This is a genomic window from Nocardioides sp. BP30 (genome assembly GCF_029873215.1).
Lineage (GTDB): Bacteria > Actinomycetota > Actinomycetes > Propionibacteriales > Nocardioidaceae > Nocardioides.
Genome location: NZ_CP123620.1, coordinates 683321 through 1588019, shown reverse-complemented (window position 1 = coordinate 1588019; position 904699 = coordinate 683321). Strand labels below are relative to the sequence as shown.

The following is a 904699-nucleotide window of genomic DNA, read 5'->3' as shown; positions in this document are numbered from 1 at the left end:
AGACCGTGTCGACCTTGACCTCGCGCAGCGGCGTACCGGCCTCGAGGCCCATGTAGGCCAGCGCCTTCTCGGCGGCGACGCGGTCCTGCTCCTCGGCGAAGTCGGCCGGGTCGGGCACGGTGGCGCCCAGCGGAGCGCCCTGACCCGGGTTGGTGCCCCAGGTGACGAAGGGGGTGATCTCGGCGGCGTCGAGGACGATCTCCTCGTCGAAGACGGCGTCCTCGTCGGTGACCAGGGTCCGCCAGTGCGCGACGGCGGCGTCCCAGTCGGCGCCCTTCGGCGCCTCCGGCTTGCCCTCGATGTAGGCGAACGTCGTCTCGTCGGGCGCGATGAGCCCGGCCTTCGCACCCCACTCGATCGACATGTTGCAGATCGTCATCCGGCCCTCCATGGAGAGCTCGCGGATCGCCTCGCCGCGGTACTCGACGATGTAGCCCTGACCGCCGCCCGTGCCGGTCTTGGAGATCAGGGTCAGGATGAGGTCCTTGGCGGTGACGCCGGCCGGCAGCGAGCCGTTGACGGTCACGGCCATGGTCTTCGGCTTGGCCTGCGGCAGCGTCTGGGTGGCGAGCACGTGCTCGACCTCGGAGGTGCCGATGCCGAACGCGATCGCGCCGAACGCGCCGTGGGTGGAGGTGTGCGAGTCACCGCAGACGATCGTCATGCCCGGCTGGGTCAGACCCAGCTGCGGGCCGACGACGTGCACGATGCCCTGGTCGACGTCGCCGAGCGGGTGCAGCCGTACGCCGAACTCCTCGGCGTTCTTGCGCAGCGTCTCGACCTGCGTCCGGGAGACCGGATCGGCGATCGGCTTGTCCCAGTCCAGGGTCGGGACGTTGTGGTCCTCGGTGGCGAGGGTGAGGTCGGGGCGACGTACCGGGCGCCCGGTCAGCCGAAGACCGTCGAACGCCTGGGGGCTGGTCACCTCGTGAATGAGGTGGAGGTCGATGTAGAGGAGATCGGGCTCCCCCTCGGTCGACCGGACGACGTGCTCGTCCCACACCTTCTCCGACAGGGTCTTGCCCATGGTTCATCGCTCCTTGATCCGAACCGGCCGCTGTCCGCCTTGACAGCCTCCGTGCTCACCACGGTAGGACGATCCCCGCTTGCGATTCCACTTCGTGAGACCTTAGTCTTGCTATATGGACACATCGAGCGGAGTCGGCGTCCTCGACAAGGCCGCCCTCGTGCTGACCGCACTGGAATCCGGGCCGGCGACCCTGGCCGGCCTGGTCACGGCGACCGGCCTGGCACGCCCCACGGCCCATCGTCTCGCGGTCGCACTGGAGCACCACCGGCTGGTCGCTCGGGACATGCAGGGCCGGTTCGTGCTCGGCCCGCGGCTCGCCGAGCTCTCCGCCGCCGCCGGCGAGGACCGGCTGCTGGCCACCGCCGGCCCGGTGCTCGCCCGCCTGCGCGACATCACCGGCGAGTCCGCACAGCTGTGGCGCCGCCAGGGCGAGTTCCGGGTGTGCGTCGCCGCGGCCGAGCGCCCCTCCGGCCTGCGCGACACCATCCCGGTCGGCTCCCAGCTCACCATGCGCGCTGGCTCGGCGGCACAGGTGCTGCTCGCCTGGGAGGACCCGGACCGGCTGCACCGCGGTTTGCAGAACGCCGCCTTCTCCGCCGCCGCCCTCTCCGGCATCCGCCGCCGCGGCTGGGCCCAGTCCATCGGCGAGCGCGAGGCCGGCGTGGCCTCGGTCTCGGCGCCGGTCCGCTCCCCCGGCGGCAAGATCATCGCGGCGGTCTCGGTCTCCGGCCCGCTCGAGCGACTCACCCGCCAGCCGGGCAAGATGCACGCGCCCGCCGTGCTCGCCGCCGCGGAACGGCTCTCGGAGTCGTTGCGCCGGGCCGCCGAATAGCGCCGACCCGTCACTTTTTGCGGGTCGAGAGGCCACTTCCCGCGCGCCCGTCGGACACTCGATGCGCGAAAGGTGACCTCTCGACCTGGCCTAGGCTGAGCCGGTGACCTGGGAGACCCTGAGCAGCCGTCGCGTCTACGAGAACCCCTGGATCACCGTCCGCGAGGACGACGTACGGCGCCCCGACGGCACCCCGGGCATCTACGGCGTCGTCGAGGTGCGGCACCCGGCGGTCTTCGTCGTACCCGTGACCGATGCCGGGGAGGTCGTCCTGGTGCGGCAGCACCGCTACACCATCGGCCGGGAGTCGCTCGAGATCCCCGCCGGTGGGACCGACGGCGAGGACGTGCTCGCCGCCGCACGCCGCGAGCTCGTCGAGGAGACCGGGTACGACGCGGGTGACCTGCGCCTGCTCGCCGAGGTCTACTCGCTCAACGGCGTCAGCCGCGCTCCCGGCCACGTCGTCCTGGCCACCGGGCTGACCCGCGTCGGCGCGGGTGGCGGTCTCGGCGATGAGGGCATCACCGCCGTGGAGCACCTGGCCTGGCCCACGCTGTTCGAGCTGCTCGGCGCCGGCGAGATCCACGACGGCGAGACAGCCGCGGCGCTGATGTACGCCGCCGTCGCGCTCGGCCGGGTCCGGTGACCACTCGACCTCCGAGAACTGACCCCTCGACCCGCGAAAGGTGACGTCTCGGCTCAGAAGAGCGCCTCGGTCTCGAGGTCGAGCAGCAGCTGCTTGCGTTCCACGCCCCCGGCGTAGCCCGTGAGCGAGCCGTTCGCACCGATGACCCGGTGGCACGGGATCACCACGGGGATCGGGTTGCGGCCGTTGGCCAGCCCGACGGCCCGCGCCCCGTGACCGGTCAGGCCGAGCCGCCCCGCGATCTCGCCGTACGTAGCGGTGCGCCCGTAACCGATCGACACCAGCTCCTGCCAGACGCGCTGCTGGAAGGGCGTCCCGGACGGCGCGAGAGGAAGGTCGAACGCGGTGCGCTCACCGGCGAAGTACTCCGCCAGCTGGCGCGCGCACGCGCGGAGCACCGGCTGTGCGTCGTCGCGCTCACCGCGTGGGCGACCGTCGGCGTAGGCGAACGGGTGGAAGTCGATGGCGCTAATCGCGCCGTCCTGCTCCACCAGCCGCAGCTCCCCGATCGGGGAGTCGATCACTGTCCACATCAGGCTGCCTCCACGGCTTGGTCGAGTGAGTTCCACAGGTAGAGCGAGGCGTAGGAGCGCCAGGGGCGCCAGCTCGCCTCGGCGAGGCCGGACGAGGCCGGATCGACGCCGAGACGGGTCAGGGCACGCCGCAGGCCGACGTCGGAGGGCAGGAAGACGTCGGGGTGCGCGAGCGCCCGCAGCGCGATGTAGCCGGCGGTCCACGGCCCGATCCCGGGAAGCGCCAGCAGCGCGTCGCGGACGGTGTCGCGGTCGGCGCCGCGGTCCAGCGCCACCTCCCCGCCGACGATCGCGGCGGCCAGCGTGTTCAGCGCCCGACCGCGCGAGCGCGGCATCGGCAGCGCCTCGGGCTCGATGCCGGCGATCGTCTCGGCGCCCGGGAAGAGATGGGTCAGGCCGGCGACACCGGTTTCGAACGGCACGCCGTGGCCGGCGACGAGCCTGCCCAGCACGGTGCGAGCACCCGTGACGCTGACCTGCTGGCCCACGATCGTGCGCACCGCCAGCTCGGCGCCGTCGGGTGCGCCGGGCACTCGCAGGCCGGGCGTCCTGGCCACCAGTGCGCCCAGCAGCGGGTCGGCGCCGAGGTGGAGCCCGACGGCGACCGGATCGCAGTCCGCGTCCAGGATCCGCCGCACCCGCTCGACGGCAGCGCCGGTGTCGCGCAGGTCGGCGAGCCGGAAGGCGGCCGGAACGAACGCGGTGCCCGGCCCGGTCAGGTCGTCGAGCTCGAGCTCGACGACGCCGGGTCCGTGCGGCAGGTCGAGCGTGCGCGCATACGTGTTGCCGCGGGCGACCTCGACGCCTGCCACGGCGTGGTCGGCCAGGAAGCGCAGCAGGGCGGCGCCGGCGTACGGCGTCCGCACGGCGAGCCGCAGGTGCATCACCCCGCTGCCCACCGCGCGAGCGCGACGCCCGCGCAGCTGCGACGGCGTGGCGGCGTACACCTCCCGGACGGTGTCGTTGAACTGCCGCACGCTCGCGAAGCCGGCGGCGAACGCGACGTCGGCGAGCCCGAGATCGCTGGTCTCGATGAGCACCCGGGCGGTCTGGGCGCGCCGCGCCCGGGCGAGCGCCAGCGGCCCGGCCCCGACCTCGGCGAGCAGGAGCCGATTGAGGTGGCGCGGTGTGTAGCCCATCCGGCGGGCGAGTCCGTCGACGCCCTCCCGGTCGACGACACCGTCGGCGATCAGCCGCATCGCCCGGCCGGCGGCCGTCGCGGCCACGTCCCACTCCGGGCTGCCGGGCGTGGCGTCGGGCAGGCACCGCTTGCACGCGCGGTAGCCGGCCGCCTGGGCCGCCGCCGCGCTGCGGTGGAAGGTGACGTTGCCGGGTGCCGGGGTCCGTGCCGGGCACGACGGCCGACAGTAGATGCCGGTGGTGCGCACCGCTGTGTAGAAGACGCCGTCGAAGCGCCGATCGCGCGAGGAGACGGCGCGATAGCAGGCTTCGGTGTCGAGCTCCATGCCCCCATCCTCCCTCACGCAACGACTCCGATCTGGCGGGAATCGGACACGGCCGCGCGGCGCACTGAGCCGACACGTACCGGCAGGTAGAGCGACATTCATGTCTGTCTCAGCCAAACCTGGCAGGATCCGGACATGTCACAGACCGGCCCGATGGCGCCGCATCACCGTCGAACGGTCTTCACCGTCATCGCCTGCACCCTGCTCGTGCTGGCGCTCGCGACCGGCACCTTCGTCGCGGTGTTCTACCAGCACCTCGACGCCAACCTGCACGCCGGCCAGGCGATCAAGCACGAGGTGCACAAGAAGCAGAAGGGTCCCAAGGCTCCGCTGAACATCCTGGTGATGGGTCTGGACAACCGCGACTGCGCCGGCTGCGACGTCGACAGCGAGTCGGGAGCCGACGGCTCGGACACCACGATCCTCGTGCACATCTCGGCCGACCGTAAGACGGCGTACGGCATCTCGATCCCGCGCGACGCCCTGGTCAAGCCGGTCGCGTGCACGGCCGGCCACCACTACACCTCGCGGGGGGTCACGACCGACCTCGTCCAGTGGAACGCCGCCTTCACCGCCGGTGGCGCCGACTGCACCGCCGAGCAGCTGGAGAAGAACTTCGGCATCTACGTGGACGGCTACATCACCGTCAACTTCGGCGGCTTCAAGGGCATGGTGACAGCGCTCGGCGGGGTCAACGTGTGCATCCCGTTCGAGCTCAGCGACCCCAACGTCGCCCACATCACCTTCGAGCCCGGCAAGTCCGTGCATCTCAACGGCCCGCGTGCGCTGCAGTACGTCCGGCTGCGCCATGTGCTCGACGGCAGCGACATCGGCCGGATGAAGCGCCAGCAGTACTTCATCTCCCAGATGATCGACAAGGCGGACAGCGCCGGCACGCTGACCCGACCGGACAAGCTGGTGAAGTTCGCCAACGCGCTGACCGGCTCGATCACGACCAGCCCGAACCTGGCCTCGGTCAAGCAGCTCGTCAAGCTCGCCAAGCAGGTCAAGGGCATCGACCTGACCAACATCCGGTTCATCACCGTGCCCAACGCTGTCTACGACGTGCCCACCACCGACCCGTACTACGGACGGGTCAAGATCCTTCCCGCCGCCAAGAAGCTGTGGAAGCGGGTCAGCAACGACAAGCCGCTCACCAAGTCGCTGGCAGCCGGGGCCATCTCGGCGGGCGGGTCAGGTTCCGCGACGCCCTCGAACTCGACCTCCTCCTCCCCGTCGGGTACGCCGAGCTCGACGTCATCCCCCTCGGCCACCACGTCGGCCGGCAGCGGTTCGAGCAGCGGTTCGAGCAGCGCGCCCACGCGGGAGATCGCCGATGCCGCCCAGTACGGCCTGTGCAGCTGACCTGAGCCCTGACGTGAGCTGCTGACCTGAGCCCGCCGCCCGCGGGTACCGGGTCGCGACGATCGTGACGACCACGGAGGCGAGGCATGGCGGACTTCAAGAAGGGCGACAAGGTGACGTGGCGCAGCCACGGCGGCGAGGCCGAGGGTGAGGTGCTCCGCACGATCACCTCCGACACCGAGCTGGCCGGCCGACAGGTGCGGGCGAGCAAGGACAAGCCGCAGTACCTGGTCCGCAGCGAGAAGAGCGGTGGCGAGGCGGTCCACAAGCCGTCCGCGCTGAAGAAGAAGGGCTGACGCGGGTAGCGGGGCCCGGCGACGCCGTCGCCGCGTCCTCGCCACGACCCGCAGAAGTGAGCAGCTCGCGCCCGCAGCGGCGCGAGATGTGAAGCGGCCCCGGCGCAGAGCACCGGGGCCGCTTCCTGCGTGGTACCCCCGACCGGATTTGAACCGGCGTTACCGCCGTGAGAGGGCGACGTCCTAGGCCGCTAGACGACGGGGGCTTGCAGGCGTCGGCCCGCCGTTCCCGGCTGGCCAACGAGCAGAGACTCTAGCCGATCCCCGCCGCCACCACCGCATCGGGGGCGGTGTCGGGAGCGTCACGGGCACGGGCGCGCCGGTGCTTCCGCTGTGCGCCCGCCGCTGTCCGGTCGTCGGTGGCCGCCGGCCGGAACTGTCACCGAAACACGTCCGTGCGCACATGCGAAGCGGCCCCGGCGCAGAGCACCGGGGCCGCTTCCTGCGTGGTACCCCCGACCGGATTTGAACCGGCGTTACCGCCGTGAGAGGGCGACGTCCTAGGCCGCTAGACGACGGGGGCTTGCAGTGGCTCCCCTCGCAGGAGGGGAATCCGCTGGGATACTAGGACTCGAACCTAGAATGGCTGAACCAGAATCAGCTGTGTTGCCAATTACACCATATCCCATTGACCTGGAAGTCAATCGCACCCGCCGCCGGAGCGGCTGGCGCGAGACGAAAGATTACATGGCCCGCCCGGCCGGTGCGAAATCGGGCACCCCGGTGCGGGTCTGGAGCCCCCGGCGCCGGCCGGCCCACAGCACCAGCGCGAGGAAGACCAGCGACTGGGTGAGCGTGACGGGGATGTTCCACCAGCTGCCCGAGGTCGCGTTGAGCGTCTGGCTCATGTTCCCGTAGAGCAGCGCGAGCCCGAAGGCCAGGAAGTTGTTCAGCACGTGCATCGCGATGCCTGCCTCCAGCCCGCCGGTGGCGATCACCAGCACCCCCGCCACCAATCCGAACGCGAACCGGTCGAAGAACACCGGCACGTCCTGGCCACCGTGCGCCAGCGCGAACAGGAACGCGGGGATCACCACCGCCGCCCAGCGCTGCCTGAAGAGCCCGCCGAACGCCTGGGTCAGGTAGCCGCGGAACGCGTACTCCTCCCCCGCCGCCTGCAGCGGTGTCAGGAACAGGATGACCAGCAGATAGTCGCGCATCGTCGCGGACCAGTGGTTCAGCGCCCCCCCGACCTTGGTGTCCGACGGGCCCTGGGAGGGCAGCACCGCCGAGACGGCGAGCGTCGCCACCAGCGCCACCACCGCCAGCGCCAGGCACAGGCCGAACCATCGCCACCGGATCCGGGGACGCACCGACGCCAGCCACGCGGGGCGCAGACCGTGCACCACCCACGTCACCAGCATCGCGACCGGGATCGCGGCGGCCAGCGACAGGTTGAGGAACGCCAGCGCGGGCGGCGTCAGGTGCTTGGTGTCGCTGAGCCGGTCCAGTGCGGCGGAGACGTCACGACCCGCCACGGCATAGCCCACCGCGAAGGCACCCTCCAGGAGCAGCTGGGCCACGATCAGCGTCAGCACCAGCAGCGCGAAGACGCCCACCAGCGTCCGGAGCGCGCCGTTGCGCCCACCCCGGTGCAGCTGGTGGTACGCGAGGCCGCGCCCGGGCTCGGGGAGGGCTGGCACGTCCGACCTCAGGCCAGCGCGCTCTGCAGCCGCGCCAGGCTGCGCTCGCGGCCGAGCAGCTCGAGCGACTCGTACAGCGGCGGGCTCACCCGCTTGCCGGTGGTGGCGACGCGCACCGGGCCGAAGGCCACGCGCGGCTTGAGGCCCATCTCCTCGACCAGCGCCTGCTGCAGCACGTCGCTGATCCGGGCCGCCGACCAGGGCTCGACGCGGGCCAGGGCGTCGTACGCCGCCTGAAGCACTGCCTGGCCCTCGTCGGTGTCGACCAGCTTGGCCCTGTCCTCGGCGTCGAGAACGAAGTCGGCCTCGTCGATGAACAGGAACCGGAGCAGCTCGCCGACCTCGGTGAGCTTGTTGACCCGCTCGGCCACGAACGGCATCGCCAGCTCCAGCAGCTGCTGGTCGGCCGGGCTGACGGGGTCGGTGAGCACCCCGTCGCGCTTGAGGAACGGCAGCGCGCGGTCGGTGATCTCCTCGACCGAGAGCTGGTGCACGTGCGCGGCGTTGATGGCCTCGCACTTCTTGAGGTCGAACCGCGCGGGGTTGGCGTTGACGTCCCTGATGTCGAACGCCTCGACCATCTCCTCGAGGGAGAAGATGTCGCGGTCCGCCGCGATGGCCCAGCCGAGCAGCGCCAGGTAGTTGAGCAGGCCCTCGGGGACGAAGCCCTGCTCGCGGTAGGCGAGCGCGTGCGCCTCGGGGTCGCGCTTGGAGAGCTTCTTGTTGCCCTCGCCCATCACGTACGGGAGGTGGCCGAACGCCGGCGTCGCCTTGGCGATGCCGACCTCCTCGAGCGCCTCGTACAGCGCGATCTGGCGCGGCGTGGAGGACAGCAGGTCCTCCCCGCGCAGGACGTGGGTGATCTCCATCAGCGCGTCGTCGACCGGGTTGACCAGCGTGTAGAGCGGGTCGCCGTTGGCGCGGGCGAGCGCGAAGTCCGGCACGTGCTTGGTCTCGAAGGTGACCTCGCCGCGGACCAGGTCGTTCCACGTGATCGAGCCCTCAGGCATCCGCAGGCGCGGGACGAAGGCTCGTCCCTCCGCCTCGAAGGCGGCGATCTGCTCCTCGGACAGGTCGCGGCAGAAGCCGTCGTAGCCCATCACCGGCGCCTCGGGCTTGGTGCCCTGGCCACCGGCGGCGGCGAAGGCGGCCTTGGCGGCGGCGTACTCCTCCTTCTTCACCAGCGCCCGACCCTCGATCTCCGCGGTGGTGCAGTAGCAGCGGTAGACACGGCCGGAGCTCTGCAGCTTCGCGAGGGCGTCCGCGTAGATGTCGCCGCGCTGGCTCTGGAAGTACGGCGCGTGCGGGCCACCGACCTCGGGGCCCTCGTCCCAGTCCAGGCCGAGCCAGCGCATCAGGTCGATGATCGAGGCCAGCGACTCCGCGGTGCTGCGCTCCTTGTCGGTGTCCTCGATCCGGAAGACGAAGGTGCCGCCGTGGTGGCGGGCGAAGGCCCAGTTGAACAGCGCCGTGCGGACCAGCCCGACGTGCGGGCTGCCCGTCGGGCTCGGAGCCATCCGGACGCGGACGCCGCTGCCCGTGACGGGCGCAGTCTTGTCGTTCACTTCTTCACCACCGTGTTCGTGAGCGCACCGAGGCGCTCGATCGAGACTTCCACTTCCTGGCCGGGCTGCATCGGCCCGACGCCCGCCGGCGTACCGGTGAGGATGACGTCGCCGGGCAGCAGCGTCATCGCGGCGGTCACGTGCGCGATGATGGCCGGCACGTCGAAGAGCAGGTCGCGGGTGTTGCCGTCCTGCTGCAGGTCGCCCTCGAGGAACGTCTGCAGGCGCAGGCCACGCTTGACCTCCTCGAGCGTCAGCTCCGTCTCGATCCAGGGACCGAGCGGGCAGAAGGTGTCGAACCCCTTGGCCCGGCTCCACTGCTTGTCGGCCACCTGGAGGTCGCGTGCCGACACGTCGTTGGCGATGGTCCAGCCGTAGATGACCTCGGCGGCACGCTCGGCCGGGACGTCCTTGCAGATCCGGCCGATCACGACCGCCAGCTCGCCCTCGAAGTGGACGTTCTCGCTCTGCGGCGGATAGACGATCGCGTCGCGTGGCCCGATCACCGAGGTGTTCGGCTTGAGGAAGAACATCGGCTCGATCGGGGCGTCCCCGCCGGTGACACCCTTCATCTCCGCGACGTGGTCGGCGTAGTTCTTGCCGATCGCCACCACCTTGCTGCGCGGGATGACCGGCGCCAGCAGCCGGACGTCCTCGAGGCGGTGGGTCTGGTCGATCGGGTTGATCCCGGCGTAGATCGGGTCCCCGGCCAGCGCCACCACCTGGGCGTCCGGGTCGGGCTGGCCGTACTCGTCGAGGTCGCCGGTCACGATGCCGAAGAGCGGCTCGTCTCCTGTGGTGAATCGGGCGATGCGCACCGCCCGAGCCTATCGGTCCCGCGTTCGCTCAGCGCCGTCGGAGCGTCGCCCGGTCGCGCTCAGCCGCGACCGAGCGCGACCGTCACCGTGCCGTTGGGTCCCCTGAGCCGCAGCGTTCCGTGGCCCTTGCCGGACACGTGCAGCGTGCAGGCCTGGCCGGCACGGAGCGTGCAGCGCCGGTGGTTCGCGTGCCAGCCGTGGCTGACCCTGACCCGGACCTTCATCGCCCGACCCGACGCCCACACGTCGAGGTCGCCGGCGTGCTTGAGGCGACGCTTGGACACCCCTACCGGGATCAGCCGGCGCTCCGCGTGCCAGGTCAGCACGTCGGCGCGGTCGTGGGTGTCGCCCCCGAGGAAGAGCTGGGTGGCGCCGCCGCGAGCGTCCGATCCGGCGCCCATCAGCGTCGGGGCGCGGTAGTGGCCCAGGATGTTGTTCCGGTGCCCGTAGCAGCCCGCGTCGGTGGCGGTCGTGCAGTCGAGGTTGCCCGAGCCGGGGCCGTCGTCGTACATCCAGAGGAACTCGGCCCACACCGGGCTCGCCGTACTGGCCCAGTTGCCGCCGCCCTGCATCGTCCAGGCCGGGAACGACGGGTCCCGGCTCTGCTGGGCACCCCGCTGGGCGTAGGGCTGCAGCGTGCTGGCGAGGCCGGCCACGGGCGCCAGCCCGCGGTCGACCCGGTCCAGATCGGCGAGCACCATCAGCTGGGCGGGCGCCGTCAGCGTGATGAAGTTGCTCGGCAGCGTGACCGGGCCGACCCCCTCCCGCCGACGGGCACGGTCGTAGTCCTTGACCGCGTGCTTGAGGCAGGAGCGCGTCACCGCTCCGCTGGTCGCGCACCGGTGCAGGCCCTTCGGTGCGGTGTTGGGCGGCCCGGCCGCGTCGGAGGGCTGGACGAGCCCGAGCCCGAGCACGAGGAGCAGGACGGCGACGAGCGTCGCCAGGATGCGTCGCTGCATGGGATCCGGTGTCCTCCTCCGGCCCGATGATGCGTCAGCCATGCCGCCGGCCCGGATCAGGAGGCCGGAAGGAGCGCCTCGATCGCCGGCGCGAGCTTCTCCGGCTTGGTCGCCGAGCCGAAACGCCTGACCACCGCGCCGTCGGGACCGACGAGGAACTTGGTGAAGTTCCAGCGGACCTTGGTCCCCAGCACACCGCGCGCCTGCGAGCGCAGCCAGCGATAGAGCGGGTGGGCTTCGGCGCCGTTGACGTCGATCTTGGCGAACATCGGGAAGCTGACCCCGTAGTTGCGCTGGCAGAACGCGCCGATCTCCTCGGCGGAGCCCGGCTCCTGGTTGCCGAACTGGTTGCACGGGAAGCCGAGCACGACCAGGCCGCGATCGGCGTACGTCTCCCAGAGGCGCTCCAGGCCTTCGAGCTGCGGGGTGAAGCCGCACCGCGAGGCCGTGTTGACGACCAGCACCACCTTGCCGGCGTAGTCGGACAGCGACTCCTGCGTTCCGTCGAGCCGGGTGGCCTCGAAGTCGGACAGTGTGGTCATGACGCTCCTCTGCTCGAGCACCGCTGGTGCGCTGTGGTGCTGCCGTCCGATGATCCTGCCGAGTATTCGGAGTCGTGACCAGCCCGGACGGGTCGTTACCCTCGTGCGGTGACATCGGTGGTGGAGCACGACGAGCGAGAGGCGCCTGCGCTCGCCCACCGCGAGCGGCTGCTGCCCTTCGTCGGCCCCCACCTCGCCCGCCGCGAGGCGGGCATCAAGCACCCGGTGCACGACTTCCTCTTCACCTACTACTCCTTCCGGCCCGCTCAGCTGCTGCGCTGGACGCCCGGTGCCGCCGCACTTCCCGAGAGCCGACGTCTGCTCGTCACCACACTGCTGCGACTGCTGCGCGCCACCGCAGCGCGCCCGGCGCACCTGAGCTGCTTCGGACTGCACGAGTGGGCGATGGTCTATCGCGCCGACGAGACCCGGCATCCGCAACCGCTGCGCCTGGGCGGTGAGGCGACCGACGCCGTCGTGACGTCGCACCGCATCCAGTGCTCGCACTTCGACGCCTACCGGTTCTTCACCCCGGCCGCTGTCGGGCTCAACGTGCTCCGCCCCGGCCGCGACGACCGCGCGGACTTCGAGCAGCCCGGCTGCCTGCACGGCACGATGGACCTCTACAAGCACGCCTTCCGGCTCTCCGGGCTGATCGGCTCGGACCTCGTCGCGGACTGCTTCGAGCTGGCCTGGGAGGTGCGGATCATGGACATGCGGGCAGCGCCGTACGACCTCTCCGGCATCACCCTGGACCCCACCGGCGAGCCCTGGACACCGGTGCGGATCGAGACGGCCGCCGGCAAGCAGGAGTACGCCGCCGCGCAACGTCGCTTCGCCGAGCGCGGCACGGTCCTGCGGCAGCGGCTGATCGGGGAATGCGAACGACTCCTGGCTGCCGAGGCATCCGCCGGCTGAGCGCTGTTTCGTCCGCCCCATGGCACGTGATCGCAGCCGGCAGTGGACGACGGCACGGCGAACGAAATCGCTCCCGGACGAGCCGCGCCCGCCCTACGATGCGGCGGGTGCCTCACTTCCACGTCAGCTCCAGCCTCAACCGATCCTCGATCGAGGCATTCGGTCTCGACTGGACCCGGATGTCTGTCGCACGCGGGATCGCCGGATCCGTCGCCCCCGAGGTCGAGGGCTGCTTCCTGGCCACCGACGAGTGGGAGGCCGAGTACTTCCTCGAGATGAACAACACCGGCGGCCCTGTCGACCTGTGGGGTGTCGATGGTGTCGACCCAGCGGCTCTGGTCAGCGCCGACACGGGCTACCTCTTCCTGCCCGCCACGATTCCGCGGGCGCAGCTGAGGCTGCTTCGTACGGACGTGCCACCGCTGCACCGCTGACGGCCCTGACACAGCCGCCGCCCCCTCAGGACGCGGCCGCGGCCCTGACCACCTGGATGCCCGCGATCACGATGCCCAGCCCCGTGCCGAAGTCGTCGTCGTCGCGCGGGTCGTCGTCGATCGCACCGGCCGCGGCCGCCTGCAGGTGGGTCTGCTCGTCGACGGCGTGCCCGTAGACGTAGTGCAGCAGGGTGCGCACCGCTGTGGGGGTCAGCCCACCGATGTCACCCTCGGCCAGCGCCGCCTCCAGGAGCACTGCCGGCTCGCGTGCGCCGAGGCCGAAGGAGTGCACGGTCGCGACCAGCTCGGCACCGTCGCGATAGGCCAGGAGCTGGTCGCGGAGCACGGTGCAGATCGCACCGACCCGCTCCACCCAGGGCCCCGCCACCGGCCACGCGGCCCGACGGAGCAGCTCGTCGGCCATCGCCGCCAGCAGCGTCTGCTTGTTGGCGAAGTGGTGGTAGAGGGCCGATGGCTGGACGCCGAGCTCGGTCCCGAGCCGGCGCATGGTGAGGTCGGCCAGCCCGTAGACGTCCAGCGTGTCGAGCGCGCGCGCCACGATCTCCTCGCGCCGATACCGCATCACACCTCCGAACCGATCACGTGATGGACGCCGGTTGCCCGAGCGGCCCGCGCCACCCTAACCTGAACGCCGTTAACCTGAACATCGTTCAGTCCAGCCCAGGAGACCCCATGAACGCCGCCACCGCAGAGACCGGCACCGACGTGACCGACCGCCGCCCGCGCCGCCTCAGCACCACCGATCTGGCTCTCGTGGCCAGCTTCACCGCGCTGATCGCCGTCTGCTCCTATGCCGCCGCGATCCCCGTCGGAGGCGCCGGCGTGCCGATCACGCTGCAGACCTTCGCCGTCCTGTTGACGGGGCTCGTGCTCGGCCCCTGGCGCGGGTTCCTGGCGGTGGGCCTCTACTTCCTGATCGGGCTGGCCGGTCTGCCCGTCTTCGCCGAGCACAGCTCCGGCGCCTCGGCGTTCACCGGTGCCTCCGCCGGCTACCTCTACACCTTCGCCCTGGCCGCCGTCGCCGCCGGCGCCCTGGTGCAGTACGTCCTGCCGAGCCAGCGCACCCGGGCGGTCTTCCTCTTCCTCGCCGCCCTGGTCGCCACCGTCGTCAACCACCTCGGCGGGATCGTGGGTCTGCGGATCGTGCTGGACCTCAGCTGGCACAAGGCGGCGAGCATCGACGCGGCGTACTGGGTGGGCGACATCGTCAAGGCAGCCATCGCCGCGATCGTCGCGGCGGAGGTCCACCGCGCCTTCCCGGCGCTGCTCGCCCGCCGTGGCTGAGCGACGCGCTGAGGTCGTCATCGACGCGGCGGAGGTCCGCGCCCCCGACGGTCGGGTCATCCTGCACCCGGTCACCCTGCGCCTGAGCGAGCGACGGGTCGGCATCATCGGTCCCAACGGATCGGGCAAGTCGACGCTCGCCCGGCTGCTCAACGGGCTGGTCAGTCCCAGCTCCGGCCGGATCCTGGTCGACGGTGTCGACGTCGCTCGCAACGGAGCCGCCGTCCGCCGCCGGGTCGGCTTCTGCTTCACCGATCCCTCGGCTCAGGTGGTCATGCCGACCTGCATCGAGGACGTCGAGCTCTCGCTGCGCAAACGCATCAAGGACCGCGTACGCCGTCGCGAGGCGGCGATGCGGATCCTGACCCGGTACGGGCTCGCCGATCGGGCCGATGTCAGCGTGCACGCCCTCTCCGGCGGTCAGCGCCAGCTGCTGGCGCTGGCCGGCGTCCTCGCGGTCGAGCCCGACCTGCTGATCGCCGACGAGCCGACCACCCTGCTCGACCTGCGTAACACCCGGTTGGTGGCCGACACGCTGTTCGGGCTGGAGCAGCAGCTGATCCTGCTCACCCACGACCTGGACCTCGTCCGTCGCTGTGACCGGGTCCTGCTGGTGGAGGAGGGCCGGATCGCCTTCGACGGCCCGGCACAGGCGGCTGTCGCTCACTACGAGGCGACCGTATGACGCCCGACTCGTGGGCGACGCGGCTACCGGTGGGCGCCAAGGTGATGACCCTGCTGGCGCTCAGCATCGTGACCGTGGCGCTGCACGGCGTCAGGTCCGCGGCGGCGCTGCTCGCGGTGGTCCTCGTGCTCGCGGTGACGACGCGGTTGCCGGCCCGGACGCTGCTGCGCACGCTGCGCGGCGTCGTGCTCTTCGCGGCGGTGGTGGCGGCGCTGCAGTGGTGGTGGATCGGTCCCGCACGGGCGGTGGAGTCCCTGCTCGACCTGACCACGCTGGCCGTGCTCGGCGTGCTGCTGACGGCGACCACCCCGGTCGGGGACATGCTGGAGGCGTTCGTGCGCTGGGCCGGGCCGCTACACCGCGTCGGCGTGGATCCGGAGCGGGTCGGCCTGGTGATCAGCATGGCGGTCGAGGCGATCCCCGGGACGATCGCGTTGGCACACGAGACCCGCGACGCGGCCCGTACGCGCGGACTCGAGCGCAGTCCGCGGGCGCTGCTGACGCCCTTCGTGATCCGTGTCGTCGCTCACGCTCACGAGAAAGGTGCAGCACTCCAGGCGCGAGGTATCGGAGACTAGGCTCGACGGCCCGCACCGAGGGAGGACCCGTGGACATCGACACGCTGCGGATCACGTTCAGCGTGATCGCCGGTGTCCTGGTCGTCCTCTTCTACGTCGGCGCCTACCTCCCCACCCGGGCTCCGTTCTCGGGCTGGTGGACGCTGGCGCTGCTGCTGTTCCTGCTCAGCTCGGCCGCCTACCTGGCCAACGGCACCGCGGCCCAGGCGGCGCTCAACCCCCTCGGCAACGGGCTCGCCGTCGCCGGGGCCGAGGCGGCCTGGTACGGCGCCCGCTCGCTGCGCACCCAGCCGTGGCGTTGGGAATGGCTGGTGCCCGGGCCCCTGCTCGCGCTGCTCGCCGGCGTGCTGGACGACCCCGGCCACGACGTCTGGGCGGGCGGCCTGACCTTCCTCGTCCTCATCACCGCGGCGTTCGGCGCCATCACCCGCGAGCTCGTCCTCGCCGCCTTCCACCCCGATCGGCCGGCCCGGACGCTGTCGGTCTCCGACGTCCTGATCCGAGCCCTCGCGCTCGCCTCGGTGATCCTCACGCTGTTCTACGCCGGGCGCGCACTGGCCTTCGTGGCCGAGGGACCCGACAGCGAGCTGTTCAGGCAGACCTTCGGGTCGGTGCCCACCACGGTGCTGCTGGTGGTGCAGCTGGTGACCGTCTCCTTCAGCATGTCAGCACTGAGCACCCAGCAGCAGATCGACGACCTGCATCGGCGGGCCGTCTTCGACCAGCTCACCGGCTTGATGCGCGCCCAGGAGTTCCGCGACCGCGCCGCGGTGGCACTGCCCCGCCTCACCCGGGGTGGCGAGGTGACCATCCTGGCGATGGCCGATCTCGATCACTTCAAGCTGGTCAACGACGAGCTCGGCCACGCGGCGGGCGACGACGTCCTGCGCGCCTTCGGCTGGTCGGCGCGCACCGTCCTGGGCCAGCAGGCGCTCTGCGGTCGCCTCGGCGGCGAGGAGTTCGCGCTGCTCTTCACCTCGACGAGCCGCGACTACGCCGAGGGCCTGCTGCACACCCTGGTCGCGGAGTTCCAGCACACCGTCCAGCTCGCTGACGGCCGGGTGCCGACCGTCAGCATCGGCATGGTCGAGGCCGGCGAGGCCGAACCGTTGACCAGCGTCCTGGAGCGCGCCGACAAGGCGCTGTACCGGGCCAAGTCCGAGGGCCGGTCGCGGGTCGTGCGGGCCTGAGTGCTGCCGGTTGTTGGGGTAGTCCGGGGCGGAAATCAGGGGTTACCGACCGGTAGGGCTGATTTGCGCCCCGGACTACCCCGACAATGGCCACGACCGCAGCCTCACCAGATCGCCGGGTGCCGATCCGCCCACGGCGCAGCCGCCTCGACCTGGGCAGCCAGCGAGAGCAGCAGCTCCTCCTCGCCGGGTCGGGCCGCGAGCATTACCCCGACCGGCAGACCCGAAGAGGTCCAGTGCAGCGGCAGCGAGACGGCCGGCATGCCGGTGACGTTCCAGGCGCTGGTCCACGGGGTGAACCGCTTCTGGGCCTCGAAGTCACGGCTGGGGTCCTCGTCGTCGCGCAGCTCGCCGACCAGCGGGGGCGGCGTCGCCAGGGTCGGGGTGAGGACCGCGTCGTACGGCGCCAGCGCCTCCAACGCCCCGGCCGCGAACCGGCGCATCTCGCCGATCGCGAGACCGAACGCCGGACCCGACACCGCCTCACCCCGCTCGGCCAGCCAGCGGGTCAACGGCCGGATCAGCAACCGCTGATCGGGCGACAACGGGGTGACCGAGAGCGCCGTGAGCACCGCCCAGCAGGTCTCGAAGGCGGGGACCGCCTCCCGTGGCAACGGCACCGGGACGTCCTCGACCACGTGGCCCAGGTCCTCCAGCAGCCGCGAGGCGCCGTCGTAGGCCTCCAGACACTCCGGATGGACGGCCGCCTCGGTGATCACCGGTTCGACGAAGCGCGCGATCCGCAGCCGTCCGGGCAGCCGGTCGCACGCCTCCAGGAACGATTCGGCCGGTGGGGGCGCCCAGAACGGGTCGCCCGTCCGCCGCCCGGCCAGCACGTCGAGGAACGCCGCCGCATAGCGCACCGTCCGCGCCAGCGAACCGGAGGTCGACAGGCCCACGGGGTCGCCGTACACCGGAGCGGCGGAGATCCGGCCGCGGGTGGGCTTGAGACCCACCAGCCCGCAGCAGGAGGCGGGGATCCGGATGGAGCCGCCGCCGTCGGAGCCGTGCGCCACCGGAACCAACCCGGCGGCGACGGCGGCCGCCGCTCCCCCGCTGGATCCGCCGGCGATGTGCCGACGGTCCCACGGCGTGACAGCGGGCGGGGCGACGTCGGGCTCGGTGTAGCAGGGGCTGCCGAACTCCGGCGTGTTCGTCTTGCCGAGGCTGATCATGCCGGCGGCCTCGATCGAGATCGCGACGTTGTCCGAGACCTCCGGGACGTGATCGGCGAAGGCCGCCGACCCGAACATCGTGCGCACGCCCCGGGTCTGGTTCAGGTCCTTGATCGCTGTCGGGACGCCCCACAGCGGGCTCGCGCCGACCGGCCGGATCGCCAGCTCTCGCGCACAGGTCGAGATGTGCTCCTGGGCGAGCGTGACGAAGGCGCCGAGCGGTTCAGCGGATCCGGTGTCGAGCCGGTCGATCCGGTCCAGATAGTGCTCGGCGAGCTCAGCCGGCGACACCTCGCAGCGCCGGATCAGCTCGCCCTGCTCCAGGGCGGTCAGGTCGTGCAGCTCGGTCACCTCTGCAGCCTAGGGTGATCGGGTGCTGCGCACCACGCTTGCTGCCCTGGTCCTGGCCGGGCTCGCGCTCGGCGCGGGCGGCTGCGGTTCGGGCGGCCCGCTCGTGGCCCCCACCCGTACGGCGACGAGCGCCGCACCGCCGGTCACACCAGCGGTCACCCCGCCGGTCACCCCGCCTGTCGCGACGGTGACCCCCACGGCGACGGCCCACCGGGAGACCGACCCGGACCCGCGCTGGCGCTTCTACACCGCCGACCACCGGTGGTACACCTCGCCGTGGTTCGTCGGCTCGCACCGGATCATGATCGGCTTCGGCTGCAACGGCTCACCCTGGTACGACCACGACCCGCGGTGCCCGGGCACCGAGGGCTTCCACCACGGCATCGACGTGGCGATGCCGTGCGGCACGCCGATCCGGGCCGGCCGTGCGGGCACGGTGCTTCCGACGTCGGCCCCCGGCGCTCCGGGTCCGGCGTACGGCGTGCATCCGCTGCGGCTGCGGATCATCGACTCCGCGGGAGCGTACGACGTGGTGATCGGCCATGCCCGGCGCCTCTTCGTGCGGCCCGGCGAGAGGGTGGCTGCCGGCCGGCGGATCGCGCTGGCCTCCGACTCGGGCGCGCCCGACGGCTGCCACCTGCACTTCGAGGTACGGCCGCCGGGCGGCTCGTACACCAGCGCCATCGACCCCGTCCGCTGGCTGGACCTCACCGGCTGACGGCCCGCCCGGCGGCGTCCGGCATTGTCAGAAAGCCGCCGTTTTGTCGAAGTATTGACAGAACTTCGGCCGATATCCGAAAGTGATGGCCGTCACGCCGTGGCGGCGGCCTCGGCCGATCCCGCGCCGCACCGATCCTGCACGACCGGGTGCCAGAGCCGCGATCGCGTGACGCCCACCGAGCCCCCGCTCGGATCGATCCCTCTGATAGGAGCATGAGTGCGCACAGGACCACGATGGGGCCGGAGGGTGGTGGCAGCGCTGGGCGCAGCCACCATCGTCGCCTCGGTCATCGACGTCAGCAGCATGCCGGCGCAGGCCGCCCCGGCCGCACCCGACAGCTACACCTCGGGCAACGCCCGCTTCGAGGTGCTCTCCCCCACCCTGATCCGCATGGAGTACGCCGGTGACGCGGCGTTCGACGACGACGCGACGTTCAACGCGATCGGGCGCGACTCCTTCACCCCGGTGCCCTTCACCCATCGGATCGCCGACGGCTGGCTGACCATCGACACCGGCGAGGCGACGCTGCGCTACAAGGTCGGCTCGGGCATGTTCAACGCGGACAACCTCAGCCTCAAGCTCAAGGTGGGCGACCAGACCGTCACCGCCCACCCCGTCGTTCCGACGTCGACCGCCGACTGCGTGGTCGGCGCCCTGTGCGAGGCAGAGAGCACCACCCTGACCGGTCTCGCCGTCGCCACCGACCACGCCGGCTTCACCGGCACCGGTTTCGTCGCCGGCTACGAGTCGGTGGGCAACGCCCTCACCTTCACCACGTCGGTTCCCTCGGACGGCAGCTACGACCTCGCCATGCGGTACGCGAACTCCCAGGGCGGGGACGGCAAGACGAAGACCCGCACGCTGAGCGTCGTCGTCGACGGCCAGGCACCCACGACGATCAGCCTCGACCCGGGTCAGAACTGGGGCGATTGGCGGATGGCGACGACAGCGCTCAACCTCACGGCCGGCACCCACACCATCAAGGTCGAGCGGTCCGCCGCCGACGACGGACAGGTGAACGTCGACAGTCTCGCCGTCGTACCGACCGGGGACGCCTACCCGGCCCCCGTCGACGCCTCCGCCGCCCAGGACTGCGCCTTCGGCACCGTCTGCGAGGGCGAGGACACCGGCAAGACCGGCACGGCCGCCGTCGCCAGCGACCACAACGGCTACTCCGGCACCGGCTTCGCGGCCGGGCTGTGGAGCAAGGGCGCCGCCCTCACCGCACACATCACCGACGTACCCGCCGACGGCGACTACGCGCTGCAGGTGCGGTACGCGAACGGCTTGGCGACCTCCCCGACGCTGACCCTCGGCGTCGGCGAACGCCAGAGCACCGGGACGCTGCCGCCGACCAGCGGCTGGGACTACTGGAACACCGTCTCGGTGCCGGTGCACCTGAGCGCCGGTGCGAACGACGTCAGCATCGGCTGCCCGACCGAGGCGAGCAACTGCAACGTCAACATCGACACCATCGCGGCCGTTCCGGCGGGCACCCCCTCGCTCGCCGTGCACGCTCCGCTGGGTGGCTATCGCCGCGACCTCGACACCGCCAACGGTGGCGTCCGTACCTACCCGGGCCTGCTGTACGCGGACGGCTGGTCGCTGCTCGACGACACCGCCTCGGCGCACTACGACACCGCGTCCCAGGCGGTCACCCCGCGCGGCGATCACGACGGCTCGGGCTACTTCGACGGCTACGTCTTCGCCTACGGCCACGACTACACCGGTGCGCTGCACGACCTCGCCACGTTGACCGGAGCCACGAAGCTCCTGCCGCGGTGGGCGTACGGCGTCTGGTACTCGGAGTACTACGACCGGACGCAGGACCAGTTCGCCTCGATCGCGCAGGAGTTCAAGGACAACGGCGTCCCGGTCGACGTGATGGCGATCGACACCGACTACAAGGACGCCGCGGTCAGCAACTGGAACGGCTGGGAGGTCGACACCAGCCGGTTCCCGAACCTCTCCTCGCTGCTCGCCGCCTGGCACGCCGAGGGCATCCACAACACCCTCAACGTCCACCCGACAATCTCGTCCACCGACCCGAAGTTCGCGGACGCGCAGGCGACCGCACAGGGCAACCTGACGCAGAGCGGAAGCTCGAACAACTACCTGTTCGACTGGTCCGACCCCCACCAGCTCAAGGCGTACTTCGACCTGCACGACTCCATCCAGCAGGACGGTGTCGACAGCTGGTGGCTCGACTGGTGCTGCAGCGAGAACTCCAAGTACTCCGCGAACGGCGTCACGCCCGACGCCTTCATCAACCAGCAGTACGCGGACTACACCGACGCCGCCATGGACGGCCGTGGCTTCGCGTTCTCCCGGGCGTACGGCTCCTTGACGGCGGGTGGCTACGGCAACCCGCAGCCCGTGGCGACCGGCCCGTGGGCCGACAAGCGCACGACGCTGCACTTCACCGGCGACACCACGTCGAGCTGGGACATGCTCAAGGAGGAGGTCGGCTACACGCCGGGCGAGTCGGCGAGCACCGGCAACGCCTCCATCAGTCACGACATCGGTGGCCACAACGGCGCTCAGTACGGCATCGCCGGGGCGGAGACCGGCTCGACCCAGCTGCCGCCCGACCTCTACGCCCGCTGGGTGCAGTTCGGTGCGTTCCAGCCGGTCGACCGGCTGCACAGCAACCACAGCGACCGGCTGCCGTGGCAGTACCCGGCCGCCGCCGACGCGTCGGCCACCAAGTTCCTCAACCTGCGCGAGGACCTCGTCCCGCTGACGTACACGCTCGCCGCCCAGGCGACGGCGACGGGCACGCCGATCGTCCGGCCGCTCTACCTGCAGTACCCGGACGCTGAGCAGGCCTACTCGCTGGCCGGCAACGAGTACCTGTACGGCCCGGACGTGCTGGTGGCGCCGGTGACCACGGAGGGCACGGGCTCGGTCGACACCCAGGTCTGGTTCCCGCCGGGTGACTCCTGGACGGACTGGTTCACCGGCAAGACCTACGCCGGCGGGACCACCGCCACCGTCACCACCGACCTGAACTCGATGCCGGTCTTCACCAGGTCCGGCGGCATCGTCACCACCCGCTCGCACCACGTGGCCAACGACGACAAGGGCCCGCTGGACGCGGTGACCGTCACCGTGGCCGGGGGCGCGAACGGGACCGGCAGCCTCTACGAGGACGACGACACCGCCGACACCACGAAGTCGGCGACCACCGCGCTGGACTACACCGAGGCGGGCGGCCAGTCGTCGCTGACGATCGGAGCCGCCCAGGGCAGCTTCGCCGGCCAGGTCACGAACCGTGCCTGGACCGTGGCGTTCACCAACGCCGAGAAGCCGACCTCGGTCTTCGTCGACGGAGTCAAGCAGCCGGCCGGCAGCTGGACGTACGACGCTGCCACCCGCACCGTGACGGCGCACGTCGCGTCGCGACCCGTCAGCCGGGCCACCACGGTGGCCTACCGCACGGCGGCAGCCGACCACGCCCCCACCGCCGGCAGCCTCAGCGCGCGGACGACCGTGGGCGATCCGGTCGCCATCACGCTGAAGGGCCACGACGCCGACGGAGACCAGCTCGGCTACAGCCACGCCCAGCCCGCGCACGGCACCGTGACCGGCACCGGCGACCGGCTGCGGTACACCGCCGCACCGACCTTCGTCGGCACCGACCGGTTCACCTACACCGTCAGCGACCCCTTCGGTCGGGCCGTCACCAGCACCGTGACCGTCACCGTCGGACGACAGCAGCCGACGCTGAAGGTCACCAGGCGTGCCCACGGCCGCACCACGCGGCTCAAGGTGAAGGCGCTGCTCCACGGTGGCGTGAGCGCCGACCGGGTGCCGGTCGTGGTCAAGGTCGGTGGCCACGTGGTCGCACGCGGGAAGCTCGACGGGGACCACGTCGTGCTCACGCTGCCCAAGCTGCCTGCCGGCAGGCACAAGGCCACCGTCACCCTCAAGCAGGGTCCGGTGTCGACAGCAGCACACGCGAAGGTGCGGATCTGATCGCCTGAGACGCACCGCAGCACCCGGGGCGGCCCGGTTCCCACGCGGGAGCCGGGCCGCCTTGCCGCGGAGCGGCATCCCTCAGGACGAGGGCGCGAGCGCTGCCGAACGGTCCTCGAAGCGCTGCGACTCGGTCAGCACCAGGGCCAGTGCTCCGACCATGGAGGCGCGATCGCCGAGGGAGGAGCGCACCACCGAGGTGGCGGGGCCGAACGGGATCTCCGCCAGCCGGTGCCGGATCGGCTCCAGCAGAAGGTCGCCGAGCTCGGCCAGCTCGCCGCCGATCACGATGGCCGAGGGGTTCAACAACAGCGCCACGCTCGAGAGGCCGGCCGCCAGCACCCGCGCCGCGTCGGCGACCGCAGCCAGGACCGCCGCCTCGCCACCGCGGGCACGCCGGACGAGATCCGCGATGTCGCCGACGGCAAGGCCATCGCCCTCGAGCCGGTGCAGCAGGCCCTCACCCCCGGCGTAGAGCTCCAGGCAGCCCCGCAGGCCGCACCAGCACTGGTCACCATCCAGGTTGACCGTCACGTGCCCGAGCTCGCCGGCGAAGCCCGCGCTGCCGCGGTGGAGGGAGCCGCCGATGACACTGCCCAGTCCCACCCGGCTGGCGAGCTTGACGTACACGAGGCTCGGCGCCCCTGCCAGCGACCCGAACGTCGACTCGCCCAGGGCGCCCGCGTTGGCGTCGTTCTCCACGGCGACAGGGATCCCCCACCGGTCGCCGACCGCCGAGGCCAGCGCCGCACTGTTCCAGCCGGGCAGCACACCGGGGACCATCAGCCGGCGATCGGTGTCCGTCACCGGTGCCGCGATGCTGATCGCGGCCCCCATGATCTGGTCGCGGTGAGCACCGGCCTCGTCCGTGGTCTGGTCGATGCACTCCAGGACGGTGGCCAGCCCCACCTCGGCATCGAGGCCGTGCGGGAGCGAGACCCACCGCTCGGCCAGCACCTGCCGGGCCAGGTCGCCCACCGCCACCGCGACGTGCCGCACCCCGATGTCGACGGCGATCGCCAGGCCGGCGGTCCGGTCGAGCGCGACCAGCGCCGAGGGCCGCCCGGTGCCGCCCGGCGTGGAGGTTCGACGCTCGCTGATCAACCCGACCGCGCTCAGCTGGGTGAGGAGGCTGGAGACGGTGGCGCGGGAGAGGCCGGTGGCCTCGGCCAACTCGGCTCGCGTCATCGCGCCACGCTGGCGGAGCGTCTCGATCACACTCGACCGGTTGGACTCGCGTATCGCCCCACTCGTCGTTCTCCTCACGAGCAGATCCTCGCCGACTCCGGCGCATGCCGCACGCATCCCCTGCACGCCGCAGACGCTGTGGCGGTAACGTGCCGCGAGGACACCACCTCGAGGAGTCGCCATGTCACGCACCCGGGTCCACAACTTCTCCGTCTCGCTCGACGGCTTCGGCACCGGCGAGGACCTCTCCCTCAAGGAGCCGTTCGGGCACGCCGGTCACCGGCTGCACGAGTGGCTGATGGCTACGCGGTCCTTCCACCGCATGCAGGGCGCCGAGGGCGGGTCCCTCGGCGTGGACCACGCCTTCGCCGACCAGCACGGCCCGGACATCGGTGCCGAGATCATGGGCGCGGGGAAGTTCGGACCGCCGGGATGGCAGGACGATCCGGACTGGACCGGCTGGTGGGGTCCGAACCCGCCGTTCCACACGCCGACGTTCGTGCTGACCCACCGGCCGCGCCCGTCGGTCGAGCTGGAGGGCGGCACCACCTTCCACTTCCTCGACGCGACACCCGCCGACGCGCTGGCGAGAGCACGCGAGGCCGCCCAGGGGCAGGACGTCCGGATCGGAGGCGGCCCGACAGTGGTGCGCGCGTTCCTCGCCGCCGGCCTGATCGACCAGCTGCACCTCGTGATCGTGCCGATCCTGCTCGGCCGCGGCGTCCGGCTGTGGGACGGTCTGGAGGGTCTCGAGCAGCGCTACAGCGTCGAGTCGGTGACCACGCCCAGCGGTGTCACCCACATGACCTTCACCCGCTGAGACCAGCCGGCGACGGCACCGGACGTAGCGCGCTCGCCCGGTCGGTCGCCAGGATGTGCACGTGCTTGGTCTCGAGATGGTCGTCCTGCTCGGCGTCGCCCTGGTCGCGTGCGGCGCACTGGCGCGCCGCTACCCGATCGCGCCGGCCCTGCTGCTGGTGCTCGTCGGGATCCTGGCGGGGTTCGTGCCGCACCTGCGACAGGCCCAGCTGCCGCCCGAGGCCGTGCTCCTCATCTTCTTGCCGGCGCTCCTGTACTGGGAGAGCCTGACCACCTCGCTGCGAGAGATCCGCAACAACCTGCGGGTCGTCGTCCTGACCAGCACCGCGCTCGTCGCGCTCACCGCCGCAGCCGTGGCAGCGACCGCGCACGGGCTCGGTCTGGAGTGGGGGCCGGCCTGGGTGCTGGGCGCGGCCCTGGCACCCACGGACGCGACGGCCGTCGGCGTGCTCGCCCACGACCTGCCGCGGCGTACGGTCACCGTGCTCCGTGCGGAGAGCCTGGTCAACGACGGCACAGCCCTCGTCCTCTACGGGCTCGCCGTCGGCGTCACCGTCGGCGAGGAGCACCTCACCGGCTTCCACGTCACCTGGCTGCTGCTGTGGTCGTACGGCGGCGGCGCGCTGACCGGCGCCCTGATCGGGCTCATCAGCTGGCAGGTGCGTCGCCGGATGGAGGACCCGATGCTGGAGAGCATCGCCATGCTGGTGACCCCGTTCGCTGCGTTCCTGCTGGCGGACGCGGTGCACGCCTCCGGCGTCCTGGGGGTGGTGCTCTGCGGCCTTTTCATGAGCCAGGTGACGCCGCGGATCACCGGTGCCCTCACCCGGCAGATCACCACTCCGTTCTGGGCGCTGTCCACCACGGTGCTCAGCAGCGCGCTGTTCGTGCTCGTCGGCATCTCGGCCCAGTCCGCCGTGCGCAACCTGAGCAGCACCAGCATGGCCCGGGCGCTCGTCGACGTCCTGCTCGTCACGGTCGTGGTGATCGCCGTCCGCTGGGCGTGGCTCTACACCACGCCGTACCTCATCCGGCTTCTCGATCGCCGCCCCATCCAGCGGACGCGGCGGGTCTCGGCACGACAGCGCACGGTGAGCGCGGTCGCCGGGTTCCGCGGCGCCGTGTCGCTGGCCGCCGTCATCGCCGTACCGCAGACCGTCGACTCCGGCGCCCCGTTCCCCGACCGCGACCTCATCGTGCTGATCGCCTGCGGCGTGATCGTGCTGACCCTGCTGCAGGCCCTGGCGCTGCCGGCCATCGTCCGGTTCGCCCGGCTGCCGGTCGACACGTCGGTCGCCGAGGAGCTCCAGTACGCCGACGAGTACACCCTCGATGCGGCGCTGGAGGCGCTCGACGACACGGCCAGGGAGCTCGGCAGCGGCGAGCGAGTGGTCGAGCGGGTCCGTCACGAGCTGGACAAGCAGCGCAAGCTGCTCGCGGCCGACGGCGGCGAAGGCGACCCGCTCGTCCAGCACGACGACCAGTACCGGAGCCTCTCGCTCGCCCTCCTCAGCCGGCGGCGCGATGCGCTGCTCGAGCTGCGCGACCAGCAGCGCATCGACGACATCGTGCTCCGGCGGGTGCAGGCCCGGCTGGATCAGGAGGAGGTGCGGTTCTTGCGGACCAACCTCCCGGAGGGCTGACCAGCCGGAGGCGGATGTCGCGTTTCGCGGACGCGCGGTCCGCTGCCGTGCGATCCTTCAGCAGCCCTCTCACCGGCCCGGCGGACGCATCCGCGCCCGCGCGGCCACTCCTCGGAAAGTGTTTCTCAACCATGCTGCCGTATCGGTCCTCAGCCCTGCTCGCGTCCGCCGCTCTCGTGCTCGGCGCCGCGTTCGTCCCCGCCAGCGCGTTCGCCGACGACACCACGCCGGATCCGACCCCGACCCCGACGCCGGCCCCCGCCTTCACCAACGCCGACCTCGTCGCGGCGCTGACCGCCGACGAGGCACCGACCGCTGCCGCGGCCAAGGCGGGCTGGGTCTCCCAGGGCAGCGTCAAGGACGACGGCTTCTCGACCGAGGGCTTCAAGGCCATCTACGCCGTCAACGCCGCTTCGGAGGACTACACCTCCGCGGGCAGCGCGGTGGAGGTCGAGCATTCGGGCACCTACTTCACCCTGAGCGTCCTGGGCCCGCGTCACAAGACCAAGCAGGCGCTCAAGGCGATCAGGAAGCCGCACGCGACCTGGGTCTTCATGCCGGAGAAGTCGCTGGACCTGCGTGACCTGCAGGGCGACAGCTCGATCGCCCACCTCGCCCCGGACGCGATGCTCAAGGGCATCGTCGACCCCACGCAGACGACGCTGACCGGCACCCCCACGACGACCACGGCTGCCGACGGCTCGACGACGTACGGCTTCTCCCAGACCGACCTGAGCGGTTCCGGGGACAGCGGCACGGAGACCGTGACGGTGAACCGCGGCGGCGTCGTGACCGCGTTCACCTACACCGACCCGTCCGACGCCGGCAGTGTCCACTACAGCTACGGCGCCCAGCACGTCACCCTGCCGGCAGCGAAGCGCACCGTCACGTTCAAGCAGTACCTCGAGGGGACGATCCTCGCCGACCTGCCGCGCGAGGTGAAGCAGAGCGCCACCTTCCTGGCGAAGCAGCTGACCCACGCGTACCGCAAGCACGGGGTCAAGGTGGCGACCGTCCGCTCGGTGGCCAAGAGGTTCGCGAAGTTCACGAACAGCATCGCGGGCGCGAAGATCTTCAGCACGGCACCGGTCAGCGGCGGCGTGCGGCTCACCGGTACCAACCACTTCACCCACAAGCACGTGTCCTACACGGTGAAGGTCTCGGGCAAGAGGGCCGTCGCCCACAAGGCCTGAGCGCCCACGACGGCGCCCCGTCACCTCGCCGAGGCGCGCCACTCCCGGTCGAGGATGGCGAAGTCGACCTCCGTGGACCACTCCCCCTTGAACCACTCGTTCTCCACCAGCACCGCCTCCTGCCGCATGCCGAGCCTGCTCAGCACCGCGGCGGAGGCGGGGTTGCGCTGGTCGATCCGGGCGGTGACGCGGTGGACCGCCAGCCCGTGCCGCGGGTCGAAGGCCAGGTCGAGCATGGCCCGACCCGCCTCGGTCGCGTAGCCACGGCCCTGGTGGTCGGGGTGGACGACGTAGCCGAGCTCGGCGTTGGTGCGGTCGTGCCACATCAGCAGGACGTCACCGATCATGTCGCCGGTGTCCTTGCGGACGATGGCCAGGTCCAGCGCCTGCCCGGGCTCGTCGATCGCCCACCGGACGCGCTCGAAGTCGGCCAGCCGCTCGGCGATCTCGTCGCGGGTCTGCGGCTCGAAGGGCACGTAGAGGCACACCTGCGGCAGCGACCGGTAGGCGTGCATCGCGTCGACGTCGCCGATCGGGTCGAGCGGGCGGAGCAGCAGTCGCTCGGTCTCGATCGGGTACGTCGGGGCGAGCACCCGGCCAGACTAGTGACCGGCGCCGCCGGCCTCCACTAGCGGCCCGCTGCCCGCCACAGGCCGAAGGTGAGACCGTCGACGAGCGCCTCCCACGAGGCCTCGATGACGTTCTCGCCGACGCCGACCGTGACCCACGAGGTCGCAGCGTCACTGGTCTCGATCAGGACCCGCGTCTTGGCGTCCGTGCCGTGGCCGTCGTCGAAGAGCCGCACCTTGTAGTCGATCAGCTCGAACTTCTCCACCACCGGGTAGGCCAGCACGATCGCGGCTCGCAGGGCCTGGTCCAGGGCGTTGACAGGGCCGTTGCCCTCCCGGGTCACGACGTAGCGCTCGCCGCCGGCGTGGAGCTTGACGGTCGCCTCGGTCGAGCCGTCGTCCTGGGAGAGCACGCGCCACGACTCGAGGTCGAAGTACGTCGGACGCTTGCCCTGCACCTCCTCCAGCAGCAGCAGCTCGAAGGAGGCGTCGGCGGCCTCGAAGGTGTAGCCGGCGGCCTCGCGCTCCTTGACCCGGTCGGTGATGCGCGTGACGAGCTCCCGGTCGCTGAGCTCGTAGCCCAGCTCCTTGCCCTTCAACTCGATGCTCGCGCGGCCGGCCATGTCCGAGACCAGCAGCCGCATGTCGTTGCCGACGCCGACCGGATCCATGTGCTGGTAGAGGTCGGGGTCGACCTTGATCGCGCTGGCGTGCAGACCGGCCTTGTGGGTGAAGGCGCTCGCACCGACGTACGGCTGGCGGGTCGCCGGCGGGAAGTTGGTCACCTCGGCGATCGCGTGCGCGGTGCGCGTCGCCTCCTGCAGCAGGCCTTCGGGCAGCACCTGGCGACCCAGCTTGAGCTGGAGGTTGGCGACCACCGCGATGAGGTCCGCGTTGCCCGTGCGCTCCCCGTAGCCGTTGATCGTGCCCTGGACGTGGGTCGCCCCCGCGTCCACCGCCGCGAGCGTGTTGGCCACGGCGCAGCCGGTGTCGTTGTGGCAGTGGATGCCGACGCGTACGCCGGTGGTCTCCACGACGTCGTGCACCACGTCCGCCAGCCAGCTCGGCAGCATCCCGCCGTTGGTGTCGCACAGCGCGATCACCTCGGCGCCGGCCTCGTAAGCGGTCCGGAGCACCTCGAACGCGTAGTCACGGTTGGCGCGGTAGCCGTCGAAGAAGTGCTCGGCGTCGAGGAAGACCCGCTGCCCCTCGGCGGTCAGGTGCGAGACCGTGTCGCGCACCATCGCGAGGTTCTCCTCCAGCGTGGTGCGCAGGGCGAGCTCGACGTGGCGGTCGTGGCTCTTGGCGACCAGGGTGACCACGCTCGCGCCGCTGTCACGCAGGGCAGCGATCATCGGGTCGTCGGCGGCCCGGACGCCGGCCCGGCGGGTGCTGCCGAAAGCCGCGAGGCGCGCGTGCTCGAGGGCCAGCTCGGTCTGCGCGCGCCGGAAGAACTCGGTGTCCTTCGGGTTGGCCCCGGGCCAACCGCCCTCGATGAAGCCGACCCCCAAGCCGTCCAGCTGGCGGGCGATGGCCAGCTTGTCCCCCACGGAGAGGTTGAGCCCCTCCTGCTGCGCGCCGTCGCGCAGGGTGGTGTCGTAGACATGGAACGAGCCCTGGAGATCCATCTGAGTCACTTCTGTCTGATCGGTTGTGCGGGCAACAAAAAAACCTCTCGGGAACGAGAGGTTGGCGCACCGTGTCCCCGCCGTCGGGGTCGCAGTGCGCTAGCGAATGATGATCGAGCTGATCGCCACGTCCGTCATCCTGCCATGTCGTCCGCGATGGTGTCAGGCGTCTCTCACGATGCGGGCCTCCGTCCCGGTCGAGTCGGGCCTCCGTCCCGGTCGAGTCGGGCCTCCGTCCCGGTCGAGTCGGGCCTCCGTCCCGGTCGAGTCGGGCCCACCGAGATCCTTCCCACCCCGACGCACGCCGGTCGCGGGCCGGACGTGCCTCAGAAGGCGCTGCCGAGCGGTGAGTCGTGCCAGGGCGTCCAGTCGGTCCCACCCGCGTGGAACCGGACTATCAGGTAGACGGCGACAGCGGCGAGGACCAGCATCGCCGCCGCCCAGCGCCGGGTGCTGCGCGACAGCGGGCCGAGCACCCGCCGTACCGGCCCCCGCACCCGGCTCCCGCCGGGGCCGCACGCGAGCATGGTCGCCAGCACCACGCCGCACACGTACAGGGTCACACCCCCGGGAGCGGCGACGGCGTAGCAGAGCAGTCCGGCGGCGAGCGCGAGGCCGGCGGCCCACAGCACGAGCACGACGGTGCTCGGCACCGAGCGGACGAGATGCCACGGCGTACCGATCACCAGGCGGGGACCGTCGTGCCACCGCGCGCCGCGCAGCTCGCGCCGCTCCCCGTGCACCGATCCGGCCAGCGACAGGCCTCGCAGCACCACCACCAGCGCGAGCATGATCACCGCCGTCGGGACCGGCGCGGTGGCCAGGCCGGCGCCGGAGAGCAGGGCGAGCGCCGCCCACAGACACGTACGCCGAAGCCGCGCGACCCCGCTCTCCTGAGCGGCCTCGACCAGGGTCGGCTCGGCGGCCGGCAGCGACCGGTCGTCCCACTCCTGCCGGGTCGGCGCGGCCCCCACGGCCAGGGGCGCCGTCTCCGCGACCGGCCGCGGCGCGGTGGCCGCCGACGCCGGCCTGGTCGTCGGTCCCGCGAAGCCCACGCCACCACCCGCAGCAGCAGGATCGACCGTGCCCAGTGTGTCGAAGATCGAGATCGTGGGATCGCGGAACCACGCCTGGAGCTGGGCGACCGTGGGCCGCCCCGCCGCATCGGGTGCGAGCGCGGCGTCCAGGACCGCCCGGACGCGTGGCTCGATGCCGGCCAGGTCGTGGTCCCCACGACGGGCCCTGTCCATGATGGCTGCGGACGGCCCCCGGCCGAAGGGCGGCCGACCGGTGGCGGCGAAGGCGACCGTGGCGGCCCACGAGTGCACGTCGGTGGCGGGCCGGGCGTCCTCCCCGCGCAGGATCTCCGGCGGCAGGTAGCCGGGGGTGCCCAGCAGCCAGCCGGTGTGGGTGATCCGCGGGTCGTCGGCGACGCGGGCGAGCCCGAAGTCGATCAGGACCGGCGTGCGGCCCTCCATGATGACGTTGGAGGGTTTGATGTCGCGGTGCAGCACCCCGCCGGCATGCACGGCTGCCACGGCATCGATCAGGCACCGTGCGAACCAGTCCAGGTCGCGCCCGCGGATCGGCCCCTCCTCGACGACCTCGTCATGCAGCGACCGGCCGGGGACATAGCGCATCACGACGTACGGGACCGGGCCCCAGGGGTCGGCGTCGAGGATCTCCGCCACCCAGCGCGAGCGGACCCGCTGCAGCGAGCCGACCTCGCGCGCCAACCGGCGGCGGCCCTCCTCGTCGCCCACGATCTGGGGGCGCAGCACCTTCAGCGCGACCCGCTGTCCCGACGGCTCGTGGCGGGCGAGATGGACGATGCCCATCCCGCCCTCTCCGAGCACGTGGAGCAGGGTGTAGTCACCGACGGAGCGCACGGCGCGAGATTACCGCCGCACGTCCCGGTCTCAGAGGATCCGGTGCATCCAGCCGAAGGAGTCCTCGGCCCGACCGAACTGCAGGTCGACCAGCGTGGTGCGCAGGTCGGCGGTCACGGGCCCGGCCGGGGTGGCGACCGAACCGCCGTCCCACACCAGCTCGCCGACCGGCGTGACGACGGCCGCGGTGCCGCAGGCGAAGATCTCGGTGATCTCGCCCGAGCCCACGCCGTTCTTCCACTCCTCGATGGCGACCTTGCGCTCCTCGACCTTGAGGCCGCGTGCAGCGGCCAGCTCCAGGATCGAGGCGCGGGTGATGCCCTCCAGGATCGTGCCCGTCTCCGGGGTCACCAGGCGGCCGTCGGCGTACACGAAGAAGATGTTCATCCCGCCGAGCTCCTCGATGTACCTCCCCTCGGAGGCATCGAGGAACACGACCTGGTCGCAGCCCTTCTCGTACGCCTCGGCCTGCGGGGCCAGCGACGAGGCGTAGTTGCCACCCGTCTTGGCCGCGCCCATGCCGCCGCGGCCGGCGCGGGTGAAGCTCTCCGAGAGCCACAGCCGCACGGGCTTGACGCCGCCCTTGAAGTACGCGCCGGCGGGCGAGGCGATCACCATGAAGGTCACGTGCTGGGCGGCGCGCACCCCCAGGAACGTCTCCGAGGCGAACATGAACGGCCGGATGTAGAGCGACTTCTCGTCGCCCTCGGTCGCTGTCGGCACCCACCGCTGGTCGATCTCCACCAGCGCGTCCACGGCGGCGACGAAGTCCTCGAGTGGGAGCTCGGGGAAGGCGAGGCGCCGGGAGGACCGCGCCATCCGGGCGGCGTTCTGCTCCGGGCGGAAGGACCAGACCGAGCCGTCGGCGTGGCGGTAGGCCTTCATCCCCTCGAAGGTCTCCTGCGCGTAGTGCAGGACGGCCGTCGCCGGGTCGAGGGCGATCGGGCCGTACGGCTCGATCCTCGCACCGTGCCAGCCCTGCTCGGGCGTCCACTCGACCACGAACATGTGGTCGGTGAAGTAGGTGCCGAAGCCGGGGTCGGCCAGGATCTCCGCCAGCCGCTCGTCGGAAACCGGAGTCGGGTTGCGGGTGGTGCTGATCTCCATGCGCGCGAGTCTCTCAGATCAGGGCAGCGATGGCGTCGCCGACCTCCGCGGTCGTGCGCGGCGCGGCGCCACGGGTCGACAGGTCCTCCAGGACGGCCCTGTCGATGGTGGCGGCCGCATCGGCGTGGCCGAGGTGGTCGAGGAGGAGCGACGCCGACAGGATCGCTGCGGTGGGGTCGGCCTTCTGCTGGCCGGCGATGTCGGGTGCCGAGCCGTGCACGGGCTCGAACATGGAGGGCGCGGTGCGGTCGGGGTTCACGTTGCCCGAGGCGGCCAGGCCGATGCCGCCCGTGATCGCGGCGGCGAGGTCGGTGATGATGTCGCCGAAGATGTTGTCGGTGACGATCACGTCGAAGCGGGCCGGGTCGGTCGCCATGAAGATCATCACGGCATCGATGTGGAGGTAGTCCACGGTGACGTCGGGGTATTCGGCGGCCACCTCCTGGGTCACGCGCCACCACAGCGAGCCGGCGTTGACCAGCACGTTGGTCTTGTGGACCAGGGTGAGCTTCTTGCGGCGGCGCTGGGCACGGTTGAAGGCGTCGCGGACGACCCGCTCCACGCCGTACGCCGTGTTGACACTGACCTCGGTGGCGACCTCGGCCGCCGTGCCGACGCGCATGGCGCCGCCCTGACCCGTGTAGAGCCCCTCGGTGCCCTCACGGACCACGACGAAGTCGATCTCGCCCTTGCCCAGCACTGCCTCGCTCAGCGGCGAGACGGCGCCCGGGAACAGCCTCGAGGGCCGCAGGTTGACGTAGTGGTCGAGCTCGAAGCGGAGCTTGAGCAGCAGACCGCGCTCCAGGATGCCCGGCGGGAGGTTCGGGTCGTTCGGCTTGCCGCCGACGGCGCCGAGCAGGATGGCGTCCTGCTCGCGGATCTCGTCCAGCACCGAGGTCGGCAGCACCTCGCCGGTGCGCAGGTAGCGCTCCGCGCCGAGGTCGTAGCGGGTCTGCTCGAACTTCACCGGCGAGGCGGCCTCGAGCACCTTCAGCGCCTCGGCCGTCACCTCCGGTCCGATGCCGTCGCCGGGGATCACTGCAAGCTTCAGGCTGGTCATGGGCAGAACACTAGTTGTCGTCGGGACGCGGGCCGTCGCTGTCCCGCCGATCGATCGCGGCCTGGATCGCATCGTGGCACTGCGGGTTGTCGGGGTCGTGCCGAGCGGGTCCCCACTCGATCAGCTGCTGGTTCATCGGCTCTTCTCCGGTCTCTCTGGAACGTGCTGTGGCGGAGAGGCCGGGGAATCTGTTCGGGCCACCGCGACGGGGTGGCCTCTCGATCAGCGAATGCTGGAAGCCCCGACGCGGCACATGGCTACGAGAGCCACGGCTACGACGGCCGTCATCGAGGCGAGGGCGGTGAACACGGGGTCGATGCTACGGGGCGAGGACGCGTCCGGGGAAGGGTTCGGCGCGACACGGCCGCGTCTTTTTCGTCAGCCGTCCGCCATCCAAGATGCTGGCCCGGGATGAGAGACTCTTGACCTTGTGAGCGCCCCACCAGAACTGCCGGAGATCGTCACGCGCGCGTTCGACGTCTCCCGCCGCGCCGGCTACGTCTCGTTCTGCCGCAACGAGACCGGCCGGCTGCTGGCGACGCTCGCCGCCACCCGGGACGGCACCATGGCCGAGTTCGGCACCGGCTGCGGCGTCGGCACGGCCTGGCTCCGCTCGGGCGTACGGCGCGACAGCGCTCGGATCGTGACCGCCGAGCTGGACCCCCGGCTGGCCAAGTTCGCCGGCGAGATCTTCGACGAGGATCCGCAGGTCGAGGTGCTCGCCGTCGACTGGGCCTCGCTGCGCGACAGGGGTCCGTTCTCGCTGCTCTTCCTCGACGCCGACATGCCCGGTGACATCACCGTCGACAACATCGTGGAGCTGATCGAGGAGGGCGGCATCGTCGTCCTCGACGACCTGCTCCCCTGCGAGCAGTGGCCCCCGCTCTCCTACGGCCGCGTGGACACGCTGCGCGAGCACTGGCTCACCGACGAGCGGTTCACCGCCGTCGAGGTCATGGTCGCCCCCGAGACGACGGTCCTCATCGCCACCCGCCGCTGACCCCCGGTGGCGAGCCCGGTGCCGACCGGGATGCCCTTCACTTGCACCCCGGCCGGCGGTCGGTGACCGCCTAGGCGAAGAGTGCGTCGCCTAGGAACTGGCCCTGGCTCGGCGCCGGCGGAACGGCGAAGACGCCCGAGCCGATGTGGGCGATGTATTCGTTCAGCTTGTCCGAGCCACCCAGCTTCGTCTGCAGCTTGATGAAGCTGGCCGGGTCGTTCATGTAGGCGATGAACAGCAGGCCTGCGTCGAGGAAGCCGAGCTCGTTGATGCCGTCGGTGTAGTTGTAGCCGCGTCGCAGGATCCGGATCCCGCCGTTGTTCTCCGGTGCGGCGAGCGCGACGTGCGAGGTCGGCGGGATCACCGGCTTGCCGCCCACGACCTTGTCGAAATCGGGGGTGTCGAACTCCTTCTTCCCCGACAGCGGCGCACCCACGCCCTTGGTGCGTCCGAAGACCTGCTCCTGGCTGCCGATGTCGGAGGAGTCCCAGATCTCGATGTTCATCTGGATCTTGCGGGCCACCAGGTAGGTGCCGTCGCGCATCCACGCCTGCTCGCCGTCACTGCCGTCCAGCCAGACGTGCTCGGCGATCTCGGCCGGCTCCTTGACGTTGCGGGTGCCGTCCTTGAAGCCCATCAGGTTGCGGGGCGTGCTCTGGCCCTTGCCCGCCGAGGCGCGGCCGAAGCCCATCACCGTCCAGCGGGTGTTCACCGTGCCGCGGCCCAGTCGGGCCAGGTCGCGGATGGCGTGGTAGGCGACCTGGGGGTCGTCGGCACAGGCCTGCAGGGAGAGGTCGCCACCGGTCAGCTCCGGACGGAGCCGGTCGCTGGGCAGCGTCGGCAGGTCGGCGAGCAGCTTGGGCTTCTTCTCGGCCAGGCCGAACCGGTCGTCGAAGACGCCGGGGCCCAGACCGAGGGTCACCGTCAGCCCGGCCGGCGCCAGGTCGTAGGCCTCCCCGGTGTCGGCCGGTACGCCGGAGGCGTTGGTCGGCTGGACCGACCCGACGGGCAACCCGGCCTGGAGCTGGGCGATCCCCGCCGACCAGCGGGCGAGCAGCACCTGCAGGTCCTGCTTGCTGGTGGTGGTCAGATCGAAGGTCATGAAGACCGTGTGCCGCTGCTGCGGCGTCTCGATCCCGGCCTGGTGCGCACCGGTGTAGAAGGCGTGCTGCAGGTTGAGGTCGACCAGGTCCCCGTCGTCGGTGGCCGGTACGTCGGTGCCATCGGCGCTCGCGCGTCCACCCAAGAACCCGGCGCCGACAGCGGCGACCGCACCGGCTCCGACGCCGGCGCCCTGGATCAGCCGCCGGCGGGACGTGCTGAGCCCACTCATCAGGCGGTGGCCACCTTCTCCGCCAGGTGCGCCAGCGAGTCCTGCAGCGCCTGGACGGTCTGGCTGAGCTTGTTCGCGTCGGACTTCTTCAGGGCGGCGGTGTAGCGCTTGTAGCCGCCGATCTGCGCCGGGTCGCGGTAGGTGTCGAGCATGGTGTTGACGGTGTCGAAGCGCTGACCGATCGTGCTGGTCAGGGTCGCGTCGAGGGCCGTCAGGCCCGGCTTGAGGTAGGCGAAGGCCTGCTGAGCGCCCTCGACGTTGGCGGCGAAGTCGACCAGGTCGATGTGGCTGTACTTCTCCTCCTCGCCGCTGATCTTGTTGGCCTGGACCTCCTCGAGCAGGCCGGCGGCGCCGTTCGCGAGGTCCTCGGGCTTGTAGGTCAGGGTGGTGGAGAGGGTGGCGAGCTTCTGCAGGTTGGCGGTCAGCTCAGCGGCCAGCTGCTTGGTCTTCGCGGTGATCTTGCGGTTCCCGAAGAGGTCGCGCTCGACGGCGTGGAAGCCGTGCCAGCCCACGGCCGGGTCGAGGTTGGAGGCGCGCATGTCGACCAGGTAGTCGAGGTTGCCCTTGTTGTCGGTCGGCTTGAACCCCGGCAGCACGAAGCCGTCGACGTCGGACTCGATCTTCTCGTAGAACGGTCGCGCCTCGCCGTACTGCTTCTGCGCGGCGGTGAGGTCGCCGGCGTCGACGTCCTGCTGCAGCTTCCGCACCGAGGCGACCATCGCGTCGACCTGGGTGGTGACGTACTTGCCGTAGTCGCCGGCGCCCTGCGCGAGCAGGGTGGCGGCGCTGCCGCTCGGGGTGGCGCTGGCCTGACCGGTGACCTTGAAGTCGATCGTCTCGGTCGCGGCACCGGGGCAGTAGATCTGGTAGGTGCCGCCGCCGAGGGTCAGCGTGAACGACGAGGCCGGCAGGCCGGGCGCCAGCGACTCCTTCTCGCCGATGATCTTCTGGTCCTGGAGCAGCTCGAGCTCGGTGAGGCCGGTGGCGCTCTCGTTCTTGACCGAGAAGGTCACCGGACCGGCCGGGACCGACGTCGTCGAGGGGGTGCAGACGTCGCCGTTCGAGCCCGAGGCCATCGTGATGGCCACCTCGCTGACGCCGTTCTTCACCGCGGCGGTGGTGGCGCCGCCACCCTTCCCGGCGTCCGCGGCGTCGTCGTTGCCGCTGCCACAGGCGGCGAGCGAGGCGAGCGAGATCGCGGCGACGAGGCTGACGGCGGCCCTACGTGAGGCTGTCGACATGGGTGGTTCCTTCCGTGACGGATGCCCGCTGCGCCCGACGGGACGCGCGGCGTTTGGTGCGGACGACCTGCCCGAGCAGGAGAAGAGCGGTGGCCAGCAGGGCGACCGGGACCCAACGGGTCCAGAGGAGTCGGTCGTGCGCCGTGGCGTGCGCGGCCGCGACGGCAGCACCCGCCTTCTCGGCGTACGCCGGGTCGACCTGCCAGCTGGCCGGGTCGAGGGTCATCACCCGCGGCGAGGTGAGGCCGCCGCCGCTGAGGGTGAGCACCAGCGAGCCGGCCGTGCGGGCGTCGACGAGGCGATCGCCGTACGTGGTGGCCGTGACGCTGGTGTGGTCCGCCCACGCCGCCTGGTAGGGCCCGGGGGCGGAGTGGACGTCGAGACCGACCGGGACGCGGTTGCCGGTGTAGGTCAGCAGGGTGGTGATGTCGAGCGTGCTCGGCCGTGCACCGCTGTGTGCGGCGGACCAGCTGGTGCCGTCGCCGTGCAGCTCGATGCTCTTGCCGTCGGCGGCGAGCACGGCGGTGTCGCCGTGGATCGCGATGCTGGCCTCACCGCCGCCCTGCAGCGGAGCCGTCGCCGGCAGGGTGGCCTTCGGCGTCGGTACGGCGAGGACCAGCACGACCGCTGCAACGACAGCCACGGCGGCGCCGGCGACCCGCAGGCGCTGGGCCAGTCCGTGCCCCGGCCGCAGCCGCGCGGGCAGGAAGGTGATCAGCAGCATCGGCACCAGGTAGGCGACCCAGGCGAGCACCTCGATGACGCGCGGGTCCCGCGGGATGCCCAGGACGCCGCTGAAGAGCGCGGAGCGGATCGAGCCGGCGGGCGCGAGCCAGGTGAGGTCGACGGTGCGGCCCTGACCGACGCTCACCCAGCCGGCCTCGTGGCCGGTGCGGAACGCGTTGAGCACCAGCCCCGCCGCCACCAGGATCAGGAAGAAGCCGGTGATGGAGAAGAATCGCTGCAGGTTGAGCCGGACGCCGCCGCGGTACATCCCCCAGCCGAGGACGACCGCGGCCAGGATGCCGGCGACGGCGCCGAAGACGGCGGACGGCGCGCTGCCGGCGCTCTGGAAGGTGGCCAGCAGGAACACCGCGGTCTCGAAGCCCTCCCGCAGCACCGCCAGGAAGGCCATCAGCGCCAGCGCGGCGGTCGTCCCCGAGGTGAGCGCACCGGCGGCCGCCGCCTCCAGGTCGCGCTTCATGAAGCGGGCGTGGGTGCGCATCCAGAAGACCATGCCGGTCACGAAGAACACCGCGACCAGGCCGATGATCGTCTCCATCGCCTCCTGCTTGGCCTGCGGGAGGCTCCGCTCGACCGCATCGAGGATCACGCCGACGGCGAGGCTGAGCGCCACGCCCGCACCCACGCCCAGCCACAGCCCGCGCAGGCTCGCGCCGTTGCGGCGCAGGAAGGTCGCGAGGATCGAGACGATCAGCGCGGCTTCGAGCCCCTCGCGGAGGCCGATGACGAAGGTGGGGAGCACAGGTCTTCGTTTCGCTCGGGAGCGGCCTCGCCACTCAGGTGTGCCTTACTTAGGTGAGGCTACCTTAGGAGAGACTTACCTGCACAGGGGGCTGTGACAGTCATCGCACCCGGCGAGTCGGCGACCAGGATCCGGTCAGCCTGTGGCCAGGCAGGCTGGGGCCCACCGCACGCTCAGATCGCGCATCCGTCCGGGCCGCAGACGTCCGCTCCCCCGCCGAAGGTCTCCACCAGTGGGTGGCTGTCGGCCCACGCCTTGTCCAGCACCTGACCGAAGAGCTCGGCCGGCTGGGCGCCGGACACGCCGTACTTCTCGTCGATGACGTAGAACGGCACGCCTGTCGCGCCGTAGCGTGCGGCCTGGGCGACATCGGCCGCCACGGCGTCGTCGTACTCCTGCGAGCCGAGCACCTCGCCCACCCGCTGGGCGTCCAGGCCCACCGAGGTGGCCAGACGCAGGAGCAGGGCGGGATCCGCGACGTTGCCGGCCTGGACGAAGTAGGTGTCCAGGAGCGCCTCCTTGAGTGCCCCCTGCTGCGCCGGGCCACCCTCCTCCAGCGCGAGGTGGAGCAGTCGGTGGGCGGCACGGGTGCGCACGTGCACGGAGTGCTCGTGGTCCCAGGTCATGCCCTCCTCGGCCGCCAGGGCGCTGACCCGCTGCTGCATCTCGGCGGCCTGCTCGCGGCCGACTCCGAACTTGCGCGCGAGCATCTCCTGAGCGGTCTCGACCGGCTGCTCGGGCGCGTCCGGCATCAGCTCGAAGGAGTGCCAGACCACCTCGACCTCGTCGCGGTGCGGGAAGGCGGCGAGCGCGGACTCGAGCCGCCGCTTGCCGACGTAGCACCAGGGGCAGGCGATGTCGGACCAGATGTCGATGCGCATGGAAGACGAAGCGCCCGGCGCCCCTCCCGTATTCCGGGAGAGGCGCAGGGCGCGTGTGCGGGTGCTGGGGCTCAGCGCGCGGCGGAGCCCTCGGTGTAGTCCGCGTCCGACTGCTTCCAGGAGAAGTGCGAGCGCAGCAGCTTGCCGGTGACCTCGATCGGGTGCTGGGCCTCCTTCTCGCGCAGCTCGAGGAACTCCTTGCCGCCGTTGTCCTGGTCGGCGATGAAGCGCTTGGCGAAGGTGCCGTCCTGGATGTCGGACAGGATCGCCTGCATCGACTCCTTGACCGCCGGGGTGACGACGCGCGGGCCGGAGACGTAGTCGCCGTACTCGGCGGTGTCGGAGACCGACCAGCGCTGCTTGGCGATGCCGCCCTCCCACATGAGGTCGACGATGAGCTTGAGTTCGTGGAGGACCTCGAAGTAGGCGATCTCCGGCTGGTAGCCGGCCTCGGTCAGGGTCTCGAAGCCCGCCTGGACGAGGTGCGAGACGCCACCGCAGAGGACCGCCTGCTCACCGAACAGGTCGGTCTCGGTCTCCTCGGTGAAGGTGGTCTTGATGACGCCGGCACGGGTGCCGCCGATGCCCTTGGCGTAGGACTTGGCGACGTCCCAGGCCTGCCCGGAGGCGTCCTGCTCGACGGCGATGATGTCCGGGATGCCGCGGCCGGCGACGTACTCGCGACGCACGGTGTGGCCGGGGGCCTTCGGGGCCACCATGATCACGTCGACGCCCTCGGGCGGGGTGATGTAGCCGAAGCGGATGTTGAAGCCGTGCCCGAAGACCAGCGTCTTGCCCGGGGTCACGTGGGCGGCGAGCTCGTTGCTGAACAGACCGCGCTGGTGCTGGTCGGGGGCGAGGATGACGATGACGTCGGCCTCGGCGGCGGCGTCGGCCGGGGTGAGGACGCGGAAGCCCTCGTCCTCCGCCTTGGCCGTGCTCTTCGAGCCGGGCTGCAGGCCGATGCGGACGTCGACGCCCGAGTCGCGCAGGTTCAGCGCGTGGGCGTGGCCCTGGCTGCCGTATCCGATGACCGCGACCTTCTTGCCCTGGATCAGGCTCAGGTCGGCGTCGTCGTCGTAGTAGATCTCAGCCACGGGGGCTACTCCTTCTTGGGTGTTCTTCTCAGGGATCGATGGGGTTCGAGGGGTACGTCGCTCAGCCCGCGGCCGGCGGCGCGGGGGTCACGACCGGGCGCAGGGAGCGCTCGGAGATGGAGCGCGGACCACGGCCGATGGCGACCATGCCGGACTGCACCAGCTCGCGGATGCCGAACGGCTCGACGACCCGCAGGAAGTCGGCGAGCTTGCCGGCGTTGCCGATCACCTGGATGGTGACCGCGTCGGTCGCCACGTCGACGACCTTGGCCTTGAACAGCTGCACGGCGTCGAGCACCTGGCTGCGGCTCTCGGCGGAGGCGCCCACCTTGACCAGCAGCAGCTCGCGCTGCACGGAGGCGTCGGGCTCGAGCTCGACGATCTTGATCACCTCGACCAGCTTGTTCAGCTGCTTGGTGACCTGCTCCAGCGGGGTGTCCTCCACATTGACCACGATGGTCATCCGCGAGATCTCGGCGTGCTCGGTGGGACCCACCGCCAGGCTGTCGATGTTGAACATCCGGCGGCTGAACAGCGCCGCGATCCGGGCGAGGACGCCGGGCTTGTTCTCGACCAGGACGCTGAGGGTGTGCTTGCCGTCGGCGCCCATCAGCGGTGCCCCCGGTCGAAGCGGAGCGCGGTGCGGGATGCAAGGGGGTGGTTCACAAGTCGTCCTTGTCGAACTTCGGCGCGAGGTCGCGCGCGTACTGGATGGCGTCGTTGCTGGAGCCGGCGGCGACCATCGGCCACACCATGGCGTTCTTGTGCACCCGGAAGTCGACGACGACCGGCACGTCGTCGATCGCCATCGCCTTCTCGATGGTCGCGTCCACGTCGTCGGCGCTCTCGCAGGAGAGACCCACGCAGCCGTAGGCGTCGGCGAGCTTGACGAAGTCGGGGATGCGCCGGACCGTGCCCGCGCCGCCGCCGTGCTTCTGCAGGTTCGTGTTGGAGTAGCGCTCGTTGTAGAACAGCGTCTGCCACTGCCGCACCATGCCGAGGTTGTCGTTGTTGATCACCGCGACCTTGATCGGGATGCCCTCGATCGCGCAGGTGGCCAGCTCCTGATTGGTCATCTGGAAGCAGCCGTCGCCGTCGATGGACCACACCGTGGTGTCGGGGCAGCCGACCTTGGCCCCCATCGCGGCAGGGACCGAGTAGCCCATCGTCCCCAGGCCGCCGGAGTTGATCCAGGTGTTGGGCCGCTCGTAGCCGATGAACTGGGCCGCCCACATCTGGTGCTGGCCCACACCACTGGTGTAGATCGCGTCGGGACCGACGATCTGGCCGAGCCGCTGGATCACGTACTGCGGCGCGAGGCCGCCCAGGGCGTCGTCGTAGCCCAGCGGGTAGGCCTTCTTCACGCCTGCACAGAAGGCGATCCACGACTCGTAGTCGCCCTCCTTGCCCGCCGCCCGCTCCTGCTCCAGGACCGTCAGGAGGTCCAGCAGCACCTCGCGGATGTCCCCCACGATCGGCACGTCGGCGCGCCGGTTCTTGCCGATCTCGGCAGGATCGATGTCGGCGTGGATGACCAGCGCATGGGGCGCGAAGCTGGCCAGCTGACCGGTCACGCGGTCGTCGAAGCGCGCGCCGAGGCTGATGATCAGATCGCTCTTCTGCAGGCCGGCCACCGCCGCGACGGTGCCGTGCATGCCGGGCATGCCCAGGTGCTGCGGGTGGCTGTCCGGGAAGGCGCCGCGGGCCATCAACGTGGTGACCACCGGGATGCCGGTCAGGTCGGCGAGCCTGCGCAGCTCGGCCGAGGCGCCGCTGCGGATGGTGCCACCGCCGACGTAGAGCACCGGCTTCTTCGAGGCCAGGATCAGGCGCACGGCCTCGCGGATCTGCTTGGCGTGCGGCTTGGTCACCGGCCGGTATCCCGGCAGCTGCAGCTCGGAGGGCCAGCGGAAGGAGGTCTGCGACTGCAGCGCCGACTTGGTGACGTCGACCAGGACCGGGCCGGGGCGCCCGGTGGAGGCGATGTGGAACGCCTCGGCGATCTTCTGCGGGATGTCGGCCGCGTCGGTGACCAGGAAGTTGTGCTTGGTGATCGGCATCGTGATGCCGCGGATGTCGGCCTCCTGGAAGGCGTCGGTGCCGATCAGGTCGGTGCCGACCTGACCGGTGACGGCGACCATGGGGACCGAGTCCATGTGAGCGTCGGCGATCGGCGTGACCAGGTTGGTGGCGCCCGGCCCGCTGGTGGCCATGCAGACGCCGACCCGCCCGGTCGCGGCGGCATAGCCCTGGGCGGCGTGGCCCGCGCCCTGCTCGTGGCGTACGAGGATGTGGCGGATCGTCGAATCCATCAGCGGGTCGTACGCCGGCAGGATCGCACCGCCCGGGATGCCGAAGATGTTCTCGACCCCCGCGGCCTCCAGCGACTTCACCAGGCTCTGCGCCCCGGTGATCGTCTGCTCGCTCATCTCTCGTTCCTCATCTGTCTTCCACTCGGGCTGTTGCTCAGCGTGCCCCGTACAAACAAAAACCCTCCGGCCCGAAGGCAGCGGAGGGAGACGCGTCGACCGGTGGATCGGTCAGGCGCGTCGCGTGCGTACAAGAATGCTGTGCAGCATGCCTCCACGGTAGCCGGTCGCCGAGCTCCCGTCATCCGAGTCTCTCGCGCGTCCCACCATCTGGGATGAGCATCCCAGATGGTGGAGAACGCGTCGTCAGGGGGTCGTCCAGTCACGGCCCTCGACGGTGCAGATGCAGACCCGGTTGCCCTGGGGATCGGCGAGCACCCAGAACCGTGGCGCCCGCTCGTCGCTGACCAGCGTGCCACCGGCGGCGATCGCCGCGTCGATCCGGGCTCGTGCCTCGTCCACCGGCACCCAGACGTCGGGATGGAAGCGCTGCCGCGGCGTCTCGTGCTCCTCGGTGTCCTGGAACCAGAGCGTCGGACCGCCTCGACCTGCCGGGTCGCTGATCTCCCCCTCGCGGTGTGCGTCGCCGTAACCCAGGACCGCTCGCCAGAACGGCAGCACCTCGGCATCGGCCCAGGTGTCCAGACCCCACTCCACCAGCAGCAGCGCCCGGGGCTCGGGATGAGCGCCCGCCGCGCCGGCGGCAGCACTCACCGACCGGGCGAGCCGCAGGTCGCGCCGGGTGACACCGCCGACGTCGTGGCTGGAGAGCCGGACCTCGACGTAGCCCCAACCGAGGAGGAGGTCGGGATGGTGGTCGGCCTCCTCGGCCAGCTGCCCGATCGCGGCGGCGAGCTGCTGGGCAGCGGCGAAGTCGGCGACGCGGTAGCGCGCCAGCACCTGGCCGGGCAGGTGCCGGAAGTCATCGGGCAGGCCGGCGGCGATCTCCTCGCCGCTGAGCCGCTGCTTGTCCTGCGCGGGAACACTCATGGCAACACCACCTCTCCGATCGGTCCGGGGTTGTAGGCGATCTCCCATCGGTAGCCATCGGGGTCGGCGAAGTAACCGGTGTAGCCACCCCAGTCCCGCTCCTGACCGCCGCTGAGCGGACCCGCGCCGATTTCCTCGGCCCGCAGCAGGATGCCGTCGACCTCCTCGCGGGTCGCCACGTTGTGCGCCAGCGTGATCGGCGGCACGCCGTCGCCGCTCGCGATCGGGCCGACCTCCGCCTCGAAGGCGGCGCGGTCCCACAGACTGAGCATGAGCCGGGGACCGACCTGGATCATCAGCACCTCACCCTCGACGTACGTCGACGGGACCCAGCCCAGGCCACCGACGTAGAACGCATGGGTGCGGGCGACGTCGCCCACGGCCAGGGTCACGAAGCTGATCCGTTGGTCCATGTCCCCACTGTGACACCGACCCCTGACAAGGGAGCGAGCCCAGGGTCAGCGGGTCAGGTCGCTCAGGGCGACCAGCTGCCGACCGTCCGCGTCGAAGCTCGCCGGGTCGAGCCACCTCTCGTGCGCCGAGCGCACCGCCGGCCAGTCCTCGTCGATCACCGCGAACCAGTCGGTGTCGCGATTGCGGCCCTTGACCACCATGTGGTTGCGGAAGCGGCCCTCGTAGGCGAACCCCAGCCGCACGGCCGCTGTGCGCGAGGGCTCGTTGAGGCTGTCGCACTTCCACTCGAAGCGGCGGTAGCCCAGGTCGTCCAGCGCGTACCTCATGAGCAGGTGGATCGCCTCGGTGGCCGCCCTGGTGCGCTGCAGTGCGCGACCGAGCAGCACGCCGCCCACCTCCACCTGGCCGTACGCCGGCACGAGCCGCTGCAGGGACGCGATCCCGGCGGCACGGCCGGCGTACTCGCCCTCGCGCGGCAGGAAGGCGTAGGTCATCGAGGCGGGCTGATCGATCACTGCCGCCAGATGCATCCACAGCTCGGGCAGCGTCCGTGGCATCGACACCGGCCGATAGGTCCACAGGCCGCCGTCGTCGGGCCCGCAGACAGCTCCCAGGAGATCGGCGTAGTAGGCGGAGTGCAGAGGGACGACGGTGACGTAGCGCCCCTCCAGCGTCACCGGCTCCGGCTCGGGCCGCGGCGTCCAGTCGGGCAGCGCGCGGCCGACCGGCCGGCCGTGGTCGTCGAGGTCGGGCAGGTCAGGCACGCAGGCGAGCGTAGCCCTCGGCATCCTCCGGCGAGCACCGCTGGTGCACGAGCAGGTCGAGGACGCCGACCAGGCGCTCCGACCCGACCAGGTGCTCGAGGTCGGCCAGGATGACGGCGGCCGGGTCGGCCTGGCCGTCGGCGGTGTAGACGCCGGCGACGTGTCCGAGGTCAGGGTGGACGTGCTCCACCGCGGCGCGGCCCTCGGGCGTGTCCACGAGGGCGGCGAGCTGGTGGACTCGGGTGTGCAGGGCCTGGTCGCCCGCTGCCGGACGCAGGTGCTCGGTCAGCTGCTCGCTGGTGGTCATCTCGGTCTCCCTCCTGGCGGGGTCGCCGCCGCTGTGCCTGTGAGGTCGGCACCGCCGGCGGCTACCTGAGAGATAGATCACGTTTCAACCGATCGCATCGGGGCGCGGCCGCAGGAACCAGCCGACCGCCACCCCGACCGCCACCCCGATCACCGTCTCCGCAGCGCGGTCGGCGAGCAGCGTCCCGGTCGGAACCGGTCTGACCACGTTGCCCATCAACAGCGCCAGCGGCGTGATGAAGGTCAGGGCGAGCGCGTAGTTGCGGCCCACCACCAGCTCGGCGAGGGCCTGCAGCACGCCGACGGCGACGATCGCCGCCGCGCCGTGCAGATCGAACGAGAGCAGCGCCCAGGCCACCAGCAGCCCGAGCGCCGTGCCGACCAGGCGGTGCACGCCCCGGATGACCTGGGCGGGCAGCGCACGCGCCGCGAGCGGCACCACAGCACTCACCATCGCCCAGTAGGGCCGGCCGATGTCGAGGGCCTGGGCCAGGCTGCCCGCCACCAGGACGCCGAGGCCGGCGAGCAGGGCGTACCGACCGGCACCGGCGGTGGAGCCGCCGATCGGCACGGCGGCCTCCACGACCGCGCTGCGGCGTACTCTCCGGACCAGTGCGCCGAGGTTCCCGACAACTACCGCGAACGACGCCGAGGCGACGGCGACGAGGAGCGCTGGTACGACGTCGGCGAGCGTTCCGGGCACCGAGGCGACGGCCGCGATGCCGAACACCTGGAAGAGCGAGCCCGGCGGGTGCCACCCCTCGACAGCCGAGCGATAGGCGGCGGCGCTGGCCACCGCCGCCGCGACCGGCACCGCCAGCCAGCCGCGCTGGTCCGAGGCGGCGATCAGCGCGCCCACGGTGACGCATCCGACCATCCAGCCGCCGGCCACCAGTTGCAGCCGGACCCGCTGGGTGTCCACCCGCTCGCGCCCGTAGAGCGAGGTGAACGATCCGAACGCGGCGTACATCGTCCAGGACAGGTGGCCGGTGGCATCCAGCACCAGCAGCGGCACGAGGACCGAGATCGCCGCCCGCAGCGCGATCCGGTGGGCGCCGTTGCTGGGCCCGACGGCGACCAGGCTGCGCAGCACGTCCGCAGGCACGTGCTGCGCCTTCACCGGCCCGGGACGGTCCGACCGACCCGGCTCACTCCGGAACGCGGCGGTAGGCGCCGTCGGAGGCGGACGTCGCCATGGAGGCGTAGGCCCGCAGCGCCGCCGAGACCTTGCGTTCCCGATCGAGCGGCGTGTAGGGACGCTCGCGCTTCTCCTGGGCCGCGCGTCGCTGGTCGAGCACCAGGTCGTCGACCTCGAGCTCGATGCGGCGGTTCGGGATGTCGATCGAGATGGTGTCGCCGTCCTCGATCAGCGCGATCAGGCCACCCCCGGCCGCCTCCGGCGAGATGTGGCCGATCGAGAGGCCCGAGGTGCCACCGGAGAAGCGGCCGTCGGTGATCAGCGCGCACTTCTGGCCGAGGCCACGACCCTTGAGGAACGAGGTGGGGTAGAGCATCTCCTGCATGCCGGGGCCGCCCTTCGGGCCCTCGTAGCGGATGACCACCACGTGACCGGCCTCGACCTTCTTGGAGAGGATCCCCTGGACGGCGTCGTCCTGGGACTCGAAGACGATCGCGGTGCCGGTGAAGGTCCAGATCTCCTCGGGAACCCCGGCCGTCTTGACGACGCAGCCGTCCTCGGCGAGGTTGCCGTGCAGGATCGCCAGCCCGCCGTCGGCGGAGTAGGCGTGCTCGAGGTCGCGGATGCAGCCCTCGGCCGCATCCGTGTCGAGCGTGGCCCACCGGTTGTCGGTGGAGAACGCCTCGGTGGTGCGCACCCCGCCGGGAGCGGCGTGGAAGAGGTCGAGAGCCTGCTGGCTCGGGCTCTCGCCGCGGATGTCCCAGGCGCCCAGCCACTCCTCCACGGAGGCCGAGTGGACGGTGTGCACGTCCTCGTTGAGGACCCCGCCGCGACGCAGCTCACCCAGGAGTGCCGGGATGCCGCCGGCGCGGTGGACGTCCTCCATGTGGTACTTCGGGCTGTTGGGCGCGACCTTGCTCAGGCACGGCACCCGGCGCGAGATCGCGTCGATGTCGGCGACCTGGAAGTCGAGCTCGGCCTCGCGGGCCGCCGCCAGCAGGTGCAGCACGGTGTTCGTCGAGCCGCCCATCGCGACGTCGAGGGCGACAGCGTTCTCGAAGGCGGCGCGGGTGGCGATGTTGCGGGGCAGCACCGACTCGTCGTCGTCGTCGTAGTAGCGCTTCGCCAGCTCGACGACCAGTCGGCCGGCCTCCTCGAACAGAGCCCTGCGGGCGCTGTGGGTGGCCAGAGTGGAGCCGTTGCCCGGCAGCGAGAGGCCGATCGCCTCGGTGAGACAGTTCATCGAGTTGGCGGTGAACATGCCCGAGCAGGAGCCGCAGGTCGGACAGGCCGAGCGCTCGATGGTGTCCAGCAGCTCGTCGCTGACGGCGTCGTTGGCCGAGAGCGACATCGCGTCGACCAGGTCGAGCTTCTCGTGCACGATGCCCTCGATCGCGACGGTCTTGCCGGCCTCCATCGGGCCGCCCGAGACGAACACGACCGGGATGTTGAGCCGCAGCGCCGCCAGCAGCATGCCGGGGGTGATCTTGTCGCAGTTCGAGATGCACACCAGCGCGTCGGCGCAGTGCGCCTGCACCATGTACTCGACCGCGTCGGCGATCAGCTCACGACTCGGGAGCGAGTAGAGCATGCCGCCATGACCCATCGCGATGCCGTCGTCGACGGCGATCGTGTTGAATTCCTTGGCCACCCCACCGGCGGCCGCCACCTGCTCGGCGACGATCTTGCCGAGGTCGCGCAGGTGCACATGGCCGGGCACGAACTCGGTGAACGAGTTGGCGATGGCGATGATCGGCTTGCCGAAGTCGGAGTCGGTCATGCCGGTGGCGCGCCAGAGCGCGCGGGCACCGGCCATGTTGCGGCCCGAGGTCGAGGTGGCGGAGCGAAGGGTGGGCATGCCCTCCAGGTTACGCGCCCGATCCGACCCGCACGCGGGCGTCCTTCCCCTCGGACGCAGGGTGCGGCATGCGTCGGGCAGGTGACGAGGTCGTGACGAACCGTCGCCGCCCCTGGACGGGCAGCCGGGAGCAGGCCAGCCTTGGCTGCGTGGAGCCCCTGACCTGGGCGCGCTACGGCGCCGTCCTCTTCGACCTCGACGGCGTGGTGACGCCGACCGCCATCGTGCACATGCGAGCGTGGTCGGAGATGTTCAACGCCTACCTCCGCGAACACGCGCCCGACCAGCCGCCGTACGGCGAGAGCGACTACTTCGCCCACGTCGACGGCAAGCCTCGCTACGACGGCGTGCGCGACTTCCTCGCCTCGCGGGGCCTCTCGCTCCCCGAGGGCAGCAGCGACGACCCGCCCACCGCCGACACCGTGCGGGGGCTGGGCAACCGCAAGAACGACGCCTTCAACGCCGTGCTGGAGCGCGACGGCGTCCAGGCCTACCCCGGCTCGGTGGCGTTCCTGGACCACCTGCGCGAGCTGGCTGTACCGCTGGCTGTCGTCTCCTCCTCGGTCAACGCCCCGGCGGTGCTGGAGTCGGCGGGGCTGCTGGACCGCTTCGAGGTGGTGGTGAGCGGTGCGGTCGCCGAGGAGCACCACCTGGCCGGCAAGCCGGCTCCCGACACGTTCCTCTACGCCGCCCGCGAGCTGGGTTGCGATCCCGCCGACGCGGTGGTCCTCGAGGACGCGGTCTCCGGCGTACGGGCCGGCGCCGCGGGAGGCTTCGGGCTCGTCGTGGGCGTCGACCGCGGCGCCGGGCACGACCACCTCCGTGCCGCGGGCGCCGGGCTCGTCGTCGACGACCTCGCCGACCTCGTGCCCGAACCCGGCGAGACCGACCGTGAGGCACAGCGGTGAGGACCAACGTCGGCCCCGACCCCCTCGACCGCGGGCGCTTCCCCGCCGACCCGTGGCGGCTCGTCGAGACCGGGTACAACCCGGACGACCTCGGCGTGACCGAGACGCTGTTCGCGGTGGCCAACGGCTACCTCGGCATGCGCGGCAACGCCGAGGAGGGGCGGCCGTCGCACTCGCACGGCACCTACGTGAACGGGTTCCACGAGACCTGGCCGATCCGGCACGCCGAGTCCGCCTTCGGCTTCGCCCGCACCGGCCAGACGATCGTGAACGTCCCCGACGCCAAGGTGATGAAGATCTACGTCGACGACGAGCCGCTCACCTTCGGCACCGCCGACCTGGAGGAGTACGAGCGCTACCTCGACTTCCGCGACGGCATCCTGCGCCGCAACCTGGTGTGGCGGACGCCGTCGGGCAAGCGGGTGCGCATCGAGTCCACCCGGATGGTCTCGATGACCCAGCGCCACCTCGCCGTGATGACCCTCGACATCACCATGCTCACCGGCAGCGCCCCGGTGGTCATCTCCTCCCAGCTGATCAACCGGCAGGACGGTCGCGACGAGTACCAGCTCGCCACCCAGCTGCACGGCGACCAGGTCGACCCTCGCAAGGCTGCCGCCTTCGCCGAGCGGGTGCTGGTGCCGCAGCTGCACGAGGCGAGCGAGCGTCGGCTGATGCTCGGCTACCGCTGCGCCCGCTCGGGCATGACGATCGCCGTCGCGGCCGACCACCAGCTCCAGACCGTCGACAGCCACGAACAGATCACCCGTGCGGAGGAGGACCTCGCCAAGGTCGTCTACCGCGTCGACGCCACCGAGGGCACGCCGATGCGCGTCGAGAAGACCGTCACCTACCACACCTCCCGCGGGGTCTCGGTGCGCGAGCTGTCCGACCGCTGCGACCGGACGCTCGACCGCGCCCGGCGGCAGGGCGTCCCACGGCAGATGGAGGAGCAGCGCGGCTGGTTCGACACGTTCTGGGAGTCGGCCGACGTCCAGATCGGCGAGCCCGAGCCGACGTACGACGGAGCGGCGCGGGCGGCCGAGGAGCAGCGAGCGCTGCAGCAGGCGGTCCGCTTCAACCTCTTCAGCCTCGCCCAGGCCACCGCCCGGGCGGACGGCCTGGGGATCCCGGCCAAGGGGGTCACCGGCTCCGGCTACGAGGGCCACTACTTCTGGGACACCGAGATCTACGTCGTCCCCTTCCTGGCCTACACCCAGCCGGCGATCGCCCGCAACGTGCTCCACTTCCGCTCCGTGATGCTGCCCAAGGCCCGGGAGCGGGCACGGGAGATGGCGCAGAAGGGGGCGCTCTTCCCCTGGCGCACCATCAGCGGCGAGGAGGCGTCGGCGTACTACGCGGCGGGCACGGCGCAGGTGCACATCGACGCCGACGTCAGCTACGCCCTGATGAAGTACGTGCACGCCACCGGTGACGTGGGCTTCCTGGTCCGCGAGGGCATCGACATCCTGGTAGAGACCTCGCGGATGTGGGCCGACCTCGGCTTCTGGCGCCACAACGGCGATCCGACGTTCCACATCCACGGCGTGACCGGGCCGGACGAGTACACCACCGTGGTCAACAACAACCTGTTCACCAACGTGATGGCGCGTCACAACCTGGAGCAGGCCGTCGCATCGCTCGCCCTGATCCGCGAGCGCTTCCCCGCCGACTACCGCCGCGTGGTGGCCCGGCTGGGACTCACCGACGCCGAGGTCGAGGAGTGGGCCCGGTGCGCCGCCGGCATGCACATCCCCTACGACGAGGCGATCGGCATCCACCCGCAGGACGACTTCTTCCTCGACCGGGAGGTCTGGGACCTGCCCAACACGCCGATGTCGGTGCGGCCGCTGATGCTGCACTACCACCCGCTGGTCATCTACCGCTTCCAGGTGCTCAAGCAGGCCGACGTCGTCCTGGCCCTGTTCCTGCAGGGCGACCGCTTCACGCTGCAGGAGAAGCGCAAGGACTTCGAGTACTACGACCCGATCACCACCGGAGACTCCACGCTGTCGGCGGTGGTCCAGTCGATCGTCGCCTCCGAGGTCGGCTACCACGAGGCGGCGCTGCGCTACTTCCACGACGCCCTGTACGTCGACCTCGGCGACCTGCACGGCAACACCCCCGACGGCATGCACATCGCCTCGACCGGAGGCGTGTGGACGGCCCTGACGTTCGGCTTCGGGGGCATGCGTGACCACGGCGCCAGGCTCAGCTTCGATCCGCGATTGCCCGCGACCTGGTCCTCGCTGACCTTCCGGCTGCGATGGCGCGGCTCGCGGCTGGTCGTCGGCCTCACCCAGGACCAGCTCACCGTCACCGTCGTGGGCGAGGGTGAGGAGCCGGAGGTGCCGCTCACCGTCAGGGGCCAGGAGTACGTCGTCGCCCACGGCTCCCCGCTGTCGGTCTCGCTGGCCCACCACGGGCCGCGCGCGGACGGCTCCACCGACGACGAGGCGATCACCGGCGGCCAGCGGTCGGACGGCAGCACCATCACCTCGCAGGTGCCGGAGCCGATCCCGTTCCGGGAGATGTCGGAGACAGCGGAGGTACCGGTGGTCTACGACCCGGAGCAGCCGACGGTCTAGGGGCTGCGCGGCGTCGGCACGATCACGAGCGTGCGGCCCGCACCACCAGCACGTCCGGCAGGTCGGTGACCAGCTGCCGCCAGCTCTCCCCCTCGTCGGCCGAGCCCCAGATGGCGCCGTTGCGGGCGCCGAAGTAGAGCCCGACCGCTTCGGCGCCCTCGGGACCGTCGGTGCACATCGCGTCGCGCATGACAGCGACGAAGAAGTGGTCGGGAAGGCCGCTGGCCAACTGCTCCCAGGTCTCGCCGGCGTCCGTGGAGCGCCACACCCGTGCCTTGGCCTCCGGCGGGTAGCGGTGCTCGCCGGCCTGGATCGGGAAGACGTAGAGGGTGTCGCCGCGGCGCGGGTGCGCGACGACCGTGAAGCCGAAGTCGGCGGGCAGCCCCGCCGCGATCGAGGTCCAGGTGCCGCCCTCGTCGTCGGAGCGGTAGACCCCGCCGTGGTTCTGCAGGTAGAGCCGCTGCGGGCGCACCGCGTCCCGGGCGATCTTGTGGACGCACTGGCCGAACTCGGGGTACTGCTGTCCCTCGGGCAGGAACTCGGCGCGGATGCCGTTGTTGCGTGGCTCCCACGTCGCGCCGCCGTCGTGGGTCTGGTAGACGCCGCCGGTCGAGATGGCCACGGTGACCGAGTCCGGGTCGGTCGGGTGCGGCAGGATGGTGTGGAACGCCTGGCCGCCGAACCCGGCGGCCCACTGCGCACGGTGCGGGTGGTCCCACAGACCACGGACCAGCGCGAAGCTCTCCCCGCCGTCGGTGGAGCGGAACACCGCCCCCGGCTCGGTGCCCGCCCACACGGTGCGCTCGTCGGTCCCCGCTGCGAGCTGCCAGACCCGCGAGACGCTGGCATCCACGTCGTCGGGGAACTTCACCGACGCCTCCTGCCAGGTGGCACCGCCGTCGTCGCTGCGCCGTACCAGCGGACCGAGCCACAGGCTCGAACACGCGGCGAAGAGCCTCGTGCGGCCTGCACGGCGATCGACCAGCGCCGCGTAGACCTCCTCGACGTCGAAGTGCGGACCGTCGAACGCCCACGTCGTACGAGCGTCGTCGGACGTGCCCAGCCACAGACCCTTGCGGGTCCCGACCATCAGTGTCGTCTCCACACTTCCTAGGGTGATCCAGTGACCCAGCCCCTGTCAGCAGGCCGGACGGACAAGTCTGCGCCGTCCCCGGTGCTGCTGGTGGTGATCGGCATCGTGTCGGTGCAGTTCGGTGCCGGCATCGCCAAGTCGCTCTTCGACACCGTCGACCCGACCACCATCACCTGGCTGCGCCTGGCCACGTCCTCAGTGGCACTGCTCGCCTGGACGCGACCGCGGCTCGGTGGGCGCAGCCGCCGCGACTGGCTGGTCGTGCTCGGCTTCGGCGTCGCCCTGGGCACCATGAACTGGGCGATCTACCAGTCGTTCGCCCGGATCCCGCTGGGCATCGCCGTCACGCTGGAGTTCACCGGCCCGCTCGTCCTGGCGGTAGCGGGCTCGCGTCGGCTGCGCGATCTCGCCTGGGTGCTGCTGGCCGGGGTCGGGGTGCTGCTGCTGGGCCTCGAGCCGGGCGACCTGACGTGGAGCGGCGTCGGGTTCGCGCTGCTGGCCGGGGCCGCCTGGGCGTCGTACATCCTGCTGAGCCGGTCCACCGGTGCGCGCTGGCCCGGGATGGACGGCCTGGCGGTCGCCTCCACGGTCGCTGCCCTGCTGCTGACCCCGCTGGCGCTCGGTGGCCATGCCGCCGACCTGCAGCACACCCACGTGGTCCTGCTCGGTGCGCTCGTCGGGCTGCTGAGCTCGGTCATCCCCTACAGCTGCGAGCTCGTCGCGCTGCGCAGCCTGCGGCCGGCGATCTTCGGGATCCTGATGAGCCTGGAGCCGGCGGCGGCTGCGCTGGCGGGGCTGATCGTCCTGCAGGAGACGCTCTCGCTCGTGCAGTGGCTGGCGCTGGTGTGTGTGATCGTCGCGTCCGTCGGGGCGACCCGTGACTGGGGTGCCGAGCCGTCGGCCTGAGCGCTGCCTGACCGGCACCTGAGGCTTCGCCGCGGCGTCACCCACCGTTGAAATTTCAGTAGCCCGTGCGGTCTCCCGCAGCGGCCCGATCGCCCGTACGGTGGATCGCAACCCACCACCTGCACCACCCCTCGGGAGTTCGGATGTCACCGTTCCTCGTCCTGCCCCGTGCCCTGACCAAGCCACTGCGATGGCCGGCCGACTCGGTGCGCAGAGCCCGCCACAACGCCTACGCGGCCAACGCGGTCCTCGCCGTCCGTCGCGCCGAGCGCGAGGAGGTCGCGCGCTTCCTCGACGAGCACCGGCCCGACGTCCACGACCTCGGCCTCCACCGCCCGGCGAGCCGGGAGGTCGAGGAGCCGGTCGCGGTGCCCGAGCGGCGCGGCGCCGGCGACGGCGCCCTCAGGAGATGACCTCGCGCGCTGCCGAAGGTGACGTCTCGACGGTGCCGACGACCGTCGAGCGCCGCGACGCGCGGCGCAGGGTGGTGAGCACCGCCGGCCCGAGGACCACCACCGCGACAGCCGTGGTGATCGCCCGACCGGTGTCGAAGCTGCCGGTCGAGGTCAGCAGGGTGTAGCGCCCGAACGTGCCCAGGTTCGCCGGGAGCGAGGCCGTCGGGTCGAAGGAGAGGTTGCCGGTGTGTCCCGGCACCGCGACGCCGGTCAGCAGCGGCCAGCCCTGCAGGTTGAGCAGCAGGCCGTAGAGGTAGGAGGCGACCACGCCGTACGCCGCGAGCATCGCGATCTCAGGGCGTCCGCGCACCCGCCGCGGCAGCAGGCCGGCCCCCATGCCTACCCAGGCGGAGGCGAGCATCTGGTAGGGCAGCCACGGCCCGACACCAGCCGTCATCAGCGCGCTGGCGAACAGCGAGGTGCAGCCGAGAACGAATCCGAAGCCGGGGCCGAAGACCCGGCCGGCGAGCACCAGCAGGAAGAAGACCAGCTCGACGCCGGCGGTGCCGGCCGAGATCCCGCGCAGCACCGCGTTGACCGCGCTCAGCACCCCCAGGACCGCCAACACGCGTGGGTCCAGGCCACCCTCACCCAGCTCCGCGAGCACCACCGCGACGACGACCGGCAGCAGCAGCAGGAACACGAAGGGCGGCTGCACCGCTCCGCCGGCCCCGTCGCGACCGTGCACCAGCAGCGGCCAGCACAGCATCATCAGGCCGGCCGCGGAAGCGAGGCCGAGCACCACTGCCGAACGTAGCGAGACCCGGATCGCACTCACCGCGGCTCCCCCCGCCCGGCTCGCCCCTGTGCGATCGCGGCACGGACCTCGTCGACATGCAGCCAGGGGTGGCCGAGGACCTTGGTCACCTGCGGGGCGAAGGCCGGGGACTCGGCCACGACCCGTCGGGTCGGGCCGTGGGAGACGACCTCCCCGTCGGCCAGCACGACCACCTCGTCGGCGCTCTCCGCGACGAACTCCACGTCGTGGGTGGCCACCAGCACCGCACGGCCCTCCCCGGCGAGCCGCCGCAGGATGCTCGCCAGCTGCCTCTTGGCGGCGTAGTCCAAACCGCGCGTCGGCTCGTCCAGCAGGACGGCGACGGGTCGCGCGGCCAGGACCAGCGCGAGGGCCAGGGCCAGCCGCTGCCCCTCGGACAGGTCGCGCGGATGCCGATCCCCCGGAATCCCGGGGACCAGCCGGTCGAGGATCGTGCGGGTGTCGGGACCGCCGGCGGCGCACTCCTCGGCGACGGTCTCCAGGTAGAGCAGGTCGGCCGCCGTCTGCGGCAGCAGCCCGACGCGTGAGCGTCGCTCCGCCGGCGTCAGCCTGGCCGGATCCTCACCGCCGATCGAGACCGAGCCGAGGCGGCGCGGCTGGCTCCCCTGCAACGTCCACAGGAGGGTGGACTTGCCGGCACCGTTGCGGCCCATCAGCGCCGTGACGGTTCCGGCGTACAGGTCGAGGGAGACACCGCGCAGCGCAGCGGTGCTGCCGCGGGTCACGCTCACGCCGTCGGCTTCCAGGACGCGCGTCCCATGATCGGTCGCGGGGGCCGGTGGCCCCGCGATGTCCAGGCTCCGCGCCCGCCGGCGAGCCTCCCGGACCGTGAGCGGCAGCGGGGTCCAGGCCAGCGCCCGGCCGAGCTCCACGATCGGCGGGACGACCGGCGAGCCGGCCAGCACCTCGGCGGGCTCGCCGACGCGCAGGGTGCCGCCACCGTCGAGCAGCGCGATCCGGTCGGCGAACGGCACCACCCGCTCGAGCCGGTGCTCGGCCAGCAGCACGCTGACGCCGAGGTCGTGCACGAGCCGGGTCAGCGTGGCCAACACGTCCTCGGCGGCGGTCGGGTCCAGCGCGCTCGTCGGCTCGTCGAGCACCAGCAGCCGGGGGTGCATCGTCAGCACGGAGCCGATCGCGACGCGCTGCTGCTGACCGCCGCTGAGCGTTCGCAGGTCGCGGGCGCGGAGCTCGGCGATGCCGAGCAGGTCGAGCGTCTCCTCGACCCGGCGGCGCATCGTCGTGGGCGCGAGCCCGAGCTGCTGCATCCCGTAGGCCAGCTCCTCCTCGACCGTGTCGGTGACGAAGCCGGCCGCAGGGTCCTGTCCGACGTACCCGATGCTGGCCGCGCGCTCGCGCGGGGGCGCATGCACGATCGAGCGACCGTCGAGGAGTACGTCGCCGGCGAGCGACCCCCCGCTGAATCGCGGAACCAGGCCGCTCACCACGCCCAGCAGCGTGGACTTGCCCGCGCCGGTCGGTCCGGAGACCAGGACCAGCTCGCCCTCCTCGACGGCCAGATCGACCTCTGTCAGCACCGGCACCGTCGCGTCGGGGTGCGTCACGCTCACGCGGACGAGGCGCAGCAGCTCGGTGGCGCTCATGCGGTGGCCGCCGCGGGCTCGGGGGTGGCGACCGCCGGGAGCAGCCCCACCAGGGCGCCGAGCAGCGCGATCAGGCTGACCTGCGGTCCGACGGAGAGATCCGGATGGGCGACGGCGAGCTGGTGCCGGCTGACCCACCAGCCGGCGAGGCCGACGGCCAGGCCGGTCAGCGCGACGAGCGTCTCGGCCCGGCGCCACGGGTCCGGGCGGTAGACGCTGCGCTCGACACGGCGACCCGCGACGACGAGCGCGAGGACCGCCAGCGCCAGCCCCGCGACGACCATCGGGGTGGCGAGCCAGCGCGGCGCCGTCTCGTCCAGCACCGCGAAGGTGCCCGCACACAGTCCGAGGAGCGCGAGCAGCATCAGCGTCCCGGTGACCCTGCGCTGGGCGAGGCTGGCACCACCCGACCGGCCGTAGCCACGCGTGTCCATGCCGGCGGCCAGGGCCAGCGACCGCTCCAGGGCGTCCTCGAGGACCGGCACCAGGAAGCGGCGCAGCCGACCGACCCGCCGCGTGTCGCCGGCGCGGAGCTGCTGGGCCCGCCGCACGCGCTGCACGCTGTCGGCGAGCTGGGGAAGGATGGTGACGGCGACCACCAGCGCCGTCCCGATCTCGTAGAGGGCCGGCGGAACCGAGCGCAGCAGCCGCTTGGGATTGGCCAGGGAGTTGGCCGCGCCCACGGCGATCACGATCGCTGCCAGTCGCAGGCCGTCGTAGAGGCCCGCGAGGAGCGCCTCACGGGTCAGCGGACCCAGCAGCCGGATGCCGAGCACCCACCCGGGCAGGGGGATCTCGGGCAGGTGGATCAGCACATGGCCGGCGGTGCCCCCGAGCAGGATCCGGAACAGCACCCGGACGAGGACGATCGCGGCACCCATGCCGAGGTAGAGCCGGAAGGACCTGCCCCAGGGCTGGTGGCCGCGTCGTGCGGCCACGACCAGGCCGGCGACGGCGATGACCAGCAGGAGCAGCCAGGGGTTGGTCAGGAAGGAGGCGTACGCCGCCAGCCCGATCGCCCAGGCCCACCACGCCAGCGGGTGCAGGTCGCGTCGCATCGTCTCGGGTGCCGTGCGGCTATCCGCGAGCGTGTCGGCGCGCCACCGCGATGCCGCCCCCGGCGGCGAGGACGGCGGCGACCACAGCGGGGGCGATCCAACCGGGCAGGCCGCCGTCCGGGTCGGAGGCGACAGGCGCCGAGGTGGTCGAGTGCGCCGCCGCGGCGGTCGGTGAGGCGGTCACGTCGATGGTGCTCGCGGGTCCGGTGCTCGCGGGTCCGGTGCTCGCGGTGGCGGGAGCGGCGGAGGGGGTCGCGGCGCGCGCCGACGCGCGCGCGGAGGCACGCCGGCCCTCCGGCGAGGACGATGCGGTGGCCGGCGCGGACGGGGTGGTCGCCGGACTGGCGGCCCCGGTGCTGCCCGAGGCCTTCGAGCCGCTCGAGGCCTTCGAGCCGCGCGTGGTGTGCGCCTTCGCCGACGCCTTCACGGACGGGCTGGGCGAGGTGGCCGTGCGCGTCACCGCCGGCGCGATGCCCGGTGACCGGGTGCCCGCGCTGCTCTGCCAGGCGAACGCGAGCGATCCGCCCGCGCGCACGCTGAGCCCGTCGACGCCGGAGCTGGCGTAGGACCAGTGGGAGGAGGAGCCGTCGGTCCAGAAGAGACCCCAGTAACTGTTCGCCGGCGGCATCTGCGCACAGGGTCCGGCCGGCTTCCGGTCCACGCTGCACACGGCGCCCGGCTGGGTCTGCACCCGGGTCAGCGCATGGCCGGCGGCGACGAAGAGGGCCGCGGCCGTGCCGCCTCCGCTCACACAGCGCTGCGAGACCCCACCGCCGAGCGCGCCGAAGTCGACGACGACGGCGACCGACTGCGCGCCGCAACCACCGGCGGCCGAGGCGGACGACGGCGCGAGGGTCAACGGCGCGGCCGCCCCCAGCACGAGGGCGGCCGCAGCGAGAAGGGATCGCAGGGACTGCACGTCAGGCGCAGCTGCCGGAGTCGAGGTACCTCAGCGCGGGCGCCGCCTGCGTCGTGGCGCGGCGCCACTGGTCCTGGGTGTCGCTGGTGATGCCGGCCGTGGTGGCGGCGGACAGCGCCGCCTTGTCGTAGGCGATCGCGCCCGACGCCGAGCTGAGCGCACCCTTCGCCCGCTTCTTGCTCACCTGCAGCTTGGCGACCCACGTGGCGGCCTTGCGCGCCTGGCGGCAATCACCCGCGGCGGCGAGCGCGGAGGCCGCCAGCCCGGTGCTGTTGGCGTTCGGCGTCGCGGTGGTCGTACCGCCGATGAACGAGCCGTTCCCGGCCTGCTGCTTGCGCAGCCAGCGCGCGGCCTTCCTCTCCGCCTTCTTGACCTTCGCCGTCTGGTGGGGCAGCGCCTCGAGGCTCAGCAGGGCCGCGGAGGTGGCGTCCGGGTCGGGCACGCTGGTGGTCTTGGGGTCGCCCGCGTCACAGGTCTGCGGGGCGGACGGGTCGGCGAAGTAGAGCCGGAAGTAGCCCGAGGAGCACTGCTGCTTGAGCAGGTAGGTGACCACCGGCTTGGCCTTGGTCGGCGCGTCGGTCGACAGAGCCTGCGCGGCCAGGGCCTGACCCAGCGTGTTGGCGTAGTCGCCGTACGCCGAGGTGTCCCGGATCCGGCCCTTGGTGGCGCCCGAGGTCGAGACAGTGCTCTTCAGCAGCTTGACCAGGTTGTCGCCGCCGAACTTCTTGGGGTTCGCCCCGAGCGCATCGGCGGTGACCGCTGCCTTCGCGACGGACCCGGCGTACAGGTCGCTCGTCGTGCCGCCGCGGACCCAGTCGTTCACGTGGGCAGCGAGGGCCTTGCGGGTGGTCTTGAGCTTCGCCTTGCTCGCGCCGAGCTGCTTGAGGGCGAGCGCTGTGTCGGCGGTCAGGCCGTAGTCGTCGACGTCGTACGCCGTGTTGTGGACGACCCCGCCGGTGAACTGGTGCTTGAGCCAGGTGCCCGCGGCCGTCGTGGGTGCGGGGGCGGCGTTCGCCGCGCCGGTGCTGACGATGAGCAGACCTGCCGACGCGACGGCTGCGGACTGGAGGAGCTTGCGCATGGTGGTGTCCTTCCCGCTGCTGGCAACGGGTGGACCGGAAGGAACCGACCCGCTGCGTACCTCGACAGCGATGTGGTCAAGACGCTTCGCGGCGGGTGCTCCGACTTCCCTGGGCGGCCTGTCGAGTCTCAGGGTCACGGTTGCGGGTCAGCGCCGGAGTCTCACCGGCTTCCCCCGACACGAGCGTGTTGGTTGTTAGCAGTCGAAGCCTAACCCGGGACAGGACCAAGCATGTAACGCGGTGTACGTCGCTCCTCGGCGGTGCTGCAGCACCGCAAGAGACGACCGGACACCGCGTTACATGCGATCAGCCGGCGGTCAGGCCAGCTTCTCGATGATCAGCTGCTGCACGCGGGCGGCGTCGGCCTGGCCGCGGGTGGCCTTCATCACCGCGCCGACGATGGCACCGGCGGCCTTGTGGTTGCCTCCCCGGATCTTGTCCGCGATGTCCGGCTGGGCGGCGAGAGCCTCCTCGATGGCGGTCAGCAGCGGGCCGTCGTCGGAGACGAGCGCGAGGCCGCGCTTCTCGATGATCTGGGCGGGCGTCCCCTCCCCAGCGAAGAGACCGTCGAACACCTGCCGGGCGAGCTTGTCGTTGAGGGTGCCCCCCTCGATCAGCTGCTGCACCTCGGCGACCTGCGCCGGCGTCACTCCGGCGGAGCCGAGGTCGACGCCTGCCTCGTTGGCCCGCCGGGAGATCTCCGAGAGCCACCACTTGCGGGCCGCCTGCGGGGCGGCACCCGCGGCGACGGTCTCCTCGATGAGCTCGATCGCGTCGGCGTTGATGACGTCGCGCATCTCCAGGTCCGTGTAGCCCCAGGCCGCCTGCAGGCGCGCGCGGCGCTCGGAGGGTGGCTCGGGCAGCGTGGTCCGGAGCTCCTCGACCCACTCGCGCGCCGGCGCCACCGGGACCAGGTCCGGCTCGGGGAAGTAGCGGTAGTCCTCCGCGTCCGACTTCTCCCGGCCCGGCGACGTGCTGCCGTCGTCCTCGTGGAAGTGCCGGGTCTCCTGCAACACCGACCCGCCACCGAGCAGCACAGCGGCGTGCCGCGACATCTCGTAGCGCACCGCGCGCTCCACCGAGCGCAGGGAGTTGACGTTCTTGGTCTCCGAGCGGGTGCCGAGCGTCCCCGAGCCCTTCGGCGCCAGCGACAGGTTGACGTCGCAGCGCATCGACCCCTGGTCCATCCGTACGTCGGAGACGCCCAGCGCCTTGATCAGGTCGCGCAGGGCGCTCACGTAGGCCCGGGCGACCAGCGGCGCCTTCTCGCCGGTGCCCAGGATCGGCCGGGTGACGATCTCGATGAGCGGGATGCCGGCGCGGTTGTAGTCGATCAGCGAGTGGTCCGCGCCGTGGATGCGCCCGGTCGCGCCGCCCACGTGGGTCGCCTTGCCGGTGTCCTCCTCCATGTGCGCACGCTCGATGTCGATGCGGTAGGTCTGGCCCTCCACCTCCACGTCGAGGTAGCCGTCGAAGGCGATCGGCTCGTCGTACTGCGAGGTCTGGAAGTTCTTCGGCATGTCGGGGTAGAAGTAGTTCTTGCGCGCGAAGCGGCACCACTGCGCGATCTCGCAGTTGAGCGCGAGACCGATCCGCATCGCCGACTCGACCGCCTTGGCGTTGACCACCGGCATCGCGCCGGGCAGGCCCAGGCAGGTCGGGCACACCTGGGTGTTGGGGGCCGCGCCGAAGGTGGTCGGGCAGCCGCAGAACATCTTGGTGTTCGTGTTCAGCTCGACGTGGACCTCGAGGCCCATCGCGGGGTCGAACTTCTCCAGCACCTCGTCGAAGTCGACCAGGTCGGGCAGCGTCTGGGTCATCGCTCAGTCCTCCTTGTACGCCGGCGGCACGATCGGGCCGCCCCACTGCTCGAACAGAGCCGCCTCGAGCGCCGCACCGACCCGGTAGAGGCGGGCGTCCTCGAGCACCGGTGCCAGGAACTGGACGCCGGTCGGCAGCCCGTCCTCGGGCGCGAGGCCCGAGGGCAGCGAGATGCCCGGAACTCCGGCCAGGTTGGCCGGAATGGTGGCGAGGTCCTGCAGGTACATCGAGAGCGGGTCGTCGACCTTCTCCCCGATCGGGAAGGCGGTGGACGGCGCCGTCGGGGAGACCAGCACGTCGACCTGCTCGAAGGCCCTGGTGAAGTCCTCGATGATCAGCGTGCGGATCTTCTGGGCCTGGCCGTAGTAGGCGTCGTAGTAGCCGCTGGAGAGCGCATAGGTGCCGATCATGATGCGGCGCTTGACCTCGTCGCCGAAGCCCGCGTCGCGGGAGACCTTCATGACCTCCTCGGCCGAGGGCGAGCCCTCGGGCGTGACCCGGACGCCGTAGCGCATCGCGTCGAACTTGGCGAGGTTGGAGGAGCACTCGGCCGGCAGGATCAGGTAGTAGGCGGCCATGGCGTGCACGAAGCTGGGCAGCGAGACCTCGACGACCTCGGCGCCCATCTCCTTCAGCAGCGCGACCGACTCCTCGAAGCGCTGCATCACGCCCGCCTGCCAGGCGTCGCCGGCCAGCTCCTTGACCACGCCGACGGTGACGCCGGCGAGGTCCCTGCCCGCGCCGCGCCGGGCGGCCTCCACCAGTCCGGTGACCGGCGTGGGCACCGAGGTGGAGTCACGGGGGTCGTGGCCCCCGATCAGCTCCTGCAGCAGCGCCGAGTCGAGCACGGTCCGGGTGACAGGGCCGACCTGGTCCAGGCTGTTGGCCAGCGCTACCAGCCCGTAGCGGCTCACGCTCCCGTACGTCGGCTTCACGCCGACCGTGCCGGTCATCGCACCCGGCTGACGGATCGACCCTCCGGTGTCGGTCCCGAGCGCGAGCGGCGCCTCGAACGCCGCCACGGCCGCCGCCGAGCCGCCGCCGGAGCCGCCCGGGATGCGGGTGTGGTCCCACGGGTTGCGGGTCGGTCCGTAGGCGCTGTTCTCGGTGGAGGAGCCCATCGCGAACTCGTCCATGTTCGTCTTGCCCAGGATCGGCAGGCCGGCGGTCCTGAGCTTGGTGACGACCGTCGCGTCGTAGGGCGGGACCCAGCCCTGGAGCATCCGCGAGCCGCAGGTGGTCGGCTGGCCGACGGTGGCCAGCACGTCCTTGACAGCGATCGGGACGCCGTCGAGCTCGTGCAGCGGCGCACCCGCGGCACGCCGCTCGTCGGACTCCCTCGCCTGCTCCAGCGCACCCTCGGCGTCGACGTGCAGGAAGGCGTGCACACCCTCGCCACCGTCGACGGCGGCGATCTGGTCGAGGTGGGCCTGGGTCAGCTCGACGCTGGTGACCTCGCCGGCGGCCAGCGCGGCCGCCTGCTCGGCAGCGGTGCGGTGGATCCAGCTCATCGACGTCCTCGCTTCGCTCCGCGCGCCGACGAGGCACGCATGGTGCTGTGCTGAAGGGATCGCTCGCTGCGCCCGCTCACTGCTCGTCCCCCAGGATCCGCGGGACGGAGAACTTGTCGTCCTCCCGCTCCGGCGCACCGGAGAGGGCCTGGGCGGGCGTCAGGCCGGGCACCACGACGTCGTCGCGGAAGACGTTGGTCATCGGGATCGGGTGCGAGGTCGGGACGACATCGTCCCCGGCCACGCCCTGGATCGAGGCGACGGACTCGAGGATCACGTTCAGCTGGGGCGCGAGGTGATCGAGCTCGGCATCGCTCAGGTCGATCCGGGCGAGGTCGGCCAGGTGGCGCACCTCGTCACGGGAGAGTTCAGGCATGGCGCCCATCCTAGTGGTGGGAGCCGACGGCCCGGTCCGGCCCCTGCGCGCCGCGGGGAGCACGATTTCCGCGCTCCGGCGACGACACGGCGAACGCCTCGATCGGTGTCGAGGCGTCGACCCGCGAGGGGGCGTGATCAGCCCTCGCCGTCACCCACCGCCGCGGGGCCACCCGCGAGCAGCGCGGCGAACCCGTCCTCGTCGAGGATGCGCAGGCCGAGCTCCTCGGCCTTGTCCGCCTTGGTGCCGGCGTTCTCGCCCACGACGACGTAGTCGGTCTTCTTCGACACCGACCCGGCTGCCTTGCCACCGCGGCTGATGACCGCCTCCTTGGCCGAGTCGCGGGAGAAGCCCTGCAGCGAGCCGGTCACCACGACCGTCAGCCCCTCCAAGGTGCGGGGCACGGTGTCGTCGCGGACGTCCTCCATCGTGACGCCGGCGGCCAGCCAGGCGTCCACGATCTCGACGTGCCACGGCTCTCGGAACCAGGCGATCAGGGCATCGGCGATCACCCCGCCGACACCGTCGACCTCGGCGAGCCGGGCACGCGCACGGATCGCCTCCGCCGAGGCGTCGGCAACGGCGTCACCCGCGTCCGACGACGACTCGTCGGCGTCGGGATCGACGTCGCCCGAGACCGCCGCGTCCGCCTCGCGCACGACCTCGCGCAGCGCGGCCATCGACCCGAACTCGGCGGCGATGGCGCGCGCGGCCGACGGGCCGACGTGACGGATGGACAGCGCCACCAGGACCCGCCACAGCGGCACGGTCCTGCGCTCCTCGAGGTTGGCCAGCAGCTTGTGGGCGTTGGCCGTCAGCTGCGGACCGTCCTCGCCCTTCTTCGGAGCGCGGGTGAACAGCGGCGTACGGCGCAGCTTCTCCTCGTCGAGGTCGAAGATGTCCCCCTCGTTGCGCAGCGCTCCCGACTCGAGCAGCGCGACACAGGCCTCGTAGCCCATCCCCTCGATGTCGAAGGCGCCCCGACCGGCGACGTGGTTGACCCGCTCGGTGACCTGCGCGGGGCACGCCCTGTGGTTGGGACAGCGCCGGTCCTTGTCGCCGGCCTTCTGCTCGACCAGCTCCGTGCCGCACGAGGGGCAGACCGTCGGCGGGACCCAGGCCGGAAGTCCTTCCGGCCGCAGGGCGAGCACGGGCCCGAGGATCTCGGGGATCACGTCGCCCGCCTTGCGCAGCACCACCGTGTCGCCGGGACGCACGTCCTTGCGCGCCACCTCGTGGAAGTTGTGCAGGGTCGCCATCTCGACGGTGGACCCGGCCACCTTGACAGGCTCCATCACACCGAACGGCGTCACCCGCCCGGTGCGGCCGGTGTTGACCTCGACGGCGAGAAGCAACGTGTTGACCTCCTCCGGCGGATACTTGTAGGCGATCGCCCAGCGAGGCGCCCGCGAGGTCGACCCGAGGCGACGCTGCAGCGCGACGTCGTCGACCTTGATGACCACGCCGTCGATCTCGTGGGCGAGGACGGCCGGGTCGTGCCGGTGCTCGGCGAAGTACCCGATGAACTCCTCGACCGCGGCGAGGTCGGCCACGACCTTCACCTTGTCCGAGATCGGCAGGCCCCAGCTGGCGAGCGCCTCGTAGGCCTGCGACTGCGAGACCGCCTCGAAGCCCTCCCGGGCACCGACGCCGTGGCAGACCATCGCGAGACGACGTGCGGCGGTGATGGCCGGGTCCTTCTGCCGCAGGGATCCCGCAGCGGTGTTGCGTGCGTTGGCGTAGAGCGGCTTGCCCGCGGCCGCCTGCTCGGCGTTGATCTCCTCGAACCGCTCGGTCGGCAGGTAGACCTCGCCGCGCACCTCGATCAGCCGCGGCACCGGATGCTCGCTCGACCCGGTCAGCCGGTGCGGGACGTCGGCGATGGTGAGCACGTTGGGCGTGACGTCCTCCCCGGTGCGTCCGTCGCCGCGGGTGAGCGCGCGGACGAGCCGGCCGTCCTCGTAGAGCAGGTTGATCGCCAGCCCGTCGAACTTGACCTCGCACAGCAGCGCGGGCCGGGACCCGGTGTCGCGCACCACTCGCTCGTACCACCCCGCCAGCTCCTCGGTGGAGAACGCGTTGTCGAGGCTCTCCATCCGCTGGAGGTGGTCGACGGCGGCGAAGTCGGTGAAGGCCTTGCCCATCACCCGCTGGGTGGGACTGTCGGGCTTGACCAGCTCCGGGTACTGATCCTCCAGATCGCCGAGCCGACGCAACAGCGCGTCGTAGTCGGCGTCGGTGAGCGGCGAGGAGCCGTCGCGGTAGTAGGCGTCGGAGGCCGCCTCGATCTGGGCGGACAGCTCGGCGTGGAGGCTCGCAGGGCTCTCGTCGGTCATGGGCACATCTTGCCGCTACCCACCGACAGGATCGCCCGGCAGGACTGGTCTAGACCGATCGGAAGAAAATGCGGTTGGCCGGGAATGAAACGACGCCGTACTATCTTGACCAGATGAAACGAAACCGTTTCGTTTCATCTTCGTGACCAGAAGGAGTCCTCCCGGTGAACCTGGCTCGTGCTCTCCATCGTCCTCGGATCGAGGGCGACCGCGAACAGGAGATCCTGGAGACGGCTCTCGCGATCTTGGCCGAAGTCGGCTACGACCGCCTGACGATGGATGCCGTCGCCGCTCGGGCGAAGGCGTCGAAGGCCACCCTCTACCGGCGCTGGTCCTCCAAGGCGAAGCTCGTCATCGACGCGCTGCACGCCAGCAAGGGCCAGGACGAGTATCCGGACACCGGCACCCTCAAGGGCGACCTCGAGGCCGCGTTCTGCGGGCTGGGCGGCCTGACCGATCCGGTGATGGTCTCCACGATGAGCAGCGTCATCACGGCGATCGGCCGTGACGAGGAGTTCGCCAGCGAGTTCCGCGAGCACTTCATCGGCACGAAGCTGGAGGCCAGCAACGCCATCTGGGAGCGCGCCCGCCAGCGCGGAGAGCTCCGGCCCGGCCTCGACATCGAGCTCCTCAGCCACGCCCTCGCGGGCGTGGTCCTGCACCGCGTCTTCATGTTCGGCGAGCCGGCCACCGAAGACCTGATCGACCGGGTGATCGACCAGATCATCCTGCCTGCGGCAACCAACCCCCTGCCCGCGACCGACCCGACCCACAAGGACTGACATGACCACGACCGACGTCACGAGCGTCGACAAGACCACGGGGCCGCACAAGCACCTCGGGTGGGCTCTCGTGCTCATCTGCTTGGCGCAGCTCATGGTGGTGCTCGACGCCTCCATCGCCAACATCGCGCTCCCCTACATCCAGCGCGACCTCGACTTCTCCGCCAGCGGCCTGACCTGGGTCGTCACCGGCTACTCGTTGACCTTCGGCGGTCTGCTGCTGCTGGGCGGCCGTCTCGGCGACCTCTACGGTCGCCGCCGCGTCTTCATGATCGGCCTGCTCGTCTTCGCCGCCGCCTCGCTCGTCGGTGGTCTCGCGCAGGACCCGGGCATGCTGCTCGCCTCGCGCGCCGTCCAGGGCGTCGGCGCCGCGCTGGCCTCCCCGTCCGCGCTGGCGCTGGTCACCACCACCTTCCCGGCCGGCCCGGCGCGCAACCGGGCCTTCGCCGTCTACGCCGCGATGTCGGGCGTCGGCGCGGCCGTCGGCCTGATCCTCGGCGGCTGGCTCACCGGCATCCACCCGGGCATCGACGGCTGGCGCCTGACCTTCCTGATCAACGTCCCGATCGGCCTCGTCGCAGCGGTGCTGGCTCCGCGGCTGCTCGCCGAGTCCGAGAAGCACACCGGCGAGCTCGACGTGCCCGGCGGCGTGACGGTCACCGCCGGCCTGCTCGCGATCGTCTACGGCCTGACCCGCGCTTCGAGCGACGGCTGGGGTGACGTGTGGACCCTGGTCGCCCTCATCGGCGGCATCGCCCTGCTCGGGCTGTTCGCCTTCGTCGAGACCCGCGTCTCGCACCCACTGCTGCCGTTCCGCATCTTCGCGAGTGCTACCCGCAGCGCCTCCTACATCGTGATGATGCTGATCCCCGCCGCGATGTTCGCGATGTTCTACTACCTCTCGCAGTACATCCAGGAGGTCAACGACTACTCCCCGCTGCACACCGGCGTGGCGTTCCTGCCGTTCTCCATCGGCCTGATCTTCGCCGCGACCATCACCTCGAACCTCATCAACCGGATCGACCCGCGCTACCTCGCCGGTATCGGGACCCTGCTGGCCACCGCGGGCCTGTTCATCTTCTCCCGCATCCCCAGTGACACCAGCTACCCGGTGACGGACGTGCACGCCAGCTACCTGACGCACATCCTGCCCGGCGTGCTGGTGATGTCGATCGGCATGGGCATGACCTTCGTGACGATCACCCTGACGGCTGTCCACCACCTCCGTCCCGAGGACTCCGGCATCGGCTCGGGCGTGCTCAACACGATGCAGCAGGTCGGCGGCGCCCTCGGCCTGTCGGTGCTCTCCACCGTCGCCGTCCACGTGATGCACAGCGACAGCGCCTCGATCGTGAAGGACGCTGCCGCGAGCGGTCACCAGCCCTCGCAGAGCGACCTCGCGACGATCGCCCACCAGGTGTTCGCGCACGGTTCCACCACCGCGTTCCTGGTCGGCTCCGCGATGGCGCTGGTCGGCTCGCTGATCGTGTGGATCTTCCTCAACGTCAAGCACGCCGAGCTGGCCACCGACGGCCCGGAGGGCGGCGTGCACGTCGGCTGATCGCCGCCACGCACGCCACGACGTACGCATCGACGCCGACGGCCGCCCGGGGATCCGGGCGGCCGTCGGCGTCTGTGCGGAGGACGGCGATCGGTCAGGAGGGCGAGCCGGCCAGCGCGTTCTCGATCGCCCCGACGAAGGCCGGCAGGTCGTCGGGCTTCCGGCTGGTGATGAGGTTGCCGTCCACCACCACCTCCTCGTCCACCCAGCTGGCGCCTGCGTTGCGCAGGTCGTCGGCCAGGCTCGGCCAGCTGGTCAGGTGCCGGTCCTTGGCACGACCGGCCGAGACGAGCAGCCAAGGCCCGTGGCAGATGAACGCGAGCGGCTTCCCGGCCTCGTCGAACGCCCTCACCAGCTCCTGCGCCTTCGCCTCGAGCCGGATCCGGTCGGCGTTGACCGTCCCGCCGGGGACCACGAGGATGTCGGTCCCCTCGACGTCGACGTCGTCGAACGTGCCGTCGACCTCTACCTTCCGGGTCGGCTCGGTGTCGCCCTCGGTCGCCTGGATCGGCTCGCGCCGGCTCGAGTAGACCTTCACCTCGGCCCCTGCCTCGCGCAACCGGTCCCGGGGCACGACGAGCTCCGCCTCCTCGAAGAAGTCGGTCGCGATGATCGCGACCTGGGCGCCGTTCAGGGTCGTGGACTCGGGCATGGTTCCTCCTGCATCGTCGGACAGGGAAGGTCCTCCCGGTACCCGAGCCGGCGACGGCGATCCCCCTCGAGCCGCCCGTGACGGGATACCCCTGACACCACGGGCGCCTCCCCATCGCCCCGGACGGCCACGTCGTCCAGGACTACCCCAGGACCACCCCAGGACTACCCCAGCGATGCCGCGCTGGTCCGGGCCAGCATCATCGCGCGCCGGCTCCATGCCGGCGTCGCACCCGCCAGCCCGCACGCCGGCGTGATCGCCAAGGACGCCTCCTGCGCGTCCAGGCCGAGCATGTCGAGCCAGCGCAGCACCCGCTCGGTGACCTGCTTGTCCGAGATCTCCCGGTCGGGATCCGTCGACGGGACGGCACCGAGTGCCACCGTCACCCCGGCCTCCAGCGCCTCCGCGAGGCGATCGTGATCGGCAGCGGTCAGCACGTCGAGGTCGACGGCCAGCCCCTGCGCGCCGGCTCCCCGCAGCAGGTCCAGCGGCGTGCCGGGGGCGCAGCTGTGCACCCACGGCTCCGAGCCCTCCTCGGCGATCGCCGCCAGCACCCACTCCAGCGCCTGCGACGCCTCGGGCAGGTCCACCGAGCGGTGCCTGCCGAAGCCGCTGGCGGTCGGGACGCGTCCGGCGAGCACTGCCGGCAGCGCGGGCTCGTCGAGCTGCACGACCACACGCGCGGCGCCCGGAAGCCTGCGGCGTACGTCCCGGACGTGGTCACGGACGCCCTCCGCCAGCGCCTGGGCGAGCTCGCGCCGGGCGCCGTGGTCGGCGATCAGCTTGTCGCCACGCGGGCGCTCGACGGCGGCAGCCAGCGTCCAGGGCCCGGTGACCTGGATCTTGAAGGCGCCGTCGTAGCCGTCGGCGACCTCCTCCAGGGTGTCGAGGTCCTGACCGAGCAGCGAACGTGCCCGGCGCTGGTCGACGCCGGGCGACCCGCCGGAGCCGGTCAGGCGCCAGCCGGCGGGCTGCAGGTCGGCGTCCAGGTCGGCGAGTACGGCGAGGGCGCGGCCGACCATCCCGGCGATCGCACCCCGCCCGGGCAGCTCCGGCAGGTGCGGCAGGTCGGGCAGCTCACCGAGCACCGTCCGGACGGCCTCGGGGAAGTCCTCGCCCGGAAGCGACCCGATCCCGGTGGCGATCACGCTCACGCGGGCAGCCCCGGTCGGGAGGTCGAGGCGATGGTCGCCGAGCCGACGACCCGGGTGCCGTCGTAGATCACGGCCGCCTGCCCGGGGGCGATGCCGTAAGCCGGCTCGAGCAGCTCGATCCACACCCGCCCGCCCTCGACGGCCACCACGGCCCGGTGCTCGGCACCGTGCGCACGCAGTTGCACAGCTACCTCGGTGCCGTCGAGCATCCGCGGCTCCGCGCCGCACCACCGCGGCTCGATCCCCTCGATCCGCGTCACCGCCAGACGCTCGCGCGGACCGACGGTGACCGTGCCGGAGACCGGCTCGATGTCGAGGACGAAGCGAGGCTTGCCGTCGGCGGCGGGCACGCCGAGACGCAGGCCGCGGCGCTGACCGATGGTGAACGCCACCGTCCCGGAGTGCCGGCCCAGCTCGCTGCCGGCCTCGTCGACGATGGCGCCCTCGGTGTTCGGCAGCCGCTCCCCCAGCTTCTCCCTCAGCCAGCCGGCGTTGTCGCCGTCGGCGACGAAGCAGATGTCGTGGCTGTCCGGCTTGTCGGCCACCAGCAGCCCCCGCCGGGCCGCCTCCTCGCGCACCAGCGGCTTCGGCGTGTCCCCGAGCGGGAACAGCGAGTGCCGCAGCTGGTCCTGGGTGAGGACGCCGAGCACGTAGCTCTGGTCCTTGGCGGCGTCGGCGGCCCGGTGCAGCTCGACCCCGTCGGCACCCTCCCGGACGACGGCGTAGTGGCCCGTCACCACCGCGTCGAAGCCCAGCCCCAGCGCCCGGTCGAGCACCGCGGCGAACTTGATCCGCTCGTTGCAGCGCAGGCACGGGTTCGGGGTGCGGCCCTCGGCGTACTCGCTCATGAAGTCCTCGACGACGTCCTCGTGGAAGCGCGCCGACATGTCCCACACGTAGAACGGGATGCCGATCATGTCCGCCGCCCGGCGGGCGTCGTTGGCGTCCTCGATCGTGCAGCAGCCGCGCGCACCCGAGCGGTACGACGCGGGGTTGCGCGAGAGTGCCAGATGGATCCCGGTGACGTCGTGCCCCGCCTCGACGGCACGTGCGGCCGCGACGGCGGAGTCGACGCCACCGGACATGGCGGCGATGACCCTCATCGACCGATCACCGCAGCCCCGCCGACCTCGCCCGCTGCACGCACGGACCGATCGCCGCGACGAGCGCATCCACGTCGGCAGCCGTCGACGTGTGGCCGAGCGAGAAGCGCAGCGAGCTGCGAGCCTCGTCCTCGGATCGACCCATCGCCAGCAGGACATGGGAGGGCTGCGGCACGCCCGCGGAGCAGGCCGAGCCCGTCGAGCACTCGATCCCCTGCGCATCGAGCAGCATGAGCAGGGAGTCGCCCTCGCAGCCCGGGAAGGAGAAGTGGGCGTTGCCGGGCAGTCGCTCCGACGGGTCGGCCGGGCCGTTGAGCACCGCGTCGGGCACGGCAGCGCGCACGCCGGCGACGAGACGCTCGCGCAGGGCGCCGACGCGGGCGGCGTACGCGGCCTGCTCCTTGACAGCGAGCTCGACAGCGGCGGCGAAACCGGCGATGGCCGGCACGTCGATGGTGCCGCTGCGCACGTCCCGCTCCTGGCCGCCACCGTGCAGCAGCGCTGTCAGCTCGAGCTCGCGGCGGGCGAGCAGCGCGCCCACGCCGTACGGGCCCCCGAGCTTGTGTCCGGTCAGGGTGAGGGCGTCGACGCCTGACGCGGCGAAGTCGACCGGGACGGTGCCGACCGCCTGCACGGCATCGGTGTGCACGGGCACGCCGTACGCCCCTGCCAGCTCGACCACGTCGTCCAGCGGCTGCAGGGTGCCGACCTCGTTGTTGGCCCACATCACCGAGATCAGCGCGACGTCCTCCGGCGAGCGGGCGAGCGCCTCCCGCAGCGCCGCGACGTCGAGCCGCCCGTCGGCGTCGACGGGCAGCAGCTCGACCCGTGCCCCGCCCCGTCCGTCGCGGGGATCGGTGAGCCAGTGCAGCGGGTCGAGGACGGCGTGGTGCTCGATGCCGGTGCTGAGGATGCGGACGCGGCGCGGGTCGGCCTCGCGGCGCGACCAGAAGACGCCCTTGAGCGCAAGGTTGTCGGCCTCGGTGCCTCCGGAGGTGAAGACCACCTCGCCGGGACGGCAGCCGAGCGCCTGGGCGATCGTCTCCCGCGACTCCTCGACCACCCGGCGGGCGCGCCGGCCCGAGGCGTGCAGTGAGGAGGCGTTGCCGACCTCGAGCAGGTGTGCGCTCATCGCCTCGACGGCCGCCGGCACCATCGGGGTGGTGGCGGCGTGGTCGAGGTAGACGGTCCCCGGTGCGCGAGTCATGACGAGGCAAGAGTACGGCGCGGCAGGTCACGACTCGTAACCCGCCGTTCAACCTCCACGCCTAGGTTGCCTGCATGATCGAGGACCTGCGCGCCTACATCGACCGCCTCCAGGCCGACGGCCACTCCATCGGCGAGGACCACGACGACGACCCGATCCTGATCGACCCGGCCGGGCGCGCCGTGGACACCTGGCGGGAGAACTACCCGTACGACGAACGCCTCGACCGGGCCGCCTACGACCTCGAGAAGTACGAGCTGCAGGTCGAGCTGATCAAGTTCCAGAACTGGCAGCAGCGCACGGGGCACCGCCACGTCGTGCTCTTCGAGGGTCGCGACGCGGCCGGCAAGGGCGGCACGATCAAGCGGTTCATGGAGCACCTCAATCCCCGCTACGCCCGCACGGTGGCGCTGGTGAAGCCGTCCGAGCGCGAGCAGTCGCAGTGGTACTTCCAGCGCTACATCGCCCACCTGCCGGCCGCCGGGGAGCTGGTCCTGTTCGACCGATCCTGGTACAACCGCGCCGGCGTCGAGCGGGTGATGGGGTTCTGCTCCGACGAGGACTACGAGATCTTCATGGACCAGGCGCCGCGCTTCGAGAAGATGCTGGTCGAATCGGGCATCTCGGTGACCAAGTTCTGGTTCTCCGTCACCCAGTCAGAGCAGCGCACCCGCTTCATCATCCGTCAGATCGACCCGGTCCGGCAGTGGAAGCTCTCCCCCATGGACCTGGAGTCGCTGGACCGCTGGGACTCCTACACGGCCGCCAAGGAGGAGATGTTCCGGCGCACCGACACCAAGACGGCGCCCTGGATCACGATCAAGTCCAATGACAAGAAGCGCGCCCGGCTCAACGCGATGCGCTACTTCCTCTCGCAGTTCGAGTACGACGGCAAGAACCCCGATGTGGTCGGCGTACCGGACCCGAAGATCATCCAGCGCGGCAAGCAGGCCGTCGGCGACTAGGCGCACCCGGCCGCCGAGCAGACACCCGCGAGCCGACGGCTGCGGAGCTGACCGCGCGCGTCCCTCTAGCCCAGGTCGGCTTCGAGGGGCCAGCCTCCGCTGGCCAACAGGCCGGAGACCCGGGTGAGGTCCTCGGAGGTGCAGCGCTGGAACGCGTGCGAGCGGACCATCGAGCGGATGTCCTCCGCCGTGACCGGTACGTCGCCGGCCGAGACCGACTGCAGCGCCAGCTCGTCGGCGATGGCCTCGATCTCCTCGTCGGTGAGCTTGCGGCGCAGCACGCCGAGCACCGGCGGGTAGTCGGCCGGCGGGATGCCCTGGGGGTAGCCGGCCTTCAGCCACTCCAGGACGCGGGAGACGGGAGAGGTGCTCATGACTTGTGCGCCACGATCGTCGGGATCACGTGGCTGAAGGAGATGTCCTTGCCCTGGCCGCTGGCGATGATGAAGATCAGGCCTGCCACGATCCCGTAGGCCACCACCAGGAAGAGGATCCCCGCCAGCACCTTGCCCAGCGGGTGCCCCGGGGCGGGGGCCGTCGCGGTGCCGCCACCGGCCTCCGCGTCGCCGCCGGTTCCCCAGGCCAACGAGCGGATCCCGAGCGCGAAGACCGCCGGCAGACCGGCGCCGAGCACCAGGCTGGCCAGCAGCACCTTCCAGATCGCCTCGCCCGCCAGGCGGACGTCGTCGCCGAATGCGCCGCTCATCGCGATCCCCGTCCGAGGGGGAACGAAGTGAGCATCCGGAGGGGGTCGTTCATACTGTTGCTCCCGTCGGAGTGGTCGGGGAGGCCGTCGGGCTCTCCCACTCGTCGTTCACGTTGTGCGCGCCCACCGGCTGCCGGCGGGATCGGGCGAAGAGGTATCCGGCGACCACCGCCAGCACGACGAACTCGACCACCGAGCCGCCGGCAAGACCGAAGAGGTCGCCCAGACCCCACATCAATCCTCCCACGATCGCCGCTGCCGGGAGGGTGAGCAGCCAGCCCACGACCATCCGGCCCGCGATGCCCCAGCGCACCTCCGCGCCGGGCTTGCCCAGGCCGGTGCCGAGGATCGAGCCGGTCGCGACGTGGGTGGTGGACAGCGCGAAGCCGAGGTGGCTCGAGGCCAGGATGACAGCCGCCGAGGAGGACTCGGCGGCGACGCCCTGCGGGGACTCGATCTCGACCAGGCCCTTGCCCAGGGTGCGGATGATCCGCCAGCCGCCGATGTAGGTGCCGGCCGCGATCGCCAGCGCGCAGACCAGCTTGACCCAGAACGGGATGGAGTCCAGGTGGTTCCAGTGGCCGGTCGCGATCAGCGCGAGCGTGATCACGCCCATCGTCTTCTGCGCGTCGTTGGTGCCGTGCGCCAGGCTCACCAGCGAGGCGGTGCCGATCTGGCCCCAACGGAAGCCGCTCTCGGTGAACCGCGCGGCGACGCCGACGGTGATGCGGTAGATCAGCCACGTCCCGACCCCCGCCACCAGGCCGGCCACGATCGGCGACGCGACGGCGGGCAGCAGGATCTTGCCCACCACCCCGTCGAGCTTGGTGCCGTCGCCGACCCAGTTGACGCCGTTCCAGCCCAGCGAGGCGATGGTCGCCCCGATGAGGCCGCCGAACAGTGCGTGGGAGGAGCTCGACGGCAGGCCGAGCAGCCAGGTCAGCAGGTTCCACACGATGCCGCCGATCAGACCGGCGAGGACGATCGCCAGCAGCTTGTCGCCGGGCACCGTCAGCGCGTCGCTGGCGGAGCTGGCGTTGCTGTCGAAGGTCTTGACCACCGCGTTGGTGACGGTCAGCGCCACGGCGACGGAGAGGAAGGCACCGACCAGGTTCATCACCGCCGAGATGGCGACGGCGACACGCGGCTTGAGCGCGCCCGTCGCGATCGAGGTCGCCATCGCGTTGCCGGTGTCGTGGAACCCGTTGGTGAAGTCGAAGCCGAGTGCCGTCACCACGACGAGCACCAGCGCCAGAGTCTCTGCACTCACGTCAACGAGCCTGCCCGCTGCGTCCGCGCCAGGGCAGGGGCCGACAGCTGTGTTCGTCCACTGTTCAGGTCCGGTTCACTAGCTGATCGTGACCTGTCGGGTGATCGCTCATCGGTCACCGCCGCGCACCAGGTCGGTGGGAACGTTCGGCGCGGCCTGGTCGATCTCCCACGCCTCGGTGACGTTGTGCGCATCGACGCGCTGCCGACGCGAGCGCTGGTAGAGGTAACCGGCCACGGCGAGCAGCACGACGACCTCGACCACCGAGCCCGCGGCCAGACCGAACAGGTGGCCGACGATCCACATCGTTCCCCCCACGATCGCGGCGGCGGGGACGGTCAGGAGCCAGGCACCGACCATGCGCCGCGCCGTACTCCAGCGGACGCTGGCGCCCGGCTTGCCGAGCCCCGCGCCGACGATCGAGCCGCTGGCGACGTGGGTGGTGGACAGCGCGAAGCCCAGGTGGCTCGAGGCCAGGATGACGGCGGCGGTGGAGGCGTCGGCGGCGACGCCCTGGCGCGGCTCGATGTCGACCAGTCCCTTGCCGAGCGTGCGGATGATCCGCCACCCGCCGAGGTAGGTGCCGAGTGCGATCGCCACCGCACAGACCGCCTTCACCCAGAACGGGATGGACGTGAGGCTGCTCCAGTGACCGGTGGCGATCAACGCGAGCGTGATCACGCCCATCGTCTTCTGCGCGTCGTTCGTGCCGTGCGCCAGGCTCACCAGCGACGCGGTGCCGACCTGGCCCCAGCGGAACCCCCGGTTCACCTGCCGCAGCGCCATCCCGGCGACGATCCGGAACACGGCGAACGTACCCAGGCAGGCGACCATCGCCGCCACCACCGGACTCGCCACCGCCGGCAGCAGGATCTTGCCCACCACGCCGTCGAGCTTGGTGCCGTCGCCGACCCAGTTCACGCCCTCCCAGCCGCGGCTGACGATGGTGGCGCCGATCAGGCCGCCGAGCAGCGCGTGCGAGGAGCTCGAGGGCAGCCCGAGCAGCCAGGTCAGCAGGTTCCACACGATGCCGCCGATCAGACCTGCCAGCACGATCGCCAGCAGCTTGTCGCCGGACATCGTCAGCGCCTCGTGCGCCGTGGTCGCCTTCGGGTCGAAGGTCTTGACCACGGCGTTGGTCACCGTGAGCGCGACGGCGACCGAGAGGAAGGCGCCGAGGAGGTTCATCACCGCGGAGACGGCGACCGCCACGCGGGGCTTGAGCGCACCCGTCGCGATCGAGGCGGCCATCGCGTTCCCGGTGTCGTGGAACCCGTTGGTGAAGTCGAAGCCCAGGGCGGTCGCGACGACCAGCACCAGCGTCAGAGTCTCTGCGCTCACGGGAGACAAGGGTGTCTTCGTTCACCCCCGCGACACGAATTCAGACGAGCCAGTTAACCAAGTGTTCATCTTGGCCGGTGCTTCGCCGACCCCGTGCCGCCGCCCCGAGCGAGCGCGTCGCCTAGAGCACCACGAGGTCGTCACGGTGGACCACCTCGCGCGCGTACGCCGAACCCAGCTGCGCCTCGAGCCACCGTGTCGAGCGGCCGACGAGCCGGGGCAGCTCCTCGGCGTCGAAGTTCACCAGACCGCGGGCGATCGCGACACCGTCGGGGCCGACCAGGTCGACCGGGTCGCCGGCATGGAAGTCACCGCTCGCCGCCGTGATCCCCGCCGCGAGCAGCGACGCGCCGCGCTCCCGAACGGCCTGCACGGCCCCCTCGTCGAGGGCGATGGAGCCCATCGGCTCGGTGGCGTGCTCGAGCCACAGCAGCCGTGTCGAGCGACGCTTGCCGGTGGCGTGGAACAGCGTGCCGACCGGCTCGCCAGCGAGTGCAGGCTCGGCGTTGGCGGCAGCGGTGAGCACCACCGGGATGCCGGCCTCCACGGCGATGCGTGCGGCCTCGAGCTTGGTCACCATGCCGCCGGTGCCGACGCCCGCCGCGCCCGCCTTGCCGACCGTGACGCCCGCGAGGTCGGCCAGCGACGCCACCTCACCGACCAGCCGCGCACCGGGCTGGGACGGCGGGGCGTCGTAGAGGCCCTCGACGTCGCTGAGGAGGACGAGCAGGTCGGCGTGGACCAGGTGGGCGACCAGGGCTGCGAGCCGGTCGTTGTCGCCGAACCTGATCTCCGAGGTGGCCACGGTGTCGTTCTCGTTGACGATCGGCAGCACGCCGAGCTCGAGGAGCGTGGTGAACGTCTGGGAGGCGTTGCGATAGTGGCTGCGCCGGGTGACGTCGTCGACGGTGAGGAGCACCTGGCCGGCGATGAGCTCGTGCCGGGCGAGCTCCTCGGTGTAGCGGTGCACCAGCAGCCCCTGGCCGACCGAGGCGGCGGCCTGCTGCGCGGCCAGAGCCTTGGGGCGCCTGGCCAGACCCAGCGGCGCCAGACCGGCGGCGATCGCCCCGGAGGACACCAGCACCACCTCGGCCCCGCGGGCACGCACCCCGGCCAGGACGTCGACGAGCGCTGAGAGTCGCGCCGGGTCGATCCCGCCGTCGACGGTCGTCAACGAGGACGAGCCGACCTTGACCACGACTCGCTTGGCGCCGGTGACAGCGGGCCGCAGGCTCACTCCTCCTCCTCACCCGCCCGGTCCGCGGCTGCTGCGGCGTCGGGGTCGCTCTCCGAGAGGTCGAAGAGGTCGGCGTCGGGGTCCTCCTGCGAGCCGATCTCGTAGCCGTAGGTGCCGTCGACGTAGTTGTTCCGGTCCAGGCGCCGGGCGACGTCCGCGCGGGTCTCGTTCTCGCCGCGCTCCTCCATGCCCTCCTGGATGTCGCGACGGCGCTGGGCCGCGGGGCGGTCCTCGCGCAGGCGCTGGTCCTCGCCGCGGCGACCCAGCATCTCGGCTCCTGCCTCGATGGAGGGGCGGAAGTCGAAGACGACGGCGTTGGTGCCGGGGTCGCCGATCATCACGGTGTCGCCCTCCAGGGCGCCGAGCTTGGCGAGCTGGGCCTCGACACCGAGCCGGTTGAGTCGGTCCGCGAGGTAGCCGACGGCCTCCTCGTTGTTGAAGTCGGTCTGGCGCACCCAGCGCTCGGGCTTCTCGCCACGAACGACGAACGCACGCTGCCCAGCACCGGAGGGATCGGGAGTCTCCGCGATGGTGAAGTCGGGACCGCCCTTGCCCTGGTGCGGGCGCAGCACGATGCGCTGCGGCTCAACGGCCGGCCTCTCGGTGCGCGAGGCGGCGACCAGCTCGGCCATCGCGAAGACGAGCGCCCGGGTCCCCTCCCCCGACGCGGCGGAGATGTCGAAGACGCGGAAGCCCTTGGCCTCGATGTCCTCGCGGGTGATGTCGGCGAGGTCGCGCCCGTCCGGCACGTCGACCTTGTTGAGGGCGACCAGGCGAGGCCTGTCCTCCAGGCCGCCGTACCGGGCCAGCTCGCCCTCGATCACGTCGAGGTCGTCCACCGGGTTGCGACCGGGCTCGATCGAGGCGGTGTCGATGACGTGCACCAGCGCGGCGCAACGCTCGATGTGGCGCAGGAACTCGTGGCCGAGTCCGCGGCCCTCGGCCGCGCCCTCGATCAGACCGGGGACGTCGGCGACGGTGAAGGTGACGTCGCCGGCGCGGACGACGCCGAGGTTGGGCACCAGCGTCGTGAAGGGGTAGTCGGCGATCTTGGGCCGGGCCCGCGAGATCGAGGCGATCAGGCTGGACTTGCCGGCGCTGGGGAAGCCGACCAGGCCGATGTCGGCCACCACCTTCAGCTCGAGGCCGATCTCGAGCTCCTCGCCGGGCTCGCCGAGCAGCGCGAACCCGGGTGCCTTGCGCTTGGAGGAGGCCAGTGCAGCGTTGCCGAGCCCGCCCCGGCCACCCTCCGCCACCAGCAGCTCGGTGCCGGCGCCGACCATGTCGGCCAGCACGTTGCCCTGCATGTCGGTCACCACGGTGCCGTCCGGGACCGGCAGGACGATGTCCTCGCCGTGGGCGCCGTTGCGGAAGTTGCCGCCCGCCTGGCCGCCGTTGCCGGCGCGCCGCTTGGGGCTGTGGTGGTAGTCGATCAGCGTGGTGACGTCGGGGTCCACGCGCAGGATCACCGAGCCACCCGGTCCGCCGTTGCCGCCGTCGGGGCCGCCGAGCGGCTTGAACTTCTCACGGTGGACCGAGGCCACGCCGTGACCGCCGCGGCCAGCGCTGACGTGCAGCGTGACGCGATCGACGAAGGTGGGCACAGCCATGGCAGGACTCCGTTGGATCGGGGGTGGGTCGGGGTTGAGTCGGGGGTGGGTCCGTGGAAATGAGATCGGGAGCTCCGGCCCATCGGCCGAAACTCCCGACTCAATCGTGCAGAGGTCCCGACTCGATGTCAGGCCTGCGGGACGATGTTGACGACGCGACGACCGCGGCGGGTGCCGAACTCGACCGCACCGGCCTGGAGCGCGAACAGCGTGTCGTCGCCGCCGCGGCCCACGCCCGCACCCGGGTGGAAGTGGGTGCCGCGCTGGCGGACGATGATCTCGCCGGCGTTGACCAGCTGGCCGCCGTAGCGCTTCACGCCGAGGCGCTGGGAGTTCGAGTCGCGGCCGTTCTTGGTGGACGCCGCACCCTTCTTGTGTGCCATCTCTTCAGTCCTTCAGGGAGAGTGTGGAGATCGACGCCTCAGGCGTTGATCGCGGTGACCTTGACCTGGGTGTACTTCTGGCGGTGACCCTGGCGCTTCTTGTAACCGGTCTTGTTCTTGTACTTCTGGATGACGATCTTGGGGCCCTTGGCTCCGCCGACGACCTCGGCGGTGACCGAGGCCTTGTCCAGACCGGTCGAGGTGACCTTCTCGCCGTCGACCACGAGCACGACCGGCAGGGTCACGGACTCGCCGACACCGGTCCCGACCTTGTCGATCTCGATGACGTCGCCGACGGCAACCTTCTGCTGGGTGGCGCCAGCCTTCACGATCGCGTACACCGCGGTCTCCTTCATCTGCTTGCCGAACTCAAGAATCCATGGGTCTGCGGCACACGTCGACCCCGAATCCGGAGGTGAGATGCTCGCAGCAGACGTGCAGCGCACGCCGAGGATCAATAGTACGGATGGCCGCCGATCACCGCAAAACGCGGCGTACGGCGGCCCTCCGACTCGATCGTGTCGGGATCAGCGCTTGCGCGCGCCCCGCTTCTTCACCGGGACGTGCTCCACCTGCTGCTCGTCCTCCGCTGGGTCCGAACTGTCGGAGACGGACGGGGCGGCCTCGGCGGCGGCCGTCGGCTCGGGCGTGGTCACCGACCGGCTCGCGCCGCGACGGGTCCGCGTGATCACCTTCGGCGGCTCGGGCGTGGTGACCTCGGCGGTCGCCACCACCGCCGGCTCCGGCGTGATCACGACCGGCGCGACGGCCGTCGTCTCGGCCGATCCGCCGCCGGCCGGGCGGCTGGCCCCGCGGCGACCCCGTGTGCGCGTCACCACCTTCACCGTCGGCGTCCCCGTCTCGGGCGCCTCGGCGGCCTCCCGCTGGTCGGTCGAGGTGTCCTCGAAGTCCTCGACCACCACCGCCTCGGCGGGCTCGGTCGACGCCACGATGTCGCGCGCCTCGACGGACTCGGTCTCCTCGGGCTCACGCTCGGCCGATCGCTCGGCATCGGCGATGGACTCCAGCGCCTCCTCCTCGTGATGGCGCGCCATCGCGGCGAACTCAGCGGGAGTAGGTGCACGGTGCGGGTCCGCGCCGTCGAGCGGGATCTGCTGCTCGGCGCTCGGGTTGTCGTTGTTCTTGCCACGGCCCCCACGGCGCCGCGACCGGCGCGGCTCGTCCGGGGCGACCCCGGAGCTCTTGCCCTCCTCGACCGGGTGGTCGTGCACGATCAGGCCGCGCCCGTGGCAGTGCGCGCACGTCTCGGAGAAGGCCTCGAGCAGGCCGGTACCGATCCGCTTGCGGGTCATCTGGACCAGGCCCAGCGAGGTGACCTCGGCGACCTGGTGGCGGGTGCGGTCCCGGCCCAGGCACTCGACCAGGCGGCGCAGCACCAGGTCCCGGTTGGACTCCAGCACCATGTCGATGAAGTCGACCACGATGATGCCGCCGATGTCGCGCAGCCGCAGCTGGCGCACGATCTCCTCCGCGGCCTCGAGGTTGTTCTTGGTGACCGTCTCCTCGAGGTTGCCCCCGGAGCCGGTGAACTTGCCGGTGTTGACGTCGACGACCGTCATCGCCTCGGTCCGGTCGATGATCAGCGAGCCACCGGAGGGCAGCCACACCTTGCGGTCCAGCCCCTTGGCGATCTGCTCGTCGATCCGGTACGTCGAGAACGCGTCCTTGCCGTCCTCGCCCGGGACGAAGCGCTGCAGCCGGTCCCCCAGGTCGGGGGCGACGTGCTCGACGTACCCCTTGACCGTCTCCCAGGCGTCGTTGCCCTGGATGACGAGCTTGGCGAAGTCCTCGGTGAAGAGGTCGCGGACCACCTTCAGGGTCAGGTCGGGCTCGCCGTAGAGCAGCTGCGGAGCGTTGCCGCGCGCCTTGGCCTCGATGTCCTCCCAGCGGGCCTTGAGCCGCTCGACGTCGCGGGTCAGCTCCTCCTCGGAGGCGCCTTCGGCGGCGGTGCGCACGATCACGCCGGCGGAGTCGGGGACGATCTCCTTGAGCAGCGACTTGAGCCGGTTCCGCTCGGTGTCGGGCAGCTTGCGGGAGATGCCGGACGTGGTGCCGTCGGGGACGTAGACCAGGAACCGGCCCGCCAACGAGATCTGCGAGGTCAGACGAGCGCCCTTGTGCCCGATCGGGTCCTTGGTGACCTGCACCAGCACCGTCTGCCCGCTGCTGAGCACCGACTCGATCTTGCGGGGCTGGCCGTCCTTGTGTCCGAGCGCCGCCCAGTTGACCTCACCGGCGTAGAGGACGGCGTTGCGGCCCTTGCCGATGTCGACGAACGCTGCCTCCATGCTGGGCAGCACGTTCTGGACCCGGCCCAGATAGATGTTGCCGATCAGCGAGGTCTGCGACTCGCGGGCGACGTAGTGCTCGACGAGGACCTTGTCCTCGAGGACGCCGATCTGGGTGAGGTCCTCGCGCTGGCGGATCACCATCACGCGCTCGACCGACTCGCGCCGGGCGAGGAACTCCGCCTCGCTCACGATCGGGGCGCGGCGACGGCCGGCCTCGCGACCCTCCCGGCGGCGCTGCTTCTTCGCCTCCAGGCGGGTCGAGCCGGAGACAGCGGTGATCTGCTGCTCGAGCGGCCGCGAGTCACGCACCCGGGTGACGGTGTTCTCGGGGTCGTCGTCGGTGGTGTTGCCGCCCGAGTCGCCCGCACGCCGACGGCGGCGTCGGCGGCGCGAGGAGCCGCCCTCGGCCTGCTCCTCGGTGTCCTCGGCCTCGGCCTGGTCCTCGGTGTCCTCGGCCGACGCGGAGGAGGACTCCTCCTCGTTCTCGTCGCCCTCGTTGTTCGCCCCGCCCTCACCGGACTTGCGACGGCGCCGGCCGCCGCGGCGGCGACGGCGGCGGGCCGGGGCCCCGGACTCGTCGTCGGCCTCGGTCTCGTCGGTGGTCTCGTCAGCGGTCTCGTCGGTCTCCTCGTCGAGGCCCGCAGTCGCCTCCGCCGCGGCCGCGTCGCCGACGGCGTCCGCCTCGACGGCGGCGAGCGCGATCTGGTCCTCGTCGTCCTCGGACGTCGCGGCTGAGACCTCCTCGGGGATCTCCTCGACCGGCTTCTTCGCCGCTGCCCGCTTGCGCGCAGGCCGCTTGCGCGGCGTCTTCTCCGGCGCCTGGAACAGCACCCCCAGAGCCCCGTCGGTGCCACTCTCGCCAGCGGAGCTCGCGGGGGAGGCCGTCTCGGCAGCCGCCTCCGGCAGCACGTCGGGGCCGGGCTCGGTCGGCGCCTCGACAGGCGCGGCGGCCTTCTTGGTCGCCCGCTTCGCTGGCGCCTTCGTTGCGGTCGTCTTGGCCGTCTTGGCGGCGGCACGCTTGGTGGTCCGCGGGGCCTGCTCCGGCTCGGCTCCCGCCTCGGCTGCCGGCGTCTGCGCCGGCTCGGGCACCGGTTCGGCGACCGTCTTCTTGGCGGTCGCCTTGCGAGCCGTGGTCGTCTTCTTCGCCGCCGTCGACTTGCGCGCCGCTGTCTTCTTGGCCGGCGCTTCCGCACCGTCGGCGACGGGGTCCGCGGCCGGGGCATCCGTGGCCGGCACGTCGAGCAGCGGCTGGTCGGCCGACCCGGCCGGCGCGGCAGCACGCTTCCTGGGAGCGCGCTTCGCCGCTGTCTTCGCGGGAGCGGCCTCCTCGGCGGCGGCGCCCTCGGGGGCAGTCCCCGCTGCGGCGGCCTTCTTCGCCGGCGCCTTCTTGGCCGGCGCCTTCTTGGCCGGCGCCTTCTTGGCGGCGGCCTTCTTCGCCGTCGCGGTCTTCTTCGCGGTCGAGGTGCGCGCCGCTGTCTTCTTGGCGGGCGTGGAGGCCGCCTCGGGGGCGCCCCCGGCCTGCTCGGCGCCGTTGTTCTGGGTCTCGACGGTGGAATCGTCGGCCATGCCGTACTCCTCGGCCCGGCCGCATCGAGGCGGACCAGGCGTGTCAGGACGCCGCCACGCCGGCCGGAGTCGGACGCGCGACGCAAAGCTTGTCAGTGGCGGCGACACCCTCCGCGGTATGCGTCATCGAGGCTGAGACCGATTCACCTACCGCGGTCGCTAGGCCCGGAGGCCGCGTCGCGGGCTGGCGAGGATCACCGTCCCGGTGTGCCGGTGCACCATCTGCGATGAGCATCGGCGAGAACGTCGTCGGATCGCTGCCGGCGAGCGTCTGTCACACGCCCAGGCCCGTCATCGACCGAGGCGAGTATCGCACACCGATCCTCAAAACCGGTCGACGTGCGCGCGCAGCGGGTCGCCGACGGCACCGCTCGCCTCGTCCAGGGGGCCCTGCTCGAGGCGGGTCAGGAGCGGTGCGGCGGTGCCGAGATCGAGTCCGGCGACGGTGCGCAGACCGGTCATCACGTCGTCGGGGCGGACCATCGGCTCGACGTGGCGCAGGGTGAGCGCCAGGCGCGCACCGGACTCCCCCGCGTCAGCCGTCAGGGCCAGGACGGCTGCGCGGCAGTCGAACTCGCGCAGCCCACGTTTGGTCATCCGCTCCACCAGCACCGTCGGCGTCGCCAGGAACGTGTCGACCGCTGCGGTCGCGACCGCCGGCTCCACCGGGACGTCGATCACCCAGCGGCTCGCCGTCAAGACATCGGCCAGGGCGCCACCCGGCGACTCGACCACGTCGACGACGTCGAGCCCGGCGGGCATCACCTCGTCCAGCTGGCGCTGGACAGCGGCCGGGTCGACCACCTCGGCGAGCGCCAGCTCCAGGTACTCGGCCTCGCTCGCCGCGCCGGTCGGCGAGGCTCCGGCGTAGGAGATCCGGGGGTGGGGGTTGAAACCCGAGGAGTACGCGACCGGCACCCGCGCCCGGAACACGGCCCGCTCGAACGCCCTGCTGAAGTCGCGGTGACTGGTGAACCGCATCCGGCCGCGCTTGGCGTAGCGCACGCGCAGTCGCTGGACCGGCGGCGCCTGCTGTTCGGGCTGTTCTCGCACCCGCCGATGTTACCCGGAGACGGCCGGCCGGACCGAAGTGCAAGGATGCGGGCAGTGAACCGCCGACCCTCGCCCCTCATCCTCGCCGGCATCGTGCTGCTCGCGCTCAACCTGCGCCCTGCCGCCGCCAGCGTGGGACCGATGCTGCCCGAGATCGTCCGCGGGATGCATCTGACCCACAGCCAGGCGTCGCTGCTGGTCGCGCTGCCCGCGCTGGCGTTCGCCTGCCTCTCGGCGGTCGGGCCGGCGCTGGCCCGGCGGTTCGGGCTGCATCGGGCAACGCTGCTGTCGGTGTTCGCGATAGCGATCGGGCTCTTCGCCCGCCCCCTTGCGGACCACACCTGGGTGTTCCTCGCCCTCTCCGTCCTCGCTCTCGGCGGGATGGCCGCAGCCAGCGTGCTGCTGCCGACACTGGTCATGCTGCACTTCCCCGAGCGGCTGGGCACGCTGGCAGCGCCGTACTCGCGACTCCTGGCCGTGGGCTTCGGTGCGGCGGCCGTCTTCACCGTCCCGATCGCGCACAGCGACGGCGGCTGGCGGACGGGGCTGGCGTTCTGGGGCGCGCTCGCGGTGGTCGCGGCGATCCCGTGGCTGGGGCTGATCCGGCACGACTCGGTGCTCGCGCCGATCCCCCGCACGATCACGCTGCCGCAGATGATCCGGACGCGGTCGTGCCGCCGCCTCGCGGCTCTCTACGCGCTGCAGCTGCTGCAGATCTGGACGGCGATGGGCTGGTTCCCGTCGCTGTGGCGCGAGCACGGCTTCCACGCCAGCAGCGCCGGTGTCCTGCTCGGCGTGCTGGCGGTGTGCGGCCTGCCGTTCACGCTGTGGTGGCCGGCCGTGGTCAGCGTGCACCGCGATCCGCGCAGGCTGCAGCTGCTCGTCGGCGTCTGCTACCCGCTCGGGATCGCGCTGCTCCTGATCGCCCCCCGCGCCGCCGCCGTGCCGGCGGCGGTCCTGCTGGGGATCGCGGCGATCAGCTTCCCGATGTCGCTGACCCTGGTCGCCCGTCACGCGCACTCCCGGGACGCCGCCCTCTCGCTGGCCGGGGTCGCGCAGACGGTCGGCTACCTCGTGGCAGGGGTCGGCACCTTCGGGTTCGGGCTGCTGCACCTCCAGCTCGGCTCCTGGGGCTGGCCGCTGGCGCTGCTGCTGGTGCTGGCCCTGCCGATCCCGGTGCTCGCCGCGCGTGCCTCGATCCCCGCTTCGGTCGAGGAGCAGCTGAGCTCCCCGGTCGCCGCGTAGCCCGGCTAGGCCGGAACCGACGCCCCCATCACCGCCGCGACCGCATCGCCGACGCGGGCGGTCTCCTCGCGGTACGGGGTGTCCGAGAGGACGAAGTGGGTGATCCCGAGAGCCTGGTAGGCCCGCAGCGCGGCGACGACCTCGTCCCCGGACCCGACCAGCCAGGTCGTGCCCGCGCCACCGCCGCCCACCCGACCGGGAGCCGTGTAGAGGCAGGTGTCGAGTACGTCGCCGCGCCGCTGCAGGTCGATCAGCCGCTGCTGCCCGACCGCCGGTGTGCCCCTGTTCTGGTCGTGGTGACGGTCGGTCGCGTGGGATGCCCGCGCCAACGCCGCGACCTTCGCCTCGGCGTCGCGCCATGCCTGCCCGGACGTCTCACGCACGACGGTGGTGATGCGCAAACCGAACTCGAGGGGCCGGACCCGGTCGTACCGCTGCTCCAGACCGCGGAGCCGCTCGACCCGCTCCGCGATCCCGTCCAGCGGCTCGCCCCAGAACAGCTGGACATCGGCCTCCGCGGCCGCCGTCTCCTCCGCCGCCGGGGAGGCGCCGCCGAAGTAGAGCGTCGGGTGCAGCCGCTCCCCCGCCACCACCGGACGCGGCGCGATCGTGGCGTCGGTGACCCGGTAGTGCTCCCCACGGAAGGTGACGCTCTCCTCGGTCCACAGCCGCCGGGTGAGCCGCATGAACTCACGGGTGCGCGCGTAGCGCGTGGGCTGGTCGACCTGGTCGTCGCCGTACGCCGCGGGGGCGTCCTGGCCGCTGACGATGTTGACCAGGACCCGACCGTTGCTGAGGTCGTCGAGGGTGGCGGCGGCGCTGGCGAACTGGGCCGGCGACCAGTAGCCCGGACGGACCGCTATCAGCGGCTTGAACGTGCTGGTGCGGGCGGCGAGTGCGGCCGCCACGGTGAAGGTGTCGGGCCTGCCCCACCCTGTGCCGAGGAGGGCGCCGCTCCAGTGGTGGAGCTCGCACTGCCGAGCGAGGTCCACGGAGTAGTCCAACGAGCCCCAGCCGTCGGCGTTCGTGTCCCCGCGATGACCCGGCTCGACCGTGTTCGGGATGTACCAGAGGAGTTCGGGCGCCATACCACCACCGTATCCCACTAACTCGCTAGACTTAATGCTTTGTTGCGTCAGTGTTACGGCCACCTCTCGCTCTTGTTAACGAGCCTGCTTGGATCGACGCATGCCGCCGACCCCGAGCCCGGACCTCGCCGACGCATCCGCCGAGCCGCGCTGGCGTCGCGCGCTCGTGCTCGTCGGCGTCGTCGCGCTGGCGTTCAACCTGCGACCGGCGGCGGTGAGCGTGGGGCCGCTGCTCGACGAGATCTCGGACGGCCTCCAGATGAACGACGTCGAGACGGCGCTGCTGACAGCACTGCCGGTGGTCTGCTTCGCCAGCGTCGGCGCGCTGGCACCGCGGCTGGCCACGCTGCTCGGCCTGCACCGCACGGCCTTCGTCTCCCTGCTCGGAGTCGTGGCGGGCCTGGCGACCCGCGCGCACGTGCACGACGCCGGCTGGTTCCTGGTGCTCTCCTTCGTCTCGCTGTCCGGCATGGCGGTGGCCAACGTGCTGCTGCCCTCGCTGGTCAAGCTGCACTTCCCCGACCGCGTCGGCACGGTGACGGCGCTCTACTCGACAGCGCTGGCGGTCGGCCTGACTGCCGCCTCCACCCTGACGGTGCCGATCGCCCAGCACGGTGGCGGTGCGACCGACTGGCGCGCCGGACTGTTCGCCTGGGCGCTGCTGGCAGCGGTCGCCGCCGTGCCGTGGATCGGTCTGCTGGGGCGCGAGCGCCGTACGCATGGGGCGAGCTCGTCGATCCGCTTCGCCGACGTCGCCCGCACTCGACTGGGCTGGGCGATGGCGATCTTCTTCGGGCTGCAGTCGCTGCAGGCGTACTCCATCTTCGGCTGGTTCGCGAAGCTCTACCGCGACAACGGATTCAGCGCCCACACCGCCGGGCTCCTGCTCGGCGCCGTCACCGGGATCACGATCCCGCTCTCCTGGTTCATCCCGCGAGCAACCGCGCGATTGCGCCACCCGGGTGTGCTGCTCAACGCGTTGATGGTCTGCTACCTGATCGGCTACGTCGGGCTGATCGTCGCGCCGCACGGCGGCGCCTGGGCATGGGCGCTGCTCGTCGGCGCCGGGACGTGCACCTTCCCGCTCGTGCTGACCCTGATCGGGCTGCGCACCCGCACGCCTGCCGGCACGGCGTCGCTGTCCGGCTTCGCGCAGTCGGTCGGGTACCTGATCGCCGTGGTCGGCCCGTTCGGGGTGGGCCTGATCCACGACGCGACCGGCAGCTGGCGGGTCCCGCTGGTCGTGCTCCTGGCCCTGTGCCTGCCCCAGTACGTCGCCGGCAGGGCCGCATGCCGGCCGCGCTTCCTCGAGGACGAGCTGCCCGCGCAGCCCGACGGACCCATGTAACGCGGTGTCCGCCCCTGTTCCGCGGTGCCGCAACACCGCAGGAGCGGACCGGACACCGCGTTACATGGATCTGCAGCCGGGCAACGGTCCGATCAGACGACCGAGAGCGGCAGCAGCTTCTGGCCCGTCGGGCCGATCTGGATCTCGGTGTTCATCTCCGGGCACACGCCGCAGTCGTAGCACGGCGTCCAGCGGCAGTCCTCGATCTCGATGTCCTCGCCGCGGGCGGCCGCGAGGGCGTCCTCCCAGTCACCCCACAGCCAGTCCTTGTCCAGGCCGCTGTCGAGGTGGTCCCAGGGCAGGATCTCGTCGTACTCCCGCTCGCGGGTGGTGTACCAGTCGACGTCGACGCCGGTGTCGGCCAGCGCGGTGGCCGCCGAGGTCATCCAGCGCTCGTAGGAGAAGTGCTCGCTCCACCCGTCGAAGCGGCCACCGTCGCGCCAGACCGCCTCGATGACCCGCCCGACCCGGCGGTCGCCGCGGGACAGGAGGCCCTCGACGATGCCGGGCTTGCCGTCGTGGTAGCGGAAGCCGATCGCCCGGCCGAACCGCTTGTCGGTGCGCACCACGTCGCGCAGCTTGCGCAGCCGCTCGTCGGTGGTCTCGTGGTCGAGCTGGGCGGCCCACTGGAACGGCGTGTGCGGCTTCGGCACGAACCCGCCGATGGAGACGGTGCAGCGGATGTCGTTGCGGCCGGAGACCTCGCGCCCCTTGGCGATCACCTTCTTGGCGAGGTCGGCGATGGCGAGCACGTCCTCGTCGGTCTCGGTCGGCAGCCCGCACATGAAGTAGAGCTTCACCTGTCGCCAGCCGTGCGAGTACGCCGTCGCCACGGTGCGGATCAGGTCCTCCTCGGTGACCATCTTGTTGATCACCGCGCGCATCCGCTCCGAGCCACCCTCGGGGGCGAAGGTCAGACCCGAGCGACGGCCGTTGCGGGAGAACTCGTTGGCCAGGGTGATGTTGAACGCGTCGACGCGGGTCGAGGGCAGCGAGAGCGAGACGTTCTGCCCCTCGTAGCGGTCGGCCAGCCCGGTGGCGATGTCGCCGATCTCGGTGTGGTCGGCGCTGGAGAGCGAGAGCAGGCCGACCTCCTCGAAGCCGGACGTGCGAATGCCGTTCTCGACCATCTCGCCGATGGTGTTGATCGAGCGCTCGCGCACCGGGCGGGTGATCATGCCGGCCTGGCAGAAGCGGCAGCCGCGGGTGCAGCCGCGGAAGATCTCCACCGAGAACCGCTCGTGGACCGTCTCCGCCAGCGGCACCAGCGGCTTGGCCGGGTAGGGCCAGGCGTCCAGATCCATCAGGGTGTGCTTGCGGACCCGCCACGGAATGCCCGGACGGTTCGGGACCACCGCCTCGATCGCGCCGTCGGCGGCGTAGGTGACGTCGTAGAACCGCGGGACGTAGACCCCGCCCGAGACGGCCAGTCGCCGCAGCACCTCGTCGCGACCGCCGGGACGGCCCTCCCGCTTCCACTCCCGGACCACCTCGGAGATCGCCAGCACGACCTCCTCGCCGTCGCCGAGCACGGCGGCATCGATGAAGTCCGCGATGGGCTCGGGGTTGAAGGCCGCGTGGCCGCCGGCGACGACGATCGGATCCTCCAGGCCGCGCTCGGCCGCGTGGATCGCGATGCCGGCCAGGTCGAGCGCGTTGAGCATGTTGGTGTAGCCGAGCTCGGTGGAGAAGCTGAGCCCGAACAGGTCGAAGTCGCGCACCGAGCGGTGGGCGTCGACGGTGAACTGCGGGATCGGGCCCTGCTCGTCGCCGATCCGCATGACCTGCTCCATGTCGGGCCAGACCGCGTAGGTGCGCTCGGCCACGATCCACTCACGCTCGTTGAGCACCTCGTAGAGGATCGCCACGCCCTGGTTGGGCAGCCCGACCTCGTAGGCGTCGGGATACATCAGCGCCCAGCGCACGGTCTCCGCATCGGCGCCCCACTCCTTGACGGTGGAGTTGAGCTCGCCCCCGACGTACTGGATCGGCTTGGAGACCGAGGTCAGGCGCGGCTCGATGCGGGAGAAGACGGAGTCGCCAGGCATGGGGTCCATCGTAAGTCGGGAGTACGCCGCGGGCCGAACCTGCGGCCCCGCGGGCTCGCATCCGCCCGCTTCGTCCCTGTGCGTTGAGTCACAGCGAGCCCACAGGTGGTTTAGACCACTGTCACAGATTAAGCCGATTTGCGTCGCCGACCCGCTTTTCCTCCCTACCGTCCAGCAGTCGGCCGTCTGGCCGACCCCACCTGCGAAGGACCCCCATGAAGATGATCAGATGGGCCGCTCCGGCGGCCCTGACGGTGGCATTGGTCGGCGCGCCGCTGACCTTGCTACCCACCGCCGCACAGGCCACCGGCGGCACCGACTCCCTGTCCGTGACCGTTGACGATTTCACTACCGGTGCCCCCCTGGGCGGCGTGAACGTCGAGCTCTACAGCACCGCGACCGGGGCGACGGTCGGCAACGCTCTCACCACTGACAGCTCCGGCAACGTCACGTTCGGCAACCTCGCCGACGGCAGCTACACCGCCAAGGCAGTCGCGACCTCGACCCACCATGACCAGTTCTCGGTGGTGGAGAACCTTGACGCTAACAACGCGAGCGCCGACGTCACCATCTCCCCCGTGAGCGTCGGCGCGTCGAGGGGCTCCCTCACCGGCACGGTGACGCAGGCGACGACCACCTACCTCTACGACTACGTCGCCGTCTATCCGGCGACTACGACCCAGACCCAGATCGCCAACAAGTCGGTCAACCCGGTCAGCACCTCCTGGGAGGCGACCGGATCGGACACGCCGACGACCTTGTCGACCACCTGGCGGTCGAGTATTCCCGTCGGCCAGTACAAGGTGGTCGCCTACGACGTGACCTCCGGAGGCGGCAGCTGCTGCCCCTCGAGCTACGCGACCGCGGTCTGGGCGGGCGCGCCGACGAGTGCCAACGATGCGGACCACGCGGCGATCTTCACCGTGAAGAGTGCCGCCGCGACGAACATCGGCAGCACCGCGCTCCCCGCGGCGGCCAACGTCATCACCACGCCGGAGATCGGCGGGACCGTCACCGGTGTCGGCGGCATCAAACTGGCCAGCGCCTCCTATCAGGACGATGTCGAGGTGATGCTCTACCGCCAGGACACCTCGAACAGCACCTGGAGCCAGGTCGCAGCCACCTGGACCGACGACAAGGGCACGTACTCGTTCTCGGGTCAGCCCGCCGGTACCTACACGCTGCGGGTCTGGGATCCCTCGGGTGAGTACGGCGACGAGTGGTTGGGGGGCACCGCCGTCGACAGCAGCGCCGTCCCGCCCGCAGGCGTCCCCACCTTCACCATCGACGGCACCACGCCGGTGACGAAGAACATCACCGCCAAGCAGACCACTCTCGACACCAGCTCGGGCCTGCACGGGACGATCACGGACGACGCCGGTAAGGCTCACCCGGGGCGCATCGATGTCTACGACGTCTACGGCTTCGAGGTCTGGGAGAGCCAGACCCGGCGAGACGGCACCTGGACCCTGCCGACGACGTCCCTCGCGCCCGGCCAGTACAAGGTCGAGGCCGCGGACTCCGACGATGTCAGCAGCTACTACGGCGGGAAGACCTTCAAGACCGCCTCCACGTTCACCGTCCCGGTGAAGGGCTCCGTCAGCGCCGGCGGCAGCAAGCTCCTGCGTTATGCCACGATCAGCGGCAAGATCACCCTTCCGGCCGTGAGCGGTACCGACGAGGGCCAGGTGTACTTGCAGCTCCTCGACGGCGACGGCTACGAGGTCGACAACACCGGCGCCAATGACGACGGTAGCTACAGCTTCGTTGAGCAGCCGGGCACCTACTACCTCGTTGCCTACGGCAGGCGCGACGCGTCGTGGGACGACACCGACGCGAACCTCTCCGAGGTCGACTTCGTCCCGCAGTTCTGGAAGGGCCGCTACACGCTCGCCTCGGCCACGCCGATCAAGCTCGGCTCCGGAGCCAAGGCAACGGTCAGCTACACCCTCGGTCGCACCCTGCTCGCCACCGCCGCCCCGACCATCAGCGGCAGTGCCACCCAGGGCGGCACGCTGACCGCGACGACCGGCACCTGGAACGTGACCCAGGACCTGGCCTACAGCTACACCTGGAAGCGCGGCGCCACCGTGCTCAGCCACGCGGCGTCGTACAAGCCCGTCGCCGCCGACCAGGGCCAGACGCTCACCGTGAGCGTCCAGGCGCGCGACACCAACGGCGACTACCTCTCCGGCAGCACCACGAAGAGCGTCAAGGTGGCAGCGGCACCGGTCAAGAAGCACCACCACAAGAAGCACAAGAAGCACAAGAAGTGACAGTTCGCTGATCCCTCAGCGCAACAACTCAGCGGCCCCCGGCGATCGCCGGGGGCCGCTGTCGTCGCTGGGACGCCGACGCTACTCCGCTGCGGCCGCGCGCTCGGCTGCGGCGGCCGAGGAGGCGGAGGTCGTGCGGAGCACGACCTCCGGCATCAGCAGCAGCACCAGGAACGCGACGATGCCGATGCCGCCGGTGATCCAGAAGACCTTGGTCATCGACTCGGTGAAGCCCACCTTGAACGGGTGCGCGATCTGAGGGCTCATCTTGTTGATGATCGAGGAGTCCTTGTTGAACTCCTCGGTGACCTTCGGGTCCCCGGCCAGGACCTCCTTGTCGAGCGTGTTCGGGACCAGCTGGCCGGACTGGACGGCGGCCTGGATCTTCGGGGAGTCGTCGTGGAAGGCGGTCGCGATGTCGCCGCCGACGCTGCCGAACAGGATCGAGAGGAAGACCGCGACGCCGATGGTGCCGCCCATCTGCCGGAAGAAGGTGGCGGAGGCGGTGGCGACACCGATCTCCTGCGGCGGTACGGCGCTCTGCACCGTGAGGATGAGCGGCTGCATGCAGTTGCCGACGCCGTACCCGACGATGAGCATGAAGACCATCACCAGCACCAGCGGCGTGCCTGCGCTGACCTGGGTGAGCAGGAAGAACCCGACCGCCATGATCAGCGAGCCGGCGATCGGGAACATCCGCGGCCGGCCGGTCTTGGAGGTGATCTTGCCGGAGATCATCGCCGCCGACATCAGGCCGAGCACCATCGGCAGCATCAGCAGTCCCGACTCGGTCGGCGAGGCACCGTGCACGATCTGCAGGTAGAGCGGCAGCATCATCATGCCGCCGAAGAGCGCCATGCCGACCAGCACGCTGGCCACTACCGTCACCCAGGCCGCCCGGATCCGGAACAGTCGCAGCGGGATGAGCGCGTTGTCCTTCATGTAGGCCTCGGCCGCCACGAACATCACCAGGCCGGCCGCGCCGACGACGAAGCAGAGGATCGCCTTGGTCGAGCTCCAGCCCCAGCCCTGGCCCTGCTCGGCGACGGTCAGCAGGGGCACCAGGCAGATCACGAGCGCGATGGCGCCCAGGAAGTCGATCCGGGCCTGCCGCTTGACATGGTGGACGTGCAACGTGCGGAAGACGACGATGAGCGCGACGATGCCGATCGGCACGTTGACCAGGAAGACCCAGCGCCAGCCGGCGATGCCCAGGATCGAGGAGGCGCCGGCGAAGAAGCCGCCGATGACCGGACCGAGCACGCTCGAGGTGCCGAAGGTGGCCATGAAGTAGCCGGTGTACTTGGCGCGCTCACGCGGGCTGACGATGTCACCGATGATCGCCAGCACGAGGGTGAACAGACCACCGGCGCCCAGCCCCTGGAAGGCCCGGAACGCGGCCAGCTCGTACATCGAGGTGGAGAACGTGCACAGCACGGAGCCGATGACGAAGATGCTGATCGCGAACATGAACAGCTTCTTGCGGCCCCACAGGTCGCCGAGCTTGCCGTAGATCGGCGTGGTGATCGTGGAGGTGATCAGGTAGGCGGTGGTCACCCACGCCTGGGCGTCGAGACCGTGCAGGTCGTCGGCGATGGTGCGGATCGAGGTGCTGACGATGGTCTGGTCCAGCGAGCCCAGGAACATCCCGAGCAGGAGGCCCGTGAGGATCGTCAGGATCTGCTTGTGGCTGTACTCCCCTGGCGCGGCGTGGCCGGCGGGTGCGGTAGAAGCGTTGGTTGTCATTGACAACTAAGTTACCGCCAGTCGCCGGGCGGAACCAAACGCTCAGCGTACGGCGAGCAGCCCCGGCGTGCTCGCCCGGCGCACCGCCGCCGGCGCCACCGTCCGGGCGTGGATGTTCTGCAGCAGCCCGATCGCCAGCATCCCCGCGAACATCGAGGAGCCGCCGTAGGAGACGAACGGCAGGGGCACCCCGGTGACCGGCATGATGCCCAGACACATGCCGATGTTCTGGAAGGCCTGGAAGCCGATCCAGCAGGCGACACCGGCGGCGGCGACCCGGCCGAAGAGGTCGTCGGTGCGAGCCGCGATCCGCAGCGCCCGCCACAGCACGATCCCCAGCAGCCCGATCAGCAGCAGTGAGCCCACCAGGCCGAGCTCCTCGCCCGCGACGGTGAAGATGAAGTCGGTGTGCTGCTCGGGCACGTACTGCCCCTGGGTGACTCGGCCCTGGAACAGGCCCTGTCCGAAGAGGCCACCGTTGCCGATGGCGATGCGCGCCTGCTGGACGTTGTAGCCGGCGCCCTTCGGGTCGAGCGAGGGATCGGTGAACGCCATGAAGCGGTGGATCTGGTACGGCTTGAGCAGGCCCGCGGCGACGACCGCGGCGGCTGCGGCCACGCCGCCGGCGAACAGCAGCGCGAGCCAGCGCCGCGGCGTGCCGGCCGCGGCCAGGACACCGAAGACGGTGGCGGAGAGCACCAGCAGCGTGCCGAGATCGGGCTGCAGGATGATCAGCGCCGCGGGCACCGCGGCGACCAGCAGCATCAGCCCGACGTCGCGACCACCCACCCGAGCCCGCCAGCGGCCCTCCGTCCGTTCGGCCAGCACCAGCGCCATCCCGATCACCACCGCGAGCTTGGCGAACTCCGAGGGCTGGATCGACATCCCGCCGACGTCGATCCACGATCGCGAGCCGTTGATCGTGCTGCCCATCACCAGGACCAGCACGAGCCCAGCGAGCGAGCCGACGTAGACGAGCGGCGCCACGATCCGCACCCAGCGGTGGTCGGTGGCGCACACCGCTGCCATCAGGCCCAGCCCGATGACGACGTTGACCAGGTGCTTGCGCGCGAAGGCGGTGCTGTCGCCGCCGGTGAGGCTCGTGCGGTGCTCGGTCGCCGACCACACCAGCAGCGTGGAGAGCACCAGCAGGGCCAGGACGGCGACCATCAGCACCCAGTCCATCCTGCCGATCGGGCGCAGCTGCACACGGTTCACTTCCTCGTCCCCTTCCTCTGCTTCGCCGGCGGCAGGATCGAGCCGTCCTGGGCGAAGGTGGGCAGTGCCTTGGGCGGCGTCACGCCCGGGATCGCGGCCTTGGCGGTGTCGACGGTCTGGGTGCCGGTCTCGTCGCCCTGGACGCCGTACAGGCTCTCCCACACCTTGCGCACCGCCGGGCCGGAGGTCCCCGAGCCGGTACCGGCCTGGGTCACGACCATGATGACGACGTAGTTCTTGTCGTAGGTGGCCACCCACGAGGTCGACTGCTTGCCCTCCACCTCGGCCGAGCCGGTCTTGCCGCGCAGGTGGATCTCGCCGAGCGGGAAGCCGCCGAACTTCCAGGCCAGCGTTCCGTTGAAGCCGCTGTGCGGGACCATCGTGCCGAGCAGCGCGGTGTTCACGTAGTCGATCGCCTTCTTGCTCACCGCGACGTGTCGCACGACCTTGGGCTGGATCTTCTTCAGCACGGTGCCGTCGGGGGCGACGATGGCCTTGCCGATGGTCGGCTGGTAGAGCGTGCCGCCGTTGGCCAGCGCGCTGTAGGCGCGGGCCAGCTGTAGCGGGGTGACCATGGTGTCGCCCTGGCCGATGGTGAAGTTGGCCGCGTCGCCCTGCCGGAAGTAGTTGCCCTGCAGGCAGAACTCGTGCGCGAACAGCTTGAGGAAGGGCGTCGTGGCGGTGCCCTTCTCATCCATCGTGCAGTAGTAGCCCTTCATCGCCTTGAAGTACGACGCCTTCCACTGCCGGTCACCGACCCGGCCGCTGGCCTCGCCCGGGATGTCGATGCCGGTCGGCTTCCCGAAGCCGAAGCTCTTGGCGGCCGTGGCCAGCGGGTCCTTGGCGTTCGCGTTCGCCGGGTCGGAGCCGTACTTGTTCCAGAAATGCAGGCCCACCTGGTAGAAGAACGTGTCGCAGGAGACGTTGAGCGCCTCGGCGAAGGTGATCGAGCCGTAGGACTCCGACTCGTAGTTCTTGAAGTATCGGTTGCCGATCTGCAGGCCCGGGCCGCAGGTGAAGTGCTGGTCGGTCGGCAGGCCGGCGGTGATCGCGCCCGTGGTCATGAACGGCTTCCAGGTCGAGCCCGGCGCGAACTGGCCCTGGGTCGCCCGGCTCAGCAGCGGGTTGTCGGCCTGCTTGGAGTAGAGCGCGTCCAGCTGCTTCTGGCTGATGCCGCCGACCCACTCCTCGGGGTCGTAGGTCGGCTCGCTCGCCATCGCCACCACCCGCCCGGTCTTGGCCTCCATCACCACCATCGCACCGGAGTCAGCGACATAGTTCTTGTGCGTGACAGGGTCGTAGGTGGCGCGGGCGGTGGTGATCGCCTGGTGGAGATCCTGCTCGGCGGCCGCCTGGACCTTGGCGTCGATGCTGGTCACCAGGGTGTCGCCGGGCTGGGCCGCGACAGCGCTGGAGTCACCCAGCTCGCGGCCGAGGGAGTCGACGGTGACCGAGGTGGAGCCGGGCATGCCGCGCAGCCATCTGTCGTACTCCTTCTCCACGCCGGCGCGACCGACCTCGGAGGTGGCGTTGAGCGAGTGGTCCTTGTCCTTCTTGGCCTGGTCGTACTCCTGGGAGGTGATCGGGCTCAGGTAGCCCAGGATCCCGGCGGCGTTGACGCCGTACGGCTGCGGGTAGCTGCGCACCGTCTGCTGGTCGGCGACCACGCCCGGGTAGTCCTCGGGCTGCTCGAGGATCTGCAGGGCGACCTGCTGCTTGACATCCTCGGCGATCGGGACCGGCTGGTAGGCCGACCCGTTCCAGGTGCTCAGCGTCTTCTTGACCGCCGACACCTTCTGGCCGGTGACCTTGGCGACCCGGGCGAGCAGCGTGCCCTGGTCGGCATCGGAGAGGTTGCCCAGCGTGGTCTTGTCGATGCTGACCACCCAGGAGGTGCGGTTGGAGACCAGCGGCCGGCCCATGTCGTCGACGATGAGACCCCGGGTGGGTTGCTGGACCACCTCGCGCACCGACTGCGAGGCAGCCTGGGCGCGATAGGACGATCCGTGCGCCACCTGGACGTACCAGAGCCGGACGCCGAGCGTGGCGAACAACGAGAAGACCAGCGCCTGCAGCACGATCAGGCGCAGGCGGCTGGTGCGGTTGGCCGGGTTCATCGCAACCGCCTCATCGCGCCCTCAGGGCCTCGGCTCGGCCGTAGAGCGCCAGCAGGGCCGGGAGCACGAGCGGGGTCAGCAGCACGTCCCAGACCAGGCCGATGCCGATCACTCGGAGGACCTCGCCGAAGCCGAGCGCCGGGTCGCGCAGCACCATCCCGCTCAGGCCGAAGACGGTGGTGGCGACCAGCGAGCAGGCCGCCATCGTCGCCATCACCGCGACCACGCTTGCTCGGCCCGCGTCCTGCCGGACACGACCGGCGACGTACCCGGCGATCATCAGGGCGAGCGCCCAGCGGCCGGCGAGGTGGTCGGCCGGTGGCGCGAGGTCCATCAGCAGGCCGGCGGCGAAGCCGAGCACCATCCCGGTCTGGCAGCCGCGCGAGAGCGCCGCCGCGACAACGACCATGAGGACGAGGTCGGGCACGACGCCCTGCCACGCGAAGGCGTCGAACAGGCTGACCTGGAGCAGCAGCGCCACCGCGACGAGCAGGCCGCTCATCGCCATCCATCGCCCGGTCATCGCTTGAGGCTCCCGTCGGCGTCGATGATCGCGCGGTCGCTCTTGGTGCCGCTGGGCACCACGACGCCGACCAGGTCGAGGGCGCCGAAGTCGACATAGGGCCGCACGGCGGCGGTCTTGGAGGAGTCCCGCACGCTGGAGTAGACCGAGGTGACCTGGCCGATGGGGACGCCCGAGACGTACGGCGCGTCCTTCGTCGACCCCCACGTCACCACGGTGTCGCCGGCGGCGGGGGTGGCGCTCTGGTCGATGAGCTGCAGCTCGAGCGAGCCGCCGTCGAGCTGGCCGTCGCCGCGCACGAAGCCGACCTTCATCGAGGAGCTCGCCCGGCCGCCGACGGTGGAGTCGCCGTCGACGATGAGCAGAACGGTGGCGGTCGTGCTGGTCACACGCAGGACCCGACCGACCAGCCCCTGGGCGGCGACGACCGTCATGTCGGGCTTGATCCCGGAGGCCGAACCCGCGTCGATGGTGGCGGTGCGGTGGAAGGACTGGGCCGGCCCGAGCGCCACGACGTGGGTCGGCACGACCGCGTAGCCGATGTTCTCGGCGGCCTTGGTGAGCCCGTCGTACTCGGCCAGCCGGTTGCGGTCGTAGGCGCTGGTGCGCACCTGCTGCTCGAGCTTGGCGTTCTCGGCCTTGAGCTCGGCCAGGTCGCTCTTCATGCCGCTGCGCGTCCGGAACCAGCCCGGGACCGAGGTCACCGGCCGGGCGACGGTGGAGACCGCCGACTCGGCCGGTCCGAAGACCTCGCCGATCAGCCGGCGGGCGGGATCCAGGGCACCCCCCGTCTTGTCCAGGGTGAGCAGGGTGGCACAGGCCAGGACGAGCGCGACAGCGGTCGAACGACGCGGCGAGCGCGGGTCGCGCGGCTCGAGGCTGCCGCGGCGGTTGATCCCTTCCCGGCGGACCACCGGGCGGAGCTGCTGCTGCGTCATCACCACCGCCGCGTCTCGGTGACGAGCACCTTCTGCAGCGCCTCGAACTCCTCCACGCAGCGACCCGCGCCGAGTGCGACCGAGGTCAGCGGGCCGTCGGCGAGGTGCACCGGCATGCCGGTCTCGTGCCGGATCCGCTCGTCGAGTCCCTTGAGCAGCGCTCCGCCGCCGGTGAGCACGATGCCGCGGTCCATGATGTCCCCGGCCAGCTCGGGCGGGGTCTGGTCCAGCGTCGCACGGACCGCGTCGACGATGCCGCTGATCGGCTCCTCCAGCGCGGCCCGGATGTCGGCGCTGGAGACCGTCACGGTGCGCGGCAGGCCGCTGACCATGTCGCGGCCCCGGATCTCGGCCTCCGGCTCCTCCGCTGCGGGCCACGCCGAGCCGAGGCTCATCTTGACCTCCTCGGCGGTCCGCTCGCCGAGCAGCAGGGCGTGCTCCTTCTTCATCCACTGCACGATCGCGTTGTCGAGGTCGTCACCGGCGGTGCGCACCGACAGGGAGGTGACGATGCCACCGAGGCTGATGACGGCGACCTCCGTCGTGCCGCCGCCGACGTCGACGACCATGTTGCCGGTGGGCAGGTGGACCGGCAGGCCCGCTCCGATCGCCGCGGCCATCGGCTCCTCGACGATGTAGACCCGGCGTGCACCGGCCTGGTAGCCGGCCTCCTTCACGGCCCGGGTCTCGACGGCCGTGATGCCGCTGGGCACGCAGATCACCATCCGCGGCTTGGCGAAGTAGCGGCGGCGGTGGACCTGCTGGATGAAGTAGCGCAGCATCTGCTCGGTCGCCTCGAAGTCGGCGATGACGCCGTCCTTGAGGGGGCGCAGCGCGGTGATGTTGTCCGGCGTACGGCCCAGCATCCGCTTCGCCTCGTGCCCGACGGCGAGCACCTCGCCGGTGGTCTGGTTGAGCGCGACGACGCTCGGCTCGTCGACCAGCACGCCACGGCCGCGCACGTAGACGAGCGTGTTGGCGGTGCCGAGGTCGACGGCCATGTCACGACCGATCAAGCTGTTCGCCACGGGTCTGCCTCGCTTGGGGAAGGAGCGGGCAGAGCCCCGGTACGGCGCTACCCGCTGACGAGGTTATGCGGCGTGACGGGTGATTCTGGTGAGGCACGCCGGGCCGGTGAGTCGGGTGTGACTACTCCACCTCAGCGCCCGCGACCCGTCGTCGTACGCCCACGTCACAGAGCGGGGAACCAGATCCCGATCTCGCGCTCGGCCGACTCCGGAGCATCCGAGCCGTGCACGAGGTTCTGCTGCACCGCCAGACCCCAGTCGCGGCCCAGGTCACCGCGGATCGTGCCGGGGGCGGCCGTCGTGGGGTCGGTCGTGCCGGCCAGGGACCGGAAGCCCTCGATCACGCGCTCACCCTCGATCACGAGCGCGGCAACGGGGCCGGAGAGCATGAACTCGACCAGCGGCTCGTAGAAGGGCTTGCCCTCGTGCTCGGCATAGTGCTGGGCGAGCAGCTCCGGCGTCGCGGTGCGCAGCTCCAGCGCGACCAGGGTGTAGCCCTTCGCCTCGATGCGACGGATCACCTCGCCGGTGAGGCCGCGGCGGACACCGTCGGGCTTGACGAGGACGAGGGTGCGCTGAGTCATGGCGCCGAGGTTAACCGGGCGGCCTGCCTCACGCGAAGTCGGCCTCACCCCGGCGCATCGCCTCCGCGACCGGATGCTCGCCCAGCCCCTCGATGACACCGCGCCGGTCAGCCTCGGAGCGGTTCTGGGACAGCTTCGCCTTCGCCTCGATCCGCTCCACCCGCAGCTCCACGCCGACGATCGCCCGGAGCATGCCGTCGACATAGCCGGCGGGCGCGTCCGAGACCCGCCACCGGTCGACGAGCCCGGCCTCGTGCCGGTCGGTCAGCGCCGTCACCGCCTCTCGCAGCCATCCGGCGTCCTCGATCACGCGGGCCGTGCCCCTCAGGTGGACCGAGGAGTAGTTCCAGGTCGGAACCACCTTGCCGTGCTCCCCCTTCGCGGGGTACCAGCCCGGATGGACGTAGGCCTGCGGTCCGGTGCAGACGAGCAGCGCAGGCGCACCATCGCCGAGGGCGCGCCAGTGGGGGTTGGCTCGCGCCAGGTGGGCCACCACCAGGTCGCCCCGCCAGAGCACCGGCAGCAGGGTGGCGAGCGGGTAGCCGTCGGGCCCGGTGCTCACGAGCTCACCGGCACCGACCTCCGCGACCAGGGCCCGTGCCCAGGACTCGTCGGCGGCGTTGAAGCGCGGGACGTACACCTCAGCCCAACGCCTCGGCACGCGCCCTGACGTCGGCAGGCACCGCGCTGTGCGAGTCTGGCGAGGTCACCACGCCGGCACTGATCCGGCGCAGCGGGATCACACCGGCCCAGATCCCGGCGGCCACATCCTCGGGTTCGTCCTCGGGACCGCCGGCGCGCTGCTTCATGCTCGCCTCGGCCATCGGGAGCGCGAGCACGACCGTCGCCGCCAGCTCCTTGCGGGTGGGCTCGCGCAGGGTGGCGGCTCGACCGGGGACCATCTGATCGACGATCAGATCCAGCGCCCGACGCCGCTCGGCCGGGTCGTCGACGCGCCGCGGCGTACCGATGATCACGGCGCTGCGGTAGTTCATCGAATGGTTGAAGCCGCTTCGCGCGGCGACCAGGCCGTCCAGCTCGGTGAGGGTGACGCAGACGTCCCCGGCCAGCGCCGCTGCGAGCCAACCGGCCGCCACCGAGCCGTGCAGGTAGAGCGTGCCGCCGTCGTCCGGCCCGTCGAGATCCACGCCGTACGCCGTCGGCAGCACCACCGGGTGGGTGCCCATGGCGACGCCGAGGTGCGCGACCAGCCCGTCGGCGAGGAGCCGGTGCAGGCTCGCGCGATCGGCGACCGCGCGCTCCTTCTCCCGGCCGACGGTGGTGCGTGGGGTGGGTGAGAGCGTGGACATGGTCCTATCCTCGACCGGAAGTGGCCTGGACACACGGGCCAATCCGTCGCTATTCGAACAGGACACCAGGGTGAGCACGCTGCCGCTGCGGCTGGATCGCACCGCCGCCGTGCCGATGCCGGCGCAGCTCGCCACGCAGGTCCGCTCGCTGATCGTCGGCGGCACCCTCCTGCGCGGCGACCGGCTGCCGTCGAGCCGGGCGCTCGCCGCCGACCTCGTGGTCTCGCGGGCCGTGGTCGAGCAGGGATACGAACAGCTGGTGGCGGAGGGCTGGCTGGAGACCCGCCGCGGCGCCGGCACCTTCGTCGCCTCCGGCGGCCTGGCGCCGCCACCGGCGGCGACCCGGCCGTCCCGCCGTCCGGTCGAGCGACCCCTGGTCCTCCTCGACACCGGCACGCCGTGGATCGACCCGCGCCAGCGCGCCGGGTGGCGGCGCGCCTGGCGCGAGGTCTCGGCCGTCGCTCCGCCGCCCGGGTACGACGACCCGCGCGGCCTGCCCGAGCTGCGCGTCGCCCTGGCCGACCGGCTCGGCCGCACCCGCGGCCTCGTGGTCGAGCCTGACGAGATCGTGGTGACGGCCGGCACCGGCGATGGCCTGCGCCAGCTGCTGCGGGTGCTGCCGCCCGGACCGATCGGCGTCGAGGACCCGGGCTACCGCGCCGCTGCGGCGACCGTCGCCGACGCCGGCCGGGCGACGGTCGACGTCCCCGCGGCCGCACCGATCACGTCGGTGCGCGGGCTCGCCGGGATCTACGTCACCCCGGCGCACCAGCACCCGCTGGGCCGGGTCATGCCGGCGGCCGAGCGCCTCGACCTGCTCGCCGCGGCCCGGGCGGCGGACGCCATCGTGATCGAGGACGACTACGACTCGGAGTTCCGCTACGACGTCGCCCCCGTCCCGGCGCTCGCCAGCCTGGACCGCGAGCGGGTCGCCTATCTCGGAACAGCGGCCAAGGCAGTGGCGCCGGCGCTGCGGCTGGGCTGGCTGGTCGTACCGCCCGCGCTCGCCGGCCCGCTGCAGGAGCACCGCCTGGTCACGCACGACGGTGCCTCCTGGCCGGCCCAGCGGGCACTGCTCACGCTGCTGCGCGACGGCTGGGTCGACAAGGTGGTCAGGGCCGCGCGGCGCACCTACGCCGAGCGGGCACCACGGGTCGCCGCGGCGCTCTCGCCGTACGCCGAGCTGGCCGGCCCGCTGGCCGGGATGTACTCGACCTGGCTGATGCCCGAGGATCGGGCCGTGGCGGCCCGCGACGCCGCCCTGGCAGCGGGGTTTCAGGTCGGGCTCCTCAGCAGCTATGCGCGCAGCAGCGGCCACACCGGACTGGTGATCGGGTTCGGCGGGGTCAGCGACGCCGAGCTGGACGCGGCGCTGGCAGTGCTCACTCGCGCGCTGGCGGTCGGTGGGCCTGCACGGCCCGATCCTGCGCCGCCTGCTCCTCGGGACTGAGCCGGTCGTAGGCCGCGTAGGCGGCCGCCTTCTCCCGCTCGATCTTGCTGGAGAGCGCCATCGCGCCCCACCACAGCACCAGGAAGATGATGCCGAGCACGAACATCATGTGGACCACGAGGCCGAGCGCCAGCGAGACGACCTGGACCAGCCAGCCGGCGGCGTAGGCCCATCGCCGGCGCAGCATGCCGGAGAGCAGGATGCAGACCAGGCACAGCCCGACACCGATCGGCACCGCCGCACGCCACGACACGTTGCCGATCGAGATCATCACCGGCGTGGTCAGCGCGAGCACGATGCCCTGCAGCACCAGGATCGCCGCCGCCATGCTCCGGCGCGGCGAGGTGTCGCGGTCGTCGGCGTAGACGACGGCGTCCTCAGCGGCGTCCTCGGCGGCGTCCTCGGCGGCGTACTCGGCTGCGTCCCCGACGGCGTCCCCGGCGGCGTCCTGCGGGTCGGGCTGCTCGCTCATCGGCTCCCCTTGCGGCGCAGCAACGCGCGGGCCTCGCCGACCGTGACGACCGAGCCGGTGACGAGCACGGCGCCAGCGCTGATCGAGCTGTCGGACTCCTCGGCGATCGCGGCCGCGGCATCGATGGCGTCGTCGAGGCGCGGTACGACGGAGACGCGCTCCTCGCCGTACATCTCGATCGCGATTTGGCCCAGCCGCCGGGCCGACATCGCCCGCTCGGTGCTGTTCTGCGTGACGACGAGGTGGGACAGGTGCGGCTCGAAGACAGCCAGCACCCCTTCGACGTCCTTGTCACCCATCACGCCGATCACGCCGATCACGTGATCGAAGCTGAAGCTGTCCTCCAGTGCGGCGGCGGTCGCCTCCGCGCCGTGCGGATTGTGCGCCGCGTCGAGCAGGATGGTCGGGCTGCTGCGCACGATCTCCAGCCGGCCCGGCGAGCTGACCCGACCGAACGCGTCGCTCACGACCTCGGCGGAGAGCGGCTGCCCCTGCTGGTCGGGCGGGGCGAGCAGCGACTCGACCGCTGCCAGGGCGAGCGCCGCGTTCTGCGCCTGGTGGGCGCCGTACAGGGGCACGAAGACCTCGTCGTAGGTGCCGTGCAGCCCGCGCAGGCTCAGCACCTGTCCGCCGACGGCGGGCGAGCGGGCCAGGACGCCGAAGTCGACATCCTCCTCCACGACGGTGGCACCGACCTCGGCAGCGCGGGCGAGCAACACCTCGCGCACCTCGGGCAGCTGCTTGGCTGTCACGACGGTCGCGCCGGGCTTGATGATGCCGGCCTTCTCCTGGGCGATCGCGACGGGCGTGTCGCCCAGGTACTGCGCGTGATCCAGGGCGATCGGGGTGATCACCGCGACCTGGCCGTCCGCGACGTTGGTGGCGTCCCACGAGCCGCCCATGCCGACCTCGACCACAGCCACGTCGACGGGCGCCTCGGCGAACTTCGCGAACGCCATCCCCACCACTGTCTCGAAGAAGGAGAGCGGATGGGGCTGGTCCTCGTCGACCAGGTGGGTGTAGGGCGCGACCTCGTTGTAGGCGGCGACGAACTCCTCATCGCTCAACGGCTCGCCGTCGACGCTGATCCGCTCGTTGATCCGCTCGACGTGGGGGCTGGTGAAGCGGCCGGTGCGCAGGTCGAGGGCACCGAGGAGGGTCTCGACCATCCTCGCGGTCGAGGTCTTGCCGTTCGTGCCGGTCAGGTGGATCACCTGGTAGGCGTGCTGCGGGTCGCCGAGCAGCTCGGTGAAGGCGCGGATCCGGTCGAGACTGGGCTCCAGTCGGGTCTCGGGCCAGCGGGACAGCAACGCGTCCTGGGCCTCATCGATCGTCTGGGCCGGTCGGGCCTGGGGTGTCTCGCTCATCGCCCCACGATCCTAGTCGAGGGCTTCGATCTCGCTCGGATCGAGCCGGTGAGCTGCCACGTCCATGGTCGATCGTTCCCCGCTTGCGTCCGCGCGATCAACCCGTTTCGCCCCTATCCGGCGCGCGACCCTAGGATTTCCTCATGACCGAGCCACAGAGCAGCCACAGCCCCGCTACGACGACGCAGCCGGCCGCGCCCGTCGTCGTACCGGAGAAGCCGGCGCTCGAGGGGCTGGAGGCCAAGTGGTCGCAGCAGTGGAAGGCCGACGACACCTACGCCTTCGACCGCACCCAGCCGCGGGAGAACGTCTACTCCATCGACACTCCCCCGCCGACGGTCTCCGGCTCGCTGCACGTCGGCCACGTCTTCAGCTACACCCACGCCGACCTGATCGCCCGCTTCCAGCGGATGCGCGGCAAGTCTGTCTTCTACCCGATCGGCTGGGACGACAACGGCCTGCCGACCGAGCGGCGGGTGCAGAACTACTTCGGCGTCCGCTGCGACCCGTCGCTGCCCTACGACCCGGACTTCACCCCGCCGGAGAAGCCTGACCCGAAGAGGCAGATCTCGATCAGCCGGCCCAACTTCATCGAGCTGTGCGCGCAGCTGGTCGTCGAGGACGAGAAGGTCTTCGAGTCGCTGTGGCGCACCCTCGGCATGTCCTACGACTGGTCGCTGCAGTACACCACCATCGGCAAGGACGCCACCGCTGTCAGCCAGCGGGCGTTCCTGCGCAACCTCGCTCGGGGCGAGGCCTACCTCCAGGAGGCGCCCACGCTGTGGGACGTCACCTTCCAGACCGCTGTCGCCCAGGCCGAGCTGGAGGCGCGCGAGTACCCCGGCGCCTACCACCGGGTTCGCTTCCACGGCGCGGGTGGGCGCGGCGACGCCGCATCGGCCTCGCAGGACGTCTTCATCGAGACGACCCGTCCGGAGCTGATCCCCTCGGTGGTAGCGCTGATCGCCCACCCCGACGACGAGCGCTACCAGCCCCTCTTCGGTACGACGGTCTCCTCGCCGATCTTCGGCGTCGAGATCCCGGTGCTGGCCCATCCCGCCGCGGAGCCCGACAAGGGCGCCGGCATCGCCATGTGCTGCACCTTCGGCGACCTCACCGACGTCCAGTGGTGGCGCGAGCTCGCCCTGCCGGTCCGCACCGTGATCGGTCGCGACGGCCGCTTCACCACCGAGACCCCCGCCTGGCTGACCGATGCCACGTTCTACGGCGAGCTGGCCGGCAAGACCGCCCACTCGGCCCGCGAGGCGATCGTGGCCAAGCTCCGCGAGACCGGCGACCTCGACGGTGAGCCGAAGCCGACCCAGCGGATGGCGAACTTCTACGAGAAGGGCGACAAGCCGCTGGAGATCGTCGCCACCCGGCAGTGGTACATCACCAACGGCGGCCGGAACGCGGACCTGCGGGCATCGCTGCTGGCCGACGGGGAGGCCATCAGCTGGCTGCCCGAGCACATGAAGCATCGCTTCGACAACTGGGTGGGTGGGCTCAACGGCGACTGGCTGATCAGCCGGCAGCGCTACTTCGGCATCCCGTTCCCGGTCTGGTACGCCCTCGACGAGGAGGGCAACCCGGACTACGCGCATCCGATCGTGGCGGCCGAGGACCAGCTCCCGGTCGACCCCTCGACCGTCGCCCCGGCCGGTTACGCCGACGACCAGCGCGGCGTCCCGGGCGGCTTCATCGGCGACCCCGACGTGATGGACACGTGGGCGACGTCCTCGCTCACCCCCCACATCGCCGGCCGATGGGGCAGAGACGACGACCTGTTCGAGCGGGTCTTCCCGATGGACCTGTGCACCCAGGGCCACGACATCATCCGGACCTGGCTGTTCAGCCGGGTGGTCCGCTCCCACTTCGAGAACGGCCAGGTGCCGTGGTCCCACGCCATGCTGTCGGGCTGGATCCTGGACCCCGACCGCAAGAAGATGTCGAAGTCCAAGGGCAACGTCGTCGTCCCCACCGAGATCCTCGACAAGTTCGGCGCGGACGCGGTCCGCTGGCGGGCGGCGCTGTCGCGGCCGGGGCTGGACTCTCCGTTCGACGAGACCCAGATGAAGGTCGGCCGCCGGCTCGCGATGAAGGTGCTCAACGCCTCCAAGTTCGTGCTGGGCAACGTCGGGGCCACGGCGCTGGACACCTTCGCCGTCTCCGAGCCGATCGACTGCGCGCTCCTAGGTCGGCTCGCGGGCGTGGTCACCAGGGCCACCGAGGCCTTCGACTCCTACGACTACACCAGCGCCCTGGAGACGGCGGAGAAGTTCTTCTGGGAGTTCTGCGACGACTACGTGGAGCTGGTCAAGGAGCGGGCGTACGGCGACGCGGACGACCCGGCGACCGTCTCGGCGCAGGCCACCCTGGCGATCGCCCTGCACACCCAGCTGCGGCTGCTCGCGCCGTTCCTGCCCTATGTGACCGAGGAGGTCTGGTCGTGGTGGCAGCAGGGCTCCATCCACCGCGCGGCCTGGCCGACCGAGCTCGACCTGGGCGCGGCGGCCGCTGCCGATGACGCCGCACTGGACGCCGTGGCGGCTGCGCTGTCGGGCATCCGCGGCGTGAAGTCGACCGCGAAGGTCAAGATGCGCGCCCCCCTGGCCCGTACCGAGATCAGCGGCCCGGAGAAGCTGGTCCGCGGCGCCGAGCTCGCCCAGGACGATCTGCGTCGTACCGGGAACATCGTGGGCGACCTCGTCTTCACCGTGGACCCGCAGGCCTCCGAGCTGAGCGTGAGCGCGGAGCTGGCGCCGGCCGAGGAGGAGTGAGCCCGCCGGCCATCGGGCCGGCCAGGACGCGATGACGGCGGTCCGCCCCTCGGGGTGGGCCGCCGTCGACGTAGGTGGGGTGGATCAGTGCCGGCCGTGGTGCCGGCCGGAGTCGCCGCCGCGGGTGGCGCCCGCGTGATCGCCCCGGCTGCTTCCCCAGCCGTTGCCGTGCGAGCCGTTGCCGTGCGAGCTCGAGGGCGAGGTGCTCTTCGGGCCGTGGCCGTGCTGCTTCCCAGCTCCCCGGGTCGGGCCCGTGGCGGAGGTCTTCGGGGGGATCGTCAGGGTGGTCTTCGAGGCCACTGTCTGGGAGGAACGGACCGTCGGGTGACTCTCGGAGGACGCCGTGTGGGTGTGCCCGCGAGAACCGTGCGAGCCGCGGTGGCCGGTCCAGCCGTGCTGCCCGTCGTGGCTGCGGCCACCGCCACTCGAAGGCCAGCCGGAGGTGGGCGCCACCGGCGCTACCGGCGTCGTCGGGGTCGTGGGGCTCGTGGGGGTCGTCGTCGAGGTCACCGGATCGGTGGTCACCGTCGTCACCGTCGCGGTCGTGGCGTGGTCGCTGGTCTTGTCCTCGGCCCTGCCGTGGTGACCATGGCGCTGGGCACCGGCCCCGGTGGAGGCCGGCTCGGCCGGGTGGCCCGCCCGCTCGACGACCGACCGCGAGGTGGCTGCGGTGCTCGTCGGGGCACTCGGCCTCGTCGGCTCGGGGGTCGGCTCGTGGTGGACCTGGATCAGCTCGAGACCACCGACGACCGGAGCCGCGAAGGTGTGCCACGCGTCGCGTGCGTAGCTGCGCATGCTGTTCGTTGCCACCACGACGACACAGGCGATGGCCACGACCAGGAAGGCCGCCAGAGGCGCCTTGTGATTCGAGCTCACGCTCGCCCCTTCCCTGCCCGGACCAGGTCGTTGCTTCGGGGCACCAGTCTTCCTGATCGGAGCGGCCGGATGGGCACCGTCCGGCCAAAATGGCCCGAAGTGACTACGCCGTCCGGGCCGGGTCAGGCCGACTTCTTCTTCTTGACCTCGGCATTGGTGATCAGGGTCGGCGCGGCCTCACCGAGGACGACGTCGGCGGTCACGATGACCTTGGCGACGTCCCCGCGCGAGGGCACGTCGTACATCGCGTGCAGCAGGATCTCCTCGATGATCGCGCGCAGACCGCGGGCGCCGGTCTGACGCTCGAGCGCCTTGTCGGCGATCGCCTGGATGGCGTCGTCCTGGAACTCCAGCTCGACCCCGTCGAGCTCGAAGAGCTTCTGGTACTGCTTGATCAGGGCGTTGCGCGGCTCGGTGAGGATCTGCACCAGGGCCTCCTGGTCGAGCTTGGTCACGCTGGCGATCAACGGCAGCCGGCCGATGAACTCGGGGATCAGGCCGAACTTGGTCAGGTCCTCGGGACGGACCAGCTTGAGCAGATCCTCGGCGTCCTTCTCGGCCTTGCTGTGCACCTCGGCGGTGAAGCCCAGCGTCTTCTTGCCCACCCGCTGCTCGATGATGTGCTCGAGCCCGGCGAACGCGCCGCCCACCACGAACAGGATGTTCGTCGTGTCGATCTGGATGAACTCCTGGTGCGGGTGCTTGCGACCGCCCTGCGGCGGGACCGAGGCGGTGGTGCCCTCGATGATCTTCAGCAGCGCCTGCTGGACGCCCTCACCGGAGACGTCGCGGGTGATCGAGGGGTTCTCGGCCTTGCGGGCGACCTTGTCGATCTCGTCGATGTAGATGATCCCGGTCTCGGCCTTCTTGACGTCGTAGTCGGCGGCCTGGATCAGCTTGAGCAGGATGTTCTCGACGTCCTCGCCGACATAGCCGGCCTCGGTCAGCGCCGTCGCGTCCGCGATCGCGAACGGGACGTTCAGCATGCGGGCGAGGGTCTGGGCCAGGTAGGTCTTGCCGCAACCGGTCGGGCCGATCACCAAGATGTTGGACTTGGCCACCTCGACCACGTCCTCCTTGTGCTTGCCCGGACCGTTGGCGCCGCCTGGCTGCAGGCCCGCCTGGACGCGCTTGTAGTGGTTGTAGACCGCTACGGCGAGCGCCTTCTTGGCCTGCTCCTGACCGATCACGTAGGAGTTGAGGAACTCGAAGATCTCGCGAGGCTTGGGCAGCTCCTCGATGCTGACGTCGCTGCCCTCGGAGAGCTCCTCCTCGATGATCTCGTTGCACAGGTCGATGCACTCGTCGCAGATGTAGACGCCCGGCCCGGCGATGAGCTTCTTCACCTGCTTCTGGCTCTTGCCACAGAACGAGCACTTGAGCAGGTCGCCACCGTCACCGATGCGTGCCATGGACGATCATCCTCCGGATTGCCTTGATCGTTGAACGGATGCTGCTGGTTGCCGAGACGGGAGGGCACTCAACCCTCAGACGGTACCCCGCGCCGAACCTCCTGTGCTGGATCCGGCGGTACGGCGCGGGGCGCGTCGTGCTGTGCGTGCGCTGCTGCTGGGACGCTCAGGCCAGGGCGGGGACGGGCGCCTTCAGCGAGCCCAGGACCTGGTCCACGATGCCGTACTCGACGGCCTGCTGTGCGGTGAGGATCTTGTCGCGCTCGATGTCGCGGCTGACCTCCTCGATCGACTTGCCGCTGTGATCGGCGATCATCTTCTCCAGCAGCTCGCGCATCCGCAGGATCTCGTTGGCCTGGATCTCGATGTCCGAGGTCTGGCCGAACGTGCCCTCGGTGTAGGGCTGGTGGATCAGGATGCGGCTGTTGGGCAGCGCCATCCGCTTGCCCCGGGTGCCGGCCGCGAGCAGGATCGCCGCCGCGGAGGCGGCCTGACCCATGCAGACGGTCTGGACGTCGGGCTTGATGAACTGGATGGTGTCGTAGATCGCGGTGAGCGCGGTGAACGAGCCGCCCGGCGAGTTGATGTAGATGCTGATGTCCTGGTCGGGGTTCATCGACTGCAGGCACAGCAGCTGGGCGATCACGGCGTTGGCGACGTCATCGCTGATCGGCGTGCCGAGGTAGATGATGCGCTCCTCGAACAGCTTGGCGTAGGGGTCGATGCGGCGGAAGCCGTACGACGTCCGCTCCTCCCACTGGGGGATGTAGTAGTTCATGCTCAGTCCTTCTTGTGGGCGGGTCGGCCCTCGTCCGAGGCTTCCTTGGCGCTGGCGATCACCTTGTCGACGAGGCCGTACTCCAGGGCCTCCTGCGCGGTGAACCAGCGGTCGCGGTCGGCGTCGGTGATGACCTGCTCGAGCGGCTGACCGGTGTGCTGGGAGATCAGGTCGAGCAGCACCTTCTTGATGTGCAGCGACTGCTGCGCCTGGATCTTGATGTCGGAGGCCGAGCCACCCATGCCAGAGGAGGGCTGGTGCATCATGATCCGGGCGTGGGGCAGTGCGTAGCGCTTGCCCGGCGCGCCGGCGCAGAGCAGGAACTGGCCCATCGAGGCGGCCAGGCCCATGCCCACGGTCGCGACGTCGTTGGGGATGTAGTTCATGGTGTCGTAGATCGCCATGCCCGCGTCCACCGAGCCGCCCGGGCTGTTGATGTGCAGGAAGATGTCGGCCTCAGGATCCTCGGCCGACAGCAGCAGCAGCTGGGCGCAGATCGCGTTGGCGTTCTGGTCGCGGACCTCGGAGCCGAGGAACACGATCCGCTCCTTGAGCAGACGGCTGTAGATGTTGTCGTCGAGGAAGTTGAGCCCGGCGCCGCCGTTCATGGTCGGCGCGTCGTACCCCTGGGGTGCGCTGGAGTTCAGGTTCACGTGGCCGACCATAGCCCCCGGAGGAGACAGAACCACGGGAACCCCGGCCCTGTTCGCCGACAGCAGATTTCACAGCCGCTCACGCCAGCCAGCGCAGCAGGACCTCGTGCACGTCGGCCCGGTTGCTCAGCGGTGCACCGGCAGGAAGCTCGAACGACTCGGCCGTGGGGAACAGGTCGACGACGAGCCGCGGACGCCCCGGACGGCGGTGGCGCCACCACAGCACCCGGCCGACGGCCTCGCCGACCGGACGGGCGCCGATCACCCGTTCGCCCAGGAGCAGGTGATCGGCGGCGACAGCCGGTCGCAGGCCGAGGAAGGCGCTGTCAGCGGCCACGATGCCGGCGAGCTGCTCGTCGAGTCGTCGACCGAGGTCGGAGGCCAGCCGGCTCGGCTCGACCGCGTAGCGCGGCACCCCGAGTCCGACGACCTCGCTGACCAGGGCCGTCCACGGTGGGTCAGCGCTCAGGCGCACCGCGCAGGCGGCCCTGACGACCAGGCCTCCTCCGCCGGCGGTCAGCACAGCGATCCGTGTCGGCGGCACGGGCCAGGCGTCCACCAGGCGCTGGACCAGCGCTGCCAGCTCCAGCCCGGCCTCGGTCGCCGAGCCGCTGTCGCGACCCGCGTCGACCCGGGTGAGGACCGGCGTCCAGCCGAGCAGCGCCCCGAGCCGCTCGGCGTAGGTCGCGCCCGTCTGCTCACGACCGGGCAGCCAGTGCCGCTCGTCGCCACCGAGATCGGGGACCAGGACGAGCAGCCGGTCCGTCGCGGCGCCGCCGGCGGCGGCCAGCGCGGCGAGCTCCTCGGGCGCCACGTCCCGACCGGCCCGCCGCAGGGCGACCGGCGGGCGCTGCACCGGCCGGCTCGCGCGCGCCAGCGGCGCGGTGGCGATCGCGAGCGGCACCCGCACGGGGGCGGTCAGCGCGGCGATCGGTCGGCGGGCCTGCCGAGCAGCCCGCCGGGTGCGCCGCAGCAGGCCGCCGAGAGGGGTACGGCGCAGCGCCGCTGTCGGACCCACCCGGACACCCTAGAGGTCCACCGACAGCGATGGCCGCCGCGTCCACACCACCCGGGTGCGGACGCGACGGCCATGCGAGCGCATGCGGCCTCAGGCCTCGGTGGGCTCCTCGGTGGGCTCATCGGTGGCCTCGGCCTCCGCGGAGGCCTCGGACTCCTCGCCCTCCGCGGCGAAGGTGCCGTCCGGCAGCAGACCCTTGAGCACTACCTCGTGACCCGAGGCGTCGGTGACCTTGGCGGACTCGACGATCTCGGCCAGCGCCTTGCCCCGGACGATCTCCGCGGCGTACTCGCTGATGTGGTGCGGGTGCTCCTGCAGGTGGGCGAAGGCCTCCTGCGGGTCCTGGCCCGACTGCTGGGCCCGGCGGATGACGTGCTGGGTCAGCTCGTTCTGGTCGACGCCGTACTCGTTCTTGGCGGCGATCTCGTCGAGGAGCATCTGCGCGGCGATCGAGTCGCGGACGCGGCGCTCGAGGTCGGCCTCGAACTCCTCCTGCGTCTGGCCCTCGTCCTCGAGGTACTTCTCCAGGGTCAGACCGGCGAAGACGAGCTGCTGCTCGAACTGCTCGCGGCGGTTGTTGAGCTCGTCGGTGACCAGACCCTCGGGCAGCGGGATCTCGACCTGCTCGAGCAGCGCCTCGAGGACGGCGTCGCGGGCGGCGGCGGCCTGCTCGAGGCGCTTGCCGCGAGCGAGCCGCTCGCGGACGTCGGCCTTGAGCTCCTCGACGGTGTCGAACTCGCTGGCGAGCTGGGCGAACTCGTCGTCGACCTCGGGCAGCTCCTGCTCCTGCACCTGGGTGACCTTGACGACGACGTCGACCTCCTGGCCGATCAGGTCGCCGCCCACGAGCTGGCTGGTGAAGGCCTTCTCCTCGCCGGCGGACAGGCCGGTGACGGCCTCGTCGAGACCGTCGAGCATGCCCCCGCGGCCCACCTGGTAGCTCATCCCGCTGACCTCGGCGCCCTCGACGGCGTTGCCGTCCTGGGTGGCCTTGAGGTCGATCACGACGAAGTCGTTCTCCCCCGCGGCGCGCTCGACGTCCTTGAGGGTGCCGAAGCGCTCACGCAGCGCCTCGACCTGCTCCTCGACGTCCTCGTCGCTGACCTCGACGTCGTCGACCTGGGCCTGGATGCCGTCGTAGTCCGGCAGCACGATCTCCGGCTTGACGTCCACCTCGGCGGTGAACTCCAGCGGACCGTTGTCCTCGAACTTGGTGACCTCGATCTCCGGCTGGGCCAGCGGGGTCAGCTCGTTCTCCTGCAGCGCCTCGGAGTACTTCTGCGGGAGAACGTCGTTGAGCGCCTGGTCGAGCACGGCACCGCGGCCGACCTGGCGGTCGATCACCTGCGGCGGGACCTTGCCGCGGCGGAAGCCGGGCACGTTGACCTGCTGGGCGATCTGCTTGTATGCCTTGTCGAGGCTCGGCTTGAGCTCCTCGAAGGGCACCTCGACGGTGAGCTTGGCCCGGGTCGGGCTCAAGGTCTCGACGGCGCTCTTCACAGGCTTTCTCCTCTTGTTGATCCGGTGATGAAGCAGTCGGGGCGACAGGACTCGAACCTGCGGTCTCCTGCTCCCAAAGCAGGCGCGCTAGCCACTACGCTACGCCCCGCGAAATGGCCCTCGTCCCGCAGAGGAGAGCGCCGTTCCGAGCGGATGACGGGAATCGAACCCGCGTAGCCAGTTTGGAAGACTGGGGCTCTACCATTGAGCTACATCCGCGTGCCACCGCGCCGACGGCCTTCCGCCTGCGAGCAACCCGCACATGGTGCCACACCGGCACCGGCGCCACCCAACCGGTCCCTGCCACCGTCGCCGCTCAGTCGCGACCGCGGGTGACCACGACCATCGCTCGATCGTCGTCCTTGGACCCGAGGGCGGCGACCAGCTTCTGGGCCGCTCCGTGGAAGTCACCGCGCAGCAGCTGCTCGGCCTCCCCCAGCAGGCGGTCGATGCCGAGGTCGATGTCGCGTCGGGGCTCCTCCACCATGCCGTCGGTGTAGAGCATGATCGCGTCGCCCGGCCGCAGCGTCCCGGTGGCCACCACGAACTCGGCGTGCTCGATCAGTCCCAGCACCGGGCCCTCGCTGGCGAGCACCTTCCACCTGCCGTCCCCCGCCGTACGCCGAACGGCCGGCGGGTGGCCCGCCGTACGGATCTCGAACGCACCGGTGTCCAGCCGCAGCGAGAGGTGGACGGCGGTGGCGAAGCCCTCCTCCCAGTCCTGGCGCAGCAGGTAGTCGTTGGCAGCAGGCAGGAAGCCCGCGGGCGGCAGGGCGCTGAGCAGGCCGCCGAAGGAGCCGGAGAGGAGCAGCGCCCGGGTGCCTGCCTGCTCGCCCTTCCCCGACACGTCCACCACCACCACCTCGAGCCGCTCGGGGCTCGGTCGGTTGGCCACCACGAAGTCGCCAGCGAACAGGGTGCCGCCGGCCGAGGCGAGCGAGGTCTCCGCGTGCCAGCCCTCGGGGAGCTGCGGCATGCCGCCCTGGTTGAGGATCCGGTCGCGCAGGTCGACGAACATCGACTCACCGAGGAAGCCGGCCACGCCGAGCCGCGAGCGGCGGAACGACATCAGCAGCACCAGCAGGCCGAGCAGGAACTCCACACCGATCGAGACCTCGGTCAGCGTCGTGATCGGTCCGTGCCGCAGCAGCACCGCGACGACGAGGACCGTCATCACCAGGACGACGAACCACGGCAGCACCCGCGGCCCCAGGACCAGGCTGCCGACCAGCAGCGGGACCAGGAGCGAGTTGAGCGGTACGACGGTGGGCAGCAGCACGATCAGGCAGGTCAGCGCGAGCGCGAGCGCCGTCAGCAGCACCAGGGCACGCGCCTCGGGACCCGAGCGCCGTTGCTGGGCGCGCAGGGCGCTCAGCCGGCGCCGCCACGCCACTGGCGCGGTCGTGGCTCGGACACTCATCCTGGCTCGCCTCGGAGTCGGGGTCGGGGCTTCACTGTACGGCCGCTGTGCGTGGCCTGTACGGACGTTGGCATCCGGGGCACCAGAAGAGGTTGCGTCCCTGCAGCTCGGCGGTACGCACCGCCCTGCCGCAGACGTGACAGGGCTGGCCGGTACGCCGGTAGACGTAGACCTCGCCGCCGTGGTCGTCGACACGGGGCGCTCGTCCCATCGCCTCGGGCGTGTGCTCGGGCCGGACCGTGTCGATCCGGTTGTCGGCGACACCCTGGTGCATGAGCTCCACCAGGTCGGTCCACATCGCCCTCCACTGCCGGCGCTGCAGCGTGTTGCCCGGCCGCATCGGGTCGATCCGGTGCCGGAAGAGCAGCTCGGCGCGGTAGACGTTGCCGACGCCGGCGAGCACCTCCTGGTTCATCAGCAGCCCACCGATCGGCATCTTGCTGCGGCTGATGCGTGCCCAGGCGCGCTCGGACTGCGCCGGATCGCTGAGGGCGTCCTCGCGCAGCGGGTCGGGTCCGAGCCGCTCCAGGACCGCGTCGCGCTGGCCGGCCGTGATGAGGTCGCAGGTGGTGGCACCGCGCAGGTCGGCGTACGACTCGGGCCCCGCGATCCGCAGGCGCACCTGACCGACGGGCGCCGGGGCCTCGCCGCGCGCGATCAGGAACTTGCCGTAGAGGCCCAGGTGGACGTGGATGAACCGCTCGCCCGGGAAGGCGATGAACAGGTGCTTGCCCCACGCCTCGGCCCGCTCGAGGACCTGACCGTCGACCTGGGCGGCCGACTCCGCGAAGCGACCCTGCGGACTGCCGACGCGGACGGTCCGTCCACCGAAAGCGTGCGTGAGGTCGGCAGCGAGCCGATGGAGGGTGTGCCCCTCGGGCATGTCCCCGGTCCTCGCCTCAGTCCTGGTCCTCGGCCGGCCCGAGTCCTGCGGCCGAGTCCGGGAGCGCGGGGCGCTCCCCCGCCGCCTCGTAGCGCTCCAGCTGACCGATGCGCCGCACGTGCCGCTCGTCGTGGCTGAACGGCTCGGCGAGGAAGATCTCGACGAAGCGGGTCATGTCCTCGAGGCTGTGCATCCTGCCGCCGACAGCGACGACCTGGGCGTCGTTGTGGTCACGGGCGAGCTTGGCGGTCTCCTCCGACCAGGCCAGCGCGGCCCGGATGCCCCTGACCTTGTTGGCGGCCATCTGCTCGCCGTTGCCCGACCCGCCGATGACCACCCCCAGGCTGTCCAGTCCGGCCGCGCGCTCCCGCGCCACCGCCTCCGCCGCGCGGATGCAGAACACCGGGTAGTCGTCCAGCGCGTCGTAGACGAACGGTCCGTGGTCGACGACGTCGTACCCGAGCTCGGTCAGGCGCGAGGTCAGGTGGGCCTTGAGGTCGAGTCCGGCATGGTCGCAGCCGAGGTGAACGCGCATGGCGCCATCCTCTCAGACGCCGGTCCGGGGCGCGGACCGGTCAGGAGTAGGCCGCGAGGAACCCGGAGACCTGCCGCATCAGCCGGTCCGAGGCGGGGAGGGCGCCCCGCCAGAACCCGTGGACCTGGCCGAGGTAGCGCGTCGCCGTCACGTCGACACCGCGTGCGTCCAGTCGCCGGGCGAGCTCCTCGCCCTCGTCGCGCAGCGGGTCGTGCTCGGCGGTGACGACCAGGGTCGGTGGCAGCGTGCCGAGCCGATCGCTGAGCAGGGGCGCCAGGTCCGGATCGGTCAGGTCGGTGGGGTCGGCGGCGTACTGCTGCCAGTACCAGGCCGCCTCCTCGCGGTCGAACCCATCGGCCGCCGTGTCGTAGGAGTCGAAGCCCTGCGACGGGTCGAGGAAGGGATAGATCAGCGCGGCGGCCGTGAACCGCCCGGGGTGCCGCAGGGCGGCCACCAGGGCGAGGTTGCCACCGGCACTGTCCCCGTGGACGAACAGCGGGCCGGGCTGGTCCCGCCCCTCGAGCCAGGCCACGACGGCATCGACGTCCTGCACGGCGGAGGGGAACCGGTCCTCGGGCGGACGGCGGTAGTCCACGCTGAGCACGCTCAGCCCAGCGCGGTTGGCGAAGCGCCGCACCGCTGCGTCGTGCACGTCGATGTCGTGGAAGACGAACCCTCCGCCGTGGACGTGGACGACCAGGCCCGGGCGCGCATCGGCGGGTCGGTAGAGACGGCAGCGCACCCCGTTCGCGTCCACGTCCTCGACCGTCGCCACCACCTCGCGCGGCTCGGCCGCGGCCGCCTCCTGTGCGGCTGCCCGCTCGTCGGCGATGGAGATCTCGGAGAGCTTGGGCTGCTGGGCGTAGCCTGCGACGGCCTCGGCAGCGGCACGGTAGAGCGTCATGGCCGGATTGTGCCCCAGCACAGCGCGCGCCGCCCGAGGGTTCTCAGCCTGCGAGGACGGCGGCGATCTTTGGCCCGATCTCGCGCAGGGCGCGGCCGCGATGGGAGATCGCGTCCTTCTCCGCCACGCTCAGCTCGGCGCTCGTGCGTCCGTCGGGAGTCTCCTCGGCGACGAACAGGCCGTCGTAGCCGAAGCCGCCGGTCCCGCGGAGGTCGCGGATGACGCGGCCGTCCATCCGGCCCTCGACGACGAGCTCGCCGCCGTCGTACGCGAAGGCGATCACGCAGGAGAAGTGGGCCTGCCTGCGCTCGTCCGGCACGTCGCCCAGCTGATCGAGGAGCAGCTGGTTGTTCCGCTCGTCGCTCTTGGGCCTGCCACCCCAGCGCGCCGAGAGGACACCGGGCATGCCGTTGAGCGCGTCGACGCACAGTCCCGAGTCGTCGGCGACGCTGGGCAACCCGGTGGCGGCGAAGCCGGCTCGGGCCTTGATCAGGGCGTTGCCCTCGAAGGTGGGCGCGTCCTCGACCGGCTCCTCGAAGAAGTCCACGTCGTCGAGACCCAGCACCTGCACGCCGGGGACGAGCGCGGCCAGGATGCGCTCCATCTCCGCAATCTTCTTGGCGTTGCGGGAGGCGACGAAGAGCTGAGCGCTCATCGCGCCAGGGCCTCCTGCTGGAGCCGGGTCAGGTCGGCGCAACCCTTCTCCCCCAGGGCGAGCAGCGCGTCGAGCTCGGCGCGATCGAAGGCGGCGCCCTCGGCGGTGCCCTGCACCTCGACGAACTTCCCGGCCCCGGTCATGACGATGTTCATGTCGGTCTCGGCCCGGACGTCCTCCTCGTAGGGCAGGTCGAGCCGCGGGGTGCCGTCGATGATGCCCACGCTGATCGCCGCCACCGAACCCGTGAGCGCCTGCGGGACGCCGAGCTTGGCACAGGCGTCCGCGAGCGCGATGTAGGCGCCGGTGATCGACGCCGTGCGGGTGCCGCCGTCGGCCTGGAGGACGTCGCAGTCGATCTGGATGGTGTTCTCGCCCAGCTTCTCGTAGTCGATGACGGCGCGCAGCGAGCGCCCGATCAACCGGGAGATCTCGTGCGTGCGGCCGCCGATCCGGCCCTTGACCGACTCGCGGTCCGAGCGGGTGTTCGTGGACGCCGGGAGCATCGCGTACTCGGCGGTGACCCAGCCCAGCCCCGAGCCCTTGCGCCACCGCGGCACACCCTCGGAGGCCGAGGCAGCGCACAGCACCCTGGTCCGGCCGAACTCGATCAGCACCGCCCCGGCGGCGTGGTCGAGCCAGTTGCGGGTGATGGTGATGGGGCGCAGCTCGTCGTTGGCGCGGCCGTCGGCGCGGGTGAGGCTCGTCATGGTCCCGACCCTAACGGTCCGCGCCGACAGGGCCGCCCCCGGCGGTCGCGGTCGGCCGGGCCCCGACGACGACGGGCCGGCCAGTGCCGGGCCCCGTCGCGTGTCGTGTTCGGCGGTGTCAGGGGGCTACTTGACCTCGGCGCGCAGGATCCGACGCAGTCCCAGGGTGAGCGGGATGCCGAACCAGAGAGCGCAGGAGACGAGCAGCTTGCCCCACTCTGAGCCGCTCATGTTCCAGAAGCCGTCGTAGAGCGGGCTTTGGGCATCGCTGTAGTTGATCCACTCCTGGAAGGACTTGAACCAGCCCATCAAGGCGCTGCCGATGGCGAGGATGGTCGGTAGCGCGAACAGGTAGGCGAAGTAGATGACGATGGCCGCCGGGGTGTTGAGCAGGAGCGCGGCCAGCGCGAAGCCGAGCAGCATCGCAAGCGTCTGGGTGATCACGAAGCCGGTGATCCCCGCTCCTCCCGACCAGTCGAGATGGCCTGCGATCGCGCCGTAGAGCAGGTTGAAGACAGCACCAACCATGAGCGCGAAGGCGACGGTCAAGGCGGTCCAGAGTAGGCCGACCGTCATCTTGGCCTCGACGACGCGGCCGCGTCGCGGCTCGAGTGAGAACGTCACCATCGCCGTGCGCTGACTCCACTCGGAGGTGACCAGCATGATCCCGAGGACCGGCAGAAGCAGTTGGCTGATGAAGCCGGCCACCGTGGCGAAGGTGCCGAAGTCGACATCGCTCTCGTTGTTCACCGCCAGCACGATCGCGGCGATCAGCTCTGCGACGAAGACGATGGCACCGATCGAGAACAGCAGCCAGAAGCCGGAGCGGGTGTCCCAGGACTTGCGGAACTCGACCTGCAGCAGCCGGCTGAACGGAATGCCGCCGCCTGCGCTCTGCCGCGCCGGGGCTGCCTGGGTCTGGGGGACGGTGGTCATGCCAGTGCTCCTTCGCGCTGGGTGTCGGCGGTGAGCTGCAGGAACAGCTCCTCCAGACCGCCGTCGCCGGAGCGCAGGTCGGTCAGGACGATGTGGTGCTCGACGGCGGTGCGGCCGACCTCGACCGGCTCGGCGGCCACGCGCAGCCCGTCGCCGGCGGGTACGACGCCGATTCCCTTGGCGGCCAGCGCCCGGGAGAGCGCCTCGTTGTCCAGCGAGGTGACCAGCGCCTCGACCTTGCCGTTGTGTGCCAGCAGCGACTGCCGGTCACCCTGAGCGACGATCTTGCCCTTGCCGATGAGGATCATCTCGTCGGCGATGAGCTCCACCTCGTGCAGCAGGTGGCTGGAGAGCAGCACGGTGCCGCCCCGGTCGGCGTACGACTTGAGCAGACCGCGCATCCACCGTATGCCTGCGGGGTCCAAGCCGTTGGCCGGCTCGTCCAGGATGAGCACCTCGGGATCGCCCAGCAACGCATGCGCGATGCCCAGCCGCTGCCGCATGCCGAGCGAGTAGTTGCGGATGCGGCGCTTGGCCTCACTCGGGCTGAGCGAGACCAGGTGCAGCATCTCGTCGACGCGGCTGGCGGGCAGACCCATCGCCATCGCGCCCAGGCTCAGCACCTCGCGGCCGGTGCGGCCATCGTGCTGGGCGGACGCATCCAGCAGCACCCCGACCGTGCGCCCGGGGTTCGGCAGGTCGTGGTAGTGCACCCCCTTGACGGTGGCGCTGCCCCTGGTCGGCGGGGTCAGGCCGACGATGATGCGCATGGTGGTGGACTTGCCGGCACCGTTGGGCCCGAGGAAGCCGGTGACCCGGCCCGGCTGACACTCGAAGCTGACGTCGTCGACGGCGGTGTAGCTCCCATAGGTCCGGGTCAGACCCTCTACCTTGATCATGGGGTCCACCCTGCCCTGTCCGAGCGCCGGATGCATCCGGGAAACCCCTGATCGGGCCAGGACAGATGTCACGGCCGACCCCACCTCGGCGTGGAGGGTGCCTCAGGCTCCCGCACCCAGGACGTACGTCGCGCCCGCCCGAGCGAGCTCCGCGGGGCCGTCGAAGACGGGTACGGCCTCGGCCAGGATCTTCTCCGCGTCATGCCACGGCGGGACGTGCGTGATGACGAGTCGCTTGGCTCCCGCCCGCTGCGCGGCCTCGCCGGCCTCCCGCCCGGTGAGGTGCAGGCTGGGCGGGTTGTCGTCCTCCTCCCGGAAGGACGCCTCGCACAGGAACAGGTCGGCGCCCTCGGCAAGCTCGACCAGTACGTCGGTAGGCCCGGTGTCGCCGCTGTAGGCCAACGTCGCGCCATCCGCGGTGATCCGCATGCCGTACGCGGGCATGCCGAGGTGGTCGACGGCCCGCGGCTCGATCGTGAAGGGGCCGATGTTGAAGGCGTCCCGGTAGCGGTGGAACGCGAACTCCTCGCGCATCCCGGGCTTGCGGGGCAAGTCGAAGGCGTGCGCCAGGCGGCGCGCGGAGCCCTTCGGACCGTGGATGGGGATCACCGGCTGCGAGCCGGTGGGGTGGTACTTGCGCAGCACGTAATAGCTGGTGATGTCGATGCAGTGGTCGGCGTGCAGGTGACTGAGCAGGATCGCGTCCAGCTGCAGGGGGTCGATGTAGCGGTGCAGCGCGCCCAGAGCGCCGTTGCCGAGGTCCAGGAGGAGGTTCCAGGTGCGGCCCTCGGCGTCGTCGGCCTGGACCAGGTAGCAGCTGGCGGGCGAGTCCGGGCCCGGGTAGGAGCCGCTGCACCCGACGATCGACAGCTTCACGAGACTCCTCCGCACATGAGAGGCAAGGCTAGGCCTTCACCGGACGCTTGGCAGCACGCCTTGACCGAGGTCACACGTGACGACCGCCTCCCCCGACCCTAGAGCAGGGGTCGAGCTCGCGGGTCGCGTCGGCGGCGGGGCCTTTAGGCGAGCCCACCCACGAACTGGCGCGCATTCGCCAGCTCCGGTCCGAGGAAGCGCCGCCCGATCGTCTCGAACTGCTCGGGCGCACCGGTGGTGAGGAACGTGTACGCCGGCTCGCCGCCAGCCCGCATGAGGTCGCGTCGGGCCAGCATCCGGTAGACGTCCTTGGCCGACTCCTCCGCGCTGCTCACCAGCGTGACGTTGTCCCCCATCACATACGAGATGACCCCCGTCAGCAGCGGGTAGTGCGTGCACCCCAGGATCAAGGTGTCGATGCCGGCGCTGGTGAGCGGGTCGAGGTACTCGTGGGCGGCCCGCAGCAGGTCCTCGCCCGAGGTGATGCCCTGCTCGACCAGCGGCACGAACCGCGGGCACGCCTGGGTGGTCAGGGTGACGTGCGGCGCTGCCGCGAAGGCGTCGTCGTACGCCATCGACTCGGCGGTGGCCTCGGTGCAGATCACGCCGATCCGACCGGTCCGGCTGGCGGCGACGGCGCGGCGGGTCGCGGGCAGGATCACCTCGACGACCGGCACGTCGTAGCGCTCCCGGGCGTCACGCAGCATCGCCGCACTCGCCGAGTTGCAGGCGATGACCAGGGCCTTGACACCCTGTTCGACGAGGTGGTCGAGGCACTCCAGGGCATACTCGCGGACCTCTGCGATCGGCTTCTCGCCGTACGGCGCCCGCGCGGTGTCGCCGACGTACAGGATGGACTCGTGCGGCAACTGGTCGATCACCGACCGCGCCACGGTGAGGCCACCGAAGCCCGAGTCGAAGATGCCGATCGGGGCATCGGGGTCGAGGGAGGGGATCAGGCCGCGCACAAGGCACCAGGCTAACGCTGGCACGATGGGGCGCGACCGCACGCCCGGTGTGGGCCGAGGAGGATCTGTGCCGTACCTGAGGCTGCGCGGCGTGGAGAGCTACCACGAGGTGGCCGGCGACGGGCCGCCCGTCGTGCTGCTGCACGGTGGCGGTTGCTCCCTGGAGGAGCTGCGCCCGCTGGCGGAGTCGCTGGGCGGTGCCTACCGCGTGCACGCCGCCGAGCGGCCGGGGCACGGTCGCACGCCCGACCGCGAGGGGCCCTACTCCTATGCCGAGGCCGTCGCCGACACGCTGGCCTACCTGGACGCGCTCGGCCTCGCCGACGCCCACCTGGTCGGGTTCAGCGACGGCGCGATCATCGGGCTGCTGCTGGCCCGCGACCACCCCGGCCGGGTCCGGTCGCTGGTCCCGATCGCGGCGAACCTCGATCCCGGCGGCTTGCGGACCGACGGCTCCGAGCGGGCGATGCCGACGGGCCTCGCGCACGAGATCGAGGTGCGCAACGCCGCGCTCTCGCCCGGGGGCGCGGAGCTCGTCGCCCGCGTGGAGGGGAAGCTGCACGCGCTGTGGGAGGTCGAGCCCCGCATCCCGGCGACCTCCCTGGCGACGATCACCGCGCCCACCCTGGTGATGGCCGGCCAGCACGATCTCGTCGCCCTGGAGCACACCGCGCTGATCGCCCGCTCGGTCCCGGGCGCCGAGCTCTGCATCGTGCCCGGGACCGGCCACCTGCTGGTGGTCGAGCGGCCCGCGTTCGTGTCCTACGTCGTGCGCGGGTTCCTCGACACCGTCTGCGCAGGCTCGCCGATCAGCTGAGGAGCAGCGTCTCGAGGGCGCTGATCCGGCCGGCGGCGATGGTGGCGATGTCCAGGCCGCGGACCACGGGCGCGCCGCCCGGCGGCCCGAACCGCCAGGCGAGCGCGGCCCTGGAGCCGTCACCGTAGATCGGGCCGTCCTCGGCGAAGGTGAACTCCGGCGGCACCCTGTCGAGCAGCGCCCGAGCGCGCTCGACGACGGCCTCGCGGCCCGTGATGGGGCCGTCCTCGTCGGCGAAGGTGACGTCCTCGGCGTAGGTGCTCTCGGCGGCCGAGGTCCGTCGCACGGCGTCACGCTCTCCGAAGACCAGGTGCAGGTTGGCGCGCATCAGCGCGGCGACACTCTCGTCCATCGGCGCTCCTTCTGTCTCGATCTCTGTCTCGATGTCTGCCCGGAGACGGTCCGCGGACCGTCCGGAGTCTGTCAGACCTGGCTGGCGCCGCCGTCGACGTACAACTCGGTGCCGGTGAGGTAGGAGCTGGCGTCGGAGGCGAGGAACAGCACCGGGTCGGCGACCTCGTCGGTGGTGCCCAGCCGTCCCATCGGCACCCCGCTGGCCAGGCCCTCGAACAGCTGCTCGGCAGCGCCGGCATCCGGTGCCAGGCCGCTGAGACCGGGCGTCCCGATCGGACCGGGAGCGATGCTGTTGACCCGGATCCCCCGGCCGGTGAGCTCGGCGGCCCAGCTCCTGGTGAAGGAGCGCAGCGCTGCCTTGGAGGCGGCGTACACGCTGAACGCCGGCACGCCCTTGACGTCGATGTTGGAGCTGGTGATCACGATCGCCGCCCCGGCGTTGAGCAGCGGAAGCGCCTTCTGCACGGTGAAGATCGTGCCGCCCACGTTGGCGTTGAAGGTGTCGGCGTAGTGCTGCCAGGTGATGTCCTCGATCGCGGCGAACTCCCCGCCGCCGGCGTTGGCGAAGACCACGTCCAGTCCGCGCCCCGCCTTCTCGATGGCGGCGACCACGCGATCCAGATCGGCCAGGTCGGCGACGTCGCCGCGCACGCCGGTGGCGGCCGGACCGATCTCGGCCACCGCCTGGTCGAGGGCCTCCTGGCGTCGACCGGTCACGAAGACCCGTGCGCCCTCCGCGGCGAACCGCCGCGCCGCCGCCAGACCGATGCCCGACGTGCCACCGGTGACCAGGACCGTCTTGTTCTCGAAGCGTGCCATGACCTTCTCCTCCTGTGATGGGCGCCCGCTCGGTAGCGGGCCGCCTTTTTGTATCGTGCGGTACATAAGTCAGCACGAGCCGTCTTCATTCCCAGGAGCGAGATAAATTTGTACCGTTCGATCCAGAACGGTGAAGGAGCGTGACGAACGGCATGTCCACGACCCGCGGGAGGCCCCGGGCCTTCGACGTCGACGAGGCGCTCGATCGGGCGGTCGAGGTGTTCTGGCGGCTCGGGTACGAGGGCGCCTCCCTCACAGCACTGACCGAGGCCATGGGCATCAACCGTCCGAGTCTCTACGCCGCGTTCGGCGACAAGGAGGCGCTCTTCCAGCGCGCGGTGAGCAGGTACGCCGAGGTCGACATGGCCTACGCGCGCGAGGCGCTCGACCAGCCGACGGCGTACGAGGTGGTCGCGTCCTTCCTGCACGCGAACGTCGACGCGCTCACGCAGCCGGACCGCCCCTCGGGCTGCCTGTCGGTGCAGGGAGCGCTGGCCACCGGCTCCGATGGCGGACGCGTCGCAGCATTCCTGGCCTCCAGCCGCCTCGCCGGCGAGCGCGGGCTGGCCGAGCGGCTGGCGCGGGCGGTGGCCGACGGCGACCTCCCGGCCGAGACCGACCCGGAGGCGATGGCCCGGTTCGTGATGGCGCTCAGCGAGGGTCATGCGGTCCACGCCGCGGCCGGCGTCGACCGCGCCAGCCTGCACGCGTCGGTCGACGTGGCGCTGCGCGCGATCCCGCAGCACGCCTGACACCCGCCGAGGCCGCCAGACACCCGCCGAGGAGTCACCTGTTGCGGGTCGAGAGGTCAGTTTCGGCGGACCGACCTCGTCCCGAGAGACAGAAACCGACGCCTCGACCCACCACAGGTGACGTCTCGGCGAGCGGTCAGGCCCAGAGCTGGCCCTCGAGGCCTTCCTCGGCCTCGTCGATGGTGCCCTCGTAGGCGCCGGTCGAGAGGTACTTCCAGCCGCCGTCGGCGACGACGAAGGCGATGTCGGCACGCTCGCCGGCCTTCACGCACTTCGCGGCCTGGCCCAGGGCGGCGTGCAGGATGGCGCCGGTGGAGATGCCGGCGAAGATGCCCTCGAACTCGAGCAGCTCGCGCACCCGCCGGACCGCGTCGCGCGGGCCGACCGAGAAGCGGGAGTCGATCAGCGAGGCGTCGTACAGCTCGGGCACGAAGCCCTCGTCGAGGTTGCGCAGGCCGTAGACGAGCTCGCCGTAGCGCGGCTCGGCGGCGATGATGCGCACGTCCGGCTTGGCGCCGCGGAAGAAGCGGGACACGCCCATCAGCGTCCCGGTGGTGCCCAGGCCCGCGACGAAGTGCGTGATCGAGGGCAGGTCGGCCAACAGCTCGGGGCCGGTGCCCTCCTGGTGGGCGAGCGCGTTGGCGGCGTTGCCGTACTGGTAGAGCATCACCCAGTCGGGGTGCTCGGCGGCGAGCCGCTTGGCCACCCGGACCGCTTCGTTGGAGCCGCCGGCCGCCGGCGAGGAGACGATCTCGGCGCCCCACATCCGGAGCAGCTGACGCCGCTCCTCGGAGGTGTTCTCCGGCATCACGCACACGATCCGGTAGCCCTTGAGCTTGGCCGCCATGGCGAGTGAGATCCCGGTGTTCCCGGAGGTCGGCTCGAGGATGGTGCAGCCGGGACGCAGGGTGCCGTCCTTCTCCGCCTCCTCGATCATCTTCAGGGCCGGGCGGTCCTTGATCGAGCCGGTGGGGTTGCGGTCCTCCAGCTTGGCCCACAGCCGCACCTCGGCGCCGCCCGGGCCACCGCCGACCATCTCCGACAGCCTGGGCAGCCCGATCAGCGGCGTACCGCCGACCGAGCTGATCAGGTTGTCGTAGCGAACCATGACCTCAGCGCGCCCCGCCCGCGACGGCCGGCAGGATGACGACCGCGTCGCCGTCCTTCAGCTCCGCCTCGAGGCCACCGATGAAGCGCACGTCCTCGTCGTTGACGTAGACGTTCACGAACCGGCGCAGGTCACCGCCGTCGATGAGGCGGTCCTTGATGCCGGTGTGGTTGGACTCGAGGTCGTCGATGAGCGCGCTCAGCGTGGTGCCCTGGGCCGAGACGGCCTTCTCGCCACCGGTGTAGGTGCGCAGGATGGTCGGGATCTTGACCTCGATGGCCATGTCTTCTCCTTGTTTCTTGGCCGGCTTCACAGCCGAAGGCTCGATGCGTGCTGCTGGTAGGACGTGCGTCAGGCGGGTGCGGTCAGGACAGCGCCGGCACGACGGTGACCTCTTCCTCGGTCACCTCGCCCTCGACGATCCGATAGGAACGAAACTCGACGGGGCCCGGGTTATTCCCGTGCTCGCGGGTGCTGACCAGCACATAGTGGGCGTTCGGCTCGCTGGCCAGGCCGATGTCGGTGCGGCTGGGATAGGCCTCGGTCGCGGTGTGGGAGTGGTAGACCACCACCGGCTCCTCGTCGCGCGCGTCCATCTCCTTGTAGAGCTGGAGCAGGTCGGTGGAGTCGAACTCGTAGAACGTCGGGCTGCCGGCCGCGTTGACCATCTCGACCAACCGCTCCGCACGGTCGCTGCCCTCCGGGCCGGCGACGATGCCACAGGCCTCGTCGGGGTGGTCCCGCTTGGCGTGGGCGACGATGGCGTCGTACGTCGCCTGGTCGATGGTCAGCACGGTCGCCAGCCTAGTTCCGCGCTGCGGGCGGGCGTGCATCGCCCACGTCGTGGACGATGGCGGCCGCGGCCCTCGGCGCACGTTATGCGGCCTTGACCAGGGACTCGACGAGCGTCTCCTGGAGGTAGCCCAGCCACTGGTAGATGCCGTAGACCTGGCCGCGCGGATCGTCGTCGGAGAGCTGGTCCCAGTAGTCCTCGTCACCCTCCGCGACGTCGAGTCGGGTGGCGAGCGCGAGGCGCAGGTCGGTGAAGGTGCGCACCCACACCTCCGCCTCGGCGGCGTCGAGCTCGACGTCGATCATCAAGCCGTCCTCGAGCAGCTCCGGCGGCAGGCCGGCCTCCTCCAGCGCGTCCACGATCGCGCTCGCGCCGGCCGCCTTGCTCTCCCGCAGGCTGCCCTCGGTGAAGCGACGGAACTCCCCGGCTGCCTCGACGTCGTCGGGGTAGGCGGTCGGGAACAGCCGGGCCAGGACCGGATCCTCGGGCTCGGTGGTCGGGCCGGAGAAGTCGAGCAGCGCCTCCAGCGGGTCGCCGCCCTCCTGGGGAAGCGAGGCCTCGTCGTGCAGCAGCTCGATCAGCTGGGAGGACAGCGACCGCAGCAGGTCGGCCTCGAACCCGGAGAACGTGGCGGCGATCAGCCTGCCGCGGCGGTGGTAGGCGAAGCCGCTCATCGGCGCGCACCCCGGAGCGTCATCCCTGCTTCTCCAGGGTCGCCCACAGGCCGTAGCCGTGCATCGCCTGCACGTCGCGCTCCATCTCCTCGCGACTTCCGGTGCTCACCGCGGACCTGCCGTCCTCGTGCACCTCCATCATCAGCTTCTCAGCCTTCTTCTTCTCGTAGCCGAAGTACTTCTGGAAGACGTAGGTGACGTAGGACATCAGATTGACCGGGTCGTTCCAGACGATGGTCACCCACGGTGTCGCCGGGGTGGTCAGGTCGTCGGTGATCGGTTCGTCGAGTTCCACAGGGCTCGGCGCGGACATGGATCCCATCGTGCCACGATGGCGCGGTGACCTCGACACGGCTCTCCGCCAGCGCCACGCACCCCGCTCCCTCCACCGCCCTGCTCACCGACCACTACGAGCTGACGATGCTGCAGGCGGCCCTGGCGAGCGGCACCGCCGGCCGCCGCAGCGTCTTCGAGCTGTTCCCCCGGCGGCTGCCCGAAGGACGCCGCTACGGCGTGGTCGCCGGCGTCGGCCGCGCGCTCGACGCGCTCGAGTCGTTCCGCTTCGACCCCGACGTGCTCGCTGCGCTCGGCGGGATCGTCGACGACACCACCCTGGCGTGGCTGGGCGAGTACCGCTTCGGCGGGTCGGTGTGGGGCTACGCCGAGGGCGAGGCCTACTTCCCGCACTCGCCCCTGCTCACGGTGGAGGCCACGTTCGCCGAGGCCGTGTTGCTGGAGACGGTGCTGCTCTCGATCTACAACCACGACGGCGCGATCGCCTCGGCGGCCTCCCGGATGACGCTGGCCGCCGGCGGACGACCGTGCATCGAGATGGGCTCGCGGCGCACCCACGAGGAGGCGGCCGTCGCCGCGGCCCGGGCCGCCTACGTGGCCGGCTTCGAGGCCACCTCCAACCTCGCGGCCCGGGCCCGCTACGGCGTGCCCTCGACGGGTACCTCCGCGCACGCCTTCACCCTCCTGCACGACACCGAGCGGGACGCGTTCGCCGCGCAGGTGGCCTCGCTGGGCACCGGCACCACCCTGCTGGTCGACACCTACGACATCGCCGAGGCGGTGCGGGTCGGCATCGAGGTCGCGGGCACCGGCCTGGGCGCTGTCCGTATCGACTCCGGCGACCTCGGCGTGCTCGCCCACGACGTACGCGCCCAGCTCGACTCGCTGGGCGCGAACGAGACCAAGATCATCGTCACCAGTGACCTGGACGAGTTCGCCATCGCCTCGCTCGCAGCCGCCCCCGTCGACGGGTACGGCGTGGGCACGCAGCTGGTCACCGGCTCGGGGGCTCCGACCTGCGGGTTCGTCTACAAGCTGGTCGCGCGCGAGGACGACGGCGGCGCAATGGTCCCGGTGGCCAAGAAGAGCGTGGACAAGGCCTCGATCGGCGGCCGCAAGTACGCGCTGCGGCGCCGTACGTCCGACGGGGTGGCCGAGGCCGAGGTCGTCGGAATCGGCGCTCCGCCGCGCCATGCAGCGTCGACCGCCTCGGGAGGAGGCTGCGACGACCGCGCGCTGGTGGTGCCCCTGGTGCTCGACGGCGAGATCGTCGGCCGCGAGCCGCTGACCGCTGCCCGCGACCGGCACCGCGCCGCGATCGAGGAGCTGCCGATCGCCGTGCAGTCGATGATGAAGGGCGAGCCGGCGATCCCGACGCTCTTCGAATGAGGCCGACCGCGGGTGCTGCGTGGCCGGATGCAGGCCGACTCAGACGACCCTCACGCCAGCCGCACGCAGTTCGTCGAGCGCACGCTCGGTCGTCTCGCGCGCGACCCCGGCGCTGAGTGCGCTCAGGACGCGGGGGAGGAAGCCCGCCCGTTGCGCGTCGAGGGCTGTCGCGCGGACGCAGTGGTCGGTGGCCAGCCCGCAGACGTCGACCTCGGTGATCCCCTCGGCCTGCAGCCAGTCGGCCAGGCCGGTGCCGTCCTCGCTCGCGCCCTCGAACCCGGAGTAGGCGGCCCGGTGCTCGCCCTTGCGGAAGATCTGGTCGAACGGCTCCGGATCCAGGTTCGGGTGGAACGCCTCGCCCTCCGTGCCGACGACGCAGTGCCGGGGCCAGGTATCGACGAAGTCCGGCGGGTCGCCGAAGTGGCCGCCCGGATCGACGTGGTGGTCCTTGGTCGCCACCACCCGGTCGTAGCGCACCGCGCCGGGCAGGCCCTGGCTGCGCGCCTGCAGCAGCGCGGCGATGCCGTGGGCGACCTCGGATCCACCGGCGACGGGGAGCGACCCGCCCTCGCAGAAGTCGTTCTGGACGTCGACCACGATCAGCGCGCGGGGCATGGCCCGAGCCTATCCCTGCCGAAGCGCGGGGCGGCAAGAATCCCTTGCATGGTGCATAGCAAGGATATATAGTTTTCCAATGTGACTGACCTGAGCGGCGAGATCGTCCTCCTGGCGGGCAAGTTGATCCGGCAACTGCGCCGCGACGTCAACATGCCCGCCGCCTACCGCGTCCTCGCCACCCTCGACGACCTCGGCTCGGCCGGCATCAGCCAGCTCGCCGCGGCCGACGGCATCTCGCAGCCGACGATGAGCACCCAGGTCGCCGCCCTCGTCCAGGACGGGTACGTCGCCAAGGCGCCCCACCCGACCGACGCGCGCGCGCAGGTGCTGAGCCTCACCGACGCCGGCCGCACCTACCTGCGGGAGAACCGCGAGCGTCTGGCCGAGAGCGTCCGCAGCCGCCTCAGCACCCATCCCGAGAGCGACATCGCCACGGCGATCGCCGTACTCAAGAGCCTCACCGAGAAAGGAAACGCGTGAACTCCCCTGCCACCGCGCAGCCCGCGACATCCACGGGCTCGCTCCTGCGTCAGCCACGCGCCGTGTGGGCCGTCGCCTTCGCGTGCGTCATCTCCTTCATGGGCCTCGGCCTGGTCGACCCGATCCTGACGTCGATCGCCAAGGACCTGCACGCCACCTCCGGTGACGTCTCCCTGCTCTTCACCTCCTACCTCGTCGTCACCGCTGTCGCGATGCTGATCACCGGCTGGGTGAGCTCACGCATCGGGGTGAAGTGGACCCTCATCTCGGGCCTGGCGATCATCGTGGTGTTCTCGGCGCTGGGCGGCCTGGCCGACCTCGCCTTCAACGCCGGCCTGGGTGACTACTGGGGCGGCGTGGGCTGGATCGTGGCCGCCCGAGCCTTCTGGGGTCTGGGCAACGCGCTCTTCATCGCGACCTCCCTGGCCACCATCGTGAGCCTCGCCACCGGCTCCCTCAAGCAGGCCATCCTGCTCTACGAGTCGGCGCTCGGCATCGGGATCGGTCTCGGCCCGATCGTCGGCGGCCAGCTCGGTCAGAACATCGGCTGGCGCGGCCCGTTCTTCGGCGTCGCGGTGCTGATGGCCATCGGCCTGGTGGCCACGCTGTTCTTCCTGCCGGCCACGCCGAAGCCGGAGACGAAGACGAAGATCTCCGACCCGATCAAGGCCCTGCGCTACCCCGGGCTGCTCGTCGTCGCCGTCGTCGCCCTCTTCTACAACTACGGCATGTTCACCCTGATGGCGGTGGCCCCGTACCCGATGGCCCTCGGCTCGACCCACTTCGGGGCGTCCGCCACCGGCTGGGTCTTCTTCGGCTGGGGCATGTGCCTGGCCTTCACCTCGATCTGGGGCGCCTCCTGGCTGGAGAGGAGGGTCGGCACCATCGTCTCGATCGTGATCGCGCTGGTCGGACTGGCCGCCTGCATCGCCCTGATGGGCGTCTTCTCCACCGGCAGCACGACCGCCGGCATGAACGGCGGTCAGCCGTGGGGCGTGGTCGTGTGCACGATCCTGACCGGCCTCTTCCTGGGCATCACCAACACCGTGATCACCACGCTGGTCATGGGTGCGGCTCCGGTCCCGCGGCCGGTGGCATCGGCGGCGTACTCCTTCGTCCGGTTCTTCGGCGGCGCGATCGGCGCCTACGTCTCCGGCAAGGTCGCCGAGCACACCTTCCAGGGTGCGTTCTGGCTGGGCGCGGGCATCGTCGCCATCGCCCTCGTCGTCCTGCTGGCGTTCCGCCGCTTCGTCGCGACCACGCCGGCACCGGCGCACGGTTCGGTCGAAGAGGCCGAGGTCCTCGAGACCGCCGACGTCGACTGAGCTATCGAGGCAGGCCGCCGAGAGGTCACCAACGGCGGGTCGAGTGTCCAGCAGGCTGGACACTCGACCCGCCGTTGGTGACCTCTCAACCGCTGCGGCGTTCGGCCGCCCACTCCCGGATCCGCTCGATCCGCGAGCGCAGCTGGTCGGCTGTCGCCACCGCGGCGGCCGGGCCACCGCACTCCCGGCGCAGGGCGGCGTGGGTGATGCCGTGGGCCTGCCCGGTGCGGTGGTGCCAGGCCGCGACCAGGCCGTTGAGCTCCCGACGCAGCACCGCCAACTGCTCGTGGGTCGAGGTCTCGGCCAGCCCGTCGGCCGCCGCCTGCCGGCGGGCCTGCTCCAGCCCGTCGCCGCGCGCCCGCTGCTGCTTGGCGCGGTCGCTCTGGCGCTGCTGCAGCAGCTGACGCATCTGGTCGGGCTCGAGCAGCCCGGGGATGCCGAGGAAGTCCATCTCCTCCTCCGAGCCGACGTGCACCTCGCCGGCGTGGCCGAACTCGCCGCCGTCGAACAGCACCCGGTCGAAGCGCGCCTCGGACCCGAGCGCCTCCCACGGACCCATCGCCTCGTCGGCGGAGGCCGACTCGGAGGCGTTCGCCTGCGCCATCAGCGCGTCCTCGGCGGCGAAGATGTCGCCCTCGTCGGTGATCTTCTTGCCGAGCACGTGGTCGCGGGCGACCTCCATCTCGGAGGCGAAGCCGAGCAGGTTGGGCACCGAGGGCAGGAAGACCGAGGCTGTCTCGCCGCGCGTCCGGGCCCGGACGAAGCGACCGATGGCCTGGGCGAAGAACAGCGGGGTGGAGGTGGTGGTCGCGTACACGCCGACCGCGAGCCGCGGTACGTCGACGCCCTCGGAGACCATCCGGACCGCCACCATCCAGCGGTCCTCGCTCGCGGAGAACGCGGCGATCTTCTTCGAGGCGTCCTTCTCGTCCGAGAGCACCACCGTGGGTGAGGCGCCCGTGATGGACTTGATCGTCTTGGCGTACGCGCGCGCCGAGTCCTGGTCGGTCGCGATCACCAGCGCACCGGCGTCGGGGACGTGCCGGCGTACCTCGGAGAGCCGCTTGTCGGCCGCCTCCAGGACCGCCGGCATCCACGAGCCCTTGGGGTCCAGCGCGGTGCGCAGCGCCTGCTGGGTCAGGTCCTTGGTCAGCGGCTCGCCCAGATGGGCGGCGATCTCGTCACCCGCTCGGGTGCGCCACGTCATCTGTCCCGAGTAGGCCATGAAGAGCACGGGACGCACGACATGGTCGGCCAGGGCCTCGGCGTACCCGTAGGTGTAGTCGGCGACCGAGCGCGGGATGCCGTCCTCGCCCGGGGCGTAGGTGACGAACGGGATCGGGTTGATGTCGGACCGGAACGGGGTGCCCGTCAGGCACAGCCGGCGGGTGGCCTCCTCGAAGGCCTCGCGCACGCCCTCCCCCCACGACAGCGCGTCGCCGGCGTGGTGCACCTCGTCGAGGATCACCAGCGTCTTGAACCGCTCGGTGCGGATCCTCATCGCGAGCGGGTTGACAGCGACCCCCGCGTAGGTGACGGCCACGCCCAGGTACTCCCCCGACGTCCGACCCTGGCCGGCGGAGTAGGTCGGGTCGATCGGGATGCCGGCGCGACCGGCGGCCTCGGCCCACTGCGTCTTGAGGTGCTCGGTGGGGGCCACGATGATCACGCGGTCGACGATCCGCCGGCCGAGGAGCTCGGAGGCCACTGTCAGAGCGAAGGTCGTCTTCCCGGCACCGGGGGTCGCCACCGCGAGGAAGTCGCGCGGCTGGCGATCGACGTACTGCTGCAGGGCGTCGGCCTGCCAGGCACGCAGGGACGTGGCTGTCCCCCACGCGGCCTTGTTGGGCCACGCCGGACTGAGATTGTTCACGCGTCTCCCTCGGGAGGCAGCGACTCCCAGATCTCCTTGCAGTCGGGGCACACGGGGAACTTCGTACCGTCGCGGCTGGGCACCCACACCTTGCCGCACAGGGCGACGACGGGCGTGCCCATCACCATCGCCTCGGTGAGCTTGTCCTTCTCCACGAAGTGCGAGAAGCGGTCGTGGTCGCCGTCCTCGGTCGGGACCGTCTCCTCGCGTTCTCCCACCTTCTCCTTGACGGCGGTGTCAGTGCCGCCCGAGTTGCCGAAGCCGAGGAATCCCATGGCGTCGAGTTTACGCGACACCATCGGCGAGGGATCAGTTCTGATCGGGGTCGGCCGGCCGGGTGGACTGCCAGGCCAGCTCGCCGGGCTGTCGCCTGAGCACGTCGCTCCACAGCGTCTCGACCGAGGGGCGGAAGACGTCCTGACGCAGAGCGGGTACGACGAACCAGCTGCCCTCGGCGATCTCGTCGGCGAGCTGCTCGGCACCCCAGCCGGCATAGCCGGCGAAGATCCGCAGGTCGCTCAGGCTGCCCTCGACCAGCTCCCGGGGCGTGTCCAGGTCCAGGAGGCCCAACCGCCCGTGGATGGTGTGGAAGCCGACCGGGATGTCGGCGACGTCACGCAGCAGCCCGACCGCGAGCGCGGCCTCGGTGCGCACCGGTCCCCCCTCGAAGAGCACCGGAGGAGCTGCCACGCCGTCCTGCCAGGACTCGAGGACCTCGGCGACCCCGAGCTCGCCCGGGCGGTTGAGGACGACCCCGATCGCCCCCTCGTCGTCGATGTCGACCATCAGCACGACGGTGCGCGCAAAGTTGGGGTCGAGCAGCGCCGGCGTGGCGACCAGGAGGTGACCCGGAGCGATCTCCATGCCGGTCATCATCGCACCGGCCTCCAGCCCGGAAGCCGAAGGCGAGGCGCGGCGAGGGTCAGGCGGCGAGCGCCGCCCGGATCCGGCCGAGCAGCGTGAGCCGCTCGGGCGCGCGCCGCGGCGCCGGGACGTACGACGCGCGAGCCGCTGCCTCGATGCGCGCGCCGGCCGGTGCTGTCAGCTCGTCCTGGGGAGCACCGCGGCCGGCCATCGCGGCCATGAACATCCGCTCCTTGGCGACCGCCTTGCCGACGGCCTGGGCCATCCGCTCGTCCAGCGGGTTCTCGGCGTAGTGGTCGAGCACGGCACGGACGCCGGGCATGGCGTCGCACACGCCGTGCCAGGCCGCGACGACCGCTTCCTCGAGGTCCATCGGCTGGGCGTCGAGCTCGCGCTCGATCCTCCCGGAGAAGGCGGTGTGCCACTTCAGCTGCAGCGCGCCGAGGAGGTCCAGCTCGTCGGTGAACCTCTCCCGGACACCCGCGACGTCCATCGGAAGGCGGCCGTCGCGGCGCTCGTCGGCGGCCGCGACGACGGCACGGAGGACCTCTCCGCGGTTGTGGTAGCTCGTCCAGGTCATGGCTCAGCCCCTCGGTGATCGCTCGCATACTGTGAGTACGTAACGAAGGTACGGCACATACCGACGGTATGGGAGTCGCGGCCCAGGTGATCCTGGCCACTCCTCGGCGCCCCAGGTGACTAAAGTGACCCGGTGGCCAAGTCCGTCAGCAAGTTCGTCCCGAAGGTGCCGCCGCTGCCCGGCGTGCCCGGGGTGTCGCGCCGCCAGCAGTACTCCGCCTCCACCAAGAAGGCGCTCCTGGAGGTGGCCACCCGCCTCTTCGCCGAGAACGGGTACGCCGGAGCCTCCCTCGACGCGATCGTCGCCGGAGCCGAGGTGACCAAGGGCGCGCTCTACCACCACTTCAGCGGCAAGCAGGCGCTCTTCGACGCCGTCTTCGTGGAGGTCGAGACCACGACGACCAAGTGGATCCGCCAGCAGATCAAGGGCGTCAAGGACCCCTGGGAGCAGGCACTCATCGGGTTGCGGGCATTCCTCACCGCCGTGCAGCAGCCCGAGTACCGCCGCATCGTGATCCAGGACGGCCCCGCGGTGCTCGGCTACGAGCGCTACCGCGAGCAGGAGGAGCGCTCGGCCTTCACCGTCGTCGAGGAGATCGTCCAGACCGTCCTGCGCGCCGCCGGTCAGGTGGTCGACGAGGAGATGAACGCGACCTTCGCCCGGATCTTCTTCGGCGCGCTCTCCTCGGTGGGCGACACGGTCGCCGACGCCACCGACCGGGCCGCCGCGGCGCGGCGCGTCGAGGAGGCGATCAGCTACATCCTGGCCGGCATCCAGGCGCTCTCGGCGCAGGGCGTGCATCTCGGCAGCTCGGCGCCGGACGAGGCGCCGGCCGGCTGAGGCAGGCCCGCCGGGCCCGTCGAGACGCTCGACGGGCCCGGCGGATGCGTCACTTGCTCCAGCTGACCGATCCGGCCGAGACCGCCTCGCCGCCCTTGGGGACGAGCGCGATCCAGACGTGGCCGGCCGGGACCTTCACCGGCGTGCCGTCCTTCGCGGTGAAGGTCGGCAGGCCCTCGACGCCGTCCTTGCGCCACTTGACCTTCTCCAGCTTGCCGCCGTGGAAGATCACTGCCTTGCCGGAGCCCTCGAAGTGGGTCACCGGGACCGGGTTGCCGGCCGGGTCCCGGTACGGCGCGAGGCTGGTCTTGACCGTGATCGCGATGACGGTGTCGGGGTTGTACACGCTGGCCCGGTCCATGTAGCTGTTCTGCAGCACGTACTTGCCGGCGGTGTACTTCCACACGTCGTTGCTGCCCGGCGCGTTGCCGATCTTGGTGTTGACGGTCGTCGCCTTGCCGGTGCCCTGGAAGTCGGCGTCGGTGCCCCACTGGAAGAAGTCCTGCGGGCGCGCGGCGGTGCTCTGGGTGCTGCTCGCGGCGAGCTTGCTCAGGTTCGCCTGGACGCTGTGCAGCGTGTCGTGGGTGCCGTCCAGCACGCGGCGCACGTTCGGGTTGTTCATGTCGATGAACTTCACCCCCGCCTTGGCGAGCCCGCTGAGCGTGACCTGGGCGGCGCCCGAGGTGACCAGCTTGGCGTTCAGCGGCTTGGCGACACCGATGTCGGTCAGGCGCATCGAACGGATCGGGCCGACCTTCTGCGGCAGCTTGGAGTAGAAGAACACCGCCAGCCGGGTGATGCCGCCCTCGACCAGCTCCTGGGTGACCATATCGGCCTGCCCGATGCCGTACTGCGGCTTGCTGTCGTAGGTGTTGTCGATCTTGGCGATGTAGACCGAGTGCTTGGTCTCCGAGGCGCCGTCGGGAGCTGCGAGACCGGTCAGCGGCCAGGTCGAGGGGGTCGGAGCCGCCGCGGGCGACGACGCACCCGAGGCGGCGGTCGAGGCGGACCCGCCGTCACTGCTGTCCTTGCTGCCGCCGCCGCAGCCGGTCAGCACGACGCTGCCCAGGGCAAGCGGGACGATGGCACGCACGAGAGCGCGGGAAGTGCGCATGGGAAGACTCCAAACGGTTTCGACTCGGGGAATGCGGCACCAGTGTCGCCGATGGACCGACCGGATGACGAAGGCGCGCCAGCGCCTCCGCCATCTGATCAGGTGCGAGTACGGCCCGAGCGGAGCCCGCCGGTGCGGGCTCAGCCGAGGGTGACGCCGCCGTCGACGTACAGGGTCTGGCCGGTGATGTACGACGCCTCGTCGCTGGCGAGGAAGGCGGCGGCCGCGGCGATGTCCTCGGGGTAGCCGACCCGCCGGACCGGGTTGTGCTCGGCGGCGGCCTTGCGGAAGTCCTCGACGGACATGCCCACCCGCGCGGCGGTCGCATCGGTCATCTCGGTGGCGATGAAGCCCGGCGCGATGGCGTTGACGTTGATGCCGAAGGGACCCAGCTCGATGCCGAGGGTGCGGGTGAAGCCCTGCAGGCCCATCTTGGCGGCCGAGTAGTTGGCCTGGCCGCGGTTGCCCAGCGCCGAGGTCGAGGAGACGTTGACGATCTTGCCGTACTTCTGCGCCACGAAGTGCTTCTGGGCAGCCTTGCTCATCAGGAACGAGCCCTTGAGGTGCACGTTCATGACCAGGTCCCAGTCGTCCTCGGTCATCTTGAACAGCAGGTTGTCGCGGGTGATGCCGGCGTTGTTCATCAGGATGTGGATGCCACCCAGCTCGGCCACGACCCGGTCGATGGCGGCCTCGACGGACGCCCCGTTCCCGACGTCGGCACCGATCCCGGTGTGCTTGGCACTGGACCCGGCGGCAACGGGGAGCGCGGCGGCCGACTCGGCGGCGGCCGACTCGTCGAGGTCGACGACGGCGACCGATGCGCCCTCCTCGGCGAAGCGCGTGGCGACGCCGAGTCCGATGCCGCGCGCGGCGCCGGTGATCACGGCTACCCGTCCGTCGAAACGACCCATGGTGAGACTCCTTCTGCGGTGGTGTCCTGCTGTCGTGGTGGTGCCGGTCCAGCTGTTGCCAGCGTCACTGTAACGATGCCCGCAGCCGGGCCGCGTAGGTCGCCGCCTCCTGGTCGTCGGCATACGACGTGCGCGGCCAGAAGAAGCCCCGCAGGCCGTCTCCCTTGGTGCGCGGCACGACGTGCAGGTGCAGGTGGGCCACCGACTGGCTCACCGTGTTGTTGTTGGCCACGAAGCTGCCCTGGGCCGCCAGCCCCTCGACCATCGCGGTCGCCAGCCGCTGCGCGTGGGCCAGGAAGCCGTCGCGCAGCCGGGCCGGCAGGTCGGGCAGGGTGACGACGTGCTCGCGCGGCACCAGCAGCACGTGGCCCTTGAAGACCGGGCGCCGGTCCAGGAACGCCACGAAGTCCTCCTCGTCGAGCACCATCTGGGCCTCGAGGCGACCGTCGGCGATGTCGCAGAAGAGGCAGCCGGCCGGGTCTGATGAGGGCATGGCGTCACCGTAACCTGGGTCACATGACCGCACACCCGACGCCGGCCTACCTCGCCGATGCCGCCCTCGCCGATCGCGAGGACGTGCTCCGCGACCTGTCCCAGTACCTCGCCACCGCCTGGGAGTCCTTCGAGCGACCCCGTCCCGACGAGCCGCACATGGACCCCGACCTGATCGACCGGTTGAGCACAGCGCTCCCCGCCGAGCCCTCCGAGCTGCACGCCGCCCTGAGCGACGCGGTCCGGGTGCTCGACGCCAGCCACTCCCCCTCACGGCCGCTCTTCGTCGCCTACGTCGGCTCCAGCGGCCTGCACACCGGCGTGCTCGCCTCGGCGCTCTCGGCGGCGTACGACGCGAATCTCGCCATCTCGGCCGGCGCGGCCGACCTGCTGGACCGGCAGGCGCTGCACTGGCTCGCCGAGTTCGTCGGCTACCCGGTCGCCGAGGGCCACTTCACCTCCGGTGGCCAGACCTCCAACCTCACCGCGCTGCTCGCCGCCCGCGAGGCGGCGCTGCCCGGCACCCGCGAGAACGGCGTGGCCGGCGCTCGCGCGACCGTGTACTGCTCCGACGAGGCGCACCACTCCATCGTGCGCGCGATCGAGGCCGCCGGCCTGGGCAGCCGGGCGCTGCGCCGGATCCCGCTCGACGCGCAGCGGCGGATGTCGGTCCCCCACCTCGCCGCGGCGATCCAGCAGGACCGGGGCGCCGGCTTCGCACCCGTCGCGGTGGTCGCCACGGCCGGTACGACGCTGACCGGGGCCGTCGACCCGATGGACACCATCGCGGCCGTGTGCGCCGAGGAGGACGTCTGGCTGCACGTCGACGGCGCGTACGGGCTGCCGGCGGCCGCTACGGCGAGCGCCGGGCACTGGTTCGCCGGGCTGGCGCAGGCCGACTCGGTGACGGTCGACGCGCACAAGTGGCTCGGTCTGCCGAAGAGCTGCAGCGCGGTCCTGCTGCGCCGGCCCGGTGCGCTGCGGGCGGCGTTCGGGCACGAGGAGCGCTACATGCTGCACGAGGGCGACGTGGCGAACCCTGTCGACTCCACCTTCGAGTACTCCCGGCCCTTCCGCTCGCTGCGGCTGTGGCTCTCGCTGCGCGTCCACGGAGCCGACCAGTTCCGTGCCTGGCTCGAGGGATCGCTGCACCTGGCCGGGCTGCTGAGTGCCGCCGTCCGGGAGGATGAGGAGTTCGAGCTGCTGCACGAGCCGATGCTCTCCACGGTCTGCTTCCGGCACCTCGCGCCGGGCCTGTCCGAGGACGAGCTCAACGCTCACAACGACAGCCTGGCCAGGGCCATGCAGGCCGACGGTCGGGTCTTCATCGCCCCTGCCGACGTGGACGGCCGGACCTGTCTGCGGGCGTGCTTCGTCAACTTCCGGACGACCCCCGAGGACGTCCGATTCCTGCTGGAGGTGGCGCGTGAGCTGGGCCAACGATCCTGAGGACGATACGGTGCATCCCGAACAGCAACCGGTTCAGGAGAGATCGATGACTGACGCCAGCAGCAACGACCAGCACTTCGGCGGCTTCGAGCACAACGCCTACCAGTCGAACATGCACACGCTCGCGATGATCTCGCTGTGGCTGATCATCGTCGCCGGCGTGGCCTGCGGCATCTTCGGCTTCTTCTGGGGCCTCTCGCACTGAGTCTGCTGCGGCCCCGGGCCGCGGTGCCGCGGTGCCTCAGCGGGGCTCGAGGGGCAGCACGCTGCGGATCAGCTTCTTGTTGATGAACTCCTCGATCCCGAGGGCGCCCATCTCACGGCCGAAGCCGGACCGCTTGATGCCGCCGAAGGGCAGCTCGGCCCCGTCGAGCAGGACGCCGTTGACGAAGACCATCCCGGCCTCGATCCGGTCGGCCACCCGGATCGCCTGGGCCGGGTCGGTGGTGAAGACGTAGGAGCCGAGCCCGTAGGGCGTGTCGTTGGCCAGCTCCACCGCCTCCTCCTCCGAGCCGACCCTGAACACCATCGCGACCGGGCCGAACAGCTCCTGGTGGAAGACGGCGTTGTCGCGGGTGACGCCGGTCAGCACCCCGGCCGGCACGTAGGCGCCGTGCCGCTCCCCGGCACAGGCGTACGTCGCCCCGTCGGCCACGGCCTGCTCGATCTGCGCCTGCAGCCGGTCCGCGGCAGCGACCGACGACAGCGGCGCCAGGCCCTCGGCGTGCGCCAGCACGGCCGCGGTGAAGCGCTCCACGAAGGCGTCGTAGAGGTCGTCGGCCACGATGAACCGCTTGGCGGCGTTGCAGGACTGCCCGGTGTTGTCCATCCGGGCCGCCAGACCGCGCTCCACGGCATGGTCGAGGTCGTCGGTGGAGAGCAGGATGAACGGGTCCGACCCGCCCAGCTCGAGCACCACCTTCTTCAGGTTGCGGCCGGCGATCTCGGCCACCGCCGCGCCGGCGCGCTCCGAGCCGGTCAGCGACACGCCGGCGACGCGGGAGTCGGCGATCAACGTCGCGACCTGGTCGTTGGTCGCGTAGATGGTGACGTAGGCCCCCGACTCCAGGCCGGCGTCGTCGAAGATCCGCTGGATCGCCTCGGCCGACTCCGGGCACTGCGGTGCGTGCTTGAGCAGCACGGTGTTGCCCACGCAGAGGTTGGGTCCGGCGAACCGGGCGACCTGGTAGTACGGGAAGTTCCAGGGCATGATCCCCAGCAGCACGCCGTACGGACTCTTGCGGACGAACGCGGTGCCCTCCCCCGCCAGCAGCTCGATCGGCTCGTCCGCCAGCAGCTTCTCGGCGTTGTCGGCGTAGAACCGGAAGATCGCCGCGGCGAAGTCCACCTCGGCCAGGGCATCGGCCAGGGGCTTGCCCATCTCCCGCACGATGATCGCGGCGAGCTCCTCGCGGCGCTCCTCGTGCAGGTCGGCCACCCGCCCCACCACGGCCGCCCGCTCGGCCACGCTCGTACGACGCGCCCAGCCTCGGCTCGCCGCGCTGGCCGAGGCGAGCGCCGCCTCGAGCTCGCCGTCGGTGGCGGTGGGGTACTTCCGCACGATCTCGCCGGTCGCCGGGTCGACCACGGCGTACTCGGTCACTGCATCGCTCACGTCGCTCATCCTCGTGCTCGTCGTGTTCCTCGTGTTCCTCGTGCCCGGATCAGGCCGAGGCGGCCTCGGCGATGGCCTCGTCGAGGATGCCGATCGCCTCCTCGACGAGCTCCGCAGCCGTGTTGAGCGGCGGGACGAGGTGGATCCGGTTGTAGTTGACGAACGGGAGCAGCCCGCGCCGCTTGCAGCCCGCGACGATGCTGTTCATCGCCGCACTGGACCCGCCGTACGGCGCCAGCGGCTCACGGGTCTCGGGGTCTGCGACGAGCTCGATCGCCCAGAACGCCCCGGTGCCGCGTACCTCGCCGACCCAGTCGTGCCTGCCGGCCAGCTCGGCCAGCCGGGGAGCGAAGACCTCCTCGCCGAGGGTGGCGGCGTGCTCGACGACACGCTCGTCCTCCATCGCGCGGATCGTCGCCACCGCTGCAGCGGCCGCGAGCGGGTGGCCGGAGTAGGTCAGCCCCCCGGGGTAGACCCGGTTGTCGAAGGTCGCAGCGATCTCGGCGTTGATCGCCACCCCGCCCATCGGGACGTAGCCGGAGTTCACACCCTTGGCGAAGGTCAGCAGGTCCGGTACGACGCCGTCGGCGTGCTCGATCGCGAACCACCTGCCGGCTCGGCCGAAGCCGGACATCACCTCGTCGGCGACGAGGACGATGCCGTGCCTGTCGCACAGCGCACGCACGCCGGCCAGGTAGCCGGGCGGCGGGATCATGATGCCGGCGGTGCCGGGGATCGACTCCAGCACGATCGCGGCGATGGTGCCCGGCCCCTCCAGCGCCACGACCTGTTCGAGGTGGGCGAGCGCGCGCTCGCACTCCTCGGCCTCGGTGGTGGCGTGGAACGCGCTGCGGTAGAGGAACGGACCGAAGAAGTGCACCGTCCCGGTCGAGCCGTTGTCGCTGGCCCAACGCCGGGGGTCGCCGGTGACGTTGACGGCCAGATGGGTGCCACCGTGGTAGGAGCGGTACGTCGAGAGCACCTTCGTCCGCCCGGTGTGCAGCCGGGCCATCCGGATGGCGTGCTCGTTGGCGTCGGCGCCTCCGTTGGTGAAGAACACCTTGTCCAGCCCCGCGGGCGTGTGGCTGGTGATCAGCCGGGCCGCCTCCGAGCGAGCCGGGTTCACATAGCCGGGAGCGACGGTGCACAGCTCGGCCGCCTGCTCCTGGATGGCCCGCACGATCCGCGGGTGCTGGTGACCCATGTTGGTGAAGACCAGCTGGGAGGTGAAGTCGAGGAGCCGGTTGCCCCCGCCGTCCCAGACGTAGGAGCCCTCGGCGCGACTCACGACCATGGGCGTGATCTGCGCCTGCGCGGACCAGGAGTGGAAGACGTGACGACGGTCGAGCTCGTAGGCGCGCTCGGCCGAGGAGTCGACCAGCTCGCTCAGCGACGGGACGGCGAGAGTCGTGTCAGTCATTGCGCGGGAACCCCAGCTCGAGGCCGCCCTCGGGGCGGTTGGCCGGATCGATCCAGCGGCTGGTGACCACCTTGCGACGGGTGAAGAAGTGCACGCCCTCGGTGCCGTAGGCGTGGCTGTCGCCGAACAGCGAGCGCTTCCAGCCGCCGAAGGAGTAGTAGGCGACCGGCACCGGGATCGGCACGTTGACCCCGATCATGCCGACCTCGACGTCGGCCTCGAAGCGCCGGGCGGCGCCCCCGTCGTTGGTGAACACGGCCGTGCCGTTGCCGTAGGGATTCGCATTGATCAGCGCGACCGCCTCGGCGTACGTCTCCACCCGGACCACCGAGAGCACCGGTCCGAAGATCTCCTCGCGGTAGATCTCCATGTCGGGCGTGACGTGATCGAACAGCGTCGGGCCGAGCCAGAAGCCGTCCTGGCCGCCGCGCGCCTGGACGTCACGGCCGTCGATGACGACCTTCGCGCCGGCCTTCTCACCGGAGTCGATGAACGCGGCGACCTTGTCCCGGTGAGCCCCTGTCACCAGCGGCCCCATGTCGGCCTCGCGGCCGTCCCGGTCCTCGGCCGTGGCCGCCACCGAGCCGTCACCGATGAGCAGCGTGCGGGTGCGGTCCGCGATCCGGGCGACGAGCTCGTCGGCCACCGAGCCGACCGCTACCAGCACGCTGATCGCCATGCAGCGCTCACCGGCGCTGCCGTAGCCGGCGTTGACAGCGGCATCGGCGGCCAGGTCGAGGTCGGCGTCGGGCAGGACGACCATGTGGTTCTTCGCGCCGCCCAGGGCCTGCACCCGCTTGCCGGCCTTGGAGGCGCGCTCGTAGACGTACTCCGCGATGGGGGTCGAGCCGACGAAGCTGATCGCCTTCACCTGCGGGCTGTCCAGCAGCGCGTCGACGGCGACCTTGTCACCCTGCAACACGTTGAAGACGCCGTCGGGCAGACCCGCCTCGCGCCACAGCTCGGCGAGCCACAGCGACGAGGACGGGTCCTTCTCGCTCGGCTTGACGACGACCGTGTTGCCGGCCGCGATCGCGACGGGGAAGAACCACATCGGGACCATCGCCGGGAAGTTGAACGGGCTGATGATGCCCACCACGCCCAGCGGCTCGAGCTTGGAGTGCACGTCGACCCCGGTCGAGGCCTGCTCGGAGTGGCCGCCCTTGAGCAGGTGGCCGATGCCGCAGGCGAACTCCACGACCTCCAGGCCGCGCGCGATCTCGCCGAGGGCGTCGGAGTGCACCTTGCCGTGCTCGGCGGTGATGATCGCCGCCAGCTCCTCGCGACGGGCGTTGAGCAGCTCACGGAAGGCGAACAGGACCTGGGTCCGGCGGGCCAGCGAGGTCCTGCCCCAGGCCTCGGCCGCCGCGGCGGCGGCATCGATGACATGCTGCGCGTCCTTGACCGAGGCGAGGGCCACCTCGCCGGTGACGGCGCCTGTCGCGGGATTGGTGACAGGAGCGGTGCGTCCACTCCCGCCCTCGTAGGTGCTGCCTGCGGCCCAATGGGCGATGGTGCGCGACATGGTGTCCTCTCAAGACGGGTCGACTCCGATCATCGTCCGATCAGCGGCGTGGACAGCCCGACGTTCTGTAGGATTCGGCTCCCATCACCGACGTTCTGACGGGAGCTTCGATGGCGATCACCGTCGCAGACGTGTTGCAGATGCCTGCCGTCCGCGGTGCCGACCCCGAGGTCCTGGGGGGCGCCGCCGGCCTGACCCGGCCGGTGCGCTGGGTGCACACCACGGAGCTGCCCGACATCGCCGAGCTGCTCCGCGACGGCGACCTCGTGCTGACCACGGGCATCGCGCTGCCGGAGGCCGTCGCGGAGCTGGCGTCCTTCGCGACCAGTCTGGCCGAGTACGGCGCGGCCGGGCTCTTCATCGAGCTGGGCCGCCGCTGGCAGCGGATCCCGGCACCGCTGGTCGAGGCCTGCGAGCACGCCGGCCTGCCGCTGGTCGCCCTCCGTCGAGAGGTGCGCTTCGCCAGCGTCGCCCAGAGCGTCGGCGAGCGGATCGTGGACCAGCAGCTCACCGAGCTGCGCGAGGCCCATCAGGTGCACGACACCTTCACCACGCTCAGCGTGGCCGAGGCCGGCCCGGGCGAGATCCTGGCGGCGGTGTCCTCGCTGGCAGCGGCCACCGCCGTCCTGGAGAGCGAGGACAGGCGCGTGCTCGACTTCGTGGCCGGCCCCCGGGACGCGGCCGCCTTCCTGGAGGACTGGCAGCGCCGCTCGCTCGCCGTACGACCGCGCAGCCGCACGGAGTGGGACGCCAGCAGTGGCTGGCTCGTGGCCCGGATCGGGAAGCCGGAGCGCGGCTGGGGCCGGCTCGTGATCGACTGTCCGACTCCCCCGACCCAGCGCCTGGTCGCCGTCGCCGAGCGGGGTGCGGCTGCCCTGGCGATGCACATGCTGCACGACCGGCAGCGGGTCGACCGGGACCGGCAGCTGCACCACGAGCTGCTGGTCACCCTGCTCGCCGACCCGTCGGCGCCGGATGTGGAGCGACGCTGCGGACTGGCCGGCCTGCCCACCGCCGGGCGCAGCTTCGTGGCGCTCGCCCTGCGGGCCACCGGCCGGCCCACTGGCACCGAGGAGCTGGTCGCGGCCCTGGTCCACGCGACAGCGACGCGGCGTACGCCTGCCCTGATCGCCGCCGTCGGCGGCACCGTGCAGGTACTGCTCTCGCTGCCGCGGCGCGCCGCCGGCCGGACCGTGGACGACCTCGTGGCGACGATCCCGCCCCGGGTGGGGTTCGTGGCGGCCGCGGGCACCGCCGTCACCGAGTTCGCCGCGGTGGACCGCACCATGCGCGAGGCCCATCAGGTGATGGCGGCCCTGACCGAGGGCGCGGCCGAGCGCCGCGTGCACCACCTCGAGGACGTGCACGTGCGCGGCCTGCTGACCCTGCTCGCCGACGACGAGCGGCTCTCGACCTTCAGCGACCGGGAGCTGCACGCGTTGCGGGCGAGCGATCACGAGGGGCGGCTGGAGGCCGCCCTGCGCGCGATGCTGCGCCACCCCACCAGCAAGTCCGCCGCCGCGGCGAGCCTGGCGGTGTCACGGCCAGTGCTCTACGAGCGGCTCGCGCGGGCGGGCGCCGTCCTGGGCCTCGACCTCGACGACGGCGAGGTGCGGACGTCGTTGCACGTCGCCCTGCTCGCCGCCGACCTGCGCGCCGCCCAGGCGAGCGCCCCGGTCGGCTCCCTCACCGGCGGATCGTGACCTGCTCGCGCACGGCGGAGTCGGGTGCAGGGTCGGGGGCCGACTCCGGGCTCGGCTCCGGGCTCGGCTCCGGGCTCGGCTCCCGTACGACGAGGGCGCGACGCAACCGCCGCTGGCTCAAGGCCACAAGTACGGCAGCAAGCGCCATCGCCGTGACGGTGACGGCGAACGCGGCGGTGTGGCCATGCTCGTCCGCGAGCCGCCCGGCAACGCTCGAGCCGGCGGCGTAGCCGAGACCCGTCGCGCTGGCGAGCAGCGTCATCGCCGTCGCCACCCGCGTCGGCACCACCACCCGTTCGGCGGTGCTGAACACGGCGATCATGAACGGTGCGACAGCGCAGCCGAGGACCGCCACCGCCGGGACCAGCGTCCCCAGGCCACCGACCAGCAGCAGCGGCAGCGAGAGCACGAACAGCGCGCTCGCGGCGGCGAGCATCCGCCGCTCGGGGCCGATCCGCTCGGGGAGGAACGCCGTGCCGATGCCTGCCAGCGCGCTGCCCACCCCGAGGGTCGCGTGCACCAGCCCGGCCACGCCGGGCGTGCCGGCCTCGGTGGCGAGCACGGTGGTGCCGGTCTGGGTAGCGCCGAACAGCATGCCGATGAGCAGTTGGGCGAGGATCAGGACCAGCAGCACCGGCGTGAGCAGGTGGCCGGCCGGGCCTCCGGCACCGGCGCCGCGCGGGTCGTGGCGGTGGGTGCGCGCGGTGCGATGCAGCGCGAAGGCAGTGCCGAAGACGGCCAGCATCGCAGCCGCCATGAGCAGCGCCCCGCCGGGCGAGATCGCGACGGCGCCGAGCCCTACCAGGGCCGGTCCGACGGCGAACGAGGCCTCGTCGACGGCGCCCTCGTAGGCGAAGGCGACGTCGACGAGCCGTCGCTGCTCGGCATGCCCGGCGGTCAGCGGCCGCCAGCGGACCCGGGCCAGGGGCCCGACCTGCGGCATCGAGAGGCCCGCAAGCGCGGCGACGGCGACGGTGGCCGGGTCCGGGGCACCGGCGTTCACGAGCACTACCAGCAGGACCAGCGAGAGGGCTCCGGCCCAGGACTGCACGAGCACGACCTGGCGCTGCCCGAGCCGGTCGGCGAGGGCTCCGGCGTACGGCGCCCCGACGGCGTTGCCCACCGCCAGCGCGCCGGCCGCCAGGCCGCCGAGGCCGTAGCTGCCGGTCGTCTCCGAGACCAGGAGGAGAGCGCCGAGCTGGCTCATCGCGAGCGGGAGACGGGCCAGGAAGGCCACCACGACGTACGGGGTTCCGGCGAGCCGGAAGAGCCTGCGATACCAGGCGAAGGGAGACACGAGAGGGCCTTTCGAGCGCGTCGGACGACGCGCCGAACCCACCTCCAAGACGCGTGAAACCCTCTACATGTTCAGGGTTCGATTGTGCCCGTGAGCAGGTGCCGAGGGCAACTGCTCACGCGCCGAGGGCCGCGTCCAGCAGGGCCTCGGCGGTGCGTCGAGCGGTCGCGGCCACCGGCGCCTGGTGGTCCATCCGTGCGGCCATCTGGGCGCCGTCGTAGACCAGGTGCAGCTGGTCGGCGAGGCCGTCGGGATCGGCCGCCCCCGCCTCCTCGGCCAGGGCCCGGAAGACGCCGCGGACGTAGGTGCGGTAGACCCGGCTCTTCTCCTCGGTCGGCGAGCCGACCGGCCCCTCGGCGGTCGCGGCGGCGAACGCGCACCCGCGGAAGTCGGGCTGGGCGAACAGCCTCGCCTGGGAGTCGAAGACGGCCAGGATCTGCTCGCGAGGCGTGCCGGCCGACTCCACGGCGGCGGTGATCCGCGCGACCTGCCGCTCGTGGCGGCGGTCGAGGTAGGCCAGGATCAGCGCGTCCTTGCTGCCGAAGGTCTTGTACAGCGACGCCTTCGCCACCCCCGACTCCTCCAGGATCCGGTCGATGCCGACGGTGTGGACGCCTTCGGCGTAGAAGAGCCGGCTGGCGGTGTCGAGCAGCCGCTCGCGCGCGCCCTGCTTCTCCGTGCTGGTGGGCATCGCCCCTCCTGTAGACAGATCTGTCCTCTACAACCGCCGGTGAAAGAAAATTGTTCCGAATTGTGCGATGCCGGAATAGTAGACAGGTCTGTTCACCTTGAGAGGTGTACAGACCTGTCTACTCCTATCGGAGGAACCCGATGAGCACCACCGTCGTCGCCGCCAGTGCAGCGGCCCCCGATACATCCGCCGAGAGGCCCGGCTCGATCGCCCGCCTCGCCCTGCTCGCCTCCATCGCGATCTCCTTCCTGGCCGCCTCCGCCGCCCCGTCACCGCTCTACCAGCACTACGACCTGGTCTGGCACGGCACAGCGCTGACGACCACCGAGGCCTTCGGCGTCTACGCGTTCGCCGTGCTCGCCGGGTTGCTGCTGCTGGGCGAGGCCTCGGCGCACATCGGGCGCCGTCCGGTGCTGCTCGCCTCGCTGGCACTGCAGGCCGCCTCGGTGCTGCTGTTCGCCACGGCCGGCTCCTTCGAACCCCTCTTCGTGGGGCGGGTGCTCCAGGGCATCGCGGCCGGCGCCGCCCTCGGCACGCTCGGCGCGGCGATGATCGAGGCCCATCGCAGCCACGGGACCGTCGCCAGCGCCGCCGCTCCGGCCGCCGGCACCGGCATCGGCGCCCTGGTCGCCGGGCTGACGGTCTCCTTCCTGCCGTGGCCGACCCACCTGGTCTACGTGGGACTGGCCGGGGTGTTCGCGTTGCAGGCGATCGGCGTCGTCCTTCTCGTCGAGGCGAACCAGACCCGCCCCGGACTGCTGAGCAGCCTGCGCCCGACGCTGGCGGTGCCCGCCTCGGCCCGGGGCGCGTTCATGGCCGCGGCACCCGCCGTGTTCGCGGTGTGGGCACTGGCCGGGCTCTACGGCTCCCTCGGCCCGGCGCTGGTCCGTGAGCTGTCGGGCAGCGGCTCCGCGGCGCTGGGTGGGCTGGCGATCTTCGTCCTCGCCGGTGCCGGCTCAGGGACCACCGTGCTGCGGCGTACCCACGAGGCCCGCGCCCAGCTCACCGGCGGCATCGCCGCCCTGGTCCTCGGTGTCGCCGTCACGGTGGTGGCGGTGGCAGCGGGCAGCCTGTGGGTGTTCCTGGTCGGCACGTTCCTGTCCGGGATCGGCTTCGGCAGCGGACTGCAGGGCGCCATCCGCGGGACGGTCGGACTGGTCGCGGCCGAGGAGCGTCCCGGCCTGCTCTCGGCGATCTACCTGGTCTGCTACGCCGGCATGGGTGCGCCGGCGGTGATCGCCGGCTTCCTGATCAGCCGCGGGCTGGACCTGACCGAGGTCACCATCGGGTACGGCGTGGGCCTCATCCTGCTCGCCCTCCTCGCCCTGGCCCAGCTGACGCTGTCGCGCCGGACCCGCTGACGGGCGGCGTCGCAGAAGTCAGCGGTGTCACCGCTCGCCGGATCGGGAGTCACCCTGGGTAGGTAGCTCCCGATCCGGAAGGTCTCCCATGCTCGGCACCGTGGCCGTGACCCTCGCCTTCGTGGTGATCCTCGCCGTGACCCTCGCGCTGGCGGCAGCGCTCTTCGCGGTGACGGTCCTGGCGATCGACCGGTCGCGATGACCCCGCCGTGGCGCTGACTTCGGCGATCCGCTGGCGCGCTCGGGTCCGTGCCCTCACCATGACACCGTGATCAATCTTGGAGCCGCCCGCGGCCGACGCGCCCGGGCGCGTCATGGCCGCCGCTACCGGTCGACCCTCGCCCTCGCCGCCACCACCGCGCTGGTCGGCTCGCTGAGCGGGACGCCCGCCCTCGCGGGCAGCGCCGCCGCGAGCGTCCCGGCCGGCTACGGCGCCGCGGTCAGCACGCCGCGGATCGACTCCTACTACCCGGCGCACGGCAACGACGTCGTCGACGCACTGCACTACGGCCTGAACCTGACCTGGCACCCGCGCCGGCGCTCGTTGGCCGGGACCGAGACGCTCGTCTTCCGCGCCGCCAAGGACGCCGCCGCGATCCCGCTGGACCTGTCCAACGCGCTCACCGTGACGGCGGCAGCGGTCGACGGCCACGCCGTAGCGGCGACGCGGAGCACCGACCACGTGAGCCTGCCGGTCCGGGTGGCCGCCGGCCAGGTCCACACCGTGACGCTGAGCTACGCCGGGCGCCCCCAGCCGGTGGCGGCACCGGGCACGCGCAGCGACGAGTCGGTCAACGGGTTCATCAGCAAGCGCGACGGTCGCGCCTACGCCATGCAGGAGCCGTACGGCGCCTTCACGTGGTACGCCGTCAACGATCAGCCGGCCGACAAGGCGCTCTACGACTTCACCCTGCACGTGCCGGCGCCGTTCGTCAGCATCGCGAACGGCCGGCTCACGCACCGCCGTACCCGCCACGGCGTGACGACCACGCGCTGGCACCTCGCCTCCCCCGCCGCGTCGTACCTGGCCACGGTCGCCTTCGGCGACTATCGCGAGACGAAGCTGGGCAAGGTGCACGGCACCCCGCTCTCGTACTGGACGCCCACCGACCGGCCGGCCCTGGTCAGGCAGCTGCGGTTCATGAAGAAGGACTTCCGCTGGCTCGAGCGGCTGCTGGGCCGCTACCCGTTCGCCACGCTCTCGCTGGTGGTGGTGCCGAGCAAGAGCGCGATGGAGACCCAGACGATGATCAGCGAGGGCAGCGACCGCTACGCCCTGGCCGAGGACAACGTCGTCCACGAGATGTCGCACCAGTGGTGGGGCGACCAGGTCACGCCGAACGACTGGCGCGACGTCTGGATGAGCGAGGGCATGGCGATGTACATCCAGTACCGCTGGCTCGACCACGTCGACCACTACCCGACCGGCACCTGGGTGTCCTACGAGACCTCGCGGGAGGACGACATGCTGCTGAGCAAGTATGGGCCGCCAGGCGCCTACAACCGGGCCGACTTCGGTTCCTCGAACATCTACCTGCCGCCGGCGCGGATGTGGTGGAAGCTGTCGGAGTCGCTCGGCAGGAGCCGCTTCGACACGCTGCTGCGTGGCTGGACCGCCAGCCATCCGCACTCCTCGCAGAGCCGCGAGACGCTCGAGGACTGGTGGAGCACGGCGTCCGGACGGGATCTGCACTCGTTCTTCCAGGGCTGGCTGCTGGCCACCGAGGACCCGTCGTAGGGCTGCTGGTCGCGCTCACCCTCTCCGGGTGAGCCGCTGCACCGGCTGCGGGGCCAGTGTCGACCCGCGGGCGCCGGCGGCGCCTGCGCACCGGCGCTGGAGGAGACCACATGGGCGAGGCCATCGGCGGGCTGTTGCCTGTGGCGGTAGGCGTGGCGATCAGCCCCTTCCCGATCATCGGCATGGTGCTGATGCTGCTCACCCCGAAGGCGAAGCCCAACGGCTTCTCCTTCCTGCTCGGGTGGGTCGGTGGGATCGCCGTCGCCGGCACCCTCGTGATCCTCGTGGTCAACGCCATCGGCGCCTCCGGCGACGACCACGCTCCGGCCACGTGGACCTACTGGCTCAAGCTGGTGCTCGGTGTGGCGCTGCTCCTGCTCGGCGTACGGCGGTGGCAGGGCCGTCCGCACGCGGGCGAGGAGGTGGCCCTGCCGAAGTGGATGGCCGCGCTCGCCGACTTTACGCCCGTCAGGTCGGTCGGTCTCGCGGTGCTGCTCAGCGCCGTCAACCCGAAGAACCTGATCCTCGTGATCGGCGGAGCCACCACCCTCGTCCAGGCCGAGCTGAGCACCGGTCAGGATGTCGTCGCCTGGGCGGTCTTCACGGTGATCGCCACCATCGGCGTCGCGGCGCCGTTGGGGATCTACCTCTTCCTCGGCGACCGGGCGGTCACCGTCCTGGACGGCCTCAACGCGTGGATGTCCACCAACAACGCGGCCATCATGGCCGTGCTGATCCTCGTGTTCGGCACCAAGCTCGTCGGCGAGGCGATCGCCGGGATCTTCTGAAGGGGCATCTGCTGGACGGTCGAACGAGGCCGGCCCGGATGCGTATCACCCGCGCTGCGCCACGATCCGTTCCTAGGAGCACACCTCTTCGGCGAGCGCGTCGCGCAAGGCAGCCTTCGCGGCCGCATAACGGCTACGCGCAGTCGACGGATTCACATCCAGAAGCTGTGCCGCCTCCAGGATGGTGAATCCGTCCCAGTGCACGAGCATCACCAACTCGCGGTGGGCGGCCTGCAGCCTGAGAACCGCGTCCCGGATCGCGTGGGCATCGGAGTGGTCGGGCGTTGATCCCGACCTGGTCAGGTGGTCGCGGAGTCTGTCACTGAGAGCCAGCCTTCGGACCTTGGACCGGTGGAAGTTCGCGAGCACTTTCGCGGCGATCGTGAAGAGCCACATCCGTTGACGCTCAGGCTCAACCGGCATCGAATCGATGCGCTTCCACGCTTGGAGGAGCGTCTCGCCGAGCAGATCCGCAGCGTCCTCGCGAGCATGCACGCGCCGTTGCAGGTAGGACAGGAGATCGTTGGCGTGCTCTCGCAGCGTTGCGCGAGCAGCATCATCCGCGATCGTGCCGGCACGCTCACTCACTGTCGTTGCTTCCGCACTTCGAGAACGTTGCAACCGAGATGGCGTCCGCCGGTAGTCCCTGTGCCGTCAGGGCTGCTTGCATCCGGCCCGCAAGCTCAGCGCCGACCGCAGTGATGCTGACTGTCGCCGCGCTCTGGCCCTCAAGCTGCTCAGTCGGAACCGAGGCGCGATACGCAGTGACAGCCGCAGGCACCGAGAGCTCCTCTGCGTCGACACTCTTCATGAACGTGTGCGCCGCCGACAACGTCTGGTCCCACTTGTCGAGCGAGGTCGCAGAGGCCTCGCGAGGAACCGGAGCGAAGGTGACCTGACAGGTCTTCGTCGGTGATAGGACGATCGGAAGGTGAACCACGCCGTCCTCTGTGAACCACGATGACGTCGATGGCGACGGGCTCAGGATCCCCGACGCGGCAGCGCCTCCGATGCCGACGCCGGCGATAGCCACAACGCTCGCTGCCACGAGGCCGATGCGGCGGCGTCGCTCGCGGCTGCCGGGTTTGAATGCGGCCGACGAGGCGGGCGTCGCGGAAGCCACCAGCTCATCCAGGAGCGCATCCAGCTCAGGAGTGCGGTGGGCGCTCAGCGGCGACGAGGTCCCGATCAGCTCGTCCAGTCTTGTGTCGAGGTCAGCGTCCATGCAGCTCTCCTCGGAGTAGTTGTTTGCTCACAACCTGTACATGTACGACAACGCCGCTCGTGTCCAAGGAGCTCACGGATCTTCCTCGTCGCTGCGACCCGCCCATGACCGATAGCCGGCCACGTCGATGCCGTGCTGGTTGTCGTGCTGACGCGAGATCACTGCCAACGGCTCACCAGATCTGACACACGACTTGTCGGCCGCCGGCTACGGCAACGATGGGCCCCTCCGGAGCGTAGCCGTACCCCATCGTCGAAACGGTCCGCTGGCACATACGACTCCTGTGCGCGACGGGTTGCCCCAACGGCCGCCGCGGCCGGGTCGGCGCCCACCGGGAGCGACCGCGCGCTCCAGTCGGTCCCTGACCCGGTCCCGCGCCGCTGACAGGTTCACACTCCGTCGGAAGACACGCGCGCACCACCCTCTAGCCCCACTGGACAACGGGCGGGGCTGAAGGGTGCATCTGCCGTCCAGCGGGCAGGGAAGGAAAGCACCCCGCGGCATACCAATCGACTTCGCTGGTGGCACGAACGGCGGAGTAGGCATGCAAAGGCCCGGGCACCAGATCTGGTGCCTGGGCCTTCGTCTCAAGAGGCTTTCGGGAACAGTGGCGGTTCCCTTTTGGGAACATGCCCTGGTGGAGCTGGCGGGAATCGAACCCGCGTCCTCGAGCGTCGAACCAGGTCTTCTCCGGGTGCAGTCTGCGCTGTCGCTTTTCTCAGCCCCGGTGCTCGCACAGACACGTCACCGACAGGCTCAGTCAGCTAGATGTCCCTAGCGGCCCGCTGACGCAGCACGCAAGGTGAGTCTTCTAGTCGACGCCTGGATCCGGGCCGAAGACGGATACCCGGTCAGACGCTTCGATCACCGCGTCAGGCGGCGAGAGCGAAGGAACTGCGCTTGGAGTTGGCAGTTATATGTTTCCAGCGATCGTTTACGAGATGACGCTGGCTTCTCGACCCGCTTCCCCTGGAACTAACGTCCCAAGTCGAAACCGATCAGCCCCTCTTGAGTTGTGTCGACCAGTCTACCGACCGGCCGGTGCCGCCGCCGAGCGGGTTTCCCCGAACAGCCTCGCACCGTTGTCCCAACACACGGCGCGCAGCCATTGTTCCCCGAGGTCCAGTCGCTCCAGGGCGTCGAGCTGGTGCAGGTAGGGGTACGGGATCGAGGGGAAGTCGCTGCCGAGCAGCACCCGGTCGCCGAGGTCACGCAGCCGCGGCAGCAGCTCCGCGGGGTACGCCGCGGTGGCCTCGTCGAAGAAGTCGGTGAACACCATCGTGGTGTCGAGCCGAACCTCGCCGTAGCGCTCGGCCAGCGCCAGGAACTCCGCGTACTCCGGCGCACCCAGGTGTGCGACGACCACCCGCAGCCGTGGATGTCGCGCCAGCACGCGCCGCAGCGGCTCAGGCCCGGTGAAGGCGTTGCCGACGGGACCCGAGCCGACGTGGATCACCACCGGCGTACCGGCGTCCTCGAGCAGGCCCCAGACCGGGTCGAGCAGCGGGTCGTGCAGGTGGAAGTCGCCGACCTGGACGTGCACCTTGAAGATCTCGACGCCGGCGGCGAGGAGGTCGCCGACGTAGCCGGGCGCCGACTCCTCGGGATACAGCGTGGCCGACCACAGCGACTCCGGCACCCGCGTGGCGAAGTCGTGTGCCCACCCGTTGAGGAACTCCGCGACGCCCGGCTTGTGCGCGTAGGACAGCGCCGAGAACCGGCGTACGCCCATCGCGCGCAGCAGGTCCACCCGCTCCTCGTCGCCGAGCCGGTAGCGGATCGGCCAGGAGCGCCCGATCTTCGGGCCGGCACTGTCGAACGCCGCCCACACCGCGCGCTGGACCGGCGGCGCCATGAAGTGCACGTGTACGTCGAACAGCCCGGGCAGACCGTGGCGGCGCCACCAGGCGGTGACCCCGTCGGCATCACGGGCGAGCTCAACTTCGGACACCCCGACATCATGCCCCGCTCCCCCGCCCGCGGCGGAGGAGACCCTCATCGGACGCGATCGGACCTCAGATGGCCGACCAGCCGCTCCACCGGGCTACCTCGACGACGACGAACGGGCCGGCGGGCGCGTTGCCGGCGTACTGGTCATAGCGCGTCACGAGGGCCTCGAGGAGGTGCTCCGGCGCGACGGCGACCACCGTGGCGAGGCCGTCGGCCCTGGCCCACCACAGCTGGGACCAGTCCTCGGCGTACTCGTCGACGAGGAGCGAGACGGCGGGCGAGGCCTCGATGTTGGCGAGCCGGCGCAGCCGGGTCGTGGACTTCGGCTTGTGGTCGACGGCGGTGAGGATCGTGGAGCCGACGGCGGCGAAGACGATCGGCACCAGGTGCGGCTCGCCCGTGGAGGAGACGGTGGCCAGGCGCGCGACCTTGGCTGCCGCGAACCGGGACAGCACCCAGTCCTGCGAACGCCTCGGCACGGGGTCAGTCCCGGATGCCCTTGAGGTGGCGGCCGAGCGCCTGCTCCTTCTCCCGGTTGGCGGTCCGCTCGGCGATGGACTGCCGCTTGTCCCAGGACTTCTTGCCCTTCGCGAGCGCGATCTCGATCTTGGCGCGGCCGTCGGTGAAGTACAGCGAGAGCGGCACGATCGTCAGGCCTCGCTCGGAGACCCGGCGCTCGATCTTCTCGATCTCGGTGCGGTGCAGGAGCAGCTTGCGCTTGCGGCGCGCCGCATGGTTCGTCCAGGAGCCGTTGAGGTACTCGGGGATGTAGACGGCGTGCAGCCACGCCTCGCCGCCGTCGATGTCGACGAAGCCGTCGACCAGCGACGCGCGTCCCTCGCGCAGCGACTTCACCTCGGTGCCCTGAAGCACGAGTCCCGCCTCGAAGGTGTCCTCGAGGTGGTAGTCGTGTCGCGCCTTCTTGTTCTGCGCGATCAGCTTGCGGCCCTGCTCCTTCGGCATCCCACCATCATCCCAAAGCCGGGCAAGAGGTTATGAACCGCCGTGCCGCCCGGCGCCGCCGACGAACCTTGCCGCTCCCCCGACCCCGTCGGCCGACAGCGACTCGAGACCGACCGCGAACTCGAAGGACATCGCCTCCGCGGTGGTGCGCCCCTCGGCGTGCAGCACCGAGCGACGGTCGTTGCGCAGGCAGGTCTGGGGCAGCGCGGCCAGCTCGGTCGCCAGCGCCTCGGCCGTCTCGCGGGCGGTGCCCGGCGCGACGACCCGGTTCACCAGTCCCATCGCCTGGGCCTCGTCGGCGCCGACAGCGCGGCCCGTCAGGATCAGGTCCATCGCCCTCGAGGTGCCGATCAATGCCGGGAGCCGAACGGTGCCGCCGTCGATCAGCGGTACGCCGAAGCGCCGGCAGAACACCCCGAGCACAGCATCCTCGGCGGCGACGCGCAGATCGCACCAGATCGCCAGCTCCAGGCCGCCCGCGACGGCGTGCCCCTCGATGGCGGCGATCACCGGCTTGCTCAGCTCCAGGCGGGAGAGGCCCATCGGAGCGTCGCCGCCGGGGTCGACGCGGTTCTGCCGCGGCGTACCGACCGCCTTGAGGTCGGCCCCGGCGCAGAACGTGCCGCCGGCGCCGACCAGGACGGCGACAGCGGCCGACTCGTCGGCGTCGAAGGCACGGAAGGCCTGCGCGAGCGCCTCAGCGGTCGGCCGGTCGACGGCGTTGCGCGCCGCCGGCCTGTCCAGGACGACCGTCGTGACCGGACCGGACCGCTCGACGCGAACGCTCACCGCGGCGTCGCCCGGCTCAGCCCAGGACCGACATCGGGTCGATCGCGGTGCCGTTGCGCATGATCGTGAAGTGCAGGTGGCACGCCGTGGACCAACCGGTGGTGCCCGCCAGGGCGATCGTCTGGCCCTGCCCGACGACCTGGCCGACCTTCGCCTTGTACTCGCCATCCTCGATGTGGTTGTAGATGGCGGTGTACTGGTCGCCATTGATGGTGCCCAGGTCGAGGTAGAGCCGGTTGCCCCAGACGCTGGAGTAGTACTCCGAGACGACCCTGCCGGTGCCGACCGCCACCTCGTGTGTGCCGCAGGGGGCGTGGAAGTCGTCGCCGTCGTGCAGGCCCCAGTAGTGGTAGATCGGGTGGATCCGCCAGCCGTACGGCGAGGTGATGTAGGTGTTGGCGACCGGCTTCTGGAACATCCCGCTGGTCGAGGAGACGTGCCGCTTCGCGCCGTGCTTGGACGCGGCGAGGATCTGCTGGGTGATCTTCTGCTCCTGGGCCTTGGCCTGCTGGAGCTGCTTCTCGTCGTCCTTCTTCGTCTGCCGAGCGGCAGCCTTGGCGGCAGCGGCCCGGGCGACCAGGCTGGCGACGGAGGACGCGGCGGCGCTGGCCTGCTGCTGCAGGTCCTGCACCTCGGTGAGGTGCTGCGCGGCGACCTGCTCCTGGTCGGCGACCTTCTCCTTGGCAGCAGCGAGGTTCTGCTGCTTGACCTTGAGCACGACCTCGGCCGATTGCAGGGCCTTGTAGGAGTTGGTCTCGGCCGTGGAGACGACCTGGCCGTAGGACAGCTGCCGGACGATGTCGGAGGGCGAGGTCGCATCGAGCAGCTGCCCCACCTCGAGCAGGCCCGGGTCACCGGCGGTGTACGTCGAGAGCACGGTGCGCTTGACCTCGTCACGCTGCGCGTCCACTGCCTGCTGGCCGGCATCGAGGGCGTCGGTCGCCTGGGCGAGCGCGGTCTGGGCCTGGGTGAGCGCCGCCTGGGCCTGCGCCTCGACCTGCTGGGCGGCGCCGAGCTGGGTGTTGACGTCGGCGAGGTGCGCCTGCGCCTTGACCAGTTGAGCCTTGGCGTCGGCCAGCTGCGTGGCGGCCTTCTGCAGCGCGGCACTGGAGTCGTCCAGGTCGTTCTGGACCGTGGCGACGTGCTGCTGGGCCTGCTTCTGCTGCTGCTTCAGCTGCTGGTGGTGATCGCTGGCGTAGGCGACGGGGACGGTCAGCCCACCGACGGCGGTCGCAGCGATGGTGGCTGCAAGCACGCGTCGGCGGACGGTACGGGGGAAGGTGCGCACCGGTTCTGCCTTACGAGTCGTTCGGGGAAGTGAACGCCTCGACCGTACGGGACCCGGATCAGACTTTGAGGTATTTGCGGGTCAGTAGGAGTGTCGGCAGCAGCGTGAGCGCGACGCCGAGCACCGCTATCACGGCGGCGGCGACCCAGTAGTCGTGCCAGCCGATCCACGCGTCGAACTTCACCTTCGCCAGCCGGTCGTTGACGCCGAACTGCATCACCGCTGCCAACGCCCCTCCTGCGAGCACCACGCCGACCACCGCCGTCACCAGTGCCTCGAGCAGGAACGGCAGCGCGATGTAGAGCGTCGAGGCGCCGACGAGCCGCATGATCGCGATCTCGCGCCGGCGGGCGAACGCCGCCAGTCGGATCGTGTTGGCGACCATCAGCAGCGCGGCGACCACGAGCAGCACGGCCGCCACGATCGCACCGTTGCGCAGCCCGTCGATGGTGCCGAGGATCTTGCCCATCAGATTGTGCAGGTCCTGCACGCTCTCGACCCCGTCGAGACCCTGGACCGACTCCTTGATCGAGGCCGCCTGGTGCGGGTCCTTCATGGTGATCCAGTAGGACTCCGGCATGTCCGAGACCTTGATCGCCGGGTCGGGGCCCTTGAAGCTGCTCGCCGGCACGTTCAGGTGCTGGATGCGGTCGTAGGCCTCCTGCTGGCTCTCCAGCCGGAAGGAGTCGATGTCCTTGTTCTCGTGGAGCACCTTCTCGATCGCCTGCTTCTGCGCGTCGGTCACCGCCCCGACGCAGGAGGGCGAGGTGTCGGTGGTGCCGTTGCAGAGGAAGACCGTGATCTGGAGCTGGCTGCCCCACTGCTTGGCGGTCTTGTCGGCCTCCTGGTGGAGGAGGACGCCGACGCCGACGAGGGTCAGCGAGACGAGGAGGGTGAGCACCACGGCGAGGTGCATCGACAGGTTGCGACGCAGGCCCTGGCGGAGCTCGGTGAAGACATAACGAAGCTGCATGCTCGGCTCTCTGATGGGGAGTCGGTAAGGAGTCGGGTGGGACGGATCAGTGCTGGAAGCCGTAGACGCCCTGCGCCTGGTCGCGAATGACCCGGCCGCCGTCGAGCTCCACGACACGCTTGCGCATCTGGTCGACGATGCTGGCGTCGTGGGTCGCCATCACCACCGTCGTGCCGGTGCGGTTGATCCGGTCGAGCAGCTTCATGATCCCGACGCTGGTGGTCGGGTCGAGGTTGCCGGTGGGCTCGTCCGCGATGAGGATCATCGGCCGGTTGACGAACGCGCGCGCGATCGCGACCCGCTGCTGCTCACCGCCGGAGAGCTCGTCGGGCATCCGCTCGGCCTTGCCCTCCAGGCCGACCAGCTCGAGGGTGTCGGGCACCCGCTGGGTGATCTCGTCGCGGGAGTGGCCTGTCACCTGCAGCGCGAACGCGACGTTCTCGGCGACGGTCTTGTTCTGCAGCAGGCGGAAGTCCTGGAACACGGTGCCGATCTGACGGCGCAGCCGCGGCACCTTCCAGCCCGCCAGGCGGTTGATCTCCTTGCCGGCGACGTACACCCGGCCGCTGGTGGGGCGGGCCTCGCGCAGGATCAGGCGGAGCGCCGTCGACTTGCCCGAGCCCGACTGACCGACGAGGAAGACGAACTCGCCCTTCTCCACGTCCACTGACACCTGGTCGAGCGCTGGCTTCCCGGTGCCGGGATAGGTCTTGGTGACCTTCTCGAAGCGAATCACCCGGTCGAGGTTAGTCGAAGCAGTGAACCGTTATGGTCTCCGCGTGCCGTCGCCGTTCCGATCTTTGCCGTTCAAGGCGCTCCTCGCTGTGGTAGTGACGGCGATCTGCGTCGGGATCGGTGTGGTCAGGGCGACCCCGCCCAAGCACGCGCCGGCCGATCCCCTCGCCACCCGGCTCGCCGCGGTGGACACCACCGCCCTGACCGTACGGCGCGCGGCCTTCTGCTCCGCGCTGCCCGAGGCGACGGTCACCGCCGCCCTCGGCGGCCGCATCACCGGGCGGGCGTCGTGGCACCCGGGCCAGACCGTGCAGCTGAGCACGAAGGTGAAGGACGTCGCCGACGAGTACGGCTGCTCCTGGACCTCCTCGACCGGCGGCACCGCCCGAGCGTGGGTCTTCGAGCCCCCGGTCACCGCCGACCGCGCGGCCAGGCTCGCGGCCGCCAAGCCGACCGGCTGCACGTCGCTGACCGGCACCCCGGCCCCGGCGTATGGCGCCCCGACGAGCGCACTGGCCTGCGGCGACAGCACGCTGCTGCGCGGCCTGTTCGGCGACGCCTGGCTCAGCTGCGAGCTGTCAGGCACCGACCTCGACCTCGTCGGCCGCTGGTGCCTGGCAGTGGCCCGAGCGGCGGCCTGATCACCGATCCCCCACCGGGGGTTGCCTCACCTATTGATTTTGTCTAGTATTCCAGTCGTCTTACAGCGCAATCCGACGTGAGGAGGCGGCATGACGCAGCACCCCGACGCCCACCACCCGACGTACGACCCGGCGGCCAGTGTGGTCCGAGCGTGTGGACTGTGCCGCAGCCTCACCCCCGACGGCGGCATCCTCGACGGCCTCGATCTCGACCTGCACGGCGGTCAGGTGGTCGCCGTCGTCGGTCGCCGCGGCAGCGGCAAGACCACGCTGCTGCGCGCCCTCGCCCGGCTCGACCGCGAGGTGGTGGCGAGCGGCTACCTGCGCACCCCGGAGCGGATCGCCGTCCTCGGCGACCCGGGTCTGCGGCCGTGGAAGCGGGTGCTCGACGAGGTGGCGCTCGGCGTCACCGCCAGTGCCGGCGGGGCCAGTGTGGCCGACGTACGGCCCCGGGCCCGGCGCGCACTGGCCGAGGTCGGCCTGATCGATCTCGAGGACACCTGGGCCGGCGAGCTGTGCCCCGCCGACCAGCACCGGGTCGCCCTGGCCCGCGCCCTGGCCGGCGACCCCGAGCTGCTCCTCGCCGACGAGCCCTACCGCGCCCTCGACGCCCTCGACCAGCGCCTCTTGCACCGGGCACTGCGCCTCGCCACCGCACGACGCGGGCTGGCCACGGTGGTCGTCACCCACGACCCGCACGAGGCGCTCGTCCTCGCCGACCGGGTGGTCGGACTCGCCGAAGGCCGGGTCCACCTCGACCTCGCCGTGCGCGGTCCGGACGGCGAGGCGCCGGTCGAGGACGGCTACGCCGAAGCGCACGAGCAGCTGCTGGCGCTGATCGGCACGGGCGCGCACCGAGCGGCAGCACCGCAACAGACCGGCGACGTACGGCGGGAGACCGCCTAGCGCCTCAGGTTCCGGCGGCACACACGCCGACGGCCGCGGCTGGGTCAGAGCAGCCCGCGGGTCCGGCAGCCACCGGCTCAGGGGCAGGTGGGTGCCACAGGGCCGCGACCCTTTGGGATGGGGGTCGCGGCTCTGTTGCGTGCTCGTCGGGGTAGTCCGGGGCGGAAATCAGCGCTACTCGTGGGTAACCCATGACGTGCGCCCCGGACTACCCCGAAATGCTCAGTTGGCCGCAGCCTTGTCGGCCCCCCGGCGCCAGCGGATGCCGGCCTCGAGGAACGCGTCCAGGTCACCGTCGAAGACCGAGGTCGGATTGCCGGTCTCGTAGCCGGTCCGCAGGTCCTTGACGATCTGGTAGGGGTTGAGCACGTAGTTGCGCATCTGGTCGCCCCAGCTTGCCGCGACGTCGCCCTTGAGGTCCTTCTTGAGCGCGGCCTCCTCGGCCTTCTTCTTCGCCAGCAGCTTGGCCTTCAGCACCACCATCGCCGAGGCCTTGTTCTGCAGCTGCGACTTCTCGTTCTGGCAGCTGACGACGATGCCCGTCGGGATGTGCGTCAGGCGGACCGCGGAGTCGGTCGTGTTGACCGACTGGCCGCCGGGGCCGCCGGAACGGAAGACGTCGACGCGGACGTCGTTCTCGTCGACCTCGATGTCGTCGGTCTGCTCGAGCACCGGCACCACCTCGACCGCCGCGAACGACGTCTGCCGCCGGCCCTGGTTGTCGAACGGGCTGATCCGGACGAGCCGGTGGGTGCCGGCCTCGACCGAGAGCGTGCCGTAGGCGTACGGCGCGTGGATCGCGAACTCGGCCGACTTGATGCCGGCCTCCTCGGCGTAGGAGACGTCGAAGACCTCGACGGGGTACTTGTGCTGCTCGGCCCAGCGCGTGTACATCCGCATCAGCGTCTCGGCGAAGTCGGCGGCGTCCACGCCACCAGCGCCCGAGCGGATGGTCACGATCGCCTCGCGGGCGTCGTACTCACCGGACAGCAGCGTGCGGACCTCGAGCGCCTCGACGTCCTTCTTGACCCGGTTCAGCTCGGCGTCGGCCTCCGCCAGCGTGTCCGCGTCGCTCTCCTCCTGGGCGAGCTCGGCAAGGACACCGAGGTCCTCGACCCGCCCGGCGAGCTGTTCGAAGCGCTCCACCTCGCCCTGCAGCAGGGAGAGCCGGCCGGTGACCTTCTGCGCGTTGGCCTGGTCGTCCCAGAGGTCAGGTGCGGCCACCTGGCTCTCCAGGTCGGCGATCTCGGTCTTCATCGCCGGCAGGTCCAGAACCTGCTCGACGGTGTGGAGGGTCGCCTGGAGCTGCTTGATCTCGGCGTCGAAGTCGGTAGCTGCCACGGGGACCAAGGTTAGTCGGTCCCCGCGGCGGCCCCTCAATCCGGACGCCGCCGCGGGACGGCGAGCGTGCTCAGCGGACCGCCTTGCCCAGCTTCATCGTCTGCACGACCGTCGGCTGCCCGGGCACGCGGATCGTCACGCGGACCTTGATCCTCTTCTTCCTCAGCGCCTTGGTGACCTTCAGCGAGCGCTTGGTCGCGTGCTTGATCTTCTTGCCGCCGGCGTACCACTGGTAGCTGACGGTCGCTCCGCTCGGCACTGTCACCGCCACCTTCAGCTTCTTGCCGACCTTGGGCTTGCCGGTGATCGGGTGCACGACCGGCTTGACCACGGTGACCGGCGCCTTCGCGACGACGGCGAAGCGGTGCCGCGCCGGGGCGCTGACGTTGCCGGCCTGGTCGACCGCCTCGACCTCGAGGGTGTAGGAGCCGACAGCGAGACCACTGGCGGCGTACGCGCCCGGGACGGTGCAGGCGACGAAGTCGGCGTCGACGCCGTCGAGCCGGCACAGGTACGACGTCACGTCCGCGTCGCTGGACGCGATGGTGAAGCGGACCGAGCCCGTCTCGACCGAGGACGGCCCGGCGATCGTGATGCCTGCGGCGCTCGGCGCCACGGTGTCGATCTTCGCCGTGTAGGTGGCTGTCGCCGTGTTGCCCGCCAGGTCGACGCAGGTCCCGGACGCGGTGCCGCTGCTGGTGAGGGTGTCGGCGGCCAGGTCGCTGGCCGCATCGTCGACGCCCCAGCCGGTGTCGGTGCAGGTGTAGGTCACCGTCACCGCTGCGTTGTTCCAGCCCGCCGCGTTCGGCGCCGGGTCGGCGTGGGCGACGACGACCGGAGCCGTCGCGTCGTACCCCTGGGGGCCGAGCTCCAGATCGGCGTCCATCCGTCCGGTCCACAGCGAGTGGCCGCCGGCGTCCGCCAGCATCGAGACGCCGGTGGTGCTGGTGCCGAAGTTGCCGTCGTCGGACCAGACCACCTCACGCTCACCGTCGACGGCGGTCGAGACCGGCGCGACGGCGAAGCCCTCGAGGTTGTTGTCGGGCAGGCCGGCCGGGCGCGAGAAGTGCCGCTCGGGGACGACGTGACCGTCGGCACCCACCTCGAGCAGGGTCAGGGAGACCCCACAGGTGTTGTCGCACTGCGCCCAGATCCGCTGCAGGCCCGCGTCGTAGGACACGTCCATCACCCCAGCCATGCCGGTCGCGATGTCGGCCACCCGGGTGTAGCTGTGGTCGGCGTTGAGGGCGTAGGCCTCCAGGTGGCCGGTCTTCTCGACGGCCGCGAAGAAGAGCCCGGCGGTCACCTTGCCGGCGTACGTCGCGGGCGTGTAGGCGGCGTGGGTGTTGTCGTCGATGAAGCCGTTGGCCGTCAGGTAGCTGTCCGGCACGTAGGTGACGCCCTCGAAGCCGAGGTTGGCGTCGGCGCTGTCGTCGGGTGCGAACAGGTCGCCGGTCAGGTTCCACTCGTCGGTGGCCGTCAGCGTCGTCGACGACCCGGTGGGGTCGAACCGGAGGATGCTGTCGAGCGGCACCGAGTTGCTCGCGTTGTCGCGCTCTGTGGTGATGTAGAGCGCACCGTCGGGGCCGACGGTCATGCCCTCGGAGTCCGGCAGGCCGGATCCGCCGGGGAACCTGATGTTCTTGCCGTTCGCCCAGCCGTCGGTGGTGACCTTCTGCCAGATGCCGCCGTTCTTGGTCAGCTTGTAGACGACGCTCTTGTTCTTCACCGCCCACAGGATGTTCGGGTCGGTCGGGTCGAAGACCAGGCCGGAGAGGTCCTGCTGGGTGCCGCCGCCGTCCCAGGCGCACACGTCGTCGGCCACCGAGACCTCGTCGCTGCCCGGCCAGGCGACCGCGCCGGCGACCGGCTCGGTCGTGGCGCCCGGCGCCTCGGTGGTGCACGGGACGTCGCTGGTGGGCGCCGAGCCGCTGCCGAGCTCCTCACCGCTCGCACACGCCGTGGCATTGCTGGCGCCGAAGCTGTAGGCCTTCACCTTGAGGTAGGTGTGGCTGCCGTCGGGGCAGGCGGCCACCGAGGTGATGGTGTTGTCCGGATCGGCTACCTCGTCGATCCCGGCCTCGCCGGCGCCGTACGTCAGGCTGTCCACCAGGGTGCCGTTGGGCAGGTAGAGCTTCACGCCGTCACCGCCGCTGCTCAAACCGGCCTTGGAGGAGAAGACGGCGTAGCCGTGCGCCGGGATCTTCATGTCGCTCGCGGCGGTGGCCGAGCCGTTGACGTAGATCGGGCCGAAGGTCGTCGCCGCGCTGGCAGCGCCGCTGTCGATCTGCTTCCAGCCGGTCAGGTCGACGGCCGCGTCGCCCTTGTTGTAGAGCTCGATGGCGTCCTGCATCGGGTCGCCGGCGGCCTTCTGGGCGGCGGTGGCGTTGTCGGAGGAGACCTCGTTGATGGTCACGTCCGCCCAGTTCGGGTCGGCGTTCCACGAGCTGGAGTCGACCAGGGTGCCGCCGTCATAGAGCTGGGCGACGTCGGTGCCGGCGTCGAAGGTGTCGGTAGCGGCCGTGAATGTCTGTGAGGTACCGGCAGCCAGCGTCGTGCCGGCCGGGATGGTGATGACGGTCCCCGCGGTGTCCTGGATCGTCCAACCGGAGATGTCGTGGTCGCTGGTGCCGGTGTTGTGCAGCGTCACCGTGCCGGCGGTGGCATCCACCGCAGCGATCTTCACGACCGTGTGGGGGTCCTCGACGGCGGGCGCGGTGCGCACGCTCGCCGCCGTGGCGGTCCCGTACGTCGAGGCGCCCGGCGAGCCGACCGCTCCGTGCACGCTCGCCCACGAGCCCTCCGCGTCGCCGACGGTCTCGAGCGCCCAGCCGCTCGCGGTGCTCTGCGAGGTGGCCGCCGCCGTCGCGGTCATGGCCTGGCCCTTGGCACTGAAAGCGCCCACGCCGCCCTTGGCCGGGTAGGCGACCGTGTCGACGACGGTGTTGCCGCCGTCGAGCACCCATGCCGCGCTGGCGCCGCTGTTGAGCGTGGCCAGCTTGCCGTTGTCGAGCACGGGGACCGAACTCTTCAAGCCCCATTCGGTGCGGAACTCGGTCGCGCTGAGGTCGGTGATGATCGCCGACGCGCCCGGCGCGAGCGTGCCCAGACTCGCGAGGCTGACCGGCCCCGCGGCGGTCGGGGTAGCGGTGCCCGTCGCATAGCTCCATCCCGTCAGGTCCTGGGAGCCCTTGCCCTCGTTGGTGATCTCGACGTACTCACCGTCACCACCGTTGGCGCCCGTGGTCAGGCCGCCGTAGGCGATCTCGGTGATCTGCACGTTCGCGGTGCGCACGCTCGCCGGCGTGGAGGTCCCGTACGTCGAGGCGCCCGGTGAGCCGATCGCTCCACTAGCACTGGTCCACGAGCCCTCGGCGTCACCGACGGTCTCGTCGGTCCAGCCGGTTGCGAGGTCCTGGGAGGAGGCGGCCGCGGCAGGGGTCTTGGCGACACCCTTGCCGCTGAACGCGCTCTTCACGTAGGTCACCTTGTCGACCAGCGTGTTGCCGGCGTCGAAGACGTAGGCGCCGTTCGGCCCGCTGTTGAGCGTGACGGTCCCGCCGTTGGAGACCACCTTCACCGACGAGGCGAGGTCCCACTCCGTGCGGAACTCAGCGGCGCTGAGGTCGGTGACGATCGCCGACTCGCCGGGCGCCAGCGTGCCGAGGCTGCTCAGGCTCACCCCGCCGGGCGCCGTCGGTGCGGTGGCGCCGGTGGCGTAGCTCCACCCGGTCAGGTCCGCGGCGGCGTCACCCTCGTTGGTGATCTCGACGTACTCACCATCACCGGTGGCCGACCCGGTCACCTTGCCGCCGTAGGCGATCTCGGTGATCTGGACGTTCGCTGCGGCGGCATGCGCGGGCGGCGCGATCACCGCGGCTCCGGCAAGACCGAGGCAGGCGGCCGGTACGGCGGCCAGGACACGACGAAGCGATTTCACATCGATCCTTGAGGTGGGGACGATCCGAGACGGACCTCCGCATCCTGGGGGTGCTTGGCGACGTTCCGGTGACGTGATGCCGAACGGCGTCTGAAGAGGCGGGGTCAGCGGTCGACCAGGACCGATGCCTCGCCCTCGGCTCCGACGGTGGCGTGGGCGGGCGAGCCGGGGATGCTGAGCGGGCTGGTCGCTCAGGGGTCGCCATCCCGCGACGCAACCCCACATCGAAGGGGCAACGGGCCCTTGCGGTTCCCGACCGCGGCGAGGAGCCCGTAGAGGGTGGGGAATCGTCGCTACGCGACCTGCCGTACGGCTGGTCAAGTCACCTGCGGATCATCAGCGCGGCTTCAGCCGGGCCCGCACAGGATTCATGATCAGCGCAGCCGCCAAAGATGGTGACGATGTGCACCTGCCCCGGAGCGGTGGTCGACGGAACCGTTGCTGTGGCTGAGAATCCTCCTCCGCGCGCCAACTGGGTCGCTGATCCGATCTTTGCGACATGGTCACGTGCGTCCCGGATAGCGAACCTCACCGCAAGGCCAGCGGTCGATCGGCACGCGGGGTTCACGTTGTAGATCTGGATCGTGTCGCCTGGCCGCGCTGACGCGTTCGACACTCGAATGTCGCCGAGCCAGCAGCCTTCCGAGGAACCTGACGAGTTGCTCGCGCAGCCGGAGACAAGAGTCGAGGCCGCTACGAACATCAGCACGACAGTGGCTCTCGTTCGAGCTGACATCAGCACCTCCGGTTGAGGGTGACAGCACCTTGGTAGGCGTCGGCGTGGCCGGCGAATCGCGCATAGAAGATTTGCACAGAATGCCGTTCACCGCGACGAACGTTGCTCTTGGTCAATCAGAATCAGCTGACGCACTCGGACAAGTGGGGAGCTCTTGGTTGGCTGTTGTCGGAATCTCCATCTTCGGCAGGCCCCGACACCACCCGGCCATCATCCTGCCAAGCTCGCCACACCGTCATCTGATGAGAGCCCGACGATCCTTGAGGTGGGACGATCCGAGACGGACCTCCGCATCCCGGGGGTGCTCGGCGACGTTCCGGTGACGTGATGCCGAACGGCGTCTGAGGAGGCGGGGTCAGCGGTCGACCAGGACCGATGCCTCGCCCTCGGCTCCGACGGTGGCGTGGGCGGGCGAGCCGGGGATGCGGAGCGGCAGGTGGAGGGGCGCCTGCAGGTGGACCTGCACCCGCTGCGCCGCCGCGTCGAGCGTGACCGAGGCGGTCAGGCCGGGGTAGTGCCGGTAGGCGCCGACCTGGACGAGGTAGGCGTGGACGGCGTGCTGGGCGGTGATCGCCGTGAGGTGGAGGTCGTCGGCGCCGAGGCCACCGGCGTACACCTCCGTCCCGGCCGCGCCGAGGTCGGCGCCCCGCAGCGCCGCCCCGTCGGCGAGCGTGTCCAGCGCCTGACGGCGCAGGTAGGCGGCAGTGGCGTCGACGACGAACCCCACCACCAGGGCGAGCACGAGCGCGAAGCCGATGATCAGCGGGATCGTCGAGCCGCGCTCATCGCGACGCACCGGCCACCTCCTGGTACTGCCCCACCGGCACCACCTGCGTCGCCTCCAACGCGAATCGCGGCGACCCGCCGCCGAACACCAGCGGAAGCAGCGGGATCCGGACGCTGCTGTACACCCGCACGGTGACCATCGAGGTGCCGCTGTGGCAGGGGGCGGGGACAGGCGTGCAGCTGACCGTCAGGTCGAGCGGCGCCTCGCTGAGCCCCTGGTCGGCGAGCACCTGCCGCGCGGCGGCGCGGGCACGTTCCAGCCCGATGCCGTCGCTCGGGGCCAGGACGTAGGCGCGACCGGCGGCGCGTGCTGCTCCACTGACGGCGAACGCCCCACGCTGGACGGCGAAGACCGACAGGAGGATCCAGACCAGAGGGATCAGCAGCAGGATGCCGAGCCAGGTCAGCTCGATCAGGCCGCTCCCCCGCTCCCCCTTCCCGGGCATCGGACGCCGGCGGCGATCGCGGCCGCTCACTCCGTCTCCCGGACCGCGTGCCCGGAGACGGTGAGGCTCACCGCCGGCCCACCCAGGCCCAGCGCCGGGACCCGGGCGTGCACGGTCACCAGCACCGCCGGCGCGCCGTCGATGGTCGTCGCCGAGGCGGTCACGTCGCGGGCGTACCGGTCCGAGACCGCGCCGGACAGCTGCGCGCGCGTGCGGGCCACGCCGTCGCCGCCGGAGTGGCCGAGCGTTGCCGCGTAGCGCGCGCCCTCCGAGGCGGCCGAGGCCAGGGTGTTGCGCACGTAGAGCACCAGTGCGACCTGGAGCGCACCGAGGACGAGCGGCACGAGCACCAGCAGCGCCAGCACGAGGTCGACGACTGCCGAACCGCGCGCTCGGCGGCTCATTTCACCTGGTCGAGCGCGCTGGTGAGCATCGTGTTGAGCTGCTCCTTCGCCACGCCGTAGAGCGCCGCGCACAGCCCAGCCGTCATCACGACGACCAGCACCCAACCGGGTACGTCGCCCCGGTCGTCGCGCTCGCGCAGCAGGTCGTGCCGCAGCCGGAGGAGGGTGAGAGCGAGTCTGTCCATGATGTTTCCTTTCCGAGATTCAGGACATGCCCAGATGCAGCCCGAGGACACCGGGGAAGAACGCGAAGACAACGGTCGTGGGCATCACGAGGAAGACGATCGGGATCATCATCAGGACCTCTTTGCGTGCCGCCACCTCGATCAGCTCGCGACGGCCGGCCTCGCGCACGTCGGCCGCCTGGGCGTGCAGGACGTCGGCGAGCGGCGTGCCGCGCTCCACGGCGACGGCGATGCCCGCGGCGAAACGAGCGACCAGCGGCAGGCCGCTACGTGCGGCCAGCTCGTCGAAGGCGGTGGCCACCGGCCGACCCGTCCTGACCGCCGCGAGGACACGGCCCAGCTCATGCGACAGCTCGCCCCTGCTGCGGCGTACGACCCGGTCGAGGGCTACCACCGGGGCCTCGCCCGCGGCGACCGACAGGGCGAGCAGCTCGGCGACGGTGGGGAACTCCGCCACGATGCGCCGCTCCCGGTCGCGTACCTGCGTGCTCAGCCAGGAGTCGCGTGCCAGGACCCCGAACACGAAGCCCACGACGCACACGACCAGGGTGGGAAGGGCGGCGCTCGGGTCGCGCAGGCCGCGGAGCAGTCCGAGGAACGCCGCGACGGCGAAGCAGACCAGCCCCCAGAGGACCTGCTCGACGCGGAAGTCGAGCACCGTGCGATCCAGGGCGGCCCGATCCAACCGGCGCTGGACGGAGGCTGCTCCGCCCAGGACCCGCTCCACGCCGTCGGCGGCCACCCGCAGGCCGGGCCCGAAGACCGCACCGACCACGGGTGGCAGCGCGGGGGCTGAGGTCGTCGCTGCGATCGCCCGGGGATCGGCGCCGACGTCGCGGAGGTAGGGCAGGACACGCACCGCGAACTGCGGGCGCCGGATCGCCGCGATCCTCGCCGCCACCAGCAGGATCGCGCCGCCGCCGAGCGCACCGAGCGCGGCCCCCACGACCTCAGCGCTCACCGCAGGATCCTCCGCTCGGTCGGCAGCCGGCCGATCCGCAGCATCACGCGGTAGGCGATCAGGCAGGCCGCCGCTCCACCGGCCAGGACGACCACGCCCGCCGCCGAGGAGTAGCGCTGGATCACGTCCGGCTGGAAGGAGAGGAAGAGCAGCACCAGCCACGGCGCCGCCACGGCGAGGCGAGCGCCGTTCACCGCCCAGGCCTGGCGTGACTCGAGCTCGGCCCGGGTGCGCGACTCGGCCCGCAGGTACGACGACAGGTTGCGCAGGAGCCGGCCGAGCTCACCGCCCCCTACCTCGCGCGCGATGCGCAAGCCCTCCACCACCCGGTCGCCGACGGGGTCGGCGAGGCAGTCCTTGAGTCGGTCGAGGCAGTCACCGAAGCGGCCCGAGACCTGGTAGTCGAGGGCGAACTGCTCGAACGGCTCGCGCAACGCCGCCGGCCCGCGCACCGCCAGTCCCGCCAGCGACTCGGGCAGGGACAGCCCCGCGCGGACGGCCGAGGCCAGATTGTCGACCGCCTCGGGCCAGACCTCCGCGAACTCGCGCTGGCGACGCCGCGCCCGCCCGGCCAGCACCCCGACGGGCAGGTAGCCGGCCAGGAGGGCGAAGACCACCGCGACCGGCGGCGTACGGGTCAGGATCTCGCCGGCCAGCAACGCCACCAGGGCGCAGGCGAGGCACAGGGCCCACACGCTCGCCGACGAGACGCCTGCGAGACCGGCTCGCGCCAGCAGCGCCTCGGTGCGCTCGGCTCGTCGCGGGCCGCGTGCGGCTCGCGGCACGGCAACCACCGACCAGCACAGCAACAGGCCCACGCCGAGGCCGAGGCCGACCACGGCACCCATCAGCCGGCCCTGTTGAGCAGGGCGTGGAGGTCGACCCCCACGCGCTCGTACCGCTCGGGTCGCGGAGGCATCCCGCTCGCCCGGCGCAGCTCCGTGCCGTGCCGCTCGAAGATCGACGCCGTCTCGATGACGTCGTTCTCCACCCGCCCCGGTACGGCGACGATCTCGTTGACCCGCCGCACGCCGCGCGCGTCCATCCCGAGGTGGACCACCAGGTCGACGCTCGCCGCGACGGTCGGGATGACGAACCGGGGGCTGATGTTCTCCCCCGCCAGCAGCGGCAGTGTGCACATCTTGACCAGCGCCTCGCGACCGCTGTTGGCATGCAGCGTGCACATGCCGGGGATGCCGCTGTTGAGCGCGAGGAGCAGGTCGAGGCACTCCTCGGCCCTGACCTCACCCACGATGATCCTGCTCGGCCGCATCCGCAGCGTCTCCTTGACCAGGTCGCGCAGTCGCACCTCGCCGGTGCCCTCGAGCCCGGCTTGCCGGGTCTGCAACGCCACCCAGTCCGGGTGCGGGAAGCGCAACTCCCAGACCTCCTCCGCACTGATCACCCGGTCCCCGCCGGGGATCGCGGCTGCCAGGCAGTTGAGCAGGGTCGTCTTGCCTGCCTGGGTCCCGCCGGCGAGCAGGATGTTCAGCCCCGCACGCACGCTGGCCTCCAGGAAGGCGGCAGCCGAGGCGGAGAGGCTGCCGAGCGCGACCAGGTCCGCCAGCCGCGCGGCGCGCATCGAGAACTTGCGGATGTTGACCGCCGCGAAGCCACGCGAGATGCCGTCCAGCACCACGTGCAAGCGATGCCGCCCGGCATCGTCGCGTCGACGAACGGCGTCGAGCGGTCGAGATGCCGGCCTGACGCCTTCAGCATCCGCTCCACCAGATCGGTGACCTGCTGCGGATCCAGGACCAGGTTGGTCAGCTCGTGGCGCCCCCGCCGCGCCACGAACACCCGCGAAGGATCGTTGATCCAGACCTCTTCGACCTCCGCATCGTCGAGATAGGGCTGCAACGGCCCGAACCCGGACAGCCGCGCGACCAGCTCGGCCACCACGGCGGCCGGATCGCCGACCGGCTGGACCGCCCCCGTCAGCGACCGCTCGTCGTGCGCACGCACCACCGCCTCGGCCAGGCGGCGCACGACCCCGAGGTCGCGCTGCGGATCGACCGCCTCCTGCCGGACGGCCGCGCGCAGTTGCGCGTCGAGCAGCTCGACGACCTGTCCGTCGACAGGCCTGACGCTCTCGACAAAAGATGTCGACTCCATGGCCGGACTCCGTTCCCGAGTGAGGACTCCAGTCGCAGCACCGTACGTCGCGGTGTGCTGCCTGGACAGGCCTGGTCCAGACAACTGTGGACAACCCACGTCGAGGCGTCAGTTTCGACGGGTTGAGACGTCACCTTCTGCGGGTCGAGCGGTCACTTTCGGTCCGCCTCGATCCTTGAAGGCGGCCGTTGCTTCGGGTTGGCCTGAGGAAACGAAAAGCGTGGGCCAGTACCAGCGTGGCCCGGTGTCTTGGCCGGGTTGAGTGCCTTGAGCACAGTTGCGTCGGGCCACCATGGCCGTGATCCAGTACGACGAGATCTCCGCCGAACGCGTTTGTTGAAAGAGGGTTGACCACACACATCCGACCACCTAGGCTTCGAACATGCGTTCGAACTGATCTCTCTCGGTGGTGGTCCTCATGCATCAGATCCAGGCGACACTCGCCACGATCGCTGCTGCCCTCGACCAGGCCACGGACGCGAACCCGGTCTTCCTGGGAACGAATGAGAAGAAGGAAGCGCTCGCCGCGCTGATGCGGTCCCGGACGCGGCTGGAGGAGCTGTACCTGCGCGTGGTCGCCTCCGCCGACGATGTGGCCGCCGAGGTCGGTGCCCGCGATGTCGCAGCCTGGCTGATCGCCCAGCACCGGGTCGAGAGTCCCGCCGCGCACGCCACGCTACGTCTCGCCCAGGAGTTGGAGGGTCGGCCGGTGGTCCGGGCAAGGCTCGCACAGGGTCGGTTCAGTCTCGAGCACGCCCGCGTCATCCTCCGTGGACTCGACGACCTGCCCGACGACCTACCCGCCGAGGTCCTCGCCCAGGCAGAGGTCACCCTGTGCGACCTCGCGAGTGAGCACCGGCCCAAGAACCTACGCCGCCTCACCACGCATCTGTTAGAGGTCATCGCCCCCGACATTGCCGAAGCCGCCGAAGCCGCAGCGATCCACCGGCTCGAGGAACAGGCCCAAGCGAGAGCGACGTTGTCGATCACCGACCAAGGCGACGGCATGACGAGGATCCACGGCATCGTGCCCGAGGTCGTGGGTCATCGGTTGCGGACCTACCTGCAGGCCTACACCCAACCCCGCATCGCCGCCCTGGAAGCCGACGGCAGAGTCCAACCCCGCAGCCGGCTCCTCGCCCACGCCTTCGCCCAACTCCTGGAGAACACCGACCCCACCCGACTCCCCGCCCACGGCGGCGACGCCACCACCGTCATCGTCACCATGACCCTGGACCAGCTACAGGCCGACCTCGGTGTCGCATGGCTCGACGACGGCACCCCCATCAGCACCGGCGAAACCCGCCGCCTGGCCTGCACCGCGGGCATCATCCCCGCCGTCCTCGGCGGCAACTCCGAACCCCTCGACCTGGGCCGCACCCGACGACTCTTCACCCCAACCCAGCGCAAAGCCCTCGCCCTACGAGACAAACACTGCCGTGCAGAAGGCTGCACCGTCCCCGCACCCTGGTGCGACGCCCACCACGACCAACCCTGGTCAACCGGCGGCCACACCAACCTCGCCCACGGATCCCTCCTCTGCGGACACCACCACAGACGCGCCCACGACCCCACCTACGCGACGATCAGGCTCCCCGACGGCCGATACCGCTTCCAACACCGGCGTTCGGCGGTTCAGAGACGGTGACCGGCCCTAAGCCGGCAGAAATGTGCACGCGATTGCCAGTACCGCCACGGAAAGCGTGGTTCTCCTGGCACGATGTCGCAGTGACTCCCAGGATATCCAGCTCGCCTTCGCGGGTGGCGGCTCCGGAACCGCGGGTCCCGGCCGATCAGAAGGGCATGCACTCGCCCGACGTCAACCAGCCGGTCCTGCTGCGCGGCGAGAGCGGCGAGTTCGCCAGCCGGGTGGAGGGGATCACCGAGGGTGCGTTGATCTTGGCCCGCCCGTTCGGGCTTCCCCTCGACACCGACCTGGACATCGGCCGGCCGTTCGAGGTGCAGTGGACCTCGGCGGTGGGTCTCTACGCACAGTCGGTGCGGGTCACCGAGCGCGCCATCGACGGCAAGGTCCGGATCTGGCACGCGGAGCCGATCAGCAAGGTCCGGGTGACCAACCGGCGCGCCCACGTGCGGGTGTCGGTGGCGCTGCCGCTGATCCTGGAGTACGGCGAGGAGAAGTTCGAGGCGTCGCTGCTCGACGTGAGCGAGGCGGCCCTGCGCTGCCAGATGCCGCAGCCGCTGCCGACGCCGGAGGAGGGCGAGGAGCCGAGCCTGCGGGCCCACTTCAACCTCGGCGGCGCCGAGTTCGCCCTCGACGGCGACCTCTTCCGCAGCACCCCCAAGCGCGACATCACCGAGCTGGTGATCACGCTCCCGCCCGACGAGCGGACCCGCTCGGCACTGCGGCGGGCGGTCTTCGCCGAGCAGATCCGGGCGCGTCAGCTCTCGCGCTGACAGCGTCCGGACCCGCCGGCGGGCGCGCTCAGGAGAGCCGCAGCGTGCCGGGGAACCAGCCGTTGGTCCAGATCGCTTCCTTGCGCACGTCGGCGCCGGAGTACGGCGCGTGGATGATGATGCGGCGACCGTGGCTCCAGCCGTCGAAGATGCCCACGTGGTAGACGTGACCACCCGAGGTGAAGAACACCAGGTCGCCGCGCCGCATGTGCGCACGGGAGATGTGGCGCACCGCGCCGGACTGAGCCGCCGCCGTCCGCGGGAGGTGCAGTCCGACCGCGCGGAACGAGTAGAGCATCAGACCGGAGCAGTCGAAAGAGGTCGGGCCGGTGGCACCCCAGCGGTAGGGGTCGCCCTGCTGCCGGGCGGCGACGTGCAGCGCGCGTCCCACCCGGTGGTTGCGCCGGACCTTCCGCCGGTGCTCGATGCGCAGCTTGCGCTCGTGCTTGGTCAGGCGCGGCTTGGCGCTCGGGGTGACGACCGCGGCCTTGGAGGTGGCCGTGGCGGCACCGTCCGCCGGTGCACTCGCCGGTGCACTCGCCGGGGCCGCGGCGGGCAGGGTGAAACTCGACAGGCTGGTGGTCGGGGCGCCGACGGCGTGGGCGCCGACGGCCGGAAGGGCGATAAGGCCGGCACAGGCGGTCGCGGCCATGGTGGTGCGAATGAAGTTGGGCATGCGTGGGTGTCCTTCCCACGCCTGCGAGGTGAGCTGTCGGGTTCGGGCGAGAAGGTGCCCGGCCGACGTCCTGGAACTGCGAGACGTCCGGCTTCACCCCGAGCGGCACGCCGGTGGTCCGGCGCCGCCGCGTGGAACGTTGGGTCCCCCGCTCCTGCCCCTGGGTGATCGTCTTACGGAACCGGCTCCGGAAGGGGCAGGACTCGGCGTGTGCCGGGGCCGGTGCTTGCTGGCGCAAACGATCAAGACGGTAGGCATACCAATCAGCGGAAATCCAAACAGGGTGCCGCTGATTCAGTGACGCAGGTCACACGCTAAGCGTGAATCCTCAACTTGAATGCGATTCAAATCACGCGGTTCCGCCTCGACAGCCGGTTCGGTCGCGCCGTCTCAGTCGGCTTTCGGCGGGTGCACCAGGGGGATCAGATCCTTGACCGAGTCGACCACGGTGGTCGGTCGGTACGGGAACCCCTCGACCTGGTCGGCTCGGGTGGAACCGGTCAGCACCAGGAAGGTCCGCAGGCCGGCCTCGAGCCCGCTGATCACGTCGGTGTCCATCCGATCGCCGATCATCGCGGTGGTCTCGGAGTGCGCCTCGATCCGGTTCAGGGCGGTGCGCATCATCAGCGGGTTCGGCTTGCCCACGAAGTACGGCGTGCGCCCCGTCGCGGTCGAGATCAGCGCCGCCACCGAGCCGGTCGCCGGCAGGGTGCCGTGCTGCGAGGGCCCGGACGGGTCCGGATTCGTCGCGATGAAGCGCGCGCCGCCCTCGATCAGCCGGATCGCGCGGGTGATCGCCTCGAAGGAGTAGGTGCGGGTCTCCCCCAGCACCACGTAGTCGGGCCTGCGGTCGGTCATCACGTAGCCCACGTCGTGCAGCGCCGTGGTCAGGCCGGCCTCGCCGACGACGTATGCCGAGCCACCGGGGCGCTGGTCGGCCAGGAACTTCGCCGTGGCCAGCGCCGAGGTCCAGATCGCGTCCTCGGGCACGTCGATGCCGCTTCCGAGCAGCCGGGCGCGCAGGTCGCGCTGGGTGAAGATCGAGTTGTTGGTCAGGACGAGGAAGCGGCGGCCGGTGGCCTTGAGCGCCTCGATGAAGTCGGCGGCCCCGGGCAGGGGCACCTCCTCGTGGACGAGCACCCCGTCCATGTCGGTCAGCCAGGTCTCGATCGGCCGGTGGGTACCACTCGTCATGTCCCCATCCTGTCGCATCAAGGGCCGGTTCAGCGCCTGGGGAGCACGATCTCCACGCCGTCGGCGGCGTACTCGCCCTCGAGCCGGCCGCCCAGGGCGGTTGCGACGGCCCGGGCCCGTGCCATCGGCGCGCCGCCCGTCCTGCGCTCCGATCGGGCGGACGCTGCCCGCACGGTGATGCGCAGGTGCGCCTCGGTGCCCACGGCGAAGCCGATCCGGACGGCGCCCCTGCTGCGGTGGACCACGTCGACCAGGAGCAGCTCGAGGATCTGCTCCACCGGACCGGGCGTGTACGTCGTCGCGGCGCCGCCCTCGATCTGCGCTGTCAGCTCCCGGCCGTGTGCGTCGAGCTCGTCGGCCCAACGCTGGGCGACCTGACCGGCGAGCGCCTCGAGGGGAAGGGTGGCCCCCGCCACCAACGCGCGGCCTCGCGCCGCCGCGATCAGCTCGCCGGTGACCTCGTCGAGCTGGTCCACCCGTCGCAACGAGCGGGCCAGCGCGGTGGCGACATGCTCGGGCAGGTCGTCGCGGACCGCCGCCTCCTCCAGCTCCCAGCGCAGTCCGGTCAGCGGCGTGCGCAGCGCGTGCGAGGCTCGGCGGGCGAACTCGTCCTCCCCGGCCAACCGGTCCTGCAGCTGCTGCGCACTGGCATCGAGCGCTTCGGCTAGCGCGCGCACCTCGGGAGCACCGCGCCGCGGCAGGTCGAGCTCGAACCGGCCCCTGCGGAGCGACGAGGCCGCCCTTGCCAGTCGACGGAACGGCCGGGTGTACCACCCGGCGAGGAGCAGACCCACCAACGTCGCCACCACCACCGTCATCAGCAGCAGGAGCACCAGGTCCGACCGGCTCTGCCACGCGGTGGCACGGACGACCCCGGCATCCTCGCTGAGCAGCACGTACCCGCCGTCGGCGGTGCGGGCCGCCGACCACACGTCGGCACTGCCGGGGTCCGTGTCCAGGGAGCCGGTGTAGCCCGACCCACGGACCTCGACGTCGGGGCCGGTAGCCGGGTGGTAGCGGATCGCCACATCGGGTCCGGCGATGGGCCGCAACAGGGACGGGTCGACGATCCCGCCCGAGGAGAGCCGCTGGTCGAGGAGTGCGGCGAGCACCAGCACGTCTCGATGCCCCGCCTCGCCATCGTGGGAGCGCACCGAGCGTTCCACCGACCAGGTGCGCAGCAGGTAGCCAGCCGGCACCAGGACGAGGACCAGGGCGAGAAGGAGAAGGACGAGCCTTCTAAGCATCCGAGGGGCTGCCCTCGAGGCGGAACCCCACGCCGCGGACGGCGACCACCCGGTCGGCCACACCGGCCGACTCCAGCTTGCTGCGCAACCGCCCGATCGTGACGTCGAGCGTCTTGGTCGAGCCGAACCAGTTCTCGTCCCAGACCTCGGCCATCAGCCGCTCGCGGGGGACGACCTTGTCCCGAGCGTGGGCCAGCACGGCCAGCACCTCGAACTCCTTGCCGGTCAGCGGCACCTCCCGGTCGTCGACATAGACCCGGTGGGCGGCGACGTCGATCCGCAGCCCGCCCTCGGCGCCGGGGACCGCTCGGACACCGGTACGGCGCAGCAGCGCGCGCACCCGGGCCTGCAGCTCGGCCAGTCCGAACGGCTTGGCGAGGTAGTCGTCAGCGCCGTAGTCGAGCCCGACCACCCGGTCCAGCTCACCGGCCCGGGCCGTGACGATCATGATGCCGCCGTCGTACCCGGCCGAGCGAGCCTCCCGGCACACGTCCAGACCGTCCATGTCGCCCAGCCCGAGATCGAGGATGACCACGTCGGGCGTGATCTCGGTGCGTCCGTCGAGCGCCTCGAGCGCAGCGGCGCCGGTCTGGACCCAGCTGACGTCGTAGCCCTCGCGCTCGAGGGTGCGCACGAGGGGGAAGGCGATGTCCTCCTCGTCCTCGACGACCAGCACACGATGAACCACGGGAGAAGGATAGAGGTCACGGCTCGACCCGGCAGGATAAGTCCTCACGCGGCCCGGCGCGGTGTGCGCCGGCGCCTGGTCCGTCCGGCCGCGATCAGCACCGCCGCGGCGATGACCATCACCGGCACGACCGGCAGCAGGACCCGCTCCAGCAGCGAGCCGGAGCCGAGGAACGGGTAGCCCAGATAGGCCACCCGCACCACCGCGCGCTCCACGTCGGGTCCGCTGGTGGGCAGCTGCCAGGGATCGACGCCGGCGTCGCTCGCGGTGAGGGCGCCGAGCAGGTCGCGCGCCTCCACCTCGCGGGTCACCCGGACCCCGCGGTCGTACGGCGCGGGCGGCCGGAACGTGATCACGTCCCCGACACGCAGCTGGCCGACCGCTGCCTGCGTGGAGAGCAGCAGCGTGCCGCGATCGGCCTTGCCGGCCAGGTCGTGGCCGGCGACCACCGAAGGCTGCACCCCCAGCAGCGCCTGGACGCCGAGAAGCACCACCGCCACCACGATCACCAGCCCGCCGGCCACCAGCCAGCCACGGGCCGAAGCGGCCCGCCGGTGCGGAACGGTGGAGATCTCCACGCCGCCGACGCTAGGTCGGCGCTCCGCCGGCCGCCACCCCGTCGGATCCACGCCGGTCCTACAAGCTCGCCACGGGGTCGCCACGCCGCGGTAACACTGCTCCCACCGCCGCTGCGAAGCGACGGGTCTAGTCCGCGCCGAAGAGATCCCCGTGCTCCCGCATGCGATCCAGCACGTCCTCGAAGCGCAGCTGCTCCAGGCCGAGGGGGTCCTCGGCGCCGCCCTCCACCTCGGCCCAGGTGACGGGAGCTGCGACGGTCGGCTGCTCGCGTCCGCGCAGCGAGTAGGGGCACACGGTCGTCTTCGACCCTGCGTTCTGCGACCAGTCCAGGAAGACCTTGCCCGTACGCCGGCTCTTGGTCATCGTCGCGGTGACCAGCTTCGGGTGCTCGCGCTGCAGCTCCTCGGCCACCTCCTTGGCCAGGGCGGAGGACTCCTCGCTGGGCAGGACGGCGGGAAGCCGGGCGTAGAGGTGCAGTCCCTTGCTACCGCTGAGCACCGGCGTGCTGGCCAGTCCGCGGCCGACCAGGAGCTCGCGCGCCAGCAACGCCACCTGGCAGCACTCGTGCAGGCCGGCCGGCTCGCCGGGATCGAGATCGATGACGATCCGGTCCGCCCCCAGCGGCTCGCCGTCCGCGGAGACCCGCCACTGGTGCACGTGCAGCTCCAGCGCGGCCAGGTTGACCAGCCAGGTGAGGGTGGCCAGGTCGTCGACGATCGGGAAGGTGAGCAGGCCGTCCTTGCCGCTGGCCGTGCGCGAGCCCGTGGTCGGGACCGTGGCGGTGCGCACCCAGCGCGGCGCCCGGGACGGAATGTTCTTCTCGAAGAAGCTCGAGTCCGCGACGCCGTGCGGCCAGCGCACCCGGGTCACCGCCCGATCGCGGAGCTGCGGCAGCAGCACCGGCGCGATGGTCGCGTAGTAGTGCAGCACCTCGCCCTTCGTGGTGCCGGTGCGCGGATAGAGCACCTTGTCGAGGTTGCTGACCGCGAGGGTGCGCCCCTCCACCTCGACCCTGACCTCGGCGTCCGCCATCGACTAGCGCCCGATCGCTATCACCGGCACCCGCGCCGGGTCGAGGCGGTGCATGAGCTTCTTCAGCAGCCAGCGCGGCGCGCTCACGCAGCCCGCCGTCGCACCCGTGCCGTTGACGTGCAGGAAGATCCCGGCGCCGCGGTGGCGTACCTGTTCGGCGTTGTAGTCCAGGACGAGGGCGTACTCGTACTGTCTCGGGTAGGCCGCCAGCCGCTCCGAGCCGTTCTCGTCGCTCAGCGGCAACCACCAGCGGAAGCCGCCCTGCGCCTTGTTGCGGTAGCGGTTGTAGAACGGCGAGGCGTTGTCCTCCACCCAGTAGTCGCCCGGCCGGATCCGACGGTAGGGCAGTTCCCGGGTCGCGGCGTGCGGATGCGTGCCGAAGGCGGACACGAGTCCGTAGGTGCCCAGCGGCGTGGTGCCGGTCCCCTGGTGACGGCGGCCGCCCGCGACCAGGCCGCCGTACCCGATGTGACCGTCCGTGCTGGTCAACCGCCGTCTCCAGGCACCGTCGCGCAGCACCCACAGGCTGACCCGCGCGCGGCTCCCCCGGCGGTGGTTGACGGTGACGACCTGGGTGGTGCCGGCGCGCAGGTGCACCGTGACGCCGCCGAGGGTGACGGCCGACGGGGCCGCCTGGGCCGGAGCCGAGAGGCCCGGGAGCAGCAGCGGGCCGGCGGCGACCACCAGCGCGAGCAGGAGCCGCCTCACGAGAGGTCCTCCGGCGCGAGGTCGGTGCGCACGCCCTGGTAGGACGGCTGTCGCAGCCGCGCCCCCGAGGCCAGCCCCGTGCCAACACCGTGCGTCTCCACCTCGACCACCACCAGCGGCTCCACCCACCGCGTCCCCGAGACGTCCTCCCGGGGCACCTCGTCCGCGAACGGGCTGTCCGCCCGTTCGGTCAGCAGCTCGCGCAGCGCCGGGCTGTGCCGTCCGGTGATCCCGCTGCCCACCCGGCCACGGTAGAGCAGCCCCTGCGCCGTCGGCTCCCCCACCAGCAGCGCGGCGAGCCGGTCGGTGGTGCCCTCCTGCGGCCGCCAGCCGCCGATCACGTAGGAGGCGCGGAAGCGGTGGGGGAACTTCAGCCATGCCCTGCTCCGTACCCCCGGCTCGTAGCGGGCAGTACGGCGCTTGCTGACGATGCCCTCCAGGCCCTGCGCCAGGGTGGCCTGGTGGAGCAGCGCGCCGTCGTCGTAGGTGAGGGGAACCTGCCAGCCGCCCAGTGCCCCCTCGGCGTCGAGCGCCTCGAGCCGGGCCCGGCGCTCGGTCCACGGCAGCCCCGTCAGGTCCTCACCGCCGACCCGCAGCAGGTCGAAGACCATGTACGTCGCGGGCCGGGCGGCGGCCAGCCGCGCCACCTTCCGCACGTCGCGCACGTGCATCCGCTCGCCGAGGACCCGGAAGTCGGGCAGACCGCGGTCGTTGAGCGCTATCACCTCGCCGTCGACGACCAGATCCGTCCCGGCGCCGGCCGCGGGGCCGCTGCCGAGCTCGGGCCAGGCCAGGGTGGCGTCGTTCTCGTTGCGGGTGGTCAGCCGCAGGCTGCCGTCGACGTACGTGCCGAGCAGCCGGATCCCGTCCCACTTCACCTCGTGCACCCAGTCCTCCCCGCCGGGGACGTGGGTACCGGCAGTGGCGAGCATGGGACGCATAGGGCAAGGATGGTGGTCATGCGAGCGATCTGGAAGGGCGCGGTCTCCTTCGGCCTGGTCAACGTGCCGGTGAAGTTGTACGCCGCCACCGAGTCCCACGACGTGTCGTTCCGTCAGGTGCACGTCAAGGACGGCGGCCGGATCCGCTACCAGCGGATCTGCAGCATCGACGGCGAGGAGGTGCCGTACGCCGAGATCGCCAAGGGCTATGAGACCGAGGACGGCGAGATGGTCGTCCTCACCGACGACGACATGGCCGAGCTGCCGTCGTCGTCCTCGCGCGAGATCGCGGTGGAGAAGTTCGTCCCGAGCGAGCAGATCGACCCGCTGCTGTTCGAGAAGTCCTACTACCTCGAGCCCGAGGCGAGCGGCGCCAAGCCGTACGCGCTGCTGCGCCAGGCGCTGCTGGACGCCGACCGGATGGCGATCGTGACCGTCGCGCTCCGACAGCGCACCACGGTGGCCGTCCTGCGCGTGCGCTCCACGGACAACGGCGACGTGATCGTGCTGCAGACGATGATGTGGCCCGACGAGATCCGTACCCCCGACTTCAAGGTCGAGGTCGGCGAGGTCAAGGACGCCGAGGTCAAGATGGCGCACATGCTCGTCGACACCCTCTCCGGCGACTTCGACCCGGCCGAGTTCGAGGACGACTACGCCGAGGCCGTCGAGGCGCTGGTCAAGACCAAGGTGGAGGGCGGCGAGGTCACCCGCACCGAGACCTCCACCCCCAGCTCGGGCGAGGTCGTCGACCTCCTCGCGGCCCTCCAGCGCTCGGTCGCCGCCGCCAAGCAGTCCCGTGGCGAGGCTGTGCCGGACGCCGAGGACGACACCGAGGACGACACCGGGGAAGACACCGAGGACAGCCCGAAGAAGAAGTCCCCCGCCAAGAAGACGGCAGCGAAGAGGACGACGGCGAAGAAGACGACCAAGAAGGCCGCCGCCAAGAAGAGCGCCTGAGGCGTCGTCCGGCGGACGACGCCTCTACAGCAGGGTCCGCAACGCCCGCACCGCCACCGACAGCCTGGCCAGGTCCGCGCCCTCGTCCAGGCCGATCTCGGTCAGCATCGACCTCGCCCGGCCCAGTCGCTCCTCGAAGTCCTCCGGGGTACCGTCCAGCTGCTGCGCGGTGAGGGCCGCGTGCACGGCGTGCAGGTCGTCGCGCAGCGATGCGCGCGCCATCGACTGCCACCGGTCCGTGCGTGGCAGCGCGACGATGCAACCCAGCAGCTTCGGCAGTCCGAGCCGCTCGCCCAGCTCGAGGTGCGCACGCACCACCGCTGCCGGGTCCTGACCGGCCGCCAGCGCCACCTCGACCACACCGAGCAGCATCGAGGCCGGCTCCAGCACCGCCACCTGCACCGCCAGCTCGGTGGGGACGCCGGCATCGGTGAGCCGGTCGCGCCGAGCGACGAAGGCGTCGTACTCGCTGCCGGTGAGCAACCGCGGCAGCGCCGTCAGCATCGCACCGAACGGCTCCTCGTAGCGCTCGACGGCCGCCGTCCCATCGGTGATCCGGTGAGCGACCAGCCAGCGGGTCAACCGCTCGACCAACGTGCGCAGGTCCACCCGCATCCTGGTCTGGACCGCGGCCGCGACGGCGTGGTCGAGGCCGGCGATCCGCTCGCGCAGCGTCGTCCAGCCGACCAGGTCGCGGGCGACCAGGTTGGCACGCACCAGCTCGGTGACTGTCGCACCGGTCTCGGCCGCCAGCCGCGGCCAGAACGTCGAGCCGGCGCCGTTGACCAGCTCGTTGACCAGCTGGGTCAAGATGATCTCGCGGCGCAGCGGGTGCTCCTCGATGGCGGCGGAGAAGCGCTCGCGCACCAGCGAGGGGAAGTACGCCGCGAGCAGCGGGGCGACGTACTCCTCGTCGGGCAGCGTCGTGTCGATCAGCTCGCGGGCGAGCTCGATCTTGGTCCAGCTCATCAGCACGGCCGTCTCGGGGCTGGTGAGCGCCCCGCCGGCGTCGAGCCGCCGACGCACCTCGCCGACCGCGGGCAGTCCCTCGACCTCGCGACTGAGCACGCCGCGCGACTCCAGCTCGGCCATCCACTCCTCCTGCACGTGCAGCAGCGAGGCGCCGTTGGCGGCGGCGTTGGCCAGGGCGAGGTTCTGCTGGTCGTTGTCGCGCAGCACCAGCGCGGCGACCTCGTCGGTCATCGCGGCGAGCACCTCGTTGCGCTCCTCGCGGTCGATCTCACCGGTGCGCACGAGCCGGTCGAGCAGGATCTTGAGGTTGACCTCGTGATCGGAGGTGTCCACGCCGGCGGAGTTGTCGATCGCGTCGGTGTTGATCCGGCCGCCCTCGCCACCGGCCCCGTGCAGGGCGTACTCGACCCGGCCGGCCTGGGTGAGGCCCAGGTTGCCGCCCTCGCCGACCACGCGCGCCCTGACCTGCGAGCCGTTCACGCGGACCGCGTCGTTGGCCTTGTCCCCGGCTGCGGCATGGGGCTCGTCGCTGCCCTTGACGTAGGTGCCGATGCCGCCGTTCCACAGCAGGTCGACCGGCGCCCGCAGGATCGCGCTGACCAGCTCGGCCGGGGTCAGCGAGCGGACGTGCTCGCCCAGCCCCAGCGCCGCCCGGACCTCGGGGCTGATCGGCACCGCCTTGAGGGTGCGGGAGTAGACGCCGCCGCCGGTCGAGATCAGCGAGCGGTCGTAGTCCTGCCAGCTGGACCGCTGCAGGCCGAAGAGGCGCCGGCGCTCGGCGAACGACGCCGCCGGGTCCGGCGTCGGGTCCAGGAAGATGTCACGGTGGTCGAAGGCGGCCACCAGGCGCAGGTGCGGCGAGAGCAGCATGCCGTTGCCGAAGACGTCGCCGGACATGTCGCCGATGCCGACGCACGTGAAGTCCTGGCTCTGCACGTCGACGCCGAGCTCGCGGAAGTGCCGCTGCACCGAGACCCAGGCACCACGTGCGGTGATCCCCATCGCCTTGTGGTCATAGCCCACCGACCCTCCGGAGGCGAACGCGTCGCCGAGCCAGAAGCCGTAGTCGCCGGCCACCTCGTTGGCCAGGTCGGAGAAGGTAGCGGTGCCCTTGTCGGCGGCGACCACCAGGTAGGAGTCTGCGCCGTCGTGGCAGACCACGTGCGGCGGCGGGACACTCTCCCCGTCCACCAGGTTGTCGGTCAGGTCGAGCAGGCCACGGACGAACGCCCGGTACGCCGTCGGGCCGTCGCCCACCCCTCCTGTCGGGCGCCGCGCGACGAAGCCGCCCTTGGCCCCCACCGGAACGATGACGGTGTTCTTCACCATCTGCGCCTTGACCAGGCCCAGGATCTCGGTGCGGTAGTCGTCGGTCCGGTCCGACCAGCGCAGGCCGCCGCGGGCGACCGGTCCGAAGCGCAGGTGCACCCCCTCCACCGAGGGCGCGTAGACGAAGATCTCGAACTCCGGTCGAGGCAGCGGCAGGTCCGGCAGCAGCGTCGGCTCCAGCTTGAGGCTGAGCGCCGCGTTGATCCGCTCGGGCGAGGCCGGGACGAACCAGTTGGTGCGCAGCGTCGCGGTGATGTGGGTCAGGTAGGAGCGCAGGATCCGGTCCTGGTCCAGGCTGGCCACGTCGTCGAGGGCCGCCTCGATCCGCGAGACCAGCTCCTCCTCGCGCCGGGCACGGTCGCCGTCGGTCCCCGCGCCGAGCTCGGGGTCGAAGCGCACACCGAAGAGCTCGACCAGCAGTCGCGTGATCGTGACGTTGGTCCGCAGGGCACCGGCGATCGTGCGCTGGGAGAACGGCGTACCGCCCTGCTGGAGGTAGCGCGCGTAGGCGCGCAGCACCATGACCTCGCGGTGGTCGAGTCCCGCGGCCAGCACCAGCGTGTTGAACGAGTCCACCTCGCCGGCGCCGTCCCACATCGCCTGCAGCGCCGCCCGGAACCGGTCGTGATCGGCGACCTCCCCCAGGCCGCCGTCGCCCGCGTAGCGCAGGCCGAAGTCGTAGATGTGGATCGGCTGGTCGGTGCCGATCAGGCCGTAGGGCCGCTCGTCAGTGACCTCGACACCCAGCGAGGTGAGCATCGGCAGCACGTGCGAGAGGGAGAGCGGCGTTCCTACCCGGTAGATCTTCAGCCGTGCCTCCTCCTCCGAGGCCCGCTCGGGACGGTAGACGCCCAGGTCGATGCCGTCCTCACCGAGCCGGTCGAGGACCGCCAGGTCGGCCGCTCCGGTAGCGGCGGTGAAGTCCTCCTCGTAGGCAGCCGGATAGGCATCCAGCCAGCGCCGCAGACCTGCGTCGTACCCGCCGCTGCTGAGGGCGACGGCCAGGTCGTCGCGCCAGCTTCGCGCGGCCGCGGCGAGACGCCGCTCGAGGTCCGGTACGTCGACCTCCACCGGACGGCTCAGGTGCACCACGAACTGCACCCGCGCGGTGGTGGACTGCCCGATCCGGACGAAGTACTCGATGTCGGTGGCGTCGTACTGCTCGGTGAGGATGCGCGCGAACCGCTCCCGGACCGCTGTGGTGTAGCGGTCGCGCGGCAGCCATACCAGCACCGAGAGGTAGCGGCCGTAGGTGTCGGGGCGGGCGACCACGCGCAGCGTACGCCGCTCCCGCGCTGCCAGGCCGGTGGCGGCCAGCGCGGCCAGCTCGTCGACCCCTGCGTAGAAGAGCTCGTCGTGCGGGTAGGTGTCGAGGGTGTCGAACAGGCTCTGCCCGACATGGCTCTCCGGCGTGACGCCGCTGCGCGCGAGCACCTCCTTGGCCTTGCGGCGCAACACCGGCACCCGCCCGATCGGCTCGGTGTAGGCGGTGGAGGTGAACATGCCGAGGAAGAGCCGCTCGCCGACCACCTCGCCGGCCTCGTCGAAGGTCTTGATGCCCACGTGGTCGAGGTAGCCGGGGTGACCGACGGTCGAGCGCGAGTTGGCCTTCGCCAGCACCAGGACCGTCCTCTCGGTCGCCTTGGCCCGCACCAGCTCCGGCATCCGTCCGGCCTCCGCCTCCTGCGGAGGGTCGTTGCGCAGGATGCCCAGCCCGGTCCCGGCGAGACCGCGCAGGAACTCCGGTGCGCCGGGCGTGCCCTCGAGGCGGTAGTCGCGCGCGCCGAGGAAGGTGAACCGGCCCTCCGCCAGCCACTCCAGCAGCGCCGCCGCCTCCTCGGCCTCCCGCGCGGGGATACCGGCCGGCGTCTCGCTGCGCAGCGAAGCGGCGGTGGTGGCGACCCGTTCGAGGATCTTCCCGGTGTCCTCGACCGCCTCCCGCACGTCCTCCAGCACCCGCTGCAGGTCCGCCACCAGCTCGTCGATCTCACCGTCGGGGACCCGGTCGGTCTCCACGTGCATCCACGATTCGCGCACGACGCCCTCGGGCGGCTGGGCCGCCGCGTCGGTGACGGGCTCGATCCGCTTCAGCTCGCCGGCGATGTCGCGCTCCACGTCGAAGACCGGGTGGATGACCAGGTGCACGTCGCGCCGCTGCCGGCTGAGCTCCATCGTCACCGAGTCCACCAGGTAGGGCATGTCGTCGACCACGATCTCCACGACGGTGCGACCGGCCGCACTCCAGCCCTGACCCCCGGGGCCGTCGGACGGCGTGCAGATCCGCACCCGTGCGGTCCCCTGCGGTCGGGTCTGCGCCAGATCGAGGTGGGACTCGAGCGCTCCCTGCAGGTCTGCGGGGCTGCGCGAGTCGACATCCTCGCGGTCGACGTGGCGGACATAGGCATCCAGGAGCTGCGTCGTCGTTGACACGGCTCCGACACTAGACCCGGTCGCGAGACGCGCGACGCCGGGGGCCGACACGAGCCGAGCGGACGGGCATGATGTCGCCATGAGCACCACGGTGACCTTCGACATGACCTACGACGCGCCGCTGGCGACGGTGACAGCGATGCTCGCGGACGAGTCGTTCCGCGAGCAGGTGTGCGCCGCCCAGCACGCGACCTCCCAGACGGTCTCGATCACCGGCATCCCCGGCACCGTGGACATCGCCTACACCCAGGAGACGGCAGGCGTTCCGTCCTTCGCGAAGAAGTTCGTCGGGAGCACCGTGTCGATCAAGCAGCACGAGACGTGGTCCACGCCGCTCGCCGCGACCCTCGACATCGACGCCGGCGTGCCGATCGCGGTGGTCAAGGGCTCCATCGCGCTCGACGACCGCGGCGCGCAGACCGTCGAGACGGTCACCCTGCAGGTCACGGTGAAGGTGCCGCTGGTCGGCGGCAAGATCGAGACGCTGGTGACCGACATGATCCGCAAGGCGCTGACCAAGGAGCAGGCGGTCGGCAAGGCCTACCTCGCCGCTTGAGCCGTCACCTTCGGCGGGTCGAGTGGCCGGCTCGCCGGCCACTCGACCCGCCGAAGGTGACCTCTCGGGCTAGAGCAGGTCGGGGACCTCCTGGGTGGCGAACCAGCCCAGGTCCTCCTCGGTGTCGTCACCGGGCTGCCGGTCCGCCACGTCGCCGTGCACGGCGACCACGTCGGCCCAGTCAGCGGGAGCGTAGGTCGACTCGACCACGACCACGAACCGGCGCCCGGGCGCGGTGAGCATGGCGGCGGACGCGTCGGCCGCCGACATGAGGGCGGCGTACTCGCCCTCCTCGGTGTCGTCCGGCGCCTCGAACGCCTCCGCCAGCGCGGCGGCGGGGATCGACCGCGCGGCATGCCAGGCGGCCAGCGCGGAGGAGGTGGCGGGGACGTAGATGCGTGTCATGAGTCGCTCTTCTTCTTGCGGCCGCGCGGCACCTGATGGCGACCGCCGTTGACGGTGTCGAGCAGCTCGTCGAGGGCCTCGAGGAAGCACTGGCCCACCACGTCGGCGTCCGGGACGAGATCCCGGTCGGCGGTGATGCCGAAGAAGACCCGGCCGTCGTAGGAGGTCACCCCGACCGCCATGGCCTGTCCCGGCAGCAGCGGGTTGACGGGATAGCTGGCGAGCAGGGTGGCGCCGGCGGCGTAGCGCGGCGTCTGCGGACCCGGCACGTTGGTCACGCTGACCTGGAAGCCGTGCGGATCGGCCTCGGCGGCGACGCGCGCACCGACCGCATGGAACGTCGTGGGTGCGAAGCCGGTGATGCCGGTCAGGTGCTCGGCCGGGATCGCGCGGCCGGTCTGCTTGTGGGTCTCGAAGGAGTAGGACACCTGGTGCAGACGGACCACGGCACTGGGCTCCCCCACCGGGAGATCGACGTAGTGCGCGGTGACCGGCGCGCCCAGCGAGGTGTTCTCCAGCAGGTCGTCGTTGACGCTGATCGGCACCAGCGCCCGGACCTGCCGCAGTCCGGCGAGCGACTCGGCGCGGGTCATCAGCCAGCCGCGCAGGCCGCCGGTGACGACCGCCAGGATGACGTCGTTGACGGTGCCGCCGTGCGTGTCGCGGACCTTGCGGTAGTCGGCCAGCGAGGTCTCCAGCGCCACGATCAGGCGCTGCTGGGACAGGCTCCCCGCCAGCGGGGTGGCGCGATCCTGGCGACGGCCGGTGAGCGCCTCGGCGATGGTCAACGCGCGACCGGCCACGTCGGTGGCGATCCGCAGCAGCGAGCCGGCGGTGCGCCGGGCGGTCGAGGACAGCGTGTCGACGTCGGTGAGCGAGTCCTTGACGGCGCCGATCACCAGCGAGGTGCCGCTCTCCCGGCGTGGCTTCCAGGCGTCCTCGGCGAGCGGCTTGGGCGCGCTGCCGACGTCGAGCAGCAACTGGCCGAGGTCGACGGTGTGCACGCCGTCGACCAGGGCCTGGTGCACCTTGGTCAGCAGCGCGACACGACCTTCGGCAAGCCCCTCGACGTAGTAGATCTCCCACAGCGGCCGACCGCGATCCAGCGGGCGGGAGACGATCCGGCCGACCAGGTCGCGCAACTGGTCGAGCGAGCCCGGACGCGGTACGGCGGAACGGCGGACGTGGTACTCGATGTCGAAGCGCTCGTCGTCGACCCAGACCGGGTTCGCCAGTCGACCCGGCACCAGCTGCACGCGCTGGCGGTAGCGCGGCACGAACGAGAGCCGATCGCCGACCAGGTCCAGGAGGGTCTCGTAGTCGAACCCGCTCTCCCCCGGCTCCAGGATCTCGATGCTGGCCAGGTGGTGCGGCGCGGTCAGCGTCTCCTGGGTGAGGAAGGCCAGGTCCCGTGCGGAGAGCCGATCGACCATCCCGCCTCCCCCTTGTTCTCGACCGTCGTCGTTCTCGACCTCGTCCTCGACCCGCATGGCCGAGGACTTGGCTGCCATGCGATTCTGACAGACATGCGTCCACTGATGGCGACCTCGGCGCTGCCACTCGGCACCGCCGACTCGCATGCCGCCTGCGGTCACCCGGCCTCCAACGATGCCGACGGCGGTGCCGCTATGGCCAGGGCGCGACGTGTAACGGACATCACTCGTGCCGGCGGCCCGCTCGCGAGGCCCCACCGCGCGGACCGGGTGCGGTAGACCGTGGGCGGTGACGTCACCCCGCTCGCGCACGGCATCGGCGGGCGCCAGGACCTGCCGGTCCCGCTCGAGACGGCCATCATCGCGGCGGTCGCCGCGCTGGTGATCAGCTTCGTCGTCCTCGCCTGGACCGTACGTCGCCAGCACGGCGCGGTCGTCTCTGCTCCGGCACCGGCGGACACGCCGGTCGGTGTCGGTGCCCGTGCGGCGGGGGTCGGCACGGCCGACCCGGGGACCGCAGCCGGGGTCGGGGACGCAGCGGGTCCCGCGCCGACGCGGCGTACCGGTCGGTCCGACGGTTTCGTCGCCCGGATCGGCGCACTCGTCGACTCCACCGGCTGGCGGGCCGCCCTGCGGGTGGTCGGCCTGCTGTTCTTCGCCTACACCGTGATGGTGTCGGTCTTCGGCCAGGACCTTGAGATCAACCCGGTCTTCGGCATCTTCTACATCTGGTGGTGGGTCGGCCTGGTGCCGCTCTCGTTGCTGTTCGGGCCGGTGTGGAAGGCGGTCAGCCCGGTCCGGACGATCAACGCCGGCCTGAACTGGCTGCGACGCGACGACGAGGGCCTCTACGAGTACGACGAGGCCAGGATCGGCTACTGGCCCGCCGTCGTCGGTCTGCTGGCGTTCACCTGGATGGAGCTGATCTACCCGCACAACTCCTACCTCGGGCCGGTCCGGCTGTGGATGGCGATCTACCTCGCGGTGATGCTCATCGGGGGCCAGCTGTGGGGCGAGCGGTTCTACGAGAACGCCGACCCGTTCGAGGTCTACTCCTCGCTCGTGGCGAAGCTCTCCGTCTGGGGACGTGACGGCGAAGGCCGGCTGGAGGTGCGCTCGCCGCTGACCAACCTGGACACCCTGATGCCGCACACCGGCCTGGTGGCGGTGGTGTCGGTGCTGTTCGGCACGATCGTCTTCGATTCCTTCCGCGAGGCGGTCCCCTGGCTGAAGTTCACCCAGGGCGACAACATCGTGGCCCGGCACGCCTACGTCGCCGACAACGTCGCGCTCCTCGCCTTCCCCCTCGCGGTCGGCGTCTTCTTCTGCGTCGGCACGATGCTCACCGGCGTCGGTGAGGGCTTCGACCGGCGGCGGCTGCCAGGGCTGCTCGCGCCGTCCGTGGTGCCGATCGTGGTCGGCTACGTCGTCGCCCACTACATGAGCTACTGGTGGGAGGGCGGTCAGGCCACCCTGGTGCAGGTGAGCGACCCGTTCAGCAACGGCGCCAACTGGTTCGGCACCGGTGACCTCAAGGTCGACTACTTCTTCGCCTACCACCCCACCCTGCTGGCGAACCTGAAGGTGCTCGCTGTCGTGGTCGGTCACATCCTCGGCGTGATGTCCTCGCACAGGCGCGCCATCGCGGTGCTGCCTCGGCGCCACATGGTCACCGGCCAGATCCCGCTCCTGGTCACGATGATCGGCTTCACCGTCGGCGGCCTCTACCTGCTCTTCGCCGCCTAGCCCGGGATCCGCGCGACGCTGCGGCGTCCGCCGTCTCCGGCACCAGGTGGCCCGCGAGCTCGCCGACCGCCTTGGCCAGCGCGGAGTCCGGCGCCACCTCCGTCAGCGTGCGGCCGGCGACCAGTGCCCGGTCCACGGCGGCGCGGTCCTCGGGCAGGAAGTGCAGACCGACCGGTCGCAGCACTGCGCCGACCATGCCGGCGATGTCGTCCTCTCCCCAACCCAGACTGGGCCGCATCCGGTTGATCACGACCCGTACCGGCACCCCCGGCACCCGATCGCGCAGATCCACCAGCCCCCGGGCCAGCCGGCTCAGCCCGACCGGGTCGGCCGACCCGACCACGAGCAGCTCGTCGGCGGCCTCCAACGCCTCCAGCGTGAGCTGGTTGCGGCCCGCGCGAGTGCCCGGGTCGATCGGCTCCTCCAGGCTGAACCCGGTGTCGACGACCACGTCCCCGACACCTTGACCCTGCACCAGCAGCTCGGTGAGGACGCCGCGACGCAGCTCGGTCCATCGATCCGGCCGGGGCAGGCCGGTCAGGACCGCCAGGTGGGAGCCGAGCAGTCGGGCGGCCGGACCGAGGCCGGACCGCGAGGCCGCCAGCAGGCCGGAGACCTCGTCCAGGATGCCGAGCTGCTGAGCGATGGCGCCGCCGTACGGGTCGGCGTCGACGAGCAGCACCGGTCGGGGGCGGCGTGCGATGGACGCGGCGAGGGCCGCCGCGACGGTGCTGCGTCCGGGTGCACCCGCCGGACCCCAGACCGCTACCAGTCGACCCGCCACCGGGCCGCCCGGGCCACTCGGGCCGCCTGGGCCACCCGCGTCGTCCGGGTCGCCCGGCTCGAGGACGGCGGCGGACTCGCCGTCCCGCGGACGCGTCGTCGCTCCCCGATCGGTGACCGGTCGATCGGCGACGGGTCGACCGGCGGCGAGGATCGCTGTCGGCAGCGTCCCGAGATCGTCCTCGGTCACCACCTGGCCGATGCCGGCGCGGCCGGCTGCGCCGCGGGCGGCGTCCTGTTGCGTCCCGGCCGCAAGCACGCCGATGGGATGCACGCCGTGGTGCCGCAGCGCCTCCACCGTGCGGGCGTCGACGCCGGGGGCGTCGAGGGCGATCACCGCCGCCTCGGACTGGCCGGCCGAGGCGGCAGCGAGGAGATCGTCGACATCGACGCAGCGACGGAGCACGACCACCCGCGGTGCACGCTCGAGGACCGCCAGCGCGTCGGTCTCCCAAGCGGCGCCGGCGGCGAGGATGAGGACCGGGACCATCGTCGGCTCACCCTGCCGGCCGCAGCACGACGGTGACGGTCGGGTCGGACGATCCGGCCAGCAGGGCGAAGAACTCCTGCGCCGTCTTGTCCGGCACCGCCACGGTGAGCTGCCGCTGGGTCTGGCCGCTGCCGAAGACGTCGTCCGCACCCGACACCGCGACCACCGTCACCCCGCTCAGCGCGGGTTGCGCGGCGTCCGCGTCCCGGCCCCCGCGCTCACCCCCGGCAGTCACCCCGGTCGCCCCGGTCGCACCGGTCGCACCGGTCGCACCGGTCGCACCGGTGGACACGACGTACACGTCGACCACGGACCCGGTGGCGACCGTCGGCGGCACCTGGGCCGGGTCGACGGCGAGCGGGAGCTGGACGACGTCGCTGCTCGCGCCGACCGAGACCGCCGAGCGGGGCAACAGCTCCCCGTGGCCCACCGCACGCCCCAGCAGGAGCCGTGCGGGCAGCTCGGCGTCGGCGCGGTAGTACCCGGCCAGGTCACCCGGCGCCTCGACGTGCACCCGGTGCACCTCCAGGTCGGCCGTGCTCAACGTGGCGCCGGCCCCCTCGTCGGACTTCACCGCCCACACCGGGACGGTGCGGTCGGCGGCACCGAGCACGCGGACCCCCGCGACGACGCAGGCGGCGACGATGGCGATGCCGATCCACAGCCGCGGATCGCGCCAACCCGGCCTCGAGGCGCGTACGGCGGCGGGCGGCGACGTGGCGCCGGGGCCGGCCGGCGCGGAGGCTGGGCTCCCGAGAAGACCTGTCACATCCCGATCATCACCAGCTGGCAAGTCCGGTAAACCTGCTGCTTCGACTATCCACAGGCCCGAGCGCCGCGCTGCGCCACGCCGCACGGAGATGGGATCATGGCCGCATGCCGGGGACCCCACGCTTCCTGACCCTCGCCGATGTCGCGGAGACGCTGAACACGTCCTCCGCGCAGGTCTACGCGCTCGTGCGCCGCGGCGACCTGCCCGCCATCAAGATCGGTGGCCGCGGTCAGTGGCGGGTCGAGGCGAGCGCGCTGGAGGACTACATCCAGCGGCTCTACGCCGAGACCAAGACGTTCGTGGCCGAGCACCCCTTCATCGAGACACCCGAGAGCGTTGCCCTCGAGGGCGAGTGAGAGGCCTCAGGGCGCGGGCTGGCGCAGCGTGGCCACGATCGGCGTCGGCGCGACCGAGTTGACCGCCGCCGCGGGCAACGGCGTGGTCGGGGCAGAGGCCGGCGCGGCACCGAAGGCGAGCACCCCCATCACCGCCGCTCCCACGGCGCTGCCGCCGAGCGCGGCGAGGCCGACGGCGCGTCGGTGCGAGCGGCCCTCGACGAACTCGGTGTGGAAGCCGAAGAAGACGTCGCCGGGAGCGCCGAGCAGGGTGCCCTTCAACGAGTCGGGCACCTCGCACGCCGTCGGGTCGTGGCTCAGGCCCGCGAGGCGGCGCTTGAGCCAGCCCTCGCGCTCCACCCGGTCGCGGCAGACGTGGCAGCCCTGCACGTGCTCCCAGGCCCGCTCGGTCTCCTCAGCACCGAGCTGACCGTCCAGCAGCGCGCTGGTGCGGTCCCCGAGGTGCCCTCCGCCCCATCCTCCGATCACGAGGCTCCGCCCCACAGGACCTTGGGGCCGGAGTAGCGCAGACGGCCCGCGCGGGGGGCACGGTGCGCCAGAGCGTTGCGCAGCATGGCGCGCCCCCGGTGGATGCGCGAGCGCACGGTGCCGAGCTTGGCGCCCAGGATCTCCGCGATCTCCTCGTAGGAGAGGCCCTCGACGTCGCACAGGACCACGGCCGCGCGGAAGTCGGGCGGCAGCGTCGCCAGCGCCCGTTCGATGTCGTCATCGAAGCGCTGGTCGGTGTAGGCCAGGTCGGGGGTCGGCGCCGCACTCGTCAAGCGCTGGGCGCGCTCGTCGGAGAGCGCGTCGAACCGGATCCGCTGCTTGCGGCGCGCCTGGTCGAGGAAGAGGTTGGTGGTGATCCGGTGCAGCCAGCCCTCGAACGTGCCGGGCACGTAGCTGTCGAGCGAGCGGAACACCCGCACGAAGACCTCCTGGGTGAGGTCCTCGGCGTCGGGCCGGTTGCCGGTCAGGCGGTAGGCCAGCCGGTACACGCGCTCGGAGTGCCGCTCGACGACCTCGTCCCACGACGGGACGTCGGCGCGCTGCTCCTGCTGCTCCGTGCTCATCTGGTCACTCCTCGCGTCAGCCCGGGCCTTCTCCTCCACCGTAGGGAGAGCGTCTGAAGGCAACCTGTGACATTCCAACGAAGTTCCCCGGCCAGGCGTTCCCGTCCAGGGTAAGCCGATCGGGATAGGTTTGCGTCATGGCCAGCCAGCAGTTCCCGCCGCCCGCCGCCGCCACCTGGACCTTCGCGGAGCACTACGTCGCCGAGGACGAGATCCTGGCAGCCGCCCGCGGTCGTGCCGAGGAGGTCGGCGTGACGCCGATCAGCCCCGGCGGCGGCGCCGCGTTGCGCTTCCTCGCCTCCGTGCTCGACGCCCGCGCCGTCGTCGAGATCGGCACCGGCACCGGCGTCTCCGGCCTGTGGCTGCTGCGCGGGATGCGGGCCGACGGCGTGCTCACCACGGTGGACGTGGAGACCGAGCACCAGCGCCTCGCCCGGCAGACCTTCACCGACGCGGGCATCCCGACCCAGCGGGCCCGGACCATCGCCGGTGCCGCCCTCGACGTACTCCCCCGCCTGACCGACGGGCACTACGACATCGTCTTCTGCGACGGCGACAAGACCGAGTACGCCGCCTACCTCACCGAGGCGCTGCGTCTGCTGCGGCCCGGAGGCGTGGTCGCCTTCGACAACGCGCTGTGGCACGACCGGGTCGCCGACCCGGCGCAACGCGATCCCGCGACCGTCTCGATCCGCGACCTCGGTCGCGAGGTCGCCACCCACGAGGAGTTGACGCCGCTGCTGCTGCCCGTCGGCGACGGGCTGCTGCTGGCGAAGAAGGAGTGGGTGCCCGAGGCCTGAGCGCCTCAGCGGGAGACGCCGGCAAGCGGGTCGTCCTGGCCGAGCCAGGTGAGCAGCAGGCGCGCGCCGAAGCCGGTCGGGCCCTGCGTCCACTCCCAGCGCTCCTCGGGCGCGTCGCCGATGGAGGCGACGTCGAGGTGCGCCCAGGGCAGGCCGCCCGCGAAGTGCTGCAGGAACAGGGCCGCCGTGATAGCGCCCGGGCCGCCGCCCGCGTTGTCCGCGTCCGCGACCGTGGAGGCGAGCTTGTCCTCGTACGCAGCGGCCAGCGGCATCCGCCACAGCGGCTCGCCGGAGAGGTCGGCCGCCTCGGCGAGGAGGCCCGCGAGCGCGTCCTGATTGGCGAAGTAGCCGCCCAGGTGCTGACCGAGCGCGACCTTCATCGCACCGGTGAGGGTGGCGATGTCCACCATCGCGTCGGGTTCGATGTGCTCCACCGCGTAGGCCATCGCATCGGCCAGGACCAGCCGGCCCTCGGCGTCGGTGTTGGTCACCTCGCTGGTGCGGCCGCCGTAGTGCGTGATGACGTCACCGGGCCGCAGCGCCGTGCCGGAGATGGCGTTCTCGGCGGCCGCGATCAGACCGACGACCCTGACCGGGCACCCGACCGCGGCGAGCGCTGCCATCGTGGCGAGCACCACGGCGCCACCGGTCATGTCGCGCTTCATCGTGGCCATGCCCTCGGAGTTCTTGATCGAGAGGCCACCGGTGTCGAAGGTGATGCCCTTGCCGACCAGGACGACCGTCGGCGTCTTGCGACCCGCCTTCGGCGGGGCGTAGTCGAGCCGGATCAGTCGGGGCGGCGTCGCGGAGGCCTTGCCGACCGCCAGGATGCCGCCGAAGCCCTCGGCGGCGAGCTGCTCCTCGTCCCAGACCCGAACCTCGAGGCCCGCGCCGTCGGCCACCTCGCGGGCCTGCTCGGCGAGCCACGCCGGATTCTTCAGGTTCGAGGGCACGGTGGCGAGGAACCGGGCACGCCAGCCGGCGTGAGCGACGACCTCGGCCCGGGCGAGGGCCGCGCCGTACTGCTCCGAGGAGAGGCCCGCGAGGGTGATCTCCCCGGCGGCGTGCCACGCCGGACCGGACGAGCGCCAGTTGAAGTTGAAGGAGCCCAGGACCGCGCCGACCACGAAGGCCTCGAGACCCTCCTCGGGCTCCAGCGCCGGGATCGAGGTCGCCACCGACGCGACGTCGCGGGTGGCGCGGGCCAGCGCGGCGCCCGCGCGGCGGAAGTCGTCGCGCCGCTGAGCGCCGACCCCCACCAGCAGGATCCGCCGGAGGGCACCGTCGCCCTCGGGCACGGGCACCGACACCACCTCGCCGGCGCTGCCCGTGGCCCGCTCGCGCTCGAGGATGCCGAGCAGGTCGTAGCGCTCGTCGAGCGCGACCGCACCCGGCCCGATCACCAGCGCTGCGTCGTTCTCGACATCGCCCGCGGCGTCAGCGCCCGGGAGCGGGACGGCGACCGGCAGCGCGACGACCTCGGCCTCGAGATCCGAAGGCCCGCCGACAGTGAGGCTGAAGCGGGGCGGGGTGACCTGGGGCGGGAGCGGGGAGGCGGCCACGATCAGCCGACGACGTCCTTGAGCGCCGCACCGAGGGCACCGGCCTCTTCGGCGTTGAGCTCGACCACGAGGCGACCCCCGCCCTCGAGCGGAACGCGCATCACGATGCCGCGACCCTCCTTGGTGACCTCCAGCGGACCGTCGCCGGTCCGCGGCTTCATCGCCGCCATGCGTGGCACCTCATCTCAAATCGGAAATAGCCCCGTGTCTGGCTCACGTGCGCCGACCATTATCCCCTATGCCGAGGTGCCATGTTCAGCGATGCCCACCGAAGAGCCGCAGAAGGGCCTTCGGCGCCTGGACGCGCAGGGTGTGCGAGGCGGGGTGGGCGCCGTACTCGACGGTGATCGCGCTGCCCGGCAGGTGCGCCTCGAACCACTGCGTCATGGTTCCCCCGCACACGCCGCCGCACTTCACGTGCGAGACGGGCAGATGCAGGGCCCGCGACACCTTGCGCGAGAAGGACGGGCGGCGGGAGTCGAGGTCCACGCCGTGCAGCGGCTGGTGGAAGCTGATCAGCCGGTCCGGCCGGACCTTGAGCAGGAAGCTCATCATCGCCCGGGTCTCCGGCTCGCTGGCGGCTCGCGGCCCGGAGCCGTAGTGCCCGGTGGTGTGCACCCAATGGGTCGGGAAGTTGCGGTTGAGATCGACGCCGCGAGCGTCCTGCCGGGTGTCGGCGGCGAGCCCGTCGGGATTCATCACCGGGACGACCCACAGGTCGACGCCGCGGATCCGGCGGCCGTCGCGCAGCGCCTTCGGGATCTGCTGGATCTGCCGCTCGTTGCCGTGCATCGTGCTGACGATCACCACCGTCGGGATGCCGGGGCCCTGCTGGCCGAGGTGGTAGGCGAGGATCGGGCGGTGCCTGACCGAGTGGCCGATGACCATCTTCTCGACCACGGCGGGCCGGGCGGCGGTCGCGCGAGCCGTCGCAGCGGTCGGGGTCGAGGGCGCCGTCGCGTACGCCGAGGTCGACGTGGCTGTCGTCAGCGCACCGACGGTGGCCAGGGCGGTGAGGGCTGCGCCGAGTCGCAGGGTCACAAGCGTTCCTCAGACTTTCTGCATCAGGTAGGCCCACGTCATCACGATCGCGATGACGAGCATGCCAGCGTGGGCCGACAGGGAGAGCCAGGGGCCGCCGGACCAGCGGTCGTCGCCGCCGCTGCCGGCGTGCCGGCCGCCCCCACTGGGCAGCCAGCGGGTCAGCAACAGCACCCCGAAGATGACCACGAGCCACCAGAAGCCGAGCCCGAAGATGCCCATCGCGGCGCCGCCCAGCAGGGTGTCGCCGGGGGCGATGAGGAAGATCGTCCACAGAACGAAGCCGAGCACGCCGCAGACGGTGTGCCAGAACGCCCAGCGGTTGCTGACCGCCGCACGCCCGGCGACCCGCTCCTGGCGCCAGCGCAGCCGGGTGAGCAGGACGATCAGGGCGGCGACGGCGGTGAGGACGTAGACGACGACCTGCGCCATCAGGCCGGGTCCTCCGCGTCCCCGGCCCGGGTCGGGGACGCAGCGTCCTGGTCCGCGGCCTGGTTCTCGGCGCCGCTCTCGGCGCCGCCACCAGGCTCACTCGTGGTCTCGCTCGTGGTCTCGCTCGTGGTCCGACTCGTGCTCTCGTCGTGGGGGTGCGGCGCCGGCAGCGCCAGCGGCACCGGCTTCCCGGTGGCCTCCTCCAGCTGCCGGGCGAGCCGGGAGAGCAGCGCATCGACCTCCGACATCCGGTAGCCCCTGACGGCCAGCGAGAAGCGGACGGCCTTCAGCTCGCCGGGACCCAGCGGGCCCTCGGGCACGAAGGCGTCCGGGCGGTCGTCGTACTCCTCCTGGAGCGGGGTGCCCCGGCCGGCGGCGACGACGGCGATCGACCCGATGGCGAGCACCACCAGGATGGCGAAGACCCACATCATGAGGCGTCCCTCGCCTTCACCATCAGCTCGACGGCCTCGTCCACGTCGTCGGTCAGGGTCAGCATGTCCAGGTCGGACTGCCCGATGCGGCCGTCGGCCAGCATGGTGGTCCGCATCCACTCCACCAACCCCTCCCAGTGCCTGACACCGAGGAGCACGATCGGGAACTGCGTGACCTTGCGGGTCTGCACCAGCGTCATGGCCTCGAACAGCTCGTCCAGCGTGCCGACACCGCCGGGCATCACGACATAGCCCTGGGAGTACTTGATGAACATCGTCTTGCGGACGAAGAAGTAGCGGAAGTCGATGCCGAGGTTGACGTACTCGTTGAGCCGGGCCTCCCAGGGCAGCTCGATGCCCAGCCCGACGCTGGTGCCACCGGCCTCCGCCGCGCCCTTGTTCACCGCCTCCATCGCTCCGGGGCCACCGCCGGTGATCACGGAGAACCCGGCCTGGGCCAGGGCGGCGCCGACCTTCACGCCCTGCTCGTACGTCGGGTCGTCGGTCCTGGTGCGGGCGCTGCCGAAGACACTGATGGCCGGACCGAGGTCGGCGAGGTCGTTGAACCCCTGCACGAACTCTGCCTGGATCTTCATCACGCGCCACACGTCGGTGTGGTTCCACTCAGCGCTGTCGCCGTTGTCGAGGAGGCGCTGGTCGTTGGTGATGCCGCCGGGACGCCCGCCGGGGTGCCGTCCGGTGCCGGGGCGTGCGCCGTTGAAGCCGCTTCCCATGGCGCTCATGCCCGCAGCCACTCCTTCAACACGTGTTCACACTCCGTCAACTGTGCGGTAGGAACATACTCGTCCTGCCGGTGCGCGAGCTGAGGATCGCCGGGGCCGAAGTTCACCGCCGGCACCCCGAGCGCGCTGAAGCGCGCGACGTCGGTCCACCCGAACTTCGGTCCGGGCTCGCTGCCGACCGCGTCCAGGAACGCCTTGGCCGCCGCCCGGTCCAGCCCCGGCAGGGCGCCGGGTGCGCTGTCGGTCACGACGACGTCGTACGGCGCGAAGAACTCCCGCAGGAAAGCCTCCGCTTCCGCCTCGGAGCGGTCGGGGGCGAACCGGTAGTTGACCGTCAGCACGCACGTGTCGGGGATGACGTTCCCGGCCACGCCACCACGCACGAAGACCGCGTTGAGGCCCTCGTGGTAGGTCAGACCGTCGATCACCGGCTGTCGCGGCTCGTACGCCTCGAGCCTGCGCAGCAGCTCGCCCGTGCGGTGGATGGCGTTCACGCCGGTCCATGATCGCGCACTGTGCGCCCGCTCCCCCGGCACCGTGACCTCGACCCGGATGGTGCCCTGGCAGCCCGCCTCGACGCCGGCGTTGCTCGGCTCCATCAGGATCGCGAGGTCCGCTCTCAGCAGATCGGGGCGCTGCTCGGCGAGCCGGCGCAGGCCGTTGTGCTCGCTGGCCACCTCCTCGCAGTCGTAGAAGACGAAGGTGACGTCCCGGTTGTAGGTGCCGAGTGCGGCGGTCTTCAGCATCACCGCGAGACCGCCCTTCATGTCGCAGGCGCCGAGGCCGAAGAGCTTGCCCATCTCGACGCGCGCGAGGGCGTTGTCGTTCTCCGGGACGGTGTCGAGGTGGCCCGCCACGATCACGCGCTCCGCGCTGCCCTGATCGGTGCGGGCCACGATCGTGTTGCCGAAGCGCTCGACCTCCAGGTGGGGCAGGGGTACGAGCGTCGCCTCGACCGAGTCCGCAAGCTCGCTCTCGTCGTGGCTGACCGACGGGGTGTTCACCAACGCCATGGTCAGGGACACGACGTCGAGGGGCAGCGGAAGGGGGATCGCGAACTCGTTCACGAGGGACAGCCTCTCAGGCCCCGGGGCCGATCAGGACAACGAGCCCCGGCCAGGCGTTGCGGTAGCGGTCACCTTCGCAGCGGCGTACACCCAAATACCTTCACGACGAAAGGTAAAACCTCAGCCGCGTTCAGGATCTCGACGTCGGGCGTTTACTCGGCGCTGCCACATTCCCTGCGCCAGTCATCCTCCGCCGCCCTCATGGCAACCCCCACTGCCCGGCGTCGGATCCCCGCAGACGGAAGGGCCCCCGGTGGCACTGAACCAGCGTTCGAAGTTGAGGCGGCGCGTCGCCGCCGTCCTGGCCGCGGTGGCGACAGCCGCGGCCACGATGACGGCGGTGACGGCGGTGACCGCCACCGGTGCCCAGGCCGCGGACCCCACCGCCCCGGACCACCTGGTCATCGCCGCGGTGTTCGGCAGCGACGGCGGCGCCTACAACAGCGACTGGGTCGAGCTCTACAACCCCACCGACCAGGACGTCTCGCTCGGCACGATCAGCGGATCCACGGTGTCGCCGAACTATTACCAGTGCTACCGCAGCATCAGCGGAACCAGCTGCAGCTCGATGAAGCTGTACGGCACGGTGAAGTCGCACCACTACTTCCTCATCTGGGACGGCCACAACACGGCAGCCGGCACCAGCCGCGGTACTCCGCCCGCGGGCGTCACGCCCGACCTGAACTTCGCGCTCGACGCCGGCAACACGGCGGGAAGCTCCACCGACCCCTCCGGTCAGTCGAACACCGGCTTCGGTGGCTACAGCACCGGCGGCCAGATCCTGCTGCTGAGCGCGACCAGCGGCGGCACCTACACCGGTAGCGGCGACCTGTCCTCGACCGCCGCGAGGAACGCCGGTGTCGTCGACGCCGTCGCGTGGACCAAGTACGCCGCGCCGACCTACACCCAGCCGGGCAGCGCCGAGACCGGGGGCGTCAGCACCGTGACCGGTGCCTCGGCGGGCCCGAGCAACGCCTACGTCTCGGCGAGGACGTTCAGCAACAACATCCCGCAGGACACCGACAAGAACGCCGCCGACTTCACCGCTCTCACCACCACCGACTTCACGATCCACTCACAGGCCAGCAGCCACGTCGCCGTCGCGAAGGTGGACGACGCGGTCATCAGCCGCGGCGAGGCGATGGCGCCGATCCAGATCCAGGCCAGCAACGCCTCGGGCACGGTGAGCTACGCCGCCGACGGGCTTCCCGCAGGAGTCGGCATCGACCCGAGCAGCGGCCTCATCAGCGGCACTCCGGCCGCGTCCGACGCCCTGCAGTCCTATCCGGTGACGGTCACCGTCACCGACACGTGGCCGACCGGTTCGGAGACCGCCACCACGTCGTTCGCCGTCGACCTGAGCAGCACGCTGCGGGTGGACAGCGTGCCGGACACCTCCGCGCACAAGGGCGCGTCCATCACGCCGATCCAGGTGACCGCGCACGGGGGCACGCCCGATGACCACTATGGCGCCACGGGTCTGCCCACCGGCGTGAGCATCGACCCGACCACCGGTGAGATCAGCGGCACGCCGACCGACAAGGTCGGTCGCTACGGCGTCCACGTCACCGTCACCGACAGCGGAGCGGGAGCCGCTGCCCAGTCCGCAGCGACCGACTTCACCCTCACCGAACTGCCGAAGTCCGGTGCGCCCGGCCAGTCCGACCCCCTTGCGGGTTTGCGGATCAACGAGGTCAAGGCGACCGGCACGCCCGCGAACGACTGGGTCGAGCTCTACAACACCGGTGCGGCGATCAGCAGCGCGTCGGTGAGCCTGGTGGACGGCGAGGGCGACAGCTACCAGGTGCCTGCCCAGAGCATCGGAGCCGGCGCGTACGTCGTCGTCGAGGGCGCCGACCTCCACGGCGCCGGCCTCGACCTGGCGGCTAGCGACACCCTCGACCTGACCGAGGCCGACGACACCACGATCGACGAGACCTCGTGGACGTCGTTCACCACCACCTCCTGGGCGCGCTACCCCGATGGCACCGGCGACTTCTCCGCCGCCGGCAAGGCCACCAAGGGCGCCCCCAACCTCGACCCCTCACTCGACACCGACCACCTGGTGATCGCGGCGGTCTTCGGCGCGAACTCCGACACCGTGCGGTGGACCAACGACTGGGTCGACCTGTACAACCCCACCGACAGCCCCATCTCGCTGGGTTCGATCGACACCACGACGACGCCCAACGCCACTGTCACGCCGAACTACGACCTGTGTTACCGCACCTACGCCGCCACCGGTGCGTGCAGCAGCCTGGTGAAGCTGTACGGCACCGTGGCACCGCACCATCACTTCATCGTCTGGTACGGCAACGCGCATACGCCGGTCGACCACGGCACCTACACCGCCGGCTTCACGCCCGACCTCGACGTCTCGGTCGCGACCCCTGCCAACGGCAACCAGGGCAGCAGCAACATGGGCGGTTGCAACACCGGTGGCCAGATCGAGCTGCTCGACGCCTCCAAGGGCACCAGCGCCATCAACGGCGATCTCTCCTCGGCCGCGGCGAAGGCGGCGGGCGAGGTCGACGGCGTCGGCTGGATGAACGCGTCCACCAATCAGCCCTCGGCGGCCGAGAGCAAGGGTTCGGCCAAGGTCACCGGTGTCGACTCCGGCACCAACAACACCTGCGTCATCTCCCGCAAGTTCGCCCACGGCTACCCCGTGGACGCGAATGCGAACAGCACCGACTTCACGCCCGTCACCACCATCGATCACGTCGCCGTCACCGCCGTCGGCAACGCCGAGATCTCGGTCGGTGAGGCGATCAACCCCATCGCCGTGCACGCGCAGCCGCTCTTCGGCTCGCTGACCTACGCCGCCGCCGGTCTGCCGGGCGGGGTCACGATCGACCCGACCACCGGTGTCATCAGCGGCACGCCGAGCCTCTCCGACGACGTGAAGGACTACCCGGTCACCGTGACCGTGGGCGACGACGTGGCGAGCGACAGCACCACGATCTCCTTCACCCTGACGCTGGGCAAGGAGCTGCGACTCGACGCGATCGACGACGCGACCGCACGCCGGGGCACCGCCCTCACCGGCATCCAGGTGCAGGCGCACGGCGGCACCTCGCCGTACACCTTCGCCGCCAGTGGCCTCCCGGCCGGCGTCACGATCGACAAGACCTCGGGGCTGATCAGCGGCACGCCGGGCGATGAGCTCGGGCGCTACAGCGTCCACGTCACGGCCACCGACAGCAGCACCACCCAGGACTCGGTCTCGAAGGACTTCACGATCGTCGAGCTCCCCGGGCTCGGCGGCCCCGGCGCGGGCGACCCGCTCGCCGGTCTGCGGATCAACGAGGTCAGGGCCAGCGGCGCGCCGGCCACCGACTGGATCGAGCTCTACAACTCCGGCGCCGCACTCACGGCCACCTCGGTCCGCCTCGAGGACAGCGAGGGCGACGTGTATCGGGTCCCGGCCCAGGACATCGCCGCGGACGGGTACGTCGTGGTCGACGGCCCGGCCCTCAAGGCAGCCGGCTTCGACATGGCCGCCCAGGACACCCTCTACCTGACCGAGACCGACGGCACGCTCCTCGACTCGACCTCGTGGACGTCGTACGCCACCACGTCGTGGGCCCGTGGCACCGACGGCACCGGCGCCTTCGGTGTCTCGGCCTACACCACCAAGGGCACGGCTAACGACTCCGCCGCCCCGGCGATCAGCGCGAACGACCTGCTGGTCTCGGAGGTCAACTACGACAACAACTCGACCGACTACTACGAGTACAGCGAGATCACGAACACCACCGACCACCCGATCGACTTCGCGGCCTACGGCCTCACGCTCACCAAGTCCGCTGCCGTGGTGACGCTGCATGACCCCTCCGACACCACGGCGAACTCCCCGCTGGTCGATCCGGTCATCCCGGCCCACGGCACCCAGCTGGTGTGGTGGGTGGAGAACCAGTACCTCGGCGTGAAGACCACGGCACAGTTCCTCGCCAACTACGGGCTGCCCTCTGCGACCTCGGTGGTGCTGGCCCAGGGCTTCAGCTCGATGGCCAACTCCGGCGGTGACCACACCTTCTACGTCTCGGTGAACAGGGGTACGACGCCCATCACCCAGGCATGGGTGGACACCCCCTGCTCGACCACCTGCACCGCCACCAACGGCAACTACGCCGAGCACTACGCGGTGCCCGCCGACCTCACCAGCCCGGTGGCGAGCGTCTGGTACAACTCGCTGGCCGCCGGCGGGGACGACATCAACTCCTCGCTCAAGACAGCGCTCAGCAGCCCCGGCACCGTCGACCTCGAGCAGCTCGGCTTCTCCCGGGACGTGTCCCTGGGTCGCACCGCCGACAGCTCGGTGGAGATCGACAACACCTCTGCCGCGGCGGTGGACGTCAGCGGCTACGAGCTGCGGACCAAGGACGGCTCGACGTACGTGCTGCCGAAGGGCAGCTCGGTCCCGGCCAAGGCCTCGCTGACGATCGACGCGGCCGACTCGGGTCTCAAGGTCAGCGAGAGCAACTACGTGATGCTGCTCGCGCCGCAGGGCTACGACTACACCGACGGGATCGGCCTCATCGACACCACCGGACCGCTGCTCCAGGGCGTGCCCTACGGCAAGGACTCCGGCGGTGCTCCGGTCATCGACGTGACCACGGGTCTGCCGCTGCCCCCGGCCGGCGGTCTCTACCGCCCGGCAGGCGTCTCGGCCGACAACGGCACGGTCTACGTCTCGAACACCGGTGACAACGTGCTCGCCTCGCTCAACGACGGCTCGCTGACGACCATCGCCGGCTCGCTCGGCGGTTTCGGAGAGCTCGGCAACGAGGGTCCCGCGACGGCCGCCCAGCTCTACCAGCCCGGCGGCACCGCCACCGACTCGCACGGCAACATCTTCATCGCCGACAGCGGGGACAACGTGATCCGCGAGATCACCAAGGCGGACGGCAAGATCCACCGCTTCGCGGGCACCGGGGACGCCGGTACGGCGGATGCGATCACCTCATCCGACACGCCGCTGACCGTCGACCTGTGGCACCCCGACACCGTGGTGGTCGACAGCGCCGACAACGTGTTCATCGCTGACACCTACCACCACCGCATCCTCGAGGTCACCGCTGCCGGAGCGATCAAGCTCGTCGCCGGTACCGGCAAGGCCGGCTACACCGGTGACGGTTCGGCGGCGACCGCGGCCCGGCTCTCGCTGCCCGCAGGCGTGGCCGTCGATGCCAAGGACGACGTCTACATCGCCGACTCGGCGAACAACGTGATCCGTCGGGTCGACGCGTCCACCGGTGTCATCACCACGGTGGCCGGCGACTACGCCGCCGGCCAGGCGACCAACGACTGCCTCGGCGGCTACTCCGGCGACGGCGGTCCGGCGACCTCGGCCCAGCTGAACGACCCGCAGGGGGTCGCCGTCGACGGCGCCGGCCACCTGTTCATCGCCGACACCTTCAACAACGCGATCCGTGAGGTGGCGCCGGACGGCACCATCTCGACGCTGGTGAACGTCGGCGCGGTCGCCGGGGCCGAGAACCTCAGCCCGGTCGCCACGGCGACGCTGCCCGCCAGCACGCGGCTGAACACGCCGTACGCCGTCGCGATCGACCAGACCGAGGGCGTCCTCTACATCGCCGACACCCGCAACAGCGCGATCGCCTCGGTGCTGAACGTGGCCGACGACGGTGACCTCTCCGGGCCCACCGAGCCGGCCGACCAGGTCGCCGTGACCGGCTCCGGGATCGCCGCCACCGCGTGCGCCGTGGCCACCAACGGCCCGGTCACGGTCCAGACCGCACCGAGCATCTCGGGCAAGGCCACCGTGGGCTCGACCCTGACGGCCGACCCCGGCGCCTGGACGCCGACGGCCGACTCCTTCACCTACCAGTGGCTGCGGGACGGGGTGGCGATCGACGGTGCGACGAAGTCGACGTACGTCGTGGCCGCCGCCGACGGTGGGCACGTCCTGACGGTCTCGGTGACGGCGCTCAAGGAGGACTTCGCCTCCACCAGCGCCACCTCCGGCGCGGTCAGCATCCCGAAGCAGGCCACCACCGGCGGTGGCGGCACCACTCCTCCGGTGGTGAAGCCGAACCCGGCGCTGCAGAAGGCGCAGGCGAAGCTCGCGAAGGACACCGCGACGCTGGCCAAGACCCAGAAGGCCAAGAAGAAGGCCCTCAAGGCGCTGCACTCCAAGCACTCCTCGCGGGCGGCCAAGGCGAAGGCCCACCACAAGCTCGTCCACCTCAAGAAGAAGATCAAGAAGCTCAAGAAGACCGTCAAGGCCGACCAGTCGGCCGTGCGGTCGGCTCACTGAGGCTCCGAGAAGAAACGACGAAAGACGATCATGACTGAGAACACCTCCTCCTCGCTCGGAGCCGCCCGCGTCTCCCGACGCACCGTCATCGCCGGTGCTGCGGCGGTCGCCGGCGCGGCCGGCATGTCCGGCATCCTGCCGACCCGGCTCGCCCAGGCCGCTGCTGCGGCCGAGACGAAGCCCTTCGACCTCTCGCAGGTCAAGCACGTCGTCTACGTGATGCAGGAGAACCGGTCCTTCGACCACTACTTCGGCACCTTCCCCGGCGTACGAGGCTTCGACGACCCGACCGCGATGACGCTGCCCAACGGCAACTCGGTGTTCAAGCAGCCCGACCCGGCCAACCCGGCCGGCTACCTCGAGCCGTTCCACATGGACACCAAGAACACCGCGGCCGCCGCCGTGCCGTCGCTCTCGCACGACTGGCGCGACCAGCATGCGTCGTGGAACAAGGGCGCGATGGACGGCTGGCTGCACACCCACCTGGCGTCGGACGGCGACACCAAGGGTTCCTACACCATGGGCTACATGACCCAGGAGGACATCCCGTTCCACTGGGCGCTGGCGGAGAAGTTCACCCTGCTGGACAACTACCACTGCTCGGTGATGGGACCCACCTATCCCAACCGTGCCATCTGGATGTCGGGCACGAACGACCCGCAGGGCACCCAGGGCGGTCCGATCCTGGAGACGGTCAAGCCGAACGCGCTGAAGTGGCAGTCGGCACCCGAGGCGCTGTACGCGGCCGGCTACACGGTGAAGACCTACAGCAGCTCGAGCTCGTACAACTACTTCAGCTGGTGGGCCAACCTCGCGACCAAGGGGATCGTGGCCGACGAGCTCTACAACGCCGTCTCCACGCCCGGGACGCTCTTCGGCGACGGCAAGGGCGGCCTCGGCGACCCGCTGAGCCCGACCAAGGCGACGGTGGCCTACCACGGCTTCGAGGAGGACTGCGCGAACGGCACCCTGGCCGACGTGACCTGGCTCTTCCCCGACGGTCCGTACGCCTCGGACGAGCACCCGCCGAACACGCCCGCCGCCGGCGCCTACTTCCTGGCCTCGAAGCTGGAGGCCCTGGCCGCCAACGAGGACCTGTGGAACTCCACGGTCTTCATCATCAACTACGACGAGAACGACGGCTTCTTCGACCACGTGCCGCCGCCGGTGCCGGACCCCGAGCAGCACCCCGAGGAGTACGTGACCATCCCCTCACCGCGCGGCACGCCGGGCGGTGGCCTGCCGGCCGGTGCCGGCTTCCGGGTGCCCTGCATCATCATCTCGCCGTGGACGGTCGGCGGCCACATCTACTCCCAGGTCGCCGATCACACCTCGCCGCTGCGGCTCATCGAGTCCATCACGGCAGCCGGGGGCCTGAACACCGGCCGGATCACCAACGGCCTGGCCGCCAAGAAGCCGGTGACCTTCAGCGCCATCACGTCGTGGCGTCGGGCGACCTTCGACGACCTGGCCGGGGCGTTCCAGAGCGAAGCCGTCGCGACGCCGCCGACCAGCACGGAGTTCCTCACCAGCACGCGCGAGGCCAACTACGAGGCCCAGCTGGCCGCCTCGACGCTGGCGATGCCGAAGCGGCCGGGCGCCAGCCAGGTGACGCCGCACCAGGACCCGGTGGATGCCACCACCACGACCGGCACCAAGGCGGCCGCCGCGAAGACGGCCGAGCCCTACGAGCCGGCGGCGGTCGTCAGCGCGGTGCGGGTGACCGACGTCGTCCCCCACGGTCGGCGGGCGGTCCTGACCATCGCCGGCATCAAGCCGGGCTCCCGGTTCGTGGTCCGCAACGCCCGCGGCAAGGTGGTGGCCCACGGCCACGCGCACGCCGGCAGCCGGCTGGAGATCAAGCTGCCGACCGAGCACCTGGCGGTGGGCAACCACCGGTTCACGGTGATGTACGTCGACGTCGACAAGCAGCACCACACGAAGAACGTCAAGGTGCACGTGAAGCAGCGGCACAGCTGATCCGTCGTCCGCCGAGCCTGTCGAGAGGTCTCGACAGGCTCGGCGGACGCGCGCCGGGTCAGGCCAGGGCGACGGCGATCGTCGCCTTCTCGCCCTCGCCGACGGCGACCTCGATGCCCTCCGCCGCGTCCGTCACGGCGTACGTCGTCGCCAGCGTCTCCTGCGCGATCAGCGTCTCGTGCCGGCGCGCCGCCTCCCGCACCGCCTCCCCACCGGCGATGGTCAGCTCGATGCGGTCCTCGACGTGGAAGCCGGCGTCCTTGCGCGCCTGCTGGACGGCGCGGACCAGGTCCCGTGCCAGGCCCTCGGCGGCGAGCTCGGGGGTGACCAGGGTGTCGAGCACCACGAAGCCACCGTCCGCGAGCATGCCGACCGCCTGGGTCTGCGAGGCGGCGCCGGCGACTGTCTCCAGGGTGTACTCCCCCTCGACCAGCACCAGGCCACCGGCGGTGACGGTGCCGTCGGCCGCCACCGACCAGTCGCCCGACTTCGAGCCCCTGATCGCCAGCTGCACGTCCTTGCCCAGCCGGGGGCCGGCCGCGCGGGCGTTGACGGTGAGCCGCTGCTCCACGCCGTACCGCTGGGCCTCCTCGCTCGCCGCGTCGAGCAGCCGCACCGCCTTGACGTTGACCTCGTCGGCGACGATCTCCTCGAAGCCGGCCACGCTCGGCCCGACCACGGTGAGGCCGCCGAGCGGGAGCCGGTTGCGCAGCTTGCGCGCCTTGCGCAGCGCGGAGGTGGCCGAGCAGACCTCGCGGACGGCGTCCATCGCCGCGACGAGCGCGCCGTCCGCCGGCAGGTCCTCGGCCGCCGGCCAGTCGGCGAGGTGCACCGAGCGTCCGCCGGTGAGCCCACGCCACACCTCCTCGGTGGTCAGCGGCAGCAGCGGCGCCGTCACGCGGCACACGATCTCGAGCACCGTGTACAGCGTGTCGAAGGCGGCCTGCTCCTCGTTCCAGAACCGCTCGCGCGAGCGCCGGATGTACCAGTTGGTCAAGACGTCGAGGAAGCGCTGGGTGGCCTCGCAGGCGTCGGCGACGTAGTAGAGGTCCAGCGCCTCGGTCATCTGGCGCACGTACGCTCGGGTCTTGGCCAGGATGTAGCGGTCGAGCGGGTCCTGCGACGCGGTCGACCACTCGGCGTCGAGCTGGGCGGCGTTGGCGTAGAGCTGGAAGAAGTACCAGCTGTTCCACAGCGGGATCATCACCTGGCGCACCGAGTCGCGGATGCCCTGCTCGGTGACCACGAGGTTGCCCCCGCGCAGGATCGGGCTCGACATCAGGAACCAGCGCATCGCGTCCGCGCCGTCCCTGTCGAAGACCTCGCTGACATCGGGGTAGTTGCGCAGGCTCTTGGACATCTTGTTGCCGTCCGAGCCCAGCACGATGCCGTGGCTCACGCACGAGGAGAAGGCCGGCTTGTCGAACAGCGAGGTGGCCAGGATGTGCAGCGTGTAGAACCAGCCCCGGGTCTGGCCGATGTACTCGACGATGAAGTCGCCCGGGAAGTGGCCCTTCTTCTCGGCCGTGCCGTCGAACCAGTCCTGATTCTCGAACGGGTAGTGGTTCTGCGCGAAGGACATCGAGCCGGAGTCGAACCACACGTCGAGCACGTCGTCGACGCGCCGCATCGTGCTCCGCTCGCCCTCGGGCCGCGGGTCGTCCGGGTTCGGCCGGGTCAGCTCGTCGACCCACGGCCGGTGCAGGTCGCGCTCGCCGTCCGCATTGAGCGGCAGCGTGCCGAAGTCGCGCTCGATCTCCTCGAACGAGCCGTAGACGTCGATCCGCGGGTACGCCTCGTCGTCGCTCTTCCACACCGGCACCGGGGAGCCCCAGAAGCGGTTGCGGGTGATCGACCAGTCGCGCGCGTTCTCCAGCCACTTGCCGAACTGGCCGTGCTTGATGTGCTCGGGCACCCAGCGGATCTGCTCGTTGAGCTCGAGCATGCGCTGCTTGAACGCGGTGACCTCGACGAACCAGCTGGAGACGCCCTTGTAGATGAGCGGCTTCCGGCAGCGCCAGCAGTGCGGGTAGGAGTGCTCGTAGGACTCCTGGCGCAGCAGCACCGTGCCCGGAGTGACCGGGCCGGAGACGTTCTTCAGGTCGTTGATGATCGGCCGGTTGGCCTCGAAGACCTGCAGGCCGGCGTAATCGGTGACCGGCGCGGTGAACTTGCCGTCCTTGCCGACCGGCATCACCGCCTCGATGTCCTCGCGGTCGGTGACCTCCTTGTCGATCTCGCCGAACGCACCGGCGGTATGCACGAGGCCGACACCGGAGTCGGTGGTGACGGCGTCGTCGGCGGCGACGACCCGGAAGGCGTTGGCGTGTCCCTCGTAGTAGCGGAACGGCGGCGTGTACGTCAGGCCGATCAGGTCGGCGCCCTTGCCCCGCCAGGTGATCGCCGGCTCGTCGGCCTCGGGGTAGAGCTCCTTCTTGTACGCCGCGACGCGGGCCTCGGCGAGGAGGTACTCGTGCCCGTCGGGCGCGGCGACCGAGACGTAGTCGATCTCGGTGCCGACCATCACCGCCAGGTTGCTCGGCAGGGTCCACGGGGTGGTGGTCCAGATCAGCAGCTTCTTGCCCCGGAACGAGCCCTCGCTCGTCACGTCGTACCCGACCGTGACGGCCGGGTCCTGGCGCTGCTGGTAGACATCGTCGTCCATCCGCAGCTCGTGGTTCGACAACGGGGTCTCGTCGTTCCAGCAGTAGGGCAGCACGCGGAAGCCCTCGTAGATCAGGCCCTTGTCGAACAGCGTCTTGAACGCCCAGATCACCGACTCCATGTAATCGGGGTTGAGCGTCTTGTAGTCGTGCTCGAAGTCGACCCAGCGGGCCTGCCGGGTGACGTAGTCGCGCCACTCCCCGGCGTACTTCATCACCGACTCGCGACAGGCCGCGTTGAAGACGTCGATGCCCATCTCGTCGATCTCGTCGGTGGTCTTGATGCCGAGCTGGCGCATCGCCTCGAGCTCGGCGGGCAGCCCGTGGGTGTCCCAGCCGAACCGGCGCTCGACGCGCTTGCCCCGCATGGTCTGGTAGCGCGGGACGATGTCCTTGACGTAGCCGGTCAGCAGGTGGCCGTAGTGCGGCAGACCGTTGGCGAACGGCGGCCCGTCGTAGAACACGAACTCGTTGCCGCCGTCGGCGCCCGCGTCCCGTGCGTCGATGCTGGCCTGGAAGGTGCCGTCCTGGGCCCAGTAGGCCAGCACGCGCTGCTCGAGCTCGGGGAAGCGAGGGCTTGCGGGGACGCCGCCCTTGGCCGGGTCGAGCGAGGGGTCGGTGGTGACCTTGGGATAGGTCATCGGGGCATCTCCTGGGATTTCGGTGGTGGAGCCTGTCGAAACCCCGGGGACGACTCTCGCCGCGGTACCACCCCGGTTGTACGGAGCGCTCTCCGTACCCCTTGTTCTTCGGCTGTGACGGGCCGGACCCGCCCGGTTCTACTGGGACCCCGACCGGCTGTCGCGATCTGTTCTTCCGAGGGCTCGCCGCTGATGACGGCTCGAACGCCTTACCGACAAGCCTACGTGCTCCCCAGCCGGCCTGGCGAACCGGATCCCCGCTCAGCGCCGCTTCGGGTCCTCGACGAGTCCCGCCTCGAGCCACGCGTAGACCTGGGAGTCACCGCGGGTCACCAGCAGGACCACCTCCTGCTGCGCGGGGGTGACCGGCCGGCCCGCGATCCAGCTGCGGACGATGTCGGCGGCCGCGCGGCGGACCGCCTCCACCGCCTTGGCCAGCGCCCACTCCGGCGCCGGATGACCGGCGGTCGACGCGACGCCGGGGACCTCCAGGCCCCACGTGCCGTCCTCCGCCTGCGTGATCGTCGGCGTGGGCAGGGCGGCGCGCTTGCTCGGCATCGGCCCATGGTCTCACGGGCGAAACGCGGTTGCTCCGGAGCGCCCGCGCCCGGTTGGCTGGCCGCATGGCATTCGACGGCATGTTCGTGGCTCGCGAGGACGACCCGCGCCAGGACGGTGGCGCCGTCGGGGAGCTGGCGACCTACCGTGACTACCTGCGCAACTACCGGCTCACCCTCGAGCTCAAGTGCGGCGACCTCTCCCCCGAGCAGCTCGCCGCCCGGTCCGTCCCGCCGAGCGAGCTCAGCCTGCTCGGCCTGGTCCGGCACGCGGCGTACGTCGAGCAGACGTGGTTCCAGCGCGCGCTGCAGGGCAACCTCGACGAGCCGAGGCCGTTCACCTCCTCCGCGGACCCCGACATCGAGTTCACCGGCGCGGTCGGGACACCCGCGTGCGTCGAGGAGGCCTTCGCCGCCTGGCGCCACGAGATCGAGCGCGCCGAGGTCTGGCTGGACACGCAGACCGATGAGGACATGGCCCGCACGGTGGTCTACAACGGCGACGGTGCCACCACGACCGTGCGCGACATCCTGGTGCACCTCGTCGAGGAGTACGCCCGGCACTGCGGCCACGCCGACCTGCTGCGCGAATGCGTCGACGGGCGGACCGGCGAGTGAGGCTCTCCGGGGCCGTCGAGCCGCATCGGGAGACCGCCTGCGACGTACCGCTCCTGCCTGGCCGGCCACCGGCTGCTGAGGTGCTCCGGGGCCGTCGAGGCAGGAACACGCATGGCGTCCGACCACCGCCTCCCCGGTAGGCTTCGGCCCCGTGACGAGAACCGCCTGGGGCTTCGGCCTGACGACGTACGCCGCCGACGACTCGACCGTGCTGGACGTGTGGTTCCCGAGCCCGGCGCTCGGAGAGGCCCCGACGGACGCTCCGGTTCCCGACGAGCTGGCCACGCTGTCGGGCACCGACGAGCTGCGCCAGGTGACCCGCACGGTCGAGCTGGTCAGCATCGACCTCGACGCCGCGCCCGCCACCACCCAGGACGTCTGGCTGCGGCTGCACCTGCTCTCCCACCGGCTCGTCGCGCCGCACGGGCAGAGCCTGGACGGCATCTTCGGCCTGCTCACCAACGTGGTGTGGACCAGCGCCGGGCCGTGCGCGGTGGAGGGCTTCGAGCTCACTCGCGCCCGGTTGAAGGCGGCCGGCCAGCACGTCACGGTCCACGGCGTCGACAAGTTCCCGCGGATGGTCGACTACGTGATCCCCAGCGGCGTCCGCATCGCCGATGCCGACCGCGTCCGCCTCGGCGCCCACCTCGCGGCCGGCACGACCGTGATGCACGAGGGCTTCGTCAACTTCAATGCCGGCACGCTCGGCACCTCGATGGTCGAGGGCCGCATCTCCGGCGGCGTCGTGGTCGGCGACGGCTCCGACATCGGTGGCGGTGCCTCGATCATGGGCACCCTGTCCGGCGGCGGCAAGCAGGTGATCTCGATCGGCGAGCGCTGCCTCCTGGGTGCCAACTCCGGCATCGGCATCTCGCTCGGGGACGACTGCGTGGTCGAGGCGGGTGCCTACATCACCTTCGGCACCAAGGTCACCCTGCCGGACGGCACCGTCGTCAAGGCGAGCGAGCTCTCGGGCGCCAGCAACGTGCTGTTCCGGCGCAACTCGACCACCGGCACGGTCGAGGCGGTGCCGTGGAAGGGCGAGGGCATCGCCCTCAATGCCGCGCTCCACGCCAACTAGCGCCGTGCGCAAGCTCGCGATCACCGTCGTGGTGGTCGCGGTCGTCGGCGTGGCGGCGTTCGCCGGGCTGCGATCGCTGACCGGCAGGCTGCACTCGCTGATCCCCCAGGCCGAGGACTGCACGGCCACGGTCAGCGGGCACCAGGCCACCCTCGATCCCGAGCAGGCGGCGAACGCCGCGCTGATCACCGCCCTGTCGGTCCGACGAGGCCTGCCGGCGCGCGCGGCGACGATCGCCCTGGCCACCGCCATGCAGGAGTCGAAGCTCTACAACCTCGAGGGCGGCGACCGGGACTCCCTCGGCCTGTTCCAGCAGCGGCCCAGCCAGGGATGGGGCACGCGCTCGCAGGTGCTGGACCCGGTCCACGCCACCGACGCGTTCTACGACGCGCTGGTCAAGATCCCGAACTACGAGAATCTCAAGATCACCGTCGCGGCGCAGAAGGTGCAGCGCTCGGCCTACCCGGCGGCGTACGCCAAGCACGAGCCGGACGCGCGTGCGCTGGCCTCGGCGCTGACCGGATACTCACCACACGCGTTCGCCTGTCGCATCGACGTCCCCGACACCGGTGCCGGCCATCCGGCCGCTCTCCGCAAGGAGATCGGCAGCCTATTCGACGGCGTGGTGGACGCACCGGTCGTGCGCGGGAGCACCGCCACCATCGGCGTGCCGTCGGCGACCGCCGGCTGGGCGGTGGCGCACTACGTCGTCGCCGAGGCGCAGCGGCTCGGCGTCTTGAAGGTCTCCTACGCCGGCTGGACCTGGTCGACCGGCAAGGACGGCGACTGGAAGCACACCGGCAGCGGATCGGCCCGGCAGGTCACCGTCACCTTCGCCTAGCCTCAGGCCAGCAGCTGGATGGTCGCCACCGCCGCGACCCCGATCCCCACGAGTGCGACCTGGGCGAGGGTGAGCCACCGCGACGGCGCCTCGATCGGGCCGCGCTCGCCGCGGGCCCACCGATCCAGCCAGCCGACCAGCACCCACAGCGCGAGCATGCCCGACAACGCCGCCAGCGGCGCAGCAGTGGTCCAGTAACGCGAGCCGGCCAGGTGCACGAAGGGCTGCAGCAGCAGGCCGAACATCCCGATCTTGACCAGGACGCTCAGCAGTTGTGCCCGCCGCGAGCGCCGCGTGACGACCAGCAGGCCCAGCGCCGCGAACCTGACCGCCGGGTCGAAGATGCGCTCGGTCCAGCGCTGGATCCAACGCGCCGTGGCGGTGTCCTTCTCCCCCGGCGGGTGCAGCTTGAAGAGGAACGCGGTCGGGTCGTCGCGGTAGTTGTGCCAGTTGGCGATGACGTCGCGGGCATAGGCGTGGGCCGTCATGTCGCGTCGCGCGTACGCCGACATCTGGCCCAGCACCGTCACCTCGCTGGCGCCCGTCGCGCGGGCGACCTCGCGGGCGTAGCGCACCGGGGAGAACCAGATCGTCGAGCCGGGGTCGCACATCCCGTAGCAGACCTCGGTGCGGTCGCCGAAGGTGTTGGCCAGCGCCATCGGCACCGAGGTGGTGGTGAGGACCCGGGTGTGGAACGTCGCCGAGGCGGTGATCGACCACGGCATCAGCAGTCCGAGGAAGACCCCTGCGGCCAGCAGGAGCGGCACCAGCGCCCGGCGGCCGCACCACAGCACCGCCATCAGCCCCACCAGGCCGATCCCGAGGACCAGCGGTGTGGAGGAGGAGCGCAGGTAGACGGTGGCGATCGCCAGGAAGCCGATCAGCGCACCCTGGCGCAGCCGTGGCACCGTCCCGTCGCTGGCCCGCCGCAGCACCGCCACCATCCGGGTGATCAGCAGGGTGGCGACGAGTCCGGCCAGGAGGTCGCCGTAGGCGGTGTAGCTGAACAGCAGCCACATCGGCACCAGCCCCGGCACGGCGGCGAGGCCGAGGGCCCACCACCGACCGAGCACGCGGCGCGCGTCGAGGACCGCAAGCACGAAGACGGCCGACGAGATCAGGCCCAGCCAGCCGCGCACCACCGACTCGGACGCGTGCGGCGCGACGAGGTAGAGCGGGGCCAGCAGCAGCGACATGCCCGGCATGAACCAGCCGCTGCCGACCAGGTCGCGACGCAGCTCGGCGGTGTCGGGGCCGTGCAGACCGGCCAGGTCGCGCAGCAGGTTGGACAGTGCCTTGCCGCCGTCGACGTAGGCCACCTCGTCCCCCGAGAACGGGGTCTGCCGGATCTGGTGGAAGACCAGCACCCGCAGGACCACGCCGGCCACCAGCGCCGCACCGATCAGGAGGTCGAGCCGATGCCGCACCCGGCGACCGGCACGCGACTCGGGCACAGCTGCCTCCGCCACCGCGAGGTCAGGCATAGCGGGTCGAGGGTGCCCAGTCCGGCGGGAACCGCTTGGTCGAGAACGGGTTGGCGCACTGGGCGGGATCGGGGACGTCGCTGTGCAGCGCGACGGTGGGCAGCGTCAGCACGATCTCGCCGCGCACGATCGAGTCGGAGGGGATGCGGGCGTAGGAGGTCACCGTCGCGTTGCCCGCAGGCAGTCCGGCCCGTCTCAGGGCGGCGGCGATCCGCTGCTGCGCTGTCGCCCGGTCGACCTCGTCGTACTGCAGGACCAGCCGGCGGTGTCTTCCGCCCGGTCCGTCGACGTCGCCGTCGCTGCGCACCTGGTAAGGGAAGTCGATGGTCATGCCCGTGGGAAGCGGATAGCAGCCCGAGGCGAGCGCGTCGGCGGGCAGCGGCGGCCGGTAGTTCCCGCTGGGCTCGGCCCGACCGACGTGGGGGCTGATCAGCAGGAGGGCGAGGAGGACGAGCATCGGCGGCAGCCACCAGCGGCGGCGCCACGCGTGCCACGAGCCTCGTCCCGGGCCAGGCGGAGTCCTGGTCGTCACGAGGTCGACCCTAACGAGCGGGACCTGACTCCGACCTTGTCCGACGCGCCGACTCAACCCGCTGTGAGCCGCTCCACCGCCGCGTCGACGCGCTCGTCGGTGGCGGTGAAGGCGATCCGGACGTGCTCGCGACCGGCGCTGCCGTAGAACTCACCCGGAGCGGCCAGGATGCCGCGCTCGGCCAGCCAGTCCACCGTGGCCCAGCAGTCCTCGCCGGTCCCGTCGGTCAGGCGCCGTGCCCACAGGTAGAGCGAGGCCTCGGAGTGATCGATGACGAACCCGGCGTGCACCAGCGCGTCGCGCAGCTTCGCGCGGCGAGCGGCGTACCGGGCGTGCTGCTCGCGGGCGTGCGCATCGTCGCAGAGCGCCGCCGTCATCGCCGCCTGGATCGGGCCGGGCACCATGAGGCCGAGGTTCTTGCGCACCGCCAGCAGCTCGCCGACCAGCGACTCGTCACCCGCGACGAAGGCGCAACGGTAGCCGGCCAGGTTGGAGCGCTTGGACAGCGAGTGCACGATCAGCAGGCCGTCGTGGGAGCCGCCGGACACCGAGGGGTGCAGGATCGAGAGGGGCTTCTCACCCTCCCACGCGCACTCGATGTAGCACTCGTCGGAGATGAGGATGGTCCCCCGCTCCCGGCACCACTCCACCACCTTGCGCAGGTGCTCGCGGGGCAGCACCTTCCCGGTCGGGTTGCTGGGGCTGTTGAGCCACAGGATCCGCGGCCGGTCAGCACCCGAGCGCGCGGGGCCCAGCGCCGTCAACGAATCGCTGGCGAGGGCGCGCGCGCCGGCCAGCGCCGCCCCGACCTCGTAGGTCGGGTAGGCCAGCTCCGGGTAGACGATCAGATCACCGGCTCCGACGCCGAGGTGCAGCGCGATCGAGCCGATCAGCTCCTTGGAGCCCACCACCGGCAGCACACCGTCGGGGCCGAGCCCGGTGACGCCGTGGCAGCGCTCGAGCCAGTCGATCGCCGCCTGGCGGACGGCCGGGGTGCCGATGGTCGTCGGGTAGCCCGAGGAGTCCGACGCCGCCTTGAGGGCGTCCTGGACGACCTGGGGCGTCGGGTCCACGGGCGTCCCGACCGAGAGGTCGACGACGCCGCCGGGGTGCTGGCGAGCCTTGGCGGCGTAGGCGGTCAGCTTGTCCCACGGATAGTCGGGGAGCCTGCCCGAGACGGCCGTCGTGGCACGCAGGGGGCTCTCCTGAGCCTGATGAGGGGCTCGTACCTCAGTCAACGGTGATCAGTGGTCCTGGTTCTGCGGCTCGAGCGCTGCCACGAAGGCGGCGTCCTTGTCGATCTCGCCCATCTTGGCGGCACCGCCCGGGGAGCCGAGGTCGTCGAAGAACTTGACGTTCGCGTCGTAGTAGTCCTTCCACTGCTCCGGCACGTCGTCCTCGTAGAAGATCGCCTCGACCGGGCACACCGGCTCGCACGCGCCGCAGTCGACACACTCGTCGGGGTGGATGTAGAGCATCCGCTTGCCCTCGTAGATGCAGTCCACGGGGCACTCGTCGACACAGGCCCGGTCCTTGACGTCGACACAGGGCTGGGAGATGACGTAGGTCATCCGGATCCTCCTACGAGAGCTTCAGGGGCGGTCGTGGACAGCCTAGTATCACCGCGTGCCCGAGCATCTGCTAGGTCCACATGTGGTGGGACAACGCGTCGTGATCAGGCGTCTGCTCCGGGGCCGGTCGGGCCCCAGCGGTGGGCCCGCGTTCACCGATCTCCTCGGCGTCTGCACGGCGTGGGGGGATGGCTCGATGACGCTGCGCCCGGACGCCGGGGAGGCCGCCGAGACCGGACCGATCGACATCGCCCTGGCCGACATCGTCTCCGGCAAGCCCGTGCCGCCGAGGCCCTCGCACCTGACCCGGGTCTCGGCGCGCGACGCCGAGCTGCGCGGGCTCGGCGTGGTGCCCGGCCTGGAGACCGCCGAGCTCGGCGGCTGGCTCCTGCGCACCGATCCGGCACCCGTGGGGCGGTTGCTGAAGCGGGCCAACTCCTGCCTGGCGATGGGATCCCCGGGGCTCCCCTTCCCCGAGGCGACCGAGCGGCTGCTGGCGTTCTATGCGGCTCGCGACCGGGAGCCGATGGCCCAGGTCGAGCAGGGCTCCGAGGTGGAGGCGGCCTTCCTCGCCGCCGGCTGGCGGCCGCTCGGGCGAGGAGACGCGTCGTTCCAGGCCACGGCGCTCGCGCGACTCCACCGGCTGCTGGCCCCGGGGGGCGGAGCCTGTGCCGAGCTTGTCGAGGCGCCCCACGGACACGCTCGGGGTGCCCGCGCGGAGATCCGGGACGATCACGGGACGCGGATCGCCGCCGGCTCCGCCGTACTGGATCGGGACTGGCTGGGGCTGCACGGTCTGTCGGTGGACGCCGACCACCGTCGACGCGGTCTCGCCACGGCGTTGGTGGCCGACCTGGTCGAGTGGGGCGCGGAGCAGGGGGCGCGCACGGTGTGGCTGCACGTCGAGACCGACAACGTCACGGCGCGGGCGATGTACGAGAAGCTGGGGTTCCGCGAGCACCACGCCGTGCGCTATCTCGTACCAGCCTGACCAGGGCTACCAGCTCGAGCACCGGCCCCAGCGCCACCAGACCGTAGTCGAGGGGATGCCGGCCCACGGCGTAGTCGCCCTCGCGGCGGGAGAACATCGCTATCGCGAACGGCACCCACCACCCGACGGTGAAGGACACCTGCGCCCACCATCGCGCCGGCAGCGCCAGCACGCACGCGATCGAGGCGACGGCCGCCAGCAGCAGACCCCACCACCAGGCGTGCACCGCCACCGTCGCCAGCCCAACGAGGGCACCGCCGAGGAGCAGCGCGAGGCCGAGCAGCAGCCGCAGCGCCGGGGAAGGACCCACCGGCTCAGAGCCCGGCGAAGAGGTCGGTCTCGTGACCGTTCTCGTCGACGGGGCCGAGCGCGCCCTTCGCGATCCGGAAGGCCTCGAAGCCCCACGCCTGCGCACCGACGTTGTTGGAGAGCGCGAAGAAGGGGCCGTCGACGCTGATCTGGGTCGGGTAGGCCCGCAGCGCGGCCAGCTTCTGCTCGACGTGGTCGACCGCGTCGACCTCGCAGGCGATGTCGACGTCGGGCGTCGTCATCGGCAGGTCGCCGTCCGGGTCGCCGCCGAAGAAGTCGATCTCCTCCCCGGCCTCCTTCATCTTCCGCAGACCCTCGCGCATCCGCTCCTCGGAGATCGCCGACCAGTAGATCTTGCTGATCTCCCACGCCTCCCCCAGATCCTTGCGGTACGACGGGACCGCGGCGAGCTGCGCGGCGTACATCGCGACCCGGTGCGCCTGGATGTGGTCGGGGTGACCGTAGTTGCCGAACTGGTCGTAGGTCACCAGCACCTGCGGGCGCACCTCGCGGATGATCTGCACCAGGTGCTGGGAGGCCTCGGTGAGGTCGGCGCGCCAGAACGCGTTGTCGTGGATGGTGTCGGCGGGGATGGCGTAGCCGTCCGCGTGCCACTGCATGCCGGAGTCGCGGTAGCGACCGAAGCCACCGAGCCAGCGGTGGTCGATCCCGCGGCCGTCGGGGGCGGCCAGCGCCTTCATCGCCTCGGCGATCTCGCCCCGCCGGTGCTCCCCCAGGCGGTCCTCCTGGTCGGCGCCCAGGTGCTCCAGCTCCGGGACCAGGATCTCCCCCATCTCGCCGGCCGTGCAGGTCACCAGGGTCACCCCGCGACCCTCGGCGAGGTACTTGGCCATGGTGGCGCCCTGACCGATCGACTCGTCGTCGGGATGGGCATGGACGAGGAGGAGGCGCTGGGCGGGCTCGGCGGCAGGCTCGGTCACACGTCCGATTCTAGAGGGGCCGCTTCACCCGTTTCGGGGCGTCCGGCAGCGGCTCCGGCGCGATCGAGGTGTCAGCTCCCGGATCGGCCACATCCAGCCAGCCGTCGTACTCGTCGACCAGCAGCTCCACGACGAACTCCGGCGCGTTCGTCTCCACCACCCACGGGTGATCCTCGTCGTCGTCCTCGCCCTGGAAGCGCTGGCGCGACCGGGACGCCGACCAGCCGTCCGCGAGCAGGGTCTGCTCGACGGCGAGGGCGTCGTCGGCGTCGAAGAAGACCGCCCTGAGGCTCGCCGGGTCGCCGTCGCCCGCTCCGGCGATCAGTGCGATGAAGGGCCGGTCCGGCTCGAGCCAGTCGACGTCGTCGAGCTCGTCGGGTCCCAGCCAGCGGATCTGGTCGTGCTCGCGCGGGCGGACCTCGCCGGCGACCACCTCGCACAGCGCCGCCCGCAGCTCGTGGGTCTCACTGATCGCGACGGTCGCCTCGAGCCACTCCCCGACCTCGACCAGGCAGCCGAGCTCCTCGCCGATCTCGCGCACCAGCGCCGCCTCCGGTGTCTCGCCGGCCTCCACCTTGCCGCCGGGGAGCTCCCACCGGCCGGCGGCCTCCGGCGGCGCCGTACGGCGGCACGCCAGCAACCGGTCGCCGCGCAGGATCGCCGCTGCCACCACCGTCGTTCGCATGCGGCCATTGTGCCGTCAGCCTGGCGATGGCCTGCCGCGGTCGGTCTTCGGCTATCCGCTCCTTGGCGGGGTAGTCCGGGGCGGAAATCAGGGCTCGCCTGCCAGGGGAGCTGATCTACGCCCCGGATTATCCCGACACGCGGCACAACCGGGACCGGCCTAGAGTCGCTTTCCGTGATGCCGCGCCTGACCCCCACTCCCCTACCCGGCGTGCCGGACGGCGTCGGCCGGCAGATCTCGGTGGCCGAGGTTCTCGCGGGCGCTCAGCGGCGGGTGCGGTGGGCGCTCCCGCTGGGGCTGCGCGTGCGCCGCGGCTACACCTGGGACAGGGTGGACCGGCACGACCCGACGTGGTGGCCGCAGGGGATCACCTCGGCGACCGACTCCGGTCGCGCCGACCTGGCGAGGCGGTTGCTGCTGGTCAGCTGGTACTCCAAGGGTGGCGACGGCGTACGGATCACCTTCCTGGACCTCGCGACGCGGCGCTACGCCCACGTCCCGCTCGCGCTCGCCGGCGACGGCGGGCTCACTCCGCTGGCCGCCCACGCCGGCGGCCTGGCGTGGCGCGGTCCGTGGCTCTACATCGCCGCGACCGGCCGGGGCTGCTACGCCGCGCACCTGGACGACCTGCGCCGACGACCGGACGGCAGCACCGTCTGGCCGGTGCGGCTGCGGTACGCCGGCACCGACGGCATGCGCTACTCGTTCCTCGCCGTCACGCACCCCGCGCAGCCAGCGCAGCCGGCGCAGCCGGCGCAGCCAGCGCAGCCAGCGCAGCCAGCGCAGCCGGCGCAGCCGGCGCAGCCAGCGCAGCCGGCGCAGCCAGCGCAGCCGGCGCAGCCGGCGCAGCCGGCGCAGCCAGCGCAGCCCGAACTGCTCGCCGGCGAGTACGGCGGGCCGGCGCAGCCGACCAGGCTGGCGCGATTCGCGCTCGAGGCCTCCGGCGCCCTGCGGCTCGGCGAGGACGGCGTGGCTCACGCGCTCGGCGTGGACAACGGGGTGCCGTCGATGCAGGGGGCGACCCGGATCGGCGAGCGCTACGAGCTGATGGTCTCGCGCGGTCGGCGCCGTCCCGGTGACCTGTGGGAGGGCCGCGCCGGGTCGTTACGAGTGCGCTCCTTCGCCGCACCCCCGGGCCCCGAGGACGTCACCTACGCACCGGCGACGGGGCTGCTGTGGGGCGTGACCGAGTTCCCGGGGCGGCGGTGGATCTACGCGCTGCGACCGCGCCGGCGCGGCTGACGCCCTCCGTCGCGGCCGGTCAGCGGGGCAGACGGGCCAGCTGGCGCGACTGCGCGACCAGCCGACCGGCGCTGTCCCAGACCTCGCAGTCCTCCTCGAACATCCCGCCTGCGACATTGCGGGTCGCATGGCGGACCTGCAGCCAGCCGGGCGCGGGGAGGGCGCGGACGTGGACCGTCAGCTCGAGCGTCGGCGCCCAGCCGGGCCGGCCGAGGTCGAAGGTCACCGGTGGCAGCAGGTCGACCACTGTCAGCAGGCTGAGCGGGTCGGGCTCGCGGCCGTCCTCGAGCCGGAACCAGGCGCTGATGACGCCGCGTCCGCTGGGCTCGCCGACCGCCCACCCGATGTGGTCGGGGTGGAAGAGCATCTCGAAGCGCTCCATCATCGGCGCCATCGTGCGCACCTGCTCGGGCGCCATCGTGTTGGGCACGCACTGCTCGCGCGGGGGCAGGTCCGGCGGGGTGGCGGTGGTCCGGTGCTCCTCGGGCAGCGCTGCGAGGTCGCCGTACGTCGCCAGCGCCGTGATCCGCGCGGTCCCGTCCTGGACCAGCTCGGCCGCGACCGTCGCCACCGAGCCGCCGTCGCGCAGGATCCTGGTGGTGATCGTGGCCGGCCCGGGCACGCTGGCGCTGAGGTAGTAGGCGCTGATGGTGAACGGGTCGGGCTTGGCCGGCACCGTCGAGCGCACGGCGTTGCCGAGCGTGGCCAGCAGGTAGCCCCCGTTCACCCCGCCGCCGACGATCCAGCCGCCGCTGAGCTCGGCGGAGAACTCGCCGCCACCTCCCGGTCGCTGGGAGACGGCGTTCACGCAGATGTCACGGTCGAATGCAGCGCCCACGGCGGCAACCTACCGGCCGGCACCGACATGATGGCCCCATGCCCACCCTTCCTCCCCGCAAGCCCACGTTCGTCTACGACGTCGGCGAGGAGCCCGACCCCCGGTTCAGCCTCGCCAACGAGCGCACGTTCCTGGCCTGGGTCCGGACGGCGCTGGCGATGCTGGCCGGCGCCGTCGCGCTGCACTCGCTGCAGCTGCCCGCGACCTCGTGGTTGCGCGGCGTCGTCGTCGTCCTGCTCCTGGTGGTCGGCGCCGCGTGCACCGTCCTGGCCTACGTCCGCTGGGCACGGGTCGAGCGGGCGATGCGGCTGCGCCAGCCGTTGCCGCACTTCTCGCTGGGGTGGCTGCTGACCGCCGCCGTGGTCCTGGTCGCGGTGCTGCTGGCCTTCACCCTCACCCTGTGACCCCTCGCTCGGGCTAGGATCGGCCCACTCAACGACGAGCCCGCAGGCCGGCAGGCCTGTCCACCGCACCTCCCGCAGATCGCTCCTCCCCGGAGGACCCGTGCCGAGTATCCGCCGCCGTTCGATCTTCACCACCCGCCTGGTCAACAGCGCCGGGCGTGGTCAGCAGCCCCTGGTCATCGACGACATGCGGCGCGCCATCCTGGCCGGGGACGAGCCTCCGGGGACGCTGATCCCGATCGACGCCGTGGCCACGTTCTTCGGGGTCAGCCCGATACCGGTGCGCGAGGCGCTGAAGGTGCTGTGCGGCGAGGGCCTGGTCGAGCACACGCCCCACGTGGGCTACAGCGTCGCCATGCTCACCTTCGAGGAGTTCCGCGAGCTCTACGACGTCCGGCAGGCGCTGGAGGCCTCGGCCCTGCGCGAGGCGGTCCTGCGCGCCACCGCCGGGGACGACGCCTCGGTCCGCGAGCACCACGCCCGGATGGGCGAGGCCATCGCGCTGGGCGACGAGCGCGGCCACCACGCAGCCTCGCGGCGCTTCCACATGGCGCTGATCGCCCCGGCCGGCATGCCGCGGCTGGTGCACATGTACGAGTCGGCGTGGAACATCACCGAACCGGCGCGGCCGATGGCGCGGGTCCCGCGCGACGGCCGCGTGCTGTTCCACGACGACCACGGCGCGATGCTGGCGGCGTTCATCGACCGCGACGGGGACCGGCTGGTCAGCGCCGCCTCCCGGCACTACGACCACCTCCGCGGGGCGTTCGACGAGTTCCGCGACGATCCCGAGCTGTTCCGCCAGACCTCGCCTCGGGCGTAGCGACGGTCGTATATCTTTCGCGTCATCTGGCTCTGACACGGCAGCGGAGCAGCGGAAACACGAGGTTCCTAGCGTGCGCGGAAAGTCCCGTCGCACGCCAGGAGAGCGCCGATGAACCAGCCCGAGCTTCCCGACACCGTCGAGGCCGCCGGCTTCCCGCCGGGCCGAGGCGTTCCCCGGCGCGCCTACGACCCGCGCCTGACCAACGAGGACCTCGCACCGTTGCGCGAGCAGCGGTGGGGCTCCTACAACATCTTCGCGTTCTGGATGTCCGACGTACACAGCGTCGGCGGCTACGCCACCGCGGGCGCGCTCTTCGCGCTCGGCATGAACAGCCTCGAGGTCTTCGTCGCCCTGATGGCCGGGATCGCGATCGTGCAGGTGTTCTGCAACCTGGTGGCCAAGCCGAGCCAGCAGGCGGGCGTGCCCTACCCGGTGGCGGCACGCATCTCCTTCGGCGTGCTCGGCGCGAACATCGCCGCGATCATCCGCGGCTCGATCGCCATCGCCTGGTTCGGCGTCCAGACCTTCCTGGCCGCCAAGTCGCTGGACATCGTGTTCCTCAAGCTCTTCCCCGGGATGGAGAGCTGGGACCAGCACTCCTTCCTCGGCCTGTCGGCGCTGGGCTACCTCAGCTACGCGATCCTGTGGGTCGTCCAGGGGCTGATCTTCTGGCGCGGAATGGAGACGATCCGCCGGTTCATCGACTTCGCCGGGCCGGCGGTCTACGTCGTGATGGTGGCGCTGTGCCTCTACATGCTGACCAAGGCGCACTGGAACATCAGCCTCGACTTCAGCAGCGAGCACCTGCACGGCTGGGCGTTGGTCTGGGCGGTCCTGGCGGGCATCGCCACCACCGTGTCCTACTTCTCCGGTCCGATGCTCAACTTCGGCGACTTCTCCCGGTACGCCCGCTCCTTCGACGCGGTCAAGCGCGGCAACCTGCTGGGCCTGCCGTTCAACTTCTTCTTCTTCAGCATCCTCTCGGTGGTCACCACCGCGGCGACGCTGCCGGTCTACGGCCGGCTCATCACCGACCCGATCGACACCGTCGACCAGATCGGCACCACCTTCGCCATCCTGGTCGGCGGCGTGACCTTCGTGACCGCGACGGTCGGCATCAACATCGTGGCCAACTTCATCAGCCCGGCGTTCGACTTCTCCAACGTCTCCCCGCAGCGGATCTCGTGGCGGATGGGCGGCATGATCGCCGCCGTCGGGTCCGTGGTGCTGACGCCGTGGAACTGGTACGCCAACGACGACGCCATCTTCTGGACCTTGGGCCTGCTCGGCGCGCTGATCGGCCCGCTCTTCGGCATCCTCATCGCCGACTTCTACCTGGTGCGCCAGCAGCGGATCGTGGTCGACGACCTGTTCACGCTCGACCCCGACGGCGCCTACCACTACACGAACGGCTACAACCCCGCCGCGGTGAAGGCCGTCGTCATCGCGGGAGCCTGCTCGCTGGCCTCGGTCCTGGTGCCGAAGCTCAGCGGCGAGGCGGAGTGGCTCTCGAAGTACAGCTGGTTCGTCGGCTGCGGGGTGGGGCTGGCCGCCTACTACGTGCTCGCCCTGGCGGCCGACGTCGCGGGCGTACGCGCCCGTCGCGGCCTGAGCCGCACCACGCCGGCACCGGCCGAGGCCTGAGCCGGATGCGGCTCCTGGTCGTCAACCCGAACACGACGGCGTCGATGACCGCTCTGATCGGCGAGTGCGCTCGGGCCGCCGTCGGCCCTGGCGTCGTCGTCGACGTGGTCAACCCGACCCGGGGCCCGGAGTCGCTCGAGAGCCACTTCGACGAGGCGATCGCGGTGCCGCACCTGCTTGCCGAGATCGCGGCCGGCACCTCCTACGACGGCTTCGTGATCGCCTGCTTCGGCGACCCCGGCCTGCTCGCCGCCCGTGAGCTGGCCTCGGCGCCCGTCATCGGGATCGCCGAGGCCGGCATGCGCACGGCGGGCTACCTCGGGCGACGCTTCTCGGTGGTGACCACTCTCGCCCGCGTCGTCCCGCACACCCGGGAGCTGGCCCATCGGTACGGCGTCGCCGAGCTCTGCGCGGGTGTCCACGCCTGCGAGCTGCCGGTGCTCGCACTGGAGACCGACCCGGCGACGTTCGCTCGCGTGCTGGGGGCCTGTCGAACGGCGTTGGCGACCGATGGCTCGGATGCCATCGTGCTCGGCTGCGCCGGCATGGCAGACCTGTGTGCGAAGCTCAGCGTCGAGCTCGGCGTACCGGTGATCGACGGGGTCGCTGCGGCCACAGCCGAGGCCGAGAAGCTGGCGAGGCTCGGGCTGTCGACGGGCAAGCGCGGCGAGTTCGCCGAACCGCCGGTCAAGCGCTTCGCCTGAGGTGGGCCGGGCGGGCGTGGGGCCGGGCTCAGGCCCGGAGTTCGCGCGCCCGGCCGCGGTCGTGCAGATCGCCCGCCCAGGTGGCCAGCGCGATCACGACACCGGCCAGGATCAGTCCCGCACCCAGGTGCCACTTCAGCAGCGCCGCGCCGGTGGCGGCGCCGGCGATGATGGCCACCACCGCGCTCGCCCGGCGTGCGGCTCCGGCGCTCCTGCCGCTGCCGAGGTCGGCGGCCAGGCCGGTGATCGTCGAGGTGACCACGACCGTGGTGACGTCCTTGACGGCGATCAGCCGCGCGGCCGCCGCCTGCAGCCCCATCGCGAAGGCGGCCGTGGTGGTGACGGTGACGCCCGCCGGGTGGGACGGGTCGTCGCCGACCAGGAGCAGCACGCCGCCCAGCACGAGCATCAGGACCGCCACGGCGGCGAACACCGCCGTGGTCAGACCGTGCCAGCTGCGGGAGCCGTGACGCAGCAGCCGGCCGGCGATCGCCGCTCCGGCCATGAAGCCGATCAGGGCGAGTGCCGGGCCCAGGATGGGCAGCCCGGAGCCGCCGACCACGGCCATGCCCAGGACCACGACGTTGCCGGTCATGTTGCCGGTGAACACCTTGTCCAGGCCCAGGTAGCCCACGGCGTCGTTGATGCCGGTGGTGAACGTCAGGACGAGCATCAGCCACAGGTGCATCCGCTCGCCCGGTACGGCGACCAGCCGCTGCCGGATGCTCACGAGGCAGCCGCCAGTGCGGCGGCGGCGACCGCGAGGTCGTCCACGCCGCGGATCAGCTCGTCGGGCTTGTCGGTCGCGAGGTCGAGGTGGAAGCCGAAGAGCGAGGAGTCGACCAGCGTGACCACCCGCGCGACCCGGTCCGGCGGCGCACCGCAGCGCACCAGGTAGCGCTCCAGCGCGTCCGCCCACCGATCGTTGGCGTCACGCACCACCGACAGGTAGGGCTCGCGTCCGATGAGGCCGGTCGCCGCCGCCTGGCAGTACACGTCGAGGAACCCGTGCATCGGCTCGCTGAGGAACGACTGCCACAGCCGGTTGACGCCGGCGCGCACACCGTCCACGCCGGGGAGGGCGTCGACCGACGACACGCCGCGGTCGGACGCCCGCGCCACCACCGCCGCGACGAGCTCGTCACGGCTGCGGAAGTGGTAGAGCAGCATCCGGTCGCTGGTCCCGATGGCCGCGGCGACCGGGCGCAGGGTCAACCCGATGAGGCCGTGGTCGAGGACGTGGTCGGTGACCTGGTCCAGGAGCTCCGCCCGTCGTGACATGGGCGAAATGGTAGCGGAGCCGTAGCAGGTGCTACGCTGATGGTGTCGTATGTAGCGAGCGCTTCATACATTGAGTCGGAAGGCGTGGTGAGCATCGTGTTGGTCGCAGTGGTCCTGCTGATGGCGGCCATCGGCTTCGAGGTCGGCGCCACGGCCGCGATCCCGCGGACCGACTCCTTCCACCAGCTCGGCTGGTCGCTGGCGGTCATCGCGGGGTACGCCGCCGCCACCTGGTTGCTGTCCGTCGTCGTCAAGACGTTGCCGCTCGGCATCACCTATGCGACCTGGGCGGGCCTGGGCACCGTCGCCGTCGCCGTCATCGGGTGCCTCGCCTACGGCGAGCAGATGTCGGTGCTGAAGGTCGTCGCCATGACGGCGATCATCGGCGGCGTGATCGTCCTCAATGCGAGCAGCTCGCACGCCTGAGAAGACCGCCCGGGGACGCCTACTGCGCCGGCTGCTCGCCCGGGAACAGGTAGACCTCGCCGTCGCGCACCTCGACCCGGTGCGCGACCGTGTCGGCACTGGCGGGCGGCCCCAGCACCTTGCCGTTCTTGAGGCAGAACCGCGAGGCATGCACCGGGCACTCCACCGCGCCCTCCTCCACCCAGCCGTCGGAGAGCGACGCGACGGCATGGGTGCAGGTGTCGTTGAGCGCGTAGACCGTGCCGTCGTCGTCGCGCAGGAGGGCGATGTCGTCCTCGGTGCCGGTGAGGTCGCTGGAGATCGCGAGCCCCTCCCCGACGGCGATGTCGTCGAGGGCGGCGACGCGGATTCCGGTGCTCATCTGTCTCCTTGAGGTCGAGGCGCTCAGACCGCAGCGGCCGCGGCGCGGCCCGCGGTGCGGCCGCTGAACAAGCAGCCGCCGAGGAAGGTGCCCTCGAGCGCGTTGTAGCCCATCATTCCGCCTCCGCCGAAGCCGTTGACCTCGCCCGCCGCATAGAGGCCGGGGAGCGGCACGCCGGCGGCGGTCAGGCACCGTCCGGAGAGGTCGGTCTCCAGGCCACCGAGGGTCTTGCGCGAGAGGATGTGCAGCTTCACCGCGATCAGCGGCCCGTTGGCCGGGTCGAGCAGTCGGTGCGGCTTGGCCACCCGGGAGAGCTTGTCGCCGCGGTAGTGCCGGGCGGCGTACATCGCGGTGATCTGGGCGTCCTTGGCATAGGGGTTCTCGATCTGGCGATCGCGCGCCTCGATCAGGCGGCGCAGCTCGCGCTCGTCGATCGTCGGGCCACTCGGGTCGTCGGCGGCGAGCTTGTTCATCCCCGCGACCAGGTCGCTGAGCGAGTCGGCGACCACGAAGTCCTCGCCGTACTGCTTGAACGCCTCGACCGGCCCGGGACCCTTGCGTGCCCGCTCGATGACGCCGCGCACCGACTTGCCGGTGAGGTCGGGGTTCTGCTCCGAGCCGGAGAGCGCGAACTCCTTCTCGATGATCTTCTGGGTCAGCACGAACCAGGAGTAGTCGTAGCCGCTCTCCCGCAGCACCTTGAGGGTGCCGAGCGTGTCGAAGCCGGGGAAGTTCGGAGCAGGCAGGCGGCGACCTGTCGCGTCGAGCCACAGCGAGGAGGGGCCGGGGAGGATCCGGATGCCGTGATTGGCCCAGATCGGGTCCCAGTTGCGGATGCCCTCGACGTAGTGCCACATCCGGTCCTCGTTGATGATCCGCGCACCGGCGTCGCGGGTGATCTGGATCATCCGTCCGTCCACGTGCGCGGGTACGCCGGAGACCATCGACGCCGGCGGTGTGCCCAGGCGGGCCGGCCAGGCCTTGCGGACCAGGTCGTGGTTGCCTCCGATGCCACCGGAGGTCACGATCACCGCCTGGGCCCGGAGCTCGAAGTCCGCGACCTCGACCCGTGAGGACGCCTGCCCGCGCTCGATCGTGCTGGGCTCGAGGACACGGCCGCGGACACCTGTCGCCGTACCGCCCTCGACGACGACCTCGTCGACGCGGTGGCGGAAGGCGAACCGGATCCGCCCGGCCGCGGCGTGCTCGCGCGCCCGGCGCTCGAACGGGGCCACCACACCAGGCCCTGTCCCCCACGTGATGTGGAACCGGGGCACGGAGTTGCCGTGCCCGTCGGCGCGGCCGTCGCCGCGCTCGGCCCAGCCGACGACCGGGAAGAGCCGGTGCCCCATCGCGTGCAGCCAGGACCGCTTCTCGCCGTGCGCGAAGTCGAGGTAGGCCTCGGCCCAGCGGCGCGGCCACAGGTCCTCCTCACGGTCGAACGCGGCGCTGCCCAGCCAGTCCTGGGTGGCCAGCTCGAGCGAGTCCTTGATGCCCATCCGGCGCTGCTCGGGGCTGTCGATGAGGAACAAGCCGCCCAGGCTCCAGAACGCCTGGCCACCGAGCGACTGCTCGGGCTCCTGGTCGACCAGCAGCACGGACCTGCCGGCGTCGGCCGCCTCGGCCGCTGCCACCAGCCCTGCCAGCCCGGCACCCACGACGATGATGTCTGCCCGTTGCATCTGCTCGGCCTGCGTCATGTTCCCGATCTTGGCACGGTCGGTCGGGTCAGGGGCTCCGATCGCTGCGACAAGGCTTCCCCCATCGTTCACGTCGGGTTGGCTCACCACCCCGCCCGGCGGGCCAGGGTCGTGCCATGACCTCCTCGCCTCGGGGCTCCGACGTCAGCCGCCGCAGCCTCCTCGCCGCTCTCGGCGCCACCAGCGCCCTCGCCGCCACCGGCGGCCTCGCCTCCACCGCCTCCGCCTCCCCTGTCGCTGCCGGCGCCCGCGACGGCGCCGCCCGTCCCGGCTCTTCGACCGGCTCCGTGGCGGGCCCGGCGACCGGCCCCACCACCGGGGCCGCCGGTGGGCCGGTCCCACCGGTCGCCGGCCTGCACGTGGGCTTCGGTGCCGACGCGTCGCGCGAGGTCTCGGTGACGTGGCACACCGTCGCGCGCACCACCCACCCGAAGGTGCTGATCGCCAAGAACGGCGGCACGTTCGAGAAGGCCGTCACAGCCGACGTGGCCAGCTACACCGACGGCAAGTCCGGAACCGTCGTCTACGCCCACCACGCCCGGCTCACCGGCCTGCGGCCCGGCACCGACTACATGTACCTGGCGGTGCACGACGGCGCCAAGCCCGAGTTCGGCACCTTCCGCACCGCGCCGCGCGGCCGGGTCGCGTTCCGGTTCACCAGCTTCGGCGACCAGGGCACTCCGACCGTGGGCAAGCAGTCGGGCACCACCTGGGTCAACGACAACCTGGGCTCACCGGCCGCCGGCGACACCACCGCGGGCGTGGAGAGCCTCGAGCCGCTGCTGCACCTGTTCAACGGGGACCTCTGCTACGCCAACCTCGCCACCGACCGGGTGCGCAGCTGGTCGGACTTCTGGAACAACAACAGCCGCTCCGCGCGTCACCGCGCCTGGATGCCGGCACCCGGCAACCACGAGAACGAGCTGGGCAACGGCTCGATCGGCTACAGCGCGTTCCAGACCTACTTCGACACCCCGCGGCAGCCAGGCCAGACCGACACCACCGCCGGACTCTGGTACGCCATCACGGTCGGCGCGGTCCGCTTCGTGTTCCTGGCCAACGACGACGTGGCGCTGCAGGACGGTGGCGACATCCGGGTCCTCGGCTACTCCAAGGGCGCACAGAAGGCCTGGCTGGAGCGCACGCTGCGCGAGGCACGCGCGGATCGCGACATCGACTGGATCGTCGTCTGCATGCACCAGGTGGCGATCTCCACCGCGAACAACTTCAACGGCGCCGACCTGGGCATCCGGCAGGAATGGCTGCCGCTGTTCGACGCCTACGGCGTGGACCTGGTCGTCTGCGGACACGAGCACCACTACGAGCGCTCCAAGGCGATCCGTGGCCGGACCGACAACCAGACGCTGACCCCGATCCCGACGGTGGACAAGCTCGACGTGGTCGACACCACCCAGGGCACGGTGCACATGATCATCGGCGGTGGCGGGACCTCGGCGCCCTCCAACCAGCTGCTCTTCGACCCGCCGCAGTGCCGGGTGATCGTCTCGGTCTCCGACCGCCCGAGTGCCGCGCCCGGCACCGTCACGCACGGCACGCCGACGTACGTCACCGAGGACGCCGTCTGGTCGGGGACCCGCGATGCCGCGCACTCCTACGGCTTCGCCTCCTTCGACGTCGACCCGGGCCGGCCGGGCGGACACACGACGATCGCGGTGACCTACTACGAGGTCGGCGGCCCCTACGGGACGCTGACGCCGTTCGAGACCTTCACCCTCACCCGTCCGCGGAGCCACTGAGCACGAACTCCAGGCGCGGCAGCAGCCGTCCTGGGAGCGAACCGCTCGGCGCCTCACCCACCCGGCGGGCTCCGTGGCGCAGGTAGAAGCCCTCCGCGCCCGGGTCCGCGTCGAGCGCGAGCCGACGCCAGCCCCGGCGCCGCGCCTCGATGAGCGCACCCCGCAGGAGTACGCCGCCGACGCCGCTCCCGATCACCGCCGGCTCGACGAAGCACGCGTCCAGCTCGCCCCGGTCCGGGGTCGCGCCGACGCCCAGTGCGTAGAAGCCGACCACCCGTCCGTCCCGCTCGGCGAGCACCACGTCGCCGCTCCCGCACTGCTCGGCCGTCCAGGTCAGCTCGGCACGGCAGGCCTCGAGGAACGCGGCGTCGTACCCCCAGTGGGCCTTGGAGCGCAGCGCCAGGTCGGAGATCAACGCCGCCTCCTCAGGCCGGGCGGCTCGCAGCAGCGTCATGAAGCCAGCCTGCCAGCCCCAGCAGGCTCAGCGGCCGCCGACCGCTTCCTCGATGCCGCGGGTGGCGAGCTGGTCGGCAAGCTCGTTGTCGGCCACGCCGGCATGCCCCTTCACCCAGAACCACTCCACCTGGTGTCGCTCGCACGCCTCCTCCAGCCGCTGCCACAGGTCGGCGTTCTTCACCGGCTGCTTCGTGGAGGTCTTCCAGCCGTTGCGCTTCCAACCCGCCAGCCACGAGGTGATGCCGCTGCGCACGTAGGTGCTGTCGGTGAAGACGTGCACCTCGCACGGCCGGTTGAGCGTCTCCAGCGCCATGATCGGCGCGGTCAGCTCCATCCGGTTGTTGGTGGTCGAGCCGGGCTCGCCGCCGTACAGCTCGCGCACGTGCGTCCCGAACCGGAGCACGGCGCCCCAGCCGCCCGGCCCGGGGTTGGGCCGGCAGCCGCCGTCGGTGTGGATGGTGACGATGTCGCTCGTCTCGCCGATGGCGCTCATGCGCTCCAGATCCAGCTCAGCAGACCCTCCAGCGGCTCGGGGATCGCCTCGAGCGGCACGGCGTCGGCCATCGCGGCGGCGTAGGTCCGCTTGCGAGCGCCGTTGGCGCCGATGAAGCGTCGCAGCTGGTCCGCCGCCTCGTCGGCCCGGTGCGCGTCCTGGTTCTGGAAGGAGCGGAAGCCCGCGAGGTCACCCCTGCCCTCCAGCAGCTCGGTCACGGCTGCGACGCCGAGCGCCCGGACGAGCTCCTCCTCCAGATCGCGCCGGCAGGCGAAGAAGCCCTGCCGGCCTAGGTCCTCGCCCTCCTGACGGTTGAGGGCACGGGCGAAGAAGCGCTCCTCGGCCTCGTCGTAGAGCCCGCCGACGCGGCGCCCCGCCGACGCCTTCTCCGCGATGAACCGACCGGCGTTGCCGGCGCCGCCCATGCTCACGACCTCGATGCTCTCGTCGGTCAGGTCGACGCCGTAGCGCGGGGCGAGGGTCTCGACGGCGGCCTTGTCGGAGTCGCCCTCGACGAGGATGGTGATGGGTCGTGCCATGCGCGGGAGCATAGTGCCGGCGCTGGCGGCTGCGCCCACCAGGTCGGCCGGCCCGCGCCGGCTGCTGCCGCCCGATTCGGGTGACCCTTCGACGGACCCCGCGACCTAGCGTGATGGTGTGAGCACACCCTCCGTGCATCGCCGGTACGCCGACCCCACCCAGAGCCTGTTCGCGGGCTCCGCGGTCCTCTTCGCCGGCGTACTGCTCGGTGGCGTGGGCCTGATGCAGTTCCTGCAGGGCATCGCCGCGGTGGCCAACGACAAGGTCTACGCCTCGGGCGGACAGATCTTCGACATCAGCGTCACCGCTTGGGCTGGGTGCACATGGTGGTCGGCCTGGTCGCGATGGTGGTCTCGATCGGCATCATCACCGGACGGCGCTGGGGCATGGTCGGCGGCATTGGTGTGGCGATCGTGAGTGCGGTGAGCAGCTTCCTCTTCCTGCCGCACAACCCGGCCGGAGCGGTGATCCTGCTCGGGTTCGACGCCCTCGTCCTGTGGGCGCTGTGCGACCAGCTGCGCGTCGGCGACGAGGACTGAGGGTCGCGTCGTCGGCCCCGAGCTCCGATCAGCCGGGTTCGATCAGTCGCGACGGCGGCGGAACAGCCGCGCCAGCGGCGAGGTCACCTCGCTGACCGGGTTGATCCACTCCTGGGGCGTGGCAGCAGGTGCCGGAGCCGTCGGGCTCACCGTCGGGCCCACCGTCGGGCTCGCCGTCGAAGTCGCATCGGCGGCGCCGGCGACGACGCGCTCCAGGAGCCGGTCGACCTCGCCCATGTCGTAGCCCTCGCGCATCCGGACGGGCGTGAACCGCGCCCCCGCGACGAACGCGGCAACGGGTTCCCCGGCACGCAGGCGCCTGCACAGATCATCGAGGAAGTCGTCCACCTCACCCGTGTCGTAGCCCGCCCGGAGCCGTACGGGCGTGAAGCGGCAGTTCTCGACCTCGGCGGCGAGCGATTCGTTCACCCGCACAGTGTGCCCCGACGACCCGTGCATCGGCCTCGTCACCCGGTCCGGGTGAGCCCCGCCCGCGTATGCCCGGCCGAGGATCGAGCCGAACCCACGAGAGGACGGATCATGGGACTGCTCTTCCGACCGCGGAGGCCCTTGCTACGGCTCGCCGCCGGAGCGACCACCGCCGGCGTCGCCTACCACGTGGGTCGCCAGCGCGCGGAGCAGAACGCGTACAACGACCAGGCCGCGGCGGCGTACGCCGCGACCCAGCCACCGCCGGCGGCCTCGACCCCGACCGCCGTCGATCCGACGCTCGAACGCCTGCAGAAGCTCACCGAGTTGCACGCCGCCGGGGAGCTGACCGACACCGAGTTCTCGGCCGCCAAGGCCAAGCTGCTCGGGCTCTAGACCCCCGATGGAAGGACCGATCGTGACAGATCAAGATCCCCGCGCCGACCTGGTGCGACGTGCCCTGGCGATGACGGCCGGCGCGGATCCGGCCGAGCTCGAATCCGTCTTCACCGAGGACGTCACCTTCACCACCCCGGCGCTCTTCGTCGCCGGCCGTGCCGAGCTCGCCGCCGAGCTGGCGCTGCGCGACACGATCATGTCCGACCTCGGCGTGGACATCGGCACGATCGGCATCGATGGCGACAGCGGCTGGGCGGAATGGGTCGTGACGGCGCAGTTCGCCTCCGACCTCAGCGTCGACGACGGCGACGAGCGCACCACCGTCGTGCAGGCCGTCGGCCGCCCGGTGCGTCTCGAGGGCGCCACCGCCGTGGCGTTCGACGGTGACCGGATCTCGGCGCTGCGGCAGTACTGGGACGAGGTCGCGCTGCTCGACGCTCTGGGCCTGCTGCCCGGGGACTGAGCGAGGGCGCATCCGTCGTACGCGCCCTCTCGCCCAGCGCCCGGGCGAGCCTCGGCTAGGACTGCGGGCTGACCCCGAAGACCTCGGCGAGCCGCTGGATCTTGCGGGCGCGACCGAGCCGCGGCAGGTCGCTGCCGTCGCGGATGACCTGACCCCGGGCGTCGAAGTCGGCGAGGAAGTCGCGCGCCCAGGTGACGTCGGACGGCGCCGGGCTGATGACCTCGTTGATCACCGGGAGCTGCTCCTTGTCCAGGCAGAGCTTGCCGGTGAGGCCGAGGGAGACGGTGACGCCTGCCTGCTCGCGCAGCACCGGATGGCTGCTGCTGACGGTGGGGCCGTCGACCGGGCCGGGCAGGCCGCCGATCCTCGAGGCCACCACGAGGCGCGAGCGCGGATAGGCCATCGCCAGGTCGTCCGCGCTGGTGCCGGTGTCGCGGCGGTAGTCGCCGCTGCCGAACGCGAGTCGCACCACGCCACGGGCACGGGCGATCGAGACCGCCTCCTCGATGCCGAGCGCCGACTCGATCAGCGCGAGGACCGGCACGGAGCCACCGAGCCGGTCGAACGTCTCGGTTACGTCGGCGGCCGACTCGGTCTTGGCCAGCATCACGCCGAGCAGGCCGGGAACGCCGGCGAGCTGGCTCACGTCGTCGGACCAGTACGGCGTCGTGTGGTCGTTGATCCGGACCCAGGCCTGTCGCTCCCCGTGCGAGAGCCACTCGATCACACCGCGCCGGGCCTCGTCCTTGGCGGCGGGGTCGACGGCGTCCTCGATGTCGAGCACGATCTGGTCAGCGGGCGACTCATAGGCCGCGTCGAACAGCTCCACGCGGCTGCCGTTGACCAGCAGCCACGAGCGGGCGTCCTCGGGTCCGATCTTCCTGTGCTTGTTCACGCCGCCATTCTTCCCGGCGCCCCGACGGCGTCGAGCGCCGCCCCGGGTTACCGCTGAGTCACCTGCGGCCGACGTGGACGACCACCGTCCCGGCGATCAGGTCGTGCAGACCGCGCGAACGCCGCTGGAAGGCGATCAGCGCGAGACCGGCCAGACCGAGGGAGGTCGAGAGCGCGAACGCCGCCGCCCGCACCAGGGCCCGGGCGGGACCGACAGCCGTCCCGTCGGGCCGCTGCACCCGCAAGCCGACCAGCCACTTGCCGACAGTGGCCTCGGCCACCGCGACACAGATCGTGGCGTAGACAGCCGCCCAGGCGCCGAGCGCTACAGCCGCCAACAGCCGCGCGCCCTGGTCGGTCAGCCAGGTGCCCGAGAGCCCGAAGGCGTCGACGAGCAGGTGCAGCACCGCGTCGGCTCCGGCGTACGCCGCCAGGACCACACCGAGGTCGACCAGCCAGGCGAGCAGCCGGCTGACAGCGCCGGCGTAGGCCTGGGGCAGCCCGGTGGCGGGGTCGCGCCAGGCCGGACGGGTACGGCGCCGCAGCGTCACCCGGTCGGTGATCCGTGCGGCCAGGCGGTCGGCGTCGGCGAGCCGGGCCCGGGCGAGGTCGAGCGTGCCGCCGGCCAGGTGCCCGGTGGTCTCGGCGACGATCTGCGGGATGCCGGCCCGGTCGACGATCCGCTCCACGTCGACGCGGTCGAGCAGCGCGTCGACGTCCACGCGATCCATCAGCCGGTCGAGGTCGATGCGCTCGAGCAGCCGGTTGACGTCCACCTCGTCGAGCACCGCGTTGACGTCGACGTTGTCCAGCACCGCCTCGATGGGCACGACGCCGACCATCCGGCCGGTGACGGCACCCGCGACCCGGCCGATCAGACCGGGCTCCTGCCGCTGGCCCTGGCCGGGCCCAGCGTCACGACCACGCGCCGGCGTACTCACGCGCCTCACCCTAGTGCCGCCGGTCTCGCGATCGACGACTCCAGCGATGTCGCCGCGCCGCGCGCGACGGTGGTGGAGACTGCCTGCCATGGCCGTCCCGTCCCGCTCCCGCGTCGTCCTCACCGACATCAGCTCCCGGACCTGGGAGCACCCCACCGACAGGGGTGCGCTGGTCGCGCTGCGCAAGCTGAAGGGCTTCGACACCGTCATCCGGACGATGAACGGGCTGGTCAGCGAGCGCGCCACCCGGCTGGTGCTGCTCGGCAGCGCGGTGCGGGTCGACGAGCGCCAGTTCCCGGTGGCACACCGGCTGCTCGCCGAGGTCGGGCAGGTGCTCGACGCGCGCGAGCTGCCCGAGCTGTACGTCGTCAACGACCCGACGACCAACGCGGTGACGATCGGGATGGACAAGCCGGTCATCGTGCTCAACTCCGGCCTGGTCGACCTGCTCGACGAGGAGGAGCTGCGCTTCGTGCTCGGGCACGAGCTGGGTCACGCCCTGTCCGGTCATGCGGTCTATCGCACGCTCCTGATGCGGCTGCTGCACTTCAGCGGGCTGTTCAGCGCGCTCCCCCTGGGCGGCCTGGGACTGCGCGTGATCGTGGCGGCCCTGATGGAGTGGTCGCGCACCTCCGAGCTCTCCGCCGACCGGGCCGGGCTGCTCGCCACCCAGGACCCGGCGGTGGCGCTGCGGGTTCACATGAAGCTCGCGGGCGGCGGCCACCTCGCGGACCTGGACGCCGCGTCCTTCCTGGCGCAGGGCGCGGAGTACCGCGCGTCGGGCGATCTGCGCGACTCGTTCCTGCGGCTGACGCTGGTCGAGCAGGCCAGCCACCCGTTCGCGGTGGTGCGGGCCGCCGAGGCGCGGCGCTGGGTCGACGGGGGCGAGTACACAGCGATCCTGGGTGGGGCCTACCCGCGTCGTGAGGAGGATGCGGGCGCGCCGGTGAGCGAGGCAGCGCGCCAGGCGGCCGCGCATTACGCGGAGAGCTTCGCCCGCGCCCAGGACGCGCTGGCGGGGGCGCTGCGCGACCTCGGCGGGCTGGTCGGGGTGGCCAAGGGCTGGTTCGACGAGCGCTTCGGCCGGCACTGATCGCCCCGGGGTCGCGCGTCTTCACCGGATCTCCACCTGACTGTTCGGACCGGTTCGGCGATTGCTCCCCGATCCGGGCCTTCCGACCGGAATGATGACCGCCGGACTTTCGCGAACTGGACGCCGACGGGATGGGAAACGAGACGTGGGGATCGAACCGGAGCGGCCGGGGCGGCTGCTGCGCCGTACCGTGCTCCTGGGGCTTGCCGGTACGGTCGTCGGCTGGGGCGCGCTGGGTGTCGAGGCGGCGACCTCACCCGGCCATCGGCACCGCGCGCAGGGCGGGACGCGGCCGGCCAGCGCAGCGCTGACCCGGGCGCTCGTCCCTGCGGCGGCGGTGCCGACGCCGAACGTGCCACCGGTGCTCGGCACCCATGCGCCGCGGTGGGCCAAGCACTGGCACACGCCGATCTACGACCTCGACGACTTCCTGCACCGCAGCCGGCACATCCACTTCCCCCACCGCTCGGTGCTGCTGACCGTCGACGACGGCCCGAGCCCGCTGTGGACGCCGCGCTATCTGCGCCTGTTCGCCCAGCACCACGTCACCGCCACGTTCAACCTGATCGGCGAGCAGGTCCGGCCCAACCGGAGGATCGTGCGCGCGATGGTCGCCGAGGGGCATGCGATCGCCAACCACACCTGGACCCACGACGAACGGCTCCCGTTCCGCAGCCGGCGTGACATCCATCGCGAGATCGTGCGCACCAACGAGGCGATCCACGATGCGACCGGCCACCGGCCCACCCAGTTCCGGGCGCCGGGCGGCGTCTGGGGGCCGAAGCTCTTCGCCGAGCTGAACCGGCAGGAGATGCTGCCGGTCGACTGGAACATCGATCCGCGCGACTGGGCCCGCCCCGGCACGCCGGCCATCGAGCGGGCGATGCTGGCCGCGCGCCCCGGCGACATCATCCTGTGCCACGACGGCGGCGGCGACCGGTCGGAGACCTTCCGCGCGCTGCAGAAGGTGATCCCCGCGCTCAAGCACCGCGGTTTCAGCTTCGTCGCGCTCCCCTGAGCGACCTGAGTGCTCGGCGCCGACCATCGGGTCGAGATCGCCGTCGCCCGGTCGGCTGGCGACGCGTCGTTTTGACCTGTCCTTGCCGGCCCGGGTTTCAATGGAGCGGTGAGGGAACTTCGCAGGCTGGGCGTGGCGGGCACCATCGTGGCGTCGGTGCTCGTCCTCGCGCTCTCCGCCTGCTCGAGCTCGGGAACCGACGCCCGTCAGGTGCCGGGCACCTCCGCGAGCGCCGGCTCGACGTCCGCGCCGTCCTCGACGTCGGGCTCGACCGCCCCCTCCGCGACGGCGTCGGCGAAGCCGAAGAAGCACTACCCGACGGGTCCCCCGATGCAGCTGCAGAGCATCGCCCCGCTCAGCGGCGCCACCGTCGGCGTCGCCATGCCGATCTCGATCGTCTTCACCGATCCGGTCGCCACCTCGGCGCGGGCGAAGATCGAGAAGCACCTCACGCTGACCAGCTCCACACCGGTCACCGGCGCATGGCACTGGTTCAGCGACCGGCGCGTCGACTTCCGTCCGCAGAGCTACTGGACCCCGGGCACCACGGTGAAGATGGTCGCCGACCTCGACCACGTCGGTGACGGCAACGGCCGCTACGGCACCCGCACCTACACCCGCGACTTCACCATCGGCGACGACGTCCGCACCCACGTCTACGTCAAGCAGCACAAGACCGTCGTCACCCGCGACGGCAGGGTGCTGCGCACGATGCCCAGCGACGCCGGCAGCCCCGACTGGCCGTCCTGGGACGGCACCATGGCCGTGGTGAACAAGTCGCGCACGATCCGGATGACCTCCTGCAGCGTGGGCATCGCCTGCAAGAAGAACAACCCGGACTACTACGACCTCACGCTGCCCTGGGACGTCCGGATCACCTGGTCGGGAACCTTCCTGCACTACTCCACCGGCGATCCCAACCCCGGCCACAGCTACGGCTCCCACGGCTGCGTCCACCTCTCGATGGCCGACGCGAAGTGGTACTACAACCTCTCCAAGGAGGGCGACCCGGTCACCGTCACCGGCTCGCCCCGGGGCAAGGCCGACGGCGACAACGGGTACGCCGACTTCAACCTGACCTGGAGCCAGTGGCTCGCCGGGAGTGCCGCGGGGCAGGTCACCACCCAAGCCGCCTGACGTCGAATCGGGCCTCCGTCCGGGTCGAGTCGGGCCTCCGTCCGGATCGAGCTGCCGGGTCCTAGGCTCGGGCTCCGACGAGAGGAGCGAGCGTGATGGGTTCGAAGCGGAGCCGCGGGTGAGCACACCTCTGGCCCATCCGGCCACCGGCGAGTTGTTCGACTCGCCGGTACCGCCGGGCACCGGCTGGCCGGGCGACCCCGCCACCGCCGAGACGCCGGTGGCCCGGACCGCCGCCCAGGTACGCCGCCTGGCCGGCCGCTCCGGCCGCTCGGGCGAGCTCGGCCGTCCGCCTCAGGTGGGCCTCGCCGACCTCGAAGCGCGGGTCAGCGTCTGCCGAGCCTGTCCGAGACTGGTCGCCTGGCGCGAGCAGGTGGCCGCGACCAAGCGGGCGGCGTACGCCGACGAGCCCTACTGGGGTCGGCCCATCCCCGGCTTCGGCTCCCCGACGCCGAGCATCCTCATCGTCGGCCTGGCCCCGGCTGCCAACGGCGCCAACCGCACCGGCCGGGTCTTCACCGGCGACCGCAGCGGCGACTGGCTGTTCGCCTCGCTGCACCGGGTCGGCCTGGCCACCCGCGGCACCAGCCTGCACGCGGCCGACGGCCTGGAGCTGCCCGAGACCCGGATGGTCGCCGCTGTCCGGTGCGCGCCCCCGCAGAACAAGCCCACACCGCTCGAGCGCGACACGTGCGCGCCCTGGATCGAGGCGGAGCTGAGCCTGCTGGCGGACCGCGTCGGCGTGGTGGTGGCGCTCGGTGCGATCGGGTGGGACGCGACGCTGCGCTCCTACGCCGCCCTCGGCTGGCGGATCGCCCGGCCCAAGCCGCGCTTCGGCCACGGCGTCGAAGCGACGCTGAGTCGCGACGGGCGTGAGGTCACGCTGCTGGGCTGCTACCACCCCAGCCAGCAGAACACGTTCACCGGCAGGCTCACCGAGCCGATGCTCGACGGCGTCCTCGCCCGCGCCGCTTCCCTGGGTGAGGCTCACCGGCCGCCTGGCATGCTGCAGACATGACTGACGTGAGCGCCAAGGCCAGCGAGCTCCTGCGGCTGCACCACACCGGCGAGACCCTCGTGCTTCCGACCGTCTGGGACGCCTGGTCGGCCCGGACGGTGGTGGCGGCCGGCTTCCCTGCGCTGAGCATCGGCAGCCACCCGCTGGCCGACTCGCGCGGGCAGAAGGACAACGAGGGCATGACGCTGGCCGATGCGCTGGACGGCATCCGGCGGATCACCGCGGCCGTCGACGTACCCGTCACCGCCGACGTCGAGTCGGGCTACGACACCCCCGCCGCGGAGCTGGTCGAGCGGGTGCTGGAGGCCGGTGCGGTCGGCATCAACGTCGAGGACACCGTGCACAGCCAGGGCCGGCTCCGCGAGGTCCAGGAGCACGCCGACTACATCGGCGCCATCCGCGCGGCGGCCGACGCCGCCGGGGTGGAGCTGGTGATCAACGCCCGCACCGACGCCTTCCTCGGCAAGACCGCGACGTTCGAGGACCCGTTGGCCGAAGCCGTACGCCGCCTGCAGGCCTGCGAGGCCGCCGGCGCCCGATCGGTCTATCCCGTCGGCATCCCCGACGCCGCCACCCTGCGCATCCTGCTCGACGAGCTGTCCGGCCCGGTCAACGTGACCGCCCACCCGACCAAGGGTGCTCCGGCCGGCTCCTTCGAGGAGCTCAAGGCCGCCGGCGTCCAGCGGATCACCTTCGGACCGCTGCTGCAGATGGCGCTCGCCGACAGCGTGACCGAGCTGGTGACGCCCTGGCGCTGAGGCGCGGTGGAGCGTGACGCCGCTCAGGGTGTGCGCGAGGGCAGCAGCGCGCGCTCGTAGCGGCGCCGGTACCAGCGCTGGGCGACCAGCGCGGCCGGGAACACCCAGCGCCAGCGGCCCTCTCCGGCCCTGGTGAGGGAGCGCAGGGTCAACCACATCCGGCCGTCGCGACGATGGACGACGAACGCCTCCTCGCCGCGCACCGGATGACCCGTCCGGGTGCCGTAGGAGAAGCCGCATCGCTGCTGCGTCGCCACCACCTCGACGACACGGACGGGCTCGGAGACCGACCAGGGCCCGCATCCTGCCCGCACCGTGAGGTCGGCACCGGGCCTCACCTCGAGCGACTCCCCCGGCGCGGGTTCGATGCTGAACCCGCTGCGGGCCTTCACCGCCCACCGCAGGATCGCCTCGCAGGTCTGGTCCCAGCGATCGTCCGAGCCCAGGGGCACGGTGTGCTCGAGGCGGCGGAACCCGTCCGGGCGCATCGTCCATTCCGGCCGCCCGACCTGCGTCGCACCGACGGCGTCGTAATTCAATCCCTGCACCGGACGATTGTCCCCGATGGGGCCGCGCGCTCACACGCCCGCGGGCGCGGCGGGTGTCGCGGGGCTCCTCGTGTGTGCAGGGGGGGCTCACCCGAGGGCCGCGCTCGAGGCGCGCAGCTCCTCCAGCGCTGCGAGCGTGTACGGCGCCAGCTCGTCACCTGCACCGTGATCACCCTCGGACCATGCCGCGAAGCCGCGCTTGAACGCGAGCACGCCCATCTCCGCGGCGAGATGGGCGACCGGGTCGGGTACGCCGCGGCCGACCAGCGCATCGGTCATCGCGGCCGAGAGTCCGATGTTCTTGAGCATGGCCCGCTCCTGGAGCTCGGTGCTGGCGGCGACCGCAGCCGCGATCCGCGGCCCGAGCTCGCGATTGACCGGACCCATCTCGCGGGAGGCCCGCTCCAGGCCGGCGGCGACCGCCCCCAGCGGGGTCGCGTCGGCCGGCGCCTCGGCGATCCCGTCCGCGAGCAGGCGACTCAGCGTCTCCTGACCGGCGGCGAGGAGCTCGCGCTTGTCCGGGAAGTGACGGAAGAAGGTGCTCTTGGTGATGCCCGCTCGCTCGGCGATCTGCGCGACGGTCGTGTCGTCGTAGCCCTGCTCGGTGAACAGGTCGACGGCCGCCATGACGATCCGCTCCCGTGCTCCCGGTTCCCAACGCGCCACGGCGCCATCCTACGTGACGGGACACTTGTCCCATCACCTGCTACGGTGATGGGACAATGATCCCATCACCTCAGGAGAGTGCCATGCACGTCTTCATCACCGGCGGCACGGGGCTGATCGGCAGCGCCGTGGTGGCCGAGCTGCTCGGCCACGGCCACACCGTCCTCGCCCTGGCCCGCTCCGATGCCTCGGCGCGTGCCGCCGAGGCCGCCGGGGCGACCGCCCTGCGCGGCAGCCTCACCGATCTGGACGTCCTGCGTGCGGGTGCCGAGGCCGCCGACGGCGTGATCCACCTGGCCTTCTCCAACGACTTCAGCAGTCCCGAAGCGCTGGCCAGGGCGATCGCGGAGGAGACGGCGGCGCTCACAGCGCTGGGCGAGAGCCTCCTAGGCAGCGGTCGGCCCCTGGTCACCGTCTCGGGTACGCCGTGGGTGCCGGGCCGGCCCTCCACCGAGGCCGACCCGCTGCCCACCGACGGGCCGGTGGGTGGCCGCGGCCGCACGGTGAACGCGATCCTCGACCTGGCCTCGCGCGGCGTGCGGAGCACGGCGGTGCGGCTCCCGCGCACGGTCCACCACCAGGGCGACGGCGGGTTCGCCGGACTGTTGACAGCGATCGCGCGACAGACGGGCGTCTCGGGCTATCCGGGCGACGGCACCCAGCGCTGGCCCGCGGTGCACGCGCTCGACGCGGCGGCGCTCTTCCGACTGGCCCTGGAGAAGGCGCCCGCCGGCACCGCCTGGCACGCGGTGGATGACGAGGGGGACGCGGTCCGCGACATCGCCGAGGTCATCGGCCGCCGGCTGGGCCTGCCCGTCGCGCCGGTGCCGCCGGAGACCTACGGGGCGATGGCACCGATCTTCGCGACCGACCAGCCGTCGTCCAGCGCCGCCACCCGCAGGGGCCTGGACTGGCACCCGACGCACCCGAAGCTGCTCGCGGACCTGGAGAACCTCCGCCCCTGACCGCTGCGCCACACCGTCCCCGGATCGAGCGGGACGTCGGCGACCACACACACGAGCGCCCGTCGGCGTCATTGCCAACGGGCGCTCGGTCGTGTTGTGCCACGTGCGTAACGGGCGACACTCCAGTGACCGCCTCGCCCCGTGCCAAACGCGCCAGCGGACGTGACACGGGTCTCATCGTGCCGGCGGCGCGACGCGCACCTCGGCGTACGGCGGGGCACGCTGCGAGATCTCGTCACGAAATCGCTGCGTCAACCCGCGCGCGGGTGGGTACATCGACTCGCCCACCACGATCGCCGAAAGGACCCGACCTCCCATGGACGAGCTCGACAACCTTGCCGCCGACCCGCTCGGCTCCCCCGCACCCGGCCCCTCGCAGATCGCCACCGCTCTCGATCTGATCGCCGGCCTGCTCGCCACCGAGCCCGTCCGGACCCAGACCTGGGAGCGGCGCGACCACGGCAACGGCCTGCCCTACCGGATCTGGGACGCGCTGCCGGTCGTCCACACCGTGGCGACCACCCACCTCATCTCCGAGGCGGACGCCGTGCACGCGGTCCAGGCCGCCGTACGGCAGGTGAAGACCGACGACGAGGTCATCGACGTCCTCGTCGAACACTTGGGCGACCTCGGCGTGGCCAACCTCAGGGACTTCCTCGGGCGCACTCTCGAGCTCGAGACGCACCACCCCCTGAACCTGGGCGCCTACGCGCTGAGCGCCGTCGACTCCGACGCGATGCAGGCGGCCTACGCCCGGACCGCGACGGCGCTGCGCGACGCAGCGCTCGCCGCCGAGCCGGCAGCCGTCCCCGAGGCGACCCGGGCGACGGCCGCCTGACGCCGTCACGACGACCCGTCGCAGTGCCGGTCGCGCCGGCCCGGGCATCACGTCGCCGGGCCGGCCGGTAGGGAGCGCACGCGGGCCGGCGTGCCACCCTTGCGGCATGACCACGATCAAGATCAACGCCATCACCGTCCCGGCCGGGGCCGGTGACGAGCTCGCCCACCGCTTCGCCGCCCGCGCCGGTGCCGTCGACGACGCCGACGGCTTCGAGGGCTTCGAGCTGCTGCGCCCCACGGACGAGCGCGAGCAGTGGCTGGTGATCACGCGCTGGCGCGACGAGGCGTCCTTCCAGGCGTGGGTCTCCTCTCCCGGCTTCGCCGAGGGCCATCGCTCGGCGGCCGAGCGCGCCGGCGGCGACGCGCCGCGACCCGTCTCCACCCACAGCGAGGTATGGAGCTACGAGATCGCCGGCGGCTCGACGCCCACGCGGGACTGAGCGCCCCGCGTCGGCCGTCGCGGCTCAGCGCCTCGGTCACGACGGCGGCGCGTCGGCGCGGGCCGCGCTGGTCAGCACCACCGGCACCCGGACGCCGAGGTGCGCGGCAGTGCTCGGGAGGACGACGACGTAGCGCTGGCGCGTCTTCGTCTGGGCGACCGAGAGCCGCACCCGCCCGTCGGAGCCCAGCCTCGCGCCGGCCACGACGACCGATCGGCCGGCTCGGGAAGCCAGCAGCTGGACGCGGTCGCCCGGCTGCGCCCCCACCACACTCGCGAGGACGGTCGCCGTACCGGAGCTGACGCTGCCGCTCGCCGTCACCGCCGGGCGCAGGGCGAGCCGCCACGCGGCGCTGTGGACGCCCGGGGCATGGAACCGGTACCGGGCGCTCTGCCCGGCGGCCGGAGCGCTCACCGAGACCGAGCCGTCGCTCGTCGAGCGGGCCACAGCGACGAGTCGCCAACCGCCGGAGAGCCGGCGCTGGAGCGTGACCCGCACCCGCGGCAGCCCGTCGCCGTCGGCATCGCGCACCACTCCGGTGAACGAGGCGGCGTCGCCGGGGTCGACCCGGTGGGTGCTCGCGAGGATGCTCATCGCGGCCGGCTTCGGCGCCGACCCGACGGGTGCGCTCGTGCCCGTCGGCACCGCCGAGGAGGGCGCGTCCGACGGGACGGTGCCGGCGGTCGCGCTGGCGGAGCCGACCGCGCTCGCGCTCGTCTCCGTGCTGGGCGTCGTGCTCGGCTCGAGGGACGGTGACGTCGAGGTCTGCGGCGTCGGGGACGGGCTGGCCGACTCCGACGGCGTCGCCGAGACCGGATGCGTCGGCGGATGCGCCGTCGCCGAGCCGTGTGCGGGAGCCGGCCGCGTCGACCCGTCCCGTGCTCCGGGCCGGTGGTGGGCGCCGCCGCCATGCGCGGGTCCGGCCGCCGGAACGCCGATCGGCGCCAGTAGCCGGTGGGCGACCGTCTGCACGGGGTGGGGCAGGTGGTTGGAGTACGCCGCGGCAGCCACCCCCGCACTCGCGGCGGCGAAGGTGACGGCCAGCGCGGAGCCGATGCCGATCCGCCGGACCGCTGTCATGCCGGGTCGCCGCTGCGACCCGGCGCCGAGGCCGTCGGAGTGCGCGGCGTGGGTCCGGAACAGCGTCCGGTAGGTCGCCTCGTCGGCCAGCTCGCCCGGCGTACCGGGTGCGCGCAGGGCGCGGGTGAGCTCCTCCTCGCGATCGGCTGTCGCCCGCTCGACGCCGTCGTCACCGCTCATGCCCGTCATCGCGCCTCCCCTCATCGTCGTGTCGCCGGAGCATGTCCGCCGACGAGGCCAGCCGCTTCAGGGCCCGGTGGACGCTGACCCGTACCGTCCCCGAGCGCTTGCCGACCAGGCGTGCCACGTCGCCGACGTCGAGTCCGGCGACGACGCGGAGCATCACCATCTCGGCCTGCTCCGGCGGCAGCGTGGCCACCAGCCGGAGCGCCCGGTCGGTCGACTCGTTGTCGGTGGCCACCTGCTCCGCGCTCGGCACCTCCGGGACCGGCCCCACCGACTGTGGGTCGGCCACTGTCACGACCGGTCGGCGGGCCCGGAGGCGGCCCTGGTCGATGGCCCGGTGGCGGGCGATGGTGAACAGCCACGCCCGGAACTCGGCGATCCCGCCCTCGAAGGCGTCCAGGCCGCGCACGACCCGCAGCCAGGTCTCCGCGGCCAGATCCTCGGGGCCCTCGTCGCCGCAGACCTGCAGGTAGCGCAGCAGCGAGGGGTGCAGCGCCCGCCACACCGTCGCGAAGCCGTCCTCATCGCCTCGGCGCGCGGCCGCGAGCGCCAGGACCAGGTCGTCTGCCGGGTCGTCCGCCGGGTCCTGCGCGGATTCCCGCGGCGCGCCCACCACGAGCTGCTCGGCCGCGACGGGAGGCCGCCTCCGGCCCCGGGGCCACCCGGGGTCGGAGGCGGTGCGCGGTGCGTTCGCCGCGTCCAGCGTGCGTCCTCCCTGCGGTCGGTCGGCGGCCCTACCCGGCCAGCGTGGCGCTGGTGCTGGGAGCGAAGTGTCCACCACCGGTGAACTCCAGACGGTAGCTGGTGCCGGTCACGGTGGGCTCGACGAACCGCACCTGGCCGTGCCGAGCGGTGCGATCGCTGCCGGCCTGGGTCCAGGCCGTGGCCCCGGGGGCCTGGGACTCCAGCACGACGGTGCGGCCGCGCAGGGCGTGATGGTCACCGAGGAGCCGGCCGCTGATCACCGTGGTGCTGCCGGTGTGGCGACCACTGATCGACAGCGAGGTCGGGTCGCTCACCACGACGCTCAGGACGGGGCTCAGCGCAGCCGCCACCCCCGTCGCGTGGTGGGCCCGGAGCCGGTACGACGTGTCGACCGCCGGCGTGGCCTCGAGGGAGACGGTGCCGTCGGCGGCGGTGACAGCGGTGCCGGCGATCTTCCAGGCCGCGTGGGTGTGAGCCTTGCGGGCGAGCAGGTCGACCGTGAGCCCGGCGAGCGGCGTACCGGCCTTGCTGACGGTGCCCGACACGGTCGTGGTCTGCCCGGGATCGATGCGCTGCGGCGTCGCAGCGATCGTCACCGTCGGACGGACCGCGACCCGCACCACCGCGCTGTGCGCCGGGCGGAAGACCTGACTGCCGAGGAAGAACAGCCGGTAGGCGGTCCGCTGCTGCGGGTGCACCGAGAAGCTCACCTTGCCGTGCCGGTTGCTGGACCGCGTCGAGCGGAACTGCCAGCCGGTGGTCCCGGGCACGTGGGCCTGGAGCACGACCGAGCGGTGCGGGAGGGCGACGCCGCGCGACCGCAGCTGACCACGGATCGTGTCGCGGCCGCCGAAGCCGACGGTGTGGTGCACCGACCGGATCGAGAGCGTGGCCGGCAACCTGCGCGCCGGGTGGGAGGTCGTGCGGACCTTCACCAGGGCCACGCCGCTGAGCCGCGGGCGGGCATCAGCGGCGCCGGCGTAGTTCCAGCGGTAGCGCGTCGTTACCTCCGGGGTGACGCTCACCGACAGTGCACCGCCGCCGCCCGCGGTCGCCGTCCCGACCGGCGTGAAGCCGTCGACACCGGCGGTCTTGGCCTCGAGGGTGACCTGCCGGCCCGCCGCCGAGGCGCCGGGGACGGTGAGCTGGCCACGCACGGTGTCGCCGGCACCGGCGACGACGGAGGAACGGACGACGCTGATCGCGATCGACGTCGACGCCGGGGTGGACTGCGTCTGCGCGGCGTCGGCGGACACCGTCGTGGCGCCGGCGGTCGCCGTCGCGACGGCGAGCGTCGCGATGGTCGTCACGACCCCCGTGCGCCAGGTCCTGGCTGCGAACGATCTGGTCTCGCTCATGCGGCACTCCTCTGTGCGGTTCCGGGATGCGGTTGCACCTCCGGACCTGACAGCGCCGAGGGTCGCCCCAGCGTTACACGGCTCGAGGCGGAGCTGGAGCGGGCGCTCCTGCCCGCGCCGGTTTACCGCGCCCACCGATCGGGTAGCGCGTCACGACAAGCACGACCGAGGAGGCGACATGGGTGCGAGCGATGCCTTGAACCGGCAGGGAGCGGCCGACCGGGAGGACCGCAAACTACGCCGGGAGCTGGGATTCTGGTCCCTCGCCGCGGCCGGGATCGGCAGCGTGATCGGCTCCGGGTGGCTGTTCTCGGCGATGTACGCCTCCCAGGAGGCCGGCCCCGCCGCCCTGATCGCGTGGGTGATCGCCGGCGCGCTGATGCTGATGATCGCGCTGGTCTTCGCCGAGCTCGGCATGGTGCGACCTGAATCGGGTGGCCTGGTGCGCTACCCGCTCTACTCCAACGGCCGGCTGGCGGCGAGCATCATCGGGTGGGCGATGTGGCTCTCCTACGTCGCGAACCCGCCGAGCGAGGCCTCCGCCGTCGTGCAGTACGCCTCCTCGTGGTGGGACGGGGTGTACGACGCCTCGAGCGGCGACCTCACCACCCTCGGCACCGCTGTGGCGGTGGTGCTGATGGCGGCCTTCGTCGTCATCAACTACTTCGGCGTCAAGTGGTTCGCCACGTCGAACAACGTGGTGACGACGGTGAAGCTGGCCATCCCGACCATCACCATCGTGCTGCTGCTCGCCAGCGGGTTCGGAGCCAACGACAAGGCCGGCGGGATCTCGCACAACATCAGCGCCCACGGCTTCGCGCCGTACGGCATCTCGGCGGCGTTCTCGGCGATCGCGTCGGGCGGCCTCATCTTCGCCTACACCGGCTTCCGCAACGTGATCGAGCTGTCCGGCGAGGCCCGCAACCCGCACCGGGACATCCCCCGCGCGATGGTGGTGACGATCGGCTTCAGCATCGTGCTCTACCTCGGGCTGCAGGTCGGCTACCTCGGCGCGCTGCCCTCCTCCGAGCTCGCGAAGGCGGGGTGGCACGGCGTCAACCTGGACTCGCCCTTCGCCGACCTGGCCAAGATGCTCGGCTTCACCTGGCTGTCCTGGCTGCTCATCGCTGACTCCTCGATCTCGCCGTCCGGGTCGGGCATCGTCTTCACCGCGGCCAACGCCCGCAACGTCTTCGGCCTGGCCAAGAACGGCTTCTTCCCCCGTGTCGTGATGCGGGTGAGCGACCGGACCGGCGTACCGGTCGTCGCGCTCCTGGTGAACTTCGTCCTCGGAGCCGGCACGATCATCCTGCTCCCGAGCTGGCACAGCATCGTCGAGGTGCTCAGCGCCCTGGTCGCGCTCACCTTCTCGATCGGGTCGGTCTCGCTGCTGGTGTTCCGGCGCGTCGGACTCGGGGAAGCGTCGAGCCGGCTGCGCGGCATGACCTTCATCGCGCCGGCCGCCTTCGTGGTGGCCTCCCTGGTGATCCTGTGGCAGCCCTGGTCCACGCTGTGGAAGACGGTCATCGCCCTGGCGGTCGGACTGGTCTGGTTCGTCGTCAGCTTCGCCCGCGGCGAGCGGGACCCCGGTGACCTCGCCGGTGGCATCTGGCTGGTCGCCTACATCGCCTTCGTCTACGTCGTCGCGGCGATCGGCAGCTACGGCGGAGCCGGTTGGCTGCCCCAGCCCTGGGACTCGATCGCCGTCGCCGTCGGGGCGCTGGCGGCCTGCTGGTGGGGCGTCCGGGCCGGGGAGGGATATCTGCGCGGCCACCCCCGGCTGCTCGACCGGCTGCGCTCGGGTGTCAGCGAGGAGACGGTCGACGCCGCGCCGGCCGGCTGAGCCAGGGCGGCGGACGCGCAGCGGCGCTGCGGTCTGGCGTCAGACGTTGAAGCGGAACTCCACCACGTCACCGTCGGCCATCACGTAGTCCTTGCCCTCCATCCGGACCTTGCCGAGCTCGCGCGCCTTCACCATCGAGCCGGCAGCCACCAGGTCGGAGAAGGAGACGATCTCGGCCTTGATGAAGCCCTTCTGGAAGTCGGTGTGGATCACGCCGGCGGCCTCCGGGGCGGTGTCGCCCTTGCGGATGGTCCAGGCGCGGGCCTCCTTCGGGCCGGCGGTGAGGTAGGTCTGCAGGCCGAGGGTGTCGAAGCCGACCCGGGCGAGCTGGTTGAGGCCCGACTCGCCGATGCCGAGCTCGGCGAGCATCTCGGCGGCCTCATCGTCGGTCATCTCGATCAGCTCGGACTCGATCTTGGCGTCGAGGAAGATGGCCTCGGCCGGGGCGACGAGCTCGCGCATCGACTGCTTCAGGTCCTCGTCGGCGAGCTCGTCGGTGTCGCAGTTGAACACGTAGATGAACGGCTTCGCCGTCAGCAGCGAGAGCTCGCGCAGGAGGCCGCGGTCGATCGAGGTCGCGATGATCGGCGTACCGGCCTCGAGGGCCTCCTTGGCCGCGCGAGCCGCGTCGAGGTTCGCGACCAGCTCCTTGTTCTTGCGCGACTCCTTCTCCAGCCGCACGATCGCCTTCTCGACGGTCTCCAGGTCGGCCAGGACCAGCTCGGTGGAGATGGTGGAGATGTCGTTGCCGGGGTTCACCTCGCCGTCGACGTGGGTGACGTCGTCGTCGCGGAAGACGCGAGTGACCTGGCAGATCGCGGCCGACTCCCGGATGTGCGCCAGGAACTTGTTGCCCAGCCCCTCCCCCTGCGACGCGCCGCGGACGATGCCGGCGATGTCGACGAACTCCACCGTCGCGGGCAGCACCCGCTCGGAGCCGAACAGCTCGGCCAGCGTGCCCAGCCGCTCGTCCGGTACGCCGACGACGCCCACGTTCGGCTCGATCGTCGCGAACGGGTAGTTCGCCGCGAGGACGTTGTTCTTGGTCAGCGCGTTGAAGAGCGTCGACTTGCCCGCGTTCGGGAGACCGACGATGCCGATGGTGAGAGCCACGGGGGTTGAGTCTAGAGGCGCCGGCGCGGTCGGCTTCATTTCGCGTGACGCCGGTCCCGCCCTGGTGTTGGCTGGTGCCATGACCGTCGCGATCCGCACCATCACCTTCGACTGTGCCGACGCCCTCGCCCTCGCCGCCTTCTGGGCGAACCTGACCGACTGGCACGTCTTCCACGACGACGACCCGGAGGTGCTGGTCGCGCCGCACTTCCCCCACGCGGGCACCGACCTGCTGTTCATCCCGGTGCCGGAGGGCAAGTCCGCCAAGAATCGCCTCCACCTCGACCTCGCGCCCACCGACATGAGCCGCGACGAGCAGGTCGAGCGAGCCCTGGCGCTCGGAGCGACGCTCCTCGCGGACCACCGCGAGGCGGACGGCCGCGGCTGGGTCGTGCTCGCGGACCCGGAGGGCAACGAGTTCTGTATCGTGCGTTCCGATGCCGAGCGGGAGCCTGAGCCCCGGACGTTCCGGATCGGCTGAACGGGGTAGGTTGCGCGGGTGCGCATCGCCACCTGGAACGTGAACTCCATCCGCACCCGGATCGACCGCGTGCACGCCCTCCTCGACCGGCACGAGATCGACGTGCTCGCCGTACAGGAGACCAAGGCCAAGGTCGACCAGATCCCGACGATGGAGCTCGAGCTGCGCGGCTACGAGATGGCGGCGGTGGGTCACTCGCAGTGGAACGGCGTGGCGATCTTCTCCCGCGTCGGCCTGGAGGACGTCCAGGTGGGGTTCGAGGGCATGCCCCTGTACGGCGACCCCGAGCACGCCGAGGCCCGCGCCATCTCCGCGGTCTGCGGCGGGGTGCGGGTGATGTCGCTCTACGTCCCCAACGGGCGCAAGCCCGACGATCCGCACTACGTCTACAAGCTCGACTGGCTCGCCCGGCTCCGGGAGGCGTCGCAGGCCTGGCTGGACACGCCGACCGCCCTGGTCGGCGACTGGAACGTCTGCCCCTATGACGAGGACTGCTTCGACCCCTCGCAGTTCAAGAACTCCACCCACCTGACGCCGGCGGAGCGGGCCGCGTTCTTCGCGATCGAGGCCGACTACAGCGACGTGGTGCGGCCCTACGCGCCGGGCCCCGAGGTCTACACCTACTGGGACTACTACCGGCAGCGCTTCGAGCGCAACCGCGGCCTGCGGATCGACTTCGTCCTGGGCTCGCCGTCCTTCGCCTCCCGGGTGAGCGGCGCCTTCATCGACCGCGACGAACGCGACCCGGCGCAGGGCAGCGGGGCACCCTCGGACCACGCTCCGGTCGTCGTCGACCTGGGCGATTGACGGCGAAGAGACGGCGAAGTGACGGCGAGCGAGGTGGTGACGGTGTTACGCCGGGCGACGAGCGACGACGTACCGATGCTGCTGGCGCTGTGGGAGGTGGCGGCCGAGAATGACTCCCGGCCCACCGACACCGCGGAGAAGATCGAGGCGCTGCTGGGGCGCGACCCCGATGCGTGCACCGTCGCCGAGCGGGACGGCCGGCTGGTCGGCTCGCTGATCGCCGGCTGGGACGGCTGGCGCGCCCACCTCTACCGGCTGGCCGTGCACCCCGACGTACGGCGCCAGGGCGTCGGGCGACTGCTGCTCGCCGACGCCGAGGAGCGGTTCCGCGCCCTCGGCGCCGGTCGGATCGATGCGATGGTGCTGGAGGGCAACGACCTCGGGCAGAGCCTCTGGCGGTCGGCCGGCTACACGCCGCAGCCGCAGTGGCGGCGCTGGGTGAAGTCGCTGGGCTGAGGCGTGCGGTTTTGACCCCTGGGGGTCAAAACCGAACGTTGTCGGGCAAAGCATTGCCCCCCAAGCTGCGGTTTTGACCCCTGGGGGTCAAAACCGGCACCAAGCTCGATCACGCCCCAGCTCCCGACGAAAACTGTCGGAGGTCGCTGACACCCTCGGGCCATGGAGATCTTCGCGCTCTTCCTCGCCCTGGTCGTCGGCCTCGCGCTCGGCGCCGTGATCGGCGTGTTCTGGATCCGATCGCGGCCGGCACACCTGGAGGGCATGCTCGACCAGGCCGAGCTGATGCAGGGGCTGGACCGGCTCAGTGACCAGATGCACCACCTCGACCGCGCTCGCGCGCAGTGGCAGGGGCAGTTCCACGCGCAGGTCGACCAGTTGCAGCGCGAGACCCGCTCACTGTCCACCGCGCTGCGCCGCCCTCAGGTGCGCGGCCGCTGGGGTGAGCTGCACCTGCGACGCGCGGTGGAGCTGGCGGGACTGGTGGACCGCTGCGACTTCACCGAGCAGGTCCGCCTCGAGAGCGGCCAGCTGCGCCCCGACCTGGTCGTCCATCTGGCCGGCGGCCACCAGGTGGTGGTCGACGCGAAGGTGCCCCTCGAGGCACACCTCGACGCCACCAGCACCGACGATCCGGCCGAGCGTCACCACCACTTCGACAGGCACGCCCGGCAACTGCGCGGCCATATCGACCTGCTCTCCTCGAAGGCCTATTGGCGTGCGCTCCCGGAGAGCCCCGAGTTCGTCGTGCTCTTCATGCCGGCCGAGTCGTTCCTGGCGGCGGCGCTGGAGACCGACCCCTCCCTGATCGAGTACGCCGCGACGCGTCAGGTCGTGCTGGCCACCCCGACCACGCTGATCGCGCTGCTGCGCACCGTCGCCCACGGATGGGTGCACGAGACCCTGGCCGAGGAGGCTCGCGAGGTGCACCGCCTCGGCCGCGAGCTGCACCAGCGGCTCGCCACCTTCGACGGTCATCTGGACGCTCTGGGTCGCTCGCTCAACGCGAGCGTCACCCGCTACAACCAGGCCGTCGGGTCGCTGGAGAGCCGGGTGCTGGTCACGGCTCGCCGGTTCCGCGACCTCGGCGTCACCGACGACGAGCTGCCGACCCCGCAGCCGGTCGCGCTGCACGCCGTCCGGCGTGCCGCCGGGCACAGCGAGGCCGACGACCCTACCGTGGCGCTATAGGAGGATGGGCGTGAGCAGAACGATCTGGGACGAGGGCCACGAGCCGGGCGGGCGTGTCGTCGCGCTCGCGGTCGCCCTCGCCCTCACCGTCGCCGTGATCGACAGCCTGCTGGCCGGCCGGGTCGAGGTGCTGTTCGACGTCTGCTTCGTGCTGATCTGCACCGGCGTCGCCCTGTTGGTCCACCCCCGTGACTTCTTCTTCGTCGGCGTGCTGCCGCCGTTGCTGATGCTCGGGATCTTCGGGCTGTTCGCTCTCAGCAGCCGCAGCGGCATCGGCGCCGCCCACGGGGACGGCTTCCTCCAGGCGCTCATCTCCGCCCTCGGCCATCACAGCATCGCGCTCTTCATCGGCTACGCCCTGGCGCTTGCCTGCCTGGTGATCCGTCGCAACAGGCTCCTGCGCGGCACGATCACCCGAGGAAGCGCGACCAGTCGCCCGCACCCTCCCGCACGACCTCAGGCGTATCACCCGACCAGTCGATGACGGTCGTCGGCTCGGCCGGGGTGTCGCCGGCCTCGACGACGATGTCGACCTGGTGGTCGAGCTCCTCCTTCACGTCCCAGCCGTTGGTCCGGGGCTCGGACTCGCCGGGCAGGATCAGGGTGGAGGACAGGATCGGCTCCCCGAGCTCCTCGAGCAGTGCCCGGACCACCACGTGATCGGGGATGCGCACCCCGACCGTCCGCTTCTTGGGATGGAGCAGGCGCCGCGGCACCTCCGGGGTCGCCGGCAGGATGAAGGTGAACGGGCCGGGCGTCGCGGCCCGCACCGCGCGGAAGGCGTTGTTGTCCACGTGCACCAGCTGACCCAGCTGGGAGAAGTCGCGGCAGACCAGGGTGAAGTGGTGCCGATCGTCGAGGCCGCGGATCGCCAGGATCCGATCCCGGCCGTCCTTGTTGCCGATCCGTGACCCGAGCGCGTAGCCCGAGTCGGTCGGGTAGGCGATCAGCTGGTCGTCGCGCAGTGCCTGCACGATCTGGCCGATCAACCGCGGCTGGGGGTTGTCCGGGTGGACGTCGAGGTAGCGCGCCATCGTCGTGATGCCCGGGCTCAGCGGCCCGCGGCCTTGAGGTCGCGCCGCAGCTCCTTGGGCAGCGCGAAGATCAGCGACTCCTCCGCGCTGTGCACGACCTGGGGCGAGGGGAAGCCCTTCTCGGCGAGGACCGCCAGCACTCCCTGCACCAGCTTCTCGGGCACGCTCGCACCCGAGGTCACCGCCACCGAGCCGACGCCCTCGAACCAGGCGTCCTGCAGCTCGCTCGCGTCGTCGACCCGGCGAGCGTCGCGGGCGCCCGCCTCGAGCGCCACCTCGACGAGGCGGACAGAGTTCGAGGAGTTGCCCGAGCCGACCACGATCACCAGGTCGGTGCCCGCGGAGATGTCCTTGACCGCGAGCTGCCGGTTCTGGGTGGCGTAGCAGATGTCGTCGCTGGGCGGGTCGATCATCTCCGGGAAGCGCTCGCGCAGCGCCGCCACCGTCTCCATCGTCTCGTCCACGGACAGGGTCGTCTGGGAGAGCCAGACGACTCGGCCCGGGTCGCGCACCTCCAGACGCGCGACGTCCGTCGGTCCCTGGACCAGGTGGGTGCGCTCGGGCGCCTCGCCCATGGTGCCCTCGACCTCCTCGTGGCCGGCGTGCCCGATCAGCAGGATGTCGTAGTCCTGCGCCGCGAACCGCCTCGCCTCGAGGTGCACCTTGGTCACCAGCGGACAGGTGGCATCGATCGTCTTCAGCCCGCGCACCTCGGCGTCGGCGTGTACCGCCGGCGCCACCCCGTGGGCGGAGAACACCACGGTGGAACCCGAGGGGACCTCGTCCAGCTCGTCCACGAAGATGGCACCGCGCCCGCGCAGATCCCCGACGACGTGCTTGTTGTGCACGATCTCCTTGCGCACGTAGACAGGAGCGCCGTACAGCTCCAGGGCCTGCTCGACGGTGACCACCGCCCGATCCACCCCGGCGCAGTAGCCGCGCGGAGAGGCCAGCAGCACCGCCTTCTCCTCCTCGGAGATGATGCGCGGGGTGCCGAGGTCGATGCTCATGCGACGAGTCTACGGCCCCCGGCGGTCCTGAGGAGATTGTCAGTGCCGGCTCGTACGGTGGGCGGGTGCGGCGACTTATAGTCGCTTATAACTCCGCCCACCTATAAAGACCTGCGTCGACCCGAGGAGGTGCCGTGCTGCCGAACCCCTACACCCCCGGCGACCGCCCTCGCTTCTTCGTCGGCCGCGCCACCGAGCGACAGCTGCTCCGCGACAAGCTGGCCAGGGTCGCCGCGTACGGCGAGATGATGGGCCCGCTGACCATCGTCACCGGTCCGAGAGGCGTCGGCAAGACCTCGCTGTTGCGCGACGTCGCCGGCCAGGCCGAGGAGGACGGCTTCGTCATCGCCTGGGTCTCGTGCGTCAAGCAGCACCCGTTCCTGGCCGAGGTCGTCGACCGGGTCGAGCGCAGCCTCGAGCGGGCCGGGATCGGCTCCTCGGGCTCGAGGCGGATCAAGGACCTGACCGTCGAGGTGAGCGCTGGCTTCGCCAAGGTCCGCGCACGCCTGGAGGCCGGCCCGGTCGCCCAGCCGACGGCGCTGGTCGGCCCGCTGGAAGACCTGCTCGGCCGAGCCGGGCGGCTGGTGCGCGAGCGCGGGGGCAGCGGCCTGATCGTGATGATCGACGAGCTGCACGCGCCGCTGGAGTCGACCCGGGAGTGGGAGTACGCGCCCGAGCAGCAGGCGCTGCTGCACGGCGGCGTGCTGCTCAACGCCGTACAGAACCTCGCCGGGGAGCGCGCCGGGCTCCCCGTCGGCGTCATCGGCGCCGGCCTGCCGCAGACCAAGAGCCTGCTGACCCGCGCCGCCACCTTCGGCGAGCGCAGCCACGAGCTCGTCCTGGGAGAGTTCGACGACACCGATGCGGCACGCCTGCTCACCGAGCCGGCCGCGGCGCTCGACGTCACCTGGTCCGCCGAGGCCGTCACCGAGGTCGTGCGGACCGCGCGGGGCTACCCGCAGTCGCTCCAGATCCTGGGTGCCGCCACCTGGGACGCCGCCGCGCCGGAGCGGGGCTCGGAGCTGGACCTCGCTGCCGTGCAGGCAGGCTCGCACGCCGCCCGCAGCGCGCTCGCCTCGATCTTCGAGGCCCGGTGGGCGGTGGCGACCGCGGCGGAGCGGGCGTTCCTGTCGGCGATGGCTCGCGTCCAGCAGCCGGTCGTACGGCGCGGCGAGATCGCGGCGATGCTCGCCACCAGCACCGAGTCGCTGAGCATGGTGCGGCGCAACCTGATCGTCAAGGGGATCGTGGAGGAGGCGGGCTACGGCCGGCTCCGCTTCACGATCCCGGGATTCGAACGCTTCGTCCTCGCCCAGACCACCAGCACCAGGGAGCACTGATGGCACTGGAGACCTCGCTCGAGTCGCCGGCACCGGTGCGGCAGATCGCCACCGCGATCGCCGGCTGGGTGGACCGGCTCGGCGCGGTGTGGGTGGAGGGCCAGATCGCCCAGATCAACCGACGTCCGGGCATGCAGACCGTCTTCATGACGCTGCGCGACACCGTCGCCGACATCTCGGTGCCGGCGACCTGCAGCCGCACCCTCTTCGACGGTCTCAACCCCCCTCTGGTCGAGGGGGCGAGCGTCGTCGTCCACGGCAAGCCCTCCTACTACGCCAACCGCGGCTCCCTCTCGCTCCAGGTCCGCGACATCCGGATGGTCGGCCTCGGTGAGCTGCTCGCCCGGCTCGAGCGGCGCCGCCAGCTGCTCGCCGCCGAAGGGCTCTTCGCGGCCGAGCTGAAGCGCCGGCTGCCGTTCCTGCCCGGAGCTGTCGGGCTGGTCACCGCGCCCAACTCGGCGGCCGAGCGCGACGTCCTGGAGAACGCCCGCCGGCGCTGGCCCGCGGTCCGTTTCGAGGTGGCCTACGCCGCGATGCAGGGCCCGCGCAGCGCCGAGGAGGTCATCGGCGCCCTCCAGCGGCTCGACAAGCACCCCGAGGTCGAGGTGATCGTGATCGCCCGCGGCGGCGGGTCGGTCGAGGATCTCCTGCCGTTCTCCGACGAGGCGCTGCTGCGGGCGGTGCACGCCGCCACCACCCCGGTCGTGTCCGCCATCGGTCACGAGCCGGACTCGCCCCTGCTGGACCTGGTGGCCGACGTCCGTGCCTCGACCCCGACCGACGCCGCCAAGCTGGTCGTGCCCGACGTCGCCGAGGAGCTCCGGCTGGTCGACGCCGCGCGCGATCGCCTGCGCGGCACGCTCGCGCAGTGGCTGCAGCGCGAGCAGAACCTCCTCGCCTCGCTGCGCTCCCGTCCCGCCCTGGCCGACCCGACCAGCCTGGTGACCAGCCGGATCGACGAGGTCGCCCAGCTGCGCGAGCGCGCCCGCCGCTCGCTGACCCACCAGCTCGACCGGGCCGGCGACGACATCGCCCACCAGCGTGCGCGTGCCCGTGCGCTCAGCCCGCTGGAGACGCTGCGCCGCGGCTATGCCGTCGTGCAGGACGCCGACGGCCACGTGCTCGCGGGCGTGGGCGCCGTCACCTCCGGAACCTCGCTCAGCATCCGCCTGACCGACGGCCGGATCCATGCCACCGTCGGCGACATCGAGACCGACCCGATCGACAGCACCGAGGAGGGCCACGATGGCCACGAGTGACGAGCAGCCCAAGCCCAGCTACGAGGAGGCTCGCGAGGAGCTGATCGACGTCGTACGGCGGCTCGAGGCCGGCGGCACGACGCTGGAGGAGTCCCTTGCCCTGTGGGAGCGTGGCGAGCTGCTCGCCGGCGTCTGCCAGGAGTGGCTCGAGGGGGCCCGGGAGCGGCTGCGGACCACCGCCGAGGCGCAGGGCTGACGCCGGCGGTCGATCAGCCCAGCGGGCTGACCGAACCAGCAGGGCTGGCAGGGCTGGAGACGCCGGGGAGCTCCGCCTGGGTCAGCGACTGCATGAAGGTGGTGAAGTCCGCCTTGTCCGCCGAGCCGTAGACCAGCAGCACGTCATCGCCGAGCTGCATCGCATAGCCGGTGTCCCCGCCCGCGTCGGAGAACGTCGACCAGGCATCGCCGAGCGCGGTGTGCAGGGTCTTCTGACCGTCGCTGGAGGCGTTCTTGTCGATGTAGGTGGCCACCAGCGCGGTCAGTGGGGTCGCCTCCAGCCGCAGCCCGACGAACGAGTCGTGGTCGGTCACCACGCCCAGACCCCAGGTCGGCCCGGTGCCAGGACCGCTCGGCGGAGCGTAGTCGGCACTGGTCGCCTTCCAGCCCTGCGGCAGCGACGTCGGGTAGACCACCTTCAACGGTGCGCCGGCGGCCTGCACGTCGTGCACCGCGGATCGGTAGTCGACCGCACTGCCGCCCTCGTTCGGGGTGTCGTGGGTGACGTTGTTCAGCGCCCAGTAGACGACCACGACGATGACCAGCACGACCATCGAGACGATCAGACCGTGGAAGGTCCGCGGATACCGACGGGCGCCCTGCTCACTCACGGCACCATCGTCTCAGGTGCTCCCAGGCGGCGCCGAACCGCGGGCCCCCGACCCCTAGGGTGTCACCCGTGATCGGGGTCGTCTGCCTGCTGGCGCTGCTGGTGACGGCCCACCGTCATCCACGGCCGCGCACGGAGGCGCTGGTAGCGGTGGCGGCGGTGGCGCTCACCCTCGTCACCGGCTATCTGGGCCTGCACGCGGCCGGGGACGCCATCCGGCCGCTCGCACCGGTGGTCGGCTTCCTGGTGGCGATCCTGGTGGTCTCCGAGGTGTGCGCGCGAGCGGGACTGTTCGCCGCGGCCGCCGAGCTGGTCCGCCGCCGGTCGCGGCACAGCCCGCAGCGGCTCTTCGGCGGCGTGTTCGTCCTGGCCGCGCTCGTCACCACGGTGCTCAGCCTGGACGCCACCGTCGTACTCCTGACCCCTGTCGTCATCGGGGCGGCCCGGGGTCTCGGCGCCTCAGGGCGCCCGGGGGCCTACGCGTGCCTGCGGCTGGCGAACTCCGGCTCGCTGCTGCTGCCGGTCGCCAACCTGACCAACCTGCTGGCGCTGCCCTACCTCTCGCTGACCTTCGGCGGCTTCGCCGTACGGATGGCGCTGCCGTTGGTGGCCACGCTGGTCGTGGAGTACGTCGGCCTGCGGCTGCTCTTCGCCGGCGAGCTGCGCGCTCCCGCCACTCCCGCCACTCCCGCCGCCACTCCCGTCGCGGCAGCCGACGGACGAGGCTGGCGGCTCCCCGCTGCCGTGGTGACAGTGATGCTGATCGCCTTCGGCGCGTTGAGCCCGTTCGGCGTCGACCCGTGGGTGCCGGCGGCGATCGCGGCGGCGATCCTGCTCGGCTGGGGCGTACGACGCGGCATCCTCTCCCCCGCCGACGCCGTCCGCGCCGCCAACCCGTCGTTCGCGCTGTGGGTGCTCGCGCTCGGGGTGGTGGTCGCGGGGCTGTCGGCCGACTTCCTCGGGGATCTGGTCGGCCGGCTGCTGCCCGACGGCACCGGCTTCGCCGACCTGCTGCTCATCGCCGTGATCGGAACCCTCGCCAGCGCACTGCTGGCCAACCTCTCGGCGACCCTGCTGATCGTCCCCGTACTGGCGCCCCTCGGCGACACGGCCGTCCTGGCGGCGCTGCTCGGGCTGACCATCGGGGCCGGCCTGACCTGGACCGGCAGCCTGGCCAACCTGCTGTGGCGGCGCACCCTGGCCCGCGACGGCATCACGCCTGGCAACGGCCGCTTCCACCTCGTCTCGCTGACGCTCACGCCGGTGGCCCTGGTGGCCGCCGTCGCGGCCCTGACCCTCACCTGAGCCGCTTCCCGCATCGCTCCCGCGTCGCTCCGGAGCTGCGCCGTCCGGCTGGATCGATCAAACTGAGCAGACCCCGGCAGCCCCGCTCAAGGCCGATACAGTCGCCTCATGAGCGACTCCTCCCACCTGCCCGAGCCCCTCGACGTCGCGCCGCAGGCACCCGACCGCAACCTGGCGCTCGAGCTGGTCCGGGTAACCGAGGCGGCGGCGATGAGCGCCGCCCGGTGGGTGGGCCGGGGCGATAAGAACGGCGCCGACGGGGTGGCTGTCAACGCGATGCGGGTGATGATCTCGACCGTCTCGATGAACGGCACCGTCGTGATCGGCGAGGGCGAGAAGGACAACGCCCCGATGCTCTACAACGGCGAGAGCGTCGGTGACGGCACCGGCCCCGAGGTCGACGTCGCCGTGGACCCGATCGACGGCACTACCCTGACCGCGAAGGGGATGAGCAACGCCGTCTCGGTGCTGGCCGCAGCGCCCCGGGGCGCCATGTACGACCCCTCGGCGGTGTTCTACATGGAGAAGCTCGTCACCGGCCCCGAGGCGGCCGACGTCGTCGACATCCGCCTCCCCGTCGCCGAGAACATCCACCAGGTCGCCAAGGCGAAGGGCACCAAGCCCTCCGACATCACCGTGATCGTGCTGGACCGTCCCCGGCACGCCGGCCTGGTCGAGCAGATCCGCACCGCCGGCGCCCGGATCAAGTTCATCACCGACGGCGACGTCGCCGGCGCCATCTCGGCTGCCCGCAGCGGCTCGGGCGCCGACCTCCTGCTGGGCATCGGCGGTACGCCGGAGGGCATCGTGGCGGCCTGCGCGATGAAGGCGATCGGCGGCACGATCCAGGGTCGGCTGTGGCCCAAGGACGACGAGGAGCGGCAGAGGGCGCTGGACGCCGGGCACAACCTCGACCCCGACAACGTGCTCCACACCGACGACCTGGTCACCGGCGACGACTGCTTCTTCGTGGCCACGGGCATCACCGACGGCGACCTCATGCAGGGCGTCCGGTTCCTGCCCGGCGGTGCGGTGGTCACGGACTCGCTGGTGATGCGCTCGCGCTCCGGCACGATCCGCAAGATCACCTCCGAGCACCAGCTCTCCAAGTTGCAGGCCTACTCGGCGATCAACTTCGCCGGCTGACCCCCCCGAGGCGTCACCGCGTGACAGTCGAGGCGTCACCGCGTGACAGTCGAGGCGTCACCACCGGCGGTTGTCGTACGTCGGCCGCAGCGCACGACGCAGCTCGTCCGTCCATGAGTCGACCCGGTCCGGGCTGAAGTCGCCGAGCCGCACCACGATCACGGTCCAGCCGTGCTCGCGCAGCCAGGCGCGACGTACCTCGTCGGCGCGTCTGTGCTCCGCGGTGCCGTGTGCCTCCTGCCCGTCGTACTCCACGCAGACCCGGCGCGAGGGCCAGGCGAAGTCGAGCCGGTAGGTCGGGACGCCGTCGACGTCGATCCACCACTGCGGCTCCGGCATCGGCAGTCCCGCGTCGATCAGGGTGAGCAGCACCCAGCTCTCCCGCGGGGATTCGACGCGCGGCTCGATCAGCTCGATCAGCTCGCGCAACTGCACGACGCCGCGCCGGCGCCGGAACCGGCGGACGAGCGTGCGCAGGTCCTGCTTGCCGACCCCGTGCAGCCGGCCGAACTCGTTGAGGGCGGCGTAGGCCTCGCGCCGGCGCAGCCTTGCTCCGAGATCCGCGGCCGTGCGCAGCGGCGTGGTGACCGCCACGCCCTCGACCCGCTCGACATCCTCCTCGGCCAGGTCCCTGATGCCACCCTCCAGCTCCCTGCGGCGGCTGCGGGTGCGACCCGGCCGGGCACACGTCTCCAGCATCGGTACGCCGCCGGGCTCGGCGTACTCGAAGACGTCGATGCCGTGCAGCCACGCCGCACTCCGATCGACCACCACCTGACCGGGCCCGACGACCCTGGCCAGCGCTGCGGCACGCACCTGCAGGTCGACCGGCTGGTCGCGCTCGACCCAGACGCCTGTGAGGACCTGGCGGTAGTCGCCGGCGCGAGCGCGACGGTAGAAGGTGTGCCGGGCGATGCCGAGCCGCTCCAGGTCCGCCACGGTGATCGTCTCGAGGGTCATGCCCGCCACGATGACGAAAGGCGCCGCTGCCCTCCAGGCTCATCGCTGAGGCTGTGGACAACGGCGCCGCTCGGCGTACCTGTGGACGGTTTCTGCCCCTTTCAGGGCCGATCCGTCGGTCACCCGCTGACTACTCGAACGCCATTCTCCGACGTCTCGCGTGTCACCAGGTGACGGGTCGACCTACTCGGAGAGGCGCAGCCCGCTCTCGGTGTCGAACACGTGCACGTCGCCGGGGTCGGTGGTGACGTGGATGGTGTCGCCCTTGCTCACCTTGTCCTTGGCACTGACCCGGACGATGACCGTCGAGGGCGTGCCCTCCACGTCGCAGGATCCGTAGACGAACGAGTCCGAGCCGAGCTCCTCGACGACCGTCACCGAGATCGGCAGGCCGCCGTCCTCGGCACCGACGAGACGCCATGCCTCCGGCCGGACGCCCACGGTGATGTTGCCGGTCATCTTGTTCGCGGCGGTCGGGTCGACCGGCACCAGGTAGCCGCCGATCTTGGCCGCACCGTTGTCGGCCTTGGCCTCGATGAGGTTCATCTGCGGGGAGCCGATGAAGCCGGCCACGAAGAGGTTGACCGGGCGCGAGTAGAGGTTCAGCGGGGTGTCGACCTGCTGGATCTCACCCTTGTTCATCACCGCGACCCGGTCGCCCATCGTCATCGCCTCCACCTGGTCGTGGGTGACGTAGACGGTGGTGGTGCCGAGGTCGGCCTGCAGCTTGGCGATGTCGGTACGGGTCTGCACGCGCATCTTGGCGTCGAGGTTCGACAGCGGCTCGTCCATGCAGAAGACCTGCGGCTGACGCACGATCGCGCGGCCCATCGCGACGCGCTGGCGCTGGCCGCCGGAGAGCGCCTTGGGCTTGCGCTCGAGGTACTCGGTCAGGCCCAGGATCCGGGCCGCCTCGTCGACGCGGCGCTTGCGCTCGGCCGGGTCGACCTTCGCCATCTTGAGCGAGAACGCCATGTTCTCGGCCACCGACATGTGCGGGTAGAGCGCGTAGTTCTGGAAGACCATCGCGATGTCGCGGTCCTTGGGCGGCATGGTGGTGACGTCGCGGTCGCCGATCAAGATGCTGCCGGAGGTCACCTCCTCGAGCCCCGCGAGCATGCGCAGGGTGGTCGACTTGCCGCATCCGGAGGGGCCGACGAGCACCATGAACTCGCCGTCGCGGATCTCGAGGTCGATGCCGGGCACCGCGGGGCTGTCCGCCCCCGGATACCAGCGCTGGGCCTTCTGGAAGGTCACCGATGCCATGTTGAGTTGCTCCTTCACCGGCAGGTACGTGCCGGACGATCCGTTGTGAAGTGATGCCACAGCTGTGGCGCGGATCACTGTACGGCATGCCCCCATAGGCATGCCGGCGTCTCAACCGGGAACAGTTTCAACACTGGACGTCAGCGGCCTCAGGGTTTACACCTGTGACATGGGTCACTGTCGCCGACGGCGCGACATCGGGGAAGGAGCGGGGCGATGAGGGGACCGCGACGAACACGAGGGCTCGCTGTCGGCCTGGCCGCCGCGCTGGCGTCGACCACGCTGGCGGCCTGCAGCGCAGCGAGCGGCAGCAAGCCGGAGATCATCTGGTACACCAACCCGGACAACGGGGGGCAGGCGGCGCTGGCCAAGGCCTGCAGCACCTCGCGCTACACGATCACCACGCAGACGCTTCCCCAGGACGCCACCCAGCAGCGGGTCCAGCTCGCCCGACGGCTCAACGCCCACGACAGCTCCATCGACCTGATGAGCCTCGACCCGGCCTACACCGCCGAGCTGGCCAACGCCGGCTACCTGGCGACCATCCCCGCCGCCCTGCAGGCCAGCCTGAAGGCCCAGTCGTTCAAGGGCGCGGTCGACGCCTCGAGCTGGAACGGCAAGCTGGCGGTGGCGCCGTTCTGGTCCAACACCCAGGTGCTCTGGTACCACAAGTCGGTCGCCCAGAAGGCCGGGCTGGACATGAGCCAGCCCGTCACCTGGGCGCAGATCATCGACGCCGCCGCGAAGACGGGCACGAAGGTGGCCGTCCAGGCGAACAAGTACGAGGGCTACGTCGTCCTGATCAACGCGCTCGTGATGGGGGCCGGCGGTGAGATCGTCAGCGACCTCACCAAGGGCGTGGACGCGAAGATCGACATCGACTCCGCCGCCGGCCGCGCCGCCGCGGCCGTGGTCCAGAAGCTCGCCCACAGCGCCGCGACGCCACCGGACCTCTCGATCGCCCAGGAGGGCCAGTCGGAGTCGACCTTCGCCTCGGCCAGCGGCGGCTTCCTGACGAACTGGACCTACATCTACAGCGCGCACAGCAAGGCGATGGGCGACGACCTCGGCTACGCCCGCTACCCCGAGACGGTCGCGGGCAAGACGTCGCGCCCGCCGTACGGCGGCATCGGCATCGGCGTCAGCAAGTACTCCCACCACGTCGCCCTCGACATGGCGGCGGTGAAGTGCCTCACCTCCCCGACCAGTCAGGGCAAGTACGCCGTGGCCGAGGGCAACATGCCCGCCAGCGCCGCCGGCTACGCCTACCCCGCGCTGCAGAAGGCCTACCCCGCCGACCTGCTCAAGCTGTTCCAGCAGAGCGTCACCGACGCCGGCCCGCGGCCCGCCACGCCGTACTGGAGCGACATCTCCGGCGCCCTGCAGTCCACCTGGCACCCGCCGGCATCGGTGAACCAGGGCACGCCGGCCGCCTCCGCGGCGTTCATCAGTGACGTTCTGCACGGAAGGAGCCTGCTGTGACCACCACCGTCGCCACCGCCGCGACCCGCCGCGAGCGGCCGGCCGCCACCGACCGGGCGGTCGCCGAGAACCGGCTCGGGCTCAAGCTGGTCGCGCCGGCCGTCATCGTGATGCTCGTGGTGACCGCCTGGCCGATGATCCAGGCGCTCTACCTCTCGCTCTACCGCTACCGGCTCACCACCCCCGACGACCGGGCGTTCGTGGGGCTGCGCAACTACGGCACGATCCTGACCGACTCGCTGTTCTGGCGCGACACGTTCAACACCGTGGTGATCATGCTGGTCAGCGTCGCCGTCGAGCTCGTCGTCGGCTTCGTCTTCGCGATGGTGATGCACCGGGTGATCTTCGCGAGGGGCATCATCAGGACCTCGATCCTGATCCCCTACGGCATCATCACGGTGGTCTCGGCCTTCGCCTGGCAGTTCGCCTTCAGCCTCAACAACGGCTTCGTCAACAGCTGGTTCGCCTGGCTGCCCGGCATCCAGACCGGCGCGGACGCGACGAACTGGTTCGGCCACCACTGGCCGGCGATGTTCGCCATCATCGTCTCGGAGATCTGGAAGACGACGCCGTTCATGTCGCTGCTGCTGCTCGCCGGCCTCTCCCAGGTCTCCGAGGACATGATCGAGGCCGCCCAGGTCGACGGCGCGACCTGGTGGCAGCGACTGTGGAAGGTGATCCTGCCGAACATGCGGGCGGCGATCATGGTCGCGGTGCTCTTCCGCGCGCTGGACGCGTTCCGGATCTTCGACAACATCTACGTGATGACCCGCGGTGCGCAGAACACCGAGTCGTCCTCGTTCCTCACCTACAGACAGGTGATCGAGCAGTTCCAGCTCGGACTGGGATCGGCGCTCTCGGTGCTGCTGTTCCTGACAGTGCTGCTGCTCGCCTTCGGCATCGTCAAGCTGTTCCGGGTCGACCTGGCCCGGGCCCGAGGGGAGGGCTGATGGCCCGCACGACGCGCAAGACGCTCTTCGGCACCGGCGTCGGATTCGTGGTGATCATGGTGTGGTGCCTGCTGCCGGTCGCCTGGATCCTGTCGCTGTCGTTCAAGTCGCAGGACGAGACCAACTCCGGCAGCCCGCAGTTCCTGCCCAAGCACTGGACCATCCAGAACTACCGCGACATCCTCAACAACAGCGACTTCCTCTACGCGCTGCGCAACTCCTTCGGCATCGCGATCATCGCCACCGTGCTGTCGGTGATCTTCGCGACGCTGGCGGCGTACGCGATCGCCCGGCTGGACTTCAGGGGCAAGCGGCTGGTGCTCTCGCTGGCGCTGGCCATCGCGATGTTCCCGGTGGTCTCGCTGATCAGCCCGCTGTTCGACATGTGGCGCACGTTCCACCTGTTCAACACCTGGCCCGGCCTGATCATCCCCTACATGACCTTCACCCTCCCGCTGGCGATCTGGACGCTGTCGGCGTTCTTCCGCGAGATCCCGTGGGAGATGGAGCAGGCCGCCCAGGTGGACGGCGCCACGCCCTGGCAGGCGTTCCGCAAGGTGATCGTCCCGCTGGCCGCGCCGGGGGTCTTCACCGCCGCGATCCTCACCTTCTTCTTCGCGTGGAACGAGTTCGCCCTGGCGATCTCGCTGACCTCCACCACCTCGGCCCGCACCGTCCCGGCGCAGATGTCCTTCTTCGTCGGCGGCGACCCGTTCAACCCGCCGTACGGCCAACTCGCCACGGCGTCGGTGATCGTCACGATCCCGATCGTGATCATCGTCCTGCTCTTCCAGCGCAAGATCGTCGCCGGCCTGACCTCCGGCGCAGTGAAGGGGTGACCCCATGGCGTCCATCACCATGAACCACATCGTCAAGAAGTACGGCGACGGCTTCCCGGCGGTCAACGACGTCAGCATCGACGTCGCCGACGGGGAGTTCATGATCCTGGTCGGGCCCTCCGGCTGCGGGAAGTCGACCCTGCTGCGGATGATCGTCGGGCTGGAGGACATCACCTCCGGCGACATGCTCATCGGCGACCGGCGGGTCAACGACCTCGCCCCGCGCGATCGCAACCTGGCGATGGTGTTCCAGAACTACGCGCTCTACCCGCACCTGACGGTCTTCGAGAACATCGCCTTCCCACTGCGGCTGGCCGGTGCCTCGGACAAGGAGGTCGACGAGAAGGTCCGGGCTGCTGCCGAGACGCTCGAGCTCAACGAGCACCTGGAGCGCAAGCCGGCCAACCTCTCCGGCGGCCAGCGCCAGCGGGTGGCGATGGGCCGCGCGATCGTCCGCAACGCCGACGCCTTCCTCTTCGACGAGCCGCTGTCGAACCTCGACGCCAAGCTGCGCGGCCAGATGCGCACCGAGATCTCCCGGCTGCAGAAGCGGCTCGGCATCACCACCGTCTACGTCACCCACGATCAGATCGAGGCGATGACGCTGGGCGATCGGGTGGCGGTGCTCAAGCGCGGCATCCTGCAGCAGCTGGCCACCCCGCGCGAGCTCTACGACAACCCGGCCAACCTGTTCGTGGCCGGCTTCATCGGCTCCCCGCCGATGAACTTCATGCCCGCCACCGTCGAGGGCACCACCCTCAAGCTGCCCTTCGGCGAGGTCGAGATCCCGGCCGAGAAGGCCGAGCGGGTGGCCGGTTCGGGGCTGCTGATCGCGGGCATCCGGCCGGAGAGCTTCGCCGAGGCCTCGGCGCCGCACGCGCGCGACGTCTCCGACGCGAACACCTTCGAGGCGACCGTCGACGTGGTGGAGTGGCTGGGCAACGAGACCTACGCCTACATCCCGTTCGAGGCGCCGCCGGAGGTGCAGAGCCAGCTCACCCAGCTCGAGCAGGAGCTGGACGGCGAGGTAGTCAGGACCCAGCTGGTGATCACCCTCGACGGCTCCAGCCAGGTGCGCGAGGGCGACAAGGTCACGATCTGGATGGACTCGGCGAAGGTGCACCTCTTCGACCCGAAGACGACCGAGAACCTGACCGTCGACCTCGATCGCGCCGGCCGGATCCCGGAGCGGGAGGACGCGCTGGCCGGGGCACCGGGTCCGGCCGCTGGCACCACGCCGGACGCCTGAGCCGCCTGAGGCCGCCTCGGCCGTCCGATCGCGTCCCGTCGCGGCGGGACGGCGGGGCGGCGGTCGTCAGCCGGCGGCTTCGGCGCGGACCGGCGCCGGCTCGGCGAGGAGGCGCCGTACGGCGAGCGCGGCAGCCCGGCCCGCACGGCTGGCGCCGATCGTGCTGGCCGAGGGTCCGTAGCCGACCAGTTGCACGCGCGGATCGGCGGCAGCGGTGACGGCTGTCTGCACGTCCGAGGTGCCGGCCAGCAGCGCGATCCCGCCGTACGGCGTGCGCAGGTGCAGCGGCGCCAGGTGGTCGACCGCGGGCCGGAAGCCCGTGGCCCACACGATCACGTCCACGCGTTCGAACGACGCTCCCCAGGCCGGCGCGGGGTCGGCCCAGCGCACCCCGTGCGGCTCGATCCGGGTGAACATCGGCCGCCGCCGGTAGGCGCCCAGGCTCTCGGCGAGCCGCTCCTGGGGCCGCAGCGCCAGTCCCGTCACGCTCACCACGCTCGCCGGCGGCCTGCCCTCCCGGACCCGGTCGAGCACCCGGCCGACGGCCGCGCGACCGTCGAAGCCACCGGTGTTCCAGACCGGCTCGCGCCGCGTCACCCACAGCGTCTCGGTGATCGGCGCCAGCTCGCCGAGGAACTGCACGGCCGAGGCGCCGCCGCCCACCACCAGCACCCGCTTGCCGCGGAAGTGGTCGGGACCCGGGTAGTCGACGGTGTGCAGCTGCTCCCCGCGGAACGTGTCGGCGCCCGGATAGTAGGGCACGAACGGGCGCGTCCAGGTGCCGGTCGCGTTCACGATCGAGGGAGCGCGCCAGCTGCGCGTCCCCGCGTGCACCACCAGAAGCTCCCCTTCGCTGGTCACCCGGTCGACCCGGACCGGGCGCTCGACGGGCAGCGCGTGCGACGCCTCGTAGTCGCCGAACCAGGCCGGCACCACCACGTTGGCACGCTCCCCGGACCCGCCCGGTGCCGGGGCGTCGGGAAGGTCGGCGACACCGTGCACGTCGGCCATGGTGAGCGAGTCCCAGCGGTGCCGCCAGGCACCGCCCGGACGCTCGTCCGCGTCGAGCACGACGTGGTCGATCCCCCGCCGCGCGAGGTGGTACGACGCCGACAGCCCGGCCTGGCCGGCCCCGATCACCACCGTGTCGTAGATGTGCACGCTGCCAGAACGGCGCCGCGCGGCGGACTATGCCCGCTCCGGCGCCGGTCGGCGGGTGAGATCCGTCGCCTCGGCGATCCGGCCCAGCTTGTGCGGGTTGCGCACCGCGTAGAGCCGGGTGATCCGGCCGTCCTCGACGACCATGCTGATCGTCGAGGTGCCGACCGGGTCGGGACCGTCCATCCGCAGCGCCGGGGCGGCGTTGATCCAGATCGTCCGCAGCTGGGTGTCAGCGGCGTAGCGGGGGAAGTGGCGCAGGAAGGTCGCGATCCTCATCGCTCCGCGGATCGGCACGCGCGCGGCCTGGGCGAACCCGCCGCCGTCGGCGATCAGCACCACGTCCGGCGCGAGCACGTCCATCAGCGCCTGCACGTCGCCGCCCTGGAGTGCGACGAGGAACCGCTCCAGCACCGCCCGCTGCTCGCGCCGGTCGACAGCCACCCTCGGCCGGCGCGCCGCCACGTGCGAGCGCGCCCGATGACCGATCTGGCGCACCGCGGCGGGACTCTTGTCGACGGCCGCGGCGATCTCCTCGTAGGGAACGTCGAAGACCTCGCGCAGCACGAAGACCGCGCGCTCGGTGGGGGTGAGCGTCTCGAGCACGGTGAGCATCGCCAGCGAGACGCTCTCGGCCAGCTCGACGTCGGCCGCCACGTCGGGCGTGGTGAGCAGCGGTTCGGGGAGCCACTCGCCGACGTACTCCTCCCTGCGCCGGGCCAGCGTGCGCAGCCGGTTGAGCGCTTGCCGGGTCACCGTGCGCACCAGGTAGGCGCGGGGATCGTGCACCTCATCCTGGTCGCGCTGCTCGGTCCTGGCGGCCCACCGCAGCCAGGTCTCCTGCACCACGTCCTCGGCGTCGGCAGCCGACCCGAGCATCTCGTAGGCGACGGTGAACAACAGGCCGCGGTGGGCGACGAAGGGGTCGTCGCTCATGCCTCGGACGCTACTCCGGCCGGTCGCTGCGCCAGCGGCTTCAGGCCGCAGGCGGCGGCGAATCCCTCCGACTCGATGCCGAGGGCGACGTTGCCGCGGGTGGTCAGGTTGGCGAAGCCGATCACGGCGGTCAGCTCCAGCAGTGCCGGCGGCCCCAGCCGGTCGAGCAGGCCGGCGACCATCTCGTCCGTCACGGCCGGCGGCGTCTGGCTCATCGCCTCGGCGTACGCCATCACCTCACGCTCGAGCGGGCTGAACGCCGTGGACGTGCGCCAGCGAGGGACCTCCCGAGCCTTGTCCATGTCGAGACCGCGGTTGCTCGCCTGGAAGTAGTTGAAGTCCAGGCACCAGGTGCAGCCGATGGAGGAGGCGACCGCCATGTGCGCGAACGACTTCAGCTGCTCCTCGCACGCGTGCCACTTCTGCAGCTTCTGCCCGTAGGCCATGCTCGCCTTCAGGGCCGGCACGTGGTGCCACATCACACCCAGTGACTCCGGCACCCGGCCGAACATCCGGCCGGCGAACACCTTCACCAACGCTCCGTACGGTCCGGTGATCCGGGTGGCGGGGACTCGCGTGGTCATGTCGTCTTCTCCTTCGGTCGAGGGACTGATGACATCCAGACACCGACCGGCTGCGATCTGTGACAGGGGTGAGGGTTATCGTTCTGAGCCGTGGCCGAGGCTCCCTTCCTGTACAGCGACCTGCTCCCGACCGGCGAGGACACGACTCCTTACCGGCTGATCACGACCGAGGGGGTCAGCACGGTCGACGTCGACGGCCAGACGTTCCTGAGAGTGGACCCCGAGGCGATCCGGCGGCTCACCTACGAGGCCATCCACGACATCCAGCACTACCTGCGCCCGGCACACCTGCGCCAGCTCCGCAGGATCATCGACGACCCGGAGGCATCCGGGAACGACCGCTTCGTCGCGCTGGACCTGCTGAAGAACGTCAACATCTCCGCCGGCGGCGTGCTGCCGATGTGCCAGGACACCGGTACCGCGATCGTGATGGGCAAGAAGGCCGAGGGAGTGCTGACCGGTGTCGACGACGCCGAGGTCATCTCCCGCGGCGTCTACGACGCCTACACCAAGCTCAACCTGCGCTACTCCCAGCTCGCGCCGATCACGATGTACGACGAGCGGCCGACCGGCAACAACCTGCCCGCGCAGATCGAGCTCTACGCCACCGAGAACCACGGCAAGCCCGAGTACAAGTTCCTCTTCATGGCCAAGGGCGGCGGCTCGGCGAACAAGTCCTTCCTCTACCAGGAGACGAAGGCGATCCTGAACCCGAAGCGGATCCTGGAGTTCCTCGACGAGAAGCTCAAGTCGCTGGGCACGGCCGCCTGCCCGCCGTACCACCTCGCTGTCGTGATCGGCGGAACCTCGGCGGAGTTCGCGCTCAAGACCGCGAAGTACGCCAGCGCCCACTACCTCGACAACATGCCCACCTCCGGCGACGTGTCGGGCCACGGCTTCCGCGACGTCGAGCTGGAGGAGGAGGTCTTCAAGCTCACCCAGTCCTTCGGCATCGGCGCGCAGTTCGGCGGCAAGTACTTCTGCCACGACGTGCGCGTGATCCGGCTCCCCCGCCACGGCGCGTCCTGCCCGGTCGCGATCGCCGTCTCCTGCTCGGCGGACCGGCAGGCACTGGGCAAGATCACCGCCGAGGGGGTGTTCCTGGAGCAGCTGGAGACCGACCCCGCGCAGTACATGCCCTCGACCGGCGTCGCCGAGGACATCTCCGCCGGCGAGGTGGTCACGATCGACCTCAACCAGCCGATGTCCTCGATTTTGTCGACCCTGTCGCAGCTGCCGGTCAAGACCCGGCTCTCGCTGACCGGGCCGCTGGTCGTGGCGCGCGACATCGCGCACGCCAAGATCAAGGAGCGGCTCGACGCCGGCGAGGAGATGCCGGCGTACCTGAAGGACCACCCGGTCTACTACGCCGGCCCGGCCAAGACGCCCGAAGGGATGGCGTCGGGCTCCTTCGGCCCGACCACCGCAGGCCGGATGGACTCCTACGTCGAGCAGTTCCAGGCGGCCGGCGGCTCGATGGTGATGCTGGCCAAGGGCAACCGGTCCAAGCAGGTGACCGACGCGTGCCACGCGCACGGCGGCTTCTACCTCGGCTCCATCGGCGGCCCGGCCGCCCGGCTCGCCCAGGACTGCATCAAGTCCGTCTCGGTGCTGGAGTACGAGGAGCTCGGGATGGAGGCGATCTGGAAGATCGAGGTCGAGGACTTCCCGGCCTTCATCGTGGTCGACGACAAGGGCAACGACTTCTTCACCGACCCGGCGGGGACCACGACGGTGCCGCTGAGCGGCCTCCGGGTGCGCTCGCGCGAGCGCTGACCACGGTCGGGCGTGCGCCGCGAGGAGCACCATGGACGAGGTAGCCCGCAGCACGTCCGAGCGCGGCGAGCTGGTCCTGCGGCGCCGCGACGACGGATCGCTGGAGCTGCGGGCCAACGGGGTGTTCGTGATGGACACCCTCGAGACCTCGACCGAGCGCGAGCTGGCCACCCGGGCCCTCGGCCTGCACGGCAACGCCGGTAGCGTCCTGATCGGGGGCCTCGGCCTCGGCTTCACCCTGGCGGCGACGCTCGCCGATCCGCGGGTGAGCGAGGTGACGGTCGTCGAGATCGAGCCGGCGCTGGTGGACTGGCTCCGCGACGGCACGGTGCCGCACGGTCCGGCGCTGCTGGCGGACCCGCGGGTCACCGTGACGGTGGCCGACGTGGCGCTCGCCCTCGCCGAAGCGGCGCCGTCGGCGTACGACCTGGTGCTGTTGGACGTCGACAACGGTCCCGGCTACCTGGTGCACGACACCAACGCGGGCCTCTATCGCGCGCCGGCGCTGGAGGAGGCCCGGCGAGCGACCCGGCCCGGTGGGATGGTGGTGGTCTGGAGCGCTGCGGAGTCGGCCGAGCTCGAGGCGACGATGGCCGACGTCTTCGGGCGCTGGCGGACCGAGGCCGTTCCCTACGACGTCGACCTCCAGGGCCGCGCGGAGACCTACTGGCTCTACGCAGGCCACGTGGCCGGCGTCTGAGGCCTCCTGCGCGCGCTACTCGTCCTCGATCCCCTCACCCGGGCGCGACCCCTTCGGCTTGAGCTCCTGGTCGCGTCGGTTCTCCGGCGGTACGCCGTCGGGGCCGCTGCCGCGGGTGTCCGGGTTGCCCGACTCGCTGTCGGGGTAGCCGGCGGTGGAGTCCTCCGGGCTGATCGGGGTGTCCTTCTCGTCCTCGTCGAGGCGCCCGACCTCGGAGACCTGTCCTTCGGACTGCTGCTCACTCATGCGGTCCGGTGCCCAGCCAGCCCGCGCCCACACCGTTCGGGACGGGCATAAGCCGGGTACGTTCGATGCTATGCCTGACGTGACGGTCCCCGAGGTGAGTGAGCAAGAGTTCCGCATCGAGCACGACAGCATGGGCGAGGTACGCGTACCGCGCGACGCCCTGTGGCGCGCGCAGACCCAGCGGGCGGTGGAGAACTTCCCGATCTCCGGCACGCCGATCGAGCCGGCCCTGATCCACGCGATCGCGCACGTCAAGGCCGCGGCGGCCGCCGTCAACGCCGAGCTCGGCGTGATCACCGACGAGCAGGCGCACGCGATCGTCGCCGCCGCCGACGAGGTGGTCGCCGGTGGCCACGACGACGCGTTCCCGATCGACGTCTTCCAGACCGGCTCGGGCACCTCCTCGAACATGAACGCCAACGAGGTGATCGCGACCCTGGTCGAGCGGGCCGGCGGCGTCAGCGTGCACCCCAACGACCACGTCAACGCCTCCCAGTCCTCCAACGACACCTTCCCCACCGCCATCCACGTCGCCGCGGCCGTCGCGGTGACCGAGCAGCTGCTGCCGGCGCTCGACGTGCTCGCCGGCTCGCTGGAGCGCAAGGCCGAGGAGTTCGCCGGTCTGGTGAAGGCCGGACGCACCCACCTCATGGACGCCACCCCGGTCACGCTGGGGCAGGAGTTCGGCGGCTACGCCGCCACCATCCGGTACGCCGCCGAGCGCCTCGACGCGGTGCTCCCCCGCGTTCGCGAGCTGCCGCTCGGCGGGACGGCCGTCGGCACCGGCATCAACACCCCGGCCGGCTTCCCGCAGGCGGTGATCGCCGAGCTGTCGCGGCGTACGGGTCAGGACTTCACCGAGGCCCGCAACCACTTCGAGGCCCAGGGCACCCGGGACTCGCTGGTCGAGCTGTCGGGCGTGCTCAAGACGCTGGCCGTGGGGCTGATCAAGATCAACAACGACCTGCGCTGGATGTCGTCGGGCCCGACCACGGGCCTGGCCGAGATCCACCTGCCCGACCTCCAGCCCGGCTCCTCGATCATGCCCGGCAAGGTCAACCCGGTGCTGCCCGAGGCGACCCTGATGGTGGCCTTCCAGGTGATCGGCAACGACGCCGCCGTGACAGCCGCTGGCGCGTCGGGCGCCTTCGAGCTCAACGTCGCGATGCCGGTGATGGCACGCAACCTGCTGGAGTCGATCCGGCTGCTGTCGGCCTCGATGACGGTGCTCGCGCAGCGGACGGTCGACGGGGTCAGCGCCAACGCGGAGCGGCTGCGCGCCTACGCCGAGTCCTCACCCTCGATCGTGACGCCGCTCAACCGGTACATCGGCTACGAGGCGGCCGCCAAGATCGCCAAGCAGGCGCTCGCCGACGGGGCGACGATCCGGGAGACGGTGCTCGGACTGGGGTACGTCGATCGCGGTGAGCTGACCGTGGAGCAGCTCGATGCGGCGCTCGACGTGGAGTCGATGACCCACCCCTAGTGCCGACCCGTCACCTTTCGCGGGCCGAGAGGTCGCTTTGTGCCGGTCGAGTGGTCAGTCCTTGACGACGTACGGCGCTGCCGGGTCCTCGTGGCCGACCACGATGCTCGCGCGCTGCCGGGGCCGCTCCTCGGCCAGGTACAGGTCGAAGGCGGCCAGGTAGCGGCCGTCGTGGGCCGCGGTGGCGGCCTCGCGGCCGCCGAGCAGGTCGGCATCCCTGTCGACGGCCCGCGTGTGCGCCGTGGCCCGGCGGGCGTCGAGGTAGATCACCTCGTCCCACAGCTGGCGGAGCGCGCCGCGCTGGAGGAACGTGCAGTCGAAGACCACGATCGTCCGCGGGCCCGCCTCGGCGTACGCGTCGGTGACGGTCGCGTCGCTCGGCAGGTCGTGCACGGCCGTCGCGTAGCGGCCCGACCCGCCGGGCCCGAGCGGCCTCAGCACCCGCTCGGCGAGCGCGTCGAAGTCGTAGGCGTCCTCGTAGTAGCCGCGGGCCGAGTCGCGACCCTGCCGGTGGCGCACCGCGCGCGGGTGGTGGAAGCCGTCGGAGTCCAGGTGTACGCCGTCGGCACCGCGGGCGGTGATGCTGCGCACGAGCTCGGCAGCGAACCGGCTCTTGCCGACCCCGCACGGGCCGTCGATGCCGACCCTGAGCGGGTGACCGGGATCGAGGCCGACCAGCCGGTCGGCCAGCTCACCGAGGACTCGGGTGCGGGGCGTCACCGGGCCAGCATGCCCGGGCGCGGGGAGGATGTGACGTCTCGACCCGCAGAAGGTGACGACTCGGCCCGCAGAAGGTGACGTCTCGGCGGGTCAGTACCAGCCGTAGGACTGCGAGTGTCCCCAGGCGCCGCACGGGCTGCCGTAGCGGTCCTGGATGTAGCCCAGGCCCCACTTGATCTGAGTCTCGGCATTGTTCGGCCAGTCGGGGCCGGCCGAGGCCATCTTCGAGCCGGGGAGGGCCTGCGGGATGCCGTAGGCGCTGGAGGTCGGGTTGGCGGCGTGGACGTTCCATCCCGACTCGCGGTTCCACAGGCTCTCCAGGCAGCCGAACTGGTCGCCGCTCCAGCCGAAGTTGCCCAGCATCGCGCTGGCGAGGGTCTTCGGGTCGCCGGTGGTCATGTCCTCGGTCTGGACGACGGCGCGGGCGGCGGTGCCGGCGGAGGTGGCGAGCGCCGCCTCCTTGGCCGGGTCGACGGCGTCGCGGCGGTCGGAGCGGGAGACCACGGCGGTGCGCCGGGTGGTCGAGGCCGTGGAGCCGGACGAGCCGGAGCCGGCCGTCGAGCCGGCGGCGCTGGTGGCGGCAGGCGTCGCCGGCGTCGAGGCCGAGGACCCGCTGTGCGCGAGCGGGGAGGCGACGTCAGCGGCCGTGGCCAGGGTCGGCCCGGCGGAGAGTGCCAGCCCGCCGCCGACGGTCGTGCCGGTGCCGGCAACGGCGATCGCGGAGAGGACCAGGGTCTTCTTCAGGGCCTTCTTGGGAGCCTCGACGAGCGGTCGCTCGGGGGCTCCCCGGTGCTTCGGGGTGTACGCGGCGTGCTTCGACAAGGCGCTCGTCTCTGGGTATCGGGGCCAGGGGCGTCGGCAAAATGACTCGACCCACCATGCATGACCCATCAAGTGGTTGCAAACCGAACCACCCGAATGCCCCGAAAAATCGGGACCCCTGACGCCACTGTGGTCACAGCAGCATCAGGGGTCCCGTCAGCCCCGCCTGCGCGCGGCTGGGCGCCGGTGATTCAGAGCACGACGTTCTCGAGCATCTCGGTGACGAGTGCAGCGATCGGCGAGCGCTCCGAGCGGGTCAGCGTGACGTGCGCGAACAGCGGGTGGCCCTTGAGCTTCTCCACCACCGCCACCACCCCGTCGTGCCGGCCCACCCGCAGGTTGTCGCGCTGGGCGACGTCGTGAGTGAGCACGACCTTGGAGTTCGCCCCGATCCGGGAGAGCACCGTCAACAGCACGTTGCGCTCCAGCGACTGCGCCTCGTCGACGATCACGTAGGAGTCGTGCAGCGAGCGGCCGCGGATGTGGGTCAGCGGAAGCACCTCCAGCATGCCCCGGTCGAGGATCTCGTCGATGACGTCCTGGGAGGTGACGGCGCCGAGCGTGTCGAAGACCGCCTGGCCCCACGGCCCCATCTTCTCGGCCTCGGTCCCGGGCAGGTAGCCCAGCTCCTGGCCGCCGACGGCGAACAGCGGCCGGAAGATGACCACCTTCTTGTGCTGGCGACGCTCCATCACCGCCTCCAGACCCGCGCACAGCGCCAGGGCCGACTTGCCGGTGCCGGCGCGGCCGCCGAGCGAGACGATGCCGACCTCGGGATCGAGCAGCATCTCCAGGGCGATCCGCTGCTCGGCCGAGCGGCCGTGCAGGCCGAACGCCTCACGGTCGCCGCGGACGAGGTGGACCTGCTTGTCGGATCCGACCCGACCGAGCGCCGTCCCGCGATCCGAGAGCAGCACCAGCCCGGTGTGACAGGGCAGCTCCCGGGCGACGTCGAGGTCGACCACACCGTCGTCGTACAGCTCGTCGAGGTCGACCGAGGCCACCTCGAGCTCGGCCATGCCCGAGTAGCCCGGGTCGGAGTCGGAGATCGCCTCGCCGCGGTACTCCTCGGCGGTCAGACCGACGGCCGAGGCCTTGATCCGCATCGGCAGGTCCTTGGAGACCACGGTGACGTCGTAGCCCTCGGCGCTGAGATTGCACGCGACGGCGAGGATGCGGGTGTCGTTGTCGCCGAGCCGGAAGCCCGACGGCAGCGTCGAGGGGTCGGTGTGGTTGAGCTCGACCCGGATCGTGCCGCCCTCCTCACCGATCGGAACCGCCTCGTCGAGGCGCCCGTGCGTGATGCGCAGCTCGTCGAGCTGGCGCAGCGCCGTACGGGCGAAGTAGCCGAGCTCGGGGTGGTGGCGCTTGCCCTCCAACTCCGTGATGACGACGACGGGGAGGACCACCTCGTGCTCGGCGAACCGCTTCAGCGCTCCCGGATCGGAGAGCAGGACGCTGGTGTCGAGGACGAAGGTGCGGACCTGAGGACTCGCGGGCTTGCGGGTTGCCTTGGTCGTGGATGCCTGGGTGGGCACGGCGTTCACCCCTCACGGACCCAGGCGCGCACTCCTCGCCTCGGTCCTAGTTCTCGCACATGGACCGGGCCGCCCGAAGGCCGGAGTGCCGACCTCCCCCACCGCGGCACGAGCCGTGCCGGGTGATGCAGTCGTGAACGCTCACGAACGGGCCTCCTGGTACGGCGGGCTTCCCCACCCGCCGGTGATTCGAAGGTAAGACCGGTACCCCATCGAATGTGGCAACACGCCGAACCTGGAATGTGAACGTTAGGTTGCGGCGCTCGCGGGACCGAGGCCGTCGGGCGGCGTCGGGCGCCGTCAGCGGCCGAGGCGGCGCTCGCGCTGGGCGTAGGCGCGCAGCGCGCGCAGGAAGTCGACCCGGCGGAAGTCGGGCCAGTAGGCCTCGCAGAAGTAGAACTCGCTCTTGGCGCTCTGCCACAGCAGGAAGCCGCCGAGCCGCTGCTCGCCGCTCGTGCGGATCACCAGGTCGGGGTCGGGCTGGCCGGCGGTGTAGAGCCGGCCCTCGATCTCCTCGGCGATGTGCTCGGGGGTGAGCGCGTCCACGGCGATCTCCTGGGCGACCACCTCGTGCAGCAGGCTCCGGACGGCGTCGGCGATCTCACGGCGGCCGCCGTAGCCCACCGCGACGTTGACCAGCATGCCGTCCACGTCGCGGGTCGCCTCCTCGGCGGCCTTGAGCCGCTCGGCGACCTCGGTCGGCAGCAGGTCCAGCGCGCCGACGGGGTGCAGCCGCCAGCGGCGCTGGTCGGCGAGGGAGTCGACCGCCTCGGTGATGATCTGCAGCAGCGGCTCGAGCTCGGCCGCCGGGCGGTTGAGGTTGTCGGTGGAGAGCAGCCACAGCGTGACCACCTCGGTGCCGACCTCGTCGCACCAGGTCAGCAGCGGCTCGATGTTCGCCGCCCCGGCACGGTGCCCGTGCGCCGTGTCGCGGCCGACGGCCTTGGCCCAGCGTCGGTTGCCGTCGAGCATGACGCCGATGTGCTGCGGCAGCCGGGCGGAGTCGAGCCTGGCCTGGAGGCGTGCCTCGTACGCCGGGTAGAGGACCCGCCGTACTCCGTCCTTCCAGTCAGCCACGTTCTTAGGTTAACCATGTCGGAGCCTGACCGGGCCGAGTGAAGTCTGTGACGATGTTGGCCGCGACGGGTACCGTCTCCGCATGAGCGAGACGACCGACAGCGCACGCAGTGGCCTCAGGCCTGCCGCCGGCTCGATCACCGAGAAGGTCGCAGAGTCCATCTCCGAGAAGGTCGCCGAGATCAAGCCGCGGCTGCGCGGCTGGCTCCACCTGGGCACGGCCCCGCTGGTGCTGGCCGCCGGCATCGTGCTGATCTCGCTCTCCCCCAACGGCCGAGCCGCGCTCGGCGCCTCGATCTACACCGGCGCCGCGCTGCTGCTGTTCACCGTCTCGGCGGTCTACCACCGCGGCAACGGCCACTGGTCGCCGCGGATGCACAACCTGCTCAAGCGCTGGGACCACGCCAACATCATGGTGATGATCGCGGGCTCCTACACGCCGTTCGCGCTGCTGCTGCTGCACGGGACCTCGCGCTGGGTGCTGCTCACGCTGGTCTGGACCGGTGCGGTCGGCGGCGTGTTCTTCCGCATCTTCTGGAACAGCGCGCCGCGCTGGCTCTACGTCCCGATCTACCTCGCCCTCGGCTGGGCGGCGATCTTCTTCATCCCCGCGCTCTTCGACGGGGCTCGCTCGCTCGGCATCGGCATCGGCATCGCCGTCTTCACACTGATCTGCGTGGGCGGCGCGCTCTACACCTTCGGCGGTGTGGTCTACGGCTTCAAGCGGCCCAACCCCTGGCCCCGCGTGTTCGGGTTCCACGAGGTGTTCCACGCGTTCACGATCCTGGCCTTCGCGGCGCACTACACCGGCGTCTCGCTGGCGACGTACTCGCTGCGCTGAGTCGCGAGTGTCAGCGCGGCGCCCGCGCCTCGCTCACACTCACAACAGCGCCGGATCGACGACCGGCCGCTCGCAGACGAACCCCCGGCAGACGTACGCCGCGGGCTCGCCCCCGACCGCCGTACGGCCCTCGAGCAGCGGAATGCCCGCGACCGGTCCCTCGGCGACGACGACGACCGCCCCGGGCCGGCGGCGTGCCTTGGCCGCCAGCGCATCGCGCTCCGGCCCCGCCGGGCCGACGACCGCTATCTCGTCGGGGCCGTGGGCCATCACGGTCGCCGCGACCAGCGACCAGCCCGCGAACCGCGGCGCCTGCGCGATCAACGGGGCCACGGTGGCGAGCGCTTCCTCGGCTGCCTGCCGGTAGCGGCCCTCGCCGGTCAGGGCGTGGGCCGTGACCAGGGCGTGGATCATCGCGCTGATGCCTGAGGGCGACGCGTTGTCGCCCGCGTCGCGTGGCCGGGTGACGAGGGTCTCGGCGTCGGCGGCGGTGTCGAAGAAGCCGCCGTCGTCGGCGCGGAACCGTGCCAGTGCGTCGTCGAGCAGCTCGGTGGCGGCGGCCAGCCAGCGCGGATCCGCCGTCGCCTGGACGAGGCTGAGGAAGCCCATCGCCACGCAGCCGTAGTCCTCCAGCACCCCGGCGTGCCGGCCGGCGACGCCATCGCGGCTGACCCGCAGCAACCGTCCGTCGGCATCCCGGTGCACCCGCAGCAGCAGCTCGCCGGCCGCGGCCGCGGCGTCGACGTACCGCTGCTCGTCCAGCAGCAGCCCGGCGTCGCACAGGCCGCTGATGGCCAGTCCGTTCCACGCCGCCACCACCTTGTCGTCGCGCGCGGGGCGCGGGCGCTGCTCGCGTACGTCGAACAGCCGCGCCCTGACCTCGGCGAGGCGCCGCTGCTCCTCGGCGGGCGGCTGGTGGCGCAGTTGCAGCGTCGACGTACCGTGCTCGAAGGTGCCCTGCTCGGTCACGTCGAAGACCTGCGCCGCCCAGGCGCCGCGCTCGACGCCGAGCGCCTCGGTCAGCTGCCCGGGTGTCCAGGCGTAGAACGCGCCCTCGACGTGCCGGCCGCTGCCGTCGTCGGAGTCGGCGTCCAGCGCGGAGGCGAACCCGCCGTCGGCGGTTCCCGGTGTGCCCAGCCCGAGCTCGCGGATCATCCAGTCGGCGCTCTCGCGCGCGACCCGATCGCCGAGCGCTGTGCCGAGCCGGGCGTAGAGCCCGACGAGCTGGGCGTTGTCGTAGAGCATCTTCTCGAAGTGCGGGACCACCCAGCCGCGGTCGACGCTGTAGCGCGCGAAGCCGCCGCCGAGCTGGTCGTACATGCCGCCGCCGGCCATCGCCGTCGCGGTGCGGTGCAGCATGTGCCGCGCCCGGTCCGCGCCGTCGGCCGAACCTGTCGAGGCCAGTCCTGTCGAGGCGAGCCCTGTCGAGGCGAGCCGAAGGAACTCCAGCACCATCGACGGCGGGAACTTCGGCGCCCCGCCGAACCCGCCGGCCATCGGATCGAACTGACCCGCCAGCGTCTCGATCGCAGCGGCCAGGTCGACCTCCGCCGTACCCTCGAACGCCGAGCCGCCCGAGGCGAGATGCGCCCTGATGTTCTCGGCGACCCCCGCCACCTCGTCCCGCCGCTCGCGCCACGCCTCGCTGAGCGCCTGGAGGACCTGGGTGAAGGCCGGCTGCCCGTGCCGCGGCTGGTCGGGGAAGTAGGTGCCGGCGAAGAACGGGTTTCCCTCGTGGTCGAGCACGCACGTCATCGGCCACCCACCCTGCCCCGTCATCGCGGTGGTGGCGGCCATGTAGACCGCGTCCACGTCCGGCCGCTCCTCGCGATCGACCTTGATGCTCACGAAGTGCTCGTTCATGTACGCCGCCGTCGCGGCATCCTCGAACGACTCGTGCGCCATCACGTGGCACCAGTGACAGGCGGCGTACCCGACGCTCAACAGCACGGGCACATCCCGCCGCCTCGCCTCCTCGAACGCCGCCGGCTCCCACTCCCACCACTCGACGGGGTTGTCGGCGTGCTGGAGCAGGTACGGCGAGGTCGCTGACGCGAGTCGGTTGGGCACCGGTCCAGCCTGTCACGCGCGCCAACAGGCGTTCCCGCTCCTCCGCGACAAACGGTCGGACCGGGCCGCACCACGAGGCCTGCGGACCACCTTCCTGAGCGATTGACCACGGAGCCGGGCCTCACGGCACGGCGTCGACCGTACTGAATCGTCGGGCGACGGGCACGCTCACCACTCCCCCGACGATGATCACCGACCACATCACCACAGCGGGGTGCCGGTCCGGGTAGAGGACGACGTGCAGCACCACGCCCACGGCGACGCAGCTGTAGAACACCGCGCCGCCCGCCCGAGCCGCGCGGTCGCGCGGTTCGCCGTCGCGGATGTGCTGGCTCAGCAAGGCGGTGACCACCAGGAGCGGCATGGTGAAGCGTGACGGAGCCGAGAAGGCGAGGACGATGCCGGCAAGGAGGAAACCGAGTGCGAACCAGCTTCGTGGCGGGCTCCCGCCACGGCTCCGACGCACCTGCCCCGGCGTCGGAGCAGGTACGTCGCGCCGCCGACGGCTCAGCCCGACGATGACGAGCACGATGCCGGCGATCCCCACCGCGACGCCGGCCACGCCGAGCAGCACCAGCGCGTTCGCGGGGACGGGGCGCGTGGTGACGATCTCGCCCGGGACCGAGCAGGTGAGGACGAGATCGCCCGAGCCGGTGTCGTAGACGAGGTCCAGCATCTCGGTGTCCGAGGAGGAGATCGACCAGGAGCTGTCGCGCATCCGGATCGAGCCGCCACGGTCGTCGGTGGCGCTGCACGTCTCGCTGTACCCGCTGTTGTCCGCGTCGTCGACGTAGATGCCGTAGGTCCTGTGGGCGGGCAGCGAGAGGTGGTGCGCGCCGTCCGAGAGGCGCACGGACGGTCCGTCGGTCGTGCGGTGGGCCGCCACGACGGCGAAGACCACCACCAGCACGGCGACCGCGGTCAGGCAGACGCCGGTCCAGCCCAGCGGCCCGAGGCGTCGGCGTACGTCGCGCATGGGGCACAGCCTCGCACGCGGACGGCTCCGTGCGGGACGTCTTCGGTCAGTCGGAGAGGACACACCCGGACAGCAAGATCACGACGGTGGTCCCCGGACGGCGCCGGCGACGACACCTCACCGAGGCTGCAACAGTCCCCAAGCCTGGTCCAGCATCGCGACAGCACGCTCGAAGTCCCGCAGCTCGTCGCGCAGCAACTCCACGGCCGGCACCAGCGAGCGGGCGGGGACGGCGCGGGCCTCGAGGACCTCGGCCGTCCAGGCGAGGAAGTCGCAGAACAGCGCCGCGTCGCCGACGTAGAGCGCGGCGGCGAGGAAGTCGACGATCTGGGCGACGTCCTCGGCGGTGTGCTGGCGCTGGAGGTCGGAGTAGTCGCGCATCATCGGCAGCCGCTCCTCCAGCCCGGTCATCACCGCGCGGACGAGCCGCGGGGCGCTGCGCGCGACCATGGTGTACTCCTGGTCGGCCAGGTGCGGGAGGTCGTCGATCGGCTGGTGCGGGGCCTGCGGGCGGGGCAGCGGCCGGCTGAGCCGCTCCACCGCCGCGGCCGCGTCCGGAGCCCACGCATCGGCGCCCAGCAGGGTGGCCCATCGGCCACCGACGCCGAAGGCAGAGCCGCCGACGATGACGGGTACGCCGGCGCTCTGGCAGGCGGTGATCGTCGCATGCGCGACCGGCAGCCGGGTCGGGATCGACCCGGACAGCGCCACCACGTCCGGGCTGGTCCGGTGCAGGTGGGTGATCAGATGCGGGGTCGGGACCTGCGCGCCCAGGTAGTCCACCCGGAACCCGCGCAGGGTCAGCACCTCGGCCAGCAGTCGGGCCGGCAGCGCGTGCCACTCGCCGTCCACGCATGCGACGGCGACGCGGGCCCGGGTCGGCTGTTGCCGGGGCAACCGGCCGGACAGGTGCACGATCACCCGCTCGTTGATGGCGGTGGCGGCGTGCTCCTGCGCGACGCTGATCCGGTTCGCTGCCCACTCCATCCCGACCCGCCGCTGGGTCGCACCCACGATGTCGAGCAGGATCGCCTCGGGGTCGACGCCCGCGTCCAGCGCGGCCATCACCACGTCTGTCGCCTCGTGCTCGTCCGCCTCGATGACGGCCTGCCACAGGCTCTCGGCGTAGGTCTCCACCGGCTGGGCGCGCGCGTCGGTGCGCTCCTCGATCGTCTCGGCCACAGCTGCCCTCCTCCCGTCGGTGCGCGGGCTCAGCCGCGGGCCCGCGGCGCGGTGATGGCGAGCACCGCCATGTCGTCGTGCTCGGGCAGCTCCAGCCACTGCGTCGCGAGCATCAGCACGTGCTCGACGACCGCCTCGGCCGGCATCCCCTGGCACTGGGACAGCACGCGCCGCAGCCGTGCCTCGCCGAACATCTCGCCGCCCATCGGACCGCCGCGGGCCTCGACGATCCCGTCGGTGTAGAGCAGGCAGGTCTCGCCGGGAGCCAGCTCCACCGTCAGCGTCTCGAACGACGCGTCGGGCAGGATGCCCACCAGCGGCCCGGACCCGAACACCTCCTCGACGCTGCCGTCGGTCCGCACGATCAGCGGCGGCAGGTGGCCGGCCCTGGTCAGGCTCAGGTGCACCCGCTCGCCCACCTGGGTCGCGGTGGCGAGCACGAGGCTGGCGAACCGGGTCTGCCGCGAGGTGAGCAGCACCGAGTTGAGCATCTTCAGCATCTCGACGTGGTCGTCCACCATCGGGAGCAGTGCCTGCAGGGTGTTGCGGATCCGGCCGGTGAGGACCGCCGCCTCCAGCCCCTGTCCGCAGACGTCGCCGAGCAGCGCCAGCGCGCCGCCGGCGATCGGGTGCACGTCGTAGAAGTCGCCGCCGAGACGGGCGGTCTCCTGGGCGGGCCGGTAGACGCCGGCGAAGTCGATGCCGTCGAGCCGGCGCAACACCGGCGGCAGCAGCTCGGAGGTCAGCACGTCGGTGATGGCGCTCTGCTCCTCGAAGAGCCGGGCGGCCGAGAGCGCCGCGCCCACCCGCGAGGCGAACAGCCGGGCGACGCCCTCCTCCTCCTCGCTGAAGGCAGGCTCCTCGGCGCTGCGCAGCAGCACCAGCGCACCAGCAGGTACGCCGTGTCCGGGCAGCGATGTCACCACGACGGGCCCTGCGGCCCCGAAGCCGGCGGGGACCAGCCAGGGCTCCACGGCTCCGGGGTCGATCCACCGCGACGGCACCGGCGGGAAGCCCTGCAGGGCCTCGGCCAGGCCGGGGACGTCGTCGGGCCGGATGTCGAGGTTCATCATCCGCGGCTGCTGGCCCCGCACGCAGAGCACCGCCTCGTGACGGCCGCGGACCGCCGGTGCGATCACCCAGGCGGCGTCGGCCAGACGGTTGGCCGCGAGCTCTGCGGCGACCTCCATGGTGCGGTTCGCGTTGAGGGAGCTCAGCAGTGCGTCGGAGGCGGTGCGCAGGAACTCCGTCCTCTCCCGCTCCCGGCGCAGCTCCTCCTGGGCCGCGTGCAGCGCCGTGGTCTCCTCCAGCCACCACATCCGCGCGCCCTCGTCGGTGAGCACCGGCCGGGCGAGGAAGCGCCGGGCCCCGATCGAGCCGCCGGAGCCCTCGACGTACCGGCCCGCACGCCAGTCCCGGTCGAGCGCGGCGAGCCACCCCGCGACGCCGTCGGCGAGCTCGCCGCCGGAGGCGAGCCGCGGCAGCAGGTCGCGGGCAGCACGGTTCGCGGCCTGGACGGACCCACCGTCGGCGAGGATCACCGACGGGTGCGGAGCGTTCTCCCACCCGTGATCGAGGGAGGCCAGGCCGGCGGACCGGATCGGCTCAGACACCATGCAGAAGCTTCCTTAACCCCCGCAGAACGGGATGAGAGATGCGGCGGTCGACACCACTTTCTCTTCACCCTACGACGGCCATGGTGCTCCAGAAAGTCAGCGTGAGGCATGGGCAGCCAGGAAGCGATACCCGGCGGGGTATGGAATTATTCGGCCGCCCGCTCGTCGGCGAAAATAATGTCGCGCTCGGTCATGGGATGCCCCTCCATGTCGATCGGGGCGTCGTGTGCGATCACGGCGCGGACGCGGGCCCGCTCCCGGTCGGCGCCCGCCGGGCACAGGATCATGAGGTCCTGGGTGTGGGTGGCGGCGTCATCGCGCACCACCTCGAACCCCTCGTTCATCAGGGCGGCCGTCACCGCGGCCGGGTCCTGCCCGACCGGGACCTGATAGCGCAGGAACTCGACGCTGCCGCTGGCGAGATCGCGCTGTCGCCTCAGCTGCCGGCCACGCAGGCCGCCCGGGTCTTCGGCGCTCAGGCCACCGAGGACCAGGACCGCCACGATGGCGGCCGGAATGGTGATCACCGACTTCATCGGACACCGGTACCCGCCCCACGCGGCGACTCACGCGCCGCACCCCGCGAGGACGCGCGCGATCGCATCGTGCTCGGCCGGCGTCACCCACAGCCCGTAGGCCCGCTTCACCGCTACCTGCCGAGCCACGTAGGCGCACCGGAACCCCTTGTACGGCGGCAGCCACGTGGCAGCGTCGCCGTCGCCCTTGGACTCGTTGATCGGGCCGCTGACGGCCAGCAGCTCGCCGGGATCGTTGGCGAACGACCGCCGTCGCTGTGCGGTCCACCGCTGGGCACCGGTCTGCCAGGCGTCGCCGAGCGCGACGACGTGGTCGATCTGGACGGCGGTGCTGGTGCCGACGCCGCGGACGAAGTCGATGGTGGCGGCGCCGTACGGATCGTGCAGCGTGCCGGCGAGGACCACGCAGCCGTGCGTGCCGGGTTTGAGCACGACGTCGGCGAGATCGCGTCGCAGCACGTCGTTGCGGGTGTCGCAGCCGTTGTGACCCCACCGATCGTCCGTGTCGTCGCTCCAGGCCGGCCCGAACGCGTCGCGGTCGTAGCCGGTCATCGGAGCACGACCCTTCACCGCCAGCCGGGCCAGGTCGGCGCGCGCGGCGTCGAGGTCAACCGAGGCTGCGCCACTCGCCGGGCCACTCGCCGGGCCGCTCGCCGGGCCGGCGGCAGGCGGGTGCGCCGGCTGCACCGTGCTCGTCACCGTGACCCCACAGCCCGCCACCAGCCCGACCGGCAGCAGGAACACGACGCCCAGCAGACACCGGAGGAGCAGGACGGGTCGGGACATGGCGCGAAGGATGCCAGCGACGACCGACAATCCGTCGCCGTCAGCCGCAGGAACGCTCAGTCGGTGCTCGACGAGGCGGGGGCGTTCCCCAGCGCCGCGGAGCTGCCCGACGCGCTCGGCGTCGGGGAGGTGGCGGGCGGCGCCGAGGTCGCCGGCTGGGTGGGCGTCGGCGAGGTCGCCGGCGCCGACGTCTCGGGGCTCGCGGAGGACGGCCGCGGCGAGGAGGTGCGGGTCGGCGTCGAGGACGTCGCGGACGCGGACGGCCGACGCGTCGGCTCCGCCGTACGCGTGGGCGACGGCGAGGAGCTCGGCTTCGGCGTGGGTGAGGGCGTGATCGTCTGCTGCGGCACGACCACGACCGGGGCGGCGGTGTTCTGGTCGGGCCGCACGAACAGGTAGAGCACCAGCACCGCCAGGAAGGCGCCGATCAGGGCCCAGGTCGAACGCCGCGGCAGGTGGGAGCGCACGAAGTCGAGGAAGCTCATGCGGTACCCGTCGGCTCGCCGGTGCTGATCTCGGCCTGCAGGACGATGCCCTCCGAGCGCAGCGTGCGGGTGATCAGCACGCGCAGCGCCCGGCCCACCTCGAACTGCTTGCCCGGCAGCGTGCGTGCCACCACCCGCACCTGGAACTGGTCGACCTCGATCGACTCCACCCCCATCACCGAGGGTGTGTCGAGCAGCAGCGCGTGCAGATCCGGGTCGGCGAACGCCGCCTCGCCGGCCTTGCGCAGCACGGCGAGCACGCGGTTGACGTCCATCGTCACCGAGACGGGTACGTCGATGACAGCCCGCGCCCAGTCCCGCGACAGGTTGGTGACCTGCGCGATCTGTCCGTTGGGGGTGATCACGACCTCGCCGGTGGTGGTGCGCACGGTGGTGGTCCGCAGGCTGACGTTCTCCACGGTGCCGAGCACCGGCACGCCCAGGCCCACCACCGAGATCCGGACCAGGTCACCGAAGCCGTACTGCCGCTCGGCCACCACGAAGAAGCCGGCGAGCAGGTCAGCCACCACCTTCTGGGCACCGAAGCCGAGCGCGACGCCTGCCACGCTGGCCACCGGGATGAACGCCGCCAGCGCGATGCCCAGCTTCTGCACCGCGAGCAACCCCGCGATGATGTAGACGAGCACCACCAGCACCCAGGTGATGACCTGGTTGAGCGCGCGACGGTGCTTGTCGTCCTCGGAGCGGACCAGCGAGTCCTGGGAGGCGCGGCGGGCCTCCTCACGCGCGGTGGCGGCATCGCTGAACCAGCGCACGAACCGCGCGATGAGCACGGCTCCGATCGCGAGCAGCACGATCTCCAGACCGTTGCCACGCGACCACGTGCCGAAGTCACGGATCGGCGACAGCGTCGCCATCACCTCGATCACACCCTCACCCCCGGACTGTGGAGGGCTCAGACGTGCTTGTGCGGGGCGTCCGACTCGTCGTAGACGCCCGCGTCGCTCGCCTTCTTGACCTTCTTCAGCTGACGGCTGAAGCTCCAGCCCAGAACACCGACGGCCACGAGCAGCAGCAGGAAGACGGCGAACGCCGTCCACCCGGCCTTCACGTTGTTGTCGGTCGGGACCGGGTCGGTCGCCAGGGTGAGGAGCAGGGGAAGCATGGCTCCAGTGTCTCACTCCTGCTCGCGGTCGCGAAAAGGTCTCCCCCGGGCCGGCATCGGGCCGGCATCGGGCCCGCGTCAGACCGGGGTCGGACCGGCGTCGGCGCACCCGCGCGGGCGCGTCGATCGCTCAGCTGCGTGCGAGCAGCTCCAGGCCGTCGTGCGTCGCGCTCCCGGGCTCGGCGGTGTAGACGACCATCCGCAGGCTGCTCTCGGGCAGCCGCATCACCTCGTAGGTCAGCTCCAGGCGTCCTACGAGAGGATGCCGGAACCGCTTGACGCCGAAGCCGCAGTCGGCCACCGGGTGCTCGGCCCATACCTGCGCGAACGCGTCGCTGCGCTGGGCCAGCTCGCCCACGAGCCGGCTCAGCCGCTGATCGTCGGGATACAGCCCCGAGGAGTAGCGGAGGAAGCCGATCATGGTGCGCATCGCCTCGTCGGGGTCGGCGTACAGGGCCGTGCCACCGGGCTCGAGGAAGAGCATCCGGGCGAGGTTGGGCCGCTCCTCGGTCGCCGGCAGCTCGTAGGGCACGGTGTGGCCCAGGAGCAGGTGGCCCAGCCGGTTCCAGGCGACGACGTCGTTGGTGTGGTCGAGGATCAGCGCCGGTGAGGGCATGGTGTGCATCACCATGAGGGCGCTCGGCCGGGGCCTGGCGCACCGCGGGGTCGACACGCGCCCGGCCGGCCGCGCCAGCCGGTGCAGGTGCTCGCGCTCGCCGTCGGAGAGCCGCAGTGCGCGGGCGAGCGCATCCAGCACCGCGTCCGATGCCTGGTGCTGGTCGGACTGCTCCAGCCGGGTGTAGTACGTCGGGCTCACGCCGGCCAGCTGCGCGAGCTCCTCGCGCCGCAGGCCGGGGACGCGCCGAGCGCCGTAGGAGACGAGCCCTGCCTGCTCAGGACTGATCGCCGCCCTCCGGCTGCGCAGGAACTCTCCCAGCTCAGTGACCACCCCGCCATCATGACCGACGCGGCGGCCCGCTGCCTGACCCTGCCGGTGCTAGGCACCCGCATGGACGGCACGGCAGGGGGCTCGCTGTGCCGGCCGAGCCCCGCGACCGTGGACGACATGACGACTCTCACCCACCACAGTGCGCCACCGACACCCGGCATGACCCGGCGTCAGGTGCTCGTGCTCGTGCTGCTGCTGGCCTCGCAGTTCATGCTCGCCGTCGACTTCTCCATCCTCAACGTCGCACTGCCGTCGGTCGGCTCGGGCCTGGGCATCGCGAAGGCCGACGTCCAGTGGATCGCCACCACCTTCGCGCTCGGTGCGGCCGGGTTCACCCTGCTGTTCGGCCGGGTCGCGGACTTCGTCGGCCGCCGCCGGCTGTTCCTGGTGGGCATGACGGCCCTCGGCGCAGCGTCCCTGCTCGGCGGCCTGGCTCCCTCACCCGGGATCCTGCTGCTCGCCCGCGCGGCGCAGGGGCTCGCGACGGCGGCGATCACACCGGCCGCGCTCTCGCTGCTCACCACCACCTTCGCCGAGGGCCGGCTGCGCGATCGGGCGCTCGGGCTCAACAGCGTGATGATGTCGTCCGGCTTCACCGTGGGTGCGGTCCTGGGAGGCGTGCTGACCGACCTGCTGAGCTGGCGCTGGGCGTTCCTGGTCAACGTCCCGATCGCCGTCGTCGTGGTGGCGGTGGCACCGGCGCTGCTGCGCGACTCCGCCGAGCGCGAGCGCGCCCGGCTCGACCTCGGCGGCGCCACCCTCGTCACGCTCGGGCTGGTCGCGCTGGTCATGGGCGCGACCAGGGCCGGCTCGGTCGGCGTCACCGACCCGCTCACCCTGGCGACCCTGGGCCTCGCCGCCATCCTGCTGGTGGCCTTCTGGCTGCTCGAGGAGCGGCATCCCCATCCGCTCGTCTCCACCCGGGTGCTGCGCCGGCGCAACGTCGCCTGGGGCAACGTCGCCGGCCTGGTCACCTTCGCGATGGAGTCGGCCCTGGTCTTCCTGCTCACCATGTACCTGCAGCAGGTGTTGGGCCTCGACCCGCTCCAGACCGGCCTCGTGCTGGTCGCCATGGGCGTCGGCTGCGTCCTCGGTGGCGTGCTGGCACCCCGGGTGATCGAGACCGTCGGCGTACGTCGCGCGGCCGTCGGGGGGCTCCTCACCCAGGCGCTGCTCACCGGCACCCTCGTGCTGGTCGGCGAGACCACCGCCTCGATCGTCCTGGTGGTGGCGGCGACCTTCGTCGGCGCGCTCGGACATGTCACGGCGATCGTCGCCTTCATGGTGAGCGCCACGTCCGGGCTGCCCGACCGCGAGCAGGGACTGGCCACGGGGCTGGCGACCATGACCCAGCAGGTCGCGATGGCGCTCGGCGTACCGCTGCTGAGCGCCGTGGCGATCGCGGCGGGCGGCGTGGACTCGCTGGCGGCGCTCCGGGTGGCGATCGGTCTCGACGCGGCTGTCGTGCTCGCCGGAGCGCTACTCGTGGCGGCCGGACTGCGCCCGGTGGTCCGGGAGGCGGCTCAGCCCACGCTGATGCCAGCGAACAGGTCGTCCTCGGGCACCGAGGTCGGCACGTGCGAGGTCACCAGCTCGTAGTCCTCCGTGGGCCACACCTGCTTCTCCAGCTCGCGCGGCGTGGCGAACCACCAGCTGTCCGGGTCGATCTGGGTGGCGTGCGCGAGCAGCGCCTGATCGCGCACGCCGAAGTAGTCGGCGCAGGGCACGTGGGTCGTCACCCGGGCGTCCCAGGCGTCGTCCTTGGTCCACTTCTCCAGGCGCTCGCCGTAGTGCGACTCCAGGCCGTGCGCGAGCATCGCCTCGTGCAGCGCGACGGCCTTCGGCCGGTTGAAGCCGTGGTGGTAGTAGAGCTTCAGCACCTGCCAGGCGGGCCCCAGCTCGGGCTCGTACGCCGGGTCGGCCGCCTTCTCGAAGGCGTAGACCGAGATGTTGTGGCACTGGATGTGGTCGGGGTGCGGGTAGCCGCCGTTCTCGTCGTACGTCGTCATCACGTGCGGCTTGAACGAGCGGATCAACCGGATCAGCGGGCGGGCGCCCTCCTCGACCGGGACGAGCCCGAAGCACCCCTCCGGCAGCGGCGGCTTGTTGCCCTCCTCGTCGGGCTCGGGCCAGCCGGAGTCGACGAAGCCCAGCCAGTCCTGCGAGACGCCGAGGATGTCGCGGGCCCGCTCCATCTCCTGGCGGCGGATCTCGTGGATGTTCTCCAAGATCCCGGGCCGGTCCATCTTCGGGTTCAGGATCGAGCCCCGCTCACCCCCGGTGCAGGTGGCGACGTGCACGTCGACGCCCTCGGCGACGTATCTCGCTGTCGACGCCGCGCCCTTGCTCGACTCGTCGTCGGGGTGGGCATGGACGTGCATGAGGCGAAGGCCGGCCTTGGTCGGGGCCTGGGGGCGCTGCGTCATGGGTGAATCCTAGGGTCAGGCCGATGACGGCCCTCGACCGCCGGGGTGTGAGGATGTGCCCGTGAACCAGCAGCCGACCTCCGCCCACATCGCCCAGCGGTACGGCGGCGGCAGCGCCCGGGGCCGGTCGGTCTTCCTGGGCATCGGAGCCGTCATCGTGGCGGCGCTGGTGGGCTGGTTCGTGTGGGCGGTGTGGCTGCACAGCCACCCCAAAGTCGGCTCCTCGATGGAGAGCTGGGAGCTGCAGGGGCCGAACGCGGTCAAGGTGACGGTCGACGTGCACATCTACGACGCGGCCGCGCATCCGACCTGCGTGCTCCTGGCCTACGCGGAGGACCATTCGACCGTCGGCGAGCACAGCTTCACCCCGATCTCCGGGCGGCAGACCATCACCGTGCGCACCGAGCGCGAGGCGACCTCGATCGACTGGCGCGGGTGCACCGCCAAGGGCCAGCAGGACCCGCAGTAGGCAGCCAGACGAGGTCCGAAATGACGTCCGAAATGACGTCCGCCGAGCGTGTCGAGAGCTCTCGACAGGCTCGGCGGAGGTAGCGGCGCTCAGTCCTCGAACGGCACGACCTTGAGCACCTCGACCTTGAGCACGCGACCGTTCGGTCCCTCGTAGGAGACGGTGTCGCCCGCGCTCGCGCCGAGCAGCGCGGCACCGATCGGCGACTGCGCCGAGGAGATCTCCAGGCCGCCGGCGAAGTCCTTCATCTCGATCGAGGCGATCAGCCGCTCCTCCGCCTCGTCGTCGTCGTCACCGTCGAACTTGAAGGTCACGATCTTGCCGAGGCCGACCACGCCGTCGTCGCCGGGCTCGGTGGTGTCGGCGTTGCGGAGCAGCGCCTCCAGCGCCTGGATCTCGCCCTCGAGCCGACCCTGGGCCTCGCGGGCGGCGTGGTAGCCGCCGTTCTCCTTCAGATCGCCCTCGTCGCGCGCAGCACTGATCTCGGCGACGATCTTGGCGCGCTGAGGACCCTTCTTGTCCTCGAGCTCGGCCGTGAGCTTGTCGAAGGCACCCTTGCTGAGCCAGATCGTGGCGGCGTGCTGTGCTTCGGTCGTCATCGAGTCACTCCTGGGAAAGACGTCGGGGTGTTGCAGGCAATCAGACGAGTTTACCAGCGGTTCAAGTCGCGCGCAGTCTTCAAGACCCGGTCATGAGGACGGGTCGACCCGGTACCCGCTCGCCGCCAGGCGATCCCTCAGTTGGGCGGCGTGCACCAGGCCTCGGGTCTCCAGCTGGAGCAGGACCTCCACCTGGTCCACGCTCAGCGCCGGATCGGTGCGTCCGTGGCTGACGTGCACCACGTTGGCACCCGCCTCCGCGATCAGGGCCAGCAGACCGGCGAGCGCTCCGGGCGCGTCGTCGAGCACCACCCGCAGCACCAGGTAGCGACCGTCGGCCGCCAGACCGTGCCGGATGACCTTGCTCAGCAGCAGCGGGTCGATGTTGCCGCCGGAGAGCACCACCGCGACCGGGCCCTCGAAGGCGCCCGGCTCGTCGAGGAGGGCAGCGATGCCGACGGCGCCGGCGGGCTCGACCACCAGCTTGGCCCGCTCCAGCAGGGAGAGCAGCGCCCGCGAGATCGACTCCTCGGTGACCGTGCGGATCTCGTCGACGTGATCGCGCACCGCCGCGAACGTCAGGTCGCCCGGACGGCCCACCGCGATGCCGTCGGCCATCGTCTTCATGGCTGCCAGCGGCACCGGGCCGCCGGCCGCCAGCGAGGTCGGGTACGACGCGGCGCCCTCGGCCTGCACGCCGACGACGCGCACGTCGGGTCGCTGCGCCTTGATCGCCACCGCGACACCGGCGATGAGTCCGCCGCCGCCGGCGGGGACGACGACCGTCCGTACGTCGGGCACCTGCTCGAGGATCTCGAGGCCGACGGTGCCCTGGCCGGCGATGATGTCCGGGTGGTCGAAGGGGTGGATGAGCACCGCCCCGGTGCGGGCGGCGTACTCGTGCGCGGCGGCGAGGCTCTCGTCCACCGTCCGGCCGGCGAAGAGCACGTCGGCGCCGTACCCGCGGGTGGCGCGCTCCTTGGGGATCGGCGCACCCTCCGGCATGAACACGGTTGCGCTGGCGCCGGTCAGGCGCGCTGCCAGCGCGACGCCCTGGGCGTGATTGCCGGCGCTGGCCGCCACCACGCCCTTGGCCCGTTCCTCGTCGGTGAGCCGGGCGATGCGCACGTAGGCGCCGCGGGACTTGAAGGAGCCGGTGCGCTGCAGGTTCTCGCACTTGAGCAGCACCGGCGCGCCGACCAGGTCGGAGAGCCAGCGCGAGGTCTCGACGGGGGTCTCGATGACGACGCCGCGGACGAGCTCGCGGGCGGCTCGGATGTCGTCGAGCTCGACCCCGCACGAACTCAGGTCACTCATGCGCGCTCTCCTCCGCCTCCTCCAGCTCCTCCTGCTCCCCCTCGGTGAGCAGCGCTCCCTCGTCCTCCTCCGGATCGGGAGGTGAGGAGTCGGCGGCCAGGTGCTGTCCGACGGCGTTGAGGGCCGCCGCGAGCGGTACGGCGACGAGCGCGCCGGCCACGCCGGCCACCAGCACACCGGTGGCGATGGAGATGATCACCGCGAGCGGGTGCACCGAGACCCAGCGGCCCATCAGGAACGGCTGCAGGCCGTGCGCCTCGAGCTGCTGCACCAGGATCACGCCGCCGAGCATGATGAGCGCCGTGACCACGCCGTGGTCGACCAGGGCGACCAGCACCGCGACGGTGCCGGCGATGGTGGCACCGATCAGCGGCACGAACGCGCCGAGGAACACGAGCACGCCGATCGCCGCCACGAACGGCACCCGCAGGATCGCCGCGACGATCATGATGCCGATCGCGTCCACGGCCGCGACGATCACCGTCGCGCGGACGAACTGGGTCAGCGAGATCCACGCCACCCGGCCGGAGCTGTCGACGCGCTCACGGGCCGCGCGCGGGGTCAGCTTGACCACCCAGGCCCAGATCTTGTCACCCTCGGCGAGGAAGAAGTACGTCGAGAACAGCACGATGAACAGCGATGCCAGGACGTCGGCCGCGACTCCGCCGACCTCCGTCACCTTGCCCAGCGGGTTGCCGCCGGAGCCGGCCTTGGTGACCTCGTGCTGGAGCCGGTCGATCCAGGTGTTGATCTGGTTGTCGCTGGCGTGCAGCGGCCCGGTCTTGAGCCAGTGCCGGATCTCCTCCAGGCCCTTGACGGTCTGGTCGGCCAGGTCGCTGGCGCCCGTCGCCACCTGGTGGCCGGCGAAGAAGAGCAGCGAGCCGACCACGCCGATCACCAGGATCAGGACCAGCAACGCCGCCAGGCCACGCGGGAGACCGATCCGCTGCAGCAGCGCCACCACCGGCACCACCAGCGCCGAGATGAGCATCGCGATGACGACCGGGACGACGACCACCTCGAGGAAGCCGAGCACCTTGAACAGGCACCAGCCGGCGGCGGCGATGACCAGCAGCCGCCAGCCCCAGGAGGCGGCCAGCTCGATGCCGTAGGGCACCTCCACCTTGCGACCGCCCGAGGTGGCGGCCACCGGGATCGGCGGCGGGGTCAGCTGGGCCTGCCGCTCCTCGCGCAGCTGGGCCCACTGGGCGTAGAGCCGGGCCGCGAGCCGCTCGTTGCGCTGCCGCTCCGACTCGGTCTCTCCCCGGCGGAACCTCTCCGTCCGCTGGCGGTCCTGACCGGGGACGGGGGGCTGCTCGGTCGGGCCCTCGCTCATCCGAGCGCCTGCTCGAGGTCGCCGATGAGGTCCTCGACGGTCTCGATGCCGACGCTGAGCCGGATGAGGTCGGCCGGCACCTCGAGCTCGGTTCCGGCGACGCTGGCATGGGTCATCCGGCCGGGGTGCTCGATCAGGCTCTCCACGCCGCCCAGCGACTCCCCCAGCGTGAAGACCCGCGCGTTGGCACAGACGTCGAGCGCCTTGGCCTCCCCGGCCCGGACGCGGAAGCTGATCATGCCGCCGAAGCGCTTCATCTGGCGCTGGGCGACCTCGTGGCCGGGGTGGGTCTCCAGCCCCGGGTAGATGACGTCGCCGACAGCGGGGTGGCTGGTCAGGAAGTCGACGATCCGCTCGGCGTTGTCGCAGTGCCGGTCCATCCGTACGCCGAGCGTCTTCAGCCCGCGGTGCGTCAGGAAGGCGTCGAACGGCCCGGCCACGGCACCCATCGCGTTCTGGTGGAAGCCGATCCGCTCGGCGACCTCGAGGTCCTTGACCACGAGGGCACCGCCGACCACGTCCGAGTGGCCGCCGACGTACTTGGTGGTCGAGTGGACGACGACGTCGGCACCGAGGACGAGCGGCTGCTGCAGGTAGGGCGAGGCGAAGGTGTTGTCGACGACGAGCAGTGCCCCGGCGTCGTGGGCGATGCCGGCGATCGCCGCGATGTCGCCGATGTTGAGCAGCGGGTTGGTCGGGGTCTCGACCCACACCAGCTTGGTGCGGCCGGGCTCGATCGCCGCGGCGACGCGGTCCAGATCGCTCACCGGGGCCGGCGTGTGCTCCACACCCCACGGACCGGCGACCTTGTCGACGAGGCGGAACGTGCCGCCGTACGCGTCGTCGGGGATGACGAGGTGGTCACCGGGCCGGGTGAGCGCGCGGATCAGCGTGTCCTCGGCGGCCAGACCGCTCGCGAAGGCGAAGCCGCGCTCGCCCTCCTCGACCGCAGCCAGCGCGCCCTCCAGCGCGGTGCGCGTCGGGTTGGCGCTGCGGCTGTACTCGTAGCCGCCGCGCAGCCCCCCGACGCCGTCCTGCTTGTAGGTCGAGGAGGCGTAGATGGGAGGGTTGACGGCGCCGGTGGTGGGGTCCGGCTCGTAGCCCGCATGGATGGCGCGGGTCTCGAAGCCCTGGCCCTTGTCGAACGCTGCTGGTGCATGCTCGTGGGTCACGCGTCGAGCCTACTCAGAACTCGCGTCCGGATCGTCGCTGAGGCGCCCTCGCCGAGCCGATGGCGGTCCGGGCCCTCGGCGGACGAGCCCGGGAACGTACGGCGTCGGTGCGGTGTTGGAGACTGTGGAACCCGAAGGAGGAAACCATGTTCGGACGACCCACCTCTCTCTACCCCACTGACAAGACCCTCCCCGGCCGGGACACGCTCGAGTGGGACCTGCCCGCCAAGCACCGCGTGCTCGGCACGCCGCTGCTCGCCGACCCCGCGAACGGCAGCGCCCCCGAGGGCTACGAGGTCGCCTACTTCGGACTCGGCTGCTTCTGGGGCGCCGAGGAGATGTACTGGCAGATCCCCGGCGTCTACGCCACCGCCGTCGGCTACCAGGGCGGCACCACGCTGAACCCGACGTACGAGGAGGTCTGCAGCGGCCTGACCAACCACACCGAAGCCGTGCGGGTCGTCTTCGATCCCGCCGTGGTGAGCTACGCCGACCTGGTGAAGCGGTTCTTCGAGGTGCACGACCCGACCCAGGGCATGCGCCAGGGCAACGACGTCGGCACGCAGTACCGCTCCGCGCTCTACTTCCTCTCCCCCGAGCAGGAGCAGACCGCCCGCGAGCTGACCAAGGTGTACGGCGAGGAGCTCGCCCGCCGCGGCCTCGGCACGATCACCACCGAGATCCGCGAGGCGCCGATCTTCTACCCGGCCGAGCCCTACCACCAGCAGTACCTGGACCGGGTGCCCAACGGCTACCGCTGCCACGCCAACACCGGGGTGGCCTTCCCGGCCTGATCACGCGTCGACCCGGGCCTGCGTCCGCGTTCAGTCGGGCCTGCGTCCGGGTTGAGTCGGGCCTGCGTCCGGGTTGAGTCGGGCCTGCGTCCGCGTTGAGTCGGGCCTGCGTCCGCGTTGAGTCGGGCCTGCGTCCGGGTTGAGTCGGGCCTGCGACACCGCTCTGTACGCGGGGTTGGTGCAAAGACAAACGAAAAGCGTGAGCCAGTCCCAGCGTGGCCCGGTGTCTTGGCTGGGTCGGGAGCCTTCCCTACGGTTGCGTCGGGCCACCATGGCTGTGATCCAGTACGACGAGATCTCCGCGCTGGTCCGGTTGTGAGAAGAGGGTTGACCACACACATCCGACCACCTAGGCTTCGAACATGCGTTCGAATTGATCTCGTCTCGGTGGTGGTCCTCATGCATCAGATCCAGGCGGCACTCGCCACGATCGCTGCTGCCCTCAATGACGCCACAGACGCGAACCCGATCTTCCTGGGAACGAATGAGAAGAAGGACGTGCTTGCCGCGCTGATGCGGTCCCGGACGCGGCTCGAGGAGCTGTACCTACGCGTCATCGCCTCCGCCGACGATGTCGCCGCCGAGGTCGGTGCCCGCGACGTCGCGGCCTGGCTGGTGGCGCAGCACCGGGTCGAGAGTCCCGCCGCGCACGCCACGCTACGTCTCGCCCAGGAGTTGGAGGGTCGGCCGGTGGTCCGGGCAAGGCTCGCACGCGGTGCGTTCAGTCTCGAGCACGCCCGCGTCATCCTCCGTGGGCTGGACGACCTGCCCGACGACCTCGATCCCGAGGACCTCACCCACGCAGAGGTCACCCTGTGCGACCTCGCGAGTGAGCACGGGCCCAAGGACCTGCGCCGCCTCGCCACGCATCTGTTGGAGGTCGTCGCACCTGAGGTCGCGGAAGCCGCCGAAGCCGCAGCGATCCAACGGCTTGAAGAACAAGCCCAGGCGAAAGCGACGCTGTCGATCACCGACCTCGGTGACGGGATGACCCGGATCCACGGCATCGTGCCCGAAACGGTCGGTCACCGGTTGCGGACCTACCTGCAGGCCTACACCCAACCCCGGGTAGCCGCCCTGGAAGCCGACGGACGGGTCCAGCCCCGCAGCCGGCTCCTCGCCCACGCGTTCGCCCAACTCCTGGAGAACACCGACCCCACCCGCCTGCCCGCCCACGGGGGTGATGCGACCACCGTGGTCGTGACCATGACGCTGGACCAGCTACAGGCCGACCTCGGTGTCGCGTGGCTCGACGACGGCACCCCCATCAGCACCGGGGAGACCCGACGGCTGGCCTGCACCGCCGGGATCATCCCTGCCGTCCTCGGCGGCAACTCCGAACCCCTCGACCTGGGCCGCACCCGACGACTCTTCACCCCAACCCAGCGCAAGGCCCTCGCCCTACGAGACAAGCATTGCCGAGCCGAAGGCTGCACCGTCCCCACTACGTGGTGCGACGCCCACCACGACCAACCCTGGAGTCACGGCGGCCACACCGACCTCGCCCACGGCTCCCTCCTCTGCGGCCACCACCACAGACGCACCCACGACCCCACCTACGAGACGATCAGGCTCCCCGACGGCCGCTACCGCTTCCGACACCGAGCCCGAGAGGTCCTGCGCCGGTGAGAGGGCTGCTAGTCGGCGATGGTCACCGTCAGCACGTTGCCCTCGTGCACGAGCCTGGTGACCAGTCGGAGCGGCCGCGGCAGCAGGTCCTGCCCCGCCGGCGCCGGGACCAGCCTGACGTCCCGCACCCGGTAGCGCCGGCCGCGGTGCACGACCGAGCCGCCGTCCGCCGCGAGCAGGTTGCGCACCCAGTCCGACTCCAAGCCGTAGCCGACCAGGAAGGCGAAGCCGCCGCTGCGGCGTACGCACAGGACCGGCGTGCGGTAGGCCCGACCCGACTTGCGTCCGACGTGCTCGATGATGGCGTGGCCGGGGATGCGGCCCGCCCAGCGTCGCTGGAGCGGGTTGGTCACCTTGCGGTTGAAGGCAGCGAGCGCACGAGGCAGGTGCATGCCACCGTTCTACCGTGCCGGCCGAGGCGATCCAACGCGACCCCCGTCGCGGAGTTCGCGGTGACGCCGTCCCCCACGTCCGGGCTGCTCCGGCTCAGCGCTCGGGTACTGCCCGACGGACCAGGCTGTGCACCTGGTCGTCGAGCAGGAGCAACAGCATGGGGAAGTAGCTCAGCCCCGGCCACAGCAGGGTCAGCCCCAGCCCGACGGCGATCAGCGCCACGTTGACCCACCCGTGGACGGGGTCACCGATCCGCATGCCCGGGTCGGCCGTCTCCGGATGGCGCCTGGTGACTCCCTCGACGCCGGCGAGCGTCGCCGCGGCGAGGATCGTGCACCCGAAGTAGATGATCTTCGTGGCCCGGTCGTCGCCTGCCTGGGCGACGAGCTCGGTGGCGAACGGGAGCACCACGATGCTGAACGACCACAGCAGCAACAGGCGTGTGACGTGGCGGTCGAGCGTCAGGACCGGGCGCATCACGCTGTGTTGGATCAGCCAGAGCCTGGCGATCACCGCGAAGCTCAGGCAGAAGCCCCAGAGCTGAGGGCGGTGAGCGTTCAGGAGCGCCCGGACGGACTCGCCGTGTCGGATCTCCGCCCCGAGATCCGTCAGGGGAAGCACCAGCAGGGTGAGCGCGATGGCGACGATGGCGTCGAGGAAGGTGAGGAATCGATCGAGGTCGCGGTGTCGGGCGGGTGAGGCCTCCGCGGGGCTCGCCGGCAGCTCGGGCATAGGCACATCCTGGCGCATCCGCGCCGATCGCCTGACTCAGCCGATCCCGCCCGTCACCGGATCGCGGCCCGTGACACACACCGGCGGCCCGGCGGGGGCCCGCATCGCCGTCCAGACCGGCCCCTCGTGGAGCGGCTCGGCGCCCAGCGCGACCAGGCGGCGTACCTCCGCTTCCCGGTCGTCCGTCGCGATGTCCAGATGCCCGCGCACCTCGCCCTCGTCATGCTCGAGGCGCTGGATCAGGACACGCGCCCCGAGCGCCATCGGTACGGCGAGGCGGGCGAACTCCGCTCGCGGCGTCTGCCGCACCGGCCACCCGGTCAGCGCAGCCCAGAACGCGCACTCCTCCGCATGTGCGGAGGGCCCGACGTCGAGGCAGAGCTGATCCACCCGGGACCGGTGTCCGGCGGGCCAGACGGTCGGCGCCGAGGATGCGCTCGCCGCCGCGTCGACGAGACAGAACCGATAACCACCCGGCGAGCGGAGTACGGCGTGGTCATCTCGCGCGACCAGGACGGCGCCACAGCCGACCGCGTGCTCCACTGCCGCGGACAGGTCCGACACGTGCAGGTCGAGATGGGTCCCGGAGGCGCCGTCGCCGACCCGCTGCACGCGGAGGTGGTCGTCCCCCGCCGGCGGGAGGAGGGTCGCGAACTCGTCCGCGTCGCCCCGGGGCGCCGAGAGCTCGTAGCCCGTGACACCGCGCCAGAACTCCACGGCCCGCGGATTCTCGTCGCTGGTCAGGTCGAGGAAGAAGGTCAGTCGCTCGATCACGGCGCCACCGTACGCCGAGGGCCGACCGCGGGAGGTGTCCTTCCCACGGTCGGCCCTACGTGCTGCAGGCGCTACTTGGTGACCTTGACCGGAGTACCGCTCGCGGTGGACGCCGCGTAGTCGGCGTCGCCCGCGTAGGCGAGCTTCACCGTCCAGGTGCCCTTGGCCAGCTTGGGCAGCTTGACCGTGGCCACTCCCGACTTGAGGGTGGCGGTCGCGGTCTTCTTCGCCGAGCCCTTCTTCAGGGTGACGGTGACCTTGCCGGTAGCTGTCGCGTTTCCGGCGGCGGTCGCCACGGTGACCTTCTCGACGCCGGCCTTCTTCGAGGTCGGCTTCTTGCTGGCCGTGCCCTTGACCGAGGCGACCGAGCCCTTGGCGACGCTCAGCGTGCCGGTCTTGGAGAAGGCGAGGATCTGGTCGTCGCCGGGGTAGGACAGCGTGTAGGAGTAGCTGCCCGCGGCGAGCTTCGGCAGGGTGAACGACGCGGCGTTGGCCACGATGGTCTGCGCCGGGTAGCTCGTGCCGGCCACGGTCAGCGAGACCTTGCCGGTCGGCACGCGGCCGTACTCGTTGGCGATCGCGACCGTGATCTTCGGGGCAGTGCCGTACTTCACGCTCGGGGCCGTCACCGTCTGGGTGGACGTGACGCCGCCCGGCAGACCGTCGAAGAAGTAGCCGACCTTGTCGATCGCCTCACGGGCGAAGACGACGTTGTTCTGAAGGACGTTCGCAATGGTGGTCTTGCGTGTCGCCAGCAGCGTCGCGGCCCCAGCGCTCTTCTGCTCGCTGGCCGTCAGGAAGGCCGAGGCATCCGACGAGCTGGTCGGGTCGGGGTAGACCGGGTGCTTCCAGTCGAAGGTGGCCAGACCGGGTATCGGCAGCGACGTCGGGAAGTCGGCGTCCTTCAGGCCCAGGCGGGTGTCGCCGGCCTTCTCGTCGGTGTAGGCCCAGTTCGTCATGTATTCCTTGAAGCTGGCCAAGCCTGTCGAGGGGTCGATGTTCTGCTGGATCCACTGCCGCTTGATCGCCGTGCTGACCGGGCCCACGCCGGTGCCGTGCTGGTAGTCGATCAGGAACGGCACCTGGAGCTTGCGCACGGCCGCGAGCGGCTGGGTGGTGTCACCGCCCGGGTAGTAGGTGACGTAGCTGCCGTTGTTCAGGTCGTTCTGGGTGGCGATGTTCTTGAAGAACGTCGAAAGCAGGCTGCCGTAGAGATAGCTCGGGTTCGCGTTGCTCGTCGTGCCGTAGTTAGCGGTGTTGCGGATCTGCAGCGGGTTGACAGCGCTCGTGGTGGCGCCGCCGACCGTGCCACCGTCGAGGACGGTGTCGAAGTTGTAGACCGTGACGTTGTTCTTCTGCGCTTCGGCGTTGACCGACTTGATCACGGCGCGCGTGTTCGGGCACCAGGTGCCGCCGAAGAGGACGACGAAGTTCTGCGAGGTGCTGGCGTTCTGGCCGAGCAGGTGCACGAGCTCCGGGAAGGTGACCTGCTGGACCGCCCACGGGTCACTGTTGTCCGAGTCATCCAGGATCGCGCCACCGAACTGGTTCGGGTTGGTGGCCGAGTCCGTCACCGGCGACTGCGCAGCAGCCTTGGCGTTGATCTCCGACTTCCACCAGTCGAACTGACCAACGGCCTTCACCGCGGTCGCGACGTTGGGGATCGCCTGGAGGACCGCGGTAGCAGCCGCGCCGTAGTTGTTGTCGGCGGCGGTGTCCAGATCGGTGCTCGACTGCAGCTTGTCCGCCTGCGCCGGGCTCCCCGTGGTGTTGTCCTTGTCATAGACGAAGAACGTGTTGTCGAAGTAGTCCGTCGGCGTACCGGCGCTGTAGTCGTAGAGCGGCGCGTTCGCGTCGTTGACCACAGTCGCGTCGGTCGCGACGGTGACTTTGGCGCTCTCGGTGTTCACCGTCGAGACGCCCTTGGAGTCGACCGCAACCGTGGCCTTGATTCCGTTGCCGAGGTACTGCCCGATCAGGTTCTTCCAGGCGTTGTCGTAGACAGTCTGCGATGCAGCAGCGACCGTGGTCGCGCCCGGCTTGCGGATGTCGAGGTTCGGCTCCGTCAGCGTGGTCGTCGTGGTGACGCCGGTCGAGGTGTTGGTCTTGGTGCCGGTGTTGAACGTGACCCCGCCCGAGAGGTTCGGGTCGAACCAGTAGACCTTCTTCACCCCCGCAGCACGTGCGGACGCGTCGACAGCCTGCGCCTCGGCCTTGAAGTCGACACCGTTGGCCGTGGACTCGTTCGGGTCGCCGATCAGGAAGGCGAACTTGCCGCTCTGCTGCAGCAGCCACTGAAAGCGGTCGTAGGTGACCGTCTCGATGACCGTGTTGGCGGGCACACCGAGCGTGTCCTGCAGGTACGTCGTGTCGGTCGACGTGGTGGCAGTGCGCGCAGGAGCGGCGCCGGCGGGCGCGCTCAGCGCACCTCCGGCGAGCGCTGCGACGCTCAGGCCTGCGGCGGCGATGGCCGCTGCCGCGCGCTTTCGACGGGCGAAGGCGTTCATGGATGGGTTCCTTGATCTTCTCGGTCCGAGACGGTGGGTGTTGCGGGGAGTGGGATGCTCAGGGCGCGCTCGGCCCGGCGAGGGCCGCGACGGCCCTCGCCCGGGTGGGGCGCGAGGATGCTGCTAGGTCAGCTCAGAGAGCGACATCGGGTGGAGGTCATGCGACTCCGCCCTTGCGTCCGCGACGGCCGACGGCCGTGCGCACTCCGTTTCCGATCAGCAGCGCGATGCTGGCGGCGGCGAAGGCACCCAGGATCAGCACGCCGGCGAGGCGGGTGCTGCCGGCACCGTGGGTCGAGCTCGAGGCAGCGGTGAGCTGCTGGTCGGTTGCGACGGCGGTCTCGGCCGATGCCGAGGGTGAGGGGGCCACGGCGACCACGGCCGCGGCCTTCTTGTGGTGGTGCGGCTTGGCAGACGACGAGGCGGACGGGGACGCGGAGGCGGAGTCCGACGCGGAGGCGGTGGCCGTGTCCGTCGCCGAGTCCGTCGCCGAGGCGGTGGCATCGTCGCTCGGGCTGGCGCTGGCCGATGACGTCGAGCCGGCCGAGGCCGACTTCGTCTTCTTCGCGCTGGAGCTCTTGCCGCTCGAGCTCTTCGAGCTGCCGGTCGGGGTCGTGGTCGTCGTCTTGGTCGTGCTCGACGAGCCGCTCGAGCTGCTGGAGCCGCTCGGCTTGGTCGCGCTCTGCTGCTTGAGCCACACCTGGTAGCTGGTGATGCGATCCCACTCGGTCCAGTGGACGGTCTTGGTGCCGTTGTCCGTGTGGTAGATGACCTCGTTGTCGGCGAAGTCGTAGCTGACGCCCGGGATCGGCGTGCACGCGTAGTCGTCCTCGCCGGGCAGGGTGTCCTGGCCGTCGGTGTACTGCTGGCCGTCGACGGTGACAGTGATCGGCGCCGGGTTCTGCGCCGGGTTGGTGATGTCGGTGGCATGTGCCGCCGGGGCCAGCGTCAGGGAGGCGGCGCTCAGGCCGAGTCCGGTGGCCAGCAGGGCGATCTGTCGCTTCATCAGGCGTTCGTCAGCTCTCGTGCTCCGGCCGACGGGTCGTCGGCGATGTGGGGGGTGTCGATGACATCGGTGGGTGTCGGGTCCGAGGCGATGCGGCGGCCGGGAAGCGAGGAGTCGTCGGCCTCGCGGAACTGCGCTCGACCGGCGAAGATCTCGTCGTCGAGCAACCCCGTCTGCCGCGCCACGACGGTGGCACTGGCGGCCGCGGCCGTCACGTTGGTCATGGTCCGCGCCATGTCCGCGATCGTGCTGATCGGGATCGTCACGGCGACGAACTCCAGCGGCAGGCCTGCGGCAGAGAGGACCGTCGCGGCGGCAACCGTGGCAGCGGCGGGCAGGCCCGCCGTACCGACCGAGACCAGGACGCCGAGCACCGCCAGTCGCACGTAGTCCCCCGCGCCGTAGTGCATGTCGTAGGCGTTGAGGCCCCACACCGCGATCAGGACCGGCCAGATGCCTGCGCAGCCCGGCATGCCGATGGTGGTGCCGAGCGGTGCGGTGAAGTGCGCGATCTCAGGGTGGACGCCGACCTCGCGGGTCAGCCGCTCCGTGGTCACCGGCAGCGTGCCGACGCTGCTCTGGGTGGTGAAGGCTGTCAGCTGCGCGGGGAAGATCTTGCGGAAGAACGCCACCACCGGCACGTTGCCGAAGACGCGCAGGAGCACGCCGTTGATCGCGAAGGTGTGCACGAAGCAGGCTGCCCAGGTCAGGCCGAGCAGACCGACCAGCGACCAGAACTGCTTGCCGAGGTTCGTGCTGTTGCCGACGGTGGTCGCCGTCAGCGCCACGATCGCGTACGGCGTCAGCGCGATGACATAGCCGACGGCCTTGAAGATGATGAGCTTGAGCGCCTCGGCGCCGTCGCGGAACGGGCGCACCTGCTCGGCCTTGTGCTCGGCGAGCGAGAGGTAGGCGATCGAGAGCACCAGCGCGATCAGGATGATCGGGATGATGTCGTTGGCCCGGAAGTTCTCCGCGACGTTGGTCGGGAAGAAGCCGATCACGACATGGGTGAAGTCCTGCACCTGGCCTTGGACAGCATCGGTCTGGGCGCTGCCGAGCTTGTCGTGCACACCAGATCCGGGCTGGAACGCCAACCCCAGGCCCATCGCCAGCGCGACCGCGAGCGCAGTGCTGAGCATGAGCCAGAAGACCGAGCGCAGGCCGATGCTGCGCAGCTTGGCCAGGCTGCCGAGCGAGGTCACCGAGGAGATGATCGCGACCAGGATCAGCGGCGCCACGCAGGCCAGCAGAAGGTTGAGATAGATCTTGCCGATCGGGTCGACGTACTCGACGTGGTCACCGGCGATCAGGCCGATCGGGATCCCGAGGGCGAGCGCGATCAAGGTGATCACGCTGAAGTTGACGTTGCGGCGGCGGAGCCGGTGGATGAGCACGGCGACCACAGCCACCGCGGCGAGCGTGCCCCAAGCGGGCCAGTTCATGCGAGTTCCCTTCGAACCTGTCGCCGCGATGGCAGCGCAGGATGAAGTTAGACCCTAAATCGACTGACTTGCTCGACTTTCTCAAGATACAAGACAGCCGTCCACATGGCGAGACAACGACGCTTGCGGTGCCGCGTCTACGCCCAGAGGCCTACCACCTCGCCACCGATCCGCACGATGAAGCCGACCACCACCAGCAGGAAGAACACGCGGACGAAGCCCGTCCCGCGGGCCACCGCCAGGCGGGCGCCGAGGTAGCCGCCGGCGACGTTGCACGCCCCCATGATCAGCGCGAGCCGCCACAGCACCGCGCCCTGGGGGATGAAGACCACGAGCGCCGCCAGGTTGGTGGCGACGTTGGCGAGCTTCGCCTTCGCGGAGGACTCCAGGAAGGAGTAGCCCAGCAGGCCCACCAGGGCGATCACGAAGAACGATCCGGTCCCGGGCCCCAGCGCGCCGTCGTAGAAGCCGATCGCCGCACCGATCAGCATGGCGAGGGCGAGGTGTCGCCGTGGTCCGTGCCGCAGCAGCGTCTCCCCGCCCAGGGTCGGCCGGAACCACACCCAGGCGCCGATCAGCACGAGCGCGACCAGGACGATCGGCTTGAACACCCCGCTGGACAGGTGCGAGGCGACGGCGGCTCCCCCGGCCGAGCCCAGGAACGCCAGCACCATCAGCGGGACGAAGGTCCGCGGGTCGGGGCGCACGCGTCGGTAGTACGTCGCGGCGCTCGTCGTCGTACCGCAGATGGAGGCGAGCTTGTTGGTCGCGAGCACGTGCACGGGTGCGTACCCGGGCAGCCCCAGCAGCAGCGCCGGGAGTTGGATCAGGCCGCCACCGCCGACGACCGCGTCGACGAATCCCGCCGAGGCGGCCGCGAGTGCCAACAGGAGGACGACGCTGAGATCAGGCACGAGCGCGAGGCTACGGCGCCCGCGTCGAGGGGTCACTTCCGGCGGGTCGAGTGGCCGGCGGAGCGACCATTCGACCCGCGGAAAGTGACGTCTCGGCGGTCAGCCAGCCCACCAGCCGCGACCGCCGCCGCCCCACAGGTCGCCGTAGCCGCCGCCGGCCGGGCCGCTGCTGCGCGACCCGAGGTAGCTGCCGACCACCGCCGCACCCAGGTCGTCGAGCTCGGGGGCGATCACCTTGCCGTCCACCCGCCTCGCCATCGAGTCGATGAAGCGCGCCAGGCCGGGGTCCTCGCCGAGCCGGAAGAACGTCGTCTGGGCACCGAGGCGGCCGGCGTTGTCCAGCTCGCGGACGGCGTAGGCGATCGTCAGCGGGTGCGGCGGATAGGAGAACCAGACCTCGCCGTTCGGCTCGAGGTGGGACGTCGGCTCACCGTCGGTGACGATGAGCAGCACCGGCTGGGCGTTGGGATGCTTGCGGAAGTGGCGGTTGGCCAGGAGCAGCGCATGGTGCAGGTTCGTGCCCTTGTCCCAGCGAGCGTCCAGGCCGGTCAGCTCCTCGATCTCCATCACGCGGGCCGCCCGGCCGAAGCCGATCAGCTGGAGGTGATCGCCGCGGAAGCGCGACCGGATGAGGGTGTGCAGCGCCAGCGCCGTGCGCTTCATCGGGACCCAGCGCCCGTCCATCGCCATCGAGAAGGACGTGTCGACCAGGAGCGCGACGGCGGCCTGCGTGCGGGCCTCGGTCTCCTGCACCTCGATGTCGTCGAGCGCGAGCCTGTCACCGCGACGCAGCGCCTTGTTGAGCAGCGTGCGGGGGATGTCCCACGGCTCGGTGTCGCCGAACGCCCACGGCCGCGAGGCACCCGACAGGTCACCTGCCGCCCCGGCCGTGCGCAGGTCGCGCTGGCCCTGCCGACCCGACATCCGCTGCGCGACGTCGCGCAGCAGCGCCTTGCCGAGCTGGCGCATCGCCTTCGGGGTCAGCCGGAGGTTGCCGTCCGAGCCGCGCTCGAGCTGGCCGGAGTCGCGCAGCGCCTGCTCGAGCTGCTGCAGGGTGCGGGCGTCGACGGCGGCGGAGTCGCCGAGCTGGCGGGCCAGCGCGTCGAGGTCGACGTCGTCGAGCCGGGCGCCGCCGTACGACTGCGAGAGCTGCTCGGAGAGCTGGTCGAGCTCGGCGAGGTCCTGCAGCACGCCGGTGCCGTCACCCAGACCCAGCCCCTGCTCCCCGCCGAACTGCTCCGAGCCGGACCAGTCCTCTCCGGGCCGCAGCGACTGCAGGTTGGCGTCGAGGCGGTCCAGCGCCTCCATCAGCGCCGGCGAGCCGAACGCCTGGGCCGAGAGCTCCATCAGCTCGGCCCGCTGTTCGGGCGTCATCGAGTTGAGCATCCGCTGCGCCGCGGCGGCACGCTGCGCGAGCGAGTCGAGCAGCTCGTCGATGTCCTGCGGGTTCTCGGGGAAGAAGTCGCCGTGCCTGGCCATGAAGTCGGCGAAGTCCTCGGGGGTGTCCTCGCCGAGGCGATGCTTCTCCAGCAGCTCGTTGAGGTCGCCGAGCATCTCGTTGACCGCGGCCCGGTCCTGGTCGTTCGCGTTCTTCAGGGCCTGCTTCATGCCCGCGAAGCGCTGGTCGAGCAGCTCGCGGCCGAGCAGGTCCTTGATCTGCTCGTAGTCCTCCCGCGCCTCGCGGGAGCGCCAGTCGTACGACGAGAGCTCGGAGACGGCCGCGGCGGTGTTGGGCGGCAGGTTGTTCAACTGCATGTCGCGGAACATCGCGTCGTCGGAGTCCAGCGTGGTGTCGCGGGCGATCTGGCCGCGCTCGGCCAGCACCGCCTTGTCGAGCAGCTCGCGGACCTGCTGCATGGTCCCGTCCAGGTTGTGCCGCTGCAGCAGCTCCCGGCGCTTCTCAGCGACCCGGCGGGCGAGGTCGTCCAGCCCCGCCTGGTCGCGCCCGCCGCGACGCAGGAACTCCTGCAGTGCTCGCTCGGGCGAGTACCCGGCCATCACGTCCTCGCCGATCGCGTCCAGCGCCTCGGCGATGTCGACCGGCGGGGCGAGCGGGTCGCCGCCGGCGTACCTCTTGTACCTCATCTGCGCTGCACCTTCGCTCCCGCGCCGAGGGCGCGGGGAATCTCGGCGACGTGCTCGACCTGCGTCAGCAGGCGCACGAGGGTCGCCTCGTCGGCCGCCGTGTCGACCTCGACCCGGTAGTGGATCCCGGTGGAGGCCCAGGCGTCGTCGAACGCGCCGTCGGCCTCGACCGCGACGCCGCCGATCTCGATACCGGAGGCGGCCGCCTCGCGGTAGACGTCGTTGAGGACGCACAGCGCCACCGCGAGGTGGAGTGCCTGGGCGCCGTTGGTGACGGGTGCCGCCAGCACGCCCTGCGGCGTCCAGCTGTGCGGCAGCACGACGGCTCCCGCGTCGGCGTCGGCCCGCAGCGAGCCGGCACCGGCGCGTACGCCGAAGGCGGAGAGCTCAGCCATAGACGACTTCGGACCCGTCGCTGTCCTTGCCGATCCGCCGGGCCAGATAGAGGCCCTCCAGCGCGAGCTCGATGGCGCTCGCTCGCTCACCGTCGTTGTGCGCGTCGAGCCGTTCGCAGACGTCGTCGTACAGCTCCGACTCGCCGAGCGCTGGCAGGCCGGTCAGGAAGTCGATCGCCGCGACCTGCTCGCCGGTGGTGATCATCTGGCCGGTCTCGATGGCGGCGACCAGCAGGCCGAAGTCCAGCCCGCGCAGCCGGGTCCGGCAGGTCTCGGCGGTGGCCGTGCGCAGCAGGTGGGTCAGGATCTCGCCCTCGCGGCCCTCCTCACCGGTCTCGAACTCGATCTTGCCCCCCAGCACGTCGACGGCCGTCTGCAGGTCGACCACCCGCGCCACCGGCTGCTCCTCGCCCTGCAGCGTGGCGCGGTGGAGGGCGGCCGCGGCGATCGTCTCCGCGCCGGCGATGGAGAACCGCGCCGAGACGCCGGAGCGCTGGTCGACCGCGCTGGACTCGCGCAGGTTGCGGGTGAAGCGGGCCAGGATCTCCAGCAGGTACTCCGGCACCTGGGCGACCAGCTCCGACTCCTGCCGGATGACCGCCATCTCGGCCTCGAGCTCGAGCGGGTAGTGGGTGCGGATCTCGGCTCCGAAGCGGTCCTTGAGCGGGGTGATGATCCGCCCTCGGTTCGTGTAGTCCTCCGGGTTGGCGCTGGCCAGGACGAGCACGTCCAGCGGGAGACGCAGCACGTAGCCACGGATCTGGATGTCGCGCTCCTCCATCACGTTCAGCATCGCGACCTGGATGCGCTCGGCGAGGTCGGGCAGCTCGTTGATCGCGACGATGCCGCGGTGGGAGCGCGGGATGAGGCCGAAGTGGATCGTCTCCGGGTCACCCAGCGACCGGCCCTCGGCGACCTTCATCGGATCGACGTCGCCGATCAGGTCCGCCACCGACGTGTCGGGCGTGGCCAGCTTCTCGGAGTAGCGCTCGGAGCGGTGGCGCCACGTCACCGGCAGCGCGTCGCCCAGCTCGGCGGCCCGGCGCTGGGAGGCGACGGTGATCGGCTCGAGCGGGTGCTCGCCCAGCTCGGAGCCCTCGATCACCGGCGTCCACTCGTCCAACAGTCCGACCATGGTGCGCAGCAGCCGGGTCTTGCCCTGGCCGCGCTCACCGAGGAGGACGATGTCGTGCCCGGCGATCAGGGCACGCTCGAGCTGCGGGATGACCGTGTCCTCCAGGCCGTGCAGGCCCGGCCAGGGGTCCTCGCCGGCGCGGAGCTTGGCCAGCAGGTTGTCGCGGATCTCGGTACGCAGCGGCTTGAGCACGTGCCCGGCAGCCTTGAGCTCGCCGAGGGTGCCGATGGTGGGCTGAGTCGCGGGGGCTTGTGTCACGTCATTCACGCTACTGCGCGGGGCAATCCCCTCGGGGAGAATGGCCCGGTGATCGGCTCCCCCTGCCCGTGCGGCTCCGGACTCCCCTACGACGCCTGCTGCGGTCCGCTGCACCGCGGCGTCCGCCGGGCCGGCACCGCCCTGGAGCTGATGCGCTCGCGATACGCGGCCTACGCCGTCGGCGATGCGGGCTACGTCTTCCGGACCTGGCACCCCCGCACCCGGCCTGCGGAGCCGGCCCTCGAGGGCGGACCGACCTGGGTGGGCCTCACCGTCGAGGGGTACGGCGAGGACTGGGTGGAGTTCACCGCGCACTGGCGCCAGGACGGGCGGAGCGGTCGGCTGCACGAGCGCAGCCGGTTCGCCCGACGGGCCGGCCGCTGGCTCTACCTCGACGGCGAGATCTCCTAGCGCCTCGCGCTCGGGGCGGCGTCCCCGGCATCGCCTCCGGTATCGCCTCGGGCATCGAGCCGGACGATGCGGTCGACCAGGTCCAGCCCGTACGGCGCGTGCGTGATCCACACGATGGAGCGATCCGCGGTCGCCAGCACCTCGGTCGCGAGCTGGCCGGCGGTGTCGGCGTCCAGGTGTGCGGTCGGCTCGTCGAGGACCAGCACGGCCTGGTCGGCCAGCAGGCTGCGGGCCACGGCCAGACGCGCCCGCTCGCCGCCCGAGACGGCGGCGTACCCGTCGCCGAGCCGGGTCGCCAGCCCCTCGGGGAGTGCGTCGAGCCAGCCGCCGAGGTGGGCACGGCGCAGCGCCTGCTCGACGTCCCCGTCGCTGCTGCCGGGGCGCGCGAGCCGGACGTTCTCGGCGACGGTGGAGGCGAAGACGTGGGGGTCGTCGTCCACCAGCCCGATCCGCTCACGGACCGTGTCGGTGGCCAGCCGACGGTAGTCAGCTCCGCCGAGGCTGACCTCACCGCTGTCGGGATCCAGGAACCGCAGCGCGAGGGCCGCGGCCGTGCTCTTGCCCGATCCCGACGGTCCCACGATCGCGACCCGGTCCCCCGGCGCCACCGCGAGGTCGGGCAGCTGCCGGTCACGGGCCACCACGTCCGCGAATCCCACGGCCGAGGTCCCGGGCGCCGGTGCGGGGAGCTCCGGCTCGTGCACCGCCGGCGGGCGGCCGGCCAGCTCGGCGAGCCGCTGTTCGGCGGCCGCCGCGCGGGCCGCCGCGGCTCCGGCATCGGCCAGCTGCGCGGCCGGCTCGGCCAGCGCGAGGGGCAGCAGCAGGAGGAACGCGAACACCGGGCCGCTCAGCTCGTGCGCCGCGACCTGATCGCGCACCGCCAGCGCCGTGGCGGCCACGGCGAGCCCGGCGACGCCGAGCACGAGCGCTCGCGCGCCTCCGAGCCAGGCCGCGGCGGTACGGCCGGCGGCAGCCATCGCGGCGCCGTCGGCGTCCACCCGGGCCAGCGCCACGCGCTCCGCCTGCCACATCCTCAGCTCGTCGGCGGCCTGGACGGCCTCGACGACGTCGTCGGAGAGCCGGGCGCGGGCAGCGATGGATGCGCGTTCGGCCCGGGCGGCACCGGCGCGGGCCAGCAGCGCCGCGACCGCTGCTGCGAGCACCGTGCCGGCCACGATCGCACCGGCCACGGGGCGGATCAGCGTCGCGGTCAGGGTCGTCAGCGCGGCGACGACGGCGTACGCCCTGATCGGCAGCCGCGCCCGCAGCTCGCGGTCGAGGACCGCGTCCACGTCGTCGACCACCGCCGCCAGTACGTCGCCGCGCCGCTTCCCCAACCGTCCCGGGACCAACGGCACCAGCGCGTCGTACACCTCCACCCGCCGCCGCGCCAGCAGCCGCAGCGCCCGGTCGTGCGACCACAGCCGCTCGACGTAGCGCAGCACCGGCCGCCCCAATCCGAACGTCCGCACCCCCACCATCGCCACCGTCAGCGTCAGGATCGCCGGTCGCGCATCCGCCCGCACGATCAGCCACCCCGCCGTCGCCGTGAGCGCCACCCCACACGCCCACGCCAGCCCACTGACCACTGCAGCCCCCCACCCACTGCGCCGACCACCGCTCCAGCCCCGGACACGGGCGGTGCCGGAAGGGGCGCTGCCGGACGACGCATCGCCTCGGCGTCGGGCACGGGCGGTGCCGGAAGGGGCGCTGCCGGACGACGCGCCGCCGAGGAACGAGGCGTCGCGCGGCGGTAGGCCTGCCCCGACGGTGCCGACCGGGACCGACGCCGAGCCCGAAGCAGAAGCAGAAGCAGAAGCCGACAGCTCGACGACCCGGTCAGCGATCGACACCAACGCCGGCCGATGCGCCACCACGACGACCCCACCAGACCGCCCCAGCTCACCCACCACATCGACGATCACCCGCTCGGTGACCGCATCCAGGTGCGCCGTCGGCTCATCCAGAAGCACCCACGGCCGCCTCGCGAGCACCACCCGCGCCAGCGCGAGGCGGGCCCGCTCGCCCGCCGACAGCGAGGCACCGTCCTCGGCGAGGTCCGCGTCCAGGGCTCCGGGCAGCGCGGCGACCCGATCGGCCAGCGCCACCCGCGCGAGCACCGCCCACAGCTCCTCGTCGTCCGCTTCGGGGCGCGCCACGCGCAGGTTGTGCGCGATCGTCCCCGCCAGGAACACCGGCCGCTGCGGCAGGAAGGCGATCTGCTCGCGCCAGCCCGGCTCGCCGACCGTCCGGGAACCGTGCCGGACGGTGCCGGCGGTCGGCGTCACCAGCCCCGCGAGGACGCCGAGCAGCGTCGACTTGCCGCACCCCGACGGCCCGGTGACGGCGGTGACGCCGTACTCCGGAAGGGTGAGGGCATCCAGCCGCAGGGCCGGGCGCGCGCGGCCCGGGTAGGTGACGACCAGACCCTCGACCTCGAGCGGGCCCGCCTCGACCGCCGGCCATGCGGCACCGACACCGGCGCCCGCGTCGGCACCGACAGCGGCAGCGACCGGCGCCGACAGCCCCGCCGCCGCCTCGAACGTCGCGACGCCCTCGGCCGCGGCATGGAACTCCGCGCCCACCCGGCGCAGCGGCCAGTACGCCTCCGGCGCGAGCAGGAGCACGACCAGGGCGGTGCGCAGCGGGAGATGCCCGGCGGCGAGCCGAACACCCACGGTGACCGCGACCAGCGCTACCGAGATGGTGGCGACCAGCTCCAGCACCGCGGAGGACGCGAACGCGATCCGCAGGGTGCGCAGCGAGCGCCGCCGGTAGCGGTCGGTGACCTCGGCGATCACCGCCGACTGTGCCCGTGCGCGCCGGAAGGCCACCAGGGTCGGCAGGCCGCGCATCACGTCGAGGAAGTGTCCCGAGAGATCGGCGAGCGCCCGCCACTGCGAGGTGGCGCGGTCCTGGGTGGCCAGGCCCACCAGGATCCCGAAGACCGGGATCAGGGGCAGCGTGACGAGCACGATCAGCGCGCTCGGCGGATCGACCACCGCGATCGCGACCAGCGTCATCACGGGCAGGACCCCTGCCAGGACGAGGGCTGGCACGTAGCGCGTCAGGTACGGCTCTGCGGCGCTCACCCCGCGCGTGGCCAGCAGCGACAGCGACCCCGAGGACCGCTCGCCCGGCGCTCCGCCCAGAAGCATCCCGAGCACCCGCCGGCGGAGGTCGCGGCCGACTCGTCCCGCCGCCCTGGCGGCGGCGAGGTCGCTTCCCCAGCCGACGAGCCCGCGCGCGGCGAACACGGCCGCCACGGTCACCGCCCAGCCCACCACCGTGCCGGCCGATCCGCTGTGCCCGAGCACCGCGAGGACCAGCATCGTGACCGCCCAGGCCTGGACGATGAGCAACAGGCTCCCGGCCACGCCGGCCACCCCCACGAGGACCAGCGGCCCGCGAGCGGGAGCGAGCTGGCGCCGCAGGCGCGGATCGGAGGGCCGCATGCTCAGTGCGCCAGTTCCTCGGTCGGGATGTGCTGGATCCCGACACGCTTGCGGAACACCCAGTAGGTCCAGCCCTGGTAGAGCAGCACGAGCGGGGTGAAGATCGCCGCCACTACCGTCATCACGGTGAGCGTGTAGTGCGTCGCCGAGGCGTTGTGCACCGTCAGCGAGTAGAGCGCCGAGGTCGAGGACGGCATCACGTCGGGGAACAGCGAGACGAACAGCCCCGCGACCGTGACGGCGATCGTGACGAACGTGCCGAGGAAGGCCCACCCCTCACGCCCTCCGTACGCCGCGGCCAGCGAGCCGACCAGCGACACCGCGGCGACGGCGAAGAGGACGCCCGAAGCCAGGTCACCGTGCGCGGCCTGGGTCCACCCCAGGAAGACCACTGCCAGCACCGCGGCCACCGCACCGACGCGCCACGACAGCGCACCCGCCCGGCGCCGGATCTCACCGTCGGTCTTCAGCGCCAGGAACATCGCGCCGTGGGTGACGAAGAGCGACAGCGTGACCAGCCCACCGAGCAGCCCGAAGGGGTTGAGCAGCGTCCACAGCGAGCCGGTGAAGTCCTTGCTCGCATCGATCGGCACGCCGCGCACGATGTTGGCGAACGCCACGCCCCACAGGAAGGCCGGCACCAGCGAGCCGACGATGATCGCCCGGTCCCACCAGCCCTTCCAGGTGGTCTCCGGCCGCTGGTGGCGGTACTCGAAGGCCAGGCCGCGCACGATCAGGGCCAGCAGGATGAGCAGCAGGGGCAGGTAGAAGCCGGAGAACAGCGTCGCGTACCACTCCGGGAAGGCCGCGAAGGTCGCGCCTCCGGCGGTGAGCAGCCAGACCTCGTTCCCGTCCCAGACGGGGCCGATGGTGTTGATGATCGCCCGGCGCTCGCGATCGTCGCGGGCGATGAGCGGCATCAGGAGGCCGACGCCGAAGTCGAAGCCCTCCAGGACGAAGTAGCCCATCCAGAGGAGGGCGATCAGGCAGAACCAGACAGTGGTGAGCTCCATCGGATCCTCCTCAGTACGCGAAGTTCAGGGGCTGGTCGTCGTCGGAGGGCGTCGAGCTCCCCCGCAGAGACGGCGTCGGCGGCTCGACGAACGGGGCCGCGCCGCGCTTGATGTAGCGGAGCATCAGCCCGATCTCGACCACCGCGAGCACGCCGTAGAGCGCTGTCAGGGAGACCAGCGAGATCCACGCCTCGGGGGTGGAGACGCCGGGCGAGGAGGCGTTCGAGGTCTTCATCAGTCCGAACACCACCCACGGCTGGCGACCCATCTCGGTGAAGATCCAGCCGACCGAGTTGCCCAGCAGCGCGAAGACCGGCACCGCTGCGGCGAGCATCCCGAACCATCGCACGCGCGGGGTCCGGCCCCGCCGCGTCAGCCACAGCAGCAGCACCGCTCCGCCGACACCGGTGACGCCGAGGCCCATCATCCAGCGGAAGGACCAGTAGGTGACGGGGATGATCGGGGTGTACTCACCGGGCCCGTAGGTCTCGGCGTACTCCTGCTGCAGGTTGTCGATGCCCTGCACGCGCTGGTCGAAGTGCCCGGTCGCGAGGAAGGAGAGCAGGCACGGCACCTTCAGCTCCCACTTCGCCTCCTTGCCGTTCGGCGTGCCGATGGTGAAGATCGAGAACGGCGCACAGGTGTCCGAGGTGTGGTAGAGCGCCTCCGCTGCCGCCATCTTCATGGGCTGTACGTCGGTCATGATCTTGCCCTGGGTGTCGCCGGAGATCGCGACGCCGGCGAAGGCGACCACAGCGATCACCGCGCCCAGGCGCAGGCCGCCTCGGTAGACCCGCCGGTCCTCGTCGGTGGCGCGACCGCGGCCGTAGAGCCAGGCGCAGACGCCGACCATGAACACGGCGGCCGTCATGTACGAGGCCAGGATGACGTGCGGGAACGTCACCACCTGGACCTTGTTGAACATCACGGCCCAGAAGTCGGTGAGCTCGGCGCGGTGCGTGTCCGGGTTGAGCCGGTAGCCCACCGGGTGCTGCATCCAGGAGTTGGCCGCCAGGATGAACCAGGCCGAGAGCAGCGTGCCGAGGTGCACGATCCAGATACAGGCGTTGTGGACCGCGCGCGGGAGCTTGTCCCAGCCGAAGATCCACAACCCGAGGAACGTCGACTCGAAGAAGAACGCGGCCAGGGCCTCGATCGCCAGCGGCGCGCCGAACACGTCGCCGACGAAGCGGGAGTAGTCGGACCAGTTCATCCCGAACTGGAACTCCTGGACGATCCCCGTGACGACCCCGATCGCGAAGTTGATCAGGAAGAGCTTGCCGAGGAACTTGGAGAGCCGCAGCCACCTCTGCTTCTCGGCGGTGTCCTTGCGGACCAGCCAGAGCGTCTCGGTCAGCGCGACGAGAGCGCTGAGTCCGATCGTGAGCGGCACGAACAGGAAGTGGTAGACGGTCGTGATGCCGAACTGCCAACGGGCGATGTCCACGATGCTGTGCACGGCATCAACATACGCCTTGTGAATGCGTTCACAAGCGCGCAAAGGGCCCGCAGGGAGGGACCTTCATCACTTTGTGAATCTTTTCACTACCTGCCGACAGGCCGGTGTCAGCTGTTCGCCAGGACGGTCAGCAGATCCTGCCGCGTGAGCACCCCGACGGGCTTGCCGTCCTCGTGCACGAGCACCGCGTCCGCCGACTCCAGCAACGCCACCGCCGCGGCTGCCTCCTCGGTGGAGCCGATCGTCGGGAGCGCCGGCGACATGTGCTGCTCGACCGGGTCCGTGAGCTTGGCGGTGCCGGTGAAGAGCGCATCCATCAGGCTGCGGTCGGAGACCGAACCGGCCACCTCCGCGGCCACGATCGGCGGCTCGGCACGCACGACCGGCATCTGGCTGACGCCGTACTCCTGGAGGATGTGGATCGCCTCCGCGACCGTCTCGCTCGGGTGGGTGTGCACCAGCGCCGGCAGCGGCCCGCTCTTGCCCCGCAGCACCTCCCCCACCGTCTGGCTCGAGGTCTCCTTGCCGGTCGGGAAGCCGTACTGTGCGAGCCAGTCGTCGTTGAAGACCTTGGTGAGGTAGCCGCGGCCGGAGTCGGGGAGCAGGACCACGATCACGGCGTCGTGCTCGCCCGCCTCGGCAAGCTCGTGCGCGAGCTGCCTGGCGGCGAAGGCGGCCATGCCACTCGACCCGCCCACCAGCAGGGCCTCCTCCCGGGCCAGCCGCCGGGTGAAGGCGAAGGAGTCGGCGTCGGAGACCTCGATGATGCGATCGGCCACCTCGCGGTCGTAGGTCTCGGGCCAGAAGTCCTCGCCGACGCCCTCGACGAGATAGGGACGGCCGGTGCCACCGCTGTAGACGCTGCCCGCAGGGTCGGCGCCGATGATCTGGACGGCGGGATTCTGCTCCTTCAGGTAGCGGCCGATGCCACTGATCGTCCCGCCCGTGCCGACGCCGGCGACGAAGTGGGTGATCCGGCCCTCGGTCTGCCGCCAGATCTCGGGGCCGGTGGTCTCGTAGTGGGAGCGCGGGTTGTGCGGGTTGGAGTACTGGTCGGGCTTCCACGCCCCCGGCTGAGAGGCGAGCCGGTCGCTGACGTTGTAGTAGGAGTCGGGGTGCTCCGGCGCGACGGCGGTCGGGCAGACGACCACCTCGGCGCCGTACGCCTTGAGCACGTTGCGCTTGTCCTCGCTGACCTTGTCGGGGCAGACGAAGACGCACCGGTAGCCCTTCTTCTGCGCCACCATCGCCAGGCCGACGCCGGTGTTGCCACTGGTCGGCTCGACGATCATCCCGCCCGGCTGCAGAGCGCCGGAGGCCTCCGCCGCCTCGATCATGCGGGTGGCGATCCGGTCCTTCACCGAACCACCCGGGTTGAGGTACTCGACCTTGGCCAGGACGATCGGTCCGGCGGTCGGCAGTCCGTCCAGTGAGCGGTCGAGCCTCAGCAGCGGGGTGTTGCCGATGAGGTCGAGCAGCGAGTCCACGTACTCCATGGCGCCACCGTATGCGATCGAGCCGGCAGGCCGCGCAACGAGCGGCCGGGTGGTTTTCGTAGGGTGGGCCCCGTGACGCGAGCCAGAGGACGATCCAGCGCCGCGCTGCGGGTCGGCGGCTGGCTGGCCGCGGCCGCCGGCGGGTTCGTCGCGGTGATCGCCGCCGAGGTGAAGTTCGCGCACGCGACGATCAACGCCGTCACCCTCATCCCGCCACCCGACCCCACCGGCACGTACGGCGCCGACGGGCCGCGGGCGGACGAGCCCCCGATCACCGTCGCCGTCCTCGGTGACTCCAGCGCCGCGGGCTACGGGCTCGAGGTCGCCGCGGAGACCCCCGGTGCGCTGGTCGGCCAGGGTGTCGCGGAGTGGTCCGGCCGCAAGATCCTGCTGCGCGACCTGGCCGTGGTGGGCGCCGTCTCCGCCGAGCTCGACGAGCAGGTCGACAGGGCGCTGGCCCTGCACGCCGACGTGGCGATCATCCTGATCGGCGCCAACGACGTGGTCCGGATGGTGCGGCCCACCGTCGCCGTCTCGCACCTGGTGCGGGCGGTGGAGCGGCTGCACGGCGACGGCGTGGCGGTGCTGGTCGGTACCGTGCCCGATCTCGGCTCGATCAAGCCCATCCTGCCCCCGTTGCGGCAGATCGCCCGCGCCTGGTCGCGACGCATCGCCGCCGAGCAGATGATCCGGGTGGTGCGCGCGGGCGGACGCGCGATCTCGCTGGCCGACATCCTGGGCCCGGAGTTCACCGCCGACCGGGACTTCTTCTTCGGGCCCGACAAGTTCCATCCCTCGGCGGCCGGCTACGCGGCGCTGGCCGAGGTGCTGCTGCCCTCGACCCTCGCGGCCCTCGGGCTGCTCGGTGACGAGCAGGCCCAGCTGGCGACGTACCGCGGTCAGCCGGCCCTGCCGATCGCCGCCGCAGCCCTGCGGGCCGTCAACGTTCCCGGCACCGAGCTCGGTTCGGTGCCGAAGCCACGAGGCCGCCTGGGACGGCTGTGGGTGCGCGTCGCCAGGCGGCCTCGGGCTCGCTGAGCGGGAAGGTCAGCGGTTGTTCGTCACGATCGCCAGCAGGCGCAGCAGGTTGGTGTAGATCCAGACCAGGCTGACGGTCATCGCGAAGGCGGCCCGCCACGACTCCCGCTCGGGGAGCCCGTTGCGGACACCCTGCTCGACGAAGTCGAAGTCCATCACCAGCATGAAGACGCCCAGGGCCAGGCCGATCACCGAGGTGAGCAGGCCGAGCGCGCCGAAGCCGAACAGGCCCAGGCCGGAGCCGAACAGGCTCAGCACCAGCTCGAGCACCGAGAGCCCGACCATGCCCAGCACGGCACCCAGCACCATCGTGCGGAACTTGTTGCCGACCTGGATGTCGAAGTACTTGTACGCCGCCAGCGTGCCGGCGAACGCGGCGAAGGTGCCGAGCACGGCACCGGTGACGACACCGCTGCCGAACGCGGCGTCGAAGGTCTTGCTCAGCGCGCCGAGCGCGACGCCCTCGAACGCAGCGAAGGCGATCACCAGGGCCGGGCTGATGATCCGCTTGAACGAGTTGACCATCGAGAGCACGAAGGCACCCAGGCTGCCGACGACAGCAGCGCTGTAGACGGCGTTGAGGTTCTGCTCCGAGCTGATCGAAGGCGTCAGCACCCAGGTCGCCAGCGCGGCGACGAAGACGACCACGATGCTGATGGCGGTCCGCTGGACGACCGTGTCGATCGTCATCGGGCCGGTGGCGCGCGCCGGCGCGGTCGGGGCCCCCGGCGTGCCCACGCTCCACGTGGACGGGTCGCCATAGCCGGAGTAGCCGGCGCCGTTCCCGGCGTAGGAGGCGTTCCCGTAGGAGTTGTAGCCGGACTTGAACTCGTCGGAGTTCCGGAACACCGGGTTGTTGCTTGGCATGGTCTCCTCCTTGGAGGCCGGTGGCTGTCGTCACCCTGACGACAGCCTGACTGCCCCCATCCTAGGTGGCGTCATCTGGTCCAACGATCGGCCGAGGCGGCTCGTTCCCGCGGCCCGGATCCCGCCTCAGACGCAGCCGGCCTCCAGACCGAGGCGGTGCAGGCCGGTGAGGTCGCCCGCCTGGTAGCCGCCGGAGGTGGGGCGTCCCAGGACCGGGTACATCACCTGGCTGCGGTCGCGCACATGAGCCAGCCCCAGCACGTGCCCCATCTCGTGCAGGAGGACCAGCCCGATCGCCGATCGGCCGGCAGCGGCGCGGAAGCCGGGCTCGTAACGGAACGTCCTGTCGAGCACGACCACGCCGCTGGTCCAGCGGCCGTTCACCGCCGGTGCGTCGTCGCCGTAGCCGAGCACGTCGCCGGACAGCTTCGGAGCCTGCCGCGGGCTCGCCCAGGCGAACGTGATGCCAGTGGGGCGCCGCGTCGCCGAGCGTGGCGTGCGGTAGGGCCGGTAGGAGGTCCTGCCCCGGTAGACGAAGCGGAGTCCGGTCGCCGCACTCACCCGCACGAGCGCCCGCCGTACGGTCCTGGCCGCACCGGCCGGCGCGTGCGCACCGGTGATCGAGTACGGGATCGGCACGCACCCGTTCCAGCGGGCCGGCGAGCCGGCCCGCTTGGCGCCGACCAGGAAGCGGTAGTGGCCGGCACCACCGTGTGCGGGGCGGTTCAGCGGCACCCTGACCACCGCCGTCACCGAGGAGGCCTCCGCCCAGCCGAGCACCTGGCCGGCGTCGGTCCAGTGCCCCAGCACCGCCGGTGCCTCGATCCGGTAGGTGTGACGGCCGTAGTAGTACGTCGGCACGGCGAGGGCGAACCGGCCGTGTGCGTCGGTCAGCACCGCCGAACCCGGCACGGTCGCCCAGCCGCCGCGCTTCGCCGCGGTGGCGGCGACCTGGACCATCACCCGCTGACCCACCATCGGTACACCGTCGGCTCGAAGGGTGCCGCGCACGCGCCTCGAGGTCGCGAGCCGCGCCCGACGCGGGAGGCGTCCCGGCTCGAGTGCGACCGAGCGTGCGGTGCGGATGATGGCAGGGTCGTTCGTCTCGGCGTGGCGGGTGACGACGTAGGCGAACACAACGGTGCGGTCCCCGATCCGCAGCCGCATCGGATACCGCCCGCTCGCCTGGTCCGGCAGCGCGAAGGTGTGCGTCGCGGACTCACCCGGCGAGAGGCTGACCGTCCAGCGGGCCAGCTCTCGCCAGCCGCCGCCGGCATCGCCTGCGTCGATCGCCGCGGTGAAGAGCACGGCGGCGGTACCACCGGTCACGGAGACCTCGGCGCTCACGGCGGCACCCTGCTGGTAGCTGCCGCTCGGCAGGCTCATCCCCCAGAGCGGCCCGTCGTATCCGGCGGCCGTCGCCCGGACGTCGAGGCCGATGAGCGGGAGCAGGGTCGCGAGGACTACGACGAGAGCTCGTGGCAGGAGGCGCTGGTCTGGCAGGCGCACGAGGTGATCCGATCCCCCGGCGGAGGACGCCGGGTCGCCCTCCGTGACGTCCGGCCCCATCGGCCCGAACCGGTCCAGCATGAAGCTGTTGCCGCACCCGCGTCCACCGTCCGCGCCGGCTGCGGGTGCTGCGCACCTTGATGGAGAGGTCGGGAACTGCGCCCCGGGTTTGAAGACCCTTGCTTCCCGCCGGTCGGGGCGCGTTCGCATCCCAGCGACCTGCTCACCGCCGTCGAGCCGCTCGGCAAGGTCGCATCCCGGGTCCGTGCCGACCTCGGCATCATGTGACCTTCATCCAGGTTTCTCCAACACGTGTTGGAAAAATCCGGAAACCGACGTACCGTCGGACTCATGGCCACCGATGCCAGAGTCGATCCCCGGGCCGAGCGCACCCGCCGGCAGATCCGGGACGCGGTCGTTGCGCTCGCCGGCAGCGGCGCAGAGCCGATCACGGTCAGCGCGGTGGCGCGAGCGGCCGGAGTGAATCGATCCTCGTTCTACGCACACTTCGACTCCCTGGAGGACGTCGCCTGCAGCATGCTCGACGAGTCACTCGCCGAGATCGCCGATCTGGGCTGGCGTGAGCGCGCCACCCCAGGCGCCGACCGCGGCGCCCAAGGGCGGCGCGACCTGCTGGCCCTGGTGGGCCACGTGTCCCAGCATCGGGCGTTCTACGCCGCCGTCCTCGCCCGCGGCGCCGCCGCCGCGCCCGCGCAGAACCACGTGGCAAGCGTGCTGCGCTCCAGGTTCGAGGAATCGTTCCTGCGATACGGCGCTCTCGAGATCGCCGGCGAGCCGGCCGTCACCGCTGCCTCGATCGGCGTCGGGGCAGCGCTCGCGGCGCTGGTCACGGCGTGGCTGCGCGACGACCTGTCCTGCTCCGCGGAGGAGTTGGCCGCTCACTGTGCCGAGGTCTTCCCCGAGTGGACCCGCCGGCTTCAGGCCCCCGGTGCCACCACGGCGCCCCATGACACCCACCTCGAGGCAAGGAGAGCCCCATGACCGACCTGCAGGACAAAGTGATCATCGTGACAGGAGCCGGTCAAGGCATCGGCCTCGGCGTTGCGACCTATCTCGCCGAGCACGGTGCCTCCACCGTGATCGCGGAGTTCAACCCCGAGACGGCCCGGGCTGCCCAGTCCGACCTCACCGCGCGTGGGCTCGACGTGCTCGGACTGGTCTGCGACGTGACCAAGCGGGAGGACGTGGACGCGGTCGTCGCGGCGACGATCGAGCGCTACGGCCGCATCGACGGCGTCGTCAACAACGCCCAGTGGACCAGCCCCGGAGTGCCGTTCATCGAGCAGGACGAGGAGAGTCTGCGCCACTCGATGGAGTCGGGCGCCTTCGGCACGGTCCGGTTCATGCAGGCGGTCTATCCGCACATGGTGCGCCAGGGCGGCGGCAGCATCGTCAACGTCACCTCGGCCACCGCACTGCAGGGGATCTTCCCGCGAGCGGCGTACGTCGCCAGCAAGGGTGCGGTGATGGCGCTCACCCGCATCGCAGCGCGTGAGTGGGGGCCCGACAACATCCGCGTCAACGCCTACGGGCCCTACGCGATGACCGCGGCCTTGGAGATGTGGGCCGCCAACCAGCCGGACGCCTTCGAAGCGCTGAAGAAGCAGACGGCGCTCGGCTACATCGGCGATGCCGCCACCGACATCGCCCCCGCGGTCGCGTTCCTGCTCGGTGACGAGTCGCACTACGTCACCGGTCAGGTGTTCATGGTCGACGGCGGACAGTACGTCAGCCCGGTGTGACCGCCACCCGACTCAGCCACCGTCGAGCAGACCGTAGAGAAGGACGCCCATCATGAGAGCCTGGAACTTCACCCGGACCGGATCACTACCGGAGCTTGTCGACCTGCCCGACCCGCAGCCCGGTCCCGGACAGGTCGTGCTCGACGTCAGGGGCGCCGGGTTGTGCCATACCGACATCTCGTTCATCGACGGCGACGTTCCCGGGATGCCCCTCCACACCCCCATCGTCTTGGGCCACGAGGTGGCCGGCGTGATCTCGGCGCTCGGTGAGGGTGTGACCGGTTGGGCCGTGGGCGACGCCGTCGGGCTCGCTCCGGTGACGCACGACGGTCCGGGAGTCGGGCGAGACGGCGGATACGCCGAGAAGACGCTCGGCACCGTCGAGGAGCTGGTGCGGGTCCCCGAGCATGTCTCCTTCGCTCAGGCCGCCTCGGCGACCGACGCCGGCGCCACGGCGTACCACGCCGTTCGGGTGGTGGCCGCGGTGCAGCCCGGGGACAGGGTCGGGATCATCGGCCTGGGTGGCCTCGGCCAGATCGCTGCTCGGGTGGCGGTTCTCGCCGGCGCACAGGTGCACATCACCGACGTGCGGCCGGAGCTCGCCGGGCTGGCCGCGGAGATCGGCTCCGCCGGCTTCCATAACGACACCGGCGAGTTCGGCGCACTCGGCCTCGATGTGGCCATCGACTTCGCCGGCTTCGACACCACCCGACTCGCCCTTGCGTCCCTGCGACCGGGCGGCCGCGCCGTCCAGGTCGGCGCAGGCAGGCCCGAGGCGACGATCTCGGTGATGGACGTCATCCTCCGCGACGTCAGCCTGCAGGGCAGCTTCGGCTCCACCAAGGAGGACGTCGAAGCTGTCTACGGGCTGCTCGACAGCGGCGAGCTCGACCCGCTGACCACCACGATCGGGTTCGGCGAGATCGGAGCCGGTCTCGACCAGCTCCGCGCGGGTGAAGCCCGCGGGCGCCTGGTCGCGGTGCGCGACTGAGCGACGACCAAGCCGGTCACGTGGCTCTGCTCATCCCGACAGGGCCCACTTCCAGAATGCAGGAACAGAGGAGAAGAGCAATGTCCTTCCATGGCGCAGGTGTGGTCGTAACCGGTGCGGGCTCGGGGCTGGGGCGTGCGATCGCCCTGCGGCTCGCGGCCGACGGCGCACGCGTGGTGGTCTCCGACATCGGAGCCGAAGGCGGTGCCAGCACCGTCGAGCAGATCGCCGCGGCAGGCGGCCAGGCGAGGTTCGTGCAGGCCGACGTCTCCGACGTCGACAGCGTCGAGCAGCTGATCGGGGCGTCCGTCGACTACCTCGGCGGACTCGATCTGGCCGTCAACAACGCCGGCATCGGTCACCACCCGGGCGACCTGCACGAGATGTCCGTCGAGGAGTGGGACGCGGTGATCAGCGTCGACCTGCGCGGGACGTTCCTGTGCATGCGCAGCGAGCTGGCACACATGGTGCAAGCCGGCCACGGCAAGATCGTCAACATGGCCTCCAACGCCGGCACCAAGAACGCACCGGGCATGGCGGCCTACACCTCGGCCAAGCACGGCGTGGTCGGGCTGACGAAGAACGCCGCCCTGCAGTACGCCCGCCGCAACATCCAGATCAACGCCGTCGGTCCCGGCACCATCCTCACCGAGGGGCTCGCCGCCTTCGGCGCCGAGCAGCAGGCCGAGTGGGCCGACCTCATCCCGGTCGGACGGATGGGGCGCCCCGACGAGATCGCCGCCGCTGTCGCCTACCTGCTGTCCAGCGAGGCCGACTTCATCACCGGACACACCCTGCTCGTCGACGGCGGACTCATGTGGGACTGAGCCCGGCGACGGCCCTACGGGCGGCCGGGCTGGAGGAGCCGATCGGCCAGGCACGGGATGCGCGGCTCCTCTCCCTGGGCCAGGGGGCTCCTCCTGCCTCAGGCGGCCTGGCTGAGCCCGCCTGTCCGGTGAGGCCGCGCGTCAGGAGCGGGTCTCCGCGCGGTCGACCGGCGATCCGACTGCACCTCGGCGATGGGTGCCCCCGGTGGGGGTCGAACCCACACTGAACCGCTTTTAAGGCGGCTTCCTCTGCCGATTGGGATACAGGGGCTCGCGGCCACCGATCGGCGTTGCGCTGAGCGCCGAGTCGGGTCCGCGGGTCGTGGGGGCGCGGCGAAGGCCGCGCCCCCACGAGGGGTCACTCCGGCTGCTTCTTGGGCGCGGCCTTCTTCGGCGCCGAGCCGCCCGCGCCCTCCGCGCCGTCGACGTCGGACGGGCCGCCCGCGTCCTCGGTCCCCGTCAGGGTCTCGAGCGGGTCGGTGAGCGGGTCGGGCTTCTCGGCCGGCTCGATGTCGGCCGTCTCCACCTTCGGCGGCTCGCTGGGCCTGAACTCCGGGGCCGACACCGGGTCGGTCTCGGCGACCTCGACGGCCTCCTCCGGCACCTCGGGCGTCTCGAGCTCGTCCGATGCGTGCAGCTGGTCGGTGACCGCCGATGCCGCCGATGCGGCCGCCGAAGAGACCGTCGAGGAGACCGTCGACGCGACCGGGCCGGCCTTCTCCGAGGCCGTGGCCAGCGCCGACTGGACCCGCGGGTCATGGGTGACCTTGGTGGCGGCCGACTTCACCTGGCCGGACTTGAACTTGACCACGTAGGCCACGCCGGCGGCGAGTGCCGCCAGCAGGATGAGCTTCTTCACGCCTGGAACCTCCACGAGTCTGATCGATCCGCTGTCGCCCTCAAGTCTGTTATGGACCAGGCGATCCCGTCGAGGATGTCCGATTCCGAGACGATGAGATGTGCGACACCGGTTCGACGCAGTACCCGGCTGAGGATCAATCCACCCGCGGCGATCACGTCCGCCCGACCGGGATGCATCCAGCGCAGCGCGCGACGCTCGTCCACGCTCATCGCGACCAGCCGCCGGACCAGGTCGTCGAGCTGCTCCACCGGAACGACCAGCTGGTCGGTGGCCGCACGGTCGTAGGCCTCCAGGTCGAGGATGCCGGCCGCCAGCTGGGTCACGGTGCCGGCCACGCCGACCACCGTCTCGGCGAGGGAGAGGGTCACCGGACTCTCGTCGAGCGCCGCGTCGATGTCGTGCACGCACGCCGCCACCTCGCCCTGGGTGGGCGGGTCCGAGCGCAGGTGCCGCTCGTGCAGTCGCACGGACCCGATCTGCATCGAGTACGCCGCATCCGGGCCGGACTCCAGCGAGGCACCCTCGATCAGCTCGGTGGAGCCGCCTCCGATGTCGACCACGACGACCGGCTGCCGGGGCCGTCCGCGCAGGTTGCGGAGGCATCCTTCGAAGGCCAGCGCTGCCTCCTCGGTGCCGGGAACCACTTCCGGCGCGACGCCGAGCCGCTCGCGCACCCCGTCCACGAACACCTGAGCGTTGCTCGCATCGCGGGTCGCCGAGGTGGCCACGAACCGGACGCGCCCACCATGGTCGGGGGTGACCCCATGCTCACGGATCAGCGCGGCGTACTCGTCGATCGCCGCGAACGTGCGCTCCAGAGCCTCGGGGTGCAGCTCGCCGGTGGCGTCCACGCCCTGGCCCAGACGGACCATCCGCGCCTCACGGACCAGGTCCTCCATGCCGTGGGCGCCGACGCGGGCGATCAGGAGCTTGATGGTGTTCGTGCCGCAGTCGATCGCAGCGACCGGTGCTCCGCTCATCCCTCCAGGTTCCCAGATCCGACCCCCGCGACGTCAACGCAGGCGCCGCCGTCCCACCACGCCCCGATCCGCTCCAGGACCTCGTCGCCGAGCGGGTTCGCCCCCGGCCCCTGGGCGAGCGCCTGACCCGCGAGGACGTGCAGGCACTTGACCCGCTCGGGCATGCCGCCGGCGGAGATGCCGGCGATCTCCGGTACGTCGAGCCCGGCAGCGTCACCGATCGCCGTCCGCGCGGTGAGGTAGGCCTCGTGGGCGCGCTGGTAGGCGGCCTTGAGCTCGGGATCGGTGGCCAGCCGCCCCTCCATCTCCTTCATCACGCCGCCGCCCTCGAGCCGGCCGATGCGCGAGGCGGCGCGCGGGCAGGTGAGGTAGTACGTGGTCGGGAACGGTGTGCCGTCGGGCAGCCGCGGCTCGGTGGTGACGACGTCCGGCAGCGAGCAGGGGCAGCGGTGGCCGATCTCGTGGATGCCGCGCGGGACCCGGCCGAGCTGTGCGGCGATGGCCGCCTCGTCGGCGGGGTCGATGGCCACTAGTTGCTTCCGATCTTCGTCGCCGGCGGCGTGCCGGTGTTCTTGGGCGGGTTGCCGGCCAGCTGGTCGCTGCTCCACACGTCGCTCCACCAGGCGGTGGGCTTGTCGCTCTTGCCGACGCTGCCCGGAGAGGTGAGCGTGGCGGTGGGCTTGATCGGCTTGCCGTTCGCGTCGAGCGCGACGTACGCCGTCTCGCCGGGCATCACGTAGCCGGCCTGCTCCCGGGCCTGCTGCTCGAGGTACGCCGGGTCGTTCCAGCGGTCCTTCTGGTCCTGCAGGTCGCCGATGGCCTTCTCCCGCTCGACGATCTGCGACTTGAGCGAGTCGATGTCGTTGCGTTGCTGCAGGTAGGCCTTGAGCGAGGACGCGTAGGAGACGACGAGGACCGCCAGGACCAACACGAAGACGGCCATCCGACCCGTCACGCGCGGTCGGCGGCGTCCGGGAGCCGACCGTGCGGAGGCCGCCGGTTGCACGCGGGGCTGGCTGCCCGTGTCGCTGCCGGCTCCGCCGGGACCGAGCGGGCGGCCCGGCCGCGGGGCGGAGCCACGGCCGGGGCCGGTACGACCCCGGGGGCCCGCCCCGCGGGAGGGACGACGATCTGCTGGCACCCCGTCATTGTGCCCGGGGCGAGCGGCGGATCAGCGCGCGAAACGCGGGAAGGCGGCGGCACCGGCGTAGCGAGCCGCGTCACCCAGCTCGTCCTCGATGCGCAGCAGCTGGTTGTACTTCGCGACGCGGTCCGAACGAGCCGGCGCGCCGGTCTTGATCTGGCCGCAGTTGGTCGCCACCGCCAGGTCGGCGATGGTGGTGTCCTCGGTCTCGCCGGAGCGGTGGGACATCATGTTGGCGAAGCCGCTGCGGTGCGCCAGCTCGACGGCGTCGAGGGTCTCGGTGAGGGAGCCGATCTGGTTCACCTTCACCAGCATCGCGTTGGCCTGGCCGCCGGCGATCCCGCGCTGAAGGCGCTCGACGTTCGTCACGAAGAGGTCGTCGCCGACCAGCTGGACCTTGCCGCCGAGGTCGTCGGTGATGGTCTTCCAGCCCTCCCAGTCCTCCTCGTCGAGGGGGTCCTCGATGGAGACGATCGGGTACGCCGCGCAGAGCTCGGCGTAGTAGGCCGACATCTGGGCGCTGCTCTTCTTGGCGCCCTCGAAGACGTAGGCGCCGTCGGAGTAGAACTCCGAGGCCGCCACGTCCATCGCCAGCGCGATGTCGGTGCCGAGCTCGTAGCCGGCCTTGGCCACCGCCTCCGCGATGAGGTCGAGCGCGGCCCGGTTGGACTCGAGGTTGGGAGCGAAGCCACCCTCGTCACCCAGACCGGTCGAGAGACCCTTCTCCTTCAGCACCGCCTTGAGGGCGTGGTAGACCTCGGCGCCGTACCGCAGCGCCTCGCGGAAGGTGGGCGCACCGATCGGTGCGATCATGAACTCCTGGACGTCCACGTTGGAGTCGGCGTGGGCGCCGCCGTTGAGGATGTTCATCATCGGGACGGGCAGCACATGGGCGTTGTTGCCGCCCACGTACTTGTAGAGCGGGAGGCCGGCGCTGTCGGCCGCGGCCCGGGCCACCGCCAGGCTCACCCCGAGGATCGCGTTGGCCCCGAGGTTGGCCTTGTTGGGCGTGCCGTCGGCGGCGAGCAGGGCCTGGTCGATCTCGCGCTGGTCGGTGACGTCCATCCCGACGATGGCCTCCGAGAGGGTCTCGACGACAGCCGTCACCGCCTTCTCGACGCCCTTGCCCCCGTAACGGCTGTCGCCGTCACGCAGCTCGACGGCCTCGAAGGCGCCGGTGGAGGCGCCGGAGGGGACCGCTGCGCGGGCGAAGGTGCCGTCCTCGAGGAGAACCTCGACCTCGACCGTGGGGTTCCCACGGGAATCGAGGATCTCGCGTGCTCCGACTGCTTCGATGGCTGCCACTGTGTGCTCCTGGGTAGAGGACCGAACGTGCGGCAGCAGCCTAGGCGACCCAGCGTGCGGGCCGCGCTCATGGTCGCTCGTTACGCGGACGGCACGGGCTCGGTCACGCTTGAGCAGGCTGCCGGCAGGTTGTGCTCGGCCCACTGGGTCAGCGCCTGCAGCGCGGGCAGCAGCGCCGTACCGGCGTCGGTGAGCCGGTAGGAGACAGCGACGGGCGGGCCCGGATCCACCTCCCGCTCCAGCAGACCGGCATGACCGAGCTCGGTCAACCGCTCGGAGAGCATCGAGTCCGAGATCCCCGCCACGGCGCGCTTGAGCTCGGCGAAGCCGAGGGGGCCGCCGCCGAGGCTGGCCAGCAGCACGCCGTTCCAGCGCTTGCCCAGGAAGCCGAACGCACGGGTGAGCGCGGCGTTGCAGGCGCGTGGCTCGTGCTCCGTCATGTGACCCACTCTACCCCGTGGTCCCGCGAAACCGGTGTTACTCTTTTTTTCGTAGCAACGGGAATAGTCCTAGCAACCCAGGAGTTCAGAGCAATATGACCGACACGATCACCCTCGACAAGCTCGACGAGAAGGGCCGCCAGATCGTCTTCACCGGCGCCCGCACCTCCAACTCCTTCGCCGACACCCCGGTGTCGGACGACGAGCTGCGTGAGATCTGGGAGCTCACCCGGTTCACGCCGACCATGGCGAACACCCAGCCGCTGCGCGTGGTCTTCGTGCGCACGCCCGAGGGCAAGGAGCGCCTGCTCCCCCACATCGCCGAGGGCAACGCCGCCAAGACCGCGGCCGCCCCGGTCACCGCGATCCTCGCCTACGACAAGCACTGGCACGAGGAGATCCCGAACGTCTTCCCGATCCGCCCGGAGATGAAGGACTACTTCGCCGCGGACGAGGCGGCCCGCCACGGCGCCGGCTACCACTCGGCCGCGCTGCAGGAGGGTGCCTTCATCCTCGCCACCCGGGCCGTCGGCCTGGCTGCCGGCCCGATCGCCGGCTACGACAAGGACGGCATCGACGAGGAGTTCTTCCCCGAGGGCAACTGGACGACGGTCATGGTCGTCAACATCGGCCACCCGGGCGAGAACCCCTGGTTCGACCGGCTCCCCCGCGTCGCGACCGAGACCGCCGTCGTCTGGGCCTGACCTGCGGTGCTGGTTGTGACCCCCAGGGGTCACAACCGCACGTTGTCGGGCGAAGCATTGCCCATCAACCTTCGGGATTGACCCTCAGGGGTCAATCCCGAAGGTGCTTCTCGGCGGCCTTCGCGGCCTGCCACTGCTCCTCGATCTGCTCGATCGTGTACGGCCCACCGGCCGCCACCACCGGGTCGAACACGTGCGGGTTGCGGCGCACCATCTTGGCGTGCAGCCCGGCGATCACCTCGTCCATGCTGAACTCGCCGTTCTCCTCCGCGATCGCTGCATGGAAGTAGATCTGCAGCAGCAGGTCGCCCAGCTCCTCGCACAGGTGCTCGGGATCACCCTCGGCGATCGCCTCCAGCACCTCGTCGGCCTCCTCGCGCAGGTACGGCGCCAGCGAGTCGTGGGTCTGCTGCGCCTTCCACGCGCACCGCTCCCGCATCAGCCGCATCGTGCCGAGGAAGTCCACCAGACCCTCGCCGCCCGCACCCGCGGCCGCCGCGGCGCTCACGCCGCACCGCCGACCGGGCCGCAGGCTGCGATGGTCGGACGAAGACGCATCACAGCGCCCCGGCGTGATGCAGCAACTGCCGCAGCAGCGCGCCCCGCCCACCCTCGAGGTCGCCCGCGATCCCCTCGCGTGCCGCCTCCTCGGCCGTCAGCCAGCTGATCTCCAACGCGTCCTGCCGCGGCTGGCACTCGCCCGTCACCGGTACGACGTAGGCCAGCGCGACGGCGTGCTGCCGCGGGTCGCTCAACCGCTCGCCGGGCCAGGGGAAGTACTCCGCCACGGCCGCCGGCACGATGGCCGTCGGGAGCACCGGGAACGCCGTCGGTCCCAGGTCCTTCTCCAGGTGCCGCAGCAGCGCGTCGCGCACCCGCTCGCCGTGCAGCACCCGCCCCGAGACCAGCGACCGGGTGATGGCACCGGTCGGTGAGCCGCGCAGCAGCAGCCCCACCTCGGTCAGCCTGCCGGCGTGGTCGACCCGCACCGGCAGCGCCTCGACGTACAGGATGGGGAGCCGGCCCCGTGACTCTGCCAGCTCCTCCTCGGTGAGCCAGCCCTGCTGACGCTCCAGCGGCGGCTCCCACCCGGGCTCCTCGCCGAACGACTCCTCGCCGAACGCCTCCATCGTCATGGGTCGATCCTGCCAGGCCCGGCCAGTCAGGGCCGGCCGACCCTCCTCACTCGAGCGGGTCGCGGATGATCGGGCAGGTCATGCAGTGTCCGCCGCCGCGCCCACGCCCGAGCTCGGCGCCGACGATCGTGATCACCTCGATGCCGGCCTTGCGCAGCAGCGTGTTGGCGGTCGTGTTGCGGTCGTAGGTGATCACCACGCCCGGCTCCAGCGCCACGGCGTTGTTGCCGCTGTCCCACTGCTGCCGCTCGGAGGTGTAGACGTCGCCGCCGATCTCGATGGTGCGCAGCGAGTCCAGGCCGAGCGAGGCGGCCACGATGTCGATGAACCGGGCTCCCTCGTGGTCGATCACGCCCACGCCTGGGGCCCGGTCGTCCGGCACCAGGGTGAAGGCGTGGATGTGGTCCACGATCTGCGGATAGATCGTCACGACGTCGCGGTCGGCGAAGGTCATCACGGTGTCCAGGTGCATGGCCGCACGGAGCCTCGGCATCCCGGCGACGATCACCCGCTCGGCCGCGCCGTTCTCGAACAGCGCGGCGGCGACCTGGGTGATGGCCTGTCGCGACGTGCGCTCGCTCATCCCCATCAGCACCACACCCTCACCCACCGGCATGATGTCGCCGCCCTCGAAGCTGGCCATCCCCCAGTCCCTCTCCGGGTCGCCCCACCACACCCGCGACCCGACGTAGTCGGGATGGAAGGAGTAGATGGCCTGATAGATGAGGGTCTCGTCCTTGCGGGCCGGCCAGTAGAGCGGGTTCAGCGTCAGGCCGCCGTAGAGCCAACAGGTGGTGTCACGGGTGTAGAGCGTGTTCGGCAGCGGCGGCATGAGGTACTCCCGCGCGCCGGTCGCCTCGCGCACCAGCGCCACGTAGTCGGACCGGAAGTCCTCCGGCAGGTCGCCCACGGCCATTCCACCGATCAGCAGCTCGGCGAGTCGACGGCTCTCCAGCGACTCCAGGAAGGCGCGGGTGCCCTCCACCAGGCCGAGCCCGACGTGGTTGGGCTCGATCTTGCGGTCGAGCAGCCAGTCCCGAGCCCCCGGTACATCGAGGGTCTCGGCGAGCAGCGCGTGCAGCTCGACCACCTCGATGCCGCGCTGGACCATCTTGTTGACGAAGTCGGCGTGGTCGCGCTGGGCGTTCTCCACCCAGAGCACGTCGTCGAACAGCAGCTCGTCGCTGTTGCTGGGGGTGAGCCGGCGATGGGCCAGCCCGGGGGCGCACACCAGCACCTTGCGCAGCCGGCCCACCTCGGAGTGGACGCCGTACGACGCGGCGAGGGATGCCGGTGGCGAAGCGGTCATGTCGGTGCCTTTCGGTGGGAGGGGAGGTCAGACCTCGAAGCGGCCGGTGGCGAGCCCGAGCACGCCGACGGCCGCCCCCAGGACGATGAGCGCGCACAGGCAGATCTCGACGGGGCTGAAGATCCGGCGCGCCGTCTCGCTGCGTGCCTTGACGTAGAGCAGCGTCGCCGGCGCCAGGATGATGGTGGCGAAGAGGATGAACCGCAGCCCGGCGGCGTCGAAGAGGAACAGCGTGTAGGCGGTGGCGGCGCCGGCCACGATGGTCTCGCGGCGGCGTACCCCTGGCGGGACGCCCTGGTAGGCCTCACCGGTCAGTGCCAGCTTGAGCGCGTAGGCGGCCGAGAGCAGGTAGGGCACCAGCGCCAGCACGGTGGAGAAGTCGAGCATGAAGTCGAGCGCGTCGGTGACGAACAGGGTCAGCCCGAGCAGGGCCTGGATGCCGAGCGAGGTGACCACCAGGGCCGTGATCGGCACACCCTGCTCGTTCTCCTGGCCCAGGAAGCGCGGCATGTCCTCGGCGCGGGCCGGGTTGTACACCACCTCGGCGGCCATCAGCGTCCAGGCGAGGTAGGCGCCCAGCACCGAGACGATGGCGGCGACGCTGATGAAGATCTCGCCCCAGTGGCCGACCTCGCCGGAGAAGATGCCGACCATGGAGGGCTGCCGGGTGGCGGCGATCTCGGGCTGACTGGCGACGGCGTACGACGCGAGCGTGACCAGCGCGAACAGGCACAGCACGCTCAAGAACCCGAGCACTGTCGCCCGTCCGACGTCCTCGCGCCGCCGGGCATAGCGGGAGTAGACGCTGGCGCCCTCGACCCCGATGAAGACGAAGGTCGTGATGATCATGGTGTTGCGGACCTGGTCGTTGAGGCTGCCCAGGCCGTAGTCGGAGGCCAACCAGTTCTGCGAGAAGACGCCGGTGTCCACGGAGAACAGCAGCACCACGATGAACAGGACGATCGGCAGGATCTTGCAGACGGTGACGATCTGGTTGATCACCGCGGCGTCCCTGACCCCGCGTGCGACCAGGACGTGGAAGAGCCACACCCCGACCGAGGAGACGGCGACCGCCAGGAACGTGTCGCCGTCGCCGAAGCTGTCGGTGAACGTGCCGAGGGTCGCGCAGAGGAACACCCAGTAGAAGGTGTTGCCCGCCACCGTGCTCGCCCAGAAGCCGATCGCCGAGTTGAAGCCGACGTAGTCGCCGAACCCGGCCTTGGCGTAGATGTAGACGCCCGAGTCGAGCTCGGGCTTGCGGATCGCGAGGTTCTGGAAGACGAAGGCCAGCATCAGCATGCCGGTCCCGGCCACCGCCCAGGCGATGAGCGAGCCGAGGATGCCGGTCGCCACCCCGAACCGCGCCGGCAGCGAGAAGACCCCGGCGCCGACCATGCCGCCGACCACCATCGCGGTGAGCGTGCCCACCCCCATCCGCGCGTCGGGCTGCGCGGGGGCGGGCACGGCGACCTCGCCGATCGCGGCACTGCTCATCACGTCCCCCTCAGGACCGGGCGAGCGGTCCCGGCGGTGGTGGGACCGCTGCCAGACTCGTCCGCTCCCGAGGGAGGTGACTCACCCGATTAGGGTGGTCCTCAGGCCTCCTGGGGGTCGATCACCGCGTCGATCACGCCGCGCGCCCACTCCAGCAGCGCGATGCCGTCCAGGGGCTTGGCCGGGAACCCGGTCGAGATCGGCCGCGGCACCAGGATCGTGTCGACCTGGGCCTTGACCAGCGACTTCGGGTACATCCGGTTGAGCCGGACCACCCGCGACTCGGGCAGCGACACGGGGGCGAAGCGGACGTTCTTGCCGGCGATGGTGACCTCGGTGATGCCGGCCTGGCGCGCCCGCGCCCGGAAGCGAGCCACCAGGAGCAGCGAGATCACCTCGACGGGTGGCTCGCCGTACCGGTCCTTGAGCTCGGCCTCCACGGCGTCCACGTCCTCGTCGCAGCGCACCTCGGCAAGGCGCTTGTACATCTCCAGTCGCAGCCGCTCGGAGGGGATGTAGTCGTGCGCCAGGTGCGCGTCGACCGGCAGCTCGATGCGGACCTCCTCGAACTGCTGGTCGGCCTCCCCCTTGAAGTCGCTGACGGCCTCGCCGACCAGGCGGACGTAGAGGTCGAAGCCGACGTCGGCGATGTGACCCGACTGCTCGCCGCCGAGCAGGTTGCCGGCGCCGCGGATCTCCAGGTCCTTCATCGCGATCGCCATGCCGCCGCCGAGGTCGGAGTGCTGCGCGAGCGTCGCGAGCCGCTCGTGTGCGGTCTCGGTCATCGGCTTCTCGGCCGGATAGAGGAAGTAGGCGTAGGCACGCTCACGCGAGCGGCCGACACGGCCGCGCAGCTGGTGCAACTGGCTCAGGCCGAGGGTGTCGGCGCGCTCGACGATCATCGTGTTGGCGTTGGAGACGTCCAGGCCCGACTCGACCAGCGTCGTGCACACGAGGACGTCGAAGCGCTTCTCCCAGAAGTCGAGCATGACCTGCTCGAGCTGCTTCTCGTTCATCTGACCGTGCGCCACCGCGACCCGGGCCTCGGGCACGAGCTCGCGGATCCGCTGGGCGGCCTTGTCGATCGACTGGACCCGGTTGTGGATGTAGAAGACCTGGCCGTCGCGCAGCAGCTCGCGACGTACGGCCGCGACGACCTGCCGGTCCTCGTAGGCACCCACGTAGGTCAGCACCGGGTGCCGCTCCTCCGGCGGAGTGGTGATCGTCGACATCTCCCGGATGCCGGTGATCGACATCTCCAGGGTGCGCGGGATGGGGGTCGCCGACATCGCCAGGAAGTCGACGGAGGTCCGCAGCCGCTTCATCGCCTCCTTGTGCTCGACGCCGAAGCGCTGCTCCTCGTCGACGATGATGAGGCCGAGGTCCTTGAACCGGATGTCCTTGTTGAACAGCCGGTGGGTGCCGACCACGATGTCGATGCTGCCGTCCGCGAGGCCGGCGATCACCTCCCGGGCCTCCTTGTCGGTCTGGAACCGGCTGAGGCCCCTGAGGTTCAGCGGGAAGCCGGACATCCGCTCCTCGAACGTCGACAGGTGCTGGTTGACCAACAGCGTCGTGGGGACGAGGACCGCTACCTGCTTGCCGTCCTGGACCGCCTTGAAGGCCGCGCGCACGGCGATCTCAGTCTTGCCGTAGCCGACATCGCCGCAGACCAGCCGGTCCATCGGCACCGGCTTCATCATGTCGGCCTTGACCTCCTCCACGGTGGTCAGCTGGTCGTGGGTCTCCTGGAACGGGAACGCGTCCTCGAGCTCGCGCTGCCACGGGGTGTCCGGGCCGAAGGCGTAGCCCTGGGTGGCCTGACGGGCGGCGTAGAGCCGGATCAGCTCCGCCGCGATCTCCTTGACCGCCTTCTTGGCACGGGCCTTGCGCTTCTGCCAGTCGGCACCGCCGAGACGGTCGAGGCTGGGCGCCTCGCCGCCGACGTAGCGGGTGACCTGGTCGAGCGCGTCGGCCGGCACGTAGAGCCGGTCCGGCGGGGCGCCGCGCTTGCTGGCGCCGTACTCCAGCACGAGGTACTCGCGGGTGGCGCCGCCGACCTCGCGCTGCTTCATCTCCACGAACCGGCCGACGCCGTGCTGCTCGTGGACCACGTAGTCGCCCGGCTTGAGCTCGAGCGGGTCGATCTGCTTCTTGCGCCGCGTCGGCATCCGCTGCATGTCGCGGGTCGAGGACTTCTGCCCGGAGATGTCCTCGCCGGTGAGCACGGCCAGCCGCAGCTCCTCGTCGATGAAGCCGTGCTGCAAGGCGGCCTGCACCACCGTGACGACGTTGAGCCGTGGCTTCCACCCCTCGCCGTGCTCGGCGTCCGTCGAGCCCGAGGAGACGAGCCGGGCGGGGACGTCGTGCTCGGCGAGGGTCTCCACCGTGCGCTGGGCGGGGCCGTGACCGGCCTGGGCGACCACCACCCGGTAGCCCTCCTCGCGCCAGCGGGCCAGATCCTTGATCGCTGCCTCGACGTCGCCCCGGTAGGACTCGGCAGGCTTCAGCGGCACCGCCCGCGTCGGGACGCCGACGTCGTACGCCGAGGCGCTCGAGGCACCCGGCTGCCCCTCGGCGAGATCGGCGTCGGCCATGCCGAAGGGGCTGACCGACCACCACGGCAGCCCGCGCGCGATCGCGTGGGCGCGTACGTCGCCCAGATCCTGGTAGGAGGCCTGCGACAGGTCGATGGGGGCCACACCGCCACTCGCGGCGGCCGCCCAGCTCGCTCCGAGGAACTCCTCGGCCGTGGCGACCAGGTCGTGCGCCCGGCGCCGCACGCGCTCGGGGTCGCAGACCAGGATGGTGGCGTCGGCGGGCAGCAGGTCGACCAGCAGCTCCATGTCGTCGACCAGGACCGGAGCCAGCGACTCCATCCCCTCCACCGCGATGCCCTGGCTGATCTTGTCCGTCAGCTCGATCAGGGTCGGGTGCGCCTCGCCGAGAGCCTTGGCGCGAGCCCTGACCTCGTCGGTGAGGAGCAGCTCACGACACGGCGGCGCCCAGAGCCGCTCCTTCTTCTCCACGGTGCGCTGGTCGGCAACGGCGAAGCTGCGGATCTCCTCCACCTCGTCGCCCCAGAACTCCACGCGCAGCGGATGCTCCTCGGTCGGCGGGAACACGTCGACGATGCCGCCGCGGACGGCGAACTCGCCACGCTTCTCCACCAGGTCCACCCGGCTGTATGCCGCGTCGACCAGTCGCTTGACGACGTCGTCGAGGCGCGCGCTCTCACCGGTCGCGACCTCGACCGGCATCAGGTCGCCGAGTCCCTTGACCTGCGGTTGGAGCACCGAGCGCACGGGCGCCACCACCACCTGCAGCGGGACGGCGGCCGAGCCGGTCGCGCTCTCCGGGTGGACCAGGCGGCGCAGGACGGCGAGGCGGCGACCGACGGTGTCACTGCGCGGACTGAGGCGCTCGTGCGGCAGCGTCTCCCAGCTCGGGAAGTAGGCCACCGCCTCCGGGGACAGCAGGCAGCCGAGATCGGCGACCAGGTCCTCCGCCTCGCGGCTCGAGGCCGTCACCGCCAGCACCGTCCGCCCGGTCCGGACCAGGCCGGTGGTGAGGAAGGGCCGCAGCGCCTCCGGTCCGGTGACGTCGAGCGCGAGCACGCGCCCACCGCGGGCCTCCTCGAGCACCTCGGCGAGGTGGGGCGTGGCGAGGAGGTGATCGGCGAGGGGAGAGAGCGTCACGTGGCCCGAGTCTACGGGCGGGGGTGCGCGGCGGACGCCGCGAGGCCACCCCGGGTTCACCCGGTGCGGTCACCATGGGAGCACGGGCTCAGCCGAGCCCACCGAGGAGGAAGAAGGAAGATGCACCAGTCTCTCGGGCTTGCCGGTGCCGCCATCGTGGCATCCGCCGCCGCTCTGCTCCCCCAGTCCGCTCTCGCCCATCCTGTCGGCGCGCACTCCGCCGGGAGCCACGGCGTCGGGGCCTCCGCGCATCCGTCCCGCGGGCACCGCTCGACACCCGTGCCCGATCCGAACGCCTGCTCGCCCCGCGTCGCCGCGGTCGGCTACAGCGATGCGCTCGACAAGCTGCAGGTCGACGGCGCGGAGGTCAGCGGCCTGTCCTCGCTGGCCTGGGACGCACGCCAGCGCGCGTGGGTCTCCGCCCTGGACAACAACGGCCAGACCACCCCCGAGTACCTCTGGTCCTTCCGCGATCTCAGCGACCCGCGGGTCCTGCATGCGCCGCTGGTGCTGAAGAAGGCCGACGGCACGCCGTACGACGGCGGTCCGGCGGCGACCGATCCGAACGCTGCCGACGACGAGGGTCTGGCCGTGCTGCCGAACGGCGACTACCTGGTCAGCTCGGAGACCGAGCCCTCGATCCGGGTCTTCGGCCGCGACGGCGTGCAGCGGGCCGAGCTCCCGGTGCCGGCGCGCTTCGCCGTCACCGGCACCACCACCGCCGGCGAGGCGACCAGCAACGCCACCCTCGAGGGCCTGACGATCACGCCCGACGGTCGCACGATCGTGGCGTCCATGGAGGGAGCGCTCTCGGGCGACGTCTCGGCCAGCGGCGACGCGACAGCGCACCGGCTGCTGGTCTACCGGCTCGGCCGGCACGGGCACTGGACGCTGGCCAAGCAGGTGGAGTACCGGACCGGTGCCGGCATGCGCATCCCGGAGATCGCGGCGTACTCGAACAACGCGCTGGTGGTCGAGGAGGCGACGTGGTCGGCGACGACGGGCAACGTGGTCCGGCTGTTCGCCGTCGACGGTCTGCGCCGGGCTCGCGACGTGTCGGCCGTGACGAACCTCGGTGAGGCGCCGGGCCGGCTCGCGCTGCCCAAGACCGAGCTCGCCGACCTCGTCGACTGCCCCACGCTGGGCGCCAGCGCCCTGGAGTTCCAGCAGAATCCCCTGCTGGACAACTACGAGGGGATGGCGATCACCGGTCGCGAGCGGGGCGGACGCTACGGCCTGACGCTGGTCAGCGACGACAACAACAGCGCTCTGCAGCACACCCGGCTGCTGAACCTGTCGGTGCGGCTGCCGTAGCCGGATCTCCCGGCGGGCCGTGGCGACGACCCGCCGGGAGGGATCCTCACGACGGCTCGTCGGGGAAGACCCGGCGCGCGATCACGGAGATGTCGCGGTCGAGCAGGTCGATCTTGGCGCCGAGCCGCGCCTCCACGGTGTCGATCCGGGCCGTGAGGCGGTGGTCGAGCGCCTCGATCTGGCCGGTGAGGCGGTGGTCGAGCGCCTCGAGGCGGTAGCCGACCGCCTCGAAGCCGGATCTCATCGTCTTGGTGAAGCTGGTGCTCACGATGCCGAAGACGCCGAACATCGTCGTCGCGAAGACGCCGATGAGCGTCCAGGCCTGAGCATTGGTCATGGTCTGACTCCTCTCGTCGGTGTGCTTCGCCGTCCCACACCAGTGTGACACGGGGCGAGCGGGCCGGCAGGGGGTCTCGGGCGGTCTGTGGATAAGTCGCGGGACGCGAGGCCGCCGAGGTCGGCCGCGACCGATGCGGGTCGGGCGGGGCGGTCCGCCTACCGTTGCCCCATGCGCTTCCTCGTGCCGCTCGCCGTGGTCCTCGCGCTCAGCGGGTGCGGCTCCTCCTCCGGCGAGACGTCGGGAGCGAGCGCCCCGACGGCCATGGCGCCGACGGTGTCGCAGCGGACAGCGACGTCGGCACGCGGCACCGTGCCGCCGGCGTGGCTGGGCAGCCGGGTGCTGCCGACGACCGCCGACGGGTTCGGCGTCGTACGCCCGACCCCGAAGGCGCTGCGGCACCGCCGCTGGACGCTGCCCGACACCCTGCCGATGCTGCCCGGGAAGGGCTTCCGCTCGGTGGTGGAGCGGGCGCCCGCGAAGGTGATCGCTCGCTCCACGTGGGTCGCCGCCTGCCCGGTGGCGGCACGGGACCTGGACTGGGTGCGGCTGACCTTCTGGGGTTTCGACGGCAGGCGCCACACCGGCGAGCTGCTGGTCGACCACAGCGCCTCGGCCGCCATGGTGAAGGTGTTCAAGCGCCTGTACGCCGCCCGCTGGCCGCTGGAGCAGATGCACATCACCACCCGGGCCGAGGCGGCAGCCGCGCCCACCGGTGACGGCAACAACACCTCGGCCTTCAACTGCCGGCCGGTGCGCGGCCGGAGCACCGGCTTCAGCCAGCATGCCTACGGCCTCGCGGTCGATGTCGACCCGTTCCAGAACCCCTACGTCAAGGGGAGGCTCGTGTTGCCCGAGCGCGCGTCCTGGTACCTCGACCGCGGCCGCCACGCCCCCGGCATCATCACCGCCTCCGGCCCGGTGGTCCGCGCCTTCCGGGCCGTCGGCTGGGGCTGGGGCGGCTCCTGGCACAGCCTGAAGGATTACGAGCACTTCAGCGCCAACGGCCGCTGAGCACGCGGCCCCTCACAACCGCGGGTCGACCGGCTCCGACTCCAGCGCCAGCACCGCGAACGCCGCCTGGTGCACCCGCCACAGCGGCTCGCGACCCACGAACGCACTCAGCGACTCCAGCCCCAGGCCGTGCTCGCGGCGTGCGAGGTTCCGCTTGCGGCCGAGGTTGCGGTCGCGCAACACCTCGAGCGAGTCGAGGTAGTCAGGGCCGTAGATGATGCGCAGGTACTCCCGGCCGCGGACCTTGAGCCCGGGCAGGACGTTGCCCTCCGTGAGGTGCGCCGGCTTCACGACCATGCCCTCTCCCCCGCCGGCGGTCAGGTCGAGCCACCACTGCGTGGCCGCCTCGCGCTCCTGGGCGGAGGAGAGGTCGACGAACCGGTGCCGGGTAGGCGTGATCAGGTCGTCCTCCAGCCGCGCCAGCTCGGCGAGGTGCCAGGCGTGCGACTGCGTCAGGGCGAGGGCGCGGCCCTCCGCGGCCAGGATCTGGAACGGCGCGAGGGTCACGCCGTCGAGTCCGTCGGTCGGCGAGACGTAGTGGGCGTAGGCGTCCCGGAACGCCGCCGCGTTCTCCCGACGCCGCTCCGTCCGCGCGGCCAGCGCCGAGACGTCCAGGCCTCGTGCTGCCGCTGCGGTCAGCACGTCCACGGCGGCCGGCAACGCCTCCCGCGCGGCGGCACCCACCGAGGCGTACTGCGCGGTGATCAGGTCCATCGCCTTGGCCGACCAGGGCAACAACTCGCAGTCGAGCGCCAGCCAATCGGTCTCGAGGGACTCGAAGAGCGGCGCGGCGGCGACCCGCAGCCGGTCGAGGAGCGCGCCGGTCTCGGCGAAGAACGCCCGCCCGGTGCGGGTGTAGAGCGCGCCGGTCGAGCCGTCACCGACCCCGAACCTGCGCTCCGCGGTCTCCCCGTCACGAGCGAGTACGGCGATCGCCCGCGACCCCATGTGCTTCTCCTCGCACACCACCCGGGTCACGCCCCAGCCGGCGTACTCCTCGAAGGCCTGCTCGGGATGCTCCAGGTACCCGTCGCGCCGCGAGGTCGCCACAGGTGACATCGTCGGCGGCAGGTAGATCAGCCACCGGGGGTCGACAGCGAACCGGCTCATCACCTCCAGGGCCGCGGCGGCGTTCTCCTCGGGGATCTTCACCCGACCGGCATGGGTGGTCTCCAGCCAGCGGGTGCCGACGACGTCCTCGATCCGCAGCACAGCGGGTTCGCGATCGGTCGTGCTCGTCGCGAGCGGACGCACCGGTGCGTACCACTCTCGCTCGGCCGGCACCGAGACCAGCTCGCGCTCCGGGTAGCGCAGCGCCGTCAGCTCGCCACCGAACACGGCACCGGTGTCGAGGCAGATCGTGTTGTTGACCCACTCGGCGCGTGGCACCGGCGTGTGGCCGTAGACCACGGTGGCCCTGCCGCGGTACTCCTGCGCCCACGGGTAGCGAACCGGGAGGCCGTACTCGTCGGTCTCGCCGGACGTGTCCCCGTAAAGCGCGAACGCCCGCACCCGCCCCGACGCCCGCCCGTGATAGCTCTCCTTGAGCCCTGCGTGCGCCACCACCAGCCGGCCCTCGTCGAGGACGTAGTGGCTGACCAGTCCACTCATGAAGGTCAGCGCCTCGGCGCGGAAGTCCTCCGGCTCGGCCTCCAACTGCTGCAGCGACTCGGCCAGACCGTGCGAGACGGTGACCCTCGCGCCCTGGAGGGCGCGCACCAGCTTGGCCTCGTGGTTCCCCGAGACGCACACGGCCGTGCCGGCCGCGACCATGCCCATCACCAGTCGCAGCACGCCCGGGGAGTCGGGTCCGCGGTCGACCAGGTCGCCCACGAAGGCGGCCAGGCGGCCCTCGGGGTGTCGGGCACCGACGGCGCGCTCCCCGTCGTACTCGATGGTCCAGCCGAGGCGGCTCAGGAGGCTGCGCAGCTCACTCGCGCAGCCGTGGACGTCGCCGATGATGTCGAACGGACCCGACAGGTCACGGCGGTCGGTCCAGGCAGGCTCGCGGACGATCTCGACGCCGAGGGACTCCTCCCCGCGCAGCACGTGCACGCGGCGGAAGCCCTCCTTCCCGAGCCGCCGCAGCGAGCGGTGGAGGTCGCGTAGCTGGCGTGCGACGACGTGAGGTCCGAAGTCGCGGTCCGGTCGCTGCCGGTTGCGCTCCTGAGCGACCTGCTCGGGCACGTCGAGGACGATCGCGTCGACCAGGACGTCATGGCTGCGAGCGAGCGCGATCAGGCTCTCCCGGGCGGACCGCTGCACGTTGGTCGCGTCTACGACGGTGAGCAGGCCGCGGCGCAACCGGGTGCCGACGATGTAGGACAGGACGTCGAAGGCGTCCGGGGTGGCGCTCTGGTCGTTCTCGTCGTCGGCCACCAGGCCGCGGCAGAAGTCGCTGGAGACCACCTCGGTCGGCTTGAAGTGGGTCCGGGCGAAGGTCGACTTACCGCTGCCGGACACCCCCACGAGCACGACCAGGCCCATCGCGGGCAGCCCGAGCCGGCGGGTCACGGCGCCGGTCTCGCCGCGCTCGACCAGGTCACTCATGGGTCGCCTCCTGGACGAAGATCGCGAACTGCGTGGGGCTGCCGAGCTCCGCGTCCTCCTCGCCGATGCCGCGGCGCTCGACCCGGTAGCCGTAGGTGTCGGCGACGCGATCGCTCCAGGCGGCGAACTCCGCTCGGGTCCACTCGAAGCGGTGGTCGCGATGACGCCGGCCGATGAGGGTGGGGTAGAGCACGTTGTACTCGACGTTCGGCGTGGTCACGAGCACCGCCCCCGGCCGGCCCGCGCCGAACACGACCCGCTCCAGCGCGTCCAGACGCGGCGGGTCGACGTGCTCGACCACCTCCATCAGGACGGCCGCATCGAAGCCCGCATAGCGCTCGTCCTCGTAGGTCAGCGCGCCCTGGAACAGCTCGATCCGCTCGGCCTGACGCTCGCTCATCCGGTCGAGGTGCAGTCGACGGGCGGCCCGCTGCAGCGAGCGGGTGTCGACGTCGCTGCCCGCCACCCGCGTGAAGGAGGCGTCCCCCACCAGCCGCTCGAGGAACGCGCCCGGGCCGCAGCCGAGATCGATCACCGAGGCGGCGCCGAGCTCGCGCAACGCGGCGTGCACAACCTCGTGCCGCTGCTGGTTGAGCGAGAGCCGGCGCTCCTCGGGCTGACCCGCCTCCTCCTCCGCGCTCGGCTCGACCGCCTCCTCGACCTCGTCACCGAGCTCGGCCAGTCGGGTCAGCGCCTCCCGGGTCAGCTGCCCGCGGTGGCCCAGGTAGCGGCGGGTGATGAGGGTGGCCTCGGGGTGGGCGGCCAGCCAGCCCTGCCCCGACCGCATCAGCTTGTCGACCTCGTCGGGCCCCTGCCAGTAGTGCTTCGACTCGTCCAGGACCGGCAGCAGCACGTGCAGCTGGTTGAGTGCGTCGGCCAGCCTGACGGTGCCGGACAGTCCGAGCCGGACGTAGCGGGACTCGCCCCAGTCGGGGAACGCCTCGTCGAGCATGATCGGCGCGGCCTCGACGGACCAGCCCAGCGGCTCGAAGAGGCGGTGCGCGATGACAGCGCCGCCGCGACACGGGAGCACCGGGATGGCGATCTCCAGCGGGATCGCCGCGTCGGCGACCTCCTGCCGCGAGACGCAGCGGCCGTGCCTGGCCGTACTGAAGACATCGGCCAACGCGACGCCGAGCAGCGAGGAGGCGGCGTAGGGCCGATCGTTGACGTATTGGCCGAGGCTGAAGTCGGCGGCGTTCCGGCCTCGGGACCGCGCCATCCGCACCGGGTCGATCTCGAGCATCAGGGCCGCCGTGCAGCGCTCCTCGGACGCCTCGGGGTAGAACACCGTCGCCGTACCGAAGGACTGCCGGAACTGCTGCACCCGGTCGGGGTGCTTGTGCAGCAGGTAGCCCAGGTCCGTGGCGGGACGGTGGGTGGTCGCGATGGTGAGGAGCACCCGCTCAGTGTGCCGGAGCGGCACCACCGATTTACGGGTCTTCGAGGAGGTAGCCGCCGATGAGCGCCGTCATCTCCGCGAGCACCACCTCCCGCGCGATCGGTGGCTGGTCGAGCACCCAGCGCAGGGCGAGGTTCTCCATGGCCAGCACGATGACCCACGCCGCGACCGTCGGGTCCGGACGCCTGCTGCGCTCCGGCCGGACCAGGAGGTACGCCGCCGCCAGCTCGCGCACCCGCTTCTCCAGCGCCGCCCGTCTGGTGCGGTTGCGGGCCAGGGGCAGCTCCTCGGCGACGACGCGCAGCAGCGCCGGGTCGGCCTCCAGCGCGCTGATCAGCGCGTCGGCGGTCTCACGCGCCATCGCCGCGCCGGCGATCCCCAGCCGATCGGCCAGCGCGGCCGCGACCGACTCGGCGACCTCGTCCCAATAGCGGTCCACGACCAGCTCGAGGATCGCTGCCTTGTCGGGGAAGTACTGGTAGAGCGACCCCGGGCTGATGCCGGCCGTGGTCGCGACCCGGTTGGTGGAGAAGGCGTCGTAGCCGTGCTCGACCAGCACCTTCCGGCCTGCTGCGAGGATCCGCTCGACCATCTGCCGCGAGCGCTCCTGCCTCGGTGTCTTGCGCACGATTGCGAATTGTATGCGAGTAATCGCTCGCGTCACGATGAGGGCATGACGACGGCACCCCTCGCTCCGCCGGAGCGACCCCGCTTCCCGACCAGGTTCAGGGCCGGCGAGCAGCGCAACATCAGGATCGGCCGCGGACTGCGGCTGCTGGCCCGGGTCGACCACCTCGACGCAGGCATGATGGACCGGATCGGCCGGGGCTTCCACGAGCGCGACGAGCTCGCCGCCGCGCTCGCGGAAGCGATCCGGATGCGAGTCGGTCACCGCGACAAGGTCACGATGCGACAGTTCCGGACGGCGCTGGCGCGCGGGATCGACGCCGTACCGGACGCGCCGCCGGCGCTGCGCGACTTCTTCGCCGAGGTCGAGGCCGTCCCGGACTGGGTCGACCGGGACCGGGTCGAGCGCGGCGCGGCCGTCTTCAGGCGGATGGGCCGCAATGCCGGCGACGTGCTGCTCCAGCTCTCGCTGATCGGTGGCTACCGGTTCGGCGGCCCCACCGACCTGCTGGTGCGGACCGACGGCCTCACTGGGCCGGCCACGCTGCGCCGCCTGGCCGAGACCCAGAAGTGGGGTACGTCGTTGCAGAGCCCCGGGGCGCTGCGACAGCACGAGGAGGCCTGGCGGCTGACGGTGCACGTGCGGCTGATGCACGCCCTGGTCAACGCCGAGCACGAGGCGACCTGGGACAGCGGGCGATGGGGCCTGCCGATCAACCAGACCGACCTGGCCTCGACGCTCGGCCTCTTCGACGGCGTGCCGCTCCTGGGCTGCCGCCTGCTCGGCGTCCGGATCACCCGCCGGGAGGCCGAGGACTACCTGCACCTGTGGCGCTACGTCGGCCACCTGATGGGCGTCCACCGGGACTTCCTGGTCGAAGATGAGCACGACCGGCACGTCCTCAACTACCACCTGCTGCGCGCCCAGGGAGAGCTGAGCGAGTCCGGTCCGCGGCTGGCTCGCGCCGTGGTCCGCGCTCAGCGGGAGCGGATGTGGCACGGGTGGCCCGCCGTCCTACAGCCGGTGAGGGGCGGCTACGAGCAGGAGCGACTGCTGAGCATGCTCACGGTCTTCCTCGGACCCACCTCGATGCGCGAGCTCGGCCTGCCGGCCAGGCCACCATGGGCGTTCGGATACCTGGTGCCGCTCAACCTGCTGCGCCACCAGGTGGTGGGACGGACGGCGGTGGGGCGGCGGATGCTGGAGGCTCGGGGGGCGCGCACCTCGCGGCGGGTGCTCGCGAGCTACTTCGGGCAGGGCGCCGAGGGCCTCGGTGACCTGCCGGTGGGGCGTCCGGCCTGACGCCGGATGCCGAGGGCGTTCGTCAACGCGTGCGCTGCGCGTAGGCGTCGGCCGCGGCGTAGACCTGGTCCACGTACTGCTGGGAGTGGTTGTAGGCGAAGACGGCCCGCGACCATCCGGCTCCGGTGGTCAGGTCCTGGCCGGTGCCACACAGGTAGCGCATCGCCGTCATGGCCGCGTCGTCGAGGTCGTCGACATCGGCGGTGCCGTCACCGTCGCCGTCGCTGGCCCACCGCTCCCAGGTCGAGGGGATGAACTGCATCGGACCGTAGGCGTGGTCCAGTCCCCCACCGAGGGCCGGCCCGACGATGGGCGACGAGGAGAGCCCGTCGTCTCCGAGGGTGCGGCCGCCGAGCGTGCCGTTCTGCGACTCCACCCAGCCGATGCCGGCCAGCGTCGTCCAACCCAGGTCGCAGCCCTGCGGCCGGGCCAGCTGCGCGCGGGCGTAGGCCCGCATCGCCGGCACCGGGATGCCGGCCTTCGCTGCTGTCCTCGCCACCCAGGAGGCGTCCGGTGTTGGTACGCCGGACGTCTGCTGCGTCTGCTGCGCCGGCTGTGCCGCCGGCCGGCTCTGCTGCTGCGACGCCGGTGCGGCCTGCTCCGGGGCCACCACCGCGAGCGCGGTCTGGTCGGCCACCGGCGTGGTGGCGGGCGTGGTCGCCAGCGACCAGACGATGTACCCGACGACCGTCAGGACCAGGGCCGAGGCCAGGAGCGGGGCCAGGGTCCGCAGACGCATCAGCGGCTCACCCGAAGCGACCGTTGACGTAGTCGGAGGTGCGCTCGTCCTGCGGGTTCTGGAACATGGCGACGGTGTCACCGTGCTCGACGATGCCACCGGGCACTCCCTGCGAGGCGAGGAAGAACGCGGTCTTGTCCGAGACGCGCGCCGCCTGCTGCATGTTGTGCGTGACGATGACGATGGTGACCTCCTGCGCCAACTCCCTCATCGTCTCCTCGATCACGCGGGTCGAGGTGGGGTCGAGCGCCGAGCACGGCTCGTCCATGAGGAGGACGCGCGGCTTGATCGCCATCGAGCGGGCGATGCACAGGCGCTGCTGCTGACCACCCGACAGGCCGCCACCGGGTGCGTCGAGGCGGTCCTTCACCTCTTTCCACAGGCCGCCGAGCCTCAGGCAACGCTCCACGAGGTCGTCCTTCTCGGACTTGGTGGCCTTCTTGCCCGTCAGCTTGAGCCCGGCCAGGACGTTGTCGCGGATCGACATCGCCGGGAACGGGTTGGGCTTCTGGAACACCATGCCGATGTCGCGACGAGCGCGCGTGATCCTCATGTTGGCATCGTAGATGTCCTCGCCGTCGAGCAGAACCTCACCCGCGAGGCTGGCGATCGGGACGAGCTCGTGCATGCGGTTCAAGATGCGCAGGAACGTCGACTTCCCACAGCCGGAGGGACCGATCAAGGCCGTGATCTCGCCGGGGTGCATGGTCAGGTTCACCCGCTCGAGCACCTTGTGCGTGCCGAACCACGCCGAGACGTCGACCGCCTTGATCTCGGCCAGCGTGCTGGACGTCGGGTGACTCTCGTGCGCGGCGTCCGCCGTGGCGCCGAGGGACGGCATCGCCAGGGTCGCGTCGGAGGGGACGGAGGCAGACATGGTTCTCCTCGATGCCTAGTAGAGGTTCGGCAGGACGACGACGACCTGCTTGGCGAGCTCAGCGCCGATCAACAGAAGGACGGGCACCCCGACGATCCAGGTGTGCCACTTACCCCAGCGGCGCAAGGCCAAGAGGATCAGCACGACCGCGATCACCGCAAGTTCCAGCAGCAGGGACATCGGCAGCCAACCGCTGTCGTCGGAGGCCAACGGATCCTCGGCCGAGGTGAGCGAGCCGAGCTTGAGCACCGGCTGGGGGGTGGGCTGCGCGGTTCCGAGAAGCTTCGCGTCGATGCGCGACACGCTTGCACCCATGAAGGGGGTTCCGGTCGCGAACACCAGCGTCAGCCGGCCCTCGGTCGCCGAGGTCGTCGCCGGCGCGCGGTCTCCGGCGCGTCGCAGGCCGATGACCTGGTACTGGGCCGTGCCCTGGCCCGTCACGGTCGTGATCCTGTCCCCGGCGTGCAGCTTCGACAGGTCAGCGAAGGGACCGCCGTACGCCGCCTGGCGGCCGTAGACGACGCTCGTACCCTGCTGGCCCGGTAGCGGCGTGTCGCGCCGGTGACCGGGCCCGTCGAGGAGCGCACGTGAGGAGGTGCCCTCGACGACGGTGTAGTGCTCGTCCAGCGACGGGAAGGCGATCGTCGCGACCGGCGCGCCCAGCTTGAGCAGCTTGCCGTTGACGTCGACCTGACCGATCGGCGCCGTCCCGGCGGCGAGCTCGGTGCGGAACTGGTTGAACAGCATGCTCTGGCTGCGGCTCTCCGCGAACGGGGAGATCACGACCAGGTAGAGGAGGAAGCCGAGCACCAGCGCAGCCACCCCGGCCATCGTCCAGCCGGTGACGCGGATGAGCGTCCGGTCGGAGGGCCGTGGGATGGCGCGCCGCAGATCGGCGGGGGCAGCGGTGTTCACAGGTCCCCGCGAGCGCCAGGCGCGCTCGATCCGCTGCAGGGGACGGCGGAGCACCGCCCCGGCCTTGGCCGGGGCGGTGCTCACAGGTGATGCGGTGTTCGACAACGTCACTTGACCTTGACAGCCGCACTGGTCTTGGAGACGCCCGCGAGGGTGACCATGACCTTGATCTTCTTGCCCTTGAACTTCTTGGTGAGCTTGAGCGAGGACTTGGTCGCGCCCGCGATCTTCTTGCTCTTCACCATCCACTGGTAGCTGACCTTCTGGCCGGCGGTGGTGGCGACGACGGCGGCCTTGAGCTTCTTGCCCACCTTGGCCTTGCCGGTGATCTTCACCGAGGTGATCGAAGGCTTGACCGTGACCGGCGGGGCCGGGGCGGCGGCAACCACGATGGAGCCCGCGGTGATCTCCTGCGGAGCGACACCGGCGAGGTTCGGGGTGAACGAACCGGTGTAGGTCAGCGTGCCAGCGGTCGGGGTCGGGACCGAGACGGTGCCCGAGGTGGCGCCGGCCGGGATGGTGACGGTGTAGGTCTTGCCCTCGATGCTCAGCGCAGCGGTGCCGCCCCCGTTGCCGTTGGACTGGACGTCGACGGTGACCTTGCTGGAGCCACCGGCGGTGGCCTTGGTGCTGGAGACGTTCACCGTCGCCGTCGACGGCGTCGCGTCGAAGGTCTTCGAGGTGTCACCGCACAGCGTGCCGGAACCCGTGGTCGGCATCGCCAGGAAGCCGTAGCCCGTGATCGTCGAGGTCGCCTTGCAGACGTCCGAGGTGGGGCCGACGAACGTCTTGTAGAGCAGGTTGTACTTCGCGTTGGTGGACGTGCCCGCGCCCTTGACCGCGGCGGTCGGGATGATGTTGTAGACCTGGCGGGTCAGCGCGAACGAGCTCGCCTCGGTGCCCTTGGTCGCGTACGTCTGGTAGGCCGGGTTCGGTGCGAGGTTGGCGCCGGTGCCGGTGAAGGGCAGCACGCCGCCGACCGGCGCCCCGGACACGGTCGAGTCGAACGGGACGAGCTGGTAGGAGGTACCGGCACCGCTGTTGTTCGTGGTGTCGGGGTCGGCGATCTTCCCGTTGGCGTACCCGATGTACTTCGCACCGGAGAACGGCGCGATCGCCGCGACCGTGTTCGCCGTCGAGGTCAGGACCGTGGCGTCGTGCTCCTGCACATCGGTACCGGCCGGAGTCTTCGAGCCGATGTAAGCCTTGCCGGCGACAGGGGTCGTGGTCGAGCCGTAGCTGTCGCCCTTGTTGGTGCCGAGCGGGATGCCGGTCGATGAGCCGCCCTGGCCGGAGATCTGGCCGAGGAAGAACTGACGGCTGCCGGAGCCGGCCTTCGGAAGGAACGCCTGGATGGCCTCGTAGCCGGCGTCCGGCGTGCCGTCCAATGCCTCGGCCCTGCCGAGCGTGCCGTTGCCGTCGGTGGAGATCTCGTTCTTCGCACCGGCGTAGATGTTGTAGAGGTCGGTGACGGTCAGGCCGTGCCCGCTGTTGGTCTTCAGGAACGGGCTGTTGGCCGGAACCGCGAGGCTGATCGAGTCGATCGCGAACGGGATGTCCGTCGTGATGCCGGTGCCCGCCGTCGTCGCGGCGGTGCCCTGGGTGCCGGAGGCACGGGCGAAGTCGACATCGCCGGCCTTGGCGTTGCCGGCCGCGGTCAGGCCGATCGAGTCGGTGAGCGCCTTGTAGCCCGGACCCGAGCCGTTGGGCCGGGCGATCGTGAGGCCGCTGCGGTAGGTGATGTTGGCGCCGCCGGTCGCGGTCCACGACTGGATCGCCGGGATGCTCTGCGACAGGCCGTAGAGCACGTCCTGAATGGTGTCGGAGCCGACGCCGACGAGCTGGCCGTTCGCCGTCGCGGTGGTCGGGTCCTCCTGGGTCGCGGTCGGAGGAGTCGCCGCGAACGCACCGGACGTGACGCCGATGCTCAGCGCGAGCGCCGCGGTGAGGCTAACGCCGGCCTTGCCGAAGGTGGTGGCCTTCATCGAGTTTCCTTTCGAAAGGGTGGTGTCGCTGCCTGCCCCCGGACGGCATCAGCGCGGTCGCAGGTTATGCAGGCGTCAGGGATGGATCGGGGTGCCCGTGGTGAACTGCGCGTGAACGTCCGATGGCATCAGCGCTTGCGCCGGGTCGAGGCCAGAAGTGTCGGGCCGCCGATCAGGCATGGGAGCGCGAAGCACATCGCTGCCAGCACCGCGTAGCGAGCGGCGGGGGTCACCGAGGCGGCGGCCGTCAGCGCGCCCTGGGCCTGTGTCACCGTTCCTCCGGATGCCGTGGCGGAACCCGTGCCGGGCGTGCCGGCGGACGGCGCGTCTCCGGGCGGGACCACCGACGCGGCGGACGTCGGCGCTACCGAGGGCTGCGAGCTCGGGTGCGCACTGCTCGACGTGCTCGACGTCGGCGTGTCTCCCCCGGTGCTCGAGGAGCCGGGGCAGTCGGCCTGAGCGTCCTTCGACGCGAGCCGAGCCGCTGCGGCGGAAGCAAGTTTCTGGTCCGAGGAACTGAGTGGCGCGTACCCCAGGGGAAGCTGACCACGCTGGGTCCCGAGCACCTGCCCCGCGCCCGCGGCGTAGGACAGGAACTTCGCGTACGCCGTGAGGTCCGACCTGCTGGCGCCGCAGACGTTGATCACGGCGTAGGTGGGCAGCGTCAGGGGATAGCCGTCCTCGGGCACCTCGCCGGCATCGATCGAGGACACTCCTGCGATCGACGTGGCCTTGCTCGCGCCCACGACCGTCTTCTGCATCGCGGCGACGGTCGGCCCCACCCCTGGATCGTCGGCGGCCACGTCGTAGCTGTCCACGAACGACGCGACCGGTGCGCCGTCGAGCGCGGCGGCCTGCGACGTCGTGATCGCAAGCTCGAAGCGGCTGCCCGGGACCTGCGCGCCGGCCGAGACGTACTGCGGCGGGACCTTCGTGTCATCCCAGAGCGACTTGTTCCCGCTCGTGGCCGTGACGGTGCGGTAGGCCCCGTCGGCGAAGTCGGCGGAGAACGGTCGCATGTCGATCGTGCCGAAGCCCGGCGCCGGCGCACCACCGGTCTGGTACGTCGACTGGTCGGCCTTCGGGAAGGACGACATCGTCGTGTCGTTGGCCAGATCGAGGCTCTTGTACGCCGAGTTGATCACCGTGCCCCAGTGGTCCGGCCGGCCGCTGAGGAAGCGGTGTGCCGCCGGGTCCGCGCGCAGCCAGGCCCACACCGCCGCGGCGGCATCGGAGTCACCGAACGGCACGATCAGGCCGTCCGGCTTGGCGGAGGCGTTGAAGTACTTGAACTCCGGGTTGAGGTCGATGAACTCCGGGTCGGTGGTCAGGCTGGACGGGTTGGTCGACGGGACGGTGGCACCCTTGCCGGTGCCGTCGCCCGGGGTGTCGTTCCGGTACGACTGGGTGAGGAGTTTCGCGACCAGCAACGGCGTGAGCCGTAGGTTGTCGACGAGGGTGCCGTTGGACCCCAGATCGGTGTTGTCCGAATCCGAGGTGTCGTAGTTCTTGTCGATCAGGTAGCTGACCACGATCGAGGAGTCGACGACCGGGCTGTAGACCAGGTCCTTGCCCGAGGCCGCATCCGCGTCGACCGGCCCGTAGACGAAGTCCATGTTGGGCGACCCGCTGCCGCCGGACAGCACGGCGCCGCGGGCCTCGCTGTCGCCGATCTGGGAGAAGCCGAACTTCGCACCGCTCGCGCACAGCGTGGACTGCCAGGACGAGAACGCGCTCGAGATCAGTTCCGAGCCGGCCGTCTGTACCTCCTCACCGCTGCTGGGGCAGCCCGCGGCCGTCGAGGTGAAGGAGAGCTTGACCTGGATCCGGTCCTGCCACGCGGAGGCGCTCAGCGGCGAGCCGGCGACGTACGTCGGGTTCTGGCCCAGACCCGGGGTGTTGTTGGGGTCGCGGTCGTTCGCCTTCTCACCGTTCGGGTCGTACTCGCCGCGAGGTACCACCACGAGGTAGCAGCTGTAGCCCTTGCTCGTGTAGGTGGGATCGCCGCAACCGAGGTACGGCGCGGACAGCGCGCTCTGCAGGGAGAAGATGCTCTGGCCGGTGCCGTCGGCGGCCGTCCGGGCGTAGGTCACCTCGTTGGACTGCGCCGAGCCGTACGGCGGCAGATTGTTGCTGTCGTTGGTCCAACCGAGCTGCTTCTTGCCGGGGTCGGTGATCGACCAGAACGGCACGAGGTTGGACTCGGGCCGGCCGAACTGGGCGTGGGTGTAGGCCGCTCCGAGATCCTGCTTCGGGTCGGCCTCGTCACCGCTGAGGAGGTCGCGGTACGCGGTCGCCGTGCCCGTCTGCGCGGCGACGGCGGAGGTCGGCGTCCCCCACTGGCACTGCTCGGGCGAGGGACCGGCGGAGCCCGGCCCGGCCCAGCACTGCATCACCTGGAGGAAGTTCGAACCCGCACCGCTGCCCAGGGTCGGCTTTCCGCCGCTCCAGGTGATCTGGATCCCCTGGTCGGTCAGACTGGACGTCTGCGAGACGGTGATCTGCAGGTCCTTGAACTGCGCCTGGTTGGGATCGTCCGGATCCAAGTGCGAGTCGTCGACGTAGCCGCTGTCGTAGCTGCTGCGGTCGTCGGTCCACTTGATCGTCTTGGTGCTCGCCGTCGTGCTCACCGCGGCCCGCACGGTCGGGTGCCCGGTCTGGACGGCCATGGCTGCCGAGAAGACGCCCACACCGAGATCGAGCACGAGGGCGGCGGCCGCGACGTAGCGCAGCCGGCCGCGCAGGAACCAGGGCTTACGCGTCATCGCCGCGACCGCCGCGTGGAGAGCACGGTGATGGCGGGGCCGAAGATCAGCAGACCCAGGGCTGCGATCATGAGCCATACCGCCCACTTGGCGATCGAGGAGTGGCTGGCCGCCAGCTGCAGCGGCGTGGCCGACAGCTGCGTGCACTGACCGGTGTCAGGGTCGCAGACGGTCTTGCCGTCGGGATTCGTCAGGGTGGTCTGCCCGCCGCCCGTCGCCGCGCCCGCGCCGGTGGTCCCACCGGTCGCCCCGGACGTGGCCGCGACGCCGGTGCCGGTGGCCGCGGTGCCGCCGCCTCCCGTGCCGGCGTTCCCGCCGGCGACCGGGGTGGTGCTGGTGCCGGTGCCGGCACCGCCACCCGACGACTTGGCGCCGACCGCGTTCTGGTCGGTCTGCCCGGCGGTGCTGGAAGACGTCTTGCCGTTGGACGGCGTGCCGTAGACGCAGGTGGCGGCGGCCCCCCTCTTGTCGCACAGGTCGGGGTAGAGCGCGTTCTTCGCCAGGGTGTTGGTGCCGTTGGCCGAGAACGTCGGGTTGTTGCAGTTCTTGATGTTGACGTTCTGGACCTGCGCACCGGGGATCTTCGCGATCTGCTGCAGGCCGGCCTGGACCAGGTTGATCGGCAGCGGCGAGTACCCCAAGGTCGGCGCCTGTTGCTGGCCCTGACACAACGCGTAGTAGGAGAACGTGCTGAGGGTCTTGCCCTTGTCGGTGGTGAAGCCGTTCTGGAGCCGCGTCGGGATGACGAAGTAGGAGTAGGACGAGATCGGGTAGGTCCGCGGATCGGTGTCGACGTACACGTCGTCGAGCTGCTGGGTCAGGTAGTTCGTCGGGTCCGAGGCGTTGGTGTTGATCTTCGCCTTCAGCAGTGCGACGGCGACGTTGGATGCCGTCGGAAGGACGTAGTAGCCGGCCTTGTTCAGCACCTTCGCGACCGGGTAGCCGCTCTGCAGGGCGTAGGAGTACTCGACGTAGCCGATCGAGCCGGCGTTGCCGGCCTGGGCGACGAAGCCGGCCACGCCGTTGTCACCGGACTTGGCCTGGTGCACGGTCGGGTCGTACTTGTTGCACTGGGTGAAGAACGAGATCTCACCGCAGGTCCAGATGCTCGGATACTGGTCCTTCATCCACAACGAGAACTGGGCGGTCGAGCCGGAGCCGTCCGAGCGCACGACGGGAGTGATCTTCAGCGGCGGCAGGGCGACGCCGGGGTTGTCGGCGGCGATCTTGGGGTCGTTCCACATCTTGATCGTGCCCTCGAAGATGCCGGCGATGCTCTCGCCCGACAGCTTGAGGTTGGTGAACCGCTTGCCCCCGACGGTCAGGTTGTACATCAGAGCGGTTCCGCCGGCGACGTCCGGCAGGTAGGCGAACGCACGACCGGGTACGTCAGGGCTGGTGTTCTTCACCCCGAACGGGATGTCGCTGGCGGCGAAGTCGTCGCTGCCGTTGGCGTAGCCGGTCAGACCCGCCACCGAACCGGTCGCGGCGAAGTTCACCTTGTAGGAGTTGGCGTTGCGGGCCCGCCAGTCGTCGATGGCGTTGGCCGCCCAGGACGAGCCCTCACCGGTGATCGGCGTGTAGCTGTCGGCGTGCGACGGCGAGACGCCGAGACCGATGACGCCGAGGGCCGTCAGCGCCAACGTCAACAGGGCGGCGAGGGGACGGTTAAGCATCGGGAGTGCTCCTGTGACGACCGGGGATCGAGAGGTGGAGGGAGGAGAGCCGGGCCCGCAGGGCCGCGCGGCGCTTCTTGCGGGCTGCCTTCTTCGCGACGTCCTGCGCGCCTACGACGCGAGCGAGGACGAAGAGGATCAGGACGAGCACCATGAGGACGACGGCGGTGCCGAACCCGCGGGCGACCATCGTCGGCTCGGGCGACTTCACCAGCTGGAAGACGACGAGCGGCAGCGAGACCATCGGCCCGCTGAAGGGGTTCTTGTTCAGCGACGCCGTGTACCCGGCGGTCAGCAGGACCGGCGACGTCTCACCGATGCCGCGGGCGGTGGCCAGGATGATCGCCGTCATCAGACCGGACCGGGAGGTCGGCAGCACGACGTTCATCACCGTCTTGAACTGGCTGGCACCCAGGCCGAGGCTCGCCTCCTTGAGCGTGCCCGGGACGAGCCGGAAGACGACGTCCGCGGCCCGGATCATGATCGGCAGCATCATCACGGTGATGGCCAGGCCGGCGGCCAGACCCGACTTGTCGAAGCCGAGCATCAGGATCAGGGTCGCGAGGATGAACAGGCCGGCCACGATCGAGGGGAGCGCCGTCATCGCCTCCACGATCGTGCGCACGAACCGGGAGAACGGTCCCGGCACCTCGGAGAGGAACAGCGCTGTCGTGACCCCCAGCGGGATCGTGACCAGGAGAGCGATGCTGATCTGGGTGAGCGTTCCGACGATCGCGTGCATCACCCCACCGGTGGTGAGCGGGTCCTTCGACCCTGTCACGGTCAGGTCCTGGGTGTAGAAGTTCGGGTGCCACACCGCGCTCGCACCCTTGATGACGGTGTAGATCAGGACCGAGGCGAGCGCGATGACGAGCAGGAACGCACCCGACTGGACCAGGATGGCCACCACCCTGTCCAAGACGACCGGCCCCGGCTCGTCGAGCCAGACCAGGAGCGAGTAGATCCCCACGAAGACGGCGTAGGCGACCACGAAGAACGCCAGGAAGCCGTGGATCGGCACCAGCTGGGTGGCCAGGAACGACGTCAGCGCCAGCGATCCGATGAGGGCGCCGACCAGGGTCAGCAGGTCACCGATGCGCACGCCCGAGGTCTGGCGCCGCTTCTCTGCGACCGGTGCCACCGCGGCCGCGTCGACGACCTCCGTCGCCGACGCGGGAGCGGTCGGCCGGAGTGCGGTCTGGGTCAACTGCTTGCCCCCGAGCGTGAGCGCGCAACGACGGACGATGCGCAGAAGTTGATGACGAGGGTCATCAGGAACAGCGCCAGCCCCGCCGCCATCAGAGCGGAGAGACCGAAGTGGTTGGCCTCCTGGAACTGAAGCGCGATCAGGGACGACACCGAGATCGCGCCACTCTGCAGGATGTGCGGCTGGATGGTGAAGACCGGGGAGATGATCATGTAGACGGCGATCGTCTCGCCGAGCGCACGGCCGAGCCCGAGCATGGTGCCACCGATCATGCCCCCCTTGCCGAACGGCAACACGACGGACTTGATCACACCCCACTTGGTCGCGCCGAGGCCCAACGCGCCCTCGCGCTCGCCGACAGGCACCTGGGAGAAGACCTCGCGCATGATCGAGGTGACGACGGGGGTGATCATCATGCCCACGACGAGTCCCGCGATGAGCGTCGAGGAGGTGAAGAGCGTGTACGACGAGATCGGCGTGTCCGAGTTGACGCCCTTCACCGAGAAGATCGGGATCCAGCCGAAGTGTTGCGCGATCCAGGCGGACACCGGCGCGACCTTGGCCTGGAGGAAGAAGAACCCCCACAGGCCGTAGACGACCGAGGGGATAGCCGCCATCAGGTCGATCACCGAGATGAAGACCTTGCGCATCCGGGCCGGCGCGTACTCGGTGATGTAGAGCGCCGTGGCGGTCGACAACGGCACCGCCACGCAGATCGCGACCAGGGCGATGAGGATGGTCCCGGTCAGGACAGCGGCGATGCCGAAGTTGAAGTTGTTGGTGTCCCACGACTGGGTGGTCAGGAAGGAGAAGCCGGCCTTCTTGAGTGCCTGAGTCGCCCTGATCGCCAGGAAGAGACCGACGAACGTCATGATCGCGAGGACGATGACGCCGCTCCCGGTCGTGACACCGCGGAAGATCTTGTCCGGCGTCTCCCGGGTCTGTCTCAACTTTCGGGGTTGGTCGACGACGACCGCACCGGTCGCGTCGTTCAGAGGGAGGCTCGTCACCGTGGACTTTCTTCGCGTGTCGCCCGAGATGGCGGTTCTGGACCGAAAAAGTGTCAGGAAGCGACGCGAACCGATTGGGCGGGGACAGTGAACCGACGGTGAACGCGGCGCTTCATCTTGGCGTCGACCGTCGTCGAAGCGGGGTGGGCCTAGTCCGGACGGACCACCTCGCATGGTTCTCCCGTGCACGCCGGGCTGGGACCTGCCGGAGGACGGGCTCAGGTCCCCGCTCCACCGCCCGGCGAGGGCGACCGCAGGCGTGATGCTGGCGACGGCCGAGAACGGTGGCGGGGCGCCGTCGGGCGCGGCCGCTGCTCGACTTCGGCGGCCCCGCTCAGCCCTCGGCGGCGGCGAGCTCCTGCTTCCAGGCCCGGAAGCCCTCCTCGGTGCGACCGCGGCGCCAGTAGCCGGAGATGCTCAGATCGGCGCGCGGCAGAGCCCGCTCCTTGACCAGGTAGGGGCGGATGCCGTGCATGACGGCCTCGGCCTCGCCGTGCACGAACGCGTGCACCCGCCCGGCGCGCCACGGCAGCGCACGTACGGCGTCGACCAGCGCTCCCGGCTCGGTCGAGGTCACCCAGCTGACCTGCACGCCGGCCGGCGCCGTGAGCTCCTGCCGGTGCGCGGCGTCGGGCACGTGCACCACGGCGTACCCCTGGGCCTCGGCGGGCAGCGCCGCCAGCGCGGCGCGCACCGCCGGCAGGCCCGACTCGTCGCAGGCCAGCAGGTGCCAATCGGCGGTCGGGTCAGGGCTGTAGGCGCCACCCGGGCCGCGGACGGCGATCCGCTGTCCGGGCTCGACCGCGGCCGCCCATGGGCCGGCGATGCCCTCGGTGCCGTGCACCACGAAGTCGATCGCCACGGTGCCGCCCTCGACGTCCGGCTCGAGCGCGGTGTAGGTGCGCACGATGTCGCTGCCGTCGGGCTGCGGGAAGCTCATCTTGACGTAGCGGTCGGTGTAGGCGCTCGGGCCGAAGCCGGCCGCGAACACCTCCTTGTCAGCTGCCTCGAAGCGGACCCGGACCATGCCGGGGGTCAGCTGCTCACGGCCGGTGACGACCAGCACCGTCTGCGGCCGGTCGGGGCGGCCGCCGCGGGCGCCGCGGGCGCCGCGGGCGCCACCACCCTCGGGACTGCGCTGGCTCATGCGCCGGTTCCGTTCTTCTCGATGAACGCCAGGATCCGATCGGCCAGCTCCGGGCGGCACACGATCACGTCCGGCAGGTAGACGTCGTCCTGGTTGTACCGCAGCGGCGAGCCGTCGACCCGGCTCGTGAACAGCCCCGCGGCCCGGGCCACCGCGACCGGCGCGGCCGAGTCCCACTCGTACTGGCCGCCGGCGTGCACGTAGGCATCGGTCAGGTCTCGCACGACCGAGATCATCTTCACCCCGGCGGAGCCCATCGGCACGAGCTCGGCGTCCAGCTCGGCGGCGAGCGCCTCGACGAAGGCCGGCGGCCGGCTGCGGCTCACCGCGATCCGGATCCTGTCGCTGGTCCGCGGCGGCACCTGCGGCGCGGCGCCGGTGTGGAAGGTGCTCGGCTCGACGGCGCCGGCCAGCGCCGGCTGCGCGACCGCCCCCGCGCTGAGATCCCCGGCGTCGGGACCGGTACGGGTCCACAGGGCCACGTGCACCGCCCAGTCCGCACGCGGCGGCTCGGAGAACTCCCGGGTGCCGTCGAGGGGGTCGACGATCCACACCCGGTCCGCCTGCAGGCGCGCCTTGTCGTCCTTGCCCTCCTCGGAGAGGACCGCATCATCGGGACGGTAGGCGGCCAGCAGCTGCACGAGCAGGTCGTGCGCGGCCCGGTCGCCGGCGTCCTTGAGCGCCTTCCCCTCCAGCCCCTCGGTCCGGACCTCGAGCAGCCGCTTCCCGGCGGCATCGGCCAGCCAGGCCGCGAGGAGGTGGTCGTCGGCCAGGACCTCGGCCGTCGGCGGGGCGGTGAAGGAGCTCATGGCAGGCAACCCTAGTGGCGGCCCGGAAGCCGCTCGCGCGAGGCGTCCGACGCCCGGATCGCCCGTGTCCGATCGTGCAGGCGCACGATCGGACACGCGGCGCGAGCCGACGTCTCAGCCGGCGGGGTGCGGCTCCCGCCGCACCAATACCGCGATCTTGTCGATCCGGTGCTGCGGGTTGCCGAGCCGGTCGGTCCAGAAGTTGCCCGCGGCGCGGTCCTCGGGGGTCGCACAGGTCGACAGCGTGAGCCAGCCGCGGTGCGCGGTGGCGCCGGGGCTGCCCGGGACGGCGGCGCGCTGACGCTTGAGGGACTTCGCGGAGCGGAAGTCGACCCAGCGGGTGCGCACCACCCGGTAGACGTAGCGCCAGCCGCCGGCGTCGACGTACAGGTGGGCGCCCTTCGGGAGCGAGGGCGTCCGCCGGAAGACGCCGCCGTGGGCGGTGCGGTGGGCGGTGATCTCGTAGTTGCCGATCCCGCCCGGCCCGACCGCTCCGCCGCTGCCGTACGGGCTGGCGGCGATGCCGCGGTTCTGGATCCGCGTCCCCGGGGCGTCGTCGGTCCTCCCCCGGTAGGCGACCACCCGCAGGTGGTGGATGCCGATCCGCGGGATGGTCAGCCGGGCGTCCTCGGGCGTCCCGTCGCTGGCGATGGCGACGGTCTTGGCGGCCGACGGCCACCACCCCGGATGCCCCGCCTCGGCACCCGTGCGAGAGCTCGCGAGATGGCCGCTCGCGGCGGCCGCGGCGGACACGGGGACGAGCGCCACCAGGGCGCTTCCGATGACCAGGAAAGGGGCGAGAACGGGGAGAAGTCGGCGCACTGTTCCACGGTCCCCAATTGAGGGGAAAGGACGCAACCGTGCCGGACCGGCGTGTCCGCTGCGGGCGAGGTTCCTCACATCACACCGCATCTGCTGGGAGGTCCTCATGAAGGTCGCCGTCTTCGGACTCGGCTACGTCGGCAGCGTCACCGCTGCCGGACTGGCCGCCGTGGGCCACGAAGTTGTCGGCGTCGATCCCGACCCGATCAAGGTCACGCACGTCTCCACCGGGCGCAGCCCGGTCGCCGAGCCCGGACTCGACGACCTGGTCCGCGCCGGTGTCGAGTCCCACCTGCTCTCCGCGACCTCCTCGGTCGAGCTCGCCCTGGAGCGCGCCGACGTCTCCCTGATCTGCGTCGGTACGCCGAGCACCGGCCACGGCGAGACCCAGCTGGCGTTCATCGACCGCGCGCTGGACCAGCTCCGCGCCGCGATGGACGTCGCCACGCCGCCCGAAGGCGGCCACCACAGCGTGGTGATCCGTAGCACGGTGCCGCCGGGCACCGGTGCCGCCCACGTCGACCCGGTCTTCGCCGACCTGCCGGACGGCTGGTCGGTCGGCACAGCGATGTGCCCCGAGTTCCTGCGCGAGGGCAGCGCCGTCGCCGACTTCTACACCCCGCCCTTCCTGGTCACCGGGACCAAGGAGGACCGCACCCGGCAGGCACTGGTGGACCTGTTCGGCTTCCTGCGCCGCACCATCGGTGCCGAGGGCTTCCATCACGTCAACGTCGAGACGGCGGAGGCGCTCAAGTACGCCTGCAACGCCTTCCACGCCACCAAGGTCTCCTTCGCCAACGAGCTGGCCCGGATCTTCCGGGGCTACGGCGTCGACGCCCGGGAGGTGATGGAGGTCTTCTGCGCCGACGAGAAGCTGAACATCGCGCCGACGTACCTGCGTCCGGGCTTCGCGTACGGCGGCAGCTGCCTGCCCAAGGACCTACGGGCACTGCAGCACCTCGCCCGCCAGATCGGGGTCGACGCGCCCCTGCTCGCCGGCACCACGCAGACCAACGAGCTGGTCGTGCGCGACGTCGTGGGGCGGGTCATCGCCACCGGGGCGCGGCGGGTGGCCCTGCTCGGACTGAGCTTCAAGGCCAACACCGACGACCTGCGGGAGAGCCCGAGCGTGGACCTGGCCGAGCGCCTGCTCGGCAAGGGCTTCGCGGTCAGGATCTACGACCCCGTGCTCAACACCCGACGCCTGACCGGCGCGAACCTCACCTACGTCCAGGAGCGTCTGCCCCATCTCAACTGCCTGCTCGCGCGCGACGCGGTCGGTGCGCTCGCCGGCGCGGAGGTCGCCTTGGTGGGAGACGCCGGGCCGAGCGCGGGGCAGGCGCTCCTGGCAACCAGGCCCCCGGTGATCCTCGACCTGCAGGGCACCCTCGGTCCCGAGGTCGAGGCCCTCCCCGGCTACCAGGGGGTGGGGTGGTGAACAGCCCGTCGTCCTCCCACCGCGTGTTGATCATCGTGCAGAACCTGCCGGTCCCCTTCGACCGCCGGGTGTGGCTGGAGGCCACCACCCTGCGCGACGCCGGCTACGACGTCACCGTCGTCTGCCCGCAGGGCCACGGCACCGGCCGGTTCCAGCAGGTCGACGGCGTGACGATCCGGGCCTACCGGCCCTACGCCCCCGGCGGCGGAGCGCTCGGCTACCTCATCGAGTACGTCTGGTCCTTCCTCGCCACCGCCTGGCTGGTCTCGACGGCACGACGCCAGGGGGGCCGGTTCGCGGTGCTGCAGGCGTGCAACCCGCCCGACATCTTCTGGCCCATCGCCCGCTGGTACCGCTGGCGCGACCGGACCCGCTTCGTCTTCGACCACCACGACCTGTGCCCCGAGCTCTACGAGTCGCGCTTCCCGACCGGACCGGCGCTGCCGTTGCGCGGCCTCAAGGCACTGGAGCGAGCGACCTTCCGCACCGCCGACCGGGTGGTCTCGACCAACGAGTCCTACGCCGCCGTCGCCCACCAGCGCGGGGATGTCGCGCTGGACCGGATCACCGTGGTGCGCACCGGCCCGGACCCGGCTCGGCTGCGCGCCGGTGCCCCGAAGCGCTCGCTCAAGCGCGGCCACACCCACCTGGCGGCGTACATCGGCGTGATGGGGCCGCAGGACGGCGTCGACATCGTGCTCGCCGTGGCCGACCACATCGTCAACGATCTCGGCCGCGACGACCTCGCCTTCACCGTGATGGGTGCCGGCGACTGCTGGGCCGACCTCGTCGCCGATCGCGACCGGCGCGGGCTGGCCGAACACGTCGAGATGCCCGGCCGGGTCAGCGACGAGGAGCTGATGGCCGTCCTCTCCACCGCCGACGTCGGGCTCTCCCCCGACCCGCTGAACCCGCTCAACGACGTCTCCACGATGAACAAGACGATGGAGTACATGGCCTTCGGGCTGCCCGTGGTCGCCTTCGACCTGGTCGAGACCCGGGTCTCCGCCGGGGACGCCGCCACCTACGCCGACCCGCGCGCCGAGGACCCGGTCGTCGCGTACGCCGAGGCGCTCCTCGCGCTGCTCGAGGACCCGGGCCGGTGCGCGTGGATGGGCCGGATCGGCCGCGAGCGGATCGAGGAGCGGCTGGCCTGGGCCCACCAGGCCCCGGCGTACCTCGCCGTCTACGACGAGCTGACCGGTCGGGTGGAGGTGCCGCTGCCCCGCAGCGTGGAGCCGACGGCGCCACCGATCGGCCAGTCGATCGGCCAGCCCACCGTTCCGTCCACCGGCCGGCCCAGCGAGGCAGCCGCCCTCGACGACGCCAGCCACCGGCGCGAGGCCGTGTGATGTGTGGCATCGCGGGCGCCTTCGGGCAGCACGACGGCAAGGAGCTGGTCGCTGCCATGACCGAGCGGTTGGCCCACCGCGGACCCGACGCCGGCGCGCTGGCCGAGCACGTCACCCCGACGAGCTCGGTGGTCCTCGGGCACCGCCGGTTGGCCATCATCGACCCGACGGCCGCCGCCGATCAGCCGCTGCGCCGAGGCGGCCTGACGCTGGTCTACAACGGTGAGCTGTACAACTTCCGCGAGCTGCGCGCCGAGCTGGAGGGTCACGGCGTCGTCTTCGCCACCTCCTCCGACACCGAGGTCGTCCTGGAGGCGTGGCGGTGGTGGGGCCCGGCGGCCCTGACCCGCTTCCGCGGGATGTTCGCGCTGGCGATCCACGATCAGGACAGCGGGACGCTGAGCCTGGCCCGCGACCCCCTCGGCATCAAGCCGCTCTACGTGATGGCGCGCGGGGAGGGACTGCTCTTCAGCTCCGAGCTCAAGGCGTTGCTGGGGGTCGTCGGCGACGAGCTGCGGGTGAACGAGGCCGGCATGGTCGCCGCGGCGCTGTTCCGCTGGCTGCCCGCGCAGGACAGCGCCATCGCCGGCGTCCGCCAGCTCCGCCCGGGCACCTGGGAGACGCACCACCCCGACGGCCGCCGGGAGAGCGGGACCTCCTGGGACCCGGTCGCCGTCGCCGAGGCGGCCCGCCACACCACCGGACCCGACCTGCGCGCCGTGCTGGAGGAGGCGGTGCACGCCCACCTGATCTCCGACGTCCCCGTCGCGACGCTGCTCTCCGGTGGTCTCGACTCCTCGATCGTCACGGCCCTCGCCCACCGCGACGAGCCGCAGATGGCTGCCTGGACGATCGCCTTCCGCGAGCAGGACAAGCGGATGGAGGCGATGCCCGACGACGCCCGATACGCGCGCCGGCTGGCCGACCGGCTCGGCATCAGGCTGCACGAGATCGAGCTGCGTCCCGACGTCGCCGACCTGCTGCCGCGGATGGTCGCCACCCTGGACGAGCCGATCGGCGACCCCGCCGCGATCAACACGTTCCTGATGTGCCGGGCCGCCCGCGAGGCCGGGATCAAGGTGCTGCTGTCGGGCACCGGTGCCGACGAGCTCTTCGGCGGCTACCGCAAGCACCTGGCCTGCCTGCTCGCCGCCCGCTACCAGCGCGTCCCGGCCCCGGTCCGTGGTGCCACGCGGGGCGTCGTCGGCGCGCTGCCCGTCGCCGTCGGTGGCCACGGCCTGCGCACGGTGCGCTGGGCGCGCCGCTTCCTGGACTTCGCCGACCTCGGCGAGGAGCAGGCCTTCCGCCGCTCCTACAGCCTCTACGACACCGACGAGCTCGCGGGGCTGCTCGCGCCGGAGCTGACCGGCCACGTCGAGGGCGCCGTACGCGACCACCTGGAGACGTACGCCGACGCGCCCGCCGACCTCGACCGGGTCAACCGGATGTGCCTGGCCGATGCGCGGATGTTCCTGCCCGGGCTCAACCTGGCCTACACCGACCGGGCCTCGATGGCCGCCTCGGTGGAGGTGCGGGTGCCGTTCGCCGACGTGGACGTCTTCGCCGCCGCGTTCGGGCTCGCCGGCACGCAGAAGATCCGCGGCCGCGAGCAGAAGGCGGCTCTCAAGGACGCCGCCCGGGCGTGGCTGCCTGACGAGATCATCGACCGGCCCAAGTCCTCCTTCGGCGCACCGATCCGCTCCTGGCTGGTCGAGGACCTGCGCGAGCTGGTCGACGACACCCTGCTGCGTGGCGAGCTCGTCACCGGCGGGTTCTTGCGCCGCGAGCCGCTGCAGCGGCTCATCGACGATCAACGCGCCGGTCGTCGCGACCTGGCGCTCCAGGTGTGGCAGCTGCTGACGCTCGAGCTGTGGCTGCGTGAGGTCCGATCCCAGGGGGTGGCGGCATGAAGCAGGTCGCACAGAACTACAAGTCCGGGGACCTCGCCGTCCTCGAGGTGCCCGAGCCGTCCTGCCGCCCCGGCGGCATCCTGGTCCGCTCCGTGCACTCCCTGATCTCCACCGGCACCGAGCTGATGAAGGTCGGCGAGGCGCGTCTCTCGCTGGTCGGCAAGGCCAAGGCGCGCCCCGACCAGGTCCGCAAGGTGCTGACCTCGGCAGCACAACAGGGCCCGACCGCGGCGTACCGCAAGGTGATGGGGCAGCTCGACCGCTGGACACCGCTGGGCTACTCGCTGGCCGGCGTCGTGGTGGCGGTCGGCGAGGGCGCCGAGGAGTTCGCCGTCGGCGACGTGGTGGCGTGCGCCGGCAACGAGTTCGCGCTGCACGCCGAGGTCAACTGGGTGCCGGTCAACCTGGCCGTGGCGGTTCCGCACGGTGTGGCTCCCGAGCACGCGGCCTTCGCCACCGTCGGGGCGATCGCGATGCAGGGTGTCCGGCGCGGCGAGATGGCGCTCGGCGAGACGGCGTGCGTGATCGGCCTCGGGCTGGTCGGGCAGCTGATGGTGCGGCTGCTGGTGGCCTCCGGCGTACGCGTCCTGGGAGTCGACCCGGTGCCCGAGCGGTGCCGACTGGCCGAGAAAGCAGGGGCACGTGCCACCGCTGGACCGGACGAGGCCGCGGGCATCGCCGGCCCACACGGCGCCGACGTGATCTTCCTGGCCGCCGGTGGCCACAGCAACGACCCGCTGCGGCTGGCCGTCGACCTCGCCCGCGACCGCGGCCGGCTCGTCGATGTCGGCAAGACCCGCCTCGACCTGCCCTGGAACGAGTGCTACGAGAAGGAGCTGGAGGTCCGGTTCTCCCGCTCCTACGGCCCCGGTCGCTACGACGACCGCTACGAGCTCGACGGGATCGACTACCCGGCCGGCTACGTGCGCTGGACAGAGCGTCGCAACATCGAGTGCTTCCTGGACCTGATCGCCGCCGAGTCGCTCGATCTCACCCCGCTGGTCGACGGCATCCACCCGATCTCCGGTGCGGCCGAGGTCTATGAGGCACTACGCACCGGCGAGCTGACCGGCGTGGGCCACCTCTTCTCCTACCCGCCGGCGACCGCACCGGTCGCCCCGGCCACCGAGACACTGCCGGCGGCGCGCCCCGAGACGGCCGCTCCCACGGTCCCGGCCGGCCCACCCGTACGGCGTCCCCCACACGCTGGCCGTCCGGGAGGGCCGGTCCGGCTCGGTGTCATCGGCGCCGGCGCCTACGCCGGCTCCATGCTCCTGCCCCACCTGGCCGCCGACCCGGCGGTCGCGCTCGGCACGGTCGCGACCACCCGGTCGCTGACAGCGGCGAGCGCTCGGGAGAGGTTCGGCTTCGAGCGGGCCGTCACCGAGGCCGAGGAGGTGCTCGCCGACGAGAGCTTGGACGCCGTCCTCATCGCCACCCGGCACCACTCCCACGCCCGGCTCGTCTGCCGCGCGCTGGAGGCCGGCAAGGCGGTCTTCGTGGAGAAGCCCCTCGCCCTCGACGAGCACCAGCTCGAGGAGATCGTGGCCACCGTCGCCCGCACCGGGAACGACCGGCTGATGGTCGGCTTCAACCGACGGTTCGCGCCGCTCATGGTCGAGCTGCGCGAGCGCTTCGGCGAGCACGGTCCGCTCTCGCTGCGCTACCTGGTCAACGCCGGTCCGCTGGCGGCCGACAGCTGGTACCGCGACGCGGGCAGGGAGGGCAGCCGGTTCGTCGGCGAGGGCGGCCACTTCCTCGACGTCCTCGCCCTGTGGACCGGCGCCCTGCCGACCCGGGTGCACGCGGTCGGGCACGACCAGGACGTGCAGGCGACCATCACCTACGCCGACGGCTCGCTCGCCTCGCTCGCCTACACCACCGGCGGCACGCCGCGAGCGCCCAAGGAGCTGCTCGACGTCTCCGGGGCCGGCCGCAACGCCCGACTCGACAACTTCGCCGGCACCACCCTGTGGACGCCTCGTGGCAAGGTCGCGCGACGCTCCCGGCTGGGCCAGGACAAGGGCCAGCGCGCCGAGCTGGCGGCCTTCGCCGCCGCCGTCCGCGACGACGCGCCGATGCCCATCCCGCTGGAGTCGCTGGTGGCCACCACCCGCGCCACGATCGCCGTCGCCACCAGCCTCTCGACCCGCGAGCAGGTGCTCCTGTGAGCGGCGGGGCGGCCACGCTGGGCTGGAAGGTCCGCCGGCTGCGGCAGATGTCCGGCGAGGAGATCGCCGCCCGGGTCGGCGACCGGTGCCGCCAGGCCGCATGGGGCCGGGTCGGCGCATCGCCGCTGGGCATGCCGCGGCGTACGCTCGCCGATCGGCCGGGACCCGCAGCGCTGCCGGCCGGCACCCGCGAGGCGGTCGACCCCATGGCCGCCGCCGCACTGATCGCCGCGGCCGACCGGGTCCTGTCGGGCCGCTGGGTCGTCCTCGGCGTCGAGCGGGCCGACGTCTGCGATCCGGACTGGTTCCTGGACCCGATCACCGGCGTGCGCGCCCCCGACAGGCGCCGGGCACCCCGGATCGACCACCGCGACGAGCAGGCCACCGGCAACGTCAAGCAGGTCTGGGAGCTCTCCCGGCACCACCACCTGACGGTGCTCGCCGCGGCGTACTGGCTCACCGGCGAGGAGATCTACGCCGCCTGCACAGCCGCCGGCCTGCGCTCGTGGTGGGCTGCCAACGAGCCGATGCGCGGCGTGCACTGGACCAGTGGGATCGAGCTGGGCATCCGGCTGATCAGCTGGACCTGGATCAGGCGGCTGCTGGCCGACTGGCCCGGCGTCGAGGCCCTGTACGCCGAGGGTGCCGGCCAGCTGTGGTGGCACCAGCGCTACCTGGCGGCCTTCCCCAGCCGCGGCACATCGTCCAACAACCACGCCGTCGCCGAGGCGGCCGGCCTGCTCGTGGCCTCGTGCGCCTTCCCCTGGTTCCCCCAGAGCGCGGGGTGGCGGGGCTACGCGGCCGACATGCTCCGGCGCACGCTGATCGAGAACACCTTCGACAGCGGGCTCAACCGCGAGCAGGCTTCGGACTACCACCGCTTCGTGACCGAGCTGGGCCTGGTGGCGGCGGTCGAGGCGGACGCCTCCGGCGTGCCGCTGCCGGAGGAGACCTGGCGGCTGCTGGCCGGCTGTGTCGACGCCGCGGCGGCCGTCGCGGACGTGACCGGCCGACCGCCTCGGCAGGGCGACGGCGACGAGGGCCGCGGGCTGCTGCTCGACGACCCCGAGCTGGGCAGCTCCTGGGCCCAGCTGCTGGCGGCGGGAGCGGCGCTGACCGGTGCCACCGCCTGGTGGGAGCCGCCCGTGCCGAGCGTCGGTGCGGTCCTGCTCGCCGCGATGGCGCCCGGCCGCCGGACCGCCGCGGACCGCGCGGACGCCCGGCCGCAGAGCTTCCTCGACGCCGGGATGACGGTGCTGCGCAGCGCCGGATCCGCCCCGGCCGCACTGCTCACCGACCCGGACGCACCGGAGGAGATCTGGTGCCGCTGCGACGCCGGCCCGCACGGCCTGCCGGGCATCGCCGCACACGCCCATGCCGACGCGCTGTCGGTGGAGGTGCGCCACGACGGCGTCGACATCCTGGCCGATCCCGGCACCTACTGCTACCACGGCTCCGCGCCGTGGCGACGCTACTTCCGCTCGACGTTGGGCCACAACACCATCGAGCTGGACGGCCTCGACCAGTCGGTCTCCGGCGGTCCGTTCCTCTGGACCCGTAGTGCCACGGCTGCCATCGACGCGGTCGGCATCGGCGGGGAGTCCCAGACCTGGGTGGGCCACCACGACGGCTACGAGCGTCTCGGCGTACGTCACGACCGGGTGGTCTCCCTCGACGTCAAGGCACGCCGGCTGGCCATCGTCGACGTGCTGACGGCGGCCGAGCGCTGCCGCCGCCCGATCCGGATGGCCTTCCACCTCGGTCCGGCCGTCAGCGCCCGGCTCGAGGGTGCCGTGGCCCGGCTGAGCTGGGCCGGCCGTGACGGACGGCTGCGGACGGCGACGTTCACGCTCCCCACGGGCCTGACCTGGACCAGCCACACCGGCGAGACGGACCCGATCCTGGGTTGGTACTCGCCCCGCTTCGGTGAGCGGGTGACGGCCACCACCCTGCTCGGCGAGGGCACGCTCGCGCCGGCACCCGGCGGCAACGTGGAGCTGTGCTCCAGCCTGCACTTCCACGGCACCCGCCCCGTGGCGGAGGGGCCCGTCGCGCGACCGCAGATCGCTCCCCGTCCGATCCCACGGACCACCGAGACCAACTGAGACCCACCGAGACCAACTGAGACCCACCGAGACCAACCGGACCAACCCGGGATGGACCAGAACGACCGAGAGCACTGGAAAGCAGGGAGAGCTCAACCATGGGGGAACAAGCGCTCGACATCCGCAGCGGCCTGGCCGTGCTGCGCCGGCATCGCGCCGTGCTGATCGGTGCCACCGTGCTCGGCCTGGCCGCCGGTGTCGCCTACACCGCGGCCAGACCACCGCTCTACGCCAGCTCCAGCATGGTGCTGCTGCCCGAGCAGGCCTCCGCCGACCAGACGCCGCGCGATCCCGGTACCGAGCAGCGGGTCGCCGGCAGCGCCGCCGTGCTCGGCCCGGCCGGCCGGATGCTGCGGCCGCGGCTCACCGCGGGCCAGATGGCCGCGCACGTCTCCGCGAGCGCGCCCAGCTCGACGGTCGTCTCGTTCAGCGCCACCGCCGCCTCGCCCGCCTTCGCCCGGCGGCTCGCCCAGGCTGCCGCCGCCTCGGAGGTCGACTACGTCAAGCAGGCCTCCAGCGCCGGGATCTCGGCCCAGCAGCGCGACTTCGACCAGCGGCTCTCCGAGCTCAACGGCAGCCTGGCCTCCCTGGCCGGCCAGATCACCAGCACCACCAAGCGGCGCGACACCGAGGGTCCGACCAGCGCGGCCGGCCGAGCCGACTCGACAGCCCTGGCGCAGCTGACCGCACAGCAGGCCGACCTCGTGCTGCAGCGCGACCAGGTCAAGCAGCAGGCACAGACCGCAGCGGCCGGGATCGCACCCTCCACCGCGAGCATCATCGAGCCCGCAGCGACGGGGGCACGGCCCGGGGTGCTGCACCGCTCCCTGCAGTACGGCGCCGTGGGCGCCGGACTCGCGCTCCTCATCGCCACCCTGGGGCTGACCCTCTTCGCCCGGCGTGACCGCCGGCTGCGCTACCGCGACCAGATCGCCGACGCGCTGGGCAGCACCGTGGTCGCCTCCCTCGGGTCCAGGCCACCGCGGACCGTCGCCCGCTGGACCGACCTGTTGACCGACTACGATCCGGGCACCGCCGACGCCTGGGCGCTGCGACAGGTGCTCCACCAGGCCGACCGACGGCTGACGCTGGTGAGCCTCAGCGGCGACCAGGACGCCCTCGCGATCGGCCCGCAGCTGGCGTCGTACGCCGCCTCCACCGGCATGCTGGTGCGGCTGGTGCTCGGCCAGCGCCACGACAGCGCCGCCGCCCTGTGGGCCAGCGTCCACCAGGGCGAGGAGGAGGAGCTGCGACCGGGCCTGGTGGTCAGCACCTCGGCCACCGAGGACCCCCGCACCACCCTGACCATCACGGTGGTCGTGCTCGACCGACGCAAGCCCGAGCTCGCCTCGGTGCCGCTGCGCGGCCGGACGCTGGTCGCCGTCTCCGCCGGCACGGTGACCGCCGAGGAGCTGGCCCGGGCGGCGGTGACGCTGGACGACGCGGGTCTGAGGATCGACGGCATGGTCGTCGCGAATCCCGACGATCTGGACCACACCACCGGCAGGCTGCCGCAGCGGCAACGCCCGGCGCACCTCTCCCTGCCGAGCCGCCTGACCGGAGCGCTGCGATGACCGCCGAGCGCTGGCTGATCAGCGAGCCGCAGCCCGAGGAGGTCGCCGGCGTACCGCCGACGATGGTCGCCAGCATCAGCTACCTGTGGGCCGCGATGCGGCGGCGCTGGAAGACCTGGGTGACGCTCGGCGTCGTCGGGTTGGTGCTGGGCGCCGGCCACGCCATCGCCGTGCCGCCGGAGGTCTCGGCGACCGCCACGCTCTACCTGTCGCACCCCGCCGGGACCGACCCGGCCTCGGCGATGCAGACCGACCTCAGCATCCTGCGCACCCGCACCGTCGCGGAGCGCACGATCAAGGCGCTGGGCCTGCACTCGGCACCGGCGGTGCTCCAGGACCGCACCACCGCCGTCGCCACCACCTCGACCGTGATGACCCTGACGGTCTCCGCCGGCACCACCGACCTGGCCCTGCGCGGGGTCCGGGAGCTGGCCTCGACCTACCTCACCTACCGCGCGGCCCAGCTCAACGCCCAGGCCGACGCCCAGGTCAGCGGCTACCAGGACCAGATCACCGCCGCCCAGCAGCAGATCAACGAGCTCACCTCGCAGTACGACGCGCTCAGCAACGGCAACACCAACCAGCAGGCCGAGGCCGGCGACGTGCTCTCCCGGCGCTCGCAACTCAGCGCCCAGGTGATCTCGCTGCAGCAGCAGGTCGACGCCACCGCGCTGGCCGCCGACTCGGTGACGAAGGCGAGCCACGTGCTCGACCCGGCCGCGGTGGTCGGCTCCTCGACGATCCGGCGCGCCGTCCTGCTCGGCCTGACCGGGCTGGTCGGCGGGTTGGCGATCGGCACCGCGATCGTCCTCTTCGGCGCTCTCACCTCCAACCGGCTGCGCCGGCGCGAGGAGGTGGCACTCGCCATCGGCGCCCCGGTCCGGTACGCCGCCCGCAGGATCCGCCCCGGTCTCCTGCACGGCGCGACAGCCGCCGCCCGGGGCCAGGAGGTGCTGCTGCGCGGCATCGAGGCCGCCGACACCGAGCGCCGGCCCCTGGTCCTCGTCACACCGGGCCGCGCCGGGCTGCGCGAGGCCACAGCGCTGGCCGACCTGGTCGGGCTCGACGTGCACCCGCTGGACTTCGACGCCGGGGCCGAGCAGCTCGCCGAGCGCGCCGACCGGGTGGTCATGGTGGTCGCGGCCGGCCGCTCCAGCGCGGAGCAGCTGCGCACCGCCGCGGACCTGTTGCGCTCGGCCGGCATCGAGCTGGTCTTCGCGGTGCTGGTCGGCACCGACCGCACCGACGAGAGCTTCGGCCGACCGCAGACCAGCACCTCCCTCCAGGCATGGCGAGCGGGCGCATGACGGTCCAGCCCGATCCGAGCCACGCGGCCCCCGCGGACGCCCAGCAGGGCGCCCACGCCGCGAGCGCCCGCACCGCTACCGCCCGGCCGGCGGCGCCCCGGGTCGCGTTCCCGGTGGGTGCGGCCGCGCTGGCGCCGTACTCGATCGCGGCCCGGCCCCGGCGCGAGGTGGACGAGCGTGCCGTGCCGGCCATGGTGCTCGCGGCCTGGGCGGCGGTGTTCGTCAACGTCCTGGCGTTCGCAGGCAACGCGACCGTCTTCCCCATCCCCCGCATCGTCGGCCAACTGATCACCCAGGGCGCGCTCGGGCTCGCCCTGGGACTGGCGCTGCTCGCCAACCGGCGCCGGGTGATCCGCCCGCACCTGTTCCTGGTGCTGCTGACGATGCTCGCCCTCGTCGCGGTGATGGTCTCCTTCCACAACCAGTACCTGCTCAGCTCGGTGTTCCGGGCCTGCCGCCTGCTCGGTTTCGCCACGGTGCTGTGGGTGCTCAGCCCGTGGTTCGGCCGGCGCGACATGCTGCTGCTGCGCTGCCACCTGATCTGCCTGCGGGCGGTGCTCGGCACGGTGGTGGTGGGCGCGCTGCTCTCGCCGGGCCTGGCCTTCTCCTTCGACGGCCGGCTCGCCGGGGTGCTGTGGCCGATCCCGGCCACTCAGGTCGCCCACTACGCCGCCGTGCTGCTCTGCGTCACGGTCATCCTCTGGCTGTGCCGCGTGGTCAGCGGCCGGCTCACGATCGCGACGGTCGTCCTGGTCACCCCGATCCTGCTCGCCACCCACACCCGCACGGCCCTGCTGGCCGGCGTGGTCGGGATGGCCGTCGCGGGGGCCAGCCTCTTCCTCGGCCACGCCCGGGTCCGCCGCACCTCGGCGCTCGGGGCGATCCTCGCGGTGCTGGCAGCGACCGTCTTCGCCAGCCAGATCACCGACTGGCTGCTGCGCGGCCAGTCCGCGCAGGACGCCGGCAAGTTCACCGGCAGGACGAAGGTGTGGTCGCAGGTCTTCGCCGTGCATCGCACGCCGATCCACGAGATGTTCGGCAACGGCATGTCCAACCTGTCGTTCAACGGCCTTCCGATCGACAGCAACTGGGTGGCGACCTACCTCGACGAGGGCTGGTTCGGCATCGCCGTCGAGGCGGCGATCCTGGTGGCGCTGCTGCTGCTGGCGATCACGCACGTGCGCGGCCCGCGACGCGCGATCGGGCTGTTCCTGCTGGTCTACTGCGCGATCGCCTCGGTGACCGAGACCGGGCTGGGCAACCCCTCGCCGTACATCCTCGACCTGGCCGTCGCCGCCGCCCTGCTCGCGCCCGAGGCCCACGGGGTGGAGCGATGAAGGTCGTGATCGCGCACTCCCGCTACCGCTCGGCCGCCCCGAGCGGGGAGAACGCCGTCGTCGACGAGGAGGCGATGCTGCTGCGTTCCGCCGGCCACGAGGTGATCGCCTTCGAGCGGGCCAGCGACACCATCGCCGACCTGCCGTTCCCCCGACGCGCGGCCGTGCCGGCGCAGTCGATCTGGAACCCCGCCGTACGGCGCAGCCTCACCGCCCTGCTCCGCCACGAGCGACCTGACGTCCTGCACGTGCACAACACCTTCCCGATGCTGAGTCCGGCGGTGCTCGACGCCGCCCGCGATGCAGGGGTGCCCGTGGTCGCCACCCTGCACAACTACAAGCTGCTGTGCGCCAGCGGGGACTTCTTCCGCGACGGCGCACCGTGCCACCGCTGCGCCGGCGGCGAGCTCGCCCCGGCGGTGGCGCACGGCTGCTACCGCGGGTCGCGGGCAGCGGCCCTGCCCGTGGTCGCCGGCCTGGCCGCACACCGCGAGCGCTGGCGCACGCTGGTCTCGGCCTACCACTTCGTCTCGCAGTCCCAGCACCGGCTGCTCGCCGGGCTGCGGCTGCCCGAGGACCGGGTCTTCGTCAGCCACCACGGCGTCCCCGCCCCCGCGCCGGGTCACCTGCGCGAGCACCGGGTGGCGTACGCCGGTCGGCTCGACGCGGCCAAGGGCATCGCGCTGTTGCTCGCCGGCTGGGAGGCGTTCCGCGCGGCGGCGCCTGCCTCCCCCATGCGGCTGATCATCGTCGGCGACGGCCCGCTCGGCGCGGAGGTGCGCGCGTGGGCTGCGAGCAGGCCCGAGGTCGACGTGGTCGGCGCGCTGAGCCGCGACGACACCCGCGGCGTCCTGGCCTCCTCGCTGGCAGCGGTGGTGCCCTCGGCGTGGGAGGAGGCGTTCGGACTCACCGCCGTGGAGGCGATGGCGGCGGGGACCGTGCCGATCCTGGCCGCACACGGCTCCTTCCCCGAGCTGGTCACCGACGGCGTCGACGGGGTGCTGTTCGAGCACGGCTCGGCCCCCGCACTGGCCGCCGCGCTCGCCGCCATCGAGGCCGACGTGTCCCGGCACCTCCTGATCGGCCGCGCCGCCCGGAGCACCTATCGGGCCCGGTTCACTCCGCAGGCGGCGCTGGAGCGGCTGGTGGCGATCTTCGAGTTCGCCATCGCCCATCCCGTCGTCCCGACAGCCCTCCGAACCGTCTCGGGAGTCCAAGGAGCATCCCGATGAACGTCCACCAGATCGTCCGCCGGCTCGGCTGGGGTGTGGCCGACCAGAGCGTCTCCAGCCTCAGCAACGTCCTGGTCAGCCTGGTCTGCGCCCACGCGCTGGGCGTACACGGCTTCGGCGCGTTCAGCATCGCCTTCGTCTCCTACGCCGTCGTGCTCAACGCCTCCCGCGGGCTGGCCACCGACCCGCTGGTCGTGCGCTACAGCGGCGCCGCCGAGCCGATCTGGCGGCGCGCCGTCGCGAGCGCGGCCGGTACAGCGCTGGTCGTCGGGTGCGTGGCCGGCGCCCTCTCCATCGTCGCGGGGATCCTGCTGCCCGGGCACGTCGGTACGGCGTTCGTCGCGCTCGGCTTCGGCCTCCCGGGGCTGATGGTCCAGGACAGCTGGCGGTTCGCCTTCTTCGCCGACGGCCGGGGCCAGGGTGCCCTGCTGCTCGACCTGATCTGGACGGTCCTCGCCATCGCCGCCCTCGTCGCGGCGGTGCTCACCGGCCACGACGGCATCGCTGCGTGCCTGCTGATCTTCGGTGGCACCGCCACCGTCTCGGCGGTCTGCGGCGTCTTCCTCACCGGCGTGCGGCCGATGGTCGACCAGGTGCCGGGCTGGTTGCGCGAGCATCGTCACCTCGGCAGCCGCTACCTGCTGGAGAACCTGGCCGTCGGTCTCTCCCGGCAGCTGCGCATCGTCGCCGTCGGCGCGGCGGCCGGCCTGGCCGCGGCCGGCTCGCTGCGGGCGGCGGAGATCCTGATGGGACCGTTCCTGGTGGTCCTGATGGGCATCGCCCAGGTCGCCGTGCCCGAGGCGTCGCAGGTGCTGGAGTCATCGCCGCGGCACTTCCAGCGCTTCTGCCTGCTGCTGGGCGGCGTCCAGGCCGCTGTGGCGGCGGCCTGGGGTGCGCTGATGCTGGTCATCCTGCCCCTCGGCGTGGGCCAGCTGCTCCTCGACGACGTCTGGCACGGCGCCTATCCGGTGGTGCTGCCCTCCACCATCGGGGTGATGCTGGGCTGCCTCTCCTCGGGGGCGACCTCCGGCGTACGCGCGCTCGGTGCGGCGCCGCGCAGCCTGCTCGCGCAGCTCACCTCCTCGTCCCTGTACGTCGTCGGCGGCGGCGCCGGCGCCTTCCTCGGCGGCGCCGTCGGCTCCGCGTGGGGGTGGGCGATCGGCGCCGGGATCGGCGTCCTGGTGTGGTGGATCCAGCTGCGCCGCGCCATCGCCGACTACACCCCCGCCCCGAAGTCCCCTCGCCCCCTGGAGGTCGTGTGATGGCACCCCTGCTCACCGTCGGTCTGCCCGTGCGCAACGGCGAGAGGTTCCTCGCCCGCGCCCTGGACGGGCTGCTCGCCCAGACCCTGACCGACCTCGAGATCATCATCAGCGACAACGCCTCGACCGACGCGACCCCCGAGATCGCGGCCAAGTACGTAGCGCTCGACCCGCGGGTGCGCTACGTGCGGCAGACCCGCGACCTGGGCGCGGCCGGGAACCACAACGCCGTGCGCGCGTTGGCCACCGGCCGCTACTTCGCCTGGGCCAGTGACGACGACCTGTACGCGCCGACCCTGTTCGAGCGGTGCCTCGCCGCCCTGGAGGCCGACCCCGAGCTGGCGCTGGCCCACGCGCAGAGCGCCTTCGTCGACGCGGACGACGAGGTGATCGCGCCCGCGCCGTACCTGCTGGACACCGACTCCCCCGACCCCGCCGAACGGCTGCGCAGCCTGCTGCACGTCAGCGGCGGGAACGACTTCTACGGCGTGGCCCGCACCGACCTGTTCCGCCGGGTCGGTCCGCTGGGCAGCTACCACAACGCCGACCGGGTCTATGTCGCCGCGTTGGCACTGCGCGGCCGCTTCCACCACGTGCCGGAGGTGCTCTACTTCCGCCGTGACCACCCCGACCGCGGTGAGCGGGCGCCCGGGTTGCGGGCGCGCTGCGCCGGCCTCGACCCGCGCCGCGCTGACCGGCTGCGACACCCGCTGCCACGGTTGCTGGTCGAGTACGTGCTCGCCTACGTGGTCCACATCTGCCGCGCTCCCCTCTCCCTGCGTCAGCGGATGGCGTGCCTGGGCGCGCTGTCGGGCTGGCTCCTCAGTCGCACCATGCCGGGCCGATCGGGCCGGATCATGGCGACCACCGACCCGGCGGTCCTCGACCGGCACGAGGAGGAGCCGCCGCCTCCGCTGCGGGTGGCGGCGCTGGGCTTCTACGGCATCGGCAACCTCGGCAACGAGGCCTCCCTGTCCGCCTTCGCCGACTGGGTGCGCGCCGAGCATCCGGATGCCGAGCTGTCGGTGCTGGCGGTCGACCCGGCCGCCGTCGAGCGCGACCACGGGCTGCCGGCCAGGCGGCTGATGACCTATCGTCGCGACCTCGCCGGAGGCGGCCCCCTCGTCGGGGTGCTCAAGGCGCTGAGCCGGCTGGCCGACGTACCGCGACTGTGGCACCTGGTGGGCCGCAGCGACGCCGTCGTCGTCCCGGGGTCGGGGGTGCTGGAGACAGGGCTCGGGCTGCGCCCGTGGGGGTTGCCCTACTGGCTGTTCGTGGTGGCGCTGTGCTGCCGCCTGCGCGGGCGCCGGTTCACGCTGGTCAGCGTCGGCGTGCAGCCGGGCCAGGACCGGGCGACCCGGTTGCTGCACCGCTGGACGCTGCGGCTGGCCACGTGGGTCTCGGTCCGCGACGAGGGCTCGCGGGAGGCGGTGGCCGCCGACGGTGTCCACCGGGAGGTGGCGATCGCGCCCGACCTGGTCTTCGGCCGGCTCGCCCCGACCGGGATCGAGCAGGAGCCCGAGGAGGTGGCGGTCGGGGTGATGGCCTACTACGGCGGGGGCCAGGGCAACGGCGCCCGCGCCCTGGCCCGCTACACCACCTCGGTCGCGCGTGCCGTCCGGCTGCTCGCCGAGCGGGGCGAGAGCGTGACCCTGGTGGTCGGCGACCTCGCCGACCGTCCGGTCGCCGAGGCGGTCGCCCGCAAGGCCCGTACCGGGGGCAGCGCGCGGGCCGCCCGTGTCGAGGGCGAGATCCGCGTCAGCCCCGCCGACACCCTGCCGGCGGTGGCCGCCGAGCTGGAGCGCGCGGAGGTGGTGGTGGCCAGCCGCTTCCACACCCTCGTCGCCGCACTCGCCGTCGGCCGCCCCGTGGTGACGCTCGGCTATGCGCCCAAGAGCGCAGAGCTGCAGTCGACGTACGGCCTGCCGCCGCTGCGCCAACCCATCGACCAGATCGACCCGGAGCTGCTCATCGCCCAGGTCGAGCGGGCGAGGGCCGCGGACCGGCCGTCCGAGGAGACCACGACGCGCATGCGGGAGCAGCTGCGCGCCCAGTACCGGGAGCTGTGGAGCGTGCTCCACCACTCCTCCGAACGAGGGAAGTGAAGTCATGTCGCGAGCAGAGCTCGACACCTGGGGGTACGACGACATCGTCACGCTGCGCGAGCCGGCGTGGCCCGACCGCTCGACGCTGCGCTGGTTGGGACACCAGCGGCTGCGCAACAAGGACCAGCTGTTCTGGCGGCGCTGGAGGCTGGGCGTCGCACTCCTGCGCCGCGGCGTGCACTACCGCCACCCGTTGCAGGGCAATCTCCTGCAGATGCTGCAGGAGGGTCGGCTCCAGATCGGCCCGCGCAGCTACCTGGAGTCCTCGATGACCATCCGCGGCAACGAGGGTGCGCGCATCCTGATCGGCGCCGGAGCGGAGTTCAACCGCAACGTCACCATCGGCGCGGGTCACCTCGTCGTCATCGGCGACCACGTCCTGGTCGGTCAGGGCTCCTACATCACCGACGTCAACCATGTCTTCGCCGACCCCGACACCCCTGTCGAGGACCAGGGCTTCTCCACCCGCGGACCGACGGTGATCGAGGACAACTGCTGGCTCGGAGCCAACGTCATCGTCACCTCGGGGGTACGGATCGGCCGCTGCAGCGTCATCGGCGCTGGCGCGGTCGTCACGCGGAGCGTGCCGCCGTACTCGATCGTGCGCGGAGGTACGTCGAAGGCGTTCCCGCGGCGGGATCTGGGTGATCGACGGCCGTTGGCGGAGGTGACGGGCGAGCCGATGAGTGAGGCTGCCCAGGACGCTGTCTCCGCCGCGTCGTAGGCCTCGTGTCTTGCGGGGTGCCCGCCGGGGGTTGCTGTCCCGGCGGGTGCTCACGGCGAGGAAGGAAATCGGAGCCCTGCATGCCCGGACGGTCGGCGAAGCCGGCGTCGCGGACCCGCAAGCCGGCGTCCTTCAGGTGCACGTACGACCTGCAGAGCATCCTCCAAGCTCGGCATCCACTCCCGCGTCGAGCTGGCCGTGTGCACCACGAAGCACCGGACACCGGTCGGCTGATCCACGCTCGTAGCGCTCCTCGCCTATCGGGGAGGCTGGCGAGCCCGCGAACACCACGCTAGGCGTCGCGGTGGCGGTCGTGCCCGGACGCGCGGTCACACCGAACCTCCGGACTGCGCCGCGCGTCAGGATCGCAGCGCAGACCCGGAAGATGAGCCAAATCCCTGCACCATCGGCACCGAATCTTTCCCAAGCTTCGTGACCCCAATCGCACTAGTGCTGCTGGATTTCCGCAATTATGGCGCGAAGACGCCAAATAGAAACCAGCCCGACGTGAATCCGATCCGCAGCCTCAACTTGAAGGTCCTGTACCTATGCATGACTGCCCCTCGGCCGGCCGCAGGATTGCTCAAGCAAAGAGAAAGAATACGACCCACATCGCCAACAGCAGTGCCAGAATGGCCCCGCGAGCCAAGGCGCTGTCTCTCGCGCCAACCCGTAGTTCCTGAAATGCGGTCAACCCGTACGAGACCGTGAGGGCCGCGATCCATCCCGCCGCCAATGGCAACGTGAAGCGGCCGTTCTTTTCGCCCCATTCCATCCAAAGGATGAAGACCACGACAGGGAGGGCCGAGAAGAAGACCACTCTCATGATGATGTCGTTGAGGCGATCAATCCAGCCAGAGTTATCTTTAGACGGCGCTACTTTCGGCACGATTGTCAACGCTGAACGCTCGGGCCTTCAAAACGAGGCGATGGTCGGACGCAACGGAACGCACGAACAGTCATCGATTTCAATCCAGCCTCCGCTTATTCGTGGTCTTCGCCAATCATCCTAAAGCTTTTTCACCCTCACTCTCGCCAGCAGCGCCGAGTGCGCAGGAAACAAAGACCGCCGCAGGTCACCTGCCGATGCTCGACCCTCCGCTGAGCAATGCATGACGGAGACGTCCGAACACTAGGCCACGGGGGCACACGCGCGGGATCTTGCGATCACTACCTCGGGCATCCTGTTATGAGATCGCTCGTAGCAGTCAGCTACCGGTCAGGCAGGCGTCACGTTCGCCTCTTAGACCGCCGCGTCGTCATAGTCAGACCCCGCCCGACGCCCGGCCCGCACCCAGGCGACATACCGCCCCAGCGCAGGTACGCCGACGCGGATCATCAGGCCCACCAGCACGCCCGCGACCACGTCGGTCAGCCAGTGCGTACCCGTGACCAGCAGCGCCACGGCCAGCACCAGCACCAGCCACCACGGGGCGCCGTAGGCGACCAGCGCCAGCACGTGCCCGGACGGGTAGCTGCCGCCCAGGTGGGCGACGCTGCCATGGACGTCGGGGCGGTGGAAGAACCACTTCAGGAAGACCACCGCGAAGATCACCAACGCGACCCGCGCCAGGCCCCCGGCCAGCGCGCGGCGGGAGTGCCGCCGGATCCGGATCACCAGGAACACCACGCTGGTCACCACCGGCTCGAGCAGGTTCACGAACACGTCGGCGGCCCGTTGGGTCGGTCCCCAGCGCTGTCCGGGGTAGAACCGGTGGTAGGCCCACAGGTCGACCCGATCGGTGCTGTGCACGTGCACGAAGGCGCTCAACGCCACGAAGAGCAGTCCAGAGCATAGCACCACCGCGACGGCGGGCGGACGGCTCATCCCGGTGCTTCCCCGAGCCGGTGCGGCAGTCGCGCCGCCACCAGCGCGAGCCGCTCCCCCAGCTCGGCCAACACCGGCGCGGCCCGATCGTTGTCCGACATCATGGTCACCGGGAGCGGCCACGGGATCGCGAGGTCCGGATCGTCGTACGCGATCGTCAGGTCCTCGCTGGGGTCGTGCGCCCGATCGATCCGGTACGACGTGTCGGCGGGGTCGGTCAGCGCCTGGAACCCGTGCGCGCATCCGGGCGGCACGAAGATGCTGTTCTGCAACTCCCCGGACAGCTCGAAGCTGAGCCAGCTGCGGTACGCCGGCGACGCCGGCCGCAGGTCGACGACCACGTCGAAGATCGCCCCGCTGGAGCAGCGCACCAGCTTGCCCTCCCCGGCACCGACCCGCAGGTGGAGACCACGAACGACCCCGCGTGCCGACCGCGAGAGGCTGTCCTGCACGAACGACGCGGGATCTACGCCGATGCTGCGGGCCACCGTGGTGTCGAAGGTCCTGCTGAAGAAGCCGCGGGCGTCGTGGTGCGGCTCGGGAGTGAACGTGACCAGGCCCGGGATCGCTGTGGTCTCGGCGTACAAGGGACCCTCCCCAAATGTGGGCAAACCGGATGCTCCGGATCCTTCGCCGATCCCGCTGCTGCCAAGACTCGTGCCGACGGATTTCACTCATTGGGGGTATCTGATGCCAACCTGTCGCCTCTGCGGGAGCGAGCTCACCGCCACGTTCGTGGACCTGGGGATGTCGCCGCCCTGCGAGAGCTTCGTGGCGGCCGACCAGCTGGACCAGGCCGAAGCCTTCTACCCGCTGCACGTGCGGATCTGCTCCACGTGCCTGCTGGTCCAGCTGCCGGCCTACCTGTCCGGGGAGGCGATCTTCAGCGACTACGCCTACTTCTCCTCCTTCTCCGACTCGTGGGTCCGGCACGCGGAGCGGTACGTCGAGCACGCCATCGCCCGACTCGGTCTCACCGGCGACTCCTTCGTGGTGGAGGTGGCCAGCAACGACGGCTACCTGCTGCAGCACACCGTCGCCCGCGGCATCCGCTCGCTGGGCATCGAGCCGGCGGCCAACGTCGCCGAGGCGGCGGTCGAGCGGGGCGTGCCGACCGAGGTGCTCTTCCTCGGCGAGGAGACCGGCTCGAAGGTCGCCGAGATCCACGGCCGCGCCGACCTGGTGGTCGCCAACAACGTCTTCGCGCACGTGCCGGACATCGTCGACTTCGCCCGCGGCCTGCGCGCCCTCGTCGCCGACGGCGGCACCGTGACGATCGAGATCCCGCACCTGCTGCGGCTGATCGAGGGCAACGAGTTCGACACGATCTATCACGAGCACTTCTCCTACCTCTCGCTGTTGACCACCCAGCGGGTGCTCGCGGCGGCGGGCCTGACGGTCGTCGACGTGGAGGAGTTGGAGTCGCACGGAGGCTCGCTGCGGACCTGGTCGATGCCCACGGAGAGCGGCGTGACGCCGAGCCCGGCCGTCGCCCGTGTCCTCGCCGACGAGGCGGCCGCCGGGCTGCACACGCTGGAGGGTCACGCCGGGTTCGCCGCCAAGGTCTCCCAGGTGCGCGACAACCTGGTGGAGTTCCTCATCGAGGCCTCCCGCGAGGGCAAGCTCGTCGCGGCGTACGGCGCCCCGGGCAAGGGCAACACCCTGCTGAACTACTGCGGGGTCAAGCCCGACCTGCTGGCCTTCGCGGTCGACCGCAACCCGGGCAAGCACGGCCGCTTCCTGCCCGGGACGCACATCCCGATCCGGCCGGTCGAGGCGCTCGCCGAGGCGCGTCCCGACTACGTCCTGGTGCTGCCGTGGAACCTGCGCCGGGAGATCAGTGAGCAGCTCGCCTACGTGAGCGAGTGGGGTGGGCGCCTCGTTGTCGCGCTGCCCCGTCTGGACGTCTTCGAGGCAGGAGAGATTCGATGAAGGTGGTGCTGTTCTGCGGCGGCCTGGGCATGCGCATGCGTGCCGACAACCAGTCGCTGCCCAAGCCGATGATGTCGATCGGCGACCGACCGGTGCTGTGGCACATCATGCGCTACTACGCGCACTACGGGCACACGGAGTTCATCCTCTGCCTCGGGTACGGCGCCCGCGCCGTCAAGGAGTACTTCCTCAACTACGAGGAGACCGCCTCCAACGACTTCGTCCTCACCAAGGGCTGCCAGCACGTCGACCTGATCGGCACCGACGTCAGCGAGTGGACGATCACCTTCGTCGACACCGGCATGGACACCGCCATCGGGGAGCGACTGCGCCGGGTCCGGCCCTATCTCGAGGACGACGAGTTCTTCCTGGCCAACTACGGCGACGTCCTCACCGACGCGCCGATCAACTCGCTCGTCGAGGAGCTGGCCGCCACCGATGCGGTCGGACAGTTCATCGCCGTCCGCCCGCAGGACTCCTTCCACGTCGTCGACATGGACTCCTCCGGCGCGGTCGCGGGCCTGATCCCCGCCGGCGACATGCCCTACCGGATCAACGGCGGCTACTTCGTCCTGCGGCAGGGCATCTTCGACTACCTCGACGAGGGTGACGACCTGGTCATGGACGCCTGCGTCAAGGCCGCCCACGCCGGCCAGATGCGTGCCGTTCCCTACGACGGGTTCTGGGCGCCGATGGACACGCTGAAGGAACGCACCTATCTCGAGGACCTGCACCGGCGCGGTACGGGGCCCTGGGAGATCTGGCAGCACGCCTGGGCCTGACCTGCTCGGGGTCGACTCGGGCCTCCGTCCGGGTCGACTCGGGCCTCAGACCAGGTCGTCGACCCGGCGTCGCGCCTTGTCCGCTTCAAGATCCGTCGGCATCGTCTGGCTGGCCCGCTCGGCGGCGACGCGGTGGAGATACCACTCGACCTGCCGCTCGGCCTCGGCGTCGTCCCAGCCGAGCTCGGCCGCCATCAGCCGCGCCACGCCGGGGGCCGCCGACACGCCCCGGTCGAAGGTCTCGATCGAGATCCGGGTCCGGCGGGTGAGGACGTCGTCGAGGTGGCGGGCACCCTCGTGGGTCACCGCGTAGACGACCTCGGCGGCGAGGTAGTCCTCGGCTCCCTCGAGCGGCGCGCCCAGCGGTCGCCGGTCGGCGATCAGGTCCAGCACCTCGTCGACGAGGCCGCCGTACCGGCGCAGGAGGTGATCGACGCGGGCCACGTGCAGGCCGGAGCGGCGTGCCAGCAGCACCCGCTGGTTGGCACGGATCTCGAAGCCGTCGGCGCCCAGCAGGCGGACCTTGTCGGTGATCGACTCCTGGATGTGGAGGTCGGTGGTGGTGCGCAGCGAGTGCACGGCCGCATCCACCGCGTCCTTGGCCATCACCCGGTACGTCGTCAGCTTGCCGCCGGCGATCATCACCAGCCCCGGCACCGGCGTGACGACGGTGTGCTCGCGGGAGATCTTCGAGGTCGGCTCCGACTCGCCGGACAGCAGCGGTCGCAGACCGGCGTACACCCCCTCGACGTCCTCGTGGCCGAGCGGCTCGCGCAGGATGGCGTTGACGTGGTCGAGCACGTACTCGATGTCGGCGCGGCTGGCCGCCGGGTGGGCGAGGTCGTAGGTCCACGGGGTGTCGGTGGTGCCGATGATCCAGTGTCGGCCCCACGGGATGACGAAGAGCACCGACTTCTCGGTGCGGACGATGAAGCCGGACTCGCTGCGGATCCGGTCGCGCGGGACGACCAGGTGGATGCCCTTCGACGCCTGCACGTGCAGTGCGCCGCGGCCACCGACGAGCTCCTGGATCTCGTCGGTCCACACGCCTGCCGCATTGACGACCGTCTTCGCCCGCACGCGGTGCTCGGTGCCGCGTTCCAGGTCGCGGGCCGTCACGCCGACCACCCGCTCCCCCTCGCGCAGGAAGCCGGTGACCCGCATCCGGGTGGCGAGGTGGGCGCCGTGGCGGGCCGCCGTCCGGGCGATCGTCATCACCAGCCGGGCATCGTCCACCTGCGCGTCGTAGTACTGGATCGCGCCGGTGATCGTGTCGGTGCGGAAGTCGGGGGCGATCCGGCTGACGGTCCTGCGGGTCAGGTGCCGGTGTCGCGGCAGACCCATGCCGCCCCGGCCGGCCAGCGCCATCCCGTCGTAGAGGGCCAGCCCGCTGCCGACGTACGCGCGCTCCCAGACCGGATGGGTCAGCGGGTAGAGGAACGGCACCGGCTGCACCAGGTGCGGCGCCAGCCGGGTGAGCAGCAGGCCGCGCTCCTGCAGCGCCTCGCGCACGAGCGCGAAGTCCATCATCTCCAGGTACCGCAGGCCGCCGTGGATCAGCTTGCTGCTGCGGCTGCTGGTGCCGGAAGCGAGATCCCGTTGCTCCAGCAGACCCGTCGCGAGACCGCGCGTGACCGCGTCCAGCGCCACGCCCGCACCCACCACGCCTCCGCCGACCACCAGCACGTCGAGCTCGGGCTCGCCCGCCGCGCCGGTCATCGCCGCCAGCGCCGTCGCGCGGGCGTCGGGGCTCAGCACTCCGGGCTGGGTCATGGGAGCCAGTCTGTCAGGCGGATCGACCATTCACCCGCCGCTCCGACCCATCTGCGGCAGACTTCACACATGCAGACCGCCGACCGAGCCGACGAGCGAGCCGACGAGCGGCCGGCGGCACTCCGGCGCGATCGCCGAGCCGTGGCCCGGGTCGCTGCGCTCGCGCTCCTGGCCGGCATCGCCGTCGCGGTCGTCCTGGCCCTGCACACCACCGACGCGTACGACCGCACCGGCGGCCACGAGATGCGGTTCGGGGCGCCGTTCGCCGCGCTGACCCAGGATCAGAGCGACTTCGATCCACCATCGGGGACGCGGCTCGGGCTCAGCTCACCCTGGGAGCACCCCACCCACGTGCGCGTGCTGCCGGCGGCAGCGGACATCGTCCTCCTCGCCGTCGCGGCGGCGGTGCTCCTCGGCGCGGGCCGCCTGCTCGTACGTCGGGCCCGCCGGACGACCCAGCCCGGACCCTCCCGGCCGCCCCATCCGGGGCGGACCGCCTGACCGGCCCCGCGCTAGACGGTCAGCCCCACCAGCTCCCCCAGCCGGGCCCGGTGGTGCCCCGGAAGCCCCAGCGCGAGCTGATCGGCCTTGGCCCGCTTGAGGTAGAGGTGGGTCGGGTGCTCCCAGGTCATGCCGATGCCGCCGTGCAGCTGGACCGCCTCCTCGGCGGCGAGGACCGCCACCTCCGAGCACCACGCGGCGGCGGTGTGCGCCGCGATCTCGGCCTCGACCGCAGCGGGGTCGGCGGCGAGCGCCGCCGCCGCGTAGCGAGCGGTCGCAGACGCTCCCTCGACGGCGGTGTAGAGGTCGGCGAGCCGGTGCTTGAGCGCCTGGAAGCCGCCCACGACGCGGCCGAACTGCCGGCGTTCTCGGAGGTAACCCACCGTCGAGGTCAGGCACCACTGGGCCAGGCCCACCTGTTCGGAGGCCAGCAGCACCGTGCCCGCGAGCAGCCCGGCGCGTACGGCGGCGGCGGCCTCGCCCGCGACAACGACGGCACCCGCGCCGGACTCGATCGTGACGTCGGCGAGCCGACGGCTCATGTCGAGCGAGACCACCGGCGTGATGCGCGCGTCGCTCGCCGGTAGCGCCCGCACCTCGATCCCGTCCTCGGACCTCACCGGTACCAGCAGGGTGTCGGCCTCCAGCGCCCCGGCCACGCTGCGGACGGAACCGGCGCCGGCATCGAGGACGGGCACGTCCGCGTCGAAGGCCGTCGTCAGCGGCACCACCAGGGCGGCGGTCCGGCTGCCCTCGGCCAGGCCGGCGAGCACCGCACGGCCCTCCTCGGTGAGGGCCGGCGCCGCGGCCAGCACGGTCGCGGCGAGGACGGCGCTGGTGAGGTAGGGCACCGGCGCCACCGACCGACCGAGCTCCTCCAGCACGATCGCCGCCTCACGGGCCCCCGCGCCCGCACCGCCGTACTCCTCGGGGACGAGCAGGCCGGCCAGGCCCAGCTCGCCGGCCAGACCACGCCACAGCGGCGCCACCACGTCCCCGTCGTCGTCGTAGAGCGCCACCACCGCGCTGGCGGGGCACCGGTCGGCCAGGAAGCCGGCCACGGTCGAGCGCAGGTCGCGGTCGTCGTCACTGTCGAGCAGCTCGAGCTCGTCGTAGGACACCACCGAGGAGACGGTGCGGTCGGAGGTCATCGGGGCACGTCCTTCCAGGCGACGTCCTTGTCGACGCGCGGCTCGGCAGGCAGGCCGAGCACGCGCTCGGCGACGATGTTGCGCAGGATCTCCGAGGTGCCGCCCTCGATCGAGTTCCCCTTGGCACGCAGGTAGCGGTAGACCGCGTCGCGGCCGGTGAAGTCGACCTGCTCGGGCCGGCGCATGGTCCAGCCCGGCTCGCTCTCGTACCGCAGCCCGTCCGCGCCCCTGATCTCCAGGTCGAGGCCGGAGAGCTGCTGGTTGAGCCGGGCGAAGGTCAGCTTCATGGTCGCGCCGGCCGGTCCGGGCTGCCCGAGGGCGAGCTGCTGGCGGAGCCGCTGACCGGTGTATCGGGCGACCTCGGCCTCGACGTAGAGCCTCATCATCCGGTCGTGCAGCTCGGCGGTGTGCTGCTCGGGGTGCTCACGCCACGACGCGGCGACCAGGCCGAGCATGCCGGCCTCGCGGGGCGCCGCGTGACCGCCGATCGCCACTCGCTCGTTGTTCAGCGTCCCGTTGGCGACCCGCCAGCCGTCACCGACCGCACCGACCCGCATCGCGTCGGGGATGCGTACGTCGGTCAGGAAGACCTCGTTGAACTCGGCCTCGCCGGTGATCTGGCGCAGCGGCCTGACCTCCACGCCCGGGTCGCTCATGTCCACCAGGAAGTAGGTGATGCCGCGATGCTTGGGCACCTCCGGGTCGGTGCGCGCGACCAGGATCGCGTAGTCCGCGTTGTGGGCGCCCGAGGTCCAGACCTTCTGCCCGTTGACCACCCACCCGTCCCCGTCTCGCACGGCGCGGGTGGCCAACCCGGCCAGGTCCGAGCCCGCCCCCGGCTCGGAGAAGAGCTGGCACCAGATCTCCTCGCCGCACCACAGCGGCTCCAAGAAGCGCTGCCGCTGCTCCTCGCTGGCGTACCCGAGCAGCGTCGGCGCGACCATGCCCAGTCCGATGCCGTTGGCGCGCGGGTTGTTGTCGGGCGCACCGGCCGCGGCGAAGAGGCTCTCGACCATCGGCTGCAGCCCGCGCGGCAGGCCGAGTCCGCCGTGCCCCTCGGGGAAGTGGACCCAGGCCAGGCCCGCGGCGTACCGGGCGTGCAGGAACGCCCCGCGCTCGGTCGAGGCCGGCGGGTGCTCGGCCAGGAACGCCGCCACCCGTGCCCGCAGGTCGGCCGCGCTCATCGCGCCGCCTCCGCCGTACGCCGGGCCTGCTGCCGGCGCAGCTCCGCCTTGGCGAGCGCGTTGCGGTGCACCTCGTCGGGCCCGTCGGCGAATCGCAGTGTGCGGATCCCGGCGTAGGCACGCGCCAGCGGGAAGTCCTGGGAGAGCCCGCCGGCGCCGTGCGCCTGGATCGCCTTGTCCAGGATCCACTGCACGGTGGCCGGCGTGGCGATCTTGATCGCCTGGATCTCGGTGTGTGCGCCCTTGTTGCCGACGGTGTCCATCAGCCAGGCCGTCTTGAGCACCAGCAGCCGCAGCTGCTCGATACGCACCCGCGACTCCGCGATCCACTCCCGGACGACGCCCTGGTCGGCCAGCGGCCGTCCGAACGCCACCCGCTCCTCGACCCGGGCGCACATCAGCTCGATCGCCCTCTCGGCCAGCCCGATGGAGCGCATGCAGTGGTGGATCCGACCGGGTCCCAACCGGGCCTGGGCGATGGCGAAGCCCATCCCCTCGGTCCCGATCAGGTTGCTCGCCGGCACCCGCACCTCGTCGAAGACGATCTCGGCGTGACCGCCGTGCTCGTGGTCGTCGTACCCGAAGACCTCCATCCCGCGCACGACGTGCACGCCGGGGCTCTCGCGCGGGACCAGGATCATCGACTGCTGCCGGTGCCGCTCGGCCTCCGGGTCGGTCTTGCCCATCACGATCAGGATCCGCGCGTTGGGGTTCATCGCGCCGGTGGTCCACCACTTGCGGCCGCTGACCACGTAGGCGTCCCCGTCGCGGGTGATCGAGGTGGCGATGTTGGTGGCGTCGGAGGAGGCGACGTCGGGCTCGGTCATCGCGAAGCCGGAGCGGATCTCACCGCTCAGCAACGGCTCGAGCCACTGCTTCTTCTGCTCCTCGGTGCCGAAGTCGTGGAGCAGCTCCATGTTGCCGGTGTCGGGCGCGGCGCAGTTGAAGACGGCGGGGGCGAGCGCGCACCGGCCGGTGATCTCGGCCAGCGGCGCGTACTGGAGGTTGGTCAGGCCGGGGCCGGCCTCACCCGGCAGGAAGAGGTTCCACAGGCCACGGCTGCGCGCCTCGGCACGCAGCTCGACCAGTGCGGGCACCGTGTCCCACGCCCAGGGATCGTCCTGGGCGGCCAGCTGCTGCTCGAAGATCTCCTCCGCGGGCTCGATCCGGCGGGCCGTGAAGTCGAGCAGCTGGGCACGCAGCTCCTCGGTCCGGGTGTCGTGGGCGAAGTCCATCGGATGCTCCTGGGGTCGGTGGTCTCAGTCGTGGTCGAGGGCGTCGAGCCCCGCGGCGAGCAGCGGATGGATCGCCTCGCCGATGTGCTCGAAGCCGGGCCCGACGGTCTGGCCGTGCAGGTAGCGGTAGTGGATCCCCTCCAGGATCACCGCGAGCTTGAAGGCGGCCAGGCCGAGGTAGAACCCGAAGCGGCTCAGGTCGCGGCCGCTGCCGGCGTCGTACCGCTGCAGGATCTCGGCCTCGCCGAGGTAGCCGGGCGCGTGGCCGACGTCGGAGACCAGGCTGCCCAGGTCCGCCCCGAGACGCTGGTAGAGCAGCATCAGGGCGAGGTCGGTGAGCGGGTCGCCCAGGGTCGCCATCTCCCAGTCGAGTACGGCGACGATCTCGTCGCGTTCGTCCACCAGCACGTTGTCCAGCCGGTAGTCCCCGTGCACGATCCCGGGGGCGGACTCCGGTGGCACGCTGGCGGCGAGCCGCGCGTGCAGCCGCTCGGCGGCGGGCAGGTCGCGGGTGTGGGAGGCGTCGAGCTGGGTCTTCCACCGCGCCACCTGCCGGGCCAGGAAGCCCTCGGCGCGGCCGAAGTCGGCCAGCCCGACGTCAGCGGGATCCACCGCGTGCAGCGTCGCGAGGGTGTCGACCAGGCGGGTGGAGATGCCGCGTACCCGGTCCGCGCCCAGCGGTGCCAGCTCCGCGGATCGGCGGTAGGGCGTGCCGACCACCTTCGCCATCACGTAGAACGGAGCGCCGATGACGTCGGTGTCCTGGCAGAGCGCGAAGGTCCGCGGCACCGGCACCGCCGTCGTGCTCAGCGCCGACATCACGCGGTGCTCGCGGCCCATGTCGTGAGCGGTCGCGAGCACGTGCCCCAGCGGCGGGCGACGCAGGATCCAGACCTGCGTGCCGTCGCCGACCTCGTAGGTGAGGTTCGACTTCCCGCCGGCGATCAGGGACGCCCGCAGGTCACCGGCCAGAGCACCGACGTGGTCGGGCCACCAGCCGGCGAGCCGGTCCAGGTCGAGCCCGGGCGGTGTCGGCTCGCCGGTCATGGGACGAACACCACCCGGCCGACGGTGCTGCCGTCCGCGAGTCGCTGGACGCCGTCGGCGACGCGGTCCAGCCCGAGCCGTTCGCTGACCAGCGGCCTGATCAGCCCTCGCGCGGCCAGGGCCGTCAGCTCGTCGTGGCACTCCCGGACGACAGCCGGGGCCTGGGTGTTGTACAGCCCCCAGTGCAGGCCGATGATCGAGTAGTTCTTGATCAGGGCGTGGTTGAGCGCCGCCTCCTGGATCCGGCCGCCGGCGAAGCCGATCACCAGGATCCGGCCCTCGAAGGCGATGCACTTGGTGGAGCGGTCGTAGGTGTCGCCACCGACGGGGTCGTAGACCACGTCCGCGCCGCGTCCGCCGGTGTGCTCCTTGACGACCGCCACGAAGTCCTCCCGGTGCCGGTCGACCACCACGTCGGCGCCGAGCCGGCGCGCGACCTCGGCCTTCTCCTCACCACCGACCACGCCGATCACCGTGGCCCCGGCCGCCTTGCCGAGCTGGACGGCGGCGCTGCCGACCCCGCCCGCCGCCGCGTGCACGAGCAGGGTCTCCCCGGGCTGCAGCGACGTACGCCGGTGCAGGGCGAACCAGCCCGTCTGATAGCCGATGAACAGCGCGGCGGCCTCCGCGTCGTCGAGCGCCGCCGGCGCCGGGAAGGTCATCGCCGCCTCCAGCACCGCGAGCTCGGCGAATCCGCCGTACGGCATGGTGGCGGCGCCGATCACCCGATCGCCGGGCGCGACGGTGGTGACGCCGGCGCCGACGGCCATCACCTCGCCGCACAGCTCCGCGCCCGGGGTGAACGGCAGCGCGGGCCGGACCTGGTAGAGACCGCGACACATCAGCGCGTCGGGGAAGTTCGCCGGCACGGCCAGCACCCGCACGACCACCTGTCCCGGGCCGGCGACCGGATCGGGGACGTCCTCGAGCCGGAGCACGTCCCGGGGTTCGCCGAGCTCTGCCACCCGCCATGCCTTCATCGCTGCACCTTCATGCCCGGGACTCCTCGATCTTGCGCTGCAGGCGGTTCATCCCGCCCAACCAGGCGTCGGTGTCGCCGGCGCGCGCGGTGTAGTAGGCCGCCACCTCGGGGTGCGGCAGGATCAGGAAACGGTCGTCGCCGAGTGCCGCCCACACGGTCTCGGCGACCGTCTCGGGGCTCAGCGCCTCGTCGCGGCTGAGCAGCTGCTGCAGCTCGCCCGAGCGCGCGAGCATGTCGGTGCGCACCCCCTGCGGGCAGAGCGCCTGCACCACGATCCCGCGGTGTCGGTAGGTCACCGAGAGCCATTCGGCGAAGGCGACGGCCGCGTGCTTGCTCACCGAGTAGGCCGGCGCCTCCAGCATCGTCAGGAGGCCGGCCGCCGAGGCCGTCACGACGAATCGGCCACCGCCCCGCTCGAGCCAGTCGGGGACCAGCAGCCGGGCGGCGCGCACGTGCGCCATCACGTTGAGCTCGTGCGACTCGGCCCACTCCGCCTCGCTCGCACCGAGGCCGCGGCCCCTGTCGATGCCGGCGTTGCCGAACCACGCGTCGATGGCACCGAGGTGCTCGCGGGCGGTCTCCACCAGGGCGGTCACGCCCTCGAGGGTGCTCACGTCCCCCGGTACGGCGAGGGCGTCGAGGCGCTGCCCCACCTCCGCCAGCGGCTCGCCGTCGCGGTCGGCGACGACCACCCGACAGCCGCCGGCGGCGAGTCGCGTCGCCAACGCACGGCCGATCCCCCGGGCGGCGCCGGTGACGACGACCCGGGTGCCGGGCGCCAGGCCGGCGCCGGGGGTCGGCATCAGATCGCCGCCGCCGCGACCGTGACCCCGCCGTCGACGGTCACCAGCTGGCCGGTCATCCAGCCCGCGTCCTCGGACAGCAGGAAGGAGACCACGCCGGCGATGTCGTCGGGCACACCGAGACGCTTGAGCGGGTACGGCTCGGCGACCTTCTCCTCGCGGCCCTCGTAGAGCAGCGTCGCGAACTGCGTCTTGACCACCGCCGGCAGCACCGCGTTGATCCGCACGTTCGGCCCGAGCTCGACGGCCAGCTCCTGGGTGATGTAGTTGAGCATCGACTTGCTGGCGCCGTACATCGCGATCAGCGGGGTGGGACCAAGACCGGCGATCGAGGAGACGTTGACGATCGCGCCGCCGTGCTCGGCCATCCAGGCGCGGTGGACCTGCTGGACCAGGCTGATCCCGGCGAAGCAGTTGACGTCGACCGTCTTGCGGGCGGCCTCCAGGTCGAGTTCCAGCAGGCCACCGGCGACCGGGTTGATGCCCGCGTTGTTGACCAGCAGGTCGGCGCCGCCGAAGGTCTCGACCGCCGTGGCGACCACCTCCGCCTGATGATCCACGTCGTCCACCCTGCCCGCGACGCCGCGGGCGACGTCGGGCCCGCCCAGGGCGGCGACCGCCTCGTCGAGCGGCTCGGGCTTGCGGGCGGTGATGACCACCCGGGCTCCGTCGGCGACCAACCGCTCGGCGATGCCGAGGCCGATGCCTCGGCTGGCTCCGGTGACGATCGCCGTCCTGCCCTCGAACCGTCCTGCCACGCGGATCCCCTTCCCGGGATGGTCAACTGACTAAGCGCTTGCTTAGGATGGCCACGATGCCGCAGGAAGCGGCCCGGGTCAACACCCGGATCGGACTCGAGGCGGGAGCGATGGGAGAGCCGACGCAGGGTGCCGGACGAGGCGATCTCACCCGTGCCCGGCTGCTCGACGCGGCCGTGCAGGTCTTCGGCGAGAAGGGCTTCCACGGCACGACGACGCGCGACATCGCCGCCGCCGCCGGGATGAGCCCGGCGGCCGTCTACGTGCACCACCGCTCCAAGGAGGAGCTCCTGCACGTCATCTCCCGCGAGGGGCACCGGACCACGCTGGAGCTGGTCCGCCGGGCCGGCGCGACCGGCCCACCGACGCAGCGACTGGCCTCGATCGCTCGCGACTTCGGCCGCCATCACGCCCAGGGGCACACCTGGGCCCGGATTGTGAACTACGAGCTCGAGGCGCTCTCCCCCGAGCACCGCGAGGAGATCCGCGCCCTGCGGATCGCCATCGAGCACGAGGTGCGCTCGGTCATCGAGGACGGGATGGCCTCGGGCGAGTTCGACGTGCCGGACGTCGGGATGGCGACCACCGCGGTGCTCTCGCTCGGCATCGACATCGCCCGGTGGTACCGCGACGACGGCCGCTGGACGGCCGGCGACGTCGGGGACCAGATGGCGGTGCTGGCGTTGCGGATCGTCGGCGGCCGCGCCACCTGACCGGCGTCAGGCCAGCACGACCTCCACCCGCTGGAACTCCTTGACGTCGGTGTAGCCGGTGGTCGCCATCGAGCGCTTGAGGGCACCGATCAGGTTCATCGTGCCGTCGGCGACGTGGCTGGGGCCGAGCAGGATCTCCTCGAAGCTGCCGACCGTCTCGAACTCCACCCGCTGGCCGCGCGGCAGGTCGTGGTGGTGAGCCTCGGCACCCCAGTGGAAGCCCCGGCCCGGGGCGTCGGTGGCACGGGCGAAGGGGCTGCCCACCATCACCGCGTCGGCACCGCACGCGATCGCCTTGGCGACGTCGCCCGACCGGCCGATGGAACCGTCCGCGATGACGTGGACGTAGCGGCCGCCGGACTCGTCGAGGTAGTCGCGACGCGCCGCCGCGACATCGGCGACGGCGCTCGCCATCGGCACGGCGACACCGAGCACGGTGCGGGTGGTGTGCGCGGCGCCGCCGCCGAAGCCGACGAGGACCCCGGCGGCGCCGGTGCGCATCAGGTGCAGCGCGGCCTGGTGGGTCGCACAGCCGCCGACGATGACGGGCACGTCGAGCTCGTAGATGAACTCCTTGAGGTTGAGCGGCTCGGCCTGGCCGCTCACGTGCTCGGCGCTGACGGTCGTGCCGCGGATGACGAACAGGTCGACGCCCGCGTCGGTGACGGTCTTGGCGAACTCCTTGGTGCGCTGGGGGCTGAGAGCCCCCGCGACGGTGACGCCGGCCTCGCGCACCTCACGGAGCCGCTCGGTGATCAGCTCGGCCCTGATCGGCTCGGCGTAGATCTCCTGCAGCCGGCGGGTGGCGTCGACGCCGCGCAGCTCGGCGACCTCGGCCAGCAGCGGCTCGGGGTCGGCGTACCGGGTCCAGATGCCCTCCAGGTTGAGCACGCCGAGACCGCCGAGCCGGCCGAGCTTGATCGCCGTGGCCGGCGACATGACCGAGTCCATCGGAGCGGCGAGCACCGGGATGTCGAACCGATAGGCGTCGATCTGCCAGTCGGTGCTGACCTCCTCCGGGTCGCGCGTGCGGCGGCTGGGCACGATCGCCACGTCATCGAAGGAGTAGGCCCGTCGCGCCCGCTTGGCACGTCCGATCTCGATCTCGGTCACCCGCCGATCCTAGTGGCTCAGGCGCGCTGCGCCGTCACCACGAGGTACTCCCAGGACATCCGGCCCTCGTCCAGGTGCCGGTCCCCCAGGTCGGCCAGCACCCGGTCCAGCGCGGCGATCCGCTCCGCATCCCCGCCCAGCGAGCGGTAGGCCACCAGCGTCGGCCCGTAGCTGGCCTTGAAGGCGTCGCGGAAGGCGGCGCCGGTGGTGAACGCGTCGACGACGAGCGCCCGCCGCTCGGCACGCAACCCCCTCACGCGGTCGCCGAACAGCCAGCGGACGTGCGACTCCTCGCCCCACAGCGGCGGCGGCTGCGCGCCCTCGGGCGGTGCGGGCGCGAACGGCTTCATCGCCGCGAACATCTGACCGATGAAGCCGGCCGGGGTCCAGCTCGCGACACCGATGCGACCACCGGGACGGGTGACCCGGAGCAGCTCCTCGGCAGCGGCCCGGTGGAACGGGGCGAACATGACGCCGATGGCGGAGAGCACCACGTCGAAGGACGCGTCGTCATAGGGCAGTGCCTCCGCGTCGGCCGTCTCCCAGGTGATCTCGAGGCCCGCCTCGGCCGCCCGTCGCCGCCCGATCTCCAGCAGCTCGGGCGTGAGGTCGCTGGCGGTCACGACACCACCGGCCAGCGCCGCGGGGATGGCCGCGTTGCCGGTGCCGGCGCCGATGTCGAGCACGCGCTCGCCCGGCGCGATCCAGCAGGCGTCCGCGACGGCCCGACCGACGTCGGGGACGAGCTCGTCGGCGATCCGGGCGTAGTCGCCCGCAGCCCACATCGCGCGGTGACGGGCCTTGAGCTCGGGATGGGTGGTGGTGGTGGTCATGGCTCCCCCTTCGAGGACGGTGGTTGGAGCCACGATCCTCAGCCGCCGCGCTGGAGGCTCGATAGTGCGCGATCTGAACCGACGACGGTTCACGATCTGTACCGGTCCTGCGCTTGCCCCTCGCTCGCGGCGGGGGGTCTACTGCAGGAAGCGGTCGCGGATCGAGAGCAGGGAGGGGATCCGATGGCGTCGTACGGTCAGTTCTGCCCGATGGCCAAGGCGATGGAGGTGCTCGACGAGCGCTGGACGCTGCTGGTCGTGCGCGAGCTCCTTCTCGGGAGCACCCACTTCAACGAGTTGCGCCGCGGCGTACCGAAGATGTCACCGGCGCTGCTGTCCAAGCGGCTGCGCACGCTCGAGCGGGCCGGAGTGATCACCCGCCGAGGCTCCGGCCAGCGCACGTCCTACCACCTGACGGCCAGCGGCCAGGAGCTCGAGCCGGTGGTGCGGGCACTGCAGAGCTGGGGCACCCGCTGGGTGGGCGAGCTCGGTCAGGAGGACCTGGACCCGCACCTGCTGTTCTGGGACCTGCGCCGCACGCTGCACCTCGAGGAGTGGCCGCGTCGCCGGACGGTCGTCGCGTTCCTGCTCACCGACGTCGAGCCGCGTGTCTCGCACTGGTGGCTGGTGGTCTCGGCGGAGGGTGCCGACGTGTGCGACTTCGACCCCGGCTACCCGGTCGATGCGACGGTGCGCACACCGCTGCGGCTGCTCACCCGGGTCTGGCGCGGCGACTGCGGCTGGACCGAGGCCCTGTCCGGCGGTCAGCTCGACGTGCTCGGCACACGCGAGATGAGCGCCGCGCTCCCCCGCTGGATCGGCCAGAGCAGCGCCGCGCTGGTGCCGCGCCCCCGCGGTGTCGTGAGCACCAGCGCGGCGCACTGAGCCTCACACCACGGCTCAGGAGTGGTAGTTCGGTGCCTCGACGGTCATCTGCACGTCGTGCGGGTGGCTCTCCTTGAGCGAGGCGGACGTGATCCGCATGAAGCGGCCCTTGTCCTGCAGCTCGGCCACGGTGCGCGCGCCGACGTAGAACATCGTCTGGTGCAGGCCGCCGACCAGCTGGTGGGCGACGGTGGCGAGGGAGCCCTTGTAGGGGACCTGGCCCTCGATGCCCTCCGGCACGATCATGTCGTCGCTGGTGACCTCGGCCTGGAAGTAGCGGTCCTTGGAGTAGGACTTCTTGCCGCGGCTGGACATGGCGCCCATCGACCCCATCCCGCGGTAGGCCTTGAACTGCTTGCCGTTGATCAGCAGCAGGTCGCCGGGCGCCTCCTCGGTCCCGGCCAGCATCGAGCCGAGCATGACGGTGTCGGCACCGGCGACGATCGCCTTGCCGATCTCGCCGGAGTAGCGCAGGCCACCGTCGGCGATCACGGGTACGCCGGCGGGCTTGCACGCCAGCGACGCCTCGTAGACGGCGCTGACCTGCGGCACGCCGACCCCGGTGACGACGCGCGTGGTGCAGATGGAGCCCGGGCCCACCCCGACCTTGACCGCGTCGGCGCCCGCGTCGACGAACGACTGCGCACCCTCCTTGGTGGCGACGTTGCCGCCGATCACCTGGACGTGCTTGGTGGCCGGGTCGGTCTTGAGCCGCTTGACCATGTCGATGAGCATCCGCACGTTGCCGTGCGCGGTGTCGGCCACCAGGACGTCCACGCCGGCCTCGATCAGGGTGGTGGCGCGCAGCCAGGCGTCACCGAAGTAGCCGATCGCGGCGGCGACCAGGAGACGGCCCTGGGCGTCGTACGACGCGTCGGGGAACTGCTCGCCCTTGACGAAGTCCTTGACAGTGATCAGACCGGTCAGCTTGCCCTCGGCGTCGATCAGCGGCAGCCGCTCGCGCTTGTGCTGGCGCAGCAGGGCGGTGGCCTCCTCGCGGCTGATGCCGGCATCGCCGGTGATCAGTGGCATCGGGGTCATCACCTCGTCGACCTTGGTGGTGGCCCACTCGGCGACGGGGGTGAAGCGCAGGTCGCGGTTGGTGATCATGCCGATCAGCCGGTCCTCGGCGTCGACGACCGGGAACCCGGAGATCCGGTACTCACCGGCGAGCTTGTCGAGCTGCTCGAGCGTGGCGTCGGGGCCGATGGTGACCGGGTTGGAGATGATCCCGGTCTGGGTGCGCTTGACGAGATCGACCTGGTAGGCCTGGTCCTCGATCGAGAGGTTGCGGTGCAGCACGCCGATGCCGCCCTGGCGGGCCATCGCGATCGCCATCCGGGACTCGGTGACGGTGTCCATCGCCGCGGAGATGAGCGGCACCTTGAGCGAGATCTCGCGGGTCAGTCGGCTGGTGGTGTCGATCTCGGACGGCGCCAGATCCGAGTAGCCGGGCAGGAGGAGGACGTCGTCGTAGGTGAGGCCGAGCGTCGCGAACTTCTCCGGGATCTCCATGACGGGATCCTACGTTCAGACCGCTGGGGGCGGCCAAACGCCGAACGTGCTCTCGGCCCGATGTTCGCTCACAGCATGAGGGGCCGGAGCTTGTGCACCGGCACCCGCACCGTCAGCTCCCCGCCGGCCATCCGGATCAGCCCGCGCATGCCCGCCGCCAGCACCAGCGGCAGTACGGCCTGGTTGTCGGCGGTGGTGGTCAGCAGCAGCGCATCCGCACCGCGCGCCCGAGCCAGCCGGGAGACCTGGATCAGGAGCCTGGTGCCGATGCCCCGGCGACGCCATGCCGGCTCGACGCTCAGCGTCACCCGGTAGGCCTCCTCCCCGAGCGCACCCTCGATCGCGCCGTCCTCGTCGTGCACCGTCGCTCGACCCACCACCACGCCCTCCATCAGGGCGGTCACGGTGGGGCCGTCCACCACGTAGTCCGGGGCGACGGCGGCACCCGGCACCGGCTCGCTCGCCCAGCTCGCCGACGAGTCGCGGTCGCGGCGCAGGACGTCGGTCACCAGGTCGGCCAGGGCGGCGCTGCGGGCGTGCTCGGTGGCGGTGAACGGCGTACGTCGGCGCAGCTGCACCTCGACGTCGCCGACCGTCATCTCCATCACGTCGTCGGGACCCTCCGCGGGGACGTCGCCCCGAACCTCGGTGTCGGTGTCGAAGAGCCGTCCGACCACCTCCGGGAAGGACAGCGGCCGCTCCAGGATCATCTGCGCGGCGCGGATGTAGCGGGTGGGCTGGTCCACCAGGGCGGACTCCCGCGAGGGCAGCACGACCACGCCGCTGCCGCCGCTGTCCTCCAGCAGCTCGGCGACCTGGTCGGCCTCCCACCCCAGCGGCGTGCGCAGCACCAGCTCGTCGGTGACGTCCTCGACGCCGGGGAAGATCTGCAGGCCGAGGATGTTGACGCCTGACTCGCCGCAGCGCCGGGCCAGGACGGCGAGCGCGCCGGGACGGTCGGGGAGCGTGGTGCGGACCCGCCAGAGCATGAACCCGATCCTGCCGCCACGATGCGGCAGGGGTGTTGCACAGACGTTTCGGCGGCGCAACGCATCACCCGAGGCGCTCCGGTTAACCTCCGAACACATGGACTCCGTCCTCATCTGGTTGCGGCGGTCGCTGTGGGACACCGTCCCGCGCGATCACCGCGAGCCCCTGCCGAGGCTGCGGCGACGGCAGTGGACGACCGCCGCCTTCGCTCTGCTCGGCGCCGTCGTGCTCGGCCTGACCCTGCACCTGGAGCCCGGCAACGCCTGGTTCTACCCGGCCACGCTGGGGCTGGCGGCGGTCTGGATCACGGGAGCGTTCGCCTCGGGGCAGCTGCACCTGGGCCGGATCGCCACCACCCGCGGGCTGATGCGCCCATGGGTCGCGCCGGTGCTGCTCGGTCTCGCCCTGGCAGCGGTCTTCGCGGTGGGCGCGCTCATCGTCCGCGACATCCCCTACCTCGGCGATCGGGTCGCGGGCGTGCTCGACTACACGGGCTCGGGCTCGCTCCTGGTGCTGCTGCTGGTGACAGCGCTCAACGGGGTGGCCGAGGAGCTGTTCTTCCGCGGTGCCCTCTACGCGGCCGTGCCGTCGCGGCCGGTGCTGTGGACCACGATCGCCTACACCGTCGTCACCGCCGCGAGCGGGAACGTGATGCTCGCCCTGGCCGCGGTACTGCTGGGTCTGGTGGTGGGGCTGGAGCGACGCGCGTCCGGCGGCGTCCTGGCCCCGATCCTGACCCACGTGAGCTGGTCGGTCGTGGTGCTGCTGGTGCTACCGCCCCTGTTCTAGCGGATCGTCGCACTCGACATCGGGATCCAACCGCTGGTGGCCCTGCGCTCGTGAGCGCGTCAGTCCTGCTGCGGAGACTTCCCGAGCGCCCGCCGGACCGACTCGCGGTAGCCCAGCGGCTCACCCGGAACGAGCTCGCGGATGCCCTCGTCGTGTTGGAGGACCTCGTTGCCCATCGAGTCGATCAGGTTGCGCGCGGTGGTGGGGTCGACGTCGGTGACCAACGCGATCCAGTACGACGACAGCCGCGGGGTCAGCACCGGTACCTCCAGGATGGGCAGCGAGCGGCCGTGGAGCTCCTCGGCCGCCTGCTGCAGCATCGCGGTGTAGGTGAGCCGGTCGGCGCCGCCGAGCTCGAAGGTCCGGCCGAACGCCTTCTCGTTGCCCACCACACCGGCCAGGTAGCGGACGACGTCGTCGATGGCGATCGGCTGGGTGCGGGTGCTCGCCCAGCGCGGCACGACCATCGCCGGCAGGTTCTTCACCAGCTGCCGGGTCAGCTCCCAGGAGATCCCGCCCGCCCCCACCACGATGGCCGCGCGCAGCACGGTCAGCGGCACGCCGGAGGCAGCCAGCAGCTCCTCCACCTGCCGCCGCGACCGCAGGTGGGCGGAGAGCCCGTCCCGCTCCTCACCGAGACCGCCGAGGTAGACCAGCTGCCGGACGCCGGCGTCGCGGGCCGCGACCCCGAAGGCGCGCGCGGCGTCGGCATCGCGCTGCTCGAAGTCGGCCTCGCCGAGCGAGTGCACGAGATAGACGGCCACGTCGACGTCGGCCAGTGCGGCGGTGAGCGAGTCGGGCTCGCCGACGTCGCCGAAGACCGGCTCGCCGGCGCCCTCGTAGTCGTCGGGATGGCGGGTCATCGCGCGCACCCGGTGGCCGGCGCTGCTCAGGGCCGGGACCAGCCGGCTGCCGACGAAGCCGGTCGCCCCGGAGACCAGCACGGTCATGCCCTGCGCCGGCTCTCCGGCCGTCACGGCCTGTCCCCCACGGCCGACAGCGAGGCGAGCACTGCATGCGCCGCCCGGGCGCCGCTGACCAGGGCGCCCTGGCTGGAGGCGGTGTCGCGGTGGTCACCGCAGACGAGGGTGACCTCGTCGATCCGCTGCGGTGACCGGAAGCGCAAGGGGGCCGGCTGCACCGGCAGCGCGTGCGGTACGACGTCGCGCCGCAGCAGGCTCAGGCCGGCCTCGGGTGCACCGAGCATCGCCGCGGTGTGCCGGCGTACCTCGTGCTCCAGCGCAGGCTCGCTGCTCGCCGGCAGCAGGCTCGTCGCCTGCACGAGGTGGCGGCCGTGCGGCGCGTAGCTGGGGGCGGCCGCGGAGACGACGCAGGCGTTCACGGCGGGGCCGCGCTCGGCGCGGACGTCGAGGTGCAGGATGCCTGTCTCCTCGGGCGCCTCGTCGACGGTGTACCAGTCGGTGACCAGGCCCTTGGGCGTGGGGGCGGCGAGCCGGGAGCGGCCCAGCAGCGACTCCGCCGCCCACGGATCGGTGGCCACGACCACCCGATCCGCCGAGATCGTCGAGCCGGCGGTCCGGATCCGTGCGCCAGCGTCGCTGCGTTCGAGGCGGTCGACCTTCTCGCCGTAGCGGATCCGGCCGGCCAGCGGGGCGGCCAGCGCGTCGGGCAGCGCCTGCATCCCCGATCGTGGCAGGCCGGGCGTCCCGCGGACGAAGCTCCTGACCAGGAGCAGCGCGAACGCCGCCGACGTCTCGCCCTCGTCCTCCAGCACGACGCCGGCGAGGTAGCGCTCGAGGGTGGCGCGCAGCAGGCCGTGGGCACCGGCCCGATCCAGGGAGACCCGCAGCGACGCGTCGGGCCGACCCTGCAGCAGGTGCCTCGGCAGCCCGTGCTCCTTCTGCAGCCCCGTCAGCAGCGGCGCCGCCCACTTGCCCAGCGCCCACAGCTCCGCGGGTCGCGGCAGCGCCGACAGCGCGCTGGCACCGGCCAGCCGGAACGCCCGGAACGGATCCGCAAGGGTGTGGGTGCCGCCGTCGGCCAGCACCCGGGCGCCGGCCGGGAAGGGCTGCAGCTCCAGCGCGGAGACGTCCACGGCTGCGCGCAGTGCGTTGTAGGCGGGGTTGACCACCTGGAAGCCGCGGTCGAGCAGGAACCCGTCGACCCGGTCGGTGCGGATGCGCCCGCCGGCGCCGTCGCTCGCCTCGAGGACGACGACGTCACGACCGGCGGCGTGCAGCAGGGCGGCGCAGCGCAGCCCGGCCACGCCGGCACCGACCACTGCCACTTCGACGTCGTCCATGACCTCGCTGGTGCCCCGGCGAGGCACTCGCTACACCCCGCGGCGGTGGCGGCAAGGGACCCTCAGGCCGTCACCGGCGTCTGCTCCCCCGCCTCGACCGGGAAGGGCAGCCGGTTGCCCGGCGGCGGCAGCGGGCAGGTCGCGTGCGGCGTGTACGCGCACGGCAGGTTGGTCGCCCGGTTGAAGTCGATGACGACCGCGCCACCGGTCGCGGGTGCGTCGACGGTCAGGCTGCGGACCGCGCCGTACGTCGTGATGCCTGCGGTGGCGTCGCTGAACAGCACGGTCAGCGTGCCGGGGGCGAACCCCGGGAAGGCGGTCAGGGCATGGCGCTCGCCGGCATGCTCGAACTCCAGCCGCCCGACGGCGCCGTACACGTGCTCGAGTCCGTCCACGACCGAGCCGACAGTGGTCGGCACGGGCTCGTCGAAGGCGACGTAGCGCGCGGCGAGGGCCCACTGCGGGCTCGGCGCGAAGGCCGGCGTGCCCGCGAAGGACAGCCGCAGCGGGTTGTCCGGATGGCGAGGCCGGATCAGGTCGTTGCCACCGCGCTTGGCGACCTCCACGACCGCATCGCCGAACGCGGCCTCGACGCCCCCGCGCTCCGGGATGACGCCGAAGGCATGGCGGCCCGTCACGGGTACGCCGTCGACCACCAGCGACTCCCCGTCGGCGAGCTCGACCGAGACACCCTCGGGACCCGTCGACCAGGCGCCCGGCGCGTCCTCCCAGCGCTGCGCCTGCGCTGTCAGCCAGTGCAGGCCGGTCACGGCGAGGAAGCCGTGCGGCGAGGCGAGACGCTCGTCCTTGGCCCGGTGCCAGGCCTGCCACTCCTCGGTGAAGGCGTCGGTCTCCTGGATCGTCATGTGCTGCTCCTCTGCTCGAGCGCCGCTCTAGAAGGCGGGCTTGGGGTTGAACTCGGACTGGCTGATGCCGGAGCCGGCGACGCCCCACTTGGCGAAGATCTTCTCGTAGGTGCCGTCGTGGATGAGCTCGTTGACCGCGTCGACCAGGACGTGCGCGAGGGGCGAGCCCTTCGCGGTGACGAAGCCGACGTCGGTGGAGCTGACCTCGCCGAGGAACTTCAGGTTCGGCTGGTGGGCGACCAGGTACTTGTCGCCGAGGGTCGGTCCGAAGTACAGGTCGGTCTGTCCGTTCTGCAGACCGAGCAGGATCGAGGCGTTGTCGCTGTAGTACTTCGGGGTGTACGGCTTCAGGCCGGCCGCGCTGCACTCCTTCACGCCGGCATCCAGGATCTGCTGGAAGCTGGAGCCGGTGCCCGTGGAGACCGTGTGGCCGCAGACGTCGGTGAGCTTGGTGACGGCGCCCAGCGAGCTGTTCTTGGCGGCCACGAAGCCCTGGCCGTCCTTGAGGTAGGTGGCGAAGTCGACCACTGGCAGCCGGGCCGAGGTGACGGCGAAGTTGTCCTGGCCGACGTCGTACTTGCCGGACTGGACGCCGGGCACGATGGTCTCGAACGAGCCGTCGGAGATCTTCCAGCTCACGCCGAGCACCTTGGCGACCGCGTCGCGCAGGTCGACGTCGAGTCCGACCTGCTTGTTCGCGCTGTCGGAGCCGACGTGCGGCAGGCCGGCCTCACCGGTGGCCAGAGTGGTCCCGAGCGTCAGCACGCCGCTGGACCTCACCGCCGCCGGCAGCTTGTCGTGCAGCGCCGTCACGGTCTGCACCGACGAGACGACGTCCTCGGTGGGGATGGCGTCGGCGGAGGCCGAGGTGCTCGTCTGCGCTCCGACCTTCTTGTCCGCCGCGCTGAGCGTGTCGGACGAGCTGCCGCAGCCCGCGAGAGCGACCAGGGTCACGGCGAGCCCGGCCAGGGCGGTCGGCTTGAGGATCTTCACGGATGTTCCTTCTCTCGGGTGGGGTGGTACGCCGCCGTCGTCACAGCACGGCGGAGAGGAAGGCGCGGGCGCGCTCGTTCCTGGGGTTGGCGAGCACCTCGCCCGGAGGGCCGGACTCCACGATCCGCCCCCCGTCGAGGAAGACGACCTGGTCGGCCGCCTCCCGGGCGAAGCCGATCTCGTGGGTGACGACGATCATCGTCAGACCCTCGGCGGCGAGGTCCTTCATGACACCGAGCACCTCGCCGACCATCTCCGGGTCGAGGGCACTGGTCGGCTCGTCGAAGAGGATCAGCTCGACCTCGTTCGCCAGCGCCCGAGCGATGGCGACCCGCTGCTGCTGACCCCCGCTGAGCTGGCGGGGGTACGACGTCTCGCGGCCGGCCAGACCGACCCGGACCAGCAGCTCGCTGGCGCGCGACTCCGCTGCCTTGCGGCGTACGCCGGCGGCGAGCTGGCCCTCGATGATGTTCTCCAGCACCGTCTTGTGGGGGAAGAGGTTGAACTGCTGGAAGACCATGCCGATGCGGGCCCGCTGCCGGGTCACGGCCCGGTCGGGCAGCTCGCGCAGCCGGTCGCCGTCGCGCCGGTAGCCGATGATCTCCCCGCCCACCTCGACGAAGCCGGCGTCCGGCTTCTCGAGGTGGTTGATGCAGCGCAGCAACGTGGACTTGCCCGACCCTGACGGCCCGAGCAGGACGCTCACCGAGCCGGCCGGCACGTCCAGGTCGATGCTGCGCAGCACCTCGTGGCGACCGAAGTGCTTGCGCAGGCCGCGTACGCGCACCAGCGGGCGCTGGCCGGCCATGTCCTCGCGAGAGCGACCGACGGCCTGCTCGACCGGCGCGTTCACGACAGGGCCGCCAGGTCACGGCGCCGGAGGCCTGCGAACGGAAGGTTGCCGCGCGCCACCCGCCAGAGGCTCTCGCGCTGCTCGCCCTTGCCGCGGGCGTAGTAGCGCTCCACGAAGTACTGACCGATCGAGAGGATCGTGGTCAGGATGATGTACCAGATCGTCGCTACCAGCAGCAGCGGGATGATCAGGTAGTTCTGGCCGTAGATGAGCTGTGCCTTGTGCAGCAGGTCGTCGGCACCGAGCATGCTGATGATCGAGGTCGCCTTGAGCATCCCGATCACCATGTTGCCGCTGGCCGGGACGATCGCGGGCATCGCCTGCGGCAGCACGATCCGCCGGAAGATGCGGCCCTTGCCCAGCCCCAGCGACTTGGCCGCCTCGGTCTGACCGTGCTCGACCGACAGCAGGCCGCCACGGACGATCTCGCCGGAGAACGCCGCGACGTCCAGCGTCAGGCCGACGTAGGCGGCCAGCAGCGCGGTGAAGAGGTGCGCGGTGTGGACGCTCCCGAAGGGCGGCAGGAACGGGATGCCGAAGGAGAGCGTCGGGTAGAGCGAGGCCAGGTTGAACCACAGCAGCAGCTGCACCAGCGGTGGGACCGAGCGGAAGAACCAGGTGAAGGCGAAGCTGACCGTCGACAGCACCGGGTTGCCCGAGAGCCGCATCACCGCGACCACGATGCCCAGCAGGTAGCCCGAGATCACCACCGCCGCCGTGAGCCACAAGGTGAGCAGGAGGCCGTCGAGGATGGAGGGACGCAGGAAGAAGTAACGCACCACGTCCCACTGGAAGTGCGGATTGGTGAAGACGCTGCGCAGCAACGCCGCGACGGCCACGAGCGCGATGGCCGCGGAGATCCACTGTCCGGGCCTACGTCGGGGGACCAGCCGAGCGGCGACGAGCTCGTCGTCGCCCGAGCGTCGGTCGAGGGCGCCCGTCTCCACGGGCCCGGCCACAAGGCTCACGCTGCCTCCTCGGTAAAACATAAAGTCGATGGATATTATGCACTTACACGACAGATGCTAGTACCCCGGTCCAGATGGCGGCCGGTGACCCGGCAGACCGCTACTCCCCACCGCCGATCCGGCACGTCCACCCCGACGGTGTTGCGAACCCGACGGTCGCGGTCGAGTCACGTCGAGGACGACACGACCCGTCCATGCGGGTCCCGCGGGCGCGCCGCCGCGTCAGCGCGGGCTCGCGCCGGAAATGCACCGAGTCGGCGCCCGTTCGCTGTGAACGAGCGCCGACTCGGCGGTGCGATCCGAGGATCAGTGACCGTGGCCGTGACCGTGGCCGGCGGCAGCCGCCGGCTCCTCCTCCTCGGGCTTGTCCACGACGAGGGTCTCGGTGGTGAGCAGCATGCCGGCGATCGAGGTGGCGTTGACCAGCGCGGAGCGGGTCACCTTCACCGGGTCGATCACACCCTGGGCGACCAGGTCGCCATACTCCCCGGTGGCGCCGTTCCAGCCGTTGCCGACGCCGGCCTCGCGGACCTTGCTGACCACGACGTACCCGTTCTCGCCGCCGTTCTCGGCGATCCAGCGCAGCGGCTCGTCGGCGGCCTTGCGCACGATGCGCACGCCGGCGGCCTCGTCACCGGTGAGCCCGAGGTCGTCCTCGAGCTCGGCGACGGCGTGGACGAGGGCCGAGCCGCCGCCGGCGACGATGCCCTCCTCGATCGCCGCACGGGTGGCGGAGACGGCGTCCTCGATGCGGTGCTTCTTCTCCTTGAGCTCCACCTCGGTGTGGGCGCCGACCTTGATCACGCAGACACCGCCGGCGAGCTTGGCGAGGCGCTCCTGGAGCTTCTCGCGGTCCCAGTCGGAGTCGGTGTTCTCGATCTCGGCCTTGATCTGGTTGACCCGGCCGCTGACCGCTGCCGGGTCGCCGGCGCCGTCCACGATGGTGGTGTTGTCCTTCGTGACCACGACGCGACGGGCCCGACCCAGCACCTCGAGGCCGACCTGGTCGAGCTTGAGGCCGATCTCGGCGGCGATGACCTGACCGCCGGTGAGGATCGCGATGTCCTCCATGATCGCCTTGCGCCGGTCACCGAAGGCAGGGCTCTTGACGGCGACCGCGTTGAAGGTGCCGCGGATCTTGTTCACGACCAGGGTCGAGAGCGCCTCGCCCTCGACGTCCTCGGCCAGGATGAACAGCGGCTTGCCCGCCTGCATGACCTTCTCCAGGATCGGGAGGAGCTCCTGCACCGAGGAGACCTTCCCCTGGACGAGCAGGATGTAGGGGTCGTCGAGGACGGCCTCCATCCGCTCCGGGTCCGAGACGAAGTACGCCGAGATGTAGCCCTTGTCGAACTGCATGCCCTCGGTGAACTCGAGCTCGGTGCTCGGGGTGTTCGACTCCTCGACGGTGATGACGCCGTCCTTGCCGACCTTGCTGAAGGCCTCGGCGAGCAGCTCGCCGATGTGGCCGTCACGGCTGGAGATGGTCGCGACCGAGGCCATGTCGGACTCGTCGTTGACCGGACGGGCGGCCGCGCGCAGGGCGTCGCCGACCTTGGCGGCGGCGGCGTCCATGCCGCGCTTGAGGCCCATGGGGTTCACGCCGGCGGCGACCGCCCGCAGACCCTCGTGGACCATCGCCTGCGCGAGCACGGTGGCGGTGGTGGTGCCGTCACCGGCGACGTCGTTGGTCTTGGTGGCGACCTCCTTGGTGAGCTGGGCACCAAGGTTCTCGAACGGGTCGTCGAGCTCGATCTCACGGGCGACGGTGACACCGTCGTTGGTGATGGTCGGCGCGCCCCACTTCTTGTCGAGGACGACGTAGCGGCCCTTGGGGCCCAGCGTCACCTTGACGGCGTCGGCGAGCTTGTCGACACCGCGCTCGAGTGCGCGGCGGGCGTTCTCGTCGAACTCCAGGATCTTCGGCATGGATCTTCCCTCTGTCTGGCTCGGAAATGGATCCGGGACGTCATACGAGTGGCTGCCGGGGCGGCCGGTTCGTATGACGTCCCGGAGTCAGGCGCTGCGTCAGGCGATCACAGCGAGGATGTCGCGGGCGCTGAGGATGAGGAACTCCTCGCCGGCGTACTTGACCTCGGTGCCGCCGTACTTGCTGTAGATGACCTTGTCGCCGACGGCCACGTCGAGCGGGATGCGGTTGCCGTTGTCGTCGACACGACCCGGACCGACGGCCAGGACCTCGCCCTCCTGGGGCTTCTCCTTGGCGGTGTCCGGGATGACCAGGCCGGACGCGGTGGTCTGCTCAGCCTCGACCTGCTTGATGACGATGCGGTCCTCGAGAGGCTTGATGTTGATCGACACGGTGTCGACCTCCCCTTCACACTGATCTGCTGTTGGGTGATGAACGTGGATGCCTGGCGCCGCGAGCACGCCGTCGCGGGGGTCGTGCTCGTGTCGCAGGCGTTGGCACACTCGATGCGAGAGTGCCAAGTCAGACGTTAGCACTCAGCCACAACGAGTGCCAGGGCCGGTCGCTGAGAGGATGGACGGGTGGACCTCGACGCCTTCGCCTGGCTGCTCACCGACCCCGGCCAGACGCTGCTCGCCCGGGCGGTCGCACTCGGTGGGGAGGATCCGCTGCAGGCGCAGTCGGTGCTGCGACGGGAGTTCGCGGGTGTCGCCGCGCCGTACGTCGCCGTGGCGATGAGCCAGGCCGAGCTGCGTCGGCGCGCGGTGCCGAAGTTCGGCGCGGCGGCCGCGGCGATGTACTTCACCCCCGACGGCCTCGAGCAGGCCACCCGGCAGGCCGTGGCCGAGCACCGCGCCGCCCGGCTCGTGGCCTTCGGCGCCGGCTCGGCCATCGACCTGGGCTGTGGCATCGGAGGTGACCTGATCGCGATGGCGCGCGCCGGCATCACCTCCGCCGGCGTCGACCTGGACCCCGAGCGGGTCGCGGTGGCGCGGGCCAACCTCGACGCACTCGGCCTGCCCGGTGCCGTGTCCGTGGCGGACGCGACCGAGCTCGACCACACCGCCTTCGAGGTGGCCTTCGCCGACCCCGCCCGGCGCACCAACAACCGCTCGCGCGGGCGGTTGCTGGACACCGAGGGCTGGACGCCGCCGTGGCCGTTCGTCCTCAGCCTGCTGGCGCGCGACGCCTGCGTGAAGGTCGCGCCGGGCATTCCGCACGAGCTCGTCCCCGACGGGGTCGAGGCGGAGTTCGTCAGCGACCGTGGCGAGGTCAAGGAGGCCGCGCTCTGGTCGGGCCGGCTGGCCACCGTGCACCGCCGCGCGACAGTGATCGCTGACGGCGGCCTGGCGACGCTGACCGACGAGGACGCTCCGCCGCTGGGTGAGGGCGGCGTCGACGTACGGGCCGTCGGCGAGTTCCTCTACGAGCCCGACGGTGCCGTCATCCGGGCCGGCCTGGTCACGGCGGTGGCGGCAGGCGTGGGCGGCGGCCTGCTCGACGACCGGATCGCCTACGTCACCAGCGACCAGTCCTTCCGCACGCCGTTCGCACGCGGCTACCGGGTGCTGGAGGTGCTGCCCTATCGCGAGCGCGCGTTGCGCGCGGCGCTGCGCGAGCGCGGCGTCGGCCGGCTCACGATCAAGAAGCGCGGCGTCGCCGTGGTGCCCGAGGAGCTGCGCCGGCGGCTCGCCCCCCAGGGTCCCAACGAGGCGACGATCGTGCTGACCCGGGTGGCCGATGAGGGCACCTGTCTGCTCGTGCAGCCCTTCTGAGGCCGCCGTCCGTGACACATGTCAGGGGCGGCCCGTGAGGTTGGTCGTGAATCACCCTGGCGCACCCCTGAGATGCCCCTGAGCGGGGCGGAAATGTCACCGGGCTCGATTAGGTTGTGGTCATGTTCCGCGCCCTAGGCCGCACCGCGGCCCGTCGTCCTTGGTACATCATCGCAGCCTGGCTGGTCCTGACCGTGCTGGTGGTGGCGTTCGCCCCCAAGCTCAAGTCGACCACCGACCAGTCCGACTTCCTGCCCCAGCACTACGAGTCCATCAAGGCCAGCAACCTGATGTCCTCGGCGTTCCCGCAGCAGGACGACTCGGGCGCCACCATCGTCTTCTCCCGCACCGACGGCTCCCCGCTGTCGACGGCTGACCTGACGAAGGCCGGCGACATCGCGAAGGGCCTCAAGCTGGGCTCGGACTACACCTCGGTCGGGGAGGTCACCGCCTCGGACTCCCGGCAGGTGGCGATCGTCAACGTCGGCATGGCCGACAACGTCACCGGTCAGGACCAGAAGGACTTCGACCAGGTCACCGACATGCGTCACCAGCTCACCCAGGCCACCCACGGCACCGACCTCGAGGCGCAGACCACCGGCACCCTGCCGCAGTCCTACGATCAGTCGCAGTCGGGCAAGAACGCCGAGGCGATCGTCATGCTCGCCACCATCGTGCTGATCCTGGTCCTGCTCGGCATCATCTTCCGCAGCGTGATGGCGGCGCTCTCGCCGATCCTCATGGTCATCGTCGCCTTCCTGGTCGCCGACGGCTTCATCGGCATCGCCGCCAAGGTCTTCGACCTCAAGGCCGACAGCTCCCTCAACGTGATCCTGGGCGTGGTGCTGTTCGGCATCGGCACCGACTACTTCCTCTTCTACCTGTTCCGCTTCCGCGAGCTGCGGCGCAAGGGCGCCGATCACAAGACCGCCGTCATGGGAGCCGTGGAGCGCGCTGGCGAGGCGATCGCGTCCGCCGGCGGCGCGGTGATCGTCGCCTTCCTGACCCTGTCGCTGTCCTCGCTCGGACTGTTCCGCTCGATGGGCCCGGCGCTGGCGATCGCTGTCGCCGTCATGCTCGTCGCCGCCCTCACCCTGGTTCCGGCGGTGGTCAACGTGCTCGGCCGTGCGCTGTTCTGGCCCTCGAAGAAGTGGGACCAGGCGCCGAAGGACAGCCGCGGCTTCGGCGCGATCGGCAGCGCGCTCGGCAAGCACCCCACCCGCTTCGCCGCGGTCTCCGGCGGCCTGCTGGTCATCCTGACCCTGTTCATCTTCGTCGGCGGCGGCTACAACCCCACCTTCGACCTCAGCTCGTCCAACTCCGCATCGAACGTCGAGTCGGCCCAGGCCACCCAGACGATGGAGGACGGCGGCCTCTCCGCCGGCGCCACCCAGCCGACACCGATCGTGCTGACCTCCGACAGCGGCACTCCGCTGGACAAGGCCGACTTCACCGACTTCCAGGCGACGCTGTCGAAGGTGCCGGGAGTCGCCCAGGTCTCGCCCCAGGCGATCGGGTCCTCCGACGGCAAGACCGCGTTGTTCATGGTCACGTTGAAGAACGATCCCTCCTCCGACGCAGCGATCAGCACGGTGAAGGACGACCTGCGCCCGGCGGCGCACGACGCGGCACCGAAGGGCTCGACGGCGTACGTCGGGGGCCTGACCGGCGTCTACGTCGACTTCCAGGCCGCGATGAACAGGGACTACTCGGTCGTCTTCCCCGTCGCGGCGATCATCATCATGATCATCCTCGGGCTGGTGCTCCGCTCGCTGGTCGCGCCGTGGTACCTCATGCTCTCGGTCGCGCTCGGCTTCGGTGCGACCCTGGGCTCCGCGGTCATCGTCTTCCAGCGGATCAAGGGCGACGAGGGCCTGGTGTTCATGCTGCCGATCCTGATCTACCTGTTCGTCGTCGCGCTCGGCACCGACTACAACATCTTGATGCTCACCCGATTGCGGGAGGAGGCGCGCGAGGGCCGCGAACCCCGCGAGGCGGCCGCTGAGGCGGTCAAGCACGCCGGCCCGACCATCGCCGTGGCGGGCCTGATCCTGGCCGGCACCTTCGCCTCGCTGATGCTGGGTGGCAACAGCTTCCTGCTGACGCTCGGCTTCTCGGTCGCCTTCGGCATCGTGATGGCCGCGTTCGTGATGGCGATGTTCTTCACGCCGGCGCTGACCGCCCTGATCGGCCACGCCGCCTGGTGGCCCGGCCACGCCGACGCGAAGCACGACGAGGACAAGGAACTGGTCGGCGCCGCCGAGTAGTCACCTTCCGCGGGTCGAGGCGTCACTTTCGGGTGGCGCCTCGACCCATGTCGCCGCCCGCCGGCCGAGGGGATGCGAAGAGGCGCTGCGAGGAGTCACCTTCCGCGGGTCGAGGCGTCACTTTCGGGTGGCGCCTCGGCCCATGTCGCCGCCCGCCGGCCGAGGGGATGCGAAGAGGCGCTGCCGGACGACGCGCCGGACGAGGAGCGTCGCGCGGCGGTAGGCCTGCCTCGAGAGTGCCCTCGGACGCTGGAGGCGACATAGGCCGACTCAACCCGGACGCAGGCCCGACTCAACCCGGACGCAGGCCCGACTCAACCTCAGGCCAGGACCTCGGTGACCGGCTGGGAGGAGTCCGCGGGCAGGTCGAGCGCGGAGGGGGTACGGCCGCGGGCGACCATCTCGGCCCCCAGCGCCGCCACCATCGCGCCGTTGTCGGTGCACAGCCCCGGCCGCGGAACCCGCACCCGGATGCCCAGCGCGGCGGCCCGCTCCTCGGCCAGCACGCGCAGCCGGCTGTTCGCTGCCACGCCGCCGCCGATCACGATGTCCTCGATGCCCTGCGAGGAGGCGGCGTCGAGCGCCTTGCGGACGAGTACGTCGCAGACAGCCTCCTGGAACGATGCCGCCACGTCGGCGACCGGCACGGGCTCACCGGAGCGTTCCCTGGCCTCCACCCAGCGAGCGACGGCTGTCTTCAGCCCGGAGAAGGAGAAGTCGAACCGGTGCCGCTCCAGGTCGCGGCGCGAGCTGAGCCCGCGCGGGAAGTCGATGGCGATGCTCGAGCCGGAGGTGGCCGTCCGGTCGATCACCGGGCCCCCGGGGAACCCCAGGCCGAGCAGGCGGGCGACCTTGTCGAAGGCTTCCCCAGCGGCGTCGTCGATGGTGGCCCCGAGCGGCTCGATGTCGCCGGTGACGTCGCCGACGCGGAGCAGCGAGGAGTGACCTCCCGAGACCAGCATCGCCAGGCAGGGCTCGGGCAGGGCGCCGTGCTGGAGCTGGTCGACGGCCACGTGAGCCGCCAGGTGGTTGACGCCGTACAGCGGCTTGTCCAGCCCGATCGCGAGCGCCTTGGCCGCGGCGACGCCGACCAGCAGCGCCCCGGCCAGGCCGGGGCCGGCGGTGACGGCTATCGCATCGACGTCGCGCAGCGCGATCCCGGCGCTCTCGCAGGCGCGCTCGATGGTCGGCACCATCGCCTCCAGGTGGGCGCGCGAGGCGACCTCCGGGACGACGCCACCGAACCGGGCGTGCTCCTCGACGCTGCTGGCCACCGCGTCGGCGAGGAGCGTGTGCCCCCGCACGATGCCGACGCCGGTCTCGTCGCAGGACGTCTCGATGCCGAGGACAAGAGGCTCAGACGACGTCATGTGCCTATTGTGCCGGTCGGTGCGCGCCGCCCTGCAACGGACTGCTTCCGATCGTGACCCTTGCGACGCATCCCCGACACATGGTGTCTTTACCGTCAGTCCGTTCACCTCATGTTCATCTTGTCCCATTCCGGAGGCACCATGAGACTCACCCGTTCCACCGTCGCCATCGCCGCCTGTGCGGTGACCGCAACGGCCCTGGTCAGCGGCGCCCCGGCGCACGCCGCCGGCCAGCTCAACCCGGCCACCACCTTCACCTACACCGTCAACCAGGACGGCAGCGTCGTCGCCCCCACCAGCGGTGCGAACATCCCGAACATCGACTCGGTGAAGTCCACCATCAGGGCCTACTACGGCGCCGCCAAGGGCGCCAACCCCGCCCACGCGTTCGACAGCACCGCACCCGCGACGATCTACCTGCCCAACCTCGTCTCCTCCGCCTACGCGAAGAACACCGAGGCCGTGGCCCAGTCGCTGATCGACGGGCTGCCGACCACCGGCGCCGGCAAGGCGGTCGTCTTCGACGTCGACTCCACCCTCCTCTCGGACTACGCCAACGAGGAGGAGATGAACTACAACTACTCGGTCGCGCTGAACAACAACTGGGTCGACAACGAGCTCATGCCGGCCGTCCCCGGCATGGTCCAGGCGCTCGAGACCCTCGCGTCCGAGGGCTACGCCCTCTACGGCATCACCGGCCGACCGGCCCACCAGGAGGCCGCCACGATCGGCAACCTGACCAAGGTCGGGTTCACGACGGACGGCACCCCCGGCGGCACCCCGCTGTTCGACACCGACAACCTCTACACCAAGCCGGAGACCAACGCGGACCAGCCGGGCTACATCACCGGCTGCGCGATCGTGGCCACAGCCACGCTCAGCAAGTGCACCACCGTCCAGTACAAGGCGCAGACGCGCGCTCACATCGCCGCCGACGACGGCGTCGACATCGTGATGAACGTGGGCGACCAGTGGAGCGACCTCGAGGGCGGCTACGCGGACGGCCACACCAAGATCCCGAACCCGACGTACTTCCTCGGCTCCGCCGACCTGCCGGGCGTCAGCGACCCGACCATGGTGCCGCCGACGTCGTACACGATGAATCCGGACGGCTCCACCGGCGCCAGCGTCACCGACGGTGACACGATTCCCAACGAGGGCAACGTGGTCTCGCTCATCCGGGCCTACTACAAGGCCACCGGCGGCGTCGCGGACAAGACCAGCTCGCCCTACATCACCGAGCTCTCCTCGCTGGAGTCCACCTGGACGCCGCAGATCGTGACCTCCTGCCAGCAGCAGGCCGCCAAGGTCGCAGCGGCGAAGGCGGCGATCGCCGCCACCGGCACCACCCTCGGCCTGGACACCAAGAACGCCGCCAAGGCGAAGAAGGCCGTCACCCGGGCGAAGAAGAAGGTCAAAAGGGCCCACGGCCACGCCAAGAAGGTGGCCAAGAAGGAGCTCAAGGCTGCCAAGAAGGCCTACGCCTCCGCGATCGCGGCCATCGCCCACGACAAGACCACCGGCGCGGGCATCACCATCCCGAAGTCCCCGGCCGTCGTCTTCGACGCCGATGACACGACGCTGTGGAACTACGACCTCGAGGACGGCGCGATGGGCTTCACGTACTCGCCGGCCACCGCTGCGACCTGGATCCAGCAGCAGAAGTTCCCGGCGGTTCCCGGGATGGTCGCCCTCGCCAAGGCCGCCAAGGACGCCGGCTGCACGATCGTCGGACTGACCGGCCGGACCTCCGACCAGCAGGCCGACACCATCGCCAACCTCACCAAGGACGGCTACGTCGACGCCTCCGGCACGCCCCTGTTCACCGCTGCCAACTACTACACGAAGTGGACCAGCGGCGCGCAGCCGCCGGCCTACATGGACTGTGGGGACGACAAGGTGTGCTCCACGATCGAGTACAAGTCCGGGACGCGGGAGTACCTGGAGACCCAGAAGGGCCTCGACATCGTGGCCAACCTGGGTGACCAGTTCTCCGACCTGCACGGCGGGTACGCCGACGCGACGTACAAGATCCCGAACCCGACCTACTACCTGCCGTGAGGCAGGCACGGGTCACAGTGACAGCTGCAGGATGATCGCGGTGGTCCCGTCCCGGTAGTAGCGGGACCGCCGGTCGATCTCGACGAAGCCGGCGCGCTCGTAGAACGCGAGCGCGCCGGCGTTCGTCTCCCTGACCTCGAGCAGCAGCCGCTCGGCCCCCTTGCCGCGCGCGTCCTCCCGTACGGCGGACAGCAGCGCCCCGGCGAGGCCCCGGCGGCGCTGCTGCCGGGTCACCGCGATCCGCTGCAGCTCGGCGATCTCGTAGACGACCGAGGCGATCGCATGACCTACCACGACGCCCGCGTCCTCGGCCACCAGCACCACGACACTGTGCAACAACCCGGCGACGGCCTCGGTGAGGTAGCCGGCCGGCCAGGGGTCCTGCGGGAAGGACTCCGCCTCCAGGTCGGCGATCGCGTCGATGTCGGCAGCCCGCGCGGGCCGCACGACCACCGCCGCACCCCTCATCGCTGGGCGCTGGCCACCGCGTCGGGCCGACGCAGGTAGAGCGGCTCGGGGTCCATCAGCTCGACCAGCTCCTCCCCGACCGCGTGCGCCAGCCATCCGGCACCGGGCCGGGTCGGACCGAACGCGTGCGGGAAGGCGTCGGGATAGAGCAGCGCGCCCTCCCCCGCCGTCGGCTGCTCGGTGGCCGCGTCGGCCGGCCGAACCACGATCGGGCCCTCGAGCCGGCGGCCGTCGGCCGTGTAGGTGGCCAGGTAGACCTCCTTGCGCCGGGCGTCGGTGGCGACCGTGAAGGGCACCCCGGTCGTGCCGGCCCGGGCAGCCGCCTCGACGGCGATCACGTCCAGCGAGCAGGCGGCGTACACGGGGATGTCCAGGGCGTAGGCCAGGGTGCGGGCCGTGACCAGACCGACCCGCAGGCCGGTGAAGGGGCCCGGTCCGGCGCCGACAGCGACGGCCGTGAGGTCCTGCCGGACCGCACCGGCCTGCTCCAGCGCGGCGGCGATGAGCGGGGCGAGCTGCTCGCCGTGCTTCATCGCGCGGTCGGAGGCCAGCTCGACGACGGTGCGCTCGCCGTCGTGCAGGGCGACGCTCACCTGCGGGGTGGCGGTGTCGAAGGCGAGCAGGAGCGTCATGAGATCGCCTCGAAGGAGAGCGCGTGCCAGCGGGGGCCGACGGGCGTGAGCTCGACACGCCGCGGGTCCGCGTCGCCCTCGAGCTCCTCGACGGTCAGGGCACGCACGATCCGGATCTCCAGCCGCGACTCGGCCAGGCCCTCGGCCAGCCCCTCGCCCCACTCCACCACCGTGACAGCATCCTCGAGATCGGTGTCGAGGTCGAGGTCGTCGAGCTCGGCCATCCCACCCAGCCGGTAGGCGTCCACGTGCACCAGGGAAGGCCCGTCGGCCTGCGAGGGATGCACCCGGGCGATCACGAACGTCGGCGAGGTGACCTGGCCACGCACGCCGAGGCCCTCGCCCAGTCCCTGGGTGAACGTCGTCTTGCCCGCCCCCAGGTCGCCGGTGAGCACCAGCAGGTCGCCGCGCCGCAGCTGGCCGGCCAGCGACCGGCCGAGCCCCCGCATCGTCTCGGCGTCGGGCACCTCGGTGACCAAGGTGCGCAGCGGGCGGCGCATCTCGACGTACGGCGAGCGCCGGCCGATCTCGCGGAAGCCCTGCCGCCGCCAGAACCGCATCGTGCGGGGCAGCTCCTCGCGGGCGACGACCGTCAGGTCCTCGAAGCCGGCCGACTCCGCCACGGCCGCAGCGACCATGGCGTGGGCGATGCCGTGCCCCTGCCGATCGGGCAGCACCGCGAAGCGACGCAGGAACACCGAGCGTCCGACCGGGTCCAGGATCAGCGCACCGACCGGCTCACCGGCGGCGTACGCCAGCAGGCCACCGCCCTCGGCGAGCTGGATGCCGATCGACTCGACCGTCTCGTGCAGCGCGTCGGCCGGCGGGTCGAGCGTCGGCCGGGCACCGAAGGCGGCCAGCACGATGCGCAGGACGTCGCCGGCGGCCTCCGGCCCGACGCGGCGCACCTCGACCGCTGTGCTGGCCATGCCTTCCGGGGTCCCCGCGGCGTTCGGTGCGGAGCGAGGAGGTCGTGGGGTCATGCCCGCACCGCCGCGGAGATGAGCTGGTCGAGGGCGGCGTCGACCTGACCGTGCCGCTCCAGGATGACCATGTGACCGGCGCCCTCGCACTCGATCAGCGTCGAGCCCGGGATCCGGCTGTGCAGCTTGCGACTGTGGCCGACCGAGGTGAGCTTGTCGGAGGTGCCGCAGATGATCGTGGTCGGGATCGCGCCCAGCACGCCGACCGCCTCGAACTTGTCCATGTCCCGGAAGCCGGGGAAGAACTCCGCGACGACCTGGAACGGCGTCTGGGCGATCATGGCGTCCACGAAGTCGACGTAGTGCGCGGGCACCTTGTCGCCGAAGGCGAAGGCGTCCGTCACCACGGTGGCGAAGCCGGCGCCGAGGCGGCGCACACCGTCGACGGCGCGGTGACCGCGGGCGAGCGTCCTGATCGCGCCGTCGGCCAGCCCCGCGCCGAGCTTCACCGGCACCATCGGCATCAGGACGCGGGCCGGATCCAGGCCGCCCGCGGTGGTGCTGATGAGCGAGACGCCGATGATCCGCCCACCCTGGCTCCGCGGCGCGAACAGCTCCGGGTGCTGCTCGGCCAGCGCGACGATGGTCATGCCACCCATGGAGTGTCCGACGAGCACGATCGGCCCCTCGGGGACGAAGGCGTCCATGACGTGCAGCAGGTCCCGGCCGAGCTGGTCGATGGTGGCGTTCTCGTGCGGGGAGCGTCCACTGCGGCCGTGCGAGCGCTGGTCGTAGTAGACGCTGCGTACCAGGCCGCGGAACGCGGCACGCTGGAAGTGCCAGCAGTCCAGGTTGAGCGTGTAGCCGTGCACGAAGACCAGCGTGACCTCGGAGTCGGCCTCGTCGATCTCGACGTGCAGGTCGACGCCGTCCTCGGTGATCAGGGTGCGGGCGGGGGTGTTGAGGCTGCCGAACGGCGTGGATCGACCCGCCGCCTTCCCGTTGCGGTGCACGAGGTTGCGGCGCCGACGGGTCACGTCGAGCACGCCGCCCACCGCTGCCGCACCCGCGGCCCCGGCGGCCACCGCCGCGATCTTCTTGGTCATGCTCATCGCTTCCGCTCCCCCGGGGCATCGTGCCGGTCGTCGTGCCGGTCGTCGTGCGCGTGCTGGTCGGCGACACCGTCGACGTACCGCCGGGTCAGCCGGCCGCCGACCCTCGTCACGATCTCGTAGCTGATCGTGTCGCAGACCCGGGCCCAGTCCTCGGCCGTCGGCTCGCCGCGGGTCCCCGGTCCCCACAGGAGCACCTCGTCGCCCTCCGGAGGGGTGTCGCCGTCGAGGTCGACCACGAACTGGTCCATGCAGATCGCTCCCCGGATCGGCCGGCGGCGCTTCCCGACGAGCACCTCGGCGCCGCCATCACCACCACCGGCGGCGGCGTGGCGGGAGATGCCCTCGGCGTATCCGATCGGGACCAGGCCGAGGGTGGTCGGGGCGGTGGCGGTCCAGGTGTGGCCGTAGGAGACCGAGGCACCGGCGTCGATCTGCTTGACCAGCGCCAGGTCCGCGCGCACGGTCATCGCCGGGACGAGCGCGAGGTCGTGCCGGCCGGGGGCGGGATCGAGGCCGTACGACGCCAGGCCGCAGCGGACCAGGTCGTAGCGGCTGCTGGGCCGCAGCAGCGCGGCCGCCGAGTTCGCCAGGTGCCGGACCTCGGGCTGGAGGCCGGCTGCTGCCGCAACGGCGAGCGCCTCCTCGAAGGCCGCCTCCTGCTCGGCGTTGGCCGGGTCCTCGGGGATCTCGCTGGTGGAGAAGTGCGACCAGATGCCGGTGATCCGCCAGGTGCCGTCGCGCTCGCCGGCGCGGGCCCGGGCGACCACCTCGGGCCACTGCGCCGCTGTCGCACCGCCGCGGGAGAGCCCGGTGTCGACCTTGAGCTGGACGCGGGCCGGCCGGCCGGTGGCGCCCCGCCCGGCGCGGACGGCGGCCGCGGCCACGCGCTCGAGCCCCTCGACGGTGTAGGCGGTGACGTCGACGTCCGCCGCCAGCACCGGCGCGAGATCGTCGGCGGGGACGGTGAGCCAGCACAGCAGCCGGCCGCTGTCGCCGCCCGCGCGCAACGCGAGGGCCTCATCGATGGTGGCGACGCCGAGCCACTCCGAGCCGGCCTCGCGCGCCGCGCGGGCGCTGGCGAGCATGCCGTGCCCGTAGCCGTCGGCCTTGACGACCGTCATCATCGCGACGCCGGTGCGCTCGCGCAGGGCGCGGACGTTGCGCCGGATGGCGGCGAGGTCGACGACGATCTCGGCCCGGCTCATGCGCTCAGTGTTTCATCCCCGCAGGAGGTCCCGTAGCACCGGTGGCACGTGGTGGGCGATGTCACCGGCCACGATCGGGCCGCCCTCGCTGGCCGCCTGGGCCGCCGCGCCGTGCAGCCAGGCCCCGACGCTGGCCGCGTCGAACGGCGCGAGGCCGGCCGCGAGCAGGGCACCGACGAGGCCGCCCAGGACGTCGCCGGCGCCCGCCGTGGCCAGCCACGGCGTACCGGTGGTGTTGACCCGGACCCGCCCGTCGGGCCGCGCGACCAGCGTGCGCCGTCCCTTGAGCAGCACCACGGCGCCGTACGTCGAAGCCGCGGCGCGGGCGTGCTCCAGCGGACGTGCCTCGATCTCGGCCCGCTCGACCTCCAGCATCGCTGCCAGCTCGCCCGCGTGCGGGGTGAGCACGGCGTGCTCGCCGTCGCGTGCCCCGGACTTGTCGAGGCGCTCCTGCAGGTCCGGCACAGCAAGAGCGTCCGCGTCGATCACCACCGGCACCTCGTCCGCCAGCGCCCGCTGGAGGTGATCGGCGGCGTCGGCATCGGTGCCCGAGCCGACCACCCATGCCTGGACGCGACCCTCCCCCACCACCTCGGGGTGATGCTGCTTGACCACCTCGGCCGCCGAGCCGACGTAGCGGACCATGCCGGCCAGCCCGCAGGCGGCTCCGCTGACGCTCAGCAGCGCTGCACCCGGGTAGCGCGTGCTGCCGGCCCGCACGCCGACGACGCCGCGGCTGTACTTCTGCGCCTCCGGCGTGGGCCGCGGCAGCAGGGCCGCGACGTCGGCCGCCTGCAGGCTCTCGACCGGCGCCGTGGGCAGGTCCAGTCCGATGTCGACCAGCTCCACCACCCCGCAGGCACGCGCCGCGGGATCGACCAGGTGCGCGACCTTGTGGGTGCCGAACGTGACCGTCAGCGTGGCCTCCACGTGCGGACCGCCGACCTCGCCACTGTCGACCTCGATGCCGCTCGGCACGTCGACAGCGACCACCGGGATGCCGGCCAGGCGCTTCAGGAGCGCGGCGGCGTCCGGTCGCAACGGGCCCCGGCCACCGATCCCGGTGATGCCGTCGATGACCAGATCGACGTGGCGGGGTAGTCCGGGGCGGAAATCAGGCCCAGCGGCCGCCGCGGCCTGATCTGCGCCCCGGACTACCCCGCCGCCCGCGTTCCGCAGCGCCGCCAACCCACCCGCATGAGCACGATCGCCGAGCAGCCAGGCGCTCACCTGAACGCCCCGACGGGCCAGCAGTGCCCCCGCGTGGAGGGCGTCGCCGCCGTTGTCGCCGCTACCGACCAGCAGCAGCACCCGGCGGCCGTAGCCGCCGCCGAGCAGGTCGAGGACGGCGTAGGCCAGCCCCGTGGCCGCCCGCTGCATGAGCGTCCCCTCCGGCAGCGTCGCCAGGAGCGCTGCCTCCGCCGTACGGACCTGGGCGACGGTGTGTGCTGACCTCACGTGCCCACGCTAGCGGCGCGACCCACGGCACCCGGGGCCTCAGTCCTCCAGCACCACCATGGCGGAGGCCACCCCCGCATCGTGCGACAGCGACAGGTGCACCGACCGTACGCCGGCGGCGTCGGCCGCCGCGGCGACCGTCCCCCGCAGCTCGAACCGGGGTCGGCCGGACTCCTCGCAGACGACCTCGGCATCGTGCCACTCCAGGCCCGCGGGAGCGCCGAGCGCCTTGGCGAGGGCCTCCTTGGCGGCGAACCGCGCGGCCAGCGACGAGACCGGGCGACCCAGCTCGTCACCGACGAAGAGCTTGGCCGCCAGAGCCGGCGTGCGCTGCAGCGACGCTCCGAACCGCTCGATGTCGCACACGTCGATGCCGATCCCCAGGACGCTCACGGAGCCCCGACTCGACCCGGACGCAGGCCCGACTCGACCCGGACGCAGGCCCGACTCGACCCGGACGGAGGCCTCATTCGACGGTGACCGACTTGGCCAGGTTGCGCGGCTGGTCGACGTCGTGGCCCAGCGCTGTCGCCAACTCGCAGGCGAACAGCTGCAGCGGCACCGTGGCGACCAGGGGCTGCAGCAGCACCGGGACCTTCGGCAGCGCGATGATCTCGTCGGCGTACGGCGCGATCGAGGCGTCGCCCTCCTCGACCAGACAGATGGTGCGGGCGCCGCGGGCGCGGACCTCCTGGATCCCCGAGACCATCTTGTCGTGCAGGAAGTCCCGGCCTTCGGGCGGCACGACGCAGAACACCGGGAGCCCGTCGGCTACCAGGGCGATCGGGCCGTGCTTGAGCTCACCGGCGGCGAAGCCCTCGGCGTGCCGGTAGGCGAGCTCCTTGAGCTTGAGCGCCCCCTCCAGCGCGACCGGGTAGCCGGCATGGCGGCCCAGGAAGAGGAAGGTCGGGGTGTCCAGGTACTCCAGGGCCAGTCGCTTCATCGTCGCCGCCGAGCTCTCCAGCACGGCAGCGATCTGGGCCGGCGCCTCCTCCAGCTGCTCGACCACGGCGGTGATCTCCTCGCCGTAGCGGGTGCCCTTGACCTGCGCCAGGTAGAGCGCCAGCAGGTAGCAGGCGACCAGCTGGGTCAGGAAGCCCTTGGTCGAGGCGACGGCGATCTCCGGGCCGGCATGGGTGTAGATCACCGCGTCGGACTCGCGCGGGATGGTCGAGCCGTTGGTGTTGCAGATCGCCAGCACCTTCGAGCGCTGGGTGCGCGCGTGCCGGATCGCCTGCAGCGTGTCGGCCGTCTCCCCCGACTGCGAGATCGCCACCACCAGGGTGGAGTGGTCGAGGATCGGGTCTCGGTAGCGGAACTCCGAGGAGAGCTCGACCTCGACGGCGATGCGGCACCAGTGCTCGATCGCGTACTTGGCGACCAGGCCGGCGTACGACGACGTGCCGGCGGCGATGATGATGATCTTGGTGATCCCGCGCAGCTCGTCGTCGGAGAGCCGCATCTCATCGAGCTGGAGCTGCCCCTCGGCGTCGCGCCGGCCCAGCAGGGCATCCGCGACGGCACGCGGCTGCTCATGGATCTCCTTGCGCATGTACCAGTCGTAGCCGTCCTTCTGCGCGGCCGAGAGGTCCCAGTCGACGTGGTAGCGCCGGCCCTCGCCCGGCGAGCCGTCGAAGCCGCTGACGCTGACCCCGTCGCGGGTGATGGTGACGACCTGGTCCTGGTCGAGCTCCATCGCCTCGGTGGTGTGCTCGATGAAGGCGGCCACGTCGGAGCCGAGGAAGTTCTCGCCCTCGCCCAGGCCGACCACCAGCGGGCTGTTGCGGCGCGCGCCGACGATGCGGTCGGGGTCGTGCGCGTCGATGGCGACGAAGGTGAAGGCGCCCTCCAGTCGCCCGCAGACGCGCTGCATGGCCTCGGTCAGGTCGGCGCCGAGGTCCAGCTCGACCTCCAGCAGGTGCGCGGCGACCTCGGTGTCGGTCTGGGAGAGCAGCTCGTGACCGGCGGCCTCCAGCTCGGCACGCAGCTCGGCGAAGTTCTCGATGATGCCGTTGTGCACGACCGCGAGCCGGCCGCTGCGACCCAGATGCGGGTGCGCGTTGGCGTCGGTCGGGCCGCCATGGGTGGCCCAGCGGGTGTGGCCGATGCCGATGGTCGTCTCGGGGAGCGGCTCCTCGCCGATCAGCTTCTCCAGATTGGCCAGCTTGCCGGACCTCTTGCGTACGGCGAGGCGCTCGGTGTCGGCGTCGAGCAGCGCGATCCCGGCGGAGTCGTAGCCCCGATACTCCATCCGGCGCAGGCCCTCGACGACGACGTCTTGAGCAGAGCGCTTGCCGACGTAACCCACGATCCCGCACATGGACGCCGAGTCTACCGTCGTGGACCCCACGGCGTGGCCCACCTCGCAGGCTGCCAGAATCGAGGCATGTCGAGGACAGGGTCCACCCCGCGCCCCGCACCCGGGTCGACCACCGAGGACCACGGCGACGCCGATCAGCCTGCCGACCAGCCTGCCGCTCACCCTGCCGATCAGCACGCGGACCACCCCGCCGATCATCACCACGGGCACCACGGCACGCAGGAGTCCTCGCCGTACCTCGAGGTGGACCGTGCGACCTGGGCCACCCTCGCCGCGGAGACGCCGAACCCGCTCTCGGCCGAGGAGATCGCCCGACTGCAGGGCCTCGGCGACTCCATCGACCTGCACGAGGTGCAGGAGGTCTACCTGCCGCTGTCGCGGCTGCTGAGCCTGCGGGTCGAGGCGGCCGGGCGGCTGCACCGCGAGCAGGAGGAGTTCCTCCACCGCGAGATCCCGGCCCGCACGCCGTTCGTGATCGGGCTGGCCGGCTCGGTCGCGGTCGGCAAGTCCACGACCGCCCGCGTGCTGCAGCAGATGCTGGCGCACTGGCCCGAGCACCCCAACGTCGCGCTGGTCACCACCGACGGCTTCCTCTACCCGAACGCGGAGCTGGAGCGCCGCGGACTGATGCAGCGCAAGGGCTTCCCGGAGTCCTACGATCGGCGCGCGCTGCTGAAGTTCGTCGTCGACATCAAGTCGGGCAAGGAGGAGGTCGAGGCGCCGATCTACTCCCACCTGGTCTACGACGTCGTCCCGGACGAGCGGATCGTGGTCAAGCGGCCCGACATCGTGATCGTCGAGGGTCTCAACGTGCTGCAGCCCGCTCGCGCCCGCGAGGACGGCCGGACCGGCCTCGGCCTCTCGGACTTCTTCGACTTCTCCGTCTACGTCGACGCCGGCACCAGCTGCATCAAGGAGTGGTACGTCGAGCGCTTCCTGCGGCTGCGCGAGACGGCGTTCCGCGATCCCTCCTCCTACTTCGCCAAGTACGCCTCGCTCACCCGCGACGAGGCCGTTGCCGAAGCCTCCCGGATCTGGGACACGATCAACGGCCCGAACCTGCTGGAGAACGTGCTGCCGACCCGGTCGCGCGCCACGCTGGTGCTGCGCAAGGACCGCGACCACTCGGTGCGCTACGTGCGCTTGCGCAAGCTCTGACTCGCTGCGACCAGGCCGGCCAGAAGCCGCCCGGCGCTGGCCGCCTCGATCAGCTGGTCGGTGCCGTCCGGCGGTTCGAGCAGTCCGAGGTCTCCGCGCACCTCGCGACCCGCGAGAGCGGCCCGCAGCTCCTCGGCTCTCGCGCGCGCCCACTGCGCCACCTCCTGCGGTACGGCGCGCGTCGGTTCGGGCGACTCCCCGTCCAGCCAGGCCAGCGCCGAGCCGGCGACCTCCGGGCGCAGCGTGACGACCTGTCGCAACACGGCCAACTCCTCGTACGGGCGCACCGTGCCCGCCCGGATCTCGACCGGGCCCGCCGGCGGAAGCTCGATCCGGACGGCGGACAGCACGTCGGTCAGCTCGACGGCGTCGCCGGCGGCGAGCCGCTCCTGCCACGCGGCCAGCGCCTGATCCAGCGGCGGCACCACAGTGACGCGAGGCGCCTCGGCGCTCGGGCCGCGCCGCCACCACCGGCGCGACGACGGGGGCGGCGCCGCACCGGCGTCCCGATCCACCGCGGGCGCGGCGGGCGATGCTGCTGCCCGCGGGGCGGCGAGGACGACCGCGTCGTCGCCCAGCGAGGGCGCGTCCCGCAGCGCACCGCGCTCCACGACCGATGTCGCCGCGGCGACGACCTTGGCCGCTCCGAGCAGGAGCGGTCCCTCAGAGCTGGGGTCGGCGGCGGTCCCTCTCCCCTCGCCGACGGCCTGCCCGTTCCGCGGCGGCAGCAGCCAGTCGAGCTCTCCGACCACCCGCACCCCGAGCGAGTGGAGGTCGGCCCAGTGCTGCCGGGTCAGCTCCTCGACCTGCCCGTAGCGCGCGGGAGAGACCCGCGGCTTGCCCTCCGCCGGATCGGTCGGGAACGGCTTCAGCGCCACCTTGAGCCCGAAGCGGACGTAGTGCCGCAGCGCCGTGTCGCTCCAGCCGCGCTCGTTGAAGGCGAGGTTGAGGTGCCGCACCATCTCAGCCTCGGCCCACGACAGCGAGCGGTTCCGGTAGCGCGGGTCGTCGCCCACCCGGAGGAAGCCCTCGGGCAGACCCACCAGGCGCTCCATCACGCGCAGAAGCCAGCCCTGGTCCCGCTCGTTGACCACCACCACCGTGACCCGCTCGGGACCGACGACCTCCGCCCACCTGCGGGTGATGGTGGCGAAGCCGAACCGCTCCCAGAACTGGCCCTCGGGAGCATTCAGCGGTCGCCCGACGTACCGCTGCCAGTGCCGGTCGTAGCCGTCGACGATGCGCTGCTGCCACAGCGACGGGAGCAGGGTGTCGTAGCGGCGGATCATCCGGACGATCTGCACGCGCTCGGGGCCGAGGTCGTCGCGCAGCCGCGCGATCCGGTCGGGCTCGGCGCGACTGAACGATTCCGAGCTGATCAACACCCGATCCTCGCCGTACCGCTCGATCTCCCGGACCAGGCGCGGCCACGCCTCCGGATCGACCGCGCCGGTGCCACGGTGGCCGGCCGTCCCCGTCAGCGCGAGGGCGGGGCGGTAGACCTGCCACTGATCACCGGGATAGTGCACGCCGTACTCGCCGAGCCGGGCGCGGGCGTCGGCGAAGGCGCCCTGGATGGCGGTGGTACCGGTCTTGTGGGGCCCGATGTGGACGATCCGGCTGCCCTCGGGCAGCAGCAGGTCGTCGGTCCCGGACATGGCCACGACCCTAGCGTCCGGCAGAGGGCCGCGCCGCGTGCGGCCTCCTGCCGAGGTGGCCCTTCGGTGCGGCTCAGTTGCTCTTGTGCCGCATCAACACGGCGGCCGACGGCAAGGTCTGCGTCACCCGGCAGCTGCCGGACACGCTGCAGCGCACAATCGCCTGGGCGCGATAGGCACCGTCGCCGTCCTCATCGACCGTCACCTCGTCGCCGGCAGCGTGCACGAGCAGGGTGTCGTCGCTCTCCCACACCGGCTCCACGTCGGTGTCGTAGCCGAAGTGCCCCGAGAAGGTGTGCTCGATCCGGCCCGTGCGCGCGTGGCGCACTCGAAGCTCGCCCGCCATGGCCCAGGGAGCGTCCTGGTCGGCCGGGGCGATCTCGGAGATAGTGACCACCCGCTTGTCATCGGGCGAGAAGGACAGCACGTATTCGCCCGGGTCGGTGGTCCAGAGCCGCTTGCGCTGATGAGGCCGCAGATGCGCGTCGGCCATGGTGCGGACCTGGTCCTGGTCGCCGATCCGCGCCACGAACCGCTTCGCGCCGATGCTGGCCGGCGGAGTGATCGCGACATCGTCCGTGGCGGCCGCACGGTCCAGGCCCAGGGTACGGACGGCCTTGAGTGGATGGCCGGTGACCTGCCACGTCGACTCGCCTCCGGCCTCGTGCACCACGACGCGCCCTCGTCCGGCCGCCATCACTCCCGCCCCCCTGGAGAAGCCGTGTGCGGCGATGATGTGGCCATCACTGACGCGCATCACACGGACATGCTGGCGTCGCGTGACTCCGGTACCGTAAGGGTCGCTGCTCAACACGACCCAGCGCCCGTCGCTGGACGCCACGTCGGCGCCGTACGCAGAGTTCTTGGCCAGAACCCGCTTCCTGCCCCCGTAGCTGACGAATACCAGCGTGTAGTGATCGCCGTTCACGACGCTCTCGACGACGTACCCTCCCTTGACGTGCAGCAGCGCCGACGGGCTCGTGCCGCCCAGCTCCGTCTTGAGGCCGTTGGCGGGCTGGAGCAGCGTCGTGCCGCGCATCCAGGCGACCATCGGCTTGCCCCCGCTCGGCAGAGCGGCGGGGTCGACGCTGGTGGCGGGCGTGTCCGCTCGGGCCGTCGGGATCTGGCCGGAGGCGATCCCGGCCACGAGGCCGGAGACGAAGACGGCCGCGGCGACAGGTCGCAGCCAGGTCCGAGACAGGTTCATGGGTGCACCCTAAACCGGTCCCCCCAACCACGTGGCACCTTGGGGAAAGCTCTGCGGGTCGGTCCTTATGGAGCGGACGATCTCCTCGGCCGTGGCGGCGGACAGATCACCGGGCTGGCCGACGTCGCGCACCAGCACGAGCACCACCAGCCCGGCCCGGGTCGAGCGCCCGACCAGCGTCAGGTGAGCGGTCGTGGGCGCACAGGGCCCCGCCGGGACGGGTACGTCGACGTCCACGCGCGAGCCGACCCGCCCGCTGATGCCGTAGGCGCGCCCGGAGATGGCGTTCGTCCAGGTCGCCAGCTCATGCCCGAGCACCTGCGGGACGCTGCCGCCGGCCGGGGGCAGGATGCCGACGAAGGCGCGGCTGCTGCTCTGCGAGGAGGGGCAGAAGCCGGCGTCGAGCACGGCCGGGGAACGCACCACCGCGTCAGCGGAGTACCTGATCGCCGACGACGGCGGCTCCCGCTGCCAGCGCGACGCCGGGACCGCGACCTCGACGCCGTACGCATGCAGCCACTGCCGCGCCGCGGACGCCGGCGGGGAGGACCGGACGGTGATCGCCAGCGTCGCGCTCGCCATGACCGCGAGCACGGCGAGGACGCCGAGTACCCAGGCGATGCGCCGCATCCGACCCCCCGATCGTTCGACGGCATCCCGGCGCGGGGCCGGGTGACTAACCGAGCGACAGCCTACGGCGGACCACGCCCGCCAGCCGGTCGGCGACATCGTGGGCACGCTGCTGCGTCTCCGCCTCGACCATCACCCGTACCAGCGGCTCGGTGCCCGAGGCGCGCAGCAGGATCCTGCCCGCGTCGCCGAGGTCCCGCTCCTCCGCCGCCACGGCCGCGACGAGCTCGGCGTCGTCGGTGCGCGACTTGTCCACGCCCGGAACGTTGATCAGCACCTGCGGGAACCGGGTCATCACGCTCGCCAGCTCGGCGAGTGAGCGACCGGTCTCGATCATCCGCTGCAGCACCTGCAGCGCCGTCAGGGTGCCGTCGCCGGTGGTGGCGTGCTCGGAGAGGATGATGTGGCCGGACTGCTCGCCGCCCAGCCCGAAGCCGCCGGCGCGCATCTCCTCGCACACGTAGCGGTCGCCGACGGCCGTCTGCCGCACCGCGATGCCGCGCTGCTGCATGGCGCGCAGGAAGCCCAGGTTGCTCATCACGGTGACGACGACGGTGTCGTGCGGCAGCCTGCCCTGCTCCTGGAGCGCCTCGGCCATGATCGCGATCAGCTGGTCGCCGTCGACGATCGCGCCCCGGTGATCGACGCCGATGCAGCGGTCCGCGTCGCCGTCGAAGGCGAAGCCGCAGTCGGCGCCGTGCTCCACGACCGCGCGCTGCAGCGCCTCGACGTGGGTGGCGCCGGAGCCGTCGTTGATGTCGAGGCCGGTCGGGGTGTGGTGGATGGCGATCACCTTCGCCCCGGCGTTCTCGAACGCCAGCGGCGCCGACGTCGAGGCCGCGCCCTGGGCGCAGTCGATGACCACCGTGAGGCCCGCGAGCGGCTTGGTGAGGGTGCCGTCGAGGTGGGCGGCGTACTCGGCGACCGCCGTGGGGTGTTGCCGGATCCGGCCGACGTCGGCGCCGGTGGGGCGGTCGTCCTGCCGGCCGAGCAGCGCCTGGATCTCGTCCTCGAGGGCATCGTCGAGCTTGACCCCGCCACGCTGGAGGAACTTGATGCCGTTGTCGGGCATGGGGTTGTGCGACGCGGTGATGACGACACCGAGGTCGGCGTCCATCGCGTCGGTGAGGTGCGCGATCCCGGGCGTGGGGATCACGCCCAGGTCGACCACGTCGACGCCGGCGGAGGCCAGGCCGGCCATCACGGCGGACTGGAGGAACTCGCCGGAGATGCGGGTGTCCCGACCGACCACCGCCATCGGGCGGCCCGGCCGCTGGGACTGGTACTCGCGGTGGTTGAGCAGGACCCGGGCCGCAGAAAAGGAGAGGTCCAGGGCCAGCGAGGCGGTGAGGAGCTCACCGTTCGCCAGGCCCCGGACCCCGTCCGTGCCGAAGAGGCGTGCCATAGAGGCAGGGTGCCGGATCAGCGCTTGCTGAACTGCGACGCCTTGCGGGCCTTCTTCAGACCAGCCTTCTTGCGCTCGACGACGCGGGCGTCGCGGGTGAGCAGGCCGGCCTTCTTCAGGACCGGGCGGTTCGTCTCGACGTCGACGTCGTTGAGCGAGCGGGCCACGCCGAGGCGCAGCGCGCCGGCCTGGCCGGCGATGCCGCCACCGTGGATGCGTGCGATGACGTCGAAGCGACCCTCGAGCTGCAGGGCGGTGAAGGGCTCGCTGGCGATCTGGCGGTGCAGCGCGTTCGGGAAGTAGTCCTCGAACGAGCGGCCGTTGATGGTCCAGTTGCCGGTGCCCGGCACGATGCGGACGCGGGCGACGGCCTCCTTGCGACGACCCGTGGCGCGGGCCGGGGCGATGGTGGCCGGCCGGGCCGGGGTCTCGAGCGAAGCGTCGGACTCGGAGGTGTACGCAACGCCCTCGGCGTTGGTCTCGAAGGTCTCCTCGACCTCGGTGGTGTTCTCAGTCATGTCCTGGTCCTGGCTCACTGGGCGATCTGCTTGATCTCGAACGGAACGGCCTTCTGGGCCTGGTGCGGGTGCGTCGGGCCCGAGTAGACCTTCAGCTTCTTCAGCTGCTGGCGACCGAGCTTGTTCTTCGGGAGCATGCCCCACACGGCCTTCTCGATCGCCTTGCGAGCGTCCTTCTCGAGGATCTCGCCGATCGGGGTCGCCGTCAGACCGCCCGGGTAGCCCGAGTGGCGGTAGGCGACCTTGGTGGTCGCCTTGTCGCCGGAGAGGGAGACCTTCTCGGCGTTGATGACGATGACGAAGTCGCCGGTGTCGGCGTTGGGGGCGTAGATCGCCTTGTGCTTGCCGCGGAGCAGGTTCGCGATCTGGACCGACAGACGGCCCAGGCGGACGTCGGTCGCGTCGATCACGTGCCAGGCGCGCTCGATGTCGCCGGGCTTGGGAGCGTAAGTGCGCACGGGTGTGCCTCTTCGTTCGTTCGGCCTCCGGGACGGTCGCCGCGGAGGTGGTGCCTCATCGTGAATCTGACGAACACGGCCGGCTCCCCCGCTCCTGAAGGGAACGGGACCGGGCTGCCCCCTCGCGGGAGCGGCAGGAATCACGACCGGACAAGGCTACGCGGGCACCACGAGGCGGTCAAAACGCCGTACCACCGCCGCCGCACCGTCGAGCGGGGTGTGGAACGCGCCACGTCTTGGGACACCCGCTTACAGGTTGTCAACCGGTCAGGTTAACGTTGACTTCCGTGACTGATTCTCTCACCGTGCGTGACAACCGCACCGGGGTGGAGTACGACGTCCCGATCATCGACGGCACCATCCGCGCCGCCGATATCGGGAAGATCAAGGCCGCCGATGACGCACCCGGCCTGGCCGTCTACGACCCCGGGTTCGTGAACACCGCTTCGTGCCGCTCCTCCATCACCTACATCGATGGCGACCGCGGCATCCTGGAGTATCGGGGCTACCCGATCGAGCAGCTGGCGGAGAACTCCAGCTTCCTCGAGGTGGCCTACCTCCTCGTCCACGGCGAGCTGCCCAGCAAGGAGCAGTTCGAGCGGTGGGTGCACGAGATCACCTACCACACCTTCGTCCACGAGAACATCAAGGGCTTCATGCAGGGGTTCCGCTACGACGCGCACCCCATGGGCATGCTGATGGCCTCCGTCGGAGCCATGTCGACGTTCTATCCCGACGCCAGCCTCATCGGCGACCCGGACAACCGCCGTCTGCAGATCATCCGGATGATCGCCAAGATGCCGACGCTGGGTGCCTGGGCCTTCCGGCACGCCCAGGGCAAGCCGTACGTCTACCCCGACAACGAGCTGTCCTACACCGGCAACTTCCTCTCCATGCTGTTCAAGATGAGCGAGCCGCGCTACGCCGCCGACGAGCGCATCGAGAAGGCGCTGGACACGCTGTTCATCCTGCACGCCGACCACGAGCAGAACGCCTCGGCCAACGCCGTGCGCGCCGTCGGCTCGACCCAGGTCGACCCCTACTCGGCCGTCGCGGCCGGCATCGGCGCCCTCTACGGCCCGCTGCACGGTGGCGCCAACGAGGCGGTCCTGCGGATGCTCAAGCGGATCGGCTCGGTGGAGAACATCCCGGCGTTCATCGAGGGTGTCAAGAACGGCAACGAGCGCCTGATGGGCTTCGGTCACCGCGTCTACAAGAACTACGACCCGCGCGCGAAGCTGATCAAGAAGGCCTGCGACGACGTGTTCGAGGTCACCGGGGTCAACCCGCTGCTCAAGATCGCGCAGGAGCTGGAGAAGATCGCGCTCGAGGACGAGTACTTCGTCAAGCGCCGGCTCTACCCGAACGTCGACTTCTACTCCGGTCTCATCTACGAGGCTCTGCAGTTCCCGCCGGAGATGTTCACCGTGCTGTTCGCGATCGGCCGCACCCCCGGCTGGCTCGCGCAGTGGCTGGAGCTGACCACGGACAAGGAGCAGAAGATCGCTCGTCCCAAGCAGATCTACACCGGCGCGCGCCAGCTGACCTTCACGCCCGCCTCGCAGCGCTGGGCCTGAGCGTCCGGATGAACGAGGCGCCTCGACGGGCTCGGCGGACGAGCGCCGAGCCCGTCGAGGCGTCGGCCGGCCCCGTCGGGGTCGTCTTCGACTTCGGCGGAGTCCTCATCGACTGGGATCCGGAGCCGGCGGTGGCCGCCGGCGTCGGACCCGAGGAGGCCCGCCGGTTCTTCGCCGAGTTCGACTTCGGGAGTTGGAACCACGCCCAGGACGCCGGTCGAAGCTGGGACGACGCCCTGCTCGAGCTCGAGGCCACCCATCCCCACTTCCTGGCGCATGGCCGCGCCTACCGGGCGAACTTCGACCACGCCCTGCGCGGTGAGGTCCCCGGTACGGCGCAGGTCCTGCGCGACCTGCACACGGCCGGCGTACCGCTCCTCGGGCTGACGAACTGGTCCGACGAGCTGTTCCACGGCTTCGCACCCCAGCGCTTCGACTTCCTCGCGCTCTTCGAGGACATCGTCGTCTCCGGGACCGAGGGCCTGGCCAAGCCCGATCCGGCCATCTACCGCCTCGCGGTCGAGCGCATCGGGCTACCGGCCGGCCAGCTGGTCTTCATCGACGACCGCGCCGAGAACGTCGCCACCGCCCGAGCTCTCGGGATGCACGGCATCGTCTTCACCGACGCAGAGACGCTCCGCACCGCCCTGGCCGACCTCGGACTGCTCCGGCCGCCGTCATGAGCGACGTCGACTGGGACGCCTGGTACGTCGCCGGCTTCACGCCGTGGGACCTGGGCGGCCCGCTGCCGCTGCTGAGCGATGCGTTGGCCACCGGCCTGCTCGGTGAGCCTGGCACGGTGTTCGCCCCCGGCGCCGGCCGGGGCCACGACGCCGGTGCCCTGGCCGCAGCGGGCTGGGACACCACCGTCGTCGACATCTCCGCCACCGCCGTCGACTACGCCACCGAGCACTATCCCGACGTACGCGTCGTGCTCGGGGACGCACTCGACCCCGCCTTCGTGCTCGCCCAGACCGGCGGCCCGGTCGACCTCTGGTGGGACCACACGTTCTTCTGTGCCCTGCCGCCGCAGGTGCGGCCGCGCCTGGCCGCCGTCGCTGCTGCCGTGGTGCGGCCGGGCGGTCTCCTGGCCAGTGGCGTCTTCCCGATCGACAAGCCGCGCGAGGAGGAGGGTCCCCCGTGGTCCTACGCCCCCGAGGACCTCGAGAGCCTGCTCGAGGGCTTCGAGCGGGTGCACACCGGCGAGCCGGTCCACCTCAACCCGTCGTTCTCCTACCACCACCGGCTGGTGATCTGGCGGCGCGGCTGACGCCTCAGGTGATCGCGTCGCTGAGCGCGCCGCGATCGACGTACCACTGCTCGGTGTCCTTGCCCCGGACCAGCTCGGGCCGGCGGCGCACCCACCCGTCCACGATGCGCAGGGCCGTCCCCGCGTGGGTCAGCCCCGGCTGCAGGAACGCCTGCCGACCGGAGCTGCTGCGGATGACCAGTCGCGGGATCGTGCTCGTGCCCATCCGGCCGCGGTGAACGGTGGCATCGCGGAACACGATCTCGGTCATGTCCTCCAGACCGATGGTGTGCCAGCGCAGCACCCGCCGCGTTCGGACCCGGTCCCGGGCGAAGTCCATCCGCAGCCGGAAGACCAGGGCGCTGAGGTAGAAGAAGGCGAACTGGACCGGCCCCATCACCACCCAGAACACGATCTCGCCGCGGGTGCCCGGATCCAGCGTGCTGCGGATCTGCCAGCCGGGGTCACCGGAGACGATCGCCGCTGCGATCCCATACGCGAAGCCGACGTCGAGGAACAACAGGGCGATCAGGGCCGGGGTCTTGGGCAGGAGGTCGTTGCGGACGACCACGACCTCCTCCGGCGCCGGGACCATGACCCCAGCGTTCCCGGCGATCCGCCTGTGTAAACCGCGCCGACGGCGGGTAGGACGCGTCTGGAGGCTCACCAGGAGGAGACGCCATGACCGACATCAAGCTGGACCGCAGCGCGATCGAGCGCCATGCGGCACACCTGCGCACGGCGTCGTCGCAGACGTACGACGCCCACGCGACGGCCGCCGGCATCAACCTCGGCGACGGCAGCTTCGGCCTGATGTGCAGCTTCCTGCCGCCCATCATCAACGCCTGCCATCCCGACCACCTCGGCGTGATCAGCTCGGCGGCCGGGCTCCTCTCGGCCACCGCGGACGCGCTCGAGGCGGCTCTCGACGAGGTGGGCGCCACCGACGAGCAGGTCGCCACCACCATGAACCGGATCGAGTCGCGCCTGGGCGGTGCGTCATGACCGTCACCAGCGCCGACGTCAACAACGCCCTCTCGGGCACCGGCGTCATCAGCGACTACGCGCTCCTGGGCGAGACCCTGCTGCACCAGGACCCGACCGCCGCGCTGATCGCCGCCACGGGCGCGGCCGCTGACACGATCGCCGCTGTCTCCGACCCGATCGGCACCCTGCTCTCGGCCGGCGCCGGCTGGCTGATGGACCACCTCGACCCGCTCAAGAGCTGGCTCAACGACCTCACCGGCGACGCCGCGGCCGTCGAGGCGATGGCCGGGCGCTACGAGGACGTGGGCGGCAAGCTCGGCGACATCCGCGCCGACGTGAGCAGCTGGGTGAGCGGTGACCTCTCCGGGGAGACCGCCGAGCTGTTGGACGCCTACCGCGACTTCGCCCGCGAGACGCTGCTGGAAGCACTGGAGGCGGCCGGGGGCGCGCAGGAGGCGATGGCCTCGGCGGTGGAGAAGGCCGCCGCGGTGGTCGAGGTCGTGCACGGGCTGGTCCGCGACGCCCTCGCCGACCTCGTGGGACACATCCTGACCTGGCTCGGCGAGGAGGTCTTCAGCCTCGGGCTGGCCACCGGCTGGGTGGTCGAGCAGGTCAGCACCCAGGTCGGCAAGTGGGTGGCGAAGCTGTCGGGTGCCGTGCACGGCCTGGTGAGCGTGCTGCACGAGCTGTCCACGGCCGTCAAGGAGCTCGGTCGCGCCGGTGCGACGCTCTCCCGCGCGCTCGACCGGGCCGCCGGCCAGATGGGCCGGCTCGAGCACGCCCTGGACCGCACGGCGCAGAACCTGCACGACGCCAAGGCGCCCTGGCACCCCAAGGACGGCACCGGGAAGCACCGGTCGGAGGAGGAGCCGAGCAGCACCCCGAGCACCCACGACCCGCGGCACGCGATGTCGGCCACCGAGCAGGGCAGGAAGTTCGTCGTCCACGTCGGCGACAAGACCGTGGACATCATGAAGGAGCACCTGCCCACCTGGGTGGTCGCCGAGGGCGCGTACGCCGTGGCCAAGTACGTCGACTCCCACCGCGACCAGTACGGGCTCGGCTGAGCGCCGGCGCGCGGCATCGAGCGGTTTCGGCGCCGATCCGGCCGGGTAGCGTGACGCCCATGAGCCACTTGACGCCCGAGGACGTCCACCGGCGCATCGACCAGGACGTCGCGGCCGCCCAGGAGCGAGCCGCGCTGGCCACGCGGTTCCGGCAGACCGCGGACCAGCTGCGCGGCACCGCCACCGTGGACGGGGTCACCGCCACCGTCGACGCCAGCGGGGCGCTCACCGAGTTGACGCTCCCCGACCGCCTCGAGCACCGCCGCAGCACCGTCCTCGCGGCTCAGGTGCTGCGTGCGACGCGGGCGGCGTACGCGGACGTCACGGCCAAGGTCCAGCAGGCGGCCGGCGAGGCGTTCGGAGCCGACTCCCCGGTGACGGCACGGGTACGTGGCGAGCTCGATCGACGTGCCGAGGTGCTCGCCTCGAGCACCCCGCCGCCCCCGGACAACGTCCTGCGATGAGCAGCGCACTCATCCGGCGGTGGGTCGGCTTCCTGCTGCTGTGCGCGGCCGTCGCGGTGATCGCCGACCTGGTGCTGGTCGCCGCCTCCCCGGTGTGGCGGGACAACCTCCTGATGCGAACCCACCAGGTCGACGCCACCGTCACCGGCGTCACCGACGAGACGCCGACCGCTTCCTGCCGCCGGCACCACCACGTGCAGCTGCGCTGGACCGACGGCGGCTCCGAGCGCACCGGCTACCTGGACGCGTGCGGGCTCACGACCCCGGCCGAGGGCGCCCTGCTCTCGGTGTGGGCCGGCCATGCCGACCAGGTGACGACAGCGGCGCCTCAGCACCTGCTGGTCGAGGAGATCGGCGTGATCGCCGTGTTCGCGACGGTCTTCACCGCCTGGCGGACGTACCGGCTCTCCCGCCGCTCGACCGAGAGCGACGCCGACGCGGGGACGCCCACGGCTGCGTGACGGCGGCGCCCGACGAGGCGGTCAGGGCAGTGCCGGCAACGGCAGCCGGTGCAGCCATGCCTCGAACAGCTCGCCCAGGTCCCGCCCCGCCACCTCGGCGGCCAACGCCTCGAAGTCGGCGGTCGTGACGGTGCCTCCCTCGTGCCGGGCCACCCAGGTGCGCAGCACCCGGAAGAACGTCTCGTCCCCGACCGTCAGCCGCAGCGCGTGCAGGGTCAGGGCACCGCGCTTGTAGACCCGGTCGTCGAACATCAGGGCCGGACCGGGATCGGCGAGCAGCAGATCCTTGCCCAGCCGGTCGAGCCTGGCGTGGTGCCGTCGGGCCTGCACGTCGCACGATTCGTGACCGCCCGCCTCGGACCAGAGCCACTCGGCGTAGCAGGCGAAACCCTCGTGCAGCCAGATGTCCTTCCACGCCCGCAGCGTGACGGCGTTGCCGAACCACTGGTGGGCGAGCTCGTGCGCCACCAGCCGGACCTCCTCCCAGCGCCCGGTGAGGTAGTTGCGTCCGAAGGTCGACAGCGACTGCGACTCCAGCGGGATCTCGAGTGCGTCATCGGTGACCACCGCCGTGTACCGGCCGAACGGATAGGGCCCGAACGCCTCGGTGAAGTAGTCGAGCATCTCCCGCTGGCGGCCGAAGGAACGGGTGTAGCCGGCCAGGGCGCTCTCCGGCACCGCACCGAGGATCGGCGTGCCCTCGCCCTCGTCCTCGACGAGCCGGTAACGGCCGATCTGCACCGTGGCGAGATAGGTCGACATCGGCTCGTCCTGCTCATAGCGCCACGTCTCGCCGCTGCCCCGCCGGGTCCGACCGACCAGGAGGCCGTTGCTCACCACCGTGTAGTTGTGGGCGACCGTCACCGAGATGGCGTACGGCGCCTTGTCGTCGGGTCGGTCGTTGCACGGGAACCACGACGGCGCCCCGTGCGGCTGACCGGCCACGATCACACCGTCGCTGAGCTCCTCCCAGCCGGCGTCGCCGTGCGGAGCCAGCACGAGCGGACGCGGACGACCGGCGTACTTGACCTGGACGGTGAAGGCCTCGCCCGCCCGGAGGGCGCGCTTGAGCGTGAGCACCAGTCGATGGTCGCGATGCGCCCACTTCGCGGGCGGCCTGCCGTCGACGGTGACCTTCTGCACCTGCAGGTAGGCCAGGTCCAGCACCACCCGGTCGGTGTCCTGCTCGGCGACGGCGCGGACCACCGCCGTACCGGCCAGCCGGTTCGCGGCCAGGTCGTAGTCGAGGTCGAGCTCGTAGTGCGTGGCACCCCAGGAGGGGTCGCCGTGCCCGGGCAGGTAGGGATCGGCGGTCGGCAGAGAAGACATGGCTCCCCGAGGCTATCGAGCCGCCGTTCACCCCGTGTTTCGCGGGGGTTGCGGGCGGGAAGTAAAGAGACGACTCCCCCTACGACAAGGACTCCCATGACCCTGCGCACCACCCTCGCCCGCGCGCTCGCGCTGACGCTGCTGGCGGCCCCTGCCGCCGTACTCGCCGCCGGCGGGTCGGCTCAGGCAGCGACCACGAGTGGGACGACCAGCTCCCTGCAGCCCGTCTCCGGCACCGTCGTCTACGGCGGCACCGTCGACCTGTCCGGCCAGGTCAAGGCCGCCGACGGGTCCTACATCGGCAGCGGCTCGGGGACCGTGACGCTCCAGGCGGCGCCCTACCCGTTCACCTCGTGGCGCAACGTGGCCACCGCCTCCTCGCCGACGTACGCCGACTTCTACGACGTGAAGCCGACCATCACCACCCGCTACCGGATCGTCTACAGCGGCTACCGGTCCAGCAGCAATGAGAGCTACACCGCCTCGACCAGCGCCGTGGTCACGGTGCCGGTCGCCCACAGCTTCTCGCTGAAGTCCAAGGGCCTGCACCTGTGGGGCAAGGTCGCCCCCGCCGCGAAGGTCAAGCTCGTCTTCAAGAAGAAGTCGCACGGCAAGTACAAGAAGTGGTTCAAGGTCAAGACCACCAAGAAGGGCAAGTGGAGCACCCACCTGCACGGCGCGGCCGGCACCAAGGTCGAGATCATCCTGCCCGCGACGCCCGGCTACGCCGGAGCCGTGCGCACCGGACGGATCATCTGACCCGCTGCTGACCTCCGATCGGCCCCTGGACCTCCTCGGCCCAAGGGCCGATCGGATTTCCGATCCACAGCGTCTTGTCGGGGAGCGACTCGCCGCGCATCACCAGCGAGACGGGGCCGACGACGCTGTGCCGACCGAGGATGGCGGCCGGCAGGATCACCGAGTTCGGCCCGAGGGTCGCGCCCCGGCGCAGGGTGACCGTGTCGAGGGCGAGCATGCGGTCGTGGAACAGGTGGGTCTGCACGACCGTGCCGGCGTTGACCGTGGCTCCGTCACCGAGGTCGACCAGGTCGGTCTCGGGCAGCCAATGCGTCTCGATCCAGACGCCTCGGCCGATCCTCGCGCCCATCAGCCGGAACCACAGGTTCAGCACCGGGGTCCCGGCGACGGGATGAGCGAACCATGGCGCGGCCAGGACCTCCACGAAGGTGTCGGCCAGCTCGTTGCGCCACACGAACGAGCTCCACAACGGGTGCGTGCCCGGTCGCATCCTGCCCACCAGCAGCCACTTGGCCGCCACCGTGACCAGCGCCGCGACCGCGCCGGCGGCCGCCAGCAGCGGGCCGGCCACCACCAGCGCGACGACGACGTCCGTGGCGTGCCAGCACCGGATGATCAGGTAGCCCACCGCCGCGGGCACGAGGGCACCCAGGGTGGCGGGCACCAGCCGGCAGATCTCGATCACCGCCCGCGCGAGCTTGAGCCGCAGCGGTGGGCGGTAGGTACGGCCTGCGTCGGACTCGGCGGCCGTACGCCGCAGCGGCGCCGGTGGCGAGCCCAGGTAGCTGGCTCCGGCATGGGCCTTCTTGCGTCGGGGTGCGGCGCTGAGCACCGCGACCAGCGACGCCTTCGGCACCTTGCGGCCGGGAGCCGCCATCCCCGAGTTGCCCACGAACGCGCGCTTGCCGATCTTCACCCGCTCCACCCGCACCCAGCCCCCGTGCAGCTCGTAGCCGCCGATCAGGGTGTCGTCGGCGAGGAACGCCTCATCGTTGACCTGGGTCAGGCCCGGGATCATCAGCACTGTCGAGGCCTCGACGTCGTGCCCGATGCGGGCGCCCAACGCCCGCAGCCAGAGCGGGGTGAGCATCGAGGAGTAGAGCGGGAACAGCCACGTGCGGGCGTCGTCGAGCACCCGCATCGTCGCCCAGACCGCCAACCCGGCGGTGCTGCGCACCGCGTGCACGCCCGGCCTGATCAGCGCACCGGCCAGGCGCACCGTCACCAGGATCAGCAGCGCGAGGCCCAGGTAGCCGGCCAGCACTGCCACCGGGCTCCACGCCACCAGCGCCCCGACGTCACCGAGCGAGCCGGGCCGCCCGGCGAGCGCGACATCGACCAGGACACCGGCGGCGATGCCCACGGCGGGGAAGAGGGCGAGCACCACCGCTGCCACGCCGTACAGGCCCACCCACAGCCCGCTGCGATGCACCCGCTCCTCCCACGGCCCGCGGGCGGAGCGGCTGCCACGTGCGGCCGGTGAGCCGGACCAGTACTCGCCGTCGGGCACCGCACCGAAGACGGCGGAACCGGCGCCGATCTCGGCGTCGGCGCCCACGTCGGCACCGGGCAGCAGCATCGACCGCGCGCCGACCCGTGCTCCGGCGCCCACCCGGATCCTGCCGAGATGGACGACGTCCCCCTCGATCCAGAAGCCCGAGAGGTCGACCTCGGGCTCGATCGAGGCCCCGGCGCCCAGTCGCAGCATCCCGGTGACCGGCGGAAGGCTGTGCAGGTCGACGTCGTCGCCGATCCGCGCGCCGAGCAGACGGGCGTACCACGTCATCAGAGGCGCTCCGGCCAGCCCATGGGCGCCGAGCTCGTCCACCGCGTGGGCGGCCAGCCACAGGCGCAGGTGCACCTTGCCCCCGCGGGGGTGATCGCCGGGCTCGATGCCGCGCAGGATCAGCCGGGCCGCCCCGGCCGCCAGCAGCATCCGACCCGGCGGCGTCAGGAAGACCACGACGGCCGGCACCAGCAGCCACGGGCTGGGGTCGGGCAGGCCGATCGCGGCCAGGTCGTCGTCGCGCGCGGCCAACCAGCAGCCCACGGCGAGCCAGGTCAGCCAGCGCGGCGCCGCCAGGCAGCGCACCAGCAGCGTGCCCACGACCTGGCCGAGCTGGGTCTTGACCGGCACCACCGGCACCTCCCGGTCCGAGATCGCGCCGGAGGCGCCCATCGCGTCCAGGTACGCCGCCAGCTCGCCCAGCCGCGGATGGTCGTAGATGTCGCCCATGGCGACCTCGGGATAGCGCGCCCGGATACGGCTGACCATCTGGGCTGCGCTCAGGCTGCCGCCGCCCAGGTCGAAGAAGTCCTCCCGCGGGTCGGTCACGGCTGCCCCGAGCACCTCGTTCCACAGCTCGGCGACCCAGGCCTCGGTCTCGCTCAGTCCCGCCGGCGCGTCCGCCCGGGCGGGCAGCGGCCAGGGCAGCGCGTCGCGGTCGACCTTGCCGCTGGTCCGGGTGGGCAGCGTGTCGACCACGGCGATGCGCGGCACCAGCGCGGCCGGCATCTCGGCCCGGAGGTGGGCGAGCGCGGCGGCCTGGTCGAAGCTCGCGTCGACGGTGACGTACCCGACCAGCAGGCTGTTCCCGGCCTGCGTCTTGCGCACCGCCGCCGCGGCACTGACCACCCCCTGGACCTGGAGCAGCGCCGAGTCGATCTCACCGAGCTCGATGCGGCGGCCGCCGAGCTTGATCTGGTCGTCGGTGCGACCGCCGAACAGCAGGCCCTCGGGGTCGTAGACGACCAGATCCCCCGAGCGGTAGGCGCGGTCCCAGCCCAGCGTCGGCATCGGCGCGTACTTCTCCGCGTCCTTGATCGGATCCAGGTAGCGAGCCAGGCCCACGCCGCCGATGATCAGCTCGCCGGTCTCCCCCTCGGCGACCCGCCGGCCGCTCGCCGGGTCCACCACGGCCAGGTCCCACCCGGCCAGCGGCAGACCGATGCGCACCGGTCCCTCCCCCGTCATCAGGGCAGCGCAGGCCACCACCGTCGCCTCGGTGGGACCGTAGGTGTTCCAGACCTCGCGGCCGGGTGCCTGCAGCCGGGCGGCCAGCTCGGGCGGGCAGGCCTCGCCGCCCATGATGAGCAGCCGCACCTTGGCCAGCGACTCGGCCGGCCACAGCGCGACCAGGGTGGGCACCGTCGAGACGACGGTGATCCGGTTGGCGACGAGCCACGGTCCGACGTCCACCCCGCTGCGCACGAGGGCGCGCGGCGCCGGGACCAGGCAGGCGCCGTACCGCCAGGCGAGCCAGATCTCCTCACAGCTCGCGTCGAAGGCGACGGAGAGGCCGGCCATCACCCGGTCACCCACGCCGATCGGCTCCGCGGTGAGGAACAGCTGCGACTCGGCATCGACGAACGCCGCCGCGTTGCGGTGCGTCACCGCGACGCCCTTCGGCCTGCCGGTCGATCCCGAGGTGAAGATCACCCAGGCGTCGTCCTCCGGCTCCGGGTCCTCGGGCTCTCGTGCGGGCCTGGGTCGCCGTACGTCGATCTGCAGGTCGGCGCCGATCACCGCCGCCACCCCGGCCTCACCGAAGACCGTCCGGGCGCGTTCGTCGGGGTCGTCCGCGTCGACCGGGACGTAGGCGGCGCCGGCGAGCAGCACGCCCAGGATCGCCGTATAGAGCTCGGTGGTGCCGCTGGCCAGCCGGACGCCTACCTTGTCGCCGCGTCCGACACCGGCCCCGTTCAGCTCGACCGCGACGCTCTCGGCAGCCTCCTCGAGCTCGGCGTAGGTGAGCACGCCGTTGGCGGCGTCGAGCGCAGGCTCGTCCGCCGCCTGGGCGATCGTCTCGCGGATGACGTCGACCAGGGTGCGGGGCGAGGGGGCCTCCGCATGACGCAGCAACGGGTCAGGCACAGTCGGACCCTTTCGGGATCAGGTGAACGGAGGGTGACCGGCCCTCGGGTTGCGGCCTCGGTGTCGGCCGCGGGCGCGGTACCCCGCCGGTCCCCATCCTGCCTGTTTGGAGGAGGTGGAAGCATCGGTGGTCCAGGGTCCAGCACCGGGCGGCGTGAGATTGTGGAATCACGCAGCACCCTTTCAGGGAACCATCAGAGATCGCAGGCAGAGTGGACGACATGAACGACTTTCCTCCTCCGTCGGGTGACGACCGACCGGCCGGTGAGCCGACGGGCGAGCAGTTCGAGGAGCAGCGCGCTCAGCAGGCTCCCGAGACGCCCGCCGAGCAGCCCACCGAGCACACCACCGAATCCACACAGCCGCTCTTCGGCGCCCAGCAGCCCTCCCCCTACGGCGGCCAGTACGGCGGCCCCTCGGGCCCGCCGCCGCCCCCGCCGACCCAGCACCTCTTCGACAGCTTCGGTGGCTTCGGCAGCACGGCCGTCGCGGAGAAGCCCGCGACCGCCGCACGCCCGCGTCGACGCAACGCGGGCCTGGTGGCCGGAGCGGTGGCGGCGGCGCTGGTGATCGGCGGCGGTGCCGGCTATGCCGGCGCGGCGCTCTACCACCACAACGACGCCGACAGCGGCAGCGTCTTCAGCTCCTCGGGCACCACCTCCAACATCGCGAACGAGAAGGCCCCGACCGCCAGCCAGGGCACTGTCGAGGCGGTCGCGAAGAAGGTGCTGCCCTCGGTGGTCAAGATCGAGGTGTCCGGCTCCACCGAGGCCGGCTCGGGCTCCGGCATCATCCTCAGCTCCGCGGGCCTCATCATGACCAACAACCACGTGGTCGAGATCGCCGGCAAGACCGGCACCATCAAGGTCGACTTCAACGACGGCTCGCAGGCCAACGCGACGATCGTCGGCACCGACCCGCTGACCGACACAGCGGTGATCAAGGCCAGTGGCGTCTCCAACCTGACGCCCGCCACCATCGGCAAGTCCGGCCAGCTCGCCGTCGGCCAGAGCGTCGTGGCGATCGGGTCGCCGTTCGGCCTGGACTCCACCGTGACCTCGGGCATCGTCAGTGCGCTGAACCGGCCGGTGAACGTGGGCTCGGACAGTGACGGCAACGCCACGGTCTACCCCGCCATCCAGACCGACGCGGCCATCAACCCGGGCAACTCCGGTGGTGCCCTGGTCGACCTCAACGGCAACGTGGTCGGCATCAACGCCTCCATCCGCTCCACCACCTCCTCCAGCGACGAGGAGGCCGGCTCGATCGGCCTCGGCTTCGCGATCCCGGTCGACGAGGTGATGCCGATCATCGAGCAGATGATCAAGGGTCAGACGCCTACCCACGCCCGGCTGGGCATCTCGGTCGCCGACGTCCCCTCCACCACCAGCGGCTCCAGCGGCTCGGGCCAGAGCGACGGGTCCGGCGGCGGGTCCGGTGACGGCTCCGGCGGTGGCTCCGAGGGCCTGATCCCCGGCTTCCCGGGCTTCGGCGGGTCGGACGGCTCCGGCGGCTCCGGCGGGTCGGGTGGCTCCGGCGGCTCCGGCGGCTCGGGCGGCTCCGGCGGCGACAGCGAGTCCGATGTCTTCACGACGCTCGGCGCGCTGGTGAAGTCGGTCAACAAGGGCTCGGCGGCAGCCGACGCCGGCATCAAGGAGGGCGACATCATCACCAAGGTCGGCGAGCACGTGATCGCCGGCTCGGACTCCCTGGTGGCCACCATCCGCGCCTACCGCCCCGGCGACAAGGTCACCGTGACCTGGACCGACAGCGGCAAGACCAAGAGCGCACAGATCACCCTCGACTCGGACGCCTCGACCTCCACTTCCTGAGCCGTCCGTCTCAGGCGGCCCCGCAGCTAACTCCTTGGGCTGCGGGGCCGCTTGCTCGTTCCCCCGCCGACTCTCAGCGGGCCCGATCCACCCGCCGCTCGTCCCAGACCGGCTCAGGCGACTCGTAGACGCCCCCGTCCGCGCCGTACACGACGAACCGGTCGAAGCCGCGCGCGAACCAGCGGTCGTGGGTGACGGCGAGGACAGTCCCCTCGAACGCCGCCAGCCCTGCCTCCAGCGCCTCCGCGGACTGCACGTCGAGATTGTCCGTCGGCTCGTCGAGAAGCAGCAGGGTCGCCCCGGAGAGCTCGAGCAGGAGGATCTGGAAGCGCGCCTGCTGGCCGCCGGAGAGCGAGTCGAAGGTCTGCTCGGCGGCATGGGCCAGCTCGTAGCGGTCGAGCACCCGGCTGGCGGCCTCGCGGCCCATGCCGTCGCGTCCGCTGCCATCGGTGCGACCGTCGCCGCGATGCAGGATGTCGAGCAGCGTCCGACCGGTCAGCTCCGGGTGGGCGTGGGTCTGCACGAACCATCCCGGCCGCACGCGCGCACCCAACCGGGCCGTCCCGCGATGGGCCACCGGCTCGATCACGATGTCGCCGACCGGCTCGTGCTCGCGGTCAGGACGCGTCCCGCCGGCGGCGAGCAGCCGCAGGAAGTGCGACTTCCCCGACCCGTTGGAACCGAGCACGGCGACACGCTCGCCGTACCAGACCTCGAGGTCGAAGGGGCGCATCAGGCCGGTGAGCTCCAGGCTCTCGCACACCACCGCGCGCTTGCCGGTCCTGCCCCCGGCCAGCCGCATCACGACGTGCTGCTCGCGCGGCTGCTCGGTGGGCGGCCCGGCCTCCTCGAACCGGCGCAGACGGGTCTGCGCGGCCTGGTAGCGGCTCGCCATGTCGGCGTTGTAGGCGGCCTTCTGCTTGTACATCAGCATCTGGGCGCGGAGCTTGGCGTGCTCCTCGTCCCAGCGCTTGCGAAGCTCCTCGAAGCGGGCGAAGCGGTCCTGTCGGGCCTGGTGGTAGCTCGCGAAGCCGCCGGGGTGCGTCCAGACCAGGTTGCCCGCCTGGCCCAGCTCGACGGTGACGACGCGGGTGGCGGTGTTGGCGAGCAGCTCCCGGTCGTGGCTGACGTAGAGGATCGTCTTCTCGGACTCGCGGATGCGCTGCTCGAGCCAGATCTTGCCGGGTACGTCGAGGTAGTTGTCCGGCTCGTCGAGGAGCAGCACCTGGTCGGGTCCGCGCAGGAGGTACTCGAGCACCAGCCGTTTCTGCTCCCCACCCGAGAGGGTGTCGAGTGCGCGGTTCCTCGCTCGATCGAAGGGCACCCCGAGACCGGCCATCGTGCACACGTCCCAGGCGACTTCGAGGTCGTAGCCGCCGGCGTCGGCATACTCCGCCAGCGCCGTGGCGTAGCGCAGCTGGGTGGGCTCGTCGTCGGTGTCCATCATCGCCACCTCGCAGGCGTCGACCTGCTCGGCGGCGGCTCGGACGCGCGGTGGCGCGACGGAGAGCAGCAGCTCGCCGACGGTGGTCGAGCCCCGGCCGACCTGCTGGCGCATCACGCCCAGGCCGCCGGACCGGGTGACGACGCCGGCATGCGGGGCGAGCTCGCCGGTCACCAGCCGCAGCAGCGTCGTCTTGCCCGCGCCGTTGGCGCCGACCAGCGCCACCTTCGCGCCCTCGCCGACCCGGAACGACACATCCTCGAGCAGCACCCTCCCGTCCGGCAGCTGGTAGCGCACTCCGGCGACGTCGACATGGCCCACCCGCAGAGTCTGCGTCAGCCCACCCCTGTCAGGCATCTGCTTTACCCGGGTACCGTCGCCACCATGGACGCAGACGTGGTGGTGATCGGCACCGGTCCCGGTGGCGAGTCCCTGGCCAACAAGGCAGCCCGAGCGGGGCTGAAGGTGGTAGCGATCGAGAAGCACCTGGTCGGGGGCGAGTGCCCCTACTACGGCTGCATCCCCTCGAAGATGATGGTGCGCGCCGCCGACGCGCTGGCCGAGGCGCACCGCGCCGGGCAGCTGGCCGGCGACGTCACCATCACGCCGTCGTGGGCTCCGGTGGCCAAGCGGGTCGCCGAGGAGGCCACCGCCGACTGGAACGACGAGGCCGCCGTGCGCCGCCTGGAGGACGCCGGTGCCACGGTGCTGCGCGGAACGGGCCGGCTCGACGGGCCTCGACGGGTCGTCGTGACACCCAGCGACGGCTCCGCGGAGGTCACCATCGACGCCAGGGTCGGCGTCGTTCTCAATCCCGGGACACGGCCGGCCGCACCGCCGATCACCGGCCTGGACGGGACGCCGTACTGGACGAACCGGGAGGCGCTCCAGACCACCACCGTGCCCGCGGAGCTGATCGTCGTCGGTGGCGGCCCGATCGGCTGCGAGCTGACCCAGGTCTTCGCCCGCTTCGGCAGTCGCGTCACGCTCATCCAGCACGGGCCCCGACTGCTTCCCGGCGACGAGCCGGAGGCAGGGGCCCTGCTGGAGAAGGTGCTGGTCGCCGACGGCGTCCGGGTGCTGACCGGCGCGGAGCCCACCGAGGTGCAGTACGCCGAGGGCCGCTTCACGCTCCGTCTCGCCGACGGCGAGCAGGTCACCGGCGACCGGCTGCTGGTCGCCGCTGGCCGCACCCCGAACCTCGACGGCCTCGGCCTGGAGAGCGTCGGTCTCGACCCGTCGCGGATCGAGGTCGACGACCGGATGAGGGCCATCGGTGCCGACGGGGTGTGGATCATCGGCGACGTGACAGGTCACGGCGCCTTCACCCACATCTCGATGTACCAGTCCGACATCGCGCTGCGCGACCTGCAGGGCGCCGGCGGTGCGCCGGCGTACTACCACGCCGTCCCGCACACCACGTTCACCGATCCGGAGGTCGGCGGTGTCGGCCTGACCGAGGAGGCGGCCCGCAAGCAGGGGCTCCCGGTGCGGGTCGGCCAGGCCGACCTGGGTGCGTCCTCGCGCGGCTTCACCCACGGCCCCGGCGCCGTCGGGTTCATCAAGGTGGTCGAGGCCGACGGTGTCCTCGTCGGCGCTTCAGCCGTCGGCCCGGCCGGCGGCGAGATCCTGGCCGTGCTGACCCTGGCGGTGCACGCACGGGTGCCGGTGGAGACGCTGCGCACGATGATCTACGCCTACCCGACCTTCCACCGCACCATCGAGACAGCCCTGCAGGACCTCGACGACTGAGGTCCGGTCCCCGGGCTGCTCCTCCCGGCACGGCTCACACCGCTGCCAGGGCCTGCGTCGGCGCGAGCCGAGCGGCCCTGACAGCGGGGTAGAGACCGGCCACGGCGCCGACGATCAGCGCGCCGAGCAGCCCAGCACCCACTGCCGGCAGCGGAACCTCCGGCGGCCATCCGCGGACCATCGCGTAGCCGAGCGAGCCCACCAGCCCTCCCCCGAGACCGGCCAGGCCGCCCAGCCCGGAGAGCAGCACCGCCTCGGTGAGGAACTGCAGCCGTACGTCGCCCCGCGTCGCGCCCAGTGCTCGTCGCAGACCGATCTCGCGTCGCCGCTCCAGCACCGAGACGATCATCGTGTTGGCGACCCCGATGCCGCCGACGACCAGGGCCACCGCCGCCAGGCCGAGGAAGAGCGCCGAGAACGTGCCCTGGGTGGCTCGCTTCGCGGCGAGCGCCTCCGAGGGCCGGCTCACCGACACCAGCCCCGGCGCGGCGGGGTCGAGGGTGGCCGGGAGGACGTCACGGACCGCCTCGAGCTGTGACTCGACGGCGCGCAGGTAGACCACCGTCGGGTGGCCGCCGAAGCCGAGCTCGCTCCGGGCGGCGTCCCAACCGACCAGGACCGCCTGCTCCAGCTCGGGCGTCAGCGGCATCGGAGCGAGGATCCCGACGACGGTGAACCAGCCGGTGCCGACCCGGATCCTCGGTGCCTGGGCGGCGTCCACGGAGGTGATGCCGAGCCACTGCGCGGCGGTGTGACCGAGCACCACCGCCGGGAGGCGCTCGCTGGCCGCTGTCAGGAAGACTCCCGAGGACAGCGAGCCGTGCACAGCGGTGAGCAGGTCGGGTGTCGCGGCCAGGGCCGAGACGCCGGCGGTGTCGTTGGGGTCCGAGAGGTCGGTGCGCAGCACCCGCACGTTGAGGTTGGCGATCGCGGAGGCCCGCTCGACCGGACCGATCCGCCGCACCATCGCGGCCGCCGCGGTGGGCAACTCGACGGGCTGCTGGGAGACATCGCCGCCCTGCGCCTGGAGCACGTCGGTGCCCAGCGCCGTCAGCTGCCGATCGAGGGACGCCTGGCCGCTGGCGGGGATGCCGGTGACGAGCACCAGCGTGCCGATCCCCAGCGCCACCCCGAGGGCACTCATCACGGCCCGCGCCGGGCGGTTGCGCACGCCGAGCCAGCCCAGGGCCAGCGCATCGAGCAGCCGGGTCACCGGGGCTCCCCCCAGAGCCGACCGTCGCGGATCTCCACCCGCCGCGGGAAGGACGCCGCCACCCCCGGGTCGTGGGTGATCAGGGCGATCGTGGTGCCCTCGGCCCTGAGCTCGCCGAGCAGGTCGAGGATCTGCCGCCCGGTGGTCTGGTCCAGGGCGCCGGTCGGCTCGTCCGCAAGCACGAGCGCCGGTCGGTTCACCAGGGCCCGGGCGATGCCGACCCGCTGCCGCTCGCCGCCGGAGAGCTCGTGCGGGCGGTGCCCGCGACGGTGGGAGAGCCCCACCCGGTCCAGCGCGGCGCGGGCCAGCGGTCGGCGCTCCGAGCGCGGAACGCGGGCATAGAGCAGTCCGGTCGCGACGTTCTCCTCGGCGCTGAGCCGGTCGGCGAGATGCGAGTGCTGGAAGACGAAGCCCAGTCGCTGCGCACGCAGCCGGGACAGCTCGGCGTCGGTCAGCCTCGCCGTGTCGGAGCCCTCCACCTCGACCCGGCCGGCCGAGGGCCGGTCGAGGGTGCCCATCAGGTGCAACAGGGTCGACTTCCCCGAACCGGACGGACCCACGATCGCCACCGCCTCCCCGGCCTCGATCCTCAGGGAGACCTCGTGCAGGGCGACGACGCCGCCGGCGTACTCCTTGGTCACAGCGGTCAGCTCGAGGACACACCGGCCGGTCATCGGGCGATCACCACCCGGGTGCCGGCACTCACGCCGAAGACCTGGACCTCGCCGTCGGCGACCATCCCGATCGTGACGCGGACCAGCCCGCCGCCGGAGCGCTCCACCGCGTAGCCGCCGCCCGCGAGTGCCACCAGTGCCGCGATCGGCACGTGCAGCGCGTCCGGGACCGAGGCGGTCACCACGCGGGCGGTGACGGGCCCGAGCGCCACCCGGCGCAGGGCACCGGCCCGGACGGGGCGTACGACGACGGGCACCGACGGCGGGCCGCCGTCCCCGTCGCCCGCTGCCGTGCCGATGCTCTCGACCCGCGCGCCGACGGTGCGACCGTCGGGCAGCCGGACCCGGACCCGGTGACCGACCTTGATCGAGCCGGCGAGCGCGACCGGCGCCTGCAGCGTCACCTTCTTCGCGGTGCTCGTGACGGTCAGGACGGGCTGCTGGGCGTCGTCTCCCAGATGGGCGGTCACGCCGTCGACACGGATCGGCCCCCGTGCGACGACCACCTCGCGCGGGTCGATGACCCCACTCGGTTGCTCACCCAGCGCCCGCTGCCAGCGCTCGACGGCGTAGGTCAACGGCCAGCTGTAGGTCACCTCGCTGGTCGGGCCGTGGTAGAGGCCGAGTGCGGCGAGGTTGGCGGCGACGAGGTCGACGTCGCTGCCCCGCAGGAGCGGGGTGACGGGAGGCGGCTGGTCGGTGCCGCTGCCGGCGGCATCACCGCTGTCACCGCTATCGGCACCGTCACCGCTGTCACCGCCACCGGGCGCCCCCGGATGCGATGTCAGCGTGCGGTAGAGCGGCAGCGCTCCGTAGAGCAGCACCACCGGCCGGTCGTCGACGCGGTAGACCTGGTGGCCGCGGGTCACCGTCGTCTCCGTGGCGGGCAGCCAGGTGATGGTGCCCTCGCCGTGGCCGGTGACGGTGGTGGGCTGGCCGAATCCGAGGGCGCCGGTGAGCTCCTGGGCCTGGGCGAGCCGGCCGCGAGCGACTGCCACGGTGGCGCCTGCCGACCTCGTGGTGAGCGTGCCGCCGGACTGCCTGTGACCCAGCTCGAGGCCGGCGCCGGTGCCGCCCACCGCGACCAGACCCACCGCGGCTCCGATGGCGAGGGTGCGCAGCCGAGGTCGGCGCATCAGCTGAACGCCTCCATCAGGCAGGCCTGCTCGATGGCGGCGTTGTCCTCGGGGACGGGGTGACCCTCGGCGTAGGTCCAGTCCAGATCGTGGTTGTTGAGCAGCTCGACCCACTCACCGTGCTTGCGCAGGCACCCCACGTAAGCCAGGGACTGCTCGTGGAAGTGCGGGTTGGTCGCCGCCTCCACCTGCGGCGGCATCAGCGGGAGCCTGCTCGCGCAGGCAGCCTTGGCAGCCGTCGGCACCGGGTCGGCGACGGTGATGAACGGCACCCCGTCGCCGCCGGCCGGCACGATCTGCGGCGCCGACGACTCCCGCCCCGTCAACCGAGTCGCGCCGTGATCGATGAGGCACTGGCTGTAGGCGTTGATCAACGCCGTGCGCCGGGCGTCGGTGTCGTCGAGCCGGAACTGCGGGCGCCCCGGCGAGCCGTCCGCACCATCGCTGTCGCTCGTGCCGGTCCGCTCAACCGTTCCGGCCGACTCTGAGGTGGTGGTGCCGGAGGAGACGCCCGCGGGCAGGGCGGCGACGTGAGGCGATCCGGTGCTTCCACAGGCGGCGAGGACCGGCGCCACCAGCAGGGTGGCGATCAGCGGGTGGAGTGTCGTTCTCATGCCGGGGACGCTAGGAGCAGATTGTCAGCAACTCGTCAGGACGATGTTCGGCGCCGGTCAGCCTTCCTAGACTCGCTGCCGTGGCACGGATCCTGGTCGCCGAGGACGATCCCAAGCAGGCGGAGCTGATCAGGCGCTACGCCGTGGCCGAGGGACACACGGTGACGGTGGTGCAGGACGGACGTCGGGCGGTCGAGAGCGTCCGACGGGGGCCTGTCGGCCTGGTGGTGCTGGACGTGATGATGCCCGCGATGGACGGTCTCGACGTCTGTCGGGTGCTGCGCGCCGATCCCGCCACCGCCGACGTGCCGATCCTCATGCTGACCGCCCGCGCGAGCGAGGAGGATCTGCTGCTCGGCCTCGACCTCGGCGCGGACGACTACCTGACCAAGCCCTACAGCCCGCGCGAGCTGATGGCACGGGCCCGCGCCCTGCTGCGCCGCGCCTCCGTGGGCGGCGGTGCCGGTGCGCCCCGCACGCTCCACGTCGGTGACCTCGTCGTGAGCCCGGCCAGCCACGAGGTGTCGTTCCGTGGCCGGTCGGTGGAGTGCACGCCGGGCGAGTTCGCCCTGCTCGAGCTGCTGGCCGGCGAGCCGGACCGGGTCTTCAGCCGCGAGCAACTCCTGCGCCACCTGCACGGGGTGGATCGCTACGTCTCGCGGCGCACCATCGACGTCCACGTCGCCAACCTGCGCAAGAAGCTCGACCCGGCCATCGTCCGGACCGTCTACGGCGTCGGCTACGCCCTGCCGGCGACCCTCGGCACCGCACCCGAAGCATCGTGAGCGGCATGGGACGGCGCGCCCGAGACGCCCGGCTCGAGGATCGGGTGCGCTGGCACCACAGCCTGTTCCTGCGGCTCTTCGCGCTGGGAGCGGTGGTCGCCCTGGTCGCCGTGGTCGCCGCGACCTGGGCGACCGTCCGCTCGACGGCGGTGGCGGTCCACCAGGAGCAGCAGCAGTCGTTGCACGCCGACGCGACGACGTACGACTCGCTGATCGGCTACGCCGCGACGCACCGCTCCTGGACGGGTGCGAGCGGACTGGTCGACCGCCTCGCCGACCGGTCGGGCAGGCGGGTGACGGTCACCGACGAGAGCGGTCGGGTCCTCCTCGACTCCGGCCGCGGGACCACGCCGCGGCCCGTCTCCCAGGCCCGCGCGACGCTGGACGCGCTGGCGGTCGACACCGCCCTGCGCAGCCCTGCGACCACCACCGCGAGCGGCGCTCCCGTGCCCACCCCTGGCCCGGTGGCGACGGTGCCGTCGGCCTGCCGCACGACGCGCTGCCTGGAGATCGCCGTGCCACCGCTGCCGGCCATCGACGAGCGGGTCACGGGGCCGTTCGGCAGTACCGAGGACCGGACGTCCTGGGCGGAGCTCCAGCAGCGGGTGGATGCCTGCGTGGAACGCGCCGGCGTGCCGGCAGTCATCGGCATCAGAACCGACTTCACCGCCATCGTCGGCTACCCCGGACGGCACGCCCGGGTCGCCCGCTGCGTGGAGAGCTCACGCCGGGCGATGCTGCGTCCGTACGTCGCTCCGCGCGCGCTGTTGTTCATCGGCGGGGGCGATCCCAGCGCCGACGTGTCCTGGAGCCTCTCCGGCGCCGGCAGGCTCCGCGTGGGCGTGCTGGCCGTCGCTGTCCTGGTGGTGACCCTCCTGCTCTCGGCGCTGCTCGCCGGCTACGTCGTGCGACCGGTCCGCCGGCTCGCCGCTGCGGCCCAGGAGGCAGGCGAGGGCAACCTGCTGGTGCGGGTGGAGGAGCACAGGCGCGACGAGATCGGCCAGATGGCCCACGCGTTCAACCGGATGGCCGACCGTCGCCAGCAGCTGGAGGAGGCCCGCCGCCGACTGGTCAGCGACGTCTCGCACGAACTGCGCAACCCCCTGGCGAACATCCGCGGGTGGCTGGAGGCCGCTCAGGACGGCCTCGCCGTCCCCGACGAGCGGCTCCTGGAGAGCCTGCACGAGGAGACCACGCATCTGCAGCGGCTCGTCGAGGATCTGCACGACCTGTCGGTGGGCGATGCCGGCGAGCTGCGACTCTCCCCCGAGCCGATCGACCTCGGCTCCTTCTGCGACCAGGTCGCCGATGCCCACCGCGCGACGGCCGATGCGGCAGGCGTGGAGCTCCTTGCCTCGACCTCGCCGGGGGCGAGGATCCACGCCGACCCCGTGCGACTGCGCCAAGCGCTGGGCAACCTCCTCGTCAACGCGATCCGGCACACGCCTCGAGGCGGCCGCGTGCTGGTGCTCGGCGCCCCCGGGACGCTCCGGGTCGTCGACACCGGCGAGGGCATCGCGGCCGCCGAGCTGCCCCTGATCTTCGATCGCTTCCGCCGGGTCGATCCCTCGCGCAGCAGGGCCACCGGTGGCAGCGGACTGGGTCTGGCGATCGTGCGGCAGATCGTCGAGGCGCACGGAGGCACGGTCGAGGCCACCAGCGAGGTCGGGGCGGGCACGACCGTGACCATCGACCTCCGCGCTCGGCCCCGCCCCCTTGACGGCTCCGCCGAGCCGGCCTAACGTACAACCAAATGGTTGTACTTCACGAACTGAGCGAAGACGAGGTGGACCGGATCTTCCGGGCCCTCGCCGATGCGACCCGTCGCGACATCCTCCGCCGCACCCTCTCCGGTGAGGCATCGGTGTCGCGGCTGGCCGCGGCGTACGACATGTCCTTCGCGGCCGTGCAGAAGCACGTCGCCGTCCTGGAGGGGGCCGCCCTGGTGACCAAGCACCAGCAGGGCCGAGAACGCGTCGTGCGCGCTAACCCCGCGACGATCGAGCAGGCCAGGGCGCTGCTCGACCGCTACGAACAGATCTGGCGCGCCCGCGTCGCACGGCTCGACGCGCTCCTCGCCGACGAACCCGAAAGGCAGTGATCATGCCCGTCACCTCTGTGACCAAGGATCCGACAGCGTTGACCATGACCGTCGTCGCCGACTTCCCCGCCCCCGTCGAACGGCTCTGGGACGCCTACCTCGACCCCCGCCAGTTGGAGCTCTTCTGGGGACCTCCGACCTATCCCGCCCGCTTCACCCGCCACGACGCGGCCGCCGGAGGCCTGTCGCACTACGCCATGACCGGCCCGGAGGGAGAGGTCTCCCGCGGCTACTGGGAATGGCTCAGCGTCGAGGCCCATCGTGGCTTCGAGGTGCTGGACGGCTTCGCGCTGGAGAGTGGCGCGCCCAACCGGGAGATGCCCTCGATGCGGATGGTCTTCACCTTCGAGCCGACCGATGCCGGCTCGCGGGTGACCACCACGACCCACTTCAACACCGCCGAGGAGCTCGCCCAGCTGGTCGAGATGGGCATGGAGCAGGGCATGCGCGAGGCGATGGGCCAGATGGACCGCGTCCTGGCCGACCTGCGCACCTTCGCGGCCGACCTGCCGACCAGCACCCAGGTCCTCAGCGACACCCAGGTGCGGATCAGCCGGGTGATCAGCGGTTCGGTCGAGGCGGTCTGGCGCGCCCACCACGAGCCCGAGCTGCTGCAGCGGTGGCTGCTGGGACCCGACGGCTGGACGATGCCGGTGTGCCGGGTCGCGGACCGCGTCGGCGAGAGCTACCGCTACGAGTGGGAGAAGGGCTCGGACCGGTTCGGGTTCGAGGGCGAGCTGCTGGAGAGTGTCGCGCCGTACCGCTCGGTCACCAGCGAGCGGATGATCGGGCTCGACGCCCCGGGCAGCACCAACGAGCTCACCCTGACGCCGGTCGAGGGCGGCACGCTGCTCTCCCTGGTGATCACCTACCCCGATGCCGAGGTCCGCGACAGCGTGCTCGCCACCGGCATGACCGACGGGATGGAGGCCAGCTACCAGCGGCTGGAGTCGCAGGTGCTCACGGCCGCCTGATCGCCTCGTCCGCCGAGCCCGTCGAGACGCCTCGACAAGCTCGGCGGACGTCTCGCCGGACGCCTCCCGAACTCGCTGGTAACTTGGCGACATGCCGCTGGATCCCGAGCTCGCCGCCCTCCTCGACTTCCTCTCCGCCGCGGGCACGCCGCCGATGTCCGAGCAGACCCCCGCCGACGCGCGCGCCGGGTTCCGGACGCTCACGGTCGACCTGCGCGACCCGTCGCTGCTGCCCCCGATGGCGCAGGTGGAGGATTCCACCGTGCCGGGGCCGGCAGGCGACATCCCGATCCGCGTCTACCGCCCCGAGGCCGACGGACCGCTGCCCACCGTCGCGTTCTTCCACGGTGGCGGCTGGGTGATCGGCGACCTCGACACCCACGACCTGACCTGCCGCACACTGGCCGAGCAGAGCGCCGCGGTGGTCGTCTCGGTCGACTACCGGCTCGCACCCGAGCACCCGTTCCCCGCCGCCGTCGAGGACGCGCGCGCGGCGGCGACCTGGATCGCCGACCACCTCGCCGACCTGGGCGGCACGCAGATGCTCGGTGTGGCCGGCGACTCGGCCGGCGGCAACCTCGCGGCGGTCCTCGCCCAGGAGTTCCGTGACCGCGTCGGCGCCCAGCTGCTCATCTATCCCGCCACCGACGTACCCGGCGAGTACGCCTCGCGCGTCGCGAACGCCGAGGGCTACTTCCTGGACGCCAAGACGATGCTGTGGTTCCTCGAGCAATACGCCGGCACCGTCACCGACCCGACCGATCCCGCCCTCTCCCCGCTGTACGGCGAGCTCGACGGAGCACCGCCCGCGGTCGTGGTGGTGGCCGGCTTCGACCCGCTACGCGACGAGGGCCTGGCGTACGCCGCCGCGCTCGAGGCGGCCGGCGTGGCCGTGACGGTGCGCCGGTTCGACAGTCTCATCCACGGCTTCGTCGACATGGGGCGGCACTCCAAGGCCGCGCAGGACGCCGTGACCCAGACGTTCGCCCTCTTCTCCGACCTGCTCCACCGGTGACCTGGAGGGTGCGGTGAGGAGGTCCGGGTGCGACACGAGGCAACCCCGCATGGATATATCCGGTCGATACAAGCGACACTAGTGTCATGCTTCTGAGATCGGTGAGAGACCGGGTGCGCACGTTCGCCCTGCGCCGGGCGATGCGCAACAAGACCTCGGTGGTCCCCGACATCACCACCCTGCGCAAGATCCCCGAGCACCTCACCTACCCGTTGCGCCGCGACGGCGTGGACCCGGTCCCCGCCCTGGCCGAGGCTCGCGCCAAGGAGCCGGTGACGGTGCTGGGCAGCGTCCTGGGCCTGGACATCTTCCTGGTGACCGGTCACGAGGCCGCCAAGCAGGTGCTCGCCGACTCCCGCTCCTACAGCAACGACATGCGCCACCTGCTGGGCTCCCGACCGCGCACCGAGGCCGAGGAGATCGGCGGTCTGGGCATGACCGACGCGCCGGACCACACCCGGCTGCGCGGGCTGCTGACGCCCGAGTTCACCATGCGGCGGTTGCAGCGCCTCCAGGAGCCGATCGAGCGGATCGTCACCGAGGCGCTGGACCGGATGGAGGCCGAGGGTCCGGTCGTCGACCTGGTGGACGCGTTCGGCTTCGAGATCCCGTTCCAGGTGATCTGCGAGCTGCTCGGCCTCCCGACGGAGGTGCGCGAGGAGTTCCACGAGCTCGGCGTCGCCCGCTTCGACATCACCGAGGGTGGCGCCGGTGCCTTCGGCGCGGCAGCGGAGACCCGCACGTTCCTGATCGAGGCGGTGCGCCGGCAGCGCAGCGAGCCCGGCGACGGCCTGATCGGCGAGATCATCCGGACGAAGGGCGAGGAGTTCAGCGACCTCGAGCTCGGCGGCCTGGCCGACGGCGCCTTCCTGGGCGGCTACGAGACGTCGGCGGCGATGCTGTCGATGGGGACCTACGTGCTGCTCCAGCGACCGGAGATCTACGAGCTCCTGCGCACCGGTGACAAGGCGCAGGTCGACGCAGTGGTCGATGAGCTGCTGCGCTACCTGTGCCCCGTGCAGATCGCCTTCCCGCGCTTCGCGCGCGAGGACCACGACCTCTTCGGTCAGAAGGTCACCAAGGGCTCGGTGGTGATCGTCTCGCTCGCCGGCGCCAACCGCGACCCCGACGTCATGCCCAACCCCGAGCAGTTCGATCTGCGCAACACCGCGACGATGAACTTCGCGTTCGGCCACGGCATGCACCGCTGCGTCGGCGCCGAGCTGGCCCGGATGGAGCTGCGCGCCGCGCTGACCGCGCTGGCCAAGCGCTTCCCCCACCTGGCGATGGCGACCGACGACCCGGGCGAGCTCGGCTTCCGCGACCTGTCGATCGTCTACGGCCTCGACCGGCTGCCGGTGCGGCTGGACAGCACGCTCGAGCGCGTCTGACCTCCTCCTCTCAGGGCCGCACCGTCTCCAACACGCGGAAGCCCTTGGCGGAGGCCAGCCGCGTCGTCGGGTACCCCTGCTCACCCAGCCAGCGCTGCAGGCTGTCGGCGCCGAGGTTCTTGCCGACCACCATCACCGCCCGTCCCCCGCGGCGTAGTCGCGGCAGCCAGGTCAGCAGCAACTCGTGCAGCGCTTCCTTGCCGATCCTGATCGGCGGGTTGCTCCAGATCTCGTCGTACGTGGCCAGCGGGTCGACGTCGCCCGGCGTCGCGGCGCGGTAGCGCTCGCTCACCCCCAGCGACGCGGCGTTCTCGTTCGCCAGCAGCACCGCGCGCTCGTTGACGTCGACGGCCGTCACCTCGGCACCCGGGACCAGCGCAGCGACGGCCAACCCGATCACGCCGTAGCCGCACCCCAGGTCGAGGATGCGACCGGGCGCCGGCGGCTCCGTCTCCCGGAACAGGATCGCCGTACCGACGTCGAGGCGGCCCTTGGCGAAGACGCCCGAACCGCTGGTCAGCCGCAGGGTGGTGCCCCAGACCGATGCCTCGAGCGGGATCCGCTCGAAGGCCACGCTCGGGTCCGCGGAGAAGTAGTGCTCGTCCTCAGCCACGCCGCTCCACCTCGTGCTCGCCGCGCCGGGCCCTGGTGACCAACAGCCGAGCGGCCAGCTCCTCGTCGCTGGGATAGCCCACCTCCTCCAGCGTCAGCCCGCGGGCCGAGGCGATGTGGATCTCGGAGGAGCGCTCCGCACGGGCGAGCATCTCGCGGGCCCAGCCGACGTCGCGCCGGCCCTCCCCGATCGCCAGCAGGCACCCGACCAGCGCCCGCACCATCGAGTGGCAGAACGCGTCGGCGAGGACCGTCATGGTGGCGGTGCCCTGCTCGTCGCGGCTCCAGTCCAGCCGCTCGACACGGCGGATGCTGGTGGCGCCCTCACGGGCCTTGCAGAAGCTGGTGTAGTCGTTGAGGCCGAGCAGATCGACGGCCGCCAGGTTCATCGCCGCCAGATCGAGCGGACGCGGCCAGTGCAGCACGTGGTTGCGGGTCAGGGGGTCGTACGCCGGGGGCGCGTCAGCGACGCGGTAGGCGTAGCGCCGCCACAGTGCGGAGAAGCGGGCGTCGAAGGCGTCGGGGACGATCCTGGCGGCGTGCACCCGTACGTCGTCGTCCAGGATGCCGTTGAGCTTGCGCACGAGTGCCTCGACCGGCGGTCCCTGAGCCCGGCCCGCTCCGGCGACGAGCTCGTTCTCGGTGACGTCGAGGTGGACGACCTGGCCACGGGCGTGGACGCCGGTGTCGGTGCGCCCCGCGCACGTCACCCAGACCTCGTCGCGGCGCAGGGCCATCCCGAGGGCCCGCTGCACCTCACCCTGCACCGTGCGCAGACCGGGCTGGACGGCCCAGCCGTGGAAGTTGCTGCCGTCGTACGACAGGTCGATCCGGATGCGCACGGGGAGCATCCTCCCATCCCGGGGTACCTCGACCCACATGGACGGCGTGCACCTCGGCACCTCAGGCTGGACCTACGACCACTGGGCCGGGTCCTTCTACCCCGAGGGCCTGGCCCGGGCGCACTGGCGCGACTACTACGTGGCACGGTTCGACACCGTCGAGCTCAACGCGAGCTTCTACCGCTGGCCCGGCCTCAAGCCCTTCCAGGGCTGGTCGCGCAGCCTGCCCGACGGGTTCCGGATGGCGGTGAAGGCCTCGCGCTGGCTCAGCCACGGTCGGCGACTGCGCGACCCCGAGGGCGCCTGGGCGCATCGGCTCGTCGAGGCGGCCCACGCGCTGCGCCCGCATGCCGGTCCCGTCCTGGTGCAGCTGCCCGACGACCTCGAGCGCGACGACGAGCGGTTGGAGGCGTTCCTGGCGCGGATGCCCGGCGACGTCCCCGTGGCGATGGAGCTGCGCCACCCCTCGTGGGACCACGACGAGGTGGCTGCCGTCCTGGAGCGCCACCGGGCGGCGTTCGTCGTCACGCACGGCACCGGCCTGCACACGGTGCTGCGCACCACCGCGCCGTTCGTCTACTGCCGCTGGCACGGACCGACCGACCAGCCCCGGTACGCCGGGAAGTACTCCCCCGCCGAGCTGCGGCGCTGGGCCGAGCGGGTGCAGGCGTGGCGCCGCGAGGGCAGGGAGGTGTGGGGCTACTTCGACAACGACGGCGGCGGGCACGCCCCCGCTGACGCGCTCGGGCTGCGCGAGCTACTGACGCAGGCGTCAGGATGATCGGCCGTAGAACGGCGAGAGCCCGCCACCCTCGCGGGTGACGGGCTCCGGCTCGACTGCGTCAGGCCTCCGGGGTCTCCTCGACCTCGGTCGACTCCGCGGCGGTGGACTCGTCCGCAGCGGTCTCGGCGTCGGTGGCCTCGGTCGCGACGACCTCGGTCTCACCGGACTCGTCCGCGGCGACGACCTCGGCCGGCGCCTCCTCGGCGGGCTTCTCCACCTGGGCCGGGGCCTGCTTGGTGGTGGCCGGCTTCGGCTGGTAGGCCTCGGTGACGAGCTCGATCACGGCCATCGGTGCGTTGTCGCCCTTGCGGGGACCGATCTTCGTGATGCGGGTGTAGCCACCCGGACGCTCGGCGAACGTCTCGGCGATCTCGGTGAACAGGACGTGCACGACGGACTTGTCGCGGATGGTCTTGAGGACCTCGCGACGGTTGTGCAGATCACCCTTCTTGGCCTTGGTGATCAGCTTCTCCGCGAGCGGACGCAGCGTGCGCGCCTTGGTCTCGGTGGTGGTGATCCGGCCGTGCTCGAACAGCTGGGTGGCCAGGTTCGAGAGGATCAGCTTCTGGTGGGCCGGGCTGCCGCCGAGGCGGGCGCCCTTCTTGGGAGTGGGCATTGCTCTCTCATTTCTCCCCGGCCGTATCAGGTACCGGAGTAGATGGTGTCCTTGAGGTCAGACGTTGCGCCGGGGCGTGCCGGCGCAACGGCTGTCAGTACTGCTCGTCCTCGACGAAGGCGTCGTCGTCGTCGTCGCCGTACGCCGCGAGGGCGGCCGACGGGTCGAAGCCGGGGGCGCTGTCCTTCAGCGAGAGGCCCATCTCGTGCAGCTTCGCCTTGACCTCGTCGATCGACTTGGCGCCGAAGTTGCGGATGTCCAGCAGGTCCTGCTCCGAGCGGCTGATGAGCTCACCCACGGTGTGGATGCCCTCGCGCTTGAGGCAGTTGTACGACCGCACGGTCAGCTGCAGGTCCTCGACCGGGAGGGCGAGGTCGGCGGCGAGCTGCTCGTCGACCGGCGAGGGGCCGATGTCGATGCCCTCCGCCTCGACGTTCAGCTCGCGGGCCAGGCCGAAGAGCTCCACGAGCGTCTTGCCGGCCGAGGCGACGGCGTCCGAGGGGCGGATCGACGGCTTGGTCTCGACGTCGATGACCAGCTTGTCGAAGTCGGTGCGCTGCTCGACACGGGTGGCCTCGACCTTGTAGGAGACCTTGAGCACCGGGCTGTAGATCGAGTCGACCGGGATCCGGCCGATCTCGTTGTCCGCGCCCTTGTTCTGCACCGCCGAGACGTAGCCGCGGCCACGCTCGACGACGAGCTCGAGGTCGAGCTTGCCCTTGTCGGACAGGGTCGCGATCTTCAGGTCGGGGTTGTGCACCTCGACACCGGCCGGCGGCGCGATGTCGGCGGCGGTCACGTCACCGGCACCCGACTTGCGCAGGTACATCGTGACGGGCTCGTCGTGCTCGGAGGAGACGACCAGGCCCTTGAGGTTGAGGATGATCTCGGTGACGTCCTCCTTGACCCCCTCGACGGTGGAGAACTCGTGGAGCACGCCGTCGATCTTGATGCTGGTGACGGCGGCACCCGGGATCGAGGAGAGGAGGGTACGGCGCAGGGAGTTGCCCAGCGTGTAACCGAAGCCCGGCTCGAGGGGCTCGATCACGAAGCGCGAGCGGAACTCGTCGACGGTCTCTTCCGACAGGGTGGGGCGCTGTGCGATAAGCACTGATTCTTTCCTTCCCGGACCTACCCGCTATTTGACAGGCCCGAACTTCAGGTGTGACGGAAGTGGTGGTGCCGCCGCCCCGGGATGCTGCTCCGGGGCGACGGCGGGGTTCATCAGAGCTTCGAGTAGTACTCGACGATGAGCTGCTCCTGGACCGGGATGTCGATCTGGGCCCGGACGGGGAGCTGGTGGACGAGGATCCGCATGCGGTTGGGGAAGGCCTCCAGCCACGCGGGGACGACGCGCTCGCCGTGGGTCTCGCGAGCCACGATGAACGGGGTCATCTCCCAGGACTTCTCCCGCACGTCGATGACGTCGTGCGCCTCGACCTGGTAGGAGGGGATGTTGACCTTCTTGCCGTTGACCAGGAAGTGGCCGTGGACCACGAGCTGGCGGGCGTGCCGACGGGTACGGGCGAAGCCGGCACGGTAGACGACGTTGTCCAAGCGGCCCTCGAGCAGCTGGAGCAGGTTGTCACCGGTCTTGCCGGCACGACGGTGTGCCTCGGCGTAGTAGTTCGAGAACTGCTTCTCGAGCACGCCGTAGGTGAAGCGAGCCTTCTGCTTCTCACGAAGCTGGAGCAGGTACTCGCTCTCCTTGATCCGGCCGCGGCCGTGCTGGCCCGGCGGGTAGGGACGGCGCTCGTAGGACGAGTCGCCACCGACGAGGTCGACACCGAGACGGCGCGACTTCTTGGTCATGGGGCCGGTGTAACGGGCCATGTTCTAAGTCTCCTTCGATCGTCTCGGTGGGATCAAACGCGGCGGCGCTTGGGCGGGCGGCAGCCGTTGTGCGGGGTCGGCGTGACGTCCTGGATGGTGCCGACCTCGAGGCCGATGGCACCCAGCGAACGGATCGCCGTCTCGCGGCCCGAACCCGGGCCCTTCACGAAGACGTCGATCTTCTTCATGCCGTGGTCCATGGCCCGACGGCCGGCGGCCTCGGCGGCCATCTGCGCGGCGAACGGCGTGGACTTGCGCGAGCCCTTGAAGCCGACGGTGCCGGCGGAGGCCCACGAGATCACCGCTCCGGTCGGGTCGGTGATGGTGACGATGGTGTTGTTGAACGTGCTCTTGATGTGGGCTTCGCCCTGAGCGATGTTCTTCTTCTCCTTGCGGCGGACCTTGGTCTTCGCCGCAGCCTGACGGCTCTTCGGAGGCATTCAGTAACTCCTGGGTTGGCTGGTCGGTGAGATCTGCGAGAAGCAGGCGGTGGTCGACGCGCTCATGCGCGTCGGATCACTTGGCCTTCTTCTTGCCGGCGACGGTCCGCTTCGGACCCTTGCGGGTGCGGGCGTTGGTCTTGGTGCGCTGCCCGCGGACCGGAAGGCCCATGCGGTGGCGGCGACCCTGGTAGCTGCCGATCTCGATCTTGCGACGGATGTCGGCCTGCACCTCACGACGGAGGTCGCCCTCGATCGTCAGGTTGCGGGTCTCGATCTCCCTCGCGAGCTTGACCAGCTCGTCCTCGGAGAGAGCGTGGACGCGGGTGTTGCCATCAACACCGGTCGCGGCCAGGAGCTCCTTGGAGGTGGTACGGCCGATGCCGTAGATGTAGGTGAGAGCGATCTCCACGCGCTTCTCGCGCGGGAGGTCGACACCAACGAGGCGTGCCATGGTGTTCCTTCGTGTTCTCGCCAGAGGTGTCGGTCGGCGTACGTCTCGGGGTGGCGCCCCGGGCTCCGGCCTCTGGTCCGGAGGTGGTTCGGCCCTCCCGCAGGAGGAGGCCTAGTACGTCGATGAGTGATTCAGTTGTGCCGCGCGAGCGGAGCCGGGGCTCAGCCCTGGCGCTGCTTGTGACGCGGGTTCTCGCAGATGACCATGACGCGGCCGTGGCGACGGATCACCTTGCACTTGTCACAGATCGGCTTGACGCTCGGGTTGACCTTCATGTCAGCCCTTTCTTGATCGCTTCGGCTGGTTACTTGTACCGGTAGACGATCCGACCGCGGGTCAGGTCATAGGGGGACAGCTCCACCACCACACGGTCCTCGGGAAGGATCCGGATGTAGTGCTGACGCATCTTGCCGCTGATGTGGGCGAGAACCTTGTGGCCATTGCTCAGCTCGACGCGGAACATGGCATTCGGAAGGGCTTCCATGACGGTGCCCTCGATCTCGATCACGCCTTCTTTCTTCGGCATGCCCTCTGCAATCTGTTGGTCGGTGACTTACGGTTGGTGCGTCGACCCGCGAACCTCCGCCCGGCGGGAGCCGGGCCGGTGGACCTCGTGATGCCGCTCGTGCGCCCCATTCCCCCACCGAAGTGAGGACAGCCGCGAGACACGACGAGACAGACCCACGTTGGGCCGACACATCAGTCTATGCCGCGGCACAACCGATCTCCCAATCCGCGTGTCGGTCACGCCGTGGCGGCACTCGGCGTGCTGGTCACACCGCCGCGGCGAGCAGCCGCAGGGTCTCCTCGCGCGCCGGCGCCGCCGCCGGGTCGGTCCCGCGGGTCGCGCTGGCGATCGGGTTCACCATCACCTCGTCGACGCCGTAGGTCGCGGCCAGCTCCTTGAGCTGGAGGGCCGCCTGCTCCGGGCTGCCGATCACCCAGCGCCGCTCCATCGACTCGGCGATGGCCCGGTGTGCCTCGGGGAGCTCGACCTCGGCCGCGTCCTCCACCAGGCGCAGCTGCGAGAGCGGCGCCCCGGTGCGCAGCGCCACCATCGAGAGCAGTTGCGGGCGCGCCAGGCGCCTGGCCTCCTCCTCCGTCTCGGCGACGACGGCGTTCACGGTCAGGAAGGTCCGCGGCGCCTCGAGCTCGGGCGAGGGCCGGAACTGCGAGCGGTACAGGTCCAGCGCCTCCGCCGTCCCGGAGCCGGAGAAGTGGTGCGCGAAGACGTAGGGCAGACCCTCCTGCGCGGCGAGCCGTGCCGAGAAGTCGGAGGAGCCGAGCAACCACACCACCGGCTCGGACTGCGCCGCCGGCGTCGCCCGCAGCGCGTGCCGGCGCCCGCCCACCGACAGCGCCACACCCTCGGGGCTGAGCATAGCGAGGATGTTGTTCACGTACTCCGGGAAGTGCTCGGCCGCGTCGGCCTCCACAGGTCCTCCGTGGCGCAGCGCCCACGACGTCACCGGGTCGGTGCCCGGCGCGCGGCCCAGCCCGAGGTCGATCCGGTGCGGGAAGGCGGCCTCGAGGAGTGCGAACTGCTCCGCGACGACCAGGGGCGCGTGGTTGGGCAGCATCACGCCGCCGCTGCCGACCCTGATCCGCTGCGTGGCCCCGGCGATCATCGCGATCAGCACCGGCGGGTTCGTCGAGCCGACGGCGGGCATGTTGTGGTGCTCGGCGACCCAGAAGCGGTTGTAGCCCAGCTCGTCGGCCGTCCTCGCCAGCGACAGGGTGGCGGCGAGGGCGTCGGAGGAGGACTGGTCGGTGCGGACGGGGATCAGGTCGAGGACGGAGAGCTGCACATCGACTCAACCCTGGGGGGTGCGTGGATGTTCCGCGCGGCGGTGCCGGACGGCCGAGGGCGGCGCCAGGGGCAGGCCTACCGCCGCGCGGCGGCTCGTTCCTCGCCGGCGCGTCGTCCGGCAGCGCCCCTCGCGGCGCCCCCTCGACCACCCGCCCCGCGTCGTCCGGGAGCGCCCCGGGTCCAGCGATGGCGGAAGGTGGTGAGGCTGAGGGCTGCCTTGAGCCGCTGGAGGGGCGTGGCCGCGGCCGTGAGGCGGGCTCGCTCCGCATCGACGGTGCGCCAGTACTCGGCGGCCTGGTCGGGGGTGGGGGCCGTCGGTCCGAAGACGAGGGCGTCGGCGCCCTGGGCGAGGTCGTGGCCGGACGGTACGCCGAGAAGGCCTGCCTGCTCGCGGCGGGTGGGTCCGTCCACGGGCAGCCGGTGGCCGAGGTCACGGGCGTGGTCGACCAGCTCGCGCCATGCTCCGGCGACCCGGGCCGAGGTGCGCTGGGCCCCACGGCGGCGCCGACGGCGCAACGCCTTCGCCGCCAGGATCCCCCCGACGACGAGGGCGATGGCAAGCAACGGCACGCCCGCCGCGAGGGCTGCGACCTCGATCCAGCCGGGGATGCCCCCGTGGTGCTCGGTCGGGTGCTTGGTCACGCTGCGGGCCCGGAGCTGGGACTCGGCCGACTCCCCGGCGTTGGAGGGTGGCGGCACCGGAGCCGGCGGCGGGACCACGGAGCCGCTGAGCTGCTCCTGCTGCTGGGGCGGCTGGTCGGCCGGCTTGTCGTGGGACATGAACTGGTCGGTCGGCAACGTGCGCCACGTGCCGTCGGCGGCCCGGACCTCGACCCAGGCGTGCACGTCGGCGCCGGTGACCACGCCTCCGGCCGGGACGATCGCGCCCATCACCACGCGAGCGGGGACGCCGACCCGGTTCGCCATCAGCGCCATCACCGCGGCGTACTGCTCGTCGTCACCGACCATGATCGGCGCGTTGACGAAGTCGTCCGAGAGCCGCTTGACGTAGTGCCCGGCGTGGTAGATCCGCTCGGCGGGCGCCACCCCGTCGGAGTACTTGCCGTGGGTGCGCAGGTAGTCGGCGATCGCCAGCACCCGCTTCATCGGCTCGCTCACGCCCTGGGTCCACTGGGTCGCCTGGGTGTCGAGGAACGCTGCTGCCGTGCTGTTGTCGTCCAGGCGCGTAGAGGGCGGCGTATCGGCCGAGAGCGTGTCGTCGCCGAGCACCCCGGTGAAGTGGTAGCTGTCGCCGCTCCTCAGGCCGGTGGGCACGATGCCGGTGGAGGTGGCCAGGTCGTAGCGGAACGCGTCGGCCTTCGATGCCGGATCGTCGTTGTCGAAGTGCATCGACTGCAGCGCCCCCACGGTCGGCAGCCAGACGCCGTCGTACCCCTCCCCCAGGGTGACGTCGACGTCGAGGCGCTTGCCGGCGGCCGGGTTGTCGATCGTGCTCGACACCCGCTGGAACGAGTCGGCGCCGGCCTGCTGCGAGGCGCCCCACACGGTGCCGTCGTAGCGGTCGAGCGCGGCGAAACGCACCCGGGTGCCGGCCGGGACGCCGGTGATGGTGAAGAGGGTCTTGTCGTGCAGGTTCGCCGGGTCGGGCCTGCCCTGCTCGTCGACGTAGCGACGGAAGGAGGACAGCGGCGAGCCGTAGCGACCGACGTCGAACGGCGGCACCACGTGACTGCGCAGCACCGTGCGCTCGTCGCCCGCTGCCGCTCTGCCCAGCGGTAGCGCGACAGCACCGGCGACCACCAGCATCACCAGCCCGGCACCCGCCCGGCCGGCGACGACCGAGCGTCGTCGGCCGGTCGCGATCGCGCCGTCCTGGCCGCGCAGGGCCACCCAGGCCAGGGCGAGTACGGCGAACAGCGTGCCGTGCGTGAGCAACGACGACGTCCGGTCGACGCCGAGCAGGATGACTGCTCCGAGCAGCACCAGCGGCGCCAGCACCGGGGGCGCGGTCGCTCGCACGGCGAGCAGGAGCCCGCCGACGAGGCCGGTGACCAGACCGAGCAGCCACGGCAGCACCAGCAGGGGGCCGCTCCCGTCGACCGGGGGCAGGGTGGTGAGCAGGTCCTTCCATCCACCGATCGCCTGGTCGAGCATCGTCGCGGGGTCGAAGGCCGAGTGCAGGCACAGGGGGGCGCCGAGCAGCACGAACACGGCGAGCGTCACCAGCACCGAGGCGACGACGGGCCACCCCATCCGGCGGGCGACCTCGACCGAGCCCGCGCCCAGCACGAGGCCGGCCGCGCCGACCAGCAGGAACATCCCACCCGAGAACGTCGTCGCGAACCCGGACAGCGCCAGCACCCCGAGCACCAGCAGGAAGCCGACGTCGCGCCAGTGGGCGCGTCCGGTGTGGAGACCGGTGTGGAGACCGGTGGGGAGACCGGTGCTGCGGCCCGGGTGCTGGCCGGCGTGCCGGCCGGCCACCGCGCCGCTCCCCGGACCCGTTCCGCGCGTCATCCCAGGCTCCACCGCAGCAGACCGGCGAGGTCGTCGCGCGCGGCCAGGTGGAGCACGGTCAGGTCGTCGATGGCGCTCACCGAACTCTTCTCGACGGGCTCGACCCGGATCGCGATCCGGCGTACCTCCGGCTCGAAGCAGGCCGCCGCGCGGCGCAGCGTCTCCAGGGCGGTCCCCTCGCCCCCGAGCAGGAAGAGCAGGCTGGTGTCCGGGGCCGCCGAGGCGGCGGCGCGGGCGGCCGGGAGCAGTCCGGGACCACCCCATCCGGCACGGCACGCCGTGTCGAGGGCACGTCGGCCGTGACCGGCGTGCTCGCCGCACACCAGCGTGGTGCCGAACTCGTCGAGCAGTGCCCGCATCACGATCGAGGCGACCACCTCCATGGCCGTCTCGAAGTCGTCCTCGCTCGCCCAGTCCCCCTCGGCGTCGTCGACGACCAGGGTGGCGTGGCTGCGTCGGGTGTCGAGGTACTGCCGCACCAGCAGGCCGCCGCTACCGGAGCCGGCCAGCTTCGCCGAGGAGCGCCAGTGCACGTGCCGCAGATCATCGCCCGGGACGTACTCGCGCAGGGCGTGGAAGGCCAGGTCGGCCTGGGAGACGCTCTCGGTCGAGACGCCCTCGAGGTCACGCAGCAGTCCACCGCCGAGCGAGGCGAGTGCCACCACCTGCGGTCGCACCAGCACCTCGCGCACAGCCGAGGTGCGGACGTCCCGCGAGACCAGGCCCAGCGGGTCGGCACGCCGGGTGATCGCCGGCCCGACCGGGATCACCCCGCGACGCTGGGTGCGGATGGTGAACGTCTCCTCGTGATGCGCCCCCGGTGCCAGCCCGGGCAGGTCGTAGCGCTGCGTCGAGGCACCGACCGGCAGGTCGAGCAGCAGCGACCGGGTCCGCCGCTGCGCCCGGTTGGTCACCCCCAGGGATGCGGTGACAGTGCCACCGGCCGTCACCCGCTCGGGCTCGAGCAGGAGCTCCATCTCGACCCGGGTGCTCCCGAGGAGCCACGGCAGCGCCAGCAGGAGGACGACGAGGGCGGCCACGCCGAGGACCGCGAGCTCGGCCCACCCGAGAGCGACGCCGGCCAGGAGCAGGAGTACGCCGCCACCCAGGGCCACCCATCCGAGCGGCCGCACCATGCCGAGGAGGCCCGACGCTGATCGACGCATCAGGCGACCCGGTCGGTGGGCGGCACCACCTGCTGCAGCAGCCGCTCGATCACCGACTCCACGCTGATGCCGCTGAACTGCGCCTCGGCGTCCAGCAGCAGACGGTGACACAGCACCGGCTCGGCGAGCTGCTTCACGTCGTCGGGCACCACGTGGTCGCGACCGTCGGCCGCCGCCCAGGTCTTGGCCACCCGGATCAGTGCGAGGCAGCCTCGGGCCGACAGGCCGAGTCGGACGTGCTGGGCCCGGCGCGACTCCTCGGCCAGCTCGGCGACGTAGGAGATGACGGCTGGATCGACGTACACCTCGTCGGCCAGCTCGCTCATCTGGGCCAGCGCGGTGGCGGTGATCACCGGGGTCACCAGCGCCGCGCGGTCGCGGACCTTGGCCTCCACCAGCAGCTCGACGGTCGCCTGCCGGTCCGGGTAGCCGACGGATGTCTTCATCAAGAAGCGGTCCAGCTGTGCTTCGGGAAGCCGGTAGGTGCCGGCCTGCTCGATGGGGTTCTGGGTGGCGATCACGAGGAACGGACGCCCCACCTCACGGGCGACACCGTCCACGGTGACCCGGCCCTCCTCCATCACCTCCAGCAGCGCCGACTGCGTCTTGGGCGAGGCCCGGTTGATCTCGTCGGCCAGCACGATGGTGTGGAAGATCGGGCCCGGGTGGAACTCGAAGCCGCCCTTGTGCTGGTCGTAGACAGTGACCCCGGTGACGTCCGAGGGCAGCAGGTCGGGGGTGAACTGGATGCGCGAGTGACTGCCCTGCACCGAGTTGGCCAGCGCGCGCGCCAGCATCGTCTTGCCGGTGCCGGGGAAGTCCTCGAGCAGGATGTGGCCCTCGGACAGCAGGCAGGTCAGTGCCAACCGCACGACGTGTCGCTTGCCCAGCACCGCCTGCTCGATGGCATCGGTGAGGGTGTCGAAGGTCGTGCGGAACCAGGCGGCCTGGCCGTGGGTGATGGTCACGTGGTGCTCCTGTGCGGGGTCAGTTCGATGGCCAATTGCCGGAGAAGTCCCGGGCGGTACCGCTGCTGTCGGTGCACCTGCCGCTGAAGCTCTGGCCCGGCTCACCGTAGGACTGGGGCAGATCCTGGTCCACGTCGCCGGTGAAGGGCCCGAGCCGGCCGAACTGGCTGCTGTAGCAGCTCCAGCGCGTCGAGCCGGTGGCGTCGCCGTACCCCTGGGTGGTGATGTGGAGGTAGCCACACGACTGGTCGGTGCAGTTGTCGTCGTCCGTGCAGGCGGTGTCGGTCCCACCACCGCACTTCGCTCCGCGCCCCACGCTGATCTTCAGGTCGGGTGTCCGGCCGCTCGTCGCGGGCTTCTTGCCGCTACGACGCCCGGCGTCGCTGATCGTGGCGGTGACGCTCTGCGTGGCGTCATAGCCCAGGTACGTCGGGTCGACCTCGAAGGACTGCACGTCGACGTCGGTGGTGGTCCAGCTGCCGAGCTGGACGTTGTCCTGGTTCCTGAGCACCACGGAGACGCCCGACTTCCCGTTGCTGTCGACGGTGACCCGCCAGCCGACGTCGTACCCGCTCATGATCGGATCGACGCTGAGGATGTCGTTGTCGCCGAGCGGACCGTAGGTCGTCACCGACTTGGTGGAGGACTTGCTGCACTCGCCGTTCTCGTTGCAGACCTCGAGGTGGAACGAGTAGGGCTGGTCGTTGTCGGGGGTGTTGACCGTCACCGCCGGGGGCGGACTGGCCGAGGAGTAGACGACGTCGTCGCCGCGGACGACCTTGAACGTCGAGGTGCCTCCGTGCGAGTTCGGCACGCTGAAGCCGTGCACCGAGGCCTCCTCGTCGCTCCCGGTGGCGTCGAGCGACCATCCGCCCCACGGTGCCGGCAGGCCGACCGCCTTCCAGCTCCGCTTCGCACCGGTGGAACGCCGCGGCTGGCCGCCGGTGACCCCGCTGCCGGTGCCGGGGCTGAGAGCCTCGACCTCGAACTGGTACTGCGTGCCGTCGTAGGCGATGCTCGAGAAGGTGCAGGAGGTGCCGGTGATGCCGTCGGGATCCTGGGTGCAGGCGCCGCCGTCGGCGTAGGGCACCGCGATGACGCGGTAGCGCACCGGCCCGGGGCCGTTCGGGTCGACCTGGTTCCAGCTGACGGTGACCACTGCCGTGTCGTCGGCCGAGGGCGTGGTGGTGATCGTCGGCGCCGCCGGCGTCCCCGGCGACCCGACGGACTGGTACGGCGCCGACAGCGCGGGCTGGCTCTGCTGTCCCTTGGTGTTGGTCGCCACGATCGTGAACACGTAGGTGTTGTCGTTGCTCAACCCCGAGACGGTGGCCTCGGTCCGGGTGGTGTCGATGGGCGTGCCGCCCGGGTAGGTGACCGTGTAGGTCACCGCCGAGGTCTTGTTGCTGGGCTTGGTCCAGTGCAGGGTGATGGAGCCGTCACCGACCGCCGCCTCGGTGATGCCGGTCACCGGGAACGGCGCCACGTCGGGCGCCGCCGTCGACGAGCTCGGGCTCCAGGCCGAGGAGCCGACCGCGTTGGACGCGCGGACCTGGAAGCTGTAGTCGACCCCGTTGGTCAGGCCGGTCACGGTGCAGCTGGTGGTCGGGCACGTCACCGTCGGACCACCGTGGTCGGCCCGCACCTCGTAGGAGGTGATCGGTGATCCGTTGGCCGCGGGTGCGGTCCACGACAGCGGGACCGCGCCGTCGCCGCTCTTCCCCGGATGCGGGGCGGCGGGTGCGTCGGGGGTCGCTTGGAGCGAGAGGGTGAGCGTCCCTGCCACCGTCCGATTGGGTGGCGGGTTGCCGGCCACGTCCGACATCACCAGCCCGAAGGTCGCCTTGCCGAACGCCTTGGGGCCGGCGCTCAGCGTGACCGATGCCCCGTGCACGGTCGCGTGCACGTCGAGCGCCGTCGTCTGGGCGATCGACACGATCTGTGGCTGCGGCACCGGCACGCCCGCGTGGAGGTACGGCGCGAGGTCGATGGTGCGACTCTGGCCCGCCTTGAGGTCGGAGATGGAGATCGGGGCAAGCGTCGGCGGCGGCACCGCTACCACCGTGACGGGCAGGTAGGCGGGGTCGCTGCCGTTGGCCCGCAGCTGCAGCACCGCGCGCGTCCCCGGTGCGGCGTCGGCAGCGGCGGCGACACTGACCTGGGCGCCCTGCGCGTCCACGATGGCGAGACCGGCGGAGGAGGTCTTCCAGTCGGCGGCGTAGGACAGCGCCTGGCCGGCCTGCGCCGTCCAGACATGACAGATGCTCCCGACGTCGAGCAGGATCTTCTGTCCCTGGGCGACGGGCAGCGGATCGCTGGGGCAGCGCAGCACCGGCTTGGTCTCGCCGACCTGGACCGGCACCGAGAGGATCGCCGTCGACCGTCCGGTGGTGACCTCGAAGCTCACCGCCCCGGGGCCGGCGTAGTCCTTCGCGGCGTGCACGGTGAAGGTGCCCTTGCCGGTGATGCTGGCGCTGACCCCCGCGTCGGGCGCTGCCCAGACCCGGTCCTTGAGGGTGAACGTGAGGGGGCCGCGGGACGGGTTGACCACGTAGTCGGCGAGGTCGGCGGCGACGTCCTGCCCCGGAGGGACGTCGATCAGCGCATCGGCGCGCACGTAGGGCGTCGCGTCACCCTTCGCCGGGACGTAGAGGCGTGCGGTCGCCACCCCGCCGTCGCCGTCGGCGACCACGAAGGGCACCACCATCGGGCGACCGGCACGATCGATCGTGATGGTCCCGCCGCGCACCTGCGCGCGGATCCCGGCAGGTGCCGCGACGCTGGTGACCGTGAGCGCGGAGGCCGGGCCGTCGGGGTCGTAGGCGGTCTTGAGCACGTCGACGCTGACCCGGGCCGAGCCGGCACCGCCGGCGGCGTCCGTACCGTAGGCGTCCTCGATCACCGGCGGGTTGTCGTACCCGGACTGGGTGCGCAGCGTGACAGTCGCCTGCGAGCTGTGCACACCGTCGCTGATGGTGTAGTTGACCTGCACCTCCCGGCCGTCGGCCCTCGCCGGCGCCTTGATCCGCATCGCACCGGTCTCGGCGTCGACGCTGACACCGCCGGGGGCGGGACGCACCAGCGCCACCGTGACCCGGTCGGTCGCGGCCACCTGGTCGTTGGCGAGCACGTCGACCGTCATCGTGCGCCCCGGTGCCACCGTCGCCGTGTCGTCGACCGCCACCGGTGCCGCCGGCACCGCCGGTGGGACGACGCCGACCCGCACCGTGCCCGTCGCCGTACCGCCGTTGGGGTCGGCGACGGTGTAGGTGAAGTCATCGGTGCCCGCGCTGTCCGGGAACGCCTGGTAGACCAGCGAGTCGGCGCCCGCACGCAGCACGCGGCCGAGGCTGGGCGCCGACGAGATGCCGGTCAGTGTCACCGGGTCGCCGTCGGGATCGACGCCCGAACCCGGCAGCTGGAGGCGGACCTGGTCGCCCGCGACCACCCGTCCCTCGAGCACCGTCGGCTCGGGCGCCTGGTTAGGCTGGTCGGCCGGCAGGACGGTGACGCGCAGGGTGCCGGGAGCGGTGTCGCCGCGCTCGTTGGCCGCCACATAGGTCACCGTCTCGGTGATGGTGTCGGTGACAGACGCCGGGGCGTTGAAGCGCACCGTCCGCCCACTGACGAAGGCCTGACCGAGCGCACTCTTCTCGCCCGGAGCCTCCACGCCCAGCTGCCCGGCGGTGGTGCCCGCGACGGGGTCCGAGACCAGGTGCAGCTGCTCGCCGTCGGGGCTGTAGTCGTTGTCGAGGACCGACACCTGGGTGCCGCTGCCCGCCCGGACGGTGACCTGGTCGTCCTGGGTCACCGGGGTGTCGTCCTGAGGCTCCGGTCGCTGACTGACCACGATGTCGCCCTGGATGCCCGAGCGGTCGCCGTCGCTGATCGTGTAGTGCACGACCTGCGGGTTGGGGTTGATGTCGGGGCGAGCAGCGGAGATCCGCACCCAGCGGCCGCCGACGACGGCGACGTCGAGCTGACCGGTGGTGGTCGTCGCCGCTGTCTGCACCACCAGGAGCTGGCCGGCCGGATCCACGTCGTTGGCCAGGACGTCGACCATCCCGGCCGATTGTCCGTACAGCGTCAGGCTGTCCGGCATCGCCACCGGGGCCTTCGGCGGATGGTCGGCAGCCCGGACGTCGACCCGGATCCGCCCACGTGAGAAGGGCGCGTTGCCGAACGCGGCGTCGTAGTCGAGGAAGTAGGTCCGGGGAGCCGTGGACCGGAACGTGACCGTGCCGTTGGCCACGTCGGTGTCGACCTGGCCGCCGCCGGTCGAGGTGACCTTGCCGGCCAACTTGAGCGTCGCGTCCGGCGTGATCGGGTCCGACCCGGGCAGGTCGTTGTCCAGCGGATGGATCGTGATCGGCTTGCCCGCCTGGCCGACGACGACGTCGGGCTGGGCGGTGGCCGCGTGCGCCTGGTGGTCGGTCAGCGCCTGGACGTGCACGTGCACCTGCTCGCTGACCGGCGGCGCGATGCCGTCGGTGACGCCGTACTCGACGACCGCTTCACCCCCCTTGGTCGGCGCTGTGAAGCGCACCTGCCCCGAGGCCGTCACCCGTGCCGTCGCGCCCTGCGGCCCGGAGACGATCTTCGCCGAGGCCAGGCCGAGCGGGTCGCCGTCGGCGTCGTCGCGCCAGTCCGGCAGGACGGGCAGGGTGATCGCGCCCGCCGCCGGCACGTCCCATCGCAACGCCTGGTAGCCCTTGCGCAGCGCGGGGGGCCTGTTCTGGGTCGCCGAGCGCGCGTCGACGGTGACGGTGGCGTGCGCCGAGACACCCTGGCGGCCATCGTTGACGTAGTACTCGAAGGTGGTCCTGGCCGCCGGCCTGGCGGGCATCGTGATCTCCACCGTCTGGCCGTCCGGACTCACCGAGACCGCCGCGCCCTGGGGACGGACGTCCTGCACCGCGGAGATGGCGAGCAGCCGCCCGGCCGGGGCGGCGTCGTTGTCGAGCGGGTGCAGCACGGTGGTCCGGCCCGGACGCGCGCCGAAGTGGTCGGGCTGGGCCTTCGGTGGGCTCCGGTCGGCGGAGGCCTGGTCCTTCTGCCGGTCGTCGGACTTGTGCTGCACGATCTTCTTCTGGAACGACTGCCAGTCGTCGAGCCGGGTCGGCTGCTTGTCGTCGACGTTCCAGACCGCTCCGGTGGTCGAGTCGTTGAGCACGATCGAGCCGCGGTTGACCCGGAACACGAGGTTCGTGCTCGTTCCAGCGCCCAGCTGGCCGACCTGGGCGGTGCCGCCGCCGCAGCGGGTGACGACCAGGCCGGCGGCGCCGCCCCAGGCGCCGTACTGGCAGTCACCGAGGCGGACCGGCCGGGCGGGCGTGCCGGCCAGGTCGTGCGCCAGGGTCGTGGTGGTGCCGTCGTCGAGGCCGACGGCGAGCAGCCGGCTGCCGTCGGCGACCAGCACCGAGTCGTCGGCCGGCCCGGGCTGCTGCAGCACCGCGTCGGCCCCGACCTGGGCGTGCGCGCCGGCCCGGCCATCGCTCAGCACCGTGACGGTCGAGGCCGCCGGGTCCAGCAACACCACCCGGTCCCCCACCGCCGTGAGGCTGAGCCCCTCTCCGGGACGTCGCGGCAGGGTGGCACTGGTCAGCGTGAACCGGCCGTGGTCGGGCGTGAGTGTCGTCAACCTCGTGGAGCCGGCCGCGGCCAGGACCACCCGGCCGCTCGCCGTCACCGTCATCGCGGCGTTGGCGCCCACGGTCGCCAGCGGCTTGCTCCCGGCGTCGATGCCGCTCACCAGCGGGTCGCCCGCCTCGTCGTCCACCGGCATCGCCCACACCTTGCCGGTGCCGGGATCGAGTACGGCGAGGGTTCCGCCGTACAGCACGACCTGGCCGCCGACCGGGATCTGGGCGCTCGCCCCACCGGGCACCGCGACGGTGGCGGGGTCGATGGTCGACACGCTCCCGCCGGCGGCGTCGACGCCGACCACTGCGGCCCCCTCCTGGACGATGTCGAGGGTGGCGTCGGTCCGCGCGAACAGCGCACCGTCCAGCTGCCCGATCGGCTTGTTCACCCGGCCGTAGTAGCCCAGTCGCGAGTCGGTGACCCAGATCCCGCCGTCGTTGAGCTCGGCCTTGTGGGTCTGGAAGCCCTGGGCCTGCACCGCGAAGACGACCACCCCGGCGACCACGAGCACCAGGGCGAGGTACGGCGCGAGCCACGCCCGTCCCCCGCCCCTGAATCCCACGCAGGGCTTTTACCTCAACCCCGCTCTTCGAAACCTGCGCGGCTCAGGTGATCTGGACCAGTCGGGTCAGGGTCGCGCGGGCAGCAGCCTGACCGAGTCGAGCATGTGGTCGAACACGGGCAGGTCGCGCTCCTCGTGGGCCACCGAGGTGGAGGCGCTGAAGGAGTACATCCGCGTGCTGCCCGCCCAGATCCACGCCTGCAGCTGGGTGGTCTCGGGGACGCGGGGGTCGGCGGACTCCCAGTGGGCCGTGACGGCGTACACCTCGGCGTCCAGCGAGGAGAGCCGGAACTCGCGCTGCCCGACCAGCTCGAACCCGGGCGAGCTGTCGATGAGGTGCCCGACGATCTGCTCGGTGAAGTCGAGCCACCAGTCGTGTCCCGGCTCCTCCGGCTCGCCCTCCTGGAGCGTGACCGTCGGGGTGTAGTCCTCGTCGGAGGGGCCGCGCAGGGTGACCGCGTACTCCTCCGGCTCGGCCTCCCAGCCGTCGGGGACCTGCAGCGAGAGCAGCAGGTCGCTCAGGGTGACGTTGGCCCAGGTGGGGGCGTTCTCGGTGGTCACAGCGTGATGAACCTCGTCGACTCGATGGCGATGTCCCAGACGGTGAAGCTGGCCGCCGCGTTCCCGCGGCCGGCGAAGGTGAGCAGTCGGCCGTCGGCGGCCGCGGCGCTCAGGTGCAGGTAGGACCCGTCGCGCTCGATCTCGACGGTGGTGACCGGACACTGGTCCACGACCCGGTCGGTCCGGCCGAGCAGGATGCCGGAGCCGGCCAGCTGGTCGGCCAACCGGGCCACCGTGGCGGCGCCGTCCGGATCCTGCTCCGGTACGGCGCCGACGACCCGGATCTGGAGCGCTGGCGTCTGCGGCCCGACCGCGGCGGCGTCGCCGAGCTCGGCGTAGGTCGCGGTGGTCTCGCCGTCCTCGACCTGCTCGAAGCCGGCGGGCAGCTCCAGCGAGACGCCGGTGCCGTAGGCGTAGAAGTGCACGCGCTCGCTCATTTGCCCTTCAGCTTGAACTTCTTGACCTTGCCGTCGGTGACGACCAGGGTCTCGATGGTGCCGGCGTCGAACCCGGCCTCGATGGCCTGCTTGATGCCCTCGTCGCGCTCCTCGGTCTTGAAGCGCATCGCGTGCTTGTCCACCACCCGCTGCAGGGTGTCGGGCCGTCGCAGCTTGATCCCGGCGCTGCGGATCTCCTGGGTGATGGCAGCGCTGGCGGCGCCCTTGCCGGTGCCGTTCCTGCGGTCGTTGGCCAGCTTCTGACCCCAGCCGGGCTGCTCGACCAGCGTGAGCTGGAGATTCTCGACCCTCGTCCTGTCGGCGTCGACCATCGGGAAGCGCTCGACGATCGCCTGGTGGATGGCACCGTCGCCGACGGCACCGCGCACGTCCTTGGCCACCGACTTCATGGCCTTGTCGATGATGGCCTGGAGCGCCGCCTGGTCCAGCTTCATGCCCGGCGAGGCGATCACGGCGCGCATGTGGCTCTGCTGGTACGCCGTCAGCGGATCGCGCAGCTTGTCCATCACCATGCTGCGCCGGACGTTGTCCAGCTCCGCGCCACCCTGGAGGATGGCCTTGCCGTCCTCCTTGCGACGCTTCTTGGCCTCCATCATCCCCGGCACGACCGGGTCGAGGCTCAGCTGCCCGTTGACGACGGTGACGGTGCCCTGCACCGGGGCGAGCGCCTCCTCGACCCACGCCTTGATCTCGGCGTCCCGGGCGCCGCCGGCCAGTGCGGCCGAGATCGGACCGGTGGCCTCCTTGAGGCGCTTGTTGATGCCGTCCTTCTTGACGCCGTGGTCACCCTGGCCGGTCTTGCGCTCCAGGTAGGCCGAGATCGAGGAGATGACCTTCTTCTTCACCGCCTCGGTCGCGGCGTCGGCCTGCATCCGGGTGATGTTCGTGCTGGCCATGGTCAGCGTCTCGATCTTGCAATCCTTGGTCGTGACCACGTCCACCGCCTCACCCAGCGCGGACTTGACCGTATGGGCGATGACGTCGTTGAGCCCGGGGGTGTTCGTCTTCAGCTTGGCCGCGTGCGTGGCGACGATCTTGACCACCCCGGGCCCGGTGAACTCCTTCTTCTTCGCCATGCCCTGGCTCAGATAGGACTTCAGGTCGGACTCGAGGTCGTTGAGCTGGCCGAGCATCGAGCGCATGGCCGTGCTGGTCTTGTACTCGTCCTTGATGTTCTTCGAGCCGGCGTCGTCGATCTTGGCCGTCGTCAGCAGCTTGCCCTGTGCGTCGACGCCGAAGCTGCCGGCCTCGAAGTACTTGTCCATCCGGGCGAGCTCGGCGGCGTACTTCACCAGCTCGGGGGCGTCTGCGCCGAACACGGTCGCCAGCTCGGCCCAGTGCTTGTCGATGATGGCCTGGACCTTCTCGCGCTTGACGCCGTGATCGCCCTTGGTCTCCTTCTTGGAGGCGTATTCGGCGAAGGCGTTGCGGAGCTTGTCGCGGCTCTTGCGCCAGCTCTCCTCCTGCTTCATCCGGCCCTTGAAGTCGGTGACGTCGGTGTCCGACTCGTCGACCCACTTCTTGATCTGGCCGGCCTCGATCTCGACCTCCTTGACCTGGCCGCGGAAGGCGTCCTTCGCGGCCTGGCTCATGCCCTTGTCGGTCTCCTTGTACGTGAAGTAGGGCCGGAGCAGGGGATTGATCTCGTCCAGCATGGTCTGGACCTTGTCGCGCTTGACGCCGTTGTTGCCCTTCACGGCCTTGGTCTGCGCGTAGGCCTTGAAGCTGGGGAAGACGCCCTCGTAGCCCTTCTTGAACATCCGCTTGGCCATCGGGTGATCCGCCGGCAGGTCCTCGCGCTTGAAGTCCGGGCCCATCCGGTCCAGCGACTTCTTGTCGTCGCTGCGGCCGAGCTCGGTGATGCCGACGATGATGACCTCGCCGATGCCGGCCAGGTCGAGCTCGGCCTCGAGGTCGACGGAGGCACCGATGCCGAGCGCGGCACCGAGCGCGCCGCCGAACTTCATCGTGCCGTCCTTGTCAATCTCGAACGGCGCCTTGACGTCGTCGTCCTTCGCGCCGTACGCCGAGGACTTGCGCTCGGACTCGCTGTAGGTGCCGGCGCCCTTGCCCGCCTTCGACCAGTCGCCTCCCATGCCGAAGCTGCCCTTGGCCTTGCCGCCGACGCCGGCGTAGACCTCGATCTCGCCCTTGATGCTGACCAGCTTGCGTCCCCGGATGCGGATGCCCGCCTTGCCGCCGATCGAGGCCTTGGCGCCCGCGAAGGCGGACGCCTCGAACTTCGCCTGGATGCCGGTCAGGGAGACCCTGAAGCCTGCCTCGAACTTGCCCTGGACGCCGGCGAAGGCGGCCGCCTCGGCGCTGACGTCGAAGCCCAGCGGGCCGAGGTCCACCGACCCGGCCACCGAGCCCTCGACCCCGGCACCGGCCTGGGCCTTGGCCTCGAGCGAGGCGCCGATGCCTTGCGCGGCGTTGGCGAAGACCTCGGCCTTGAAGTCGGCCTGCGCTCCGGCCCAGGCCTCGATCTTGGCGGCGACCATGAAGGCGAGCGGCCCGAGTTTGGCGACACCCTTGGCGGACGCGCTCCCCCAGATACCGGCCTTGATCCCGGCCTCGATGGCCGCGGCCAGCTGGGGGATCCGCTTGCTGCGGTCGATGCTGGCCTCGGCCTTCAGCTCGGCCTGGACACCGGCCCCGCCCTCGGCCTCGGCCTTGCCGGCGACGGATGCCTTCCCGTAGCGCGCGCTGCCCTCGGCGGAGGCCTTGCCGAAGGCGCCGGCCCGGGCCAGCATCTCGACGGCGACCTTGAGCTCCTCGTCGGAGACCCGGGCGAGCGCCTCGAGCTTGACCTGCGCCCCGGCGAGCGCCTCGGTCTCGGTCTTGGAGGTCCTCACCCCGCCGCCCGAGCCGACGACCATGCTCTCGTGCCCGGACTCCGACAGGGTGCCGACCGAGGCCTCCTTCGTGGTCTTCTTGTCCACGCCGTTGGGGATGCCGTCGGCGTTGTAGGTGTTCTCGGTCGTGGTCTCGCTCGAGGAGTGCCGACCGTACGTCGTCTCGGGGGCGCCGTGCTTCTCGGCGAGCTCCTCGATGGCCGTCTTCGGGGCACCGGCGTCCTCGGGAGCACCGCCGCTGATCGACTGGAGCCCGATGTTCTCGGTCCGCCACCGCTTCGGCGCCGGCGGCGTGCTCATCGTCGGGGTCGGCGGCGGAGGCGTGGTGGGGCGCGAGGAGCCCTGCACCGGCGGCGTGAGGGTGGGCGTCGAGGTGGGCCCCTGGGTGTTCGCGCGCTTGCGCGGCGGGACCGGGGGCGGCGTCTTCTTGGTCGGGGTGGGGGTCGTGGTCATCAGTGCTCCTGCCCGCAGCCGCAGTTCTTCGTCTGGCGACGGAGCGCGCCCATGACGTCGTGTGCGGTCGACTCGGCCTCGTGCTCGAGTGGATCGTTCGCCTTCCCGACCGTGCCGCTCGTGCCTCGGTCGCGGCCCTGGCGCTGCTGGACCACGTGGGTCAGCTCGTGCGCGAGGGTGTGCATCCCGGACTCGCTGGCCAGGTCGGTGCCGTTCCCGAGAACGATGTTGTTGCCCGAGCTGTAGGCCCGGGCCGATACGTCTGCCGCCGACCGCTCGGCGGCACCGCCGGTGTGCAGGCGCACCGCCGAGAAGTCGGTGCCCAGGGACTGCTCCATGGTGCGGCGCACGCCGGCCGGCAGCGGCGACCCGCCGGCGCGCAGGACAGCGCTCACCGAGGCCGGCGCCGCGGCACCGCCCATCGGGTCGGCGCCGTCGACGGGACGGCTCAGACCGGCCAGCGGCCTGCTCGGCTCGACCTCGCGCTCGCCGACGATGCTCTCCGAGCCGGAGCGAGCCGGGGCAGGCTCGGGAACGGCGTGCTGCTGCTCCTGCACCGCCAGCTCGCTCATCGCTCCCTCAGCCCTGTCGTGGGCACGGCCGTGCGACACCGTGCGCCTGCTGGCCGGCATCGTGGCCGGACCGGGCCCATTATGTCGGCACTCGGGCCGCCGGGAGGCGGAATCGCTCAGGACGCTCGGCCGGACTCGTCGGGACCGTGTGCCGCACCGTCCCGACCCTGTCCCGGGCAGCTCAGCCGCGGCGGAAGTGGTGATCGGGCACCATCCGGCCGAGCTTGCGGTACTCCCGGACCGCCGCGTTGGCGACGTGCCGCTGACCCACGGCCCCGTGCGTCCCCGGTACGGCGCCGGCAGCGGCGTGGTAGGCCGCCGCGAGGACGATGTTGCGGATGTCGCCGCCGGCGACCTCGGCGGTCTCGGCCAGCAGCGTCACGTCGACCGGGTCGTCGGCGTCCAGCGCAGGCAGCTGCGCGAGGTGGTGCTCCCAGAGTCGGGCCCGCGTGGCGGCGTCGGGGTCGGGGAAGTTCACGATGAAGCTCATCCGGCGGCTGAAGGCCTTGTCGAGGTTGCCGCGCAGGTTGGTCGACAGGACCGTGATGCCGTCGAAGTTCTCCATCCGCTGCAAGAGGTAGGCGACCTCCTGGTTGGCATAGCGGTCGCGGGCGTCGCTGACGTCGGAGCGCTTGCCGAACAGCGAGTCGGCCTCGTCGAAGAAGAGCACCACGTCGAGCGCCTCGGCGGCCTGGAAGACCCGTTCCAGATTCTTCTCGGTCTCGCCGATGTACTTGTCCACGATGCTGGACAGGTCGACCTGGTAGAGCTCGATCGCGAGCTCCTCGGCGATCACGTGGGCGGCCAGGGTCTTGCCGGTGCCCGGGTTGCCGGTGAACAGCGCTGAGATGCCCCGGCCCCGGCCACGCAGGATGCCGGTGGCGCCGAGACTGTCGCGGTGGCGGGCCCAGCTGACGATGTTGTGCAGCTCCTCGGTGGTGCTCGAGGGCAGCACGAGGTCGGCGAAGGTGGGCCCGCGCCCGGTGGCCAGGCCGGAGAACCTGTCGCCGCCGCCGGCGCCACCCACCCGGCGCGCTGCCTCGCGGATCTCCGCCGGGCCGAGGTCGGTGTGCCGCGCTGCGGCGACCTCGCGGGCGTAGCGGGCCGCCTCGACGATGCCCTCCCCCGGCAGCCGGAGACCGAGCAGCTGCTCGCGCAGGCCGGCCTGGTCGTCGACCTCGTCGCCCAGCTCACGGGCCCAGAGCTCGACCCTGTCCTCGGGGGTGAACGGCTCGGCCTCGACCAGCAGCGGCATCTGCGCACCCCAGTTCGCGTTCCAGGCCTTGCCGCTGACCACCACCACCGGCGTCGCGGCGGCGGTCAGGACGTCGAAGACGCCACGCTCGGCGCTCTCGGCAGCCGCCTCGCCGCCGAGGACCACCAGCCCCCAGCCGCGCAGGCCGGCGTTGCGGGCGGCCGCGGTGAGCACCTCGGAGAGGCGCTGGGACGGGTCGTGGCGGTGCAGGTCGATGGCCATCCAGTGCAGGCGCAGCCAGGCGAACGCGCCGGCGGCCACCGCCGAGCCGCTGTGCGCCGACGCCGAACGGACCCACACCAGCGGCACGTCGGCCGAGAGCGCGTCGGCGACCAGGGCGGTCGTCTCACCGGCGACCGGGGCCAGCTCGATGCGCAGCCGGTCGACCTCGGGATCGGTGGGCAGGCCGCCGGCGAGCGTTGCGAGCACCGGCTCGGGGCAGCGCAGCTCGGCGAGGAGCCACGGCACCGAGGCGTCGACCACCTCGACGAGACGGTGACGGCGCAATCGCGACGACGAACCGAGCAGGGCGAAGGCGTCGCCGCTCGCCGTCGGGATGCCGGCGAGCTCGAGCGCGAGCGCGACGGTGACCCGTCCGCTGGTGAGGATGCCCCGCAGCAGCCCGTAGGCGATCCCGGAGTTCGCGTCCAGGTCGGGAGCGGCCACCGCCCACAGCAGGGCGGCCTCCGCGCGGCTCAGGCCGAAGACGTCGGCGATCCGCTCCAGCGGCTCGGCACCGATGTCCGGCAGTCCCTCGGCCTGCCGGTGCTCCTCGGCCATGGTCGCCAGGCACTCCGCGAAGGCGAGGCTGTAGCTCCAGTCCCCACCCGAGCGTCGGCCCCCGGCCAGGTCCAGGCGCGCCCGCAGATCGAGCATCGGCGATCCCTCGACGGGCACGAGGCCCTCCGATGCCGGCTGCCGCAACGAGACCATGACACCGCAGCATGCCTTATCGAGGACGCTCACCTTGCCGGAACCGGCGGTTGAGCGCCTCGGATCCGGACATGATGGTGCCGTGGACGACGAGGACGGGCTGATCATCGAGGTGCCGGCGCACCTGCGAGGCCAGTCCGCCCCTCCCCCGCGGCTGCGGCACGAACCCGTCGGCGACGGATCCGACGAGTCGCAGCCCCGGCCGACGCCGGGGCCGACGCCGGGGCCGACGCCGGGGCCGGCCGGCGGCGAGCCCGAAAGCCGCACCCGGGCGCGTGCCGGCGCCGCGCACGCCACCGGCGCACTGCGCCAACCGACAGGTGCGACGGTGCCGGCGGTGTGGTGTCCGGCCGGACACTTCTCGCCGCCTGCTGCGCCGTACTGTCGCTGCTGTGGGGAGCCCGTGCCGCCGCAGGAGCCGATCCGGGTGCCACGCCCGCCCCTGGGCATGCTGCACCTGCCCGAAGGGGTGCGGGTGCTGCTCGACCGCGCCGCGGTGCTCGGGCGCCGCCCGGTGCCGCTGCCCGGTGGCGAGCCCTGGCCGCACCTGGTGGAGCTGCCGGCCGACCTGACGCACCTGTCGCGCCACCACCTCGCGGTCGAGCTCGACGGCTGGCACGTGCTGGCCCGCGACCTCGGCTCCAGCGGAGGTACGGCGCTGCATGCGCCCGGGCGGCCGCCGGTCCGGCTGCGACCGCACGACCCGCACGTCCTCGAACCCGGCTGCGCGCTCGTCCTGTCCGGCGACTTCACCGTGACCTTCCTGGTCGAGACCACCTGAGCACCCGCGAGAGGAAGTTCGTGTCCCAACCCCAGATCCCCGGCTTCACCTTCGTGCAGCACCTCGGGACGGGCGGCTTCGCCGACGTCCTCCTCTACGAGCAGGAGTGGCCGCGCCAGCGGGTCGCGGTCAAGGTGGTCCGCGCCGACCTGGTGCTCTCCGAGCGCGAGAAGGAGCTGTTCCGCAGCGAGGCCGACGCGATGGCCCGGCTGGCCGACCACCCCTACATCGTCTCGGTCCTGACCGCCGGTCAGACCACCGACGGGCGTCCCTACCTCGTGATGCGCTACTGCCCGCCACCGGACCTCGGCGCCCGGGTCCGGGTGACGCCCCTGAGCGTCGCGGAGACGCTGTCCACCGGCGTGAAGCTGGCCAGCGCGGTGGAGACCGCTCACCGTTCGGGCATCCTGCACCGCGACATCAAGCCGTCCAACGTGCTCGTCACGACCTACTCCGAGCCCGCGCTGACCGACTTCGGCATCGCGGGACTCGTGCACGAGGTCGAGTCCGAGGGCGAGGTGAGGATGTCCTACCCGTGGGCCCCGCCGGAGCTGATCGAGGGCCGCTCGCACGGCTCGATCGCCTCCGACGTCTACTCCCTCGGCGCGACCGTGTGGAACCTCCTGGTCGGCCGCTCCCCCTTCGCGGCGCCGCACGGCGACAACTCCGATCGGGCCCTGGTGGCGCGGATCCTGCACGCGCCGCCACCGGCCACCCAGCGCCCCGACGTACCGCCCGCGCTGGACCGGCTGCTGCAGCAGTGCCTGGCCAAGGACCCCTCCCACCGCCCGCAGTCGGCGCTGGAGGTGGCGCGCTCGTTGCAGCGGATCGAGGCCGAGCTCGGCTTCGGCCGGACGGCTGTCGCGGTGGAGTCCGGCCAGACCTACGCCGCGACGCCCTCGGACGACGCCACCCGGGTCAAGCCCGTCAGCATCGCCGGCTCGCAGTCCGCCTCGCAGCCAGGCGCCGTCGTACCGGGAGCCGAGGCGGAGCCGGTCGGGACCGGGCCGAGCGAGCGCGGTCGCGGGTGGCTGTGGCCGGCCGCGGCGGTCGTGGTGGCGGCTGCGGTGCTGGTCGGGCTCTTCATCCGCGGTGGCGGCAAGGGCGATCAGGGTGGCGAACCGTCCCTGGGCCCCTCTGCCTCGGCAGCCGTCACTGAGACGGTCCGGCCGCCCACACCGGTGGTCACGGGCGATGTGGCGGGCGGGAAGGTCCGGTTCAGCTGGTCGGTACCGGGCGGGGCCCAGGACGGTGACGCGTTCGTCTGGCGGGAGAGCACGACCGGACGCGAGGGCCGGATCGAGCGCACCGACCTCGCCCTGCCGCACCGGGGCGAGCGATGCCTCCAGGTGACGCTGCTGCGCGGCGCCGGAGCGACGGCGGCGCAGTCCGCGCCGTCCTCACCCCTCTGCGCCGGTTGACGCCCGACCTCGGGAGCGCCGTGCCGGGGCGTGCGAGCCCCTTCGAGGAGGGATCAGCTTCCGCCGAACGGGACGCCCAGGCTGGTCAGCATCTCCTCGCCGCCGTCCAGGGCGGTGAGCACCCACACCCCTGTCCGGGTGACGGTCATGGTGTGCTCGAAGTGGGCCGCCCACGATCCGTCCGCGGTGATGACCGTCCAGTCGTCGTCGAGGACGACGCTCTCCTTGGTGCCGAGGGTGATCATCGGCTCGATCGCGAGCGCGAGACCCTCGACGATCTTGGGGCCCTTGCCCGCGCGACCGAAGTTGGGGACGTTCGGCGGCTGGTGCATCTGGGAGCCGATGCCGTGCCCGACGTAGTCCTCGACGATGCCGTACCGCCCGCTCCGCTTCACGAAGCCCTCGACCGCGTGCGAGATGTCCGTGACGCGGCCGCCGAGCCGGGCGGCGGCGATCCCCCGCCACATGGCCCCCTCGGTCACCTCCATCAGCGCGGTGACCTCGGCCGGGACCTCGCCCACCGCCACGCTGATCGCGGCGTCGCCGTGCCAGCCGTCCACGATCGCGCCGCAGTCCAGCGAGACGAGGTCGCCGGGCGCCAGCACCCGCTCGCCGGGGATGCCGTGCACGACCTCGTCGTTGACCGACGCGCAGATCGAGCCGGTGAAGCCCTCGTACCCGAGGAAGGACGGCGTCGCCCCGCGACTGCGGATGGCGTCCTCGGCGATCGCGTCCAGCTCACCCGTCGAGATCCCCGGGCGTACGGCGGAGCGCAGCGTCTCCAACGTCTCGCCGACGACCACACCGGCGCGCCGCATTGCCGCGATCTGCTCAGCGGTCTTGATCTCGACACCGCTGCCGAACAGACCCACGTTCAGGACTCCCGGACGACGTCCAGGGCGTCGAAGATGCGCTTGGTGACGTCATCGACCTCACCGAGACCGTCGATCTCGTGCACGAGACCGCGCTCCTTGTAGACCTCGATCAGGGGCTGCGTCTGCTCCACGTAGACCTCCTGGCGGCGACGGATGACGTCCTCGGTGTCGTCGGCGCGGCCCTCGGTCTGGGCGCGCTGCAGCAACCGCTGGACGATCTCCTCCTGGTCCACCGTGAGCACCACGACGGCGTCGAGCTGGTGGCCGGTGAACTTGATCATCCCGTCCAGCTCCTCCACCTGCGCCAGGGTGCGGGGGTAGCCGTCGAGGAGGAAGCCGTGGCTCGCGTCGGGCTCGTCGATGCGGTTGCGCACCATCCGGTTGGTGACCTCGTCAGGCACGTACTCGCCGGCGTCCATGTAGCGCTTGGCCTCGACGCCGAGCGGGGTGCCCTGGGACACGTTCGCCCGGAAGATGTCGCCCGTCGAGATCGCCGGGATACCGAAGTGGTCGGCGATGAACTTCGCCTGCGTGCCCTTGCCCGCACCTGGCGGGCCCATGATCAGCAACCTCATCAGCGGAGGAATCCTTCGTAGTTGCGCTGCTGGAGCTGGCTCTCGATCTGCTTCACCGTATCGAGGGCGACACCGACCATGATGAGGATCGATGTACCGCCGAAGGGGAAGTTGTTGTTGGCGTTGATCAGCGCGAGTGCGATCAGCGGGATGAGCGCGATCAGACCAAGGTACAAAGAGCCCGGCAGCGTGATGCGGGAGAGGACGTAGGACAGGTAGTCCTCGGTCGGCTTGCCCGCCCGGATCCCGGGGATGAAGCCGCCGTACTTCTTCATGTTGTCGGCCACCTCGACGGGGTTGAAGGTGATCGAGACATAGAAGTAGGTGAAGAAGACGATCAGCAGGAAGAAGATCGCCATGTAGAGCGGGTGGTCACCACGCACGAGGTAGTTGTTCACCCAGTCGACCCAGCCCGGCGGGTTCGACGAGTTCGCCTGGAACTGTGCCGCCATGGCCGGCAGGTAGAGCAGCGAGCTGGCGAAGATCACGGGGATCACGCCGGCCTGGTTCACCTTGAGCGGGATGTAGGTCGAGGAACCACCGAACATCCGCCGCCCGACCATCCGCCGTGCGTACTGCACCGGGATGCGGCGCTGCGCCTGCTCGATGAAGATGACGGCGGCGACCAGCGCCAGCCCGATCACCATCACCACGCCGAACGTCCACCAGCCGTGGTCCTGCTTCACGGCCCACATCGTCGCGGGGAACGTGGCGACGACCTGGGTGAAGATGAGGATCGACATGCCGTTGCCGATGCCGCGCTCGGTGACGAGCTCGCCGAGCCACATGATGACGGCCGTACCGGCGGTCATCGTGATCACCATGACCAGGAACGTCTTGGTGTCGTCGGAGTGCAGCAGCGGGTGGGTGTCGGTGTCGCAGCCCTGCAGCAGGCTGCCGGACCGGGCGAGTGCGACGATGCCGGTCGCCTGCAGCACTGCCAGGCCGAGGGTGAGGTAGCGCGTGTACTGGGTGATCTTCGTCTGCCCGGCCTGGCCCTCGTTCTTCAGGGCCTCCAGGCGCGGGATCACCACGACCAGCAACTGCAGGATGATGCTCGCTGTGATGTAGGGCATGATGCCCAGCGCGAAGATGGTGAGCTTGAGCAGCGCTCCGCCGGAGAAGAGATTGACGAGGTTGTACAGGCCCGCTCCCGAGCCCGACTTCGTCAGGTCGATGCAGTCGCGCACGTTGGCGACGTCGACGCCTGGTGCAGGGATCTGCGAGCCCGCCCGGAAGATCACGATGATCAGCAGGACGAACAGCAGTTTGCGACGCAGGTCCGGGGTACGGAATGCGTGTGCGAACGCGCCAAGCACGAGAGTTCCTCTTTCGACAACCAGCAAGGGGGCCTCTGCAGGGCGTACCGGCGAGAAACCCCGGGAAGCCTAACAGGCCCTAGGACGACCCGAGCGCGACAGGGGCAGTCTTACGACAGCCCCGGCCGCGCTCGCGTTGGATCTGTACCTCTCAGAGAACCGTGACGGTTCCGCCGGCGGCCTCGATCTTCTCCTTGGCGGAGCCCGAGAACGCGTCGGCGCTGACCTCGACCTTGACGGTCAGCTCGCCCTGGCCGAGGACCTTCACCGGCTGGCCCTTGCGGACGGCGCCCTTGGTGACGAGGCTCTCGGGGGTGACGGCGCCACCCTCGGGGAACAGCTCGCTGATCTTGTCGAGGTTGACCACCTGGAACTCCACCTTGAAGGGGTTCTTGAAGCCCTTCAGCTTGGGGAGCCGCATGTGGATCGGCATCTGGCCACCCTCGAAGGCGACCGGAACCTGGTAACGAGCCTTCGTACCCTTGGTACCGCGGCCCGCGGTCTTGCCCTTGGAGCCCTCACCGCGACCCACACGGTTCTTGGCGGTCTTGGCGCCCGGCGCGGGACGCAAGTGGTGCAGCTTGAGCGTCATGTCAGTCGACCTCCTCGACCGTCACGAGGTGACGGACGGTGTTGACCATGCCACGGATCTCGGGGCGGTCCTCCTTGACGACCACGTCGTTGATCCGCTTGAGACCGAGCGTGCGCAGGGTCTCGCGCTGGTTCTTCTTCAGGCCCACGAGGCCCTTGTGCTGGGTGACCTTGAGCTGAGCCATCAGGCCGACACCTCCGCAGCGGCGGGAGCGACCTCGGCGCGTGCCTTGAGCAGCGCGGCCGGGGCGACCTCCTCGACCGGGAGACCACGACGGGCCGCGACAGCCTCGGGCTGCTCGAGCTGCTGGAGGGCAGCCACCGTCGCGTGCACGATGTTGATCTGGTTGGACGAGCCGAGCGACTTGCTCAGCACGTCGTGGATGCCCGCGCACTCCAGGACGGCGCGCACCGGACCGCCGGCGATCACACCGGTACCGGGAGCGGCCGGACGCAGAAGGACCACACCAGCGGCCTTCTCACCCTGCACGGGGTGCGGGATCGTGCCCTGGATGCGAGGGACGCGGAAGAAGTGCTTCTTCGCCTCCTCGACACCCTTGGCGATCGCCGCGGGAACTTCCTTCGCCTTGCCGTAGCCGACGCCGACCAGACCCTCACCGTCACCGACGATCACGAGGGCGGTGAAGCTGAAGCGACGACCACCCTTCACGACCTTGGCGACACGGTTGATCGCAACGACGCGCTCGATGTAGGCGGTCTTCTCAGCACCCTGGTTGCGACGATCGTCGCGACCACGGCGCTCGCCACCACGCTGTCCGCGCTGGGCTCCGCTCATGAGACTTTCCTCTACTCTCTCTGTCTTGCGATCAGAAGGACAGGCCGGCCTCGCGCGCCGCGTCAGCGAGCGCCGCGATGCGACCGGTGTACTTGTTGCCGGCACGGTCGAAGACGACAGCCTCGACGCCCGCGGCCTTGGCACGCGACGCGACCAGCTCGCCGACCTGCTTGGCCTTGGCGGTCTTGTCGCCCGCGGTCGCCCGCAGGTCCGCCTCCATGGTGGAGGCGTACGCGATGGTCTTGCCCAGCTGGTCGTCGACGAGCTGCACGCTGAGGTGCTTGGCCGACTTGGTGACCACCAGGCGCGGACGCTCGGCGGTACCGGCGACCCGCTTGCGGCCGCGGACCTGGCGCTTGAGGCGCGCCTTGACCTTGGCGGCGGTGTGCTTGTTGTTCGACAGCGAGATGGCCATCACTTACCAGCCTTTCCGACCTTGCGGCGGACGTTCTCGCCGGCGTAACGGACGCCCTTGCCCTTGTACGGCTCGGGCTTGCGCAGCTTGCGGATGTTGGCGGCGACCTCGCCGACCTGCTGCTTGTCGATGCCGGAGACACCGAACCGGGTGGCGCTCTCGACCGTGAAGCTGATGCCCTCGGGCGCCTTGAAGTTGATCGGGTGCGAGTAACCCAGCTGGAACTCCAGCTCGGTCGGGCCCTTCGACAGGACGCGGTAACCGACGCCCACGATCTCGAGCTTCTTCTCGTAGCCCTCGGTCACACCGACGACCATGTTGTTGACCAGCGTGCGGGTCAGGCCGTGGAGGGCCTTGCTCTTGCGCTCGTCGTCGGGGCGCTTGACGTCCAGGACGCCCTCGCCCTTCTCGATGGTGATCGGCTCGGCGACCGTGTGGGTCAGGGTGCCCTTGGGGCCCTTGACGGTCACGACAGCCCCATCGATCTGGACGTCGACGCCGGTCGGGACCGCGACGGGGAGCTTGCCAATGCGCGACATGCTTCTTCTCTCCTATCTCGGTCTCAGGTCACCAGACGTAGGCGAGGACTTCCCCACCCACGCCCTTCTGGTTCGCCTGGCGGTCGGTCAGCAGACCCTGGCTCGTCGAGATGATCGCGACGCCCAGGCCGCCCAGCACCTTCGGCAGGCCGGTGTGCTTGGCGTAGACGCGCAGACCGGGCTTGCTGATGCGGCGGACGCCGGCGATCGAGCGCTCACGGTTGCGGCCGTACTTCAGGGTGATCGTCAGCGTCTTGCCGACCTCGCCCTCGGTGGGCTCGACCACGTCGTAGGACGTGATGTAGCCCTCCTGCTTGAGGATGTCAGCAACGCCCTGCTTGAGCTTGCTGTACGGCATGGACACCGCGTCGTGGTACGCCTGGTTGGCGTTGCGCAGACGAGTCAGCATGTCTGCGATCGGGTCAGTCATCGTCATGGCCGAATTGGCCCTTTCTCGTTGTGGTTTCCGCCCGCTTGCGCGGAGCGGACCTTCAGCGTCAGTTGGAGGTGGTGAACCGGGTCACCAGGAGGACTTGGTCACGCCGGGGAGCTCGCCGCGGTGGGCCATCTCGCGCAGGCAGATACGGCACAGGCCGAACTTGCGGAACACAGCCTTCGGGCGGCCGCAGCGCTGGCAGCGGGTGTAGCCGCGGACAGCGAACTTCGGCTTGCGCGCGGCCTTGACCTTGAGCGCGGTCTTCGCCATGTCAGTTCTCCTTGAACGGGAAGCCGAGCGCCTTGAGGAGCGCGCGACCCTGGTCGTCGTTGGTGGCCGTCGTCACGAGGGTGATGTCCATGCCTCGCGTGCGGTCGATCCGGTCCTGGTCGATCTCGTGGAACATGACCTGCTCGGTCAGACCGAAGGTGTAGTTGCCACGGCCGTCGAACTGGTTGCCGTTGAGGCCGCGGAAGTCGCGGATGCGCGGCAGGGCCAGCGAGAGCAGGCGGTCCAGGAACTCCCACATGCGGTCGCCACGCAGCGTGACGTGCGCGCCGATCGGCATGCCCTCACGCAGCTTGAACTGGGCGATCGACTTCTTGGCCCGGTTCACCAGCGGCTTCTGGCCGGTGATGGCGGTCAGGTCCTTGACCGCACCCTCGATCAGCTTGGAGTCGCGGGCGGCCTCGCCCACACCCATGTTGACCACGATCTTGGTCAGGCCGGGGACCTGCATGACGTTCGCGATGTCGAACTGCTCGCGCAGGGCGGGAGCGATCTCCTCGCGGTACTTGGTCTTGAGGCGCGGGGTCGTCGGAGCCGACGAAGCCGGACGCTCGGTGGTGGTCTCGGTCATCTCAGATCTCCTTCCCGGTCTTGCGGGAGATGCGGACGCTGCGCTCGCCGGCGTAGGTCGAGCCGTCGGGGCGGCGCTTGGTCACGGTCTCGCGCTTGAAGCCCACGCGGACCGGCTTGCCGTCCTCGAGCAGCATCACGTTGGACACGTGGATCGGGGCCTCGGTGGTCACGATGCCGCCGGTGGTACCGGCGCGGCCGCCCTGGTCCTGGACCTTGGTGTGCTTCTTGATGCGGTTGACGCCCTCGACGATGACGCGCTCGTCCTCGATGAGCACGGCGATGACCTTGCCCTCGGCGCCCTTGTCCTTGCCGGCGATCACCTTGACGGTGTCGCCCTTCTTGATGTTCAGGCCCTTACCCATCACAGCACCTCCGGAGCGAGCGAGATGATCTTCATGAACTTCTTCTCGCGCAGCTCACGGCCCACCGGACCGAAGATGCGGGTGCCTCGCGGCTCGCCGTCGTTCTTGAGGATGACGGCGGCGTTCTCGTCGAAGCGGATGTAGGAGCCGTCGGGACGACGGCGCTCCTTGACGGTGCGCACGATGACGGCCTTGACGACGTCGCCCTTCTTGACGTTGCCGCCCGGGATCGCGTCCTTGACGGTGGCGACGATGACGTCACCGATGCCGGCGTAGCGACGGCCAGAGCCACCGAGCACACGGATGCAGAGGATCTCCTTCGCACCCGTGTTGTCGGCGACCTTGAGTCGCGACTCCTGCTGGATCATTACTTCTCCTTGTCGAGCTGGTTCTCATCCGCGTCGCGGCAGATGAGCCTTGCCGAACCGATATGGCCCCAGAAAGTGGGATTCGTGGCGGGCGACAGGCCCAGCCACCAATGGTCGCTGGGCCTGCCCCCCAGGGTCAATTTGGCGCTGTACGGCGACATCGAGCGCGTCGCCGTACAGCGTCGATCACTTGGCCTTCTCGAGGATCTCGACGACGCGCCAGCGCTTCGACTTCGACAGCGGCCGGGTCTCCATGACCAGGACGCGGTCGCCGATGCCGGCCTCGTTGTTCTCGTCGTGCGCCTTCAGCTTGGAACTGCGCCGCATGACCTTGCCGTAGAGCGCGTGCTTCACGCGGTCCTCGACCTCGACCACGACGGTCTTGTCCATCTTGTCGCTGACGACCAGACCCTCGCGGACCTTCCGGTCGTTGCGCTTGACTGCAGTCTGCTCGCTCATGCGGCACCATCCTCGTTGCTAGCACCCGGCGCCGTGCGGATCCCAAGCTCGCGCTCGCGAACGACGGTGTAGATCCGGGCGATGTCCTTCTTGACCGTACGGAGACGGCCGTGGCTCTCCAGCTGGCCGGTCGCGGCCTGGAACCGGAGGTTGAACAGCTCCTCCTTGGCCTCGCGGAGCTTGGCCTCCAGGTCGACGGCGTTGAGCTCGTCGAGCTCGTGAGCCTTCAGGTCGTTCGCCATCAGAACTCACCTGCCTCTCGCGTGATGAAACGGCACTTCATGGGGAGCTTGTGGATCGCGCGGCGCATCGCCTCGCGGGCCACGTCCTCCGGAACACCGGAGAGCTCGAACATGACGCGACCGGGCTTGACGTTGGCGACCCACCACTCCGGGGAGCCCTTACCCGAACCCATGCGGGTCTCGGCGGGCTTCTTGGTCAGCGGGCGGTCCGGGTAGATGTTGATCCAGACCTTGCCGCCACGCTTGATGTGACGGGTCATGGCGATACGAGCCGACTCGATCTGTCGGTTGGTCACGTAGTGACCCTCGAGCGCCTGGATCCCGAACTCGCCGAAGGCGAGCGAGGTGCCGCCCTTGGCCGCACCGGTCCGCTTCGGGTGGTGCTGCTTGCGGTGCTTGACGCGACGGGGCATCAGCATGACTCTCAGCCCTCCTGGCTCTGCTGCTCGGCGGGAGTGGCGGCCGCGGCGGTCTCGCCACCGGCCGGGGCCTCGGTCACCGCGGGTGCCTCGGCGGCGCGCTCGCCACGAGCCGGGCGCGAGCCACGGTTCGGACGGTCACCGCCGCGGCTCGGCCGGCCGCTGCGACCGGGGACACCGGCGCGGGCAGCCTGCTGAGCCTGGCGCTCGGCACGGGTGCCGGCGACCTCGCCCTTGTAGATCCAGACCTTCACGCCGATGCGGCCGAAGGTCGTGCGGGCCTCGTAGAAGCCGTAGTCGATGTCGGCACGCAGCGTGTGCAGCGGAACGCGGCCCTCGCGGTAGAACTCGGTGCGCGACATCTCGGCGCCGTTGAGGCGGCCCGAGCACTGGATCCGGATGCCCTTGGCACCCGAGCGCATCGTGGTCTGCATGGCCTTGCGCATCGCGCGGCGGAACTGCACGCGACCGGAGAGCTGCTCGGCGACACCCTGGGCGACCAGCTGCGCGTCGACCTCGGGGTTCTTCACCTCGAGGATGTTCAGCTGGACCTGCTTGCCGGTGAGCTTCTCGAGCTCGCCGCGGATGCGGTCGGCCTCGGCGCCGCGGCGACCGATCACGATGCCCGGACGCGCGGTGTGGATGTCCACCCGGACGCGGTCGCGGGTGCGCTCGATCTCGACCTTGGCGATGCCGGCGCGCTCCATGCCCTTGCTGAGCAGCTTGCGGATGGCGACGTCCTCGCCGACGTACGACTTGTAGAGCTTGTCGGCGTACCAGCGGGACTTGTGGTCCGTGGAGATGCCGAGGCGGAAGCCGTTCGGGTTGATCTTCTGGCCCATGACTTACTTGCCACCCTTCTTGGCCTTGACCACATCGGCCGGCTGAACGGCCAGGGTGATGTGGCTGGTGCGCTTGTTGATCCGCGTCGCACGACCCTGGGCACGGGGGCGCCAGCGCTTCATGGTCGGACCCTCGTCCACCTGGGCGACGGAGACGACCAGGGCACCGCGGTCGAGACCCTCAGTGGTCTCGGCGTTGGCGACGGCGCTCTCCAGCACCTTGTAGACGGTCTCCGAGGCGGCCTGCGGTGCGAAGGCGAGCAGCGAGAGCGCCTCGTCCACGGGCAGACCGCGGACCAGGTCGACGACACGGCGGGCCTTCAGGGGCGTGATCCGCTGGTAGCGGGCACTCGCGAAGGCGCCCGGCTGGTCGCCGAGGAGCGACTCGCGACGCGCGCTGACGCGCTGACGGTCGGTGCTGGTCATCGACGACGTCCCTTCCGGTCTTCCTTGACGTGACCCTTGTACGTGCGGGTCGGGGCGAACTCGCCCAGCTTGTGACCGACCATGGAGTCGGTGACGAAGACCGGGACGTGCTTGCGACCGTCGTGCACGGCGATGGTGTGACCGATCATGTCCGGCACGATCATCGAGCGGCGCGACCAGGTCTTGATGACGTTGTGGGTGCCCTTCTCGTTCTCGGCGTCCACCTTCTTCTGAAGGTGGTCGTCGATGAAGGGGCCCTTCTTCAGGCTGCGAGGCATGTCGGTTACTTCCTACCCTTGCCGCTCTTGCGGCGGCGGATGATCTGCGAGTCGGAGGCCTTGCGCTTGCGCGTGCGGCCCTCGGGCTTGCCCCACGGGGTCACAGGGTTACGACCACCGGAGGTCTTGCCCTCACCACCACCGTGCGGGTGATCGACCGGGTTCATCACGACACCACGGACGGTCGGGCGGACGCCCTTCCAGCGCATGCGGCCGGCCTTGCCCCAGTTGATGTTCGACTGCTCGGCGTTGCCGACCTCGCCGACCGTGGCACGGCAGCGGATGTCGACGAACCGCATCTCACCCGAGGGCAGACGCAGCGTCGCGCGGGTGCCCTCACGGGCGACCAGCTGAGCCGAGTTGCCGGCCGAGCGAGCCATCTTGGCACCGCCGCCGGGGCGGAGCTCGATGTTGTGGATCGTCGTACCGACCGGGATGTTGCGCAGCGGCAGGTTGTTGCCGATCTTGATGTCGGCGTTGACGCCCGACTCCACGATCTGACCCTGCTCGATGCCCTTCGGCGCGATGATGTAGCGCTTCTCGCCGTCCACGTAGTGCAGCAGCGCGATGCGAGCGGTGCGGTTGGGGTCGTACTCGATGTGAGCGACCTTGGCCGGGACCCCGTCCTTGTCGTAGCGACGGAAGTCGATGATGCGGTACGCACGCTTGTGACCGCCACCGATGTGCCGGGTGGTGATCCGGCCCTGGTTGTTGCGGCCACCCGTCTTGGGCAGCGGGCGGGTCAGCGACTTCTCGGGGGTCGTCCGGGTGATCTCGACGAAGTCGGCCACCGAGGAGCCACGACGGCCCGGGGTGGTCGGCTTGTACTTGCGGATAGCCATGTCAGTCAGTCCTTGTCTTCAGCCCGGTCAGGAGACCGGACCCCCGAAGATGTCGATGCGGTCGCCCTCGGCCAGGCTCACGATCGCGCGCTTGGTGTCCTTGCGCTTGCCGAGACCGACGCGCGTACGGCGCGTCTTGCCCTTGCGGTTGATCGTGTTGACCGAGGTCACCTTGACGTTGAACACCTTCTCGACCGCGATCTTGATCTCGGTCTTGTTGGCGTCCGGGCGGACGATGAAGGTGTACTTGTTGGCGTCGAGGAGGCCGTAGCTCTTCTCGGACACCACCGGCGCCAACAGGATGTCGCGCGGGTCGTAGTGCAGCGTGCTCATGCTCAGGCCTCCTCGGCAGCGGTCTCGTCAGCCGCGGCAGCCTTGGCCGGAGCCTTCTTGGCGGCCGTCTTCTTCGCAGCGGTCTTCTTCGCCGGGGCGAGCGTCACCTCAGCGCCGGTGAAGGCGGAGTAGGCGGCGGTGGAGAAGACCACGTCGTCGGCGGCCAGCACGTCGTAGGTGTTCAGCTGGTCGGCGGCGACGATGTGCACCTCGGGCAGGTTGCGCAGCGAGAGCCACGCGGCCGACTCGGCGCGGTCCAGGACGACGAGGAACTTGGTGCGCTCGGTCAGGCCGGCGAGACCGGCGGCGGCCGCCTTGGTCGACGGCTTCTCGAGGGCGAACTCCACGACGTGGACGCGGCCGCTCTGGGCGCGGTCCGAGAGGGCACCGCGGAGCGCGGCGGCCTTCATCTTCTTGGGGGTGCGCTGGCTGTAGTCGCGCGGCTGCGGGCCGTGCACGACGCCACCGCCGCGGTGCTCGGGCGCACGGACCGAACCCTGGCGGCTGCGGCCGGTGCCCTTCTGCTTGAACGGCTTGACGCCCGAACCGGAGACCTCGCCCCGGTTCTTCGTCTTGTGGGTGCCCTGGCGAGCAGCGGCCTGCTGGGCGATGACGACCTGGTGGATCAGCGGAACGTTGACGGCAACGTCGAAGATCTCGGCGGGCAGGTCGACCTTGACAGTGTTCAGAGCCATGATCAGGCCTCCTTGCCAGACGTCGGGTTCAGCTTCGCGGCCGAGCGCAGGACGACGAGGCCACCCTTGGGGCCGGGAACGGCGCCCTTGACCAGGATCAGGCCCTTCTCGGCGTCGACGGCGTGCACGGTCAGGTTCTGGGTGGTGACGGTGTCGGTACCCATCTGGCCGGCCATGCGGACGCCCTTGAACACGCGACCCGGGGTGGCGCACGCGCCGATCGAACCCGGCTTGCGGTGGTTGCGGTGGGCACCGTGCGAGGCGGAGACGCCGGCGAAGCCGTGACGCTTCATCGTGCCGGCGAAGCCCTTGCCCTTGCTGGTGCCGGTGACGTCGATCTCCTGGCCCGCGGCGAACGTCTCGACCGGGAGCTCCTGGCCCACGGTGTACGACGAGGCGTCGGCGGTGCGGATCTCGACGACGTGGCGCCGCGGGGTGGTGCCGGCCTTGGCGAACTGCCCGGCCTGCGGCTTGTTCACCTTGCGGCCCTCGATCTCGCCGAACCCGACCTGGACGGCGTTGTAGCCGTCGGTCTCGGGGGTGCGGATCTGGGTGACCACGTTGGTGCCCGCGGCGATGACGGTGACAGGGACGACGCGGTTGTTCTCGTCCCAGAGCTGGGTCATGCCGAGCTTGGTGCCCAGCAGGCCCTTCACGTTGCGTTCGATCGTCATGTCGTCTGCCCTCAGAGCTTGATCTCGATGTCGACGCCGGCCGGCAGGTCAAGCCGCATCAGCGAGTCGACGGTCTTCGGGGTGGGGTCGATGATGTCGATGAGGCGCTTGTGGGTGCGCATCTCGAAGTGCTCGCGGGAGTCCTTGTACTTGTGGGGCGAGCGGATGACGCAGTACACGTTCTTCTCGGTCGGCAGCGGCACCGGGCCGGCGACCTTGGCACCCGTGCGGGTGACGGTGTCCACGATCTTGCGCGCCGAGGTGTCGATCACCTCGTGGTCATAGGCCTTGAGCCTGATGCGGATCTTCTGTCCCGCCATCTGTCTCTCTCGTCCTTCTCGTCTGCGTTGCCGCGTGCGTACTCAGGACGTCCTCGGGGTTGAGTCGGTCCAGCCCAGCTACTCGCCGCCCCGCAGACCTTCGACCCCCGCGGTCGGGCGTGTCGCACTGAGTGCCAGCACTCTGCGACACTGGCCCTCGACCAGGATCTCCACTCTGCGGTTGTTTCGGCAGCTCCCGACGGTTCGTCGGGTGCGAATCGGGCCTCCCGGTGCGGCGCGGACACAACTGACCACCGACCGACACCCCGGGCCTCGTGGAGGCCCTGACGGGGAGACGCGATTCAGTAATCAAGATGTGCCGCACCCCGGCAGCCCGCCGGAGCAACTAGAGAATCTTGGCAGACGACGGCGCTGAGACCAAATTCGGCGCAACAGCTTGGTCTCGGGCACTTGTGGGAGCGCTCCCAATCTGATGTGATGCGCGTTACGCAGCCGTGACGGCCACGCACTTTCGGAGCCTTGATCCGCAAGAGCCTGAACGGATTGCATCTTCGATGTACGGAGCGGACGCCCGGTCGGCCAACCGACCGCTGCTCTCCAGATGAGAGGAAGTAAGCAGATGCGTGCAGGCAAGACGCGTCGTAGTGCGGCGGTTGCTGCCGTCGTGGCGAGCGCCGCGCTCGTCCTCGCCGGTTGTGCCAGCTCGAACGACGACAGCTCCAAGGTGTCCGGTACCTGGCCGGGGGCGAAGCTGTCGGAGTGCTCCGGCCTCAGTCAGCTCTCGCAGTACGGCGACCTGACCGGCAAGACGATCGAGGCCTACACCTCGATCACCGCGCCGGAGGGTGACGCCCAGGTCCGCTCCTACGCGCTGTTCGAGAAGTGCACCGGCGCCAAGATCAAGTACAACGCGAACAAGGACTTCGAGAAGAACGTGCTCGTACGCGCCCAGGGCAACGACCTGCCCGACGTCGCGTACGTGCCGCAGCCGGGGCTGCTCAAGCAGCTCGTCGACACCGGCACGGTGGTCAAGCCGCCGAAGGACGTCGAGACGAACGTCGACAAGTTCTGGAGCACCGACTGGAAGAACTACGGCACCGTCGACGGCACGTTCTACGCCGCCCCGCTCGGCGCCAACGTGAAGTCCTTCGTGTGGTACTCCCCCTCGACGTTCGCCAAGAACGGGTGGAAGGTGCCCACCACCTGGGACGACCTCATGAAGCTGACCGACCAGATCCAGAAGTCCGGCACGACCCCCTGGTGCGCCGGCTTCGAGTCGGGCGACGCGTCCGGCTGGCCGGGCACCGACTGGCTGGAGGAGCTCATGCTCCGCACGGCCGGTCCCGACGTGTACGACCAGTGGGTCGCGCACAAGATCCCGTTCAACGACCCCCAGGTCGCCAAGGCGCTCGACATGGTCGGCACCATCTTGAAGAACCCGAAGTACGTCAACGGCGGCATCGGTGACGTCAAGTCGATCGCCGGTACGGCGTTCGGGGACGCGGGGCTGCCGATCCTGAAGAACAAGTGCGCCATGATGCAGATGGCCGGCTTCTACGCGGCCAACTGGCCGAAGGGCACCAAGGTCGGCCCCGACGGCGACGTGTATGCGTTCTACGAGCCGACCCTCGACCCCTCCAAGGGCTCGCCGGTCGAGGGTGGCGGCGAGTTCGTCGTGGCCTTCAACCACAACCCCGCGACCGAGGCGTTCCAGACCTACCTGTCGACCGACGTGTGGGCGAACGAGAAGGCCAAGGCCACGCCGGACGGCGGCTGGGTCAGCGCCAACAAGGGCCTCGACGTCAACAACCTGACCAGCCCGATCGACCAGCTCTCCGCGAAGACGCTGGCCGATCCCAAGGCGGTGTTCCGCTTCGACGCCTCCGACGCCATGCCGGGCGCTGTCGGGTCGGGGACCTTCTGGAAGGAGATGATCAACTGGATCTCCGGCCAGTCGACCAAGGACACCCTCGACAACATCGAGGCGTCCTGGCCCTCCTCCTGAGAGCGCTCGCGCGTCGCTGATCATCCGCGCACAGGCCGGGTCGTGCGGTTCCGCCGTACGACCCGGCCTCCCGCCTTCTTCCTCCTCACCACACCAGGAGTGCCATGTCCACCGGCGAGAAGCTCCTCCAGATGGTCATCGCCATCGTGCTCTTCTTCGCAGTCGTCTCCGTGATCCTGCTGCTGACCCAGCGGCTTCGGTCGCGCCGAGGCGAGCTCGTGCAGTCGGCAGCCTTCCTGCTGCCGGCCGTCCTCCTCATCGCCGTCGGGCTGCTCTACCCGGCGATCAACACCATCATCTGGTCCTTCCGGGACAACCTCGGCAGGAGATGGGTGGGACTGGACAACTACCACCAGATCTTCGGTAGCAACGCCGAGCTCAAGGTGCTCGGCACGACGGCGCTGTGGGTGGTCGTCACCCCGGTGGCGGCGACGGCGATCGGGCTCGTCTACGCCGTGCTCATCGACCGCGCCGCCTTCGAGCGGTTCGCCAAGGCGCTGATCTTCCTGCCCATGGCGATCTCGCTGGTGGGTGCCTCGATCATCTGGAAGTTCGTCTACGCGCCGCAGATCGGCCTGCTCAACGCCCTCTTCGGCGCGCTCGGGCTCGGGGGCGACCACTCCTGGTACCAGGACCTCAGCCACTCCCCGTGGAACAGCCTCTATCTCATCGCCATCATGGTGTGGGTGCAGACCGGCTTCGCCATGACGGTCCTCTCCGCCTCGATCAAGGCGATCCCCACCGACATCGTCGAGGCGGCGCGGCTGGACGGCGTGGGCGGCTGGAAGATGTTCCGCTACATCACGGTGCCGAGCATCAGGCCGACCATCATCGTGGTGCTGACCGCCATCACGATCACCACGCTGAAGGCCTTCGACATCGTGCAGAGCATCGGGGCGGGCGGCGCGTGGCACACCAACGTGCTGGCCTACGACTTCTACATCCGACAGTCCCAGGGACAGAACGGCACCGCGTCGGTGCTCGCCGTCCTGATCTTCATCCTGGTCAGCCCGGTCGTGATCTACAACGTCCGACAGATGCGAAAGGCGGAAGCACGATGACGACCGTGATCCCCGAAGGAGCGATGGCCGAGGCGCCCGTCATCTCCACCCCCACGGCCGCCAAGCAGGCGCTGACCTCCCCCTGGGCCTCGCTGGCAGCGGTCGTGCTCGCCGTGGTGTGGACGGTGCCGACCGCCGGGTTGCTGATCTCCTCGTTCCGCCCCGAGACCGACGTGAAGACGACCGGGTGGTGGCATGTCTTCACCAGCCCCCACTTCACCCTCGACAACTATCGCCAGGTGCTCTCCTCGGGTTCGCAGACCGACCTCACCGGCAACCTGGTCAACACCATCGTCATCACGCTGCCGGCCGTGATCATCCCGATCTTCCTGGCCACGATGGCTGCCTACGCCTTCGCCTGGATGAGGTTCCCGGCCAAGAACTTCCTGTTCGTGATGGTCTTCGCGCTCCAGATCGTGCCGATCCAGGTCTGCCTGATCCCGCTGCTGAAGCTCTACAACAAGCCGCCGTTCAACCTGATGCCGATCCACGGCGGGCAGAACCCGCCGGCGGGCGGGTTGTATTCGGTCTGGCTCTCACACACGATCTTCGCGCTGCCGCTGGCGATCTTCCTGCTGCACAACTTCATGCGGGAGATCCCGGGCGAGCTGGTGGAGTCGGCCCGGGTCGACGGGGCCGGGCACGTGCAGATCTTCGCCCGCATCATGCTCCCGCTGATGATGCCGGCGATCGCCGCCTTCGCGGTGCTGCAGTTCCTCTGGGTCTGGAACGACCTGCTGGTGGCGATCATCTTCGGCCAGTCCACGCCACCGTTGACCAAGGCGCTCACCGACCTCACCGGCACCCGCGGGCAGGACTGGCCCCTCCTGACCGCCGGTGCGTTCGTCTCGATGGTGATCCCGCTGATCGTCTTCCTCGCCATGCAGCGCTTCTTCGTCCGCGGCCTGCTCGCGGGCAGCGTCAAGGGCTGAGCAGCGACGACCAGGGCCCGGCACCTCGATCGAGGTGCCGGGCCCTGTCGCTGTGCGCGGGACGGCAGGCAACGGAGGTCAGCCGCGCAAGCGCTCCTGGAGCCAGCGGTAGGACGCCTTCGGCGTGCGCTGCTGGTTCTGCGGATCCACATGGACGATGCCGAAGTACTTCGTGTAGCCCTCGGCCCACTCGAAGTTGTCCAGCAGCGTCCACACGATGTAGCCGCGCACGTCCGCGCCGGCCTCACGGGCCCGCTCGGTCGCGGCGATGTGGGTCTCGAGGTAGGACCGCCGGTCCTCGTCCTGCACGATCCGGCCGACTCCTGGCACCTCGACCACGAGCGCGTCGTCGTACGCCGCGCCGTTCTCGGTGACCATCAAGGGCAGGCCGGTGCGCTTGTGGGTGTCCAGGAGCAGCTCCTCCAGCCCGTAGGCGTCGACCTCCCAGCCGATGTCGGTGCGCGGCTCGCGCACCACGAACGTCACCGGCTCGACCCCCGGATAGGCATCGGTCTCCGGGTGCCGCGTCTCCCCTGCCGGCGTCGGTTGCGCGGGGCCGGGACGGACCGGGGTGTAGTAGTTGACGCCCATCCAGTCGGCCGAGCCGCGGATCAAGTCGAGGTCGCCGGGCCGGACGAGGTCGGCCTCGGCGAGGACCGGAGCGACGCGCAGGAGGCCGGCGTCATACGCGCCGTCGACGAGGGGGCCGAGCCAGACCCGGTTGCGGATGGCATCGATGCCGTCGGCGGCCGCCGGGTCGACCTCCGCCTCGGGCCATACCGGGGCGAGGTTGAGCACGATGCCCACGTCCTGGCAGCCGGCCGCGTGCAGGCGCTCGGCGGCCAGCCCGTGACCCAGCAGGAGGTGGTGGGCCGCCCGGTGGGCGTCGCCACCCTCCCGACGGCCGGGTGCGTGGATGCCGGCGGCGTAGCCGAGGTAGGCGGCGCACCAGGGCTCGTTGTGGGTCGCCCAGACCTTGACCCGGTCACCGAGATGCTCGTGCACGACCATCGCGTAGTCGGCGAAGGCGTAGGCGGTGTCGCGGACCAGCCAGCCGCCCCTGTCCTCCAGGATCTGCGGCAGGTCCCAGTGGTAGAACGTCCCGGTCGGGGTGACGCCCCGCTCCAGCAGCGCGTCGACGAGCCGGTCGTAGTACGCCAGACCTCGAGGCTCCACCGCCCCGTCACCGGTGGGGATGACGCGCGGCCACGCCACCGAGAAGCGGTAGAGATCCGCGCCCAGCTCGGCGACGAGATCCACATCCTCGCGGTAGCGGTGGTAGGAGTCGCAGGCGAGCGAGCCGTCCTTGCCGTCCTTCGTCGCCCCGGGCACCTGGGTGAAGGTGTCCCAGATCGACGGGCCGCGCCCGTCCTCGGCGATGGCGCCCTCGATCTGGTAGGACGCGCTCGCGGCGCCGAACGACAGCGCCGGACCGGCGGGCAGGTGGAGGGTCATGCCGCCATGCTAGCGGGAAAATGGGAGCGCTCCCATATCCGCTGTCGACGAATCCTGACCCGCTTCCGGCCGGCTCAGACGCGCACGTAGGCCAGGTCGGCGATGCGGCGGTCCTTGGCCGCGCCCTTGCGCTCGAACTTCGTCTGCGGTCGCTCCGACCAGCGGGGAACGACGCCCCCGGACAGGGCCGGTTCCGCATCGAGCACCTCGACCATCTGATCGGCGTAGTCCGCCCAGTCGGTCGCGAGCCTCCAGACACCGCCCGGGGCCAGCCGCGAGGCGACCAGGCGGGCGAACGACGGGCTCACCAGCCGGCGCTTGTGGTGTCGCGCCTTGTGCCACGGATCCGGGAAGAAGGTCCACAGCTCGCTCAGCTGCCCCGGCGCCAGCGTGTGCTCGAGGACCCAGACCGCATCGACGCTGCACATCCGGACGTTGTCGATCCCGGCCTTCTCCAGACGCCGCAGGGTGTCGGCGACACCCGGCTTCCACACCTCGATCCCGATGACGTTGTGCTCGGGGCGGGCCACCGTCGCCAGGGCCTCCCCCACGCCGGAGCCGATCTCGACCAGGATCGCTGCGTCCCGACCGAAGCGCTCCGACCAGCTGAACCCGTCGGCGGCGACGTCCTCCTCGGGGACGACCCACTCCCGCGCACGGGCGTCCCAGGCCTGCTGCTGTGCCGGCGTGAGACGACCGCCCCGCCGGGTGTAGCTGACCACCTCACGCACGGGGCGCCCGTCGTCGGTGAGGCGGACTCCGGGGCGGGCAGGGTCGACGGCACCAGGCATGGAGCCATTGTCCAGGATGTGGCCGGGACCGCGTGCCTGGGTAGCCTGGCGCGATGTTCTCGGAACGACTCACCCGCCCCGCGGCGGCCGCGGCCGGGCTGCTGGCCCTGCCGCTGCTCGCCGCTCCCGCCTCCGCGGCGCCGGTCCCCGGGCCCGTGCACGCCGGCAACACGTTCGGCTGGTACCCGGTCGCCAAGCGCTACGAGTTCGTCGGCCCCCTCGGGCCGCAGTGGCGGACCCGGGGCGACGTGCGCACGCAGAACGGCATGCTCACGCTGCTCGGCGGCCGCAGTGGCGACGTCACCGCCACCCTGGATGGAGCAGGTCACGCTCGAGGGCGCTGGGAGATCCGCTGGCGCGGGCGGCAGTACGGCACCGCACACACCGCCTACCGGCTGCAGACCTCGCTGGTGCCCGTCGCTCGCAGCGGGCGGCACTGCGGCGCCCAGGACCTCACGTTCGAGGACCAGAAGGCGGGTCAGAACAAGGCCGGTCTCGCCATCAACGCGCTCCCGAACCTGGCGTTCACCACGACGGTGCGACCGCGGGGGCAGTCCTTCACCGGCGACCACTGGCACACCTTCGCCGTCGAAGTCACGGGCAAGCGGATCTCATGGTTCGTCGACGCCCACGTCGTGGCCACCGAGACCCGCCCCGCGGCGCTGTCGGGTGCACCGATGACCGTGCGGTTCCGGCTGCAGGCCACCCAGGGAGAGCGGATGGACCCGGCCCGCATGCAGATGGACTGGCTGCGCTACTGGACGCTGCGCAAGCCCGACACCAAGTCGACCGCCGCGCCACGACCGCACAAGACCACGTACGCCGACGCCTGCTGAGGACCGACCCAGCGACGAAGAACCCCCGAGCCGTCCGGCTCGGGGGTTCTTCGTCGCTGCGGTGCGTAGGAGGGGAAGGACCGATCGCCCGCACTCCCCCACGCATGCCAAGAGGCGCCGAAGCCGTAGCTTCGGCGCCTCTTGTTCAGATCACTTGTTGATCTTGGTGACGCGGCCGGCACCGACGGTGCGGCCACCCTCACGGATCGCGAAGCGCAGGCCCTCGTCCATGGCGATGGGCTGGATGAGCTCGACCGACATCTCGGTGTTGTCACCCGGCATGACCATCTCGGTGCCCTCGGGGAGGGTCACCACGCCCGTCACGTCCGTGGTACGGAAGTAGAACTGCGGGCGGTAGTTGTTGAAGAACGGCGTGTGACGGCCGCCCTCCTCCTTGGAGAGGATGTAGACCGAGGCCTCGAACTGCGTGTGCGGGGTGGTCGTGCCCGGCTTGATCACGACCATGCCGCGCTCGACATCCTCGCGCTTGGTGCCGCGGAGGAGCAGACCGACGTTCTCGCCGGCCTGGCCCTCGTCGAGCAGCTTGCGGAACATCTCGACGCCGGTGACGGTCGACTTCTGCGAGGTCTCGCGGATGCCGACGATCTCGACCTCCTCGCCGACCTTGACGATGCCGCGCTCGATACGACCGGTGATGACGGTGCCACGACCGGTGATCGTGAAGACGTCCTCGACGGGCATGAGGAACGGCTTGTCGGTGTCACGCTCGGGGGTCGGGATGTACTCGTCGACCGCGGCCATGAGCTCGAGGACCGACTTGCCCCACTTCTCGTCGCCGTTCAGCGCCGGGAAGGCAGCAACGCGCACGACCGGGATGTCGTCGCCCGGGAACTCGTACTCGTTGAGGAGCTCGCGCACCTCCATCTCGACGAGCTCGATGAGCTCCTCGTCGTCGACCATGTCGCACTTGTTCAGGGCGACGACCAGGGCCGGCACGCCGACCTGGCGCGCGAGCAGCACGTGCTCACGGGTCTGCGGCATCGGGCCGTCGGTGGCGGCGACCACGAGGATCGCGCCGTCCATCTGTGCCGCACCGGTGATCATGTTCTTGATGTAGTCCGCGTGACCGGGGCAGTCGACGTGCGCGTAGTGGCGCGCCTCGGTCTGGTACTCGACGTGCGCGATCGAGATCGTGATACCGCGCTGGCGCTCCTCCGGAGCCTTGTCGATCTCGTCGAACGGCGTGAAGGGGTTGATCTCCGGGTAAGCGTCGTGCAGCACCTTGGTGATCGCCGCGGTCAGCGTCGTCTTACCGTGGTCGATGTGACCGATGGTGCCGATGTTGACGTGCGGCTTGGTCCGCTCGAACTTCGCCTTAGCCACTGGGGCTCCTCCTGGTGTGTTTTGTTACTTGACTCGTACTGAGAGTGGATGGTGCCGAAGCCCCGGACGATTACTCGCCGCGAGCCTTCTTGATGATCTCGTCGGCGATGTTCGTGGGAACCTCGGCGTACGAGTCGAACTCCATCGAGTACGACGCCTGACCACTGGTCTTGGACCGGAGGTCACCGACGTACCCGAACATCTCGGACAGCGGGACGAGCGCGCTGACGACGATGTCGCCGAAACGCTCCTCCTGCGCACGGATCTGGCCGCGACGGGAGTTGATGTCACCGATGACGGTACCGAGGAAGTTCTCGGGGGTCGTCACCTCGACGGCGAACATCGGCTCGAGCAGGACCGGCTTGGCCTGCCGCGCGGCCTCCTTGAAGGCCTGGTTGCCGGCGATCTTGAACGCCAGCTCCGAGGAGTCGACGTCGTGGTAGGCGCCGTCCTCAAGGGTGAACTTGACGTCGACCATGGGGTAGCCGGCGAGGACGCCGAACTCCATGGCCTCCTGGCCGCCGTTGTCGACCGACGGGATGTACTCGCGCGGGACGCGACCACCCGTGACGGCGTTGACGAACTCGTAGCCCGCACCGGTACCGGTCTCGGGGTCGATGTTCGGCTCGACCGAGATGACGACCTTCGCGAACTGACCCGAACCACCGGTCTGCTTCTTGTGGGTGTAGCTGTGGTTCGCGACCTTCTGGCGGATCGTCTCGCGGTAGGCCACCTGCGGCTTGCCGACGGTCGCCTCGACCTTGAACTCACGCTTCATCCGGTCGACGAGGATCTCCAGGTGGAGCTCGCCCATGCCGGCGATGATGGTCTGGCCGGTCTCCTCGTCGGTCTTGACCACGAAGGTGGGGTCCTCCTCGGCGAGACGCTGGATGGCGACGCCGAGCTTCTCCTGGTCCGACTTCGTCTTCGGCTCGATGGCGACCTCGATCACCGGGGCCGGGAACGTCATCGACTCGAGCACGACCGGGTTGGCCGGGTCGGAGAGGGTGTGACCGGTCTTGGTGTCCTTCAGACCCATCACGGCGACGATCTGGCCAGCACCCACCGACGCGATCTCCTCGCGCTTGTTGGCGTGCATCTGGTAGACCTTGCCGATCCGCTCCTTCTTGCCGTTGGAGGCGTTCAGGACGGTGGCACCCGCCTCGAGCTTGCCCGAGTAGACGCGGACGTAGATCAGCTTGCCCAGGTGCGGGTCGGAGGCGATCTTGAAGGCCAGGCCCGAAAAGGGCTGGTCGTCGGCCGGCTTGCGGGTGATCTCGTTCTCCGGGGTCTCCTCGGCGTTCGGCTTGTGGCCGACGATCGCCTCGACGTCCACCGGCGAGGGCAGGTAGTCGACGATCGCGTCGAGCAGCGGCTGGACGCCCTTGTTCTTGAAGGCGGTGCCGGTGAGGATCGGGTTGAGCTTGTCGGCGAGGGTCGCGCGACGGATGGCCGCCTTGAGGGTGGGCACGTCGAAGACGTCACCGTCCTCCAGGTAGGTCTCCATGATCTCGTCGTCGGCCTCGGCCAGCGTCTCCACGAGCTTCTCGCGGTACTCGGCGGCCTTGTCGGCGAGGTCGGCCGGGATCTCCTCGACCACGTAGTCCTCGCCCTGCTGGGTCTCGCCGCGCCAGACCTTGGCGTTCTGCTCGACCAGGTCGACGACGCCGATGAAGTCGCCCTCGGCGCCGATCGGGATCTGCAGCACGAGCGGCGTGGAGTTCAGGCGCTCGACGATCGAGTCGACCACGCGGTAGAAGTCGGCACCGGTCCGGTCGAGCTTGTTGACGAAGCACATCCGCGGCACGGAGTACTTGTTCGCCTGGCGCCACACGGTCTGCGACTGCGGCTCGACACCGGCGACACCGTCGAAGACGGCGACAGCGCCGTCGAGGACGCGCAGGGCGCGCTCCACCTCGACGGTGAAGTCGACGTGGCCGGGCGTGTCGATGATGTTGATCTGGTGGTTCTTCCACCAGCAGGTCGTCGCGGCGGACGTGATGGTGATGCCGCGCTCCTGCTCCTGCTCCATCCAGTCCATCGTGGCAGCGCCCTCGTGGACCTCACCGATCTTGTAGGAGATACCGGTGTAGAACAGGATGCGCTCGGTGGTGGTGGTCTTACCGGCATCGATGTGCGCCATGATGCCGATGTTGCGGACGGACTTGAGGTCCGTGGTGATGTCGACAGCCACTGTGTCAGCGTTCCTTTGAAGTCTTGGGTGGAGCAGGTGGAGCAGGGGCCCGCGCTCGGGCCCCTGCCCTTAGGTCACCAGCGGTAGTGCGCGAAGGCCTTGTTGGACTCGGCCATCTTGTGGGTGTCCTCGCGCTTCTTCACAGCGGCGCCGAGGCCGTTGCTCGCGTCGAGGATCTCGTTCATGAGGCGCTCGGCCATCGTCTTCTCGCGACGGTCCTGGGCGTAGCCGACCAGCCAGCGCAGCGCGAGCGTGGTGCCGCGCGTGCCCTTGACCTCGATCGGGACCTGGTAGGTCGCGCCGCCGACGCGGCGGGACTTGACCTCGATGGCCGGCTTCACGTTGTCCATCGCGCGCTTGAGCGTCACGACGGGGTCGGTGCCGGTCTTCTCGCGGCAACCCTCCAGGGCGGTGTAGACGATGCGCTGGGCGACCTGCTTCTTGCCGTCCTGCAGCACCTTGCTCACCAGCTGGGTGACCAGCTGCGAGCCGTAGACCGGGTCGACGTCGATCGGACGCTTGGGAGCGGGACCCTTACGAGGCATCTCACTTCTCCTTCTTGGCGCCGTAACGCGACCGGGCCTGCTTGCGGTTCTTCACACCCTGCGTGTCGAGGGTGCCACGGATGATCTTGTAGCGGACGCCGGGAAGGTCCTTCACACGGCCGCCGCGGACGAGCACGATCGAGTGCTCCTGCAGGTTGTGACCCACACCGGGGATGTAAGCGGTGACCTCGACGCCGCTCGACAGGCGCACGCGGGCGACCTTACGGAGCGCGGAGTTCGGCTTCTTCGGCGTGGTGGTGTAGACGCGGGTGCAGACGCCACGGCGCTGCGGAGACCCCTTCAGGGCAGGCGTCTTGGTCTTCGACGCCTTGTCCTGGCGGCCCTTGCGGACCAACTGCTGAATGGTGGGCACCTGGTGGTTCCCCTTCTTTTCTGCTCTCACGACGCGACGACCTGCCGCGAAGGACTCGTGCGATTCGTGTCCGAGTGGTGCACTACCGACCGGTCCCGCCTCACCCCCGAGGTCGGGCGTGTCGCCCTGTCTCAGCGTGGCGTGCGTCCCCGGGAGCCTCGATCCTGATCCGAGGCCCTACTTCCGAGCACGCGCGACGGCCTGGTCGTCCCAGACACGATTCACAAGGCTACCGGGCGGGTTCAGGGGGGTCAAAACGCTGGAGAGGCCGCCTCGCAGGCGGGCGAGGAGCGCGATCGCCAGCACCACGCCGAGCAGGACCATCGAGCCGCCCACCCACAGCGTCCAGCGCGCACCGCAAGCCTGGCCGACCCACCCGATCAACGGCGCCCCGATCGGCGTACCGCCCTGCACGACCGTCATGTAGAGGGCCATCGAGCGGCCCCGCATCGCCGGGTCCGAGGTGACCTGGATGGTGGCGTTGGAGCTGTTCAGCAGCGTGATCGTGCAGAACCCGATGACCGGGGAGAAGATCGCGAAGGCAACGTACGACGGGAGGCTGCCCGCGACGATCTCCGCGACCCCGAACCCGGTCGCGGCGAACGCCAGCAGCCGCAGCGGGATGGTGGTGCGCCGGGCGGCGAGCAGCGCCCCGGCCAACGAGCCGATCGCCAGCGTCGAGCCGAGCAGGCCGAACTCGCCGGCGCCCTTGCCGAAGACCTGGGTCGCCATCAGCGAGGAGGTGAGCTGGAAGTTCATGCCGAACGTGCCGGCGAAGAACACCAGCACCAGCACGAACAGCATGGTGGGCTGCGTGCGGACGTAGCGCACCCCGTCCATCAGCGCCCCACGCCCGCGCACGCGACTCGGCACGATCCGCAGCAGCGCGGTGTTCATCCGCTCCAGCTGGACGATCACGGCCAGGTAGGAGACGGCGTTGAGCAGGATGACGATGCCGGTCGCCGTCGCTCCCCCGCCGAACGCGGCGATGAGGAGGCCGGCCAGGGCCGGACCGACGATGCGCGCGGTGTTGAACGCAGCCGAGTTGAGGCCCACCGCGTTGGTCAGGTCGTCAGGCCCGACCATCTCGGAGACGAACGACTGCCGGGCGGGCACGTCGAAGGCGGCGCCGACACCGAAGACGAAGCTGAGGACGTAGACCATCCAGATCTGCGCCGCGCCCGAGAGGGCGAGGACACCGAGCAGCAGCGAGGCCGCCGCCATCGACAGCTGGGTCAGCTGCAGCATGCGGCGCTTGGGGAAGCGGTCGGCGACGACCCCGGCGTACGGCGTCAGCAGCAGGACCGGCAGGAACTGCAGGGCCGTGACGACACCCAGGTCGGTGCCGCCGCCGTGCAGGGGCTTGAGCACGAGCCAGTCCTGAGCGGTGCGCTGCAGCCAGGTACCGGTGTTGGAGACGACGCTCCCCACCAGGTACAGGCGGTAGTTGGGGTTGCGCAGGGCTCGGAACGTAGGGCTCACTCGTGGGCGATCCTTTCGAGGATGGGGGCGGCGTCGCGCAGGATGGCGCGCTCCGCGTCGGTCAGGTCGGCCAGCCGCTGGGCCAGCCACTCGTTGCGGCGGGCACGGTCGGCCAGCAGGGTCTCTCGGCCCCTGTCGGTCAGCGAGACGACCACCTGGCGGCGGTCGGTGTCACTGGGCTGCCGCACGGCGTAACCGCCGTCCTCCAGGCAGTTGACCGTGCGGGTCATGCTCGGCGGCTGCACCCGCTCGCGCTGGGCCAGGGCGCCGAGCGTCATGTCGCCGAAGCGCTCGAGCCCGGCGAGCACTGACATCGCGCCGATCGACAGGTCGTTGTCGGGATGGCGCTCGGAGACCAACCGCCGACGCAGCCGCATCACCGAGAGCCGCAGGTCGCTGGCCAGGCCGGCGTCGCTGCTCGAAGCACCCGAAGAAGTCATATCGTGAGGTTAACTCATTACCGATGCTAACTATTCCTGCGCGCTACGGTGTGCGCGTGCAGCACCAGCCCCGGCGACCGGTCCCCGACGTACCGCCCCTCGACGTGGACGGGGTGCGCGCGGTCGAGGTCGGCACCCTGGTCTGGCTGGTCGCCTTCCTCGGCATGCTGCCGTTCTACGGCCGGCTGCGCGAGGACGGCCACGGATGGTGGCTGTGGACGTGCCTGGCCGGATTCGGGCTCGGGGCTCTCGGGGTGGAGTACTGCCGCCGCCGGCGCGCTCGCAACCGCGGCTGAGCCTCAGCCGCGGACCACGCCGCTAGAAGCCCTCGAGGTCGTCGGGGGTGATGGTGTCCACCACCGGCTCGGGGACGGGCAGCGGCTCCTGCTTCTTCGACAGCCGAACCTCCGAGTGCGCGCCACAACCGTGGTCCATGCTCACCACCCGGCCGTCGTCGTTCGCGTCGCCGTTGGCGCACACCCCGAAGTACGGCGCCAGATGCCCGGCGATCCGCATCAGGAAGCCACAGCTGTGGCAGTGGTGCGGCGCGGCCTGCGCGATCGGGGCCAGCGGCCCGCTCTCGCCCTCGTACCAGCGCTCGGCCGCCGCGTCGTGTCCCTCCGGGCTGAGCGTGCGGACCCGACCCAGGCCGAGCTCCTGGGCGACCTGGCGCACCTGCGCCTTGGCGTCCGGGTCCAGCGGGTCGTCGCCGAAGGAGTAGGTCGGCACCAGGCGAGGATCGTCGTCGCCGACGGGCAGCAGGTCGCCGGGCGAGAGGTCGCCGGGCTTGATCCGCTCGCGGTAGGGCACCCAGGCCGGGGCCACGATGGCCTCCTCGCCCGGGATGAGGACCAGCTCGTCGACGGTGACCGGACCGTCCTCCACCTGCGCCACGGTGACCGACCAGCGCCACCCGACGTACCCCTTGCGGGTGCAGGCGAACAGGTGGGTGACGACGCCGGCGCTCTCGACGACGTGGGCCAGGTGCTCACCGACGTCGGCGGCATCGCGCCCGAGGTCGGCGACGAGCGCGGCACGGGCGTCCTCGACGGCGGTCAGGACGTCCGGGCCGGCGTACGGCGTGGCGGTGCTGGTCACGCGCCTATCCTAGACGTGAAGAATGGAGCGCATGACCTCGGACGAGCAGCGTTGGCGAGATCCGCACCCGGGTCCGCAGGACGCGTACGACGACGACGCAGTCTCCGGGGCCCACCGGGCGGCAGGTGCCGCCCGGGCGACGGCGCGCGGGATGGCGGCCACCGGGCGCGGCCTGCGCGGGTTCGGCCGCTACGCGGTCACCCAGGCGCGCCGGGCGGCCGACGCGCAGGGAGCCGACAAGTCGGGCCTGAACCGCCTGCTGGAGATGCACGCCTTCAACACCGCCGGCGACGCCGCCGTCGCGATCTCCCTGGCGGGTTCGCTGTTCTTCTCCGCGAGCGACGCCGCAGCCGGCGCGTCGTGGAGTGCCCGCGGCCACGTGGCGCTCTTCCTGGGCCTGACGATGGTGCCCTTCGCCGTCGTGGCGCCGTTGCTCGGCCCGTTGCTGGACCGCTTCTCCCACGGCCGGCGCTGGGCGATCGGCATCACGATGGCGGCGCGTGCGTTCTTCTGCTGGATCCTCGCCGGCGCACTCCCCCACCAGTCGGTGATGATGTATCCGGCCGCCCTGCTCGTGCTGGTGCTCTCCAAGGCGTACGGCGTCACGCGCGCCGCCGCGACGCCGCGCCTGATCCCGCAGGGCTTCACGCTGGTGAAGACCAACGGACGGGTGTCGATGGCCGGCATGGTGGGCGTCGCTGTCTCCGCGCCGATCGCCGGCCTGTGCTCGCTCCTCGGGGCGGCCTGGGTGCTGCGCTACGCGACGGTGCTGTTCGTCGTCGCGACGGTGCTCGCCATCCGGCTGCCGGCGAAGGTGGACCACAGCGAGGGCGAGGGCACGATGACCTTCCGCAGCGACGCGACACAGCCCGCCGACCACGGCGGCGGAACCCTGCGGGTGCCGCAGACGGTCGCCTACGCCCTGCGCGCCAACTGCGGACCGAAGTTCCTCTCCGGCTTCCTCCTGATGTTCATGGCGTTCCTGCTGCAGGGCCCCCACCACCCGCTCCCGACCTGGAACTCCACGCTCGTGCTCGGCCTGGTGGCCGGCGGCGCCGGGGCGGGCAACTTCCTCGGCACGGTGCTCGCCTCGCTGCTGCGTCGGGTCAACCCGCGGCTGACCCTGGCGGTGGTCCTGATCGCCGGCAGCGCTGTCGTGCTGCTCACCGCCGTACGCGCGAACGTGCTCACCCTGCTCGCCCTCGGCCTGGTCGCGGGCGGGGGCGCCGCGCTGGCCAAGTTCGCCTTGGACTCCAGCATCCAGCAGGACGTGCCGGCACGGGTGCAGACCAGCGCGTTCGCGCGGTCCGACACCACCTGTCAACTCGCGTGGGTGGTGGGCGGCTTCGTGGGCATCGCCCTGACGCCACACCAGCACCTGGGCCTCTACGTGGCGTTCGCCGTGCTGACGGCGTGGGCCATCCACGTGCTCTCGCACCGACCCCGGCTGGAGGAGGTCGACGAGCGGCTCTGAGGCCGCCGCGGGCTCCGACCCGCCGGCCGGGACCGACGAGGCGGCCTCAGAGCTCGAACTCGTCGGCGATCGAGCGCAGCGCGGGGCTGACCTTCTTGGCGAGCTCGCGCGTCGGCGGACGGCCGTGCTCGTAGCCCTCGCGGATGTCGTCGAGCAGCTTGATGACGTTCTCGACGATGAGGACCATCTCCTCGGGCTTGCGCCGCTGGGCGGCCCGCTGGTTGCGCGCCACCGACTTGGGCGCCTCCAGGATGCGGACCTGGAGCGCCTGGTCCCCGCGGCGGCCCTGGGCGATGCCGAACTCCACCCGGGTGCCGGCCTTCAGCGTCTTGGCCGTGCCCTCGGGCAGCGCCTCGGCGTGGACGTACACGTCGGGGCCGCCGTCCTGCGACAGGAAGCCGAAGCCCTTGTCTGCGTCGAACCACTTCACCTTGCCAGTGGGCACGGAACCAACCTCTTCTTGCTCGGTACGTCTGCCCCGTCACATCGGGGCCGCAAAAGCCTACAGGCGCGGGACCAGCGTCGCGCCACCCACGGCCAGGCCCGCAAGGTTGGCGATCAGGAGCAGCAGGATCCACAGCACCGTGGGCACCCGGGTCAGCCGGGCCAGCTGGTCGGGATCCGAGCCGCGCCGACCCCCCGCCGAGCGCCGCAGCAGGTCCACCAGCGGCCGCGGCGCCGCCAGCAGCAGGACCCAGGCGACCAGACAGGCGAGGACGGCCTGCGTGTGCGCGCCGGCGTACCGGGTCACGGCGGCGAGTCCCGCACCCAGGACGACGACGGTGAGCAGGCCGTAGCCGTTGCGCACCCACACCAGCACCCCGACCAGGACGACGATCAGCAGCCACAGCAGCGCCAGCGCGTGGCCGTGGCTGAACAGCAGGGCCGCCACCAGCCCGAGTACGGCGGGGGCGAGGTAGCCGGCCATCAGCATCACGACCATCCCCGGCCCGCGCGGGCGGCCACGGGAGACCGTGACCCCGGAGGTGTCGGAGTGGACCTTGATCCCGGCCAGGCGACGGCCGACCAGCACCGCGACCGATGCGTGACCTGCCTCGTGGACGACCGTGACGGCCAGCCGGATCCACGGCCAGGTGCGCTGCCAGCCCACCAGCGCGAGCGCGGCGACGCCGCAGCCCACCACCCAGCGCACGTCCGGGACCGGCTGGGTGGCGGTGAGGTGCTGCCACAGCCCGATCATGGGGCGGGATGCTAGCGGGCGCTCACCAGCGTGCGGTGGTGGTGGGCGGAGGTGAACAGCACCAGCTCCGAGGAGCTCGCCGGTCCGGCCGCCTGGTTGCCGACCACGACGCCACCGAGCGCCGCGACCGGGTTGCCGACGTAGCGGCCGGGCTCGTGCACGAGCCTGCCGGCGGCCGTGCGCACGATCAACCGGTGGGTGGCGCAGTGCCGTCCCTTCCCGCCCCAGAGGCCGCCGCTGCGATGGGCACTCACCCAGGCGAGGCCCTTGCCGAACAGCGCGTACGGCCCCTGGGCGCTGGCGTAGGAGTCCACCGCACACCTGTTGGTCTCCCTGAGCACGGTGTGGCCTGCGGCATCGAAGACCGCGATGCCCTGATAGGCCAGGCGCTTCGAGGTCTGGTCGTACTCGGCGCAGGCGACGCGGGTCGCACTGGCGCTGGCGCAGTGCAGCAGGCTGCCGACCGGGCCGAGTGGCACGTAGCTGCCGGGTGAGGCGAAGGTCATCAACGAGGCCCCACGGGTCTGACCCTCGCGGTAGCCCGCGTCGAACGCGACGAGCGCCGAGCTCGTCGCGTTGGCCGTCGAGCCGCGCGCCGGTACGCCGAGCGCGGTGATCGCGCCGTCGGCGTGCTGGAGGAAGAACCCGTCGGTCGGGGCGATCTGGGCCGACGGTGTGGAGGCCACGATGTCGCGGGTGAGGATCCAGCCATCGGGGGCGGCCGCCACCACGTGGCCGGTGCCCGCCCAGCCGTGCGGCGCGGTCCCGGGCAGCCGCACCTGCGCCGGCACCGAGCCCGAGGCCCCGGTGGAGAGGTCCCGCCAGCGCCAATCGCCGCGGACGGAGGGGTCGGCGTAGACGACCGTGGAACCCGCCTGCAGCACCGAACGACCCGTCCACGAGACGCCGGTCGCCAGCGCGTGCGGCTTCCCGCGGGCCGCGATGTAGGACAGCGTCGCCGTACTCGTCCTCGAGCCGTTGCGATGGATGCGCGTCGCGACGGTCTCGTAGACGAGATAGCTCGGGGAACCCGAGAGGATGTTCACTTCTCGGAAGGTCGACGCACCCGCGGCGTCCGCGGCCGAGCCCATCGCCAGCGATCCCGCTGCGACGGCGGCAACGGACAGAACGCGGAGGAGCTTGCCAACGCTGAACATGACCGCAGCCTGCCAGCCGGCTGCCTGCGAGTAAAGGAACTAGCGGGCGAGATGGTCCTCGAGCCACGCCGGGAACTCGTGCAGCGACTCGAGCACGACATCGGTGCCGGCATCGACCAGCTCGGCCCGGGTGCAGCCGCCGGTGAGCACGCTGACGCTGGTGACGCCGGCCGCGAGGGCACCCTCGACGTCGTGGATGTGGTCGCCCACGTAGATGCTCGCGCCCTCGCGCCTGAGCACAGCGGCCTTGCCCACACCCCAGACCTCGCCCTCGAGATGGTCGGCGACCAGATCGAGGTGGTCGAGGTGGAGCCGGGCGTTGCGGGCGAACTTCCCCGTCACCACCAGCACCCGGCCGCCGCGGTCGGTGACCGCCGCGAGCGCCTCCCGCGCGCCGCCGAGAGCCGGAGTCCCCGTCACCGCGTAGGACGGGTAGAGCGCCCGGAACCGATCGATGGCGGCCGCCATGCGGTCCGCCTCGACGTACGGCTCGAGCAGGAGGTCCAGGGGCGGCCCGAGCTTCGCGGTGAGCTCCACGACGGGCAGCTCGACGCCGAGCTCGGAGCTGAGCGCGACCAACACGTCGCGGAACCCCGGGGCGGTGTCGATCAGCGTCATGTCGAGGTCGAAGCCGACCACCAGCTGAACGGTTCGCGACGTGCTCGACATGCCTTCAGGGTAGTTCGTCGCCTCGGCCGACCAGGTGGCGGATAGGGTCCCCGACGTGACGCGAGACGAGACGAAGAGGTCCGGTCCGGCGAAGGTCGTCATCGAAACGGTGGTGCTGGTGCTGGTGGCTGTCGTGCTGGCCGTGGGGGTCAAGACGTTCTTCGTCCAGGCGTTCTACATCCCGTCGGGATCGATGGAGCCCGGGCTGCAGGTCAACGACCGGATCCTGGTGGAGAAGCCGTCCTACTGGTTCGGGCACGGTCCCAGCCGCGGCGACATCATCGTGTTCAAGGACCCGGGTGGCTGGCTGACCGCCGCCGACGACGCCAAGCCCAGCGGCCCGATGGCGACCGTGCTGGCCAAGATCGGGCTCTACCCGACCGGCGGCCATCTGGTGAAGCGTGTCATCGGCGTCGCCGGCGACAAGGTCGTCTGCTGCGACGCGGAGGGCCGGATCAGCGTCAACGGCACTCCGCTGGACGAGGACGGCTACATCGCACCCCAGAGCGCGTGCAACGGACCGATGGCCGGCTGCAAGGGCTGGAGCGCCACCGTGCCCTCGGGGAAGCTGTTCGTGATGGGCGACAACCGCAGCGAGTCCGCCGACAGCTCCTACCACCTCTGCACCGCCGATCAGGCGGCCAGCTGCAACCCCCAGAACGCCTTCGTGCCGGTCTCCGACGTCGTCGGCAAGGTGTTCTCGTTGGTGTGGCCGGCCGGCGACGCGAAGTGGATCAAGCGCCCCGCTGACTTCTCCAAGGTCGCCAGCCCGTAGGCCCTGGGCCGTTCGCGAGCCGGCACACCGGGGTGGTCCCCGACGACGGGGCGGGTCGTACGGCGCTCACGCCTCGCGGGCGACCGTCATCTCGCGGTCGCCGAAGCGGACCCGGTCGCCGGGAAGCAGCGTCGCGGGCTGGCGGGCGGTCAGCGGCTTGGCCACGCCGCCGCGCAGCAGCACCGAGCCGTTGGTCGACCCGCGGTCCATCACCACGAGGGTTCCGTCGGGTACCACGCCGAACTGCGCATGCGTCTTGGACAGGGACATGTCGCTCGACTGCAGCGGAACCAGATGGGCCGCCCGCTCCCCCTGCCGCGGCTCGGGGCTGCGTCCCACCAGCGCCAGGCCCTCGACGACGAAGCTCTGGCCGGTGTCGAAGGTGACCCGCCAGCGAGCGGGGACCGGAGCCGGGGTCGGCGGGACCGGTGGGACCGGTACTGAGGCCGGGGCCGCCGGGATCGGGGCCGCCGGGATCGGGGCCGCGGCGGCCGGGGCCTGGGCCGCTGGCACCGGGGCCGGAGCCGGGGATCGGCGAGCGGACGGTGCCGGGGAGGGGGCCGGAGAGGGGGCCGCCTGCGGGCTCGCCTCGGCCGGTACCAGGCGCAGGGCGGTGAGGTTCACCACGCGGTCCGGTGCCTGCTCGGGCGGCGCCGGGGCCGCCGGCTGCGGCCGCACGTCGAGCACCACCGACCCGACCACCCGGTCGTGCCAGGCACGCCGTAGACCGGTGCCGTCGAGGGTGGCCATCCAGGCCAGCGTGGCGTCCCCGATGCCGAGGGTCGGATAGCCGCCCAGGCCAACGATGGCCTGCCGCACCAGCGCGGGTCCCAGCCCGATGGGCTCGCCGGTCCTCACGCGCACCACCTTCAGCCCGCACAACGACTTGCCCGGCGTGACGCCCGCCAGCCCCGTCATCAGCGCGCCGACGAGCCAGATCACCAGGGCCACCGCCACGATCGCGAGCACACCGAGCAGGGTGTGGCCGGGCCGGAAGAGGGTGAACGTGGCGGCGACGCCCGCAGCGGCGTACCCGACCAGCGCGATCAGCCTGTCGAGCACCCAGGCGTAGAACCGGCGATCGGGGTCGGCGACGACCCGTCCCGAGACGGGTCCGCTCACGGCTGGCTGACCCTGATGGTGAGGCCGTCACCGAGGTCGATGAGAGCGCCGGGCATGAGCTGGACGGGTACGCCGGGGCGCAGCTCCTCCGGGCCCAGGCCGGGCTGGACCACGACGGTGCCGTTGGTCGAGCCCAGATCGGTCACCACCGCCGCACCATGGTCCACGCCCGAGCCGGGCCGGATCTCGATGTGGGTGGAGGAGATCTCCTGGTGCGGGCTGGGCACCGTGACCAGCAGCGGCTGCTCGGCGAGCGAGAACCGCCCCGCCTCCGGCGCTCGACCGATGATCACCACGCGGTCGACGTCGACGCGCTCGCCATGGGAGAACTCCAGCTTGGCCACCGGGTAGGCCGTCACCGCCGGCGCGGCCTGCTGGCCCGGGATGCCGGGCGGCGGGGGCAGCAGCCCCGCGTCGGGTGCGCCGGCACGGGTCAGGCCGTCGTGGTCGTCGTGGGGGCCGGCGGCGGGCTCCGCGGGGGCCGCGGGCTCGGGCTCGGCCGGCTCCGCCGGGACGGCACCCCAGGACGGCACGGCCGGCGGCTCGGGCACGGGAGGAACGCCCACCGGCGGGAACGGCGGCGGGGGCGGGACGGCCCCGGGAGCCTCGGCCGGCCCGCCGGGGGTGCCGGGGGTCCAGGCCGGCGGCTCCGCCGAGTGCTCGGGCGCAGTCGGCTGCTCGGCCGGCACCACCGGGATCACCCCGGTGGGCTCGTCGGCCCAGGACTCGTCCCAGGTCGGGTCCACCGGACCGGAGAGCGGGTCGCTCGCGGCCGATGCCGAGGCCCAGGCCGGGACGTCGAGCTCGTCCTCGGCCGACTCGGCCGCCGGTTCCCCGCTCTGCTGCTCGGGCTCCGGCTGCTCGGGCTCCGGCTGCTCGGGCTCCGGCTGTGCCGCCGCCACCGGCTGCTCGGCCGGCGCCTCCGGCTCGAAGGGATCGCTCACCGGCGGCGCCGGCGGCGCAGCCACCGGAGGGACGAGCGGGGCGACCGGCGGGGCGGACGGCGGCGGAGGAAGCGACGGACCGCCGGCCGGGAACGGCAGCACCGCGGCGTACGGGCCCGAGACCTCGGGGGCCTCGGCAGCGGTCGACGCCGCGGCCGACGGCGAGGGGGCATGCTCGCCCGGGGCCGGCTCCAGGCGACCCGGGGAGACCAGCGCGGCGAGCCGCACCAGCCCGTCGTGCAGCGTCAGCAGGGGCTCCTCGACGTCCTCCAGGACGACGGAGAACCCGCTCACTCCGCTCAAGGACCGCTCGACCCAGGTCGAGGACGCGGACCCCTCCACCACCACCTCGCCGGCGTCGGTGGCGAAGGCGGCCTTCGACGGTCCGCGGACGACGATCCGGGTGGTCGACTCGTCGGTGGTCAGGAGGACGAAGCCGGGCAGGGCGCGCAACCCGTCGGAGACGAGCGCGTCCAGGACCTCGTCGAAGCCGGCGCCGTCGTCGACCAGCGCCCACAGGCTGCCGGCGCGGGCCTTCTCCGAGGGCGGCAGCAGCACGGTGGCGTGCTCACCGACGATGCCGAACCAGGTTCCAGGACGGTAGGAGATCACGGAAGGACTCCGAGTTTCTGCTCGAGACTCTGCCGTTGCACGACAGCGTCGTAGGGACTCTCGTCGGCCCATCCCACCACATCGACGACCACAGCCGTCGCGTTGTCGCGTCCACCGGCCGCCACGGCGGCGTCGACGAGCCGCCTCGCGGCGTCCCGGGCATCCCCCGGTGCGTCCAGGATCGCAGCCATCGCCGCGGCCCCGATCATGCCGCTGACCCCATCGGAGCACAGCAGCAGCCGCGACCCGGGCGGCAGCATCATGTGGAACAGGTCCGGTACGGCGGAGGCCACGCCGCCCAGCGCCCGGGTGACGACGTGCCGGTCGGGGTGACGCTCGGCCTGCTCGGGCGTCAGGGTGCCGGCGTCGACCAGCTCCTGGACCAGGCTGTGGTCCACGCTGACCTGGGTCAGCGCGCCCTCGAAGAACCGGTAGATGCGCGAGTCGCCGAGGTTCGCCAGCAGCCACTGCGGGCCTGCCGGCGCCTCCACCACCACCGCCGCGGCCACCGTGGTGCCGGAGTGGAAGTCCTCGTGTCCGCGGGCCCGCTGCCCGGCGGCGTACTCGCCGATCCGGGCGTCGGCGCTGCGCAGCGCCTCGGCGATCGCCTCGACACCCTCCTCCAGGGTCAGGCCGCGGCCCGCGAGCCGGGCGAACTCCTCCACGGCGAGGTTGCTGGCCACGTCGCCGCCGTCGTGACCACCCATGCCGTCGGCGACGACGTAGACGGGGGCCTCGGCGAAGAAGGAGTCCTCGTTGACCTCGCGCACGAGGCCCACGTCGCTCGCGGCACCGTGGTCCACGAGGAGGCGCTTCACCGGCGCTCCATCGACGATCCCACTAGATTGGGTGGGATGGACACCGGGTATCGCTCGCTCGCCGACCAGGTGCGCGCCTGGCCGGACGAGCGGCTGTCCCGCCTGCTGGTCGCTCGCCCCGATCTCGCCACTCCTGCACCTCTCGACTCGGCCCAGCTCGCCGCGCGCGCGGCCACCCGGTCGTCGCTCGTCCGTGCGCTCGACGGCCTCGACCGGCTCGAGCTCTCCGTTCTTGATGCCCTCATCTCGGCGGGCCAAACCAGCGCCGAGCAACTGGCGGACAACCTCGCAGCGGAGCCCGCGGCCGCACGCGCGGCCCTGGGTCGGCTGCTGGATCTCGCGCTGGCCTGGGAGTCCACCGGCGGGCTGCGGGCTGTCACCGGACTCGCCGAGCTCGCCCTGGTGGCGCCGGAGGTCTCCCTCGACGGTCCGGCCGACGGGCCGCCCGCACTGGCCACCTCCGTGCGCGATGCCACCTTGGTCGACCGGGCCGCGGCGGGAGCGGCGTTCGAGGCCGTACGCCGCGTGGAGCTCCTGCTCGACGGGTGGGGGGCCGCACCGCCGGTCGCCCTGCGCTCCGGCGGCCTCGGCGTGCGCGACCTCAAGGCGGCGGCAGCGCGCCTGCACGTCGACGAGCCGACGGCGGCGCTCCTGATCGAGGTGGCGGCCACCGCCGGTCTGCTCGCCACCGGTCCCGACGACAACGGCAATCTCGGCTGGTTGCCGACAGTGGCCTTCGATGGCTGGGTCGCCCAGCCGCTGGCGGAGCGGTGGACGGTCCTGGCCCGGGCCTGGCTCGGCTCGAACCGGACCCCCGCCCTGGTCGGTCAGCGCGACACCGCCGGCAAGGCGTGGAACGCCCTCGTGCCCGAGCTGGTCTCGCCGAACGTGGCGGAGACCCGACGGATGACGCTGGCGGCGATGGGATCGCTGCCGGCGGGCGAGGTCCTGGCGGCCGGTACCGGTGGCCCGTCCGTGCTGGCTCACCTGGAGTGGCTGCGCCCCCGCCGGCCCCGGTCGCGTGCGGCCGAGATCGCCTGGACGTTCACCGAGTCCGCCGCCCTGGGCGTGACAGCCCTCGGCGGCCTGGCGTCCTACGCCCGCGCGCTGCTCGACGAGGAGGACCCGACGGCCGCGCTCGGCGCTCTGCTCCCCGAGCCGGTCGACCACATCCTCCTCCAGGCCGACCTCACGGCGGTCGCGCCCGGTCCGCTCGAGGCCTCGCTGGCCCGCCGGCTGGGCGTCGTCGCCGAGGTCGAGTCCCGCGGCGGCGCGACCGTCTACCGGTTCACCCCGACCTCGATCCGGCGCGCGATGGACCTCGGCTGGTCGGCGGTGGAGCTGCACGACTTCGTCAGCGACATCTCGCGCACGCCGGTCCCGCAGCCGCTGACCTACCTGATCGACGACACCGCGCGCACCTTCGGCGTGGTGCGGATCGGGTTCGCCGAGGCGTTCCTGCGCGCCGACGACGAGCACGCCCTCACCGAGCTGCTGCACCATCCCGCCGCCGCGGAGATGGGGCTGCGGCGGCTCGCGCCGACAGTCCTGGTCTCCACCACGCCACTCGACGTCCTGTTGCCGCAGCTGCGCGAGGCCGGCGTCGCCGCCGTGGTCGAGGCGTCCGACGGCTCGCTCCACGTCGCCCGACCCGATGCGCAGCGCGCCCGCACGCCGCGGCGGACCCCGGACGGGGTGGGCGCGGCCCGGGACGCGGCGCGGGTCGCCGCGGTGGTGACCGCCGTACGGGCCGGGGACCAGGCGGCCGCGACCCGGCCGGCCTCCGCCGTCGAGACCCTGACGCCGATCGGCTCCCTGGCCGCCCTGCGCGAGGCGATCGATGCGCGCGTGAGCGTCGTGATCGGGTACGTCGACAACCACGGCACCCGCTCGGAACGGCTGGTCGAGCCGCTCTCGGTCGACGGCGGCCAGCTACGGGCGCACGACCGGCGGGCGGACGAGGTGCGACTGTTCGCTGTGCACCGGATCAGCTCGGTGCGGCCTGCGTGAGGGTTGTGACCCCCAGGGGTCACAACCGCAGGTTGTCGGGCAATGCATCGCCCCCCAACGTGCGGTTCTGACCCCTGGGGGTCAAAACCACCCCACCCGTAGAATCAGCCCAGTGAACGACGGCCCCCTCATCGTCCAATCGGACAAGACGCTGCTCCTCGAGGTCGACCATCCGCGGGCCGGTGACGCGCGCAAGGCGATCGCGCCGTTCGCGGAGCTGGAGCGCTCCCCCGAGCACGTGCACACCTACCGCCTCACCCCGCTGGGCCTGTGGAACGCCCGCGCTGCCGGCCACGACGCCGAGCAGGTCGTCGACACGCTGCTCACCTATTCGCGCTACGCCGTACCGCATGCCCTGCTCGTCGACATCGCCGAGACGATGGCCCGCTACGGGCGGCTGCGGCTGGAGAAGCACCCCGTGCACGGGCTCGTCCTCGCCAGCAACGACCGCCCGGTGCTCGAGGAGGTGCTGCGGGCCAAGAAGGTCGCCGGGATGCTCGGTGCCCGTATCGACGACGACACCGTCGCCGTCCACCCCTCCGAGCGCGGCAACCTCAAGCAGGCGCTGCTGAAGCTGGGCTGGCCGGCCGAGGACTTCGCCGGGTACGTCGACGGCGAGGCCCACGCCATCGAGCTCGCCGAGGACGGCTGGTCGCTGCGGCCCTACCAGGCCGAGGCGGCGGAGTCGTTCTGGCACGGTGGTTCGGGCGTGGTGGTGCTGCCGTGCGGCGCCGGCAAGACCCTCGTCGGCGCCGCGGCGATGGCGCACGCCCAGGCGACGACCCTGATCCTGGTGACCAACACCGTCAGCGCTCGCCAGTGGAAGGACGAGCTGGTCAAGCGGACGTCGCTGACGCCCGAGGAGATCGGCGAGTACAGCGGGACGATCAAGGAGATCCGCCCCGTCACCATCGCGACGTACCAGGTGCTCACCACCCGCCGCAAGGGCGTCTACCCGCACCTGGAGCTGCTCGACGCCCGCGACTGGGGCCTCATCGTGTACGACGAGGTCCACCTGCTGCCGGCACCGATCTTCCGGATGACCGCCGACCTGCAGGCGCGGCGCCGGATCGGGCTGACGGCGACGCTGGTGCGCGAGGACGGCCGCGAGGGCGACGTGTTCTCGCTGATCGGTCCCAAGCGCTACGACGCGCCGTGGAAGGACATCGAGGCGCAGGGGTACATCGCACCCGCCGACTGCGTCGAGGTGCGGGTCACCCTGCCCTCCGCCGACCGGCTGACCTATGCCACAGCCGAGCCGGAGGAGCGGTACCGGCTCGCGTCGTGCGCCCGCGAGAAGGTGTCGGTGGTGGAGCGGCTCGTCGCCAAGCACGCGGGCGCTCCGACGCTGGTCATCGGGCAGTACCTCGAGCAGCTGCACGAGCTCGCCGAGGACCTGGACGCGCCGGTGATCTCCGGGGAGACGCCCGTCAAGGAGCGACAGCGGCTCTTCGAGGCCTTCCGCTCCGGCGAGATCGGGCTGCTGGTGGTCTCCAAGGTCGCCAACTTCTCCATCGACCTGCCCTCTGCGGAGGTGGCGATCCAGGTCTCAGGCTCCTACGGCTCGCGACAGGAGGAGGCGCAGCGGCTGGGCCGGCTGCTGCGGCCCGGCACCCCGACGGAGTCCGGAGCCACCAAGGTGGCGCACTTCTACACCGTCGTCTCGCGCGACACCGTGGACGCCGACTTCGCCGCCAACCGGCAGCGCTTCCTCGCCGAGCAGGGTTACGCCTACCGGATCGTGGACGCCGACGACGTCTGACCCGGGGGTCGTCGGGCCCTCACTCGTCGTCGTCGTCGTCGAGCAGGCCCTCCTTGCGGGCGTCCTCGACGATGCGCCGCACGTTGGGGATGGCCCCGCAATGCTCGTCGATGAGCTGGTTGCGGCGCGCGGCCCACTTCTCGCCCAGGTCGTGACGCACCCGCTCCCCCACCTCGACCCGCGCCGGGGAGAGGATGGTCAGCTCCTCCTCGGCGATGTGGTGGGTGATCAGGTTGCTGAGCTCCTCGACCGCATCGGTGAAGGCCTGGGTGTCGGTGCCCTTCAGCTCGAGCACCGCGAGCAGGGCCTCGTTGCCCTCGGCATGCTCCTCGTGGCCGTGCTCGACCTCGTGCTCGCCGATGTCGGCGGCCTTGCGCCGCAGGATCGGGTAGACGAGCTCCTCCTCGGCCTCGCCGTGCGCGATCAGTACGTCGGCGAACGCCTGGCGGACCGCGTCGCGGTCCTGGGTCTGGTCGCGCAGCTGGCGCAGGAGCTGCTCGAAGAGACGGTGATCGTCGATGATCAGGTCGATCACGTCGCCTGACAGGGGCCGGCCGAGCTCGATGCTGCTGGTGGTCATGAGGCGAGGTAGCCCGTGGATCGGCGGTTCATTCAGGACCACCGGTGAGGTTTGTTCGGCAGGATGCCCTCATGCCTGCACCCCTCGCCCTGCGCACCCGGATCTTCGCGACCGTGCTCAAGCGGTTCGCCCCCGAGCCCGCCGACGCCCACGAGATGATCGCGTTGCGCGGGCGGCGGGACCGGCTGCGCGAGACAGTCGTCGGTCGGGCCCTCTTCGGCCGGATCGCGACCGGCGTCGTGACCACGGAGCGCACCGCCGAGGTGAACGGAGGCACGCAGCGGCTGCTCGTCCACCGCCCGGCCGCGGCACGGCCCGGCGCCGCGCTGCCGATCGTCGTCAACCTGCACGGTGGCGGCTGGTGCCTCGGAGCACCCGAGCAGTCTGCGTGGCTGGCCTCCCACGTCGCGGCCGCGGTCGGTGCGGTGGTCGTCTCGCCGAGCTACCGGCTCGCGCCCGAGCACCCCTATCCGGCCGCGGCCGACGATGCCTGGGCGGTGCTGCGATGGATCGCCGACCACGCTGCCGACCTCGGCGGGGACGCCACCCGGCTGGCCGTGATGGGCGACAGCGCCGGTGGCAACCTGGCCGCCGTGTGCGCCCTCCACGCCCGCGAGGCGGGCGGCCCGGCCCTGCGCGCGCAGGTCCTGATCTACCCCGCGGTCGAGATGTACGAGCGCTACCCCTCCGAGGAGGAGCATGCGCACGCGCCGGTCCTGACCTCCACCCAGATGCACATCTTCTCCCGCCTCTACCTCGGCGAGCAGTACGGCGTGGAGGACTGGCAGGCATCTCCCCTGCGCGCCGACTCGCACGCGGGGCTGCCGCCGACGCTGATCCTCACCGCCGGGCACGACCCGCTGCGTGATCACGGCTCGCGGTACGCAGACCGGTTGCGCCCCGCGGGCGTCGAGGTGCACCTGCGCGACTACGGGCCGGCGATCCACGGCTTCGTGTCGTTGCCGGGCGTCGTCCCGGCTGCGCGGCTGGCCCTCGACGACATCGCGGCCTTCCTGCGCAAGCGGCTCTGAGCCGACGAGCTGGACCGGCGGGGACGGGACGCGCGCTGGGCTGCGGGCATCAGCGAGCGCCGGGTGGGCACCGTGGTGGGTGCACGACTCTCGCACGTTCAGGAGGGCACCATGACCAACGACATCCCCTCGGTCCAGCCCACGGACCATCTCGAGGACCGGCCGGAGCCCGTGTCCGACGCCTCGGCCGCTCTCGCGTCCCCGACTCCGTCCAAGCCCGCCTCGACCCCCGAGCTGGTCAGCCAGCTCTCGCACGAGGTCACCCGGCTGGTCCGTGACGAGCTGCGGCTGGCCCAGCTGGAGGTGAGCGGCAAGGCGAAGAAGGCAGGCGTCGGCGTCGGCATGTTCGGTGCTGCCGGGCTCATCGCGCTCTTCGGCCTCGGCACCCTGATCGCCACCGCCGTCCTCGCCCTGGCGCTGGCGGTGGACGCCTGGCTCGCGGCGCTGATCGTCGCCGTGGTGCTCTTCGCCGTGGCCGGCATCGCCGCGCTCGTGGGCCGCAACTCGGTGCGCGCCGCTGCGCCTCCGGTGCCGACCGAGGCGATGGCGAGCACCCAGCGCGACGTCGAGACGGCGAAGGAGGCGGCGCACCGATGACCGAGCAGAACAACACCCCGCAGACGCCCGAGGAGCTGCGCGCCGACATCGAGCGCACCCGCGCCGAGCTCGCCGACACCGTCGGTGCTCTGACCGAGCGCCTCGACGTGAAGGGACGAGCCCAGGCCCGCGCCGACGAGCTGGCGCACGACCCCCGAGCGCGCGGCGTCGGCGTCGGCCTCGCGGTGGCAGCCGTGCTCACCGTCGCCTTCATCGTGTGGCGGAAGCGCCGATGAGCACGCACGACGCGCACCTGCCCCGTCACGGCAGCCGGGAGGAGGCGAAGCCCGACTCGCCCACCGACATCAAGAAGCCGTCGTGGCGCTACATCGCCCGCCGCACGTTCCGGGAGTTCGGCACCGACCAGTGCACCGACCTCGCCGCCGCGCTGACGTACTACTCGGTGCTCGCTCTGTTCCCCGCCGTGATCGCTGTGCTCTCCCTGATCGGCCTGGTCGGGCAGGGCCCCAGCACCATCAACGCGATCATCGACATCCTGCGCCAGATCGGCATCACCTCGGTGGCCAACAACGTCGAGCCGCTGCTCACCGAGCTCAGCACCTCGCGCGGCAACGGCCTGGCGCTGGTCATCGGCATCGTGGTCGCGCTGTGGTCGGCGTCCGGCTACGTCAACGCGTTCGGTCGCGGCATGAACCGGATCTACGGCTTCGCCGAGGGACGTCCGGTGTGGAAGCTGCGCCCGATCATGCTGCTGGTCACGCTGATCACCGTCGTGCTCTGCGCGGCCGTGCTGCTCGGGCTGGTGGTGACCGGGCCGGCCGCCAAGGCCGTCGGCGACCAGATCGGGATCGGCAACACCGCCGTCCTGGTCTGGGACATCGCCAAGTGGCCGGTCATGCTGGCGATGGTCATGCTGGTCGTGGCGTTGCTCTACTGGGCCACCCCCAACGTCAAGCAGCCGAAGTTCCGCTGGATCAGCGTGGGCGCGGCGGTGGCGATCCTCGTCTGGATCGTCGCGTCGGCCGCCTTCGGTCTGTACGTCGCGGGCTTCAGCCACTACGGCCGCACCTACGGCTCCCTCGCCGGGGTGATCGTGTTCCTGCTGTGGCTGTGGATCACCAACCTGGCGCTGCTCTTCGGTGCCGAGCTGGACGCCGAGCTCGAGCGGGGCCGCCAACTGCAGGCCGGCATCGCGGCCGAGCGCGACCTGCAGCTCGAACCGCGCGACACCAAGCAGATCGAGAAGGCCGAGCGCAAGCAGGAGAAGGACATCGCATTGGGACGACGGCTCCGGGAGAGCCGCGGCAAGGAGGAATGATGGCCACGAGCACGTCAGCCAAGATCCTGTACCGGCCCTGGGGCATCATCGCCAGCATGCTCGGCGGGCTGGTCGCGGGGCAGATCGTGCAGCTGATCTGGAAGAAGGCCGTCCCGGGCGAGGAGGACCACCCGCCCAAGCCGCTGGAGTCGGACTACGGCCTGGGTCAGGTGGTGGCCGCCGCGCTGGTCCAGGGCGCGATCTTCGCCGCCGTACGGGCGTTGATCGACCGGGGCGGAGCGAGGTTGTTCGAGCGGGCCACCGGCGAGTGGCCCGGCGACTGAGCCACCCCGTCACCCGACCGTGGCGCGCTGGGGCTCCGCCCTCAGCGCGCCACCGTGCGGAAGCCCATGTTGCTGGTCGAGGAGTCGGGCGTGTTCGCCGAGCGGGCCGCGCTGCGGTAGCGGTTGCAGTAGGAGTCGTTGCACAGGAACGAGCCGCCGCGGATGACACGCATCGAGCCGTCGCGCGGACCGGTCGGCGAGGCGACGGGAGAGCGGCCGTACCAGTCCGGTGCGAACCAGTCGGCGCACCACTCCCACACGTTGCCGACCATCTGGAACAGGCCGTAGCCCTGAGCAGGGAAGGCCCGCACCGGAGCCGTCCCGGACCAGCCGTCCTCCGCGGTGTCGTCGGTGGGGAAGGTGCCCTGGAAGATGTTCACCGGCCACGTGCCGGCCGGCAGCTCGTCACCCCACGGGTAGCGCTCGCCGGCGCGACCGCCGCGCGCGGCGCACTCCCACTCCGCCTCGGTCGGCAGCCGACGCCCCGTCCAGCGACAGTAGGACTGGGCGTCGTTCCAGCTCACGTGCGTGACCGGATGGTCCTCGCGGCCTGCGATCGACGACGACGGCCCGTGCGGGTGCCGCCAATCCGCGCCGCGCACCCCCAGCCACCAGGGCGTCTGCGGCGGCTGGCCGACCACTGCCCTCCGATCGGCCGGCGACAGGTGGAGGTGGAAGACGGCCGAGTAGCCGAAGCTCTCCGCCTCGGTGACGTGGCCGGTCGCCTCGACGAAGGCCGCGAAGTCGGCCACCGTCACCGTCGTCGCGTCGATCCCGTACGCCGCCAGCCGCACCGGGTGGACGGGGGTCTCACCGTCGGCCCGCGCCCCGTCGCCGTGCGCGTCGCCCATCGCGAACTCCTGCGTCGGGATCGCCACCTGCGTCACGGCGTGGGCACCGTCGGGTCGCGCACCGATGTCCAGCAGCTCCGGCTCGCTCGCGGTGCGGTGCTCGTGCGGCTCGCCCCCGCGCCCCGGCGCGCAGCAGGCACTCATCGATCCTCCTCGTGCAGGGCCGGACGTGGCTGCCCCGGGTGGGGCGTGTCGCCGACCCGGGCCTGAGCCTGCCACAGCTCGACCTCCAGCCGCGCCCGGATCTCGGCGTAGGCGGGATCCTCGGCCACGTTGCGCAGCTCGTGCGGATCCTCGAGCAGGTCGTAGAGCTCCCACTCGCCCGGATAGGTCCAGCTGCCGGTCCCGGGCAGACCCAGACCGTCGTTGTAGAAGTAGACGAGCTTGTAGCGCTCGGAGCGGTAGCCGTAGTGCGCGGGGGCCTTGTGGAACACGTCGTCGTGCTCCCAGTAGCGGTAGTACATCCCCTCCGCCGGCGGCTCGACGGGCTCGCCCACGAGGTCCGGCCAGAACGAGCGGCCCTGCATTCGGGGGTGCGGCTCGACGTCGCAGGCGTCCAGGATCGTGCGCGCCCAGTCGACGTTCGTCACGATCTCCTCGAAGACGCCGCCGCCCGGCAGGCGTCGGGGGTAGCTGAGCAGCAGCGGCATCCGCAGCGACTCCTCGTACATGAACCGCTTGTCGAACCAGCCGTGGTCGCCGAGGAAGAACCCCTGGTCGGAGGCGTAGAGCAGCAGCGTGTCGTCGAGGTCCTCGCGCGAGCGCAGGTGGTCGACGATCCGTCCGACGCTGTCGTCGACCGACTCCACGCAGGCCAGGTAGTCGGCCATGAACCGCTGGTACTTCCACAGCGCTAGGTCGTCGTAGCTCAGCCCCGCCGGCGGGTCGACCTTGAGATCCTCGGCGGTCAGGTGCTCGGCGATACGCATCGCCGCACGGCGTGCCGACGATGTGCGGGTGGCGTAGTCGTCGTCGAACGTCGCCGGCACCGGGACCGACCCGGCCACGCGGGTGCTGCGGGCCGGGTCGGGGACCCAGGGCCGGTGCGGCGCCTTGTGCCACACCAGCACGCACCACGGGTCGTCACCCGGCAGTGCGTCGATCCAGTCCAGGGCGAGATCGGTGACGATGTCGGTGGCGTAGCCCGGCACCACGCGCAGACCGTCGCGGGAGAGCAGCTGCGGGTCGACGTACTCGCCCTGGTCGAGGAAGACCTGCCACTCGTCGAAGCCCTCGGGGTCGTGCCCGGGGCCCTCACCCATGTGCCACTTGCCGAAGACAGCCGTGCGGTACCCGGCCGCCTTCAGCTGGGAGACGAAGGTCGGCTGGCTCGCGTCGATCGGCGTGACCAGGGTCGTCACGCCGTTGACGTGGCTGTAGGTACCGGTCAGGATCGAGGCCCGGCTGGGCGAGCACAGGCTGTTGGTGGCGAAGCAGTGCTCGACGCGCCAGCCGAGCTCGCCGATCTCGTCGATCCGCGGCGTCCGGTTGACCACCGAGCCGTACGCCGAGATCGCGTGCGCGGCGTGGTCGTCGGTCAGGATCACGACCACGTTGGGCCGCCGGGTCATGCGCGCCCGCCCCCGGCGGCCTCCTGCGCACCGGCCTCCACACCGGTCTCCGCGCCGGCGTACGTCGATTCGTCGAGGCCGCTCATCATCGGGTCGTAGTCGAGCTCGCCGACGTCGTACATCGAGGTCATCCAGTGGTAGAACCGGTCGTCGCGCTCGCGCAGGATCGTGTACAGCCGCCGCATCATCCGCGCCCTGACCTCGGCCAGCTCCGGGTGGTGGAACCGGTTCTGCAGCTCGTCGGGGTCGGTCTGCAGGTCGTAGAGCTCGCAGGTGTCGGTCGGGTTGACCACCAGCTTGTAGCGATCCTCGCGCAGCATGCGCTGCGGGTAGGGGAAGTGGTGCCCGTGGAACTCCGCGACCAGATCCGGCTCCCACGCCGGCTGCTCCCCGTTGAGGAGAGGCAGCAGGCTGCGCGAGTCGACGGCCGGCTTCGGGTCGAGCCCGGCCAGCTCGAGGATGGTGGCCGTGCAGTCGAGCAGGCTGACGAACTCCTCGCGGACCTGGCCGGACGGGCCGCCCGGGATCCGCACGATGCCGGGGGTGCGGTAGATGTCCTCATACATCGCCGGGCCCTTGTCGTGCAGCCGGTGACTGCCGGTGAACTCACCGTGGTCGCAGGTGAAGAAGACAGCCGTGTCCTCAATCAGGCCCAGCCGCGCCGCCGCGTCGAGCACCCGCTGGATCTGCTCGTCGATCAGCGCGACGTAGCCCCAGTACACGGCGATCAGCTTGCGCGTGACCTCGATCGGCATGGTGTCGAAGGTCCAGTGCGCGCTGTAGTTCGCCTGCACCGGCGGCTTGTCGGCGAAGGTCTCGGCGATCGAGCGCGGCAAGGCGACCGTCGCGGGATCGATCAGGTCGAAGTACTCGTCCGGGATGACGTAGGGCAGGTGCGGCCCGAAGAAGTGCAGGCCCAGGTAGAACGGCTTGTCCTCCCGGTGAGCGTCCTCGGCGTACCGCTCGAGCAACTCGATCGCACGGGTCGCCAGGTAGTGCTCGAAGGTGGCCTCCACCGGCTGGTGCAGCCGCGCCGCCAGCAGGTTGCCGGGCCCTCCGTTGGGCAGCGTGCCGCGCACCCGGTCGCTGATCCGGTACGGCGGCAGCCCGCGCTCGGCGAGGTAGGCCAGGTAGTCCGGGTGGTCCACGGGGTTGTGCCAGCCCGGCAGGTGCACGCCGTCAAGCCCGAAGTCGGCCGGCTCCCGGCGACTGCCGGCGTGCCACTTGCCGACCAGACCGGTGTTGTAGCCGGCCTCACGCAGCGCGACGGGGAAGGTGAAGACGTCCTCGGGGAGGTCCTCGACGTATCCGACGTTGCGCTCGGCGTTGGCCAGCACCTTGTGCCGGAACGGCGCCTGGCCGGTGAGGAGGCTGGCCCGCGCGGGGGTGCAGATCGCGGTGGGGGTGTACCAGCGATCGAACCGCGTGCCGCTGCGGGCCAGCCCGTCCAGTGCGGGTGTCGGCACCCGGCTGTTGCCGTAGGCGCCGAGGGTGTCCACCCGATGTTGATCGGTCATCAAGAAGAGCACGTTCGTGCGCTTCGACGACCTCCCGAGATCCGTTGCGGCTTGGGTCACTTGCCGGCCGCCACGAACTGGTCGCCGAGGTAGAACGTCTTCGGGTCGGTGGCCTTGGTGATCTTGCCGGCACCCACGAAGTAGTTCTCCAGCGAGGTCAGCCAGGTGTCGACGGTGCCGTTCTGGGTCATGGTGTCGAGCTGGGCCGAGGTGAGCAGCTTGTCGTGGCTGGCGTCGGCGGTCACGGCGGCCACCGTCTGCTTGAGCATCGCCGCGGTGTCGGCGATCGCCTCGCTGGTGTGCGCCGCCCGGTAGTCCATCGCCTCGCGCAGGACCTGGTCGACCTTGGTGGTCGTCGCCTTGTCGGCGTTCGTCTGGGAGACGAACGCGGTCGGGAAGCCGAAGTCCTGCTCGAAGTCGCTGTCCTGGGCGAGCTCGACCAGGTTCGGGACCTTCTGCTTGATGGTGTCGATGGTCGGGTAGTAGATGCCGGCGGCGTCGATCTTGCCGGTGTCGAAGGCGGTCACGATGGTCGCGGCGTCCATCGGGACGATGTCCACGTCCTTGTCGGTCATGCCGGCCTTCTTCAGCGCCAGCCCGAGGATCATGTCGCCCGAGGTGCCCGCCGGCACGCCGATCTTCTTGCCCTTGAGGTCGGCCATCGAGGTGATGCCCGGCTGGGCGATGACGCGGTCGGCGCCGCCGAGGGTGTCGATCGCGATGATCTTGGCCTTGCCGGAGGCCGGCAGCCAGACAGCGCCGGGACCGATGTAGCCGTAGTTCAGGCTGCCGGCGCCCAGCGCCTGGATCTGGGTCGGCCCGTCGGTGAAGACCTTGGTGTCCACGTCGAGGCCGGCCTTCTTCCACAGCCCCTGCTTGTCGGCGACGGCCAGCAGGCTGGTGCCGTTGAAGTCGCCGATGTAGCCGAAGGTGATCTTCGTCGTGCCGCTCGCGGAGTCACCGCCGGAGCCGCAGGCGGTCAGGGTCAGGGCGAGGGAGGCGGCGGCACCGGCGAGGGCCAGGAGCTTCTTCATGGTCGTTCTCTTTTCGGTAGGGCGTGGATCCGGCCGCCCGCGAGGGCAGTGCGGCCGCGCTCCCGGCCTGGCCGGCAGCGTGAGGGGTGAGGGGTGGGTGGTGAGGGGTGGTGTGGGGTGGTCAGCGCGCTGCCGGTGGCGTCCCCTGGTGGTAGACGGCGCTCCACACCCGGTTGCGCAGCGCGGTGAACGCGGGGCTGAGCCGGACCTCCTCGGTCCGGGGGTAGGGCAGGTCGACGTCGACGATCTCCTGGATGCGGCCGGGGTTGGCCGCCATCACCACCACCCGGTTGGCCAGGAAGACGGCCTCGTCGACGTCGTGGGTGATGAACAGGACGGTGCGGCGCTCGCGGCTCCAGGTGTCGAGCAGCTGCTCCTGCAGCCGGACGCGGGTGAGCGCGTCGACGGCACCGAAGGGCTCGTCCATCAGCAGGATCGCCGGGTCGGCGGCGTACGCCCGCGCGATCGCGCAACGCTGCTTCATGCCCCCGGAGAGCGTCTTGGGCAGCTTCTCGGCGAAGTCGGAGAGCCCCACCAGCTCGAGGTAGTGGTCGACGCGCCGACGGCGCTCGGCCTTCGGCACGCGCGCGGTCCGCAGGCCGAACTCGACGTTGGCCCGCACGGTGAGCCAGGGGAACAGCGCGTACTGCTGGAAGATCACGCCGCGCTCGGGGCTCGGGCCGTCGACCGGTGCACCGTCGACGAGCGCCTGGCCGCTGGTGGGCTCCTCCAGGCCGGCCAGGATGTTGAGCAGGGTGCTCTTGCCGCACCCGGAGGGACCCACGACGGTGACGAACTCGTTCGCTGCCAGCTCGAGGTCGACCTCCCCCAGCGCGGTGAAGTCGCCGAATCGCTTGCCGACACCGCGTACGGCGATCTTGGGCTGGGCGGGGGTGGACACGGCTGTCATCGGCGCTCCTGCCAGACGGTCAGACGGCGCTCGGCCACGAGCAGGATCCGGTCCATCAGGAGGCCGAGGATGCCGATGGTGATGAATCCGACGAAGATCGTCGGCAGGTCGTAGTAGAGCTCCGCGCTCTGCATCCGGAAGCCCAGGCCCTGCTGCGCGGCGATCAGCTCCGCGGCGACCACCGTCGCCCACGAGGAGCCGAGGCCCACGCGCATGCCGACCAGGATGTAGGGCATGGAGGCGGGGACCACCACGCGGCGGAAGATGGTCAGATCGCCGGCGCCGAGCACCCGGGCGGCGTTGATCAGCGTGCGGTCGACGCTGATCACGCCCTGGAACGCCGCGATCACGCAGGACAGGAACGCGGCCAGGAAGATGACCAGGATCTTCGGCGTCTCGTCGATGCCGAACAGCACCACTGCCAGCGGGATCAGCGCGAGTGGCGGGATGGTGCGGAAGAACTGCACCCACGGCTCGATCAGCGCCCGAGCGACCGGATACCACCCCATCAGGAAGCCGACCGGCACGGCGAGCGCGCAGCCGAGGCAGAAGCCGATCAGCACGCGCCGGAGGCTGGCCAGGGCGTCCTGCTCCAGGGTTCCGTTGGCGAGCAGGTGACCGGCGTCCTTCACGACCGCCCAGGGCGTCGGCAGGTTGAGGCCGGCCGCCTCCAGCGCCCACCAGATCAGCACCCCGACGACGGCGGAGAGCAGGTTGAGCGCCAGCGCACCGGTGCGGGAGAGCTGTCGTCGGCGGCGTGGCGGCGCCGGCGTCGCAGCTGCCGCGACGGCGGGCAGCGGGGCGCGCCGTCGTTCGGACGCGGCGACGGACTCGAGCAGGGGGTCGGCGGGTAGGTCAGGCACGTGCTCTCCAGGGTTCGGCGTCGGCGGGCTCGTCAGCCACCGAGGCAAGGTCGTACTCCGCCAGCAGCGGTGAGGAGTGGTACAGCGCGGCGATGGCGCCCCGGGCGCCGTCCTCGTCACCGAGAAGGGCTGCCCGCACGGTCGGCAGCCCGGTGCCCACCGCCTCGAGCTCGGTGGCGATGATCGCCGCGATGCGGTCCACGACGTACGGCGCCAGCACGGGGAGCTCTCCCCCGATCACCACGCATGCCGGGCTGAGCATGAGCGCTGCATCGGCCAGGACCCGGCCGAGCAGGTCGGCGGCGCGGTCGATCGCCGCGGTGGCGGCGGGGTCGTTGGCGGCGACGGCGTCGCGCAGGCCCTGGCCGTCCGTGACGCGGGCTCCGTGGCGTCGCGCCTCGGCGAGGAGGGCGCCGATCGAGGCGACGGTCTCCAGGCAGCCGCGCTTGCCGCACCGACAGTCGTGGCCGTCCTCGACGACGCGGACGTGCCCGAACTCGCCGGCGCCGCCGCGGCCGCCGGGGACCAGCCGGCCGCCGATCACGAGGCCGCCGCCGATGCCCTCCGAGACCCGGACGTAGGCGAGGTCCGCTGCAGCGCCCTCGTCGTCCGACATCGCCTCGGCGAGAGCCGCGAAGCGGGTGTTGTTGTCGACGAGGACCGGAGCGCCGAACCGCTCGGCGAAGGCGGCGCGGACCTGGTGACGGATGCTGGCGTCGGGCCCTGCAACCCCGACGGCGACGCCCTGGAGCGCGCCGAAGTGCAGGCCGTGCTCGGCGGCCACGCGGTCGAGCAGACCGAAGCCGGCGTCCTGTCGCCCCGGCCACGGCGTGCTGGCGTCGTACTGCTGCACGCCTGCGGCGATCACCTCGTGGGCCGCGTCGGCGATCATCACCCGGACCCGGCTGTGCCCGAGGTCGACGCCCACGAACTGGCCGGCTCCGGGGTCGAGAGCCAGGAGCTCGGCCGGCCGGCCGCTGCCCTGACGCAGGTCGAGGTCGGTTCGGGCCACCACCACGGCGCCGCGAGCGATGAGCTCGGCGGTGATCTCCGAGAGCGTCGTCCGCGAGAGCCCGACCCGCGCGGCGATCTGGGCGCGGCTCATCGCACCGCGCTCGCGGAGCACCGCGAGCACGCGCTGCTCGTGCGTCCGGCGCACCAGCGCCTGGACGGTTGCGGACCTTGACACCTAAGTCACGTTAGGAACTCGTATTTTTTCCGTCAACCGGGCGGCAGAAATATGGTGGAGTTGTTCGGTCGACTTAAGCGGCAAAGGTGGCCGACATCACTTCGGAGGCGGCCCTTGCGCATCCTCCCGGACGGAGTAATTTTGATTACATGAATACAGGGGAATTGCGCGGCTGGCTGACCGGCCGGCTGCCGGAGGGACTGTGGGACGCGCTGTCCGAGGTCAGCGTCGATCGTGAGGAGATCACCGTGATCGGCCGCATCGGCGAGCCGGACGTCGCGGCCGAGGCCAGCGAGGCGGAGCGGGCGGCGACCGTCGAGGGCAGGATCGCGGAGTTCCGCGAACGCACGCGGGAGGCCCGGATGGGCGTCGCCCGGGAGGCCGAGCGCCGGTTCGGCCGCAAGGTGTCGTGGGGGGTGGACTGCGGCGACGTCCGGGCGGTGTTCACCAACGTGTCGGCACCGGTGATGACCCGGCTGCGGCAACCCGAGCGACAGGTGCTCGACCTGCTCGTGGAGGCGGGGGTCGCGCGCAGTCGGAGCGACGCGCTGGGCTGGTGTGTGCGTCTGGTGCAGCAGCACAGCGACGAGTGGCTGACCGAGCTGCGGGACTCGCTCGAGCATGTCCGCAAGGTCCGGTCGCAGGGGCCTGACCGCGCCGCGCAGTAAGCGGTCGCGACCACCGCGAACGACGGCGAGGGGCAATGCGTCGGCGCCTGAGCGACGCGGACGCCGCGCCGCTCGACACCGCCGGCTCCGGCGCAGCGGCCCTCAGTCCGGCCTGCGCGCCACGACCAGGTGCCGTGTCGCGTGGGCCACGAACCCACCCTCGGCACGGATGAGCTCATCGAGGGCGAGGAGACGGTCGCTGTAGCGCTCGACGTCGAAGTCGGGCACCCACCACACGCACTTGCGCAGCAACCAGACCACGGCGCCGATGTCGTACAGCTCCATCCGGCAGCGTGCGGTGCGCAGGTCGGTGACCACCAGGCCAGCCTGCGCGGCCGCCGCCGCCTCTCGCTCGGGCGCCCGGGCGGCGCGGTGCTCAGGCAGCGGTCCGAGGAAGAACTCGATCAGCTCGAAGGCCGAGGCCGGCCCCACGTGCTGGGCGACGTACTGGCCGCCCGGCGCCAGCACCCGCGCGATCTGCGCCCAGGGCGGCGTCACCGGGTGACGCGCGGTGACGAGGTCGAAACTCCCGTCGTCGAAGGGCAGCTCCGCGCCGGGCGGGACCTCGTGCACCTCCACGCCGCGCGGCTCGAGCAGCGACCGCGCTCGCGCCGCGTTCGGCGGCCAGGCCTCACAGGCATGCATCCGGGCCGGTTGCCGCTTCGCTCGCGCCAGGGCCTGCGCCAGCACCTCGCCTCCGCCGGTATCGAGGTCGAGCGCGACGCTCGCCCTCGCGAGCCGGTCGGCGAGGATGCCGGCGTACCCCCAGGGCGGCCGCTCCTCGCTCGCCCGGCCCTCCAGCCAGCCGAACCCCCAGCCGGACACGTCCGCCGCGGCGGCCTCGGCGATCAGCTCCTCGGCGGTGCGCATGGTCGAGATTGTGCCGTGCCGCTCAGCCGGCCGTGGGACACCAGCGCCGTACGCCGTCGGGGGCCAGGTCGCGATCGCGCAGCACGACGTCGAGGCTCGTCCCGTACCGCCGACAGTCGGCCGCGAGGTCACGCGCCCGGTACTCGACCGCGAGCACGGCGCCACCGTAGTGCGCACGGTAGTCGCCGCACTCGTGGTAGCGGCCGCACTCCTCGGCGATCGCGAAGTCGTAGCCGACTGTGCGACCGTCGAAGTCGGCCAGGTTCTTCTGCCCGACGGCCAACCCGGCCCGGTGCGCCCCGCGCACGAGCAACCGTGCGAAGCGGGTGGCGTCAGCGCGCGTGAGCAGTCCGTGCGAGCGGGTGAAGGAGTCCAGGTTGTCGAACTCGACCGCGTCGAACCCGTGCCGGGCGCAGCCGTCCGTCCAGCGGCCGACGATGCGGGCCAGTCGGGTGCGCTTGGCCGCCGTACCGATGTCGAGCAGCCACTCCCCCCAGGCCGTGTCGGTGACCGGATGAGCGTGCCGCTGCAGGACCAGGCCCATCCGCTTGCGCCAGAACCGCCTCTGGTCGACCTGGGTCTGGAAGCCGTTGACGTAGCAGACGTTGTAGTGGCCCGCGAGCGGCTGCGCGGTCCGGTCGCGCACCACGATGCCGACGCCGGCGGGCACGCTGCGTACGCCGCCGAGCTGGTAGTCGAACCGGGTGCCTGCCGGGAGCGGCCTGATCACCGTCCCCGCGCGGGCGCCGGGCTGCAGACCGGCGACGAGCATGGCGCCCAGCAGTGCCGCGAGGGCGATCAGGGGAACGGCGGCCAGCGGGGAGCGGAGTCTCACGGCACCATCCTCGGCCCTCGGAGGCCGTGATGGGTGATGCTGGGTGCCGTCACATCCGCGGAGATGAGGAGTGCGTCATGCAGATGCGCCTGGAGCTGGTCCCGTTGCGCTCGACCGACGTCGATCGGAGCAAGGCGTTCTACCTCGAGCAGGTCGGGTTCACTCTCGACCACGACGTCGAGCCCGGCAACGGCATGCGCGTGGTGCAGCTGACGCCGCCCGGGTCGGCGTGCTCGGTCGTCGTCGGCGTCGGGATCGGCGACCCCGACGCCGCGCCGGTGGTGGGTCTGCACCTCGTCGTCGACGACCTGGAGGCGGTGCGCGACGCCCTGCGCGGGCGCGGCGTCGACGTCTCCGACATCCAGGACCTGGGCGGCGGCGTCCGCTACGCCTACTTCAGTGACCCGGACGGGAACTCCTGGGCGCTGCAGCACATCGCCCGGTAGCCCGAGCGCCGTCACCGGGGCGGAACGAGACCTGGGTGGCCCCCGGCGTACCTCGTACGCCGGAGACCACCCAGGTGGGAGTCGATCAGCCGATCAGCTGCAACCGCTGGTCGAGCCGCAGCCCTCGCAGACGTAGCAGGAGCCGGCCGGGCGCATCTTGGTGCCGCAGGTGAAGCACAGCGGGCTGTCCACGGCCATGCCGGAGATCTGCTCGAGCAGCTCGGCGGTGGTGTGGGCGGTCTTGGGGGCCTCGGTGGCGGCAGCGGTGACCGCCTCCTCAGCCTTGGTCTCGACCGCGTCGAGCTCCTCGGGCGAGAGGACGTGGGCCTCGGCCGCCGGCGCCTTGGGGGCGATGGCAGGAGCGTCCTCGATCAGCTCGGCCGCCGAGCCGGTCTCCCCGACCACGTCGTAGGAGCCGGTCTCCAGGTAGCGCTGACGCTCCTCGGCGGAGTAGATGCCGAGGGCGGCCCGGTCCTCGAAGGACAGGTAGTCCAGCGCGAGGCGGCGGAAGATGTAGTCCATGATCGACTGCGCCATCCGGACGTCGGCGTCGTCGGTCAGGCCGGCGGGCTCGAAGCGCAGGTTGGTGAACTTCGAGACGAAGGTCTCCAGCGGCACGCCGTACTGCAGGCCGATCGAGGTGGCGATCGAGAAGGCGTCCATCACGCCGGCCAGGGTCGAGCCCTGCTTGCCGAGCTTGAGGAAGACCTCGCCGAGGGTGCCGTCCTCGTGCGCACCGGAGGTCATGTAGCCCTCGGCGCCACCCACCGTGAAGGAGGTGGTCCGCGAGACGCGGGACTTGGGCAGGCGCTTGCGCGTCGGGGCGTAGACGACCTTCTCCACGACCTTGGTCTCGACAGCGGCGGGCGCCTCGACCTTCGCGCTCTTGTCCTCCGCCTTCGCGTCGGAGAGCGGCTGGCCGACCTTGCAGTTGTCGCGGTAGATGGCCGTGGCCTTCAGGCCGAGCTTCCACGACTGCAGGTAGACGTCCTCGATCTCCTCCACCGTCGCCGTCTCGGGCAGGTTGACCGTCTTGGAGATCGCGCCGGACAGGAACGGCTGGGTGGCCGCCATCATCCGGACGTGACCCATCGGCTGCAGGGCGCGCTTGCCCATGGCGGTGTCGAAGACCTCGTAGTGCTCCGGCTTGAGGCCGGGGGCGTCGACGACGTGGCCGTTCTCGGCGATGTAGTCGACGATCGCCTCGACCTGCTCGGCCTGGTAGCCGAGCTTGACCAGCGCCCGCGGAATGGTCTGGTTGACGATCTGCAGCGAGCCGCCGCCGACCAGCTTCTTGAACTTCACCAGCGAGAAGTCGGGCTCGATGCCGGTCGTGTCGCAGTCCATCATGAAGCCGATGGTGCCGGTCGGGGCGAGCAGCGACGCCTGGGCGTTGCGGAAGCCGTTGACCTTGCCGAGCTCGATGACCTGCGCCCACGCCTTGGTCGCCGCCTCCAGGACGGTCCGGTCGGCCGGGTTGATCGAGCGTACGACGTCGTTCGCGGCCTGGTGCTTGCGCATCACCCGCTGGTGCGCCTCGGCGTTGCGGGCGTAGCCGGCGTAGGGACCGACGACGCCGGCCAGCTCGGCCGAGCGCTTGTAGGAGATGCCGGTCATCAGCGAGGTGATGGCCGCCGCCATGGTCCGGCCGCCCTCGGAGTCGTAGCCGAGGCCCATCGCCATCAGCAGCGCGCCGAGGTTGGCGTAGCCGATGCCGAGCTGGCGGTAGTCCCGGGTGGTCTGCCCGATCGCCTCGGTCGGGAAGTCGGCGAAGCAGATCGAGATGTCCATCGCGGTGAAGACGAACTCGCAGGCCTGCGCGAAGCGCTTGGCGTCGAAGGTGTCGTCGTCCTTGAGGAACTTCAGCAGGTTGAGCGAGGCCAGGTTGCACGAGGAGTTGTCCAGCGACATGTACTCCGAGCAGGGGTTGGACGCGGTGATCCGGCCGGTCTCGGGGTTGGTGTGCCAGTCGTTGATCGTGTCGTCGTACTGCAGGCCCGGGTCGGCGCACTCCCAGGCGGCGACGGCGATCTTGTGGAACAGCTCGCGCGCGTCCACCTCCTCGATCACCTCACCGGTCATCCGGGCGCGGAGACCGAACTTCCTGCCCTCCTCGACGGCACGCATGAACTCGTCGGTGACACGCACCGAGTTGTTGGCGTTCTGGTACTGCACCGAGGTGATGTCCTGGCCGCCGAGGTCCATGTCGAAGCCGGCGTCGCGCAGCGCGCGGATCTTGTCCTCCTCGCGCGCCTTGGTCATCACGAACTCCTCGATGTCGGGGTGGTCGACGTCGAGCACGACCATCTTGGCCGCACGGCGGGTCGCACCGCCGGACTTGATGGTGCCGGCCGACGCGTCGGCGCCGCGCATGAAGGAGACCGGACCCGACGCGGTGCCACCGGAGGAGAGCAGCTCCTTGGAGGAGCGGATGCGCGAGAGGTTCAGACCGGCACCGGAGCCGCCCTTGAAGATGAAGCCCTCCTCCTTGTACCAGTTGAGGATGGAGTCCATCGAGTCGTCGACCGAGAGGATGAAGCACGCGCTGACCTGCTGCGGGGACGGGGTGCCGACGTTGAACCAGACCGGGGAGTTGAAGGCGAAGTACTGGTTGGCGAGCAGCCAGGTCAGCTCCTCCTCGAAGACCTGCGCGTCCTTGTCGGTCGCGAAGTAGCCGTGCTCGATCCCGGCCTTGGTGTAGGTCTTCACCACGCGGTCGATCAGCTGCTTGAGGCTGGTCTCACGCTGCGGCGTGCCCACGGCACCGCGGAAGTACTTGGTGGTGACGATGGTGGAGGCGTTGACCGACCAGGAGTCCGGGAACTCCACGCCGCGCTGCTCGAAGACCGTCTCTCCGGTCTTCCAGTTGGTCTGGACGACGTCGCGTCGCTCCCAGGTGATCTGGTCGTAGGGGTGAACACCCTCGGTGCTGAACACCCGCTCGAGGTGCAGCCCCGCACCGGAGCGAGCCTTGTGACCCGCGCCGCTCACCGTCTCGGTCATTGCCTTGTCCCCTTGTCGCGTGATTGTCGTGTCGTGCGTCGGTTGCGATGCGTTGCGATGCGTCGTGGTGCTGTGGTGCTTGGAAGCCCGGGCAGGCACGCTTCCCCACGGCCTGCCCGGGCGGTCTGGATCAGCCGGTGGCGACCGGCTGCATGTCCTCGGCGGCCGGGCGCAGCCTGCGCTCGGTGCGGAGGACCGCTATCTCGTCCTCGAAGTCGTCGGCCGACTCGAACTGGCGGTAGACGCTGGCGAACCGCAGGTAGGCGACCTCGTCGAGCTGACGCAACGGTGCCAGGATCGCCATCCCCACCTCGTGGGCGGGAACCTCGGCGTACCCGCTCGTGCGCAGGGCGTCCTCGACCTCCTGGCCGAGGCAGGCCAGCTGGTCCTCGCTCACCGGACGGCCCTTGCACGCCTTGCGCACGCCGGCCACCGCCTTGTCCCGCGTGAAGGGCTCGGTCGCGCCGGAGCGCTTGAGCACCGTCAGCTGCATGAGCTCGACCGTGCTGAACCGCTTCTCGCAGCCCTGGCACTGGCGACGCCGCCGGATCGAGCCGCCGTCCTCGGCCACCCGGGAATCGAGGACCTTGGTGTCGCTGTGCCGGCAGTACGGGCAGTGCATCTGAGGTCCTCCTTCGAGGGTCGCTGGATGATCGCTGAGGCGCGCCCTCTGTGGACGAAGACGCTTTCGCTGTGGAGAACCGGCTGCAAGATGTGCAACCAACCGGCCCCGGGTGTGAACTAGATGTGGATAACTACACCGGTGTAAGTACTAGATGTTGTGGTGAGCCTACGCCGCGGCCACCAGCCTTGCAAGTGACGGCGCGGCGTCTCGGCGTGTCGCGCCGAACGGCCCCCGGAGGGCGCCCGGACAAGGGAGAATGGCTCTGTGGCGGAACAGAGCGGGGGCAAGCGAAAAGGCGCTCGAAAGGGTGCGCGGCCGCCGCGCAGGTTCCGTCGGGACGTGTTCGCGCTCTCGTTGGGCACGACCGTCGCCGTGGTCGCCTGGGGCTACCTGGTCTTCTCTGCCATCGACTTCGGCTCCGACGCCCGCGGTGGCGAGCGTCGCGCATGGGCCCTGTTGGCCCTGGCGGCCGTCGGGGCCGCCGCCTGCCTCTTCGCAGCACTTCTGCTGCTGGCCCGCGTCCTACGAGCCCTGAGCGCCGGTCCGGTCAGTTCGGAATCCGCAGCGTCTGACCGGCCGACAGGCTCACACCAGAGAGGCCATTGATCTGCTCGATGTGATCGATCATCGCGCGCACGTCACCGCCGTGGGCGGCCTGCGAGGCGAGATCCCACAGCGTGTCACCGGGGGCCACCACCACGGAGTGAGTCGTCTCGGGCGCACCGGAGTGAAGGGCCGCCCCGGCACCGTTGGAGATGAGCAGCCCCAGGCCGAGCAGCACGATCAGGCCCGCCACGAAGACCACGACACGTCCGCGCCGGGTGAGCCGCACGGTGGAGCGCCGGCGCGGCGTGTCGAGCAGCTGGTCGAGGGTCATGGTGGTCATGTCAGTCTCCTGGGGAAGTCGGGACCTTGCGCGTTCGATCCGATGTCTACCGACGGCCACCGACAGTTTTGGTGGCGCCGTTTCGATCAGACGTTCGATCGAACACATGAGCGAGAGTAGATCAGGTGTTCGAACGACTCAAGGAACCGCGTAGCACGGCGTGTCGAACACGCATTCGAGCGCACACGGCCGAACCACGACTCTCGACCCGGCGCACGCCGCGCGATCTCGACACGCCGAGTTCGAACAGATGTTTGAACCCGCACGACGTCCGCACTACCGTCGCACCATGACCTCGAAGCCGGAGCCGACCGAGACCAATCTCGCCGAGCTGCCCGACGGCCCGCCGGACGCCACCGGCCTCACACCGCGGCAGCAGCGCATCCTGGCGCACCTGCGCGACTGCATCGAGAAGCGCGGATACCCGCCGAGCATGCGCGAGATCGGGTCCGCCGTCGGCCTCACCTCGACCAGCTCGGTGGCCCACCAGCTGAAGGTGCTGGAGCAGAAGGGCTTCATCAAGCGCGATCCGCACCGCCCGCGCGCGCTCGAGGTGTTCCTGCCCGAGGTGTTGGCCGCCCGCAAGGCGATCAGCAGCGCCGACGAGTCGTCCTTCGACGAGACCGACATCGGCGACGCGATGCCCGAGGCCCGCTACATCCCGCTCGTCGGCACGATCGCCGCCGGCGCGCCCATCCTCGCCGAGGAGCAGACCGAGGCGGTCTTCCCGCTGCCCAAGGAGCTGGTCGGCGACGGTCAGCTGTTCCTGCTGCGCGTGAAGGGAGACTCGATGATCGAGGCCGCGATCTGCGACGGCGACTACATCGTCATCCAGCAGGCCCAGACGGCGACCAACGGCGAGTTCGTCGCCGCGCTGCTCGACGGCGAGGCGACCGTCAAGGAGTTCCGCCGCAAGGACGGCAAGGTCTGGCTGATCCCGCACAACTCCTCGCTCGAGCCGATCGACGGCACCGAGGCGAGCATCCTGGGCAAGGTCACGGCGGTTCTGAGAAGTCTGTGAGAGGCCGGGCATAGGATCAGTGGGATCGGGTAGGCCCGGTCCCACTGTCACGAGGGAGCCAGCGGTGCGGGAGGACGTGCTCGCCGAGAGCGATGCGATCATCGGTACGCCGGGAACGCGGCGTACCGTCTGGCGTCGGCTCGCGCCCGTCGGCACCGGCCTGCGCGAGCTCATCCTGGTCACAGCGCTCTACATCGGCTACACCTCCTCGCGCCTGCTCGCCAGCGACAACCGCGACGCGGCGGTGCACCGGGCCAAGGAGCTGCTCAGGATCGAGCGAGCCGTCCGGCTGGACTGGGAACACCCGATCAACCAGTTCTTCGTCCGGCACGACACGATCGGCCTGTTGGCCTGCTTCTGGTACGCCACAGCGCACTACATCGTCACCGCCGGCGTGCTGATCTGGGTCTACTTCAAGGGCCGCGACGCCTACCTCCCGGCCCGCCGCGCCCTGATGGTCGCCACGATCTTCGCGCTCTGCCTCTATCTGATGCTGCCGACCGCTCCCCCACGCTTCATGGACGGCTTCACCGACGTGCTGGCCCTCCACGCCGACCAGGGCTGGTGGGGCGCCGACGCCTCGGCCCCCAAGGGCATGGGGCACATCACCAACGAGCTGGCGGCGTTCCCCTCGCTGCATGCCGGTTGGTCGCTGTGGTGCGCGCTGGTGCTCCATCGCTACGCGCGCTGGCGCATCGTGAAGGTGCTGGGCTGGGCGGGCGCGCTGACCACGGCGGCTGTGGTCGTCGGCACGGCCAACCACTGGGTGCTCGACGTGCTGGTCGGCTGGATGGTCGTCATCGGCGGCGTCGTGGCGGTTTGGGAATTGGCCCCTAGACTGCCTGAGTGAACCGCGCCTTCCCCCGCTCCTTCGCACTCCTCACCGCGCTCCTGGCCCTGATGGCCTCGGGTCTGGTCATCGCCTCCACGACCCCGGCCGGGGCCCAGACCGCTGCCCACTCGGTGGTGCCGCTGCTACCCCGGGTCTCCACCTCGGGCGACGCCGACGGCGACACGCCCGGCGACGCCACCATGTACATGCGACGCCTCGCGCTGACGCACGACGCCCTGCGGGGCGCCGCCCGCCAGCAGGCGGAGTCCGCGCTCAGTCGGCCGAAGCTGGCGGGCGAGCAGACGGTCTGCTCCCAGACACTGCCGTTGTGCGTGCACTACGCGACCACCGGCGTCGACGCGCCGGCGGGGGCGATCACGCCGGCGGTCGTGCTCTCCACGCTGGAGCACATCTACGCCACCTATAAGGCCGCCGGCTACCGGATGCCGGAGTCGGACGGCGCGATGGGCGGCGACAGCCGGACCGACATCTACCTGGCCGACGTCGGCCGCCAGGGCTACTACGGCTACTGCGCTCCCGAGCCGCGGGCCGGGTCCACCGCCCACGACACGCCGGCGTTCTGCGTGCTCGACAACGACTTCGCACCCTCGGAGTTCGGTGGTCGCGGCACGCCGATCAGCAACCTCGACGTGACGGCCGCGCACGAGTTCTTCCACGCCGTGCAGTTCGCCTACGACGCCACCGAAGACTCCTGGTTCATGGAGTCGACGGCCGTGTGGGTCGAGGACGAGGTCTACACCGCCATCAACGACAACACCCAGTACCTTCCCTACGGGCCGCTCGGCAAGCCGGCGCTGTCGCTGGACAAGAACACCACCTTCGGCGTGTACGGCGGCTGGATCTTCTTCCGCTGGGTCACCGAGCACCGACCGCAGGCACAGGGCGGCCTGCCGACGATCATCCGCTCGATGTGGGAGCGCGCAGCCGCCACGCCGGGTGCGCCGGACGCCTACTCGCTGCAGGCGATCAAGGGTGCGCTGAAGGCCGCCGGGCTGCCGATCGAGAAGGCGTTCGCCCAGTTCGCCGCCGCCAACCGCAACCCGGCCCACACCTACAGCGAGGGCGCCGCGAACCACTACCCGCTCGCCAAGGCGACGAAGTCCTACCAGGTGCGCAGCACCGGCAAGCGCGCCAGCGGCACCGCGAGGATCAACCACCTCGCGGCCGCTACCGAGCGCTTCGTCCCGAAGGGCAAGAGGCTGAAGAGCAAGCACACCAGGCTGCGGCTCAGCCTCGACATGGCGAACAAGAAGCTCGGTCCCGGTGCCGTGGTGACCGTCTTCCTGCGCAACGGCGCCACGAAGGTGAAGACGATCAAGCTGTCCAAGACCGGCAAGGGCGCCGTCACGGTGCCGTTCAGCACCAAGAAGGTCAAGCGCGTCGAGCTGACGATGACCAACGCCAGCACCCGGATGACCTGCTGGGTCGGCGGCCTCTTCTCCTGCGAGGGCCAGCCCAAGGACATGCACCAGGTGGAGAAGTTCAGCGCACTGGCCCGCCGCTGAGCCTGTTCCCGTCCCTGACCCCGCGCGACCCTCGGGCCGCGCGGGGTCACCTCGTTCCGGGGTCCTGCGTCGAGCGTGGTGCAGGCGGACCGATCCGCTAGCCGGCGGACTCGGCGAGCCGGCGCAGCGCCTGCCGCGCGATCGCCGGGTCCACGGTCGGCCACATCGGCGGCAGGCTGGCCTTGAGGAATCCGCCGTAGCGGGCGGTCGCCAGTCGTGGGTCCAGGACGGCGACGACACCGCGATCGCTGGTCGTGCGGATCAGCCGACCGGCACCCTGCGCCAGCAGCAGCGCCGCATGCGTGGCGGCTACCTGCATGAAGCCGTTGCCGCCGGCCTTGTCGGCAGCCTGCTGGCGCGCGCTCATCAGCGGGTCGTCCGGGCGCGGGAACGGGATCCGGTCGATCAGCACCAGCTGGCAGGTGTCTCCGGGGACGTCCAGGCCCTGCCACAGGCTCAACGTCCCGAAGAGCACCGTGTGCGGATCGCCGACGAACTGCGCTGCCAGCTCCGGCAGCTGGGCATCGCCCTGCGCGAGCGTGGTCAGGTGCGGCAGCCGCTTGCGCACCGCCTCCGCGGCGGCCTCGGCCGCACGGCGGCTGGAGAACAGCCCGAGCGTGCGACCCTCGGCGGCGTCGATCAACTCGACGATCTCGTCGAGCACCGCTGGCACCATCCCGTCGCGCCCCGGTGTCGGCAGGTGGCGGGCGACGTACAAGATGCCCTGCCTGCCGTAGTCGAAGGGGCTGCCCACGTCGAGGCCGCGCCACGGCAGCTCGGCATCGTCCTTGCGCAGGCCCAGCGACCCGGCGACGACCCCGAAGTCGCCGCCGAGCTTGAGCGTGGCGCTCGCGAAGACCACCGTCTTGTCGCTCAGCAGTCGCTCGCGCATCTGGGCCCACACCTGCAGCGGCGCGACACACAGCCGCGCGGGAATCCGCTCGCCCCCCTCGGCGAGCCAGAGCACGTCGGACTCCTTGTGCTCGGCCATCCGCTCGGCGATCTGGAACAGCTCCTGGACGCTTCCCCTGGCCTGCTGCAGGCCCGGATCGGGCCCGGCCTCGGACGCCGTATCGCCGCTCTGCTTGGGGTAGGCCGAGAGGCAGGCGCGCGCCGCGTCGCGGACCAGCACCAACGCGTCGGCCAGGTCCGCCGGCAGCGCGGTGAAGCGCCCGGCGGCGGCGTCGCCCATGGCGACCCGGAGCGCCTCGCCGGCGTCCGCCAGGTCGTCGGCCTCGGTGCCGTCCACGTGGCGCTGCGAGCGCCGGGCGGCGCGCTCCACGTCGTTGGCGGTGAGCTCGTCGGTCGCCGCCTGGGTGACCCGGGCGACCAGCTCGTGCGCCTCGTCGATGACCACGGCGTCGTACTCGGGGATCATCGGCACCCCCTCGATGGCGTCGATCGCCAACAGGGAGTGGTTGGTGACCACGAGATGGGACTTCTGCGCCTTCTCCTTGGCCCGCTCGGCGAAGCATTCCTCGCCGAAGGGGCACTTGGCCGCGCCCAGGCAGTCGCGATGGGTGACCGAGACCTGGCGCCACTCCCGGTCGGTGTGCCGTGGGGCGTTGTCGCGCTCCCCGGTGCCCTGGCTCTGCGCCTGCTCCTCGGCCCAGGTGCGCAGCTCGAGCACCTTGGTCGCCATGTCACCCATCGGGATGTCCATCGACAGCGTGCCCTGGTCGTCCGGGACACCCTCCCGGATGCGGTGCAGGCAGGCGTAGTTGGAACGACCCTTCAACACCGCGTACGACGTATCGAGGCGCCGGCCCTTCAAGGCGCCGACGAGCCGCGGCAGGTCGCGCTCGACGAGCTGGTGCTGCAGCGCCAGGGTCGCGGTGGCGATCACGACGCGCTTGTCGTGCAGCAGGCTCGGCACCAGGTAGGCCAGCGACTTGCCGGTACCGGTGCCGGCCTGGACCAGCAGGTGCTCGCCCTCGGCCAGCGCGCGGGCGACGGCCTCGGCCATCTGCACCTGCCCGGCACGGGTGGTGCCGCCCAGCGCCGCGACGGCCGTGGCCAGCGTCTCGGCGACCGGGGTCGTCGAGGCGGCTGCAGGCGCTGCGGAGGAGGTCTCGGGAGGCACCGGAGCACCCTAGCCCCGGGCGAGGACAACCCACGTCTCAGCGCGACCCAGCATGGGGAAAACACCTCGTACAACCGATTTGTCGTCCGTAGCGTGAGCTGCCGGTCCGCATCGGTGCGGGCCGACGACACGAGAAGGGCTACGACGCAGGAAACGACGATGCAGAAGATCACCCCGAGGCTCCTGAGCTGGGCCTCGATCCTCGAGGACAGCACCCGCGAGCAGGCGGTCACCACGGCCCGCATGCCGTTCATCCATCCGCACGTGGCCCTGATGCCCGACGCCCACCTGGGGCTCGGCGCGACGGTCGGGTCGGTCATCCCGACCCTGGGCGCGATCATCCCCGCCGCTGTCGGCGTGGACATCGGCTGCGGCATGATCGCTGTCCGCACCCCGTACGACGTCAGCGACCTGCCCGCCGACCGGCGGGCGCTGCGCACGGCGATCGAGCGGGCCGTGCCGCTGAGCGCCGGCGCCGCGAACAGCCGGATCAGCCGGCAGCACACCGAGCAGCGCCTCGAGGTGCTGGCCCGGGAGGCGGACGAGGCCGGGTTCGACCCGGGCCACTACGCCAAGCGGTGGGAGCTCCAGCTCGGGACGCTCGGGTCGGGGAACCACTTCATCGAGGTCACCGCCGACGAGTCGGGCGGGGTCTGGCTGTTCCTGCACTCGGGCTCGCGCGGCGTGGGCAACAAGATCGCCCAGCACCACATCGCCATCGCCGCCGAGCTGTGCCGCAAGTGGCACATCCAGCTTCCCCATCGCGACCTCGCCTACCTGGCCGAGGACACCGTCGAGTTCGACGCCTACATCGCCCAGATGCGGTGGGCGCAGCACTACGCGCTGCTCAACCGCGAGGAGATGATGGACCGGGTGGTGCGGCAGTTCGCGGAGTGGGTCGGCGCCGGTGACGCAAGCGAGGTGCAGCGGGTGGAGGAGATCAACTGCCACCACAACTACACCGAGCAGGAGCGTCACTTCGGCCGGACGGTGTGGCTCTCCCGCAAGGGCGCCATCAACGCCGAGTCGGGGCGGCCCGGGCTGATCCCCGGCAGCATGGGAACGGCCTCCTACGTCGTCAGCGGACTCGGCAACGCGGTCGCGCTCAACTCCGCGCCGCACGGCGCCGGTCGGACGTACTCGCGCTCGGCCGCACGACGGCAGTTCTCCCGGGACGACCTGCGCACGGCGATGGCCGGCATCGAGTACCGCGACACCGACGCGTTCATCGACGAGATCCCCGCGGCGTACAAGGACATCGACCAGGTGATGGCCGACGCCGTCGACCTGGTCGAGATCCGGCACACGCTGCACCAGCTGGTGAACGTGAAGGGTGACTGACCCCGGGGTCCCGCGACGCGGTGGGACGCGGTGGGACGCGGTGGGACGCGGTGGGACGTCGTGGGACGTGGTGGGAGCGGCGGCACGAGGAGACCGTGTCGTCGCTCCCACGGACGTCGGGTCGCTCGTCGTGGACACCGTGTCGGTGCGACCAAAGCTCCGCCGTACGCTTGTCGCCGTGAAGGTGCTGCTCCTGGAGAACATCCACCCGCTGGCCGTCGAGAACCTCGAACGGGCCGGCTACGAGGTCGAATTGCGCTCGGCCAGCATGTCCGAGGACGAGCTGGTCGCCGCGCTGCCGGGCGTGACCCTGCTGGGCATCCGCTCCAACACCCACATCACCCCGCGGGTCCTGGACAACGCGCCCGACCTGCAGGCCATCGGGTGCTTCTGCATCGGCACCAACCAGGTCGACCTGGCCTATGCCGCGCAGAAGGGCATCGCCGTCTTCAACGCGCCCTACTCCAACACCCGCTCGGTCGTCGAGCTGGTCATCGCCGAGATCATCAGCCTGGCCCGGCGGCTTCCGGACAAGACGCAGAAGATGCACACCGGCGTCTGGGACAAGTCCGCCAAGGGCAGCCACGAGGTGCGCGGCCGCACCCTGGGCATCGTCGGGTACGGCAACATCGGCACGCAGCTGTCCAACATCGCCGAGGCGCTCGGCCTGTACGTGATCTTCTACGACATCGCGGACCGGCTCGCGCACGGCAACGCCCGCCGGATGCCGTCGCTGGACGCCCTGCTGGCCGAGGCCGACGTCGTCAGCCTGCACGTCGACGGTCGCCCGGGCAACGCCGGCATCTTCGGTGCCGAGCAGTTCGCCAAGATGAAGCCCCGCTCGATCTTCATCAACGCCTCCCGCGGCATGGTCGTCGACACCGAGTCGCTGCGGGAGAACATCCTCTCGGGTCACATCGCGGGCGCCGCGCTCGACGTCTTCCCGATCGAGCCCAAGGCCCAGGGCGACCCGTTCGAGTCGCCGCTGCGCGGCCTGGACAACGTCATCCTGACGCCCCACGTCGGCGGCTCCACGATGGAGGCGCAGGAGGAGATCGGCTACTTCGTCTCCAACAAGCTCCGCGCCTTCCAGCAGGAGGGCTCCACCGCCCTCTCCGTCGACCTGCCGGCGGTGCAGCCGCCGCCGCTGACCGAGGGCCACCGGCTCGCCTACCTGCACGTCAACGTCCCTGGCGTGCTCGCCGAGGTCAACAACGTCCTGGCCGCCGAGGGCGCCAACGTCGTCGGCCAGTACCTGGCCACCCAGGGTGAGCAGGGGTACGTCGTGACCGACAGCACCGAGCCGATCTCCGAGACGGCGCTCGGCAAGCTGCAGGCCTCACCCCACACCATCTGGCTGCGGTCCTACTCGGCCGCGTCGTAAGGTCTACCGCCATGGAGTTGCCTCAACATTGGCCGCTGCCCCAGGCAGCATCCCTGCGTGACGAGCTCGTGGCCGCCTACGCCGACCCGAGCCGTCACTACCACGACCAGCGACACCTGAGCGAGCTGCTCGCGCGGCTCGACGAGCTCGCGGCCGCCGGGACGGCGTTCGACGACGTACCCGTCCGGCTGGCCGGCTGGTTCCACGACGCCGTGTACGACTGCGAGCGTGACGCCGAGGAGCGCAGCGCCGCCTGGGCCGAGCACGCCCTGGCCGGGCTGTGTCCCGACGGCGTCGTCGCCGAGGTGGTCCGACTGGTCCGCGGCACCGAGACGCACGCGCCCGAGGGCGGGGACCTCAACGGTGCAGCGCTCTCGGACGCTGACCTGGCGGTGCTCGCGTCCGCGCCTGCTCGGTACGCGGAGTACGCCGCCGACGTGCGGCAGGAGTACGCCCACCTCAGCGACGAGGAGTGGCGGCTCGGCCGGGCCGACCTGCTGCGCACGCTGCTCGCGCGCGAGCGGTTGTTCCACACCCGGCTCGGGCACGAGCACTGGGAGCCGGCGGCACGGGCCAACATCGAGGCCGAGCTCGTCGGCCTCACGCACCTGGCCGCGGCCGAATAACGATTGGATCACCGCCGCCTCCGGCTGGGATCCTGGGCGGTGTGACCTTCTCGTCGTACGCCTCCCTGACCCGCCATCCCGTGGTGCGGCAGGTGCTGGTGCTCGGCTTCTTCGTGCGGGTGCCCCTGTGGGCGGTCAACGTGGCCGTCACCCTGCACGTGGTCACCCATCTGCACCGCTCCTACACGGCGGCCGGCGTGGTCTCGATGGTCGCCGCCGGTGCCCTGGCGATCAGCAGCCCGTGGCGGGGCCGGCTGCTCGACAAGGTGGGGCTGCGAGCCTCGATCGCGCCGTCGCTGGTCGTGACGGCTGTCACGTGGGCGATCGCGCCGTTCGTCGGCTACTGGCCGCTGCTGGTGCTGGTCGCGATCGCCAACCTGATGGCGATCCCGACGTTCTCCATCATCCGCTCGGTGCTGATCGCGGCGGTCTCGGATGAGGATCGCACCACCGTCTTGGCGATCGACTCGGTCGCCACCGAGATCTCGTTCATGGTCGGGCCGATCCTGGGCGTCCTGGGCGCGACCTACCTGCCGACCCCGCTCGCGCTGCTGCTGTGCCAGGCGTGCGCGGTGGCCGCCGGCTTCATGCTGTGGCTCGCCAACCCGCCGCTGGGGCACCACGCCGACGCCGCGGCGGGCCCGGCGGCTCGGCGCCCCAGCCGGCGTGCCTGGATCACGCCGCGCGTGCTGATGATCCTGCTGGTCTCGCTGACCGCCACCGTGATCCTCACCAGCGAGGACCTCGGCTCGGTCGCGGCGATGCGCAGCCTGCACCACGCCGGTTCGCTGGGCTGGGTGCTGGCGCTGTGGGGTCTCGGCTCCGCCGTCGGCGGCATCGTGTACGGCGCGATGCACCGCCACCCGTCAGCGGCGCTGCTGTTGGTGCTGCTCGCCGCCACCACCGCGCTGGTCTCGGTGGCGCCGAACGAGACCTGGTTCGTGGTGCTGCTCTTCGTCAGCGGCATCTTCTGCGCACCCACGATCACCGCCACCGTCGACGACCTCTCCCGCGCGGTGCCGGCCTCGGTGCGCAACGAGGCGATGGGCTGGCACGGGTCGGCGCTGACGCTGGGCAGCGCGCTCGGTGCGCCCGCGATCGGCCAGGCGATCGACACCGGCGGGTGGGACGACGGCTTCCTGTACGGCGGTCTGGCCGGACTGGTCATCGCGCTGGCGGCCCTGGTCGTCACCTCACGGCGCCGGCCGCTGCCGGCCACCGACCTCGACGAGGAGGCCACCGCGGCACACGGCCGCTCCGTCGCCGACGAGGCCATCGCGTCGACGCTGTAGGGGGCGACCTCGGCCCGGTGCTGCGCCTCCCCGAGGCCCCTCCCGCCGGCCACCGCCGCGACGGTTGAACGGCTTGGGACGATGGAGGGTGATGGATGCCGCCACCCTGCTCGACGCCCGCGCCCGCGTACTCGCCGACCTCGCCGCCCGGCGGATGGACAGCGCTACGGCCGTGTCGCTGCTCGAGGACGCCGTCTCCGAGCGCGGCTGGTGGGCCGACCAGTGGCCGGCGGGGGTGCAGTACGTCGCGGGGCTGGTAGCCCAGGACGTCCAGGACGCGCTCTTCGCCTCGGTCGGGCGCTGGCCGCTGTGCCAGACCTGCGGAGATGCGGCGCCGGAGCACTCGCTCTACATCCAGCCCGACCTCGGGGGCCCCGACCCGGTCTGGGTGTGCGAGGAGAGCGGCGACGTGGTCGCCCCGCTCGGCGGGCTCTAGCCCTACTCTCCCAGGCCCAGCTGCAGCCGCAGCGTGAACCGGTCCGAGCGGTAGGTGGAGCGGGAGACCTCGACGGCCTTCTCCTCGGCGAAGGCGCGGCGCTGCTGGCGCAGCACCGCCGCCCCGATCGCTATCTCGAGGTGGTCGGCCTCCTCGTCCGAGGCCGCGTCGGCGGTGATGTTGTCCTCCACCCAGGTCGGTCGCAGCCCGCGCTCGGCGAGGTCGTCGTAGAGGGAGGTCGGCATGCCGCCCTGCAGGAAGCCGGGCAGCAGCACCTCGTTGAGGTAGGCGTCCTCGACACACATCGGGGCGCCGTCGGCCCGCCGCAGCCGCTTCCAGTGGATGATCGCGTCGCCGGGCGTGATGCCCAGCGCACGAGCCACTCCCGGACCGGCCTGCTCGCGCCGCGCGAAGAGGGTCACCGACTCCGGCAACAGACCGCGGCGGCGCATCTCCTCGGTGAAGCTGGTGACGGGCGTCGCCGTACGGCGGGGTCGGGCGACGAACGTGCCTCGGCCGGGTACCCGCTCCAGCAGCCCCTCGGTGACCAGGGCGTCCATCGCCTGCCGGACCGTCATCCGGGCGACGCCGAACAGGTTGACCAGCTCGCGCTCCGAGGGCGCGGGCGAGCCGGGCATGCTGCCGGCCACCAGGGACCTGACGTACTCGCGCACCTGGACGTGCTTGAGCCCGTTGACCCCCACGGCGACCCCCTGTTCCATACCGCCCTACCGTAGAAGGACGCGACACGCCGCGTCCCCGGAATACGCAACTTCGAACACCTGTTCGGACGCCGAGCTAGGCTGGAGGCATGGACTTCCAGAGCACGCTCTTCGCGGCACCGGAGACGGCCGCGCCGCGCTGTGACGCCATCAGCCGCACCCCGCTGAGCAACGGCGCCTGGATCGACCTCGCCCGGGGCTGGCTGCCGGCCGCCGACGACGTGTTCGACACGTTGCGCCATGCGGTGCCGTGGCGGGCGGAGCGTCGCCAGATGTACGACCGGATGGTCGAGGTCCCGCGACTGCTGCACACCTACCTCGCCGACGAGCCGCTCCCACATCCCATGCTGGAGCTGGCCCGAGACGCGCTGAGCGAGCACTACCTGCCCGAGCTGGGCGAGCGCTTCCGCACCGCCGGCTGCTGCTACTACCGCGACGGCAACGACTCGGTGGCCTGGCACGGCGATCGCATCGGGCGCGGCCGTAGCCACGACACGATGGTCGCGATCCTCAGCATCGGCGACCCGCGCCGGCTCGCCCTGCGCCCACGCGGCGGGGGCGACTCGCGCGTCGTGGAGATGGGCCACGGGGACCTGCTCGTGATGGGCGGCAGCTGCCAGCGCACCTGGGAGCACGCCGTTCCCAAGGTCGCCAAGGCGGGGCCGCGGATGTCGGTGCAGTTCCGCCCGCTCAACGTCTTCTAGGGCCCGATCGCCGAGCCGGCCCGGTGCTCGCGCCGCGCCTCGGCTATGGTCCAGGTCACGCCGCGAGCACAGGAGGCAGCGATGTCCGGCCAGCACGAGCAGGGGCTGCGGCCGCTGGAGGAGGGTGTCCGCACCGACCTCGCCGCCGAGATGACCTACGGCGACTACCTCGCACTGGACCGACTGCTCTCGGCCCAGCACCCCCGCAGCGACCATCCCGACGAGCTGCTGTTCATCATCCAGCACCAGACCACCGAGCTCTGGTTCAAGCTGGTGCTGCACGAGCTGCGTGCGGTCCGCGACCACCTCGACGCCGACGACCTGCGCCGTGCGCGCAAGGGGCTGGCCCGGGTCAAGCACATCTTCCGCACGCTCACCGAGCAGTGGTCGGTGCTGGCCACCCTGACGCCGACCGAGTACGTCGAGTTCCGGGGCGTCCTGGCCTCCTCCTCCGGCTTCCAGTCCGCGCAGTACCGAGCGGTCGAGTTCCTGTTGGGGAACAAGCACCCCGGGATGCTGCAGGTCTTCGAGGGCGACCCCGAGGCGCACGCGGTGCTGAGCGGGCTGCTCGACTCCCCCACCGTCTACGACGCGTTCCTGCGGCTGCTCGCCCGGCAGGGCCACCCCGTCCCGGCCGAGGTGCTGGAGCGCGACGTGCGCCGGCCGTGGGTGCGACGCGAGGAGCTGCTGCCGGTCTTCGCCGAGATCTACGGCGACACCGACACGCACTGGTCGGCGTACGCGACCTGCGAGGACCTCGTCGACCTCGAGGACGCCTTCCAGCTGTGGCGCTTCCGCCACCTGCGCACCGTGCAGCGGACCATCGGGTTCAAGACCGGCACCGGCGGCTCATCAGGTGTCGACTTCCTCAAGCGCGCCCTGGACCTGACCTTCTTCCCCGAGCTCTACGCGGTGCGCACGGAGATCGGCGGATGAGCCACCCCCCGCACCAGGAGGATGCCGTGACCGAGCGACTCAGCACCCGCGCCGCCGAGCTGGACGCGGCCGACCCGCTGGCGCACTTCGCCGACGCCTTCGTGCGCTCCGAGGGCGTCGTCTCCTACCTCGACGGCAACTCGCTGGGCCGGCCGCTCCGGGTGACCCGGACCGGGCTGGCCGACTTCGTCGACGGGGCCTGGGGCGAGCGTCTGATCCGTGCCTGGGACGAGCAGTGGATGGAGGCGCCGACCGAGCTCGGCGACCGGATCGGTCGGGTGCTGCTGGGCGCCGCGGCCGGACAGACGGTGGTCGGCGACTCGACGAGCGTGATGCTCTACAAGCTCGCCAGTGCGGCGCTGGCGGCCCAACCGGGACGCGACGAGATCGTGGCCTGCGCCGACGACTTCCCCACCGACCGGTTCGTCGTCGAGGGGCTCGCGGCCGAGCGGGGCCACACCGTGCGGTGGCTCAGCGTCGATCCGCGCACGGGCGTGCGGCTCGAGCAGGTCCGCGCGGCACTCGGTGAGAGAACCGCCCTGGTGCTGCTCAGCCACATCGCCTACCGCTCGGCGTGGGTGGCCGACATGCCGGCGATCACCGCCGCCGCCCACGAGGCGGGAGCGCTGGTCCTGTGGGACCTGTCGCACTCGGTCGGCGCCCTCGACCTCGCCCTCGACGCGGCCGAGGCGGATCTGGCCGTCGGCTGCACCTACAAGTACCTCAACGGAGGTCCGGGAGCGCCCGCCTTCGGCTACGTCGCCGCGAGGCTGCAGGAGCGGCTGCGACAGCCGATCCAGGGATGGATGGGCGCTGCCGATCCGTTCGCGATGGGCGAGCGGTACGAGCCGGCCACCGGTATCAGGCGCTTCATCAGTGGCACCCCACCGATCCTGGGGATGGTGCCGATGCGCGACATGCTGGACCTGCTGGAGTCGGCCGGCATCGCGGCGGTGCGGGCCAAGTCGGTGGCGCTGACCGGGTTCGCGATCGAGGTGCACGACGAGCTGCTGGCGGCGTACGGCGTCGAGCTGGCCTCGCCCCGCGACGCTGCGCTGCGCGGCGGCCACGTCATCCTCGACCACCCCGACTTCCGCGCGGTCACCGCCCGGCTGTGGGAGCGCGGCGTCATCCCCGACTTCCGGCCGCCGCACGGGCTGCGGGTCGGGCTCTCCCCGCTGAGCACCAGCTTCGCCGAGGTGCTCACAGGGCTGCGCGCGGTCGCCGACCTGCTCGGCGAGGTGCCTGCGGCGCGCTAGCGCGCCGCCACGGGCGACCCGGCGCCGGGCGAGCGGTTGCTCGTGGTCTCAGCCGAAGGCCTTGGTATAGAGGCTCTGCAGGTCGCCGGTCGACTTGCCGCTCAACCCGCACCCCGCCAGCGATCCGTCCGCGGAGACGGCGAGCAGGTAGGTGTCGCCGACGACGAACGTCGGCACGTTGAGCTCCGTGGTCCCCGCCGCCGGCAGCTGCACGGTGATCTCGCCGACCTGGGCGCCCGCCAGCACCCGGCTCACGCGCAGCTGAGCGGTCGTGGCGTTGACGGCGGTGACGTCGGCCTCCACCGCCGTCGACTGCTGTGAGAGCTGGTCGGCGCTCGGCACGGCGCAACGACCGACCTGCGCCGGCACCGTCACCGTCAGGTTGCTGGTCGCCGCTGAGGTGGCGCCGTCGTCGACGTGGACGAAGAAGACGCGAGTCAGCACCGCCCCCACCAGGATGCCGGGGATCAGGAGCAGCCACAGCAGCCGCAGATCGAAGGACTCGTTGTCTTCCACCGCACTCACCGGTCCATCATCCCTCGCCGCCTCAACCCGACGAAACGCGCCCCGCCCCCTCCGTTTCGACTCCCCGCCGATCGGACACCTCGACATCATGATCCGTGTGCAGCGCCACGTCGACGCCCCGCCCGACCGGGTGTGGGCCGTGCTTGCCGACGGCTGGCTCTACCCGCTCTGGGTGGTCGGCGCGTCCTCGGTCCGCGACGTCGAGGAGGCCTGGCCGGCCCCCGGGTCGCGTATCCACCACTCCGTCGGGGCGTGGCCGGCCCTCGTCCATGACAGCACCAGGGTCGAGGAGGCGGAGCCGGAGCGATCGTTGCGGTTGCGGGCCGGCGTGTGGCCGGCCGGCGAGGCCGACGTCCGACTCACCCTGACACCGGAGGGCAGCGGCACCCTGGTGGTGATGGAGGAGGAGGTAGCCTCGGGCCCGATGTCGCTCATTCCCAAACCGGTCTACGGTCCGCTGCTCAAGGCGCGCAACGTCGAGAGCACCCGTCGGCTGGCGAACCTCGCGCAGAACGGCGCCTACCGGCGCCACGGCTGAGCCCGGTGAGCGCCTACGACGCGATCGTGATCGGCGCCGGGCCGAACGGGCTGGTGGCGGCCAACCACCTGATCGACTCCGGGCGCTCGGTCCTGGTGCTCGAGGCGCAGCATGAGCCTGGCGGCGCCGTCCGCAGCGACCGCGAGATCCACCCTGACTTCGTCCAGGACACCTTCAGCGCGTTCTACCCGCTCGCCGCCGCCTCGCCGTGGCTGCGACGCATGCGGCTGGAGGACCACGGCCTGGTCTGGCGGCACGCACCGGCGGTCCTCGGCCATCCGCTGCCCGACGGCCGGTGGGCGATGCTGCACCGCGACCGGGACATCACCGCGGCGCTGCTGGAACGAGCGCAGCCGGGGGACGGCGAGGCCTGGCAGGCGCTGTGCCGGCAGTGGGACGCGATCGGCGACCAGCTGATCGGCGCGCTGCTGACGCCCTTCCCGCCCGTCCGGCACGCCGCCCACGCCCTGCTCCGACTCCGTCGCGCCGGCGGGATCGGCTTCGTCCGGGACCTGCTCACCCCGCTGCTCGACTTTACCCGGATCCGCTTCGGCGGGGACGCGCCCGCCCTGCTGCTGGCGGGCAATGCCGGGCATGCCGACATCCCGCTCACGGCGCCCGGATCGACGCTGTTCGGCGTCCTGATGACGATGCTGGGCCAGACAGTCGGCTTCCCCGTGCCCGAGGGCGGCGCCGGCGAGCTCACCGCCGCGCTGGTCCGTCGGCTCACCGCTGGTGGCGGCGAGCTGCGCTGCGACAGCGAGGTGGTCTCCGTCGAGATCGAGGAGGGCCGGGCCGTCGGCGTCCGGTTGCGCGACGGGGAGCGGATCGCCGCCCGGGCGGTGGTCGCCGACGTGGTCGCGCCGAAGCTGTTCGGCGCTCTCGTCCCCGACGAGCAGCTGCCGCACCGGGTCCGGACCGGGATGCGCGGCTTCCAGCTCGATCCCGGCACGGTCAAGGTCGACTGGGCGCTGTCGGGGCCCATCCCGTGGGCTTCGGCGCCGCCGTACGCGCCCGGGACCTTCCACGTCGCCGACTCCCCCGAGCAGATGGCCAACGCGTTGAACCAGGTGGCCTCGCGCACGATCCCGGCCCGGCCGTTCCTGCTCGGCGGCCAGATGACCGCCGCGGACCCGACCCGGTCGCCGGCCGGCACCGAATCGGTCTGGGCCTACACCCACGTGCCCCAGGACGTGGCCCACGATGCCGGCGAGGACGGCCTCACCGGGCGTTGGGACCACGACGAGTGCGAGCGCTTCGCGGACCGGGTGCAGTCGCGCATCGAGGAGCTGGCCCCCGGCTTCGGCTCGCGCGTGATCGGACGGCGCGTGCTCGGACCGCGCGAGTTCGAGGCGCGCGACGCCAATCTCGTCGGCGGCGCCATCAATGGCGGTACGGCGCAGCTGCACCAGGAGCTGATCTTCCGTCCGGTACCGGGCCTGGGCCGCGCCGAGACCGGCATCGGCGGCCTCTACCTCGGCTCGTCCTCGGCCCACCCGGGCGGTGGGGTGCACGGCGCGGCGGGGATGAACGCCGCGCGCGCGTTGCTGGCTCACGACCGCTGGCGGCGGGTCCTCGGCCGCTAGGCGCGGCCGCCGTGACGGCTGGGGTTGTCGCGACCTTCGAGCTCCCCGATGACAGCAGGGCCCCGCCGTTCGGCGGGGCCCTGCTGGTGGTGCGGGGTCGGGCGGACGATCAGAAGTCCATGCCGCCCATGCCGCCGGTCGGGTCGCCACCCATCGGGGCGGCCTTCTCCGGCTTGTCGGCCACGACGGCCTCGGTGGTGAGGAACAGCGCGGCGATCGACGCGGCGTTCTGCAGCGCCGAGCGGGTCACCTTGGCCGGGTCGATGATGCCCGCGGCCAGCAGGTCGACGTACTCGCCGGTGGCGGCGTTGAGGCCGTGACCCGGCTCGAGGCCGGCGACCTTCTCCGCCACGACGCCGCCCTCGAGACCGGCGTTGACAGCGATCTGCTTGAGCGGGGCCGAGATGGCGACGCGGACGATGTTCGCACCGGTGGCCTCGTCACCGACCAGGTCGAGCTTCTCGAAGGCCTGCTTGCCGGCCTGGACCAGGGCGACGCCACCGCCGGCGACGATGCCCTCCTCGACCGCTGCCTTGGCGTTGCGGACGGCGTCCTCGATGCGGTGCTTGCGCTCCTTGAGCTCGACCTCGGTGGCAGCGCCGACCTTGATGACGGCCACGCCACCGGCGAGCTTGGCGAGCCGCTCCTGGAGCTTCTCGCGGTCGTAGTCGGAGTCCGACTTCTCGATCTCGGCACGGATCTGGTTGACCCGGCCCTCGATCTGGGCCTGGTCGCCGGCACCGTCGACGATGGTCGTCTCGTCCTTGGTGATGACGACCTTGCGGGCCTGGCCGAGGAGCTCGAGGCCGGTCGTCTCGAGCTTGAGGCCGACCTCCTCGGAGATGACCTGGCCACCGGTCAGGATCGCGATGTCCTGCAGCTGGGCCTTGCGGCGGTCACCGAAGCCCGGGGCCTTGACGGCGACGGACTTGAAGGTGCCACGGATCTTGTTCACGACCAGGGTCGAGAGCGCCTCGCCGTCGACGTCCTCGGCGATGATGACGAGCGGCTTGCCCGACTGCATGACCTTCTCCAGCAGCGGGAGCAGGTCCTTGACGTTGGAGATCTTCTGGTTGGCCAGCAGGACGTAGGCGTCCTCCAGCACCGTCTCCATGCGCTCGGGGTCGGTGACGAAGTAGGCCGAGATGTAGCCCTTGTCGAACCGCATGCCCTCGGTGAGCTCCAGGTCGATGCCGAAGGTGTTCGACTCCTCGACCGTGATCACGCCCTCCTTGCCGACCTTGTCCATCGCCTCGGCGATGGCGTCGCCGACGGTGGTGTCGCCGCCGGCGGAGATGGTGGCGGTCGCGGCGATCTGCTCGCGGGTCTCGACGTCCTTGGCCTGGCCGAGCAGGTGCTCGGAGACGGCGGACACGGCGGCCTCGATGCCACGCTTGAGACCCATCGGGTTCGCACCCGCGGCCACGTTGCGCAGGCCCTCGCGGACCAGCGCCTGGGCCAGGACGGTCGCGGTGGTGGTGCCGTCACCGGCGACGTCGTCGGTCTTCTTCGCGACCTCCTTGACCAGCTCGGCGCCGATCTTCTCGTAGGGGTCCTCGAGCTCGATCTCCTTGGCGATGGAGACACCGTCGTTGGTGATCGTGGGAGCGCCCCACTTCTTCTCCAGCACGACGTTGCGGCCCTTGGGGCCGAGGGTGACCTTGACGGCGTCGGCGAGGGTGTTCATACCCCGCTCGAGACCGCGACGGGCCTCCTCGTTGAAAGCAATCAGCTTCGGCATTGCCTGCGATCCTTCACGTGGGAAGTTCGTGTGAGCCGGCCCGATGGGTTGCCCGCGACGGACGATCCCGGAGCATCCGGCGAACCCTTTCTCGCCAGCCTCCAGGACCTCAACGTCACCGGTCCGGTGTTGTCACTCTCATGGTACGAGTGCCAACGTCATGTTTAGCACTCGCCTACCCCGAGTGCAAGAAATTCACAGCGGCTTGACCAGGAGCTCGAAGGCCAGGTCCTCGCGCTGCGGCACTCCGAAGCGGGCGTCGCCGTACGGGAAGGGGGTGAGCTCGCCGGTACGGCGGTAGCCGCGGCGCTGGTAGTAGGCGATCAGCTCGGCGCGCTGCACGATGACCGTCATGTGGAGCTCGCGCGCACCCCAGCCGCGCGCAATCCGCTCGGCCTCGGCCAGCACCGCGCGACCCAGCCCGTCGCCCTGCCGGCCGGGCCGGACCGCGAACATGCCGAAGTACCCCACCTCGCCGCGATCCTCGAGCTGGCAGCAGGCGACCACCTCGCCCGCCCGCTCGGCCACCAGCATCCGGCTCGCCGGGGCGGCGAGCACCGCCCGGACGCCCTCGGGGTCGGTGCGCTGGCCGTGCAGCAGATCCGCTTCGGTGGTCCATCCGCCGCGGCTGGAGTCACCGCGGTAGGCGGACTCGATCAGCCCGACCAGGGTGTCGACATCGGCCGGGGTGGCGTCGCGGAAGGTCAGCACGACCGCGAGCCTAGGCCACCGCCACCCGTCACGACGTGGCACGTGAGACGTCGCTGCGTGGCAGCTCCGTCTTGCCCGACCGGTGTCGCGGGCTAGCCTCGATGCCATGCGTCTGCCGCAGCCGCTCCGCACCCCGGTCCCCCTGATCAGCGCACCGATGGCCGGCCCCGGCGGTGGCCGGCTCGCCCACGCCGTCTCCCGCGCGGGTGGCCTGGGCACCTTCGGCGTCAACGACTCGCGCACCCCCGAGTGGATCCGCGCCGAGGCCGAGGTCGCCGGTGCCGCTGGCACGCCGTACGGCGTCGGCCTGGCCGCCTGGGCCCTGGAGAAGCACGCCGAGCAGCTGGACGCCGTGATCGACCTGCGCCCGACGCTGGTCTCGGTCAGCTTCGGCGACTACGCCCCGGCGATCGAGCGGCTGCGCGAGGCGGAGATCCTCACCGCCACCCAGATCGGCTCGCTGGACGACCTCGAGAGGGCGATCGACGCCGGCGTCGACGTGATCGTCGCGCGCGGCGGCGAGGGCGGTGGTCACGGCCGCAACGTGATGGCGACGCTGCCGCTGCTGCAGCTGGTGCTCGATCGCACCGAGCTGCCCGTCTACGCGGCCGGTGGCATCCTCAACCACCGCGGACTCGCCGCCGTACTGGCCGCCGGGGCGGCAGGAGCCTGGGTCGGCACCGCGTTCCTGGGCACCAGCGAGACGGCTTCGACGGGTGCCGCCAAGGAGGCGCTGTTCGCTGCGGACAGCACCGGATACGGCCGGGTCTTCGACGAGGCGCAGGAGGTCGACTGGCCCCGGGAGTACGGCGGCAGGTCGATCGCCAACCGGTTCTTCGAGGAGTGGGTGGGTCGCGAGGAGGACCTCGACGAGTCGGCGCGCACCCGGTTCCGTGCCGCTGTCTCGGGGCAGGACTACTCGGTGGCGCATCTCTACGCCGGCGAGGGCGTGGCGGCGCTGACCCACGAGGTCAGCGCGGCCGACGTGGTGGCGGAGTTCGCGCGAGCGGTGCAGCCACCGGCCTGATGGATCGCCTAGCTCGACTCCCGCTCCACCAGGTGCGTCGGCAGCACCCGCGCCCGAGGCGTGTCCTCCCCGTTGATCAGGTCGAGCAGGAGAGCGACCATCTCCCGGCCCATCGCCTCGGCCGACTGGTGCACCGACGTCAGCCGCGGATGGGTCGACAGCGCCAGCCGCGAGTCGTCGAAGCCCACGACTGACACGTCCTCCGGCACCCGCCGACCCGCCTCGCGCAGCACGCCGAGCGCCCCCGCCGCCATCGGGTCGTTGGCGCAGAAGACCGCATCCAGGTCGGGACGGCGCTCCAGCAGCGCCCGCATGGCGGCCTCGCCGGACTGCTGGGAGAAGTCGCCCACCCCGACCAGCTCCTCGGCCGGCTCGATCCCGGCAGCCTCCAGCGCCGCCCGGAAGGCGCGCAGCCGGACCCGGCCGACCTCCATGTCGAGCGGTCCGGTGATCGTGGCGATCCGCCGCCGACCGCGTGCCAGCAGATGCCCGACGGCCAGCCTCGCACCCATCTCGTTGTCGTTGTCCACGTAGCCGAGTCCCGGCCCGGGGCGGGTGCCCCCGCCGATCACCACCGGCACGCCATGCTCGGCGATCCGGCCGGCGAGGGTGTCGTCGTCGTGCAGCGACAGCAGCAGGACGCCGTCGACGTGCTGCTGGGTCAGGTAGTCGGTGAGGGTGTCGGTGCGGTCGGCGGGGGCCAGCAGCAGGACGAGCTGGCGGTCGCTGGCCGTCAGCGCCGTACCGATGCCCCGCACCACGCCGGCGAAGAACGGCTCACCGAAGACCCGCTCCTCCGACTCCGCGATCACCAGGGCGACGGCGTCGGTGCGCTGGCTGGCCAGCGATCGGGCGGCGCGGTTGGGCACGTAGCCGAGCTCGGCGATCGCCTCCTCGACGGCCCGCCGCGCGCGAGCGGACACGCGGGCCCCGCCGTTGATCACCCGCGAGGCGGTGCCACGGCCGACGCCGGCCAGCGACGCGACGTCCTCCAGGGTGGGACGGCGGGTGGCGCTGCGCGGCATGGCCGCCAGATTAGGCCATCAGGTCGGCGTCGGCGCCCGATGACCGAACGGCACCTGGTCGCGTACGCCGAGCGCGGCCAGCACCGAGGGCAGCATCGCCTTGGCGGTGCGCTTGTAGCCGACCGCGCTGGGGTGGAAGCGGTCGAGGCTGAACATCTCGTCGGGGTTGGTGATGAAGAAGGGCCCGACGACGTCCGCGAGCGAGACCACGTAGGCGCCGGCGCCGTGTGCCGCCTGGGCCTGGGCGCTGGCGAGCTGGCGCGACGCCCGAGCTCCCAGCGAGCGCAGGGGCTGTGGCAGGGCCCGGAGCGCGCTGAGGTCGGGGCAGGTGCCGACCACGACGGCGGCCCCACGCACCCGCAGTGCCTCGATGCTCTCGGTGAGGTGCTTGACCGAGTCGGCGATCGGCACCCGATGGGTCACGTCGTTGCCGCCGACGACGATCACCGCCACGTCCGGCCGGTACGACGGCAGCAACGACATCAGCTGCTCGGGCAGCATCCACGACTCGCTGCCCACCTTGGCGGCGGTGGTCAGCCGTACGGCGCGACGGGTCTTCTTCGCGATGCCCTTGGCCAGCCGGGCGCCGAGCGTGCCGTCGGCATCCTCCGCCCCCAGCCCGGCAGCGATCGAGTCGCCGAGGAGCAGCAGCTCGACGGGGTCGCCGTAGGACTTCTTGTAGACCTTGTCGGCGAACGGCGCCACCTCGCCGAACGGCTTGCCGATGATGGCGCGTGCGTGCGCCGCCTGGCGCTTGAGCAGCACCACGAAGCCGGCGCCGAGCGCCGCCCCCACCGCTCCCACGGCGCCGGCGACACCGGCACCGACGGCGATCCGGCCGAGTTGGCGTGCTTCCTCACGGGTCATGCGTTGCTTGTAGCCGGTCGAGGTGAACGGATGTTCAACGCGGCGGTACGGCACTGCCCGCGTTGCGCATCCGTTCAGCGACCCGCTGCCTACGGAACGGGTGAGAGCCAGGCATCGACGTCGGACCGGGTGCCGGCGCGCCCTCAGGCCTGCGAGAGGCCGGCCGCCTCGAAGGCGTCGTACGACGCCTTGATCGTGGCCCGCGGGCCGACGATCCCGCTGACCGCGTCGAGCGTCTTCAGGCCGTGCCCGGTGTTGATGATGACCGTCTCCAGCGACGGGTCGAGCTGACCGGTCTCGATCAGCTTCCGGGTCACCGCGAGGGTGGTGCCACCGGCGGTCTCGGTGAAGATGCCCTCGGTGCGGGCGAGCAGCACGATCGCCTGCCGGATCTCCTCGTCCGAGACCTCCTCGACGGCTCCACCCGTGCGGCGCGCGGAGTCGAGCACGTAGATGCCGTCGGCCGGGTTGCCGATGGCCAGCGACTTGGCGATCGTGTCCGGCTTGACCGGGCGGATGGCGTCGACGCCGGACTTGAAGGCGGTCGCCACCGGGTTGCAGCCCTGCGCCTGGGCGCCGAAGATCTTGTAGGGCTTGTCCTCGACCAGGCCGAGCTTGATCAGCTCGCCGAACGCCTTGTCGACCTTGGTGAGCTGTGAACCCGAGGCGACCGGGATCACGATCTGGTCCGGCAGCCGCCAGCCGAGCTGCTCGGCGATCTCGAAGCCCAGCGTCTTGGAGCCCTCGGCGTAGAAGGGACGCACGTTGACGTTGACGAACGCCCAGCCCTCCTCCTCCGCCGCGATCTCCTGGGCCAGCTTGTTCACGTCGTCGTAGTTGCCGTCGACGGCCACCAGGTTGTCGGTGAAGATCGCCGAGTTGACCTGCTTGGGCTGCTCGAGGTCGCTCGGGATGAAGACGACCGTCTTGATGCCGGCTCTGGCACCGGCCGCCGCCACGGCGTTCGCCAGGTTGCCGGTGGAGGGACAGGCGAACACCTTGGCACCGAGCTCGCGGGCGGCGCTGAGGGCGCACGCCACCACCCTGTCCTTGAAGGAGTTGGTGGGGTTGGTGCTGTCGTCCTTGACCCAGAGCCTGGTCAGCCCGAGCTCGCGGGCGAGGTTCCTCGCCTCGAGCAGCCGGGTGAAGCCGGGCTCGGTGTTGGGGCTCTCCTCGATGTCCGCCGGGACCGGGAGCAGCGCCTTGTAGCGCCAGATGTTGCGCGGGCCGGCCTCGATCTCGGCGCGGGTGACCGCCGGGAAGTCGTAGGCGACCTCAAGCGGTCCGAAGCACTCCGGACAGGCGTAGTGCGGGCCGAGGTCGATGCGGTGACCGCACTCGCGGCACGACAGGGCGGTGGCGTTGCCGAACGCTCCCTCGCGCAGCGTCGTGCCGGAGGCACCGTGCTCGATGGTGTTGGCGCTCATGAGTCCTCCTCCTCATCTTCCCCGGTCGCGCCTCTCGCGCCGGGCCGGAATTAGCACCGCACCGCGGCCTGCCCGCGGGGCGGGAGGAGGATCGCGATCGGTTGCCGGGACTTCGCTGGGCCGTTCCCTCAGTCCCTCTCGATGAGCAAGAGCGATGCTACGGGAGCGGCGGCGCCAGCACCGAACCGGATGTCCACATCTCGGTCAATCCGTCCACCATGCGGACATCCGCACGTCGTACGGCGCCTTCAGCCCGCGTCGGCGGTGAGCTGGCGCAGGAGGTCGAGCACGCCGTCAGGACCCTTGACCACCACGTCCGCCAGCGGTGTCAGCGCGCTCTCCTCCGACGAGGCGGAGCAGACCTTCAGCGTGCTCAGCCCCTCGTTCTGCCAGGCGGTGAGCGCCTCGAACGCCTCGACGTCGCCGAGGTCGTCGCCGGCGAACAGGATGGCCTTCGCCCCCAGCGTGTCCACCAGCCGGTCGACGACCAGGCCCTTGTCCATCCCGGGCGAGCGCACCTCGATCACCTGCTTGCCCGGCTCGACGGCGAGATCGTGGGCCTCGGCCGCCTCGCGCAGCGGCTCGAGCAGGCGCTCGAAGGCACCCTGGGCGTCAGCCAGGCGGCGCGTGTGCACGGCGACCGCCAGGCCCTTCTCCTCGACGTAGGCGTCCGCGGCGTCGTGCCGCCGCAGGATCCGGGGCAGCTCGCGCAGGAAGGTCGCCAGCCCGACCGGCGGGCGGGGCCCGACGATGGCGCGATGGCTGGAGTTCCAGTGCTCGTTGCCGTACTGGCCGTAGACCAGCAGCTCCGTGCCGGTCGCGGCGAGCGCGTCGGCCACCTCCTCCAGGCCACCGAGCGCCAGCACCTGGCGTGCGGGCCGGCCGGTGACCACGGCGATCGCCTTCACCTTCGGCGCCAGCCCGGTCAGCACGGCACCGGCCTCGGGGTGGATGTGCGCCTGGGCCGGGTCCTCGACGATCGGCGAGAGCGTGCCGTCGAAGTCGAGCGCCACCACCGCCTGCGAGGCGAGCGCCGCGAGGGCGGCGTACTTCTGCTCAGCTCGGGCCGACGCGAAGTCCATGGCACTAGCCTGGCACGAGTCCGGTGAACGCCGTGCACAGCCCCGGCGGCCGAACGACGAACGGACGCAGCAGACCCGCTCGGGCCGATCCGAGCCCGACTCAGCCCGGCTCAGCCCGGCTCAGCCCAGCGGGGCCGTCAGGATGACGGTGAGCCGGTCCATCTTCATCGGGTCGATGGCCGGTGCGGTGCGATGGATGCCGAGGTCGAGGGCGAGCTGCTTGCCCGCCGCCTTGAGCCGCTGCGGGTAGTAGACGGTGGTCGCCGGGATCGAGCCGTACCAGTTGTCCGTGCCGACCACGTTCCAGCCGACCTTGGTCGCCTTCGTGCTCACGGTGGCGGCCAGACCCTTGACGCGCGAGTTGTTGAAGACCTCGACGTACACCTTGCCGCGCTTGACCGTCTTCGCCTTCGTGGCCGGGGCGGTGCTCGCGGCACTGCTGGGAGAGGGGGTGCTCGAGGCCGGCGCCGACACGTGGGCGCTCGGCACGATCCTCTGCTCGCTGTCGTCGTGGCCCCGGGTCACGACGAAGGCGACGAGGGCCATCGCGACGGCGACGATGCTGAGCAGCACGACCGGGGACGGCAGCGCGATCCCGCGCTGGTCGCGCATCCACAGGCGGCTCATCTCAGACCTCGAATCCGAGCCGGCGCGCCGAGCGCTGCCGCTGACGGGCCGCGCGCAGCCGACGGAGCCGGCGCACCAGCAGTGGGTCGGCCGCCAGCGCCTCCGGGCGATCGATGAGCGCGTTGAGCACCTGGTAGTACCGCGTCGAGGACATGTCGAACTTCTCCCGGACGGCGGCCTCCTTCGCGCCGGCGTACTTCCACCACTGGCGCTCGAAGGCGAGGATCTCCTGGTCCCGCTCGCTCAGGCCCGGCGCGTCGCTCGCGTCCTCCTCGGGCAGCGCGTTGGCGACCATCGATCATCCTCCCAGGCTCGGTGCTCGTCTCCAGACGATCACTCACTGTAGACGAGGAATGACACGGGTGTGATTCGCTTGCCCGGCGTGGCGGCAATCCTGGTACTACCGTGGCTCCTGTGACCGACGAGGTAATTCGCTGGGGCATCCTGGCCACCGGCAAGATCGCCCACGCCTTCGCACGCGACCTGATGCTGGTGCCCGACGCCGAGCTCGTGGCCGTCGGATCGCGCCGGCGGGAGGCGGCGGAGGCGTTCGCCGCGCAGTACGGCGCGAGCATCACGGCCCACGGCTCCTACGAGGACCTGGTCGCCGACCCGGCCGTGGACGTCGTCTACATCGCGACCCCGCACGCGTTCCACCGGGACAACGCCCGGCTGGCCTTCGAGGCCGGCAAGCACGTGCTGTGCGAGAAGCCGCTGACGCTCTCGCTCGCCGACTCCGAGGCGATGATCGCCGAGGCGCGCCGGCACGGCCGGTTCCTGATGGAGGCGATGTGGACGGCATGCCACCCCGGGGTGCGCGCGCTGCGCAGGCGCCTGGCGGCCGGCGAGTTCGGCACGCCCGGCCACCTGCACGCCGAGCTCGGCTTCGTGGTGCAGGCCGCCGACGACGACCGGATGCTCGACGCCGACCTCGGTGCCGGCGCCCTGCTCGACATGGGCATCTACCCGCTCACCTTCGCCCACCTGATGCTGGGCGAGGCAGCGGCGCTGACCGCACAGGCGGACCTGCGAACCACCCGCGGCACCGTCAGCGGGGACGAGGCCGCCATCGACATGGCGATCGCGATGACCGGCTCCTACCCCGGGGGCGCGCTGGCCACGATGCACGCCTCGATGCGCTCGTGGACGACCAGCTCGGCAGCGATCGCGACCGACCTCGGACGCATCGACGTCCCCGAGTTCCACCACCCCACCCGGATCACCTTCACCCCCAAGGCGACGATGGCCGACTGGACGGCCGCGGCGGCTCCGGCCGAGCCGATCGAGATCGAGCCCGACGAGCCGATCATCGGCGCCGGGTACGGCAACGAGGCCGCGGAGGTCGGCCGGTGCCTGCGCGCGGGCCTGCTCGAGTCGTCGCTGGTGCCTCATGCCCAGACGTTGACGCTGATGCGTCAGATGGAGGAGATCCGGCGCCGGACGGGCATCCGATACCCCGGCGAGTGAGGTCCGGGCGAACTGCCAAGACCTGCCGGACGCCGGATGGGTGTCGTCATGACACCCCACCAGGCAGAATGACAGGCGTGACCCCTGAGCTTGCCGAGATCAGCCGCACCATCGAGCCCGCCGAGCTCGGCAAGCGCCTCCGCCTCGCGCGCGTCGCGGCGGGCATGACCCAGACCGACCTCGCCGGGGGTGAGGTCACGGCAGCGTACATCTCGCGCATCGAGGCCGGCGCCCGTCGCCCGGAGTCGGGACTGCTGGAGCGGATGGCCGGACGGCTGAACGTGCCGCTGGAGCATCTCCTCCTGGGAGTGAGCGTCGATCAGCAGCGCGAGATCGAGCTGGCGTTGGACTACGCCGAGCTCGCCGCCGCCTCCGGCGATGCCGCCGGCGCCCTCCAACAGGCCGAGGCGGTGCTCGCCAGCCTGACCGAGACCTCGCCGCGGGTGCTGCGGCGCCGTGGCGAGCACGTGCGCGCCCTCGCACTGGAGTCGGTGGGCCGGGTCGACGAGGCGATCATCGCCCTGGAGGACCTCACCGCCAGCCCGTCCGCGGACCCCGTCTGGCTTCGCGAGCTGATCGCGCTGAGCCGCTGCTACCGGGAGAGCGGCGAGTTCTCCCGCGCCATCGCGGTCGGCGAGCGGGCAGGCGAGACCATCGTCAAGCTAGGACTCGAGGGCCTGACCGAGGCCATCCAGCTGACGGTCACGGTCGCGGCGGCGTACATGCAGAGCGGCGACAACGAGCACGCCAAGCGGATGTGCCTGCGAGCGATCTCTGCGGCCGAGCGGTACGGCTCGCCGATCGCCCAGGCGTCGGGCTACTGGAACGCCAGCCTGATCGAGTCGCGCAACGGCGATCACGTCGCCGCCCTGGGCCTGGCGAAGAAGGCGATCGCGCTCTTCGAGCTCGGGGAGGACTCCCGCAACCTCGGCAGACTGCGTGCTCAGATCGCCTCGATGGAGCTGCGGGCAACGCCGCCGGACATCGAGGCGGCCCGGATCGGCCTGGAACAGGCGGCGCGCGAGATGGAGTGGTCGGCAGCGGGGCCGGTCGACGTGGCCGGATTGCACCTCGTCCAGGCACGGGCCGAGCTGCTCGCCGGCGACATCGCGGCTGCGCGCGAGCACATCACCGCCAGCACCGACCTGGCGCGCGAGCTGGCGCCGACCATCCACGCGGAGGCGTTGGTCATGCACGGCCGGATCGCGGCCGCCGACGGCGCGATGCAGGAGGCACGGGGTCACTACCAGCAGGCGGTGGCGGTGCTCACCGCCGTCGGTGCCGACCGACAGGCCGCACAGCTGTGGTTCGAGCTCGGTGCGCTGCTGCGCGAAGCGGGCGATACCGATGCGGCAATGGACGCCTTCCAGCGCGCGAGCATCTCCACCGGCCTGTTCGCGCCCAACACGATGGTCAGCCAGCCCACGGCCTGAGCTCACGATCACCGCTCACGCGGGCGCCGGCACCCTCGGCGCCCGCGTGCGCATTTCAGCAGCAGGCGAAGTCGTGGCCGGCCTGGAGGGTGGCGTGCTCGGGGGTCGCCGCGGCGGCGGTGACTCCGCCGACGGCGAGCAGGGCGGCGAGGGCGACGAGAGCGAGCTTCTTGGTGCGGGACATGACGATTCCTCCTTGGTGGGAGCGCGGGTTGCGCGGAGGAGTCGTAACATTTTGTTATGTCGTGACATCGTAAAAATGCCTGGATGTGTCACAGGCCTCAGGGTAGTGCGCCGCATCGCGGCCGACCGGAGGGTCGCGGAGCGCACAGAACGCAAGTGGCGGAGCCCGATCCCCCACACGGATCGGGCTCCGCCTCATGAGTGCCGCCCCCACGACGGCAGATGAAGAGCCGAGAGGGCTCTCCGGACGTGCCTCAGCACTGAGTCCTAGAGTAACTAAAAATGTCCGCCGTGGCTACAGCTTTCGCCGGTGATGCCTCCGGAACCGACACGACGTCGAGGACTGCCCGGTGCCGTGACGGGTAACTGATCCCGGCTATGGTCGACAACATGCAGGCCGATCTCGTCATCGTTGCCAACCGTCTCCCCGTTGACCGGGTCGAGCTGGCCGATGGGACCCGGACCTGGCGACGCTCACCCGGCGGCCTCGTCACCGCCCTCGAACCCGTGCTCCGCGCCAACGACGGCGTGTGGATCGGCTGGCCGGGCGGCACCGAGCAGGATCTTGCGCCGCTGGAGGACGACGGCATGCGCCTGCTGCCGATGTCGATGACCCCCGAGGAGATCGAGGGCCACTACGAGGGCTTCTCGAACGCCACGATCTGGCCGCTGTACCACGACCTGGTCGCCAAGCCGGCCTTCCACCGGGAGTGGTGGGACTCCTACCGCGACGTCAACAGGCGCTTCGCCGAGAAGGCCGCCGAGGTCGCCGCCGAGGGCGGCACGGTGTGGATCCAGGACTACCAGCTCCAGCTCGTGCCCGAGATGCTGCGCGAGCTCCGCCCCGACCTGCGCATCGGGTTCTACCTGCACATCCCGTTCCCGCCGGCCGAGCTCTTCCAGCAGCTGCCCTGGCGCCGGCAGATCCTGGAGGGCCTGCTCGGCGCCGACCTGGTCGGCTTCCAGCTGCCGGGCGCCGCCCAGAACTTCATCCGGCTCGTGCGCCAGCGGGTGGGGCACAAGACCCACCGCGACCTGGTCTACCTGCCCGACGGGCGCACCGTGAAGGCCGCTGCCTTCCCGATCTCCATCGACGCGGCCGGCTTCGAGGAGCTGGCGCGCTCGGAGAGCGTCAACGCCCGGGCCAAGGAGATCCGCGAGGCACTCGGCAATCCGCGCAAGATCTTCCTGGGGGTCGATCGCCTCGACTACACCAAGGGGATCTACGCCCGGCTGCGCGCGTTCTCCGAGCTGATGCGCGATGACCACATCGACGTCGACGACGCGGTCTTCGTCCAGGTGGCGGTGCCCTCCCGCGAGCGCGTCGAGCAGTACCGCGTGCTGCGCGACGAGATCGACCGGCTGGTGGGCCGGATCAACGGCGACCTCGGTCGGATCGGGCGGCCGGCGGTGTCCTACCTGCACTCCTCCTACCCGCGCGAGGAGATGGCCGCGCTCTACCGCGCCGCCGACGTGATGGTCGTGACGCCGTACCGCGACGGGATGAACCTGGTGTGCAAGGAGTACGTCGCCTGCCGGTACGAGAACGACGGCGCCCTGGTCCTCTCCGAGTTCGCGGGGGCGGCCGACGAGCTGCGCCAGGCGTGGCTGGTCAATCCCTACGACCTCAACGGGATGAAGTCAGCGCTGCTGGAGGCGTACCAGGCCGATCACCGCGAGCAGACCCGCCGCATGAAGGCGATGCGCAAGACGGTCGCCACCAACGACATCGACGCCTGGGCCAGCTCGTTCCTGACCGAGATGGCGAACGTGCCGGCCGAGCACGGCAAGCAGGTCAGGCCGCTCACCGAGGCGTGAGTCCGAGGCGTGAGTCCGAGGCCTGGGTCCCGAGGCCGGGTCGACGTTTCCTGAACAGAACCTTGCCCTGAGCAGCGCCCAGGCAGCAGAGTGGAGCGCTCACGTCCACTCGACCCTGAGGATCCCCCGTGACCGAACCGTCCCCTCCGCCGTCCGAGCCGACCACCGGCTTCGACCTCAACCGCGTCCAGGCCGACCTCCGGTCGGCCGGCCGGATCCCGCTCTCGCTCGCGGCGATCGGCCTGCTCACCCTGATCTGGTCCTTCCTGCCCTACTACACCGTGACCTTCAGCAGCGCGGCCGGCTTCGGCGGGGTGAGCGGCTCGGGAAGCGCGTGGCACGGATTCTTCGGCTGGGCCGGCGCCCTGCTGGCGCTCGCCGGTGGGGCGGTCGCGATCCTGCCCGCCCTGCGGGTGCGTGTGACGGTGCCGCCCGTGACGGTCCTGGCGTTGTTCGGCGTCGGCTTCGTCTGCACCCTGATGGCCCTCTTCATCTGGCCGGGCGACAAGGTGAGCATGCAGGGCCTCGACTACGGCCACGGCGCCGGCTACTGGCTGGCGCTGCTCTTCACGCTCGCCGGCACCGCGATCGCGGCGTACGACGTGCGCCAGCGCGCCTGACCCCGGTCCCGGCACCGGGTGATCCCGGGCGCGCGCCCGGGCTCATCCGGGTCGGACGGCTCCTCAGCCCAGGGCCGGGATCACCTGCTGCTCGAAGAGCTCGATGCTCGAGCGGTCGTAGGCAGCGTCCGCGAAGTAGGTGATGGCATAGGTCATGCCGAGGCCGCCGAGCTTCTCGAGCCGCTCCACGATCTGCTCCGGCGTGCCGATCAGGCCCTGGTCGGCGGTACGGCGGGCGTGCTCGGCACCGGCCGCCTCGCCCAGCGAGGCGCGCAGGTGGTCGGCGTACCAGGCGACCTTGTCCTCGACCTCGCGCTCGGTCTCGCCGATGAACACGTTGTAGTTGGCCGAGCGGGTGATCTCGCCGACGTCGCGACCGAGCGCCGCGCAGTGCTCGGCGAGGATGGCCGACTTGGCGGCGAAGCCCTCGTCGTCACCGGCGAAGTTGGTGTAGTCGGCGTACTGCGCGGCGATCTTGAGGGTGACCTTCTCGCCGCCCCCGGCGATCCACAGCGGGATGCCGGAGCGGCCCTGCTGGATCGGCAGCGGCTGACAGATCGCACCGTCGACCTGGTAGTACTTCCCCTGCAGGGAGGAGACGCCCTGGGTCCAGGCCTGCTGGAAGATCTGCACCCCTTCGCGCAGCATGCCGAGGCGGTCGCGCGCCTCGGGGAAGCCGTAGCCGTAGGCCCGCCACTCGTGCTCGTACCACCCCGCGCCGATGCCCATCTCGATCCGGCCGCCGGAGACGTGGTCGACCGTCGCGGCGACCTTGGCCAGGTAGGCCGGGTTGCGGTAGCTCATGCACGTGCACATCTGGCCGAGCCGGATCCGGTCGGTGGCGGCGGCGAAGGCGCTCATCAAGGTCCATGCCTCGTGGGTGGCCTGGTCGGAGGGCTGCGGCGTGGTGTGGAAGTGGTCGTAGACCCAGGCCGACTCCCAGGCGGTGCCCTGGTCGGCGTGGACCACCAGGTCGCGCATCGTCGACCACTGCCGGGATGGCTCGATGCCGACGAGGTCGAAGCGCCAACCCTGCGGGATGAAGAGACCGAACTTCATGGACATGCTCCTTGCACTGGTGCACCCGGGATTCCTCGGCAACGCTAACGTGCCACCCGTGAGCGGACTGCGCGGGCTGGTCGAGCGGGGGCTGATGGCGGCGGACTGGGCCGAGGCCCTGGTACCCGTCGAGGAGCGGATCATCGCGATGGGCGCGTTCCTGCGCGAGGAGCTGGCCAAGGGCAGGCCCTACCTGCCCGAGGGCGACCGCGTGTTCGCGGCGTTCCGGCGGCCGCTCGCCGACGTACGGGTGTTGGTGGTCGGTCAGGATCCGTATCCGACCCCCGGCCACCCCATCGGTCTGTCCTTCGCGGTGGAGAGGCACGTCCGCCCGCTGCCCGCGTCGCTGCGCAACATCTACGCCGAGCTCGGCTCGGACCTCGGCCTGACGCCGCCGGAGCACGGTGACCTGACGGCCTGGTCGATGCGCGGCGTCATGCTGCTCAACCGCTCGCTCACCGTCCGCCCCGGCGCGCCCGCGTCGCACTCGGGCAGGGGCTGGGAGGCGGTGACCGGGCGTGCGATCTCCGCTCTGGTCGAGCGCGGAGGTCCGCTGGTCGCGGTGCTGTGGGGACGGCACGCGCAGTCACTCAAGCCGGTGCTCGGCCAGGTCCCGTACGTCGAGTCCGCCCACCCCTCGCCCCTGTCCGCGCACCGCGGCTTCTTCGGGTCGCGGCCGTTCTCGCGCGTCAACGAGCTGCTGGTGGCCCAGGGCGCCCCACCGATGGACTGGACGGTGCCCTCGGAATAGATTTAATCCTCAACTAGCTGAGGAGAGTCATGAACACCCGGATGCCCGCTCTGTACATCGGCCACGGAGCGCCGCCCCTGCTCGATGACCCGGTCTGGTCGGGCCAGCTCGCCGCCTGGGCGGCCGACCTGCCGCGCCCGCGGGCCATCCTGATCGTCTCGGCGCACTGGGAGTCAGCCCCGGTCATGCTCAGCGCTTCCGCCGCGCCGCTGGTCTACGACTTCGGCGGCTTCGACGAGAAGTACTACCGGATGACCTACCAGACTCCCGACGCCTCCTGGCTCGCCCGACGGGTCACGGCGATGATGCCTGCCACCGAACCGGTCCACCAGCACACCACCCGCGGCCTCGACCACGGCGCCTGGGTGCCGCTGCGGATCATGTACCCGGCGGCCGACATCCCGGTGCTCCAGATGTCGCTGCCCACCCAGGACCCGACCCGGCTGCTGGCGTTGGGCGAGCGGCTGCGACCGCTGCGCGACGAGGGTGTGCTGATCATCGGCTCCGGCTTCCTCACCCACGGCCTGCCGTTCCTGACCTCGTGGCGGATCGACGCCCAGGCGCCCGGCTGGTCGGCCGATTTCGACGCGTGGGCGGGCGAGGCGCTCGCGCGCGGCGACGTCGACTCGCTGGCGGACTTCCGCCACCAGGCACCCGGCATGCCCTACGCGCACCCGACCGTGGAGCACTACACCCCGCTGTTCGTCACCCTCGGCGCGGCCACCACGCCCGACGAGCCCGGCATCCAGGTGATCGACGGGTTCTGGATGGGCCTGTCGAAGCGGTCGCTCCAGGTCGCTTGACGCCGAGACGTCACGTTTGGCGGGTCGAGTGTCCGGCCGACCGGTCACTCGACCCGCGGAAGGTGACGCCTCGGCCTAGGGGGCGGTGATCTCGTCCAGGTCGACCAGGTCCTGCTCGGTCGGCTCCCAGCGCAGCGCCGCCGCGTTGGCCCGCACCTGATCGCCGCTGGTCGCGCCGGAGATCACCGAGGAGACGCCCGGCTGCGCCGCCAGACCGGCGATGGCCACATCGAGCGGGCTGAGGTCGCGCTCGGCGGCGTAGGCCTCGAAGGCCTCGATGGTGTCCCAGTCGGCGTTCTCCAGCCACTGCCCCCGGCCCTGCTCGTGGGCGAACCGGCTGCCCGCGGGCGGCTCCTGACCGCGCCGGTACTTCCCGGTCAGCAGGCCCGCCTCGAGGGGGAAGAACGGGAGCACGCCGACACCGAAGTGCTCGGCGGCCGGGACGACCTCCTCCTCGATGTCGCGGGTCAGCAGCGAGTACTGGTTCTGGATCGAGACGAACCGCTCCAGGCCTGCGGTCCGGGCGGTCCAATCCGCGTCCGCGAGCTGCCAGGCGGAGAAGTTCGAGCAGCCCAGGTAGCCGATCTTCCCCTCGTGGACCAGGTCGGTCAGGACGGCGAGCGTCTCCTCGATCGGCGTGATCGGGTCCGGCCGGTGCAGCTGGTAGAGATCGATGTGGTCGGTCTGCAGCCGCCGCAGCGATCCCTCCACGGCCCGGCGGACGTAGCGACGAGCGCCACGAGCGCCGAAGTCCTCGCCGTACTCGCCGCCCATCGCCATGCCGAACTTGGTCGCCACCACGAAGTGCTCGCGCTGACCCTGCAGTGCCTCGCCGAGCAGGCTCTCGCTGGCTCCGGCACCCCCGTAGATGTCGGCGGTGTCGAGCAGCGTGACGCCCGTGTCGCGGGCAGCGCGGAGGATGTCGCGCACCCCGTCGAGATCGACCCGGCGGCCGAAGGCGTTGCAGCCGATCCCGACGGCGCTGACCATCAGTCCGGAGTCGCCCAGGGGCCGATAGGCCATCGCATCGCTCATGTCAGGCACGATACCGACCATGCAGATCCTCTCGATCCAGTCCCAGGTGGCGTTCGGGTACGTCGGCAACTCCGCCGCCGTCTTCCCGCTCCAGCGGCTGGGACACGAGGTCTGGCCCGTGCTCACGGTGAACTTCTCCAACCACACCGGGTACGGCGAGTGGCGCGGTCCGGTGCAGGATCCGACCGACGTCGCGGCGGTGATCGAGGGGATCTCGGACCGGGGCGCCCTGCCGGGGATCTCCGCCGTCCTGTCGGGCTACCAGGGCGACCCCGCCGTCGGTGGCGTCGTGCTGGACGCCGTGGCGCGGGTGAAGGCGGCGAACCCGCAGGCGATCTACTGCTGCGACCCGGTGATGGGCGACGTCGGCCGGGGCATGTTCGTCCGACCGGGGATCCCGGAGTTCATGCGCGACCGGGTGGTGCCCGCGGCGGACGTGATCACCCCCAACCACTTCGAGCTCGACTTCCTCGCCGGGGTGGAGCCCACGACGAGCGTCGATGCCGTGCTGGCCGCCGTGGAGCGCGTCCGGGCGACCGGACCGCGCAACGTGCTGGTCACCTCGGTGGTGACAGCGGAGCCGGACACGCTGTCCCTGGTCGCCGTCGACGACAGCGGCGCCTGGCGCGTCACCACCCCGCGCCTGCCGATCACGCCGAACGGCGGCGGCGACGTGACGGCGGCCGTCTACCTCGCGCACCTGCTCGGCAGCGGCTCGACGGCGACGGCGCTGGAGCGGACGGCGAACACCATGTTCGCGATCCTCGAGCGCACGCTGGAGTCGGGCCGGCGCGAGCTCGAACTGGTCGGGTCCCAGGAGGACATCGCCCACCCACCGGCCCGGTTCGAGGCGGTCCGGCTGCGCTGACCCGGGGCCGCCGGCCACCGGCTCACGGGAGCGCGTCGAGCCAGGCCAGGATGTGGGTCTGAGCCTGCCGAGCCGCCACCGGGTCGTAGTCCTCGGTGCTGTCGTCGAGGAAGAGGTGGCCGCTACCGGAGTAGTCGATCAGTCGGCCGCCCGGCACCCGATCGCGGAAGCCGGCGTCCTCCGAGAGCTCCCGCCACGGGTCCTCGATGGTCTGGTGCGCGACGGCGGGCAGGCCCTCGGGCCACTCGGTCTCGAACCAGCGCGGATCGGGGGCACCGAAGAGGTAGAGCATCGCCCGCGCGCTACCGGGCCGATGCTTGAGCGCCAGCCAGGTCGCGTAGCCGCAGCCCATCGACATGCCGGCGTAGACCAGTCCGGCCGTCGGCAGTCCCGCCTCCGCCGCGGCGGCGCGGCGGCTCAGCACCTCGTCGCCGAGGGCGCGCATGTGCGCAACGCCCGCCTCGGTGTCGGAGAAGAGGCGACCCTCGTAGAGGTCGGGCGTGTGCACGGTGTGGCCCGCCTCGCGGAGGGTGTCGGCGAAGTGGTGCACACCGTCGGTCAACCCGCGGGCGTGGTGGAGCAGCAGGATCTCGGCCATACCGACAACAACGCCACAGGTGCGGCGCGCTGGCAAGTGGCTGGGGCTCGGCGCTTCGCTGCGCGAGACCTCACCAGCACCTGTACGGCGCCGAGCGGTCCGTCGATCCTCTGTGGAGCCGGTGACAGGAATCGAACCCGCGACCCTCTTATTACAAGTAAGACGCTCTACCAACTGAGCTACACCGGCATGCCGCCCCAGCGGCGCGCCAATACTAGACACCACCCGCTTAGATGGCTGCATGAGCCTGCTTGCCGAGCCGCACCACGACGGATCGCCGCTGTACGTCGACAAGCCCTCGCCGACCCTGGGCGAGCTGGTCACCGTCCGCCTGCGCGTCGCAGCCGACGACCCGGCGCAGCGCGTCTGGGTGCGCACGACGTACGACGCGGAGCCCACCTACCACGAGTGCGAGCGCATCGAACCGACCTGGTGGCAGGGCACCATCCCGGTGCACAACCCGGTGACGCACTACCGCTTCCTCATCGAGGACAGCGACGGCGACCAGCGCTGGACGACCGCCAACGGCACCGTGGCACACGACCCGTCGGACACCTTCGACTTCAGGCTCAGCGCGCATGCGCCGGCGCCGCAATGGTCGACCCGCACGGTCGTCTACCAGATCTTCCCGGACCGCTTCGCGCGCAGCGCCGCCGCCGACGACCGGCCGACGCCGCCGTGGGCCAAGCCACAGCCGTGGGACAGCCTGCCCGCCTACGAACCGACCGACGACCGGACCTGGCTCGGCTTCTACGGCGGCGACCTGGACGGCATCGTCGACCACCTCGACCACATCGAGCGGGTGGGCGCCACCACCGTCTACCTCACGCCGGTCTTCCCCGGCGAGAGCAACCACCGCTACAACGCCTCCACCTTCGACCGCATCGACCCGCTGCTCGGCGGCGACGAGGCCTATGCCCGACTCTCGGCGGCGGTGCACGACCGCGGCTGGCACCTGCTCGGCGACCTGACCGCCAACCACACCGGCGACACCCACGAGTGGTTCCGGCAGGCGCTGGAGGGCGGCGCCACCCGGGACTGGTACTTCTTCGGGCACGACGGCTCCTACGAGTGCTGGATGGGCCACGAGACGCTGCCGAAGCTCGACCACACCCGGGCCGACATGCGCCGAGCGATGACCGAGGGCCCTGACTCCACTGTCGCGCGTTGGCTGCGGCCGCCGTACTCCCTGGACGGGTGGCGGATCGACGTGGCCAACATGAGCGGGCGGCTCGGCGCCACCGACGTCAACCACGACGTGGCCCGCACGATCCGCGACACCGCCACGGTGCTCAACCCCGAGGCCTGGGTGATCGGCGAGCACAACCACGACGCCAGCGGCGACATCGACGGGGACGGCTGGCACGGCACGATGAACTACTCCGGCTTCTCCTGGCCGATCTGGTCCTGGCTGCGGGCCGAGCGGAACGACGCGCGGCCCTTCGGGCGTCCGATCCCCGTGGCCCGCCGGGGCGGGGAGCTGGTGATGCGGGAGTTGCGCGAGTGGCGCGCCCGCTACGGCTGGCGGGCGGCCCAGCAGTCCTGGAACATCCTGTCCTCGCACGACTCAGCGCGCATCCGCACCCTGGTGGTCGACCCGGCGGTGCACCGGGTGGCAGCCGGCCTGCAGTTCACCCTGCCGGGCGTGCCGATGGTCTTCGCCGGCGACGAGATCGGCCTGGAGGGTGTCCTCGGCGAGGACGGGCGTCGGCCGATGCCGTGGGCGCAGCAGGAGGCCTGGGACACCACCACTCTCGACGTGTACGGCGCCCTGGCCCGGCTGCGCCGCGAGCACCCGGCCCTGATCGACGGCGGCCTGCGCTGGGCGTACGCCGACGACGAGGCGCTGGCCTACCTGCGCGAACACCCCGACGGCTCGCTGCTCGTGGTGGCCCGGCGCAGCGCCGGTGAGGACCCGGTGGCGGGGATCGAGGGCCTCGACGGCGAGGTGCTGCTCGCCACCGGCACGAGGGACGGCGCCTGGCTGGAGATCCGCGCGGTCTAGGCGATCGTCGGGGTAGTCCGGGGCGGAAATCAGGGGTCCGCCGACCACAGGCATGATTTCCGCCCCGGACTATCCCCGCACCTCACCCCGACCAGCACGCCCTAGGGTTGTTCCCATGGCCCTGCGCATCGTCGCCAGCCGCCCCGATCCTGCGATCGTGGGGCTGCCCTGGTCGACGCCGTTGGAGGAGTGGCCGACCGACGTCGTCGTACCGCTCGCGCGCGGCCTGTCGCGGCATGTGGTCCGGATCGTGCGCCTGGGGACGCGGATCTACGCGGTCAAGGAGACCCAGGAGCCGATCGCGTTCCGGGAGTACACCACGCTGCGCGACCTGCAGCGGCTCGGCCTGCCCGCCGTGGTGCCGCAGGGCGTCGTCACCGGCCGGACCGACGCCGACGGCAACGAGCTGCCCGCGGCCCTGCTCACCGAGCACCTGCGCTTCTCGTTGCCCTACCGCAGCCTGTTCGAGCACGGCCTCACCGCCGATCATCTGCCGGCCATCATCGACGCGCTCGTCGTCCTCCTCGTCCGGCTGCACCTCGCCGACTTCTACTGGGGCGACGTGTCGCTGTCGAACGTGCTGTTCCGGCGCGATGCCGGCGGCTTCGCCGCCTACCTGGTCGACGCCGAGACCGGCGAGCTCAAGCCCTCCCTCTCCGACCGGCTGCGCGCCTACGACCTCGAGGTCGCCCGGGAGAACGTGTACGCCGAGATCCTCGACGTACAAGCCAGCGGAGCACTGCCCGAGGACTTCCCCGTCGACGCGGTGGTCGAGCGGCTCCGCACCCGCTACGAGGCGCTGTGGGAGGAGCTCACCGCCGAGACGCACTTCCCGGCCGAGGAGATGTGGCGCATCGAGCAGCGCATCGAGCGTCTCAACGACCTGGGCTTCGACGTCGAGGAGCTCGACATCGTCACCGACTACGACGGCGACACGGTCCTGCTGCGGCCGCGGGTGGTCGAGCTCGGCCACCACCAGCGCACCCTGCGCGGTCTCACCGGCATCCAGGCCGAGGACGCCCAGGCGCGGCGGATGCTCAACGACATCGCCGCCTACACCGCCTCACGCGACCTGGGTGGGCTCCCCCGCGAGGTCGTGGCCCAGCGCTGGCTCCAGGAGATCTACGAGCCGATCGTGGCGATGATCCCCGCCTCCGCCACCGGCAAGCTGGAGCCGGCGGAGGTCTTCCACGAGATCCTGGTACATCGTTGGTTCCTCTCCGAGCGCGCCGGTCACAGCGTCAAGTTGCTCGACGCGGCGCGTGACTACATCGGTGCGGTCCTTCCCGCGCGCCCTGACGAGGCGCTGACCGCCCCGGCAGACTAGGTCGAGACGTCACCTTTCGCGAGCCGAATGGTCACTTTCGGCGGGTCGAATGGCCATTCGGGCCGCAAAAAGCCGACCTCTCGAGCCACACAGACTGACGTCTCGACCGGAACAGGCTGACGGGTCAACGGTTGGCGCGTGCCTGGGCTACCGCGTAGAGCGTCACCGAGGCGGCCACCCCGGCGTTGAGCGACTCGACGGCGTTGGCCATCGGGATCGACACGATCCGGTCGCAGGTCTGGGTGACGAGCCGGGCCAGTCCCCCACCCTCGGCGCCGACGACGACCACCAGCGGGCCGTCGGCCACCTGGGCGACGTCGGTCAGCTCCAGATCGCCGTCCATGTCCAGGCCGATGACCTGGCAGCCCGCGTCCTGGTACTCCTTGAGCACCCGGCTCACGTTGACCACCTGCGCCACCGGGATCCGGGCCGCGGCACCGGCCGAGGTCTTCCACGCGGCGGCCGTCATGCCGGCCGCACGCCGCTCCGGGATCACCACGCCGTGCGCCCCGAACGCCGCCGCCGAGCGCACGATCGCACCCAGGTTGCGGGGGTCGGTGACGTGGTCGAGTACGACGATCAACGCGTCCTCGCCGGCCTCGTCCGCGCGGTCCAGCAGGTCCGCGGGGTGGGCGTACTCGTAGGCCGGCACGCGCGCAGCGAGGCCCTGGTGCCCGTTGAAGCCGGTCAGCCGGTCGAGCTCGGGCTTGGGCACCTCGAGCAGGCCGATGCCGAGGTCGGCGGCCAGCTGGAACGCCTCGCGCAGCCGGCCGTCGCGCTCGGCGCCCTCGGCGACGTAGACCGCGTTGACCGGCACGCCCTCGCGCAGCGCCTCCACGACCGCGTTGCGACCGATGATCCACTCGGCGTCGCCCGAGCCGCGCTTGCGCTGCGGGCCACCACCCTTCCCCGAGCGCCTGCTCGCCGAGCGGTCGGCGAGCTCGGCGGCACGGTAGGCCTTGTGATAGGGCCGCTCGGCCGCCTTCGGCGTGGGGCCCTTGCCCTCCAGCCCGCGCCGGCGCTGACCGCCGGATCCGACGGTCGCGCCCTTCTTGTTGCTCTTCTGGATCGCGCCTCGGCGCTGGGAGTTGCCAGCCATCAGGAAAGGCTCCACTTCGGTCCGTCGGGGGTGTCTTCCAGGTCGATCCCGGCCGCCTTGAGCTGGTCGCGGATCTCGTCGGCGCGGGCCCAGTCCTTGGCCGCCCGGGCTGCCGCACGCTGCTCCAGCAGCCCGGCGACGAGGGCACCGACGGCGTCGAGGGCCCTGTCGTCGCCGGCAGCGGTCCCGCCCCAGGCGGGATCGGACGGATTCAGGCCGAGGATGTCGAGCATGAGCACCACCTCGCCGAGGCTGCGCGCCACGCCCTCGAGGTCCTCCTCGCCGATGAGCCGGTTGCCCTCGCGGACGTGGTCGAAGAGCACCGCCACAGCGGCCGGCGTGCCGAGGTCGTCGTCCATCGCCTCGCTGAACGCCGCCGGCAGGGTCGCGACCCGGCCGCGAGCCTCACCCAGGGCGTCGGCGGCTCGCTCCAGGAACCCCTCGATCCGGCGGAAGCCGGCGGCGGCCTCCGCCAGCGCCTCGAAGCTGAACTCCACGTGCGAGCGGTAGTGCGCCGCGATCAGGTAGTACCGCAGCTCGATGCCGCGGAACCGCTCGAGCACCGCCGGGATGGTCAGCGAGTTGCCCAGCGACTTCGACATCTTCTCGCCGGCGGTGGTGATCCACGCGTTGTGCATCCAGTACGTCGAGAACGGGCGGCCGGCAGCCCGGGCCTGGGCCTGCTCGTTCTCGTGATGCGGGAAGCGCAGGTCCAGGCCGCCGCCGTGGATGTCGAAGGCGTCGCCGAGGTACTTCCCGGCCATCGCGGTGCACTCGATGTGCCAGCCCGGACGGCCGCGACCCCACGGCGCGGGCCAGGACGCGGTCGAGGGCTCGGAGTCCTTGTGGCCCTTCCACAGCGCGAAGTCGCGCGGGTCGCGCTTGCCGCGCGGGTCCGCGTCGGTAGCGGCCTCCATGTCGTCGACGGCCTGGCCGGTGAGCTCGCCGTACGCCTTCCACGAGCGTACGTCGAAGTAGACGTCTCCCGAGCCGTCGGCGGCTGGGTAGGCGTGCCCTCGCTCGATCAGGGCCGCGATCAGCTCCACCATCTCGGGGATGTGGCCGGTCGCGGCCGGCTCGTAGGTCGGCGGGGCGACGTTGAGGGCGGCGTAGGCCTTCGACAGCTCGCGGTGCATGTCGTAGGCGAGGTTGTACCAGGGCCGGCCCTGGTCCTGCGCCTTGATCAGGATCTTGTCGTCGATGTCGGTGACGTTGCGGATGAACGTGGTCTCGTAGCCGAGGTGGCGCAGCCATCGCTGCAGCACGTCGAAGTTGACGCCGCTGCGGACGTGGCCGACGTGCGGCTCGGACTGGACCGTCAGACCGCAGACATAGAGCGAAGCCCTGCCCTCGACGAGAGGCACGAAGTCACGCACTTCGCGGGTCGCGCTGTCATAGATCCGGAACGTCACCTGCTGAGTCTAGAGAGAGTGCGCGGGCTATCGGAAACGTCGAAGCCCCGACGCTCCGCTCGGGGGGACGGCGGAGCGCCGGGGCCTCGGGTCGCGGCTCAGCTCCCGGTGTGGAAGCCGAAGTCGAGCGTGTCGCCCAGATCCGCCGAGAGGCTGCCGCTCACCAGCCCGAGTACGTCGGCGGTGACACCCAGGTCGGTGCTGAGGTCGACGTGCAGCTGGGCATCGCGCGGCAGCGCCGCCACCGGAACCGTGAAGGTGACCGAGCCGTCGTCGTCGAGGGTCGCCGCGCTGCCGGCGGCCAGGTCACCACTGCCCGTGAGCGTGGCCGTGGCGTCGTAGACGGTCGCACCGCCACTGGCCTCCACGGCGAGGTCGAACGTCTCGGTGGCACGCACGTCGGCGAGGGTGCCGACGGCGAGGTCCTGCTCGCCGGTGAAGTCAGTCGAGGTGTCGACGGTGATCTCGACGTCGTCGCCGTCGCGGATGAGCGTCGCACGGGTGAGATCGGCGTCGCCGCTCAACGTGTCCTCGGTGTCCACCGCGCGACGAGCCGGGCTGCGCAGTGCCCGCAGCAGCGGGCCGGTGCCGGTGACGTCGCCGGTGGGATCGGTGACCACCGAGCGTGCCGCGGCGCCGCTCGCCTGGACGGTGGCGTGCGGTCCGGTGGCGACCCACGCCTTGTGCTTCTTCTTCGCCTGCCGGGTCTTGGCGTGCTTCTTGGCGTGCTTCTTGGTGTGCTTCGTGGTGTGCTGATGGGCCGGGTGGGCAGCCGCATCGGCGGCGCCCGTTCCGGCCACGAGCAGCGCCCCGGCCACGACCACTGCCGCGCAGAGGCGACCGAGCCGCGCGACCTGCTCACGGGCGAGCTCACGGCTCGGTTCGGAGGACGGCTCGAAGGAGCCTGGGACTGGAGGGAGGGAGCGTTTCATAACTCCTTCGTCGTCCCGACACAGCCGGTTCTGATGACCCGGGCGTGTGCTGAATCACACCCGTAACCACCGCCCGGCCGGGTCGTTGTCAACGTCCGCTCAGGAGACCTCGAAGTCCACCCGGTGCCAGCCGGAGGCACCGTCGGGAACCACGTCGCGACGTACGGCCGTCTGCACCTCGCCGGTGCTGCTCACCGCACGGACCTGCGCCTCGTGCGATCCGCTCGCGAGCGGTACGTCGATGCGCCACTGCACCCAGGTCTCGTCGTCGGGCACCCGGCCGAGCGTCGCCCTCTGCCAGGCCCCGCCGTCGACCGACACCTCAACGGCGTCGATGCCGGTCTCCTGCTGCCAGGCGACACCTGCGATCGTCGAGGTGCCCGCCGGCACCACATCGCCCGAGGCGGGCCGGTCGATCCGGCTGGCGAGCTTGACCGGCCCCTTGGCCGACCACCCCAGCGGGATCCAGTATCCGACCGCCTCGTCCATGGTGGTGACCTTGAGGTCGACCACCCACTTGCAGGCGCTGACGTAGCCGTAGAGCCCCGGTACGACCGTGCGCACCGGGAAGCCGTGGTCGATCGGCAGCGGCGCACCGTTCATGGCGACCGCGAGCATGGCGTTGCGGCCGTCCTGCAGCGCCGAGAGCGGCGTGCCGCAGGTCCAGCCGTCGGCGCTGGTCTGCAGGACCGCGTCCGCGCCGCTCTTGACGCCTGCCTCGGCGAGCAGCGAGCGCAGCAGCACGCCGCTCCACCAGGCGTTGCCGATCAGGTCGCCGCCCACCGGGTTGGAGACGCAGTTCAGCGTGATCCAGGCCTGGGTGCGCTGTCGCGCGAGCAGATCGTCCAGGGAGAGGTCGAGCTCGCGCTCGACCATGCCGTGGATCCGCACCCGCCACGTCGCGGGGTCCAGCGCCGGCGGTGAGACGGAGGTGTCGATCCGGTAGAACGCCGAGGTCGGCGTCGCCCACGGCAGCGCGAGCCCGAGGTCGGCTCCGGCCGGCACCACCGGCGCGGTGACGCCGGTGAGCCGCAGCTTCGAGCGAGCGGCCTCGACGGCGCGCCGCCCCCGTCCGACGTACGGCGCGAAGGCGCCCACGGCGACCGCGGCCACCGAGACCAGACCGAGTCGCAGCACCGCCCGCCTGCCCTCGGGCGGGTCGTAGCGCAGCGGCTCGGTCAGCAGTCCGTAGACCCCCACCCAGGTGAGCAGCCCGACCATCACCGCCACCTGGCCGTGACCGCCCTCGGCGCGCTCGTCGGCGACGGCCAGCCCGCCCACCACGGCGAGCGCCACGAACCCGAGGACGGGCACCCACCACCAGCGCCGTCCGGCGGCACCGAGCAGCACGAAGAGCACCGCCGGCAGCGCGACGATGATGCCGACCAGGACCGGCTTGTCGCGGTGGCCCAGGTGCTTGATCGCCGTCTCCACCAGGTGGCCCGGCGTGTGCCGGATGACCCATTCGGCGACGGCGACCACCGGCCAGGCGCGCACGTGCAGGGCGTTGGAGGCGAACCAGCTGGTGGCGAGGCCCGAGCCACCCGCGACCAGGCCGGCCGCGGGCCAGGCCCACCGGGGCCCTCGGGAAGCGGACTGCGTCACGGGCTCCAGTGTGCCTCCGGCATGATCGGAAGCGTGAACCTGCCACGGATCGGCATCGGAACAGACGTCCACCGGCTCGCCCCCGGCGTACCCCTGCACCTGGCCGGACTCGCCTGGCCGGACTCGCCGGTCGGCCTGGAGGGCCACTCCGACGGCGACGTGGCAGCGCACGCCGCCTGCGATGCGCTGCTCTCCGCCGCTGGGCTGGGCGACCTCGGCTCGAACTTCGGTACGGCGGAGCCCGCGTGGGCCGGCGCTGCGGGAGCGACCCTGCTGGGCGAGACCGCCCGGCGGGTCCGCGCCGCCGGCTTCCGGATCGGCAACGTGGCGATCCAGGTGATCGGCAACCAGCCCAAGCTCGGGCCTCGCCGCAGCGAGGCCGAGGAGGCGCTGGGTGTGGCGCTCGGCGCTCCGGTTACCGTCTCGGCGACCACCACCGACGGGCTCGGCCTGACCGGCCGGGGCGAGGGGCTCGCGGCCATCGCCACCGCCCTGATCCTCGCCGAGCAGGAGGCTTGATGAGCAACCAGGACATGGCCGACAGCGACTGGTGGCGGCAGGCGGTGGTCTACCAGGTCTACCCGCGCAGCTTCGCCGACCACGACGGCGACGGCGTCGGCGACCTGCCGGGCATCACCTCCCGCGTCGGCTACCTCAAGGCGCTGGGGATCGACGCGGTCTGGCTCAGCCCGTTCTATCCCTCCGCGCTGGCCGATGGCGGCTACGACGTGGACGACTACCGCGACGTCGACCCGCTGCTCGGCACCCTGGCCGACTTCGATGCGATGGTCACCGCCCTGCACGACGCCGGGATCAAGCTGATCGTCGACATCGTGCCCAACCACACCTCGAACCGCCACCGTTGGTTCCGGGAGGCGCTGGCGTCCGCGCCGGGCTCACCGGCCCGCCAGCGCTACCACTTCCGGGACGGTACCGGCCCCGACGGCAGCGAGCCGCCGAGCGACTGGCCCTCGATGTTCGGCGGCCCGGCCTGGCACCGCGTCCCCGACGGCCAGTGGTACCTCCACCTCTTCGCTCCCGAACAGCCCGACCTGAACTGGGACAACCCCGAGGTCCGCGAGGACTTCGTCACGACGCTGAGGTTCTGGTCCGACCGCGGGGTCGACGGCTTCCGGATCGATGTCGCGCACGCGCTGACCAAGGACATGAGCGACCCGTTGCCCTCGGCGCCCGACCTGACCGAGCAGCAGCAGCCGCTGGTGGGCGACCACCCCATCTGGGACCGTGACGACGCCCAGGAGGTCTTCCGGGAGTGGCGCAAGGTGCTCAACGAGTACGACCCCCCGCGCACGGCCGTCGCCGAGGCCTGGTGCCACCCGAGCCGGCGGGCCCGCTACGCCCGACCGGAGAGCCTGGGCCAGGCGTTCAACTTCGACCTCCTGCAGGCCGACTGGGACCCCGGCATCTTCCGCACCGTGATCACCCGCAACCTGGAGGCCAGCGCCGAGTCCGGCTCCTCCTCGACCTGGGTGCTGTCCAACCACGACGTGGTCCGGCACGCGTCGCGCTACGGCCTACCGGCCGGCCCGGACGGCTGCGGCGTGCCCGCCGAGCTCGGCCAGGACGGGAAGGGCTGGGTGAACACCGACGGTACGACGCCGCAGCTCGACCCCGAACGCGGCCTGCAGCGAGCGCGGGCCGCGTCGCTGCTGCTGCTCGCACTGCCGGGCTCGACGTACCTCTACCAGGGCGAGGAGCTCGGCCTGCACGAGGTCGCCGACCTGCCCGGCGACGTGCTGCAGGACCCGACCTTCGAGCGGTCCGGCCACACCCAGAAGGGCCGTGACGGCGCCCGCGTGCCGATCCCATGGACGCGCGAGGGCTCCTCGTTCGGGTTCGGCAGCGGCGGCGCGCACCTGCCGCAGCCGCGCTGGTTCGCGGCCCTGTCCGTGCAGGCGGAGCAGGACGACCCGGCCTCGACGCTGAGCCTGTACCGAGCCGCGCTCGCCGTACGGGCCCGGTTGCAGGGCGGCGAGTCGCTGGTCTGGGAGGACTCGATCCCGAACCTCCTGCACTTCACCCGGCCCGGCGGTTGGCACTGCCTGACCAACTTCGGTGCGGCGCCGGTCGAGCTGCCCGCCGGCGAGATCATGGTGACCAGCGGGCCGCTGCACCACGGGCTGCTGCCGCAGGACACCACCGCGTGGGTGGTGGCGGCGCACTGAGCTAGGACCTGAGCCGGCGTCCCACGTGGACCATGCCGTCGACGATCTTGACGGCGTAGGCGGGCACGGCCACGTGCGGATCGTCCAGGCAGCGGCCCGTGCGCAGGTCGAAGCCGTGCCGGTGGCTCGGTGAGGCCACGAACGGCACCCCCGCCCGAAGGCCGACGATGCCGCGGGCCAGCATCGACGTGCGCGCGAACGGATCGTGGTTGCCCAGCGCGTAGACGGTGTCGTCGCCGGTGCGGAACAGTGCCATCGCCTGGCCGTGCACGAGCGCTGTCGCGCCGCGCTCGACGTCGAGGTCCTCGAGCCGGCAGACGGCCTGCCACTCGGCGGCGCCCGGAGCCTGTCGCGGTGTCATGGTGCGCTCGACCGTAGGACGGGCAGGTTCACGGATCGTTTCTGGATGTAACAGCCATGAAAACGATTCCTCCCGGGGCCGGCCAGTAGCCTTCGCCCATGCCTGCCGCGATCGTGCTCCTCGCCGCCGGGTCGGGATCCCGGGTCGGTGCGGGGATGAACAAGGTGCTGCTCCCCCTGGGCGGCTCGACGGTCCTGGGCCGATCGCTCGCGACGGCGCTCACCGTGCCCGAGGTGGCTCGCGTCGTGCTGGTCGTGCGGTCCGGTGAGGAGCCGCAGGTCGCCGAGGCGGTGGTGGGCCTGCTGGGCGAGCGCGAGGTGCTCGTCGTGGCCGGCGGGCAGACCCGGCACGCCTCGGAATGGCAGGCCCTGCGGGTGCTGGCCCCCGACATCGAGAGCGGTGCTGTCGACGTGGTCGCCATCCACGACAGCGCCCGCCCCCTCGCCGGCGCGGACCTGTACCACGCCACCATCACTGCCGCGCGCGAGTACGGCGGCGCCATCCCCACCGCCCCGCTGGGACACCTGCTGACCCGTGCCCTGGAGCCGGTCGCGGGCGACGCCGACGGGCACCGCCTGGTCGGCGTGCAGACCCCGCAGTCGTTCCGCGCCCCTGAGCTGCTGGCGGCGTACAGCGCTGCGGCGGCGGACGGGGCCGAGTTCACCGACACCGCCGGCTGCCTCGAGCGCTACGGCCGGATGGCGATCGTCGCCGTACCGTCGACGCGGGGGAACCTGAAGGTGACGTTCCCCGAGGATGTGGCGCTGGCCGAGGCGCTGGGGTAGTCCGGGGCGTCGATCAGGGGCTACCGACCGGTAGGCCTGCCTGGCGCCCCGGACTACCCCAGCGTCAGCGCTTCCAGCACCCGTACGTCGTCGAGGTCTGCGACCCGGCGGCCCTCGGCGGGGGCTTCGAGGGTGTGGATCGGGAACCGGGTGGCGAGCTGTGCGGCGAGCGTGGCGAAGTCACCGCTCGGGAGCTCGTCAAGCCGGGCGACGGCGGAGGCCGGTAGCACGATCGGTGAGGTGACCTCGACCAGCTCCGACCGGTCCAGGGTGTCGCCCACCAGCCCGTCGGCCACGATCTTGACCGTGTCGGTCACCGGGCGGACCGCCACCACGACCACGTCCCGGGCGACGGCCTCCGTCACGCAGCGGGCCACGAAGCTCGCCGGGGTCATCGGGCACAGCGGGTCGTGCAGGACGTAGGGCTGTCCGGCCTCGACGACCGCCTCCCAGGGCAGGGTGAAGTCGACCGGCGTGACACCGGCCTCGCCCAGCGCCCAGACGGCGCAGGCGACCAGTGCCTCACCGTGGATGAGGGCGAACGGCAGGGATCCGCGGTCGGCCTCGACCACGGATCCCAGAGCCTGTGTTGCGTCGTCCTCGATCAGGACGCGAGAACCTCGTCGAGGAGGGCCTCGGCCTTGTCCTCGTTGGTGTGCTCGCACAGAGCCAGCTCCGAGACGAGGATCTGACGTGCCTTGGCCAGCATCCGCTTCTCGCCGGCCGACAGGCCGCGGTCGCGCTCGCGGCGCCACAGGTCGCGCACGACCTCGGCGACCTTCATGACGTCACCGCTGTGCAGCTTCTCGAGGTTGGCCTTGTAGCGACGCGACCAGTTGGTCGGCTCCTCCACGTGCGCGGCGCGGAGCACCTCGAACACGCGGTCGAGACCGTCACGGTCGACGACGTCGCGGACGCCGACGAGGTCGAGGTTGTTGGCCGGAACCCGGACGACCAGATCCTGCTGAGCGATGATCCTCAGCACGAGGTACTGTCGCTCCTCGCCCTTGATGGTCCGCATCTCGATGTCCTCGATGACTGCGGCCCCGTGGTTCGGATAGACGACGGTCTCGCCGACGGTGAAAGTCATATGTCAGGTACCCCTTCCTAGACGGCCAAGTCTATCACGGTCTGAACGTAATGGAATCCGCGTTTGCGCAGGTCAGGGGCACATTCAGGGCTTGACAGAACCAGTCAGGTTGTGGTGCGGCCGGGTTTCGCGGCGCCGGGGACTCGCCCGGGAGAGCGGTTTTCCCTCATCCGCGGGACGGGTTCGGGATACTGCGCGCATGTCGAAGTCGCGTCCACGGCGCCTGCCTTTCACCCGCCCGCGGGGACGTGACGACGCCGCCGGAACCACCGCTGAGACCCCCGCTGAGACCCCCGCTGAGACCGCCGCGGGGACCCCCGCGGGGACCACCGCCGGACCGGCCGCTGAGACCACCGCTGCACCGACCGCTGCCAGCGCAGCCACCGTCACCGTCGACCCCGCCACCGCTGCCGAGCGGCCGCGACGCGTGGGCGACTGGCTCCCGTTCGTGCTGATCCGCGCCGCGCATCCCCGCCAGGCCGTGCTCACCGCCCTGGTGCTGGCCGGTGCTGCGGCCGTCGACGGTCGACCCGGACGCGAGCTCGCCCTCGTCCTCGCCACCGTGCTTGTCGGGCAGACCATCCTCGGCTGGCACAACGACCTCGTCGACGAGAGCGCCGACCGGACCCATGAGCGTTCGGGCAAGCCGATCGCCGACGGCCGGCTCGAGGCGGGCACCGCGTGGTTCGCGCTGTGCTGCGCGGTGCTCCTCGTCGTACCCCTGGCGATCTCCAACGGCGTCAGCGCGGGCCTGTGCTACCTGGCCTCGGTCGCCGTCGGCATGATCGGCAACGTCGTGCTGCGTCGCGGCCCGCTGTCGTTCCTCACCTGGGCCATCGCGTTCGCCCTCTACCCGGCCTTCCTCTCCTACGGCGGCTGGGGCGGCGGCGACCACGGTGCCGCCCCCGAGCCGATCCTGGTAGCGCTCTGCGCACTCCTCGGCATCGGCGTCCACGTGCTGCTGGCCCTGTGGGGGCTGGTGGCCGACAACGCCGACGGCTGGACCTACCTCCCGCTCAAGCTGGGCCTGCGACTCGGCGCGACCAAGCTGCTGATCGGCGCCAGCGTCTACACCGCCGTGGTGGCGGCCGCCCTCGCGTACGCCGCGAGCCGGGTGGGCCTGCGCCAGTAGTGGCCGGCGAGCACCCGCACCCCTCGTCGGCACCGCCGCGGAAGGTGCCGGAACGACGATGACCGGCCTGACCGACACCACCGGGCGGAGGGCCGCTAGCATGTGGCCGTGACGATGATTCCCAGCCGCAAGCTCGCCCTGGCCGCCAGCCTCGTCTGCCTGGCGATCCCGGTGCTGAGCTCCTGCGGATTCGACTACGCCACCGACCGCCCCAACGTGATCGCCAACGGCGGCTACGAGCTGCAGGGGTCGGGCCTGCGCGTGCTCGCCTCGCGGATCGTGGCCGACACCAGCAACCGGGGCGTCTTCATCGCCACCCTCGCGCTCAACGCCACCGCGGACCCGGCCGTCGCCTCGCAGCGCGCTCCGCAGCTGACCGGCCTCGGCACGCGCTCGGACAGCACCTACACGCTGACCGCCGGCACCTTCTCGCCGATCTCCCTGACCTCCACCGGTGCGGTCAACCTCGCTGACCCCAAGGTCGGCGGCATCCCGGTGACCGGTGACTTCAAGGCCGGGTCCATCATCCCCGTCACGCTGCACTTCAGCGACGGGTCCACCGCGACCGTGCAGACGCCGGTGGTGACCCAGTGCCACGAGTACGCGTCGGTCGCGCCGCAGGCCAGCACCGGCGGCCACCACAAGTCGGCGGCCAGCAAGGCGACCGACTCCGCCTCGGCGACCGACTCCGCCTCGGCGACCGACTCGGCGTCGGCGACCGACTCGGCGTCGGCGACCGACTCGGCCAGCGCGGAGCCTTCGGCCGAGGCGACGGCGCCGTACGACTGCTCCTTCCCGTCGCTGCCCGCCGTCGGCGAGTGATCCGGGCATGACCGCCACCCTGATCCTGCTCCGCCACGGCGAGAGCGAGTGGAACGCACTCAACCTCTCCACCGGCTGGGTCGACGTCGCCCTGTCAGCGAAGGGCCGCGAGGAGGCCGCTCACGGCGGCGAGCTGCTGCGCGAGAAGGGGCTGCTGCCCGACATCGTGCACACCTCGCTGCTGCGGCGGGCGATCAGCACCGCCGCGATCGCGCTCGACGTGGCCGACCGGCACTGGATCCCCGTCAAGCGCGACTGGCGACTCAACGAGCGCCACTACGGCGCGCTGCAGGGCAAGAACAAGGCCGAGACCCTGAAGAAGTTCGGCGAGGAGCAGTTCCAGCTCTGGCGTCGTTCGTACGACGTCCCGCCGCCCCCGCTGGCCGACGACGACGAGTACTCCCAGGTCGGCGACCCCCGTTACGCCGGCATCGAGGTGCCCCGCACGGAGTGCCTCAAGGACGTGGTCGAGCGCCTGGTCCCCTACTGGGAGCAGGAGATCGTCCCCGACCTGCGGGCCGGCCGATCGGTGCTCGTCACCGCTCACGGCAACAGCCTGCGGGCGCTGGTCAAGCACCTCGACGGCATCTCGGACACCGACATCGCCGCGCTGAACATCCCCACCGCCCAGCCGCTGGTCTACCGGCTCGACGAGTCGATGCGTCCGACGGTGCCGGGCGGTGAGTACCTCGACCCCGAGGCCGCTGCCGCTGCCGCGCTTGCGGTCGCCAACCAGGGCAAGCAGTAGGTCGACCCGCGGGGCGCCTGCCGACCTCTCAGGAGGTCACCGGCGCCGTACCCGTGACCACGAAGACCACCCGGCCGGCCACCGACACGGCGTGATCGGCGATGCGCTCGTAGTAGCGGCCGAGCAGGGCGAGGTCCACCGCGGCCTCCACCCCGCCCGCCCAGTCCTTGCCGAGGAGCTGGGTGAAGGTGGAGCGGCGCAGGGTGTCCATCTCCTCGTCGTCCTTGCGCACGGCCTCGGCCTGGTCGACGTCTCGCTCGTCGATGATCGCCGCGACCCGGCCGACCATGTCCTCGGCGACCTCCGCCATCCGGCCCATCGTCTCGCGGGCCTGCTCGGGCACGGCCAGGTTGGGCGTGCGGAGCCGGGCGATCTTGGCCACGTGCACCGCCAGGTCGCCCATCCGCTCCAGCTCGCTGACCATCCGCAGCGCGGCGACCACGGTCCGCAGGTCGCCGGCCACCGGCGCCTGGAGGGAGAGCAGCGCGAGCGCCGTGTCCTCGACGCGCTCGCGTGCCCGGTCGATCTCCACGTCGCCGCTGATGACCTGCTCGGCCACGTCGGCGCGGCCCGTGAGCAGTGCCTCGGTGGCGAGCCGGACGGCCGTCTCGACCTGGCGACAGATGTCGGCCAGGTCCGAGAAGATGCTGTCCAGCTGGTCGTGGAAGGCATAACGCATGGGCTGAGCCTACGCAGGATAGATGAAGGTCTGGGGCGGACGGGTGAATCGTGGGTGAACGTTGGTACGGCCAGCGTCCAGATCGCGAATCCTCGGTGAAGCGGAGCCTTACTCTGTAACCGTGGATTCGACGACGCAGGCGTTCCTCGCCGCTCTTCTCGGTGCAGTCGTCGCTGCCTCCGCCGTGATCGCCTGGCACATCAGTGAGACGCAGCAGCGTCACGTCACGATGGTCGAGGAGCCGGTGGTGCCGCCCGAGGTCGCCACGGTGCTCTCGGTCCTGCGCAGCAGCGCCGTGGTGGTCGACGACGACGACACCGTGCTGAAGGCCTCGGCCCCGGCGTACGCGCTGGGCTTGGTGCGGGGCACAGCGCTCCTCTCCGCCGAGTTGGCCGATCTGGTGCACCAGGTGCGCCGCGACGGGCAGATCCGGGAGACCGAGTTGGTGATGAACCGGCCCGGCGTGCCACCGCGACACGTCACCGCCCGGGTCGCCCCGCTGGGCTCCCGCCTGGTGCTGGCGCTGGTGGAGGACCGCACCCGCGAGCGCCGGGTCGAGGCCGTACGACGGGACTTCGTGGCCAACGTCTCGCACGAGCTGAAGACCCCGGTCGGGGCGATCCGGCTGCTCGCCGACGCCGTCGCCGACGCCGCCGACGACCCCGAGGCCATCCGCCGCTTCGCCGGTCGGATGGTGACCGAGAGCGACCGGCTCACCCAGCTGGTGCTCCAGATCATCGAGCTCTCCCGCCTGCAGGGTGACGAGCCGCTGGAGGCTCCCGAGGCCGTCGACGTCGACGAGGTCATCACGACCGCCGTCGACACCAGCGCGATCGACGCCGCCAAGAAGGACATCACGGTCCGCACCGGCGGCAGCAGCGGGCTGCAGGTCTTCGGCAACGAGGAGCAGGTGCTGGCAGCCGTGGCCAATCTGATCTCGAACGCCGTCGCCTACTCCGACCCCGGCGCGAGTGTCTCGGTGACCACCAAGGCCGAGCACGGCTCGGTCGAGATCTCGGTGGTGGACCAGGGCATCGGCATCCCCCAGAACGAGATCGACCGCATCTTCGAGCGGTTCTATCGCGTCGACCCCGCCCGGCACCGGTCCACGGGCGGCACCGGCCTGGGCCTCTCGATCGTCAAGCACGTCGCCGCCACCCACGGCGGTGAGGTGCGGGTGTGGTCGATCGAGGGCCAAGGCTCCACGTTCACCCTCAGCCTGCCGCAGCACCTGTCGAGCAGGTCAGCACCTCTTGTCTCCACCGCATCTACCAAGGAGGAAGGCCCATGAGCACCCCACCGAGTTCTTCACCTCCCCCGCTTCGCTCCCCCGGCGAACAACGCAGCGGGGACCTCGCGTGACCCGGGTACTCGTCGTCGAGGATGAGGAGAGCTACAGCGAAGCGCTCTCCTACATGCTTCGCAAGGAAGGCTTCGAGGTCGCGATCGCGGCCGACGGCGACACGGCGCTGAAGGAGTTCGACCGCAACGGCGCCGACATCGTGCTGCTCGACCTGATGCTGCCCGGCATCTCGGGCACCGAGGTCTGCCGGCAGATCCGCACCACCTCCTCGGTGCCGGTGATCATGGTCAGCGCCAAGGACGACGAGGTCGACAAGGTGGTCGGTCTGGAGCTGGGCGCCGACGACTACGTCACCAAGCCGTACTCCCCGCGCGAGCTGGTCGCGCGCATCCGCGCTGTCCTACGCCGCGGCGCCGAGCCCGACCTGGCTCCCGCGACCCTGGAGGCCGGCCCGGTGCGCATGGACGTGGAGCGCCACGTCGTCACCGTCGGCGGCAACGAGCAGCGCCTGCCACTCAAGGAGTTCGAGCTGCTGGAGATGTTCCTGCGCAACCCCGGCCGGGTGTTGACGCGCGGGCAGCTCATCGACCGGGTGTGGGGCAGCGACTACGTCGGCGACACCAAGACCCTGGACGTCCACGTGAAGCGGCTGCGGGCCAAGCTCGAGCCCGACCCGAGCGAGCCGAAGTTCCTCGTGACGGTGCGCGGGCTGGGCTACAAGCTCGACCTGTGACCGAGGCCGAGAGGTCAGTTTCGGAGGATTGAGTGTCCGGTGAGTCGGACACTCGGCCCTCCGAGACCGACCTCTCGGCGCAGGAGGATCAGCCGAGGTCGCGCAGCGTCGGGACGACCTCGTCGGCGAACGACTTCAGGAAGCCGCCCTGGTCCTCACCCGGCGGGTGGAAGACCAGGTGGTTGAAGCCCTGCTTGACGTACGGGCGGACGCCATCGGCGACCTCCTCGGGCGTGGTGGCGACGATCCAGCGCTTGGCGACCTGCTCGATGGGCAGCTCGTCGGCGAGCCGCTGCATCTCGGAGGGATCGTGCACGCTGTGCTTCTGCTCCGGGGTCAGCGCCAGGGCGCCCCAGAAGCGAGTGTTCTCGAGCGCCTCCTCGCGGGTGTGGGCGTAGGAGAGCTTGACCTCGATCATCTTGTCGATGCCGGCGACATCGCGTCCCGCCGCCTCGGCGCCCTCGGCCAGCGCGCCGAGCAGCGAGGAGTAGAGCTCCTCGCCCTTGCCCGAGGTGCAGATGAACCCGTCGGCGTTGCGGCCGACGCTCTTGGCCATCTGCGGGCCGCCGGCGGCCATGTAGACCGGGATGGGCTGCCCCGGCTTGTCGTAGATCGTGGCGTCCTTGGTGTGGTAGTAGCTACCGTCGAACGTCACCCTGTCCTCGCTCCACAGCCGACGCATCAGCTGGATCGACTCGCGCAGCCGGCCGGAGCGCTCCTTGAACTCGGGCCACTCGCCCTCGTTGGGCACCGAACCCACGGCGATCTCGTTGAGCGCCTCGCCGGACCCGACTCCCAGCGCGATCCTGCCCGGGTAGAGCGAGCCGAGGGTGGCGAACACCTGCGCCAGCACCGCCGGGTTGTAGCGGAACGTGGGGGTGAGCACCGAGGTGCCGAGCAGCACCCGCTCGGTGCGCTCGCCGACCGCCGCCAGCCACGGCAGCGCCTGCGGGGCGTGGCCGCCCTCATGGCGCCACGGCTGGAAGTGGTCGCTGATCCAGACGCTGTCCAGGCCCACCTCCTCGGCCAGGACGGCGTACTCGACGAGATCACGGGGGCCGAACTGCTCGGCCGAGGCCTTGTATCCGATCTTCAGCACGTGGACGACGCTACCGCCCAACACCACACGTCGGCATGATGCGAGCCATGACTGGACCTCTTGCCGGCCTGCGCGTCATCGAGTTCGCAGGGATCGGCCCCGGCCCCTACGCATGCCTCCTGCTGGCCGAGCTCGGCGCGGAGGTGATCCGCGTCGATCGGCCGAAGGCCGGCGGCCTCGACACCGCGGCACTGAATCGCAGCCGGCCCAACATCGCCGTGGACCTGAAGACTCCCGCGGGCCTGGAGGTGGTGCTGCGCCTCATCGACGATGCGGACGTGGTCGTGGAGGGCCTGCGGCCCGGCGTGATGGAGCGGCTCGGGCTGGGGCCCGACGCCTGCCTCGAGCGCAATCCGCGCCTCGTCTACGGCCGGATGACCGGCTGGGGGCAGCGCGGCCCGCTGGCCGAGCGTGCCGGGCACGACATCACCTACGCGGCACTCAGCGGCGCGCTGCACGCCACCGGCTCGGCCGGCAAGCCGCGCAACGCGGTCAACCTGGTCGCCGACTTCGGCGGCGGCACGCTGTTCCTGGTGATGGGCATCCTCGCCGCGATCTTCGAGCGCGGGGTCTCCGGCAGGGGCCAGGTCGTCGACGCCGCGATGGTCGACGGCGCCACCTCGCTGATGACGATGGTCTACGGCATGAAGGCCGACGGCATGTGGCAGGACCGGCGGGAGGCCAACCTCCTCGACGGTGGAGCGCCGTTCTACGACACCTACGAGTGCGCCGACGGCAAGCACGTCGCGGTGGGGGCGCTGGAGCACCAGTTCTTCGCCGAGCTGATGGAGGGCACCGGCCTGGAGTTCGACCAGTTCGACATCGCGCGGTGGCCGCAGATGCGTGCGGCGCTGATCGAGACGTTCAGGTCCAGGACGCGCGACGAGTGGGCGCAGGTCTTCGACCCGACCGACGCCTGCGTGGCACCGGTGCTGTCCCTGGAGGAGGCACCGGCCCATCCCCACAACCTCGCCCGCGGGCTGTTCGCGCCGTACGGGGGCGGGCAGGTGCCGCGCATCGCCCCGGTCTTCTCCCGTACGCCGGCCCTGCCGCCCGGCGAGGTCCATGTCGCCGGGCAGGACACCCGCGCGGTGCTGCGCGCCGCTGGTTTCGCCGAGGCCGAGGTGGAGGCGCTGCTGGAACAGGGGGCTGTCACGCAGGCGTAGGCGGGATGGTTTTGACCCCCAGGGGTCGAAACCGAAGGTTGGGGGGCAAAGCACTGCCCACCAACGTTCGGTTCTGACCCCCAGGGGTCAAACCGTCACAGCCAGTCTCAGCCCTTGTTGGCCTTGCGCTGCCGGCTCGCCGACTTGGCCCGCTCGTTCTGGTCCAGGACGACCTTGCGGATGCGGACCATGTCGGGAGTGACCTCGACGCACTCGTCGTCACGGCAGAACTCCAGGCACTGCTCGAGCGAGAGCTTCTTCGGCGGCGTGAGCTTCTCGAAGTTGTCCGAGGTGGCGGAGCGGATGTTGGTCTGCTGCTTCTCGCGGGTGATGTTGACGTCCATGTCGTCGGCACGGCTGTTCTCGCCGACGATCATGCCCTCGTAGACCTCGGTGCTCGGCTCGACGAAGATCGTGCCGCGCTCCTGCAGCGACGTCATCGCGTACGCCGTGGCGACACCCGACCGGTCGGCGACCAGCGAGCCGTTGTTGCGCGCCCGGATCTCGCCGGCCCAGGGCATGTAGCCCTCGGAGATCGACGACGACATCCCGGTGCCACGGGTCTCGGTGAGGAAGTCGGTGCGGAAGCCGATCAGACCGCGCGCCGGGACGACGAACTCCATCCGCACCCAGCCGGTGCCGTGGTTCGTCATGTTCTCCATCCGGCCCTTGCGGTTGGCGAGGAGCTCGGTGATCGCGCCGAGGAACTCCTCGGGGGCGTCGACGGTCAGGCGCTCCACGGGCTCGTGGATCTTGCCGTTGATCTCCTTGGTGACGACCTGCGGCTTGCCGACGGTGAGCTCGTAACCCTCGCGGCGCATCTGCTCGACCAGGATCGCCAGCGCGAGCTCACCGCGGCCCTGGACCTCCCAGGCGTCCGGGCGCTCGGTCGGCAGCACCTTGAGCGAGACGTTGCCGATCAGCTCGGAGTCGAGCCGGTCCTTGACCATCCGAGCGGTCACCTTGGAGCCCTTGACCTTGCCCACCAGCGGCGAGGTGTTGGTGCCGATGGTCATCGAGATCGCCGGGTCGTCGACGTGGATGAGCGGCAGCGCGACCGGGTTCTCGGCGTCGGCGAGGGTCTCGCCGATCATGATCTCCGGGATGCCCGCGACCGCGACGATGTCGCCGGGGCCGGCCTCCTCGCCCGGCTCGCGGTGCAGGCCCTTGGTGATGAGCAGTTCGGTGATCTTGACGTTCTTGACGTCGCCGTTGCGCTGCATCCAGGCGACCGTCTGGCCCTTGCGGATGGTGCCCTGGTGGATGCGCAGCAGCGCGAGCCGGCCGAGGAATGGCGAGGCGTCGAGGTTGGTGACGTGGGCCTGGAGCGGCGCACCCTCGATGTAGGTGGGCGCCGGGATGGTCTCCAGGATCGTCTTGAAGAGCGGCTCGAGGTTGTCGCCCTCGGGCAGCGTGCCGTTCTCGGGCTTCTCCAGCGACGCGATGCCCGCCTTGCCGGAGGCGTAGACGACGGGGAAGTCCAGGGCGTCCTGGCTGTGCGAGTCGTCGAGCAGGTCCATGAACAGCTCGTAGGTCTCGTCGACGACCTCGTCGATGCGGGCGTCGGAGCGGTCGACCTTGTTCAGCACCAGCACGACCGGCATGTCGGCGTTGAGCGCCTTGCGCAGCACGAACCGGGTCTGCGGCAGCGGACCCTCGGAGGCGTCGACCAGCAGCACGATGCCGTCGACCATCGACAGCCCGCGCTCGACCTCGCCACCGAAGTCGGCGTGGCCGGGGGTGTCGATGATGTTGATGTTCATGCCACCCTCGGGGGCATAGGCACCGTTGTAGTGGATCGCGGTGTTCTTCGCGAGGATCGTGATGCCCTTCTCGCGCTCCAGGTCGCCGGAGTCCATCACGCGGTCGGCGACGGACTCGACCTCGTGCGCGGTGAAGGCACCACCCTGACGCAGCATCGCGTCGACCAGGGTGGTCTTGCCGTGGTCGACGTGGGCCACGATCGCGACGTTGCGCAGATTGGCTGCCCGAAGAGTGGGCACAGCGGTTTCGGACATGCGGGAGCGCTCGACTTTCGCGTTGGGATTCGGATCCATGCTATCGGCGCGATGGGCTCGGCCCCGCATCCGCGCAGTCCGAGGGGCCAGGCGGGGGCTGGGTCCCGGGCTAGGGTCGGGGCATGCCGACGATCGCCACGAACACCCGCGTCTCCCGCGAGGAGCTGCTCGACTTCGTCCGCCCGCGGCACCGGATGGTCCTCGTGACCACGCGCGCCGACGGCAGCCCTCAGCTCTCCCCGGTCTCGGGCGGCGTGGACCAGGCCGGCCGGATCGTGATCTCGACGTACCCGGAGCGGGCGAAGGCCGCCAACCTCCGCCGTACGCCGAAGGCCACGGTGCTGGTGATCTCCGATGAGTGGAACGACGCCTGGGTGCAGGTGGACGGTGACGCCGAGGTGCTCGACCTGCCCGAGGCGCTCGAGCCCCTCGTGGAGTACTTCCGGTCCATCTCCGGCGAGCATCCCGACTGGGCCGAGTACCGCGAGGCCATGGTGCGCCAGGGCAAGTCGCTGATCCGGGTGACCCCGACATCGTGGGGGCCGGTCGCCACCGGCGGCTTCCCGGCACGGCTGGGCTGAGACCGGATCGACGCTGGTCCGAGGGCGGCGCTGGTCCGAACCGGTGCCGGATCCGGCTGGAAACTGTCGGTGCCGCCGTGTTCAGTGGCCTCATGACATCTCGGGTCCTGTGCCAGTTCATCCCTCCCTACCTGATCGAGCGGCTGCAGCCGCACCTGGTCGCCACCGACCGTGCACTCCGCGCCCGCCGCGAGGCCGGTCCGCATCCCGTCCCCCAGGCCGCCGCCGGGGCTCCGGCCTGGGCGGTGCACACCTGCCACAACACCGCCGATCTGCCCGGTGACCTGGTCCGCTCGGCCGGCCAGCCGGCGTCCGGCGACGACGCGGTCGACGAGGCGGCGAGCGGGATTACCGCCACGCTCGACCTCTATCGCGAGGTCTACGACCGATCCTCCTTCGACGGCAAGGGCGCCCCGGTCTCGCTGTCGGTGCACTACGAGCAGGGCTATGACAACGCCTACTGGGACGGCACGCAGCTGGTCTTCGGCGACGGCGACGGCACGGTGTTCGGCCGGTTCACCAAGCCCGTCGACGTGCTCGGCCACGAGCTCACCCACGCTGTCACCGAGCGCACCGCCGCGCTGACCTACTCCGGCCAGTCCGGGGCGCTCAACGAGTCGATCTCGGACGTGTTCGGCTCCTGCGTCAAGCAGCGGCTGCTCGGCCAGAGCGCCGACCAGGCCGACTGGCTGATCGGGGTGGGGCTCTTCCTGCCGGGCGTGCAGGGCCGAGCACTGCGCGACATGGCCCATCCCGGCACCGCCTACGACGACCCGAGGCTCGGCAAGGATCCGCAGGCGCCCGACATGGGCGGCTACGTGGACACCGACGACGACAACGGCGGCGTCCACACCAACTCCGGCATCCCCAACCGGGCCTTCTATCTCGCGGCGACGGCCATCGGCGGTTCGAGCTGGGCGGGCGCCGGCGCCATCTGGTACGCCGCTCTGACCGGGCGCGATGTGAGCGCCGACACCGACTTCGCCGGCTTCGCCGCGGCGACCGTCGCGGCCGCAGGCGACCACGCCGACGCGGTGCGCACGGCTTGGAGCACTGTCGGAGTCGAGCCGTCGTGAGCCGGATCGTCGCCGTGCAGCGCAGCGGCGGATTCGCCGGGATGACCCGCGCCGGCGAGGTGGACCTCGACAGCGACGATGAGCGGGTGCCCGAGCTGCGGGCGCTGGTCTCGTCCGTCGACCTCGGCGGCGTCGGCGACGCTCGTCCCCGGGCGGATGGGTTCGTCTACCGCTTCGATCTGTGCGGCGACACCGCCTCGGTGCCGGAGCAGGCGCTCACCAGCGACCTGCGCCGGGTGATCGAGCTGGTGCTGGGCTGAGCGCCGGCGCTCAGGCCAGCGCGCGCTCCAGCGCCGCCTCGACGTGCACGGTGATGACGTCGAGCACGGGCACCTCGACATCCTCGGGACGCACCAGCAGCGACAGCTCGGACGCGCCGAGGATGACGCCCTGAGCGCCGCTGTCCCACAGCTCGTCGACGATGGTGGCGACCCGGCGGCGCGAGCTGGGGTTGACGACGCGGAAGACGAGCTCGTTGTAGATGATCGAGTCGAGCGTCTCGACGTGCACCGGATCGGGCAGGTTGACGTCCAGCCCGTGGCTGGCGATCCGCTGGGCGAAGAAGTCGTTCTCCATGGTGTAGGCCGTGCTCAGGAAGCCCACGGTGGAGATGCCGAGCTCCTGGCACTTGGCCGCGAGCACGTCGGCGAGGTGGACGACCGGCACCGTGACGGCAGCGGCGATGGTGTCGTAGACCTGGTGGAAGGTGGTCGCGCACAACAGGATGAAGTCGGCGCCGGCCTTCTCCAGGCCCTTCGCCGCGTCGGCCAGCTGCGCACCCACGGCCTCCCAGTCGCCCGCCTGCTGGTGCGCGGTGACCTCGGCGAAGTCGACCGAGGCGAGCACGACCTTGGCCGAGTGGAGACCGCCGAGCCGCTCCTGCACGCCCTTGTTGAGGCCCTCGTAGTAGGCGGCGCTGCTCTCCCAGCTCAGGCCACCGATGAGTCCGATCGTCTGCACGCTCAGCAGGATCGCACGGCGATGCGGCGACCGACGATTCCGCGGGCACGGCTCCCGAAGGCGTGCACACCCTCCACCGAGCCGACGCTCCCTAGGCGTGGCGCAGGCGTCGCGCCCGCCTCACGCAGGCTCAGGACCGGCGGTGGACCTTGTGCGGGGCGGCCTGGGCACGGGGCTTGATCACCAGGGTGTCGATGTTCACGTGTGCGGGCCGGGTGACCATCCACGCGATGGCCTCGGCGACGTCCTCGGCGACCAGCGGAGCGTCCACGCCCGCGTAGACCGCGTCCGCCCGGGCCTGATCGCCCTCGAAGCGGACGAGGGAGAACTCGTCGGTGCGCACCATGCCGGGATCGATCTCCATCACCCGGACGGGCTGGTCGAACAGCTCCAGGCGCAGCGCCTCGGTCACCGCCCGCTCGCCGAACTTCGCAGCGTTGTAGCCACCACCGCCCTCGTAGGCGGTCCACCCCGCGATCGAGCCGACGTTGACCACCGCACCGGCACCGCTGGCCACCAGGGCCGGAACGAGCGCCTTGATGACCCGGGTCGTGCCGAGCACGTTGACGTCGTACATCCGCTGCCAGGCGTCGAGATCCGCCGAGGCGACCGGCTCCATGCCGAAGGCGCCGCCGGCGTTGTTGACCAGGACGTCGAGGCGCTCGCCGACCAGTTCGGCGAGCCGCTCGACGGACTCCGCCGAGGTGACGTCGGTCGCGACGGCCGTGCCGCCGATCTCTGCGGCCAGCGCCTCCACCCGGTCGGCGCGGCGCGCGGCACAGAAGACGTGGTAGCCGGCGGCGGCGAGCGCTCGCGCTGTGGCGGCGCCGATCCCGCTGGAGGCTCCGGTGACGACGGCGGTCCTGGGGGCGGAGGCGGCGGTCATGCAGTGATTGTGACCTATCGGTACGGCGCCGCCGACGGCGGATCGGAGTGTTGGGGGAACATGAGGGACACTGGCAGGGTTGTGGCTGCGCAGCTGCAGGGAACAGAGCCACGAAGGGGTGGGGCATGAAGCGGGTGGCGATGATCAGCCTGCACACCTCCCCGCTCGACCAGCCCGGCACCGGTGACGCCGGCGGCATGAACGTGTATGTCCTCGAGCTCGCCCGCCGCCTCGGTCGGCAGGGCGTCGCCGTCGACATCTTCACCCGGGCGACCTCCTCCCAGCTCGCCCCGGTGGTGGAGGCCGCGGACGGCGTCGTGGTGCGCCACATCCCCGCCGGTCCCTTCGAGGGCCTGACCAAGGCGGAGCTGCCCGGGCAGCTGTGCGTCTTCGCGCGTGAGGTGCTGCGCGCGGAGGCGGCCCATCCGATCGGCTACTACGACGTCGTGCACTCGCACTACTGGCTCTCCGGACAGGTGGGCGCGCTGGCGCGCGACCGATGGGGCGTCCCGCTGGTGCACTCGATGCACACCATGGCCAAGGTGAAGAACGAGGCGCTCGCCGACGGCGACACCCCCGAGCCCAGCGCCCGGCTGATCGGCGAGGAGCAGGTGGTGGAGGCCGCCGACCTCCTCATCGCCAACACCGATCTCGAGGCCAAGCAGCTCATCAACCTGTACGACGCCGACCCCGGTCGGGTCGAGGTCGTGCACCCCGGCGTCGACCTCCAGGTCTTCCGGCCGCACGACCGCTCCGCTGCCCGCGCCGCCCTCGGCCTGCCCGCCCGGGCGGCGGTGCTGCTCTTCGCCGGCCGCATCCAGCCGCTGAAGGCACCCGACGTGCTGCTGCGTGCCGTGGCGGTGCTGCTCGCGCGCGAGCCCGCATTGCGATCGCGGCTGGTGGTGCCGATCGTCGGCGGCCCCTCGGGTACCGGCCTGGAGCACCCGGAGTCGCTGGCCCAGCTGGCTGCCGAGCTCGGGATCGTCGACGTGGTGCGGTTCGTGCCGCCGGTCTCCCAGGCCGACCTCGCGCAGTGGTACGCCGCGGCGTCGCTGGTGGCGGTGCCCTCCTACAACGAGTCGTTCGGCCTGGTGGCAGCCGAGGCCCAGGCCTGCGGCACGCCGGTTGTCGCCGCGGCGGTCGGCGGGCTGACCACCGTCGTGCGCGACGGACGCAGCGGGCTGCTGGTCGAGGGCCACGGTGCCGCGCAGTGGGCCGACGCGCTCGGTCGGGTGGTGGCCGACGAGGCGTTGCGCTCGCGGCTCGCGGCCGGCGCGCTCCGGCACGCCCAGGACTTCTCCTGGGAGGCCACCGCACGACACACCCTGGACGTCTACGAGCGAGCGCGGGAGCTGGTGCGGGTATGACCGATGCGGCAACGGTGATCGAGGAGTGGCTGCGCGCGAACGAGTTGGAGTGGACCGGCGAGGACGGCACCTACTCCTTCGCGCTGCCCGGCGAGCGCAAGCTGCAGACCCCCGTACGGCTCGACGTCGGCCCGCACGCCCTCGGCGTACACGCCTTCGTCTGTCGCCGCCCCGACGAGAACTTCGAGGGCGTCTACCGCTGGCTGCTCGAGCGCAACCTGCGGATGTACGCCGTCGCCTTCGGCCTGGACCGCCTCGGCGACATCTATCTCGACGCGCGGTTGCCGCTCTCCACCCTCACGCCCGACGAGTTGGACCGCCTGCTCGGCTCGGTGCTGACCTATGCGGACGAGTCGTTCAACACCATCCTCGAGCTCGGCTTCGCCAGCTCCATCCGCAAGGAATGGGAGTGGCGCAAGCTGCGCGGCGAGTCGACGGCGAACCTGGAGGCCTTCCGCGGCTGGCTGGAGCGCTGAGAGGTCACCTTTCGCACCTCGAGGCGTCCGTTTCCGCGGGTCGAGTGGCCGACCAGCCCCCGCGGAACGCGACCTGAGGTATCGGCTCAGCGGCGACGGGCCACGGCGACACCGACCAGCGCGAGCGCACCGCCGAGGTAGGCCATCCCCGGAGGGGTCTCCCCCAGCCACGCCCAGGCGAGCAGGATCGTGATCACCGGCACCAGATAGGTGGTGATCCCCAGCGAGGAGGCGCTCATGTGGGTCAGCGCGAAGCCGTAGGTCGTGAAGGCGATGGCGGTCGGGAACACCCCGAGGTAGAGCACCCACAGCGTCGCGCTCAACGGTGCGGCACGTACGTCGGCGACCAGCTCCCCCGCGAACGGCAGGCACGCGATCGCGCCGATGGTGCACGCCATCCAGGTCACCTGGATCGAGGCGTAGCGCCCCATCAGCGGCTTCTGCAGGATCAGCGAGATGGCGTAGGCGACGGCGGAGACCAGGCACAGCAGTACGCCGAGGACGTCGTGGCCGCCGTGGTCGCTGTTGGCCAGGCTGATCACGACCACCCCGGCGAACGCGAGGGCGAGCCCGAGCACGATGAAACGGGTGAAGCGCTCGCCGAGGAAGACAGCGGCCAGGACCGCGATCAGGATCGGCGAGAGCTGGATGAGCATCGCCGAGGTGCCGGCGTCGATCCGTCGCTCACCGGCGTTGAGAGCGACCATGTAGAGGGCGTACCAGAGCAGCCCGATCGCCACGAACCGCCACCAGTCCGGTCGTCGTGGCCGGACGAGCTGCGGGCGCCGGCGCAGCGCGACGACGCTCAAGCAGACCGCTCCCGTGCCGAGCCGGCCCAGGGCGAGCGATCCCGGCCGGAAGTCGCCGGCGAGGTGGCGGATCGCGACGAACGCCGATGCCCACAACACCAGGGTCACGGCGACGGCGGTCAGGGGCAGCCAGGGGCGTGCGGGGGTCACCCGGCGAAGGCTAGGGGATGGCGACCGCTCGTTACGAACGGGTTTCGGACCTCGTGGACCTTTACGATCGTCCCCATGTCCGATCCGATCAGCGAAGCGCGTCGACAGTGGATCGCGCATGGCTGGGCCGACGCCGCCGACGGGATGGCCCTGGTGACCTCCGTCGTGCGGGTCCACCAGCTGTTGATGGAGCGGATCGACGCCGTCCTGCGCCCCCTCGACCTGAGCTTCGCGCGCTACGAGGTGCTGCAGCTGCTCGCGTTCACCCGGCACGGGCAGCTGCCGATGACGAAGCTCGGCTCGCTGCTGCAGGTCCACCCCACCAGCGTGACCAGCGCCGTCGATCGGCTGGAGAGGCAGGGCTGGGTGGTGCGGTCGCGCGGCGAGCAGGACCGCCGGATCGTGCTCGCGGCCATCACCGATGCCGGGCGCGAGGTCGTCGCCCGCGCGACGGCGGGGCTCAACGGCGACGTCTTCGGCGAGCCCGGCGTGACCGGGGCTCAGGTGGGCGAGCTGACCCGGCACCTCACCGCGCTGCGGGCTGCCGCCGGGGACCCGGTCGGCTGACGCCGTACGCCGCGGCGAGCGCGGCCCACGCCACCGGCGGACCGCCGGGCGGTGCTAGTGCCGGCCGCCGTCGTCCACCGGCGGCATCGCCCCGGCCCCGCGCAGCGACTCACGCAGGTCGCTCATCCGTTGGTCGAGCTCATGCGCGACAGTGGCCGCGTCGGCGAGCTCGCCGCCGAGCTGGAGCGGGATCTGCTCGCGGAACTTGTAGTAGATCTTGTGCTCGACGCTGGCCCAGAAGTCCATCGCCACCGTACGGACCTGGAGCTCGACGCAGACGTCGCGGATGGAGTCGGACAAGAACACCGGGATCTGGACGATCGCATGCAGGCTCCGGTAGCCGTTCGGCTTCGGGTTGGCGATGTAGTCCTTGATCTCGATGACCTTGACGTCCGGCTGACTGGTGAGCATCGAGAGCACCCAGTAGGCGTCCTCGATGAAGCTGCACACGATCCGGATCCCGGCGACGTCGAAGATCTGGTGGGCGATCGCCTCGGGGGTGAACTCGCAGCCGAGCCGCTCCGCCTTCTGCCGCAGGCTGTCGATCGACTTCAGTCGCGAGCTGACGTGCTCGATCGGGCTGCCGTCGGGACGGAAGCTCAGCTCCTCGCGGATGATGTTGATCTTGGTCAGCATCTCCTCGAGCCCGAACCGGTAGGGCATCAGCAGCTGGCCGAGCTCCTGGGCGGCCTCGGAGAGCGCCGCGCTGTGCGGGTGGAGCTCGGTCTCGGAGACGAGCTGAGCGGCTGCCGTCAGCTTCGCGGCAGAGGCGTCCTGCTCGAGGTCGCTCATCGGGTCGTCCTCCTCGACTCGGCTCCGGCCCACTGACGGCCGGTGCTTCTGACCATCCTGCGCGATGCCACCAACTCGACAGTGCCGGACCGGGCCGGACGCACCGCGACCGGCATCGCTCGAGACGGACAGACTGCCCGAGACGGTCGCAGCCCCCACGCCGCGGCCGCCCCGGGCAGCCCGATGGAACCGAACATAGCAGAGTGTCAGGACATCCCTGACAGACGCGCGAACATCAGGCCGTCGACACCGTGGAGGCGGACGATGCCGTCGCGCCGGTTGCGTTCATCCGGGGAGCGAACCGCTCCCAGGCGCCCTGGCGGCTGATGCCCATGGCCTTGCCGATCTCGGCCCAGGAGATCTTGCGCGCTCGGGCGAGCTCGACCCACTCGACCAGGAAGTCGGCGACCTGGTCCGCGTTGGTCGAGATCATCGGGATCTTGCTCAGCAGCTCGGCGTCGGTCATCGACTCCCACGGCGGTCGCGACGCCTTGGCGACCTGCTCCGGTGAGGCGAACATCTGATGGAAGTGCGCCACGCAGGGCTCGCAGATCATCGCCCCCAGACCGCCGGCGAACCGCATGCCCCTCGTCCCGCGCACGCCGCAGAACGAGCACGACTTCCGCTCGACGTCGTTGTCCATGCCCCGCCTCTCCGCACGCTCCGACTCGGAACGACCGGCACAGGATAGCCTCGGCGCGAGCGCTGTCAGATGGTGCTCTGCACCCCGGCGAGGAGCTGTCGTGCCATCACGATCCGCTGGACCTGGTTGGTGCCCTCGTAGATCTGGGTGATCTTGGCGTCGCGCATCATCCGCTCGACCGGGTAGTCGCGGGTGTAGCCGTAGCCACCGAGCAGCTGGACGGCGTTGGTGGTCACCTCCATCGCGACGTCGGAGGCGAAGCACTTCGCTGCCGCCCCGAAGAACGTCAGGTCGGCGTCACCGCGCTCGGAGCGGCCGGCGGCGGCGTACGTCATCTGGCGGGCCGCCTCCACCTTCATGCCCATGTCGGCGAGCATGAACTCGACGCCCTGGAAGGAGGCGATCGGCTTCCCGAACTGCTGGCGCTCCTGGACGTAGCCCAGCGCATAGTCCAGCGCCCCCTGCGCCACGCCGACCGCCTGGGCGGCGATGGTGATCCGGGTGTGGTCGAGGGTCTTCATGGCGTACTCGAAGCCGCGGCCCTCCTCCCCGATCAGTCGGTCGGCAGGGATCCGCACGTTGTCGAAGTAGACCTCTCGGGTCGGCGAGCCCTTGATGCCGAGCTTCTTCTCCGGAGCGCCGAACGAGACGCCCTCGTCGGACTTCTCCACCACGAACGCGCTGATCCCCCGCGAGCGCTTCGCCGGATCGGTCACCGCGAGCACGGTGTAGAACTGCGAGGCCCCCGCGTTGGTGATCCAGCGCTTGGTGCCGTTGAGCACCCACCCGGCATCCGGGCCCTCCCCGTCGCGTACGGCGCGGGTCTTCTGCGCGGCAGCGTCCGAGCCCGCGTCCGGCTCGCTGAGGCAGTAGGAGAACCCACCCTCACCGGCGGCCAGCGCGCCCAGGTAGCGCTTCTTGAGCTCCTCCGAGCCACCGATCTGCACCGGCAGCGACCCCAGCTTGTTCACCGCCGGGATCAGCGACGCGGAGACGTCGGCCCGGGCGATCTCCTCGATCACCAGCACGGTGGCGAGCGCGTCGGCGCCCACCCCGCCGTACTCCTCGGGGACGTGCGGGGCGAAGAAGTCGGCGGCCAGCAGGGCGTCGTGCGCCTCCTGCGGGTAGCGCGCCTCCTCGTCGACCGCGGCTGCGGCCGGGGCGATCTTGTCCTCGCAGATCGCGCGGATGACACGGCGGATCTCCTGGTGCTCCTCGGAGAGCGCGAACAGCGGATACTCGTTCATGGTGATCTCCTCGCGATCTCAGTAGGCGTAGAAGCCGTGGCCGCTCTTCTTGCCGAGCAGGCCGGCGTCGACCATCCGGTCCAGCAGCGGCGGCGGGGAGTAGAGCGGCTCCTTGAACTCCTCATACATCGAGACGCCGATCGCCCGGATGGTGTCCAGGCCGATGAGGTCCGAGAGCGCGAGCGGGCCCATCGGGTGGCCACAGCCGAGCACCATGCCCTTGTCGATGTCGGCGGCACTGGCGTAGCCGGCCTCGTACATCCGGATCGCGGAGAGCAGGTAGGGCACCAGCAGGCTGTTGACGACGAACCCGGCCCGGTCGGTGGCCTCGATCGGCTGCTTGCCGAGCTTCTCGGAGACGAACGCCTGCATCCGACCCAGCGTCTCCGGTGAGGTGGTCAGGCTCGGAATGAGCTCGACGAGCTGCATCACCGGCGCGGGGTTGAAGAAGTGCACGCCCATCACCCGGTCCGCACGACCGGCGACGGCACCCAGCTTCACGATCGGGATCGAGGAGGTGTTGGACGCCAGGATCGCCTCGTCCTTCTCCAGGATGGCACCCACCCGGCGGAAGAGCTCCAGCTTGACGTCCTCGCGCTCGCTGGCGGCCTCGACCACCAGGTCCCGATCGGCCAGCGCCTCGAGGTCGGTGGCGACGGTGATCCGGCCGGTCACCGCCGCCAGCTCGGCCTCGTCGATCTTGCCGCGGGTCAGCGCACGCTCCAGCGAGCCGTGGATCCTCTCCTCGGCAACCTTGGCCGCCTCGTCGCTCACCTCGATGACGATCGTGTCGAGGCCTGCTCGGGCCACCACCTCGGCGATGCCCGAGCCCATCAGCCCACCGCCGATCACACCGATCCGCTCCATGACTCCTCTTCCTCACGTCATCGCCGATACTTGGATGTCCTAGGATCGGCGTATCTGAGCAAATCCTACTGGCGGGTTCGGGAGGTCACCCATGGCGGGTCGGGAGGTCGCCTCCGGCGACGCGGGTGACAGCGGCGACCGCACCTCCGGCGGCCGCCCGAGCGACGACCTCGGCACGCCGTACGCCGGCCGCGCCCCGGCGCGGCGGGTGGTCTCGCTGGTGCCGTCCCTGACCGAGGCGCTGGCCTCGGCGGCGGCGGACCGGATCGTCGGTGCCACCCGGTGGTGCACCCACCCCGCCGACCTCGACACGGTGCGGGTCCGGGGCACGAAGAACCCGGACGTGGCGAGGATCGTCGAGCTGCGGCCGGACGTGGTGGTGGCCAACAAGGAGGAGAACCGCGAGCTGGACGTACGGCGCCTGCGAGCCGCCGGTGTCGAGGTGTGGGTGACAGACATCCGGACCGTCCCCGATGCCGTCGGCTCGATGGAGCGACTCCTCGACGCGCTGGGGTGGCAGCGACCGCCGTGGCTGGTCACCGCGCGCGAGCGGTGGTGCGCTCCCCCGCCCCCGATCACCCGCCGCGTCGCGATCCCGATCTGGCGCGACCCGTGGATGGTCGTGGGCGCCGACACCTTCACCAGCGACCTGGTGCGCCGGCTCGGCTGGCTCAACGTGTACGCCGCGCCCGGGGCCGGCGCGCGTGCCGAGCGCTACCCGCACGTCGACCCGGACGAGCTCGACCGCAGCGGCGCCGACGTCGTACTCCTGCCCGACGAGCCCTACGTCTTCACCGCCGATGACGGCCCGGAGGCCTTCACCCGCACGCCGACGGAGCTGATCAGCGGTCGCCTCATCACCTGGTACGGGCCGAGCCTCCTGGAGGCCGCCGAGCTGGCCACTCGACCCGCGGAAGGTGACGGGTCGACCCGCGGAAGGTGACGGGTCAGCGGAAGTCCGGCTTGGCCTTGGCCAGGAAGGCGCGCACGCCCTCGGCGAAGTCGGGGCCGGCGTAGACCGCGCGCAGCAATTCCTCCTCACCGGACGGCACCGGCTCCAGCGCGGCGGCGCGGAAGCCCAGCTGCGACTTCGTCGTGCGCAACGTGACCGAGGACAGCGCCATGATCGAGGCGACCAGCTCGGCCACGTCGTCAGCGAGTGACTCGGTCACCGCGAGCAGCGCACCGACGCCGTGGGCCCGCTCGGCCGACTGCAGCCGGGCGGTCAGCAGCATCTCCCGGGTCAGCGACTCCCCGAAGACCGCCGCGCAGCGGAACAGCACGGGCGAGGAGAGCGCGTTGCCCAGCGTGCGGGCGATCGGGTAGCCGAACCGCGACCGCGGCGTGGCGATGCGCAGGTCGCAGTGCGTGGCGATGGCCAGGCCCCCGCCGACGCAGGCCCCGTCGATCGCGGCGATGGTCACCTGGGGCAGCTCGAAGAGCGCCGTGAACATCGCCCGGATCTCCTCCTCGTAGGGCACCTGGTCCCGGGCCAGGAAGTCCTCGATGTCGTTGCCGGCCGCGAAGGCCCGTCCCGCCCCTCGGAGCACCAGCACCTTCACGCTCGGGTCCTCGGCCAGCGAACGGCACAGCTCGTGCAGGCCCAGGTACATCTCCCGGGTGAAGGCGTTGAGCTTCTCCGGCCGGTTGAAGGTCACCTCGACCCAGTGCTGCCCGTTCTCGGCCGTCCGTCGCTCGATCAGCAGCTCGTCCGTCGCACCCTCGGTCACGGGCGTGAGACTAGCCACCGCACGAGCAGGGTGCCGTCCTGCTCCACCAGGGAAGACAGGCTCAGCGGTACGTCGAGGGCCGGGCCAGCGGTGATCCGCTTCCCCGAGCCGCCGACCAGGTGCGGCGTGGTGGTCAGGCACAGCTCGTCGACCAGTCCGGCGGCGAGCAGGCCACCGAGCAGGGTGGGACCGCCCTCGCACAGGATCCGGCGGTGCCCCTCGTCGTGGAGTCCGGCGACGAGCTCGGGCAACGGTCCCGAGGCGAGTCGGACGTTGTCGTCGCCGGCCAGCAGCGGCGGCAGCTCGTGGCCGATCACCACGATCGGGGTGGCCGAGGGCCGGTACTCCTCGGCCCGCGCGGTGCCGGCCCCGACGAGGATGACGTCGGCCGTGCGGCGCAGCTCGTGGAAGACCTGCGCGTCGACCGCGTTGTTGATCGAGCCACTGCGGCCGTCGCCGCCCTGGGCCGATCCGTCCACGCTGGCGACGAAGTTCACCCGCAGCCACGGCCCCTGCGGCCAGTCCCAGGTACCGTCGCCGACCAGCGTCCTCATGGCTGCGACCCTAGCGGGCCGCCAGGTAGCTGCGGACGCCCCTCACCAGCGCCCGGGCGTAGCGACGCTGACCGTGGGCCGAGGTCATCCGGGCCGCGTCGGCGGCGTTGCGCATGTTGCCGCACTCCACCATCACGGTCGCCATGTCGGACAGGTTGAGGGTGCCCAGGTCGGAGCGGACGTCGAGGCCGTCGCCACCCGCGACGTAGTTCGCTCGCGCGAAGCCGGCCCGCCCCAGCGCGGCGCGGGTGTCGAGAGCGAGCGCCCGTGAGGCCCGATAGGTATCGGCCGTCAGCCCGTTGTCGGGGGCGTAGATGACATGGAAGCCGTGCGCTCCGGCGGCGTAGCTGCCGTCCCCGTGGATGCTGATCTTGGCGTCGGCGTGGACGGCGTTGCCGCGGCGACCGCGGACGTCGACGCACGGCCCCCACAGGGCGGTGCTGTTGGCGGGACGGGTGAGGATCACGCGCGCACCCAGCCCTTCGAGCCGCCTCTTCATCCGCTGCGCGACCCGCCAGGCGAACGTCGCCTCCGGGTACCCGGCATGGGTCGCCGTGCCCGTGGTGTTGCACGGCTTGCGGCCGTTCCCGATCCAGACCAGCCGGTCGATCTGGGCGAGGTGTCGGCTGTTGCCGAGCTGGTGGCCGGGGTCGATCACCACGATCCGTCCCGCGAGCGGGGCGGCCGCACGCGCGGGCGGGGTGCTCGCCACCGCACCGGGGAGGTCGGCCGAGAACGTCCCCACGACGGCCAGCACCAGGGCGAGCAGGGTGGACACCATGACCACCACCCTAGGATGAGCGCCATGACGTGGCTGGTCACCGGAGGCGCTGGATACATCGGTTCGCACGTGGTTGCGGCCCTGCAGGAGGCAGGCATGGCGCCGGTCGTCGTCGACGACCTGTCCTCGGGCCTGCGGCAGTTCGTGCCCGACGACGTGCCGCTGGTCGAGGCCACGCTTCTCGACGGCGAGGTCGTCGAGCGCACCCTGCGCGAGCACGAGGTCGAGGGCGTCATCCACCTGGCGGGGTTCAAGTACGCCGGCGTCTCGGTGCAGCGCCCGCTGCACACCTACGCCCAGAACGTCCAGGGGACAGCGACCCTGCTCGAGGCGATGCTGCGCACCGGCGTCGACAACCTGGTCTTCTCCAGCAGCGCCGCCACCTTCGGCAGCCCGGATGTCGACCTCGTCACCGAGCAGACGCCGACGCACCCCGAGAGCCCGTACGGCGAGAGCAAGCTGATCGGCGAGTGGCTGATCGCCGACGTGGCGCGTGCGCACGGTCTCAAGCACACCAGCCTGCGCTACTTCAACGTGGTCGGCTCGGGCTCGCCGCGGCTCTACGACACCAGCCCGCACAACCTCTTCCCGCTCGTCTTCGACGCCCTCGCCAAGGGCGAGACGCCGCGGATCAACGGGGACGACTACCCCACGCCGGACGGCACCTGCGTGCGCGACTACGTCCACGTCGCCGACCTGGCGCGCTCCCACGTCGTCGCCGCCCGCAAGCTGCTCGCCGGCGAGGCGCTGGAGCCGGTCTACAACCTCGGCTCCGGCGAGGGCGTCAGCGTGCGACAGATCATGGACACCATCCGCGAGGTGACCGGCATCGACTTCACTCCCACCATCAGCCCGCGCCGTCCCGGCGACCCGGCCCGGATCGTGGCGAGCGGCGAGCTGGCGACCCGCGACCTCGAGTGGCGGATGCGGCACGACCTGCGGGCGATGGTCGCCAGCGCCTGGGAGGCGCGGCAACGTGCCGAAGAGGGTCACCGGTCCTGATCCGAGCCCCTAGACTGCTCCGGTGGCTAGGCACGCGTCTTGGGAGAGCTGTACACGATGATCGGTGAGTCCGACACCCGCCCCTGGGGCAGTTGGCACATCCTCGACGAGGGCGACGGCTTCAAGGTCAAGCGGCTGGAGGTGCTGCCGCACTCGCGACTCTCCTACCAGACCCATGCCCATCGCTCGGAGCACTGGGTGGTCGTGACCGGCCGGGCCTCCTCGGTCATCGACGGCGAGACGGTGATCAGCGAGCCCGGCGAGTGCGTCGACATCCCGATCGGCATGCCGCACCGGATCGTCAACGACGAGGACGAGCTGCTGGTCATCGTCGAGGTGCAGCGCGGCGACTACTGCGGCGAGGACGACATCGTCCGGCTCGAGGACGACTACGGTCGACAGGGCTGAGGAGCAGCCCTCGGCGCTGCCTCAGCGCCGGCGCAGCGAGCTGAGCGCCGGACGAACGTCCGCCAGGAAGACCAGCGCGGCGATCAGGAGGCCGAGCTGGATCAGCATGATGCCGATCGGGACGAACTGCAGCACCAGAGCGATCCCCAGCACGATGGTCCAGCCCTGCTTGGACCACTTGCCCGCGGCCCGGTAGGCCTCCGCCGAGTACGTCAGGCTGCTGATGAAGGCGAAGATGACGACGGCCAGGACAGCCAGGCGCACCAGCAACATGATGTTGCTCTGGACCTCGAAGATGCCTTCCATACGACCCATCCTAGTCGTGAGAGCCCTCGGCCCCGCGAGCGTTCGCTCGCGGGGCCGAGGGGTGTGAAGCCGGGAGTCAGGCCTTCTTCGCGGGCGCGGTCTTCTTCGCGGTGGTCTTCTTGGCCGGGGCCTTCTTCGCAGCCGTCGTGGCAGCGGTGGTCCGCTTGGCGGCCGCCTTCCTGGTCGGCGAGCTCTTCGCGGCGCCGGTGGAGCTCGACGAGGCCGGCTTGCCCGCCGGAGCCTTCTTGGCGGCCGACTTGGTCGCCGGAGCGGTCGGCGCGATCACGTCTGCGGTGCGGCTGCGCAGCCGGGCTACGATGGCCTTCGCGTCCAGGGAGGTGACCACGTGGGTCGCGTTGGCGACCTGGGTGCGCACGCCGCCGACGGTGGGCAGCTCCACCTTCCTCAGGTCAGCGAACGTCGGCAGGTCCACCTTCTTCAGGTCGGCCAGCGTCGGCAGGTCCACCTTCTTCAGGTCGGCCAGCGTCGGCAGCTTGGGCAGGTCGACCTTGGGGAGCTTGGGCAGCTCCATCTTCGGGAGGTCGATCTTGGGCAGCTCGAGCTTCGGCATCAGGATTCTCCTTGGGTCGTCTCCGCGTCGTCGACACGGCTGTTGAGGGCGAGGAACGACGCATAGACGTCGAGCAGGGAACGCTTCTGTCGCTCCGTCAATCGGCTGTCCGCCAGGACGGCCAGCTCGACCGAGCTGCCACGGTCCTCGTCGGGATCGAGGATCCCGGCCCGGACGTAGACCTGCTCGGCCGAGATCCGCAGAGCCTTGGCGATCTGCTGCAGCACCTCGGCGGAGGGCTTGCGCAGGCCGCGCTCGATCTGGCTCAGGTACGGATTGGACACACCGGCCTGGTCGGCAAGCTGACGCAGCGAGAGCTGCGCAGCGACCCGCTGCTCCCGGAGGTACTCCCCCAGGGACTCGACGGTCTTGCCGACCCTGCTCTTGACCATGCTTCCCATCTTGCTAACTCTTGCTAGCAAAATGCAAGCACAGTTAGCAGGATCACACCGGTGCGGTACCGGCGCGCCCTAGAGCAGCGCCCGCAGCTCCCCGACGACCACGCCTCCGCCGTACAGGAGGTGACGTCCGGTGGCGGCCACCTCCTCGGCCTCGATGCCGAGCCGGGCGAGCGCCGCGGCCATCACCACCGGCCGCGCCCGGTCGCCGCCGTCGTCGATCTTGAGGGCGACCGTGCGACCGTCGGGCAGCGCCACCGCGTAGACAGCCTCCGCGCCGAACTTGCCGATCGCCCCGGGGAGCGCCCGCAGCAGCCGGCACTCGTCGCGGGTGGTCCCCGACACCAGCTCGGGATGCCGGCGGATCGCCTCGGCGATCCGCCATGCGTCGCCGTCGGTGGCGGTCGCCAGCAGCTGGTAGGCACGGGCGAGCCCCACCAGCGAGGTCGAGAGCAGCGGCGCACCGCAGCCGTCGACGGTGATCCGGGCCGTCTCGCCGGTGACCGCCTCGAAGCGGTGCTGGATGCCGCGCTGGAGCGGGTGGTCCGGCTCGAAGTAGCCGGAGAGCTGCCAGTCGCGGGCGACGCAGGTGGCGAGCATGGCCGCGTGCTTGCCCGAGCAGTTCTGCGCCAGCTTCGTCGGCTCACCACCCGCCCTGATCCAGGCCTCCCTCACCTCCGGTGCCAGCGGGTAGTCGGGGATGTTGCCGAGCGCCATCTCCGCGAGCCCCGCCTCTGCCAGCAGGCGCCGTACGCCGTCGAGGTGGATCTGCTCACCGCTGTGCGAGGAGCACGCCAGCGCCAGCAGGTCCGGCGGCAGGTCGAGCCCGAGGCCGAGCATGCCGAGGGCCTGCAGCGGCTTGTTCGCCGAGCGCGGCAGGATCTGGCTGGCAACGTCGCCCAGCGACCAGGCGAGCGAGCCGTCGGCGTCGAGGGCGACGACCGAGCCGTGGTGGTGGCCTTCGACGAAGCCGGAGCGGACGATCTCGACGAGGGGTACGGACATGCCCAAACCCTACGAGGACCCGCGTGGGAGACTGACGGCCGTGCCCGACGCGCCCCAGTTCAGCCCCACCGCCCGCGAGCTCGACGACCTCGAGCTGATCGCCCACGGCGCGCTGCCGAACGGCTTCAACGCGCCCGGCAGCGTGGTCACGCTGACGCTTCCGGACGATGTCGCGAGCGCCGCCCTCGAGGCCGGCGCGGTGGAGCTCGTCGACCCCGAGGGCCTGCCACTGGCGCGGGTCGCCTGGCCGGCCGGCACGGTGACCCCGCTGGCGACGCCGGCCTACGGCCCGTTCCGCAGGCTCTACCTGTCGCCCGCGCAGGCTCGCGAGCAGTACGCCGGACGCACGTTCGTCCCCGTGACCGGCCCCCTGACCCGCGCCGAGCTGGCCGAGCTGGCCCCGCTCGGTCCGATCGCCCTGCTCGCGCTCGTCGGCGACGGCACACCGGATCTCTCGGCCGTGGCGCTGCTCCGCGCCACCCTGGCCGCCGCGAGGCAGCTGCCCGAAGCGGCGGTGATCGCCGTACCCCTGGCCGCCCACGGCGACCCGGAGGCCGACCACGCTCTCGGTGTGCACGCGGTGACGGCGTACGCGGGTGCCGACCCGGTGCGAGCCCTCAGCGGCCGTTTCGTCGAGGGGGCCGGTGCCGACGACGACGCCCCGGGCGAGGACTTCCCCGACGAGGTGGCGGCCATCGTCGAGGCCGACCGGCCCGCTCGCGACGCCCAGGGCCTGGTGCTCTTCTTCACCGGTCTGTCCGGCTCCGGCAAGTCGACGCTGGCCCGTGCGCTGATGGACCGGCTGCTCGAGACCGGCCAGCGCACCGTCACCTCGCTCGACGGCGACGTCGTACGCCGCAACCTCTCGGCGGGGCTGACCTTCTCCAAGGCCGACCGCGAGACGAACATCCGCCGGATCGGCTGGGTCGCCGCCGAGATCTCCCGGCACGGCGGGGTGGCGGTGTGCAGCCCGATCGCGCCGTTCGACGCCACCCGGCAGGACGTTCGCCGGTACGTCGAGGAGGCGGGCGGGGCGTTCTTCCTGATCCACGTGGCGACGCCCCTGGAGGAATGCGAGCGGCGCGACCGCAAGGGGCTCTATGCGAAGGCGCGGGCGGGGGTCATCCCCGAGTTCACCGGCATCTCCTCGCCGTACGAGGTGCCCCAGGACGCCGATGTCCGGGTCGACACCACCGGCCGCACCATCGAGGAGGCGCTCGACGACGTGCTGGTCGCACTGCGCAGCGCCGGCTACCTCGATCTCGAGGTGGGCCCTGCCACCACCGCCGAGCCCGGTGATGGGCCCGGTGACACACCCGGCGAAGAGCCGCTGAAGGTCCTCTTCGTCTGCACCGCGAACATCTGCCGCTCGCCGTTCATGGAGCTGACCGCGCGACGGCTCGCCGGGACCGCGGGGCTGGAGTTCAGCAGTGCCGGCACGCACGGCTGGGACGACAAGCCGATGGACGCAGCCATGGTCCAGGTGCTCGGCGACGGCATCGAGGCCGGGGACTTCCGCAGCCGTGCCGTCAGCCGCGACCTGCTCGACCGGGCCGATCTCGTCCTGACCGCCGAGGCCGCCCAGCGCAGCTACCTCCTCCAGGACCACCCGGACCTGTTCCGCAAGGTGTTCACCCTCGGCCAGGCGGCCGAGGCGATCGGGCGGCTCGAGCCCGGGTTGGCCCCCACCGAGGTGGTCGAGCGGCTGGCCTCGGCGCGGGGACATGCCGACCCCGCCCTCGACGTACCCGACCCCTATCGGCGCGGACCGGAGGCGGCGGCTGCCGCCGCCGAGCACATCGGCCGCCTGCTGGCGACCGTGCTGCCGGCGCTGAGCAGGACGAACCGTTGACGCGCTGATCGGCTAGCCTCGGGCACCGAAACCAACTGAATCGATCAACGGAAGAAGTCGTAGGGTGCACGATCTCTTCACCACCTCGGCGCTGGACGTCCTGCTCGTCAGCTTCGGCATCGGCATCGTCGTCGGCCTGACCGGCATGGGCGGCGGTGCGCTGATGACCCCTGCCCTGATCCTGCTCGGGATCAATCCGAGCACGGCCGTGGCCAACGACCTGGTCGCCGCCTCGGTCAACAAGAGCGTCGGGGCCGCCGTGCACTGGCGGCACGGCTCGCCCAACCTGCGGCTGGCCGGGTTCCTGATGATCGGCTCGGTCCCGTTCGCCTTCCTCGGCACGTTCATCACCCGCTGGGTGGGTGACCAGGAGGCGTTCCTCAAGACCGCGCTGGGCTACGCGCTGCTGTTCGCGGCGGCGACGTACACGCTGCGGATGTATCTCCAGCTGCGCCACGTCACCAGCGGCAACACCGCGCCCGAGGGCGACCCCCGCATCCGCCCCCTGCTGACGATCGCTATCGGCGCCGTCGGCGGCCTGCTGGTCGGCATCACCTCGGTGGGCTCCGGCTCGGTGATCATGATCGCGCTGCTGTTGCTCTACCCGACGCTCTCGGCGGTGAAGCTGGTGGGGACCGATCTGGTCCAGGCGGTACCCCTGGTGCTCTCGGCCGCGATCGGCCAGTGGATCAACCACGGAGTGGACTGGTCGGTGCTGATCCCGCTGATCGTCGGCGGCTCACCCGGCACCCTGCTCGGCTCGCGGATGGCGCGCTGGGTCTCCCAGTCGGTGATCCGGCGCGGGATCGTCATCGTGCTCACCATGTCGGGCGCCAAGATGCTCGGGGCGGGCTCCAACGCGCTGCTGATCATCGCCGGTGCGATGCTGCTGCTCGGCCCGCTCGCATGGGGCTTCGTCCGGCAGACCCGCGGCATCCCGGCGTTCGACAACAACTCGGGGGCGTGGCGGGTCGGCGAACGCGGATAGCAGGCCGAGACGTCACCTTTCGCGGGTCGAGTGTCCGCCGGCGGGTGGACACTCGACCCGCGAGAGGTGACGTCTCGACGTGAGGGGTCAGCGAGGGGTGAGGGCGAAGCCGTCGACCGAGACCCTGCGGCCGTTCGACGTGGTCAAGGTGACCTTGCCCTTCCGGGGCAGGCCGAGCCAGTGCGTGCCGCTGCCGTGCAGGGCGCCGACGCGGTGGCCTGCGACCTTCACGACCAGGGAGCCGCGGCCGGTCATGGCGACGGCGAGTCGACCGCCCGCCGTACGCCCCAGGGTGAGCACGGCGTGCGCGCGGGTGGTGGTGGTCAGCGTGCGCCGGTAGGCGGTGGCCGCGTGCTTGCGGTGCCAGCCGGGTCCGGGCGCGGCCGAGCGGTCGTCGTCGAGCCGGCTGGTGCAGGCGGGCAGGGTCCAGTCCGAGGCGTTGCCGACCACATCGACACCGCGGACCTGCTCGCACACCTGCTCCCCCGCGCGGACCTTCTCCGTCCGGCTCCGGGTGGTGGCCGGTACCGCCACCGCGCCGCTCCAGGCACCGGCCGCATGACCGCCGGCGGTGCGCCGGGTGCGGACCTGGTACGACGCGATGCCGGTGCCGGCATCGACGCCGGACCAGGTGAAGGAGGCCTGGCTCGTGCCGATCAGCCTCGGCACATCGGCCACGGAGACGATGGGCGCCGTGGTGTCGGGGACCGGATCCGATCGCGTGCTGGGCCACACCGATGCGTCGACGGCCGACTCGTCAACGGTCAAGGAGGTCGCCCCGTAGGTGCGCGTGACGCCGAAGATGTATTGGTTGGCGACCTTCCAGCTCTCCGGCGGCAGGTCCTTGACGGAGTCGATCGCCGCCCGACGGTTGTCCGTCGCCGCCCAGAAGAGGTCTGGCAGCACGTATCCCGGGTCGCCGTCGGCGGCCGCCGCGAGGTCGGTGGCAACCGACGAGGCTCCTCCGTAGACGGCAGCGGGGCGGTGGAGCCGGTGCAGCTCGGTGGTCCAGCCGAGCAGGAAGGCCTGCACTGCTGCGCTGCAACCGGGGGTGTAGGACTCCATGTCGTAGACGACCGGGATCGCCGCATCGATGCCGAGCAGGTTCGCTCCTCCGACCGCGTCATCGGCCGCAGCGACCCCTTGCGTCTGCGCGACCGCGGGATCGGCGTTCATGCCGTGGAACGAGCCGGACTGGCAGGCGTCGGGCGCCTGAGGGCCGACGTAGATCGGCAGCACGTGCCAACCACCGGTCTGCACGGCGCTCACCCAGGACTGCGTCAGGTTGCCTTGGACCTTGTCGTGCCGGTTGTCGACGGCTTGGTCGACCGGGACGTAGACGCCGATGGCGTCGTACGGTGCCGTCGACTGCCATGCCTGCACCGTCGCGAGGGCGGGTGCCGAGGCGGTGTCGACCATCAGGTGCGTCCCAGCGGCCGGCTTGGGCCCGGTCGCCGTGTGCTTGATCGTCACCATCGCGATGGCGGCCTGGTGGCTCACCGAGTCAGTGAAGGTGAACGTGTAGGTGCCGTACGGGTCGCCCTCGGTCCATACCCAGACCCAATCGACGAAACCGCCTGCAGCGCTGATCCTCCGGGTCTTGGTGTACGAACCGGTGAACGGATTGCCGTTGACCTCGACGCTCACGTCGGCCGAGGTGCTCGGGGTGAAGCCCGTGCCGGTCCCGCGGAAGGCGGTCATCTCGTCGCCCACTGTCGGCGTCACAGTGACACTCGGCGTCCCGGCGGCGGAGGCGGCATGCACCGGCGCAGCGGCGAGCACAGCGCTCAGCAGCACCACGACGAGCGCGAGGAGACCGATCGGGATCCGAGACACGCAGCGAGGCTAACCCGCCGATGCATGCCGGGGCGTCGGTTTCGACCCCTGAGGGTCGAAACCAACGCCCCGGACCGCGCGACTCAGACCTGCGCGAGCGCCAATCCGTCGATCGCCACCTTCTGCTTGGAGACGGTCTTGAGGCGCACCACGCCGTGGTGGGTCCTGCTCAGGTGCAGCCACACCAGCCCGCTGCCGCTGACGGTGCCGACCTTGTGGTGACCGATCAGCACGTTCACCGTGCCGGTTCCGCGCAGCACCACGCCGATCGAGCGGGCGTGCACCTTCCCGGTGCTCAGCGTGCGGCCCTTGTGCCTGGCCACGGTCGTGGTGCGGGCGTACGCCGCGGCATTGTGGGCCTTGTGCCAGCCTTTGCTCGGGCTGAGACGCCGATCGTCGACGTACCGCGTGGTGCAGACGCTGCGCGACCATGCGCTGGTGTTGCCCGCCCGGTCGGTGGCGCGCACCTTGATGCAGTACTGCTCGCCGGCGCTGAGCTTGGCGCGTCTCACGCTGCCCTTAACCGTCTTGGCCTTGCTCCACGCTCCCAGGGCCTTGCCGAAGCCGACATCGCGGGTGCGGACCTGATAGTGCGCCACGCCGCTGCCGCCGGTGTCGGCGCCGGTCCAGTCCACGCTCACCTTGGCCTTGCCGGTCGCCGGTGCGATCGTCGGCATGGTGACAGTCGGCGCGGTGGTGTCCCAGACGTAGTCGTCGACGGCGCTCTCGTCCACGTTGATCGAGACGCCGCCGTAGCTGCGGGTGACGCCGAGGTTGAACTGGTTGAGCCGCTTGCCGTTCCAGCTGCCGTCCGGGAGCGGGGGCAGCGTCGCTGTCTGCGCCTGCCCGCTGGCGGTCGCGACCCAGACGACGTCGGGGCTGGCCTGGCCGTGCGCGGGCAGGGCGGCGACGTCGGTGATCGTGCTGTTGCGCGAGCCGTAGATGCCCGACATCCGACCGAGCGTGTGCAGCTCGGCCGTCCAGCCGGCGTAGAACGCCCGCATCGCCGTGCTGCAGCCGCTGTCGTAGGCCTCCATGTCGTAGACGATGGGCGCCGCTGCCGACAGGCCGAGTCGCTTGGCCGAGGCGGCCGCGTCGGAGGCGGCGTCGCGACCCTGCTGGGCGGCGGTGGTGGCGTTGTTGCTGATGTAGTGGAAGGACCGGGTCGTGCACTTGTCCGGCGCCTGCCGACCGACGTAGATCGGCAGCACCTGCCAGCCCCCGGCCCGGACCGCGCTGACCCAGTCGGCGGTCAGGTTGGCCTGGAACTTGTCGTAGCGGTCGTCGACGGCCGACGAGACGGGGATGTAGACGCCGATGGCGTCGTACGGAGACTTCTGCTGCCAGGTCTTCACCGTGGAGAGTGAGGGTGCCGAGGCTGCGTCGATCATGAGGTGGGTACCGGGGGCGGGAGTCGGTGGCCCCGCTGCGTGGGCGGCCGGCTGGGCGAGCGTGGCCGTACCCGCGAGCGCGAGGGCGGCAGCGACCAGGGTCTTGACGCGCATGAGGTGGATGAGGTCCTTCCGGGTCCGAGATCGGGCGTTGACTCTGGGGGATCAGCGGCGGGCGCGACCCCGGTCGAGGATCGGCTTCTCCACCAGCCGCCAGGACAGCTCGGCGACGCCGAGCGAGGCGACGGCGAGGGCGACCTTGCCGGTCAGGCCGATGCCGGGGAAGAAGTACGGCGCCGACAGCGCGATCGGCACGCTCCACAGGTACAGGCCGTAGGAGCGGCGGCCGAACCAGGCGATCACGGCCGACCCCTGGCCCTCGCCGCGCATCGCGAGGCCGGTGAGCAGGAGGATGATGCCGAGCGGGAGGCCGACAGTGGGACCCACGACGTTGTGGTTGAGGTCGCTGGCGACCAGCCCGACCACGACGGCTGCCGCGAGCGCCCAGCCCGCCGCGATGACGTCGATCCGGGGCAGCCGGACGCCGCTGTGGGCCAGCACCGCCAGCGCACAGCCCGCGAGCAGCGCGTCCGCGCGCGCGTCGGTGCCCTCGTAGACCCGCAGCGCGGGGGCGCCCGAGGCGTAGAGCGACCAGCGCACAGCGGTGGAGGCCAGCATCAGGACGGCGAGGGCGGGCGCCAGCCGGATCGGCCTGACCAGCCGCAGGACCAGGACCAGGACTATCGGCCAGACGAGGTAGAACTGCTCCTCGATCGCGAGGCTCCAGGTGTGCTGGACCCACGTCATCCGCACGCCGTGGATGTAGGCCCAGTTGCTCACGTAGAGCAGCACCGAGGCCATCGAGCCTCGCCACGGCACACCGAGGTGGGCCTTGACCGCTGAGACGACCACGATCATCACCACCATGGCGGGCAGCAGCCGGCGGGCGCGACGCGCGTAGAACGCCTTGAAGTCGATCCGACCCGTCTCGCGGCGCTCCTCCAGGAGCAGGGCCGTGATCAGGAAACCGGAGAGCACGAAGAAGATGCTGACCCCGATCGAGCCCTCCGAGCGCCAGCCGTGGCGCAGGTGGCTGATCATCACCATCAGGATCGCGACGCCGCGGACGACGTCGAGGCCAGGCCGCCGGCCCAGCCGCCACCGCTCCTGCGCGGCGACGGCCTCGCGAGCCGTGGCGACCTGCGGGCGCGACGAAGCGACGAGGGAGGTGGGCATGCCCCCACGGTGCCCTACGGCCCTGTCGCTCACACCATCGGAGGCTGAGAATCAGCTAGGAGTGTGCGCAAGCGCTCAGAGGGCCTCGCCCACCGTGACCGGCTCGTTGACCAGCTCGATGCCGAACCTGGCGGCCACGCCGGCACGGATCTCCCGGGCCAGGCTCAGCAGGTCCGCCGTGGTCGCCCCACCCCTGTTGGTGAGGGCGAGGGTGTGCTTGGTCGAGAGGGACACCGGCCCGTGGCCCGGGTAGCCCTTGCCGTAGCCGGCGTGCTCGATCAGCCACGCCGCCGAGGTCTTGACCGTGCCGTCGCCCTGCGGCCAGGCGGGCGCCCCGTCGGGTATCCGGTCGGCCGGCACGACCGGGTTGGTGAAGAAGGAGCCGGCGCTCCAGGTGTCGTGGTCGGCGGCGTCGAGGACCATGCCCTTGGCCCGGCGCAGGCCCAGCACGGCCGCGCGGACCTCACCCAGCGGGGCGCGCGCGCCGACCTCGACGCCGAGGGCCCGCGCGAGCTCGGCGTAGGCGATGGGTGCCGAGAGCGTCCCGATCCGCAACTGGAAGGTCACCGACAGCACGACGTGGCGCGTCGGGTCGGTCTTGAACCGGGAGTGCCGGTAACCGAAGCCGCACTCGGCAGCCGCGAAGGTCCGTACGCCGCGCAGCACCCGGTCCCACACGCGCACCTGGGCGATGGTCTGCGACACGTCCTGGCCGTAGGCGCCGACGTTCTGGATCGGGGTGGCACCGGTCGAGCCGGGGATGCCGGAGAGCGCCTCCACGCCGATCCACTCCCGCTCGACGGCCGTGGCGACGACCTCGTCCCAGGGCTCTCCCGCGGCCACCGTCACCATGGCGCCGCCGCAGGTCGGGTCGGAGCCCCCTTGCGGACTGGGCTCGGCGTCACTGTGGATGCCACGGGTGGCGACCGCGACGACCGTGCCCGGGAAGCCGGCATCGGCGACCACCACGTTGCTTCCGCCGCCCAGGACGAGCACCCGCTCACCGGCGGCGTCCGCGGCCGAGACGGCCTCGATCAGCTCGGTCTCGGTGGTAGCGACGACCCATGACCTCGCCGGGCCGCCGAGGCGCAGCGTGGTGTGCTCGGCGAGCCGCCTTCCAGCGGTGTCAGCCACGCACGACCGCCTTGGGCATGCCGAGCACCTTGTCGGCGCCGCAACGCACCTCCATCGCGATGGTCGTCGTTTCCTCGGTGCGGGTCACCTTCGTCGCGACGACCTCGACCACGACGCCCTGCTCGTCATCGGGTACGACGACGGGCGCGGTGAACTTCGCCCCCAGCTCGAGCACCTCCGCCTCGCCGGTCCAGGCTGCGACGGCGGAGCCGACCAGCCCGAGGGTGAGCATGCCGTGCGCGATCACGCCGGGCAGCCCGACGGCACCGGCCACTCGGTCCGACCAGTGGATCGGGTTGAAGTCGCCCGACGCTCCGGCGTACCGGACGAGGTCGGCGCGGGTGAGGGTGAACCGCTGCGGTTCGAGGTCCTCGGTCATCCCTCGCTCCCCTCCCCGCCGGCGTGCACCAGGGTGGCCTTGGCCTCACAGACCAGGTCGCCGGCGGCGTCGGTGATGGTCGACAGGGTGCCGATCACGTCGGCGCCGCCCAGGCTGCGCAGGCTGGCCACGCGCAGTGTGGCGGTCAACTCGTCGCCTACGGCGACCGGCCGGCGGTAGCTGAAGCGCTGCTCACCATGCACGATCCGCTCCAGCGACGCGCCGACGTCGGCGAGGAAGGCCAGCATCGCGTCGTTGAGCAGCAGGATCGGGAAGGTCGGTGGCACGCCGGCGCCGCGCCACTGGGTGGCGGTGGCGAACTCGGCCACCTTGGCGGCGCTGACGACGTAGGGCCCGACGGGCGGGAACGTCCGGTCGACGACGGAGGGGTCCATGCCGCCCGACGCTAGCGGTTACCGCTCGGTCCCCGAAATGCGTCGGGGACGCGGGTGCGGCGAACGCAGCGATGCCCCGACCGGTCGGCCGGGGCATCGCAGACCGCTGCCGGGGAGGACCGTGGCCGGTCTCCCCTGATCAGCGTGCTGTCAGCGGGTCTCGCGGTGCGCGCGGTGGCAGCGGCAACGCGGGCAGAACTTCGCCAGCTCCAGACGATCGGGGTCGTTGCGGCGGTTCTTCTTGGTGATGTAGTTGCGCTCCTTGCACTCCACGCAGGCGAGAGTGATCTTCGGGCGAACGTCGCTGCTCTTGCTGGCCACTTTGAAGTCCTTCGGTCATTGCTGTCGGCTGCCCCAGATTCGGGCTCTGTGGTAGCGAGGGCGGGACTCGAACCCGCGACACCACGATTATGAGTCGTGTGCTCTAACCACCTGAGCTACCCCGCCAGGGCGGGCATCAGGAAGGCCCGTCGGATCGCTCCGACGGGCTTCCGTTACCCAGAGCCCCTTTACGGAATCGAACCGTAGACCTTCTCCTTACCATGGAGACGCTCTGCCGACTGAGCTAAAGGGGCGAACGACGAGAACAGTACAGATGCTCGTTCGCGGTGCCAAATCGAGGCCGCTGGCCGCTCGGAGGCTCCGTTTCGGCCCTCAGGAGTCCTGGATCCGGGCGAAACCGAAGGCCTCTTCGAGCTCGTAGGACAGCCCCAGGAGCAGCCCCTCGCGGCCGATGCCGGCCCCGAACATCATGCCCTGCGGAAGCCCGCGGGCAGTGGTCTGCAGCGGCAGCGAGACGGCCGGCAGCCCGGTGATGTTCTGCCACGGCGTGAACGCCACCCAGGCCATCAGGCGGTCGAGGATCTCCTCGAAGTCCTGGGTGGGATCGAGGTGTCCGACCTCCGGCGTCTCGGCGGCCACCGTCGGGGTGAGGACCGCGTCGTAGGTCTGGTGGAACTCCTCGGCGAGGGCCCGGGCCTGCTGAAGGCGACGGACGGCGCCGGGCAGCCGCCGCACGCTGCGCGTGGAGTAGTGCGCCAGCCCGATGGTGAGGTTGTCCAGCTTGGTGGCGTCCCAGGTCGAGCCGTGCAGGCCGCCGCTGCGGATGACCAGGTTGGCCAGCAGACTCCAATAGGTCACGAAGTCGACACCGATACCTGTCGGGACGGGCGGCTCGACCTCCTCGACGCGGTGCCCGAGCTCCTCGAGCTGGCGGGCGGTCTTCAGGGTCAGGTCGCTCACCTCCGGGCTCGCCGAACGCCCATCGGCGGACGTGCATACGGCGATCCGCAGCCGCCGCCGGCTGGGGCCGCCGATGTCGCCGATGGGTCGCAGCCCGGAGGCCGGCTTGATCAGCTCCGCCTCGCGCAGGAACGCGGCGGTGTCGCGCACGGTGCGGGTCAGGACGCCGTCGGCGACCAGCCGGATCGGCATCAGCCGGAAGTAGGCGTCCTGCGCGACCCGGTCGCGGGAGGGCTTCAGCCCGACCAGGCCGTTGACCGAGGCGGGGATGCGGATCGAGCCGCCACCGTCGTTGCCGTGCGCGAACGGCACCGCCCCCGCGGCCACGAGCGCGGCCGAGCCCGCCGAGGAGGCGCCCGCGACCCGGGCGGTGTCCCACGGGCTGCGCACCGCACCGAGCCGGGGATGCTCGGCGGTGCCGGAGAAGCCGTACTCCGAGAGCCGGCTCTTGGCGACCGGGATGACACCGGTGGTCAGGAACATCTGCGCGAAGTCGCCGGTACGCCGGGCGTTGGTCGCCACGTAGGCGTCGGTCCCGTGCTGGGTCGGCAGGCCGACGAGGTCGACGTTGTCCTTGATCAGCGTCGGGACGCCGGCGAAGGCGCCGGTGCGCTGGTGCCGAGCCAGGTCACGGGCCACATCGCGGGCCTGGTCACGGGCCTGGTCGTACATCCGCAGGGCGACGGCGTTCAGCGCACCGTCGACCCGCTCGATCCGGTCGATCGCGGCCTCGACGGCCTCCTGGGCACTGAGCTCGCCGGCCGCGATCGCCTCGGCCACCCCGACCGCGTCGAGGTCGCCGAGGGCATCGTCGGTGAAGGTGTGCAGGCGCTCCATGCGTTCACGTTACTAGCGGGTTCGATCCCTGGCGGAGGTTCCGTGTCGGGACTAACACGCCGCCGCCGCAGGTGCACTCAGAGCATCAGCGCCACCGCGACGGGCAGCACCAGGCAGGTGAGCAGGGCCGTCACGCCCATGCTGAGCCCGGCGAAGGCGCCCTCGATCGGGTCGTCGTGGAGCGCCCGCGAGGTACCGATCCCGTGCGAGACGGCGCCGAGCGCCAGCCCCCGGGCACGGTGCTCGCGGATGCGCAGCAGACTCAGCACCGTGGGTCCTGCGACGGCGCCGAGCGTGCCGGCCCCGATCGCGAAGACCGCCGCCAGCGCCGCGACGCCGTCGAATCGGTCGGCCAGCGCGATCGCCACCGGCGTGGTGGTCGCCTTGGGCGCCATGGTGCGGGCGAGGGCCTCGCCGCCGCCGCACCACCGGACCAGCAGGATGCCGCCGGCGGTCGAGACGACGGTGCCGGCGAGCAGCCCCAGGAGCATGGGTACGGCGAGGCCGCGCAGCCGGTGGGTCTGGCGGTGCAGCGGGATGGCGAGGGCGACGGTGGCCGGGCCGAGGAAGAACGCGATGAGATCGGTGGCCGAGCGGTAGTCGGCGTAGCTGGTGCCGGTGACCTCGATCGTGACGCACACGATCACCAGCGCGATCAGCACCGGCTGGGCGAGCGGATGTCCGGTCCGGGCCCGGAGGCGGCGGCCCAGCTCGTAGGCGGCGAGGGTGAGCACCAGCCACGGCAGCGGGGAGGTGTGCAGCCAGCTCCAGGTCTCATGCACTCTCATTCGACCTCCTCCGGCCCGCGACCCAGGACGACACCGTCGCCTCCGTCGCCTCCGTCGCCTCCGTCGCCTCGGTCGCGCTTGCGCATCATCAGCGTGACCGTCCAGCCGACGACCGCGAGCCCGACCAGCCAGGTGCCGAGCAGCGCCACCGCGATGGGCAGCGCGTGCTGACGCAGCTCCGTCAGGTAGACGACGACACCGGCTCCGGCCGGCACGAAGAACAGCTGCAGGTGCCCGAGCAGGAGGTCGCCGGCGCGGACGACCGGGCTGTCGTCCCCGGTGCGCCGCCAGCGCAGCACCGCGAACAGCAGCACCATCCCGACGACCGGACCCGGGATGGGTACGTCGGTGAGCCGGACCACTACCTCGCCGACGAGCTGGCAGGCCAGCAGCCAGAGCAGACCGACGATCACGCGGCTGCTCAGTCCTCGGTGCTGTCCACGGTGCCGAGCCGCTGGTCCACGCTGCCGGGCGCCAGGATGTGGTCGATCGCCAGTGCCGCACACCCGACCAGGCCCGAGGAGTCCCCGTGGATGGCGGGCAGGAAGCGCAGGTCGCGGGTCGCCAGTGCGGTGGAGCGGGCGTAGACGCTCTCCCGCACCCCGGCGGTGTAGAGGTCGAAGGCCTGGCCCATGTCACCGCCGACCACCACCACCTCGGGATTGAGCAGGTTGATAGCGATCGCCAGCAGCTCGCCGAGCTGGCGGCCGGACTCGCGCAGCAGGCCGCGGGCGACAGCGTCACCGGCCAGCGCCGAGGCGACCAGATCGCGCACGTGTCCTGCCGGGACACCGGAGTCGACCAGCCGCGCGACCAGCGCCCAGCCCGCCGCGACCGTCTCCAGGCAGCCGTTGGAGCCGCACCGGCAGGGCAGGTCGCCGGCGGCGTCGAGGCGGGTGTGCCCGATCTCGCCGGCGGCGCCGATCGCGCCGGCCAGGATCTTGCCGTCGGCGATCACGCCCATCCCCAGGCCGGTGGACGCCTTGACCACGAGCGCGTTGCGGGGCTTGGGACCGGGACCGAACAGCTCGGAGCGGGCGAGCACGTCGGCATCGTTGGCCAGGAAGAGGGGGGCATCGGCGACCGTCTTGAAGTACGGCGCCAGCTCGACGCCGTCCCATCCGCCCATGACCGGCGAGTCGACGCTGACGCAGCGGACGGGATCCACCACGCCCGGCAGGCTCATCCCGATCCCGAGCACCGGTGGCTCGACGGTGGCGAGCATCGCGCTGAGCCGCTCGGCCAGCTGCGGCATCAGCTCCTCGGCGGCGATGCCGACGCCGTGGTCGCGGGTGTCGCCGGCCAGCTCCCGGCCCTGTAGGTCGAAGATCGCCAGCTGGCTGCGGCTGCGTCCGACGGCGACGCCGAGGACCACCCCGGCGTCGTGGTTGAACACCAGTGCGCCGGGCGGCCGGCCGCCGGTGGAGGCCAGCTCCTCGCCGAGCACGATCAGACCGGCGTCGATGAGGGCGGAGACCCGCGCCACCACCGCCGTACGGGAGAGGCCGGTCAAGCGACGCAGGTCGGTGCGGGTGCTCGCCTGACCGGTACGGACCAGCTCGAGCACCTCGCCGGCAGTTGCCATCTCGGACATGCGGGGGATCATAGAGCCCCACTTATGTCACAAAAAGACCGATGTCCTGCTTGTATCGATCCAAAATCAATGGGAGCGTAGTCACATGGACCTGCCAGACGCCTGCGACTTCGTCGTCTTCGGTGGCACCGGAGACCTTGCGCTGCGCAAGCTGCTGCCCGCGCTGTACCAGTGCGACATCGAGGACCGCCTCCCCGCCGACACCCGCGTCATCGCCGTCTCGCGCAGCGAGCTCGACGACGACGCCTACCGTGCCCAGGTGCGCCTCGCGCTCGCCGAGCACGTCGCTCCCGAGCACCACGACCTCGGCGCCGTCGAGCGCCTCCTCGCCCGACTGCACCACGTCTCGGTCGACGTCGAGGACGACCACGACTGGCACTCCCTGTTCGGCACGCTCAAGGACCGGCCCGGCGCCGAGCACGGCGCCGACGACACCGTCCGGGTCTTCTACCTGGCCGTCGCGCCGTCGCTGTTCGGCCCCATCTGCCGCCACCTCGGCGACGGTGGCCTGGCCGAGGCCCCGGCCCGGGTGGTGCTGGAGAAGCCGATCGGTCACGACCTCGCCTCCGCGCGCGCCGTCAACGACGTGGTCGGCAGCGTGTTCGACGAGTCCCAGATCTTCCGCATCGACCACTACCTGGGCAAGGAGTCGGTGCAGAACCTGCTGGTCACCCGCTTCGCCAACACCTTCCTCGAGCCGCTGTGGAACAGCCACTCGATCGACCACGTCCAGATCACCGTCAGCGAGACGCTCGGTGCCGGCGCACGGGCCGGCTACTACGACCGGTCCGGTGCGCTGCGCGACATGGTGCAGAACCATCTCCTCCAGCTGCTGTGCCTGGTCGCGATGGAGCCGCCGATCGAGATCGGCGGAGGCCGCGAGGACGTCCGCGACGAGAAGCTCAAGGTCCTCCAGGCACTGCGCCCGATGCGGCCCGAGGACGTCGACCGCGACACCGTCCGCGGCCGCTACGCCGCCGGCTGGGTCGCGGGCGAGCCCGTTCCCGGGTACGTCGAGGAGCTGGGCGAGGCCGGGCACGCCTCCCTGACCGAGACCTACGTGGCGCTGCGCGCCGAGATCCAGAACTGGCGCTGGGCTGGAGTCCCCTTCTATCTGCGCACCGGCAAGCGGCTCGACCGCCGGGCCTCCGAGATCGTGGTCGTGTTCAAGGACGCGCCGTACGACCCCTTCCGCCAGCGCGAGGGAGCCACCGAGCCCAACCGGCTCACCATCCAGGTGCAGCCCGAGGAGGGCATGCGCATCCACCTCAACGCCAAGGAGCCCGGCCCCGGTGGCTACCGGCTCAAGCCGGTCTCACTGGACCTCAGCTATGCCAGCGCCTTCGACAAGCGCTCACCCGACGCCTACGAGCGGCTGCTGATGGACGTCGTGCGCGGCAACATGACGCTCTTCATGCGACGCGACGAGGTCGAGGCCGCCTGGGCGTGGTGCGAGCCGATCCTGCGGCACTGGGAGAGCTCAGCGGTGCCGCCCAAGACCTACCCGGCCGGTTCGGCCGGACCGACCGCGTCGTTCACGCTGATCGAGCGCGACGGCCGATCCTGGCAGGAGTCCTGACATGACCACTCCCCCGACGTCGGTGCACGCGGCACCGCTGCACCCGACCATCGCCGCCGTCACCGACCGGCTCATCGCACGCTCGGCTGCCACGCGTACGGCGTACCTCGCGCGGATCCGCGCCGCCGCCGAGGAGGGCCCCGCTCGCGGCCGGCTGGGATGTGCCAACCTCGCCCACGGCTTCGCCGGTGCCGACGCGGGCGACAAGGAGCTGCTCAAGGTCACCGCTCGCGGCGCCGGCGCCAAGCCGAACGTCGCGATCGTCACCTCCTACAACGACATGCTCTCCGCGCACGCCCCCTACGCCGACTACCCGCCGGTGCTGAAGAGGGCGGTGCTGCGCGCCGGTGGCATCGCGCAGGTCGCCGGCGGCGTTCCGGCGATGTGCGACGGCATCACCCAGGGCCGGGCCGGCATGGAGCTGTCGCTCTTCTCCCGCGACGTGATCGCGATGTCGGCGGCGATCGCCCTCTCCCACGACATGTTCGACGGCGCGCTCATGCTCGGCGTGTGCGACAAGATCGTGCCCGGGCTGATGATCGGCGCCCTCTCCTTCGGCCACCTGCCGACCGTCTTCGTGCCTGCCGGGCCGATGAGGTCGGGGCTGCCCAACGGCGAGAAGGCGAAGGTTCGCCAGCTGCACGCCGAGGGCAAGGTCGGTCGCGAGGAGCTGCTCGAGGCCGAGTCGGCCTCGTACCACTCGCGCGGGACGTGCACGTTCTACGGCACCGCGAACTCCAATCAGCTGGTGATGGAGGTGATGGGGCTGCACCTGCCCGGCGCCTCCTTCACCAACCCCGACACCGGACTGCGCGACGCGCTCACCCGGGCCGCGGCGACGCGCGCGACCGAGCTGACCCTGGAGGGTGGCCCCGGGATCGGCGAGCTGGTCGACGAGCGTGCCATCGTCAACGCCTGCATCGCGCTGCTGGCCTCGGGCGGCTCGACCAACCACACCATGCATCTGGTCGCGATGGCGCGCGCCGCCGGCATCCAGCTCACCTGGGCGGACCTGTCCGACCTGTCCGCCGTGGTGCCGCTGCTGGCGCGGGTCTACCCCAACGGCTCGGCCGACGTGAACCACTTCCACGCCGCCGGCGGCATCGCCTTCCTCATCCGCACGCTGCTCGAGCACGGCCTGATCCACGAGGACGTGGAGACGATCCTCGGGCGCGGCCTGTCCCGCTACTGCACCGAGCCGGTGCTCGACGAGACCGGCGAGGTGATCTGGCGCGAGGGGCCCACCCGGTCCTTCGACGAGGCGGTGCTGCGACCGGCCTTCGACCCGTTCCAGGCCGACGGAGGGCTGCGGGTGCTGCACGGCGAGCTCGGCACCGCCGTGATCAAGACCTCGGCCGTGGCCGCCGAGCACCGCGTGGTGACAGCGCCCGCGCTGGTCTTCGACGACCAGGCGCACTTCCTGGCTGCCTTCGCCGAGGGCCGTTTCGACCACGACCTGGTCGCGGTGATCCGGTACCAGGGGCCGGCGGCCAACGGCATGCCCGAGCTGCACAAGCTCACCCCTGCCCTCGGCGTACTCCAGGATCGCGGGCACCGCGTCGCCATCGTCACCGACGGGCGGATGTCCGGCGCCTCCGGCAAGGTCCCGGCCGCCATCCACGTCACCCCGGAGGCCGCGCTCGGCGGCCCGCTCGCGCGGGTGCAGGATGGGGACGTGATCACCGTCGACGCCGATGCCGGCACGCTCTCGATCGCGGTGGACCCCGCCGAGTTCGCCCGGCGCGAGGCCACCGGCAGCGCTCCGATCGACGTGACGGGCACCGGCCGCGAGCTGTTCGCCTCGTTCCGCGCAGCCGTCGGCTCGGCCGACACCGGCGCCTCCGTCTTCCCGCTCGTCACCACCTCCCAGGAGCCCTCCCTTGTCTGAGCCGTCCGCCACGTCCCTGCTCTCGCTCTCGCCTGTCATCCCGGTCGTCGTCGTCGACTCGGCCGAGCAGGGCGTCGGCGTCGCGCGGGCGCTGGTGGCCGGCGGGATCAAGGTCATCGAGCTGACGCTGCGCACCGAGGCCGCGCTGGACGCGATCCGCGCGATCGCCGCCGAGGTGCCCGACATCGTCGTCGGTGCCGGCACTGTCACCACGCCGGCCCGCGCCAAGCAGGCCGCCGAGGCAGGATCGAGCTTCCTGGTCTCGCCGGGGCTCACGCCCTCGCTGCTGTCGGCGATGGCCGACACCGGCCTGCCGTTCCTGCCCGGGACGGCCACGGTCTCCGAGGTGCTCTCCGTGCTCGAAGCCGGATACACCGAGATGAAGTTCTTCCCGGCCGAGGCCTCCGGCGGCGTCGGGTACCTCGGCTCGCTGCCGACGGTGGTGCCGGACGCCCGGTTCTGCCCGACGGGCGGGATCCGGCTCGCGACGGCACCCGACTATCTGAAGCTGGCCAACGTGGGCTGCGTGGGCGGCACCTGGCTGACTCCCGCCGACGCCCTGGCGACCGGCGACTGGGACCGGGTCACCGCGCTGGCTGCGGAGGCTGCTGCGCTGGGCTGAGGCCGGCGCGGAAGCAGCCCGGCAGGTGGGGGTCGAAGATCCCGATCGCCTGCATCAGCGCATACATCGTGGTCGGTCCGACGAAGACGAAGCCACGCCGCTTCAACGCCTTGGAGAGCGCGATCGACTCCGGCGACGTCGTGGCGCCGTGATCGACCGGGCCGGCCGGGATGTGAGCGAGCACCAGCGCCTCGAGACCCTCGGCTTCGCGCAGCGCGACGGTCGCGCGGGCGTTGGTGATGGTCGCGCTGATCTTGAGCCGGTTGCGGACGATGCCGGCGTCCGCCATCAGCCGGGCGTGGTCCTCGTCGGTGAAGGCGGCGACCTTCTCGGCGTCGAAGTCGTGGAAGGCGCGACGGAACGCGGGGCGCTTCGCCAGGATCGTCGACCACGACAGCCCGGACTGGAACGCCTCCAGCGTCAGCCGCTCGAAATAGGCTGACTCGCCGTCGACCCGCGAGCCCCACTCGGTGTCGTGGTAGTCCCGCATCGGCCCCGGGCCACCTGCCCACGGACAGCGGCCGATGCCGTCCTCACCCTGCACTGCGTCCATGGCGCCCATCCTGCCGGAGACCACTGACAGTGCGTGGTCTCCGGCGGACGGGCAGCGGTCAGCCGGCGATGGCGTCGAGCTCGGCGACCGCGTCCGCCGGCAGCTCGAGCTGGGCGCCGGCGACGTTCTCGCGCAGGTGCGCCACCGAGGAGGTGCCCGGGATGAGCAGGATGTTCGGTGAGCGCTGAAGCAGCCAGGCCTGCGCCACCGCCAACGGCGTCGCGCCGAGCCGTGCGGCGACGGCGTCCAGGGCGCCGGACTGCAGCGGCGAGAAGCCCCCGAGGGGGAAGTAGGGCACGAACGCGATGCCCTGCTCGGCGGTCAGCGCGACCAGGTCGTCATCGGCACGGTGGGCGAGGTTGTAGAAGTTCTGCACACACACCACCGGCGCGATCTGCTGGGCCTCGGCGAGCTGCTCGGCGTCGACCGTGCTCAGCCCGAGGTGGCGGATCAGGCCCTGCTCGCGCAGCTCGGCCAGTGCCTCGAACATCTCCGCGATCAAGCCCGGCTCGGGCGCGTCGAGGCCGCCGACGCGCAGGTTGACCACGTCGATGACGTCGCGGCCGAGGTGCTCGAGGTTGTCGTGCACCTGCTGGCGCAGCTCCTCCGGCGAGCGGGCGTGCGGCCAGCCGCCCTGGTCGTCGCGACGCGCGCCGACCTTGGTCACGATCACCAGGTCGTCGGCGTACGGCGCCAGCGCCTCGCGGATGATCTCGTTGGTCACCACCGGCCCGTAGAAGTCGGCGGTGTCGATGTGTCGGATGCCGAGCTCGACGGCCGTGCGCAGCACCGCGATCGCCTCGTCGCGGTCGCGGGGCGGCCCGAAGACGCCGGGGCCGGCGAGCTGCATCGCGCCGTATCCGACGCGCGGGACGGTGAGGTCACCGAGGGAGTAGGTTCCACCAAGTTGTTCTGCCATGTCCTCCACCCTGCCCGGTCGATCCAGCGGGCGGGAGAGCCCTGGTGATCCTGGGGGTGGCAGGACCAGGATCGGGACTGCCGCGGCGCCTAGAGTGTCAGCGTGGTGAATCCCCTCGGCGACTACCTGCGTGCCCGCCGTGCCCAGGTCGACCCGACGTCGGTCGGCATCGTGGTCAGCGGCGTCCGCCGTACGCCGGGCCTGCGGCGCGAGGAGGTCGCCACGCTGGCCGGGATCAGCGCCGACTACTACCTGCGCCTGGAGCAGGGCCGCGACCGCAACCCGTCGCCGCAGGTGCTGGAGTCGCTGGCACGCGTGCTGCGGTTGGACGCCACCGCCACCGCCTACCTGCTCGGTCTGCCCTCGGCCTCAGGTCGGCAGCGCCGGACGGCGCCGCGCACGCAGCAGCGAGTGCCGGTCGGGGTCCTGCAGCTGCTCGGCTCGCTGACCCTGCCGGCCTTCGTGGAGAGCCGGACCTTCGACGTCCTGGCCGCCAACCCGCTCGCGACGGCCCTCTACCCGAGCATCGTGCCCGGTGCTAACCGGCTGCGCTCGACCTTCCTCGACCCCGACGACCGCGCCCGCAACCCGCGCTGGGAGCGCGATGTCGCCGACATGGTCGCCGGCCTGCGCGTCTCGCTCGGCCCGGAGGTCGCCGACCCCGCGTTCGTCACCCTGGTCGGTGAGCTCTCCTTGGCCAGCCAGCACTTCCGCGAGCTGTGGGCCCGGCACGACGTACGCCCCCTCGCCGGCGGCCTCCTGGAGCTGGAGCACCCCGACGTCGGCCGACTCGAGCTGCGCCGCGAGAAGCTCGCCATCGGCGACTCGGGCGGTCAGCTGCTGGTGATCTACCACGCCGAACCGGGATCGGAGACGGCGCGTTCGCTGCGGCTGCTGGGGTCGTTGAGCGCTGTTGAGTTGGGGTAGTCCGGGGCGGACATCAGGGGTATCCCGCCGGTAGGGCTGATCTGCGCCCCGGACTATCCCGACCATGAGCTCATAGCGGCTTGAGGCCGGTCACCTTCCAGACCCCACCGGTCTTGGTCGCATCCACGCTGAGCTGGGCAGCGGAGACGCTGGCCTCGCTGTCGGTCTTGCGCTGGGAGGACTGGTCCAGGAAGACCAGCAGGGTGGCGGTGGAGTCGGTCAGGGTCTTGACGGCGGCGCTCTGCACCTGAGCGCTCAGCACCAGCTGCTGGCCGGGGGCCTTCTGCTCCAGGGTCTTGAACAGCGTGTCGTACTGCGACCTGGCCTGTCCGGCGAGCAGCTTGGCGGCGGCCTCCTGCGTGGTGGCCGGGTCGGCATAGTCGTAGCTGAACACCTTCGCCAGCGCCTGCGAGACCTGTGACTGCACCTCGGCCGTCGCCGTCGCGTCGACGAGGGCGTGGTTGCGGGAGGAGTCGCCCGAGCGCAGGTCGTGGGCCCTCGAGAACCCGACGATGCCGACAGCGAGCATCAGCGCCGCCGCGACCAGCGCCACCCACGACAGCAGCCGGCGGCGGCGCGACGCACCGGCGGGCTCGGGGGCGGCAGGCTCGGGCGTGCGCGCAGGCGTGGGGTCGGGTGTCGCCATCGTCTCCTCGATCACGAGATGTCCACCGCCACCTGCTGCAGGTCCTCCACCAGCCACCGACCGTGGACCTCGACGAGGTCGGCCTTGAACCGGTTCCGCTTCAGCGTCGGCTGGGCGGTCGTGTCCTGGCCGTCGCGCACCGTCACCTCGACCGAGGCGAGCACGGTGGCGGTGTCGTCCGCGAGCGAGAACACGGCCGCGTCGACGACCTTCCCGGTCGAGATCTTCTTCTGGTCCTCCAGCAGCTTGCGCTGGTCGGCGGTGACCTGGCCGAGCTGGTCGTGCAGCGTCCCGGTCGTCACCGCGCTCCACGCCTTCAACCCGGCATCGACGTGCCGGTAGTCCAGGGAGTTGAGCGTCTCGATGTGGGACGTGGCCGCGATCAGCACCGCGTCCCGCGTCTGTGCCAGCGCCCGGTCACCGTCGTGGTCGGCCCGCCACCAGGACAGGAGCCCTGCGACCAGCACCAGCAGCGCCACGACCGCCACGGCCGCGGGCCACCAGCGCCGTACGGCACCGCCTCGCGGCCGCGCGGCCTCGGAAGCCTCGGGCGCCTCGGGCGCCTCGGGAGCCTCGGGCGCCTCGACAGGCTCCGCAGACGACGTCGGCTCCGCTGACGAGCCGATCAGCTCGGTCTTGTCGGCCGTCACTGTGCACCTCCGAGGAGATCGGCGAGGGAGCTGGGCACCGAGACCCGTGCGGTCGCCTTGCCGGCGCCCGAGCCGGAGCTCACCGCGCTGGGTCCCAGGACGTCCTTGCCCGAGGAGGTCGCCGCGGTGCAGCCGGCGTCGAGGTTGAGCGACCCGCTGCTGGAGGTGTCGGTCCCGGAGTGCATGGCGGTGCCACCGTAGCCCTGGGTGCAGGGCAACGGGTCGAAGAACGTCGGGATCATGCCGAAGTCCATGCCCTGCGATCCGCTGACCGCATAGCCCACGCTGACCGCTTCGGGGACCCGGACCAGCGTGTCCTGCAACCCGTCGGCGTTGGTGCCGAAGATCTGTGCCGTGCTGATGAGGTTGCCCATCAGGGTGCCGAGCGGCCTGCCGACCTGGTCGAAGAGCTCACCGAGCTGGCGGGCCGCGTCGGGCGAGTTCTGGATCAGGGTCCGCAGATCGCCGTCGGAGCTCTTCAGGGTCTTGGCGATCACGTCGAGGTCCGAGCTGTAGCCGCGGATGTCCGCCGCCGACTCCTCCTGGGTCTTGAGCACCGTGGCGGAGTCGTGGATCAACGCCTGGCTGACCAGCCAGTTGTCGTCGGCCTGCTTCTGGAACTGCTGCGAGGTGGAGATCAGCCGGCGCAGGTCGCCGGAGACGCCGTGGGACAGGTCGTAGCTCTCGTCGATCACCGTCTTGAGGTCATCGGTGGGCACCGAGGCGGCGAAGTCGGCGGTGTCCTGCAGCAGCCCCGACAGGTCGGGCGGCAGGGTCGCTGCGGCGGCCTCGATCCGGTCGCCGTCGGCGAGGTGCTTCCCGCTCGAGGCGCTGGGGCCGCCGAGGTCGAGGTACTGCTCACCGATGGTGGAGCGGTCCGCGACGGTCACGGTCGGGTGGGCCGGGAGGTCGGGCGCATCGGAGGAGATCCGCAGGGTCGCCTCGACACCGTCGGCGGTCGGCTCGAGCTGCTTGATCCGGCCGACCGGCACGCCGCGGTAGGTGACCTCGCCGTTGGCGAACAGCCCGCCTGCGTCGGCGAGCTCCACCCGGACGGTGTAGCCGGAGTCGACCAGGCTGATGCCGGCGTACTTGGCGCCGAGGTAGGCCGAGGCGATCAGGCCGAGGACGACGAAGGCGATCAGCTTGATGCGCACGGAGCTGGTGACCACGCCTGTCACCTCCCTTCGCTGTCGGAGGAGGCGGTGCCGGCGAGGGAGCCGACCGGTGACGACGTGCCGGCGGCCGCGCCCGACCCGGAGCTGGAGGACGACCCCGACCCGGCCGGGCTACCGTCCGCCGAGGCCGACGGCGTCTGCGACAGGATGCTCGGTCCCGGCACCGTGTCCGAGGACGCACCGGCGATCGGGGAGTCGGTGGCCGGCAGCAGCGTCGGGGGCGCCTCGGTCGCGGTGGGAGAGGCGGGAGGGATTCCGCCGGTCCGCTTCGAGGCGCCCACCGACGTGCGACCCACCGCAGGCCACGCGCAGCCCTCTTCCGCACATCCGGAGGGAACGGTGCGGAAGTTGGTGGTCATGAAGACGTTGAGGTAGTCGCCCTTGATCGCCCCGAGCACGGAGTCGGGGAAGGGGTAGGTCAACAGGATCTGCAGGGAGTTCGGCAGGTCCGAGCCCGCCCGGGCCAGCTTGGTCAGGATCGGATCCAGGGTCTTGAAGTCGGCGACGATGTCCTGCTGCGACCGGTCGAGGGTCGAGACGGTGACGTCGGAGAGCTTGTCGAGCGACTGCAGCATCGCCACCAGCTGCGGGCGCTGGTCGGAGAGCACCTTCATCCCGGGGCTGAGGTTGTCCAGCGCGTTGGCGATCTGGTCGTCGTCGTGCTGCAACGCGGTCGAGAGGTGGTCGAGGCCGTCGAGGGCAGCGGTGATCGCGCCCTTGCGCTGGTCCAGCGTGGAGACGAACCGATTGATCTGGCCGAGGAAGTCCCGGATCTCGTCCGTGCGGCCGTCACCGATCTTCTGCAGCTCCCGGGAGATCTCCTGGAACTGCCCGATCCCGCCTCCGTTCAGCACCATCGAGAGCGCACCGAGCACCTGCTCGACCTCGACCGACTCCGAGGTCGAGGCCAGCGGCAGCCTGGCGCCGTCCCGCAACTGCGGACCGGCCTGTACGGCGGCAGCCGACGTCGTGCCGTCACCGGAGCCGGCACTGCCCGGCGGCACCAGGGCGACGTACTTCTCCCCCAGCAACGAGGTCTGCTCGATCCGAGCGGTGGTGCCGACCGGAAGCGTGGCGTCCCGGTTGACCTGGAGGGTCACCTTGGCGCTGTGACCGTCAGGCTCCAGCGCGATGTGCGAGACCCGGCCGACGGCGACGTTGTTGACCTTCACGCTGGATTGCGGGACCAGGTCCAGCACGTCGGCGAAATCGGCTGTCAGCGTCAGCGGGTGGGAGCCGAGCTTGGCGCCACCGGGCAGGTTCGCGTTGTAGATCCAGCCGCCGAAGGAGCAGCCGGACAGGGCGAGCGTGGCGGCCACCGTGCCGACGACCGAGACGAGCAGGCGACGGCGCTTCACCGGTCATCCCCCAGTCCCGGGATGAGGGTCGGCGGCGCGTTCGCGGAGGTGCGCCCCGACAGCCCGTCCTTGGCCCACAGGCTGAGCTCGTTGAGGTCGGCACGGCCCTCGATGGTGTTGGACGTGACGTCGTAGGCCTGCAGGAAGTCCTGCAGGGCCAGCGGGATCAGCTTGACCGCCTCGCGCAACGACTTCTTCTGGTTCACCAGCACCTGGGTGGGACCGACCAGCTTCTGCACGCTCGCCTTGAGCTGGTCGCGGTTGTCCTTGATGAAGCCGTCGAGGTCGGCCATTGCGTCGCCGAGGTTGGCGACCGCCGCGGCCATGTCGTCCCGGTCGCCGGCCAGCTCGTCGGTGACGGCGGCGAACTGGCGGTTGATCCCGGCGACGCTGGTGTCGTGCTGGGCCAGGACCTTGTTGATCGACTCCAGGTTGCCGATGGTGGCGAAGAGGTCGTCCCCCGAGTCCGCCAGCGTTCCGGTGGCCTTGCCGAACTCTCCGATCATCGTGTTGATGTCCTTGCCGTTGCCCTGCAGGTTGGCGGCCGCGACCTGCAGCAGCCGGGAGAGCGCACCGTTCTTGTTGGCACCGTCGGGACCGAGGTCCTTCGCGATGCTGTCCAGGCTCTGGTAGAGCTTGTCGACCTCGACCGGGACGGCGGTCCGCGTGATCGTGGCGCCGCTGGCCAATCGCTTGCCCGAGGTGTAGGGCGTGGTCAGCTGCACGTACCTGTCGCTGACCAGCGTCGGCGCGATGATGACCGCGGCGGTGTCGGCGGCCACCTTCTGGCCGCGGTCGAGGCGCATCGTCACCCGGACCTTGTCGCCGGTCGGTTCGACGGCGGTGACGGTGCCCACCGGCACGCCGAGGATCTCCACGTCCGAGCCCCGGTAGAGCCCGACGGTCGAGTCGAAGAGTGCGCTGAAGGTCGTCCCCCCGCCGCGCATCAGCCGCAGGCCGGTCACGCCCACGGCCAGGAGGGCGACGACGATGAGCGGAACGATGATCCGGCGCATGCCCGAGGACCTCACTTCGCACCTCCGGGGTGACAGTTGCGCACCACGTCGTTGTTCAGGAGCGGCGCGTCCCCGTCGTCGAACAGCCCGCAGGCGTAGGCGTCGATCCAGCGGCCGTTGCCCATCGCGGAGGTCAGCATCCGGTAGTAGGGACCGATCTTCTGCACGGCGTCGTCGAGGTTGTCCTGGTTCTGCTGGAGGATCTCGGAGACCTTGTCCAGCTTCTCCAGCGCGGGGGTGAGCTGCTTCTGGTTCTCGTGCACCAGGGCGCTGACCTCGGTGCCGAGCGCGGCGGTGCCTTGCAGCAGCTCCTTGATCGCGTCCCGGCGCTGATCGAGCTCGGTGAGCAGGTCGTTGCCGTTGTCGACGATCCTGGCCAGCTCGTCGTCCCGGTCGGAGATCGTCTTGGTGACCGAGGTCGTCTTGGCGAACAGCTCGGCGAGCTGGGTGTCCCGGCTGGAGATCGTCTTGGAGAGGGCCGTCAGCCCGCTGACCATCGAGCGCACCGAGGCCGGCGTGTCCTTGAACGCCTCGGAGAGCGTGTCGAGGCTCCTCTCCAGTTGGCCGGTGTCGATCTGGCCGACGTCGGTGGCCAGGTCGGAGAAGGCGGCGTTCACGTCGTACGGCGTGGTGGTGTGCTCGACCGGGATCGGGTGCTCGAGCGGCTTGGTGCCGGCCGGGTCGAGCGCCAGGTACTTCTGCCCGAGCAGGGTCTTCACGTCGACCGCCGCCGTCGTCTGGTCCTTCAAGGTCACACCCTTGACCCGGAAGGAGACCACCACCCGGTCCCCGTCGAGGGCGATCCCGGTGACCTTGCCGACCTTGACCCCGGCGACGCGGACCTCGTTGCCCTTCTTCAGGCCGCCGGACTCGGCGAAGTAGGCCTTGACCACCTTGCCGCCCCCGATCACCGGCAGCGCGTCGGCACGGAAGGTGACGAAGAACGCGAGCCCGAGCAGGACCAGGCCGACCACGGCGATGACGATCTTGTTCCGCTCGGCGAAGGAGAGGGGGTAGCGACGGCTCATCAGCTGCACCTCGGCGCGACGGGGTTGGCTCCGAGATCGCCGAAGTAGCCATCGGGGAGCGGGATCTCGCCCTGGATCGAGCAGACGTAGAAGTTGAGCCACGAGCCGTAGCTCGCGGTGCGGCCGATGGCGTCGAGCTTGGTCGGCAGTGTCTTGAGCATGCTGTCGAGCTGGTCGCCGCTGGAGAGGTTGTCCGACAGCTCGCCCAGCGAGGCGATGTCCTTCTTCAGCGGAGCCCGGCTCTTGCCCAGCAGGTCGGCCACGCTGGTGGTCAGCTCGCCCAGGCCGCCGATCGTGTCGCCGATGGTGGTGCGGTCGGCGGCCAGTCCGCTGACCAGCTGCTCCAGGGTGACGAGGGTCGTGTCGAGCTGGTCGGAGTGCGCGTCGACCACGCCCATCACGTCGTTGAGGTTGGTGATCAGGTCGCCGATCACCTGGTCTCGGTCGGCGAGGGTGGAGGTCAGGCTGGCGGTGCTCGAGAGCAGATCGCTGACGGTCGGGCCCTCGCCCTGGAAGACGGCGATGATCTCGCCGCTGAGGGTGTTGACGTCCTTGGGGTCGAGGAACTGGAACAGCGGCTGGAAGCCGTTGAACAACAGCGTCAGGTCCAGGGCCGGTTTGGTCTGCGCGAGCGTGAAGGTGTAGCCGGCCGGCAGAGCGGGTGCGGCCGAGTCGGCCGGGTGCAGGTCGATGTAGCGCTGCCCGACCAGGTTGCGGAAGCGCAGCTCGGCGGTGGAGCCCTCGTCCAACGGCGCCGAGTCGGCGACGGTGAAGGTCACCTTGGCGATGTCGTTGTCATGGAGGGCGACCCGGGTGACCGTGCCGATCTTCACCCCGGCCATCCGGACGTCGTCGCCCTTGTTCAGGCTGGTCACGTCGGAGAACAGCGCGCTGTAGGTGCGGTGCGGTCCCGAGGAGCCGTTGCGGATCACGCTGGCGAGCGTGACGGTGGCCAGCACCGTCACGACGGTGAACACGATGCTCTTGATCAGGGTCGCCCTCATCGCAGCGTCACCTCCGTGCCGCGCAGCACCGGGCCGAGCAGCAGGCTGCCCCATCGCGGGTACTGCGAGGGCGACATCCCCACGCTCGGCGCGACCAGCTCGGCGATCAGCTCGTTCTCCGCAGGAGAGTTGGCGTCGCCGAGACCCGCCGCGGCCAGGTCGGCCGCCGGGTTGGTGCTGGTGGTGTCGACGTCGGCCGAGGAGCTTGTCGAGGAGCCGGCCGAGGTGCCTGCCGAGGAGCTCGCCGAGCCACTCGGCGAGGTCAGAGCGCTCGGCAGCAGGTCCGACGGGGGCGCCGGGATCGTCGGCGGCTCGTCCTCGACGCCGGCGGTGGCGGTCCGCCCGACGGCGGAGGTGCCGACCTGACCGGTCTGGTAGGGACAGCGCGGGCCGCCGGAGGTGGCGGTGTAGGCGTCCTTGCCGGCGACGTACTTGCCGCGTGAGGGCTCGACACTGAGGACCACGTGCATGCCCGGCTCCTTGGTGCCCTTGCCGAGGGTCCTGTCCATCACCGGCACGAAGTCGGCGGTCGCCTTGAGCAGGCACGGGAACTCCGAGGCGTACGGCGCGACCGCCTGCAGCGCCTTGCGGCTCTGCTTCGACAGCACCGTGATGGTCTGGGAGTTGTCGTCCATGAAGCCGGTGGTGATGTCGGAGGCGGTCAGCACGTTGGCGAAGACACTGCTGAGCTGGGTCTGCTCCTGGACCAGGGTGTGCGAGGTGGTCGTCATGGTGTCGAGGGCGTCGAGGAGGTCGGGCACCGCATCGGCGTAGGTGTCGGCGACCTTCCCCAGCGAGGCGAAGTCGTCGGCCAGCTGCGGCACGTCCGGATTGATCTTGTGGAAGTAGTCGGCCCAGGAGGCCAGGTTGTCGCCGATGGCGTCGCCCTCGCCTCGCAGCATCGCTGCCAGCTCGCCGAGGGTGGCCTGCAGCTTCTGCGGTTCCAGCGCCTGCAGCAGGGGAAGCAGGTGGTCGAACACGTCCTGCAGCTGGACCGCCTCGTCCGAGCTGTCCTGGGCGATGGTCGCACCGGCGGCGAGTCCGCCCGGGCTGCTCGAGCTGGGCGCGACGAGGTCGACGTACCGCTCGCCGAAGAGGGTCTTGGGCAGCAGCAGCGCCGTGGTGTCGGCCGGCAGCGTCTTGACCACCGACGGCTCGAGCGCGAGCGTGAGCCGGGCGCCGGACTGGGTGGGCGCGATCGCCGACACCTCGCCGACCGGCACCCCGTGGTACTTCACATCCGATCCCTTCTGCAGGGCGTTGCCCATCGAAGAGGTGGTCAAGGTGATGTCCGAGCGGTGCGTGAACGCCTTGTTGTAGATCAGCACCACGCTGGCCAGGAAGGCGACCACGACGAGCAGGTAGCCCAGTCCGAGGAAGGCGTCCACGATGCGGGTGCGGCTCATCCGGCGATCCTCACCGTCGTCGTGCTGCCCCACATGGCCAGCGAGAGCAGCAGGTCGAGGACCGCGACGGTGACGATGGTCCGCCGCACCGAGTGACCGACGGCGATGCCCACGCCCGCGGGGCCACCGCTCGCGCGATAGCCGATCCGGCAGTGGATCATGATGGTGATCACGGCGAAGATCAGCACCTTGAGGAACGAGAGCCCGATGTCGACCGGCGGCAGGAACAGGTGGAAGTAGTGGTCGTAGGTGCCGGGTGACTGGCCGCGGAAGTAGACGGTCACGATCCGCGAGCCGGCGTAGGAGGTCAGCAGCCCGATCACATAGAGCGGGATGATCGCGACGAAGCCGGCGATCACCCGCGTGGTCACCAGGAACGGCACCGCCGGGATGCCGATGACCCGCAGCGCGTCGATCTCCTCGCTGATCCGCATCGAGCCGAGCTGGGCGGTGAAGCCCGCCCCGACGGTCGCCGAGAGCGCCAGCGCGGCGACCAGCGGGGCGATCTCCCGGGTGTTGAAGTAGGCCGAGATGAAGCCGTTGAGGGTCGCGGTGCCGATCTGGTCGAGGGCGGCGTACCCCTGCATGCCGACCACCGTGCCGACGAACAGGGACATCCCGACCATCACGCCGATGGTGCCGCCGATGACCGCGAGCGCACCCGAGCCGAAGCTGACCTCCGAGAGCAGCGCCAGGATCTCCTTGGGGTAGCGCCGCAGCGCGTAGGGGATCGCCGCCAGCACCCGGCCGTAGAACCGCAGGTCGGCGCCCGCCTGGACCAGACCGTCGAGCGACCTGTCCCACCAGGGCCGCTTCGTCGTACGGCGCGCCTGCCGGGGAGCTGTCGCATCCGCCATGCCTCAGGCCCCCTTGCCCGGTACCAGCTGCAGGTACAGCGTGGTCACGACGAAGTTGACGAAGAAGAGCAGCAGGAAGGTGATCACGACCGACTGGTTGACCGCCTCCCCCACGCCCTTCGGCCCGGGCCGGGTGTTCATCCCCCGGTGGGCCGCCACCACGCCGGCGAGGAAGCCGAACATGAGCGCCTTGATCTCGCCGACCACGAGGTCGGAGACCTGCGCGAGCGCGGTGAAGCTGGCCAGATAGGCGCCCGGCGTACCGCCCTGGACGTTGACGTTGAAGAAGTAGCCGCCGAGCACGCCCACGACCGAGACCAGCCCGTTGAGCAGGACGGCGGAGCCCATGCAGGCCAACACGCGCGGGACCACGAGCCGTTGCACCGGGGAGACGCCGATGACCTTCATCGCGTCGATCTCCTCGCGGATGGTGCGCGCCCCCAGATCCGCGCAGATGGCGGCGCCCCCAGCGCCGGCGATGACCAGCGTGGTCACGATCGGGGCTGCCTGCTGCACCACCGCCAGCACACTGGCCGCACCGGTGAACGACTGGGCACCGACCTGGACGGTCAGGGTGCCGAGCTGGAGAGCGATGACGGCGCCGAACGGGATCGCCACCAGCATCGCCGGGATCCAGGAGACGCTGGTGACGAACCAGAACTGGTCGAGCAGCTCGCGCCAGGCGAACGGCCGGCGGAACGCCATCCGCACCGTGTCGAGCGCCAGCGCGAACAGGTCGCCGGTCTGGGTCAGCGCCTGGCTGACGAGGTCCGGTGGCCGGAAGCGGACCGCTCGGTCATGCTCCTCGTCGTCGGCGACGTAGAGCCTCGACCCACCGCGCTCGACCCGGCCGGCGTGCCGCTGGCCGGCCGCACGGGCCATCCCGCCCGAGGGCATCAGCTGGCGGGGCAGCACCTCGATGGCCCGGGCGCCGCTGCGGAGCATCACCGCTGCGCCGCCGGGCTGTCCCGCGTGGCCGGGGTGGCCGCCGGGATGACCGGCATGGCCGGGGTAGGGCGGCTCCTCGACGTCGGGGTCCTCGACCAGGCTGTGGTCGACCTCCTCGCTCATCCCGATCGGGCCGATCGGGTCACCGCTCATGAACTGCGAGACGACGGGGTGGTCGGTGAGCAGGAAGTCCTCGCGCGGGCCGAACATCACCAACCGGCGGCGGTAGAGCATGCCGAGGTTGTCGGGCAGGGTGCGGGCGAGCTCGATGTTGTGCGTGACGACCAGCATGGTGGCGTCGGTCTGCGCGTTGACGTCCATCAGGAGCTGGGCGAGATTGGCGGTGCGGACCGGGTCCAGGCCGGAGTCCGGCTCGTCACACAGGATGATCTCGGGATCGGTGACCAGCGAGCGGGCCAGGCCGGCGCGCTTCTTCATGCCGCCGGACATCTCACCGGGGAGCTTGTGCTCCTGGCCGAGCAGACCGACCATGTCGAGCCGGTCGAAGACGATCTGGCGGATCTCAGCCTCGGTCTTGTGGGTGTGCTGGCGCAGGGGGAACGCGATGTTGTCGTAGACGCTCATCGAGCCGAAGAGCGCGCCGTCCTGGAACAGCACGCCGAACCGCTTGCGCAACTCCAGCCGCTGCGCCTCGCGAGCCTTGACCATGTCGATGCCGTTGACCAGGCACTCGCCCTCCTCGGGGCGGATCAGGCCCATCAGCGACTTGAGGAAGACCGACTTGCCGGTGCCGGAGGGGCCGAGCAGCGCGGTGATCTCACCGGGAGGCAGCTCGAGGGTCACGTCGCTCCAGATGTTCTGGCTGCCAAAGCTCTTGGTCAGCCCGCGCACCTCGACTGTGCCGCCCATGGATCCTCCGACCTTCGTGATGGGGCGTCGGCCCTGCCCACACCAGGGCCGACGCATCGCAGACGCTAGGTGTGATCGCGCTCACGCGCAGCCCAAGTCACCCGATGAGGGCGTTCTGGCGGCGAAACACAGCAGTTCTTGTGAGCCGGGTGACAACTCGGCCTGACCAGCGCGCCCACGAGCAGCGCCACCGAACCCTCCTCGCCCCCGAACAACACGACGTCGGCCTGGGGCGCTGCCCCGGGCCGACGTCCGCGTCGTCGTATCGCTACCGGCTCACTTGCCGGCCCTGACCGCCGACTTGTCCTTCTTGATCGTCTTCTTCAGCTTGGCGATCTTCTTCTTCAGCTTGGCCTTCTTCGCACCGTGGGCCTTCTTGTAGGCCTTCTTGGTCTTCGTCAGCTTCGCCTGGTCGTGGGCCAGCTTCTTCTGGGCCTGCGTCGGGCCGGTGACGTGGGGGCCACCGGTCGGGGGCTTGGTGACGGCGTTCACCTTGTACGTCGTCGTGCCGGTCGAGGCCAGCACCCGATCGGTGAGCGCCCCCGCGTAGGAGGCGGTCAGGGTGTAGCTACCGGCCGCGAGGGTGGCGGGCAGGTCGAAGGTCACGCTGCCGCCGGCGCCGATCGCCTTGGTCTGCGCGGGACCGGCTCCGGTCAGCGTCACCTCGCCGGTGGCGCTGGCCCCCGTCGCGGCGACCTTGACGCTCGCCCGCCCGGCGGTGCCGACGGTCGTGGCCGGAGCGGTGACGGTGGTGGTGGAGGCGATGCCGGGCGTGCTCACCGTGATCGCCTTGCTGCTCGGCGCATAGGTGTCGTCCCCGCTGTACTTGACCGTCAGGCGGTTGTCTCCGGGCGCCAGACTCGCGTACGGGATCTCGACCGAGGCGGCGCCCCCGTCGAGGGCGACGCCGTACGACGAGGTCAGGATGGTGCCGCCGTCCCAGACGCTCACCACGCCGGTCGGTGCATCACCCGTGCCCGATGCCGGTGCGACGGTGATCGTCTTCTGGTAGGGCTGACCGTCCGCCAGCGTGACGTCGGACGCCGACACCGTCGAGGCCGTGGCGCCGGCCGTCAGGCTCAGGGAGGCGTGCGTGGTGGCAGGCGCGTAGGTGGCATCACCCTCGTAGACGACCGTCAGGTCGTAGGTGCCCGGAGCCAGACCCGCGGTGCCGAGAACGCTCAGGTTCGAGGTGCCGTAGTTCCCGACCGGCGCCTCGTTCGCGGCGAACCCGGCCGGCCCGAAGACACGAACGGTTCCCGTCGGCGTCGGACCGCCCTGCGCTCCGGAGACCTTCGAGGAGATGTAGGCGGCCCCCAGGCGGGTCGGCCAGGAATCGCCGCTCACCCCGGCGATGACGAGGAGCGAGGTCGAGTCAGCGCTCAGGCTCGGCGCTGTGCGCGCTGCCGCTGGCGCTGCCGCGTCGGTGGGGGTAGGGCCCACCCAGGTGAGGTCGGCGCTGTTGTCGTTCGTGTCGGCCCCGGAGTCGGCACGGCTGATGCTGTTGTAGGTGGTGGTGACGGTCGACGGGAGCTCGGCGGCATGCGTCTCGTAGGACGATGCCCCCGCGAAGCCGACCATGTCGGTCACGCCCGGCGCGGCACTCAGATCGCCCGTACCGTAGGTGGCCGCGTTGCCGAGCACGACCTCGGCGGCGTTCTGGACATCGGCCATGGCCAGCGAGCCGGCCGCATCGGGCGTCGGCAGGTCCAGGTGCGAGGTGGTGGCGTCGTTGGCCTCGTCGAGCTGGACGAGGAAGTGCGTGCCGGCAGCGACGCCGCCCGTCAGCGCGACGGTGCCGATCACGCTGTCATCGGCCCTGCGCACCTGCAACGACAGCCCGCTGAGGCTGAGCTCCGCCGACGTGGGGTTGTACAGCTCGACGAAGTCGGCGTCGTACGGCGCGGCGGAGTTGCTGGCGCCGGTGAACACCTCGGAGATCACCAGGCCGGTACCGGCCGGGTCGGCACTGGCGGTCGAGGCGCCGACGGCCTGAAGGCCGCCCAGCGCAAGGGCCGCGCCGGCGACGACGCCGACAGCGGCAAGTGGACGATTCATCAGGAGGAACTCCCCACGTGACAGCGGGCGCCGAGTCGGCCCGCGATGGCGAGCCGGCGAGTGCGACTCTCAGGACGCCTCATTGCATCCTCGGGTCCGGTCCGGCACCAGCGGTTGCGCGGAACCCGTGGTCGACGTGGGCAAACCTTGTGACGTGCGTTACAACTTCCTGTCGCAGACAGACGGTCCCGCCCCGGAACACCGGAGCGGGACCGCCTGTCAACGATGGGGCTACTTGCCGGCCCCGACGTTCTTCTTGTCCTTCTTGATCGTCTTCTTCAGCTTGGCGATCGACTTCTTCAGCTTGGCCTTCTTCGCACCGTGCGCCTTCTTGTAGGCCTTCTTCAGCTTGGCCAGCTTCGCCTGGTCCTTCGACAGCTTCTGCTGAGCCGCCGTCGCGTGGGTGCCGTGGTTCGTGCCGGCCGGCGGTTGGACGGTCGTGCCGCCGGTGCTGCCGGTCCGGGGGCGGACGGTGAAGGTCACCTTGGCCGAGGAGCTCGCCAGCCGGTCATTGCCCGCATAGGTGGCGGTCAGTGCGTAGCTGCCGGGAGCCAAGGTGGTGGGGAGGTCGAAGCTGACCCCGCCGTCGGCACCGACCGTCTTGGTCTGCGCGGCACCGGCGCCGGCGAGGGTCACGGTGCCACTCACCGTCACTCCGGACGTGTCACCGACGATCCCGGGCCAGTCGGAGGCGACGGTGACGGCGACGTGGCCGGCACTGCCCGCGGTGACGGCTGGCGCGGAGACGCTCGTGTCGGAGTAGGCCCGCGGCGCTGTCACCGTGAAGGTGCTGCTGCTCGGCGCATAGGTGGCGTCGCCCTGGTACCAGACCGTCAGGGTGGTCGCCCCCGGCAACATGTTCGCCGTGTAGATGGACACGCTCGCACTGGTCTGGCCGGCGAGCAGGCTGACCGCAGCCAGTCGATCGGTTCCGTCCCAGACCGACACGGTTCCCGTCGGCGTACCGCCGTCGCCGGCCGTGACGGTCAGCGGCACGTCCGCGCGCACCGTGGTGCCGGAGTCGAGCGCCGGGAGCGTCGTGTTCGGCGCGGCGACGGTGGTGGCCGCATTCCCCGCCGTGACGGTCACCGAGAACGTGCTCGAGGAGGGTCGGTAGGAGGCATCGCCCGCGTAGTGCACGGTGAAGGTGTAGCTGCCCGGCAGGAGATCCGGCAGGTTCACCGTCGCGCTGCCTGCGGAGTCCAGCGGACCCGACCACGTGGAGGCGCTGTACCGGGGATCCTCCGTCGTCACCGTCACGCGTCCCGTGGGCACGCCGCCGCTGCCGGTGACGGTCGCGATCGGCGCCGGCCCGGTTCCCGAGGTCTTGCTGAAGGCCGGAACCGACACCTCCGACTCGGTCCGCGACAGCTGTGCCGACGTGCAGGACGTGTTGCAGGGATTCGGACCGGCCCAGCTGAAGTCCACCGCGTTGTTGTCGGTGTCCACGCCGCCGGCCGCGCGCTGCAGCGAGCCGTAGTTCTGATCTCCGGAGGGCGCGGGTGAGGTCTCGTAGGAGCCGTCACCGGCGTAGCCGCCTTCCGACACCGCGTCGATGACGCCGGCGGCTCCGGCCACCTCGGGCGCCGGGTAGGTGCTGCCGGTGCCGAGGATCACCTCGTCGGAGGCGCCGAGGTCGATCCACGACTGGCCGGCCGCCACAGCCGTCAGATCAGGCGTCGGGAGGTCCAGATGGCTCGCCGACGCGGTCCCGGCGTCGCTGATCTGGACCAGGAAGGCCCGCCCGGCCGGAGCGGTCCCGCTGAGCGGGATGGTGGCGCGCACCGTGTTGAAGCTGCTGCGGATCTGCAGGGACGTCCCCGCGAGGGGGATGGGGGCCGACGAGGGGTTGTAGAGCTCGATGAAGTCCGCGTCGTACGGCGAGTCGGGAACCTGTCCCGCGGAGTAGACCTCGGAGATCACCAGGCCGGTCCCGGCCGGGTTGGCACTGGCAGCGCCGACACCCGCCACCTGGAGGCCGGCCACGACGAGTGCAGCGCCTCCCACGGCACCGAGCGCGGCAAGTGGACGTTTCATGAAGGCGGTCTCCCAACGGGACAGGCGAAGCGAGCTCACCGAGCGACTCCGCGAGGATCGAGCCGACGTACGGCTCGCTGGACCGCCTCATTGGATCCCGCGTGCCGAGCCGTCGCTAGGAGGAGCGGCGAAACAAGGGCCCGCGACATCGTTCCTTGTGACGCACGTTACAACTTTCCGACCTATCTGATCGGACGGGCTCCGATCCCCTTGCCGCTCGGCCTCGACCCGGCGTGGAGTACCGGCTGTGACCTCGCTCCTCCAGCTACGACGTCCAGTGCGGGCGCTCGGTCACCGGATCCGGCCGCTGACACGTCGGTGGTCGGTCCGCTCATCTCAGGAAGCCACCGCCTGGTGTCCTCCACCCGTGCGCGCAATCGCGTGCACAGCCCGTTGTGTTCAGCTCCTGAAAGGCAAGAAGATGTCGATCTCCCTCAAGCTCGCCGCCACCGCGGCGGCAGCCGTCACCGCTGTCGGTTTCAGCGCCACCGCGGCCCACGCCGCCACGACCTACACCCCGACCGGTTCGTCGGTGAACTTCGTCGGGTCCAGCGTCTCCTTCACCGACCCGACGGCCGGCCAGACACTGACCTGCTCGACGTTCAACCTGTCCGGCTCGATCACCAGCTCCGGCACCAGCCGGGCCTACGGCGCGGCTGCCGGGTCCCTCGGCACCCTCACCTCCAGCGGGTGCACCAACCCGATCGTGGGCTCCACGACCGTGACGCCCGTCGGAACGTGGACGGTCGCCATCACCGGTGACGCCACCGGCACCGTCTGGCCCGCCGAGCTCGACAGCGTCACGGCGAACGTCGTCGCGGCCGGCTGCAGCTTCACCGCCGGCGGAGGCGCGGTCAAGGGCACCTTCGACACCAGCACGCAGAAGTTCACCCCGACCAGCAGCACCCTGACGATCACCAACACCCCCTCCGGGTTCCTGTGCCCGGTCGTCGGCGTCGCCAAGGGCCACCCGATCACGGTCGGCGGCTCCTGGACCAACTCCGGCACCGCGGTGAGCATCGCCAACCCGTGATCCACCCCTAGAACACGTACGGCGGGGCGTCGACAGGCGCCCCGCCCTACGGGCGTTCAGCACCTGATCGCCTGTCATGACAACCTCGCGAGGAGCCGACCCGATGACTCTGGACCGTCCCACCCCACGCTGCGCCCTCCCCTGCCGCAGGCGGTCGTGGTGAGGCGGCTCCGCGTGCCACTCCGGGTCCCGCTGCTCGCACTGGGCGCCCTGGGTCTGGCGATGGCCGCCCCGTCGAGTGCCGTCCCGGGTGTCACCCGGACCTCGGACGCGGCAGCTCTGGCGACGGTGACCGCTGCCGCCACCCGCCATGACCTGGACCCGGGAGGTGGGTTCCCCGCCGCACCGCCCGGGACCACCGCGGGAGGGATCGCGGGTGCGGCGCAGGGGGTGGTCGCCCAGCGTGCCAAGCAGTACATCGCCACCTCGCCGAGCGCCCCGATCTACTTCCTCGCCTACATCGCGCTGGGCAACACGCCGGCAGCGAAGCCGACGTCCTACTCGCTGGTCTATGTGCCCGATCCGTTCAACCAACCGGCCTGTGCCGCCTCCTCGAGCGATCCGGCCGCCAAGCTGCAGAGCCTCTACTACCGCACCGATCTGTACGCGGCGTGGCCGCCGAAGGGCGGCGCCGTCCCGGGCGCCTTCCCGCCCATCCAGGTGAAGACGGTGGCGTTCGGCTCGATACCGGTCACGGCCACGCTGCAACTGCACCAGACCGTCGTCGACGGCAAGCTGGAGCCCCTGCTGGACCAGACCTGGGCCCCGCGGAACCCCGGGGACGGCGGGGGCGCCCCCTGCGACAAGTCCTTCTCCGCGCCTGTGAACAGCCTTGTCACCGGCCGGGTGGACATCTCCTTGACGAACCTCAAGGTCGACGGCGTCCCCGTCGAGGTCGGCTCGTCGTGTCGGACGGTGAGACCCGTCGACATCTCGCTGTGGGGCTTCGACGGCTACTACCCCGGCCAGGGCGGACGGCTCGGTCAGTACGACGGCGCCCACGCCGGCTCGTTGGGCAAGCTCGACTCGCCCTACTACGGCGAGCAGAACGGTACGTCGATCCCCGCGTCCACCGGCATCGACGTTCCACCGTTCACCGGCTGTCGTGACGGCGGCGACGACGTCAGCCCCCTGATCACGGCGATGGCCTCCGGGCCCGACAACCCGGTGGCAGCGGAGCAGAGCCCCATCAACGCCGGCAACGTCAACCTCGATGACCTGACCGCGTGCGCCACCGACGGCAGCGGCAACTGTCCCGTGCCGGCGAAGAACCCGCCGGCGGTGCCGCCGCACTGAGCGTTGCGGCCCGAAGCAAGCGCGCCTGCGGTGCCGGCGGGACGGGGATGGGACCGGCGAAGCCGGTCCCATCCCCTCTTCCTCATCTCAGGAAGGCCGACCACCTCGTTGAGGCATTCAGCTTCGACCGACCTTACCAGTATGGTTCCGCGATGGCCATCCTCGCCGCGGACCCCGAGCCGGCCCACGCCTCGCCGTCTGGCCAGGTGGTCAGCGGCCGGCGAGGGCGGCCCGCCAGCGCGGCAGTGCCGCCTCCAGCGCGAGGATCAGCGCCGTGCGCTCCTGCGGATCGTGCAGCTGCTCACCGAACCGCTCCTCGAGCACCCGCAGGTGGCCACGCACGGTGTTGGCGTGGACGCCCAGCCGACGCGCCAGCGCCGGCGCGCTCTCGTCGGTCTCCAGCCAGCCCTGCAGGGTCTCGGCCAGCACCAACCGCCGGCGCGGCGTCAGGCCGCGGAGCGGCTCGAGCAGCTCCTGACTGATGTCGTCGGCGAGCGCCGGATCGGCAGCCAGCCACAGCTTCATCCGGTAACGGTCGCAGCGCACGACCCGTTCCTCCGCGCTGACCACGCCGCCGCGGATCAGGGCGAAGGCACGTCGCGCCCAGCGGTAGGCGTGTCGCGCCTGCAGGAGCGAGACCGACCAGGACTGCACCACCTGCGTCGTGGGACCGAGCCGGAGCAGCGCCGCAGTCACCTCGCTCAGCCGCGCCTCGTCCGACAGCACGACCATCCGATCGCCGTCCGCCCAGGTCAGCGCCTCCGGCGGCAGTCCCGCAACGCGCTGCGGCAGGGCCCCGGGAAGCCGGGTCATCGCGACGACGACCCGTTGCGGCGTACGCCAACCGGCCGCCGAGGCCAGCGCTGCGACCTCGTCGGCATCGATGGTCGTCGACTCCTGCAGCAGGGCCAGCACCAACTGGGTGCGCGCGTCGCCGGTCATTCGCCTCTGCTCGGCCATGCCGTGTTGCACCTGCGTCGAGAGATGCGCGAGGTAGCGGCTCACCGCGACGCCGAGATCGGCGACGACCGCCCCGGGCAGCTCCTCACGCGCCACCATGGTCTGGATGGACTGCCAGACCGCATCGGAGGCGACCTGGATCGCGGCCAGAACGCGCTGACCACCACAACCGGCCGCCACTTCGGCCCGGCCCAGGCCGCGGAAGTGCTCCTCGACGTGGCGTCGCGGTCCCAGCTCACCCGCCGCCGTCCGCACGAACCCGTCGAGCGCGACAGCCGTCGCGTCCCGGACCAGGCGGTGCAACCGCTCGTGGCCGGGACCCGCGAAAGCGGGCACCTCGGCACAGATCCGTACGGCGGCGCTGTCGGGCAGCGTCGGCACCGCCGCCCGGATGGCGGGCAGCACTCCGGCCGGCAGGCGCCGTACGAGCTGGAAGGCATCCGCGCCGCGCCGGGGACGAGGCGCAAACACGCCCACGGCACCCGGGACGGGCTGGTCGAACCGAGAAGACCGCATCAGCACCCTCCGACGGACTCGGTGTCTGCTCCGGCGAGCGCGACGGCCCGCCGGGACGATCGACCCACATCGCAGGCTCGCTGTCGCCAGATCGGCGTCCTTGCTCACCGATGACAGTCAGTTCTTGTCACGCCGGTGACAAGAAGCGGTCAGGCCGCTCCGCGGCCCGACCGCGGCGCGAGCACGCGTCACCATTCTCGTGTGACCATGCAGGACTGGGATGCGGGTAGCGCCCGGCCGGCCCGATCAGTCCTCGGGGATGAGCGGCAGCGGATCGGCCAACAACTCGGCGGCGGAGAGGTCGAGCACCTGGCAGATCGCCACCAGCGACTTGAGCTGGGGGTTCATCGGCGTCCCTGGCCGCGACTCGCCCTTCTCGTACTTCTGATAGGTGTAGGTCGAGACGCCCGCGAGGTGCGCGACGCGTTCCTGGCTGATGCCCTTGGCCGTTCGCGCGCGGAACATCTTGCCGCCCAGAACACGCGCGAACTCCTCCCACGTGGCTGCCCGCTCTCCTGTCACGACGGCATTGTCGCGCACTCGTCACACAAGTACGACCACACCCGCGCAACCGGTGGATAGCCCGGGACGGTCGTCGGCAGAGGATCGAGCGCCACGCCGTCGGCATCCGCGGCAAATGAACAAAAATGACCATACCGATATGTACAGTCATATGTGAGTGGCAGACGACTGTGGAAACCTCGGCTCTGCCCGTCGGCGATGTCGGTGGGCGCCGTTACAGTCGCGGGCCAGAGAGACGATCGGCACAAGAGGCAGCGATGACGCGACGCGACCCAGAGCCCGCGACGGACGACCAGCCGCAGCATCCGACGTGGCTGACCGAGGGCTGTCCGCCCTGGTGCACCGGTGAGCACGGGCAGCTCGACCATCCCGACGATCGCTACCACCGCAGCGAGGCCTCGATCGTCCCGGGGGTGGTGGCGGCTCGACCGGTCGCGCCCGTCACGGCCTCGCTGCAGGGGCTGGACCTGGTCGCCTGGCTGGGCCGGTACGTGGGCGAGAGCGTCGAGTGGGTGGTCATCGAGCCGATCGACCGGCGCGAGCCGCGCCTGGTCGTCACCGCCGAGACGGCGCGGAGCCTGGTGCAACACCTCACCGCACAACTGACCCGGCTCCAGCCTCGTTGACAGCAGACCTTGTCACGCGGATCACAAGAAACGGTGTCGAGGGAGGGCGTACGGCGTCCCTGACCGGGCGACCCCTTGCCCGCTCCCCCACCCCACGTGACACTCCTCGCGGGGAAGGGCACGGCGGGTCACAGCGAATGGATAACTCGGTGGGACCAGACGTGGGAGTGTGATGACCGACACGCCGGGAGAGGGAGCTGGGGATGGCCGTGACGGGGCCGGACGAGGTCGTCGGATGAGCGAAGCGCGCTTCGACGCCCTGGTGCTCACGCTCCCCGCCACCGTGGTGCGGCAGCTGCGCGACAGCATCCCCGACTTCGCCGAGGGCGTCACCCGCCGGATCCAGCAGGAGGTGCCGGCTTACGCCGGCCCCGCGGACGGCCGGCGACGCCAGCTCATCGCGATGGCAGTGGTCGAGTCGGCGAACCTCTTCCTGTCCTCCCTCGGGTCCCGGGTGGTCTCCACCGCAGGTGTCGACGACCTCTTCCGCCGGATGGGGTACGGCGAGGCGGGCGAGGGGAACAACCTCGACGCGCTGGAGAGCGCTCTGCGGATCGCCGGCCGGGAGGCCTGGCGGGTGCTGCAGGAGGTGGTGATCCGCTCGGGTCTGCCCGCCGCCACCCTGGGCCGGCTCGGTGACGACCTGCTGGCGTTCGTCGATCGCCTCATCGGCCAGGCCCGGGCCGGACAGGCGATGGCCTGGCGGGTGCGGGACCGCGACGTCGCCACCAACCGGCTGCTGCTCCTGCGAGCGCTGTGTCAGGGGTACGACGATGCCGTGCAGATCCGGGCCGATCTCGCCGGGTGGTCCCTGCCCGACACGGTCGCGGTGGTGGCGGCGTCGGCTCCCGAAGGCACGCCCTGGCCGGAGGAGGAGGGGCTGGTGGGTGACGCACTGGCCGACACCTCGGCAGTGCCGGCGATCTTCGTGGCGCCCGCCGACCATATCGAGGAGCTGGTACGCCGCCTGCGTTCGGTGGACGCGGAGGTAGCGCTGGCACGGAGCTGGCCGGTGCCGACCGAGGAGGCCGGGCACGCGCACCGGTGGGTGGTGCGCGCGCTCGAGCTCGCCGCGAGCGGCGGCATCCCCCGCCAACCGGTGATCGACTGCGCCCGCTACCGCACCCAGTTGTGGCTGCATGCCGAGCCGGCGCTGCGGCGACAGATGGCCCAAGAGCTGCTCAAGCCGCTGTTCGCGGAGACGCCGAACTCGCGCGAGATCCTGTCGGCGACACTGTTGGTATGGCTGGAGACCCGGGAGAGCGCGCCGGCGATCGCGGCGATCCTGGGCGTCCATCCGCAGACGGTCCGTTACCGGTGGCGCCGGATCAACGAGCTGTTCGGGGAGTCGCTCCACGATCCGGAGTTCGTGGTGCAGCTGACCATGGTGCTCAAGGCGAGCGTCCCGCTCTGGGTCGCCGGCGACCAGAGCGACTTCGAGCGGTACTGGAGCGAGGAATCCTCGTGACCAGCGTCTCGGCGGCGCTGGGGAGCAGCTCCCCGACCACCCCGAGGCTGGTCGCCCGACTCGCCTTGCCCCGCCTCGGTCTGACCTGGCTGGCGGTGCTGGCCAGCTACGCCCTGGCCATCGCCGTACACACGCCGGGCGCGATCGCCGCGGCAGCGCTGGCGACGCTGCTGCTCGGTGCCGCGGCCCTCCTGGTGCGGCAGGGGGCCGAGGTGAGTGGACCCCGGCCGGTTCCACGTTGGTACGCCGCGGCGGCGGTGGGTGTGGCGGCAGTGGTGCTGCTCGCCCGTGGTTCCCTCGACAGCTGGAGCGCAGGCGCGATGGCCGCGGTGGCCACCCTGCTGGCTCTCGCCCCCGGTGCGGTGCTCGCCGCCTCTGAGACCCCCCTGCGACAGGCAGTGGTCCGGGGTCGGGCCGACGGCATCGCGCTGCGGCGGACCGGTGCGCTGCTCGGCGCTCGCGAGGTCGACACCGTCGCCCTCGATGGACTCGAGACGGTCGTGTCGGGCAAGGTGGTCGACCAGGTGCATCCGCTCGATGAGAGCCACCTGCGCAACCTGCGATGGTTCGCCGGGGCGCTTGCTCACAGTCTCGACAGCCCGCTGGGACGGGCCGTCGCCAAGCTCTCGGCTGCCGGCAACCTCGCCGACGTCACCCACCACCCCGACCTGGGCATCAGTGGCTCGGTCGACCGGCATCCCACCCGGATCGGGCGACTCGAGTGGCTCGGGCTCGAGCCGGTCACGAGCCCGTGGGACGTGGTCGGCGTCGAGGTCGACGGGCGCCCGCTCGGCTACGTCACCGTGGCCGACGCGCTGCGCGCCGGTGCCGCCGAGCGGGTCGCGGCCCTGCGGGCCGACGGGCTCGACGTGCTCCTGGTGGCCGTGCCGGCCCCGCGCGTCGAGGCGGTAGCCGAGCAGGTGGGCATCGCCACCGTCGTCACCGAGGCGCCCCGCGACGCTGCAGTGGTCTCCTCGCGCGCCGTCTCCGCGCGACTGCTGCTCGGGCCCGCCGGGCAGGACATCGGCGTCGAGCAGGCCGACATCGCCTCGGCCGTCACGGCACTGGAGCTGTGCCGCGCCACCGACCGCACCCAGCGCCGCAGCATCCGGATCGCGCTCGGCTGGCACGGGCTGGCGGCCGTCCTGGCGGCTGCGGGGCTGCTCGCGGCCTGGCCCGCCGCCGCTGTGGCCGTGGTCGGGACGGGTGTGGTCTGGGGTATCTCGCGGGTCCTGCGGTAGGGCTGGTCTGCGGGTCGGCTGGCGGACGGCGCTGGGGTAGTCCGGGGCGGAAATCAGGGGTCAGCGCCGGTCGGCCCTGATTTGCGCCCCGGACTACCCCGCCACTGACGATCTCGCCGAGATTCCCCTGTGGAGAACGTCCTCGACACCGGTGTTGCGGGAAAGGCTGAGGACGTGGCCACGGCAGCGTCAGCCTTCCAGCCGCCGGAGTTCCATCCCCGGCGGCCCGGTCTCGTGCGTCCCGTCCCGATCGATCCAGACGGCGTGAAGGGGCCGACGCGCGGTCAGACGATGTCGCGGACGTGGCGCCGGACAGGGCACAACCTCTACCTGCCCGCCCACATCGACGATGACGACCTCGATCAGCGCCTGGTGGAGATCGGTACGGCGCTGCCGGCCCAGAGTGCCGTGACCGGGTGGGCCGCGCTGCACTGGCTGGGTGCGCCGTGGACGGAGGGGGTCGCGGCTGACGGATCGCGACATCGGGTGCCGATCCTGGTCCCGAACCATCGCACCCGCTCACGTCCCGAGGTGCTGATCACGGCGGAGCGGTTCCGCCCTGGTTGGATCGCCGAGGTCGACGGCCTGGCGATCACCGACGCCCTGGCGTCGGTGTGCTTCGAGGCACGCCACGCGGAGAGCCTCGAGCGGGCGGTCCGCTGGCTCGACATCGCCCTGTCCGCCGATCTGGTCTCACCCGAGACGCTCGCGGCGTACGTGCCGCTGCTGACGGCGTGGACGGGCGTGCCGCAGCTGCGCGAGGCGCTGGCGCTGGCCTGCGAGAACTCCTGGTCGCCGATGGAGACCGAAATGCGACTCGTGTGGACACTGCGTCTGCAGCGCACGGCCGTCGTCGCCAACCACCCCGTCTTCGTCGACGGCCGGTTCGTCGGGACGCCGGACCTGCTCGACGTCGAGGCGGGCGTCGTCGGGGAGTACGACGGCGCGCTCCACCTGGAGGGACACCAACGTGCCAAGGACATCAGGCGGGAGGGTGTCTTCCGCAGGATCGGTCTGGAGTACGTGACCATGACATCCGCCGACCGGCACGACCCGAGCGAGTTCGTCCTGCGCACCTGGGATGCCATCCGGCGAGCGTCACGTCGACCCGGTCCTCGTCGCTGGACCATCGAGCCACCGCCCGGTTGGGTCGACACGACGACAGTCGCCGCTCGCCTGGCGCTGTCGACCGAGCAGCGAGCGCGGTTGCTGCGAGCGGGCTGAGGTTCGGCCCGCGCTGGGGTAGTCCGGGGCGGAAATCATCCTTCCGGGCGCCCGAGCCCTGATTTCCGCCCCGGACTACCCCGCCCCTCGTTCAGCCCCGCCTCAGCCCCGCGACCTCAGCCGCACGTTCATCGGCAGCGGCGGTGCCGGGATCGGTGCCAGGTGGTCGCCGAGCACCCGGCCGAAGCGACCGTCGGCGACCTCTTGAGCATCCGCGACCACCTCGCCGGAGGCGGCGGTGATCTGGGTCTGCCACGCGTCGCGGTAGCCCACGATCTCCTCGTGCGTGCGGCCGACGAAGTTCCACCACATCACGATCGACTCGCCGAACGGCGGGCCGCCGAGCAGCAGCAGCCTGCTGAACTCGGCCGCCTCCAGCGTGCGCTCCGCGGCGCCGGGCGGCAGGTAGGCGAGCGCGTCCTTGGCCACCGGTACGCCGTCGACCAGCACGGCGCCGGTGTCCACCAGGATCCCGTGCTCGAAGGCGCTGTCGACCGGGATCCGCAGCGACGTACCGGCTTCGAGGAGTAGCTCGACCCCCAGCAGCGGGGTGAAGGTCGCCACCGGCGAGGACGAGCCGAGCGCCGAGCCGAGGAAGACCCGCGCCTCCCAGCCCGGTCCGCGCACCGGCTCGGGCGCGTAGTGCTGGAAGCCGGGTTCGGTGTCGCGGGCCGCCTCGGGCAGTGCCGTCCACAGCTGCGCGCCGTGCAGGACGGGGGTCTCCTCGGTCGAGATCTCGGAGTGGCTGATGCCGCGGCCGCCGGTCATCAGGTTCACCTCGCCCGGCCTGACCATGGCGTGGTTGCCGGCGCTGTCGCGGTGCTCGATCTCCCCGGTGAAGAGCCACGAGACGGTCTGCAGCCCGGTGTGCGGGTGCGGCGCGACCTGCATCCCGCCCGTCGCCGCGACATCGTCGGGGCCGTAGTGGTCGACGAAGCACCATGCCCCGATCAGGGTGCGCTCGCGCGAGGGCAGCGTACGGCGCACACTCATCGCCCGCGGCCCGCCCAGCGGCACGTCGCGCGGGACGATGATCTCGATGCCGTGGGCGGCCTCCGCCGCGCAGACGACCTCGTCGGGGTGGACCTCGGTGTTGCTCACGGGGTCACGCTACGCCGAACCCGACCAGGCGCCTCGCCGGGCTCGTCGGCCATCGGTGGCGGCTCGGCGGGCCGGGTGGTGAGCCCGCACTCCCCGTGGAGCTCGGCACGGGGAGTGCGGGTCGGGCTGCCAGCCTCGCCGCACCCGCGACAGCATCAGACCGAGACGGCTGCCCGGATCGACTCCTTGAGCGAGCTCATCGTCGCCAGCACAGCGGTCGGCTCGTAGCCGCAGTGCGCCATGCAGTTGGCGCAGCGCGGGTCCTTGCCGCGGCCGTAGGAGTCCCAGTCGGTGGTCTCGAGCAGCTCGTCGTAGGTCTCGGCGTACCCGTCCGCCATCAGGTAGCACGGCTTCTGCCATCCCTTGAGCGAGAACGACGGGATCGCCCAGGCGGTGCAGTCGAAGTCGACCTTGCCCTCCAGGAAGTCCAGGAAGAGCGGGCTGTGGTTGAGCCGCCACTTCTTGCGCCGGCCGTCGCCGAAGGCCTTCTTGAACAGCTCGCGGGTCTGGGTGACGCCCAGCCAGTGCTCCTGGTCGGGCGCCTTCTCGTAGGCGAAGCCGGGCGAGATCTGCATGTTGTCGACCTTGAGCTCGTCGTTGAGGTAGTCGAGCACGTCGATGACGTCCTGCGGCGTGTCGGTGTCGAAGAAGGTCGTGTTCGTCATCACCCGGAAGCCGAGCTCCTGCGCCTGCTTGATCGCCGCGACGGCCTGCTGGAAGACGCCCTCCTTGGAGACCGACGCGTCGTGGCGCTCCTCGAGGCCGTCGATGTGCACCATCCAGGCGAAGTTCTTGTGCGGGCTGAACTTGTGGATGTGCTTGGGCAGCAGCACCGCGTTGGTGCACAGGAAGACGAACTTCCCCTTGTCGAGCAGCTGTCGGGTGATCTCGTCGATCTGCGGATGCATGAGCGGCTCACCACCGGCGATGGAGACCATCGGGGCGCCCGAGTCGACGACGGCGCCCACGGCCCGCTCGACCGGCATCCGCTCCTTGAGCAGGTTGGCCGGCTCCTGGATCTTGCCGCAGCCGGCGCACTTGAGGTTGCACGCGAACAGCGGCTCCAGCTCGACCAGCAGCGGGAACTTCTTGCGGCCCTTGATCTTCTGGGTGAGCAGGTACTTGCCGATCGCGATCGACTGGTGCAGGGGCATGGACATGGGTGTAACTCCTTATCTGGCGCCGTTGCGAGCGGCGCCCGGTGCGTGCGATGGCCACCGCGCGGGGCGGGCGGCGGAGGAGGGAGCTGTGGCGGAGCCACGGCGGCTGACGACGACGCGGCCGGCGCGCGGGCGAGGTGCCGCGCAGCGGGCGAGCAGGTGAGGAGACGCGTCCACTCCTAGGAGACCTCCCGTGGCAGTGTGAAGCGCACGGACTCCTCGACGCCGTCGGCCTCGCGCACGCTGACGGCCCCGAGGCCCGTCAGGCCGGCGACGACCTGGTCGACGAGGTACGGCGGGGCGGACGCCCCCGCCGTGATTCCCACCCGGCTCGCGCCCTGGAGCCAGGACAGCTCGATCTCCTCCAGATCGTCGACGAGGTACGCCGGCGTGCCCTCGGCCTGGGCGACCTCGGCCAGGCGAAGGGAGTTGGAGGAGTTGCGGGAGCCCAGGACGATGATCAGCCCCGTGCTCCCGACGTCGCGGGCCACCGCCCGCACCGCCTGCTGGCGGTTGGTGGTGGCGTAGCAGATGTCGTCGCGGCGCGGCGCGCTCAACGCCGGGAAGCGCTCCCGCAGCACCGCAGCGGTCCGCTCGGCCTCGTCGACCGCGAGGGTGGTCTGCATGACGTAGGAGACCTTGGCCGGGTCCCGTGCCTCGACGGTGCGGGCCTCCTCGGCATCGTTGACCACCACGATGTTGCCCGGCGCCTCGCCGTAGGTGCCCTCCACCTCCTCGTGCTCGGCATGGCCGATGAGGAAGACGGTGTGGTCGAGCGCGGCGAACCGACGTACCTCGGCGTGCACCTTGGCCACGAGCGGACAGGTCGCGTCGATGACACTCAGCCGGCGGGCGTCCGCGTCGGCGCGGACGCTCGGCGCGACGCCGTGAGCGGCGAGGACGACTGTCGAGCCCTCCGGGACCTCCTCGACCTCTTCGACGAAGATCGCGCCCTTGCGCTCCAGGTCGGTGACGACGTGCCGGTTGTGCACGATCTGGCGCCGCACGTAGACCGGGCTGCCGTATCGATCCAGTGCCCGGTCGACGATGTCGATCGCGCGGTGCACGCCGGCGCAGAAGCTGCGCGGCATGGCCATCACGACCTCCCGGCCGAGGCAGGCTGCAGCCCACTCGGCCAGCACCGGCGCCGCCTTGCGCAGGGCGGTGAGGGCGGCCAGCCCGCGAGCCGGCGTCCCCGCGGACACGAGTCGATGCTCGGGCGTGTCGACGATCGCCCGGACGACGACGGCGTGCGCCGCGCCCTGGAGCAGGAGCGCCGACTCGGTGTCGACGGCGATGGCGCCGTTCGCGGCGAGCTCCGCGCGCGCCGCCGGGTCGTCGACGATCCGCTCCGTGGTGGCGATCGCACCGACGTGCACCCGCAGCCCGGCGCGGCGCAGCGCCCCGGCGAGCATCGCCGCCGCCGGCAGTTCGCGCTCGGACCCGGTGCCCGCGTCGATGACCCGGGTGGCCACCACCAGGTCCCCCGGTGCGAGGTCGCTCGTCAGTGCGCCTGCCACGCCGGCGATCACGACCGGGTCGGTCGTCGGCGCGGCCAGCCCGCGGGAGCGGCCGGTGCGCCGGACGGTGCCGACGTACTGGTGCGGGAGGCCCGAGCGCACGGCCAGCCACTCGGTGCGCAGCGGGGTGAGGATGGTGGGTGTCATGGTCCCTCGACGGGCTCGGGGGACGTTCGACGCGCGTAGCGACCGAGTGCCCACATGGGGAAGACCTGCCGGTACATCTCGTAGCCGATGTAGAAGTAGCCCGGGAAGCCCGTACCGGTGTAGAGCTCCTCGTCCCAGCCTCCGTCGGGGCGCTGGGTGGCGACCAGGTGCGCGATGCCGCGCTCCACCATCGGACCGTCCTCGCCGGCGGCGAGCAGCGCCAGCAGCGCCCAGGCGGTCTGCGACGGGGTCGAGTCCCCGCGGCCGACCCAGGCCTTGTCGTGGTAGCTGCGCAGGTCCTCGCCCCAGCCACCGTCGAGGTTCTGGTGCTCCTCGAGCCACGCCACCGCGGCGCGTACGGCGGCGTGATCGGTGCCGACCCCGGCCGCGACCAGCGCCGGCACCACCGCGCCGGTGCCGTAGAGGTGGTTCGCGCCCCAGCGTCCGAACCAGGAGCCGTCAGCCTCCTGGTGGTCCAGCAGCCACCGCACACCGCGGCGGCATTCCGCCGAGTCCGCCAGGCCCTCGAGGGCCATCATCTCCACCACGTGCGCGGTGACGTCGGCCGAGGGCGGGTCGATCACGTTGCCGAAGTCGCAGAACGGCAGCCGCGTCGGCATCCGCGAGGTGTTGTCGGCGTCGAAGGCGCCCCAGCCGCCGTCACGCGACTGCATGCCGACCGTCCAGGTCACGGCTCGGTCGAGTGCGGTGCGCACCCGGGCCGCATCGGGGTGCGCGACGCCGCGCAGTGCCAGCACGACCTCGGCGGTGTCGTCGGTGTCGGGGTAGACGTCGTTGGCGAACTCGAAGGACCAGCCGGCGCTCGGCAGGTCCGGCCGCTGCACCTGCCAGTCGCCGGCGGCGGTGACCTGCTCGGCCAGCAGCCAGTCGGCGGCGCGCAGGACGTCAGGGTCGTCGGCCGGCGTTCCCGCCTCGAGGAGGGCGGCCAGGGAGAGTCCGGTGTCCCAGACCGGGGACTGGCAGGCCTCCAGCCAGCGCAGCGGGCCGCCGGGAGCGTCCGGCACCTCGACGAAGAAGTCGTCCAGGCCGGCCAGCGCCGCCCTCATCGCCGGGTGCTCCAGCGAGTAACCCATCTGCCACAGCGCGAGGATCGAGTAGACCCAGGGCGGCTGGATGCCACCCCACCCACCGTCGGCCTCCTGACGGGCGAGGATCCACTCCGCGGCCTGCCGCATCGCCGTCCGGCGCAGGGGGTTGAGGGGCAGCTTCCCGAAGAGCCGCACGCCGACGTCGAGGCGCTGGAAGACCCCTGCCACCGACCACAGCGGGTCCAGCCGCGCCGGCGGTGTGCCGGTGAGCAGCGGCGCGGCGTCGAACGCCACCGGGACGACCGGCCGGGTGGAGCTGACGATCGAGAGCGGGACGATCGTCTGTCGCGCCCAGCAGCCCCACTGGTAGATGTTCAGCGGTGCCCAGGACGGCAGGAACATGATCTCCGGCGGCACCGTCGGGCACTCGTCCCAGCTCCACAGACCGACCAGCGAGAGCCACATGTGCGTGAAGACGCGGGCCTTCTCCAGGCCGCCGTGCGCGCGCACCCAGGTCGCGGCCCGGACCAGGTGCTCGGCGTCCTCCGGATCGCCGGCCAGACGCAGGGCCACCCATGCCTCGACCGTCGTGGAGAGCGTGCCGGGCGCGCCCGGGAAGTCACCCCAGCTGCCGTCGGGACGCTGCTGGGAGCGGATGAAGCGCGCGCTGCGCTCCTGGTCGTCGGGTACGACGATGCCCAGCACGTGCCGCAGCAGCATGTCCTCGGCGTCCATCGTCACGTTCGTGGCCAGCTCGCCCTTCCACCAGCCGTCGGGGTGCTGGCGGCTCTTCAGGTGGACGACGGCTGCCTCGAGTGCCGCAGCGACGTCTCGGGTGCCACGGACTGCCGTCTCGGCAGTCACGGAGGGACGTCTCGACGTTTCTTCGATGGTCACAGCTTGCGCTCCGTCACGAAGTGGGCCAGGTCGATCAAGGTGTGGTGGGCCGCCTCGTCCAGGCCGAGGCCGTCCAGGGCGGCGAGCGCCGTCGCCACGTGGCTGTCGGCGGCCGCCGTCGCCCACTCCCGGCCGCCGGCCTTCTCGATCAGGTCGGCGGCGCGCTCGAGCTCCTGCGGCTCGACGACCGTCCGCGACCCGTGGGTGGCGAACCAGGCCGCGAGGTCGGCGCCCGCATCACCGCCGTTCTCGATCGACCAGACCACCAGGAGGGTCTTCTTGCCGGCAGCCAGATCGGCGAAGACGGGCTTGCCGGTGACCTGCGGGCTGCCCCAGATCCCGAGCAGGTCGTCGACGATCTGGAAGGCCAGGCCGAGCTCGGCGCCGAAGGTGTGGCAGCCGTCGACCACGTGCCGCGGCGCGCCGGCGAGGATCGCCCCGAGCGAGGCGCTCACCGCGAGCAGGGCACCTGTCTTGTCGGCCTCCATCGCCAGGCACTCGGCCAGCGTGACGTCGTCGCGGCGCTCGAACTCCACGTCGCGCGCCTGCCCGCGGATGACCTCGCGGGTCGCTCGGGCGAGGGCGAGCGAGGCCGGATCGGCGTACGGGCCGCCCTCGTCGGCGAGGACCTCGTGCGCCAGGGAGAGCATGGCGTCACCGGCCAGGATCGCCGTGGTGTCGTCCCAGACCGACCACACCGTCGGGCGGTGCCGACGCTCCCGGTCGCGGTCGATGATGTCGTCGTGCACGAGCGAGAAGTTGTGCACCAGCTCGACCGCCACCGCGCCGGGGACGGCCGGGCGGTGGTCGCCGAGCGCCTCGGCGACCAGCAGCGTAAGGCCGGGACGCAGCGCCTTCCCGGCGGGGCTGGTGACCGGCGTGCCATCGGGCTCGCACCAGCCCAGGTGGTACGACGACACCCGGCCCAGGAAGGGGTCGAGCCGCCCGACGGCAGCACGCATCGCCGGCTCGAACAGCGAGCGGGCATGGGTCAGCCAGTCCAGGGCGTTGGTCCTGGGACTGGTCATGGGGTCGGTCCTCTGGGTCATGCGACCACCTCCAGGCGGCTCGGCTGGTCCTCGAGCACGGCCGCTGCGGCGTCGTTGCCGCTGCGCACCGCGCCCTCCATCGTGGCGGGCCACCCGGTGGCGGTCCACGCTCCGGCGACGTACAGCCCCCGTCGCCGGGTCCGTGCCGGCGGCCGGAAACGGGCCGTACCGGGCGTCGGGTCGAAGGTCGCGTGGGGTTCGCGGGTGACGAAGAAATCGAGCAGCTGGGCCCCGCGCGCTCGCGGCAGCAGCGCCTCCACGTGCGGCAGGAAGCGCGTGCGCAGCTCCGCGACGGGCAGCTCGGCGTACGCCTGGGCGGCCGAGAGCGAGACAGCGACGTACTGCCCCTGCGAGAGCCCGCTGTGGCCGGTGCGGTCGAAGACCCACTGCAGCGGGCTGTCCACCGCCGCGGTGAACGGCTCCTCGAGCACCGCGCGGTCGTAGACCAGGTGCAGGTTGAGGATGGGCGCGCTCCCCAGCCCCTCCACCCAGCCGTCAGGCAGGTCGAGAGCGTCGGTGGGGAGCAGGCGGCGCGCCTGGTCCGGGGGTACGGCGAGGACGAGGGCGTCGGTGTCGATCCCCTGCAGGCTGCTCATCCGGGAGCCGGTGCGGACCTCGACGCCGGCCGCCGCCAGCGCCCGAGTGGCGGCGTCGCCGTGCAGCTGCTGCAGGGGAACGCGCGCCCAGCCGATGTCGGCTGCGTCGGGACTGTCGAGCAGCCCGAGCTGGAAGACGGTGGCGGCCAGGGCGAGCGAGGCCCGGTCGGCTGTCGCGTTGAGGGTGGCGACGCCGATGAGGTCCCACAGTGCCTCGATCGCGCGCGCACCCTGACCGTGGTCGGCGAGCCAGGCGCCGAAGCTGCGCTCGTCGGTCGTCGGCGCCGTCCGGTCCAAGCGGCCGAGCGCGACGACGGCCGGCACCAGCCGTGCCTTCGCGGCGAGGCCGAGCCAGGGATAGCCGGCCAGCGCGACAGCGAGGTGCAACGGCGGCGGCAGCGTGGCGCGGCGCAGTCGACCGACCCGGGTGGATGCCTCGCTGCGCACGGTGACGTCGAGCCGGGGCTGGAGCTCGACCTGGTCGCGGACGCCGAGCCGGTCGAGCAGATCCGTGTAGGCGGTGCAGCAGCGCAGGAACACGTGCTGGCCGTTGTCGATCCACAGGTCCTGGTCGGCCACGCTGCGCCGGAAGCTGTGGGTCAGGCCGCCCAGGCGCGGGCGTGCCTCCAGCAGGGTGACAGCGGCACCGGCGTCGGCCAGCCGCAGCGCCGCCGTGATGCCGGCGAGGCCACCGCCGATGACGGTGGCCCTCACGAGCGCCCCCTGAGCAGGCAGGTGACGGCGACCCGGGCCTTCTGGGCTCCGGAGAGCCGCAGCCGCTTGTCGTAGACCTGCACCGGGTCGGCCGCGATCCGCTGGTTGAGGTGGCGGTAGATCCCGGCCATCGCGGTGCAGCAGGCGGCGCTGCGGCGGTCCAGGTGCGGCACCAGCCGCAGCCCGAGCCCGTACCAGTCCTCCGCCCGCGCCGCGGCGAAGCGGAGGTAGGCAGCCAGCCGGCCCTCGGGGTCGTCCAGGTCGCCGGCCGCATCGGTGCGCAGCTCGATGCCCCACTGCGCCAGCTCGCTCTGCGGCAGGTAGATCCGCCGGTTGCCCAGGTCCTCGCGCACGTCGCGCAGGATGTTGGTCTGCTGGAGCGCGATGCCGAGCTGGTCGGCGAAGAGCTCGGCTCGCGGCTCGGAGCCGCCGGCTCCCGCCTCGGTGCCGAAGATCGAGAGGCACAACCGCCCGATCGCGCCGGCCACCCGGCGGCAGTAGACGACCAGCTCGTCCCAGTCGGCGATGGTGACGAACTCGGCCAGGTCGGTCTCGACGCCGTCGATCAACTCGCCGAAGGCACCGAGCGGCACCGGGTAGCGCCGGGCCGCGTCGGCCAACGCCACCAGGACCGGGTCGGTGGCCTCGTCGAGGTGCTCGAGGTCGGCCCGCAGCTCGGTGAGGGCCTTGAGCTTGGTCTCGCGGGGCAGCTCGCCGTCGCCGATGTCGTCGACCCGTCGGGCCAGCGCGTAGACGGCGCAGAGCGCGGTGCGCTTGGGCGCCGGCAGCAACCGGATGCCGTAGTAGAAGTTGCCTGCCTCGGTCCGGGTGATCCGCTCACACTCGAGGTAGGCCTCCTCGACGGTGCTCCGAGCTCCCTGGCTCATGCGCGCCCTCTCACCAGCACCGCGACCGCCAGGGCGGCGGTGCGGGCCTTGCCCGGGCGGGCATCCCGGGCGAGGACGTCGCCGTCGGCGGCACGTAGCGCGGCGACGGTGGCCAGGCCCCCGGCGACGAACCCGGCCACCGCGACCCGCGCCCAACCGCTGAGCTGGCCGACCAGCTGCGAGCCCTCACGGAGCCACTCCTGCGCCCGGTCGGTCTCGGCGAGGACGCACCGCCGCAGGGCAGCGGTCGCACGCGCGCGGTCGAGGTCGGCCTCGATGACGCCGTACTGCTCCAGGGAGCGCTGCGGCAGGTAGATGCGGCCGGCGCGCCGGTCCTCGCCGACATCCTGCAGGTGCTCGACCAGCTGCAGGCCGGTGCAGACCCGGTCCGACAGGGCGACGCGCTCGGGCGTGGAGCATCCGAACAGCTCGAGCACCATCCGGCCGACCGGGTCGGCCGAGAGGCGGCAGTAGCCGACCAGGTCCTCGAAGGTGGCGTAGCGGTGCACCTGCTGGTCGCGGAGGTTGGCCTCGATCAGATCGAGGAAGGGCTGCTCGGACAGGCCGCACTCGTGCACGGTGCCGGCGAGCCGGCGCAGCGTCGGGCTGATCGGGGTGGCACCGCGCCAGATGCTGCTGGTCTCCTCGCGCAGTCGCACCAGGGCGGCGGTGCGATCGCCGGCATAGGTGTCTCCGAGCTCATCGACCTCGCGGGCGAACCCGTAGACGGCGTGGAGGTGCTCGCGGTGCCGGGCCGGGAGGAGGCGCAGCGCGACAGGGAAATTCTCCCCGGCCTCCCGCTCGTGCAGGGAGCCCGCGGTCTGCACGGCACTCATAGGGACTATGTAACACCTTCGGACGCGCCGAACTCTGCCCTTTACGTTCGCCAATTTCGAGGCGAAACTTGGCACCATATGACAAACCTCGCCGACACCGCCCACGAAAGCGCCCTCGACAGTCACCTGCTGGCCGAGCTCGAGCGCCGCCTGAACGACCGCCTCCCCGACCTCCTCCTGGAGGTGCGCGACCGATTGGCCGAGGACTGGCCGGACTACGCCACGTTCCTCGAGAGCGAGCTGAGCAGCATCGAGGAGGGCGCGGGCGGGTTCCTGCACGGCCTGCTGGCGGCCGCCACCACGCCCAGCACCCAGCCGGTCGAGCACCAGGAAGGGGTGCAGCTGCTCTTCGAGCAGATCGGCCACCTGCAATGGCAGGCGGGCCAGGACCTGCCCCGGTTGCTGACCGCCTACCAGCTCGGTGCCCGGGTGGCCTGGCGGCACGTCTCGGAGGTCGTCCGGACCGTCGACCTGCCCTCGGAGGTGATAGCGGTGCTGGCCGAGCGGCTCTTCGACTTCGTCAACCACCTCTCCCAGGCCTCGACCACCGGGTACCTCCAGGCGCAGGGCGCCGACTCGCGCACCCGGGAGCACCACCGTGAGGACCTCGCCGACCTGCTGCTCTCGGAGCGCGCGTCGGTCTCCGCCGTCCGCGCCGCCGCCGACCGGGCCCGCTGGCGACTGCCCGAGCAGGCCGCCGTCGTGCTCATCGGCGGCGAGGAGCCCTCCGCCCGCGACCTCATCTCCCGGCTCGACAGCTCCGCGCTGCCGGTCCGCCAGGGCACCCTGGTCGGCGCCATCGTCGCCGATCCTCGGGGACGACGGCGCGACGCGCTGCGTACGGCGCTCGCCGGGGTGTGCTGCGTCGTCGGGATCAGCGTGCCGATCGACACGCTGGCACGCAGCCTGGAGCTGACCCAGCTGGCCCTGAGGATGCGCGCCGAGGGCGTGCTCCACGGCACGCCGGTCTTCGTCGACGACCACCTCGACACGATCATCGTGCACCGTGACGACCGGCTGCTGAGCTTCCTGCGGGCCCAGGTGCTGGCCCCGCTCGACGGCCTGCCCGCCGGCGCGAGCGAGCGCCTGACCGAGACGCTGGTCTCCTGGCTGCGGCACCACGGCGACCGGCTCGCCGTCGCCGCGGAGCTGCACGTGCACCCGCAGACGGTCAGCTACCGGCTGGGGCGGCTCCGGGATCTGTTCGGCGAGCAGCTGGACTCTCCACGCGAGCGGTCGCGGTTGTTGCTGGCGCTGGGTTGGGGCTGAGGCGCTCGGCGGCGCTCTCCCCCAGCGCCTCCAGCCGCTGCACCATCGCCGCCGCCACCCGATCGGCGTCGATCAGCGCCGGGTCGGTGGCCAGGCCGATGCTCAGCACGCCGTGCCAGCTCAGCGCACCCAGCACGAACGGCGAGCCCGGTGCCAGCGGCAGCACGGGGTAGACCTCGACCAGCGGGATGCCCGCCATGCTGAGCTGCTCGGTCGGACCGGGCATGTTCGAGACGATCCCGTGGAAGAACCGGTGGCCGTAGACCGTCCGGGCGAACCAGCCCACCGCCGGCTCGGGGAAGATCCGCAGCAGGTGCGCCATCACCCAACGGCTGGCGAGCGCACGGGTAGGGGTGCGCAGCCGAGCCGTTCGTCGGCTGATCTCGTCGTACAACTCCTCGGTCGGCGCCCCCCGCAGCGGTACGTCGACCATGACGGCGGCCGTGGCATTGCCCTCGGCCGCGGCGTCGGGGGCCCGCACCATCAGGGGCACGGCGATGCGCAACGTGCCACCGGAGCGTTCGACCAGCTCCGGCTGCGCGTCGGCGATGGCGCCGGCGGTGAGCGCGAGCAGCAGGTCGGTCACCCGGCGACCGGAGGCGGCCTGCTTGACCTCGGTCATGGGCAGCCCGGTGGTGGTGAAGGAGCGCCGGTCGCTGGAAGTGCCGAGGGGCCGCGGGCGACCGCCGTCGGTAGCCAGCTGGGCGAAGCCGACAGCGGTGGCGAGGCCTGTCTGCAGCGCGGTGGGGCGGCTCGGCGGCGCAGGCAGCCGGATCAGCGGGCGCAGCAGCCGCAGCGCCTGCAGGACGGTGCCGATGCCGTCCGCGATCGTGTGGTGCATCAAGATCACGAACGCGCGCTCGCCGGAGGGCTGCTCGAAGAGCGCCGCGCGCCACAGCGGCCGGTCCCGCGGCATCCGCTCGGCGGCCAGCGCTGCCACCCCGGCATGCACACCGGCCCGGTCCGCCACCGGCACCGCGCGCAGATGCCAGTCCCAGTCGACCTCCCCCGCCGGGACCCACTGCGGCCGCCGCCAGCGCGACTGGCGCACGCGTTGGGTGAACCGCGGCAGGTACGGCAGCTCGCCGGCGATGACCTCGCGCACCTCCGCCAGGCTCGGTACGCCGCCGGCACCCTCGTAGATCACCAGCCCGCCGACGATCTGCGGCGCGCCCGTCTCCTCCACGTGCAGGAAGAAGGCGTCCGCCGACGCCACGATCTCGTGCTCGTCGGCCGGGTGGATCAGGCCGGCGACCCGGTCGGCCGCCCAGACCAGGACGAAGGCGGCCACCGCGTCGAGCAGGTAGTGGTTGGCGGTCGACATGATCACGAGCAGGGTCACCAGCACGTGGACGGCGGAGAGGACCTGGAGCCAGCCCCGGGCGCCGGCCGCTGCCAGCACCACGCTGACCCACAGCGCCCAGGCCATGTGCAGCGACGGCATCGCCGCCAGCTCGTTCGCGCCGGCCACCACCGAGGAGCCCCACGATCCGACGGTGTGGCCGTGGGTGACGGTGTCGTAGAACGTGTTGCCGGGCAGCATCCGCGGCGGTGTCGTCGGGAAGAGCAGGAAGCAGGTGATCCCGACCCCGGTGAGGAGCACGAACGCGGTGCGCGCCCGGCGGTAGAGGTCCTGCCGCTTCCACAGCAGGAAGACGAAGGCGGCCAGAGCGCTGAGGATGTAGGTGTAGGCGTACTCGTAGTTGGCCAGCGTCTGCAGCACGTCGTGGCGCGCGAGCCAGTCGTTGAGCGTCTTCTCCACGTCGATCCGCAGGCGCTGCTCCAGATCGAGGAGCCACCGCCCGTTCCGGTCGGCCCGCGCGCGGCGCGCATCGGACTCCAGGCTGTCGACCAGGAGGTAGTAGCCGAACAGCAGCAGCCCGAGCGCCACCTGGCGCCAGACCACGATCCTGCGGACCGACAGCCGGCGTCCGGCCTCAGGCATTGCTCACCTCCGGGGTGGGGTCGGTAGGGGACCAGGCGCCGATCGAGGGCGAGTGCACCAGCCCGATCACGCCGAGGATCAGCAGCGCGGCAGCGCCGGCGATGCCGGCCAGCGCGCCGGGGCTGGTGGGCAGCTCCGCGCCGAAGGCGATCATCCCGGAGATGTAGCTGACCACCGGGTTGACGATGTTCATCGCGGACATCGACCACGGCAGCGGGCCGGCCGCGTGGGAGAGCTGGCCCAGCGCCAGCCCGATGCTGGTGCTCACGGCGAGCGCGTAGCCGACCCAGTCGCGCGCGGTCGCGGCGACGCCGCGATCGATCAGGTCGTCGGTCGTCAGCTTCATGAACATCGCCGTCATCGCGAAGCAGACGCCCGCCGCGCAGGCCAGCAGCAGCGCCGCGAGCGCCGGCGAGGGCCGGAACCGGCTGGCCACGACGAGGACGGCGACAGCGCCGGCCGCAGCCGCCGTCACCAGCAGCACCCGGCCCCGATCGGCCTCGCCGGTCAGCGGCGCGGCACCGTCGACCATCATCAACATCGTGATGCCGCCGCAGATCGAGGCGCCGGCGAGCCAGTCCACGATCGTCGGCCAACGCCGAGCGGTCCACGACGAGAGTCCGATCGTGAAGAGCACCTGGGTGGTCATCAACGGCTGCACCGCCGCGATCGAGCCGAGATGGAGTGCGGCGGCCTGCACGACGAACGCGAGCAGGTTGACCACCCAGCCGACGAACCAGGCAGGGCTGTGCACCAGCCGGCCCAGCAGCCGGACCGCACCCGGCAGCCCCTTGCGTGAGAGCGCCGCCCCCGGCTGTCCGGCCAGGTGGGTGCTGGCCTGCTGCTGCAGGAACGCCGACCACGCGAAGCCGAAGGAGGCGAGTGCGGCGAGGACGAGGACCAGCTCGGCGCGTGTCATCGGCTCCGCACCTCTTCGCCGTACCGCAAGGAGAGCCGTCGGAACGCTGCCGGCGCCAGCGCACGCACGGTCGGTGCCAGCCGGGTCCAGCCGGGCACGAAGACCTCGGCGCGGTCGCGCTCGACCGCACTGAGGATCGCGGCGGCGACAGCGCGAGCCGGCAACGGCCGCGGCGAGCGCCGGTCGTAGGGTCGGCCGCGGCTCTCGAAGAAGCCGGTGTCGACGACGGCCGGGACCACCACGCTCACACCGACCCCGGATCCGGCCAGCTCCAGGCGCAGGCTCTCGGCGAAGGCGTCGAGCCCGGCCTTCGCCGCGGCGTAGACCGCCTCCCCCGCCACGCCGGTGCGGCCGGCGATGCTGGAGACGAAGCACAGCCGGCCGCGCCCGCGCGCGAGCATCCCGGGGAGCAGGACGCGGGTGAGCCGGATGGCGCCGGTCAGGTCGAGCGCGAGCAGCTCCTCGATCCGATCGGCCGGCATCTCCACGAACGGCCCGGCGTGGCCGGCGCCGGCGTTGAGGACGAGGACGTCGACCGCCTCGGCCGCTGCCGCCAGCGCATCGACCCCCTCAGCGGTGGCGAGGTCGGCGACGATGGGGCGACCACCGATCCCGTCCGCCACGGCGGCGGTCCGGCCGGCGTCGCGGCCGTGCACGAGCACTGCCGCGCCGCGCTCGGCGAGCAGGCCGGCGACCGCTGCACCGATGCCCGCGGACGCGCCGGTGACCAGGGCGGTTGCGCCTCGCACCTGCATCGGCCACCTCGCTCAGGGTCTCTTGTGCATTTCCTCAGCAAGTTAGCACCGCTGGATCTTCCCCAACACGCCAGGTCAGTCGAGCTGGAAGCGAAGGCGGCGACCAGGGACGAAGGTCCCGGTACGATGACGGCGATGCGATTTCAACGCCTGATCGGGCTGGTCGTTCTCGCAGTGACCGGCCTGGCGGCACTCCTGCTCTGGCTCGGCGTGTCGGCGATCGATACCCCCCGCCCCCGCGTCCATCACGGGGTGCTGTTCGGCGTGTGGAAGGTCTTCTACGACACCGAGGCGCCGCCGTGGCCGCAGCTGCTGATCGCTGTCGGGGTGGCCCTGTTCCTGGCCGCCTTCGTGGCGCTGCTGGAGCGACGGGTCGCCACCCGGTACCGGCGCTCGGAGAACGTCGATGTCACGCCGCTGTCCCCCAAGGTGGTGATGGCGGCGACGCGGGGCGTCTTCCACGGCGAGGTCACCGTGACCGTGCTGGTGCCCGCCCACAACGAGCAGGCGTCGCTGGGTGCCACCTTGACCTCGCTGTGGGCGCAGTCGGTCCCGCCCGCCCGGATCGTCGTGGTCGCCGACAACTGCACCGACCGGACGGTGGAGGTCGGCCGCGCCCACGGCGCGGAGGTCTTCGAGTCCGTCGGCAACAGGCACAAGAAGGGCGGCGCGCTGAACCAGGCGCTGCGCTGGCTGCTGCCCGGTCAGGGCGAGAACGACGTGGTGATGGTGATGGACGCCGACACGATGCTCGACCCGGGGTTCCTGGAGACGGCCGTCCGCCGCTTCACCGACGACCGCGCGCTGATGGCCGTGGGCGGCCTGTTCTACGGCGAGCAGGGCCACGGCATCATCGGGCAGTTCCAGCGCAACGAGTACGTGCGGTACGCCCGTGAGATCCGGCGCCGCCGCGGCCGCGTCTTCGTGCTGACGGGCACCGCCTCGCTCTTCCGGCCGCGCGCGCTGCGCACGGTCGCGAGCTCGCGCGGCTCGCTCATCCCCGGGGTCGAGGGCGACGTCTACGACACCGCCGCCCTGACCGAGGACAACGAGCTGACGATCGCGCTGAAGTCGCTCGGCGCCCTGATGATCTCCCCCTGGGAGTGCACGGTGGTCACCGAGCTGATGCCGTCCTGGCGCACGCTGTGGAACCAACGCCTGCGCTGGCAGCGTGGGGCCCTGGAGAACCTCGGCGCCTACGGCATCACACCGCAGACGATGCGCTACTGGTCCCAGCAGCTGGGGATCGGGTACGGCGTCTTCGCGCTTACCTCGTACTTCCTCCTGCTCGCCCTGATGATCCTGTGCAGCGACGGCTGGATCTGGTTCCCGTTCTGGATCGGGCTCGGCCTGGTGTTCATGGTCGAGCGGGTGGTCACGGCCTGGCGCGGCGGCTGGCCGGCCCGGCTGCTCGCTGCCACCGTCTTCCCCGAGCTCTTCTTCGACCTCTTCCTCGACATCGTCTTCGTCAAGGGCGTCGTCGACATCTCCCTGGGCCGCGACGCGGCCTGGAAGCACATCGAGCACGCCCGGCTCGGCGATCGCGACGATGCGATCGAGGGAGCCCCGCGATGATCCCGACGGCCGCGACGCCGGTCCTGGTCCTCGGCGGTCACCTGCTGCCCTCCTCGTGGCTGCACAGCACCGCCTACGACGTCCTGATGATCTTCGTGGCGATCAACACGATCATGTACGCCGCCCTCTCGGTCGCCAAGGTGCTGCCCGCGCTGCACCCCACCGAGTGGTACTCCCGGTGGCGGCGCAGCGAGACCCGCAGCATCTACCCCGACGCGAAGGCCGACCGGTCCGACTGACGCGTGTGTCGTCCAGCCCCTGGGTACTCGCGCCAGGTCGGTACCTGCACATCCCACCCCAGGAGGACGACATGGGCGACGCGAACGAGGACCGGGCCAAGGCCCAGGCACTGCCCGACGGCGACGCGATCGGGATGCTGCTCGAGCAGCACGCCCGGATCCGCGACCTGTTCGACCAGGTCAAGAGCGCTACCGGTGAGGAGAAGAAGGATGCCTTCGACGCCCTGCGGGCGCTGCTGGCGGTCCACGAGACCGGCGAGGAGCTGGTGCTGCGGCCGGTGACCGAGAAGATCGCCGGAGAGCGGGTCGCGCTGGCCCGCAACGAGGAGGAGAAGGAGGCCAACGTCGTCCTCGCCAAGCTGGAGAAGATGTCGGTCGAGGACGCCGACTTCGACGTCCAGCTCGCCGCCTTCGAGCAGGCGGTGGTGGAGCACGCCGAGGCCGAGGAGGCCGAGGAGTTCCCGCAGGTGATCTCCGGTTGCGACGAGGCGGAGCGGCGGCGGATGGGCACCAAGCTCAAGGCGGCCGCGGCGCTCGGACCCACGCACCCGCACCCCTCGGTGGCCGGGAACCGCACCGCGCAGCTGATGACAGGACCGTTCGCCTCGATGATCGACCGGGTCCGAGACGCGATCGCAGCCGTGGGCTGATGACGCTGGCGGATCGGGTCGCCCTCGTCACCGGAAGCGGCAGCGGACTGGGCCGCGCCACGGCCCGGCTGCTCGCCCGCGAAGGAGCCCACGTGCTGGTGGCCGACATCGACGAGGCGTCGGCCCAGCGGACGGTGGAGGAGGTCACGGGCGATGCCGGCTCGGCCGAGACGGTGCGGCTCGACGTGTCGGACCGGGCGGCGGTCGACGCGGTGGTCGCCGACGCCTTCGAGAGGTACGGCGACCGCTTCGACCTGCTGGTCAACAACGCCGGCACCGACCGCGGCTCGGACGTGGTCGACATCGAGGACGAGCAGTGGCACGGGGTCTTCGGGGTCAACCTGCACGGACCGATGTACCTGAGCCGGGCCTTCGTGCGGGGGCGGCTGGGCTACCCGGGCCTGGCCGACATCGCCTGCGTCGTCTCGATCAGCGCGCTGACGGTCGGCGCCGGGGCGGGGGCGTACAACTCCTCCAAGGCCGCCCTGCTCAAGTTCACCGAGGTGCTCCAGACCGAGGCGCGCGAGCGGTCCTGGCCGGTGCGGGTGAGCGCCATCAACCCGGCCGCGATGGCCACCCCGATGATGGACCAGTGGGGTCTGCCGCCCGAGCGGATGATGGATCCCGAGATCGTGGCCGGGCTGATCCGGACGGCGGTCACGCTGCCGCCCGAGGCGGTGCTGCAGAGTGCCGTGATCACGCTGCGCAACGAGACCTACCCGAGATGAGGAGCCTCGCGCGCGTGCTGGTCACCGGCGGCGCCGGCTTCGTCGGGTCCTGGCTGTGCGAGCGGCTGCTCGACGACGGGGTCGAGGTGTGGTGCGTGGACGACTTCTCCACCGGTTCGCCCCAGAAGGTGGCCCACCTCGCCGCGCAGCGACGCTTCCACGTGGTCGAGGCCGACGTGTCCGACGGAGTACCCGATCCCGGGCCGCTGGACGCGGTCCTGCACCTGGCCTGCCCGGCCTCCCCGGTGCACTACCTGCGACTGCCGCTGGAGACGCTGCGGGTGGCCAGCACCGGCACCGTGAACGCCCTCGAGCTCGCCCGCCGGCATGACGCACGGTTCGTGCTCGCCTCGACCTCCGAGGTGTACGGCGACCCGCTCGAGCACCCGCAGCGCGAGGACTACTGGGGCCACGTCAACCCGATCGGGCCCCGCAGCGTCTACGACGAGGGCAAGCGATTTGCCGAGGCGACGGCGATGGCCTACCGGCGCACGCACGGCGTCGATGTCGGCATCGCGCGGATCTTCAACACCTTCGGGCCGCGGATGAGCATCGACGACGGCCGGGTGGTGCCGGCGTTCGTCCGAGCAGCCGTGACCGACCGGCCGCTGCCGGTGGCCGGTGACGGCTCGCAGACCCGGTCGCTGTGCTGGGTCGAGGACACCGTGGACGGGTTGGTGCGGCTGGCCTGCTGCGACCTGGCCGGCCCGATCAACCTGGGCAACGACCAGGAGACCACCATGCTGGCACTCGCCCACACCATCATCGAGCTGACCGGCTCACGGGCGCGGGTCGAGCACGTCGCGCTGCCGGAGGACGACCCGCGCGTCCGTCGCCCCGACCTCCAGCGCGCGCGGGAGCTGCTCGGCTGGGAGCCGCGGATGAGCGTCGAGGAGGGGCTCAAGCGGACGGTGCGGTGGATGGAGGACGTGCTCGGCTGAGGCGCCGGACCTCTCTCGGCCTCCCGGTGCGGCAGGGTGGAAAGCGTCAGGTGCCCGGGTGGCTGGCCGCCTCCAGCACCTCCTCCACATCGATCCGCAGCAGCGCCGGGTCCGGATCGCAGGCGTGCGGATCCCCGACCCCGGTGCCGTGCCACAGCACCGTGTGCGGGCCGGGCGGCGGGCCCCAGCGCGCAGGCGGGGTGGGGCCGAACAGCACCACCGAGCGGGTGCCGAAGGCCGAGGCCAGGTGTGCCATCCCGGTGTCGCCGCAGACCACCAACCCGGCCGTCGCGACCAGCGCCGCCAGCTCGCCCAAGCCGGTGGTTCCGGCGAGCACCGCTTCGGCTCCGAGTCCGGCCCGACCCGCCACGCCGGCGGCCAGCGGCCGCTCGTCGGCGGAGCCGGTGATCAGCACCTCGTGCCCGTCGGCCGCCAGCCGTCGTGCCACCGCCGCGAAGCGCTCGGCGGGCCAGCGTCGGGCACCGGAGGCGGCCCCCGGATGGATCAGCACCGCCCCGGCGCCGCGTGGCGGCGGTGCCGGTCGGGCGAGGAGTACGTCGTCGGGATCCGCCGTACCGCCGAAGGCCACGGTGACCAGGCGGCACCACCGGCCGCGCTCGTGCTCATCGGGGTCCCAGGCCGGGTTGCCGGGCACCAGGTCGAAGCCGATCACCCGCGCCGCGCCGAGCGCCTCGACCAGGCGCCGCGAGGCGGGACCGTTGCCGTGCAGGTCGATCGCCGCCTCGGGCGGCGGGCCCTCCCAGGCCACCGGCGCCAGCTCGGCGGTCGGCAGGTGGGCGTCGACGGCGTCGACCAGCTCGATCAGGGGCCGTTGTGCGGCAGGCGCCGCCAGCACGATCGACCGGCCGGGGAGCGCGGCGCGCAGTGCCCGCAGCGCCGGCACGCCGGTGAGCAGGTCGCCCAGTCCGATCGCGCGATAGACCAGGACGCGTGGGGTCTCCGCGTCGGTGAACGCCCCTCCGGTCATCGGGTGCGCGCGGTCTCCACGATCCGGGTGGTCGAGCGACCGCGCAGGTAGGGCAGCACCACCGACTGGCCACCCCACTCGCGCAGGAGCGCCGCCTCCGGCAGCTCGGCCCCGGCGTAGTCACCGCCCTTGGCCCACACGTCGGGGCGCAGCGTCCGGATCGCCTCCACCGGGGTGTCCTCCTCGAAGACCAGCACCGCGTCGACCGGCGTCAACGCCGCCAGCACCCGGGCCCGATCGACGGCGGGGATCAACGGCCGTGCGGGGCCCTTGAGCCGGCGCACCGAGTCGTCGGAGTTGAGACAGACCACGAGGCAGTCCCCCAGCGCCCGGGCCGCCTCGAGGGTGGCGACGTGACCGGCGTGGAGCAGGTCGAAGCAGCCGCCGGTGGCGACCACCGTGCCGCCGGCCGCCCGGACGCGCTCGACGACCTCCCACCCTCCGTCGACGTCGCGGGACGCCGGGTCGTGATGCTCGCGCCGACCGACGGCGGCGGCACCGCCCTGCGCGACGAAGCGGGCTGCCTCCTCGACCGCCGCCTGCACTGCCTCGATCGTCAGGGCCCCGCCGGCCAGCGCAAGCAGCGCCGAGGCGGCGAACCGGTCCCCCGCACCGCAGGTGTCGAGCGGGTCGACGCGCGGCGCGGGGATGACGGACGGTGAGCTCTCACCGCGCGAGACCAGGGCGCCGCGGGCGCCGAGGGTGACGGCGACCGCCTCGCAACGCCAGATGCCGACGAGCTCGGCCGCCCGGTCGGCGAGTGCCGCCAGCCCGGGGCCGGCCGCCCCGGCCTCGGCCTCGTTGGGGGTGACCAGCCGCATCCCGGCGGTCGGGGCGGCGCCGCGCGGGTGCGGGTCCCAGACGATCGGGGTGCGCCGCGGCAGACCCGCCAGCACCGAGCGCAGCTCGCGGTGAGCGGTGATCCCCCGGCCGTAGTCGGCCACCAGCACGCCCGAGGCCCCTCGCAGCGCCTCGGTCGCCGCGGCCGGCAGCTCACCGATGCCGTCGGGGCCGGTGCCGTCCGGGCCGGTGCCGTGCGGGCCGTCGCCGCTGTCCAACCGCAGCAGCGACTGGCCGCCCGCGCGAACACGGCGCTTGACAGCGGTGCCGCGCGAGGTCGGCACGGCGATCAGGTCCACCCCCGACGCCTCGATCTCGGTGCGCAGCTGCTCGCCGGCCTCGTCCTCGGCGATCGGCGCGACGAGCACCACCTCGGCGCCGTCGCGTGCGGCCAGTGCGGCCGCCAGGGCCGCGCCGCCGGGCCGGCGTACCTCCTCCAGCTCATCGAGCACCGGCACCGGCGCCTCAGGCATCAGGCGCGCCGCCCGGCCGGTGAGGTCGGCATCGAGCAGGGCGTCGCCGGCGACCACGATCACCGCAGCACCTCCACGGTGCGCTCGGCGTCGGCCCCGACGCCCAGGGCGTCGTCGAACCCGGCACACAGGATGTGCAGCGCGACCAGGTGCAGCTCCTGCACCGTGGCGGTGTAGGCCGCCTCGACGGCCAGCGCCTCACCGGCGACGTCGGCCAGCGGGTTGGGCAGCGGGCCGGTGAAGGCCCACACCTGCAGCCCGTGTGCCAGGCCGCGTCGGGCGGCCTGGACGACGTTGGGGCTGCGGCCGCTGGTCGACATCAGCACGAGCACGTCCCCCGGCCGCCCGTGCGCCTCGACCTGCCGGGCGAAGAGCTCGTCGGCCGGGTAGTCGTTGACGATCGCTGTCAGCGAGGAGGTCTCAGCGGAGAGGCAGATCCCGGCGTACGGCGGACGATCCTCGCGGTAGCGCCCGACGAGCTCGGCGGTGAGGTGCTGGGCCTGCGCCGCACTGCCCCCGTTGCCGGCCGCCAGCAGTCGACCGCCGCCCTCGAGCACCGCCGCCAGCCGGCGCCCCCAGCGGTCGGCGATGTCGACGCAGGGCTCGAAGTCGGCCAGGGCGTTGCGCAGCTCGGCGAGGTGGGCGTGGTCGCAGGGGGTCATCGGGCGGCTCCTGTCGCGAGGGCGTCCGCGCTCAGCGAGCGGTACACGGCGGCCGTGTCGGCCACCACGGTGCTCCAGTCGTAGTGCTCCACCGCGCGACGCCGGCCCGCCTCGCCGTACCGCCGGCACCGGTCGGCGTCGTCCAGCAGCTCGCGCAGGGTGCTGGCCAGGACGGCGGGTTCGCGCGGCGGGACCAGCTCCCCGGTGACGCCCGGGACCACGGTGTCGAGCAGGCCCCCGACGGCGGTGCCGACCACGGGCCGCCCGCAGGCCATCGCCTCCAGCGGGACGATGCCGAACGGCTCGTACCAGGGCACGGTGACGACCGCGTCGCTGACCCGGATCAGCGCAGGCACCTCGGCGCGCTCGACGCTGCCTGTCAGCACGACCCGATCGCCGAGCCGCAGGTCGTCCACCAGCTCGCGCAGCCGCTGGACCTCCGGATCCGCTTCGTAGCGGTGGGGCGGCGGACCACCGGCGATGATCAGCTCGACGTCCGGCAGCTGGGCGACGGCCTCGATCACGTTGCCGATGCCCTTGCGGGTGACGATCCGGCCGACCACCAGCAGCCGGTGCGGCCGCTGCCGCGGCCCGATCCGGGGCGGCGGCCGTTCCGGGCCGGGCCGGAACAGGTGCGTGTCGACGCCGCACGGGATGACCGTCGCACGGGTCCTCGGCAGCCCGAGCCGCTCCAGCTCGGCGACCTCGTCGCTGCAGGTGGCGATGACGTGGTCGACCTCGTCACACAGCCGGCGCTCGAGGTCGATCCGCTGCGGCGGGCTGGTGTCCGCGTCGCCCTGCTGACGGCGCTTGACCGAGCCGAGGGCGTGGAAGGTGTGCACCACCGGCATCCCCGTGCCCCGGGTCGCCTGCAGCGCCGCCAGCCCACTCATCCAGAAGTGGCTGTGCACGACGTCGACCGGCTCACGCCGCCACCGGTCCCGCAGCCGTACGCCGAACTCGCGCATGTGGGGCAGCAGCTCGTCCTTGGGCAGCTCGTGGGCGGGGCCGGCCGAGACGTGCTCCACGACGTACCCGTCCTCGGTCTCGACCAGGGCGGGTTGCTCGGGGCTGTCACGGCGGGTGTAGACGACAACCTCGTGCCCCAGCCGCGCCAGACCGGCGGCGAGGGCGGCGACGTGGACGTTCTGACCGCCGGCGTCGGCGCCACCGAGGGCGGCGAGGGGGTTGGCGTGCTCGGAGACGAGAGCGACTCTCATCGGTGCTCCTTCCCGGGCCGTCCGCACAGACCCTCCACCGCGTCGACCACCTCTCCCGGCGTCACCGCCGCGAGACAGGGGTGCCCGGGGATCGGGCAGGTCGTGGCCCGGGTGCCGCGGCATGGCGCGTCCTGGTCCCCGAGCAGGGTCACCGGCGCACCGCGCGGCGCCCAGCGCACCGCGGGGACCGTCGGTGCGAACAGGCTGACCACCGGCGTCCCGACCGCGGCCGCCAGGTGGGCGGGGCCAGTGTTGCCCACCACCACGCAGGCGGCACCGGCGAGCACCGCAGCCAGGCCGGGTACGTCGAGGCTGCCGCCGAGGTCGAGCGCGACGCCGTCGGCGACGTACTTGGTCAGCATCCGCTCCTCCTCCGAGCCGGTGACCACCACCCGGTGCCCCCGCTCGACGAGCCGGTCGGCAGCGGACCGGAAGCGCTCGGCCGGCCAGGCGCGCGCCGGGACCGAGGTGCCCGGATGCAGCACGACGTACGGCGCGGCGAGCCCGAGGGCCGGATCGGGCTCCGGCACCCCGCTGAGCGCAGGCAGGCCCTCATCGCCGGGGGGCAGCTCGCAGCCGGCGGCCCGCGCGAGCCTGAGCGCGCGCTCGTGCTCAGGGAGATCGTCGGGCACGTCCCGCACCCGCAGGTCGAGCAGCGAGCCGGGGTAGTCGACGCTGATCGCGCCGACCCAGGGCACGCCGGCCAGACGCAGGATCAGGGCGGTCGGCAGCGGCGACTGGTGGAAGGAGGTGAAGATCAGCGCCCGGTCGAAGCCGCCCTCGGCGATGGTCCGCTGCAGATCGGCGACGGAGGTGGGGTCGACCGGCTCGGGCTCCGGGTCGATCCAGGGGGCGGTCCACTCCAGCACCCGGCCGACGCCGGGCAGCAGGTCGGCCACGGGACGGCCACGGCGGCCGCAGAGCAGCGTGACGTCATCCTCCCGGGCGAGCGCCCGCAGGGCGGGGCCGGTGACGATCAGGTCGCCGAGGCTGTCCAGCCGGACCGCGAGCGTGCTCATCGGGTGGCCTTCTCGGTCGTCGCACCCAGGACGGAGCCGACCGCCTCGGCCAGCGTCCGGGCGACGTGCGAAGCGGCCGCGATCTCCTCGGCTCGGGTCACCGGCGTCGGCACCAGCACCGCCCTCACCCCGGCCGCTGCCGCTGCCTCCACGTCGCTGCCGATGTCGCCGATGAGCAGCGCCCGGTCGGGTACGACGCCGGCCTCCGCCAGCGCCTGCTTGACCAGGCCGGGCTGCGGCTTGCGGCACGAGCAGCCGTCGTCGGGGCCGTGCTCGCACACGTAGAACGCCTCGAAGGGGCCGAGCAGCTCGGCCACCCGCGCGTTGACCGCCTCCACCTGGGCGGGCGTGATGAGCCCGCGCGCGACGCCGGACTGGTTGCTGACGACCGCCAGCCGCACACCCTCGGCACGCAGCCGGTCCAGGGCCCGGCGCGCACCGGGCATCGGCACCACCCTCGCCGGGTCGCCGTTGTAGGGGACGTCGCGGATCAGGGTGCCGTCGCGGTCGAGCAGCACCAGCTCCGGCAGCCCGCGCCAGCGGCCGGCGTGCCGGTGCTCGACCAGGCCGCGGGCGGTATGCCAGGTGGCGGCCGGGGGGATCGCCATGCTGGTCAGGAGCATCCGCCGTACCTCGTCGCTGTCGCGCGGTCCCGGGGCGATCCGGCGCCACGCGAACTCCGCCGTACCGGCCGCCCAGATGGTCGCGCCGACGGCCGCCAGCGCGCCCCGGCGAGCCAGCGCCCCGCCGACGGCGAGGACTCCGGCAGCGGTGATGACCACGTGCCGCGGGCGGCGCCCGACGTGCTCACCGGCCCGGTCGTGCCAGTCGGCGCCGTGGACCCGCGCCATCAGCATGTCGTCGGCGTTCCCGGCCTGCTGCCGCAGGCTGGCCCAGTCGTCGGAGGGGCGGACGGGGTGGGTGATGCGGCGCTCGCCCTCGACGATGACGGCGCCCAGGTCCTCGGTGATCCGCAGGGCCAGGTCGGCGTCCTCGCGGAAGGCTCGCGGGAACCTCTCGTCGAAGCCGCCGACCGCCGCCAGGGCCGCTCGCCGGTAGGACAGGTCGGCGGTGATCCATCGGGCCGTGGCCAGCCCCGCGGTGCCGCGCTCCCAGTCGGTGGGCCGGCGGTCGGGCGGCAACGGCACGTGCACGCGGGCCGTGCTGCCGGCGGCGCCGGCCTGCTCGGCGGCCTCGAGGTCGGTCAGCAGCGAGGCGTACCACTCGGCATCGGGCAGCACGTCGTCGTCGAGGAAGGAGATCCAGGGCGTGCGGGCGTGGCGCCAGCCGACGTTGCGGGCGTGGGCCGGCCCGAGGCCTCGCCCGCTGACGACGGTGATGTCGAGGTCCGCGCCGGTCGGCGGCTCGATCGCCGACGGAGGCGTCTCGCCCGGGTCGCGTCGGTCGTCGACCAGGATGATCGACGCCGTGACAGGGATGCTCTGGCCGGCCAGCGCCGTCAGCAGCGCGTCCAGGCTCGGGCGCGCCAGCGTGGGGATGACGATCGTGGTCGGCTCGCTCATGCGCCGGCCCTCCGCACGGCGAACGGCCCGATCGCCAGCAGGTCGATCGGCGCCGAGCCGAAGCACTCCAGCGCGTCGCGGGGCGAGTCGACCATCGGGCGGCCGGCGGTGTTGAGGCTGGTGTTGACCACCACCGGCAACCCGGTGCGCCGCTCAAACCCCTCGAGCATGCGGGCCAGCAGCGGCTCGTGCTCGACCTCGACGGTCTGGATCCGGGCGGTGCCGTCGACGTGCACGACCGCGGGGATGCGGTCGCGCCACCCGGGGGCCACGTCGTGCACGAAGAGCATGTACGGCGAGGGCAGCGGCCCCCGACCGAAGATCTCGCCGGCGCGGTGCGCGAGCACCATCGGCGCCACCGGTCGGAACTGCTCGCGGCCCTTGACGTCGTTGAGCCGCTCCAGGTTCTCGGCGCGGCCGGGATGGGCCAGCAGAGAGCGGTGCCCCAGGGCACGCGGGCCGAACTCGCTGCGGCCCTGGAACCACGCCACCACGCCGTCGGCCGCCAGGCACTCCGCGGCCGCCTCCGCCACGTCCGCGGGGCGCTCGTAGGACACCCGGGCGGTACGCAGGACCGTCTCGATCTCCTCCTCCGACCACCCACGACCCAGGTCGGCGCCGGGCCAGGGCGCGAGGGTCTCGCCGCCGGACGCGGCCAGGTGCAGGGCAGCACCCAGCGCGGTGCCGGCATCGCCCGCGGCCGGCTGCACCCAGACGTGCTCGTAGCCGGATCCGGCGTGCAGCACCGTGTTGGCGACGCAGTTGAGGGCCACCCCGCCGGCGAGCGCGAGCGAGGTGTTGCCGGTGCGCTCGCGCAGCCAGATCGCCAGCTCGAGGAGCACCTCCTCGACCCGGCGCTGCACGCTGGCGGCCAGGTCGGCGTGGTCGGAGGTCCACTGCTCACCCGGCTGCAGCCGCTTGGCCAGGGCGTTCCAGTCGATCCGCCGGGTGCCGAACCCTCCGTCGCCGGTGGGGCGGATCCGCTCGCGAAGCTCATCGAGGAAGCGCGGCTCGCCGTACGAGGCCATCGCCATCACCTTGTACTCGTCGCTGGAGCGCAGGAACCCGAGGTGCTCGGTGAGGTCCTCGTAGAGCAGACCGAGCGAGTCTGGCAGCTCCTGGGTGCGGTGCGTGGTCAGCCGGCCGGCGGGGTCGTAGCTGCCGGCCAGGTGGCTGGCGCACTCGCCGCGGCCGTCGAGGACCAGGACGTCGATGGGCTCCCCGCCGACGGGTCCGTGAGGTGCGGCCAGCGCTGCGGACGCCGCGTGGGAGACGTGGTGCGGGACGAACCGGACGGCGGCCGGGTCGAGCCCGGGCAGGGCGCTGGCCAGGAAGTCGGGTGCCTGCCGGGCGTAGGTCTGGCGGAGGTGGTCCCACGGGTCGTGGAGCCCGAGGTCGTCGGCCGGCCGGGCGAGCCCGACGTCGAAGGAGTAGGCGACGGCGTCGAGGTCGCCGGGCTCGAGCCCCGCCTCCGCCAGGCACCAGCGGGCCGCGAGCTCGGGCAGCTCCCAGGCGGCGAACGGCACCGGCCGGTGGCCGTGCTTGCGGCGGGAGAAGCGCTCCTCCTCGGCCGCCGCGACGGTGACGCCGTCGATCACGAGGGCCGCGCTCGGGTCATGGAAGAGCGCATTGACACCGAGAACCCTCATGGGGTCGAGGTGGCCGAAGAAGCGCTTCACCAAACGCCGCGCAGGACGGCGGGCGGGTGGCGGCCCGGGTGGCGGCGCGGGTCGGCGCAGGTTGGCACCGCCACCGGCGGTTACCGGGGCGCGGTGAGGATCCTACTCTGGCACGTGCACGGCTCCTGGACGACCTCGTTCGTCCAGGGCGGCCACGACTACGTCATGCCCGTCACCCCGGACCGGGGGCCCGACGGGCTCGGCCGGGCGCGGACCTGGGACTGGCCGGCCAACGTCCGCGAGGTCGCCCCCGAGGACCTCGCCGAGGAGCCCGTCGACCTGGTGGTGCTCCAGCGCCCGCACGAGTGCGACCTGGCCGCGTCGTGGTTGGGGCGGCGACCCGGCCGGGACGTGCCGGCGGTGTACGTCGAGCACAACACGCCTCTGGGAGCCGTCCCCGACACCCCGCACCCGATCGCCGGGCAGCGGGAGATCCCGATCGTGCACGTGACCGGGTTCAACGAGCTCATGTGGGACCCGGCCGGGACTCCCACCACGGTGATCGACCACGGCGTCGTCGATCCGGGCCGGCGCTACACCGGTGAGCTGGCCCGCGCGGCGGTGGTGACCAACGACCCCGTACGCCGCGGCAGGTCGGTCGGGACCGATCTGCTGGCGGATCTGTGCGGGGCGGTCGGCGTGGACGTGTTCGGCATGCGGGTCGAGCTGCTGGCGCCGATGCCCGGCCTGGTGACCTTCGAGGACCTCCCCCAGGCGCGGATGCACGAGGAGCTGGCCCGGCGCCGGGTCTACGTGCACACCGCCCGCTGGACGTCGCTGGGCCTGTCGCTGATCGAGGCGATGCAGCTGGGCATGCCCGTCGTGGCCCTGGGCACCACCGAGGCGCCGTTCGCCGTACCGGCGGGGGCCGGGGTGGTGACCACGAGCCGGTCGGAGCTGGTAGCGGCGGCCCGCCGCTACGTCGACTCTCCGCGCGCGGCCGCGGAGGCCGGCGCCGTGGCCCGGGCGCACGCGCTGGAGCGGTACGGGCTGGGGCGGTTCCTCGCGGACTGGGATGCGGTGCTGGAGTCGGTGGTGGCGACCGGGACGCTGTAGGACGCGGCTCGTGCCGGCTGGTGCTGCGGGCCCGCTCAGCTGTAACGCGGTGTCCGGTGCTGTTCTGCGGTGTCGCAGCACCGCAGAACTTGGCCGGACACCGCGTTACAAGGCGGCGGCGCGACCGGAGCGAGTAACGCGCATCGGTGAGACGGCTGTAGTAGCGACCGGGCCCTCGGGTACGGGGAGCGTCGGGCCTGACGGCCCGCCACCCCTGACGTTCGGAGGAATCCCCATGACCGAGAAGAACGTACCCGGCGTACCGGCTCCGGAGGCGCCGAGCCTCGAGGAGCCGACCGCCCCCCGCGAGCCACTGCCGCCCAAGCCCGACCAGACCGGCCCGCAGGTGCGCACCTCGACCGGTGCGCTGGCGAACGAGGACCAGGCGGTCAACGCCCAGCAGGGCGAGTACCTGACGACGTCGGTGGGCGCGCGGCTGCGCGACACCGACCACTCCCTCAAGGCCGGCGAGCGCGGCCCGACGCTGCTGCAGGATCACCACCTGCGCGAGAAGATCACCCACTTCGACCACGAGCGGATCCCCGAGCGGGTGGTGCACGCCCGCGGCGCCGGTGTGCACGGCGTCTTCACCGGCTACGGCACCGCCGCCGAGGTGACCTGCGCGGCGTTCCTGGACAAGGACGTCGAGACCCCGGTCTTCACCCGCTTCTCCACCGTGCTCGGGTCGCGCGGCTCGGCCGACACCGTGCGCGACACCCGCGGCTTCGCGACGAAGTTCTACACCACCGAGGGCAACTTCGACCTGGTCGGCAACAACATCCCCGTCTTCTTCATCCAGGACGGGATCAAGTTCCCCGACGTCATCCACGCCGGCAAGCCGCACCCCGACCGGGAGATCCCGCAGGCGCAGAGCGCCCACGACACGTTCTGGGACTTCGTCTCGCTGCACACCGAGGCGCAGCACCACACGATCTGGAACATGAGCGATCGCGGCATCCCGCGCTCCTACCGGATGATGGAGGGGTTCGGCGTCCACACCTTCCGACTGGTCAACGCCGCAGGAGAGACCTCCCTGGCGAAGTTCCACTGGAAGCCCAAGCTCGGCGTGCACGCGCTGACCTGGGAGGAGGCGCAGCTCGCGGCCGGATTCGACCCCGACCTGCACCGGCGTGACCTCTACGACGCGATCGAGTCCGGCGCCTATCCCGAGTGGGAGCTGGGCGTGCAGGTCTTCCCCGACACCCCGGAGCAGATGTTCCACGGCATCGACCTGCTCGACCCGACCAAGATCGTGCCCGAGGAGCTGGCCCCGGTGCAGCCGGTCGGTCGGATGGTGCTCAACCGCAACCCGTCGAACTACTTCGCCGAGACCGAGCAGATCGCCTTCCACGTCGGCAACCTGGTGCGCGGGATCGACGTCACCGACGACCCGCTGCTGCAGACGCGGCTGTTCTCCTACGTCGACACCCAGCTCACCCGGCTCGGCGGCCCGAACTTCAACCAGATCCCGATCAACCGTGCCCACGCGCCGGTCAACGACATGCTGCGCGACGGCTTCCACCAGGACGCAGTGCACCGCGGCGTGGCGCCGTACAAGCCGAACTCGCTCGACGGTGGCTGTCCCTTCCACGCCGGGGCCGACGAGCATGCCTTCATCGAGGCGCCGGTGCCGGTCGCGGCCGGTCCGAAGACGCGCGGGCAGGCAGCGTCCTTCGACGACCACTTCAGCCAGGCGCGGCTGTTCTGGCTCTCGATGACGCCGGTCGAGCAGGACCACATCGTGCTGGCCTACTCCTTCGAGCTCGGCAAGGTCTACGAGCAGGTGATCAAGGAGCGGCAGCTGCAGTCCCTGGCGAACATCGACCCCGTGCTCTGCGAGCGGGTGGCGGCCAACCTCGGCCTGCCCGCACCGGCCGCCACCCTGGAGCTGGTCGACCCCGACCCGAGCCCGGTGCTCTCCATGGTCGGCGAGAGCTGGCCGATCGACGGCCGCCTGATCGGCGTGGTGACGTGCCCGGACTGCCCCGAGGACGAGATCGCCTCGCTGCGTACGGCGATCTTCGACGCGGGCCTGGTGCCGCTGCTGATCGGGCCGACCGGCGGCATGCTGCCCTCCGGGATCCCACTGCAGCGCTCCTTCGACACCGCGCGCTCGATCGAGTTCGACGCGGTGCTGCTGGCCTCCGGGATCGGCGCCCACGTCGAGGACCCGCGGATCTCGCTGCTCCTCACCGAGGTGTTCCGGCAGGGCAAGGCGATCGGCGCCTGGGGTGACGGCGACGCCGCCCTCACGGCCGCCCGGCTGGCACCTTCGGCTCCGGGGATCGTGGTCGGGGACTCCGGCGCAGCTGTCTTCACCGAGGTCGCCGGGCTGCTGGCCAAGCACCGGGCGTGGGAGCGGTTGGCGGGCTGAGGTGTGGCTGCTCCGGGCTGGTCATAGCGGAAACTGAAGGCGGCGCGGAGCGACGAGAACGAAGCTGAAGGCGATCGGCGGACAAGCGAGCAGAAAGTCCGCCGGTCGCCTTCAGTTTCCTACCGACCCCCCGCGACCCGCAGCGTCGTCGCTGTCACATAGCCGGCCTCGTCGCTCATCAGCCACGCCACAGCACCGGCGATCTCGCCGGCCGCGGCAGCCCGTCGCAGCGGGATCGCGGCTGCCATCCGATCCACCCGGCCGGCGTCCCCCGTCGCGGCGTGCAGCTCGGTCTCGACCAGCCCCGGTGCCACGCCGACCACGCGGATGCCCTGGTCGGCCACCTCCAGCCCCAGCCCCTTGGTGAAGGCGTCGACGCCGGCCTTCGCTGCGGCGTAGTGCACGTACTCACCGGGCGAGCCGAGCGTGGCCGCACCCGAGGAGATGTTGACCAGTACGCCGCCCGCCCCGCCGTACGCCGTGCTCATCGCCAGCACCGCCGCGCGCGCCACCAGCAGCGGAGCGGTCAGGTTGACCTCGACCGTACGCCGGACCTCCTCGACGGGCGTCTGCGCGAGCGGGGCGTAGCGGTAGGTGGCACCGGCGTTGTTGACCACGCCGGTGAGTCGGCCCGACACCGCGGCGAACAGCGTCTCCACGCCGTCCGGGTCGGTCAGGTCGGCGCGGACCGTCTGGCACCGTACGCCGGCGGCCCGTACGGCGGCGGCGGTCTCGGCCGCGGCCGACTCCTGCGACCGGTAGCCGAGGACCAGGTCGTGACCGGCGGCAGCCAGACGCGCCGCGATGGCGGCGCCGATGCCGCGGGTGCCACCGGTGATCAGGGTCAGTGCCATCCCGGCATTGTGCCGGGATGGCCTCCTCGGCCCGCGCCCGGGCCACTCGACCCGCGAAAGGTGACCTCTCGACCGGCGAAAGGTGACGTCTCGGCGGTCAGGGCCGGTTGCGCTCCGGGATCACCTTGTGGGTGCCGTCGCACCACGGCTTGGTAGCCGACTTGCCGCACCGGCAGACCGCCGAGATCGGCCGGGTGGTGGCGTGCTCGACGCCGTTCTCGTCGGCCACGACGTGCTCACCGCGCAGCAGCATCGGACCGCCGGCGCACAGGACCACGTCCGGCGTCGGGCGGGTGTCGGCGGCGCTCATGCCACTCCCCACTTCTCCAGCAGGTGCCGGGCGATGCGGTTCTCCAGGTCCAGGCAGCTCCAAGCGCCGAACCACACGTCGTCCTCGGTCTCGGGCTCGGCCTGGATCAGCGGCTCGCAGATCATCCGGGCGGCCAGCTGCTCGTGCACCGCGTCGGCCTCGACGTGCTCGTCGTAGTAGGCACGGATCTCCGCGGGGAAGCCGAGTCGCGCCAGGCCCTGCGACATCTTGCGGCAGGGCAGCGAGCTGGTCGCCTCGAACGCGGCCAGGTGCCCGACCGAGGCGCCCCGCAACCGACGGTTCAGCCCGAAGAGGCTCATCGCGTTGTTCTGCTCGAGCACCTCCACCGGAGCCTCGTCGACGTACCCGCCCTCGGTCGCGTCCAGACCGAGAGCCGCCATCCCCTCGGCGTAGAGGTGCGCGTGCAGCCGCTCGGGCCGGCCACCGCCGTACTCGTCGTACTGCAGCTCGGCCAGCGCCGCGCGCGCCGCCGACGGGAGCCGGGGCAGCGTCAGCGCGACCGGGTCGGACTCCTTGAGGTGGTACAGGGACCGGTGCTGCAACAGCTCGATCGCCTGGTCGGCGGTCGCGTGGCGCTGGACGAACCGGGCGAGCGACGGGCCGTCGTCCGCCTCGACCATCGCGAAGAACGCCTCGGCGAACCGGGTGTCCGACGCGGCCTCCGGACGGCCGGGCCAGCGCGCGCGCAGCCGAGCCTCCAGGTCGTCCTCGAGCCGCCGGCGCACCCTGACCAGCTCCGGGTCGAACTCCAGCCGGTCGTCCACCCCGTCGTACCCGCGGTAGGAGAGCTCGTAGAGGACCCACAGGCTCAGCGCCGCATCCTCCGGGTCGCCGGCCTGCTGATCGATCCGGGCGACGTCGCCCTCGGTGGCGAGGGCCGCGAGGATCTGCTCGCTCAACGGACCGCGCGGCTTGGGCAGCACCGCCATCAGTCGTCCTCCTCGTCCCACCGGTGCAGGACGCCCCGGCAGTCGACGAAGCCGTCGCGGGGGTGGAGATCGGGGAGGACGGGAGGCAGATCCCGTACGTCGAGGAGCGTGTCCATGAGCACCGGTACCCCCCGCCGTGCCGATCAGTAGCCGCCCATGCCGCCCTGCCCGGCGTTCGCACCGCCGGAGGCGACGGCGGACGGACCGGAACCACCGGTGCCGTCGTCGTCACCGTCGTCGTCGCCGGCGGTGGGCGAGGGGCCGCCGGAGATCCGGTCACCGTCCGGCGAGACCACCCACCAGACTCCGCCGACGCCCTGGCCACTGGTGTCACCGGCGGCGGTGTCGTGGGCGTAGTAGTAGAGCGGCCACCCGTCCAGGGTCGCCTGGGGCCGGCCGTCGACACCGGTGATCGAGCCGACCTTGCCGCTCACCCCGGCAGCGACGGCACCGGCCGGGACCTCGGGCCAGACGCTCGCGCACCCACCCGTGCAGGCACTGCTGGTGGCGCCCCGGGTATCGGCGTCGTAGACATAGACCGTCCGGCCGCTCGTGTCGACCACCACGGTGCCCAGCGAGGAGGCACTGGTGCTCAATCCAGCACCGGGCTGGCTCGACTGGCTCGACTGGCTCGACTGACCCGCCGAGGGGCTGGCGTCACCGGCCGAGGCCGTGCCGTCGTGGCTGGATCCGCACCCGGCCAGAGCCAGGGTGGCGACTGCTGCGAAGAGGATCTGCTTCATGCCTCCCACACGAGGCAGCCGCCCCCTCGGTTCAGGCGGACGAGGAGAGGAGCACCGTGTCGGTGGCCACGTCGCGCAGCTCGACCCGGGTGATGTCCCCCAGCGACAGGTCCGTGGACCCAGCGGTGCGGGCGGTCTCCCCCGGGCCGCTGCGCCAGGTCGAGACCCGCTCCTTGTGCCCGTCGGCGTCGTAGACGTAGAGGGCGTAGGCGCGGCTGGTGTAGGCGCCTCCCGCGGCGGCGTAGGTGCAGGTCATGTCGACCCGGGTGCCCCATTGCTCGGGGGCGAGTGCCACCTCGGCGTGCAGCGGCAGGTTCGAGCCCGCGGTGCTGCGCAGCGCCACGGCGACCTGGCCCGCGGCGTGGTCGTGCCCCAGGTGCATCGGCACCACGACCGCTGCCACCACGGCGGCGGCCGCGGCGAGGCCGAGCGCTACCCGCGACGACGTACGGCGCCACCACGGCGGCCGTGCGGCCTCCATCAGGCGCCGCTCCAGGTCGGCCGGCGGCAGCTCGTCGACCGAGTCGAGCGTGTCGGGGTCGACGCGCGCGAGCAGGCCGGGGAGCGGGGCGAGCTCGGCGACGGCGTCCTGGCAGCGCAGGCAGCCGTCGAGGTGCCGCTCGTACTCGGCGCGCTCGGAGGGTGCCAGCGCGCCCACCACGTAGGCGCCGTCCCAGTCCGCGTACCGCTCGTGCTCGCTCATCGGGTCACTCCTCTCTCCTGCAACGCGAGGCGCAGCGCCCGCAGTCCGTAGTGCAGGCGCGACTTCACCGTTCCGGCCGGGATGGCCAGCTCGGCGGCGATCTCCGCGACGGTCAGCCGGCCGTAGTAGGCACGGAGCACGACGGCGCGGTGATCCTGCGAGAGTGCCCGCAGCGCATCGGCCACCAGCAGCGACTCGAAGAGGGCGTCGACCTCGTCCTCGACCGACGCCTCCGGCAGCCGGTCGCTGCTGGACTCGTGCCGCGCCCGCGCGCTGCGGGCCTCGTCGACCACCAGGTTGCGTGCGACGGTGAACAGCCATGCCCGTGCCGAGCCTCCGCCGTCGACGTCGGTGATCCCGCGCCGCCAGGCGCGCAGCATGGTCTCCTGCACGACGTCCTCGGCCCGCGAGCGATCGCCCGTCAGTCGTACGACGTAGGCCCACAGCGGTGCCGCGTGGGCGTGGTGCAGTGCCCGCAGCGCCTCCGGGTCGCCGGCCATTCCTCACCTCCGTGGTGGACACGAGAGCGAGCGCCGTCGGGTTCAACCGGACCCGCACCGAACCGAAACGTCGTGGCTCTCGTGACTCCAGCATGACGATCCACGGCCTGCCCGCACACCCCCTGCTCGTCCATGCCGTCGTGGTGCTGCTGCCGCTGGCCGCACTCGCGGTGGTCCTGCACGTGCTCTGGCCCGCCGCCCGGCGCCGGCTCGGTGCGATCACCCCGCTGCTCGGTCTCGCGATGGTGGTGCTGGTGCCGATCACGATGCACGCCGGCACCGACCTGGCGAAGCGCTTCGGGCCCAACCCCCTGATCGAGCGACACGAGCACCTGGCGCACCAGCTGCCCCCGTGGACCGTCGCACTGTTCGTGGTCACGGTCGTGGTGTGGGCATGGCGGACGCCACCGCGCTGGGCGCACGCGGTCCTCGCCGTCGCGACGGTGGTCGTGGCACTCGGCGTGACGGTCACGCTGCTCCGGGTCGGCGACGCGGGTGCCCGGGCGACCTGGGGCGGCGCCTGAGATCGAGCCCACCTGACCCCCCAGGGGTATTGCCGGCCGGTTCTGGACACCTGGCCCGCATGAGCCATCTCGCCTCGACCGAGGACAGCGCCCAGGGCACGGAGTGGTGGACCCTGTCGGCGGTGTGCACCGGCGTGTTCATGCTGCTGCTCGACATCACCATCGTCAACGTCGCCCTGCCCGACATCCAGCAGCAGCTCCACGCGGACCTCTCGGGCCTGCAGTGGGTGATCGACGCCTACGCGCTCAGTCTGGCGGCGCTGCTCCTCACGGCCGGATCGCTGGCCGACCTCTTCGGCCGGCGGCTGCTGTTCGTGATCGGCACGATCGTCTTCACCATCGGCTCGGCGGCCTGCGGGGCCGCCCAGAACATCACCTTCCTGCAGCTCTCGCGGGCCTTCCAGGGCATCGGGGGCGCGGCGATGTTCGCGACCGCGCTGGCGCTGCTCGCCTCGGCGTACCGGGGCCGGGAGCGCGGCATCGCCTTCGGTGCGTTCGGTGCGACGACCGGGGTCGCGGTGGCGATCGGGCCGGTGCTGGGCGGACTGCTGACCTCGGGGCTGTCATGGCGATGGATCTTCTTCGTCAACATCCCGATCTGTGCCGTCGCCCTGGGCATCACGGTGGCCAGGGTCAAGGAGTCGCAGGACCCGAAGGCCGGCCGTCCCGACTGGTTCGGCTTCGTCAGCTTCAGCCTGGCGCTCGGTGCACTGGTCTACGGCCTGATCGAGGCCGGTCGGCCCGCGATCGGCTGGGGATCGGCTCGGGTGATCGCCTGCATGATCGCGGCCGTGGTGCTGCTGATCGTCTTCGTGGTCGGCGAGCTGCGCCAGCGGCAGCCGATGTTCGACCTCGGCCTGCTGCGCAAGCCGACCTTCTGCGGAGGCCTGGTGGCGGCGTTCGGGGTCTCGTCCTCGGTGTTCTCGCTGCTGACCTACCTGGTCATCTACGTCCAAGACGTGCTCGGCTACTCGGCCGTGGCGACAGGCGTGCGCTTCCTGTTCCTGTCCGGCGCCTCCTTCGTGGCCGCGGCGATCGCCGGCCGGCTCACCGAGCGGGTGCCGACGAAGCTGCTGATCGGGCCGGGCTTCCTGATCCTCTCGCTGGGGCTGTTCCTGCTGCTCGGCATCGACGCGCAGAGCACCTGGAAGCACCTGATCCCGGGGATGATCGTGTGCGGCCTGGGCGTCGGCATGATCAACCCGCCCCTGGCCTCGACCGCTGTGGGCGTGGTGACGCCGGACCGCTCCGGGATGGCCTCGGGGGTCAACTCCACCTTCCGCCAGGTCGGCATCGCCACCGGCATCGCCGCCCTCGGCTCGATCTTCGCGACCCGGATCTCGGACGGGATCTCCGGACGGCTGGCCGGCAGCCAGGCCTCGCCGTACGCGGGGAAGGTCGCGGAGGGGGTGACCGGCGGCCAGCTGAAGGCGGTGGTGGGGCGCGTACCGGCTGCCGCGCGGGAGAAGGTCTCGGCCGCTGCCGTCGACAGCTTCACCAGCGCGCTCGACCACATCATCCTGATCGCCGCGGTGATCGCCCTGATCGCCGGGCTGGCGAGCCTGGTGCTGATCCGGCAGCGGGACTTCGTCGCCGAGTCGGGACCGGCGCAGGGCGCCTAGGCGTCGCTCGACGGCCGCGGGTCAGCGGCGCGCCGGGGCGGGATCGGCCCGCTTGCCGCCGAACTCGATCCCGCGGGCCTCCTGACCGAGCACCGTGATCACCGCGACCACGACCAGCACCGGCACGATGGTGACGGTCAGGGCGAACGGGTAGGAGTGGGCGCTGGCCAGGTGCTCCTGGATCGGCAGGTTGAGGGCGGCGAACAGGTTGCCAAGCTGATAGGTCACGCCGGGGTAGAAGCCGCGGATCGCGTCCGGCGAGAGCTCGGTGAGGTGCGCCGGGATGACACCCCAGGCGCCCTGCACGAAGAACTGCATCAAGAAGGCGCCCAGGGCCAGCCAGCCGGCGGTCGAGGAGAAGGCGAACAGCGGCACGATCGGCAGCCCGAGCACCGCGCAGAACGCGATCGTGTAGCGGCGGCCGTAGCGCTGGGAGAGCGAGCCGAAGGTGAGACCGCCGATGATCGCGCCGACGTTGTAGATCATCGCTATCACCAGCGCGGTGGTCTCACCGAGACCGGCACCGCCCTGGTCGGTCGCCTTGAGGAAGGTCGGGTAGACGTCCTGGGTGCCGTGGCTCATCCAGTTGAAGGCGGTCATCAAGACGATGAGGTAGATGAAGCGGCGCACGATCGCACCGTCGAGGAAGACGTCGCGGAAACTGCTGCGCGTCACCTTCAGCTGCTCCCGGCTCTCCTTCCACACCGCCGACTCCTCGACCCGGCTCCGGATCAACAGGCTGACCAGGGCGGGCAGGATGGAGAGCGCGAACAGCCAGCGCCAGCTGAGGTCGAACCCCTGGTGCAGGACGAGGTACGCCGCGGCGGCCATGAGATAGCCGAAGGAGTAGCCCTCCTGGAGCAGGCCGGAGAAGAATCCGCGGCGCTCGGTCGGGATCTTCTCCATCGCCAGGGCCGCGCCCAGCCCCCACTCGCCGCCCATGCCGATGCCGTAGAGGAACCGCAGCACGATCAGCACGGTGAGGTTGGGCGCGAACGCGCACAGGAAGCCGACCGTGCTGTAGGAGAGCACGTTGACGATCAGCGGGACGCGCCGCCCCACCCGGTCGGCCCACAGCCCGAACAGCAGGGCCCCGACCGGCCGCATCAGCAGCGTCGCGGTGGTCAGGAAGGCGACCCGCTCCTTCGAGACGTCGAAGTCGGCGGCGATGTCGGCGTAGACCAGCACCACGATGAAGTAGTCGAAGGCGTCCATCGTCCAGCCCAGCAGAGCGGCGAGGAACGCGTTGCGCTGGTCACGGTCGAGGCGGCGGGTCGTCATCCGGTGCGGTTACCCCGTCGGCGGTGGCGGCATGTCGTCCCACGGCCGGGATCGTCGGGGCGGCCCCTGACGAAACGGCCGGCGTCGGGTCGTTCCGGCCGTTTCGTCCAGGGCTATCCCGCCGTACGCCGGAACAGCGCCCCGGCGTGGGCAGGCAGCACCAGCGAGCCGGCCTCGTGCCCGGCACCGGCCGGGGTGGTGAGGAGCAGCTCACCGTCTCCGACGTCGAGACGCGCCTGCTCCTCGCCGAAGTTGACCACGACCAGGACCTCGCCACGGCGCAGGGTGAACAGGCGGGTGTCCTCGTCGGCGGTGCACTCCACCCGGGTGAAGCGCGGGTCGCTCAGCTCGGGCAGGCTCCGGCGCAGTTCGGCGAGCCGCCGGTAGACCGCCAGCAACCGCCGGCCACGCTCCGACCCCAGCTCGGACCAGTCCAGCTTGGAGCGTCGGAACGTCTCCGGGTCCTGCGGGTCCGGCACCGAGGCCGGGTCCCAGCCGTGCTCGGCGAACTCGGCGATCCGGCCCTCGGCGGTCGCCTTGCCCAGGTCCTCCTCGGGGTGGGAGGTGAAGAACTGGAACGGCGTCGAGGCGGCCCACTCCTCGCCCTGGAACAGCATCGGCGTGAACGGGCCGGCCAGCGTCAGCAGCGCGGCGCAGGCGAGCTGGTCGTCGTCGAGGTGCTCGGTGAGCCGGTCGCCGCGGGCGCGGTTGCCGACCTGGTCGTGGTTCTGGTTGCACACCACCAGCCGCCACGTCGGCATCGCCGCGCGATCCACGGGTACGCCGTGCGGCCGGCCGCGGAACGAGGACCAGGTCCCGTCGTGGAAGAAGCCCCGCTCGCACACCTTGGCCAGCGCCGAGAGCGGCGCGAAGTCGGCGTAGTAGCCCTGCGTCTCACCCGTCAGCGCCACGTGCACGGCGTGGTGGAAGTCGTCGCTCCACTGCGCGTCGAGTCCGTAGCCGCGAGCCTCCCTCGGGGTGATCATCACCGGATCGTTGAGGTCCGACTCAGCGATCAGCGTCAGCGGTCGCCGTTGGTACGCCGAGAGCGCCGCCACGTCCTCAGCGACCTGGGCCAGCAGGTGCGGCCGCGAGGAGTCGGAGAGTGCGTGCACGGCATCGAGCCGCAGGCCGTCGACGTGGTAGTCCTGCAGCCACATCCGGACGTTGTCGCGGATGTAGGCGCGCACCTCCACCGAACCCTCGGCATCCAGGTTGACCAGGTCGCCCCAGGTGTTGCGGCCGTCCTTGAGATAGGGGCCGTAGAGCGGCAGGTAGTTCCCGGACGGGCCGAGGTGGTTGTAGACCACGTCCTGGATCACCCCGAGCCCGGCGGCGTGGCAGCCGTCGACGAAACGCTGGTAGGCGGCGGGGCCGCCGTACTCCTCCTGCACCGCGAACCATGCCACGCCGTCGTAGCCCCAGTTGTGGGTGCCGTTGAACGCGTTGACGGGCAGCAGCTCGACGAAGTCGACCCCTATCGAGCGCAGGTGGTCGAGCTTGCCCAGGGCTGCGTCCAGCGTGCCCTCGGGCGTGAACGTGCCGACGTGCAGCTCGTAGATCACCGACCCGGCAAGCTGCCGCCCGGTCCATGCCTGGTCGCTCCAGGCGAAGGCTGCCGGGTCGTAGGTTCGCGAGCGCTGGTGGACGCCCGCCGGCTGACGCCGCGACCGTGGGTCGGGTCGGGGCGTGTCCTCCTCGTCGATCAGATATCCGTAGTCGACCTCCTGCGCCGGGTCCGGGACGGGCCCCGCCGGCGTCCACCAGTCGTCGGGGTCCTTGGTCATCTCGACGGTCTCATCGCCCACCGACAGTCTCAGCGACGTCGCCCGCGGTGCCCACACGTCGAAGGGTCCACGACTCATCTGCTCTCCTTGACCAACAGCGCGACCGGGTAGGTGTCCAGCAGGTCCCCGACGCGATCCGATGCCACCGTGCGTCCGGTCAGGGTGTCCTGCCACGTGCCGGCCGGCAGCTCGATCCGGGTCTCGCCCCACCCACCCCGGGCGGCGAGCCCGACCGGCAGCCGGGTGGCGACGGTCAGCACCCCACCGCGGTCGAAGGCGACCACGTGCTCGGCCCCCACCCCGCTCGCGCGCACCGGTGAGTAGGTGCTGAACAGGGTCGGTCGCTCGCGCCGCAGGGTGAGCGCGCGGTGGGTCAGCAGCAGCTTCGCCGCCGCCGGGTCGTCCAGGCCGTGCGGGGCGGCAGCGCCCGCCCCGGCCGCCACCGCCGACAGCAGCGCCTGCCGCACGCCGAAGTCGACGTGGCGACGGTTGTCCGGGTCGACCAGGCTCTGCTCCCACAGCTCGCTGCCCTGGTAGACATCGGGTACGCCGGGCATGGTCAGCGCGATCAGCTTCGCGGCCAGCGCGTTGCTCCAGCCGGGTGCGACCACCTCGTCGAGCAGCTCCCGCAGGGCCCGGCCGACCGCCGGGTCGTCGTACACCGCGTCGACCGCCGCATGCACGGCCGCCTCGTAGGCCTCGTCCGGCTCGGTCCAGGTGGTGTGGTCCCCCGCCTCGCGCATCGCCTTCTCGGCGTAGGCGTGCAGCCGCTCGCGGCTGATCGGCCAGGCTCCCAGTGCCGCCTGCCACAGCAGCGACCCGAAGCCCGGATCGGGCACCGGAGCGAGCGACTGCAGCCGCTCGACCGTGCGGGCCCACGCCGGGGGAGCCTCGGCCAGCACCTCGATCCGGGCGCGGACGTCCTCGCCACGCTTGGTGTCGTGGGTGGAGGTGGTCGTCATGGCATCGGGCCAGTAGCGCTGCCGCTCCACCATGGCGGCGTGGAACGCCTCCACGTCGAGCGCGAAGATCGCCGGGTCCCCGCCGACCTCGTTCAGCGACGTGAGTCGCGACCAACGGTAGAAGGCGCAGTCCTCCACCCCCTTGGCCATCACCATCCCGCTGGTCTGCTGGAAGCGCTTGCTCGCGGCCAGGTCGGCGTTGGTCAGCCACGGCTCCAAGGCGTCGTACGTCGCCGCGAGGTCGGGCCGACGAGCCCGGGCCGAGGCGAACGCCTCGTCGAGGTACTCCCGGCCCTCGGGCAGGTAGGAGCGGTAGACCGGGAAGCAGGCCAGCAGCTCGGCGACGGCGTCCTCGGCCCGGAAGGCCGGCACGACCGGCAGGTGCCGGCGCAGATCGCGGACGATCCGCTTGACCTCCGAGCGGAGCATCCCGTCGGCGACCTCGCGCTTGCGGTCGTGCACCAACTGCGACCAGTCCACCGGGCCGCCGCGCAGCCGGCCCTCCAGCTCGTCGAGCGGCTGCTGCCCCGCGGGATCGGTGAGGACGCGGTCGATCAGCCCGAGGACGTCGTACCCGGTGGTGCCGGCGGTCGCCCAGGACTCGAGCAGCTCCTCGCCCGGCTCCAGGATCTTCTCCACGAGCACGTAGGCACCGCCGGTGAGACCGGCCAGGTCGGCGAGGTACTTGCGCGGGTCCCGCAGCCCGTCGGGGTGGTCGACGCGCAGCCCGTCGACCAGGCCCTCGGTGAACCACCGTCGGATCTCGGCGTGCGTCTCGGCGAACACCTCCGGCTCCTCGACGCGGACCGCGGCGAGGGTGTTGACGGCGAAGAAGCGGCGGTAGTTCAGCTCGTCGTCCGCGCTGTGCCACGAGGCCAGCTCGTAGTGCTGGCGGTCGTGCACGGTGTTGGCATCGACGCCGCCTGCCGCCTGCGGTCCCGCGTAGTCGTCCGCGGTCCCGGGCGCGATCGGATAGAGGTTGTCGTGGTAGGCCAGCTCCGGCCCGTCCTCCCCCTCCACCACGCTGAGGTGGTCGATCCGGCCGCCCGGCAGCAGGTCGTCGTCGCCCACGACAGGGATCAGGATGCGCTCATGACCGGCGCTCCAGTCGATGTCGAACGCCGCGGCGTGCGGGGAGTCGCGCCCCAGCCGCAGCACGTCCCACCACCAGGGATCCTCCCGCGGTGTCGCGATGCCGACGTGGTTGGGCACGATGTCGACCAGCACGCCCATGCCGAGCCGGCGCGCCTCCGCGGAGAGCGCCGCCAAGCCGGCGGCGCCCCCACGCGCTTCGTCGATGTGGTCGTGGGCGACCACGTCGTAGCCGTGCTCGCTGCCGGGCTCGGCCGCCAGCAGCGGCGAGAGGTAGACCCAGTCCACCCCGAGCTCGTGCAGGTAGCCCAGCAGGTCGGTGGCGGCGAACAGGTCGAACTCGGCGGTGATCTGGAGGCGATAGGTGCTCGCCGGCACCCGCATCCCGCTCGACACCCGCGTCACCGTCCCTGCTGCGCAGCGACCGACGCCGCGACCGAGTGGTCGGGTGCCACCACCGGGTCGTGGTGCTGACGCAGGACGACGACGCTGCGCGAGGTGATGTCGAGCGTGGCGCCGGCCGGCACCGGATCCGGTACGACGGAGGTCTCCGCGCCGGTGTCGATCAGCACGTCCCAGGCCTCGGCGTACTCCTTGCCGGGCAGGGTCGCCTGCGTGTCACCGTCCGCGTTGAAGAACAGCAGGAAGTGGTCGTCGACCACCCGCTGCCCGCGGGAGTCGGTGCCGGGGATGCGCTGGCCGTTGAGATACATCCCGACCGACTGGCTCTGCGGGCTCGTCCAGTCCTCGTCCACCATCGGCTCGCCGGAGAGCCGCAGCCAGACGATGTCGTCGAGCTGGTCGGTGTCGGCGTCGATGCCGGTGAAGAACCGGCGCCGGCGGAACGTGGGGTGCGAGCGACGCAGGTGGATGACAGCGGCGGCGAACTCCAGCAGCGGCTGGTCGGCGTCCTCCCAGTGCACCCAGCTCAGCTCGTTGTCCTGGGCGTAGGTGTTGTTGTTGCCCTGCTGGGTGCGGCCGAGCTCGTCGCCGTGCAGCAGCATCGGCACGCCCTGGGAGAGCAGCAGGGTCGCCAGCAGGTTGCGCTGGGTACGGGCCCGCGCGGCCAGGACCTCGGCGTCATCGGTCGGCCCCTCGACACCGAAGTTCTGCGACCGGTTGTGGCTCTCGCCGTCGTTGTTGTCCTCGCCGTTGGCCTCGTTGTGCTTGCCCTCGTAGGAGACCAGGTCGCGCAGGGTGAACCCGTCGTGGGCGGTGACGAAGTTGATCGACGCGAACGGCTTGCGGCCGGAGTGCTCGTAGAGGTCGCTGGAACCGGAGAGCCGCGAGGCGAAGTCGCCCAGCGACGGCTCGCCGCGCCAGAAGTCGCGGACCGTGTCGCGGAACTTGCCGTTCCACTCCGTCCACAGCGGCGGGAAGCCGCCGACCTGGTAGCCGCCCGGACCGATGTCCCACGGCTCGGCGATCAGCTTGACCCGCGAGACGATCGGGTCCTGCTGCACGAGCTCGAAGAAGGAGGAGAGCCGGTCGACGTCGTAGAACTCGCGCGCCAGCGTGGCGGCGAGGTCGAAGCGGAAGCCGTCGACGTGCATCTCGCTGACCCAGTAGCGCAGCGAGTCCATGATCAGCTGGAGGCTGTGCGGCTGCCGGACGTTGAGGCTGTTGCCAGTGCCGGTGTAGTCCATGTAATAGCGCCGGTCGTCCTCCACCAGCCGGTAGTAGGCCGGGTTGTCGATGCCCTTGAACGACAGTGTCGGGCCCATGTGGTTGCCCTCGGCGGTGTGGTTGTAGACCACGTCGAGGATCACCTCGATCCCGGCCGCGTGCAGCGTCTTGACCATCTGCTTGAACTCCTGCACCTGGGAGCCCGCCTGGGCCGGCACCGTCGCGCCGGCGAGCTCGGTGCGGTGACTGGCGTAGTCGGCGTGCGGCGCGAAGAAGCCCAGCGTGTTGTAGCCCCAGTAGTTGCGCAGGCCCTTGTCCAGCAGCGTGCTGTCCTGGACGAACTGGTGCACCGGCATCAGCTCGATCGCCGTGATGCCCAGCTTCTGCAGGTGCTCGATCACCGCCGGATGCGCGATGCCCAGGTAGGTCCCGCGCAGCTCCTCGGGCACCTCCGGGTGCAGCTGGGTCAGGCCCTTGACGTGGGCCTCGTAGATGACCGACTCGCTGTAGAGGATGCCCGGCGGGCGGTCCCCCTCCCAGTCGAAGTAGGGGTTGGTCACCACGCCCAGCATCATGTGCGCTGCCGAGTCGTCGTCGTTGCGCGAGTCCGGGTCACCGAAGGTGTACCCGAACAGGCTCTGGTCCCAGTCGATGTCGCCCGTCGTGGCCTTCGCGTAGGGGTCCAGCAGCAGCTTCGCCGGGTTGCAGCGCAGTCCCTGAGCGGGGTCCCAGGGCCCGTGCACCCGGTAGCCGTACCGCTGGCCCGGCTGCACCGAGGGCACATAGCCGTGCCAGACGTAGGCGTCCACCTCGGTCAGCTCGACCCTTGTCTCCCTGCGCTCGGGCGAGTCGTCGAACAGGCACAGCTCGACGCCCTCCGCGACCTCGCTGAACAATGCGAAGTTGGTGCCGTTGCCGTCGAACGTAGCGCCGAGCGGATACGGCTGTCCCGGCCAGATCTCCACAGGCCTCCCCTGTCTGTCGTCACGATGGACGCCGATGGGGTACCCGTGGCCGGGCAGGTTCAGGCGTGATCCGCAGCACGCGTATCGGCGGCGTGCACGCTCATCCCGTAGCGCGGCAACACCGCGCTCGCGACGGTGCCGGGCGTCGCCACGAGGTCGAGGCTGTTGAAGTGGGCCCGCATGTCGGCGCGGGCCGCCGCGATCACGCCGACGGCCGAGCTCGGCAGCGATCCGACGGCGCTGAGATCGAGCACCAGCGAGCCGCTGCGGTCGACCATCGCGGCGGCGAGCTGCTGGCGGAGCCGGCCCGCGCCGACCTCGTCGAGGTCACCGGAGAGGGTGAGGGTGCGCATGCCCTCGTCGTAGGTACAAACGAAGGGGACGAGGGCCATGTCGGGCCTGTTCCCCTACCCGGGGCGGGTATGCGCAGGACGGTCGTCCAATTTTCTGCTGCTGGGCCGGTTCCCCAGCAGCTCGCGCACCACGGCCCAGCCCTCAGGACCCCAGCAGCTCCTTCTCCGCACCGATCGTGGTGTCGTCCCCGTGCCCGGTGTGCACCACCGTCTCCTCCGGCAGCACGAACAGCGCCGCGCGGATCGAGGCCTCGAGGGTGGGCCGGTCGCTGAAGGAGCGGCCGGTCGCACCGGGGCCGCCCTGGAAGAGGGTGTCGCCGGTGAACACGCAGCCCAGCTCCGGCGCGTAGAGGCAGACCGCCCCCGGCGCGTGTCCTGGGGTGTGCAGCACCCGCAGCGTCGTCCCAGCCACCTCCAGCGTCAGCCCGTCGGCCAGGTCGAGGTCCCACAGCTCACCGTCGACATCGTCGGGACCGCCGTGGGTCAGCTCCCACAGCGGCCGGTCGTCGGGGTGCAGCAGGATCGGTGCGCCCGAGCCGTCGTTGACCGCCGCCCGCAACGCGGGCGCTACCCGGACGTGGTCGTCGTGGGCGTGGGTGCACACGATCGCCTTGACCCGTCGCTCCCCCACGACCGCGAGGATGCCCTCGACGGAGTGCGGCGCGTCGATCACGACGCACTCCTCGTCGTCGCCGACCACCCAGACGTTGTTGTCGACCTGATACGTCTCGCCGTCCAGCGTGAACGTCCCCGAGGTCACGCCGTGGTCGACCCGGACGGTCACAGGACCACCACCGAGCGCAGCACCTCGCCACGGTGCATCTTGTCGAAGGCCGCCTCGATGTCGCCGATCCCGATCTCCTCGGAGACGAAGGCGTCCAGGTCCAGCCGGCCCTGCCGGTAGAGGTCGATCAGCATCGGGAAGTCCCGCGAGGGCAGGCAGTCGCCGTACCACGACGACTTCAGCGCTCCACCCCTGCCGAAGACGTCGATCAGCGGCAGGTCCGGCACCTTCATGTCCGGAGTCGGTACGCCGACGAGCACCACGGTGCCGGCCAGGTCGCGGGCATAGAACGCCTGCTGCCACGTCTCGGGGCGACCGACGGCCTCGATCACCACGTCGGCGCCCTCGGCGCCCTCGTAGAACCGTCCGGCGATCTCCTTGATGGCCGCCACCGGATCGCCTGCGGAGGAGTCGACCGTGTGCGTCGCGCCGAGCCGGCGGGCCTGCTCCAGCTTCTTGGCGTCGATGTCGACAGCGATGATGGGGTTCGCACCCGCCAACGCCGAGCCGGCGATCGCCGCGACCCCCACGCCGCCGCAGCCGATCACCGCGACCGACGTGCCGCGGGTCACGCCGCCGGTGTTGATCGCCGCGCCGATGCCGGCCATCACGCCGCAGCCCAGGAGCCCCGCGGCAGCCGGGCGGGCCGCGGGATCGACCTTGGTGCACTGGCCCGCTGCGACCAGCGTCTTCTCGGCGAACGCACCGATGCCCAGGGCCGGCGAGAGCTCGGTGCCGTCCTCGAGCGACATCCGCTGGGAGGCGTTGTGGGTGTTGAAGCAGTACTGGGGCTCCCCGCGCCGGCAGGCTCGGCACTGCCCGCACACGGCCCGCCAGTTGAGGATCACGAAGTCACCGGCCGCCACCTCGGTGACGCCCTCGCCGACCGACTCCACCACTCCGGCGGCCTCGTGGCCCAGCAGGAACGGGAACTCGTCGTTGATGCCGCCCTCGCGGTAGTGCAGGTCGGTGTGGCACACCCCGCACGCCTGGATGCTCACCACCGCCTCCCCCGGGCCCGGGTCGGGGATGTTGATGGTGACCAGCTCGACCGGCGCACCCTTGGACCGGGCGATGACACCCTTCACCTGCTGCATGTCGCGAACCTTTCGGGTCGGAGGCGGAACCTCCAGCATGCCGCACGCCCGCACACCTGCCCACCGCGGGGCGTGCTGCGCTTTTTACCTTCCCGACGGTGGCGAAATGCCGGCTGGGTGGACAAGATGTTCACGCGGGCGGACGACCCGGAGCCGCCGATGAGCGCCACGAGAGCGGTGGTTGGGCATGGCAGATCAGGCCTCGACGTCACGGAGCGTGAGCGTGCGGACCGTGCTCGTGGCGGTGCTCGTCGTCCTCGCACTGGTCTTCGTCTTCCAGAACACCTCCTCGCGGCGAGTGCACTTCCTGTTCTGGTCCATGTCGATGCCGACCTGGATCTGGCTGCTGATCCTCTTCGTGGTCGGCGTGGCGGTGGGCTCGATGTTCCCCTGGTTGCGCCGGAAGCGCGGCTAGGCGGGCCGACCGGTCCGGTGAGGCGGTGAACAGCCGGCGCCGCAGCAGCGGCGATGGATCAGCCACCGGAAGGGACCCAGCACCATGAGCACACCGTTCGCCCTCACCGACGTCACCCTCGTGACCGGTGACAGGGACGGCACCGTCCGGCCCGCGACCACGATCGTGGTCGACGGCGAGGGCCGCATCGCCCAGGTCGGCGCAGCCGCCGAGGTGGCCGTGCCGGCCGGCCACCGGATCATCGACGGGAGCGGGCGCTTCGTCGTACCGGGGCTGATCAACGCCCACACGCACCTGTTCGCCGACGGCAAGCCGCTGCCGCCGATCCTGCTCAAGGAGTCGGCGGAGGCGCTGGTGGCGGCCTTCATGCACAGCCCACCCGGCGGCTGGATGGTGAAGCGACGGACCCGGGCCAACGTCTCGACCCAGCTGCACTCGGGCGTGACCACGCTGCGCAGCGTCGGCGACGTCGGCTACGAGGTCGTCGCCGTCGCGAACGAGATCGCCGCGGGGAGGTACGTCGGGCCCCGGGTGCTCGCTTCGGGCCCGCTGATGGCCATCAGCGGAGGCCACGGCGCCCCGCAGATCGCCCTGGTCAGCGACTCGCCCTGGAACGCGCGGCGCAACGTACGCCGGAGCCTGCGCAAGGGCGTGACCGCGATCAAGATCGCGGCGACCGGCGGGGTCACCGACGCCCGCGTCGTCGGTGAGGCCGGCCGTCCCCAGATGACCGAGGAGGAGATGACGGCGATCTGCGAGGAGGCGCACAACGCCGGCATCGTGGTCGCCGCGCACGCGCAGAGCCGGGCCGGGATCACCGCCGCGCTGCGCGCCGGCGTCGACACGATCGAGCACGGCGCCAGCATGAGCGAGGAGATGATCGAGCTGTTCAGGGACAACCCCCGCTCGCTGCGCGGGTTCTCGGCCTTGATCCCGACGCTCCAGGTCTGCCTTGCACTGATCAAGCTCGATCCCGAGCTCACCGGCATCAACGCAGTCGCCCGCGCGAATGCCGAGATCATCGGCGAGGAGATGCTGCGGGGCGTGGCGGACGCGATCGCCAACGACATCACCATCGGGATGGGCACCGACGCGGCGTTGACGCACGTGACGCACTACAACACCTGGCGCGAGCTCGACCTGCTCGTCCGCTTCGGCGGCCTCAGCCCCGCCCGGGCGCTGCACGCGGCGACCCAGGAGAACGCCCGCATCCTCGGTCTCGACGCGGTGACCGGGTCGGTCCGGACCGGCTTGGCTGCCGACCTGGTCGTCCTGGACGCCCACCCCCTCGAGGACTTCCGGACCTTCACCGCGCCGCACTGCGTCGTGGTCGGCGGCACCGTCATCGAGCGCCCGCAGGTCACCCGCTTCGCGGAGATCGACGAGCGGCTCGACACGATCTGAGCGAGCCGCCGCGCTCAGGCGCCGCCGACGAAGCGAGCCCGGAAGCGCTCCAGCGCGGCCGGGTCGCCGCCGTGCTCGACGTACCAACCCTCGACGCCACCGGGGTGCGCGGTCACCGTGTCGACGACCAGCCGGCCGGCCTCCTCGGGTGCGGCGAGCCACTCCTCGCGCGAGCGCCCGGGCTTCAACCCGCCGGCGGCGGTGAGGCGCGCGACGACCCCGTCCATCTGCGCCGCCGTCAGCAGGTAGTCGGCGACCACCGCCTCGGGCTCGACGCCGGCGAGCAGCAGGAGAACGGCGACGACGATGCCGGTCCGGTCCTTGCCTGCGGCACAGTGGATCAAGGTCGGGCCCTCGGGGGCGAGCAGTCCCGGTACGGCGGTGACGCGCTCGGCCGCCGTCTCCAGGATCGACGCGTAGACCGCCACCAGGCCCAGCTGCGGCATCCGGCTCAGATCCCCTGCATCGTGCAGCTCGTGCGCGACGGTGAGCGTGCTGGTCGGCCACGGGTACGGCGAGCGCACCCGCTCCCGCTCCGCCCGCAGGTCGATCACCGCCGCGGGCGGCCAGGAGACGCCCTCGGGGAGCCCGGTCGGGTCGAGGTCCCCGTCGTAGGGGGCATCGCTGCGCAGCAGCACCCCCGGACGGGTGCGACCTCCACGGGCGAGCGGCAGGTTGCCGAGGTCTCGGAGGTTGGCGAGGCGACTGGTCACCCTGGGATCTCTACCACGTCCACACGAACGACCCGTTCACACCGAGGCGGTCTGCGCCTCGCCCTGCTGGGCATGCAACCGGCGCTCGAGGCTCTCGCCCTCGATGTCCAGATCGGGCAGCAGCCGGTCCAGCCAGCGCGGCAGCCACCAGATGTGCTTGCCCACGATCGACATCAGGGCCGGGACCAGGGTCATGCGGACCAGGAAGGCGTCGGCGATGACACCGACCGCGAGGGCGAACCCGATGGTCTTGATCAGCACGTCGTCACCCAGCGCGAACCCGCAGAAGACGCCAGTCATGATCGCTGCCGCCGCGGTGACCACGCGTGCGCTGTGGCTGAAGCCGGTCCGGACGGCCGCACGAGCCTCCTCGCCGTGGACGTACGCCTCCCGCATCCGGGTCACCAGGAAGACCTCGTAGTCCATCGCCAGGCCGAAGAGCACGCCGGTGAGCAGCAGCGGCAGGATGAACACGACGGGGGTGGTCACGTCGAGTCCGATCAGGTTGTTGAGCCAGCCCCACTGGAACACGGCCACGGTGGTGCCCAGCGAGATGCCGACCGAGAGCAGGAAGCCGACAGCGGCCTTCAGCGGCACCAGGATCGAGCGGAAGACCAGCACCAGCAGGACGAACGCCAGCCCGACCACCACCAGCAGGTAGCGCGGGAAGACATCGGTCAGCTTCTGCGAGATGTCCACGCCCACGGCGGTCTGACCACTGACCAGGGCGCGCGCACCCGTCCGGCTCGTCAGGTCCGAGAGGTCGGCGCGGATGGTGCCCACCAGATCTTTGGTGGCCTGGTCGGAGGGGCCGCTCCGCGGGATCACCGTCACCGTCGCGTAGCGCGCCGCATCGAGCTGCTTGACGAGCTGCTGCCGGGCGGCCGGGGTGGCGTCGCTGCCGGCCCCGGCCGGAGGGATCACCGCGACGACGTCGGTCTTGACACCCTCGATCGTGGCGACGGCCGTGTTCACCGCGTCGAGCGCCTGCTGGCCCGATCCGGCACCGGCGGTGTCCACGACGACCACCAGCGGTCCGTTGGCGCCCGCACCGAAGGAGTCGGCGATCAGGTCGTAGCCGACCCGCTGGTCGCTACCGGCGGCGGCGGTGGCGTTGTCCGGGAGGGCGAGCTGCATCTTCGTGACCGGGAACGACAGCACCGCGGCCAGGAGGATCCCGCCGACCAGGAACGGCACACGCAGCCGGGCGACCAGCTCGACCCACCGGCGACCGTTGGTGCGCACGTCGTCACTGCCCTCGGCGTCGCGGGCCTTGAGGAAGCGCAGCTTCCCGCCGAGCACCCGCTTGCCGGCGAAGCCGAGCAGCGCGGGCAGCAGGGTGAGGGCGATCAGGACGGCGAGGGCGACCATGCCGGCACCGCCGAGACCCATCTGGGTGAGGAAGCCGATGCCGCAGATCGAGAGTCCGGCAAGCGCGATGATCACCGTCAGGCCGGCGAAGACGACGGCGGAGCCCGCCGTACCGACGGCGCGGCCGATCGCCTCCTCCGGGTCGCGTCCGTTGCGGACCTCGTGCTGGTAGCGGGACATGATGAAGAGGGCGTAGTCGATGCCGACGGCGAGGCCGAGCATGCTGCCGAGCGCGGAGGTCGTCGAGCTCAGCGTGAGGAAGCCCGTCAGGGTGGTGATCCCGAGCAGCCCGATGCCCAGCCCGACGATCGCCGTCAGCAGCGGCATCCCGGCCGCGATCAGCGAGCCGAAGGTGATGACCAGCACGAACAGGGCGACCAGGATGCCGATCCCCTCGGCCGCCCCGCCGGCGCTGGTGCTCTGGAAGGCGTCGCCACCGATCGCGACGGTGAGCCCGGCCTTGGTGCCGCTCGCCTTGGCCGCCTCGGCGGCTGACTTGTCGGCGTCGGTCAGGTCGACGGCCTGCTTGGCGTAGCTCACCGAGGCGTAGGCGACGGTGCCGTCCTTCGACACCGTCCCGGCGGTGAACGGGTCCGCGACCGAGACGACGTCCTTGGTCTTCACCAGGGCGAGCGCCCGCTCCACAGCCGCCTTGTTGGACGCAGAGGTGAGCTGCTGGCCCTTCGGCGCCTGGAACACCACCTGGGCGCTGGCACCGTCGGGCGCGGCGCCCGGCGTACGGGCCTTGATCAGGTCGAACGCCTGGGTGGACTCGATGCCGTTGAGGGTGAACTGGTCGTCCGTGCTGCCGGCCAACGTCTTGGAGCCGACGCCGACGCCGATCAGCAGGACGAGCCAGAAGGCCACCACGATGCGGCGGTGGCGGAAGCACCACCGGCCGAGCCGGAACAGCTGCCATGCCATGCGATCAAGCCCCTTCGTCGGATGCGTACGGCACGTCGACCGGGGACCGACGGCACCCTGAGCGTAACCAATGTGGGAGTTACTACCAAAAGATAGTGTCTGTTATCTTCACCACCATGGGCTTGCGCGAGATGAAGGCGGCGCGGACGCACGACACGATCCTCAGAGCCGCGCTGCGCCTCTTCGAGACGCAGGGGTACGACGCGACGACCATGGAGGAGATCGCTGCAGCGGCCGAGGTGGGGACCTCGACCCTCTACCGCTACTTCCCGACCAAGGAGATGCTGCTCGTCACGCCGCTGAGCCTGCGTGGCCACCTGGTGGCCGAGTTCCGCCGACGACCCGCGGAGGAGCCGCTCGAACAGGCACTGGGGCACGCCATCGAGGCACTGATGACAGCGCCCCGCGCCGAGATGGCAGAGCGCCGGGCCATCTTCGAGATCCTCGCGGTAGCCCCGGCGGCGAAGATGCGGTTGCACGACGAGGTCCGCCAGGAGCGCACCGAGCTCGAGGAGGCCGTCGCCGAGCGACTCGGCCGCCCGCACGGCGACATCTTCAGTGTCGTCACCGCGCGGTTGGCGATCGCCATCCTGGAGACCGTGGGCGACCACGCCCCCGACGTACACGACGATCCGGCCCAGGCTCAGAAGGCGGCCCGCGCCGCCATGCACGCCATCAGCGCTGCGCTGCAGGCCGAGGCGCCGGCGGTGCCGAGCTTCGATCTCTGAGGCGCGACCCCTCGAGGCCGGCCGTCAGCCCAGGGTGCGGCTGATCACCAGACGCTGGATCTGGTTGGTGCCCTCGAAGATCTGCATCACCTTGGTCTCGCGCATGTAGCGCTCGACCGGGAAGTCGCGCGTGTATCCGGCGCCCCCGAGCACCTGGACGGCGTCGGTGGTGACCTTCATCGCGTTGTCCGTGGCGACCATCTTCGCGATCGACGCCTGCCGGGAGAACGCCCGGCCGGCATCCTTGAGCCGGGCGGCGTGCAGGTAGGTCGCCCGGGCGGACTCGACCGCCGCGGCCATGTCGGCCAGCAGGAAGGCCAGGCCCTCGTGCTGGATGATCGGACGGCCGAAGGCCTCGCGCTCGCGTGCATAGCTCACCGCCACGTCGAGCGCGGCCTGGGCCACTCCCGTGGCGACGGCGGCGATCCCCAGCCGACCGGAGTCGAGCCCGGCCAGCGCGATGGGAAGGCCCTGGCCCTCGGCACCCAGGCGCCGCTCGGCCGGCACCCGGACACCGTCGAAGAGCATGGTGGCGGTGGTGGAGCTCATCAGCCCCATCTTGTCCTCCGGCGCGTCCGCGCGCAGCCCCGGCGTGTCCGCCGGCACCAGGAAGCAGGAGATCCCCCGGCCGCCGTCGTCGGAGGTGCGCGCCATCACCTTGTAGAAGTCGGCCTCGCCGCCGTGGGTGGTCCAGGCCTTGGCGCCGTCGATCACGTACTCGTCGCCGTGCCGCACGGCGCGGGTCCGCATCGCCGCCGGGTCCGAGCCTGCATGGGCCTCGGAGAGGCAGTACGCACCGAGCAGCTCACCGCCGAGCATGTCGGGGAGCCAGGTGTTGCGCTGCTCCTCGGTCCCGGCCTGCGCGAGGCCGAAGCAGGACAGCGCGTGCACACTCGTGCCGACGCCGACCGCCGCCCAGGCCGAGGCGATCTCCTCGACCACCTGGAGGTAGACCTCGTACGGCTGCTCACCGCCGCCGTACTCCTCGGGGTAGGGCAACCCGAGCAGGCCGGCACGGCCCAGGGCCCGGAAGGCCTCGCGAGGGAAGCGGTGGGCGCGTTCGGCCTCGTCGACGTACGGAGCCAGCTCGCGCGCGGCGATGGCGCGGGTGAGCTCGATCAGGTCGGTCGACTCCGGTGTCGGCATCAGTCGCTCTGCGGGCATGGCGTCCCCTCGGGTTGCGGTACTCATCACTGTACTCCCGTCGCGACGCTGGTACGGTTTTCGGTATGGTGACGCTAGGAACGACCACCCGCCGCTCGGCTCGGCGGGACGAGCTGCTCGACGGTCTCGTGGCCCTCTTCCTCGCGGAGGGGTTCCGCATCGCCAGCATCGAGGACTGGTCGGCGCGGTTGCAGTGCTCGAAGTCGACGCTCTACCAGGTCGCGCCCAGCAAGGAGCAGCTCATCGTGGCCGTCGTGCGCGACTTCTTCCGCCGCGCGACCGAGGCGGTCGAGACACGCATCGCCGAGGAGAACGACCCGATCGCCCGGATCGGCACCTACCTCGAAGCCATCTCGGCCCAGCTCGCACCGGCCTCGCCGGCCTTCTTCACCGACCTCGAGGCGTTCGAGCCCGCACGGGAGATCTACCTGCGCAACACCGCGATCGCCGCTGCCCGCGTCCAAGAACTGGTGGCGACGGCGAACCGGGAGGCGGATGCCAGCGCGAGCCTGGACGCTGCCTTCGTCGGCGCTGTCGCCGGGACCGTGATGGCGGCCATCCAGCGCGGCGAGATCAAGTCCGCCACCTCCCTCGACGACGCCGCCGCCTACCGGCTGCTCGCCGACCTGATCGTGGCCGGGGTGACGCGCTCGACCGTGCGGAACGGCCGCTGATCAGCGAGCCCTGTCGGGACGGCCCACCCGGACCCTTCGGAAATGACGAACGGACCTACGTTTCCGTAGGTCCGTTCTCGCCGATGTCCTGAAGACATCATCCGGTGGCAGGTGAAGGATCCTGGTTCAGGAGATACCGGACACATGTCGCACGACACCCCGGACAGGGTGTCTCAGGAAATACCGGGCACCTCGCCCCATGCGACGGGCAGGTGTCATGACACCTCGCGGTAGGTGTGCGGGATGTCAAAGGCCCGCCTGGTCATCACCGCCGTCATTGTGGAGAAGCGCTCCGTGACCGAAGTCGCCCGCGACTACGGCGTGTCCCGATCGTGGCTCTATGAGCTCCTGGGCCGCTACAAGACCGACGGCGAAGCGGCGTTCGAACCCCGCTCGCGACGCCCCAAGACCAGTCCCAACGCGACACCCACAGTGGTGGTCGACCTCGTGCGCGCGCTGCGCAAACAGCTCACCGAGGCTGGACACGACGCCGGCGCGGAGACCATCGCCTGGCACCTGCAACACCACCACAGGCTGAATCTGTCCCGCGCCACGATCCACCGGATCCTGGCCCGCAACAACGCGATAGCACCCGACCCGAGTAAGCGCCCCGAGTCCTCCTACATCCGCTTCGTCGCCGAACAGCCCAACGAGACCTGGCAATCGGACTTCACCCACTACCGCCTTACCCAACAAGACGGCACCCCGGGCGCCGACGTCGAGATCATCACCTGACTCGACGACCACTCCCGCTACGCCCTGCACATCAGCGCACACCTCCGGATCACCGCCAAGATCGTGGCCGACACCTTCCGCATCGCCGCAGGCCAACACGGCTATCCCGCATCCACCCTGACCGACAACGGCATGGTCTACACCGTCCGCTTCGCCGGCGGACGCGGTGGCCGCAGCATGCTCGAACATGAGCTGCGCCGACTCGACATCACCCAGAAGACTCACGGCCGAACCACCCCACCACCTGCGGCAAGGTCGAACGCTTCCAACAGACCATGAAGAACTGGCTGCGCGCCCAACCACCCAGCGGCCACCATCAACCAACTCCAGACCCTGCTGGACCGCTTCGCCATCGAGTACAACACCACCCGGCCACACCGCTCGCTGCCACACCGCTCGCTGCCACGCCGAGCAACCCCAGCCACGACCTACCACGCGCGCCCCAAAGCCGCCCCCGGCAGCGACCGCAGCGCCGATACCCACGACCGGGTCCGCACCGACAAGATCAGCAAAGCCGGCAACGTCGCCCTGCGCATCAATGGGCGACTACGCCACATCGGCATCGGGCGAACCTACGCCGGAACCTACGTCCTGCTCCTGGTCGAAGACCTCAACGTCCGCATCATCAACGCCGCCACCGGTGAACTCCTCCGCGAACTGACCATCGACCCCAACCGCGACTACCAGCCCACCGGACGACCACCCGGCCCAGCCCGCAACACCACCCAAAAACCAAACAGCGGACCTATGTTTCCGTAGGTCCGCTGTCCGCGATGTCCTGAGACATCACACGGTGGCAGGTGAAGGATTCGAACCTTGGGTCTGCTGAACGATCAGGGGACTTCTGATTACGCTGCCTGATCGGCGGCCTTGCTCATCATGATTTCGAACTCGATCGGGTCAACCGACCGAGCCGGTCTTGGCGTCGACGGCGGTGGTAGGTCCGCTCGATCCAGGACACGATCGCGATGCGGAGTTCCTCTCGGGTGTCCCAGCGACGGCGGTTGAGGACGTTGTTCTGCAGCAGGCTGAAGAACGACTCCATCGCCGCGTTGTCGCCAGCAGAGCCGACCTGGCCCATCGATCCGAGCATCTGATGACGCCACAACGCCTGCTGCAGCTTCCGGCTGCGAAATTGCGACCCGCGATGAGAATGCAGACGACATCCATCAACCCCGATGCCATCGATCCGACGCCTGGCGACCGCGTTGTTGAGCGCGTCGACAGCGATCTTGGACTCCATCCGATCGCTGATGGAGTACCCGACGATGCGGTTGGACCAGACGTCCTTGATCGCGGCAGAGGTACAGCTTGCCTTCGGCCGTGCGGTGCTCGGTCAAGTCGGGCAACCACAGCTGGTTGGGCCGCTCGGCGCTGAAGTCGCGGCGCACCAGGTCCTCATGCCAGGTCCTCATGCCAGGTCCTCATGCCAGGTCCTCATGCGCGGGCGCGCCGACCCTGTTTCCGCCGGCCTTCTTGCCGCGCTTCTTCTTTCCGAACACGCTCCACCAGCCGTTGTCCGAGCAGATCCGCCATACGGTGCGCTCTGACACTTCGTGGCCGGCGTCGCTAACCTCGTCGAAGAGGAACCGGTAGCCGAACTCCGGGTCGTCTCGGTGGGCGTCGAACAACGCGTTCGCGAGGTAGGCCTGGCTCAACTCCGAATCGGTGACGGGGTTCTTGAGCCAGCGGTAGTAGGGCGAGCGACCCAGTCCGAGCGTCTCCAGGGCGACCTGCGCGGGCACACCGCTCGCCGCGAGGTCTCTCACGAGCGGGTAGAGCCTTTTCCCGGGAGATTAGCCTGCGACAGATACGCCGTCGCCCGGCGAAGTACTTCGTTCTCCTGCTCCAGACGCCGAATCCGGCGCCTTGCTTCCCGCAGCTCGGCGGCCTGGTCCTTCGTGAGGCCGGGCTTGATGCCGTCCTCGACATCGGCTTCACGGATCCACTTCGAGAGTGTCACCGGATGCACACCGAAGTCGTGCGCGATCTGCTCGAGAGTCTCACCCGGACCGCAATCACGGGCGACCCGGATCACGTCATCCTTGAACTCTCTGGGATACCTGCCAGCCACGATGGACCATCCTTCCAGCCAGGACCCTCGTCCTAGCCGATCTGGAAGTCCCCTACTCGTTCAGCAGACCCCTCTTCGGGCTGGCCAGCAAGCGCCAGGGGCCCGTGGTCCGCAAGCGGCCACTGCTGCCGCAGGACCTGCTCACCCTCATCGATACGATGGAGCACGACATCTACGCGGCCGGCGTCTCGGCCGCGCGCGACAGCGCGACACCCTCGCACCGTGGCTGCGGTGGGCCGCGGCACTGCGCCGCTCGGAGGTGGCCGCGCTGCGCTTCGGCCAGGTCGAGCTCCACCCGCACGACGGGTTGTGGATCACCGTCGGCAAGTCGAAGGCCAACCAGGACAACGCCAAGCCCTCCCTAATAGCCGTGCCCTACGGGTCCGCAACGCGCACTTGCGTCGCGTGTGCCTACGTCCACTGGGCAGGCCTGGTCGCGATTGCCTCCGATCCCGATCTAGACGCTTCAGAGCAGCGTCGGGAGACGATGCGGATCCTGTTCAACCACCAGACCCATCAGCCGGAGTGCACGACCCACATCTGCCGGGCAGGTCTTCCGGACTCCCCAGCGCTGGCTGCCGAGCAGCCCGTGCTGCGAGCGACCTACCGCAACCGGCGCACCGCCACGATCGCAACGCCGACCTGGACCTCGGGGAACCTGGTGTCCGCCGGCGGGACCGGTGAGGCGCCGCGGCTGCGCGGCATCACCGGCAATGCGCTGGGGGAGATGATCCTGACCCGCCTCGACGCCGCCGGCTATCGAGCCGACCTGTACGGCTACCACTCGCTGCGCGCCGGCCTGGTCACCCAGGGCCGGCGCGCAGGAGCCTCAACCCGCGCCGTACGCCTGGTGACCCGTCACAGCTCGGATGCCATAGTCGACGTCTACGACCGCCAGTGGAACCCGCTACAGGGCTCCGCCACGCTACGCACGTCGGCCAATGGCGATGAGCGCGGCGTCCGCTGCTCTCGGCAACCATACGGGATCTGCCACGCTTCAAGCACTGCATGGGCACACGACAATTCCTATCGATCAGACGCATTCCGAAAGTATTGGACTTGTTTCTGCGCAACCATGACAGCATGTATCGTTCCGGCAATAAAGACCAAAATGAGCACGACGCCTGACCAAATGCCCCAAGAACCGAGATGCGCCGTCAACAGAACCAGGCCAATAGCGCCAAGAAGGCCGATAGGAACTGTTCGCCATCTTAGCGCCTGAGCGCAGGCAGCCTGGGCACACGCTAATTCGGACTGACCCCGCCTAGCCGGAAGTCCCCGATGCAGCCGATCTACGTAAACAGCAAAGTAACGAACGGCGAGCCTTCTCTCCGGCAGACTCAGCGCGTGGAACGGCGCTGGCGCCATGCTTTCCAAACTCAACCCAACCACCATCGCCTCTAAAACAGATTTCCGAGGAATCCGGCAACGCCTCCGATGAGATCACCGATGCCGGTGCCAATGTCATGAATTACGCCTTCCACGCTGCACACGGCACTCCCGTACCCGGAGACTAGGTCGGCGATAGTTCCTGCTGTGCCCAGTGAGATGCCGGCAGCAGAGGCGGGCAGGCCAACGATGTCCGGCAATCCCGGTGCAAGACTCGGGAGCGAAAGAACGGTTCCGGCCGCACCAAGAATAAAGCCTGGGCACGCGTCGTCATTACCTTGCATACAACTGCGGTCGGTATAGGTCGCATAAGCACCCGCCAACAGACCAGTGGCCCCTAGAGCCACCAGTAGCGGGACTGCTTCCGCACCTACACTAACGGCGATGGCCATTGAAGTGATGCCCAAGGTTATGGAGATCATACCCGCGAGAAGACCGGAGGAATCGCAACCGTCTCGGCCGGTCAGGTCCGGATGATTTATCGGGTCACCAAAGCTATAAGTATAAGGGTTCGCACATCCACCCTCAACAGGATCTACAGTCATGAAACGGCCCTCGGAGGGATTGAGAGCACGTGCGCCCAGCATAATTAGCCCTGAGGACGAATCCGTGGTTTTGCCGAACGCGCCGTTCGCGCCAAGCTGATCCGTACCGCCGGTGTTGCTCGGCGCCTGGCCACTGATTAGACGACCCCACGGGTCGTACGTGGCTGGCGATCCAATGACTGCACCCGAGTCGTCGGCCGACGCAACAAGGTTCCCCTTTAGATCCGAGAACGACCAAACATCGTTACTCGAAACATTCGCCAAACTCAACACGACGCCACCAGCAAGAGGGACCTGCAGCATCCTCGTCGTTCCAGCGATTGCCTCCGATGCAACGTCGGAATATCCAGCATAGACATACTGAACTACATCGCTACCGCTTTGAACCCGAGTTACGCGATCGACCGCATCGTAACTATATGTCGTCGTCATGCCGGAAGCCGTCGTCGTGGTTGCAAGACGACCGGAAGAATCCCACGTGAGCGACATGCCATCGTCTTCCGTCTGATTGCCTCTCCCGTCATAAGCGTAGTTCGACGACACACGAGAGCCAGTCATGGATGAGACCAACTGATTGGCCATGTTGTAGCAGTAATCGGTAGTCGACGACGAACCCGAGATATGGTGAATTGTGACGCTCGTCCGGTTTGTGTCTGCACCCTGCGAAGAGTTGACGCATCCCTCTGACGGGCTGTTTGTTCCATAACCGAAAACCGCAAGCCCGTCCGATTCGTAAGCCGAAACCAAACGTCCCGAGCCGTCGTAAACATAATCCGGCGCGTCGACTCCTGCTGGGTTCGGATTGGTCAGCTGCGTGCCGTCAACATCTTGCAAGTCGGTGACAATCCGACCCGCAGCAGATCTCGAGATCTTTTCGCCGCTAATGAACCCCCCGCTCGAATCGTCGTTGAACAGAACTTCATCCTCGCGCTGGAAGGCGTCATAACTTATCGCCGCCGAATCACCGTTGCCGTACAGCACTCCGCTGAGTTGCCCGCCGGGGCCGGAATACGTCATCGAAGCAACCCGCGTACCATTCACATATGTTGCGTCCACTTTGCTTGTTTCGGAGTTGATGAGCGGCACGATGGTGCCCTGCGGGCCCGCTGTGCCCGCGACTAGGCCCGATCGGGTATACATCGTGGCAGTGGTGGTTCCACTCGCATCCGTGTAACTAACCGGCCGCCCCAGGAGGTCGACCGTCGAGCTAATCGTTCCAGACCCGTCGGAAACACTACTAGTGGCAGGGTTTCCGCCAACGTTGTAGCCGTACGAAACGGTGCGAGCTGCTGAAGTTGCGTTCGCAGGAATCGTCACCGAGGTAACCCGGCCCCGAGAATCGTACGCGGTGCACTGCCATAGTGCCGAAGTGATAGATGCTGCTGGTCCGACACGACGGCCGACTTGCCGGCCGGCCGCATCATAAACGAACTGCTGCTCGCGTCCGGCTCCGCCGTTGGCGCCGGGCTCCGTCTCAGCCTCAACTTGGCCGCCTTGTGGCGTGTCGGACGACACTCCACACACGGCCGCAACTGGTCCACCGATGCCGGAGTAATAGTCGTAGGTGGTAGTCGCCCCGCTGGGAAGGGTCGAACTGGTGCGACGGAGATATCCTGCCGATGGCGGCTCGTAAGTCGTAGTCGTGGTAGTCGCTGCCCCAGTGCCCGCTCCAGCTGTCTCCGCAGTCGGCAAACCGTATTCCGGGCCCAAGTTCTCAGCCGAATATGTCGTCCTCGTCCGCAGTCCGTCTGGGTCGACCGCCGACGTGCTCAGCCCGTATCCAGGACTCAGGGATGAAAGCGGCACCTCCGCCAATGTGCTGCTGCCGGGGGCCAAAAGCATTACGTCAAACCCTGTCGTTGACGCTGACGATTCTTGGAGGTCGACCGATATCGAATGGACTCCTGCCGACAGAGATCGGTAGATCGGGTCTTCTTCAAATCCATACCCGCAGGAGGGTGACAACCATCCGGAAAATTGGGTGTTGTTTTCTGCGATACTCGCTGGCGGAGGACCGTGGTAGTAGCCCTCGTTCGCCGAGTCGGGTGTCACGTATGCGTCAGTGGTGGTCTCCAACGATCCGTCGATGTCGACAGTAAGATTAAGATTCGAGGAGTTGAAGACACACATCATCCACTGGCCGCTGCTGGGCAAACTGATCGTTCCCGTCAGACGCATTGACCACTGGTGGTCAGTATCAGTGCCAATGTTCGCCGGCGTGGACCCGGACGGCCACTTCGCGCACAGGCTCGTCGAGTTCGAGTCTGCCGAGGACTCCTGACACGCTGAGGCTGGTGCATCCACACCGGTGGTGTGAAGCACGGGGGAGCCGGACTCCGCGCCGTTCGGCCAGTACTCTGCCGCGAGCCCACTGAGCCCCTCGTCGTAGGTGTTAGTGGCATGAGGCACCACAACACCGCAACCTTCAGCACTTGACGAGTCAGCGAGCGGCCGATAACCGATTGCAGGACCATTCGCCGTTACTCCTGACGGCATCGAGGCCGCGTCGAAGCAAGCGACCGGCGCCGGACCATACTTATCGGTGACGTTCGACTCCTCGTCATACACCTGGCTGGTTTGCTCGCCATCTCGAACGGACATAATGGGCCGATCTTGAGAATCCCAGGTTACGTAATTGGTGGTGCCGTCTGCTGACAGTTGTGCCGAAATTCGGCCTTCGGCGTCATGGTCGACCTTTTCGTCATATCCGGACGATGGATCATACCCGCCGATTGAAACGGAAGTCGAGCCCGCCCCCGCTGAAGTACTTGACGATGAATAGACGTAGCTTCGCGATGCCCGGTCTGGTTTGGTACCAGTCTGGGGCTCCAGGATCGAGCTGACCCTTCCCATACTGTCGTAGCTTATCCAAGTGTCGAACGCGCACTGTCTATTTTCGTTTGAACAGTCTTCGCCCGAGATTTCACCAGCGGATATCTCGTCGTTTGCCAGCGAGTCTCGGATATCGTCGAGGCGGTTATCTGAGTCGTAGCCATATACAGTGTCGCTGTTCCCCGGGTTGTCAACCTCTGCCAGTTCTGCGTTTGCGTTGTAAGTAAAGCTAGTGTGCGTTCCGTCCCAGTATTTTACCGCGCACAATAGGGCAAAAGCATTGGGAACCGCGCAGGCGCTCGAAGCTCCATACGACAGGTCGATGGTTCTATTCGAAACTGGGTCTCGGATTTCCTGTAGTACGAGCGGGGAGCCGGTCGTCGCAGATTCTGGTCCGTAAGCGTATTGTAAAGCAGTCGGATGCAGGTCGTCTGCCACTGTCGACATTGCGAGAAGTTCTCCGCCCGTCGAGAACCGATACATGTATCCGTCTGTGGTATTTAGTTGAAACGCCCCATCTGCCAACGATAACGAATCATTTCCTCCGCTTGCCGGAGTATAGGTCCCGTCGCCATTCGGAACGAATGCCTCAGTCGCCCCCAACGGACTCCGAAGCACGACAATTTCTCCCATGTCTGAGATTGACGTCCATTGGGCAGTCGCGCCTGTTCCAAGTGTCCAACCAACGGGCAAGCCGTTAGCGTGTGGATTAAGCCACGACGACGGAACGACGCTCGGCACCGGAGAAGTGGGGTCCGTTAAATTATTCGCCCATAACTGGATCTGAGTCGCCTGCGCAGGATCCCAAGCGTCAACCTCGATCTGATGCGCGCCACCGGCCACTCCGGATCCGAACGATAAGGACTTCCTCGTCCCGTCCCAGTCATCGAATATCGGCGTGGAAGAACCGTCGAGATAGATGCGCATCCCTCCGCTGGCAAGGCCGCCTAGCTGCCAAGTTCCGGTCGGTACAGTCACAGTTCCGAGCCATTTTGCCAGGTATGGCGTTAGTGCCGGAAGGCCACCGATCGGAGGCTGTGTCCGCGTGAACGAATCGGATACCGTATCAATCGATGGCGTCACCGCCGTGCCAACGCTTGTCGAGGGATAGCTGTGATTTCCAGTGTCGAGATAATAGGAGGCGGTCAGGCCGTACTGAGACCCCGTATCGATAGAGGACCCGATCGAATTGTAGGTAAGCGTGACGCCAGCCGGGCCCGCAAGGGTGGTCATGTGCGGAGTTTGCGCCGAAAGTACCAAGTTTCCGGTCGTGAGATTCACGGATTCCGTTGCTGTTGCGGCACCGGGAGACGGTGAGCCCTGGCTGGGGGTCGACGTCTGCCCAGGGGCAGCGCCGACACTGTCCATGGAACTGGGACCTCCGCCACCAGCGCGGAGCTTCACCGTGATCTCAGTTGGGGTTCGCGGGTTGGCAGGTGGAGCAATGACTTCCGGTCCAGTTGCCTCTGGGTTTTGATTCGAGTCGGCTGCCTGCACACTGACCCAGTACGTTGCACCATCCACGAGGGAACCTGGCGGTACTGCCCATGTCGGGTCAGAGGTTCTCACCTCGTGACCCTCAGGACCAGAATCTGCGCCGAGCGTGAACGGTTGCTGGATCCAACCGGAATCCGCGACGATCTGTCCATCCGCGTACCCAAATTCGGTTTGAGTAACCTTGAAGTCGTATGTCACGTTCTGTGGCTGGTCGCACATCACTCCATCGCTTGTCGGCAACGGAGAGTCGTACTTGCACATCTCGGTGTCCGTCGTACTCGCAGTAAACGTGGGCGTCGATGTTGCCACGACACTGCCCTGAGTGGGCGAAATGAGTTGTGGTGCGGCCGGTTCCTGGTAATACACGAACGAAGCGTAGATGTTTGCTTCCGGTAATGTGACGGAGGCGTAGCTTTGGTTGCCCGTTTGCTCGCTGGTGTCTATTCCCTGCGCGTAAAATCCAAACCACGACCCCGAGGGATGCGCGACGAACCAACGGGTGACAGGACCAGAAATTACGTTCGCTGGTGCCCCGGTAAGATTCTGCGCGAGCAACTCTCCGTTGAGCACGCCCGACCAGTTAGTCGGCAAGCTGTTGAGGCCCGTGATCTCTCCATATTCCATCGGGCAGATGTGGCTGGCGCATGTCGCCGAAAGCTCGGCGTCTGTCATCTGCCAGCCCTGTTGCCCCAACGCACGGGTTGGTGTTGCCGGAGTTGCGATGTAGGCCGCGCCGTCCCAACTTGGGCCGGTTCCCGCTTGGCCAACAACCACGCTGCCGTTGGAGGTCCCACCGGATGTTGAAAATGACTTTGCCTGCGATGCTCTCGACGGCGTCGCCGGAACAAACGATGGATCAATCACGATGGGGAACGCCGATTCGCTGACGCCAGTGAGCCATGAGCGCGAGATTTCCACAGAGATCGTATCGCCCGCAACACGGTAATGCACTCCGCTGGCTGTGATACCGGGAGACCCCGATGGTCGCTGCGTGCTAACTTTCAGGTTGTGCTTGGACGACGGAGCTGATGTAGCAATCGTTGGAGCGTGGATCGTTCCCAGAGTCTGGCCGCCGCGCCGAAGGTCCAGACTACCATTAGTGTTTTCGTGGACCGTAGCACCTTCGACTTTGAATGAATAATGCGCCGCCGCTTGCCGGTTTTTTAGGATGATGCTTTCTTCTACAGAATCCGAAGTCACCACCTCATGGAGATCGGTTTCCGGCCACGCGTCCCGGTATACCGCCGCGGCGTCGCTCACCTCCGGCTTGATCTCTTCCTTCGCTGTTTGTGTTGCGATCGGGCGTATCCCGACACTTCGGTCGAGCACGTCAATGCTTTCAAATGAGTCTGTTCCGTCAATCGGACCGAAGTGCACGTGCCAATTATTTGCACCAGAAGACCATTGGCCTGGCGCGATCTTGGTGCGAGTGAGTGTGGGATCAATCTTCTGCCAAGTCGCTGACCTAGTCGGCCTGTAGAATTTCGGGTGGGCGTAGCTTTTAATAGTTAGCGATCCGTCACTATCTTGCCATGTGCTAGTCGTGGCCGTTCGATCGGCCGTGATCTCATGGCTTAGGTGCTCAACAGTCGCTGCCGGGGCAGATGTGGGAGCCTGATGTGCTCGTAGGGCGGTCGGTGTCTTCAACTTTGGCGACTTGACGAGTGACGCGCGCTCATGCACGGTCGCGGCTTCGGCGCGCGCTCGAGTTGCATCTAGAGACGCGGTCCCGCCGAGTATCAAGCTGCTAATCGCAAGCATGCTAACGAGGCGGCGGCGGTGGTGCGGCAGGTTGACCACAGGGCGCTCCAATAGGGTAATGAACTCCGCGGGTTGCCACGGAGTTCTTTCGGTGCACCCGGGAGGAAGGTACTGGCAATCGATGCATTAGTCAACGAACTAGTTTCGCTGATATTTACCTGACGGGACGACGTTGGCGGAAGCAGAGCGTTGCCCGGTTCCGCCCTGTCCTCTAGGGCTCGGCTGGTCGCAACGCGCTGAATTCGCAACCAGTTGTCGACGACTCTTGAAAAACGAGGCCATAGCGACGGTCGGAACCGAGGCCACCCAGACAGATTGGATGGGTGATCTCAGTGGAGGATTGGGCTCTGATCCGGCGGCTGGTCGCGGACGGTGTTCCGCAGCGGCAGGTCGCAGGGGATCTGGGGACGGCAGGTCCACGGTCAAACGGGCGTTGGCCTTAGACCGACCGCCGAAGTACGAGCGGCCGACGGGGCCGACCTCGTTCACGCCGTTCGAGCCACTCGCACGGCAACTGCTCGCCGCGACGCCGGACATACCGGCTACGGTCATCGCCGAAGAGTCGGCTGGACCGGATCGATCACCTGGTTCGGCGAGAACCTCGGGCGGCTGCGACCTGAGCTTCGTCCCCTCGACCCCTCGGACCGGTGACCTGGCTGCCGGGTGATGCGGCGCAGTGCGACCTGTAATTCCCGCCCAGGAAGATCCCGCTCGAGGACGGCTCGAAGGTGCTGCTGCCGGTGCTGGTGATCGCGGCCGCGCACTCGCGTTTCATCCTCGCGAGGATGATCCCGACCCGGCACACCGCCGATCTCTTGCTGGGGATGTGGGAGCTGCTTCAACAGCTCGGTGCGGTGCCACGGCGGCTGATCTGGGACAACGAGTCAGGCATCGGCCGCGGCAAGCGGCACGCCTACGGCGTCGGCGCGTTCACCGGCATCCTGGCCACCAGCCTGCAGCGCCTGAAGCCCCACGACCCCGAATCGAAGGGCCTGGTCGAACGCAGGAACGGCTACTTCGAGACCTCCTTCATGCCCGGTCGCGACTTCGCCAGCCCGGCCGACTTAAACACCCAACTCAGCGAGTGGCTGACCATCGCGAACGCCCGGATCGTGCGCACCATCAGGGCCAAGCCGATGGACCGGCTCGATGTTGACCGTGCCGCGATGCTGCCCCTACCACCAGTGCCGCCGGCGGTGGGTTGGATCAACCGGGTCCGGCTGGGGACTACTACGTCCGCATCGACAGCAGTGACTACTCGGTCGACCCGGCGGTGATCGGCCGGTTCGTCGACGTGTCCGCGGACCTGGCGCGGGTCGAAGTGCACCACGAGGGACGAATCGTCGCGGCCCATGACCGGGTATGGGCACAAGGCCAGACGATCACCGACCCAGCGCATGTCACCGCAGCGAAGGTGCTGCGCGAGCAGTATCAGCAGCCGCGTTCAGCACCAGATCCATACGAGGGATTGGTGCGCGACCTTTCCGACTACGACCGCGCCTTCGGCCTGGTCGACTCCACAGCCGAGGAGGTGGCCTGATGACAACGGCGAAGCCGACGACCGGCAGCACCGAGGCGCTCAAGCAGCTGACCTACCTCGCATCCGCGCTGAAGGCGCCCCGGATCACCGAATCTGCTGTCCGGTTGGCCGACCACGCCCGCGACGCCGGCTGGACCCACGAGGAGTACCTCGCCGCGGTACTCGACCGTGAAGTCGCCGCGAGGAACGCATCCCGTGCCCAGCCGCGGATCCGCGCCGCCGGGTTCGCCGCCAGGAAGACGATCGAGGAGTTCGACTGGAACGCCCAACCAGCCGTGCGACAGCAGATCGCATCGCTGGCATGCGGTGGATTCCTCACAGAAGCCCGCAATGTCGTGCTGCTCGGCCCGCCAGGCACCGGCAAGACCCACCTGGCCACCGGCCTAGGGATCGCTGCCGCCAACCACGAGCACCGAGTGCTGTTCGCGACCGCGACCGAGTGGGTCACCCGGCTCGCCGACGCCCACCGCGCCGGCCGGCTACCCCAAGAGCTCGCACGCTTGCGGCGCTACGGGCTGATCATCGTCGACGAGGTCGGTTACCTACCCCTTCGAACAGGACGCCGCGAACCTGTTCTTCCAGCTCGTGTCCAGCCGCTACGAGCACGCCTCGCTGATCCTCACATCCAACCTGCCCTTCAGCGGCTGGGGCGGCGTCTTCGGGGACCAGGCCGTCGCCGCAGCGATGATCGACCGCGTCGTCCACCACGCCGACGTCCTCACCCTGAAGGGCGCCAGCTACCGGCTACGCAACCGCGGAATCGACACCCTGCCCAGCATCAGAACCCAAGACACGGCAGACTGAACAGCAACGAACGGTGGCCTCGTTTTCGAGCGTCGCATCGGCCTCATTTTCGAGCGTTGCCGACAGCCGGAAAGTCAAAACTCGGGCGCGTATAGGGCGCGGCGTGCTCTGCTTCGTCGCTCCGCACGGCGGGGAGGTCAGTGACAACTTCCTCCCGAGTGAGCGAGCTCCATGTCTGCGCTCGGTTGCGGCGAACGTCCTAGGGCTGGCTCCCTGCTGCACTCCGCCCAGAACGCCACGCGCTGCACACGTTCTATATGCGGGTTGCCTCGAAAATGTGGCGCCGTCGACGGAAACCCACGATGCGACACGTTCCCAGGCATACGCCCGCGGCGCTCAGCGACACGGAGAACGTCGCCTGTTCCGGGTAGGCACGCTGTCGCCGTCCCGGAGCGCGCTGCGGGACATGCACTCGCTGCAACTTCAGCGCACGGGTGAAGGTGCGCCCATCCATCGCATTGCCGCCGCACCTGCGAGGCCGACCGACTAGCGACCGCACACCGGAGCTTGCGCATTCGTCGCGGAGACCGTCAGGGTCCCTTAACGATCTGATCGGGGGACTGCAGGCGGGTGGGCGGGATGTCGCCGAAGATCCAGAAGTACTCCAGGTAGTCGATGTAGCCCTCGGCGTCCAACCACAGCAGCAGACCGCCATACGGCTCCCCCGCCTCGTCGAGCACCGTCGGCATGATGGGCACTGGGCTCTCAGCTGCGGAAGCGGGGCACCGTCTGTTGACGATCAGATGCAGCCAGTCGACCGGACCATCGACGTACGTGAGACCTTCAATCTGGGCGAGTAGCTCCTGCTTGCCCAGGAAGTCACCTTGATCCAGAAGTGCGCGTACGACGGCCCTGATGTCCTCGTCGTGAATCGTCTCCGCGCCCTCCACGAGCAAAGTGTGTACCAGAGGTCCCGCTTGAAGGGCGGTGGTCGCACGGATGGCGTATGTGCCGCCCGCTGGCGCACTATTGGGCCCAGGCGCGTCACACCGCCGCGAGGCGGCTATGCCGGATCTGCTGATGGCTGTCGGTCCCGGGCCGGACAACGTCGCGCAAGTATCTTGCGACCGGGTCGTGTCGTTTCGGCTTACGCTCGCATCGTGGCAGAGCAAGAAGAGCTCGCGGAACGACTCCAGACCGCGCACAACCGGTGGACCACCGTGCGCGGCACGTTCCGGACCTGGCGGCACGGCGAGCTCACCACGCGGGCGTTCAGAGACTGGCACCACCTTGATGAGCCGGCCGGAAGCCGCCACAGCCCGGCAGCCTCGACCCTCGTCGTCACCGCCGTGCGCACCGACGGCGAAGCCAACCTTGAGTCGCAAGTCGAGCACGTCCTCCGCGTATGCGCTGCTGACAACGGTCGGCAACGCCGCGCCGAGGCGATATCGCGAACCGGCGAAGAGTGGCTGCCCGATCTGGTGGTCGTCGACGAACCATGGTTCTGGACTCGCAAGGGCCGCGTCGTCCAGACCAACGACGGCAACCCCGATTCGACTCACGGCGGCGCCGACTTCGTACTTCTGCTTAGGCCACATGCAGTTCCCGACGGGTTCGACTTGAGCGCCACCGGCGCAATCGAGACCGTCGCGGGGCGTCCGTGTGACGTGGTCGTCGCGACCCCCAAGGACGGTGATGCTCACGAAGGGCGACTCCCCGGAGCGGAGTTCTTCGACATGATCAGTGGAGGCAGAGACTTTCGGCTTTGCGTCGATCAGGAGACGTCGACTCTGATGCGGATCACCAAGCTCGTCGGCGGAGAGCCCGCCGAGATCATCGAGTATCTCGACATCACCTTCGATGAGCCGGTCAGCGAGGGGACCTTCGGACCGCTGGCTTAACGGTCTGTGCGAGCGTCGCTCCTCCCGCTTCTCGCACAGCTGTGCGCACGGACCACCGCACATCCGCGGCAGCCCTTAGCTGTGCGACCGAGTCGGCGCTATTGAGCGATGGCGGGCAGCGTGAAGTCGCCGTCGGTCATCCGGCCGACCATGAAGTAGATGACGACGAGCTGGTTGATCGCCCGCTGGTTCCGGTAGTCCTCCATCAGCGCGCTCCGCGCGATGCGGCACAGCAGCTCGTCCATGAAGCGCGCGAGGATCACGGGCGAATCGATGATCTCGTCGAACCTCTGGCCCATCTCAATCCAGCGATCGATCTCGGCGCAGTCGCGCGGGCGGAGCCGCTCGACGTGCTCGACCTCATAGGCGTACTCCTAGCTCCAGCGTCGCTGGCGTGACGGCCGGCGCGGGCGGCCGCGACTCGCCCCGACGTTCGAGGTACGCGACATTGCGGCAGGCATCGCCGCAGTACACGCGGTTCCTGCCCTTGCCCGTCTTCGGCGGCAGCGGCCTGCCCCAGGTCTTGCATGTGACGCGTGCGTTGCTCAGCCCTCTCAGGTGCAGCACGCGAGCCACTCGGAACGACGTATCCCCCGATCTGCCATGCGTGTGACGTTTTTGGAGGAGTTGGCGCGAGAGGGCCGAAGGATCGGATGAAGCAAGAGAAGGCCGACGGCGGACTGGCATGAGCGGAGGGGAGGTAGCACCGGTTGAGTCAGCGCGTGGCAGTTGGGCGTCGACCAGGAACCGCCTCGCTCAGGATGCGATCACAACAGGGTGGTCGGCGGCGCGGCGGCGTACGCAACGCACGCCTTGATGTCCTCGGCCGTGATGTAGGGGTAGTCCGCAAGGATCTCGGCCTCGTCGGCGCCCGAAGCGAGGAGCGAGAGGACGTCGCTGACGCGCATCCGGGTGCCGCGAACCGCGGGGCGGCCGTGGACGACCTCCGGGTCGGTCAAGATGCGGTCGAGCAGCGACACGTTCTGAGCGTACGGAGTTTGAGCGGCTCAGGCCGTGCCGAGGTCGTGCCGCGGAACGAAGATGTTCACGGACGCCGTGGGTGACTGACGAGGGTGTCGGCCGAGAGCTCGATCAGATCGGAATCGACGAAGCGTTCCTCGATGGCGGCGATGTTCGCTCGGAACAGCGTCAGCAACTCCGAGTTGCTTATGTTACCGGTCAGGACCCGCAGGAGCCGTCGCGGAGTGCCGCCAACCAGGTGGCTGTTCAGGAAGTCGACGTCCTTGGTCACCACGAGGCGGCCCTCACGGTCCGCCAGATCCGCAATGTCGCCGTCGGGCGTCGCGTTCCGCTTCGGCAGATCGAGGGTATGGATCGCGTCGTGCCCCATCGCGTTCAGCTCCCGAACGAGTCGACGCGGGAGCTGGGCGTCGACCAGGAACCTCACGCTGCGCCGAGAGGCTGGATGTGACCGCGAGTCGTCATGGCGCCGAACTCAAGGGCAGCCAGGAGGTCGTCTCGCTCCAGGTCCTCGTAGTCGTCGAGGATCTCCTCGAAGGTCATCCCGGACGAGAGAAGTTCGAGCAGCATCGACACCGGGTAGCGCAGACCGCGAACCACGGGCTGGCCGTGGCAGATGTCCGGGTTCGAGGTGATGCGGTCGAGGCGGGTCACATGCACATCGTAAGCCGGAATCGGTTGTCACCGGCGGTGCCGCTGTCGCCGCCGGTGCCGGAGGGCCTCCGGCACCGCCTCGCCGGTCAGCTTCTGGAGCTGGCCGGTTGCGATCAGCTCCCCGACTTCGGCTTCGCCGCGCTTCCACCGCGCCATCAGGCACCCACCGCCGCCTCAGCTGAGCTTACGGTCGTGTGCGCGCTTGCCTTGATCTGAGCGACCAGGGCATCGCTGGCCTCGCGCCAGGATTCCGAGCTTCGAACGACCGGGTTGACCTCGATGCCCAGGCGCTCGTGCGCACGATCGGCCGCGTCGTAGACATCAGCGCGATCAACCGTGCCCACGACCATGACGTCGATGTTGTGCGGGGGTGGGCCCGATTCGCCGGCGTACCTGGCCGCCCAGGAGCCGAAGATGACGACCTGTTCCGCACCAGGAATGTCGAACTCTTCCTCGATCACCGCGCGTGGTCCGAACGACAGCTGCAGCAGCCGCGCGAGCGCCGGGGCCGCAGGGTGATCGATGCCGGCGCGCACGAGGCGATTGCGCCCCTGCATGCGGCTCGTCAGGAGCCCCGCTTCATCGAGCCGGACGATCTCGCGGTGAAGCGTCGACAGCGGCACCCCGAGTCGCCGGGCGAGCTCGGCGACGCCATACTCCCGATCAGGATGCAGAAGCAGCCAGGTCAGCAGCTCCGCTTGGTGCTGCGACCTGAAGATCGGCATGAGAGCCGGCCCATCGCTACCTATAAATGAAAGACACCTTCCATCTATAGGGAGAATCAATGACTGGGCGGTGTCGGTAGGCCACCGGCACCGTTCACTCCCCCGGCATCGACCTCCTCGGACGCGGCCACCGTGCAGCTCCCGACTGAGAGTGCGACGCGTGCGACGAGCTGGGCGTCGCACGATCGACGTTCTACGACTACCGCGGCGCGAAGACGGCGCCGTGCTGCATCAAGCTGCCGAACGGCGGCATCCGGATCCAGCGCGCCGATCTGGACCGCCGGCTTGAGGCGCACGAGGATGTCGGATGACGTCCGCGGATCTCTCGTACGACGTGCAGATCTGGAACGGCGAGGTCCGCGAGGGCGCAGCTGTGGAGCGCATCGACCAAGCCCTCAGGCCGTCTCCGCGCGAACCCCGAAACCGAAACGCGGGCACGTAGAGGGCACAGATGCCCGTGGAGAGCCATCCACAGCCGGATCCACCCGGACAACGCAGAAGGGCCCCCGACCAAGCGTTTCCGCAGGTCGAGGGCCCTTCCGTGTGAAGCGTGGCAGGTGAAGGATTCGAACCTTCGAAGCTTTCGCGACGGATTTACAGTCCGCTCCCATTGGCCGCTCGGGCAACCTGCCATGTCGCGCCCCGACTAGGCGGGAACTGCAACGGTTCGGAAGAATAGCCCAGTCAGCGCCCTCAAGAGAAAACGGAGCAGCCATGGCGGACTCGTCGTTCGACATCGTGAGCAAGTTCGACCGTCAGGAGGTGGACAACGCGCTCGGCCAGACCGCCCGCGAGGTGGCCACGCGGTTCGACTTCAAGGGCACCAACGCCGGTATCGAGTGGAAGGGTGAGAGCGCGATCGAGATCACCGCCTCCGCCGATGACCGCGCGAACGCCGTCCTCGACGTGTTCAAGGGCAAGCTGGTCAAGCGCGACGTGTCGCTGAAGGTGCTCGACGCCTCCGAGCCGCGCCAGTCCGGCCAGCAGTCGAAGATCGACATCACCCTCAAGGAGGGCATCACCACCGAGAACGCCAAGAAGATCGCCAAGCTGATCCGCGACGAGGGCCCCAAGTCGGTTAAGGCGCAGATCCAGGGCGACGAGCTGCGGGTCTCCTCCAAGTCGCGCGACGACCTGCAGGCGGTGCAGCAGCTGGTCCGCGGCGAGGACTTCGACTTCGCGGTGCAGTTCCAGAACTACCGCTGAGTCCTCGGCTCGCCGTGGGATGGCGCCGGGGTAGGCGCCGGGATAGCGCAGCGGAAGGAAACTGAAGGCGATCGGCGCGCTGGCGGGCGGATCGGATGCCGATCGCCTTCAGTTTCCCCGCGCTGCCTTCGGTTCTCCCTCGCCGCGCCGCACCACCTCAGCGCCCGAGCAGCCCCAGCCCGAGCCGCACGCTCGGGTGTGCCATCGCCCGATCGAGCGTGGTCTCGCCCGAGGCCAGGCGGACGAAGCCCCGCCAGCCCAGCGGCGTTCGCGTGATGAGCTCGTGGAAGGCCCGCGGCCGCCGCTCGTAGGCGACCAAACACCTCTCCCCCGCCGCCATCTCCGGCAGCAGCTCGGCCTCCAGCGCCGCGCGATAGGCGGCCGCCGGATCGGCCGCGGCACACGCGGCTCCGGCCGCACTGCCGGACCGCAGCGCGAACGAGATGCCCTCACGGGTCCACGGCTCGAGCAGTCCGGCAGCGTCCCCGACCGCGAGCAGCCGGCCGCCGGCCACCGGCGACCCCGGCGTCCGGCACCGGGTCAGGTGACCGGAGTCCTGCACCACGTCCAGCCCGTCCAGGCCCTGCCATCGCAGCAGGTCGCGGAGGTAGGCGCGGGTCGCCTCGCCGGCCCCGCGCGCGGCGATCACGCCGACGGTGAGGGTCTCACCCTTGGGGAAGACCCAGCCGTAGGAGCCCGGCAGCGGCCCCCAGTCCAGGTGGATCCGGTCGGCCCACTCGGCCGCGACCGCTGCAGGCGCGGCGAGCTCGACCTCCAGCCCCAGGTCGACCCGGCCGACCTGGACGCCGAGCTGGCGGGAGAGTCGACCGGACGCACCGTCGGCTGCGATCACGGTCCGGGCGCGGACCTCGCCGTACGTCGTCGACACCGTCGCGATCGACCCGGCCTCCACGACCGAACCGACCGCGCAGCCGTCCCGGAACGTCGCTCCGGCGGCCACGGCCGCCGCGACCAGCCACTCGTCGAACTCCGGGCGCAGCACCGTCCGGATGACGGGCGCCGAGGCCGTCCGGAGAACCGTTCGACCGCCCCGGTAGCTGAACCCGCACCGGCGCACGTCGGCCCGGACCGGCAGTCCGGCCACGCCTTCGATCGAGCGGAGCGAGGGACCGATCAGCCCGCCGCCGCAGGTCTTGTAGCGCGGGAAGGCCGCCCGGTCCAGCAGCAGCACCCGCAGGCCGGCGGCGGCCGCCGCGCGAGCCGCTGACGAGCCCGCGGGACCGGCGCCCACCACGACGACGTCGTACTCCTCCACCACGGCACGCCACCCTAGACGGGCGTATGTCGAGTGAACGGATCGGATCATCTGGGACACTAGGCGCGTGCGAGTCTCAGCGAAGTCCGATTACGCCCTGCGCGCGCTCATCGAGATGTCCGCCCGCGAGGACGGCAAGGCCGTCAGCGCCGAGGAGCTGGGCCGACTGCAGGAGATCCCCCACGGGTTCCTGCAGGCGATCCTCGCCGACCTGCGCAAGAGCGGCATCGTCATCTCCCAGCGCGGCCAGTCCGGCGGCTGGCGCCTCGCGAAGTCAGCCGGCGACGTCTCGGTCGCCGACGTGATCCGCGCGGTCGACGGCCCCCTGGTCAGCGTCTACGGCCTGCGGCCCGAGGCGGTCACCTACAACGAGCGCGCCGACGTCCTCCAGCACGTCTGGATCGCGGCCCGCGACGCACTGCGCGACGTCTTCGAGAAGGTCTCCATCGACCAGCTCGCCACCCAGCAGCTCCCCGACGAGGTCACCTCCCGCACCGCGGACGACGACGCCTGGCAGCCGCACTGAGCTGCGCGATGGTTGTGACCCCCAGGGGTCAGAACCGCACCTTGTCAGGCAAAACGTCGACCCCCAACGTGCGGTTGTGACCCCCAGGGGTCACAACCGCACGCCAGGTAAGCCTCACACCGTCGTCGCACCGACCACGGCGGAGAGGAACACCGTCGAACCCTCCTCCACGCCGAGGCGCTTCGCGTGCGTGCGCGTCATCTCCACGGTGACGACCTCGCCAGGATCCGTCAGCACCGTCAGCCGCACCTCGAAGCCGATCCGCAGCACCCGCGCCACGGTGCCCTCCACCGAGTCCGGCCCCACCGGCGCGAGGGTCACCTCGATGTCGTGCGGCCGGATCAGCGAGCCGCCCAGCGTGGTCACGTCGCCCAGGAACGACATCACGAAGTCGTTCGCCGGAGCGTCGTAGAGCTGATCCGGCGAGCCGACCTGCTCCACCCGGCCGTTGTTGATCACCACGATCTCGTCGGCGACCTCGAGGGCCTCCTCCTGGTCGTGGGTGACGAAGACGGTCGTCACGTGCACCTCGTCGTGCAGCCGGCGCAGCCAGTCACGCAGCTCCTTGCGGACCTTCGCGTCGAGCGCCCCGAACGGCTCGTCGAGCAGCAGCACCGACGGCGAGACCGCCAGCGCGCGCGCCAGCGCCATCCGCTGCCGCTGGCCACCGGAGAGCTGCGAGGGCAGCCGATCGGCGAACTGGGAGAGATGGACCAGCTCGAGCAGCTCCTTGACCCGGGCCGCCACCTCGGCCTTGGGGCGCTTGCGGATCTCCAGGCCGAAGGCGACGTTCTTCGCCACCGTCATGTGCTTGAAGACCGCATAGTGCTGGAACACGAAGCCCACGTTGCGCTTCTGCGGCGGCAGGTGGGTGGCCTCGGTGCCCTCGATCGCCACCGTCCCGGTGTCGGCGGAGTCCAGCCCGGCGATGATCCGCAGCAGCGTGGACTTGCCGCCGCCGGACGGGCCGAGCAGGGCCGTCAGCTGGCCGGTGGGCAGCGACACCGACACGTCGTCCAGGGCGACGAAGTCGCCGTATCTCTTGGAGACCCCACGGACCTCGATGCTCATGACTTCTCTCCCAGGGAACGGTTGGCCTGCGCGCGCAGGAGTGCCACGATCACCAGGCACACGACGCCGGCGAAGGCCAACAGGAACGACAGTGCGTAGGCCTCGCCGGGCGCGAACTGGCTGCGCGCCTCGACGAGGGTGGTGGCGGTCATCGACTGGCCCGCGATGCGCGAGCTGACCACCTTGACGGCGCCGAACTCGCCCAGCGCGCGGGCCAGGCTGAGCACGAGGCCGTAGATGAGCGCCCACCGGATGCCGGGAACAGTGATCCGCCAGAAGGTCTGCCAGGTACCGGCGCCCAGCGACCGGGCGGCCTGCTCCTGGTCGTCGCCGAGCTCCTCGAGCACGGGCACGACCTCGCGGATCACCAGCGGCAGGGTGACGAAGCAGGTCGCCAGCACCATGCCCGGGGTCGCGAAGACGATCTCGATCCCGGCACCGTCCAGGGGCTTGCCGAACCAGCCGTACGCCGGGCTGTAGACCAGCATCAGGGCGAGCCCGACCACGACCGGGGAGACCGAGAGCGGGAGGTCGATGAGTGCCGACAGGATGCGTCGCCCCGGGAACGTGTAGCGCACGAGCACGAGCGAGATCCAGACACCGAAGACCACGTTGATCGCCACCGCGATCACCGAGATCCGCGCCGTCACCTCCAGGGCGGAGGTCACCTCCGGCATCTGCAGGACGTCCCAGAAGGCGCCGAACCCGCCGGAGAAGGTGTTCTTCACGACGTACCACGTCGGCCACAGCACCAGCAGCGAGAGATAGGCGACCACGATGAGTCGCCGCAGCCACCTACCCACGCCGCGCCACCCGCCTCTGCACCACGTCGAGGACGACGATGGCCAGCAGCGCCACCACCAGCAGGATGGTGGCCAGCGCGGCTGCGGACCGGGTGTTGCTCTGCTCGATGAAGGCGAACAGCCGCACCGAGACCGTCTCGGTGCGGTGCGGGCTGTTCGAGGAGAGCAGCACCAGCGAACCGTACTCGGAGAGTCCGCGCGCGAACGAGAGCGAGGCGCCCGCGAAGATCGCCGGCAGCACGCTGGGCAGCACGATGCGGCGCAGGATCGTCAGCCGGCCGGCCCCGAGTGAGGCCGCCGCGTCCTCCACATCCGTGTCCAGCTCCTCCAGCACCGGCTGCACCGTCCGTACGACGAACGGCAGCGTGACGAACGCGATCGCGACCAGGATGGCCTTCTGCGTCGTCGGCGCCCAGTGCAGGCCGAGCGGGCTGTGCGGCCCGTACAGCGAGAGCAGCACCAGGCCGGCGACGATCGTCGGCAGCGCGAACGGGATGTCGATGACCAGGTCGATCACGACCCGGACCTTGCCCCAGAACCACTCGCCCACCGCCGCCGCACCTCGCGCCCGAGCGGGCCGGTCACGGACCAGCTCCCACGCGATCAGCGTGCCGACCACGACGTTGACGATGGTGACGATCACGCTCATCTTCACGGTGAGGAGCAGTGCGTCGCGGGTCTCGCTCTCGGTCAGCACGTGGCCGAACGTGGACGGACCCCCGCCGGCCGCCTTCACGATGATGGCGGCCAGCGGGATGAGGATCAGGAGGCTGAACCAGATCATCGCGACGCCGAGTCCCAGCCCGGCGCCGCGACCCAACGGCCTCGCGCTCACTTGCTGTAGTCAGCCTTGAGCTTGGTGAGGATGCCGTTGGTCTCGTCGAAGTACTTCGTGTTGGCCGAGTCCCAGCCGCCGAAGTCCTTGTCGATGGTCTGCAGGTGCGCGATGGTCGGGAACGGGTTGCTCGGGTCGTTGGCACCCTTGACCGTCACCGTGCCGGTGTCGACACCGGCGAGCGGGCGGAACCCGGTCTCGACGTACAGCTTCTGCCCGGCAGCGGACTTCTGGAAGGCGAGGAAGTCGCTGGCGGCCTTCGGCGCGTCCTTGGTCACCGCGCACGGGTTCTCGATCAGGAGGCTGGTGTCGGGGTCGGTGTAGTCGATGCTCTGACCCGACTGGCGCGCCAGGATCATCTCGTTCTCGTAGGAGAGCAGGACGTCGCCGGTGCCGTTCTCGAACGCGCTGGTGGCGTCGCGGCCCGAGCTGGGCCAGCTGACCACGTTGGCCATGAACTTCTTCATGTCGGCCTCGGCGCCCGCGGGACTGCCGGTCTCCTGGAGGTAGGCGCCGTAGGCAGCCAGCAGGTTCCACTTCGCCGAGCCGGAGGAGCCCGGGTCCGGCGTGACGATCTGTACGCCCGGCTTGAGCAGGTCGTCCCAGGTCTTGATGCCCTTGGGGTTGCCCTTCTGGACGCCGAAGACGACGACGGAGTCGGTGCAGATGCCCTTGGTCGCGTTGTCCGCCCAGGAGGAGGCGACCTTGCCGGCGTCGACCAGCTTGGCGACGTCGGGCTCGAGGGAGAGGTGGACCTCGTCGGCCTTCTGGCCGCCGATCACCGCATCACGCTCGGTGCCGGAGGCGCCGTAGGCACCCTGGAGGTTCCACCCCTTGCCGGCCGCGGTCTTCTCGAAGGCGGCGAACACCTTCTGGTTGGCCTGCTCCATCACGGAGAAGCCGACGATGTTGAGTGTTCCCGCACTGGATGAACCGGAGTTGCTGCCGCACCCGGTCAAGGCCAGCACCCCGGCAGCGACGAGCGCAGCCGTGACCTTGATCGACGTCATGTGTCCTCGTTTCCTCACGTTCAGGCAGTGGCCGACCGACCACTGTTTCTCGGTAATGTCACCTACCCTACGCGACTTAATACCGGCTGTCCGATTCGTGGACAGCGGGTCGGAACAGTGAGAACGTGTTCTCGTTTCATGCTCCGACCCAGGCTGCGGGTACCGGCACCAAGCGACGGCTACTGTGGAAAGTCGCGTGACCGTACGTGGGAGCGACCAGCACGGCCACGGCCGTGGGTGTGAGCACAGGCTCGGCGTTCGAAGGGGTGCACAGCGTGGCGAAGCAGGTCAAGCAGCTCGATCGGGTGGTCATCCGGTTCGCAGGCGACTCCGGTGACGGCATGCAGCTCACCGGCGACCGGTTCACCCAGGAGTCCGCCGTCTTCGGCAACGACCTCATGACGTTGCCGAACTTCCCAGCCGAGATCCGCGCCCCCCAGGGCACGATCCCCGGCGTCTCGTCCTTCCAGGTGCACTTCGCCGATCACGACGTCATGACCGCCGGCGATGCTCCCGACGTGCTGGTCGCGATGAACCCGGCCGCACTGCGGGCGAACCTGGCCGAGCTGCCCAAGGGCGCCACGATCATCGTGGACACCGCCGACTTCACCACCCGGAACCTGGCCAAGGCCGGCTACCACACCAACCCGCTCGAGCCCGGAGAGGGACCGAGCCCGTTGGCCGACTTCCAGGTCCACCCCGTCGACCTGACGGGCATGACCGTCGCGGCGGTCAAGGAGTTCGGCCTCTCCCGCAAGGACGCCTCGCGCGCGAAGAACATGTTCGCGCTCGGGCTGCTGTCGTGGATGTACGGCCGGCCCACCGAGTCGACGATCGCGTTCCTGAGCCGGCGGTTCGCCAAGGTGCCCGAGATCCGCGACGCGAACATCACCGCGTTCAAGACCGGGTGGAACTACGGCGAGACCACCGAGGCCTTCGCCGTCTCCTACGAGATCAAGCCGGCGCCGGTGCCGGCGGGCACCTACCGCAACATCACCGGCAACCTGGCGCTCGCGTACGGCCTGGTCGCCGCGGGCGTGCGCTCCGGTCTCCCCGTCTTCCTGGGGTCCTACCCCATCACCCCGGCCTCGGACATCCTGCACGAGCTCTCCAAGCACAAGTCCTTCGGCGTGACGACGTTCCAGGCCGAGGACGAGATCGCCGGTGTCGGGTCGGCGATCGGCGCCTCGTACGCCGGCTCCCTCGGGGTGACCACCACCTCCGGACCGGGCATCGCGCTCAAGGGTGAGGCGATCGGCCTCGCGGTGATGACCGAGCTTCCGCTGATCGTCGTCAACGTGCAGCGCGGCGGGCCCTCCACCGGCCTGCCGACCAAGACCGAGCAGTCCGACCTGCTCCAGGCGATGTTCGGCCGCAACGGCGAGGCGCCGGTGCCGATCGTCGCGCCCGCGACACCGGGCGACTGCTTCGACGCCGCGCTCGAGGCCGCCCGGATCGCCGTCACCTACCGCACCCCGGTGATGCTGCTCTCCGACGGCTACCTGGCCAACGGATCCGAGCCCTGGCGCATCCCGGCGGTCGAGGACCTGCCCGTCATCGACCCTGCCTTCGCGACCGGGCCCAACCACGGCGGCGAGGGCGGGACGGGGGAGTTCTGGCCCTACCTGCGCGACGAGCAGACCCTCGCGCGGCCCTGGGCGATCCCCGGTACGCCGGGTCTGGAGCACCGCATCGGCGGCCTGGAGAAGGGCGATGGTCACGGGAACATCTCCTACGACCCCGCCAACCACGACCTGATGGTCCGTCACCGCGCCGCCAAGGTGGCCCGCATCGCCGCATCGCTGCCGCCGCTCGAGGTCGACGACCCGTCCGGTCCGCCCGGGGAGGGGCGCGCCAAGGTGCTGGTGATCGGCTGGGGCTCGACCTACGGCCCGATCGGATCGGCGGTGCGTCATGTCCGCAAGGCCGGCTTCGACGTCGCCCAGGCCCATCTGCGGCACCTCAACCCCTTCCCCGACGACCTCGGGGCGATCCTCCGGCGCTACGACAAGGTGCTGGTGCCGGAGATGAACATGGGCCAGCTCTCCCTGCTGCTGCGCGCCCGCTACCTCGTCGACGCCGTCGGGTTCAACGTGGTGCGCGGCCTGCCGCTGAAGTCCTCGGAGCTGGCCGAGGCGATCGGCGCCCTGGTCGCGGAGGCCGAGGGCGTGACCGTCGACCTGTCGAACACCGCCATCGAGCCCGGCGAGGAGCTGTGATGTCAGTCGATCTCGAGAACCCGTCCTTCCGCTCCGGCATCGAGTCGGTCCCGACCACCGACATGCCCCAGACGGGCAAGGAGTTCACCTCCGACCAGGAGGTGCGCTGGTGCCCCGGTTGCGGTGACTACGCCGTCCTGAAGGCGGTGCAGGGCTTCCTCCCCGGTCTCGGCCTGCGCCGCGAGAACATCGTCTTCGTCTCCGGCATCGGGTGCTCGTCGCGGTTCCCCTACTACCTCGACACCTACGGCATGCACTCGATCCACGGCCGTGCGCCGTCGATCGCGACCGGCATCGCGACCGCCCGCGAGGACCTCTCGGTGTGGGTCGTCACCGGCGACGGCGACGCGCTCTCGATCGGCGGCAACCACCTGATCCACGCGCTGCGCCGCAACGTGAACCTGACGATCCTGCTGTTCAACAACCGGATCTACGGTCTGACCAAGGGCCAGTACTCCCCCACCTCCGAGACCGGCAAGGTCACCAAGTCGACTCCGGTCGGGTCGATCGACCACCCCTTCAACCCGGTCTCGCTGGCCCTGGGTGCCGAGGCGACGTTCGTGGCGCGCACGATCGATTCCGACCGCTCGCACCTGACCGCGGTGCTCTCGGCGGCGGCCGCCCACCGCGGCGCCGCGCTGGTCGAGATCTACCAGAACTGCCCGATCTTCAACGACGGCGCCTTCGACGACCTCAAGAGCCCCGATACCAAGGCAGGCGCGATCATCCCGCTGGTCCACGGTGAGCCGATCGTCTTCGGCGCCGACGGGTCCCAGGGCCTCATCCGCGACTCGGCCACCGGCGGCGTGAAGGTCGCCGCGGTCGCCGAGGTGGGTCTGGGGAGCGTGCTCGTCCACGACGCGCACCACCCCGACCCCACCACCGCCTTCGCCCTCTCGCGGCTGACCGACGCCGGCGTCCTGCACCGGTCTCCGATCGGCATCTTCCGCCAGGTCCAGCGCCCGACGTACGACGATCAGGCCCGCGCCCAGGTAGCCGATGCCCGGGCCGCCACCGACGGAGCACCCGAGGAGCGGCTCGCCGCCCTGCTCAACGCCGGGGACACCTGGACCGTCGGCTGAGCCCGGGCGGCGCGCGCTCGGCTCAGCGCTGCAGCTTGAACGTCTCCGAGCCGATGTGCACGGTGAGGTCGGTGACGGTGACCGACGCCTCCGTGAACGAGCTCAGCTCCCGCACGCTGGGCATCGTCGCCTCGGCCGCGCCCACGCTGCCGGCGATCCGGGTCGCGGACCAGTGCCTCGTGCCGGCCTTGGTCCGCACGGTGAAGCTGAAGCGGAAGCGGTGGTGCGCCTCGCCGGTGACGTAGGCCTGCACCGCGGGCTTGCCGTTGACCCGCACGCCGATGCCGCCGTCGTTGCCGCTGGCGACGAACTGCCCGGCATCGCCCGACACCGAGATGCTGCAGACCTCCACGCCGGACCTGAAGTTGGCTGTCGCGTCCAGCGAGCGCGAGTCACGCAGCTTGCGCTTCTCGCTGATGCGGCCGTGCTTCGCCACGAAGCTCTTGTGGGGACCGTCGAACAACGCCTCGAGCTCGCTGTCGCTGAGGTCACCGTCGGCCATGGCCGCCTCGTAGGCGGCCTCCGGGTTCAGCTGCAAGCCGCCCTTCCAGTCCTTGTTGCCCAGCCCGGTGAGCGTGACCTTGCCCCGCTCGGTACCGGCGTGGTTGACCGAGGTGGCGAGCGTGGCCTGGCCCTGGTCGCAGCTGGCAGTGCCGCTCAGCTTGCGGCCCAACGACGCCGCCTGGGCGCTCGGGACGATCAGCACGACGGAAGCTGCCGCTGCGATCACGGTCGTGGCGATGGTGGTACGACGCACGGAGAGCTCCAGGGGTTCGAGACAGGGGCGATCCCCGCAGGGCGGGGCTCGTGAAGTAGATCAGAGATTCTGTGCTGACGCTGTGGATTCTGCTGAATTGCGTCTCGGCGGGAGCGTCGGGCGGCTGGACACTCGACGACGCCGTCAGGCCGAGCGCACCGCCACCACGTCGGCGAACCGCTCCAGGGCGTCGCGCACCGGTCCCTGTGGCAGCACCTCCAGCAGCGCCTTGGCCTTCTGCGCCTCGCCCACCACGTACGCGCGGGCCTCGTCCATCGCCGGATGAGTCCGTAGCAGTGCCAAGCACTCGGCCAGCGCCTCGTCGTCGTCGAGGTCGGTGTCGAGCAACTCCAGCAGCCGGCGGTCCTCCGGTGCCGAGGAGCGCCGGGCGATCAACACCGGCAGGGTGGGCACACCCTCGCGCAGGTCGGTTCCGGGCGTCTTGCCGGACTCGTCGGACTCGGAGGCGATGTCGAGGATGTCGTCGGAGATCTGGAAGGCGACGCCGACGATCTCGCCGTACGCCGTCAGCGCCTCCTCGATCTCGCGCGACGCCCCACCGAACCGGGCGCCGTACAGCGCGGAGGTGGCGATCAGCGCACCCGTCTTGCCGGCGACCACGTCGAGGTGGTGCGCGACCGGATCCTCGCCCGGCCCCGGTGCGACGCCCTCGAGGATCTGGCCCTCCACCAGTCGGGCGAAGGCCCGCGACTGGATGCCGACGGCGTCGGCGCCCAGGTCGGCGGTGAGCTCGGAGGAGCGGGCGAAGAGCAGGTCGCCGGTGAGGATGGCGATGTTGTTGTCGAAGCGGGCGTTGGCCGAGTCGGCGGCACGGCGCACGAGCGCCTCGTCCATGACGTCGTCGTGGTAGAGCGAGGCCAGGTGGGTGAGCTCCACGACGCAGGCGGCGGTGATCACGTCGTCGGCATCGGGCTGATCGCCGGTCTCGGCCGCCAGCAGCACCAACAGCGGGCGGAACCGCTTCCCGCCGGCCTCGAGCAGGTGGGCGGCGGCCTCGCTGACGAACGGCGACCGGCTGCGGACGTGGTCGGCCAGAGCCTTCTCCACCAGCGCCAGCCGCGCGCTCAGGCGCTGGGCGAGGGCCTCGTCGGAGATGGGCAGGGCCAGGTCAGCAGTGCTCACCCGAGGAATGATCCCGCATTGTCGATCAGATGCAGAACGGGGTCCGGCAGGACGCCGAGGAAAATCGTGCCGGCCGCGCAGACCGCTATCACCGCGATGCTCCCCCAGGCCGGTACGGCGACGACACCGAGCGACTGCTCCGGGGCCGCGTCGGCCGCCTTCGGCTCGATGAAGAACAGCAGCAGCACGAAGCGCACGTAGAAGAAGACCGAGACGATGCTGGCAGCGATCGCCGCCACCACCACCGGCCAGTAGCCTGCCCGCAGCGCCACCGTGAAGACCTCCCACTTCCCGATGAAGCCGCCGGTCAACGGGATGCCGGCCATCGAGAACAGGAAGAGTGCGAACAGCACCGCCACGCTCGGCGAGCGTCTGCCCAGCCCTGTCCACTTGGCGAAGGACGTGGCCTCGCCGTTGCTGTCGCGGACCACGGTGACCAGCGCGAAGGCGCCGACGGTGGCGACCGAGTAGGCGACCAGGTAGAAGAGCACGGCGTGGGTGGCGTCGGCGCCGTCGTTGTCGCCGGCCGAGAAGCCGACCACGCCGGTGAGCAGGAAGCCGGTGTGGGCGACCGCGCTGTAGGCGAGCATCCGCTTCACGTCGCTCTGCACGACGGCGATCCCGGCCCCGAAGAGCATCGTCGCGATGGCGATCACGCCGAGCACGGGCTGCCAGGAGAGCCGGTCGTGGCCGAACGCGACCACGAACAGCCGCAGCAGCGCCCCGAAGGCCGCCACCTTGGTCGCCGCACTCATCCAGGCCGTCACGGCCGTCGGCGCACCCTGGTAGACGTCCGGCGTCCAGGCGTGGAACGGCACAGCGCCGACCTTGAAGAGCAGCCCCACCGCCATCAGCCCCATCCCGACGATCAGCAGCGGGTGGTTCGGGCCGCCGTGCCGCACGACGCGGCCGATGCCGGCCAGGTCGAGTGTGCCGGCGTACCCGTAGACCAGGGCGAGGCCGTAGAGGAAGAACCCGGAGGAGAAGGCGCCGAGCAGGAAGTACTTCAACGCCGCCTCCTGGGAGAGCAGCCGGCGCCGGCGCGCCAGTCCCACCAGCAGGTAGAGCGGCAGGCTCAGCACCTCGAGCGCGACGAACAGCATCAGCAGGTCGCCGGCGACCGGGAAGAGCATCATCCCGCCGACAGCGAAGAGCAGCAGCGGGTAGACCTCGGTGTGGTCCAGGCCCTGCTGCGAGGCGGTCCGCTCCGCCGCGGTGCCCGGCAGCGCCGCGGCCTGACCGGCGAACGCGGAGACGCCCCCGTCGAGCTGGCGCTCGGCGAACAGGCAGACCCCGGCCAGGGCGACCACCAGGATCACCGCCCACAGCAGGACGCCGGGGCCGTCCACGACGATCGCTCCCTCCGCGACGGTGTGCGGGGTGGCGCCACCGGTGTTGAGGTCCGTCGCGATCCAGATCACGCGCACCAGGGCGACCACCAGGCCGGCGCCGGTCATCGCCACCTGCAACGGGAACCGGCGCGACCGAGGCGCGAACGCCTCCACCACGATCCCGACGCAGGCGAGTCCGAAGACCAGCAGGATCGGCCACAGGACGCCGTACTCGAGATGAGGTTGCTGGAACATCACTGTCCTCCCAGCGCCTGGTAGGAGAACCAGCCGGTGTCACCGAGATGCTGGACGACCGGGTTGGCCAGGTCCAGCAGCGGAGCCGGGTAGAAGCCGAAGAGCACCAGCGCGACCATGAGCGGCGCCACGATGGCCACCTCGACGCGGGTCAGGTCCATGATCTCCGCTCGCCGGCGCGCCCCGACCGGCTCGGTGAGCGCGGGCCCGGGCGGCCCGGTCATGGTCCGCTGGTAGAGCCACAGCACGTAGATCGCCGCCAGCACGATGCCGGTGACGGCCACGCCGCCGACCCACCAGTGGTAGTCGAAGGCGCCGATGAGGACCAGGATCTCCGAGACGAACTGGGACAGCCCCGGTAGGCCCGCCGTGGCCAGGCCGGCGACCAGCAGCAGACCCGCCAGGACCGGGGCGCTCTGCTCGACGCCGCGGATGCCACGGATCGAGGCGGTCCCGCGGCGCTGGATCAGGGAGCCCGCGACCAGGAACATCGCCGCGGTAGCCACCCCGTGGTTGACCATGTAGAGGATCGCACCCGACGCACCCTGCTCGGACCTGCCGGCGCTGGTGAGCACGAAGATCCCCAGCGCGATGAAGCCGAAGTGGCTCAGCGAGGTCAGGCCGATCAGCCGCAGGATGTCGTCCTGGCCGATGGCGAGGAAGGCGCCGTACACGATCGAGATCAGGCACAGCGTGACCACGACCGGGGTGGCCCACTGGCTGGCCTCGGGCAGCAGTCCCAGGCAGTAGCGCAGCATCCCGAAGGTGCCGATCTTGTCGAGCACACAGACCAGCAGCACGCTCGTCTGGGGCGTGGCGCTCTCGGTGGTGTCGGCGAGCCAGGTGTGGAAGGGGAACAGCGGTGCCTTGACCGCGAAGCCGATGAAGAAGGCGACGAAGATCCAGCGTCCGGCCACCGTGGAGATGTCGACGTGCTGCAGATCGGTGAAGAGGTACGACGGCGATCCGTCCTGCACCGCGTAGAGGCCGATCACACCGCCGAGCAGCACCAGGCCCCCGCCGAGCTGGTACATCAGGAACTTCAGCGCGGCCCCGGCGCGCTTGCCGGCCTTGGCCGGCAGGGCACCCCAGCCGCCGATCATGAAGTACGCCGGGATCAGCGTGGCCTCGAAGAACACGTAGAACAAGAACACGTCGGTCGCGCAGAAGACGATCAGCCCGAAGGACTCCAGCGCGAGCGCCCAGGCGAACCAGCCGTGCCCGTGGCCGCGCCACGCGCTCAGCATCACGATCGGCACCAGCACCGCTGTCAGCAGCACCAGCAGCAGTGCCATCCCGTCCAGCCCGAGCGACCAGTGCACGCCGATGCGCTGGATCCAGTCGACGTCGACGGTCTCCTGGAAGCCCCGGCCGGCCTTGTCGAAGCGCACCGCCGCCACGATCGCGACGACCAGGGTGGCGACGGCGAACCCGAGCGCCACCGCTCGGGCCGCGCCGGGCGAGCGCAGCCCTGCCAGGTAGCAGCACACCGCGCCGACCAGCGGGAGGATGCACAGCGTCGTGATCACTGCCAGTTCACCACCATCAGGGCGAGAACGACGACGAGACCGCCGCCGAGGACCGAGAGCGCGTAGGACCGCACGTAGCCGTTCTGCAGCCTGCGGAAGACCCCGGCGAAGGCACCGACGGCGACCGGGCCGCCGGTCAACGCGCCGTCGACGCCGTACCGGTCGATCTGCAGCAGCGCACCGGTGAGTCGACGGCCGGGCTCGATCACGAGGGTGTCGTTGATGGCATCGCCGTACAGATCGTGCCGGGCGAGGGTGACGGGCCAGGCGACGTCCGCGGGCGCGGTCGCCGGGACAGGGCGCCGACCTATCAGGACCCAGGCCAGGGCGACGCCGGCCGCCACCACCACGACGGCGAGCACCGAGATCAGCCACGCGGGCGCTCCGGCCGAGTCCTCCGGCGGTGCGCCGACGACCGGAGCCAGGTAGTCCTGGATCCAGCTGCCGATCAACATCAGCCCGCCGAGGACGGAGAGCGCCGCGAGCACGACCAGGGGACCGGTCATGACCGCCGGCGACTCGTGGGGGTGTACGCGCTCGAGCCAGCGACGCTCGCCGAAGAAGGTGAGCAGCATCAGCCGGGTCATGTAGAAGGCGGTGATGCCGGCACCGAGGAGGGCGAGGGCCCCGATCCACCAGTGTTGGTGCCAGGCGGCGTCGATGATCTTGTCCTTCGACCAGAACCCGGAGAAGCCCGGGAACCCGATGATCGCGAGGTAGCCCATCGCGAAGGTCACGAACGTCACCGGCATGGCCTTGCGCAGCGCGCCGTAGTGCCGCATGTCCACGTCATCGTCCATCGCGTGCATCACCGAGCCGGCCCCCAGGAACATGTTGGCCTTGAAGAAGCCGTGGGTGAGCAGGTGGAAGATCGCGAACGCGTAGCCGGCCGGGCCGAGGCCGGCCGCCAGCATCATGTAGCCGATCTGGCTCATCGTGGAGCCGGCCAGCACCTTCTTGATGTCGTCCTTCGCGGTTCCGATGATCGCGCCCCACAGCAGCGTCACGACCGCCACCACCACCACCGCCGTCCGGGCGCCCGGGGCGGCGTCGAGGATGGCGTGCGAGCGGACCATCAGGTAGACACCGGCGGTGACCATCGTGGCCGCGTGGATCAGCGCCGAGACGGGCGTCGGGCCCTCCATCGCGTCGAGCAGCCAGGCCTGCAGCGGGACCTGCGCCGACTTCCCGCAGGCACCGAGCAGGAGCAGCAGGCCCAGCCAGGTCATCCGGGTCTCGCCGGCGTGGGCGGCGCCGGCGTTGACCGTGTCGAACGCGGTCGAGCCGAAGGTGGTGAAGCACAGCGCGATCGCCAGCGAGAGGCCCATGTCGCCGACCCGGTTCATCACGAACGCCTTCTTGGCCGCCGCGGCGGCACTGGGCTTGTGCTGCCAGAAGCCGATCAGCAGGTACGACGCCAGGCCGACACCCTCCCAGCCCAGGAACAGCACGAGGTAGTTCGCTGCCAGCACCAGGGTGAGCATCGCCGCGACGAACAGGTTGAGGTAGCCGAAGAACCGGCGCCGACGCACATCGTGGGCCATGTAGCCCAGCGAGTAGAGGTGGATCAGCGACCCCACACCGGTGATCAACAGCAGGAACACGCTGGAGAGCTGGTCGTAGAGCAGGTCGGCACCGACGTCGAGCCGGCCGGCGTGGATCCAGGTGTACAGGTGGACGAGATGGCTGCGGGCGTCGTCGCCCCCTCCCCCACCTCCCGAGGGAGCGCGCAGTTCGTGGACGAACAGGACCAGTGCCAGCGCGAAGGACACGATCGGCAGCGCGGTCGCCAGCAGCGGCCCCCACCTGTCGGTCAGCCGCCCACCGAGCAGCAGCACCGCCGCGCCCGCCAGCGGCAGCGCGATGACGAGGACCACCAGCGTGCTCACCACTTGAGCAGGCTCGCGTCGTCGACGGACGCCGACCGGCGGGTCCGGAAGATCGTCATGATGATCGCCAGTCCGATGACGACCTCCGCCGCCGCGACCACCATCACGAAGAAGGCGGTGACCTGGCCGTCGAGGTTGCCGTGCAGCCGGCTGAAGGCGACCAGCGCGAGGTTGCCAGCGTTGAGCATCAGCTCCACGCACATGAACACCACGATCGCGTTGCGCCGGATGAGGACGCCGGTGCAGCCGATGGTGAACAGGATCGCGCTCAGGATCAGGTACGGCGTCACCGTGCTCATGACGACCTCTCCTCCAGCTCGCGGGTGCCGTGCAGGGTGCTCGGCACGCTCTTCGAGGACGGGCTTCCGTCGGGCAGCAGGGCCGGTGTGCCGACCGCGTTGTGCCGGGCCAGGGTCCCCGGCGGCGGCAGCGGCCCCAGGTGCAGGCCGGTCTCGCCGTAGTCGCGGACGCGCCCGCGGGCCAGCTCCGCCTGGGACGGCTTCGGCTCGGTGCGCTCGCGGTGGGCCAGGACCATCGCCCCGACAGCGGCCGTGATCAGCAGGGCACTGGTCGCCTCGAACGCGACGACGTACCGTCCGAAGAGCGCGTCGGCCAGCGCCTGGAGGTTGCCCCCGGCGTTCGCCCGGGCGAGGCCCTTCATGGTGCCGAGCGAGAGCTGCCCGATCATCACCACCAGGAGCACGCCGAGGATCAGCCCCGCGGCCAGGGAGGCCAGGCGATGTCCCCGGATCGTCTCGACCACCGAGTCGGACACGTCGACGCCGACGAGCATCAGCACGAACAGGAACAGCATCAGCACCGCGCCGGTGTAGACGATGATCTGCACGGCGAACAGGAACGGCGCGTCCAGGCTGGCGTAGACGAAGGCCAGGTCGATCATCACCACCGCCAGCAGCAGCGCGGCGTGCACCGCCTTGCGGACCACCAGGATCCCGAGCGCGGCCAGGATCATCAGCGGCGCGGTGATCACGTACGTCGCCGTCATCGCACGATGCTCTCGGGCGCGTAGTAGCTCTGCTCGTCCTCGCCGAGCCGCATCGGGTGCGGCGGCTGCTCCATGCCCGGCTCGAGCGGGGCGAGCAGGTCCTGCTTCTGGTAGATCAGGCTCTCCCGGGAGGTGTCGGCAAGCTCGTACTCGTTCGTCATCGTCAGCGCCCGGGTCGGACAGGCCTCGATGCACAGGCCGCACAGGATGCAGCGCAGGTAGTTGATCTGGTAGACGCGGCCGTAGCGCTCACCGGGGGAGAAGCGCTGGCTGTTGCCGTCCGCGTCGGGCAGGTCGGAGTTCTCCGCGCCCTCGACGTAGATCGCGTCGGCCGGGCATGCCCAGGCGCACAGCTCGCACCCGACGCACTTCTCCAGCCCGTCGGGGTGCCGGTTGAGCTGGTGCCGCCCGTGGAAGCGCGGTGCCGTCGGCGACTTCTCGAACGGGTACTGCTCGGTGACCGGCTTCTTGAACTGGGTGGTGAAGGTGACGGCGAAGCCCGCGACCGGGTCCCACAGACTCTCCTTGATGCTCATGAGGCCTCCTCGATCGATGCACCTGCCGCTGCTTCCCGGGCCTGTCGAGGGGCGCGGGCCGCCTCGACAGGCTCGGCGTACGCGGGAAAGACCAGGCCCTCGGCACGGCCGCGCACCGCGCCACCGGCCGGCATGGGCGGCACCGGGAAGGCACCCTGGTGCTCGGCCACCGGCAGCTGCGGCGCCTTCGGGCCGCGCAGCAGGACCGCCAGCATCGCGACGGTGAACAGCACCGCCGGAAGGGCCACCCAGCGCGGGTCGAAGTCGTTCTCCAGGGCGACCACCCGGACCACCGCGACCACCAGGATCCAGACCAGGGCCAGCGGGATCAGCCGCTTCCAGCCCAGCGCCATGAACTGGTCGTAGCGAAGCCGCGGCAGCGAGCCGCGCAGCCAGATGAAGACCCAGATGAAGCCGAGGAGCTTGCCGAAGAACCACAGCACCGGCCAGTAGCCCTCGTTCGCGCCGGCCCAGACGTGGTCGATCCAGAACGGCACGTGCCAGCCGCCCAGGAAGAGCGTGGTGGCCAGCGCCGAGACGGTCGCCATGTTGACGTACTCGGCCAGGAAGAACAGCGCGAACTTCAGCGAGGAGTACTCGGTGTGGAAGCCGCCGACCAGCTCACCCTCGGCCTCGGGCAGGTCGAACGGCGCCCGGTTGGTCTCCCCGACCATCGAGATCGCATAGATGAGGAAGCTCGGCATCAGCACCAGCCCGAACCACATGTCACCCTGCGCCGCGACGATCGCACTGGTGGACAGGCTGCCGGCGTAGAGGAAGACGGCCACCAGCGCCAGGCCCATGGCCACCTCGTAGGAGATCATCTGCGCACTCGAGCGCAGGCCGCCCAGGAGCGAGTACGTCGACCCGCTCGCCCAGCCGCCGAGCACGATGCCGTAGATGCCGATGCTCGCGATCGCCATCACGAACAGCACCGCGACCGGCAGGTCGGTCAACTGCAGCGGCGTGCGCCGGCCGAAGAAGTCGACGACCGGCCCGAACGGGATCACGCTGAAGGTCACGAATGACGGCACCACCGCCAGGATGGGCGCGGTGATGAACACGATCCGGTCGGCGTTGGTGGGGGTGAGATCCTCCTTGAGCGCCAGCTTCACGCCGTCGGCCAGGCTCTGCAGCAGACCGAAGGGGCCGTGCACGTTCGGGCCGATCCGGTGCTGCATCCGGGCGACGACGCGACGCTCCCACCAGATGTTGAACAAGGTGAGCACCACGCACACCCCGAAGATGAGCACGACCTTGATCAGCACGACCCACCACGCGTCGGCGCCGAAGTCGGCCAGACCGGTCTGGTTCATGCCGAGGTCACCTCCACGCTCGAGCCCGGCGAGGCCAGGTCCGCCCACACGCCCCGACCGATGCTGTTGGTCGGCAGCCAGACGACGTCGTCGGCGAGATCGGCCTCCGCCACCGGCACCGTGACCGAGCCGCGGTCGCCGGTGATCGTCACCGTGGCACCGAGCCGTGCGACGTTCGCGCGGCTCAGCAGGGCGACGGCGGGCCGGGCGGTGGCCGCGTAGGACTTGTCCCCCGTCTGCAGGCTGGCGTTGTCGATCATGAGCCGCCACGTGCTCAGGTGGAAGGTCGGACCCGGCGCTGCCGTCCGGTAGCGGCCCGCCTCGTCGCCGGGCCTCATCTCGAGCAGCGGCTCCGTCGGACGGGCGAGGACACCGGTGGTCGCGGGGTAGCGGGTGGCGATCTGCTCGAGGATCTGGGCGTCTGAGTAGGTGGCCGGCTTGTCGAGCACCTTCGGGAAGGGGCGGCGCCGGCCCTCCCAGGTGAGGAACGTGCCGGCCTTCTCGGTGACGGCGGCGACGGGGAGCACGACGTCGGCGCGGCGGGTGACCTCGGAGGGTCGCAACTCGAGGCTGACGACGAGCTCGGCCTGCTCCAGCGCCGCCCGGAAGGCCGCCGGGTCGCTGGTGTCGTCGGGGTCGACGCCGCCCACGACCAGGGCTCGGACGTCGCCGGACAGCACCCCCGCGATGATCTGGTCGGCGTCGCGGCTGGCGGCGTCGAGCGGGAAGGCGCCCGCCTCGACCGCGCCGCGGTCACCGGCCCGTCGCGGGACCCACGCCATCCGGGCGCCGCTCCGCTCGGCCAGGGCCGCGGCCGCGTCCAGGGCCCCCGGCGAGATCGCGAGCCGCTCCCCGACCAGGACGACAGCGCCGGCTGCGACATCGTCCAGCGCGGCGATGGCGGCGGCTTCCGCGCCCGGAGTGCAGCCGACGAGCTCGGCCCCGAGCTTGATCGACCCGGCGGAGAGCAGCGGAGCCACGGTGCGGATCCGCTTGCCGTGCCGCGACGCGCGCAGCCGCAGGAAGATCGTGCCGGCCTCGTCCTCGGGCTCCAGCCCCAGCAGCACCACCTCGGGCGCGGCGTCGAGATCGGCGTAGGTCACCTCGGCCCGGCCGCGCACGTGCTCGGCCAGGAAGCGGGTCTCCTCCGCCGACAGCGGCCGGGCGCGGAAGTCGATGTCCGCCCCACCCAGCGTGCTGCGCGCGAAGGAGGAGTACGCCGCCGCGTCCTCCAGCGTGACGCGGCCGCCCACCAGCACCCCCACCGCGTCGCCGCCCCCGGCCGCGGCGAGGCCACGGGCCGCCAGCTCGAACGCCTCCAGCCACGACGCCGGCCGCAGCTCCACGGCCCGCCGTACCGACCGCTCGGGGTCGTCGCTGTCACGGACCATCGGGTAGCGCAGCCGGTCCGCGGCGTCGGCGTACCGGAAGGCGAAGCGGTCTTTGTCGCTGATCCACTCCTGGTTGACCTCCGGATCGTTGCCGGCCAGGCGACGCATCACGGTGCCGCGACGGTGGTCGATGCGCAGGGCCGCCCCGCACGCGTCGTGCTCGGCCACGCCGGTGCTCGAGACGAGGTCGAAGGGGCGGGAGCGGAAGCGGTACTCGGCCGAGGTGAGCGCGCCGACCGGACAGATCTGAATGACGTTGCCGGAGAAGTAGGAGGAGAAGTCCCTGCCCTCGGCGATCCCGATCTGCTGACGCGCGCCGCGCTCGATCAGGGCGATGCCGGGGTCGCCCGGGATCTCGGCGGCGAAGCGGGTGCAACGCTGGCACACGATGCAGCGCTCGCGGTCGAGCAGGATGTTGGGCGAGAGGTTGATCGGCTTGGGAAAGGTTCGCTTGACGCCTCCGGTGGAGGCGAAGCGAGACTCCGACCTACCGGACGACATCGCCTGGTTCTGCAGCGGGCACTCGCCGCCCTTGTCGCAGACCGGGCAGTCCAGCGGGTGGTTGACCAGCAGGAACTCCATGATCCCCTGCTGCGCCTTGCTGGCGGTGGCGTTGTTGGTCTCGACCACCATGCCCTCGGCGACCGGGATGGTGCAGGAGGCCTGCGGCTTGGGGAAGCCACGACCGTTGCCGGCGTCGGGGATGTCGACCAGGCACTGCCGGCAGGCGCCCACCGGCGCGAGCAGCGGGTGGTCGCAGAACCGCGGGATCTGGACCCCGACCTGCTCCGCGGCCCGGATCACCAGCGTCCCCTCCGGCACCGTCACAGCGATGCCGTCGATGGTCAGGGTGACGGTCTTCTCCGCGTGCTCCACGCTCTTCGTCTCGGTCATCGCGACTCCTGACCACTCGATGTCCCGGATGTGACCACTCGACCCGCGGAAGGTGACGTCTCGAAGAGGGTCGCGGCGGCCGGGTCGAACGGGCAGCCGCCGTGGGTGAGGTGGTCGACGTACTCCTGGCGGAAGTGCTTGATGCTGGAGGTGATCGGCGAGGTGGCGCCGTCGCCCAGGGCGCAGAAGGACCGGCCCAGGATGTTGTCGCACTGGTCGAGCAGCAGGTCCAGGTCGGCCTCGGAGCCCTGACCGCGCTCGAGCCGTGCCAGCACCTGCGCCAGCCAGTAGGTGCCCTCGCGGCACGGCGTGCACTTGCCGCACGACTCGTGCCGGTAGAACTCCGTCCAGCGCAGCACCGCGCGCACCACGCAGACGGTGTCGTCGAAGATCTGCAGGGCGCGGGTCCCCAGCATCGATCCGGCCGCGGCCACCGACTCGAAGTCCAGGGGCACGTCGAGGTGCTCCTGGGTGAACAGCGGCGTGGAGGAGCCGCCCGGCGTCCAGAACTTGAGCTCGTGGCCCGCCCGGACCCCACCGGCGATGTCGAGCAGCTCGCGCAGGGTGATGCCGAGCGGCGCCTCGTACTGGCCCGGCCGGACGACGTGGCCCGAGAGCGAGAAGATGCCCACACCGTTGGACTTCTCGGTGCCCATCGCCGCGAACCACTCGGCGCCGTTCTTCAGGACCGCCGGCACCGAGGCGATCGACTCGGCGTTGTTGATCACCGTCGGGCTGGCGTACAGACCGGCCACGGCGGGGAAGGGCGGGCGCAGCCGCGGCTGCCCGCGGCGGCCCTCCAGGGAGTCCAACAGGGCGGTCTCCTCGCCGCAGATGTAGGCGCCCGCGCCCGCGTGCACGACCAGCTCGAGGTCGTAGCCGCTCCCGTGGATGTCGGTGCCGAGGTGGCCGGCGGCGTACGCCTCCTGCACGGCCGCCCGGAGCCGGCGGATCACGTGCAACACCTCACCGCGCACGTAGATGAAGGCCCGGTTGGCCCTGATCGCGTAGCTGGAGATGATCACGCCCTCGACCAGGGTGTGGGGCGAGGCCATCATCAGCGGGATGTCCTTGCAGGTCCCGGGCTCGGACTCGTCGGCGTTGACGACGAGGTAGCGCGGCTTGTCGCTCTCGGCGGGGAGGAAGCCCCACTTCATCCCGGTGGGGAAGCCGGCGCCGCCGCGGCCGCGCAGGCCACTGGCCTTGACCGTCTCGACGACCTCCTCGGGGGTCATCGCAAGCGCCCGGTCGAGCGCCTCGTAGCCGCCCCAGGAGGCGTAGGAGGCCAGCGTCCATGCGCGCTCCTCGCCCCAGTTGGCGGTCAGGACGGGCAGCAGCTGGGCGCTCATCGGTCGTGCTCCTGGCTCGTCATGCCCTCACGGGGTGCCTCGGCGAGCTGGGCGAGCCCGGCGATCTCCGCCCGGGTGGCGAACGCCTGCAGCCCCGCCAGGGAGGCCGGACCCGCTGCCGGGCCCTCGTCGGCGAGCCCGTCGTCGAAGCCGGCCAAGACCCGCTCGGCCTGGCGCCAGGTGCAGATCCGGGGGCCACGGGTGGAGGCGACCGGGTGGCCGGCACGCAGTGCCTCGACGGTGCGGACCACGCCGTCGGGCGTCTGGTTGTCGAGGAACTCCCAGTTCACCATCACCACCGGCGCGAAGTCGCAGGCAGCGTTGCACTCGACGTGCTCGAGGCTCACGGTGTACTGGTCGCCCTGCCGCTGCGGAGCGACCTCGTCGGCGCTGACGCCGAGGTGCTCCTCCAGCCGCGCCAGGATCGCGTCGCCACCCATCACCGCGCACAGGGTGTTCGTGCAGACCCCCACGTGGAAGTCACCGACGCGGTGGCGCTTGTACATCGTGTAGAACGTCGCGACGGCGCTCACCTCGGCGGCGGTCAGGCCGAGCACCTCGGCGCAGGCCTCGATGCCGGCCGGCGTCACCGAGCCCTCGACCGACTGGACGAGATGCAGCATCGGCAGCAGCCCCGAGCGGGCCTGCGGGTAGCGCTCGCCGATCTCGCGCAGCTCCGCGTAGGTCTTCTCGTCGATCATCGGTCGACGCCTCCCATCACCGGGTCGATCGAGGCGATCGCGACGATCACGTCGGCGACCATGCCACCCTCGCTCATCACCGACGTCGCCTGCAGGTTCGTGAACGAGGGGTCGCGGAAGTGCACCCGGTAGGGGCGCGTGCCCCCGTCGCTGACCACGTGGGCGCCGAGCTCGCCGCGGGGCGACTCGATCGCCGCGTAGGCCTGGCCGGCCGGAACCCGGAAGCCCTCGGTGACCAGCTTGAAGTGATGGATGAGGGCCTCCATCGACTCGCCCATGATGTGGCGGATGTGGTCGAGGCTGTTGCCCATCCCGTCGGTGCCGATCGCCAGCTGCGAGGGCCAGGCGATCTTCTTGTCGGCCACCATCACGGGCGCACCCTCCAGATGGCCGAGCCGATCGGCGGCCTGCTCGACGATGCGCAGCGACTCCTCCATCTCCTCCAGCCGGATCCGGAAGCGGCCGTAGGAGTCGGCGGTGTCCCAGGTGATGACGTCGAAGTCGTAGTCCTCGTAGCCGCAGTAGGGCTGGGTCTTGCGCAGGTCCCACGGGTAGCCGGTGGAGCGCAGGATGGGGCCGGTGATGCCGAGGGCCAGACACCCCTCCAGGTCCAGATGACCCACCCCCTCCAGCCGCCCACGGAAGATCGGGTTGGCGTTGCACAGCGCGGCGTACTCCTTGAGCCGCTTGCGCATCAGCGCGATGAACGCGCGGATCTCGTCGAGCGCACCGGGCGGCAGGTCCTGCGCGACGCCGCCGGGGCGGATGAACGCGTGGTTCATCCGCAGGCCGGTGATGAGCTCGAAGAGGTCGAGGACGAGCTCGCGCTCGCGGAAGCCGATCGTCATCACCGTCAGCGCCCCGATCTCCATGCCGCCGGTGGCGATCGCGACCAGGTGGGAGGAGATCCGGTTGAGCTCCATCAGGAGCACCCGCATGACGCGCGCCTTCTCCGGCACGTCGTCCTCGATGCCCAGCAGGCGTTCGACGCCGAGCACGTACGCCGTCTCGTTGAACAGCGGGCTGAGATAGTCCATCCGGGTGACGAACGTGGTGCCCTGCACCCAGCTGCGGTACTCGAGGTTCTTCTCGATGCCGGTGTGCAGGTAGCCGATGCCGCACCGGGCCTCGGTGACGGTCTCGCCCTCGAGCTCGAGGATCAGCCGCAGGACGCCGTGGGTGGACGGGTGCTGCGGCCCCATGTTGACCACGACCCGCTCCTCGGGCGTCTCCTTGAGCAGGTCGCTGAGCTCGTCCCAGTCCTGACCGGTGGCGGTGAAGACGGTCTCGGTGTCGCTCATGCGTAGCTCCTCCGCTCGTCCGGCGGTGGCACGGTCGCGCCGTGGTAGTCCACCGCGATCCCGCCCAGGGGATAGTCCTTGCGCTGCGGGTGGCCCGGCCAGTCGTCGGGCATCAGGATCCGGGTCAGCGCCGGATGGCCGTCGAAGACCAGCCCGAACATGTCGAAGGTCTCCCGCTCATGCCAGTCCAGGGTCGGGTAGACCGCCACCAGGCTCGGCAGGTGCGGGTCGGCGTCGGGAGCGCTGGCCTCCACCCTGATCCGGCGGTTGTGGGTCATCGAGAGCAGGTGGTAGACGGCGTGCAGCTCGGCGCCGATCTGCTCGGGGTAGTGCACCCCGCTGACGCCGCTGCACAGCTCGAAGCGCAGCCGCTCGTCGTCGCGCAGGTGGCGCATGAGGGTGGGCAGCTCCTCCCGCCGTACGACGAGGGTCAGCTCGCCGGCGTGCAGCACCACCCGCGGCTCCTCGCCGAGGTGGTCGGCGACCGCGTCGGCCAGGTCGTCGTACCAGCCGCCGTAGGGCCGCTTCGCGAGCGGCGGGAGCGCGATGCTGCGCAGCAGCCCGCCGTACCCGCTGGTGTCGCCGCTGCCCTGCACCCCGAACATGCCCGTTCGAGCGCCCACCGCGCCCGCGCCGGGGAAGCCGGTGGTGGACTCGGTCGTCGGCTCGGGCATCAGGCCGGTGCCGACGACCTCGTCGCGTCCGGTGTCGTGCCGCTCCGGGCCGTGCGAGCCCTGACCCGCCTCGTCCGGGGTGTGCCGCTCGTTGCCGTGCGACCCGTCGTCGCGTCGCTCGCTCATCGCAACAGCCCGCGCTGGTCGATGAGCGGCAGCGCGCGCAGCGCGACGTTCTCGCGCTCCTCGACGACCGCGGCCTCGTTGCTGCCGAGCTTCCCGTGCTGGATGCGGTCGTGCAGCTTGAGGATCGCGTCGATCAGCATCTCGGGGCGCGGCGGGCAGCCGGGGAGGTACATGTCGACCGGGACGACATGGTCCACGCCCTGCACGATCGCGTAGTTGTTGAACATCCCGCCGGAGCTCGCGCACACCCCCATCGCCAGGACCCACTTGGGCTCGGGCATCTGGTCGTAGATCTGGCGCAGCACCGGCGCCATCTTCTGGCTCACCCGGCCGGCCACGATCATCAGGTCCGCCTGCCGCGGGCTGGCCCGGAAGACCTCCATGCCGAAGCGGGCCAGGTCGTACTTGGGGCCGCCGCTGGTCATCATCTCGATCGCGCAGCAGGCCAGCCCGAAGGTCGCCGGCCACAGCGAGGCCTTGCGCATGTAGCCGGCCACGCCCTCGACGGTGGTCAGCAGGACGCCCGACGGAAGCTTCTCCTCGATCCCCATCCTCAGGCTCCCCTCGCCTCAGTCCCAGTCCAGTCCGCCGCGCCGCCATACGTAGGCGTAGGCGACGAACACGGTGCCGATGAAGACGGCCATCTCGACCAGGCCGTAGACCCGCAGCTGGTCGAACCGGACGGCCCAGGGCAGCAGGAAGATGATCTCCACGTCGAAGACGATGAAGAGCATCGCTATCACGTAGTACTTCACCGGGAAGCGGCCGTCGAGCGCCTGGGGGGTGGGCTCGATGCCGCACTCGTAAGCGTCCGCCTTGGCGCGATTGGCCCGGTGCGGCCCAACCAGGCTGCTCATCGCCACCGAGCCGATGGCGAAGGCGGCGGCCAGCGCGAATAGCACCAGGATCGGTGCGTAGAGATGCATCGAGGCTCCTCCCGAACCACCGTCTTTGCGACCTTGTGAAACGGATCACATGTGGTTCGGATCACATATTGCCACCATGGGTGACAAATGCAAGGCCCAATCCGCGACGCCGCGCGGACAGCGTCAGGCGCGGCCGTGGTGCAGCGCGACGATCCCGCCGGAGAGATCGGTCCACCCGACCTCGGACCAGCCGGCCTGCTCCACCAGCGCGGCCAGCCCGGCCTGGTCGGGCCAGGCGCGGATCGACTCGGCGAGGTAGACGTAGGCGTCGGGCGAGGAGGAGACGGCCCGCGCGACGGGCGGGAGCGCCTTCATGAGGTACTCGACGTAGACGGTGCGGAACGGCTTCCAGGTCGGGTGGCTGAACTCGCACACCACGAGCCGGCCACCGGGTCGGGTGACCCGGCGCAGCTCGCGCAGCCCGGCCACCGGATCCACGATGTTGCGCAGCCCGAACGAGATCGTGACAGCGTCGAAGGTGCCGTCCGCGAACGGCAGCCGGGTGCCGTCCCCGGCGGTGAACGGCAGGTGCGGCTTGGCCGCCTTGCCCACCTGGAGCATCCCCAGCGAGAAGTCGCACGGCACGACCGTGGCGCCGGCGTCGGCGAAGGGCTGGGACGAGGTGCCGGTCCCCGCCGCCAGGTCGAGGATCAGCTCACCGGGTCGAGGGGCCACCGCCGCGATGACCCGCTTGCGCCAGCGCCGGTCCTGCCCGAGGGAGAGGACGTCGTTCGTCACGTCGTAGCGACGCGCCACCGCGTCGAACATCCGGCGTACGTCGCCGGGCTGCTTGCCGAGGTCGGCGCGGGTCACCGCCGGTGACCTCAGTCGACCTTGGTCAGGACCAGGTCGGCGACCTTGGCGACGTCGGAGGCCGCCACGGAGGGAGCCATCACCTGGATCGTCAGGTCGCCCTTGCTGACCTGGCACTGGGTCTCGCTCGGCGTGACCTGGCCACCCGTTCCGGTGGTGCCGTCGACGATGCACGTCGCGTCGCCGGTCTTGATCAGCTGCTGGACCGAGGTGCCCTGCTGGAGCTTGCTCGGATCGGAGAGCTCGCCCGGCGAGAACGCGCCACCGGCGGCGCGGAAGGCCTGCACGAAGTAGATCTCCGAGGCGCCCTTGATGTAGATCCGGTTGCCGAAGCCACCACCGGTCGTCTTCTTCAGCGCCGCGTTGCCGAAGGCGATCTCGGCCTTCACCTGGGCGGCGACCTGGGCCTCGTTGCCGGCCACGTTGGCGTTGCCCTTCCAGGCGCTGGCGTTGTCGGCCGCCTTGTAGCCGCCGGGCAGGCTGCTGGGCAGGGCGATGCGGGAGGTGTCGGCCTCGTCGCCCTGGGCCTTGGGCAGGAGCACCGCGAAGACGACGACGAGCGCGAGCACGACGGCGCCGATGGCGATGCCGGTCAGGGGGACGTCGCTGCTGCGGGACTTGCTCACGGATCTCTCCTTGTTCGTCGTCGCAGCCACGCTACCGGGCGAGGCGCTACCGACCGCAACCGGGGCGAGGGTCCGGGCCCGGGCTAGGCTCCCCACGTGAGTCCCGACGTACCGACCCTGGTAGCGCGCACCACGGTGATCGACGACGTCGGCGCGCTCCTCGACCTCCTGCCCTCCTCCGGCGAGCTGGTCTCATGGGTACGCCGCGGCGAGGGCCTGGTCGGCTGGGGCAGCGCCGCGGTGCTGCGCAGCGCGGGACCGACCCGCTTCGCCGATGCCGCGAAGTGGTGGTCCGAGCTGGTCGCCCGCGCCTCGATCACCGACGAGGTCGGCGAGCCCGGCAGCGGACTGGTCTCGTTCGGCTCGTTCGCCTTCGCCGACGCCGGCGGGGACTCCGTGCTGGCGGTGCCGGCGCTGGTCGTCGGTCGGCGAGGTCCCCTCACCTGGGTCACCACCGTGGCAGAGGCTGGCGCCGAGGCCACCGCGACACACGCCGGGACGCTCGAGCCGGTTCTCCAGCCCACCGGCCCGGCGCCGGTCGCGCCGCGCGACATCGTCTTCAGCGACGGCGCCCTGGACGGCGAGAGCTGGATGAGCGTGGTCGCCGACGCGGTGGGTCGGATCAACCGCGGCGATCTGGAGAAGGTCGTGCTGGCGCGCGACCTCATCGCGACGGCGAGCTCGGACATCGACGTCCGTTGGCCGTTGACCCGGCTGGCCGCGTCGTACCCGATGTGCTGGACCTTCCACGTCGACGGGCTGTTCGGGGCGACGCCGGAGCTGCTGGTGCGCCGTGAGCGCGGCCTGGTGACCTCGCGGGTGCTGGCCGGGACCATCCGGCGTACCGGCGACGACGGGCACGACCTGGCCCTGGCGGCGACGCTGGCGCGGTCCTCCAAGGACCTCGAGGAGCACGAGTACGCCGTCAGGTCCGTGGCCGACGCCCTCGAGCCGCACTGCTCCTCGATGAACGTCCCGGAGTCGCCCTTCGTGCTGCACCTGCCCAACGTCATGCACCTGGCCACCGATGTGACAGGCGTGGCGCACGACGACCGGACCTCGCTGGAGCTGGCCGAGGCGCTGCACCCCTCGGCTGCCGTCGGCGGCACCCCGACAGCCGAAGCGGTCGCGCTGATCGCCGAGATCGAGGGGATGGACCGCGGCCGCTACGCCGGGCCGGTCGGCTGGATGGACGCCTCCGGCGACGGCGAGTGGGGCATCGCGCTGCGCTCGGCGCTGCTCGCCGGGCCGACCGTGCGACTCTTCGCGGGCTGTGGCGTGGTCGGCTCCTCCGACCCTGCCGACGAGCTGGCCGAGTCGCAGGCCAAGCTGGTGCCGGTGCGAGACGCTCTCGGCGACTGAGCCGCCGAGAGACGGGCTCAGAGCCCGAGCCGCTCCTTCCAGGAGCCCATCGCGATGGTCCACTCGGTCACGACCCGCTCGGCGATCGCGCCGGCGGTCCAGAACGGGTCGCTGTCCAGCCAGGCCTCGAGCTCGACCGGGTCCGCCTCGTAGACGATCACCGCTCCGCCGGCGGCCGTGGGACCGCTGAGCACCAGGCCCTCGCGCGAGTCGAGGAAGTCGCGGTGAGCCGGCCGCAGCTCGTCGCGCACCGCGGTCGTGCCCTCGCCGTATTCGTAGAGCACCACGCTGATCTGGGACATCACAGGTCCTGCCCGTCGTCGAGTCGCTTGAACTCCTGGCCCTGCGGGGTCAGGAACGTGGCGGCCAGGCCGTCGAAGACCTGGTGCCCAGCCGCACTGTAGATCCTGTCGTGGATCGCGATGTTCACCGGGGCCTTCACCTCACGCATGAAGTCGACCAGCTCCGAGGAGCGCGCCCACGGTGCGGAGGCCGGCGCGAGGAGCACGTCGACGTCGGCCGGCGGCGCGAGCAGCGCATCACCGGGGTGGAAGACGGTCTGCTCACCCAGGGTGAACAGGTAGCCGCTGTTGTGGAAGCGCGGGAGCTCGGGGTGGATCACCGCGTGCAGCTCGCCCACCGCCGAGACCGGCACGCCCCCGGTCTGGAACGACTCGCCCGGCGCGACGACGGTGGTGCGCTCGAACACCTCGGGAGCGTCCTCGCGGATCTTGGCCGCCACCGCGTCGATGGTCCACACCGGCGCGTCGACGGAGGCGAGGTGGTCGGGCAGGTAGTGGTCGGGGTGCTCGTGGGTGATCAGGATCGCGTCGGCGCCGTCGAGCGCCTCGCGATCGGTGAACACACCCGGGTCGAGGACGATGACGGTGCCCTCGTGCTCGATCCGGACACAGGCATGGCCGAACTTGGTGATCCGCATGCCGTCAGCCTAGGCGAGGGCCCGCAGAGCCCGATCAGACCAGGTGCGGCACCCGGCCGACGCCGCCGTCGGGCGTCAGGTAGGCGCCGTCGTCGAAGAGGATCACGCCGTTGCACAGGCTCTCCCAGCCCTGCTCGCTGTGGTCGGAGACGACGTGGGCGCTGCAACACTCGGGCGCGGTGGCGTCCGGGCAACGCGGTGTGTGGTGACACATGCTTCCCCCGTGAGGTCGTGGGTCCGGAGCCGGTGTGCTCCGAACCGGTCTTGTCCGGTAGTACCGATGATGCGCCTGCCGACCGACAGATTCCGGCCACTTCGGCACATCGGCGGAAAAAGTCGCCAGAACGTTGCCTGTCCACCACCCCAACGGGCCATGACGGCCCCCTCACCCGGGCGGTCCGGGGCGAGAAGACGGTGGCTCAGGCCGTCTGGTGGTGCAGGTAGCACCAGCGCCAGTCCTCGCCCGGCTCGCTGGACTGCATCACCGGGTGCGACGTGTCGTGGAAGTGGCGCGTCGCGTGCTGGCGCGGAGAGGAGTCGCAGCAACCGAGGTTGCCGCAGACCAGACAGCGCCGCAGCGCCACCCAGCGGCTGCCCTCCTCCAGGCAGGCCCGGCACGCCAGGCCCTCGGCCTCCTCGCTGTCGAGCACCGGCTCGGCGGCGTAGCGCTCAAGATCCGGGCAGACGCCGCCCGGCGCCCGGCGCGACCGCTCGGTCTCCCGGGCCTCGACCCGCTCCGCCTCGGCGATGCCCAGCATCGACTCCTCGACGTCGAGCATCGTGAGGACGTCGGAGACCACGTCGGAGGGCACCGTCCCCGACTTGCGGATCTGAAGGATCCGGGACCGCTCCGCGTCGATCATGCCGGTGCGCACCCGGTTGTAGAGCTCGCTGGGCGACTCCTCCCCCGCGACGGTGCCGAGCCGCTCCCAGGCCGCGAAGTTGCGCATGTCCACCCGCTGCCGGACGAGCTCGACCACCCCGTGCGGGTCGTCGTACTCCATCTTCTCCAGCGCCTCCATGCCGGCCTTGCTGGCCTGCTGGAGCAGCGTCGCGCGCGCGAGTGCGTCCTCGACCGGGTCCGGTGCGGGCACCCGCAGCAGCCGCGCCAGCCAGGGCAGCGTCAGACCCTGGACGAACAGCGTGCCGGCGACCACGGTGAAGGCGATCAGCAGCAGCACCTCGCGGTGGGGGGCGGTCTGCGGGATCAGGTACGCCGCGGCGAGCGTCACCACGCCGCGCATCCCGGACCAGCCCAGGATCGCGGTGTGCGTCCAGGGCGTGGGCATCCCGGTGCCCGGGTCGGGGCCGGGCCGGATCAGCAGGTAGCGGGTCAGGAAGACCCAGACCATCCGGATCACGATCACGCCCAGCAGGGTGCCCAGGCAGACCGCGACGATCCGGCCCGTCGAGACCGAGCTGCGGCGTACGTCGGCGAGCAGCCAGTCCACCTGCAGACCGATGAGGACGAACACCGTGTTCTCCAGCACGTAGGCGATCGTGCGCCAGTTCATCCGCTCGGCGATCCGCGACTGGGCGGTCTGCAGCACCGGCGCACGGTGGCCGAGCAGCAGGCCCGCCACCACCACGGCGATGACGCCGGAGGCCTTGAGCTCCTCGGCGAGCAGGTAGGCGGCGAAGGGCACCACCAGCGACATCCCGGTGTCGAAGACCGGGTCGGTGACGTTCTTGCGCAGCAGCCCGACCAGGAAGTACATCGCGATGCCGATCACCGCACCACCACCGGCCGCGCGGACGAAGTCCAGGCCGATGTGCCACAGCTGCACACCGCCGGCGACGGCGAGGATGGCGGTGCGCAGCGAGACCAGTGCGGTGGCGTCGTTGAGCAGCGACTCACCCTCCAGGATCGTCACGATCCGTCGTGGCAGACCGATATGGCGCGCCACCGCGACCGCCGCGACGGCGTCCGGCGGCGCCACCACCGCGCCGATCGCGAAGCAGGCCGGCCACCCCGCATCGGGCAGCAACGCGTGCACGAGGACGCCTATCCCCATCGTGGTGGCCACCACCAGCCCGACCGAGAGCAGCAGGATCGAGCGACGGTTGGCGTTGAAGTCGACCAGGGAGGTCTGGATCGCGGTGGAGTACAGCAGCGGTGGCAGCAGCCCGAGCAGCACCACGTCGGGCTCGAGGTGTACCTCGGGCATCGAGGGGATGTAGGAGATGGCGATGCCGGCCGTGATGAGGACCAGGGGCGCCGGCAGGTCGATCCTGCTGGAGAGCGCCGTCACCGCCAGGACACCGACGGCGAGCGCGGTCAGGAAGATCGCGATGTGCACGCGCCCATCATGTCGCCCACCCGGTTGGTCAGCCGGGCCGCAGTGCCCTGATGCGCTCCTCGAGCCCGCGCCGGTCGGCACGGCCCACCACCGCCTCGATCACCTCGATGCCGCCGTTGGGACTCGCCAGTGCCTGCTCCAGCTCGGGCAGCGAGGTGACCTTCAGGTGCGGCGTGCGGGTCGCCGCGCACAGCGCCGCCAGGTCCACCCCGTGCGGTGTGCCGAAGAGCCGCTCGAAGGCATCGGCGTACGTCGGATCGCCCTGCTCGAGGGTGGCGAAGATGGAGCCGCCGTCGTCGTTGACCACCACGATGGTCAGGTCGGGGCGGGGCTCGTCGGGGCCGAGGATCAGCCCGTTCGCGTCGTGCAGGAACGTGACGTCGCCGGTCAGGGCGAGGTCGCGGCTCGAGTCGCGGCCCAGCGCCGCCCCGATCGCGGTGGAGACCAGGCCGTCGATGCCGGCCAGACCGCGGCTGGCGAGCACCTTGCGCCGCGCGCCGACGGCCCAGCCGTCGGCCCCGGGGCGCGGCACCATCAGGTCGAGGTCGCGGATCGGGTTGGACGCCCCCACCACCAGCTGGCCGCCCGGCGGCAGCGCCCGGGCGACGGCTCCGACGACCTCGAGCGGCGTCAGCCCCTCCTCGGCGGCGAGCAGCCGGTCGAGCTGGCCGGCGACGGAGCGGTCGGCCTCCTGCCATTCCTCCAGCCAGCCGGCCGCGACAGTCGATTCGGGCCTCCGTCCGGCTCGAGTCGGGGCTGCGTCCCCATCGAGCCAGCCGTCGACCCGGTGCGAGGGCGTCGGCCAGACTCCACGGGTGGGGACCGCGAGGATCTCGACGTCCCCACGTGCCAGCAGCCGCGCGACCGGCCGGGACAGGGTCGGATGCCCGAGCACGACGACCCGCTCGATCCGGTCGGCCAGGTCGCTGCCGAGCAGCAGCCGATAGGTGCGCAGGGCGTGCGTGCCGGTGCGGGCACCGCTCGACGGCTCGGCCAGGAGCGGCGACCCGGACCGCTCGGCGAGGACCCGGGCGAGCGGGCCGGCATCGTCGCCCGCCACCACGACCGTGCGGCGACCGTCGAGGATCGCGGCGAGCAGGGCCTCCTCGTCGGGCCGCGGCGGCGCCCCGGTCGGACGGGCGGCGGCGGTGAGCCCGGACGGGACCGCCCACCGGTCGGTGGGGGTCAGCGGGTCGTCGAGCTGGATGTTCCAGTGCGCCGGGCCGGCCGCCAGCCCCGCCGCGGTCTCGGCCAGGGCCGCCGCGGGCGCCGCCAGGTCGGCGGGCGTCGCGATGTCGTGGGTGCCCACCAGCCCCCCGAAGATCCCTACCTGCTCGGTGGTCTGGTTGGCGCCCGTCCCCCGCAGCCGCGCCGGCCGGTCGGCCGAGACCACCAGCAGCGGGACGCCGGCATGGGCCGCCTCGAGCACGGCCGGATGCAGGTTGGCCACCGCCGTACCGCTGGTGCACATGACCGCCGCGCGCGACCCCGTCTTGGTCAGCCCCAGCGCGAGGAACCCCGCCGAGCGCTCGTCGATGCGGGTGTGCAGCCGCAACAGGCCGGCCCGCTCCGCGTCGAGCACGGCGAAGGACAGCGGGGCGTTGCGCGACCCCGGCGCCAGCACGACCTCGCGCACGCCACCCTCGACCAGCGCCGTCACGACAGCGCGAGCGAGCTCGGTGGAGGGGTTAGTCGAGGAGCCCACTGACCCTCCTCACCCGTTCCTGCCACCAGGCCACGCGGTCGGGCGGGGCCGCCGCGCGCGCCAGCGCTGCCGGATCCACCACCGGCCGCACGACGGGCAGCATGCCATCGACCACCGACAGCGGCCGCTCCACCAGGTCGTCGGTGAGCAGCGCGCCGGTGGCCAGGCCGCACGCGTAGCGCAGCTCGGGCAACGCCGCGGCGAGCGCCACGCCCGCAGCGATGCCGACCGAGGACTCCAGCGCCGAGGAGACCACGACCGGCAGGCCGATGTCCTCGGCGATCCGCAGACACGCCCGTACGCCGCCGAGCGGCTGCACCTTCAGCACCGCCACGTCGGCAGCCTCGAGCTCGCGCACCCGGTAGGGGTCGGCGGCCCGACGGATGGACTCGTCGGCCGCGATCGGTACCTCGACGCGCCGGCGGACCAGCGCCAGGTCCTCCACGGCCATGCACGGCTGCTCGACGTACTCCAGCCCGCCGGCGGCCCGGTCCAGCACCGGGATCCCGGCCAGGGCCTCGTCCACCGACCACAACCCGTTCACGTCGATCCGGATGCGGCCGCCCGGGCCACCGGCGTCGAGGGCGTCCCGGACCGCCTCGAGCCGGGCCTGCGCCTCGGCCAGGGTCTCGCCCGGGTCGGCCACCTTCACCTTGGCGGTCCGGCAGCCCGCCGAGCCGAGCACGATCCGGTGCGCCTGCTCGGGGCCGACCGCCGGCACTGTCACGTTGACCGGCACGGCCGAGCGCAGCGGCACCGGCCAATCGCCGCGGGCGGCCTCGCTCGCGCAGGCCAGCCATGGCGCGGCGACGTGGTCGTCGTACTCGACGAACGGGGAGAACTCGCCCCAGCCCGGTCCCGAGCCCCCGGTCTCGATCAGCACGCCCTCGCGGACGGTGATGCCGCGGAACCGGGTCCTCATCGGGATCGACCAGACGTGCAGCCTCACGCCGGCATCACCAGGTCCCGCAGCGCGAGCCGGTCGGTCTTGCCGTTCGGCAGCAGCGGCAGCTCGCGCAGGGTGACCAGCTGACGCGGAGCCCAGGGTCGGGGGTGGGTCTCGCCGACCCAGTCGCGCAGCATCTCGATGCTCGGGGCCTCGGCGGCCGCCGGGACGACGAAGGCGACCAGACGGTTCCCCCACTCCTCGTCGGGTACGCCGAGGACCTCGGCGGCCGTGATCGAGGGATGCTCGCGCAGACGCCGCGCGACCAGCGCCGCCGGGACGTTGACGCCACCGGTGATCACCATGTCGTCGATCCTGCCGAGCAGCTGCAGCCGCCCGTCCTCGTCGAGCCGGCCGGCGTCGGAGGTCAGGAACCAGCCCCCGACCAGGACCTCGCCGGTCAGCTCCGGAGCATCCTGGTAGCCGTCGAACAGGGTCGGACCGCTGACCCGCACCCGCCCGTCGGCCCCGATGGCCACGGCGACGCCGTCGAGTGGGACACCGTCGTACACGCATCCGCCGCAGGTCTCCGCGGAGCCATAGGTGGCCACCACGCGGGCACCGATCGCGGCGGCCCGCGCCCGCAGCGCCGGGTCGACCGGGCCGCCGCCGACAAGGATGGTGTGGAACCGCGCCAGCGCCTCGGCGTCGCTGTCCAGCAGCCGGTGCAGCTGGGTCGGAACCAGCGAGACGAAGCCACCCGGGCCGAGCTCGTCGGCGGCGTCGGCGAAGGACGCGTGGTCGGCGAGACGCACCGGCGGGGACCCGGCGGCGAGCGAGCGGGTGATCACGTTGAGCCCGGCGACGAACGTCTCCGGCAGCGCCAGCAGCCACCGTCCCGACCCGCCCAGACGTCGTGCGGACAGCTCGACCGAGGCCCGGACCGCTGCCCGGGAGAGCATCACCCGCTTCGGCGTACCGGTGGACCCGGAGGTCTCCACCACCCACGGACCGGGGTCACCCGGCGCGTCCAGCCACTGCGCCAGCGCGCCGACCGTGGGGCTGGCGATATCCATGTGACGAACGCTAGTCCCACGTGATCCGATGGCCCACATGCCCTCCCGTCTCGGTGGTTTCCTCGGGCGGCTGATCCCTCCGACGCCGCTGTCGCGCCGGCTCGCGATGCAGTCGCTGCTGTTCGCGACGGGTGCGGGCACGTTCAACACCGGCAGTGCCGTCTTCTTCACCCAGGTCGTCGGGCTCTCGGCGGCGAAGGTCGGTCTGGGCATGACGATCGCCGGCGTGGTGGCGTTCCTGGTCGCCTATCCGCTGGGCAAGCTGGTCGACCGGATCGGGAGCAAGCCGATGTGGGCGCTGGGCGCGTTCCTCGGCGCCCTGATGTTCGCGGTCTGGCCGTGGCTGCACGGCTTCTCGCAGTACGTCGCGATGAGCATCGTCTTCGAGGTGGTCAACAACATCGGGCAGGCCGGCTACAACGCCTACGTCCTCAACGTCCTGCCCGAGCGGGAGCGGGTCGAGACCCAGGCGCACCTGTACTCCGCGCTCAACCTCGGCTTCACCCTCGGTGCGGTGATCGGCGGCATCGCGCTCGCCTTCGACAACCTCACCCTGATCCGTTGGCTGCCGCTGCTGACCACAGCGATCGGTCTGGTCAACGCGGTCCGGATCCTGCGCCTGCCCGCGCCGCCTGACGCGGCCGCCTCGCACCCGGGAGCCGCGCCGGTCGCCGAGCCGGTCGCGGAGCCGGTCGCGGAGGCGCTCGCGTCCATCAGTGCCGGGACGCCGCAGGCCCCCGGCGCACTGCGCAACGGCGGCTGGCTCGCGACCTCGTTCTTCACCGGCGTGCTGTGGACCAACCAGACCCTGCTCAACGTGGTGATCCCGCTGTGGTTGGTGCAGCGCACCGATGCGCCGCACTGGATCCTGGCGTGGCTCTTCGGCACCAACACGGTGCTGTGCATCTTCCTGCCGCAGTTCACCTCCCGCGGCGTGGCGAGCATCGGCGACGCGCTGCGCCGGGTGCGCTGGTCGAGCGGGTTCTTCGTGCTCTCCTGCCTCATCACGATGGCCACCCATTCGGTGACGGCCTTCTGGGCCGCGCTGCTGGTCTGGCTGGGGCACGTCGCCGTCACCGGCGCCGAGCTCGCGATCGGCTCCAGCACCTGGGCGTTCCAGGCCAAGCTGATGGATCCGCTGCACCGGGGCGAGTACGGCGGCGCCAGCGAGGTCGCCCGCACGCTCGGGCAGTGGTGGGCCCCGGCGCTCTACACCTGGCTGGCGATCGAGCACGGCGACGTCGGGTGGCTCGTCATTGCGCTCATCGCGGTGCTCGCCGCTGTCGGGATGCATCCCTCGGCACGGGCCGCCGAGCGGTTCGCGCACCGCCACTTCCCGGCCGACCAGCGCCGGCCCGAGCCGGGCGTGGGCCCGGGCCCGGAGGCCGTCGGTGCGCACTGATCCGATCCGCCCATGAGCGCTCTCGGACGCCTGGTGCCGCCCCCTGGGCTGACCCGCCGGCTCGCCTTCCAGTCGGTGCTTCTCAAGACCGGTGACGGCGTCTTCAACACCGGCAGCGCCGTCTTCTTCACCCAGGTCGTGGGGCTCTCGATCATCCAGGTCGGTGTCGGGCTCAGCATCGCCGGCGTGCTCTCCGGCGTCGCCGCCATCCCGACCGGGCGGCTCGCCGACCGGATCGGGCCGAAGCGGGCATGGGCGCTCGGTGCCGCGCTGTGCGCGGCCGCCTTCGCGGCGTGGCCGTTCATCGACGGCTTCGCGGCGTACGTCGTGATGGTCACGCTCTACTCGATCGTGGAGAACACCGCCGAGGCCGGCCGACAGGCCTACGTGCTCGACGTGGTGCCCCCCGCCGAGCGCATCCCCACCCAGGCCTACATCTACTCGGCGATGAACGTCGGCTCGACCATCGGCGCCCTGCTCGGCGGTGTCGCCCTCGCCTTCGACGACACCACCGTGCTGCGCTGGCTGCCGATCGCGACGGTGGCGCTGTTCGGGCTGGACGCGCTGTTCGTCACCCGACTGCCGGCAGCACCGCGCGACCTGCGCAGCCGGGAGGAGACGAAGGTGCGCCCCGAGGGACCGCCGGCGCTGGCGAACCGGGGCTACCTCGCGCTGCAGTTCTGCATGGGCTCCCTGTGGACCAACCAGACCCTGCTCAGCGTCCTCATCCCGCTGTGGCTGGTCCAGGAGACCGACTCCCCGCACTGGCTGCTGGCGTGGCTGTTCGGCACCAACACCGTGCTGTGCATCGTGCTGCCGCAGCTGACCTCGGCCGGCGTGCGGACACTCGAGGACGCACTGCGCCGGGTGCGCTGGTCGGCGGCGTTCTTCATGGCGTCCTGCCTCATCACCATGGTCACCCACTCGACCACCGGTCTGGTCACGGCGCTGCTGGTGTGGCTCGGTCACCTCACGGTCACTGGCGCCGAGCTGGCGACCGGGTCGGCGGGGTGGATGTTCCAGGCCAGGCTCCAGGATCCGCGTCGGCGGGCCGAGTACGGGTCGGTCGGCGGCCTGCTCAGCCAGCTCGGCGGCCGGTTCGCCCCCGCGCTCTACACGTGGCTGGCGATGGAGTGGCGACACGTCGGCTGGATGGTGATCGGGCTGATGGTGGTGGCGGCCGCTGCCGGGGCCCATCCGGCGGTGCGCCGGGCCGAGCGGTTCGCGGAGGAGTACTTCCCCGACGAGACGATGGTGGCGAATTTATCTTGACATCAAGAAACTTGAGATAAAGAGTTCTATCCGTGCGACGCCTGTTGAGCCGGATCCTGTCCGACGACCCGCTCATCCGAGCGATGTCCTACCAGTCGGTCCTCTCCGCCTTCGGCGAGGGCGCCTTCCTGGCCGGCAGCGCCGTCTACTTCACCCAGATCGTCGGACTCTCGGCTGCCCAGGTCGGGCTCGGCATGACCATCGCCGGCATCGCCACCTTCTTCGCCTCCGTGCCGCTGGGGCGAGCCGCCGACGCCTTCGGCACCCGGCGGACCTGGATCGTCGGGTCGCTGCTGGAGGCGCTGCTCTTCGCCTGCTGGCTGGCCGCGCGGGACTTCGCGGCGTACGTCGTGGTCACCACCGCGCTCGAGCTCGCCGAGACCTGGATGCGCGCCGGCCGCAACGCCTACCGCTTCGCCGTCTTCCCCCGCGAGACGCGGATCCGATCGATGGCCTACATGCGGGCCGCACGCAACGTCGGCTACACCTTGGGCGCGGCCGCCGGCGGCCTGGCCCTGGCAGCGCACAGCGACCGCCTGATCGAGGCGGTGCCGATCGTCACGGCTGTGGTCCTGCTCGCCAACACGGCGTGGGTGACCCGGCTGCCACGGGTGCGGGAGCGTGCCGACCACGGCGGCGAGTCGGCCATCGAGGAGCTCGTCGGCGGCGGCGCGCTGCGCAACCGCGGCTTCCTGGTCGCCTGCGTCCTCGACGGCGTCCTGGCGACCCACCAGGTGCTGCTCAACGTGGTGATCCCGCTGTGGCTGGTCGAGGAGACCGACGCCCCGCGGGTGCTGCTGGCCTGGCTGTTCGGCACCAACACCGTGCTCGCGGTGCTGCTGCAGGTGGCCGCCGCCCGCGGCGTCTCCGACGTACGGACCTCGGTGCGTGCCGAGCGCCGCGGTGCGCTCTGCTTCGTGCTCTCGTGCGTGATCGTGCTGGTCACCCACGACACCACCGGCTGGCTGACGATCGGGCTGGTGTGGCTGGGACACGTCACCGTGACCGGCGCCGAGCTGTTCCAGTCCGCGGGCCAGTGGGGCATCCAGGCCGAGCTGTCCGACCCACGCCAGCGCGGGGAGTACCAAGGTGTCGCGAACCTCGGCAACACCGTCGGCACGGTCTGGGCGCCGGCCGCCTACACCTACCTGGCGATGACCTGGGGCGCGAGCGGCTGGCTGGTGATCGCGGCGATCATCGGCGTGGCGGCGGTGCTCATCGCGCCGGCGGCGCGTGCGGCCGAGCGCTACCTCGATCAGGCCCCGGCGACCGTCACCACCTAGAGTGAGCGCTCGTGGCGACTCCTTCGCAGTGGCTCGAAGGAGCCCGACCCCGCACCCTGCCCGCGGCGATCAGCCCGGTGCTCGCCGGCACCGGCGTGGCGGCGTACGTCGACGCGTTCTCCTGGTGGCGCGCCCTGCTCGCGCTGGTGGTGAGCCTGGCGCTGCAGATCGGGGTCAACTACGCCAACGACTACTCCGACGGCATCCGCGGCACCGACGACGAGCGGGTCGGACCGCTGCGGCTGGTCGGCTCGGGCGCGGCCTCGCCCCGGGCGGTCAAGCTCGCCGCCTTCGCCTGCTTCGGCGTCGCCGGTCTCGCCGGCCTGGGCCTCGCGGCCGCCACCGCCTGGTGGCTGCTCCTCGTCGGCGTGCTGTGCGTGGTGGCCGCGTGGTACTACACCGGCGGCAAGCGGCCCTACGGCTACGCGGGTCTCGGCGAGGTGATGGTCTTCGTCTTCTTCGGCCTGGTAGCGGTGATCGGCACTGTCTACGTGCAGAGCCGGACCTGGGAGTGGGCAGCGCTCTGGGCGGCCATCGGCGTGGGCGGGCTGGCGTGCGCGCTCCTGGTCGCCAACAACCTGCGCGACATCCCCACCGACCGGATCGCCCGCAAGCTGACCCTCGCGGTGCGCCTGGGCGATGCCCGCACCCGCGTCCTCTACGTCGCGCTGGTCGCTGTCGCGGCCGCCGCCGCGGTGGCCGTCGCCGCTGCGACGACCTGGTGGGCGCTGATCGGGCTCGGCTTCCTGGCCGTCGCGCTGCCGGGCGTGCGCATCGTGCGCAGCGGGGCGGTGGGGCCGGCGCTCATCCCGGCGCTGCAGCAGACGGGTCGCGCCGAGCTGGTCTGGGCGCTGCTCGTCGCCGTACCGCTGATCCTGGCCTGAGCGGGAGCCCTCCCGGGCCTGCCCGGGACGTGCGGGGCGGCGGCTCACTCGCCCTTCGCGTCCTCCTTGGCCTTCATCGCCTCGAACGCCGCCGCTGCCTTGTGGGCACGCGCGTCGACGCGGGCCGCGAAGGCCATCCGCTGGCGGTTGAGAACGGTGTACGACGCCACCCCGCTGGCCAGGAACGCGATCACGAGGCACCAGAACCAGTCGAGGTTGCCCGCGGCGAGGATCCAGATGCCGGCGACGATGGCGAACGTGGCCACCAGCACGACGAGACGCAAGACGGTGTAGACGACGAACTCCTTCACCACTCAAGGGTACGGAGGAGCGCACCGGCGACCTAAACTCGAACCGTGCTCTGGTTTTGGCTGGTAGTCCTGCTAGCCGCGGGCCCGTCCTACCTCGTATGGAGGTACGCGAGCCCGACCGGTCGGCTGCGCGCGGCCGCCCGGCGGCTGCAGCGCGAGAGCCGGCCCTTCGCACCGGACGACGACGAGGAGTTCCTGCAGGAGCTGGACCGACGGCGGCTGCACGGGGACGACTGATCCTCGCGGGCCTTCGGGGGTCGGTTTTGACCCCTGAGGGTCAAAACCGCACGTTGTCGGGCAAAGCTTCGGGGCACAACGTGCGGTTCTGACCCCTGGGGGTCACAACCGATCACGCGGACTTATCCACAGGGCAAACTCTCCTGGTTCCAGACCACGAGCTGCGGGGCATGCCGCCGGCATGACCATGAATCTCTCCCCTGAGCACCCTTGCTTCACCACGATCCGGCGTCGCCGCGATCTCCTGGCCGACGGGTACACCGACAGCACCCTCCGGATGGCGGTCAAGGCAGGCGTCCTCCACCGCATCCGCCATGGCGCGTACGTCGACGGTCACGTGTGGCTCAGCCTGGACCAGGCAGCCAAGCACGCGCTCCTCGCGAGAGCCGCCCTCGGCAGCGCTCGCACGCGGAGCGTCATCTCGCACGTCTCCGCGCTGCCCTTCCACGAGGCGCCGGTGTGGGGTTTCGACCTCGCCGAAGCCCATCTGACCCGCGAGGATCACAAAGCCGGGCGGCACGAGTCAGGCGTCCAGCAGCACCGGGGCATCGTCCTGCCCGAGGATGTCATGGACGTGCACGGACTTCGCGTCATGTCAGCCACCAGGACTGCCCTCGAGCTCACCACGCTCGACCAGCCCGAGGCCGCCCTGGTGGCGATCTGCTTCCTGCTGCATTCGGGGCGTACGACGGCCGACGCGTTGCTTGCGAGACTCGACCAATCCATCACCCTGTGGCCCGACACCCTCAGCACGCGGCGCATCCTGCGTCTCGCCGACCGGCGGATCGAGTCGCCGGCGGAAGCGCGCTTCGTGCACCTGTGCTGGCGCACCGGGGTGCCGCTGCCCGAACCTCAGGTGGAGGTCCGCGACCACAACGGCCGGTTCCTCGGTCGGGTCGACTTCGCCTGGCGACAGTTCGGTGTGTTCGTGGAGATCGACGGGCGGGAGAAGTACGTCAAGCATCTGCGCGAGGGCGAGTCAGCGGCCGACGCCGTGGTGCGGGAGAAGCGGCGGGAGGACCGGATCCGAGCCGCCACCGGGTGGCGTTGCCTCCGGCTCACCTGGGCGGACCTGGCCACGGCGGAGCGCACGGCCGCGCGGATCCGCGCCGTACTGGCCGGGCTTGCGGCCTGAGACGGAACTGACCCCTGGGGGTCAGAGCCGCACGTTGTGCCCCGAAGCATTGCCCCCCAGCGTGTGGTTCTGACCCCCAGGGGTCAAAACCGTCGCCGGAGCCGACGCATACGAGTGCTCCGAGGTCGTCGAGAAGTAGTTGATCCCGATGAAGTTGAACCACAGCGTCGCCACGCCGACCAGCGCGAGGATCGCGGCGTTGCGACCCCGCCAGCCCGCGGTCGCGCGAGCGTGCAGGTAGCCGGCGTAGACGACCCAGGTGATGAAGGCCCAGACCTCCTTGGGGTCCCAGTTCCAGTAGGAGCCCCAGGCCTGGTGGGCCCAGATCGGACCGGTGATCAGGACGGCGAAGGTCCACAGCACGAACCCGAAGGCGTGGATGCGGTAGGCCACCCGGTCCAGCGAGGCCAGCGAGGGCACCCGCGACATCCAGCCGCTCTCGGCTTCGGGACGGCGGCGCTTGAGCAGGTAGATCCCCGATGCGATGCCGCCGAGGGTGAAGGCGCCGGTGGCCAGCGCGGCCGAGATGACGTGGATGACCAGCCAGTAGGAGTTGAGCGCCTCGGTCAGCGGCTCGACCGGGGTGTAGAGCACCAGCACGCCGACCATGAGGATCACCAGCACGAAGGCGACCACGACCGGCGCCATCCAGGCCAGCTTGAGCCGGGCGTAGAGCAGCACGTAGGCGACGGCGACGATGCACGTGCCGGCCACGGTGAACTCGTACATGTTGCCCCACGGCACCCGGTGTGCGGCCATGCCACGACTGATCACGGCGGTCAGGTGCGCGGCTGCGGCGATGCAGGTCAGCAGATAGCCCAGCCGGCCGAACATGGCGACCCGGTCCTCGCGGTCCTCGTCCGCGGAGCGGTCGGCGCCGGACATCGGCGTACCTGCGTCCGCGACACCACCCGAGGGACCGCCTTCCGACCCGCCGTCGCCGACACCCGCCCCGACCAGCGCGGGCGCCTCGACGGCCGTACGCCGCCGGCCGACCAGCGCCGACCACTCGACCAGGTGGCTCAGCAACGCCAGGAAGTAGACGACCGCCGCCGTGGCGACGGCGCGGTTGCTCAGCAGCTCCCACGCGTGCGTACTCACGATTGTTCCTCCTCAACGCGGCCCTGCAGCTGTGCCACCAGACCGGAGACCACGACACCGACCTCGTCGTTGCCCGAGCGGTCCAGGACCGCCACCTCGACCAGAGTGCCACCCTCGGTCTCCCGGGCGCGAACCCAGACCCGACGGGGGCGGATGAACAGCGACCCCAGCAGGCCGATCAGGGCCAGCGTGACACCGCCCAGGGCGACGTGCTTGAACGGGGTCTGACTGATCTGGAGCTTGTTCCACCGGGTGACGTCGTCGAACGTCACCGATCCCAGCCCGTCGGGCAGCTTCGCCGTCTGGCCGATGTGCAGGTTGAAGGCCTTGCCGCCCTCGGCCGTCACCTGCTTGAGCCCGGTGGTGTTGAGCGTGTAGACCGACTGGCCGGCGTTCGCGGCGGCGACGTCACCGGTGAAGACCTGGAAGGAGAGCACCGCCGCCGACTTGTCGCCGATGTCGCCGGTGATGTTGGTGACCGACCCGTCGGAGAGGGAGAGCGCCGAAGGGTAGAACAGGCCCTCCAGCGCGACGTTGCCCGACGGGGGCTTGACCGCGCCGAAGGAGAGGAAGCTCTGGTTCTCCGGCAGGAAGATCTGCGGCCCCGAGTAGGTGATGTTGCCCTTCGCGTCGCGGATGGTGATGACCGGTGCGTAGCCGTGCCCGATGAGGAAGACCTCGGTGCCGCCGATGTCGAGCGGGTGGTTGACCTCGAGCCGGTAGCTCTTGGTCGCACCGTCGGCCGAGGTCTGGTACTCGATGTCGGACTTGAAGCCCTTCGCCATCCCCTGGCGCGGCCCCGACTTGAGCCAGCTGACGTCGAAGTCGTGGATGTGCAGGTCGAAGTAGTTCAGCATCGAGGGGCGGAACAGGCTGCCCGGCGCGAAGTCGTCGTACTGGGTCAGCTCGTTGGAGAAGCCGTACTGGTCGCCCACCAGGACGTTGACGCCGCCCTTGTACCCGAACAGCGACCCGACCGCGAACCCGACGAGCACCACGATCACCGACACGTGGAAGAGCAGGTTGCCCGCCTCGCGCAGGTAGCCGCGCTCGGCCGAGACGGCGCCGTCGGCCGACGGCTCGCGCCGGATCCGGTAGCGCTTGCGGCGCAGCACCTGCCGGGCACGGGCGGTCACCTCCTCGGCGCTCTCGCTGGTGGTGTACGACGCTGAGTCCGGCATCCGGCCGAGGTTGCGCGGCGCGGCCGGAGGCTGGGCGCGCAGCCCACGCCAGTAGACGCCCAACCGCGGCACGATGCAGCCGATCAGCGAGAGCATCAGCAGGATGTAGATCGCGGCGAACCACGGCGTGCCGTAGACGTCGAAGAGGCCGAGCCGGCGGTAGATCGGCGTCAGCGAGGTGTGCGCGGCCTGCCAGTTGGTGGTCTTGACCGAGTCCAGGTTCTCCTGCGGGATCAGCGAGCCCGGGACGGCCGCCAGCGCCAGCAGCAGCAGCAGGATGAGCGCGGTGCGCATCGAGGTCAGCTGGCGCCAGGACCAGCGGGCCAGCTCGCGGGCGGTCAGCTCGCGGATCGGCGAGGGGTGCTGCCGCTCGCGCTCGGCCCTGGCCGCCCTGCTCTCGGTCGGCTCCTTCAGGTCACTCACAGGGTCACCCCGGCCCAGTGGTCGACGAGATGGATCTGCAGCCAGTCCAGCGAGTACTGCCACCAGCCGGTCAGCAGCGCGAGCCCGACCACGATGAGCATCACGCCGCCGATCCGGGTGACCCAGCGCTGGTGGCGGCGGATGACCTTGAGCGTCCCGAGCGCGCGCCGCCACAGCACCGCGAAGGCGACGAACGGAACCCCGAGGCCCAGCGAGTAGAACGCCAGCAGCACGCCGCCGCGCGTCGCCGTACCGGACGTGGCGGCGAGCCCGTAGATGACACCGAGCGTCGGACCCACGCAGGGCGCCCAGCCCAGGCCGAAGAGGAAGCCGAGGAGCGGCGCCGCGAGGAGGCCGACGGCCGGCACCTTGTGCACCCGCAGGTCGCGCTGCAACCACGGCACCACGCCGAGGAAGGCGAGCCCCATCGCGATGGTGAAGACCCCCAGGACGCGGTTGACCAGGACCCGGTGCTCGGCGTACCAGAACCCGATGCTGCCGGCGGCCACACCCAGCGCGACGAAGATGATGGAGAAGCCGAGCACGAACAGCACCGAGCCCAGCAGCATCCGGCTGCGGCGTACGTCGCCCTCGGCGAGCTCGGACCCGGACAGGCCGGTGGCGTAGGAGAGGTAGCCGGGCAGCATCGGCAGGACGCACGGCGAGAGGAACGAGGCCAGCCCGGCCAGGATCGCGACCGGGATCGCCAGCACCAGGGATCCGGAGCCGGCGGTCTGGGAGAACCAGCTACTCAAAGCCCTTGCACCCCTGACCACCCGGATCGCTCACGCACTGCACGGTCTCGGTCAGGGTGAGCTTGGAGGGGATCTGGCCGCGGATGATGGCCGCCACCCGGCCCTCGGTGTCCAGCACTGCCGTCGAGGGGATGGTGCGCGGGGAGAACTTCGAGGAGAAGGCCAGCACCGCCTTGCCGTCGGGCGAGTAGAGCGAGGGGTAGGTCACGCCGTGGGCACGCTGGAAGGCCAGCCCGTTGGCGGCCGAGCTGTCCCGGATGTTGATGCCGACGAACGTCGCGCTCGTGCCGAGATCCTGGGATGCCTGTTGCAGCATCGGCATCTCGGTGCTGCACGGCCCGCAACCGGACCACCAGGTGTTCACCACCACCACCTTGCCGCGGTCGGTGGCGAAGTCGAGCGGCTTGCCGTCCAGCGTCGTACCGGAGAGGTCGACCGGCTTGCCCCGGTCGGCCGTGTGCACCGCCTGCACCTGGCCGTCGCCGACCAGGTAGCCACCGGTGCTGGTGCCGGACATGCCGCATGCCGCCAGGAGCGGGACGAGGACGGCCAGGACGGCGAGGGCGAGGACGCGAGGCGCGCGGCGCACGAGACGGGACATGATCAGGGCCGCAGCTCCTCCGGAGCATCACCGGCCGAGAACGGCGCTCGTCGGTCCTTCTCCGGGATCATGTCGCCGGCCGGCTCGCTGTAGGAGATGCGGTCCAGCCGGTCATCGACGAAGTGGAACGAGGTCAGGGAGCACAGGGTGCACTGCCGCTTGCGCGGATCGTGCAGGAAGCTGCGCTTCTCGGCGGCCAGGCGGGTGGTCCAGATCGGCAGCTGGTGGGAGACCACCACTGCCTCGTGACCGACCGCGGCCACCCGGGCGTCGTGGACGGCCGCCATCATCCGCGCGACGATCTCCTTGTAGGGCTCGCCCCACGACGGCTTCCACGGGTTCCACAGCTTGACCCAGGACGAGGGGTGCCGCAGTGCGTTGTCCCCGACGGCGAAGGTCTTGCCCTCGAACCAGTTCGCGCTCTCGATCACCCGGCTGTCGAGGGTGACCTCGACGCCGCGGGCCTTCGCCAGCGGCCGGGCGGTCTCCTGGGCGCGCTCCAGCGGACTGGAGACGATGTGGGTGATGTCGCGCCCGCCGATGACCTCGGCGACCCGGTCGGCCATCTTGGCGCCGCGGTCGGAGAGGTGGAAGCCGTCGCGCCGGCCGTAGAGGACGCCCTCGGGGTTGTGCACCTCGCCGTGACGCAGCAGGTGGACGATCGTCTCGGTCACTTCTTCTCCCCCTCGGACGCCGCGACAGCGGCCCGGGCGGCCGCCGGCAGCGCGTCGATGATCTGCTGGATCGCCCGCTCGTCGTGCGCCGAGGAGAGGAACCACGCCTCGTACGCGCTCGGCGGCAGGTAGACGCCCTGCTCGAGCATGCTGTGGAACAGCGCTGCGTACGCCCGCTCGTCGGTGCGCTTGGCGCTCTCGAAGTCGGTCACCGGCTCCCCGGTCAGGAAGACCGAGAACATCGTGCCGGCGCTCTGCACGACGTGGGGCAGGCCCGCGGCGTCGAAGGCGTCGGCGACGGCTCCCTTGACCGTCTCGGCAGCGGCGGCGATGTGGGCGTAGACCTCGTCGGTGGCCAGTCGCAGCGTGGCCAGGCCGGCGGTGGTGGCCACCGGGTTCCCGGCGAGCGTGCCCGCCTGGTAGACGGGCCCCTCCGGGCTGAGCCGCCGCATGATCTCGGCCCGACCGCCGAAGGCAGCCGCCGGGAAGCCGCCACCCATGACCTTGCCGAAGGTGACCAGGTCGGGCGTCCAGCCCTCCACCTTCCCGTCCAGGCCCCAGTGGCCCTCCCGCGAGGCGCGGAAGCCGGTCATCACCTCGTCGCTGATGAACAGCGCGCCGTGCGCGGCGCAGATCTGCGACAGGAAGGCGTTGAAGCCCGGCAGCGGCGGGACGACGCCCATGTTGCCCGGGCTCGCCTCGGTGATCAGACAGGCGATCCGGCCGCCGTACTCGGCGAACGCCTCGGTCACCGCCGCGCGGTCGTTGTAGGGCAGCACCACCGTCAGTTCGGTGCTGCTCGCGGGCACGCCCGGCGTCCCCGGTACGGCGAAGGTCGCCAGGCCGCTGCCGGCGCTGGCGAGCAGCGCGTCGACGTGGCCGTGGTAGCACCCGGCGAACTTGATCACCACGTCGCGGCCGGTGAAGCCGCGGGCCAGGCGGATGGCCGACATGGTGGCCTCGGTGCCCGAGGAGACGAACCGGACCTCCTCCACCGGCGCGCGGTCGACCAGCATCTCGGCCAGCTCGACCTCGGGTTCGGTCGGGGTGCCGTAGGAGGTGCCGCGGGCGACGGCTGCGCTCACCGCGGCGAGGACCTCGGGGTGGGCGTGCCCGAGCAGCATCGGCCCCCAGCTGCAGATGAGATCGACGTAGGAGCGGCCGTCGACGTCGGTGAGCCACGCGCCCTCGGCCGAGCGGATGAAGCGGGGGGTGCCGCCGACGGCGTTGAAGGCGCGCACCGGCGAGTTGACCCCGCCGGGCGTCACGGCCTTCGCACGCGCGAAGAGAGCCTCCGAAGCGGGCACGGAGCCGGGCGGATCATAGGGCACCGCGTCATTGTCGCTCAGCACCCTAAGAGGATCCCAACCGGCCCCGGCGGCATTCAGGCAGCGAACGGCGGCGGCGCGATGGTTGAGCCGGGGCGTTGCTGGGAAACGTGACGAGCGTAACTTCCTCGCGGGTAACCTCGTTGTCAGGTCACGTGAGGGAGCACGCAGTCGCACGATGCTGTGCGATGGACCAGGGGAGAAGAAGGATGACCGCTCGTTTCGGCAAGGCCCAGAAGGCCGCCGCACTCGTGCCGTTGGCCGCGCTGTCGGCCGCATGGACCATCAGCCTGACCGGCCTCGGCGCCGGATCCGCGGAGGCGACCGGCACGAGGCCGTCGACGCTTCCGGACGGGACCGTCGTGCCGACCAAGGCGATCGACGCACCGGCGACGGTGAGCGATCCCACCACCGGCGCCGATCTCTCCGCCGGCCGAGGCGCCCAGATCGTCTCCACCGCCGACAGCTCGGGCATCCCCGCCGCTGCCCTCGCCGCCTACCAGCGCGCCGCCACCGTCATCGACAAGGCCGACCCGACCTGCAACCTGAGCTGGCAGCTGGTCGCCGCGATCGGCCGGGTCGAGTCCAACCACGGCCGCTCCGGTGGCAACACCCTCAACGCCCAGGGCATCGCCACCCCGGGGATCTTCGGCCCCGTGCTCGACGGCGCCGGTGGCACGACGGCGATCGCCGACACCGACGGCGGCCAGTTCGACGGCGACACCAGCTACGACCGGGCGGTCGGCCCGATGCAGTTCATCCCCTCGACCTGGTCGGTGGTGGGCGTGGACGCCGACGGCGACGGCAAGCGCGACCCGCAGGACATCAACGACGCCGCGCTCGCCGCCGCGGTGTACCTGTGCTCCGGCGAGGAGGACCTCGGCACGACGGCCGGTCAGCGGACGGCCGTCTTCCGCTACAACCACAGCCAGTCGTACGTCGACACGGTCCTCGGCGTCGCCTCGGCGTACACGGCAGGTGACTACTCCTCGGTGCCGAACTACACCGTTCCGGCGGCGTACCTGACGCCCTCCACCTACCTCGGCACCTCCTCGGCCACGAAGAAGCACCACAAGGCGACCGGCACCCGGTCCCACCCGACGAGCACCGCCACCAGCACACCGGCGCCAACGGCGACGGCGAGCGCCACGCCCAAGAGCGATCCGTCGACCTCCCCCAAGCCGACCAGCAAGCCGTCGGTGCCGGTGCCGCAGGTGACAGCGGTGACCAAGCCGGTCCAGGACGCTCTCGCCTCGGCCACGCAGTTGACGCAGGTCTGCACCCAGGCGCTGGTCAAGGACGGCATCGCCGACCCGGCCACCTCCGTGCCGAAGGCCCTGACCGCCTGCGTCAACCAGCTCACCGGCAAGACGCTGCCGGAGGCCCAGAAGGCTGTCACCGGCATCATCGCCGGCCTGGGCAACCTGCTCGGTGGCCTGCTGGACACCGTGCTCGGCGGTAAGTAGCGCCCCCACCACCTCTCGACCCCGGCCGCCCAGCGACCGGGGTCGAGGTGTTCTCGGCGCCGTTGCGCGACGGTTCTGACCCCCAGGGGTCAAAACGGTTCTGACCCCCAGGGGTCAAGACCGCTCAGAGCAGCCGCGCGGCCGCCTCCGCTGCCCAGTAGGTCAGGATCATGTCCGCGCCGGCGCGGCGGAACGCGATCAGCGACTCCAGGATGGCCGCGTCCCGGTCGATCCAGCCACGCTCCGCGGCGGCCTCGACCATCGCGTACTCGCCGGAGATGTTGTAGGCCGCCACCGGAACGTCGACCGCCTCGCGCACCGCGCGCAGCACGTCGAGGTAGGGCAGGCCCGGCTTCACCATCACGATGTCGGCCCCCTGCTCGACGTCGAGCAGCGCCTCGCGCACGCCCTCCAGCGCGTTGGCCGGGTCTTGCTGGTAGGTCCGCCGGTCGCCGACCAGCGAGGAGTCGACGGCCTCGCGGAACGGGCCGTAGAAGGCCGAGGAGTACTTCGCCGAGTAGGCCATGATCACGACGTCCTCGTGTGACGCCCCGTCCAGGGCATCGCGGATCACGCCGACCTGGCCGTCCATCATCCCCGACGGTCCGACCACCCGGGCGCCGGCGGCCGCCTGGGCGCGCGCCATCTCGGCGTACACCTCCAGGGTGGCGTCGTTGTCGATCCGGCCGCGATCGTCGAGGACCCCGCAGTGACCGTGGTCGGTGAACTCGTCGAGGCACAGATCCGCCATCACCGGCAGCGCGTCGCCGACCTCGGCGACGCAGTCGGCGATGGCGAGGTTGAGGATCCCCGCGGGATCGCAGGCACCGGTGCCGGTGGCGTCCTTGTGCTCGGGCACGCCGAAGAGCATGATCCCGCCGATACCGAGCTCGGCGGCCTGGGCTGCGGCGCGCTTGAGACTGTCGCGGCTGTGCTGGACGACGCCCGGCATCGAGCTGATCGGTACCGGCTCGGCGATGCCCTCGCGGACGAAGGCGGGCAGGATCAGCTGCCGCGCCTCGACCGAGGTCTCCGCGACGAGCCGCCGCAGGGCCGGGGTCGCGCGGAGGCGACGGGGGCGGATCCTGGGACGCTCGAAGTCGGTCATGGGCACTCTCCTCGGTGCTGGTCGGTCAAGGTATGCAGGTCAACCCGCGCTTCCCGCGCGGAGATCACCATCGGGAGTGTCGGTCCGGCTGCCTCCCTCGACGAACCGACGCTACTTGGCCCGGGCCCTGCGGCCAGCCGGCTTGCGCTCGCTGGGCCTGGTGACCGGCTGACCGGCCTCCAGCAGCGCCGCCCGACGCGCGGCGCCGAAGCTGGCCAGCGCCTCGGTCAGCGCCTCCACCGACGGTGAGGCGGCCAGTACGTCGACGCGCAGACCGTGCTCCTCGGCGGTCTTCGCGGTGGCAGGTCCGATCGCCGCGATGATCGTCGAGGTGTGCGGCTTGCCGGCGATGCCGACCAGGTTGCGCACGGTCGAGGACGAGGTGAAGACGACGGCGTCGAACTTGCCGGTCTTGATCGCGTCCCGGGTCGGGGCCGGCGGCGGCGCCGCTCGCACGGTGCGGTAGGCGGTGACGTCGTCGCACTCCCAGCCGAGGTCGACCAGGCCCGCGATCAGGTTCTCGGTGGCGATGTCGGCGCGCGGCAGGAAGACCCGGTTGATCGGGTCCATCAACTCGTCGAACTCGGGCCAGACCTCCAGCAGGCCCGCGGCCGACTGGTTCTCCGCCTCCGGCATGAGGTCGGGGCGCAGGCCCCAGTCGAGCAGCGCTGCCGAGGTCTTGTCCCCGACGGCGGCGATCTTCAGGCCGGAGAACGCGCGCGCGTCCAGGCCGTACTCGTCGAACTTCTCCCGCACCGCCTTGACCGCGTTGACCGAGGTGAACGCGACCCACTCGTAGCGGCCCTCCACCAGTCCGCGGATGGCCTTGTCCATCTGCTGCGGGTTGCGCGGCGGCTCCACCGAGATCGTGGGGACCTCCTCGGGCACGGCGCCGAAGGAGCGCAGTCGCTGCGAGAGCGCGGGCGCCTGCTCCTTGGTCCGCGGCACGAGCACCCGCCAGCCGAACAGCGGCTTGGTCTCGAACCAGGACAGGGTCTGGCGCAGGTCGACGACCTTGCCGACGACGATGATCGCCGGCGGGGCGATCCGAGCCGCCCGTACGTCGGCGGCGACGTCGGCCAGCGTCGAGGTCAGCGTCGACTGCTCGGTGGTGGTGCCGACCCGGGTGATCGAGACGGGCGTCTCCGGCTTGCGGCCCGCGGCGACGAGCTCCGCCGCCACCTCGCCGATCAGGCCGACTCCGGAGAGCAGCACGAGGGTGCGGTCGTCGCCGTACCGACTCCAGTCGACCTTCTCGCCGCAGGTCACCACGGCGATCTCGCGGTGGTCCTTGGTGGTCAGCGGGATGCCCGCGTACGCCGGCACAGCGCTCACGCTCGAGACGCCGGGGACGATCTCGAAGCCGATCCCGGCCTTGGCGCAGGCCTGCGCCTCCTCCGGACCGGAGGCGTAGAGGAACGGGTCGCCGTTCATCAGCCGCACCACGTGGCCGCCGCGCTTGGCCTGTTTGACCACGACCTTGGCGCGGGCGGCGTGCGTCATCGGCTGGCCGTCCTCGCCGAAGCCGCCGTCGACCAGCTCCGGTCCACCGTCGCCGTCCTCGGCGAGGCCCAGCACCGTGCGCACCATCGCGGCGTGGTCGGGCACCTCGGTGACGACGATGTCGGCCTGCTTGAGCAGCTCGACGGCTCGCACCGTCAACAGGTCCGGATCACCCGGGCCACTGCCCACGAACGACACCCAGCCCAGCTCGTGGAGCCCCTTGTTGAGGGTCTTGTTGGTCATGCCCTGTGCACCATTCCCTGCTCGAGAGCATCGACGCCGGATGCGCCGCTGCCCATGTCACTCGTCCGCGCCCACTGCCGGGCCCGCTTGCCTACCTGTGTCACAGCTCGGCCGCCCCTTCGGCGAGCATGTCCTTCGCGAGCCGCTCCCCCACGCCGGCGGCGTCGGAGACGGCACCGGACGCCGAGCGCCGGATCGCCACCGCGCCATCGGTCGAGAGCACGACCGCCCGCAGCCACAGCTCGTCGCCGTCGTCTCCCTCGACGACCTCGGCGAGCGTCCCGATCGGAGCGGTGCAGCCACCCTCGAGGGTGGCCAGCACGGTCCGTTCGGCGGTGACGGCCGCACGGGTGCGCGCGTCGTCGAGCCGGCTCAGCACGGCGATGAGCTCGGTGTCGTCACTGCGACACTCGACCGCCAGCGCGCCCTGGCCGGGGGCCGGCAGCATCTGCAGCGGATCGAGCACCTCGGTGACCTCGTCGAGCCGGTCGATGCGGGCCAGGCCGGCCCGGGCGAGCACGACGGCGTCGTACTCGCCGCTGCGGACCTTGCCGACGCGGGTGTCGACGTTGCCACGCACGCCGCTGACCTCCACACCGAGGCCGAGGGCGTGCAGCTGGGCCGCGCGCCGCGGCGAGCCGGTGCCGACCCGGGCGCCCTGCGGGAGCTCACCGAGCGTCAGCCCGTCGCGGGCCACCACGACATCGCGCGGATCCTCGCGGGGTGGGATCGCGACCAGCGTCACGCCTTCGTGCGGATAGGTCGGCAGATCCTTGAGCGAATGCACGGCCAAATCGATCTCGCCGGCGAGCAGGGCGACGCGCAGCGCGCTGACGAACACACCGGTCGAGGAGGTGCCGGTGATCGGCGTACCGGCGGCCTGGGTGCGATCCCCGGCGGAGACGACCTCGACCAGCTCCACGTCGTGATCGAGCGCGCGGATCGCGTCCGCCACGTGGCCGGACTGGGTCATCGCGAGCGCCGAGCGACGCGTGCCGAGCCGCATCACGAGTCCACCTCCCCGAGTCCGGGCCGGGTGACGGCGCTGACGGCCTCGGGGTCCAGCGCGAACAGCTCCGCGAGCGCTCGCTCGTAGGAGATGGCGCCGGTGTCGTTGGCCAGCTCCTTGACCCGCACCGTCGGCTCGTGCAGCAGCTTGTCGGCGACGCGGCGTACGGTGCGGAGCAGCTCGTCGCGGGTGCTCGGCTCGAGATCGGGCAGGCGGCCGTCCAGCCGGGCCATCTCGGCCTCGACGACGTTCGTCGCCATCGTGCGCAGTGCCACCACGGTCGGCGTGACCTGCGCCTGTCGGCGGGCGGCGAGGAAGGCGGTGACCTCCTGGGAGACGATGCCGCGGACGGCGACGACCTCCTGACCGGCCTCGGACGCCTGCAGCTCCTCGGCGAGCGTGGCCAGGTCGATCAGGCTCACCCCCGGTACTTGGGCGCAGGCGGGGTCGACGTCGTGCGGCAGCGCGAGGTCGATCAGCGCCACCGGCCTGGTGCCGACCATCGAGGGCGTCACCAGCACGCTCCTGGCGCCGGCGCAGGCGATCACGATGTCGGCCCGGGACACCTCGGTCGCGATGTCGGCCAGCGCCGCGGCGCGGCCGCCGTACTCTGCGGCGAGCCGCTGTGCCCGTTCGGGCGTCCGGTTGACCACCACGATCTCGCGCGCGCCGAGCCGGGAGGCCGTCGCGGTGGCCAGCCCTGCCATCGCACCGGCGCCGATGACCACCACGCGCAGGCCACTGACGTCGCCCACGGTGGCCCGGGCGCGCTCGAGGGCGGCGCTGACCAGGGAGGGCGCCGCCTTGTCGATGTCGGTCTCGGCGTGGCTGCGCTTCCCGACGCGCAGCGCCTGCTGGAAGAGCGTGTTCAGTGCCGGTCCGACCGTGCCCAGCTCCTGGCCGAGCTGGAGGGCGGCCCGGGTCTGACCGAGGATCTGGCCCTCGCCGACGGCCATCGAGTCCAGGCCGGCGGCCACCTTGAACAGGTGGGAGACGGCACCGTCGTCGTAGTGCACGTACAGGTGCGGCAGGACGTCCTCGACCCGGACGCCGGCCCGCTCGACCAGTAGACGGGAGAGCTGCTCGACCGAGCCGTGGAAGCGGTCGACCTCGGAGTAGACCTCGAGGCGGTTGCAGGTGGCGATGACCGTCGCCTCGGTGACGTGCTCGCTGTGGGCCACGTCCTGGAGCAGCTTGTGCAGACCATCGTGATCGATGGCGAGCTGCTCGAGAAGCTGGACAGGTGCCGAGTTGTGGCTGATTCCGACGACGAGGACACTCACAGTGTCTGCACCGCCTTCCGCTGCTCGTGGTAGGCGAGGATCTGGAGCTCGATGGAGAGGTCGACCTTGCGTACGTCGACGCGGTCGGGCACCGCCAGCACGGTCGGCGCGAAGTTCAAGATGCTGGTGATGCCGGCGTCGACCAGCGCGTCGGCCACGGCCTGGGCGGCGACCGCCGGGACGGCGATGACCCCGATGGCGACCCCGTTCTCGGTGGCGATCTCGCGCAGGTCGTCGAAGGGCCGGACCGGCAGGCCCGCGACGGTCTGGTCCCTCATGTGGGGGTCGGCGTCGAGCAGACCGACCACCCGGAAGCCGCGGCTGCGGAATCCGGAGAAGTTGGCCAGCGCGTGACCGAGGTTGCCGATGCCAACGATGACCACGGGCCAGTCCTGGGTGACGCCGATCTCGCGGGCGATCTGGTAGCGCAGGTAGTCCACGTCGTAGCCGACGCCGCGGGTGCCGTAGGAGCCCAGGTAGGACAGGTCCTTGCGCAGCTTCGCGGAGTTGACCCCGGCCGCGGTGGCGAGCTCCTCGCTGGAGCAGGTGCTGATCTGCCGCTCGGCGAGGGCGACGAGGGCACGGAGGTAGACGGGAAGCCGGGCGACGGTCGCCTCGGGGATGTCCCGGGCACTGTCGTTGCTTCGTGCCGTCACTGTGTGCTCTCTCATGCCACGCCGAGGGTGGGGGCCTGTCACAACCCGGGGTCGCCCAGCGGCCTCCTCACTCTAGGAGTTTGTGAACTGGAGAACAAAACCAGCGGGATCGGCTAGCACAAGCTGTGATCGATCAGACAGCCGGGGCGGTCAGCGCCGCCCGCAGGCGCGCCTCGTCGACCCGCCAGAAGTCGTGCTGGCGACCGTCGACCAGCGTCACCGGGATCTCCTCGCCGTACCGCTCGCGCAGCGCCGGGTCGTCGTCGATCGAGTACTCGACGTAGCTCTCCCCGAGCGTGGCGCAGACCCGCTCGATGACCGAGCGAGCCGCGTCGCACAGATGACAGCCGGGACGGGAGTACAGGGTGATGCGTGCAGCCACGGAACCAGTGTCGCCCATCGCCGTACACCCCCTAGGGTGGCGGGCATGAGCACCGCTCGTGACCGTCAGCGTCGCCGCGACGAGCTGCGCCGCAAGGACCTGCAGCGCCGCTCGGTGCTGGCCGGCGAGGCCTCCGCCGCGACGGCCGAGGTCGAATCGGCGCTGACGACGCCGAACGAGTCGGTGAGTGCCGCCTTCTTCGACGTCGACAACACGGTGATGCAGGGCGCCTCCATCTTCCACCTGGCCCGCGGCCTGTACCGCCGCAAGTTCTTCACTACGCGCGACATCGCCGGCGCGGCCTGGAAGCAGGCCTACTTCCGTTTCGTGGGCGTGGAGAACCCCGAGCACGTCGAGGCCGCTCGCACCTCCGCGCTCAGCTTCATCGCCGGCCACACCGTCGGCGAGCTGCAGGAGGTGGGCGAGGAGATCTTCGACGAGGCGATGGCGGACCGGATCTGGCCCGGCACCCGCGCGCTCGCCCAGCTCCACCTCGACCAGGGCGAGCGCGTCTGGCTCGTCACCGCCGCTCCGGTCGAGATCGCCCAGATCATCGCCCGCAAGCTCGGTCTGACCGGCGCGATGGGCACGGTCGCCGAGCACGTCGACGGCGTCTACACCGGGCAACTCGTCGGCGACATGCTGCACGGTCCGGCCAAGGCCGAGGCGGTCAAGGCACTGGCGGCGCGGGAGGGGCTGGACCTGAGCCAGTGCGCCGCCTACTCCGACTCCGCCAACGACCTCCCGTTGCTGCAGCTCGTCGGTCGACCGTGCGCCGTCAACCCCGACGTCCGGTTGCGTCGTCATGCCAAGACCCACGGATGGCCCATCCGCGACTACCGCACCGGACGCAAGGCGGCCCGGGTCGGGTTCGCCGCCGGGCTGGTGGGCGGCGCCGCCGCAGGGGCGCTCGCCGCCGCCTCGACGCTGCGCGAGAAGCGCCGCTAGACCTACCGATCGGTCACAGCACGCTAGCCCGAACGGGCCAGTTGGGTACTGGGCGACTGACAAGCATGGGGCCGGCCCGTAGAGTGGCGTTCGTCTCAGGGCCGGGGGGAGGGACAGGGGCATGCCACGGTACGGCGAGGACTTCGCGCGGGGGCTCGATGCGCTCCGCGCAGCCGTCGCTGCGCTCCTCGGCGAGCCGGCGCTCGCGGGCGTCCCGGCGCAGGTGCTCTACTCCGAGGCATCCTCCCCCGCTGCCACCGACCGCGGCGGGGACTCCGGGGGCACATCCGGTGGTGACGCGAGCGGCGATCCGGCCCGCAGCAACGGCGACGGTCCCGACGACGAGGCGCTGGCCGTCTCCTCGGAGGTCTCGGCGGACGAGCGCGCTCGCCTGATCGCCCTGGTCGAGCTCGCCCGCAAGGGCGACACCGACGCGTTCGGCATGCTCTACGACCACTACCACACCGCCGTCTACCGCTTCCTCTACTACCGGACCCGCTCCGCCACCCTGGCCGAGGACCTGACCTCGGAGACGTTCTTCCGGGCCCTGCGCTCGATGACGGGATTCCGCTGGCAGGGCAAGGACTTCGGCGCCTGGCTCATGACGATCGCCCGCAACCTCGCCACCGACCACTTCAAGGCGGGTCGCACCCGGCTGGAGATGGCGACCGAGGACATGGGCCAGCACGACGACGCGACCGAGGGGCCGGAGTCGGCGGTCCTCGCCAGCCTGACGAACGAGGTCCTCCTCAAGGCGCTCGCCAAGCTGCCCGACGAGCAACGCGACTGCGTGGTCATGCGGTTCCTGCAGGGTCTCTCCATCGCCGAGACTGCGGCGGTGCTCGGCCGCAGCGACGGCGCTGTCAAGCAGCTCCAATTGCGCGGCGTACGGAACCTGGCGAAGCTGATGCCGGAAGGGCTGCGTGGGTGATGGGCGCCACCATGATCACGTCTTCCACGGCCGTAACCTTCGGTGCCCGCGGCTCGTTTGGGGTGCGGAGCGACACCACCCTGCACGCTCCGATCCCTGTTGCACTCGCCCACACCGACCGAGTAGGACCACTGCGATGAGCCCGGCGTTCAGCACGCGCCGCCGTGCCGAGGAGTTCGACCGACTGGTCGAGGCCGCTCGGCAGGGCAAGCCCGCCTCCGGGTCCGCCAGCCCCGAGACGGCCGAGCTGGCGGCCTTCGCCGCGAGCCTGAGCGACCTGCCCCCGGTCGCGCCCCGCCCGTCCTTCTCCGCCGATCTGCGGGAGCGGCTCATGGCCGCCGCCGCCACCGAGCTGAGGTCGGCCAGCGACGTCGACGACCGCCTGACGGTCCGGACCAACCCTGTCACCCGCCGTCGTCACGAGCGCCGCCTCACCGTCGGCATCGCCTCGCTCGCGATCGTCGGAGCCAGCGCAGGCACGGCGCTGGCCTCGCAGGGCGCCCTCCCCGGCGAGCCGCTCTACCCGGTCAAGCGCGCCATCGAGAACGTGCGGACCGGCATCACCCCCAGCGACAACGGCAAGGGCTCGGCGCTGCTCAGCGACGCCCGCACCCGTCTGGACGAGGTCGGCGACCTCGCTCGCTCCTCCGACGACAGCAGCGAGATCACGAGCACGCTGAACGCCTTCAGCGATCAGGCGAAGAGAGCCTCGGACCTGCTGCTGAGCAACTACGCGGATCATCAGGACACCGGCTCGATCACCAAGCTGCAGAAGTTCACCGCGCAGAGCATCGACCAGCTGACGGCACTCGAGCCGCTCGTCCCGGACGCGACCAAGCAGGCCCTGACCGAGGCGGCCCAGACGGTCCTCACGATCGACACCGCCGCCCACAACGCCTGCCCGGCCTGCGGCGGCAGCCCGATCACCCAGCTCCCCGAGTCGCTGCTGACCCCGGTCTCCACGTCCTTGGAGTCGCTGAACAAGACGCTGCAGTCCCAGCATTCCAGCAGCTCGACGACCAAGAGCGGCAAGCCGATCAAGCTGCCCACCGTCCCCCCGAGCATCGGCCCGGCCAACGTCGACCCGTCCGCCCAGCCCTCGACCCAGACCTCGTCGAAGTCCGACCCGTCCAAGAAGTCGGACCCGATCACCAAGGTGCTGCCGGCCAACCCGACCTCGACGCCCACCAGCCTCGGCGACACGGTCAAGGACGTCACCGGCGGCCTCAGCGGCACCGTCGACACCCTCCTCGGCACCGTCAACGGCCTGGTCGGCGGCGTCCTCGGCACGAACAAGACCCCCGCTCCCTGATCCTCGCCTTTCAAGGCGCGGCGCTCGGCACGTCAGGAGCGCCGCCGATGAAGCGAGGCGCGGGGCCCGGCAGGTCATCGGCGCCGCCGATAGAGCGAGGCGCGGGGCCCGGCTGGTCATGGGCGCCGCCAGGGGCGCTGCCGGAGGACGCGCCGGCGAGGAACGAGCCGTCGCGCGGCCGTAGGCCTGCCCCCAGGCGCCCGCATGACCAGCCGAGCCCCGCGCCCCAGCGGACCAGGAGCACTGCGCCAAGCGCCGTTGATCAGTGGAAGACCGACTGCCGCTGCATGAGCAGCGAGTACAGCGTCTGCTGGATCGTCTCGCGCACCTGGTCGGTGACGTTGAAGACCAGCATCGGATCGTCGGCCGCACTCGCGTCGTACTCGTCGGTGCGGACCGGCTCGCCGAACTCCATCAGCCACTTCGACGGCAGCGGGATCAGCCCCAGCGGTCCGAGCCAGGGGAAGAACGGCGTGATCGGCAGGTAGGGAACCCCCAGCACCTTGGCCAGCGCCGGGATGTTGCCCACCAGCGGGTAGATCTCCTCTGCGCCCACCACCGAGAGCGGCACGATCGGCACCCCGGTGCGCAGCGCGGCCGAGACGAATCCGCCGCGACCGAAGCGCTGCAGCTTGTAGCGCTCGCTGTAGGGCTTGCCCACGCCCTTGAACCCCTCCGGCCACACGCCGACCAGCTCACCGGCGCGCAGGAGCCGCTCGGCGTCCTCGGTGCAGGCGAGCGTCACCCCGCCCTTGCGGGCCAGGGAGCCGACGAACGGAAACCGGAAGACCAGGTCCGCGCCGAGCGGCCGCAGCGAGCGAGCGGCGTGGTCGTGCAGCGTCACCATCGTCATGAGCCCGTCGATGGGCAGCGTGCCGGAGTGGTTGGAGACCACCAGGGCGCCGCCCTCGGCCGGGACGTTCTCCAGCCCGCGGACCTCGATGCGGAACCACTTCTGCGCGATCGGACGCAGCAGGCTGATGAAGAACCGCCGGGTCAGCTCGGCGTCGAAGCCGAAGTCGTCGACGACGTACTCGCCCCGCACGCGTCGGCGCAGGAACGCCAGGAAGCCGGCGAGCTGCCGCTCCCAATCCTCACCGAAGACTTCACGCGCGGCCACGTCGAGGGCCGCCTGCCAGTCGGCGGTGGGGATGCCGCGCAACGGCCCGCGGTCCTCGCTGTACGCCGCGCCCTGCGTGGTGACGGTGCTCTCGACGGCGACCGCCTCGTCGGGAGCGGCGGCCTCGGCCGGGACGACCTCGATCTCGGCGCCACTCGACTCACCGGACGGGACCTCTCGGTCCGCCGAAACTGACGTCTCGGCGGCCTTGTTGGGCTTCGCGAGCGCCCGCGCCGCGGCGGAGGGGGCGCGGCCGGTCCCACGGCCGGGACGACCGCGCGTGCCGATCGGGATGATCTCGGCGTCACCCATGACCGAGCTCCTCCGTTGAGCGGCCGATCGAGGCGATGTCGGGCACCGGCGTGCGGCCGGGCAGTCGCTCCTCGACAGCGGCCAGCATCTCGTCGATCCGGCCGCCGGTGGGCACGAGGTCGCTGGCGAAGTCGTCGAGGGCCGCCGCGGTGGAGTAGGTGGGCTCGAAGCCCAGGACCTCACGGGTGCGAGTGGTGTCGATGCCCCTGCCGTAGGTCAGCAGCGCGCGCAACTCCGGCGAGACCGGGGCGACGTGGGCCGGGCGCAGCAGGCCGAGGCCGAAGGACGGCACCGGCATCGTCGGGCGGCGCAGGCGCCGGACGACCTGCGAGAGCGGCATCACGCCGTTCCCGGCGACGTTGAAGGTGCCGGACGTCTCGGCGCGCACGGCATGGCCGAGGGCGGCGTAGAGATCCGACTCGTGCAGGAACTGCAGGCGCGGGTCGAATCCGATCCGGCGGGGGATGACCGGCAGCCGCAGGTAGCTGGTGATCGGGCTGTCGACCTTCGGGCCGATCACGTTGGCGCAGCGCAGCGTCGTGACGCAGACGTCGGGACGGCGCCGGGCGAAGCCACGGACGTAGCCCTCGATCTCGGCGACGTCCTTGGCGTATCCGCCACCGGCGCGCCGGGTCTCGGAGGTCTCGGTGAACATCGCGGGGTCGCGATTGCTCGCGCCGTAGACGTGGGCCGTGGACTTGACCACGAGGTGCCGCACCGTCGCCGACTTCTGGCATGCGGCGAGCAGCTGCATCGTGCCGATGACGTTGAGCTCCTTCATCATCGACCGGCCGCCGCTGCTGCCAGGGGTCGAGATGATGCTCAGGTGGACGACGGTGTCGACGTCCTCCTTGGCGATCACCTTGGCGATCACCGGATTGCGGATGTCGGCCCGGACGAACGACATCCCGCCGATGTCGCCTCGAGGCGGGACCACGTCGACGCCGATCACCCGCTCGACGTTGGGATGAGCCGCGGCAGCGCGCGCGAACCTGCGCCCGAGGTCTCGAGAGACCCCGGTGACGAGAACGACCCGCCCTGCGCTGGCCACCGGCTCTAACGCGAGATCAGCGTGATCGGAGCGTCACTTGCCGAGCTTGCGACGGGCGACGCGCGTCTTCTTCAGCAGCTTGCGGTGCTTCTTCTTCGCCATCCGCTTGCGACGCTTCTTGATGACAGAACCCACTGATGCAACCTTTCACCTCAACCGACGACCTTCGCCGGCGAACCGGCGGAGGACATCCGCCGGTCGGGCCAGCCTAACGGTCGCGGTGAAGCGGAGCGGAATCGGTGCGAGGAGCGAGACCGCCGACTCGCGACCGATGCGCCGGCGGCCGTGCGGCCGGCCGGTCAGCCGGCGTTGTAGAACGAGTTCTTCAGATAGTCGTTCGCGTCCTCCTCGCGGACACGGAACGAACGGCCGACCCGAACGGCTGGGAGCTCGCCACTGTGGACGAGCCGGTAGACGGTCATCTTGGAGACCCGCATCATGGCGGCCACCTCGGCGACGGTCAGGAAGGTGCTGTCAGAGATGTCACCGGGCTTGTTGGCAGCCATCGTGTCCACGCTTTCTTCTCAACGCGCCATCGGCTTCCCCACCGATGCTCACACGCGCTGTGCTGTCCGTGAGATTAGTGCCCGCTGTGACTGATGGGGAAGAGGAAACCTGTGGGAATTTCAAACGTACGGCGTGTCGCCTTGCAAGCAAGCCATCAGACCCTCCGGATCGGGCCGTACCTCAGGGCAGCGGGTCGAGTCCGTGCAACGGGAAGACCGCCATGCGCGTGGCGTTGATCTGGCGGTCCAGCCAGGTGCCGGGGTCATACCCCTGCCTCCAGTCACGGTACGCCGCGACCTTGCCGTCGGTCATCAGTCGGGGCGCCTCCACCCCCACCAGCTCGCGGACGTGCTCGCGCCAACCGCCCGGCACCTCGACCCACGGCTCCACCGGTGTCCCGCTGACCACCGCCAGCAGGTGGGTCCACGCGCGCGGCACCACGTCGACCACGGCGTACCCTCCGCCGCCGAAGGCCACCCACCTCCCCCCGGCCACCTCGTGGGCGAGCTCGTGCAGGGCCAGGTACGCGGCGCGCTGGCCGTCCACGCTGAGCATCAGGTCGGCGAGCGGGTCCTCGGCGTGCGAGTCGCAGCCCTGCTGGGTCACCAGGATGTCCGGCTGGAACTCCCGCACCAGGTCCGGCACCACCGCGTGGAACGCCCGCAGCCAGCCGTGATCGGCGGTCCCGGGTGGCAGCGCGACGTTGGCGGCGCTGCCCTGCGCGTCGCGGCCGCCGACGTCGGAGGCGAAGCCGGTGCCGGGGAAGAGCATCTGCCCGGTCTCGTGCAGGCTGATCGTGAGCACGCGCGGGTCGTCGTAGAACACCCGCTCCACCCCGTCGCCATGGTGCACGTCGAGGTCGACGTACGCGATCCGCTGGGCGCCATGGTCCAGCAGCCACCGGATCCCGACCGCCACGTCGTTGTAGATGCAGAAGCCGCTGGCCCGGTCGGGCATGGCGTGGTGCAGGCCGCCCATGGGGTTGGCGGCATGGATGTTCTCGCCCTCCCACACCCGACGGCAGGCCTCCACGCTCGCGCCGACGATGTGCGCGCTGGCGTGGTGGATCTGCGGGAAGAGCGGATTGTCATCGGTGCCGAGTCCGTGTTCGAGGTCGGGCCGCATCGAGGCACCGGCCTTCTCCACGGCCTCGATGAAGGCCGGGTCGTGCACGGTGGCCAGGCGGTCGAGCGAGGCCATCGGGGCGGGGACGACCTCCAACCGGTCGAGTACGCCGAGGTCACCGGCCAACCGCATCGTCAGCGCGACCCGCAGCGGCGCCATCGGGTGCCGCGGCCCGAAGTCGTACTCCCCCAGGCCGGCGTCGTAGACGACTGCCGACCGGCCGGAGCACGCATCCATGGACCCGACGGTACCGGGCGCCGTCATCCCTCGCCGCGGGCGATCTCACGCGACCGGTCGCGGTTGGCCCGGGTGGCCTCGAGCAGGGTGCCGCGAAGCCCGGCACTCTCGAAGACCCGCAGGGCCGCCGCGGTGGTCCCGCCCGGCGAGGTGACGTTCTCCCGGAGCAGGGCCGGGTGCGTGCCCGACTCCCGCAGCATCAACGAGGAGCCGACGAGGGTCTGGTTGACCAGCTGCGCCGAGACCGCACGGCTGAGCCCGAGGTGCACGCCGGCCTCGATCAGCGCCTCGGCGATGTAGAAGACGTAGGCCGGTCCCGAGCCGCTGATGGCGGCCGCGGCGTCGATCTGCGACTCCGGCACCACCGCCACCGCACCGATCGCGCCGAGCAGCTCCTCTGTCACCGCCACCTGCTCGGGGGTGGCCGTTGCGCCGGCGGAGATCACCGACATGCCCTCGCCGATCGCCGATGGGGTGTTCGGCATGACGCGCACGACGCCGACGCCGGCCGGGACGGCCGCCTCGATCGACGCGGTGGTCAGGCCGGCCGCCAGGGACACCACCAGGTGGCCTGCGCGCAGCGGAAGGTCGCGGAGGAGGTCGACGACCTGGTACGGCTTCACCCCGAGGACGAGCACGTCGGCCCTCTCGGCCGCCTCGGCGGGGCCGAGCGCCGCCACACCGTGGGCCTTGGCGAGCTCGGTCGCCTGCTCGCGACGGCGTACGCCGGCGATCACCGTCTCGGGCGCGTGACCCGCCTCGAGCAGACCGGCCAGCACGGCCCCGCCCATGTTGCCGACGCCGATGATCGCGATGGTCCCTGCGGTGCTCATGGGGGAAGGCTAGCGGCGCGGCCGGCCGGCCACCCTCACGCCCGGAAGTGCTCGCGGGCGAACTCCAGCGACTCGCGCAGGTCCGCCTCGCGGTCGGCCTTCGAGGCGGCCTTGCGCGTATTGATCTCCAGCACGATCTCGCCCTCGAAACCGGTCGTGGCGAGGTGACGCAGGAAGGCGGCGGCGTTCATGTCGCCGCGGCCGGGCACGAGATGCTGGTCCTTGGCTCCGTCGGTGCCGTCGGTGAGATGGATGTGCCGGAGCCTGCTGCCGAGCCGGTCCGCCATCGCTATCACGTCGTCCTGCGCGATCGCGGCGTGGGAGAGGTCGATGGTGGTGTTCGCGTAGTCCTCGGTCGAGGGGTCCCAGTGCGGCAGGTACATCTGCATGGAGCGCTTCGACGCACGCCAGGGATACATGTTCTCCACGGCGAAGAACAGCCCGGTGTTGGCCTCCATCTTCGCTATCCCCTCCACGAAGGCGGCGGCGTAGTCGCGCTGCCAACGGAACGGCGGGTGTACCACGACGGTGCCGGCTCCCACCGCATGCGCCATCTCCGCGGAGCGCTCGAGCTTGCCCCAGGGATCGGTGCCCCACACCCGCTGGGTGAACAGCAGGCAGGGCGCGTGCACCGCGGAGACGGGTACGTCGTGGTGCTCGCTCAGCTGCAGGACGGCGGAGGTCTGCTGGGAGAGCGCGTCGACCCCGACCATCACCTCGATGGCGTCGTAGCCGACGGACTTGGCGTAGCCGAACGCGTGCGCTGTCGACTCGGGGTAGACCGAGACCGTCGAGAGACCGATGCGGGTCATCGGAGGCGGACGCTCATCTGGTCGAGCCGCTCCAGGATCACGCCCTCACGCAATGCCCAGGGGCAGATCTCCAGCTCGGGCAGATCGAAGATGTCCATGCAGGCCTCCGCGACGAAGGCGCCGGGCACGATCTGGTGGGCACGATCGGCGCTGACGCCGGGCAGCTCGGCGAGCTCCCGGCGCGACATCGAGACCAGCTTGGGCACCCAGCGGCGCAGCTCCTCCAGCGGCAGGACCCGGCGCACGAGCGGGCCGTCGCCGCTGGGAGCGGCGCCACAGATCCGGGCCAGGCTGCGGAACGTCTTGGAGGTGGCGACCGCCTTGTCGCAGGCGCCCGCCCGGATGAGGTGCCCCGCATCGTGGGCGATCGAGGCCCGGATCTGCCGGCGCAGGTCACGGATCACATCCTCGGCGGCCGCATGGGTGACGTCCGCGAAGAAGGTGCTCGCCAGCCGGGCCGCACCCAGCGGCAAGGACCACGCGACGTCGGGTGCCTCGTCGCTTCCGCCGGCCAGCTCCAGCGAGCCGCCGCCGATGTCGAAGACCGCCAGCCGCCCGGCCGACCAGCCGAACCAGCGGCGCACCGCCAGGAAGGTGAGTCGGGCCTCGTCCTCGCCGGCGAGGACCTCGATCGTCACCCCGGTCTGCTCGCGGACGTGGTCGAGCACGGCGTCGGAGTTGACAGCGTCGCGCACCGCCGAGGTGGCGAAGGAGAGCATCTCGGCGCAGCCCTTGTCCTCGGCGACCCCCAGCGCCGCGGCGGTGAAGTCCGTCAGCGCGTCAATCCCGCGCCGGGTGACGGCGCCGTGCTCGTCGAGATGCTCGGCCAGCCGCAGCGGCTGCTTGTAGGAGTACGCCGGCAGCGGGGCGGCACCGCCGTGCGCGTCCACCACCAGCAGGTGACCGGTGTTGGAGCCGATGTCGAGCACGCCCAGCCGCATGCCTCCACGCTACCGGGCGATCGAGGCGGCGCCGCGTCAGCGCGGCGGACGTCAATGCGTCGTACGCTTCGCCGCATGCCCGAAGTGCCGCTCGACTTCCCTCGCGCCTGGGTCGAGTTCATCAACCCCGACGACGCCGAGGAGGTGCTGCGCTGCGACCTCACCTGGCTGACCTCGAGCTACACGTGCATCTTCGGGCAGGGCTGCGCCGGCATCTACTCGTCGGCCCCCGACGTCGGTTGCTGCACGCTCGGCGCCCACTTCGCCGACCAGGAGGACGAGGACCGTGTCGCGGCGTTCGTCGAGGAGCTGAGCGGCGAGCTGTGGCAGCTGCGACCGCCAGGCCGCCCGGTCGAGCGCAGCGACTGGATCGAGACCGACGACGAGGGCGAGCGCAAGACCCTCGCCGTCGAGGTCGACGGCCAGCAGGCCTGCGTCTTCCACAACCGGCCGGGGTTCGAGCAGGGCGCCGGGTGCGCCCTGCACCTCCTCGCGATGCGGCAGGGTCGCCATCCCCTCGAGACCAAGCCCGACGTGTGCTGGCAGCTGCCGTTGCGGCGGACGTTCCGTGACGTGGAGCGGCCCGACGGATCGACCTACACCGAGGTCAGCATCGGGGAGTACGACCGCCGCGGCTGGGGACCGGGAGGCCATGACCTCGACTGGTACTGCACCGGGAACCCGGCCGCGCACGTGGCAGCGGAGCCGCTCTATGTGACCAGCCGCGCCGAGCTGACAGCGCTGATGGGTGAGGCGGCCTACGCCGAGTTGGCCCAGCACTGCGAGGCCCACCTGCGTTCGCGCTCGCTGCTCGCGATCCACCCTGCCGACCCGCACTGACCCGCGTCCCACTGTCTCGACGTCAAGACACCAGGACCCCCGTGTTGGTGTAGGGCCAGGGTGTGTTCAGAATCAGAGCATGCGCCTGGACCACCTTTCCTACGCCGCCGGCCCCGACGGTCTGATCAGCACCGCGAAGCGGCTCGGCGACCTGCTGGGCCAGGACTTCGTCGACGGGGGTGTCCACCCCCGCTTCGGGACCCGCAACATGACGCTCCCGCTGCGCGGCGGCATCTACCTCGAGGTCGTCGAGGCACTCGACCACCCCGCCTCCGACAAGGCGCCCTTCGGCCAGGCCGTGAAGACGCGCTCCGCCCTCGGTGGCGGCTGGATGGGCTGGGTGGTCTCGGTCGAGGACATGGCGCCGGTCGAGGAGCGCCTCGGTCGTCCGTGGGTCGACGGCAACCGGCACCTGCCCGACGGCACCGAGCTGCTGTGGAAGCAGATCGGCATCAACGGCCTCATCGCCGACCCCCAGCTGCCCTACTTCATCCACTGGCTCACCCCCGAGCTCCACCCGGGCAACGCGGGCTCGGACGTCACCTTGACCTGCATCGAGATCTCCGGCGAGAAGCAGCGGGTCAAGGACTACCTGGCGGACGAGTTCAAGGAGCGCACCGACCCCTACACCGGCCGTCCGGCCGAGGACGTCGCGATGCGCTGGGTCGCCGAGCACGGCACCCCGGGCCTGCTGGCCGCACAGTTCACCACTCCGAACGGCGACGTCCGGATCTGAGGACGCGCCGGTGACCGGGCCGGCTCCCGGAGCGGTGCCGAGCCCGAACATCTGGCACCACACCTCCACCTACGAGGCGGAGAACCGGGCGGCCGATCCCGACGGACGGCTCTGGTCGCGGATCCGGTCGATCGCCGCCTGGGACGGCCGCGACGTTCTCGACCTCGGCTGCGGCACCGGCTTCCACCTGCCGGCCTTCGCCGAGACGGCCCGATCGGTCGTAGGGGTCGAGCCGCATCCGGATCTGGTCGCCCTGGCGCGGCGCCGTACCCGACGGCTCGGGCACGTCGAGGTGAGATGGGGGACCGCCCAGGCGATCCCCCTGCCCGATGCCTGCGTCGACGTCGTGCACGTCCGGTGGGCGTACTTCTTCGGTCCCGGGAGCGAGCCCGGCCTGGCCGAGCTCGACCGTGTCGTACGTCGCGGTGGCACCGCGCTGGTGATCGACAACGACGCGACCCGATCCACGTTCGGCCGGTGGTTCCGGCGGGGCTACCCGGATCTCGACCCCGGAGCGGTGGAACGCTTCTGGTCGATGCACGGCTGGGAGCGGGACAGCGTCGACATGGGCTGGCGCTTCCTTGACCGAGCGGACCTGGAGGCGGTGGTCCGCATCGAGTTCGCTCCGTCGGCGGCCGAGGCGATCCTCGCCGAGCATCAGGGGCTCGATGTCGACTATGCGGTCAACGTGTGGTCGAAGCGCTTCTGAGATCGATCAGTCGGCGTGCCTCTGCTCCCACGGAGGTCGCATGCCCGCGGCCAGACCGTAGATCCTGTCGTCGAGCCGGGCGATGTCCGCCTTCAGGTCCACCCGGACGCCTGCGAGGTCAGATCTGAGCTCCGCTCGCACCTCGGTCAAGTCCTGCTTGAGCTCCGTCCGCAGCTCGGTCATGTCCTGCTTGAGCTCCGTCCGCAGCTCGGTCATGTCCTGCTTGAGCTCCGTCCGCACCTCGACCATGTCCCGCTTGAGCTCGGTCATGTCCTGCTTGAGCTCCGTCCGCAGGAAGCCCGTCTCTCGCTTGAGGTCGCGGTGGAGGGCGGCGTACGCGCCTGCCAGGGCCGTGACCATGACGATGAGCGAGACCCAGTTGTCGAGCGACACGGTGATCACCATCCCAGTATGAGGGCGTTGCGACGAAGTGACCAGCACGCTACCCAGCGCATCGGGGATCCGCTCGGGGCCGCCGACACCCTGTGGAGAGAGCGTCCGGGCGGCACGGCTGTGGGAAGCGATCGACCACCGTCGACCTCGTCGCGGCCGCCGGCCCTGCGCTCAGGACGTGCCGCGCACCACCAGCCGCGGCTGCAGCATGACGCCGTCGGAGAAGTACGGCGGGTTGCCCAGCAACCCCTCGAGCGCCTTGACCAGCGCCACGGCCGCGTCCTCCAGCGGCTGGCGTACCGACGTCAGGCCCGGCGGCACCGTCTGGGCGACCTGCGAGTCGTCGAAGCCGGTGACGGCGATGTCCTCGCCCGGGCGCAGGCCCCGCGCGTAGAGCTCGTGCAGGACACCCATCGCCAGGGTGTCCGAGGCACACACGAACGCCGTCGGGCTGGCCTCGTCGAGCAGCGCCACCGTCGCCGCACGGCCGGAGGCGATGGTGTCCTCCACCCGCGAGGCCAGGCCGGTGGTGGCCAGCCCGTGCTCGCGCATCGTGCGCGTCCAGCCGGAGCGCCGCTCCTCGCCGAGGACGGAGTCCTTCCTCCAGCCGATCCAGGCGATCCGGTGGTGACCGCGCTGGATGAGGTGCTCGGTGGCCATCGCCGCTCCGGCGGCGGAGTCGATCTCCACCCAGGGATGGACCGAGTCGTGCTCGTCGTCCCACGGCCGGCCGAAGGCGACGAAGGGCGCGCGGCGCGAACGCAGCCAGGCCGCTGCCGGATTCCCCATGAACGTGTCGGTCACGATGAAGGCATCGACCGCTGTCGAACGCAACAGGTCGTCGTAGCCCGCGATCGGGTCCTCGACGTCGCCGGTGAACAGCAGGATGTGGTAGCCCGCCTCGCGCGAGGTGTCGACCAGCGCGTGCACGAATCGGTCCATCAACGCGTTGGCGTTGCCCTCCTGGGCGGGCGCGATCCGCAGTCCGATGAGGCGCGAGGAACGGGTGCGCAGGCTGCGCGCCGCCCGATTGGGCTGGTACCCCAGCTCCTCGATCGCCGCCTGCACCCGCGCCAGCGTGTCCTCACGGAGCAGGTCGGGGTTGTTGACCGCATTGGACACGGTCTGTCGGGAGACGCCGGCCAGCTCCGCGACGTCGGCGAGGGTCGGTGGCGCCGACAGTCGTCCGATGACACGGTTCACGCGCTGCGCCTCCTCCAGCTCTGGATCGATCCAAGGATCGAACCCGGACAGCATATCGGCGCGCACGTAGCGGCGTACGCGAGAGTGTCCGCTCAGAACTGTCGGACCCCTCCCCTACCGTTTCCCGCATGCCTGCCCGCACCGCCACCAAGACGCCTCGACCGGCCTATCGTTGCAGCGAGTGCGGGTGGGAGGCGCCCAAGTGGGTCGGCAGGTGCGGCGAGTGCCAGGCCTGGGGATCGGTCTCGGAGGCGGCGGCCCCCTCGGGCCGTACGGCGGCGGCTCCCGTGACGGCCGCAGCCGTGCCGATCGGAGAGGTCTCGACCACCGAGTCCGGCTTCCGCCCCAGCGGCGTGCCCGAGCTCGACCGCGTGCTCGGCGGCGGCCTGGTCCCCGGCGCGGTGATCCTGCTCGCGGGTGAGCCCGGGGTCGGCAAGTCGACCCTCCTGCTCGAGGTCGCGGCCCAGACGGCCAAGGGCCGGCGCCGCACGCTCTACATCACCGGCGAGGAGTCCGCCTCCCAGGTCCGGTTGCGGGCCGATCGCACCGGCGCGATCCAGGACGAGCTCTACCTGGCCGCGGAGACCGACCTGGGCGCCGTGCTCAGCCACATCGAAGCGGTCAAGCCGGCGCTGCTGGTCGTCGACTCGGTGCAGACCATCGGCGCCGCCGACACCGACGGCGTGCCCGGCGGGGTCACCCAGGTCAAGGAGGTCGCGGCCGCGCTGGTGCGGATGGCCAAGACGCGCAACATCACCACCGTGCTGGTGGGACACGTGACCAAGGACGGCTCGATCGCCGGGCCGCGGGTGCTCGAGCACCTGGTCGACGTGGTGCTGCACTTCGAGGGTGAGCGCGACTCCCGCTTCCGGATGGTCCGCGCGATGAAGAACCGCTACGGCCCCATCGACGAGGTCGGCTGCTTCGACCTGTCGGCCGAGGGCATCGTGGCGGTCACCGACCCGACCGGGCTGTTCGTCGAGACCCAGCACGTCTCGGTCCCCGGCACCTGCGTGGCGGTGACCCTCGAAGGGCGACGGCCACTGCTCGCCGAGGTGCAGTCACTGGTGGCGCCGACGACCGCCGAGCGCCCGCGCCGGACGACCTCGGGCGTGGACGGGTCACGACTGGCGATGATCCTGGCGGTCCTGCAGCAACACGTGCGGATCGGGTTCCACCAGCGCGACGTCTTCGTCTCGACGGTCGGCGGCGCCCGCCTCGTCGATCCGGCCAGCGACCTGGCGATCGCCGTCGCCGTCGCCTCGGCCGCCTGCGGGCGCCCGAGCCCGCGCGGCGCGGTCGCCATGGGCGAGATCGGGCTGGCCGGCGAGCTGCGTCGCGTCAGGGGCCTGGAAGCCCGGCTGGCCGAGGCCGCCCGGCTCGGCTTCGCCGTCGCGGTGGTCCCGCCGGCCGCGCGGGCGCAGCCCGGGGGATGGGTGCGCCCGACCGAACGGGTCGTGGACGGGATGAAGGTCTACGAGGTCCATGACCTGGCCACCACACTCACCATGCTGCGTCTCACCGGTTCGGAGACCTGAGGGGCCGCCCGGCCGATAGACTTCGGCTGATCGCCGACGAAAGGATCGCCGTGGCCAACGAGCGCCCCGAGGAGTCGCTGCGCCTGCGCGAGACCCTGGCCCTGATCGCACCCGGCACTCCGCTGCGTGATGGCCTCGAGCGGATCCTGCGCGGCCGCACCGGCGCGCTCATCGTGCTCGGCTACGACAAGACGGTCGAGGAGATCTCCACGGGCGGCTTCGAGCTCGGGGTGCCCTTCACCTCCACCGGTCTTCGCGAGCTGGCCAAGATGGACGGCGCCATCATCATCGACGGTGGCATCAGCCGGATCATGAAGGCGGCGGTCCACCTGATGCCCGACCACACGATCCCCTCGACCGAGACCGGGACCCGTCACCGCACCGCCGACCGGGTGGCCAAGCAGACCGGTTTCCCGGTCGTCTCGGTGTCGCAGTCGATGCAGATCATCGCCGCCTACGTCGGCGCGACCCGGCACGTGCTGGAGGACTCGGGCCAGATCCTGTCGCGCGCCAACCAGGCCCTGGCCACGCTGGAGCGCTACAAGATGCGGCTCGACGAGGTGGCCTCCACGCTGTCCGCGCTGGAGATCGAGGACCTCGTGACCGTCCGCGACGTCGCCGTGGTCGCCCAGCGTCTGGAGATGGTCACCCGGATCGCGCGCGAGATCGAGGACTACATCGTCGAGCTCGGCACCGACGGTCGCCTCCTCGCCCTCCAGCTCGAGGAGCTCGTCACCGGTGTCGACGCCGAGCGGGAGCTGGTCATCCGCGACTACCTCCCCCGTGGCCGGCGTGCGCGCAGTCCCGAGGAGCTGCTCGCCCAGCTCGAGGCCCTCTCCTCCACCGAGCTGGTCGACCCGGCCGCGGCTGCCCGCGTCCTGGGTCTGTCCAGCGGCGACGCGCTGGACGGCGCTGTCACTCCTCGCGGCTACCGGCTGCTGGCCAAGGTGCCTCGGCTCCCGGGCGCCGTCGTCGACCGGCTCGTGGATCACTTCGGCACGCTGCAGAAGCTGCTCTCCGCCTCGATCGACGACCTCCAGGCCGTCGAGGGTGTGGGCGAGCTGCGGGCGCGCTCCGTACGCGAAGGCCTCTCCCGACTGGCCGAGTCGACCATCCTCGAGCGCTACGTCTGAGCGTCCCGCCCGGCCGGGTGTCGGGCTCAGTCGCTCTTCTTCGAGTGCTTCACCTTCGTGGTGGGCGTCGGGCTGCTGCTGGCCGTCGCCTTCCCGGTGGCCTTCCCGGTGGCCTTCCCGGTCGCCGAAGCGCTCGGCGAAGCGCTCGACCGCGGCCCGGTACCCGCGTTCGGACTCGCGCTGCCGCTCGTGCCAGGTGTGCTGGCCGGCGGCGTCGCCGTCGCGGCTGCAAGGCTGAAGGTCGCCTGGTCCGGAACGCCTCCGAGCGCCACGCCCGTCACGCTGTAGGTGCCGATGGCCGCCCACGGCGTATGGGTGGAGCACTCGGCGTCGGAGTGGTGTCCCGACCAGGTGAGGGTGACAGGCGTCGGGGTGTCCTTGTAGACGACCACGTCGCTGCTCGGCAGCGCGGCAGGGCACTGCACCGTCGACCACACGTCGGCGCCGCCGCTGGTCGTGACCTTGACCTGCATCGTCTTATGACCGACGTGCCAGGTGCACGCGGGCGTGGAGAAGGTCCGCAGGCTCAGCACGATGGCGACGTTGCCACCGGCAGCGGCTCCGGTCACCGAGGGCGTCACGGAGAGGTCGCTGGGCGGGCATGCCCCCGTGGGTGTGGGCAGGACGGTCGGGGTCGGCGACGACGTCACGCTCAGGCTGGGTGTCGGCGAGGAGCTCGGCGTCAGGGAGGCGCCCGACGTCGGACCGGCGCTGGCCGACGCCGTGGGCATCGACGTCGAGCCGGCCGGGGCACTCGGGGACGTCGAGGCGCCCGTCAGGTCCGCGGCGGCCGCGGGCTTCCTCCCGCCACCACCGCCCAGGACGTGGAGCACCGCCCACAGCAGGATCAGTGCCGCCGTCAGCACCAGCAGGCGCCGACGCCAGTAGACCGACGGCGGGAGCGGGCCCCGAGTCAACGCTGGCATGCGCACACCGTAATCAGTCGGCGTCGCCGGATCTGGGTGCCACTCCGCGGCTCAGGAACCGCTCAGGGACAATCGGGGCGATGAGCGAGACTCCCACCGGCCCGACGAGCCCGGCGCACCGGCTGCACGAGCCCCTCCTGCGCTGGTACGACACGCATGCCCGCGAGCTGCCCTGGCGTGCGGCCTCGGCGACCCCGTGGTCGGTGCTGGTCAGTGAGTTCATGCTGCAGCAGACGCCCGTCTCCAGGGTGCTGCCGGTGCACGAGGCCTGGCTGCGACGCTGGCCGACCCCCGCTGCGCTGGCCGCCGAGCCGCCCGGTGAGGCGGTCCGCGCCTGGGGTCGGCTCGGCTATCCCCGCCGCGCACTGCGTCTCCACGCAGCCGCCGCCGCGATCGTGGACCAGCACCACGGCGAGGTGCCGTCGCGCCACGAGGATCTGCTGGCGCTGCCGGGCGTGGGTGACTACACCGCCGCCGCCGTCGCTGCCTTCGCCTTCGGTCAGCGTCAGGTCGTGCTCGACACGAATGTGCGGCGGGTCTTCGCGCGCGCTGTGACGGGCGTGGAGTTCCCCGGTACGTCGGTCAGCCGGGCCGAGCGCGACCTCGGTGCCACCCTGCTGCCCGACGACGAGCCGACGGCGGCCACCTGGTCGGTGGCGGTGATGGAGCTCGGTGCGCTGGTGTGCACCGCCGCCACACCCGCCTGCGAGCGCTGTCCCATCGTCACCGCCTGCGCGTGGGCGGCCGCGGGACGGCCCGCGTACGCCGGTCCGCCGCGCAAGGTGCAGACCTGGGCCGGCACCGACCGACAGTGCCGCGGACGGCTTCTCGCCGTACTCCGCGACGCCGACGCCCCCGTCCACCGCACAGCGCTCGAGGCGGTCTGGTCCGACGTCGCCCAACGCGAGCGGTCGCTGGCGGGACTGCTCGCCGACGGGCTGGCCGCTCAGGTGGGCCCGGACACGTTCGCGCTGCCCGGATCGTCCTGAGCGAGCTCGAAAATGAGCCAGTGCCCCGGCCCACTCACGTGGACCGGGGCACTGGCTCAGTGCTTCAGCGGATCACCCGGCCGAGGGCGCGTCACCCGGCTCCTCGCCGGTCGAGGCATCCCCGTCGGCGACACCGGCGGCCTCGAACGGAGGCACGTCCGGCAGCGACTCGACCTTCTGGCCCTTGAACGTGAAGGACGCGCTCGGGCCCTCGCCCTCGACGTCGACCAGCACGATCTGACCAGGGCCGACCTCGCCGTAGAGCATCTTCTCGGCGAGGACGTCCTCGATCTCCCGCTGGACCGTACGACGCAGCGGTCGGGCGCCCAGCACCGGGTCGAAGCCCCGCTCGGCGAGCAGGTTCTTCGCGGCCTGGGTCAGCTCGATGCCCATGTCGCGATCCTTGAGACGGGTCTCGACCGCGGCGACCATGTTGTCGACCATCGAGATGATCTGCTCCTGCGACAGCGGCGGGAAGACGATGATCTCGTCGACGCGGTTGAGGAACTCCGGCCGGAAGTGCTGCTTGAGCTCCTCGGAGACCTTCGCCTTCATCTTCTCGTAGGTCGACTGGGCGTCTCCGGCGTTGCCGAAGCCCAGGCTGACCCCCTTGCTGATGTCCCGCGAGCCGAGGTTGGTCGTCATGATGATGACGGTGTTCTTGAAGTCCACGACCCGGCCCTGGGAGTCGGTCAGGCGACCTTCCTCCAGGATCTGCAGCAGGCTGTTGAAGATGTCCGGGTGGGCCTTCTCGACCTCGTCGAAGAGGACGACCGAGAACGGCTTGCGGCGCACCTTCTCGGTGAGCTGGCCGCCCTCCTCGTAGCCGACGTATCCCGGCGGCGAGCCGAAGAGCCGCGAGACCGTGTGCTTCTCGCCGAACTCGGACATGTCGAGCTGGATCAGCGCGTCCTCGTCACCGAAGAGGAACTCGGCCAGGGTCTTGGACAGCCACGTCTTACCGACGCCGGAGGGACCGGCGAAGATGAACGAGCCGCCCGGACGCTTCGGGTCCTTGAGCCCGGCACGCGTACGCCGGATGGCGCGGGAGAGTGCCTTGACGGCCTCGTCCTGACCGATGACCCGCTTGTGGAGCTCGTCCTCCATCTTGAGCAGACGCGTGGACTCCTCCTCCGACAGCTTCACGATCGGGATGCCCGTCGCGACGGCGAGCACCTCGGCGATCAGCTCCTCGTCGACCTCGGCGACCTCGTCCATGTCGCCGGAGCGCCATGCCTTCTCCCGCTCGGCCTTCTTGAGCTGGAGCTGCTTCTCCTCGTCGCGCAGGCGCGCGGCCGCCTCGAAGTCCTGGCCGTCGATGGCGGCCTCCTTGCGCTGGCGCACCTCGGCGATCTTCTCGTCGTACTCCCGCAGGTCGGCCGGCGCCGTCATCCGACGGATGCGCAGCCGCGAGCCGGCCTCGTCGATCAGGTCGATCGCCTTGTCGGGCAGGAAGCGGTCGGAGATGTACCGGTCGGCCAGCGTGGCCGCCGAGACCAGCGCCTCGTCGGTGATCGTCACGCGGTGGTGCGCCTCGTAGCGGTCACGCAGCCCCTTGAGCATCTCGATCGTCTCGGCGATCGACGGCTCGGGGACCTGGATCGGCTGGAAGCGGCGCTCCAGCGCGGCGTCCTTCTCGAGGTACTTGCGGTACTCGTCCAGGGTGGTCGCACCGATCGTCTGCAGCTCGCCACGGGCCAGCATCGGCTTGAGGATCGAGGCCGCGTCGATCGCGCCCTCGGCCGCACCGGCGCCGACCAGCGTGTGGATCTCGTCGATGAACAGGACGATGTCGCCGCGGGTCTTGATCTCCTTGAGCACCTTCTTCAGGCGCTCCTCGAAGTCTCCGCGGTAGCGGCTGCCCGCGACCAGGGCACCGAGGTCGAGGGTGTAGATCTGCTTGTCCTTGAGCGTCTCGGGCACGTTGCCCTTGACGATGTCCTGGGCGAGGCCCTCGACGATGGACGTCTTGCCGACGCCCGGCTCCCCGATCAGAACGGGGTTGTTCTTGGTACGCCGGGAGAGCACCTGCATGACCCGCTCGATCTGCGGCGCGCGGCCGATGATCGGATCGAGTTTGCCTTCTCTGGCGTCCTGGGTGAGGTTGCGGCCGAACTGGTCAAGGACCAGCGACGAGGACGGTGCCTCGCTGCCGCCGCCGGCGGTCGCCGCGGCGGCCTGACCCGACTCCTTGCCCTGGAAGCCCGAGAGCAGCTGGATGACCTGCTGGCGGACGCGGTTGAGGTCGGCGCCCAGCTTCTGCAGGACCTGGGCGGCGACGCCCTCGCCCTCACGGATGAGTCCGAGCAGGATGTGCTCGGTGCCGATGTAGGAGTGACCGAGCTGCAGCGCCTCGCGCAGGGACAGCTCGAGCACCTTCTTGGCGCGGGGGGTGAAGGGGATGTGACCGGACGGCGCCTGCTGACCCTGGCCGATGATCTCCTCGACCTGGGCGCGCACGGCTTCCAGGGAGATGTCGAGCGACTCCAGCGCCTTGGCGGCTACGCCCTCACCCTCGTGGATGAGCCCGAGCAGGATGTGCTCGGTGCCGATGTAGTTGTGGGAGAGCATGCGGGCCTCTTCCTGGGCCAGCACGACCACCCTGCGGGCACGGTCTGTGAACCGCTCGAACATGCGCATCGCTCCTCTTGCTTGGCTATGGACCCGGGCCGCCGGAGCGGAAAGGTCCGTCGAGGTCTACAACCTCGCTGACAGCCTACGCGTTCCAGCCTGAGGCAGGTTTCCCGTGCGCTGAGAGCGAACACGCTCGTTCTGCGGCACGATCTGCCACCCGATCTGCGGCCCGATCTGCCACCGGTCAAGGTACCGGGGTGGGGCGAAGGTGAGGGCGTCCGTCATCGGCAACCCCGAGTGGCACCGAGGACAAGGCGCGCGGCGAGGGCGCCACCTACATACCGATCGGCATGAAATGCGAAAACGGCGGGTGCGTCACGTCGTGACACACCCGCCGTCGTGCGACGAGAGAATGTTTCTCCTCAGCGCGCCGCGTCGAATGCATTGCGGACTTCGGCCGGAATACGGCCCCGCTCCGGCACGGAGTAACCATTGGAGCGCGCCCACTCGCGCACCTCCTTGGCACTCACCCCGCCGGTGTTCGCGGCCGCGGGACGGCGACCCCGACGCTGCCCGCCACCGCTCACCTTGCGAGCGTGGCCGAGGAACGGCGCGAACGCGTCGCGCAGCTTCTCGGCGTTGGCGTCGTTCAGATCGATCTCGTAGCTCGTGCCATCGAGCGCGAACGTGACCGTCTGCGTGGCGTCACCGCCGTCGATGTCGTCCTCGAGAACGATCTGCACCTTCTGCGCCATGCGAATTCCCTTTCGTGAAATCCAGACTCACCTGAAACGGCGAGACCATCAAACCACGCGGGTATGGAAGAAGCCACAACCGGCCCCGCCGCGATCAGGAATTGCGAAGGAAAATCAGCTCGAGTCCCAGTAGCGTCAACCATGGCGAGTGGTCGGTGAAACAGTCACATTCTCCGGTGACGATATCGGCCAGATAACCGGTGGAGATGACGCGCACCTCGCTCTCGGCGACGTCGAGAGCGCCGATCATGCGGGCGACGATGCCCTCGACCTGGGCCGCCATTCCGAAGACCATTCCGGACTGAACGGCCTCCACGGTGTTCTTCGCGATGACCGACCGGGGTCGCGCCAGCTCGACCCGGCGCAGCTGCGCACCACGCCGTCCCAACGCCTCCAGCGAGATCTGCAGGCCCGGAGCGATCGCGCCGCCGACGTACTGGCCCTGCGGCGAGACGACCTCGAAGGTGGTGGCGGTGCCGCCGAAGTCGACGATGATCGCCGGACCACCGTAGAGGGTCACGGCCGCCAGCGCGTTGGCGATCCGGTCGGTGCCGACCTCGCGGGGGTTGTCCATCAGGATCGGTACGCCGGTGCGCACCCCCGGCTCGACCACGACGGACCTCACCGCACCGAAGCGGCTGGTGAGCATGTCCCGCCAGGTGTGCAGCACTGCGGGCACTGTCGCGCACACGGCGATCCCGTCGACCTCCTGCAGGCGGTCGCCGACCAGGCCGCGCAGGAGCACGTGCCACTCGTCCGCCGTACGGCGCTCGTCGGTCGCGACCCGCCAGACCTGGTGCACCTCACCGTCCGCGACCAACCCCAGGGTGGTGTGCAGATTGCCGATGCGGGTGCACAGCAGCAGGCCGGCCATGGTCACCCCACGACCGGATCGGCGTGCGAGTCGTGCAGGTCCAGGCCGATGTCGAAGACCTTCACCGAGTGGGTGAGCGCACCCACCGAGATCCAGTCGACCCCTGTCTCGGCGACGGCGCGGGCCCGCTCCAGCGTCAGGCCCCCGGACGCCTCCAGGACGGCCCGGCCGGCCGTCAGCTCGACCGCCTCGCGCAGCGTGTCGGGCGCCATGTTGTCGAGCAGGATCCGGTCGCAACCGGCCTCCAGGAGCTCGCGCAACTGGTCGAGGGAGTCGACCTCGACCTCGACAGGCAGGTCGGGGTACGCCGAGCGCACCGCCCGGTAGGCGGGCACGACGCCGCCCGCGGCCACCACGTGGTTGTCCTTGACCAGCGCCATGTCGGCCAGCGAGAACCGGTGGTTGTGGCCGCCACCGCAGCGGACGGCGTACTTCTGCAGGGCGCGGTACGTCGGCAGCGTCTTGCGGGTGTCCAGGACCTTCGCACCGGTGCCCTCCAGCGCGGCGACCCACTGCGCGGTGGCAGTGGCGATGCCGGAGAGGTGGGTGACGTAGTTCAGCGCTGTCCGCTCCGCGGTGAGCAGACCCCGGGTGGGGCCGGTGACGGTCATGACCACGTCACCGGGTCGCACGTGGGTGCCGTCGTGGCAGCGGTCGCGGATCGTCACGTCGTCGCCGAGCACCGCTCGGAAGACCAGCTCGGCGACGCCGAGGCCCGCCATGACGCCCTCCTCTCGGGCGGCGAAGACGCCGACCCCGTGAGCGTCGGGGGCGATGGTGGCCGCCGAGGTGACATCCACCTCGTGGCCCTCGGGCAGGTCCTCGTGCAGCGCACGGAGCACCTCGCCGTAGAGGTGCCAGGGGTCGAGGCCGCTGGAGCGCAGCTCCTGCAGGAGCCCGGCGGGGAGGTCGTCGTAGGGGGTCATCGCTGTCCGTCCGTGGCGGGTGAGGGGAGGAAGGAGAGGTCGACCGCGCCGTTGCGGACCGCCACGTCGCAGTGGCCGGCCCAGCGCGCGTCGTCGCGGTCGGGGAAGTCCTCGCGCCAGTGCGACCCGCGGGTCTCCTGGCGCAGGAGCGCCGAGCCGGTCAGGGCCGCGGCGACGGTGACCAGGTTGGTGACCTCCCAGGCGTCGGGACCGACCTGCTCGGTGGTGATCTGGGCGAGCTTGTCCACGAGCTCGCGGGTCTCGGCGAGGCCACTCGCCGAGCGCAGCACCCCGACGCGGGAGCTCATCGCCTCCTGCAGCTCCCTGCGCACGCCGGCCGAGACCGCACCGGCCTCGCGGCCGTCCGGAGCCGGCGCCGTCAGCGGCCGCAGCTCCGCGGGGAGCACCTCGGCGATCCGGCGCGAGAAGACCAGGCCCTCCAGCAGCGAGTTCGACGCCAGCCGGTTGGCGCCGTGCACGCCGCTGCAGGCGACCTCGCCGGTGGCGTAGAGGCCCGGGATCGACGAGCGGCCCCACAGGTCGGTGCGCACTCCTCCGGAGGCGTAGTGGCAGGCCGGCGCGACCGGGATCAGCTCGGTCGCCGGGTCGATGCCGTGCCGCTCGCACGAGGCCAGGATGGTGGGGAAACGGCGCTCCCAGAAGGCCCTGTTGTCGGGCCGCAGCTGCCGGGCGTCGAGCCACACGTTCGGCCGACCGGTCTCCAGCATCCGCTTCATGATGGCCTTGGAGACCACGTCTCGAGGGGCGAGGTCGGCCAGCTCGTGCACGCCCTGCATGAACCGCTCGCCGTCCGCGTCGACCAGGAAGGCACCCTCGCCCCGGACCGCCTCGGAGATCAGCGGCTGCTGCCCGCGCGAGTCGGGCCCGAGGTACATCACCGTGGGATGGAACTGGACGAACTCCAGGTCCCGCACTCTCGCCCCGGCGCGCAGCGCCAGCGCCATCCCGTCCGCCGTCGAGACGGCGGGGTTGGTGGTCTGGGAGAACACCTGCCCCAGGCCGCCGCTGGCCAGGATCACCGCGCGGGCGTGCACCAGCCCGACGCCGTCGCGCTCACCCTCCCCCACCACGTGCACCGTGAGCCCCGCGACGCCGCCGTCCTCGCCGAGCAGCAGGTCGAGCACCATCGTGTGCTCGTAGACCACGATGTCGGGCGCTCGCCGTACGGCCTCGTTGAGGGCCCGCTGGATCTCCGCCCCTGTCGCATCGCCGTGGGCGTGCGCGATCCGGTCCCGGTGGTGGCCGCCCTCGCGGGTCAGCGACAGGTTGCCGTCCGGGTCGCGGTCGAACTCGGTACCCCAGGCGATCAGCTCGCGGACCGCCTCGGGTCCCTCCTGCACGAGCACCCGTACGGCGTCGAGGTCGCAGACGCCCGCCCCCGCCACCAGGGTGTCGTGCTCGTGCTGCTCGGGGGTGTCGCCCGGACCCAGCGCCGCGGCGATGCCCCCCTGGGCCCACTGGGTGGACCCGTTGCCGAGGAGGTCCTTGGTGACCACCAGGATGCGCCCCACGCCGTTGTCGGCGCCGCGCAACCGCAGCGCCGCGGTCAGGCCGGCGATGCCCGAGCCGACGATGACGACGTCGACCGTCTCTGACCATCCGGGCTCGCCGGCGCTGAGCCGGCCCGGGAGCGCATGCATGGGCGGCACGCTATACCGGCCTCCTCCGGTGCCGTCAGCGGGCGGCGGTCAGGTCGCCGCGGCTCTGGTCGCTGCCCGGGACCGGCTCGGCCGCGTCGTCGCCGAGCGCGAGGATGCGGTTCGAGGCATCGACGTGGACCACGCGCGGCCGCAGGGCCCGGGCCTCCGCGGTGGTCATCTGCTGGTAGGCGATCAGGATCACCAGGTCGCCCGGGTGGACCAGGTGGGCGGCCGCGCCGTTGATCCCCAGCACGCCGGAACCGCGCTCGCCGGCGATCGTGTAGGTCTCCAGCCGGGCTCCGTTGGTGATGTCGACGATCGCGACGAGCTCGCCCGGCAGGATGTCGGCCGCGTCGAGCAGGTCGGCGTCGACGGTCACCGAGCCGACGTAGTGCAGGTCGGCCTGGGTGACGGTGGCGCGGTGGATCTTGCCGGTCATCATCGTGCGCATCACGAGGTCGTCCCTGGGTTGGTCGGGGAGCCGATGGTCAGGCTCATGTTGTCGATCAGCCGGGTGCTGCCGACCCGAGCGGCTACCAGGATCCGCGCCTCCGTCCCGGCGGGGACCGGCTCGGGCAGCTCGCCGAGGTCGGCGGCCGTGACGACCAGGTAGTCGACGTCCACGGACGCGGCCCGACGCAGCTCCGCGCGAGCGGCGTCGAGGGCGGCCTGCGCGCCGTACGCCGCATCGGCCCGCGCGGCGAACAGCGCTCGGGACAGGTGCACCGCCTCGCGCCGCTCCTCCGGGTCGAGGTAGCGGTTGCGGCTGGACAGCGCCAGTCCGTCCTGCTCGCGCTGGGTGGGGGCACCGACCACCTCGATGCCCAGGCAGAGGTCCTCGGCCATCCGTCGGATGAGGGCGAGCTGCTGGTAGTCCTTCTGGCCGAAGACAGCGACGTCGGGCCGGACCAGGCCGAACAGCTTGGCCACCACGATCAGCATGCCGGCGAAGTGCCCGGGTCGCGTCCTGCCCTCCAGGATCGTGCCCAACGGGCCCGGGTCCAGGGTGACCTGCGGACCACCCCCCGGGTAGACCTCCTCGACCGAGGGTGCGAAGACGATGTCCACGCCCTCCCTCGCGGCGAGGTCGACGTCGGCCGCCAGCGTGCGGGGATAGCGGTCGAGGTCCTCCCCGGCACCGAACTGCAGCGGGTTGACGAAGACAGAGACCACCACCTCGCCGTCCGGCCCCACCTGCTCGCGAGCGACCCGCATCAGCGATGCGTGGCCCTCGTGCAGGGCACCCATCGTCGGGACCAGGCCGATCCGCCTGCCGTCGCGGCGCGCGTCGCCGAGCAGGGCCGCGAGCTCGGAGCGAGTCGAGGCGACGACCGGTGCTGTCACCGGCGCACCCGACCCTCCGCACGCCAGCTCGGCGTGTGGTGGTGGGGAGCGTCGGGTGTCGCGGTGGCGTATCGGTCCAGCAGCCGCGAGATCTTCTGCGCCCGCAGCGGCACCAGCCGCCCGTCGGCGAGCGCCCGGTCGAGGGTGGCGCGGGCCAGCGCGACGTAGGAGCCCACCGTCTGCGGGGCGTTGGCGTCGATGTCGGCGAGGTGAGCTGCGACGGTTCCGACGTCGCCGCGCACGATGGGGCCGGTCAGCGCCGCATCGCCATGCTCCAGCGCATTGTCGAGCGCGGCCGTCAGCAGCGGTCGCAGCGTGCCGGCGGGGTCGGCGGCACCGGCGGCCGCGAGGATCTCCATCGCCTCGGCGACCAGGGTGACCAGGTGGTTGGCACCGTGGGCGAGGCCGGCGTGGTAGAGCGTGCGCATCTCCTCCGGCACCCACATCGGGTGAGCGCCGAGATCGACGGTGAGCGCCTCGGCGACGGCACGATCGGGGCCGGTCGCCGTCAGGCCGAACACGCAGCCGCCGAGCCGGCTCAGGTCCACGGCCGTCCCGGTGAACGTCATCGCCGGGTGCAGCGCGATCGGGCGCGCCCCGACCGCACGAGCGGGCTCGAGGATCGCGAGGCCGTGCCGGCCCGAGGTGTGGACGACGTACTGGCCCTCGTGGAGGGCACCCGCGTCGGCCAGGGTCCGCACGACGTTGCCGAGCATGTCGTCGGGCACCGTCAGCAGCAGGACGTCGCAGGAGCGGGCGACGGCGGTCGGCTTGAGCACGGGTACGTCGGGGAGCAGCGCGGCGATCCGGCCGCGGGAGGCATCCGACTCGCCGGCGACGGCGACGATCTCGTGGCCGGCCGCCTGCAACGCGGCGGCCAGGACGGCACCGACGCGACCTGCGCCGACGACGCCCACCCGGAGGGGGTGGAACATGGGGTGACCTTTCGTTCCAGTCCCGCCGACCACCTCCCTGATCGGGAGGCCGGAACGGGTACCAGACGGTGTGTTCACAACGGAAGCGTGCCTACGCTACGCCCGGTACCCAGGGCACGGAACGGGCAGCGCTATGGCCTCCGTCACATGGTCGCACGCGCGCCGTCCGAGCAGTCTCCATCTGCCTGGGCGAGAGTCGTCAGCCGTTGCCGAACGTACGGCGCGCGCGCTGACGAACCCGCTTCCGCAACTCATCGGCCAGCTCGCGCCAGCTCAGGCTGCCCACCACGCTCTCGCGCGTCGGGCCGCTCGGCGTGGGCCGCGGGTCGCTGAAGCTCCAGGACCGTCCACTGGCCTGCGAGAGCGCACCGGCGATGGCCTGCGCGGCCGCCTCGATCGGCACGCTGGTCACCTCGGTGTGAGCGGGCTCGTCCTCCCCGCGCAGCCGCGGCGCACGGGCGAGCATGTCGAGGTCGCCCACGACGCGCACCCCGCTCGCACCGATCTCGCGGACGTGCCGCTGCATGTCGTCCATGACCCTCTCGGCGGCCCAGCCCGGAAGCGCCAGCCGCTGCTCGTCGGGCTCCGGCTTGCGGGTCTGCAGCATCCGCAGGGCGGCGCCGTTGGCGAGGTAGCGCTGGTAGTCACGCCACGCGACGTCGTGCTCGCGCAGCACCATGTTGGTCCTGCGGAGCATCTCCAGCTCGGGCACCGAGAGGCTGCGGTTGGAGCGCGAGAGGCCGCCGGACTCCAAGAACCCGACGGGCAACCCCAGCATCCGCTCGAAGACCTCGAAGACGAAGCCGTGGTCGGCGGGGTCGAGCACGACCACGGTGACGTTCTCCGGGCCCGCGGCGGCTGCCCAGCGCCGCACCAGCATGCCCTGGTCGTGCCGCACGTGCACCCGGTCGACGACCTCCTGCGGTCGGGGCCGCTGCAACACCCGCTCCAGCCACTGGTCGAAGACACCGACGTTGCCGGCCTTGTTGTACTCCTGCCAGATCGAGGGCAGCATCGACCCGTAGTCGCGCAGCGTGATCACGACGTGGATCCGCTCCCCGATGGCGTCCACGAAGCGCTGTGCCATCGCGTCGTCGGAGCCGGCGGCGTACTCGTGACCCATCAGGATCCGGCGCTCGTGGTCCGCCTCCACCTCGGCCATCAGCGCGTCCCACTTGGCCCGATCGGGCGGTGGGTTCGACCCCGGGGCCCCCACCCAGCCGATCGGCCGGCCGACGAAGGCGGCGATCTCGTGCCGGTGGGATCGCCGCGGGCCCGGGTAGCGCACGCCATGCTCGAGCAGCTGCTCGCGATGGTCGGCGGCAGCGGCCTGGAGGGTCGTCGAGGCGGTCTTGGGCGGCCCGATATGGAACAGGCGAGCCCGCGACGGCAGCAACAGGGTGTCAGAGAGATTGCGGCTCATCGGGGCTGACCCTAGCCACGATTCCTGTGAACCGCCCGCGAGAGGCCATGTGGAAAACTGGCCCGCGGTCCCGGCGAGGGGTCGCGAGCAGAAGGAGCGAGATGTCGAAGCTGCGGAACGTGGCCGTGCTGCTGGCCGGGGGTGTCGGCACCCGGGTCGGTCTCGACCTGCCCAAGCAGCTGATCAAGGTCGCCGGCATGCCGATCATGGAGCACACCCTCGGCATCCTGGACGCGCACCCCGAAGTCGACGAGATCATCATCATGATGGCGCCCGGCCACCTCGACGCCGTGCACGCCATGACGCGCGGCGGCCGCTATCCCAAGGTGACGAAGATCCTCGAGGGGGCGGGCACGCGCAACGACACCACCCAGGCCGCGCTGGCCGCACTCGGCCCGATCTCCGAGGGGGCCGAGGACTGCAACGTCCTGCTGCACGACGCGGTGCGGCCGCTGCTCTCCCAGCGGATCATCACCGACTGCTTCCAGGCGCTGGAGACCTACCAGGCCGTCGACGTCGCCATCCCGAGCGCCGACACGATCATCGAGCTCGCCGACGACAACACCATCTCCAACATCCCCGACCGCTCCCGGCTCCGTCGCGGGCAGACGCCGCAGGCCTTCCTGGCCTCGACGCTCAAGGCGGCCTACGTCGAGGCGAACAAGGACCCCGACTTCAAGGCCACCGACGACTGCTCGGTCGTGTTGCGCTACCTGCCCGGCGCCAAGATCTGGGTGGTCGCGGGTGACGAGCAGAACATGAAGGTCACCGAGCCGATCGACGTCTACCTCGCCGACAAGCTCTTCCAGCTCAACGCCCACCAGCCGCTGCCCGACAACACCGAGGACGACTACCGCGCGGCCCTGACCGGAAAGACGCTCGTGGTGTTCGGCGGCTCTTACGGGATCGGCGCCGACATCGCCCGGCTCGCCGAGCGGTACGGCGCGAACGTCGCGTCGTACTCCCGCTCCGGCACGGGCACCGACGTCGCCCGGCGGGCCGACATCGCCGCTGCAGCGGCCGACGCCCTCGAGCGCTTCGGCCGGATCGACTTCGTGGTCAACACCGCCGGCGTCCTGCCGATCTCGGATCTGGTGGACACCACCGAGGAGACGATCTGGTCGGCCACCGAGATCAACTACATCGCGCCGATCCTGATCGCCCAGGAGTTCCACCCGCACCTCAAGGCCACCCAGGGTTCGCTGCTGTTGTTCACCTCCTCCTCCTACACCCGCGGCCGCAAGGGCTACAGCCTCTACTCCTCGGCGAAGGCCGGCACGGTCAACCTGACCCAGGCCCTGGCCGACGAGTGGGCCGACGACGGCATCCGGATCAACGTGGTCAACCCGGAGCGCACCGGCACGCCGATGCGGACGAAGGCCTTCGGGGACGAGCCCGCCGACTCCCTGCTGGCCTCCGAGGCGGTCGCGCTCGCCTCGCTGGACACCCTGATCGGCAGGGGCACCGGCCACGTCGTGGACCTGCGCAGGCTGGACCCGATCGCGGCGGCACTGGCCAGCGGCCTCGAGTAGCTCCGGGCTCCGCTCCGGCTGACTCACGGCTCGACCCCGCGGGGGTCACGCCTCGACGTCAGTCGGTGAAGAACGCCTCCACCACCCGCGCCGCCGCACGCCCGTCGGCCTTGTAGTTGTACTTCGCGTTGAACGCGGCGATCCGGGGCGCCCACTCCCGCGCCAGCCCGTCGAGGTCGCCGAGGGCGTGGATGACCTGGTCGGCGGTGTCGAGGAGGGGACCCGGGGCGGTGTCGCGGTAGTCGAAGAGGAAGCCGCGGATGCCACCGGTGTAGTCGGCCAGGTCGGGGACCAGGAAGACCATCGGCCGCCCGGTCAGGGCGAAGTCGAACCGCAGCGAGCTGTAGTCGAGCACGGCGGCGTCCGAGGCGACGATGAGGTCGTTGATCTCCGGATAGGTCGTCACGTCGATCAGCCGTGCGCCCTCGCTGCGCTTGAGCACTGCCGCGTGGAAGCGGTGTCCGCGCATGAGGACGACATAGTCGTCGCCGAGCCGGCGCGACGCCTCGGCGACGTCGAGGTGGTGCACGGCCTCGGCCTCGCGCCAGTTGGTGGCCTGGTCGTCGCGCCAGGTGGGCGCGTACAGGATCACCTTCTGGCCGGGCCGGATGCCGAGCCGCTCGCGGGTCGCCTCGCGGCGTGCCTGCGCACCGGCGTCGATGATCGCGTCGTCGCGGGGGTAGCCCTCGGAGTGGATCGGGCCGTCGTAGCGGTACTCGGTGCGGTAGTAGACGTCCATCTCCGGCGCCGGGGTGAGGATGAGCGTCCAGTCCCGCGAGGTCCGGCCGAGCTCGAGCTGGATGCGGCGCTCGGTGAAGCCCTTCGCCCGCCACATCCGCACGCCCATCGACTTGGCGGGGTAGCCGTGGAAGGTCTGCAGCATCCGCTGCCCCGGCCGCGCCTCGAACCAGCGGTCGGGGTCCACGTTCATGCACAGGTACTTCGAGGTGGCCATCGCGCGGTAGTAGTCCCGCGAGAACAGCACCACCGGGATGCCGCCCTCGGGCACCCAGGACGAGGAGTCGAAAACGCCCCAGTAGATCGTGAGCTCGGGCCGGGTACGACGCAGCTCCTCGTGCAGGGCGAGCTGCGAGTCGGTGGCCGAGGCCCCGGCGTACGACTGGAAGTAGACGGCGTGCTCGTCGATCGGACCGGGGCCGCCCTCGGCGTCCTCGGCCGCGACCCAGTCCTGCAGCCGGCCCTGGTTGAACGGACCGCGCTCGTCGTCGCCGAGCGGCCGGATCAGCCAGATCCCGGGCTCACCGGAGCGCACGCTGGTGAGGTGCCGGAAGCCGCCGGCCACGCCCTGCTGGTCGAAGACGGCGACGAGGCGCTCGCCGTAGACGACGTGGCCCACGCCCCCGTCGACCGTGGCCTCGAACGCGTAGTAGCCCTGCGGGATCGCCCGCTCACCCAGCCGCCACTCGTCCCACAGCGTGCTGATCCGGGCGCTGACGGCCTGGCCCTGACCCGACTCGAGGACGGCTGAGGGACTGACCCGGTCCCCCGACAGCGTGATAGCGCCGGCGGTCGGCCGCGCGCCGAGCCAGCGGCCCCGGACGGCGATGGCACCGTCGACCAGCTCGAGCTCGTCGAGCACGACCGTGCGGGCGGCCTCGACCACGTTGACGCCACCGTCGTGGCTGCGGCCCAGGGCCACGGCACCCTGCCCGACCGCCGTCCACTCCTCCTCCGTCGTCCAGGCGATGCCGACCTGGCCCGCCGCGGTCTCGGCGACCAGCCTCCAGCGCAGGTGCTCCTTGCCCTCCCACGGCGCGGGTACGTCGAGGGCGAAACTGCCGTCCGACGCGACGTCCGCGTGCCCCGAGATGCCGCCCATCTCGACCCTGACGCTCCTGACCGCCCGGCCGTCGAGCCGGCCGGTGACCCGTCGACCGGAGACCTGGGCGGCGACCAGCCGGACGGCGTACTCGGGCCGGGCCACGACGGCGAACAGGCTCGCGTCCCGGCCGACGACCCCGACCCGGGCGGTGCCGTGCGCACCGGCGACCTGACGCAGCGGCAGGTGCGGGGTGCCGACCAGGTCGGCGATGTCGCGGTCGTCGATGCGGGTGACCGGGCCGACGCGGGTCAGGCCCTGGGTCGCCAGCGAGACCTCCAACGTCCACGACAGGCCCTGGGGATCGGCTCCGCGACCGGCGAGCTCGGCGGCGTCGATGCTGACGGTGAACGTGCCGAGCGAGACGTCCTGGTAGCGGCGCCCCTCCAGCCGACTGTCCACCGAGCGGTCCCGATACTGCCGCACCGGAAGGTCGATCCGGCCCCGCGGGCTGGTCAGCGCGACGCTCACCTGCGGCGGCTCGGGCAGACCGACGAAGTCGGGGTAGGCCAGCAGGTCGATCTCGATGGTGGTCGGGTCCGACCAGCGCGCGGCCCGGACCTCGACGACCAACGGGGTCTCGGTGTCCGGCATGAGGTAGCAGTCGTCGGGGACGCCGACCTCGGGGTCGCCGCGGTAGGGCAGCTCGGCGACGACGATCCCGTCGACCACGGCGGTCCGCCGCTCACCACGCTGGAAGAGCCTGTCCACCACCATCTGCTCCAGCTCGGCGCGCCTGTCGTGCCGGACCAGCCAGAGCTTGACCTTCGACTCGGCTTGCAGCGTCTGCCACATCGGGTCGCCGGCGATCTCCAGCAGCCGGCCCACCTGGTCGCGCAGCTTCGACCACTGCTCGTCGGTGGCCCGCTCGGCGTCGTCGACGAACGGGATGATGGCGGTGTCGAGCACACCCCACAGCCAGGCGTCGGTGACCTCCGGCTGTCCGAGGCGCTCCAGCTGCTCCTGGGTGGCGCGGTGCTCGGCGAGCCAGGCGTCGAGGGTGCCGAGGATGTCCAGCGCACTGCCGACCGCGACGCCGTCACGGCGGTCCGTCGGGATGTAGACGTCCTCGGCCATCAGGTCGAACGGACCGGCGGCGTACGACGCGAGTGCGACGTCGGTGCCCGACGGCCGCCGCGGGGCGAACCGGATCCCGCTGGCCGCCCAGAAGCCGCGGCGCCACATCCGGTTGCCGAGGCCGAGGTCGGTCGCCGCCACCGGCGCGTCGGCTAGCGTCACGGCGGTGCGGTGCACCTGGTGGGCCGCACCGAAGGGCGCGTCGACCACCGGCAGCGGGGTCTGCGGCGTACGCATCCGTCCCACGGCGAGCCCCGATCCGCTCGCCTCCAGGCACCGGACCAGCCGCGCCAGCCCGTGCGGCGGGACGTTGTCGCCTCCTCGCGGGAAGATCAGGTACTCGCCCTTGGCGGCCGCTGCACCGCGGTTGCGGGCGCTCGCGGCGTCGGAGGAGACGGCACGCGAGAGGATGATGCGCCAGTCGGCATCGGCGTGCTCGGCGGCCACGGCCCGCACCGCGTCGTGCCGGCCCCACGGCATCAGCCGGACCTCGAGGTTGCGGTGGGACTGGTTGCGCAGATCCCACAGCATCGGCCCGATCTTGGTGGTGTCCTCGTCGCTGATCGCGAGCACGACGGTGACCAGGGGGCCGCGGAAGCCACCCCGGAACCGTCGTGAGGCGCGGCCGATCGGCCCCTTGATGCTGCGCGGGGAGGCCTTTCCGGCGTTGCGCAGGGCTTGGATCACTCGCTGCCGCGAACGCACGTGCAAAGACTCCTTCGTCGGGACCGAGAACGTGGCCGATGCTACCTGCGGGAGACCTCTAGGATCGCCTCGTGGCCAGCCTGAAGACCCGACTCGGCGCGCTCCAAGCTCGGCTCGGCGGGCGCCGGACTCCCCCGGCGCCGGTGCTCTCGGTCGTCGTCCCCGTCTACAACGTCGCAGCGTTCCTGCCGGCGTGCCTGGACTCGCTGCTCGGCCAGACGCTCAGCGAGCTCGAGGTGATCTGCGTCGACGACGGGTCGAGCGACGACTCGTACCGGATCCTGCAGGAGTACGCCGCCGCCGATCCCCGGGTACGCGTCCTGCAGCAGGCCAACGCCGGACAGGGCGCTGCCCGCAACACCGCGATGCCGCACGTGCGCGGGGAGTTCCTCGCCTTCGCCGACAGCGACGACGAGGTGCCCTCCGACGCCTACCAGGCGATGGTCGAGACGCTGCGCCGGACCGGGTCCGACTGGGTCCTCGGCGGCGCCCGGCGCTACACCCACGGGCAGCTGCTGGAGGTGGTCCGCGGCGCCGCCGTGCACGACCGCGACCGGCTCGGCGTCCGGCTCGACGACTTCCCGGTGGCGCTCCAGGACATCATCCCGGGCAACCGGCTGTTCCGCACGGCGTTCTACCGCGAGCGGGTGCCGGCGTACCGGAGCGACGTGAAGTACGAGGACCAGGTGCCGTGCCTGGCGGCGTTCGCTCGCGGGAAATTCGACGTCCTGGAACGGGTCACCTACCTGTGGCGCATCCGCGAGGACGCCAGCTCCACGACCCAGCAGAAGACGACGCTTCGCAACCTGCTCGACCAGGTCGAGGTGATGCATGAGGCGCGCGAGCTCATGCGAGCTGACGCCTCACCCGTCGGCTACGACGCGTGGGTGGGCCGGATGATCGGGGTGGACCTCAACGGCTTCGTCCAGCCGGCCCTGGCGGCCGACGAGGAGTTCCGCACCGTCCTCACGGCCGCCTACCGCGAGGTGCTGCCCGAGGCGACGCCCCGCGCGCTGGCGCACGCGAGCGTCTCGGCCAAGGTCCGCGCCTCGCTGATCGGTGGCGAGGAGGCCGACTGGGCGGGGGTGCTCGCCTTCGAGGAGTACGCCCAGGTGCACGGTCGGGTGCCGCCCACCCGCGTGGTGGACGGCCGCGTCCTGGCCGAACCGGGCGATGAGGAGCCGTGGCCGCGCGTGCCGCCGGCGATGAGGGAGCTCGGCGCCTACGAGACGCCGCTCCGGGCGGCGGTGCACGACGTCGCTGTCGAGGGCGCCGAGCTGGTGATCCGCGGGTACGCCGGGATCGGCGCGATCGACTCCCTGACCTACCCACCCCTGGTCCAGGCGTGGCTCGGCGAGGTGCCGTCGACCGTCGAGCTGCACCGCGACCAGAACGCTGACCTGTGGGCCAAGGATCTCAACGCCAGCTTCGCGGCCGGCGCCTTCGTCGCCCGGGTGCCGCTGGGGTCGCTGCCCGCGGGGACGTCGGTGCTGCGGCTGCAGGTCGACCAGGCCGGGCTGGTCCGCGAGGGCACCGTGCACGAGGTGGTGGAGCACTCCGGCGCGGCGCGGCTCGCCCCGCTCGGCGCCGCCGGCCGGATCGTCACACCGTCCCTCGGCGATCACGGCTTCGCGGTGACGCTCGACCGGGGCGAGGCGCCGGTGACCGAGGAGGGGCCCCGGTTGTGGATCACCTCGCTCACCATCGAGGACGCCGCGCCGACCGCGCCGACCGCACAGATCGCCGTCGGCGTGCGCTTCTCCGGGCTCGAGCCCGACGAGGTCGCCGGTGCCGAGCTCGGCACGCGGGACGTGGTCGTGGCGCCGGCGTCGTCCTACCAGCCCACCGGGGCCGGCAGTGGCGTGCTCCGCTTCCCCACCCGGGTCAGCCGGCCCGGTGCGCCGTCGGTCGCGTTGGAGCAACGCGCCGGCGGGCTGTGGGTTCCCCGCAACGGCCGGCCGCCGATCGCGGCGCGACCAGCGCCCGAGCTGAGCGCCGACCTCCCGCTGGTGGCCCTCGGCGCCGACCTGCGGCTGCATCTGCGCCTGCGGCCGACCGGCCAGGCCCAGCTCGTGCCGCGGAGTCCGCTGCAGCCCGAGGAGGTGACCCGCTACGGTCGCGCCCGGCTGCGGGCGGCGTACCGCGCGGCCGAGGGGATCGCTGCGGGGGTGCCGTCAGCGGCGGTGCTGTTCTGGTCCGACAAGGGTCACCGTGCGGACGGCGGCCTGGCCGCGCTCGACGCCGAGCTCGCGCGGACCCGGCCCGACGTCGCCCGGCTGTGGGCGGTCCAGGGCCACGACGTGGTCGTCCCGGACGGCGCCGTACCGCTCGTGATCGACTCGGCGGCCTGGTACGACGCGCTGCGGTCGGTGCCCGTCCTGGTCGCCGACGCGGCGCTGCCGGAGTGGTTCCTCAAGCGCCCTCACCAGCGGCTCGTGCACGTCGCGCCCGGGTGGCCGGTGGTCTCCCTCGGTGCCGCGCACGCGGTCGAGCGGGGACTTCCCGCCGGCCTGACAGCGCTGCTCGCCCGCCAGGTGCAGGCCTGGGACCTGCTCGTCGCGCCGGGCGAGGAGGCCGTCGAGATCTACCGTCGCGAGACCGGTTACGCCGGTGAGGTGCTGCTCGCCGCTCCGCAGACCGACGCCCTCCTGGGCCCGGCGGCGGAGCTGCGCGCCCGGGTCCGGGCGGAGCTGGGCCTCGGGCCGCAGACGCGGGCGGTGCTCTACGCACCGACCTACCGCGACGCGCGCTCGAGCCGGGTCGAGGCGGCGCCGATGTACGACGGCCTCGACCTCGGCGCTCTCGCGGAGCGGCTCGGACCGGGCTATGCGGTGCTCGTCCGCGCCCACCGGTTCGATGCGCGCGCGGCCGAGAAGCGGGTGCGCCGTACGCCCGTCCTCGACGTCAGCCTGTACCCGCGGCTGGAGCACCTGCTGCTCGCGGCCGACGCCGCGGTGTTCGACTACGGGCCCGCACGGATCGACTGGGCGCTGACCGGCAAGCCGGCGGTCCTGCTGACCCGCGACCGGGACGCGTACTTCGCCGTACGGGCTCCGCTGCTCGACTACGACGCCACGCTGCCGGGTCCGACGGCCGACTCGACGCAGGACGTGGCGGCACTGCTGGGTGACCTGCCTGCGCTGGCCGAGTCCTGCGGCCCGCTGGCGGAGCGGGTCACGGAGCGCTACCTCACCGAGGCCGACGGCAGGGGTGCCGAGCGGGTCGTGACCCGCCTCGCCGGCTGGCTGTGACGCCCAGGGGTCGCGGGGGCGCCTGCCTCAGCGCCGCCGCAGCAGCCGGTCGTCGATCGTGGCCAGCTGGGCCAGGAAGCGCGGGTAGTACTCCATCGCGTAGTGGACGTAGAACGGTCCCCACGGGTGGTCGGGGAAGCTCGGGTAGTCCCGGTCGGTCAGGTCGATGACGGCGTCCACCCGGGTGGCGGCGTGGTCGTCGAGTTCGGCCCAGCGCCGGTTGGCGCGCTTGACCGGGATGCGCCGCTTCGGTCCGAGGTGGTCACGCAGACTGGTCGGCCGGGACGCACCCGGCAGCAGCAGGCCGTCGGTGAACCGGCCGCGATGCAGCACCAGCGTGGTCGCCGGCAGCCGGTCGCGGGCGAAGCGCACGAACGCCTCGAAGGCGGCCTCCCACAGGGGGAGGTAGACCTCCGCGTCCCGCACCAGCTTGACCCTCGTCAGCCGCCCCCGGTCGGCCCAGTCCCGGTAGAGATCGGTACGCCGCAGCTTCCAGCGGTTGTCGGTGACGTACTCGCCGGTGTCGAGCTGGGCGACCCCGAAGAAGGCGTCGGCGAAGAAGTCGAGGATCAGGTAGTCCGGCTGGAGTGCGACGACCTCGGCGAGGAAGGACTTGTCGAGCTCGGTGGCGACGTTCCACCGGTCGTAGTCGTTCATCTCCCTGGTCGGCCGCCATGGCGCCTCGATCGGCGTCGACATCAGCGAGATGAGGGACGTCTGGTTCTGGTGCAGCGGGCAGGTGAACCGGTCGCGGTAGCCCGGGTTGAACCGGCTGTTGAAGTTGTCGCGGGTGATGCAGCTGCCCATCACCGCCACCACCGCCGGCTCAGCCACCGCCCGCCTCCACCGCATCTGTCACGGGTCGCGCCGAGGCGAGGATCGCCTGGGTGACCCGCTCACAACAGCCGCCGTCGCGCAACGGGAAGGTCGCTGCGGTGCGCGCGGCGTACGGGGCGAGCGGCTCGGGGCCAGCGTCGAGCTGCGCCACGGCCGCCGCGACCGCAGCCTCGTGGGAGGCGAGGACGGGCCCGAAGCCGTCGCGCTCGTAGTCGAAGTATCCCCGGCCGCCGACGTGGTCGCCGGCCAGCACCCGATCGGCGTCGAACTGGTAGTAGAGCACCGGCCGGTCGATGTAGGCGGCGTTGAACGCCATCGAGGAGTAGTCGGTCACGAGCAGCGCCGAGCGGGCGACCAGGCGGCGCACGTCGGTCCCCTCGAAGCGCAGCGGCTGCACGTGGTCGGGCAGGTCGAGCAGCGGGAGGGCCTGCTGGAGGTTCGGGTGCGGCAGGAACCCCAGCGTGAGGCCGTGCCGGCGGCAGGCCTCGGCCAGCTCCGGCGAACGCAGGAAGGCGGTCCAGCGCTGCACGAACTCCGAGGCCAGGAAGCCCGGCTCGAGGCCCTCGCGGCGCTGGTGCTCGGTGGCCTGCGGTGGGATCAGCCAGAACCGCCACGTCGGCGCCACCAGCACCAGGTCCCGCGTCCGACCGACCTGTCGTCCGGCCTCCAGCAGCCGGTCGAACCGGGGCAGCCCTGTCATCACCGTCTCGAGGTCGGTGTAGGTGTAGCCGGTGTGGTCGCCGACGATCGAGGCGTGCTCGGCCGGCGTGCTCGTCACGAAGACGTCGAGCGGGCGCCGGTTGAGCCAGCCGGAGAGATCGTCCTTGATCACGCCGTGCTGCAGGAAGGTGGTCCGCCAGGTCGGCGCGGCGAAGCCCAGCGCCGGCGGCCGTGACACGGCGGTGTCGGGGTGGCTGCTGACCAGGTGCTCGGCGTTGAGCATCAGGAGCTTCCACTCCTCGCTGCCGAAGGCGACCAGCCGGTCCTTGTCCGTACGCCGCAGCCGCTCCCAGTCGGGCGTGCCCTGCTCGAGAACGAACCAGGCGTTGACCTCGCGATGGTGGGCGCGCAGGTGGTGGAAGAGGTGCTCGGCGGAGTCGTCGGCGTCGTGGATCCGGTCGATGAGGACCCAGGCGTCGGCGTACTTGCGTGCCCGGCGGCCACGGGCGGTCTCCAGCAGCCGCTCCTCGGCCGGCGTCGCCGTCCTCTCGGGCTGCGGCACCAGCGGCGAGGGGGTCGGGTCGAGGAGGCGCTGCAGCTGCAGCGGGCGCACCGTCGGGTGCGGCCGCCGGCGCGGCTCGGGCAGGATCTGCACGTCGCGGCCCTCGAGCTGGAGCCGCGCCGAGACGGTCGTCGGCACCCACAGCAGTCGCTCGTGGACCCGGACTTGGTCGTGCGAGACGTGGTCGCGGATCTTGGCATACCGGGGCCGCACCTCGGTCCCGCCGACCAGGAGCCGCTCGCTCGGCGCCGTACCGGTGTAGAGGTAGGAGAGCCGCATCAGTCGCCGTGCGCGGTCGACCTTGTCGATGACCGCCTCGGTCGCGTGCCACGGCTGCGCGTCGTAGCCGTGCAGCAGGAGCGCGCGGTTGTGCGGCTTGAGCTGGCGCCAGGCGAAGCTGTCGATCACCTCCTGGGGCAGGAGCGCGACGATCTCGCCGAGCAGGCGGTGGAACTCAGCGGCCACCTCGCCCTTGGCGGCGGTGCGGCCGTCGCGGGCGTCGTGCAGCGACAGGTACCACGACAACTCGTAGACGATCAGGCCGGCGAGCCAACGCGGTACGCCGCCGCTCGCCGCGGCTCGCTGCAGCAGGTCGAGGTGGCCGTAGCGCAGCGCGTCGGTGTAGCGCCGCGGGTCCAGCAGGCTCTTCTGCATCGTCGAGCTGCCGTCGTCACGCTTGCGGTAGTGGTAGTGCGCGGAGCGGACGAAGCCGACCTTCGGGGCCGGCAGGTCGAGCAGGTAGAGGGAGGTGAAGTGCCCGTCCTCGAAGTTCGGTCGGATCCGCGTGTCGAAGCGCAGGCCGAGCTTCTCCAGACGGGAGCGGCGGAAGAAGCCGGCGTGCGCACTGCCGAAGAAGTAGTCGCCGAAGACACTGAGGTCACGCAGGATGTTGCCGTCGTTGAAGCGCGCCCGCAGCGGATGGGTGTTGGACAGCTCGCCGGTCGCGTCGTCGAGCATCCAGAACGCGGCGGCGGCGACGTCGGTGCCGGGGTGGCGCTCGAGGAAGGCCGCCATGGTGGCGAAGTAGCGAGCGTCCAGCCGGTCGTCGGGGTCGGTGAAGGTGATCCAGTCGCCGGTGGCGTGGTCCAGGCCGAGGTTGCGGGCCGAGGCCTGGCCGCCGTTCTCCTTGGTCAGCACGACGATCTCGAAGCTGCCCTCGGCCGCCCAGAGCCGCAGCCGGTCCAGCGAGCCATCGGTCGAGCCGTCGTCGACGGCCACGATCTGGATCCGCTCGTGGGGATAGGTCTGTTCCTCGAGCGACTCGATGAACGCATCGAGGTAGCGCTCCACACCGTAGACGGCGGTGACGAGCGAGAAGGTGGTCACCCGCGGAAGGCTATCGGTGCGGCGTCGTTCAGGGCCGCCCACGGTCGGCGGCGAGCGCGCCGAGGTCGCCGACGACCTGCACGCCCGAGCCGGCGATCGCGGCGGCGATCGCCCGGGCGCGCTCCTCGGCCTGCTCGATCGCGGCGGCCGACATCGAGACGCGAGGCGCGTCCGGGTCCGGGTCGAAGCGGCGCAGGTGCTGGCACAGTTTCCAGGCCAGACGGGCGACCTGTCCTTGGTCGGCTCCGGTCTGCAAGGTGATCGTGTGCCATCCGCGCACCAGGTCGATCTCGGGTCGGGTCAGCGAGCGGTTGCCGCGGTGAGGCGTCATCCGGTCGGCGAGGGTTCCTGGGCGGAGGCAGAGGATCTGCTCGAAGGCTTGTGGCAGGAACAGCGGCGCGCTGCGGTCGACCACGACCACCGTGACGTTCTCGAACCCGACGAGCCGCCCCCAACGGTGCACCTGCTCGTCGTGGCTGTGCCGCTTCCAGAAGACCCGAACGCTGCGGTCCTCGGTGTCGCCGGCGAGCACGACCTGACACCAGTCCTCGAAGGACCGCAGCGTCGTGCCCCGTTGCACGAACTGGCTGTACTGGCTGGGGATCAGCTCGGCCAGGGGACGCACCGTGATCGCGACATGGAGGGGGAAGCGACCACCACCACTCAGCTCCTCCACGACGCGCCGGGCCCTGGCGTCTCCGGCGTTGGCGAAGGTCTCCTTGCTGAAGAACCGCCGCTCGACCGAGGTGTCGGCCATGTCGGACCTGATGGTCTCCCACGCTGCTCGGGCGAACTCGACCGGTCGCGACGGCTTCATACCGAGCCCGTAGCGCGCGCCGTCGCCGTCGCCCGGACCGCGACCTGCAAGCCGGACCCCCTGCTCGAGCAGGTCGGCCCGACCGAGGCGCATCGCATGCTGGAGCGCCGACGTCCCGGTCTTATGCGGGCCGATATGCAGCACCGCGGAGCCGGCAGGAACAGGACGGACGGCAACGCTCACGCCGACGGACGCTAGGAAGCCGCTCTTGCACGGACCTGATTCTTTCCTGGCAACGCTCTTTGAGGGGCTGTGAAGTCGGCCTAGGACGTCACAGACGGCGGAGAGGCGGCGGAGAGTCTGCCCAGCTCGCCCACCACTCGAGCACCCGATGCAATGATCTCGTCGGCGCTCGCCGCAGCCCGCCGGTTGGCCTCCCCGACCGCCCAGGAGGGCAGGGTGAGCGAGCCGTCGGCGGGCTCGGCGTCATGGCGACGCAGGTGGCTGCACAGTTGCCAGCCGAGGCTGAACAGCTCGCTGCGCGATGCCCCGCTGGGGACGGCGAGCTCCTGCCACCGCCTGACGAGCTCAAGCTCGGCGAGCGTGAGCGACCGGTTCTGCCGCACCGACCGGATCGGGTCGACGAGGGTGCCGGCACGCAGGTCGAGAAGCTGCTCGAAGGAACGGGCCAAGAAGAGCCGGTCACGATGGTCGACGACGACGACGGTGATTCGCTCGGCACCCACCAACGAGCCCCACCGACGGACCTGGACGTCGTGGCGGTGCCGTTTCCAGAACAGGCGCACGCTCCGCTCGTCGGCATCCGCGGCATCGTCGGCGAAGAGCAGATCGAGCCAGCTCTCGAAGGGCCTGGTGCAGATCCCGCTCTGGACGAACTGGCTGTACTGGCTGGGGATGAGTTCGGCGAGCGGTCGCGCGCTCAGCACCACCTGGACGGGCCCGAGCTCCTCGATCAGCCGTCCCGCTCGCGCGTCTCCGGCATTGGCGAAGGTCTCCCGGCTGAAGATGCGTCGTGGCACCGACGGGTCGGCGAGATCGGCCTTGACCGAATCCCACGCCTCGCGGCCGAACTCCTCCCCGCGGATCGGCGTCAACCGGATGGCGTAACGGGCCGCATCCCCGTCACCGGGGCCTCGGCCGGCGACCCGGACGCCCTGGGCGAGCATGGCCTCGCGGGCCTGACGCATCGCCTGCTGGAGCGCCGTGGTCCCGGTCTTGTGCGGGCCGATGTGCAACACCGCCGTGTCCGCGGGGAAGGGACGGACGGCAACGCTCACGTGGCGAAACTAGGAGGGGCAGATGAGCTCAGCCTCTCCGCCACCTGTTCACCATCTGTGCGTCAAGCAGGCACCCCCACGGCGGAGAGCGAGCTCAGGTCTCCTACGACATGTGCACCCGATGCCACGATGGCCGCGGCCCCGGCCGCCGAGCGCTCGTTGGCCAGCTCGACCGCCCACGGAGGCAGGGTGAGCCGCGGATCGGTCGGCTCGGGGTTGAAGCTGCGGAGGTGGTAGCAGAGCCGCCAGGCGAGCCGCACGACCTTGCCGTGGTCGGCTCCGGTCTCGGCGGTGATCTCGTGCCACTGACGCACCAGGTCGATCTCGGCCATCGTCAGCGACCGGTTGCTGCGATCGTGCTCCATCAACGCCGCGATCGTGTCCGTTCGCAGGGCCAGGAGTCGCTCGAAGGCATGCGCGAGGAACAGCGGCTCCTTGCGATCCACGACCACCACTGTCACGTTCTCGTGCCCGACGAGGTCACCCCAGCGGCGTACCTGCTCGTCGTGGCTGTGGCGCTTCCAGAACATCCGTGCGGTCCGCTCCTGACTACGGTCGGCGAAGACCTCGCGCACCCATGGTTCGAACGGCATGAGGCAGGTCCCCCGCTGCACGAACTGGCTGTACTGGCTGGGGATCAGCTCGGCGAGCGGGCGGGCGGAGACCACGACGTGCAGCGGCACGGCGCCGTGCCCGAGCGCTTCGACCAGCACCCGGGCACGCTTCGTGGTGGCGTTGGCGAAGGTCTCCCGGCTGAAGACGCGGCGGGGCACGGAGGTGTCGGTGAGATCCGCCCTGATCCGCTCCCACACCTGTCGGCCGACGTCGTCGCCGAGGGTGGTGCGCATGCCGAGGGCGAAGCGGACACCGTCGCCATCGCCGTCGCCGGCGCCCGGGCCGGCGAGGAGGACCCCCTGGTCCAGCATGTCCTCCCGGGCCCGGCGCATCGCCAGCTGCAACGCCGACGTGCCCGTCTTGTGTGGCCCGATGTGCAGAACGGACGTGCCCACGGGCACAGGACTGATGGCGTCGAGCAGGTCCGGCGCGGAGGTCACCGGCCTGACAATACCTGCGGCTCGTCAGGTTGGAGACAGGCCACGGTCAGCCTGACCGTGGCCGGGGCGGAACTCAGGCGGCGCTGGCGTTCTTCTTCGCCGCTGCCTGGGCGGCGGTCAGCTCGGCCCGTACGGCGTCGAGCTCCTGCTCCAGCTCGGCCACGCGCACGATCGCGTCTGCGGCGCGGGTCTCCGCGTCGGCCACGCGCTGGCGCAGGCTGGTCGACTCGACCTGGGCCTCGGCGGCCTTGCGGGACTCCTCCGCGCGCGAGCGGATGGCCTCGGCCGCACGCTGGTGAGCCGCAGCCAGCGCGGCCTCGAGCTCGGCGACGGTCTTGGCCTGGGCGGCGCGGTCCTGTGCGACGGTCGCGGTGATGCCCTCGGTGAAGGATCGGTTCTCGGCGATCCGCTCCTCGGTGAGAGCGACGTAGGCCTTGGCCTGCGCGGCGCGATCGCGGTTGGCCTCGCGCCGGGAGACCAGCAGCTCGGTGTGGGTGATCTTGGTGGCGATCGCACCGAGGACGACAGCGGCGAGGCCGGCGCCGGCCGTCAATGCCGTCGAGCCCGCCGCCACCGCTGCCACGACCAGCGCCGCCGCAGCGACGAGCAGCACCACGGCGACGGTCAGGCGGGTGCTGCGCTGACGGCGTCGTGTGGCGGATGTTGCTGCTGGGGAAGTCATGGCCGTTACGTTACGTCGCCCGAGTCGTCGTCACGGACGCGACACGCACGCTCGAGGAGAACGCCGGCACCGCAGATCGACAGCCCCAGCACCGCGGCGATCGCCGAGCGCAACACCCGCTGGCCCGCGAGCGGATCGCCGGACATCCCGAGCCAGCTGACCGCGTACCCGGCGTACCCGCCGGCGATCAGCGCCCCCACGAGGGCGCAGGCCCGGCCCAGGACCAATCGGTTGACCGCCCGGTGCGGCTCCAGGCGCTCGCTGCGGCCCTGCACGGAGCGCCACGTCGCCCAGGCCGTGCCGCCGACGATGAGCGCGACCAACAGCAGCGCGAGCGGCTGCAGCCAGGTCACCACCGGCGCGGTGCCGCGCCAGGACTCGGCGACGCGGTGCAGGAGCCAGCCGCCGACGAGTCCGACGACCCCCCAGCCGGTGAGGGCCCCGCCCGAGATAGGCCGCAGCCGCTCCCGGGGCTCGCTCACTCGACCTCGAGGACCAGGTCGTCGCGACGTGCGACGCCTTCCTCGCCGGTCTTCTCCAGCAGCGCGAGGATCGGCCCGTGACCCGGGATCTCCGCCCCCGGCTCGATGTCGGCCCACGGCCGCAGCACGAAGGCACGTTCGTGCGCCCGCGGGTGCGGCAGGATCAGGGCCGGGTCCTCGCTGATCCGGTCGCCGACGAGGATCACGTCGACGTCGAGGGTGCGCGGCGCATTCGTGACGTCCGAACGCTCCCGGGCATAGGCGTCCTCGATCGCCAGGGCGCGGTCCAGGACCCGCACCGCCGACAGGGTGGTGTCGGCCAGGACGACCGCGTTCAGGAACTGCTCCGCGTCCTCGGGGCTGTCGACCGGGTCGGTCTCGTAGACGGGAGAGACGGCGGTGACCCACACGTCAGGGGTGTCGACGAGGGCGGCGACGGCACCTTGGAGGTTGGCGAGCCGGTCGCCGAGGTTGGAGCCGATCGAGAGCACGATCCGTCGGATCGGACGCATCTCGCCGGTCAGGGTGTCGGCGTCGACGATGTGGGGATTGGGTACCTCGGTCACGCATCTGCCCTTCTGGTGATCGTCAGCGCGACGTCCGAGAACGTCGCGTCGATGGGAGCGTCCGGCTTGTGGACCGTGACACGCACCCATTCAACACGGGCATCCAAGAGGCAGACGTCCGCGATCCGCTGGGCGAGGGTCTCGATCAGATCGACCGGGTCACGCTCGGTCTGTGCTTTGACCTGCGCCACGAGACTCCCGTAGTCGACGGTGTCGCGCAAGTCGTCGGAGGCCGCCGCCGGGGCGGTGTCCAGGCCCAGCACCAGGTCGATGACGAAGACCTGTCCCTCACGTCTCTCGAACTCGAAGACACCGTGATGGCCGAAGCACTCGATGCCGATGATGGCCAGCTCGTCGCTCACAGCCGGTCCTCCCTCTCCTGATCGTCTCGTCCGTGCGGATCGTCCAGTCTGTGCACCACCGCGAGGGCGTCGCGGGTCGCTCGCACGTCGTGCACCCGGGTGCACCACACGCCCGCCGCGGCCAGGTGCGCGGTGATCACGGCGTGGGCACTCTCCCGCTCGCCCACCGGTCGGGGACGACCGTCGGCATCGGCCAGCAGCGTGCCCAGGAAGGCCTTGCGGCTGGCCCCGACCAGGACGGGCCGGCCGAGATCGGCGATCCGGCCCAGTCCGCGCAGCAGCTCCCAGTTCTGGTCGGCGGTCTTGGAGAAGCCGAGCCCCGGGTCGAGGACGATGCGGTCCTCGGGAATGCCGGCGGCCAGCGCGGCGGCCAGACGGTCCGCCAGCTCTGCTCGGACGGTCTCCACGACGCCGTCGGCGTACTGGGTGAAGTGCTGCATCGTGCTGCTGTGCGCGCGCCAGTGCATGGCCACGAAGACCGCCTCGGAGCCGGCGACGACGGGGAGGATCCGTGGATCCGCCAGGCCTCCCGAGACGTCGTTGACGATCCGGGCTCCCGCAGCCAGCGCCGCCTCGGCCACCTCGGCGCGCATGGTGTCCACCGAGACCACGGCGCCCGCCTGGGCGAGCTCCTCGATGACCGGGATCACCCGCGCCAGCTCCTCACCGACCAGCGGCCGGGTGGCACCGGGCCGGGTGGACTCGCCCCCGATGTCGAGGATGTCGGCACCGTCGTCGAGCAGCTCGTGTCCGTGCGACACCGCGTCGTCGGTCGCCAGGAACCGGCCGCCGTCGCTGAAGGAGTCAGGCGTGACGTTGACGATCCCCATCACCCGGGGACGCCCGATCGGCGCGAACACGCCACGAACCTACCGGAGTCGGGACCACTGCCGCGCACCGCCGGGATCGGCGCCCACACCCCTACCGGGGGCTGAGCGATCGTTAGCGTAAGTTTCGTCACGCGTTCGCCGAAGGAAGCGTCGTGACCGCGCTGTACGAATCCTCCGCCGCTCCCACCGACCTCGTCGTTCCCGCGCCGCGGGGCCCCGAGCGCGAAGCGTCGCTGGTCGAGTCCGAAAGCACTCCCGGTGGCGACCTGCCCGGTGGCGACCTGCCCGGCGCCGACCTGCCCGGCGCCGACCTGCCCGGCGCCGACCTGCCCGGCCGCGGCCGCCGCCGCGCGGGCCGCTCTCCGTTCTACAAGCGGGTGACGATCCGGCAGCGCCTGATCGCGATGGTCGGCGTGGGCGTGGTCGCGCTGCTGATCGTCACCGTGGTCGGCGCGATCAAGGTGGACCGGGTCGTCACGCTGACCCATGCCAACCGAACGACGGCGCAGGTCTCCAGCAAGCTCAACGCGGGCTACGAGGAGTGGTTGCTCCAGCGCACCTTCACCGGCGAGTACGTCGGCGCGGTCATCGGGCACGAGCCCGACCAGGCGTCGAACTCGCTCTACCAGACCGCCGAGAGTCACTACCAGACGGCGCTGCAGAAGTATCAGGCCGCGCTGGCACTGAACCCCGATGCGCAGTCGCGTGCCTTCTTGCAGAAGATGGTCAAGGCGACCACTGCCTACCACTCCTACCTCGCCGACATCCACGCCGCCGCGCTGGAGAACGACGGCGCCACGATGGGCAAGCTCGACAACAAGGCGAACAGCGATGCGAGCGCGGCCGTCGACGTACTGTTCAACACCGCCGACGATGCCACCGACGCCATCGTCGACCAGCAGGTAATCGCGATCCAGGACGCCGCCTCCTCGTTGCGGCTGATCATCACCACCGTCTCCATCGTCGGGCTGCTGCTGTTCATCGTCGGCGCCTTCGTGGTGATCCGCTCCATCGTCCGCCCGCTGCGCCGGGTGGTCGGGTCGCTGCAGGCGATCGCCGCGGGCGACCGCAGCAAGCGGGTCGAGCACTCCATGGAGGACGAGGTCGGCAGCATCTCGGTCGCGGTGGATCAGGTCATCGAGGCCCTCGACGCCGGCGACGCCGCTGCCCGGGAGGCCGAGGCAGAGCGGTTGGCCCGTGCCGAGGCGGACCGTCGCGCCACCGAGGAGCGCGCGCGGCTGGAGCGGGAGAACGCCGAGCGGGAGGCGCGGCTCGAGCGCGAGCGCGCCGAGGCCGAGCAGGCCCAGGCCGCGCGCGAGCAGGAGCGCGAGCGCCAGCTGGCCGAGGAGCGAGCCCGCGCCGAGCGCGAGCAGCTCGAGGCCGAGCACGCCCGGCAGCGGGCCGCCGCCGAGGCCGACGCCTCCCGCGCCCGGGAGGCCGCGGAGGCAGCGGCACAGACGGCCGCGCGCGTGGAGGTCGTCCGGGACTACCTCGCCTCGGTCGCCCGGGGCGACCTCACCCAGGAGCTCGCACTGGCCGGGGAGGACAACGTCGGCCAGATGGCCGACTCCGTCCGCGCGCTGGTCTCCTCGCTGCGGGCCAGCATGACCCGCATCGGCCAGACCGCAGCCTCGGTCGCCAGCGCCTCGGAGGAGCTCAGCGCTGTCAGCGGCGAGATGGGGCGCAGCGTCGACGACGCCGCCGCCCTCGTCGGGAGCGTGTCCTCGGCGGCCGGCCAGGTCTCCGGCAACGTGCACACCGTGGCCAGCGCCGCCGAACAGATGAGCGCCAGCATCTCCGAGATCGCCCGCAACGCGACCCAGGCCTCCTCGGTGGCCTCCGACGCCGTGGAACGGGCCCGGTCCGCCAGCGGCACCATCGAGGCGCTGGGCAGCTCCTCGGTCGAGATCGGCCAGGTCATCAAGGTCATCACCTCGATCGCCCAGCAGACCAACCTGCTCGCCCTCAACGCCACCATCGAGGCCGCGCGCGCCGGCGAGGCCGGGAAGGGCTTCGCGGTGGTGGCCAACGAGGTCAAGGAGCTCGCGGGCGAGACGGCCAAGGCCACCGACGAGATCGGCCGGCTGATCGAGGCGATCCAGCGCGACAGCGCCGGTGCCGCCACCGCCATCAGCGAGGTGGGCGAGGTGATCAACTCGATCTACGAGATCCAGGTGACCATCGCCGCCGCGGTCGAGGAGCAGAGCGCCACCACGAGCGAGATCTCCCGCTCGGTGACCGAGGCGGCCACCGGCACCAACGGCATCGCCGCCGACACCGCCTCCGCAGCAACCTCGGCCGCCGCAGCCCAGTCCGGCGCCGCCGGCACGGCCGAGGCAGCCGCCGCCCTCGCCAGCCTCGCCACCGAGCTGGACTCCCTGGTTCGCCAGTTCGCCGTCTGAGCAGCGCCCGGCGCGCCCGAACCGCGGGCCACGGGCGGCCGACCGGATCGTCGAGACGCAGGCCCGACTCAACCCGCACGCAGGCCCGACTCAACCCGGACGCAGGCCCGACTCAACCCGGACGCAGGCCCGACTCAGTGCGCGGTCGGGCGGTTGATCAGCGCCATCGCCTCGGCGCGGGTGGAGGCGTTGCTTCGCATGCTGCCCCGCACCGCCGAGGTGATCGTCCGCGCGCCGGCCTTGCGCACCCCGCGCATGGTCATGCACAGATGCTCGGCCTCGATCACGACGATCACACCCCGCGCCTCGAGGATCCGCATCAACGCGTCCGCGACCTGGGTGGTCAGCCGCTCCTGGACCTGCGGCCGCTTGGCGTAGACGTCGACCAGCCTGGCCAGCTTCGAGAGGCCGGTGATCTTGCCCGACTCGGCCGGGATGTAGCCGACGTGCGCCACGCCGGTGAACGGCACCAGATGGTGCTCGCACATCGACCACAGCTCGATGTCGCGCACCAGCACCAGCTCGTCGTGCCCCAGGTCGAAGGTCGTCGTCAAGACGTCCTCCGGCTCCTGCCGCAGCCCCGCGGTGAGCTCGGCGTACGCCCTGGCGACCCGGGCCGGGGTGTCGAGCAGGCCCTCCCGGTCGGGGTCCTCGCCGATGGCGTGGAGCAGCTCCCGGACGGCTGCCTCCGCCCGGGCCTGGTCGAACTCGCCGGTGCTCACGAGAGCGGCGGCTGGGTTCCGCCAGCCGGCGGGATCACGCCCGGGTCACCGTGCACGTCGCCGCCGGAGCCCGGAGGGGTCAGCACGGCTCCGCCGTTCTCGCTCGATGCCGCGTTGGCCGCCCGGCCGTTGGCCCGGTCACGGATCTCCTGCGGGATCTCCACGGCGGGCAAGGACGAGGGCTTGCGGGTCGGGGAGCCCGTCCAGGCGGGACGCTGGGGACGACGGCGCAGCGGCTCGAAGACAGCGGCGATCTCCTCCTTGTTCAGCGTCTCCTTGTCCAGCAGCGCGAGCACCAGCGCGTCGAGGACGTCGCGGTTCTCCTCCAGGATGTCGAACGCCTCCTGGTGGGCGTTCGCCAGCAGCTTCTTGGTCTCCTCGTCGACCACGGCGGCGACATCCTCGGAGTAGTTCCGGGAGTGGCCGAGGTCGCGCCCCAGGAACGGCTCGGAGTTGGAGTCGCCGAGCTTGATCGCGCCGAGCCGCTCGGTCATGCCGAACTGGGTGACCATCGCGCGGGCCAGGTTGGTGGCCTTCTCGATGTCGTTGCCCGCACCGGTGGTCGGATCGTGGAAGATCATCTCCTCCGCGGCCCTGCCACCGAGCATGTAGGCCAGCTTGTCCAGCATCTCGCTGCGGGTCTGGCTGTACTTGTCCTCGTCGGGCATCACCATCGTGTAGCCCAGCGCGCGACCGCGCGGCAGGATCGTGATCTTGTGCACCGGATCGTTGTGCGGCAGCGCGGCAGCGACCAGGGCGTGTCCGCCCTCGTGGTAGGCGGTGATGAGCTTCTCGTGGTCGCTCATCACCCGGGTGCGCTTCTGCGGACCGGCGACCACGCGGTCGATCGCCTCGTCGAGGTTCTGGTTGGTGATCAGCTTCTGGTTGCTGCGCGCGGTGAGCAGCGCCGCCTCGTTGAGCACGTTGGCCAGGTCGGCGCCGGAGAAGCCGGGCGTACGCCGGGCGACGGCCATCAGGTCGATGTCGGTGGCGAGCGGCTTGCCGCGCGAGTGCACCTGCAGGATCTGGAAGCGGCCGGTCAGGTCCGGGGCGTCGACCTGGACCTGCCGGTCGAAGCGTCCCGGCCGCAGCAGCGCCGGGTCGAGCACGTCGGGCCGGTTGGTCGCGGCGATCAGGATGACGCCGCCGCGCACGTCGAAGCCGTCCATCTCGACCAGAAGCTGGTTGAGGGTCTGCTCACGCTCGTCGTGGCCTCCGCCCATGCCGGCGCCGCGGTGGCGACCGACGGCGTCGATCTCGTCGATGAAGACGATCGCCGGCGCGTTCTCCTTGGCCTGCTCGAACAGGTCGCGGACGCGGGAGGCACCCACGCCGACGAACATCTCGACGAAGTCCGAGCCGGAGATGGAGTAGAACGGGACGCCGGCCTCGCCTGCCACGGCGCGGGCGAGCAGGGTCTTGCCGGTACCGGGCTGACCGTAGAGCAGCACGCCCTTGGGGATCTTCGCACCGACCGCCTGGAACTTCGCGGGCTCCTGCAGGAACTCCTTGATCTCCTGGAGCTCCTCGACCGCCTCGTCGACGCCGGCGACGTCGGCGAAGGTCGTCTTCGGCATGTCCTTGGTGATCAGCTTCGCCTTGGACTTGGCGAACTGCATCACGCCGCGACCGCCGCCGCCCTGGACCTGGTTCATCAGGAACAGGAAGAGCAGCACGATGAAGATGAAGGGCAGCAGGAAGCTGAAGATCGAGCCGAGCAGGCTCGGCTGGGCGACCTGGGAGTTGTACTCCTGGATCTTGCCGTCGTCGACCTGCTGCTGGACCTTGCTGATCAGCGACTCCTGCGCGCCGTCGACCCAGTGCGTGGACACCTTGTCGCCGGAGCTGCGCACGCCGTCGTTGAGGGTGGCACGGATCTGCTGGTCACCGTCGACGAAGGTGATGTCCTTGACGTCACCGTTGTCGATGTACTTGACCATCTGGGAGGTGGAGATCTCGTCCCCGCCGCCATGGGGCGCGAGGTACTGCAGGGCGAGCAGCACACCCACCACGGCGACGATGATCCAGAGCCACGGACTCTTGGCTATGCGCTTCACAAGGCTTCTCTCGGACGCTGACTACGGAGTTGACGAGGACTACAACGAGCCGAACGGGCGATTCGTGCCGCCTCGTCGATCTCATTGTCCCCTACCAAGGAAATCTCCAGGCAGGGGATGCTCAGGAGTAGACGTGGGGCGCCAGCGTGCCGATGTCGCGCAGGTTGCGGTAGCGCTCGCGGAAGTCGAGCCCGTAGCCGACGACGAACTCGTTGGGGATGTCCCATCCGACGTACTTGACCTCGACGGGCATCTGCTGCGCCTCCGGCTTGCGCAGCAGGGTCGCGATCTCGACGGAGGCGGGGTTGCGCGAGGCCAGGTTGGAGGTCAACCACGACAGGGTGAGGCCGGTGTCGATGATCTCGTCCACGATCAGCACGTGTCGTCCCGAGATGTCGGTGTCGAGGTCCTTGAGGATCCGTACGACGCCGCTGGACTGCGTGCCCGAACCGTAGGAGGAGACCGCCATCCAGTCCATCTCGACGTGGCGGCCGAAGGACCGCGCCAGGTCGGCCATCACCATCACCGCACCCTTGAGGATGCCGACGATGAGGAGGTCCTTGCCCTCGTAGTCCTGGTCGATCTGGGCCGCCATCTCCTTGAGCCTGGCGTGGATCTGCTCCTCGGTGAAGAGCACCTTGACGAGGTCGTCGCCGACGTGCGCGGAGTCCATGGCCGCAACACTAACCGGCGGCGGCCGAGGGGCCTGAGCCAGTACGCCGAAAGGCGAGGACGCCGGCGTCCTGGTAGGCGGTGACGTGCCCCGGCAGCTGGATCCGGCGACCGCCCGCGCCATGGACCAGCAGGTCCGCCACCGCGTTGATGTGGAGGGCGAAGAGCTCGTCGCCCGGGCAGCCGGCCTCCAGCGCCGCCAGCCGCGCGACCCGGGTCCGCATCGCCCGGCCCATCGGCTCGACGGGCTCGATCCGCACCCGTACGCCGAGCCCTGCCGTGGGCACGCCGTCGATCTCCTCGCGGGCGTCGCCGAACAGCCTCTCGGCGAAATCGTCGAGGAACTCCATGTCGGGTCGCAGCTGCTCGGCCGTGCGTGCGAGCGTGGCCGCGACGCCGGGCCCGAGCTCCCGCTCCAGCACGGGCAGCACGTCGTGCCTGACGCGCGCCCGCAGGAAGCGCGGGTCGGCGTTGTGCGGGTCGACCCAGAAGTCGAGGCCCTCGTGCCGGCACGCCGCCTCGGTCTGCTCCCGGGTCACGTCCAGCAACGGACGCCGGAAGGCGACGCCGCCCCTGGTGAAGCTGTGCCGCATGCCGGCGATCGAGCGGCCGCCGCTGCCCCGCGCGAGCCCGAGCAGCACGGTCTCGGCCTGGTCGTCGCGGGTATGCCCGAGCAGCACCGTGCGGGCACCAAAGTGGATGGCGAGCTGGGCGAGGGCGGCGTACCGGGCCTCGCGGGCGCCCGCCTCGACGCCGATAGCCGTCGAGTCGACGCTGACGCGGATCGACGCGGTCTCGTCCGCGCCCATCGCCGCCATCTGAGCGACCACCCGGGAGGTGTGCTCGGCGGAACCGTCCTGGAGGCCGTGGTCGACGACGACGCCGATCACCTGGTTGTCGCTGCGCCGCAGCTCGAAGATGGTCGCGGAGAGCAGGGCGAGTGAGTCGGCGCCGCCCGAGCAGGCGACCAGCACCGGCGCGCCGGCCGAGTCCGGCAGCCACACCCGACCCGCACCGGCCGGCACGAGGGTCAGCGTCTCACGCACACCGCGACGTACGGCGGCGACCGGGGCCGGCAGGCTCACCGCGCCGTCCACGTGACCGGCACGGTCACAGCACCCTGGCGATCCACCGCTCGGGGTGGTGGATCTCGTCCTTGGAGGGCAGGGTCTTGGGACCGGTGAAGACAGCGTTGAACTGCTCCATGCCGACCTTGTCCACGACGGTGCGCACGAAGACGGCACCATCGCGGTACTGGGCCATCTTCTGCTCCAGGCCGAGCAGCCGGCGCAGCACCCGGTCGAGGGTGCCGATGCCCTTGCGGCGCTTGTCGAAGGCCGTGCGGATGGTCGCCACCGAGGGGATGACGGTCGGCCCCACGTCGTCCATCACCACGTCGGCGTGCCCTTCGAGTAGCGACATCACGCCGGTGACGCGGTCCATGATCTCGCGCTGCTCGGGCGAGGAGACGGCCTCCAGCAGGTTGCCGTTGCCCTTGATCGCCTCGACCGCCCGGGACAGCCCGTCGCCGAGCATGCTCTGCACGTCCATCGTGTCCGCGAGCGCCTTGATCTCACCGAGGAGGTGGTCACGCAGCCACGGATTCGCGGTGAACTGCACCCGGTGGGTCTCCTCGTGCAGGCACACCCAGAGCCGGAAGTCGGTCGGGTCGACGCCGAGCTCGCGCTCCACGTGGACGATGTTGGGCGCCACCAGCAGCAGCCGCCCGTGCGGGCCGGCAGCCGTCTCGGCGAACGGGTCGAACTGGCCCAGCACCTTGCTGGACAAGAAGCCCAGCAGGCCGCCCACCTCGGCGCCGGTGACCTTGGCGCCGACGCTGCGGGCGATGCCGCTCATCGGACGCTTGTCGACCAGCTTGTCGACCACGGGCGCGATGACGTGCGCGAACGCGTCGGCGTTGGCCTGCACCCAGCCGGCACGGTCGACCACCAGCACCGGAGCGGTGTCGGCGGGCGCGTCGAGGCCGGTGAACTCCTTGACCAGACCCGTCGCCCGGCCGGCGTCGGCACGCAGCTCGGCCACCACCGCAGCGCCCTCGGCCCGGCTGACCTGCGGGCCCTCGCCGGCGATGCCCGAGCCGATGCGGACGGCGAAGTCCCAGTCGACCATCCCCTGGGCGCTGCCACCGTCCTCGCGAGCGCCGTACCCCGCTGCCGTCATGTCCTCGAACCTATCCGCAGCGGCAAGTCGTCAGCGCGCTGGCCAACGCGTCGAGGGCGTCGCGCGCCTTGAGCGTGTCCGGTACGTCGACGCGGTCGGCCACGACCGCGAACACCACGGGGCTGCCGTCCGCGTCGCGGGTGTACCCGGCGAGCGCGTCCACACCGGTCAGCGTGCCGGTCTTGGCCCGGACCACGCCGCGCCCCGCGTCGGCGTGGTCGTCGTACCGCTCCAGCAGGGAGCCGCTGAACGCGGCGACCGGCAGGGCGCTCACGATCGGCGCCAACCGCGCCTGGGTGGCCGCCTTCTGCAGCACCTGGACCAGCGTCGTGGCGGAGAGCCGGTCCGCGCGCGAGAGGCCGCTGCCGTCGTGCAGCGTCAGCCCCGTGGTGTCCACACCGAGCTTGGTCAGCGTCGTCGTGACCGCCTCCACGCCGCCGGCGAAGCTGCCGCCGGTACCGGCCGCGAGACCGGCCTGGTGGGCGAGCACCTCGGCGCCCTCGTTGTCGCTGGTCTCCAGCACGTGGTCGACGATCTCGCGCAGCGGCGGACTCTGCACCTGCGCCAGCAGCGTCGCGCCGGCCGGAGCCGTCGCAGCGCTCGGTGAGCCGGCGACACCGATCCCGGCGGCGGTCAGGGCGTTCGCGAAGGTCCGGGCCGCGTCGGCGGCCGGGTCGGCGACGCGGCCGTCGCCCCCGTGGGTCCGGCCCTCGTCGGCCCACAGCGCGGTGATCGGCGCGACCACCCCCTCGCTGATGTAGCTCGGCGGCCAGGAAGGGTTGACAGCGGGCCCGGTGAACAGGCCGGCGTCGTACTGCAGCCGCACCCGGTGGGTGCCGCGCTGCCGCAGCGCCGCTGCCGTCTCGCGGGCGAGCGTCGTGAGGTCCGCGGCCTGCGGATAGCCCTTGTCGGGGCGCGCCGCGAGCAGCGGATCGCCGCCCCCGACCAGCACGATCCGGTGCCCGGTGCCCGCGACGACGCGGGTGGCGAACCGCTTCTCCGGGCCGTCGAGAGTCAGCACCGTCGCGGCGGTGAGCAGCTTGTTCGTCGAGGCCGGCGTGGCCACGCCGGACCCGCGGGACGCGACGGCGGCACCCGTGGTGCCCGCCACGGCCGCGAGGACGTGGTCGCCGAGAGCCGCGGTGAGACCGCGGCGCAGGACCCGGCGTACGGCCTCGGGCTTCAGGGTGCCGTCGCTGGGGGCGGCGATCGCCGGGGCCGGGCTCGGCGAGGGTGGGTGCACGCTCAACGGCAGCGGCGGGGGCGTGGCGGCGACGCGGTCGTGACCGCGCCAGTGGTCGACCCAGCCCAGGCTCCAGGTCGCCCCACCGACGACGAGGAGGAGGACGACGAGCCCGACCAGAGCGAACCGGCCGAGCCGACGGCGCTGACCCGAGCGTGACACCGATGACCTCCTGGGAGCCTGCTCCTCGACGCGTGAGGAATCAGGGCTGATGAGAGTGCGACCGCCATTGTGGTGGAGAATGGCACGTCACAACACTTGCGGAGGCACACACATGACGCTGACGTTCGACGTCCTGATCGAGATCCCGAAGGGCTCGCGCAACAAGTACGAGGTCGACCACGAGAGCGGCAAGATCCGCCTCGACCGCGTGCTGTTCACCTCGATGGTCTACCCGACCGACTACGGCTACATCGAGGGCACCCTCGGCGGCGATGGCGACCCGTTGGACGCGCTCGTGCTGCTGCCGTTCCCCGTCTACCCCGGCGTGGTGGTCGAGTGCCGCCCCGTCGCGATGTACGTGATGGAGGACGAGAAGGGCCAGGACGAGAAGGTCCTGTGCGTCCCGAACGACCCGCGCTTCGACGACATCCAGGACATCGACGACGTCGCCAACTGGGACCTCGACGAGATCAAGCACTTCTTCGAGCGCTACAAGGACCTCGAGCCGGGCAAGTCCGTCAAGGGCTCTGACTGGGTGGGCCGCGACGCCGCGATCACGGAGATCGAGGCGTCGTACGAGCGGGCGAAGGCCGCCGGGTACTGAGCCTTCTGCGGTTGCGGTTGCGGTTGCGGTTGCGGTTGCGGTTGCGGTTGTGACCCCTGGGGGTCAATTCCGCATGTTGGTGGGCGAAGCATTGCCCGACAACGTGCGGTTGCGACCCCTGGGGGTCATTCCCTTTCCGCCAGCCAGCGCCCGAAGACGCGGATGAACTCAGCATGCGCGCTGGCGGTCGCGTTCCTGCCCCTGGCGTTCAGCGAGTGATCCGCACCGGGCAGCTCCAGCACCTCGACCCCCCGACCCGCGAGCCGCTGCGCCGTCGCGGAGTCCCACGCCTCGTCCGCCGTACCGCCGACGAGCAGCTGCGTGGCCCGGTTGGCAGCGATGCCCTCGACGACGTCGTCACGGCCGAGCAGCGGCGTCAGCCAGCAGGACCCGTACGCCGCCCGCGCCGCCTCGTGCGCGGCGAGGCTGGCCAGCGACTTGGCCAGCAGCCGCACCGGCCCGTCGTAGCCGCTGACGGCGTCAGCGAGCTGCGCGCCGGCCCAGGCGGTATCCACCTGCTCGGGTGCCTTCCACCAGACCTGCCGCACCCGCCAGCCCAGATCCACGGCTGCCTGGGTCGCCACCGCGAGCAACGGCTTGTCCGGGTGGTAGCCACGGCCCGGCAGCACGACCAGCAGCCCGACCTCGTCACGGGCCGGGCCGAGGTCGACGTGCTCGGCGGCCATCAGCCGATCAGGTCCTCGGCGCGGAGCAGCTCGCGCGGGACGCTGAACGCCTCGACCAGCGTGCTCGCCGAGGGGCGCAGCTCGCGGCACAGCGCGCCGACCTCGCGGGAGATCGCCTTGGACCGTGCCACGCTGAGCCGGCCGTGCTCGAGGAACCAGGCGCGGTCGCGCTCGATCTCGCCGAGTGCGTGCAGGCTGCACACCCGCGCCAGGAGATCCTTGGTCGGCCCGTCGGGCAGCTTGTCGACCTTGGCGGTGAACGCCTCGAGGACAAGCCGCTCCACGTGGGCGTGCGCCGAGGCGATCACGTGGTCCTGCACGCCGGAGAAGACAGCGGCCGGGTCGCCGCCGGCGTCGACGCCGCGCTTGAGCCGGCGCGCCACGCCGCCCAGCATGTGCTCCTCGCGGAAGCGGAGCATCGCGAGGTGGTACTCCGGGTCGCGCAGCTCGGCCTCCTGGTCCCAGGAGTCGCCGCCAGGCAGCAGGTCCCGGACACGCTCCAGCAGCTTGTGCGCCGCTGTCCGCTCCAGCACCGTCTCCACGGCGACCCCTGTCACGAAGCGGACCATGCCGAACTGGTCGAGGTCCTCGAAGTCGCTGGCGTAATCGGTCAGCAGGCCCTTGGCGACCAGCTGGAGGAGCACCGTGTTGTCACCCTCGAAGGTGGTGAAGACATCGGTGTCGGCCTTGAGCGCGGCGAACCGGTTGGCCGCCAGGTAGCCGGCGCCACCACAGGCCTCCCGACACTCCTGGATGGCGCGGGTGGCGTGCCAGGTGGCCAGAGCCTTGGTACCGGCGGCACGTGACTCCAGCTCGCGGCGGGTCTGGGTCTCGACGGTCTCCGGCGGCGCGCTGAAGACCTCGTGCAACTGCTCGCGCAGCACCTCCTGGGCGAAGGTGAGAGCGTAGGTGCGGGCGATCAGCGGGAGCAGCCGACGCTGGTGCTGGCCGTAGTCGAGCAGGAGCATCTCCTGCCCATCGCCGGAGCCGAACTGGCGGCGGCGGTCGGCGTACAGGGTGGCGATCGTCAGGGCCGACCTGGCTGCGCCCAGCGCCGCTCCGCCGACGCTCACGCGACCCTGGACGAGCGTGCCGAGCATGGTGAAGAAGCGCCGGTTCGGGTTCTCGATCGAGCTCTCGTAGCGGCCGTCGTCGGTGATGTCGGCGAACCGGTTGAGCAGGTTGGCCCGCGGCACCCGGACGTCGTCGAACCACAGCCGGCCGTTGTCCACGCCGTTGAGGCCCATCTTCGGGCCATCGTCCTCGATCCGTACGCCGGGGGCGGGCCGGCCGTCGACACGGATCGGCACGAGCACCGCGTGCACCCCGTGCTTCTCCCCCGCGACCACCAGGTTCGCGAACACGACCGCGAGCTCACCGTCCTTGGCGGCGTTGCCGATGTAGTCCTTGTAGGCGTTGGCGTCGGTGGTCGTGACGATGAGCTCGTCGGTGTCCGGGTCGTAGGTGAGGGTGGTGCCGAGCTCGGCGACGTTCGAGCCGTGCCCGTGCTCGGTCATCGCGAAGCATCCCAGCAGTCGTCCGGAGACCACGTCGGAGAGGTAGGCCTCGTGGTGCCGCTCGGTGCCGAGGTGCAGGATCGCGCCGCCGAACAGGCCGAACTGCACACCCGACTTCACCAGGATCGACAGGTCTCCCAGCGCCAGCGTCTCGAAGGCGGCGATGGAGGCGCCGACGTCCCCCGCCCCGCCGTACTCCTTGGGGAAGCCGAGGCCGGTCAGACCCGACTTCGTCATCTCCAGGAGCAGGTCGCGCACGCGTTCGCGATAGGCATCGCGCGGCAGCTCGTCTGCCTCGTGCAACAGGCCGGCGTGCGGGATCAGCTGGTCACGGACCTGGCGGCGTACGTCCGCGTCACGGCCGTCGAGGGCGGCGGCCAGGCCCTGGGTCAGGTCGTCGGTGCTCATGCCCCCGAAGGTATCCCCGACCCGCCTCCTCCGAACCCGGTCGGCGCCTCAGGGACGGGCGAAGAAGTTCGGTGCCGTCCAGGAGTACATCGAGACCTCGTCGACGTCGGCCCCGGTGTGCGGGGCCTGGATGATCATGCCGTTGCCGGCGTAGAGCGCGACGTGGTGGATCGAGCCGGGGTTCTCGGTGGTGCCCCAGAAGACCAGGTCACCGGGGCGGAGGTCGCCGAAGCTGATCGGCGTCGACTCCTCGTACTGCGCGACCGAGTAGTGCGGCAGGTCGATGCCGCCCTGTTCCCAGGCCCGCATGACCAGGCCGGAGCAGTCCCAGCTGCTCGGCCCGGCGGCGCCCCACACGTAGGGCTCGCCGATCTGGGCTCGGGCGAAGGAGAGGGCTGCTGACACGCCTGAGGCGCTGGTGGCCGGGGCCTGGTCGGCGTGACTCGAGGCGCTCGGCGCCGCCTGTGCGCTCGGCATGGTGCCGGTGCGGGCGCCCTTCTGCGACTCGCGCTGCTGGGCGGCCTTCGCCTGCGCCTCGGCGGCGGCCTGCTTCGCCGCTGCCTCGGCGGCCTCCTTCGCCGCGGCGGCAGCGGCCGCGCGCTCCTCGGCCCGCTCCTCGAGCGCGGCCTGCCGCTTCGCTGCGATCTTCACGCTGACGTGCTTGAGGTGGGCCAGCTGCCGGATCAGCTTCGTCTTCTGTACGGCGATGCCTGCCGCCTCGTCCTGCGCCTTCTGCGCGGCCGTCGCCGCGGCGTCGCGCTTCTGCTTGGCCTCCGCCTCGGCAGCGGCTGCCTTGCGCTCGGTGTCTGCGGCCTGGCTGGAGGTGACCTTGGCCAGGGAGGCCGCGGCCTGGAGCCGGCCGTACTGCGCGTTGAGCGCCGTCTGCGAGGTGTTCATCGCCTGGGTCTGCTGCTGGATCTGGTCGATCCCGTCTGCCTTGGCCATACCCGCCAGTGAGGTCAGCTCGGGTGCGGCCTGGTAGTCGCCGACCACGCTCTGGGCGTACGCCTTGCGCTGCGCCTGCTGAGCGGCCTGGGCCTGCTTCGCCGCTTCGCGGGCCTGGTCCGCTGCCGTCCGGGCCTGGTCGGCCTTCCACTGCGCGCCGTTGTAGGCCTCGGCGGCGATCTCAGCGGTGTCGCTGGCCTGCTGCAGCCGGGTGTTGGCGCTCGCCAGCTGCGCCCGGATCCGGCCGACCTCACTCTGCTTGCTCGTCACCGCCTGCTGGGCCTGCGCCACGTCCTGCTTGCTGGGGATCGGCTGGTGCGGCTGCGCGATCGCCGAGGACGTCATCAGGCAGGCCGAGGCGAGGCCGAGCGAGAGCACGGCCGCGGTTCCAAGGGTCCGCTTCGAGGTAGGCACGCCGGTGAACTTAACGTCTCAACAGTCACATGAGCAACAAAAACCCCAACTTTCACAGCTTTAACCGGCGTGTCGCATTGACAATGACAACCATGTAATTCCCGAACTACAGCAGTGTCATTCGTCGAATCGGGCCTCCGTCCCCGTCGAATCGGGCCTCCGTCCCCGTCGAATCGGGCCTCCGTCCCCGACGCACTGCGGCAGCACCGCGGGCACGGCCGGATGGTGCGAGGACGAGAGCCGGGCGGTGACCGACGTGCGCCGCCGAGGCGCTACCGGACGACGCGCCGCGACGAAGGAGCGCCGCGCGGCGGTAGGTCTGCCTCGGCGGTGGGCGGCGGGCGCCGCACGGCACCCACCCCGACCCAGCAACCCGGTCAGACCCCCGACTCAACCCGAACGCAGACCCGACTCAACCCGGACGCAGACCCGACTCAACCCGGACGCAGACCCGACTCAACCCGGACGGACGCCCGAATCAACCGCGCGCGAGCGCTTCCTTCGCATGGATCTGCGCACCTTCGGCCTCAAGATCGCGTGTGCCCTTGCGCTCGAACCTGTGCCCCGCGGCCAGCCCACCGACGTAGAAGGAGACCAGCGCGATCATCACGCCGGCGACGTCGTCGGAGAGGCTGTGCCAGCCGAAGTAGAGCGTGGCCAGCGCGGTGACGCAGAAGTTGCACCAGAAGAAGATCCGCAGGAAGCGGTTGTTGACGGTGTGCTGGACCATCAGCGCCGTGAGCATCGTGATCGCGCAGTGCAGCGAGGCGAAGCCGGCCACGGACTGGACCGCGTTCACCACCCCCTCGCTCCATCTGATGTTCTGCCGGCCATGGACGAGGGCATCCATCAGCTGGCCGGCTGGCGTGTCCGGCTCGCCGTGGTAGATGTACGGGTAGGCGATCCCCGGTCCCAGCGTGGGCAGTGCGTAGTAGGAGATCGTGCCCAGCGTCCAGGCGATGCACTGTGAGCCGACGAACCAGTAGCCGTAGGCGAGGTTTCTCGACCACACGATCCAGATGGTCACCGCGATCGGCACCAGCGGCAGGAACCACAGGTAGACGTAGGAGAACAGGTAGGCCAGCGCCCCGTCGCCGAAGACGTTCTGCATCACCGCGCCCGGATGGTGGCCGAACAGGATGGCGGTGTCGATCAGCTCGAGGTCGTGGTCGTACTTGGTGTGGATGACGAACGGAAGCGCCGACTTCATGTTCCGGTAGCCGACGTAGACGATGTAGAAGCAGACCACGCCGAGCCCGACCAGCGTGAGCCGGTCGCGGGTCCAGTGCGTCCGCAGCCGCTCCCGGAAGATCGCCGGCATCAGCTTCGGCTTGCCCCGCGAGACCCATACCGTGCGCGGGATCAGGTCCACGCCGATGGCCGCGCCGAGGAGGATCGGGAGGCGTGCCCAGGACGGGCCGAGGAAGCTGCCGTCGGGGTCCACCAGGTGATGGCCGCTGGTCGCCGCCAGCACGATCGCTCCGATGCCGACCAGGAGTGCTGTCCCGATGAGGAGGAACTGGGCGCGGCGGTACATGCGGGGCAGTTTACGAAAGAATGCTGAGACGGGCCTGTTCGGCACGGAGCCGCACCCGCTCGCCAGGCCCTGGGTGCGCACCCGATGTCGCGACGGCGTCGATCGTGCCCACACCGTCGACCTCGACCACCAGCCGGAGCTGATCGGGAGTGGCACGGGCGGAGACCACCACGCCGGAGAGCGGCCCGTCGTCGGCGAGCACCAGCGCACTGCGCCGTACGGCGACGGGCCCGTCCGCCCGCACACCCGCGGCCGCGCACACCGTCGCGGCCGGCGCGCCGGTGAGCACCCGGGCATACCCGAGGAAGAGCGCCGTCTCGGCGTCCGCCGGCTGGCGCCAGACCTCGTCGACGGGGCCCTCCTGGACCAGGTCGCCCTCGCGGACGACGGCGAGGCGATCGGCGACGGCGTACGCCTCCTCCTGGTCGTGGGTGACCAGGAGTGCCGTCGTGCCGGCGGCGACCAGGATCTCGCGCAGGTCGGTCGCGAGTCGTTCGCGCAGGCCGGCATCCAGAGCGGACAGCGGCTCGTCGAGCAACAGCAGCCGCGGCTCGACGGCGAGCGCGCGGGCGAGGGCCACCCGCTGGCGCTCGCCCCCCGAGAGCGTGCCCGGGAGCCTGCGGTCATAGCCCTCCAGCCCGACCAGGGCGAGCAGCTCGGCGACGCGCCGTGCTCGCTGCGTGCGCGGCACCCGGCGCAGCCGCAGCGGGTAGCCGACGTTGGCGGCCACGGGGAGGTGCGCGAAGAGCTGACCGTCCTGGAACATCAGCGCGAAGCCGCGCTTGTGCGTCGGCACCCCCGCCAGGGACCGCCCGTCCCAGGCGATGGTGCCCGTGGCGGGCTCCAGGCCCGCGATCGCGCGCAACAGTGTCGACTTGCCCGACCCGGACGGTCCCAGCACGGCCAGCACCTGACCGTCGGGCAGGTCGAGGGAGACGTCGCGGACCGCCTCGACGCCCTCGTAGGCGACGGTGACACAGCGCAGCGACAGCATCACAGCACCCCCAGGCTGGGCACCCGGAGCCGCTCGACGACCAGCATCACCACGGCGGTGGTTCCCGCCAGGACGCACGAGGCGGCGAGGGCCATCCCGTAGTTCATCGCGCCGGGGTGGCCGATGAGGCGGTAGATGACCACCGGGACGGTCGCGCTCTCGTCGCGGGCCAGGAAGCTGGTGGCGCCGAACTCCCCGAGCGAGACGGCGAACGCGAAGCCGGCCGAGGCGAGCAGCGGCCGCCACAACACCGGTACGTCGACCACGAGCATCCGGCGCAGCGGCCCCGCCCCGAGCGATGCCGCGGCCTGGCGCTGCCGGTCGTCGATCCCGCCCAGCGCCGGGACGAGCGTGCGCACCACCAGCGGCAGCGCCACCAGCGCCTGCGCGATCGGCACCAACCAGGGTGAGTCGCGCAGATCCACCGGCGGCCGGTCGAGGGTGACCAGGAAGCCGAAGCCGAGCGTCACCGCGGAGACGCCCAACGGCAGCATGAAGAACGCGTCCAGCGTGCCGCGCAGCCGTCGCTCCGCCCGGCCGTGACCTCGCCGGGTGACCGAGAGCGCGACCAGCAGCCCGAGCACCAGCGCGAGCAGGGTGGCGTCCACGGCGATGCGCAAGGACAGGTTCAGCGCGGAGGTCACCGGCTCGAGCAGCGCCTGGTGCGAGCCGGTCGAGCTCAGCGCGCGGTAGTTGGCCATACTCCACCGCTTGCCGTCGGGCGTGGAGACCCGCAGGCTGCCGACGAGCAGCGCCGCGAGCGGTGCCGCGACGAAGACGAGGAGCAGCGCCGTCACCGCCAGCTGCGGCAGGTCGGCGAGCCGGGGGCGGCGCGGCCGGCTGGGGGCACGCTGGGCGCTGCCCGGTAGCCGGCGCACCCGGGCGCCGATCCCCAGCAGCGCCACGACGACGGCGAGCTGGAGCAGGGACAGCGCCGCGGCACCCTGCAGGTCGAGCAGGTTCGTGGTGAGCAGGTAGATCTCGGTCTCGACGCTGGCGTAGCGCAGGCCGCCGAGGGTGAGCACCACGCCGAAGGAGGTCGCGCAGAAGAGGAAGACGACCGAGGCGGCACCCACGATCGCCGGCCGCAGCGCGGGCAGCGTGACGGTACGGAACACCGTCCACGGGGCTGCGCCCAGCGCGGCCGCAGCCTCGGCCGGACGCGGATCCAGGCCCTCCCAGGCCGCGCCGACGGCCCTGATCACGACGGCGACGTTGAAGAAGACCAGTCCGGCGATGATGGCGATCGGCGTACCGTCGATCGGCAGCCAGCTCAGCGGCCCGGTGAGCAGCTCGCGGAACGCGACCCCCACCACGACCGTCGGCAGCACGAACGGCACCAGCAAGGCGGCCCGCACCACCCGGCGCAGCGGCACCGCGAGCCGATGCAGCACGTACGCCGCCGGCAGCCCCAGCAGGAGCGTGACGGCGGTCGCGACCGTGGAGCTCCACACCGTGAACCAGAGCACCCGGTGCACCCGGGGCCGCCGCAGCACGTCCAGCACACCGCCGGCGTCCCAGTGCCCTGCGGGCCTGAAGCCGCGGCCGACCATGCCGATCACCGGCAGCACGAAGAACACCGCCAGCACCGCGACCGGCACGGCCGCCAGCGCCAGCAGGGTCACGTAGCGGCCCGCTGCCGCAGGTCCACCGGGCCGCTCGGGCCGCTCGGGCCGCTTCACCGGGACGTCACGTCGCTCCACTGCTGGAGCCACTCCTCACGATGGGCGTCGATCTGCGCCGGGCTGACGGTCAGCGGCTGGGAGGACGGCACGGCGAACTTCGCCCACGCGGGTGGCAGGGGCGTGCCGGTGACGACCGGGAAGACGTACATCGAGTCGGGCAGCTTGGCCTGCACCTGTGGCGAGAGCAGCCAGTTCACGAAGGCCTCGGCGCCGGGGACGTTCGTGGCTCCGGTGAGGACCCCGGCGTACTCGATCTCGCTGAAGCAGGTGTCGAGCAGCGCCTTGGTGGAGGTCTGCCCGTTCTTGACGGTGAAGGCCGGGTCGGAGTCGTAGGAGAGCACGATCGGCCGCTTGCCGTTGCCACCTCCCTGGGTGAACTCCACCTCGTAGGCCTGGTCCCAGCCGTCGGTGATCTCCGCGCCGTTGGCCATCAGCTTGGACCAGTAGCCCTCCCACCCGTCGCCCGAGCCCGTCGAGGCGCCGTACTGCGCGATCGTCGCCAGCAGGAACGCCATCCCCGGCGAGGACGTGGTCGCCCCGGGGGTGACGAAGAGGTTCTTGTACGCCGGCTTCACCAGGTCGTCGAGGGACTGCGGCGCCGGGAGGTGGTGGGCGGCGAACCAAGTGGTGTCGACGTTCACGCACACCCCTGAGTGATCGACCGGTGTCAGGTGGGCCCCGCCGTCCCCGGCGACGTCGTAGCCGCTGACCCCGGCAGGCAGGTCGGCGGGGGTGTACGGCGCGAACACGCCCGCCTTCAGGGCCCGGGTCGCGAAGGTGTTGTCGACGCCGAAGGAGACGTCCCCGTCGGGATTGCCCTGGGTGAGGACGAGCTTGTTGGTGAGCTTGCCGGCATCACCGCTGGCACGGACGACCAGGTGGTAGCCGGTCTGCTGCTCCCACTGGGCGACCAGCTTCTTGGGCAGGTTCCACGAGTCGTGGGTGACCAGGACGACGTCGCGGATCCGGGGTGCGGCCGAGGCGCCGGTGGTCACCCCCTGGTGGGACGGAGTTCCGGCGGGACCGGTGTCGTCCTTGGACGAGACCGAGCAGGCGGTCGTGGCCAGAAGGACGGCGATACCCACCGTCGCGAGCGCATGCGTGCGCATATGTTGACTCCCTTCGCCGGTGCTAACCGGTGCAGGTTCGGAGGGTCTGCGACGCTGCTGTCGCACTCTCAGCCCTTGACGGGCTCCCCTGTCTGTGTGCCTTTCAGCCTAGGGCACCTGCTCGAGGCGTCCGATGCCGGTCCGCAGGTCGATCCTCAGGTGGCACTCACGCGCGCAGCGCCTTCAGGCGCGGACGGAGGCCCGAGTCGATGCGGACGGAGGCCCGAGTCGAGCGATCACCAGGGCACTTCGCGATCCTCGGGCATCCGCCCCCGCCGCTGGAACACCGCGAGCGCCTCCTCGCCGGCCACCCGCAGCTGCTTCCACAGTCCCAGCTCCTGGACCTCGCTCAGCAGCGGGAAGTCGTGCGGCAACTGCTCGGCGGCCCGCTCCCAGACCGGTTCGAAGATCTGGAGCGCCTCGCCCTCCGCCTCGTCGAGCACCGGCAGCGCGGCCAGGCGGACGAACAGATCGGCGCCGACCCGCTCCTCCCACAGGTTGATCACCTCGTACGGCACGTAGGCGATCGGAACGTCCTGCTCGAACGCCAGCTGCTGCTCGAAGGAGGCCACCAGCTCGAGGTAGTCGATGATGCGATTGCGGACGCGCTGCTGCTCCAGCCGGCCGCCCGGCACCTCGCCGGGGGACGCCTCGCGCGCAGTCATGGACACATAGTGGCCGAGCGACCGGCGGGTGGATAGCCAGGCAGGACTTACTGAGTGAATCCTTAGCGATCTCCCAGGCGCGGCCGACGCACCCGGATGTGACACGCTGAGCGGCGTGCACGTCCTCGCCGTACCGTTCCTCGAGCTCGAGCCCCGCCACGCGTACGCCGCCTGGCGGCTGCGCCAGCAGGTGTTCGTGCTGGAGCAGGCCTGCCTCTACCCCGACCTCGACGGTCGCGACGCCGAGCCGGGCACCACCCACGTGCTGCTGCTCACCGATGAGGGCGCCCTCGCCGGCTACGCCCGCGTGCTGGACGACGGCGCCCGGTGGCGGATCGGTCGGGTGGTGCTCGACGCGGCGTATCGCGGCCAGGGCCTGGCCGATCGCCTGATGCGGGGCGCGCTGGAGGGCGCAGCGGACCGCGACGTGGTGCTCGACGCCCAGTCGCCACTCGCGGGCTGGTACGCCACCTTCGGCTTCACCCCGGACGGGCCGGAGTTCGTCGAGGACGGCATCGCGCACACCCCGATGCGGCTCACCCGGCGCTGAACAGGTCGCCGTCCGGTGCGGGGACCCGGGTCGCCACCCCTCGTGCCACCAGGACGTCGAGGTGCGCCAGCGTCTCCATCACTGCCAGCGAGCCGTTGAACAGGTCGAGCGTGTCGAACCGGTGCTCGTGACGCGTCCAGGGCAGCTCGGCGGCTACCTGGTAGGCGGTCGACGGATTCGCCCGGATCACCGCCAACGACAGCGCGAGCCGATGCTCGTGGTGCTCGAGCAGCTCGTCGACACGGGCGTGCACCGACGGTGCCACCGGCCCGTGCGCCGGCAGCAGCCGCAGGTCGGGCAGCGCGCGCATCCGGGTCAGCGAGGCCATGAAGTCGCGCAGCGGAGTGCCACCGTTGACCGGCTCGAAGCCGATCGAGGGCGTGATCGTGGGCAGCACGTGGTCGCCGGCGAAGAGCAGCCCCGCCTCGTGGTCGGCGTACACGTAGTGGCCCTGGGTGTGGCCCGGGGTGGGAATGGCGGCGAAGGACCGTTCGCCGACAGCGACGGTGGTATCGCCCTCGAGCCAGACCTCGGGATCGCGCCAGTGGGCGGGGTCGTGGGTCGGCTGCTCGATGCGGCTCCAGCGCTCGACGAGGGGGAGAGCCCCGGAGGTGCGCAGGCGCTGCGCGATGGCCCCGTTGCCACCTCTGCGCACGGCCGCCAGTGCTCCCCGCTCCCCCGAGCCGAGCACGACCCGCGCGCGGACCTCGGTGCCGAGTGCCGCCGCCAGCGAGTAGTGGTCGCGGTGGGCGTGCGTGACCAGGAACTCGGTGATGTCACCGACCCCGGCGCCCAGCACGGCCAGGCCCTTCTCCAGAGCCTCGCGAGCCTCCGGGATCGCCCAGCCGCCGTCCACCAGCGTCAGGCCCGACGGCGTCTCGACGGCGTACACGTTGACCGCCCGCAGCCCGTCCATCGGGAGCGGAAGCGGGATCCGGTGGATGCCCTCGGCGACCCGGAAAGCGCCCGGCTCGGTCCAGTGCTCGCCGGAGTCCGGCGAGATCGCCTTCGACGTCGACACGCTCACGCGGTGGTCCCCCGATCCTGGTCAGGCGATGCCTGCTCGTGGGTGCGATGCAACCACAGCAGGGCGACGATCGGGAGGGCGGCCGGCACCCAGCCGTAGCCGCCACCGTAGTCCGACCACACCGAGGAGTCCGGGAACCAGTCCTTCTTCACCAGCGACAGCGTCCCGATCACGATCACCCCGGCGAGCTCGACCCACAGCATCACCTCGGCGAGCCGCGGCCTGCCGTGGGCCGCCCGCCGGATCGCGAACCAGCCCACCACGTAGGTCACCGCGGCGACCGCCGAGAGCAGGTAGGCGAGCGGCGCCACCTCGAACTGGGTGGCGATCTGCACGACCGCCCGGCTGCCCGAGGCGAGGATGAACAGGGCGTAGAGCGCCATCAGGACCAGGTGCGGACCGCGCTTGGGTCGCAACGTCGGGCCGGTGGTCGTCATCGTGCTGCTCACCGGGTCATCATCAACCGTACGGCGACCACTGCCGTCGCCAGGGCCGCCACCACCACCACGCCCGAGGACCATGACTCCCGCTCCTCGCGCATCGACCCCATCGCCACCGGCATGATGCAGACCAGCGCCGCGAGGTAGCCGACGTGGGTCGACAGCGACTCCGGGCGGTTCCCCTGCAGCAGCGAGCCCAGCGCACCCAGCCCGAGGACGACGCACAGCACCTCCAGGATCCAGGCCATCTGGTCCAGCCAGCGCGGTCGCGGCGCGCGCAGCACCAGTCCCAACCCGGCGGCGAGTGCCACGACGACGGCGTACCCGACGACGATCCAGGCGACCGGTGCGAGCGTGCCGTGCATGGGAGCATCCTTCCCGATGACTCCTCCGTTCCCCGAACCCGGCGTCCCCTCGGCCCTCCTGGCCCGACTGCGGGCGGCCGGCTGCGTCTTCGCCGAGGACGAGGCCGCCGCACTGGAGGAGGCTGCCGGCACCCCCGAGGAGCTCGAGGCGATGGTCGTACGCCGGATCGCCGGGGAGCCGCTGGAGCAGATCGTCGGTTGGGCAGCCTTCGCCGGGATCCGCGTGCGCCTCCTGCCCGGGGTGTTCGTGCCGCGGCTGCGCACGACGCTGATGGTGAGGCTGGCGGCGGATCGCCTCCGACCGGGGGACGTCGTGGTCGACCTCGGCTGCGGCAGCGGCGGGATCGGCGCCGCCGTGGCGGTGCGCGCACCCGGAGCGGAGGTGTGGGGGATCGACGTCGACCCGGCCGCTGTGGCCTGTGCCCGGCTCAACCTGCCCCCCGAGCGGGTGCTCCTCGGGGATCTCTACGACCCCCTGCCCGCCGGGCTGCGGGCACGGGTGATCTGCGCCAACGCGCCGTACGTGCCGACCGAGGCGATCGCGCTCATGCCGCCGGAGGCGCGCGAGCACGAGCACCGGGTCGCTCTCGACGGTGGCCCGGACGGGCTGGCGGTGCAGCGCCGGGTGATCACCGGAGCCGCCGCCCACCTCGCGGAGGACGGAACGCTGCTCGTGGAGACGAGCCGAGACCAGGCGCCGCTGACGGCCGCCCTGGCCCGGGCCGCGGGGCTGAGCGCCGTCATCCACACCGACGATGAGGTGGACGGCACCGTGATCGAGGTGCGCGACCGCCGATCGCCGCTCTGAGAAGGACGGAGAGGTCGTCCACCCCCCACCGGTGGACGACCTCTCGTCAGGGAAGGAACGAGCCAGCGCCCGGGTCATGACGCGATTTCGCGCGCCTCCGTGCACCATCTTCTCCAGCGGTCTAGACAGGCGTCAGGACGCCGGTGCTCTGGTAGCGCTCCAGCGCCGCCAGGTACGGCGCCAGGTCGATCCCGCGGCCGGCGATCCACTCGTCGTCGTAGTAGCTGGACAGGTACCGCTCGCCGCTGTCGCACAGCAACGTCACGACACTGCCCGGCTCGGTGCGGCGGTGCAGGTCGCTGACGAGGCCCAGCGACGCCCAGACGTTGGTGCCGGTGGAGGGACCGACGCGGCGGCCGAGCCGCTCGGAGACCCAGCGCATCGCGGCGATCGATGCGGCGTCGGGCACCTGCACCATCTGGTCGACCACGCCGCCGACGAACGACGGCTCCACCCGCGGCCGGCCGATGCCCTCGATCCGTGACCCCGGCGCCGTCGGCGAGCAGGAGTCCTCGAGCCAGCCCCTGTAGAACGCCGAGCCCTCCGGGTCGGCCACCAGCAGCCGGGTGGGGAGCCGCTTGTAGCGCAGGTAGCGCCCGATGGTCGCCGAGGTGCCGCCCGTGCCGGCGCTGACCACGATCCACGCCGGCACCGGGTGCGGCTCGCGCGCCATCTGCTCGAAGATCGACTCCGCGATGTTGTTGTTGCCGCGCCAGTCGGTGGCGCGCTCGGCGAAGGTGAACTGGTCCATGTAGTGCCCGCCGATCTCCGCGGCGAGCGAGCGGGCGGCGTCGTAGACCTGGCCCGGCTCCTCGACGAAGTGGCAGCGACCGCCGTGCCACTCGATCAGCTCGATCTTCTCCGGCGAGGTCGAGGCGGTCATCACCGCCACGAAGGGCAGCCCGATCAGCCGGGCGAAGTAGGCCTCGGAGACCGCCGTCGAACCCGAGGACGCCTCCACGACCGTCGAGCCGGCGTGGAGCCAGCCGTTGCAGAGGGCGTAGAGGAACAGGGAGCGGGCCAGCCGGTGCTTGAGCGAGCCGGTCGGGTGCACCGACTCGTCCTTCAGGTAGAGGTCGACGCCGCCGGTCAGCGCCGGGCCGCCCGGCAGCGGGACGTGGTGCAGGTGGGTGTCGGCAGAGCGCTGGGCATCCGCCTCGACCCGGCGTACGGCCTCGTCGATCCAGGCCCGGTGCTCGTGCGTCTGCTGCGGCATGGCAGCAGCCTAGGCGGCCCGTGGGTTAGCGACAGCCGCTGCGGGGAACCGCGCAGGGTACGCCGCGACCACGGCGTACCCGGGTCCAGATCGGAGTCCACGATGTCGTTCAACACTCCGCAGCAGATGGCCGACCTGGCCGTCGTCTCCGGCGAGACCAAGGCCAGCGCCACCCCGCCCAAGGCGCTCGTCGCCGGCTTCCTGGCCGGCGCCTACATCGCCTTCGGGGCCCTGCTCGCCACCGACGTGTCGGCCGGCCTGGACCCGAAGACCTGGGGCGGTCTGATCACGCTGGTGACCGGGGTGACCTTCAGCCTCGGGCTGATCCTGGTCATCATCGGTGGCGCCGACCTGCTCACCGGCAACATGATGCTGGTGCCGATGGCGGTCCTCGCCGGGCGGGTGACGGCTGCGCGGCTGGCGCTCAACTGGCTGTGGGTGGCCATCGGCAACCTCGCCGGCTCCCTGTTCGTGGCCTGGTTCCTCGCCGACCAGACCGGCCTGTTCGCCAAGGGCACGGCCAACTGGACGCGGCTGGGTGTGATCGCCGGCGGCAAGGGCATCACCGAGACCCACTGGGAGCAGTTCGTCCGTGCGGTCGGCTGCAACTGGCTGGTCTGCCTGGCCGTGTGGTGCGCCCTCGCGGCGGTCACCGTGGGCGGCAAGATCCTGGCGATCGTCCCGCCGATCACCGCCTTCGTGGCGCTCGGGTTCGACCACGTCGTGGCGAACATGTTCTTCCTTCCGGCCGCGATGATGGTCGGCGCCGGGAACCTGAGCCTGGGTGACACGGTGCTCAACCTGATCTTCGCGTTCCTCGGCAACGCCGTGGGGGCAGGCGTGTTCGTCGCCGGCGCCTACTTCTACCTCTACGGCTCGCGCGACCGCACCGGCTCGGCGGCTGGTGCTCCCGCCGCGCCGATCCGCGAGACCATCGCCGACTGACGCCGGTCAGGCGAGGCCGAGGAGCTCGGCCGAACGCTCGCGCATCTCCACCTTGCGGACCTTCCCGGTCACCGTCATCGGGAACTCCTCGACGATCAGGACGTAGCGCGGGATCTTGTACGCCGCCAGCCGGCCGGTCGCGAACGCCCGCACCGCCTCGGCGTCGATCAGGGGAGCACCGGCTCGCAGCCTGATCCAGGCGCAGAGCTCCTCGCCGTACCTCTCGTCCGGGACGCCGACGACCTGCACGTCCTCGATGTCGGGGTGGGTGTAGAGGAACTCCTCGATCTCGCGCGGGTAGATGTTCTCGCCCCCGCGGATCACCATGTCCTTGATCCGGCCGACGATGTTGCAGTAGCCGTCCTCGCGCATCACCGCCAGGTCGCCGGTGTGCATCCAGCCTTCGGCGTCGATCGCCTCGGCCGTCAGCTCCTGCTGGTCCCAGTAGCCCAGCATCACCGAATAGCCGCGGGTGCACAGCTCCCCGGGCTCGCCGCGCTCGACCGTGCGTCCGGTGACCGGGTCGATCACCTTCACCTCGACGTGCGGATGCACCCGCCCGATCGTCGCCGTACGCCGCTCCAGGTCGTCCTCGACCCTGGTCTGGCACGAGACCGGCGAGGTCTCGGTCATGCCGTAGGCGATCGACACCTCGCTCATGTGCATGTCGTTGACGCAGCGCTTCATCACCTCGACCGGGCAGATCGAGCCGGCCATGATCCCGCTGCGCAGGCTGCTGACGTCGTACGCCGGACCGGCGCCCTCGGCGTGCAGCAGCGCCTGCATCGCGATGAACATCGTCGGCACGCCGTAGAGCACGGTGCAGCGCTCGTCCTGCACGGCCTGCAGCGTCGCGGCCGGGTCGAAGGAGGGGGCGGGGATGACCATGGTGGCGCCGTGGCTGGTGCAGCCGAGATTGGCCATCACCATCCCGAAGCAGTGGTAGAAGGGCACCGGGATGCAGAGCCGGTCAGCGGCGGTGAGCCGGATCGTCTCGGTGGTCATGAAGCCGTTGTTGAGGATGTTGCGGTGCGAGAGCGTGGCGCCCTTGGGGAAGCCGGTCGTGCCGGAGGTGTACTGGAGGTTGATCGCGTCCTCGGGCCGCAGCGTGGCCGCCCGCTCGGCGAGCGCGTCCGGAGCGAGGGCACGGCCGGCGTCGACCAGCGCGTCCCAGTCGGGGCCGTCGAGATAGAGCGTCCGCTCGAGCATCGGCACCTCGCTCCCGCCCGAGACCAGCTCCTCGACCATGCCGCGGTAGTCGGAGGTCTTGAACGAGGTGGCGGCGAGCAACATCCGCATCCCGCTCTGGTTGACCACGTAGGCCAGCTCGTGGGTGCGGTAGGCCGGGTTGACGTTGACCAGCACGACCCCGGCCTTGGCGGTGGCGTACTGCACGATGGTCCACTCCGCGCAGTTGGGTGCCCAGATGCCGACCCGGTCGCCCTTGGCCAGCCCGAGCGCGATCAGGCCGCGGGCGACCTCGTCGACGGCATCGTCGAGCTGGCGCCAGGTCCAGCGCCGGCCGGTCGCCACCTCGACCAGCGCCTCGCCGTCGGGGTTGCGGGCCACGGTGGCCTCCAGGTCGGCACCGATCGTCCGCTCCAGCAGGGCCGGCGTCGCCTCACCGCGCGCGTAGGACTCCGCGGCGCTCACCGTCCTCAGCCCCGCAGGCCGAAGTCGTCGTCGCGGTACTCCCCCTCGGGGCGGCCGTCGGCCACCTCCTGCTCGCGCTGGCGCAGCTCCACCCGGCGGATCTTGCCGCTGATCGTCTTCGGCAGCTCGAAGAACTCCAGCCGGCGCACCCGCAGGTACGGCGGCAGCTTCTCCCGGGCGAAGGTCAGGATGTCGCGTGCCACCTCGGGTCCGGCGACGTGACCGGGCACCAGGGCGACGTACGCCTTGGGGACGGCGAGCCGGACCGGGTCCGGGGCGGGCACGACGGCCGCCTCGGCGACCGCCGGGTGCTCGATCAGCACCGACTCCAGCTCGAACGGGCTGACCTTGTAGTCGGAGGCCTTGAAGACGTCGTCGGTGCGCCCGATGTAGGTGATGTAGCCGTGCTCGTCCCTGCTGGCCACGTCGCCGGTGTGGTAGTTGCCGCCGGCCATCGCCAGCTCGTCGCGCTCCGGGTCGCCCTGGTATCCGGTCATCAGCGTCAGGGGACGACCTCCGGGGCCGTCCAGGGCCAGGCAGATCTCTCCTTCGCCGGGACCCTCGACGACCCGGTCGGTCAGCGGGTCGACCAGCACCACCGGCACTCCCGGCAGCGGCCTGCCCATCGATCCCGGCAGCACCCGCTGGCCCGGGGTGTTGCCCACCGAGGCGGTGCACTCGGTCTGGCCGAACCCGTCGCGGATCGTCAGCCCCCAGTGCCGCTCGACCTGGCTGATCACCTCCGGGTTCAGCGGCTCACCGGCACCGATCGCCTCGCGCAGCGCCGGCGGACGGCCGCCCGAGAGGTCGGCGTTGATCAGCATCCGCCACACCGTCGGCGGTGCGCAGAAGGTGGTGACCTGCTCGGCCGCCATCACCTCCAGCAGCCTCACCGCGTCGAGCCGGGCGTAGTTGTAGACGAAGACGGTCGCCTCGGCCAGCCACGGCGCGAAGAAGTTCGACCAGGCGTGCTTCGCCCAGCCGGGCGAGGAGATGTTGAGGTGGACGTCGCCCGGTTGCAGCCCGAGCCAGTACATCGTGGAGAGGTGACCCACCGGGTAGGAGAGGTGGGTGTGCTCGACCAGCTTGGGTCGGGACGTGGTGCCGCTGGTGAAGTAGAGCAGCATCCGGTCGGTCGAGCCGTTGAGCGGGTGCTCCACGGGCACGTCGGGCAGGCGGTAGGCCACGCTGTAGTCCTGCCAGCCCGGCGGCGTGGCCTCGGGTACGCCGACGCAGACCCTGAGGTAGTGGCCCGGGACCTGGTCGAACTTCGCGGTGTCGGCGGCGTTGCAGATGACGGCGTCCGCCCGCCCGCGCTCGATCCGGTCGACCAGCTCGGCGGGACCGACGGCAGTGCTGGTCGGCATCACCACTGCTCCGAGCTTGATGATCGCGAGCATGGACTCCCACAGCTCGACCTGGTTGCCCAACATGAGCACGACGCTCATCCCCGGCTCCACGCCGGAGCCGCGCAGGTGGGCCGCGACCTGGTCCGAGCGACGGGCGAGCTCGTCGAAGGAGTACGCCGCCCGGGAGCCGTCCTCCTCCACGATCACCAGGCCGGGCCGATCGTTCCCCCGCGCGAACGGGTCGAACCAGTCGTGCCCGAAGTTGAACGTCGGCCCCACGTCGGGCCAGCTGAAGGAGGCGACCGCCTCGTCGTAGGACGTGCGCAGGCGGACGAGCTCGTCACGCGCCTCGCGCAACCGGTCTGTGGGCGTGCTGGCCATGTCCCATCAGTACACCATCGGTGATGCTGGTCACAGCACCGCTTCTGGATCGTTCACAACGGGTCCCGCAAATGGCCTTGAGGGCCGGCAGCCACATAATGAAGAGGTGGACATCCAAGCGGAGACCCGTGACATCGTCCTGATCGGTGGCGGCATCATGTCGGCGACCCTCGGCGTACTGCTGCAGGAGCTGGAGCCGACCTGGCGGATCCGCGTGCTCGAACGCCTCGACGGTCTGGCCGAGGAGTCCTCCGGTCCGTGGAACAACGCCGGCACCGGTCACTCCGCGCTGTGCGAGCTCAACTACACGCCGCAGAAGGCCGACGGCACGGTCGAGATCGCCAAGGCGGTCCAGGTCAACGAGCAGTTCCAGGTCTCGCGCCAGCTGTGGGCCTTCCTGGTCGAGAACGGGCGCATCCCGGATGCGTCGGCCTTCATCCGCACCACCCCGCACATGAGCTTCGTCTGGGGCGAGGCCAACGTCGCCTACCTCCGGGCCCGCTACGAGGCGCTCAAGGACCACCCGCTGTTCACCGGCCTCCAGTACAGCGACGACCCGGCGCAGATCGGGCAGTGGGCGCCGCTGCTGCTCGAGGGCCGCACCGGCACCGAGCCGATCGCTGCGACGTACCACCCGGCCGGCACGGACGTCGACTACGGCGCCCTGACCCAGGCGCTCACCGACAACCTCGTGGCCAAGGGCGCCGTCGTCGAGTACGGCGCCGACGTCAGTGACGTGCACCGGACCAACGACGGCACCTGGCACGTCCAGGGCCGCAACCGGCAGGGCCGCTTCCACTACACCGCCGACTTCGTCTTCGTGGGCGCCGGCGGCCGCGCACTGCCCCTGTTGCAGAAGTCGCGCATCCGCGAGATCCAGGGCTTCGGCGGCTTCCCCGTCTCCGGGGAGTTCCTGCGCACGGACAAGCCGGAGCTGGTGGAGCGGCACATGGCGAAGGTCTACGGCAAGGCCGCCGTGGGCGCCCCGCCGATGTCGGTGCCCCACCTCGACACCCGCGTCGTCGGCGGCCGCTCCTACCTGATGTTCGGCCCCTACGCGGGCTGGAGCCCGAAGTTCCTCAAGAAGGGCTCCTGGCTCGACCTGTTCCGCTCCATCCGGCCGCACAACCTGGTGCCGATGCTCAAGACGGCCATCCACAACGTCCCGCTCACGATGTACCTGATCCAGCAGGTGCTGGCCAGCGCCGGCAAGAAGTTCAAGGACCTGCTGGACTTCTACCCCGACGCCAAGCAGGGCGACTGGGAGAAGATCACAGCGGGTCAGCGCGTGCAGGTCATCCGGCCCGACGGCACGCTCCAGTTCGGCACCGAGGTGATCACCTCACCCGACGGCATCGCCGGTCTGCTGGGCGCTTCCCCGGGCGCCTCGACGGCGACGCCGATCATGCTGGAGGTGCTGGAGCGCTGCTTCGCGGACCGCTGGCAGGGCTGGCAGCCCACCCTGGCCGCGATGATCCCGAGCTTCGGTACGTCGCTGGCCGCCGACCCCTCCCAGGCGCTCGCCACGATGACCCGGACCGCTGACGCGCTGGGCATCGTGGCGCCGCCCCGCAGCGTGACCGCCTGACGCCTCAGGCCGTCTTGAGGCTGCGCGGCCCGCGCAGGTGGGCGGCGACCTCGGCCGCCTGCACCCGGATCTCGGGGATCGCGGTGGTCTCGTACAGCGTGCCCTTGCGCGGCGGCCCAACGGTCAGCAGGCCCGGGACCACCTGACCCATGGGGTCGAGCAGCTCGCCGTACGGCGTGCAGGACAGGCCGAGCCGCAGCTCGTCGGGTGCCGCCAGGCCCTGCTGCAGCAGTGCGTCGAGCAGCGGGTTGCCGCTGCGGGTGACGTCCGTCTGCGGGCCGGTGCAGTTGACGACAGCGTGGGCGCGCACAGCGGTCTCGCCGATCCGCACCAGGGGGTGCGGCGCCTCGTCGACGATGCCGTCGATCCCACCGCCGCTGACGCGCAGCCGGCCCTCGGCCTGGAACGCGTCGAGTCGGGCCGCGATCTGCGGCGCCATCCGGTGCCGGCGGACCTCCCAGGCACGGGCGTAGACGGCCAGGAAGCGCTCCCGCTCCGCCAGCGGAAGCCGCGCCCAGATCGACTGGGTGGGACCACGGAAGCCATCCACCACGTGGTGCCAGTTGACGCCGTGCTCGGCGGCCGCGGCGACCTGCTCCCGGTAGAGCTCGGCCAGCTGGTCGGCGGTCAGCGGGCCGGCGGGCAGCGGGCTGACCCAGGCCACGCACTGACAGTCGATGTGCGCCTGCGGCAGCAGGCCGTGCCGGCTCACCATCACCACGCTGCGCCCCGGCGCGCCGTCCAGCACGCTGATGGCGGTGTCGATGGCGGTCAGACCGGTGCCGACGACCACGACGGTCGCGTCGGGAGCCAGCGCCTCGATCCAGGAGAGCTGCCAGGGGTTGTCGACGTGCCAGGATGCTCGCGGCAGCGGCTGACCGTCGACGGCGAGCCGGCGCGGCGCCTCGTTGCCGTGGGCCAGCACGACCGACGGCGCCACCACGGCGGTGCCGTCGTGCCCCCGCACCTCGTAGCCGTCCGGCACGACGCTGATGTCCTCGACCCGCTCGGCGATCACCCGGAGCCGGTGACCGGCGGCCTCGGCGAGCCGGTCGCGCAGGTACTCGCCGTACTCCTTGCGGGGCAGGAAGTCCGTCGCGCTCAGCTCGCGCCCGGTCTGCTCGGCCCAGGCCAGCAGGTCGCCCGGCTCCTGCGGGAAGGCGCTCATGTTGCCCGCGCGGACGTTGAGCAGGTGGCGCGGGTCGGTGGTGCCGTAGGCGACCCCGGAGCCGAGGCGACCGGTGGGCTCGAAGACGGTGACGTGGACACGCGCGTCGGTGCGCAGGAGGTTGAGCGCGGTGAGGGTCCCGCTGGCTCCACCGCCGATGATCACCACCCGGTCGGCGACGGCGGCGGACGCGGGACGGAGCTCGGCTGCGACAGTCACAGGCCTAAGTCTAGTGACTTTATCCGCTTAAACCCAAGCATGAAGAAACCCGGGCGGTTCGCCCGGGTTTCTTCGGAGCCGGAGATCAGCGCGAGATGAGGCGGTCGATCAGGCGGTGGCTCAGGCGGAGGCCGCGAGCTCCTGGTCGACGCCCATCTGCTCGCGCAGCTTCGCCATCACCTTCTTGAGCAGGCGCGAGACCTGCATCTGGGTGACACCGATCCGCTCGCCGATCTCCTCCTGGGTGAGGTCCTCGACGAAGCGGAGACGGACGATGAGCCGCTCGCGGTCGGTGAGCGCGTGCAGCGCCGGCGCCAACATGAGGCGAGCCTCGGAGGCCGAACGCTCCGGGTCCTCGCCCGCCAGCAGCTCGCCGAGCGAGGCGGCGTCGGACTCGGTGTTGACCGGGGCGTCGAGGGAGAGCGGCGAGAAGCAGCCCTTGAGCATCTGAGCCTCCTGCACCTCCGCCTCACTCACGCCCAGCGTCCGGGCCAGCTCGGCGGCGTCGGTGGTCTCCTCGCTCATCCGCATCACGTCGGCCTGCAGCTCCTGGACGCGACGCGGGGGCCGTACGGTCCAGCCGTGGTCACGGAAGTAGCGCTTGACCTCGCCACGGATGGTCGGCACCGCGTAGACGAGGAAGTCCTCGGCGAGACGGCCGTCGAACTTGTGGGCCGCACGGACGAGGGCGACGTAGGCGACCTGCTCGAGGTCCTCCAGGGCGATGCCTCGATTGGCGTAGCGGGAGGCGATGGCGCGGGCGACCGAGGTGTTGATGATGATCACCTCGTCGAGGATGGCCGCGCGCTCAGCCCCGGTGGTCGCGGCCGCCTCGGTGAGGAGTCGCGTGGTCTCACGCCGCCGAGTCTCGCGCGGCAGATCCTGCAGAAGCGTGGCGTTCGTGGTCATGTTCCCACCGTCCCCGCGGCCTCTCCGGGCGTAACAGGTGGACCGACAATTTCGCCCGCTGGGGTGAGGGACTAGCCCCGAGTACACCCCTAGGGGTGAGATTGAGGCTCCCTTCCGGAACCCACCAGCGCTCGGACGTCGACCTCCGGTACCACCGCGCCCCCATCGGCATTCGCGGTGCTCGTTCTCCCGTCGCGCGGGTCAGCGGTCGGGCGGGGCGAACCCGTGCTGCAGCGCCCACGCCACCGCTTGGGCGCGCGAGGTCGCACCGATCTTGCGATAGGCCTGGCGGATGTGGCTCTTGAGCGTGTTGGTGCTCAGGTGCAACCGCTCGGCGACCTCCTGGTTGGAGAGACCCTGGGCGATCAGCGCGATGGTCTCGACCTCTCGCGGAGAGAGTCCCGCCGCTGTCCCCAGCCGCTCCTCCTGGGCCGGCAACGGCTCACCGGCCGCTGCCAGCTCGATGGCCTCGACGAGCTCCTTGGCGCGGATCGACATCGACACCCAGGCCCGTGCGCCCTTGGCGAGGGCCCGCGCGCGCAGGTCCGGGCGCATGTCGCGACTGAAGACGACCACTTCGGCGTTGGTGTGGTGGATCAGGTGGTCCAGGTCGGCACCGTCGGTCTCGTGCAACCCGTAGGTGTCGTAGAGCACCACCTCGACCCCGGCCGCGGCGGTCCGCACGCTCGGCAGAGCCGTGACGATGACACGATCGGGATAGTCCGCGAGCATGGCCGTCAGGCCACGGGCGACCACCTCCTGGCGACTCACGATCGCCAGTCGCACCGGCTGATCATGCATCGGCGGCACCCATGCGCCGATCGTGCCAGATCGGCGCCCGCCGGGACGCGGCCGGGGGCCGATTGGCAAAGGCCCGCACCGGCCACCATCCTTCTGCCTATGAAGCGCTATGTGATGACCCTGCGCTGCCCCGACCAGCCGGGCATCATCCGGGCGTTCGCCGAGGGCGTCGTCAACGCCTCGGGCAACATCGTCGACAACCAGCAGTTCTCCGATCCCGACTCCGGCACCTTCTGCATGCGTACGGAGTTCGACTCACCCCTCGAGTCGGTCGCGGAGATCGAGGCACACCTCCTGGCGACGCTCGCTCCGTTCGAGCCGACGCTGACGGTGCGCCCCGAGTCGCTGCACCGCCGGATGCTGGTGATGGTCTCCCGGTTCGACCACTGCCTCGTCGACCTGCTGTACCGCCACGAGACCGGCGAGCTGCCGGTGGACATCCCGCTGGTGGTCAGCAACCATCCCGACCTGCAGCCGCTCGTCGAGCACCACGGCATCCGGTTCGTGCACCTGCCGGTGACCCGGGAGACCAAGGCGGACGCTGAGGCGGCACTGCTCGCCCTGGTCGCGGAGTACGACGTGGACTTCGTCGTCCTCGCCCGCTACATGCAGGTGCTCTCCGACGACCTGTGCCGCGCGCTCGAGGGCCGGGTGATCAACATCCACCACTCGTTCCTGCCCGGGTTCAAGGGCGCGAAGCCCTACCACCAGGCCTACGAGCGCGGCGTGAAGCTGATCGGCGCCACCGCGCACTACGTCACCGCGGCGCTCGACGAGGGCCCGATCATCGAGCAGGAGGTCACCCGGGTGACCCACGCCGCCTCGCCGGACGCCCTGGTCGCGCTGGGCCGTGACACCGAGCGACTGGTCCTCTCCCGCGCGGTGCGCCAGCACGCCGAGGACCGGGTGCTGCTGATCGGCCCGAGGACGGTCGTCTTCTCCTGACCGGCCCCCCGCACGCCGGTACGCCCTTGTACCACCCGCGAATTAACTGATACAACGTGTATCACTAACTTCTACGGGGGGAGCGCCGTGCTCGCTTACGAACGCTTCGGCAGCGGTGAGCCGATGGTCCTCATCCACGGCATCGGACACCGGCGACAGACCTGGTACCCGGTCGTGCGGCGACTGGCGGCGGAGTACGACGTCATCATCGCCGACCTGCCCGGGCACGGCGGCTCGTCAGCGCTCGATCGAACGATGCCAGCGGGCGAGGCCCTGCGCGCCGCCTTCGCTGAGCTGTTCACCGGGCTCGGGATCGAGCGACCCCACGTCGTCGGCAACTCGCTCGGCGGCCTGATCGCGCTCGAGCTCGGCGAGAACGACCTGGCACGCTCGGTCACCGCACTCTCCCCGGCCGGCTTCTGGGTCGGCGCCCGCGACTTCCTCTACGTGCGGGCGCTCTTCGGATCGATCCTGACCGGCGCCCGGCTCATGCGACCCTTCGCCGGGCCGCTCACGCGCTCGAACCTCGGCCGCAAGGCGATGCTGGGGTGGCTCTACGCCCATCCCCAGAACGTCCCGGCGCCGATGGCGCTGGGCGACCTGGAGAACATGCTGCGCGCCCGCGCGACCATCCGGCACCTGCTGGCACAGGCCTACACGTTCGCCCCCGGTGAGCCGCGCGGCGTCCCGGTGACCATCGCGTGGGCGCAGCGGGACAGGGTGCTGCTGCCCTACCAGGCGCGGCGCGCTCGGCGGATCATGCCGCATGCCACCCACCTGTGGCTGGATGGCTGCGGCCACGTCCCGATGCCGGACGAGCCGGAGCTCGTCGCCGAGACCATCATCGCCGGGGCGCGCCGCGCCGTACCGATCGATCCACGGGTCATCGTCGACAGCACCGGAAGCCTCGCCTGAGCGCCAGGGCGTCGTGGGCGGCCTGCCTCAGGCGCGCAGCCCTGCCACCAGCAGCCCGACGAGGCGCCGGGCATCGAAGCCGTGGCTGCTGGTCGCTCCGGCACACAGATTCCCGACCCCGCGCATGAGCTCGAGCGGCTCGATCGCGGAGGTGATCTGGCCGCTCGCACGGGCGGCCGCGACCAGCTCGCCACACACCGGCACGAGCCGCTCGAGGAAGTAGGCGTGCAACGGGTCGAAGCAGCTGTCGTCGGACTGCATCACCGCCGCCAGTCCGTGCTTGGTGACCAGGAAGTCGACGAACCCGTCGATCCACCGCGCCAGCGCGTCGAACGGACTCTCGCTGCTCGCGAGCATCGCCGGGCCGGCCTCGGCCAACCCCTCCACCTGATGCTCGTAGACAGCGATGATCAGGTCCGCTCGGGTCGGGAAGTGGCGGTAGATCGTCGCCGTGCCGACGCCCGCCTCGGCAGCGATGCGGCGGATCGGCGCCTCGACCCCGGCGGCCACGAACACCCGGGCGGCCGCATCGAGCAAGGTCGCCTGGTTGCGCCGGGCGTCGGCGCGCATCGGGCGTCCGGCAGCGTCGCCGGCCGAGGCGACAGGTGGCATGGGCGCACCCTCCTTCGGGCGTCGTCGTTGTTAAACGGGACAATGTCCCGTATCGTCAATCGGGACACCGTTCCGCTTGTGTCGATGATGCCACAGAGACCGTTCCGCCGCCTCCGGGGCCTCGTCGGCGACCCATCGCAAGGAGCACCACCATGTCCCGAGCCGTCGTGTTCGACCAGACCGGCACCCCCGACGTCCTCCACCTGGTCGAGGAGCCCGAGACCGATCCCGGCCCGGGACAGCCTCGCGTGCGCCTCGAGGCGGCCGGCATCAACCGGCTCGACCTGATGATGCGCGCGGGCGCCTTCCCGCGACCTTTCCGGCTGCCGCACGCCCGGATCGGCTGCGAGGGGGCCGGGGTCGTCGAGGCCGTCGGCTCGGATGTCACCGACGTCGCCGTCGGCGATCCGGTGATCATCGCCGCCGTACCTGCCATGGACCTCGACGGCACGTACGCCGAGCACACGGTCGTGCCCGCCACCTCGCTGGTCCCGCGGCCTGCGGGGCTCGACGCCGTCCGCGCCGCAGCGCTGTGGGTGTCCTACTCCACGGCATACGGTGCGCTGGTCGAGAAGGCCGGGATGCGCCCCGGCGACCACGTGCTGATCACGGCCGCCTCGAGCACCGTCGGTCTGGCCGCGATCCAGGTGGCCAACCAGCTCGGCGCCATCCCGCTCGCCGCGACCCGCACGGCCGCGAAGAGGGACCGCCTGCTCGCCGCCGGCGCGGCAGCGGTCCTGGTAGCCGAGGAGGAGGACGTCGCGAGCGCCGCGCGGGCGGCGACCGACGGTCGTGGCGCCGACATCATCCTCGACTGCGTGATGGGTCCCGGCCTGGCCGAGCTGGCGACCGCCGCCCGCTTCGGTGGCACGCTGGTGACGGCCGGTTGGCTCGACCCTCGGCCCGCGACCATGCCGACCAACGCCCCGCTCACGATCCACCGCTACATGAGCTTCGAGCACACCCTGGACCCGATCGTCGTACGCCGGATGGCGGCCTCCCTCGGCGCCGGCCTGCGCACCGGCGCCATCGCTCCGGCCGTCGACCGGACCTTCGCACTCGATGACGTGGTCGAGGCGCATCGGTACGTGGAGGAAGGCGCGGCGTTCGGGAAGGTGGTGCTCACGATGTGAGTCACCCACCGGACGATCAACGGAAGGTCGCGAAGTCCGTCGGTGTAGTCGCGAGATTGCTGGCCAGGCTGCCGAGCTCGAAGATCGTGGACTGTCCGTTGGGTCGCACGATCATGACCACGGACGGGACCGGCTCCGCACCGTCATCGAGGTCGAAGTCCGTGCCGTCCGACCTCGTCAGCACGCACACACCGACGCGCTCGTTCGGCGGTGCCTCAGCCAGGCTGGAGGAGAAGGTTCGCCAGTCGATGGCGGCCGAGGTCCTGAGCACCCACGTCTTGACCTCGGCCAGCGGCGCGGCCGACGCGCGTTCCACCCTGAGCGCCGTGGCGGGCTCCCGGTAGGTTCCGTGGAGACACAACTCGGCCGGAGACTGCTGCGGAGTCGGCGCTGATCGAGGAGACAGCGACGTCGTCGTACCACCGCACGCCGAGACCAGCAGCGCGATGAGAACGAGCGTCAGGGCCCGAGGACCGTACGCCGCTCGCACCGGGCGCCGGGCGCTCTGGTATGCCACCGCTGGATCCTCCCACGCGGGCGTCACGCTCGGTGCCGGAACCCTGGTGGTCCCGAATGGCGCTGCGGAGCCCCGCGCGATCGACGCCGTACGCGGGACGGAGGCATCTCCGTCGCGGGAAGGCACCTCGCCTCGGCGACGAGTCGGAGATCGCCTTCCTATCGAAGCGGGTTCTCCGGCGGCCGGCACCGACGTCCTCTAGTGTGGCCGCTACTCCACCGCCGAAGGATCGGTTCCCATGTTGCGCTCTGCGCTGTCCACGTCCACAGCGGTCGCCGCGACCGCTGCTGTCATGGTGGCCACGGCCACCGCCGTGCCCTCGTCGGCGCGAGCCGCGACGCACCCCCACGGCGGCGGCTCGGGTTCTGTCCATCCGACGTCGAGTGCACCCCTCGCTCGGATGACCGACCCTCGGGGGGACGTGGTCACCAAGAGCGGATCGTTCGACGACATCGACGGCAGCATCGACGGGTTCAAGCCGGGCAAGGGCACCGTCGTGCCCACGACCACCGCAGACGACGCGATCGATCTGCACCAGGTCACCTACCGCATCCTTCGCATCGATGGCCGGCCGACCCTGAAGATCACCTACCGCGCGAACGGTCCCTTCCACAACACCCGGGAACGCACTCACATCGGCAACACGACGACGGTCACCTACGACGTCGACGACTTGGATATCCTCGTGGCTGGTGGCCGCTACGACCTGGAGGCGATGCCTCACGGCGGCGTACCGCGAGTGGTGGGTCTGTTCCGCAACAACGACCGCCACAAGCAGATCGCCTGCAAGGGACTCCACACCACGATGAACAGCGGCGCGAGCATCGCCACCCAGACGGTGCCGCTGTCCTGTCTGACGGGCCTCGGCATCAAGCGCTCGCGACTGCGTGCGGTCGCCAACCACATCGCGTTCAGTGACTCGACGACCACCACGAGCACGGCCACCGGTACCTCGACCACGACGGACACCAGCGGTCCCGTCACTGTCGCGACTGACACCGTTGTCGGTTCGTGGCGGCTGCCCTTCACCCACTGACACCAGCCGAGAGTTCCGAGCGTACTTGCCAAATGCGCTCAATGCCGAAGGGCCCCTCCCCCAGGAGTGTTTCCCAGGTGAGAGGCCCTTGGTGGAGCCGTCTGTCGGAATCGAACCGACGACCTGCTCATTACGAGTGAGCTGCTCTACCGACTGAGCTAAGACGGCCTGTCGCCCGACGCATCAGGCAACGCGGGAAGTGTAGCGATGAGCGGGCGCGCGAGCGAAACCGGCGACATCTCGACCGGGACGGAGGCCCGACTCGACCGGGACGGAGGCCCGACTCGACCGGGACGGAGGCCCGACTCGACCGGGACGGAGGCCCGAGTCGGCGTCAGCAGGAGAGGTTGTCCTGCGGGACGTTGCCCTCGTCCAGGTAGTTCTCGACCGCGCTGTCCACGCAGGAGTTGCCGGTGTTGTAGCCGGTGTGGCCGTCACCGTCGCGGGTGACCAGGACGCCCGAGGAGAGCAGGCTGGCCAGGTGCTTGGCCCAGGGCAGCGGCGTGGCGGGGTCGCGGGTGGTGCCGATGACCACGATCGGGTCGGCGCCGGGGGCGCCGACCGGCGGAGCCGGGTCGTCGGACCTCTCCTTGAAGTCGGCGCAGCTCGTCATGCCCCAGGCGAAGACGTCGCCGAACGTCGGCGAGGCCTTCTCGAACTCCGGCAGGATCGAGGCTATCTTGCCGGCTGGAACCGAGGACGGGTCGTCGAGGCAGTCGACGGCATACAGCGCCTCCATCGAGTTGTCGCTGTAGGACCCGTCACCGGACCGGCTGGCGTAGGCGTCCGAGAGCTGGAGCAAGGCGGAGCCGTTACCGGTGAAGGCCTGCTGGAGCGCCTGGGTGAGCAGCACCCAGTAGTCCCGGTTGTAGAGGGTGACGGCCACGCCGTAGAAGGCGTTGCCGCCCTTCAGCTCGCGACCACCGCTCGCGGGCAGCGGCTTCTGCTCGACCTGGGTGAGCAACGCCTTGATCTTCGCAAGCCCCGCATCGACGGTGGCGCCGAGGAAGCAGGGGTTCGAGGCGGAGACGCAGCTGTTCACATAGGAGCGCAGCGCCGTCTCGAAGCCGGCGGCCTGCTCCACGCTCAGCTGCTCGGTGTCGAGGGTCGGGTCGATCGCGCCGTCGAGCACGAAGCGGCCGACTCGGGTCGGGAAGAGGTCGGCGTACGTCGTGCCGAGCTTGGTGCCGTAGGAGGCCCCGAAGTAGGCGAGCTTGTTCTCCCCCAGCGCAGCGCGCAGCACGTCGATGTCACGGGCCGCGTCGACGGTGGAGATGTGAGCGACGAGGGGGCTCTTGGCGCAGCCGTCCGCCATGACCTGGTTGAGCTGGGCGTAGGAGCGCACCTCGGCCGGCGTCGAGGGTGCCGGATCCTCGGCGACGATGGCGTCGAGCTGGGCATCGGAGACGCAATCGATCGGGTCGCTGCGTCCGACGCCGCGGGGGTCGAAGCCGACGATGTCGTAATGGTCGCGGATCGGCGCACGGAACGACTGGCCGGCGTCGGCCGCGTAGTCGACACCCGACCCGCCGGGGCCACCCGGGTTGACCACCAGGGAGCCGATCCTCTCGCCGGCATCGGCAGCCGGCACCTTGAGCACCGCGAGCTTGATGGTGGCACCGGCCGGGTGCCGGTAATCCAGCGGAACGGTCAGCGAGCTGCACTGGTCCTTCGAGCGGCAGCTGGACCAGGCCAGCCTCTGGTCGTAGAACCTGGCAAGAGCCGGGTCCGGGGCCGTGGTGACGCTCGAGCCGCTGCTTGCCGCCGCGGACGAGCTTCCCGACGCCGTGCTCGAGGTCGTGCTCGACGCTGACGGCGACGCCGTCGCCGAGGGCGAGGAGCCGCCGCAGCCGGCCAGGAGCCCCGCGATCAGCACGCCGATCCCCGCCAGGCCGAGCCAGCTGCCGGGCCGGCTGTGGCGGCGGCTGTGGGGCCGGCTCATGACGTGCTCCTCAGCGCGACCATCATCGACTCCAGGGCCAGGGCGGGCGGGACGTTGAACTCCATCAGCTGCTCCCGGGCCTCGAAGATCCAGCCGATCCGCCGCAGGTTGAGCTCGGGCGTGGAGGACTGGACCAGCCGCACGATGTCCGTGCGGATCTCCTCGTTGACGAGCTCGCCCGGAGCGCCGGTGGCCAGCGCTATCGCGTCCCGGTAGACGCTCACCAGATCCATCAGGCCGCGGTCGATCACGTCGCGGTGACGACGGGTGGCCCGGCGCTTCTGGTCCCGCTCCATCGCGGCGAGCGCGGGCGCGTACTCGCGCGGCCGGCGACCGCGCTCCACCACCCCGTAGGCGGTATCGAGGTCGGCCTTCTCGCGGGCGTCCAGCTCGGAGGTGACGGCGTCGGCCTCCTCCTTGGTGACCTCGGTGAGGTGCTGCGCCGCGCGCATGCACGAGCCGAGCGAGGTCAGCCGGCCCGGCAGCGCCACCACCTCGCTGCGACGGTTGCGGGTGGCGGCGTCGCGGGCGAGGGCCTTGGCCCGGCCGATGTGCCCCTGGCTGGCGCGGGCGGCGTACGACGCCAGCGCCGGCTCCGCGCCCTGGCTGGCGACCAGGAACCGCGCCACGTCCTCGGTGGTGGGCGTGGCCAGCGTGACCAGCCGGCAGCGACTGCGGATGGTGGGCAGCACGTCCTCGACGGTCGGCGCGCACAGCATCCAGACCGTGCGCGCGCCCGGCTCCTCGATCGCCTTGAGCAGGGCGTTGTTGGCCTGCTCGGTGAGCCGGTCGGCGTCCTCGACGATCAGGATCTGCCAGCGCGCGCCGACGGGGGTGAGCGCGGAGGTGCGGACCAGCTCGCGCACATCGTCCACGCCGAGGGTGAGCTTCTCGGTCCGGACGACCTTGACGTCGGCGTGGCTCCCGGCCAGCACGGTGTGGCACTCGTGGCAGACACCGCAGCCGCCGCGGGGGCACTGGAGCGCGGCGGCGAAGGCGATCGCCGCGTTGGAGCGCCCCGACCCGGGCGGACCCACGAAGAGCCAGGACTGGGTCATGCCCTGGCCGCGGACCGCACCGCTGAGCGAGTCGATCACGTGGCGCTGGCCGACCAGCGAGTCCCAGACCGTGGCGCTCGGGGTCTGCGCGAGCGGCCCGTCCTGCACCTGTCGAAGGGTCATCGCCGCGCCTGCCTCAGCAGCGGCGCGAGCCGCGCGCGGATCAGCGTGTGGATCTCCTGGATCGGCGCGCGCGCATCGAGGACCAGGTAGTGGTCGGGGTCGTCCTTGGCCATCGCGACGAACGCGTCGCGCACCCGCTGGTGGAACGCCAACGACTCTCCCTCGATCCGGTCGCGCCCCTGGAACCGGCGCAGTCCAGCGGCCGGCTCCAGATCGAGCACCACCGTCAGGTGCGGTCGCAGATCGCCGGTGGCCCAGCGCGCCACCTGCTCGACCTCGCGGACATCGAGGGCGCGGCCGGCGCCCTGGTAGGCCAGGGTGGAGTCGACGTAGCGATCGGTGATCACCACCTCGCCGCGGTCGAGCGCCGGCAGCACCAGCGTCTCGACGTGCTCGGCCTTGTCGGCGGCGTAGAGCAGGGCCTCGGTCTTGTCGGCCAGGACACCGGTCTCGGGGCTCAGCACGATCCGGCGCAGCTCCTGGCCGACGGGGGTGTCACCCGGCTCGAAGGTGAGGCGGACGGTGTAGCCCTCGGCGCTCAGCGCCTCCCGGAGCAGCCTGGACTGGGTGGACTTGCCCGAACCCTCGCCGCCCTCGAGGCATACGAACACCCCGCGCTCGGCGTACACCCCGGGCAGGCTCATCGACGTGCTCGCTTCGCTCCGTGCGCGCCCGCGGCACGAAGAGCGCCGCGTCGCATGACTCGCTGGCTGCGCTCGCTCATGGCACGACCCTACGGTGTCGCACCGACAGCGCTGAGCCAGCCCGCGATCAGGGGAACGACGGGCTCACCCTGCCGGGCCCAGCGGAAGTGGTCGATGCCGTCCTGGTCGACATGCACCCGGCTGACGGTGGCCGCCGGCAGCTTGGCGACGAGCGCGTCGACAGCCGGGACCGGGCCGAGCCAGTCGTTCTCGATGGAGACCGCCAGCACCGGCAGCCTGACCTGGCCCAGCCCGCTCTCACCACTGACGAACCGGCCCGTGCGCGCCAGCCGGCCCCAGTCGCGCATCACACCGCGGGCCTCGCGACCGGCGAACCCGAGCCGGTCGCCGGGGAAGTGACCGACCACCCGCGCGGTCAGCGGGAAGAGGTACGCCGCGGCCAGCAGCCGGGCACCCCAGTGGCGCCAGTGCGGCGTGCTCGCGGCGACCAGGATGATGCCGGCGAGCTCCTCGGGGTGCGCGGCGGCGTACATGACGGCGATCTGCCCGCCGAGGCTGTGCCCCAGCAGGTACACCGGCGCTGCGGGGAACCGTGCTCGCACGGTCGTCATGGCCGTCGCGAGATCCTCGAGGAGCTCGGCGTACCCGAAGTCGTAGTCGCGCCCCGCGAGCCGGCCACCCGCGGCCTCGTGGCCGCGCTGCTCGACGACCGCCGCGTGCACGCCCGTGGCAGCGAGCGCGCCCGCGAAGGCGTCGTAGTAGCGCGCCCTCATCCCCATGGCCGGGCAGATCAGCACGACCGGCGCGGCCTCGCCGCCGGTCGTCGACCGCGCGATCGTGAGCGTGAAGCCCGTGCCCTCGGGCCGGGTCAGCTCCACCCGGCTCACCTGCGGCCCGGCAGAGGCGGAGCTCACTTCTTCGCAGCCGTCCTCTTGGCGGTCGTCTTCTTCGCCGGCGTCTTCTTGGCGGTCGTCTTCTTGGCCGCCGACTTCTTGGCGGTCGTCTTCTTGGCCGGTCCCTTGGCACGCTTCTCCGCGAGCAGCTCGGCCGCCCGCTCGGTCGTGATCGACTCGATCGCGTCGTCCTTGCGCAGGGTCGCGTTGTACTCGCCGTCGGTGACGTAGGCCCCGAACCGGCCGTCCTTGATCACCATCGGCTTGCCGGAGACCGGGTCGGGCCCCAGCTCCTTGAGCGGCGCGCTGGCGGCCGCCCGACCGCGCGTCTTCGGCTGGGCGTAGATCGCCAGCGCCTCGTCGAGACCGATCGTGAGCAGCTGGTCCTCGCTGGTCAGCGAGCGCGAGTCGGTGCCCTTCTTGAGGTAGGGACCGTAGCGGCCGTTCTGGGCGGTGATCTCCTCGCCGTCCTCGGCGACGCCGACCACGCGCGGCAGGCTGAGCAGCTTGACCGCGTCGTCGAGCGTGATGGTGTCCAGCGTCATCGACTTGAACAGCGAGCCGGTCCGCGCCTTCGCCTTCTTCGGTGCATCCTCCGGAAGCACCTCGGTGACGTAGGGACCGTAGCGGCCCGACTTGGCGACGACCTCCAGCCCGCTCTCGGGGTGCTTGCCGAGGTGGATCTCCTCGCCCGCCGGGTTGGCGAACAGCTCCTTGGCCTTCTCCAGGGTGAGCTCGTCGGGCGGCAGGTCGTCGGGCACGTTCGCCCGCTTGCCGGCCGGCGTGCCGTCGTCCCCGGGGCCCTCGATGTAGGGGCCGTAGCGGCCGACCCGCAGGTGGATCCCGCTGTCCGGGCCCCCGATCGGGAAGGTCGCCAGCTCGCGGGCGTCGATGTCGCCGAGCTCGTCGACCAGAGTCTTGAGGCCCTCGACCTTGTCCGAGCCGTAGTAGAACTCCTGCAGCTCGCTGACCCGGCCCTTCTCGCCGCGCGCGATCTCGTCGAGGGTGTCCTCGAGCAGCGCGGTGAAGTCGTAGTCGATGAGGCGGTTGAAGTGCTCCTGCAGCAGCCGGACCACGCTGAACGCGATCCAGGCCGGCACCAGCGCCGTGCCCTTCTTGTAGACGTAGCCGCGGTTGAGGATCGTGCCGATGATGCTCGCGTACGTCGAGGGTCGCCCGATCTCGCGCTCCTCCAGCTCCCGGATGAGCGTGGCCTCGGTGTAGCGCGCCGGCGGGCGGGTTTCGTGTCCCTCGGCGGTGAGGCTGGCCGCGTTCACGGCATCGCCCTGCTCGAGGTTCGGCAGACGGGTCTCGGCGTCGTCGCTGGCCTGGTCGGCAGCGTCGGTGCCCTCGACGTACGCCTTCAGGAAGCCGTGGAAGGTGATCACGCGCCCGCTGGCGGAGAAGACGACGTCCTCGCCGCTGGTGGCGCGACCGCCGAGACGGATCGTCACCGACTGGCCGACCGCGTCGCGCATCTGGGAGGCGATGGTGCGCATCCAGATCAACTCGTAGAGCCGGAACTGCTCGCCGGTCAGGCCGGTCTGCGCGGGCGTGCGGAAGCTGTCACCCGCGGGACGGATCGCCTCGTGCGCCTCCTGCGCGTTCTTGACCTTGCTGGCGTAGGTGCGCGGGGCGTCGGGCAGGTACTCGGCGCCGTACAGCTCGCGGACCTGGCTGCGCGCCGCGGTGATCGCCGAGTCCGACAGCGTGGTGCTGTCGGTACGCATGTAGGTGATGAAGCCGTTCTCGTAGAGCCGCTGGGCCACCGACATCGTCACGCCGGCGGACATGCCGAGCTTGCGGGACGCCTCCTGCTGCAGCGTGGTGGTGCGGAAGGGCGCGTACGGCGAGCGCCGGTAGGGCTTGGCCTCGACGGAGCGGACGTCGTAGGTGGTCTCGCTGAGTGCGGCGACCAGCGACTCGGCACGCTGCCGGTCGAGGTGGACGACGCCGTTCGCCGAGCCCGTCGAGGAGCTCTTGAGCGCACCGGTGGTGTCGAAGTCGGACCCCCGGGCGATGCGAGCACCGTCGATGCTGTGCAGCCGGGCCGGGAACATCCGCTGCTCGTGCTTGCTGCCGGCGTCGAAGGTGCCCTCGAGGTCCCAGTAGCTGGCGGCGCGGAAGGCGATCCGCTCGCGCTCGCGGTCGACGACCAGCCGGGTCGCGACGGACTGCACCCGACCCGCGGAGAGGCCGGACATGACCTTCTTCCACAGCACCGGTGAGACCTCGTAGCCGTAGAGCCGGTCCAGGATGCGGCGTGCCTCCTGTGCCTCCACCAGGTCCATGTCGAGCTCGCGAGGGTTCGCCGCCGCGGCCAGGATCGCCGGCTCGGTGATCTCGTGGAAGACCATCCGGCGCACCGGGATGCCCTTCTTCGGCTTGAGCTCGTCGAGGAGGTGCCAGGCGATGGCCTCGCCCTCGCGGTCCTCGTCGGTGGCGAGGAAGAGCTCGTCGGCGTCCTTGAGCAGCGACTTGAGCTTGGTCATGTGGCTCTTCTTGTCGCGTGGCACCACGTAGTACGGCTCGAAGCCGTTGTCCACGTCGACGCCGAGGCGACCCCACGGCTTGTCCTTGATCTTCGCCGGCGTGTCCGCGGCGCTCTGGGGCAGGTCGCGGATGTGACCGATGGAGGCCTCGACGACATAGCCCTGGCCGAGGTACCCGCCGATCTTGCGGGCCTTCGCCGGGGACTCGACGATCACCAACTTGTGTGCCACTGGGCCTTGCTCCGTCTCACGCCGATGTGCTGCTTCGCTGTCCGTGGGCGGTCGTGACCTGCCCACGGCGAGACACGGTAGCGCGTGCTGTCCAGACCATCGTCGCCTCCGGCACCGCTGTGACCCCGCGCACGTCCGCTCTCCGGACTGTCGGTGCCCTCTGGCACAGTGCGTCACGGACGGCGAGACCCACCCGATCGAGCACCACCGGAGGTCTTGCCATGCACTACTACGACTGCCCCTGCGAGGACTGCCGCAGGCCCACGAGTGACGCGCTCTACCAGCGCGTCCTGACCGTCATCGAGCGGCTCGAGCAGGAGCTCGAGCGCCCCAGGGTGAAGGAGTACGAGACCGCGCTGCAGTGGCTCCAGGCCGTCTGCGGCGGCCCGGCGGCGGTGCGCGCGCTCGACACGGTGCCGCTCCGAGGTCCGGTGCCGTTGCCCGAGGACCGGCGGGTGGGCGAGGTGAGCGGGCTGCTGCGGACCGTCGCGGCCGAGCTCTTCGACACCGAGACCGAGGTGGCCTTCCTGCGCGCACTGGACCGACTGTGGTCGCTGGACCCGGGCCTGGTGGCAGGCCCGGTCGCCCCGGCGTACGTCGCGGCGGGCGTCGCCTGGGCCGTCGGGGAGGCGAACGGCTCGGTCGGGACCGACCGGCGGGTCACCTCCTCACGCCTGAAGTTCGCGCTGGAGACGCCGGGAGCCCCCTCGACCTACGCCCGGCCGATCAGGACCGCCCTCCAGGGGCTGTGGCGGTGGCAGGTCGAGCACACCTGGCCCGCGCCGGCGCTGCCGGCCCTGAGCCCCCTCGGTCACCTCGACCTGCTCACCTCCCGCACGCGGGTGCAGCTGGTCCGGGTGCGGGAGCACGCACTCGCGGCCCGCGCCGAGGACCGGGCGGCGGCGTGACACGGGTCAGGCCTGGGTCAGGAACCCCTCGCGCACCAACTCCTGGGCGACCGGCAGGTAGGTCGCGCGGGTCTCCTCGATCCCGCGGTCGAGGAGCTGGGCGAGCGCGTCCAGGATCTGGCCGAGGGTGAGGTCTCCGTCGCTGGCGCCGACGAGGGCCGCCTCGACGGTGTCGGCCTGGCGGGCCCGGCGCAGGCCGCGTTGCTGCCGCAGGATCACCGCACCGGGATCCTCGGCGCCGGGTGCCCCCAGCGTCTCCTGCTGGATGTCCTCAGGACGGGTCAGGCGGTCCTCCAGCCGCACCTCGAGGTGGGCGGCTCGCCCCCAGGCGGCGATCGCCGGCGCGATCGGCTGCTCGACCTCGTAGGGCCACTCGAGGAACTCGTGCCGAGGCGCCCGACCGCTCCGGTGCAGGTTGATCCAGCCGAAGCCGACCGCCTCGATGCCCTGCTCCTCGAACCAATGGAGCCAGGTGTCGTAGCGGTGCCGGTAGTCGTCGATGTGGGCACCGCCGGTCGAGGGGTGGTGACCGGCGTCCTTGAGCCACAGCTCGACGTAGGCCGCCGGATCGAGTACCTCGCGCTGCACCACGAACGCGTCGACCTGCTCCTCGGCGAGACCCCGACCGGCGCGCGCGAGCCAGCCGGCGAGGCGCTCGTCCCACGACGTCCCGCCCTCGATCACCCAGTTGGCCAGGATCTGGCACCAGCCGTCCTCGGCCAGCAGGCCGGGAGCCGCGCGCACGATGTCCTCCACGACCCGGTCGCCGGGCAGGCCGGAGTCGCGGTAGACCAGCCGCTCCCCGGTCGCCGGCGAGATGACGAACGGCGGGTTGGTCGCGATCAGGTCGAAGCGTTCCCCCGCGACCGGCTCGAAGAACGAGCCGTCACGCACGTCGACGCGGTCGGCCACGCCGTTGAGCGCTGCGTTGAAGCGCGTGACCCACAGCGCACGGCGGTTGACGTCGGTGGCCACGACCTGCGCGCTGTGCGCGGCCAGGTGGAGCGCCTGGACGCCGCAGCCGGTGCCCAGGTCCAGCGAGCGGCCGACCTCGTGCCGCATGGTGAGCTGGGCCAGCGAGGTGGAGGCCGGGCTGATCCCGAGCACGTGGTCCGACCCGACCCGCTGCGGCAGCCCGTCCAGACCCGGCGTGAGGTCGGAGACCACCCACAGGTTGGTCACCGCGTCCTCCCCGATGTCGGCCGCATAGGGCCGTACGTCGAGGCGCGCGGCGACCTCGCCCACCGACTGCGCCAGGATGCCCTCGACCGCGAGCTGGTCGACCAGGCCCGGGAGCGCCGCCTCCGCCTGCTCGTGACTCACCGGCGCCTGGAGCAGGAAGAGCCGCACCAGCGTCTCCAGCGGCGACCCCCCGCGGGTCCGGCGCAGTCCCGGCATGGTCTCGTTGCGGCCCAGCGCGGCATGCGCCAGCGGACCGAGCAGCTCGGCCACGCCGTCGTAGGTGAACCCGGCGCGCTCAAGGGTCTCGCGCAGGCGGAGGGGAAGGTCGCTCAGGTCGCTCACCCGCCCGAGCCTAGTGGCGCCCGAGGGGGCGCAGATCGCCGTGTCAGCCGGCGGTGACGGCGGCGTCCGCTGTCTCGTGGATGTCGAAGACCTTGGCCAGCCCGGTGATCCGGAAGATCTTGAGCAGCCGGTCCTGGGTGCACACCAGTCGCAGCGAGCCGTCGTGTGCCCGCACCTTCTTCAGTCCACCCACCAGCACGCCCAAGCCGGTGGAGTCGAGGAACTCGACCGCCTCGAGGTCGACCACCAGCTGGTAGACGCCCGCGCCGACGAGCTCGGTGATCTTGTCCCGCAGCTTGGGCGCGGTGTAGACGTCGATCTCGCCCCCCACGGCGACGACAGTCGTCGCGCCAACTTCGCGGGTGGCAAGCGTCAGGTCCACGTGAGTTCCTCCGATACGGGTGGCGTGGCTCCGGGCCGGCCATCCGATGCGCCGGCGCCCGCAGCCGAAGGCTATGTAATCACGCAACGGCGGCGCGCCGCTAAAGGTACGGAATACTGCGCGGTAGCCAACAGGATCCGCCGTTGTCGGTCCTCTTTGCCACAATCGGTGGGTGACCTCCTCCCCCGCTCTGCGCGCTCGTGAGCTGGGCGAGCTCGTGCACCGGCTCGCGGACGTGCCGGGTCGCGACGGGCGGCTGACCCACGTCGAGGTGCTGCCCCCGCGCGAGGCGGTGACGGCGGCGTGGCCGTCGTGGGCGGCGAGCGAGGTGGTCGAGGCGTTCGGCCGCCAGGGGGTGCAGGAGCCCTGGCGCCACCAGGTCGCTGCCGCCGAGGCGGCCCATGAGGGCCGACACGTGGTGCTGGCCACCGGCACCGCCTCGGGGAAGTCGCTGGCCTACCAGCTGCCGGCGCTCACGGCGATCCGAGCCGGCCGCGGGGCGCGCGGCGAGCGCGGCGCGACGGTCCTCTACGTCGCGCCCACCAAGGCGCTCGCCCAGGACCAGTTCAGCCGGATCCGCGGGCTGGGGCTCGACGTTCGTGTCACCACCCACGACGGTGACAGCAGCCGCGAGCAGCGTGACTGGACCCGCGACCACGGTGAGTTCGTGCTCACCAATCCGGACATGCTGCACCGCTCGCTGCTGCCCGCGCACGAGCGGTGGGCCGGTTTCTTCGCCACGCTGCGCTACGTCGTCATCGACGAGTGCCATCACTACCGCGGCGTCTTCGGCGCTCACGTCGCGCACGTCCTGCGCCGGCTCCGCCGGATCTGTGCCTCGTACGGCGCCGAGCCGACGTTCGTGCTGGCCTCGGCGACGGTGGCCGAGCCGGAGATCGCCGGTCGACGCCTCACCGGGTTGCCGGTGCTGCCGATCACGGCCGACGACTCGCCTCGCGGCACGGTGAGCCTGGCGCTGTGGCAGCCGCCGCTGACCAGCCATGCCGGCGAGAACGGCGCCCCCGTGCGCCGGGCCGCCTCCTCCGAGGCGGCAGACCTGTTGGCCGACCTGGTGGCCAGCGACATCCGCACGCTCGTCTTCGTGCGCTCCCGCGTCGGTGCCGAGCAGGTGGCGATGAGCGCCGCATCCCTGCTCGCCGAGGTGGACCCGTCGCTTCCTGGACGGATCGCCTCCTACCGTGGCGGCTACCTGCCCGAGGAGCGACGCGACATCGAGGCGCGCCTGCGGCGCGGCGACCTGCTGGGGCTGGCGGCGACGAACGCGCTCGAGCTCGGCGTGGACGTCAGCGGCCTCGACGCCGTGGTGATGGCGGGCTACCCCGGTCGCCGGGCGGCGCTGTGGCAGCAGGTCGGCCGCGCCGGCCGGGGTGCGGGGGATGCACTCGGCGTGATGGTGGCTCGCGACGACCCGCTCGACACCTACCTGGTGACCCACCCCGACTCGCTGCTCGGCACGCCGGTCGAGGCGACGGTGTTCGACCCCGACAACCCCTATGTGCTCGCACCGCAGCTGTGCGCGGCAGCGCAGGAGATCCCGCTGACCGAGGCCGACCTGCCGGCCTTCGGCCCCGCGGCCGCCGGTGTGGTCGCCTCGCTCACCGAGAGCGGGCTGCTGCGCAAGCGACCCCGCGGGTGGTACTGGACCGATCGCCGTCGCGCCGCCGATCTGGCCGACATCCGCTCGGCCGGAGGCTCCCCCGTGCAGCTGATCGAGGCGGAGACGGGACGCGTGGTCGGCACGGTCGATGCCGCCAGCGCCCACGGCACCGCGCACCGCGGCGCCGTCTACGTGCATCGTGGGGAGACCTATCTGGTCCACGACCTCGATCTGGAGGAACACGTCGCGGTGATCGGCCGAGCCGAGCCCGGCTACACGACCTCGGCCCGCGAGGTCACCGACATCAGCATCGTCACCGAGCACCGGCAGCAGCGCTGGGGCGATTGCCGGCTCTCCTTCGGCGAGGTCGACGTCAGCCATCAGGTGGTCGCGTTCCTACGCCGCCGCCAACCGGGCGGGGAGGTCATCGGCGAGGAGCCGCTGGACCTGCCCGAGCGCACGCTGCGGACCCGCGCGGTCTGGTGGACGGTTCCCGACGCGGCCTTGGAGGACGCCGGCCTGAGCGCGGCCGACCTGCCCGGCGCCGCCCATGCCGCCGAGCACTGCTCGATCGGGTTGCTCCCCCTGATCGCTACCTGCGACAGGTGGGACATCGGCGGCGTCAGCACCGCCCGCCACCCCGATACAGGTGTGCTCACCGTCTTCGTCTACGACGGTCATCCCGGCGGAGCCGGCTTCGCCGAGCGCGGCTACGAGGCCGCCCGCGAGTGGCTCAGCGCGACGCTGGAGACCATCGAGGCGTGCGAGTGCGTCGAGGGCTGCCCCTCCTGCATCCAGTCACCGAAGTGCGGCAACCAGAACAATCCGCTCGACAAGCACGGCGCCGCGCGCCTGCTCCGCCTCCTGCTCAGCGCGACGTAGCCGCGAGCTCGCTCGCCGGGCCAGCTCGCGCCCGCGCCGGGAGGTCGCCGTGAGCTCCGAGCCAGCGCGGGCCCGCGACGAGGACAGTGACGCCCACGTCGCGACCATCGATCGCGCACGCTGCCATCCTCGCGCCGTTCGCCACCGCGACCGACGTCGCCGCGGCACACGCCTGTCCGCCGTGCTCGATCGCCTGGGCCCCGGCCAGCGCCGCCAGGTCAGCGGCCGCCTGAGCGCGCCGGTGCGCAGCGACCATCGCCTCGACCACCCCGAAGGCCGCTGTGAGCAGGACCAGCACGCCGATCAGTGCGACAGCGAGGACGGTGACGGCACCTCGCTCGTCGCGATGCCGTCCGGGACCGACCCGCCTCACGGCGCGGCGCCCGCATCCTCGGACGCGGCCACCGCCGTCGCGTGCAACCGCACTCCGGGCAGGAAGCCCAGCACCCCACCAGGCCCGTGCACCCGGACGCTGGCCCGGGCCCTGACCTGCCCGGCCGGCTCGTCGATGAGGAGTGAGGTGCCAGCGACGCCTACCTGGCGCCCGTGGTCGATGGCCGTCGCCGGCGGGTCACCGCGGGCGAGCGCCCGCGCCGTCTCCCGAGCGGCGTCGACGGTGCGGACCTGGGCGACGCCCAGGCTCAGCAGCCAGACCATGCCGAGCACGACGGCCACGAGCACCGGCAACACCGCCACCAGCTCGGCCGTCGCCGCCCCTCGGTCGCGACTCATCAGATCCCCAGCAGGGACATCACGTGGTCGAAGAGCCTGTGCAGGAGCTCGTCGCCGAGGCCGCCGGTGAGCAGCTTGTAGAGCAGACCGGCCAGACCGGCGCCGGCAGCGGTGCCGACGGCGTACTCGGCGGTGGTGATCCCTCGATCGCATGCAGGGCCGCCGGCGGTGCGGCCCGCCGGCGCCGGGGCCTGAGGGTGGGTCATCTCGTCCTCCTGGATCGGGCCGCGACGCGGCGTGTGGTCTCCAGGCTCGATGAGTCGCGAGGCCGTCGCGACCACTCCGTCACGGGCTGTGGACAGCGTTGTTCGCGACGACTCCTGTGGACGGGATCGGCGCGCGAGCGCCCCCTGAGACAGCGGTGGCCGCCCCGGACCAGGTCCGGGGCGGCCACCGTTCAGCGGAGCGACAGGTCAGGCGTCAGGAGCGCTTGACCTTCCCGGTCGGCCGCGAGCTCGCCGACGCCGACGCATAGCCGGAGCGCGAGACCGTGACCTTGACGGTGATCCGCTTGCCCGCCTGGGCGTTGTGCAGGGTCAGCTTCGATCCGGTGGCGCCCGCGATCCGCCTGCCCGAGGCGTACCACTGGTAGTGCACGGTCACGCCGGACACCGACCACGACCCGGGCTTGGCGGTCAGCCGCTTGCCGACCTTCGCCTTGCCCTTGATCGAGGGTGCGTGCACCAGCCCGATCACGCCGGGTGCCACCGGCGCGCTCGGAGCGCTGGTCGCCCGGCCGTCGGCGTACCCGGCCTTGTGCGCGGTGACCGTCACCGAGAGCCGCTCGCCCACATCGCCCACCGTCGGGGTGTACGTCGCTCGCGTGGCTCCGACGATCGGTCGCCCGGACGCCAGCCACTGGTAGCTGAGCGTGACGCCGGCCGCGTTCCACGAGCCCGGCGTCGCACGCAGCGCGACGCCCACCTGCGGTGTGCCCCCGATGCGCGGGGCAGCCGTGCTGGTCAGCGCCGGCGTCGCCGCGGCGACCACCGGCAGGGTGGCCAGCGAGGTGGCGGGGTCGCTGTCGGCGTACCCGGCCTTGCTGACCGTCACCGTGACGGTGATCGCCTTGCCGAGGACGTCGGCGGTCGGCACGTACGTCGCACCGGTCGCACCCTCGATGCTCGACCCGTCGGCCTTCCACTGGTAGGACGGCGTGACGCCCTGGACCGACCACGCACCCGGGTTCGCGGTCAGCGTCTGGCCGACCTGGGCGGTGCCCGCGATGGAGGGCAGCGTCGTGTTGGTCGGTGCCGGGGCCTCGGTGGTGGTGACGTCGACCCCCGCGACGGACGCGAGCAGCTTGACCGCGTCGTAGGCGTCACCCGACTCGAGGTCGTGCTCGGCGTTCGCCGTGGCGGAGACGTCGGCCGCCGCCGGGTCGGCCCCCTGGGCCACGATCGCGCTCTGGGCGAGGTCGCGGGCCAGCGAGACGACGGTGTCGGACTGCTGCAACCGCACCGGGTCGAGCGGGTGTTGCTGCGCGGTCTCCACCGAGACGGCGTCGACCACCGACTGGTCGACCTGGCTGAGCGCCTGGGCGGCGTTCGCTACCAGCCGCAGCCCGACCTCGTGGTCGGCCAGCGAGCCGTCAGCGCCCCACACGTCGGCGTCCAGCAGCGCCTGCACCGCCGTCCTGGCCGAGCCGTCGAGACCGCCCACCAGGGCGGTCAGCCGCTGCCGGGCCGTGTCGGTGCGCAGGCCCCATCCGTAGGGGAACTCGGGGTCGTAGTTCGCGTCCCCGACGTTGACCGGGATCTGGTTCATGCTCGCCGGCCAGCTCAGCGAGAGCCGCCCGGTGAAGGGCTCGTCGCCGAGCAGGACCGAGGCCACGCCCTCACCCTCGGAGCCGGGCAGGAACCCGGCCACGACCGCGTCCGCGTTCGGCACCACCGAGCTGATGAGCTGCGGACGACCCGAGACCACGAGCACGACGCACTTCATCGCCCCACAGACGGTGTTGATCGCCTGGGTGTCGGCAGCGGAGAGGTTGAGCGTGTGGCCGTTGTTGCCCACGTCGCCCTGACCCTCGGCGTACGGCGTCTCACCGACCACGACCAGACCCTCGTCGTACCCGCTGGTCGCCGCCGTGGCGGTCTTGGAGTAGGTGACGTCGAGATGGGGCGCATCCGCCTTGATCCCGTCCAGGATCGTGGTGCCGGCGGTCATGCCCTTGCCCGAGCCGCCCTGCCACGACAGCGTCCAGCCGCCCATCTGGTTGCCCAGGTCGTCGGCGTTCGAGCCGGCGACGTAGAGCTTGCCGGTCTTGGCCAGCGGCAGCGCGTCGTGAGTGTTCTTCAACAGCACCTGCGACTCGGCGGCCGCCTGCGCAGCCGTCGCCCGGTGGGCTGCGCCACCGAACTGGTCGCGCTGACTGGTGTTCGTGAACGGCTTCTCGAACAGACCGAGCTCGAACTTCTGGGTCAGGATGCGCGAGACCGCGTCGTCGATCCGGGTCTGGGCGATCTTGCCGCTGGTCACCCCGTCCGTGATCGCGCTGATGAAGCTGGCGTAGTTCGTCGGCTCCATCGCCATGTCCAAGCCCGCGTTGACGGCCGTGACGGCCTTGTCGGCGTAGGTGGCGTCGGGCAGTTGCCCGATCGCCTGCCAGTCGGAGATGAGGAAGCCGCTGAAGCCCATCTTCTGCTTGAGCAGGTCGGTGTCGAGGGACTTGTTGGCGGTCATCTTGATCGGCGTGGAGCCGTTGATCGACAGCGAGGAGTACGACGGCATGATCGTGCCGATCCCCGCATTGATCGCCGGCACGTACGGCGTGGCGAACAGCGACTCGAACTGCTGCTGCGAGGTCACGTTCGTGATGCCCTGGTCGATCGGGTAGGCACCCGTGCCGGCCTTGGAGGCGTCGTACGACGTGCCGCCGTCGCCCGCCCAGTGCTTCGCGCTGGCCAGCACCTCGTCGGGGGCCGACTTGTCGGTGGCGTCCGAGCCCTGGAGGCCCTTGACGACGTCGCCGGCGAAGGAGGAGACCAGCGCCGGGTCCTCGCCGTAGGACTCGTAGGTGCGGCCCCAGCGCTCGTCGCGGCTGACGCACAGGCACGGCGCGAACGCCCAGGTGACACCCGTGGTGCGGGTCTCCGAGGCGGTCTCCTCGCCGATCTGCTGCACCAGCGCCGGGTCGCGGGTGGCGCCCAGGCCGATGTTGTGCGGGTAGATCGTCGCGTCCTTGACGTTGGAGTGGCCGTGCACCGCGTCGGCGCCGTACACCAGCGGGATCTGCAGCGGCGCGGCCAACGCCTCGCGCTGGAACCCGTCGATCATGCTGGCCCAGCCGTCCGGCGTGTTGCTCGACGGCAGCGAGCCGCCACCGGAGAGCAGCGAGCCCAGTCCGAGCTGGCTGATCTGGCGCGGGTTGGTCATCGAGCCGCGCTCGGCCTGGGTCATCTGACCGACCTTGTCCGCCAGGCTCATCCGGCCCAACAGGTCCTGCACCCGCGTCGCCACGGGCAGCGAGCTGTCCAGGTAGGGGAAGCCGTGCGCGTTGATCACCACGAGCGGAGCGGTCAGCGGGAGCGTGATCGCGGCGTTGGTGATGGTCAGCGGGATCTGCAGGGCCTCGGCCTGCGCCGCCCCGGCCAGGGTCGGGACGTCGCACGTCATCGTCGTACCCGAGGCGGTGCCGGCCGGGAACGTCACGGTGGTGTTGACGCTGGTGTAGTCCGTTCCGTTGACGGCCGCCGTCGTACCGGTCGCGCACTTGACTGCGGTCGCGGCCGTGGTGGCCTTGCCGGAGGCGGTGGTGAGCGTCAGCGCCACGTGGGCGGTGTCACCGGCGTTGACCAGGGTCACGTCCGGGACGCTGACGCTGATGTCGGTGAACTGCTGAGGGGTGCCGTAGAGGCCGACGTCGTCGATCGAGTACGGCGTGGCGGCGGTGCCGGTCGGCAGGTCCACCGAGAGGCCCCACGTCGAGGTCAGGTTCAGCACCCCGTCTCGGGTCGTGTCGCTGCCGTGCTGGAGGCTGTCGTCGGCGAGGGTGAATGCCGAGAACGGCAGCTGGACGAGCTTCCAGCGGCTGCCGTTGCTCCAGTTGTCGCGGAAGGTGGCGGTCCAGACCTCGGCGTGCGCGGCGTCGGGGCCGCCGTCCTTGATCTCGACCGGGATGACCGCACCGGTCTCGGCGGTGGCCGGCTCGGTGGACTGCGAGGCGTACCACCAGAACTGGATGCCGCGGAAGCTGCTCCAATCCTGCGAATAGGCGAGGTTGTCGTTCAGGCCGCCGGTGGCGTCCGCGGCGCGCTGGTAGGTCCCTGTGAGGACGTGGTTGTCGCTGACCTGACCGCGGTCCTGCGCCCCCACACCGACACTGATGCCGTCATCGGTACTGAACCAGCCGCTCTGGGCCTGGGCGTCGCCCGGGGTGAACGGCGGCTCGAAGTCGTCGAGCAGCACCCCGCGCGAGTAGAGGGTGAAGTCGTCGAAGCTGTAGTCCCCGGTCGCCGCGAAGTTCGTCAGGGTGACGGCGAAGCCGGTCGAGATGGACGGGTTGAACCGGGTCAGGGTGTTGCCGCTCTTGGCCTTGAGGTCCTTGAACAGCACCGTGATCTTGCGCCAGCCGGCGACGTTGTCCACGACATTGGAGGTGAACCCCTGCTCGGCGTTGCTGGCGTTGCGGTTGTGCAGCTCGAAGCTGAAGGTCTTGCCCGTGTTCTTGCCGAGGAACCAGAAGCTGAAGCCGTCGTAGGCCGACCAGTCCATCAAGATGTTGGTGCCGTCGGCGTTCTTCGGCTCGTAGGTGAAGCCGAAGTAGCTGCTGGTCTTGGCGACCGTGGCGACCAGGGCGTGGTTGTCGGCTGCGTCGCCGGGGACGCTCGCCGCCTGGGCGGACAGCACCGGGTTGTTCGCCGAGCCGTTGGCCCACACCGCGTACGTCGAGGGCACGCCGCTCTCGAAGTCGTCGAGCACCTTGGTCTGGCCGGTGTTGGCTAGCGTGCCGCTCGGCGTGATGCTCACGGTCGCGCTCGACAGCGCGGGCGCCACCGCGAGGCCGGTGGACGGTGCCGAGAGGGCGAGCTGGAGGGTGCGGGTGGGCGCGAGCGGACCTTCGGCCGTGGTCGGGACGGTCACCTGGACCGACGTCGCGCCGGTCGGGATGGTGACGTCCTCGTCCACAGCGGTGTAGTCCACCCCGGCCGTCGCCGTACCGTCGGTCGAGGTCACGTGCACGGTGGCGTCGTGGTCCAGCGGCGCCGAGAGCACCAGCGGCACGGTCGCCGCGGAGCCGGCCGCGGTGGTGTTGGACAGCGAGCCGAACTCGACCTGCGGGGTGTCGAAGCTGCCCCAGACCGAGAACGTGTAGATGGAGTAGCCGTAGTAGTGGCCGCCGACCGATGCCCTGGCGTCGAGGTCGAGTCGCACGTAGCGGGCCTCGACCGGGGCGAAGCTCGCCTGGTCGTTGTTCCCGCCGGTGCCGGTCGTGGTGGTGTAGACCGTGGTCCAGCTCGCCGGGTCGTCGGGGGCCGCCGTGGCCACCTCGATGTGATAGCCCGAGGCGTAGGCCGCCTCCCACGCGATCGTGGTGCCGGTGATCGTGGCGGGCGCCCCGAGGTCCTCGGTGATGGCGGCGGTCCACGGCGAGCTCACGCTGTCCGTACCGTTGCCGCTGGCCCACCGGGTGGTGCTGTCGCCGTCGATCATGTTCGACGCGGGGAAGTAGCCGCCATTGGTGGTGCCGGGGTCGTTCTGGACCTTGTCGGCCGAGATGGTGCCGAACCTCGCGAGGTCGGGGGCCGGAGTATCGGCCGAGGCGGACGGCAGCGTCGCCACGACTCCGCTGACCGCCAGGGTGGCACTCGCCACCAGGGCGGTCACCCCCCGGCGCCAGCGCGTCGCGTGCGCTCGCGTCCTGTGCGTCACAGATCGCACGTGTGTCTCCTTCGTCAACCGCTGTGGGCGCACGCCGGCCGAACGGCAGGCATGCTCCGGCGCAGTCGACACCAGGTATTTGTCCGGCGCCAGGACAGAGTCGCGGCGGTGGTCGTCTCAGCGCGCCAGCACGTACGGCGACGGGGTGGCCAGGGCATGCCACGCCTGACCGAGCGCCCGGTCAAGGGCGCCTCGCAGCTCCGACCGGCGACCGAGGACGGCAGCGCGCAGCGGCGCGTGGTGGATCCGGGAGGCGAGCGCGTTGTAGCCGGTGGCGATCCACTCGGCGAAGGGACCGGGGTCGCTTCCGACGGTGCCGCCGACGACGACCACGTCCGGGTCGACGAAGCTCGCGAGCTGCGCGAGCACCCCACCGAGCGCGGTGCCGGCCGCCTCGATCTCCGACGCCGAGGCGTCCGGCTCGACCGCCCGGGTGACCACGGCGTCGAGGCAGCCCGCACCGCCGCAGCGGCAGGGCAGGCGGGACCCGGGCACGAGCACGTGACCGATCTCCCCGGCCATGTGGTGGGCGCCGCCGAAGACCTGGCCGCCCACGGCGAGAGCGGAGCCGAGCCCTTCGCCGACCTTGACGAACAGCAGCGAGCGCGCGTCGTCGTCGTGCATCAGCTCACCCCAGGCGCCGGCATCGGCATCGTTGTCGACGATCAGCAGCGTCCCGGGCTCGAGCCGGAGCAGTTCGTGCGGACGGGCACCGGCCCAGCCGGGCACGTGACCGACGGGCGCGACGACGCGCTCGACCCCGACGACGGGGAAGGGCAGCGAGACGCCCACGGCGACCAGGCGCCGGCCGCGGACGCCCACGCGAGCGATCGCGGCGTCCAGAAGCCGGCGGGCCGCCCGGAACGTGGCGGCCGCATCGGCATCGACGTCGAAGACGATCTCCTGTTCGTGGATCGCGCGGCCGTCCAGCTCGCTGAGGATCACCGCGATGTGCCGGTGGCTGACGTCGATGCCCGCGGCGAGGCCCTGCTGCGGCGCGAGCTGGACCCGCGACGTCGGTCGCCCGCGCCGTACCGGCCCCGCAACGCGGCGCTCGATCAGCAGGCCCTCGGCGACCAGCTCGGAGACGACCTGGGCGACGACGCTGCGCGAGAGGCCTGTGACCTGGCCGAGGTCGCCCCGGGTCGAGGCCAGTCCACGGCGTACCGACTCCAGCAGGGTGAGCCGCGTCGGCGGTTGCGGAATGGACATGCAGGCGGACGGCTCCTCACGAGGGTGGAGGCCACAGTGAACCGGTCACGGCCTGTGACGTCAATCACCTCCCGTGTGCTCACCACGACAAGGACGTGAGCAGCCCACCGACGAGCGGCACGATCCCGATCAGCAGGAACGCGGGAAGCAGGCACAGACCCAGCGGCGCGGCCGCCCGCACGCCGACGGCGCGGGCCCGCCGCTCCGCCGTGGCGTGCGCCTGCCGGGCGAGGTCGTCGGCCAACCTCGCCACCGCTTCCGCGACCGACAGTCCGCCCTCCTGAGCTCGACCCAGGGTGCGGCCCAGCGGAGCGAGAGCGGCGTCCTGGCCGAGAGCCGCCCAGCCGGCGGCCGGATCGGCACCGAGTCGCAACCGCACGGCGACCGGCCGGAGCCGGTCGCTCGCCGGTCCGGGCAGCGCGTCGGCGACGATCTCCAGGGCCTGGGCGGGAGGGGCGCCGGCGTCGAGCGCCAGGCCCAGCAGCCGGACGACGTGAGGCAGCTCGCGAACGCTCCGCTCCCGCGCACGTCTGGTGGCGGCCGGCTCGGCCCGACCGGCGGTCGTCCAGGTCAGGGTGGCCGCCACCGGCACGGCCACGAGTCCGAGCGGACCGCCCAGGAACGCCCAGGCGCCCACACCGGCCGAGGCGGCGAGCAGCCATCGCCACCGGTGGTTCCAGTCGACGTCCGGCCCTGACTCGCGGACCTCCGGTATCCATCGGTCGGACCGGAGCCGACGGGGCGGTCGCTGGGCCAGCGCGGCGGCGAGTGCCGCACATCCCGCCGCGCCCCACAGCTGCCACCACGTGCTGGGGTTCACGACTCGACCCCCGCCGCGATCCGCTCGATCCAGGCCAACCCCGCCCAGCCGAACAGCAGACCCAGCGTCAACGAGGCCAGCCCGAGTGGTGTGCCGAGCAGGAACACCCAGGGTCGTCCACCGACGCCGGCGCCCATCAACAACGCCGCGACCGGAAGCAGCGCGACCAGCCGGGCGGTGGCGCGCGCCGAGGCGAGCTCGCCCACCACCACCTGCCGGGTGACCGCCGCGGCGCGCAGGTCCCTCGCCACCCGGTCCACCGCCTCCGCCAGGCCCTGGCCGGTGCGGTGGGAGACGGCCCAGGCTGCGGCCACGATCCGCAGGTCGCCGCCGCCCGGCAGCTCGGCCGCCACCTGCCGCCACGCCGCCGGGACGTCCGCCCCCATCC

Annotated in this window: 847 protein-coding genes, 11 tRNA genes, 1 other RNA gene, 7 pseudogenes and 4 riboswitches (2 of these 870 cut by a window edge); of the genes and pseudogenes, 275 read left to right on the top strand and 591 right to left on the bottom strand. The window is 71.2% G+C overall.

Annotated features, from left to right (window positions below; genetic code table 11):
- Nucleotides 1-1027, bottom strand: partial view of a 3-isopropylmalate dehydratase large subunit gene (gene leuC, locus P5P86_RS07455; protein WP_280610685.1) — the 5' portion only. 386 nt of this gene lie to the left of the window's left edge; the window shows 1027 of its 1413 coding nt (coding positions 1-1027); its start codon is at nucleotides 1025-1027; the stop codon falls past the left edge of the window.
- Between the two features lie 115 nt (nucleotides 1028-1142).
- On the opposite strand from leuC, the gene P5P86_RS07450 reads away from it, so the two are divergent.
- The gene (locus tag P5P86_RS07450) at nucleotides 1143-1862 is read left to right on the top strand and encodes an IclR family transcriptional regulator (RefSeq protein WP_026145857.1); all 720 of its coding nucleotides are present in this window, start codon (nucleotides 1143-1145) and stop codon (nucleotides 1860-1862) included.
- A 103-nt stretch (nucleotides 1863-1965) separates the two neighbouring features.
- Entirely contained in the window at nucleotides 1966-2508 is a 543-nt protein-coding gene (locus P5P86_RS07445) for an NUDIX domain-containing protein (RefSeq protein ID WP_280610684.1), read from the top strand.
- 53 nt (nucleotides 2509-2561) lie between these two features.
- Here P5P86_RS07445 and P5P86_RS07440 read toward each other — a convergent pair whose 3' ends face one another.
- Both P5P86_RS07440 and P5P86_RS07435 read right to left on the bottom strand, forming a co-directional pair.
- Entirely contained in the window at nucleotides 2562-3041 is a 480-nt protein-coding gene (locus P5P86_RS07440) for a methylated-DNA--[protein]-cysteine S-methyltransferase (RefSeq protein ID WP_280610683.1), read from the bottom strand.
- Entirely contained in the window at nucleotides 3041-4507 is a 1467-nt protein-coding gene (locus P5P86_RS07435; protein ID WP_280610682.1) for an AlkA N-terminal domain-containing protein, read from the bottom strand. The genes P5P86_RS07440 and P5P86_RS07435 overlap by 1 nt, the downstream gene beginning before the upstream one ends.
- Before the next feature lie 135 nt (nucleotides 4508-4642).
- On the opposite strand from P5P86_RS07435, the gene P5P86_RS07430 reads away from it, so the two are divergent.
- On the top strand, nucleotides 4643-5872 hold the full coding sequence (locus P5P86_RS07430; RefSeq protein WP_280610681.1) for an LCP family protein: 1230 nt from the start codon (nucleotides 4643-4645) through the stop codon (nucleotides 5870-5872).
- An 86-nt stretch (nucleotides 5873-5958) separates the two neighbouring features.
- Nucleotides 5959-6168, top strand: coding sequence for a hypervirulence associated TUDOR domain-containing protein (locus P5P86_RS07425; RefSeq protein ID WP_280610680.1), 210 nt, complete (start codon nucleotides 5959-5961; stop codon nucleotides 6166-6168).
- Nucleotides 6169-6298: 130 nt separating this feature from the next.
- Here the strand turns inward: P5P86_RS07425 and P5P86_RS07420 are convergent.
- The 8 genes from P5P86_RS07420 to P5P86_RS07385 form a co-directional block, all read right to left on the bottom strand.
- A tRNA-Glu gene (locus P5P86_RS07420) sits at nucleotides 6299-6374 on the bottom strand.
- A 241-nt stretch (nucleotides 6375-6615) separates the two neighbouring features.
- Nucleotides 6616-6691 (bottom strand) — tRNA-Glu (locus P5P86_RS07415).
- A gap of 33 nt (nucleotides 6692-6724) precedes the next feature.
- Nucleotides 6725-6796, bottom strand: a tRNA-Gln gene (locus P5P86_RS07410).
- 55 nt (nucleotides 6797-6851) lie between these two features.
- A complete protein-coding gene (locus P5P86_RS07405) occupies nucleotides 6852-7811 on the bottom strand; it encodes a CPBP family intramembrane glutamic endopeptidase (protein ID WP_280610679.1) in 960 nt (319 codons plus the stop codon).
- An 8-nt stretch (nucleotides 7812-7819) separates the two neighbouring features.
- Nucleotides 7820-9328, bottom strand: a complete 1509-nt coding sequence (gene gltX / locus P5P86_RS07400; protein WP_446724933.1) for a glutamate--tRNA ligase — start codon at nucleotides 9326-9328, stop codon at nucleotides 7820-7822.
- 44 nt (nucleotides 9329-9372) lie between these two features.
- Nucleotides 9373-10194, bottom strand: coding sequence for a fumarylacetoacetate hydrolase family protein (locus P5P86_RS07395; protein ID WP_280610677.1), 822 nt, complete (start codon nucleotides 10192-10194; stop codon nucleotides 9373-9375).
- Between the two features lie 59 nt (nucleotides 10195-10253).
- Nucleotides 10254-11153 carry a hypothetical protein gene (locus P5P86_RS07390; RefSeq protein WP_280610676.1) on the bottom strand — a complete coding sequence of 300 codons (900 nt, stop codon included), beginning with the start codon at nucleotides 11151-11153 and terminating at the stop codon, nucleotides 10254-10256.
- 56 nt (nucleotides 11154-11209) lie between these two features.
- The gene (locus P5P86_RS07385) at nucleotides 11210-11695 is read right to left on the bottom strand and encodes a glutathione peroxidase (RefSeq protein ID WP_280610675.1); all 486 of its coding nucleotides are present in this window, start codon (nucleotides 11693-11695) and stop codon (nucleotides 11210-11212) included.
- Between the two features lie 108 nt (nucleotides 11696-11803).
- On the opposite strand from P5P86_RS07385, the gene P5P86_RS07380 reads away from it, so the two are divergent.
- Entirely contained in the window at nucleotides 11804-12613 is an 810-nt protein-coding gene (locus tag P5P86_RS07380) for a 3-methyladenine DNA glycosylase (protein WP_280610674.1), read from the top strand.
- A gap of 107 nt (nucleotides 12614-12720) precedes the next feature.
- Complete coding sequence (locus P5P86_RS07375; protein WP_280610673.1) at nucleotides 12721-13047, top strand: hypothetical protein; 327 nt, start codon at nucleotides 12721-12723, stop codon at nucleotides 13045-13047.
- Nucleotides 13048-13072: 25 nt separating this feature from the next.
- On the opposite strand, the gene P5P86_RS07370 is transcribed toward P5P86_RS07375, so the two are convergent.
- Entirely contained in the window at nucleotides 13073-13630 is a 558-nt protein-coding gene (locus tag P5P86_RS07370; RefSeq protein WP_280610672.1) for a TetR family transcriptional regulator, read from the bottom strand.
- Nucleotides 13631-13740: 110 nt separating this feature from the next.
- Here P5P86_RS07370 and P5P86_RS07365 point away from each other — a divergent pair, with 110 nt between their 5' ends.
- Genes P5P86_RS07365 through P5P86_RS07350 form a run of 4 tightly spaced genes read left to right on the top strand, consistent with a single transcriptional unit; the run spans nucleotide 13741 to nucleotide 16805 of the window.
- Nucleotides 13741-14352 carry a biotin transporter BioY gene (locus P5P86_RS07365; protein ID WP_280610671.1) on the top strand — a complete coding sequence of 204 codons (612 nt, stop codon included), beginning with the start codon at nucleotides 13741-13743 and terminating at the stop codon, nucleotides 14350-14352.
- Complete coding sequence (locus P5P86_RS07360) at nucleotides 14345-15037, top strand: energy-coupling factor ABC transporter ATP-binding protein (RefSeq protein WP_280610670.1); 693 nt, start codon at nucleotides 14345-14347, stop codon at nucleotides 15035-15037. Before P5P86_RS07365 ends, P5P86_RS07360 begins: the two co-directional genes overlap by 8 nt.
- Nucleotides 15034-15615 carry a CbiQ family ECF transporter T component gene (locus P5P86_RS07355; RefSeq protein WP_280610669.1) on the top strand — a complete coding sequence of 194 codons (582 nt, stop codon included), beginning with the start codon at nucleotides 15034-15036 and terminating at the stop codon, nucleotides 15613-15615. Before P5P86_RS07360 ends, P5P86_RS07355 begins: the two co-directional genes overlap by 4 nt.
- A gap of 29 nt (nucleotides 15616-15644) precedes the next feature.
- Nucleotides 15645-16805 (top strand): GGDEF domain-containing protein, encoded by a 1161-nt coding sequence (locus tag P5P86_RS07350; protein ID WP_280610668.1) that lies wholly within the window; start codon nucleotides 15645-15647, stop codon nucleotides 16803-16805.
- Between the two features lie 104 nt (nucleotides 16806-16909).
- Here P5P86_RS07350 and P5P86_RS07345 read toward each other — a convergent pair whose 3' ends face one another.
- Nucleotides 16910-18331 (bottom strand): amidase, encoded by a 1422-nt coding sequence (locus P5P86_RS07345; protein ID WP_280610666.1) that lies wholly within the window; start codon nucleotides 18329-18331, stop codon nucleotides 16910-16912.
- A 22-nt stretch (nucleotides 18332-18353) separates the two neighbouring features.
- Between P5P86_RS07345 and P5P86_RS07340 the strand changes: the two genes are divergently transcribed.
- Together P5P86_RS07340 and P5P86_RS07335 are read left to right on the top strand one after the other, a co-directional pair.
- Nucleotides 18354-19049, top strand: a complete 696-nt coding sequence (locus P5P86_RS07340; protein WP_280610665.1) for a M23 family metallopeptidase — start codon at nucleotides 18354-18356, stop codon at nucleotides 19047-19049.
- Between the two features lie 219 nt (nucleotides 19050-19268).
- The gene (locus P5P86_RS07335) at nucleotides 19269-23030 is read left to right on the top strand and encodes a TIM-barrel domain-containing protein (RefSeq protein WP_280610664.1); all 3762 of its coding nucleotides are present in this window, start codon (nucleotides 19269-19271) and stop codon (nucleotides 23028-23030) included.
- Between the two features lie 81 nt (nucleotides 23031-23111).
- Here P5P86_RS07335 and P5P86_RS07330 read toward each other — a convergent pair whose 3' ends face one another.
- Nucleotides 23112-24218 carry an ROK family transcriptional regulator gene (locus tag P5P86_RS07330; RefSeq protein ID WP_280610663.1) on the bottom strand — a complete coding sequence of 369 codons (1107 nt, stop codon included), beginning with the start codon at nucleotides 24216-24218 and terminating at the stop codon, nucleotides 23112-23114.
- Between the two features lie 181 nt (nucleotides 24219-24399).
- On the opposite strand from P5P86_RS07330, the gene P5P86_RS07325 reads away from it, so the two are divergent.
- From P5P86_RS07325 to P5P86_RS07315, 3 genes are all read left to right on the top strand, one after another.
- On the top strand, nucleotides 24400-25038 hold the full coding sequence (locus P5P86_RS07325; RefSeq protein WP_280610662.1) for a dihydrofolate reductase family protein: 639 nt from the start codon (nucleotides 24400-24402) through the stop codon (nucleotides 25036-25038).
- A gap of 61 nt (nucleotides 25039-25099) precedes the next feature.
- Nucleotides 25100-26680 carry a Na+/H+ antiporter gene (locus tag P5P86_RS07320; RefSeq protein WP_280610661.1) on the top strand — a complete coding sequence of 527 codons (1581 nt, stop codon included), beginning with the start codon at nucleotides 25100-25102 and terminating at the stop codon, nucleotides 26678-26680.
- Between the two features lie 131 nt (nucleotides 26681-26811).
- Entirely contained in the window at nucleotides 26812-27873 is a 1062-nt protein-coding gene (locus P5P86_RS07315) for a hypothetical protein (RefSeq protein WP_280610660.1), read from the top strand.
- A gap of 20 nt (nucleotides 27874-27893) precedes the next feature.
- Here the strand turns inward: P5P86_RS07315 and P5P86_RS07310 are convergent, their stop codons facing one another.
- From P5P86_RS07310 to P5P86_RS07285, 6 genes are all read right to left on the bottom strand, one after another.
- Nucleotides 27894-28466 carry a GNAT family N-acetyltransferase gene (locus P5P86_RS07310; RefSeq protein ID WP_280610659.1) on the bottom strand — a complete coding sequence of 191 codons (573 nt, stop codon included), beginning with the start codon at nucleotides 28464-28466 and terminating at the stop codon, nucleotides 27894-27896.
- Between the two features lie 35 nt (nucleotides 28467-28501).
- The gene (cimA, locus tag P5P86_RS07305; RefSeq protein ID WP_280610658.1) at nucleotides 28502-30070 is read right to left on the bottom strand and encodes a citramalate synthase; all 1569 of its coding nucleotides are present in this window, start codon (nucleotides 30068-30070) and stop codon (nucleotides 28502-28504) included.
- A 326-nt stretch (nucleotides 30071-30396) separates the two neighbouring features.
- Entirely contained in the window at nucleotides 30397-31959 is a 1563-nt protein-coding gene (locus P5P86_RS07300) for a protein kinase domain-containing protein (RefSeq protein WP_280610657.1), read from the bottom strand.
- Nucleotides 31960-31989: 30 nt separating this feature from the next.
- Complete coding sequence (locus P5P86_RS07295; RefSeq protein ID WP_280610656.1) at nucleotides 31990-33066, bottom strand: branched-chain amino acid aminotransferase; 1077 nt, start codon at nucleotides 33064-33066, stop codon at nucleotides 31990-31992.
- A 13-nt stretch (nucleotides 33067-33079) separates the two neighbouring features.
- Entirely contained in the window at nucleotides 33080-34126 is a 1047-nt protein-coding gene (locus tag P5P86_RS07290; RefSeq protein ID WP_280610654.1) for a 3-isopropylmalate dehydrogenase, read from the bottom strand.
- 10 nt (nucleotides 34127-34136) lie between these two features.
- Nucleotides 34137-34262: a hypothetical protein gene (locus P5P86_RS07285; RefSeq protein WP_280610653.1), complete on the bottom strand. Its 126-nt coding sequence runs from the start codon at nucleotides 34260-34262 to the stop codon at nucleotides 34137-34139.
- 294 nt (nucleotides 34263-34556) lie between these two features.
- Here P5P86_RS07285 and P5P86_RS07280 point away from each other — a divergent pair, with 294 nt between their 5' ends.
- Entirely contained in the window at nucleotides 34557-35126 is a 570-nt protein-coding gene (locus P5P86_RS07280) for an O-methyltransferase (protein ID WP_280610652.1), read from the top strand.
- A gap of 70 nt (nucleotides 35127-35196) precedes the next feature.
- Here the strand turns inward: P5P86_RS07280 and efeB are convergent, their stop codons facing one another.
- The 13 genes from efeB to ilvD all read right to left on the bottom strand — a co-directional run bounded on the left by efeB (nucleotide 35197) and on the right by ilvD (nucleotide 49003).
- On the bottom strand, nucleotides 35197-36459 hold the full coding sequence (efeB, locus tag P5P86_RS07275; RefSeq protein ID WP_280610651.1) for an iron uptake transporter deferrochelatase/peroxidase subunit: 1263 nt from the start codon (nucleotides 36457-36459) through the stop codon (nucleotides 35197-35199).
- On the bottom strand, nucleotides 36459-37700 hold the full coding sequence (gene efeO, locus P5P86_RS07270) for an iron uptake system protein EfeO (RefSeq protein ID WP_280610650.1): 1242 nt from the start codon (nucleotides 37698-37700) through the stop codon (nucleotides 36459-36461). The genes efeB and efeO overlap by 1 nt, the downstream gene beginning before the upstream one ends.
- Nucleotides 37681-39186: an iron uptake transporter permease EfeU gene (efeU, locus tag P5P86_RS07265; RefSeq protein ID WP_280610649.1), complete on the bottom strand. Its 1506-nt coding sequence runs from the start codon at nucleotides 39184-39186 to the stop codon at nucleotides 37681-37683. Before efeU ends, efeO begins: the two co-directional genes overlap by 20 nt.
- Before the next feature lie 173 nt (nucleotides 39187-39359).
- Nucleotides 39360-40067: a DsbA family oxidoreductase gene (locus P5P86_RS07260; RefSeq protein ID WP_280610648.1), complete on the bottom strand. Its 708-nt coding sequence runs from the start codon at nucleotides 40065-40067 to the stop codon at nucleotides 39360-39362.
- Between the two features lie 71 nt (nucleotides 40068-40138).
- A complete protein-coding gene (gene ilvC / locus P5P86_RS07255; RefSeq protein WP_280610647.1) occupies nucleotides 40139-41164 on the bottom strand; it encodes a ketol-acid reductoisomerase in 1026 nt (341 codons plus the stop codon).
- A 61-nt stretch (nucleotides 41165-41225) separates the two neighbouring features.
- Nucleotides 41226-41774 (bottom strand): acetolactate synthase small subunit, encoded by a 549-nt coding sequence (gene ilvN / locus P5P86_RS07250; protein ID WP_280610646.1) that lies wholly within the window; start codon nucleotides 41772-41774, stop codon nucleotides 41226-41228.
- 52 nt (nucleotides 41775-41826) lie between these two features.
- Nucleotides 41827-43593, bottom strand: a complete 1767-nt coding sequence (locus tag P5P86_RS07245) for an acetolactate synthase large subunit (RefSeq protein WP_280610645.1) — start codon at nucleotides 43591-43593, stop codon at nucleotides 41827-41829.
- A 246-nt stretch (nucleotides 43594-43839) separates the two neighbouring features.
- Nucleotides 43840-44523: a 4a-hydroxytetrahydrobiopterin dehydratase gene (locus P5P86_RS07240; protein WP_280610643.1), complete on the bottom strand. Its 684-nt coding sequence runs from the start codon at nucleotides 44521-44523 to the stop codon at nucleotides 43840-43842.
- Nucleotides 44520-44936, bottom strand: a complete 417-nt coding sequence (locus P5P86_RS07235; RefSeq protein ID WP_280610642.1) for a VOC family protein — start codon at nucleotides 44934-44936, stop codon at nucleotides 44520-44522. Before P5P86_RS07235 ends, P5P86_RS07240 begins: the two co-directional genes overlap by 4 nt.
- 45 nt (nucleotides 44937-44981) lie before the next feature.
- A complete protein-coding gene (locus tag P5P86_RS07230) occupies nucleotides 44982-45701 on the bottom strand; it encodes a GNAT family N-acetyltransferase (protein ID WP_280610641.1) in 720 nt (239 codons plus the stop codon).
- On the bottom strand, nucleotides 45694-46008 hold the full coding sequence (locus P5P86_RS07225) for a hypothetical protein (RefSeq protein WP_280610640.1): 315 nt from the start codon (nucleotides 46006-46008) through the stop codon (nucleotides 45694-45696). The genes P5P86_RS07230 and P5P86_RS07225 overlap by 8 nt, the downstream gene beginning before the upstream one ends.
- Before the next feature lie 84 nt (nucleotides 46009-46092).
- Nucleotides 46093-47112: an FUSC family protein gene (locus tag P5P86_RS07220; protein WP_280610639.1), complete on the bottom strand. Its 1020-nt coding sequence runs from the start codon at nucleotides 47110-47112 to the stop codon at nucleotides 46093-46095.
- 43 nt (nucleotides 47113-47155) lie between these two features.
- Nucleotides 47156-49003: a dihydroxy-acid dehydratase gene (ilvD, locus tag P5P86_RS07215; protein WP_280610638.1), complete on the bottom strand. Its 1848-nt coding sequence runs from the start codon at nucleotides 49001-49003 to the stop codon at nucleotides 47156-47158.
- 158 nt (nucleotides 49004-49161) lie between these two features.
- Between ilvD and P5P86_RS07210 the strand changes: the two genes are divergently transcribed.
- The gene (locus P5P86_RS07210) at nucleotides 49162-49911 is read left to right on the top strand and encodes an HAD family hydrolase (protein WP_280611219.1); all 750 of its coding nucleotides are present in this window, start codon (nucleotides 49162-49164) and stop codon (nucleotides 49909-49911) included.
- Nucleotides 49908-52499 (top strand): glycoside hydrolase family 65 protein, encoded by a 2592-nt coding sequence (locus P5P86_RS07205; protein ID WP_280610637.1) that lies wholly within the window; start codon nucleotides 49908-49910, stop codon nucleotides 52497-52499. The genes P5P86_RS07210 and P5P86_RS07205 overlap by 4 nt, the downstream gene beginning before the upstream one ends.
- A 22-nt stretch (nucleotides 52500-52521) precedes the next feature.
- Here P5P86_RS07205 and P5P86_RS07200 read toward each other — a convergent pair whose 3' ends face one another.
- Nucleotides 52522-53604 (bottom strand): WD40/YVTN/BNR-like repeat-containing protein, encoded by a 1083-nt coding sequence (locus P5P86_RS07200; RefSeq protein ID WP_280610636.1) that lies wholly within the window; start codon nucleotides 53602-53604, stop codon nucleotides 52522-52524.
- 18 nt (nucleotides 53605-53622) lie between these two features.
- Here P5P86_RS07200 and P5P86_RS07195 point away from each other — a divergent pair, with 18 nt between their 5' ends.
- Both P5P86_RS07195 and P5P86_RS07190 read left to right on the top strand, forming a co-directional pair.
- Nucleotides 53623-54498 carry an EamA family transporter gene (locus P5P86_RS07195; RefSeq protein WP_280610635.1) on the top strand — a complete coding sequence of 292 codons (876 nt, stop codon included), beginning with the start codon at nucleotides 53623-53625 and terminating at the stop codon, nucleotides 54496-54498.
- 143 nt (nucleotides 54499-54641) lie between these two features.
- The gene (locus tag P5P86_RS07190) at nucleotides 54642-54911 is read left to right on the top strand and encodes a hypothetical protein (RefSeq protein ID WP_280610634.1); all 270 of its coding nucleotides are present in this window, start codon (nucleotides 54642-54644) and stop codon (nucleotides 54909-54911) included.
- On the opposite strand, the gene P5P86_RS07185 is transcribed toward P5P86_RS07190, so the two are convergent.
- The 9 genes from P5P86_RS07185 to ligA form a co-directional block, all read right to left on the bottom strand.
- Nucleotides 54901-55695 carry an ECF transporter S component gene (locus P5P86_RS07185; RefSeq protein WP_446724925.1) on the bottom strand — a complete coding sequence of 265 codons (795 nt, stop codon included), beginning with the start codon at nucleotides 55693-55695 and terminating at the stop codon, nucleotides 54901-54903. The genes P5P86_RS07190 and P5P86_RS07185 overlap by 11 nt on opposite strands.
- A 32-nt stretch (nucleotides 55696-55727) precedes the next feature.
- Nucleotides 55728-57335, bottom strand: coding sequence for an ABC transporter ATP-binding protein (locus P5P86_RS07180; protein ID WP_280610632.1), 1608 nt, complete (start codon nucleotides 57333-57335; stop codon nucleotides 55728-55730).
- Nucleotides 57332-58393 carry an energy-coupling factor transporter transmembrane component T family protein gene (locus tag P5P86_RS07175; protein WP_280610631.1) on the bottom strand — a complete coding sequence of 354 codons (1062 nt, stop codon included), beginning with the start codon at nucleotides 58391-58393 and terminating at the stop codon, nucleotides 57332-57334. Before P5P86_RS07175 ends, P5P86_RS07180 begins: the two co-directional genes overlap by 4 nt.
- 19 nt (nucleotides 58394-58412) lie before the next feature.
- Nucleotides 58413-59312 (bottom strand): hypothetical protein, encoded by a 900-nt coding sequence (locus P5P86_RS07170; RefSeq protein ID WP_280610630.1) that lies wholly within the window; start codon nucleotides 59310-59312, stop codon nucleotides 58413-58415.
- A gap of 1 nt (nucleotide 59313) precedes the next feature.
- Nucleotides 59314-60393 (bottom strand): hypothetical protein, encoded by a 1080-nt coding sequence (locus P5P86_RS07165; RefSeq protein WP_280610629.1) that lies wholly within the window; start codon nucleotides 60391-60393, stop codon nucleotides 59314-59316.
- 73 nt (nucleotides 60394-60466) lie between these two features.
- Nucleotides 60467-60627, bottom strand: a riboswitch (cobalamin riboswitch).
- A gap of 84 nt (nucleotides 60628-60711) precedes the next feature.
- On the bottom strand, nucleotides 60712-62214 hold the full coding sequence (gatB, locus tag P5P86_RS07160; RefSeq protein WP_280610628.1) for an Asp-tRNA(Asn)/Glu-tRNA(Gln) amidotransferase subunit GatB: 1503 nt from the start codon (nucleotides 62212-62214) through the stop codon (nucleotides 60712-60714).
- A 3-nt stretch (nucleotides 62215-62217) separates the two neighbouring features.
- A complete protein-coding gene (gene gatA, locus P5P86_RS07155) occupies nucleotides 62218-63726 on the bottom strand; it encodes an Asp-tRNA(Asn)/Glu-tRNA(Gln) amidotransferase subunit GatA (protein WP_280610627.1) in 1509 nt (502 codons plus the stop codon).
- Between the two features lie 76 nt (nucleotides 63727-63802).
- Nucleotides 63803-64102 carry an Asp-tRNA(Asn)/Glu-tRNA(Gln) amidotransferase subunit GatC gene (gene gatC, locus P5P86_RS07150; RefSeq protein WP_280610626.1) on the bottom strand — a complete coding sequence of 100 codons (300 nt, stop codon included), beginning with the start codon at nucleotides 64100-64102 and terminating at the stop codon, nucleotides 63803-63805.
- Between the two features lie 137 nt (nucleotides 64103-64239).
- Entirely contained in the window at nucleotides 64240-66438 is a 2199-nt protein-coding gene (gene ligA, locus P5P86_RS07145; protein ID WP_280610625.1) for an NAD-dependent DNA ligase LigA, read from the bottom strand.
- Between the two features lie 164 nt (nucleotides 66439-66602).
- Between ligA and P5P86_RS07140 the strand changes: the two genes are divergently transcribed.
- Nucleotides 66603-67220 (top strand): TetR/AcrR family transcriptional regulator, encoded by a 618-nt coding sequence (locus P5P86_RS07140; RefSeq protein WP_280610624.1) that lies wholly within the window; start codon nucleotides 66603-66605, stop codon nucleotides 67218-67220.
- A gap of 1 nt (nucleotide 67221) precedes the next feature.
- Complete coding sequence (locus P5P86_RS07135) at nucleotides 67222-68781, top strand: MFS transporter (protein WP_280610623.1); 1560 nt, start codon at nucleotides 67222-67224, stop codon at nucleotides 68779-68781.
- A 94-nt stretch (nucleotides 68782-68875) separates the two neighbouring features.
- Here the strand turns inward: P5P86_RS07135 and P5P86_RS07130 are convergent, their stop codons facing one another.
- The 4 genes from P5P86_RS07130 to P5P86_RS07115 all read right to left on the bottom strand — a co-directional run bounded on the left by P5P86_RS07130 (nucleotide 68876) and on the right by P5P86_RS07115 (nucleotide 72897).
- Nucleotides 68876-69433 (bottom strand): type 1 glutamine amidotransferase domain-containing protein, encoded by a 558-nt coding sequence (locus P5P86_RS07130; RefSeq protein ID WP_280610622.1) that lies wholly within the window; start codon nucleotides 69431-69433, stop codon nucleotides 68876-68878.
- 164 nt (nucleotides 69434-69597) lie between these two features.
- Nucleotides 69598-70587, bottom strand: coding sequence for a uroporphyrinogen decarboxylase/cobalamine-independent methonine synthase family protein (locus P5P86_RS07125; protein ID WP_348537911.1), 990 nt, complete (start codon nucleotides 70585-70587; stop codon nucleotides 69598-69600).
- Nucleotides 70584-71690, bottom strand: coding sequence for a tRNA 2-thiouridine(34) synthase MnmA (gene mnmA, locus P5P86_RS07120; RefSeq protein WP_280610621.1), 1107 nt, complete (start codon nucleotides 71688-71690; stop codon nucleotides 70584-70586). The genes P5P86_RS07125 and mnmA overlap by 4 nt, the downstream gene beginning before the upstream one ends.
- A 7-nt stretch (nucleotides 71691-71697) precedes the next feature.
- The gene (locus P5P86_RS07115) at nucleotides 71698-72897 is read right to left on the bottom strand and encodes a cysteine desulfurase family protein (protein ID WP_280610620.1); all 1200 of its coding nucleotides are present in this window, start codon (nucleotides 72895-72897) and stop codon (nucleotides 71698-71700) included.
- A gap of 74 nt (nucleotides 72898-72971) precedes the next feature.
- Between P5P86_RS07115 and ppk2 the strand changes: the two genes are divergently transcribed.
- Entirely contained in the window at nucleotides 72972-73862 is an 891-nt protein-coding gene (gene ppk2, locus P5P86_RS07110) for a polyphosphate kinase 2 (protein WP_280610619.1), read from the top strand.
- Between the two features lie 65 nt (nucleotides 73863-73927).
- On the opposite strand, the gene P5P86_RS07105 is transcribed toward ppk2, so the two are convergent.
- The 10 genes from P5P86_RS07105 to P5P86_RS07060 all read right to left on the bottom strand — a co-directional run bounded on the left by P5P86_RS07105 (nucleotide 73928) and on the right by P5P86_RS07060 (nucleotide 85340).
- Nucleotides 73928-74236 carry a DUF3349 domain-containing protein gene (locus P5P86_RS07105; protein WP_280610617.1) on the bottom strand — a complete coding sequence of 103 codons (309 nt, stop codon included), beginning with the start codon at nucleotides 74234-74236 and terminating at the stop codon, nucleotides 73928-73930.
- Nucleotides 74233-74568 carry a hypothetical protein gene (locus tag P5P86_RS07100; protein ID WP_280610615.1) on the bottom strand — a complete coding sequence of 112 codons (336 nt, stop codon included), beginning with the start codon at nucleotides 74566-74568 and terminating at the stop codon, nucleotides 74233-74235. The genes P5P86_RS07105 and P5P86_RS07100 overlap by 4 nt, the downstream gene beginning before the upstream one ends.
- A 49-nt stretch (nucleotides 74569-74617) precedes the next feature.
- Complete coding sequence (locus tag P5P86_RS07095) at nucleotides 74618-75838, bottom strand: inorganic phosphate transporter (protein ID WP_280610614.1); 1221 nt, start codon at nucleotides 75836-75838, stop codon at nucleotides 74618-74620.
- A 108-nt stretch (nucleotides 75839-75946) separates the two neighbouring features.
- Nucleotides 75947-77179 carry an inorganic phosphate transporter gene (locus P5P86_RS07090; RefSeq protein WP_280610613.1) on the bottom strand — a complete coding sequence of 411 codons (1233 nt, stop codon included), beginning with the start codon at nucleotides 77177-77179 and terminating at the stop codon, nucleotides 75947-75949.
- A gap of 121 nt (nucleotides 77180-77300) precedes the next feature.
- Nucleotides 77301-78416 carry a glutamate 5-kinase gene (gene proB / locus P5P86_RS07085; protein ID WP_280610612.1) on the bottom strand — a complete coding sequence of 372 codons (1116 nt, stop codon included), beginning with the start codon at nucleotides 78414-78416 and terminating at the stop codon, nucleotides 77301-77303.
- The gene (gene obgE, locus P5P86_RS07080; protein WP_280610611.1) at nucleotides 78413-80026 is read right to left on the bottom strand and encodes a GTPase ObgE; all 1614 of its coding nucleotides are present in this window, start codon (nucleotides 80024-80026) and stop codon (nucleotides 78413-78415) included. Before obgE ends, proB begins: the two co-directional genes overlap by 4 nt.
- Nucleotides 80027-80154: 128 nt before the next feature.
- Complete coding sequence (gene rpmA / locus P5P86_RS07075) at nucleotides 80155-80409, bottom strand: 50S ribosomal protein L27 (RefSeq protein ID WP_280610610.1); 255 nt, start codon at nucleotides 80407-80409, stop codon at nucleotides 80155-80157.
- 38 nt (nucleotides 80410-80447) lie between these two features.
- The gene (gene rplU / locus P5P86_RS07070; RefSeq protein WP_280610609.1) at nucleotides 80448-80750 is read right to left on the bottom strand and encodes a 50S ribosomal protein L21; all 303 of its coding nucleotides are present in this window, start codon (nucleotides 80748-80750) and stop codon (nucleotides 80448-80450) included.
- A 186-nt stretch (nucleotides 80751-80936) separates the two neighbouring features.
- Entirely contained in the window at nucleotides 80937-84287 is a 3351-nt protein-coding gene (locus tag P5P86_RS07065) for an Rne/Rng family ribonuclease (RefSeq protein WP_280610608.1), read from the bottom strand.
- Between the two features lie 324 nt (nucleotides 84288-84611).
- On the bottom strand, nucleotides 84612-85340 hold the full coding sequence (locus tag P5P86_RS07060; protein WP_280610607.1) for a TIGR03936 family radical SAM-associated protein: 729 nt from the start codon (nucleotides 85338-85340) through the stop codon (nucleotides 84612-84614).
- Nucleotides 85341-85394: 54 nt separating this feature from the next.
- Between P5P86_RS07060 and P5P86_RS07055 the strand changes: the two genes are divergently transcribed.
- Nucleotides 85395-86585 carry an MFS transporter gene (locus tag P5P86_RS07055; RefSeq protein WP_280610605.1) on the top strand — a complete coding sequence of 397 codons (1191 nt, stop codon included), beginning with the start codon at nucleotides 85395-85397 and terminating at the stop codon, nucleotides 86583-86585.
- A 5-nt stretch (nucleotides 86586-86590) separates the two neighbouring features.
- On the opposite strand, the gene P5P86_RS07050 is transcribed toward P5P86_RS07055, so the two are convergent.
- A complete protein-coding gene (locus P5P86_RS07050; protein WP_280610604.1) occupies nucleotides 86591-87673 on the bottom strand; it encodes an LLM class flavin-dependent oxidoreductase in 1083 nt (360 codons plus the stop codon).
- 100 nt (nucleotides 87674-87773) lie between these two features.
- Between P5P86_RS07050 and P5P86_RS07045 the strand changes: the two genes are divergently transcribed.
- Nucleotides 87774-89021: a CynX/NimT family MFS transporter gene (locus tag P5P86_RS07045; RefSeq protein WP_280610603.1), complete on the top strand. Its 1248-nt coding sequence runs from the start codon at nucleotides 87774-87776 to the stop codon at nucleotides 89019-89021.
- Between the two features lie 92 nt (nucleotides 89022-89113).
- Here P5P86_RS07045 and P5P86_RS07040 read toward each other — a convergent pair whose 3' ends face one another.
- Nucleotides 89114-91069, bottom strand: a complete 1956-nt coding sequence (locus tag P5P86_RS07040) for a TIGR03960 family B12-binding radical SAM protein (protein ID WP_280610602.1) — start codon at nucleotides 91067-91069, stop codon at nucleotides 89114-89116.
- Between the two features lie 215 nt (nucleotides 91070-91284).
- Here P5P86_RS07040 and P5P86_RS07035 point away from each other — a divergent pair, with 215 nt between their 5' ends.
- Nucleotides 91285-93345, top strand: a complete 2061-nt coding sequence (locus P5P86_RS07035) for a SpaA isopeptide-forming pilin-related protein (RefSeq protein WP_280610601.1) — start codon at nucleotides 91285-91287, stop codon at nucleotides 93343-93345.
- An 81-nt stretch (nucleotides 93346-93426) separates the two neighbouring features.
- On the opposite strand, the gene P5P86_RS07030 is transcribed toward P5P86_RS07035, so the two are convergent.
- The 9 genes from P5P86_RS07030 to P5P86_RS06990 all read right to left on the bottom strand — a co-directional run bounded on the left by P5P86_RS07030 (nucleotide 93427) and on the right by P5P86_RS06990 (nucleotide 102809).
- Nucleotides 93427-95091, bottom strand: a complete 1665-nt coding sequence (locus P5P86_RS07030) for an MDR family MFS transporter (protein ID WP_280610600.1) — start codon at nucleotides 95089-95091, stop codon at nucleotides 93427-93429.
- A 42-nt stretch (nucleotides 95092-95133) separates the two neighbouring features.
- Nucleotides 95134-96309, bottom strand: a complete 1176-nt coding sequence (rodA, locus tag P5P86_RS07025) for a rod shape-determining protein RodA (protein WP_280610599.1) — start codon at nucleotides 96307-96309, stop codon at nucleotides 95134-95136.
- Nucleotides 96306-98426 carry a penicillin-binding protein 2 gene (gene mrdA, locus P5P86_RS07020; RefSeq protein ID WP_280610598.1) on the bottom strand — a complete coding sequence of 707 codons (2121 nt, stop codon included), beginning with the start codon at nucleotides 98424-98426 and terminating at the stop codon, nucleotides 96306-96308. The genes rodA and mrdA overlap by 4 nt, the downstream gene beginning before the upstream one ends.
- A 10-nt stretch (nucleotides 98427-98436) precedes the next feature.
- Nucleotides 98437-98949 (bottom strand): rod shape-determining protein MreD, encoded by a 513-nt coding sequence (mreD, locus tag P5P86_RS07015; RefSeq protein ID WP_280610597.1) that lies wholly within the window; start codon nucleotides 98947-98949, stop codon nucleotides 98437-98439.
- Nucleotides 98946-99887, bottom strand: coding sequence for a rod shape-determining protein MreC (mreC, locus tag P5P86_RS07010; protein WP_280610596.1), 942 nt, complete (start codon nucleotides 99885-99887; stop codon nucleotides 98946-98948). Before mreC ends, mreD begins: the two co-directional genes overlap by 4 nt.
- Nucleotides 99887-100915, bottom strand: a complete 1029-nt coding sequence (locus tag P5P86_RS07005; protein ID WP_446724924.1) for a rod shape-determining protein — start codon at nucleotides 100913-100915, stop codon at nucleotides 99887-99889. The genes mreC and P5P86_RS07005 overlap by 1 nt, the downstream gene beginning before the upstream one ends.
- A 164-nt stretch (nucleotides 100916-101079) precedes the next feature.
- A complete protein-coding gene (ndk, locus tag P5P86_RS07000; protein ID WP_280610595.1) occupies nucleotides 101080-101499 on the bottom strand; it encodes a nucleoside-diphosphate kinase in 420 nt (139 codons plus the stop codon).
- Between the two features lie 28 nt (nucleotides 101500-101527).
- Nucleotides 101528-102139 carry an FMN-binding negative transcriptional regulator gene (locus P5P86_RS06995; protein WP_280610594.1) on the bottom strand — a complete coding sequence of 204 codons (612 nt, stop codon included), beginning with the start codon at nucleotides 102137-102139 and terminating at the stop codon, nucleotides 101528-101530.
- Between the two features lies 1 nt (nucleotide 102140).
- The gene (locus P5P86_RS06990) at nucleotides 102141-102809 is read right to left on the bottom strand and encodes a pyridoxamine 5'-phosphate oxidase family protein (RefSeq protein ID WP_280610593.1); all 669 of its coding nucleotides are present in this window, start codon (nucleotides 102807-102809) and stop codon (nucleotides 102141-102143) included.
- Between the two features lie 70 nt (nucleotides 102810-102879).
- Between P5P86_RS06990 and pdxR the strand changes: the two genes are divergently transcribed.
- Nucleotides 102880-104259 carry a MocR-like pyridoxine biosynthesis transcription factor PdxR gene (pdxR, locus tag P5P86_RS06985; RefSeq protein WP_280610592.1) on the top strand — a complete coding sequence of 460 codons (1380 nt, stop codon included), beginning with the start codon at nucleotides 102880-102882 and terminating at the stop codon, nucleotides 104257-104259.
- Here pdxR and P5P86_RS06980 read toward each other — a convergent pair.
- Both P5P86_RS06980 and P5P86_RS06975 read right to left on the bottom strand, forming a co-directional pair.
- A complete protein-coding gene (locus P5P86_RS06980; protein WP_280610591.1) occupies nucleotides 104192-104731 on the bottom strand; it encodes a DUF4233 domain-containing protein in 540 nt (179 codons plus the stop codon). The two genes, pdxR and P5P86_RS06980, sit on opposite strands and share 68 nt — an antisense overlap.
- Nucleotides 104728-106098, bottom strand: a complete 1371-nt coding sequence (locus P5P86_RS06975; protein ID WP_280610590.1) for a bifunctional folylpolyglutamate synthase/dihydrofolate synthase — start codon at nucleotides 106096-106098, stop codon at nucleotides 104728-104730. Before P5P86_RS06975 ends, P5P86_RS06980 begins: the two co-directional genes overlap by 4 nt.
- 143 nt (nucleotides 106099-106241) lie before the next feature.
- On the opposite strand from P5P86_RS06975, the gene valS reads away from it, so the two are divergent.
- Nucleotides 106242-108878, top strand: coding sequence for a valine--tRNA ligase (gene valS / locus P5P86_RS06970; RefSeq protein ID WP_280610589.1), 2637 nt, complete (start codon nucleotides 106242-106244; stop codon nucleotides 108876-108878).
- 84 nt (nucleotides 108879-108962) lie between these two features.
- On the opposite strand, the gene P5P86_RS06965 is transcribed toward valS, so the two are convergent.
- The 18 genes from P5P86_RS06965 to murI form a co-directional block, all read right to left on the bottom strand.
- Nucleotides 108963-109754 carry a hypothetical protein gene (locus P5P86_RS06965; protein WP_280610588.1) on the bottom strand — a complete coding sequence of 264 codons (792 nt, stop codon included), beginning with the start codon at nucleotides 109752-109754 and terminating at the stop codon, nucleotides 108963-108965.
- A gap of 122 nt (nucleotides 109755-109876) precedes the next feature.
- On the bottom strand, nucleotides 109877-111166 hold the full coding sequence (clpX, locus tag P5P86_RS06960) for an ATP-dependent Clp protease ATP-binding subunit ClpX (protein WP_280610587.1): 1290 nt from the start codon (nucleotides 111164-111166) through the stop codon (nucleotides 109877-109879).
- Nucleotides 111167-111332: 166 nt separating this feature from the next.
- Nucleotides 111333-111944 (bottom strand): ATP-dependent Clp protease proteolytic subunit, encoded by a 612-nt coding sequence (locus tag P5P86_RS06955; RefSeq protein ID WP_280610586.1) that lies wholly within the window; start codon nucleotides 111942-111944, stop codon nucleotides 111333-111335.
- Between the two features lie 2 nt (nucleotides 111945-111946).
- Nucleotides 111947-112609 (bottom strand): ATP-dependent Clp protease proteolytic subunit, encoded by a 663-nt coding sequence (locus P5P86_RS06950; RefSeq protein WP_446724923.1) that lies wholly within the window; start codon nucleotides 112607-112609, stop codon nucleotides 111947-111949.
- Between the two features lie 67 nt (nucleotides 112610-112676).
- On the bottom strand, nucleotides 112677-113615 hold the full coding sequence (locus P5P86_RS06945; protein ID WP_280610585.1) for a hypothetical protein: 939 nt from the start codon (nucleotides 113613-113615) through the stop codon (nucleotides 112677-112679).
- A gap of 90 nt (nucleotides 113616-113705) precedes the next feature.
- On the bottom strand, nucleotides 113706-115115 hold the full coding sequence (gene tig / locus P5P86_RS06940) for a trigger factor (RefSeq protein ID WP_280610584.1): 1410 nt from the start codon (nucleotides 115113-115115) through the stop codon (nucleotides 113706-113708).
- Between the two features lie 36 nt (nucleotides 115116-115151).
- Nucleotides 115152-115224, bottom strand: a tRNA-Pro gene (locus P5P86_RS06935).
- A 39-nt stretch (nucleotides 115225-115263) separates the two neighbouring features.
- Nucleotides 115264-115334: transfer RNA gene (locus P5P86_RS06930), tRNA-Gly, on the bottom strand.
- Between the two features lie 97 nt (nucleotides 115335-115431).
- Complete coding sequence (locus P5P86_RS06925; RefSeq protein ID WP_280610583.1) at nucleotides 115432-116535, bottom strand: PP2C family protein-serine/threonine phosphatase; 1104 nt, start codon at nucleotides 116533-116535, stop codon at nucleotides 115432-115434.
- A gap of 31 nt (nucleotides 116536-116566) precedes the next feature.
- Entirely contained in the window at nucleotides 116567-117418 is an 852-nt protein-coding gene (locus tag P5P86_RS06920; RefSeq protein WP_280610582.1) for an Fpg/Nei family DNA glycosylase, read from the bottom strand.
- 16 nt (nucleotides 117419-117434) lie between these two features.
- Entirely contained in the window at nucleotides 117435-117953 is a 519-nt protein-coding gene (locus tag P5P86_RS06915) for a ribose-5-phosphate isomerase (protein WP_280610581.1), read from the bottom strand.
- Between the two features lie 40 nt (nucleotides 117954-117993).
- The gene (locus P5P86_RS06910; RefSeq protein ID WP_280610580.1) at nucleotides 117994-118857 is read right to left on the bottom strand and encodes an alpha/beta hydrolase; all 864 of its coding nucleotides are present in this window, start codon (nucleotides 118855-118857) and stop codon (nucleotides 117994-117996) included.
- Nucleotides 118858-118900: 43 nt separating this feature from the next.
- Entirely contained in the window at nucleotides 118901-119512 is a 612-nt protein-coding gene (gene rdgB / locus P5P86_RS06905) for an RdgB/HAM1 family non-canonical purine NTP pyrophosphatase (protein ID WP_280610579.1), read from the bottom strand.
- The gene (gene rph, locus P5P86_RS06900; RefSeq protein ID WP_280610578.1) at nucleotides 119509-120222 is read right to left on the bottom strand and encodes a ribonuclease PH; all 714 of its coding nucleotides are present in this window, start codon (nucleotides 120220-120222) and stop codon (nucleotides 119509-119511) included. The genes rdgB and rph overlap by 4 nt, the downstream gene beginning before the upstream one ends.
- Nucleotides 120223-120348: 126 nt before the next feature.
- Complete coding sequence (locus P5P86_RS06895) at nucleotides 120349-121158, bottom strand: ABC transporter permease (RefSeq protein ID WP_280610576.1); 810 nt, start codon at nucleotides 121156-121158, stop codon at nucleotides 120349-120351.
- Entirely contained in the window at nucleotides 121155-122057 is a 903-nt protein-coding gene (locus tag P5P86_RS06890) for an ABC transporter ATP-binding protein (RefSeq protein WP_280610575.1), read from the bottom strand. The genes P5P86_RS06895 and P5P86_RS06890 overlap by 4 nt, the downstream gene beginning before the upstream one ends.
- A gap of 102 nt (nucleotides 122058-122159) precedes the next feature.
- Nucleotides 122160-122933 carry an MBL fold metallo-hydrolase gene (locus P5P86_RS06885; RefSeq protein ID WP_280610574.1) on the bottom strand — a complete coding sequence of 258 codons (774 nt, stop codon included), beginning with the start codon at nucleotides 122931-122933 and terminating at the stop codon, nucleotides 122160-122162.
- A 143-nt stretch (nucleotides 122934-123076) separates the two neighbouring features.
- Complete coding sequence (gene murI / locus P5P86_RS06880; RefSeq protein WP_280610573.1) at nucleotides 123077-123901, bottom strand: glutamate racemase; 825 nt, start codon at nucleotides 123899-123901, stop codon at nucleotides 123077-123079.
- Between the two features lie 67 nt (nucleotides 123902-123968).
- Here murI and P5P86_RS06875 point away from each other — a divergent pair, with 67 nt between their 5' ends.
- Complete coding sequence (locus tag P5P86_RS06875) at nucleotides 123969-124718, top strand: alpha/beta fold hydrolase (RefSeq protein WP_280610572.1); 750 nt, start codon at nucleotides 123969-123971, stop codon at nucleotides 124716-124718.
- Here the strand turns inward: P5P86_RS06875 and P5P86_RS06870 are convergent.
- Entirely contained in the window at nucleotides 124711-125070 is a 360-nt protein-coding gene (locus P5P86_RS06870) for a nuclear transport factor 2 family protein (protein ID WP_280610571.1), read from the bottom strand. The two genes, P5P86_RS06875 and P5P86_RS06870, sit on opposite strands and share 8 nt — an antisense overlap.
- 71 nt (nucleotides 125071-125141) lie before the next feature.
- Nucleotides 125142-125891: an SDR family oxidoreductase gene (locus tag P5P86_RS06865; RefSeq protein ID WP_280610570.1), complete on the bottom strand. Its 750-nt coding sequence runs from the start codon at nucleotides 125889-125891 to the stop codon at nucleotides 125142-125144.
- A gap of 152 nt (nucleotides 125892-126043) precedes the next feature.
- Between P5P86_RS06865 and P5P86_RS06860 the strand changes: the two genes are divergently transcribed.
- A complete protein-coding gene (locus P5P86_RS06860; protein WP_280610569.1) occupies nucleotides 126044-126643 on the top strand; it encodes a TetR/AcrR family transcriptional regulator in 600 nt (199 codons plus the stop codon).
- Nucleotides 126644-126779: 136 nt separating this feature from the next.
- Here P5P86_RS06860 and P5P86_RS06855 read toward each other — a convergent pair whose 3' ends face one another.
- From P5P86_RS06855 to clpS, 5 genes are all read right to left on the bottom strand, one after another.
- Entirely contained in the window at nucleotides 126780-127751 is a 972-nt protein-coding gene (locus P5P86_RS06855) for a PLP-dependent cysteine synthase family protein (RefSeq protein WP_280610568.1), read from the bottom strand.
- 4 nt (nucleotides 127752-127755) lie between these two features.
- Nucleotides 127756-128034 carry a MoaD family protein gene (locus P5P86_RS06850; RefSeq protein ID WP_280610567.1) on the bottom strand — a complete coding sequence of 93 codons (279 nt, stop codon included), beginning with the start codon at nucleotides 128032-128034 and terminating at the stop codon, nucleotides 127756-127758.
- 82 nt (nucleotides 128035-128116) lie between these two features.
- Nucleotides 128117-128545, bottom strand: a complete 429-nt coding sequence (locus P5P86_RS06845; protein WP_280610565.1) for a M67 family metallopeptidase — start codon at nucleotides 128543-128545, stop codon at nucleotides 128117-128119.
- A gap of 82 nt (nucleotides 128546-128627) precedes the next feature.
- A complete protein-coding gene (locus P5P86_RS06840; RefSeq protein ID WP_280610564.1) occupies nucleotides 128628-129218 on the bottom strand; it encodes a DUF2017 domain-containing protein in 591 nt (196 codons plus the stop codon).
- A 19-nt stretch (nucleotides 129219-129237) separates the two neighbouring features.
- The gene (gene clpS, locus P5P86_RS06835) at nucleotides 129238-129531 is read right to left on the bottom strand and encodes an ATP-dependent Clp protease adapter ClpS (protein WP_280610563.1); all 294 of its coding nucleotides are present in this window, start codon (nucleotides 129529-129531) and stop codon (nucleotides 129238-129240) included.
- Nucleotides 129532-129638: 107 nt separating this feature from the next.
- Here clpS and P5P86_RS06830 point away from each other — a divergent pair, with 107 nt between their 5' ends.
- Complete coding sequence (locus P5P86_RS06830) at nucleotides 129639-130901, top strand: nicotinate phosphoribosyltransferase (protein ID WP_446724932.1); 1263 nt, start codon at nucleotides 129639-129641, stop codon at nucleotides 130899-130901.
- Nucleotides 130902-130940: 39 nt separating this feature from the next.
- Here the strand turns inward: P5P86_RS06830 and P5P86_RS06825 are convergent, their stop codons facing one another.
- Nucleotides 130941-131516 (bottom strand): nicotinamidase, encoded by a 576-nt coding sequence (locus P5P86_RS06825; protein ID WP_280610561.1) that lies wholly within the window; start codon nucleotides 131514-131516, stop codon nucleotides 130941-130943.
- Between the two features lie 81 nt (nucleotides 131517-131597).
- On the opposite strand from P5P86_RS06825, the gene P5P86_RS06820 reads away from it, so the two are divergent.
- On the top strand, nucleotides 131598-131999 hold the full coding sequence (locus P5P86_RS06820) for a MarR family winged helix-turn-helix transcriptional regulator (protein WP_280610560.1): 402 nt from the start codon (nucleotides 131598-131600) through the stop codon (nucleotides 131997-131999).
- Nucleotides 131996-133324, top strand: coding sequence for an MFS transporter (locus P5P86_RS06815; RefSeq protein ID WP_280610559.1), 1329 nt, complete (start codon nucleotides 131996-131998; stop codon nucleotides 133322-133324). The genes P5P86_RS06820 and P5P86_RS06815 overlap by 4 nt, the downstream gene beginning before the upstream one ends.
- Nucleotides 133325-133409: 85 nt before the next feature.
- Here the strand turns inward: P5P86_RS06815 and P5P86_RS06810 are convergent, their stop codons facing one another.
- Genes P5P86_RS06810 through P5P86_RS06795 form a run of 4 tightly spaced genes read right to left on the bottom strand, consistent with a single transcriptional unit; the run spans nucleotide 133410 to nucleotide 136641 of the window.
- Nucleotides 133410-135197, bottom strand: coding sequence for a DEAD/DEAH box helicase (locus tag P5P86_RS06810; protein WP_280610558.1), 1788 nt, complete (start codon nucleotides 135195-135197; stop codon nucleotides 133410-133412).
- Nucleotides 135194-135472: a DUF3039 domain-containing protein gene (locus tag P5P86_RS06805; RefSeq protein ID WP_280610557.1), complete on the bottom strand. Its 279-nt coding sequence runs from the start codon at nucleotides 135470-135472 to the stop codon at nucleotides 135194-135196. The genes P5P86_RS06810 and P5P86_RS06805 overlap by 4 nt, the downstream gene beginning before the upstream one ends.
- Nucleotides 135473-135506: 34 nt before the next feature.
- The gene (locus P5P86_RS06800; protein WP_348537910.1) at nucleotides 135507-136061 is read right to left on the bottom strand and encodes a YqgE/AlgH family protein; all 555 of its coding nucleotides are present in this window, start codon (nucleotides 136059-136061) and stop codon (nucleotides 135507-135509) included.
- A 58-nt stretch (nucleotides 136062-136119) separates the two neighbouring features.
- Nucleotides 136120-136641 (bottom strand): hypothetical protein, encoded by a 522-nt coding sequence (locus P5P86_RS06795; RefSeq protein ID WP_280610555.1) that lies wholly within the window; start codon nucleotides 136639-136641, stop codon nucleotides 136120-136122.
- A 132-nt stretch (nucleotides 136642-136773) separates the two neighbouring features.
- Here P5P86_RS06795 and P5P86_RS06790 point away from each other — a divergent pair, with 132 nt between their 5' ends.
- A complete protein-coding gene (locus P5P86_RS06790) occupies nucleotides 136774-137481 on the top strand; it encodes a TetR/AcrR family transcriptional regulator (RefSeq protein WP_280610553.1) in 708 nt (235 codons plus the stop codon).
- A gap of 49 nt (nucleotides 137482-137530) precedes the next feature.
- Here P5P86_RS06790 and P5P86_RS06785 read toward each other — a convergent pair whose 3' ends face one another.
- From P5P86_RS06785 to P5P86_RS06775, 3 genes are all read right to left on the bottom strand, one after another.
- Nucleotides 137531-138595, bottom strand: coding sequence for a DUF3048 domain-containing protein (locus tag P5P86_RS06785; protein WP_280610552.1), 1065 nt, complete (start codon nucleotides 138593-138595; stop codon nucleotides 137531-137533).
- 140 nt (nucleotides 138596-138735) lie between these two features.
- On the bottom strand, nucleotides 138736-139509 hold the full coding sequence (locus tag P5P86_RS06780) for an SDR family NAD(P)-dependent oxidoreductase (RefSeq protein ID WP_280610551.1): 774 nt from the start codon (nucleotides 139507-139509) through the stop codon (nucleotides 138736-138738).
- 64 nt (nucleotides 139510-139573) lie between these two features.
- Complete coding sequence (locus tag P5P86_RS06775) at nucleotides 139574-140002, bottom strand: HIT family protein (protein ID WP_280610550.1); 429 nt, start codon at nucleotides 140000-140002, stop codon at nucleotides 139574-139576.
- Nucleotides 140003-140025: 23 nt separating this feature from the next.
- On the opposite strand from P5P86_RS06775, the gene P5P86_RS06770 reads away from it, so the two are divergent.
- Nucleotides 140026-141450 (top strand): pyridoxal phosphate-dependent decarboxylase family protein, encoded by a 1425-nt coding sequence (locus P5P86_RS06770; protein ID WP_280610548.1) that lies wholly within the window; start codon nucleotides 140026-140028, stop codon nucleotides 141448-141450.
- Between the two features lie 46 nt (nucleotides 141451-141496).
- A complete protein-coding gene (locus P5P86_RS06765; protein ID WP_280610546.1) occupies nucleotides 141497-141655 on the top strand; it encodes a hypothetical protein in 159 nt (52 codons plus the stop codon).
- Nucleotides 141656-141691: 36 nt separating this feature from the next.
- Here P5P86_RS06765 and P5P86_RS06760 read toward each other — a convergent pair whose 3' ends face one another.
- Genes P5P86_RS06760 through P5P86_RS06750 form a run of 3 tightly spaced genes read right to left on the bottom strand, consistent with a single transcriptional unit; the run spans nucleotide 141692 to nucleotide 146010 of the window.
- Complete coding sequence (locus tag P5P86_RS06760) at nucleotides 141692-143074, bottom strand: NAD-dependent succinate-semialdehyde dehydrogenase (RefSeq protein WP_280610545.1); 1383 nt, start codon at nucleotides 143072-143074, stop codon at nucleotides 141692-141694.
- 40 nt (nucleotides 143075-143114) lie between these two features.
- On the bottom strand, nucleotides 143115-144485 hold the full coding sequence (locus tag P5P86_RS06755; RefSeq protein WP_280610544.1) for an aspartate aminotransferase family protein: 1371 nt from the start codon (nucleotides 144483-144485) through the stop codon (nucleotides 143115-143117).
- Entirely contained in the window at nucleotides 144478-146010 is a 1533-nt protein-coding gene (locus tag P5P86_RS06750) for a CoA-acylating methylmalonate-semialdehyde dehydrogenase (RefSeq protein ID WP_280610543.1), read from the bottom strand. Before P5P86_RS06750 ends, P5P86_RS06755 begins: the two co-directional genes overlap by 8 nt.
- A 110-nt stretch (nucleotides 146011-146120) precedes the next feature.
- On the opposite strand from P5P86_RS06750, the gene P5P86_RS06745 reads away from it, so the two are divergent.
- On the top strand, nucleotides 146121-147713 hold the full coding sequence (locus P5P86_RS06745) for a PucR family transcriptional regulator (protein WP_280610542.1): 1593 nt from the start codon (nucleotides 146121-146123) through the stop codon (nucleotides 147711-147713).
- Here P5P86_RS06745 and P5P86_RS06740 read toward each other — a convergent pair.
- Nucleotides 147697-149010, bottom strand: a complete 1314-nt coding sequence (locus tag P5P86_RS06740; protein ID WP_280610541.1) for an MFS transporter — start codon at nucleotides 149008-149010, stop codon at nucleotides 147697-147699. The two genes, P5P86_RS06745 and P5P86_RS06740, sit on opposite strands and share 17 nt — an antisense overlap.
- Before the next feature lie 115 nt (nucleotides 149011-149125).
- On the bottom strand, nucleotides 149126-149701 hold the full coding sequence (locus tag P5P86_RS06735) for a TetR/AcrR family transcriptional regulator (RefSeq protein ID WP_280610540.1): 576 nt from the start codon (nucleotides 149699-149701) through the stop codon (nucleotides 149126-149128).
- A 140-nt stretch (nucleotides 149702-149841) separates the two neighbouring features.
- Here P5P86_RS06735 and P5P86_RS06730 point away from each other — a divergent pair, with 140 nt between their 5' ends.
- The 3 genes from P5P86_RS06730 (at nucleotide 149842) to P5P86_RS06720 (ending at nucleotide 153588) form a co-directional block, all read left to right on the top strand.
- Nucleotides 149842-151062, top strand: a complete 1221-nt coding sequence (locus P5P86_RS06730; RefSeq protein WP_280610539.1) for an MFS transporter — start codon at nucleotides 149842-149844, stop codon at nucleotides 151060-151062.
- A gap of 268 nt (nucleotides 151063-151330) precedes the next feature.
- Entirely contained in the window at nucleotides 151331-152800 is a 1470-nt protein-coding gene (locus tag P5P86_RS06725; RefSeq protein ID WP_280610538.1) for a M1 family metallopeptidase, read from the top strand.
- Between the two features lie 110 nt (nucleotides 152801-152910).
- Nucleotides 152911-153588, top strand: a complete 678-nt coding sequence (locus P5P86_RS06720) for a GAP family protein (RefSeq protein WP_280610537.1) — start codon at nucleotides 152911-152913, stop codon at nucleotides 153586-153588.
- A 72-nt stretch (nucleotides 153589-153660) separates the two neighbouring features.
- Here the strand turns inward: P5P86_RS06720 and P5P86_RS06715 are convergent, their stop codons facing one another.
- From P5P86_RS06715 to ftsE, 10 genes are all read right to left on the bottom strand, one after another.
- A complete protein-coding gene (locus P5P86_RS06715) occupies nucleotides 153661-154176 on the bottom strand; it encodes an RNA polymerase sigma factor (RefSeq protein ID WP_280610536.1) in 516 nt (171 codons plus the stop codon).
- On the bottom strand, nucleotides 154169-154813 hold the full coding sequence (locus P5P86_RS06710) for a hypothetical protein (protein ID WP_280610535.1): 645 nt from the start codon (nucleotides 154811-154813) through the stop codon (nucleotides 154169-154171). Before P5P86_RS06710 ends, P5P86_RS06715 begins: the two co-directional genes overlap by 8 nt.
- 635 nt (nucleotides 154814-155448) lie before the next feature.
- Nucleotides 155449-155819, bottom strand: a transfer-messenger RNA (tmRNA) gene (ssrA, locus tag P5P86_RS06705).
- A 21-nt stretch (nucleotides 155820-155840) separates the two neighbouring features.
- Nucleotides 155841-156764, bottom strand: a complete 924-nt coding sequence (locus P5P86_RS06700) for an amidohydrolase family protein (RefSeq protein WP_280610534.1) — start codon at nucleotides 156762-156764, stop codon at nucleotides 155841-155843.
- Between the two features lie 64 nt (nucleotides 156765-156828).
- A complete protein-coding gene (locus P5P86_RS06695; protein ID WP_280610533.1) occupies nucleotides 156829-157242 on the bottom strand; it encodes a TIGR03668 family PPOX class F420-dependent oxidoreductase in 414 nt (137 codons plus the stop codon).
- A gap of 4 nt (nucleotides 157243-157246) precedes the next feature.
- On the bottom strand, nucleotides 157247-157726 hold the full coding sequence (gene smpB, locus P5P86_RS06690; protein WP_280610532.1) for an SsrA-binding protein SmpB: 480 nt from the start codon (nucleotides 157724-157726) through the stop codon (nucleotides 157247-157249).
- Nucleotides 157727-157756: 30 nt separating this feature from the next.
- Nucleotides 157757-158515 (bottom strand): crotonase/enoyl-CoA hydratase family protein, encoded by a 759-nt coding sequence (locus P5P86_RS06685; RefSeq protein ID WP_280610531.1) that lies wholly within the window; start codon nucleotides 158513-158515, stop codon nucleotides 157757-157759.
- A gap of 16 nt (nucleotides 158516-158531) precedes the next feature.
- A complete protein-coding gene (locus P5P86_RS06680) occupies nucleotides 158532-159770 on the bottom strand; it encodes a M23 family metallopeptidase (protein ID WP_280610530.1) in 1239 nt (412 codons plus the stop codon).
- Nucleotides 159771-159861: 91 nt separating this feature from the next.
- Complete coding sequence (gene ftsX / locus P5P86_RS06675) at nucleotides 159862-160776, bottom strand: permease-like cell division protein FtsX (RefSeq protein WP_280610529.1); 915 nt, start codon at nucleotides 160774-160776, stop codon at nucleotides 159862-159864.
- Nucleotides 160777-160822: 46 nt separating this feature from the next.
- A complete protein-coding gene (gene ftsE / locus P5P86_RS06670; RefSeq protein WP_280610528.1) occupies nucleotides 160823-161512 on the bottom strand; it encodes a cell division ATP-binding protein FtsE in 690 nt (229 codons plus the stop codon).
- A gap of 43 nt (nucleotides 161513-161555) precedes the next feature.
- Here ftsE and P5P86_RS06665 point away from each other — a divergent pair, with 43 nt between their 5' ends.
- Together P5P86_RS06665 and P5P86_RS06660 are read left to right on the top strand one after the other, a co-directional pair.
- Nucleotides 161556-162152 (top strand): hypothetical protein, encoded by a 597-nt coding sequence (locus tag P5P86_RS06665; protein ID WP_280610527.1) that lies wholly within the window; start codon nucleotides 161556-161558, stop codon nucleotides 162150-162152.
- Nucleotides 162153-162242: 90 nt separating this feature from the next.
- Nucleotides 162243-163058, top strand: coding sequence for an ATP-binding cassette domain-containing protein (locus P5P86_RS06660; RefSeq protein ID WP_280610526.1), 816 nt, complete (start codon nucleotides 162243-162245; stop codon nucleotides 163056-163058).
- Nucleotides 163059-163280: 222 nt separating this feature from the next.
- Here the strand turns inward: P5P86_RS06660 and prfB are convergent, their stop codons facing one another.
- The 10 genes from prfB to P5P86_RS06610 all read right to left on the bottom strand — a co-directional run bounded on the left by prfB (nucleotide 163281) and on the right by P5P86_RS06610 (nucleotide 173972).
- Nucleotides 163281-164399, bottom strand: coding sequence for a peptide chain release factor 2 (prfB, locus tag P5P86_RS06655; protein WP_280610525.1), 1119 nt, complete (start codon nucleotides 164397-164399; stop codon nucleotides 163281-163283).
- Nucleotides 164400-164469: 70 nt separating this feature from the next.
- Nucleotides 164470-168339, bottom strand: coding sequence for a lamin tail domain-containing protein (locus P5P86_RS06650; RefSeq protein ID WP_280610523.1), 3870 nt, complete (start codon nucleotides 168337-168339; stop codon nucleotides 164470-164472).
- A gap of 1091 nt (nucleotides 168340-169430) precedes the next feature.
- Nucleotides 169431-169871 carry a pilus assembly protein TadG-related protein gene (locus tag P5P86_RS06645; RefSeq protein ID WP_280610522.1) on the bottom strand — a complete coding sequence of 147 codons (441 nt, stop codon included), beginning with the start codon at nucleotides 169869-169871 and terminating at the stop codon, nucleotides 169431-169433.
- Nucleotides 169858-170337: a hypothetical protein gene (locus P5P86_RS06640; protein WP_280610521.1), complete on the bottom strand. Its 480-nt coding sequence runs from the start codon at nucleotides 170335-170337 to the stop codon at nucleotides 169858-169860. The genes P5P86_RS06645 and P5P86_RS06640 overlap by 14 nt, the downstream gene beginning before the upstream one ends.
- Nucleotides 170334-170711, bottom strand: a complete 378-nt coding sequence (locus tag P5P86_RS06635) for a TadE/TadG family type IV pilus assembly protein (protein WP_280610520.1) — start codon at nucleotides 170709-170711, stop codon at nucleotides 170334-170336. Before P5P86_RS06635 ends, P5P86_RS06640 begins: the two co-directional genes overlap by 4 nt.
- Nucleotides 170708-170896 (bottom strand): hypothetical protein, encoded by a 189-nt coding sequence (locus tag P5P86_RS06630; protein WP_280610519.1) that lies wholly within the window; start codon nucleotides 170894-170896, stop codon nucleotides 170708-170710. Before P5P86_RS06630 ends, P5P86_RS06635 begins: the two co-directional genes overlap by 4 nt.
- Nucleotides 170897-170915: 19 nt before the next feature.
- Nucleotides 170916-171857 (bottom strand): type II secretion system F family protein, encoded by a 942-nt coding sequence (locus P5P86_RS06625; RefSeq protein ID WP_280610518.1) that lies wholly within the window; start codon nucleotides 171855-171857, stop codon nucleotides 170916-170918.
- Nucleotides 171854-172705: a type II secretion system F family protein gene (locus P5P86_RS06620; RefSeq protein ID WP_280610517.1), complete on the bottom strand. Its 852-nt coding sequence runs from the start codon at nucleotides 172703-172705 to the stop codon at nucleotides 171854-171856. Before P5P86_RS06620 ends, P5P86_RS06625 begins: the two co-directional genes overlap by 4 nt.
- Nucleotides 172705-173439 (bottom strand): TadA family conjugal transfer-associated ATPase, encoded by a 735-nt coding sequence (locus P5P86_RS06615; protein WP_446724931.1) that lies wholly within the window; start codon nucleotides 173437-173439, stop codon nucleotides 172705-172707. Before P5P86_RS06615 ends, P5P86_RS06620 begins: the two co-directional genes overlap by 1 nt.
- Entirely contained in the window at nucleotides 173346-173972 is a 627-nt protein-coding gene (locus tag P5P86_RS06610; protein ID WP_280610516.1) for a hypothetical protein, read from the bottom strand. The genes P5P86_RS06615 and P5P86_RS06610 overlap by 94 nt, the downstream gene beginning before the upstream one ends.
- A 418-nt stretch (nucleotides 173973-174390) precedes the next feature.
- Between P5P86_RS06610 and P5P86_RS06605 the strand changes: the two genes are divergently transcribed.
- Nucleotides 174391-175620, top strand: a complete 1230-nt coding sequence (locus P5P86_RS06605) for an HNH endonuclease signature motif containing protein (RefSeq protein WP_280610515.1) — start codon at nucleotides 174391-174393, stop codon at nucleotides 175618-175620.
- 155 nt (nucleotides 175621-175775) lie between these two features.
- A complete protein-coding gene (locus tag P5P86_RS06600; RefSeq protein ID WP_280610514.1) occupies nucleotides 175776-176390 on the top strand; it encodes a PilZ domain-containing protein in 615 nt (204 codons plus the stop codon).
- 28 nt (nucleotides 176391-176418) lie between these two features.
- On the opposite strand, the gene P5P86_RS06595 is transcribed toward P5P86_RS06600, so the two are convergent.
- From P5P86_RS06595 to P5P86_RS06560, 8 genes are all read right to left on the bottom strand, one after another.
- Nucleotides 176419-177066, bottom strand: coding sequence for a C40 family peptidase (locus tag P5P86_RS06595; RefSeq protein ID WP_280610513.1), 648 nt, complete (start codon nucleotides 177064-177066; stop codon nucleotides 176419-176421).
- A 6-nt stretch (nucleotides 177067-177072) separates the two neighbouring features.
- Nucleotides 177073-177263, bottom strand: a riboswitch (cyclic di-AMP (ydaO/yuaA leader).
- 193 nt (nucleotides 177264-177456) lie between these two features.
- Complete coding sequence (locus tag P5P86_RS06590) at nucleotides 177457-178260, bottom strand: HAD-IIA family hydrolase (protein WP_280610512.1); 804 nt, start codon at nucleotides 178258-178260, stop codon at nucleotides 177457-177459.
- Between the two features lie 29 nt (nucleotides 178261-178289).
- Nucleotides 178290-179507 carry a sensor histidine kinase gene (locus P5P86_RS06585; RefSeq protein WP_280610511.1) on the bottom strand — a complete coding sequence of 406 codons (1218 nt, stop codon included), beginning with the start codon at nucleotides 179505-179507 and terminating at the stop codon, nucleotides 178290-178292.
- Nucleotides 179500-180195, bottom strand: coding sequence for a response regulator transcription factor (locus P5P86_RS06580; RefSeq protein ID WP_280610510.1), 696 nt, complete (start codon nucleotides 180193-180195; stop codon nucleotides 179500-179502). The genes P5P86_RS06585 and P5P86_RS06580 overlap by 8 nt, the downstream gene beginning before the upstream one ends.
- Before the next feature lie 44 nt (nucleotides 180196-180239).
- On the bottom strand, nucleotides 180240-180773 hold the full coding sequence (locus tag P5P86_RS06575; RefSeq protein ID WP_280610509.1) for a hypothetical protein: 534 nt from the start codon (nucleotides 180771-180773) through the stop codon (nucleotides 180240-180242).
- 127 nt (nucleotides 180774-180900) lie between these two features.
- Entirely contained in the window at nucleotides 180901-181806 is a 906-nt protein-coding gene (gene ligD / locus P5P86_RS06570) for a non-homologous end-joining DNA ligase (protein WP_280610508.1), read from the bottom strand.
- Between the two features lie 3 nt (nucleotides 181807-181809).
- Nucleotides 181810-182514 carry a L,D-transpeptidase family protein gene (locus P5P86_RS06565; RefSeq protein ID WP_280610507.1) on the bottom strand — a complete coding sequence of 235 codons (705 nt, stop codon included), beginning with the start codon at nucleotides 182512-182514 and terminating at the stop codon, nucleotides 181810-181812.
- Nucleotides 182511-183455, bottom strand: coding sequence for an ATP-dependent DNA ligase (locus P5P86_RS06560; protein ID WP_280610506.1), 945 nt, complete (start codon nucleotides 183453-183455; stop codon nucleotides 182511-182513). The genes P5P86_RS06565 and P5P86_RS06560 overlap by 4 nt, the downstream gene beginning before the upstream one ends.
- Before the next feature lie 18 nt (nucleotides 183456-183473).
- On the opposite strand from P5P86_RS06560, the gene ku reads away from it, so the two are divergent.
- Nucleotides 183474-184415, top strand: a complete 942-nt coding sequence (gene ku, locus P5P86_RS06555) for a non-homologous end joining protein Ku (protein WP_280610505.1) — start codon at nucleotides 183474-183476, stop codon at nucleotides 184413-184415.
- A gap of 24 nt (nucleotides 184416-184439) precedes the next feature.
- Here the strand turns inward: ku and P5P86_RS06550 are convergent, their stop codons facing one another.
- Nucleotides 184440-189146 (bottom strand): NAD-glutamate dehydrogenase, encoded by a 4707-nt coding sequence (locus P5P86_RS06550; RefSeq protein WP_280610504.1) that lies wholly within the window; start codon nucleotides 189144-189146, stop codon nucleotides 184440-184442.
- Nucleotides 189147-189225: 79 nt separating this feature from the next.
- Between P5P86_RS06550 and P5P86_RS06545 the strand changes: the two genes are divergently transcribed.
- Nucleotides 189226-189702, top strand: a complete 477-nt coding sequence (locus P5P86_RS06545; protein WP_280610503.1) for a DUF2505 domain-containing protein — start codon at nucleotides 189226-189228, stop codon at nucleotides 189700-189702.
- 69 nt (nucleotides 189703-189771) lie between these two features.
- Here P5P86_RS06545 and P5P86_RS06540 read toward each other — a convergent pair whose 3' ends face one another.
- Together P5P86_RS06540 and P5P86_RS06535 are read right to left on the bottom strand one after the other, a co-directional pair.
- Nucleotides 189772-190107, bottom strand: coding sequence for a DUF6912 family protein (locus P5P86_RS06540; protein ID WP_280610502.1), 336 nt, complete (start codon nucleotides 190105-190107; stop codon nucleotides 189772-189774).
- Nucleotides 190104-191618 (bottom strand): WS/DGAT/MGAT family O-acyltransferase, encoded by a 1515-nt coding sequence (locus P5P86_RS06535; protein ID WP_280610501.1) that lies wholly within the window; start codon nucleotides 191616-191618, stop codon nucleotides 190104-190106. The genes P5P86_RS06540 and P5P86_RS06535 overlap by 4 nt, the downstream gene beginning before the upstream one ends.
- Before the next feature lie 204 nt (nucleotides 191619-191822).
- Between P5P86_RS06535 and P5P86_RS06530 the strand changes: the two genes are divergently transcribed.
- Entirely contained in the window at nucleotides 191823-193286 is a 1464-nt protein-coding gene (locus tag P5P86_RS06530) for a hypothetical protein (protein ID WP_280610500.1), read from the top strand.
- On the opposite strand, the gene P5P86_RS06525 is transcribed toward P5P86_RS06530, so the two are convergent.
- Together P5P86_RS06525 and P5P86_RS06520 are read right to left on the bottom strand one after the other, a co-directional pair.
- Nucleotides 193249-194559, bottom strand: coding sequence for a CpaE/TadZ family protein (locus P5P86_RS06525; RefSeq protein WP_280610499.1), 1311 nt, complete (start codon nucleotides 194557-194559; stop codon nucleotides 193249-193251). The two genes, P5P86_RS06530 and P5P86_RS06525, sit on opposite strands and share 38 nt — an antisense overlap.
- A gap of 7 nt (nucleotides 194560-194566) precedes the next feature.
- Nucleotides 194567-195328, bottom strand: a complete 762-nt coding sequence (locus tag P5P86_RS06520) for a hypothetical protein (RefSeq protein ID WP_280610498.1) — start codon at nucleotides 195326-195328, stop codon at nucleotides 194567-194569.
- Between the two features lie 107 nt (nucleotides 195329-195435).
- On the opposite strand from P5P86_RS06520, the gene P5P86_RS06515 reads away from it, so the two are divergent.
- Nucleotides 195436-195687 (top strand): helix-turn-helix domain-containing protein, encoded by a 252-nt coding sequence (locus P5P86_RS06515; RefSeq protein ID WP_280610496.1) that lies wholly within the window; start codon nucleotides 195436-195438, stop codon nucleotides 195685-195687.
- 6 nt (nucleotides 195688-195693) lie between these two features.
- Here the strand turns inward: P5P86_RS06515 and P5P86_RS06510 are convergent, their stop codons facing one another.
- Both P5P86_RS06510 and sigE read right to left on the bottom strand, forming a co-directional pair.
- On the bottom strand, nucleotides 195694-196155 hold the full coding sequence (locus tag P5P86_RS06510) for an anti-sigma factor family protein (protein WP_280610494.1): 462 nt from the start codon (nucleotides 196153-196155) through the stop codon (nucleotides 195694-195696).
- On the bottom strand, nucleotides 196152-196739 hold the full coding sequence (gene sigE, locus P5P86_RS06505) for an RNA polymerase sigma factor SigE (protein WP_280610493.1): 588 nt from the start codon (nucleotides 196737-196739) through the stop codon (nucleotides 196152-196154). Before sigE ends, P5P86_RS06510 begins: the two co-directional genes overlap by 4 nt.
- Before the next feature lie 137 nt (nucleotides 196740-196876).
- On the opposite strand from sigE, the gene P5P86_RS06500 reads away from it, so the two are divergent.
- Complete coding sequence (locus P5P86_RS06500; RefSeq protein ID WP_280610492.1) at nucleotides 196877-197539, top strand: O-methyltransferase; 663 nt, start codon at nucleotides 196877-196879, stop codon at nucleotides 197537-197539.
- A gap of 5 nt (nucleotides 197540-197544) precedes the next feature.
- On the opposite strand, the gene P5P86_RS06495 is transcribed toward P5P86_RS06500, so the two are convergent.
- The 7 genes from P5P86_RS06495 to dapE form a co-directional block, all read right to left on the bottom strand.
- Nucleotides 197545-199101: a leucyl aminopeptidase family protein gene (locus tag P5P86_RS06495; protein ID WP_280610491.1), complete on the bottom strand. Its 1557-nt coding sequence runs from the start codon at nucleotides 199099-199101 to the stop codon at nucleotides 197545-197547.
- Nucleotides 199102-199103: 2 nt separating this feature from the next.
- Nucleotides 199104-199271, bottom strand: coding sequence for a DUF3117 domain-containing protein (locus P5P86_RS06490; RefSeq protein WP_280610490.1), 168 nt, complete (start codon nucleotides 199269-199271; stop codon nucleotides 199104-199106).
- An 85-nt stretch (nucleotides 199272-199356) separates the two neighbouring features.
- Nucleotides 199357-200142: a M14 family zinc carboxypeptidase gene (locus P5P86_RS06485; RefSeq protein ID WP_280610489.1), complete on the bottom strand. Its 786-nt coding sequence runs from the start codon at nucleotides 200140-200142 to the stop codon at nucleotides 199357-199359.
- Nucleotides 200143-200151: 9 nt separating this feature from the next.
- Nucleotides 200152-200574: a hypothetical protein gene (locus P5P86_RS06480; protein WP_280610488.1), complete on the bottom strand. Its 423-nt coding sequence runs from the start codon at nucleotides 200572-200574 to the stop codon at nucleotides 200152-200154.
- Nucleotides 200574-201008 carry a DivIVA domain-containing protein gene (locus P5P86_RS06475; RefSeq protein WP_280610487.1) on the bottom strand — a complete coding sequence of 145 codons (435 nt, stop codon included), beginning with the start codon at nucleotides 201006-201008 and terminating at the stop codon, nucleotides 200574-200576. The genes P5P86_RS06480 and P5P86_RS06475 overlap by 1 nt, the downstream gene beginning before the upstream one ends.
- On the bottom strand, nucleotides 201005-201751 hold the full coding sequence (locus P5P86_RS06470) for an LOG family protein (protein ID WP_280610486.1): 747 nt from the start codon (nucleotides 201749-201751) through the stop codon (nucleotides 201005-201007). The genes P5P86_RS06475 and P5P86_RS06470 overlap by 4 nt, the downstream gene beginning before the upstream one ends.
- Nucleotides 201748-202818 carry a succinyl-diaminopimelate desuccinylase gene (gene dapE, locus P5P86_RS06465; RefSeq protein ID WP_280610485.1) on the bottom strand — a complete coding sequence of 357 codons (1071 nt, stop codon included), beginning with the start codon at nucleotides 202816-202818 and terminating at the stop codon, nucleotides 201748-201750. Before dapE ends, P5P86_RS06470 begins: the two co-directional genes overlap by 4 nt.
- A 277-nt stretch (nucleotides 202819-203095) precedes the next feature.
- On the opposite strand from dapE, the gene P5P86_RS06460 reads away from it, so the two are divergent.
- Nucleotides 203096-209101 carry a putative Ig domain-containing protein gene (locus P5P86_RS06460; RefSeq protein WP_280610484.1) on the top strand — a complete coding sequence of 2002 codons (6006 nt, stop codon included), beginning with the start codon at nucleotides 203096-203098 and terminating at the stop codon, nucleotides 209099-209101.
- A gap of 30 nt (nucleotides 209102-209131) precedes the next feature.
- Nucleotides 209132-211081 (top strand): phospholipase C, encoded by a 1950-nt coding sequence (locus P5P86_RS06455; RefSeq protein WP_280610483.1) that lies wholly within the window; start codon nucleotides 209132-209134, stop codon nucleotides 211079-211081.
- A gap of 58 nt (nucleotides 211082-211139) precedes the next feature.
- Here the strand turns inward: P5P86_RS06455 and ileS are convergent, their stop codons facing one another.
- Nucleotides 211140-214385, bottom strand: a complete 3246-nt coding sequence (gene ileS, locus P5P86_RS06450; protein WP_280610482.1) for an isoleucine--tRNA ligase — start codon at nucleotides 214383-214385, stop codon at nucleotides 211140-211142.
- A 261-nt stretch (nucleotides 214386-214646) separates the two neighbouring features.
- Entirely contained in the window at nucleotides 214647-214943 is a 297-nt protein-coding gene (locus tag P5P86_RS06445; protein WP_280610481.1) for a hypothetical protein, read from the bottom strand.
- 65 nt (nucleotides 214944-215008) lie between these two features.
- Here P5P86_RS06445 and P5P86_RS06440 point away from each other — a divergent pair, with 65 nt between their 5' ends.
- The 3 genes from P5P86_RS06440 (at nucleotide 215009) to P5P86_RS06430 (ending at nucleotide 217482) form a co-directional block, all read left to right on the top strand.
- Nucleotides 215009-215560 (top strand): DinB family protein, encoded by a 552-nt coding sequence (locus tag P5P86_RS06440; RefSeq protein WP_280610480.1) that lies wholly within the window; start codon nucleotides 215009-215011, stop codon nucleotides 215558-215560.
- A gap of 151 nt (nucleotides 215561-215711) precedes the next feature.
- The gene (gene dapD, locus P5P86_RS06435) at nucleotides 215712-216641 is read left to right on the top strand and encodes a 2,3,4,5-tetrahydropyridine-2,6-dicarboxylate N-succinyltransferase (RefSeq protein WP_280610479.1); all 930 of its coding nucleotides are present in this window, start codon (nucleotides 215712-215714) and stop codon (nucleotides 216639-216641) included.
- A gap of 4 nt (nucleotides 216642-216645) precedes the next feature.
- On the top strand, nucleotides 216646-217482 hold the full coding sequence (locus P5P86_RS06430; RefSeq protein WP_280610478.1) for a hypothetical protein: 837 nt from the start codon (nucleotides 216646-216648) through the stop codon (nucleotides 217480-217482).
- A 2-nt stretch (nucleotides 217483-217484) separates the two neighbouring features.
- On the opposite strand, the gene P5P86_RS06425 is transcribed toward P5P86_RS06430, so the two are convergent.
- Genes P5P86_RS06425 through fdxA form a run of 4 tightly spaced genes read right to left on the bottom strand, consistent with a single transcriptional unit; the run spans nucleotide 217485 to nucleotide 221069 of the window.
- The gene (locus P5P86_RS06425) at nucleotides 217485-218966 is read right to left on the bottom strand and encodes a hypothetical protein (RefSeq protein WP_280610477.1); all 1482 of its coding nucleotides are present in this window, start codon (nucleotides 218964-218966) and stop codon (nucleotides 217485-217487) included.
- Complete coding sequence (locus P5P86_RS06420) at nucleotides 218959-219498, bottom strand: hypothetical protein (RefSeq protein ID WP_280610476.1); 540 nt, start codon at nucleotides 219496-219498, stop codon at nucleotides 218959-218961. The genes P5P86_RS06425 and P5P86_RS06420 overlap by 8 nt, the downstream gene beginning before the upstream one ends.
- A 53-nt stretch (nucleotides 219499-219551) precedes the next feature.
- Nucleotides 219552-220736: a succinyldiaminopimelate transaminase gene (gene dapC, locus P5P86_RS06415; RefSeq protein ID WP_280610475.1), complete on the bottom strand. Its 1185-nt coding sequence runs from the start codon at nucleotides 220734-220736 to the stop codon at nucleotides 219552-219554.
- Between the two features lie 6 nt (nucleotides 220737-220742).
- Entirely contained in the window at nucleotides 220743-221069 is a 327-nt protein-coding gene (gene fdxA, locus P5P86_RS06410; RefSeq protein ID WP_280610474.1) for a ferredoxin, read from the bottom strand.
- Between the two features lie 196 nt (nucleotides 221070-221265).
- Here fdxA and P5P86_RS06405 point away from each other — a divergent pair, with 196 nt between their 5' ends.
- The gene (locus tag P5P86_RS06405) at nucleotides 221266-222060 is read left to right on the top strand and encodes a GNAT family N-acetyltransferase (RefSeq protein ID WP_280610473.1); all 795 of its coding nucleotides are present in this window, start codon (nucleotides 221266-221268) and stop codon (nucleotides 222058-222060) included.
- On the opposite strand, the gene P5P86_RS06400 is transcribed toward P5P86_RS06405, so the two are convergent.
- The 3 genes from P5P86_RS06400 to P5P86_RS06390 are packed head-to-tail and all read right to left on the bottom strand — an operon-like array spanning nucleotide 221987 to nucleotide 223995.
- The gene (locus P5P86_RS06400) at nucleotides 221987-222370 is read right to left on the bottom strand and encodes a hypothetical protein (protein WP_280610472.1); all 384 of its coding nucleotides are present in this window, start codon (nucleotides 222368-222370) and stop codon (nucleotides 221987-221989) included. The two genes, P5P86_RS06405 and P5P86_RS06400, sit on opposite strands and share 74 nt — an antisense overlap.
- A gap of 4 nt (nucleotides 222371-222374) precedes the next feature.
- Entirely contained in the window at nucleotides 222375-223310 is a 936-nt protein-coding gene (gene mshB, locus P5P86_RS06395) for an N-acetyl-1-D-myo-inositol-2-amino-2-deoxy-alpha-D-glucopyranoside deacetylase (RefSeq protein WP_280610471.1), read from the bottom strand.
- A gap of 10 nt (nucleotides 223311-223320) precedes the next feature.
- Nucleotides 223321-223995: a (deoxy)nucleoside triphosphate pyrophosphohydrolase gene (locus P5P86_RS06390; RefSeq protein ID WP_280610470.1), complete on the bottom strand. Its 675-nt coding sequence runs from the start codon at nucleotides 223993-223995 to the stop codon at nucleotides 223321-223323.
- A gap of 177 nt (nucleotides 223996-224172) precedes the next feature.
- Here P5P86_RS06390 and P5P86_RS06385 point away from each other — a divergent pair, with 177 nt between their 5' ends.
- Nucleotides 224173-225237: a hypothetical protein gene (locus tag P5P86_RS06385; RefSeq protein WP_280610469.1), complete on the top strand. Its 1065-nt coding sequence runs from the start codon at nucleotides 224173-224175 to the stop codon at nucleotides 225235-225237.
- A gap of 19 nt (nucleotides 225238-225256) precedes the next feature.
- Here P5P86_RS06385 and P5P86_RS06380 read toward each other — a convergent pair whose 3' ends face one another.
- Entirely contained in the window at nucleotides 225257-226075 is an 819-nt protein-coding gene (locus P5P86_RS06380) for a thioesterase family protein (protein WP_280610468.1), read from the bottom strand.
- 38 nt (nucleotides 226076-226113) lie between these two features.
- Between P5P86_RS06380 and P5P86_RS06375 the strand changes: the two genes are divergently transcribed.
- The 4 genes from P5P86_RS06375 (at nucleotide 226114) to P5P86_RS06360 (ending at nucleotide 229653) form a co-directional block, all read left to right on the top strand.
- Nucleotides 226114-226479 (top strand): YidH family protein, encoded by a 366-nt coding sequence (locus P5P86_RS06375; RefSeq protein WP_280610467.1) that lies wholly within the window; start codon nucleotides 226114-226116, stop codon nucleotides 226477-226479.
- A 100-nt stretch (nucleotides 226480-226579) separates the two neighbouring features.
- Nucleotides 226580-227302: a GntR family transcriptional regulator gene (locus tag P5P86_RS06370; protein ID WP_280610466.1), complete on the top strand. Its 723-nt coding sequence runs from the start codon at nucleotides 226580-226582 to the stop codon at nucleotides 227300-227302.
- Between the two features lie 111 nt (nucleotides 227303-227413).
- Nucleotides 227414-228949, top strand: a complete 1536-nt coding sequence (locus P5P86_RS06365) for an NCS1 family nucleobase:cation symporter-1 (RefSeq protein ID WP_280610465.1) — start codon at nucleotides 227414-227416, stop codon at nucleotides 228947-228949.
- Nucleotides 228950-228954: 5 nt separating this feature from the next.
- Nucleotides 228955-229653: an aspartate/glutamate racemase family protein gene (locus P5P86_RS06360; RefSeq protein ID WP_280610464.1), complete on the top strand. Its 699-nt coding sequence runs from the start codon at nucleotides 228955-228957 to the stop codon at nucleotides 229651-229653.
- Nucleotides 229654-229681: 28 nt separating this feature from the next.
- Here the strand turns inward: P5P86_RS06360 and P5P86_RS06355 are convergent, their stop codons facing one another.
- Nucleotides 229682-230383 (bottom strand): YoaK family protein, encoded by a 702-nt coding sequence (locus tag P5P86_RS06355; protein WP_280610463.1) that lies wholly within the window; start codon nucleotides 230381-230383, stop codon nucleotides 229682-229684.
- Entirely contained in the window at nucleotides 230380-230934 is a 555-nt protein-coding gene (locus tag P5P86_RS06350) for a TetR/AcrR family transcriptional regulator (protein WP_280610462.1), read from the bottom strand. Before P5P86_RS06350 ends, P5P86_RS06355 begins: the two co-directional genes overlap by 4 nt.
- 87 nt (nucleotides 230935-231021) lie before the next feature.
- Here P5P86_RS06350 and P5P86_RS06345 point away from each other — a divergent pair, with 87 nt between their 5' ends.
- Nucleotides 231022-231360: a DMT family transporter gene (locus P5P86_RS06345; RefSeq protein WP_280610461.1), complete on the top strand. Its 339-nt coding sequence runs from the start codon at nucleotides 231022-231024 to the stop codon at nucleotides 231358-231360.
- 19 nt (nucleotides 231361-231379) lie between these two features.
- Here P5P86_RS06345 and P5P86_RS06340 read toward each other — a convergent pair whose 3' ends face one another.
- Nucleotides 231380-231721, bottom strand: coding sequence for a non-heme iron oxygenase ferredoxin subunit (locus P5P86_RS06340; protein ID WP_280610460.1), 342 nt, complete (start codon nucleotides 231719-231721; stop codon nucleotides 231380-231382).
- A 23-nt stretch (nucleotides 231722-231744) separates the two neighbouring features.
- The gene (locus tag P5P86_RS06335) at nucleotides 231745-233421 is read right to left on the bottom strand and encodes an FAD-binding dehydrogenase (RefSeq protein WP_280610459.1); all 1677 of its coding nucleotides are present in this window, start codon (nucleotides 233419-233421) and stop codon (nucleotides 231745-231747) included.
- A 116-nt stretch (nucleotides 233422-233537) separates the two neighbouring features.
- On the opposite strand from P5P86_RS06335, the gene P5P86_RS06330 reads away from it, so the two are divergent.
- A complete protein-coding gene (locus P5P86_RS06330) occupies nucleotides 233538-235178 on the top strand; it encodes a purple acid phosphatase family protein (protein ID WP_280610458.1) in 1641 nt (546 codons plus the stop codon).
- Here P5P86_RS06330 and P5P86_RS06325 read toward each other — a convergent pair.
- Genes P5P86_RS06325 through P5P86_RS06315 form a run of 3 tightly spaced genes read right to left on the bottom strand, consistent with a single transcriptional unit; the run spans nucleotide 235156 to nucleotide 236666 of the window.
- Nucleotides 235156-235632, bottom strand: coding sequence for a GNAT family N-acetyltransferase (locus P5P86_RS06325; RefSeq protein WP_280610457.1), 477 nt, complete (start codon nucleotides 235630-235632; stop codon nucleotides 235156-235158). The two genes, P5P86_RS06330 and P5P86_RS06325, sit on opposite strands and share 23 nt — an antisense overlap.
- Before the next feature lie 27 nt (nucleotides 235633-235659).
- Nucleotides 235660-236127 (bottom strand): ribonuclease HI, encoded by a 468-nt coding sequence (gene rnhA, locus P5P86_RS06320; protein WP_280610456.1) that lies wholly within the window; start codon nucleotides 236125-236127, stop codon nucleotides 235660-235662.
- Nucleotides 236124-236666 (bottom strand): TOPRIM nucleotidyl transferase/hydrolase domain-containing protein, encoded by a 543-nt coding sequence (locus P5P86_RS06315; protein WP_280610455.1) that lies wholly within the window; start codon nucleotides 236664-236666, stop codon nucleotides 236124-236126. Before P5P86_RS06315 ends, rnhA begins: the two co-directional genes overlap by 4 nt.
- A gap of 223 nt (nucleotides 236667-236889) precedes the next feature.
- Between P5P86_RS06315 and P5P86_RS06310 the strand changes: the two are divergent.
- Nucleotides 236890-237206, top strand: a pseudogene (locus tag P5P86_RS06310) (DUF7144 family membrane protein).
- A gap of 42 nt (nucleotides 237207-237248) precedes the next feature.
- On the opposite strand, the gene P5P86_RS06305 reads toward P5P86_RS06310, so the two are convergent.
- Nucleotides 237249-237635 carry a DivIVA domain-containing protein gene (locus tag P5P86_RS06305; protein WP_280610453.1) on the bottom strand — a complete coding sequence of 129 codons (387 nt, stop codon included), beginning with the start codon at nucleotides 237633-237635 and terminating at the stop codon, nucleotides 237249-237251.
- A 111-nt stretch (nucleotides 237636-237746) separates the two neighbouring features.
- Here P5P86_RS06305 and P5P86_RS06300 point away from each other — a divergent pair, with 111 nt between their 5' ends.
- Both P5P86_RS06300 and P5P86_RS06295 read left to right on the top strand, forming a co-directional pair.
- A complete protein-coding gene (locus P5P86_RS06300; RefSeq protein WP_280610452.1) occupies nucleotides 237747-238031 on the top strand; it encodes an SHOCT domain-containing protein in 285 nt (94 codons plus the stop codon).
- 22 nt (nucleotides 238032-238053) lie between these two features.
- Complete coding sequence (locus tag P5P86_RS06295; protein ID WP_280610451.1) at nucleotides 238054-238497, top strand: nuclear transport factor 2 family protein; 444 nt, start codon at nucleotides 238054-238056, stop codon at nucleotides 238495-238497.
- Between the two features lie 55 nt (nucleotides 238498-238552).
- Here the strand turns inward: P5P86_RS06295 and P5P86_RS06290 are convergent, their stop codons facing one another.
- Both P5P86_RS06290 and P5P86_RS06285 read right to left on the bottom strand, forming a co-directional pair.
- Entirely contained in the window at nucleotides 238553-239392 is an 840-nt protein-coding gene (locus P5P86_RS06290) for an HpcH/HpaI aldolase/citrate lyase family protein (RefSeq protein WP_280610450.1), read from the bottom strand.
- A 58-nt stretch (nucleotides 239393-239450) separates the two neighbouring features.
- On the bottom strand, nucleotides 239451-240332 hold the full coding sequence (locus tag P5P86_RS06285) for an RDD family protein (protein WP_280610449.1): 882 nt from the start codon (nucleotides 240330-240332) through the stop codon (nucleotides 239451-239453).
- An 88-nt stretch (nucleotides 240333-240420) separates the two neighbouring features.
- Here P5P86_RS06285 and P5P86_RS06280 point away from each other — a divergent pair, with 88 nt between their 5' ends.
- The 5 genes from P5P86_RS06280 (at nucleotide 240421) to P5P86_RS06260 (ending at nucleotide 245356) form a co-directional block, all read left to right on the top strand.
- On the top strand, nucleotides 240421-241425 hold the full coding sequence (locus P5P86_RS06280; protein ID WP_280610448.1) for a M48 family metallopeptidase: 1005 nt from the start codon (nucleotides 240421-240423) through the stop codon (nucleotides 241423-241425).
- A 145-nt stretch (nucleotides 241426-241570) separates the two neighbouring features.
- A complete protein-coding gene (locus P5P86_RS06275) occupies nucleotides 241571-242443 on the top strand; it encodes a polysaccharide deacetylase family protein (protein WP_280610447.1) in 873 nt (290 codons plus the stop codon).
- Nucleotides 242444-242551: 108 nt separating this feature from the next.
- A complete protein-coding gene (locus P5P86_RS06270) occupies nucleotides 242552-243580 on the top strand; it encodes a L,D-transpeptidase (RefSeq protein ID WP_280610446.1) in 1029 nt (342 codons plus the stop codon).
- A 118-nt stretch (nucleotides 243581-243698) separates the two neighbouring features.
- A complete protein-coding gene (locus P5P86_RS06265) occupies nucleotides 243699-244598 on the top strand; it encodes a uracil-DNA glycosylase (protein WP_280610445.1) in 900 nt (299 codons plus the stop codon).
- On the top strand, nucleotides 244595-245356 hold the full coding sequence (locus P5P86_RS06260) for an isocitrate lyase/PEP mutase family protein (RefSeq protein ID WP_280610444.1): 762 nt from the start codon (nucleotides 244595-244597) through the stop codon (nucleotides 245354-245356). The genes P5P86_RS06265 and P5P86_RS06260 overlap by 4 nt, the downstream gene beginning before the upstream one ends.
- Nucleotides 245357-245379: 23 nt before the next feature.
- On the opposite strand, the gene P5P86_RS06255 is transcribed toward P5P86_RS06260, so the two are convergent.
- Both P5P86_RS06255 and P5P86_RS06250 read right to left on the bottom strand, forming a co-directional pair.
- Nucleotides 245380-245904, bottom strand: coding sequence for a DUF1990 domain-containing protein (locus P5P86_RS06255; RefSeq protein ID WP_280610443.1), 525 nt, complete (start codon nucleotides 245902-245904; stop codon nucleotides 245380-245382).
- 87 nt (nucleotides 245905-245991) lie between these two features.
- Nucleotides 245992-246570: a TetR/AcrR family transcriptional regulator gene (locus tag P5P86_RS06250; RefSeq protein WP_280610442.1), complete on the bottom strand. Its 579-nt coding sequence runs from the start codon at nucleotides 246568-246570 to the stop codon at nucleotides 245992-245994.
- 83 nt (nucleotides 246571-246653) lie between these two features.
- Here P5P86_RS06250 and P5P86_RS06245 point away from each other — a divergent pair, with 83 nt between their 5' ends.
- The 3 genes from P5P86_RS06245 to P5P86_RS06235 all read left to right on the top strand — a co-directional run bounded on the left by P5P86_RS06245 (nucleotide 246654) and on the right by P5P86_RS06235 (nucleotide 248815).
- On the top strand, nucleotides 246654-247535 hold the full coding sequence (locus tag P5P86_RS06245) for an SDR family oxidoreductase (RefSeq protein ID WP_280610441.1): 882 nt from the start codon (nucleotides 246654-246656) through the stop codon (nucleotides 247533-247535).
- A 316-nt stretch (nucleotides 247536-247851) separates the two neighbouring features.
- Nucleotides 247852-248373, top strand: a complete 522-nt coding sequence (locus P5P86_RS06240; protein ID WP_280610440.1) for a hypothetical protein — start codon at nucleotides 247852-247854, stop codon at nucleotides 248371-248373.
- A 106-nt stretch (nucleotides 248374-248479) separates the two neighbouring features.
- Complete coding sequence (locus P5P86_RS06235) at nucleotides 248480-248815, top strand: antibiotic biosynthesis monooxygenase family protein (RefSeq protein ID WP_280610439.1); 336 nt, start codon at nucleotides 248480-248482, stop codon at nucleotides 248813-248815.
- A 36-nt stretch (nucleotides 248816-248851) separates the two neighbouring features.
- Here P5P86_RS06235 and P5P86_RS06230 read toward each other — a convergent pair whose 3' ends face one another.
- The 3 genes from P5P86_RS06230 to P5P86_RS06220 all read right to left on the bottom strand — a co-directional run bounded on the left by P5P86_RS06230 (nucleotide 248852) and on the right by P5P86_RS06220 (nucleotide 252144).
- Nucleotides 248852-250084 (bottom strand): hypothetical protein, encoded by a 1233-nt coding sequence (locus P5P86_RS06230; protein ID WP_280610438.1) that lies wholly within the window; start codon nucleotides 250082-250084, stop codon nucleotides 248852-248854.
- Nucleotides 250065-250694 (bottom strand): RNA polymerase sigma factor, encoded by a 630-nt coding sequence (locus P5P86_RS06225; protein ID WP_280610437.1) that lies wholly within the window; start codon nucleotides 250692-250694, stop codon nucleotides 250065-250067. The genes P5P86_RS06230 and P5P86_RS06225 overlap by 20 nt, the downstream gene beginning before the upstream one ends.
- 121 nt (nucleotides 250695-250815) lie before the next feature.
- On the bottom strand, nucleotides 250816-252144 hold the full coding sequence (locus tag P5P86_RS06220) for a hypothetical protein (RefSeq protein WP_280610436.1): 1329 nt from the start codon (nucleotides 252142-252144) through the stop codon (nucleotides 250816-250818).
- 178 nt (nucleotides 252145-252322) lie between these two features.
- Here P5P86_RS06220 and P5P86_RS06215 point away from each other — a divergent pair, with 178 nt between their 5' ends.
- Nucleotides 252323-253987: an APC family permease gene (locus P5P86_RS06215; RefSeq protein WP_280610435.1), complete on the top strand. Its 1665-nt coding sequence runs from the start codon at nucleotides 252323-252325 to the stop codon at nucleotides 253985-253987.
- Nucleotides 253988-254026: 39 nt separating this feature from the next.
- Here the strand turns inward: P5P86_RS06215 and ychF are convergent, their stop codons facing one another.
- Nucleotides 254027-255100 carry a redox-regulated ATPase YchF gene (gene ychF / locus P5P86_RS06210; protein WP_280610434.1) on the bottom strand — a complete coding sequence of 358 codons (1074 nt, stop codon included), beginning with the start codon at nucleotides 255098-255100 and terminating at the stop codon, nucleotides 254027-254029.
- Nucleotides 255101-255179: 79 nt separating this feature from the next.
- Between ychF and P5P86_RS06205 the strand changes: the two genes are divergently transcribed.
- The 5 genes from P5P86_RS06205 to P5P86_RS06185 all read left to right on the top strand — a co-directional run bounded on the left by P5P86_RS06205 (nucleotide 255180) and on the right by P5P86_RS06185 (nucleotide 258519).
- Nucleotides 255180-255581, top strand: a complete 402-nt coding sequence (locus tag P5P86_RS06205; RefSeq protein WP_280610433.1) for a VOC family protein — start codon at nucleotides 255180-255182, stop codon at nucleotides 255579-255581.
- Between the two features lie 18 nt (nucleotides 255582-255599).
- Nucleotides 255600-256388, top strand: coding sequence for an exodeoxyribonuclease III (locus P5P86_RS06200; RefSeq protein ID WP_280610432.1), 789 nt, complete (start codon nucleotides 255600-255602; stop codon nucleotides 256386-256388).
- A gap of 18 nt (nucleotides 256389-256406) precedes the next feature.
- The gene (locus tag P5P86_RS06195; protein WP_280610431.1) at nucleotides 256407-256844 is read left to right on the top strand and encodes a GNAT family N-acetyltransferase; all 438 of its coding nucleotides are present in this window, start codon (nucleotides 256407-256409) and stop codon (nucleotides 256842-256844) included.
- A 162-nt stretch (nucleotides 256845-257006) separates the two neighbouring features.
- A complete protein-coding gene (locus P5P86_RS06190; RefSeq protein ID WP_280610430.1) occupies nucleotides 257007-258035 on the top strand; it encodes a DNA recombination protein RmuC in 1029 nt (342 codons plus the stop codon).
- 10 nt (nucleotides 258036-258045) lie between these two features.
- A complete protein-coding gene (locus P5P86_RS06185; protein ID WP_280610428.1) occupies nucleotides 258046-258519 on the top strand; it encodes a DUF6542 domain-containing protein in 474 nt (157 codons plus the stop codon).
- On the opposite strand, the gene P5P86_RS06180 is transcribed toward P5P86_RS06185, so the two are convergent.
- Both P5P86_RS06180 and P5P86_RS06175 read right to left on the bottom strand, forming a co-directional pair.
- A complete protein-coding gene (locus P5P86_RS06180; protein WP_280610427.1) occupies nucleotides 258446-259069 on the bottom strand; it encodes an L-threonylcarbamoyladenylate synthase in 624 nt (207 codons plus the stop codon). The genes P5P86_RS06185 and P5P86_RS06180 overlap by 74 nt on opposite strands.
- 17 nt (nucleotides 259070-259086) lie before the next feature.
- Entirely contained in the window at nucleotides 259087-260079 is a 993-nt protein-coding gene (locus P5P86_RS06175; protein ID WP_280610426.1) for a 4-hydroxy-3-methylbut-2-enyl diphosphate reductase, read from the bottom strand.
- Between the two features lie 134 nt (nucleotides 260080-260213).
- On the opposite strand from P5P86_RS06175, the gene P5P86_RS06170 reads away from it, so the two are divergent.
- From P5P86_RS06170 to P5P86_RS06160, 3 genes are read left to right on the top strand one after another with little or no spacing between them, the layout of a single operon-like run.
- The gene (locus tag P5P86_RS06170) at nucleotides 260214-261419 is read left to right on the top strand and encodes a DUF8462 domain-containing protein (protein WP_280610425.1); all 1206 of its coding nucleotides are present in this window, start codon (nucleotides 260214-260216) and stop codon (nucleotides 261417-261419) included.
- Nucleotides 261419-262678 carry an exodeoxyribonuclease VII large subunit gene (xseA, locus tag P5P86_RS06165; RefSeq protein ID WP_280610424.1) on the top strand — a complete coding sequence of 420 codons (1260 nt, stop codon included), beginning with the start codon at nucleotides 261419-261421 and terminating at the stop codon, nucleotides 262676-262678. The genes P5P86_RS06170 and xseA overlap by 1 nt, the downstream gene beginning before the upstream one ends.
- Complete coding sequence (locus P5P86_RS06160) at nucleotides 262665-262874, top strand: exodeoxyribonuclease VII small subunit (protein WP_280610423.1); 210 nt, start codon at nucleotides 262665-262667, stop codon at nucleotides 262872-262874. Before xseA ends, P5P86_RS06160 begins: the two co-directional genes overlap by 14 nt.
- Before the next feature lie 13 nt (nucleotides 262875-262887).
- Here the strand turns inward: P5P86_RS06160 and P5P86_RS06155 are convergent, their stop codons facing one another.
- A complete protein-coding gene (locus P5P86_RS06155; protein WP_280610422.1) occupies nucleotides 262888-263505 on the bottom strand; it encodes a DUF4245 family protein in 618 nt (205 codons plus the stop codon).
- 68 nt (nucleotides 263506-263573) lie between these two features.
- Here P5P86_RS06155 and P5P86_RS06150 point away from each other — a divergent pair, with 68 nt between their 5' ends.
- Together P5P86_RS06150 and glpX are read left to right on the top strand one after the other, a co-directional pair.
- A complete protein-coding gene (locus tag P5P86_RS06150; RefSeq protein ID WP_280610421.1) occupies nucleotides 263574-264809 on the top strand; it encodes an SLC13 family permease in 1236 nt (411 codons plus the stop codon).
- 108 nt (nucleotides 264810-264917) lie between these two features.
- Complete coding sequence (gene glpX / locus P5P86_RS06145) at nucleotides 264918-265955, top strand: class II fructose-bisphosphatase (RefSeq protein WP_280610420.1); 1038 nt, start codon at nucleotides 264918-264920, stop codon at nucleotides 265953-265955.
- Nucleotides 265956-266012: 57 nt separating this feature from the next.
- Here the strand turns inward: glpX and P5P86_RS06140 are convergent, their stop codons facing one another.
- Both P5P86_RS06140 and P5P86_RS06135 read right to left on the bottom strand, forming a co-directional pair.
- The gene (locus P5P86_RS06140) at nucleotides 266013-266915 is read right to left on the bottom strand and encodes a type IV toxin-antitoxin system AbiEi family antitoxin (protein WP_280610419.1); all 903 of its coding nucleotides are present in this window, start codon (nucleotides 266913-266915) and stop codon (nucleotides 266013-266015) included.
- A gap of 183 nt (nucleotides 266916-267098) precedes the next feature.
- On the bottom strand, nucleotides 267099-268181 hold the full coding sequence (locus P5P86_RS06135; RefSeq protein WP_280610418.1) for an ABC transporter ATP-binding protein: 1083 nt from the start codon (nucleotides 268179-268181) through the stop codon (nucleotides 267099-267101).
- Nucleotides 268182-268397: 216 nt separating this feature from the next.
- Here P5P86_RS06135 and P5P86_RS06130 point away from each other — a divergent pair, with 216 nt between their 5' ends.
- From P5P86_RS06130 to P5P86_RS06115, 4 genes are read left to right on the top strand one after another with little or no spacing between them, the layout of a single operon-like run.
- A complete protein-coding gene (locus P5P86_RS06130) occupies nucleotides 268398-269663 on the top strand; it encodes an extracellular solute-binding protein (protein WP_280610417.1) in 1266 nt (421 codons plus the stop codon).
- On the top strand, nucleotides 269660-270613 hold the full coding sequence (locus P5P86_RS06125; RefSeq protein ID WP_280610416.1) for a carbohydrate ABC transporter permease: 954 nt from the start codon (nucleotides 269660-269662) through the stop codon (nucleotides 270611-270613). The genes P5P86_RS06130 and P5P86_RS06125 overlap by 4 nt, the downstream gene beginning before the upstream one ends.
- Nucleotides 270613-271452 (top strand): carbohydrate ABC transporter permease, encoded by an 840-nt coding sequence (locus P5P86_RS06120; protein WP_280610415.1) that lies wholly within the window; start codon nucleotides 270613-270615, stop codon nucleotides 271450-271452. Before P5P86_RS06125 ends, P5P86_RS06120 begins: the two co-directional genes overlap by 1 nt.
- A gap of 4 nt (nucleotides 271453-271456) precedes the next feature.
- A complete protein-coding gene (locus P5P86_RS06115; protein WP_280610414.1) occupies nucleotides 271457-272701 on the top strand; it encodes an ABC transporter ATP-binding protein in 1245 nt (414 codons plus the stop codon).
- A gap of 66 nt (nucleotides 272702-272767) precedes the next feature.
- Here P5P86_RS06115 and P5P86_RS06110 read toward each other — a convergent pair whose 3' ends face one another.
- The 3 genes from P5P86_RS06110 to P5P86_RS06100 are packed head-to-tail and all read right to left on the bottom strand — an operon-like array spanning nucleotide 272768 to nucleotide 275379.
- Nucleotides 272768-273862, bottom strand: coding sequence for an FAD-dependent oxidoreductase (locus tag P5P86_RS06110; RefSeq protein ID WP_280610413.1), 1095 nt, complete (start codon nucleotides 273860-273862; stop codon nucleotides 272768-272770).
- Nucleotides 273863-273889: 27 nt separating this feature from the next.
- On the bottom strand, nucleotides 273890-274795 hold the full coding sequence (locus P5P86_RS06105) for an RNA polymerase sigma-70 factor (protein ID WP_280610412.1): 906 nt from the start codon (nucleotides 274793-274795) through the stop codon (nucleotides 273890-273892).
- Entirely contained in the window at nucleotides 274792-275379 is a 588-nt protein-coding gene (locus tag P5P86_RS06100; RefSeq protein ID WP_280610411.1) for a carboxymuconolactone decarboxylase family protein, read from the bottom strand. Before P5P86_RS06100 ends, P5P86_RS06105 begins: the two co-directional genes overlap by 4 nt.
- Before the next feature lie 90 nt (nucleotides 275380-275469).
- On the opposite strand from P5P86_RS06100, the gene P5P86_RS06095 reads away from it, so the two are divergent.
- Together P5P86_RS06095 and P5P86_RS06090 are read left to right on the top strand one after the other, a co-directional pair.
- Nucleotides 275470-277155 (top strand): fumarate hydratase, encoded by a 1686-nt coding sequence (locus tag P5P86_RS06095; RefSeq protein WP_280610410.1) that lies wholly within the window; start codon nucleotides 275470-275472, stop codon nucleotides 277153-277155.
- Nucleotides 277156-277186: 31 nt separating this feature from the next.
- On the top strand, nucleotides 277187-277855 hold the full coding sequence (locus P5P86_RS06090) for a spermidine synthase (protein WP_280610409.1): 669 nt from the start codon (nucleotides 277187-277189) through the stop codon (nucleotides 277853-277855).
- A 15-nt stretch (nucleotides 277856-277870) separates the two neighbouring features.
- Here the strand turns inward: P5P86_RS06090 and P5P86_RS06085 are convergent, their stop codons facing one another.
- The gene (locus tag P5P86_RS06085) at nucleotides 277871-278101 is read right to left on the bottom strand and encodes a hypothetical protein (protein ID WP_280610408.1); all 231 of its coding nucleotides are present in this window, start codon (nucleotides 278099-278101) and stop codon (nucleotides 277871-277873) included.
- Between the two features lie 70 nt (nucleotides 278102-278171).
- On the opposite strand from P5P86_RS06085, the gene P5P86_RS06080 reads away from it, so the two are divergent.
- Entirely contained in the window at nucleotides 278172-279587 is a 1416-nt protein-coding gene (locus tag P5P86_RS06080; RefSeq protein WP_280610407.1) for a class II fumarate hydratase, read from the top strand.
- 54 nt (nucleotides 279588-279641) lie between these two features.
- Here P5P86_RS06080 and P5P86_RS06075 read toward each other — a convergent pair whose 3' ends face one another.
- The 4 genes from P5P86_RS06075 to P5P86_RS06060 form a co-directional block, all read right to left on the bottom strand.
- Entirely contained in the window at nucleotides 279642-280307 is a 666-nt protein-coding gene (locus P5P86_RS06075) for a nucleoside/nucleotide kinase family protein (RefSeq protein ID WP_280610406.1), read from the bottom strand.
- A gap of 90 nt (nucleotides 280308-280397) precedes the next feature.
- A complete protein-coding gene (locus P5P86_RS06070; RefSeq protein WP_280610405.1) occupies nucleotides 280398-281129 on the bottom strand; it encodes an aggregation-promoting factor C-terminal-like domain-containing protein in 732 nt (243 codons plus the stop codon).
- A 191-nt stretch (nucleotides 281130-281320) separates the two neighbouring features.
- The gene (gene phoH2, locus P5P86_RS06065) at nucleotides 281321-282667 is read right to left on the bottom strand and encodes an RNA 5'-3' helicase PhoH2 (RefSeq protein ID WP_280610404.1); all 1347 of its coding nucleotides are present in this window, start codon (nucleotides 282665-282667) and stop codon (nucleotides 281321-281323) included.
- A 300-nt stretch (nucleotides 282668-282967) separates the two neighbouring features.
- Nucleotides 282968-283744: an isoprenyl transferase gene (locus tag P5P86_RS06060; protein WP_280610403.1), complete on the bottom strand. Its 777-nt coding sequence runs from the start codon at nucleotides 283742-283744 to the stop codon at nucleotides 282968-282970.
- 82 nt (nucleotides 283745-283826) lie between these two features.
- Between P5P86_RS06060 and trhA the strand changes: the two genes are divergently transcribed.
- Entirely contained in the window at nucleotides 283827-284585 is a 759-nt protein-coding gene (gene trhA / locus P5P86_RS06055; RefSeq protein ID WP_280610402.1) for a PAQR family membrane homeostasis protein TrhA, read from the top strand.
- Between the two features lie 39 nt (nucleotides 284586-284624).
- On the opposite strand, the gene P5P86_RS06050 is transcribed toward trhA, so the two are convergent.
- The 6 genes from P5P86_RS06050 to P5P86_RS06025 form a co-directional block, all read right to left on the bottom strand.
- A complete protein-coding gene (locus P5P86_RS06050; protein ID WP_280610401.1) occupies nucleotides 284625-286655 on the bottom strand; it encodes a thioredoxin domain-containing protein in 2031 nt (676 codons plus the stop codon).
- A gap of 121 nt (nucleotides 286656-286776) precedes the next feature.
- Nucleotides 286777-287631, bottom strand: a complete 855-nt coding sequence (locus P5P86_RS06045) for a hypothetical protein (RefSeq protein ID WP_280610400.1) — start codon at nucleotides 287629-287631, stop codon at nucleotides 286777-286779.
- A gap of 117 nt (nucleotides 287632-287748) precedes the next feature.
- Complete coding sequence (locus tag P5P86_RS06040; RefSeq protein ID WP_280610399.1) at nucleotides 287749-288813, bottom strand: cobalamin B12-binding domain-containing protein; 1065 nt, start codon at nucleotides 288811-288813, stop codon at nucleotides 287749-287751.
- A gap of 29 nt (nucleotides 288814-288842) precedes the next feature.
- On the bottom strand, nucleotides 288843-290429 hold the full coding sequence (locus tag P5P86_RS06035) for a PP2C family protein-serine/threonine phosphatase (protein WP_280610398.1): 1587 nt from the start codon (nucleotides 290427-290429) through the stop codon (nucleotides 288843-288845).
- A 146-nt stretch (nucleotides 290430-290575) separates the two neighbouring features.
- Entirely contained in the window at nucleotides 290576-290965 is a 390-nt protein-coding gene (locus P5P86_RS06030; RefSeq protein ID WP_280610397.1) for a hypothetical protein, read from the bottom strand.
- A gap of 30 nt (nucleotides 290966-290995) precedes the next feature.
- Nucleotides 290996-291751, bottom strand: a complete 756-nt coding sequence (locus P5P86_RS06025; protein ID WP_280610396.1) for an HNH endonuclease family protein — start codon at nucleotides 291749-291751, stop codon at nucleotides 290996-290998.
- 63 nt (nucleotides 291752-291814) lie between these two features.
- Between P5P86_RS06025 and P5P86_RS06020 the strand changes: the two genes are divergently transcribed.
- The gene (locus P5P86_RS06020) at nucleotides 291815-292150 is read left to right on the top strand and encodes a hypothetical protein (RefSeq protein WP_280610394.1); all 336 of its coding nucleotides are present in this window, start codon (nucleotides 291815-291817) and stop codon (nucleotides 292148-292150) included.
- 14 nt (nucleotides 292151-292164) lie between these two features.
- Here P5P86_RS06020 and P5P86_RS20140 read toward each other — a convergent pair.
- The 4 genes and pseudogenes from P5P86_RS20140 to P5P86_RS06005 form a co-directional block, all read right to left on the bottom strand.
- Nucleotides 292165-292236, bottom strand: a pseudogene (locus P5P86_RS20140) (hypothetical protein); the annotation flags it as partial.
- Nucleotides 292233-293114, bottom strand: coding sequence for a mechanosensitive ion channel family protein (locus tag P5P86_RS06015; protein ID WP_280610393.1), 882 nt, complete (start codon nucleotides 293112-293114; stop codon nucleotides 292233-292235). The gene P5P86_RS06015 and the pseudogene P5P86_RS20140, both read right to left, overlap by 4 nt.
- 38 nt (nucleotides 293115-293152) lie before the next feature.
- Nucleotides 293153-293362, bottom strand: coding sequence for a hypothetical protein (locus tag P5P86_RS06010; RefSeq protein ID WP_280610392.1), 210 nt, complete (start codon nucleotides 293360-293362; stop codon nucleotides 293153-293155).
- Between the two features lie 130 nt (nucleotides 293363-293492).
- Nucleotides 293493-294311 carry a helix-turn-helix transcriptional regulator gene (locus P5P86_RS06005; protein ID WP_280610391.1) on the bottom strand — a complete coding sequence of 273 codons (819 nt, stop codon included), beginning with the start codon at nucleotides 294309-294311 and terminating at the stop codon, nucleotides 293493-293495.
- Nucleotides 294312-294428: 117 nt separating this feature from the next.
- On the opposite strand from P5P86_RS06005, the gene P5P86_RS06000 reads away from it, so the two are divergent.
- On the top strand, nucleotides 294429-295910 hold the full coding sequence (locus P5P86_RS06000; protein WP_280610390.1) for an MFS transporter: 1482 nt from the start codon (nucleotides 294429-294431) through the stop codon (nucleotides 295908-295910).
- On the opposite strand, the gene mca is transcribed toward P5P86_RS06000, so the two are convergent.
- On the bottom strand, nucleotides 295835-296737 hold the full coding sequence (gene mca, locus P5P86_RS05995) for a mycothiol conjugate amidase Mca (RefSeq protein ID WP_280610389.1): 903 nt from the start codon (nucleotides 296735-296737) through the stop codon (nucleotides 295835-295837). The genes P5P86_RS06000 and mca overlap by 76 nt on opposite strands.
- Nucleotides 296738-296798: 61 nt before the next feature.
- Between mca and P5P86_RS05990 the strand changes: the two genes are divergently transcribed.
- On the top strand, nucleotides 296799-297206 hold the full coding sequence (locus P5P86_RS05990; RefSeq protein ID WP_280610388.1) for a DUF4307 domain-containing protein: 408 nt from the start codon (nucleotides 296799-296801) through the stop codon (nucleotides 297204-297206).
- A gap of 89 nt (nucleotides 297207-297295) precedes the next feature.
- On the opposite strand, the gene greA is transcribed toward P5P86_RS05990, so the two are convergent.
- The 4 genes from greA to P5P86_RS05970 all read right to left on the bottom strand — a co-directional run bounded on the left by greA (nucleotide 297296) and on the right by P5P86_RS05970 (nucleotide 301630).
- Nucleotides 297296-297805, bottom strand: a complete 510-nt coding sequence (gene greA / locus P5P86_RS05985) for a transcription elongation factor GreA (protein WP_280610387.1) — start codon at nucleotides 297803-297805, stop codon at nucleotides 297296-297298.
- A gap of 90 nt (nucleotides 297806-297895) precedes the next feature.
- Nucleotides 297896-299122, bottom strand: coding sequence for a threonine ammonia-lyase (gene ilvA / locus P5P86_RS05980; protein WP_280610386.1), 1227 nt, complete (start codon nucleotides 299120-299122; stop codon nucleotides 297896-297898).
- On the bottom strand, nucleotides 299115-300458 hold the full coding sequence (locus P5P86_RS05975) for an AI-2E family transporter (RefSeq protein ID WP_280610385.1): 1344 nt from the start codon (nucleotides 300456-300458) through the stop codon (nucleotides 299115-299117). Before P5P86_RS05975 ends, ilvA begins: the two co-directional genes overlap by 8 nt.
- Nucleotides 300455-301630, bottom strand: coding sequence for a cystathionine gamma-synthase (locus tag P5P86_RS05970; RefSeq protein WP_280610384.1), 1176 nt, complete (start codon nucleotides 301628-301630; stop codon nucleotides 300455-300457). The genes P5P86_RS05975 and P5P86_RS05970 overlap by 4 nt, the downstream gene beginning before the upstream one ends.
- A gap of 146 nt (nucleotides 301631-301776) precedes the next feature.
- Between P5P86_RS05970 and msrA the strand changes: the two genes are divergently transcribed.
- Both msrA and P5P86_RS05960 read left to right on the top strand, forming a co-directional pair.
- Nucleotides 301777-302424 carry a peptide-methionine (S)-S-oxide reductase MsrA gene (msrA, locus tag P5P86_RS05965; protein ID WP_280610383.1) on the top strand — a complete coding sequence of 216 codons (648 nt, stop codon included), beginning with the start codon at nucleotides 301777-301779 and terminating at the stop codon, nucleotides 302422-302424.
- A gap of 399 nt (nucleotides 302425-302823) precedes the next feature.
- The gene (locus P5P86_RS05960; protein ID WP_280610382.1) at nucleotides 302824-304053 is read left to right on the top strand and encodes an HNH endonuclease signature motif containing protein; all 1230 of its coding nucleotides are present in this window, start codon (nucleotides 302824-302826) and stop codon (nucleotides 304051-304053) included.
- A gap of 8 nt (nucleotides 304054-304061) precedes the next feature.
- Here P5P86_RS05960 and P5P86_RS05955 read toward each other — a convergent pair whose 3' ends face one another.
- From P5P86_RS05955 to P5P86_RS05910, 10 genes are all read right to left on the bottom strand, one after another.
- A complete protein-coding gene (locus P5P86_RS05955) occupies nucleotides 304062-304445 on the bottom strand; it encodes a nitroreductase family deazaflavin-dependent oxidoreductase (RefSeq protein ID WP_280610381.1) in 384 nt (127 codons plus the stop codon).
- 94 nt (nucleotides 304446-304539) lie between these two features.
- Nucleotides 304540-305178, bottom strand: a complete 639-nt coding sequence (locus P5P86_RS05950; RefSeq protein WP_280610380.1) for a TMEM175 family protein — start codon at nucleotides 305176-305178, stop codon at nucleotides 304540-304542.
- A gap of 36 nt (nucleotides 305179-305214) precedes the next feature.
- Entirely contained in the window at nucleotides 305215-305952 is a 738-nt protein-coding gene (locus P5P86_RS05945; RefSeq protein ID WP_280610379.1) for a VOC family protein, read from the bottom strand.
- 71 nt (nucleotides 305953-306023) lie between these two features.
- A complete protein-coding gene (locus P5P86_RS05940; RefSeq protein WP_280610378.1) occupies nucleotides 306024-308459 on the bottom strand; it encodes an Ig-like domain-containing protein in 2436 nt (811 codons plus the stop codon).
- 157 nt (nucleotides 308460-308616) lie between these two features.
- Nucleotides 308617-309465 carry a hypothetical protein gene (locus P5P86_RS05935; protein ID WP_280610377.1) on the bottom strand — a complete coding sequence of 283 codons (849 nt, stop codon included), beginning with the start codon at nucleotides 309463-309465 and terminating at the stop codon, nucleotides 308617-308619.
- Entirely contained in the window at nucleotides 309465-310910 is a 1446-nt protein-coding gene (locus tag P5P86_RS05930) for a dicarboxylate/amino acid:cation symporter (protein ID WP_280610376.1), read from the bottom strand. Before P5P86_RS05930 ends, P5P86_RS05935 begins: the two co-directional genes overlap by 1 nt.
- A gap of 137 nt (nucleotides 310911-311047) precedes the next feature.
- Complete coding sequence (locus P5P86_RS05925; protein ID WP_280610375.1) at nucleotides 311048-311824, bottom strand: sulfite exporter TauE/SafE family protein; 777 nt, start codon at nucleotides 311822-311824, stop codon at nucleotides 311048-311050.
- Nucleotides 311825-311923: 99 nt separating this feature from the next.
- On the bottom strand, nucleotides 311924-313909 hold the full coding sequence (locus P5P86_RS05920) for a vWA domain-containing protein (RefSeq protein WP_280610374.1): 1986 nt from the start codon (nucleotides 313907-313909) through the stop codon (nucleotides 311924-311926).
- Nucleotides 313906-314304 carry an OsmC family protein gene (locus P5P86_RS05915; RefSeq protein WP_280610373.1) on the bottom strand — a complete coding sequence of 133 codons (399 nt, stop codon included), beginning with the start codon at nucleotides 314302-314304 and terminating at the stop codon, nucleotides 313906-313908. Before P5P86_RS05915 ends, P5P86_RS05920 begins: the two co-directional genes overlap by 4 nt.
- Complete coding sequence (locus P5P86_RS05910; protein ID WP_280610372.1) at nucleotides 314297-315697, bottom strand: MoxR family ATPase; 1401 nt, start codon at nucleotides 315695-315697, stop codon at nucleotides 314297-314299. The genes P5P86_RS05915 and P5P86_RS05910 overlap by 8 nt, the downstream gene beginning before the upstream one ends.
- Before the next feature lie 48 nt (nucleotides 315698-315745).
- Here P5P86_RS05910 and P5P86_RS05905 point away from each other — a divergent pair, with 48 nt between their 5' ends.
- The gene (locus tag P5P86_RS05905; protein ID WP_446724922.1) at nucleotides 315746-316108 is read left to right on the top strand and encodes a YchJ family protein; all 363 of its coding nucleotides are present in this window, start codon (nucleotides 315746-315748) and stop codon (nucleotides 316106-316108) included.
- Here the strand turns inward: P5P86_RS05905 and cydD are convergent.
- The 4 genes from cydD to P5P86_RS05885 all read right to left on the bottom strand — a co-directional run bounded on the left by cydD (nucleotide 316105) and on the right by P5P86_RS05885 (nucleotide 323531).
- Nucleotides 316105-319563: a thiol reductant ABC exporter subunit CydD gene (gene cydD, locus P5P86_RS05900; protein WP_280610371.1), complete on the bottom strand. Its 3459-nt coding sequence runs from the start codon at nucleotides 319561-319563 to the stop codon at nucleotides 316105-316107. The genes P5P86_RS05905 and cydD overlap by 4 nt on opposite strands.
- Before the next feature lie 2 nt (nucleotides 319564-319565).
- Nucleotides 319566-320576, bottom strand: a complete 1011-nt coding sequence (gene cydB, locus P5P86_RS05895; protein WP_280610370.1) for a cytochrome d ubiquinol oxidase subunit II — start codon at nucleotides 320574-320576, stop codon at nucleotides 319566-319568.
- Nucleotides 320577-320586: 10 nt separating this feature from the next.
- Entirely contained in the window at nucleotides 320587-322035 is a 1449-nt protein-coding gene (locus P5P86_RS05890; protein ID WP_280610369.1) for a cytochrome ubiquinol oxidase subunit I, read from the bottom strand.
- A 107-nt stretch (nucleotides 322036-322142) separates the two neighbouring features.
- A complete protein-coding gene (locus P5P86_RS05885; RefSeq protein ID WP_280610368.1) occupies nucleotides 322143-323531 on the bottom strand; it encodes a cystathionine beta-synthase in 1389 nt (462 codons plus the stop codon).
- A 72-nt stretch (nucleotides 323532-323603) separates the two neighbouring features.
- On the opposite strand from P5P86_RS05885, the gene P5P86_RS05880 reads away from it, so the two are divergent.
- Entirely contained in the window at nucleotides 323604-324569 is a 966-nt protein-coding gene (locus tag P5P86_RS05880; protein WP_280610367.1) for an SGNH/GDSL hydrolase family protein, read from the top strand.
- Between the two features lie 9 nt (nucleotides 324570-324578).
- Here P5P86_RS05880 and P5P86_RS05875 read toward each other — a convergent pair whose 3' ends face one another.
- The gene (locus tag P5P86_RS05875) at nucleotides 324579-325436 is read right to left on the bottom strand and encodes a Bax inhibitor-1/YccA family protein (RefSeq protein WP_280610366.1); all 858 of its coding nucleotides are present in this window, start codon (nucleotides 325434-325436) and stop codon (nucleotides 324579-324581) included.
- Between the two features lie 126 nt (nucleotides 325437-325562).
- Entirely contained in the window at nucleotides 325563-326945 is a 1383-nt protein-coding gene (locus P5P86_RS05870; protein WP_280610365.1) for a matrixin family metalloprotease, read from the bottom strand.
- Between the two features lie 351 nt (nucleotides 326946-327296).
- Between P5P86_RS05870 and P5P86_RS05865 the strand changes: the two genes are divergently transcribed.
- The 4 genes from P5P86_RS05865 to P5P86_RS05850 all read left to right on the top strand — a co-directional run bounded on the left by P5P86_RS05865 (nucleotide 327297) and on the right by P5P86_RS05850 (nucleotide 330526).
- On the top strand, nucleotides 327297-327947 hold the full coding sequence (locus P5P86_RS05865; protein WP_280610364.1) for a TetR/AcrR family transcriptional regulator: 651 nt from the start codon (nucleotides 327297-327299) through the stop codon (nucleotides 327945-327947).
- The gene (locus P5P86_RS05860) at nucleotides 327944-328708 is read left to right on the top strand and encodes an SDR family NAD(P)-dependent oxidoreductase (protein ID WP_280610363.1); all 765 of its coding nucleotides are present in this window, start codon (nucleotides 327944-327946) and stop codon (nucleotides 328706-328708) included. Before P5P86_RS05865 ends, P5P86_RS05860 begins: the two co-directional genes overlap by 4 nt.
- 52 nt (nucleotides 328709-328760) lie before the next feature.
- On the top strand, nucleotides 328761-329699 hold the full coding sequence (locus P5P86_RS05855; RefSeq protein ID WP_280610362.1) for a zinc-binding dehydrogenase: 939 nt from the start codon (nucleotides 328761-328763) through the stop codon (nucleotides 329697-329699).
- An 80-nt stretch (nucleotides 329700-329779) separates the two neighbouring features.
- Nucleotides 329780-330526 (top strand): SDR family NAD(P)-dependent oxidoreductase, encoded by a 747-nt coding sequence (locus P5P86_RS05850; protein WP_280610361.1) that lies wholly within the window; start codon nucleotides 329780-329782, stop codon nucleotides 330524-330526.
- Nucleotides 330527-330723: 197 nt separating this feature from the next.
- On the opposite strand, the gene P5P86_RS05845 is transcribed toward P5P86_RS05850, so the two are convergent.
- The 7 genes from P5P86_RS05845 to P5P86_RS05815 form a co-directional block, all read right to left on the bottom strand.
- Nucleotides 330724-330797, bottom strand: a tRNA-Leu gene (locus P5P86_RS05845).
- An 87-nt stretch (nucleotides 330798-330884) separates the two neighbouring features.
- Nucleotides 330885-331385 carry a hypothetical protein gene (locus P5P86_RS05840; protein WP_280610360.1) on the bottom strand — a complete coding sequence of 167 codons (501 nt, stop codon included), beginning with the start codon at nucleotides 331383-331385 and terminating at the stop codon, nucleotides 330885-330887.
- Nucleotides 331382-332368, bottom strand: coding sequence for a Ppx/GppA phosphatase family protein (locus P5P86_RS05835; RefSeq protein WP_280610359.1), 987 nt, complete (start codon nucleotides 332366-332368; stop codon nucleotides 331382-331384). The genes P5P86_RS05840 and P5P86_RS05835 overlap by 4 nt, the downstream gene beginning before the upstream one ends.
- The gene (locus tag P5P86_RS05830; RefSeq protein WP_280610358.1) at nucleotides 332365-332898 is read right to left on the bottom strand and encodes a DUF501 domain-containing protein; all 534 of its coding nucleotides are present in this window, start codon (nucleotides 332896-332898) and stop codon (nucleotides 332365-332367) included. The genes P5P86_RS05835 and P5P86_RS05830 overlap by 4 nt, the downstream gene beginning before the upstream one ends.
- A complete protein-coding gene (locus P5P86_RS05825; RefSeq protein WP_280610357.1) occupies nucleotides 332898-333311 on the bottom strand; it encodes an FtsB family cell division protein in 414 nt (137 codons plus the stop codon). Before P5P86_RS05825 ends, P5P86_RS05830 begins: the two co-directional genes overlap by 1 nt.
- A gap of 228 nt (nucleotides 333312-333539) precedes the next feature.
- Nucleotides 333540-334817, bottom strand: a complete 1278-nt coding sequence (eno, locus tag P5P86_RS05820; protein WP_280610356.1) for a phosphopyruvate hydratase — start codon at nucleotides 334815-334817, stop codon at nucleotides 333540-333542.
- Nucleotides 334818-334897: 80 nt separating this feature from the next.
- Complete coding sequence (locus P5P86_RS05815) at nucleotides 334898-335257, bottom strand: winged helix-turn-helix transcriptional regulator (RefSeq protein ID WP_280610355.1); 360 nt, start codon at nucleotides 335255-335257, stop codon at nucleotides 334898-334900.
- 95 nt (nucleotides 335258-335352) lie between these two features.
- On the opposite strand from P5P86_RS05815, the gene P5P86_RS05810 reads away from it, so the two are divergent.
- The gene (locus P5P86_RS05810) at nucleotides 335353-335961 is read left to right on the top strand and encodes a malonic semialdehyde reductase (RefSeq protein ID WP_280610354.1); all 609 of its coding nucleotides are present in this window, start codon (nucleotides 335353-335355) and stop codon (nucleotides 335959-335961) included.
- A 91-nt stretch (nucleotides 335962-336052) separates the two neighbouring features.
- On the opposite strand, the gene P5P86_RS05805 is transcribed toward P5P86_RS05810, so the two are convergent.
- The 5 genes from P5P86_RS05805 to mfd all read right to left on the bottom strand — a co-directional run bounded on the left by P5P86_RS05805 (nucleotide 336053) and on the right by mfd (nucleotide 343598).
- Entirely contained in the window at nucleotides 336053-336469 is a 417-nt protein-coding gene (locus tag P5P86_RS05805) for a MazG nucleotide pyrophosphohydrolase domain-containing protein (protein ID WP_280610353.1), read from the bottom strand.
- Between the two features lie 49 nt (nucleotides 336470-336518).
- Nucleotides 336519-337097, bottom strand: a complete 579-nt coding sequence (locus tag P5P86_RS05800; RefSeq protein ID WP_280610352.1) for a DUF4916 domain-containing protein — start codon at nucleotides 337095-337097, stop codon at nucleotides 336519-336521.
- Nucleotides 337098-337143: 46 nt separating this feature from the next.
- Nucleotides 337144-338406: an arginine deiminase gene (locus P5P86_RS05795; protein ID WP_280610351.1), complete on the bottom strand. Its 1263-nt coding sequence runs from the start codon at nucleotides 338404-338406 to the stop codon at nucleotides 337144-337146.
- Nucleotides 338407-338433: 27 nt separating this feature from the next.
- Nucleotides 338434-339900, bottom strand: coding sequence for a basic amino acid/polyamine antiporter (locus tag P5P86_RS05790; protein WP_280610350.1), 1467 nt, complete (start codon nucleotides 339898-339900; stop codon nucleotides 338434-338436).
- A gap of 101 nt (nucleotides 339901-340001) precedes the next feature.
- Nucleotides 340002-343598 carry a transcription-repair coupling factor gene (mfd, locus tag P5P86_RS05785; RefSeq protein WP_280610349.1) on the bottom strand — a complete coding sequence of 1199 codons (3597 nt, stop codon included), beginning with the start codon at nucleotides 343596-343598 and terminating at the stop codon, nucleotides 340002-340004.
- Nucleotides 343599-343718: 120 nt separating this feature from the next.
- Here mfd and P5P86_RS05780 point away from each other — a divergent pair, with 120 nt between their 5' ends.
- Complete coding sequence (locus tag P5P86_RS05780; protein ID WP_280610348.1) at nucleotides 343719-344912, top strand: esterase-like activity of phytase family protein; 1194 nt, start codon at nucleotides 343719-343721, stop codon at nucleotides 344910-344912.
- Between the two features lie 46 nt (nucleotides 344913-344958).
- Here P5P86_RS05780 and P5P86_RS05775 read toward each other — a convergent pair whose 3' ends face one another.
- Nucleotides 344959-345249 (bottom strand): hypothetical protein, encoded by a 291-nt coding sequence (locus P5P86_RS05775; protein WP_280610347.1) that lies wholly within the window; start codon nucleotides 345247-345249, stop codon nucleotides 344959-344961.
- 171 nt (nucleotides 345250-345420) lie between these two features.
- On the opposite strand from P5P86_RS05775, the gene P5P86_RS05770 reads away from it, so the two are divergent.
- Nucleotides 345421-346263, top strand: a complete 843-nt coding sequence (locus tag P5P86_RS05770) for a M15 family metallopeptidase (RefSeq protein WP_280610345.1) — start codon at nucleotides 345421-345423, stop codon at nucleotides 346261-346263.
- Nucleotides 346264-346275: 12 nt separating this feature from the next.
- On the opposite strand, the gene P5P86_RS05765 is transcribed toward P5P86_RS05770, so the two are convergent.
- Genes P5P86_RS05765 through P5P86_RS05755 form a run of 3 tightly spaced genes read right to left on the bottom strand, consistent with a single transcriptional unit; the run spans nucleotide 346276 to nucleotide 350843 of the window.
- Nucleotides 346276-348813, bottom strand: a complete 2538-nt coding sequence (locus tag P5P86_RS05765) for a polynucleotide kinase-phosphatase (RefSeq protein WP_280610344.1) — start codon at nucleotides 348811-348813, stop codon at nucleotides 346276-346278.
- Nucleotides 348806-350215 carry a 3' terminal RNA ribose 2'-O-methyltransferase Hen1 gene (locus tag P5P86_RS05760; RefSeq protein WP_280610343.1) on the bottom strand — a complete coding sequence of 470 codons (1410 nt, stop codon included), beginning with the start codon at nucleotides 350213-350215 and terminating at the stop codon, nucleotides 348806-348808. The genes P5P86_RS05765 and P5P86_RS05760 overlap by 8 nt, the downstream gene beginning before the upstream one ends.
- 31 nt (nucleotides 350216-350246) lie before the next feature.
- On the bottom strand, nucleotides 350247-350843 hold the full coding sequence (locus tag P5P86_RS05755) for a TetR/AcrR family transcriptional regulator (RefSeq protein WP_280610342.1): 597 nt from the start codon (nucleotides 350841-350843) through the stop codon (nucleotides 350247-350249).
- 45 nt (nucleotides 350844-350888) lie between these two features.
- Between P5P86_RS05755 and P5P86_RS05750 the strand changes: the two genes are divergently transcribed.
- The gene (locus tag P5P86_RS05750; RefSeq protein ID WP_280610341.1) at nucleotides 350889-352145 is read left to right on the top strand and encodes an oxygenase MpaB family protein; all 1257 of its coding nucleotides are present in this window, start codon (nucleotides 350889-350891) and stop codon (nucleotides 352143-352145) included.
- Nucleotides 352146-352167: 22 nt separating this feature from the next.
- On the opposite strand, the gene P5P86_RS05745 is transcribed toward P5P86_RS05750, so the two are convergent.
- From P5P86_RS05745 to P5P86_RS05695, 11 genes are all read right to left on the bottom strand, one after another.
- The gene (locus P5P86_RS05745) at nucleotides 352168-352884 is read right to left on the bottom strand and encodes a lytic murein transglycosylase (RefSeq protein WP_280610340.1); all 717 of its coding nucleotides are present in this window, start codon (nucleotides 352882-352884) and stop codon (nucleotides 352168-352170) included.
- A gap of 7 nt (nucleotides 352885-352891) precedes the next feature.
- Nucleotides 352892-353761, bottom strand: a complete 870-nt coding sequence (locus P5P86_RS05740) for a phosphate ABC transporter ATP-binding protein (RefSeq protein WP_280610339.1) — start codon at nucleotides 353759-353761, stop codon at nucleotides 352892-352894.
- Between the two features lie 15 nt (nucleotides 353762-353776).
- Complete coding sequence (locus tag P5P86_RS05735) at nucleotides 353777-354760, bottom strand: sortase (protein ID WP_280610338.1); 984 nt, start codon at nucleotides 354758-354760, stop codon at nucleotides 353777-353779.
- A gap of 23 nt (nucleotides 354761-354783) precedes the next feature.
- Nucleotides 354784-356661, bottom strand: coding sequence for a hypothetical protein (locus P5P86_RS05730; RefSeq protein WP_280610337.1), 1878 nt, complete (start codon nucleotides 356659-356661; stop codon nucleotides 354784-354786).
- 128 nt (nucleotides 356662-356789) lie between these two features.
- Nucleotides 356790-359426: a hypothetical protein gene (locus tag P5P86_RS05725; RefSeq protein WP_280610336.1), complete on the bottom strand. Its 2637-nt coding sequence runs from the start codon at nucleotides 359424-359426 to the stop codon at nucleotides 356790-356792.
- Nucleotides 359423-361102 carry a substrate-binding domain-containing protein gene (locus P5P86_RS05720; protein ID WP_280610335.1) on the bottom strand — a complete coding sequence of 560 codons (1680 nt, stop codon included), beginning with the start codon at nucleotides 361100-361102 and terminating at the stop codon, nucleotides 359423-359425. Before P5P86_RS05720 ends, P5P86_RS05725 begins: the two co-directional genes overlap by 4 nt.
- The gene (gene pstA / locus P5P86_RS05715) at nucleotides 361095-362309 is read right to left on the bottom strand and encodes a phosphate ABC transporter permease PstA (protein ID WP_280610334.1); all 1215 of its coding nucleotides are present in this window, start codon (nucleotides 362307-362309) and stop codon (nucleotides 361095-361097) included. Before pstA ends, P5P86_RS05720 begins: the two co-directional genes overlap by 8 nt.
- The gene (pstC, locus tag P5P86_RS05710; protein ID WP_280610333.1) at nucleotides 362306-363319 is read right to left on the bottom strand and encodes a phosphate ABC transporter permease subunit PstC; all 1014 of its coding nucleotides are present in this window, start codon (nucleotides 363317-363319) and stop codon (nucleotides 362306-362308) included. The genes pstA and pstC overlap by 4 nt, the downstream gene beginning before the upstream one ends.
- A gap of 334 nt (nucleotides 363320-363653) precedes the next feature.
- Nucleotides 363654-364466, bottom strand: a complete 813-nt coding sequence (locus P5P86_RS05705) for a siderophore-interacting protein (protein WP_280610332.1) — start codon at nucleotides 364464-364466, stop codon at nucleotides 363654-363656.
- Complete coding sequence (locus tag P5P86_RS05700) at nucleotides 364463-365275, bottom strand: 3'(2'),5'-bisphosphate nucleotidase CysQ (protein ID WP_280610331.1); 813 nt, start codon at nucleotides 365273-365275, stop codon at nucleotides 364463-364465. Before P5P86_RS05700 ends, P5P86_RS05705 begins: the two co-directional genes overlap by 4 nt.
- A 114-nt stretch (nucleotides 365276-365389) precedes the next feature.
- Nucleotides 365390-366043: a sortase domain-containing protein gene (locus P5P86_RS05695; RefSeq protein ID WP_280610330.1), complete on the bottom strand. Its 654-nt coding sequence runs from the start codon at nucleotides 366041-366043 to the stop codon at nucleotides 365390-365392.
- 160 nt (nucleotides 366044-366203) lie between these two features.
- Here P5P86_RS05695 and P5P86_RS05690 point away from each other — a divergent pair, with 160 nt between their 5' ends.
- The 12 genes from P5P86_RS05690 to P5P86_RS05635 all read left to right on the top strand — a co-directional run bounded on the left by P5P86_RS05690 (nucleotide 366204) and on the right by P5P86_RS05635 (nucleotide 384614).
- On the top strand, nucleotides 366204-367535 hold the full coding sequence (locus P5P86_RS05690; RefSeq protein ID WP_280610329.1) for a nucleotide sugar dehydrogenase: 1332 nt from the start codon (nucleotides 366204-366206) through the stop codon (nucleotides 367533-367535).
- Nucleotides 367532-368887 (top strand): glycosyltransferase family 4 protein, encoded by a 1356-nt coding sequence (locus P5P86_RS05685; RefSeq protein ID WP_280610328.1) that lies wholly within the window; start codon nucleotides 367532-367534, stop codon nucleotides 368885-368887. The genes P5P86_RS05690 and P5P86_RS05685 overlap by 4 nt, the downstream gene beginning before the upstream one ends.
- The gene (asnB, locus tag P5P86_RS05680) at nucleotides 368887-370797 is read left to right on the top strand and encodes an asparagine synthase (glutamine-hydrolyzing) (RefSeq protein ID WP_280610327.1); all 1911 of its coding nucleotides are present in this window, start codon (nucleotides 368887-368889) and stop codon (nucleotides 370795-370797) included. Before P5P86_RS05685 ends, asnB begins: the two co-directional genes overlap by 1 nt.
- Entirely contained in the window at nucleotides 370794-372968 is a 2175-nt protein-coding gene (locus P5P86_RS05675) for a bi-domain-containing oxidoreductase (protein WP_280610326.1), read from the top strand. The genes asnB and P5P86_RS05675 overlap by 4 nt, the downstream gene beginning before the upstream one ends.
- The gene (locus P5P86_RS05670) at nucleotides 372965-375073 is read left to right on the top strand and encodes an alginate lyase family protein (RefSeq protein ID WP_280610325.1); all 2109 of its coding nucleotides are present in this window, start codon (nucleotides 372965-372967) and stop codon (nucleotides 375071-375073) included. The genes P5P86_RS05675 and P5P86_RS05670 overlap by 4 nt, the downstream gene beginning before the upstream one ends.
- A 98-nt stretch (nucleotides 375074-375171) precedes the next feature.
- The gene (locus tag P5P86_RS05665) at nucleotides 375172-376647 is read left to right on the top strand and encodes a Wzz/FepE/Etk N-terminal domain-containing protein (RefSeq protein ID WP_280610324.1); all 1476 of its coding nucleotides are present in this window, start codon (nucleotides 375172-375174) and stop codon (nucleotides 376645-376647) included.
- A complete protein-coding gene (locus P5P86_RS05660; protein WP_280610323.1) occupies nucleotides 376644-377954 on the top strand; it encodes a hypothetical protein in 1311 nt (436 codons plus the stop codon). The genes P5P86_RS05665 and P5P86_RS05660 overlap by 4 nt, the downstream gene beginning before the upstream one ends.
- Complete coding sequence (locus P5P86_RS05655) at nucleotides 377951-379291, top strand: O-antigen ligase family protein (RefSeq protein WP_280610322.1); 1341 nt, start codon at nucleotides 377951-377953, stop codon at nucleotides 379289-379291. Before P5P86_RS05660 ends, P5P86_RS05655 begins: the two co-directional genes overlap by 4 nt.
- Nucleotides 379288-380523 (top strand): glycosyltransferase, encoded by a 1236-nt coding sequence (locus P5P86_RS05650; protein ID WP_280610321.1) that lies wholly within the window; start codon nucleotides 379288-379290, stop codon nucleotides 380521-380523. Before P5P86_RS05655 ends, P5P86_RS05650 begins: the two co-directional genes overlap by 4 nt.
- Nucleotides 380520-381785: an MATE family efflux transporter gene (locus P5P86_RS05645; protein WP_280610320.1), complete on the top strand. Its 1266-nt coding sequence runs from the start codon at nucleotides 380520-380522 to the stop codon at nucleotides 381783-381785. The genes P5P86_RS05650 and P5P86_RS05645 overlap by 4 nt, the downstream gene beginning before the upstream one ends.
- Complete coding sequence (locus P5P86_RS05640) at nucleotides 381785-383890, top strand: glycosyltransferase (RefSeq protein WP_280610319.1); 2106 nt, start codon at nucleotides 381785-381787, stop codon at nucleotides 383888-383890. The genes P5P86_RS05645 and P5P86_RS05640 overlap by 1 nt, the downstream gene beginning before the upstream one ends.
- A 4-nt stretch (nucleotides 383891-383894) precedes the next feature.
- Nucleotides 383895-384614, top strand: coding sequence for an acyltransferase (locus tag P5P86_RS05635; protein ID WP_280610318.1), 720 nt, complete (start codon nucleotides 383895-383897; stop codon nucleotides 384612-384614).
- A gap of 583 nt (nucleotides 384615-385197) precedes the next feature.
- On the opposite strand, the gene P5P86_RS05630 is transcribed toward P5P86_RS05635, so the two are convergent.
- The 3 genes from P5P86_RS05630 to rfbC form a co-directional block, all read right to left on the bottom strand.
- Nucleotides 385198-385512 (bottom strand): hypothetical protein, encoded by a 315-nt coding sequence (locus P5P86_RS05630; RefSeq protein ID WP_280610317.1) that lies wholly within the window; start codon nucleotides 385510-385512, stop codon nucleotides 385198-385200.
- 345 nt (nucleotides 385513-385857) lie between these two features.
- The gene (locus P5P86_RS05625) at nucleotides 385858-386442 is read right to left on the bottom strand and encodes a phosphatase PAP2 family protein (protein ID WP_280610316.1); all 585 of its coding nucleotides are present in this window, start codon (nucleotides 386440-386442) and stop codon (nucleotides 385858-385860) included.
- Complete coding sequence (gene rfbC, locus P5P86_RS05620) at nucleotides 386439-387029, bottom strand: dTDP-4-dehydrorhamnose 3,5-epimerase (RefSeq protein ID WP_280610315.1); 591 nt, start codon at nucleotides 387027-387029, stop codon at nucleotides 386439-386441. Before rfbC ends, P5P86_RS05625 begins: the two co-directional genes overlap by 4 nt.
- Before the next feature lie 103 nt (nucleotides 387030-387132).
- Here rfbC and P5P86_RS05615 point away from each other — a divergent pair, with 103 nt between their 5' ends.
- Together P5P86_RS05615 and P5P86_RS05610 are read left to right on the top strand one after the other, a co-directional pair.
- Entirely contained in the window at nucleotides 387133-388374 is a 1242-nt protein-coding gene (locus tag P5P86_RS05615; RefSeq protein WP_280610314.1) for a class I SAM-dependent methyltransferase, read from the top strand.
- Nucleotides 388371-389156, top strand: a complete 786-nt coding sequence (locus tag P5P86_RS05610) for a sugar phosphate nucleotidyltransferase (RefSeq protein WP_280610313.1) — start codon at nucleotides 388371-388373, stop codon at nucleotides 389154-389156. Before P5P86_RS05615 ends, P5P86_RS05610 begins: the two co-directional genes overlap by 4 nt.
- Before the next feature lie 45 nt (nucleotides 389157-389201).
- Here the strand turns inward: P5P86_RS05610 and P5P86_RS05605 are convergent, their stop codons facing one another.
- On the bottom strand, nucleotides 389202-390929 hold the full coding sequence (locus P5P86_RS05605; protein ID WP_280610312.1) for a glycerol-3-phosphate dehydrogenase/oxidase: 1728 nt from the start codon (nucleotides 390927-390929) through the stop codon (nucleotides 389202-389204).
- Between the two features lie 69 nt (nucleotides 390930-390998).
- Between P5P86_RS05605 and P5P86_RS05600 the strand changes: the two genes are divergently transcribed.
- Entirely contained in the window at nucleotides 390999-391430 is a 432-nt protein-coding gene (locus tag P5P86_RS05600) for a hypothetical protein (RefSeq protein ID WP_280610311.1), read from the top strand.
- Nucleotides 391431-391441: 11 nt separating this feature from the next.
- Here P5P86_RS05600 and P5P86_RS05595 read toward each other — a convergent pair whose 3' ends face one another.
- The 7 genes from P5P86_RS05595 to P5P86_RS05565 are packed head-to-tail and all read right to left on the bottom strand — an operon-like array spanning nucleotide 391442 to nucleotide 398590.
- Nucleotides 391442-392581 (bottom strand): acyl-CoA dehydrogenase family protein, encoded by a 1140-nt coding sequence (locus P5P86_RS05595; RefSeq protein ID WP_280610309.1) that lies wholly within the window; start codon nucleotides 392579-392581, stop codon nucleotides 391442-391444.
- Complete coding sequence (locus tag P5P86_RS05590; RefSeq protein ID WP_280610308.1) at nucleotides 392578-393765, bottom strand: acyl-CoA dehydrogenase family protein; 1188 nt, start codon at nucleotides 393763-393765, stop codon at nucleotides 392578-392580. The genes P5P86_RS05595 and P5P86_RS05590 overlap by 4 nt, the downstream gene beginning before the upstream one ends.
- The gene (locus tag P5P86_RS05585; protein WP_280610307.1) at nucleotides 393762-395000 is read right to left on the bottom strand and encodes an acyl-CoA dehydrogenase family protein; all 1239 of its coding nucleotides are present in this window, start codon (nucleotides 394998-395000) and stop codon (nucleotides 393762-393764) included. Before P5P86_RS05585 ends, P5P86_RS05590 begins: the two co-directional genes overlap by 4 nt.
- Before the next feature lie 24 nt (nucleotides 395001-395024).
- Nucleotides 395025-396047: a phosphotransferase family protein gene (locus P5P86_RS05580; protein WP_280610306.1), complete on the bottom strand. Its 1023-nt coding sequence runs from the start codon at nucleotides 396045-396047 to the stop codon at nucleotides 395025-395027.
- Nucleotides 396044-397027 (bottom strand): NADPH:quinone oxidoreductase family protein, encoded by a 984-nt coding sequence (locus P5P86_RS05575; RefSeq protein ID WP_280610305.1) that lies wholly within the window; start codon nucleotides 397025-397027, stop codon nucleotides 396044-396046. Before P5P86_RS05575 ends, P5P86_RS05580 begins: the two co-directional genes overlap by 4 nt.
- 10 nt (nucleotides 397028-397037) lie before the next feature.
- Complete coding sequence (locus tag P5P86_RS05570) at nucleotides 397038-397832, bottom strand: SDR family NAD(P)-dependent oxidoreductase (RefSeq protein WP_280610304.1); 795 nt, start codon at nucleotides 397830-397832, stop codon at nucleotides 397038-397040.
- Nucleotides 397832-398590 (bottom strand): SDR family oxidoreductase, encoded by a 759-nt coding sequence (locus P5P86_RS05565; protein WP_280610303.1) that lies wholly within the window; start codon nucleotides 398588-398590, stop codon nucleotides 397832-397834. Before P5P86_RS05565 ends, P5P86_RS05570 begins: the two co-directional genes overlap by 1 nt.
- A 56-nt stretch (nucleotides 398591-398646) precedes the next feature.
- Between P5P86_RS05565 and P5P86_RS05560 the strand changes: the two genes are divergently transcribed.
- Nucleotides 398647-399303: a TetR/AcrR family transcriptional regulator gene (locus tag P5P86_RS05560; protein ID WP_280610302.1), complete on the top strand. Its 657-nt coding sequence runs from the start codon at nucleotides 398647-398649 to the stop codon at nucleotides 399301-399303.
- Between the two features lie 6 nt (nucleotides 399304-399309).
- On the opposite strand, the gene P5P86_RS05555 is transcribed toward P5P86_RS05560, so the two are convergent.
- Together P5P86_RS05555 and P5P86_RS05550 are read right to left on the bottom strand one after the other, a co-directional pair.
- The gene (locus tag P5P86_RS05555; RefSeq protein WP_280610301.1) at nucleotides 399310-400416 is read right to left on the bottom strand and encodes a GuaB3 family IMP dehydrogenase-related protein; all 1107 of its coding nucleotides are present in this window, start codon (nucleotides 400414-400416) and stop codon (nucleotides 399310-399312) included.
- 17 nt (nucleotides 400417-400433) lie between these two features.
- Nucleotides 400434-401249, bottom strand: a complete 816-nt coding sequence (locus P5P86_RS05550; RefSeq protein WP_280610300.1) for a class I SAM-dependent methyltransferase — start codon at nucleotides 401247-401249, stop codon at nucleotides 400434-400436.
- 183 nt (nucleotides 401250-401432) lie between these two features.
- On the opposite strand from P5P86_RS05550, the gene P5P86_RS05545 reads away from it, so the two are divergent.
- Nucleotides 401433-402134 carry a winged helix-turn-helix transcriptional regulator gene (locus P5P86_RS05545; RefSeq protein ID WP_280610299.1) on the top strand — a complete coding sequence of 234 codons (702 nt, stop codon included), beginning with the start codon at nucleotides 401433-401435 and terminating at the stop codon, nucleotides 402132-402134.
- Between the two features lie 15 nt (nucleotides 402135-402149).
- On the opposite strand, the gene guaB is transcribed toward P5P86_RS05545, so the two are convergent.
- Nucleotides 402150-403649 carry an IMP dehydrogenase gene (guaB, locus tag P5P86_RS05540; protein ID WP_280610298.1) on the bottom strand — a complete coding sequence of 500 codons (1500 nt, stop codon included), beginning with the start codon at nucleotides 403647-403649 and terminating at the stop codon, nucleotides 402150-402152.
- A gap of 68 nt (nucleotides 403650-403717) precedes the next feature.
- Nucleotides 403718-404638 carry a GNAT family N-acetyltransferase gene (locus tag P5P86_RS05535; RefSeq protein WP_280610296.1) on the bottom strand — a complete coding sequence of 307 codons (921 nt, stop codon included), beginning with the start codon at nucleotides 404636-404638 and terminating at the stop codon, nucleotides 403718-403720.
- Between the two features lie 97 nt (nucleotides 404639-404735).
- Here P5P86_RS05535 and P5P86_RS05530 point away from each other — a divergent pair, with 97 nt between their 5' ends.
- Nucleotides 404736-405428, top strand: a complete 693-nt coding sequence (locus P5P86_RS05530; RefSeq protein ID WP_280610295.1) for a CPBP family glutamic-type intramembrane protease — start codon at nucleotides 404736-404738, stop codon at nucleotides 405426-405428.
- Nucleotides 405429-405487: 59 nt separating this feature from the next.
- On the opposite strand, the gene P5P86_RS05525 is transcribed toward P5P86_RS05530, so the two are convergent.
- The 8 genes from P5P86_RS05525 to groES all read right to left on the bottom strand — a co-directional run bounded on the left by P5P86_RS05525 (nucleotide 405488) and on the right by groES (nucleotide 413693).
- Complete coding sequence (locus P5P86_RS05525) at nucleotides 405488-406405, bottom strand: NAD(P)H-binding protein (RefSeq protein ID WP_280610294.1); 918 nt, start codon at nucleotides 406403-406405, stop codon at nucleotides 405488-405490.
- Complete coding sequence (locus P5P86_RS05520) at nucleotides 406402-407691, bottom strand: NAD(P)/FAD-dependent oxidoreductase (RefSeq protein WP_280610293.1); 1290 nt, start codon at nucleotides 407689-407691, stop codon at nucleotides 406402-406404. Before P5P86_RS05520 ends, P5P86_RS05525 begins: the two co-directional genes overlap by 4 nt.
- A 62-nt stretch (nucleotides 407692-407753) precedes the next feature.
- A complete protein-coding gene (locus P5P86_RS05515; protein ID WP_280610292.1) occupies nucleotides 407754-408557 on the bottom strand; it encodes a DUF1684 domain-containing protein in 804 nt (267 codons plus the stop codon).
- A 27-nt stretch (nucleotides 408558-408584) separates the two neighbouring features.
- Nucleotides 408585-409550 (bottom strand): ABC transporter substrate-binding protein, encoded by a 966-nt coding sequence (locus P5P86_RS05510; protein ID WP_280610291.1) that lies wholly within the window; start codon nucleotides 409548-409550, stop codon nucleotides 408585-408587.
- Between the two features lie 40 nt (nucleotides 409551-409590).
- The gene (locus P5P86_RS05505) at nucleotides 409591-410358 is read right to left on the bottom strand and encodes an amino acid ABC transporter ATP-binding protein (protein WP_280611213.1); all 768 of its coding nucleotides are present in this window, start codon (nucleotides 410356-410358) and stop codon (nucleotides 409591-409593) included.
- A 41-nt stretch (nucleotides 410359-410399) separates the two neighbouring features.
- Nucleotides 410400-411371 (bottom strand): amino acid ABC transporter permease, encoded by a 972-nt coding sequence (locus P5P86_RS05500; protein WP_280610290.1) that lies wholly within the window; start codon nucleotides 411369-411371, stop codon nucleotides 410400-410402.
- Nucleotides 411372-411677: 306 nt separating this feature from the next.
- Nucleotides 411678-413300 carry a chaperonin GroEL gene (gene groL, locus P5P86_RS05495; protein ID WP_280610289.1) on the bottom strand — a complete coding sequence of 541 codons (1623 nt, stop codon included), beginning with the start codon at nucleotides 413298-413300 and terminating at the stop codon, nucleotides 411678-411680.
- A gap of 99 nt (nucleotides 413301-413399) precedes the next feature.
- A complete protein-coding gene (gene groES / locus P5P86_RS05490) occupies nucleotides 413400-413693 on the bottom strand; it encodes a co-chaperone GroES (protein WP_280610288.1) in 294 nt (97 codons plus the stop codon).
- Between the two features lie 189 nt (nucleotides 413694-413882).
- Between groES and P5P86_RS05485 the strand changes: the two genes are divergently transcribed.
- Together P5P86_RS05485 and P5P86_RS05480 are read left to right on the top strand one after the other, a co-directional pair.
- Nucleotides 413883-415076, top strand: coding sequence for a THUMP-like domain-containing protein (locus P5P86_RS05485; protein WP_280610287.1), 1194 nt, complete (start codon nucleotides 413883-413885; stop codon nucleotides 415074-415076).
- Between the two features lie 122 nt (nucleotides 415077-415198).
- Complete coding sequence (locus P5P86_RS05480; RefSeq protein WP_280610286.1) at nucleotides 415199-417343, top strand: MMPL family transporter; 2145 nt, start codon at nucleotides 415199-415201, stop codon at nucleotides 417341-417343.
- A gap of 320 nt (nucleotides 417344-417663) precedes the next feature.
- On the opposite strand, the gene tsaD is transcribed toward P5P86_RS05480, so the two are convergent.
- On the bottom strand, nucleotides 417664-418713 hold the full coding sequence (gene tsaD, locus P5P86_RS05475) for a tRNA (adenosine(37)-N6)-threonylcarbamoyltransferase complex transferase subunit TsaD (RefSeq protein WP_280610285.1): 1050 nt from the start codon (nucleotides 418711-418713) through the stop codon (nucleotides 417664-417666).
- Nucleotides 418714-418854: 141 nt separating this feature from the next.
- Between tsaD and P5P86_RS05470 the strand changes: the two genes are divergently transcribed.
- On the top strand, nucleotides 418855-420774 hold the full coding sequence (locus tag P5P86_RS05470; protein WP_280610284.1) for an HAD family acid phosphatase: 1920 nt from the start codon (nucleotides 418855-418857) through the stop codon (nucleotides 420772-420774).
- A 12-nt stretch (nucleotides 420775-420786) separates the two neighbouring features.
- On the opposite strand, the gene rimI is transcribed toward P5P86_RS05470, so the two are convergent.
- From rimI to glmS, 8 genes are all read right to left on the bottom strand, one after another.
- Nucleotides 420787-421227 (bottom strand): ribosomal protein S18-alanine N-acetyltransferase, encoded by a 441-nt coding sequence (gene rimI, locus P5P86_RS05465; RefSeq protein WP_280610283.1) that lies wholly within the window; start codon nucleotides 421225-421227, stop codon nucleotides 420787-420789.
- 11 nt (nucleotides 421228-421238) lie between these two features.
- Nucleotides 421239-421874 (bottom strand): tRNA (adenosine(37)-N6)-threonylcarbamoyltransferase complex dimerization subunit type 1 TsaB, encoded by a 636-nt coding sequence (gene tsaB / locus P5P86_RS05460; RefSeq protein ID WP_280610282.1) that lies wholly within the window; start codon nucleotides 421872-421874, stop codon nucleotides 421239-421241.
- Entirely contained in the window at nucleotides 421871-422803 is a 933-nt protein-coding gene (gene tsaE / locus P5P86_RS05455) for a tRNA (adenosine(37)-N6)-threonylcarbamoyltransferase complex ATPase subunit type 1 TsaE (protein WP_280610281.1), read from the bottom strand. The genes tsaB and tsaE overlap by 4 nt, the downstream gene beginning before the upstream one ends.
- Nucleotides 422804-422853: 50 nt before the next feature.
- Complete coding sequence (locus tag P5P86_RS05450) at nucleotides 422854-423903, bottom strand: alpha/beta fold hydrolase (protein WP_280610280.1); 1050 nt, start codon at nucleotides 423901-423903, stop codon at nucleotides 422854-422856.
- A 2-nt stretch (nucleotides 423904-423905) separates the two neighbouring features.
- Entirely contained in the window at nucleotides 423906-425117 is a 1212-nt protein-coding gene (alr, locus tag P5P86_RS05445; protein WP_280610279.1) for an alanine racemase, read from the bottom strand.
- A 12-nt stretch (nucleotides 425118-425129) separates the two neighbouring features.
- Nucleotides 425130-426575 (bottom strand): NAD(P)H-hydrate dehydratase, encoded by a 1446-nt coding sequence (locus tag P5P86_RS05440; RefSeq protein WP_280610278.1) that lies wholly within the window; start codon nucleotides 426573-426575, stop codon nucleotides 425130-425132.
- A 39-nt stretch (nucleotides 426576-426614) separates the two neighbouring features.
- The gene (locus P5P86_RS05435) at nucleotides 426615-426968 is read right to left on the bottom strand and encodes a holo-ACP synthase (protein WP_280610277.1); all 354 of its coding nucleotides are present in this window, start codon (nucleotides 426966-426968) and stop codon (nucleotides 426615-426617) included.
- A 73-nt stretch (nucleotides 426969-427041) separates the two neighbouring features.
- The gene (gene glmS, locus P5P86_RS05430; protein WP_280610276.1) at nucleotides 427042-428895 is read right to left on the bottom strand and encodes a glutamine--fructose-6-phosphate transaminase (isomerizing); all 1854 of its coding nucleotides are present in this window, start codon (nucleotides 428893-428895) and stop codon (nucleotides 427042-427044) included.
- Nucleotides 428896-428961: 66 nt separating this feature from the next.
- On the opposite strand from glmS, the gene coaA reads away from it, so the two are divergent.
- Nucleotides 428962-430053 carry a type I pantothenate kinase gene (coaA, locus tag P5P86_RS05425; protein ID WP_280610275.1) on the top strand — a complete coding sequence of 364 codons (1092 nt, stop codon included), beginning with the start codon at nucleotides 428962-428964 and terminating at the stop codon, nucleotides 430051-430053.
- On the opposite strand, the gene P5P86_RS05420 is transcribed toward coaA, so the two are convergent.
- From P5P86_RS05420 to rplM, 6 genes are all read right to left on the bottom strand, one after another.
- Nucleotides 430029-431711, bottom strand: a complete 1683-nt coding sequence (locus P5P86_RS05420) for a hypothetical protein (RefSeq protein ID WP_280610274.1) — start codon at nucleotides 431709-431711, stop codon at nucleotides 430029-430031. The genes coaA and P5P86_RS05420 overlap by 25 nt on opposite strands.
- 73 nt (nucleotides 431712-431784) lie before the next feature.
- A complete protein-coding gene (locus P5P86_RS05415) occupies nucleotides 431785-432918 on the bottom strand; it encodes a hypothetical protein (RefSeq protein ID WP_280610273.1) in 1134 nt (377 codons plus the stop codon).
- 9 nt (nucleotides 432919-432927) lie between these two features.
- Nucleotides 432928-433548: a DUF8017 domain-containing protein gene (locus P5P86_RS05410; RefSeq protein ID WP_280610271.1), complete on the bottom strand. Its 621-nt coding sequence runs from the start codon at nucleotides 433546-433548 to the stop codon at nucleotides 432928-432930.
- Between the two features lie 46 nt (nucleotides 433549-433594).
- Nucleotides 433595-434953, bottom strand: coding sequence for a phosphoglucosamine mutase (glmM, locus tag P5P86_RS05405; protein WP_280610270.1), 1359 nt, complete (start codon nucleotides 434951-434953; stop codon nucleotides 433595-433597).
- A 17-nt stretch (nucleotides 434954-434970) separates the two neighbouring features.
- Complete coding sequence (gene rpsI / locus P5P86_RS05400; protein ID WP_280610269.1) at nucleotides 434971-435471, bottom strand: 30S ribosomal protein S9; 501 nt, start codon at nucleotides 435469-435471, stop codon at nucleotides 434971-434973.
- A 14-nt stretch (nucleotides 435472-435485) separates the two neighbouring features.
- Nucleotides 435486-435929: a 50S ribosomal protein L13 gene (rplM, locus tag P5P86_RS05395; RefSeq protein WP_280610268.1), complete on the bottom strand. Its 444-nt coding sequence runs from the start codon at nucleotides 435927-435929 to the stop codon at nucleotides 435486-435488.
- A gap of 287 nt (nucleotides 435930-436216) precedes the next feature.
- On the opposite strand from rplM, the gene P5P86_RS05390 reads away from it, so the two are divergent.
- From P5P86_RS05390 to P5P86_RS05380, 3 genes are read left to right on the top strand one after another with little or no spacing between them, the layout of a single operon-like run.
- Entirely contained in the window at nucleotides 436217-437506 is a 1290-nt protein-coding gene (locus tag P5P86_RS05390) for a citrate synthase (RefSeq protein WP_280610267.1), read from the top strand.
- A gap of 8 nt (nucleotides 437507-437514) precedes the next feature.
- Nucleotides 437515-438189 (top strand): HAD family hydrolase, encoded by a 675-nt coding sequence (locus P5P86_RS05385; RefSeq protein WP_280610266.1) that lies wholly within the window; start codon nucleotides 437515-437517, stop codon nucleotides 438187-438189.
- Nucleotides 438186-438776, top strand: a complete 591-nt coding sequence (locus P5P86_RS05380) for a methyltransferase domain-containing protein (RefSeq protein WP_280610265.1) — start codon at nucleotides 438186-438188, stop codon at nucleotides 438774-438776. The genes P5P86_RS05385 and P5P86_RS05380 overlap by 4 nt, the downstream gene beginning before the upstream one ends.
- A 4-nt stretch (nucleotides 438777-438780) precedes the next feature.
- Here P5P86_RS05380 and P5P86_RS05375 read toward each other — a convergent pair whose 3' ends face one another.
- Entirely contained in the window at nucleotides 438781-439350 is a 570-nt protein-coding gene (locus P5P86_RS05375; protein ID WP_280610264.1) for a hypothetical protein, read from the bottom strand.
- Nucleotides 439351-439436: 86 nt separating this feature from the next.
- Between P5P86_RS05375 and P5P86_RS05370 the strand changes: the two genes are divergently transcribed.
- From P5P86_RS05370 to P5P86_RS05355, 4 genes are read left to right on the top strand one after another with little or no spacing between them, the layout of a single operon-like run.
- On the top strand, nucleotides 439437-439760 hold the full coding sequence (locus tag P5P86_RS05370) for a hypothetical protein (protein ID WP_280610263.1): 324 nt from the start codon (nucleotides 439437-439439) through the stop codon (nucleotides 439758-439760).
- The gene (locus P5P86_RS05365) at nucleotides 439757-440809 is read left to right on the top strand and encodes a hypothetical protein (protein ID WP_280610262.1); all 1053 of its coding nucleotides are present in this window, start codon (nucleotides 439757-439759) and stop codon (nucleotides 440807-440809) included. Before P5P86_RS05370 ends, P5P86_RS05365 begins: the two co-directional genes overlap by 4 nt.
- A gap of 59 nt (nucleotides 440810-440868) precedes the next feature.
- Nucleotides 440869-441273, top strand: a complete 405-nt coding sequence (locus P5P86_RS05360; protein ID WP_280610261.1) for a YbaB/EbfC family nucleoid-associated protein — start codon at nucleotides 440869-440871, stop codon at nucleotides 441271-441273.
- Nucleotides 441270-441734 carry a hypothetical protein gene (locus tag P5P86_RS05355; RefSeq protein WP_280610260.1) on the top strand — a complete coding sequence of 155 codons (465 nt, stop codon included), beginning with the start codon at nucleotides 441270-441272 and terminating at the stop codon, nucleotides 441732-441734. Before P5P86_RS05360 ends, P5P86_RS05355 begins: the two co-directional genes overlap by 4 nt.
- Before the next feature lie 21 nt (nucleotides 441735-441755).
- On the opposite strand, the gene P5P86_RS05350 is transcribed toward P5P86_RS05355, so the two are convergent.
- Complete coding sequence (locus P5P86_RS05350) at nucleotides 441756-443063, bottom strand: M1 family metallopeptidase (protein WP_280610259.1); 1308 nt, start codon at nucleotides 443061-443063, stop codon at nucleotides 441756-441758.
- 96 nt (nucleotides 443064-443159) lie between these two features.
- On the opposite strand from P5P86_RS05350, the gene P5P86_RS05345 reads away from it, so the two are divergent.
- Nucleotides 443160-443822: a hypothetical protein gene (locus P5P86_RS05345; protein ID WP_280610258.1), complete on the top strand. Its 663-nt coding sequence runs from the start codon at nucleotides 443160-443162 to the stop codon at nucleotides 443820-443822.
- Here the strand turns inward: P5P86_RS05345 and P5P86_RS05340 are convergent.
- Nucleotides 443815-447696, bottom strand: a complete 3882-nt coding sequence (locus P5P86_RS05340; RefSeq protein WP_280610257.1) for a Pls/PosA family non-ribosomal peptide synthetase — start codon at nucleotides 447694-447696, stop codon at nucleotides 443815-443817. The two genes, P5P86_RS05345 and P5P86_RS05340, sit on opposite strands and share 8 nt — an antisense overlap.
- Nucleotides 447697-447917: 221 nt before the next feature.
- On the opposite strand from P5P86_RS05340, the gene P5P86_RS05335 reads away from it, so the two are divergent.
- Nucleotides 447918-449528 (top strand): S1C family serine protease, encoded by a 1611-nt coding sequence (locus P5P86_RS05335; RefSeq protein ID WP_280610256.1) that lies wholly within the window; start codon nucleotides 447918-447920, stop codon nucleotides 449526-449528.
- Nucleotides 449529-449601: 73 nt separating this feature from the next.
- Here P5P86_RS05335 and P5P86_RS05330 read toward each other — a convergent pair whose 3' ends face one another.
- Nucleotides 449602-451293: an ABC-F family ATP-binding cassette domain-containing protein gene (locus tag P5P86_RS05330; RefSeq protein ID WP_280610255.1), complete on the bottom strand. Its 1692-nt coding sequence runs from the start codon at nucleotides 451291-451293 to the stop codon at nucleotides 449602-449604.
- Between the two features lie 63 nt (nucleotides 451294-451356).
- Between P5P86_RS05330 and P5P86_RS05325 the strand changes: the two genes are divergently transcribed.
- Entirely contained in the window at nucleotides 451357-452724 is a 1368-nt protein-coding gene (locus P5P86_RS05325) for a dihydrolipoyl dehydrogenase family protein (RefSeq protein WP_280610254.1), read from the top strand.
- Between the two features lie 34 nt (nucleotides 452725-452758).
- Here P5P86_RS05325 and P5P86_RS05320 read toward each other — a convergent pair whose 3' ends face one another.
- The 4 genes from P5P86_RS05320 to P5P86_RS05305 are packed head-to-tail and all read right to left on the bottom strand — an operon-like array spanning nucleotide 452759 to nucleotide 456361.
- Nucleotides 452759-453937 carry an ABC transporter permease gene (locus P5P86_RS05320; protein ID WP_280610253.1) on the bottom strand — a complete coding sequence of 393 codons (1179 nt, stop codon included), beginning with the start codon at nucleotides 453935-453937 and terminating at the stop codon, nucleotides 452759-452761.
- Complete coding sequence (locus tag P5P86_RS05315) at nucleotides 453934-454611, bottom strand: ABC transporter ATP-binding protein (RefSeq protein ID WP_280610252.1); 678 nt, start codon at nucleotides 454609-454611, stop codon at nucleotides 453934-453936. The genes P5P86_RS05320 and P5P86_RS05315 overlap by 4 nt, the downstream gene beginning before the upstream one ends.
- Entirely contained in the window at nucleotides 454608-455747 is a 1140-nt protein-coding gene (locus P5P86_RS05310) for an efflux RND transporter periplasmic adaptor subunit (protein ID WP_280610251.1), read from the bottom strand. The genes P5P86_RS05315 and P5P86_RS05310 overlap by 4 nt, the downstream gene beginning before the upstream one ends.
- Nucleotides 455747-456361 carry a hypothetical protein gene (locus P5P86_RS05305; RefSeq protein WP_280610250.1) on the bottom strand — a complete coding sequence of 205 codons (615 nt, stop codon included), beginning with the start codon at nucleotides 456359-456361 and terminating at the stop codon, nucleotides 455747-455749. The genes P5P86_RS05310 and P5P86_RS05305 overlap by 1 nt, the downstream gene beginning before the upstream one ends.
- 80 nt (nucleotides 456362-456441) lie before the next feature.
- Here P5P86_RS05305 and P5P86_RS05300 point away from each other — a divergent pair, with 80 nt between their 5' ends.
- The 6 genes from P5P86_RS05300 to P5P86_RS05275 all read left to right on the top strand — a co-directional run bounded on the left by P5P86_RS05300 (nucleotide 456442) and on the right by P5P86_RS05275 (nucleotide 462627).
- Nucleotides 456442-457146, top strand: a complete 705-nt coding sequence (locus P5P86_RS05300; RefSeq protein ID WP_280610249.1) for a response regulator transcription factor — start codon at nucleotides 456442-456444, stop codon at nucleotides 457144-457146.
- Nucleotides 457147-457151: 5 nt separating this feature from the next.
- The gene (locus P5P86_RS05295; protein WP_280610248.1) at nucleotides 457152-458888 is read left to right on the top strand and encodes an ATP-binding protein; all 1737 of its coding nucleotides are present in this window, start codon (nucleotides 457152-457154) and stop codon (nucleotides 458886-458888) included.
- Nucleotides 458889-458899: 11 nt separating this feature from the next.
- Entirely contained in the window at nucleotides 458900-459247 is a 348-nt protein-coding gene (locus tag P5P86_RS05290) for an ArsR/SmtB family transcription factor (RefSeq protein ID WP_280610247.1), read from the top strand.
- Nucleotides 459248-459249: 2 nt separating this feature from the next.
- Nucleotides 459250-460221 (top strand): SRPBCC family protein, encoded by a 972-nt coding sequence (locus P5P86_RS05285; RefSeq protein WP_280610246.1) that lies wholly within the window; start codon nucleotides 459250-459252, stop codon nucleotides 460219-460221.
- A gap of 91 nt (nucleotides 460222-460312) precedes the next feature.
- Nucleotides 460313-461236: a LipP1 family hormone-sensitive lipase gene (gene lipP1 / locus P5P86_RS05280; RefSeq protein WP_280610245.1), complete on the top strand. Its 924-nt coding sequence runs from the start codon at nucleotides 460313-460315 to the stop codon at nucleotides 461234-461236.
- An 86-nt stretch (nucleotides 461237-461322) separates the two neighbouring features.
- Nucleotides 461323-462627, top strand: coding sequence for a cytochrome P450 (locus P5P86_RS05275; RefSeq protein WP_280610244.1), 1305 nt, complete (start codon nucleotides 461323-461325; stop codon nucleotides 462625-462627).
- A 10-nt stretch (nucleotides 462628-462637) separates the two neighbouring features.
- Here P5P86_RS05275 and P5P86_RS05270 read toward each other — a convergent pair whose 3' ends face one another.
- A complete protein-coding gene (locus P5P86_RS05270) occupies nucleotides 462638-463240 on the bottom strand; it encodes a class I SAM-dependent methyltransferase (RefSeq protein ID WP_280610243.1) in 603 nt (200 codons plus the stop codon).
- Complete coding sequence (truA, locus tag P5P86_RS05265; protein ID WP_280610242.1) at nucleotides 463233-464090, bottom strand: tRNA pseudouridine(38-40) synthase TruA; 858 nt, start codon at nucleotides 464088-464090, stop codon at nucleotides 463233-463235. Before truA ends, P5P86_RS05270 begins: the two co-directional genes overlap by 8 nt.
- 28 nt (nucleotides 464091-464118) lie before the next feature.
- Here truA and P5P86_RS05260 point away from each other — a divergent pair, with 28 nt between their 5' ends.
- Complete coding sequence (locus P5P86_RS05260) at nucleotides 464119-464862, top strand: DUF72 domain-containing protein (protein WP_280610241.1); 744 nt, start codon at nucleotides 464119-464121, stop codon at nucleotides 464860-464862.
- A gap of 61 nt (nucleotides 464863-464923) precedes the next feature.
- On the opposite strand, the gene rplQ is transcribed toward P5P86_RS05260, so the two are convergent.
- The 17 genes from rplQ to P5P86_RS05175 all read right to left on the bottom strand — a co-directional run bounded on the left by rplQ (nucleotide 464924) and on the right by P5P86_RS05175 (nucleotide 487865).
- Nucleotides 464924-465481, bottom strand: coding sequence for a 50S ribosomal protein L17 (gene rplQ, locus P5P86_RS05255; RefSeq protein ID WP_280610240.1), 558 nt, complete (start codon nucleotides 465479-465481; stop codon nucleotides 464924-464926).
- A gap of 94 nt (nucleotides 465482-465575) precedes the next feature.
- Nucleotides 465576-466592 (bottom strand): DNA-directed RNA polymerase subunit alpha, encoded by a 1017-nt coding sequence (locus P5P86_RS05250; protein WP_280610239.1) that lies wholly within the window; start codon nucleotides 466590-466592, stop codon nucleotides 465576-465578.
- A gap of 113 nt (nucleotides 466593-466705) precedes the next feature.
- Nucleotides 466706-467314 (bottom strand): 30S ribosomal protein S4, encoded by a 609-nt coding sequence (rpsD, locus tag P5P86_RS05245; RefSeq protein WP_280610238.1) that lies wholly within the window; start codon nucleotides 467312-467314, stop codon nucleotides 466706-466708.
- 32 nt (nucleotides 467315-467346) lie between these two features.
- The gene (gene rpsK, locus P5P86_RS05240) at nucleotides 467347-467754 is read right to left on the bottom strand and encodes a 30S ribosomal protein S11 (RefSeq protein WP_017932823.1); all 408 of its coding nucleotides are present in this window, start codon (nucleotides 467752-467754) and stop codon (nucleotides 467347-467349) included.
- Nucleotides 467755-467830: 76 nt separating this feature from the next.
- On the bottom strand, nucleotides 467831-468208 hold the full coding sequence (gene rpsM, locus P5P86_RS05235; RefSeq protein WP_280610237.1) for a 30S ribosomal protein S13: 378 nt from the start codon (nucleotides 468206-468208) through the stop codon (nucleotides 467831-467833).
- Between the two features lie 161 nt (nucleotides 468209-468369).
- Nucleotides 468370-468483, bottom strand: a complete 114-nt coding sequence (gene rpmJ / locus P5P86_RS05230; protein ID WP_004008316.1) for a 50S ribosomal protein L36 — start codon at nucleotides 468481-468483, stop codon at nucleotides 468370-468372.
- 29 nt (nucleotides 468484-468512) lie between these two features.
- Nucleotides 468513-468734, bottom strand: coding sequence for a translation initiation factor IF-1 (gene infA, locus P5P86_RS05225; RefSeq protein WP_280610236.1), 222 nt, complete (start codon nucleotides 468732-468734; stop codon nucleotides 468513-468515).
- 247 nt (nucleotides 468735-468981) lie between these two features.
- Nucleotides 468982-470016, bottom strand: a complete 1035-nt coding sequence (locus tag P5P86_RS05220) for an LLM class flavin-dependent oxidoreductase (protein WP_280610235.1) — start codon at nucleotides 470014-470016, stop codon at nucleotides 468982-468984.
- A gap of 77 nt (nucleotides 470017-470093) precedes the next feature.
- Nucleotides 470094-472496, bottom strand: a complete 2403-nt coding sequence (locus P5P86_RS05215) for a transglutaminase TgpA family protein (protein WP_280610234.1) — start codon at nucleotides 472494-472496, stop codon at nucleotides 470094-470096.
- Nucleotides 472493-473662, bottom strand: a complete 1170-nt coding sequence (locus P5P86_RS05210) for a DUF58 domain-containing protein (protein WP_280610233.1) — start codon at nucleotides 473660-473662, stop codon at nucleotides 472493-472495. The genes P5P86_RS05215 and P5P86_RS05210 overlap by 4 nt, the downstream gene beginning before the upstream one ends.
- Nucleotides 473662-474630 (bottom strand): AAA family ATPase, encoded by a 969-nt coding sequence (locus P5P86_RS05205; protein WP_280610232.1) that lies wholly within the window; start codon nucleotides 474628-474630, stop codon nucleotides 473662-473664. The genes P5P86_RS05210 and P5P86_RS05205 overlap by 1 nt, the downstream gene beginning before the upstream one ends.
- Nucleotides 474631-474649: 19 nt before the next feature.
- Complete coding sequence (locus P5P86_RS05200) at nucleotides 474650-480835, bottom strand: Ig-like domain-containing protein (RefSeq protein WP_280610231.1); 6186 nt, start codon at nucleotides 480833-480835, stop codon at nucleotides 474650-474652.
- 66 nt (nucleotides 480836-480901) lie between these two features.
- The gene (locus tag P5P86_RS05195) at nucleotides 480902-481396 is read right to left on the bottom strand and encodes a hypothetical protein (RefSeq protein ID WP_280610230.1); all 495 of its coding nucleotides are present in this window, start codon (nucleotides 481394-481396) and stop codon (nucleotides 480902-480904) included.
- On the bottom strand, nucleotides 481393-481833 hold the full coding sequence (locus P5P86_RS05190; RefSeq protein WP_280610229.1) for a hypothetical protein: 441 nt from the start codon (nucleotides 481831-481833) through the stop codon (nucleotides 481393-481395). Before P5P86_RS05190 ends, P5P86_RS05195 begins: the two co-directional genes overlap by 4 nt.
- Complete coding sequence (locus P5P86_RS05185) at nucleotides 481830-485162, bottom strand: hypothetical protein (protein ID WP_280610228.1); 3333 nt, start codon at nucleotides 485160-485162, stop codon at nucleotides 481830-481832. Before P5P86_RS05185 ends, P5P86_RS05190 begins: the two co-directional genes overlap by 4 nt.
- Complete coding sequence (locus P5P86_RS05180) at nucleotides 485162-485734, bottom strand: eCIS core domain-containing protein (protein WP_280610227.1); 573 nt, start codon at nucleotides 485732-485734, stop codon at nucleotides 485162-485164. The genes P5P86_RS05185 and P5P86_RS05180 overlap by 1 nt, the downstream gene beginning before the upstream one ends.
- A gap of 181 nt (nucleotides 485735-485915) precedes the next feature.
- Complete coding sequence (locus P5P86_RS05175; protein ID WP_280610226.1) at nucleotides 485916-487865, bottom strand: ATP-binding protein; 1950 nt, start codon at nucleotides 487863-487865, stop codon at nucleotides 485916-485918.
- A gap of 139 nt (nucleotides 487866-488004) precedes the next feature.
- Here P5P86_RS05175 and P5P86_RS05170 point away from each other — a divergent pair, with 139 nt between their 5' ends.
- The gene (locus tag P5P86_RS05170; protein ID WP_280610224.1) at nucleotides 488005-488703 is read left to right on the top strand and encodes an FHA domain-containing protein; all 699 of its coding nucleotides are present in this window, start codon (nucleotides 488005-488007) and stop codon (nucleotides 488701-488703) included.
- 20 nt (nucleotides 488704-488723) lie between these two features.
- The gene (locus P5P86_RS05165; protein ID WP_280610223.1) at nucleotides 488724-490124 is read left to right on the top strand and encodes a serine/threonine-protein kinase; all 1401 of its coding nucleotides are present in this window, start codon (nucleotides 488724-488726) and stop codon (nucleotides 490122-490124) included.
- A gap of 53 nt (nucleotides 490125-490177) precedes the next feature.
- Here the strand turns inward: P5P86_RS05165 and map are convergent, their stop codons facing one another.
- The 24 genes from map to rpsJ all read right to left on the bottom strand — a co-directional run bounded on the left by map (nucleotide 490178) and on the right by rpsJ (nucleotide 502791).
- Nucleotides 490178-490942, bottom strand: coding sequence for a type I methionyl aminopeptidase (map, locus tag P5P86_RS05160; protein WP_280611212.1), 765 nt, complete (start codon nucleotides 490940-490942; stop codon nucleotides 490178-490180).
- A gap of 56 nt (nucleotides 490943-490998) precedes the next feature.
- Nucleotides 490999-491574 (bottom strand): adenylate kinase, encoded by a 576-nt coding sequence (locus P5P86_RS05155; RefSeq protein WP_280610222.1) that lies wholly within the window; start codon nucleotides 491572-491574, stop codon nucleotides 490999-491001.
- Nucleotides 491574-492893 carry a preprotein translocase subunit SecY gene (gene secY, locus P5P86_RS05150; RefSeq protein ID WP_280610221.1) on the bottom strand — a complete coding sequence of 440 codons (1320 nt, stop codon included), beginning with the start codon at nucleotides 492891-492893 and terminating at the stop codon, nucleotides 491574-491576. The genes P5P86_RS05155 and secY overlap by 1 nt, the downstream gene beginning before the upstream one ends.
- Nucleotides 492894-493044: 151 nt before the next feature.
- Nucleotides 493045-493485 carry a 50S ribosomal protein L15 gene (gene rplO, locus P5P86_RS05145; RefSeq protein WP_280610220.1) on the bottom strand — a complete coding sequence of 147 codons (441 nt, stop codon included), beginning with the start codon at nucleotides 493483-493485 and terminating at the stop codon, nucleotides 493045-493047.
- Between the two features lies 1 nt (nucleotide 493486).
- Nucleotides 493487-493669, bottom strand: a complete 183-nt coding sequence (rpmD, locus tag P5P86_RS05140) for a 50S ribosomal protein L30 (RefSeq protein ID WP_280610219.1) — start codon at nucleotides 493667-493669, stop codon at nucleotides 493487-493489.
- Nucleotides 493669-494280: a 30S ribosomal protein S5 gene (gene rpsE, locus P5P86_RS05135; RefSeq protein WP_280610218.1), complete on the bottom strand. Its 612-nt coding sequence runs from the start codon at nucleotides 494278-494280 to the stop codon at nucleotides 493669-493671. Before rpsE ends, rpmD begins: the two co-directional genes overlap by 1 nt.
- A 31-nt stretch (nucleotides 494281-494311) precedes the next feature.
- On the bottom strand, nucleotides 494312-494695 hold the full coding sequence (gene rplR / locus P5P86_RS05130) for a 50S ribosomal protein L18 (protein ID WP_280610217.1): 384 nt from the start codon (nucleotides 494693-494695) through the stop codon (nucleotides 494312-494314).
- Nucleotides 494695-495234 carry a 50S ribosomal protein L6 gene (rplF, locus tag P5P86_RS05125; RefSeq protein WP_280610216.1) on the bottom strand — a complete coding sequence of 180 codons (540 nt, stop codon included), beginning with the start codon at nucleotides 495232-495234 and terminating at the stop codon, nucleotides 494695-494697. Before rplF ends, rplR begins: the two co-directional genes overlap by 1 nt.
- Before the next feature lie 28 nt (nucleotides 495235-495262).
- Nucleotides 495263-495670, bottom strand: coding sequence for a 30S ribosomal protein S8 (gene rpsH, locus P5P86_RS05120; RefSeq protein WP_280610215.1), 408 nt, complete (start codon nucleotides 495668-495670; stop codon nucleotides 495263-495265).
- 84 nt (nucleotides 495671-495754) lie between these two features.
- Nucleotides 495755-495940: a type Z 30S ribosomal protein S14 gene (locus tag P5P86_RS05115; protein WP_017932844.1), complete on the bottom strand. Its 186-nt coding sequence runs from the start codon at nucleotides 495938-495940 to the stop codon at nucleotides 495755-495757.
- 1 nt (nucleotide 495941) lies between these two features.
- Nucleotides 495942-496529, bottom strand: a complete 588-nt coding sequence (gene rplE / locus P5P86_RS05110) for a 50S ribosomal protein L5 (RefSeq protein WP_280610214.1) — start codon at nucleotides 496527-496529, stop codon at nucleotides 495942-495944.
- Nucleotide 496530: 1 nt separating this feature from the next.
- Entirely contained in the window at nucleotides 496531-496893 is a 363-nt protein-coding gene (rplX, locus tag P5P86_RS05105; RefSeq protein WP_280610213.1) for a 50S ribosomal protein L24, read from the bottom strand.
- The gene (gene rplN, locus P5P86_RS05100) at nucleotides 496893-497261 is read right to left on the bottom strand and encodes a 50S ribosomal protein L14 (protein ID WP_017932847.1); all 369 of its coding nucleotides are present in this window, start codon (nucleotides 497259-497261) and stop codon (nucleotides 496893-496895) included. Before rplN ends, rplX begins: the two co-directional genes overlap by 1 nt.
- A gap of 186 nt (nucleotides 497262-497447) precedes the next feature.
- Nucleotides 497448-497720, bottom strand: coding sequence for a 30S ribosomal protein S17 (rpsQ, locus tag P5P86_RS05095; protein WP_280610212.1), 273 nt, complete (start codon nucleotides 497718-497720; stop codon nucleotides 497448-497450).
- A complete protein-coding gene (rpmC, locus tag P5P86_RS05090) occupies nucleotides 497717-497962 on the bottom strand; it encodes a 50S ribosomal protein L29 (RefSeq protein WP_017932849.1) in 246 nt (81 codons plus the stop codon). The genes rpsQ and rpmC overlap by 4 nt, the downstream gene beginning before the upstream one ends.
- Nucleotides 497962-498381, bottom strand: coding sequence for a 50S ribosomal protein L16 (rplP, locus tag P5P86_RS05085; RefSeq protein WP_017932850.1), 420 nt, complete (start codon nucleotides 498379-498381; stop codon nucleotides 497962-497964). Before rplP ends, rpmC begins: the two co-directional genes overlap by 1 nt.
- Before the next feature lie 5 nt (nucleotides 498382-498386).
- Complete coding sequence (gene rpsC / locus P5P86_RS05080) at nucleotides 498387-499223, bottom strand: 30S ribosomal protein S3 (RefSeq protein WP_280610211.1); 837 nt, start codon at nucleotides 499221-499223, stop codon at nucleotides 498387-498389.
- 3 nt (nucleotides 499224-499226) lie between these two features.
- Nucleotides 499227-499649 carry a 50S ribosomal protein L22 gene (rplV, locus tag P5P86_RS05075; protein ID WP_280610210.1) on the bottom strand — a complete coding sequence of 141 codons (423 nt, stop codon included), beginning with the start codon at nucleotides 499647-499649 and terminating at the stop codon, nucleotides 499227-499229.
- Entirely contained in the window at nucleotides 499646-499927 is a 282-nt protein-coding gene (rpsS, locus tag P5P86_RS05070; RefSeq protein WP_017932853.1) for a 30S ribosomal protein S19, read from the bottom strand. The genes rplV and rpsS overlap by 4 nt, the downstream gene beginning before the upstream one ends.
- Before the next feature lie 5 nt (nucleotides 499928-499932).
- Entirely contained in the window at nucleotides 499933-500769 is an 837-nt protein-coding gene (gene rplB, locus P5P86_RS05065; protein WP_280610209.1) for a 50S ribosomal protein L2, read from the bottom strand.
- A gap of 27 nt (nucleotides 500770-500796) precedes the next feature.
- Entirely contained in the window at nucleotides 500797-501102 is a 306-nt protein-coding gene (gene rplW / locus P5P86_RS05060) for a 50S ribosomal protein L23 (protein ID WP_017932855.1), read from the bottom strand.
- Between the two features lie 2 nt (nucleotides 501103-501104).
- A complete protein-coding gene (rplD, locus tag P5P86_RS05055; protein ID WP_280610208.1) occupies nucleotides 501105-501797 on the bottom strand; it encodes a 50S ribosomal protein L4 in 693 nt (230 codons plus the stop codon).
- Between the two features lie 2 nt (nucleotides 501798-501799).
- Nucleotides 501800-502471 carry a 50S ribosomal protein L3 gene (gene rplC, locus P5P86_RS05050; RefSeq protein WP_280610206.1) on the bottom strand — a complete coding sequence of 224 codons (672 nt, stop codon included), beginning with the start codon at nucleotides 502469-502471 and terminating at the stop codon, nucleotides 501800-501802.
- A gap of 11 nt (nucleotides 502472-502482) precedes the next feature.
- The gene (gene rpsJ, locus P5P86_RS05045) at nucleotides 502483-502791 is read right to left on the bottom strand and encodes a 30S ribosomal protein S10 (protein WP_008360994.1); all 309 of its coding nucleotides are present in this window, start codon (nucleotides 502789-502791) and stop codon (nucleotides 502483-502485) included.
- 580 nt (nucleotides 502792-503371) lie between these two features.
- On the opposite strand from rpsJ, the gene P5P86_RS05040 reads away from it, so the two are divergent.
- The 3 genes from P5P86_RS05040 (at nucleotide 503372) to P5P86_RS05030 (ending at nucleotide 506750) form a co-directional block, all read left to right on the top strand.
- Nucleotides 503372-504757, top strand: a complete 1386-nt coding sequence (locus tag P5P86_RS05040; protein WP_280610205.1) for an ABC transporter substrate-binding protein — start codon at nucleotides 503372-503374, stop codon at nucleotides 504755-504757.
- 104 nt (nucleotides 504758-504861) lie between these two features.
- Nucleotides 504862-505818, top strand: coding sequence for a carbohydrate ABC transporter permease (locus P5P86_RS05035; protein WP_280610204.1), 957 nt, complete (start codon nucleotides 504862-504864; stop codon nucleotides 505816-505818).
- Nucleotides 505815-506750 (top strand): carbohydrate ABC transporter permease, encoded by a 936-nt coding sequence (locus P5P86_RS05030; protein ID WP_280610203.1) that lies wholly within the window; start codon nucleotides 505815-505817, stop codon nucleotides 506748-506750. The genes P5P86_RS05035 and P5P86_RS05030 overlap by 4 nt, the downstream gene beginning before the upstream one ends.
- 78 nt (nucleotides 506751-506828) lie before the next feature.
- Here P5P86_RS05030 and P5P86_RS05025 read toward each other — a convergent pair whose 3' ends face one another.
- Both P5P86_RS05025 and trmB read right to left on the bottom strand, forming a co-directional pair.
- Entirely contained in the window at nucleotides 506829-508205 is a 1377-nt protein-coding gene (locus P5P86_RS05025) for a GH1 family beta-glucosidase (RefSeq protein ID WP_280610202.1), read from the bottom strand.
- A 74-nt stretch (nucleotides 508206-508279) separates the two neighbouring features.
- On the bottom strand, nucleotides 508280-508996 hold the full coding sequence (trmB, locus tag P5P86_RS05020) for a tRNA (guanosine(46)-N7)-methyltransferase TrmB (RefSeq protein WP_280610201.1): 717 nt from the start codon (nucleotides 508994-508996) through the stop codon (nucleotides 508280-508282).
- Between the two features lie 53 nt (nucleotides 508997-509049).
- On the opposite strand from trmB, the gene P5P86_RS05015 reads away from it, so the two are divergent.
- The gene (locus P5P86_RS05015) at nucleotides 509050-509832 is read left to right on the top strand and encodes a family 16 glycosylhydrolase (protein WP_280610200.1); all 783 of its coding nucleotides are present in this window, start codon (nucleotides 509050-509052) and stop codon (nucleotides 509830-509832) included.
- Nucleotides 509833-509982: 150 nt separating this feature from the next.
- On the opposite strand, the gene tuf is transcribed toward P5P86_RS05015, so the two are convergent.
- The 6 genes from tuf to P5P86_RS04985 form a co-directional block, all read right to left on the bottom strand.
- The gene (gene tuf, locus P5P86_RS05010; protein ID WP_280610199.1) at nucleotides 509983-511176 is read right to left on the bottom strand and encodes an elongation factor Tu; all 1194 of its coding nucleotides are present in this window, start codon (nucleotides 511174-511176) and stop codon (nucleotides 509983-509985) included.
- Between the two features lie 70 nt (nucleotides 511177-511246).
- Complete coding sequence (gene fusA / locus P5P86_RS05005) at nucleotides 511247-513319, bottom strand: elongation factor G (protein ID WP_280611211.1); 2073 nt, start codon at nucleotides 513317-513319, stop codon at nucleotides 511247-511249.
- Nucleotides 513320-513444: 125 nt separating this feature from the next.
- Entirely contained in the window at nucleotides 513445-513915 is a 471-nt protein-coding gene (gene rpsG, locus P5P86_RS05000; RefSeq protein WP_280610198.1) for a 30S ribosomal protein S7, read from the bottom strand.
- Between the two features lies 1 nt (nucleotide 513916).
- A complete protein-coding gene (gene rpsL, locus P5P86_RS04995) occupies nucleotides 513917-514288 on the bottom strand; it encodes a 30S ribosomal protein S12 (protein WP_280610197.1) in 372 nt (123 codons plus the stop codon).
- Between the two features lie 177 nt (nucleotides 514289-514465).
- On the bottom strand, nucleotides 514466-515770 hold the full coding sequence (locus P5P86_RS04990; RefSeq protein WP_280610196.1) for an MFS transporter: 1305 nt from the start codon (nucleotides 515768-515770) through the stop codon (nucleotides 514466-514468).
- Nucleotides 515767-516210: a MarR family transcriptional regulator gene (locus tag P5P86_RS04985; RefSeq protein ID WP_280610195.1), complete on the bottom strand. Its 444-nt coding sequence runs from the start codon at nucleotides 516208-516210 to the stop codon at nucleotides 515767-515769. Before P5P86_RS04985 ends, P5P86_RS04990 begins: the two co-directional genes overlap by 4 nt.
- 56 nt (nucleotides 516211-516266) lie before the next feature.
- Between P5P86_RS04985 and P5P86_RS04980 the strand changes: the two genes are divergently transcribed.
- On the top strand, nucleotides 516267-516506 hold the full coding sequence (locus P5P86_RS04980) for a DUF2530 domain-containing protein (protein ID WP_280610194.1): 240 nt from the start codon (nucleotides 516267-516269) through the stop codon (nucleotides 516504-516506).
- 22 nt (nucleotides 516507-516528) lie between these two features.
- Here P5P86_RS04980 and P5P86_RS04975 read toward each other — a convergent pair whose 3' ends face one another.
- Nucleotides 516529-517308, bottom strand: coding sequence for a DUF3027 domain-containing protein (locus tag P5P86_RS04975; RefSeq protein ID WP_280610193.1), 780 nt, complete (start codon nucleotides 517306-517308; stop codon nucleotides 516529-516531).
- Nucleotides 517309-517339: 31 nt separating this feature from the next.
- Here P5P86_RS04975 and P5P86_RS04970 point away from each other — a divergent pair, with 31 nt between their 5' ends.
- Entirely contained in the window at nucleotides 517340-518782 is a 1443-nt protein-coding gene (locus tag P5P86_RS04970) for an MFS transporter (protein WP_280610192.1), read from the top strand.
- Between the two features lie 46 nt (nucleotides 518783-518828).
- On the opposite strand, the gene P5P86_RS04965 is transcribed toward P5P86_RS04970, so the two are convergent.
- Genes P5P86_RS04965 through P5P86_RS04950 form a run of 4 tightly spaced genes read right to left on the bottom strand, consistent with a single transcriptional unit; the run spans nucleotide 518829 to nucleotide 521809 of the window.
- Nucleotides 518829-519227, bottom strand: a complete 399-nt coding sequence (locus P5P86_RS04965) for a cold-shock protein (protein ID WP_280610191.1) — start codon at nucleotides 519225-519227, stop codon at nucleotides 518829-518831.
- Nucleotides 519228-519284: 57 nt separating this feature from the next.
- A complete protein-coding gene (locus P5P86_RS04960) occupies nucleotides 519285-519983 on the bottom strand; it encodes a M50 family metallopeptidase (RefSeq protein WP_280610190.1) in 699 nt (232 codons plus the stop codon).
- Between the two features lie 11 nt (nucleotides 519984-519994).
- A complete protein-coding gene (locus P5P86_RS04955) occupies nucleotides 519995-521140 on the bottom strand; it encodes a hypothetical protein (RefSeq protein ID WP_280610188.1) in 1146 nt (381 codons plus the stop codon).
- 39 nt (nucleotides 521141-521179) lie between these two features.
- The gene (locus P5P86_RS04950; protein WP_280610187.1) at nucleotides 521180-521809 is read right to left on the bottom strand and encodes an HAD family hydrolase; all 630 of its coding nucleotides are present in this window, start codon (nucleotides 521807-521809) and stop codon (nucleotides 521180-521182) included.
- A 55-nt stretch (nucleotides 521810-521864) separates the two neighbouring features.
- Here P5P86_RS04950 and lepB point away from each other — a divergent pair, with 55 nt between their 5' ends.
- A complete protein-coding gene (lepB, locus tag P5P86_RS04945; protein WP_280610186.1) occupies nucleotides 521865-522584 on the top strand; it encodes a signal peptidase I in 720 nt (239 codons plus the stop codon).
- 66 nt (nucleotides 522585-522650) lie between these two features.
- Here the strand turns inward: lepB and P5P86_RS04940 are convergent, their stop codons facing one another.
- From P5P86_RS04940 to P5P86_RS04930, 3 genes are read right to left on the bottom strand one after another with little or no spacing between them, the layout of a single operon-like run.
- Nucleotides 522651-523706 carry an RDD family protein gene (locus P5P86_RS04940; protein ID WP_280610185.1) on the bottom strand — a complete coding sequence of 352 codons (1056 nt, stop codon included), beginning with the start codon at nucleotides 523704-523706 and terminating at the stop codon, nucleotides 522651-522653.
- Nucleotides 523703-525262 (bottom strand): FHA domain-containing protein, encoded by a 1560-nt coding sequence (locus P5P86_RS04935; RefSeq protein ID WP_280610184.1) that lies wholly within the window; start codon nucleotides 525260-525262, stop codon nucleotides 523703-523705. The genes P5P86_RS04940 and P5P86_RS04935 overlap by 4 nt, the downstream gene beginning before the upstream one ends.
- A complete protein-coding gene (locus P5P86_RS04930) occupies nucleotides 525259-526080 on the bottom strand; it encodes a PP2C family protein-serine/threonine phosphatase (protein WP_280610183.1) in 822 nt (273 codons plus the stop codon). The genes P5P86_RS04935 and P5P86_RS04930 overlap by 4 nt, the downstream gene beginning before the upstream one ends.
- A gap of 36 nt (nucleotides 526081-526116) precedes the next feature.
- On the opposite strand from P5P86_RS04930, the gene P5P86_RS04925 reads away from it, so the two are divergent.
- Together P5P86_RS04925 and P5P86_RS04920 are read left to right on the top strand one after the other, a co-directional pair.
- Entirely contained in the window at nucleotides 526117-528090 is a 1974-nt protein-coding gene (locus tag P5P86_RS04925) for a helicase-associated domain-containing protein (RefSeq protein ID WP_280610182.1), read from the top strand.
- A gap of 112 nt (nucleotides 528091-528202) precedes the next feature.
- Nucleotides 528203-529852 carry a DNA repair helicase XPB gene (locus P5P86_RS04920; RefSeq protein ID WP_280610181.1) on the top strand — a complete coding sequence of 550 codons (1650 nt, stop codon included), beginning with the start codon at nucleotides 528203-528205 and terminating at the stop codon, nucleotides 529850-529852.
- 19 nt (nucleotides 529853-529871) lie between these two features.
- On the opposite strand, the gene P5P86_RS04915 is transcribed toward P5P86_RS04920, so the two are convergent.
- Complete coding sequence (locus tag P5P86_RS04915) at nucleotides 529872-530432, bottom strand: hemerythrin domain-containing protein (RefSeq protein ID WP_280610180.1); 561 nt, start codon at nucleotides 530430-530432, stop codon at nucleotides 529872-529874.
- Between the two features lie 71 nt (nucleotides 530433-530503).
- Here P5P86_RS04915 and P5P86_RS04910 point away from each other — a divergent pair, with 71 nt between their 5' ends.
- The 5 genes from P5P86_RS04910 to P5P86_RS04890 all read left to right on the top strand — a co-directional run bounded on the left by P5P86_RS04910 (nucleotide 530504) and on the right by P5P86_RS04890 (nucleotide 533623).
- On the top strand, nucleotides 530504-531463 hold the full coding sequence (locus P5P86_RS04910; protein ID WP_280610179.1) for an alpha/beta hydrolase: 960 nt from the start codon (nucleotides 530504-530506) through the stop codon (nucleotides 531461-531463).
- A 111-nt stretch (nucleotides 531464-531574) separates the two neighbouring features.
- Nucleotides 531575-532060 carry a phage holin family protein gene (locus P5P86_RS04905; RefSeq protein WP_280610178.1) on the top strand — a complete coding sequence of 162 codons (486 nt, stop codon included), beginning with the start codon at nucleotides 531575-531577 and terminating at the stop codon, nucleotides 532058-532060.
- Nucleotides 532057-532296 carry a DUF3618 domain-containing protein gene (locus P5P86_RS04900; RefSeq protein ID WP_280610177.1) on the top strand — a complete coding sequence of 80 codons (240 nt, stop codon included), beginning with the start codon at nucleotides 532057-532059 and terminating at the stop codon, nucleotides 532294-532296. The genes P5P86_RS04905 and P5P86_RS04900 overlap by 4 nt, the downstream gene beginning before the upstream one ends.
- Nucleotides 532293-533339 carry a YihY/virulence factor BrkB family protein gene (locus P5P86_RS04895; RefSeq protein ID WP_280610176.1) on the top strand — a complete coding sequence of 349 codons (1047 nt, stop codon included), beginning with the start codon at nucleotides 532293-532295 and terminating at the stop codon, nucleotides 533337-533339. Before P5P86_RS04900 ends, P5P86_RS04895 begins: the two co-directional genes overlap by 4 nt.
- A complete protein-coding gene (locus P5P86_RS04890; protein WP_280610174.1) occupies nucleotides 533339-533623 on the top strand; it encodes a DUF4235 domain-containing protein in 285 nt (94 codons plus the stop codon). Before P5P86_RS04895 ends, P5P86_RS04890 begins: the two co-directional genes overlap by 1 nt.
- 41 nt (nucleotides 533624-533664) lie before the next feature.
- On the opposite strand, the gene P5P86_RS04885 is transcribed toward P5P86_RS04890, so the two are convergent.
- The 7 genes from P5P86_RS04885 to P5P86_RS04855 all read right to left on the bottom strand — a co-directional run bounded on the left by P5P86_RS04885 (nucleotide 533665) and on the right by P5P86_RS04855 (nucleotide 541558).
- Entirely contained in the window at nucleotides 533665-534618 is a 954-nt protein-coding gene (locus P5P86_RS04885) for a formylglycine-generating enzyme family protein (RefSeq protein WP_280610173.1), read from the bottom strand.
- Nucleotides 534615-536045, bottom strand: coding sequence for a sulfatase family protein (locus P5P86_RS04880; RefSeq protein ID WP_280610172.1), 1431 nt, complete (start codon nucleotides 536043-536045; stop codon nucleotides 534615-534617). The genes P5P86_RS04885 and P5P86_RS04880 overlap by 4 nt, the downstream gene beginning before the upstream one ends.
- On the bottom strand, nucleotides 536042-537562 hold the full coding sequence (locus P5P86_RS04875) for a sulfatase family protein (protein WP_280610171.1): 1521 nt from the start codon (nucleotides 537560-537562) through the stop codon (nucleotides 536042-536044). Before P5P86_RS04875 ends, P5P86_RS04880 begins: the two co-directional genes overlap by 4 nt.
- A gap of 56 nt (nucleotides 537563-537618) precedes the next feature.
- Nucleotides 537619-538596, bottom strand: coding sequence for an aliphatic sulfonate ABC transporter substrate-binding protein (locus P5P86_RS04870; protein WP_280610170.1), 978 nt, complete (start codon nucleotides 538594-538596; stop codon nucleotides 537619-537621).
- 121 nt (nucleotides 538597-538717) lie between these two features.
- A complete protein-coding gene (locus P5P86_RS04865) occupies nucleotides 538718-539506 on the bottom strand; it encodes an ABC transporter ATP-binding protein (RefSeq protein WP_280610168.1) in 789 nt (262 codons plus the stop codon).
- The gene (locus P5P86_RS04860) at nucleotides 539503-540369 is read right to left on the bottom strand and encodes an ABC transporter permease (RefSeq protein WP_280610167.1); all 867 of its coding nucleotides are present in this window, start codon (nucleotides 540367-540369) and stop codon (nucleotides 539503-539505) included. Before P5P86_RS04860 ends, P5P86_RS04865 begins: the two co-directional genes overlap by 4 nt.
- Nucleotides 540362-541558, bottom strand: a complete 1197-nt coding sequence (locus tag P5P86_RS04855) for an ROK family transcriptional regulator (RefSeq protein WP_280610166.1) — start codon at nucleotides 541556-541558, stop codon at nucleotides 540362-540364. The genes P5P86_RS04860 and P5P86_RS04855 overlap by 8 nt, the downstream gene beginning before the upstream one ends.
- 149 nt (nucleotides 541559-541707) lie before the next feature.
- Between P5P86_RS04855 and abmR the strand changes: the two genes are divergently transcribed.
- Nucleotides 541708-542226, top strand: coding sequence for an ATP-binding transcription factor AbmR (gene abmR, locus P5P86_RS04850; RefSeq protein ID WP_280610165.1), 519 nt, complete (start codon nucleotides 541708-541710; stop codon nucleotides 542224-542226).
- Between the two features lie 102 nt (nucleotides 542227-542328).
- On the opposite strand, the gene P5P86_RS04845 is transcribed toward abmR, so the two are convergent.
- Together P5P86_RS04845 and P5P86_RS04840 are read right to left on the bottom strand one after the other, a co-directional pair.
- Nucleotides 542329-543096 carry a class I SAM-dependent methyltransferase gene (locus P5P86_RS04845; protein WP_280610164.1) on the bottom strand — a complete coding sequence of 256 codons (768 nt, stop codon included), beginning with the start codon at nucleotides 543094-543096 and terminating at the stop codon, nucleotides 542329-542331.
- Between the two features lie 22 nt (nucleotides 543097-543118).
- Entirely contained in the window at nucleotides 543119-543931 is an 813-nt protein-coding gene (locus tag P5P86_RS04840) for an endo alpha-1,4 polygalactosaminidase (RefSeq protein WP_280610163.1), read from the bottom strand.
- 77 nt (nucleotides 543932-544008) lie between these two features.
- Between P5P86_RS04840 and P5P86_RS04835 the strand changes: the two genes are divergently transcribed.
- Nucleotides 544009-544377: a VOC family protein gene (locus tag P5P86_RS04835; RefSeq protein WP_280610162.1), complete on the top strand. Its 369-nt coding sequence runs from the start codon at nucleotides 544009-544011 to the stop codon at nucleotides 544375-544377.
- A gap of 93 nt (nucleotides 544378-544470) precedes the next feature.
- Here the strand turns inward: P5P86_RS04835 and P5P86_RS04830 are convergent, their stop codons facing one another.
- From P5P86_RS04830 to P5P86_RS04820, 3 genes are all read right to left on the bottom strand, one after another.
- Complete coding sequence (locus P5P86_RS04830) at nucleotides 544471-547380, bottom strand: vitamin B12-dependent ribonucleotide reductase (protein WP_280610161.1); 2910 nt, start codon at nucleotides 547378-547380, stop codon at nucleotides 544471-544473.
- Nucleotides 547381-547510: 130 nt separating this feature from the next.
- Nucleotides 547511-548002, bottom strand: a complete 492-nt coding sequence (gene nrdR / locus P5P86_RS04825; RefSeq protein ID WP_280610160.1) for a transcriptional regulator NrdR — start codon at nucleotides 548000-548002, stop codon at nucleotides 547511-547513.
- Between the two features lie 550 nt (nucleotides 548003-548552).
- On the bottom strand, nucleotides 548553-548891 hold the full coding sequence (locus P5P86_RS04820; RefSeq protein ID WP_280610159.1) for a LysM peptidoglycan-binding domain-containing protein: 339 nt from the start codon (nucleotides 548889-548891) through the stop codon (nucleotides 548553-548555).
- 289 nt (nucleotides 548892-549180) lie between these two features.
- Between P5P86_RS04820 and lexA the strand changes: the two genes are divergently transcribed.
- From lexA to P5P86_RS04805, 3 genes are all read left to right on the top strand, one after another.
- Nucleotides 549181-549912 (top strand): transcriptional repressor LexA, encoded by a 732-nt coding sequence (gene lexA / locus P5P86_RS04815; protein WP_280610158.1) that lies wholly within the window; start codon nucleotides 549181-549183, stop codon nucleotides 549910-549912.
- A gap of 64 nt (nucleotides 549913-549976) precedes the next feature.
- The gene (locus P5P86_RS04810) at nucleotides 549977-550762 is read left to right on the top strand and encodes a phosphatase PAP2 family protein (RefSeq protein WP_280610157.1); all 786 of its coding nucleotides are present in this window, start codon (nucleotides 549977-549979) and stop codon (nucleotides 550760-550762) included.
- Nucleotides 550759-552270 (top strand): MXAN_6640 family putative metalloprotease, encoded by a 1512-nt coding sequence (locus P5P86_RS04805; protein ID WP_280610156.1) that lies wholly within the window; start codon nucleotides 550759-550761, stop codon nucleotides 552268-552270. Before P5P86_RS04810 ends, P5P86_RS04805 begins: the two co-directional genes overlap by 4 nt.
- A gap of 97 nt (nucleotides 552271-552367) precedes the next feature.
- Here the strand turns inward: P5P86_RS04805 and P5P86_RS04800 are convergent, their stop codons facing one another.
- Nucleotides 552368-554353 carry an ATP-dependent DNA helicase gene (locus P5P86_RS04800; RefSeq protein ID WP_280610155.1) on the bottom strand — a complete coding sequence of 662 codons (1986 nt, stop codon included), beginning with the start codon at nucleotides 554351-554353 and terminating at the stop codon, nucleotides 552368-552370.
- Between the two features lie 159 nt (nucleotides 554354-554512).
- Here P5P86_RS04800 and P5P86_RS04795 point away from each other — a divergent pair, with 159 nt between their 5' ends.
- The 5 genes from P5P86_RS04795 (at nucleotide 554513) to P5P86_RS04775 (ending at nucleotide 559432) form a co-directional block, all read left to right on the top strand.
- Nucleotides 554513-555694 (top strand): RtcB family protein, encoded by a 1182-nt coding sequence (locus P5P86_RS04795; RefSeq protein ID WP_280610154.1) that lies wholly within the window; start codon nucleotides 554513-554515, stop codon nucleotides 555692-555694.
- 178 nt (nucleotides 555695-555872) lie between these two features.
- Nucleotides 555873-557078, top strand: a complete 1206-nt coding sequence (gene serA, locus P5P86_RS04790) for a phosphoglycerate dehydrogenase (RefSeq protein ID WP_280610153.1) — start codon at nucleotides 555873-555875, stop codon at nucleotides 557076-557078.
- A gap of 11 nt (nucleotides 557079-557089) precedes the next feature.
- Nucleotides 557090-557704, top strand: a complete 615-nt coding sequence (locus P5P86_RS04785) for an HD domain-containing protein (RefSeq protein WP_280610151.1) — start codon at nucleotides 557090-557092, stop codon at nucleotides 557702-557704.
- Nucleotides 557705-557745: 41 nt separating this feature from the next.
- Complete coding sequence (locus tag P5P86_RS04780; protein WP_280610150.1) at nucleotides 557746-558996, top strand: MFS transporter; 1251 nt, start codon at nucleotides 557746-557748, stop codon at nucleotides 558994-558996.
- A gap of 91 nt (nucleotides 558997-559087) precedes the next feature.
- Entirely contained in the window at nucleotides 559088-559432 is a 345-nt protein-coding gene (locus P5P86_RS04775; protein ID WP_280610148.1) for a DUF8819 family protein, read from the top strand.
- 2 nt (nucleotides 559433-559434) lie between these two features.
- Here P5P86_RS04775 and P5P86_RS04770 read toward each other — a convergent pair whose 3' ends face one another.
- Nucleotides 559435-560154, bottom strand: a complete 720-nt coding sequence (locus P5P86_RS04770; protein WP_280610147.1) for a GntR family transcriptional regulator — start codon at nucleotides 560152-560154, stop codon at nucleotides 559435-559437.
- Nucleotides 560155-560243: 89 nt separating this feature from the next.
- Here P5P86_RS04770 and P5P86_RS04765 point away from each other — a divergent pair, with 89 nt between their 5' ends.
- From P5P86_RS04765 to P5P86_RS04755, 3 genes are all read left to right on the top strand, one after another.
- The gene (locus P5P86_RS04765; RefSeq protein WP_280610146.1) at nucleotides 560244-560858 is read left to right on the top strand and encodes an alpha-ketoglutarate-dependent dioxygenase AlkB; all 615 of its coding nucleotides are present in this window, start codon (nucleotides 560244-560246) and stop codon (nucleotides 560856-560858) included.
- A gap of 81 nt (nucleotides 560859-560939) precedes the next feature.
- A complete protein-coding gene (locus P5P86_RS04760) occupies nucleotides 560940-561794 on the top strand; it encodes a tryptophan 2,3-dioxygenase (RefSeq protein WP_280610145.1) in 855 nt (284 codons plus the stop codon).
- 26 nt (nucleotides 561795-561820) lie between these two features.
- Nucleotides 561821-563053, top strand: coding sequence for a kynureninase (locus P5P86_RS04755; protein ID WP_280610144.1), 1233 nt, complete (start codon nucleotides 561821-561823; stop codon nucleotides 563051-563053).
- A 48-nt stretch (nucleotides 563054-563101) separates the two neighbouring features.
- On the opposite strand, the gene P5P86_RS04750 is transcribed toward P5P86_RS04755, so the two are convergent.
- The gene (locus tag P5P86_RS04750; protein ID WP_280610143.1) at nucleotides 563102-563578 is read right to left on the bottom strand and encodes a hypothetical protein; all 477 of its coding nucleotides are present in this window, start codon (nucleotides 563576-563578) and stop codon (nucleotides 563102-563104) included.
- Nucleotides 563579-563666: 88 nt separating this feature from the next.
- Here P5P86_RS04750 and P5P86_RS04745 point away from each other — a divergent pair, with 88 nt between their 5' ends.
- Nucleotides 563667-564116, top strand: coding sequence for an SRPBCC family protein (locus tag P5P86_RS04745; RefSeq protein WP_280610141.1), 450 nt, complete (start codon nucleotides 563667-563669; stop codon nucleotides 564114-564116).
- 5 nt (nucleotides 564117-564121) lie between these two features.
- Nucleotides 564122-565702, top strand: a complete 1581-nt coding sequence (locus P5P86_RS04740) for a phytoene desaturase family protein (protein WP_280610140.1) — start codon at nucleotides 564122-564124, stop codon at nucleotides 565700-565702.
- A gap of 109 nt (nucleotides 565703-565811) precedes the next feature.
- Here P5P86_RS04740 and groL (P5P86_RS04735) read toward each other — a convergent pair whose 3' ends face one another.
- Nucleotides 565812-567443: a chaperonin GroEL gene (groL, locus tag P5P86_RS04735; RefSeq protein WP_280610139.1), complete on the bottom strand. Its 1632-nt coding sequence runs from the start codon at nucleotides 567441-567443 to the stop codon at nucleotides 565812-565814.
- 195 nt (nucleotides 567444-567638) lie between these two features.
- Nucleotides 567639-568154, bottom strand: coding sequence for a GNAT family N-acetyltransferase (locus tag P5P86_RS04730; RefSeq protein ID WP_280610138.1), 516 nt, complete (start codon nucleotides 568152-568154; stop codon nucleotides 567639-567641).
- A 106-nt stretch (nucleotides 568155-568260) separates the two neighbouring features.
- Between P5P86_RS04730 and P5P86_RS04725 the strand changes: the two genes are divergently transcribed.
- Nucleotides 568261-569181 carry an NAD(P)H-dependent flavin oxidoreductase gene (locus P5P86_RS04725; protein WP_280610137.1) on the top strand — a complete coding sequence of 307 codons (921 nt, stop codon included), beginning with the start codon at nucleotides 568261-568263 and terminating at the stop codon, nucleotides 569179-569181.
- 8 nt (nucleotides 569182-569189) lie between these two features.
- On the opposite strand, the gene P5P86_RS04720 is transcribed toward P5P86_RS04725, so the two are convergent.
- From P5P86_RS04720 to napA, 6 genes are all read right to left on the bottom strand, one after another.
- Nucleotides 569190-570206 carry a LacI family DNA-binding transcriptional regulator gene (locus tag P5P86_RS04720; protein WP_280610136.1) on the bottom strand — a complete coding sequence of 339 codons (1017 nt, stop codon included), beginning with the start codon at nucleotides 570204-570206 and terminating at the stop codon, nucleotides 569190-569192.
- Nucleotides 570207-570224: 18 nt separating this feature from the next.
- The gene (locus tag P5P86_RS04715; protein ID WP_280610135.1) at nucleotides 570225-571073 is read right to left on the bottom strand and encodes an SGNH/GDSL hydrolase family protein; all 849 of its coding nucleotides are present in this window, start codon (nucleotides 571071-571073) and stop codon (nucleotides 570225-570227) included.
- A 143-nt stretch (nucleotides 571074-571216) separates the two neighbouring features.
- On the bottom strand, nucleotides 571217-572500 hold the full coding sequence (thrC, locus tag P5P86_RS04710; RefSeq protein ID WP_280610134.1) for a threonine synthase: 1284 nt from the start codon (nucleotides 572498-572500) through the stop codon (nucleotides 571217-571219).
- Between the two features lie 9 nt (nucleotides 572501-572509).
- Nucleotides 572510-572648, bottom strand: a riboswitch (SAM riboswitch).
- A 100-nt stretch (nucleotides 572649-572748) separates the two neighbouring features.
- A complete protein-coding gene (gene otsB / locus P5P86_RS04705; protein ID WP_280610133.1) occupies nucleotides 572749-573582 on the bottom strand; it encodes a trehalose-phosphatase in 834 nt (277 codons plus the stop codon).
- Between the two features lie 120 nt (nucleotides 573583-573702).
- A complete protein-coding gene (locus tag P5P86_RS04700; RefSeq protein ID WP_280610132.1) occupies nucleotides 573703-574209 on the bottom strand; it encodes a LytR C-terminal domain-containing protein in 507 nt (168 codons plus the stop codon).
- 1 nt (nucleotide 574210) lies between these two features.
- Nucleotides 574211-574504, bottom strand: coding sequence for a nucleoid-associated protein NapA (gene napA, locus P5P86_RS04695; RefSeq protein ID WP_280610130.1), 294 nt, complete (start codon nucleotides 574502-574504; stop codon nucleotides 574211-574213).
- Between the two features lie 110 nt (nucleotides 574505-574614).
- On the opposite strand from napA, the gene P5P86_RS04690 reads away from it, so the two are divergent.
- Together P5P86_RS04690 and P5P86_RS04685 are read left to right on the top strand one after the other, a co-directional pair.
- Nucleotides 574615-575676 (top strand): Gfo/Idh/MocA family protein, encoded by a 1062-nt coding sequence (locus tag P5P86_RS04690; protein WP_280610129.1) that lies wholly within the window; start codon nucleotides 574615-574617, stop codon nucleotides 575674-575676.
- Between the two features lie 77 nt (nucleotides 575677-575753).
- On the top strand, nucleotides 575754-577109 hold the full coding sequence (locus tag P5P86_RS04685; RefSeq protein ID WP_280610128.1) for a tetratricopeptide repeat protein: 1356 nt from the start codon (nucleotides 575754-575756) through the stop codon (nucleotides 577107-577109).
- Between the two features lie 55 nt (nucleotides 577110-577164).
- Here the strand turns inward: P5P86_RS04685 and P5P86_RS04680 are convergent, their stop codons facing one another.
- Complete coding sequence (locus tag P5P86_RS04680) at nucleotides 577165-577293, bottom strand: hypothetical protein (RefSeq protein ID WP_280610127.1); 129 nt, start codon at nucleotides 577291-577293, stop codon at nucleotides 577165-577167.
- 389 nt (nucleotides 577294-577682) lie between these two features.
- On the opposite strand from P5P86_RS04680, the gene P5P86_RS04675 reads away from it, so the two are divergent.
- On the top strand, nucleotides 577683-579110 hold the full coding sequence (locus P5P86_RS04675; RefSeq protein ID WP_446724921.1) for an alpha,alpha-trehalose-phosphate synthase (UDP-forming): 1428 nt from the start codon (nucleotides 577683-577685) through the stop codon (nucleotides 579108-579110).
- Between the two features lie 128 nt (nucleotides 579111-579238).
- On the top strand, nucleotides 579239-579730 hold the full coding sequence (locus P5P86_RS04670; protein WP_280610125.1) for a hypothetical protein: 492 nt from the start codon (nucleotides 579239-579241) through the stop codon (nucleotides 579728-579730).
- A gap of 63 nt (nucleotides 579731-579793) precedes the next feature.
- Here the strand turns inward: P5P86_RS04670 and P5P86_RS04665 are convergent, their stop codons facing one another.
- Nucleotides 579794-580789 (bottom strand): LLM class F420-dependent oxidoreductase, encoded by a 996-nt coding sequence (locus tag P5P86_RS04665; protein WP_280610124.1) that lies wholly within the window; start codon nucleotides 580787-580789, stop codon nucleotides 579794-579796.
- A 94-nt stretch (nucleotides 580790-580883) separates the two neighbouring features.
- Here P5P86_RS04665 and P5P86_RS04660 point away from each other — a divergent pair, with 94 nt between their 5' ends.
- Together P5P86_RS04660 and P5P86_RS04655 are read left to right on the top strand one after the other, a co-directional pair.
- Nucleotides 580884-581540, top strand: coding sequence for a uracil-DNA glycosylase (locus P5P86_RS04660; protein ID WP_280611210.1), 657 nt, complete (start codon nucleotides 580884-580886; stop codon nucleotides 581538-581540).
- Between the two features lie 41 nt (nucleotides 581541-581581).
- Nucleotides 581582-582343 carry a dioxygenase family protein gene (locus tag P5P86_RS04655; RefSeq protein ID WP_280610123.1) on the top strand — a complete coding sequence of 254 codons (762 nt, stop codon included), beginning with the start codon at nucleotides 581582-581584 and terminating at the stop codon, nucleotides 582341-582343.
- 75 nt (nucleotides 582344-582418) lie between these two features.
- On the opposite strand, the gene P5P86_RS04650 is transcribed toward P5P86_RS04655, so the two are convergent.
- Complete coding sequence (locus P5P86_RS04650) at nucleotides 582419-583378, bottom strand: aldo/keto reductase (protein WP_280610122.1); 960 nt, start codon at nucleotides 583376-583378, stop codon at nucleotides 582419-582421.
- Between the two features lie 19 nt (nucleotides 583379-583397).
- Here P5P86_RS04650 and pdxY point away from each other — a divergent pair, with 19 nt between their 5' ends.
- Nucleotides 583398-584246 (top strand): pyridoxal kinase PdxY, encoded by an 849-nt coding sequence (gene pdxY / locus P5P86_RS04645; protein WP_280610121.1) that lies wholly within the window; start codon nucleotides 583398-583400, stop codon nucleotides 584244-584246.
- A 22-nt stretch (nucleotides 584247-584268) separates the two neighbouring features.
- Here the strand turns inward: pdxY and P5P86_RS04640 are convergent, their stop codons facing one another.
- On the bottom strand, nucleotides 584269-584844 hold the full coding sequence (locus tag P5P86_RS04640; RefSeq protein WP_280610120.1) for a dienelactone hydrolase family protein: 576 nt from the start codon (nucleotides 584842-584844) through the stop codon (nucleotides 584269-584271).
- A 113-nt stretch (nucleotides 584845-584957) separates the two neighbouring features.
- A tRNA-Thr gene (locus tag P5P86_RS04635) sits at nucleotides 584958-585033 on the bottom strand.
- A gap of 52 nt (nucleotides 585034-585085) precedes the next feature.
- Between P5P86_RS04635 and P5P86_RS04630 the strand changes: the two genes are divergently transcribed.
- Together P5P86_RS04630 and P5P86_RS04625 are read left to right on the top strand one after the other, a co-directional pair.
- Nucleotides 585086-586849, top strand: coding sequence for a glycoside hydrolase family 13 protein (locus P5P86_RS04630; protein WP_280610119.1), 1764 nt, complete (start codon nucleotides 585086-585088; stop codon nucleotides 586847-586849).
- 115 nt (nucleotides 586850-586964) lie between these two features.
- Nucleotides 586965-588176, top strand: coding sequence for a DUF4032 domain-containing protein (locus P5P86_RS04625; RefSeq protein ID WP_280610118.1), 1212 nt, complete (start codon nucleotides 586965-586967; stop codon nucleotides 588174-588176).
- A 124-nt stretch (nucleotides 588177-588300) separates the two neighbouring features.
- On the opposite strand, the gene rlmB is transcribed toward P5P86_RS04625, so the two are convergent.
- From rlmB to P5P86_RS04605, 4 genes are all read right to left on the bottom strand, one after another.
- Complete coding sequence (gene rlmB, locus P5P86_RS04620) at nucleotides 588301-589275, bottom strand: 23S rRNA (guanosine(2251)-2'-O)-methyltransferase RlmB (RefSeq protein WP_280610117.1); 975 nt, start codon at nucleotides 589273-589275, stop codon at nucleotides 588301-588303.
- Nucleotides 589275-590687, bottom strand: coding sequence for a cysteine--tRNA ligase (gene cysS / locus P5P86_RS04615; RefSeq protein WP_280610116.1), 1413 nt, complete (start codon nucleotides 590685-590687; stop codon nucleotides 589275-589277). The genes rlmB and cysS overlap by 1 nt, the downstream gene beginning before the upstream one ends.
- 98 nt (nucleotides 590688-590785) lie before the next feature.
- Complete coding sequence (locus P5P86_RS04610) at nucleotides 590786-591619, bottom strand: hypothetical protein (protein ID WP_280610115.1); 834 nt, start codon at nucleotides 591617-591619, stop codon at nucleotides 590786-590788.
- 99 nt (nucleotides 591620-591718) lie between these two features.
- Nucleotides 591719-593224, bottom strand: a complete 1506-nt coding sequence (locus P5P86_RS04605) for a molybdopterin-dependent oxidoreductase (protein ID WP_280610114.1) — start codon at nucleotides 593222-593224, stop codon at nucleotides 591719-591721.
- Nucleotides 593225-593245: 21 nt separating this feature from the next.
- Between P5P86_RS04605 and ispF the strand changes: the two genes are divergently transcribed.
- Together ispF and P5P86_RS04595 are read left to right on the top strand one after the other, a co-directional pair.
- Nucleotides 593246-593743 carry a 2-C-methyl-D-erythritol 2,4-cyclodiphosphate synthase gene (ispF, locus tag P5P86_RS04600; protein WP_280610113.1) on the top strand — a complete coding sequence of 166 codons (498 nt, stop codon included), beginning with the start codon at nucleotides 593246-593248 and terminating at the stop codon, nucleotides 593741-593743.
- Nucleotides 593743-595410 (top strand): glycoside hydrolase family 13 protein, encoded by a 1668-nt coding sequence (locus tag P5P86_RS04595; protein ID WP_280610112.1) that lies wholly within the window; start codon nucleotides 593743-593745, stop codon nucleotides 595408-595410. The genes ispF and P5P86_RS04595 overlap by 1 nt, the downstream gene beginning before the upstream one ends.
- 1 nt (nucleotide 595411) lies before the next feature.
- Here the strand turns inward: P5P86_RS04595 and nirD are convergent, their stop codons facing one another.
- On the bottom strand, nucleotides 595412-595771 hold the full coding sequence (nirD, locus tag P5P86_RS04590) for a nitrite reductase small subunit NirD (RefSeq protein ID WP_280610111.1): 360 nt from the start codon (nucleotides 595769-595771) through the stop codon (nucleotides 595412-595414).
- Nucleotides 595772-595869: 98 nt separating this feature from the next.
- On the opposite strand from nirD, the gene P5P86_RS04585 reads away from it, so the two are divergent.
- Nucleotides 595870-596556, top strand: coding sequence for an IspD/TarI family cytidylyltransferase (locus tag P5P86_RS04585; protein WP_280610110.1), 687 nt, complete (start codon nucleotides 595870-595872; stop codon nucleotides 596554-596556).
- Between the two features lie 53 nt (nucleotides 596557-596609).
- On the opposite strand, the gene P5P86_RS04580 is transcribed toward P5P86_RS04585, so the two are convergent.
- Both P5P86_RS04580 and P5P86_RS04575 read right to left on the bottom strand, forming a co-directional pair.
- Nucleotides 596610-597128 (bottom strand): 2-C-methyl-D-erythritol 4-phosphate cytidylyltransferase, encoded by a 519-nt coding sequence (locus P5P86_RS04580; protein WP_280610109.1) that lies wholly within the window; start codon nucleotides 597126-597128, stop codon nucleotides 596610-596612.
- A gap of 32 nt (nucleotides 597129-597160) precedes the next feature.
- Entirely contained in the window at nucleotides 597161-597646 is a 486-nt protein-coding gene (locus P5P86_RS04575; RefSeq protein WP_017932955.1) for a CarD family transcriptional regulator, read from the bottom strand.
- A 199-nt stretch (nucleotides 597647-597845) separates the two neighbouring features.
- Between P5P86_RS04575 and P5P86_RS04570 the strand changes: the two genes are divergently transcribed.
- The 3 genes from P5P86_RS04570 to P5P86_RS04560 all read left to right on the top strand — a co-directional run bounded on the left by P5P86_RS04570 (nucleotide 597846) and on the right by P5P86_RS04560 (nucleotide 600348).
- Nucleotides 597846-598778 (top strand): UbiA prenyltransferase family protein, encoded by a 933-nt coding sequence (locus tag P5P86_RS04570; protein WP_280610108.1) that lies wholly within the window; start codon nucleotides 597846-597848, stop codon nucleotides 598776-598778.
- A gap of 108 nt (nucleotides 598779-598886) precedes the next feature.
- Nucleotides 598887-599600, top strand: coding sequence for a hypothetical protein (locus P5P86_RS04565; RefSeq protein ID WP_280610107.1), 714 nt, complete (start codon nucleotides 598887-598889; stop codon nucleotides 599598-599600).
- Between the two features lie 7 nt (nucleotides 599601-599607).
- On the top strand, nucleotides 599608-600348 hold the full coding sequence (locus tag P5P86_RS04560; RefSeq protein ID WP_280610106.1) for a phosphoglyceromutase: 741 nt from the start codon (nucleotides 599608-599610) through the stop codon (nucleotides 600346-600348).
- A gap of 28 nt (nucleotides 600349-600376) precedes the next feature.
- Here P5P86_RS04560 and phoU read toward each other — a convergent pair whose 3' ends face one another.
- Entirely contained in the window at nucleotides 600377-601027 is a 651-nt protein-coding gene (gene phoU, locus P5P86_RS04555) for a phosphate signaling complex protein PhoU (protein ID WP_280610105.1), read from the bottom strand.
- A gap of 121 nt (nucleotides 601028-601148) precedes the next feature.
- Between phoU and P5P86_RS04550 the strand changes: the two genes are divergently transcribed.
- Both P5P86_RS04550 and P5P86_RS04545 read left to right on the top strand, forming a co-directional pair.
- On the top strand, nucleotides 601149-602318 hold the full coding sequence (locus P5P86_RS04550; protein WP_280610104.1) for a sensor histidine kinase: 1170 nt from the start codon (nucleotides 601149-601151) through the stop codon (nucleotides 602316-602318).
- A gap of 67 nt (nucleotides 602319-602385) precedes the next feature.
- Nucleotides 602386-603063 (top strand): response regulator, encoded by a 678-nt coding sequence (locus P5P86_RS04545; protein ID WP_280610103.1) that lies wholly within the window; start codon nucleotides 602386-602388, stop codon nucleotides 603061-603063.
- Between the two features lie 88 nt (nucleotides 603064-603151).
- On the opposite strand, the gene fgd is transcribed toward P5P86_RS04545, so the two are convergent.
- The gene (gene fgd / locus P5P86_RS04540) at nucleotides 603152-604162 is read right to left on the bottom strand and encodes a glucose-6-phosphate dehydrogenase (coenzyme-F420) (protein WP_280610102.1); all 1011 of its coding nucleotides are present in this window, start codon (nucleotides 604160-604162) and stop codon (nucleotides 603152-603154) included.
- 47 nt (nucleotides 604163-604209) lie between these two features.
- On the opposite strand from fgd, the gene P5P86_RS04535 reads away from it, so the two are divergent.
- Complete coding sequence (locus tag P5P86_RS04535) at nucleotides 604210-605328, top strand: CaiB/BaiF CoA transferase family protein (protein ID WP_280610101.1); 1119 nt, start codon at nucleotides 604210-604212, stop codon at nucleotides 605326-605328.
- A gap of 107 nt (nucleotides 605329-605435) precedes the next feature.
- Here P5P86_RS04535 and typA read toward each other — a convergent pair whose 3' ends face one another.
- Nucleotides 605436-607346: a translational GTPase TypA gene (gene typA / locus P5P86_RS04530; protein WP_280610100.1), complete on the bottom strand. Its 1911-nt coding sequence runs from the start codon at nucleotides 607344-607346 to the stop codon at nucleotides 605436-605438.
- Nucleotides 607347-607468: 122 nt separating this feature from the next.
- Between typA and P5P86_RS04525 the strand changes: the two genes are divergently transcribed.
- The 3 genes from P5P86_RS04525 to P5P86_RS04515 all read left to right on the top strand — a co-directional run bounded on the left by P5P86_RS04525 (nucleotide 607469) and on the right by P5P86_RS04515 (nucleotide 609263).
- A complete protein-coding gene (locus P5P86_RS04525) occupies nucleotides 607469-607927 on the top strand; it encodes a PPOX class F420-dependent oxidoreductase (RefSeq protein WP_280610099.1) in 459 nt (152 codons plus the stop codon).
- A gap of 92 nt (nucleotides 607928-608019) precedes the next feature.
- Nucleotides 608020-609003, top strand: coding sequence for a M4 family metallopeptidase (locus P5P86_RS04520; protein WP_280610098.1), 984 nt, complete (start codon nucleotides 608020-608022; stop codon nucleotides 609001-609003).
- Complete coding sequence (locus P5P86_RS04515) at nucleotides 609000-609263, top strand: protealysin inhibitor emfourin (RefSeq protein WP_280610097.1); 264 nt, start codon at nucleotides 609000-609002, stop codon at nucleotides 609261-609263. Before P5P86_RS04520 ends, P5P86_RS04515 begins: the two co-directional genes overlap by 4 nt.
- Nucleotides 609264-609273: 10 nt before the next feature.
- On the opposite strand, the gene P5P86_RS04510 is transcribed toward P5P86_RS04515, so the two are convergent.
- Complete coding sequence (locus P5P86_RS04510) at nucleotides 609274-609963, bottom strand: aspartate/glutamate racemase family protein (RefSeq protein WP_280610096.1); 690 nt, start codon at nucleotides 609961-609963, stop codon at nucleotides 609274-609276.
- A 130-nt stretch (nucleotides 609964-610093) separates the two neighbouring features.
- Nucleotides 610094-610849 carry an SDR family NAD(P)-dependent oxidoreductase gene (locus P5P86_RS04505; protein ID WP_280610095.1) on the bottom strand — a complete coding sequence of 252 codons (756 nt, stop codon included), beginning with the start codon at nucleotides 610847-610849 and terminating at the stop codon, nucleotides 610094-610096.
- A gap of 125 nt (nucleotides 610850-610974) precedes the next feature.
- On the opposite strand from P5P86_RS04505, the gene mshA reads away from it, so the two are divergent.
- Together mshA and P5P86_RS04495 are read left to right on the top strand one after the other, a co-directional pair.
- Nucleotides 610975-612216, top strand: coding sequence for a D-inositol-3-phosphate glycosyltransferase (gene mshA / locus P5P86_RS04500; protein ID WP_280610094.1), 1242 nt, complete (start codon nucleotides 610975-610977; stop codon nucleotides 612214-612216).
- Nucleotides 612213-612692 carry a type III secretion system chaperone family protein gene (locus P5P86_RS04495; RefSeq protein WP_280610093.1) on the top strand — a complete coding sequence of 160 codons (480 nt, stop codon included), beginning with the start codon at nucleotides 612213-612215 and terminating at the stop codon, nucleotides 612690-612692. Before mshA ends, P5P86_RS04495 begins: the two co-directional genes overlap by 4 nt.
- 86 nt (nucleotides 612693-612778) lie before the next feature.
- On the opposite strand, the gene P5P86_RS04490 is transcribed toward P5P86_RS04495, so the two are convergent.
- Nucleotides 612779-613651 (bottom strand): DMT family transporter, encoded by an 873-nt coding sequence (locus P5P86_RS04490; protein ID WP_280610092.1) that lies wholly within the window; start codon nucleotides 613649-613651, stop codon nucleotides 612779-612781.
- Nucleotides 613652-613726: 75 nt separating this feature from the next.
- Here P5P86_RS04490 and P5P86_RS04485 point away from each other — a divergent pair, with 75 nt between their 5' ends.
- Nucleotides 613727-614218 (top strand): MarR family winged helix-turn-helix transcriptional regulator, encoded by a 492-nt coding sequence (locus P5P86_RS04485; RefSeq protein WP_280610091.1) that lies wholly within the window; start codon nucleotides 613727-613729, stop codon nucleotides 614216-614218.
- 54 nt (nucleotides 614219-614272) lie between these two features.
- On the opposite strand, the gene P5P86_RS04480 is transcribed toward P5P86_RS04485, so the two are convergent.
- The 4 genes from P5P86_RS04480 to P5P86_RS04465 form a co-directional block, all read right to left on the bottom strand.
- The gene (locus tag P5P86_RS04480) at nucleotides 614273-615010 is read right to left on the bottom strand and encodes a GTP pyrophosphokinase (RefSeq protein WP_280610090.1); all 738 of its coding nucleotides are present in this window, start codon (nucleotides 615008-615010) and stop codon (nucleotides 614273-614275) included.
- 235 nt (nucleotides 615011-615245) lie between these two features.
- Entirely contained in the window at nucleotides 615246-615653 is a 408-nt protein-coding gene (locus P5P86_RS04475; RefSeq protein WP_280610089.1) for a ClpX C4-type zinc finger protein, read from the bottom strand.
- Nucleotides 615654-615718: 65 nt separating this feature from the next.
- Nucleotides 615719-616900 carry an acyl-CoA dehydrogenase family protein gene (locus tag P5P86_RS04470; protein WP_280610088.1) on the bottom strand — a complete coding sequence of 394 codons (1182 nt, stop codon included), beginning with the start codon at nucleotides 616898-616900 and terminating at the stop codon, nucleotides 615719-615721.
- 18 nt (nucleotides 616901-616918) lie between these two features.
- Nucleotides 616919-617767: a 3-hydroxybutyryl-CoA dehydrogenase gene (locus tag P5P86_RS04465; protein ID WP_280610087.1), complete on the bottom strand. Its 849-nt coding sequence runs from the start codon at nucleotides 617765-617767 to the stop codon at nucleotides 616919-616921.
- Between the two features lie 91 nt (nucleotides 617768-617858).
- Between P5P86_RS04465 and P5P86_RS04460 the strand changes: the two genes are divergently transcribed.
- On the top strand, nucleotides 617859-618710 hold the full coding sequence (locus tag P5P86_RS04460) for a helical backbone metal receptor (protein ID WP_280610086.1): 852 nt from the start codon (nucleotides 617859-617861) through the stop codon (nucleotides 618708-618710).
- Between the two features lie 4 nt (nucleotides 618711-618714).
- Here the strand turns inward: P5P86_RS04460 and P5P86_RS04455 are convergent, their stop codons facing one another.
- Genes P5P86_RS04455 through P5P86_RS04445 form a run of 3 tightly spaced genes read right to left on the bottom strand, consistent with a single transcriptional unit; the run spans nucleotide 618715 to nucleotide 620832 of the window.
- Nucleotides 618715-619497 (bottom strand): enoyl-CoA hydratase-related protein, encoded by a 783-nt coding sequence (locus P5P86_RS04455; RefSeq protein WP_280610085.1) that lies wholly within the window; start codon nucleotides 619495-619497, stop codon nucleotides 618715-618717.
- Entirely contained in the window at nucleotides 619494-620051 is a 558-nt protein-coding gene (locus tag P5P86_RS04450) for a dihydrofolate reductase family protein (RefSeq protein ID WP_280610084.1), read from the bottom strand. The genes P5P86_RS04455 and P5P86_RS04450 overlap by 4 nt, the downstream gene beginning before the upstream one ends.
- A 10-nt stretch (nucleotides 620052-620061) precedes the next feature.
- Complete coding sequence (locus tag P5P86_RS04445; protein ID WP_280610083.1) at nucleotides 620062-620832, bottom strand: N-acetylmuramoyl-L-alanine amidase family protein; 771 nt, start codon at nucleotides 620830-620832, stop codon at nucleotides 620062-620064.
- A gap of 24 nt (nucleotides 620833-620856) precedes the next feature.
- Between P5P86_RS04445 and galE the strand changes: the two genes are divergently transcribed.
- On the top strand, nucleotides 620857-621834 hold the full coding sequence (gene galE, locus P5P86_RS04440; RefSeq protein WP_280610081.1) for a UDP-glucose 4-epimerase GalE: 978 nt from the start codon (nucleotides 620857-620859) through the stop codon (nucleotides 621832-621834).
- A 39-nt stretch (nucleotides 621835-621873) separates the two neighbouring features.
- Complete coding sequence (locus P5P86_RS04435; protein ID WP_280610080.1) at nucleotides 621874-622242, top strand: phosphomannose isomerase type II C-terminal cupin domain; 369 nt, start codon at nucleotides 621874-621876, stop codon at nucleotides 622240-622242.
- A 21-nt stretch (nucleotides 622243-622263) separates the two neighbouring features.
- On the opposite strand, the gene P5P86_RS04430 is transcribed toward P5P86_RS04435, so the two are convergent.
- The 4 genes from P5P86_RS04430 to P5P86_RS04415 form a co-directional block, all read right to left on the bottom strand.
- The gene (locus P5P86_RS04430; RefSeq protein ID WP_280610079.1) at nucleotides 622264-622548 is read right to left on the bottom strand and encodes a DUF2516 family protein; all 285 of its coding nucleotides are present in this window, start codon (nucleotides 622546-622548) and stop codon (nucleotides 622264-622266) included.
- A gap of 76 nt (nucleotides 622549-622624) precedes the next feature.
- Entirely contained in the window at nucleotides 622625-623119 is a 495-nt protein-coding gene (locus P5P86_RS04425; protein WP_280610078.1) for a hypothetical protein, read from the bottom strand.
- Entirely contained in the window at nucleotides 623119-623511 is a 393-nt protein-coding gene (locus P5P86_RS04420) for a helix-turn-helix domain-containing protein (RefSeq protein ID WP_280610077.1), read from the bottom strand. Before P5P86_RS04420 ends, P5P86_RS04425 begins: the two co-directional genes overlap by 1 nt.
- Before the next feature lie 78 nt (nucleotides 623512-623589).
- Complete coding sequence (locus P5P86_RS04415; protein WP_280610076.1) at nucleotides 623590-624522, bottom strand: asparaginase; 933 nt, start codon at nucleotides 624520-624522, stop codon at nucleotides 623590-623592.
- Nucleotides 624523-624562: 40 nt separating this feature from the next.
- Here P5P86_RS04415 and cysC point away from each other — a divergent pair, with 40 nt between their 5' ends.
- A complete protein-coding gene (gene cysC / locus P5P86_RS04410) occupies nucleotides 624563-626374 on the top strand; it encodes an adenylyl-sulfate kinase (RefSeq protein WP_280610075.1) in 1812 nt (603 codons plus the stop codon).
- Between the two features lie 64 nt (nucleotides 626375-626438).
- Nucleotides 626439-627362, top strand: coding sequence for a sulfite exporter TauE/SafE family protein (locus P5P86_RS04405; protein ID WP_280610074.1), 924 nt, complete (start codon nucleotides 626439-626441; stop codon nucleotides 627360-627362).
- A gap of 87 nt (nucleotides 627363-627449) precedes the next feature.
- On the opposite strand, the gene P5P86_RS04400 is transcribed toward P5P86_RS04405, so the two are convergent.
- The 13 genes from P5P86_RS04400 to P5P86_RS04340 all read right to left on the bottom strand — a co-directional run bounded on the left by P5P86_RS04400 (nucleotide 627450) and on the right by P5P86_RS04340 (nucleotide 638194).
- On the bottom strand, nucleotides 627450-629198 hold the full coding sequence (locus tag P5P86_RS04400; RefSeq protein WP_280610073.1) for a glycoside hydrolase domain-containing protein: 1749 nt from the start codon (nucleotides 629196-629198) through the stop codon (nucleotides 627450-627452).
- Nucleotides 629199-629281: 83 nt separating this feature from the next.
- Complete coding sequence (locus tag P5P86_RS04395; protein ID WP_280610072.1) at nucleotides 629282-630703, bottom strand: glycoside hydrolase domain-containing protein; 1422 nt, start codon at nucleotides 630701-630703, stop codon at nucleotides 629282-629284.
- 51 nt (nucleotides 630704-630754) lie between these two features.
- Nucleotides 630755-631825 (bottom strand): acyltransferase family protein, encoded by a 1071-nt coding sequence (locus P5P86_RS04390; RefSeq protein WP_280610071.1) that lies wholly within the window; start codon nucleotides 631823-631825, stop codon nucleotides 630755-630757.
- Nucleotides 631826-631900: 75 nt separating this feature from the next.
- A complete protein-coding gene (locus P5P86_RS04385) occupies nucleotides 631901-632959 on the bottom strand; it encodes a UDP-N-acetylmuramate dehydrogenase (RefSeq protein WP_280610070.1) in 1059 nt (352 codons plus the stop codon).
- A complete protein-coding gene (locus P5P86_RS04380; protein ID WP_280610069.1) occupies nucleotides 632952-633338 on the bottom strand; it encodes a MaoC/PaaZ C-terminal domain-containing protein in 387 nt (128 codons plus the stop codon). The genes P5P86_RS04385 and P5P86_RS04380 overlap by 8 nt, the downstream gene beginning before the upstream one ends.
- Nucleotides 633335-633733 (bottom strand): FAS1-like dehydratase domain-containing protein, encoded by a 399-nt coding sequence (locus tag P5P86_RS04375; RefSeq protein ID WP_280610068.1) that lies wholly within the window; start codon nucleotides 633731-633733, stop codon nucleotides 633335-633337. Before P5P86_RS04375 ends, P5P86_RS04380 begins: the two co-directional genes overlap by 4 nt.
- A gap of 150 nt (nucleotides 633734-633883) precedes the next feature.
- Nucleotides 633884-634054, bottom strand: coding sequence for a 50S ribosomal protein L33 (rpmG, locus tag P5P86_RS04370; RefSeq protein ID WP_280610067.1), 171 nt, complete (start codon nucleotides 634052-634054; stop codon nucleotides 633884-633886).
- 49 nt (nucleotides 634055-634103) lie between these two features.
- Nucleotides 634104-634180 (bottom strand) — tRNA-Met (locus P5P86_RS04365).
- Nucleotides 634181-634235: 55 nt separating this feature from the next.
- A tRNA-Thr gene (locus P5P86_RS04360) sits at nucleotides 634236-634308 on the bottom strand.
- A 79-nt stretch (nucleotides 634309-634387) separates the two neighbouring features.
- The gene (locus P5P86_RS04355; RefSeq protein WP_280610066.1) at nucleotides 634388-635812 is read right to left on the bottom strand and encodes an amidase; all 1425 of its coding nucleotides are present in this window, start codon (nucleotides 635810-635812) and stop codon (nucleotides 634388-634390) included.
- Between the two features lie 77 nt (nucleotides 635813-635889).
- Entirely contained in the window at nucleotides 635890-636600 is a 711-nt protein-coding gene (locus P5P86_RS04350; protein ID WP_280610065.1) for an LrgB family protein, read from the bottom strand.
- Nucleotides 636597-637013, bottom strand: a complete 417-nt coding sequence (locus P5P86_RS04345; RefSeq protein ID WP_280610064.1) for a CidA/LrgA family protein — start codon at nucleotides 637011-637013, stop codon at nucleotides 636597-636599. Before P5P86_RS04345 ends, P5P86_RS04350 begins: the two co-directional genes overlap by 4 nt.
- Nucleotides 637014-637021: 8 nt before the next feature.
- A complete protein-coding gene (locus P5P86_RS04340) occupies nucleotides 637022-638194 on the bottom strand; it encodes an ROK family protein (protein WP_280610063.1) in 1173 nt (390 codons plus the stop codon).
- Nucleotides 638195-638279: 85 nt separating this feature from the next.
- Between P5P86_RS04340 and zwf the strand changes: the two genes are divergently transcribed.
- Genes zwf through eda form a run of 3 tightly spaced genes read left to right on the top strand, consistent with a single transcriptional unit; the run spans nucleotide 638280 to nucleotide 642283 of the window.
- Nucleotides 638280-639773 carry a glucose-6-phosphate dehydrogenase gene (gene zwf, locus P5P86_RS04335; protein WP_280610062.1) on the top strand — a complete coding sequence of 498 codons (1494 nt, stop codon included), beginning with the start codon at nucleotides 638280-638282 and terminating at the stop codon, nucleotides 639771-639773.
- A gap of 1 nt (nucleotide 639774) precedes the next feature.
- Nucleotides 639775-641661 carry a phosphogluconate dehydratase gene (edd, locus tag P5P86_RS04330; protein WP_280610061.1) on the top strand — a complete coding sequence of 629 codons (1887 nt, stop codon included), beginning with the start codon at nucleotides 639775-639777 and terminating at the stop codon, nucleotides 641659-641661.
- Nucleotides 641654-642283: a bifunctional 4-hydroxy-2-oxoglutarate aldolase/2-dehydro-3-deoxy-phosphogluconate aldolase gene (gene eda, locus P5P86_RS04325; protein ID WP_280610060.1), complete on the top strand. Its 630-nt coding sequence runs from the start codon at nucleotides 641654-641656 to the stop codon at nucleotides 642281-642283. Before edd ends, eda begins: the two co-directional genes overlap by 8 nt.
- Here eda and P5P86_RS04320 read toward each other — a convergent pair.
- On the bottom strand, nucleotides 642246-642836 hold the full coding sequence (locus P5P86_RS04320) for a DNA-3-methyladenine glycosylase I (protein WP_280610059.1): 591 nt from the start codon (nucleotides 642834-642836) through the stop codon (nucleotides 642246-642248). The two genes, eda and P5P86_RS04320, sit on opposite strands and share 38 nt — an antisense overlap.
- Before the next feature lie 58 nt (nucleotides 642837-642894).
- Nucleotides 642895-643755, bottom strand: a complete 861-nt coding sequence (locus P5P86_RS04315) for an oxidoreductase (RefSeq protein WP_280610058.1) — start codon at nucleotides 643753-643755, stop codon at nucleotides 642895-642897.
- Between the two features lie 102 nt (nucleotides 643756-643857).
- Between P5P86_RS04315 and P5P86_RS04310 the strand changes: the two genes are divergently transcribed.
- Nucleotides 643858-644682 carry a helix-turn-helix domain-containing protein gene (locus P5P86_RS04310; protein WP_280610057.1) on the top strand — a complete coding sequence of 275 codons (825 nt, stop codon included), beginning with the start codon at nucleotides 643858-643860 and terminating at the stop codon, nucleotides 644680-644682.
- Between the two features lie 70 nt (nucleotides 644683-644752).
- On the opposite strand, the gene P5P86_RS04305 is transcribed toward P5P86_RS04310, so the two are convergent.
- The 12 genes from P5P86_RS04305 to P5P86_RS04245 form a co-directional block, all read right to left on the bottom strand.
- On the bottom strand, nucleotides 644753-645343 hold the full coding sequence (locus P5P86_RS04305) for a hypothetical protein (RefSeq protein WP_280610056.1): 591 nt from the start codon (nucleotides 645341-645343) through the stop codon (nucleotides 644753-644755).
- Nucleotides 645340-645978: an Rv1363c family protein gene (locus tag P5P86_RS04300; RefSeq protein ID WP_280610055.1), complete on the bottom strand. Its 639-nt coding sequence runs from the start codon at nucleotides 645976-645978 to the stop codon at nucleotides 645340-645342. Before P5P86_RS04300 ends, P5P86_RS04305 begins: the two co-directional genes overlap by 4 nt.
- Nucleotides 645975-647150 (bottom strand): MlaD family protein, encoded by a 1176-nt coding sequence (locus P5P86_RS04295; RefSeq protein ID WP_280610054.1) that lies wholly within the window; start codon nucleotides 647148-647150, stop codon nucleotides 645975-645977. The genes P5P86_RS04300 and P5P86_RS04295 overlap by 4 nt, the downstream gene beginning before the upstream one ends.
- 5 nt (nucleotides 647151-647155) lie before the next feature.
- On the bottom strand, nucleotides 647156-648514 hold the full coding sequence (locus P5P86_RS04290) for an MCE family protein (RefSeq protein WP_280610053.1): 1359 nt from the start codon (nucleotides 648512-648514) through the stop codon (nucleotides 647156-647158).
- Nucleotides 648511-649530 carry an MCE family protein gene (locus tag P5P86_RS04285; protein ID WP_280610052.1) on the bottom strand — a complete coding sequence of 340 codons (1020 nt, stop codon included), beginning with the start codon at nucleotides 649528-649530 and terminating at the stop codon, nucleotides 648511-648513. Before P5P86_RS04285 ends, P5P86_RS04290 begins: the two co-directional genes overlap by 4 nt.
- An 11-nt stretch (nucleotides 649531-649541) precedes the next feature.
- Nucleotides 649542-650558, bottom strand: a complete 1017-nt coding sequence (locus tag P5P86_RS04280) for an MCE family protein (protein ID WP_280610051.1) — start codon at nucleotides 650556-650558, stop codon at nucleotides 649542-649544.
- Nucleotides 650558-651562 carry an MCE family protein gene (locus P5P86_RS04275; protein WP_280610050.1) on the bottom strand — a complete coding sequence of 335 codons (1005 nt, stop codon included), beginning with the start codon at nucleotides 651560-651562 and terminating at the stop codon, nucleotides 650558-650560. The genes P5P86_RS04280 and P5P86_RS04275 overlap by 1 nt, the downstream gene beginning before the upstream one ends.
- A complete protein-coding gene (locus tag P5P86_RS04270) occupies nucleotides 651559-652968 on the bottom strand; it encodes an MCE family protein (RefSeq protein ID WP_280610049.1) in 1410 nt (469 codons plus the stop codon). The genes P5P86_RS04275 and P5P86_RS04270 overlap by 4 nt, the downstream gene beginning before the upstream one ends.
- The gene (locus P5P86_RS04265) at nucleotides 652965-653825 is read right to left on the bottom strand and encodes an MlaE family ABC transporter permease (protein WP_280610048.1); all 861 of its coding nucleotides are present in this window, start codon (nucleotides 653823-653825) and stop codon (nucleotides 652965-652967) included. The genes P5P86_RS04270 and P5P86_RS04265 overlap by 4 nt, the downstream gene beginning before the upstream one ends.
- Nucleotides 653826-653828: 3 nt before the next feature.
- Nucleotides 653829-655643 carry an ABC transporter permease gene (locus tag P5P86_RS20095; RefSeq protein WP_446724920.1) on the bottom strand — a complete coding sequence of 605 codons (1815 nt, stop codon included), beginning with the start codon at nucleotides 655641-655643 and terminating at the stop codon, nucleotides 653829-653831.
- Between the two features lie 276 nt (nucleotides 655644-655919).
- Nucleotides 655920-657701: an Ig-like domain repeat protein gene (locus tag P5P86_RS04250; RefSeq protein ID WP_280610047.1), complete on the bottom strand. Its 1782-nt coding sequence runs from the start codon at nucleotides 657699-657701 to the stop codon at nucleotides 655920-655922.
- A gap of 231 nt (nucleotides 657702-657932) precedes the next feature.
- Nucleotides 657933-659738 (bottom strand): Ig-like domain repeat protein, encoded by a 1806-nt coding sequence (locus P5P86_RS04245; RefSeq protein ID WP_280610046.1) that lies wholly within the window; start codon nucleotides 659736-659738, stop codon nucleotides 657933-657935.
- A gap of 421 nt (nucleotides 659739-660159) precedes the next feature.
- On the opposite strand from P5P86_RS04245, the gene P5P86_RS04240 reads away from it, so the two are divergent.
- Both P5P86_RS04240 and P5P86_RS04235 read left to right on the top strand, forming a co-directional pair.
- Nucleotides 660160-660771 carry a hypothetical protein gene (locus P5P86_RS04240; protein WP_280610045.1) on the top strand — a complete coding sequence of 204 codons (612 nt, stop codon included), beginning with the start codon at nucleotides 660160-660162 and terminating at the stop codon, nucleotides 660769-660771.
- Nucleotides 660772-660945: 174 nt separating this feature from the next.
- Nucleotides 660946-662067, top strand: a complete 1122-nt coding sequence (locus tag P5P86_RS04235; protein ID WP_280610044.1) for a hypothetical protein — start codon at nucleotides 660946-660948, stop codon at nucleotides 662065-662067.
- A gap of 210 nt (nucleotides 662068-662277) precedes the next feature.
- On the opposite strand, the gene P5P86_RS04230 is transcribed toward P5P86_RS04235, so the two are convergent.
- Both P5P86_RS04230 and P5P86_RS04225 read right to left on the bottom strand, forming a co-directional pair.
- Nucleotides 662278-663543, bottom strand: coding sequence for an RsbRD N-terminal domain-containing protein (locus tag P5P86_RS04230; protein WP_280610043.1), 1266 nt, complete (start codon nucleotides 663541-663543; stop codon nucleotides 662278-662280).
- 246 nt (nucleotides 663544-663789) lie between these two features.
- A complete protein-coding gene (locus P5P86_RS04225; RefSeq protein WP_280610042.1) occupies nucleotides 663790-664065 on the bottom strand; it encodes a helix-turn-helix domain-containing protein in 276 nt (91 codons plus the stop codon).
- A 257-nt stretch (nucleotides 664066-664322) separates the two neighbouring features.
- Here P5P86_RS04225 and P5P86_RS04220 point away from each other — a divergent pair, with 257 nt between their 5' ends.
- The 4 genes from P5P86_RS04220 to P5P86_RS04205 all read left to right on the top strand — a co-directional run bounded on the left by P5P86_RS04220 (nucleotide 664323) and on the right by P5P86_RS04205 (nucleotide 668624).
- A complete protein-coding gene (locus tag P5P86_RS04220; RefSeq protein WP_280610041.1) occupies nucleotides 664323-664691 on the top strand; it encodes a DUF6907 domain-containing protein in 369 nt (122 codons plus the stop codon).
- Between the two features lie 235 nt (nucleotides 664692-664926).
- The gene (locus P5P86_RS04215) at nucleotides 664927-666159 is read left to right on the top strand and encodes a PucR family transcriptional regulator (RefSeq protein WP_280610040.1); all 1233 of its coding nucleotides are present in this window, start codon (nucleotides 664927-664929) and stop codon (nucleotides 666157-666159) included.
- A complete protein-coding gene (locus tag P5P86_RS04210) occupies nucleotides 666156-667400 on the top strand; it encodes an HAD family hydrolase (protein ID WP_280610039.1) in 1245 nt (414 codons plus the stop codon). The genes P5P86_RS04215 and P5P86_RS04210 overlap by 4 nt, the downstream gene beginning before the upstream one ends.
- 174 nt (nucleotides 667401-667574) lie before the next feature.
- Nucleotides 667575-668624 (top strand): hypothetical protein, encoded by a 1050-nt coding sequence (locus P5P86_RS04205; protein ID WP_280610038.1) that lies wholly within the window; start codon nucleotides 667575-667577, stop codon nucleotides 668622-668624.
- Between the two features lie 102 nt (nucleotides 668625-668726).
- Here the strand turns inward: P5P86_RS04205 and P5P86_RS04200 are convergent, their stop codons facing one another.
- From P5P86_RS04200 to hpnC, 8 genes are all read right to left on the bottom strand, one after another.
- On the bottom strand, nucleotides 668727-669725 hold the full coding sequence (locus P5P86_RS04200; protein ID WP_280610037.1) for a pirin family protein: 999 nt from the start codon (nucleotides 669723-669725) through the stop codon (nucleotides 668727-668729).
- Between the two features lie 155 nt (nucleotides 669726-669880).
- Nucleotides 669881-670885, bottom strand: coding sequence for an adenosyl-hopene transferase HpnH (hpnH, locus tag P5P86_RS04195; RefSeq protein ID WP_280610036.1), 1005 nt, complete (start codon nucleotides 670883-670885; stop codon nucleotides 669881-669883).
- Between the two features lie 179 nt (nucleotides 670886-671064).
- Nucleotides 671065-672552, bottom strand: coding sequence for a 4-hydroxy-3-methylbut-2-enyl diphosphate reductase (ispH, locus tag P5P86_RS04190; RefSeq protein ID WP_280610035.1), 1488 nt, complete (start codon nucleotides 672550-672552; stop codon nucleotides 671065-671067).
- Nucleotides 672549-674465 carry a squalene--hopene cyclase gene (shc, locus tag P5P86_RS04185; protein ID WP_280610034.1) on the bottom strand — a complete coding sequence of 639 codons (1917 nt, stop codon included), beginning with the start codon at nucleotides 674463-674465 and terminating at the stop codon, nucleotides 672549-672551. Before shc ends, ispH begins: the two co-directional genes overlap by 4 nt.
- A 29-nt stretch (nucleotides 674466-674494) precedes the next feature.
- Entirely contained in the window at nucleotides 674495-675526 is a 1032-nt protein-coding gene (locus P5P86_RS04180; RefSeq protein WP_280610033.1) for a polyprenyl synthetase family protein, read from the bottom strand.
- Nucleotides 675527-675543: 17 nt separating this feature from the next.
- Nucleotides 675544-676857 (bottom strand): hydroxysqualene dehydroxylase HpnE, encoded by a 1314-nt coding sequence (hpnE, locus tag P5P86_RS04175; protein ID WP_280610032.1) that lies wholly within the window; start codon nucleotides 676855-676857, stop codon nucleotides 675544-675546.
- Entirely contained in the window at nucleotides 676854-677744 is an 891-nt protein-coding gene (gene hpnD / locus P5P86_RS04170) for a presqualene diphosphate synthase HpnD (protein ID WP_280610031.1), read from the bottom strand. The genes hpnE and hpnD overlap by 4 nt, the downstream gene beginning before the upstream one ends.
- On the bottom strand, nucleotides 677741-678580 hold the full coding sequence (gene hpnC, locus P5P86_RS04165) for a squalene synthase HpnC (protein ID WP_280610030.1): 840 nt from the start codon (nucleotides 678578-678580) through the stop codon (nucleotides 677741-677743). The genes hpnD and hpnC overlap by 4 nt, the downstream gene beginning before the upstream one ends.
- Before the next feature lie 78 nt (nucleotides 678581-678658).
- On the opposite strand from hpnC, the gene P5P86_RS04160 reads away from it, so the two are divergent.
- On the top strand, nucleotides 678659-679849 hold the full coding sequence (locus tag P5P86_RS04160; RefSeq protein ID WP_280610028.1) for a PucR family transcriptional regulator: 1191 nt from the start codon (nucleotides 678659-678661) through the stop codon (nucleotides 679847-679849).
- Here P5P86_RS04160 and P5P86_RS04155 read toward each other — a convergent pair.
- The 3 genes from P5P86_RS04155 to P5P86_RS04145 are packed head-to-tail and all read right to left on the bottom strand — an operon-like array spanning nucleotide 679752 to nucleotide 683468.
- Entirely contained in the window at nucleotides 679752-681794 is a 2043-nt protein-coding gene (locus tag P5P86_RS04155) for a bifunctional phosphatase PAP2/O-acyltransferase family protein (protein WP_280610027.1), read from the bottom strand. The two genes, P5P86_RS04160 and P5P86_RS04155, sit on opposite strands and share 98 nt — an antisense overlap.
- Nucleotides 681787-682713 carry a DMT family transporter gene (locus tag P5P86_RS04150; protein ID WP_280610026.1) on the bottom strand — a complete coding sequence of 309 codons (927 nt, stop codon included), beginning with the start codon at nucleotides 682711-682713 and terminating at the stop codon, nucleotides 681787-681789. The genes P5P86_RS04155 and P5P86_RS04150 overlap by 8 nt, the downstream gene beginning before the upstream one ends.
- Nucleotides 682710-683468, bottom strand: coding sequence for an SDR family NAD(P)-dependent oxidoreductase (locus P5P86_RS04145; protein WP_280610025.1), 759 nt, complete (start codon nucleotides 683466-683468; stop codon nucleotides 682710-682712). The genes P5P86_RS04150 and P5P86_RS04145 overlap by 4 nt, the downstream gene beginning before the upstream one ends.
- A 135-nt stretch (nucleotides 683469-683603) precedes the next feature.
- Here P5P86_RS04145 and P5P86_RS04140 point away from each other — a divergent pair, with 135 nt between their 5' ends.
- The 5 genes from P5P86_RS04140 (at nucleotide 683604) to P5P86_RS04120 (ending at nucleotide 687601) form a co-directional block, all read left to right on the top strand.
- A complete protein-coding gene (locus tag P5P86_RS04140) occupies nucleotides 683604-685043 on the top strand; it encodes a glycosyltransferase family 2 protein (RefSeq protein WP_280610023.1) in 1440 nt (479 codons plus the stop codon).
- Nucleotides 685040-685282 (top strand): hypothetical protein, encoded by a 243-nt coding sequence (locus P5P86_RS04135; RefSeq protein WP_280610022.1) that lies wholly within the window; start codon nucleotides 685040-685042, stop codon nucleotides 685280-685282. The genes P5P86_RS04140 and P5P86_RS04135 overlap by 4 nt, the downstream gene beginning before the upstream one ends.
- A gap of 71 nt (nucleotides 685283-685353) precedes the next feature.
- A complete protein-coding gene (locus P5P86_RS04130; protein WP_280610021.1) occupies nucleotides 685354-685932 on the top strand; it encodes a hemerythrin domain-containing protein in 579 nt (192 codons plus the stop codon).
- The gene (locus tag P5P86_RS04125) at nucleotides 685932-686660 is read left to right on the top strand and encodes an SDR family NAD(P)-dependent oxidoreductase (RefSeq protein WP_280610020.1); all 729 of its coding nucleotides are present in this window, start codon (nucleotides 685932-685934) and stop codon (nucleotides 686658-686660) included. Before P5P86_RS04130 ends, P5P86_RS04125 begins: the two co-directional genes overlap by 1 nt.
- Nucleotides 686657-687601, top strand: coding sequence for a UDP-glucuronic acid decarboxylase family protein (locus P5P86_RS04120; protein WP_280610019.1), 945 nt, complete (start codon nucleotides 686657-686659; stop codon nucleotides 687599-687601). The genes P5P86_RS04125 and P5P86_RS04120 overlap by 4 nt, the downstream gene beginning before the upstream one ends.
- Before the next feature lie 46 nt (nucleotides 687602-687647).
- Here the strand turns inward: P5P86_RS04120 and P5P86_RS04115 are convergent, their stop codons facing one another.
- From P5P86_RS04115 to P5P86_RS04085, 7 genes are read right to left on the bottom strand one after another with little or no spacing between them, the layout of a single operon-like run.
- Nucleotides 687648-688589, bottom strand: a complete 942-nt coding sequence (locus P5P86_RS04115; protein ID WP_280610017.1) for a glycosyltransferase family 9 protein — start codon at nucleotides 688587-688589, stop codon at nucleotides 687648-687650.
- Nucleotides 688586-689965, bottom strand: coding sequence for a D-glycero-beta-D-manno-heptose 1-phosphate adenylyltransferase (rfaE2, locus tag P5P86_RS04110; RefSeq protein WP_280610016.1), 1380 nt, complete (start codon nucleotides 689963-689965; stop codon nucleotides 688586-688588). The genes P5P86_RS04115 and rfaE2 overlap by 4 nt, the downstream gene beginning before the upstream one ends.
- Entirely contained in the window at nucleotides 689962-690564 is a 603-nt protein-coding gene (locus P5P86_RS04105; RefSeq protein ID WP_280610015.1) for a D-sedoheptulose-7-phosphate isomerase, read from the bottom strand. Before P5P86_RS04105 ends, rfaE2 begins: the two co-directional genes overlap by 4 nt.
- Nucleotides 690561-691784 (bottom strand): glycosyltransferase, encoded by a 1224-nt coding sequence (locus P5P86_RS04100; protein WP_280610014.1) that lies wholly within the window; start codon nucleotides 691782-691784, stop codon nucleotides 690561-690563. Before P5P86_RS04100 ends, P5P86_RS04105 begins: the two co-directional genes overlap by 4 nt.
- Nucleotides 691781-692803, bottom strand: coding sequence for a glycosyltransferase family 9 protein (locus P5P86_RS04095; RefSeq protein WP_280610013.1), 1023 nt, complete (start codon nucleotides 692801-692803; stop codon nucleotides 691781-691783). The genes P5P86_RS04100 and P5P86_RS04095 overlap by 4 nt, the downstream gene beginning before the upstream one ends.
- Nucleotides 692800-694326, bottom strand: coding sequence for an HAD-IIIA family hydrolase (locus tag P5P86_RS04090; RefSeq protein ID WP_280610012.1), 1527 nt, complete (start codon nucleotides 694324-694326; stop codon nucleotides 692800-692802). Before P5P86_RS04090 ends, P5P86_RS04095 begins: the two co-directional genes overlap by 4 nt.
- The gene (locus P5P86_RS04085) at nucleotides 694323-695975 is read right to left on the bottom strand and encodes a carbamoyltransferase family protein (RefSeq protein WP_280610011.1); all 1653 of its coding nucleotides are present in this window, start codon (nucleotides 695973-695975) and stop codon (nucleotides 694323-694325) included. The genes P5P86_RS04090 and P5P86_RS04085 overlap by 4 nt, the downstream gene beginning before the upstream one ends.
- Before the next feature lie 123 nt (nucleotides 695976-696098).
- Between P5P86_RS04085 and P5P86_RS04080 the strand changes: the two genes are divergently transcribed.
- A complete protein-coding gene (locus P5P86_RS04080; protein WP_280610010.1) occupies nucleotides 696099-697061 on the top strand; it encodes a glycosyltransferase in 963 nt (320 codons plus the stop codon).
- 235 nt (nucleotides 697062-697296) lie between these two features.
- Nucleotides 697297-699435 (top strand): catalase, encoded by a 2139-nt coding sequence (locus P5P86_RS04075; RefSeq protein WP_280610009.1) that lies wholly within the window; start codon nucleotides 697297-697299, stop codon nucleotides 699433-699435.
- Between the two features lie 119 nt (nucleotides 699436-699554).
- Here the strand turns inward: P5P86_RS04075 and P5P86_RS04070 are convergent, their stop codons facing one another.
- From P5P86_RS04070 to P5P86_RS04045, 6 genes are all read right to left on the bottom strand, one after another.
- Nucleotides 699555-700289: an SDR family oxidoreductase gene (locus P5P86_RS04070; RefSeq protein WP_280610008.1), complete on the bottom strand. Its 735-nt coding sequence runs from the start codon at nucleotides 700287-700289 to the stop codon at nucleotides 699555-699557.
- Between the two features lie 97 nt (nucleotides 700290-700386).
- On the bottom strand, nucleotides 700387-700599 hold the full coding sequence (locus tag P5P86_RS04065) for a CDGSH iron-sulfur domain-containing protein (RefSeq protein WP_280610007.1): 213 nt from the start codon (nucleotides 700597-700599) through the stop codon (nucleotides 700387-700389).
- Entirely contained in the window at nucleotides 700596-701549 is a 954-nt protein-coding gene (locus P5P86_RS04060; protein ID WP_280610006.1) for an iron-containing redox enzyme family protein, read from the bottom strand. Before P5P86_RS04060 ends, P5P86_RS04065 begins: the two co-directional genes overlap by 4 nt.
- 143 nt (nucleotides 701550-701692) lie before the next feature.
- Nucleotides 701693-702292 carry a lipoprotein gene (locus P5P86_RS04055; protein ID WP_280610005.1) on the bottom strand — a complete coding sequence of 200 codons (600 nt, stop codon included), beginning with the start codon at nucleotides 702290-702292 and terminating at the stop codon, nucleotides 701693-701695.
- A gap of 31 nt (nucleotides 702293-702323) precedes the next feature.
- Entirely contained in the window at nucleotides 702324-702995 is a 672-nt protein-coding gene (locus P5P86_RS04050) for an anti-sigma factor family protein (protein WP_280610004.1), read from the bottom strand.
- Nucleotides 702992-703495, bottom strand: a complete 504-nt coding sequence (locus P5P86_RS04045; protein ID WP_280610003.1) for a sigma-70 family RNA polymerase sigma factor — start codon at nucleotides 703493-703495, stop codon at nucleotides 702992-702994. The genes P5P86_RS04050 and P5P86_RS04045 overlap by 4 nt, the downstream gene beginning before the upstream one ends.
- A gap of 92 nt (nucleotides 703496-703587) precedes the next feature.
- On the opposite strand from P5P86_RS04045, the gene P5P86_RS04040 reads away from it, so the two are divergent.
- Complete coding sequence (locus P5P86_RS04040) at nucleotides 703588-704019, top strand: DUF2231 domain-containing protein (protein ID WP_280610002.1); 432 nt, start codon at nucleotides 703588-703590, stop codon at nucleotides 704017-704019.
- A gap of 59 nt (nucleotides 704020-704078) precedes the next feature.
- The gene (locus P5P86_RS04035; protein ID WP_280610001.1) at nucleotides 704079-705641 is read left to right on the top strand and encodes an MFS transporter; all 1563 of its coding nucleotides are present in this window, start codon (nucleotides 704079-704081) and stop codon (nucleotides 705639-705641) included.
- Between the two features lie 21 nt (nucleotides 705642-705662).
- Here P5P86_RS04035 and P5P86_RS04030 read toward each other — a convergent pair whose 3' ends face one another.
- From P5P86_RS04030 to P5P86_RS04000, 7 genes are all read right to left on the bottom strand, one after another.
- Entirely contained in the window at nucleotides 705663-706922 is a 1260-nt protein-coding gene (locus P5P86_RS04030) for an MFS transporter (protein ID WP_280610000.1), read from the bottom strand.
- Between the two features lie 113 nt (nucleotides 706923-707035).
- The gene (treZ, locus tag P5P86_RS04025) at nucleotides 707036-708787 is read right to left on the bottom strand and encodes a malto-oligosyltrehalose trehalohydrolase (RefSeq protein ID WP_280609999.1); all 1752 of its coding nucleotides are present in this window, start codon (nucleotides 708785-708787) and stop codon (nucleotides 707036-707038) included.
- Entirely contained in the window at nucleotides 708784-711168 is a 2385-nt protein-coding gene (gene treY / locus P5P86_RS04020; protein ID WP_280609998.1) for a malto-oligosyltrehalose synthase, read from the bottom strand. Before treY ends, treZ begins: the two co-directional genes overlap by 4 nt.
- Nucleotides 711165-713354, bottom strand: a complete 2190-nt coding sequence (gene glgX, locus P5P86_RS04015; RefSeq protein ID WP_280609997.1) for a glycogen debranching protein GlgX — start codon at nucleotides 713352-713354, stop codon at nucleotides 711165-711167. Before glgX ends, treY begins: the two co-directional genes overlap by 4 nt.
- A 59-nt stretch (nucleotides 713355-713413) precedes the next feature.
- Nucleotides 713414-713746 (bottom strand): STAS domain-containing protein, encoded by a 333-nt coding sequence (locus tag P5P86_RS04010; RefSeq protein WP_280609996.1) that lies wholly within the window; start codon nucleotides 713744-713746, stop codon nucleotides 713414-713416.
- Between the two features lie 103 nt (nucleotides 713747-713849).
- Complete coding sequence (locus P5P86_RS04005; RefSeq protein ID WP_280609995.1) at nucleotides 713850-714491, bottom strand: MBL fold metallo-hydrolase; 642 nt, start codon at nucleotides 714489-714491, stop codon at nucleotides 713850-713852.
- Complete coding sequence (locus P5P86_RS04000) at nucleotides 714488-715588, bottom strand: S-(hydroxymethyl)mycothiol dehydrogenase (RefSeq protein WP_280609994.1); 1101 nt, start codon at nucleotides 715586-715588, stop codon at nucleotides 714488-714490. The genes P5P86_RS04005 and P5P86_RS04000 overlap by 4 nt, the downstream gene beginning before the upstream one ends.
- A 217-nt stretch (nucleotides 715589-715805) precedes the next feature.
- Between P5P86_RS04000 and P5P86_RS03995 the strand changes: the two genes are divergently transcribed.
- On the top strand, nucleotides 715806-716003 hold the full coding sequence (locus P5P86_RS03995) for a LapA family protein (protein ID WP_280609993.1): 198 nt from the start codon (nucleotides 715806-715808) through the stop codon (nucleotides 716001-716003).
- A gap of 84 nt (nucleotides 716004-716087) precedes the next feature.
- Nucleotides 716088-717407 (top strand): amidohydrolase family protein, encoded by a 1320-nt coding sequence (locus tag P5P86_RS03990; protein WP_280609992.1) that lies wholly within the window; start codon nucleotides 716088-716090, stop codon nucleotides 717405-717407.
- A 14-nt stretch (nucleotides 717408-717421) separates the two neighbouring features.
- Here the strand turns inward: P5P86_RS03990 and P5P86_RS03985 are convergent, their stop codons facing one another.
- Both P5P86_RS03985 and P5P86_RS03980 read right to left on the bottom strand, forming a co-directional pair.
- A complete protein-coding gene (locus P5P86_RS03985) occupies nucleotides 717422-718120 on the bottom strand; it encodes a tyrosine-protein phosphatase (protein ID WP_280609991.1) in 699 nt (232 codons plus the stop codon).
- Nucleotides 718121-718156: 36 nt separating this feature from the next.
- Entirely contained in the window at nucleotides 718157-720415 is a 2259-nt protein-coding gene (locus tag P5P86_RS03980; protein ID WP_280609990.1) for an MMPL family transporter, read from the bottom strand.
- A 116-nt stretch (nucleotides 720416-720531) separates the two neighbouring features.
- Here P5P86_RS03980 and P5P86_RS03975 point away from each other — a divergent pair, with 116 nt between their 5' ends.
- Nucleotides 720532-721143, top strand: a complete 612-nt coding sequence (locus P5P86_RS03975; protein WP_280609989.1) for a TetR/AcrR family transcriptional regulator — start codon at nucleotides 720532-720534, stop codon at nucleotides 721141-721143.
- A gap of 24 nt (nucleotides 721144-721167) precedes the next feature.
- Here P5P86_RS03975 and P5P86_RS03970 read toward each other — a convergent pair whose 3' ends face one another.
- Nucleotides 721168-722307 (bottom strand): acyl-CoA dehydrogenase family protein, encoded by a 1140-nt coding sequence (locus P5P86_RS03970; RefSeq protein ID WP_280609988.1) that lies wholly within the window; start codon nucleotides 722305-722307, stop codon nucleotides 721168-721170.
- Nucleotides 722308-722372: 65 nt separating this feature from the next.
- Between P5P86_RS03970 and P5P86_RS03965 the strand changes: the two genes are divergently transcribed.
- The 4 genes and pseudogenes from P5P86_RS03965 to P5P86_RS20090 form a co-directional block, all read left to right on the top strand.
- A complete protein-coding gene (locus P5P86_RS03965; protein ID WP_280609987.1) occupies nucleotides 722373-722981 on the top strand; it encodes a TetR/AcrR family transcriptional regulator in 609 nt (202 codons plus the stop codon).
- A 243-nt stretch (nucleotides 722982-723224) separates the two neighbouring features.
- Nucleotides 723225-723716 (top strand): helix-turn-helix domain-containing protein, encoded by a 492-nt coding sequence (locus tag P5P86_RS03960; RefSeq protein ID WP_280609986.1) that lies wholly within the window; start codon nucleotides 723225-723227, stop codon nucleotides 723714-723716.
- A gap of 63 nt (nucleotides 723717-723779) precedes the next feature.
- Nucleotides 723780-723995, top strand: a complete 216-nt coding sequence (locus P5P86_RS03955) for a hypothetical protein (RefSeq protein ID WP_280609985.1) — start codon at nucleotides 723780-723782, stop codon at nucleotides 723993-723995.
- 12 nt (nucleotides 723996-724007) lie between these two features.
- Nucleotides 724008-724475 (top strand): annotated as a pseudogene (locus P5P86_RS20090) (integrase core domain-containing protein); the annotation flags it as partial.
- Nucleotides 724476-724593: 118 nt separating this feature from the next.
- On the opposite strand, the pseudogene P5P86_RS03950 reads toward P5P86_RS20090, so the two are convergent.
- Nucleotides 724594-725790, bottom strand: a pseudogene (locus P5P86_RS03950) (IS3 family transposase).
- A 259-nt stretch (nucleotides 725791-726049) separates the two neighbouring features.
- Between P5P86_RS03950 and P5P86_RS03945 the strand changes: the two are divergent.
- Complete coding sequence (locus tag P5P86_RS03945; RefSeq protein ID WP_280609984.1) at nucleotides 726050-727012, top strand: site-specific integrase; 963 nt, start codon at nucleotides 726050-726052, stop codon at nucleotides 727010-727012.
- Nucleotides 727013-727190: 178 nt separating this feature from the next.
- Here the strand turns inward: P5P86_RS03945 and P5P86_RS03940 are convergent, their stop codons facing one another.
- Nucleotides 727191-733430, bottom strand: a complete 6240-nt coding sequence (locus P5P86_RS03940; RefSeq protein ID WP_280609983.1) for an RHS repeat-associated core domain-containing protein — start codon at nucleotides 733428-733430, stop codon at nucleotides 727191-727193.
- A 707-nt stretch (nucleotides 733431-734137) separates the two neighbouring features.
- On the opposite strand from P5P86_RS03940, the pseudogene istA reads away from it, so the two are divergent.
- The 3 genes and pseudogenes from istA (at nucleotide 734138) to P5P86_RS03925 (ending at nucleotide 736158) form a co-directional block, all read left to right on the top strand.
- Nucleotides 734138-735354 (top strand): annotated as a pseudogene (gene istA / locus P5P86_RS20085) (IS21 family transposase).
- A pseudogene (locus tag P5P86_RS20080) lies at nucleotides 735354-735860 on the top strand (ATP-binding protein); the annotation flags it as partial. The pseudogenes istA and P5P86_RS20080, both read left to right, overlap by 1 nt.
- A gap of 79 nt (nucleotides 735861-735939) precedes the next feature.
- On the top strand, nucleotides 735940-736158 hold the full coding sequence (locus tag P5P86_RS03925) for an ATP-binding protein (RefSeq protein ID WP_280609980.1): 219 nt from the start codon (nucleotides 735940-735942) through the stop codon (nucleotides 736156-736158).
- Between the two features lie 530 nt (nucleotides 736159-736688).
- Here the strand turns inward: P5P86_RS03925 and P5P86_RS03920 are convergent.
- On the bottom strand, nucleotides 736689-737048 hold the full coding sequence (locus tag P5P86_RS03920) for a hypothetical protein (protein ID WP_280609979.1): 360 nt from the start codon (nucleotides 737046-737048) through the stop codon (nucleotides 736689-736691).
- A gap of 210 nt (nucleotides 737049-737258) precedes the next feature.
- Here P5P86_RS03920 and P5P86_RS03915 point away from each other — a divergent pair, with 210 nt between their 5' ends.
- Nucleotides 737259-737999: a hypothetical protein gene (locus tag P5P86_RS03915; RefSeq protein WP_280609978.1), complete on the top strand. Its 741-nt coding sequence runs from the start codon at nucleotides 737259-737261 to the stop codon at nucleotides 737997-737999.
- Nucleotides 738000-738097: 98 nt separating this feature from the next.
- Here the strand turns inward: P5P86_RS03915 and P5P86_RS03910 are convergent, their stop codons facing one another.
- The 5 genes from P5P86_RS03910 to P5P86_RS03890 all read right to left on the bottom strand — a co-directional run bounded on the left by P5P86_RS03910 (nucleotide 738098) and on the right by P5P86_RS03890 (nucleotide 740359).
- A complete protein-coding gene (locus P5P86_RS03910) occupies nucleotides 738098-738298 on the bottom strand; it encodes a hypothetical protein (RefSeq protein ID WP_280609977.1) in 201 nt (66 codons plus the stop codon).
- A 468-nt stretch (nucleotides 738299-738766) separates the two neighbouring features.
- Nucleotides 738767-738979 (bottom strand): DUF433 domain-containing protein, encoded by a 213-nt coding sequence (locus P5P86_RS03905; protein ID WP_280609976.1) that lies wholly within the window; start codon nucleotides 738977-738979, stop codon nucleotides 738767-738769.
- Nucleotides 738980-739044: 65 nt separating this feature from the next.
- On the bottom strand, nucleotides 739045-739350 hold the full coding sequence (locus tag P5P86_RS03900) for a DUF5615 family PIN-like protein (protein WP_280609975.1): 306 nt from the start codon (nucleotides 739348-739350) through the stop codon (nucleotides 739045-739047).
- A 53-nt stretch (nucleotides 739351-739403) separates the two neighbouring features.
- Complete coding sequence (locus P5P86_RS03895; RefSeq protein ID WP_280609974.1) at nucleotides 739404-739634, bottom strand: DUF433 domain-containing protein; 231 nt, start codon at nucleotides 739632-739634, stop codon at nucleotides 739404-739406.
- A 155-nt stretch (nucleotides 739635-739789) separates the two neighbouring features.
- Nucleotides 739790-740359: a winged helix-turn-helix domain-containing protein gene (locus tag P5P86_RS03890; protein WP_280609973.1), complete on the bottom strand. Its 570-nt coding sequence runs from the start codon at nucleotides 740357-740359 to the stop codon at nucleotides 739790-739792.
- 170 nt (nucleotides 740360-740529) lie between these two features.
- Here P5P86_RS03890 and P5P86_RS03885 point away from each other — a divergent pair, with 170 nt between their 5' ends.
- Complete coding sequence (locus P5P86_RS03885) at nucleotides 740530-740670, top strand: helix-turn-helix transcriptional regulator (protein WP_280611208.1); 141 nt, start codon at nucleotides 740530-740532, stop codon at nucleotides 740668-740670.
- 240 nt (nucleotides 740671-740910) lie between these two features.
- Here P5P86_RS03885 and P5P86_RS03880 read toward each other — a convergent pair.
- Nucleotides 740911-740991 (bottom strand) — tRNA-Tyr (locus tag P5P86_RS03880).
- 82 nt (nucleotides 740992-741073) lie between these two features.
- Here P5P86_RS03880 and P5P86_RS03875 point away from each other — a divergent pair.
- Nucleotides 741074-741565 carry a YajQ family cyclic di-GMP-binding protein gene (locus P5P86_RS03875; protein WP_280609972.1) on the top strand — a complete coding sequence of 164 codons (492 nt, stop codon included), beginning with the start codon at nucleotides 741074-741076 and terminating at the stop codon, nucleotides 741563-741565.
- A gap of 157 nt (nucleotides 741566-741722) precedes the next feature.
- On the opposite strand, the gene P5P86_RS03870 is transcribed toward P5P86_RS03875, so the two are convergent.
- Entirely contained in the window at nucleotides 741723-742844 is a 1122-nt protein-coding gene (locus tag P5P86_RS03870; RefSeq protein WP_280609971.1) for a geranylgeranyl reductase family protein, read from the bottom strand.
- A gap of 64 nt (nucleotides 742845-742908) precedes the next feature.
- On the opposite strand from P5P86_RS03870, the gene P5P86_RS03865 reads away from it, so the two are divergent.
- On the top strand, nucleotides 742909-743367 hold the full coding sequence (locus tag P5P86_RS03865; RefSeq protein WP_280609970.1) for an RrF2 family transcriptional regulator: 459 nt from the start codon (nucleotides 742909-742911) through the stop codon (nucleotides 743365-743367).
- 114 nt (nucleotides 743368-743481) lie between these two features.
- On the opposite strand, the gene P5P86_RS03860 is transcribed toward P5P86_RS03865, so the two are convergent.
- The 4 genes from P5P86_RS03860 to P5P86_RS03845 are packed head-to-tail and all read right to left on the bottom strand — an operon-like array spanning nucleotide 743482 to nucleotide 747086.
- Nucleotides 743482-744438, bottom strand: a complete 957-nt coding sequence (locus P5P86_RS03860; RefSeq protein WP_280609969.1) for a sulfate/molybdate ABC transporter ATP-binding protein — start codon at nucleotides 744436-744438, stop codon at nucleotides 743482-743484.
- Nucleotides 744435-745241 carry a sulfate ABC transporter permease gene (locus P5P86_RS03855; RefSeq protein ID WP_280609968.1) on the bottom strand — a complete coding sequence of 269 codons (807 nt, stop codon included), beginning with the start codon at nucleotides 745239-745241 and terminating at the stop codon, nucleotides 744435-744437. The genes P5P86_RS03860 and P5P86_RS03855 overlap by 4 nt, the downstream gene beginning before the upstream one ends.
- Nucleotides 745234-746076, bottom strand: a complete 843-nt coding sequence (locus P5P86_RS03850; RefSeq protein ID WP_280609967.1) for an ABC transporter permease — start codon at nucleotides 746074-746076, stop codon at nucleotides 745234-745236. Before P5P86_RS03850 ends, P5P86_RS03855 begins: the two co-directional genes overlap by 8 nt.
- Nucleotides 746073-747086, bottom strand: a complete 1014-nt coding sequence (locus tag P5P86_RS03845) for an extracellular solute-binding protein (RefSeq protein WP_280609966.1) — start codon at nucleotides 747084-747086, stop codon at nucleotides 746073-746075. Before P5P86_RS03845 ends, P5P86_RS03850 begins: the two co-directional genes overlap by 4 nt.
- Before the next feature lie 275 nt (nucleotides 747087-747361).
- Between P5P86_RS03845 and P5P86_RS03840 the strand changes: the two genes are divergently transcribed.
- On the top strand, nucleotides 747362-749305 hold the full coding sequence (locus P5P86_RS03840) for a 2-oxoacid:acceptor oxidoreductase subunit alpha (RefSeq protein ID WP_280609965.1): 1944 nt from the start codon (nucleotides 747362-747364) through the stop codon (nucleotides 749303-749305).
- A complete protein-coding gene (locus tag P5P86_RS03835; RefSeq protein ID WP_446724919.1) occupies nucleotides 749305-750387 on the top strand; it encodes a 2-oxoacid:ferredoxin oxidoreductase subunit beta in 1083 nt (360 codons plus the stop codon). Before P5P86_RS03840 ends, P5P86_RS03835 begins: the two co-directional genes overlap by 1 nt.
- Before the next feature lie 22 nt (nucleotides 750388-750409).
- Here P5P86_RS03835 and P5P86_RS03830 read toward each other — a convergent pair whose 3' ends face one another.
- The 18 genes from P5P86_RS03830 to P5P86_RS03745 all read right to left on the bottom strand — a co-directional run bounded on the left by P5P86_RS03830 (nucleotide 750410) and on the right by P5P86_RS03745 (nucleotide 768950).
- Entirely contained in the window at nucleotides 750410-751144 is a 735-nt protein-coding gene (locus P5P86_RS03830; protein WP_280609964.1) for a hypothetical protein, read from the bottom strand.
- Between the two features lie 144 nt (nucleotides 751145-751288).
- Nucleotides 751289-752287, bottom strand: coding sequence for a polyprenyl synthetase family protein (locus P5P86_RS03825; protein WP_280609963.1), 999 nt, complete (start codon nucleotides 752285-752287; stop codon nucleotides 751289-751291).
- A complete protein-coding gene (gene nuoN, locus P5P86_RS03820; RefSeq protein WP_280609962.1) occupies nucleotides 752284-753873 on the bottom strand; it encodes an NADH-quinone oxidoreductase subunit NuoN in 1590 nt (529 codons plus the stop codon). The genes P5P86_RS03825 and nuoN overlap by 4 nt, the downstream gene beginning before the upstream one ends.
- Entirely contained in the window at nucleotides 753873-755402 is a 1530-nt protein-coding gene (locus P5P86_RS03815; protein WP_280609961.1) for an NADH-quinone oxidoreductase subunit M, read from the bottom strand. The genes nuoN and P5P86_RS03815 overlap by 1 nt, the downstream gene beginning before the upstream one ends.
- Nucleotides 755399-757294 carry an NADH-quinone oxidoreductase subunit L gene (nuoL, locus tag P5P86_RS03810; RefSeq protein WP_280609960.1) on the bottom strand — a complete coding sequence of 632 codons (1896 nt, stop codon included), beginning with the start codon at nucleotides 757292-757294 and terminating at the stop codon, nucleotides 755399-755401. Before nuoL ends, P5P86_RS03815 begins: the two co-directional genes overlap by 4 nt.
- Nucleotides 757288-757590 (bottom strand): NADH-quinone oxidoreductase subunit NuoK, encoded by a 303-nt coding sequence (gene nuoK / locus P5P86_RS03805; protein WP_280609959.1) that lies wholly within the window; start codon nucleotides 757588-757590, stop codon nucleotides 757288-757290. Before nuoK ends, nuoL begins: the two co-directional genes overlap by 7 nt.
- Nucleotides 757587-758297, bottom strand: coding sequence for an NADH-quinone oxidoreductase subunit J (locus tag P5P86_RS03800; protein ID WP_280609958.1), 711 nt, complete (start codon nucleotides 758295-758297; stop codon nucleotides 757587-757589). Before P5P86_RS03800 ends, nuoK begins: the two co-directional genes overlap by 4 nt.
- The gene (gene nuoI / locus P5P86_RS03795; RefSeq protein ID WP_280609957.1) at nucleotides 758294-758833 is read right to left on the bottom strand and encodes an NADH-quinone oxidoreductase subunit NuoI; all 540 of its coding nucleotides are present in this window, start codon (nucleotides 758831-758833) and stop codon (nucleotides 758294-758296) included. Before nuoI ends, P5P86_RS03800 begins: the two co-directional genes overlap by 4 nt.
- A complete protein-coding gene (gene nuoH / locus P5P86_RS03790) occupies nucleotides 758830-760149 on the bottom strand; it encodes an NADH-quinone oxidoreductase subunit NuoH (protein ID WP_280609956.1) in 1320 nt (439 codons plus the stop codon). The genes nuoI and nuoH overlap by 4 nt, the downstream gene beginning before the upstream one ends.
- Nucleotides 760146-762434 carry an NADH-quinone oxidoreductase subunit G gene (locus P5P86_RS03785; protein WP_280609955.1) on the bottom strand — a complete coding sequence of 763 codons (2289 nt, stop codon included), beginning with the start codon at nucleotides 762432-762434 and terminating at the stop codon, nucleotides 760146-760148. The genes nuoH and P5P86_RS03785 overlap by 4 nt, the downstream gene beginning before the upstream one ends.
- Entirely contained in the window at nucleotides 762431-763783 is a 1353-nt protein-coding gene (gene nuoF / locus P5P86_RS03780) for an NADH-quinone oxidoreductase subunit NuoF (protein ID WP_280609954.1), read from the bottom strand. Before nuoF ends, P5P86_RS03785 begins: the two co-directional genes overlap by 4 nt.
- Entirely contained in the window at nucleotides 763780-764484 is a 705-nt protein-coding gene (gene nuoE, locus P5P86_RS03775; RefSeq protein ID WP_280609953.1) for an NADH-quinone oxidoreductase subunit NuoE, read from the bottom strand. Before nuoE ends, nuoF begins: the two co-directional genes overlap by 4 nt.
- Nucleotides 764481-765785, bottom strand: a complete 1305-nt coding sequence (locus P5P86_RS03770) for an NADH-quinone oxidoreductase subunit D (RefSeq protein ID WP_280609952.1) — start codon at nucleotides 765783-765785, stop codon at nucleotides 764481-764483. The genes nuoE and P5P86_RS03770 overlap by 4 nt, the downstream gene beginning before the upstream one ends.
- Nucleotides 765782-766585 (bottom strand): NADH-quinone oxidoreductase subunit C, encoded by an 804-nt coding sequence (locus tag P5P86_RS03765; protein WP_446724918.1) that lies wholly within the window; start codon nucleotides 766583-766585, stop codon nucleotides 765782-765784. The genes P5P86_RS03770 and P5P86_RS03765 overlap by 4 nt, the downstream gene beginning before the upstream one ends.
- Nucleotides 766582-767136 carry a NuoB/complex I 20 kDa subunit family protein gene (locus tag P5P86_RS03760; protein WP_280609951.1) on the bottom strand — a complete coding sequence of 185 codons (555 nt, stop codon included), beginning with the start codon at nucleotides 767134-767136 and terminating at the stop codon, nucleotides 766582-766584. The genes P5P86_RS03765 and P5P86_RS03760 overlap by 4 nt, the downstream gene beginning before the upstream one ends.
- Nucleotides 767137-767154: 18 nt before the next feature.
- Nucleotides 767155-767511 (bottom strand): NADH-quinone oxidoreductase subunit A, encoded by a 357-nt coding sequence (locus P5P86_RS03755; protein ID WP_280609950.1) that lies wholly within the window; start codon nucleotides 767509-767511, stop codon nucleotides 767155-767157.
- 123 nt (nucleotides 767512-767634) lie between these two features.
- The gene (locus tag P5P86_RS03750) at nucleotides 767635-768324 is read right to left on the bottom strand and encodes a demethylmenaquinone methyltransferase (RefSeq protein WP_280609949.1); all 690 of its coding nucleotides are present in this window, start codon (nucleotides 768322-768324) and stop codon (nucleotides 767635-767637) included.
- Between the two features lie 11 nt (nucleotides 768325-768335).
- Nucleotides 768336-768950: a hypothetical protein gene (locus P5P86_RS03745; protein WP_280609948.1), complete on the bottom strand. Its 615-nt coding sequence runs from the start codon at nucleotides 768948-768950 to the stop codon at nucleotides 768336-768338.
- 96 nt (nucleotides 768951-769046) lie between these two features.
- Here P5P86_RS03745 and P5P86_RS03740 point away from each other — a divergent pair, with 96 nt between their 5' ends.
- Complete coding sequence (locus P5P86_RS03740) at nucleotides 769047-770312, top strand: isochorismate synthase (protein ID WP_280609947.1); 1266 nt, start codon at nucleotides 769047-769049, stop codon at nucleotides 770310-770312.
- 17 nt (nucleotides 770313-770329) lie between these two features.
- On the opposite strand, the gene P5P86_RS03735 is transcribed toward P5P86_RS03740, so the two are convergent.
- The 7 genes from P5P86_RS03735 to P5P86_RS03705 form a co-directional block, all read right to left on the bottom strand.
- Nucleotides 770330-770614, bottom strand: coding sequence for a YciI family protein (locus tag P5P86_RS03735; RefSeq protein ID WP_280609946.1), 285 nt, complete (start codon nucleotides 770612-770614; stop codon nucleotides 770330-770332).
- Complete coding sequence (locus P5P86_RS03730) at nucleotides 770614-771252, bottom strand: MBL fold metallo-hydrolase (RefSeq protein ID WP_280609945.1); 639 nt, start codon at nucleotides 771250-771252, stop codon at nucleotides 770614-770616. The genes P5P86_RS03735 and P5P86_RS03730 overlap by 1 nt, the downstream gene beginning before the upstream one ends.
- Nucleotides 771253-771286: 34 nt before the next feature.
- Complete coding sequence (locus P5P86_RS03725) at nucleotides 771287-771466, bottom strand: DUF5999 family protein (RefSeq protein WP_280609944.1); 180 nt, start codon at nucleotides 771464-771466, stop codon at nucleotides 771287-771289.
- 205 nt (nucleotides 771467-771671) lie between these two features.
- A complete protein-coding gene (locus P5P86_RS03720; protein ID WP_280609943.1) occupies nucleotides 771672-773552 on the bottom strand; it encodes a Na+/H+ antiporter in 1881 nt (626 codons plus the stop codon).
- A 28-nt stretch (nucleotides 773553-773580) separates the two neighbouring features.
- Nucleotides 773581-775257, bottom strand: a complete 1677-nt coding sequence (gene menD, locus P5P86_RS03715; protein ID WP_280609942.1) for a 2-succinyl-5-enolpyruvyl-6-hydroxy-3-cyclohexene-1-carboxylic-acid synthase — start codon at nucleotides 775255-775257, stop codon at nucleotides 773581-773583.
- Entirely contained in the window at nucleotides 775241-776206 is a 966-nt protein-coding gene (locus P5P86_RS03710; protein ID WP_280609941.1) for an o-succinylbenzoate synthase, read from the bottom strand. Before P5P86_RS03710 ends, menD begins: the two co-directional genes overlap by 17 nt.
- A complete protein-coding gene (locus P5P86_RS03705; protein WP_280609940.1) occupies nucleotides 776203-777219 on the bottom strand; it encodes an AMP-binding protein in 1017 nt (338 codons plus the stop codon). The genes P5P86_RS03710 and P5P86_RS03705 overlap by 4 nt, the downstream gene beginning before the upstream one ends.
- 37 nt (nucleotides 777220-777256) lie before the next feature.
- Here P5P86_RS03705 and P5P86_RS03700 point away from each other — a divergent pair, with 37 nt between their 5' ends.
- From P5P86_RS03700 to P5P86_RS03685, 4 genes are read left to right on the top strand one after another with little or no spacing between them, the layout of a single operon-like run.
- The gene (locus P5P86_RS03700; RefSeq protein ID WP_280609939.1) at nucleotides 777257-778621 is read left to right on the top strand and encodes an MFS transporter; all 1365 of its coding nucleotides are present in this window, start codon (nucleotides 777257-777259) and stop codon (nucleotides 778619-778621) included.
- Between the two features lie 12 nt (nucleotides 778622-778633).
- Nucleotides 778634-779893: an MFS transporter gene (locus P5P86_RS03695; protein ID WP_280609938.1), complete on the top strand. Its 1260-nt coding sequence runs from the start codon at nucleotides 778634-778636 to the stop codon at nucleotides 779891-779893.
- A gap of 32 nt (nucleotides 779894-779925) precedes the next feature.
- Entirely contained in the window at nucleotides 779926-781176 is a 1251-nt protein-coding gene (locus P5P86_RS03690) for an MFS transporter (protein ID WP_280609937.1), read from the top strand.
- Nucleotides 781177-781187: 11 nt separating this feature from the next.
- The gene (locus P5P86_RS03685) at nucleotides 781188-782060 is read left to right on the top strand and encodes a 1,4-dihydroxy-2-naphthoate polyprenyltransferase (protein ID WP_280609936.1); all 873 of its coding nucleotides are present in this window, start codon (nucleotides 781188-781190) and stop codon (nucleotides 782058-782060) included.
- A 44-nt stretch (nucleotides 782061-782104) separates the two neighbouring features.
- Here P5P86_RS03685 and P5P86_RS03680 read toward each other — a convergent pair whose 3' ends face one another.
- Nucleotides 782105-782371 carry a DUF4229 domain-containing protein gene (locus P5P86_RS03680; RefSeq protein WP_280609935.1) on the bottom strand — a complete coding sequence of 89 codons (267 nt, stop codon included), beginning with the start codon at nucleotides 782369-782371 and terminating at the stop codon, nucleotides 782105-782107.
- 45 nt (nucleotides 782372-782416) lie between these two features.
- On the opposite strand from P5P86_RS03680, the gene P5P86_RS03675 reads away from it, so the two are divergent.
- Together P5P86_RS03675 and P5P86_RS03670 are read left to right on the top strand one after the other, a co-directional pair.
- Nucleotides 782417-782608, top strand: a complete 192-nt coding sequence (locus P5P86_RS03675) for a hypothetical protein (RefSeq protein ID WP_280609933.1) — start codon at nucleotides 782417-782419, stop codon at nucleotides 782606-782608.
- A 181-nt stretch (nucleotides 782609-782789) separates the two neighbouring features.
- Nucleotides 782790-783743 carry a type IV toxin-antitoxin system AbiEi family antitoxin domain-containing protein gene (locus P5P86_RS03670; RefSeq protein WP_280609932.1) on the top strand — a complete coding sequence of 318 codons (954 nt, stop codon included), beginning with the start codon at nucleotides 782790-782792 and terminating at the stop codon, nucleotides 783741-783743.
- Nucleotides 783744-783764: 21 nt separating this feature from the next.
- Here P5P86_RS03670 and ccsB read toward each other — a convergent pair whose 3' ends face one another.
- The 6 genes from ccsB to hemL are packed head-to-tail and all read right to left on the bottom strand — an operon-like array spanning nucleotide 783765 to nucleotide 789809.
- Entirely contained in the window at nucleotides 783765-784844 is a 1080-nt protein-coding gene (gene ccsB, locus P5P86_RS03665) for a c-type cytochrome biogenesis protein CcsB (RefSeq protein WP_280609931.1), read from the bottom strand.
- Nucleotides 784841-786448, bottom strand: a complete 1608-nt coding sequence (resB, locus tag P5P86_RS03660; protein ID WP_280609930.1) for a cytochrome c biogenesis protein ResB — start codon at nucleotides 786446-786448, stop codon at nucleotides 784841-784843. Before resB ends, ccsB begins: the two co-directional genes overlap by 4 nt.
- Nucleotides 786445-787203, bottom strand: a complete 759-nt coding sequence (locus P5P86_RS03655) for a cytochrome c biogenesis CcdA family protein (RefSeq protein WP_280609929.1) — start codon at nucleotides 787201-787203, stop codon at nucleotides 786445-786447. Before P5P86_RS03655 ends, resB begins: the two co-directional genes overlap by 4 nt.
- Nucleotides 787196-787804 carry a TlpA disulfide reductase family protein gene (locus tag P5P86_RS03650; RefSeq protein ID WP_280609928.1) on the bottom strand — a complete coding sequence of 203 codons (609 nt, stop codon included), beginning with the start codon at nucleotides 787802-787804 and terminating at the stop codon, nucleotides 787196-787198. Before P5P86_RS03650 ends, P5P86_RS03655 begins: the two co-directional genes overlap by 8 nt.
- 2 nt (nucleotides 787805-787806) lie before the next feature.
- A complete protein-coding gene (locus P5P86_RS03645; protein WP_280609927.1) occupies nucleotides 787807-788478 on the bottom strand; it encodes a histidine phosphatase family protein in 672 nt (223 codons plus the stop codon).
- Nucleotides 788475-789809 (bottom strand): glutamate-1-semialdehyde 2,1-aminomutase, encoded by a 1335-nt coding sequence (hemL, locus tag P5P86_RS03640; protein WP_280609926.1) that lies wholly within the window; start codon nucleotides 789807-789809, stop codon nucleotides 788475-788477. Before hemL ends, P5P86_RS03645 begins: the two co-directional genes overlap by 4 nt.
- A gap of 206 nt (nucleotides 789810-790015) precedes the next feature.
- Here hemL and P5P86_RS03635 point away from each other — a divergent pair, with 206 nt between their 5' ends.
- On the top strand, nucleotides 790016-791272 hold the full coding sequence (locus tag P5P86_RS03635; RefSeq protein WP_280609925.1) for a lytic transglycosylase domain-containing protein: 1257 nt from the start codon (nucleotides 790016-790018) through the stop codon (nucleotides 791270-791272).
- A 124-nt stretch (nucleotides 791273-791396) separates the two neighbouring features.
- Here P5P86_RS03635 and hemB read toward each other — a convergent pair whose 3' ends face one another.
- From hemB to P5P86_RS03605, 6 genes are all read right to left on the bottom strand, one after another.
- Nucleotides 791397-792380, bottom strand: coding sequence for a porphobilinogen synthase (gene hemB / locus P5P86_RS03630; protein WP_280609924.1), 984 nt, complete (start codon nucleotides 792378-792380; stop codon nucleotides 791397-791399).
- A 111-nt stretch (nucleotides 792381-792491) separates the two neighbouring features.
- Entirely contained in the window at nucleotides 792492-794126 is a 1635-nt protein-coding gene (locus tag P5P86_RS03625) for a bifunctional uroporphyrinogen-III C-methyltransferase/uroporphyrinogen-III synthase (RefSeq protein ID WP_280609923.1), read from the bottom strand.
- Between the two features lie 100 nt (nucleotides 794127-794226).
- Nucleotides 794227-795132, bottom strand: a complete 906-nt coding sequence (hemC, locus tag P5P86_RS03620; protein ID WP_280609922.1) for a hydroxymethylbilane synthase — start codon at nucleotides 795130-795132, stop codon at nucleotides 794227-794229.
- Nucleotides 795132-796418 (bottom strand): glutamyl-tRNA reductase, encoded by a 1287-nt coding sequence (locus P5P86_RS03615; protein WP_280609921.1) that lies wholly within the window; start codon nucleotides 796416-796418, stop codon nucleotides 795132-795134. Before P5P86_RS03615 ends, hemC begins: the two co-directional genes overlap by 1 nt.
- The gene (locus tag P5P86_RS03610; RefSeq protein WP_280609920.1) at nucleotides 796415-797089 is read right to left on the bottom strand and encodes a redox-sensing transcriptional repressor Rex; all 675 of its coding nucleotides are present in this window, start codon (nucleotides 797087-797089) and stop codon (nucleotides 796415-796417) included. Before P5P86_RS03610 ends, P5P86_RS03615 begins: the two co-directional genes overlap by 4 nt.
- Nucleotides 797090-797207: 118 nt before the next feature.
- Entirely contained in the window at nucleotides 797208-797456 is a 249-nt protein-coding gene (locus tag P5P86_RS03605; RefSeq protein ID WP_280609919.1) for a glutaredoxin family protein, read from the bottom strand.
- Nucleotides 797457-797501: 45 nt separating this feature from the next.
- Between P5P86_RS03605 and P5P86_RS03600 the strand changes: the two genes are divergently transcribed.
- The 3 genes from P5P86_RS03600 to P5P86_RS03590 all read left to right on the top strand — a co-directional run bounded on the left by P5P86_RS03600 (nucleotide 797502) and on the right by P5P86_RS03590 (nucleotide 800647).
- Complete coding sequence (locus P5P86_RS03600) at nucleotides 797502-798404, top strand: HAD family hydrolase (protein WP_280609918.1); 903 nt, start codon at nucleotides 797502-797504, stop codon at nucleotides 798402-798404.
- A gap of 121 nt (nucleotides 798405-798525) precedes the next feature.
- Nucleotides 798526-799335: a sigma-70 family RNA polymerase sigma factor gene (locus P5P86_RS03595; protein ID WP_280609917.1), complete on the top strand. Its 810-nt coding sequence runs from the start codon at nucleotides 798526-798528 to the stop codon at nucleotides 799333-799335.
- Between the two features lie 136 nt (nucleotides 799336-799471).
- Nucleotides 799472-800647 carry a DUF5667 domain-containing protein gene (locus P5P86_RS03590; RefSeq protein WP_280609916.1) on the top strand — a complete coding sequence of 392 codons (1176 nt, stop codon included), beginning with the start codon at nucleotides 799472-799474 and terminating at the stop codon, nucleotides 800645-800647.
- A 262-nt stretch (nucleotides 800648-800909) separates the two neighbouring features.
- On the opposite strand, the gene P5P86_RS03585 is transcribed toward P5P86_RS03590, so the two are convergent.
- The 8 genes from P5P86_RS03585 to P5P86_RS03550 all read right to left on the bottom strand — a co-directional run bounded on the left by P5P86_RS03585 (nucleotide 800910) and on the right by P5P86_RS03550 (nucleotide 807585).
- Entirely contained in the window at nucleotides 800910-802079 is a 1170-nt protein-coding gene (locus P5P86_RS03585) for a lysophospholipid acyltransferase family protein (RefSeq protein ID WP_280609915.1), read from the bottom strand.
- A complete protein-coding gene (locus P5P86_RS03580; RefSeq protein WP_280609914.1) occupies nucleotides 802072-803130 on the bottom strand; it encodes an NAD-dependent epimerase/dehydratase family protein in 1059 nt (352 codons plus the stop codon). The genes P5P86_RS03585 and P5P86_RS03580 overlap by 8 nt, the downstream gene beginning before the upstream one ends.
- Nucleotides 803131-803163: 33 nt before the next feature.
- Nucleotides 803164-803265, bottom strand: a complete 102-nt coding sequence (locus P5P86_RS03575; protein WP_017933175.1) for a 30S ribosomal protein bS22 — start codon at nucleotides 803263-803265, stop codon at nucleotides 803164-803166.
- A gap of 164 nt (nucleotides 803266-803429) precedes the next feature.
- A complete protein-coding gene (locus P5P86_RS03570) occupies nucleotides 803430-803636 on the bottom strand; it encodes a helix-turn-helix domain-containing protein (RefSeq protein ID WP_280609911.1) in 207 nt (68 codons plus the stop codon).
- 181 nt (nucleotides 803637-803817) lie between these two features.
- Nucleotides 803818-804999 carry an acetoin utilization protein AcuC gene (locus tag P5P86_RS03565; RefSeq protein WP_280609910.1) on the bottom strand — a complete coding sequence of 394 codons (1182 nt, stop codon included), beginning with the start codon at nucleotides 804997-804999 and terminating at the stop codon, nucleotides 803818-803820.
- A gap of 23 nt (nucleotides 805000-805022) precedes the next feature.
- Complete coding sequence (gene proC, locus P5P86_RS03560) at nucleotides 805023-805832, bottom strand: pyrroline-5-carboxylate reductase (RefSeq protein WP_280609909.1); 810 nt, start codon at nucleotides 805830-805832, stop codon at nucleotides 805023-805025.
- 35 nt (nucleotides 805833-805867) lie between these two features.
- Nucleotides 805868-806644 (bottom strand): sugar phosphate isomerase/epimerase family protein, encoded by a 777-nt coding sequence (locus P5P86_RS03555; protein ID WP_280609908.1) that lies wholly within the window; start codon nucleotides 806642-806644, stop codon nucleotides 805868-805870.
- Nucleotides 806641-807585 (bottom strand): Ppx/GppA family phosphatase, encoded by a 945-nt coding sequence (locus P5P86_RS03550; RefSeq protein ID WP_280609907.1) that lies wholly within the window; start codon nucleotides 807583-807585, stop codon nucleotides 806641-806643. Before P5P86_RS03550 ends, P5P86_RS03555 begins: the two co-directional genes overlap by 4 nt.
- A gap of 75 nt (nucleotides 807586-807660) precedes the next feature.
- Here P5P86_RS03550 and P5P86_RS03545 point away from each other — a divergent pair, with 75 nt between their 5' ends.
- The 3 genes from P5P86_RS03545 to P5P86_RS03535 all read left to right on the top strand — a co-directional run bounded on the left by P5P86_RS03545 (nucleotide 807661) and on the right by P5P86_RS03535 (nucleotide 809870).
- Nucleotides 807661-808425, top strand: a complete 765-nt coding sequence (locus P5P86_RS03545; protein ID WP_280609906.1) for a DUF3109 family protein — start codon at nucleotides 807661-807663, stop codon at nucleotides 808423-808425.
- Between the two features lie 79 nt (nucleotides 808426-808504).
- Nucleotides 808505-809161, top strand: a complete 657-nt coding sequence (locus tag P5P86_RS03540) for a VOC family protein (RefSeq protein WP_280609905.1) — start codon at nucleotides 808505-808507, stop codon at nucleotides 809159-809161.
- A gap of 10 nt (nucleotides 809162-809171) precedes the next feature.
- Nucleotides 809172-809870 carry a class I SAM-dependent methyltransferase gene (locus P5P86_RS03535; protein ID WP_280609904.1) on the top strand — a complete coding sequence of 233 codons (699 nt, stop codon included), beginning with the start codon at nucleotides 809172-809174 and terminating at the stop codon, nucleotides 809868-809870.
- Nucleotides 809871-809876: 6 nt separating this feature from the next.
- On the opposite strand, the gene P5P86_RS03530 is transcribed toward P5P86_RS03535, so the two are convergent.
- Nucleotides 809877-810272 (bottom strand): hypothetical protein, encoded by a 396-nt coding sequence (locus P5P86_RS03530; RefSeq protein WP_280609903.1) that lies wholly within the window; start codon nucleotides 810270-810272, stop codon nucleotides 809877-809879.
- Between the two features lie 162 nt (nucleotides 810273-810434).
- The gene (locus tag P5P86_RS03525; protein WP_280609901.1) at nucleotides 810435-811466 is read right to left on the bottom strand and encodes a LacI family DNA-binding transcriptional regulator; all 1032 of its coding nucleotides are present in this window, start codon (nucleotides 811464-811466) and stop codon (nucleotides 810435-810437) included.
- Nucleotides 811467-811594: 128 nt separating this feature from the next.
- Here P5P86_RS03525 and radA point away from each other — a divergent pair, with 128 nt between their 5' ends.
- Nucleotides 811595-813004 (top strand): DNA repair protein RadA, encoded by a 1410-nt coding sequence (gene radA, locus P5P86_RS03520; protein WP_280609900.1) that lies wholly within the window; start codon nucleotides 811595-811597, stop codon nucleotides 813002-813004.
- A gap of 50 nt (nucleotides 813005-813054) precedes the next feature.
- Entirely contained in the window at nucleotides 813055-814137 is a 1083-nt protein-coding gene (disA, locus tag P5P86_RS03515; RefSeq protein ID WP_280609899.1) for a DNA integrity scanning diadenylate cyclase DisA, read from the top strand.
- A 26-nt stretch (nucleotides 814138-814163) separates the two neighbouring features.
- Here disA and P5P86_RS03510 read toward each other — a convergent pair whose 3' ends face one another.
- Entirely contained in the window at nucleotides 814164-815063 is a 900-nt protein-coding gene (locus P5P86_RS03510; RefSeq protein WP_280609898.1) for a hypothetical protein, read from the bottom strand.
- 80 nt (nucleotides 815064-815143) lie between these two features.
- On the opposite strand from P5P86_RS03510, the gene P5P86_RS03505 reads away from it, so the two are divergent.
- Nucleotides 815144-816052, top strand: coding sequence for an HhH-GPD family protein (locus P5P86_RS03505; RefSeq protein ID WP_280609896.1), 909 nt, complete (start codon nucleotides 815144-815146; stop codon nucleotides 816050-816052).
- A gap of 72 nt (nucleotides 816053-816124) precedes the next feature.
- On the opposite strand, the gene P5P86_RS03500 is transcribed toward P5P86_RS03505, so the two are convergent.
- The 9 genes from P5P86_RS03500 to P5P86_RS03460 all read right to left on the bottom strand — a co-directional run bounded on the left by P5P86_RS03500 (nucleotide 816125) and on the right by P5P86_RS03460 (nucleotide 826544).
- Nucleotides 816125-818686, bottom strand: a complete 2562-nt coding sequence (locus P5P86_RS03500) for an ATP-dependent Clp protease ATP-binding subunit (RefSeq protein WP_280609895.1) — start codon at nucleotides 818684-818686, stop codon at nucleotides 816125-816127.
- 362 nt (nucleotides 818687-819048) lie between these two features.
- Nucleotides 819049-819381, bottom strand: coding sequence for a histone-like nucleoid-structuring protein Lsr2 (locus P5P86_RS03495; protein WP_280609894.1), 333 nt, complete (start codon nucleotides 819379-819381; stop codon nucleotides 819049-819051).
- Between the two features lie 94 nt (nucleotides 819382-819475).
- Nucleotides 819476-820255: a type III pantothenate kinase gene (locus P5P86_RS03490; RefSeq protein ID WP_280611205.1), complete on the bottom strand. Its 780-nt coding sequence runs from the start codon at nucleotides 820253-820255 to the stop codon at nucleotides 819476-819478.
- 2 nt (nucleotides 820256-820257) lie between these two features.
- Nucleotides 820258-821181, bottom strand: a complete 924-nt coding sequence (gene nadC / locus P5P86_RS03485; protein WP_280609893.1) for a carboxylating nicotinate-nucleotide diphosphorylase — start codon at nucleotides 821179-821181, stop codon at nucleotides 820258-820260.
- Nucleotides 821178-822842 carry an L-aspartate oxidase gene (locus tag P5P86_RS03480; protein WP_280609892.1) on the bottom strand — a complete coding sequence of 555 codons (1665 nt, stop codon included), beginning with the start codon at nucleotides 822840-822842 and terminating at the stop codon, nucleotides 821178-821180. The genes nadC and P5P86_RS03480 overlap by 4 nt, the downstream gene beginning before the upstream one ends.
- Before the next feature lie 34 nt (nucleotides 822843-822876).
- The gene (gene panD, locus P5P86_RS03475) at nucleotides 822877-823296 is read right to left on the bottom strand and encodes an aspartate 1-decarboxylase (protein ID WP_280609891.1); all 420 of its coding nucleotides are present in this window, start codon (nucleotides 823294-823296) and stop codon (nucleotides 822877-822879) included.
- Nucleotides 823293-824186, bottom strand: coding sequence for a pantoate--beta-alanine ligase (gene panC, locus P5P86_RS03470; RefSeq protein ID WP_280609890.1), 894 nt, complete (start codon nucleotides 824184-824186; stop codon nucleotides 823293-823295). The genes panD and panC overlap by 4 nt, the downstream gene beginning before the upstream one ends.
- On the bottom strand, nucleotides 824183-825121 hold the full coding sequence (locus P5P86_RS03465) for a Rossmann-like and DUF2520 domain-containing protein (RefSeq protein WP_280609889.1): 939 nt from the start codon (nucleotides 825119-825121) through the stop codon (nucleotides 824183-824185). Before P5P86_RS03465 ends, panC begins: the two co-directional genes overlap by 4 nt.
- A gap of 199 nt (nucleotides 825122-825320) precedes the next feature.
- Nucleotides 825321-826544 carry a hypothetical protein gene (locus tag P5P86_RS03460; protein WP_280609888.1) on the bottom strand — a complete coding sequence of 408 codons (1224 nt, stop codon included), beginning with the start codon at nucleotides 826542-826544 and terminating at the stop codon, nucleotides 825321-825323.
- Between the two features lie 101 nt (nucleotides 826545-826645).
- Between P5P86_RS03460 and P5P86_RS03455 the strand changes: the two genes are divergently transcribed.
- A complete protein-coding gene (locus P5P86_RS03455) occupies nucleotides 826646-828076 on the top strand; it encodes an SDR family oxidoreductase (RefSeq protein ID WP_280609887.1) in 1431 nt (476 codons plus the stop codon).
- A 58-nt stretch (nucleotides 828077-828134) separates the two neighbouring features.
- On the opposite strand, the gene P5P86_RS03450 is transcribed toward P5P86_RS03455, so the two are convergent.
- Nucleotides 828135-831698 (bottom strand): bifunctional glycosyltransferase/CDP-glycerol:glycerophosphate glycerophosphotransferase, encoded by a 3564-nt coding sequence (locus P5P86_RS03450; protein ID WP_280609886.1) that lies wholly within the window; start codon nucleotides 831696-831698, stop codon nucleotides 828135-828137.
- A gap of 71 nt (nucleotides 831699-831769) precedes the next feature.
- On the opposite strand from P5P86_RS03450, the gene P5P86_RS03445 reads away from it, so the two are divergent.
- Nucleotides 831770-834949 carry a bifunctional glycosyltransferase/CDP-glycerol:glycerophosphate glycerophosphotransferase gene (locus tag P5P86_RS03445; protein ID WP_280609885.1) on the top strand — a complete coding sequence of 1060 codons (3180 nt, stop codon included), beginning with the start codon at nucleotides 831770-831772 and terminating at the stop codon, nucleotides 834947-834949.
- Nucleotides 834950-834976: 27 nt separating this feature from the next.
- Here the strand turns inward: P5P86_RS03445 and P5P86_RS03440 are convergent, their stop codons facing one another.
- The 10 genes from P5P86_RS03440 to folP form a co-directional block, all read right to left on the bottom strand.
- Nucleotides 834977-835783: a DUF6270 domain-containing protein gene (locus P5P86_RS03440; RefSeq protein ID WP_280609884.1), complete on the bottom strand. Its 807-nt coding sequence runs from the start codon at nucleotides 835781-835783 to the stop codon at nucleotides 834977-834979.
- The gene (locus P5P86_RS03435) at nucleotides 835776-838334 is read right to left on the bottom strand and encodes a bifunctional glycosyltransferase/CDP-glycerol:glycerophosphate glycerophosphotransferase (protein ID WP_280609883.1); all 2559 of its coding nucleotides are present in this window, start codon (nucleotides 838332-838334) and stop codon (nucleotides 835776-835778) included. Before P5P86_RS03435 ends, P5P86_RS03440 begins: the two co-directional genes overlap by 8 nt.
- Nucleotides 838335-838362: 28 nt before the next feature.
- Complete coding sequence (locus P5P86_RS03430; protein ID WP_280609882.1) at nucleotides 838363-839334, bottom strand: hypothetical protein; 972 nt, start codon at nucleotides 839332-839334, stop codon at nucleotides 838363-838365.
- A gap of 80 nt (nucleotides 839335-839414) precedes the next feature.
- Nucleotides 839415-840389 carry a hypothetical protein gene (locus P5P86_RS03425; RefSeq protein WP_280609881.1) on the bottom strand — a complete coding sequence of 325 codons (975 nt, stop codon included), beginning with the start codon at nucleotides 840387-840389 and terminating at the stop codon, nucleotides 839415-839417.
- A 62-nt stretch (nucleotides 840390-840451) separates the two neighbouring features.
- On the bottom strand, nucleotides 840452-841444 hold the full coding sequence (locus P5P86_RS03420; protein WP_280609880.1) for a hypothetical protein: 993 nt from the start codon (nucleotides 841442-841444) through the stop codon (nucleotides 840452-840454).
- A gap of 73 nt (nucleotides 841445-841517) precedes the next feature.
- Nucleotides 841518-842126, bottom strand: coding sequence for a hypothetical protein (locus P5P86_RS03415; protein WP_280609879.1), 609 nt, complete (start codon nucleotides 842124-842126; stop codon nucleotides 841518-841520).
- A 5-nt stretch (nucleotides 842127-842131) separates the two neighbouring features.
- Nucleotides 842132-842608 (bottom strand): DUF3180 domain-containing protein, encoded by a 477-nt coding sequence (locus P5P86_RS03410; RefSeq protein WP_280609878.1) that lies wholly within the window; start codon nucleotides 842606-842608, stop codon nucleotides 842132-842134.
- On the bottom strand, nucleotides 842605-843174 hold the full coding sequence (gene folK, locus P5P86_RS03405; RefSeq protein ID WP_280609877.1) for a 2-amino-4-hydroxy-6-hydroxymethyldihydropteridine diphosphokinase: 570 nt from the start codon (nucleotides 843172-843174) through the stop codon (nucleotides 842605-842607). The genes P5P86_RS03410 and folK overlap by 4 nt, the downstream gene beginning before the upstream one ends.
- The gene (gene folB / locus P5P86_RS03400) at nucleotides 843171-843536 is read right to left on the bottom strand and encodes a dihydroneopterin aldolase (RefSeq protein WP_280609876.1); all 366 of its coding nucleotides are present in this window, start codon (nucleotides 843534-843536) and stop codon (nucleotides 843171-843173) included. The genes folK and folB overlap by 4 nt, the downstream gene beginning before the upstream one ends.
- On the bottom strand, nucleotides 843533-844396 hold the full coding sequence (gene folP / locus P5P86_RS03395; RefSeq protein ID WP_280609875.1) for a dihydropteroate synthase: 864 nt from the start codon (nucleotides 844394-844396) through the stop codon (nucleotides 843533-843535). The genes folB and folP overlap by 4 nt, the downstream gene beginning before the upstream one ends.
- Before the next feature lie 122 nt (nucleotides 844397-844518).
- Here folP and P5P86_RS03390 point away from each other — a divergent pair, with 122 nt between their 5' ends.
- Nucleotides 844519-846768 carry a methyl-accepting chemotaxis protein gene (locus P5P86_RS03390; protein WP_280609874.1) on the top strand — a complete coding sequence of 750 codons (2250 nt, stop codon included), beginning with the start codon at nucleotides 844519-844521 and terminating at the stop codon, nucleotides 846766-846768.
- Nucleotides 846769-846902: 134 nt separating this feature from the next.
- Here P5P86_RS03390 and folE read toward each other — a convergent pair whose 3' ends face one another.
- From folE to dacB, 6 genes are all read right to left on the bottom strand, one after another.
- Nucleotides 846903-847490: a GTP cyclohydrolase I FolE gene (folE, locus tag P5P86_RS03385; RefSeq protein ID WP_280609873.1), complete on the bottom strand. Its 588-nt coding sequence runs from the start codon at nucleotides 847488-847490 to the stop codon at nucleotides 846903-846905.
- A complete protein-coding gene (ftsH, locus tag P5P86_RS03380) occupies nucleotides 847487-849547 on the bottom strand; it encodes an ATP-dependent zinc metalloprotease FtsH (RefSeq protein WP_280609872.1) in 2061 nt (686 codons plus the stop codon). Before ftsH ends, folE begins: the two co-directional genes overlap by 4 nt.
- A 121-nt stretch (nucleotides 849548-849668) precedes the next feature.
- Complete coding sequence (hpt, locus tag P5P86_RS03375; RefSeq protein WP_280609871.1) at nucleotides 849669-850220, bottom strand: hypoxanthine phosphoribosyltransferase; 552 nt, start codon at nucleotides 850218-850220, stop codon at nucleotides 849669-849671.
- A gap of 10 nt (nucleotides 850221-850230) precedes the next feature.
- Nucleotides 850231-851304, bottom strand: a complete 1074-nt coding sequence (gene tilS, locus P5P86_RS03370) for a tRNA lysidine(34) synthetase TilS (RefSeq protein ID WP_280609870.1) — start codon at nucleotides 851302-851304, stop codon at nucleotides 850231-850233.
- Nucleotides 851305-851329: 25 nt separating this feature from the next.
- Nucleotides 851330-852400 carry an Rv3626c family coenzyme F420 biosynthesis-associated protein gene (locus P5P86_RS03365; RefSeq protein WP_280609869.1) on the bottom strand — a complete coding sequence of 357 codons (1071 nt, stop codon included), beginning with the start codon at nucleotides 852398-852400 and terminating at the stop codon, nucleotides 851330-851332.
- Nucleotides 852401-852410: 10 nt separating this feature from the next.
- Nucleotides 852411-853805: a D-alanyl-D-alanine carboxypeptidase/D-alanyl-D-alanine endopeptidase gene (dacB, locus tag P5P86_RS03360; protein WP_280609868.1), complete on the bottom strand. Its 1395-nt coding sequence runs from the start codon at nucleotides 853803-853805 to the stop codon at nucleotides 852411-852413.
- Between the two features lie 112 nt (nucleotides 853806-853917).
- Between dacB and P5P86_RS03355 the strand changes: the two genes are divergently transcribed.
- Nucleotides 853918-854409, top strand: coding sequence for an inorganic diphosphatase (locus P5P86_RS03355; RefSeq protein ID WP_280609867.1), 492 nt, complete (start codon nucleotides 853918-853920; stop codon nucleotides 854407-854409).
- A 125-nt stretch (nucleotides 854410-854534) separates the two neighbouring features.
- On the opposite strand, the gene P5P86_RS03350 is transcribed toward P5P86_RS03355, so the two are convergent.
- The 8 genes and pseudogenes from P5P86_RS03350 to P5P86_RS03315 all read right to left on the bottom strand — a co-directional run bounded on the left by P5P86_RS03350 (nucleotide 854535) and on the right by P5P86_RS03315 (nucleotide 864369).
- Nucleotides 854535-855095 carry a hypothetical protein gene (locus P5P86_RS03350; RefSeq protein WP_280609866.1) on the bottom strand — a complete coding sequence of 187 codons (561 nt, stop codon included), beginning with the start codon at nucleotides 855093-855095 and terminating at the stop codon, nucleotides 854535-854537.
- Nucleotides 855095-857020: an acyl-CoA dehydrogenase family protein gene (locus P5P86_RS03345; RefSeq protein ID WP_280609865.1), complete on the bottom strand. Its 1926-nt coding sequence runs from the start codon at nucleotides 857018-857020 to the stop codon at nucleotides 855095-855097. Before P5P86_RS03345 ends, P5P86_RS03350 begins: the two co-directional genes overlap by 1 nt.
- Nucleotides 857021-857068: 48 nt before the next feature.
- Nucleotides 857069-858343: a C40 family peptidase gene (locus P5P86_RS03340; RefSeq protein WP_280609864.1), complete on the bottom strand. Its 1275-nt coding sequence runs from the start codon at nucleotides 858341-858343 to the stop codon at nucleotides 857069-857071.
- A 514-nt stretch (nucleotides 858344-858857) separates the two neighbouring features.
- Complete coding sequence (locus P5P86_RS03335) at nucleotides 858858-859916, bottom strand: phosphatase PAP2 family protein (protein ID WP_280609863.1); 1059 nt, start codon at nucleotides 859914-859916, stop codon at nucleotides 858858-858860.
- A gap of 508 nt (nucleotides 859917-860424) precedes the next feature.
- A pseudogene (locus tag P5P86_RS20075) lies at nucleotides 860425-860910 on the bottom strand (ABC transporter ATP-binding protein); the annotation flags it as partial.
- Nucleotides 860910-862613: an ABC transporter permease gene (locus tag P5P86_RS03325; RefSeq protein WP_280609861.1), complete on the bottom strand. Its 1704-nt coding sequence runs from the start codon at nucleotides 862611-862613 to the stop codon at nucleotides 860910-860912. The pseudogene P5P86_RS20075 and the gene P5P86_RS03325, both read right to left, overlap by 1 nt.
- The gene (locus P5P86_RS03320; protein ID WP_280609860.1) at nucleotides 862589-863704 is read right to left on the bottom strand and encodes a thiamine ABC transporter substrate-binding protein; all 1116 of its coding nucleotides are present in this window, start codon (nucleotides 863702-863704) and stop codon (nucleotides 862589-862591) included. Before P5P86_RS03320 ends, P5P86_RS03325 begins: the two co-directional genes overlap by 25 nt.
- Nucleotides 863696-863804, bottom strand: a riboswitch (TPP riboswitch). Its footprint overlaps the gene before it by 9 nt.
- 136 nt (nucleotides 863805-863940) lie before the next feature.
- Complete coding sequence (locus tag P5P86_RS03315) at nucleotides 863941-864369, bottom strand: hypothetical protein (RefSeq protein WP_280609859.1); 429 nt, start codon at nucleotides 864367-864369, stop codon at nucleotides 863941-863943.
- Nucleotides 864370-864484: 115 nt separating this feature from the next.
- Here P5P86_RS03315 and P5P86_RS03310 point away from each other — a divergent pair, with 115 nt between their 5' ends.
- Complete coding sequence (locus P5P86_RS03310; RefSeq protein ID WP_280609858.1) at nucleotides 864485-864919, top strand: GNAT family N-acetyltransferase; 435 nt, start codon at nucleotides 864485-864487, stop codon at nucleotides 864917-864919.
- Here the strand turns inward: P5P86_RS03310 and P5P86_RS03305 are convergent.
- From P5P86_RS03305 to P5P86_RS03295, 3 genes are read right to left on the bottom strand one after another with little or no spacing between them, the layout of a single operon-like run.
- The gene (locus tag P5P86_RS03305; protein ID WP_280609857.1) at nucleotides 864906-865946 is read right to left on the bottom strand and encodes an MBL fold metallo-hydrolase; all 1041 of its coding nucleotides are present in this window, start codon (nucleotides 865944-865946) and stop codon (nucleotides 864906-864908) included. The genes P5P86_RS03310 and P5P86_RS03305 overlap by 14 nt on opposite strands.
- Nucleotides 865943-866395 carry a hypothetical protein gene (locus P5P86_RS03300; protein ID WP_280609856.1) on the bottom strand — a complete coding sequence of 151 codons (453 nt, stop codon included), beginning with the start codon at nucleotides 866393-866395 and terminating at the stop codon, nucleotides 865943-865945. Before P5P86_RS03300 ends, P5P86_RS03305 begins: the two co-directional genes overlap by 4 nt.
- A complete protein-coding gene (locus P5P86_RS03295) occupies nucleotides 866392-866751 on the bottom strand; it encodes a hypothetical protein (RefSeq protein ID WP_280609855.1) in 360 nt (119 codons plus the stop codon). Before P5P86_RS03295 ends, P5P86_RS03300 begins: the two co-directional genes overlap by 4 nt.
- Nucleotides 866752-866767: 16 nt before the next feature.
- Here P5P86_RS03295 and P5P86_RS03290 point away from each other — a divergent pair, with 16 nt between their 5' ends.
- The gene (locus P5P86_RS03290) at nucleotides 866768-867559 is read left to right on the top strand and encodes a putative protein N(5)-glutamine methyltransferase (protein WP_280609854.1); all 792 of its coding nucleotides are present in this window, start codon (nucleotides 866768-866770) and stop codon (nucleotides 867557-867559) included.
- A gap of 121 nt (nucleotides 867560-867680) precedes the next feature.
- On the opposite strand, the gene cds1 is transcribed toward P5P86_RS03290, so the two are convergent.
- A complete protein-coding gene (gene cds1, locus P5P86_RS03285) occupies nucleotides 867681-868775 on the bottom strand; it encodes an L-cysteine desulfhydrase Cds1 (RefSeq protein WP_280609853.1) in 1095 nt (364 codons plus the stop codon).
- A 102-nt stretch (nucleotides 868776-868877) separates the two neighbouring features.
- Here cds1 and P5P86_RS03280 point away from each other — a divergent pair, with 102 nt between their 5' ends.
- A complete protein-coding gene (locus P5P86_RS03280; RefSeq protein ID WP_280609852.1) occupies nucleotides 868878-869720 on the top strand; it encodes a formate/nitrite transporter family protein in 843 nt (280 codons plus the stop codon).
- Nucleotides 869721-869726: 6 nt separating this feature from the next.
- On the opposite strand, the gene P5P86_RS03275 is transcribed toward P5P86_RS03280, so the two are convergent.
- Nucleotides 869727-871373: an AMP-binding protein gene (locus tag P5P86_RS03275; protein ID WP_280609851.1), complete on the bottom strand. Its 1647-nt coding sequence runs from the start codon at nucleotides 871371-871373 to the stop codon at nucleotides 869727-869729.
- A gap of 5 nt (nucleotides 871374-871378) precedes the next feature.
- On the bottom strand, nucleotides 871379-873103 hold the full coding sequence (locus P5P86_RS03270; RefSeq protein ID WP_280609850.1) for an AMP-binding protein: 1725 nt from the start codon (nucleotides 873101-873103) through the stop codon (nucleotides 871379-871381).
- 106 nt (nucleotides 873104-873209) lie between these two features.
- Here P5P86_RS03270 and mqo point away from each other — a divergent pair, with 106 nt between their 5' ends.
- Nucleotides 873210-874691 (top strand): malate dehydrogenase (quinone), encoded by a 1482-nt coding sequence (gene mqo / locus P5P86_RS03265; protein WP_280609849.1) that lies wholly within the window; start codon nucleotides 873210-873212, stop codon nucleotides 874689-874691.
- Nucleotides 874692-874695: 4 nt separating this feature from the next.
- Here the strand turns inward: mqo and P5P86_RS03260 are convergent, their stop codons facing one another.
- The 3 genes from P5P86_RS03260 to P5P86_RS03250 form a co-directional block, all read right to left on the bottom strand.
- The gene (locus P5P86_RS03260) at nucleotides 874696-876078 is read right to left on the bottom strand and encodes an FAD/NAD(P)-binding protein (RefSeq protein WP_280609848.1); all 1383 of its coding nucleotides are present in this window, start codon (nucleotides 876076-876078) and stop codon (nucleotides 874696-874698) included.
- Between the two features lie 120 nt (nucleotides 876079-876198).
- Nucleotides 876199-876987 (bottom strand): sigma-70 family RNA polymerase sigma factor, encoded by a 789-nt coding sequence (locus P5P86_RS03255; protein ID WP_280609847.1) that lies wholly within the window; start codon nucleotides 876985-876987, stop codon nucleotides 876199-876201.
- A gap of 201 nt (nucleotides 876988-877188) precedes the next feature.
- The gene (locus P5P86_RS03250) at nucleotides 877189-877788 is read right to left on the bottom strand and encodes a helix-turn-helix transcriptional regulator (protein WP_280609846.1); all 600 of its coding nucleotides are present in this window, start codon (nucleotides 877786-877788) and stop codon (nucleotides 877189-877191) included.
- Nucleotides 877789-877887: 99 nt separating this feature from the next.
- Between P5P86_RS03250 and purU the strand changes: the two genes are divergently transcribed.
- Entirely contained in the window at nucleotides 877888-878733 is an 846-nt protein-coding gene (gene purU / locus P5P86_RS03245; RefSeq protein WP_280609845.1) for a formyltetrahydrofolate deformylase, read from the top strand.
- 87 nt (nucleotides 878734-878820) lie between these two features.
- Nucleotides 878821-879648, top strand: a complete 828-nt coding sequence (locus P5P86_RS03240; RefSeq protein ID WP_280609844.1) for an alpha/beta fold hydrolase — start codon at nucleotides 878821-878823, stop codon at nucleotides 879646-879648.
- Nucleotides 879649-879675: 27 nt separating this feature from the next.
- Here the strand turns inward: P5P86_RS03240 and P5P86_RS03235 are convergent, their stop codons facing one another.
- A complete protein-coding gene (locus P5P86_RS03235; protein WP_280609843.1) occupies nucleotides 879676-880260 on the bottom strand; it encodes a TetR/AcrR family transcriptional regulator in 585 nt (194 codons plus the stop codon).
- A gap of 152 nt (nucleotides 880261-880412) precedes the next feature.
- Between P5P86_RS03235 and P5P86_RS03230 the strand changes: the two genes are divergently transcribed.
- Nucleotides 880413-881393 carry a zinc-dependent alcohol dehydrogenase family protein gene (locus P5P86_RS03230; RefSeq protein WP_280609842.1) on the top strand — a complete coding sequence of 327 codons (981 nt, stop codon included), beginning with the start codon at nucleotides 880413-880415 and terminating at the stop codon, nucleotides 881391-881393.
- 16 nt (nucleotides 881394-881409) lie between these two features.
- Here P5P86_RS03230 and P5P86_RS03225 read toward each other — a convergent pair whose 3' ends face one another.
- A complete protein-coding gene (locus tag P5P86_RS03225; protein WP_280609841.1) occupies nucleotides 881410-881709 on the bottom strand; it encodes a hypothetical protein in 300 nt (99 codons plus the stop codon).
- Between the two features lie 439 nt (nucleotides 881710-882148).
- Here P5P86_RS03225 and P5P86_RS03220 point away from each other — a divergent pair, with 439 nt between their 5' ends.
- Nucleotides 882149-882946 (top strand): hypothetical protein, encoded by a 798-nt coding sequence (locus P5P86_RS03220; RefSeq protein ID WP_280609840.1) that lies wholly within the window; start codon nucleotides 882149-882151, stop codon nucleotides 882944-882946.
- 92 nt (nucleotides 882947-883038) lie between these two features.
- On the opposite strand, the gene P5P86_RS03215 is transcribed toward P5P86_RS03220, so the two are convergent.
- The 6 genes from P5P86_RS03215 to topA form a co-directional block, all read right to left on the bottom strand.
- A tRNA-Thr gene (locus P5P86_RS03215) sits at nucleotides 883039-883114 on the bottom strand.
- Nucleotides 883115-883280: 166 nt separating this feature from the next.
- Nucleotides 883281-884888 carry an alpha/beta hydrolase gene (locus P5P86_RS03210; RefSeq protein ID WP_280609839.1) on the bottom strand — a complete coding sequence of 536 codons (1608 nt, stop codon included), beginning with the start codon at nucleotides 884886-884888 and terminating at the stop codon, nucleotides 883281-883283.
- On the bottom strand, nucleotides 884885-886069 hold the full coding sequence (locus P5P86_RS03205; protein WP_280609838.1) for a DNA polymerase III subunit delta': 1185 nt from the start codon (nucleotides 886067-886069) through the stop codon (nucleotides 884885-884887). Before P5P86_RS03205 ends, P5P86_RS03210 begins: the two co-directional genes overlap by 4 nt.
- Complete coding sequence (gene tmk / locus P5P86_RS03200; RefSeq protein WP_280609837.1) at nucleotides 886066-886713, bottom strand: dTMP kinase; 648 nt, start codon at nucleotides 886711-886713, stop codon at nucleotides 886066-886068. Before tmk ends, P5P86_RS03205 begins: the two co-directional genes overlap by 4 nt.
- An 89-nt stretch (nucleotides 886714-886802) precedes the next feature.
- Complete coding sequence (locus P5P86_RS03195) at nucleotides 886803-887648, bottom strand: alpha/beta hydrolase family protein (RefSeq protein ID WP_280609836.1); 846 nt, start codon at nucleotides 887646-887648, stop codon at nucleotides 886803-886805.
- Entirely contained in the window at nucleotides 887645-890350 is a 2706-nt protein-coding gene (topA, locus tag P5P86_RS03190) for a type I DNA topoisomerase (RefSeq protein ID WP_280609835.1), read from the bottom strand. Before topA ends, P5P86_RS03195 begins: the two co-directional genes overlap by 4 nt.
- A 221-nt stretch (nucleotides 890351-890571) precedes the next feature.
- Between topA and P5P86_RS03185 the strand changes: the two genes are divergently transcribed.
- Nucleotides 890572-891258 (top strand): hypothetical protein, encoded by a 687-nt coding sequence (locus tag P5P86_RS03185; RefSeq protein WP_280609834.1) that lies wholly within the window; start codon nucleotides 890572-890574, stop codon nucleotides 891256-891258.
- A 6-nt stretch (nucleotides 891259-891264) separates the two neighbouring features.
- On the opposite strand, the gene P5P86_RS03180 is transcribed toward P5P86_RS03185, so the two are convergent.
- Together P5P86_RS03180 and P5P86_RS03175 are read right to left on the bottom strand one after the other, a co-directional pair.
- Nucleotides 891265-892782: a DUF7059 domain-containing protein gene (locus tag P5P86_RS03180; RefSeq protein WP_280609833.1), complete on the bottom strand. Its 1518-nt coding sequence runs from the start codon at nucleotides 892780-892782 to the stop codon at nucleotides 891265-891267.
- Nucleotides 892783-892825: 43 nt separating this feature from the next.
- Complete coding sequence (locus tag P5P86_RS03175) at nucleotides 892826-893164, bottom strand: anti-sigma factor antagonist (protein ID WP_280609832.1); 339 nt, start codon at nucleotides 893162-893164, stop codon at nucleotides 892826-892828.
- Nucleotides 893165-893336: 172 nt separating this feature from the next.
- Between P5P86_RS03175 and P5P86_RS03170 the strand changes: the two genes are divergently transcribed.
- On the top strand, nucleotides 893337-895664 hold the full coding sequence (locus P5P86_RS03170) for a DNA 3'-5' helicase SftH (RefSeq protein ID WP_280609831.1): 2328 nt from the start codon (nucleotides 893337-893339) through the stop codon (nucleotides 895662-895664).
- On the opposite strand, the gene P5P86_RS03165 is transcribed toward P5P86_RS03170, so the two are convergent.
- From P5P86_RS03165 to P5P86_RS03135, 7 genes are all read right to left on the bottom strand, one after another.
- Nucleotides 895651-896037 carry an Rv3654c family TadE-like protein gene (locus tag P5P86_RS03165; protein ID WP_280609830.1) on the bottom strand — a complete coding sequence of 129 codons (387 nt, stop codon included), beginning with the start codon at nucleotides 896035-896037 and terminating at the stop codon, nucleotides 895651-895653. The genes P5P86_RS03170 and P5P86_RS03165 overlap by 14 nt on opposite strands.
- Complete coding sequence (locus P5P86_RS03160) at nucleotides 896034-896396, bottom strand: TadE family type IV pilus minor pilin (RefSeq protein ID WP_280609829.1); 363 nt, start codon at nucleotides 896394-896396, stop codon at nucleotides 896034-896036. Before P5P86_RS03160 ends, P5P86_RS03165 begins: the two co-directional genes overlap by 4 nt.
- Nucleotides 896396-896602, bottom strand: a complete 207-nt coding sequence (locus tag P5P86_RS03155; protein WP_280609828.1) for a DUF4244 domain-containing protein — start codon at nucleotides 896600-896602, stop codon at nucleotides 896396-896398. Before P5P86_RS03155 ends, P5P86_RS03160 begins: the two co-directional genes overlap by 1 nt.
- A 214-nt stretch (nucleotides 896603-896816) precedes the next feature.
- Nucleotides 896817-902279 (bottom strand): glycoside hydrolase family 3 N-terminal domain-containing protein, encoded by a 5463-nt coding sequence (locus P5P86_RS03150; protein ID WP_280609827.1) that lies wholly within the window; start codon nucleotides 902277-902279, stop codon nucleotides 896817-896819.
- A 117-nt stretch (nucleotides 902280-902396) separates the two neighbouring features.
- A complete protein-coding gene (locus tag P5P86_RS03145) occupies nucleotides 902397-903491 on the bottom strand; it encodes an ROK family transcriptional regulator (RefSeq protein ID WP_280609826.1) in 1095 nt (364 codons plus the stop codon).
- A 79-nt stretch (nucleotides 903492-903570) separates the two neighbouring features.
- Nucleotides 903571-904311 carry a type II secretion system F family protein gene (locus P5P86_RS03140; protein ID WP_280609825.1) on the bottom strand — a complete coding sequence of 247 codons (741 nt, stop codon included), beginning with the start codon at nucleotides 904309-904311 and terminating at the stop codon, nucleotides 903571-903573.
- On the bottom strand, nucleotides 904308-904699 hold the 3' portion of the coding sequence (locus tag P5P86_RS03135) for a type II secretion system F family protein (protein ID WP_280609824.1). 370 nt of this gene lie beyond the right edge of the window; only the last 392 of its 762 coding nucleotides appear in the window; its start codon lies beyond the right edge, outside the window; it ends in the stop codon at nucleotides 904308-904310. Before P5P86_RS03135 ends, P5P86_RS03140 begins: the two co-directional genes overlap by 4 nt.

Excerpts from the sequence above, each read along its gene's own strand:
- P5P86_RS07450 (WP_026145857.1), top strand. The coding sequence starts at position 1,143 with ATGGACACATCGAGCGGAGTCGGCGTCCTCGACAAGGCCGCCCTCGTG.
- P5P86_RS07440 (WP_280610683.1), bottom strand. The coding sequence starts at position 3,041 with ATGTGGACAGTGATCGACTCCCCGATCGGGGAGCTGCGGCTGGTGGAG.
- P5P86_RS07435 (WP_280610682.1), bottom strand. The coding sequence starts at position 4,507 with ATGGAGCTCGACACCGAAGCCTGCTATCGCGCCGTCTCCTCGCGCGAT.
- P5P86_RS07430 (WP_280610681.1), top strand. The coding sequence starts at position 4,643 with ATGTCACAGACCGGCCCGATGGCGCCGCATCACCGTCGAACGGTCTTC.
- P5P86_RS07425 (WP_280610680.1), top strand. The coding sequence starts at position 5,959 with ATGGCGGACTTCAAGAAGGGCGACAAGGTGACGTGGCGCAGCCACGGC.
- gltX (WP_446724933.1), bottom strand. The coding sequence starts at position 9,328 with ATGGCTCCGAGCCCGACGGGCAGCCCGCACGTCGGGCTGGTCCGCACG.
- P5P86_RS07390 (WP_280610676.1), bottom strand. The coding sequence starts at position 11,153 with ATGCAGCGACGCATCCTGGCGACGCTCGTCGCCGTCCTGCTCCTCGTG.
- P5P86_RS07385 (WP_280610675.1), bottom strand. The coding sequence starts at position 11,695 with ATGACCACACTGTCCGACTTCGAGGCCACCCGGCTCGACGGAACGCAG.
- P5P86_RS07370 (WP_280610672.1), bottom strand. The coding sequence starts at position 13,630 with ATGCGGTATCGGCGCGAGGAGATCGTGGCGCGCGCGCTCGACACGCTG.
- P5P86_RS07365 (WP_280610671.1), top strand. The coding sequence starts at position 13,741 with ATGAACGCCGCCACCGCAGAGACCGGCACCGACGTGACCGACCGCCGC.
- P5P86_RS07355 (WP_280610669.1), top strand. The coding sequence starts at position 15,034 with ATGACGCCCGACTCGTGGGCGACGCGGCTACCGGTGGGCGCCAAGGTG.
- P5P86_RS07330 (WP_280610663.1), bottom strand. The coding sequence starts at position 24,218 with ATGACGCGAGCCGAGTTGGCCGAGGCCACCGGCCTCTCCCGCGCCACC.
- P5P86_RS07325 (WP_280610662.1), top strand. The coding sequence starts at position 24,400 with ATGTCACGCACCCGGGTCCACAACTTCTCCGTCTCGCTCGACGGCTTC.
- P5P86_RS07315 (WP_280610660.1), top strand. The coding sequence starts at position 26,812 with ATGCTGCCGTATCGGTCCTCAGCCCTGCTCGCGTCCGCCGCTCTCGTG.
- cimA (WP_280610658.1), bottom strand. The coding sequence starts at position 30,070 with ATGGATCTCCAGGGCTCGTTCCATGTCTACGACACCACCCTGCGCGAC.
- P5P86_RS07295 (WP_280610656.1), bottom strand. The coding sequence starts at position 33,066 with ATGGAGATCAGCACCACCCGCAACCCGACTCCGGTTTCCGACGAGCGG.
- P5P86_RS07290 (WP_280610654.1), bottom strand. The coding sequence starts at position 34,126 with ATGACCAGCCTGAAGCTTGCAGTGATCCCCGGCGACGGCATCGGACCG.
- P5P86_RS07285 (WP_280610653.1), bottom strand. The coding sequence starts at position 34,262 with ATGAACCAGCAGCTGATCGAGTGGGGACCCGCTCGGCACGACCCCGAC.
- efeB (WP_280610651.1), bottom strand. The coding sequence starts at position 36,459 with ATGAGTGGGCTCAGCACGTCCCGCCGGCGGCTGATCCAGGGCGCCGGC.
- efeO (WP_280610650.1), bottom strand. The coding sequence starts at position 37,700 with ATGTCGACAGCCTCACGTAGGGCCGCCGTCAGCCTCGTCGCCGCGATC.
- P5P86_RS07260 (WP_280610648.1), bottom strand. The coding sequence starts at position 40,067 with ATGCGCATCGACATCTGGTCCGACATCGCCTGCCCCTGGTGCTACGTC.
- ilvN (WP_280610646.1), bottom strand. The coding sequence starts at position 41,774 with ATGGGCGCCGACGGCAAGCACACCCTCAGCGTCCTGGTCGAGAACAAG.
- P5P86_RS07245 (WP_280610645.1), bottom strand. The coding sequence starts at position 43,593 with ATGAGCGAGCAGACGATCACCGGGGCGCAGAGCCTGGTGAAGTCGCTG.
- P5P86_RS07240 (WP_280610643.1), bottom strand. The coding sequence starts at position 44,523 with ATGAGTGTTCCCGCGCAGGACAAGCAGCGGCTCAGCGGCGAGGAGATC.
- P5P86_RS07235 (WP_280610642.1), bottom strand. The coding sequence starts at position 44,936 with ATGGACCAACGGATCAGCTTCGTGACCCTGGCCGTGGGCGACGTCGCC.
- P5P86_RS07225 (WP_280610640.1), bottom strand. The coding sequence starts at position 46,008 with ATGACCACCAGCGAGCAGCTGACCGAGCACCTGCGTCCGGCAGCGGGC.
- ilvD (WP_280610638.1), bottom strand. The coding sequence starts at position 49,003 with ATGCCCACCCTTCGCTCCGCCACCTCGACCTCGGGCCGCAACATGGCC.
- P5P86_RS07190 (WP_280610634.1), top strand. The coding sequence starts at position 54,642 with ATGTCACCGTTCCTCGTCCTGCCCCGTGCCCTGACCAAGCCACTGCGA.
- P5P86_RS07180 (WP_280610632.1), bottom strand. The coding sequence starts at position 57,335 with ATGAGCGCCACCGAGCTGCTGCGCCTCGTCCGCGTGAGCGTGACGCAC.
- P5P86_RS07175 (WP_280610631.1), bottom strand. The coding sequence starts at position 58,393 with ATGCGACGCGACCTGCACCCGCTGGCGTGGTGGGCCTGGGCGATCGGG.
- P5P86_RS07165 (WP_280610629.1), bottom strand. The coding sequence starts at position 60,393 with ATGCGCAAGCTCCTCCAGTCCGCAGCCGTCGCGTCGGCAGGTCTGCTC.
- gatB (WP_280610628.1), bottom strand. The coding sequence starts at position 62,214 with ATGACCCAGACGCTGCCCGACCTGGTCGACTTCGACGAGGTGCTGGAG.
- gatA (WP_280610627.1), bottom strand. The coding sequence starts at position 63,726 with ATGAGCTGGATCCACCGCACCGCTGCCGAGCAGGCGGCCGCGCTGGCC.
- gatC (WP_280610626.1), bottom strand. The coding sequence starts at position 64,102 with ATGCCTGAACTCTCCCGTGACGAGGTGCGCCACCTGGCCGACCTCGCC.
- ligA (WP_280610625.1), bottom strand. The coding sequence starts at position 66,438 with ATGACCGACGAGAGCCCTGCGAGCCTCCACGCCGAGCTGTCCGCCCAG.
- P5P86_RS07135 (WP_280610623.1), top strand. The coding sequence starts at position 67,222 with ATGACCACGACCGACGTCACGAGCGTCGACAAGACCACGGGGCCGCAC.
- P5P86_RS07130 (WP_280610622.1), bottom strand. The coding sequence starts at position 69,433 with ATGCCCGAGTCCACGACCCTGAACGGCGCCCAGGTCGCGATCATCGCG.
- mnmA (WP_280610621.1), bottom strand. The coding sequence starts at position 71,690 with ATGAGGGTCATCGCCGCCATGTCCGGTGGCGTCGACTCCGCCGTCGCG.
- P5P86_RS07115 (WP_280610620.1), bottom strand. The coding sequence starts at position 72,897 with ATGACTCGCGCACCGGGGACCGTCTACCTCGACCACGCCGCCACCACC.
- ppk2 (WP_280610619.1), top strand. The coding sequence starts at position 72,972 with ATGATCGAGGACCTGCGCGCCTACATCGACCGCCTCCAGGCCGACGGC.
- P5P86_RS07105 (WP_280610617.1), bottom strand. The coding sequence starts at position 74,236 with ATGAGCACCTCTCCCGTCTCCCGCGTCCTGGAGTGGCTGAAGGCCGGC.
- P5P86_RS07100 (WP_280610615.1), bottom strand. The coding sequence starts at position 74,568 with ATGAGCGGCGCATTCGGCGACGACGTCCGCCTGGCGGGCGAGGCGATC.
- obgE (WP_280610611.1), bottom strand. The coding sequence starts at position 80,026 with ATGGCTGTGCCCACCTTCGTCGATCGCGTCACGCTGCACGTCAGCGCT.
- rpmA (WP_280610610.1), bottom strand. The coding sequence starts at position 80,409 with ATGGCACACAAGAAGGGTGCGGCGTCCACCAAGAACGGCCGCGACTCG.
- P5P86_RS07065 (WP_280610608.1), bottom strand. The coding sequence starts at position 84,287 with ATGGCCGACGATTCCACCGTCGAGACCCAGAACAACGGCGCCGAGCAG.
- P5P86_RS07050 (WP_280610604.1), bottom strand. The coding sequence starts at position 87,673 with ATGGCGCCCGAACTCCTCTGGTACATCCCGAACACGGTCGAGCCGGGT.
- P5P86_RS07045 (WP_280610603.1), top strand. The coding sequence starts at position 87,774 with ATGCCGCCGACCCCGAGCCCGGACCTCGCCGACGCATCCGCCGAGCCG.
- P5P86_RS07040 (WP_280610602.1), bottom strand. The coding sequence starts at position 91,069 with ATGCCTGGCGACTCCGTCTTCTCCCGCATCGAGCCGCGCCTGACCTCG.
- P5P86_RS07035 (WP_280610601.1), top strand. The coding sequence starts at position 91,285 with ATGAAGATGATCAGATGGGCCGCTCCGGCGGCCCTGACGGTGGCATTG.
- P5P86_RS07030 (WP_280610600.1), bottom strand. The coding sequence starts at position 95,091 with ATGACAACCAACGCTTCTACCGCACCCGCCGGCCACGCCGCGCCAGGG.
- mrdA (WP_280610598.1), bottom strand. The coding sequence starts at position 98,426 with ATGAACCCGGCCAACCGCACCAGCCGCCTGCGCCTGATCGTGCTGCAG.
- mreD (WP_280610597.1), bottom strand. The coding sequence starts at position 98,949 with ATGACCGGGCGATGGATGGCGATGAGCGGCCTGCTCGTCGCGGTGGCG.
- mreC (WP_280610596.1), bottom strand. The coding sequence starts at position 99,887 with ATGACGCAGCAGCAGCTCCGCCCGGTGGTCCGCCGGGAAGGGATCAAC.
- ndk (WP_280610595.1), bottom strand. The coding sequence starts at position 101,499 with ATGACTCAGCGCACCCTCGTCCTCGTCAAGCCCGACGGTGTCCGCCGC.
- P5P86_RS06990 (WP_280610593.1), bottom strand. The coding sequence starts at position 102,809 with ATGTCCACGCTCTCACCCACCCCACGCACCACCGTCGGCCGGGAGAAG.
- P5P86_RS06980 (WP_280610591.1), bottom strand. The coding sequence starts at position 104,731 with ATGAGCGAGCAGCCCGACCCGCAGGACGCCGCCGGGGACGCCGTCGGG.
- P5P86_RS06975 (WP_280610590.1), bottom strand. The coding sequence starts at position 106,098 with ATGAGCGAGACACCCCAGGCCCGACCGGCCCAGACGATCGATGAGGCC.
- valS (WP_280610589.1), top strand. The coding sequence starts at position 106,242 with ATGACCGAGCCACAGAGCAGCCACAGCCCCGCTACGACGACGCAGCCG.
- clpX (WP_280610587.1), bottom strand. The coding sequence starts at position 111,166 with ATGGCACGCATCGGTGACGGTGGCGACCTGCTCAAGTGCTCGTTCTGT.
- P5P86_RS06955 (WP_280610586.1), bottom strand. The coding sequence starts at position 111,944 with ATGAACTACTACATCCCCCAGTGGGAGGAGCGGACGTCGTACGGCTTC.
- P5P86_RS06950 (WP_446724923.1), bottom strand. The coding sequence starts at position 112,609 with ATGGTCGGCCACGTGAACCTGAACTCCAGCGCACCCCAGGGGTACGAC.
- P5P86_RS06925 (WP_280610583.1), bottom strand. The coding sequence starts at position 116,535 with ATGAGTGTCCGAGCCACGACCGCGCCAGTGGCGTGGCGGCGCCGGCTG.
- P5P86_RS06920 (WP_280610582.1), bottom strand. The coding sequence starts at position 117,418 with ATGCCCGAGGGGCACACCCTCCATCGGCTCGCTGCCGACCTCACGCAC.
- P5P86_RS06915 (WP_280610581.1), bottom strand. The coding sequence starts at position 117,953 with ATGCGCGTTCACCTCGGCTGCGACCATGCCGGACTCGACCTCAAGGCC.
- P5P86_RS06910 (WP_280610580.1), bottom strand. The coding sequence starts at position 118,857 with ATGACGCTCTACCGTGCCGCTGCCGAGGCCGTCGCAGGCTACGCCCAG.
- rdgB (WP_280610579.1), bottom strand. The coding sequence starts at position 119,512 with ATGAGCGCTCAGCTCTTCGTCGCCTCCCGCAACGCCAAGAAGATTGCG.
- rph (WP_280610578.1), bottom strand. The coding sequence starts at position 120,222 with ATGACGAGCCTCACCCGCGCCGACGGCCGCGCCAACGACGAGCTGCGC.
- P5P86_RS06895 (WP_280610576.1), bottom strand. The coding sequence starts at position 121,158 with ATGACCACCGTCCCCCAGACCCAGGCAGCCCCGGCGCGGCAGAGCGCA.
- P5P86_RS06890 (WP_280610575.1), bottom strand. The coding sequence starts at position 122,057 with ATGATCAAGGTAGAGGGTCTGACCCGGACCTATGGGAGCTACACCGCC.
- P5P86_RS06870 (WP_280610571.1), bottom strand. The coding sequence starts at position 125,070 with ATGGACGAGAGTGTCGCCGCGCTGATGCGCGCCAACCTGCACCTGGTC.
- P5P86_RS06865 (WP_280610570.1), bottom strand. The coding sequence starts at position 125,891 with ATGGCACGCTTCGAGAACAAGACGGTCCTGGTCACCGGTGGCACGTCG.
- P5P86_RS06860 (WP_280610569.1), top strand. The coding sequence starts at position 126,044 with ATGTCCACGACCCGCGGGAGGCCCCGGGCCTTCGACGTCGACGAGGCG.
- P5P86_RS06855 (WP_280610568.1), bottom strand. The coding sequence starts at position 127,751 with ATGGTTCGCTACGACAACCTGATCAGCTCGGTCGGCGGTACGCCGCTG.
- P5P86_RS06850 (WP_280610567.1), bottom strand. The coding sequence starts at position 128,034 with ATGGCCATCGAGGTCAAGATCCCGACCATCCTGCGCACCTACACCGGT.
- P5P86_RS06840 (WP_280610564.1), bottom strand. The coding sequence starts at position 129,218 with ATGAGCGGCTTCGCCTACCACCGCCGCGGCAGGCTGATCGCCGCCACG.
- clpS (WP_280610563.1), bottom strand. The coding sequence starts at position 129,531 with ATGTCCGCGCCGAGCCCTGTGGAACTCGACGAACCGATCACCGACGAC.
- P5P86_RS06830 (WP_446724932.1), top strand. The coding sequence starts at position 129,639 with ATGCTGCAGGCGGCCCTGGCGAGCGGCACCGCCGGCCGCCGCAGCGTC.
- P5P86_RS06825 (WP_280610561.1), bottom strand. The coding sequence starts at position 131,516 with ATGCCCCGCGCGCTGATCGTGGTCGACGTCCAGAACGACTTCTGCGAG.
- P5P86_RS06805 (WP_280610557.1), bottom strand. The coding sequence starts at position 135,472 with ATGGGATTCCTCGGCTTCGGCAACTCGGGCGGCACTGACACCGCCGTC.
- P5P86_RS06800 (WP_348537910.1), bottom strand. The coding sequence starts at position 136,061 with ATGGAGATCGCTCCGGGTCACCTCCTGGTCGCCACGCCGGCGCTGCTC.
- P5P86_RS06795 (WP_280610555.1), bottom strand. The coding sequence starts at position 136,641 with ATGACCTGGACGAGCTACCACAACCGCGGAGAGGTCCTCCGTGCCGTC.
- P5P86_RS06785 (WP_280610552.1), bottom strand. The coding sequence starts at position 138,595 with ATGCGCACTTCCCGCGCTCTCGTGCGTGCCATCGTCCCGCTTGCCCTG.
- P5P86_RS06780 (WP_280610551.1), bottom strand. The coding sequence starts at position 139,509 with ATGGGTCGTTTCGACGGACGGGTAGCCGTGATCACCGGCGCCGCGCGC.
- P5P86_RS06775 (WP_280610550.1), bottom strand. The coding sequence starts at position 140,002 with ATGCCCTCATCAGACCCGGCCGGCTGCCTCTTCTGCGACATCGCCGAC.
- P5P86_RS06770 (WP_280610548.1), top strand. The coding sequence starts at position 140,026 with ATGACCGCACACCCGACGCCGGCCTACCTCGCCGATGCCGCCCTCGCC.
- P5P86_RS06765 (WP_280610546.1), top strand. The coding sequence starts at position 141,497 with ATGACTGACGCCAGCAGCAACGACCAGCACTTCGGCGGCTTCGAGCAC.
- P5P86_RS06760 (WP_280610545.1), bottom strand. The coding sequence starts at position 143,074 with ATGAGCGACGTGAGCGATGCAGTGACCGAGTACGCCGTGGTCGACCCG.
- P5P86_RS06755 (WP_280610544.1), bottom strand. The coding sequence starts at position 144,485 with ATGACTGACACGACTCTCGCCGTCCCGTCGCTGAGCGAGCTGGTCGAC.
- P5P86_RS06750 (WP_280610543.1), bottom strand. The coding sequence starts at position 146,010 with ATGTCGCGCACCATCGCCCATTGGGCCGCAGGCAGCACCTACGAGGGC.
- P5P86_RS06745 (WP_280610542.1), top strand. The coding sequence starts at position 146,121 with ATGGCGATCACCGTCGCAGACGTGTTGCAGATGCCTGCCGTCCGCGGT.
- P5P86_RS06735 (WP_280610540.1), bottom strand. The coding sequence starts at position 149,701 with ATGCCCACCAGCACGGAGAAGCAGGGCGCGCGCGAGCGGCTGCTCGAC.
- P5P86_RS06730 (WP_280610539.1), top strand. The coding sequence starts at position 149,842 with ATGAGCACCACCGTCGTCGCCGCCAGTGCAGCGGCCCCCGATACATCC.
- P5P86_RS06720 (WP_280610537.1), top strand. The coding sequence starts at position 152,911 with ATGGGCGAGGCCATCGGCGGGCTGTTGCCTGTGGCGGTAGGCGTGGCG.
- P5P86_RS06710 (WP_280610535.1), bottom strand. The coding sequence starts at position 154,813 with ATGGACGCTGACCTCGACACAAGACTGGACGAGCTGATCGGGACCTCG.
- smpB (WP_280610532.1), bottom strand. The coding sequence starts at position 157,726 with ATGCCGAAGGAGCAGGGCCGCAAGCTGATCGCGCAGAACAAGAAGGCG.
- ftsX (WP_280610529.1), bottom strand. The coding sequence starts at position 160,776 with ATGCAGCTTCGTTATGTCTTCACCGAGCTCCGCCAGGGCCTGCGTCGC.
- P5P86_RS06660 (WP_280610526.1), top strand. The coding sequence starts at position 162,243 with ATGACGCAGCACCCCGACGCCCACCACCCGACGTACGACCCGGCGGCC.
- P5P86_RS06635 (WP_280610520.1), bottom strand. The coding sequence starts at position 170,711 with ATGAGCCGCCGAGCGCGCGGTTCGGCAGTCGTCGACCTCGTGCTGGCG.
- P5P86_RS06630 (WP_280610519.1), bottom strand. The coding sequence starts at position 170,896 with ATGGACAGACTCGCTCTCACCCTCCTCCGGCTGCGGCACGACCTGCTG.
- P5P86_RS06620 (WP_280610517.1), bottom strand. The coding sequence starts at position 172,705 with ATGGGTGCCGTGGTCGGCCTCGGCCTCGGCGTGGGCCTGTTGCTGTGC.
- P5P86_RS06615 (WP_446724931.1), bottom strand. The coding sequence starts at position 173,439 with ATGCGCGCCGCGCGGCTGGCGGACCTGGTCGCGCTCGGCAGCCTCTCC.
- P5P86_RS06610 (WP_280610516.1), bottom strand. The coding sequence starts at position 173,972 with ATGGAGTCGACATCTTTTGTCGAGAGCGTCAGGCCTGTCGACGGACAG.
- P5P86_RS06605 (WP_280610515.1), top strand. The coding sequence starts at position 174,391 with ATGCATCAGATCCAGGCGACACTCGCCACGATCGCTGCTGCCCTCGAC.
- P5P86_RS06600 (WP_280610514.1), top strand. The coding sequence starts at position 175,776 with ATGCACTCGCCCGACGTCAACCAGCCGGTCCTGCTGCGCGGCGAGAGC.
- P5P86_RS06595 (WP_280610513.1), bottom strand. The coding sequence starts at position 177,066 with ATGCCCAACTTCATTCGCACCACCATGGCCGCGACCGCCTGTGCCGGC.
- P5P86_RS06590 (WP_280610512.1), bottom strand. The coding sequence starts at position 178,260 with ATGACGAGTGGTACCCACCGGCCGATCGAGACCTGGCTGACCGACATG.
- P5P86_RS06585 (WP_280610511.1), bottom strand. The coding sequence starts at position 179,507 with ATGCTTAGAAGGCTCGTCCTTCTCCTTCTCGCCCTGGTCCTCGTCCTG.
- ligD (WP_280610508.1), bottom strand. The coding sequence starts at position 181,806 with ATGGCGGACGCCGAGGTCAGGGTCGAGGTGGAGGGGCGCACCCTCGCG.
- P5P86_RS06560 (WP_280610506.1), bottom strand. The coding sequence starts at position 183,455 with ATGCGTCCCATGCTCGCCACTGCCGGTACCCACGTCCCCGGCGGGGAG.
- ku (WP_280610505.1), top strand. The coding sequence starts at position 183,474 with ATGCGAGCGATCTGGAAGGGCGCGGTCTCCTTCGGCCTGGTCAACGTG.
- P5P86_RS06545 (WP_280610503.1), top strand. The coding sequence starts at position 189,226 with ATGAGCACCACGGTGACCTTCGACATGACCTACGACGCGCCGCTGGCG.
- P5P86_RS06540 (WP_280610502.1), bottom strand. The coding sequence starts at position 190,107 with ATGACACGCATCTACGTCCCCGCCACCTCCTCCGCGCTGGCCGCCTGG.
- P5P86_RS06535 (WP_280610501.1), bottom strand. The coding sequence starts at position 191,618 with ATGGCAGCCAAGTCCTCGGCCATGCGGGTCGAGGACGAGGTCGAGAAC.
- P5P86_RS06525 (WP_280610499.1), bottom strand. The coding sequence starts at position 194,559 with ATGGTCCCGGTCCTCATCCTCGCCGCCGGCGCCGCTTGGGAGACCGAC.
- P5P86_RS06515 (WP_280610496.1), top strand. The coding sequence starts at position 195,436 with ATGCCGGGGACCCCACGCTTCCTGACCCTCGCCGATGTCGCGGAGACG.
- sigE (WP_280610493.1), bottom strand. The coding sequence starts at position 196,739 with ATGAGCACGGAGCAGCAGGAGCAGCGCGCCGACGTCCCGTCGTGGGAC.
- P5P86_RS06500 (WP_280610492.1), top strand. The coding sequence starts at position 196,877 with ATGGCCAGCCAGCAGTTCCCGCCGCCCGCCGCCGCCACCTGGACCTTC.
- P5P86_RS06490 (WP_280610490.1), bottom strand. The coding sequence starts at position 199,271 with ATGGCGGCGATGAAGCCGCGGACCGGCGACGGTCCGCTGGAGGTCACC.
- P5P86_RS06480 (WP_280610488.1), bottom strand. The coding sequence starts at position 200,574 with ATGGCGCAGGTCGTCGTCTACGTCCTCACCGCCGTCGCCGCCCTGATC.
- P5P86_RS06475 (WP_280610487.1), bottom strand. The coding sequence starts at position 201,008 with ATGATGTGGGTCTTCGCCATCCTGGTGGTGCTCGCCATCGGGTCGATC.
- P5P86_RS06470 (WP_280610486.1), bottom strand. The coding sequence starts at position 201,751 with ATGAGCGCCATGGGAAGCGGCTTCAACGGCGCACGCCCCGGCACCGGA.
- P5P86_RS06455 (WP_280610483.1), top strand. The coding sequence starts at position 209,132 with ATGACTGAGAACACCTCCTCCTCGCTCGGAGCCGCCCGCGTCTCCCGA.
- ileS (WP_280610482.1), bottom strand. The coding sequence starts at position 214,385 with ATGACCTATCCCAAGGTCACCACCGACCCCTCGCTCGACCCGGCCAAG.
- P5P86_RS06445 (WP_280610481.1), bottom strand. The coding sequence starts at position 214,943 with ATGCCGAGCAAGCGCGCCGCCCTGCCCACGCCGACGATCACGCAGGCG.
- P5P86_RS06440 (WP_280610480.1), top strand. The coding sequence starts at position 215,009 with ATGGCATTCGACGGCATGTTCGTGGCTCGCGAGGACGACCCGCGCCAG.
- P5P86_RS06425 (WP_280610477.1), bottom strand. The coding sequence starts at position 218,966 with ATGCCTGACCTCGCGGTGGCGGAGGCAGCTGTGCCCGAGTCGCGTGCC.
- fdxA (WP_280610474.1), bottom strand. The coding sequence starts at position 221,069 with ATGACCTACGTCATCTCCCAGCCCTGTGTCGACGTCAAGGACCGGGCC.
- P5P86_RS06405 (WP_280610473.1), top strand. The coding sequence starts at position 221,266 with ATGACGCTGCGCCCGGACGCCGGGGAGGCCGCCGAGACCGGACCGATC.
- P5P86_RS06390 (WP_280610470.1), bottom strand. The coding sequence starts at position 223,995 with ATGCGAACGACGGTGGTGGCAGCGGCGATCCTGCGCGGCGACCGGTTG.
- P5P86_RS06385 (WP_280610469.1), top strand. The coding sequence starts at position 224,173 with ATGCCGCGCCTGACCCCCACTCCCCTACCCGGCGTGCCGGACGGCGTC.
- P5P86_RS06375 (WP_280610467.1), top strand. The coding sequence starts at position 226,114 with ATGCCCACCCTTCCTCCCCGCAAGCCCACGTTCGTCTACGACGTCGGC.
- P5P86_RS06365 (WP_280610465.1), top strand. The coding sequence starts at position 227,414 with ATGAACCAGCCCGAGCTTCCCGACACCGTCGAGGCCGCCGGCTTCCCG.
- P5P86_RS06360 (WP_280610464.1), top strand. The coding sequence starts at position 228,955 with ATGCGGCTCCTGGTCGTCAACCCGAACACGACGGCGTCGATGACCGCT.
- P5P86_RS06350 (WP_280610462.1), bottom strand. The coding sequence starts at position 230,934 with ATGTCACGACGGGCGGAGCTCCTGGACCAGGTCACCGACCACGTCCTC.
- P5P86_RS06340 (WP_280610460.1), bottom strand. The coding sequence starts at position 231,721 with ATGAGCACCGGAATCCGCGTCGCCGCCCTCGACGACATCGCCGTCGGG.
- P5P86_RS06335 (WP_280610459.1), bottom strand. The coding sequence starts at position 233,421 with ATGACGCAGGCCGAGCAGATGCAACGGGCAGACATCATCGTCGTGGGT.
- P5P86_RS06330 (WP_280610458.1), top strand. The coding sequence starts at position 233,538 with ATGACCTCCTCGCCTCGGGGCTCCGACGTCAGCCGCCGCAGCCTCCTC.
- P5P86_RS06325 (WP_280610457.1), bottom strand. The coding sequence starts at position 235,632 with ATGACGCTGCTGCGAGCCGCCCGGCCTGAGGAGGCGGCGTTGATCTCC.
- rnhA (WP_280610456.1), bottom strand. The coding sequence starts at position 236,127 with ATGAGCGCCATCGGCGAGACGAGCGACATCGTCACCATCCACACCGAC.
- P5P86_RS06315 (WP_280610455.1), bottom strand. The coding sequence starts at position 236,666 with ATGGCACGACCCATCACCATCCTCGTCGAGGGCGACTCCGACAAGGCC.
- P5P86_RS06300 (WP_280610452.1), top strand. The coding sequence starts at position 237,747 with ATGGGACTGCTCTTCCGACCGCGGAGGCCCTTGCTACGGCTCGCCGCC.
- P5P86_RS06280 (WP_280610448.1), top strand. The coding sequence starts at position 240,421 with ATGGCCGTCCCGTCCCGCTCCCGCGTCGTCCTCACCGACATCAGCTCC.
- P5P86_RS06260 (WP_280610444.1), top strand. The coding sequence starts at position 244,595 with ATGACTGACGTGAGCGCCAAGGCCAGCGAGCTCCTGCGGCTGCACCAC.
- P5P86_RS06245 (WP_280610441.1), top strand. The coding sequence starts at position 246,654 with ATGCACGTCTTCATCACCGGCGGCACGGGGCTGATCGGCAGCGCCGTG.
- P5P86_RS06240 (WP_280610440.1), top strand. The coding sequence starts at position 247,852 with ATGGACGAGCTCGACAACCTTGCCGCCGACCCGCTCGGCTCCCCCGCA.
- P5P86_RS06235 (WP_280610439.1), top strand. The coding sequence starts at position 248,480 with ATGACCACGATCAAGATCAACGCCATCACCGTCCCGGCCGGGGCCGGT.
- P5P86_RS06230 (WP_280610438.1), bottom strand. The coding sequence starts at position 250,084 with ATGACGGGCATGAGCGGTGACGACGGCGTCGAGCGGGCGACAGCCGAT.
- P5P86_RS06220 (WP_280610436.1), bottom strand. The coding sequence starts at position 252,144 with ATGAGCGAGACCAGATCGTTCGCAGCCAGGACCTGGCGCACGGGGGTC.
- P5P86_RS06215 (WP_280610435.1), top strand. The coding sequence starts at position 252,323 with ATGGGTGCGAGCGATGCCTTGAACCGGCAGGGAGCGGCCGACCGGGAG.
- P5P86_RS06205 (WP_280610433.1), top strand. The coding sequence starts at position 255,180 with ATGACCGTCGCGATCCGCACCATCACCTTCGACTGTGCCGACGCCCTC.
- P5P86_RS06190 (WP_280610430.1), top strand. The coding sequence starts at position 257,007 with ATGGAGATCTTCGCGCTCTTCCTCGCCCTGGTCGTCGGCCTCGCGCTC.
- P5P86_RS06180 (WP_280610427.1), bottom strand. The coding sequence starts at position 259,069 with ATGGCGCGCTACCTCGACGTCCACCCGGACAACCCCCAGCCGCGGTTG.
- P5P86_RS06175 (WP_280610426.1), bottom strand. The coding sequence starts at position 260,079 with ATGAGCATCGACCTCGGCACCCCGCGCATCATCTCCGAGGAGGAGAAG.
- xseA (WP_280610424.1), top strand. The coding sequence starts at position 261,419 with ATGGCACTGGAGACCTCGCTCGAGTCGCCGGCACCGGTGCGGCAGATC.
- P5P86_RS06160 (WP_280610423.1), top strand. The coding sequence starts at position 262,665 with ATGGCCACGAGTGACGAGCAGCCCAAGCCCAGCTACGAGGAGGCTCGC.
- glpX (WP_280610420.1), top strand. The coding sequence starts at position 264,918 with ATGAGCGACTCCTCCCACCTGCCCGAGCCCCTCGACGTCGCGCCGCAG.
- P5P86_RS06140 (WP_280610419.1), bottom strand. The coding sequence starts at position 266,915 with ATGACCCTCGAGACGATCACCGTGGCGGACCTGGAGCGGCTCGGCATC.
- P5P86_RS06135 (WP_280610418.1), bottom strand. The coding sequence starts at position 268,181 with ATGGCATCGGTGACCTTCCAGAAGGCCCAGCGCTGGTATCCGGGGGCG.
- P5P86_RS06130 (WP_280610417.1), top strand. The coding sequence starts at position 268,398 with ATGAGGGGACCGCGACGAACACGAGGGCTCGCTGTCGGCCTGGCCGCC.
- P5P86_RS06120 (WP_280610415.1), top strand. The coding sequence starts at position 270,613 with ATGGCCCGCACGACGCGCAAGACGCTCTTCGGCACCGGCGTCGGATTC.
- P5P86_RS06115 (WP_280610414.1), top strand. The coding sequence starts at position 271,457 with ATGGCGTCCATCACCATGAACCACATCGTCAAGAAGTACGGCGACGGC.
- P5P86_RS06105 (WP_280610412.1), bottom strand. The coding sequence starts at position 274,795 with ATGAGCGACGACCCCTTCGTCGCCCACCGCGGCCTGTTGTTCACCGTC.
- P5P86_RS06100 (WP_280610411.1), bottom strand. The coding sequence starts at position 275,379 with ATGACCACGCGAGTCCCCGCCACCCGGATCACCGGACCGTACGGAGCG.
- P5P86_RS06090 (WP_280610409.1), top strand. The coding sequence starts at position 277,187 with ATGGACGAGGTAGCCCGCAGCACGTCCGAGCGCGGCGAGCTGGTCCTG.
- P5P86_RS06085 (WP_280610408.1), bottom strand. The coding sequence starts at position 278,101 with ATGAGTGAGCAGCAGTCCGAAGGACAGGTCTCCGAGGTCGGGCGCCTC.
- P5P86_RS06080 (WP_280610407.1), top strand. The coding sequence starts at position 278,172 with ATGCCTGACGTGACGGTCCCCGAGGTGAGTGAGCAAGAGTTCCGCATC.
- trhA (WP_280610402.1), top strand. The coding sequence starts at position 283,827 with ATGAGCGAGACGACCGACAGCGCACGCAGTGGCCTCAGGCCTGCCGCC.
- P5P86_RS06045 (WP_280610400.1), bottom strand. The coding sequence starts at position 287,631 with ATGCGCGACGTACGCCGACGCCTCGGGCCGCTGGGCTGGACCGGCGTC.
- P5P86_RS06035 (WP_280610398.1), bottom strand. The coding sequence starts at position 290,429 with ATGGTGTCTGAGCCGATCCGGTCCGCCGGCCTGGCCTCCCTCGATCAC.
- P5P86_RS06030 (WP_280610397.1), bottom strand. The coding sequence starts at position 290,965 with ATGAAGTCGGTGATCACCATTCCGGCCGCCATCGTGGCGGTCCTGGTC.
- P5P86_RS06025 (WP_280610396.1), bottom strand. The coding sequence starts at position 291,751 with ATGTCCCGACCCGTCCTGCTCCTCCGGTGTCTGCTGGGCGTCGTGTTC.
- P5P86_RS06015 (WP_280610393.1), bottom strand. The coding sequence starts at position 293,114 with ATGGCGACGCTGTCGCCGATCCGTGACTTCGGCACGTGGTCGCGTGGC.
- P5P86_RS06010 (WP_280610392.1), bottom strand. The coding sequence starts at position 293,362 with ATGCTTCCCCTGCTCCTCACCCTGGCGACCGACCCGGTCCCGACCGAC.
- P5P86_RS06000 (WP_280610390.1), top strand. The coding sequence starts at position 294,429 with ATGACGACTCTCACCCACCACAGTGCGCCACCGACACCCGGCATGACC.
- mca (WP_280610389.1), bottom strand. The coding sequence starts at position 296,737 with ATGACGCAGCGCCCCCAGGCCCCGACCAAGGCCGGCCTTCGCCTCATG.
- greA (WP_280610387.1), bottom strand. The coding sequence starts at position 297,805 with ATGACGACCGAAGCACAGCACGCCGCCACGATCTGGCTCAGCAAGGGT.
- ilvA (WP_280610386.1), bottom strand. The coding sequence starts at position 299,122 with ATGAGTGACCTGAGTTCGTGCGGGGTCGAGCTCGACGACATCCGAGCC.
- P5P86_RS05975 (WP_280610385.1), bottom strand. The coding sequence starts at position 300,458 with ATGAGCGAGGGCCCGACCGAGCAGCCCCCCGTCCCCGGTCAGGACCGC.
- msrA (WP_280610383.1), top strand. The coding sequence starts at position 301,777 with ATGTTCGGACGACCCACCTCTCTCTACCCCACTGACAAGACCCTCCCC.
- P5P86_RS05960 (WP_280610382.1), top strand. The coding sequence starts at position 302,824 with ATGCATCAGATCCAGGCGGCACTCGCCACGATCGCTGCTGCCCTCAAT.
- P5P86_RS05955 (WP_280610381.1), bottom strand. The coding sequence starts at position 304,445 with ATGCACCTGCCTCGTGCGCTCGCTGCCTTCAACCGCAAGGTGACCAAC.
- P5P86_RS05950 (WP_280610380.1), bottom strand. The coding sequence starts at position 305,178 with ATGCCCGAGCTGCCGGCGAGCCCCGCGGAGGCCTCACCCGCCCGACAC.
- P5P86_RS05940 (WP_280610378.1), bottom strand. The coding sequence starts at position 308,459 with ATGAACGCCTTCGCCCGTCGAAAGCGCGCGGCAGCGGCCATCGCCGCC.
- P5P86_RS05935 (WP_280610377.1), bottom strand. The coding sequence starts at position 309,465 with ATGAAGCGACAGATCGCCCTGCTGGCCACCGGACTCGGCCTGAGCGCC.
- P5P86_RS05930 (WP_280610376.1), bottom strand. The coding sequence starts at position 310,910 with ATGAACTGGCCCGCTTGGGGCACGCTCGCCGCGGTGGCTGTGGTCGCC.
- P5P86_RS05920 (WP_280610374.1), bottom strand. The coding sequence starts at position 313,909 with ATGAGGTACAAGAGGTACGCCGGCGGCGACCCGCTCGCCCCGCCGGTC.
- P5P86_RS05915 (WP_280610373.1), bottom strand. The coding sequence starts at position 314,304 with ATGGCTGAGCTCTCCGCCTTCGGCGTACGCGCCGGTGCCGGCTCGCTG.
- cydD (WP_280610371.1), bottom strand. The coding sequence starts at position 319,563 with ATGCGGCCCTCCGATCCGCGCCTGCGGCGCCAGCTCGCTCCCGCTCGC.
- cydB (WP_280610370.1), bottom strand. The coding sequence starts at position 320,576 with ATGGAGCTCACCACTGTCTGGTTCTGCCTGATCGCCCTCCTCTGGATG.
- P5P86_RS05885 (WP_280610368.1), bottom strand. The coding sequence starts at position 323,531 with ATGGAGTACGTGGACTCGCTGCTCGACCTCATCGGCAACACCCCGCTG.
- P5P86_RS05875 (WP_280610366.1), bottom strand. The coding sequence starts at position 325,436 with ATGCCAAGCAACAACCCGGTGTTCCGGAACTCCGACGAGTTCAAGTCC.
- P5P86_RS05865 (WP_280610364.1), top strand. The coding sequence starts at position 327,297 with ATGGCCACCGATGCCAGAGTCGATCCCCGGGCCGAGCGCACCCGCCGG.
- P5P86_RS05860 (WP_280610363.1), top strand. The coding sequence starts at position 327,944 with ATGACCGACCTGCAGGACAAAGTGATCATCGTGACAGGAGCCGGTCAA.
- P5P86_RS05855 (WP_280610362.1), top strand. The coding sequence starts at position 328,761 with ATGAGAGCCTGGAACTTCACCCGGACCGGATCACTACCGGAGCTTGTC.
- P5P86_RS05850 (WP_280610361.1), top strand. The coding sequence starts at position 329,780 with ATGTCCTTCCATGGCGCAGGTGTGGTCGTAACCGGTGCGGGCTCGGGG.
- P5P86_RS05835 (WP_280610359.1), bottom strand. The coding sequence starts at position 332,368 with ATGAGCGGAGCACCGGTCGCTGCGATCGACTGCGGCACGAACACCATC.
- P5P86_RS05825 (WP_280610357.1), bottom strand. The coding sequence starts at position 333,311 with ATGGCCGTCTTCGTGTTGGTCCTGGCGGTCCTCGTCGTCTCCTACGCG.
- P5P86_RS05815 (WP_280610355.1), bottom strand. The coding sequence starts at position 335,257 with ATGACGGAGCACGAGCCACGCGCCTGCAACGCCGCGCTCACCCGTGCG.
- P5P86_RS05810 (WP_280610354.1), top strand. The coding sequence starts at position 335,353 with ATGACCGACACGATCACCCTCGACAAGCTCGACGAGAAGGGCCGCCAG.
- P5P86_RS05800 (WP_280610352.1), bottom strand. The coding sequence starts at position 337,097 with ATGACGATGGAGGCGTTCGGCGAGGAGTCGTTCGGCGAGGAGCCCGGG.
- P5P86_RS05795 (WP_280610351.1), bottom strand. The coding sequence starts at position 338,406 with ATGACCGCTTCGCCACCGGCATCCCTCGCCGCGTCGTACGGCGTCCAC.
- P5P86_RS05790 (WP_280610350.1), bottom strand. The coding sequence starts at position 339,900 with ATGAGCAGTGCCGCGATCGGCGAGGTCGCCGTGCCCGCCCCCGCGCAG.
- P5P86_RS05780 (WP_280610348.1), top strand. The coding sequence starts at position 343,719 with ATGCACCAGTCTCTCGGGCTTGCCGGTGCCGCCATCGTGGCATCCGCC.
- P5P86_RS05775 (WP_280610347.1), bottom strand. The coding sequence starts at position 345,249 with ATGACCAATGCTCAGGCCTGGACGCTCATCGGCGTCTTCGCGACGACG.
- P5P86_RS05770 (WP_280610345.1), top strand. The coding sequence starts at position 345,421 with ATGCGCTTCCTCGTGCCGCTCGCCGTGGTCCTCGCGCTCAGCGGGTGC.
- P5P86_RS05765 (WP_280610344.1), bottom strand. The coding sequence starts at position 348,813 with ATGAGTGACCTGGTCGAGCGCGGCGAGACCGGCGCCGTGACCCGCCGG.
- P5P86_RS05750 (WP_280610341.1), top strand. The coding sequence starts at position 350,889 with ATGACGACGGCACCCCTCGCTCCGCCGGAGCGACCCCGCTTCCCGACC.
- P5P86_RS05745 (WP_280610340.1), bottom strand. The coding sequence starts at position 352,884 with ATGCGTCTGCGGACCCTGGCCCCGCTCCTGGCCTCGGCCCTGGTCCTG.
- P5P86_RS05740 (WP_280610339.1), bottom strand. The coding sequence starts at position 353,761 with ATGTCTGCCTCCGTCCCCTCCGACGCGACCCTGGCGATGCCGTCCCTC.
- P5P86_RS05730 (WP_280610337.1), bottom strand. The coding sequence starts at position 356,661 with ATGAAGGCCACCACCTTCGGCAAGGCCGGCGTTAGCCTCACCGCGGCG.
- P5P86_RS05725 (WP_280610336.1), bottom strand. The coding sequence starts at position 359,426 with ATGACGCGTAAGCCCTGGTTCCTGCGCGGCCGGCTGCGCTACGTCGCG.
- P5P86_RS05720 (WP_280610335.1), bottom strand. The coding sequence starts at position 361,102 with ATGCTTAACCGTCCCCTCGCCGCCCTGTTGACGTTGGCGCTGACGGCC.
- P5P86_RS05705 (WP_280610332.1), bottom strand. The coding sequence starts at position 364,466 with ATGAGCCAGCGCAGTCCCGAGGGTGGTGGCGCCCGCGGCGCCCGCGGC.
- P5P86_RS05700 (WP_280610331.1), bottom strand. The coding sequence starts at position 365,275 with ATGAGCTCCTTCACCGCCCCGCCGACGGCCGAGGTCCTGGCCGACGAC.
- P5P86_RS05690 (WP_280610329.1), top strand. The coding sequence starts at position 366,204 with ATGAAGGTCGCCGTCTTCGGACTCGGCTACGTCGGCAGCGTCACCGCT.
- asnB (WP_280610327.1), top strand. The coding sequence starts at position 368,887 with ATGTGTGGCATCGCGGGCGCCTTCGGGCAGCACGACGGCAAGGAGCTG.
- P5P86_RS05675 (WP_280610326.1), top strand. The coding sequence starts at position 370,794 with ATGAAGCAGGTCGCACAGAACTACAAGTCCGGGGACCTCGCCGTCCTC.
- P5P86_RS05665 (WP_280610324.1), top strand. The coding sequence starts at position 375,172 with ATGGGGGAACAAGCGCTCGACATCCGCAGCGGCCTGGCCGTGCTGCGC.
- P5P86_RS05660 (WP_280610323.1), top strand. The coding sequence starts at position 376,644 with ATGACCGCCGAGCGCTGGCTGATCAGCGAGCCGCAGCCCGAGGAGGTC.
- P5P86_RS05655 (WP_280610322.1), top strand. The coding sequence starts at position 377,951 with ATGACGGTCCAGCCCGATCCGAGCCACGCGGCCCCCGCGGACGCCCAG.
- P5P86_RS05650 (WP_280610321.1), top strand. The coding sequence starts at position 379,288 with ATGAAGGTCGTGATCGCGCACTCCCGCTACCGCTCGGCCGCCCCGAGC.
- P5P86_RS05645 (WP_280610320.1), top strand. The coding sequence starts at position 380,520 with ATGAACGTCCACCAGATCGTCCGCCGGCTCGGCTGGGGTGTGGCCGAC.
- P5P86_RS05640 (WP_280610319.1), top strand. The coding sequence starts at position 381,785 with ATGGCACCCCTGCTCACCGTCGGTCTGCCCGTGCGCAACGGCGAGAGG.
- P5P86_RS05635 (WP_280610318.1), top strand. The coding sequence starts at position 383,895 with ATGTCGCGAGCAGAGCTCGACACCTGGGGGTACGACGACATCGTCACG.
- P5P86_RS05625 (WP_280610316.1), bottom strand. The coding sequence starts at position 386,442 with ATGAGCCGTCCGCCCGCCGTCGCGGTGGTGCTATGCTCTGGACTGCTC.
- P5P86_RS05615 (WP_280610314.1), top strand. The coding sequence starts at position 387,133 with ATGCCAACCTGTCGCCTCTGCGGGAGCGAGCTCACCGCCACGTTCGTG.
- P5P86_RS05610 (WP_280610313.1), top strand. The coding sequence starts at position 388,371 with ATGAAGGTGGTGCTGTTCTGCGGCGGCCTGGGCATGCGCATGCGTGCC.
- P5P86_RS05605 (WP_280610312.1), bottom strand. The coding sequence starts at position 390,929 with ATGACCCAGCCCGGAGTGCTGAGCCCCGACGCCCGCGCGACGGCGCTG.
- P5P86_RS05600 (WP_280610311.1), top strand. The coding sequence starts at position 390,999 with ATGCAGACCGCCGACCGAGCCGACGAGCGAGCCGACGAGCGGCCGGCG.
- P5P86_RS05595 (WP_280610309.1), bottom strand. The coding sequence starts at position 392,581 with ATGACCTCCGACCGCACCGTCTCCTCGGTGGTGTCCTACGACGAGCTC.
- P5P86_RS05590 (WP_280610308.1), bottom strand. The coding sequence starts at position 393,765 with ATGAGCGCGGCCGACCTGCGGGCACGGGTGGCGGCGTTCCTGGCCGAG.
- P5P86_RS05585 (WP_280610307.1), bottom strand. The coding sequence starts at position 395,000 with ATGGACTTCGCCCACGACACCCGGACCGAGGAGCTGCGTGCCCAGCTG.
- P5P86_RS05580 (WP_280610306.1), bottom strand. The coding sequence starts at position 396,047 with ATGACCGGCGAGCCGACACCGCCCGGGCTCGACCTGGACCGGCTCGCC.
- P5P86_RS05575 (WP_280610305.1), bottom strand. The coding sequence starts at position 397,027 with ATGAAGGCATGGCGGGTGGCAGAGCTCGGCGAACCCCGGGACGTGCTC.
- P5P86_RS05570 (WP_280610304.1), bottom strand. The coding sequence starts at position 397,832 with ATGCCGACCCCCGGCGCCGGCCTGGCGCCCGGCACCCGGGTCGTCGTC.
- P5P86_RS05560 (WP_280610302.1), top strand. The coding sequence starts at position 398,647 with ATGCCGCAGGAAGCGGCCCGGGTCAACACCCGGATCGGACTCGAGGCG.
- P5P86_RS05550 (WP_280610300.1), bottom strand. The coding sequence starts at position 401,249 with ATGACCACCACCACCACCCATCCCGAGCTCAAGGCCCGTCACCGCGCG.
- P5P86_RS05545 (WP_280610299.1), top strand. The coding sequence starts at position 401,433 with ATGGCGTCGTACGGTCAGTTCTGCCCGATGGCCAAGGCGATGGAGGTG.
- guaB (WP_280610298.1), bottom strand. The coding sequence starts at position 403,649 with ATGGAGATCCCGGAGAAGTTCGCGACGCTCGGCCTCACCTACGACGAC.
- P5P86_RS05535 (WP_280610296.1), bottom strand. The coding sequence starts at position 404,638 with ATGCTCTGGCGGGTCCGCACCACGCTCCCCGACCGTCCCGGCGCGCTC.
- P5P86_RS05530 (WP_280610295.1), top strand. The coding sequence starts at position 404,736 with ATGGACTCCGTCCTCATCTGGTTGCGGCGGTCGCTGTGGGACACCGTC.
- P5P86_RS05520 (WP_280610293.1), bottom strand. The coding sequence starts at position 407,691 with ATGGACGACGTCGAAGTGGCAGTGGTCGGTGCCGGCGTGGCCGGGCTG.
- P5P86_RS05515 (WP_280610292.1), bottom strand. The coding sequence starts at position 408,557 with ATGACGATCCAGGAGACCGACGCCTTCACCGAGGAGTGGCAGGCCTGG.
- P5P86_RS05505 (WP_280611213.1), bottom strand. The coding sequence starts at position 410,358 with ATGGCCGGCCAGCGCCCGCTGGTGCGCGTACGCGGCCTGCGCAAGCAC.
- groL (WP_280610289.1), bottom strand. The coding sequence starts at position 413,300 with ATGCCGAAGATCCTGGAGTTCGACGAGAACGCCCGCCGCGCACTCGAG.
- P5P86_RS05480 (WP_280610286.1), top strand. The coding sequence starts at position 415,199 with ATGTTCCGCGCCCTAGGCCGCACCGCGGCCCGTCGTCCTTGGTACATC.
- tsaD (WP_280610285.1), bottom strand. The coding sequence starts at position 418,713 with ATGACGTCGTCTGAGCCTCTTGTCCTCGGCATCGAGACGTCCTGCGAC.
- P5P86_RS05470 (WP_280610284.1), top strand. The coding sequence starts at position 418,855 with ATGAGACTCACCCGTTCCACCGTCGCCATCGCCGCCTGTGCGGTGACC.
- tsaB (WP_280610282.1), bottom strand. The coding sequence starts at position 421,874 with ATGACGCTCCTGCTCGCCTTCGACACCGCCACCCCGCAGGTGAGCGTC.
- tsaE (WP_280610281.1), bottom strand. The coding sequence starts at position 422,803 with ATGGCCAGCACAGCGGTCGAGGTGCGCCGCGTCGGGCCGGAGGCCGCC.
- P5P86_RS05450 (WP_280610280.1), bottom strand. The coding sequence starts at position 423,903 with ATGACCAAGAAGATCGCGGCGGTGGCCGCCGGGGCCGCGGGTGCGGCA.
- alr (WP_280610279.1), bottom strand. The coding sequence starts at position 425,117 with ATGAGCCGGGCCGAGATCGTCGTCGACCTCGCCGCCATCCGGCGCAAC.
- glmS (WP_280610276.1), bottom strand. The coding sequence starts at position 428,895 with ATGTGCGGGATCGTGGGTTACGTCGGCAAGCGCTCTGCTCAAGACGTC.
- coaA (WP_280610275.1), top strand. The coding sequence starts at position 428,962 with ATGTCGAGGACAGGGTCCACCCCGCGCCCCGCACCCGGGTCGACCACC.
- P5P86_RS05420 (WP_280610274.1), bottom strand. The coding sequence starts at position 431,711 with ATGTCCGGGACCGACGACCTGCTGCTGCCCGAGGGCAGCCGGATCGTC.
- P5P86_RS05415 (WP_280610273.1), bottom strand. The coding sequence starts at position 432,918 with ATGAACCTGTCTCGGACCTGGCTGCGACCTGTCGCCGCGGCCGTCTTC.
- P5P86_RS05410 (WP_280610271.1), bottom strand. The coding sequence starts at position 433,548 with ATGCGGCGCATCGCCTGGGTACTCGGCGTCCTCGCCGTGCTCGCGGTC.
- glmM (WP_280610270.1), bottom strand. The coding sequence starts at position 434,953 with ATGGCACGCCTCTTCGGCACGGACGGGGTCCGGGGCCTGGCGAACGGT.
- rpsI (WP_280610269.1), bottom strand. The coding sequence starts at position 435,471 with ATGACTGAGAACACCACCGAGGTCGAGGAGACCTTCGAGACCAACGCC.
- P5P86_RS05385 (WP_280610266.1), top strand. The coding sequence starts at position 437,515 with ATGAACGAGGCGCCTCGACGGGCTCGGCGGACGAGCGCCGAGCCCGTC.
- P5P86_RS05380 (WP_280610265.1), top strand. The coding sequence starts at position 438,186 with ATGAGCGACGTCGACTGGGACGCCTGGTACGTCGCCGGCTTCACGCCG.
- P5P86_RS05375 (WP_280610264.1), bottom strand. The coding sequence starts at position 439,350 with ATGGTCCCGGCGCCGGAGGAGGTCGTGGTCGTCCGCAACGACCTCCTG.
- P5P86_RS05370 (WP_280610263.1), top strand. The coding sequence starts at position 439,437 with ATGACCGACATCAAGCTGGACCGCAGCGCGATCGAGCGCCATGCGGCA.
- P5P86_RS05365 (WP_280610262.1), top strand. The coding sequence starts at position 439,757 with ATGACCGTCACCAGCGCCGACGTCAACAACGCCCTCTCGGGCACCGGC.
- P5P86_RS05360 (WP_280610261.1), top strand. The coding sequence starts at position 440,869 with ATGAGCCACTTGACGCCCGAGGACGTCCACCGGCGCATCGACCAGGAC.
- P5P86_RS05355 (WP_280610260.1), top strand. The coding sequence starts at position 441,270 with ATGAGCAGCGCACTCATCCGGCGGTGGGTCGGCTTCCTGCTGCTGTGC.
- P5P86_RS05350 (WP_280610259.1), bottom strand. The coding sequence starts at position 443,063 with ATGTCTTCTCTGCCGACCGCCGATCCCTACCTGCCCGGGCACGGCGAC.
- P5P86_RS05345 (WP_280610258.1), top strand. The coding sequence starts at position 443,160 with ATGACCCTGCGCACCACCCTCGCCCGCGCGCTCGCGCTGACGCTGCTG.
- P5P86_RS05335 (WP_280610256.1), top strand. The coding sequence starts at position 447,918 with ATGAACGACTTTCCTCCTCCGTCGGGTGACGACCGACCGGCCGGTGAG.
- P5P86_RS05325 (WP_280610254.1), top strand. The coding sequence starts at position 451,357 with ATGGACGCAGACGTGGTGGTGATCGGCACCGGTCCCGGTGGCGAGTCC.
- P5P86_RS05315 (WP_280610252.1), bottom strand. The coding sequence starts at position 454,611 with ATGACCGGCCGGTGTGTCCTCGAGCTGACCGCTGTGACCAAGGAGTAC.
- P5P86_RS05310 (WP_280610251.1), bottom strand. The coding sequence starts at position 455,747 with ATGCGCCGACCTCGGCTGCGCACCCTCGCCATCGGAGCCGCGGTGGGT.
- P5P86_RS05305 (WP_280610250.1), bottom strand. The coding sequence starts at position 456,361 with ATGAGAACGACACTCCACCCGCTGATCGCCACCCTGCTGGTGGCGCCG.
- P5P86_RS05295 (WP_280610248.1), top strand. The coding sequence starts at position 457,152 with ATGGGACGGCGCGCCCGAGACGCCCGGCTCGAGGATCGGGTGCGCTGG.
- P5P86_RS05290 (WP_280610247.1), top strand. The coding sequence starts at position 458,900 with ATGGTTGTACTTCACGAACTGAGCGAAGACGAGGTGGACCGGATCTTC.
- P5P86_RS05285 (WP_280610246.1), top strand. The coding sequence starts at position 459,250 with ATGCCCGTCACCTCTGTGACCAAGGATCCGACAGCGTTGACCATGACC.
- lipP1 (WP_280610245.1), top strand. The coding sequence starts at position 460,313 with ATGCCGCTGGATCCCGAGCTCGCCGCCCTCCTCGACTTCCTCTCCGCC.
- P5P86_RS05275 (WP_280610244.1), top strand. The coding sequence starts at position 461,323 with ATGCTTCTGAGATCGGTGAGAGACCGGGTGCGCACGTTCGCCCTGCGC.
- truA (WP_280610242.1), bottom strand. The coding sequence starts at position 464,090 with ATGCTCCCCGTGCGCATCCGGATCGACCTGTCGTACGACGGCAGCAAC.
- P5P86_RS05260 (WP_280610241.1), top strand. The coding sequence starts at position 464,119 with ATGGACGGCGTGCACCTCGGCACCTCAGGCTGGACCTACGACCACTGG.
- rplQ (WP_280610240.1), bottom strand. The coding sequence starts at position 465,481 with ATGCCCACTCCCAAGAAGGGCGCCCGCCTCGGCGGCAGCCCGGCCCAC.
- rpsD (WP_280610238.1), bottom strand. The coding sequence starts at position 467,314 with ATGGCCCGTTACACCGGCCCCATGACCAAGAAGTCGCGCCGTCTCGGT.
- rpsK (WP_017932823.1), bottom strand. The coding sequence starts at position 467,754 with ATGCCTCCGAAGAGCCGTCAGGCTGCGGCGAAGACCAAGGTCCGCCGC.
- rpsM (WP_280610237.1), bottom strand. The coding sequence starts at position 468,208 with ATGGCACGCCTCGTTGGTGTCGACCTCCCGCGCGAGAAGCGCGTGGAG.
- rpmJ (WP_004008316.1), bottom strand. The coding sequence starts at position 468,483 with ATGAAGGTCAACCCGAGCGTCAAGCCGATCTGTGACAAGTGCAAGGTG.
- infA (WP_280610236.1), bottom strand. The coding sequence starts at position 468,734 with ATGCCGAAGAAAGAAGGCGTGATCGAGATCGAGGGCACCGTCATGGAA.
- P5P86_RS05215 (WP_280610234.1), bottom strand. The coding sequence starts at position 472,496 with ATGACGCGCGGAACGGGTCCGGGGAGCGGCGCGGTGGCCGGCCGGCAC.
- P5P86_RS05210 (WP_280610233.1), bottom strand. The coding sequence starts at position 473,662 with ATGCGTCGATCAGCGTCGGGCCTCCTCGGCATGGTGCGGCCGCTCGGA.
- P5P86_RS05190 (WP_280610229.1), bottom strand. The coding sequence starts at position 481,833 with ATGAGCGAGCGCGTGCACTTCTACGCCTACGGCACCGGCGTCTCGCTG.
- P5P86_RS05185 (WP_280610228.1), bottom strand. The coding sequence starts at position 485,162 with ATGACCACGACCCCCACCCCGACCAAGAAGACGCCGCCCCCGGTCCCG.
- P5P86_RS05180 (WP_280610227.1), bottom strand. The coding sequence starts at position 485,734 with ATGAGCGAGCTGGCGGTGCAGGAGCAGCAGCACGCCGTTCCCGAGCCT.
- P5P86_RS05175 (WP_280610226.1), bottom strand. The coding sequence starts at position 487,865 with ATGCTCGATCTGCGGGCGCGCCTGGACCTGGCCGGGGGCCGACGCTCG.
- map (WP_280611212.1), bottom strand. The coding sequence starts at position 490,942 with ATGCGGCGCGCCGGTGTGGTCGTCGGCGAGACGTTGGAGACGCTGCGC.
- P5P86_RS05155 (WP_280610222.1), bottom strand. The coding sequence starts at position 491,574 with ATGAGGTTGCTGATCATGGGCCCGCCAGGTGCGGGCAAGGGCACGCAG.
- rplO (WP_280610220.1), bottom strand. The coding sequence starts at position 493,485 with ATGACGCTCAAGCTGCACCACTTGCGTCCCGCGCCGGGCGCCAAGACC.
- rpmD (WP_280610219.1), bottom strand. The coding sequence starts at position 493,669 with ATGGCTCAGCTCAAGGTCACCCAGCACAAGGGCCTCGTGGGCCTGAAG.
- rpsE (WP_280610218.1), bottom strand. The coding sequence starts at position 494,280 with ATGAGCGGAGCCCAGCGCGGACAGCGTGGTGGCGAGCGCCGTGGTCGC.
- rplR (WP_280610217.1), bottom strand. The coding sequence starts at position 494,695 with ATGGCCATCTCGCTGTCGAACAACAAGCACACCGCCGCCAAGGTCAAG.
- rplF (WP_280610216.1), bottom strand. The coding sequence starts at position 495,234 with ATGTCGCGCATTGGCAAGCTCCCCGTCGCGGTCCCGACCGGCGTCGAC.
- rpsH (WP_280610215.1), bottom strand. The coding sequence starts at position 495,670 with ATGACGATGACTGACCCGATCGCAGACATGCTGACTCGTCTGCGCAAC.
- P5P86_RS05115 (WP_017932844.1), bottom strand. The coding sequence starts at position 495,940 with ATGGCGAAGACCGCGCTCAAGGTCAAGGCCGCGCGCAAGCCGAAGTTC.
- rplE (WP_280610214.1), bottom strand. The coding sequence starts at position 496,529 with ATGACCGAGACCACCACCGAGCGTCCGGCTTCGTCGGCTCCGACGACC.
- rplX (WP_280610213.1), bottom strand. The coding sequence starts at position 496,893 with ATGGGTAAGGGCCTGAACATCAAGAAGGGCGACACCGTCAAGGTGATC.
- rplN (WP_017932847.1), bottom strand. The coding sequence starts at position 497,261 with ATGATCCAGCAGGAGTCGCGACTCAAGGTCGCCGACAACACGGGTGCG.
- rpsQ (WP_280610212.1), bottom strand. The coding sequence starts at position 497,720 with ATGAGCGAGCAGACTGCAGTCAAGCGCAACGACCGGAAGGTCCGCGAG.
- rpmC (WP_017932849.1), bottom strand. The coding sequence starts at position 497,962 with ATGGCGAACGACCTGAAGGCTCACGAGCTCGACGAGCTCAACGCCGTC.
- rplP (WP_017932850.1), bottom strand. The coding sequence starts at position 498,381 with ATGCTGATGCCCCGTCGCGTCAAGCACCGCAAGCAGCACCACCCGAAG.
- rpsC (WP_280610211.1), bottom strand. The coding sequence starts at position 499,223 with ATGGGCCAGAAGATCAACCCGAACGGCTTCCGCCTCGGCATCTCCACG.
- rplV (WP_280610210.1), bottom strand. The coding sequence starts at position 499,649 with ATGACCAGCACCGACCGTCAGCGCGTCAGCGCGCGTCGCGAGTCGCTC.
- rpsS (WP_017932853.1), bottom strand. The coding sequence starts at position 499,927 with ATGCCTCGCAGCCTGAAGAAGGGCCCCTTCATCGACGACCACCTTCAG.
- rplB (WP_280610209.1), bottom strand. The coding sequence starts at position 500,769 with ATGGCTATCCGCAAGTACAAGCCGACCACCCCGGGCCGTCGTGGCTCC.
- rplW (WP_017932855.1), bottom strand. The coding sequence starts at position 501,102 with ATGAGCACGCTGCACTACGACCCGCGCGACATCCTGTTGGCGCCGGTG.
- rplD (WP_280610208.1), bottom strand. The coding sequence starts at position 501,797 with ATGGCTCTGAACACTGTCAAGGTCGACCTGCCCGCCGAGATCTTCGAC.
- rplC (WP_280610206.1), bottom strand. The coding sequence starts at position 502,471 with ATGACGATCGAACGCAACGTGAAGGGCCTGCTGGGCACCAAGCTCGGC.
- rpsJ (WP_008360994.1), bottom strand. The coding sequence starts at position 502,791 with ATGGCGGGACAGAAGATCCGCATCAGGCTCAAGGCCTATGACCACGAG.
- P5P86_RS05040 (WP_280610205.1), top strand. The coding sequence starts at position 503,372 with ATGCGTGCAGGCAAGACGCGTCGTAGTGCGGCGGTTGCTGCCGTCGTG.
- P5P86_RS05035 (WP_280610204.1), top strand. The coding sequence starts at position 504,862 with ATGTCCACCGGCGAGAAGCTCCTCCAGATGGTCATCGCCATCGTGCTC.
- P5P86_RS05030 (WP_280610203.1), top strand. The coding sequence starts at position 505,815 with ATGACGACCGTGATCCCCGAAGGAGCGATGGCCGAGGCGCCCGTCATC.
- P5P86_RS05025 (WP_280610202.1), bottom strand. The coding sequence starts at position 508,205 with ATGACCCTCCACCTGCCCGCCGGTCCGGCGCTGTCGTTCGGCGCCGCG.
- trmB (WP_280610201.1), bottom strand. The coding sequence starts at position 508,996 with ATGCCTGGTGCCGTCGACCCTGCCCGCCCCGGAGTCCGCCTCACCGAC.
- P5P86_RS05015 (WP_280610200.1), top strand. The coding sequence starts at position 509,050 with ATGTTCTCGGAACGACTCACCCGCCCCGCGGCGGCCGCGGCCGGGCTG.
- fusA (WP_280611211.1), bottom strand. The coding sequence starts at position 513,319 with ATGGCGCACATCGATGCCGGTAAGACCACCACCACCGAGCGCATCCTG.
- rpsG (WP_280610198.1), bottom strand. The coding sequence starts at position 513,915 with ATGCCTCGTAAGGGTCCCGCTCCCAAGCGTCCGATCGACGTCGACCCG.
- P5P86_RS04985 (WP_280610195.1), bottom strand. The coding sequence starts at position 516,210 with ATGACTTCTTCGGGTGCTTCGAGCAGCGACGCCGGCCTGGCCAGCGAC.
- P5P86_RS04970 (WP_280610192.1), top strand. The coding sequence starts at position 517,340 with ATGACCTCGGACGAGCAGCGTTGGCGAGATCCGCACCCGGGTCCGCAG.
- P5P86_RS04960 (WP_280610190.1), bottom strand. The coding sequence starts at position 519,983 with ATGATCGGGCTGTGGCAGCACCTCACCGCCACCCAGCCGGTCCCGGAC.
- P5P86_RS04955 (WP_280610188.1), bottom strand. The coding sequence starts at position 521,140 with ATGTTCAGCGTTGGCAAGCTCCTCCGCGTTCTGTCCGTTGCCGCCGTC.
- P5P86_RS04950 (WP_280610187.1), bottom strand. The coding sequence starts at position 521,809 with ATGTCGAGCACGTCGCGAACCGTTCAGCTGGTGGTCGGCTTCGACCTC.
- P5P86_RS04925 (WP_280610182.1), top strand. The coding sequence starts at position 526,117 with ATGGACACCGGGTATCGCTCGCTCGCCGACCAGGTGCGCGCCTGGCCG.
- P5P86_RS04915 (WP_280610180.1), bottom strand. The coding sequence starts at position 530,432 with ATGACCACCAGCAGCATCGAGCTCGGCCGGCCCCTGTCAGGCGACGTG.
- P5P86_RS04910 (WP_280610179.1), top strand. The coding sequence starts at position 530,504 with ATGCCTGCACCCCTCGCCCTGCGCACCCGGATCTTCGCGACCGTGCTC.
- P5P86_RS04905 (WP_280610178.1), top strand. The coding sequence starts at position 531,575 with ATGACCAACGACATCCCCTCGGTCCAGCCCACGGACCATCTCGAGGAC.
- P5P86_RS04900 (WP_280610177.1), top strand. The coding sequence starts at position 532,057 with ATGACCGAGCAGAACAACACCCCGCAGACGCCCGAGGAGCTGCGCGCC.
- P5P86_RS04895 (WP_280610176.1), top strand. The coding sequence starts at position 532,293 with ATGAGCACGCACGACGCGCACCTGCCCCGTCACGGCAGCCGGGAGGAG.
- P5P86_RS04890 (WP_280610174.1), top strand. The coding sequence starts at position 533,339 with ATGGCCACGAGCACGTCAGCCAAGATCCTGTACCGGCCCTGGGGCATC.
- P5P86_RS04885 (WP_280610173.1), bottom strand. The coding sequence starts at position 534,618 with ATGAGTGCCTGCTGCGCGCCGGGGCGCGGGGGCGAGCCGCACGAGCAC.
- P5P86_RS04880 (WP_280610172.1), bottom strand. The coding sequence starts at position 536,045 with ATGACCCGGCGGCCCAACGTGGTCGTGATCCTGACCGACGACCACGCC.
- P5P86_RS04875 (WP_280610171.1), bottom strand. The coding sequence starts at position 537,562 with ATGACCGATCAACATCGGGTGGACACCCTCGGCGCCTACGGCAACAGC.
- P5P86_RS04870 (WP_280610170.1), bottom strand. The coding sequence starts at position 538,596 with ATGAAGAAGCTCCTGGCCCTCGCCGGTGCCGCCGCCTCCCTCGCCCTG.
- P5P86_RS04865 (WP_280610168.1), bottom strand. The coding sequence starts at position 539,506 with ATGACAGCCGTGTCCACCCCCGCCCAGCCCAAGATCGCCGTACGCGGT.
- abmR (WP_280610165.1), top strand. The coding sequence starts at position 541,708 with ATGAATACAGGGGAATTGCGCGGCTGGCTGACCGGCCGGCTGCCGGAG.
- P5P86_RS04845 (WP_280610164.1), bottom strand. The coding sequence starts at position 543,096 with ATGCGCACCGCCGAGGAGCTGATCGCCGAGGCCGCCGCGGCGGACGTG.
- P5P86_RS04835 (WP_280610162.1), top strand. The coding sequence starts at position 544,009 with ATGCAGATGCGCCTGGAGCTGGTCCCGTTGCGCTCGACCGACGTCGAT.
- P5P86_RS04830 (WP_280610161.1), bottom strand. The coding sequence starts at position 547,380 with ATGACCGAGACGGTGAGCGGCGCGGGTCACAAGGCTCGCTCCGGTGCG.
- nrdR (WP_280610160.1), bottom strand. The coding sequence starts at position 548,002 with ATGCACTGCCCGTACTGCCGGCACAGCGACACCAAGGTCCTCGATTCC.
- P5P86_RS04820 (WP_280610159.1), bottom strand. The coding sequence starts at position 548,891 with ATGACCACCATGACCCTCGACCAGCTGCTCGACACGCCGCGCCGGCGC.
- lexA (WP_280610158.1), top strand. The coding sequence starts at position 549,181 with ATGACCTCGAAGCCGGAGCCGACCGAGACCAATCTCGCCGAGCTGCCC.
- P5P86_RS04795 (WP_280610154.1), top strand. The coding sequence starts at position 554,513 with ATGCAGAAGATCACCCCGAGGCTCCTGAGCTGGGCCTCGATCCTCGAG.
- P5P86_RS04785 (WP_280610151.1), top strand. The coding sequence starts at position 557,090 with ATGGAGTTGCCTCAACATTGGCCGCTGCCCCAGGCAGCATCCCTGCGT.
- P5P86_RS04775 (WP_280610148.1), top strand. The coding sequence starts at position 559,088 with ATGGATGCCGCCACCCTGCTCGACGCCCGCGCCCGCGTACTCGCCGAC.
- P5P86_RS04770 (WP_280610147.1), bottom strand. The coding sequence starts at position 560,154 with ATGGAACAGGGGGTCGCCGTGGGGGTCAACGGGCTCAAGCACGTCCAG.
- P5P86_RS04765 (WP_280610146.1), top strand. The coding sequence starts at position 560,244 with ATGGACTTCCAGAGCACGCTCTTCGCGGCACCGGAGACGGCCGCGCCG.
- P5P86_RS04760 (WP_280610145.1), top strand. The coding sequence starts at position 560,940 with ATGTCCGGCCAGCACGAGCAGGGGCTGCGGCCGCTGGAGGAGGGTGTC.
- P5P86_RS04745 (WP_280610141.1), top strand. The coding sequence starts at position 563,667 with ATGATCCGTGTGCAGCGCCACGTCGACGCCCCGCCCGACCGGGTGTGG.
- groL (WP_280610139.1), bottom strand. The coding sequence starts at position 567,443 with ATGCCGAAGCTGATTGCTTTCAACGAGGAGGCCCGTCGCGGTCTCGAG.
- P5P86_RS04725 (WP_280610137.1), top strand. The coding sequence starts at position 568,261 with ATGCGTCTGCCGCAGCCGCTCCGCACCCCGGTCCCCCTGATCAGCGCA.
- P5P86_RS04720 (WP_280610136.1), bottom strand. The coding sequence starts at position 570,206 with ATGCCGCGCAGCGCCACCCGCCGTCCCACCCTGGAGGACGTCGCGTCG.
- P5P86_RS04715 (WP_280610135.1), bottom strand. The coding sequence starts at position 571,073 with ATGACCCGTGAGGAAGCACGCCAACTCGGCCGGATCGCCGTCGGTGCC.
- thrC (WP_280610134.1), bottom strand. The coding sequence starts at position 572,500 with ATGAGCGCCAACACCATCGAGCACGGTGCCTCCGGCACGACGCTGCGC.
- otsB (WP_280610133.1), bottom strand. The coding sequence starts at position 573,582 with ATGGACTTCGCGTCGGCCCGAGCTGAGCAGAAGTACGCCGCCCTCGCG.
- P5P86_RS04700 (WP_280610132.1), bottom strand. The coding sequence starts at position 574,209 with ATGAGCCGCCTGTGGATGCGCGACCAGCGCGGGATCGCGCTGCCGTCC.
- napA (WP_280610130.1), bottom strand. The coding sequence starts at position 574,504 with ATGGTCGCCAACGCGCTGCCCGAGGAGGACGCGAGCGACGCGCCGGGC.
- P5P86_RS04680 (WP_280610127.1), bottom strand. The coding sequence starts at position 577,293 with ATGTCCCGCACCAAGAAGCTCGCTCTCGTCGCCCTCGCCGCCCTGCTC.
- P5P86_RS04675 (WP_446724921.1), top strand. The coding sequence starts at position 577,683 with ATGCAGGCCGATCTCGTCATCGTTGCCAACCGTCTCCCCGTTGACCGG.
- P5P86_RS04665 (WP_280610124.1), bottom strand. The coding sequence starts at position 580,789 with ATGAAGTTCGGTCTCTTCATCCCGCAGGGTTGGCGCTTCGACCTCGTC.
- P5P86_RS04660 (WP_280611210.1), top strand. The coding sequence starts at position 580,884 with ATGGCGGCGGACTGGGCCGAGGCCCTGGTACCCGTCGAGGAGCGGATC.
- P5P86_RS04655 (WP_280610123.1), top strand. The coding sequence starts at position 581,582 with ATGCCCGCTCTGTACATCGGCCACGGAGCGCCGCCCCTGCTCGATGAC.
- P5P86_RS04650 (WP_280610122.1), bottom strand. The coding sequence starts at position 583,378 with ATGAGCGATGCGATGGCCTATCGGCCCCTGGGCGACTCCGGACTGATG.
- pdxY (WP_280610121.1), top strand. The coding sequence starts at position 583,398 with ATGCAGATCCTCTCGATCCAGTCCCAGGTGGCGTTCGGGTACGTCGGC.
- P5P86_RS04640 (WP_280610120.1), bottom strand. The coding sequence starts at position 584,844 with ATGGCCGAGATCCTGCTGCTCCACCACGCCCGCGGGTTGACCGACGGT.
- P5P86_RS04630 (WP_280610119.1), top strand. The coding sequence starts at position 585,086 with ATGAGCCTGCTTGCCGAGCCGCACCACGACGGATCGCCGCTGTACGTC.
- P5P86_RS04625 (WP_280610118.1), top strand. The coding sequence starts at position 586,965 with ATGGCCCTGCGCATCGTCGCCAGCCGCCCCGATCCTGCGATCGTGGGG.
- rlmB (WP_280610117.1), bottom strand. The coding sequence starts at position 589,275 with ATGGCTGGCAACTCCCAGCGCCGAGGCGCGATCCAGAAGAGCAACAAG.
- P5P86_RS04610 (WP_280610115.1), bottom strand. The coding sequence starts at position 591,619 with ATGAAACGCTCCCTCCCTCCAGTCCCAGGCTCCTTCGAGCCGTCCTCC.
- ispF (WP_280610113.1), top strand. The coding sequence starts at position 593,246 with ATGATCGGAAGCGTGAACCTGCCACGGATCGGCATCGGAACAGACGTC.
- P5P86_RS04595 (WP_280610112.1), top strand. The coding sequence starts at position 593,743 with ATGAGCAACCAGGACATGGCCGACAGCGACTGGTGGCGGCAGGCGGTG.
- nirD (WP_280610111.1), bottom strand. The coding sequence starts at position 595,771 with ATGACACCGCGACAGGCTCCGGGCGCCGCCGAGTGGCAGGCCGTCTGC.
- P5P86_RS04585 (WP_280610110.1), top strand. The coding sequence starts at position 595,870 with ATGCCTGCCGCGATCGTGCTCCTCGCCGCCGGGTCGGGATCCCGGGTC.
- P5P86_RS04575 (WP_017932955.1), bottom strand. The coding sequence starts at position 597,646 with ATGACTTTCACCGTCGGCGAGACCGTCGTCTATCCGAACCACGGGGCC.
- P5P86_RS04570 (WP_280610108.1), top strand. The coding sequence starts at position 597,846 with ATGTCGAAGTCGCGTCCACGGCGCCTGCCTTTCACCCGCCCGCGGGGA.
- P5P86_RS04560 (WP_280610106.1), top strand. The coding sequence starts at position 599,608 with ATGACCGCCACCCTGATCCTGCTCCGCCACGGCGAGAGCGAGTGGAAC.
- phoU (WP_280610105.1), bottom strand. The coding sequence starts at position 601,027 with ATGCGTTATGCCTTCCACGACCAGCTGGACAGCATCTTCTCGGACCTG.
- P5P86_RS04535 (WP_280610101.1), top strand. The coding sequence starts at position 604,210 with ATGACTGGACCTCTTGCCGGCCTGCGCGTCATCGAGTTCGCAGGGATC.
- typA (WP_280610100.1), bottom strand. The coding sequence starts at position 607,346 with ATGTCCGAAACCGCTGTGCCCACTCTTCGGGCAGCCAATCTGCGCAAC.
- P5P86_RS04525 (WP_280610099.1), top strand. The coding sequence starts at position 607,469 with ATGCCGACGATCGCCACGAACACCCGCGTCTCCCGCGAGGAGCTGCTC.
- P5P86_RS04520 (WP_280610098.1), top strand. The coding sequence starts at position 608,020 with ATGACATCTCGGGTCCTGTGCCAGTTCATCCCTCCCTACCTGATCGAG.
- P5P86_RS04505 (WP_280610095.1), bottom strand. The coding sequence starts at position 610,849 with ATGACCGCCGCCTCCGCCCCCAGGACCGCCGTCGTCACCGGAGCCTCC.
- mshA (WP_280610094.1), top strand. The coding sequence starts at position 610,975 with ATGAAGCGGGTGGCGATGATCAGCCTGCACACCTCCCCGCTCGACCAG.
- P5P86_RS04495 (WP_280610093.1), top strand. The coding sequence starts at position 612,213 with ATGACCGATGCGGCAACGGTGATCGAGGAGTGGCTGCGCGCGAACGAG.
- P5P86_RS04485 (WP_280610091.1), top strand. The coding sequence starts at position 613,727 with ATGTCCGATCCGATCAGCGAAGCGCGTCGACAGTGGATCGCGCATGGC.
- P5P86_RS04480 (WP_280610090.1), bottom strand. The coding sequence starts at position 615,010 with ATGAGCGACCTCGAGCAGGACGCCTCTGCCGCGAAGCTGACGGCAGCC.
- P5P86_RS04475 (WP_280610089.1), bottom strand. The coding sequence starts at position 615,653 with ATGGACAACGACGTCGAGCGGAAGTCGTGCTCGTTCTGCGGCGTGCGC.
- P5P86_RS04470 (WP_280610088.1), bottom strand. The coding sequence starts at position 616,900 with ATGAACGAGTATCCGCTGTTCGCGCTCTCCGAGGAGCACCAGGAGATC.
- P5P86_RS04465 (WP_280610087.1), bottom strand. The coding sequence starts at position 617,767 with ATGGAGCGGATCGGTGTGATCGGCGGTGGGCTGATGGGCTCGGGCATC.
- P5P86_RS04460 (WP_280610086.1), top strand. The coding sequence starts at position 617,859 with ATGGCGGGTCGGGAGGTCGCCTCCGGCGACGCGGGTGACAGCGGCGAC.
- P5P86_RS04450 (WP_280610084.1), bottom strand. The coding sequence starts at position 620,051 with ATGAGGACGCTGGTCGGCGACGGTACCTGGGACTGGCCGCAGGGGCCG.
- P5P86_RS04445 (WP_280610083.1), bottom strand. The coding sequence starts at position 620,832 with ATGGTGTCCACCCTGCTCGCCCTGGTGCTGGCCGTCGTGGGGACGTTC.
- galE (WP_280610081.1), top strand. The coding sequence starts at position 620,857 with ATGACGTGGCTGGTCACCGGAGGCGCTGGATACATCGGTTCGCACGTG.
- P5P86_RS04430 (WP_280610079.1), bottom strand. The coding sequence starts at position 622,548 with ATGGAAGGCATCTTCGAGGTCCAGAGCAACATCATGTTGCTGGTGCGC.
- P5P86_RS04425 (WP_280610078.1), bottom strand. The coding sequence starts at position 623,119 with ATGCCGAAGCTCGAGCTGCCCAAGATCGACCTCCCGAAGATGGAGCTG.
- P5P86_RS04420 (WP_280610077.1), bottom strand. The coding sequence starts at position 623,511 with ATGGTCAAGAGCAGGGTCGGCAAGACCGTCGAGTCCCTGGGGGAGTAC.
- P5P86_RS04415 (WP_280610076.1), bottom strand. The coding sequence starts at position 624,522 with ATGTCCGTACCCCTCGTCGAGATCGTCCGCTCCGGCTTCGTCGAAGGC.
- P5P86_RS04395 (WP_280610072.1), bottom strand. The coding sequence starts at position 630,703 with ATGCGCGTCAAGACCCTGGTCGCTGCCGCCCTCGCGCTCGCGGGTACG.
- P5P86_RS04390 (WP_280610071.1), bottom strand. The coding sequence starts at position 631,825 with ATGCCCACCTCCCTCGTCGCTTCGTCGCGCCCGCAGGTCGCCACGGCT.
- P5P86_RS04380 (WP_280610069.1), bottom strand. The coding sequence starts at position 633,338 with ATGACCGAGGACCTCGAACCGCAGCGGTTCACCCTCACCCGCGCCGAC.
- P5P86_RS04375 (WP_280610068.1), bottom strand. The coding sequence starts at position 633,733 with ATGGACCCCTCCGTCGTCGACCGGACGTTCCCGCCCGTCGGGCCCTAC.
- P5P86_RS04355 (WP_280610066.1), bottom strand. The coding sequence starts at position 635,812 with ATGGAGCGCCTGCACACCTTCACCGACGATGCCCTCGGCGACCTCGAC.
- P5P86_RS04350 (WP_280610065.1), bottom strand. The coding sequence starts at position 636,600 with ATGAGAGTGCATGAGACCTGGAGCTGGCTGCACACCTCCCCGCTGCCG.
- P5P86_RS04340 (WP_280610063.1), bottom strand. The coding sequence starts at position 638,194 with ATGTCCGAGATGGCAACTGCCGGCGAGGTGCTCGAGCTGGTCCGTACC.
- zwf (WP_280610062.1), top strand. The coding sequence starts at position 638,280 with ATGGACCTGCCAGACGCCTGCGACTTCGTCGTCTTCGGTGGCACCGGA.
- edd (WP_280610061.1), top strand. The coding sequence starts at position 639,775 with ATGACCACTCCCCCGACGTCGGTGCACGCGGCACCGCTGCACCCGACC.
- P5P86_RS04320 (WP_280610059.1), bottom strand. The coding sequence starts at position 642,836 with ATGGACGCAGTGCAGGGTGAGGACGGCATCGGCCGCTGTCCGTGGGCA.
- P5P86_RS04315 (WP_280610058.1), bottom strand. The coding sequence starts at position 643,755 with ATGGCAGAACAACTTGGTGGAACCTACTCCCTCGGTGACCTCACCGTC.
- P5P86_RS04285 (WP_280610052.1), bottom strand. The coding sequence starts at position 649,530 with ATGCGCCGGATCATCGTTCCGCTCATCGTCGTCGCCCTCCTGGCCGTG.
- P5P86_RS04280 (WP_280610051.1), bottom strand. The coding sequence starts at position 650,558 with ATGAGCCGTCGCTACCCCCTCTCCTTCGCCGAGCGGAACAAGATCGTC.
- P5P86_RS04275 (WP_280610050.1), bottom strand. The coding sequence starts at position 651,562 with ATGAGGGCGACCCTGATCAAGAGCATCGTGTTCACCGTCGTGACGGTG.
- P5P86_RS04270 (WP_280610049.1), bottom strand. The coding sequence starts at position 652,968 with ATGAGCCGCACCCGCATCGTGGACGCCTTCCTCGGACTGGGCTACCTG.
- P5P86_RS04265 (WP_280610048.1), bottom strand. The coding sequence starts at position 653,825 with ATGGCGGATGCGACAGCTCCCCGGCAGGCGCGCCGTACGACGAAGCGG.
- P5P86_RS20095 (WP_446724920.1), bottom strand. The coding sequence starts at position 655,643 with ATGGGCGGCACAGTCGAGGTGCGCGGGCTGACCAAGAGCTTTGGCAGC.
- P5P86_RS04250 (WP_280610047.1), bottom strand. The coding sequence starts at position 657,701 with ATGAATCGTCCACTTGCCGCTGTCGGCGTCGTCGCCGGCGCGGCCCTT.
- P5P86_RS04245 (WP_280610046.1), bottom strand. The coding sequence starts at position 659,738 with ATGAAACGTCCACTTGCCGCGCTCGGTGCCGTGGGAGGCGCTGCACTC.
- P5P86_RS04240 (WP_280610045.1), top strand. The coding sequence starts at position 660,160 with ATGTCGATCTCCCTCAAGCTCGCCGCCACCGCGGCGGCAGCCGTCACC.
- P5P86_RS04230 (WP_280610043.1), bottom strand. The coding sequence starts at position 663,543 with ATGCGGTCTTCTCGGTTCGACCAGCCCGTCCCGGGTGCCGTGGGCGTG.
- P5P86_RS04220 (WP_280610041.1), top strand. The coding sequence starts at position 664,323 with ATGACGCGACGCGACCCAGAGCCCGCGACGGACGACCAGCCGCAGCAT.
- P5P86_RS04215 (WP_280610040.1), top strand. The coding sequence starts at position 664,927 with ATGAGCGAAGCGCGCTTCGACGCCCTGGTGCTCACGCTCCCCGCCACC.
- hpnH (WP_280610036.1), bottom strand. The coding sequence starts at position 670,885 with ATGTCCATGCCCCTGCACCAGTCGATCGCGATCGGCAAGTACCTGCTC.
- ispH (WP_280610035.1), bottom strand. The coding sequence starts at position 672,552 with ATGACACCCACCATCCTCACCCCGCTGCGCACCGAGTGGCTGGCCGTG.
- P5P86_RS04180 (WP_280610033.1), bottom strand. The coding sequence starts at position 675,526 with ATGACCAGTCCCAGGACCAACGCCCTGGACTGGCTGACCCATGCCCGC.
- hpnD (WP_280610031.1), bottom strand. The coding sequence starts at position 677,744 with ATGAGCCAGGGAGCTCGGAGCACCGTCGAGGAGGCCTACCTCGAGTGT.
- hpnC (WP_280610030.1), bottom strand. The coding sequence starts at position 678,580 with ATGAGTGCCGTGCAGACCGCGGGCTCCCTGCACGAGCGGGAGGCCGGG.
- P5P86_RS04160 (WP_280610028.1), top strand. The coding sequence starts at position 678,659 with ATGACAAACCTCGCCGACACCGCCCACGAAAGCGCCCTCGACAGTCAC.
- P5P86_RS04155 (WP_280610027.1), bottom strand. The coding sequence starts at position 681,794 with ATGCCTGAGGCCGGACGCCGGCTGTCGGTCCGCAGGATCGTGGTCTGG.
- P5P86_RS04150 (WP_280610026.1), bottom strand. The coding sequence starts at position 682,713 with ATGACACGCGCCGAGCTGGTCCTCGTCCTCGCCGCACTCGCCTCCTTC.
- P5P86_RS04145 (WP_280610025.1), bottom strand. The coding sequence starts at position 683,468 with ATGCAGGTGCGAGGCGCAACCGCCCTGGTCACCGGCGCGTCCGCGGGC.
- P5P86_RS04140 (WP_280610023.1), top strand. The coding sequence starts at position 683,604 with ATGCGATTTCAACGCCTGATCGGGCTGGTCGTTCTCGCAGTGACCGGC.
- P5P86_RS04135 (WP_280610022.1), top strand. The coding sequence starts at position 685,040 with ATGATCCCGACGGCCGCGACGCCGGTCCTGGTCCTCGGCGGTCACCTG.
- P5P86_RS04130 (WP_280610021.1), top strand. The coding sequence starts at position 685,354 with ATGGGCGACGCGAACGAGGACCGGGCCAAGGCCCAGGCACTGCCCGAC.
- P5P86_RS04125 (WP_280610020.1), top strand. The coding sequence starts at position 685,932 with ATGACGCTGGCGGATCGGGTCGCCCTCGTCACCGGAAGCGGCAGCGGA.
- P5P86_RS04120 (WP_280610019.1), top strand. The coding sequence starts at position 686,657 with ATGAGGAGCCTCGCGCGCGTGCTGGTCACCGGCGGCGCCGGCTTCGTC.
- P5P86_RS04115 (WP_280610017.1), bottom strand. The coding sequence starts at position 688,589 with ATGACCGGAGGGGCGTTCACCGACGCGGAGACCCCACGCGTCCTGGTC.
- P5P86_RS04105 (WP_280610015.1), bottom strand. The coding sequence starts at position 690,564 with ATGACCCCCTGCGACCACGCCCACCTCGCCGAGCTGCGCAACGCCCTG.
- P5P86_RS04100 (WP_280610014.1), bottom strand. The coding sequence starts at position 691,784 with ATGAGAGTCGCTCTCGTCTCCGAGCACGCCAACCCCCTCGCCGCCCTC.
- P5P86_RS04095 (WP_280610013.1), bottom strand. The coding sequence starts at position 692,803 with ATGAGCACGCTCGCGGTCCGGCTGGACAGCCTCGGCGACCTGATCGTC.
- P5P86_RS04090 (WP_280610012.1), bottom strand. The coding sequence starts at position 694,326 with ATGAGCGAGCCGACCACGATCGTCATCCCCACGCTGGCGCGCCCGAGC.
- P5P86_RS04085 (WP_280610011.1), bottom strand. The coding sequence starts at position 695,975 with ATGAGGGTTCTCGGTGTCAATGCGCTCTTCCATGACCCGAGCGCGGCC.
- P5P86_RS04075 (WP_280610009.1), top strand. The coding sequence starts at position 697,297 with ATGACCGAGAAGAACGTACCCGGCGTACCGGCTCCGGAGGCGCCGAGC.
- P5P86_RS04070 (WP_280610008.1), bottom strand. The coding sequence starts at position 700,289 with ATGGCACTGACCCTGATCACCGGTGGCACCCGCGGCATCGGCGCCGCC.
- P5P86_RS04065 (WP_280610007.1), bottom strand. The coding sequence starts at position 700,599 with ATGAGCGCCGCCGACACCCGCCCGACGCCGGACGTGGTCCTGTGCGCC.
- P5P86_RS04060 (WP_280610006.1), bottom strand. The coding sequence starts at position 701,549 with ATGGCGGTGCTGCCCAAGCCGCGCGGTCCGTTGAGCGAGCAGATCCTC.
- P5P86_RS04055 (WP_280610005.1), bottom strand. The coding sequence starts at position 702,292 with ATGAAGCAGATCCTCTTCGCAGCAGTCGCCACCCTGGCTCTGGCCGGG.
- P5P86_RS04050 (WP_280610004.1), bottom strand. The coding sequence starts at position 702,995 with ATGAGCGAGCACGAGCGGTACGCGGACTGGGACGGCGCCTACGTGGTG.
- P5P86_RS04045 (WP_280610003.1), bottom strand. The coding sequence starts at position 703,495 with ATGGCCGGCGACCCGGAGGCGCTGCGGGCACTGCACCACGCCCACGCG.
- P5P86_RS04040 (WP_280610002.1), top strand. The coding sequence starts at position 703,588 with ATGACGATCCACGGCCTGCCCGCACACCCCCTGCTCGTCCATGCCGTC.
- P5P86_RS04035 (WP_280610001.1), top strand. The coding sequence starts at position 704,079 with ATGAGCCATCTCGCCTCGACCGAGGACAGCGCCCAGGGCACGGAGTGG.
- P5P86_RS04030 (WP_280610000.1), bottom strand. The coding sequence starts at position 706,922 with ATGACGACCCGCCGCCTCGACCGTGACCAGCGCAACGCGTTCCTCGCC.
- treZ (WP_280609999.1), bottom strand. The coding sequence starts at position 708,787 with ATGAGTCGTGGACCCTTCGACGTGTGGGCACCGCGGGCGACGTCGCTG.
- P5P86_RS04010 (WP_280609996.1), bottom strand. The coding sequence starts at position 713,746 with ATGGCCCTCGTCCCCTTCGTTTGTACCTACGACGAGGGCATGCGCACC.
- P5P86_RS04000 (WP_280609994.1), bottom strand. The coding sequence starts at position 715,588 with ATGCAGCAGGTGAAGGGTGTCATCGCCCGGTCCAAGGGTGCGCCGGTC.
- P5P86_RS03990 (WP_280609992.1), top strand. The coding sequence starts at position 716,088 with ATGAGCACACCGTTCGCCCTCACCGACGTCACCCTCGTGACCGGTGAC.
- P5P86_RS03980 (WP_280609990.1), bottom strand. The coding sequence starts at position 720,415 with ATGGCATGGCAGCTGTTCCGGCTCGGCCGGTGGTGCTTCCGCCACCGC.
- P5P86_RS03975 (WP_280609989.1), top strand. The coding sequence starts at position 720,532 with ATGGGCTTGCGCGAGATGAAGGCGGCGCGGACGCACGACACGATCCTC.
- P5P86_RS03970 (WP_280609988.1), bottom strand. The coding sequence starts at position 722,307 with ATGCCCGCAGAGCGACTGATGCCGACACCGGAGTCGACCGACCTGATC.
- P5P86_RS03965 (WP_280609987.1), top strand. The coding sequence starts at position 722,373 with ATGGTGACGCTAGGAACGACCACCCGCCGCTCGGCTCGGCGGGACGAG.
- P5P86_RS03960 (WP_280609986.1), top strand. The coding sequence starts at position 723,225 with ATGTCAAAGGCCCGCCTGGTCATCACCGCCGTCATTGTGGAGAAGCGC.
- P5P86_RS03910 (WP_280609977.1), bottom strand. The coding sequence starts at position 738,298 with ATGGGCCAGAGGTTCGACGAGATCATCGATTCGCCCGTGATCCTCGCG.
- P5P86_RS03900 (WP_280609975.1), bottom strand. The coding sequence starts at position 739,350 with ATGGGGCACGACGCGATCCATACCCTCGATCTGCCGAAGCGGAACGCG.
- P5P86_RS03890 (WP_280609973.1), bottom strand. The coding sequence starts at position 740,359 with ATGCCGATCTTCAGGTCGCAGCACCAAGCGGAGCTGCTGACCTGGCTG.
- P5P86_RS03875 (WP_280609972.1), top strand. The coding sequence starts at position 741,074 with ATGGCGGACTCGTCGTTCGACATCGTGAGCAAGTTCGACCGTCAGGAG.
- P5P86_RS03860 (WP_280609969.1), bottom strand. The coding sequence starts at position 744,438 with ATGAGCATCGAGGTCCGTGGGGTCTCCAAGAGATACGGCGACTTCGTC.
- P5P86_RS03845 (WP_280609966.1), bottom strand. The coding sequence starts at position 747,086 with ATGACGTCGATCAAGGTCACGGCTGCGCTCGTCGCTGCCGGGGTGCTG.
- P5P86_RS03835 (WP_446724919.1), top strand. The coding sequence starts at position 749,305 with ATGTCAGTCGATCTCGAGAACCCGTCCTTCCGCTCCGGCATCGAGTCG.
- nuoN (WP_280609962.1), bottom strand. The coding sequence starts at position 753,873 with ATGTTCCAGCAACCTCATCTCGAGTACGGCGTCCTGTGGCCGATCCTG.
- nuoK (WP_280609959.1), bottom strand. The coding sequence starts at position 757,590 with ATGAGCACGGTGACGCCGTACCTGATCCTGAGCGCGATCCTGTTCACC.
- P5P86_RS03800 (WP_280609958.1), bottom strand. The coding sequence starts at position 758,297 with ATGACGGCGACGTACGTGATCACCGCGCCGCTGATGATCCTGGCCGCG.
- nuoI (WP_280609957.1), bottom strand. The coding sequence starts at position 758,833 with ATGAGCATCAAGGAGAGTCTGTGGGACCCGGTCGCGGGCTTCGCCGTC.
- nuoH (WP_280609956.1), bottom strand. The coding sequence starts at position 760,149 with ATGAACCAGACCGGTCTGGCCGACTTCGGCGCCGACGCGTGGTGGGTC.
- P5P86_RS03785 (WP_280609955.1), bottom strand. The coding sequence starts at position 762,434 with ATGACCGAGACGAAGAGCGTGGAGCACGCGGAGAAGACCGTCACCCTG.
- nuoF (WP_280609954.1), bottom strand. The coding sequence starts at position 763,783 with ATGAGCGCCCAGCTGCTGCCCGTCCTGACCGCCAACTGGGGCGAGGAG.
- nuoE (WP_280609953.1), bottom strand. The coding sequence starts at position 764,484 with ATGATCGACGAGAAGACCTACGCGGAGCTGCGCGAGATCGGCGAGCGC.
- P5P86_RS03770 (WP_280609952.1), bottom strand. The coding sequence starts at position 765,785 with ATGAGCGACACCGAGACCGTCTTCACCGCCACCGGTCAGGACTGGGAC.
- P5P86_RS03765 (WP_446724918.1), bottom strand. The coding sequence starts at position 766,585 with ATGAGCGAGCGACGCGACGACGGGTCGCACGGCAACGAGCGGCACACC.
- P5P86_RS03760 (WP_280609951.1), bottom strand. The coding sequence starts at position 767,136 with ATGGGGATCGAGGAGAAGCTTCCGTCGGGCGTCCTGCTGACCACCGTC.
- P5P86_RS03755 (WP_280609950.1), bottom strand. The coding sequence starts at position 767,511 with ATGCATCTCTACGCACCGATCCTGGTGCTATTCGCGCTGGCCGCCGCC.
- P5P86_RS03735 (WP_280609946.1), bottom strand. The coding sequence starts at position 770,614 with ATGTCCCAGATCAGCGTGGTGCTCTACGAATACGGCGAGGGCACGACC.
- P5P86_RS03730 (WP_280609945.1), bottom strand. The coding sequence starts at position 771,252 with ATGCGGATCACCAAGTTCGGCCATGCCTGTGTCCGGATCGAGCACGAG.
- P5P86_RS03725 (WP_280609944.1), bottom strand. The coding sequence starts at position 771,466 with ATGTGTCACCACACACCGCGTTGCCCGGACGCCACCGCGCCCGAGTGT.
- P5P86_RS03705 (WP_280609940.1), bottom strand. The coding sequence starts at position 777,219 with ATGGATATCGCCAGCCCCACGGTCGGCGCGCTGGCGCAGTGGCTGGAC.
- P5P86_RS03700 (WP_280609939.1), top strand. The coding sequence starts at position 777,257 with ATGCCCTCCCGTCTCGGTGGTTTCCTCGGGCGGCTGATCCCTCCGACG.
- P5P86_RS03695 (WP_280609938.1), top strand. The coding sequence starts at position 778,634 with ATGAGCGCTCTCGGACGCCTGGTGCCGCCCCCTGGGCTGACCCGCCGG.
- P5P86_RS03670 (WP_280609932.1), top strand. The coding sequence starts at position 782,790 with ATGACCATGAATCTCTCCCCTGAGCACCCTTGCTTCACCACGATCCGG.
- P5P86_RS03650 (WP_280609928.1), bottom strand. The coding sequence starts at position 787,804 with ATGTCCCGTCTCGTGCGCCGCGCGCCTCGCGTCCTCGCCCTCGCCGTC.
- P5P86_RS03635 (WP_280609925.1), top strand. The coding sequence starts at position 790,016 with ATGACCGCTCGTTTCGGCAAGGCCCAGAAGGCCGCCGCACTCGTGCCG.
- hemB (WP_280609924.1), bottom strand. The coding sequence starts at position 792,380 with ATGACCGACTTCGAGCGTCCCAGGATCCGCCCCCGTCGCCTCCGCGCG.
- P5P86_RS03625 (WP_280609923.1), bottom strand. The coding sequence starts at position 794,126 with ATGACCAACAAGACCCTCAACAAGGGGCTCCACGAGCTGGGCTGGGTG.
- hemC (WP_280609922.1), bottom strand. The coding sequence starts at position 795,132 with ATGCGGCTCGGCACGCGTCGCTCGGCGCTCGCGATGACCCAGTCCGGC.
- P5P86_RS03610 (WP_280609920.1), bottom strand. The coding sequence starts at position 797,089 with ATGAGAGAGCACACAGTGACGGCACGAAGCAACGACAGTGCCCGGGAC.
- P5P86_RS03600 (WP_280609918.1), top strand. The coding sequence starts at position 797,502 with ATGAGCACCGCTCGTGACCGTCAGCGTCGCCGCGACGAGCTGCGCCGC.
- P5P86_RS03595 (WP_280609917.1), top strand. The coding sequence starts at position 798,526 with ATGCCACGGTACGGCGAGGACTTCGCGCGGGGGCTCGATGCGCTCCGC.
- P5P86_RS03590 (WP_280609916.1), top strand. The coding sequence starts at position 799,472 with ATGAGCCCGGCGTTCAGCACGCGCCGCCGTGCCGAGGAGTTCGACCGA.
- P5P86_RS03585 (WP_280609915.1), bottom strand. The coding sequence starts at position 802,079 with ATGGGTGACGCCGAGATCATCCCGATCGGCACGCGCGGTCGTCCCGGC.
- P5P86_RS03570 (WP_280609911.1), bottom strand. The coding sequence starts at position 803,636 with ATGGCTGCCAACAAGCCCGGTGACATCTCTGACAGCACCTTCCTGACC.
- P5P86_RS03565 (WP_280609910.1), bottom strand. The coding sequence starts at position 804,999 with ATGGATGCGTGCTCCGGCCGGTCGGCAGTCGTCTACGACGCCGGCCTG.
- proC (WP_280609909.1), bottom strand. The coding sequence starts at position 805,832 with ATGAGCACCGCAGGGACCATCGCGATCATCGGCGTCGGCAACATGGGC.
- P5P86_RS03555 (WP_280609908.1), bottom strand. The coding sequence starts at position 806,644 with ATGACCCGCATCGGTCTCTCGACGGTCTCGGTCTACCCCGAGTCGACA.
- P5P86_RS03550 (WP_280609907.1), bottom strand. The coding sequence starts at position 807,585 with ATGCGGCTGGGCGTGCTCGACATCGGCTCCAACACCGGTCACCTGCTG.
- P5P86_RS03545 (WP_280609906.1), top strand. The coding sequence starts at position 807,661 with ATGCCCGAAGTGCCGCTCGACTTCCCTCGCGCCTGGGTCGAGTTCATC.
- P5P86_RS03540 (WP_280609905.1), top strand. The coding sequence starts at position 808,505 with ATGCGCCTGGACCACCTTTCCTACGCCGCCGGCCCCGACGGTCTGATC.
- radA (WP_280609900.1), top strand. The coding sequence starts at position 811,595 with ATGCCTGCCCGCACCGCCACCAAGACGCCTCGACCGGCCTATCGTTGC.
- P5P86_RS03510 (WP_280609898.1), bottom strand. The coding sequence starts at position 815,063 with ATGCCAGCGTTGACTCGGGGCCCGCTCCCGCCGTCGGTCTACTGGCGT.
- P5P86_RS03505 (WP_280609896.1), top strand. The coding sequence starts at position 815,144 with ATGAGCGAGACTCCCACCGGCCCGACGAGCCCGGCGCACCGGCTGCAC.
- P5P86_RS03500 (WP_280609895.1), bottom strand. The coding sequence starts at position 818,686 with ATGTTCGAGCGGTTCACAGACCGTGCCCGCAGGGTGGTCGTGCTGGCC.
- P5P86_RS03495 (WP_280609894.1), bottom strand. The coding sequence starts at position 819,381 with ATGGCGCAGAAGGTGCAGATCGTTCTCGAGGACGACATCGACGGCGGT.
- P5P86_RS03490 (WP_280611205.1), bottom strand. The coding sequence starts at position 820,255 with ATGGCCGGCCTGCTGCTGTGCACCCGCATCGGCAATCTGCACACCACC.
- nadC (WP_280609893.1), bottom strand. The coding sequence starts at position 821,181 with ATGACCCCCTACGACGACCTCCCCGCCGGGCTCCTGCAGGAGCTGCGC.
- P5P86_RS03480 (WP_280609892.1), bottom strand. The coding sequence starts at position 822,842 with ATGCATGCGCTCCCGGGCCGGCTCAGCGCCGGCGAGCCCGGATGGTCA.
- P5P86_RS03465 (WP_280609889.1), bottom strand. The coding sequence starts at position 825,121 with ATGTTCCACCCCCTCCGGGTGGGCGTCGTCGGCGCAGGTCGCGTCGGT.
- P5P86_RS03460 (WP_280609888.1), bottom strand. The coding sequence starts at position 826,544 with ATGAGCCGCAATCTCTCTGACACCCTGTTGCTGCCGTCGCGGGCTCGC.
- P5P86_RS03455 (WP_280609887.1), top strand. The coding sequence starts at position 826,646 with ATGTCGAAGCTGCGGAACGTGGCCGTGCTGCTGGCCGGGGGTGTCGGC.
- P5P86_RS03415 (WP_280609879.1), bottom strand. The coding sequence starts at position 842,126 with ATGACTTCCCCAGCAGCAACATCCGCCACACGACGCCGTCAGCGCAGC.
- hpt (WP_280609871.1), bottom strand. The coding sequence starts at position 850,220 with ATGGACTCCGCGCACGTCGGCGACGACCTCGTCAAGGTGCTCTTCACC.
- P5P86_RS03365 (WP_280609869.1), bottom strand. The coding sequence starts at position 852,400 with ATGACGGCAGCGGGGTACGGCGCTCGCGAGGACGGTGGCAGCGCCCAG.
- P5P86_RS03355 (WP_280609867.1), top strand. The coding sequence starts at position 853,918 with ATGACGCTGACGTTCGACGTCCTGATCGAGATCCCGAAGGGCTCGCGC.
- P5P86_RS03350 (WP_280609866.1), bottom strand. The coding sequence starts at position 855,095 with ATGGCCGCCGAGCACGTCGACCTCGGCCCGGCCCGTGACGAGGTCGGG.
- P5P86_RS03345 (WP_280609865.1), bottom strand. The coding sequence starts at position 857,020 with ATGAGCACCGACGACCTGACCCAGGGCCTGGCCGCCGCCCTCGACGGC.
- P5P86_RS03335 (WP_280609863.1), bottom strand. The coding sequence starts at position 859,916 with ATGTACCGCCGCGCCCAGTTCCTCCTCATCGGGACAGCACTCCTGGTC.
- P5P86_RS03320 (WP_280609860.1), bottom strand. The coding sequence starts at position 863,704 with ATGCGCACGCATGCGCTCGCGACGGTGGGTATCGCCGTCCTTCTGGCC.
- P5P86_RS03315 (WP_280609859.1), bottom strand. The coding sequence starts at position 864,369 with ATGACTGCGCGCGAGGCGTCCCCCGGCGAGGTGCCGGGCGGCCGGCTG.
- P5P86_RS03295 (WP_280609855.1), bottom strand. The coding sequence starts at position 866,751 with ATGCACGGCACGCTCGCACCGGTCGCCTGGATCGTCGTCGGGTACGCC.
- P5P86_RS03290 (WP_280609854.1), top strand. The coding sequence starts at position 866,768 with ATGACTCCTCCGTTCCCCGAACCCGGCGTCCCCTCGGCCCTCCTGGCC.
- cds1 (WP_280609853.1), bottom strand. The coding sequence starts at position 868,775 with ATGCCGCAGCAGACGCACGAGCACCGGGCCTGGATCGACGAGGCCGTA.
- P5P86_RS03280 (WP_280609852.1), top strand. The coding sequence starts at position 868,878 with ATGTCGTTCAACACTCCGCAGCAGATGGCCGACCTGGCCGTCGTCTCC.
- P5P86_RS03270 (WP_280609850.1), bottom strand. The coding sequence starts at position 873,103 with ATGGCCAGCACGCCCACAGACCGGTTGCGCGAGGCGCGTGACGAGCTC.
- P5P86_RS03255 (WP_280609847.1), bottom strand. The coding sequence starts at position 876,987 with ATGACCACGAACGCCACGCTTCTGCAGGATCTGCCGCGCGAGACTCGG.
- P5P86_RS03250 (WP_280609846.1), bottom strand. The coding sequence starts at position 877,788 with ATGCATGATCAGCCGGTGCGACTGGCGATCGTGAGTCGCCAGGAGGTG.
- purU (WP_280609845.1), top strand. The coding sequence starts at position 877,888 with ATGAAGCGCTATGTGATGACCCTGCGCTGCCCCGACCAGCCGGGCATC.
- P5P86_RS03235 (WP_280609843.1), bottom strand. The coding sequence starts at position 880,260 with ATGCCACCTGTCGCCTCGGCCGGCGACGCTGCCGGACGCCCGATGCGC.
- P5P86_RS03230 (WP_280609842.1), top strand. The coding sequence starts at position 880,413 with ATGTCCCGAGCCGTCGTGTTCGACCAGACCGGCACCCCCGACGTCCTC.
- P5P86_RS03220 (WP_280609840.1), top strand. The coding sequence starts at position 882,149 with ATGTTGCGCTCTGCGCTGTCCACGTCCACAGCGGTCGCCGCGACCGCT.
- P5P86_RS03210 (WP_280609839.1), bottom strand. The coding sequence starts at position 884,888 with ATGAGCCGGCCCCACAGCCGCCGCCACAGCCGGCCCGGCAGCTGGCTC.
- P5P86_RS03205 (WP_280609838.1), bottom strand. The coding sequence starts at position 886,069 with ATGACCCTTCGACAGGTGCAGGACGGGCCGCTCGCGCAGACCCCGAGC.
- tmk (WP_280609837.1), bottom strand. The coding sequence starts at position 886,713 with ATGAGCCTGCCCGGGGTGTACGCCGAGCGCGGGGTGTTCGTATGCCTC.
- P5P86_RS03185 (WP_280609834.1), top strand. The coding sequence starts at position 890,572 with ATGCACTACTACGACTGCCCCTGCGAGGACTGCCGCAGGCCCACGAGT.
- P5P86_RS03160 (WP_280609829.1), bottom strand. The coding sequence starts at position 896,396 with ATGAGTCGCGACCGAGGGGCGGCGACGGCCGAGCTGGTGGCGGTGTTG.
- P5P86_RS03155 (WP_280609828.1), bottom strand. The coding sequence starts at position 896,602 with ATGACCCACCCTCAGGCCCCGGCGCCGGCGGGCCGCACCGCCGGCGGC.
- P5P86_RS03145 (WP_280609826.1), bottom strand. The coding sequence starts at position 903,491 with ATGTCCATTCCGCAACCGCCGACGCGGCTCACCCTGCTGGAGTCGGTA.